This window comes from Rhodanobacter humi, from assembly GCF_041107455.1.
In the GTDB taxonomy this organism is placed as follows: Bacteria; Pseudomonadota; Gammaproteobacteria; order Xanthomonadales; family Rhodanobacteraceae; genus Rhodanobacter_A.
The window spans coordinates 3,287,302-4,087,704 of the sequence record NZ_JBGBPY010000001.1 but is presented as its reverse complement, the minus strand read 5'-3'; the positions used below and the strand labels follow the sequence as shown (position 1 = coordinate 4,087,704).

Here is an 800,403-nt window from a genome sequence, read left to right as displayed (position 1 = left end):
AGCTGGAAGGTGTTTTCGAACTCGTAGCCCAGCAGGTGCTCGCCCTCGCCCGGCGCCTTCTGGTACTTGGCGACATACAGCTCAGCCTTCCACCAGCTGTTGAAGGCGTGCGCAAGCGAGAGCTCGGCGGCGCTTCCGTCGTGGTAGTCGGCGCGCGGATCGTCGTACTGGTACCCGCGCAGCTCGATCTCGCTCTGCGTCGCCACCACGTGTGGCGAATACACGACGAAGTCGTCGGCATGCGCCTGTTGCGCACCGACCGTGCAGGCGATGGTGAGACAAGCGACGGTAAGGAGGCGTTTGTGCTGCAAGGATGAGGAAGGCATTGAGCGGACCAGACGGGTCATCGGGAAACTCACACAGGATTCGGGACGCGAGCGGCTCTGCCCATCGCCCATGACGACAGGCACGCACGACCGCACGGAGATTCAGGAAGGCTGATTGGCAGCAACTGGCGACGGCGCAGGCCTTGCTACAAAGCGTGGCGCCATCAGCATGCCCATCACAAGCAGCAACACGGTAATCAGGTAGAACGCGATTTGGATGCCGCTGGGCCGCGCGTCGTAGCCGACCAGGATGTGGAGCGCCTGTCCCAGCACCGAGCCGTTATCCAGCAGCGCCGAGCTGTTCCACAACTGCGCCCCCCACGCCGGCAGCCAGTCCGCCTGCACCAGGAAACGCGCGGCGGTAGAAGCAAGCCCCGCAGCGAGCAGCACCAGCAGCCCGTTCGTTGCGCTGAAGAAATGGCGCAGCGGAATGCGCAGCAGACCGAAATACAGCGCGTAACCAACACCAACGCCGCCGATCAAGCCCAGCGGCACCCCGGCCACGAGATCACCGGTGCCAGCGCCGCCCGCGGCCATGCCGTACAAGAACAGCACGACCTCCGACCCCTCGCGAAGTACGGCCAGCGCCACTACCGCCAACAGCATGGTCAGCGAGCTGGAGCCAGTCTTCACAGCATGCCCGACAACCTGCATCTGCTGCGCCAGTTCACGGCCATGGCTGGACATCCACACCACGTGCCAGCCGATCATCAGCACCGCCGTCAGCAACACCCCGGCGTTGAACAGTTCCTGCCCGGCGCCATTCACCGCCTGCTCGATGAAGCCGGCAAAGCCGGCCACCAGCACCGCACCGACCACACCCAGCAAGATGCCCCCGCTGATGTAGAAGCCGCGCCGCGGTACGCCACGGGTGGCGGCTGCCACGATGGTGACGATCAGCGCCGCTTCGAGCACTTCACGAAAAACCAGCAATGCAATGCCAAGCATGTCAGCGGCTCACTGCACGACCAGCACGCCGTTGCCGGTGGCGCGATGGAAATCATCAAAGAAGGTGTAGCTCCCGCGATCCAGCGGGCCGACGAATACGGTTGCCGTGGTGCCCGGCAGCACGATCTGCTCGCGGTTGAAGTCGTTGCTCTCGAACTCGGACGGCGTGGCGTCCTCGTTGCGCACCAGTAGCTTGAACTTGGTGTTGGCCGGTACATTCAACGTCGTCGGTTGATAGGTATGGTTGTGGATAACCAGCGTGTACTCGGGTACGGCACCCTCCGCCACGCACGGGAGTGCAGCACAGAGCAGGATCGCAGGCAGAAACAGTTTCATGAGAGCAGGCATGCAGCAAAGAGGATGACGATTGAGTAAATAATAATTGTTCGCATTTACTTGTCAAGGGAATGCCCGATCCCGAATCAACTCAAGAGCCAAGCCGTATCCATCCCGGGAAGGTGCATACTCCAGTGACTGCTATCGCTATTACTACGGAGGTTGCGATGAACACGCTTTCCAAAGTCGTGATGTCAGCACTCGGTGGGCTTGCACTGAGCGGCGTTGCACTGGCCCAGAACACCGCGCCCAGCAGTTCCAAGTCGAGCATGGGTTCGATGAGCAGCATGCAGGGCAACATGCGCGGCATGATGGGCATGCATCACGCCATGCAAGGTATGCACACCATGCCCGCCACCGTGACGTCCATCGATGCGAAAACCGGCATCATGAAGGTTAGTGCCGCCGGCATGGGCCTCACGCTGCATTTTCCCCCGGCCTCGGTAGCGCACCTGAAAGCCGGTGACAAAATCACCCTGCACCTCGGCTTCAGCAAGCCTTAGCGGCACCGACTGCATTCCCCCAATGGCACGGTCGACGCCGTAGAGAGCCGGCGTCGACATCGCGTGCCACTACAGATGGGCGTGCCCGTCACTGGACGGCTTCGAGCCGACCGAGCTAGCCCTCGCGGGCGGTGGTGCGGAAGCGGCACCCTGACCGGGCATATCCATGCCGCTCATGTTCATGCCCTTCATGATCGGCGCACCGGATGCGCGCGCATCGCCATTCCCGTGGCTGTGGCTGCTGGCTTCGTCCATGTCCATGTCCTCATCCGGCGGCGCCTTGGCCACGATGGCCTTGTATTCGGCCGGTGTCATGCCGTGCAGCTTCTCCAGGAAGGCCACCATGCTCCAGATCGTGGGATCGTCGTGGCCCGCCTTGCCCCAGGCCGGCATCGCGCTCATCTTGATGCCGTGCTTTATCACCCAGAAGGCGTCTTTTGGATCGACATGCACCTTGGAAAGGTTGGGTGGCTGCGGGTACATGCCGACCCTCAGCTCGGAGTCGTTCACGCCAGGCGACAGATGGCAGCTGGTGCACATCGCCGCGTACTGGCCGGCGCCTTTCAGGATCAACTGCGGATCGTTGAGGTTCGGTACGGTCAGGTCCTCCGAGCGCAGGTGGATCGAGCGGTTGCGCAGGGTTTGCAGCACAGCGAACACGGGCTTGGTGTGGTGGTCGTCGGCGCCGATGTTGTACAGACCGGAATAGACGAAGACGCCGGCGCCGATGGCCAGGACACCCAAGGTGACGGCGACCGTGATGACGTGTGCAGTGTGCTTTTTCATGGGTAATCCCCCTCAGAACCAGATGCGGACACCGGCCACGATCTGCCGGTCGAGTACGGGTTGATGATCTTGCCGGGCGTAATCGGCGGTGGTGCCGACGCGGCGTACCCAATTCACGCCGATGTAGGGCGCGAACTGGCGGTGGAACTCGTAGCGCAGGCGCAGGCCGAACTGCACGTCGGATACGCCGCTGCCGATACGGCGCTGCGGATCGTCCTTGCCGTACAGGTTGACCTCGGCCTCGGGCTGCAGGATCAATCGCTGGGTGAATAGCAGTTCGTAGTCGGCACGCAGGCGCGCGGCGGTGCGGCCGTTGGCGCCGACGTAACCCGTGGCCTCCAACTCGAACCAGTACGGCGCCAGGCCCTGCAAGCCGAACGCAGCCCATGTCCGTTTCGGGCCTACCCCAAGATCCTGGCGCACGCCGAGCTGGGTGCCCCAGTAGGTGGCGATGGCGTGGTTCCAGAGGGCCTCCAGATCGCCATCGTCGAGTTTGCCGCGACGGCTTTCGCCCTCCGTACGAACCCATAGTTTGTTCGTGTCGTTGCCGTACCAACCTTCGACCTCCCAGGTTTGGCCATTCCCGTCGCGACCGTGGAAGGCTTCCAACTGGTCGATCAGCAACATGCCCAGTGGCGTGTCGTCCGCCATGTCCATGCCCTGCATGGAACCGTAGCCGACACCGTCGGAATAATCGGGGCTGCGTGCATTAGGCGGCGGGTTGCCACCTTGCATCGGGCCCATCGTCATGCCCGGCATCGCGCCCATACTTGCCGCTCCGCCTTGATCCTTCGTCGGCATTGCGCCGTGATTCATGCCGGCGTGATCCATCCCCGACATGTCTTGCGGACTCATGCCGGGCATCGACGCGTGGTCCGACCCCGGCATGTCGCTGGCGGGTGCCGCCGACGAAGCCGGTTGGGTGGGCATCGACATGCCCTTCATGGCGCTGTGATCCATTCCCTTCATGCCATCCATGGGGTGGGAGAGCGGAGTCGACGGCGCGGTGCGGCGTTTCTTCTTGGCTTTCTTGGCGGGCGTTTTCGCCGCCGGCTGCGTCGTGCTGCTCGCCGGCGCCGGCATGGTCATGCCGGGCATGCTGCCGTGATCTATGCCTGGCATGGCGCTCATATTTATCGGCGACGTGCTGCTGGACGCCGGTGTGTTCTGCGCGGTGGCCGCCAGGGGCAACGCCAGCAGGAGCGCTGCCAATAGCAACGGCGGATTCGCGCGCGGTGGGCGGATGCAATGAACGGTCGTCATGACACCACCACCTCGCGGAACATGCCCGCCTCCATGTGATACAGCATGTGGCAGTGGTAGGCCCAGCGACCGAGGTTGTCCGCACTCACCCCGTAGGCGACGCGCTGCGCGGGTTGCACGTTGACGGTGTGCTTGCGTACCTGGAACTGGCCGTCGGGGTTTTCCAGCTCGCTCCACATACCGTGCAGGTGGATCGGATGGTTCATCATGGTGTCGTTGACGAGCACGATACGCAGCCGCTCTCCGGCACGGAAATGGATGGGCTTCGCGTCGGAGAACTTCACGCCGTCGAACGACCACATGTAGCGCTCCATGTTGCCAGTGAGGTGCAGTTCGATCTCGCGGCTGGGTTCCCGTTTGTCGATGGAGCCGCCGAGGGTGTGCAGGTCGGCGTAGGTGAGCACGCGGCGTCCGTTGTCGCGCAGGCCCGTGCCCGGATCGTCGAGGTTGGTGCGCGGCATGTCCACGTGCATGTCGACGCCCGGGTTGTGGTATTCGGTGCGGGCGTGACGCACCACGGGCGCAGCGGCCATCGCCATGCCCCCCATGCCCATGCCAGGCATGCCCTGCATCCCGGGCATGCCTGCCATCCCTTGCATGTCGACGTGTCCGGATGTGCCCTGTGCCATCGCGCCCATCATGTCCACCATGCTCACGGGCATGCGTGGATCCATCGCGGGTACCGCCGCTTCCATACCGGGCCTCGGGGCGAGCGTGCCGCGGGCATAACCGGTGCGGTCGATCGATTGGGCGAAGATCGTGAACGCCCGATCTTCCTGTGGCTCGACGAGCACATCGTAGGTCTCCGCCACCGAGATGCGGAACTCGTCGACCGGCACCGGCGCCACATCCTGGCCGTCGGCGGAGATCACCGTCATCTTCAAACCCGGAATGCGCACGTCGAAGATCGTCATCGACGAGCCGTTGATGAAGCGCAGCCGGATCTTCTCGCCCGGCTTGAACAGGCCCGTCCAATTGCCGGCCGGGGCGGTGCCGTTCATCAGGTAGGTATAGGTGTAACCGGAGACGTCGCTGAGATCCGCCGGGCTCATGCGCATCTGGTTCCACATGCGCCGCTTGGCCAACGCTTTCTGCAGACCCAACTCGCGCACGTCGTGGAAGAATTCCGGCACGGTCGGCTCGGCGAAGTTGTAGTAGTCGCTTTGCCGCTTCAGCGTGGCGAAGATGTGCTCGGGGCTGGTGTCGCTCCAGTCGTTGAGCATCACCACGTAGTCGCGGTCGCTGGGGTTGCGCTCCGGGCCAGCCGGATCGATCACCAGCGAACCGTACAATCCGGTCTGTTCCTGGAATCCCGAATGCGAGTGGTACCAGTAGGTGCCGCTCTGGCGCACCGGGAAACGGTAGGTGAAGGTCTCGCCCGGTGCGATGCCGGGGAAACTGATGCCAGGCACGCCGTCCTCTTGGAACGGCACGATGATGCCGTGCCAGTGAATGGACGTGGGCACCCGCAACCGGTTGGTCACACGCATCGTAACGGTGGTGCCTTCCTTCCAGCGCAGGGTCGGCCCCGGAAGGCTGCCATTGACGGTCGTGGCCAAGCGAGGCCGGCCGGTGTAGTTCACCGGCGTTTCGGCGATGTCGAGCGCGAAGTCGGTGCCAGTGAGGATGGCGGGTTGGCCTGCGCCGGTCAGCGCCCAGGCTTTGGACGGGCGCAGCAGGCCGAGCGCGGCGATGGTGCCACCGAAGGCGACACCTTGGACGAAACGACGCCGCGACCAGACCATCGCGGGTGGGGGAAGGATTTTCATGGGGCCTCTCCAAGGCAAGCGGCATCCTCGTGGTGATGCCGATCACAGCCAATGGCCACGAAGGTCGGCACGCGACCGTCATGCGCCAAGCTCATCGAAACGAGGGGAGAATCAGACCGCCGGGGGTCGGAGTGGGGGCGCGCTTGTCCCTGAAGGGGGCGCCGTGCGCGAAGGCACTGCGTAGCTTGCCGTCAACGCCGTCGAAACCAGCACTACCGTCGCCCTCGGCAGGAGCGCCGTGGCACACAGTGCGGCGCAGGCACACTGGCCAACCGAACCGCCGCAGCAATTTGCTGTGTGTTGGCAACAGGAATCAGTTGTGCTGAACGTTGCCGAGTGGTGGCAGTGCATGCCGTGTCCCGCGATCGCAGTGACCGTCGCATGCGCGGGCTGGGCGTGGGATTCGATTGGCATGCTCATGGGAGCAGCCGCCACGGATTGGATCACGAGCACCAGCCACGCCAGCACGCTCATCGCGCGGAGGCGACGTGAACGAGCCAGTTGGCGCAGGGAGAGTCTCATGACGCGAGCTTACTGGGGCGCTTTCGCCCTCTCAACTCTGGAGGTGGGTTTAGATAGTGTATGAACGCTTTATCGCAGTAGGTATAGTCAATCCGTTGGGGGCGCCAGGTCATCTAGGCCTCGTGCATAATGTGTGGTCAAGCGCAGCAACTGGGCTCAGTTTGCGTCGTGGCCTGCCCGCTGACGACATCCTTGTAAGCCTTATAGGCTTTCAGGGCCCACATTTCACCGACGCAGCCGCCCATGGTCGAGGCGACAGCCAGCACGTCACCCAGTTCTGCCTCGGTCGCACCGAAAGTCACAGCCTGTTGCACGTAGAACACGATGCACGGCTCGCAGCGTGCCGAGATTGACCAGAGCATCGCGGCGAGGGCCTTCTGACGCGCGGGCAAGGCGCCGTCCGTGAAGATCGCGGCCTGCCGCATCTGCTGGATATGACGGGTCACCCCATGAGTCACCTTGGCGAAATCGCCCATCAGGTCGAGCACGGGGTCGATGGCTTTCAACGACATAAGCGGGGCCTTCAGTGTTGCACGGTGGAGGGATAGCCGGCATCCGCCGTCGCGTGGGTCAGCGTGGTCGGCTGCGTCTTGGCGTCGTCGTAGGTGACGGTCACGGTTTTCTTATCGACATTGGCGGTGATGCCACCCACGCCGTCGATCTTTTGCAGGGCCTTCTTGATGGTGATCGGACAGGTCGGGCACGTCATGCCGGGCACATCGAGCGTGACCGTGCGGGTGGTGGCCAAGCCGGCGGTGGAGACACCGGCCAGTATCAGGGCAAACGCGAGCGTGGCTTTTTTCATAGGGAAGTCTCAGTAAAACCAGGGGGCGACATAGGGAAAACCGAAAGCGACGAGCACCAGGGTGACGACGATCCAGAACAGCCGGCGGTAAGCGCGACGAACCGAGGGGACTGCGCACACCTCACCCGGCGCGCAGGCGGCTACCGGACGGAAGATCCGGCGATAGGCGAACACCAAGGCAATCACCGAAACGGCCAGGAACCATGGCCGAAACGGCTCCAGCCGGGTCAATTGACCGATCCAGGCACCGCTTAGCCCAATGCTGACCAGAATCAGCGGCCCTAGGCAGCAGGCGGAGGCCAGGACGGCGGCCAGGCCTCCGATGACCAGGGTGCTTTTTTCGCTGTTTCGGGCCACGAGACGTCCTGCTGGGATGGATGGGCGATTCGGCGTAACCTTACTTCCGTAGTGAACTACGGAGTCAACCTTCCATGGGTTACACGATTGGCGCCTTGGCCAAGGCCACCGAGGTCCACGTCGAAACGATCCGCTATTACCAGCGGCGCGGCCTAGTACCGGAGCCGGCCAAGCCACTCGGCGGCATCCGCCGCTATGAGGACATCCATGCGCGCCGTCTGCGATTCATCAAGCATGCGCAGACGCTGGGCTTCAGCCTGGATGAGGTCGCCGACCTACTGGCATTGGAGGACGGCCGTCATTGTCGTGAGGCCGAAGAGCTGGGCGCAAACAAGTTGGCCATGGTACGTGAGCGCATCGTGCAATTGCAGCGTGTCGAGCAGGCACTGGCTGCTTTGGTCGATCAATGCCATTGCAACACCGGTCAAGTGCAGTGCCCGCTGATTGCCGCGCTGGAGCAGGCAGCGTAAGGGCGGTCAGTCCTTCAGATATCCATCGCACTCGGCGATCAGGCGTTGCACCTCCAGATCGTCGGCGTCCGGCCGTGCTAGCAGGATGGCACGCAGCTCGGCGATCTGCGTATTGTTCGGGATGAGCTCCGACGGGCTTTCCCACATCCAGTCGACCATGATCGAGTACAGCTCCGCCGCCGGCAGGGAAGCTACTTCACCGCGCGTCGGCACATACATCCCCATACGCAGCACCGGATTGTCCCGGCCATGGCTTTCGCGGGCCGCCGCGAACGCGCTGTCGGGCATGCCAAAGCGATCATCGGGGGACGGTGTCATGGGCGCTCCTTGGGCAAGGGGATCGTGGCGCGCGCTTGCGTCGTGCTGGCATGCCGCGCGTCTTCTTCGGCGTGCAAATAGATGGACGTAGTGGCGATCGAGCTGTGCCGGAGATTGTGCTGGATATGATGCACCGGGTTGCCGGCCTCGGCCTGGTGTGTCGCGGCCGTATGCCGTAGCCAATGCGTGGAGGCTCGCCGCAATCGTGCGGCCCGCACCGGATCGGTGGGCGCAACAACTTCGGCGACGCGCCCGAGCGCTTCTTTTACGATCAGGTACACCGCTGTCGCGGTGAGAGGGGCATCGCGCCCTGCAATGCCAAGGATCAGCGGGCGCGGGCTGTCGCTGCCTGGAACGACGGGCAAGCCGTGAAAGGCACGGTAGCTGGCAAAGTCGGCCATCAGGGCCTCGCTGATCGGCACGTCACCCTCCACGCCACCTTTGCCGGTCACGCGCAACCACCAACAGCCGCGACGATGGAACAAGTCGCTTTCGCGCGCCTGGGCGGCTTCCGAGGCGCGCAGGGCGGTCTCGTAGAGCAATCGCAGCACCCAACGTGCGCGCTCGTAACGCTGTCGGTCTCGTCCGCTCGCCTGCGGCCATTGCTCCACGTGAACAAGAACGTCCTGCCACAGCGCACGATCCAAGTAGCGCTCGATGGTCCGTCGACCTTGACGGCCACGCCGGCTACGCGGCTGCAACGCGAACGGTGTGCCGGCGAGATACCCGGCGCGCACTAGGTAGTTGAACAGGCCCGACAAGATGCCCAGCGCCTGGCGCTGGCTCCGTTCCGATAGTGGGCCGGCAAACAACCGTCGGTGATCGCCACGGCGCGCCAGGCTTTCATCGCACCACGTTGGTAGCGGTTGAGCCAAGAACGCCTCGTAGGCCAGGACATCCTCTCGCGTCAGGCTGGATACGGCTTTGCCACGAATCTGAGTTGCCCACAGCAACAGACGCTCGGCCTCTTTTCGGTAACTGCGAAACGTGTGCGGTGAGCCGTGGTATTCGGCCAGCCACAACCCGATGGCCGCGACATCGTCGTTGGCCGCGATCTGTCGTGATGCGCTGGCAGGCGCCCGGTTGGTGCCCGCCATCCCGGAGAGGTGAGTGGGTAGTGTCGCGGGGACGACGGTGCTGAGGGCAAGTTCGCTCACAGGCTTTCCGATGTCGGAAGGGGTATGGACTTCAAGCGTACACCCAAAAGACTTTTGATTATGGGAGTTATCGTAAATTTCTTAGATTAATCGTTACATATATAACGTAATACTGTGATATACACACTGAGAGTTCTGCAAATTTGACCCTCCGAGCGACTGGAGCAGCCATGAGCCGAGTCAGCGATACCCGTCAACGCACCCGTGAAGCCGCCGCCGCCTTGGTCGCGGACGGGAGACGCCCCCACGAGCTCACCGTCGACCTGATCTACGCCGCCATCCAGCAAGGCAGCCGAACCACCATCAACGACGAACTGAAGCTGTGGAAGGATGAGCGGGCCAAGGCCGATGCCCTCGGCGCCGATCTACCGCCGGTGATCGCGGATGCGATGCGCTCACTCTGGGTGGCGGCCGTGGAACAGGGGGAGCAGCTCTTCGGCGAGCAACGCCAAGCTATGGAATCGGACCTAGCGGCGCTACAGCGTGCGCACGACGACACCACCGCCGAACGAGACACCGCCCACGCCACGGTGCAACTGCTACAACAGGAAATCAGCCAACTCCGTGCGCAGAGTGCCGAGCTGCAGCAGCAGCTCGGTCGGGAAATCGAAGCCAAGCGCGAAGCGCTTAGCCAGGTCCAAGCCTTGCAGCACGAGATGGAGGCCGTTCGCACCGACATGGCTCAGCAACAAGAGACTGCACGGCATGCTCACGACCGATTGACCACCGAATTCCAGGCGACCATTGCAGCCCGCGATGCTGCCTTTCAGGTGGAACGGGACAAAGCCAACGAGCGAGTAGAGGCCGCTCAAGCCCGAATGCTGCAAGAAACCGATGCAGCACGGGAAGGACAGCGTCATGCAGAGCAGCAATTGGCCAAGCTGCGGCAACGTAGCGAAGACCAGCAGACCAGCCTCACGGAATTGCGACTGGACATGGCGCGCATTCGTCGAGAATTGGCCGATGGCGAAGCGCGCTTGGCGGCGATGGCCAGCGTCACCGGCGAGCGTGACCAACTCGCCTTGGAGCTGGCTGCCACGCGAGGACAGGTCAGTGGCCTGACTTCGGCGCTTCAATCAGCGGAAGCCCGCGCAGTGGCCGCAGAGAATCAGTTGACTGTGGCCCACAAACGCCGTCAATCCAAGCAAAAATGAGAGCGGAGTCAATACGAAATACTATGATCCGTAAAGACTTTTCGTTCTTATCCCGGTTTTCCGTTCCATTGCTCCCCAAACCCCGACACGGACGGGAACCATGGGGCGCACTCGCAGCCGCCTGCCCTGGCGCTATGACGACCAGCGGCAAGAATTCATCACGCCTGCCGGCGTGATCACCTTGCACGAACTCGCCGGCCTCCGGTACGGGCTGGCCACGTCACACATTGACCTGGTCGGCCCATGGACGGGCTGGCGCATTCGCGGGGCGCTGTTAAAAGCTCCACGCGGCGCGGAGATGACGGTACGGCCAGAGATCGCGGCGCAGTTCGGGCGATGGCTGCGCGACGTGGAGACGCGCGAGGCAGCGGCCTACGGCACGCGCCCGCCCAACGCGCGGCCAACCCTGTACCTGATCAAGAGCTAGCCACCGAAAATCCGCGCATACAGCGGCAAGGTGAGCAACGTCAAACCGAACGCGACCAGGTAATAGACCCAGTCCGGCCAATCCGGCCAACTTGAACGACGACGTCGCCGCGAGACACGACGCGGCGGAAACGGACGCTCAGGCACAACCCACCCCCTGAAAAGCGGTTCGGCGGGAAGAGGTTACCACCGAAGGGAACGACCGACCCCGCATGCGACCGGACAAAATGTCCGCTTTGTGTCCCCATCGCGCGCCGGTCTAGAGACGCCGGTTCCACCGGCTCGCGCCTGCGGCGCCCTTCCCGCCTACTGCAATATCTCTTCGGGATTGCGCGGCGTCGATTCTGGCGGGAAATAAGCCGCGTGCAGACCGCCCACAGCGCCACGGAAGCCGATACCCACACCAGCGGCATCAGAGGGTGCAGCCGGAGCAGGGCCAGCCGCAGGGGACGGCTTCGCCGCCTCCCCCTGCGGCCGATCCCTGCCCCGGCTTTGATCCCCCGACGCCACATGGTCGCGCTCAGAATCCAAAAAGGGATCATAGACACCATGGGCAGCAATCTGGCGGGCAACAGCCGGAGGCACATCCAAATCGGTCCCCTGCTCCGTCACGCAGTACGTAGAGCCATCCTCGACGGCGATGCAGAAAACACGCGGGTTAGAGCGCACCGTCAAGTGATCGTAAGCAGGAGCCGTCCAGGGCAAACCGGGGACACGCGGAGTCAACCACTTCACGTAGTCCGTAGAACGCATCGCGGAATCCACGAGAGACCCGTTGGCCAGCGCCGACGAACTCGACGGCTTAACGGAATCAGCGTGCGCCTGTCCCGAAGCAACACGCTTAAGATGATGCATCACAAAAGGAAACGCGACACACACGCCAACAAAAACGACCGCGAGGAAAACCAGAATCCACACCTTCGCAGGAATACGCCGTTTCATGTTGTGCGCATTCGCCGACTTGTATAAATCGAACACTTTGGCAGGAAGCGTGCCAACACTCTGAACAGACGATTTTTGCGGACCGCTTTTCTCGCAGTTTTCCATGCACCGACCCCACGTATAACGCTGGACTACGTGAGTATTGAACTTACGAACGGCGTGCACATGCAAATCCACAAGACGACGAACGTAACTGCTCAACATATTAGGGTGCTGAGTCGTCAAAAGAAAATCCATACCCTCGTGCCGAACCTTGCTAATGCGCTTGACCCATTCGGCAGGTCGACCCTGATCCAAAGGCATAAGCCCCTCTTCCTGAGCCTCGTCAACCGCAATAATGGCATTCGGCGGTAAATCCCACCACTTGGTTAACTGCTCATGCGTTAATTCAGTAGCAACGCCGTCCGCCAAACCGTCAATGCCGTAATAAAAAAGCGGACGCTCAGGATGCTTATCATGCAAATCGATCAATTCAGCTACAAGGCATGCCGTCTTGCCCGCCCCCGGAAGACCCGTAAATAGTTTGACTGGCATTAGCTCTGCCCCTTCAGCTTCGGATTGAAATTCTCTGTGATGTAAGCTTTGGCAGCATCCGTTATCTCGCGACCTGCCCAAGCACTGAGAACAATGGTCATAAACGTGTCAAGCCCAAAATAACCGATAAACGGTACTAACGGGCCAGCCTTAGCGAGCATATTTTGGATAGGGCCGTATTCCAAAGCAGCATGGCCCGTCGCATGAAGCGCAAAACCTATTCCAACAGAAACCAACGCAGAAATAACCAGCCGACCTACAACAGTCAGCAACATTTCACCGATCCAAGCGACGACAACAGGCATTAGCGATTACTCCCGGCAGTAATGCATGCGCCAAGATACAACGCAAATCCGATAACCACCCAGCGCAAATAACTGGTCGCATCACAAGCTTCGGACCACGGCAAAGAAAACGAAGAGGACATGAAAGTCACATGCGTATCTACAAAGGGGCACTGTGTACCGTAACCAAATCCTGACTGATCGTAATTGCCCGCATTCGCCTGATCGCCCACAGTGTTACCCGTGGAAGGCGTGGTCCAAACGGACCCCTGATCGTAACTCCCACCCGTTGCAAGCGACGTGGCAGAAGGCGCGGGCAACGTACCGGCCAAATCGGTATGCACCTGGCACGTAGTCGCCCACTGCGCACGGGAGGCACCGCAAAGCACAGCGTCGCCAGTACACACAGGCGGCGTGTTGCAATCCGTGCCACCAGAGTACGTACCATTGCCGCCCGCGCTTGAAGAATGCGCCGGATTAGTACCGTTTTGCGTGGCTCCACTCGACGTGCCCAAATCGCCCGATTTTTGACCGTTCGACGTAGTGCCACCTGCCGTATTGTAGACATTGACCGTCGTAGTTGTTTGCCCACCCGAAGTAGAAACGTTATAGGTATCGGTTCCAGAAATTTGCGTCGCCGGATCAGTGACAGAGGTAGGCGGATTGGTTGGAATCGGCGCCTTAGGCATACCTACACACAACGTGGCAGACGAACCATCCGAATAACAATTCGGTTGCGGCGTGGGAATGGTCGGAGCCGTCGGAAACGCCGCCTGAGCAGGAGTGCAGAATTGCGTTCCAGACTGATCCACAATACACGCTTGCCCCGTTCCCGGATCAACACAGCTACCGCCACCACACACCTTCGGCGAAGGCTGACCATGAGATGCCGTAGTGGGAGGAACAGGAGACGGAGACGACGCGCCATAGGGTGTAAAGGAACCATCGGCATTCGGTGTGCATGACCCACCGCTGGCATGAAACGTTCCAGAAAACACCATCCCACCCGCCGCATTTTCAATACCCGTTCCCGCACTGAACGTTTCCACACAACCGACGCCCTGAGTAGAACCCTTGTAATCGAGCGACGAACATATCTGTACTGCATTAGCCGCCGTTCGATTATTAGCAAACGCCGTTCCAGAACCATCCGCAACGGAAGAACAACCCGGGTCCTGATACGTAGAGCAATCATAGAAATAATCATTTTGAATCGCACTACCGTACTTCAAAACCACATCACAACGACCGCCCGATACCTGGCCGAGATTAGAACAGTACATCGAAGGATTGATAGCTACGTTGGCTTGGCAATTCGCCATCGCCTGCTGATAAGTGCCATATGCACTAGCACGCGCCTTCGGAGACGACACTAAAGCCGAAACACCAACAAAAAGGACGACGAGCAGGAATCCTAGCGACCGTCGCGCGAGAAAAGTAGCCATGCGCCCCCCCCAAAGTACGAGCAAAACTAGATGCATACGGAAACAACACAGATTTACTTCCGCCGCGAAAACAAAATCCACGCTGCGCCCAACATGCAGACGAGCACCAAATAACCCGCATAATCCACGATTGTCATACCCTTTCCTTTCAGACGTCTAAACGGCTAAACGACTCAAAGGAAAGGGCGGCAAAGCCGCCCTCCCCTGGGTGGTTACAGGTTCGCCAGCCACTTCCAGACCTTGCCGCCGTAGCGCATGACGAGGTACGCGGTACCCATCGTGGTGAACGCGACACCGGCCCCGACGAAAATCGGCGTCACGCCCGAAACGTCGATGGTCGGCGTGGTCTGGGCCATCGAGGCACCGGCAGCGACAAGCAGGCCGGACGCGACGGCAACACGGGTTTTCAGGTTCATCTCAGTCTTCTCCCACCTGCTGCAGGTCGGCAAACACACGTGCAATCGCCCAGCAGGTGATGATGGCGACCGACAACGCGACCCCCGCCGTAGCGTCCAACGGAGGCAAAACGAAAGGCTGCTGCACCCACACGAGGTGTTGGCAAACAGCCGTAGATGGATCGATGTCAGCAGGCGCACACGCAGCGAACTGAACCGCCGTAGGAGCAGGATCAGTCGAGGAAGCAGGCGCAGGTGACGACGACGACGACGCTTGATACATGGCGATCCCTACGGGCCGGGCTGCTACGGGTTCGCTACTCGCTCATCCCGCGTACGCGGGAGTGAACCCCTCCACATCCCTATCGCGACCGCCACCACACCGACCAGAACGCCCAGGACGAAAGGAAGCAATTCCATGGGGTTCCAAACGATGCAGTAGCGGTCGAGGCAGAACATCACGCGGCCTTTGCGTTCTTGATGAGAACGAGGCCAAGATCACGCGCGACCTGCAACCCGAAGCGACCCACCGTGAACGGCGTGGTCACTTCGTACGTGCCGACGGGATAGCCCGGATGATCGTCGGCAAGCGTGATCCGGGTTTCGAGCGGGAAGCGCGCGGCACCATGCACGATGCAACGCTGTTCCTTGATCGAATACGGCTTGCCGGTTTTGCCACTGGTGCCCGAGCGGACTTCCACTTGGGCGTTTTCGATTGTGATGGTGATGGACATTTCAGTATCTCCAAATGGACGTCTAGCCGTCTAAACGATTCCAACCACCCGGCTAGAATGGTGGCGGAACCTCATAACCCAGCTGGTAGCGCAGCACGCCGAGCAGCGACTCATGGTCCAGACCTGAACCCTTGAAGCGCGAGGGCAACGTGTTGCGGAAAATCTCTTCACGGAAAAACTCGACGGCCTGATCGCCCAGGCACTGCCACATGAGGTTGAGGAGAGGCCCGCATTGCTCGCGAAGAAAACGGCAAGCCGCGACCGCGTGCGCGGAAACCTCGCGAGCCTTTTTCTCGGGCCTAGACGCCTCGTCACACATCGGCACGCGATCCGCGAGCACCGCATACGCTCCGCGCATGAACTCATGCGGACGCGTCAGAGCGTCCAGAGGCACCACAGAGTCAGCCGCCCACAACCGAAGCTCGACGCGAACCCACGGTGATTCCGGGTCGCCCAGCTGCTTACCTTTCTCGTAGATGCACAGCTGCTTTCGGCCCTTGAGACCGACATACACCGTGCTCCCCTTTCCACTCCCGTGATCGTCGTGGAACGAGGTCACGGGAGGCTTGCCGCAGCCCACCGGCGCGAATCCACCCGTGCGGGCAAGCTCATTGATCTGGCGAATGTCACCGAGCAGCACCGCGCCGAAATCGTCCAGGGCGATATCGAGCCGCGAAATGTGGGCGTCGAGGTAGCCGGCCTGCACCTTAACCCAGTGCCAATTCAGAACCCGCTGGCACCCGGCACCCGTCAGAGAGACACACCACGTGTCACCGTTTCCACCACGACCAATGCGACCGACACAGTTACCCTCGGCATCGTTGATGTACGCGGAGAGCTTGTAGAACTGCCAGAACTTGGAGCGAAGCTCCGTGGGGTACAGGCCCGAGTCATGACCAAACAGCCAGTCAACAATGGTGCGCGTGGACTGTCCGCACATCTCCCCTTTCTCAGCAGAGAAAACCAACGTGCAGTAATCAATGGAGAGATGGAAGGGTATCGAGGTGTTTAGGCCCGTGTTACTAGACGGGCCGGCATGGCGCGGCGACAGCGCTACATTTGTCGCAAGCCGCTCAACAGCCTGATCCACCGTGCAGCCGATGGCAGCGCCGGAATGCGGCACGCGCAGGTAGATCGCGTCCGATGGTTGGAAGGCGCCCAGGGGACGACGCATGAACGGACGCGGCATCATCGACGGTTCTCCCGCACGAAGGAGATAACCACGCCCACGAAAAGACCCACCTCAGCAAGCCATATCTGACAACGCAACCAGTCAGGAAAACTCATACCGGAGCCTCCCCAAGCAGGAGATTCGCGACACGCTCCAAGCGCAGAGCGCGATCACGCTCGGAACGGACGGCCAAACGGTATTCAGACAGCGCGCGGTCTTGATCGGCGTGCGAACGATGTTGCTTACGAAGCGCCAGATCGATGGCATTCTCGTCAGCGGTCAGCGGCGCCGTCTGCCTCACGACCGCACCCCCGGCAAAGCCGCACCGCCCTGCCCGGTGGACGGAAGGGGCCGACCATGGCCCGAGCAGGACGATGCGAACACCGGAGGAACGGACGAACCGTCGAGCGCGTCGCCCAGGCGGTTGCAGAGGATCGCCAGCGCGAAAGCAACACGCGCAGCGGAGTACAGAACGAGCAGCGCCAGCAACGAGAAACCGAAACAGGCGAGCGGGTAGAGAGTGTGCATGGTTGGCCCCTTTTAAGTCTCCGACCCGGAGACATGGGGCTATGTATACTGCCCGGAGACATTAACGTCAACGGGTCGAGGACATGAACAGCACAATTATTTTGCTTGACAAATACCGCGTTTCGTGCTCGCTCAAATCCGACAATGCATGCGCGGTATCACTGGGCATCGGACGAGCCGCCGTCAGCAAATGGCGGAACGGCACCGGACACCCCGAAGCCGACAGCATCGAACGCATGTGCAAGGCCACGGGCGAACCGATCGCCAAGTGGCTACCCCTGATCGAAGCAGAACGCGCACGCACACCGGAAGCAAAAAAAGTCTGGCTGCGCATGGCGCACATTGCGTCCGCCATCACCCTGCTACTGGCAATGAATCTGCACAGTTCGAAGGCTTACGCAGCCAGCGATACAGCGACCCATAATCCGGTGTCCACTGTATATTATGTCAAATTACAATGAAGGGGTTCACTTCCCTTGTACTGCGGGCGGCATAGTTTCCTGTTGGTTTGGTGACCCGCGCGACTGCTGGCTGCACAGTTGAATGCGACCAAGAAACTTAGGCCAAATCGACCAAAGTTTTATGCAACTTCAGCCAGGAAACTTATGCCAGCGGCGCCAACTGCCAACAAACTTGTGCAACGGGAAAATTCCAGCCTAAGTTTCTAGACCACTGCAGCGCTGCGCAGTCGGCTCTCGAGCCTAGATGGGGGAGCACTCTGAAGTGTTAGTCCGAGATCTGCTCCGCCTCATCGGACGGACAGACCAAGTGTGCTGGTGGCCTGAATGCCGGCGCCAGACGATGGATAAAGTTGCCAGCAACTTGCTCGGCGGTCGCCTGAAGCGAGGGCATCACGTGGGCTTCCGCGCCTTGGCGGCCTTCGATGATCCGGCTGATCGTGGACGTCGCTTCGTTGTCCGGACAGGACTGGCCTTCGCTAGTGACGTTTCGAGCGCCGAGATTTGCCCCGAGAGGTGCGCGACTTCTTTCTCGGCATCCTGCAGCCGTCGGTGGGACGCCTCGTATCGCGCTTCAAGCCCTTGAACCGCGTCACGATGCCCGCGCTCCGCGGCATCGAGGCGCTGCTGCCACTGTTTGGTTTCTTGCCGGGCGCGATCCACCTCCTGGTGCGCCCGGTCCTCGATGGCGCGAAGGTGTGCCGCCGTGCGTTCCTGCTCCTGTTCTGACGCGGTGAGGCGGGTGGCCTTGTCGGCCTGGAGGGCCTCGAGCTCACGGGTGACGCGATCGACCACCGCCTGCAGTCGATCCCGCTGTTGCACCAAATCGTCCCGCAGGGCGTGGCTGTCGCGGAGCTGACTGTCCAGGTTGGCGCAGGCGTGCTCGGCCAGTTCTTGGCGTGTTCGTGCTTGGGCCACCGTGGTCTCGGCCTCGGCCAAGGTGGCCGTCCAACGGACACGTTCCTCGTGGAGACGGGCTTCATTGGCCGAAAGGGCGGCTCGATCTTCGGCCAGCCGGGCTTGGAGGAGGCGTTCGGCATGGGCCACCGCCAACTGCCACAGTGCCGTCATCGCCTGCCCCGCTTCCGCCGGGAGTTCCGGGAGCTGCAGGACGTTCTGCAGGCGCTCCGCCAAGCCACTGCGCCACATGTCCAGCATGCGCGTGATCGTGTTCGGCGAGCCGGTGCCCAAGGCCGCGCGCACTTTTTCTACGGTCGGTTTGTCGCCGGCGGCGACAAACGCGTCCGCGGCCGCGTTGACCTGGTCCTGGGTGATGCCTGTGCGCATGAAATGCTCTCCTCGATCGGCGCCCTGCCCGCTTGGCTTCGTACTCGCGATAAGTGATGATTATCGTGGCTAGATGCCCTATTTCGTAGTATACATTACATAGTATGAAAGATATTTTACCTATTCCCGCCCTCGCCCAACCGGCCTCCAGCCTGACGCTGCCGATCCAGCTGGCCCGGCAGGCCGCGGATGCCGTGCGCGAACTGCTCGCGGAAGCGGCCGCGGCCAATACCACGCGCAGCTACGCCAGTGCCCTGCGCTACTGGGCCGGCTGGCACGCGGCACGCTACGGCATTGAGCTGGCGCTACCGGTGCCGGAAGCCACCGTGCTGCAATTCGTGGTCGACCATGTCGTGCGGCGCTCGGCCGGGGGCGAGCTCGCTTGGGAGCTGCCGGTGGCCGTGGATCAGGTGCTGGTGGCCGCCGGCCTCAAGGCCAAGCTGGGCCCGTGGACGTTGGCGTCGGTGCGCCATCGGGTCGCGGTGCTGTCGACCGCGCACCGGCTCAAGCAAGTGCCCAACCCGTGTGAACAGCCGGCGATCCGCACGGTGCTCAGCCGCGCCGCCCGGGCCGCCGTGAAGCGCGGCGTGCGGCCCCGCAAAAAGACCGCGATCACCCTGGCCGAGTTGGAGGCGATGCTGGCCACCTGCGACGACAGTCTGGAAGGGATCCGCGATCGCGCCCTACTCTGCTTCGGTTTCGCCAGCGGCGGCCGCCGGCGCAGCGAGATCGCCGCGGCGGATCTGCGCGACCTGCGCCGGATCGGACCGCAGGCGTACATTTACCGCCTCGAGCGACGTCCCCCCGGTTTTGAGTAGCACCGCGGTTTGGAGTCCAATCCCCCATCCGAAGGAGGTTGGACGTGAAGAAGCGGTTTACCGAAGAACAGATCATCGGCTTCCTGCGTGAGGCGGACGCCGGCCTGCCGATCAAGGAGCTGTGCCGCAAGCACGGCTTCAGCGAGGCCTCCTACTACCTGTGGCGCAGCAAGTTCGGCGGCATGAGCGTGCCGGACGCCAAGCGCCTGAAGGAGCTGGAAACGGAGAACACGCGGCTGAAGAAGCTGCTGGCCGAGCAGATGCTCGAGAACGAGGTCATCCGGGACGTCCTGCGAAAAAAACCGTAGGCGCACCGGCCCGACGCGCGTTGGTGCGCCAGATGATCGACAAGGGGCTGAGCGAGCGGTGCGCGTTGCGTATCGTGGGGATGAGCGCCAGCGCGTACCGCTATCAGGCGCAGCCAGACCGCAACGTGGCGCTGCGACGACGGATCGTGGAGCTGGCGCAGCGACACAAGCGCTACGGCGTGGGGATGATCCACCTGAAGCTTCGGCAGGAGGGCAGCGAGCCGGTGAACTACAAGCGTGTGGAGCGGTTGTATCGGGAGGAGCGGCTGCAGGTGCGTCGGCGCAAGCGGAAGAAGGTGCCGGTGAGCGAGCGGCAACCGCTGTGTCGTCCATCGGCGCCCAACGAAGTGTGGTCCATGGATTTCGTGTTCGATCGCACCGCCGACGCTCGCGTCCTCAAGTGCCTGACCATCGTCGACGACGCCACCCATGAATCGGTGGGCATCGAGGTCGAACGAGCCATCTCCGGTATCGGCGTGACGCGCGTGCTGGATCGCCTGGGGCTCATTCGCGGCCTGCCCAAGACGATCCGCACCGACAACGGCAAGGAGTTTTGCGGCAAGGCGATGGTCGCCTGGGCGCACGAGCGCGGTGTGCAGCTGCGCCTGATCGAACCGGGCAAGCCGAACCAGAACGCCTACATCGAATCGTTCAACGGCCGCCTGCGCGACGAATGCCTCAACGAACACTGGTTTCCCAGCCTGCTGCACGCCCGCACCGAGATCGAACGCTGGCGGCGGGAATACAACGAGGAGCGACCGAAGAAGGCGCTGGGCGGGCTGACACCAGCCGCCTACGCGAAGCAGTTAAAGTAACTCCGGACTCTAAACCGACCCGCTACTCAAAACCGGGGGGACGTCGCGAGCACAGCAAGACCCAGCAAGGTGGCGTCACGGCGACCTCGACGCCGGACAAGCCGGTGCTCGATCGGGCCGCCGAAGCACTTGAGGCGTGGCTGGCCGCAAGCGGGATCTCCGAAGGGGCGATCTTTCGGCGGCTGTGGAAGGACCGGGTTGGCCCGGCTCTCTCCCCGGCGGCGGTGGGCGAGCTGGTGCAGCGGCGGGCGCGGTTGGCCGGGTTGGAGGGGGATTTCGGGGGGCACAGCCTGCGCTCGGGCTTCGTGACCGAAGCCAGCCGTCAGGGCGTGGCGTTGCCGGCGATCATGGCGATGACCGAACACCGAGCGGTGTCCAGCGTGGTGGGGTATTTTCAGGCGGGTGGCGCGGCGAGCAATCCAGCTGCGCGCCTTCTTGAGGACTCATAGCTGGGGGGAGAGTGGGAGGTGGTCATTCGTTCAAGATGCCGCGAGATGAGTACCACTTCAAAGTGGTCTTGCATTGCCGAAGCACTCGACTCGCCAAGAGGTCTCACCAGTTCTGCGACGCATTCGTACGCACCCAAAGCCATTGTTCACCGGCTGAATGTTCTTAGCCATGTCTTGTAACCGCTTTAATTGCGTCGCCGGTAATTGCGGCCTCCTGCTTGCATCGGAGGAGATAAACGCCTCTGAGGCTTGAGTCTTGAGCCGAATCACGTCCTGTTGAGTTGGTAATTTTGATCCACGGTTGTAGGGCGTCAAAGCCGCTACAGGGCCATTGTCGAGCAATGTGGTCCACACGCTCGGGTGATCACCTGTTGCAGATCCATGATGAGCAACTTTCAATGCCGTTGCCTTTTTCCGTGTCGCCACCCATGAGTCTGCTACTACAGCTTGCCATCCAAACTTAACGTGATTCTCTAAGTCTGATCCCAACAGGATTGCGTCATGCCCCAGATCGATATGTACGGCAACTGCTTCGAGATTGGGCTTAAGGGGTACAACGTTGTTGATTGGATTTCCACCACTGGCCGCCGGAAGGAATTGAGCCAAGTCATTCACAAACTGCTGAAACGCGAAAGGCACCGGCGAAAGCGCAGTCACTCGTGCAAAGGATTGTCCAGCTGCAGATTCAAAGATTATGGATCGCTTCTTGACGTAGAAGACATTTGATCGCTCTTGAATGACCGTATACAGCTCTTGTGTTCCGCGACTAGAGTTGACGACGCGACCGCTGTGTGCTGCAAGGAGTGCCAATGCCTCCTCGCGATTAAACGTATCAGACATATGGAACTCGGCCTCTGGATAGGCTCGCGCCAACTCTGAAATCCCGCGTACATGGTCGTCATGCCAGTGCGAAGCGAGGATCACTTTAACCCCAGACTGGGGTACGTTAATCGCGTGCAAATAATTCTGTGTGGCAGGCTTGCGTGTTCCAGCCTCTATGCAAGAGTCAACAAGCAGCCACGCGCCGTCACCCATATGGACTGCAATGGATTCGCCGAAGCCAGGCCCGAAAACAGATACTTCGATCTCGTCCTGGGCTGGTGCTACACCGTAGTCCATCAAGGCGCTTCCGGCTTGATAACACCCTTTTGGAGTAAGGCTTGCGCCTCACTTCTGATAAGCATTGCATCTCGGCGCGTCCACGCGGGCAGTCGCCGGAATCTAAGCTCTTCCGAGTTTTTAATCGAGCCACTCGGTCGACGTTCCTTATACAGGCTTAGGTAAAAAACCGCACCTGGCTTAACGAGATCGCGATCTTGAGGGCTAACCCATTCGAAATCGATGTCGGCAAAATGGTCGACGGAGCCTCCCATTTTTGATCTCAGAAGTACCCGCATGACTTCGCCATTTGGCAGAATCTCCTGAACTGTGCCCTCCCATACTTGAATAAGGGAGGCTGAGTCGCCTTCTTCGCGATGCAATGACGCAGTTAGTATTGGTCGCTCAATCGTCCAATGCTTCGTAATCGTCGTCATCTTCTCCGACGAAGCAAGATTCGTCGGAAATGTCTCATCTGCTTCTAACGCACGCACCTTAGGCACTCCAAACGGACGCGCCTCAAATTGCTGCGTGGTAGTACCGATAGGCCTATTCTCTGCAAAAGTCGCAAGCTGCATCTTACGATCCTTCGTAAGCTATGGTCTTGTTTAGCAAAGCCTCGAACGTCCTTGTTGCAAAATCCCAAGTCTGATCCCATTCCGCCGCCACCAGTGCGGCAGCTTTCTCAGCAGGGTTCTTCTCGCCAATTTCGGACGTGAGGGATCCTCGATGATCATTCAGTGTCAAAAACACACCAGGCTTGACCAAGCCTGATGGCATAACCTGAATGGTGATCCCGTCGGTAGCAGAATTCAATGCATCCCCCCGCGATCCGTGCGTTGCTTTTACTTGGAGATTGGCTAAACCGACATAGTAGTCTCCTTCAGGAAAGATCTCTTTCCAGATAGCCTTAGGTGCCAGCGTATCTCCCACTTTATGCCAATCTGCTTCGTTTGAAACCTGATAATGCCCGTGAAAATTAAAACCTATTGCGGTAACAGGCATGTGAGGAAGGAGGAGAAATATGCCCTCTGCGAGATCCCTTAGAGCAGGGCTTAATGCGTTTTTACTTGCTATAGCTAATTGATTCGGCAACGCCTGAAGGCGAAACCAATCTGTTTCGCAAACCGTAGCTTGATGTGAAACGACCGTCGCTGGCGACTTGATCGCAGCGTCACGGTCGCCATCTCCAATCAGCTGGTTGTGGAAAAGCCAATCCGCCGAAAAAATGGCGGGATTGATGTCCCCCACTGCAACTATCGAAGACCCAAACTCTGCTGTGCTGACCGGGTTCGGCATCTGGATAACGATCACAGGATGGTATCGGCCAAGTATACACAGATGGCCTAGATAGATCGCTGTTCTGCCCCCTCACCTACAGGAGTAGGCTGCGAAGCTCCCTACCGTGGTGGCGCCAACCCGGATAGAGTAGCGTGTAGGCGGCTAGGATCCAGCTGGTTGTCCACGCGCGCGGAGTTCCCGGTTGACGAAGGCCAACGTTAACTGCTTCGCGTAGGCGGCGGGTGTCAGCCCGCCCAACGCCTTCTTCGGTCGCTCCTCGTTGAACTCGCGCCGCCGGCGTTCGATCTCGGTGCGGGCGAGCAGCAGGCTTGGAAACCAGTGTTTGTTGAGGCACACATCGCGCAGGCGACCGTTGAACGATTCGATGTAGGCATTCTGGTTCGGCTTGCCCAGTTCGATCAGGTGTGACTGCACGCCGCGCTCGTGCGCCCAGCCGACCATCGCCTTGCCGCAGAACTCCTTGCCGTTGTCGGTGCGGATCGTCTTGGGCAAGCCGCGAATGAGCCCCAGGCGATCCAGCACGCGCGTCACGCCGATACCGGAGATGGCTCGTTCGACCTCGATGCCCACCGACTCATGCGTGGCGTCGTCGACGATGGTCAGGCACTTGAGGACGCGGGCGTCGGCGGTGCGATCGAACACGAAATCCATGGACCACACTTCGTTGGGCGCCGATGGACGACACAGCGGTTGCCGCTCGCTCACCGGCACCTTCTTCCGCTTGCGCCGACGCACCTGCAGCCGCTCCTCCCGATACAACCGCTCCACACGCTTGTAGTTCACCGGCTCGCCGCCCTCCTGCCGAAGCTTCAGGTGGATCATCCCCACGCCGTAGCGCTTGTGGCGCTGCGCCAGCTCCACGATCCGTCGTCGCAGCACCACGTCGCGGTCTGGCTGCGCCTGGTAGCGGTACGCGCTGGCGCTCATGCCCACCACGCGCAAGGAGCACCTCTCGCTCAGCCCCTTGTTGATCATCTGGCGCACCAACGGGACGTCGGATTCATTCCAGTCCGCAAGGCGACGTAGTTAAAGGGGAAACGACAGTTGTCCCTTACGGCGCGCGCTCGACGCCAGTCATCACACGCATGTTCAAACCGGTCAATTCAGCACTCGTGGTGTGATTTTCGCCTACGAGAAACAGGCAGCCAGTGTGCGAGGGGTTTCTGGCGGTAGCTGCCTTGATGTTCTTGGCCATGGTCTTGTTACGAACCGCCATCTGGTTCCCCCGACCTTGCAGGGTGCATTCGTCATCGACCAAGTGAACGCGCACACCCCGTTGCACCGCCATTTCGATCAACCGCACCACAGTGGCTGGATTCCCTCCGGGACGTTGCTCGTGACGATCGTACCTAAAGAGGCCGAGGCTCCACTCCTCCTTAAATCGGCACCAGTGCGCGTTCGTACGGATGTCGGTGCCGGCCAGACTGTTCAACCACGCCCCCACGCTTGCGTGCCCCCCGGCAGGCGGATTCGAGTCAAACGCCATCGCCAAGGGCATGTCCGCCACCTCGAGGAACAAATCATTCACCCGCCCTGCAGCGATCAAATTGGCCGCCAGTCCGCGCCCATGCGGATTGTCGTGGCTTTCGCCAATGATCAGACCGGAGGCGGTGACGTCGTCCATCGCTTGAAGGCGTCGATTGCGGATGGGGCCCGCCAACGCTTCTGCCGAGAATCCTTTTGACATGGTGTTCCCCTTGGACAGGAATCCGATGACCTCTTGGGCGCGGTGTGCCCAGCCCGCATACTGCAAATGAGACGCCACCGCATTGGGCAGGCCTCACCGTGACTTTCTCGCCCGCGCCGGAGCCTTGGTGGTGGACGAAGGGTTGGGATGGCGTTGTCTAGCGATCACCACTCGAGTCGAGCACCATGCCAATGCGGCCTCTGGCTGATGCCGAAAGCCTTCGGATACCGAAAGCCCTCGCAATTTCAACGACAGCATCCGTTCTTCGGATTGATCGAGACGCCGCAAAAATTTCCTCAGGCGCCAGTTCTTCGATGAAGCGAACGTCCTCCTCTCGCTCAGGTACTCGGTAGGTATTCCAGCGCTCAGGATCGTCAGCGGCCAGCCACACGAAATATCCACGCTCTGGCTCGGGGTCAGGCTGGAAGTGGAAGTGCCGTTCCGCCAACTCGAGGACACGCTCGGAAATGAGACGGCCGGACCGCTTGAATCCATGTGCGCGAGCCACGCGATCCACGAGCACCTTGTCCAGAATTGGAGCTTCTTGCTCCAGAACTTCGCGAATGCACCTGTGAAGCGTGGAGTCGTAGGAAGGATCATGGAAGCTGGTCGGCTGCAGCGAGGGTTCAAGGCTGGAGAGATCGGCCATACGGTAGACCCGCTTTATGGCTTCTTCCCCTCCGCTGCTCGGACCACGCGCAACCAAACGCGCAGGTTCGAAATCCTGACCACCCTCGTCATCTGCGATCACCTCGTCTCGGGAGGGTGAGTCCTCAGTTTCCTGATCAAATTCCGCGTCCCGCTCCGCAATTACGGCACCTTCGGCCTCCATGGCTTTCGCTGCAGCTGCGGCTTCGATCTCTCGGGCTTGCTGCAACTCAGCCGCCCTATGGCGTTGATTCTCGAGTTCGGTGCTGATGGCCCCATGCAGCCGCTCCAGAGCGCCGTCACGATCAACCCACCACTCCGTCGACCAGATTCGTACCAGCTGCCAGCCGAGGCCGCGCAGGATCTCGCTACGAACCTTGTCGCGATCGCGCGCCGTCGCAGCGCTGTGGTACGTCGCGCCATCGCACTCGACGCCGACTAGATAGTCGCCCGGTCGATCCGGGTGCACGACGCCTAGATCAATGCGGAAGCGCGATACACCAATCTGAGGATAGGTTTCCCAGCCCTTTGCTCGGAGACCTTCGGCGACATACTGCTCAAACGGTGAGTCGTAATCTCCCACTGAGCCGCGCACAGCGGCTGTGATGGCTTTCGGCCCCTGGTGGGCAAACTCGATGAAGTGACGTAGATCGTGTACCGCCTTTGCTGACGTGCGGTTGAAATCGATCATCGAGGGATCGAACGACGTGAAGACCATCATCTCGCGGCGCGCACGTGTCACGGCCACGTTCAAACGGCGCCAACCGCCTTCGCGATTGAGCGGCCCGAAATTCATGGACATCACGTTGGCACCCGGCTCGGTAGGGCCAAACCCGATACCCAGGATGATCAAATCACGCTCGTCGCCCTGCATGGTTTCTAGGTTCTTGACCACGACGGGTTCGGCCAGGTCGTCCTTGAAGAACGGCTCGATTTCAGGGTTGTCGCGCCTTGCCTGGTCGAGAAGATCCTCCACCAGCTGTTGCTGCTCTGCATTGAGAGTGATGATGCCGACGGACTGGCAGGATGCGATGAATTCGGGGTCTTTGAGCCGCCTGACCACCTCCGCCACGATAGCTTTGGCCTCAATCTGATTCCGTCGCCCACCCTTTCCCTGCACATAGATGCCATCGACCTTGTGCCAGGAGACGGCACTCGGGCGCGTGTCAGCCGCTGGAAAGGTGATCAAGCTGCCGCCGTAGTAGCGGTAATTGGAGAACGTGATAAGGCTTTCGTGCCGACTACGGTAATGCCAGGTCAGGCTATGTTGCGGCACGCCTGCACCGATGCATTCTTCAAGAATGCTCTCCAGATCCTCATCGGTATCATCCTCGCCGGCGCCTGCACCACGGTTGAAAAAGCTGGTGGGTGGCATTTGTCGTGGATCACCGGCGATGACCACTTGCTTGCCGCGGGCGATGGATCCAACGGCGTCCCACGGGGCGATTTGGGAGGCCTCATCGAAAATGACCAGGTCAAACAAATCGTGATCGGTAGGCAGGTACTGAGCGATAGACAACGGGCTCATCAGCATGCACGGTGCCAGGGCCGTGAAGTCATGTCCCATCTCTTGGGCTAACTGGCGGACCGGCTTGTGGCGGCGCTGCTTTTGTAGCTCATGCTTGAGAATGCCGAAGCCGCTCCGCTTCGTAACACCATTCTTGTCCGGGATGTTGCCCGAAAGCTTGGCGCGGATGTAGGCCGATGTGAGTTCGCCCAACTCATCCACAGCAGCGGTATATGCGTCGATGTCGCTTTGATGTTCGGCTGGCACGAAGTGGCGCAGAAGCGCCTCCGCATCGATCACCTTGGAAGCAAACCAGCGGGCATACGCTATCTCGAAAGTGTGGGCAATCGAGTCCTCAGAGAGCGTGCCCTGCTCTACCGCCTCAACGAGCGGCTGTAGTCCGCACGCGACAGCTTCTTGGCGTACGCGACGCCAGCTGCACCAGGCATGCAGAGCTTTCTCGTTCCCAACGACGGTTTGGGCGTTGGCGAAGAGTTCCGGTACCTGCTTATGGAGGTCAATCTCGCTCCCCGCAGCCTTGCCAAACTGCTGGGTTGCATCGAATAGAGCTTTATACCGACCCGCGAGCTGACCAATGGCCTCGGCGATGTGGCCCTCCGGCGCTAACAGGTCATTTCCGTCAACCACTAGCTTTTGCGTCTCGTGGCGTAGCTTCACCAGCTGCTCAGGTGAACTGGCCAGCGGCATGAGATTCGAACGAAGGTTCTCCGCCAATTGGGTCGCGAGCGCCATGCGCGTAACATCGGAATTCAAAGCGGACCACCCCGGGACGCCCTGAAGCTCTCGGTCCAGGGCGTCAATCTTGGCCACGACATCCTTCATGGCCGCAAGCAAGGGAAGGTCAGCATCCACGTTTGGCGGAGCAGACGTGCCTGCAGTTCCGGCGAGCGACTTGGCCACTCTCTTCTTGGCCAGCGAAGCAAGGAACCAAAACTTACCGGAGGCCTCAGTCCATTCACTTCTCAGCCTATCGACCTTGATGTGACGGACAGCCTCCGGCGCATAGGCTTGAGATAAGCGCCTCTCCAACCCTTTGTAGTCCTCCAGCAGCGATGCCGCCTGTTGAGCCGCTTCGCGAATTGCTTTCAATGTTGGCGAGAAAGCGAAACGCAGATCCACGCCATGCGCGTCTGGCAGAAGGCGGACAAACTCAAGCAGTTTGCCGGCCGCTGGCGTCGAACCGGCAACCGAAAGCCCAGTTTTCTGTACGACCAGTGCGCAGGCCTCATCGCACACCTTGAGTGCGACGAGGACCTGACGAGCCGCCCCTACTAGGGCGTCCTGCCAGGCATTGGACCATTCGGTTCGAACCACTAGCGTCATTCGTGTGCCGACGCCGCCGGCGGCGCCTCGGTTTAGATCCAAGCGCCTGGCAACTTCCCGCAAACGCTCCATTTGAGCAGCGTCATGCTCCGTATCTTCTGGCCATGAAAGTCGAGGAGTGGTCGGTGCGGCATCCTTTACGACGCGACCGATGGCCTCATGTATCGACCAACCGTTCGGCCAGCGCCTATGGAGCACCTGCACCACTTCGTTGAGGCGATCCCGGAGTGATCGGACCTTTTCGGCTTGCGCATCCCAATCCGCTTCCGTCAGGGTGTCTCGAGACGTCCATGCGCGGTCCAGTTGCTGAAGCACGTGCATTTTGGTGGACTTGCTCGAATGCAGTTCCAGACAGAACTGGCCGATACCCCTCTCTTCCAGGCGCCGTTTCACGACATCAAGTGCGGCCATCTTCTCGGCCACGAACAAAACGCGCCGCCCTAACGCGAGGTTGTGCGCGATCATATTGGCGATGGTCTGCGACTTCCCCGTACCCGGCGGTCCATCCAGCACAAAACTGTGACCCTTGGCGGATGCGACTACGGCGGCCAATTGCGATGAGTCGGCCGGGAGCGGAGTGAACAGCTCGCCGGGTTCGACGGTGTCATCCAAGTCTTTTGGCTCGGGGAACTCGCCCACGGACTCCAGCACGGATCCGCCAAGTTTGTGCTGCAGCAAATGCCGCACCACGTCGTTCTGCATCAGCTGTTCGGAGCGGTCGATCAGATCGCGCCACATCAGGTACTTCGAGAACGAGAACGTCCCCAGAGCGACGTCGGTAGTGACCTCGAAGCCGGGCATATCGCGCACCGCGCGCCGCACGATATTCCAGATCCCTTCGACATCAATGCCGCTTTCGTCCGTCGGCAGGTCGCCGCTCAGACCGGAGATGGTGAGCTGGAAGTCGTGGCGCAGCAGCTCCAGGAGTGTCAGATTGAACCGCGGCTCATCATCCAGCATGGACATCTTCACGCCGGACAGCACACTGCGGCGTTCCAACTTCACTGGTAAAAGAATCAAGGGGGCAAAGTAGCTCTTGGGATCGTCTTCGGCCTTCTTCCAGCGCAGGAAACCGATGGCGAGGAAGAGCGTATTGGAGCCACCTTCTTCGAGATCAGAACGGGCCTTGCGGTAAAGATCGACGAGAGCAGCATCGAGTCTGCCCTTCTCCATGCGGGAGAGCACCTCATTGCGTGCCATAGCCTGTCGAGAAGCTTCTTCTTCGAGGCTTTCACGATTGCGCTTTTCATAGATGCTGCTGTCCCGGCCGCCCATTTCGAGGTCAGGCATGGAGGCGATCCGTACGCTCCTGTTGGCAGCAAGGATGTCCTCGAGCCCTGCCGGATCTGGGCAGACTAGGCGAATTGCCTTGGCGCTTTCAGGCAAGTGCAGGAGGCGGTTTCGGGTTGTTAGGTCGAGTAGCTTGCGTTGCCACAGCTCCAGCTTGTTTGCTGCGGTGGCAGGTTCATCTTCGACCTCGACGTCAAACGCAGGCAGTTCGGGAGCCGATTCCAGAGCTTCGCTGACCTTCGCAGCTTGCTCGTCATGTGTGTCCTCAGCAGCCTTTGCAGTCACGGTAAGTGGCCGTACCTTCTGCATACGGGCTCGGCGCAAGTCGATAGCCATCACGAAATCGTCGTCAGTCAGCTGCCGCTTGGCGACATCTACCGCATGGCTGAATCCTGGCGGGGGCGACTGCGTGGCCAAGGTGGTCTCGAAAACCAGCAGCTCCTGAAGTTCGATCCGCTTGCGCACCGATGAGGCATCTTCATTGAGGACTTGGGCAAACTCCTGCGGCTGTAGCCATACCCCTGTGAATGCATGCCCCTTAGTCAACAGCAGGATGGGATTGAGGCCAGCCTGTTCCAAGGCAGCAGCAAACAGGAGTGCGGTATCCAGACAGGTACCAACTCTGTTATCGAGTACCTGCGATGGAGAGCGGATTTTTTGCCCCTCCTGCTCGAAGCTCGCCGGAGGCAATACATAGCTGATCTGGTAGCCGCATACGGCAGACCAAACACCGGAAGCCAGTTCCCAGGCGCGCTGACGTGAGCCCTCCTTATACCCGTCAATGCCGTCAGGTCGCCCCGCCCGACGCAAGACATCCGACGTGCTTTTGAGCACCTTGTCGACTGCGGGGTCGTTGGGCATGCAAAATGCGGCCAGAAGCTCCGGCATGCTGCCAGCGCCACCCCACTGGTTCCGAGCAAGTAATTCGACCGGGAAGCGACGTTCGGCGACAACGGTGTTCCCCGAGCAGAGGCGGACGTGTACCGACGCATGCATCCCCTCAGTCAGATCCGCCAGGTAGCCATCTTTCAGATCGACATCACGATCGGCGATCGTTATCGAGGAATCAGGGCCAAGTCTGTCGATACGCCACGTCTTCGCAGCTGCGAACGGTAGGCTTGGCTCGAGCTCCAAGGTCAGGTCGTCGAGACCTGCTTGATCGTTGCTCGTGATGGTCAGTTGCCGCAGCAGCGGCACGGCATTCTGGTGCGATGCCAGCCCAAGCTTGGTGCTGACAATCGCCTCGATAGAGATTCCCATGGCCCCTGTCCTTCCGCACCGCTCCAACGGCCGAATCATAGGCCTGAATGGCGGAAGTTACGAATCCTTAGGCGCTTTACGTCTTCGTGTGCGATCGTCCGCAATACGCCTTCGCAGCCCTTGCGTACGTCAGATCCCGGCCAGCGCGCCCTACCCCCGATAACACGGGCAAACCGTTGGGTATCGGCAACACGCCACTCCGTCCTTGCAAGCAGGGCGCCGTGGTCTCAACGAACCGATTGTGGATTCAGACTGGAGCCGTTTCAGCGCTGCTTTGACTGGGGCGTGAGCCAGAACTGCGGCGGAACGAGAAGCGCGTGGTGGCGGCAGGCCAGCCGCACGATTGGCCAGTAACTCGCCTGTATCGCGGACAGGGATTTGAGCACCGCTATTTGCGGCCATACTATCGGTGCCACCAAACACAAGGAAATGTGCGATGTCACGCTGGACCGATCAATACAGTACCCACGCCTTCCACGGTTCCTGGCAATCACTTACAAGTACGGTGGCTGGCGCTGCCGTTCCCGACGGTGCACCACTGGCCGATGCCGAGGAACTTGCCCGATTCCAGAAAGTCGTCGCCCAACTGGTCTCCACATTGGAAGCAGTCGACCCGGAAATTGGGAACCTCGAAGTGCTTGGCAACATGCAGGCATCCGCGCAAGCGGCCTTGGGCGAGGTGCAGGCATTCCTCAGCAACGGCAATGTAGGCCACCTTCGCAACGCCAACGCGCAGGTAGACGCGCTTGCCGCCCACGTCCAGCGATACGCGTCTACGCTGCCTGCTGTCAGTCCGCCCGCGGTCGTCGCTGCAGCAGCGTCGCTTAGCAAGTACGTGGCCGACTGGCACCGAAACGCTTCTGCTCAGCTCGAAGTCCTAGGTAAAGAGGTCGGAAAGGTCGACGCCCGTTCAGTGGAGGCGAACCTCGCCATCGATAAACTCATCGAGCGCATGACCGCACTCGAAGGCCAGTTCCAAACCCAGATGTCGGCCTTCACACAGACCTTTACGCAGGCCGAGGCGTCGCGCGCAGAACGCTACGACAAATGGCAGGAAACCCAACAGGCCAAGGCCGATGAGGCGTTCTCCGAACTCGCGAAGAAGTATGCCGCGGGACTCGTTGTCCTGACCGACTATGAAGACCAGGCAGGCAAGGTGCTTGGATCAGTGGTCAACACGGCACAAGCAGGCGCGTACGCCACCTATGCCAATGAAGAGAAGGCTAGCGCCAACATCTACCGGCGGCTGGCGATCGGTCTGATGGTTGTAGCAGCTACGGTGCTGTTTTTGCCTGAACTCTGGCATGTTGGCCAGTTGGTCGGTGGTTACACCGTTGACTGGCAAAAGGCGCTATACCGCCTGCCCTTCTCCCTTGTGCTGTTTGCGCCTGCAGTTTATCTGGCCAAGGAATCCAGCCGGCACCGCAACAACGAGGTGCTCAACCGTCGTCGGCAGCATATCCTGACAACCATCGAGCCATACCTTGCGTTGCTCGACCCGAAGAAGGCCGAAGAGGTCAAGACTGAGGTGGCCAGGAGTCTGTTCTCCGACACCATGGGCACGCCCGCGGAAAAAGACGAGGACACCAGCAACATCCTCGCTCAGCTGTCGAACCTCGCGACCACGCTTCTCAAGCAAAAGCGATGATCAAATCGCATACCTAATCCGACACGGGCGACCCGATGCGAGCGGGCGCGTCAATGCGACGCACCTCCGCTTACCATCGCCCCCCCTTCCGGCATATGCCCACGTCGGATGCATTGGGGCGTGATGGACTCCCCTACCCTCGATAACCCTTCCTAATCACCCTACCCAAGGTCCATATATTTGGCCCCGGCCTCTGCGCGGATATGGCCGACTGGCTCAACACCTCTGCCTGCCACTGAGAGGCGGGTCGCTGTTGCATACCGTTTAGCGCCGTGCGCCTGCTGCGTTTCATTTGACAAGCATCAAATGCCCTCACACCGGCGCATGCCACGCTGCAATCAAGCGTGCACCGGGGACCGCACCATGTCGCCTCCGGAACCCAGTCGCGGTGGAGGATGTCATGGCTACCCGTTGCGCTGTTCGTCACCCTTGGTTTCACAGGCAGGTGCTCCGCATCTTGGCGCTCGCCACCGGACTGCTTGCCCTCGTGAGCGTTTCGCCCAGTGCCCAGGCAATACCCGCGTTCGCCCGGCAGACGCACGCGCCCTGCACGGCTTGCCATGTCGGTGGCTTCGGGCCACAGCTGACGGCGTTCGGGCGCCAGTTCAAGTTGCTTGGGTACACGCTCTCCGCCGGCGACAAGGACAATGTGCCGCTGTCGCTGATGCTGGTGGAGACGTACTCGAGCACTCGCAAGGCGCAGACCGCTCCACCCGCCAAGGGTTTCGGCACCAATGACAACACCGAACTGCAGCAGGCCTCGGTTTTCGTCGGCGGCCGCATCACCGACCACCTCGGCGTGATGGCACAGGCGACCTATTCGGAGAATGGCGGACTGCTGGGCTGGGACAACAGCGACCTGCGCTACGCCCGCAGCTCCGCCGCATGGGGCCACAACGTGGTGTGGGGCATCTCGCTCAATAACAATCCCAGCGTGACCGACGTCTTCAACACGGCACCATCGTGGCAGTTCCCGTACATGGCGCCCGACCTCGTCCCCGGCGCCCCGGCGGCGCCCATCCTGATGGGCGGGCTGGCCGGGCAGGTCGTCGGCCTGAATGCCTATGCGCAGATCGATGGCGGACTCTATCTGGAGGCAGGCGGCTATCGCTCGCTGTCGCCGGCCTTTCTGCGCGACGTGAACGCGGACTTCAGCGGACGGCTGAGTGGCGTCGCTCCCTATGCACGGCTCGCCTACACGTGGAACCTCGCCGGCGGCAACGCGCAGATCGGCGCCTTCGGCTTCCATGCGGCCCGCGGGCTGGCGGGCGCCAATATGCAGGGTGATGCGGTGGCGTTGGCTGGCCCCAGCGACAAGTTCACCGACCTGGGTGTCGATGCGAGCTACGTGTTGCAGGGCGGCGACAAGCACACCGTGACCTTCAACGGCCTGTACCTCACCGAACGGCAGCGCCTCGACGCCACCTATGCCGCCGGAATTTCCTCGAATCTGCACGACAGCCTGCGCGCACTGAACCTCAATGCCAGCTACTGGTACCGCAATACCTGGGGCATCACGCTGGGAGAATTCGCCGACGATGGCAGCCGCGACCTGGCGCTGTACGGCAACGACGGCCGTCCCGACACGCGGGGCAGCGTCGTCGAGCTGGACTGGAACCCGTTCGGCAAGGCGGATTCGTGGATGCAGCCGTTTGCCAATGTCCGCCTCGGCCTGCAATACACCTGGTACACGCGCTTCAGCGGCTTGGTCACCAACATCGATGGCGCGGGCCGGCGGGCATCGGACAACGACACGTTGTACCTCTATGCGTGGGTGTCGCTGTAGTGCCGCGCATGCCCGCCGGTGACTCGCGCGGGTCGGTGAGGCCGGCCCGGCGCCCTCCCCGCGCGACGGGCCCGCGGCGGCAACGGGTTGTGGTCGCCCGCGCCCGGCGGAGCGGATGATGGGAGCGGTGCACGGGCCACCTGCCGGTTCCGGCCATGTGGTCAACCGCGTGCTGGTCGCCGTCAGCGCGTCGACGCTGCTGCTCGGCCTGGTCGCGCGCTTCCTCGGCCACGAGGCGGTCGCCGGTTTCGTATGGATGATCGGCGCATTCCCCGTGGCCGTGTCGATAGGCATCGCGAGTGCTGTCCGGCTGATGCGGCGCGATGCCGGGGTCGATGTCATCGCACTGCTTGCCGTCGTCGGCGCGATGGTCCTTGGCGAAACGCTTGCGGCCGCCGTCGTCGCCCTTATGTTCGCCGGCGGGAGGGCACTGGAGGACTACGCCGAAGGCAGGGCACGGCGGGAAATGTCCGCCTTGCTGGATCGCGCCCCGAGGTCGGCCAACCGCTACCTGGGCAGCGAGCTCGTGCAGGTTCCCGTGGAACAGGTGTCGCCGGGTGACCGCCTGCTCGTCCGCAGCGGGGAGGTCGTGCCCGTCGACGGCCTGGTCGAGTCCGCGGCGGCCGTGCTTGACGAATCGGCCCTCACCGGCGAGTCGCTGCCCGTCCGGCGGCTTCAGGGCGAGCTGGTGCGCAGCGGCGTGCTCAATGCCAGCGGCCCCTTCGATCTCCTGGCCACGACCTCGGCGGCCGACGGCACGTTCGCCGGCATCGTCAGACTGGTCGAGTCCGCGCAGCAGGCGAAGGCGCCCTCCGCGCGCCTGGCCGACCGCTACGCGCTGCTGTTCCTTCCGGTGGCGCTCGTGCTGGCGGCCTCCGCATGGGCGCTGACGGGCGATCCCGTTCGCGCCCTGGCGGTGCTGGTCGTCGCCACGCCCTGCCCGCTGATCCTCGCCGTGCCTGTCGCGATCGTTTCCGGCATGTCGCGATGCGCGTCGCGAGGCGTGCTGGTCAAGGGGGGTGGTGTCCTCGAAGGACTGGCCCGGGGCGATACGCTTTTCTTCGACAAGACGGGGACGCTGACGGCCGGGCACGCCCGCCTGACCGCCATCGAGACCGTCGATTCCATTGATCCGGACGAGCTGCTGCGCCTGGCGGCGTCCGTCGAGCAGGTGTCCCAGCATGTGCTTGCAGCGGCCATCGTGTCGTTTGCGAGGCAACGCGGGCTCGGCTTGTCGAAACCTACCGACGTGCAGGAAGAGCATGGCGCGGGCCTGGCGGGGACGATCGACGGCCGCCGCGTCGCCATCGGCAGCCACGGCTTCGTCTCGCGGTTCGCGCCGTCCTCGGATTGGGCCGAACTGCTGCGCAAGCGCATGCGCCGCGAGGGTGCCGCTGGGGTGTTCGTCGCCGTGGATGGCGTCCTGACGGGCGCCCTGCTCCTCGGCGATGAGATACGGCTGGACACGCCGCGGGCGATCCGGCTGCTTCGGCGTGCCGGGATCCGGCGCATCGTGATGTTGACGGGGGATCACGGCGAGATCGCCGAGTTCATCGGGGAAGCGCTCGGCGTGGATGAAGTCCTGGCGGACCAGGCGCCGGGCGACAAGCTGTCCGCGATCGAGGCGGCCAAGCGGACGAGCGCCACGATCATGGTCGGCGACGGCATCAACGACGCGCCCGCGCTCGCCGCCGCCGACGTCGGCGTAGCGATGGGCGCCCGCGGCGCCGCCGCTTCTTCCGAGGCAGCCGGCATCGTGCTGCTGGTCGACCGGTTGGATCGCCTGGCCGAAGCACTGGCCATCGCCCGCCGCACCAGGCGGATCGCCATGGAAAGCGTGCTCGCGGGAATGGGGATGTCGCTGGTCGCCATGCTGTTCGCGGCGCTGGGCTATCTCCCGCCGGTGACCGGGGCCATTCTGCAGGAGGGCATCGACGCGGCCGTGATCCTCAATGCGCTGCGCGTGCTGCGGACCACTCCGTTCGGCGAAGCGCGAGGACGGCTGGATGCATCCGAAGGCGCCCGCCTGGCCGCCGAACACCATGAACTCGGTCCCGTGCTTGACCGCATCCGTGCCTGTGCCGACCACCTGCCCGTGCTTCCCGAAGCGGCCATCCATGCCGAACTGGCCGAGCTGGATGCCTTGCTGAGAAACAAGCTGCTTCCCCACGAGCGCGACGACGAAAAAAACCTGTATCCGCGACTGGAGCCCATGCTGGGCGGCGACGATCCGCTGGCTCCGCTGAGCCGCACGCATCGCGAGATACACCGGCTGGGTCACCTGTTCCACCACATGACCGAAGATCTGCCGCGTGGCCCACTGCCAGCCGAAGTCGTGCAGGATCTGCAGCGGACGCTGTACGGCCTGGACGCCATCCTGAGGTTGCATTTCGCCCAGGAAGAAGAGATCTATCACGGGATGTCCGAGGCAGCCTGAAGCGGCTCCGGCCACAATCCGGGCGACCCTGCGCCGCGTCCGCCGTCAGCGCCGCAGTGCCCGCAGCAGTCTTTCCAGGGGCAGCGTATTCAACACGTCGGATGCGGCGAGCCAGGCGCGCCGTGCCTGGTCCACGCCATGGCGCATGTTCGCAAGCCCGGCAGCGGCGTGTGCATCGGTGGAAACCACCAGCTTGCAGCCTGCCGCGCGGGCGGCGCGCGCGTGGACATCGTCGAGGTCCAGGCGATCCGGCTGCGCGTTGATCTCCATGGCCACGCCGCGTTCGGCGGCGGCGGCGAAAATGCTTTCCATGTGGGCGGCAAACTCCGGCCGCTGGTTGACGAGCCGGGTGGTGGGATGCGCCAGGATCTGCACCCGCCGGTTGTCTAGCGCCCTGAGGATGCGCGCGGTCTGTTTTCCGGCCGGCAAGCCGAGCTGGTAATGCGCCGCGACGACGACGACATCCATTTCGGACAGCACGGCATCGGGCAGGTCCAGGTGACCGTCGCCGAGGATGTCGACCTCGGCGCTCTTGAGCAGCCGGAAACCGCGGAAACCGGCGTTGAGCCGATCGATTTCGGCGAACTGGGCGCGCAGGTCCCGGGTATCGAGGCCATGCGCCACGCGCACCCGCCGCGAATGGTCGGTGATCGCGAGATAGTCGTAGCCGAGTGCGCGGGCGGCATCGGCCATGGCCTGCAGCGAATCGTGCCCGTCGCTGGCCACGGTGTGGGCATGCAGGTCGCCGCGAACGTCGCCCAGCTCGACCAGCGTCGGCAGCCGGCCGTCCGCCGCGGCTTCGATTTCGCCGCGGTTCTCGCGCAGCTCGGGCGGGATGAACGGCAGTCCCACGGCGGCGAACACTTCGTCTTCGGTGCGCCCGGCGATGCGCCTGCCGCCGCGGTACACGCCGTATTCGTTGATCTTGAGCCCCTTCGCCACCGCGATCCCGCGCACCGCGACGACATGCGGCTTGGAGCCCGTGAAGTAATGCAAGGCGGCGCCGTGGCTCGCCGCCGGCACCAGCCGCAGATCGACCTGCATGCCGTTGTGCAGTTGTACCGAGGCCCGTGTGGCGCCCACGGCCAGCACGCTGGCCACCGCGTCATGACGGGTGAACGCATGCGTCACCGGTGCTCCGCGACGTGCAGTGACCAGGATGTCGATGTCGCCCACCATGTCGCGACGGCGGCGCAGACTTCCCGCCACCTCCACCGTCTCGACACCGGGCATGGCGCCGAGGCAGGCGAGCAACGGCGCGGCGGCCTGCTCCGCGTCGACGAGCCGGTAGCGCTGCGGCGCGACGGCGCGACGCTCGATGGCCGCGGCGATGCGTGCCGTGGTCTTCGGTCCGAAACCGTGCAGCGAACGCAGCGCGCCGGAGCGTATCGCGCGCTGCAGGTCCTCCCGATTGCGGATGCCGAGTTCGCGATACAGCGACTTCACCCGTTTCGGGCCCAATCCCGGCAGGTTCATGAGCTCGCCCAGCGCACGCGGCACGCGGGTTTCCAGCTCGGCGAGCTGCGGCAGCGCACCGGTGCGCACGATCGTGCCGATTTTCGCCGCGAGGTCCTTGCCTATGCCGGGCAAGTCGTCGAGCGCCTCCCCGGCGGCCATCCGGTCGGACATGCTCCGTCCCGAATCCGCCACCACGCGCGCGGCATTGCGGTAAGCGCGCACGCGGAACGGATTGGCGCCCTGGATCTCCAGCAGGTCCGCATAGCGGCTGAAGAGTTCGGCGATGTCCGCGTTGCTGGCAGCCATGTCCGTGTCTCCGCCCGGTGATTAGGGAACCAGCACCGCCGCGCCACTGAGCCGGCCCTCGCGCAGGTCCGCCAGCGCCCGGTTCGCCTGCTCCAGCGGATAGGGCCGTGCCGCGGTGCGGATATCGATGGTTGCCGCCAGCGCAAGGAAGTCGTGTGCGTCGCGGCGGGTGAGATTCGCGACCGAAACGATCTCGCGTTCCTCCCACAGCAGGCGGTACGGAAAGGCCGGGATGTCGGACATGTGGATGCCGCCGCACACCACGCGCCCGCCCTTCCGGACCGCCCTCAGCGCCATCGGGACGAGGGCGCCGACCGGCGCGAAGAGGATCGCCGCATCCAGCTGCTGGGGCGGCGGCGCATCCGAATCGCCCGCCCATGCGGCACCCAGCGAGCGGGCGAACGACTGCGCGATCGAGTCACCCGGTCGGGTGAAGGCGTACACCTCGCGCCCCTGCCGGATCGCCACCTGCGTGATGATGTGCGCGGCGGCGCCGAAGCCGTACAGTCCGATGCGCCGCCCGTCGCCGCAGCGCTGCAGGCAACGCCAGCCGATCAGGCCCGCGCACAGCAGCGGCGCGGTGGCCACGGCGTCGGCACCGTCGCGCAAGCGGACGCAGTACGCCGCACGCGCCGTCACATGGCTGGCAAAGCCCCCGGGACGGGTGTACCCGGTGAACTCGGGATGATCGCAAAGATTCTCGCGATCCGCCTTGCAGTAAGCGCATTCGCCGCAGCTGCCGCCGAGCCACGGCACGCCCACCCGCGCCCCCGGCGCGAGCGTGCCGACCTCCTCGCCCACCGCCTCCACGATGCCGACGATCTCATGTCCCGGTATGAGTGGTGGCCGAATCCGCGGCAGCTCCCCGGACACGACATGCAAATCGGTGCGGCAAACGCCGCAGGCTTCGACGCGCAGCAGCACTTCGTCCCGCCGCACGGCGGGCGTCGCCAGCGTCTTCAGTACCAGCGGCGCACCGACCGCTTCCAGCACCATCGCGCGCATGGGTTGCCGCCTCTGTTCGCGCTGGCGTCAGTGCCGGAACAGCACTGGAATGTCCGCCCACGCCAGCACATGCCGCGTGGCGCCGCCCAGCCACCACTCGCTGAAGCGGTTGCGTCCGTAGGCGCCCATCACGAGCAGGTCGGCGCCGAACTTCATCGATGCGTCCAGCAACACCGTGCCCACATCGTCGTGCCCGGCGGTGATCGTGCGTTCCTCGGCCTCGATGCCATGACGCTGCAGGTATTGGGAGATGCTGAAGGGCGGATCCCATTCCACGCCGTAGCCGGTGTCGCGCTCCGCCGCCCCCCACAACAGCAGGACTTCCTTGCCCCGCAACAGGGGTTGTGCCGCATGGATCGCCCGCATCGCCTCGGGCGAGCTGTTCCAGGCAACCGCCACGCGCCGAATCTGCCGGTCGGGCAGGATTTCCTCGCGGGGCAGGACGATGCACGGCATGCCCGACTTGAGGATCAGGTCCGGCAGGTCCCACGGCGAGTCCCGGTCATTCAAGGGATGGTCGAGCACCAGCAGATCGTGCCGCGTGATCGCCTGCAACAGCGCATCGGAAGTCCTCCCTTGCGCAACAACCCAGTCGAACTGTGGGGCGCCCAGCGATGCCGCCCATGCCTGGAGCGACGACCGGGCCTGGACCGCCTCCTTCACGAGTTCGAGTGCGCTTTCCACGTACGCCGTCGTCATCGGCGGGTCAAAGCCCGGTATGTAGTGCATGGGATGCGGGCAGGTGTAGACCGCGGTGACCGATGCTCCCAGCGTTGCCGCGAGTCGCACGCCGAACAGGCTCGCCGGCGTGTGATCCCGGTAATCCCTGGCGTGGATGAGGATGTCTTTCATGGAGGTACTTCCACCAAAGGGGACGCGGGTTTCGACGGCAGCCCGAGGTCCCGACCCGGCTCAGCCCACGGCGATCTTGCGCGCGCTTCCGTTCGCCTTCTTGGGCAGTGTCAGCGAGAGCACGCCCTTGTCGTAGCGCGCCTCGGTGCGGCTCCCGTCGATTTCTGCAGGCAGCGTGAAGGCCCGGTAGGCCTTTTCCCACGACCTTTCGACGACGAGCTCCTTTTCGCCCTTCCTTTCCTTCTCGCGCTTCGTTTCCGCGCTGATCGCGACGTGGTTTCCTTCCACGGACACGTCGATGTCGTCCTTGTCCAGGCCGGGAATATCGGCACGCAGGTGGAAGGCGTCCTCGCCTTCGGTGATGTCCACCCGCATGTCGACGGTGAATTCGGGCTGGTTCCACAACGGGCCGAGGCCGAAATTGCGCAGCAGATCGTCGAGCGATGCCGACGTCTCGAACCTTGCGGGGCTCCGGAACGGAATGAAGCGTGTGATGGCAGTCATGGGGAACTCCTCGAGTTTCGAACACGCGCGTGGGAGCGCATCGATACGCTACGTCGGTATTCACGCCCCCTGTTGACGCATGTCAACTGCACTTCGCATCGCCGCCGCTTCGTCTTGACCGGGGTCAACATGCTCGTGCGCTTCCGCGGCATGGTTCCACCTGACCATGAATGATGTTTCGCACACATCCGCCGCGACCGATCCCGCCCTGGTTCCGCAGGCGCGCCTGTTCGATCGGCTCGGCAGCACCCGGGATGGATTGCCCCAGGCCGAAGCCTTGCGTCGCCTGGCCGCGCACGGACCCAACGAGGCCGATGGCAATGAACGCGCCGGCCATTTCGCTGCCCTGGTCGAGCTGTTCGGAAATCCGCTGGTCCTGATGCTGCTGGCGGCGGCCGCGGTCTCGGGATTTCTCGGTGATCGCGCTGGCGCGGCGATCATCGTGGCGATCGTGCTGATGAGCATCACGCTCAACTACACACTCAGCTATCGATCGAAGCTGGCGGCGGAACGGTTGCGGCAAGAGATTGCTCCCATCGCTCGGGTTCTTCGCGACGGAATCTGGTGCGATGTGCCGAGGCGCGAACTGGTGCCCGGTGACGTAATCCGTCTCATGGCTGGTGACCGCGTACCTGCGGATGCACGATTGCTGGAGGCCCGCGAGTTGCACGTCCAGCAGTCGGCTCTGACCGGCGAATCCGCACCGGCGGAAAAGGACGCCTGCGAGGAGCCGCACGGGTCGACGGGCGCCGACGCGCAACACCTGGTGTTCCTCGGCACCTCGGTAGCCGCCGGCACCGCCACGGCCATCGTGCTGGCGACCGGCAGCGATACCGCCTTCGGCGACGTGGCTGCGCGCCTGTCCGAGCGTCCACCTCCCACCGAATTCGAACGCGGATTGGCCGGCTTTGCACGCCTGATCATGCGTACCGTCTTCGGACTGGTGCTGGTGGTGCTGCTTGCCGGCATCGTGTTTCACCGCCCGCTGCTGGAAACCTTGCTGTTCGCGCTGGCACTGGCGGTCGGGCTGACCCCCGAGTTCATGCCGATGATCACCACGGTCACGCTGGCCCGCGGCGCGATGCGCATGTCCCGCCACCGCGTGGTGGTCAAGCACCTCGCGGCGATCGAGGACTTCGGCAGCATGACCGTGCTGCTCAGCGACAAGACCGGTACGCTCACGCGCAACGAAACCGAGGTTTTCGAAGCTGTCGATCCGCTCGGCAAGCCATCGCCGCGAACGGAGGGCCTGGCGCATCTGAACAGTTCGCTCCAGACGGGCATACGCAGCCCGCTGGACGAGGCCATCCTGCGCGATTGCGCATCCGCGCAAGAGGGTTTCCGCAAGCTCGACGAGATTCCCTTCGATTTCGAGCGGCGCCGCTTGAGCGTGGTCGCCGAACACGGGGACGAGATCCTGCTGGTTTCGAAGGGAGCGCCGGAATTCGTGATCCCGCGGTGCGCATCGTGCGAAGTGGATGGCTCCAACCACAAGCTCGGCGGCGACGAGCTGAAAGACATTGCCCGCATCTGCGACTCCTATGCCAGGCAGGGCATGCGCGTGCTGGCGGTGGCCTACCGCAGCGTGGATCGGAAATCCCGCTACACGACAGCCGACGAGGACGACCTGGTTCTCGCCGGATTCATCGTGTTCGCTGATCCGGTGCTCCCCGACGCGGCTGATTCCCTGCGCGCGCTGGTGCGCGACGGCATCGCGGTGAAGATTCTCTCCGGCGACAACGAATTTGTCGTCCGCCATGTCTGCGAACAGGTTGGACTGGACACGCGCGAGGTCGTTACCGGTACCCAGGTGGAGCAGCTTGACCAGGACGCCCTGGGCATAGTGGCCGAGCGTGCAAGCGTCTTCGCGCGACTCAATCCGGCCCAGAAGCACCGGATCGTGCTGGCGCTGAAGAACCGCCGTTACGTAGTGGGCTTTCTCGGCGACGGCATCAACGACGCGCCTTCGCTGCACGCGGCCGATGTGGGTATTTCGGTGGCAAATGCGGTGGACGTGGCGCGCGAAGCGGCCGACATCGTACTCGGCCAGCGCGATCTGGGTGCCTTGCACGCCGGCGTGATCGAAGGGCGTCGCGCGTTTGCCAATGTCACCAAGTATTTGCTGATGGGCACCAGTTCCAACTTCGGCAACATGCTCAGCATGGCGGCAGCATCCCTCGTGCTTCCGTTCCTGCCGATGCTGCCGACCCAGATCCTGCTCAACAATTTCATGTACGACATCGCGCAGATCACCATTCCGGGCGACAACGTGGATGCCTCTCAGCTGCAGGCGCCGCGTCGCTGGGACATCCGCCTGATTCGGCGCTTCATGCTGGGGGTAGGGCCGATCAGCTCCCTGTACGATTTTCTCACCTTCTACATGCTGCTCGCCTTGCTGCACGCATCCGAAGCCGAGTTTCATACCGGCTGGTTCATCGAGTCGCTGGCTACGCAGGCACTTGTGCTGTTCGTGATACGCACAACGGGAAACCCCTTGCGCAGCCGTCCCAGCAAGACGCTGGTCGCGAGTGTGCTCGCCGTGGTGATCGCCGGCATCGCGCTGCCCTTCACGCCCCTCGGTACCGATTTCGGATTCGTTCCCGTGCCCCCGGTGTTTTTCGCGTTCCTCGCCGTCGCCACCATCACCTACCTGCTGCTGGTGGAACTCGTGAAGCGCCGCTTCTTCAGGGATGATGCCGCCGGGCAGGCACCGGGCCGGTACATGCCTCCATAGCTTTCCGCGGTTTTGTTGATGCGGATCAATGGCCGGGCCGTTGCCTCCTGTGGAATGGGTTCCCCTGGATGGAGAACGCCCATGACCGACAAAGAACTGCGCCAGCTCGTCATCGACGAACTGGAATTCGAGCCGAGCATCGATGCCGCCGACATCGGCGTAGCGGCGGAGGACGGCGTCGTTACCCTCAGCGGGCATGTCGCCGACTATGTACAGAAGACGGCGGCGGAGCGTGCGGCCTGGCGGGTAAGGGGCGTCAGGGGCATCGCCCAGGAGATCGAGGTCCGCCTGGCCAGCGACAAGAAGCAGAACGACGACGAGATCGCGCAGCGGGCTCTGAGCATCCTCGCATGGAACACGACGATCCCCAGCCGCGACCTCCGCGTGCAGGTATCCCGCGGCTGGGTCACCCTGTCCGGCAGCGTGAACTGGAACTTCCAGCGCCGTGCTGCCGAAAACGAGGTGCGCAAGCTCGGTGGCGTCACGGGCGTCACGAACAACATCAAGCTGCCCACGGAAGTGCAGGCACGCGACTTGAAGCAGCGCATCCAGGAAGCGCTGAAACGGCACGCGGAGATCGAGGCGGGAGCCGTGCACGTGGACGTACGGGCCGATGGCACGGTTCGCATCGATGGGCACGTCGACAACTGGAGCGAGATGCAGGCGGTGGAGCGGGCCGTCTGGTCGGCCCCGGGCGTCCGCGTGGTCGAGGACAACCTGATCTTCCACTGAGGGTTCCGGCGTCGGCATGCAGAAAGCGGCGTGACCACTTCAGCTTCGCCAGCCGGCGCATTGGACCAACCCGCGAACCCTGCGCCTCACCTGCCACGGGAGAAACGGATCATGGCTGCCTATCCGAATTCGCCGCCGGTCCAGCAGACGATCAAGCTGCCTGCTCCCTCCGGTGCCTGCACTGTCTCCATCACCGCGGCACTGGAGCAGCGGCGCACCTGCCGCACGATCTGCGCCAAGCCTCTGTCGCGGCAGCTCCTTGCGGACCTGCTGTGGGCCGCCTGTGGCGTGAACCGCCCGGAGGGACCGTTCGGGCGGCCCGGGCGTACCGCGGCCTCGGCCAGCAACTCGCAGGAAATCGACCTCCATGTCGCCATGCGCGATGGTGCCTACCGCTACGACGCGCCGGCGCACGAGCTGGTCCAGGTGGCGACCGGCGATCTGCGCGGATACGCCCTGACGCCGGGGCAACGCAGCGCCAATCCCGACATGCCCGTGCATCTGATCTACGTGGCTGACATCCATCGCCTGACGCACTCCACCGGGTTCCTGGAGCCTGGCCTGCAGGACCCGGAGACGCAGAAGTCCTACTACTACGTCGATGCCGGCATGGTCGCCGCCAACGTCTACCTGTACTGCGCGGCCGAAGGACTGGCCGCCTGGTTCCACAACTGCGATCGGGACGCGCTGGCGCTGCGGCTCGGGCTGCGGCAGGAGCAGCGTGTGCTGTTCGCGCAATCCGTGGGGTACCGGGAGGAGATCTGAGCCAACTGCGCAACGCCCGGTCCAGCCCGCATCCGAGGCGTGCCCGGGCATCCTGGGCCGTCGGGAATGGATGGCCTGCGCGCCGGCTCCCGGAGCGCCACTCCGCCCGTGAGCAATGCGGTTCCCTGCCCGTTCGCTCATGTTGATTTCCATCAACAAGGGCATCCGCATGGAGGCATAGCGTGTCCTTCAGCCGCCGCGCGGCGAGGTGGGCCGGCAACCTGGCGCGGCAGCCGGTGAGCGGCACGCATCGCCGCGCGACGCGAAACACCCGTCTACTCCCGGTTCGAAGCGAGGCTCCCATGCACGACCTGCTTGCCTACTGCGAAAGTTGCGAGGACTGGCCGGCTAGTGCGGCTTACGCCGCCCGGCTGGCCGCGGCGTTCGACGGCCATGTGACGGGGATCCATGCGTGCCCAGTCCCCAGCCTGATGTCGTCTCCCTATGACACGCCGGATTTGATGGCCGATCTGCTCAACGTCACGCGCCAGCTCGAGGAAGATGCCGTCGCCAGCGGCCCGTCCTTCGAGGCCTTTGCGCGTGCGTGCGGCGCGACCAGGGTGGCCTGGCAGGTCGCGGAGGAAGAGGTTCCCCGTGCCCTGAATCTTGCGGGCAGCTGGCATGACGCACTGGTCGTCGGCCGGACGCTGCAGACGCCCTGGGGTTCCGCGTCCGCGGTGGGCGGCATGGTCCTTGGTGCCGGGCTTCCGTGCATCGTCGTGCCCGAAGGTCATGTCGGGGAGAGCCTGCCGGATGGCATGGCCATCGCCTGGAACGGCTCCCTCGAAGCCATTCGCGCGACGCACGCGGTCCTTCCCCTGCTGCGCCGTGCCCGCAGGGTGACGATTCTCGATGGCGGACAGCCGCTGTCGGCCAGCCTGGACGACTGGAAGCCGCCGTTCGGGCTCGCCGGGTACCTGGCCAGACACGGCATCCACAGCGAGACCATGTTTCTTTCGAAGCCCGGGGATTCCGTGGGAACCCTGCTGCTGCACGCAGCGAAACAGGCGGGGGCCGACATGCTGGTCATGGGAGCCTACGGGCACACCCGTTTCAGCGAATGGGTGCTCGGTGGCGCGACGCGCGACGTGCTCGAGCGCATCGACATGCCGGTTTTCATGCGCCATTGAGGCATCAGTTCGTATTGCCCGCCTGGAGGTCGATCATGTCAACCGCATGGATTCTTGTAAGCGATGCCGCGCGCGGCCGCCTGTTCGAAGCGTCCGGTACGCCCTGCACGTGGACGGAACTGGCCGGCTACTCCAACTCCGATTTGCGCGGTCTCCCCGCGCGGGGCGGTTCGGGCCGCACCGTACCTCGCACGCACGACAGCATCGGTCCGGCGAGGCACGTGATCGAGCCCCATGCGAGCCGCCGGGACAAGAGCACGCGAGCGTTTGCGCGCATGCTGGTCGCCGACTTGCTCGAAGCAAACGCACGTCACCGGTACGAACGCCTGTTCCTCGTGGCGCCGCCGCGTTTCCTGGGCGTCCTGCGCGGCCAGCTTGGTGACCCTGCCGCCGCCGGCGTGGCAGGCGAGCTGGGCAGCGATCTCGCCGCACTGCCGACCGAAGCACTGATCGGGCATCTCCGGGAGGCTTTTCCGCGTGCGTTTCCCGCGAAGGCCGTACGCTCGGACAGATGAGGCCCAGCCAAGCCGACGGGCAGGCATCGTGCAATTCGTGTCCCAGGGCGCCAATCTGCCCTACGGCGGGTTCGCGACGCCGGACTTCGCCCGGAGGACGCCTCGCCGGATTGCGATGGCGCGGAAACCGGCGATGGCGCGATGGAACCGGACGCGAGGGGATGAACGACCACCCTTTTCCCCGGCTTCATGCCTCGATGATGACCTTCAGCGCATGGGTCCTGGCGGCATGGCCGAAGGTGTCGTAGGCGTCGTCGATCGCGGCGAGCTTGAAGCGGTGCGTGATCAGCCGGGCGGGGTCGATTTTCCCCGCCTGCACCGTCTTCAGCAGCATGGGCGTGGTCGCGGTATCCACCAGGCGCGTGGTGATGGCGATGTTCCTGTCCCACAGGCTTTCCAGATGCAGGTCGACCTTGGTGCCATGCACGCCGATGTTCGCGATGATGCCGCCCGGCGCCACCAGTTCTTCGCACAGCTCGAACGTGGCCGGCACGCCGACAGCCTCGATCGCGGTATCCGCACCGGCACTCCCAGTCAGCTGACGGAGTTTTTCCGCCACGCCGCCGTCGCGGCTGTTGATGGTCGAGGTCGCGCCGAAGCGCTTCGCCACGGCCAGGCGGTTGTCGTCCAGGTCGATCATGATGATCTGTGCAGGCGAGTAGAACTGCGCGGTCAGCAGGGCGGCCAGCCCGATCGGGCCGGCGCCGACGATGGCGACGGTGGAGCCGGGCTGGACCTTGCCATTGAGCACGCCGCACTCGAATCCGGTCGGCAGGATGTCGCTCAGCATCACCAGCGCCTCCTCGTCGGCACCGGCGGGAATGTGGTAGAGGCTGGTGTCCGCGTAGGGAATGCGCACGTACTCGGCCTGCGTGCCGTCGATCCGGTTCCCCAGGATCCATCCACCCGTGGTGCAGTGCGAATACATGCCCTTGCGGCAGTAGTCGCATCTGCCGCAGGACGAGATGCAGGAAATCAGCACGCGGTCGCCCGGACGGAACGCGGCGACGGCCGTCCCCACCTTTTCGACCACGCCCACACCTTCATGGCCCAGGATGCGGCCGGGCGTGCAGGTGGGCACGTCGCCCTTCAGGATGTGCAGATCCGTGCCGCAGATCGTCGTCTTGACGATCTTCACGATGGCGTCGCCGGGGCCTGTGATTTCCGGCAAGGGGCGATCTTCCAGAGCCTTCTTGCCAGGTCCCTGATAGACGAGTGCTTTCATCGGGAGTCTCCATCGAGTGTTGAGCCGAACGGCGGTGCCTGGACGCGGGCTTCCGCGCTCCCGCCCCGCCCGCGTCTGCCTGCGTATCGCTCCGGATGCGGGCGAACCCGGTGCGGAACGCAGTTGAACACCGCCAAACGACGACGGGCTTGAGCCAGATCAACCGACTCCCGGAAAACGTGGCTGTCATGCTTCGGTGCGCATCGGGGCTCGTCGCGCGGGTGCTGGACGTCGGCGGCCCGGGTGACGGGAGCACGCCCCTGCGCCATCACCCAGGCGGACAGTGCTGCTCCTGCGGCATTGCCACGTCTGGTCCGGGCAGTTCGTACGGATAGGTCATCGCGCTGACCGTCACGTCGACAAGCGCACCGCAGAAACCGAACATCGCGTCCGACCACCATGCGACTGGCGCGCCCAGCAGTGCGAACAGCGCGAACGGCGTGCAGGACGCAAGCGACGCAAAGGCTGCGCCGGAGTCGGGACAGGTAGCGACATCGCGGGCCGACGCACTCATGGCGGGCTCCAATGGCATGATCCGTTGTCCGCCTAGCCTGTCTGCTTCGCCTGCGCCAGCAGGGCCGCCACCACGCACGAGGCGATGCGCGTGCGCGGCGTGTCGGCGCGGCTGGTGAGGATGATCGGCACCCGCGCGCCCATCACCACGCCGGCGGCGTCGGCACCGGCGAGGAACGTCAGCTGCTTGGCGAGCATGTTGCCCGACTCCAGGTCGGGCACGACCAGGATGTCGGCGCTGCCGGCCACGGCGGAACGAATGCCTTTCTCCCGCGCCGCCAGCGGGCTGATCGCGTTGTCGAAGCCCAGCGGACCATCGACGATGCCGCCGGTGATCTGGCCGCGCTCGGCCATCTTGCACAGCGCCGCGGCATCCAGGGTGGAAGGCATCGCCGGGTTCACCGTTTCCACCGCCGACAGCACGGCCACCCTGGGTGTGGCAATGCCGAGCACGCGCGCCAGGTCGATCGCGTTCTGGATGATGTCGCGCTTGTCGACCAGTGAGGGTGCGATGTTGATGGCCGCATCAGTGACCAGCAGCAGCCGCTCGTAGCTGGGCACGTCCATCACGTAAACGTGGCTGAGTCGGCGACCCGTGCGCAGGCCGGCGTTGGCCAGCACCGCGTGCATCAGCTCGTCCGTATGCAGCGAGCCTTTCATCAGCAGCCGCACCTCCCCGTCGCTCACCATGGCCACCGCCTGTGCGGCGGCGGCGTGGCTGTGCGGCGTATCGACCAGCCGGTACGGCGCGATGTCCAGGGCAGCCTGCCGAGCAGTGGCCCTGATCCTGGCGGCCGGCCCGATCAGTACGGGCTCGATCAACCCTTGTGACGCGGCCTCGACCGCGGCCGTGATCGAAGCCGCGTCACAAGGATGGACGATCGCCGTGGGCAACACCGGGTTGCCCGCAACCCGCGCGCGCAACTGCCGGAAACGCCGGTGGCCGGCGACCTGGACCGCGGGCAGATCGGCCGGCGCGCAGCGGATCTTCTCGGCAGGCGCCTGCACTTCCGCCTCGCCGAGGACCACGTCCACGCCGAGCTGGTTGCGCACGCGGCAATGGAAGCGCACGCGCCGGTCCAGCGGCTCCTTGCCGCTGACGGTCACGCTCACGTCGATGGTGTCGCCTAGGTTGACCGGTGCATGGAAGTGCAGGTCCTGCGACAGTTGGATCGTGCCTGGCCCCGGCAGCCGGGTGCCCAGTACGGCCGAAATCAGTGCGCCGCTCCACATGCCGTGCGCCACGACGTGATGGAACAGCTCGCTGCGCGCAGGGTCCGGCGCCTCTTCGGCCGGATTCGCGTCACCGGACATCGCGGCGAACAAGTCGATGTCCCGCTGGGTCAGCGTGCGCGTGAGATGCGCGCTGTCGCCGATCCGGATCTCGTCGAAGGTCCGGTTTTCCACGCATGCGGGAGCATCCGCAGTGACGGCATTCATGGCAGTTCCCGGATACGCATGTCGGCGCCATTCATCGCGACATGGCCGCCAGTCATCAACGCGGCTGCGGCGATGCAGGCGTTTCCTTCGTCGAAGGTCGTGCATGGACCGGTCACCGGTATCGCTGCGTTCTCCATGTCGGCACTCTAGACAGCAAGCGGCACTGTGGATTTGAGGCAAGTCAATTGCGATGCTCGCCCGGGTGTCGTCGTGGGCGTGCTGGCGAGATTGGCGGCACGGGCGGCGGATGTCGCGGTCGGCGAACCCGAAATCTACGGATGCGGCATGTCGGAGCAAACCTGCGCGCGCCTCAATGCGCCAGCAGCAGCGGCAGCCTGGCGTGCTCCAGCACATGGCGGGTGGTGCCGCCCAGGATCAGCTCGCCGATCCGCGAGTGCCCCCACGCACCCATCACCAGCAGGTCGGCATGCATCGCATAGGCATGGCTGAGCAGTTCCTCGCCGACGTCGCTCGCGTCGGGGAACGGATGGATCGATTGCAGGGACACGCCTTGCCGGACCAGCCAGTCGCGCACTGGCAGCGGCGGTGGCGAAATGCCGGGGAGCGTGTCCTGCGCGCCGTCGATCAGGCGCACCATCCCGGCCTCGCGCAGCAACGGCAGCGCGGCGCGCAGCGCGCGCATCGATTCCTGGGTGCTGTTCCAGGCCACCAGGATCCGCTCCGGACTGAAATGGCCATTCCAGTCGGGCGGCACAAGCAGCATCGGCGATGCGGCCGAGAACAGTGCCCTGGTGACATCGTCCATCCCGACCAGATGCGACGGATGCGACGGCGGCAGCTGGCTCACCGTGATGTCGGCCATGCAGGAACGGCGCGCCAGCGCGGACACGTAGACGCCGCGAATCACTTCCCAGGCACCCCTCAGCCCATGCTTGCGGCACTGCTCCATCCACCAGGCGTCGCATTGCCTGGCCTGGTATTCCTCGGTGACCAGCTCGGTCATGATGTCGGGCAGATACATCGATGAGGGGAAGACTCCCACGATGTGCAGACCCGTCACGTAGGCGTCGTGGCGACCGGCCAGGGCGAGGCCGACCTGCACAACCGGACTGCTGTCCACCATCTCTTCGACATTGACGAGGATCTCGAACATGGAGGCGTCCGGTGGCCTTGCATGAGCGCATGCTCGCGCAGGCGCCCTTCGCCCGGTGTTGATGCAAATCAACCGAAGCGGCCGGGTGCCGGCTGGAATGCTTGCGCACCGTGCCACCTCCGCTTGAGTTGATCGTCATCAAGTGGCGACGCCACCGGTTCGCTAGAAAGCTCGTGGAACCCCGCCATCGCGGGCGTTCCGCCCTACCAGCGAGGCCATCACCATGACAACCACGACTGATTCATCAGGCAACGCTACCGCCGGAGCGGCACCTGCCGCCCTCGAAGGCAATCACTGGATCGAATCCCTGCGCGACGGCACTCGCGTGCTGGTGCGCCCGCTTCGGCTCGAGGACCGCGCCATGGAAGAGGCGCTCATCCGGCGTCTCTCGCCCGAGGCGCGGCGCTTCCGCTTCCTGGGCGATTTCAAGGTACCCGACAAGGCCATGCTCGACCACCTGATGCACGTCGACTACGTGCACGACATGGCTTTCGCGGCCTTTGCGCACGACGATGGCGAACTGCGCGAGGTGGGCATCAGCCGCTATTCCACCACTGGCGACGATCGCCAATGCGAATGCGCCGTCACCGTCGCCGACGACTGGCGTCACCGCGGCCTGGCCGTGCTGCTGATGCAGCATCTCATCGATGTCGCCCGCAAGCAGAAGCTTGCCCGCATGTTCTCGATCGACGATGTCGGCAACGAACCGATGCGCGAGTTGGCCCATTACCTCGGTTTCACCTGCGAGCCGCATCCGGAGGACCCGAAGACGGTGGTCTATTCGCTCGCGCTGTGACGCATCCGGCTCCGGATGCGGGAGGCATGATCATGCTCATCGATGAATCCCGTGCGGTCCCGCGGGCCTCGTCGCAACAGGCGGCGACTCCAACCCTGGGCTTTCGCGACGTGCTGGCACTGGTGACTTCCAGCGGGCCGTGGAGCCCGGCGTTGCTGGCCGCAGTGGAGATCGCCTCGCGCTGGAATGCGGACCTCACCGCCTGCTACGTGCCGGTCGACCTGCGTGAGCAGCGCCCCGCCGAGTCGGCCCCAGCGATTGCGGAGCCACCGGGCGAATCGGAGTACGAGCGGCCCGACGAGTCGCTCGCGTTCGCCCAGTTCGCCTTGGAGCGCGGCGTGGCCCATGCGTCCTGGGCCGTGACACGCACACCGATAGCCCCCACGCTCCGTCATCTCGGAGCGTGGCACGACCTTGCCGTGATCGAACGCGACATCGTCGACGCGGCGCACATTTTCGACGTACTCGCCGAAGGGCTGCTGAGCGCCCGGTTGCCCTGCATCCTGCTGCCGCCGCGCTGGAGCGGCAGCCTGGCGTTCGACCGCATCGTGATCGGCTGGAACGGCAGCTTCGAATCGACCCGCGCCTTGCGCAGCGCCCTGCCCCTGCTGCGGCTCGCCCGACAGGTGGTCCTCGTCAACGGCGAGCTGCGCACGCCCGATGAGCACAGCACAGGCGTGGCCGAGCCCGATCCGTTCGCCTACCTCGTGCGGCACGGCGTCGCAGCGAAACTCCACCACATCCAGGTGCCCCCCGACGAAGCGGGCCTTGCCCTGCTACGCCATGCGCATGTGCTGCGCGCCGACCTGCTGGTGATGGGAGCCTACGGGCGCTCACGCATCCGCGAGCGCTTGCTGGGAGGGGCGACGCGGCATGTCATGGCGAATGCTGACATGCCGGTGTTCATGCAGCACTGAACCGGCGGCGCCGCAACACCTGTACGTCAACGACAGACCATCACCGGGATATCGGCGCAGCCCAGCACCCGGCTGGTCTCGCTGCCGATCAGCAGGCGGTCCAGGCCGGTGCGGCCATGGCTGCCCATCACGATCAGGTCGCAACCGTATTGCCTGACGGCGCCGATGATGGAATTGCTGGGGTGATGGTCGAATTCGTAGCTGCCTTCGAACGGTACGCCGGCCTCCTCGGCCAGCGCGCGGACCGCACCGATATGCCGCTGCGCCCGGTCGATGGCCTCGCGCCGGTAGTCGTCCGGCGCGCTCCGGATCAGGTCGGACAGGTAGGCCACGGCTGCCAGCGGCGCCAGCACGTGGTGCGCATGCACTGCCGCGCCGAGCTGCCCGGCCAGCGCGATGCCGAGGCGGGCCGCATGCAGGGAGGGTTCCGAATCGTCGACTGGAAGCAGGATGTTCTTGAACATGGTCTGTGTTGTTCGAGTTGGAAGCCTGTCGGGCCTTGCATCACCTGCGTGCGTCGCGCATCAGGCTGCCCAGCAGTGCCAGCACGCTGATCCCGCAGACCCATGCCGCACCCGTCCAGAGGGTGGGAAATTCGTCCCTGACCAGGCTGAACAAGGCACTGGCCGCAGCCACCACCAGCAGGCAGACGGAAAGTGGAGAGAACGCCGGCGGAGCCGATGAGGTTTTCATCGCACGTCCTGCCGATGGATCTCGGCTGGCCTCCGCGTTTCGCCTCGCGCCAGTATCGGCAACGGAGCGCGGGCTTTGCACGCAAGCCATGCGTGCAGCCGGTGGAGGCATCCGCAGCGGAAGCACCGCATGCCTTCCATCACGCATCTCTTCGTTGCTGGCCGATGCGATGCGACCATGGTGCTGCACTCCTCATCCCGGGATTTCAGGCTAGGCGGGTCGCGACACGGGCATGTTGATCCTAGTCAACCGGATGCGGGGCATGCCCGGCAGCGGCCGACTTGATGTCGCTCAATACACCGGAAGACACGTGTTCCAACATGCGAGTGGGATGCACGCACTCGCGTGCGGAACGTGATCACACTGGAGACCTGTCCATGACGTCCGGAACTTCCACCCGCCCCGAGCCTGCCGTCGCGTCGTCGAAGGCACCGTTCCATCGCATCCTGCTGCCCATCGACGGTTCGGAGCTGTCGTTGCACGCCTTCCGCATCGGGCTGGAATTGGCCAAGCCTCTTTGCAGCACGGTCGTGGCGCTGCATGCGGTACCGCCCTTCAATACCATCGCCTACATGACCGAATTCCTCGCCGCCGCGGAACTGCGCTACAGCCAGGAGGCACCGCAGATTGCATCGCGTTACCTGGACACGGCCAAGGCGCTGGCAAGGGAAGCTGGAGTGTCCTGCGAAAGCCACTTCGCCTTCGGCGAGCAGCCCCACGACGCCATCCTGAAAGCGGTCGATGAGCATCACTGCGACCTGATCGTGATGGCCTCGCACGGCCGGCACGGGCTGGACCGGCTCATCCTCGGCAGCGAGACGCAGAAGGTGCTGGCGGGAAGCCGGGTGCCGGTGCTGGTTTGCCGGTAACGCGGCCGACCGTTCCGCGGTCACGGGTCGCAACGTCGGCACTGCCTGGCAGCCGGTGCCGGCGATGTCCGCGCCTGCCTTACCCTGCTCTGCCCCGGCCCCCGCAGGCGTGTCCCGCGAGCGCTGGCCGGCTCAATAGTCATTGGCGACCGCGGCCCAGTCGCGCTCATCGACGGCATGCAGCTCGAACCACATCGCGTTGAGGATGCCGAACGCGCAGGCGAGGCCGACGCCGAGAAACCATGCGAAATACCACATTGTTCATCCTCCTCGTCGACCGGACGGGATCAGTACTTTTTCGTCGCATCGGAGTCCACCGGCCAGATCTTCAGTCCATCCGGGCCCAGGCGAACGAGGCGTATCGACAGGATCGCACCAGCCGCGAAGAGGCCGGCGATGGCCGTGTACGCGATAGCGGCGACGGCCATCTCCGATGCCGTCGCCTGGATTTCGGTGATGGGCAGCAGTCCGTCGATCAGCCACGGGCCACGGCCCGCTTCGCTCACCAGCCAACCCAGCGCCCCCGCCACCCACGGCACCGGCAGGCTCCAGGCCGCCAGGCGCAGAAAACCGCGGCGGTCCAGCTGACGTCTCGACGCCAGCCAGAACGCCACGCCGAACAGGACGATGCCGTATGCGCCCAGCAGCGCCATGGCCCGGAAAGCCCAGAACAGCAGCGGTACGTCCGGGATCGTGTCGCGGGCCGCGGCGGTCATCTCGTCACCATTACGCTGCAATGGATTTCGCACGTGACGCAACAGCAACAATCCATAGCCAAGGTCGGGGTTGGCACCGACCTTGGCGGCGTTGGACCCTGCTGCGCGCGAGGAAGCTTCCTTGTTGTCCAGCGCCATGAATTCCGCGAGGCCGCGGCGGATGCGCTCCACGTTCGCTGCCTCAAGCTCGTCCAGCCCCGCCACCGGCTTGCGCCACGAATGCGTCGCGCCCAGTCCCAGCAGCCAAGGCATGCGCCATGCGACGCGAGTCGTGCGGCTGTCCGGGTCGGGTATCCCGAAAAGCACAAACGGGGCTGGAGCCGGCTGCACATGCCATTCGCCCGCGATCGCGGCAATGCGCATCTGCTGACCTGGCGAACCGGCATAGCCGTCCCGGTCGCCGAGCACGGCCAGTGAGAGCGCCGCGGCCAGACCGAAGCTGGCCGCGACGGTCATCGAGCGGCGGGCGATCTGCACGTTGCGGCCACGCAGCAAGTACCACGCCGAGGCCGACAGCACCAGCGTCGCCGCCACGAGGTAACTGGAGCCGACGAGATGCACGAATCGAGTCTGCGCGGCGGGGTTGAGCAGCGCCAACGGCACGTCATGGATCCAGACTTGCAGGGTGCCGGGATCGAGGTACGCACCGGAGGGGTTGTCCATCAAGCCGTAGCCGATCGCGATCTTGAGCGCCGACAAGGTCGAAAGCAGCATCCACAGCCAGGTGATGAGCAGATGCTGCAGTCGCCCCAGGCCCAGCCAGTCGGTGTAAAGGCGCCAGAGGAACACGCCACCACCAAACACCAGCGGCGTCATGAGCAGGGTCAACGCCAACCCCGGGATCCCGTGCAGGTGTCGGGTGAACCGGCCGGGATCCGCGGCGTACAGGATGATCAACACGATCGACCCGATCGCCCACATCAGCAGCGCGATGCCGAACAGCCTGCCCCAGTAGCGGGCGATCTGTCGCCAGATCTCCCGTTCGGTCATCACGTACACGCTTTCCATGATCGCGATGATGGGCGGCAGGCCGACGACCAGCGGCAGCAAGGTGGCGGCATAGCAGGCGACGATGTGGGACCACAGCGCCGAAGCATGGAACGAGGAAAGTTCGATCATGTTGGCTTGCTCCGCATCTTGGCCACGACCGCATCACTGGTCGCTCAATGCACTACCAGTACAGGAATTCCGGTATGCGTCAGCACTTGCTGCGTCTCGCTGCCGAGCATGAATTTCGCGAGGCCGTGCCTGCCGTGCGATGCCATCACGATCAGGTCGCAGCCTGACTCCGCGGCCTTCGCGACGATCGTCTTCCAGGGCTGATCGCCCTGCACTGCGATCGTTTCGCATGCCACCCCGGCACACTCGGCCTCGTGCACAAGCGGCGAGAACAGCTTGTCGGCATATGCCCTGGCCAACTGCCGCAATTGATCCGGAGGCGGCTCGATCAGTTCCTCGGCGATGCCGATGGGGTTGAATTCCATCATCACGTGCAGGCCGGTGACGCGCGCTCCGGCGCCTTGCGCCAGTGCGATGGCCTGCTCGATGGCCCGGTGCGTACCCGCGTCGTTGTCGACAGGAACCAGGATGTGCTTGAACATGTCGATCGGATCCATGGACCGCGATCCTTCCCTGGATCGCGGTCCCTGCTCGGTAAGGGGACGCATGCATCCCGCAACGTCGTCCGGTCCACCGCCTCGGGGCATCTGATGCGGCCTTGGCGATTTCCTCGCCGTCACACCTGTCGACCTCCGCAAGTCCGATCCAGGCTGCGAGGCCGCGCCCTCGGCGCGTCCTCCCACCTGCCACGCAACTGCCTCGAAGCGCTTGCCCGTGCATGGATTCCGGCCTGGCCGGCGAGCGTCACTATCCCGCGCGGCCGATGTAGCCTCTTGATGCATGTCAACTCCGATCCGGAAAGGCCTGCGTAGCCGGTGCGCGCGCAGGCTGTTACGTTGCGATAAGCTTTCGGGACCCTATCCCTGCGCACCACGAACGCCATGCCAGAGCCCTTGCATCTGCTGGTCGTTGACGACGATGCCGGCGTGCTGGACCTGCTGCGCCGCTATTTCGCGGGCCAGGGCTTCGAGGTCAGCACGGCGGCCGATGGTGCGGGGATGCATGCCGCGCTGGCGCGCAAGCCTGCCGACCTGGTGCTGCTGGACCTCGGCCTGCCCGGCGAGGACGGTCTCGAGTTGACCCGCCAGTTGCGCCGGAACTGGAACGGCGCGCTCATCATCATCACCGGCCGTGGCGAATCGGTGGACCGCGTGGTTGGCCTGGAACTGGGGGCCGACGACTACGTCACCAAGCCGTTCGATCTGCGGGAGCTGCTCGCGCGCGTGCGCAGCGTGCTGCGGCGAAGCGTCCCGGCGATGGCCACCGCGGAAACCGCCGAGGCGACGTTCCAGTTCGCCGGCTACTGTCTGCACCCGCTGGAGCGCACGCTGCGCAATGGCCGCGGCGACGCGATCGCGCTGACCACCGGCGAGTACGAGCTGCTGCGCGTGTTCGTCGAACACCCCAATCGGGTGCTGTCGCGCGACGACCTGATGGAGCGCATCCACGGCCGCAACGCCGGTCCGTTCGACCGCGCCATCGACGTGCAGATCGCGCGCCTGCGCCGCAAGATCGAGCCGGATGCGACGGCTCCCGAACTGATCAAGTCGGTGCGCGGCGCCGGCTACCTTTTCGCAGCCCGCGTTCAAAGGGGGCGATGAATGGACGCCCCGCCTCCCGCCATCATCAGCCTGGCGATGCTGCATACCTGGTTCGGGATCTCCCCCGACGCGATGATCGCCGTGAACCAGGAAGGCGCCATCGTGCTCGCCAACGCGCAGGCGGGACGCATGTTCGGCTACGAGGATGCGATGCTGCTCGGGTTGACCCTGGAGGCACTGCTGCCGGAACCCCTGCGGCACGCCCACCGCATGCATCGCCACGATTTCATGGCCAACCCCCGTGTGCGTCCAATGGGCATCGGCTACGAGCTGATGGGCGTGCGGCGCGGTGGCGAGTCGTTTCCGGTCGAGATCGGCCTGAGCCCGATTGCCACCGAAATCGGTGCTGTCGCGATCGCCTCGGTGCGCGACATCTCCGAGACGCGGCGGGTGCGGCAGGCCCTCGCGCGCGCGCGGCGCGACAACTTCCTCGCGCAGATCGGCCGGCTCGCGCTGGAATCACCGGACTACGAACTTGCGATCCGCCGGATACCGGAACTCGTCGCGGCCGCCCTGGAGGTGCAGGCCGTGGCCATCTTCTCCACCGACTGGCACGGCAACGCGCTGCGCGTCCGCGCCGCTACCGGATTGCATGGACAGGCCACGCAGGCGATCGTGTCCATCTTCGGCCAGACCGACCTCATTCGTGGCGCCTTCGGGACCGGGAGCCGTCATGCGGTCACGGCCGACACGCTGCGTGACGGGGAACTGGGCGGCATTCTCGCCAAGTTGGCCGGGGTCGGCTTTCATGACGTTGCGATGGTGCCGCTGTTTGGCCGCTACGAGCCGCTGGGTGTGCTGGTCGCGCTCGACTCGAAAGCGGCTGGTTTCGACCACGATCGGCTCAGCTTCCTGCAGTCGGTCGCCAATCTGCTGGCGGCGGCCGTGCAACGCAGTCGCAGCGAGGAGCAACTGGCGCATGCCCAACGGCTCGACGCGATCGGCCAGCTTACCGGCGGTGTCGCGCACGACTTCAACAACCTGCTGACGGTGATTTCGGGCAATCTCCAGCTGCTCGAAGCCGGTCTGGCCGATCGCCCGGAACTGCTGGAAATCAGCGATGGCGCACTGCGCGCGGTGGACCGCGGTTCCGACCTGACCCGCCGGCTGCTCGCGTTCGCGCGCCGGCAGTCGCTGCAGCCCCGCGCGGTCGTGCCCAAGCCGCTGCTGGAGGAACTCGGGCACATGCTCAGGCGCACGCTCGGCGAGGCCATCGCAATCGAAATCGCGTGCGATGCGGACGTGCCGGACGTGTACGCGGACGCGAACGAGCTGGATACGGCCCTGGTCAATCTCGCGCTGAATGCTCGTGATGCAATGCCGCGCGGAGGACGCCTGCACATCGCCGTGCGCGAAACCGTGGTCGAGGACGCGTCCAACGGATGGAAACTCCCGCCGGGCCGCTATGTGGCATTCGACATCAGCGACACCGGCACGGGCATGGCGCCGGAGGTGCTGGCGCATGCGCTGGAGCCGTTCTTCACCACCAAGGACGCCGGCAAGGGCAGCGGCCTCGGCCTCAGCATGGTGTACGGCTTCGTGACCCAGTCCGGCGGCAGCTTGTCGATCGACAGCCGGCTCGGCTACGGCACTCACATCGAACTGTTGCTGCCCGTCGCAAGCGTGCCGGGCGCCACGGCGGTGGGAGCGAAGCCGCCGCGTGACGAACTGCCCGAAAAGCGCGCCACCATCCTGGTCGTCGAGGACGAAACGGACGTGCGCACCGTCGCGGTCCGGCTTCTGGGTGCGTTCGGCTACCAGGTCATCCCGGCGGGCAGCGCCCGCGAGGCGCTGGATCTGCTCACCGGGGATCCCGGCGTGGACCTGCTGTTCTCCGACGTGATGCTGGGCAGCGGCATGAATGGCGTGGAACTCGCACACGAGGCGCGCCGCCTCCGGCCCGGGCTCGCGGTGCTGCTCACGTCCGGTTACCGGGGGCGACAGGGTGGAGCGGAGGGCCCGACCACGCCATTCGAGCTGTTGCGCAAGCCCTACCGGCGGGAGCAACTGGTCGAGGCCGTGCGCCGGGTGCTGGATGACGCGTGAAGCCGCTCACTGGATCGTGCAGGGCGTGCCGACGCAGGCGCGCAACTTGGGCACATCCAGCAACTTCACTTCGCGGCGAAGCACTGAGATGTACTGGAGCCGCTCCAGGTGCGACAGCGCCCGGGTCACGGTTTCGTGCTTCAGCGCGAGGAAACTCGCGATGTCCGCCCGCCCCATCCGCAGGATGAAGTGGCGGGCACTGAAGCCGAGGCGGGCGAGGCGGGCGGCAATGTCCAGCAGGAACGCCGCCACGCGCTGCTCGGCCGGCAGGGTTCCGATCGTCAACATCCAGACGCGGTCGCGGCGGATTTCCTCGGCCAGCGCCGCCGCCAGGCGAACCTGCAGCTCGGGGATGTGACGCAACGCATCCAGTACCGGCGGATACGGCAGTTCCCAGATCTCGGCATCGTCCAGCGCGACGGCATCGCAGGTGTGCACGCTCAGGCCGATGGACTCGACGCCGAGCAGGTCGCCGCGCATCCTGAATCCGGTCACCTGCTCGCGGCCATCCTCGGACAACTCGCAGGTCTTCAGGAACCCCGCATGCACGAAATGCAACGCGCGGAATGGCTGGCCGTTGCGGTACAGGTATTGGCCCGCCCTCACCTTCCGGCGTGTCACGACCATGTGCCGCTGCAACTCGGCGATATCCAGCTCGAGCGGCGCTTCGGGCCGGAACGATTGCGGATTCGTGGCTTCAGGCGCGAGCGGTGCGAACGAGGTGTCCATGCCGTACTCCCGTTGTGTGGTTGCGTTCGACGCCAAAGCTAGGGCGCGACCGCAACCACAGGATGTCGGCCGGGCAACGCTTGGTAACAGTGCGTAACAGCGGCGCCATCGCGGCACGCCGGCTTGATGCGCGTCAATTCGCCCGGGCGGCGGTCCGGGATAGTCGACACAGCTCAGCTGCCTTCCCGCCCATGATCGAGCCACGCCGGTTGTCCCCGTTCATCGACCTCGCCGCCGTCGAAGCCTGGGATGCCTGGTTCCGTTGGCGCGAGCGCAGCGTGCTGCGCGATGTTTCCATCGAGGACACCTGGTGGCGGGTAGTCAGCACGCTGGCGTCGGCGGAGCCCAGCCATGAAGAAGCGACATGGCAGGTGCGCTTCATGGACGCCTTGGCCAGCTGGCGATTGCTGCCTGACGAGCGCGTGCTGGCGAAGATCGGCACCGGCCGGTCCGGCTGGCACGGCGATGTGCTGCACGCCGTGCTGAACGCGGCGTGCTTCGTATCGCCGGAAGGCGCGCCGCGCGCGACCATCGACTTCGCTGCGCTGGCCGATTGCGCGGCCCTCGCTGTGCGGGCCCTCGACAACGCCGCACTGCTGGCTGGCCATGTGGCGGCACGGTTCCGGATCGGCATCGTCGGCGTCGCCGACGCACTCGCCCTGCTCGGGCTGGAGTACGACAGCGATGCGGGGCGCGCACAGGCAGCGGCGCTGGCACGAGCGCTTGCGGAGGGCTGCCTGGGCGGCAGCATCGCGCTCGCCGCGTCGCGGGGAGCCTGCAAGCGCGACGCACGCGGGCTCATCGCGCGCGCGATGCTGCGCGACGCACCGCGGGACCTGCTGAAGGATGCCGCCCGGCACGGCCTGCGCCACATGCAGCTGACTGCGATCACCTCGCAGCCCCGGCTTGCACTGCTGGCCAACGACGTGGCCGACGCCGTCGACCCGCTGCTCGGCGAGAACCATGCGCATGCGATCGAGGCGGCCGACGGGCGACGCACGATACGCTCCTCCGGCTACGCGCTGAACCTGCTGCGCGGCCACATCGGCCGCCCTGGCGAGCGGCCGGACACGCTGGAACACCAGTCGTGGTTCGCGCAGCTCGCGATGCGCGCCGCGCTGCAACCTTGGATGGACATCCCCATCGCCTACCCGCTGCTGACGGTGCGTCAACCCGACGAATCGCAACGGCTGGAGGCCAGGAAACTGACAGCTCAGCATGGCCTCGGCGAACCAACCTGGCGCAGCTCGGCGGAGTTGCAGGCGATCCAGTAGCGCTGCGCTCAGCGCAATATGCCCGCCTCGGGAGACGCCCATGCCCATTCGCGCACTTCCGGCAGGTCCATGCCGTGCTCGCAGATGTAGCGGCGGTGCTCGGTCAGCTTGTCCAGCAGTTTCTGTTTGAGGTAGACGGTCCGCGAGGCGAGCCCGGGCAAGCGCTCGATCGCATCCATCACCAGGTGGAAGCGATCCAGCCCGTTCAGTACCGTCATGTCGAACGGGGTGGTGATCGCCCCCTCTTCCTTGTACCCATGCACGTGCAGGTTGTCGTGGTTGCGCCGCCGGTAAGTCAGGCGATGGATCAGCGCGGGGTAGCCGTGGTAGGCGAAGATCACCGGCCGGTCAGCGGTGAACAGCCGATCGAAATCGCCGTCGCCGAGACCATGCGGGTGCAGGCTAGGTGACTCCAGTTTCATCAGGTCCACGACGTTGACGACCCGGATCTTCAGCTCCGGGAGGTGGTAGCGAAGGATGGATACGGCAGCCAGCGTCTCCAGGGTCGGCACGTCGCCTGCACAGGCCATCACCACGTCAGACTCGCCGTCCTGGTCGTTGCTGGCCCATGGCCAGATGCCGATGCCGCGACTGCAATGCTCGACGGCAGCCTCGATGCCCAGCCACTGCGGCGCGGGATGCTTGCCGGCGACCACCACGTTCACGTAGTGGCGGCTGCGCAGGCAGTGATCCATCACCGAGAGCAGGCAATTGGCGTCCGGCGGCAGGTAGACCCGCACGATCTCCGCCTTCTTGTTGACCACGTGGTCGATGAAGCCGGGGTCCTGGTGGGTGAAGCCGTTGTGGTCCTGCCGCCACACGTGTGAGGCGAGCAGGTAGTTGAGCGAGGCGATCGGCCGCCGCCAAGGGATGCGCGAAGTCATCTTCAGCCACTTGGCATGCTGGTTGAACATCGAATCCACGATGTGAATGAATGCCTCGTAGCAGTTGAACACGCCATGGCGTCCGGTCAGCAGGTAACCCTCCAGCCAACCCTGGCACTGGTGTTCGCTCAGCACCTCCAGCACGCGGCCATCGCGGGCCAGGAATTCGTCGGTCGGCCGGGTCTCGGCCTCCCATTGGCGATTCGTCACCTCGAACGCGGCCTCCAGACCGTTCGAGATCGTTTCGTCGGGCCCGAAGATGCGGAAATTGCCCTGGTCCCGGTTGGCGCGGATCACCTCGCGCAGAAAGCCGCCGAGCACGTGGGTATCGCCAATGCCAGCCACGCCCGGCTCGGCCACCACCGCGGCATGCTTGCGGAAATCGGGCATGCGTAGGTCGTGCAACAGCAGACCGCCGTTGGCATGCGGGCTGGCGCTCATGCGCCGTTCCCCGCGCGGCGCGAGCCTGCGCAGCTCGGCGCGCAGCCGGCCGCGGGCGTCGAACAGTTCGTCGGGTCGATAGCTGCGCAGCCATGCCTCCAGCGCCGCGAGGTGCTGCGGCGTGGCGGCGGACACCGGCAACGGCACCTGGTGCGCGCGGAACGTGCCCTCGACCGGCTTGCCGTCGACGATCCGTGGACCGGTCCAGCCCTTCGGCGACTCGAGCACGATCATGGGCCATGCCGGTCGAGCATGGCTCCTCCCGTCGCGCGCCACGTGCCGGATCCGCCGGATGTCGGCGCAAACCGCATCGAGCGCCGCCGCCATCATCCGATGCATGGACGCGGGGTGGCGACCGCGCACGAAGTACGGCTTCCAGCCGCAGCCGCGCAGGAATTGCGACAGCTCGCGGCGAGGAATCCGCGCCAACACGGTGGGATTGGCGATCTTGTAGCCGTTCAGGTGCAGGATCGGCAGCACCGTCCCGTCGCTGACGGGGTTCAGGAACTTGTTGCCGTGCCAGGACGTGGCCAGCGCGCCGGTCTCGGCCTCGCCGTCGCCGATCACGCAAGCGGCGATCAGGCCCGGGTTGTCGAACACCGCACCGAAGGCATGGCTCAACGAATAGCCGAGCTCGCCGCCTTCGTGGATCGAGCCAGGGCACTCAGGCGAAGCGTGGCTGGCGATTCCGCCAGGGAAGGAGAACTGCTTGAACAGGCGCTGCAGGCCCGCCTCGTCTTCACTGATCTCCGGATAGAGCTCGCTGTACGTACCGTCCAGGTAGGCATTGGCAACCACCGCCGGTCCGCCGTGTCCGGGACCGGAGAGATAGATCATGTCGAGCTTGTGCTGCCGGATCGCCCGGTTGAGGTGCGCGTAGATGAAATTCTGCCCGGGCGTCGTCCCCCAGTGGCCGACCAGCGTGTGCTTGACGTGCTCCAGCTTCAGCGGCTCGCGCAACAACGGGTTGGCGCGCAGGTAGATCTGGCCGACCGACAGGTAATTGGCCGCACGCCACCAAGCGTCGATGCCCCGCAGGACCTGTGGATCGACCACGTCGCGACGGACTCCGGTTTTCAAGTTCATGGCTCGCCGTGTCCCGTTCCGCCCCAGCGACGGCGAACGGATATCAGCATGCGGCCATCCCCTCCCAGTTGATCTCGATCAACGCCGTTGCAGGCGAATGACGCAGGCTGGCCGAAAATTCCACCATCGCTCGGCTGGCTGCTACCAGCGGCACGATTCGTCACCCGATGCGTTGCCGCGCGCGGCGACGGTGCCCACGACCCGGAAGGTTCGACCATGAAGGAAGCCATCCTCGCCCTGAACGTCGGATCGTCCAGCCTCAAGCTGGCTGCTTTCGACGCCACCACGCTCGATCCCGTCCTGCGTGCCGGCGTCACCGGCATCGGGTGCGATGCCCGCGCGACGTTCGAGATGCCCGTGGGCATGCGCCCGGATACGCCTGTGACACCGGCAATCGCAAATATCGAGGAAGCCGCGCACTGGCTGCTCGATATCCTGCAACGGCATTGCCCGGACCTGCACATCGTCGCGGCTGGCCATCGCGTGGTGCACGGCGGCACGCGATTCGATCGGCCCGTGCGCATCGATGCAGCCGTGCTGGCCGGACTGGAGGCGCTGATGCCATTGGCGCCTGCACACCAGCCGGCCGCGATCGCCGTGATCCGCAGCATGAGCATGCGGCTGCCAGGTACACCGCAAATTGCCTGTTTCGACACAGCCTTCCATCGCACCCAGCCGAAGCTTTCACAGTGGTACGCCCTGCCGCGTGCCATGAGCGAGGCCGGCATCGTGCGCATCGGCTTCCACGGACTCTCCTATGAATATGTCGCGAGCGTGCTGTCGGTCATTGCCGGTAGCGCAGCGCACGACAAGGTGGTGGTGGCGCATCTCGGCCATGGCGCCAGCGTGTGCGCCATGCGCGACCTGCGCAGCGTCGCGACCAGCATGGGCCTTACACCGCTCGATGGCCTGATGATGGGGACGCGCTGCGGCGCAATCGATCCGGGCGTGCTGCTGCATCTTTTGCAGGAACAACGGATGGGCGTGCAGGAGCTGGCGGACCTGCTGGGCAACCGCTCCGGCCTGCTGGGCGTGTCCGGGATCAGCGATGACGTGCAGGTGTTGGAAGCCAGTGACGACCCACGCGCACGCGAAGCCCTGGACATGTTTGCCGAGCGTGCTGCCTGCACCATCGCTGCACAGGCGCCGCTGCTCGACGGCCTGCAAGCGCTGGTCTTCACCGGCGGCATCGGCGAACACGCCTCGGGCATGCGACGGCGCATCTGTGATCGACTGGCCTGGCTCGGTCTCACGCTCGACGAGGATGCCAACTTGCGGCATGCGCGACGCATCGATCGGGAAGACGCCTCCGTCCGGGTGTACGTGATTCCGACGAACGAGGAGATCGTGATCGCGCGTGCAGTACGCCGAGTCCTGCTTTGCTGAGGACGGGAGGCCGGCGACACAGCTTCCCAGATGCTTTCTTTGCGAGTGGTCCGTCCTGATTCTGGCGAAAACCGTATCGGCTCGCTCTTTGAGACGGTGATTTGACCTCTCAACCAGGATGGAAATCTTTGGCTGAGCCTTGGTTTGCGATGGGCCCCATCGTTTAAACCAGCGAGCGCAGGTCCGCCCTGTCCTCGATAACGCGGCTTAGTCACCGGCTGCCATGCGGGTACTTGGATCGCGTACTCAACGCCAGCTGCGAGAAGCTTCAGTTATTTTGCTGCGTCGGCGGTGAGCAACTGCGCCACTCCATCGGTTGGAGTGCTGCACTTCAAAGTTGAATCCGCCACACGGTTACCCCTGTTTCCTCGCATTCGATATTGCCAACGCTTCGTAGTAACGCTCCTCGACAAGCCAGCTAGTGCCATGCGGTGGAGGGACATCCGACTCGGCAGGTCGTAGCACGTAGACAGTGTTGCAATAGGGGCAGCGCACGCGCCCGCAATCCTGGATGGGCAGGTAGATGCGAGGATGACTATTCCACAGCGGCGAATCCGGCGTGGGGCAGCACAGCGGCAATTCAGACCACTCCACTTCAACTGGTGCGGTTGATGAATTGCTCAAGGAGTCTGGCACCAAGGTAATGTCGCCAGCAGTCGTGTTTGCGGTAGTTGCAATGTTCGTTGGCGACAAAGTCATAACGGACCCCATGATGAGTTTCTTTGACGCACGAAGCGTCTTACACGTCGAGCTCGAATGCTCTGATCCAGATCAGCAGCAGCAAACTGACCAGAGAGAAATCGCGGTACGAGGGATGACAGCACGCTGATCTGAATCGATTTGTGGGTACACAAGGGGTAGCGTGCGACACATGCTGACGCGCCGCCCGCGTGCGATCTCTGAGCCCCTCGCGGGATGTCCATGCTGCAATGGTCCCAGCCACGCCTGTGGCGTTCGACCACACATCCCCCACGGACAAGACTGACCGAAGTCAAGAACACTGCTCTTGTGTGCGCACATGATCCGCGCCGTCCACACGGCGGATGTATCCATGATCAGCTGCGACACCGTCATCATCGGGGCTGGCCCAGTTGGCCTGTTCCAGGTTTTCGAGTTGGGACTGCTGGGGCTGGATGCACACGTGGTCGATGCCGTTCCACACGCCGGCGGGCAATGCGTGGAGCTGTACCCGGACAAGCCCATCTACGACATTCCGGCGGTGCCAGTGTGCAGCGGGCGCGAGTTGATCGATCGCCTGCAGCGGCAGATCCACCCTTTCGCGCCGCAGTTCCACCTGGGTCACACCGTGAGCGCGCTGGAGCGCATGGCGAACGGCCGGTTCGGACTGCGCACCAGCGACGGACTGGCGTTCGACGCCGGCGCGGTGATCGTCGCCGGCGGCCTGGGCGCGTTCGCGCCGCGCACGCTCGACCTGCCGGAAGCTGCACCGCTGGTAGGCCGCACGCTGCACTACAAGGTGACGCAGCCGGCGGTGTTCGACGGCCGGGACATCGTGATCGCCGGCGGCGGCGATGCGGCGCTGGACTGGGCACTGACCCTGGTCGACCACGCGCGCAGCCTGGTGCTGGTGCACCGCTCGTCCAGCTTCCGCGCGGCGCCGGCCAGCGTGGCGCGCATGCAGGCGCTGTGCGACGACGGCCGCATGCAGCTGTGCGAAGGCGACATCGTGGGCCTGGAGACGGCCGACGGGGCGCTTGCGCAGGTGCGCGTGCGCACGCGCAGCGGCATGGTCCAGCGCATCGAGTCCTCGCACCTGCTGGTGTTCTGGGGCCTGCATCCCGCGCTGGGGCCGATCGCCGACTGGGGGCTGGCTCTGGAACGCCAGCAGCTGGCGGTGGACCCGTCGACGTTCCAGACCTCCGTGCCCGGCGTCTTCGCCGTGGGCGACATCAACACGTACCCGGGCAAGAAGAAGCTGATCCTCTCTGGTTTCCACGAGACAGCGCTGTGCGCGTTCGCCGTGCACGCGCATCTGCATCCTGGCGACAAGGCGAACCTGCAGTACACGACCACCAGCCCGGCGTTGCAACGGCGCCTGGGCGTGCGCGACGCCGTCGGGCATCCGCCGCCACGGGAGGCCGTTGCCTTGGCCTGAAAACGCGCACCGCCTTCGTCACGCCTACCGCCACGGGAGTCATTCCATGCAACGCTCCTTCGATCCCGGCGACCTGCGCTCACCCGAGCGCCGGCGCTGGCTGCAACGGACCGGCCGGCTCGCCTTGGCCGGCGGGCTACTGGCCGGCGGCGGCTGGACGCTGGCCCGGCTCAAGGCGAACCTCTGGCAGGTGCGGCGCGAGCGCACGCTGATGGGCACCTCGGTCTCCGTCGCCTGCCTTGCCGACGACCGGGAAGCCGCCGGCCTCGCCATCGAGGCGGCGTTTGCGCGCATGGCCATGGCCGTCGCCGAGCTGACCCGCTTCGATCCGGCCAGCCCGCTCGCGCGCCTCAACCGCGACGGCCAGCTGCACGTAGTGCCCCATCACCTGCACGCGGTGCTGCGCGAGGCCATGGCGCTGTCGCAGCGGACGCAGGGCGCGTTCGACGCAAGTGTGCTGCCGGTGCTGCGCTACTTCGAGACGCTGCGCGGCATCAGCCGTCTGGACGGCCGAGTAGACGCGCGTATCGGGCAACGCGAGCGACTGGTCGATTACCGCGCGATCCAGATGGACGCGCTCGGCGTCCGCCTCGGCAAGCCCGGCATGGCGGTCACCCTGGACGGCATCGCCAAGGGCTACGTGGTGGATCAGGGCGTGGCCGCGCTCAAGGCGCACGGCATCGAGTACGGCCTCGTGGATGCCGGCGGCGACGTGCACGCCTTCAGCGGCAGCGACCCGAACCGGCACTGGAACGTCGGCATCGTCGATCCGCGGGACACCGGCCGCGTGGCCGCGGTGGTGCAGGTGCGCAACGCCGCGCTCTCCACCTCGGGCAACTACCGCATCTTCTTCTCCGCCGATCGCCGCCTGTTCCACATCGTCGATCCGCGCTCCGGCTTCTCGCCGCAGGCCTACGCCAGCGTCACGATGATGGCCGTGCGCTCCGTGCTCGCCGACGGCATGAGCACGGCGGCCTTCTCGCTGGCGCTGCCGCAGGTGGCCGAACAGGCGGCCGCGCAGGATCTGCAGTGGCTGGCGATCTCGCGCGACGGCGCGCGGCGCTGGCGCTCGCGGGCGTTGCCGCTGATCGCCGGGGAGGCGCAGGTCGCATGAACGCGCCGCGCTGGCTGCGCTCCTGGCTGCGCCTGGGCGCCCTCGCCGGCCTGCTGGCCGTGGCGTCGCTGCCCGCGTTCGCCGGCATCGACGGCCAGTATCCCGAACTGCGCAAGGCCTTCCCCGAAGCGACCCGTTTCGGCGACGTCGAGGGCAATCCGCCCGCCGCGGCGGTGTACCAGGGTGACAAGGTCGTCGGCTACGCCTTCGAGACGGTGATGGTGGCGCCGGTGCCGGCGTATTCCGGCAAGCCGATCAACATCCTCGTCGCCATCGGCGCCGACGGCGCGATCCGCTCCGCGCGCGTGCTGCACCAGGAGGAACCGATCCTCCTGGTCGGCATTCCGGTGCAGAAGCTCTACGACTTCGTGGATCGCTACATCGGCCACCACGTGGACGACCAGATCGTGGTCGGCAACGGCGGCGGTGGCGGCACCCACATCGACGCCATCTCCAGCGCCACGGTGACCTCGATGGTCGCCAACGAGACGATCATGAACGCCGCGCTGAAGGTGGCCGCCTCGCGCCACATCATCGCCGGCGCCGGCGGCGACGAGGCCGGCAGCGAGGTCACCGTGCGCCGCGACCGTTACCAGCGCGCGGACTGGCCCGCGCTCGTGGCGAACGGCGCCATCGGCCACCTCCACCTCACCCGCCAGCAGGTGGCCGACGCCTTCCAGGGGCAGCCGGAAAGCGGCCTGGTGGACGACCCCACCGCGCCGCCGCCCGCCGGGCATGGCGCGGACAATTTCATCGACCTGTGGTTCGCCGACGTCACGCCGCCCACGGTGGGCCGCAACCTGCTCGGCGAGGCCGCCTACGCGGACCTGATGAAGCGCCTCGGCCAGGGCGACACCGCAGTGGCGGTGATGGCCAACGGCATCTATTCCTTCAAGGGCCTGGGTTACGTGCGCGGCGGCATCTTCGACCGCGTGCACCTGATCCAGGACGGGCGGCTGGTGCTGTTCCACGACACCGACCTGGTGCAGATGGGCGGCAGCCCGCTCGCCGGCAAGCCGGACTTCGCCGAGCAGGCGATCTTCATCGTGCGCCACGCCGTGGCAGCCAGCGGCTTCGACGCCGTGCGGCCCTGGACGCTGCAACTGATGGTGAACCGCCAGATCGGCCCGCTGCAGAGCATCTACCACACCTTCACCACCGACTACCACATGCCGCCGGGGTACACCACGGCCCCGGCGTCCGCCGGCGGCGGCGACCGGTCGGCCGCGCCCAAGGCGCTGTGGGAGCAGGTCTGGCTGGGCCGCAAGCTCGACATCGCCCTGCTGCTCGCCGGACTCGGCACGCTCACCTTGATCCTCGCCTTCCAGGACTGGCTGGTGCGGTACCCGCACCTGCTCGAGCGCATCCGCGTGGGCTTCCTCGTCTACACCCTGGTGTACATCGGCTGGTACAGCCTCGCGCAGCTCTCGGTGGTGAACATCTTCACCTTCATCCACTCGGTGCTGAACAGCTTCCAGTGGTCTACGTTCCTGATGGATCCCCTGGTGTTCATCCTGTGGGTGTTCGTGGCCGCCACGCTGCTGCTGCTCGGGCGCGGCGTCTACTGCGGCTGGCTGTGCCCGTTCGGTGCGTTGCAGGTGCTGGTGAACAAGCTCGCCCGCCGGTTCAAGGTGCCGCAGTTCGAGTTCCCGCCGTACGTGCACGAACGCCTGTGGGCGATCAAGTACATCATCCTGCTGGTGCTGTTCGGCATCTCGCTGCAATCGGTGGCCACCGCCGAGCACTACGCCGAGGTGGAGCCGTTCAAGACCGCCATCACCCTGCACTTCGCACGCTCGTGGGGCTTCGTGCTCTATGCCGTCGCACTGGTCGCGGTGTCGGCGTTCAACAACAAGTTCTATTGCCGCTACGTGTGCCCGCTGGGTGCGGGGCTGGCGGTGTCCGGCCGTTTCCACCTGTTCGAATGGCTGCGCCGGCGCAAGGAATGCGGCCGCCCCTGCCAGATCTGCGCCAACGAGTGCGAGGTGCGCGCGATCAATCAGATCGGCCAGATCAACTTCAACGAATGCCATTACTGCCTGGACTGCCAGGTGACCTACGCCAACGACCACAAGTGCCCGCCACTGGTCGAACGCCGCAAGAAGCGCGAGCGCGCGGCGCGCCCGTTGCCCACGCCGGTGGTGCTCTCCGGTATGCCCCCTGCGGGGGACCGCCCGGGCACCACTCCAACAATCCCCACCAACGGATGATCAGCCATGCACGACGAAACCGACCACGCATCCCGCCAGCCTGACCCGGCCGAAGCGCCCGGCCAGCCGGCGCGGCGGCAATTCATGAAGAACAGCGCGCTCGCCGGCCTGGCCGGCGCGGCCGGGCTCACCCTGTCGGCCTGCGGCAAACAGGGCGCCACCGCCGGCAAGGGGGCGGCCTCCGCCGCGGCAGGCACGGCTGCCGACGCGAAGGAACTCGCCAGCGACCAGGTACCGCCCGGCCAGCTCGACGAGTACTACGGTTTCTGGAGCGGCGGCCAATCCGGCGAAGTCCGCCTGTACGGCATACCGTCGATGCGTGAGCTGATACGCATTCCGGTGTTCAACCCTGACTTCACCATCGGCTGGGGCATCACCAACGAGAGCAAACGCGTGCTCGGGCCGAACTTCCCGCCTGGCGGCGATTGCCACCACCCGCACATGAGCCAGACCGACGGCCACTACGACGGCCGCTACGTGTTCATCAACGACAAGGCGCATACGCGCGTGGCGCGCATACGCTGCGACGTGATGCGCACCGACCGCATCATCGACGTGCCCAACGTGCAGGCGATCCATGGCCTGCGCGTGCAGCGCGCGCCGCGCACCGGCTACGTGTTCGCCAACGGCGAGTTCCTCGCCCCGGCCCCCAACGACGGTCACGCGCTGGAGGATGTCGACAAGTACCAGACCATGTTCAGCGCGATCGACGGCGACACCATGGAAGTGGCCTGGCAGGTGCTGGTGGACGGCAACCTCGACAACACCGAGGCCGACTACGCCGGCAAGTACGCGATCTCCACCTGCTACAACAGCGAAAAAGGGATGGACCTGTCGGCCACCATGCAGGCCGAGCGCGACTGGGTGGTGGTCTTCAACATTCCGCGCATCGAGGCCGCGGTGAAGGCGGGCCAGTTCAAGACCGTCGGCGATTCCAAGGTGCCCGTGGTCGATGGCCGGCACGGCTCGCCGCTGACGCTCTACATCCCGATCCCGAAGAACCCGCACGGCATCAACGCCAGCCCGGACGGCAAGTACGTGGTGGCCAACGGCAAGCTGTCGCCCACGGTGTCGGTGATGGAGTGGAGCCGCATCGACGACTGCTTCGCCGGCAAGCTGAAGGACCCGCGCGATGCCGTGGTCGCCGAACCGGAGATCGGCCTGGGCCCGCTGCACACCGCCTACGACGGCCGCGGCAACGCCTACACCACCCTGTTCATCGACAGCCAGATCGCCAAGTGGAACATCGCCGACGCGATCGCCGCGTACAACGGCAAGAAGGTCAACTACCTGCGCCAGAAGATCGACGTGGCCTACCAGCCCGGGCACTGCCACACATCGATGGGCGAAACCCGCGACGCCGACGGCAAATGGCTGCTCTCGCTGAACAAGTTCTCCAAGGATCGCTTCCTGCCCGTCGGCCCGCTGCACCCGGACAACGACCAGCTGATCGACATCTCCGGCGACACCATGAGGCTGGTCGCCGACGGCCCGGTCTACTCCGAGCCACACGACGTGGTGCTGTTGCACCGCCGGCTGCTGATCGACAAGGTCAAGCACGTCTGGGACCGCGACGATCCCTACTTCGCCGACGCCATAGCCATGGCCAAGCGCCACGGCATCAACGTGCTGGCCGACAGCAAGGTGATCCGCGAAGGGCGCAAGGTGTACGTCTACATGACCTCGGCTGCGCCGATCTACGGCATCAACAACTTCAAGGTGAAGAAGGGCGACGAGGTCACCGTGACGGTGACCAACATCGATGCCGTGGAGGACGTGACTCATGGCTTCTGCATCGCCAACTACGGCATCAACATGGAGATCAGCCCGGGTGCCACCTCCTCGGTGACCTTCACCGCCGACAAGGCCGGCGTGTACTGGTACTACTGCACGTTCTTCTGCCATGCCATGCACATGGAGATGCAGGGACGCATGCTGGTGGAAGCCTGAGGCCAGGCCGCGCCGTCGCCTCCCGCGACGGCGCGGCACGCGCAGCCATGTCCGCCGCCCGCCTGTCCATCCTGACCCTGGCCGCCGTACTGGTGGCTCCTTGCACGCGCGCCGCCGACGACCTGACCGCGCGCGTGGCGGCGGCCGCGCCCGGCGCGGTGATCGAGGTGCCCGCCGGCGTGCATCATGTCCACCTGCGCGTGGACAAGCCCCTGGTCCTGGAAGGGCGACCCGGCGCGATCCTCGATGGCGACGGCCGCGGCGACGTGCTGCGCATCGGCGCCGACCATGTCACGGTGCGCAATCTCGACGTGCGCGCCAGCGGCACCGACCTCACCGCGATGAATGCCGGCATCTACGTCGAGCGCAGCGCGCACGACGTACTCATCGCGGGCAGCACGGTCGAGGACAGCCTCTTCGGCATCTACCTCGACGGAGCCTCCGACGTGCAGGTGCGGCACAACACCGTGCGCGGCATCCGCCGCCTGCGCGTGGCCGACCGCGGCGACGGCATCCACCTGTGGAACGACACCGGCTGCACCATCGAAGACAACGACGTCGGCTGGTCGCGCGACGGCATCTACGTCTATGTCAGCACGCAGAACACGATTGCCCGCAACACGGTGCACGACGTGCGCTACGGCGTCCACTACATGTACTCGCACCGCAATCGGCTGACCGGCAACGCGAGCCGCAACAACCTCGCCGGCTACGCGCTGATGGCTTCCGACCACTTGCACGTGATCGGCAACACCAGTGACGGCGACCAGGCCTACGGGTTCCTGTTCAACTACATTTCCTACAGCGAGATCGCCGGCAACTTGGTGCGCGGAGTCGCCGGCCAGCGCGGCGGCGACGGCCAGTCCATCGACGGCGGCGAGGGCAAGGGCCTGTTCGTCTACCTGTCGCAGTTCAATGCGATCCACGACAATCTGGTCGCCGACTCGCAGATCGGCATCCACGTGACCGCGGGCTCGGAGCACAACCGGGTCTGGAACAACCGCTTCATCGACAACCGCGTGCAGGTCAAGTACGCGCAGAACCTCGCCCAGGAATGGTCCGAGCGCGGGCGCGGCAACTTCTGGAGCGATTACCTCGGGTGGGACCTGGACGGCGACGGCATCGGCGACGTGCCGTTCCGGCCCAACGACAGCGTCGACGTGCTGCTGTGGAAATACCCGGCCGCGCGAAGCCTGATGTCCAGTCCGTCGATCCTGCTGCTGCGCTACGTGCAGCGCGCCTTCCCGGTATTCACCCCGGCCGCGGTGCAGGACAGCCACCCGCTGATGCGCGCCCCGGCCCCCTACGGAGTCGATCCATGAACCACGCGATTGCATGCGAGGCGCTGGCCAAGCGCTACGGCACGCTCGCCGCGCTCGACGGCGTCAGCGCCTGCGTGCCGCGCGGCCGGGTGATCGGCCTGCTCGGCCACAACGGCGCCGGCAAGTCGACCCTGATCAAGCTGATCCTGGGCCTGATCGCCCCCAGCGGCGGCCGCCTAGACGTGCTCGGCCAGTCGCCGTGGCGCGCGCACGCGCTGCGCCGGCGCATCGGCTACCTGCCCGAGAGCGCCACCTTCTACGCCAGCCTGAGCGGGCGCGAGCTGCTCGACTACCTGGCCCGGCTGAAGCAGGCGCCGCGCGGCCAGGCGCAGGCGCTGCTGGAGCGCGTCGGCCTGGCCCACGCCGCCGACCGGCGCATCGGCACGTACTCCAAGGGCATGCGGCAACGCCTCGGCCTGGCGCAGGCCCTGCTCGGCTCGCCGGAACTGGTGCTGCTGGACGAACCGACCACCGGCCTCGACCCGCAGGCCACCCGCGAGCTGTACCGCATCGTCGGCGAGCTGCGCGCGGACGGCCGCTGCGTGCTGATTTCCTCGCACCTGCTCGCCGAGCTGGAGCCGCACATCGACGGCGCGTTGATCCTGCGCCAGGGCCGGCTGCTCGCCGCCGGCAGCCTCGACGCGCTGGGCGAGCAGGCCGCACTGCCCGCCCGCGTGCTGCTGCACCCGCGCGGTGACGCCGCCGGCGAACTGCTGGCCCGGCTGGACGCGCGCGGCCTACCCGCGCAGCGGCGGCCCGATGGTCGGCTGGAGCTGCAGGTGCCGCGGGCCGGCAAGCTGCCCGTGCTGCGCGAACTGCTCGCCGATCCCGCGGTGGCCGACCTCGACGTGCGCGAGCCCACGCTGGCGCAGCTCTACGACTGGCTCGGCGCCGGTCAGCGGTCCGCCGCGGAGGCCTGCGCATGAACACCATCCTCATCGTCGCCCGGAAGGAGTTCCGCGACGACTTCCGCAACCGCTGGACGGTGGCGCTCACGATACTGTTCGCGCTGCTGGCACTGGGCATCGCCTGGTTCGGCAGCGCCGCCGCCGGCCGGGTCGGCTTCACCTCGTTCGACGCCACGCTGGCCAGCCTGACCACGCTGGGCGCCTTCGTGATCCCGCTGATCGGCCTGCTGATCGCCTACGACGCCATCGTCGGCGAGCGCGACGACGGCACCCTGCTGCTGATGCTCAGCTATCCGCTGGCGCGCAGCCAGCTGGTCGCCGGCAAGTTCCTCGGCCACTGCGGCGCACTGGCCGTAGCCACCCTGCTCGGCTTCGGCCTGGCGGTGGCGATCATGCAACTGATGCAGCCGCCCGCGCAGACGCTGCAGGCGTGGCTGCACATCGGCCGCTTCATCCTCAGCGCCTCGCTGCTGGGCGCCTGCTTCGTCGGGCTGGCCTGCCTGATCAGCGTGCTGACCGTCGACAAGTCGCGCGCCGCCGGCCTGGCGCTGATCGGCTGGCTGCTCAGCGTGGTGCTGTTCGACCTGGCGCTGCTGGCGTTGCTGGTGGTCAGCGGCGGCAACCCGATCGAACGGGCGATGTATCCGTACCTGTTGCTGCTCAACCCGGTCGATGTGTTCCGGCTGGTCAACCTCACCGCTCTGGGCGACGGTGCCGGCAACGACCTGCTGACCGGCATGACCGCCCACCACGGCTACTCGCCGCTGCTGCTGTGCCTGGTGCTGCTGGCCTGGGCGGTGCTGCCGTTCGCCGGGGCGATGCTTGCATTCCGGCGCAAGGAAATCTGAGGAGAAACGCATGTGCACCCGTTCCCCACTCCGCTCCGGCTGGCTGGCGACACCGGCCCTCGCGCTGGCCCTGCTCACTGGTTGCGGTGTCGACCGCACCCCCGCCCGGCAAGCGGTCGACACCCATCCGGACGACACCTGCGCCGTATGCGGCATGTACCTGGACAGTTCGCCGGGGCCGCGGGCGGAAGCCTGGGTGGCCGGCCGCACCAAGCCGCTGATGTTCGACTCCACCCGCGACTTCTTCGCCTACGTGCTGCAGCCTGAAAATCAGGCCTCGCTGCAGGCGCTGTTCGTGCAGGACAGCGCGCATATCGACTGGCAGCAGCCCAGCCACGCCGCGGCCAGCTTCATCGACGCGCGCCGTTCTTTCTATGTGGTCTGGCAGCCGCTGCCCGGTTCGATGGGCCCAACCCTGGCGCCGTTCGCCACCCGCGCGGCAGCGGCGGCTTTCATGCGCGAGCATGGCGGCAGCGTACTCGGTTTCGACGAGGTCACGCCTGCACTGGTGGCTGCGCTGGATTATCGCTGCCCCGCCAAGGCAGCCACCGACGCCCACAGGCCGCAGCAGTGCTTGGCTAGGCCCACGGCATCCACGGCGCTAACGGCCGCTCCACAACCACTGGCGTCGCCTACACCGCAGGGCCAGCCAGTCCATCCACTTCCATGACCGGAAATTCTCGGCATGTTCCAACTGAACGGTGCTTCACATCGGGTCGTACTATTCGTGCTGGTACTGAGCTAGCACTCGGGCTCGTCAGGGGTTGTCTGCGAACGGCTATTTGGAGGCACCAGGCCCCGCACCTGGGCGTCATCCAGCAGTGCAGAACCTTTGGCGGCCCAGTCGCGCGACGAACCGGAGCCGTATTCCTTACCGGTCAGGATGGCTAGCGGCGTACCCGCCTTGATGTAGTTGACCGACGCGTCGTAGATGCTACTTACCTATGCATCGTCTTGCGTGAAGTCACGAGTAAAGCCACCCTCGGTGCCAAGCGCCAACTGGTTGCGCAGACGGATGTTGGCGAAGGTGCCGCGAATCATCACCTCGTGGTTGCCGCGACGTGAGCCGTAGGAGTTGAAGTCCTTGCACTCGATGCCATGGTCGATGAGGTACTTGCCCGCGGGCGAGTCGACCTGATTCAGCGGATGCGGCGCGTTTCAGCGGCCCGCTGCGGTTTCCGCACGCATACCCAGATAGCCCTTGGTCGACGCGATTACCAGCGGAACCGCGCCGAAGATAATGAAGACCAGATCGCCAGGCAACCGCATCCATTCGATCACGTGCGAGCGCGGCATGCTCATGTACTCGATGCTGCGTGCATGCCAGTAGCCATGCTGCACCACGTCCCAGAGCTGAAGCACACCGCTAGGAAACAGGCTCAGCAGCAACATCATCGCGAGCCCAACATTGCTACCCCAGAACGCCACCCTGACATACTTCTCGATTCCAGGCCAACGCGCATCGCTGCTGGCCTGGCGCAGGCAGAACACCATCAGGGCAATGGCCAGCATGCCGAACACCCCCATCAGCGCGGCATGGCCATGGGTCGGCGTGACTTGGGTGCCCACCTCGTAATAGCTGACGATCGGCAGGTTGATGAAGAAGCCGAACATGCCGGCACCGACGAAGTTCCAGAAGCCTACCGCCATCAGGAAGTAGAACGTCCACTTGTGCGGCACCGCGACTGCTTTGCCGCAAATCTCGCAATCGCCGCGGGTGGTCCGTACGAAATCCCAGGCATCCAACGTCAGCAAGGTCAGCGGAACGACCTCAAGAACCGAGAACAGGGCCGACAGCGCCATGTTGAAATTGGTGTGCCCGGTGAAATACCAATGGTGCCCGGTGCCAATCAGGCCGCCGAGGAAATACAGGATCGCGTCCAGGTAGATCACCCGCAACGCTACGTTGCGCTGGGTCAGGCCCAGTTGATAAAAGGTCAGCGCCACCACCGTGGTGGCGAAGAATTCGAAGAAGCCCTCGACCCACAGATGGATGATCCAGAAGCGCCAAGTATCGACCACCGTGTAATTCGTCTTGGCGCCGAAGAACAACGCCGGCACGTAGAACACCGGGATGGCGACGGCCGCGAACATGAACATTTTCGCCAGCGGTCGTGCCGCCGGATTGGCCACCGCGCGCGGACGCGCGAGCACCCAGAGGATGGCAAACCAGACCAGCAGGCCGACCACCAGCAGGTACTGCCAGATCCGGCCAAGCTCGAGGTACTCCCAGCCCTGGTCACCGAGCCAGAACCACCAGTTGCCCAGCTTCTGTTCGATGCCGGCCCAGACGCCGAGCAGGCTGCCGCCGATCACCACCACGAAGGCCGCAAACAGCACGTGCACCCAACCGGCCAGCCAGCGCGGCTCGTCATCCGGCGCGCGCAATGAGCGGCCAAGGAACAAGGCGGCAGCGACGTACGCGGTGGCAATCCAGAAGATCGCAGTCTGTAGATGCCAGGTGCGCAGAAGGTTGCTGGGAAAAATGCTTTCCAGCTGGAAGCCATAGAAACTGCCCGGATCCGCGCGGAAATGCGCCACGCCACCGCCGACCAGCGTCTGCATCAGGAATAGCAAGGCCACCACGACAAAGAACTTCACTAGCGCACGCTGACCCGGACTCGATTGTCCCGGCAGCAACTGCGGGTGCACATGGTGACCGCGGCTGATCCATCCCAGGTAATCGAACTTGCCGAACGCCAGCAGCACGGTCGCGATGCCGGCCAGCAGCACCAGCAGGCTCAGCGCGCTCCACAGCAGCGCACTGCCGGTGGCGACATTGCCCACGCTGGGGTCGTAGGGAAAATTGTTGGTGTACGACGCATCCGTACCCGGCCGCGTCGCCACCGAAGCCCACGCAGCCCAGGTCACGAAAGCGGTGAACTGATGCAGCTCGGTGGAATCGCTGATCAGATCCGGCTTGAGCCCGCCATTCCTGGTCGGATCCTTGAAGTAGTTCGTCCAGTAACCGATCTGCTGCCGGTAGGCGACCGCCTCGGGCTCGATCAGGCGCAACACGCCGCTCTGCGCATCGTAACGGTTGGTTTTCAGGGTCACCGCCGTTTCCGCATGCACCGCTGCCCGTTGCTGCGCATCCAATGCGCCCACGGGTTTGCCATACTGCTTGCCGGCAATGGCCGCGGCGGTGTCCTCACCGAGACGATGCAGCGCTTCGGCGGAATAGTCCGGTCCGAGATACGCGCCATGTCCCCAGATGCTGCCGTTGTCCATCAGGCCGTATTTGAGAAAGACCGCCTGACCGGCACGGATATCGTCGCCGCTGAACAGCAGTCTGCCCTGGGCGTCCACTACCTGCGCGGGGATCGGCGGCGCATTGCGGTAGGCTAGCGAGGTGATGGCCAGCAATCCGGCAAAGCCGATCACCATCACGATCGCCACCGTTCGCAACCACCATGGTGAAAGTTCGGAATCGTCGTCGGTCAAGGGTTGTGCTGCTTCATTCATCGCGCATCTCCAAGGCAAACCGAAACACCGAAAGCCGCGACATGCCGAAAACAAAACCATCAACCACGAGGCGTCTCATTTCAGCTCGCCCAATAAGGCGGGTACGAGAGCCCGATGGTCCGGGCCGACCTCTGCAGTCGAACAAAGCCAGCGTCTGGTATACATCATTTTCTACCTGTGTGAGTCGACAAATCCCCACCTGATTAGCGTCGATCCTCAGTCGAGATAATTGCTCGCGGCGCACAGGATCGGATCGGGGCAAGAGCTTGCAGAGGGCGGCGGCCCGCGCCAGGGCATCTCAGTGGTGCGCAGTTTCATCGAGTTCGTGGCACAACAGCTGCCGCGGGTGCTGCAGCAGATACAGAATGGCAACGGTACAGCACGGTGAACCGTTTTACGTGTAGGTGATCTTCCCTGCCCTACCCCCGATAAGGATGGTCTGATCAATCGCCGCCCGTTCATCTCGACGTGCGATTGAGCTCGGCACAAGCCAAAGATGTGTGGATTGCCAGCCAAACACCGTGCTCCTCATGCCGCAGTTGGCCCCGTGGGGCCACTGCGGACGCAGTTATCCTATGTTGCTTGCAGCAAGGTCCGGCGCACCATCCACAGATTGACCAGCACGAACAACGTCGTCACCTGTGCGCCGTTCTTCGCCAAGCCCTTGTAGCGCACCTTCATGAAAACGAACTGCCGCTTGAGTACCCGGAACGGGTGCTCCACCGCCGCACGAATCGAGGCCTTGGCGTGTTCCAGCTGCTCGGTGATCGCGCGCAGCTTCGCATCCTTGATCGCCTTCACCACACTGCGTTTGGCCGCGATCCAGAACCTCCACCCGCGTTTCGGTGTCCGCTTCTGCGCGCCGGTGTAGCTGGCGTCGCCAAAAACGTACCGCTCTCAGCCGTGCAACAGGTTTGGCATCTCGACCACGTCTGCGACGTTGGCGGCCGTGCTTACCACGGTATGCACCAAGAGCGCCGCAAGTGGAGCCCAGCGGGACGACCGATGCCTACCCCCGATAACTTGACCTAATCACCGGCGGGCCTTGGGATCGCGGTCTCAACGCCAGCTTAGAGACGCCGCCGACGTCTTGGTGCGTCGGCGGTGAGCGACGACCTGGCGCCTCAGGTTCCATAGAACTGGATACCGTGGCGGTCGCCCTGTATCAACTGGTGGATCGCGACCTGCTTCCCCCCACGGAGCGCCAACGTGCGCTTGCGGGAAGAATCAGCGATGCCTTGGACATCGATATTCCGATGGAAGCCCATGCGTTCCGCGGCTCAATGGGCGATTTCATTCGACATTACCTTCCAGCGTTTGATGCTTGCCGTGGCAACATGGCACGCCACGATGGACAACGGTAACTTCGGTCCTCAAAACCAGGTGCTAGTCAGGAAGCTCCTGCCGACATTCCTCGCTGGAAGGTTGCGCGTCGCTGCGACGCGTCACAGGACAAAAGCGGGCGCCCTTTCGTTCTTTGCGGCGCGATCGCCTCTGTCTCACGACCGTACTTCGCCACGACGTGGAACAGGTCGTAGACCACCGCCGCGGTGGGGCAGTGCTGTTTCACTTCCAGGTCGTAGGCCGTGTTCATGTCCATCGCCACCGCCCGCAGACGCTGGCAGCCTTCCGGACCCAACAGCTCGAAGAAGGGGCGCACATCGGCCCGTGCGCGCCCACGACCCACCCACAGCACGCGCTTGCGCTCCGGTTCCACTACGACGGTGGCGTAGCGATGGCCCTTCTGGATCGCAAACTCGTCCATCGCGATCACGGTCACCCCGCTCAGGTCGACCGGTCCCAGGGCTCGTTCCAGGTGGCGAAAATCGATCTGCTTGACGGTCTTCCAGTTCAGACCGAACCAGCGGGCGGCATGCAGCAGCGACGTGACAGCACACAGCCGAGCCACGCTTTCGGCCAGGCGTCGCGTGATCCGGGCATGCGGGTCGAGCCAGTCCAAGTGCTCCAGACGCGGCCCACAGGTCGGGCACGCCAGCCGCAAACGCGGTACCACCAGCTCCACCGCAGACTCGAACACCGGCAGGTCGCGGATGCGGCGCGGGCTGTGGTCGTGTATGGCCGTGGTGGTGGCGCCGCAGCCCGAACATCGACGCGCGATACCGGGCAGTGGCTCCAGCGCGATCACCAGCCAGCGCCGACCCCCGCGATCCTCATGCCGCCAATGCTCAACACCATATCCGCCCCAGCCTCCCAACTGGGCAATACAATTTCCATCGGCCACGGCCGGCCCCAGTTTGTTGCCTAGAGAACAGCAAGTCTGACCGGTCGGCCGTGCGCCTCTCCCTCAGTTGGGAGAAGAACCCGCACAACCCATATCCCCAGAGCGGGTCGATTCGATTGCTGGGAGCTGATGCTCTGCCGGCAAACTCAGACAACCGATCGCACCACACCGCCATCCACGCGCATGGCGGCTCCCGTGGTAGCCGAGGCCTGCTCCGAGGCCAGATACACCGAAAGATTGGCCACTTCGTCCACGCTGGCCAGGCGCTGGATCAGCGAGGTGGGACGATGGGTGGCAATGAATTCCTTCTCCACCTGCGCCTGCGGCACGCCACGCTCGGCGGCGATCTTGCCGAAGAATTCGCCCACGCCTTCGGACAGGGTCGGGCCGGGCAGGATCGCGTTGACCGTGACGCCGGTGCCGGCCAGGGTCTCGGCCAGACCGCGCGACACCGCGAGCTGGGCGGTCTTGGTCACGCCGTAGTGCACCATCTCGGCGGGTATCTGCACGCCCGATTCGCTCGACACGAACTGGATGCGTCCCCAGCCGCGCCGGACCATGCCTTGCGCGTAGTGCCGCGACAGGCGCACGCCGCTCATCACGTTGACCTCGAAGAAGTGCTGCCAGTCGGCGTCCGGGATGTCGAAGAACACCTTGGGCTCGAAGATGCCGAGGTTGTTGACTAGGATGTCCGCGTCCGGCACTGACTGGATCAGCGCGTCCGTGCCTGCGGCCGTGCCGAGGTCGGCGGCGACGCCGTCCAGTTTCGACTGCGGCAGTGCCTTCCTGATCGCAGCGATCGCCGCATCGACGCGCGCTGGCGTGCGGCCGGTGACGACGACGCGTGCACCGGTACCGGCTAGGCCCTTGGCGATGGCCAGGCCGATGCCGGCGGTGGAACCGCTGACGATGGCAGTGTGGGCGGAGAGATCAATGTGCATGGGGAATCCTCGTGTGCGTGTTGCTGATTCACTGAGTGATATTCGTGGAACATGGCGGTTCACGCATGGCTGTGACCCACATGCGTCATACCTGCCCCGCTCCACCGTCCACGGCCAGCTCGATCCCAGTGACGAAGGACGCCTCCCCCGAGGCAAGGAACAGCACTGCCTTGGCGATCTCTTCCGGCAGGCCCATGCGTCCCATCGGCACGGTGGCCACCAGTTGGCGCCTCAGTCCGTCGAGGTTGTCCGCGCCGCCTGCCAAGCCGCTCAACCCGGGCGTGTCGATCGGGCCCGGACTGATCACGTTGACGCGGATGCCACGATCCTTCAGCTCGGCGGTCCAACTGCGCGCCAGCGAGCGCACGGCGGCCTTGCTGGCAGCGTAGATGCTGAAGGATTCAGCGCCCTGGTTGGCGACGATGGATCCGGTCAGGACGATGGAACTACCGCGACCCATCAGTGGCAGGGCCTGCTGCACGGCGAACACCACTCCCTTCACGTTGATATCGAAGGTGGTGTCAACATGCGCCTCGCTCAACCCACCCAGCGCGCCGAATTCGTAAAAACCGGCATTGGCGTAGAGCACGTCGAGGCGGCCATGGTCGCGGCCGATGCGTTCATAGACGGCGCGGATGTCGTCGAGCCGGCCAGCATCGGCGCACAGGCCGGTCGCCTGTGGTCCCAGCGAGGCCACGGAAGCATCGAGCTCGGCCTGGCGGCGCCCGGTGATGTAGACGATGGCGCCTGCGTCGACAAAGGCGCGCGCGGTGGCCAGCCCGATGCCGGCGCTGCCGCCGGTGACCAGGGCCACCTTGTTCTGGAGTCGCGTGTTCATGCCTGTTTCCGGGAAAGTGGCGTCCGCTCCGGGTGGGCGGGCGCGATTCGAAGGGACCGCTGCACCGGCGATACCTGGTCGATGAACCGGGTGATCGCCGGAATGGTCTGCTCGGGGGCCTCTTCCATCAGCCAGTGGCCGGCGCCCTTGACGATGACGCCCTGCACCCGGGTGTCGATCAGAGTGGCCTGCGTGATCAGGAACGAGCCGGAAGCCTTCTCGCCGCCCAGTACCAGCATCGGCATGGTCAGCGGAGTGCGCGCGAAGCGGGCAAAGGTCTCAGCATCCTGCGGAAAGGCGTGGAAATACTCGAAGCCGGCGCGCATACGCCCCGGGCGTGCGTACGAGGCGGCGTAGTAGCGACGGTCAGCTTCGGACACCGAATGCTCGGGGTTGGCGGCAAAATCGTTCCAGAAGTGTTCGAGATAGATCCGCTCGCGCCCCTGCACCAGCTTGAGCGGCGTCTCGCCGTAGAAGTTGAAATGCCATTTGTCGCGCAGCAGCCACACTTTCTGCCAGTCACCCACGCCCGGCAGGAAGGCGTCCATCAGGGTGACGCTCTGCACTTCGTCCGGGTACTGGGCAGCGTAGGCGTAGGCGACCATCAGGCCGATGTCATGGCCGACCAGGTTCACCTTGCGATAGCCGAGCTTGTGCACCAGCGCGTGGATGTCGCGTGCCATCGTGGCTTTGTCGTAACCGTCGGCAGGAATGCCCGAGTCGCCTTCGCCCGGCAGGTCGGGCGCGATGACCGTGCGGCCATCGCCCAGCCCGGCCATCAACGGACGCCACATGCGGCTGGTCTCGGTATAGCCGTGCAGCAGGATCACCGGCGTGCCGTCGCCGTGACCGGATTCGAGGTAGTGCAGCGTGACGCGTTCGGTGACGGCGTAGCGGCTCTGCACGACGGGCGCCGGAGCAGCCGGTGCGTTGAGCGCCAAGCTTGCCGTGGCTGCCAGCGCGAGCGATCGCGCGACTTGCTGAAAGGGCTTCATGGAAGATCTCCGCGGGTAAGCGCCCGGCGGCTTGGTCCGCCGCCGGGCATCGGGGTGTCAGAGCTGGCTCATGCCGCCGTCGATGACGATCTCGCTGCCGACGATGAACGCCGACTCCGGCGAGGCCAGGTGCAGCACGGTGGCGGCGATCTCCTCCGGCGTGCCGAAGCGGCCCAGCGGCACCTGCGCCTGGATCTGCGCGGCGGTGGCCTCGAGCGTCGTCTTGTCCATGCCCAGCTTGCCGTACAGCGGCGTGGCCACCGGCCCCGGGCTCACCACGTTGACGCGCACACCGCGCGGCAGCAGCTCGGCCGAGAGGGTCTTGGCCAGGGTGATCAGCGCGGCCTTGCTCGCGGCGTACACCGACGAGTTCGGCATGCCGATGTGCGCATTGATCGAACCGTTGATGACGATCGAGGCGCCGGCATTCAGCCGGGGCAGCAACGCCTGCAACTGGAAGTAGGCGCCCTTCACGTTGGTGTCGAAGCTCTGATCCCAGAGCACTTCGTCGACGTCGGCAAACGGGGCGAACCTGGCGCTGCCGGCATTGATGAACACCGCGTCGAGCTTGATCGACTGCGCAGCCAGATCGCTGGCCAGTTGCCGGGCCTGACCGACCGAGCCGGTATCACTGCGTAGGGCAAGGGCACTCGGCCCCAGCTCGGACAGCGCGCTCGACAAGGCGGCGGAGTCGCGGCCGGTGATCACCACGCGGGCGCCTTCGGCGGCGAAAGCCCTGGCCGCGGCCAGGCCGATGCCGCTGCTGCCGCCGGTGACAAGGATGGTTTTGTTGGCGAAACGGTTCATGGCAGTCTCCTCGATGGAATGACGTTCGGAAGGGGTTTTGAACGTGAGCACATGCTGCGCCGCCGTCCGCGGCATGCCGTACCATCGGATCGACGAACCCATTCGAAGAGGCCGCACATGTTGACCGAGGACGAACTGGCCCTGCTGGAGGCCATCCGCGAGACCGGCAGCCTGTCCCGCGCAGCCGTGCGGCTCGGGCGCGCGCCGTCCACCATTTCGCACGCCGCCCGCCAGCTGGAGGCGCGCTTCGACGCGCTGCTGTTCGACCGCCGGCGCTATCGCCTGCAACTCACCCCGGCCGGCCATCTGCTGGCACAGGAGGCCGCGCGATTGATGAATGACGTCGCGCGCCTTACCCGCCGGGTGAAACAGGTCGCCGGCGGCTGGGAGGATCGGCTGCATATCGTCACCGACGAGATACTGGAGTTCGACACCTTGCTGCCGGTGATCCGCGCGTTCGACAAGCTGGAGTCCGGGGTGAGCCTGCGCATCACCCATGAGGTGCTTGGCGGCACATGGGAGGCGCTGCGCGAAGGACGTGCCGACCTGGTGATCGGCGCGACCAATGAACCACCGGCCATCCCGCAATTGCGCTGGGCCGAGCTGGGGCGCATGGAATGGGTGTTCGCCGTATCACCGCGGCATCCGCTCGGGAAGGTGAGCGGGCCGCTGAGCCAGCAGGTCGTGAGCACGCACCGTTCGGTGGTGGTGGCCGACTCCTCGCGCGGCGCCGGGCGCGGCTACGGGGTGGTGGGCGGCCAGGCCACGCTCGCCGTGCCGACCATGCGCGCGAAGATCCTCGCCCAGTGCGACGGCCTCGGCATCGGCTGGTTGCCGCACCACCGGGTTTCGGCCCTGCTCAAGAGCGGCGCGCTGGTGGAAAAGGCCATGGCCGATCCCCGCGAGCCGAACGTGTTGTTCGCCGCCTGGCGCGGCGACCACGACGGCCGTGCACTGGCCTGGTGGCTGGAACAGATCCGCCAGCCGCGCCTGGCCAAACGGCTGATCGACGGTGTGCCGTTGCCAGCCTGAGGCGGCGCCACCGGTAGCTCGTTATGACAGGGCCTCAAGGCTGTTGAAGGCTGCCAGGCAACGTTCCTATAGTTGGCAACCCCTGCCAAGCGCCATCCTGGGCAGGGAAGGAGACGCGCCATGTACCGAGCTGCCTATGGTCCCCGTCTTGCTTCGTCTTTCTATCTGAAAGACCCGCCTACGCTTGTCACCCGGCTGACCGACAAGGTGCACATGGCGGCTACCGAGTTGTGGCACCTGAAGCCCGACTTCGGCTTTACTACGCCCATTGCCGGCGAATCGGCCTACCTGATCGGCCTGCAGTTGATGAACGTGGAGCGGCACGAACTGTGGCTGGATGGCCGCTCCGTTGCGGTGAAGCCGATTGCCGCCGGCACCACGCATATCTACGACCTGCGCAGCAACCCGGTTGCCTGGCTGCCCGAACCGTTTCATCCGCTGTTCTTCTATGTCCCGTGCAAGGCGCTCACGCAGCTGGCCGAGTCCCTTGGCATGCCGGCCGCGGCCGAACTGCAGCATCGACCGGGCGATTTCGTCGACGACCCCGTGATCAACCACCTTGGGCAATGCCTGCTGCCGGCCCTGCATGCCGAGCGACGCAACCAGCAATTGTTTGTAGACCACGTGCTGCTTGCCTTGCGTACCCATCTGCTTTCGCGTTGCACAGGCAACGCCCGCAAGCCGCCCGTCCCGTGTGGTGGCCTGGCGCCGTGGCAACAGCGAAACGCGATAGAGCTGATGCGCGAACACTTGCCCGAAGGTATCGCACTTGAGGAAGTGGCGCGGGCCTGTGCGCTTTCCACCAGCACCTTCATCCGCCTGTTCCACGCCAGTACGGGGGTGTCGCCGCACCAGTGGATGATCCAGCAGCGGATCGAGCGGGCCATCGAGCTCATGCGCGATGACCCGACCCGCTCCCTGGCTGATATCGCGTATGCCGCCGGCTTCGCCGACCAGAGCCATTTCACCCGCACTTTCAGCCGCAAGATGGGCATGACGCCAAGCATGTGGCGCAGCTCGCTGCAGACGCCGCGCAAACCCACACGCCACTGATCGGCACTCGGCAAACAGGCGCCCCATCCTCCGGATATTCCGGGTCGTCATCACTGCACAAGCGCGTGTCTGTCCCAGGCCGCCGTGGAAGCGCAGCGGGCGGTGACGCCCGTGCACCAGAAATGCCAAGCGGCAATCGTTTTGGTCAATCCGACAGGTGGGCTTCGGCCTAGCTTGCATGGCCAAGGGCCGGCGCGTGCCTGCCCTTCCCCACTACCGACACAAGGCCATGACATGAAGATCAAGCGAACCGGTTCCGCGATCTGGCAAGGCGGCTTTCCGGGCGGCAGCGGCAATATCTCCACCGAAAGTGGAGCGCTGCATGCCGTCCCCTACGGCGTTGCCAGCCGATTCGAAGGTCAACGCGGGAGCAATCCCGAGGAGCTCATCGCAGCGGCGCATGCCAGCTGCTTCGCGATGGCCTTTGCGCTCGTGCTGGGCGAAGGCCACTTCGTTCCGAAGCAACTGGCCGTATCGGCCGAGGTCACCCTGGAGCAGCAATCTGGCGAATTCAGCATCACGATGGTGCACCTGGTTGCGCGTGCCGACATCGACGGGATTGACGCGGCGACTTTCGCGCACCTGGCCAACGTGGCCAAGACCACGTGCCCGGTATCGAAACTGTTGCGGGCGCAGATCGATCTCGACGCATCCCTGGTGTCCGCATAGCTCCGCTGTGCGCGAGCGAGGAGGCCGCCTGGAGCGGCCCCTCATTGCCAATGGCATGTGGCGCTAGAACGGCAGCTTGCCGATCGAGGCGCCGCCATCGACATAGAGCGTCTGCCCGGTGATGAAGCCCGCTTCTTCCGACAGGAAGAACGCGATCGCTGCCGCAAGCTCCTCGGGCTTGCCGAACCGGTTCATGGGAACCGAGGAAAGATACCGCCTCTCCCCTTCGCTTCCAGGTGGATTGTTTTCGCGGAAAAGCACCGTTTCGGTCGGCCCCGGAGCCACTGCATTCACGGTGATGCCGGTACGGGCCAGTTCCAGTCCCCACGAACGGGTAAAGCTCACCATCGCGCTCTTGGCCGCCGCATAAGCGGTACGTTCGATCATGCCAAGTATCGTCAGGCTCGAAATGTTAACGATGCGCCCCCAGCCGCGTTCGCGCATGCCCGGCAGCATGGTCTGCACGGCCTGCACGGCCGGATGGAGATTCAGGGCCAGGGTGGCGTCCAGGTCATCGAGATCCACCTCGCCGATGCGCTGCGGTCGAACCAGCGCCACGTTGTTCACCACGCCATCGAACGCGTAACGGGAAGCCAGCTCGTGCAGCGTACTGGCCGTGGCATGGCGGTCGGCCAAGTCGAGCGCGACCAGTTCGCCGGGGAACCCGGTGTCCCCTCCTTTGCGTGCAATGCCGACGACGTGATGGCCCGCCTTGGCGAGCCGCTCCGACAACGCGCGGCCAATACCCTTGCTGGCGCCGGTAACGAGGAAAGTGCGGGAAGACATGACTGTGACTCCGGATGAAGCGCCAAGCGGCGTTGGCGCCGAAATGACAAGGGAACCCATGTCGCCGTGGGAAACGGTTCCGCCTACGGCGATGAACCCGAATCAGACGAACGTGGTGTGGGTGCGGTGGCAGCTTTCTTGGAACGTGGGCCGTCATCCTGTTCCCGCGGCCTGCGCCTGCCGTACCATCGTTTCGACGTATTCGTTCGAAAACCTCGAACATGCTTCCATTAGAGCTCACAAGCATGTGGTGCGGTGCGCGCACGTGGGGCACCCTGTTGCCGTTGCCTTGAAGCCCTGGTCGGCGAACCGTGGACGTTCGGGCGGCTCTCACCGCATGGGTGACCGCCTGCACGGAATGTTCTTTCGCCAGACACCGGGCGTCGTGCCCGTTTTGGCCATGAAAACCCTGGTGAAATGGCTCTGGTCGGCAAAGCCCGCTTGCCGGGCGATGGCCGCCAGTGGCTGATCCGACTCGCGCATCAACTGCATGGCCAGTTCGGTACGCAACAGCATCAGCCATTGGTGCGGCGTTGATCCCGTGCTCTGCCTGAATGCGTGCACGAAGGCGCTCGGAGACAGGCCGCAAGCCTGCGCCAGTGCAGCAAGCGCAATACCTTCGACCACGCTCGCGCGCATCACCTCTTTCGCGCGCCGCTCCTGCCATGGTGCAAGACCGCAGCGTCTTGGCGTGCGGGGGCGCAACCCGTCCGCGTAGTGGATGAGCAGGTGGCTGCGCATGGCAAGCAGCACGTGGTCCACAAAGAGAGCGTTGGTTTGCTGCTCGGCATGCAACGGCGGCAGCAGTGCCCGTCCCAACTGCTCGATCACCGGATCCATGGCTTGCATGCCCGGCTGATGACGCAAGTTGCCACTTGTCGTGCCAAGCTCGTCGCACAACTCCGTCAACGCTGCACGCGGGATGTAGAAGAGCAGCGCATGGAACGGATCGAGCATGTGGGCGACCGGGTTCCTCGCCAGGTCGAAGAAGTTCGTGCCGCCCGCGAGGACGGGCTGGTTCGCCACGGAACGCCCGTCGAGCCAGAGTTCCAGTTTTCTCAAGCCGTGCAGTTCCAGGCTGAGCAGGAACGCGTCTTCAGCCACCACCGGATCGGTGAAGCCGAAACCCGGCACTTCGTACCGCATCTCCGTGACGGCCAATCGCCATGGCTGGCCAGAGGACGACACCAGCGTCGGGGGCTGTCGCAGCCGAAAGGTCTCCCCCAGCCGGTCACCGTAGGCGCCGCGTTTCATCGCCAGCTCCGGATGTACAGATCCAGGTCCTGATCCACCGCGACCTCCACGGATTGGAGAACTTCATGCGCAGCTAGCCGCCCGGCCCATCAGTCGATGGCGCCCGGCTCAACCTCGGTACCGGCGCGCCATCCTCTCCCGTCAACCGGTCCCAGACGGTATCCACATCACCGTCGGCCAGCAGGTCATACGCCGATCGCCCCCCGAAGGCACGTTGATGCATGGACATCCAATGAGCGGCCCGGCCCCGCTCGCCGATGTTTTGCACCGCCAGCGAGGCCAGCGCGGGGATATGTTCCTCGAGCGCTGTGAACGCCTCGACGATGGCGGCCTCGCGCGCAGAGTTGAGTCGGACCAGTTCGACAGCGACGTTGCGGAAATACCGGATCGGATTCATTGGATGGATATCCTCTGTCGCACATGCTCAGCCACGATCACCGTGCCGAATCGACTGCAGGAAAGCGATGACGATGGGCGCCCTGCCCATTTCCACCAGTTGCTCGGCAGTGAAAAAACCGAGTTCCGCGATGCGCGTACGGCTATACCAGTCCATAACCCGCTCCGGCTCCCGTTCGATCTGCGCCGCCACGTGAAGCACGGCCTGGGCCGAGGGAATGACGCGCGTCAGCGTGGTATAGCCGGACTCGCCAAGCGGGGCGATCGGTTCGGCGCAAGGATCGTCGCGGGTATGCGTATCGAACAGCAAGGCAAGCAGCTCTGGCCGGGTCACCGGACGCATCTGTGAAGGAACCCCCATGATCGTGGCCTCCGGCTGACTACGACCAGACACTAATCCCCGCGGCGCAGCGTGACTTGTTGAATCTTGCGCCGGATTGCCGGTTTCCTGCGCGCCGACTTCGGGCCGATCGTCCATGTGGCTTCATCGCGCCACTCGGATGGAAACGGCGGCCGAGCCGATCGCCTGTACGTACTGCAGCAACGATCAATCAGGGACAGGAAGCTACAAGCCTGCCGCCTGGGCCTGCCTTAACTTGAATGCGTGGCCATTCGCTTGACCGCACCCGGGGCCGTCAGCGGATCCGGTCGTTGTCCGGCAACACGTTCCATGATTCCGAACGTGTACGCCGATTCCGCCGTACGACAACGTCGCAAGGGACGCGCAGGATGCTCGCCAGTACCTCCCCGGGCACATCGGTTCCGGCCGAGCATTTCATCCAGGAACACCGAACCCGGAGCACCGTGCCGTTGTTGCCCCCGTCCTGTCTCACTTCGGAGAATTCCCATGAACCAGCGTCTCGACTTCTACAAGGCCAGTCCCGAGGCCATCAAGGCCATGGTTGGCCTGGAGCAGCGCATCGCCAAGAGCAACCTGGAAAAACCGCTGGTGGAACTGGTGCGCCTGCGCGCTTCCCAGATCAACGGCTGCGCCTATTGCGTGGACACCCATGCCGCCGACGCCCGCAAGGCCGGCGAAGACGAGCGCCGCCTGGCCACATTGAGCGTGTGGCACGAGACCCCGTTCTTCACGGACCGCGAGCGTGCCGCGCTGGCCTGGGCCGAGTCGCTCACCCTGATCAGCCAGACCCATGCACCCGACGAGCTGTGGGAGCAGGTGCGCCCGCACTTCACCGATGCCGAGCTCGCCGACCTCACCCTGCTGGTGACCGCCATCAACGGCTGGAACCGCTTCGCCATCGCGTTCCGCAAGTTGCCGGCCTGATTGCACCCACCCGTTCAAGGAGCCACCGCCATGACCCGATCGCTGCGCCGCCTGTTCGCTTTCGTCGCCCCCGTCGCCCTAGTCGCCAGCGGTCCGCTGCTGGCGCACGAGCCCGCGGGCAAGGAATCACATCAGCTGTTGATGCAGCAAGCGCTGCCCGATGCACCCGGAAAGCACGTGGTGATGCTCACGGTGAACTACGCGCCGGGGGCGTCGTCGGACGCGCACCTCCACCCCGGTTCGGTGTTCGCCTACGTGCTGGATGGCGCGGTGGTGTCGCAGCTGGAGGGCCAGCCCGCCCGCACCTACCACAAGGGCGAGAGCTGGTACGAACCGCCGCGCACCCATCACCTGGTGTCGCGCAATGCCAGCGGTACGCAGCCGGCCACCCTGCTGGTGCTCGCGGTCGCCGGCGAGGGCGAACCGGTCAAGCTGCCGCTGCCGGACGCGAAAGCCACGGCCATGGCGCTCCCGCGCATTGCCGGCCATTGAGCCAGCCGGCCGTGCATACATCGTCGCCCCAGGGCACCCGCGAGGGTGCCTGGGGTTTTTCCCTGAATCAGCGTGTCACCGGGTCCGGCGTCTCCGGATCGAGTCCGTAGAGCGCCAGGGCCCGTGCGGGTTCCGTCGCCGGAAGCACGCCGTCGCGCGCCAGCGCATCGATGGCGGCGTGGGCGATCCAGCGGCGATCGACCTCGAAGAAGTCGCGCAGATGCTCGCGGGTGTCGCTGCGGCCATAGCCGTCGGTGCCCAACGCGGTGAAGCGGCGGCCCTCCGGCAGGAACGCGCGGATCTGCTCGACGCAGCCGCGCACGTAATCGGTCGCGGCGATCACCGGGCCGGCATGCGACTGCAGCAGTCCGGCGATGTAGGGCACGCGTGCGGGTTCGGCGGGATGCAGCCGGTTCCAGCGCTCCACCTCGAAGCCGTCGCGGCGCAGCTGGGTGAAGCTGGGGCAGGACCAGATATCCGCCACGATGCCGAAGTCGCGTTCGAGTAGCTCGGCCGCCGCCATCGCCTCGCGCAGGATGGTGCCGGAACCGAGCAGCTGCACGCGCCGACCGCCCTGCTCCCGGCCTCCCTCGTGCAGCAGGTACATGCCCTTGAGGATGCCGTCGACACAACCCTCCGGCATGTCCGGGTGCGCGTAGTTCTCGTTCATCACGGTGAGATAGAAGTACACGTCTTCCTGTTCGCCCATCATGCGGCGCACCCCGTCGTGCAGGATCACCGCGACCTCGTAGGCGAAGGTGGGGTCGTAGGCCATCACGCTGGAGATGGCGCCGGCCATGAGATGCGAATGGCCGTCCTCGTGCTGCAGGCCCTCGCCGTTGATGGTGGTCCGTCCGGCGGTGCCGCCGATCAGGAAGCCGCGTGCACGCATGTCCGCCGCCGCCCAGCACAGGTCGCCCACGCGCTGGAAGCCGAACATGGCGTAGTAGAAGAAGAACGGCAGCATGGCCACGTCGCTGACGCTGTAGCTGGTGGCGGCGGCGATCCAGGCGGCCATGCCGCCGGCTTCGGTGATGCCCTCCTGCAACACCTGGCCAGCCGAGTCCTCGCGGTAATACATCAGCTGGTCGGCGTCCTGCGGGCGGTATTTCTGCCCTTCGGGCGCGTAGATACCGACCTGCCGGAACATGCCCTCCATGCCGAAAGTGCGCGCCTCGTCGGCGATCACCGGCACGATGCGCGGGCCGATGGACTTGTCGCGCAACAGCAGGTTCACGCCACGCACCAGCGCCATGGTGGTGGAGATTTCGCGCTCGCCGCTACCCTTGAGGATGGGCTCGAAAAGCTCCAGGGGCGGCGCTTCCAGCATGGCTTGCGCGCGACGCCGGCGTCGCGGCAGGAACCCACCCAACGCCTGCCGGTGTTCGAGCAGGTAGCGAACTTCGGGAGAATTCGCACCGGGGTGGTAGTACGGCATCCCGGCCAATGCTTCGTCCGGCACGGGGATGCGAAAGCGATCGCGGAAATGGCGCACGTCCGCTTCGTCCAGTTTCTTCTTCTGGTGCGCCGGGTTCTGCGATTCGCCGGCCGCGCCGAGGCCGTAGCCCTTCACGGTCTTGGCGAGGATCACCGTGGGCATGCCCCGAGCATGCACCGCCGCATGGTAGGCGGCATAGACCTTGTGCGGATCGTGGCCGCCGCGATCCAGCGCGCCGATCTCCCCATCGGACATCGCAGCCACCAGTGCGGCGGTCTCCGGGTATTTGCCGAAGAAGTGTTCGCGCGTGTAGGCGCCGCCGAAGGCCTTGCAGGCCTGGTACTCGCCGTCGACGGTTTCCATCATCAACTGGCGCAGGCGTCCGGTGTCGTCGCGCGCCAGCAGCGGATCCCAGCGGCTTCCCCAGAGCACCTTGATGGCGTTCCAGCCCGCACCGCGGAACACGCCCTCCAGCTCCTGGATGATCTTGCCGTTGCCGCGCACCGGCCCGTCGAGCCGCTGCAGGTTGCAATTGACCACGAAGATCAGGTTGTCCAGCTTCTCGCGGCCGGCCAGCGAGAGTGCGCCCAGGCTTTCCGGCTCGTCGGTCTCGCCATCGCCCAGGAAGCACCAGACCTTGCGGTCGCTCGGTGCGACCAGCCCACGCGCTTCGAGGTACCGCCAGAAATGCGCCTGGTAGATCGCCTGGATCGGCCCCAGACCCATCGACACCGTGGCCACCTGCCAGTATTCCGGCATCAGCCAAGGATGAGGGTACGAGGACAGGCCCGCGCCTTTGCCGAGCACCTCCATGCGGAACAGATCGAGTTGCGCCTCGCTGAAGCGGCCTTCGAGAAAGGACCGCGCATAGAAGCCCGGGCTGGCGTGCCCCTGTGGCAGCACCAGGTCGCCCGGGTGGCCCGCACCCAGGGTGCGCCAGAAATGGTTGAAGCCAACCTCGTACAGCGTGGCCGATGAGGCGTAGGTGGCGAGATGGCCACCGAGGTCGCCCGGCTTGCGGTTGGCGCGCACCACCATGGCGGCGGCGTTCCAGCGCATGGCCGCACGGATGCGGCGTTCCATCCCGGCGTCGCCGGGCATCGACGCCTGGTGCTCGACCGGAATGGTGTTGATGTAGTCGGTGGTGGCGTTGAACGGCGGCGGCTCGCCGGTGTGCCGCGTGGAATCCGCGGCGCGGGCCAGCAGGTAGTGTGCACGCGGCGCACCGTCGTGGCGGATCACCGCACGGATCGAGTCGATCCACTCCTGGGTTTCGTCCGGGTCGGGATCGCCTGCCGCAAGCGGTTTCAGTATCGACATGGCCATGCCTCAACCGGCCAGCTTCGCGGCGGTGCGCGCCACCAGCTCGCCCTGGTGGCGGGCTCCGCTCAGCTCAATCGCGGTGGGTTGGCGCGAGCCGTCGCCGCCGGCCACGGTGGTCGCGCCATAGGGCGCGCCACCGACGATTTCGTCCAGCGTCATCTGTCCCGTGTGGCTGTACGGCAGGCCGACGATCACCATGCCGAAATGCAGCAGGTTGGTGATGATCGAGAACAACGTGGTTTCCTGCCCGCCGTGCTGGGTGGAGCTGCAACTGAAGGCTCCACCGACCTTGCCGTGCAGTGCGCCGCGCGCCCAGAGGCCGCCAGCCTGGTCGAGAAACGCCGCCATTTGCGATGCGATGCGACCGAAGCGCGTGCCCGTGCCGACGATGATGGCGTCGTAGTCCGGCAGCGTGGCGATGTCGGCCAGCGCCGCCGCCTGGTCGAGCTTGAAGCGCGCCTTCCGTGCGACCTCCGGCGGCACGGTTTCCGGCACGCGGCGGATATCCACCGTGGCGCCTGTCGAGCGCGCGCCTTCGGCGATGGCATTCGCCATCGCTTCGATGTGCCCGTAGGTCGAGTAGTACAACACCAGTACCTTGGCCATGTCGTTCTCAATCCGCGAGTGATGGGAAAGGCCATCCCTGGCTGGGGAGAAAGCCACCGGGAGCGGGTAGCCCGGTCCTTGCGGCCATGCCGCCACGTCGGCACAGCGCGGGATCAGCGTAGGCCGCCTCATGGCGGGCGGCTTGCACGGAGCGGGCACGGGTTGTTCAAAAATGTTGCGGGTGGACGGGCTTTCCTGCCCGCGTCCATGCGTCATCCGCCGTGCCCGACGTGGCGGATTCCAGGCGTGCACGGCGGATGACGCCATGGGCGCGTACCGCTGTCGCGACGGCGAGCCTCCATCCCTGGCGTCCAGTCGGGAGGGCATGTTCACCGCAGTACCCGCTGGACGAGCGTCACCACGATGCCCGACAACCCCAACAGTTCCAGGGCATGGAAGTGGTCGATATTCGCCAGCAGCGCCGCCTGTTGGGCCAGCTGGCGCGCCACGCTAGCCGTGGCGACTTGCGTCGCCGGGCCGGCACCGAGTGTCCCGGCCAAGGCGGCCTGCACATGCCGCACGGCATCGACGTAGCGCGGGGCGTCTGGCGTGATCCAGGTATTGAGCACGCCGTAGTGCACCGCGGTGCGCCACTGCTGCCCCAGTGTGGCCAGGGTGATGCCAAACGCGATGCCGGCCTGCCCCAGCATGTTCTTCAGTTGCTGGCCGTTGGAGAAGACCGCCTCGTCGAACTCGAGTTGCCGGAAGGTCTGCATGGCGGCGGTGGGCAGCACGGTGAGCAGGAACACGCTGTACAGCGCCAGCGCCGGGAGGATGTGCAGCCACAGGTTGGCCGACAGCGTGAGCCGCCCCATCAGCCAGCCGAAGCCGGCCAGGGAGAGAAAGCCGACAACCAGGAATTTCCGCGGCGCCGGCCAGCGCGGCAGTGCGCGCGACATCACCAGCCAGGTCAGCATGGCGAACAGGAAGCCGAGCGCCTGGAAATGCCCGACCGTCTCCCACGAGTAGCCCAGCGTCCGCTGCAGCATCACGGGAATCACGTAGTTGTTCGCCCCAAGCATCAGGTAACCGAACATAAAGAGCAGGACACCCGCGACGTAGCGGGCGTGCAACATGTGGCGCAACGCCAGCAGCGGGCGTTCTGTGGTGTGCTGGCGACGCGCATAGATCAGCAGCGCGGCCACCGCGGCGCCCAGCAACAGCAGGGTCCAGCCGCGGTCGCCGTAGTAGTCGTAGTACAGGCGCTGCAGCGCGTAGAGCAGCATGAAGCTGCCGCCGACCAGCAGGAACTGCTGCCATGGGTCGGGCTCGGCGCGCTGCTGTCCCGACGGCAGCAAGGCCTCGCGCGGCAGCGTGAGCCCGGCCAGCACGAAGGCCAATGCGGCGACCGCCGCCAGCAGCCAGTAGATCGCGTTCCAGGTCGCGTTCGACACCATGACGGCCGCCAGCCAGGGCGCCGCGGCGATGCCCAGCGCCACGCTGCTGGCCAGCGCCTTCACTCCGGCGAAGCGCCGGGGGCCAGCCAGGCAGTGGTGGATGATCATGCGCGACGAGGTGAACAGCGCGCCGCCGCCCACCGCCATTACCAGGCGGCCGGCAAGGAAGGTGGCGAAGTCACTGCTGCCGGCCGACAGCGCGTCGCCCACCATCAGCACCACCAGGGCGCCCTGGATGCAGGGACGCCCGCCGAAGCGCTCCACGAACCAGCGCTGCATCGAGATCATCAGGATCGCCACGGCCGCGTAGGCCGCCGCGACCAGGCTGAAGTCCTCCGGCGTGATACCCACCTCCCCCATGATCGGCCCGGCGGCGAACGCGGTCATGCCGGACTGCAGGAAGTCGACGAAGGAGAGCACGAAGATGGTGAGGTAGATCAGCCGGCCCGGCGCCACCGCGGCAGGTTGCGGCGAGGCGACGGCGTTCATGGCGTAGTCCCCGTCATGCCGTGGCTACCGATTGGCCGCGATGATGCGCTCGACCACGGCGTCAGCACTGGCCAACTCGTGGGCGAACACATCGGTGCGATATCCGTGGCCCGGCGCGCCGGGCGCGACCAGGCGGCTGCCCTTGCGCTCGCCGGTGGACACGCTGACGCGCATCGACAGGCCCAACTGCAACGGATACCTGGCGACCTGTGCGGGATCGAGCGCGATGCGCACCGGCACGCGCTGCACCACCTTGATCCAGTTGCCAGTGGCATTCTGTGCAGGCAACAGCGAGAACGCACTGCCGGTGCCGGCATCCTGGCCGGCCACGGTGCCGGTGTAGACCACCTTGCCACCGTAGACGTCCGCGGTCAGGCGCACCGGCTGGCCGATGCGGATGTGGCGCAACTGGCCTTCCTCGAAGTTGGCATCCACCCACAGCCGGTCCAGCGGCACCACCGACATCAGTGCAACGCCGGGATTGATCTTCTGGCCGATCTGCACGTTGCGCTTGGTCACCAGACCGCTCACCGGCGCCGGCAATCGGGTGCGGTAGGCGGCGATCCAGGCATCGCGCACCTGCGTCGCGGCGGCGAGCACGTCGGGGTTGCTGGCCAGCGGCGTGCGATCAACCGGCGCCTGGCTGGCGGCGACTTGGTGGCGCGCCGCCTGCAGGGCCGCACTGGCGGCGCGCACGGCGTCCTCGGCATGCCTGACTTCCTCCCCGGAAATCGCGCCGCTGGCCAACAAGCCGCGGCGTCGCGCAAGGTCGGCCTTCGCCTTCGCCAGATCCACTTCGCGCAGCTGCACGCTGGCCTCGGCCTGGCCGACATTGGCGAGTTGCGCACGCACCTGGCGCACGGCACGCGCGAGCTGCGCCTTGGCCCGATCCAGCGCAAGGCGGGCATCCACGTCATCCAGCACGACGAGCGGCGTACCGGCGGAGACGTAGTCGGTGTCGTCGGCGGTGATGGCCGTGACCACTCCGCTCACTTGTGCCGTGACCGCGACGACGTTGCCGTCGACGTAGGCGTCCTCAGTGGTTTCACGGTACTGGCCGACGGCTACCCACCAGATGCCTGCGGCCAGCCCACCCAGTGCGAGCACGCCGAGGCCAAGCAGGCTGGTACGACGGCGACGGCGACGTTCGACGCGGTCGACAGTGGCCGATGCTGCCCCGGGTGGCGGTGTGGCGGGCGTGTTCATGGCAAGGTTCCGGCATGAGGAAGCGGCGCGATCAACGCCGGTGGGCGAGCCCGGGCGTAGCGGTGGCATCGGGGACGTAGCCACCGCCCAGCGCACGGATCAGCGCAAGACGCAGTTCGCGTCCGCGCGTCTGCAGCACCAGCGTCTGCTGGCGCTGTGCGAGCACCTGGGTCTCGGCCGACAGCACCTGCAGATAGCTGGCCAGGCCGGCACGGTAGCGGTGCTGCGCAAGCTCGTAGGCGTGTTCGCTGAGCGACAGCGCCTGTGCCTGTTCGTCGCGCTGCCGGGCCACGGCGTCCAGCGATACCAGTTGGTCGACCACATCGTGCACGGCGCCGATGACCGTGGCGTTGTAGGCCTCCACGGCGGCATCGTAGGCGGCTTGGTGAAGGCCAAGGTTCCCGCGCAGGCGGCCGCCGTCGAAGATCGGCAGCGAGATCGCCGGGCCGACACCCATGATGCGGCTGCCGGTATCCAGGAAATCATCGAAGCCTAGGCGCTGCAGGCCGACGAAGGCGCCCAGGCTGACGTTGGGATAGAACTGCGCGCGTGCCACGTCGATATCCCTGCCCGCCGCTTCCACGCGCCAACGTTCGGCGATCACGTCCGGACGCCGGCCGATCAGTTCGACCGGCAGGTTGCCGGGCAAATTGATCGGGCCGATCGCGGCCAGCTGCGGGCGCTGGATCGCCTTGCCGTCGTCGGGGCCGTGCCCCGCCAGCGCGGCCAGCTGGTTGTCCAGCAGTGCAATGGATTCGTCGATCGCGGCGACCTGCTCGCGTGTCGCCGGCAGCGCGGCCTCGGCCTGGGTGAGTTCGAGCTGCGAATCCAGTCCGGCAGCGACGCGCTTGCGCGTGAGCGCAAGGATTTGTTCGCGCTGCACGAGCGTTCTCCCAGTCAGGTCACGCTGCGCATAGGCGGCATCCAGGCGCAGGTAGGTGCGCGCGATGGCCGTGGTGAGCATGAGGCGCGCCGCCTGCACATCCACCTCGGCGGCGTGCTCGCGGTCGAGCGTGGCATCCACGGCGGCACGGTTCCTGCCCCAGAAATCCAGCTCCCATGCGGCGCCGACCGTGACATCGTTGACGGTCTGCCAGCTGCCGGCGACCGGTGGCGGCACCGTGCCGTGGTCGCTGAAGCGCTCGCGCGTGCTGTGCGCGCCCGCGCCCACCTTCGGGTGCCCCACCGCACCGGCAATCGCCGCCAGGCTTCCGGCCGCACGCACCCGCGCCTCGGCCACGCGCAGGCCGGGCTGATCGCGCAGCGCGGCGCCGATCAGCGCATCGAGCTGCGGGTCGCCGTAGTCGCGCCACCATTTGCCGCTTGGCCACGCAGCCGGTGAAAGCCGCACGACGGCAAGACTGCGCGAAACGTGTAGCGCATTCACCTCGACCGGCACGGCTTGCGTACGCAGGCCACGAGGGCTGGCGCACGCGGCGAGCAGCGCGACGGCCAGCACGGCCGACGTCGTACGGAAGCAGCGGCGATCTGGAATGGGGATGCGGCCGAACGGGAACATGGTGGAGCCTTACGCTTGTCGGGCGCACATCAGCCTCGGCAGCCGCATGGTCCGGCAAAGGCCAGGGCCCAGCTTGTCCAAAATCATCCGGCTTGTCCCAAAATGCGCACGAGGTGCATCACGAGCCATCGGCACATCTGGCTCACCACTGCACGATCCCGCCGGGGACGTGACGGGTATCAGGGGGTGTCCGCAGAAGGCGAGCCCGGGCAATCCTGCGCCGGCCCTCCGTTCCGGGCGATGCGCGCGAGGTTGCGCCGGATCGAGTACTCCGGAGTCTCCCAGAGTTGGCCGCCGGCGGCGCAGCCTTCGGCGTAATCGAAAAGTGTGCGCATGGACTGGGGGCTGAAGTCGATGAAGCTTGGACTCGGGTAGGTCGGCGGGATCTCGGTGAGCCGGAAATGCATGTGCTGCTGGCGTGCATAGTCCAGGGCCAGCAGCACGCCCTCGCGCATCTTGTAGGTGAGGTCGGCATCAAAGCTGCGCGAGAGGATGTCGATGGTGTTGAGCGGCGTCTTCTGCGGCTCCCCGGCCAGCTTGCCGTTCACGATGACGTAGAGGTTCACCGGAAGCTTGCCTACCTCTCCGACCGGCAACAACTGCGCAGCGTGGGGGGCGGCGAACAGCGAAGTCGTGACGCTGCCGTCCACGTGCATCTCGTCATACTCGTGATCGCCCTCGCGCACCCGGATCAGCACCGGCGGAAAGATGCCAGGCACGCTCGCCGAGGCCATGAGCACCTCGCGGAACAATTTCAACGCCGGCGCCCCGCCCTGCGCGGCAATGGCGCCCATGTTCCACAGCACCGTCTCGCGCTTGTCCAGGTCGGTAGTGGCGACAAACAGCAGGCGCCCCTTGCGCCACTCGGCGGCGATCGCCTGCAGCATTGCCTCGGTGGCATAGCGATCCACGAGCCGCGCAAGCGCGTTGTGCTCCATGGTCCCGCGGGGGAACAGCAGGCGCGCCAGCACGCTGCCAGCCTTGCTGTGCAGCAACTCCAGCCGATGGCCACCACCAAAGGCATCCTTCAATTGCGGGTCCCAGGCCGGGCCGAGGAACGCGAATGGCGCCAGCAGCGCCCCGGCGCTCACCCCGGTGACGACGTCGTATTGCGGGCGGGCATGTGCCTCGCTCAGGCCGACCAGCGCGCCCGCACCGAAGGCACCTCCGGAGCCGCCACCGGAAAGCACCAGGTAATTGATGCTGCCCCCGGTCGCGTTCTGAGCCAGGCGCCCGAACACATTCGGTGAACGTCGGAGGAAGTCTTCGCGATCAATGGTCAGCAACCGGATGTCAGGTGGAAAGCCGGCAGGCGCCGCACGGGAGATCAGCGCCGGCGGCGGCGGCAATCGCGGCGCTGTCACACAACCCGCCAGCAGGCCGACGAGCATGCACGCCAACGACCCACGCACAGACTGAAGCATGGCCACTCCTCCTGGCGGATCGAACCGCAACCCATGCGGCGCACGATGCTACGCGAAAACGGGCCGCGGCTTGAGTGTGTCCGGACCAATCCCGGCGCGGTCGGAAAAGTGGCTCGTCACGAGGTTCGTGCAACGACGGGTCAATTCGTGAAAGACAGGGGGACAGCGGCCAAAAGAGCATTCGCCTTACGAAATACGCGGACAAAGTCCATGAATTCAGGCGGAAAGCAGGCATGTCGCCGGAGCCACGTTGCTGTTCGAGCAGCAGCACATCGCATCGTCAAGGACGCGGCATACCGGATGACCGGCCAATCCGTTGCGCTTGCCGTTGGGCTCGGTCTTGCCCTGGTCCCCACTCGCACCTTGGCGGAAAAGCAGCTGGGCATCGAGTCTGGACGCAGTTACATGGACTGCGCGAGCACTTCTGCCGTATTCATCGAAGCCGTGTTTGACGAACGACATATCGGCACCAGTCGTTTCACATGGTCACCGGACGTATCCATGGGCTGGATTGGCGGCCGCAACGTGGACCGATACCGATACAGCCCATACCGCGCGACGGATCCGATATGGCTGATCGCCGGCGGCGCACGAATCCGCTACGGCGGTGCCATCGGCTGGTTCCGGTCGCTGTACTTCAGTTTCCAGCCCGCGATGCACAGCGGTCGGACCCAGGCGCTGAGCAGCGCCTACGAGTTCGTGAGTACGCTCGGTTGGCAGGGCCACCATTGGAATTTCCAGATCCGCCACATCTCCAACGGTTCCCTCCATGAGCCCAACCGTGGCGAAACGATGCTGCTGATCGGCATAGCTTTCAATTTCTGAAGGCGTGCGGAAGGGTCGGTGAAGCAGGATCCCCCGGGGGCGAGCCAGGGATCTGACTGGGCGATTCGCGGCTGCGTGGTTCACCCCCGATAACGATCGCTAATCACCAACAAGTCATGGGATCGCGTACTCAATGCCAGCTTCGAGACGCCGCGGACGTCTTGGGGTGTCGGCGGTGAGCAACGACCCTGGCGCTTCAGGTTCCGTAGAACTGGATACCGTGATGGCATAGCTCGGGCAGCGGCTCATCGGGAAGAACGCACATCATCGTGACGGGAAGCGCCAACGGCGGTGACACGGAGCTCAGCTCCAGCGTGGTGAGCTGCACTATCCGCTCGGTATTCCCTTTCGTCACTACCAAGGTCAGCAGCAAGAAAACGTCCGAATCGTCCGGCCCACGGTGGGCCTCCACCAGATAGCCGGCTCGCACGGAGGGTTCACGCTCATAGAGAGCGCGGAGCGCCAGCACCAAGGCATCCGTCGGTACGGACGGTAAGCACACTCCGACCTGCTCATTCGCCCCCAGCGTTTCTTTAGAAAAGACGCCAAGCGGGCGGCCTTCCAACAGAGCGCCGATCTCGGGCGGATAGAACGTCAGCTGATCACGGTTAGGGTTGAGCATCAAGGTAGCACCGCGGGTCAGCTCAAAGAGCCGCCGCCCGGCCATGGCCACGATCATCACCTTGCCCGCGGCTGCCACCACCTCCGCCTGTTCCCGATCACTGAAAAACGGTAACACCGTCTGTCCGTTGTCGGGCCTGATGAACTGAACGAACCGGATGCGATCGGGTGGCGCGGGTTCGGTAGGGACGTGCGCGTACACCGTGGCCTCCATCAGTGCCTTATAGAAGGCCTGCTCGGCATCCATGATATCTGCGGGGGTCGAGGCAACCCTCGCTGCTTCAAACAAAGCGTCAAGTGGTGATCCGGCTACCTTGGGCATGGGGCGGTCGTCATCTTGGTCATTTGCTAGATCGATTCCATGGGCAGCGGGAAATACGGCTGAGAAAACGTGCCGCTACACGCGGGCTGTCACACATTTGTTCATACGGTCATTTCACGGTGCGAGGTACTCGTGGCGTTGACCAGTTGGGTGACGGCGATCCGTCTATGCTCATGTCAAAGACTGGCTCCAGGATTAGGTGGGGATCGGCAAGCGCTTGCCACCCCGCATGGAAGACATCGCTCGGGCTTGGATAGTGGCGCAACAGGGTGCGCGCCTTCTCGCGAACGGCGCCAGGAACACGTCGATTGGTCAGCACCTCTGTCAGGAAATGCCGTGTTTCGACGACTGCCCAAGTACGCTCGTAAGGTAGGGTCATGATCAACTGATCCGTGGTGATGCGTGTGGTCGACACCCTACGATTTGTTTTGACGCCGTTTGCAGGTCACCCGGGCGGAGCTATCCATCGGCGAGGCCCGTCATGCGCCGGCGTCGTTCGCGGCTGGCGCGGAATGCACTCTCGAAGCGGTCAATGAAATCGTGCGCTGCACCGCGGAAACGTAGCGCATCGGCTGGCAACGACACACCCAGTTCGCGAGCGATGTCCATGGCGTACTTCACTTGGCTGTCGGTCGGTAGCTGCAGGTCGATATCGAGGCATGCTGCAAGCGAGTTCGCAAAGCATTCTGATAGGCGCTCAACGAATGCGAGGTCGAACTCGTCGCGGCAGGCCCGCTCACGCTGTACCCCAAGCGCTTCCTCGAGCCGATCGTCCATCGGCACGCGGATGGACCACTGATCTTCGAATACCAGTTGCAGGGGCATGGGTCTGGCTTCCCATCGGTCGGTACGGTGACCAAGTGCGAGGCTATCGGCGAAACTACGAATATCGTAGTATCGACGGCACGGCAAAGCAATGAATCTCGTAGGAGATCCTCCTCCACGAGAATTCCATGCTTCGCCCTCGCGAACCGTCATCCATCTTCAGCAAACGCTTGAAGCAGGCGCGTCAGGATGCCGGTCTATCCCAGAAAGAACTGGGCATCCTTGCCGGTCTGGATCTTTTCGTGGCTAGCACACGCATCAATCGCTACGAGAAGGGCATCCATGAGCCAGACATGGCGACCATCGCTCGCCTCGCCGCGACCTTGAAGGTACCAACCGCCTACCTCTTCGCCGAGGATGAACGCCTGGCCCGGATGATTCGTGCCTTCAGCGCACTGGATGCCGTAGAGCAAGATCGGCTTCTAAGAGCCATCGAACGTCCGTAAGGGCGCCATCCTTTAGCACCAACCATCGCTGAGGCGCCCTGACCTCATGGCACGCTCGCAAATGAGTGGTCAGCGGAGTCGCCAATGTCGCACCAGCGCACAACTCCGCACTGATTGGGATACCGGGCGGCGCGCCTGGCAGGCACACGCCGATTTGCTCGTCTGCCGCAAGTGACCCGTTAGCAACAACAGTAAGCGCACGGCCTTCGAGAAGGAATGCAACGCTCTTCGGCGTGGCATGGGGGCAAACACAACACGCCACGTCAAAGCAACCGTCTAGGGTGATTCTCTCTTGCTTGGCAGGCTCTCCATGCGATTGATCAACCTGTCCCAAAAGGAGTCGCCCCGCCTAGTCTGGATCTGCGGTACCTCATCCTCCTGTGGGCGGACGTATTCCGCCAAAGGCTCTATCCCTTCGAACAAGGGCACCGGACGCCGTAACAATTGATTCGACCTGCTCTCGGCCCTCTCGCCGCGGGTTGAAACAATCCACGGCGGATGGCCATCCCAGGGCTGGGGATTCTCAACTTGACTGCGAAATACCTTCCAATCGATCTCCACGCGCGAAGGCCCCCATCGGGAACGAGCCATCATGTCCTCGATGCACTGCAGTAGCAGGTCAACATCCGGGCGCACCCAGTCAAGCTGGGCGATACACGGCAATAGCGTGTACAGATCCCGCACATGTAGATCAAGAAGATCGAAGTCAGCGCAGGCGAACGCTTCACGAACCAGCACCAAAATCACCACGAACTTGACAAAGTCACCGCGCGGCGCGGTCTCAGCAGGAACTGTCCACGGCGAATACGTATGTGCGCTACCGTCGAGGACCACCCTCCGTGGGCCTTCGCTGAGCTCAGTCATGAGGGATTGCGAGACCGCACTTCGAGCAGCGCTGACGCCCAGAGGCTCAGGTATTAACAATGTCTCAATCGCATGGACGTATTTCGTCCCCGGGATCTCCTTCTCGACTCGGTTGACCCAGGCCTTGCTGACAGACAGCTTTCCACGCTTCCACCCTCTCAAAAGCCTGGAATCCAAGCCATAGCCACTCCTCGGCGACGCATACGCGTCGAACCGGTCGATGAAGTCGCCCACCTTGGCGGCCCCAGAAGCGTGCCACGCGTGCCACACCCAAAGTCGGGTTGCCAGGATGCGTAAGGGGGTTCTCATCAATTCTTCGCGTCTATCACCGAAGGGGCGTGAAGTCTAGAGCAATGTTTTGACCTGCGCGCTGCAGGTCAAAACATTGCTCTGGATCAAGTCACTGGGAGGCCTTAGGTTTGGCTGGCGCGTGACCCAGCGCGGCAGACCAAGACTTCAGAAGACATTTAACAGATGGCAACTCAAGCTGAACGCGAATCTGATCTCCGAACAAGATTCGGTGATGTACTGACGCTGACAGACCTTGCCTCCGTGTTGAGGTATGTCAGCGTCGGTGCCATCCGCAAGGCGAGGAGCCGCGGTCAGTTGCCTGTGCAACTCATCAAGATGCAGGGTCGACGCGGATGGTTCGCGACCTCCGAGGCGGTCGCGGAATATTTGTGTGCGCTAGAAGATGCGCGGAAGCAGACAAACAAGTCCGACTAGCCGCAACCTCGCCCCGAAGTACTTGCTCAACGAGCCGTGGTCGGGCTTCTACCCACCAACCCATCACCCCGTCGAAGCAGGAGGATCCAACCCTTCGAACGCCTAAACTAGCTAGCCACCTTTCTCGTGCGCATAAAAAAAGTCCGCAGCGCGCCAACGCTACGGGCTTTGATTTTGCAGGTACTCACTAGCGCCCGCATTTTCTGCGCGATACCCCATCCCAGTCAAGCATCGGGCGTCCCTTGTCGGGCGGCCGCGGCTCCTGCTGCCTGGTTTCGAGCCAAGCAGTTGACTGCAAGCATCGGGAAAACTCGTGCCTCAAGATCTCTCCGCACCCGCACATCGTCGCAGAACCAAACTTCCGCGACGCGCTCAGTGGCGCCCACCGATACGAAGTCGTAGCGGCTAGACGTCGCTGCGCTCGATCGCGCACCCCAAAACCGACGGTATCCGTAACCGGGCCATTTGCCCGGCGGCTGCTCGTGTCGGGCACGCGCCCCCAAGCTCAATTTGCTCCTGATCGATCTGCCACCACCAGCAGGGTCGACGTATCCACTTGGAGAAAATTCATGTCATCTGAAGCCCTTCCATTCGATCCGCGAAGTCTGACCTCACGGGAGCTCAGCAACGAGGATGTCTACATCACCTACTCCCCGAAGGCGGGGCGTGCTGTCGCATTGGTCGGCGTCGCCCGCCTAGCTTTTTGGCTTGAGAACGAGTTTGACCCGACAACTCAAGCCGTCGTCGAGCGACCGCGCGATCTGGAACTGTATTCGGGCCGCACCATCGAACTCGACTTTTGGACACGCGGAACCGACGGAGCCGAAACGTTTTGGGCAGTGCAAGGAATTGAGGAGTGCGACCGTGTGAATGACGGCCTGCAACCCAAGGAAGCCACGCTTTGGGACCAAGCCGCGCACCGCGCGGGCCTTTCGCTGAAGTTCGTCTTTGAGCATGAGTTGCAACATCGCGCGCATTCCATTGCCAACTACCTGCGACTTTTGCCTCATATCCAGGCAGCGCGGCGCCGTGCCGAAGTCCCCTCCATTGCCGGGAGGGTGAAGGAGCTGTTCTCTCCGGTCGTGACCTCACTCTCCTTCCAGCAAATTGAAGGGTCGTTGAGCCAAATCCCGGCAGATGTAGTGCGCATGGCTACGTGTACCTTGCTGCACGAGGGTTGGCTGGGGTTTCAAAAGGAATTGCCCCTCAGCAGCCACAGTCGCCTGACGCGGGGGGCCGAATGATGGCTACTGAAGTCTCTGCTGCACAAATGGCCGACGCGCTCGGCTGGAAGCGTCTAGATCAAAGGCTCGTTCTCGATTGCCATCGGGCGCAATTCCAGTCGCGCTGCGATGCCTTGCAAGCCTACATACTCGGTGCCTCGGTGCGTCACGCGGCGATAGACCACGGGGTCAACCGAGTGACGCTCACCAGCGTCATTGCGAAGGCCTTCTCGATTGCCCCGGACGGAGGACTGTACGGCTATCGGGCATGCCTGCCCTGGGGTGCGCGCCAAACCTCGGAAATGGTTGCTTCCGTTCCAACCCGGGGTACGCCCTATGCGCTCAAGTCCCTGTTGAACGTGCTCCCCGAAATCCGGGACCTGCTCGGCGCTTTCAGTGCGCCCCTGCCGCCCGGAACACTTCCGCCCTCGTTCAACCGGTTGATGCGAGAGATTCGCGGAATCGTCTCGAAACGCTTCGGCAACAACTGTTGGCCGCTGGGCCAGAAAGACAAGGGAAGGCGAGCGTTTGCTCGCTACATCAGGGACATGCGCAAAGACGCACTCGTTGCCGGCAACCCCGACGCAACGACTTTGCCTGAGCCCAAGATCCAGTCGTTCAGCCAGCTGTTCCATCGCCAACCGTACGACCGCTGTGAATTTGATGCCCACTGCAAAGATGTGCACTTCACTCTGGAAGTGCCCAACGCACGCGGGGAACCCGTCAAGCTCAAGATTTCAAAAGTCTGGGTTCTGGTTGTCGTTGAGGTCGACTCCTCCGCTGTGTTGGCATGGAAGATCGTTTTCGGGCGCGGATACACCGCCCTCGATGTCGCTCAATGTTATGCGTCCTCCCTGCGCCCGTGGACTCCACGGGCGCTTTGTGTCCCCGATATGAACTACGAGCCGGGTGCGACCATGCCGCAGAACCTAGAGTTCGGGGCCATGAGTGGCCGGGTCACGGCGATGGACAACGCCTTGGCGCATAAGGCGAGTCTGCCCCTCGAAGCGTGGGTGGGCAATTACGATGGCATCTTGCACTTGGGCAAACCGCACACGCCGGAGGGGAGGCCCGCGGTCGAGCACTTCTTCAACCACCTGGAAATCGGTGCACTCCGCGATTTGCCCGGGGGCTACATCCCGACACGTCACCTCGGGGAAAAGGCCACGCCCGTCTCCGAATGGCGAAGCACAGATCACCCCATCTCTTTCCAGGCACTGGAAGACGTCATGGACGTGATCATGACCAGCTACAACATCACGCCGTTGCCCGCTCGGCAAAATCGCAGCCCGATCGACATCCTTCTCAACTACCCCAATACCCCGCATTTCTGGCCGTCACCACCGCACAACGAACTGGATGCCAAGGCACTGACCTCTGAAATTCGTACGGTCAGGCTTCGCGGCTCCAAGCGCCACAATAAACCCGTCCACGTGCGCTTTATGGGTGTCGTTTATCGCCACCCTACTCTCGACAAGAACTGGGACCTGTTGGGTAGTCACTACAAAGCCCAGATCGATCTGGAAGATTTGCGCACGCTGGTGCTCATTGACGAATCGCTCAACCACGTGTGCACGTTGACCGCGTCGTCGCCCTGGAACATCCATCGCCACGACATCACCATGCGTCGTCGCATTCTCAAGCTGAGCCGGAGTGGTGAACTGGAAATCCGCGGCGCGCACAGCGCGATTTCCGCCTACGCAGCCTTCACGCTCAAGAGCTGCCAAGAAGGCCGCGCGAACGCAGCTGATCAGATCGCTCGCCTGATGCAACTCACCACCAGCGGGGCGATCACCGTGTCGTTTTCCGACCCCGCCGTTCCTCAAGGCGCGAAACCCTCCATGGAGACGCCGCTCACTGGCCGCGTTTCTTTTGACCACGTGAAGGACTGATCCATGAGCACGCACCCCATGTTCAAAGATGAAGGGCGTCCCGAAGTCGCCACCCGGCCGACGATTCTCCTGGCCGAGGCAATTTTGATCGCGCTGGAGGATGGCTACCGAGGCATTCAAGTGGCCGGGCGGTCCGGAGACGGAAAATCCACCGCGTCCCGCTACCTTCGCTCGCACCCCAGCTGGCTCAACCAGCCCACGCCGACCGCGTGGGTGAGCATGCCGCGGCGGAGTAACGGATCGGACAATGTCTTTTACAAGGTGATCCAAGGAGCGCTCAACCTTACGTCCCATCCGCGTGCCGCAGCGATTGATCGCCTCTCACACATCGTCGACCGGATCTCAGCCGAATCCGAGCAGATGGGGGCGCGCCGATTCATCTTGTTCATCGATGAAGCCCAGCGGTTGAGCAAGGATGACTATGAGTACCTCGCCAATATCGACGATGGCGTAAACCTGGACGGGTATCGGCTCTTCTGCGTGTTCGTCAATCAGTCGGACGACTCTTCGGCTGAAAAGGATAACCGGCGCTGCCGGATCGATGACATGCCGCCGCACGTTGTCCGCCGCTTCTTTATGGCGGATCACACCTTTCGCGGCCTGGTCGGCGTTGCTGAAATTGCGGAAGCGCTGGGTCGCTACGACGCCATGGAACACGATGGTGTCCCGTTTAGCGCGTACTTCGCGCCTCAGGCGTACGAAAAGGGATGGCGCTTCGCCAGTGATGCGCAGAAATTCGTGAAGGCCGTCGACGAGATCCGAAAGGAGGCAAATCTTAACGGCCAGAGCGACTTCCCCATGATGATTTTTGAGCTGGCCGTCAAGCGCTTGCTGGTTCATATCGCAGGCGGCCAGGAAGTCTTTCGAGAGTTCTCCTACGAGAGCATCAAGGAGGCCATCACGCGTGCCGGCTACTTGAAGCTGGAATTTTCGCGCGCGAGGCAGCTGCGCGGATGAATACACACAATGCAGCACATACCGAGATCCAAGGGCTTATCGGTGGCGACCTTGCACAGGTTCCCTACATCTCCTCTTTTGGACGCGCCTACAGACTTTCTCGGCTCAATGGCCTTTGGCTGACGCAGTTGCCCGAAGTGCTCAAGACAACTCCCGCGATTCAGGCGGGGCTCCGCGGCGGAATCGTTCCATGGAAAGAGATGGACGACTGGGAGGCATCGCTTTGGGGGCGGGAGCATGACCTACTTCCGCACCATTGGGAGGACTGGCATCCCTATAGCGACAAATCTGAGGTTCACCCAACCTTTCTGCGTGGCTGCCGCCAATGTCTCGCGTATGGATTTCACACCATGCTCCACCAGTTGCCGTGGATCACGACCTGTCCGTGGCACGGAGACAGCCTTGTTAAAAATTGTACGTGTGGACGCTCATTACTGCCGCACAAGGGGCGCAGTGCCAACTTCCGACTTCTTCACTGTCCCTGTGGGGTTGATCACTACCAACGCAACAAAGCGCTACTCGGCATGCATCAGTGGCCCAGCGAGAAGGTGACTCGAGCGATTCACCAGTATCTTGACTCTGCGGGTCGAACAAGAAAGACGACTCGCCTTCTTCCCGCGGGTCGCCTCTATATGCGGGAGGGTTACAGTTTCGTCTCTCAAAATACCTTTCCTCCGAGCAACGACGAGCATTGCGCCTCCTCTCCATTCGCCCAGTCTAGGTTCGACGAACACTCTATCGGGCATGCGACAAGCAACGAGGAAGTCGGAGCGATCCTGCGAGCGTGGCAGCAGCCAACATTCTTGCGGCACGGCCCTCCCTTTCCTGTCCTCAAGGAACACTGCGATCGAGTCGTAGCGTATGCATTAAATGCCAGACGCCAGCTCGAGGCGTTGAACCTCTCGGCGACCACGGTTGAGGTGAGTTCGACCAGCATCTCTGTGTTTGGCGTTCCAATCGTGACCATCAATCCTGATAGGGTTCCGGCATCGGCCGCGAATGCATCTGTCGCGAGCGGAAAAAGTGTCGGACGGCAGTTGCTACTTGCTGCCTATACACCGCCGGAAGCAACCATGGGCGCGGATCGGCTAACACCGATGGACGAACTCACCTTGTGGGCGATGCAGTCGCGGTCCGCGAAGGTGCTCGCGCATGCCCTTTCGCATCTGACTTCGCTTTATGCCATCGACAACATTCGCGCCACAGTCGAGTGCATCCGATCCGAGCGTGAGCAGTCCCACTTCGCGCTGCTTCTTGGCCGGCCGATCGCTCTGGTTTCTTTCGAACCTGCGCTGCATGTCCGTATCGGCTACCAGCTTCCCGTGACCACCGAGCAAGGAACCGCCCATGACTCTCTATGAACATCTGGATAGCCACAGTGAACGGACACGCATCGCTATTGAGTCAGATCTAGCGAGGTACTTTTCGTGGTGCCAGCGGATGGAGGTGACGCCGATCCCTGCTTCCGAGGACCAAGTCGCGGCTTGGTTGGAGGATGCGATCGACGAAGGCCTTAAAGGCTCTACGATCAGGCGCCTCCTCTACAGCGTAGGTCAAGCTCACGAAGCCCGAGGATTCATCCCTCCGTCAAAGCAGCGATCGTGGAAGCCTCGTTGGGGCCAACTGATGGCGAAGCTTGAGCTCAGTGGACAGAGTGAACGTTCGCAAGCCGACGAATTGAATGCGGCCAACGTCGCTAAGGTCTTGGCTACCCTCGGCGACTCTCTGCACGAACTTCGCGACGGTGCTTTGCTGGCTCTGGCTCTCGACACGCTCTTCAAGCCATCGGAACTTGTCGGGCTTTGGCGGGAGCACATCATCGAATCCGCCGACGGGAGTGGCCAAGTTCGCTTCATACCTGAAAACGGTTCGGCATTTGCATACTCCGATACGCGATGGATCTCGCCGGACACCCTGAGGCGAGTCCTTCGTTGGTGCGAAGCGATGGGTATTCAGCACGGCCCGCTTGTTAGGTCAATCGGTGGGCGGCCTAAGCGACCGGAAGACGCCTCGTCGCTTGCTCTGAGATCGCGAGAGCTCAGCCGTATCTTTCGTCGACGGGCCCAGGCGGCTGGCCTCATTGGGTACTTCACTGCCTACTCTCCCCGCGTTGGGGGTGCCATGGATTTGGCGCGTGCCGGAGCTACCGTGGACCAAATCCGGACTGCTGGCGGGTGGCGATGCGCATTTGTCATCGACCGGAACACGTCGGACCTTCGCGGAGCGACACCCGCGATGAAGTCACTCAAGCTGTTTCGCGAAAGCTAGCCGCCTTGGTCAACTCAGTGGCCAAAGTTTCTTGGTCGATTGAGTTCCATTGCATAACTTTCTTGGCATGCCGGCGCGCGTTGTATAAGTCTCTTGGCACGAGCGCGCGCTGGCATAGCTTTCTTGGCACGGTCCGGTGGCAAGCACGGCGATAGTCCGACACGCGTTTCTAAGTTTTTCAAGTAGTTACTGTGGCCTAAGTTTCTTGGCCGCATTCAACAGTGCATCCACAAGGGGAAACTCATGGCATCGGAAGACCTCGACCGTGTCGCTGCGAGCCGCAATACCCTGGTTGATCCCTCGCGTCGTCGCCTGCTGGCAGGCCTGCTCACCGCGTACACCGCCTCGCTGATTCCCTGGGCACTGGCGCAACCGGCGCCGCACGCCGATCGCGGCGCGTTCACCGCGCTCTCGGCGATCCTGGTCGGCCGGCAAGTGCTGGATACCGCGCTGGCCGATCGCATCTACGACGCCCTCGTCGCTGCTAATCCGCACTTTCCGACCGACGTGCAGGCGCTGCTGACGCTGATCAACGAGCGCCACATCGATCCACAGCAACTGCAGGGCGTGCTGGACGGCGAGCATTCGCCGCTGGCGCCGTTGCCGCGGCAGATCCTCGGCGCCTGGGCGCTCGGCGTCGTCGGCAGCGGCAAAGACGCGCGCTGCGTCGCCTACGAGACCGCGCTCGATGCAGTGATCGTGGCCGACGTGCTGAAGCCGCCGACTTTCGCCTACGGCGTATACGGCAGCTGGTCCGCCAAGCCCAACCCCGAGGAGTGAAGTCCGATGCCCGCACAGTTGTCGGCTGACATCGTGGTGATCGGCGCGGGCATCGTCGGTGCGCTGGCCGCGCGACGGCTCGCCAGGCAAGGCGCCTCGGTGCTGATCCTGGAGGCGGGGCCGCGGCTGGAGCGCGCCCGTATCGTCGCCGCGTTCCGCAACTCGCCGATCAAGGGCAACTGGATGGCGCCCTACCCGCCCTCACCGTGGGCGCCGCACCCGATCTACGTGCCCGAGGACAACGGCTACCTGAAGCAGGCTGGCCCGTACCCCTACCCGGCCGAGTACATCCGCGCGGTGGGCGGCACCACTTGGCACTGGGCCGCGCAGGCGTGGCGGCTGGTGCCGAACGACGTGCGCATCAAGAGCCTGTACGGCGTCGGCGTGGATTGGCCGCTGAGCTACGAGGAACTCGATCCCTGGTACCAGGAGGCGGAGGAGCTGCTCGGCGTGGCCGGTGCCGACGACACCGGCTCGCCACGCCAGCATCCGTTCCCGATGGAACCGGTGGCCGAGCCGTGGGCCATGCGCCGCGTTCGCGAACGGCTCGCGCCCACCTACGCCGTGGTCGCCAACACCGTGGCGCGAAACAGCCGCGGCTACGACGGCCGGCCCGCCTGCGTGGGCAACAACAGTTGTCAGCCGATCTGCCCGGTCAACGCGCAATACCTCGGCATCAATGCGGTGGAAGCGGCCGAGGCCGCCGGTGCGAAGGTGGTGCCGAACGCGGTGGTCTTCCGCATCGAGCACGACGCCAAGGGGCGCATCGCGGCGGTGCACTACTACGCGCCGGACAAGAGCGAGCATCGCGTCACCGGCACCACCTTCATCCTCGCCGCGAACGGCATCGAGAGCCCGAAGCTGCTGCTGCTCTCGGCCAGCGACAAATATCCCAACGGGCTGGCCAACAGCTCCGGCGCGGTCGGCCGCCACCTGATGGACCACCCCAGCACCTCGCTCACGTTCTATGCCGACGAGGAGATCTGGCTCGGCCGCGGCCCGCAGAGTCCGAGTTCCATCAACACGCTGCGCGATGGCGCATTCCGAAGCCAGCACGCGCCGTACCGGCTGGATTTCACCAACATCTCGCAGGTGCTCAACGTCACCAACGATCTGATCAAGGAGGGCGTCTACGGGACGGAGTTTGCGAAGCAACTGCGCTGGCGCGCCGCCCGTCAGATCAACGTGAAAAACGTGCTGGAGGTGCTGCCCAATCCCGACAACCGCATCACGCTCAGTTCGGAAAAAGACGCCATGGGCATTCCGAAACCAGAGGCGCATTACTCGATCGGCGACTACACGCGCCGCGCCGCGGAAGTGTCCAAGGCCGACTTCGCGAAGATCGCCGAGTTGATGGGCGGCACCGGCCTGCGCTACAGCGCGGAGGGCAACTTCGCCAACAACCAGCACATCACCGGCACGATGAGCATGGGCAACGATCCGGCGAGCTCGGTGGTCGATGCGTTCGGCCGTACGCACGACCACGAGAACCTGTTCGTCTGCAGCACCGGCGTGATGCCCACTGCGGCCACGATGAATTCCACGCTCACCGCAGTGGCGCTGGCGCTGCGCACCGCCGAGCACATCCTGCCGGCGAAAAAAGCGGCTGCGGTCAACGCGTCCAGCGACCACAAGGCGAGCCTCGCATGAACGCGCCGATCCGCTGCCTTGCGCCGCTCGCCCTGCTCGGCCTGCTCGTCGCCGCATCGGCCCATGCCGCCGACACCACCGATGCCGCCCTGCTGCAACGCGGCCACTACCTCGCCACGGCGGGCGACTGCGTGGCCTGCCATACCGCGCCCGGCGGCAAGCCCTACGCCGGCGGCCTGCCCATGCCCACGCCGATCGGCGACATCATCAGCACCAACATCACGCCCTCGACCAGCGCCGGCATTGGCCGCTACACCGAGCAGCAGTTCAGCGATGCCTTGCGCAAGGGCATCCGCGCGGACGGCAAGCATCTGTATCCGGCGATGCCGTACACCGCGTACGCGCAGCTCACCGACGACGACGTGCACGCGCTCTACGCGTACTTCATGCACGGCGTGGCGCCGGTGGACAGCAAGCCGGCGCCGACCCGGCTGCCGTTCCCATTCAACATCCGCCTGTCGATGGCGGCCTGGAACCTGCTGTTCCTCGACAACAAGCCGTACACGCCCGACCCGGCCAGGAGTGCCGAGTGGAACCGCGGCGCCTACCTGGCGCGCGGACTGGCCCACTGCAGCACCTGCCACACGCCGCGCAACCTGCTGATGGCCGAACGGTCGTCGCGCGAGCTGGCCGGCGGTGCCGTCGGCACCTGGTTGGCGCCGAACATCACTTCGGACGCGAACAGCGGCATCGGCAACTGGAGCGAACAGGACCTGGTCGACTACCTGAAATCCGGCCACGCCCGCGACAAGGCGCAAGCGGCCGGACCGATGGCCGAAGCGGTCGACCACAGCCTGCAGTATCTCGAACCCGCCGATCTGCAGGCGATCGCCACGTATCTGAAAACCGTGCCGGCGCAGCATGACGCCGCCGATACGCAACCAGTCGACAGCCGGGGCGCCACGTTTGATGGAATGGCCGACCAACGCGGTACCGCCCTGCCCGATGACGCGCAGCAGTGGAGCGGCGCGCAGCTCTACGATGCGAACTGCGCCAGCTGCCACCAGGCCAGCGGCGAAGGCAGTTTCGACGGCGGCCTGCCGCCGCTGTTCCACAACACCGCCACCGGCCGTGCCCGTGCGGACAACCTGGTGTTGGTGATACTCGAAGGCATCCGCTGGACCGACGCCAGCGGCGTGCACATGCCGGCCTTCGCCAATGACCTGAGCGACCAGCAGATCGCCACCCTGGCCAACTACCTCACCCGGCATTACGGCAACCCGACCGCGACGGTCGATGCTGCACAGGTAGGAATGCTGCGTGCGGGTGGCGCGGCGTCGCATCTGGTGGGGCTGGCGCGACTGGCGCTGGCCGTCGTCGCACTGTTGATCGTCCTCGTCATCGTGCTGCTGGTTCGTCGCCGGCGGCGCGCGGGTTCCGCCGGAAAGGCCTGAGCTCATGCGCCCCCCATCCCGTGCGACCCGACTGCTGATCCTCGGCGGCATGCTGTGCTTGTGTACGCTGCCGGCCTTGGCGCAGCAAGCCGGCGACGGCTGGCTCAGCCAGCCGACCCTGACCGGCGACTGGGGCGGCACGCGCAGCACGCTCGCGGACGACGGCATCGGCCTGCGCGCGCACTGGACCACCGAAAGCGCGGGCAACGTCTCCGGCGGCCACTACCAGACCGCGCGCTACACCCAGCAGCTCGACGCCGGCGCGGATGTCGACCTCGACAAGCTGTGGGGCGTGCCGAACGCAAAGATCCAGTTCACCGTCACCGAGCGCGACGGCCGCAGCCTCAGCAGCGATGCGTTGGGCAACCAGTTCTCGGTGCAGGAACTGTATGGCGCGGGGCAGAACTTCCGCCTCGCCGAACTGAATTGGCAGCAGGATTTCCTCGACCACCGAATCTTCATGGAATTGGGCTGGTCGCCGGTGGGCGACGACTTCGCGCGACTGCCGGCGTTCTGCAACTTCCAGAACGGCATCATCTGCGGCCACGCCAACGCGATGACCACCAACAGCGGCGCGCACAACTTTCCCATCGCCCAATGGGGCGGCCACGTGAAGTGGCACGTCACGCCGAACTTCTACGCCACCGTCGGCGCCTACCTCAACAATCCCAACGCCGGCAACAAGGACCAGGGTTGGAACCTCAGCCTCAAGCACAGCGGCGTGTTCGTGCCGGTCGAAGTGGGCTGGTCCAGCGGCTACGGCAGCGGGCAACTGCCCGCCGATCTCAAGCTCGGCGCGTACTACAACACCGTCGGCACGCCGGACGTCTACACCGACATCAACGGCCAGCCCGCCGGCCTCACCGGCGCCGGCTTCCTGCAGCACAACGGCCGCAGCGGCGGCTATGTCATCGCCGACCACATGGTCTACCGCGAAGGCCCCGACTCCAATCGCGGACTCACCCTCGGCGCGATGGCCGGCGTGGGTGACTCGACCACCTCGCGCTTCCGCTACTTCTGGGTGATCGGCGGCCACTACCAAGGCACTTTTCCCGGCCGCGACAACGACGTGGTCTCGTTCATGGTCGCCAGCGGCCGCACCAATCCGCGCCTGACCCGCTACCAGCGCGACCGCGACCGCGTGCTGCCCGGCAGCGTGGGCATCCAGACTTACGAAAGCGTCGCCGAAATCGACTACGGCGCGAAGATCGCGCCCTGGCTCACCCTGCGCCCCAACCTGCAGTACGTCATCCGTCCCGGCGGCACCGGCAAGATCCCCGATGCCTTCGTGATCGGCCTGTACACGCAGGTGACGTTCTGAGCGACGAGCCGGCGTGCGTGCAGCGGGCACATCGCGCGTTCAGCCGATCTGCACCGACAGCATCGAGATCGAGCCACCATCCATGCCCTCGACCGGAAACGTCACCGCATCGCCTTCGCCGCTGGCGCCGAGCACGTACAGCAGCGGCAGGTAATGGTCGGGCGTGGGCGCCGACAGCTCCGCGTCCGCACCCAGCGACTCGTAGTTCACCAGCGACTCGTGATCGCTACGCAGCATCAGCTCGCGCACCTGTGTCTCGAAGCGCGATGCCCAGTCGAATGGCTCCTGCGGATGCCGGCCCCAGGCATAGGCATGCAGGTTGTGCACGACGTCGCCGCTGCCGACCAGCAGGATGCCCTCGTCGCGCAGCGGCTTCAGCAGCCGGCCCAGCCCGTAGTGGAACGCCGGCGGCTGCGTCTCGTCGATGGACAACTGCACCACCGGCACGTCGGCGGCGGGAAACACGTGGCGCAGCACCGACCAGGTGCCGTGGTCCAGCCCCCACGAAAGATCCGAACGCACCTCCAGCGGCCGCAGCAATTCGCGCACCCGGCCCACCAGGCCGAGGTCGCCGGGCGCGGGATATCGCACCTCGAACAACTCGCGCGGGAAGCCGCCGAAATCATGGATGGTGCGTGGCGCCGCCATCGCGGTGACCGCGGTGCCCGGCAGGTACCAATGCGCCGACACCGACAACACCGCGCGCGGCCGCGACAGGCGCTGGCCCAGCGCCGCCCAGCCGCGGGTCCAGGCATTGTCGTGCAGCGCATTCATCGGGTTGCCGTGCCCGAGAAAAACCGTCGGCATACGTGCGTTCATGACATCGCCGGGCGCCTCCATGGGCACCTGCATCCACACGGTGATGACACGCGACGCGTTAGCTTGGCGTGATCGCCGGCCATGCCGAATCGGAACGATCCGCTGCAGTCGGCATGCCGACTCGCGGGCACCGTGATGCGAGCGATCGGCAGCAAGTGCACCGCCATGTGGGAACACACCCAACCCGTCCGGAGACGAACATGAAGGTCGCATTGATCGGCATCAGCGGCCGTGTCGGCTCGCGCCTGCTGACCGAGCTGCTCAGCCGTGGCCACATCGTCACAGGCATCGCGCGCGACACCCACGGGGTGGCCGCACGACCGCAATTGCAGCTGAAGAACGCCGACGCCAACCAGCCGGCGCAACTCGCGCCGCTGCTGGCTGGCCACGACGCGGCCATCAGCGCCATGAAATTTGCCACGTCCGATGCGGCGGCGCTGCTCGCCGCGGTGAAGCAGGCTCGCGTGCCGCGGCTGCTGGTGGTCGGCGGCGCGGCCAGCCTGGAGGTGGCTCCCGGCCAGGCACTGTTCGATGCACCGGGCTTTCCGGCGGCATACAAGCCGGAGGCGGAGGCTGGACGCCGCTTCCTCGGCACGCTGCGTGGGGAAAAGGATCTCGACTGGACCTTCCTGTCGCCTTCGGCCGAATTCGTGCCCGGCGAACGCACCGGGACATTCCGCCTTGGCGGCGACCACCTGCTCACCGACGCGAACGGTCGCAGCTGGATCTCGATGGAGGACTACGCGATCGCCATGGTCGACGAGCTCGAAACCCCCAGACACTCGCAACAACGCTTCACCGTCGGCTACTGACCGCACGGGCCGCCAGCCACCTCACCCACCAGGACGACATGCGCATGAAGACCTACAAAGTCGGCTACTTCGTCGGCAGCCTCGCCAAGGGCTCGATCAACCGCCAGCTGGCCCAGGCGCTCACCCGCCTCGCGCCCCCCGGGCTGGAACTGACGGAGATTTCGATCCGCGACCTGCCGCTGTACTGCTACGACTACGACGCCGACTACCCGCCGGTGGCGCGCGCGTTCAAGCAGGCGATCGCCGACGTGGACGCGGTGCTGTTCGTCACCCCGGAATACAACCGCTCGATCCCCGGCGCGCTGAAGAACGCGATCGACTGGGCCAGCCGCCCGTGGGGCAAGAACTCCTTCGCGCGCAAACCCTCGGCGGTGATCGGCACCTCGCCCGGCTCGATCGGCACCGCGGTGGCCCAACAGCACCTGCGCAGCGTGCTGTGCTTCTGCAACTCGCCGCTGATGAACACGCTGGAGGCGTACATCCAGTTCAAGCCGGGACTGATCGGTGCGGACGGCTCGATCACCAACAATGCCACCGCCGAGTTCCTTTCCAACTACATGAAGGAACTGCACCTGTTCGTCGAGCGCGTACTGACCGTGCTGCCACGCGAGAGTTGAGCCAGGCAGCAGCTGGGTGTGTTGCGGAAATCGAGGCGATCCATGAACACGAAAAACGCGAATGTTTCCAACCAGTGGTTCGCGAACCTGTCGAGCCTGTTGCCCGACCTTGAAGCGCTGTACACCGACATCCATGCCCATCCGGAATTGTCGATGCAGGAGACGCGCACGGCCGACCTCGCGGCCAGCCGTCTGCGCCAATCCGGCTTCGAGGTGACCACCGGCATCGGCCACACCGGCGTGGTCGGCCTGCTGCGCAACGGCGACGGCCCGACCGTGATGCTGCGCGCCGACATGGACGCGTTGCCGGTCGCGGAGGCAACCGGCCTGCCGTACGCGAGCAAGGTCACCGCGAAAGACAAGGACGGCCACACGGTGCCGGTGATGCATGCCTGCGGCCACGACATGCACGTGACCTGGCTGATCGGCGCAACCACCCTGCTCGCGCAAGCGCGCGAGCACTGGCGCGGCACCGTGATGGCGGTGTTCCAACCCGCCGAGGAAACCGGCACCGGCGCGCAGGCGATGATCGACGACGGGCTGTTCCAGCGCTTCCCGAAGCCCGATATCGTGCTTGGCCAGCACGTGATGGTCGGCGTGGCCGGCACGGTCAGCGGCCGCGCCGGCGTGATCACCTCGGCCGGCGACAGCCTGCAGATCCGTCTGTTCGGCCGCGGCGCACACGGCTCCATGCCGCAGGCGAGCATCGACCCGGTGGTGATGGCCGCAGCGACCGTGCTGCGCCTGCAGACGATCGTCTCGCGCGAACTGGCCGCGACCGAAGCCGCCGTGGTCACGATCGGCGCGCTGCAGGCCGGCACCAAGGAAAACGTGATCCCCGACGAGGCGATCATCAAGCTCAACGTGCGCACCTTCGACGAGGGCGTGCGCCAGCGCGTGCTGGCCGCGATCACGCGCATCGTCAACGCCGAGGCGGCCGCGTCGGGTGCGCCCCGGCCACCGGAAATCACGCCGCTGGATAATTACGCAATGGTGGTCAATGACGCCGACGCGAACCAGAAAGTCGGCGACGCGTTCCGCCAGTACTTCCCTGAAGAACGCGTCGAGAAAACCCTGCCGACCTCGGCGAGCGAGGACTTCGGCTGCTTCGGCGCGCAGTGGATGGTGCCCTCGGTGTTCTGGTTCATCGGCGGCACCGATCCTGATGTCTACGCGAAGGCACAGGCCGCGGGCCGGCTCAACGACCTGCCGACCAACCACAACCCCAGGTTTGCACCGGTCATCGAGCCGACCCTGCGCACCGGCGTCGAAACGCTGATCGTCGCCACACTCGCATGGCTGTCGGCGAAGTAGCAGGAAGATGTCGACACGCCACCGACGAAACGGCTGCTGTTGATCGCCGACCTGGTCGACACGTTCGTGTTCGCGCTCGTCGGTGCAATGGCAGTCGACGCGGCGCCGACTCGATCGGTGCGGCGCGGCACGCTCCAGATGCCTCTCGACTCAGGCACTGCAAGCCTGCCGCCGCGCCGTGCAGCGCAAGACGGCACTCCCGGCCATTGACGCCGGGAAGCCGCTTTCTATCGTCAGGCATTGATCCGCCAGCACCGCCACGCCGGGCCGGTGCGACACGACGACCAGGCTGGTCTGCGGCAGGCGGCGCTTCAGCGCGGCGAGGACGGCCAGCTCGGCGGCGGCGTCGAGCGCGCTGGTGGCCTCGTCCAGCACCGCCAGGCGCGGTTGTCGCAGGATCACCTGGGCCAGCAGCAGCCGCTGCAGTTCGCCACCGGAAAGCCGGCTGGACGCGCTGTGCAGCGTAGTGTCGAGTCCGTGCGGCGAGTCGGCCAGCCGCCGGTCGAGGCCGACGTCGGCCAGCGCGCTGCGCAGCAGCGCATCGGTGGCGTCCGGTGCGGCCCAGCGCAGGCACTCGCGCACCGAGCGCTGCCACGGCCGCACGTTCTGGCTGACGTAGGCGCCGTGGCGCACCCGTTCGCGATAGGCGTCGAAGGTTATCGGGCGACAGTCGAGTCGCGCCACGAAGACCTCGGGCGTCGCCATGCCGGCCAGCACGTCGACCAGGCTGCTCTTGCCGATCCCGGAATCGCCGGAAATCAGCGTGAGCTCGCCGGGCGCCAGCACCAGTTCGCCGACCTCGAGGCCCGCCCGCGGCGGCGTCAGCCGCATCCACTCGATGCGCAACACGCCATCACCGATCACCGGCCGCGGCGACGTCATGGGCGCAGCCGTGCGGTCCGCGTCCAGGCTCATGTAGCGCCGCCACAGCTCGAAGGCCGGGGCGGTCGAACGCAGTTGCTGGAAGCTCTGCCGCGTCGCCACCAGGTAAGGCAGCAGGCGCCCGAGCAGCAGGCACACGGCGATGAGCGCGGCGCGGTCCACGCCGCGCCAGCGATCGGCCAGCAGGAAGAGCACCGCGATGCCGAGCGTCGCCAGCAGTTCGAGTACCAGTCTGCCGGAGGCCACCAGTTCCAGCTGACGGCGATAGCCCTCGCCCAGGCGGGCCGCAATCGCACTGCAACTCGCCTTCTCCGCATCTTCGCGTTCGAACGAACGCACGTGGCGCAGGCGTCGCGGAAAATCCTCGCTGTGCCAGAACAGCTGGGTCATGTCGGCCACGTAGCGGCGCGCGACCAGCGCCTGCTCACGGCCGCAGGCGCGCGAGGCGGCCAGCCCGAGTCCGGCCAGCACCGGCACGGCCAGCAGCAGCGGCGGCGAGACCCAGAACGCGAAGCCCAGGCTGACCGCCGCGGTGATGCCGGCCACCAGCAGCTGCTGCAGCGCGCTGAAGCCCTGCACGAGGATCTCGACGTTGTGGGTGAGCACGTTGGCGATTTCCGCGGACGTCGCATCGGCCAGCGACGCCAGTGGCGCGTCGATCAGCCGCGCATGCACCCGACGGCGCAGGTTCACGCCGTAACGGCCGACCAGCCGTGCGCCGATCCGCGCCGCCTGCCAGCGCAGCAATGCGAACGCGCCGCTGGCCGCCGCAAAGACCGCCGCCTGCGCGCCGACGCTGCGGTGTGCACCGAGCAAGGCGCCACCGAACGGCAAGGCGTGGTCGGGCTGTACCAGCGGCACCAGCAGCAGTGCCGCCACGCTGCCGGCGAAGGCCGCGCCCAGCGACAACGCGACGTACACGGCGGTTTCCGCCAGATCCTTGCGCGCGAGCGTACGCAGCAGCGCGCGCAACAGGTCCAGCGAGCGGACGTGCAGCAGCGAAGGTTCGTCGGGCACCGCCGCCGGATCACGCGGCCTGACGTTAGCCGCGGTTCCGCAGGCGCTGCCCGACGATTCGGTGCGGCGTGGCTCCCTGGCCGGATTTCGCATGCCGGTGAGTGCGAACCACCGGACCAAAAGTTGTGCGTGGCCGGCGCAACGCCTCGCGGCCACCGCAGCGAACGAGGCCGCCGCAGTGGCGGCCCTGTCTTCCGGACGAACGCTCAAATGATCGGGTCGGATCACTGCGTCGGCAGCTTGCCCGCCCGCATGCCCTGCACGATGGCCAGCGACCGCGCCACGTGCTGGTCGGGCCGCAGATGGTCGGTCTCCGACGACAGCGTGGCGACGATCCGGCCGTCGCCGGCGATCACGAAAGTGGTGCGCGAGATGAAGCCATGGTCGATCGCCACGCCGCGCACGTCATTGATGCCCGGTTGCTCCGCCGTCATCTTGAGGTCGTAGGACGCCGCCACCTTGCCGTCGGGATCGGAGGCCACCGGGAACTTGCCGGCGCAATACTTCGGGTCGGACGAGAAGGCATTCAGCCGCTCGATGCTGTCGGCGGACACGCCGATGATGGTGGCGCCGGCCGCGTCGAACCTGGCCTTCTCGGTGGCGAAGGTGTGCGCTTCCAGATCGCAACCGCCGGTGTACGCCGATGGATAGAAGTACACCACCACCGGCCCGTGCTTGAGGGCTTCCTTCAGCGAGAAGCTGAAATCCTTGCCGGCGCGACTGGCTTCGGCCGTGAAATCCGGCGCCGTGGCACCGGGCTTGAGCGCGGCAAGCGCCGGCAACGCCACCAGCAGCGCCAGCAGCGCAGCGGTGGCCATCGATCCCGCAAGACGTGTTTTCATTTGCGACCCTCGCATGGGGCATCGACCCGGCACGGAACAACCCGCGCCGGGCCCCTGCCCGGTTGATGTTGAACCACTCCGATGATTCACCGGCCCCGGTCCGAACCGTTGCCTGCGCCGGCGGCAGGAACGTGGGTGCCGTCGCCGTCGGGAAAAGTTGCCGCCCGCCGCCGTGGCGATCAATGCGACCCGGCCAGCAGCGCGTGCAGCGCGGCGACGGCGTCGCGCGGATGACGCCCGCGGCGCAACTCGTGCACGCCGCGTCGGATCAGCTGCTGCTCGAAACGATCCCAACCGGGCTGCGTGGATGCATAGGGTTGGTCAGTGCGCAGGCGGGCGGCGACGTCGCCGGTACGGAGCGGACTCAGCAAGGCATCCGCATCGTCGGCCGCCTCGGCGGAGACGAACACCGCGCCGGCCAATGCCAGCGGTGTGGCCGCGAGCTGGCCGGGACTCTGGCGCAGGTCGGCCTCGAACTTCTCCACGCCGCTGCGCCGACGGATGCGCGGCGAGCGCTCGAGCCAGTCCCGCGCGGTACGGTCGTCCACGTGGCGCAACGCGTCGGCCTGCACGTGCAGGTAGTTGGCGACGCCGGTGGCGAGCAGGCTTTCCGGCTGCACGAAGACGGCGTCCTCGGCGAGAAAATCCAGGCCGTGCAGCAGGCTGTGCAAGGCCAGCGTCGATTTGCCCGCACCGCTTGCGCCCAGCAGCAGCACGCCGCGCCCTTGTCGACCCATGCAGGCGCCATGCAGCGGAACCAGGCCCAGCTCGCGCGTCGCCAGGGTGAACACGGCGAATTCCACGAGTTCGTAGCGCAGATGGTAGGGCTGGTCGAGCATGTCCTCCGAAGCCACCACCAAGGCCTGCCGCTGCGCGGGCGCCAGTACCACGTAGTTCGACGCGTCCATCACGCCGCAGATCAGGCCGGCGCCGGATTGCATCCGCACCGGCGGCGGCTCGGTGCGTCGTGGCAACGCCTGGCGCGGCAGCAGCCGCAGCTCGATGCGGAACTCCGGCGCGGCCACTGGCAAACGATGCGGCGGCAGGCCGGCATAGGCGGCTTCGACCACCTGCAGCAAGGCCGCGCTGGCGCTGTCGAAGCGGAAGTCGCCGCCCAGGAGCTGCTTGCGCACGGAGAACGCGGGGCCACTGCGCTCGCGGAAAGGGTCCGCGTCCGCATCCGGCACGCCGTGGGAGATCGTCAAGGCCATCCTCGTCGCGCGCGGCTCCGGGCAAGTGCCGAATGAGTGCGGCCGCAACGAAAAAAGGTTGCGCGCGCACGACCGCGCCACGCTGCCGCGGCTCGTCGTCGCGCAGGCAACCGAAGCCCCGCCACCGAGCACTCACTTCCCGCAAGAGCCGGCCCGAACGCAAACGTCGTCCGCCGCAGCAGCCCGTCCCCACGGCCCCCGGAGGCCATAGTGATGCTGAAGATCCTGGTCGGCCACGCTTACTACCTGAAGTACGACCGGAAGCAGTGGGAGCGTGGCAAACCGTATCCTCCGCTCGCCACGATCCAGGTGGCCGCCCTGCTGCGGCGGCTGGGACACGAGGTCGCGCTGTTCGACGCGATGCTGGCCGAGGGCGTCGAGGATTTCGCCGCATCGCTGCACGGCGTGCGCCCGGACGTGGTGGTGCTCTACGAGGACAACTTCAACTTCCTGACCAAGATGTGCCTGGGCCGCATGCGCGAGGCGGCGTGTCGCATGATCGCCGAGGCGCGTGCCGCCGGCGCCCGCGTGATCGTCGCCGGCTCCGACGCTTCCGATCACCCGGAGGCCTTTCTCGCGGCGGGCGCGGAGGCGGTGCTGATCGGCGAAGGCATCGCCGCGCTGGCGGAACTGATCGGCCGGCTGGAGCGCGCGCCCGACATCGCCACCCCGGCCTGGGTGGCCAGCCTCGCGGGCGTTGCCACACAGGTGGGCGGACAGCAGCAGCCGACGCGCGTCGGTGCGCTGCCGCCGGATCCGCGCCTGGTGGGCCACCCGGCCTGGGATCTGATCGACATCGAACGCTATCGCGCGATCTGGCACGAACGGCATGGTTTTTTCAGCCTCAACATGGCCGCGTCGCGCGGCTGCCCGTTCCGCTGCAACTGGTGCGCCAAGCCGATCTGGGGCAACCACTACATGCAGCGCAGCCCGCAGGATGTCGCGGCGGAAATGAGCCACCTGAAACATGCCTTCCAGCCCGACCACATCTGGATGGCGGACGACATCTTCGGCTTCCGCGTCGACTGGGTGACGGAGTTCGCCGAACACCTGCGCGCCAGCGACGGCGCGGTGCCGTTCACCATCCAGACCCGCGCCGACCTGATCAGCGAACGCATGGCCGCGGCGCTGGCGCAGGCCGGCTGTGCCGAGGCGTGGCTCGGCGCCGAGAGCGGCAGCCAGCGCGTGCTCGACGCGATGAACAAGGGCACCAGGGTCCCCGAGCTGATCGTGGCGCGCGAACGGCTGGGCCGGCACAGCATCCGCGTGGGCTTCTTCATCCAGCTCGGCTATCTGGGCGAGGAGCTGGCCGACCTGCTGGCCACCCGCGAACTGGTCGCGCAGGCAGCGCCGGACGACATCGGCGTGAGCGTGTCCTATCCCTTGCCGGGGACGCGCTTCTACGAACTGGTGAAGGCCCAGCTCGGCCGCAAGACGCATTGGCGGGACAGCGGCGACCTGGCCATGATGTTCCGCGGCGCCTACGACTCGGAGTTCTACCGCAGCGTGCGCGACCTGCTGCACGAACAGGTCGCGCTGCAGCAGGCCAGGGCCGGCACGCCGCCGAAACGCCAGCGTGCGGCCAGCGCCGCGCTGGCCGCGCGCTGGGATGCGCTGATCGCGCGCGAACACGCGCACCGCAACCACGATGCCACGCCGCCGCCCGTGCCGCAGCGCATCGCCTTGCAGCTGCGCTAGGGATGCCCTGATGCTGCCGCCGCTCGCCATCGTCAGAAGCGGCCTGCGCCGCACCACCGAGGCGCTCGCCGCCGAGCTGGCACTGGCGCAGCCGGGCAGCGAGACGCCCGCATGGAGCGAACTGGAGTGGGCGCTGGCCGCGGCCGCCGCCGTCGCGCACGGCGTGGCGCCGCTGCTCGACCGGTACTCGACCTGGGACCAGCCGGCGTGGCGGCATTTCCTTGCCGACCAGCGCACGCAGGTCGAGCAGCGCCATCGCCGCATCATCGACCTGCTCAAGCGCATCGACGCCGGTGCCCGTGCCGCCGGCTTTCCCGTCGTCGCGCTGAAGGGCTCGGCGCTGCACGCCGCGGGGATCTACGCGCCGGGCGAGCGGCCGATGGCCGACATCGACCTGCTGGTGCGCGAAACCGACGCCGCGACTGCGGGCGTGCTGCTGCAGGAACTCGGCTACGTGGCCTCGTTCGCGCAGTGGAAGCACCAGGTGTTCAAGCCCGCTGGCGGCCAGCCCTATGCCGGGCTGGGCGAGCACCGCGACGCACCGGTGAACATCGAACTGCACACGCACATCCGGGAGCGGTTGCCGGTGGCCGCCGTCGACATCACCGGGCGCATCCAGCCGAGCGAACCGCATCCGGGGCTGAACGACTACCCCTCGTGCGGCGCGCTGATGAGCCACCTGCTGTTGCACGCGGCGGGCAACATCTGCGGCCGCAGCCTGCGCCTGATGCATCTCAACGACATCTCGCTGCTGGCCACGCGCATGGTCGCGCGCGACTGGAACGAACTGTGGGGCGCCCACGGCGACGACGCGCCGTGGTGGGCGTTGCCGCCGCTGCGGCTGGTCGCGCGCTACTACCGGCATGCGGTGCCCGAGACCGTGCTCGCGCGGCTCGAACGCGATTGCCCGCCCCTGCTGCGCGCGGTCTCGCGGCGTCAGACCCTGACCCGGGTGTCGTGCTCCGAACTGTGGTTGCACGCGCTCGCCGGCATCGAGTGGTCGCGTTCTTTCGGCGAGGCCGCGCGCCATCTTGCGCGCCATGTCCGGCCCACGGACGAAGCCCGCAAGGAACGCGCCGACATGGCGCGCACCCAGCTCTGGCTGCAGGGACAGGACTGGGTCACCTCGCCGCGGCGCCGGCGCGCGCTGGCCTGGCTCGTGCGGCCGGTGCCGCGCATGGACACCTTGTACGTGGTGCGCACGGCGCTGGAGCCGCGCGCCTCATCGGCGAGCGAGTAGCGGACGACCGCAAGGCCATCGACGACATGCACACCGGCGAGCAGTACCACGAATTCATGCTGGCCTCGCCGCGGGACCGGAGCGTGCGCGCCAGGTTCCAGCAGCTGGCGCTGGGCCTGCTGCCCGCGGGAGCGTCCGTGCTCGACTTCGGCGCCGGCACCGGCATCGATGCGAAAACCTATGCCGCCAACGGACATCCGACCTTCGTGTTCGAGCCTTCGGAGGCGATGCGCGATTGCCTGCTGCGGCACTGCCGCGACGAGATCGAGCGCAAGACCGTCGTCGCGGTCGCCTCGCCGCTTGCCTGCAAGGTGCAGGCGGTGACGGCGAACTTCGCGGTCTTCAATCACTTCGCGGATCATGCCGCGTTGTTCGAGCAACTGTCGTACGTGGTCCGGCACGGCGGCTTCGTGCTGGCCAGCCTGCTCAACCCCTATTGCCTCGCCGACGCACGCTACCGCTGGTGGCGGGCGAACCTGGTGAACCTCGTGCGCCGCGGCCACTACGCCATCGCCAGCGAAAGCCGCATCCACCGCTTCGCGCCGCGGATCGTGGCGCGGGCGGCGGCGCCGCATTTCCGGCTGGAGCGCCGGATGCCCAGCGGCCTTGCTCTCGCAAGCCAGCTTTACATGTTCCTGCTGTTCCGGAGAGTCTGACGATGTGGAAGGACTGGGTCAGGCCATTCGTCCGTCCGCTGCCGCAATGGTCGGTGGTCGCCGTCACGCCACCACAGCGGGCGGTTGTCGCCAGCTTGCGCTGGGGCAAGGCCGCCGCGGATGTCACCACCGACCACACTGTGGCATCGCTACGGCCGCTCACCATCGCGACCAGCCTGGACGCCGGCCCGCACCCCGTTCTCGAGTACCGCGACCGCACCAGCGGCCGGCTGCTCGGGAAATTGCAACTGCTGCGCACAGCAACGGTCAGCGCCGAAGGCAGCACGCTCGCCCTCTACCACGTCGCAGCCGGCGGGCATCGCTGCCTGGCCTGGCCGCTGCGTCCGTGGAACACCTGGCTGCAGAACCGCCTGATGCGCAACGGCAACGCGTCGCCCCACTCCCTCATGGCGCCGATGGCAACCCAGCAGCTGATGATCGCCTACCTGTGCCCGCGGCCGGTCGTGCTCGTCTCCGTCGACGCACCGGGCCACCACAACCTCTTCCCGATGGACCTGATCGGCCCGCTGGGGCGCAGCGGGCTGTTCACACTCGCTCTGCGCAGCACCAATGTTTCCGTGCCGACGATGCGTGAGCAGCGCCGGATCGCCCTGTCCTGCATGCCGGCGGCGATGAAGGACGCCGTCTACGCACTCAGCGTGCATCACAAGCAACCGCTCGCGGACTGGACGGCACTGCCCTTCCCGGTCCGACGCTCGCGCACCTTCGGCATACCCGCGGTGGCCGCGGCGCTGCGCATCCGCGAGCTGGACATCGTGCACAGCGAGGAAGTCGGCTCGCACACGCTGTTCGTCGGCCGCATCGTGTCCGAGGAAACCCTGACGCAGGACGCGCAGCTGCACCACACGGCGGGCTTCCACCAGGCCTGGCGCCGCCGGCGCGGCATGCCGTTCTCGGAGGCGCGATCCGCCTGAGGGAAACGCTGATTTTGCTCGTCATCCCAGCGAAGGCTCATTACTGTCCGGAATACTTTGGACATGATGCTGAGATATGAGGCTGGGTACCGTCTACGCGAGATGTGACGAGTGAGTGACTCCATCTCCGGCAACGACCGGCTACCCGTACCGTCATCCCGACGCAGGCCGGGACCCAGTAGCAGCAAGGTCAGTTGAGCCTCACCGTCACTGGATTCCGGCCTGCGCCGGAATGACGAGCATGAAGCCGATTGATCAAACTCTCCTGAGCACGCGAGCTCACGCCTTCGTCGCCACCGCGATCGTCAGGCTTTGCAGGAAATGGAAATCCGGCCGCCGCAGCGCGTAGTGAGCATCGTCCGGATCGCACAGCCGTGCCAGCGTGTCGAAGTCCTCCTGGTGCAGGTAGGGCCGCAGGCGCTCGCCCCAGGTGTCCCGGAAGATCGCGTCGCGCAGGTAGCGCTCGTCCGCATCCGCGAGTGGCTGGACGCGCTCGATCATCCGCGTGCGCACCGCCACCTGCGGCAGGCCCGCCGCCTGCAGCCAGCCGACCAGCGCACGCACCGCGGTGAATTCGCGCTCGCTGCGGCCGTAGCGCTCGCGGTAGTACGCGCGCACCGCGTCGTTGACGCATCGTTCGAGACGGGCGTCCCACGCGAAAACCATGTCCGGCACCAGCGAGCTCTGGCCCAGCACGAGGCGGCCGCCCGGACGCAGCAGCCTGGCCAGGATCTGCACGCCGGCGACCGGGTCGTGCAGATGATTGACGGCGTTGACGGCCCAGACCAGGTCGAGGCTGCCGTCCGCCAGCGGCGGCTGCAGCATGTCGGCCTGCACGACAGTCGCCGGCGCCGGCGCACTGTGGCGGGCGGCATGGACATGCGCGGTCGCCAGGTCCATTCCCACCACCAGTGCACGATCCCCCGCGGATTCCTGGAACCAGCCGACCGCCTCGCCCGTGCCGCAGCCGGCGTCGAGCACGCGCGCATCCGCCTGCAGCGACAACGCATTGATCGCTTCGCGCAGCTCCGGCCGTGCGAAGGCGTTGAACAGCCGGAGCTTCTCCGTGTAGTCGCGCTGCGGAGTGTCACCGAGCAGTCCGGCCACGGTCTGCGTCCTGTTCATCGCAGCGGGCTCGTCGCCGTGCGGCATCCGTGCTCCTCCCGCGCGATGGCAGGCAGCTCGTTGCCGTGCCGCAGCCGCCGGCGCAGACGATTGAACGGGCGCTCGATCAGGAACCAGGACGACAGCGCCGCGAGGAAAACGAGCAACAGGTTCTGCGGGAATGCATGCATCCACGCGTCGGAGCGATGGTCGAGGAAAGGCATCTGCCACAGATACAGCGAGTAACTCAGCACGCCGATAAACACCGCCGGCTTCCAGTTCAGCAAGCGTCCGGCCAGCGAGTTCGCATGCCGCGTACTCGACTCGATCAGCACGGCGAGGCACAGGTTCATCAGCGGCGACCCCAGCAGGATTGCCACGGGATGGCTGCCCATGCGATTGATCAGCAGCACCAGCGGCACCGCGAGCACGAGCCAGCGGCTGCCGGTCAGGCGCAGGTACCACGTGCGGGTCAGCAGCCATGGCCGCAGCAGCGCCAGCGCACAACCCGTGGCCAGGTAATCGAACATCGCGGGGAAGCTCGTCAGCATGCTGCCCGGAAAACGGGGATCGACGTGGAATATCCATTCACGGATGCCCCAGCGCACCAGCGGACCGATGCAGATCGCCGCGGTCGCGACGAGCAAGGCGCGACGTTCGCGCAGGGCCAGCAGGGTCAGCGGCCACAGCAGATAGAACTGCTCCTCGACCGACAGCGACCAGAGGTGTCCGATCTGCAGGGAGCGGCCCGACTCGAAGTTGACCGTGTAGGTCAGCGCGTAGGCAAAGTCGCGGCCGCTCAGCGGCACCGCGCCCGCCGCCGTCGCGATCGCCATGACCAGGACAAACGCGTAGAACGCGGGAAAGATGCGCAGGATTCGGCGCAGGTAGAACCGCTTCAGCGAAATCGCCCCCGTCGCCTCGCGCTCGCCCATCAACAGCGAGGTGATGAGGAAACCGGAGATCACGAAGAACACCAGCACGCCGAGATGCGCGACGTCGCCGCACCAGCGGCCGTATTGTGCGATGGAAATGGGAAAACGCCGCGTCCCGCACAGATGCCCGTAGCACACCATCAGGATCGAGATCGCCCGGAACCCGTCCAGCGAAGGCATGCGGGCGCCCTGCGTGTTCATGCGGCGCGCAGACGCAGATAGAGCGCTTCGAACGCGCGCGCGGTGTGGTCGGCGTCCTCGCACAGCGCGCGGAGCTGCGCACCCGCGGCCAGGCGCAGCCGCAGTTCCTCGTCGGCTAGCAGGCGGCGGATGGCGTCCGCGAGCGCCGACGCGTCGCCGACCGGCACGGCCAGCGCCGCCGCCGGCGCCCACTCCGCGATGTGCCCTACAGCCGTGCCCACCGTGGGCACGCCCACGGCAGCGGCCTCGAGCGCCACCAGCGGCCCGGCCTCGTGCAGCGACGACATCACCAGCAGGTCGGCCGACTCCATCAGCAGGCGCAGTTCGCGCTGGGTCTTGAAGCCGAGAAAACGCACCCGTCCATCCAGCCCGAGCCGGCCGGCGAGCCGCTGCATCTCGCCCTGCAAGGTGTCCACGCCGACGATGTCCATTTCGAAGTCCGGCCCCGTCCCGGCCAGGATCGCCAGCGCGCGCAGCAGGGTCGGCTGGTCCTTGACGCGGTTGAGGCTGGCCACGTGGATCAGCCGGGCCGGCCCCCCGTCGCGCCCGCGCGGCGCACGCGGCGGCCAGGCCAGCAGGTCGACGCCCAGCGGTACGCGCCGGGCCTCTAGCCCGAGCGCGTGCAGCGATTCGAGGATCGGCGCGCTGGCGGCGGTGATCGCATCGGCGCCGCGCAGCACCACCGCTTCGCGCAGCCGCGCCTTCCACGTGCGCCGGCCGCCGTAGGCTATCGCGGGCAGCGCGACCAGCTCGCCGCCGGCGACATGCACCAGGCTCGGCCGCCGCAACAGCTTCGCCGCCGCCACGGCAACCAGGCTGCAGGAGCCGGAGAAGATCGCGTGGATCGCATCGAACGGTGCGCGCCTGTGCTCGGCGCGGATCGCCGCGATCGCGCGCAGCCGCGTCCGGCCTTCGCCGATGTTGTGGATATGTGCGCCGGCGAGTTCCCAGCAAGCCGGCGCCGCCTCCTGGTGCAGCGCGAAGACGTGCACCTCGTGCGTGCGTGCCAGCCGCACTATCAGCGCCAGCAGGGCCGGGATCACGCGGAACTCGCCGCTGCGATCCACTCCGCCGGGAACCACCAGCGCGAGCTTCATGGCACGCTCCCGCGGCGGTCGTCGAGCACCCGTGCATAGGCCTCGGCCCAGAGCCGCCCCACCGCCTGGAACGAGAGCGTCTCGTCGAAATGCGTGCGCACCTGTTGCGGCGAAGGCCGGCTCGCCGCGGCATCGACCAGCGCCGCGGCCAGCGCCGGCGCATCGCCGCACGGCCACAGCCGGCCGATGCGGCCGTTGCCGGTCAGTGCGCGGAACGCCGGGATATCCGTGAGTACCGGCGCGAGGCCGCAAGCCAGCGCTTCCATCGCCGCGTAGCCGCTGCTCTCGGCGCGGCTGCCGGAGACGAACAGGTCGGCGGCGCGCATCAGCGTCTCGACCTGCGCATGCGCCACCTTGCCCAACAGGTGCACGCGCCCGGCCAGTCGCCGGTCGGCATCGATGTGCGCCCGCACCTCGGCCAGCATCGGTTCCTCGCCGAAGGCGCACCACAGCTGCAGGCCGGGCAAGCGCTCCGCCGCCAGCGCGACGCCGTCGAGCACCGTGAGCGGATCCTTGCCGCGGTTCAGGCGCCCCACCCACAGCGCGCAAGGTGTGCCGTGCACGCCGGTCGCCGCACGTGCGTGGGCACGATCGCCCGGCGTGAAGCGGCTGCTGGATTCGGGAATCGCGAGCAGCCGTGTCGCCGGGGCGAACACGCCGGCGGTGACGAAGGGTCGCGCAAGCTCGACTGCCGTGAAGGCCACGCCCGCTGCTGCCGCGAAGCGACGACGATGGCGCGGCCGCCGCCACCAGCGCGGCAGCCGGTCGGCGTGGTCCTGGAAAAGCACCGGCATGCCCGGTGCGAGCTTGCCGGCGATCGCGAACGCATCGTCGACCCAGGCCAGGCTGTGCGCATGCAGCAGGTCGACGCCGCTGCCGTCCAGGGCATCGGCGAAACGGCGGCCCCGGCCTTGCGCCGTCCACGTTCCACGCAGATCGACGAGGCGGTAGTCGACGCCGGCGCGCGTCAGGCGCTCGGCATGCGCGGCCGCCTGCAACACGGTGACCCGGACGCCGGCGCCCGCCACCAGCTCCGCGATATCCGCCAGCGACGGCCAGCGTTCGAGCAGGTCCGCGAGGCCCAGGCCGCGGGGTGCGGGCAGGAAATTGATCTGCGCCACGTGCACCGGCACGACCTACAGGCCCGACACCTGCGGCATGCGCAGGCGCACCAGCCGGTTCGCCAGGTTCAGCTCCCACGGCCGGTCGTACCGGCGGAAGCGGTAGCGCCAGCCGGCCATCGCGCTGAGATTGCGCTTGGCCCATGGCGGCGCGCGCAAGTCCTGCACCGTGGGATAGCGGCAGCGCAGCACGGTGACGAAGTCGTTGATGCGGCGGCGCAGCCGGTCGCTGAGCCAGGGCGCATCCATGTGGCAGGCGTAATCGACCCAGCGCGGCTGGGCCCATTCGTCCGGCGTCGCGGGGAACACCACCGGTTCGCCGTCGATATCCAGCAGCGGCGCGCCCGGCCGCCTGGTGCGATCCTTCTCGTGGCGGCTGTGCTCCGGCAGCGGCGTGTAGATGTAGATGACGATCTCCGTCTGCGGGTTGATCCGCTTCATCTCGCGGATGAACTCGAAGGTGCGCTCGGTCTCCTCCTCGGTGTTCTCCGGCGGCGCGACCATGAACGACAGCTCCGGGATCACGCCATGGCGGCGGCACAGCTCGACCACCTCGAGGGTCTGGTCCGGCCGCGTGCCCTTGCGGATGTCGTGCAGCATCTGGCCGCTGGGCGACTCCGCGCCGATGTAGGCCATGCGCAGCCGGCTGCGGCGCACCAGCGCCCACGCGTGCTCCGAGAGCTTGAGCAGCGCGTCGGAGCGGGCGAAGCACCACCACGGCAGCTCGAACCGCGCCATCACCTCGAGCAGCGGCAGCATGTCCGCCTCGCGGTCGAAGAAGTTGTGGTCGAAGTACTGCACCGCATCGGCGCCCAGCTCGTGCTTGAAATACGCCAGCTCGCGTTCCAGCCGTGCCGCGGCCGGCAGCTGGGTCGCACCGCCGAACATCGCGGCCACGCCGCAGAACGTGCAGTGGTAGCGGCAGCCGATGGCCGCCTGGGTGGCGACGGTGCGCTGGCCCAGGTAGGTGCGCGCCAGGTAGCGGCGCGGATCGCCGAGCTTGTCGTAGGGCAGCAGCCCCGCGGGGTCGTGACGCATGATGGGACGCGCCGGGTTGTGCACCACCGTGCCGGCGCGCTTCCACGACAGGCCGGCGATATGGCCCAGCTCGGGCTCGTCATCGACGATCGCGGCGACCAGCTCGGGCAGGGTCCTCTCGCCTTGCGCGCGGATCGCGTAGTCCACATACGGTGCGGCCAGCGTGGCATCCGTGTGCAGGGTCGGAAAATAGCCGCCCCAGATGATCGGCACCAGCGGAAAACGCGCACGTATCGCCCTGGACACCGCGATCGCCGTGGCTACCTGCGGGCCGCCCATCACGCCCACGCCGACGGCGTCGAAGCGCTCATGCTCCATCGCGCGCAGGCTGTCGTTGACGAAGTCGCGGTCCACGTTGCCGTCGATGATGCGGCTGCTGCCGTTGCGGTCCAGCGCCGCCGCCAGCTGCAGCAGGCCGAGCGGGAAGCGCGCGCTGGACCGCGAGGTGACGGTCGGGTTGATCAGCAAGGTGCGTGGAGCGGTCATGGGCAGGCCTGCATGCAAGCGGAATCGGAACCGGGTGCGCGCCGCAAGCGGAACACCAGCGCGACGGGAACCTCCAGCGCCCGGGGGTCGAAGTGCGCGCCGGCGGGGATGTCGGCGGGGTCAAGCATGGGTTCCAGCACCTGTTCGATGTGCAGCCCGAGCGCGGCGCAGGCGGCATGCCAATCGCCGTACAGGTGCTGCGTGTGCCGCACGGCGTAGCGGCTGCCCGCGGACTTGAAATCGCGCCGCCAGCCCAGCGCATGCCCGATCGGATGCACGTCGCTGCACAGCAGGATGCCGCCGGGCCGGGTCACCCGGCGCAGCTCGGCCAGCGCCTGCTCCAAGTCATCGAGGTGTCCGACGACCAGACCGCAGATCGTCAGGTCCGCCTGGGCATCCGGCACCGGCAAGGCCACCAAGTCACCTTGCAGCAGCGTGACCGGCGCGTCGGCGCGCAAGCTGCCCAGCTCCGCGGCAGCGCGTTCCAGCATGGGCGGCGACAGGTCCACGCCGGTCGCGCGCATCGCGCCGCGCCGCAGCGCGTGCAACAGGTAGCGCCCGCTGCCGCAGCCGGCATCGAGCACAGCCTGTCCGCGCAGCGAAGCCGGCATCAACGCGAGCATCGCGCGCTCCTCGGCGCACATCACCGGATTGTGGGCGTGCGCCGGATACTCCGCTGCCCACAGCGCGTAGGCCTCGGCCGGTTCGAGCAGCGGCGGGTGCGTCATCATCGTCATCGCGCTTCCACGGCACGCTCGCGCTCGGGCGCGTTGCGTGCGGCGACGAGTTCGAGCCCAGGCTCGAGCGCAAGCAGGTCCGGCTCGGCCAGCGGCGCGGCCAGCAACTTCGGCCGGCCGTCCAGCATCGCGGGCACGGTGTCCACGCCGGCGACCGCGAACCATTCGGCGAAATCGGGATCGGCGATGCACGGCACGCCGTCGCGCACCACCGCGCGGATGTCGCTGCGATCGAGGTCGACCAGGCTGCGCGCCGCGCCGCCGCGGTCCTCGACGATCACCAGGTCCGCCCGTGCGCCCGGCGCGAGGTTGCCGCGCCCCGGCAGGCGCAGGATGCGCGCCGCCGCGGTCGTGGCCAACGCCAGGATCTGCGCGGGCGCGAGCTCGCCGCGGGCAGCGATGTCGTGCATTTCTTCGAGCAGGTCGCGCGCGCCGCTGAGCCGCGAGTCGCTGCCCAGCGCCAGCCGCCCGGCCGCGCACAGCCGCCGCGGATCGAGCGTGCGCCCGAGCAGCCTGCGGTTGCTGGTCGGGCACCACACCATCGCGGCGCCGCTGGCGAGCACGCGGTCGATGTCGCGCTCGCGCAGACCCACGCCATGCACCAGCACGCTGTTCGCCGCCAGGCAGCCGAGCCGGTCCAGCTGCGCCAGCTCCGCCTGCGCGACCGCATCCGTGCCCTCGGCCAGATGGATCATCCAAGGCCGCCCCATGGGCGTGGCGGCGAAGCTCGCCGGCACCGGCGGCCCGTAGCCGGGCCAGCCCAGCGCGTAGCTCCAGCCGTAGTCGCGCAGCAGCGCCACCGGGAAATCCAGCGCGTCTAGCGCCGGGTGCCAGGGGTCGTGGTGCGCCACGCAGGTGACGCCGGCGAGCAGGTTCTTCAGCGCACCGTGACGCAGCCGCAGCGCCTTCGGCAGGCGCAGCGCGGCGGCCACGGCGGGCTCGGCGAAGTGCGCCTGGAACGCCGCGATCCACGCGTAGCTGTTCGCGAACGGCGCGTCCGCTGGCAGCGGCGGCACCGCGTTGACGTGCAGGTGCTCGTGCGCGTTGATCAGGCCGGGGAAGATCAGGTGATCGCGCAGGTCGATGCGCCATGCCCGCGCGGCCAGCGAGGCGCCGATACGCGCAGCCCGGATCGGCAGCGGCGCGTGCGAGATGCCAGCCGGCGCGACCGTGATCGCACGGCACAGACTGATGTCCAGCGCGGCTTGCAGGAAGCTCATCGTGTCAGCGCCTGCGCATCACGATCAGGAAGTGATCGCCCATGTCGCGCAGCAGCGGCAGCGCGCCGAGGCGATCGTCGAGCCAGCCCAGGCATGCGTTGCGGCGACGATGGCGGCGGTAGTAGTCCACCAGGTAGGGCGGCGGCAGGAACAGGCCGAGCGCGCGGTAGCCCGCCAGTGCGAACTCTCCGGCGAAGGCGCGATGGAACTCGCGCGGCAGGTAGTAGCTGGTCCAGATCGTGTGGCGGTTCATGCCCACCGCGGTGACGCCACGCGCGGCGCGCACGCCGGCCCGCCGGAAGCGGCCGCGCAGCACGTAATGCACCAGCTCCCACGGGCAGATCCGGCCGATCACCGAGAACACCAGCCGGCCGCCGGGCCGCAGCAGGCGCGCGCATTCGGCCGCGACCGCGTGCAGGTCCGGTGCGCAGTTCAGCGGGCCGAAGTTCGAGTAGATGCCGTCGAACGCGTCGTCGAGCCGGTCGAGCTGCTGGATGCCGAGGTGCGCGGTGTCGACACGGGCCTCCATGCCCGCGGCGGCGGCACGCACCTGGGTGCGCGCGACCATCTGCGGCGACCAGTCGGTGGCGACGACCTGGTAGCCGCGCTGCGCGAATTCGATCGCGTCGAGGCCGGTGCCGCAGCCCAGGTCGAGCAGGCGTCCGCCACCGGGAAGTTCGCGGCACACGGTGTCCCACAGGGTCGCGCGCATGCGCTGGATCAGCTCGTTGTTGCCGCGGGGGCCGTCGTAGTCGGCTGCCACGCTGTCGAAGGCGCGCTGCGTGTCGAGCAGTTGCGCCTCGCTCAAGGACGCAGCCGATCGAGACCGGCGAACGTCGTGGCCGGGTTCGACCGGGCACCCTGTTTCAAGCCCGTGTTGTCCACTCATGTCGAGTCGGTCCCTGTTGCACCCAAGCACAGCTCGTTGATCGCCACCACGGTCCAGGACAGTCGCCGACCGGCGGTGCCCGTCGCAGTCAATGTGTCTCGACCCGCTCGATAGGTGCTGCCATGAGCGGATTTGGTTGAGTGGCTGCGGAAATTTCGGGGCATGTGCCCGTCCTGCAGCGGAAGGCTGCGCCCGGCCGAGGGTCATCGAAACGGAATCGGCTGCCTCACCACCCTTCATGCCGGCGCAACCATTGATCGACGGGATGGCACGCACGTCTTGCGCGCGGCGACGGGAGTCGGATCGATGAGCCAGCTGGATCGACGAGGGTTCCTGCAAAGGCTCGGGGCCAGCCTCGCGCTGGCGCCATTCGCCGGAATGGCCATGACGCAGCGCAGGCCGCCCAACGCCGGCTTCGTGCCGGAGCAGCAAGACCCGGCATCGGCCAAGCCGGATTCCCAGGCCATTGCCATTGCCCATGCCCATATCGAGGCTTGGAGCAACCACGACTTTGCATCAGCGCGGAAAAGCCTTGCGGCCGACATCCACTTCACCGCAACAAGCATGCAACCCGCCGTGACGCCAACCGATCTCGTCGGCATCGACAACTACATGACAGGCCTGGTCCGGTTCGCGCAGGCCGTCGTACCGGCCAGTGCCCGGGTGATCGCGAGCATCGGCGATGAGCGCAACGCACTCGTCATGGTGACGGTCAAGGCGTTTCTCGGTCTCGGCACACCGAAGACGCTTCCGATGGCGCGCCTCTATCTGCTCGATGGACAGGGCAAGATCAAGGGCGAGCAAGTCATCTTCTACGTCGACCGGAGCTGAGTATTGCCCGGGCTCGCTCGCACCATGTGATGTTCGGCACGGCAGGCCATCGGCTCTCCCGTGATCGGGTGATTCCGCCCTGCTCTCTCGGCGCAGCCGTGCCACCTCTACGCAGATCGCCGTGCGGTGCTGCGCGCAACGCTTGCTGACACACCCAGGAAGATCCCCAGCAGCAGGCCGATGCCCCAGGTCAGCATGGGATTCGGAAAGGCTTGTCCCTCCGGTACATAGATCGGCCACACCGTCGAGGTTTCGTAGGTGTAGGTGGGTCCGAGGCGTTCGACGAGATCGTTCTTCGCCTGCCGCAGGCCACGGATCTCGTCTTCCTTGTTGGCCAGCAGCAGACTCGCGAGCATCGGATTGGCGACGTCCTTGCCGCCCGCCTCGCCCTTGTTTCCCGACGCGGCCGCCTGGCGATACCGGGCCTGGTCGGCCAGCGCGGTCTGCAGCTCGGCATCGATCTGGGCGAGGCGCGCGCGTGCCGCCGCCAGCGGCGCCTCCTCGAGACCTTGGTGGACCAGACGCAACTGGGCGACCGTCGCCGCGGCCAGCTCGCTGGCCTGCTGCCGTGAATACGCCCGCACGGTCAACTTGACCAGCGAGCCCGCGTAGAGCATCGGTTCCAGCTTCAGGCTCTTGCGGTAAAGCCCGGCCACGGACGAAGTCGGCGCATAGCCGGCGCTCTGCAAGACCTCGTTCTGGAATGGCACCAGCTGCAAGCGCTCGGTCACGCGCTGCAAGGGTTCGACCTTCGGATCCTGGCCGGCCGGCACCTGCCCGACCTGCGCGATCTGGATCCAGGCCGTCGCCTCCCACTGGCGCTTCGCCAGATGCGCGAACGCGTAAGTGCAGGCCAGGGTCAGCGCCAGCACGAGCACGAACCACTTCCACTCGCGCACAAAGACCCGCCACAGGTCGACCAGATAGATTTCATCGTGTTCCATGGTTCCGTACCCGCTGGAGAGAAAGTGAAGACACGGCCTGCGCGGCCATCGCGGCGCCCCCTGCCCTTCGGTTCGGCAGCCAGGCCGCGAACAGCTGCAGGAAAAGACAGACGCCGATGAAGCCGGCGTTCGTCCACGTGAAGGCCTGCGGCGCGAACGGCGACATCGCGCACACATAGGACATGCGCAGGAAAATCAGCAGCGAGAACAGCGGCACCGTGGGGCGCAGCCGCTGCACGCTCCACAGCAGCATCGCGTACAGCGCGAACACCGAAGCCACCGCGCCCCAGGGGCCCAGCGCCAGCAGGAACGGAAAGAACTCCGTGCCCACGTTGATGTTCGGCGCATCCAGCGGGATGCCCGTGCCGGCCGTCGCGATGGAGCCGTGCAGGGGCACGATCTGGTTGATCAGGAAGTCCGCGTTGACGTAGTGCTTGGCCAGCATCGCGCTGAAGTTGTAGGGGCCCGCGCTGCCGTACAGCAGCAGCCACTTGATGCCTTGCGGCGCGGCGCGGTACATCGCGCCGAACGGCAGCGTGACGTACTGCAGCGTGCCGGAGCGCACGATGCCGAGGATAGCGAACACGCTGACGCCCGCCAGCGCGAGCGCGCCGACGGCCTTCCATGGCAGCGGCCGTGCCTCGTCCCGCCGCAGCAGGATCAGCAGCGCGAACGAGAACACCGCGGCGAACAGCCGGTTGCGGTCGATCACCAGCACCGGGAACACGAAGCCGACGACGATCAGCAGGTAGCGCAACCAGCGGCGCCGAGCGCAGAGCAGCCCGATCGGCGGCAGCACCCAGCACATGTCGGAGACGTGCCGGATGTGCTCCCGGCCGCCCGTCATCACGGCATAGGCCGACGGCTTGTCGAACAGCGGGATCGGGAACAGCGTGAGATCGAGCAGGCAGAACAGCAGGATCAGGCCGGCGAAGGCCAGTGCGACGAACGCATCGCGGGTGCCGGTGTAGTCGCGTGCGCGGAAGTGCGCGGTGTCCGGGATCCGCACGCCCACCTGCACGTCGAGCAGCACGATCGCCGCCGCGGTCACCACCAGCAGGAGCAGGCCTTCGAGGTAGTCGGGCGGCAGCTCGTAGGTGAACCAGGTCAGCCCGCAGGCGAGCAGGATCGGCAGCCCCAGCCAGGTGGAGGGCAGTCGCAGCAGCCGCTTCATGTCCCCTCCGCATGCGGTCCCGCGGGCGGCAGCCTGGCCCTGGCGGCCAGCGCGAGATACGCCGCGAGGTGACGCAGCAGCGGCCACGGCCGCCGTTCCAGGAACGAGATCTTGGCGTCGATGTAATGCGACTGCGCCCGCAGCAGGGTCCGGTATGGTTCCTCGAACAGGCCGGTCCGGAGCATCGCCACGTGCCGCGACTCGGCCAGGTTCGCGATGCGGGCCCCGGTGTGCCGCGTCCGGCTCGCGTTCGCGTCGTGCAGGCGGTAGGCGCAGACGTGGACGTCGATGAAACCGAGCACGCCACGGGCCGCCAGGCGCAGGAACAGGTCCCAGTCCTCGATGCGCAGGCCCTCGCTCCAGCGGTCGGCGGTGTCCAGTGCGCACCTGCGGATCAGGGCGACCGGCCCGCCGATGGCCCACTGCCGGATCACCGCGCGACGGATGCCGTCGTCGGTGCGGTAAAGGCTCTTGTCGGCGCCGTGCAGGTCGCACATGCCGCTGTCGTGCAGCTTGTGCCCGTCGCGGTCCACGACCACCGAGTCGCCGATCACCACCACCTTGCGCGGATGCGCCAGCAGGTAGTCGACCTGCGCGGCGAGACCGCCGGGCAGCAGGTAGTCGTCGCTGGCGCCCGGCCGCAGGAACTCGCCGTTCGCGCGCGCCGCCAGCTCGTTCAAGGTCGCGGCAATGCCGCGATGCTCGCGCTGCACGTACTCGATGGGAATGTCCATGCAATGCGTGGCCACCCAGTCGGCGATGCGCGCGCCGGTGCGATCGGTCGAGCCGTCGTCGATGACGATGAGTTCCTTCGCCGGATAGGGATCTTCCAGCACGCTGTCCAGGCAGCGCAGCACGTAACGCTCGTGGTTGAACGCGGGGATCAGCACCGAGACCAGCGGCGTCGCCATGTCCTGCACTGCGTCGTGGGCCGTCATTGCACCCTCTCCAGGTAGCGCCGCACGACCAGCACGTTGAAGGCAAGGTAGCCGAGGTAGTTGACCGCGAAGGCGTACATCGCGCCGACCAGGCCGAAGCGCGCGGTGAACAGGTAGACCAGCGCCAGGTAGCTGACCGCGAACGCGCACTCGGAGAGCACGAACAGCCGCGTCATCGCCTTGGCCAGCATCACGTAGGACAGCACGAAGGCGGCGATCTTGACCACGTCGCCCAGCAGCTGCGGTCCGTACAGCGCGTTGGCGGGCGCGAAGTCCGCACTGAACAGCAGGCGCGTCACCCAGCCGCGCAGCAGGTACACCGCCGCCGCCAGCACCACCACCGCGGGCAGGAGATGGCGATACGCCTGGCGCAACTCGTGCACCAGCGCGCCGTGTTCGCTGATCGAGGCCAGCTTCGGCAGGTAGTAGATGTTGATGGCCGTGGTGAGGAACAGCAGATAGGCGTCCGACACCTTGCTCACCGCCTGCCAGTAGCCGACCTGCTCCCAGCCGAGCTGCTGCGCGAGATGGTCGCGCACCGCGATGTTCACCAGCGGCGAAACCAGCGCGGAGGTGAGCGTCATCACCGAGAAGGCGGCCAGCCGCAGCGTCATCTCGCGGTCGAAGCGCAGCCGCAGCATGCTGCGCCGGAAGTACGGGCTGCGCCACCACGCCGGCAGGCCGACCACCAGCCACAGCAGCTGGCCCAGCACCAGGGCCAGCAGCGCGCCGTACAGGTGCAGCCAGCGCGCCAGCCAGACTGCCACCACGGTGCCGAGCATCGAGCCCAGCACCTGGATCAGCGCCAGCCGGCGCACGTCCATGAAGCCGTTGATCACGGCCAGGATGTAGTTGACCAGCGCGATGCCGAGCTGGGCCACGGCGAGCAGGCGGATCAGGCCCGCGTAGGCGACATCGTCCAGCAGCCACAGCGCCAGTTGCCGGCTGAACAGCAAGGCCACGCAACCCATCAGAATCGAGGCGCACAACGCATACCAGAGCGCGGCAGCCAGCAGGCGCGCCAGGCGCTGCGGGTCGTCCCGGTACTCGGCGACGTACTTCACGATGCCGGCGCTGATGCCGCCGCCGGCCAGCACGGCCAGCAACGACATCAGGCTCATGAACTGGCCCAGCTTGCCCACGCCCGCGGGCCCGGCCAGCCACGCCACCAGCTTGATCACCACCAGCGCCGCCAGCAGCCGCGCCGCGGTGGCGATCGAGGAGTAGAAGCCGGCGCGCACGATGTTCATGGCGGACACTCGAACGCGTTGCAGGCCGCGATCACGCGCGCCACCGCGTCCTCGCCGAGGCTTGGCCCCAGCGGCAGGCTCAGCACCTCCTCGTGCAGACGTTCGGTGAGCGGCAGCCATGCCTCGCGCAGCTCGGCATACGCCGGCTGGCGATGTGGCGGCACCGGGTAATGCACCTGGCTCTGCACGCCCTGCGCCTGCAGGTGCCGCTGCAGTGCGTCGCGGCGATGACAGCGCACCACGAACAGGTGCCAGGCGTGCTGCTCTTCATGCGCCACGTCCGGCAACGCGATTTGCGGCTGGCGGATGCCGTCGCGATAACGGCGCGCCACGCGGCGACGAAGCGCGACGTCCTCGTCGAGATGGCGCAGCTTCACCCGCAGCAGCGCGGCCTGGATCTCGTCCAGTCGCGAATTGACGCCCTGGAACAGGTGGTGGTACTTCGTGTCGGAGCCGTAGTTGCGCAGCGCCGCGACACGCTCCGCCAGCCGCGCGTCGCCGGTCACGACGGCGCCGCCGTCGCCCAAGGCGCCGAGGTTCTTGGCCGGGTAGAAGCTGAAGGCGGCCGCGTCGCCGAACGCGCCAGCCTTGCGCCCGTCGCGCGTCGCGCCGTGCGCCTGCGCGGCGTCCTCGATCAGCAGCAAGCCGTGCCGCCTGGCCAGCGCGACCAGCGCCGGCATGTCGGCCAGCTGGCCGTACAGGTGCACGGCCATGATCGCGCGCGTGCGCGGTCCGATCGCCGCCGCCACGCAGGCCGGGTCGAGGTTGAAGCTCACCGGGTCGGGCTCCACCGGCACCGGCACCAGCCGGTTCGCGCTGACGGCGAGGAAGCTGGCGATGAAGGTGTTGCCGGGCACGATCACCTCGTCGCCCTCGGCCAGCGCACCCAGCCCCAGGTAGCCGCGCAGGATCAGCGCCAGCGCATCGAGCCCGCTGCCCACGCCCAGCGCATGGCGCACGCCGCACCAGGTCGCGAACTCGCGCTCGAACGCAGCCAGTTCCTCGCCGAGCACGTAGTGCCCCGAATCGATCACGCGCGCGGCCGCCGCCTTCAACTCGTCGGCGTAGCGTGCATGGACGTCCCTGAGGTCGAGGAACGGCACTTCCAGCAGCCGGGTGTCCATCACAGCGTCCACTCGTAGAAGTCGTGCACGATGGCGCGCGCGCCGAAGCGTTCCTTCTGTGCCACCAGGCCGCCGTTGAGCACCCTGCCCTCGTCTTCGGTCGAGACGCCGAAGCTGAAGTAGCTGCGGTTCGCGTAGACGCCGCCGATCAACTCCGCCAGCAGCAGGCTGAGCGCGTTCAGGCGTCGCCCCTCCTCCGAAGCGGCCAGGTACTGGGTGTGCACGGTCCGGCCGAAGTCGTAGACGAGCGCCCCTGCCAGCAAGGCGCCCTCGCGGCGCGCCTCGTGCAGCACGATGTGCCGCGGGAAGCGCGCCTGCAGCAGGCGCAGTTCGGCGAGGCTGTGGGTCGGCCGGGTGTCGTGCTTGTGCAGCACCGTGGTCAGCAGCGCGTGAAAGTCCGCCGGATCGGTGCCGGTCCGGAGGTCGATGCCGGACCTGCGCGCCTTGTTCACTTCACGCTGGCGCTCCTGCGTGAAGTGGAACGTCTCGCGCAGCGCGATGACCGAGGAGAGATCGCGACGCCGCAGCCGCGCACCCAGCCGATGCAGCGCATACAGATCCTCTTCGGCCGGGCAGGCGTGGAAGATGTGCGGCACCGCCTTGTAGATCACCCGCTCCACGCCCAGCGCGCGGTAGTGGTCGGCGATCTGCCCGAACACGGCCAGCGTCGACTCGGCACGCAGGGCGTGCGTGCTGATCAGCCCGGCGTAGGTGAGACCGCCGTGGCTGGTCACCAGCTTGTCCTGGATGTTCGCGGGAAACACCGCCACCGCCTCGCCGTGCTTCTCGACGATCAGCGATTGGTCGACGAAGCGGTCGGCGTGGTAATCCATGTAGCCGCGCCGGTGCAGCAGGTTGCCGTTGCGGGAGCGCTCGACCAGCGCATCCCAAGTGTTTGCGTCGGTCGCGGCATAGGGCCTAACCGCGAACATGCGCGCCACCGTCGAAATGGATCGCGTCGGCCTCGGCCACGCCGAAGCCGTCCACGCCCATGTCGTTGCCGTTGTAGAACATCAGCAGCTTGTCGCGCTGGCGGATCAGCGCGGGATAGCACAGCGTGCGCGAATCCCAGCCGTCGGCGGACAGCGCGATGCCCAGCATCTCGTCGTGGCGTTCCCAGGCGATACCGTCGTCGCTCGTGGCGACACCGGGGAAGTATTCGCCGGTGACATTGCCCCGCGTGAAGAGCATGACGTAGCGGCCGCCGAAGCGGTATACGCGCGGCCGGCCGATGCGGTATTCGCTGCCCTGCGGACGCAGGCAGATCTGGTCCTCGCGCGGGATCGCCGCGAGATCGCCCGTTGCGGCATGACGGATGTGGTAGCGCGGAAACGACCGGCCGCCGATCGTCTCCCAGTCGTCGCCTACCGCGTACCACAGCCGCCAGCGGCCGTCTTCGTACATGGCCGAATGCACCGCGGCTATGGTGCTGCGGCCGGGCGCGCGATCCAGGATCGGGGTTTCCTGCACGCGCCGGAAGCTGTTGCCGCCGTCGCGGGAAACGGCCAGGCCGCTGAAGGCCAGGAACTTGGCCCTGGCTACGCGCTGGAAGCCGACATAGAACAGGTGCAGGCCGCCCGGCGCGTCCACCACGTCACCCAGGATCATGCCGTTGTCGTCGAAACAGCCGGCCCGGCCAATGTCGAGCACCGGTTCGGCGCTGACCCGCACGACTGTCGCGGGATCGTCCGCCCGCACGTCGACGTAGCCGATGCGACTGACACCGTCGGCGTCGCGGAATCCCGCGTAGACGCGGATGAGCTCGTCGTCGAGGCGATACGGCGTCGGCGTGAGCGCCGAGTGGCGCATCCAGCCGCCCACGCCTTGCCGCGCGGTGTCGAAGACCAGCCCTTGCTTGGTCCATGCGCACATGCGCTCGTCAAAGCCTCACGTCGAAACTCGTGCGGTCGGGCACCGCATGCGCCGGCGAGCCGACGTAGACCCGCCCCGGTTCCGTGTCGCGGGTGACCAGCGCGCCGGCGCCGATCACGTTGTCGGGGGCGACTTTCACGTGATCGTTGAAAGTGGTGTTCACGCCGACGAAGCTGCTCTCGCCGATCTCGCAGTAACCGGAGATGACCGCATGCGAGGCGACGAACACGTGGTCGTGCACCACCGTGCGATGCCCCACGTGGTTGCCGCTCCACAGCACGCAGTTGTTGCCGATGCGCACGAACGGCTGGATGACGTTGGCTTCGAAGATGAAGCTGTTCTCGCCCACCTCGGCGTTGCGCCACACGAAGGCACGCGAGCTGACGTAGCTGGCGAGCCGGTAGCCGCGGCGCTTCGCGTCGCGGTAGAGGCGCGTGCGCAGACGGTTGAGCTGGCTGGCCGGCACCGCGACGAACACGTCGAACTCCGCCGGCGGATGGCTCGCCTCCAGGGTCTCGTACGCCACTACCGGACGGCCGGCCAGCCGGGTCTGCGCGAGGTACTCGCGCTCGACGCTGAAGGCGGCCACGTCGCGGTCGCTGTCGTGTTCGAAGTATTCACAGGCGATCTGCGCGAACTCGCCTGCGCCGACGAGGACTAGAGGCCTTGGCATGCCGCCATGCCCTCCTGGTACACGGGGCCGCGCACCTCGCGCAGGAAGGTGGCGTAGTCGGTGATGTAGTCGGCCGGGTCGTATACATGGTCGGCCAGCACCATCAGCACGCAGTCCTCGCTGAAGTCGTACAGCTCGCGCCACACCATGCTGCCGAGGTGCAGGCCGTACGAGGGATCGTCAAGCACCACCCGCACCGGTCCGCTGCCGTCGTCCAGCAGGAAGGTGACCGAGCCGCGTACCGCCACCGCCAGTTGATTGAGATGGCGATGCGCATGCATGCCGCGGTGCACGCCGCCATGGGTGGCGTACAGGTAATACACGCGCCGGATCACGAAGGGCACGTTCCGATCCTGCTCCAGGGCGATCAGCATGCCGCGATCGTCGCCATGTTCCTGCAACCGGATGCGTTCGATTTCCATGTACCGGACCAGCCCCTGAGTTCATGGATGTGACCCACGACACCTGAGTGTCGTCCGGCTGGCGAAAGGTTGTGCTGCGATCGGGAGGTGCCAGGCGCGTGCCTCGCAACCAAACGATGCACCGAGTCACCCGGGATTTCCGGGCTTGCCGGTTGCCGGATGCCGGATGCAACCTTTCATCGCCCAGCCGGCACTCCGTCTCACAGGGCTCACTGATGCATCACGCGCAGATGCATCACGCGCATGAGCCTCGCTTCGGCATGAAGCAAGTCTTTGGGGACATGCATGGGATCGACTGGATGACGACAACGCGCAAAGACATCCCGGGCCTAGCGCGGGGACGACGAGCCATGCGCCTGACGGCGCTGTCGCTGTGGGCGTTGCTGGCCGCGACCGTCGGCCTCGGCAACGCGCTGCTGTGGTCGTCCGTCGCGCAGGCGCAGCAGCGCGACGACACGAACACCGGCCAGTCCGCCACGCACCAGCCATCCAGCCGCCTGACCGAGAGCGACATCGCGCGCATGCTGCCGGCCACCGACATGGGCGCCGGCGCGGCGATGCGCCACGGCGCTCGCGTGGACGCGTCCGACGACGGCCCCGCCACGCCGTTCGATGCGGCGTCGATCCCGCGGAATCCGCTGGCGCCCGACGCGGACGCGATCGGCGCGAAGAGCTGCGCCGCCTGCCATGCGCTGGAGAGCATGCAGGCCGCGCACAGCCTGCACGTGGCCTCGTTCCGCGCCGGCGGCGCCAGCAGCGGACCGCAGGCCGCGTGCGAAGCCTGCCACGGCCCCGGCTCGGAGCATGCGAAGAACCCCGCGGCGCCGGGCCTGATCATCGCCTACACGCGCGACGCGAAAACCCCGGTCGACGTGCAGACGCGCACCTGCCTGAGCTGCCACGTCGGCGGCGCGCGCCAGCACTGGATCGGCTCGGTGCACCAGGAACGCGGACTGTCGTGCACCGACTGCCACAACCCGATGACGCGGCTGTCCGCCGAAGGCGTGCTGGCGAACGAGTCGATCAACCAGGTGTGCGCAACCTGCCACCAGGACATCCGCGCCCAGTTCAACCGCCGCTCGCACATGCCGCTGCCGGAGGGGCAGATGTCCTGCGTGGACTGCCACAACCCGCACGGCAGCATCACCCAGCCGCTGCTGAAGACCGATACCGTCAACGAGACCTGCACGACCTGCCACGCCGAGAAGCGCGGGCCGTTCCTGTTCGAGCACGCGCCGGTGGCCGAGAACTGCCTCAACTGCCACACCCCGCACGGCTCGAACCAGGAAAACCTGCTGGCCCTGCCGGTGCCGATGCTGTGCCAGCAGTGCCACACGAACGACGACCACGTCAACGATCTGCTGACGCGCCAGAGCCTGCGCAGCGGGCTGGTGCCGGACGAGCGCGTGATGGAGCGCGCCTGCCTGAGCTGCCACAGCAACATCCACGGTTCGAACAACCCCAACGGTGCCAAGTTCCACCAGTGACCCGCCATCCGGCGAAGGCGGAGAGCGATGCTGAAGCACAAACCCCTGACTGCGCTGCTCGGACTGGCACTCGGCGTCGCAGGCCCCGCGCCGGTGCTGGCGCAGAGCGACACCAGCGACAGCCAGCGCGTGGGCAACACCCAGTTCGGCAACAGCCTCGATCCCACCGGCTGGGCGATGTTCGACGCGCCGGACCCGGCCGGCATGTCCTGGCTGCATGCCGGCCAGCTGCGCACGCCGACCGGCGTGCTCTACCCCTGGCCCCGCCAGATACCCGACGAGACCAGGCTGGGCAGTGGCGACTGGACGTACGAGTTGCTGGCCGAACTCGGCTACCTCCATGTCAGCGGCGATCGCAACGACGAGTTCTTCCGGATGTATTCCGGCTGGAAGAACGGTGCCGCGCTGGGCATGCTCGCGTTCTCCGCGCTGAACCACCGGACCGGCCAGTACGTCGAGTTCCGCGGCAGCCGGATCAGCAGCCAGGACCAGTACTACCGCCTGCGCGGCGGCCGCTACGGCGACTATCGCGTCGAGGCGTTCTACCGGGACATCCCGCACACCCTGAGCACGACGGCGTATCCGCTGTGGAACGGCGCGGGCTCCACCGATCTGACCCTGCCCGACGGCCTCGCCACCGGCAGCACGCCGGCCCAGGTGCAGGCCGTGGAGGCGAACCGGCCACGCCGGACCTTGTCGGTGACGCGCCAGAGCACGGGTGTCAGCTGGGAGGGCACGCTGACCCGCCACTGGATCGGCTACGCCGGCGTGACCAACGAGAACCGCACGGGCGACCGCGACTGGGGCGGCCCGATGTACCTCACCTACTTCTTCGTGGCCCCGGGGCCGGGCGGTGCGGGCACGCCGAGTGTGCCGGGCACGTTCGGCGGGCAATACGAAACGGTGCGCCCGGTCGACTTCACCACCACCGACGTCAACCTGGGCCTGCGCAACCAGGGCGGCGCCTCGGGCTGGTTGTTCAACCTCGGCATGACCGGCTCGTTCTTCCGCGACCACAAGCGCACGCTGGACTATGCCGTGCCGTTTGCCGTGGCGCCGGGCTACGCCTCGGTGATCACCGGCGGCACCTGGTCGCTGGAGCCGAACAACGATTACTACCACGTGCGCCTGGAAGCTACGCATCCGCTGAAGCTCTGGCGCGGCGAGTTCTCCGTCTCGGCTTCCTACGGCAGCATGCGGCAGAACGATGCACTGCAGGCCCCGCTCAACCCGCTGTATTGCCCGAGCGGGCAGTACCTCGGCACCACCGGCATCGCCTGCGCGGACTGGAACACCACGGCCGCGCTGTCGCGCCAGAACGGCGATGCGCGCATCGATACCGGCCTGCTCGACCTGCGCGTGGATTTTCGGCCCACCGCAAAGCTCAGCTGGCACCTCGACCTGCGCCAGCGCAGCGAAAACAACATGACGCGCTACACCATGGTCAACCCGTTGACCGGACAGTACGGCTACGTTCCCGAGAACGGCGCCGAGCCGCTCGTCACCGGCGGGACCGAACTGTTCCAGCCCGGCAGCCCGCTGTACCAGTCCAACTTCGCACAGATCGCCAACATCCCCTTCAGCACCAACGACCGCAAGGCGGAACTGGGTGGCAGCTACCGGATCGACCGGGACAACACGCTGAGCGCGAGCTACCTGCTCGACCACCAGACGCCGCGCCCGCGCGAACGCAGCTACATCGACGACCAGCACCTCAAGCTGGGCTGGGATACCAGGGCCCTCGGCAACGCGACCCTGCGTTTCAGCTACGAATACGAGAAGCGCACGGGCGGCCGCTACAACCCCGATCCGTACCTCGCCGCGTACTCGCCGTCCATGCCCGGCTATGTGCTGCCTGCGGTGAGCTACACCGCGTTCACCGTCGCGCAGATGTACAAATACGACATGAGCAACCTCGCGGCGAGCAAGCTCAAGGCGATCCTGGCCATGCCGCTGGGCACCACCGCCACCCTCAGCGCCACGCTGTATGGCAACCGGCATCACTACGGCGCGGACATCGGGCGGCAATCCGTCGGCACGACCGGCGCCGATCTGTCCTGGGATTGGGAGCCGAGCGCGGCGACCTCGATGAGCGCCTATGCGGGCATGGCATCGAGCCGGCTCAAGCAGGGCAACGTCAACGACAACGAGGCGCTGACCTTTTCCTCGCCGCAACAGGCCGACATGCAATTCGGCGGCCCGTTCTACCCGTATGCCAATTTCTGGACGGCGACGGACAACGAGCGCAACGTCGACGCCGGCGCGCATTTCAGGCACGCCTTCTCGCCGCGCGTCAGGCTCGACCTAGCCTACGACTACACCTGGTCGCGCGGTCTCGACAGCTACAGCTATGCCAGTCTGGCGGCGATCTCCACGGTATACCGATCCATCCTGACCGCGGCGGATGTCGGCGACCGCTTCCCTGCCAACGTCTACCGCATGCAGACGCTCACGGGCCGCCTGAACCTGGCGCTGAACCGGAAACTGGGTCTGGTCCTGTACGGGAAATACGAATTCGGCAACTACGCCGACTGGCACTACGCCGGTTTCGGCACGCCTGCCGAGCTGATCGTCGGCAACCGCGTCTTCACCGAGCTGGGGCCGCAGCCGCATTGGCATGTCCTGCTGGTGGGCGCCTTCGTGACCGTGAAGCTCTGAGGGAACGCCGCGATGCCTTCCATGCCTCGTCTGCTTCATCTGGTGGCGCTCGCCATCCTGTGGGCGCCCGCGTTTTCGACGGTCGCGGCCGATGGCGCGGCGGCGCGCAAGCCTGCGACGTGGGTCGACCTGCGCCGGCAGCCGCCGATCACCGGCGATGCCCGGGCCGGCCAGGCACGATCGACTGTCTGCGCGGCCTGCCACGGGCCGCAGGGCCTGGCCATCGCGCCGAACTTTCCGGACCTGGCCGGGCAGTCGGCGACCTATCTCTACGTGCAACTGAAAACCTTCAAGCACGGCCAGCGCAGCGACCCGGTCATGAGCGGCCAGGCCGCCACGCTGAGCGACGCGGACATGCGCAACCTGGCCGTCCATTACGCCTCGCTCCCGGCCAGGCCGGCCGGCCGCGCCGATGCCGCCTCCCGCGGTGGGCGGCTCTTTCTCGACGGCGATCCGGCCCGCGGCGTACCTCCCTGCCAGGCTTGCCACGGCCCCTCCGGGCGCGGGCCACGGGTGTATCCCGGCGATGCGCCACAACCGCCGTGGGCGACCTTCCCGCGCCTGCACGGCCTGTCCGCGATCTACGTGACCAAGGCACTGCACGATTTCAGGAGCGGTGCGCGCCGCGGCACCAGCAACGCGCAGATCATGCACGGCGTGGCACAGACACTCGACGATGCGGACATCCAGGCGCTGTCGAGCTACATCGCGACGCAATGACCCGACGCCTGTCCTCCAGCACACGGTCGGGCTGGCGCTTTCCCGAGGGACAACAGGCGTCGCCCGCAGCGACGCCACCGCCCCGGATTCGCGCTAGGCTCCGCACACTTGGGAACCATCCAGGCGGCCCATGAATCGATCCGCATTCGGCTTGGCATCGCTGGCGCTGGGCGCCTGCCTTCCGTGGGGATTGCATGCCCAGTCGGCAGGCTTCCACGGCGCCGTGGCGCTCAGTTCGCAACTGGTCGACCGCGGCCAGGCGATCACCGCCGCTACGCCGATCCTGCAGGGAGCCGCCTCCTGGACCTCGCCGACCGGCTGGTCGCTGGGCCTGTCGGCCGGCACCGAGTTGCGCGCGCCGCACCATCTTGCCGAAACCTCCGCCCAGGCCTCACGTTCCTGGTCGCTGTCCGATGCCTGGCAGATGCAGGCAGACCTGCTGTATTACCGCTACTCCGGTTCGACCCGCATGCGCACCTTCGACCGGGCCGAGGCAGGCGTCCACTGGATGTACCGCGACGTCCTGACCTTCGGCCTGTCGGCCGTGCGCGCGCTGGGCGCAAGTGACCACCGGGTGCGGGGCGCGGCCGATCTCGATTTCCACTGGCCGCTGCCATGGCATTCCTATCTTTCCGCCGGGGTGGGCATCGCCCAGCCCCCCGCCGCGACCTACCGCAGCTACGAGTACGCAGGCCCTTGGCGCGTGTACGGGCACGAATACGGGCAGGCCCTCCCGAGCTCCTACCGCTACGGGCACGCGGGCCTGATCTGGGCCATGGGGAACTGGCGCATGGAACTCGAGCGCATCGTGACCGCCCCGCGCATGCGCCGGCAGCGGGGCGCCCCGGGCGCCGCGCCGTGGGTTGCGACGGTTTCCTGGTCTTTTTGATCCGGGGGCAACCTTTTCGCGTCCGAACGGCACCAAACTGACAACCCATGAACGAAGCCGACACCGACGCCGAGGTCATCGACCGCCTGCTGCTCCAGCGCATGGCGACGGGCGACCGCGCCGCGCTGGCGACGTTGTATCGCAGTTACCACGGCCGGCTGTGCCGCTTCCTGTCCCGCCTCACCCGACGCAGCGACGTCATCGAAGAGGTCGTCAATGATTGCTTCTGGATCGCCTGGCAGAAGGCGGGCGAGTTCCGCGGCGACTCGCGCGTTTCCACCTGGATCATGGGCATCGCCTACCGCTGCGGCCTCAAGGCATTGCGGCAGCACGGCGACGAACCCGTCGAATACGAGATGTCGACGGACGAGCGCCTCATGTCCAGCGATCCGGACGAAGACCGCGAATTGCGCGACTGGCTGGGCAAGGGACTCGAACACCTGTCGGCGGATCAGCGCGTGGTGATCGAGCTGGTCTACGGCGTGGGGCATTCGCTGGACGATGTCGCGGCCATCATGCAGTGCCCCCTGGGCACGGTGAAGGCGCGGCTGTTCTATGCCCGGGTCAAGCTGCGCAACGTGCTGCCCGGCCTGGCCGGCAACCCGGCCGCCCGCAAGGAGGGTGCGTCATGAGGCCCACGGAGAACCCCGGCATGGATTGCCCGCACGCCTGGGAATTGATGCCCTGGGTGCTGCAGGACAGCGCCGCGAAGGAACAGGCGGCCTGGCTGGAGAATCACCTGGCGGGCTGCGCATCGTGTCGCGCCGAGTTTGCGCAGCAGAGCCGCCTGCGGCTCGCGCTGTCGCTGCCGCCGGAGCGACCGCTCGACGCGGAGGTCGGGTTGCAGCGCCTGCTGGCCCGGCTCGATACCTCCAATCCCCGGCAAGCTCCCCGCCAGCCACGATCGCGCGTCTGGCTGGTGCGGGCGCTGGCCGCCGCCGTGGTCGCCCAGGCGGTCGGCCTCGGCGTGCTGGGCGTCAAGCTGGCCGCCGTCGAGAATCCGGCGTACCGCACGCTCAGCGAGACGCCATCGCCGGTGCCGCCCGACGCGATCCGCGTGGTGCCCGACGCGGGCATGACGCTGGCGGACTGGAACGCCTTGTTGCATGCCCTGCACCTGCAGGTGGTGCACGGCCCCAACAGTGTCGGGGCCTACACCGTGGTGCCGACGGACGCCGCGGCGACGGCCGTGCAGATCCTGCCGAAGCTCCGCACCGCCCGCGGCATCCGCCTGGCCGAACCCATCAGCGCCACGCCATGAGCGGCCGTGCGCTCGTCCTCTTCGCGCTGGCCATCGCCCTGGGCTTGCCGGCGCAGCGGGCGGTGGCCAGCGATGGACACTCCGGCAGCGGAAGCGCTGCGACCACGACGGCAGTGTCGATGGATGCGCACCGCGACATCGTGCTGGCAGTCGCCAACGAGCAGGAGCCGCCCTCGACGCGCGCGGGCTCCAGCCTACTGGGCTACACCCCGCCGGCGCGCTACGGTGCCGGGCAGCGCGCGCTGTCCGTCATGGATACGCTGAAACGGCACTATGGCCTGCGCGAGATCGCGGGCTGGCCGATCAAACCACTGGGCCTGTATTGCGCCGTGTTCGAGCCTCCGCCCGGCACGACCCGGGACGACCTGCTCAAGACGCTTGCCGCGGATGCGCGCGTGCGGCTCGCGCAGCCGCTGCAGGATTTCACCGTTTACGCGCAGCAGGACGCGCCCGCGCCCCGCTACAACGACCCCTACGTGGATCTCCAGCGCGGCTTCGTCGAAACCGCTGCCGCCCGCGCCCACGCGCTCAGCCAGGGCAAGGGGGTGGACATCGCGATCGTCGACACCGGCGTGGACCAGCGCCATCCCGAACTGCAGGGACGCATCCGCGACGTGCACAACCTGGTGGACGACGACAGCCACGCATTCGACGCCGACCCTCACGGCACCGAAGTGGCCGGCATCGTCGCCGCCGACGGCAACAACCGCCAGGGCATCGTCGGCATCGCCCCCGAGGCAACGCTCAGCATCTACAAGGCCTGCTGGTATCCGCCGGCGGCGGGCGCTGGCGCGCGCTGCAACTCCTTCACCCTGGCCAAGGCGCTGGCGGCGATCCTCGATACCCGGGTGCGCATCGTCAATCTGAGCCTCGGCGGCCCGGCCGATCCGTTGCTGCGCATGTTGCTGGCGCAGCTGCTCGACCAGGGTCGCATCGTGGTGGCGGCCATGCCACCGGACGGCAAACCCGACGGCTTCCCCAACGACGTGCCGGGCGTCATCGTGGTGCGCGTCGCCGACGCCGCGATGGCTCCGCCCGGCGTACTGAGCGCACCGGGGACGGACATCCTCACCACCCAGCCCGGCGACGGCTATGACTTCACCACCGGCTCGTCCATGGCCGCCGCGCACGTGAGCGGCATCGTCGCCTTGCTGCTCGCGCTCGCCCCGGAACTCGACGCGCACAGGGTCCGTGCCCTGCTGCTGGACAGCAGCAAGGTGTCCGACGGTTTGCTGCAGGTGAACGCCGCTGCGGCGGTGGAGCAGTTGCGTGGCACGCGGCGAAACACACCCTGAGGCCGACAGCCGGCACGACTCCGCGGCCACGGGCGAGCGCGCGAGCCCGCTGCCCGACGTCGCCACCCATGCCCATTTGCATCCGGGTGGCGTCCTGGACTGGGTGGGCATGGACGGCATCGAGATGCCGGTGCACTTCGACGCCGGCAACGGCGACGTGCAGCGCGCCAGCGCCAAGGTCGGCGCCTTCGTCGATCTCGGGCAGCCCGATCGGCGCGGCATCCACATGTCGCGCCTGTACCTGCTGGCGGACGAATACCTGGCCGCACGACCGCTGGATGCGCCGCTGCTCGAATCCCTGCTGCGCGCCTTCCTCGTCTCGCAGCAAGGCCTGGCCCGGCGTGCCCGCGTGAGCCTGCGCTTCGACCTGCTCGTGCGCCGCGCCGCACTGCGCAGCGGCCATGCGGGCTGGCGCGCCTACCCGGTGTTCATCGACGCCCGTCTGGACAGCGACGGCTTCCGCCTGGAGCTGGGCACGGAAGTGACGTACTCCTCCACCTGCCCCGCTTCGGCGGCACTGTCGCGCCAGCTGATACAGCAGCAGTTCGCGCGCGATTTCGACGCGGCCGCACCGCTGGAGCATGCGGCCGTGCTGGCGTGGCTGGGCAGCGAGCGCGGCATCGTCGCCACCCCGCACGCGCAGCGCAGCGTGGCGCGGCTCGCCGTGCGCTTCGTCGATGGCGCGCCACTGAAGCTGATCGCCCTGATCGACCGCGTCGAACAGGCGCTGGGCACGCCGGTGCAGACGGCGGTGAAACGCGAGGACGAGCAGGCCTTCGCGCGCGCCAACGGCGCCAATCCGATGTTCTGCGAGGATGCTGCGCGCCGCATCCAGCACGCGCTGGATGACGACGACACCATTGCGGACTTCCACGTCCGTCTCGAGCATCGGGAAAGCCTGCATCCGCACGACGCCGTGGCGCAGGCAAGCAAATCGATGCCCGGGAAAGCCCGGCGTGACCGGCGCTCCGCCATCGAGTTGGCCGACCATGTTTGAGCAGGCAGCGAACCCTGCACGCTGATGCGGCCGTGGTCAGGCGCATGGCGCGCGAGCGTCTTGCAGCGCAAGCCAGACGCCGCATGGGAGATTCACCACGGCGGACCAGCGCCGCGCGCTGACCGGCTCGAATCACCGCTCGCAAGCCACGACGCGCTGCTGCAATTGCCCACCCGCATTGACTGGTTGGCGCCTTCGCTGGCTGGATCGGCGTCGGGGAGCGGAGAGTCTCCTGATGCGGCCGCGATCGTGGAGAGCGCTGCGTACCGGCCGTTGCCGCAAGAAAATACAGCGTTGCCGATGGCAATGTTATAACGTACTTTCACCCGTCATGTAGCGCGGAATACCCGCTGTCGGGACAGCGCGCAGCAACGAGTACGGGCTCCGCATGGTTTCCATTCCGTCTGTCCAGACATCCGCGTCGCGCGCCTTGCGATGGGCCATGCCCATGGCCGCAGCGATGCTGCTCGCGGCCTGCGCAGTGGGACCGAACTTCAAGGCGCCGGCGCCGCCGGCCGTCAACAGCTACACGCCCCAGCCCGTGGTGACGACGGTCGCCACGCCGGCGGTGGCGGGTGGCGCGGCCCAGCACCTCGCATCGGGCGCGGACATCCCCGGCGACTGGTGGACGCTGTTCCATTCCGCACCGTTGAATGCGTTGATCGAGCAGGCGCTGGCGCACAACCACGATCTGAAGGCGGCGCAGGCGGCGTTGCGCGTGGCGCACGAGGACATGCTGGCGCAGCGCGGCGCGTTCCTGCCCAGCGTGTCGGCGAACTTCTCGGCCAGCCACCAGCGCCAGTCGACCTTGCTCGCGCCGGTGCCGAACTATCCGGTGGTGCCGAGCGAGTTCCAGTACAACCTGTACACGCCGCAGCTCTCGATTTCCTACACGCCGGACGTGTTCGGCGCGAACCGGCGCGCGTCGGAGTCGCTCAAGGCGCAGGAGCAGGCCGCGCGCTTCCAGATGATCGCGACCTGGAACACGCTGGCGTCCAACGTGGCGGTGGCGGCGATCCAGTTGGCCGCACTGCAAGCGCAGGTCGACACCACGCGGCAGTCGATTGCCGCGGGCGAGAAGATGCTGGGCATCCTGCGCTACCAATATGCGAAGGGCTACGCGAGCCGGGTCGATCTCGCCGCGCAGGAGTCACAACTGGCGCAGACCCGCGCCACGCTGCCGCCGCTGGAAAAGCAGTTGGCACAGCAGCGCGACCTGCTGGCGGTGCTGACCGGGCGCTTCCCGTCGCAGGCGCCGGACGAGCATTTCACGCTGGACAGCCTGCAGCTGCCCGGGGAGTTGCCGCTCAGCCTGCCCTCCAGACTGGTGGAGCAGCGGCCGGACGTGCGCCAGGCGCAAGCGAACCTGCACGCGGCCAGTGCGGAGATCGGTGTCGCCACCGCCGCGCGGCTGCCGAACCTCACGCTCACCGCCGACACCGGCAGCACGGCGCTGGAGTTCTCGAAGCTGTTCACCGGCGGCACCGGTTTCTGGGACGTGGCGGCCGGCATCACCGCGCCGATCTTCGAGGGCGGCACCCTGCTCCACCAGCAGCGTGCGGCGAAGGCGGCCTATGTCGAGGCGTCCGAACAATATCGCAGCACCGTGCTGACCGCGTTCCAGAACGTCGCCGACACGCTGGTTGCGCTGGACCAGGATGCCAAGGCGCTGCAGGCCGCGGCGAACGCGGAGCAGGCCGCGCAGCTGACGCTGGATCTCACCGAACGCCAGCTCAAGGACGGCTATGCCAGCCAGCTGCAATGGCTGACCGCCGAACAGACCTGGCAACAGGCGCGGATCACCCTCGTGCAGGCCCAGGCCAACCGATTCGCCGACACCGCCGCGCTGTACCAGGCGCTGGGCGGCGGCTGGTGGCACCACTCCGAACTGAGCAAGCAGTGACGATGAACAAGCCGGCCCCACCCTTCCCCGTTTCCCTTCGCCGCGGCGCTGCGCTCGCGGTCCTGCTCGCCACGCTCGCGCTCGCCGCCTGCTCGTCCGGCACGGGCGCGTCGGAAGCCGCGGCCACCACACCGCACAACGTGACGCTGACGAAGGAGCAGCAGCAGAGCATCCGGCTCTATACGGTCGAGCCGTCCACGTTCCATCGCGTGGTCGACACCACCGGCACCGTGGACTACGACCAGAACCGTTCCACCGCGGTGCTGGCGCCGTTCTCCGGCCCGGTGACCAAGGTGCTGGTGAGCCTGGGCGAGTCGGTGAAGCAGGGCCAGCCGCTGGCCACGGTGGCCTCGCCCGATTTCGCCACCGCGCTGGACGGTTACCGCAAGGCGCTGGCCGCCGCGCGTGCTGCCGCCAAGGTGGCCGCCACCGACAGCGACCTCTACGCCCATCACGCAATCTCGCAACGCGAGAACGCGCAGGCGCAGTCCGACGCGGTCGGCACGCAGTCCGACAGCGATGCCGCACGACAGGCGCTGCTGGCGCTGCACGTCGATCCGCAGCTGGTGAAGGCCATCGAACAGGGCCGTCCGGTGGCGAACGTGCAGGCGGTGATCCGTGCGCCGGTGGCGGGCACCGTGGTGCAGCGTACGATCGCGCCCGGCCAGTTGCTGCAAGCGGGCAGCACGGCCTGCTTCACCGTGGCGGATCTCTCACAGGTGTGGGTGATGGCGCAGGTGTTCGACAGCGATCTCGCCACGGTGAAACCCGGCGACGCCGCCGAGGTGACGATTGCCGGCACCGACAAGATCCTGCCCGGCAAGGTCGCCAACGTCTCGCCGGAAGTCGATCCCGACACGCGCTCGGTGGCCGCGCGCGTGGTGGTGGACAACCCCGGCGACCTGCTGAAGAAACAGATGTACGTGCGCGTGCGCATCCAGTCGGCTGCGCAAGCCAACGGCCTGCTGGTGCCGGTGGCGGCGATCCTGCGCGACGACGAGAACCTGCCCTTCGTCTACGTGCAGGAGGCGGACGGCAGCTACGCGCGCCGCCCGGTGACGCTGGGCGCACGCACGGGCGATCGCAGCCTGGTCGCGGACGGCCTCAAGGCTGGCGACAAGGTGGTGACCGCGGGCGGCATCTTCGTGCGTTTCATCCAGACCCAATGAACCAGACCCCATTGAACGAGTCGACGCCGCCACCCGGCGCGCGTCCGGCCTCCCTCATCAACCGCATCGTGGCGTTCGCGCTGGAGCAGCGCCTGCTGATCGTGCTGCTCACCGCGCTCGTGGTCGGTGCCGGCATCTGGGCGCTGAAGCGCCTGCCGATGGATGCCTACCCCGATCTCTCGCCGCCGATGGTGGAGATCATCACGCAGTGGCCGGGGCATTCCGCCGAGGAAGTGGAGCGGCTGATCACGGTGCCGGTCGAGCTGGGCATGAACGGCATCCCGAAACTTTCGGTGAAGCGCTCGATCTCGCTGTACGGCCTCTCCGACGTCACCCTCACCTTCAACGACGGCACCGACAACTACTGGGCGCGCCAGCGCGTGTTCAACCGGCTGGGCGGCATCACCCTGCCCACTGGCGTCGCGCCCTCGATGTCGCCGCTGTCTTCGCCGTCGGGGCTGATCTACCGCTACGTGCTCGAGAGCACCGATCGCTCGCCGATGGAGCTGAAGACGCTGGAGGACTGGGTGATCGCGCCGCAGTACCGCTCGGTGCCCGGCGTGGCCGACGACTCCGCGTTCGGCGGCGGCAACATGCAGTATCAGGTGCAGCTCGACCCCGCGAAGATCGCCGCGCAAGGCCTGTCGGTAAGCCAGGTGGAAGCGGCGATCGCGGCGAACAACGGCAATGCCGGCGGCGGCTTCTACACCCAGGGCGGCCAGTTCTTCTACGTGCGCGGGCTGGGCCGCATCCAGACGCTGGAGGACATCGGCAACATCGTGCTGGCCGTGCACAACGGCACGCCGGTGCTGGTGAAGGATGTGGGCAAGGTCGACACCGGCATCGCACCGCGCCTCGGCGAATTCGGCTACATGGGCCAGGACGACGCGGTGGAAGGCGTGATCCTGATGCTCACCGGGCAGAAGACCCAGGACGTGCTGCAGCGCGTGGAGGCGAAGACCCGCGAGTTGAACGAGCACGTGCTGCCGCCGGACGTGAAGATCCACCCGTTCTACGACCTCAGCGACCTGATCGCCGAGACCACCCACGTCGTGCAGCGCAACCTGCTGCTCGGCATGCTGCTGGTGGTGGCGGTGCTGATCTTCTTCCTCTACGACATCCGCGCCGGCCTGATCGTGGCGGTGACGATACCGCTGGCGCTGCTGTTCGCCTTCGTCTGCATCCAGCTGCAGGGCGCTTCGGCCAACCTGCTCTCCATCGGCGCGGTGGATTTCGGCATCCTGGTGGACGGCGCGATCTTCATGGTGGAGAACATCTTCCGCGAACTGGCCAGGCGCCAGGGCACCGGGTACGACATCCGCGAAGTGATCCGCACCGCGGCATCGGAGGTGGATCGTCCGCTGGTGTATGCGATGGCGGTGATCGTGGCGAGCTTCCTGCCGATCTACGTGCTGACCGGGCCGTCCGGCACGCTGTTCAAGCCGATGGCCGACACCATGATCTTCGCCCTGGTGGGCTCGCTGCTGGTCACGCTCACTTTGCTGCCGGTGCTGTGTGCGCTGTTCATGCGCAAGGGCGTGCGCGAACGGCGCAACGCGATCTTCGAGAAGCTGCAGGCGTTCTACACGCGAGCGCTGGCGCGCTGCATGGCGAACCGCTGGCGCACCGCGGCCGTGCCGGCGGTGCTGCTCCTGCTTTCGATGCTGCTGGTGCCGCGCATCGGCGCCGAGTTCATGCCGCACCTGGACGAGGGCGCGCTGTGGGTGCGCGCCACCATGCCCTACACCATCTCGTTCAAGGAGTCGGCCGAGATCACCCCGAAGATCCGCGCCATCCTGCGCTCCTTCCCGGTGGTGACCACGGTGACCTCGGAGCTGGGCCGACCCGACGACGGCACCGACTCCACCGGCTTCTTCAACGTGGAGTTCTTCGTGGGCCTCAAGCCTTATGCCGAATGGGGCGGCCAGTACAAGGACAAGCAGGCGCTGATCGCCGCGATCAACAAGAAGCTGCAGGTCTTCCCCGGCATCGACTTCAACTACACCCAGCCGGCCGAGGATGCGGTGGACGAGGCCGAGACGGGCCTCAAGAGTTCGCTGGCGGTGAAGGTCTACGGCTCCGACCTCAAGACGCTGCAGGACAAGGGCAAGGCGATCAAGGAAGCCATGCAGCAGGTGCCCGGCATCGCCGATGTCACCCTGGTGCACGAGCTGGGCCAGCCCAACCTCGCGATCACCATCGACCGCGCCGCCATCGCGCGCTACGGACTCAACGTGGCCGACGTCAACAACGTGATCGAGGCGGCGGTCGGCGGCGACGTGGCGACCCAGGTCGTGCAGGGCGAGAAACAGTTCGACCTGGTGGTGCGGCTGCAGCAGCAGTACCGCGACAACCCGCAGGCGATCGGCGACATCCCGGTGCTGACGCCGGGCGGCCAGCAGGTGCCGCTGAAGGAACTGGCCGGGATCAAGGTCGAGAACGGCGCCTCCTTCATCTACCGCGAGGACAACTCGCGCTACATCGGCGTGCAGTTCTCGGTGTCCGGACGCGACCTGGCCAGCACCGTGGGCGAGGCGATCCGGCAGGTGGCGCAGAAGGTGAAGCTGCCGCAGGGCTACCGGCTGGACTGGGGCGGCGAGTACAAGGAATACACCGCCTCGCGCGCGCAGATGGGCGTGATCCTGCCGCTCACCGTGCTGGTGATCTTCGGCCTGTTGTTCGTGCTGTACGGCAACTTCAAGTTTCCGTTCATCACCGTGCTGGGCGTGCTGCTCACCTCGCCGGTCGGCGCCATCCTCGCGCTGTGGCTCACCGACACGCCGTTTTCGGTGTCCTCCGGCATCGGCTTCATCGTGCTGTTCGGCGTCTCGGTGCTGACCTCGGTGGTCTACATCTCCTGCGTCAACGAGTTGCGGCTTGGCGGCATGGCGCTGGAGAAGGCCATCCACGAGGCGGCGATCCTGCGCCTGCGGCCGATCACGATGACCGCGCTGGTCGCCGCGATCGGCCTGCTGCCCGCGGCGCTGGCCACCGGCGTGGGCACCGATTCGCAGCGACCGTTCGCGCTGGTGATCGTCGCAGGCATGATTTCGCGACTGGTGATCGGCGTGCTCCTGATGCCCGTGCTCTACGGCCTGGTGGCGCGCGAGGGTGATCGCCTGCAGGTGTGAAGGTGTGAAGCCGTTTTGCTCGTCATCCCAGCGAGGCGCTTTTCAACAGCCAACCTGATTAGCGACAAAGCTCAGCTGATCCTCCACCGTTAGCGCCGGGCGCGGAAGAAATCGCGCAGCATGACCGACGATTCTTCGGCCAGCAGGCCGCCCTGCACTTGCAGGCGATGGTTGTGGCGCGGGTCGATCAAGGTGTCGAACATGCTGCCGGCGGCGCCCGTCTTGGGGTCGGTCGCCGCGTACACCACGCGGCCGATGCGGGCGTGGATCAGCGCCATCGCACACATCGCGCAAGGCTCCAGCGTCACGTACAAGGTGGCGCCCACCACCCGATGATTCGTGAGTTTTTCTCCCGCCGCGCGCAACGCCATCACCTCGGCGTGCGCGGTGGGATCGTGCAAGGTGATGTTGCGGTTCCAGCCCAGCCCCACGATCTCGCCGTGCAGCACCAGCACCGCGCCGACCGGTACCTCGTTCTCGGCGTCGCGGGCATGCGCGGCCAGCTGCAGGGCGCGGCGCATGTGGGCTTCGTCTTCGGGGGTGAAAGGCGGCGTGGCTTCGATCATTTCATCATGGGTCGGGCACGTAGGTCGGGCTTCAGCCCGACGAGGCGGTGCGGTCGGGATGAATCCCGAGCTACTCCCATTCGATGTCAACCCGTAGAGCGGGTGCAACCGCAAAACACCTGAAAATTAAGTGTTTCTGCGCTGCCTGGGCGTGAGCTTTTGTCATCCGCCTACTGTACCCGATACCGGCAATTTTCGGGACTGGCTGGCCGAATCGTTGATGGTGAAACGAGACCCCTCGAAGACGATTCAACCGAAACCGTGACATCGGGGGAAGTCTGACGGTATTTTTCCGTAGCCTCCCTGCTCGCCTGACGGTATCCGCGGGGAGTTAACGGTACCGAGAGCAGCCAAGTCGTCTATCGCTGGGGGAGCGGACGCCATGGATTTCCGAGAGGCGCAGGCGGTCGAGGACCTGGCCGACATCCTCTACAACTTCCTGCCCGGCAGCGGCAACAACCACACAGCATTTCCTCTCGCAGCCCAGCAAGCCGATGTTGCGGCTTTCTGGACGGGTGGCAGCAAGCGTCCCGCCATCGTGCAACTGCTGACGCGAACCCTGGGCCAGCGGCGCTCCCAGTTCTGCCCCCTGATTCTCGTGATCGTGCGCCAGTCAACGACTTGGCGACGGAACAAACAGGAGCCGCTTACCCGCGCCGAGATTGACCGGCTCAACGCCACCCTCCCTCGCCTATCGTTCAAGATCCCAGAGCTGCTCGACGCTGGTTTCCTGGCCTCACTGACAGGCGCTCCCGAAGCTGCCACACAGGCGGCGCACCCTGCCGGCTCGCATACCCTGTCCGAGGCCGCCAGCAAGGAGCTAGAAGATCGGCTCATGACAACGTCCAAACTGCCGGCTCAGGAGCGCGGACTTGATTTTGAAAAGTTCTTGACCGGGCTGTTTGCCGCCTACAATCTCGCGCCGCGCGGAGCTTTCCTGCTTCGAGGCGAGCAGATCGACGGCAGCTTCAAATTGCACAACGACGTGTATCTGGTGGAGGCGAAATGGATCAGCGGTCGCATTGGTGTCGCTGATCTACTGACGTTTTCGGGCAAGGTAGGCGGCAAGGCGGAGTGGGCCCGTGGCCTCTTTATCTCCGAATCCGGGTTCACACAGGAAGGGCTAGATGCGTTCGGGTCGGGCCGGCGAACCAACATCATCTGCATGGACGGCCTGGACCTCTACGAGATCGTGCACAATCGGCTCTCCCTGGTGCGAGTGCTTGAGGAGAAGCTGCGCCGTGCAGGTGAGACCAACAAAGCCTTCGTTTCCTGCCGCGATCTTGGCCTAGGCAGCACCTGACCGACGATGGGCGCGCATAGGATTGCGCGCGCAAAAAGAAGTGCAACAATGGAACCTCAGGGGGTGCTAAGCATGGACGTTTGGAAGGGGTTGATCGAATTCCTCAAACTGGCGCCGCGATACCTAGTAGCGATCGCGCTCGGAGCCGGGCTGCTTGTTTTCCTACCGGAAAGTACGCAGCGCACTCTCGGCTTAGATGGCGTTATCCATTCATATCGCGGATGGTTCGGCGTCACCCTCATCGCAAGCCTAAGCACGCTGAGTGTCTGGATTGCTCTGATCCCCATCAACGCGTTTCAGCAAGCGAGGCAGGAGAGAAAGCGACGGGCGCGCCTGCACGATCGCCTATACGACCTCACCGAGGGCGAAAAGCAAATACTCCGGTACTACCTCGCCAAGAACACCCGATCCAATCGCTTAAAGATCGACGACGGCACCGTAAACGGCTTAGTAATGAGTGGCGTTATTTATCGCGCTGCAAATCAGGGGAGCCTCCTTTCGGGATTCGACCATAACATCACGGACGAGGCTCTGATGTTCATCAGCGCTCATCCAGAAGTGCTCCAAGGGTCAACCAACACCTATCGGACAGACCGAAGCCATTTCGACGGCATCTAACCTAAGCACTGGCTCACAACCGAGCGGAAGTTTCCAAGCTCGCTGTCGATGACATAAAGCATCAAGTTCGATTTCTTGGCTCAATCACAAGGGAACGGAGGGGCAGAATGAGTTCAATTGATACCGGTGACGATGATTGGGGTGGCCCGCTCGTCGCTGATGAAGCCACCGACCCCGCAAAACCTCGTAAGGTAAAACGCTCGCAGACGGTCACCGCTGGTACGAGACCGAAGAAGGCGGCGAAGCGGACAGCGGCGAGGAAGCCGGCAGCAGCCAAGAAGGCGGCGGCCAAGAAGGCTGCAGCGAAGAAACGGGTAGCCAAGAAGCCTGCAGCGAAGAAGGTTGTGGCGAGGAAACCCGCAGCCAAGAAGGCGGCGGCCAAGAAGGCTGCAGCGAAGAAACGGGTAGCCAAGAAGGCTGTGGCTAAAAAGCCAGCAGCCAAGAAATCAGTGTAACGAGTAGCGGAATGATCAAGAGCAAATGGGACTGCGCTGCGCACTGCCGCAGCGCAGTCCTACGGAAACAAGCATCGAGGAATACACGTAGAATTGCCTATTGGGAGAAGCGAGAAAACTGATTATGGCGACTCTAAAGGAAGCAGGACAGCGACTCGACATCCTCAGCGCTCAAATTTCGGCGCAAGTGAGGATCAACTCCCTTGGCGTCCTCGCGGTGACGTGGCTGTTCTTATCTGGCGGCAAGGACTCACCAGCGCTACTAGGAAAAATTCCTAAGGGAGAGTTATTAGCAATCGCAGAGTTTGCGCTTTCCGCGCTACTCCTAGACATGATCCAATATTGCATTGCATATTTTCGAATTATGAGAAGGCGGAACGCTGCCATAAAAGCCGACTTGAACGAGATGAAATACCCTGATGATTGGCTTCGTGACATTTTCTTCTACGCAAAGCAGATACTTGCTGGCGCTAGCGCAATTTGGCTAATTTCTGCCTGCATAATAGCTTTGGTGAAGTAGCGCACCACTAATCTAATACCTCCAAAAATATTATGTATCAAAGGCGCCCCTGCCCCATCTCCCGGTCCATCTGCTCCAGCGGGTCATAGTCGCCCCCGCGCTTCTTGTCGCCCAGGCCCAGCAGCGTGCCGGACTTCGGCGTGTCGATCAGCGCGAGTAGCGCCGCGCTGGCGTAGTCCGGCGACCTGCCAATGCGCTTGATGACCTCGTCGCGGCTCTCGACCCGGATCAGGCCATTGCCCTGCAGCCGCCAGGTGAACGCGCACAGGTCCGCCAGCAGAACCGCCTCGCGTCGTGGTCGGCTTCCTGGTCGCTGAGCACGCGGACGACGTGCCTGCGCAGGCACAGCCAGAGCTGCGGTTGCGTTCTGCGCATGAAGCCCTGGGACATCAACCACAGCGCATAGGAAAGGTCGTTCTTGGCGATCCAGGAGACAGAAAGGCCTTTGCGCTTCCCGAACTGCACAACCAGATCACGGGGAACTTCGATTCCCGGCTGCGCTGGCCGACCTGTCGGCGTGAACTCGATGACGTTCACGACGCGGTGAGTGACAGCGTCGCGCCGTACTCCAGCGCCTGCAGGTCGGCGTCGCTGCGGTTCGGCGTGCCCGGCTCGTACCGGCCGATGGTCAGTGTCCAGCGCCCGGGCTTCGACGGATCGCTGTCCGCCACGCCGTGCCGGTAGTCGTAGCGGAAGGACTTGGCGCCCGTAGGCGAGACGACCACGTACAGGCCGGCGGCGTCGGTGACCTTGTAGGCCTTGTCCCGCGGCTTGAGCGCCTTGAGGGCGGTATCGGTGAGCGGCGCAGCTTTCTGGCGGGAGCGCGGGGCTTGCGCAGGCGGCATGCCGGCGACGGCGGGATCGTCAGGAACGGCGGCAAAGCTAGGTGCGGCGGGGCTTTCGAAGGTCATGGCGCGGTGTCCTTGATACCGTCGCCCGTACTGTCAGGCCCACCCTGACGGTATCGCGGACGGATTTTTAAGGCACCGAAAAACTACCGCCAGAAATACCGTCATTGCCCACTGTTCTTGGTTGAACGATGCGGATCGTCAAGGGACGATAACTCGATGTCCAACAAGGGAAAAGGCCGGTTCGTTGCTCGTCGTTGAACGGTGCGGACCGACCTTAGAATTATTCCCATTCGATGGTGGCCGGCGGTTTGCCGCTGATGTCGTAGACCACGCGGGAGACGCCGCGCAGCTCGTTGATGATGCGGTTGGACACCTTGCCCAAAAAATCGTAAGGCAGGTGCGCCCAATGCGCGGTCATGAAGTCGATGGTCTCCACCGCGCGCAGCGCGATCACCCACTCGTAGGCGCGCGCATCGCCCACCACGCCCACCGACTTCACCGGCAGGAACACGGCGAAGGCCTGGCTGGTCTGGTCGTAGAGATCCGCCTTGCGCAGCTCCTCGATGAAGATCGCGTCGGCGCGGGCCAGCAGTTCGGCGTACTCCGGCTTCACCTCGCCCAGGATGCGCACGCCCAGGCCGGGGCCGGGGAACGGATGGCGGTAGACCATGGCGCGCGGCAGGCCGAGCTCCACGCCGATGCGGCGCACCTCGTCCTTGAACAGCTCGCGCAGCGGCTCGACCAGCTTGAGCTTCATGTGCTCGGGCAGGCCGCCCACGTTGTGGTGGCTCTTGATGACGTGGGCCTTGCCGGTCTTGCTGCCAGCCGACTCGATTACGTCGGGATAGATCGTGCCCTGCGCCAGCCACTTCACCTGGCCGTGGCCGGCGGCGGTGACCTTGGCGGACTCTTCGTCGAAGATCTCCACGAACAGGCGGCCGATGATCTTGCGCTTGGCCTCCGGGTCGGCCACGCCTTCCAGCGCGCTGAAGTAGCGCTCGGCGGCGTTGACGCGAATGACCTTCACGCCCATGTGCTCGGCCATGGTGGCCATGACCTGGTCGCCTTCCTGCCAGCGCAGCAGGCCGGTGTCGACGAACACGCAGGTGAGCTGGTCGCCGATGGCCTTGTGCAGCAGCGCGGCGACCACCGAGGAATCCACGCCGCCGGAGAGGCCGAGCAGCACGTGGTCGCTGCCGACCTGCGTGCGCACGCGGGCGATCTGGTCCTCGATGATGTTCGCCGCCGTCCACAGGGTGGCGCAGCCGCAGATCTCGGTGACGAAGCGCTTGAGCAGCGCACTGCCCTGCTTCGTGTGCGTGACCTCGGGATGGAACTGCACGCCGTACCAGCGCTTGTCCACGTTCTCCATCACGGCGACGGGGATGCGGTCGGTGGCACCGGTGACGACGAAGCCCGGCGGCGCCTTGCTGACGTGGTCGCCATGACTCATCCACACGTCGAGCTTGTGCGCACCAGCGTGGTCGCTGAGGCCGTCGAACAGCCGGCTCTTCGCCACGATGTCGACTTCGGCATGGCCGAACTCGCGCTGGTCGGCGGCTTCCGTTGCACCACCCAGTTGCGCGGCCAGCGTCTGCATGCCGTAGCAGATGCCGAGGATCGGCAGGCCCGAATCAAAGACTTCCTGCGGCGCCTTCGGTGCACCCGGCAGCGTGGTCGACTCCGGGCCGCCGGACAGGATGATGCCCTTGGCGCCGAACGCCGCGATCTCGGCCGGCTCGTGGTCCCAGGCCCAGATCTCGCAATACACGCCCAGCTCGCGCACGCGCCGCGCGATCAGCTGCGTGTACTGCGCGCCGAAGTCGAGGATGAGGATCTTGTCGCTGTGGATGTTGTGCATCGGATCGAAACTCTCAGGGGCATCCGGAAACCACCCGGCCGTCATTCCCGCGAAAGCGGGAATCCGTCTTGCTTTTGCCGCAAAGCCAGCATGGATTCCCGCTTTCGCGGGAATGACGCCATGAAGACCCTCGCTGACGGACCGGCAGGTTCCCGGCCTCGCCTCGTTTCAGGAATTCAGCCGGTAATTCGGCGCTTCCTTGGTGATCTGGATGTCGTGCGGATGGGCTTCGGTGACGCCGGCGCCGGTGACCTTCACGAACTGCGCCTTCGCGCGCACGTCCTCGATCGTGGCCGCGCCCAGGTAGCCCATCGAGGCGCGCAGGCCGCCGATCAGCTGGTGGATGATGTTGCGCAGCGGGCCGCGGTACGGCACGCGACCCTCGATGCCTTCGGGCACCAGCTTGTCGGCGTCGGCTTCGTTGTCCTGGAAGTAGCGGTCCTTGGAGCCGAGCTGCATCGCGCCGATCGAGCCCATGCCGCGGTAGCTCTTGTAGGAGCGGCCCTGGAACAGTTCCACCTCGCCGGGACATTCCTCGGTGCCGGCGAACATCGAGCCCAGCATCACGGTGGACGCGCCGGCGGCCAGCGCCTTGGGGATGTCGCCGGAATAGCGGATGCCGCCATCGGCGATCAGCGGGATGGAATCCTTCAGCGCCGTGGCAACCATGTCGATCGCGGTGATCTGCGGCACGCCCACGCCGGCCACCACGCGGGTGGTGCAAATGGAACCGGGGCCCACGCCCACCTTCACCGCGTCGGCGCCGGCGTCGCGCAGCATCAGCGCGGCATCGCCGGTGACGATGTTGCCGGCCACCACCTGCACCTGCGGGAAGCTCTTCTTCACCCAGGCCACGCGGTCGATCACGCCCTGCGAATGGCCGTGCGCGGTGTCGACCACCAGCACGTCCACACCGGCCGCGACCAGCGCCTCGACGCGACGCTCGGTGTCGCCGCCCACGCCCACCGCCGCGCCGACCAGCAGCGCCTCGTTGGCGTCCTTCGCGGAATGGGGATTGTCGCGCGCCTTCTGGATGTCCTTCACGGTGATCAGGCCGCGCAACTGGAAGTCGCCGTTGACCACCAGCACCTTCTCGATGCGGTGCTTGTGCAGCAGTTGCAGCACCTCGTCCTGGCTGGCGCCTTCCTTCACCGTCACCAGCCGTTCCTGGCGGGTCATGATGTTGCGCACCGGATCCTCGGGCTTGCGCTCGAAGCGCATGTCGCGGCTGGTGACGATGCCCACCAGCTTCTCGCCCTCCACCACCGGCACGCCGGAGATGTTGTGCGCGCGGGTGAGCTTGAGCACGTCGCGGATCGAGGTGTCCGGCCCCACGGTGAACGGGCTGCGGATCACGCCGGCCTCGAACTTCTTCACCAGGCGCACTTCGGCGGCCTGCTGCTCGAGCGTCATGTTCTTGTGGATGATGCCGATGCCGCCCTGCTGCGCCATGGTGATGGCGAGGCGTGCTTCGGTCACGGTGTCCATCGCGGCGGACACGATGGGAATGTTCAGGCGCAGTCCGCGGGTGAACCGGGTGGAGGTATCCACGTCGCGCGGCAGCACGGTGGAATGGCCCGGAACGAGGTAGACGTCGTCGTAGGTGAGAGCCTCGGCGAGAATGCGCATGATATGCCCCGCGGCAAAGAGAGGATTATACGCGGCACTGCAGCATGCCGCCAGCGTGGAGGCTGAATCGGCTACTTCTGTTCGATTACTTCCGGTCGCGCGCTTCCGCGGCTTCCAGCGTGTTCTCCATCAGCGTGGCCACGGTCATCGGACCCACGCCGCCGGGCACCGGGGTGATCCAGCTGGCGCGCTCGGCGGCCGGCGCGAACTCCACGTCGCCCACCAGGCGGCCGTCGTCGAGCCGGTTGATGCCCACGTCGACCACCACCGCGCCGGGCTTGATCCATTCGCCCTGCACCAGGCCCGGCCGGCCCACCGCGACGATCACGATGTCGGCCTGGCGCACGTGGCCTTCCAGGTCGCGGGTGAACTTGTGGCAGCAGGTGGTGGTGCAGCCGGCGATCAGCAATTCCAGCGCCAGCGGCCGACCCACGTGATTGGATACACCGACGACCACCGCGTGCTGGCCGCGCACCGGACGATCGGTGTGGCCGAGCAGGGTCATCACGCCCTTGGGCGTGCACGGGCGCAGGCCGAAGCGGCGCAGCGCGAGGCGGCCCACGTTCACCGCCTGGAAGCCATCCACGTCCTTGCCGGTGTCGATGCGATCGACCAGCGCGTCCTCGTCGATATGTTCCGGCAGCGGCGACTGCACCAGGATGCCGTGGACGGTCGGATCGGCGTTGAGCTTGTCGATCAGCGCGAACAGTTCTTCCTGCGTCGTGCTGCTCGGCAGGTCGTAGTCGAAGGATCGGAAGCCGACCTGATGGCAGGCCTTGCGCTTGTTGCGCACATAGACCGAAGAGGCTGCGTCGTCGCCCACCAGCACCACGGCGAGGCCGGGCGCGGCATGGCCTTGCGCCTTGCGCTCGGCGACGCGTCGGCCAATCCGCTCCAGCAGTTCCTGCGCGATGCGTTTGCCGTCGAGGATGCGTGCGCTCATGTTGATACCGGGGCGAAGGACGCGACATTATCCAAGCTCCAACCGCAACGCACAAACGCCAAGCCATGGCCGAAGCAATGACCCACGTTACGCCTTCACTCGCCGACGGTCGCCTGGTGCTGCGGCCATGGCGCGACACGGATGTCGCCGAATTGCATGCCGCCGTGCAGGAATCGGTCGCCAGCGTGGGCCGCTGGCTGCCGTGGTGTCGCGCCGACTACGACCTGGACCGGGCCCGGGCGTGGACGCGGCATTGCCACGAAACCTGGCGGACCGGCACGCAATTCGCGTTCGCCGTGCGCGACGTTGCCAGCGACGAACTGCTGGGCGGCTGCGGGCTCAACCAGATCAATCCGCTGCATCGCAGTGCCAACCTCGGCTACTGGATACGTGCCTCGCGCCACGGCCAGGGCCTTGCCGCCGCGGCCACGCGGCTGGTGGCGCGTTTCGGTTTCGCCGAGCTGGGCCTGATCCGGATCGAGATCGTCACCCTGCCCGACAACCATGCCAGCCGGCGCGTGGCGGAGAAGTCGGGCGCCGTGTTCGAGGCGATGGCACGGCAGCGGTTGTGGGCCTGGGATCGCGCCCACGACGCCGCGGTATATGCGCTGATTCCCGCCGACCTCGCTCAGCCGGCGGCGGCACAGAACGCGGCGACGTCCTCGTAACCGCTGAAGTGCGCGGTCGCGCCGCAGCCCGGGCAGGCCGGGTCGCGCGGCAGGCGCGTCTCGCGGAAACGCATGCCCAGCGCGTCGAAGGACAGCAGCCGGCCGACCAGCGGCTCGCCCAGTCCGAGGATCAGCTTCAGTGCTTCGGTGGCCTGCAGCAGGCCCACGATGCCGGGCAGCACGCCGAGCACGCCGGCCTCGCTGCAGTTCGGCGCCTCGGCGGCCGAGGGCGGTTCGGGGAACAGGCAGCGGTAGCACGGCGAGTCGTCGCGGCGCGGGTCGAACACGCTCAGCTGCCCGGTGAAGCGCTCCACCGCGCCGTAGACCATCGGCAGCTTCAGCCGCTGCGTGGCAGCGGCCAGCAGGTACCGCGCGGGAAAATTGTCGGCACCGTCGATCACCAGGTCGTGGCCGTCGAGCAGGCGCTCCACGTTGTCGGCGCGCAGGCGCTCGTTGCGCAGCTCGATGTGCACGCGCGGGTTCAGCGCATTCAGCGCGATACGCGCCGACTCGGTCTTGGCCATGCCCACGCGCGCATCCGCGTGGATCACCTGGCGGTGCAGGTTGGAGCGTTCCACGCGGTCGTCGTCGATCAGGGTGAGCTGGCCGACGCCGGCCGCGGCCAGATACAGCGCCGCCGGCGCACCGAGGCCGCCGGCGCCGAGCAACACGATCTTCGTAGCCCCCAGCCTCGCCTGCCCCGCCTCGCCCACCTGCGGCAGGCGCAGCTGGCGCGCATAGCGTTCGGCGGCGTCCGCATCCAGCGCACCCGCGACGATCGGCAGGCCTTCGCTCTTCCAGCGCTCGAAACCGCCGGCCACGGAACGCACGTCGCGATAACCCAGCCGCTGCAAAGCCTCGGCCGCCAGCAGCGAACGCATGCCGCTGCCGCACAAGGCAAGAATCGGTCGCGCACGATCCGGTTCCGCCTGCTCGATGCGCAATTCCAGGAAACCGCGCGACAAGCCCAGCGCACCGGCCGGCATGCCGCTGGCGCGTTCGCCGTCCTCGCGCACGTCGATCAGCAGTGCGCCCTGCGCCTGGCGGCCCAGCGCCTCGGCGGGAGCGATTTCGGGAATGCGGCTGCGCAGCTCGGCGAGCCAAGTGTCGCGGTTGGTGGGCGTGGACATGGCGCAAGTCTAGCGCGATGCCTTCATGGGTCGGGCTTCGGCCCGACGGTGCGTGGTGTTGTCGGGCTGAAGCCCGACCTGCCCCAACCTACTTCCCGCGCTTCTTCATCTCGCGGATCATGCGCTGGCGCTTGCGCAGCTGGCCTTCGGTGAGCACGTTCTTCTTGCCGGCGTACGGGTTCTCGCCTTCGCGGAAAACGATGCGGACCGGCGTGCCTTCCAGCTTGTAGCGCTTGCGGAAGAAGTTTTCCAGGTAACGCTGATAGGCCGGCGCGATGTGCTTGGTGCGGCTGCCGTGGATCACGATGGTGGGCGGATTGTTGCCGCCGGGATGCGCGAAGCGCAGCTTCGGCGCATGCCCGCGCACCAACGGCGGCTGGTAGCTCTCGTAGGCTTTTTCCAGCGTCTTGGTCAGGTCGGAGGAACTCAGTTCCTTCGTCGCTGCGGCATGTGCACGCACCACCGCGCGCATCAGCTCGCGCAGGCCGGAACCGTGCAGCGCGGAGATGAACACGGTCTTCGCCCAGTCGACGAACTGCAGGCGGCGATCCAGCGCACGTTCGCACTGCTCGCGCTGGTAGGCGTCCAGGCCGTCCCACTTGTTCACCGCGATCACCAGCGCCCTGCCCTCGTCCATCGCGTGGCCGATCAGGGTGAGGTCCTGGTCGGCGAGGTTCTCGCGCGCGTCGATCATGATCACCACCACCTGGGCGGCGGCGATCGACTGCAGGGTCTTGATGACGCTGAACTTCTCCAGCGCCTCCTCGACCCGCGCCTTGCGCCGCACGCCGGCGGTGTCGATCAGGGTGTAGCGGCGGCCGTCGCGTTCCAGCGGCACGCGGATCGGGTCGCGGGTGGTGCCGGCCACGTCGGAGACGATGAGCCGGTCCTCGCCGAGCAGGCGGTTGATCAGGGTGGACTTGCCCGCGTTCGGCCGGCCCACGATGGCGACGCGGATGGAACCGTCCTCGCCCTCGGCCAGTTCCTCGTGCGCGTCTTCCGGCAGCACCGGCAGCAGCGCGGCGATCAGTTCCTCGGTGCCGCGGTTGTGCGCGGCGGACAGCGGCAGCGTGGTCGCAATGCCGAAGCGGGCGAATTCCGCCAGCGCGTCGTGCAGGTCCAGGCCATCGGTCTTGTTCACCGCCAGCAGCAGCGGCTTGCCGCTGCGGCGCAGCTCGTCGAGGATGTTGCGATCCTGCGGCAGCAGGCCGTCGCGCGCATCCACCACGAACACCAGCGCCTGCGCTTCCTCGATGGCCAGGCGCACCTGCTGCGCGGTGAGGCCTTCGAGGCCTTCGTCCACGCCGGAGAGGCCGCCGGTGTCGACCACCACGAACGGGCGCGCGACGGTGCGGCACACGCCGTAATGGCGATCGCGGGTGACGCCCGGCAGGTCGGCCACCAGGGCGTCGCGGCTGCGCGTCAGCGCGTTGAACAGGGTCGATTTACCGACGTTGGGGCGACCGACCAGGGCGACGACGGGCAGCATGAAGGGTCATGGTTCCCGGCGTCAGTGCGCGGCGAGACGGTAGGCGCCGATATGGCCCTTCACGTCCTCGACGTACACGGTGTCGCCCACCACCAGCGGTTGGGCCTGGATCGCCTTCTTCGACAGGCGCACGCGCGCGGCCAGCGCGCCGTCGCCAGCCTGCAGCCAGTGCACGTAGCCGTAGGCGTCGGCCACCACCACGTAGTTGCCCTGCACGGCGGGACCGGTGAGCCAGCGGTACTTCAGCTTGTCGTTCTTCCACATGTCGGCGCCGCCGCTGCGGTCGAACGCCCACGCCACGCCCTGGTCGTCCACGCCGTAGACGGCGTTGCCGCCCACGGCGAGCGCGGTGTAGGTGGAGAACGGATGCGACCACAGCGGGCGGCCGCTGGGACCGTCGATCGCGCTGAGGTTGCCGTGGTAGGCGGCACCGTACAGCGTGCTGCCATCGAGCAGGATCGCGCCGTCGGCGTCGTCGAGACGCTCGATGTCGGTGCGGCCCTCGCCGTTGGCGAGCTTCTGCTCCCACAGCTTCTCGCCGTTGTCCTGGCGCAGCGCGACCAGCTTGCCGTCGTCGGTGCCGATGAACACCACGCCGTTGGCGGCCAGCGGCACGCCGTTGCCGCGCAGGCTGAGCGACGGCACATTGCCCTGGTCGTAGGCCCAGCGGCGCTTGCCGGTGGCGGCGTCGAGGCCGTACACGCGACCGTCCTGGGTGCGCACGATCACCAGGTCGCCGCTGATCGCCGGCGCGGCGACCACTTCGGAAACCAGGTCGGCCTCCCAGCGCGGGCTGCCGTCCTTCGCGCCCATGGCGTAGACGTGGCCGTCGAGCGTGCCCACCGCAAGCAGATCGCCGGCCACGGCCGGGCCGCCGGCATACGCGGCATCGACGCCCTTCGCGTGGCCCAGGCCGAACCAGCCCTTGCTGCTGCGGGTGGTCTTTTCCCACAGCTTCTTGCCGCTGGCGGCGTCGAACGCGGCGATCTTGCCGTCGGTACTGTCGGCATACAGCACGCCGTCCACCACGGTCGGGCGCAGGCGCACGCCGCTGATGCCGGCGCCGTCACCGATGCGCGCGGTCCACACCTTGCTGACTTGCACCGTGGGGGTGAAATGCTTTTCCAGCGGAGTCGGCGGTTCGAGGTTCTTCTTCTTGAACGAGTTGCAGCCGGCCAGCAGGACCAGCGAACCCAGGGCGACCAGCCAAACGCTCTTCTTCACCACGACTTTCATGCACCCTGCTTTCCGGCCACGGCCAGATCGTCGATTTTCATCTGCAGGACGGCATGCTGCGGCGCGTCCTCACCCAATGCCGTCATCGCCGCCTGGTAAGCCTTGCGTGCGTCGTCGGCGCGTCCCAGCTTGACCAGCGCATCGCCACGGAGTTCCTGGTTCAGGCCCGCGTACTGGCCCGCCGGCATGGCTTCGAGCGTGGCCAGCGCGGCCTGGCCGTCGCCCTTGGCCAGCTGCACGCGCGCCATGCGCAGTTCCATCAGCGCCTTCAGCGCCGGGTCGGCGGCATGCGCCTCGGCCCACTGCAGCGAGGCGATCGCCTTGTCCAGCTGCTTGTCCTGCACCTGCTGCTTCGCGCGGTCGCTGACCGCGAACAGCGCGTACGGCGACTTCGCGTAGTCCTTCATCAGCTCGTCGACGAAGGCGGTCGCCGCCGTCGGCTTGCCGCTGGCCAGCGCCACCTGCGCCTGCTGGTACAAGGTGGCCGCCGCGGCCTCGTTGTTCGCCTGGTGCTTGCGCCACTGCTGCAGGCCGAAGATGCCGACCAGGCCGATCGCGATGCCGACGGCGATGGAGAGGCCGTTCTCGCGCAGCCATTTCTGGACACGTTCGCTTTGTTCGTAATCGTCGTATGCGTCAAATGCCATGCTTCACCGTTCGTGGGTACCGCGCGCGGCGCGCGCCGGCAGGCCGGAGGCGAGAAAAAAACGACTCGCCATCACCCTTCGCCCGTGCCGGGCGAAGAATGGGCAAGCATAACCGAAATGGATCGCACGCAGGCGCGGCGAGCGCCTGCGATGTCGCGATCAGAGGGCGGCCGCAGCGGCCTTGCCGTCCGCGATCTGCACGCGGAAATGCGCCACGTTGGCGCGGCGGAAACCGTCGAGCGTCACCGGCTGGCCATCGATGCTCACCTGCGCGCCGCTGACGTTGCCGATGCGCACGTCCAGCGGCTGGTCGCTGTGCCAGGTCTTGCTGGTGCCGGCGGGCAGCAGTCCGTATTCCATGCGCGTGCCGTCCTGCCCGGTCACCTCGACCCAACTGGCAGCCGACAGGCTCAGGCTGAGGCTGTGGGCGCCGCTGCCGGCATTGACGGTCGCGGCCGTGCTGATCGTGGGTGGCGTCGGCAAGGTGTCGTTGCCGCCGCCGAGATTCGGGAACGGCGCCATGGAGGCCATCAGCGGCTGATCCGACGCAGCCGGCGCCGAAGCCTGCGGCTGTGCCGGCGTGGCGGAGGCCGGCGCGGTGGACGCGACCGTCCTGGCCGCGCTCACGGCCGGCGTCGATGCGTCCTGCTGCGCCACCGGCGAGGCATCCAGCGGAGTGAGATGGCTGAGGTCGCGATCCAGCGTGCTGCGCACGCCGAACCAGATCGTCGGCACCGCGATCACCAGGGTCAGCACCACGTAGGTGGCGGCGGTGGCGTAGCGGTCGAGCAGGAAGCGCGAATGCGAAATGCCGCCGGTGGCCACCAGTGGCGGCTCGACCTGACGGATGCGCGCCTGTTCGGCCTCGATCTCGGCCGCGTCGATGCCCAGGTACTGCCCGTACTTGCCGATGTAGCTGGCCAGGTAGACCTTGGAATCGATGCCCTGGTGCTCGCCCTGCTCCAGCTTGCGCAGGATGCGCAGCGGCAGCTTCAGCGCATGCGCGCAGGTTTCCAGATCAGCGCCGCGCGCCTCGCGCGCCGCGCGCAGGCGGCTGCCGAACACGGCATCGTGGTGATCGAGCGCATGGCTGGCGGCGGGGGCTTCCATGACGTCCGGCCGATCGGCGAACAGATCGTGCGCGGCCGGATCCTGGCCGGGCTGGAAAGGCTGCTTCGTGGTCATTGACTGCTGGCGGTGGTTTTCAGGGCGCGAGCCTGCTCCGAGTCCGGGAACTGGCTCTGCAAACGCCTGAGATAGGTCTGGGCTGCGTCCGTATTGCCCAAGCGCGACTCGATATCGTAACCAAGCTTGAGAGCGGCCGCATTGGGTTGGCCCAGCGCATCGAAACGCTGGATGAAAGCCCGAGCACGAAACGCATCCCCCTGCCGGTAGAGTACTTCGGCGAGATGGAAAAGTGCATCGCCGTTGCCGGGATTTCGCGCGATTGCGTCACGAAAACTCGCTTCCGCGCCCGTCGTGTCGTTCGCCCGCAGCTGGCAGATGCCGGCGTTGGTGTACGCCACGTCGGGGGTGGCGTAGAACGGGTCGGCCACCGCCTTGCGGAAGTAGCCGATCGATTCCTGCACCTTGCCGGTACGGCACAGGAACTGGCCGAGATTGTTGTTCGGGGCGCCTTTGGTCGGCTCCAGCGCCACCGCCTTGCGGTAATGGGCCTCGGCCTCGGGCAGGTTGTTGATCTTCTCGTAGACCACCGCGATCACGGTGTGGGCCGGCGCGTAGTTCGGATCGAACTTCAGCGCCAGCTGCAACTTGGCCAGTGCGTCCTGCAGGTCGCCGTCGGCCATGTAGTGCTGGGCCAGCTCGGTGTGGATGCGGGCCGCATCCTGGCGTTGGTCGACCTTGCTGGTCGCCGGGATATTGGCGGTGCCCGACTGCCCGCTGCCGTTGTTGTCGCCGCCGCCATTCACCGTGACGCAGCCGGCCAGCGCCAGCGACAGCAGACCAACCCCCAGCAGCGGCTTACGACGCATGCGTCACCCCTTGCTCCACACGTTGGCGTATCCCGGCGCTGCGCCGGGTGCGGTCGTTCACCTGCCCGGCCAACTGGCCGCAGGCCGCGTCGATGTCGTCGCCGCGGGTACGGCGCAGCATGGTGAGGATGCCGGCATTGAGCAATTGGGTCTGGAACGCGCGGATGGTTTCGGCGTCCGAACGCTCGAAGCGCGTGCCGGGGAAGGGATTGAACGGAATCAGGTTGACCTTGCAGGTCGGCAGCCTGCGCATGAAGCGGATCAGCTGCTTCGCATGCTCGGGCTGGTCGTTCACGCCCTTCATCAAGGTGTATTCGAAGGTGATCGAGGTGCGCGGCTTGCGCGCGATCCAGCGCTGGCAGGCGGCGGTGAGCTCGGCCAGCGGATAGCGCTTGTTGAGCGGCACCAGTTCGGTGCGCAGCTCGTCGTTAGCCGCGTGCAGCGACACCGCCAGCGACACGTCGATCACGTCCGACAGCTTGTCGATCATCGGCACCATGCCGGCGGTGGACAGCGTGACGCGCTTGGAGGCGAGGCCGAAGCCCAGGTCGTCGCGCATCAGGCTCATCGCCTTGACCACGTTGTCGAAGTTCGCCAGCGGTTCGCCCATGCCCATCATCACCACGTTGGTGATGCGGCGGTTCTGGTGGGTGACGTTGCCGAGGTGCTTCGCCGCCACCCACATCTGGCCGATGATCTCGGCGGTGGCGAGGTTGCGGTTGAAGCCCTGCGCGCCGGTGGAACAGAACTGGCAGTTCAGCGCGCAGCCGATCTGCGAGGACACGCACAGCGTGCCGCGGGTGGGCTCGGGGATGTACACCGCCTCCACCGCGTTGCGGCCATCCATGCCCAGCAGCCACTTGTGCGTGCCGTCGGCGGCGGCCTTGTCCACCAAGGTCTTCGGCGGCCCGACGTGGCAGCTCGCTTCGAGCTTGGCGCGCAGCGCCTTGCCCACGTCGGTCATGTTCGCGAAGTCGGACTCGAGGTGGTGGTAGATCCACTTCATCACCTGCTCGGCGCGATACGGCTTCTCGCCGAGCTGCGCGAAGAAATCGCGCAGCCCCTGGCGATCGAAGTCGAGCAGGTTGACCCTGCCGGCGGTGCCGGGCTGGTCGGATGAAGTGGCAGGTACCTCGGTCACAACTATTTACCGGCTATGTACTTCAGTGGAAGCAAAGAAATAGGCGATCTCGACCTTCGCGGTCTCCGCGGCATCGGAACCGTGCACGGCATTCGCGTCGATCGAGTCGGCGAAGTCGGCGCGGATCGTGCCCGGCGCGGCGTCCTTCGGATTGGTGGCGCCCATCAGGTCGCGGTTCTTGAGGATCGCGCCCTCGCCTTCCAGCACCTGGATCATCACCGGGCCAGAGATCATGAACTCCACCAGCGCCTTGAAGAACGGACGCTCCTTGTGCACGGCGTAGAAACCCTCGGCCTCGGCGCGCGACAGCTGCTTCTGCCTCGCGGCGATCACCTTGAGGCCGGCCTTCTCGAAACGGGCGTAGATCTCGCCGATCACGTTCTTGGCGACGGCATCGGGCTTGATGATGGAAAGGGTGCGCTCCAGCGCCATGGGTGTGCTCCGGGAAAAGTCGATATGAAGAAAGGTCGGCATCGTGCCGCGAATCGGTCAAAACCGACTCGGAATGCGGGTTTAGCCCGCGAAGTTTGACAGATTCTACCTCATTCGCAAGTCGTCGACGGGCCGGCCGGCGCGTCGGTTTGACGGCAGCGAAGCCGCCCGCGTATGCTCAAACGATCGTTTGAACGACAAGCTTGGCCACGTGGGAAGACCCGATCCGTGAACCGCTCCGGCTCCACCAAGGAACGCATCCTCGCCGCCGCCGAGACCCTGTTCGCCCAGCGCGGCTTCGACGGCGCCTCGCTGCGCCAGCTGACCAGCGATGCCGGGGTCAACCTCGCCGCGGTCAACTACCACTTCGGCTCCAAGGAGAAACTGGTCGAACAGGTGTTCCGGCGCCGGCTGGACACACTGAACGCCCAGCGCTTGGCCGCGCTGGCCCGGGTGGCCGGCCAGCCCGAGACCCGGCTGGAGGACGTGCTCGACGCCTTCATCCGCCCTGCCCTCGAACTCTCGCACGAAGACAGCGGTTCGCTGTTCATGCGCGTGCTGGCGCGCGCCTTCGCCGAGCACGACGACAGCCTGCGCAAGTTCCTGTCCGAGAACTACGGCCACGTGATGCGCCAGTTCACCGCCGAATTCGCCCGCCTGCTGCCGCAGCTGAGCAAGGAGGAGCTGTACTGGCGCATCGATCTGGTCACCGGCGCGCTGACCCACGCGATGTCCGGCTTCGGCATGATCCAGCGCAAGAGCGATGTCAGCGAACGCACCCACCGCGAGCAGACCGTCGCCCACCTCACCCGTTTCGCCGCCGCCGGCCTGCGTGCCGGTGCGTGACCGCGCCCCTTTCACCGGCCGCTGACTGCCGGCCGCGTTCCATATCCCGCTTGCCTCACGTGTCCGCATCAACCCGGAGAATCCAATGACCGCTCCATCCACCACCACCCCGACGCTGCGCATCCGCAAGGCCGCCGTGCTGGGCGCCGGCGTCATGGGCGCGCAGATCGCCGCGCACCTGACCAACGCCGGCGTCGAGACCGTGCTGTTCGACCTGCCCGCGAAGGAAGGCCCGAAGAGCGGCATCGCGCTCAAGGCCATCGCCAACCTGGCCAAACTGTCGCCCGCGCCGCTGGCCGACAAGGACCTCGCCAGCGCGATCATCCCGGCGAACTACGACGAGGACATGGACCACCTCAAGGACGTCGACCTGGTGATCGAGGCGATCGCCGAACGGATGGACTGGAAGCTGGACCTCTACAAGAAGATCGCCCCGCACGTCTCGCCCACCGCGGTGCTGGCCTCGAACACCTCGGGCCTGTCGATCAACGGCTTGGCCGAGGTATTGCCGGAAGAGATGCGCCACCGCTTCTGCGGCGTGCATTTCTTCAACCCGCCGCGCTACATGCATCTGGTCGAACTGATCCCGACCCGGCTCACCGATGCCAAGGTGGTCGAAGGCCTGGAAGCCTTCCTCGTCACCACCGTGGGCAAGGGCGTGGTGATCGCCCGCGACACGCCGAACTTCATCGGCAACCGCATCGGGGTGTTCTCGATGCTGGCCACCATGCACCACACCGAGCAGTTCGGCCTGGGCTTCGACGTGGTCGACGCGCTCACCGGTCCTGCCGTTGGCCGCCCCAAGAGCGCCACCTACCGCACCGCCGACGTGGTGGGCCTGGACACCATGGCGCACGTCATCAAGACCATGGCCGACACCTTGCCGAACGACCCTTGGCGCGAATACTTCAAGGCGCCGATCTGGCTGTCCGCCCTGATCGAGAAGGGCGCGCTGGGCCAGAAGAACGGTGCGGGTTTCTACCGCAAGGCCGGCAAGGACATCGTGGTGCTCGACGTGGCCAAGCAGGACTACCGCCCGTCCGAGCAGAAGGCCTCGGATGAAGTCGCCGCGATCCTCGCGATCAGGAACCCCGCCGAGAAGTTCGCCAAGCTGCGCGCGTCCAGCGACCCACAGGCGCAGTTCCTGTGGGCCACGTTCCGCGACCTGTTCCACTACACCGCCTATCATCTTGCTGATATCGCGGATACGGCGCGCGACGTGGACTTCGCGATCCGCTGGGGCTACGGCTGGAAGCTGGGCCCGTTCGAGACCTGGCAGGCCGCCGGCTGGCAACAGGTCGCGACATGGGTGCAGGAAGACATCGCCGCCGGCAAGGCCATGAGCAAGGCGCCGCTGCCCGCGTGGGTACTGGACGGCCGCAGCGGCGTGCACGGCAAGGCCGGTTCGTACTCGGCCAGCGCCAACGCCGACAAGCCGCGCTCCGCGCATCCGGTCTACGCGCGCCAGCTGTTCCCCGATCCCATCCTGGGCGAGCAGTTCGACCAGGGCAGCACCGTGTGGGAGAACGACGGCGTGCGCCTGTGGACGCTGGGCGACGACGGCGTGGGCATCATCTCGTTCAAGACCAAGATGCACACGGTCAACGACCAGGTGCTGGACGGCATCCAGCACGCGATCGGCATCGCCGAGGAAAAATTGAAGGCGGTCGTGATCTGGCAGACCGGCGAGCCGTTCTCCGCCGGCGCCGACCTCAAGGGTGCGCTGGGCCTGCTGCAGGCCGGCCGGTTCGACGACTTCGAGAAGATGGTCGCGAACTTCCAGCGCACCAGCATGCGCATCAAGCATTCGTTGGTGCCGGTAGTGGCCGCCGTGCGTGGCCTCGCCCTGGGCGGCGGCTGCGAATTCCAGATGCACTCCGCGCGCACCGTGGCCGCGCTGGAAAGCTACATCGGCCTGGTCGAGGCCGGCGTGGGCTTGCTGCCCGCCGGTGGCGGCCTGCACGAACTGGCCGTGCGCGCCGCGCACGCCAACCCGGCAGACCCGTTCGAGGCGCTGAAGAAGGTGTTCGAGACGGTGGCGATGGCCAAGGTCTCGCCTAGCGCGATCGAGGCGAAGAACATGGGCCTGCTGCGCGACAGCGACGTGGTGGTGTTCAACGCCTACGAGCTGCTCTACGTGGCGAAGAAGGTCGCGCTTTCGCTGGCCGAATCCGGCTGGCGCCCGCCGCTGTACCAGCGCGCCATCCCGGTCGCCGGCGACGTGGGCCGCGCCACCTTCCAGGCTTCGCTGGCGAATCTGCAGGCCGGCTACTTCGCCTCCGAGCACGACGTGGCGATCGCCACCCGCATCGCCGACACCTTGTGCGGCGGCAACATCGAACGCGGCTCGCTGGTGGACGAGGAATGGTTGCTGGCGCTGGAGCGCAAGCATTTCGTGGAACTGGCCAAGACCGAGAAGACCCAGGCGCGCATTGCACACACCATGACCACCGGCAAGCCGCTGCGCAACTGAACGCTCGTCGTCCCGGCGTAGGCCGGGACCCAGCGACTTTGGTTTACGTCAACGACACTGGATCCCTGCCTGCGCAGGGATGACGATCAAAAACTGAAGCGCGTCGCCGCTATCGAGCGCGACGCCACGGAGCAAGAGCCATGAGCAAGCAAATCCAAGACGCCTACATCGTCGCCGCCACCCGCACTCCGGTGGGCAAGGCGCCGCGCGGCGTGTTTCGCAACACCCGCCCGGACGACATGCTCGCCCACGTGATCCGCGCCGTGCTGGCGCAGGCGCCGGGCATCGATGCGCACGAGATCGCCGACGTCATCATCGGCTGCGCGATGCCCGAGGCCGAGCAAGGCATGAACGTGGCGCGCATCGGCCTGCTGCTGGCCGGCCTGCCCGACACCGTACCCGGCGTCACGGTCAACCGCTTCTGCTCGTCGGGCCTGCAGTCGGTGGCGATGGCCGCCGACCGCATCCGTCTGGGCGAGGCCGACCTCATGCTCGCCGGCGGCACCGAGAGCATGAGCATGGTGCCGATGATGGGCCACAAGATCGCGATGAACCCCGCGATCTTCAGCAACGAGCACATCGGCATCGCCTACGGCATGGGCATCACCGCCGAAAACGTGGCCAAGCAATGGAAGGTGAGCCGCGAGGCGCAGGACGCGTTCTCGGTAGAAAGCCACCGTCGCGCGCTGGCCGCCCAGGCCGCCGGCGAGTTCAAGGACGAGATCACCCCGTTCCAGCTCGATGACCGTTATCCCGACCTCGCCAGCCGCGGCATCAAGACCGACAGCCGCAGCATCGCCAACGACGAAGGCCCGCGCGCCGGCACCACACTGGAAGTGCTGGCCAAGCTCAAGACCGTGTTCCGCAACGGCCAGTTCGGCGGCAGCGTCACCGCCGGCAACTCCTCGCAGATGTCCGATGGCGCCGGCGCCGTGCTGCTCGCCAGCGAGGCCGCGCTGAAGAAGTACAACCTCACGCCGTTGGGGCGCTTCGTCGGCTTCTCGGTGGCCGGCGTCAAGCCCGAGATCATGGGCATCGGCCCCAGGGAAGCGATTCCCAAGGCGCTCAAGCAGACCGGCATCAGCCAGGACCAGCTCGACTGGATCGAGCTCAACGAAGCTTTCGCCGCACAGGCGCTGGCGGTGATCGGCGACCTCAAGCTCGACCCCGCCAAGGTCAACCCGCTGGGCGGCGCCATCGCGCTGGGCCACCCGCTGGGCGCCACCGGCGCCGTGCGCATCGCCACCCTGCTGCACGGCATGCGCCGCCGTAAGCAGAAGTACGGCATGGTGACCATGTGCATCGGTACCGGCATGGGTGCGGCGGGCGTGTTCGAGGCGCTGTGAGTTTTGCCGTCATGCCAGCGCAGGCTGGCATCCAGTGACTTCCGCCCGAAATACCGACGACGCCGCAGCAATGCGGCGCCGTCGTCGTTTGCAGCTTGCGCTCAGCCGCGATGCGCCTGCTGCGCCTCGAACGCCCGGCGCAGTTCGGGGTCGAGCACGTCCATCTGCCGCCGCGACTGCATCAGCGGCTGCTCGCCCATCGGCAGCTGGCAGTTGCGCGACAAGGTATCGGCGCCGGCCGAGGTGGTCGCGGTGACGTCCTGCAGGTTGACGGTGACGGCGAGCGTGTCGCCCAGCGGCTCCATCGCGACGCACAAGCGGTCGATCATCGCCATGCTGCGATAGCGGGCGCCGTCGACCAGCACCATCAGGTTGTGGCCGTCCACCCAAGCGCTGGAGCGCACGCCGGGCACCCTGGCAACGACGGCACGAGCCGATTCGTGTCCGACGGGGCGCGACGGATCGGCCACGCGCATCGAACGCAGCATGTCGTTGGACATGCCTTCAAGATGCCGCTGCACCACGCGCTGATTGCCGGTGACGGCCGCCGCCTCGATGGCGGCCATGTGCCGCGCGGTCGCCAGCGGACTCACCGGCTGGCCAGCCTGTGGCGGGCGAGGTTCGTGCGCGGCGGTTTCCCTGGACGGGTCGCTGCAGCCTGCGGCAGCGATACAAGTCACGACGGCGGCAATCAGCCAGCGCTGCATGGTCATCCCTTTCCCCCGAAAGTGTGGGTCGCAAGATAACCCGCCGAATGTGCGATGACGAACCCGAACCGGCGCTCAGGGTACAGCCGGGCGATCCTCCGCACGCGCGCGCAACGATTCGTAGAGCTGCCCGGGCCCGAGCAGGATGTCCTTGAGCCCGTCGCGCACCCGTTCGGAACCCAGCGCCTGGCTGCTCATCGCCGAGTGCGCTTCCAGCGCGTCCATGATCGCGTGCAGCAGCGCATCGCGCAGGTCGGGCGAATTGGCGAACTGCTCCTTGCTGTTGCTGCCAGCCTGCTGCACCAGGGTTTCGTTCTCCAGCAGCTTGCCCTTGAGCACGCCGTTCACGTAGACGAGCTGGTCGCCATCGCTGAGCTGCCCCTCGAACAGGCCGTTGACCCGCTCGATGATCTCGGTGAGATAGGCCTTCTCCTTTTCCTGCACCGAACCACTCCCCACGGCATCCAGCGGCGGCAGCTTGTAGTCGCCCTTGCCGTCGTCGTGCAGGTTCATCGGCTGGCGTCCAGCGTTGCGCAAGGTGTGATGGGTAAGCACCACTTTCGACAGATCCACCGTCTCGCGCTCGCGGCCGAACTCCAGGAGCGGGATCAGCCGCTTGTAGAAGATGAAACGCTTCTCGATGTCGGTGTTGCCGTAGTCGAACATCTGCGACAGGAAGGCGTACAGGCGCACGTAGGCGCCCATATCACCCTTGAACAGCTGCAGCGCGTCCATCACGTCCTTCTGTCCCTGGGCGACCGCATCGTCGCCTCCTTCCAGCGCCGCGGCACGCGCCAGTTGCGCGGCGCGGTAACGCTTCAGCAGGCGGTCGGCCACCGGCGCCATCGCCGCGCTGAGCTGCGCCTGCGTGGCACGCGGATCGGTCTCGATCTTCGCCACGCGTTCCACCTCGAAATCGTCGTAGTGACCGCTGGCGTCGAGCTTGGCGCGCAGGTCGAACACCAGGTGCGGGTCGGTGGCGGCTTCCAGCTCGGCGGTGGCGTAGTAGGTCCTGAACGCCTTGAGTATCTCCACCGCCTCGTTGACGAAGTCCAGGATGTAGGTGGTGTCCTTGCCCGGGTATGCACGGTTGAGCCGCGACAGCGTCTGCACCGCCTGGATGCCGCCGAGCAGCTTGTCCACGTACATGCCGCACAGCAGCGGCTGGTCGAAACCGGTCTGGAACTTGTTGGCTACCAGCAGCAGGTGGTACTCCGGCTGGGCGAAGGCATCACGGATGTCGCGGCCCTTGAGCCCGGGATTGAGGTCCGCACTGGTCTCGGTCATCGGCGCGGGGAAGCTCTCCGGGTCGCTCACCTCGCCCGAGAACGCCACCAGCACGCCGAGCGGATAGTGCTGCCGCGCGATGTACTCGCGTATCGCCTTCTGCCAGCGCACCGCCTCCTTGCGGCTGCCGACCACCACCATCGCCTTGGCCTTGCCATCCAGCAGCGGCTGCACGTGCTCGCGGTAATGCTCCACCACGATCTGCACCTTGGCCACGATGTTGTACGGGTGCAGGCGCACCCACTGCATGATCCCCTTCATCGCCGCGCTGCGTTCGACCTCGGCCTGGTCGACCTCCCGGCCTTCGTGGGCCAGCTTGAACGCCAGCTGGTACGGCGTGTAGTTGCGCAGCACGTCGAGGATGAAGCCCTCCTCGATCGCCTGGCGCATCGAATACACGTGGAACGGCTGCGGCAGGCCATCCGGCCCCGGCCGGCCGAACAGCTCCAGCGTCTTGGCCTTCGGCGTGGCGGTGAAGGCCACGTAGGTCAGGCCCTGCTGGCCGCCGGCGCGGGCCGCCATGTTCGCGGCCATCAGCGTCTCGGTGTCCACCTCGCCGCCGTCCTGCAGCTCGGCCCACTCCTCGGCGCTCAGCAACTGCTTGAGCTTGGCCGCCGCCTCGCCGGTCTGCGAGCTGTGCGCCTCGTCGGCGATCACCGCGAAACGCTTGCCTTCGGTGGCCGCCAGTTTCTGCACTTCCTCCAGCGCGAACGGAAAGGTCTGGATGGTGCAGACGATGATCTTCTTGCCGTCCTTCAGCGCCTGTCCCAGTTGCGCGCTCTTGCTGCCGCGCTCGCTGGTGATGGTCTCCACCACGCCGGCGGTGCGCTCGAAATCGAAGATCGCCTCCTGCAGCTGCGCGTCGAGCACGTTGCGGTCGGACACCACCAGCACGCTGTCGAACAGCTTGGCATGCGTCGCATCGTGCAGGTCGGCGAGGAAATGCGCGGCCCAGGCGATGGAATTGGTCTTGCCCGAACCGGCCGAATGCTGGATGAGATACCGCTGCCCCGCCCCGTTCGCGCGCACGTCGGCCACCAGCCGGCGCGTGACGTCGAGCTGGTGGTAGCGCGGAAAGATCACGCCGGTGAGCTGCTTCTTGTCGTCGCGCTTGCCGATCAGGTAGCGGCCCAGGATCTCCAGCCAGCTGTCGCGCGCCCACACCTGCTCCCACAGGTAGGCGGTGGCGAAACCATCCGGGTTGGGCGGATTGCCCGCGCCGCCGTCGTGGCCCAGGTTGAACGGCAGGAAGCGCGTGACCGCGCCCTGCAGCCGGGTCGTCATCATCACCTCGGTCTGGCTCGCCGCGAAATGCACCAGCGCGCCGCCGGGGAAAGCCAGCAGCGGCTCGGCCACGCCACCCTTGGGATGCGGGTGACGGTCGTAGCGGTACTGGTCCACCGCATCGCCCACGCTCTGCGTGAAATCCGATTTCAGTTCCGCCGTCGCCACCGCGATGCCGTTGACGAACAGCACCAGGTCCAGCGCATCGTTCGGGTGGTTCGGTGAGTGCTTCACCTGCCGCACCACGCGCAGCCGGTTGGCGGCGTAGCGCTGCTCCAGTGCCGGGTTCATCGCCAGTGCGGGCCGGAACTGCACCAGCGCCAGCGGCATCTTCAGCCCGATCATCTCCACACCCCGGCGCAGCACCTCCAGCGTGCCGCGTTCGTCCAGGCTCTTGCGCACGCGCTCGGCGAGGCGCTCCGCCGTGGCGAGGCCGTGCGTGCGGTTCAGGCGTTCCCAGCTGTCCGGCTGGGTCGCCTCGATCCAGGCCAGCAGGTCGGGCAGGTACAGCGCATGCGTGCGGTCGTAGTGTTGCGCGTCGCCTTCGGCGTAGAGCCAGCCGTGGGCGGCGAGGTGGTCGCAGATCTCGCGCTCGAAATTCACTTCACGGTGCAGGTTCATGCCTCACCCAGGAGTCGGGAGTGGTGCGCGCGCAGCCATTGTTCGGTATGCGCCAGCAATTTGCCGGCCTCGTCCAGGCAGGAGGCCAGCGCGGCGCCCGAGATCGGATCGCCCTCGTAGTCGCTCAGGTTGCGCTGCTTGCGCAGAGCGTCGAGCACGATCACCGTCGCCAGCGGCACGCCCATGGTCAGCGTGAGGCACTGGATCGCGGTCTGGTGGTGGCCCGGCTGGCTGGTCGCGGTGCGGTAGCCGCTGGCCCACAGGCCCAGCATCGCGCACTGCATCACGCACTTGTAGGCGGCATCGAAGCGATTGTCGGTGCTGATCTCGGCAACACGCGCATCGGCCAGGTTGCGCCGTGCGGCCTCCAGCAGCTTGTGGATCCCAGTCGCGTCAGGCGCGTGCGCCAGCAGCCGCCGGATCGCCAGCAAGTTCTGCAAGGTCATCCCTGTCTCCCCTCAGGAACACATTCGGGTGCTGGAAGAACTGGCGAACGAACGCCTCGCCCTCCTGCGCCCGTCGTCGAAACTCCGCCGGCGTGTACAGCACCGGATTGATCTCACGTTGCAACACCTGCTGCACCGGATACAGCGCCTGCACCAGTTCGCCGAAACCCACCTCGCCCACCACCAGCAGGTCGACGTCGCTGCCGGCCACCTGCGTGCCGCGCGCCATCGAGCCGAACACCAGCGCCACGCGCACCTGCCCGGCCAGCGGCGCCAGCGCCTCGCGCAGCAGCGGCACCATGCCATGCGTCTTGCGGAACATGCCCGCCAGTTCGGGGAACAGCGGGCAATGCACATTGGCCTGGTAGCGCACCTGGTTGCCCAGCTCGCTGCGCGACACCAGCCCCACCTCCGCCAGCTTGTCCAGCTCGCGGCCCAGCGTGCCGGCATGACTGCCGGTCAGCCGCGCCAGTTCACGCAGATGCAGGGCGACTTCCGGCTCCAGCAACAGCTGCGCCAGCACCCGTCGCCGGGTGGCGGAGAACAGCAGGTCCATCAGGGCGGAGGTGTTGCTCATTGGGCAACGAATGTAGCCATAAAGGCAACACTCGGCAAGCGCTGCTGGCTGGCGGCAAAGATGCCAAGCGGGTCCGCTGCTGGCGCATGGAAACCCGAAACCGCTTTCCGCTCGTCATTCCCGCGAAGGCGGGAGGAGCTTCACAACAGCGAAGCTGGTCATCCATCTTGATCCGGCTGAGGAGTGCGCCGGTCAATACACGGCGTCGTGGTCACCCACGTTGATCGGCACGATCTGCTGATCGCGTATCACCAGTTCCAGCGTGATGCGATACGACAGATTGATCGACACCGAGTGCAGCCCGCTCAGCTTGCCGGCCAGCGCATGCAGCCGCAGCGACGGATGATGCGGGTTGGCCTGCAACAGCAACAATGTCTTGCGGTACTGCTCGCGTACCTGCGGATGGCGCTTGAGGAAGCGCGCCGCGCGGCGGTTGTACTGGTCGGTGAAGACCAGCACATAGCTCACGACAGCTTGGCCAAACGCTTCATGTGCGCGTCGACCGACTCCTTCACGAAGCGGCCGGCGGCGATATCGGTCTGGCTCTCAGCCAAGGCGGCGGTCAGCTCGCACTCGCGCAGGTAGTGGTAGTGCTCGATGTCCATCACAACGAAGCGATCCTTGCCGCGCACCGATACCATCGCCTCGGGCGCGTCGGCCAGCGCCTCGGCGATGGCAGAGATGCCCTGGGTCTTCAATTCGTTGGCGCTGATCGAACTCATGGCTGCGTTCCGGCAAGAACCTGTAGTGTGGTAAAGCGTATCACCAATCGTGTTGTTAAGAGCATTGTCAACCGCGCTTCAACCCTCACCATAGCTCCGCTCCAGCAACGGCAAGGCATGTTGCAAGTCGGCCAGGTTGCGCAGGCAGAGTTCGAGGTCGCCCGTGCCCCAGGTGCCGATGTTGCGCACGTCGCGACTGAAGCCGGCTTCCAGGGCCACCGTATCGGGGTCCAGCTTGAGCATCACCAGCAGCTTGTCCTTGTACGGGATCACGCAGGCGAAGTTCTTCAGCCGGCGGAACGCGACGTACAGTTTCAGGTGCTTTTCCTGCACGTCCTCGCCCAGCGCCAGCAACTGGCTGGACAGCGCCTCGTACAGGGCGCGGATTTCCGGTTGCGCGTGTTCCAGTTGTTCCGCGGCGGTCTTGTCCTTGCCCACCACCTTTGGCTTTGCCGGCGTGATATCCGCAGCCGCCTGGTCCTTGGCCGTGGTGGCGTCGTCCACGCTCACCGCATTGACCAGATCGAGCAGCAGCAAGTCATCGCCGAACAGCTTGTAGCGGATCAGTTCGATATTGCGCGGTATCTGTTGCACGGCGTACTGGTCGTAGCGGGTGAAATCGGCCGCGATGCATAGCAGCCGGGTGCCGGTCCAGTCGATGTCGCTGGCCACGTCCTTGCCCAGCTTTTCCATCACAAGCCACTGGAATTCGGCGCGGTGATCCAGCAGCCAGTCCAGGTAGAACAGGCCCTGGCTCATCACGTTTTCGTTGCTGTGGCGCTTGTACTCAATGATCACCGGGCAACCGTTCTCGTCCAGCCCCAGCGAATCAATGCGGCCGCGATGCGTCTTGCCGGTGGCGTATTCGCTGGCAAGAAAACGCACGCCGAGGAAGGTCGGCATCTGTGCCTCGATCAGGGACTGCAGTTGCTTCTCGACTGATGCGGCACGGCTGGACAGTTCCGTCGCGCCGTTGGCGGTCAGACGGAATAGCTGGATATCGCTCATGAATCTTCCCTCATCACTCGTCTCCATCTTCACAGGCGATCTGCAGGTATTCGATCGGTAACGCGAACTCGGATCTCAGACGCGACAGGAACTCGGTAGTGATTTCATCGAGCGGCGCATCGGATACGACATATAGAGATACGGGCTGCAGTCCACCACGGCGATAGGCGTATTCAAGCAGCTGCCCCATAGCCTGACGCACAGCATCGGCGGCGGTCGCGGCCGGCTTGATCTCGTACAACTCGAAACTCCCATCGGGCAGGCGCACCAAGGCATCCGCGCGGCCACCGGTTCCTGTCGGCCGCTCGGTGCCCACGGCGTCATCGCCATGACGGGCGCACAGAAGTTCGAATAAACGATCCTGGATGACATTGTGCCGGTAGCCGATTTCCCGTACCGACGCAAAGCCTCGCGCCTCGCCCATTGCCGGCTTTGGCGTATGCCCAGGCCGGAAGGGAACCTTCCCGCTCGCATCTCGCAGTTGCTCGAATACGAACCACGGGAACATGTTGCGCCGTTCGAGATCGTCGCCGAAGACACTGCATCGTGTGAGATGGTCCGACAACGCGGCCGCCTTCGTGGCCCAGCCACCTTCCGGTGCGACAAAGCCTGAGTGCTCCTCGAACCATGGAATGATCCGCTCTTGCTTAGATGCATCGACGGTGGTGTGGTATCGCATCGGATGAATCGCAGCGAATGCACGCGCCACCAGCAACCTCGGCACACTGGCCAGTTCGCCCAGCACGCGCCACTGCTCGAATCGATCGATGATCGCGTCGAAAGCGGCAGGGCTGCCATCGGCAGCGATGTCACTGATCACTTCGATCAACCTGCCACGCAACCGGTCGGCAATCTCGAACCCCATGACACCCTGCCCGGCATTGCTCACCGCGTTGTCACGGGATTTCCAAACCAGATCGAACAGGTCTTCGGGTGCTTTCCGGGACAACACCTCGCGCACATGCGCCAAGGTTTCCGAGTATCTCGGCAACCACTGCATGAACTGAGAATTGCCGGGCGCCATGAACCCGTCGAGAAAGCGTCGTGCTTCAACATCGAACGCTGCTTGAGGAGCATTGGTCACATCGGTAACCGCAACATGCCCTGTCGCACGCAACCCGGCAAGAAATTGCTCCAGACGAGGCGATATGGTGATCCGATCGACTCTGTCGAATGTGATCGTGGTGCGGCGACCGTTGCTTGGTCGATTTCCGGTAAGTGCAAGCCCCGCCTCTCCTCGGGCTAAGCGTTCAAGAAATTTCGAAACGAGCACATAGCCGCGATGAGGCTCATGGCGTTCCTTGTGCGAGTAGAAAATGAGCAGTCCATCCCTGACATCCACACGGGGGTGAACCACCTCCTCGGGCGACTCCACCGTGCGATAGGCAATATCTGGTATTGCTCCATCGACCACGAAATCCTCAATGCGCATCATGCTACTTGTGCCTCCATGGGTCCGCGCACGTCGATCTTGCCGGTGACGGCGGCGGCGATCAGGGCGCTGCGGCGTTCTTTGAGCAGATTGATGGCGTGTTGCGCAGCTTCCTGAAGCTCATGCAGGCGCGAGGTTTCGTTTTCGACAAATCGCAAAATGGCCTCCTGCTCTTCAGCCGGTGGAAGCAGCACCGGCAATTCCATGATGTTGGTGGATGAAATCGATGCGAGATTGGTGCTCTGCTTCGAGCGGCCCATGAAGTAGAACTGGGCGTACTGCGAGCTGGTGACCTGATTGAGCCATTGCGGGCTCACACCGTGCGGGCGAACAGCAAAGACATGGTTCTGGTGGATACAGCCATCGATCTCGCCGTTCCACAGCGCGCCGCGCCCCAGCTTGTCGAAGTCACCGCCTTCGTTCATCAGAACGTCGCCGCGCTGAAGCCGATAGCGCTCAAGCTGATCAGGCTCGATGTCGATGGTCGCGATTTCAACCAGTGCAAGATGCCCGTCCTGGACGTTGGCGACTCGCAGGTACGGGACGTTAATGGTGTCTTTTCCGGTGGTGTCCTTGCCCTTCGCGATCCCGGTTTGTACGGACGCGATGAACTTCAACCGCGTGACCTCCCAATGCGCCGGCACCTCGCCCAGCCAAGGAATGCCGGAGTCCCTGATCGGAGCATTAGGGTTGAGGCCGCGGGTGACGGCGTGGGAGATGGTGGCCTGGCGCTTTTCGGCCAGCAGCGCCAGCAGCTTTTCCTGCTCGGCAATCAGCGCATCGATCTTGCCGGTCTCGCGGTCGAGGAAGGTTAGGATCTCCAACTGTTCGGCCATCGGAGGAACGCCCACCCCGATCACCTTCAAGATATCCCAGTTGATCGCAGCACGGTGCTCCAAGATGCCGTTGCCGAACGACTGCGCATACGTTTGGAAGGCTTTGTTCTCAAAGACCCGTAGTGCAAAACGCGACTCAATTCTGTCGAGGCGTGGCCTCAACACGATGTAGACGGGGCTACAAACGCCATCCAATGCTGACAAGCCATAGGAGCCGATGCCGTAGTTCATGCTGTTGATGACCAAATCACCCTTCGCGACCAATTTGCATTTGCTCAGATCTTCGGGCTTCTTATTTCCAACATCCCCCTTCTCCTCGTAAGGAATGATGCCGACATTAGCCATAAGTGACAGATACCGTTGGTCAGCTTCAGCTTCATTTTTTTCGTTCTTCTCTTCAACTACAGCGCGGCACGGCAAAACGCCCCAATGTGCCGGCACTTTGTCCAGCCACTCCACCCCACTATCCTTGTACTCCGCATACCTCGGCAAACTACTCGGGCTTTCCCTGCCCTCGCCCCTGCCGGGGCCAGCCGCGAGGCGGCTGTTCAAATTTGTTCCAGACAAATTTGTCATTCCGCCAACTCCCCCAGCATCGCCATGATCCGCGCCGACACGCCCTTCAGTTCCTCATCGATCTCGTGCAAATCCCGCGGTGGCTCGAACACGTAGAAGTGGCGGTTGAACGGGATCTCGTAGCCGACCTTGCTCTTGGCTTCGTCGATCCAGGCGTCGGGCGCGTGCGGCAGCACTTCGCGCTTGAAGTAGGCGGTGATGTCCTCGCCCAGCGGCACGTTCTCGGTGTCGCGCAGGCTGCTGTCGGCTTGCGGCTGGCCTTTCTGCTTGCCCTTCTGGCCTAGGACGATCTGGCCGGCTTCGTCGCGCAGCGGGCGCTCCACGGTGATGGTGGTGTAGCCGAATTCCTCGTTGTGGAAGATGCGTGCGAGCGGTGCCACCTTCGTCTTGCCGCTGGCGGGAGGTTCGGGCGCGAATTCGGCGGCGGCGACGATGCGGCGTTCCAGCTCCCTACCCTCGGCGTCGAACACGGTGGCGAGTTCGGCTTCGGCGAAGTCGCCGAACAGTTTCGTCACCGCCGCGATGTGTTCGTCGCCCATCTCCTTGCGCTTGCTGCCCAGGCTCTTGCGCATCTTCTGCCAGAAGCTGCCGGCGTCGATCAGCTGCACGAAGCCCTTGCGCTCGTCCGGCTTCTTGTTGGAGACCACCCACACGTAGGTGGCGATGCCGGTGTTGTAGAACATGTCGGTGGGCAGGGCCACGATGGCTTCCACCAGGTCGTTTTCCAGGAGATACCGACGGATTTCGCTTTCGCCGCTGCCGGCGCCGCCGGTGAACAGCGGCGAGCCGTTGAGCACGATGCCGAAGCGGCTGCCGCCGTCCACGGCGGGGCGCATCTTGGCGACGAGGTGCAGCAGGAACAGCATGGAGCCGTCGGAGACGCGCGGCAGGCCGGGGCCGAAGCGGCCGTCGAAGCCTTTCTCCTCGTGCTCCTTGCGCACGGTCTTCTCGACCTTCTTCCACTCCACGCCGAACGGCGGGTTGGACAGCATGTAGTCGAACCTGCGCTGCGCGTGGCCGTCGTCGCTGAGCGTGTTGCCGGCGACGATGTTGGCCACGTCCTGGCCGCGGATCAGCATGTCGGCCTTGCAGATGGCGTAGGACTCGTCGTTCAACTCCTGCCCGTACAGGGTAAGCCGCGCCTGCGGGTTGTGCTGGTGCAGGAACTCGGCGGCCACCGAGAGCATGCCGCCGGTGCCGGCCGTCGGGTCATAGATGGTGCGCACCACGGGGCTGCCCGGCGCCAGCACCTCGTCGTCCTCGATGAAGATCAGGTTGACCATCAGCCGGATCACTTCGCGCGGGGTGAAGTGCTCGCCGGCGGTTTCGTTGGAGAGCTCGGCGAACTTGCGGATCAGCTCCTCGAACACCAGGCCCATCTGCACGTTGTCCACGCGCTCCGGGTGCAGGTCCACGTTGGCGAACTTCTCGGCCACCAGGTACAGCAGGTCGGCCTTGGCGAGGCGGTTGACCTGGGCGTGGAAGTCGAAGCGCTCGAAGATCTCGCGCACCTCGGGCGAAAAGCCTTGCACGTAGCCGTAGAGGTTGGCCTCGATGTGGTCCTGGTCGCCCATCAGGGTGGGCAGGTCCAGCGCGCTGGCGTTGTAGAACTTCAGGCCCGAGGCGCGGCGCAGGAACGGATCGGGATCGAGCCCGGCGGCCTCGCGCTTCGCCTTCTCCGCCAGCACCCTGGCCTTGCTCGGCGCCAGCACGCAATCCAGCCGGCGCAGCACGGTGAACGGCAGGATCACCCGACCGTATTCGGATTGCTTGTAGTCGCCGCGCAGCAGGTCGGCGACGGACCAGATGAGGGCGGAGAGGGAGGTCTGGTTCAAGCGGGGTTCCTTCGGTGGCAGGCATGCGCCGACGCACCGGCGGCGCGGCGCATGAAGTCGACGCAGCCTCGGATGATGCCATGCACCGGCGCGGCCCGCGCCAGTATTAAGGTGCGCCGTCGCAATGGACGCGACGCGACGTGCGCGGCCCACGCCGCCCGGGTCAACCGGGAGGCGATATCACTGGTGCCGCAGCTTGCCCGTGATCCGCTTCCAGAACGACGGTTTGGCCTGCTCGGCAGGCGCCTTCGGCGGCACGTAGCCCGGCTGCAATGCTTGGCAATCCGCGAAGAACGGTTGCGTGAGTTTTTCTGCCGATGACGGTGCGAGCCAGAAGCCCAGCCGCACCGGGCTGCCGGTGATCTCGATCCAGGCGGCCAGCGAGCCGGCGTGCAGGATGTTCTCGAGTTGCGCGAACGGCATACGGCGCTCCAACACCAGCGCGTCACCGTCGGCCTGCGGGCGCTTGCCCAGCCGCGGTTGCCAGGCCTGCCCGCCGATCTCGAAGTAGGCGTACATCGCGCGCGCGGCCAGGTTCGGGGCGCGTTCGCTGCCCACGGTGTAGCGGGCGCCCAGGGTGACCTCGCCGGGCGCGCATTGCAGGGTGACCTGGCTTTCGTGGCCGCGCACGGTCTGCGAGAGCACCAGGGTGGGGGCGTCGCCGGGCGTCTTCTGGTAGGACGCCGCCAGCGGCAGGCGGCCGTTGTTCGCCACCTGCGCGGGCAGCAGTTTTTCCGTGTTCCACCAGGCGATGCCGTTCACGACCAGGCCGCTGACCTGGTCGACCTGCTCCGGGCGCACGTCCATAGCGGTGATGTAATCGCGCAGATCGGCCGGCGACGGCGCGCCGGGCGCGGCGGCATCGCGGTTCGGCAACAGATTCTCGTGCAGGCCGATGCGGTCGGTGCCGCTGGGCGACCAGCGGTACAGGCCGCCCAGCCAGGCGTAGGCGCAGGCATCCAGGCAGGTGGCCGGGCGCGCCGGCGGCCCCGCCGTGCGCCAGCTTCCGGTGCGCCAGGTGCCCAGATGCGTGCTGAAGCGCGCGGCGCGGAACAGCTTGCCTAGCGCCATGCCCGCGGCGGCATCGCCGGCGGACGAGTCGAGGTAGATGTCCGTGCCCGGCGGCACCTTGCCCGACTGCAGCAGCTGCCGCACCTGCTCCACTGCGGCGGCGTCGATGGTGCCGGCCAGGTAAAGCTGCGGCGCCTTGGCCATGCGCAGCGTGATGCTGTCGCTGCGCAGGTGCACGGTGAGCGGACCGTCGAAACCGGGCGACGATTTCGCCATCGCCGGCATCGCCAGCACGCAGCCTGCCGCGGCCAGCAACATCGCGCCGCGGGAAAGAAGGAAATCGGGCAAGATCACGCGCCTCGTGGGGAGCCAAGCATCGAAGTGTCGCGCACTCGCGCTGGGCCTTGCATGAATGCGCGCAAGCGCGGGCGTTCAGCGCAGCTGGCTGTCCTTGCTGCCGCGGCGGTTGTAGAGGTTGGCCGCGCGTTCGGCGTCCTGCGCCTCCTGGCAGGCCACGCACAGCCGCACGCCGGGCACGGCCTTGCGGCGCGCCTCGGGAATCGGCGCGTCGCATTCCTCGCAGCGGGCGAGGCTTGGCCCCCGCTTCAACTGGCTGCGGGCGCGCTGCACCGCGTCTGCAACGGTGGCATCGATCTGGTCCTGCACGGCGCCGTCGCCGGCCCATCCGGTAGCCATGGGAACCTCCACGCGCTATGGCTGACACCGGAATATGCGGCCGCATGGCCGGGATTTCCAGCACGGCGACGCTTGACCCACATCAGCGCGCTGCGGACGCCGACAGCTAGGATGCATCGCAGGCAGCAGGAGCGGCGCAGGCGTCATGGGCATGTTTCGACTCGGGTGGTGGCAGGAACTGATTGGCGAACCAGCCGGCAACCACGAGGCACTGCCGGTCGAACCCGTCGCCGGGATGCGCTTCGCGCCGGGCCCGGTGCTGATCGCCTGCGCCTCACAGACCGGCGTGGCCGAGGATCTGGCCGAAGCCACCCGCGAGCAGTTGCGCGCCGCGGGCATCACGTCGCAGGTGGCGGATTTCGAGGCACTGGACCGGTCGATATTGGAAACCGCCAGCCAGGCGCTGTTCCTCGCCAGCACCACGTATGACGGCGATCCGCCGGACATGGCCGCAACGTTCAGCCGCACGACGATGGCGCAAACCGCGTCGCTCGCGCACTTGCGCTACGGCTTGCTGGCACTCGGCGACCGCGGCTACGACGACTTCTGCGGCTTCGGCCGGGCGCTCGACGCATGGCTGCAAGCCAGCGGTGCACAGGCATGGTTTCCGCGCATCGAAGTGGACGACGAGGACGCCGCCGCGCTGGAACGCTGGCATGCGCAGGTCGCGGCGCTGGCCGCTCCCGTTGCGGCACAGCGCGACCACCCGTTGCAGACGGAAAGACCCGCATGAACACCCCACTCCCATCCGATCTGCGCACACGCCTGGGCGCGGCGCGGCCGTTCCTGCTCACGGCCCTGGTCGCGTTGCTGATCGCCGGCTTCGTGGCGGCAGCGGTGGCGCACGCGCCGACCCGCCCGCTGGTGTGGATGGTGGCCTACCTGGTGCTGGTGGCCGGCGTGGCGCAAGGCGTGCTGGGGCTGGGCCAGGCCCTGCTGCCGGTGCAACTGCCCACGACACGCTGGTGCACCGCCGAATGGCTGCTGTTCAACGGCGGCAACGCAGGCGTGATCGCCGGCACCTTGCTGGCCGCACCCGCGCTGGTCGCCGTCGGCACGGCGCTGTTCGTGGCCGCGCTTCTGGCCTTCCTGCTCGGCGTGCGCGGCGCAGGCAGGGGCTGGCTGTTGCATGCGTTCCGCGCCGTGCTGGCGGTGACCTGCCTCGGCGCCTGCGTGGGGCTGGCGCTGTCGTTCGCCCGGGTGGCCGCATAAGGAAACAATCCGTTCGCTGCGCGCCGGTTCCCCCGCAGCGCGTTCGCCCGCATGCTGTGCGCATTCACCCATGAGGGCATTTCCATGATCGAACGCAGGCCTTTCGACCGCCTCGGCGGCGCCGACCACGGCTGGCTGAAGGCGAAACACCACTTCGCATTCGGCGGCTACCACGAGCCGTCGCGCATGGGCTGGGGCGCGCTGCGCGTGTGGAACGACGACACCATCGCGCCGCACACCGGCTTCCCGCCGCATCCGCACGCGGACATGGAGATCATCACCTACGTGCGCGAGGGCGCGATCAGCCACCAGGACAGCCTCGGCAACAAGGGCCGCACGGTGGCCGGCGACGTGCAGGTGATGAGCGCGGGCAGCGGCATCACCCACGCCGAATACAACCTGGACGACGAGACCACGCGCATCTTCCAGATCTGGATCATCCCCGACGCGCACGGCCAGCCGCCGTCCTGGGGCACCCGGCCCTTCCCGAAGGGCGAGCGCGCCGGGCGTTTCGTGGCACTGGCCAGCGGCATGCCCGGCGACGACGAGGCCCTGCCCCTGCGCACCGACGCCCGCGTGCTGGGCGCCACGCTGAAGGCCGGCGAGAGCGCGGACTACGCGATGGCGCCGGGCCGTTACGGCTACCTCGTGCCGGCGCGCGGCAAGGTGGAACTGAATGGCGTGCCGCTGGACGCATGCGATGGCGCGGCGATCCGCGACGAGCGCAGCCTGCGCGTCACCGCGCTGGAGGATGCCGAGCTGGTGCTGGTGGACGTGGCCGCCTGAACCTTCACCCGGTTGCCGTGAGGCAGCCGGCGATCACGGGGCATGTCGATTTCGGCCCGCTTCGCTCGTCGTCTTCAGGAACCCCAAGCCTGGAGACGCACGATGCCGACACTCCCCGCCATTGCCAGCCGCGACACCTGGCTGGCCGCCCGCAAGGACCTGCTCGCCGCCGAGAAGGCCGCCACCCGCATGCTGGACCAGCTGAACGCGCAGCGCCGCGCGCTGCCCATGGTGCCGGTAGAGAAGCCCTACCTGTTCGACACGCCGGATGGCGAGGCCACCCTGCTCGGCCTGTTCGAGGGGCGGCGCCAGCTGATCGTCTACCACTTCATGTTCCACCGCGACCGCGGCGAGGGTTGCCCCGGCTGCTCCTTCCTGGTGGACAACCTCGGCCACCTCGCCCACCTGCATGCGCGCGACACCACGCTGGCGCTGGTCTCGCGCGCGCCGCTGGCGGAGCTCGAACGCTACAAGGCCCGCATGGGCTGGACGCTGCCGTGGTATTCGTCGTGGGGCAGCGACTTCAACTACGACTTCCACGTCAGCCAGGACGAAGCGGTGGCGCCGGTGGAATACAACTACCGCGACCAGGCCGAGATGCTCGCGCGCGGCGAACACGGCAACCTCGCGGGCGAACTGCCCGGCATCAGCGTGTTCCTCCGCGACGGCGAGCGCGTGTTCCACAGCTATTCCAGCTATGCCCGCGGACTGGACACGCTGCTCACCACCTACCACTACCTCGACCTCACCCCGTTCGGGCGCGGCGAGGGCTGGGGCGGCATGCCCGACCTCGACGGCAAGGGCATGCACTGGCAGCGCCTGCACGACCGCTATGACGAGACGCCCGTACCCGTCCCGGCGACCGCTTCCTGCTGCGGAGATACGCCTTGAACGCCCCCGCTTCGGCCGCTGCGCCGCCGACGGCCGCATCGCGCGAATCGCTTCCATCCCGACCCGTGGAGGAGTCATGAACTACGTCGATGGTTTCGTGTTGCCCGTGCCGAAGGCAAACCTCGCCGCCTACCGGCGCTTCGCACGCAAGATGGGCAACATCTGGAAGGAACACGGCGCGCTCGAGATCGTCGAGTGCGTCGCCGACGACGTGAAGCCCGGCAAACTCACCTCGTTCCCGCAGAGCGTGAAGCTGAAGCCCGACGAGGTGGTGGTGTTCTCGTGGGTCAGCTACCGCTCGCGCAGCCACCGCGACCGCGTGGTGGCCAAGGTGCTGGCTGACCCGCGCATGTCCGGCATGTCGCCGGCGTCGATGCCGTTCGACGGCAAGCGGATGATCTTCGGCGGTTTCAAGCCGATGCTGAAACTCTGAGCATCGCAAGATCCGGAGTGTGCCCGGCGCAATCGCCGGGCACGCTGCGCGAACCACCACGGATGAAGAACACCGAGTGAATCGCACCCCTGCGTTCGACACGACTGCCCTGGAGCAGCGCCTGCACGCCTGCGACTGGACCGCCGCGTTGGGCGAGCTCGACACGCAGGGCCATGCACGGCTGCCGTCGCTGCTGCCACCTTCCGCCTGCCGCGAACTGGCCGCGCTGTATCTGGACGATGCCGTGTTCCGCAGCCGCGTGACGATGGAGCGCCACGGTTTCGGACGCGGCGAATACCGTTACTTCGCCTACCCGCTCCCGATGCTGGTGGAAACGCTGCGTCGCGCGGCATGGCCTTATCTTGCTCCGCTGGCCAATCGCTGGAACGAGGCGCTGAATCTGGCCACACGCTATCCCGCCACTCACGCGGACTATCTCGCACAATGCCACGCCGCCGGCCAGCGGCGACCCACGCCCTTGCTGCTGCAATACGGTGCCGGCGACTACAACTGCCTGCACCAGGATATCTACGGCGAGCATGTGTTTCCGCTGCAACTGGCGGTGCTGCTGTCCGTGCCGGGCGTGGATTTCGACGGTGGCGAGTTCGTGCTGACCGAGCAACGCCCGCGCATGCAGTCGCGGGTGCGGGTGGTGCCGCTGCAACAGGGCGATGCGGTGGTCTTCGCGGTGAACCAGCGCCCGGTGCACGGCCAGCGCGGAAATCACAGGGTGCGCATGCGCCACGGCGTCAGTACGGTGCGCACGGGGCGACGTCACGTGCTGGGCGTGATCTTCCACGATGCCGAATGAGGCAACCCTTGCACCGGCGGGTCATCGCCTACACTGAAGCACCTCGTCGCCGCAGGAATCGCCATGTCCAGCATGCATGCCGTCGAGATCACCCGCCACGGCGCGCCCGAGGTGTTGCAGCTCGCCCAGCGGCCGGTGCCGAAGCCCGGCACCGGCGAGGTACTGATCAAGGTGGTGGCCTCCGGCGTGAACCGGCCGGACGTGCTGCAGCGGCAGGGCAAGTACGCACCACCGCCCGGCGCTTCCGACCTGCCGGGACTGGAGGTGGCCGGCAGCCTGGTCGAGGGCGATTTCGGCGGTGACAACCCATTCGGCTTGCAGCCCGGCGACGCGGTGTGCGCCCTGCTCGGGGGCGGCGGCTACGCGGAATACGCGGTGGCCCCGCTGGCGCAGTGCCTGCCGGTGCCCGCGGGCCTCTCGCTGATCGAGACGGCGGCGCTGCCCGAGAATTTCTTCACCGTGTGGAGCAACGTGTTCGTGCGCGGACGGCTCGGCCAGGGCGAAGGCGGCGCGCACGAGAGCCTGCTGGTGCAGGGCGGTTCCGGCGGCATCGGCGTCACCGCGATCCAACTGGCGCGTGCGTTCGGCCATCGCGTGTTCGCCACCGCCGGCAGCGCGGAGAAGTGCGCCGCGTGCGAGCGGCTGGGTGCGGAGTTGGCGATCAATTACCGCACGCAGGATTTCGCCAGCGAGGTGAAGCAGGCCACCGGCGACCGTGGCGTGGACGTGATCCTCGACAACGTGGCCGGCGACTACGTGCCGCGCGAACTGGACGCGCTGGCCGAAGGCGGCCGCCTGGTGCTGATCGCCACCATGGGCGGCAGTCGTGCCACCATCGATGCCGGCCAGCTGATGCGGCGCCGGCTCACCCTCACCGGCTCCACCCTGCGCAACCGCCCGGTCGCGTTCAAGGCCGGACTGGCCCGCCAGCTGCACCGCGAAGTGTGGCCGCTGCTGGAATCCGGCCAGGTGCGCCCGGTGATCCACACCGTGCTGCCCGCCCGCGAAGCCGCCCGTGCGCACGCGCTGATGGAAAGCAGCGCGCATATCGGCAAGATCATGCTGGCGTGGGATAACTGACGGAGTGCGATCGATGCAAGCGGAATTCTGGCTGGAACGCTGGCGCGAAGGCCGCACCGGTTTCCATCGTGACGCGCCGATGCCGCTGCTGCTGCAGCACTGGCCGGCGCTGGCGCTGCCGCGCGGCAGCCGGGTGCTGGTGCCCTTGTGCGGCAAGACGCTGGACATGCGCTGGCTCGCCGAACAAGGCCACCGCGTGCTGGGCGTGGAGCTGTCGCCACTGGCGGTGGCGCAGTTCTTCGCCGAGCAGGGCTTGAAGCCCGTGCGGCACGAATCGCCGCTGGGCATGCGCCACGTGGCCGGCAACATCGAGATCATCGAGGGCGACGTGTTCGCGCTGGACGACGCCACCCTGGCCGGTTGCGCCGCGGTCTACGATCGCGCCGCCGTGATCGCCCTGCCTCCGCCGCTGCGTACACGCTATGCGCGCGAGGTCTACGCCCGCCTCCCCGCCGGCTGCCGCGGCCTGATGATCACGCTGGAATACCCGCAGCACGAGATGGAGGGACCGCCATTCTCCGTCGACGCCGATGAAGTCGCAGCGCTGTTCGGCGGCCACTGGGATCTGGACCTGCTGGAGCGCAGCGATATCCTCGCCGCCCAGCCGGCGTTCCGGGAGGGTGGCGTGACGGCGCTGCACACCGGCGTCTATCGTCTGCAGCGCAAGCCGGCGGCGGCGCAGCGCTGACGGCGCCGTCGCGGGAGATCCGCGCGAACTCGCCGGGCCGCCTGCTGCGGCCGGCGCACGCACCTCAGCGCGCCAAGTAGCGGACCTTGTCGCGTTGGGTGTGCCGCTCGGTGCCCTTGCAGCTGCAACGCAGCTCCTCGTACGGCGTCAGCTGCCGGCGCAGCCACTCCCGCACCTGCGGCCCGAACATGCTTTCGGCCTTGCGCCGCGTCTCGCCCGGCTGGCCGCTGAGCGCGTCGCGTTTCCATGGCTCGTTGTCCAGGTCGGCGATCGGCTGATCGCAGCTGGCATCGAGCTCGGCCGCGGCATCGATCTGCAGGAAGGCGCACAGGCGAAGCCATTCGCGATGCTTGTCGCGGGTCAGGTCGTCGAGGAAGACGAAGTGGTGGTGCGGCTGTCGCGCGTGCGCACGATGGATCTGGGCGGCGCGATTCCAGCGCCGCGACCAGTGCACGGTGCCGCCACCGAAGGCGTTGTTGTTCTCGTAGCGCAGGTTCGCGTCCGCGATCGAGGCCAGCACGTCCTCGCCGGGACGGATCACGTGCACGAAGCGTGCGTTCGGCACGTGGTGCTCGATCTCGGGGATGTAGAGCAGGTGATACGGCGTCTTCTCGATCCAGGCCGTGCGCCCTTCGGCTTGCGCACGGGCGTCGAGCAGATCGACGAAACGGCGCGCGCAGCTTTCGGTGCGCAGCGGCCACGGCAGCCGCGCGGCCTCGTTCGACAGACGACGTTGCAGCATTCCCAGGCCCGCGTGCGCCCGCTTGTGCGCGAACCCCAGCCGCTGCCGCAGGCGCCGCCGCTGCGGCCGCGCATCGCGATCGCCCCAGCGCCACTTGAGATCGCCGCACAACTGCTCGAAGAACGCCGTCTCCGGCAGGGTCAACACGGCCGGGTGCCGCGCCAGCATCGCCTGCACGAGCGTGGTACCGGAGCGCGGGCAGCCGACGATGAAGATGCGTTGCATGGGTGGTCGACTCCCTCTGCGGTACCGGTGGCGCACGAACTGATTCATCGCTAACGCACGAATATGTGCATGGTTGACGCCGAGGCGCACACACCACCGGAAGGTGCGCAACGGCCACGCTTCGACCAAGGTTCAACGGAGCGCTGCCGGCACGTTTGCTACGCTGCGTGCTTCACCGCGACGGAATCGGACATGGCGACACACGGCATCCACACCATCGACACCGGCTTCGTGCGCCCGCGCTTCGACGCGGCCTACCTGATCGTCGAGCGCGGCCGCGGCGCCTTCGTCGATTGCGGCACCAACCACGCGGTGCCGCGCATGCTCGCCACGCTGGATGATGCCGGCCTCGCGACCGCGGACGTGGACTGGCTGATCCTCACCCATGTGCACCTGGACCATGCCGGCGGCGCGGGCGAGCTGATCGCGCGCCTGCCGAACGCGAAACTGGTGGTGCATCCGCGTGGCGCGCGGCACATGATCGATCCCGCGAAACTGTGGGCCGGCGCCAGCGCGGTCTACGGCGAGAGCGTGATGGAATCGACCTACGGCCGCCTGCGTCCGGTGCCCGCCGAGCGCGTGGTCGAGGCGCCGGACGGCCACATGGTCGACCTTGCCGGGCGCGCCCTGCACTGCCTCGACACGCCCGGCCACGCGAAGCACCACCTCACGGTGCATGACGTGCGCAGCAACGCCTGCTTCACCGGCGACGTGTTCGGCCTCTCCTATCGCGACTTCGATACCGCGAACGGCCCGTTCATCCTGCCCACCACCTCGCCGGTGCAGTTCGACCCCGATGCGCTGCACGCCTCGCTCCGTCGCCTGGTCGCGCTGGAACCCGCGGCGATGCATCTCACCCATTACGGCCGCGTCGAGAACGTGGCGAAACTCGCCGACGACTTGCACGCGCAAATCGATGCGATGGTGGCGATCGCTCGCGCCGCGCACGGCAAACCCGATCGCCATGCCGTATTGATGGACGGGCTCACCGATCTCTACGCCACGCGCGCCGCGGCACACGGCTGGACTCGGGGGCGCGCGGCGCTGGTCGCCCTGCTGGGGATGGATACCGAGTTGAACGCGCAGGGGCTCGGGGTGTGGCTGGATCAGCCGTGAGCGTCGTCCGCTGTGCATGACGTGGTCGACGCAGGCGAGGCGGCTTCGCTTGCGTGACAATGCCGGAAACCGGGAGCCCCGCTGCACCTCTCCCGCAAGCCATGCAGGCGAACACGCGCCCGGCTCACTCCAGCGACTTGCGATAGACGTGCTGCGTCTTGACCCGCGCATACCCCAGGCTCGCGTAGAACGGATGCGACCCCTCGCGCGCCACGTTCGAACGCACGACCATCGTGTCGAAGCCCTGGTCGCTGGCCCACCGCTCCGCATCCGCCACCAGCGCGCGCCCGAGGCCCGTGCCGCGCGCGGCGGCGTCCACGACGAGTCCCACGATCTCGATGCGCTCGCCGGATTCCAGCGTGAGCCGGCGCTCGACCGCGATCCAGCCGAGCAGGCCGTCATGCTCGCCTCGCGCCACCACGATGCGATGTCGCGGCAGGGACAGCAGCGCTTGCAGGCGCGCCTGCATCGCGTCGGCGGCCACCGGATAGCCGAGCTCGCCGGCCAGCCGCGCGATCTCGGCGGCATCCTCGATGCATGCCGGGCGCAGTGCAGCCATCTCAGGCCAGCCGCGTGCCGTTCGGCACCGGGCGCTCGATCGCGGTGAGCACCACGCCTTCGGGGGTGGGGAAGCCGGTGAGCAGGAACTGCGAGCGGAACGGGCCGATCTGCTTCTCGGGGAAGTTGATCACGCCCACGATCTGCCGGCCGAGCAGTTCTTCGGCGGAATACAGTGCGGCGATCTGCGCGCTGGTCTTCTTCTCGCCATACGGGCCGAAATCCACCCACACCTTCCAGGCCGGCTTGCGCGCCTCGGGGAAGGCTTCCACCCGGGTGACCGTACCGGCCACGACCAGCACCTTCTCGAAATCGGCCCAGCCGATCTCGCTCGCCCGGGTTGTTTCCGTCGTCTCGCTCATCCTTCCAGCCTCGTCTTGAATCCGTCGCGTGCCTGTTGCCACCAGTAGTTGAGCTGGGCGGCAAGCAGGCCGAACGGCTTGTGCACGCTTGCCAGGCCATAGTCGGCGAATTGTTTCCAGTCCTCGTCGCCGTCGGCGATCGCCGCGGCGAGCAGCTCGCCCGCGGCGCAGGTGGGCGCCAGGCCATGGCCGCCGAAGGCTTGCGCCCACCACAGGCCGGCGTCCTCACCTTCGCCGCGGCCGAGTTGCGGCATCTGGTGGCGCGCATAGCTCATCAGGCCCGACCAGGCGTAGTCGATCTTCGCATCCTTGAGTTGCGGGAACACCCGCAACAAGTCATGCCTGAGCAGGCGTTGTACCGCCTGCGGCTGGCGATTCCGGATCGAGATGCGGCCGCCCCAGAGCAGGCGCGTGTCCGGCAGCGGGCGGTAGTAGTCGAACGCGAAACGCGTGTCGTAGACCGCGGCGCGGGTCTGCAGGCATTCGGCGAGACGATCGCCCAGCGGCTCGGTGGCCATCACGTAGGTGGCGATCGGCAGCACCGCGCGATCGATCGGTTTGCGCAGGCCGGCGAGGTAGCCGCCGCAGGCCAGCACCACCTGCTCGGCCAGCAGTTCGCCGTGCGGCGTGCTCAGCAGCCAGCGCGAGCCTTCGCGCTGCAGGCGCCACACCTCGCTCTCCTCGTGGATGCGCACGCCCTGCCCGCTGGCCGCGGCCGCAAGGCCGATCGCGTAGTTCAACGGGTGCAGATGCAGCGCATTGCGCTCGTACAAACCGTCGTAATAGCGGTCGCTGCGCACGCGCTCGCGCATTTCCTCCCACGGCAGCCAGTCCCAGTGCACGTCGTAATGTTCGGCCAGCAAGGCCTGGCGCCGGCGCAGCACCTCGGGGTCGCGAAACCAGTTCGCCCAGATCACGCCTTCGTCCACCGCGTCGCAGGCGATGGCGTACTTCGCCACGCGTTCGCGGATGCGCTGCACCGCCGCCGTGGTGAGCCCGAACAGCGCGCGGGCACGCACCTCGCCGAGCTGAGCCAGCAAGGCCTGTTCGCCCAGCGAATAGCCGGCGAACACGAAGCCGCCATTGCGGCCCGAGGCGCCGAAGCCGATCTGCTCGCGCTCCAGCAGCACCACGTCGCGCACGCCGCGTTCGGCGAGACCCAGTGCCGTGTTCAATCCCGCGTAGCCGCCACCGACGATGGCGATGCGCGTTTCCTGTCGTCCCTGCAGTGGCGCATGCGCCTCGTACGGCGTGGCGGTGGCGCGGTAGTACGACGGAACCGGTGCTTGCTTCATGCCCTGACGCCCCTGTGCGACAGCGAAGCGCCCGAGCGTACATCACTGCACCAGTGTCACCGCAAGTGTGCGTTCGTCGCTGCGGCCGTGGTCGTCCACGACGCGCACGCGATAGCTGCCGGCGTTGCGCGGCTGCCAGAACAAGCTGTTGCCGGGCGTGCCCTGCCCCACGTAGGCGTCGTCGACGAACCAGTACAGCGCATGCGCGTCGGCATCGGCGGTGGCACTGAAGGCGATCGGCGTGGGCTGATCCTGATGCAAGCGCATCGCATAGGTGCTGGCGCGCAGCGGCGAGGTGATCTGCGGCGGATCGCCATCGGGGCGACCGGCGTCGCGGCAAGCCGGATTCTGTGGTGGCTTGCGGCGCGGGATGCCGGCCTGCGCGAACACATGCGCGAGGTCGGAGGGCCAGAACTCGAACACCTCCACGTGCGTGTGCCTGCCCGCATACGGCGGACAAGCCGGCAGGCCGCTGGCGTCATCCATCACCAGCGGTCGGTAGACGTTCCCCACGCGGATCGGCGACTTGCCGGGGATGAACCAGGTCCGGCCGCGCTGCGGGCACCATTGGCTGGGCAGATCGCCGCTGGCGAGGCAGATCTCGACGCGCTTCAGGTTCGCCGGCATGTGGCGGATCGGCTCATGCATATGCGGACGCTCGGCGCGCAGCGCGTCGACGATCTGGAAGAACAGCGGCGCGGCCGCCTCCACGCCCACGAAGGCGGGGTTTGCCGTACCGTCGAAATTGCCCACCCACACCACCAGCACGTAGGGACCGAAGCTGCCGGCAGTCCAGGCATCGTGGAAGGCCCACGAGGTTCCGGTCTTCCAAGCCACCGGCAGCTGGGTACGCTCGCTGCCGAAGGCGGCGTCGGGGCGCGGATTCTGCCGCAGCATGTCCATCACCATGAAGCTGGCCGCGTCGCTCAGCAGACGCGTACCGGCGACTTGCGGATCGTCCGCGCGCAGGCGCAAGGGCTGCAGCATGCCGCGGTTCGCCAGCATCGCGTAGAGATCGCCCAGCTCCTGCATGGTGACTTCGCCGCCGCCCAGCACAAGAGCCAGGCCGTAATGCTGCTCGCTGGCCATGCGGCTCACGCCCGCCTCGCGCAGGAAGTCGTACAAGCTGGGCTGATGCAGTTGCGAGGCCACCCACACGGCGGGGATGTTGCGGCTGCGGATCAAGGCCTGGGTGGCGGTGATCGGCCCGAGGAAATGCCCGTCGAAATTCTCCGGCGTATACGGACCGAAGGAACTGGGCACGTCGCGCAGCACGGTCTGCGGATGCAGCACGCCCTGGTCGAAACCCAGTGCATAGATGAAGGGCTTGAGTGTGGAGCCGGGCGAGCGCTTCGCGTCGGTGCCGTTGACCTGGCCCTCGATGCCGGCGTCGAAGTAACTGGCCGAACCCACCATCGCCTTGATGCCCATGTCACGGGTGTCGATCAGCAGCGCCGCCGCGTTCTTGATGCCGCGCGGCGCGTTGCGTTGCACGTAGTTCGCCACCTGCCGCTCCAGCGCATGCTGCAGGCCGAGGTCGATCGTGGTGGTCACGATGGGCGACAGCACATCGCCGCTCGTGCGCTGCGCGGCCAGCAGCTGATCCACCGCATGCGGTGCCTCGAACGGCAGCCTGGCCAGCGGGCGCAGCGTCAACGGCAGCGCGAACAGCGGCTTCAGTGAGGCATCGCGTGGATGCTTGCGCAGCCACTGCGCGTACAGGCGATTGCGCGCCTGCGCCAGGGCAGGATTGATGAGCACGCCGTTCGATTGCAACGGCCGCGAAGGCTCCTGCGGAATCACCGCCAACGTGAGCGCCTCCGGCAAGGTGAGCGCGCCGGCCGGCTTGCCGAAATACGCGAGGCTGGCCGCGCCCACGCCCTGCACGTTGCCGCCATAAGGCGCGTCGTTGAGATAGGCCTCCAGGAGGTCGCGCTTCGAGTAGAACAACTCCAGCTGCAACGCTCGCGCTATCTGGCGCAGCTTGCCCAGCGGCGTGCGCGTATCCAGCTGCCACAGCAGGCGCGCCAGCTGCATGGTGATCGTGGAACCGCCTTGCGGATGGCGATGCCGCACATAGGTAACCCAGGCACCGCGCGCGAGGCCCCAGGGATTGAAGCCGGGGTGCCAGCGGAACCAGCGGTCCTCGTGCAGCAGCACGCCCTCGACGAACTGGGGCGAGATGGATTTCAGAGGCACCCATAGCCGATATTGCTGGTCGCTGGCCAGGGTCAGCCGCAGCAGATGGCCGCTGTCGTCATAGAACGCGGTGGAGCTGGGCAGGCGTTCGCGCAGGGGTTGATGCGGCCACAGGCGGCAGCCCGCCAGCACGGCGGCGAGCAGCGCGAAGGCGACCAGCCAGTTCTGCCAGCGGACGAGGCGCTCCTTCAGAAAGCTCGCGACGGACACACGCCCCTCATCCCGGCACACACAACCCGTAGGTCGGGCTTCAGCCCGACATGCAGGAGACACTTGTCGGGATGAATCCCGACCCACGTTGTCGCTTGCGGTTCTCGGCAGTTGGGCGATACGGTTTTGGTCATGGCTTCTGCACCACGGTGAGCACGGCGCCACCAGGAGCCTGCGCCTGGACTGCGCGGTCGTACATGGACTCCGCATAGGCCGGCGACACCTGGAACTTGCCGGCGTTGGTGGCCTTGATGCGGTAGACGAACTCGCGCACGTCCGGCGTGGCGGTGCCGTAGATCACCACGCGATCCTCGCGGATGTCCGCGTAGTCGGGCTTCCAGGTGGAGCTGGCCAAGCCGATCGGCGAGCGCCACGAGGAGGCTGCCGCTTGGCTGCCATCGGAGTCGCCGTTGTCCTCGCCCGCCGGCGCGGCGGCCGGCGGCGTCTGCAGCACCGGATCGAAACCACCCGGCAGGAGATCCACGATGGCCACGTTGCCCACGCCCGCGTCGCCGGTGGCGCGAATCTTCAGGTGCACGTCGATCTCCTCGCCCACCGTGACCTGGTTCAGCGGCTTGCCGTTCGTGTCGGTGTAGTCGCGCACGATCTCGATGCCGTGCTTGATCGCCTCCTTCGACGTGCTGCGGTCGTAACCACCCTGGGTGGCGATGCGCCAAGCCGGCAAATCGCCGTGATTGGTGAAGCGCAGCGCCTGCGCCGCACTGCTCCACGTGCCGCCCTGCAGCATGCCGCCCTGCGGCTGGGCGATGGACTTCGCGGCGCCGTTGGCGAGCACCTCGTCGATGCCGAGCTTGTCGAGGTTGGCAGCGGTTTCCTTCGCATAGCTATCCAGCGCCAGCACCGTCATCGCCGAGGACAAGGTGTTGTAGTCGCCGTGCGCCAGCGGCCAGGCGAGGTTCTCGAACACGCGCGGCGGCAGCGCCTTCGCCTCCAGCGGGAAGTGTTCGGCGACGAGGTACAACACGCTGGCGTCGCGGGTCAGCGGGTCGTAGTAGTAGCCGTAGCTGAAGTCCTCGGTGGCCTTGGCGCGCGTCAACGCCTTCAACGGACCGGCCATCAGCCGATTTGCCTCGGCATCCTGCTTCAGCAGCTTGTACGAAGCGGCCAGCCAGGCGGCGGCAAGATCGTTCTTCCATTCCTTCGGATACAGCTCATCGAGGCGCTTCTGCACCGCGGCAAGATCGTTGGTGGTGACGTTGCCCTGCCGGGTCAGCAGGTACACCGCGTAGGCGCGCTGGCGCAGTTCGTCCAGCGTGTCCATGCCGTCGTTCGCCGCCAACTGCTTCAGGTACTGGTTGCCGGCATCGAGCATGTCCCGCGGCACGGCCACGCCACGCTCATGCGCCTCGATCAGGAAGTTCATCGCGTAGTCGGAGACGAAGGGTTCCGCATCCGGCGTGGCCGACCACAGGCCGAAGCCGCCCGCGCCGTTCTGCCGCGCGTGCAGCACGTCGAGGAACTTCGCCAGCGCCTGGTCGTTGCTGATGGTCTTGTCACCGAAGGCCGGTTGCAGCGCGTGCGCGAACACCGGCACCACCGGCCACTTCGACACCACCAATCGTGGCATCGCCGAGCTGACGATCTGCTCGCTGCAGTAGTGCTGGTAGTTCACCAGATAGCTGGTGATGCCTTGCGCCAGCACCACCGGCAACGGGGAGATCGCGGCATCGCGCGAGGCATAGGCGCCGTACAGCGGGCGCAGCGGTTTCAGCTCGGCCTGGCTGTTCGATTCCACCCGGCCCACGTCGACCTGGGTGCGATAGGCCGCGGCCGGGCGCACCGACACGTCGATGCCTTGTTTCGCCGACTTGCCGCCGTAGCTGGCGGCAAAGGCCAGATGGCCGGAGCCCAGCTGGTCCGTCGCCTTGACGCGGAAGCGCACGACGCCTTCGCGCATCGAGGCGAGGCTCAGGTCCTGCGTGGACGGGCCCAGCACCGTGAGCTGCGGCCCGGTCTTCAGCGTCACCGCCACCGGCACGGACTTGTTGCCGATGTCGGTGAGGTTGTTCGCCACGCCCACGCTGACCTCGGCCTCGTCGCCGGGCGCCAGCGTGGTGGGCACGTTGGGCGAGAGCACGAAGTCGCCGCGCACCGTGGTGGCGCCTTCGAACGTGCCGATGCGCTGTGGCGACACCGCCACCACCATCACGCGCAGCCGGCCGTTGAAATAATCCGGCACGGTGTAGCTCAGCTCCTTCTCGCCATCCACATCGACGATGCCCGACCAGTACGCCACTGGTTTGTCGCGCTTGCGCTTGAACGGGTTGAGCTGCCGGCTGATCGCGGCATCGGCGTCGCCGCCCGGCGCGGCCGCCAGCGACATCAGCTTCTCGAAGTCGGGCAGGATCAGGTCGAGGATCTGCGCGGTACGCACTTCCAGCATCTTCTTCTTGAAGAAGAACTGCAGCGGATCGCCCAGCTGGTAGCGCGCCACCTGCAGGATGCCTTCGTCCACCGCGAACACCACGGCCTTGGTGGGTTGCGCGGCGTGCAGTTTGAAGGTGACCGTGTCGCCCGGCTTCACCAGCGCGGGCGTATCCACCGTGAGCGCGTCGCGGCGCGCATCGAGGTTCACCGAGAACGGCACCACGCCGTAGCTGAGCGGGCTCATGAAGATCTCGTCCGAGGACGGATCGCGCACGAACTGCACGTTGACGTAGCCGTTGCCCTCGAAGCCCTTGGGCAGCGTGATGCTCTGCACCGAACTGGTGGTGTCGGCGTGGAACCAGGCGTGCGCGTAGACCTTGTCGCGCTCGATGGTTATCAGCCCGCTGCCGGTGTAAGGCGCGCGGATCGCGACGTGGATGGTGTCGCCGGGCTGGTAGTCGTGCTTGTCCAGGGTGAGCTGCAGCTCGGCGTTGCGCTCCAGCGAGCGCGACAGGTTCGCGTTGCCGGCCACCGAGTAACTCACCCGGTTGACCTCCATGCGGTCACTGCCGCGCAGGATCACCAGCGCGTAATCACCGGGTTTGTCGGTGGCGAGCGTGTAATCCAGGCCCCCGGCGGGGATCGCCAGCGCCTTCTCGTCGACTGGGATCTCCTTGAGCTTGGATTCGTACTTGTAGACGCCCGAGCCCTGCTTGGTGAGCACCGAGACGTAGCGGCGCTCGACCAGCTGCGCCTTGAGGCCATCCAGCGCGATGGATTTCGCGTCCGGAGCTATCGCCACCAGATGCACCTTGCGCACCGCGTTCCGGCTCACGTAGCCGAGGTCGTCGTCGGACTTGTAGCCCACCAGCCAGTCGTTGGACGACACCAGGGTCTGCGTGGCGGCGGCCACGCTGCGGCCGCCATCGGCCTCGTGCACCTTGGCGAGGAAGTAAAGCTGGTAGGTGGCGTCGGCGTACTTCTTGAGGTCGAGGTCGAACTCGGCGTGGCCCTGGTCGTCGGTCTTGCCGTCGGCAAGGTTCTCCTCGTAGCCGTCCTTCGCGCGGCGGATGTCGTAGAAGTGGTAATCCGGCCAGCTGTGGAAAGCCGGCCACGCCGGACGCAGGGTGAGCGAGGCTTCCACTGCGCGATTGGCTGCCGGCGTGCCGAACAGGTTCTGCGCATCGACCAGGCCCTTGAGTTGGTTGGGCTTCACCCAGCCCTCGGCGACCTGTTGCGAGAGCTTGGCGCTCACCTTCAGGCGGTCGGGCAGGAACTCCTTCACCTGCACCGTGGTGCTGCCGATCTGGGTGTCAGCCTTGCCGCCGCGCATGATGTAGAGGTTCACCGCCCAGGTGCCGGTGGGCGCGGTTTCGGCCGGCATGTAGCTCAGTTCGCCGAAGCCCGAGGCATCCATCGACAACGGCACCTGCTTCACCGTGGTGCCGCGCGGGTCGACGATGTCGGCTTCGAGCGGAATGCCGGCCACGTTGCGCGCCCAGTCCGCGGCGCGCACGATCAGGCCGATGTGGAAGGTGTCGCCGGGGCGGTAGATGCCGCGGTCGGAGAACAGGTAGCCGCTGAGCTGGCCCGCATTCGCCGCGTTCGCCTCACCGCCGATGTCGAAGCGCGAGAAGTCGAGCTGGCGATCGTAGCTGCCGATGGGCAGGAAGGAGAGGTCCTCGCCCTTCGACACCACGTACATCGCGGGCTTCTTCTCGCGCTCCAGGCCCTTGAGGCTGGGGAAATGCACCACGCCATCGGCGCCGGTGGCCTGCGTGTAGAGCGTCTGCCCATTCACCGCAAGCACCGACACGCTGGCGCCCGCCACCGGTTGGCCGGTATGGATGGATTGCACGAACACGTCCTGGCTGCCGTCCAGCGCGCGCTTCACCAGCATGCCGAGGTCGGTGACCACGATCAGGCGGTTGTCGCCGGGGGCGTCGCTGCCATCGCCCTCGCCGTTGCCGCTGTTGTCGTTGCCGCTGTTGTCGTTGCCGCTGTTGTCGTTGCCGCTGTCGTTGCTGCCGTCGACTGCGTCGCTGCTGGCCGGCGTCGCCGAACTCGCCGCGGCAGGCGTGCCTGCCGACTGCCCCGGCGCGGGAGCCAGCCCCTGCCGCGCCAGTGCGCGGGCCTTCGCGGCGGCCGCGGCCTTCCTCGCGGCCGCCGCCGGGTCATAGCCCGACAGGTGCAGCCAGAACACGCCGCGCTTGCCGGGTTTCAGGTACTGGCCGAGATCCACGCCCTCGTAATGCGCCTGGCCCGGCGCACTCTTTGGAAAGCCGCGCTTGATCTCGTAGCGCTCGACGATATGGCTCTCGTCGAAGTCGTACGGCAATTGCGGATGGCTGTAGTCGCCCTGGTTGAGGCTGACCAGGTGCTGCAACTGATCCGGCAGCACGCGGCCGATCTCCACCTGCATGCCCGGCATGTTGCGCGACACCACCGAGATGCGCTTGCTGCCGTCCAGCGAGAGCAGCGAACCACTGCCCACGTAGCGCAACAGCTTCGGGTAGTCGGGCACGGTGAACACCTGCGCCACTGGCTTGCCCAGCACATAGCCGCCGAAGGACTTGATGCCCTTGCCGATGCGCACGTAGACGCGCTGCCCCGGCACGGCGTGGTACTTGAAGCTCTGCAGCGCCTGATAGTCGTTCTCGGTGGGCACCAGGACGAGCTGGAGCGGCTGCGCCTTGCGCAGCACATCTTCGCCCACCTCGGACACGCCCCAGTCGTAGGGCGTGCCATCGTCGGCAGGCTGCTCCCCCGGCTTCTGCGCAGGCAGCACCCACGCGCGGATCGCATCGGCCACGTCGCTGCCGCGCACCGCGCCACCGAAGTTCGCCACCAGCACCTGCTCGGGTTCGTACTTGTCGTTGTCGACCAGCGTGGGCGAAAGATCATCCACGGTGAGGCTGTACAGGCCGGGGATGCGCACGCTGGCCTTCAGCGCATCCTTGCTGCCCTCGCCGCCGCGCGAACTGCGCACGCCGCTGTCGACGTCCACCGCCACCGCGCCATCGTCGTGCGGCAGCGCCAGCGGCTGCGAGTGTATCCACGCGTGCAGCCGGGTTGCGTCGTAGGTCACGCTGAATTTCAACGCAGGCCCGCGCTTGTCGTCCTTGTCGACCAGCGCGAGCGCCACGCGCCGCTCGAATTGCGCTGCGTCGACCGGATAGTCGAAGTCCACCGGCACGATCACCTGCTTGGCGGTGGCGTCCTGCGGGTCCTGGTAGAACTCGCCCTTGCCGAGAGTGGCGGTGAACGGCGCGGTGTCGAACTCGAATGCGTCGTCGGCCATCAGCACCTGCGGTGCGAAGGCCTTGCGCACATCAAAGCGCACCTTGTAGTGCTGGCCCACCGGCCAGTCTGCGGCGGGCGTGAAGCGCAAGGTGTGGTCATCCACCCAGGTCCACTGGCCCTTGGTAGCCGGGCGCATGTCGATGCCGGTTGTTACCGGCTTGCCCACCAACTCGATAGGTGCGGCCGAGCCGGAGAACTGCAGCTCCAGCGGGTGCACCACGATGGGCGGCTTGCTGTAGTCGGTGACGGCGGGCGCCACCACCTTCCAGCTGATGCGCTGCGGTTCGGGCGGGCGCGGGCGGTTCTTGTACCACTGCCAGCCGAACCAGCCGCTGGCCGCCAGCAGCACGGCGGCGAGCAGGATGCCGACCGAACGCAGCGGGCGTCGTTGCACGGCATGCATCCAGCCCGGCGCCGACCAGCTCACGTCGCCAAGCAGCGGCCGCAACAGCAGACCAAGCACGTGCCCGATGGCGCGCAGCAGGCGCACCGGCAACAGGAACAGGAACCGCAGCAAATCCATGGTGCTTCCCTCGCTTCATCCATTGCGCGGCATCGGCGCCATGCCGAAACCGGGAGCATGCAGGTGCAACAAGGCCCCGCACGACTGGCGAGGCCTGATTCTTCGAGTTTCCCCTTGCGTATCCTGCGCCGCGAACATGGCGGGATACGGTCGCGATTCTGGCACGGCGATGCCGCGCCAGTCAGCGGCGCGACATCACAGCGTGGCGGCGATCTCGCGCACCACCGGCGCCAGCGTCGGGTCCTGCAGCGCCATGTGCATGGTGGCGCGCACCAGGCCGGCCTTGTTGCCGCAGTCGAAGCGGGTGCCTTCGAAGCGGTACGCCAGCACCTTGCCCTGCTCTTTCAGCAACGCCTCGATCGCGTCGGTGAGCTGGATCTCGCCGCCGGCGCCCGGCGTGGTGCGCTCCAGCAGTTCGAAGATGCGGCCGGGCAGCACGTAGCGCCCCACCACCGCGAGGTTCGACGGTGCGTCGGCCGGTTTGGGCTTTTCCACCATGTGGCGGATGCGCGCGCTGCGCCCGTCCACCGGCACGGCGTCGACGATGCCGTACTTGTCGGTCTGTTCGTGCGGCACTTCCTCCACCGCGATCACGCCGGCGCCTTCCTGGTCGCCCACCTCGGCCATCTGCCGCAACGCACCCTTGCCGGCGCCATTCCAGATCAGGTCGTCGGGCAGCATCACGCCAAACGGCTCGTCGCCCACCACCGGCTTCGCGCACAGCACCGCGTGGCCCAGGCCCAGCGCCTCGGGCTGGGTGACGAAGATCGCGCGCACGTGCTTCGGCAGCGTGCCCTGCACCAGCGCGAGCAACGCGCCCTTGCCCTTCTCCTGCAGCTTCGCTTCCAGCTCGTAGGCCTTGTCGAAGTAGTCGGCGATGGCGTGCTTGTAGCGGTTGGTGACGAAGATCAGCGTGTCGGCGCCGGCGTCGACGGCTTCATCCACCGCGTACTGGATCAGCGGCTTGTCCAGCACCGGCAGCATTTCCTTGGCCACCACCTTGGTGGCGGGCAGAAAACGCGTGCCCAGACCGGCCACGGGGAACACCACCTTGCGCAACGGCTTGCTCACTCACTTCTCCCCTGTTTCCTGGCGACGGATCGAGACCACGTTGTCCGGCTGCGCCGTTTCGCTCCAGCGGAACGAGGGCAGCAGGCTGGACACGCAGCGCCGCAGCTCCTCGTCGTTGTCCACGGCGACCATCTCGGCCGCCTTGTGCATCATCGCCTGCAGCAGCTCCCACGACACCTGGCGATGCTGGGCCAGGAAGATCTTCGCATGCGTGGTGGCGCTGTACTGCTCCAGCGGATGGAACAGTTCCTCGAACAGCTTCTCGCCGGCGCGCAGGCCGGTGTAGACGATAGCGATCTCGCTGCCGGGCTTCTTGCCGGCGAGCCGGATCATCTGCTCGGCGAGGTCGCGGATCTTCATCGGCTCGCCCATGTCCAGCGCGAAGATCTCGCCGCCCTTGCCGAGGCTGGCCGCCTGCAGGATCAGCTGGCAGGCCTCGGGGATGGTCATGAAGTAGCGCGAGATCTCGGGGTGGGTCACGGTGACCGGCCCGCCTGCGCGGATCTGCTGGCGGAACAGCGGCACCACCGAACCGGCCGAGTCGAGCACGTTGCCGAAACGCACCGTCATGTAGCGGGTGTCGGCGTGCGCGTCGAGGTTCTGGCACCAGATCTCGGCGATGCGCTTGCAGGCGCCCATCACGCTGGTGGGATTGACCGCCTTGTCGGTGGAGATCAGCACGAAGCACTCGACCCCCGCGTCGCGCGCGAGGTCGGCCATGGTGCGCGTGCCCAGCACGTTGTTGAGGAAGGCCGCGCGCAGCTGGCCTTGCAGCATCGGCACGTGCTTGTAGGCCGCGGCATGGAACACCACTTGGGGCTGCGATTCGGCCAGCACCTTGCGCATCAGCACGCTGTCGCCGCAGCTGGCCAGCACGCCTTCGAGCAGCAATTCCGGGTAATTCGCCCGCAGCTCGCGGGTGATCTGGTAGAGGTTGTATTCGCTGTGGTCGACCACCACCAGCGACTGCGCGCCCAGCCGCGCCACCTGGCGGCACAGCTCCGAACCGATCGAGCCGCCGCCACCGGTGATCAGCACGCGGCGGCCGCCGATCGTCTCGCGGATCGCCGTCCAGTCCAGCTCCACCGCATCGCGGCCGAGCAGGTCCTCGATCGCCACTTCCTTGATCTCGTTGAACTGGGCGCGGCCGGCGACCACGTCGTCCAGCCGAGGGATCGTGCGGTACGGCAGGTCGCTGGCGTCGCACAACGCCACCACCCGGCGCATCTCGCTGACCGAAGCGTTCGGCAAGGCGATCAGCAGCATTTCCACCGCCGCTTCGCGGGCGATCTCCGGCAATTGCTCGAACTGGCCCAGTACCGGATGCCCATTGATGCTCGCCCCGCGCAACGCGGGGCGGTCGTCGAGGAAACCCACCACCGCGTAGCCGCCATCGCGATGGAGGTCGCGCGACAGCACCTCGCCGGCGCGATCCGCTCCCAGGATGAGCACCCGCCGCATCGAGCGTTCCCCGGTCACGCCGAGGCGACTGTCCTTCCAGTAACGGTAGGCCAGCCGCGGCACGCCCAGCACCACCGCCAGCACCACCGGGTACAGCAACAGCATCGAACGCGGCACGCCCTGCAGCCGGTTGAACATCGACAGCAGCAACCAGACCGCCGTCGACCCGAGCACGGCGGCACGCAGGATGTTCCACAGGTCCGGCAGGCTGGCGAAACGCCAGACGCCCTTGTACAGGCCGGTCCAGCGGAAGATCAGCCCCTGCGCCAGCAGCACCACCGGGAACTCGAACCAGCGGAAGTGCACGACATCTTCCGGCCGTACCGCATAGCGCAGCAGCTTGGCGACCCACCAGGCCAGCGCAGCCATGGCCAGGTCATGCAGCATGACCGCCACGCGGGGATGGATGATGCCGACTAGCCTACGCAGCGACATGGCGGTCCTTGGGCGGGTGGCGACGCAGACAACGGCGCTTGAGCAGCAGCCACAGCACCGCCGCGGCCAGATAGGTGCCCATGGTAGTCGGCAAGGCCCATCGTGGATGACTGAAGGCCAACCAGGCCAGCGGCGCGGCAAGCAGCACGTTCCATGTCATGTAGATCGCGCCTCCCCCGGCATGCGTAAGACCGCACCTGACCAGCCACTGGTACAGATGCTCGCGATGCGCAGTGTACCAGCGCCGTCCGCGACAGAACCGTGACAGCAAGGTCAGGCTGGCATCGGCGACGAAGGCCGAGGACAGGATCAGCGCCGGCCACAGCAGCCGTGTCTCGACCCGCCACAGCATCGCCGTGAACGCGAAGATCAGCAGGCCCACGCTGCCACTGCCCACGTCGCCCATGAAGATGCGCGCCGGCGAGCGGTTCAGGCACCAGAAGCCGAGGCTGGCCGTGGCCAGGCAGGCCGCGGCCAGCGCCAGCGCCCCCTGTCCGGCGCCCCAGGCCAGCAGCGCCAGCCCGGCGCCCACGAACATCGCCTGCTGGGCCAGCAGGCCGTCGATGCCATCCATGAAATTGTGCAGGTTGATGCTCCAGGCGCCGGCCAGCAGCAGCACGGGCAACCACCACCACGACAGGCCATCCGCAGCCAAGGCGGCGGCGAACAGCAGCGCCGCCAGCAACTGCGCCCCGAAGCGCGGCAGGATCGGCAGCGAGCGGTGGTCGTCCCACCAGCCGGCCAGCGCCACCAGCAGCAGCGCCGCCAGCAGGCCGGCCACCAGCAGCGGCGACCACGATGCCGCTGTGCCGAGCAGCACCCCGGGCAGGCAGGCCAGCGCCGCGAGGACGATGCCGATGCCGCCGCCACGCGGCGTGGGGATGCTGTGCGAACGCCGCTGGCCGGGACGGTCGAGCATGCCGCGACGGTGCGCATAGGCGATCGCCGCGCGCGCCGACAGCCAAGCGATGAGGAAGGACAGCAGCAACCATCCGATGGTCATGGCAGAACGTGTCACTCGTTGGCGACGCCGTGGATGGGCCGGATCGTGCTCCAGCTCTTGCAGCTGGGACACTGCCAGTGGTGCGCCTTGGCGCCGAAGCCGCAGCGGCTGCAGCGGTACATCGCCTGCCCCTCCAGCAGCTTGCGGGTGAGGTCGCGCAGGATCAGGAAGTTCTCGCGCGCCTCGCCCTCGACCCGGTCCATGGTGGCGTCGATCAGCGCCATCAGGCCACGCACCGAAGGGCGCTGGCGCAGCTGGGCGGTGAGGAAATCCACACCCGCCCGCTGGCCGTCGCGCTGCTGGTACAGGCGGGTCAACGCCAGCACCGGCGAGATGCCGTGGTAACGCCCCAGCATGTCGCGCAGGAAACGCTCAGCGCGATCCATCTGCTGCGAGCAGGCATAGCTGTTCAGCAGCGGCGGCAGGATCTCGGGCACGAAGGCGATGTCCGCGCCGACCGCCGCCTCGTAGGCCTGCACGGCCTCGGCATGCTGCGCTTCCTCGGCATGCAACCGCCCGGTCAGCATCCAGGCCCGCACGCAATCGGGCTGGCAGCGGAAGGCCTGTTCCAGATAGTCGCGCGCCTCGACCCGCGCGCCGTGCTGGCGCGAACGCTCGGCCAGCTCGCAGTAGAACTGCGCGATCATCGGTGCCTCGTCCTCGCCGGTCATCACCTCCAGCCGGCGCGCGTGCTCGATCGCCTTGTTCCAGTCGCGCTCGTGCTGGTAGATCGCGATCAGGTGGCGCAGCGCCGAAGGTGCATGGGCGTTCATCGCCACCAGGTCAGCGAACAGCGCCTCGGCGCGGTCGAGCAGGCCCGCACGCATGTAGTCCTCGCCCAGTTCCAGCAGGGCCACCGTCTTCATCGGCTCGGACAAGTTCGGCCGCGACACCAGGTGCTGGTGCAGGCGGATCGCCCGGTCCACCTCGCCACGGCGGCGGAACAGGTTGCCCAGCGCGAGATGCGTCTCGACCGTGTCGCGGTTGTACTCGGCCAGCTTGAGGAAGACCTCGATCGCCTTGTCCTGCTCCTCGTTGAGCAGGTAGTTCAGGCCACGGAAATAGTCCGAGGAGAGCTCGTTGACCGCCGCGCCGGAGCGCCGCGCGCTGGCACGACGGGACGCCCACCAGCCCAGCACGAAGGCGACGGCCGCCAGCGGCAGCAAGGCGTACCAGGGCGTCATGCGCCGACCGTCTTCTTGCCGGCTTCCTTGCGGCGCTGCCGTTGCAGGCGCCGTTGCCGCAGGCTCACGCCCAGCCAGGCAGTGAGCCCGCCCAGCAGCCAGCCCAGCACCAGCGCGGCCAGCAGGGCCGCCCCCTTGGGCAACCGCACGCGGGCAAACGCGAAGTCGTAGCCAACCAGGTCGGCATTGAGCGCACCCACCACCACGCCGGCAGCGACGAAGAACACGAGGATGAGGATCACGATCAAGCGCATCCGGCGACTTTACCCGATCGTCCACGCATGGCGCAGCAGGCGGACCTGGCCATGCGGTTGCGATTCAGCGGTGCCCGTGCGAACCGAGGATGGCTTGTCACGACAAGGACGCCGGTGCCTGATCGGCGCCGGACCCATTCATCGCGAACGAATGCGGACAGCCGAAGGATGCTGGCCGGACTCGCCGGCTCGAAAAACCACCAGGACGGCGATTTTCGAGATTCCAAAAAAACAAAGGCAGGACCGGCTCACGCCGCCTGCCTCGGTACATCTCATTCCGCGTGCGGCCTCAGCCGGCCACGGCTTCTTCCAGCCGCTGGTTGACGCGTTCGCGCAGCTCCTTGCCGGGCTTGAAGTGCGGCACGTGCTTGCCGGGCAGCGCCACCGAGTCGCCGGTCTTGGGATTGCGCCCCATGCGCGGCGGCCGGTAATGCAAGGCGAAACTGCCGAAGCCGCGCACCTCGATGCGCTCGCCCTGGGACAGCGCCTGGCTCATCTGCTCGACCACGCTCTTGACCGCGAGCTCGACATCGGCAAACGCAAGATGGGTCTGACGCCTGGCCAGCGCCTCGATCAATTCGGATTTGGTCATGGTCCCCGTGTCCGCGACGTGTGACTCCGCGCTGCGTGGTGCGGGGCGATTCATGGCCGCCCCGCACCGGTGTCGCAACGCTTACTCGGCCTTGTTCAGCTGCTCCTTGAGCAGCGCGCCGAGCTTGGTGGTGCCGCCGGCGGCCGAGGAGTACTCGGCCAGCGCTTCCTGCACATCTTCCTCGTCCTTGGCGCGGATCGACAGCGACAGCTGACGGCCCTTGCGGTCCATGCCGGTGAACTTGGCCTCGACCTTGTCGCCCACCTTGAGGTGCTGGGTGGCGTCATCGATGCGCTCCTTGGCGATGTCGTTGGCGCGCAGGTAACCCTCCACGCCCTCGCCCAGGTCGATCACCGCACCCTTGGCGTCCACTTCCTTCACCGTGCCGGTGACGATGCTGCCGCGCGTGTGGTTGGCCATGAACTGGCCGAACGGATCCTGCTCCATCTGCTTGATGCCGAGCGAGATGCGCTCGCGCTCCGGATCCACCGCCAGCACCACGGCCTCGATCTCGTCGCCCTTCTTGAAGTTGCGCACGAGGTCTTCGCCGGACATCTGCCAGGAGATGTCGGACAGGTGCACCAGGCCGTCGATACCGCCGTCCAGGCCGATGAACACGCCGAAGTCGGTGATCGACTTGATCTGGCCGGAGACCTTGTCACCCTTCTTGTGCATGGCGGCGAAGGCTTCCCACGGGTTCGAGCGGGTCTGCTTGATGCCCAGCGAGATGCGGCGACGCTCTTCATCCACGTCCAGCACCATCACTTCGGTCTCGTCGCCGACCTGCACCACCTTGGCCGGATTGACGTTCTTGTTGGTCCAGTCCATCTCGGACACGTGCACCAGGCCTTCGACGCCCGGCTCGATCTCGACGAAGCAACCGTAGTCGGTGACGTTGGAGACCTTGCCGAACAGGCGCGAACCCACCGGGTAACGACGCGAGATGTTCACCCACGGATCGTCGCCCAGCTGCTTCAGGCCCAGCGAGACGCGGTTGCGCTCCTTGTCGAACTTCAGCACGCGCACTTCCAGCTCATCGCCGACGTTGACGACTTCGCTCGGATGACGCACGCGCTTCCACGCCATGTCGGTGATGTGCAGCAGGCCGTCGATGCCACCCAGGTCCACGAACGCGCCGTAGTCGGTGAGGTTCTTCACCACGCCCTTGATCACGGCGCCTTCGACCAAGCGCTCCAGCAGCTGCTCGCGCTCGGCGGAGAACTCGGTCTCGACGACGGCGCGGCGGCTGACCACCACGTTGTTGCGCTTGCGGTCCAGCTTGATGATCTTGAACTCGAGTTCCTTGCCCTCGAGGTAGGTCGGCTCGCGCACCGGGCGCACGTCGACCAGCGAGCCCGGCAGGAACGCACGGACGTCCTTGATGTCGACGGTGAAGCCGCCCTTGACCTTGCCGGAGATCATGCCCTTGATGGTCTCCTCCTTGTCGAACGCCTCCTCGAGGTCGTCCCACACCATCGAGCGCTTGGCCTTCTCGCGCGACAGCTTGGTTTCGCCGAAACCGTCTTCCAGGGCTTCGAGAGCCACCTTCACGGGATCGCCGACGCTCACCTCGAGGGTGCCGTCCTCGCCCTTGAACTGCTCGATCGGGACGATGCCTTCGCTCTTCAGGCCCGCGTTGATCACGACGACGTCGTTGCGGATTTCCACCACGATGCCGGTGACGATGGCGCCGGGCTTCAGCTTGGCGATGGCCTGCTGGCTCTGTTCAAACAGTTCGGCAAAACTTTCGGTCATGTTGATTCCAGAATGGGAAAGGACGGCTGCGATGCCCCGTGCGGGACTTGCACCGGCAGCGATCCACCGGTCGGGGTGTCTTCGGAACGGCCTTGCGGCACGCCCGTCGCCACCATGGTTGAATCCACGGCCACCATGGCCGGGGAACGGAAACCGCCGCGCCGCCCGGTCAGGGCTGCACGACGGCGAGAACCTTTGTGACTACCTGGTCAATGTCCATGCCGGTGGTATCCACCAGCACGGCCTCCGGCGCGGGCTTCAGCGGCGCGACCGTCCGCGATGCATCGCGATGGTCACGCGCCTCTATCTCGCGCTGCAGACTCGCTAGTGTAACGTTGAGTCCCTTTTCCTTCAACTGCTTATAGCGCCTTTTCGCCCGCTCGGCGGCGCTGGCGGTGAGGAACACCTTGAACGGTGCATCCGGGAAGATCACCGTACCCATGTCGCGCCCGTCGGCCACCAGGCCGGGCGCCTTGCGGAAGCCCAACTGCAGCTCCACCAGAGCCTGCCGTACCGGGGCGATCGAGGCGATCGCCGAGGCCGCCGCACCGGCGGTCTCGGTGCGCAGCTCGTCGGTGGCGTCGTGGCCGTTGACCAGGATGCGGGTGTCGCTGCCGTCGGTGCTGGGCTGGAAGCGGATCTTCGTGGCCTGCGCGCAGCGGGTCACGGCGTCGGCGTCGGAAAGATCCAGCCCCGCCGCCCCGGCGGCGTAGCCCACCGCCCGGTACAGGGCGCCCGAGTCCAGCAGCCGCCAGCCCAGGTGCTCGGCCACCCGCCGGCTGATCGTGCCCTTGCCCGAGCCCGAGGGGCCGTCGATGGTCAGCACGGGGACGGCGGCGGTTCGGCTCATGACGGATCCTGGTCAGGCGTGGGGCCCGCATGGTATCGCGCCGACCTCCGCGGCATCGCGTACCATGGCGAAATTCCGCGCCACACGCCCCATCGCCACGCCATGAACGATCTCCGCCATGCATTCGATCAGGCCGCCGAGGACGTGAAACGGCTGGATTACCGTCCCGACAACGACACCTTGCTCAAGCTCTACGCGCTCTACAAGCAGGGTTCGGAGGGCGACGCGCAAGGCGAACAGCCCGGCTTTTTCGATTTCGTGGGCACGGCCAAGCATGCGGCCTGGCTGCAGTTGCGCGGCCTGCCGCAGGGCGAGGCGATGCGCCGCTACATCGCCCTCGTGGAGCAGTTGCGGGCCTGAGCCGCGGACGGCGCTTGCGTCCGCGACTCGCAACAGGCACATTCATACGATCGTTTGAACACGGTCGCGCCATGGACTACCCCCACCTGTTCGCCCCGCTGGACCTGGGTCACGCCACTCTGCCCAACCGCATCCTGATGGGCTCGATGCATACCGGGCTGGAGGACAAGGCCGCCGACTACGACAAGCTGGCCGCCTATTTCGCCGAGCGCGCCCGCGGCGGCGTGGGGCTGATGGTGACCGGCGGCATCGCGCCCAGCATCGAGGGCTGGCTGAAGCCGTTCGGCGGTCGCCTCACCCTGCCCTGGCACAAGCCACGCCACCGCAAGCTCACCGGCGCGGTGCATGCCGAAGGCGGGCGCATCTGCATGCAGATACTGCACGCCGGACGCTACGGCTACCAACCGCTGTCGGTGGCGCCGTCGCGGATCAAGTCGCCGATCACCCCGTTCACGCCACGGGCGCTTTCCGCTGGCGGCGTGGAGCGCACCATCCGCGACTTCGTGCACTGCGCGCAGCTGGCCCGGGAAGCGGGCTACGACGGCGTCGAAGTGATGGGCTCGGAGGGCTACCTCATCAACCAGTTCATCGCCGCGCGCACCAACCACCGCGACGATGCCTGGGGCGGCGACGCCGCGCGGCGCATGCGTTTCCCGGTGGAAATCGTGCGCCGCACGCGCGAGGCGGTGGGCCGCGACTTCATCATCATCTACCGGCTGTCGATGCTGGACCTAGTCGAAGGCGGCCAGGACTGGAGCGAGATCGTCACGCTGGCCAAGGCCATCGAAGCCGCCGGCGCCAGCATCATCAACACCGGCATCGGCTGGCACGAGGCACGCGTGCCCACCATCGTCACCAGCGTGCCGCGCGCCGGTTTCGCCTGGGTGACGCGGAAGCTCAAGGGCGAGGTTTCCATCCCGCTGGTCGCCACCAACCGCATCAACATGCCCGAGGTGGCCGAGCGCGTGCTGGCTGATGGCGACGCCGACATGGTGTCGATGGCGCGCCCGCTGCTGGCCGATCCCGCGTGGGCGAACAAGGCCAAGGCCGGCCGCAGCGAACGCATCAACACCTGCATCGCCTGCAACCAGGCCTGTCTCGACCATGTCTTCGTCAACAAGCGCGCGAGCTGCCTGGTCAACCCGCGTGCCTGCCACGAGACCGAGCTGAAGATCGAGCCGGCGCCGCGGCGCAAGCGCATCGCCGTGGTGGGTGCGGGACCGGCCGGCATGGCCTGCGCCGCCACGCTGGGCGAGCGCGGCCACACGGTGACCCTGATCGACCGCGCCAGCGGGATCGGCGGCCAGTTCAACTACGCGAAGCGGATTCCGGGCAAGGAGGAGTTCCACGAAACCCTGCGCTATTACCGCCATCGCCTCGCCGACGCCGGCGTCGAAGTGAAGCTGGGCGTCGAGGCCGAGGCCGCCTCGCTCAAGGCCGCCGGTTATGACGAGGTCGTGATCGCCACCGGCGTGCTGCCGCGTCGCGTGAGTTTTCCTGGCAGCGACGACCCGCGCGTGCTGGGCTATCTCGACGTGCTCGCCCGTGACCGGCCGGTGGGTGCAAGGGTGGCGGTCATCGGCGCCGGCGGCATCGGTTTCGACGTGGCCGAATTCCTGGTCGAGCACCAGCCCTCGCCTACCACCGACGTGGCGCGCTGGGCTAGCGAATGGGGCGTGGATACGCAGCTCGTGCAGCGCAGCGGCCTCCTGTCGCCGCAACCCGAGGTGCCGCTGCGCCAGGTCTGGCTGCTCCAGCGCAGCGAGGGCCGCCCCGGCGCCCGGCTCAACAAGACCACCGGCTGGGTGCACCGCGCCACGCTCAAGGCCAAGCGCGTGACCATGCTGGGCAAGGTCACCTACGAACGCTTCGACGATCGCGGTTTGCACGTCACGGTTGACGGAAAGTCACAGATCCTGCCGGTCGACACCGTAGTGATCTGCGCCGGCCAGGAGCCGGATCGCCGCCTGGCCGGGGAACTGGCCGGCATGGGCATCACGGCACACCTCATCGGCGGCGCGGACATAGCCGCCGAACTCGATGCGAAACGCGCCATCGATCAAGGCACGCGGCTGGCTTGCCAGCTCTGACCTTGGCCTGTCCATGAAAAGTGCGGCCATGGATGGCCGCCCGTTTGATCTTCGCGTTCACGGACGAACGCACGAATAGAGCCAAAGAAAACGCCTCGCGAAACGACGCATCGATAGGGCCCGGGGGGGGAGTGGCCAGTATCGTGTCTAGCGTCGCTGCGAGGCGAGGGTCACCACCATCGGGGGAGGGGGTTGATGATGGGACGAGAGGCATTTTATGAGCGACGCGTTCAAGTATCTAATATATATTTAGATCGTTCCTTATATGCATTTCGACTATGTTTGACTTCCGTCAATTGCGCTACTTCGTCGCGGTCGCCGAGGAGTTGAGCTTCACCCGCGCCGCGATCCGCCTGCACATCTCCCAGCCACCGCTTTCCCAGCAGATCCAGGCGCTGGAACGGGACCTCGGCGTATCGCTGCTTGAGCGCAGCAAGCGCCGGGTCGCCCTGACCGAGCCCGGACGGGTCTTCCTGGAACAGGCGCGGCAGGTCCTGGCGCAGGCCGAACTGGCACGCAGTCGCGCCACGGCGGCGGCAGCCGGCCACAGCGGCCAATTGCGGCTGGCCTACACGTTGTCGGTATCGTTCCACCCCGCCCTGCCGCGCGCCCTGCTGCGTCACCGGCAGGTGGCGCCCGAGGTGAACATCCAGTTGTGCGAGATGTACACCGAGCCGCAATTCGCGGCCTTGCTGGCCAACGAGATCGACGTGGGTTTCGTGCGCGACCAGCCCAGCCATATCCAGGCTGCGCGCCAGTTGCAGTTGCGCGTGCTCGACCGCGAGCCCCTGCTGCTCGCCCTGCCCTCCAGCCACCCGCTGGCCGCACGCGGCGAACTGCGCATGGGCGAGGTGGCCGACGAAGCCTTCGTCACCCAGCCGCGCGAGCTGGCTGCCACCTTGCACGACCGCCTGCGGACGCTGGCGGCCGAAGCCGGCTTCCAGCCCCGCATCGTGCAGCAGGCCCAGCAGATCAACGGCCTGCTGGCGCTGGTGGCCGCCGGCCTCGGCATGGCACTGGTGCCGGCGACGATGCGCGCGGTGCGCCTCGCCGGCGTCAGTTATGTACCGTTGGCCGACCACGAGGCCCACCTGCTGCTGGCCGTGGCCAGCCGGGTCGGTGACCCGTCACCGGTATTGGCGCAATTCCTCGCCACCGTGGCGGAGTCCGCCCACGGCGTCGACGACTGACAAGGCGACTTGTGGCTGGCGATTCAGCAAGTTATACTTGCGCGCTAGATTTTTTCGTTTGGTATCAGGAGCTCGCCGTGAAGGTGCTTAACTCGTTGAAGTCCGCCAAGGCGCGGCACCGCGACTGCAAGATCGTGCGTCGTCGCGGCAAGGTGTTCGTGATCTGCAAGAGCAACCCGCGTTTCAAGGCCCGCCAGCGCTGATTCCGGCGCGGCTTGTGCCGACGAAAGGCCGCGCCATGCGCGGCTTTTTTGTTGTCCGTCGCGCCGGCTGCGCGCAAGCCGGAAAAACAAAGGCCCCGCACGAGCGGGGCCTTTGCATTCAACCTGACCGCCCGATCACGCGTAGCGCACGCCGGTGATCTCGTAGCGCTTCACGCCGTTCGGCGCGTTGAACTCGAAGCTGTCGCCCTCGAGCTTGCCGATCAGCGCGCGCGCGATCGGCGAGGAGACCGCGATCAGACCCTGCTTGATGTCGGCCTCGAGGTCGCCCACGATCTGGTAGGTCACCTCGGCGCCGCTGTCCTCGTCCGCCAGGTCCACGATCGCGCCGAACACCACCTTGCTGCCGGGGTTGAGTCGCGACACATCGATCACCTGGGCGGTGGAGAGCAGCGCCTCCAGTTGGGCGATACGGCCCTCGATGAAGCTCTGCAGCTCGCGCGCGGCGTGGTACTCAGCGTTCTCCTTGAGGTCGCCGTGGGCACGGGCCTCGGCGATCGCCGCGATGATGCGCGGACGCTCCGTCGACTTCAGACGCTCCAGCTCGGCGCGCAGGCGCTCCGAACCGTTCTTGGTGATGGGGGCGCGAGCGCTCATGCGTTCAGCTCCTTGTGCAGTTCCTGCAGGCTGTGCACGTCCTCGCTGCCGTGGAAATCCAGCGAGTGGACCAGCGCACGCGCGCCCGCGACGGTGGTGGAATAGGTGACGCGCTGCTGCAGCGCCTCGCGCCGGATCGAGAACGAGTCGGCGATCGCCTGCTTGCCCTCGGTGGTGTTGACGATATAGACGATCTCGCCGTTCTTGATCAGGTCGACGATGTGCGGCCTGCCCTCGAGCACCTTGTTGACGCGCTCGCAGAGTACGCCGTTGCCATTGAGATAGGCCGCCGTGCCGGCGGTGGCGACCAGGCTGAAGCCGCGGCGCAGCACTTCCTGCGCCACCGGCAGCAGGCGGTCCTTGTCGGCATCGCGCACCGACACGAACACCTTGCCCTTCGGCGGCGTCTTGATGCCGGCCGCATCATGGCCACGCGCGAACGCGGCGCCGAAGCTGCGTCCCACGCCCATCACCTCGCCGGTGGAGCGCATCTCGGGTCCGAGGATGGGATCGACGTTCTGGAACTTCAGGAACGGGAAGATCGCTTCCTTCACCGAGTAATACGCGGGAATCACTTCCTTCGTGGCGCCCTGCTCCGGCAGCGACTTGCCGGCCATTGCGCGCGCGGCGATCTTCGCCAGCGGCACGCCCGTGGCCTTGGACACGAACGGCACTGTGCGCGAAGCGCGCGGGTTCACCTCCAGAATGAACACGGTGTCGCCCTGGATCGCGAACTGCGTGTTCATCAGGCCGATGACCTTCAGTTCCTTCGCCATCGCAGCCGCCTGTCGGCGCATCTCATCCTGCACTTCCTGCGAGAGCGAGTACGGCGGCAGCGAGCAGGACGAGTCACCGGAATGCACGCCGGCCTCCTCGATGTGCTCCATGATGCCGCCGATCAGCACGTTGCCTTGGGCGTCGGCGATGATGTCCACGTCCACCTCGACCGCGTGGTCGAGGAAGCGGTCCAGCAGCACCGGCGAGTCGTTGGAGACCTGCACCGCCTCGCGGATGTAGCGCGCGAGGTCGGCGTCGTCGTACACCACTTCCATCGCGCGGCCGCCCAGCACGTAGCTGGGGCGCACCACCAGCGGATAGCCGATCTCGCGCGCCAGCGCGAGCGCCTCGTCAGCGTTGCGCGCGGTGCGGTTCGGCGGCTGGCGCAGGCCGAGCTTCATGATCATCTGCTGGAAGCGTTCGCGGTCCTCGGCGAGGTCGATCGAGTCGGGCGAGGTGCCGATGATCGGCGTGCCTGCGGCTTCCAGCGCGCGCGCCAGCTTCAGCGGGGTCTGGCCGCCGTACTGCACGATCACGCCCTTCGGCTTTTCGAGATCCACGATCTCCAGCACGTCTTCCAGCGTCAGCGGCTCGAAGTACAGACGATCGGAGGTGTCGTAGTCGGTGGAGACGGTTTCCGGGTTGCAGTTGACCATGATGGTCTCGAACCCGTCCTGGCGCAGCGCCAGCGCGGCATGCACGCAGCAGTAGTCGAACTCGATGCCCTGGCCGATGCGGTTCGGGCCACCGCCCAGCACGATGATCTTCTCGCGGTCCGTCGGGTTCGCCTCGCACTCTTCCTCGTAGGTCGAATACATGTAGGCGGTGGTGGTGGCGAACTCGGCGGCGCAGGAGTCCACCCGCTTGTACACCGGGCGCACGCCCAGGGTGCGGCGCAGGTGGCGCATGGCGGCCTCGTCCGAGCCGGTCAGCTCGGCCAGGCGCGCGTCGGAGAAACCCATGCGCTTCAGCTCGCGCATGCGCGGCGCGTCCAGTGCGGCGATGCCTTGCGCCTTGACCGCGTTTTCGGCCAGCACGATGTCCTCGAACGCGGCGAGGAACCACGGATCGACGCGGCTGAGTTCGTGCACCTCGTCCAGCGTGAGGCCGGCGCGGAACGCATCGGCGAGATGGAACACGCGATCGGGTCGCGGCTCGCGCAGCTCGCGCTTCAGCGTGACCAGGCCGTCTTCCGTGGCGATGTCCAGCCCGGTGGGGTTGAGCCCGGTCTTGCCGATCTCCAGCCCGCGCAGCGCCTTCTGCAGCGATTCGGTGAAGCTGCGGCCGATCGCCATCACCTCGCCCACCGACTTCATCTGGGTGGTGAGGCGCGCATCGGCGCGCGGGAACTTCTCGAACGCGAATCGCGGAATCTTGGTGACCACGTAATCGATGGTCGGCTCGAACGAGGCCGGCGTCTTGCCGCCGGTGATGTCGTTCTTCAGTTCGTCCAGCGTGTAGCCCACGGCGAGCTTCGCGGCGATCTTGGCGATCGGGAAGCCGGTGGCCTTGGAGGCCAGCGCCGAGGAGCGCGACACGCGGGGGTTCATCTCGATCACCACCACGCGGCCGTCCGCGGGATTGATGCCGAACTGCACGTTGGAGCCACCGGTGTCCACGCCGATCTTGCGCAGCACCGCGATGCTGGCATCGCGCAGGCGCTGGTATTCCTTGTCGGTGAGCGTCTGCGCCGGCGCCACGGTGATCGAGTCACCGGTATGCACGCCCATCGGGTCGAGGTTCTCGATCGCGCAGATGATGATGCAGTTGTCCGCGGTGTCGCGGACCACTTCCATCTCGAACTCCTTCCAGCCCAGCACCGATTCGTCGATCAGCACCTCGTGCGTGGGCGAAAGCTCCAGGCCCCGTTTCACGATGGCCTCGAACTCTTCCTTGTTGTAGGCGATGCCGCCGCCGGAACCGCCCAGCGTGAAGCTGGGGCGGATGATGATGGGGAAACCCAGCTCGGCCTGGATCTCCACCGCGTGCTCGTAGCTCTTGGCCACGCCGGACTTGGGGCTCTCCAGCCCGATCTCGGTCATCGCCTGCTTGAACAGCTCGCGGTCCTCGGCCATGCGGATCGCGTCGCGCTTCGCGCCGATCAATTCGACCTTGTACTTGTCCAGCACGCCGTGGTCGGCGAGGTCGAGCGCGCAGTTCAACGCGGTCTGGCCGCCCATGGTGGGCAGCACCGCGTCGGGTTTCTCCTTGGCGATGATGCGTTCCACCGTCTGCCAGTTGATCGGCTCGATGTAGACGGCGTCGGCCATCTCCGGGTCGGTCATGATGGTGGCGGGATTGGAGTTCACCAGGATCACCCGGTAGCCCTCTTCCTTCAGCGCCTTGCAGGCCTGCGCGCCGGAGTAGTCGAACTCGCAGGCCTGGCCGATCACGATCGGGCCGGCGCCGATGATCAGGATGCTCTTGATGTCGCTACGCTTGGCCATCTCAGCGGGCCTCCTGCATCAGCTTGGCAAACCGGTCGAACAGATAACCGATGTCGTGGGGGCCGGGCGAGGCTTCCGGGTGACCCTGGAAGCAGAACGCGGGGCGGTCGGTGAGCGCGAAGCCTTGCAGCGTGCCATCGAACAGCGAGCTGTGGGTGACGCGCACGTTCGCCGGCAGCGTGGCCGGATCCACCGCGAAACCGTGGTTCTGGCTGGTGATCAGCACACGGCCGTCGTCGTGGTCCTTCACCGGATGGTTCGCGCCGTGGTGGCCGAACTTCATCTTCAGCGTCTTCGCGCCCAGCGCCAGGCCCATGATCTGGTGGCCGAGGCAGATGCCGAACAGCGGGATCTTCGCGTCGAGAAAAGCCTTGGTGGCAGTGATCGCGTAGTCGCAGGCCGCCGGATCGCCGGGACCGTTGGAGAGGAACACACCGTCCGGCCGCATCGCCAGCACCTCGGTGGCCGGGGTCTGCGCCGGCACCACGGTGATGTCGCAACCCTGCTCGGCGAGCAGGCGCAGGATGTTGTGCTTCACGCCGAAGTCGTAGGCGACGACCTTGAAGCGCTTTGCCGGCTGGTTGAAGGCCTGCCGGTCGAGGTCGTAGACGCCCGCGTTCCACGCATAAGACTTGTCGGTGCACACCACCTTGGCCAGGTCCATGCCGTTCAGGCCCGGGAAGGCGCGCGCCTTGGCCAGCGCGGCGGCCTCGTCCACGGTCTCGCCGGCCACGATGCAGCCGGCCAGCGCCCCCTTGTCGCGCAGGATGCGGGTGAGCCGGCGTGTGTCGATGCCAGCGATCGCCACCAGGCCGTGGCGCTTCAGGTAATCGGGCAGGCTTTCGCTGCTGCGCCAGTTGCTCGCCCGGCGCGGCACGTCGCGCACGATCAGACCGGCGGCATGCACCCGGTCGGACTCGGCATCCTCGGCGTTGCAGCCGGTGTTGCCGATGTGGGGATAGGTCAGGGTGACGATCTGCCGGCTGTACGAGGGATCGGTGAGGATCTCCTGGTAACCGGTCATGGCGGTGTTGAAAACCACCTCGCCGACGGTTTCGCCAGTCGCGCCCACGGCGTGGCCGCGGAACACGCTGCCGTCTTCGAGGGCAAGCAGAGCAGGGATGGACATGGGAACCGCCTTTCGGGTGCAGCAAAGTCCGCAAGCCGCACGAGGCAGGCTTGAGAACCTTGGAAGGGAGGGCATTCGGGCGGGTCACAATGATAGGCGCGACGACGCTGGCTGTCCACTTCGATCGAGGCAAAGGCGCTGCTTCCGTCAGCCAGCGTATCGCCGTGCGGCGCTACACTGGCGCATCGTTTCCAACGGAGTGAAGTCGGTTCATGAGTCCGGACGCCCTGCTCGATCCTGCTCGTCTCGAACGCCCGGACACCCTGGTGCGGCAGGCACCGTTCCCGTTCATGATCGCCCACGGCCAGTTGCCAGACGAGGCGCGTGGCGACCTGGACCGCGACTTCCCGCGTTACCCCAGCGCCGGCTTCTTCCCCTGGGACCCGGCCGATTGCGGCCCCTCGGTGAATGCGCTGGTGGAGCAGCTGACCGCACCGGCCTTCGCCGGGCTGATCGGCCAACGGCTGGGCATCGCCGACCTCGGCCAGTACCCCACCCTGGTGACGCTGTGCCGGCTGCTGAACAGGCGCCACGGCACCATCCACACCGACAGCAAGTCCAAGGTGGCCACCGCCCTGCTCTACCTCAACCCGCAGTGGCCCGACACCAGCGACGGTTGCCTGCGCTTCCTCGACCGGATCGACGACATCGACGCCACGGTGGTGCCCGAACTGCCGCCGCTGTACGGCGAGTTCGCAGTGTTCAAGCGCTGCGACAACTCCTTCCACGGCCACCTGCCCTACGAGGGCGAGCGCCGGGTGATTCAGGTGGCCTGGCTCACCAGCGAGGAGGAGAAGCTGCGCAAGACCAAACGCGGCAAGTTCTCCCGCCTGTTCAAGAAGCTGTTCGGCAAGCTGGACACGCGCTACGGCGCCGACCGCGACCGCAACGCGGCACATCGCGACTGAGCCCGTACCGTCGCATCAGTGCGCGAAGTGCCAAGCCACGAAGCCGGCGAACACCGCGTACAGCAGACCCACCGGCAACAGCCAGCGTGCATCCACCCGGCCGCGGCGGAACAGCCACCACAGGTAGACGATCGCCGCCGCGGTGAGCGCACCGGACACGATCAGCGGCGCGTCGAACAGCCACGGCGTGGCGAAGATCGCCAACGCGCTGGGGATGGTCGCCTGGATCATCATCGCGCCGGAGATGTTGGCCAGCGCCAGGCGTTCCTTGCCCTGGCGCACCCAGATCAGCGCATTCAGCGTCTCCGGCAACTCGGTCGCCACCGGGCTCAGCACCAGCGCCACCAGGTGCGGCGGCAGTGCAAAGGCCTCGCCGATCGCTTCCAGTTGCCCCACGAACACCCGCGAGGCCACGGCGATCACCACCAGCGCCGCCACGGTCTGCGCCGCCACCCAGCGCATCGCCGGCTCGGCCTGGTGCGGCCGCAGCTTCAGCGGCTCCAGTTCCTCGTCCTCCGGCGCGCTGTCGTCGCTGCGCATCTCGCGCCACACGTACATCGCATAGGCCAGCAGGAACAGCACACCCAGCCACGGCTTGAGCGCGAACGCCACCAGGCCCAGGCCCACCTTCACCGCGAAGATCGCCAGGAACCACGACTGGTCGCGGGCCAGCCGCCGGTGGTCGACCCGTACCAGTCGGTCGGCGCGCTGGAGTCGATGTCGGTTGCCCCACAAGGCCACGCCAACCACCGCATAGGCGATCGTGGCCAGCACCAGCGGCCCGCCCATCGCGGCGCCCACGCCGATGTCGCGGGCCTCCGGCGTCTTGCCGAAGATCACCGCCACGAAGGTCACCGCGCTTTCCGGCAACGCGGTGCCGAACGCGGCCAGCACGGTGCCGGTGGCGGTCGCGCCCAGGCTGAGCTTGCGGCCCAGCCATTCGATGCCGTTGACGAAGTATTCGCAGGCGAGATAGATCGCGCCGGCCGAGACGAGGAACAGGCAGAGGGTGAGCAGCATGGGATGCACGGGGCCGGGCGAACGGATGGACCGATGGCACAACGACACCGTTCGCCCGGCCGGGTGAACACGTCGCTGGCCAAAGGTCTCGCCGGGCAGGACACCATCGGAGGATGGTGATGTCTGCTGTCCGCACCATGGCGCCGGGAAACGGCGACCAAGTCTGTTGATGCGAACGCCTCTGGGGACGAGGCTGGCTACTCCCCAATGACAGGCTGGCGATGCTAGCGGCCACTACCCGGCCTGGCAAGCCGGCACGGGCTCCAATGACCGGCTCAACCCTGCGAGGCGATCACGTCTTCCATCTGCCAATGCCCCGCCGCACGACCGACCAGCCATTGCGCGGCCTGCAGCGCGCCGCGGGCGAAGATCGTGCGGTCGGTGGCACGATGACCCAGTTCCAGCCGTTCGCCCGACCCGATCAGGAGCGCCTGATGCTCGCCCACGATGTCGCCGCCGCGCACCACCGCGAAGCCGATGCTGCCGGGAACGCGCTCGCCCGTGCGTCCTTCGCGGCTGTAGACCGCGGCGGAATCCAATGCAGTGTCGCGTGCAGTGGCAGCAGCCTTCCCCAGCGCCAGCGCGGTGCCCGAGGGCGCGTCCTGCTTGCGGCCGTGGTGGGCCTCGACGATCTCCAGGTCCCACTCCGGCAGCGCGGCGGCGGCCTCGCGCAGCAGTCGTGTCAGCAACGCCACGCCCAGGCTGAAATTCGCCGCGCGCAGCAGCGCGATGCGGGTGCCGGCCGCCTCCAGCCGCGCCTGCAAGGCCGCATCGAGGCCGGTGGTGCCGGTCACCAGCGGGAGACCGTGTGCGAGGCAATGGTCCAGCGCCGCCGCCAAGCCGGCCGGGCCGCTGAAGTCGATCACCACGTCGAGCGCGGGCGCCTTCGACCAGTCGTGTGCATGGCACAAGGCCTGCCCCGGCCAGACCGGTTCGCCGTCGTGTGCCGAACCCGGCGACACCACCGCATGCGCCAGCTCGAAGCGGGCATCCGTGCGCAGCAGCGCCAGCAGGGCCTGCCCCATGCGACCGGAGGCGCCGTTGATGGCGAGGCGTAGCGGTGCGGAGGTCATGGCTGGCATCCCGGCTTCGGCGGCAAACAGACGTCCAAACTAGCAGAGACAGGCGCGGCTTACGACGTCACCCGCGACCAGAACTGCTTCACGCCGTCGACCCAGTGCTTCGCGCGCGGCGTGTGCTCGTCGCCCTTGCCGTCGTTGAAGCTGGCCTCGAGCTGCTCCAGCAATTCGCGCTGCTGCCTGGTGAGGCGCACCGGGGTTTCCACCACCACGTGGCAGATCAGGTCGCCGGCGCGACCGCTGCGCACCGACTTCACGCCGCGCCCGCGCAGGCGGAAGCTCTGCCCGGTCTGCGTCTCCGGCGGAATCGTGATCGGCACCTCGCCCTCCAGCGTGGGCACCGGCAATTCGGCGCCCAGCGCGGCCTGCGAGAAACGGATCGGCACCTCGCAGTGCAGGTCGTTGCCTTCGCGCTGGAAGATGCGATGCTCGCGCACGTGCACTTCCACGTAGAGGTCGCCGGCGGGCGCGCCGGATGGACCGGCCTCGCCCTGACCGGTGAGGCGGATGCGGTCGCCGTTGTCCACGCCGGCGGGGATCTTCACCGACAGCGTGCGGGTTTCCTCCAGCCGCCCTTCGCCGTGGCACTGCTTGCAGGGCTTCTCGATGGTCTGGCCGCTGCCGCCGCAATGCGGGCAGGCCTGCTGGATCGAGAAGATGCCGTTCTGCATGCGCACGCGGCCGTGGCCGTGGCAAGTCTTGCACTGCACGGTCTTGCCGTCGGCCGAGCCGCTGCCGTTGCAGTGGTGGCAGTTGACCTGGGTGGGAATCTCGATCTTCTTCTCGATGCCGAACACGGCTTCCTCGAGGTCGAGCTCCATCAGGTAGCGCAGGTCGGCGCCGCGGCGCGGCTGGCGGCCACGGCCGCCGCCGAAGATGTCACCGAAGATGTCACCGAAGATGTCCCCCATGTCGCCGAAGCCGCCACCACCACCGCGGCCGCCCATGCCGCCCTCGAAGGCGGCGTGGCCGTACTGGTCGTACATGCCGCGCTTCTGCGCGTCGGCGAGCACCTCGTAGGCCTCCTTGGCCTCCTTGAACTTCTCCTGCGCGTGAGGATCGTCCGGACAGCGGTCCGGGTGGTACTTCATCGCCAGCCGGCGGAAGGACTTCTTCAGTTCGACCTCGGTGACCGTGCGCTCGACACCCAGGACTTCGTAGTAATCACGCTTGCTCATTGCTTGATCCGCGATTCGATGCGCCGATCAGGAATGAACCAGATCGCTGCCACCGTGGCATAGAAAAGACAGGACACCCACGGCGCCACGAACGCCAGCGCAATGCCCGACACATACATGGCGACGGCGAGCCAGCCTTTCCAGTCCGCGCCCACCGCCTGCGCGAGCAGGGAATCCTTCCCGCCGTTGGCGGCGATCAGGCTGCGCTGGAACGGCTGCCAGGCCAGCGCGCACATCAGCAGCACCACGCCGTACACCGCCACCGGCAGCGGGGCGAACTGGTTCTCGCCCATCCAGCCGGTGGTCACCGGCATCAGCGACAGCCAGAACAGCAGGTGCAGGTTCGCCCACAGCGAGGCGCCGTTGACCTTCTGCGCGGCGTGCAGGAAGTGATGGTGGTTGTTCCAGTAGATGCCCACGTAGACGAAGCTCAGCACGTAGCTGAGGAACACCGGCCACTGCGCGGCCAGCACGTCCCAGCCGGCGCCGTGCGGCACCTTCAGCTCCAGCACCATGATGGTGATGATGATGGCCAGCACGCCGTCGCTGAAGGCTTCCAGCCGCCCCTTGTTCATCGCTTCCCCTAGAAAAGCTTGTGCGCTCGTCCATGAGCGCGAAAGTCAAACGGGCGGCCATCCTTGGCCGCACTTTTCAACAACGAGCGCCGCTTGCGCGGCGCCCGTTCCGGGTCAAGACAGCCTTACTTCTTGTCGTCCTTCACTTCGGTGAACTCGGCATCCACCACGTCGTCCGGCTGTGCGGAGCCGTGCGGGCCGGCCTGCGCGCCGGCATCGGCCGGGGCGCCCTGGCCCTGGGCCGCGGCGTACAGCGCCTGGGCCACCTGCTCCAGCTTGGTGATCTTCGCCTCGATGGCGCCCTTGTCGTCGCCGTCCTTGACCTTCTCCAGATCCGACAGCGCTTCCTCGATGCCGCCGATCTGCGCACCCACCTTGTCACCGTGCTCCTTCAGCGCGCTGCGGGTGGCGTGCACCAGCTGATCGGCCTTGTTGCGCGTGGCGACCAGCTCGTGGAACTTCTTGTCCTCTTCCTTGTTCGCCTCGGCGTCGGCGACCATCCGGTTGATCTCGTCCTCGGACAGGCCCGAGCCGGCCTTGATCTCGATCTTCTGCTCCTTGCCGGTCTTCTTGTCCTTGGCCGACACGTGCAGGATGCCGTTCGCATCGATGTCGAAGGTCACCTCGATCTGCGGTATGCCGCGCGGCGCGGCATCGATGCCGGACAGGTCGAACTTGCCCAGCGACTTGTTCGCGCTGGCGCGCTCGCGCTCGCCCTGCAGCACGTGCACGGTCACCGCGGTCTGGTTGTCGTCGGCGGTGGAGAAGGTCTGCGCGGCCTTGGTCGGCACCGTGGTGTTCTTCTCGATCAGCTTGGTCATCACGCCGCCCATGGTCTCGATGCCCAGCGACAGCGGAGTCACGTCGAGCAGCAACACGTCCTTGACGGTGCCGCCCAGCACGCCGCCCTGGATCGCCGCGCCCACGGCCACGGCCTCGTCCGGATTGACGTCCTTGCGCGGCTCCTTGCCGAAGAAGTCCTTCACCGATTCCTGCACCTTGGGCATGCGGGTCTGGCCACCGACCAGGATCACCTCGTCGATGTCGGACACGCGCAAGCCGGCGTCGTTGAGCGCGGTGCGGCAGGGTTCGATGGTGCGCTTGACCAGGTCTTCCACCAGCGCTTCCAGCTTGGCGCGGGTGAGCTTGATGTTCAGGTGCTTGGGACCACTGGCGTCGGCCGTCACGTACGGCAGGTTCACTTCGGTCTGGTGCGCGGACGACAGCTCGATCTTGGCGCGCTCGGCGGCGTCCTTCAGGCGCTGCAGGGCGAGCGGATCCTTGCGCAGGTCGATGCCCTGGTCCTTCTGGAACTCCTCGACCAGGTAGTCGATGACGCGCATGTCGAAGTCCTCGCCACCGAGGAAGGTGTCGCCGTTGGTGGCCAGCACCTCGAACTGCTTCTCGCCGTCGACTTCGGCGATCTCGATGATCGACACGTCGAAGGTGCCGCCGCCCAGGTCGTACACCGCGATCTTGCGGTCGCCGCCCTTCTTGTCCAGGCCGTAGGCCAACGCGGCCGCGGTGGGCTCGTTGATGATGCGCTTCACTTCCAGGCCGGCGATGCGGCCGGCGTCCTTGGTCGCCTGGCGCTGGCTGTCGTTGAAGTAGGCGGGCACCGTGATGACGGCCTCGGTGACCGGCTCGCCGAGATAGTCCTCGGCGGTCTTCTTCATCTTCATCAGCACCTTCGCGGAGATCTCCGGCGGCGCCATCTTCTTGCCGTCGGCGGTCTGCACCCAGGCGTCGCCGTTGTCGTTCGCGACGATGCCGTAGGGCACGATGTGGAGGTCCTTCTGCACCTCGGCATCGGTGAACTTGCGGCCGATCAGGCGCTTCACCGCGTAGAACGTGTTCTTGGGGTTGGTCACGCCCTGGCGCTTGGCCGGCGCGCCCACCAGCACCTCGCCGTCCTTGCTGAAGGCCACGATGGAGGGCGTGGTGCGGTCGCCTTCCGAGTTTTCGATGACCTTGGCGGTGCTGCCGTCCATCACGGACACGCAGGAGTTGGTGGTGCCCAGGTCGATGCCGATGATCTTGCCCATGTGTCTAGCTCCCGAATCTTCAAGCGGCGCCACGGCCGCACAATGACTTGTCAGATGGGGCTCGCACCCGGCGTATCAATGCCGGTGGCGCGCCGAATTCCCGAACGACGCGGTTCAGTCGCGCGCCACGGCGACCAGTGCGGGGCGCAACAGGCGGTCGTTCAGCACGTAGCCCTTCTGCAGCACGCTGACCACGGTGCCGGCCGCCGCGCCGGGCGCCTCCACCATGCTCACCGCGTGGTGGCGCTCCGGATCCAGCGGCTGGCCCAGCGGATCGACCTGTGCCAGGCCGTGGTTCTCGCCCACCTTGAGCAGCGACTTCAGCGTGAGGCCAAGGCCTTCGCGCATCGCCGCCACGTCGGCGGTTTCCACCGCCAAGCCGCTTTCCAGGCCGTCGAACACCGGCAGCAATTCGTTCAGCAGCTTCTCGTTGGCGAAGCGACGGGCCTGCTCCAGGTCGCGGTGCAAGCGGCGGCGCTGGTTCTCGATCTCGGCCTTCTCGCGCAGCACGGTCTCGCGCAGTTCGGTGTTGCTGACCTCCAGCTCGGCCACGCGGGTCTTGAGCGCCTCCAGGTCGGCGTTGGCCGCCGCGTCGGCGGCGTCGACGTCAGGTGCCTGCTGCGGCGCGTGCGGATCGTTGTTCTGCATGAATGACTCCAAGCCTCGTCCATGGCCGGCGCCGTGGCCGACCGATTCAATAATTGCGGGCGATCCCCGCCCCCCGCGGCGGTTATGAGGCCGTCGCGGCGCGATTCAAGGCATCGCTGAGCAGGCCGGCGGTGGCCTGCACCACCGGGATCACCCGCTCGTAGGCCATGCGCGTGGGGCCGATCACGCCCACCGCGCCCAGCACGCGCCCCTGTGCACCGTAGCTGGCGGTGACCACGCTGCAGCCGTCCAGTGCCGCGAAGCCCGATTCCTCGCCGATGAACAGCCGCACGCCGGGTGCGCGTGCGCACACCTCCATCAGCTGCAGCAGTTCGTTCTTCTGCTGGAACGCCTCGAACAGTTCGCGCAGGCGCTGCAGGTCGGCCAGCTCGGCATAACCCATCAGGTTGGTCTGGCCGCTGACCAGCACGTCCTCGCCGCCGGCCTGCGGCGCGAACGAGGCCGTGGCCAGTTCGGTGGCGCTGGCCACCAGCCGGTTCAGCTCGCTGCCCGCCGCGCGCAGCTCGGCGAGCAGGTGCGCACGGATGTCATCCACGCGCAGCCCCACGAAATGCGTGTTGATGTAATTCGCCGCCTGCTCCAGCTCGCGGCCGTCCAGCGGCTTGGCCAGCCGCACCACGCGGTTCTGCACCTGGTTGTCGGAGAACACCAGGATCACCAGCACCTGCGCATCGGGCAGCGGCACGAAGTCGATGTGGCGCAAGGGGAAGTCCACCTGCCGCGGCACCGTGACCACGCCCGCGAAGTGCGTCATCGCCGACAGCAGGGTTGAGGCGTTGCCCAGCAGGTCGCGCGTGGTGGCCTGTCCCGGCGGCAGCTCGCGCTGCAGGCGGGCCAGTTCCTCGTGCGGCAGCGGCTGCAGTTCGATCAGGCTGTCCACGAACAGGCGCAGGCCGCGCGGCGTGGGGATGCGCCCCGCCGAGGTGTGCGGCGAAGCCACCAGGCCGGCCTCCTCCAGGTCGGCCATGATGTTGCGGATCGTGGCCGGGCTCACGTCCAGCCCCGAGGAGCGCGACAGCGTGCGCGAGCCCACCGGTTCGCCATCGATCAGGTACTGCGCGATCAGGCTGCGCAGCAGACGCCGCGTGCGCGCGTCGAGTTCGTGGTCATGGCGAAGGGACATGGCTGTAGCAGTGGATGAGACGCTTGAGAGATAAGGTCGAACGGCCGTCGATGCAAGCCGACTCCTCATTGTAGCGGCAGGCCTGCCGCTACAATCACCCGCCTACCCACGGACTGCCGCCAGCCCGCCATGCTCACTTCGCTCCACGTCCGCCAATTCGCCGTCGTCGAACAAGCCGAAGTCGATCTTGGCGCCGGCCTCACCGTGGTCAGCGGCGAGACCGGCGCCGGCAAGTCGCTGCTGGTGGACGCCCTGCTGTTGCTCACCGGCGAGCGCGCCGACAGCGGCATGGTGCGCGCCGGCAGCGACCGCGCGGAGCTGTCCGCCGAGTTCGACCTCGCCGCCCTGCCCGAGGCCCGCGCCTGGCTGGCGCAGGAAGAACTGGACGATGGCGAAGCCTGCCAGTTGCGCCGGGTGATCCGCGCCGAGGGCAGCTCACGCGCCTGGATCAACGGCCGCCCCGCCAGCGCCGGCCAGCTCGCCGAACTGGCCACCCTGCTGGTGGAAATCCACGGCCAGCACGAGCACCAGGCCCTGCTCTCCCGCACCCACCAGCTCGCCCTGCTCGACGCCTACGCCAGCCACGAAGCGCTGGCGGCACAAGTCCGCGAACTGGCCGTGCAATGGCGCGAACTCGGCGCGCGCATCCGCCGCCTCAGCGGCGGCGAGGATCGCGAGCAGCGACTGGAACTGTTGCGCCACGAACTGGAAGAACTCGAACAATGGGCGCTGCCGCCGGCCGAACTGGCCGAACTGGAAGCCAGCCACAAGCGGCTCGCCAACGCCGGCCGGCTCGCTGAGGGCGCCGCCGGCGTGGCCGAACTGCTCGACGGCGACAGCGAATTCGCGCTGCGCCGCGCGCTGGGGCGTGCCCATGCCGAACTGGGCAAGCTGGCCGCGCTGGACGAAACGCTGAATCCCGCGCTGGAACTGCTGGACAACGCCGCGATCCAGCTCGGCGAAGCCGCCGACACGCTGGGCCGCTACGCGCAGGACGTCGACCTCGACCCCGCGCGTTTCGCCGAGGTCGACACCCATCTGGCCCGCCTGCACGAACTCGGTCGCCGCCACCGCCTGCCGGTCGCCGAGCTGCACGACAAGCTCACCGCGCTGCGTGACGAACTGGCCGAACTGGAAGGCGCCGGTGAAGCGCTGGAGAAGCTCGCCACCCAGCGCGAGCGCGCACGGACCGACTACGACAAGGCCGCCGCCATGCTGGGCAAGTCGCGCCGCAAGGCCGCGGACAAGCTCGGCAAGGAAGTCAGCGCGCTGATGGCCGAGCTGGGCATGGCCGGCGGCGTGCTGCAGGTGGAGCTGGAAGCAGCCGCAGGCGACGAACCCGATCCGCAAGGCCGCGAACGCTGCGAGCTGCTGGTCAGCGCCAACCCCGGCCAGCCGCCGCGCGCACTGCGCAAGGTGGCCTCCGGCGGCGAACTGGCGCGCATCAGCCTCGCCATCGAGGTCGCCACCCTGGGCAAGGACAGCGTGGGCACCATGGTGTTCGACGAAGTGGACAGCGGCATCGGCGGCGCGGTGGCCGAGGTGGTGGGCCAGAAGCTGCGCGCGCTGGGCGGCCAGCGCCAGGTGCTGTGCGTCACCCACCTGCCGCAGGTGGCTGCGCAGGGCCACGCGCATCTTCATGTGAGCAAGCACAGTGACGACGGCCACACCCGCACGCAAATCCAAGCATTGAATGCCGAGGGTCGGCGCGACGAGTTGGCGCGCATGCTGGGCGGCGTGGAGATCACCCGCGAGACCCGCGCCCACGCGAAACAGATGCTGGAACGGGCTCAGGCCTAACTGCTGGCCGGCAGCAATCCCCGCTCGCTGGCCATGCGGTACAGCTCCAGTTCCGAACCGGCGTTGAGCTTGCCCATCACGCTGGCACGGTGGATGTAGACGGTCTTCTGGCCGATGCCGAGTTCGGCCGCCACCTGCTTCGGCGTGCGGCCGCAGGCCAGCAGCAGGAAGACCTCATGCTCACGCGCGGTCAGCCGATGCAGCGGATCGAGCGCGGACTCCGGTTGCTCGGCGCGGCGCTGGCGCAGGTCGGAACTCAGGAACTGCTCGCCCTGCATTACCGCGCGCAGGCCCGCCACCAGTTCCTCCGGCGCCACGCCCTTGGTCACGTAGCCGCTGGCGCCGCGACGCAGCGCCTCGGACACGTAGGGTTCGCCGTCGTGCATGCTCAACACCACGATGTGCGTGTCCGGCGCCACGCTGCGCAGGTGTTCGATCAGCGGCAGGCCGCTGCCGTCGGGCAGCGACAAGTCCAGCGCCACCAGGTCGGGCCGCTGCTGGGCCACCGCCTCCACCGCATCGTCGGCGCTGCGGCACTCGGCCACCACCCTGAAATCGGGTTCCAGCCCGATCAGCCGCTTGAAGCCTTCGCGCACGATGGCGTGGTCGTCGACCAGGACAATGCTGTACATGGGCCTACTGTATACGGAGCAGGGCTGGTCCGCGCCAGCGCTGCCGGATGCCCATGTACCATCCGCGGATGCGCCCGAAACCGTTCCGTCCGCTGCACTCCGGCCCGTTGCTTGGCGTGCTCTACCTGTTGCTGTGGCTGCTGCTGTGGCCCACCGCGCAGCCGTACTGGATGTTGCCCTACGGCCTGCGTTTCGGCGCGCTGCTGCTGTTGCCCATGCGCAGTTGGGGCTGGCTGATCGGAGCGGAACTGGTCGCCTCCGCCGGCATGAGCTTCCATGAAGGCCTGCCGATGGGCTGGGGCGGCTACTTCCTCGGCGAACTGCCCGAGCCGCTGGTGACCGCGGCAGGCCTGTGGCTGCTGCGCCGGCTCAACCCGCATGCAGGCGCGAGCCTGCACAACCCGCAGGAGACGGCCCGCCTGCTGCTGGCCGCGATCCTGGTGGTGCTCTCCACCACCGCCGTGGACGTGGGTCTGCTCACCGTGATCCACACCGCCGCGGCCGAGGACGCATTGATCCACGTGCTCGGCAACGAGCTGCTGGGTGGCTACCTGGGCGTGCTGCTGGTGGTGCCGGTGATGGTCCTGCTGTTGCGCACCCCGCCCGACCGCCGCGCGACGGCAGGCCTGCTGCTGGACGGCCTGCAGGTGATGCTGCCGGCGATGGCCATCCTGCTGCTGCTGTCCGAGCAGGCCACCTCCGAACCGCAATTCGCCCGCGCGCTGTCGCTGGCACCGGTGCTGTTCTTCGCCTTCCGCCATGGCTGGCGTGGCGCGAGCCTGGCGATGATCGTCTCCAGCTTCGGCATGACCGTGCTGGACCAGCGGCTCGGCCACGTGCCCTCGGCGGCCGGCTACCTGTTCCTGGCCGTGGCCGGCACCGGCACGCTGATGCTGGGCTCGGCCACCGACGCCCTGCGCCGCAGCAAGCTGCGGGTGGCCGAGCAGAACACCCACCTGGCCGCGGTCAACCGCCGGCTGGACCAGTTGGCGCGACAGCTGCGCGCTGCCGCCCGCGGCAACCTGCAGGCCGACGAGAACCAGCGCCGGCACCTCGCCGCCGAGCTGCACGACGAGCTGGGCCAGAACATCACCGCGATCCAGACCCACGTGAAGCTGGCGCAGGCGCGCCTGCAGCAGGCCGGGCTGGAGGACATCGGCACTTCGATCAACGGCATCCTCGCCCACATGCGACGCGCCCTGCATCGCCTGCTGGACGACCTGCGCCCCGCCGTGCTGGACGAGTTCGGCCTGCTGCGCGCACTGGACGAGGGCCCGATCCGCGACCTGCTGAACGCCGCGGGCATCAGCTACCACACTGAACTGCGCGGCGACCCGCGCCTGCTCGACGACGACACCCGTACCACGATCTACCGGTTGGCGCAGGAAAGCGCCACCAATGCCGTCAAGCATGCCCGGGCCAGCGAATTCCGTGTGCGCCTGCGCATCGGCGAGCGCCACGGCACGGCCCTGGCCCTGCTCGACCTGCGCGACAACGGCATCGGCCTGCCCGAGCGCCTGCCCCGCGGCGGTCGCGGCCTGCAAGGCATGCGCGACCGGGTCACCTCGCTGGGTGGACTGTTCCGGCTGCGCCCGGTGCTGCGCGGCGTGCACCTGCGCGTATTGCTGCGCAGCAGCATCGAATCGCCGGTCACAAATCGGAGCATCTAGGAAATTTTCCGATACACAGACCGTAAAGGCTTCGTTACGATCAGTTCATCGATGTGGGGGAGCCGCCATCGTGAGATGGCGTACCGGAGTCCTCGTGGGGACGGTGGCTCCGGAGAGATGGCAGGACGCCATCTGGTCGTTACCTTGGACACGCACGGCCCGAGCGAGCAATTCGCCCTCGCCGGATGTCCAGTCAGGTACCGAGGCAATCGCGAGGTGGACAGGAGTCCTTCCTCGCGATTTTTTTGTACCCGGCATTCCCGATACCGCTCTTCCAGCCAGCGCCGACGCGATGTCAAAAATCGCTCCAGGCGATTTTTTGTGCCCGCAACCCGACCTATGAGACCCGGCCTCCGGGTTCAGCTCTTGCGTGGGCGATGCTTGGGGCGCACGTACAGCACCAGGCTGTGGTCCTCGATCACGTAGCCGTGGCGCGCCGCGATCTCGTGCTGCAGGCGCTCGATCTCCTCGCTGACGAACTCGATCACCTTTCCGCTGTCCACATCGATCATGTGGTCGTGGTGGCGGCCACGGTCGAGTTCGTAGACGGCCTGACCGCCCTCGAAGTTGTGCTTGATGACGATGCCCGCGGCCTCGAACTGGGTCAGCACGCGGTACACCGTCGCCAGGCCGATGTCTTCCTGGTGGGCGAGCAGCTTCTTGTAGACGTCCTCGGCAGTGAGGTGGTTGCCCTCCTCCTCGTCGAAGATCTGCAGGATGCGCATGCGCGGGTGGGTCACCTTGAGGCCGACCCGGCGCAGTTCCTGGGTTTCCTGTTCCATCGCAGCTACCTCACACCGGCGCGGTGATGCCGAACCGGTAGTGTATCATCCGACACCTTCACGATCTGGACGCGACACGCATGCAAAAGCTGATCACCCTGCCGGTTGTCGCCCTGCTGGCGCTTGCCGTTTCCGGCTGCCATCTGGTCTACACGCCGGACGTGCGCCAGGGCAACCTGCTCGACAAGACCATCGACCAGAAGGCGGTGGATCAGCTCAAGCCCGGCCTGACCAAGCGCCAGGTACTGCTGCTGGTGGGCACGCCGTCGGTGGCCACGCCGTTCGACCAGAGCCGCTGGGACTACGTCTCCACCTATTCGCACCGCGGCGGCCCGATGCAGGTCGGCACGATGAGCCTGTATTTCGACAACGACACGCTGGCGCGCGTCGAGGGCAGCCCGTTCCTGGAAAACAACAAGAACCTGCTCAAGGAGAGCAAGAAGTACCACGTCGACTACCCGGTCGACGAGGGGAAGGGCGACAAGGACATCAAGGGCAAGGACGACAAGGATTCCGGCGGCGATTCCGGCGGCAGCGACAGCCACTGATCGCCAGCCGTTGATCGCCAATCGCGGCGGAAGTCAGCCCTTGCCGGCCCGGCGCCGGCGCGCGGCCATCGGGTCCAGCGCGAGCGGCCGGTAGATTTCCACCCGGTCGCCATCGCGGAGCACATGGTCCGCCTCGACCCGGCGTGAATGGATGCCCAGCCGCAGCGGTTCCGACACCTCCGCCGACAGTCCCGCCAGCCACCCGGTGGCTTCGACCGCCTGCATCGCCGTGCTGCCGGCCGGCAGCGAGACGCTACGGCGCCACAGGCGACGCGCACCGGCATGCACCACGTCCACCTCGATCGTCGGTTCAGCCATACACCTGGTCCGCGGCGCGGCAGAAATCGTCCACCATGCGGTTGGCCAGGCTCTGGAAACCCAGCTTGAGCACGCTGCCGCCGATGCCGGCGTAGTCGAAATCCAGCGCCAGCGCCACCTTGCAGCCGTCCTCGCCCAGCGCGGTGAAGCTCCACAGGCCGTCCAGCGAACGGAACGGACCGTCGACCAGGCGGATATCGATGCGCTGCGGCCGCTCGGCGGTGTTGCGCGTGGTGAAGCTGTGCCGCAGGCCCGCGAAATGCAGGTCGAGCCGCGCCACCAGCACGCTGTCCGCGCGCTCGATCACGGTGGCCGACGAGCACCAGGGAAAGCGCTTTGGGTATGCTTCCACTCCGTCAACCAGAGCGAACATCTGCTCCGGCGAATGGCGCACCAGCGCGCTGCGGCGTATTTCGATCACGGTCGGTCCTGTACTTGTGCATTCGTCCATGAATGCAAAGATCAAGAAGCGCCCATCCATGGACGCACTCGGTGGCTTGTGCATCCGTCCATGAATGCGAAGATCAAACGGGCGCCCATCCATGGCGCACTTCGGAGTTTTTGCATTCATCCTTGAATGCGAGAATCAACAAGCGCCCATCCGTGGGCGCACTTTCAAATCAAGCGCGCGCTGCCCTCAACTTGGGCGCGCAGGCAACGTGGCCGCCCAGCGCCCGAAGTTTAGCGGACATGGCCAAGAGCAAGGACAAGGACACCACCAAGGGCACCGGCACGATCGCGCTGAACAAGCGCGCGCGCTTCGAGTACCACATCGACCAGCGCTACGAGGCCGGCGTGGCGCTGCAGGGCTGGGAGCTGAAGGCGCTGCGCGCGGGGCGGATCAACTTCGGCGACGGCTACGCGATCGTGATCAAGGGCGAGATCTTCCTGGTCGGCGCCTCGATCCCACCGCTGATCAGCGCCTCCACCCACGTGATCGCCGAGGACCGGCGCACGCGCAAGCTGCTGCTGCACAGGAAGGAAATCGACGCGCTGATCGGCGCGGTGGAGCGCAAGGGCTACACCCTGGTACCCACCGCGATGTACTGGAAGAACGGCAAGGTCAAGGTGGAGGTCGGCCTGGCGCGCGGCAAGCAGGAGCACGACAAGCGCGACACCGAGAAGCAGCGCGACTGGCAGATCGAGAAGCAGCGCACCATGCGCTCGCACAATCGCCAGGCTTGAGCCAAGCCTGAAAACGCCGTCCGCACTTCCGGTAGCAGGCGTTCCGTCCCCCGATGCACCAGCGAGGCGCAAGCCCCGCCGGTGCGTTTCGTCAATGCGCGTCGACGGGTTTCTGCCCCGTCTTCGGCAGGCTGGCGTTCAACGCCGCCAGCTCGCCCGTCTGCAAGCTCCGCCATTCGGCCAGCGTGGCATCCAGCGTCTTCGACAGCAGCGCCCAGGAGGCCTGCGCATCCGCGCCGGGATCGGCGTCCGCGCCATCCACCGCCTGCTCCAGCTTCATCAGGTTCATCGACAGCGCGCGCAGGCTGTCGACGCGCTTCGGCGGCGCACCCATCGAGTTGCGCGGATCGGGATGGACGACCACGCCGGAGACGTCGGCAATCTTGCCGACCAACGTCTCGATGCGGGCGCGGGTGGCCGCATCGGCATGCGCCTCCCGTGCCTCCAATGACTTCAGCGAGGCCGTGGCGGCCTGGATGGCCTCCATCGCCTGCATACCGGCATCCTCGACCTGGCGGGCCAGCGCGAACTGACGCTGGTAGGCGGACGGCGGCAGATGCACGCGCGGATCGGGCTGCACGCTCAGCGGCTGCCGCAGGCTGTGGCCGTCGACGTCGAGCTCCACGCTGTACTGCCCAGGCGGCGCCCACACGCCCTCTTCTCTCCTCTGCTGGTCTGCCTTGCGGGTACCGGGCCGCGGATAGCGCAGGTTCCACACGAAGCGGTGCATGCCGGGGGCGGTGGACAGTTGCATCGGCACCGGCACCCATTCCGGCGCGATGGGCAGCTTGGCCGGATCGGGCCTAGCGAACTTTTCCGCACTGCTGAAGCTGCGCACCAACTGCCCTTGCGCATTACGCACGGTCAGCGTCACCGGGCCACGCACGCCTGTCGGCAGCAGGTAATCGAGGATCGCGCCGTCGGGCGGGTTCGCCGCCATCGGCTCGTCCTTGGGGAACGGCGTGCCGGTGAAGCCGGCCGGGCGCACACGGATCGCCACCGCGGGCTTGAACAGGGTGGCGGCGTCGGCACGCACGTCGGCCAGCTGCCGCAGTGCGGTGACGTCGTCCATGATCCAGAAGCCGCGGCCATGGGTGGCGATCACCAGGTCGTCGCCGTGCACGTCGATGTCGCGCACGGAAGTCATCGGAAGGTTCTGCTGCAACGATTGCCACTGCGCACCGTCGTCAAAGGAGACATACATGCCGCGCTCGGTGCCCGCATACAGCAGACCGCGATGCTGCGGATCCTCGCGCACCACGTTGACGAAGCTGTCGCGCGGGATGCCGCCATCGATGCGCGCCCAGCTCTTGCCGCCATCAGCGGTGCGATAGATGTAGGGCGTGTCGTCGTCGAGGCGATGGCGGTCGATCGCGAGGTAGGCCACGTTCGGGTCGAAGTGCGAGGGTTCGATGCCGACTACCTTGGACCACGGCGTGAGCACCTTCGGCGTGATGTCCTGCCAGTGCGCGCCGTCGTCCGTGCTGCGCCAGACCAGGCCGTCGTCGGTGCCCACCCAAAGCGTCTTCGCCTCCAGCGGCGACGGCGCGATGCTGTAGATCACGCCGCGGCGCTTGCTCACGTGGTCGTCGTCGGCCGCGGTGGGCGCGTCGAGACTGGACGGAATGCCGGCGTCCGCACGGGTGAGATCGGGGCTGATCGGCGCCCAGTGGTCGCCACCGTCGGTGGTGCGGAACAGGCGCTGGTTGGCGAAGTACAGCGTCCTGGTGCCGCGCTTGGAGAAGGTCAGCGGCAGCGTCCACGCGCCGCGGTAATGCGCCAGCGGATAGGCCAGCGTGGGATCGACGCTGCGCACTTGCTCGGTGCGCGTGTCGAGCTTGTCCACCGTGCCACCGTAGACGATGTCGGGATCGTCCGGATCCGGCGCGATCATGCCGCTCTCGCCGCCGGGGGTGATCTCGTGGAACTGCTCCATGGTGATGCCGTCGCCGCCGCCGCGGCTGGGCAACGCCACCGCGCCGGAATCCTGCTGCGCGCCGTACACCCAGTACGGGAAGCGGTTGTCGGTGCTGACGTGGTAGATCTGCGCGGTGGGCTGGTTGTACCAACTGCTCCAGGTCTTGCCGCCGTTCTGCGTGACCAGGGTGCCCTGGTCCACGCCGAGGATCTGCCGGTCGGAGTCGGTGGGGTCGATCCACAGGCTGTGGAAATCATCGCCGGTGGGATCGCCCTTCAGCGCGATGAATTGCTTGCCGCCATCGTCCGAGCGCAACACGATGGTGTTCATCACGTAAACGCGGTCGGCGTCCTTCGGATCGGCCGTGATGCCGCCGAAGTACCAGCCGCGCTGCCACAGCCGCTGGTCGCCGGTGACGTGGTTCCAGTGCACACCGCCATCGTCGGAGCGATACAGGCCGCCCTCGCCGCCCGCGGCGTCGACCAGCGCGTAGACGCGATCCGGTTTCGCCGGCGAAGTCGCCAGGCCGATGCGGCCCGGATGCGCGGGAAACCCGTTGCCCTGCACCTGGCTCCAGTGTGTGCCGCCGTCGTGCGACACGAACAGGCCGCTGCCCGGCCCGCTCGAGGGCGGGTACACGCTCCACGGCGGCCGGCGGGTCTGCCACAGCGCGGCGTAGATCGTGTCCGGATCGCCGGGCTTGAACGCGAGATCGATCGCGCCCGTGTCGTCGTTCCGGGACAGCACTTTGTCCCAGCTCTTGCCGCCATCGCGGCTGCGGAACACGCCGCGCTCGGCGTTCGGTCCGTAGGCATGGCCGAGCGCCGCCACGTAGACCACGTCCGGGTTGTGCGGATCGACCAGGATCCTGCCGATCTGGTAGCTGTCCGCCAGCCCTACGTGCGCCCAGTGCCGGCCGCCGTCCGCACTCTTGTACATGCCGTTGCCGTGGGCGATGTCCGAGCGCATGTCGGCCTCGCCGCTGCCCACGTAGATCACCTGCGGGTTCGAGGGCGCCAGCGCCAGCGCGCCGATCGAGCCCACCGGTTCGCCGTCGAAGATCGGTTGCCAGGTGCGCCCCGCATCCTGCGTGGCCCACACGCCGCCGTCCACCGCGCCGAAATAGAAATGCCGCGCGTCGCCCGGGATGCCGGCCACCGCCAGCACGCGGCCGCCGCGGAACGGGCCGATCAGCCGCCACTGCAGCGCCTGGTAGGACGAAGGCGCCACGGCCGCCTGGGCCGCCCACGCGGCGAGAACTCCGAGGGCAAGCACGGCAAGGCGGCGTGACAGACGCATGATCGGTTTCCCCTGGGGATGGGCGAGGCAAGGCGGCACTTTGTGCACGGTGTTGCGGGAGGCTCAAGGGCCGGAAGTCATGGAGCCCGGGTGGGCAGGCTCCAGATGTCCAGCACGCCGCGGGTGGCATGCTCGTTGGCGTTGCCCTCGGGGAGGATGATCTCGCCCTGCAGCACGATGGGGCTGTTCCAATGCCCCGGGCCGCACGGCAACGTGGCGACCCGCTTGCCCGAAACCGCGTCGTACACGTTCAGCCCGCCCTCGCGCGCGTAGACGAACAGCAGGCCGTCCGCCTCGAACGGGCTGGTGCCGCTGCTGTGGTTTTTCCATTGGTCCCGGAGCTGGCCGTTTTCCACTTGCCAGGCCGCGGTGCCGCCATTGTCGGCGGCGAACATCCAGGTCTGGCCGTCGTGCTGCCACACCGCCGGCTGCGTGAACAGGTCGGTGCCGCTGGGCGTGGCAACGATCTGCAACTCGTGACCTTGATGGGGAGTGAGGCCGGCGATGGCCTTGCGACTGAGCAGGCGGATCTTGCCATCCTTGCCGCCCTGGGCGACCAGGTCGCCGCCCAGCAACACGGGCGAAGTCGAGCCCAGGTCGAGATCCTTGTCGTTCAGTTCATCGGCGTTGGCCGGCGCGTAATTGCCCAGCATGCGCGTGGCGCCGGCATCGAGTTCGATCAGCGAGTCACCCCAGTCGGTCTTGCCGTTCCAGTCGGCGTTGCCGGTGGCGACGAAGATGTCGCCGTCGGCGGGATCGATCACCGCGCCCGCGCGTCCCCAGATCGCGGAATCGCTTTGCGGGCACGAACTCGGCTCCAGCAATCCGGTGCGATCGCTGCACAGCGAGTTCCACACGTCGAGCAGCTTGCCGGAATGGCCGTCCAGCATGGCGACATGGCCCTGGTAGGGCGGCCGGTCGCCGATATAGCCCGCCGTCACGGCGATCACGCGGCCATGGAAGAACTTCAGCGGCGAATCCATCTTCTCGCGCAGCGGCAGCCGGGTGATGGCGGTGCGCCAGACGACGTGACCATCGTCGACGGCCAGCTTCTGGATAGTGCCGTCGGGCGACGCGGCGTAGATGAATTGCCGATCGGGATCGGCCACCGGCGTGACATTGGTGATCTGCCGCGTCCCCGCCCATTGCGGGTAACCGGTCGGCGTGTATTCCCACAGCAGCGCGCCGCCGTGCGCGTCGAGCGCCAGCGTCTTGCCGTAGGTGGTGGTGACGAAGATCGCATCGTGGCGGGCGCCGCGGATGGCGACGCCATGCAAGTAGATCGGGCTGGCGTCCACGGTGCCGTCCAGCTCGACCTGCTTGCGCACCAGGGTGGCGACGTTGGCGGCCGTGATGCCGGTGGGCTGGTCGTTGGCGCTGGTGCTTTGCACGTTGCCGCCGAACATGGGCCAGTCCTGCGCCGGCAGGCTCTGCGCGACCGCTGCCGTGCTCATGCCCAAGCCAAGCAGCAGGGAAACCACGACGGTGGGCGCCATCCTCTTCATGGCTTCACGAAGCGCAGCGTCATGCGGTCCGACTCACCGATCGCCTGCATCGCCGCGTGTTCGCTGGCCGGGCCGGCGAGATCGGGCGGCAGGCGATGCACGTTGACGTCCTCGGCGTCCTTCGGGTTCGCGTTGACCTCCGATACGCCGCCGAGGCGGAAGCCGCTCTTGAGACCCAGCGCGATCAGGTAGTCCTCGGGCAGGCGATGCAAGGCCTTGCTGCTTTCCTGCGCATCGGCGAACGGCTTGGCGCGGTGCTCGGTGATGCCGAACACGCCGCCGGGCCTCAACACGTCATAGGCGGCCTTGAACACCGCGGCCAAGGCCTCGGGACTGCGGTTGAGCCAATCGTGGGTGTTGCGGAAGCTGAGCACCATGTCGGCCGAACCCGGCGCGCCGAGCGCGACCGGCGCCGGCGGCTTGAACGGCAGCACCTGCGCGAAGTGGCCGAACACCGCCGGATCCGCCTGCATGCGCTGCATGAAGGCAGGCGACGGCGACGGTGCCTCGACCAGATGGCCGTGCTCGCGCAGGAACGGCGCGAGGATCTCGGTGTACCAGCCGCCGCCAGGCGCCAGCTCGACCACGGTCATGTCCGGCCGGATGCCGAAGAACTGCAGCGTCTCGACCGGATGGCGGTAGCGGTCGCGCGCCTTGTTCGCGGCGGAGCGCCAACTGCCGTCCACGGCCTTCTGCAAGGCAGCCGTGTCGCCCGAGGGCGCAGTGGCGGGCGATGCCTGGACCAGGCCGGGCAGCAGCGCTGCAGCCAGCACGATCAGCAACATGCGGATTCGACGCGACATGACGCGGCCCTCCCGATGCGGAACGCCCAGCCTACTCCCGCACACGCGCCGCCGTGTCGAGATCGCGTCATGGCCAAGCGTCTGGCCTATGGCGATGCGACCGGGAATGCGCGATAAGCACGCACTCCCCCACTGCGCCCCGCCCACGATGCCACGTCGCGCCGCCCTGCCCCTCGCCCTTGCCGCCGCCCTCGCGCTGGCCGCCTTCACGGCGGCCGCCCGGCAAGTCGCCGTGCCGACGGGCACTGCCGCGCCCGCGCCGCAGTCGATCACCAACCTGCCGCGCATCGACGTGCGCGCCTACGACTGGCGCCGGTACGTGGCGGCCAAGCTCAAGCACCAGATGGCGGAAGTGGCCGGCACGAAGATCACCGTGACGAAGAAGACCACGGTCATCCACCTCGACCTGCAGCCCGCGGTGATCGGCAACAACCTGCAGCAATTGCTGGCGCGTGCGCCCGGTGTGCTGGTCTCGCAGCAGCCCACGCCCACCCAGTTCAACCTCAGCTATCGCGGCCTCGGCAATCCGCAGGAATCGGAATACGTGCTGGTGATGCAGGACGGCATTCCGCTGGAAAGCGACTGGATCGGCTTCCCCACGCTGTACGCGATGCCGCTGGCGCAAAGCCTGTCGGAAGTGCAGCTGATCCGCGGCGGCTCCAGCCTGCTGTACGGGCCGGAACCGGCACCCGTCATCAACCTGGTCACGCAGCGGCCGCAACCCGGCACGCCGTTCTCGGCCAGCACCGAGCAGGTAGTGGGCAATCACGGTCTGTATTCCACCTACAACGTGCTCGAAGGCAGCCACGGTGCGTGGACCTTCCGTGCCGACGCCGCCTACGTGCGCAGCGACGGCACGCGGCCGAACGCGCAGTCGCAGATGCGCCAGGGCGACCTCTATCTGGAATACCGCCCCGGCGACAAGAACGTCTGGTGGCTGGACCTGCATGCGATCGCCGCCGATTCCGGCGACGCCGGCCGTTTGAGCTATCCGCAGTGGCAGTCCGATCCGCGCGCCACGCCCACGCCGTGGAACCGCGACTGGGTGGACCGCGACCAGCTGGTGCTGGGCCACACGAGCGAGTTCGGCGACGGCTGGCGGCTCACCGGCAAGCTGTGGTTCGCGTACCAGGACCTCGCCAGCCGCGCCGCGAACGGCGCGTTGGCGCCGCAGCTGCCGCCGGCCAGCACCACGCTGCAGGACGAGCAGTTCCGCACCCAGGGCCTGGACCTGCGCGTGCGCAAGGCCTGGGGCCACGGCAACGCGTTCACCGCGGGCACGGTGCTGTTCCACGGCAACGATCCGTTCCGGCAATGGAGCAGCCCCGATCTCTACGTCGACCGTTTCGACCGCAGCGGCACGCCGCGCCTGCGCCAGGCGCGCAGCTCGGACTACGCTTCGGTATTCGCCGAGAACGTGTTCCGCCTGCCGCACGAAATCCACATCGTGCCCTCGGTGCGGCTGGAGCGCGAACGCGTGGCGGTGGACGAGACGGTGCGCCCGCCCTTCCTCAGCCGCCCGCTGATCCACGAGGCCGACGCGCGCACCGTGCCGCTGTTCGGACTGGGCATCGGCAACGATTTCGGCCACGGCAACGAGACCTATTTCAACGTGTCGCAGGGCTGGCGGCCGCTGCGCTATTTCGACATGGCTTCGCCGTTCGCCAACATCGTGCCCGGCCACGCGCCCGACCCGTCGAAATCGCTGTCGTGGGAAGCCGGCGTGCACGGCGTGCCGCTCACCGGCCTGTACTACGACGCCAGCGTGTTCTGGATCGACTTCAAGAATCGCATCGAGGCGCAGCACATCAACGCCACCGACGTGATCGAGGTGAACACCGGCGACACTCGCAGCCGCGGTTTCGAGGGCGAGCTCGACTACGACTTCCTCGCGCCCACCGCGCTGGCCGCGCGCGGCGAACACCTGGAAGCCTTCGCCAGCGTGAGCCTGCTAGCCGCGAGGTTCACCGCCAGCACGATTCCCGGCCAGGTCGGCAAGGTGCCGGCCTACGCGCCGCGCTACCTCGCCAAGGCCGGCCTCACCTGGCGCGTGGAGCAGCGCGTGAAGCTCAGCCTCACCGCGGTCTCCGCGGCGGCGCAGTACTGGCAGGACTCCGATCAATCCTTCGGCAGCGGCGCGACGTATCTTCCCGCGCGCATCTCGGCTTACACGGTGGTCGACGTGGCCGGCGACTGGCAGCTCAATCCTCACGTGAAACTGCTGGCCGGCATCAGCAACCTCGCCGACCGCCGCTACTACGACCGCGTGTGGCAGACCGGCCTGGAACCCGCCTACGGGCGCTCCTGGTACACCGGCGTCCAGCTCAAGCTCTGACCCGATCAATGACATGGCCCAACCGCCACCTGCGCCGTTCACCCTGAGCGTAGGCCCGTAGGGCCGAAGTCGAAGGGGTACTGCCGGGCGCTTCGACTTCCTCGCTCCCCAGAACGCGGCCATCCATGGCCGCTCCCCGCGCGCGCTTGCTATCGCAAGCTACGCTCGGCGCGAACGGAATTTCTGGCTGAGCATCGTCGCCAATCGGGAACCCTGATCGCGAAAAAAATCCGTGCGACGGGTGTCGATTCCGCGGACCGCCGTTCGTCGTGCCTGTGAGAGCGCCAACGGGGCAAGCTCGACCCACCGGAGAAACGACGATGCGATGCATGGTGATCGTGAAAGCGGACAAGGACAGCGAAGCCGGCGTGCTGCCGGACACCGGGCTGTTCGAGGCAATGGGCAAGTACAACGAGGAACTGGTGAAGGCGGGCGTGATGCTGGCCGGCGACGGGCTGAAGCCCAGCGCCAGCGGTGCGCGCGTGCGCTTCGACGGCAAGCAGCGCACGGTGATCGACGGCCCGTTCGCCGAGAGCAAGGAACTGGTCGCCGGCTTCTGGCTGTGGCAGGTGAAGTCGCTGGCCGAGGCGATCGAATGGTTGAAGCGCGCGCCGTTCGACGGTGGCACCGAGGTGGAGATCCGCCCGCTGTACGAGGCCGAGGATTTCGGTGACACGCTCACCCCCGAACTGCGCGAGCGCGGAGAACGACTGCGCGCGCAGCTCGGCAACAACCACTGATACCTTCCACCATCCAGCGGAGAGCCGCCATGCAACTCGTCGCCTACCTCCTCTTCGACGGCAATGCCGAAGAAGCCTTCGATTTCTACGCCCGCTGCCTCGGCGGCAAGGTCACCCGGCTCTCGCGCTTCGGCGAGGCACCGCCGGAGATGCCGATGCCGCCCGAGATGCGCGACAAGGTCATGCACATCCGGCTGGAGGTCGGCGACGCGGTGTTGATGGCCTCGGACGCGATGTCGTCGATGGGCCCCTACGAGCCGATCAAGAGCTGCTCGGTCGCGATCCAGCTCGATGCGCCGGCGGAAGCGGAGCGCATCTTCCACGCGCTGGCGGAAGGCGGCTCGGTGCAGATGCCGATCGGCGAGACCTTCTGGTCCGCGCGCTTCGGCATGCTGGTGGATCGTTATGGCGTGCCGTGGATGGTCAACTGCCCGCCCGCGCAGTGACGCCGCCTTTCCCGAAGCATGGAGACTGCAATGCGAAAGCTCAGGATCATGGAACACATCTCGCTGGACGGCGTGATCCAGGCCTCCGGCGAAGACGGTTTCCCCTACGTCGACTGGACCGCGCCCTACCGCACACCCGCGGGCCGCGATGAACTCTTCGCCGCACACGGCGGAAACTTCGATCTGCTGCTCGGCCGCCGCACCTACGACCTGTGGTCGGGCTTCTGGCCCAAGGCGCCGAGCAGTCCGATGGCGGACGCCCTCAATGCGGCGACCAAACATGTCGCCACCCACCGGCCGGAAGGTCTCGCCTGGGGGCCGTTCGCAGGCCTGGGGCCGGACCTTGTCGCGGACGTGCGCCGCATCAAGTCGCAGGACGGCCCGGACCTGATCCTCTGGGGCAGTTCCACGCTGACCTCGGTGCTGCTCGAACACGGGCTGGTGGACGAAGTCCTGCTGGTCGTCTATCCGGTGTTGCTGGGCACCGGCAAGCGCTTCTTTGCGGAGGGCACCCCGCCACGCTCGTTCGAGCTCGTCGGCTCGAAAGCCCTGCCGTCCGGCGTCATTCTCACGACCTACAAGGCCACCGGATCCTTGAAGACCGGCTAGGCCGACGACGCGACATCGCCCGTGAATACCTGCCCCTGGCTGCTCCCCTTGCCGCCACGGAATGATGATGGTCTGATCGGTCGCCATGACGGCGACCGACACCCATCGCAGCATCGAAGCCATCTGGCGGATCGAATCGGCACGGATCATCGCCGGGCTCGCGCGCATGTTGCGCGACGTGGGCCTGGCCGAGGAACTGGCGCAGGACGCGCTGGTGACCGCGCTGGAACAGTGGCCGCAGACCGGCGTGCCGGACAATCCCGGCGCCTGGCTGATGACCACCGCGAAACACCGCGCGATCGACCGCCTGCGTCGCCACCAGCTGATGGAGCGCAAGCACGAGGAAATCGCCCGCGAGCTGGAGGCCGAACAAGCCGATGCCATGCCCCGTTTCGACGCCATGCTTGACGACGACATCGGCGACGACCTGCTGCGGCTGATCTTCACCGCCTGCCATCCCGCACTGCCCGCCGAATCGCGGGTGGCGCTCACCCTGCGCCTGCTCGGCGGCCTCAGTACCGTCGAGATCGCCCGCGCCTTCCTGCAGCCGGAACCCACCATCGCGCAGCGCATCGTGCGCGCCAAGCGCACGCTTGCCGAGAAGCAGGTGCCGTTCGAGGTGCCGCGCGGCGAGGAGCTGGCCGAGCGACTGGACGCCGTGCTCGGCGTGATCTACCTGGTGTTCAACGAAGGCTACACCGCCACCGCCGGCGACGACTGGATGCGCCCCGCGCTGTGCGAGGAAGCGCTGCGGCTGGGCCGCATCCTCGCCGGGCTGATGCCGCGGCAGGCGCCGGTGTTCGGCCTGCTCGCGCTGATGGAGCTGCAGGCCTCACGCACGCACGCGCGCAGCGGGCCAGGCGGCGAGCCGATCCGGTTGCTGGAACAGAACCGCGCGCGCTGGGATCGCTTGCTGATCCAGCGCGGCCTCGCGGCGCTGGAACGCGCACAGCAGCTGGGCGGCGGGACGGAGCCCTACACCTTGCAGGCCGCGATCGCCGCCTGCCACGCCCGCGCAGCCGTCGCGGAACAGACCGACTGGAACCGCATTGCCGCGCTGTACGCCACGCTCGCTGCCGTCGCACCCTCGCCGGTGGTGGAACTCAACCGCGCGGTGGCGGTGGCGATGGCCAACGGCCCGGCGGCTGGCCTCGTGCTCGTCGACGCGCTGCGCGACGAGCCCCTGCTGGCGAACTATCACCTGCTGCCCGCCGTGCGCGGCGACCTGCTGGAAAAACTCGAACGCCACGACGAAGCCCGCGCGGAGTTCGAGCGCGCCGCCGCGCTCACCCGCAACGCGCGCGAACGCGAGCTTCTGCAGACGCGTGCGGCGGCATGCGCGCAGCACGCGGCGACCGGCTGAGCGAGCCGCATCGCGCAACGCAAGATTTCGCGCGCGCAGCGCATGCCTCCCGGCACCTGCAATCGCGTGGCGCCGGCAGTATCTTCGGCGCCTGTCCCGCTTCGAGGTCTTGCCATGTCGCTGCGTCGTGCCGTGGGTCCGCTGCTCGTGTTCGCCTGCCTGCTGTCGCCTGCAGTCCCCTCGTTCGCGGCAGCCGACACACCGCCGCCGGCCCCTGCCGCCGGCGCGCTGGAATGGCGATTGGTGGGCCCGTTCCGCGGTGGCTGGGCAACAATGGCCGAGGGCGTGCCCTCGCAGCCCGACACGTTCTACATCGGCACCGCGGGCGGCGGCGTGTGGAAGACCACCGACGCGGGCCGTACCTGGCATGCGCTGATGGATCGGGTGCCGACTGCCGCGATCGGCGCGCTCGCCGTGGCGCCGTCGAACCCGGACGTGATCTACGCCGGCAGCGGCCAAGTGGCCGCGCGCTACGACGTCGCCGCAGGCAACGGCGTGTACCGCTCCGACGACGCCGGCAAGACGTGGAAGCACCTGGGGCTGGACGACAGCAAGCACATCGGCAAGATCCTGGTCGACCCGCAGCATCCGGACACCGTGCTGGTCGGCGCGCTCGGCCACTACTTCGGGCCGAACCACGAGCGCGGCGTGTTCCGTTCCACCGACGGTGGCAAGACCTGGAAGCAGACGCTGTTCGTCGACGACAACACCGGCATCGTGGACATGGCCGCCGATCCGGCGCACCCGAACGTGGTCTATGCGGCGGCGTGGCAGGTGCGCAACTGGCCGTGGCTGTCCTACTACCAACCCAACGCGGGGCCGGGCAGCGGCCTGTACAAATCCAGCGACGGCGGCGTCACCTGGCAGCGCCTGGCCGGCCAGGGCTGGCCCAGCGGCGAGCTCGCGCGTATCGGCCTCGCCACCGCGCGCGGCAACCGCGTCTATGCCGTGGTGAACGACGCCGCGCATCCGGAGCAGAGCGGCCTCTACCGCTCCGACGACGGCGGCGCCACATGGCAGGCGCAGAGCCACGCCGACTGGCTGCCGAACGATTACTTCAGCCGCATCACCGTCGACCCCACCGATCCCGACCGCGTGTACTCGGCGGGCCAGTCGATCCGCCGTTCCGACGACGGCGGCAAGAGCTGGCGCGTCTTCAAGGGCGCGCCCGGCGGCGACGACTACCACTACCTGTGGATCGACCCGACCAACACGCAGCACATGATCACCGCCAGCGACCAGGGCGCGGTGGTCACCGTCAACGGCGGCCGGAGCTGGAGCAGTTGGTACAACCAGCCCACCGCCCAGCTCTACCATCTGGGCGCCGACAACCAGTTCCCGTACTGGATCTACGCCGGCCAGCAGGACTCCGGCACCGTGGGCATCGCCAGCCGCAGCGACTACGGCTCGATCTCGTTCCGCGACTGGAACCCGGTGGGCGGCGACGAGCGTGACTACGACCTGCCCTACCCGGGCGACCCCGGTATCGTGTTCGGCTCCGGCCTCGGCGGTCGCGTGTCGCGCTGGAACCGCAGCACCGGCGTGGTGCAGAACGTCACGCCGTGGCCGGTGAACAGCTACGGCCAGCGCGCCACCGACTTCAAGTACCACTACACCTGGATCACCCCGATCGCGTTCTCGGCCAAGCCGCCGTATGCGCTGTACATGGGTGCGCAGGTACTGTTCCGCAGCACCGACCAGGGCCAGCACTGGAGCGTGATCAGCCCCGAGTTGAACGGCAAGCGGGACGGCGCGCAGAACTGCAAGGGCAAGCCCACGCCGCAAGAGGCGCGCGACTGCGGCTATGGCGTGATCTTCACCATCGCGCCCTCGCCGCGCGACAACGACGAGATCTGGATCGGCACCGACGACGGCCTGGTCCAGCTCACCCGCGACGGCGGCAAGAGCTGGCACGACGTCACGCCCAAGGGCCTGCCGTCCTGGGGCAAGGTCAGCTCCATCGATGTCTCGGCGCTGCAGCCCGGCACCGCCTACGTCACGGTGGACAACCATCGCCAGGCCGACTTCACGCCGCATGCGTGGCGCACCCGTGACTACGGCGCGCACTGGACCGACATCGCCGCCGGCCTGCCCGCCCACGATTTCGTCGACGTGCTGCGTGCCGACCCGCAGCAGGCCGGGCTGCTCTACGCCGGCACCGACCGCGGTGTGTACGTGTCGACCGATGACGGCGCGCACTGGGCGTCGCTGCAGCGCAACCTGCCCACCGCCTGGGTGCGCGACCTGCTGGTGCACGGCGACGACCTCGTCGCCGCCACCCAGGGGCGCGCGATCTGGATCCTCGACGACGTGAGCCCGCTGCGCCAGGCCGGCACCACGGCCGCCGTGCAGCTGTACGCGCCGGCGCCGGCGATCCGCGTGCGCGCGAACGAGAACAAGGACACCCCGCTGCCGCCCGGCACGCCGCTGGGCACCAACCCGCCCACCGGCGCCATCATCGACTACCGCCTCGCGCACGCCGCGCACGGCCCGGTGACGCTCAGCATCTACGACAGCAAGGGCCAGCTGGTGCGCCGCTATGCCAGCGACGAGAAACCCGAACCGCTAGCCGCCGACCGTTACTTCGAGAAGGGCTGGCTGGGCTCGCCGCAACAGCTCTCCACCGACGCCGGCATGCACCGCTTCGTGTGGAACCTGCGCTACCCGCGCCCGCATGCGATCGAATACGGCTACAGCATCGCCGCCACCTGGGACAGCGACACCCCGCTCACGCCGGAAGGCCCGCTGGTGCTGCCCGGCAACTACCAGGTGGTGCTGCACGCGGACGGCAAGGATTACCGCGCCCCGCTCACCGTGACGATGGATCCGCGCGAGCACGTGGCCACCGCCGACCTCGCCGCCGGCCTCGCCTTCTCGCGCCGCATCGGCGACACCCTGCAGCAGGTCTGGAGTAATTACGGCGAGGTGCAGTCGCTACGCAAGCAGCTGGATGCACTGCACGCGAAGCTGGCCGGCGACGACGCGCACAAGCCCCTGCTGGCCGCGGTCGACGCGCTGGATGCGAAGACCAAGCCGCTGGTCAGCGGCAGCGGCGAGTACGCCGCTAACCTGCACGCGATGAGCGACGCGCTCACCGCCATCGCCACCGACGTCGAAGGCGCCGACAGCGCACCCACCGACGGCCAACAGCAGGCGCTGGCCGAATACGACGCCAACCTCGGCAAGGCGCTGGCGCAGTGGCAATCGATCCGCGGCACCGACCTGCCGCAGCTCGACCGCCAGTTGCAGGCGGCGCATTTGCCCGCGGTGACGCTGGCGGCGGCCACGCCGACGCAACCCGACGGCGACGACGACATGCCGTAGCGCATCCGCACCGCGACATGCCACAAGCAAGAGGGCCACCCGATGGGTGGCCCTCTTGCTTGGCGACGATGAAACTCAGGACTGGCTGTCGTCGGCCGGCGCGGCATCCGCGTCGTTCGATTCGGCCTCGCCCTCCTTCTTCTTGCCCAGCGCCGACTCCAGCGCGCCCGCGCCCTTGAAGCCGGCCACGGCCGCGAGCCCCTTGGTCAGCAGCCCTGCATTCGGATCGAGCTTCTCGGCGCCTTCGACCGCAGCCACGGCACCGGCGACTTCACCCAGAGTATCGAGAATTCCCATGACGACCTCCCGCGTTGGTTGGAGTGCTGAGCATGTGATCGGACGTGTTACGGCCGAATGAATCCCGACGCAAGTTCAGTCGCTGAAAACTTGCGAAAACGTGGCGAGCCGTGCGAGAGCGCGACACAACCCCGATGCATCCATCGCCTGCCGAGCACCGCAATCCGCCGTGAAGGGCGCGGGCCGATCTTCATCGTTCCTTCCGGTTTGCATCACATTTTGCCGCATCCGATTCCTGCCATCGCAGCCGACGGCGCCATACTGAAACAGGACGGTGATCCGGTTCGGACATCGCTCCAGGATGCGCCCGGCGCATGCACGCCAGCCCAGCTTCCGATGCGCCATGAGCCGCGATTCCAGGCCTGGTCGCACGACATGGCAGTTCTCGAATTGACGGACAAGCTGGCGCTCCGAATCCGCCCAGTCACGAGAAGGCCATAGCCATGAAAGCATGTCGCCTGACACGATTCCTGTTCAGCGCGTTGTTCGCCCTCATCGCCTCCAGCGCCATCGGCAATGTCCGCGCATCCGCAGCAAGTCCGATCGGGCAGCAGGACGCGGCAACGGTGCACGGGATGGCCGGCACATCCCGACAAGCCTCGGCCACGACACCGAACGACAAGGGGAAATTCCGTTCGCTGTCAGCCGCGGCCGCGGGCAGCGGCGTGATCCCCCGCTATGACCACGTGGTGATCGTCGTCATGGAGAACGCCAGCATCGACAGCATCGTGGGCAACACCAAGGACGCGCCCTACATCAACTCGCTGCTCGCCGACAGTGCATACTTCGCGCAGTCCCATGCGGTGACACACCCGAGCCAGCCGAACTACCTGGCCCTATTTTCCGGCTCCACCCAGGGCATCACCGACGACAGCTGTCCGCACACGTTCGACACGGACAATCTCGGCCATCAGCTGATGGGCGCCGGCTACAGCTTTGCCAGCTATTCGGAGACCATGCCGTCAGTCGGGTACACCGGCTGTGCGTACGGGGCTTCCGGCTACGCAAGGCGACACGACCCGTGGGCGAACTTCAGCAACATTCCGCCGTCGACGAACCTGCCCTACACCGCGTTCCCGGGCGACTTCGCCCAGTTGCCGACCGTGTCGTTCGTGATCCCCAACCTGTGCGACGACATGCACGACTGCCCCGTCGCGACCGGCGACAGCTGGCTGAGTTCGCACATCGGCAGCTACATCGCCTGGGCAAAGACCCACAACAGCCTGCTGATCCTGACCTGGGACGAAGACGACGACCTGAGCCTGGGCAACCGCATCATCACGCTGTTTGCCGGCGCGAACATCGAGCCGGGGACCTATGCGGAGCCGATCGATCACTACAGCGTGCTGCGGACGCTGGAAGACATGTACGGCCTCGCCGCACTGGGCAATGCCTCGGCCGCCACGCCGATCACCGACGTCTGGAGCCCGGCCGCGCTCGATTTCGGCATCAGCACGTCGCCGGCATCGCTCGGCATGAGCCAGGGCTCGCAAGCCGGCGTCGCGGTCACCGCCACCGGCTTCAACGGCTTCGACGCGACGGTCGATCTCTCCATCAGCGGGCTCCCCAACGGCGTGACCGCGACGTTCTCCCCCGCATCGCTGGTGCCCGCGAACGACGGCAGCGCCAGCTCCGTGCTCACGCTGTCGGCAACGCCGACGGCCGCCATCGGCAGCGCAACAGTCACCGTGACCGGCGTCGCCGGCGCACTCAGCCACAACAGCCCCATCCATCTCACCATCAATCCGCCCGTCGGCGTGGCGTACTGGGCCAGTAGCGTCAATTCCGGCCTGGTCGTGGACGATCCCGAAAGCTCCACCACCAGCGACACGCAGCTGATCCAGTATCCGAGGACCGGCCACGACAACCAGAAATGGCGGCTCGCGCCGAATGCCGACGGCTCGTGGACGATGACGAACGTGCTGAGCGGACTATGCATGGCCGCCGTGAACGCCTCGACCTCGGCTCGCGCGGCCGTGGTCCAGGCAAGCTGCACGGGGGGAGCCGAACAGCAATGGCAGCCGCAGCCCGCGGGCAGCGGCAGCGAGCTGGTCAACCGGAACAGCGGCCTGTGCCTCGATGTCGCCAACGCGTCGACCGCGCGGCGCACCCCGCTCATCCAGTACCCGTGCCACGGGGGCGCCAACCAGCAGTGGACCTTGCTGCGGGCGAACTGAGGAAGCTCCGTCGAAAGCGGCGCAAGCAGGCATGCCGCAAGCGCGGTCGACGCTCGCCGCACGGTCTGCAGCGAGCGCCGGTGCCTGTTCACCGAACCGGCATCAGCGATGCGCGCGCGGGCGCCACCGATGCCTCGCGACCGGCTTCGTCCGGCACGCGGACCGAAGCAGGCGATGCGACGGAGCGGCGGCGTCGGGCCTTGCCACGCTTCGACGAGGCGCATCCGGCGCAGGCATCGGGCACGCGTTGGTCGCGCAGGCGATCAGGTGCACGCGCAATCGACAGTTCGCACCATCCGCGCAAACGGGAACCGGGCAATATCCACCCGATCGGGACAAGACGCCGTGAAATTTCACGTTGCATCCACTGCCCATGAGCGACTTGCGGCGACCGGGGAAGCATTTGGCTGTTGTTCACTGACAGGCAATCCGGACGTGCAATCATCGGGGCTCATTTCGATCACTTGATCGACAAACCATCCACGGCTTGCATTCGAAACATCGGCATCTTCGTGCAATGCTGGAAATGAAATAATCGGCAGGTATAACGCCTGCTGGCCGATCACCATTGAGCCTCTTTGTGAGGCACGCGTTTCATATCTCAAAACAGGGCCACGAAACTCGCCAACCGCGGGTTTTCCTGATCGTGACAGGAGGCCATGACCGCCATTTCTAGCATCCCGGGATCGACGCCGATTCGGGATTCGGGAGTATGACGTCGCTGTGTTCGAGCGGATACTGATCGTCTGCATGGGCAATGTCTGCCGCAGTCCCACGGCCGAGTACCTGTTTCGACAGCACTCGACATCGCGTCGCGTTTCATTCAGCAGTGCGGGATTGTGCGCGCCGGCTGGACGGCCCATGGATTCGACCGCCCTGCAGCTGCTTGCTGAAAGCGGCATTGACGGCACGATGCACCGTGCCCGCCAACTGACGCCCTTGATGCTGCGCGAAGCCGACCTGGTGCTTGGCATGGAGAAGAGCCAGGTCGAAGCGATGATGCAGCTTGCACCCGAAACCCGCGGCAAGGTCTATCTGCTCGACAAATGGCTGAATGGAGATGACATTCCCGACCCTTACCGCCAACAACGCACCGCCTTCGAATATGTACACGAGATGATCACGAAAGGGGTCGACAGTTGGCAACTTTATCTGTGATTCATGTTTTCACGTCATGAGACGGTAATCCATATGACCGGCACCCTGGCCCCATTGCAACGCGACAACGAGATAGACCTCGGCGAACTGCTGGGCACGCTTCGCGATCACAAATGGTTTATCGTCCGCATTACCGCGCTTTTTATCGTGCTTGGCATCATCTATGCCATAACGGCCACACCCGTCTATCAGGCCACTTCGACGGCACAGGTGGAACAGAAAGTCCCGGACCTGCCCGGCTTGAGCGCGCTCAGCCAGACACTGGGGGCGTCGGACCCCGAGGCATCCACCCAGTCCGCGTTGATCACTTCGCGCATGGTGGTCGGCGCGGTGGTCGACAAGCTCAAGCTCACGATCGAAAGCAGCCCGGAACGCTTTCCGGTGTTCGGCAACTTCATCGCCCACCTCTACGCCTCGCATAACCGCGGCCAGTTGGCCGCCCCCTGGTTCGGGATGATCGGCTACGACTGGGGCGGCGCGAAGCTGGACATCTTCCAGCTGGACGTGCCCGACGGCCTGCTGGACAAGCCGCTGACCCTGATCGCGGGCGAGCACGGCGGCTATGTGCTGGTGGACGACGACGACAACATCCTGGTCACCGGCAAGGCCGGGGAATCGGCCAGCGGCCATGGCGTGACCATGCAGGTCCAGGCGCTGACGGCCAATCCGGGTACCCGCTTCCGCGTCGTCCGCCACCGCCGGCTGACCGTGACCAACCAGTTGCGCAAGGCGATCAAGGTCAACGAGCAGGCCAAGGATTCCGGCATCCTCGACATGACCTACGACAACACCAACCCGGTGCTGGCGGCGGCGGTGCTGGGAGACGTCGGTGAGCTCTACGTGCGCCAGGACGTGGAGCGCAATTCCGCGGAAGCGGCGAACAGCCTGCAGTTCGTCCGCGAGCAGTTGCCCAAGGTGCGCAGCCAGCTGGAACAGGCCACGGCGGCGCTCAATGCGTACCAGCTCAAGGCGCATTCGGTCGACATCAGCATGCAGACCCAGGCGCTGCTGAACCAGGAAGTCGCCATCCAGACCAACATCCAGCAGTTGCGCCTGCAGCAGGCCGACATGCAGCGCCAGTACACGCCGGCGCACCCAGCCTACAAGGCCCTGATGCAGCAGATCGGCCAGTTGGAAGCGAAGAAGGGTGCGATCGACAAGCAGGTCGGCAACCTGCCGAACACCCAGCAGGAACTGCTGAAACTGACCCGCGACGTGCAGGTGAGCAACGACACCTACACCGGCCTGCTCAACCAGGCCCAACAACTGGACATCGCCCGCGCGGGCACGGTGGGCAACGTGCGGATCATCGACAAGGCGGCGGTGGACATCACGCAGCCGATCTGGCCGAAGAAGACCATCGTGGTGCTCGGCAGCGCGTTCCTCGGCGGCTTCGTGGCCCTGCTCTGCGTCTTCATCCGCCAGGCGCTCAACCGCGGCATCGAGGACCCCGCCGTCATCGAGAACCTGGGCCTGCCCGTGTACGCCTCCATCCCGGTCAGCCTGCGCGAGCAGGCCTTGCACGACAAGCGCATCCGCGGCTACGGCAAGCAGCGACTGCTGGTCATGGATGCGCCGGCGGACATGGCCACCGAAGCCTTGCGGAGCCTGCGCACCAGCCTGCACTTCGCCCGCCTGGAGGCGAAGAACAACGTGTTGATGATCACCGGCTCCAGTCCGGATGTCGGCAAGACCTTCGTCTCCGCCAACCTCGCCACGCTCGTCGCGCAAGGCAGCCAGCGCGTGCTGCTGATCGACGGCGACATGCGCATGGGCACGCTGCACAAGATCATGGGTTGTCCGGCCGAGACCGGCCTTTCCGAGCTGATCGCGGGCCAGGCCGACCTTGATGCGGTGGTGCGCCCGATCGCCTCGTCCGGGAACCTTCACTTCATCAGCCGCGGCAAGATTCCGCCGAATCCCTCCGAACTGCTGATGAATTCGCGCTTCTCCACGCTGATCGACCACGTGCGGAAGGCGTTCGACCTGGTGATCATCGACACTCCGCCCATCCTGGCGGTGACCGATGCCGCCATCATCGGCCACCACGTCGGCACCGCCTTGATGGTGGTGCGCTTCGGCCTCAACCAGGCACGCGAGATCGCGCTGGCCAGGCAACGCTTCGAGCAGAACAACATCCCCCTCAGGGGAGCGATCTTCAACGCCGTGGAGAAGCGCAGCAGCGGCTACTACTCCTACGCCTACTACGGCGTCGGCAAGGACACCGGGTGAGCGAACGGCCCGCGGCAGCAACTGGAAGGCTCCGGCCACGGCTTGCCGCACGCACCACGGAACCTGACCGGAACGCCATCGCACGAACAGTGCCGGCCGCCAGGCGGCACGCGCCGATGGGACCCGCAATCACATGACAACCGACAAAGGCCGCACAGGAGCAGGATCAGTTTCCATGACCATCTTGCCGAAGAACTTCGCCCTCATCGGCGCCGCCGGCTACATCGCGCCCCGTCACATGCAGGCCATCAAGGCCGGGGGCAACCGGCTGCTGGCCGCCTTCGATCCGAACGATTCGGTCGGCGTCATCGACAGCCACTTTCCCGACGCCGACTTCTTCACCGAGTTCGAGCGCTTCGACCGGCATGTCGACCTGCGCCGGCGCGCCGGCCATGGCGGCCAGATCGACTACGTCTCCATCTGCTCGCCGAACTACCTGCACGACTCGCACATGCGCTTCGCCCTGCGCTCCGGCGCACACGCGATCTGCGAGAAGCCGCTGGTGCTCAACCCCTGGAACATCGACGGCCTGCGGGAAATCGAGCGCGAGACCGGCAAGCGCGTGAACACCATCCTGCAACTGCGCCTGCATCCGGCGATCGTCGCGCTGCGCGAACGGGTCCGGCGCGGGCAGCACCGCACCAAGCACGAAGTGGACCTGGCCTACGTCACCTCGCGCGGCCACTGGTACCTGCAGAGCTGGAAGGGCGATCCGAAGAAGTCCGGCGGCATCGCCACCAACATCGGCGTGCACTTCTTCGACATGCTGCATTACATCTTCGGCGCGCTGCAGACCAACCAGGTGCACCTGCACAGCGAGACCAAGGCGGCGGGCTACCTGGAGTACGAGAACGCCCGCGTGCGCTGGTTCCTGTCGGTGGATATCGAGGACGTGCCCATCCCGCTGCGCGAAAGCGGGCAGCGCACCTACCGCTCGATCACCGTGGACGGCGAGGAGATCGAGTTCTCCGGTGGCTTCGCCGACCTGCACAACCGCAGCTACGAGGAAATCCTCGCGGGCCGGGGTTTCGGCCTGGAGGAAAACCGCATCGCGATCGAGACCGTGGCCGCGATCCGCACCGGCAGCGTCGCACCCCTTGCAAGCGACAGCCACCCTTTCCTGCAACGAACGGCCTGAAGAGCGAACAGCATGGACACGGACCACTACCAGCACCCTTCCGCCATCGTCGACGAGGGCGCCCGCATCGGCGCCGGCTCCCGCATCTGGCATTTCGTGCACGTCTGCGGCGGCGCCCGCATCGGCAAGGAAGTCTCGCTCGGCCAGAACGTGTACGTCGGCAACCGGGTCGTCATCGGGGACCGCTGCAAGATCCAGAACAACGTGTCGGTGTACGACAACGTGACGCTGGAGGAAGGCGTCTTCTGCGGCCCCAGCATGGTGTTCACCAATGTCTACAACCCGCGCTCGCTGATCGAGCGCAAGGACGAATACCGCGACACCGTGGTCAGGCGGGGCGCCACGCTGGGCGCGAACTGCACCATCGTCTGCGGCGTCACCATCGGCGAGTTCGCCTTCGTCGGCGCCGGCGCCGTGGTGAACCGCGACGTGCCGGCCCATGCCCTGGTGGTGGGCGTGCCGGCGCGGCAGATCGGCTGGATGAGCGAATTCGGCGAACGGCTGAACCTGCCTCCGGAGGGCCACGGCGAGGCCGTCTGCGCGCACACCGGCACCCGTTACGTGCTGGATGGCCGCGTGCTGTGCCGGCAGGAGGCCAAGGGATGACAGGCCAGGGGATGATAGCTTTCGTCGATCTCAAGGCGCAGCAGGCGCGCATCAGGGATCGCCTCGACGCGGGGATCGCGCGCGTGCTGGCGCACGGCCAGTACATCCTCGGGCCGGAAGTGGCCGAACTGGAAGCGAAGCTCGCCGCCTTCGTCGGCGCCAGGCATTGCATCGGCTGCGCGAACGGCACGGACGCGCTGCAGATCGCGCAGATGGCGCTGGGCATCGGCGCCGGCGATGAAGTCATCATGCCCGGCTTCACCTACATCGCCACCGCGGAGACGGTGGCGCTGCTGGGCGCCAGGCCGGTGTACGTGGACATCGATCCGCGCACCTACAACCTCGACCCGGCCGGACTCGAAGCGGCGATCACCCCGCGGACGCGCGCGATCATTCCGGTTTCGCTGTACGGGCAGTGCGCGGATTTCGACGCCATCAACGCGATCGCCGACCGGCACGGCATCCCGGTGATCGAGGATGCCGCGCAGAGTTTCGGCGCGCGCTACAAGGGGCGGCGTTCATGCAGCCTGAGCACGGTCGCCTGCACCAGTTTCTTCCCCAGCAAGCCGCTGGGCTGCTACGGCGATGGCGGCGCGATCTTCACCGACGACGACCGGCTTGCCGTGGTGATGCGGCAGATCGCGCGCCACGGCCAGGATCGCCGCTATCACCACGTCCGCGTCGGCGTGAACAGCCGGCTGGACACGCTGCAGGCAGCGATCCTGCTGGCCAAGCTGGAGATATTCGAGGACGAGATCCAGCTGCGGCAGCGGGTCGCAAGCCGCTACGCCACGCTGCTCGCACAGGCCGGCATCGCCGCCCCGCCCCACGTCGAGCCGCACAACACCAGCGTCCATGCCCAATACACCATCCGCGTCGACGGTCGCGAAGCGCTGCAGGCGCGACTGAAGGAAGCGGGCATCCCCACCGTGGTGCACTACCCGATCCCGATCAACCGGCAACCGGCGGTGGCGGATGCGGGCGCACGCCTGCCGGTAGGCGACGAGGCGGCCAGGCAGGTACTCAGCCTGCCCATGCACCCGTATCTGACGGAGTCGCAGACCCGCCTGATCGTGGAAGAACTCGTCGCGGCATCCATGCAACAGGTCCAAACATGCTCGATCTCCTCGCCAGGCTGATAAGCGGTTCCGTCAACTGGGCGCAGCGCAGGAGCCACGCCCGCCGGTTGCGCGAGTACAGCGGCATCTCGCCGCGTGCCACGGTCGGCCTGGAGTCGAAGCTGATCGGCCCCAAGCAGCACTTCCTGATCGGCGAGCAGAGCTATCTCAATCGGGCGCATCTGTCCTGCGGCCCGCATTCCAAGGTCGTCATCGGCCGCAGCTGCGCCATCGGCTACAACGTGTCGATCAAGGCGATCACGCACTCGCTGGACAAGCCGACCAACAACGAGGCGGGCCCGATCATCCATCTGGAGCGCGACATCGTCATCGGCGACGACTGCTGGATCGGCGACAACGTCTACATCCGGGAGGGCGTCACGCTGGGCAACAACGTGATCGTCGGCGCGAATTCCGTGGTCACGCGCTCGGTGCCGGACAACCAGGTGATCGCCGGCGTCCCCGCGCGTGTCATCAAGGAGCGATGACATGCGTCGGCATGGCGACAAGGTCGACGTGATCCGCCCGCGGCCGCGGCCAATGCGGGGACTGCGCGCGTGAAGAAGATCATCTTCGGCAAGTGCTACGCGTTTTCCGGCGACGCGAGCCTGGAGCCGATGCTCGCGAAAAGCCTGGAGCTGTACACAGATGCCGGCGACCGCGAGCCCGAGGTGAACATCCGCATCGGCCACGCCGTCAGCGCGCACATGCCGTCCTCGATCAACCCCACGGCGCACAAGACCTTCGCGCACGGCATGCAGACCTCGTTCCCGCGGATCGACGTCTGCTGGGAGCGCGCCGGCGACGGCCGCCTGGAAGTGGAGGCCGTCATCAAGCCGCGGCGCGGCATCCGGCGCACCGTGCACAAGCTGATGTCGATGGAGTACCCGCGCGGGGCCGAGACGTTCGAGCAGATGCTGCACGAGTTCGTGCTGGTGCCGTCGGTCTACTTCTTCAAGGACGTGGTGCCGATCCATGCCGCGTCCGTGACGATAGCCGGCAGCGCCTGCCTGCTCGCCGGCACCGGCGGCGCCGGCAAATCGTCGGCCATGCTCGCCCTGCGGCGCAACGAGGACGTCGGCTTCGTCAGCGACGACATCGTCATCATGTCCGACACCGCGCGCGTCAACGGCAACATGGCGTGGCCGAAGATCTACGGCTACAACTGCATCGGCAACGCGATGAAAAGCGAGATCCTCGCCGGGCGCGGATGGATCGACCGCGCCCATTTCAACATCAAGAACCACCTGAATTCCGCCAACGTGCGGCGCAAGATGTCGCCCGACCGGCTGTACCGCCGCGTGGAGCCGGCGTCGGTGCCGCTGACCCGCGTGTACTACGTGGTGCGCGAGGACGTGCCCGAGATCCGCGTGTCCGCGCTGGGGCTGAGCGACGCCGTCGACATGACGATCGCCGTCATCAGCGCCGAATACAGCGTTTTCCACGACCACCTCTACTGGGAGGAGTACAACGCGCTGGCCACCGCGCGCGCGCCGATGCTGACCATGGCGGAGGTGACCGCGAACTGGCGGCGAGTGCTCACGGCGAGCTTCGCCACGGTGGGCTGCTTCAAGATCAGCGTGCCGTTCGAGGTGGAGCATGCCGTCTACCAGGACAGCGTGAGCGACCTCGTCGTCGCGGACATGACGGCGCAACCATGAAGATCGCGATCCTGACCAACGCCTATCCCTACCTCCCCGGCGAGCAGTTCATCGAGGACGAGATCGGCTACTGGGCCGCGCACGCCGGCGTCGACGTCACCGTGTTGCCGGCGCTGGCCGCGGGCACGCCGCGCCCGGTGCCCGCGAGCATCGCGGTCGGCCTCGACATGGCGCGCTCCGCGAGAGCCTGGCGGCTGTGGTTCGTGCTGCGGGCGCTGGGCTCCGCGATCTTCCGGCGCGAGCTGGGTTATCTGCGGCGCGCGCGGAAACTGAAACCGCGCACCGTCACGCGCGCCCTGCTGCACGTGTCCAAGGTGCTCGAACAGGCCGCGCAACTGCAGCGATACGCCGGCATCCACGGCCGCATCGACGTGGCCTATAGCTACTGGAACGAGACCCAGGCCTGCGCCGCCCTGCTCGCCCGGAAGGCCGGCGCGGTGCGCAAGGTCGTCTCGCGCGTGCATGGCTACGACCTGTACGAGGCGCGCCGCCGGCATGGCTACATGCCGCTCAAGCGGCAGTTCGTCGCCGACTGGGACGCGATCTTCGCGCTCTCGCGCGAGGCGCGGGACTATCTGCGGCAGACCTACGACGCGCCGCCGGAAAACATCCGCATCTGTCCGCTGGGCGTGCCGCTGGCCGCCACGCTCGCGCGCCCGAGCCCGGCCGGATGCCTGCACGTGGTGTCGGTTTCCTTCTGCCTTCCGGTGAAGCGGCTGGACCGGATCGTCGACGCCCTGGAACTGCTGGCCCGTCGCCATCCGGACGTCTGCGTGGGCTGGACGCACATCGGCACCGGCCCGTTGCTGGAGGAGATCCGGGCGCTGGCGCGGCTGAAGCTGTCGGGCCTGGCGAACGTCACGTGCACCTTCGCCGGCGAGCTGCCCAACCATGCCGTCAAGGCGTACTACCGCAGCGTACCGGTGGATGTGCTGGTCAATGCCAGCGAATCCGAGGGCGTGCCGGTGTCCATCATGGAAGCCATGAGCGCGGGCGTGCCGGCCGTCGCCCCCGACGTGGGCGGCATCGCCAGCCTGGTCTCCGACCGCTGCGGCGCCCTGCTGGGCGCGCACCCCGATGCCCGGGACATCGCCGACGCGGTGGAGCGGGTCGCCTTCGCGGACGGACGGGACAGCCTGCGTGTGCACGCGCGGCAGGCGATCGAATCCGGCTTCGACGCCGCCCGGAATTACCGCGACTTCGTCGCCAGCGTCGTCGCCATCGGCGCAGCCGGCGACCGGGAGCCGGCGCGACCTCCATCCCGGGCGACCTACCCGCTCCGGCAGGCAACACGACGGTGAACATGGCAAGAATCCAACCAGACAGGTCGACGGGTGAACATACGAACCGTGCTCGCATTTGCCCTTGGCCCCATCGTCACCGCCGGGCTCGGACTGGTGACGGTGCCGGTGATCGCCTGGGTCTTCCCGCCTGCCGACGTGGGTCGGTTGAACATCGTGCAGATCGCGGTGTCGTTCGGCGTGCTGCTGTTCAACCTGGGACTCGACCGCGCCTACGTGCGGGAGTACCACGAGTGGAGCGATCGCGGCGCGCTGCTGAAAGCCTGCTTCACGCCGGGGTTCGCGCTGCTGCTGCTGGCGATGCTGCTCACGCTGCCGATCGACCGGCACCTTGCCGACTGGCTGTTCGGCCTCGGGCACGTCGCGTACTACTGGATGCTGGTGGCCTGCGTGGTCGCGAGTTTCATCTCCCGCTTCCTCTCGCTCATCCTGCGCATGCAGGACCGCGGCCTGGCGTTCTCCGCCAGCCAGATCCTGCCCAAGGTGATCCTGCTGCTGGCCGTCGCGATGCTGGCGTTGCCGGCCTTCTCGCGGACGTTCGGGGAGCTGGAAGTGGCCTATCTGGCTTCCCTGCTGTCCGTGCTGCTCATCTACAGCTGGAACACCTGGCGCGAATGGGTCCCGGCCCTGCGCGCCCCGGTTTCCCGCCCGCAGATCCGCGGCCTGCTCGACTACGGCGTGCCGCTGATCTTCGCCGGCGTGGCCTACTGGGGGCTGGATGCCACCAGCACGCTGGCCCTGCGTTCGCTGTCGACCCTGCCGGAGCTGGCGATCTACTCGGTCTCCATGAGTTTCGCCGGCGTGGGCGTGGTGTTCCAGACGATCTTCTCCGTGCTGTGGGCGCCGATGGTCTACAAGTGGGTGGCCCACGGCGCGGACATGCGGCGGGTCGACCACGTCGCCCAGCAGGCGCTGGCCGTGGTCTGCGCGATCTGGGTCGTGAGCGGCGCCCTGTCGTGGCTGATCGACTTCGTGCTGCCCGCGCACTACGTCCAGGTGAAGTACCTGATGCTGTGCTGCATCGGCGAGCCGCTGCTGTACACGCTTTCCGAAGTGACCTGCGTCGGCATCGGGATCACGCGCCGGTCGATGCTGTCGCTGTGGTCGACCATCGCGGGGCTGGTCGTCAATGTCGCCCTCAGCGTGTGGCTGGTGCCCGGCCATGGCGCCGCCGGGGCCGTGGTGGCGAACGCGATCGCGTTCCTGGTGTTCTTCGTGGCGCGCACCGAGGCCTCGGCCCACGTCTGGCGGCCGTTTCCGCGCGCCCGGTTGTACGCGTTCGTCACGGCCGGCGTGGGCCTTTCCATCGCCACGCTGGTGTACGGCCCGCATGCCCCCGTCCATTTCAGCGTGGTCTGGCTGGCGCTGTTGCCGGTCGTCGTCTGGTGCTTCCGCCACGAATGGAGCGGCATGCACCGCGCGTTGCGCGGGGCGTTGAAGTCCCGGCGCAGCTACCCGGAACCCGACGAGGAGCCCGGCGCCCTGCCATGAACCAGACCATGCCACGCGCCACCGCGCACCACCCGAGGCTGCGGCGATGACGAAGATCAACCTGTTCGTCTTCGCCGCGCACCACCTGTCCGGCAACATCGCCGCGCAGCGCTTCAAGGGCCTGCTGAAGTACCTGGACCCGGCGAAATACCGGATCTACGTGTTCGCCCGCGAGCCGGCACCGGGCGCGCCCGCGGCCACCTTGCCGCCGACGCCGGGGATCACCGTCCTGCCGTTGCCCGGCCACTGCGTGGGCAGCGAGTCTTCCGCCGCGGCATCGCTGCTGACCATGGCCGCGGCATTCCTGCGCCCGCTGCCGTTCCTGTTCGCCGGGGGCGCGGGACGCGGGCAACCGTGGTTGGTGCGCGCGCTCGCTGCGGCCGACCGGTTGTGCACCGAGAAACTGGCCGCGGGCGAACGCTGCGTGGCGATCGGCACGTATTCGCCGATCGACTCCCTGGTCGCCGCCGCGAGCCTGGCCAGCCGGCGCCGCATCGGCTGCCTGCAGGACTTCCGCGACGGGCTGGTGTTCGAGCCGCTGGGCCAGCCCGGCCGGTTGCGGACCTGGATGCGCCAGCTGATCGAGCGGCGCGTGGTGGCCGCCGCCAACCTGGTCACCTCGGTGAGCCCCCCGCTGGTCGCCGATTTCCAGCGGCGCTATCCGCGCAAGGCGGCGGCGACCCTGCCCAACGGCTACGATCCGGCCGACTTCGCCGCCCCCGGCAACGCCACGACCGACGATCCGCGTGTCGCCGCCATCCTCGCCCGGTGGGTTCCGGCCGGCGCGCTGCTGATCGGGCATTTCGGGCGCATCGGCGCCAGCGATGGCTCGGCGTCGCGCAGCCTCGATTTCCTCGTCGATGCGCTGAACGCATCGCCCGCGACGATGGCGAACAAGCACGTGATGTTCGTCGGCGAGCTGACGCAACAGGAACGGGCCACGCTCGAACGCGCCCGGTTTTCCGTCAGCGTGCTCGGCCCGGTCGAGCGCACGCTGGCGCTGCAACTGATGCAGCGCTGCGACAAGCTGCTGCTGCTGACCGGTTCGCGCGCCAGCTGCGCCACCGGCAAGCTGTTCGAATACCTGGCCGCGGGGGCGGACATCGTCTGCGTTTCCGGCGTGCGCAACGCGGCCACCGCCATCCTCGCCGAGACGGGTGCGGGACGCAGCCTGCTGACCGGCGATGGCGCGGCGGCCGGCGACGCCCTGCGGGCCGCGCTCGCGCCCGGCGCCGCCGACGCGCAGCGCGACATCGGCCCCTACAGCAAGCTGGCGCAGGCTGGCATGCTCGACCGCTGGATCACCGACATGGTGCAGCCATGACGCACGGCCACGATCCGTCGTCGACCGCACCGGCGGACCTGCTGCTGCCGCCGCCGGCACTGCTGGACGCGGGCAAGTACCGCTTCACCGTGGGCCACATGTTCCTCGGCACGGCGTTCCTGCTGCTGTTCCTGTCCGTGGTGATACCGAACTCCCTGCAGATCCCCACCGCGGCGGCGATGGGCCTGGCCTTCCTGCTGGCGCTGCCGGGACTGCGCATCGGCGCGGGCTTCAGGAACCTGCTGGGCATGTACGTCTGCACGGTGATCGTGACGACCACCTACATGATCGTGGGCGGCATGCACGGCGCGTCGCTGGTCGCGCTCGCCCAGGTGCTGGCGATCTACATCGTGTCGCCCCTGCTGTGGACGATCATCGCCGAGGCCTTGCTGCGATGGCTGGGAACCGAGCGGCTGATCGGCTGGTTCGTCCTGCTCAGCCTGCTGTGCGCCGCCAGCGTCGCGCTGTTCTTCTACCTGTACTTCAGGCATGGCGCGGCGGCCGTGGCCTTCTTCTTCCAGGGCGCCAACATCAACCAGAACGAGGGATTTTCCGGCGCCACGATGCACGTATACGGTTCGCTGATTTTCCTGTGCGGCGGCTTTTTCAGTTCACCCGAGCTGATCCGCAGCCGGCTGCTGCGACTGGTCCTGCTGGCGGCGCTGCTGGTCTGCGCGCTCACCTCCGGCCGTTCCGCGCTGATTCTCGCGGTGCCGATGGGCTGGCTGCTGGGCCTGATGCTGACGTCGCGCACGACCGAGCACCCGCACGGCTCGATGTTCACCGGCGTCATCCGCTACGGCCTGCCGGTGCTGATCGCGACGGCGGCGGCGCTGTTCCTGCTGCAGGCCTACACGCAGATCAGCCTGGGCGCGGTGCTGGACGTGGTCACGAACAAGCTCGCCTCGGGTGGTGGCGAGGCGCGGGTGCAGATGGGCCATTCATTGCTCGCCGGCATACTGGACAACGGCGGCCTGGGCTCGGGTCACGGCGTCGGCGTCAAATACATCAGCGACCCCATTCATCCCTGGCGCTACGAGCTGGTGTGGCTGGCCACGCTGTACCGGGTGGGCATACTCGGCACGGTGATCTACGCGCTGCCGTTCGCGCTCTACATCCTCGCGGCGCTCCGGCTGGCATACCGACGCCGACTGCCGTCGCGGCACAAGTTCCTGTTCAGCGGCCTGGTCTGCGCCCTGCTCGCGACCAACACGAACCCCTACATCGAGGCGTTCGCCTTCCAGTGGATGTACGTCATTCCGCTGGTGGCGCTGTTCATCGAGTACCCGGACTGCCTCAGGAAGGCACCAGGATGAAGCGTCTCAAGGTGCTGCTTTTTTCCAGGTATTCCAGGCTGGGCCCGAGCACCCGGCTGCGCAGCCTGCAGTACCTGCCCCTGTTGCGGGACCGCGGGATCGACGTCGAGGTGCATGCGCTGTTCCCCGATGCCTATCTCGAGAACCTGTACGGCAATCACTCCGCGGCCGCCCGCTGCATCGCGTGGCAATCCTGCGCCCGGCGCGTGGTGCAGACCCTGCGCCGCGACGCGCACGACCTCGCCTGGATCGAGGGCGAACTGTTCCCCTACCTGCCGTACTGGATGGAGTCGCTGCTTGCGCGCTCCGCCAGGCCTTACGTCGTGGACTACGACGATGCGCTGTTCCACAAGTACGACCTGTCGTCCAGGCCGCTGGTGCGGCGCCTGCTGGGCCGCAAGATCGACCGCGTGATGCGCGGGGCCGCCTGCGTGATCGCCGGCAACCGCTACCTCGCCGCACGCGCCGAACGGGCCGGCGCGGCCCGGATCGAGATCATCCCGACCGTGGTGGACGAGCAGCGTTACGCGGTGGTGGACCACGCGGACACCGAAGCGCCGGTGATCGGCTGGATCGGATCGCCGGCCACCGAGGAGTACCTGCTCGACAACCGCGAAGTGCTGGAACAGGTCTGCGCCCGGCACGACGCGCGCCTGCTGCTGGTCGGGCCGCGCACCGAGGTCGCCGGCGAGTTCGGCAGCGTGGTGCCGGAGGTGGCGGCATGGTCCGAGGACAGCGAGGCCGCCACGCTGGCCCGCATGGACATCGGCATCATGCCCTTGCGCGACGGCCCGTGGGAACGCGGCAAGTGCGGCTACAAGATCATCCAGTACATGGCCTGCGGCCTGCCGGTGGTCGCCTCGACGGTGGGCGCGAACCTCGACATCGTGCAACACGGCGAGAACGGCTTCCTCGCTGACGGGATGGCCGCGTGGCGGGACGGCCTCGAACAGCTGATCCGGAACCGCGCCCTGCGCACGCGCATGGGCCTGGCGGGCCGCGCACGCGTCGAGCACGAATACAACGTGGGCGTGCAGGCCTCGCGGCTCGCGGACGTGCTGCACGGCGCGGGGCGGCACTGATGTGCGGCGTGGCCGGATTCTGGCAACGGCGCGGCGGTGCGCGCGACGCGCTGCTGGGACAGGTGCAGGCCATGTCGGCCCGGCTGGTCCATCGCGGCCCCGACGACAGTGGCGCGTGGTGCGACGAATCCGCCGGCATCGCGCTGGCGCAGCGGCGCCTGTCCATCCTCGACCTCTCGCCGGCCGGCCACCAGCCCATGCCCTCGGCCTGCGGGCGCTACGTCCTGGTGTTCAACGGCGAGATCTACAACCACCTCGACCTGCGCCAGCAGCTCCTTGCGGCAGGCGCGGCACCGGCGTGGCGCGGACATTCGGACACCGAGACCCTGCTCGCGTGCTTCGTCGCCTGGGGCGTGGAGCGGACCCTGCGCGCCTGCGTGGGCATGTTCGCGTTCGCGCTGTGGGACCGCCGGCAGCGCTCGCTCACGCTGGCGCGCGACCGCATGGGCGAGAAGCCGCTGTACTACGCGTGGCAGGGCGACACCTTGCTGTTCGGCTCGGAGCTCAAGGCCTTGCAGGCGCATGCGGCCTTCCGCGCGGAAGTCGATCGCGACGCGCTGGCGCTGCTGCTGCGCCACGATTGCGTTCCCGCGCCGTACTCCATCTATCGCGACGTGCTCAAGCTGCGCCCCGGGCACCTGCTGCGCATCGGCGCCGATGCGCCGCGCAGCGCGCAAGCCGTGGCGTACTGGCGCTACAACGACGCGGTCAGCGCCGGCCTCGGCAACCCGCTAGCCGGTTCGGACGCCGAAGCCATCGATGCGCTGGAGCGGCAGCTGGGCGCCAGCGTCGGCGCGCAGATGCTGTCGGACGTGCCGCTGGGCGCGTTCCTCAGCGGCGGCATCGACAGCAGCACGATCGTGGCCTTGATGCAGGCGCGCAGCCGCCGCCCGGTCAAGACCTTCACCATGGGCTTCGGCGAGACCGGCTACGACGAGGCCGCGCACGCCAAGGCCGTGGCCAGGCATCTCGGCACCGAGCACACCGAACTCTACGTGCGCCCCGAGGATGCCCTCGCCGTCATCCCGAAGCTGCCGTCGATCTTCTGCGAACCCTTCAGCGACAGCTCGCAGATTCCCACCTTCCTGGTCAGCCAACTGACCCGCCGCGAAGTGACGGTGGCGCTGAGCGGCGACGGCGGCGACGAGTTGTTCGGCGGCTACAACCGCTATCTCGGGGCCCGCACGACCTGGGAGCGGATGCATCGCCTGCCGCAGTTCGCGCGGCTTGCCGGTGCCGGCGTCCTGCGCTCCTTGTCGCCGGACGCATGGAACCGATGGTTCGAACGCGCCAAGCCGCTGCTGCCGAAGCGCTGGCACCTGGCCACGCCCGGCGACAAGGCGCAGAAGCTGGCCGAGGTGCTGCCGCTGGCCAGCGGCCACGCCTTCTTCCTCCACCTCGCCAGCCAGTGGAAGCACCCGGACAGCGTCGTGATCGGCGCCCGCGAGCCCGCGACCCTGTTGACCGACTCCGATGCGTGGCCGGACACCGGGAACCTGGCGCAATGGATGATGGCGATGGATGCGCAGAGCTACCTGCCCGACGACATCCTGGTGAAGGTCGACCGGGCCGCCATGGCCAACAGCCTGGAGACCCGCGTGCCGATGCTCGACCATCGCGTGGTGGAACTGGCGTGGCGCGTGCCGCTGCACCGGAAGATCCGCGACGGCGAAGGCAAGTGGCTGTTGCGCCAGGTGCTGTATCGGCATGTGCCCCGGGAATTGATCGAGCGCCCCAAGATGGGCTTCGGCATCCCGCTGGACAGCTGGCTGCGCGGCCCGCTGCGCGACTGGGCGGAAACCCTGCTCGATGAGCGCCGCCTGCTCCGGGAAGGCTATTTCCACCCGGCGCCGATCCGGCGGAAGTGGCAGGAGCACCTGGACGGCCGACGCAACTGGCAGCACCCGCTGTGGAGCGTGCTGATGTTCCAGGCCTGGCTGGATGAAAACCGGAGGGCATCCGCATGACGCTGCCGCCCGCATGTCGCACCGGCGGCCCGCTCGCCGTTTTGCAGGAGACCGCCGCATGAAAGCCGTGCTGTTCGCCAACACGGATTGGTACCTCTACAACTTCCGCCGCGCGCTGGCGCTGGCCTTGCAACGGCAAGGCTACGAGGTCCTGCTGATCTCCCCGGCCGGCCCTTATGGCGACAAGCTGCGCGCCCTCGGCCTGCGCTGGGAATCCGCGCCGATGGCGCGGCGCAGCCTGAATCCGCTGCGGGAAGCGGCACTGCTGTGGCATCTCGTCCGCCTGCTGCGGCGCGAACAGCCGGCGCTGGTGCACGGCTTCACCATCAAGTGCGCCGTGTACGGCTCGCTGGCGGCGCGACTGGCCGGCGTGCCCGCCCGGGTGAACGCCGTGGCCGGCATGGGTTACGTGTTCACCAGCCCGCAGCTGAAGGCGCGGCTGCTGCGGCCGGTGGTGCGCGGCCTGTTGCGCCTCGCGCTGGGCGGCAGCGGCGCACGGCTGATCCTGCAGAACGCGGACGACGTGGCGCTGTTCCGGCAGGCCGGACTCGTCGACCCGGAGCACATCCGCCTGATCCGCGGTTCCGGAGTGAACTGCGCGCAGTTCGCCGCGGGAATGCGCGCGCGGCCCCCCGGCGATGGCCGCATGCGCGTGCTGCTGGCCAGCCGGCTGCTCTGGGACAAGGGCCTGGCCGAGTTCGTCGCCGCGCTGCGCCAGCTTCGCCTTCAGGGCCGCACCGTCCACGCCCTGCTCGCCGGCACGCCGGATCCCGGCAATCCCGCCACCGTGCCGGAAGCGACGATACGGGAATGGGTCGCGGAAGGACTGGTCAGCTGGCTCGGCCACGTCGACGACATGGCCGGCCTGCTCGGTTCGGTCGACGTGGTGGTGCTGCCGAGCCACCGGGAAGGCTTGCCGCGGACGCTGGTCGAAGCGGCGGCCTGCGGCCTGCCGCTGATCACCACCGACGTCCCAGGCTGCCGCGAGGTGGTGTCCGATGGCGTCGACGGCCTGCTGGTTCCCAGGGGCGACAGCAAGGCACTGGCGCAGGCCATCCGGCGACTGCAGGACGACCCGGAACTCGCGCGCCGGCTGGGCGTGGCGGCTCGCCTCAAGGCGCGATCCCAATTCGACGAACACATCGTCATCCAGCGCACCCTGGAGGTCTACGCGGAACTGTGCGAAGCGCCGGCGGCGTTCACCGAGCCGCTCCTTTAGACGTCCATTCCCCGCGTCATGCGCATCCTGCCATGACATGACCCATGCGCCGTTCGGAGAACCGCATCCGCCCGCGAAGGAATCATTGACGGGCTTCGCAGGAACCGCGACAGCCGTTCCCGGAGCCACGCACGATCGGAGACCTTGCCATGCGATCCTCACCGCAACTGACGAATGTCCTGGACTTCCTGCCCGCGGCGGAACACGCCGCCATCCGCGCCGGCACCAGCTCCTACGATTGCACCGGCGGCATCCAGGCGGCGATCGACCAGGCCGGGAACCGGGTATACGTGCCCGCCGGGACCTATCCCGTGAAACAGCTCAACCTCAGGTCGGACATCGAGCTGTATGGCGACGGGCAGGCCAGCGAGCTGAGGGCGCACGACGACACGCTCGCCTGCGAGTTCATGCTCGTCACCCACGTGCGCGACGGCGGCACGCCCGATGTCGCGGACAACATGCGGAACATCCATCTGCACGACCTCAAGCTCAACGGGCGCGTGGCCGAGTTCGGCTACCAGCAGTTCTGGTACCTGCTGGCCGTCAACGCCACTTCGGACCTGACGGTCGAGCGGGTGATGTTCCACGGCTTTCGGGGCGACGGCATGTATGTCGGATCGGGGACGCTCCACGGCACCGAACGCCACAACAAGCGCATCGCCGTGCGCGACTGCGTGTTCGACGGCGCGGTCAAGGACAACCGCAACGGCCTGTCCATCATCGACTGCGACCATCTGACGGTCGCGAACTGCATCTTCCGGAACATCGGCAACGCGAAACTCTCCCACTCGGTGGGCGGCATCGATTTCGAGCCCGACCACAACTGGAGCGTGTATCGCAACGTGACCATCAGCCACTGCAAGTTCATCGACATCGATACCGTGAACACGGCCGGCATCACGTTCTTCAACGGCCACCAGACGGGAAGCAACATCCACGACTGGGTCGTGTCGGACTGCCAGTTCACGAACTGCTACTGGGGCATCGATTCCGCGACGCGGCCCAAGACCGCCGCGGACGTCGCCGACAACCTCTCCGTGCTCAACTGCCACTTCCTCAATTCGATCCGCGTCGACATCGCGGTCAACGGATTGAGCGGCACGCAGATCAGCGGCTGCACCTTCCAGCGCTCGCCGCCGGGCTCCGGCCCGGGCGGCGACGCGATCAGGCTGGGATCCTTCGCCTACGGGACCAGCGAGAACGCCATCGACACGGTGATCACGGGCAACACCTTCATCGGCATACGACCGCAGATGGGCGCGATCGGCGTGCTGGGCGCCGACCGGGTGGTGTGCGCGGGCAACGTGTTCGTCGACATCCACGGTTCCTGCATCAACTTCGCCGAGGGCAACACCCCAGACCACACCCGGCGCACGGAGTCCGTGATCATCTCCGGCAACAGGATCAGCCGCAGCGCGCACGCGGCACCGGGCGCCGCCGCCATGTCCTTCCTCAGCACGAGCGAGCAGATGCGCATCACCAGGGGCAATCTCGTGGTGAACCGTTCCATCGAATACGCCAACGACATCGATGACGGCATCAAGCGCGTTGCGGCGGGTGCGACGATCCAGCTCGTGGGACTGAAGTGACCGGCATCGCGCCAACCGCACGCCGCCCCGCAAGCGGCCCTTGAATTCACGCAGATTCGCGGCGACGGCTGGCGCGCGCGGTCAACGGCGATCGGGTTGTTCCGCCGCGCGGTATGCCCCGGTCTTGTGATCGCTCGCCCTGCCCCTGTTCTCCCCTCTCTGGGCCACAAGATCGGCCGGGACGACTGATCGGCCCGCACCCGATGAAACGGCCTTCGCACCGATGTCGCGCTGCGGGTCGAGTCCGGTCTGCCGGCGCGCTTCCTGTCGCAACCACAGGCGCATGACCGTCGTCATGTATACGCCGAGGATCAGGCAAAACGCCGCGAGGTTCACCCCCGCCGAATGAGCCACGCCGCTGACGATCGCGCCGATGGACGCGAGGCCGACGGCGAGCACCACCAGCACGGCCAGAGTGGCCCGAGGCCCCAGGCCGGCCCCCTGCAGGATGTGGTGGATATGCCCGCGGTCCGGCTTGAACGGCGACTGCCCCGCGCGCATGCGTCGATACATCACCGCGAGCGTGTCGAGCACCGGCAGCGCCACGCACCACAGCACGTCGACGGGCGACAGATGCGTTTCGGGCATCTGGCTCAGGCGGATGAGTACCCAGGCCAGCAGGTAGCCGATCAGCGTGCTTCCCGCATCGCCCAGGAAAACCTTGCCGCCCACGAAGCCGAGGTTGACGACCAGATAGGGCAACATGGCCGCGGCCAGCAGGGCCAGCAGCATGATGACCCCGCGCAAGGGCGTGGGTGACGCGAACAGGATGACGGCGGCGATGCTGACCAGGGTCAGGCTGCCGGCGAGGCCATCGATGCCGTCCATCATGTTGAACGCATTCACCAGGCCGATGACCGCAAGCACCGTCATCGGCACGCCAAGCCAGCCAAGTACCACGTCATGGCCGAAGATGTGTCCAAGCGTGTGGATGTAGACACCGGTGCTCGCGATCACAGTCAGTATCGCGATGGTCTGGATCAGCAGGCGATCGCGCACGCTGAGGCCGAAGCGATCGTCCAGCGCGCCGAGCAGGGCAAGCACGGCGGCGGTTCCGAGCAGGCTCCGCTCGAATCCGTCGAAAACGCCGTAGCAGGCCGCCCCCGCGAGCATCCCCGTGAAGATCGCCAGGCCGCCCACCAGTGGCACTTCGCCTAGATGCTGTTTGCGCTGGTCGGGGCGATCAACCAGACCCAGCGCCAGAGCGAGCCGGCGCATGGCGACGATGCCTGCTGCCGACGTGCATGCAGCAACCAGAACATCGAGGAGCAACCGCAGTTCCTGCATGGGACCTCCGCCTCCTAGCTTGCTCGAGCGGGTCCCCCAAGGTCCGAACGAGTTCAATTGTGGGGGATTCAGCCGACGGGCGGCAAAAACCTTGCTGACCTGTGCCCACGAACCGTGGATCCACCAGACCGATATTTCCTCCTGCCTGGATCGACCTTGATCCAATCAATGATGCGACGGTGATTGCCCGACGAGAGCACATGGAGCTAACGCCAGGCTTTTGAACCTATCACTTTTGGATGTCGATTCCGGTACAACGCCAATGCCTTATTCAGCCACTGCGCATTTATATGAGCGCCACATGAATCGAATGTTTGGATAATGTTTCATGCATTCCGCGCATGCATGAACCAGGCAACACAAATGCAAAAGTCCATCATGCGGACAAGACAGTCTCCGGAACATCGTGAAACAGGCGAATATGCTTGCGCGTCATATCGGGCAGCGAGCGCGTCGACTTGCAACGTGGGTGAAATACGCCCACTGAACTGCGGACCATCGCCACCGCGATGCCGGCAGTCGCCGCGGCGTTCTGCGCCACTCGGACCCATGCCATCAACGCGGGCATCGCGTTGATGGCATGGATCCGGGCTGGTCCATGCCGATCGCGGATCGGAATTCAGGGCCGCGAATTCAGGACTGCATCAGTGGTTCGCGCTGTAATTCGCGGCGGCCGCACTGCTGACCAGGGTCGCCGCAGGCAGCAACTGGCTCAGGAAACGGTTCCAGCGGGTAATGCCCGCCGCACCCACGAATACCACGTCGCCCGGCTTCAACCTGAAATCGTCTCCCAGCGCGAATGCGGCCGGCGAACGCGCATCCAGCTGGAAGACCTTGGCCGGGGTATTTTTCAGATTGTTCGCGCCACGTATCACGTAGACGGCCCTGCCGTTGGAAGTGATCGGATTCAAGCCGCCGACGCGACCCAGCGCCTGGGTCAGCGAGATCGAGGAAAGCGTCCTGAAGGTGACCGCCTGGGGACGCATCACCTCGCCCATCACGTACACTTCCTCGGAGTCGTTGTAGGGAAGCATCAGGCGATCGCCCGGCTTCAGATAGATGTCCTTCGCCAGTCCCCGGCTGTCGTACAACGCGGCAAGATCCAGGTGATAGTTCTGTCCGTCGCGACTCAGCACCAGGTCGGACATGTTGGCCTGGTCGGCATTGATGGTCGCCGTGCCAAGCGCCTGCGCCAAGGTCAGCGGAACCGAGGTGATCGACAGCGGGTCGGTCTTCATGAAGGCGCCCTGGAGCAGCACATGCTGGCTGTTGTAGCCGACGATGCTGACGTCCACCTGCGGCCGCTCAACGAATTTCGCGAGCTTCTCCGCAATGGTCTGACGCACCTGCTCGATTGTCATTCCAGCAACCTTGATGCCGCCCACGTAGGGATAGAACAAGGTGCCGTCCGACCGCACCAGACGCCCGTTGGCTGCCGTCTGCTGTTGCGTGCCGGCCGGCGACGTCAACTCCGGGTGATCCCATACCGTGATGTAAAGCGAATCCCCCGGACCGATGCGGTAAGGGGTCGGCTGATAGGACAGCAGTTCCTGCGGCACCGTCGCGGTCAACAGCGGCGTGGGATTCTCCGCCAGCAGTTGCGGGGTAATCGTCACCAGCTGGACCTGGCTGCTGTCGCTTGGCGTACCGCGAACCAGGCCCTTCCCGGACATTTCCTGGCCCGGCGACCACACGCAGCCGCTGGCAAGCAGCGCAAACCCAAGAACGGCAAAAGCACACGTCTTTTTCATAATCCAAAGGTCCTCGTAGGATTCGTGCTGCAATGTTCGAAACCGCTGACTGGCGGCATGCCTGACCCCTGAATTCGTGCTTTTCCGGACGCACGAAACCGTCCCGCAAGGCGAAAGACTCGCCTTTCGATCAATGACCAACTGAACCAGACAGTTTGATAATCGCGGACAAAATCAACCGCGAGACAAAATGGATTGAATGTCATGCCACAGATGGCGTGAAAGAATCATCACAATCCATAACCGCATTTATAAACCGTACACATGACCGCTTCATTGATCTCCAACCCAAAGCTTCAAACCCGATATGTCCGCGGCAAAATCCGTGCAGACGGCTCCGCCACCGTGCCTGTCCTTGGGTCCGCCGGCATTCAAGTTTGCGGACAAATCTCTCCGCATGCTTGCCTTCGAGCGCCGCGCCACAGGCGGCGCTCGATGATGCTTCCGCGACTCGGTGCCATGACGTGTCGCTGACAATTTTTGTCCTTGACTGACTCGCTGCGCCGCTACGCGCCCGGCACCCGCGATGTACGGCGAGTACCCACCGTGTCCTTGGCGTCAGGCATGCCGCGACATGCGCGGGATGACGCTCGCACCAAGCGGTCGACCAAGCCTGGATTTGCGGCGCCCATTCCAGATTCGCGCCTTGAGCCGCGGCGCGTCGCCTCCAATCATGCGACCGCTCCCATTTGGCATGATACTGGCTTGGGTAGAGAGTCCCGACCGCCTGCCCAGCCGACCGCTACGGATGCAAACAAGCATGGAAAACAACGAGAAAAAGCCGTTCTGGGAGAAGAACTCCCGGGGGTTCTGGCTCATCGTTTGCCTGACGATCAGTGCATTGGCTGGCTGGGTGATGTTTCACATGGATATCCTCCATTGATCCCAGAACTCCGGCCGCAAAATGACTGCCGGTCGGATTTTGTCTCGACGCCAGGCGCCGACGCCGTGGCTTGAATCGTCGAAGCGCGCGACTGCCACCGCAAGCATGCGGAATGAGCGTCTGCCGTGGCGCACACTGCAGCTTCAAGACTGCAGGTTCGAACAAGTGGAGTGTCATACAACGACACTGCACATTAACTCGAGATGACTCTGCCTCGTCGCGCGAGAACATGCGCGACCCATGCTCGATATACCTTTGCAGGGTCGGCGCTGCATCCACACAAGCGCAAGCGCATGCATGACGTTCCGTCGAAACACCGACACACACAGCATGCCCTGCAAGACGCCCGTCCAGAACATCCCGGGATGACCGCATGCGGAATCCGCAAGACAGCAAGATCGCCATCATCGGCCTGGGTTACGTCGGCCTGCCGCTCGCGGTGGAATTCGGCAAGCACTACGACACGCTCGGCTTCGACATCAACCAGACGCGCATCGCCGAACTGCGCGCCGGCGAGGACAAGACGCTGGAAGTGGATGCCGACGAACTGGCCGCCGCGACGCGATTGACGTTCTCCGCCACGCTGGATGATTTGCGTGCCTGCAACGTCTACATCGTCACCGTGCCCACGCCGATCGACGCCGCCAAGCGGCCCGACCTCACGCCGCTGGTGAAGGCCAGCCAGATGCTGGGCCAGGTGCTGAAGCCCGGCGACATCGTGGTGTACGAGTCCACGGTCTATCCCGGTTGCACCGAGGAAGTGTGCGTGCCGCTGCTGGAACAGGGCTCCGGGCTGGTGTTCAATCGCGACTTCTTCGCCGGCTACAGCCCCGAGCGCATCAACCCCGGCGACAAGCTGCACCGCGTCACCGGCATCCTCAAGGTCACCTCCGGCTCCACGCCCGAAGTCGCCGATTTCGTGAACCGCCTGTACGGCTCCATCATCACCGCCGGCACGCACCGGGCCAGCTCGATCAAGGTGGCCGAAGCGGCCAAGGTGATCGAGAACACCCAGCGCGACCTCAACATCGCGCTGGTCAACGACCTCGCGATCCTGTTCAACAAGCTGGGCATCGACACGCTTGAAGTGCTGCAGGCGGCCGGCACCAAGTGGAATTTCCTGCCGTTCCGGCCCGGCCTGGTCGGCGGCCACTGCATCAGCGTCGACCCCTACTACCTCACCCACAAGGCGCAGGAGGTGGGCCACCACCCCGACGTGATCCTGGCCGGTCGGCGCACCAACGACGGCATGGGTCCGTACATCGCCAACGAGGTGATCCGGCTGATGGTGCGCAAGGGCATCAACCCGGTGCATGCAAAGGTGCTGATCCTGGGCCTGGCGTTCAAGGAGAACTGCCCGGACCTGCGCAACACGCGCGTGGTCGACATCGTGCAGGCGCTCAAGAGCTACAACGCCATGGTGGACGTGCACGATCCGTGGGTGAACGCCGCCGAGGCCGAGCACGAATACGGCCTCGTCCCGCTGGCCGAGCCGCCGGCCGGCGCCTACGACGCGGTGATCGTGGCGGTGGGCCACCGGCAGTTCGTGGCGCTGGGCGCGGACGGCGTGCACGCCTACGGCAAGCCCGCATCCGTGGTCTATGACGTGAAATACGTGCTGCCACGCGAGGCGGTCGATGGTCGTCTTTGAGCGGGACTTCATGCCCGCCGTTGCCAGCATGGACTGCTGGCGACCAAGGGATTACGGAGCGCAGTCGACGACTGCACGCTCCCGTGGAGCTGATACGCTTTGACTGGCGTGAAGCGGGCTGGAGATGGAATGAACACCGGCGCATTCACCATATCCATCGACTTCGAACTGTATTGGGGCGTGCGCGACACGCGCCGCCTCGATGCTTTTCGCGAGCGCCTGGACGGCGCCAGGCAGGCCATCCCGCGCATGCTGGAGCTGTTCGAGCAGCATCGCATCCACGCCACCTGGGCGACGGTGGGTCTGCTGTTCTGCCGTGACCGCGACGCCGCGCTGGCGGCGGCTCCCTCCGTGAGGCCCGGCTACGCGAACGGCTCGCTGTGCCCCTACCGTTATCTGGAACAGTCGGCCGACATCGATCCGCGTTATCACTTCGCGCCCGAGCTGGTCGAACTGATCGCCGCGACGCCGGGGCAGGAAGTGGCCAGCCACACGTTCTCGCATTACTACTGCCGCGAAGCCGGCCAGACGGTGGCGGCGTTCCGTGCCGATCTCGCCGCGGCCGTGCGCATCGCTGCGGCACGGGGGATCGTGCTGCGCAGCCTGGTGTTTCCCCGCAACCAGTGGAATCCCGACTACCTGGACGTGCTGGCCGAACACGGCATCACCACCTATCGCGGCAACGAGGATGGCTGGCTCTATGCCGCCACCGATCATGTCGGGCAGAACGCGATGCGCCGCATGGGTCGCCTGTTCGACAGCTACGTCAATCTCAGCGGACATCACACGTACACGCTGGAACACTGCGCCGGCAAACCGCCGCTCAATATTCCGGCCAGTCGCTTTCTGCGCCCCCACGAACCGCGACTGGCCTGGCTGGATGGCTTGCGGCTGCGCCGGATCACGCGCGCCATGCGCCACGCGGCCCGGCGCCACGAGGTCTTCCACTTGTGGTGGCACCCGCACAATTTCGGCGTCGATACCGACCAGAACATGGGCTTCCTGGCACGCGTGATCGAGGAGTTCGAGCGCCTGCGACAGCAGGAAGGCATGCGCTCGCTGGGCATGACCGAACTCGCCGACGCCGTGGCCGCGCGATGAGCCGACGGACTCCGCGCATCGTCATGCTGTGCGGCGACGGGCCGTCGTCCTGGTTCATGTACAACGCGCTGGCGAGCGAGGTGGAAGTCCTCGCCGTCGTGGTGGAGCGCAAACCGTCGGCCCGGGCCATGATCCGGTACAGGGTGCGCCAGTTGGGCTGGTTCACCGTCATCGGCCAGCTTGCCTTCATCGCGTTCAATCGACTGCTGGCGCGGCTCCAGCGCCGCCGCAGCGACGAGCTGACCCTTCGGTACGGCTTGCAGGCCGCCTTGCCGCCGGCAGACATCACCCATCGGGTGGACAGCGTCAACACGGCAGCGGTGCGCCGCCTGCTGAAAAAGCTCGACCCCGATGCCGTGGTCGTGAACGGTACGCGGATCGTTTCGCGCAAGGTGATCGACTGCACCCGGCGTCCCTTCCTCAACACCCATGCCGGCATCACGCCGCGCTACCGCGGCGTCCACGGCGGCTACTGGGCGCTGGTCCACGGCGACGCCGAACACTGCGGCGTCACGGTCCACCTGGTCGACGCTGGCGTCGATACCGGTGGCGTGCTGTACCAGCAGCGGATCGATGTCGAGGACAGCGACGGCTTCAACACCTATCCGCTGCACCAGCTTGCCGCCGGGATCCCGCTGATGAAGCAAGCCCTGCACGACGTGGTCGACGGCAGCCTCACCAGCCGCGCCGGCGTCGGCCCGTCCCGGCTCTGGTATCACCCCACCCTCGGCCAGTACCTCAGGTACCGCTTTTCCAGGTCGGTCAAATAGGACCTGGGCAAGGAACCGGACCGATCGAAAGAGTTCCGTGATCCTCACGGCAGAAACCGGATTGCAGCGGATGCTCCCGACAGCATCGGACAAGAAAAAGGCCGGAAGCCTTGATTTCTTGTGGCTTGCCGGCCTTCTTGGACAGTGGGGTCTACCGAACAATGCCGCTTAGCCCAACAACCGCAAGGCTTGTGCTTTCACGACTCGCTGCCGTACCCGCAAACGTACCCGCTTCCAGACTCGACATACGTCCATGCTCCAAACACCCTCGGCCTTACATGGTCGGCAGCCGTCCGTGCTCGCACCGCGCGTCCTATCCCGGCCCGGTCACCATCGATCACCACAGCCGTTCGGTTTCAGAGTTGTGCGCATCGGGCAAACGCGCGTCGAACAATCGATGCCCCACCCGCGCCCCGTCCCGGAAAAGTTTCGGCCGCATGCCTGCCGCAGCCCCGCTCACTCCTTGACCCGATAGTCGACCGCTGGGATGCATTTGCGGATGTACCTTCCGAGACAGGTTCTAATCCTGCTGAGCGCGCCAGTTGGCGCTCGCTACCGCGCATTCCATTTCTGCCTGTGCTTCCGCGATTGCTCGCTCGGGCGCCTTTCGGTCGTACTCGGCCTTCCATGCGCGATACAGTGCTTCGGCCCGCTCGATCCGTAAACCATCCTCATGCGTCCGGACGTGGCGTGAACCATTGCGGGGATCTCTGGCGTAGATGAGCGCCTGCCATGCGGCCTCTATTTCACAAGCAGGGATGGCGCCATGATGGTAGAAGGCGATCAGCAGGCGCGTCAGGCGGCGACATTGGTACTGATCGTCGCGAATACGCTTCGCGAGTGCTCGTGCGCTATCTACGGGCCATCCGCGCACGATTTGGGAAAACGCCCAAACCGCACCTCCGGTAATAACCGCCACCATCAGGCTCAGAAATACGAGAGCGATGAAGTGATCGGTGGATAGAAACGGGTGTAGGGCCAGCAAGCTCAACCCAGTCAGGACGATGCCGGCTAGCCAGCAGAACGCAAGCCAGCGCCCCTCGCGGCGGCGCTCCTTCTCCCACCAATCCAGGGCACCATCCCTCAGCCCCGGAGGGACTTCATTCTTGATTTCCGGATTCATCGAAGGGAACCCTCGTTCAACCACATGGGCAATTTACCACCTTCATTTGCAGCCACGTCGGGGATGCCTGAGTTGCGCACGCCCGGTCAAGCGGGCAACAAAAAACCCCGGTTTCCCGGGGTTTGAGGGAGATACAGGGGTATCCCGTGACGCTTGATTGGTGGAGGTGGGGGGAGTCGAACCCCCGTCCGAAGGCGCTTGATGCCCGGATCTACATGCTTAGCTCGCCGTTCGATCTCGTTCCGCGACAAGCACGGTGGGCAAAGCGCACCGCGGAACCAGCCTGATTGATTTGACCTAGCACCGCCAGGCGGCAGCGTTCGGCGATCTCATGATAATGACCCTACACCGACGAGCATGAGCACAAGTGGGTTCGGGGCTAGGCCTTAAGCGGCCAGAGCGTAGTTGTCGTCGTTGGCAACTATGAGTTTGCTGCTGGATTAACGAGGAAAGCTGCCCCCTCGGCATGCACCAAGCCATCTCACTGCCCCCGTCGAAGCCAGTACACCCCCGGGGAAAACGGTATGGCCGAGCAAGTATATGGGGTCGCGGCGCGCGGCATCAATGCGATGCGCGCGACCGAACCACGTCCGGTTCACGTGCGGCCATGAGACCGCACGCCACCGGACTTCACATCTCCACGCAATCGAAGCGCCGGTCCGTCGCCACCTCGGCATCGTAGCTCACATCGCTGCGATCGAAGCCGAAGAGTTTCAGGAACTCGTGCTTGTAGCCGGCGTAGTCGGTGATCTGCTTGAGGTTCTCGGTGGTGACGGTGGGCCACAGCGCCTTGCAGGCGTCCTGCACGTCCTCGCGCAGCTCCCAGTCGTCCAGGCGCACGCGGCCCTCGGCGTCGGTGGGCAGGGCGGCGCCGTCGGCGCGGTAGAGGCGGTCTTGGAACAGGCGGTTGATCTGCTCGATGCAACCTTCGTGGATGCCCTTCTCCTTCATGATCTTGAAGGCGATGGAGACGTAGAGCGGGATCACCGGGATCGCCGCACTAGCCTGGGTGACCACCGACTTCATCACACCGACGCGGGCGTCGAGGCCAGCATGGCGCTCGCGCAGCGCCTTGGCGGTGTTGTCGAGGTGCTGCTTGGCTTGGCCCAGCGTGCCGTGCCAGTACATCGGCCAGGTGATCTCGGTGCCGATGTAGCTGTAGGCGATGGTCCTGGCATCCTTCGCCAGCACGCCGGCGGCGGCGAGCGCGTCGATCCACAGCGCCCAGTCCTCGCCGCCCATCACGGTGACGGTGTCCTTGATCTCCTGTTCGGTGGCCGGCTCGATGGTGGCCTCGATCACGGTGTCCTTGTTGGTGTCGACCGAGGTGTTGGTGAACGGCTGGCCGATGGTCTTGAGCGCCGAGCGCACCACTTCGCCGGTATCCGGCAGCTTGCGCACAGGCGAGGCCAGCGAATAGACCACCAGGTCGATCGGGCCGCCCATCTCGTTCTTGATGATCTCGATCGCGCAGGCGCGGGTTTCGTTGGCGAATGCGTCGCCGTTGATCGACTTGCTGTACAGACCGGCCTGCTTGGCCGCCTTGTCGAACGCGGCGGAGTTGTACCAGCCGGCGGTGCCGGGCTTGTCCTCGCTGCTGGGCTTCTCGAAGAACACGCCCAGCGTGGCCGCGCCGTAGCCGAACGCGGCGGTGATGCGCGAAGCCAGGCCGTAGCCGGTGGAGGCGCCGATCACCAGCACGCGCTTCGGGCCCTTGCCGTCGTCGTGGATCGCGGCCCTGCTGGTGGCGATCTGCTCGGCCACGTTGAGCTCGCAACCAACCGGATGGGCCGTGACACAGATGAAGCCGCGCACTTTGGGTTTGATGATCACTGGGACTCGCTCCGCAAGGGAATTGCAAAGCGGCATCTTAGCGAAGGTGGGGGAACATGCGCTGCGGTAGGGAGCAATGAGCCCCCTCCTGCCGGACGCGGGGAAGGGCCATGGATGGCCCTGCCTTGAGGAGCGAGGAAGAGGGGTTGGGGTGAGGGTTCGGACTTGATTGAACGCTGCACTTCGCCCGAACCCTCATCCGGCGCTTCGCGCCACCTTCCTCGCTCCCCAGAACGGCGCCATCCATGGCGCCTCTCCGCGTCTCCCGGAGGGAGAAGGGAAAGGCCGATGCACAGCCCTAGCCGATGGGTGGCAAGGCCCGCACTAGGGCGCGCACCTGCTCGATGTCGCTGCGCAGTTCGCCGCCCTGCATGTCGGCGAGCAATGGCGGCCGGTGACGCATGCCCGAGGCGAGTTGCCGCTTGGCGGAGGCGTGGAACTCGCGGGCGCCGGTGGCGGCGGCCAGCGTGGCCAGATTGGCGGCCGTGACGCCCGCGCCAGGCATGATCGCGATGCGGTCTCCCGCCTGCGCGATCAGCTCGCGGATCAGCGGGGCGCCTTCCAGCGCGCTGGCCTGGCCACCCGAGGTGAGCACGCGCTCGCAGCCCAGCGCGATCACGTCGTCCAGCGAGCGCCGCGGATCGCGCACGAGATCGAAGGCACGATGGAAGGTGACGCCGAGGTGGCCGGCCGCGGCGAGCAGGCCGTAGCAGCGTTCCATGTCCACATCGCCGTCCGCGTCGAGCACGCCCAGCACCACGCCGTCGCAGCCCAGCGCCACGCAGGTCTCGACGTCGCGGCGCATCGCCTCGCATTCCTCGTCGTCGTAGAGGAAGTCGCCGGGGCGCGGGCGGATCAGCACGTACAGCGGAATGCGCAGCCGTTCGCGCGCCATCGCGATGATGGCGTACGAGGGCGTGAGGCCGCCCAGCTCCAGCGCGCTGCAAAGTTCCACCCGCCCCGCCCCGCCGGCCTGCGCGGCCAGCGCGGAGGCCACCGAGTTCGCCGCCACTTCCAGCAGGCGGGCGCTCATGCGGGGAAGACGCTCTTCGCGGGAACCAGCGCGCGCTGGTCCTTCGCGTCGCACACCGCGTAGGCGAAGCCGGGCTGGATCGCCCAGGCGCCCACTTCGCCATCCTGGTTCATGGCGAGGAAGCCCACCTGGATCTCCTTCGCTGTCTTCGGTTTCTTGCGCACGATGCGCAGCACCGCCTCGCGGCAGGCCTCGGTCGGCGTGCGGCCCTGGCGCATCAGTTCCACCACGAGGAAGCTGCCGGCGTTGCGGATCACTTCCTCGCCCACGCCGGTGGACGTGGCGCCGCCCACTTCGCCGTCCACGTACAGGCCGGCGCCGATGATCGGTGAATCGCCCACGCGGCCGTGCAGCTTCCACGCCATGCCGCTGGTGGTGCAGGCGCCGGCGAGCTTGCCGTGTGCATCCAGCGCCAGCATGCCGATGGTGTCGTGGTTGTCCTTGTCGCCGGGGAAGCCCTTGCCGTAATCGCGCACTTCGCTGTTGGCGGTCGGCCGGTAGCGCGCGGTTTTCAGCCACTCGTGCCAGGCTTTTTCGGCCTCCGGCGTCAGCAGGTTCTCCTTCTCGAAGCCCTGCTCCAGCGCGAACTGCAATGCGCCGTCGCCGGCCAGCAGCACGTGCGGGGTACGCTCCATCACGCGGCGTGCCACCGAGATCGCGTGGGTGACGTGCTCCATCGCCGCGACCGCGCCGCAGTTGCCTTCGGCATCCATGATGCTGGCGTCCAGCGTCACCTTGCCGTCGCGGTCGGGGTAGCCGCCCTTGCCCACGCTGTGGTTCCTGAGATCGGCTTCCGGCACGCGCACACCGGCTTCCACCGCGTCCAGCGAATGGCCGCCTTGGCCCAGGATCGCCCACGCCGCCTGGTTCGCGGCGATGCCGAAATCCCAGGTGGAAGCCACGCGCACGGTGGCGGGCTGGCGGGCGGTGCCGGCCGACTCCGCGGCAGCGATCGGCTTGCTCATCGCCAGCGCCGAGGCGCCCAGCAGCGAGGTCTTGAGGAATTGGCGGCGATCGGCCATGTCTGCTCCTTTGTTTTTGCAATCGTCCATGATTGCGGGGATCACACGGGCAGCCATCCATGGCTGCACTCTTCAATGTTTTTGCCATCGTCCCTGATCGCGAGAATCACACGGACAGCCATCAAGGGCCGCACTGCTCAAAGTCTTTGCCATCGTCCGTGATGGCGAAGGTCAAACGGGTGGCCAGCCATGGCCGCACTACTCAAAACCATTTTTGCAATCGTCCATGATCGCGAGAACCACACAAGCAGCCAGCCATGGACGCACTGCTCAAAGCAAAAAGCCCCGCGCCGGGGCGCGGGGCTTGGTTTCACTGCATGGCCGGCGCAAGCGCCGGCCGGTGGAACTCAGGCCGCAATCTCGACGCCCGAAGCCTGGGCACCTTTCGGGCCCGTGGTGACTTCGAACTTCACGCGCTGGCCTTCCTGCAGGCTGCGGAAGCCCTTGGAGTTGATGGCCGAGAAATGGACGAACACGTCCTCCCCACCGTCCTCGGGCGCGATGAAGCCGAAGCCCTTGGCATCGTTGAACCACTTGACCGTACCGAAACGCATTGCTGGAACCTCTGTAAGCATGGACAGGATGCACCCGACCGAGCTCGAACCATCCCCCTGGCTCACCGTCCTGGTGCCCGGAAAGTATCAACATGTTTGCGGGCAAAGCGCAATATGTGCCTGCCGATTTTCTGCCCGGGGCCCCATTCCAGCCCACAGGGATGCGTCATGCAGTAATGCGATAACGCGCGATCACGCGCGCAGCATCGCCTCCAGCAGGCGCGGCACCTCGGCGGTGGCCGCGGCGAGATGGGCGAAGATCTCCTCGATGCTGATCTCGTCCTCGTCGCCGCAGCCGGCGGCATAGTTCGCCACCAGGGCGAGGCAGGCATAGTCCAGCCCCAGTTCGCGCGCCAGCGCGGCCTCGGGCATGCCGGTCATGCCGACCAGGTCGCAGCCGTCGCGCTTCATGCGCGCAATCTCGGCGCGGGTCTCCAGCCGCGGCCCCTGGGTGGCGCCGTAGCAGCCGCCGTCGATCACCGCGATGCCGGCCTTGCGCGCGCCCTGCAGCAAACGGTGGCGCAACGCGGCGGTGTACGGCTCACTGAAGTCGATGTGCTTCACCTCGGCGCCTTCGACGTCGCAGAAGCTGGTGTAGCGACCGTGGGTGTAATCGATCAGCTGGTCGGGCACCACGATGGCGCGCGGCCCCATGTCGGTGCGGATGCCGCCCACCGCGTTGACGCCGATCACCGTGCGCGCACCCAGGCCGTGCAGCGCCCACAGATTGGCGCGGTAGTTCACCCGATGCGGCGGCAGGCTGTGGCTTTCGCCGTGGCGGGCCAGGAAGGCCACGCGCCGGCCCGCGAAATCGCCGACCAGCACCTCGCCCGAGGCGGCGCCGTACGGCGTCTCCACCGCATGCCGGCTGGCGTTTTCCAACCCGGGAAACTTGTACAGCCCGCTGCCGCCGATGACGGCGAGGTCGATGACGTGCGGCGTGCTCATGCGCCGGTCTCCTTCAAGGCATAGATGGCCGGCAGGTTGCGGCCTTGCTCGTGGTAATCCATGCCGTAGCCGAACACGTAGCGGTCGGGTAGCTCGACGCCGTTGAAGTCGGCGGCGATGCCGGCGACCAGGCGGTCGTGCTTCTTGCTGCACAGGCTGGCGATCAGCACGCGCTTCGCACCGCGGCGCAGGCAGTCGTCGCGCACGGCCTTCAGCGTGTGGCCCTCGTCGAGGATGTCGTCCACCAGCAGCACGGTGCGACCGGCGAGGTCCGCCGCCGGCTCGCGCAGCCAGTGCAGCTCGCTGCCGGAGGTGGCGCCGCGGTAGCGGGTGGCGTGCACGTAGTCGAATTCGAGGTCGGTGCGGATCGAAAGCGCGAGCTGGCCGGCGAACATCAGCGCGCCGTTCATCACGGTGAGGAACACCGCGCGCTCGCCGTCCAGCGCGGCATCGATCCGTCGGCCGAGGTCGGCGATCACGGTTTCCAGTTCGGCGCGCTCGAACAGCACGTCGGCGTGCGCCAGCGCGTCGTGGAGGGAGGGAGTCGTCGTGTTCATGCGTTATCCGGTGCGGCGTCCAGCGCCGTGATGCGCGCGACGAAGCGGTCGCGCTGGGGGTTGTCGGTGAGGCTGTCCCAGCTGGCGCCGATCGCGCCGCGCAGCGGGAGCAACCGCTCGGGATGGGCCGGCGCGCGGCCGGCGACGGCGGCGATGGCCTGGTCCACCACGTCGGGGAAGCAGGCCAGCACCAGGTCGCAGCCGGCATCCAGGTGGCCGAGCACGCGCTCGGCCACGCCGCCGGCCACACCCGCGGCAGCCATGCTGATGTCGTCGCTGATCGCCGCGCCGGCGAAACCCAGTTCGCCACGCAGGATCTCGCCGATCCACGCGCGCGAATAGCCGGCCGGATGCGCGTCGACGGCGGGATAGACCACGTGCGCCATCATCACCGCCTCCACCCGCGCCGCGATGCATTCGGCGAACGGGCGCAGGTCGTCGCGGCTGATCGCGTCCAGCGGACGCGGATCGATCGCCTGCGCCTTGTGGGTGTCGGCGGCCACCGAGCCGTGGCCGGGGAAGTGCTTGAGCACCGCGGCCATCCCGGCCAGGTGCATGCCGCGCACGTAGGCCGCGGCGAGTTCCGCAGTGACAGCAGGATCGGCGTGGAAGGCGCGCATACCGATCGCCGCGTTGCCACGCGCCAGGTCTGCCACCGGCGCGAAGCTGAAATCCACGCCGCAGGCGCGCAGCTCGCTGGCCATCACCCAGGCATGTTCTTCGGCGAGGCGCACCGCCTCGGACGGGTCGCGGTCGTGGACCTCGCCGATCCGCGCCAGCGCCGGCAGGCGGGTAAAGCCCGTGCGGAAGCGCTGCACCGGGCCGCCTTCCTGGTCCACCGCGATCAGCAGCTGCTCGCCGCCGATCTCGCGGATGGACTCGCACAACGCGATCAGCTGCGCACGGTCGGCGTAGTTGCGCGCGAACAGGATCACGCCCGCCACGCCGGGCGCGACGAGCCAGGCGCGTTCGCGCTCGGCGATTTCGAGTCCGGCCAGACCGATCAGCAGCATCAGGCGTCCGCTCCATCGTTGGCGTCGCGCTCGGCCTGCGTCCAGCGGGCATACGGGTGCGCGATCAGGTTGACGTTGTAGTAACGCGAAAGTGCGCTCACCTCGCGGCCCAGCCACGGCGGCCGCGGGAATGGCGCGTCCGCCCGCGGCAACTCCACCTCGGCCACCACGAGGCCGGCATTGTCGCCCAGAAACTCATCGATCTCGAACAGCGTGCCGTCGACCGTGACGTGATGGCGCCGCTTGCCCAGCACGCCGTCGCACAGCGTGGCCAGCAACGTGTCGGCATCCGCCGGCGGGATCGCGTAGTCGTACTCGGCGCGCTCGATACCCAACCGCGCAGCCTTGATGTTGAGCCACGCCTCGTCGTCCGCCCGGCGCACCCGCACCGAAGCGCGTGCATGCCCGGCCGCCAATGCCGCCGCACCGACCAGATAGCCCTGCACGAGGTGCTCGCTGTGCTCGACCACGTCGCGCCAGCTGTCATCGCGCAACAGGAATTTGCGTTCGATTTCGATGGGCATGGCTGTCTCTTATCTCGAAAACGGGCATAGGTAACGGCGGTATTTAACGCCCGATCTCGTCATTCCGGCGAAAGCCGGAATGACGTCGTGGCAGATGCCACATGCAGGCATCACCGCTCGAACAGCGCGATGGATTCGACGTGCGCGGTGTGGGGGAACATGTCCATCACACCCGCCGCGCTGAGCCGGAAACCATGCTGGTTCACGAGAATGCCGGCATCGCGTGCCAGCGAGGCGGGGTGGCAGGAGACGTAGACGATGCGGTTCGTCGCCTGGTGCGGCAGGTAGGCCAGCACCTGGTCGGCGCCGGCGCGGGGCGGGTCGAGCAGCAGCTTGTCCCAGGGCTGGCGCGCCCAGTCGGCGCCGCGCTGGTCCTCGAACAGGTTGGCGACGTGGAAGCCGGCGTTGGCGATGCCGTTGCGTGCGGCGTTCTCGGCGGCGCGCGCCACCAACCCGTGTTCGCCTTCGACGCCCGCCACCTCGGCCACGCGGCGCGCGATCGGCAGGGTGAAGTTGCCCAGCCCGCAGAACAGGTCGAGCACGCGGTCGCCGGCTTGCGGATCCAGCAGCTCCATCGCGTGCGCCATCATCTTCCGGTTCATGCCGGCGTTGACCTGCACGAAATCCAGCGGCTGGAATTCCAGTTCCACATCGGCCGCGCCGCCGCCCGGCGACAGCGTGAACGCCAGCCGCGGTGCTTCCGGCCACAGCGGATGCACGCTGCTCACGCCACCCGGCTGCAGGTAGATCGTGAAACCGTGCTGCTGGCCGAACGCGACCAGTGCCGCGCGGTCGCGCTCGCTCAGCGGCTGCATGTGGCGGAACACCAGCGCCACGGCGTCGTCGCCGGCGGCGAACTCGATCTGCGGGATTTCGGAAGCGGCGTCCATGCCGCTCACCAGGTCGCCGAGCAGTTCGATCTTTTCGCCCAGCGCGGGATGCACCACGTCGCAATGGCGGATGTCGGCCACGTAGCGCGGATTGGCCTCCTCACGGAAACCCACCAGCACGCGACCCTTCTTCGCCACCGAGCGCACCGACAATCGGCCCTTGCGGCGGTAGCCCCAGGGCTCGTCGGTGAGCGGCGGCAGCCACCGCGCCGGTTCCACCTTGCCGATGCGCGCGAAGTTGTCGGCCAGCACGCGCTGCTTGGCGGCAATCTGGGCCGCGGCGTCCAGGTGTTGCAGCGAGCAGCCGCCGCACTGGCCGAAGTGCGCGCACTTGGGCGGCACGCGATGCGGCGAGGCGCTGAGCACTTCGACCGTTTCCGCCTCGTCGAAGTGGCGATGGCGCTGGCGGATGCGCAGGCGCACGCGTTCGCCTTCGAGCGCACCGGCGACGAACACCGCCTTGCCGTCGATGCGGGCGACGCCACGGCCGTCGTGGCTCAGGTCGGTGATGTCGGCCTCGAGCTCGGGTGCAGGCGCGCGGGGACGGGAGTTGGATCGGGACATGGTCTGCGGGGCTTCAACACGGCGGGGGCAGACCGGTCATTATCGCCGATTGCACGGTGCAGCGCTGCCGCAAGCACTGCCCTCTCCCCCGCCCCCTCTCCCGCAAGCGGGAGAGGGAAGCCAAACGTTTACTTGCGCTGCCACGCGCCGGCGGCATCCTGGCAGTACCAGCCGGCATGCGCATGTTCGATCCAGGTCTGCGCGAAGGTGGCGCGGATCTGCGCCTCCCACTCCGGATGGTTGTTGGCGTTGGCGATCTCGCGGTACAGCGCGGCGCGATCGCGGTTCTCGTCGGCCACGGTGGCGTTGGCCTGGGCGCGTTCGGCCAGCGGCACCTTGGCCGCATCGCGCATGGCGACCATGCCGTCGCGAGTGAAACCCACCGCGCCGCTGTCCAGCAAGGCCTTCAGCGAGCCCTCGAAGCGCGTGCGCATCCGCTCGTGGATCGCCTGCACCGCCGGCGTCTGCACGCGCAGGTTCGGCACATCGGCGGCCTGGGCGGCCGGCACCAGCAGGTCCAGCAGCATCGCCGAGGGCTGATGCGCGGGTGGCGGGTTGTCCTGCGCCGGGGCGTTCTTGTCCGCCGCCGGCGCCTTCTGCCCGCTGCCGTCGAGCACGGTGCCGATGAACTGGTCGGCGGCCTTCTGCGCCGCCGCCTCGGGGAAATAGACGTTGATCGTGACGCATCCCACCAGTGCGACGGCCAGCATGGCGAGAATGGTGCAGGTGAGCTTGCGCATGTGCCACTCCTTTGAACGGGACGCTCGCAACGGCTTCAGCGAACCACCGGCGCGTGGCCGTTGATGGCTTCGCGCAGGCGACGCACCAAGGTGGGCCAGTCGACCCGGGCCTGGTGACCGATCACCTCGAGGTGCGGCAGGCCGCTGCCTTCGACGATAGTGTAACCGTCATCGTCGCTCTCCAGCCCGCCCATCTGGCAGATCGCGCCGCGCAGCGTGCAGCTGAGGCCGATGCGCTTGTAGCCGAAGGTCTTGAACAATTTCAGCATCGCGCCCTGCAGGCCGCCGGCCATGCCGCCACCGCCCACCGCGGTGAGATTGTTCACCGCGCGCTGACTGATCCGCCCGCCACTGCCGGCGAGCAGCGAGGCCTTGAACGCGACCGGGTTCCAGTTCGCCAGGCGCAGGTCGTCGATGGTGCCGTCGAGTCGCCCGGTGATGCTGCCGAAGTCGAACACGCTGGTGATCGCACCGAGGTCGAGCTGGTTGAGGCTGATGTCGCCGGCCAGCACCGGCGCATCGCCGAACGGCTGCTGCAGCGAGAGGTGGGTGACGTCCACGAAGCCGTTGAACACGTTCACCGACAGGCCGCCCTCCAGCTCGAAGCGATCGCCGACCCAGCGCAGCGAGGGAACCGCGCCGCCCAGCGTGCCGGGAAAGGACGGCCAGCCCAGCGCGTGGCTGAAGCTGGCCATGTCGACGCCGGCGACGGTGAGGCTGGTGGCGAGACGCTGGCCCTTCGCCGCGGCCGGGCGCCAGTCCAGGCTGGCCAGCCGCAACTGGCCCTTCAGCACCGGCACGGTGAGCGGCTGCTGCAAGGCCAGCGTGCCGTCGCGGCTCTGCCAGTGCGACTGCGCCGCACCATTGGGAATGCGGTAGAACTGCAGGCCCTGCCAGCCCAGCGTGGTGGCGGGACGATCGCCCTGCGCCGACCAGTCCAGGCCGCCGCGAAGGTCACTCACCGCGAAGCGGCCGGCGCCATCGGCCAGGTCCAGCCGATCGGTGTCGAACGCGAAAGCGTGCAGGCCGTCGCTGCGCAGGTCCAGGCTGCCGCTCAACTGCCCCGCGGAGCGCACGTCACGCAGGCCCAGCGTGGCCAGCCAGGCCTGGCCGTAACGTTCGTACGCCGCCGGCAAGCTGGCGTGGAAGCGATCCAGCTGCAGTTTCTGCAGGTTGCCCCTGGCGTCGAACGCCAGCGCGCCGTCCAGTTGCAGCGCATCGGCATCGTCCACGTGCAGGCGATCCAGTTCGATCGCGCCGCGACTGGCGCGTGCGCCGATATCCAGTTGCACCGGGTGCGCGGGCAGTTTCGCGTACAGCGGCCCCAGCAGCAGTTCGCCGCCGCCCAGGCTGCCTTGCAGGCTGATCCGGGCCCCGTCGTCGCCGCTCTCGAAACCGAAACGCACCTTGCCGCTGATGCCCTGCCCCGCCAGGGTACCGCTGGGCGTGTCGAAGCCGACGCCGGCCAGGGTGAGCTCACCGGAGGACTGCACCCCCGCGTCGCCTGCGTCCAGCGCGAGATCGGCATCCAGCCGACCGGCGCCGAGCCGGCCGGACCAGACCGTGCCGAGCAGGCCCTGCAGCCAGCCGGCCGGCAACTGGCGCAGGCTGATCTTCGCGTGGCTGAGCTGGTCCAGCGGCAGCCACGCGCTGGCTTGCGCCTTGTCCTGCTGCAACTGCACCTGCATGGTGTCGGAAGCGAGATTCACCACCCAGCTGAGCTGCGCGTTGCCCAGCGCGCCGCCCGGTGCGCCGCGCAACTGCAGGTGGCCGTCGAATACCCAGCGCAGCTGCGCATCGCGCTGCAACCGGCCGTCGAGGTGCAGACCCACGCGCCGCCAGCCCATCGCGGCAATATCCGCCTGGCCGGCCTGCAGCTGCAGATGCAGGCCGCCGGCCGGATCCTCGCTGAGCCGGGCGCTCAGGTCCTGCAGGCGCAGCCCCGGCAGGCTGAGCTGTTTCGCAGCGACCGTGATGTCCGCCCGCGCCGGCTCCGCCAGGCCCAGGCCGAGGCCGAGCAGCAGGAACAGGCACAGCAGCAGATGGCTTGATGTCGGGCGCATGTCGGGCCATTCTGCCAAAACCAGCTGAACCAAGGACCCGGTCATGCCAGCCAGCCCCGTTGCCTCCCCTTCGCCGCGTGTGCTGGTGGCCGACGACGATCCGGCCAGTCGCCGCTTCCTGTGCGATGGATTGCGCTCGCTGGGCGCCCACGTGACGGACTGCGCCGATGGCGTGCAGGCGCTGCGGCTGGGCCGCGGCGAGGCCTTCGACCTGCTGCTGCTGGACTGCCGCATGCCCGGCGCCGGCGCCCGCGAGGTGTTGGCGGCGCTGCGCGCCGACGCCCAGGCCCGTTCCGCCGGCAGTCTCGCGGTCGCCAGCTCCGCCGAGCTGGACGGCGCCGGACAGCGCAGCTTGCTCGCCTGCGGCTTCGGCGACGTGCTGCGCAAACCCTGCGGCATTGCCGATCTGCAGCGCCTGCTGGCCCGGCTGCCCGGCGCCATGCCGGTACTGGACGACATCGCGGCCCTGCGCGCCAGCGGCGACGCCACCACCATGCGGGCGCTGCGCCAGCTGCTGCGGGGCGAGCTGGCCCTGCTGCACCAGGAGCTGGGCATGCCGGTTCGCGACCAGGCGGCACTGGACGACCGGCTGCACCGGTTGCGTTCGTCCTGTGGTTTCTGCGGCGCCGCCGCGCTGGCCGCCGAGGTGGCCAGCCTGCAGCAGCTGCTGCGCGAGGAGTCGCACGAGGTCGCACCGGCCATCGCCCGATTCCGCAGCGCCGTGCAGGTCACGCTGCAGGCCCTGGATACCTGAGAGCCGGCCGCCTCAACGACGCGGCGGCGCGCCCGCCAGCATGCGCCACGCACGCAGTTCGCCCCCGCCCAGGTGGTAACGGATCACCTCGCGCATCAGCCGGCGCAACGCCGCCGCCCCCGCGGGGTCCGGCATGCGGTCTTCGACCAGCGCCAGCAGGTCGCCGCCGCGCACCGCACGGGCCGCACCGGCCGCGCAACGCACGGCGCCTTGCTCCACGTCGTAGCGGTAATGCGCCTGCGCCTGCAGCGCCTCCTCGCCACCGGCCTCGCAGCGCAATTGCAGTCCATAGCCGATGGCCTCCAGCAGGTCGCGCTCGAAACGGCGCAACGTCCATCCCGCCGGCTCGCCCGCGGCCAGCCGCGCCAGCGTACGGGCATAGGCGTCGAACAGCGCCGGCTGCGCGTCCTGCCGTGCGGTGAGCCGCACCACCAGCTCGTTGAGGTAGAGCCCCGCCAGGCCGTGGTCACCACCCAATCGCAGCGGCATGCCCACCGTCTCGGCTCCCGTCAGCGTGGCCATCTCGCCGCGCAACAGCAGGTCCAGCGCCAGCGGCTGGAATGGCTCCAGTTGCGCCCGCCGCAACTTCGCCCGTTCGCCACGCACCCCGCGCGCCACCACGCCGAGCCGGCCGTGGTCGCGGGTCAGGCATTCGAGCAGCAGCGAAGTCTCGCGATAAGGCCGCGCATGCAGCACGTAGGCGGGTTGCTGGTCGAGGCGCATGAAAAATCAGGAGTGGGAAACGAGAAGTGGAAAGTGAGAGCGCGCAAGAAGCGAAAAGCGAATGGCGATGATGCGAGAAGCATCCCCGGCCTTTCTCTCACTTCTCACTCCTCACCTCCCACTCCTAATCCGTATAGCCGAACTTCTTCAGCATCGCCTCGTCGTCCACCCAGCCTTCGCGCACCTTCACCCACAACTTGAGGAAGACCTTGCGCTCGAACAGGCGCTCCATGTGCCGGCGCGCGGCCGTGCCGATGGCCTTGAGCTGGGCGCCGCCCTGGCCGATCACGATGGCCTTCTGGCCGTCGCGCTCCACCCAGACCACCGCGTGGATCTCGGCGACGCCGTCGGGGCGGTCGATGAACTGCTCGATCTCCACCGTGGTGGCATAGGGCAGTTCCTGGTCCAGCCGCAGCATCAGCTGCTCGCGCACCATCTCGGCGGCGAGGAAGCGCTCGCTGCGATCGGTGATCTCGTCCTCGCCGTAGACCGGCGCGCGCACCGGCAGGCGGGCGAGGATGGCCCGCTCCAGCTCGGCCAGGCCCTTCTTCTTCAACGCGCTGGCGTAGTGGATCTCGTCATAGTCGTGCTTCTCGCTCAAGCCGGCCACGAACGGCAGCAGGGCCGTCTTGTCCTTGCTCAGGTCCACCTTGTTGATGACCAGCAGGCGCGGCGCCTTCTGCTCGGTGAGCGCGGCGTACAGCGCCTCGTCCTCGTCGGTCCAGCGGCCCGCCTCGATCACCTGCACCACCAGGTCGACGTCGCTGATCGCGGCGCGCGCGGCGCGGTTGAGGCTGCGGTTCATCGCCCGCTTGGCGCCGCGGTGCAGGCCGGGGGTGTCGACATAGAGGATCTGCCCGGCTTCGCTGCTCGCGATGCCGAGGATGCGGTGGCGGGTGGTCTGCGGGCGCGGGCTGACGATGGAGAGGCGGAAGCCGATCAGCGCATTGAGCAGGGTCGACTTGCCCACGTTCGGGCGGCCGGCCAGCGCGACCAGGCCGCAGCGATAGTCGGCATGCGGCAGCGCGCCGTCGGCGCCGGATTCGATGGGATGATCCATGGGAAGGGGTACTCGGACAGGTGTGCGGCATTGTAGTGCGCCAGCCCGTGCCCGCAGGCAGTCGGCGCAAGCGCGGTCGCACTCAGGCGGCGCGCGACTGCTCGATCAAGTGGGCCAGCACGGCATCGGCGGCGTCCTGTTCGGCTTGGCGCCGGCTGGAGCCGCTGGCCTCGGCACTGAACGGTTGCGGCTCGGTCACCGTGCAGCGCACGTCGAAGACTTTGGCGTGGTCCTCGCCGCGGCTGTCGACCAGCTCGTACTGCGGCAGCGCATGGCCATGGCCCTGCAGCCACTCCTGCAGACGCGTCTTGGCATCCTTGGAGGAGCGTTGCAGCGCGGCGATGCGTTCCGCGAACAACTCGCGCACCACCTGCCGGCAGGCATCGAGGCCGCCATCGAGGAAGACCGCCGCCAGCGAGGCCTCGAACGCGTCGGCGAGGATGGAATCGCGGCGGAAACCGCCGCTCTTCAGCTCGCCGGGACCGAGCTTCAGCGCATCGCCCAGTTCCAGCTCGCGCGCGATCGCCGCCAGCGCCTGGCCGTTGACCAGCTGTGCACGCAGCCGCGACAACTCGCCCTCGCTGGCCTTCGGATGCACCTCGTACAGCATCTCGGCGACGAAGGCGCCCAGCAGGGCGTCGCCGAGGAACTCCAGGCGCTCGTTGTTCGGCTTGCCGACGCTGCGGTGGGTCAGCGCCAGCGCGGCAAGTTCGGGATCGCGGAAACGGTAGTTCAGGGTCAAGCGGGGCGGCTCACTCGTTCACGTTGCCCTGCATCTTCACACTCTTCTCGAAGTGCAGCAGAAAATCGATGTTGTACATGAACGGGATGTCCTTGTCGTAGGCGACATGCAGCACGCTGGTGCCGCCGTTGTCGCGGCTGATCGTGATGTCGCTCGGCTTGACGGTGGCGTCGTCCACGTACTGGAAGTCCATCTTGCGCAACAGCTCGCTGCGGATCTCGTCCAGCGACTTGCCGGAGGCACCTTCGGTGGCGATGCCGTTCATCGCCTTCACCACGCCACCGTACTCGGTATAGGACGGCACCAGCTTCATCGCCATGTAACCGAAGAAACCCACCACCAGCAGGATCACCAGGAACCCGATCAGGGTCACGCCCGACTGCTTCGTTTTCATAGTCCCCTCGCTATGCGACCGGTGCGACCGGCCGTGGTTGCGTCATGCAGTCGCATGCCCATGCGACCGCCGGCGCCGATTATGCCAGCGGCCGCACGGCATGCGGCAGCGGTTGCATCACATCAGTGGATGATCGTGCCGATGCGGTGGAAGTCCACGCCACCGGTGCCCCAGCCCTTCCAGCTCATCCAGATCATGAAGGCCTTGCCCGCCAGGTCCTGCTCCGGCAGGCAGCCCCACCAGCGGCTGTCGGTGCTGTTGTTGCGGTTGTCGCCCATCACCAGGTAGCAGCCCGACGGCACCTTGGACGGCACCTTGTCGTTCGGGATCGAATTGGGCGTGGTGTAGGCCGGCATGCGCGCCACCAGGTGATTGACCACCTTGCCGTCCTCGCGCTGCAGATGCTCGGTCCACACGGTGGCGCCCATGTCCAGCATCAGGCGCTCCTCGTCGCGCTGCGGATTGCCCACGTAGGGGCCGATCTCGTCGGCCTGCACCGGCTTGCCGTTGATAAGCAGGTCGGCGCCGTGGATCTCGATGCTGTCGCCCGGCAGGCCGATCACGCGCTTGATCCAGTTCTGGCTGGGCACCGGCGCGTGCGGATCGGCGCAGCTGATGTCGCCGCTGCGCACCAAGTGGCCACCCGCATCGCGGCACAGGAAGCCGGGGAAGCGGAACACCACCACGTCGCCGCGCTTCGGCTCGCCGAGGTCGAGGAACTTGGTGTTGAACGCCGGCAGGCGCAAGCCGTAGGCGAACTTGTTGACCAGGATGAAGTCGCCCACGTCCAGCGTCGGCATCATCGAACCGGAAGGGATGCGGAACGGCTCGGCCACGAAGGAGCGCAGCACCAGCACCGCCAGCACCACCGGGAACAGCGAGCGCGCCCAGTCCACCGGCGCCGGGTCGCGGTACTCGCTGCCGGCCGCGTCGAGGCGCGCCTTGCGCTTCTTGTAGAGGAACAGCCGATCCAGTCCCCACACCACGCCGAACAGCACGGTGAGGCCCAACAGGATCGCGGAAAAATCGAATTCCATGCTTACTCCCTGGGGTGCCGCTTCTTATTTGTCTGTTCGCAACACGGCGAGGAAGGCTTCCTGCGGAATCTCCACCCGACCGACCTGTTTCATGCGTTTCTTGCCTTCCTTCTGCTTCTCCAAGAGCTTCTTCTTGCGGCTGACATCGCCGCCGTAGCACTTGGCCAAGACGTTCTTGCGCAGCGCCTTCACCGTGGAGCGCGCGATGATCTGCGCACCTACGGCGGCCTGGATCGCCACGTCGAACTGCTGGCGCGGGATCAGGTCCTTCATCCGCTCGACCAGCTCGCGACCGCGGCGATCCGCGTGCGAACGGTGCACGATGAGGGAAAGCGCATCCACGCGGTCGCCGTTGATCAGCACGTCCACGCGCACGAACGGGCCGGCGTCGAAGCGCTCGAAGTGGTAGTCCATCGAGGCGTAGCCGCGCGACACCGACTTCAGGCGATCGAAGAAGTCCAGCACCACCTCGGCCAGCGGCAGCTCGTAGGTGATCTGCACCTGGCTGGCCAGGTACTGGATCGAGCGCTGCACGCCGCGCTTTTCCTGGCACAGCGTGACGATGTTGCCGATGTAGTCCGGCGGGGTGAGGATGCTGGCCACGATGATCGGCTCGCGGATCTCCTCGATCTGCGGCACCGGCGGCAACTTGGCCGGGTTGTCCAGCGCCAGCACCGTGCCGTCGCTCTTCAGCACCTCGTACACCACGGTGGGCGCGGTGGTGATGAGGTTGAGGTCGTACTCGCGCTCCAGCCGCTCCTGCACGATCTCCATGTGCAGCATGCCGAGGAAGCCGCAGCGGAAGCCGAAGCCCATCGCCTCGGAACTTTCCGGCTCGAAGAACAGCGCGGCGTCGTTCAGACGCAGCTTGTCCAGCGCCTCGCGCATCGCGGGGAAGTCGTCGGCGGAAACCGGGAACAGGCCGGCGAACACGCGCGGCTGCATGGTCTGGAAGCCGGGTAGCGGTTCGGAAGCAGGTTTGCCAGCATGCGTGAGCGTGTCGCCTACCGGCGCGCCGTGCACGTCCTTGATCGAGGCGTTGATCCAGCCCACCTCGCCCGCGGAAAGCTTGTCCAGCTTCTTGCGCTTGGGCGTGAACACGCCCACCTCGTCCACCTCGTGGGTGCGGCCGGTGGACATCACCAGCAGCTTGTCGCCGGGCTTGATCTCGCCCTGCATCACGCGCACCAGCGAGATCACGCCCAGGTAGTTGTCGAACCACGAGTCGATGATCAGCGCCTGCAGCCGGTCGGTGTCGCGCGGCTTCGGCGGCGGAATCCGGGCGACAATCGCTTCCAGCACCTCGACCACGTTGAGGCCGGTCTTGGCGCTGATTGCCACCGCGTCGGTGGCATCGATGCCGATCACCGCCTCGATCTCGCCCTTCACCTTCTCGACGTCGGCGGTGGGCAGGTCGATCTTGTTGAGCACCGGCACCACTTCCAGGCCCATCTCGACGGCCGTGTAGCAGTTCGCGACGGACTGCGCCTCCACGCCTTGGGCGGCATCCACCACCAGCAGCGCGCCTTCGCAGGCGGCCAGCGAGCGGCTGACCTCGTAGGAGAAATCCACGTGGCCGGGAGTGTCGATGAAGTTGAGCTGGTAGGTCTTGCCGTCGCGCGCCTTGTACGGCAGCGACACCGACTGCGCCTTGATGGTGATGCCGCGTTCGCGCTCGATCGGGTTGTTGTCCAGCACCTGCGCTTCCATCTCGCGCTCGGCGAGGCCGCCGCAGATCTGGATGATGCGATCCGCCAGCGTGGACTTGCCGTGGTCGATGTGGGCGATGATGGAGAAATTGCGGATCAGTTCCATGGAGCGCGCGAAGCCGGCCTTGCCTGGGGAGCGCCACCGGAATGGCGGCACGAACCCGGTATTGTCGCATGGAACCGCCGGCCGCCGCCGCAGCGGCGCCATGCGCACCGGCACGGGGAACGACGTCGGCGAAAACCGTCGCACCCCATGCCGGCCGCCATCACTTGCCGTCCGGCACGGTCAGGCCGAAGAAGCGGTTCTGCCCGTCGCGGCGCACCAGCAGCAGCACCGTGGAACCGGCCTTCACGTCCTTCGTCGCGGCGCGGAACGCCTCCACGCTGCCCACCGGCTGCTGGTTCACCATCAGGATCACGTCGCCCGGCTGCAGGCCGGCCTGCGCCGCCACCGCGCCGGTGACATCGCCGACCAGCACGCCCTGCCCGGACTTCAGGTCCATCTGCTTGCGGGTGGCGTTGTCCAGCGGCTGCACGGTGATCCCCAACGCGGCGGCGCCGCTGCTGTTCGCGCCCGGCGCCGCACCGCCGTTGTCCACCGCATTCTGGTCGCGCGGCATCGCGCCGATGGTGACCTGCACGGTTTCCTTCTTGCCGTTGCGCAGGATCTCCAGCGGCACCCGCGTACCCGGCTTGGTCATGCCCACCAGCGGCGGCAGGTCGGAAGGACTGCGGATCACGTGGCCGTCATAGCCGAGGATGATGTCGCCGAGCTGGATGCCGGCCTTCTCCGCACCGCTGCCGGCGGTCACCTCGGCGACCGCCGCGCCGGAGGCATCCGGCAGCTTGTAGGCCTTCTCCATGTCGTCATCGACGGCCTGGACCAGCACGCCCAGCTGGCCGCGCGTCACGTAGCCCCTGGTCTTGAGCTGCTCCACCGCGTTCATCGCCACGTCGATCGGGATCGAGAACGACACGCCCTGGTAGCCGCCCGTGCCGGAATAGATCTGTGAGTTGATGCCCACCACCTGGCCTTGCAGGTTGAACAGCGGGCCGCCGGAATTGCCGCGGTTGATCGGCACGTCGGTCTGGATGAACGAAGTGTAGGGCTGGTCCTGGCTGCCCAGGTTGCGGCCGATCGCACTGACGATGCCCTGGGTCACGGTGTAGTCGAAACCGAACGGCGAGCCGATCGCCAGCACCCACTGGCCGGGCTTCAGGCTGCGCGAGTCGCCGATGCTCACCGTGGGCAGGCTGCCGCCTGCGTTGACCTTGAGCAGGGCGATGTCGTAGGTGGGATCTGTGCCGACCACCTTGGCGTCGAGGATGCGGCGGTCCTGCAGGCGCACGATCACCTTGTCCGCATCGGCCACCACGTGGTTGTTGGTGAGGATGTAGCCATCGCCGGAGACGATGAAGCCCGAGCCCAGCGAGGTATGCGCCTGCTCCGCCGGCGAGGGCATCATCGGCATGCCGAAGAAGCGGCGGAACAGTTCGGCCTGCGGATCGTTCGGCATGCCGCCCTGCCCCGACAGGCCGCGCACGCCGGGCTTGCCGCGACCGCTGTACTTCGCCTCCACCTGCACCACGGCGGGTGCGTTCTTCTGCACGATGCCGGTGAAGTCCGGCAGGGAGGCCGCGGCGGGTGCCGGCTGGGCCTGCACCACCGGCACGGCCAGGACCGTGCCGGCCAGGGCACAGCACACCAGTAGGCTCAGGCGGGAGCTGCGCAGGATGGATGATTTCATGACGCCTCCTAGGATCGGTTCGGGCTTCGGAACGGACACGCGCCACCGACGGCCCTGGTCGGGTCGCGGGTGAGCGGAACGGGATGGAGAGGCGGACCGCGGTGCGTGCACGCGGCCTCGCTTTACTGGGCGCTGGCGCCTTGGCGCGGAGCGTCCGGCACTTGCTGCTGGGCCGGGTCGAGCAGGATCAGGTAGCTGCCGTCATGGTTGTCCAGCGTGCGATAACGCTGCGCGCGGAACGGCGACATGCCGCGACCGCCGTACGACGGCGAGAGGCCGGCATCGACCGGTGCAGCCAGCGTGGCCGAGGCGCGCTGGCTGAGCAGGCCGGGTGCCTTGCCGCTCAGCCACGGCGGCACCACCGCCACCTCCGGCTGCGGTGCGGCGGTTGGCGCGCTCTTCACCGGCATGCCCGGTGGCGCAGCCTGCGCGGTCAGCGGGGTCGCGTGCCGTTCGGCATCGCCGGTGGGCTGGGCGATCATCAGCGCTGCGGCGGCGACGCCCGCGGCGATTGCGCCACCGGCCGACCAGCGCAGCCAGCGATGGTGGCGCGGCACGGCGACCACGACCGATTCCTGCTCGATCGCCAGCATCACCCGCGACACGAAGCCCGCCTCCGCCAGCGGCGGCAGCTGCTTGCGCAGGCCGTCGCGGGCGACGTGATAGCTTACCCAGGTGCGCCGCAGCTCGCCGTCGTGGTCGAGCCGGCGCAGCAGGAAGCGCAGTTCCTCGTGCGACAGTTCGCCGTCGATGCCGGCAGAAAGGTGTTCACGCGCATGCTGGTCTGGCTGGTTCATGTCTGCTCCTCGCGATCCGACAACAACGGCCGCAACTTCTCGTCGATCGCCTCGCGGGCCCGGAAGATGCGCGAACGCACCGTACCGATTGGGCAGCCCATCGCCTCGGCGATTTCCTCGTAGCTCAGGCCGTCCACCTCGCGCAGCGTGATGGCCACCCTGAGTTCCTCAGGCAGCGCTTGGACAGTGGAAAACACCGAATGTTCAATTTCCTGCCGCATCAGCTCGCGTTCGGGGGTGGCGCTGTCGTGCATGCGCTCGGCACCGGACAGGAATACGGCGTCCTCGGCGTCGATGTCATCGGTGGGCGGACGCCGCCCCATCGCCACCAGGTGGTTCTTGGCGGTGTTCACCGCGATCTTGTAGAGCCAAGTGTAGAACGCGCTGTCGCCGCGGAACGAGCCGATCGCCCGCCAGGCGCGGATGAAGGACTCCTGCGCGATGTCCTCGCATTCGGCGTGGCTCCTCACATAGCGGGAGACCAGCCCGATCACCTTGTGCTGGTATTTGCGCACCAGGAGATCGAAGGCGCGCTTGTCGCCGCCCTGCACGCGTTCGACCAGTGCCCGATCCAGTTCGTTTTCGCCCGTGCGGGCCGTTTCCGTCGTCAATGCCGTCTTCCGCTGCGGAGCTTGTGCCAGAACGAGCGCTGCTCAGACCGGGGCCGGGCGCGCAAGTTCAGCGTGCCCATGAGTGTAGCGATTCCACCCTGACGCACGGCTGTGCCATCGGTTGACTTGTCCGGGTCAACCGAGCATGGGGACGACGGGTGCCCGGCTCAAGCCGGCACGGCGGTCGGCTGGCCCAGCAGTTGCTGGCGCTCGGCCAGCAGGCGCTCGAAGGAAACCACGGGCAACGGCCGGCAGAACAGGTAGCCCTGCAGCTCGTCGCAATCGTGGGCACGCAGGAACGCCAGGTGCTGCTCGGTTTCCACGCCCTCCGCCACCACGCTGCGGCCGAGCCGGTGCGCCATCTCGATGGTGGCGCGCACGATCGCCTCGTCGTCCGGGTCCACGCCGATGTTGCGCACGAAGCTCTGGTCGACCTTGATGCGGTCGGCCGGCAGCTTGCGCAGGTAGTCCAGCGAGGCGGCGCCGGTGCCGAAGTCGTCGATCGCGATCCGGCAGCCCAGCCGGTGCAGCGCCTGCAGGTTCTCCACCAGGTTCGGCGCGGCCTTGATGCTGATGCTCTCGGTGATCTCCAGCTCCAGCAGGGTGGGATCGAGCCCGGTTTCCTGCAGCGCGCGAAACACCGTGGCCGGCAGCTTCGGCTCCATCAGCTGCAGCGCGGACAGGTTCACGCCCAGGCGCAGGCGCAGGCCGTAGCGCTGCTCCCACTCCTGGGCCTGGCGGCAGGCCATGCGCAGCACCCATTCGCCGATCGGCACGATCAGGCCGGTCTCCTCTGCCAGCGGAATGAACACCGCGGGGCTGATCGGCCCCAGCTCGGGGTGCTCCCAGCGCAGCAGCGCCTCCATCCCCACGATGTCCTCGCTGTCGGTGCCGACCTGCGGCTGGTAGACCAGGCGCAGTTCGCCGTTGCCCAGCGCATGGCGCAGGCGCGAGCGCAGCGCCAGGCCGTGCTCGCGCGCGTACTCCGGGCTCACCTCGTAGATGCGGCAGTTGTTGCGGCCCTGGCGCTTGGCCGCGTACATCGCCTCGTCGGCATGCTTGAGCAGGGTTTCCGCATCGGCCGCGTCGTCGGGGAAGAAGCTCACGCCGATCGACACGCCGACCTGCAGGCGGGTGCCGTTCTCCAGTTCCAGCGGCTCGGCCACCACCTGCAGGATCTTCTCGGCGACCCGCTGCACGTCGTCGTTCTTCACGATGTGGCGCAACACCACGGTGAACTCGTCGCCGGCGTAACGCGCCACCGTGTCAGAGGCGCGCACGCTGCCGCGTAGGCGGCGGGTGACTTCCTGCAGCACCTGGTCGCCGGCGGCGTGGCCGTGGGTGTCGTTGATCGCCTTGAAGTGGTCGAGGTCGACGAACAGCACGGCGAAGCATTCGCCGTTGCGCACCGCCTCGCGCAAGATCGATTCCAGCCGGTCGCCGAACAGCAGGCGGTTCGGCAGGCCGGTGAGCGCGTCGAGCAGGCCCTCGGCACGCCCCTGCTCGCGGGTGAGCCCCAGCTCCAGCCCCTGCGCGAAACGCGCCGCCGCGCAGCGCAGCAGCGGCTCGACGATCGCCATGTCGCCGAAGCCGCGCCGGGTGCCGGCCAGCATCGCGCCCAGCACCACGCGGCGCTCGTCGAGCAGCGGCAGGCCCACGAAACCGGACAGCTCCAGCAAGGGCAGCAGCGGATCGGTGGGCACCCGCTGCACCGCCTCGCTGCGGTAGAGCACCGGCTCCCCGTCGAGGACGCGCTGCAGCAATTGCTGCGCCTCGACCGGCGGCCAGGCCGGTTCCGCGCCGTTCCACAGCTGCAGCAGCGGCGCCAGGAACTCGCTGCCCTCGTTGCGCACCGGCCACACCGCCAGGTAATCCAGCGCCATCTCGTCGAACAGCAGCCGTGCGCTGGCGTCGCGAGTGGCGCCGCCGCCGCTGGTGGCGAAGATGCGCGCCAGCAGGACCAATGCGTTTTCCGCCGCACCGCGGCCTTGCGCCGGCACCGCTGGCGCAGCGGCGGGCGGCAGTTGCTGCCAGCGCGTCAGCAGTTCGGCTTCGATCTGGGCTGCATGCAACCAGCCGGCGATGTCGTCGGGCAATTGCGCGGCCTGCAACGGCGCGTCTTCGTCGAGGATCGCCAGCAACGGTACACCGGCCCCGGCATCCAGCGCGCGCAACTGCTCGCAACACTGGCGCGCCTGCGCGGCATCGTCGCCGAGCACCGCCACCATCAGCTGCAGCGATGGGCGCCCTTCCAGCAGGATCGCCGCGTGCTGCGCGTCGCGGGCGCTGTGGATATGCCGGCAACCCGACTGGTCGAACACGTCGAACAGGCGGCGGCGCAGATCGCGTCGCGCGGCGAGGACGAGGATGCCTTCGCTCATGCCTGTTGTCCGCTCAGCCAGCGGCCGTCGCGCAGGCGCAGGCGCTGCGGCAACTCGGGTTCGCTGTCGATGCAGGTGATCAGCTCACCCAGTTGCTCGACCAGGGCCAATGGTGCGTTGAGCAGCACCACGCGGCGCAGATGTCCGGTGGTCGCCCGCGCCAGTTGCCGCAGCAGGGTGAGGTCGGCCGCCGCCAAGGGCAACTCCAGCTCCTGCAGCACGTAGACGCCGAAATGCATGCTCTGCTGCATGTAGCGCAAGGCTTGGCCGAGGCGCTGCGCGTCCGGCACCCGCGCATGCGCATCGCGCAGGCTGGACAGGCCCAGCCCCGGCTGCCACAGGTACACCGCCTGCCCGCTGTGGCGGGCGATGCCGCGGAAGTGTTCCAGCAGGGCGGCGCCATCCTCGCTGCGCACCGCCACCACACCGGCAGGCGCGGCAAGGATCCGTTCGAAGACGTCGTGACCGGAAGATGGCAATGGCATATCCATCATCGATGTCATCGTGGCTCCCTGGATCGTTCGGCGCCGGCTGGCGGGGTGGTGCACCGTCGGCCGGTATGCATGGCGCATTCTCCACGGTTTCAGCCCATTCTGGGGCCTGTCCGCCACCACGCGGAGCGAACCGCTTCACATTCGACCGATCGGAAGATTCCGAAACCCGACGCAAGTCCGTGCGAGCCCTCCCCAGCGCGCATCTCGCATTCGTCCGGACGGGACGGTATGGTTCGGGCTTCGTCCACCACCCTCCCCGGCCCATGTTCGAAGGATTGCGCTTCAACCACTGGAAGACGAGCCTGGACGAGCGCGGCATCGTCACGCTCAGCCTCGACCGCGCCGGCAGCAGCGTCAACGCGATCAACCGCGCCGTGCTGGACGAGCTGGGCCAGATCGTCGAGCGGCTGGCGATCGAGCAGCCGGCCGGGGTGATCGTGCATTCCGCCAAGCCCGCCGGCTTCGCGGTGGGCGCGGACATCAAGGAATTCGTGGAGTACGCGAAACAGGGCAGCGTGCTGGAGAACATCGAGCACGGCCAGCAGGTGTACGAGGCGCTGGCGCGCCTGTCCTGCCCCACCGTGGCGGCGGTGCATGGCGCCTGCATGGGCGGCGGCACCGAGTTGATCCTGGCCTGCCGCCAGCGCATCGCCGCGGACGACGACAAGACGAAGATCGCCCTGCCCGAGGTGATGCTGGGCATCCACCCCGGTTGGGGCGGCACGGCACGCCTGCCCCGGCTGATCGGCGCCACCGAGGCGCTGCCGCTGATGCTGACCGGCAAGCCGCTGTCGGCGAAGCGTGCGCTGGCGCTGGGCGTGGTCGACCGCGTGGCGCCGCCCGACGAACTGCTGGCCGAGGCGCGTGCCTTGTTGCGCCGCCCGCAGACGCAGCCGTTCGCACGGCGTGCCAAGGCCTGGCTCACCAACTGCTGGCCGGCGCGGCAGATCCTCGCGCCGATGGTGATGAAGCAGACGGCCGCCAAGGTACGCAAGGAGCACTACCCTGCCCCGTTCGCGCTGATCGACGTGTGGCAGCGCGGCGGCGGCGACATCCGCCAGCGACTGAAGCTGGAGGCGCGCTCGGTGGCAAAGCTGGCGACCACGCCCACCGCACACAACCTGATCCGCCTGTTCTTCCTGCAGGAGCGACTGAAGAACCAGGGCGCCGCCACCGAGCACGGCATCCGGCACGTGCACGTGGTGGGCGCCGGCGTGATGGGCGGCGACATCGCCGCGTGGGCCGCGCTGAAAGGCTTTGACGTCACCTTGCAGGATCGCGAGATGAAGTACGTCCAGCCCGCGCTGGATCGCGCCCGCCAGTTGTACGAGAAGAAGCTGAAGACCCCGGCGAAAGTCGAAGCCGCCACGACGCGCCTCAAGGCCGACGTCGAAGGCAAGGGCGTGGCCAGTGCCGACCTCGCCATCGAGGCGATCTACGAGAACGCCGAGGCCAAGCAGGCGCTGTACGCCGCCATCGAGCCACAATTCCAGCGCGAGGAAATCCTGGCCAGCAACACCTCCAGCATCCCGCTGGACGAGTTGCGCAAGTACCTCAAGGCGCCGCAGCGTTTCCTCGGCCTGCACTTCTTCAATCCGGTGGCGCAGATGCCGCTGGTGGAAGTGGTGCGCCACGACGCGCTCGACCCGGCGATCGAGAAGCGCGCACTGGCGTTCTGCAAGGCGATCGGCAAGCTGCCGGTGGCGGTGAAAGGCACGCCCGGCTTCCTGGTCAACCGCATCCTGATGCCCTACCTGCTGGAAGCGCTGCGCCTCTACAACGAAGGCGTGCCCGGCCCGGTGCTGGACAAGGCGGCGAAGGCTTTCGGCATGCCGATGGGGCCGATCGAGCTGGCCGACACCGTGGGCCTGGATGTTTGCGCCTCGGTCGGCAAGGAACTGGCGCCCTTCCTCGGCCTGGAACTCCCGCCCGGGCTGGAGGACAAGCTCGACGCCGGCAAGCGCGGCAAGAAGGACGGCCAGGGCCTGTACGTGTGGCAGGACGGCAAGCCGATCAAGCCGGAAGTCGATCCCGACTACGAGCCCGCGCCCGACCTCACCGACCGCATGATCCTGGCCATGGTGAACGAGGCCGTGGCCTGCCTCGCCGACGGCGTGGTGGACGATGCCGACCTGCTCGACGCCGGCGTGATCTTCGGCACCGGCTTCGCACCGTTCCGCGGCGGCCCGATCCAGTATCTGCACAGCGAGGGAGCGGGCAAGGTCAAGGCGAGGCTGGAGCAACTGGCCCAGCGCCATGGCGCCCGCTTCACGCCCAAGGAAGGCTGGGATCATCCGACGCTGGCGGTCGGTGCCGACACACTCTGAATCCATGCTCATCGCATGTGAAAACGCCCGGTTCATGACCGGGCGTTTTCGTCAGAAGGCGGTGCAGCGACCTACCAGACCAGATCGTCGGGCACGCCGTCGTCGTCAGCTGCTGCATTTGGATCGACCAACAAGGCCAGCAGGTGTTCGTCGACCGCGCGCACCTGCTCGGCGATCTCGCGGCTGACCAGCAGGTAGCGACCGGCCTGCTGCACCACGCCCAGTTCGCCCGCGTTGAGCGCCGCGAGTTGTTCGGCATCGACATGGACGCGGCGGATCTTGCCGCCGTACTCGAAGTTGCGCACCAGCTCGGTCTCGGCCTTGTTCAAGGCCTTGCCGTCCAGCAGTTGCTGGATCTTCTGCTTGCGCTCGCGGCGCAGGCGCGCCTGTTCCTCGGCTTCCTGCTGGGCGCGCTTGCGCTCACCCGCCTCGGTCTGGGCGCGGATCGCGTAGGCCTTGGCCAGGTCGATGTCTTCCTGGCTACGCCGCGGTGTCGGCGGTTTGCCACCGTGGCCGTGCGGCTTGCCGTTCGGCTTGCCCTTGCCATCGTTGCCGCGCCTTTCCTCGCGGATTTGCTTGACGAGGCCACTCTTCAGCAGCTGATCGCGCAGGGATTCACTCATGGATGGGATGTCGTGTTTTAGTAATGAGGCGGTGGCGGTTCGCTGTGCGGATCGGACGTCGCGCCCAGCCGCACGCTCTGCAGTTCCTGGCGCAGATGGTGCACCAGCTGTTCCAGCTGGACGATGCGCAGCGCCTGTTCGGCATCGGCGCCGGCCAGCGCCTGCACGGTGTCGTCGATGAAGGTCAGCCGCACTTCGAGATCGGCGAGGCGCTGCTCGATCGCGTCCATCAGCGTGCCACGCGCAAGCTGCGGCCGCGGCCGATGCCGTAGTAGGCCAGGCCAGCCTCTTCCACCGCTGCCGGATCGTAGAGGTTGCGGCCGTCGAAGATCACCGGCGTCTTGAGCAGGGCGCGGATGCGCGCGAAGTCCGGGCTGCGGAAGGCCTTCCATTCGGTGACGATGGCCAGCGCATCGGCACCCTGCAATGCATCGCGGGCGTGCTCGCACAGCACGAGGTCGGCGCGCTCGCCGTAGATGTGCCGGGTTTCCTCGCGCGCCTCCGGATCGAAGGCCTGCACGCGGGCGCCGGCATCCCACAGCGCCTCCATCAGGCGGCGGCTGGAGGCCTCGCGCATGTCGTCGGTATTCGGCTTGAAGGCCAGCCCCCACAGCGCAATGGTCTTGCCCTTCAGGTCGCCGTCGAAGTGGCGCGAGATCAGTTCGAACAGCTTGGTCTTCTGGTCGTGGTTCACCGCCTCGACCGCGCCCAGCAGGCGCGCCGCGTAGCCCGCGCCGCGCGCGGTGCGTTCCAGCGCCTGCACGTCCTTGGGGAAGCAGGAGCCGCCGTAGCCCGCGCCGGGATAGATGAAGTGGTAGCCGATGCGCGGATCGGCGCCGATGCCCTGGCGCACCAGTTCCACGTCGGCACCCACGCGCTCGGCGATGTTGGCGATCTCGTTCATGAAGCTGATCTTGGTCGCCAGCATCGCGTTGGCGGCGTACTTGGTCAGCTCGGCCGAGCGTTCGTCCATCACCACGGTGCGCTCGTGGTTGCGGTTGAACGGCGCGTACAGCTTGCGCAGCACGGCCACCGCCCGCTCGCTGGAGCTGCCGATGACGATTCGGTCGGGGCGCAGGCAGTCCTCCACCGCATCGCCTTCCTTGAGGAATTCCGGGTTGGAGACCACGTCGAATTCGATCGCGGCGCCGCGCGTCGCCAGCTCGGTCGCGATCGCCGCGCGCACGCGGTCGGCGGTGCCCACCGGCACGGTGGACTTGTTCACCACCACGGCGTAGCGGTCGAGATGTGCGCCGATGGTGCGCGCCACGCCCAGCACGTATTTCAGGTCGGCGCTGCCGTCCTCGTCGGGCGGCGTGCCCACCGCGATGAAGATCACCTCGGCGTGCGCGATGCCGGCCGCGGCGTCGGTGGTGAAATCGAGTTGGCCGTCGGCGTGGTTGCGCCGCACGATGGGTTCCAGGCCCGGCTCGTAGATCGGGATCTCGCCGCGCAACAGGCGCTCGACCTTGCCCGCGTCGATGTCGACGCAGACCACGTGGTTGCCCATCTCGGCGAGGCAGGCACCGGTGACCAGGCCGACATAGCCGGTGCCGAAGATCGTGACTTTCATCGTGCTGCCGATTCCTCTTCGAACGGATCGTGCATTCTAACCGCGCGGTCGTTGCCGCGCAGGGACAAAGCAAGAGGGCGCGAATCGCTTCGCGCCCTCCCGTGTCTGACTGCCGAAGCCGCGCTTACTTGGCGGCGGGAGCCGCCGGCGTCGGCTTGGTGCTGACCAGCGTCACGTCGAAGATCAGCGTGGCGTTCGGCGGCATCGGCGGCTGCGGCTCGGCGCCGTAGGCCAAGGTTGCCGGGATGAACAGCTTGTAATGGCCACCCACCTGCATCAGCTGCAGGCCTTCGCGGAAGCCCGGGATCACGCCGGCCAGCGGGATGTCGGCCGCGCCCGGCGGGTTGTGCTTGGACGAGGCGTCGAACACCTGGCCGTCGACGAACGTGCCGGTGTAGTCGATCTTCACCGTGTCGTTCGGACCCGGGCGGGCGCCGGTACCCTGGCTGATCACCTGGTACTGCAGGCCCGAAGCGGTGGTCTTCACGCCCGGCGCGGTCTTGTTCTTGGCGAGGAAGGCGTCGCCCTCGGCCTTGTTCTTGGCCGCCAGCTTGGTCATCTCGGCCTCGTACTTGGCCTTGATCTTGGCCATGAAGGCGTCATGCACCTGCTTGGCCTCTTCCTCGCTCATGCTCGGCTTCTGGCCGGACAACGCAGCCTTCACCGCATTCGCCACGGCGGTCGGGTCCAGTTCGTCGCGCATGATCGGCGGCACCTGGGAAGCAATCTCCCAGCCAACCACGTAGCTGGCCTTGGCCTTGTCGACCGTGCCGCTGGCGCTGGCAGCCTTGGTGGCCGTCTGGGCGGCGAACGCACCCGCCGACATGCCCAGCGTCGCAGCCACCGCAAGGGCCGTCAGCGTGGGGCGCAGAAAATGCTTCATTCGGTATTCCCTCGTGTTTTGGATATGCCGGTGCCGCCGGCCGGGCCCCCACAACGGAGGCATGGTCGCCCATTGTGAGGCGCCCGCGCCGGGCTTGCAATCGGGTCTGCTTGCGACAGTCAAGCCGCAGAAAGGTTCCGCCGGCGCCGCGGAAAGCGCGAGCCCGACGCGACGCAGCCGGACACCGAACCTCAGGCGGAGGGGTGATGCTCGGGCGGCTCCGGCTTGTCCAGCGTCTCCTTCAGCGCAGCCTGCAGCCGCGCGTGCAACTTGACCAGGGTGCGCCACAGGATCACCGCCAGCACCACGCCGGCCACCAGCAGCGACAACGCCACGCCGAACGGCGGCAGGATCGCCGAGCCCAGCGCGCCGACCAGGAGCGCCAGCGCGAACAAGGTGGCCAGCGGAATCATCCGCGCCAGCACGTTGCGGATCGCCTGCGTATAGCTGCCGGTGTAGCGTTCGCGGATGCCCAGCTCGGCCAGCAGCATGCCCAGCGCCTCCGCCTTGCGGTAGACGGCGATCAGCATCGGCAAGGACAGGAACAGCGCGCAGGCCCAGATCAGCGTGTGGCGCAGGTCGCGATGGATGCCGAACTGCGTGAACCAGGTCCAGCTGTGCGCATTCACGTAGGCGCCGATCACGAACAGCGTGACCACCAGCAACACGTTGACCGCGATGTGCCACAGCAGGCGGCGCAGCATCGCCGCCAGCACCGCGTTCTCGTCGACCGGCCGGAGGTTCTCCAGCCAGCCGCTGTAGCTGTCGACCAGCACGTGCAGCGACCGTGGCGTGATGCGCGACAGGCCATCGGCCAGGCGGTCAGCCGAGCGCCCCAGGTAGGGCGACACCGCCATGCACAACACCGACACCGCCACCGCGATCGGATAGAGGAAATCGCTGATCGCACCCAGCGACAGGCCCAGCGTGGCGATCACGAACGAGAACTCGCCGATCTGCGCCATGCTCAGGCCCGAACGCAGCGCGGTGCGTGCATCGTGGCCCACGGCGAGGATGCCGAGTCCGCAGGCCAGCGTCTTTCCCACGATCACCACCGCGGCGATCAGCAGCGCCGGCAACGCGTACTGCCACAGCATCGCCGGGTCGATCTTCAGGCCGATCGCCACGAAGAACAGCGCCGCGAACATGTCGCGCAACGGCTCGATCAGGTGCAGCACGCGGCCCACGCTGCGCGCCTCGGCCACCACCGCGCCGGCAAGAAACGCGCCCAGCGCCACGCTGAAACCCATCCACGCCGCCAGCAGGCTGGCGCCGAAGCAGATGCCGAGCACGCTCACCAGCAAGGTCTCGTCACGGCCGAAACCGGCCACGTAATCCACCAGCCGCGGCAGCAGCAACAGGCCCAGGATCATGCCCACCACCACGAACAGGCCGAGATGGCCGATCAGCGCGAACGCGGCGTCCGCATGCACGGTGCCGCCGATCGCCACCGCGGTGAGCAGGGTCAGCATCACGATGGTAAGCACGTCCTCGGCCACCAGCAGGCCCACCACCAGCTTCGCGAACGGTCGGCCCTGCTGGCCGCTTTCCTTGAGCGTGCGCGTGGCGACCATGGTCGAGGAGAGCGCGATGATCGCGCCGAGGAACAGCGCGTCGATGCCCTTCCAGCCGAACAGGCTGCCCAGGCCCACGCCGATCCACAGCATCAGCCCCACTTCCAGCACCGCCACGGCGAGCACGCCGATGCCGACTTCACGCAGCTTGCGCACGCTGAACTCCAGCCCCAGCGTGAACATCAGCAGCACCACGCCGAGGTTGGAGATGTCGTCGATCGCGCGCGGATCGGCCACCAGCGTGCCCGGCGTATGCGGGCCGATCAGCACGCCGGCCAGGATGTAGCCCAGCAGTACCGGTTGGCGCAGGCGCTGGAACAGGATCGTGGCGGCGCCGGCCACGAGCATCACGATCGCGAGGTCGCGGATGAAGCCGATCTCGTGCATGTCTTCCTCTCGTTGCGCCTGGGCAGGAAGCTTAAACGATGCCTTGCGCTGGCCGTGATCGCGGCCGGGCGAAGCTCGCCGATTCGACGTCGGCGAGCACGTGAAAATTTCTTGAAAAAAAGCTTGACGGAAATGCGACCCCCGCCTATTCTTTGCGGCTTCCAGCGGCGGGGCCATAGCTCAGCTGGGAGAGCGCCTGCATGGCATGCAGGAGGTCGGCGGTTCGATCCCGCCTGGCTCCACCAGGGTTTGATTCAACGCAAGTCCTTTGCGAGAGACCGCACTTTCATGTGCGGACTTTCCGAAAAAGCAACGTCCCCATCGTCTAGAGGCCTAGGACATCACCCTTTCACGGTGGCGACCGGGGTTCGAATCCCCGTGGGGACGCCAAGATTCGGTACGCGCTGTTACGTTTGCTGGAAACACATGTGGAGCGGTAGTTCAGTCGGTTAGAATGCTGGCCTGTCACGCCGGAGGTCGCGGGTTCGAGTCCCGTCCGCTCCGCCACGATCAACAAGAAAGCCGCCTTCGGGCGGCTTTTTTGTTGGGTTGTATCCGGGGTTGCATCAAGACATCTCAAGCGTACCGACGGAATGCCCCTGCTCCGCCAGGTATTCCAGCCAGCGCGCGAGAAAACCGTTCATCTGCAGGCGATGCTGGAACACCGTGTGCGCCGGCGCAAATGGTCCGAGCACCTGCCACAGGTGTCGCCCGGGATGGCAATGCAGCGCCTCGGCCACATGGGCGTCGGTGTACATGCGCAACTGCGCCGACGGCGCGCGGTGACCGGTGTGCGCATCGACGAAACCGTAGGTGAGTTCCAGTTCCAGCGTGTAGGGATGGCGTTCCTGCACCGCCAGGTGCACGTTGAGCCCGTCGTCCACGTCCGACACGTAACTCCCCGGCGCCAGCTGCTGCGGCGCGAACAGCCGCGTCAGCCGATGGTAGTTCTCCGCATACAGGCCCATCAGGAACTCGAAGCGTCCCGGCAACAGGCTGTGGCGGTCGTCGAGTACGGCACTCATGGGGACGCTGCTGCTCCTGGTTTCAGTACATGGTGCGCTCGATGCCGAAGCTGGCGAAGATCTTGCTCGCGATCTCCTCGATCGACACGTGCGTGGTGTTGAGGGACGGTATGCCGGCCTGGCGCATCAGCCGATCGGCCTGCTCCAGCTCCCAGCGGCATTGCTTGATCGTGGCATAGCGGCTGCCCGCGCGACGCTGCTCGCGGATCTGCGCCAGCCGCACGGGCTCGATGGTGAGCCCGAACAGACGGTCGCGGTACGGCCGCAGGCGCGCCGGCAACTCCAGTTTTTCCAGATCCTCGTCGGTCAGCGGATAGTTGGCGGCGCTGACACCGTAATGCAAGGCCATGTACAGGCAGGTCGGTGTCTTGCCCGAGCGCGACACGCCGACCAGGATCAGGTCGGCCTGCGCGTAGTCCACGTCGATGCCGTCGTCGTGCGACAGCGCGTAGTTCGTGGCGTTGATGCGCGCCTCGTACTTGTCGAAATCCACCAGGCCGTGCGAGCGGTTCACCGCGCCGGAACGTTTGGTGCCCAATTCTGCTTCCAGCGGCCCGATGAACGGCGCGAACACGTCCAGCATCAACGCGCCGCTGGCGGCCACGATGTCGCACAGCGCGCGGTCGGCCATGGTGTTGACCACGATCGGCCGCTCGCCGCTCTTGGCGTAGTGCGTCTTGATGCGCAGCGTGGCCGCCTCGGCCTTGGCCGCGTCGTCGATGAAGGGCAAGCGGTGCTTGTCGAAACGCACCCCCTCGAACTGCGCGAGGATGCTGTTGCCGATCGTCTCCGCGGTGATGCCGGTGGAGTCGGAGATGAAGAAAACCGTGCGCTGCATGGGGAGTCCAAGGGTCGTGGCGCCTGCCTGCTGCGCACCATATCGCAAGGTCCGGAAGCTGTCGCCGCTTGACCGGCGCCTGACTGGTATGCAGTTGGCTCGGCGCCGGACGGCATTGGTCTTCTTGTGCCATGCACCATCGACAGCGGACAATACCAATCCTTTGCGGCCCGCTTCGGGCCTTTGCTTTGTGACCATTCCACTCGTTGCGGCGCTTCCTGAGGAGACACCCTTGAACCATCTGGTGCTTTGGCTCGACCAACTGCGCATGACCGACCTCGGCAAGGTCGGTGGCAAGAACGCCTCGCTGGGCGAGATGATCGGCAACCTCGCCAAGCTCGGTGTCTCGGTGCCCGGCGGCTTCGCCACCACGGCCGACGCGTTCCAGCAGTACCTGGAAAAGAGCGGCGTGGCCAAACGCATCCAGGCGCGTCTCGCCGACCTCAACGTGGACGACGTGGACGCGCTGACCAAGGCGGGCAAGGAAATCCGCGAGTGGGTCACCGAGACGCCGCTGCCGGCCGAGCTCGACCAGGCGATCCGCGACGCCTACGCCAAGCTGTGCAGGGACGCCGGCGCCAACAACATCGCCGTGGCCGTGCGCTCCTCCGCGACGGCGGAAGACCTGCCTGACGCTTCCTTCGCCGGCCAGCAGGAAACCTTCCTCAACGTGGTCGGCATCGAGGACGTGCTGCACAAGGTGAAGGAAGTCTTCGCCTCGCTGTACAACGACCGCGCCATCGCCTATCGCGTACACCAGGGCTTCGCCCACGAGAACGTGTTCCTCTCCGCAGGCGTGCAGCTGATGGTGCGCTCGGACGTGGGCGCCGCGGGCGTGCTGTTCACGCTGGACACCGAGTCGGGCTTCCGCGACGTGGTGTTCGTCACCGGCAGCTACGGCCTCGGCGAGATGGTCGTGCAAGGCGCGGTGAACCCCGACGAGTTCTACGTGTTCAAGCCTACGTTGAAGGCCGGAAAGCCCGCGGTGCTGCGCCGCAATCTCGGCGCCAAGCAGCTGCGCATGGTGTATTCGGACCAGCCCGGCGAGCGCGTCAAGACCGAGGACACCCCGGCCGAGTTGCGCCACAAGTTCTGCATCAACGACGAGGACGTGCAGGAACTCGCCCGCCAGGCGCTGATCATCGAGCAGCACTACGGCCGCCCGATGGACATCGAGTGGGCGAAGGACGGTCACACCGGCAAGCTCTACATCGTGCAGGCGCGCCCGGAGACGGTGAAGTCGCGCGCCCATGCCACCCAACTCGAACGCTTCCACCTCAGCGAGAAGGGCAAGGTACTGGCCGAGGGCCGCGCGATCGGCCAGAAGATCGGCGCTGGCAAGGCGCGCGTGATCCGCTCGCTGGCCGACATGAACAAGGTGCAGGCCGGCGACGTGCTGGTGGCCGACATGACCGACCCCGACTGGGAGCCGGTGATGAAGCGCGCCAGCGCCATCGTCACCAACCGCGGCGGCCGCACCTGCCACGCCGCGATCATCGCGCGCGAACTGGGCGTGCCGGCGGTGGTCGGCACCGGCAACGCGCTGGAACTCATTCCTGACGGCGCCGAGGTCACCGTGTCCTGCGCCGAGGGCGACACCGGCACGATCTACGCGGGCCAGCTGAAGTTCGAGCGCATCACCGCCGACCTCGGCGCGATGCCCGAGGCGCCGCTGAAGATCATGATGAACGTGGCCAACCCCGAGCGCGCGTTCGACTTCGGCATGCTGCCGAACGCCGGCATCGGCCTGGCCCGCCTGGAAATGATCATCGCCAGCCACATCGGCGTGCATCCGAAGGCGCTGCTGGAGTACGCCAGGCAGGATGCCGAGACCAAGACGAAGATCGATGAACGCATCGCCGGCTACCCCGGCCCGGTCGAGTTCTACGTCGACCGCCTCGCCGAGGGCATCGCCACCATCGCCGCCTCGGTGTACCCGAAGCCGGTGATCGTGCGCATGAGCGACTTCAAGTCCAACGAATACGCGAACCTGCTCGGCGGCTCGCGTTACGAGCCGCATGAAGAAAACCCGATGATCGGCTTCCGTGGCGCCAGCCGCTACGTCGACCCCAGCTTCGCTGAGGCGTTCGGACTGGAGTGCAAGGCGGTCAAGCGCGTGCGCGAGACGATGGGCCTGGACAACGTGTGGGTGATGATTCCGTTCGTGCGCACGCTCGACGAAGGCCGCAAGGTGATCGACGTGCTGGCGAAGAACCACCTCAAGCAAGGCGAGCACGGCCTCAAGGTCATCATGATGTGCGAGGTGCCCTCCAACGCCCTGCTTGCCGAGGAGTTCCTGGAGATCTTCGACGGCTTCTCGATCGGCTCCAACGATCTTACCCAGCTCACGCTCGGTCTCGATCGCGATTCCAGCATCGTCGCCAGCCTGTTCGACGAGCGCGACCCGGCGGTGAAGAAGCTGCTGGCGATGGCGATCAAGACCGCCCGCGCCAAGGGCAAGTACATCGGCATCTGCGGCCAGGGTCCCAGCGACCATCCGGACTTGGCCGAGTGGCTGATGGATCAAGGCATCGAGTCGGTCTCGCTGAACCCCGACACCGTGGTCGACACCTGGCTGCGGCTGGCCAAGAAGAAGGCCGGCTGATCCTCACGACCGCCGCGGCAAGCCGGCCCGTCTCGCTTGCCACGGCCTCGGCCAGCACGTAAAATCGCCGGCTCGCGCAGACCACGCGACCCCTTCGGAGAGGTGGCAGAGTGGTCGAATGTACCTGACTCGAAATCAGGCGTACGTGTAAGCGTACCGTGGGTTCGAATCCCACCCTCTCCGCCAGACACAAAAACGCCCCCTCGCGGGGCGTTTTTGTGTCTGGCGGAGAGGGTGGGTGAAAGAAGCCGCGCGGGTTCGACAAATTCGTCCGGAACGAATTTGGACAGCCGAAGGCTGGCCCTGAAGCGCGCAGCGCGGAAGGGTGAGCCCCAAGGTTGGGGCGAACAATCCCACCATCTACATCCCATCCGCACAGCATCACGCTTTTGCACCCTCCCCCAACATCCGCCATGCTCCACCCATGATCGAATTCGGCCACGCCACCCACGTCGGATTGCGCCGCACGCGCAACGAGGACACCTATTACGTCGACGCGGCACTCGGCCTGTTTCTGGTGGCCGACGGCATGGGCGGCCACCTGCACGGCGAGGTGGCCTCGGCGCTGGTGCGCGACAGCGTGGTCGAACTGGTGAGCCGCGGACACAGCCTGGCCGAAGCGATTCGCGGTGCCGACGAGCATCTGCTGGCGCAACTGCATGACCACGCCGACGTGATGCCGATGGGCAGCACGATCGCGGCCTTGCGCCTGAGCGAGGATGGCTACGAGGCAGCTTGGGTGGGCGACAGCCGCATCTACACCACCGGGCGTGAGCTGCGCCAGATCAGCCACGACCACTCGCTGGTGCAGGCGCTGGTCGAGGCGGGACAGCTGGATCCGGCGCACACTGCGCGGCATCCGCAACGCAACGTGCTGACCCAGGCGCTGGGCGTGACCGCCCCCTCCCAGTTGCACATCGGCATGGCGCACGGCCGCGTGGTGCCCGGCATGGGTTTCCTGCTGTGCAGCGACGGCCTGACCGAGGATCTCGACGCGGCCTCGATCGCGCGCACCGTGGCGCGCACCGACCTCGCCGCGCAGGAGTGCGTGGATCAGCTGCTGCTGAACGCGCTGGATCGCGGCGGCAAGGACAACATCACCGCGATCCTGGTGCGCTCAAGCTAAGCCAGCCTCCACAGTCGCATCGACCGTTTCCAGCTTGCGCCAGACGCTGACGCCACCCGCGCTCTTGTCCAGCGCGTCGAGGCGTTGCTCGTGCGAGGCGACCTCCTCGGCCGAGGCACGCAGCACGCGGGGGCGCCCGCGCAGCACCAGCGGCGTGGCGGCCGCCGTGGTCGCCGCCGATTCCTGCGGCTGCTCGAAGGCCAGGTCCAGCGCCACCTGGCCCGAGGTCATCGCGAGATAGACGTCGGCCAGCAACTGTGCATCGATCAAGCCGCCATGCAGGTCGCGGCGCGAGTTGTCCACGCCGAGGCGCTTGCACAACGCGTCGAGGCTGTTGCGCTGGCCGGGGTAGCGTTCGCGCGCCATCGCCAGCGTGTCGAGCACGCTGCAGCGGTCGCCGATGCGGCCGTAGCCCTCGCCCAGCCGCGCCAGTTCGGCGTCGAGGAAGCCCACGTCGAAGCTGGCGTTGTGGATGACCAGCTCGGCGCCGTCGACGAAGGCGAGGAACTCGTCCGCCTTGCTGGCGAACAGGGGCTTGTCGACCAGGTCGCCGTCGCGGATGCCGGTAACCTGGCTGGCGCCCTCGTCCATCGCTCGCTGGGGATTGAGATAGGTTTGCCAGTAGCGGCCGGTGAGGCGGCGCCCCACCATTTCCACGCAGGCGATCTCCACCAGCCGGTGGCCCTGGCGCACTTCCAGGCCGGTGGTTTCCGTGTCCAGCACCACCTGCCTCATGCGTTGCTCCTGTGCTGTTCGGCCTGCTCGCGCGCAGCCTGGTCCACGCGTTCATTCTCGGCGTGGCCGTTGTGACCCTTCACCCATTGCCAGCGCACGCGATGATGGCCGCTCGCCGCGGAGAGGCGCTCCCACAGATCCTGGTTCTTCACCGGCTTCTTGTCGGCGGTGCGCCAACCGTTGGCGCGCCATTTCGGCAGCCACTGCTCGATGCCCTGCATCACGTAGCGCGAATCGGTGGTGAGCAGCACGGCGCAGGGTCGCGTCAACGCCTCCAGCGCGCCGATCGCCGCCATCAGTTCCATGCGGTTGTTGGTGGTGTCGGGCTCGCCGCCGGCCAGCAGGCGTTCGCGGCCCTTGGTGCGCAGCAGCGCCGCCCAGCCGCCGGGCCCCGGATTGCCGAGGCAGGCGCCATCGGTGAATGCTTCCACTTCGTCAGTCGTCACGCATTTTTCCAGTCAAGAAACGGAGTGCCGCCGCGTGCCCGGCGACAGCCGCGCGTTCACCGGCGCACGCGCCGGCAACGGCCGCAATTTCAGGGGAATGGCTTGGCGCCGCTGCTTGCGCGCCAGCAACAGATAGCCGCCGCCCCAGCGGCTGTCGCCACCTGCCGGCCGCGCATCACCAGGCCAGGCCGCGCCGAGCCGACGCAAGCTCTCGATCTCCAGCCCTTGCCGCCGCAACTGCTGGCGCAGGCGCCCCGGCCACTGCAGCGATTGCCGCTGACCCCGTGCACGCCAGCAGAACCAGGGTGCCCAGCCGCCCAGCGGATGCACCGCGGTCACCGCCAGCACGCCGCCGGCGGCCAGCACGCGGCATGCCTCGGCCAGCAGCGCGGCGACCTGCGGCGCCGGCTCCAGCGCATGCTGCAGCCAGACCAGGTCGAAGGCTTCGTCGATGAAGGGCAGCGGTTCGTCGGCACGGCCGCGCAGGTCGCCGCCGTAGCCGCCCCGCGCCAGCCACAGTCGCGTCCACGTCACGTCGGGCAACGGCGGCACCGCGTCGTCGTCGGCCACGCCGATGCACAACGCGCGTCGTCCCGTCTCGCGCTGCAGCAAGGGCGCCATGCTGCGCCATTGTCCGCTGCGCAACTGCCGCAGGGGGACGCTGGCATGTATGTCCTGATCGCGTTGAAGCGGCATGCACTCGATCCGGCGCCGGCGCTGCCGGCCCCGGCCATCCTCGAAATCCAGCCCGCAGTGTAGCGTTTGGCAACGCCGACCGCGTCGCAAACCGTTGCGGACGCGCCTCACATCGCTGAACCGCCACCACTCGTATTAACGACATGCTAACGAGTCGCCGGGGCAGGCTGTTTATAGTCGCCCGGTTCGCGCATGCCGGGATGGCTGCGTCTGCACGTTAGTGAACCAACGCAGCGGAGCATGCCATGCATCTCGTACCGTTACCGGCACTGGCCGACAATTACATCTGGTTGCTGCACGATGACGCGGGCCACGCGCTCGTCGTCGATCCCGGCGACGATGCTCCGGTGGAACAGGCACTGGCCGCGCGCAAGCTGCAACTGCGGGCGATCCTGCTGACCCACCATCACCACGACCATGTCGGCGGTGCGCTGGCGCTGCGCCAGCGGCACGACGTGCCCGTGTACGCGCCCGAGGACGCACGCATCGAGGCGGCCACCGTGCGCGTGCGCGACGGCGAGCGCATCACCTTGTCGCAGCCGCGGGCGAGCTTCGAGGTGATCGCGGTGCCCGGCCATACGCTGAGCCACGTGGCCTACCACGGCGAGGGCGTGCTGCTGGCCGGCGATACCTTGTTCAGCCTGGGCTGCGGCCGCCTGTTCGAGGGCACGCCCGCGCAGATGCTGGCCTCGCTGGATCACCTCGCGGCGCTGCCGGCGAACACCCTGCTCTGCTGCGGCCATGAATACACCGCCGCCAACGGCCGCTTCGCCCGCGAGGTCGAACCGGACAATGCCGACTTGTCGGCGCGTCTGCGCGAGGTGGATACGCTGCGCACACGGCAGCACCCCAGCCTGCCGGTATCCATGGCCAGCGAGCTGGCGACCAATCCCTTCCTGCGCACCGACGCGCCGGCCGTGGTCGACTGGTGCCGGCGGCAGTCTGGTCATCCCGCGGATCGCACGGCCCGCTTCGCCACCGTGCGCGCGGCCAAGGACGCGTTCCGCACATGAGCACGCATCTTTATCCGAAGCGGCTGCTGCCACTGGCGCTCTCGGCCCTGCTCACCGCCTGCGCCACCACGCCGTCGCCACGTTCCGAGCCGGGGCCACTTCCTGTTCCGCCCGCATCCGCCGCCATCGAAACGCCGCCGCCAGCCGTCACGGCCGCACCGGCGCCGGAGGCCAGCGATGTCTGGGATCGGTTGCGCGGCAGCTTCGCGATGGCCGACTGCGATGCCGATCCCGCGGTGCTGTCCTGGGCGCGGCGCTACACGCGCAACCCGCAGCGCTTCGAGCAGGAAGTGCGCGACGCGCTGCCCAAGCTCACCTATGTGCAGCAGGTGGCCGCCGAGCACGACGTGGCCGGCGAGTTCGTGCTGCTGCCCTGGGTCGAGAGCGGCTTCCGCCCGATCCCCGGCCGGCGTGACCGGCCGGCCGGCATGTGGCAGATCATGCCGACCACGGCCGCTGCCATGGGCCTGCGCGTGGATCGCCATTACGACGGTCGCCTCGACGTGCAGGCCTCCGCCGACGCGGTGATGAAGCTGCTGAGCCGCTATCACGAGCAGTTCCACGACTGGCGCGTGACCGACTATGCCTACAACGCCGGCGAGTTCCGGGCGCGCAAGCTCGTCCAGCAGCACGGCCTGCCGCCGGCGACGCCGGCGATCCCGCGCTGGCCGGTGCACGACATCACCCGCGAACACCTCACCAAGCTGCTGGCGATGGCCTGCGTGGTGCGCGAACCCGATCGCTTCCACGTCAGCCTGCCCACGCTGACGCCCAGCCAGCACCTCGTCTCGGTGGCGCTGCCGCACTCGATGCCGCTGGCGCGTGCCGCCGATCGCGCCGGCATGCCGCTGGACCAGTTGAAGGACCTCAACGCCGCCTTCCGCAACGACGTCGCCGACACCAGCATCGCCTCCTACCTGATGATGCCGGTCAGCCACGCTCAGCAGTTTCGCGATGCGCTGCTGAACCAGGCGGCCAGCGCGAGCGCCGATCGCCTGCCCGAGACCACGTTCGCGACCGGCATCGGCGCCACCGACGCCACCGATGCGAGTGCGGCCGGCGCGAAGTCCGCGCAGCCGGTCGCGGCGCGCGCGCGGACACACCGCGTGAAGTCCGGCGAAAGCCTGTGGCAGCTGGCCCGCCACTACTCGGTGAGCGTCAGCGAACTGCAGCGCTGGAACCACCTGCACGGACAGGCCATCAAACCCGGCCAGCTGCTCAAGGTCGGCGCCTCGCGCTGAACCGGCCAACGCCCCGCCAGCAACCACCGAGTTGCGGAGACGAAGAAGGCGGCTCATGGCCGCCTTCTTCGCATGCGCCGTATCGACCGGGGACTTACATCCGGTCCTTGGCGATCTTGATCTCGGTGCTGTTGCGCAGCGACTTGATCAACTCCTGGGTCGCCACCGCGCCGTAGGCCTGGATCATCTGCTGGCGCAGCATGTTCCGCTGCTCGGGGGTGACCTTGGAGAGATCGGCTCCCTGCACCTTGTCCACGGCGAGCAGCGCATAGCTGCCGTCGTGCATGTCCACCGCGGCGTACTGCGGCTTGCCCTCGGCCGGATGCGGCAGCAGGAAGGCTTCGTCGCGCAATGCCGCCGGAACGTCCGCCTGGATGCGCACCACCTCGTTCGCGCTCTTGATGCCGGCGTTGGCCGAGGCCGCCACGGCGGCCAGCGCCTCGCCCTTCTGCAGGCGCGCGAGCAAGGTATCGGCCTGCTGCTTCGCTGCCGCCGCGATGCGCTGGTCCAGGATGGTCTTGCCGATCTCGTCATGCACCTGGGCCAGCGGCTTGGCCGCGGCGGGCACGTGCTTCGCCACGCGGATCACCACCGCGTCGTCGTTGCCGAGCTCGATGAGGTTGGAGTTGTTGCCCTGTACCAGCACGTCGTTCGCGAACGCCGCCTTGGTCACCTTGGGATTGGCGGCAATCCCCTCGCCGCCCTGGCGCGAGAACAGCGCCGTGGTCTTGACCGAAAGGCCCAGCGCCTGCGCGGCCGGTTCCAGCGAGGACGGGTTCTGGTAGGCGCTGTCCGACAACTTGCCGGCCACCTCGTTGTACTTGCGGTCCTTGTCGCCCGCGGTGGCCTCGGCCAGCAGCTGGTCGCGCACTTCGGCGAAGGACTTGGCCTCGCCGCTGCGGGTGTCGCGCAGCCAGAGGATGTCGTAGCCGTCCGGGGTCAGCACCGGCTTGGAGATCTCGCCCTTCTTCAGCGCGAACATCACGGTGTCGAAGGCGGCATTGGTCACGCCCTTCTGCAGCCAGCCCAGGTCGCCGCCCTGGCGCTTCGAACCCAAGTCATCCGAGTCCTGCGCGGCCAGCTTGGCGAAGTTCTCCGGCGTGGCTTCGGCGGCGATCTTGTCGGCCTTGGCCAGCGCGGCCTTCTGCTGCTCGGGCGTGGCGTTCGCGGGCACGTTGACGAGGATGTGCGACACCTCGCGCTGCTCGGGCTGCACGTAGCGCTGCTTCTCGCTCTCGTAGCGCTTCATCAGGTCGGCGTCGCTGGGCGCGGCATCCGGCTTCAAGTCGGCACCGTTCACCTCGAGGTACTGCAGCGACACCTGCTCGGGATTCATGTAGTCGGCGAGGTGCGCCTTGTAATAGTCCGCGATCTGCGTGTCGGTGACGGTGGCGTCGGCAGGCTGCGGCCTGGGCAGCACGGCGTAGCTGATGTCGCGGCGCTGCATGCGCAGGTCGAGGAAGTGGTCGATCTCGGCGTCCGTGACGATGGTGCTGGCATCGATCGCGTTCGGCAGCGCCTGGGTGGACAGCGAGGCGCGCACGTCGTCCTGGAACATGTCGGGCGTCTTGCGCTGCTCGGCCAGCAGGGTGCGGTAGGTGGCGGGATCGAACTGGCCATTGATCTGGAACGCCGGGATCGCGGCGATGTAGTCGCGCACGGCCTGGTCGGGCACGCGGATGCCCCAGTCCTGGTTCGCCTTCAACAGCAGCTGCTGGTCGATCATGCCGTCCAGCACCTTCAGCTTCATTTCCGGCTTCTCGAACGCGTCCGGATCGAAGCTGTCGCCCTGCTCGGCGCTCAGCTGCTGGCGCAGCTGGTTCATGCGGTCCTGGAAATCCTGCTGGCTGATCTCGTGCTTGCCCACCTTCGCCACGAAGGTCTCGGCACGGGACATGATGTAGCCCTCGATGCCGAAGAACGCGACCGCGAAGACGCACACGCCAAGGACGATGATGGATGGCCATCCATGCATCTTGTTACGCATTGCCTGCAGCATTGCCTACCCTTCCTGCCAGTGTTGATCGGCGCACACGGCGCACGTTGCATGAATCATTGGGTGCCGGCGTGGCGCCAGTCACGGCGGATTCCCCCGGAACGCCGTCCAAACGACAAGGGCGCCACAGGGGCGCCCTTGCGAACCGTGGCGGAGCGGACGGGACTCGAACCCGCGACCTCCGGCGTGACAGGCCAGCATTCTAACCGACTGAACTACCGCTCCACATCGTTCTGGTGGGTGCTGTAGGGATCGAACCTACGACCATCGCCTTGTAAGGGCGGCGCTCTACCGCTGAGCTAAGCACCCGAAACCGAGCGTGAGCCGCTCAGTTTAGGGCGTCCTTGAGCGTCTTGCCAGCCTTGAAGGCGGGAACCTTCGAAGCCTTGATCTTGATCGTCTCGTTGGTGCGCGGGTTGCGACCGGTACGGGCGGCGCGCTTGCGCACGGTGAAGGTACCGAAACCGACCACCGACACGTCCTCACCCTTCTTCAGCGACTTCTGCACGACCTCGAAGAACGCTTCGAGCGCGCGACCGGCGTCGGCCTTGGTCAGTTCAGCCTTGTCGGCGATGGCATTGATCAGATCGGTTTTATTCATTGAAAACTCCCTAGTACGTTTTGCGGCAGGCTCGCCCCGTGGCATGGGCGCACGCAGCCGCCGTGGATGGTTGGTACCCGCTTGGCGCCGTAACGCAACCCCGCATCACGGTCACATGCAGCAGGCGCCGGGATTGCGGTTTCGCCTTTATACCAGTGCCTCGCCGAACACCGCAATACAAGCTGCAGCAAGGTTTTCAGGCCACATGCAGCGGTGACGGCGAATTGCCGGCGACTGCATCACAAAACACCCGCAACGCCTGCGGATTCCCCGTAACACATGAAAACGCAAGGCGCCGTGTCCACTTCGGGATACTGTCACGCCTTGCGTGCGAACCGACTCAGTGAGGGCGCGCGTGCGACTCCGCCTCGTCGGCGTCCGCCGGTTCCTCGCGCGCGGCGTGCGACTCCGGCCTCGCCTCGTTCGGCTGCAGCGGGCGCTCCAGCGCGATATCCAGCACCTCGTCGATCCAGCGCACCGGGTGGATCTCCAGCGAGGAGGTGATGTTGGCCGGCATGTCGGCCAGGTCCTTCTGGTTGTCCTCGGGAATGATCACCGTGGTGATGCCGCCGCGATGCGCGGCCAGCAGTTTCTCCTTCAGACCGCCGATCGGCAGCACGCGCCCGCGCAGGGTGATCTCGCCGGTCATCGCCACTTCCGAACGCACCGGCACCTTGGTGAGCGCGGACACCAGCGCGGTGCACATGCCGATGCCGGCGCTGGGACCGTCTTTCGGTGTGGCGCCCTCCGGCACGTGCACGTGGATGTCGAACTTCTGGTGGAACTCGGGATCGATGCCGAGCAAGTCCACCCGCGCGCGCACCACCGACAGCGCGGCCTGGATGGATTCCTTCATCACGTCGCCGAGCTGGCCGGTATGCACCAGCCGGCCCTTGCCGGCCACTACCGAGGCCTCGATGCTGAGCAATTCGCCGCCCACCTGGGTCCAGGCCAGGCCGGTGACCAAGCCCACTTCGTTCTGCAGTTCCTTGCGGCCGAAATCGAAGCGGCGCACGCCGAGGTAATGGTCGAGATTCGCCGAATCCACCACCACCGCCGCCACGGCCTTCGCCTTGCCCTTCGCGGGTTTCGCCGCGGCCGGCTTGGCCTTGCCCTTGGCCTTGCGCACCTCGCCCAGAGTGAGCTCCTTCACCACCTTGCGGCAGATCTTGGAGATCTCGCGTTCGAGGCTGCGCACGCCGGACTCGCGCGTGTAGTAGCGCACGATGTCGCGTACGGCCTCCTCCGCCACGCTCAGTTCCTCGGTCTTCAGGCCGTTCGCCTTGAGCTGCTTCGGCAGCAGGTACTTCTGCGCGATCGCCAGCTTCTCATCCTCGGTATAGCCGGGGATGCGGATCACCTCCATGCGGTCGAGCAGCGGGCCCGGGATGTTCAGCGAATTCGCGGTGGCGATCCACATCACCTCGGAGAGGTCGAGATCGACTTCGAGATAATGGTCATTGAACGCATGGTTCTGCTCGGGGTCGAGCACTTCCAGCAGCGCCGAGGACGGATCGCCGCGGAAGTCCATCGACATCTTGTCGATTTCGTCCAGCACGAACAGCGGGTTCTTGCTGCCCGACTTGTTGAGGTTCTGCACGATGCGGCCCGGCATCGAGCCGATGTAGGTGCGGCGATGACCACGAATCTCGGCCTCGTCACGCACGCCACCCAGGCTCATGCGCACGAATTTCCGGTTGGTCGCCTTGGCGATCGACTGGCCGAGCGAGGTCTTGCCCACACCGGGCGGACCGACCAGGCACAGGATCGGCCCCTTCATCACCGACACGCGATGCTGCACGGCGAGGTATTCGAGGATGCGGTCCTTGACCTTCTCCAGGCCGAAATGGTCGGCATCCAGCACCTGCTGCGCCAGCGCCAGGTCCTTGCGCACCTTGCTGCGCTTCTTCCACGGCACGCCGACCAGCCAGTCCAGGTAGTTGCGCACCACCGTGGCCTCGGCCGACATCGGCGACATCTGGCGCAGCTTGCCGAATTCCTGCCGCGCCTTGGCCAGCACCGCCTTCGGCATGCCGGCGTTCTCGATCTTCTTCTGCAGCTCCTCGACCTCGTTCGGCCCGTCCTCGCCTTCGCCCAGTTCCTTCTGGATCGCCTTCATCTGCTCGTTGAGGTAGTACTCGCGCTGGCTCTTCTCCATCTGCGACTTGACGCGGCCGCGGATGCGCTTCTCCACCTGCTGCAGGTCCATCTCGCCGTCGACCAGGCCGATCAGCAGTTCGAGCCGCTCGCCCACGTCGGCGGTTTCCAGCACCTTCTGCTTGTCCGCCATGCGCACGGACAGATGCGCGGCGATCGAGTCGGCCACGCGCGAGGGATCCTCGATGCCGGACAGGCTCGCCAGCACTTCCGGCGGGAGCTTGCGGCTCTGCTTCACCAGTTGCTCGAACAGCGAGATCAGGGTGCGCGAGACCACGTCCAGCTCACGCTCCTTGACACTGTAGACCGGCGCGATCACGCGCGAGCGTGCAACCAGCATGCCACCATCCTCGTGGCAGTCCTCGATGGACACACGCGACTGGCCCTCGACCAGCACCTTCACCGTGCCGTCGGGCAGCTTCAGCAATTGCAGCACGCCGGCCAGCGTGCCGATCTGCTGCAGGTCATCCACCGCCGGATCGTCGATGTCCGGGCTCTTCTGCGCCACCAGCAGGATCTGCCGTTCACTCTCCATCGCGCGCTCGAGCGCGCGCATGGACTTGTCGCGGCCCACGAACAGCGGGATGACCATGTGCGGATAGACCACCACGTCGCGCAGCGGCAGCACGGGTAGCGTGTCGATTACGGCAGGCGTAGGGGCGTTCTTGGCCATCGAGGGGTTCTCACGGGAATCCGGTGGGACAAGCCCGACACTGCGCCGGGCACCATGACACGTCAAGTGGTGGCGAACCCGTCGGTACGCAAGCTTTGCCGGGGAACGGCAGGGCCCGCCCCGTACGCCCTGCCGGGCGCCGGGCGGTGCGGCGCGAGGGACGCGCGCAAAACAAAACGGCCCCGGCGCGGACGCCGGAGCCGTTCACGTGAAGCCGGCGACGATCAGGCGGCGTCGCCGCCATCGCCCGCCACGCGCTGCTGCAGGTTGCCGCGGTAGATCAGGTAGGGCTCGGCCTGGCCATCGATCACCGCGTCGTCCACCACCACCTTGCTGACATGCTCCAGCGACGGCAGCTCGTACATGGTGTCCAGCAGCACCTGTTCGAGGATGGTGCGCAGGCCGCGGGCGCCGGTCTTGCGCTTGAGCGCCTTCTTGGCGATCGCCTGCAGCGCCTCGGGGCGGAACTCCAGCTCCACCTCTTCCATCTCGAACAGCTTCTTGAACTGCTTGGTGACGGCGTTCCTCGGCTCGGTGAGGATCTTCACCAGCGCCGGCTCGTCCAGCTCGTCCAGCGTGGCGACCACCGGCAGGCGGCCGACGAACTCGGGGATCAGGCCGAACTTCACCAGGTCCGCCGGCTCCACGTCGGCCAGCGTCTTGCCGAGGTTCTGGGTGCGCTCCTTGCTGCGTACCTCGGCGCCGAAGCCGATGCCGGTGTTCTCGGAGCGCTGCTGGATCACTTTCTCCAGCCCCGCGAACGCGCCGCCGCAGATGAACAGGATGTTCTTGGTGTCCACCTGCAGGAATTCCTGCTGCGGATGCTTGCGGCCGCCCTGCGGCGGCACCGAGGCCAGGGTGCCCTCGATCAGTTTCAGCAGTGCCTGCTGCACGCCCTCGCCCGAGACGTCGCGGGTGATCGACGGATTCTCGCTCTTGCGCGAGATCTTGTCGATCTCGTCGATGTAGACGATGCCCGACTGCGCCTTCTCGACGTCGTAGTCGCACTTCTGCAACAGCTTCTGGATGATGTTCTCGACGTCCTCGCCCACGTAACCGGCCTCGGTCAGCGTGGTGGCGTCGGCGATGGTGAACGGCACGTTGAGCAGGCGCGCCAGCGTCTCGGCGAGCAGGGTCTTGCCGGAGCCGGTGGGGCCGATCAGCAGGATGTTGGACTTGCCCAGCTCGATGTCGTCGTTCTTCTGGCGCGATTCCATGCGCTTGTAGTGGTTGTACACCGCCACCGCCAGCGCCTTCTTGGCGCGGGTCTGGCCCACCACGTACTGGTCGAGCGACTCGCGGATCTCCTTGGGCTTGGGCAGCTGGGTGCGGCCGGAGGCGGCCTTCTCCTCCAGCTCCTCGCGGATGATGTCGTTGCACAGCTCCACGCACTCGTCGCAGATGAACACGGACGGACCCGCGATCAGCTTGCGCACCTCATGCTGACTCTTGCCGCAGAAAGAGCAGTAGAGAATTTTCCCGCCGTCGCTGGAACGCCCCTGCCGATCGTCGCTCATACTTTCGATTCCGCTGGTGAAACCGGGTGATTCAGGTTGCGGCCGAGAATAGCACAGGGCTCCGCATCTGCCCGCAGATGCGGAGCCCTGGGGACCCAACCGTGAAGAGTGCGGCCAAGGATGGCCGCCCGTTTGACCTTCGCGATCAGGGATGATCGCAAGGACACTCTCAGGCCGACTTGACCGTGTCGACGGCGCGGCGGTCGAGCACCGCGTCGATCAGGCCGTATTCGCGCGCCGCCTCGGCGCTCATGAAGCGGTCGCGCTCCATGTCGCGCTCGATCTTTTCCAGCGGCTGGCCGGTGTGCTGAACGTAGATGTCGTTCAGGCGCCGGCGCAGGTACAGGATTTCCTGCGCCTGGATCTCGATGTCGGTGGCCTGGCCACGGGCGCCGCCCGACGGCTGGTGGATCATCACGCGCGAATTCGGCAGCGAGTAGCGCTTGCCCTTGGCGCCGGCCATCAGCAGCAGCGAGGCGGCGCTGCAGGCCTGGCCGATGCACATGGTGCTGACGTCGGGCTTGATGTACTGCATGGTGTCGTAGATCGCCAGCCCCGCCGTGACCGCACCGCCCGGGCTGTTGATGTACAGGTGGATGTCCTTGTCCGGATTCTCCGACTCCAGGAACAGCATCTGCGCGACCAGCAGGTTCGCCACCTGGTCGTTGACCTCGCCCACCAGGAAGATCACCCGTTCCTTGAGCAGGCGCGAGTAGATGTCGTAGGAGCGCTCGCCGCGGGCAGTCTGCTCGACGACCATCGGCACCAGGTTGAGGTTCTGAATCGGTTCCATGGTGTTTGCGCTCTCTCGTTGATGTGCCTGAAGTATGCCACCGGGTCCGGCCTGCGCCAGACCCGGCGGGCGGATACCTGATCGTCAGGCGCCCGCGGGGCGCATCACCTCGTCGAAGCTCAGGTCGAGGTTGGTGGTATTGGCGTGCTCCGCCACCCACTCGGCCACCTGGTCTTCCATCACGCGGTTCTGCAGCCCTGACATCAACTGGGGGTCGCCGTTGTAGAGTTCAATGACCTTTTCCGGCTCCTCGTAGGTCGAGGCGATCGCGGCGAGCTGCTCGGCCACGCGCTTGCGGTCGATCTTCAGCTCCTGCTTGCGGGCGATCTCGCCCATCAGCAGGCCGGCGATCACGCGCTTGCGCGCCATCGGCAGCGCGGCCTCGACCAGCTGCGGCGGCGCCTGCTGGCCACGCGGCACGCTGCCCGCGGCCATCGCCTGCGCCTCGGACTGCACCATCAGCTTCGGCACGTCCAGCGCGAGGTGTGCGTCGGCCAGCTTCTCGGCCACCTCGGACTTCAGCCGGCCCATCAGCGCGGCCTTCAGCTCGCGCTCGAGATTGGCACGGACTTCCTTGCGGAAATGCTCCAGGTCGCCGTCGGCGATGCCGAAGAGCTTGGCGAACTCCGCGTCGACTTCCGGCAGCTTCGGCTCCTGCACCTTGACGATCTTGAAGCTCACCTTGGCGCTCTTGCCGGCCAGGCTCTCGTTGCGGAAGTCCGCCGGGAACTCGATGTCGGCCTCGTAGCTGTCGTCGGCCTTGCGACCGGTCAGCGCTTCGTCCAGCGCCTTGAACAGGTTGCCCGAACCCAGCACGCTGCCCGCACGCTCCAGGCCCTCGGCCGGGAAGCGGTAGTCGCCAGCCTGCGCGGCATACTCGAACATCACGAAGTCGCCTTCGGCCGAGGCGCGCTCGACCAGCTCGAAGCTGCGGCGCTGCTGGCGCAGCGTTTCCAGCATCTTCTCCACATCGGCGTCGGCCACCTCGGCCTGCGGACGCTTGATCTCCAGCGTGGCGACATCGACTTCGGGGAACTCGGGCATCACCTCGAACGTGGCGGTGTAGGCGATCTCGCCATTCTCCGGCTTGCCGGTGGTGTCGATCGCGGGGTTCGCGACCGGCTGCAGCTTCTCCTGCGTCACCGCCTCGCGCAGCGTGCTGCCGATCAGGTCGGACAACACTTCGCCGCGCACCTGCTCGCCGAAACGCTGCTTGATGACGGCTACCGGCACCTTGCCCGGACGAAAACCCTTCAGGCGTACCGTGCGCCCCAGCTCCGCGATGCGCGCGCTCACCTGCGTCTCGTAACGCTCGGCGGGAAACTTCACCGTGAGCTTGCGCTCGAGCGTGCCGATGTTCTCAACCGAAACCTGCATGTCGTCTCCTGGAACCTGATTGTTGTGGCACCCGGCGGGCGCCTTGGCGGCAACCGTTAAGGCGCCGGAAAACCATCGTGGCGTGGTGCGAAAGGCGGGACTCGAACCCGCAAGACCTCACGGTCGCCAGAACCTAAATCTGGTGCGTCTACCAGTTCCGCCACTTTCGCCTTGCCCAGCCCGGCCGCCGAGGCAGCCACGGCGCACGCGCCACATCTGCCCCGCCGCAGCCTAAGTCGATGATTACCCAGCGCTAAAGCGGTTCATTGTACGGGCGCGCCAAGCCGCAGCACAAGCATGCGGCGCACATCGGCCCGGCTTTGCGCGGCCCAAAAACGAAGCGCCGACCGCAAGGGTCGGCGCTTGGCAAATTGGTGGGCCGTGTAGGATTCGAACCTACGACCAATTGATTAAGAGTCAACTGCTCTACCAACTGAGCTAACGGCCCTGAAACTTCAATTTGGGGTGAGCGATGGGATTCGAACCCACGACAACCGGAATCACAATCCGGGACTCTAACCAGCTGAGCTACGCCCACCATGAAACACTTAACTGGTGCGCCCGACAGGACTCGAACCTGCAACCGTCGGCTTAGAAGGCCGATGCTCTATCCGGTTGAGCTACAGGCGCGGACGCCGACGGCAGAACACGCAACTGGTCGGGGCAGAGGGATTCGAACCCCCGACTTTTGCGTCCCAAACGCAACGCTCTACCAGACTGAGCTATACCCCGAACGAGCCCGCGACAGCCTTCATCAACGGAGCCTTGGAATGCTACGGGCGACCATGCCAACCGTCAATCCGCAAGCATCGCTCAGGGCACCTTGCCCACCGTCCACGGCATCGGCACATCGCCTGTTCCGCGGAAGCAAGACGAAGCGCGAACACCACGCCTTGCAGTACAAAATGGCGCGCCCGGAGAGATTCGAACTCCCGACCACCTAGTTCGTAGCCAGGTACTCTATCCAACTGAGCTACGGGCGCGCACTGAACTTGCCACTCCGTCGACCGGTTTCCCGAACCGCCGAAGCGAGGAGCGGAATTATTCAGGGTCGTGCCGCGAAGGTCAACACCTTTCGTGAATATTTTTTCACATGCGTTACCGGCACCCTGCCCTCGCCGCACTTCGTCACGCGAAGGCCCCGTCGAGCTCGGCGACCGATGGCGCGATTCCGGCGATGCGCAAACGACGAAGGGAGCGGACGTCGCCGCTCCCTTCGCATGATCCGCCGCTCTCGATCGTATGGACGTCCAGACGTCCGATTCAGGCATCCAGGCCGGAGCGGTTCTGGGTCGCCGGATCGCCCACCTTGCCCAGCGTGGGATCTCCGCCCTTCGGCGGGGGCGGGGGCGGCGTGGAGCCGCCGCTGGTGTTGCGGTTCCAGTCGGCGGGCGGACCCGGCTGGCGGCCGGCCATGATGTCGTCGATCTGGTGCGCGTCGATCGTCTCGTACTGCAGCAGCGCCTCGGCCATCGCGTGCAGCTTGTCGAGGTTGTCGGTCAGCAGCTGCGTGCTGCGGGCGTAGGCGCGATCGAGGATGCCGCGCACCACCTCGTCGATCTTGCTCGCGGTCTCGTTGGAGATGCTCTTGTGCTGGGTCACCGAGCGACCCAGGAACACCTCATCTTCGTCCTCGCCGTAGGTTATCGGGCCGAGTTCGTCGGAGAGACCCCACTTGGTGGCCATGTTGCGCGCCATCTTGGTGGCCCGCTCGATGTCGTTCGATGCGCCGGTGGTGACCTTGTCGGTGCCGAAGATCAGCTCCTCGGCCACACGGCCGCCGTACAGCGAGCACAGCTGCGACTCGATCGCCACCTTGTTCATGCTGTACTTGTCGCCTTCCGGCAGGTACATGGTGACGCCCAGTGCACGGCCGCGCGGGATGATGGTGACCTTGTAGACCGGGTCGTGCTCGGGCACCAGGCGGCCCACGATGGCATGGCCGGCCTCGTGGAAGGCGGTGAGCTTCTTCTCGTCCTCGCTCATCGCCATCGAGCGACGCTCGGTGCCCATCAGGATCTTGTCGCGCGCCTTGTCCAGGTGGACCATGCGCACCTCGCGTGCGTTCTCGCGCGCGGCGTACAGCGCGGCCTCGTTGACCAGGTTGGCGAGGTCGGCGCCGGAGAAGCCCGGCGTGCCGCGCGCGATGGTCATCGCGTCGACGTCGCTGGCGGTCGGCACCTTGCGCATGTGCACCTTGAGGATCTGCTCGCGGCCGCGCACGTCGGGCAGGCCCACCACCACCTGGCGATCGAAGCGACCCGGACGCAGCAACGCGGGATCGAGCACGTCGGGGCGGTTCGTCGCGGCGATCACGATGATGCCTTCCGAGCCCTCGAAACCGTCCATCTCGACCAGCAACTGGTTCAGCGTCTGCTCGCGCTCGTCATGACCGCCGCCGAGGCCGGCGCCGCGATGGCGGCCGACCGCGTCGATCTCGTCGATGAAGATGATGCAGGGCGCATGCTTCTTGGCCTGCTCGAACATGTCGCGCACGCGACTGGCGCCGACGCCGACGAACATCTCCACGAAGTCCGAGCCGGAGATCGCGAAGAACGGCACCTTGGCCTCGCCCGCGATGGCCTTGGCCAGCAGGGTCTTGCCGGTACCGGGTGGGCCCACCATCAGCACGCCGCGCGGGATCTTGCCGCCCAGCTTCTGGAACTTGGACGGATCGCGCAGGAACTCGACCAGCTCGCCGACCTCCTCCTTGGCCTCGTCGCAACCGGCCACGTCGCTGAAGTTGACCTTGATCTGGTCCTCGCCCTGCAATTTGGCGCGCGAACGGCCAAAGCTCATCGCACCGCGCCCGCCGCCGCCGGACTGCATTTGGCGCATGAACCAGATGAACACGCCCACGATCAGCAGCACCGGCAGCCAGCTCACCAGCAGGCCCAGCAGCGAGAAGCCCTCGGCCGGGTCCTGGCGCACTTCCACGCCCTTGTCCTGCATCTGCTTCACCACCTGGTTGGTGGAGAAGCCCAGCATCGGCGCCACCGTGCGATAGCTCGAACCGTCCTTCAGCTTGCCGCTGATGGCGGGTGGCGAGTCGGCGCTGATCACCGCGCTGGAGACGTTGCCGTTGGCCACGCTCTGCACGAAGCTCGAGTAGGCCATGTTCGACGACCCGGCACCGTGCGGGTTGAAGCTCTGGAACACGGTGAACAGCACCACCGCGATGATGACCCAGAGCAACACGTTTTTCGCTGTTTCGTTCATGCGCGGTTCCCGCCCGGTTGCACGGCGACGGCCTTGCGGCCGGTCGCCAGTGCGTACACCTCGCGCGAACGTGCGCGCGAGGCCTTTGGTTTACGCATCGTCACGCGCGAGAAGTCCGCGCGCAAGCTGCGAATGTAATCGTCGAAGCCAGCGCCCTGGAACAGCTTGATCAGGAACGCGCCGCCCGGTTTCAGCCACTGCCGGGAAAAATCCAGCGCAAGCTCGGCCAGGTCCATCGCACGGATCTGGTCGGCCAGCGCCACACCACTCATATTGGGGGCCATGTCGGACAGTACAAGATCGACCGGCTGCCCGGCCAGCCGCGCCTCCAGCGCCCGCAGCACGCTTTCCTCGCGGAAGTCGCCTTCGAGGAAGTCCACCCCGGCGATGCCCTGCATCGGCAGGATGTCCAGCGCGAACACCTTGCCGTGCTCGCCCAGCCGCTGGCGCACCAGTTGCGACCAGCCGCCGGGCGCCGCGCCCAGATCCACCACGGTCATGCCGGGTTTCAGCAGGCGGTCGCGGTCGATCAGCTCCTCCAGCTTGTAGACCGCGCGCGAGCGCACGCCCTCGGCCTGCGCCTTCTTCACGTAGACGTCGCTGAAATGTTCGCGCAGCCAGCCGGCGCTGCTCTTGCTGCGGCTCATGGGACAGCATCACTGCAGGGGAATCGGGGCGCATGATACCCTTTGCCGCTCACTCCCCGCGAATCGAAGCCGCCGCATGGCCCTCTCCCCCTCGCAGATCCGTTACCTGCGCAGCCTTTCCCATGGCCTGAACCCCGTCGTCCTGCTCGGCAACAAGGGCGCCAGCGAGGCCGTGGCCAAGGAGCTCGGCCAGGCGCTGGAGATCCACGAGCTGGTCAAGGTGAAGCTCTCCGGCGGCGACAAGGAGGAGCGGCAGGCCCAGCTCGACGCCTTGCTGGCCGGCACCGGCGCCGAGACGGTGCAGCAGATCGGCCACGTCGCCGTGCTGTTCCGCCGCAACGCCGATGAACCGAAGATCGCCCTGCCACGCTGATCGCTGATGGACCTTTCGCTCGATCGCCCGGAGGGTTACCTGTTCGTGCGCCGGGTCGGCGAACGCGCCATCACCCTGATCGACCGCGAGCTCGGCGACAGCTTCCTGCTTGCGCCCGACCGTGTGGTCGAGCATTGGCCGGTGCATGAGGCCGGCGCGCTCGATGCCGCGCACGTCGACGCCCTGCTCACCCTGCAGCCGGAACTGGTCTTGCTGGGTACCGGCGCGCGCCAGGCGTTTCCCGCCGCCGCCTTCATGGCCGGCTTCCTGCGCAAGGGTATTGGCGTGGAAGTGATGGACAACGCCGCCGCCGCGCGCACCTACAACCTGCTGGCCGGCGAGGGGCGGCGCGTGGTGGCTGCGTTCATGCTGCCGGCCTGACATCGGGAAGCTTCAAGCGTCGCGCCACAATCAACCCAATAGCCGTTCTTGATGGCCAGGAAAGTGCTCCTGCACTTTCCTGGCTCGCTGAGCCGGAAACGCCCGGCTCAGCTCCGTCAGGCAATCACTTCGTGATTGCCTGACGAGCGCCCCATCCCTGGGGCGCTACTTCGCCGGCAGGTAGTTCAATGGATCGACCGGATTGCCGTCCTTGCGGATCTGGAAGCCCAGCTCGACGCGCGAGGCGCCGCTGGAACCCATCTCGGCGATCTGCTGGCCGGCGCTGACGCGCTGGCCTTCCTTCACCAGTCGCTTGCTGTTGTGCCCGTAGGCCGACAGCAGGCTGTCGTTGTGCTTGATGATGACCAGTTCGCCGTAGCCAACCAGGCCGTTGCCGCTGTACACCACCACGCCATCGGCCGCAGCGCGCACCGGATCGCCCGCCTTGCCGGCGATCTCGATGCCCGGCACCGCGTCGCCGGGCGTGAAACGCTTGATGATCTGGCCGTCGGCCGGCCAGTGCCAGCTCACGCCGCCCGCCGCGCGCGAACCGCCGCTCGCCACCGCCGGGGCCGGCGGCGGCACGGCCGCCTTCGGCTCTCCCGCCACCGGCACTTCGGTGCTCACGGCCGTGGCCGGCGCGGCTGCGACGGTCGGCGCATGCACGGCCCGGGCGGTAGCCGGCCCGGTCGCCGTCGACACATGGGGGCTCGCCGGCGGCGCCGAAGCCGGTGCCGGCACGCTCTCGAACACGGGAACCGACGGAGCCGCGGCTGCGGGCGTCGGCCTCGCCTTTTCCGTCGTGGCCACGGCTGCGTGCGGGCTTGGCGCGCCGCCCGGCGGAGGCGACAGGCGCAAATGCTGGCCAGGCCAGATCGTGTAGGGCGCGGCGATGTCGTTCCATTTCGCCAGGTCGCGGAAATCCACGCCCTTGCGGAAGGCGATCGAATACAAGGTGTCGCCCTTCGCCACCGCGTAGCTGCCGCCGGGTACCGGCGTGTGCGCCACGACCGGGACGGCACGACGGCCGCCTTGGCCCGTGGCCGGCTCCACCACCACGGTGCTGCAGGCGGACAACGCCAGCAAGGCGACGGCGAGCAGCCACGGGGCGAGGTGTCGATTCATGCGCGCCAGCATAGCGAGGCCCCCCTGTTTTTTCATGCGACGCGCGGCGTGCCCGCGAGGCTCAATGCCGCCAGATCCACCACGCCAGCAGCAGGCCCAGCAGCACCAGCACGATCCAGCCGATCCACTCGATGTACTTGTGCAGCAAGTGTTCGGCGCGCTCGCCGAACAGCCAGATCAGCAGCGCGAGCAGCCACACGCGCTTGCCGCGCCCCAGCGCCACGCAGCCGAGGAAGGGCAGCACCGGCACGCCCACGATGCCCGAGGCCCAGGTCACGAACTTCATCGGCACCACTGGCTGCAGCGCGGCGAGGATCAGCACGCCGTAAAGCCCCCAGCGATGCTCCGCCATCTGCGTACGCAGACTAGCCACGCCTTGGTCGATCGGCGCCAGCAGGTGCAGCGTGTCCAGCAGCGGCTTCAGCGCCGCGAACGCCCAGTGCCCCAGCGCGTAACCGACCAGCGAGCCCAGCAGCGAGAACGCGAGGCTGAGGTTGGCGTAGAAGAACGCCCGATGCCGCTTGCCCAGCATCATCGGCGCCAGCATCACCTCCGGCATGATCGGGAAGATGAAGGCTTCGAAGAAGCTGAGCGCGCACAGGTAGCGGATCGCGTGCGGATGGCGTGCCCACACCAGGGCGCGGGCATAGAGCTTGCCGAACAGGCGCATTAACGGGTTTCCTTGGCGTTGCGCATCAGCCGATGCCGCCCAAAAGCGGCACGAAGCTGACTGCGCCGAGTTCTTCCTGGGCGAAGTCGCCCTGCCCGTCGCCGCGCAGGCGGATCAGCACCTGGCTGCTGGGCGAGCCCACCGGGGCCACCAGCACGCCGGCGGGGCTGAGCTGTTCGAGGATGCGGCTGGGGATGGTGTCACCGGCGGCGGTGAGGATGATCGCGTCGAACGGCGCCTCGTCAGCCCAGCCCAGTTTGCCGTCGTCGTAGCGCGAGCGGATGTTGGCGAGGCCCAACTGGCGGAAGCGGCGGCGCGCCTGGCGCAGCAGTTCCTCGATGCGCTCCACCGTGTAGACCTGCTCCACCAGCGCGGCCAGTACCACCGCCTGGTAGCCGGAGCCGGTGCCGATCTCCAGCACCCGGCCGGGCTTTTCCTTGCGCGCGTCGAAGTGTTCGAGCAGCGCCTCGGTCATCCGCGCCACCACCCAGGGTTGCGAGATGGTCTGACCGTGGCCGATCGGCAACGCGGTGTTCTCGTAGGCGCGCGAGTGCAGCGCCTGGTCGATGAAATGGTGGCGCGGCAAGTTGCGGATCACGTCGATCACCCGCGGGTCGCGGATGCCGCCCTCGCGCAGCTGGGTGGCGAGGCGGTCGCGGGCGCGCTGCGAGGTCATGCCCTCGCCTTTCAGTGCCGCGGGAGGCAGCGTATGCATGTTCATCGCTCAGGCCACCTTGTGGTCGGGAGCGGCCATGTCGTCGCTGAGCGCCTGCATCCAGCTGCTGACCTTCTCCAGCGCCTGGAAGCGGGTGAGGTCGACGTGGATCGGCGTCACCGAGACGTAGCCGCGCCGCACCGCGTCGAAGTCCGTGCCCGGACCGGCGTCGTCCACCTCGCCCGCGGGGCCGATCCACCACACCGGACGGCCGCGTGGATCGGTCTGCGCGATGCATGGCGCCGCGCGATGGCGACGACCCAGCCGGGTGACCTCGAAACCGCGGATCTCCGCCCACGGCCGATCCGGCACGTTGACGTTGAGGATGGTGTCGGCCGGCAGCGGATCGACCAGCAGGCGGCGCATCAGCAGCAGCACCGCATTCGCCGCCGCGTCGTAATGGATGCCGCGATGATCGTGGCTGACCAGCGACACGGCGATCGCCGGCAGGCCGAGGAAGCGCCCTTCCATCGCCGCCGACACCGTACCGGAATAGATCACGTCGTCGCCGAGGTTGGCCGAGTTGTTGATGCCCGACACCACGATGTCGGGCTCCTCCGCCAGCAGGCCGGACAGCGCCAGGTGCACGCAATCGGTCGGCGTGCCGGCCACGCGGTAGCGGCCATCCTCCATGTGCAGCACGCGCAGCGGCGCGTCCAGGGTCAGCGAATTGCTGGCGCCGGAGCGGTCGCGGTCGGGCGCCACCACCGTCACCTCGCCCACTTCGCCGAGACGCTCGGCAAGCACGTGGATGCCTTTCGCATCCACGCCATCGTCGTTGCTGACAAGAACTCGCATGCTGATCCGTGTTGAGTCGACCGCGGCGCATCGCCATTCGTGGCATGCGCACCCTGCAACTGCCCGAGTTTACCGGAGCGCACCCGCCGTTTCACGGCTGGCCACCGCGACTTGCTAGCATCGCTGCATGAAGCGCCGGCCGCCCACCGTGATCAGCGAAGATGACGCCCGCCTGTTCCGCGAAGCGATCGGCGAGATACGTCGCATCGATCCGGTCGCCGCGCCACCGCCGGTGCCGAAACCCGAGCCGTTGCCGCGCATGCTCGAAGCCGATGAGGCGGCGGTGCCGGGCGAGTTGCTGGAGATGGCGTTCGACCCGGCCACACTCGAAGTGGGCGAGGAACTGGCTTACCTGCGCGAGGGTTACCCGCCGAAGCTGCTGCGCGAGCTGAAGCGCGGCCAGTTCAGCGTGCAGGACGAGCTCGACCTGCACCAGATGAATGCCGCCGCCGCCCAAGCCTCCATCGCGACCTTCCTCGCCGAGGCACGCCAGCACGGACTGCGCTGCGTGCGCATCATCCACGGCAAGGGGCTGCGTTCGAAGGCTGCGGGCCCGGTGCTGAAGGCGCTCACCGACCGCCTGCTGCGCCGGCGCGACGACGTGATCGCGTTTGCTTCGGCACGGCCGGCGCAAGGCGGCACCGGGGCCGTGGTCGTGCTCCTCAGGAATCTCCGGTAGGAACTTACCCTGTGCGCCTACAACGTTGAGGCCACTTCCCGCGCCACCACCGTCGCATACGCCCCTGCCGGCAGCTCGAACGACAGCTCCAGCGCATCGTCGGCCAGCCATCGCCAGCGCAGGTCTTTCGGCAGCAGGCGCAACGGCCGGCGCTCCTGGTCCATGCGCGCGGCGGCAACGCCTTCGGCGAGATCGGCGTGAGCGGCAGCGACTTCCCGTTCCAGCGCGCCCGCTTCGCCCGTGCTGGGCGGTTCGCCCTGCCCCCACAGCGGGCCCGAGGGATGAATGTCGCCGCTGGCAAGCCGCTGGGCCAGCACATCGCCGTACGGCTCGGGCCCGAACCACGAACGCGAACCGGCCAGCGACCAGATTTCGCCATCCAGCGGCGCATCCCATGTGCCGCGCTCGACGCGGGCGGCGAGCACGCTGTTGAAGATCTGCGAGCGGGCAGCGGAAAGCAGGAAACCGCGCTTGTCGCGATCCACCCGGCGTCCCGCGAACATCGCCCGTGCCTGTTCCAGGTTGCCGCCTTCGCGGCCGAAACGCTGCTCGCCGAAGTAGTTCGGCACGCCGCGCGCGGCGATCGCGGCCAGCACCTGTTCGGCGCGTTCGCGCTCGCCCCGCGCCGCGCGCAGCACCAGCACGAAGCGGTTGCCGCGCAACGCGCCGCGCTTGAGCTTGCGGCCGTGGCGCGTGGCAGCCAGCACCTTCACTTCCGCATGCGGAAACACGGACCAGTCCAGGTCGGGCTTGCCCGCCAGTTGCACCGAGAATGCCTGCCGGGTCACCGCGTGGCGATCCTTGAGGCCCGCGTAGCCCACCGCCAACGGCGGCACGCCGGCGAACTTCGCCAGTTCGCGCGCCACCCAGTCGGTGTTCGCGCCGCGCTTTTCCACCCACAGCAGCGCGTGCTCGCCGCTGCCGTCGGCGTCGTAGCCCAAGATTTCCTCAACGAGGAAATCTTCATGAGTAAGGCGAAGACGCGCCACCAAAGGCGGGGTAGCGCCATGGGCGAAAGGGAGTTCGGATGCAGACATGCTTCAGCGGCGCTCCAGCAACACGCAGGCCTGGGCCGCGATGCCTTCGCCACGGCCGGCAAAACCCAGCTTTTCGGTGGTGGTGGCCTTGACGCTGACGCGGCCGAGTTCGCATTCGAGGTCGGCGGCGAGGTTTTCGCGCATGGCCTGCGCGTGCGGGCCGATCTTGGGCGATTCGCAGATCACGGTGACGTCGGCGTTGCCCAGCGCGTAGCCATGTTGCGCCATCAGCAGGGCCGCGTGGCGCAGGAACCGCCTGCTGTCGGCATCGCGCCAACGCTCGTCGGAGGGCGGGAAGTGCCTGCCGATGTCACCCAGCGCCAGTGCACCGAAGATCGCGTCGCACAGGGCGTGGATCACCACATCGCCGTCGGAGTGCGCGACGAGGCCGCGGACGTGGGGAATGCGCACGCCGCCCAGGGTGACGTGGTCGCCCGTGCCGAAGGCGTGCACGTCGAAGCCGTTGCCGATGCGGAAAGTCATGCGGTTCTCGCCAGCAGGAATTCGGCCAGCGCGAGGTCCGCCGCCGTGGTCACCTTGATGTTGTCCTCGGCGCCTTCGACCAGCAATGGCCGGAAGCCGGCCAGTTCCATCGCCATCGCCTCGTCGCTGACCGGCCGGCCTTCGAGCGCCACCGCGCGCAATGCCGCGGTGAGCTCGCCGCGGCGGAACATCTGCGGCGTGAAGGCGCGCCAGCGCTGTTCGCGCGGCTCGGTGGCGAGGCTGCGCCCGCCTTCCCCCGCGCGCTTCAGCGTGTCGCGCAACGGTGCACCGAGCAGGCCGCCATCCGCCTGCGCGGCCTGTTCGATCAGGCGCGCGATGTCGGCTTCGCGCACGCAGGGGCGCGCGGCGTCGTGCACCAGCACGAAGTCGGCCTCGCCCACCTCGGGCGGCAGGGCATGCAGGCCGGCCAGCACCGAATCGCTGCGCTCGGCGCCGCCGATCGCGGTGCACACCGGCTTGCCGCGCAGAGTCGTGCTGCCGGACCAGCGCTCATCCTTCGCGCCCAGCACCACCATCAGGCCGGCGATGCGCGGGTGCGCGGCCAGCCGCTCCAGCGTGTGCGCGATCAGTGGCCGACCAGCCAGCGGCAGGTATTGCTTGGGGCAGTCCGCGCCCATTCGCGTGCCGCGACCGGCGGCTGGCACCACGCACCACAAGGCCGTGGTCATTTGACGACGCCACCGGCAGCGCCGCCGGGCCGGGCCGGCGGCGGCAACGGCAGCGTGCTGCTGGCGCCCGCGGGCTGGTTGTCGACCTGGTAGAACGTCTCGCCGGGTTTGATGAGGCCCAGTTCGGTGCGCGCGCGTGCCTCGATCGCCTGGTCGCCGTGCTTGAGGTCCGACACGTCGGCGGCCAGCGCCTGGTTGCGCTGCTGCAGGCGGGTGTTCTCGTCGGTCTGCTTCTTGATGGCCACGCGCAGGGCGTCCACCTCGTGCACGCCGCCGTGCGCGGACCACAGCTTCAGCTGCAGTCCGATCAGCAGCAGGACCAGGACCAGGGCGATCCAGCGCAGCATGGGCCAGGCGCGCCGGATCAGCCGGGCAGATGGTCGAGGCTCACGAACGCCCCGCGCCCGGCATAGCGCGCCGCCGAGCCCAGCGCTTCCTCGATGCGCAGCAACTGGTTGTACTTCGCCACGCGGTCGGTGCGGCACAGCGAGCCGGTCTTGATCTGGGTGGCGGCGGTGGCGACGGCGATGTCGGCGATGGTGGTGTCCTCGGTCTCGCCCGAGCGGTGCGAGACGATCGCCGCGTACTTCGCCGCGTCGGCCATCGCGATGGCCTCCAGCGTCTCGGACAGCGTGCCGATCTGGTTGACCTTGATCAGGATGGCGTTGGCGATGTGCTTGTCGATGCCTTCCTTGAAGATGCCCGGGTTGGTGACGAACAAGTCGTCGCCCACCAGCTGCACCTGCTTGCCGATCTTGTCGGTGAGCAGCTTCCAGCCGTCCCAGTCGCCTTCGGCCATGCCGTCCTCGATGGTGACGATGGGGTACTGCTTCGCCCAGCCGGCCAGCACGTCCACCCATTCGTGCTGGGTGTAGACCTTGCCCTCGCCTTCCAGGTCGTACTTGCCGTCCTTGAAGAACTCCGAGCTGGCCACGTCCAGGCCCAGCAGGATCTCGCTGCCCACCTTGTAGCCGGCCTTGTTCACCGCTTCGAGGATGGTGTCCAGCGCCTCGACGTTGGAACGCAGGTTCGGCGCGAAGCCGCCCTCGTCGCCCACCGCGGTGTTGAGGCCCTTGCCCTTCAGCACGCTCTTCAGCGCGTGGAAGATCTCCGCACCGGCGCGCAGCGCCTCGGCGAAGCTGGATGCGCCCACCGGCAGCACCATGAATTCCTGCACGTCGACGTTGTTGTCGGCGTGCGCACCGCCGTTGATGATGTTCATCATCGGCACCGGCAGCGCGCCGGGCTGGCCGGTGGTGCCGTTGATCGTCGCGAGGTACTGCCACAGCGGCAGCTTGCGCTGCGCCGCCACCGCGTGCGCGGCGGCCATCGACACGCCGAGCAGCGCGTTGGCGCCCAGCTTGCCCTTGTTCGGCGTGCCGTCGAGCTGGATCAGCTTGGCGTCGAGTCCACCCTGGTTGGCCGCATCGAAGCCTTTCAGTGCACTGGCGATCGCGCCGTTGACGTTGCCCACCGCATGCTTCACGCCCTTGCCGAGGTAGCGCGCCTTGTCGCCATCACGCAGCTCCACCGCCTCGCGCGTGCCGGTGCTGGCACCACTGGGCACTGCGGCTCGACCGAAGCCGCCGCCGGCGAGAGTCACCTCCGCTTCCAGCGTGGGATTGCCGCGCGAGTCGAGGATTTCACGGGCGTGGATGCGGGTGATGTCAGTGCTCATGCGGTTCCAATCCAGAGGTGGCGATTCAGGGTCGATCCGGGGCGGGCCCCGGCGTTACAAGGTGTTTTCGAGGAAGCCGTGGCGCTTGGTCACGGCATCCAGTTCCAGCAGGGTTTCCAGCAGCGCTTCCATCTTGTCCAGCGGCCAGGCGTTCGGGCCGTCGGAGAGCGCCTTGCTCGGATCGGGGTGCGTCTCGGCGAACAGTCCGGCCACGCCTGCGGCCACCGCCGCGCGCGCCAGCACCGGCACGAACTCGCGCTGGCCGCCGGAGCTGGTGCCCTGCCCGCCCGGCAATTGCACCGAATGGGTGGCGTCGAACACCACCGGGCAACCCGTGTCGCGCATCGCGCTCAGCGAGCGCATGTCGGAAACGAGGTTGTTGTAGCCGAAGCTGGCACCGCGCTCGCAGACCAGGATGTCGTCGTTGCCCACGGCCTTGGCCTTGGCCACGACGTTCTTCATATCCCAGGGCGCGAGGAACTGGCCCTTCTTGATGTTCACTGGCTTGCCGGCACGGGCCACGGCCTGGATGAAATCGGTCTGCCGGCACAGGAAGGCCGGCGTCTGCAGCACGTCCACCACCGCGGCGACCTCGCCGAACGGGGTGTATTCGTGCACGTCGGTGAGCACTGGCACACCGATCTGGCGCTTCACCTCGCCGAGGATGCGCAGCCCCTCCTCCATGCCCGGGCCGCGGAAGCTGGTGCCGGAAGAACGGTTGGCCTTGTCGAAGCTGGACTTGAAGATGAAGTTCACGCCGAGCCTGGCGGTGATCTCCTTCAACGTGCCCGCGGTATCCAGTTGCAGCTGCTCGGACTCGACCACGCAAGGACCGGCGATCAGGAACAACGGCTGGTCCAAACCGACTTCGAAACCGCACAACTTCATGCCACGTGCTCCCTGGCCAGCTTCTCGCCCTCGCGCACGGCCTTGAACTCGCGCGCAGCGCGCACGAAGCCGATGAACAGCGGGTGGCCGTCGCGTGGCGTGGAGGTGAATTCCGGATGCGCCTGGCAGCCGAGGAACCATGGGTGCTTCTGCTGCGGCAGCTCGACGATCTCCACCAGCAGGTCGTCCATCGACTTGCCGGAGATCACCAGGCCGAGATCCTCGAAGCTCTGGCGATAGCGGTTGTTGAATTCGTAGCGGTGACGGTGGCGCTCGCGCACCACGTCCTGGCCGTACATCTCGCGCGCCAGCGTGCCGGCCTTGAGCCGGCATTCCTGCGCACCCAGGCGCATGGTGCCGCCCAGGTCCGAGCGATCGCTGCGCTGCTCCACCTCGCCGCTGGCGGTGGTCCATTCGGTGATCAGCGCGATCACCGGATTGGCGGTGTTGCGCTCGTTCTCGCTGGAGTCGGCGTCGGCGAGCCCGGCCACGTGGCGGGCGAAATCCACCACCGCCGCATGCATGCCGTAGCAGATGCCGAAGTACGGCACGCCGTGCTCGCGCGCGTATTTCGCCGCCAGCACCTTGCCCTCGAAGCCGCGCTTGCCGAAGCCGCCGGGCACCAGGATCGCGTCCATGCCGCCGAGCACCTGGGCCGCACCTTCGGCCTCGACCTGCTCGGAGTCGATCCACTGCAGGTTGACGCGCGTCTGCTGCTTGATGCCGCCGTGGCGCAGCGCCTCGCCCAGCGACTTGTAGGCGTCCTTGTGCTCCACATACTTGCCGACGATGGCCACGTTGACCTCGCCCTTCGGGTGCACCACGGCGTCCACCGTGCGCTGCCAGCCGGACAGGTCGGCCGGCTTGGCATCCAGCCCCAGCTTCTTCACCACGATCTCGTCCAGCCCCTGGCTGTGCAGCCACAGCGGCATCTTGTAGATCACGTCCACGTCGACCGCGCTGATCACCGCGTTCTCCGGCACGTTGGTGAACAGCGCGATCTTGCGCCGCTCGCCCTCGGGCAGCGGCTGTTCGCAGCGGCACAGCAGCACGTCCGGCTGGATGCCGATCGAACGCAGCTCCTTCACCGAATGCTGGGTCGGCTTGGTCTTGATCTCGCCGGCGGCCTTGATGTACGGCACCAGGGTCAGGTGCATGAACAGGCACTTCTCCGGGCCGTGCTCGATGCGCAACTGGCGGATCGCCTCCAGGAACGGCAGCGACTCGATGTCGCCCACCGTGCCGCCGATCTCCACCAGCGCCACGTCGAAGCCGCGCGTCGCCTCGTGGATGCAGTGCTTGATCTCGTCGGTGATGTGCGGGATCACCTGCACGGTGGCACCGAGGTAATCGCCGCGGCGCTCCTTGCGGATCACCGACTCGTAGATCTTGCCGGTGGTGATGGAGTTCTTGCCGGTGAGCCGGGTATGGACGAAGCGCTCGTAGTGGCCGAGGTCGAGGTCGGTCTCGGCGCCGTCGTCGGTGACATAGACCTCGCCATGCTGGAACGGGCTCATGGTGCCCGGATCCACGTTGATGTAGGGATCGAGCTTCATCATGGTGACCGAGAGGCCACGCGCTTCCAGGATGGAGGCCAGCGACGCCGCGGCGATGCCCTTGCCAAGCGAGGACACCACACCGCCAGTGACGAAAATCAGGGGGGTCATGGAAAGCAGCCGTGCTGGAAATACGCATTCTAGCGGCAGACGGCCCCTGCCGCGAGATCCCGCGGCGGGCGGATTCATCCGGAATTGCGGTTGCGGAGTGTTGCCTGGTGCATTCGCGAGTTTCAAAGCGGTTTCGAGCGCCCTCCGGCGCCCGAGTCACTTTTCTCTGCGTGGCCAGAGAAAAGTGACCAAATAGAGAGGCCACCCCGGTTGGCGCTTGCCGGGCGTCCTGCCCGGCAAGTCCGTGAGGCGGGGCCGGGCTTTTCGAGCGGGCTCCTGCCCGCGCGAAAAGGCGTTGCCGTTCATGGCAACGCCCGCTGTGCGGCCTGATCGTCCCCGCCTCACCGCCGCCCAGGGGCCCCACAAGAGCAGGCGCGCATCGTGCGCGCCAGAAGCCGAAGCCAGAGCGCCGCAAGCTCGCGGCCTTTGCTTTTGCCGTTGCTTCTGCGCGCTGGGAGCGCGCTGCTCTACCCGGGGCCCCTATGGCGCGGCGGGTGGGCGAAGGAAAGCCCTCAGGGTGGCCGGCATGGATGCCGGCCAGTTTTTCGCCGGGACAGGAGTCCCGTCGAAAAACCCCGTAGCCCGCCCGCGCACCCGGAAGGCAGGATGCCTGGAGGGCGCGCCATCGGGGGGCCGTTTCTCTTTGGCTACTTTCTCTTTGGGCAAGCAAAGAGAAAGTAGCTCGGCCGCCGACAGGCGGACGAAACCGCTTTGAGGCTTGCCGCAGGCAGCACAAGCCAAACAAAACCGGCGGCCCCTCACGAGGCCGCCGGCAACGATCAACAGAAGTGCAAAGCTCAGCCGTGCGACATCCCCGGCATCATGTAGACATTCATGTTGTGCAGCACCCACAACGAGCCGATCACCACAATGGCGATGAACAGCAACGCGCATGCGGCCACCATCAGGTTCTCGCGCTGCTCCGGCGCGATGCCCATGTGTAGGAAGAAGCCGAGCTGCACCAGCACCTGGGCCACGCAGAACACCATCAGGCCCGGCACGATCAGGTGGTGCGGCGCCACCCCGGTCATCACGCAGCCGAAGGACAGCAGCGTGAGCACCAGCGACAGCCCGAAGCCGACCAGGTAGGACGACAGCGTCCCGTGCTTGCCGCCGTGGGCGGCCTGTTCATGAGCGTGCGACATCACAGCACCCCGTGCAGATAGACAAAAGTGAACACGCAGATCCAGATCACGTCGAGGAAATGCCAGAACAGGCTGAGGCAGGACAGCCGACGCTTGACCACGGCGTCCAGGCCGTGACGGCGCACCATGTCCAGCATGACCACGATCCAGATCAGGCCGCAGGTGACGTGCAGGCCGTGCGTGCCGACCAGGGTGAAATAGGCCGACAGGAACGCGCTGCGGTCCGGGCCCGCGCCTTCGTGGATCAGGGCCGCGAACTCGTGGATTTCCATGCCCACGAAGGCTGCGCCGAACAGGAAGGTGATCGCCAGCCAGACGAGCACCTTGTTGCGGCGGCCGGCGTGCATGTTCAGCATCGCCATGCCGAAGGTGAAGCTGCTGACCAACAGCAGCATGGTCTCGCCCAGCACGTACTTGAGATCGAAGATCTCCTTGCCGGTGGGGCCGCCTGCGTAGGCATGGGCCATCACGGCGAAGGTGGCGAACAGGCCCGAGAAGATCAGGCAGTCGCTCATCAGGTAGATCCAGAACCCCAGCAGGGTCTTGGAGCCGTCGTCGTGGTGCTCGTGGTGGCCGGCCACGTCGTGGCCGGCGGTGATGACGGAGGTATTCATTAGGCCACCTTCTGCTCGGCGGGAGCGGCGCCCACCTGGTCAATCAGCTTGGACAGCGGCACCAGCCGCTCGCGCTCGATCTTCTCGACCTCGGCGCCGGGCACGTAGTAGTCGACGTCACGGTCGTAGGAGCGCGCGATGAACGCACCGATCATGCCGGCCAGGCCCAGGATCGCCAGCCACCAGATGTGCCAGATCAGCCCGAAGCCCAGCAGCGTGGCGAAGCCACCCATCACCACGCCCACGCCGGTGTTGCGCGGCATGTGGATGTCGGCGTAGTGGGCATGGCGCGGGTAGGCGCGCTTGTGCTCCTTGTCCGCCCAGAACTGGTCGAGTTCGCTCACCTCGGGCAGCACCGCGAAGTTGTAGAACGGCGCCGGCGAGCTGGTCGCCCACTCCAGCGTGCGGCCACCCCAGGGGTCGCCGGTGAGGTCGCGGTTGCTGTCGCGGTTGCGGATGCTCACCGCAATCTGCAGCACGGTGAAGCCGATGCCCGCCATGATGATCGCGGCGCCGATGAAGGCCACCACGAAGTACGGCTGCCAGGCCGGGTTGTCGTAGTGCTGCATGCGGCGGGTGGCGCCCATGAAGCCGAGCGCGTACAGCGGGAAGAAGGCCACGTAGAAGCCCACCAGCCAGCACCAGAACGACCACTTGCCCCAGCGCTCCTCCAGCTTGAAGCCGAACGCCTTCGGGAACCAGAAGTTCAGCGCCGCCAGGCAGCCGAACACCACGCCGCCGATGATCATGTTGTGGAAGTGCGCGATCAGGAACAGGCTGTTGTGCAGCACGAAGTCCGCACCCGGCACCGCCAGCAGCACGCCGGTCATGCCGCCGATCACGAAGGTCACCATGAAGCCGATCGTCCACAGCACCGGCACGGTGAAGCGGATGCGGCCGCGGTACATGGTGAACAGCCAGTTGAACACCTTCACGCCGGTGGGGATCGAGATCACCATCGTGGCGATGCCGAAGAACGCGTTGACGTTCGCGCCCGAGCCCATGGTGAAGAAGTGGTGCAGCCACACCAGGAAGGACAGCACGCCGATCGCCACCGTGGCCCACACCATCGACTTGTAGCCGAACAGCGGCTTGCCGGAGAACGTGGAGATGATCTCGGAGAACACGCCGAAGCACGGCACCATCAGGATGTAGACCTCGGGGTGGCCCCAGATCCAGATCAGGTTCACGTACATCATGGCGTTGCCGCCGAGGTCGTTCGTGAAGAAGTGCATGCCCAGGTAACGGTCGGCGCCGAGCAGGGCCAGCGTCACGGTGAGGATCGGGAACGCCGCCACGATCAGCACGTTGGTGACCAGTGCGGTCCAGCTGAACACCGGCATCTTCATCAGCGTCATGCCAGGGGTGCGCATGCGCAGGATCGTGACGATGAAGTTGATGCCGGACAGCGTGGTGCCCAGGCCCGACAACTGCAGCGCCCAGATGTAGTAGTCCACGCCCACGCCCGGACTGAACTGCAGCTCCGACAGCGGCGGATAGGCCAGCCAGCCGGTGGTGGAGAACTCGCCGATGAACAGCGACAGCATGATCAGCACCACGCCTGAGGCGGTGAGCCAGAAGCTCAGCGAGTTCAGGAACGGATAGGCCACGTCGCGCGCGCCGATCTGCAGCGGCACGATCAGGTTCATCAGGCCCACGATGAACGGCATCGCCATGAAGAAGATCATGATCGTGCCGTGGGCGCTGAAGATCTGGTCGAAGTGATGCGGCGGCAGGTAGCCCTGGTCGCCGGCAGCGGCCAGCGCCTGCTGGCCGCGCATCATGATCGCGTCGGCGAAGCCCCGCAGCAGCATCACCAGCGCCAGGATGACGTACATGATGCCGATCTTCTTGTGGTCCACCGTGGTGAACCACTCGTTCCACAGGTAACCCCACTTGCGGAAATAGGTAATGCTGCCGAGCAGGGCCGCGCCGCCGATGGCCACCATCAGCAGGGTGATCATCACGATCGGCTGGTCGAACGGTATCGACGAGAGGGAAAGCTTTCCGAACATGACTTACTCCGCAGCCTTGGCGTGATCGTTGTGCGAGGCGGCGACGGCGACGCCGTCATGCGCCGGCTCGCCGTGCATCGGCATGCCCGGCATCGGCTGCCCTGCGGCGGGCTTGCCGCCCATGTCCTTGTGCAGGATGTCCTCGAACAGGCCGGGCGCAACCGTCGCGTAATACGACACCGGCACCTTCTCGCTGGGTTGCTCCAGCACCTGGTAAGTCGGCAGGTCGAGCGTGGCCGCGCTGGCCTTCGCCTTGGCCAGCCAGTCCTGGAAGCCCTGCTCCGAGGTGGCGATCGCCTTGAAGCGCATGTCGGAGAAGCCGGCACCGCTGTAGTTGGAGGACAGGCCGTCGTAGCTGCCCGCCTCGCGCGCGATCAGGTGCAGCTTGGTCTGCATGCCGTTCATCGCGTAGATCTGGCTGCCCAGCTGCGGGATGAAGAATGCATTCATCACCGTGGCCGAGGTGATCTTGAAGTTCACCGGCGTGTCCACCGGGAACGCGATCTGGTTGACGCTGGCCACGCCGTATTCCGGGTAGATGAACAGCCACTTCCAGTCCATCGCCACCGCCTCGATGGTCACCGGCTTCACGTCGGATACCAGCGGCTTGTACGGATCGAGCTGGTGCGTGCTGCGCCAGGTGATCACGGCGAGGATCGCGATGATGACGCAGGGAATGCCCCACATCGCCGCCTCGATCTTCGTCGAGTGCGACCACTTCGGTGCATAGGTTGCCTTGGTGTTGGAGGCGCGGTAGCGCCACGCGAACCACAGGGTCAGCACGATCACCGGGATCACCACCACGGACATCAGCCCGAGCGCGATCAGGATCAGGTTCTTCTCATGCATGCCCACGTCGCCTTTCGGCGAGAGGACTTCCATGTTGCAGCCGGCGAGGAACACGGCCATACCTGCGCACGACCAGCGCAAGGCGGAAACGACGCTACGTTTGCTCACGAACGACTCTTTGGACGGCTAAGAAGGGGATGCCGTGGGGATGCGGCGCGCGCATCGTAGTAAGTGGCAACACGAAATGACAGCCTGCCGAGACACAATGCCGCAGCCGAAACTTGCTGCGCGATGATCTTGCTCGTTGCGCGCCACGTGCCGCTGTGGCAGGCATCGCACGGCATGCGTGCCTGTTACCATCCGCGCATGAGCACCCCCATCCCCGCCCGGATCGCCGCACTGCGCGCGGCCATGCAGCAGCACGGCGTCGCCGCCGCGATCGTTCCCAGTGCCGACCCGCATCTTTCCGAGTACCTGCCCGAGCGCTGGCAGGCGCGCGCCTGGCTTTCGGGCTTCACCGGCTCGGCCGGCACCTTGATCGTGAGCCGCGAGCACGCCGGCCTGTGGACCGACTCGCGCTACTTCGCCCAGGCCGAGCAGCAGCTCGCCGGCAGCGGCATCGCGCTGATGAAGCTGCGCGTGCCGCACACGCCCGAGCATCTCGACTGGCTGGCCGCACAGCTGCACCGTGACGAGGTGCTGGCGGTGGCCGGCGACAGCGTGTCGCTGGCCGGCCTGCGCGCGATGGAAGGCAGGCTGGGCGAACACGGCGTGCGCGTGCGCAGCGACCTCGACCTGCCCGGCGCGGTCTGGCACGACCGCCCCGCCCTGCCCCATGCGCGTATCGTCGAACACCCGATCGCCTGGGCCTGCACGCCGCGCGCGGACAAGCTCGCGCGCCTGCGCCACGCGCTGCGCAAGCAAGGCGCCACGCATCACCTGCTCTCCAGCCTCGACGACATCGCCTGGCTGACGAATCTGCGCGGCAGCGATGTGGAGTGCAACCCGGTCTTCCTCGCCCACCTGCTGGTGGCGGTCGACGGCAAGGCCACCTTGTTCGCCGAGCGCGGCAAGTTCGACGACGCGCTGGTCGCCCGGCTCGCCGCCGATGGCATCGTGATCGCACCCTATGCCGGCGTCGCCGACGCGCTGGCCGAACTGGGCAAGGACGACGCCTTGATGTTCGAGCCCGGCCGCGTGGTCTGCGCGGTCAGCAACGCGATCCCCGCCGGGGTGCAACGCATCGAGGCCGCCAACCCCAGCACCGCGTTCAAGGCGGTGAAGAATCCCGCCGAACTGGATCGCGTGCGTGAGGTGATGCGCCGCGACGGCGCGGCGCTGGCAGGCGCGTTCCGCGAGATCGAGCACCAACTCGCCGACGGCAAGCCGCTCACCGAGCTGGACGTGCATCGCCTGGTGCACGCCGCGCGCGCCGCGCAGCCCGAATTCGTGGGCGAGAGCTTCGCCACCATCGCCGGCTACCAGGCCAACGGCGCGCTGCCGCACTACCGCGCCACGCCCGAATCGCACAGCACGCTGCAGGCGAAGGGCCTGCTGCTGATCGACTCCGGCGGCCAGTACCTGGGCGGCACCACCGACATCACCCGCGTGCTGGCGCTGGGCGAGACCACCGCCGAGCAGCGCCGCGACGCGACGCTGGTGCTCAAGGGCATGATCGCGCTCAGCCGCGCGCGCTTCCCGAAGGGTGCCAGCGGCCCGCAGCTCGACGCGCTGGCGCGCGCGCCGCTGTGGGCGGCCTGCTGCGACTACGGCCACGGCACCGGCCACGGCGTGGGTTACTTCCTCAATGTGCACGAGGGCCCGCAGTCGATTCGTCCGCCGGTGAGCGGCGGCGCGCTGGTGGCGCTGGAGCCGGGCATGATCTCCTCGATCGAGCCGGGTCTGTACAAGCCCGGCCGCCACGGCATCCGCCACGAGAACCTCGCCGTGGTGGTCGAGGCCGACCGCACCGAGTTCGGCGACTTCCTCGCCTTCGAAACGCTCACCCTGTGCCCGTTCGACCGCCGCGCGCTGGAACCCGGCCTGCTCGGCCCTGACGAACGCGCCTGGCTGGACGACTACCACGCCACCGTGCGCGCCGCGCTGTCGCCTTTGCTGGAAGGCGCCGACCTCGCCTGGCTGGAACGCCATTGCGCGCCCTTGTGATGTTCACGCAACCTGTCGCGTAGGAGCGCACCCTGTGCGCGAATGCTTTTGTTCCGATCGGCACCAAGGCATTCGCGCACAGGGTGCGCTCCTGCGCGGCAAGCCTTGACCTGCCCGCACGCGCCGACCATCCTCCCTCGCCTATCCCGCCAGATCTCCACGCATGAGCAGTCGCTACAACGCCGCCGACATCGAAGTCCTCTCCGGCCTGGACCCGGTCAAGCGCCGGCCCGGCATGTACACCGACACCACCCGCCCCAACCACATGGCGCAGGAGGTGGTCGACAACTCGGTGGACGAGGCGCTGGCCGGCCATGCGAAGGCGATCGAGGTGGTGCTGCACGCGGACGGCTCGGTCGAGGTGACCGACGACGGCCGCGGCATGCCGGTGGACATCCACCCCGAGGAAGGCATCCCGGGCGTGGAGCTGATCCTCACCCGCCTGCATGCAGGCGGCAAGTTCAGCGGCAAGAACTACAACTTCTCCGGCGGCCTGCACGGTGTGGGCGTGTCGGTGGTCAATGCGCTGTCCACCCGCGTCGAGGTGACGATCCGCCGCGACGGCAACGAATACCGCATGGCCTTCGAGCACGGCGACCGCGTCAGCGAGCTGGAAGTCGTCGGCACGGTGCCGAAGAAGAAGACCGGCACCACCGTGCGCTTCTGGGCCGATCCGAAATACTTCGACTCGCCGAAGATCTCGCTGTCGAAACTCAAGCACCTGCTGCGTGCGAAGGCCGTGCTTTGCGCCGGCCTCAGCGTGAAGCTGCTCGACGAGGCCAGCGGCGAAACCAGCGAGTGGTACTACGAGGACGGCCTGCGCGACTACCTGCGCGGCGAACTGGACGGCGGCGAAGTGCTTCCCGCGGAGCTGTTCGTGCACCACGTGGCGCGCGACACCGAGGGCATGGACGTGGCGCTGGCCTGGTTGCCGGAAGGCGAGCTGGTGCAGGAGAGCTACGTCAACCTGATTCCCACCGCGCAGGGCGGCACCCACGTCAACGGCCTGCGCTCGGGCCTCACCAATGCGATCCGCGAGTTCTGCGACATCAGGAATCTCTTGCCGCGCGGCGTGAAGCTGGCGCCGGAAGACGTGTGGGAGCGGCTCGCCTTCGTGCTCAGCGCCAAGCTGCTCGACCCACAGTTCGCCGGCCAGACCAAGGAGCGGCTGTCCTCGCGCCAGGCCGCGGGCATGGTGGAGAACGTGATCCACGACGCCTTCAGCCTGTGGCTGAACCAGAACGTGGACACCGGCGAACGCATCGCCCAACTCGCGATCGAGCGCGCCAGCGCGCGGCTGAAAGCCGCCAAGCAGGTCGTGCGCAAGAAGATCGTCCAGGGCCCGCAACTGCCCGGCAAGCTGGCCGACTGCACCTCCACCGACTTGTCGCGCACCGAACTGTTCCTGGTCGAGGGCGACTCCGCCGGTGGCAGCGCCAAGCAGGCGCGCGACAAGGAATTCCAGGCGATCCTGCCGCTGCGCGGCAAGATCCTCAACACCTGGGAGGTGGAGTCGACTTCCGTGCTCGCCTCCGAGGAAGTGCACAACCTCGCCGTGGCGATCGGCTGCGATCCCGGCAAGGACGACCTCGCCGGCCTGCGCTACGGCAAGGTCATCATCCTCGCCGACGCCGACTCCGACGGCCTGCACATCGCCACCCTGCTCTCCGCGCTGTTCCTCAAGCACTTCCCGCACCTGGTCAGCGAGGGCCACGTGTTCGTGGCGATGCCGCCGCTGTTCCGCGTCGACGTGGGCAAGCAGGTGTTCTATTGCCTCGACGAAAACGAGAAACAAGCGATGCTGCAGAAGATCGAGCGCGAGAAAATGAAGGGCGCCGTCAGCGTCACCCGCTTCAAGGGCCTGGGCGAGATGAACCCGCCACAGCTGCGCGAATCCACCATCCATCCCGATACCCGTCGCCTGGTCCAGCTCACCGTGGACGGCGACGACGGCACCGCCAAGCTGATGGACCTGCTGCTCGCCAAGAAGCGCGCCGGCGACCGCAAGGCGTGGCTGGAAGAGAAAGGCGACCTCGCCACGCTGGAAGTGTGACCGCACTACTCCCCTCTCCCACGCGCGGGAGAGAGGCCGGGGGAGAGAGCGAACCTTGCGAAAGGCGTACCCTCTCCCCCAACCCCTCTTCCTCGCTCCTCAGAGCAGGGTCATCCATGACCCTTCCTCGCGTCCGCAAGCGGGAGAGGGTAGTCAAACACCGCGAGGCACCACGCATGGCACTGACACCGCCTTTCGACCTCAAGCGCTGGATCGATGAGCACCGCCACCTGCTGAAGCCGCCGGTGGGCAACAAGTGCATCGTCGACGGCGACTTCATCGTGATGATCGTGGGCGGCCCCAACGCGCGCACCGACTACCACTGGGACGAGGGCCCGGAGTTCTTCTACCAGCTCGAAGGCGAGATGGTGCTGAAGGTGCAGGATGAGGGCCTGGCGCGCGACCTGCCGATCCGTGCCGGCGAAATGTTCTACCTGCCGCCGCGCGTGCCACACTCGCCGCAACGCATGGCCGACTCGATCGGCCTGGTGATCGAGCGTCGCCGCCTGCCGCACGAGAAGGACGGCCTGCTGTGGTTCTGCGAGCGCTGCAACCACAAGCTGTACGAGGAGTACTTCATCCTCGACAGCATCGAGCGCGATTTCCCGCCGGTGTTCGAGCGCTTCTACCGCTCACGCGAGGCGCGCACCTGCCAGGGCTGCGGCCACCTCAATCCGGCGCCGGAACGTTACGCGTAGGAGCGCACCCTGTGCGCGATTGGCTTTTCGCCAAAGGCGATTCGCGCACAGGGTGCGCTCCTACAGCTGGCGTGCCAGCCACTTGCGCGCCATGCGCCGCAGCGATGCATCGGCCTGGGGATCCGCAGCGATCCCGCGCACCGGCATCCAAGCCATCGCCAGCGACTCCGCGTTGATCGTAAACTCCTCGTCGCCGGTGGCGCGCACCACGTGGCGCACGTCGTAATGCCAGTGCTCGGCTTCCTCGCCGCGGGCCGGACGTGGTTCGCCTGGAGCGAACCCGGACGGCGCAGCCGGCCCGCCAGGGCTGACCACAGGGATGTGGGCAGCAATGCGATGGGCGTCGAGGTCGAAGATCGCCGGCTCGACTACCAACTGGCCCAGGCCTGACTCCTCCTCCGCCTCGCGCAGCGCAACGCGCGCGAGGTTGGCGTCGCCGTCGGCATGACCGCCGAGCTGCAGCCAGCGCCGCAGCTTGCGGTGATGGGTGAGCAGCACGCGCTCGCCGTCCGCGCTCACCAGCCACGCCGAACCGGTGAAATGCCCGGCGGCATGGTGGCGCTCGAACACGGACGCATCCGAGGCGAGGAATTGTTCGAAGTCGGCGACGACATCGCCCTCGTCGGGATGGCGCGCGAGGTAGTCGTCCAGGGCAACGGCGAGGCGCGGGAAATAGGCTGGCATGACTTGTGGCAGGGGACGTGGAAAACTGCATGCATTCTAGCTGCATCGCGTCTTGTACCCCTCCGGACGCTCCGCTATGGTTGGCCGTCCGTCGGCTCGTCGCGTCCCACTTCGTCGCGTTTCCGTTCGAGCGTGACGTCGCTGTTTCCCCGGGGAGCCACCGCATGCTGTTCAAGCGCATCAAGCCGATCGATCAGATCATCGCCACGGCGGAAAAGAAAGGCCTCACCCGTCAGCTCGGCGCCTTCCAGCTCACCATGCTCGGCATCGGCGCGATCATCGGCACTGGCATCTTCGTGCTCACCGCCGAAGCGGGCCAGAAGGCCGGCCCCGGCATGATGATCGCGTTCGTGATCGCCGCGGTGGTGTGCGCGTTCGCCGCGCTGGCCTACGCGGAACTTGCCGCGATGGTGCCGGTGGCGGGTTCGGCCTACACCTATACGTATGGCGTGCTCGGTGAAGGAGTCGCATGGATCGTCGGCTGGGCGCTGGTGCTGGAATACACCATCGCCGCCAGTACCGTCTGCGTGGGCTGGGCCGGTTACGTCAACGGTCTGATCAGCCACGCCGGATTCGGTTTGCCGCACTTCCTGCAGGTGGGTCCGATGGATGGCGGCAGCTTCAACCTGCTGGCCTGCCTGATCGGCCTGGCGGTCACCGGCCTGCTGGTGATCGGCACCTCGAAGTCGGCCAAGGTCAACACCGTGCTGGTGCTGATCAAGATCGTCGCGCTGACCGCCTTCATCATCGTCGCGCTGCCGGCCGTGAAGGACCAGAACTTCACGCCGTTCGTGCCGAACGGCTGGGGCAGCCCGATGGGCGGCATCGGCGTGCTGGGCGCGGCGGCTTCCATCGTGTTCGCCTACATCGGCTTCGATGCCATCTCCACAGCGGCCGAGGAAACCAAGAACCCGAACCGCAACATCCCGATCGCCCTGATCGCTTCGCTGGGCGTCTGCACCATCTATTACCTGCTGGTGAGCTACGCAGCGGTGGGCTCGATAGGTGCGCAGCCCATGCTCGGCCCGGACGGGGTAGCCCTGGAGCCGGGCACGCCGGCGTTTGCCGCGGCCTGCCAGGGCTCGCAGGCGCTGGTCTGCAGCAAGGAGGCGCTGGCCCACGTGGTGCGCCTGCTCGGCCACACCAACACCGCCGCCTTCATCGCCTTCGCCGCCAGCATCGCGCTGCCGTCGGTGATCCTGACGATGACTTACGGCCAGACCCGCATCTTCTTCACCATGTCGCGCGACGGCCTGCTGCCCAGCAAGCTGGCCAAGATCCATCCGCGCTTCCATACGCCGCACATCATCACGCTGATTACCGGCACCTTCGTCTCGCTGTTCGGCGCGCTGTTCCCGGTGGGTATCCTCGCCGACATCACCAACTCGGGCACGCTGTTCGCGTTCATCATGGTGGCGATGGGCGTGCTGATCCTGCGCCGCACCCAGCCAGAGCGTCCGCGCCCGTTCCGCACCCCGCTGCCGTGGCTGATCTGCCCGCTGGCCGTGATCGGCTGCCTGCTGCTGTTCCTCAACCTGTCGAAGGAAGCGAAGATCACGTTCTTCGTCTGGGGCGCAATCGGCCTGGTGGTGTACTACCTGTACGGCTACCGCAAGAGCAACCTGGCCCGCGGCGTCGAAGCGGACTGATTCCGCGCGCGTAGAAAGCCATTCGCCATACTGCCGGCACGACCACGTCGTGCCGGTTTCATGTTCCGAGAGCCTGTTCGATGTCTCCACATAGCCCGCGTTGCCTTGCCGTGGCCGTCAGGTGGTGGCGCGTGGCGCAGCGCCTGCCTGGCTGGCAGGTCAAGCCGCGCGCTGCCGCATGGCGGCCACGGCAAGGCAACCCCTGCACCCATCAATTCCGGGGCCGGGTCTGTTTGCCCGCATCCCTGCGTCATCACTCAGTCGTGGACGGACGTCCACTCCTTCGTTCTTCCTTGGTCTGCGCGCAAACAGCTCCCGGCGCGGGCCATGCGGAGACATCGAACAGGCTCTAGGTCCCATGTTCAAACAACTGCTCGCCCGCAAGACCGAATTCGGCGTCGACGCCGCCCATGGCATCGCCCTGCAGCGCACGCTCGGACCCTGGGGCCTGACCGCGCTGGGCATCGGCGCGGTGATCGGCGGCGGCATCTTCGTGATCACCGGCCAGGCGGCGGCCGAGCATGCGGGGCCGGCGATCGTCCTGTCGTTCATCATCGCGGCGATCTGTTGCAGCTTCACCGCGCTGTGCTACGCCGAATTCGCCACCCTGATCCCGATGTCGGGCAGCTCGTATTCCTACGCCTACGCCACGCTGGGCGAGCTGGTGGCCTGGTTCATCGGCTGGAACATGGTGCTGGAATACGGCGTTTCCGCCTCGGCGGTGGCGGTGAGCTGGACCGGCTACTTCACCAGCCTGCTGGACAACATGGGGCTGCACCTGCCCGCGGTGCTGACCAACGCGCCGCTGGCCTACCAGGGAGGCCATCTCGTCGCCACCGGCGCGCTGTTCAACCTGCCCGCGGTGGCGATCACGCTGCTGCTGACCTGGCTGTGCTACGTGGGCATCCGCGAATCCAGCGGCGCGAACCTGGCGATGGTGCTGCTCAAGGTCGGCCTGATCGTGATCGTGATCGTGGCCGGCTGGCAGTACGTGGATCCGCACCTCTGGCATCCGTTCATCCCGCCGCAGCAGGGGCCGGAGAAATACGGCTGGGCCGGCATCATGCGCGCCTCGACCCTGGTGTTCTTCGCCTACATCGGCTTCGAGGCCACCTCCACCGCGGCGCAGGAAGCGAAGAATCCACAGCGCGACCTGCCGATCAGCACCCTGGTCTCGCTGGCCGTCTGCACTGTGCTGTACATCGGCATGGCGGCCGTGATCACCGGCCTGCTGCCGTTCGACCAGCTGGGCACCAGCGAGCCGGTGGTCACCGCGGTAAAGGCGCATCCGCAACTGAACTGGTTGCGCTGGGTGGTGGAGATCGGCGCGCTGATCGGCCTGTCCTCCGTGATCCTGGTGATGATCATCGCGCAGCCGCGCATCTTCATGATCATGGGCAACGACGGCCTGCTGCCGCCGGTGTTCGCGAAGATCCATCCGCGCTACAAGACGCCGCACATCAACACGGTGATCACCGGCATCGGCATCGCGGCGCTGGCGGCGGTGTTCCCGCTGGACATCCTCGGCGATCTCGTCTCGATGGGCACGCTGATCGCCTTCGTCGCGGTCTGCGCCGGCGTGCTGATCCTGCGCTACACCCGCCCCGACCTGCCGCGCACCTTCCGCGTGCCGTGGGCGCCAGTGACCTGCACGCTGGGCGTGGTCAGCTGCCTCGGCCTGCTGTACTGGGAGAACTGGTACCAGTGGCTGCTGATGGGCATCTGGACCGTGATCGGGCTGGCGATCTATTTCGGCTACGGCTACCGGCACAGCCACCTGCGCCGTTCACGGGCAGCCGCCGAATCGAACTGAGCTCAAATGCATCAAATCTCGCCGAAAATCGCCAATTTTCGGCGTATGCTCATCGTTGCGATTGTTTGAACCCGTAGCCTGATTTCTGCCTGTATCGCATCACAAGCACAGAGCAAGCTGTTGTTTTCAAACAACTTAACGGAATATTTCCGAAAGAATCTCGACTCCCGACCGCCCATTTGGCCCGACGAGGGGTATCATCCCCAGTCCGAGGGTTGATCACTTGGCAGTGGGCCCCGGATCGCCGCCCGGCGCGTCAGGTGGGTAGCTCCTCAACCCGACGCGCCGGGCAGCACTTTTCTCGCCGAATCCCCCTCCACGATTCCGCCGCGCACCGCGCGCAGCCATCGTGTCCGCATGGTCACACAAAAAAGGCCGGCAACCCGTGCCGGCCTTTTGCTCGTCGCGGTCGAAACCAGGCTGCGCGATCAGCCCGCCTTCGGCGAATGCGACACGCACCAGCCCTTCGCATTGACGGACTTGCCTGGGAACAGCGCGCAAGGGCCGTAACCGGTCGGACCGCCGGAGTAGAACTGGCAGTTCGTGCAATCGTCGCCGGCCTTGTGCTTGGGATTGGTGGTCTTGCTGGCGTCCTCCACGTAGCCCAGCGCCTTCGCGGTCGGGTCCGCGTCGGTCACGTGCGGCAGATCGGCGGCGCGCGCGAAACGCGGCAGCCCACCCATCACTACCGCGGCAGCCGTGGTGCCGGCGGCCACCTTCAGGAAACGGCGACGCGATTCATTGTTTTCGTCATGCGACATTGGAAACCTCCGTCGTTGGGGAGAATCTCCATCGCGTGCCGCGACGGAGCCGACTGCCATGCTACGCCCACCATCGCACGCGCGGCGCGAATGGCTCGCATTTGGCCGAGACAACTTGCCGCAGGGCGACAGGCCCCGTGTGGTATGATCCCGCACTCGTTTGGACGTCCATTTGCATGAGCCAGCAACTGCCCGACTCGGTTCCGCCAGACCTGTTCGCCGCGCGCGCCGACGCCATCGCCAGCGCCGCGCGCGAGCTGGCGCTCGCCGGCTGGACGCCCGCCACCAGCAGCAACTTCTCGATGCGCATCGACGACGGGCACGCCGCGATCACCATCTCCGGACGCGACAAGGGCAGGCTCACCCGCGACGACATCATGCTGGTGGACATGCAGGGCCGGGCCGTGGGCACCGATGCACGCCCCAGCGCGGAAACCGCGCTGCACACCCAGGTCTACCGCCACTGGCCGGAAGCACAGGCCGTGCTGCACACCCATTCGCGCACGCAGAGCGTGGCTTCGCGGCTGTACGCCAACGCCGGCGTGGTGCACCTGCAAGGCTGGGAACTGCAGAAGGCGATCACCGGCCACACCACGCACGAAAGCGTGCTGGAGATCCCGGTATTTCCCAACATCCAGCACATGCCCGAGCTGGTGGCGCGCGTCGACGCCTGGCTGAGCGCCGGCAAGCCGCTCGCCGCCTACCTGATCGACGGGCACGGCATCTACACCTGGGGCCGCGACATGGCCGAGGCGCGCCGCCACCTGGAGGCGCTGGAATTCCTGCTGGGCTGCGAACTGGACCTGAGGAGACTCAACGCATGAGCCGTCTGCGCATCTTCGACGAAAACCGCCCCGCGGCGCCGTTGTCAGTCCACGCCGAACATGCGGCTATCGCCCGCGAGCTGGGCAAGGTCGGCGTGCGTTTCGAGCAGTGGGCCGCGAACCAGCCGATCGCGCCCGGCGCCAGCCAGGACGAGGTGATCGCCGCGTACCACGTCGACATCGACCGGCTGATGCGCGAGGAAGGCTACCAGGCGGTGGACGTGATCAGCCTCAAGCCGGATCACCCGGATCGCGCCACGCTGCGCCAGAAGTTCCTGAGCGAACACACCCACAGCGAGGACGAGGTACGCTTCTTCGTGGCCGGCGCCGGCCAGTTCACCCTGCACCTCGACGGCAAGGTCTACGACGTGCTGTGCGAGGCCGGCGACCTGATCGGCGTACCCGACGGCACCCGCCACTGGTTCGACATGAGCGAGGCGCCGTACTTCGTGGCGATCCGCCTGTTCACCAACAAGGACGGCTGGGTGGCGAACTTCACCGGCAGCGACATCGCGCAGGGCTTCCCGCGGATGGAACCCATCGCCACTGCAGGCTGAGCCAAGCCTGCCCCCCGCTCGCGGACGCGGGGAAGGGCCATGGATGGCCCTGCTTTGAGGAGCGAGGAAGAGGGGTCGAGGGAGAGGGGTCGAGGGAGAGAGCACCACGCCCAGTGCGCGACGCCGCGCTCCGCCAGTACCCTCTCCCGCCCTTCGGGCACCCTCTCCCGGAGGGAGAGGGTATGAGCGGGTAAACTGCTCGTCCCGTCATCCGTTGCCCGAGCCATGTCCGAAATCCGCGCCATCGTCACCGACATCGAAGGCACCACCAGCTCGATCAGCTTCGTCAAGGACGTGCTGTTCCCCTATGCGCGCAAGCGCCTGCCTGCCTTCATCGAAACCCACGCCGATCGACCTGAGATGCAGCACTGGTTGCACGAAGCGGCGAAAGAAGCCGGCTACATCGAGGCCAGCCGGCAGGAGGTGATCGAACTGCTGCTGCGCTGGATAGACGAGGATCGCAAGTCCACCGCGCTGAAGGCGCTGCAGGGCATGATCTGGCAGGAAGGCTACGAGGCGGGCGACTACCGCGCCCACGTCTATCCCGAGGTGGCCGCGCGGCTGCGCGCCTGGCGCGCCGAAGGGCTGCGCCTGTACGTGTATTCCTCCGGCTCGGTGCCCGCCCAGCAATTGTTCTTCGGCTACAGCGAAGCGGGCGACCTCACGCCGCTGTTCGCCGGCTACTTCGACACCGAGACCGGCCCCAAGCGCGAGCAGGCCTCCTACGCGAAGATCGCCACGGCGATCGGCGAGCAGCCCGAACACCTGCTGTTCCTGTCCGACATCGTCGAGGAACTGGACGCCGCCCGGGCCGCCGGCTTCCGCACCGGCTGGCTGCTGCGCCCGCCGCAGGCGCTGCCGGCGCAGCCGCGCCATCCCGCCTACGCTGATTTCGACGCCATCACGCCCTGACCTGAGCGAGCCGCCGCATGCGCACTGCCCTCACCGCCCTGCTCGCCTTCGCCGCCGGCGTGCTGCTGATGCTGTGGCTGCCCGGCCATGCACCGGCGCCGGCCACCGACGCCACAAACGCCATCGCGACGGCCGCAACCGACAACCCCGCCACGGCCAGCTCCGTCGCCGACATCGGCGACGACAGCGACGGCAGCGCCAACTGGCCGGACCAGGGCCCCACGCCCGAGCAGGTGCTGTACGCCCAGCCGCAGATGCTGCGCGACGCGCTGGCGAAGCTCGGCCCGCGCGTATCCGGCAAGCCCAACCTCTACCTGGTCGCCTTCGCGGGCGACGGCAGCGAGGACGTGTTCCGCAACGAGGCCGAATACGCGGCCCGGATGTTCCGCCAGCGCTTCGGCGCCAGCGCCCACGCGCTGGTGCTGGAAAACAATCCCGCCTCGCTCGCCACGCACCCGCTGGCCAGCTGGAGCAACCTGGAACGCGCGCTGGACGGCCTCGCCAAGGTGATGCAGCCCGATGACATCCTGATGCTCTACATGGCCAGCCACGGCAGCGAAGACCACGAGCTGCTGGTCGACATGGATCCGCTGCCGCTGGACCAGATCGGCGCGCAGGACCTGGCCGACATCCTCAAGGAGCACCCGTTCAAGTGGAAGGTGGTGGTGGTCAATGCCTGCTACTCCGGCGGCTTCATCCCGCCACTCGCCGGCGACGGCACCCTGGTGCTCACCGCCGCGCGCAGCGACCGCAGTTCCTTCGGCTGCGGCAGCGAATCGGAGCTCACCTACTTCGGCCATGCCTGGCTGGTCGACGCGCTGAACCGCACCGACAACTTCGTCGATGCCTTCGCCCAGGCCAAGGCCGAGATTGCGCAGTGGGAACAACGCGACAAGCTCACGCCTTCGGAACCGCAGAGCCATGTCGGCAAGGGCATAGCGGCGCAGCTGGATGCGTGGCGCAAGGGCATCGCGGCTGGACCGGCGGTACCATTCGCCCCGGCAGCACCCGCGCCCGCCACCAGCGCAGCCACAACGACACGCTGAAACCCGCGATCAGCGTTCGGCGTGCCGCTTTGCCAGCACGGCCACCGCATCGGCCAGCGACAGTCCGCGCGCGCGCAGCAGCACGGTGAGATGGAACATGAGGTCCGCCGCCTCGCCCAGCAGCTCCTCGTCGCCTTGCGCCACGGCGGCGAGCGCACTCTCCACGCCTTCTTCCCCCACCTTTTGCGCGATGCGGCGGACACCACCTTCGAACAGGCTGGTCGTGTAGCTGCCCGACGGACGTTCGGCGTGGCGCTCGGCCACCAGTGCGTCGAGTTCGGCGAGGAAGCCCAGCGGCGGACGCGCGTCCCCGCCGAAGCAGCTGGACGTGCCCAGGTGACAGGTCGGTCCGTGCGGATCGGCCTGCACAAGCAAGGTGTCGGCGTCGCAGTCGACGCGGATGGATTTCAGCGCCAGCACGTGGCCCGAGCTTTCGCCCTTCATCCACAGCCGCTGCTTGCTGCGGCTCCAGAACGTGACCTTGCCGCTGGCCTGCGTGGCGGCCAGCGCCTCCGCATTCATGTAGCCGAGCATCAGCACCTCGCCAGTGAGCCAGTGCTGCACGACGGCGGGCAGCAGGCCGTCGCCCTTGGGCCAGTCGAGGCGGGTAAGGTCAGTGTTCACGTCAGACATGAGGCAGCTCTTTGACAGGAGTGAGTGCAGAGAAGTGAGGAGTGAGAGTGTGCATAAGCGAGAGGCCGCAAGTGTGCATGCTTTCTCTCACTTCTCATTCCTCTTCACTCACTTCTCACTCGTACGCCTTCGGCCAGCAGGTAGCACTTGAGTTCGGGTATCGCGATCGCGCCGGAGTGGAACACGCTGGCCGCCAGCGCGCCATCCACGTCGGCTTCGACGAAGGCATCGCGGAAATGTGTCGGCTCGCCCGCACCGCCGGAAGCGATCAGCGGCACCCGGCAGACTGCGCGCACGGCCTTGAGCTGGTCCAGGTCGTAGCCCTGCCGCACGCCATCGCTGCCCATGCAGTTGAGCACGATCTCGCCGGCGCCGCGCCGCTGCGCCTCGACCACCCAGTCCAGCGTGCGCCGCGCCAGTGCGCGCGTCTTCGACGGATCGCCGGTGTACTGCCGCACGCGCCACTCGCCGTCGGCATCGCGCAGCGAATCCACACCCACCACCACGCATTGCACGCCGAAGGCAGCGGCCAGCTCGTCGATCAGCTCCGGCCGTTCCAGCGCCGGCGAATTCACCGACACCTTGTCCGCGCCCGCGTGCAGCACCGCGCGCGCCTCGTCCACCGAGCGGATGCCGCCGGCCACGCAGAACGGGATGTCGATGACCCGGGCGACCTTCTCCACCCAGCCGCGGTCCACGCTGCGACCCTCGGGGCTGGCGGTGATGTCGTAGAACACCACCTCGTCGGCGCCCTCGTCGCGGTAGCGCAGCGCGAGATCCACGATGCCGCCCATCGCCACGTGGTCGCGGAAACGCACGCCCTTGACCACCTGGCCATCGCGCACGTCGAGGCAGGGAATGATGCGGCGGCTCAGCATGCCAGTGCCTCCGCCACGGTGAAGCGGCCTTCCAGCAACGCACGCCCGAGGATCACGCCGCGCGCGCCGGCTTCACGCGCCGCACGGATGTCGTCCAGCGAACGCACGCCGCCCGACGCTTGCACCGCCAGCTGCGGCACGTTGCCGGCAAGGTGGCGATACAGATCGAGATTGAAACCGGCGAGCATGCCGTCACGGTCGATGTCGGTGCACAGCAGGTGACGTGCGCCTCGCGCGGCAAACCACGGCGCGAGTTCGTCCAGCGTGCGTGCCTCGGTTTCCGTCCAGCCCGCGCTGGGCAGGGTCCAACGACCGTCGATGCGACGGGTATCGAGCGCCAGCGTGAGGCGTTCGGCGCCGAATTCGCGCAGCCAGCCGGCCACGCGGTCGGGATCGCGGATCGCCACGCTACCCACCACCACGCGAGCGACGCCGGCATCGAACAGCCGGCGCAGGTCGGCATCCTCGCGCACGCCACCGCCGGCCTGCACCTGCAAGCCGTCGCCGGCGATCGCCGCGATCACCGCGAGATTGTCGAGATTGCCGGAACGGGCGCCGTCGAGATCGACCAGGTGCAACCAGTGCGCGCCGGCATCGGCGTAACGCTGCGCCAGCGCGCGCGGATCGTCGGCATAGGTGGTCTGCTGTGCGTAGTCGCCCTGTTTCAGGCGCACCACGCGGCCGCCGCGCAGGTCGATGGCAGGAATGATCGCGAACGTCATAGCTCTAGAAAATTCTTGAGGAGCTTCGCGCCGACCGCAGCGGAGCGCTCGGGGTGGAACTGCATGCCGTGGAAGTTGCCGCGCGCCACCACGGCGGAGAACGGCGCACCGTAGTCCACGGTGGCCAGCGTCCACTCACCCACGGGCACCGCGTAGCTGTGCACGAAATACGCCTGTCCGCCCTCATCCAGCCCGGCCAGCAGCGGGTGTTCGCGCTGCACCGACAGCTGGTTCCAACCCATGTGCGGCACGCGCAAACCGGGGCGCTCGGCGAAGCGCTGCACCTTGGCCGGGATGAGACCAAGGCACTCGGTGTCACCCTCCTCCGAATGCGCACAAAGCAGCTGCATGCCCAGGCACACGCCCAGCACCGGCCGGGTCAGCGAGCGCAGCAACTCGACCAGGCCCAGCTCGCGCAGGCGCGCCATGCCCGGCCCCGCCGCGCCCACGCCGGGCAGGATCACCTTGTCGGCGGCGCGTATCGTCGCCGCGTCCGAGGTCAGCGCCGCATCCACGCCCAGGCGTTGCAGCGCGTAGCGCACCGAGCCGATGTTGGTGCCGCCGGCGTCGACCAAGACAACCGTCATGTGCACCTTCCACGTAGGAGCGCACCCTGTGCGCGACAGCTCTTCGTCACGCGATGGAAAGCATCGCGCACAGGGTGCGCTCCTGCATCCATGCGCATGGAATGCAGCATCACAGGCTCCCCTTGGTGCTGGGCAGTTCGTCGCCTTCGCGGCGGATCGCCTGACGCAGCGTGCGCGCCACCACCTTGAAGCAGGCCTCGACCATGTGGTGCGCGTTCTCGCCGCGTACCGCGAGGTGCAGGTTCGCGCCCAGCGTTTCGCACAGCGAGCGGAAGAAGTGCGGCACCAGCTCGGTGGGCACCTCGCCCACGCGTTCGCGCGGGAAGCTGCCCTCGAACACGAAGTACGGGCGGCCGGACAGATCCAGCCGCGCCTCTGCCGCGCTCTCGTCCATCGGCAGCGAGAAGCCGTAGCGACCGATCCCGCGCTTGTCGCCCAGCGCCTGCTTCAGCGCCTGGCCCAGCGCCAGTGCGCAATCCTCGATGGTGTGGTGCTCGTCGATGTGGGTATCGCCGTCGCAGGCCAACTCCAGCGCGAAGCCGCCGTGCTTGCCGATCTGCTCCAGCATGTGGTCGAAGAAGCCCAGGCCGGTATGCACCTTCGGCTCGGCCACCCGATCCAGGTCGACGCGCACGGTGATGCGGGTCTCCTTCGTGTTGCGCACCACCTCGGCGACGCGCGGCACATCCAGCACCTGGTGCGCCAGCTCGTCCCAGGCCATGCCTTGCGGCCCCACCTGGAAGCCGCGCACACCCATATTGGCGGCGAAGCGCAGGTCGGTCTCGCGGTCGCCCACCATCACCGACGCCGCGCGGCTCCAGCTGTCGTCGGCCAGCCAGCCGCGCATCAGGCCGGTGCCTGGCTTGCGCGTATCGCGGCCCTCGTGCGGAAAGCTGCGGTCGATCAACACCTCGCGGAAGCGGATGCCCTGCGAGGACAGGATGCGCAGCAGAAGTTCGTGCGGGCCGTTGAAATGCGCTTCGGGAAAACTGGCCGTACCCAGCCCGTCCTGGTTCGTCACCATCACCAGCTCGTAGCCGGCGGCGACGAAGCGTTGCAGCGCGGCGATCACGCCCGGCAGCAAGGCCAGCTTTTCGTAGCTGTCGATCTGCTGGTCGGCCGGTTCATCGATCAGGCAACCGTCGCGGTCGACGAACAGCACCCGGCGAGCGCTCATGCCACGCCCCGCGCCTGTGCGGGAAACGCCAAGGCAGCCAGCACCCGCTCGTTTTCCGCCGGCGCACCAATGGTGATGCGCAGTGCATCATCCAGGCCTGGATAGCGCCGCACGTCGCGCACCACGATGCCCGCATCGAACAGCCGGCTATACGCGGCGCCGGCATCGTCGAAGCGCACGGTGAGGAAATTCGCCTGCGAGGGCAGCACGCCACGCACGCCCGGCAGGCCGGCCAGCGACGCGCGCATGCGTGCGCGCTCGGCACGCACCACGCCGATATGCGCCAGCGCGTTCGCCTGGCCCCAGCCCGACAGCGCGAGCAGGGCCGCGTCCACGCTGGGCAGCGGCAGCGGATACGGCGGCATGATCCGGCGCAGCAGCGCGATCACCTCCGGATGCGCCAGCAGGCAACCGATGCGCGCACCAGCCAGCGCCCAGGCCTTGGACAACGTGCGCAGTACGGCGAGATTGTCGTAACGGTCGAGCAGGTCGGTCACGCTGCCCTCGTCGGCGAACTCCACGTAGGCCTCGTCCACCACCAGCAACGCACGACCGTCCAGCGCCCGCACCAGCCGCTCGATGTCGGCGCGCGGCACCACGCTGCCAGCGGGGTTGTTCGGCGTGCAGACGAATACCAGCTTCACCGCGGGCGTCAGCGCGGCGAGCACGGCGTCCACGTCCAGCGTGAAGTCGTGGCGCAGCGGCACCTCGACCACGGCGGCATCCTGGATGCGTGCACACACCGCGTACATGCCGAAGGTGGGCGGCTGCACCAGGATCGCGTCGCGGCCGGCGCGGCAGAACGCACGCACCAGCAGGTCGATCGCCTCGTCGCTGCCACGCCCCACCAGCAGCTGTTCGCGGCGCACGCCGTACAACCGCGCCAGCGCATCCACCAGCGCGGCCGGCTGCGGGTCGGGATAACGGTTGCAGCCCGCGCCGTTGTCGCCGGTGGGCGCCCACGCCGATTCGTTTGCGTTGAGCAGCAGCTCGCCGCCGCTGGCTTCCATGCGCGCCGAGGAATACGGCTGCAAGGCGCGGATTTCCGCCCGCGCGAGATCGAGCACACTCATGTCATGGACTCCAGTTCGGTCAGTCGCAGCGTCACCGCGCGGCGGTGCGCCTCCAGTTGTTCGGCCGCCGCCAACGTGGCGGTGCAGGGGCCGATGCCGCGCAGGCCGTCGGCGCTGAGCTCCTGCACGGTGATCTGCTTCTGATAGCTGGCCACCGACACGCCGCTGTAGCTGCGTGCGTAACCATAGGTCGGCAGCACGTGGTTGCTGCCGCTGCAGTAGTCGCCCACCGACTCGGGCGTCCATGCGCCCAGGAAGACCGAACCGGCGCTCGCGATGCCATCGAGCAGCCGCCGCGGCGTCGTCACCTGCAGGATCAGGTGCTCGGGCGCGTAGCGATTGCTCACCTCGACTGCCTGCGCCAGCGAGGCCACCGCGATCAGCCGGCTCTGCGCCAGCGCCTGCCGGGCGATTTCCGCGCGCGGCAGTTCGGCGCATTGCCGTTCGACCTCCAGCGCGACGCGATCCAGCAGCGCGGCCGAATCGCTGAGCAGGATCACCTGCGAATCCGGTCCGTGCTCGGCCTGCGACAACAGGTCGGCGGCGACGAAGACAGGGTTCGCCGCCGCGTCGGCGATCACCAGCACCTCGGACGGACCGGCCGGCATGTCGATCGCCGCGCCGTCCGGTTCCGACGACACCTGCAGCTTGGCCTCGGTGACCCAGGCGTTGCCGGGGCCGAACAGCTTGTCGCACTTCGGCACGGAGGCCGTGCCGTAGGCCATCGCCGCGATCGCCTGCGCGCCGCCCAGCTTGAACACCTTGTGCACGCCGGTGAGGCGGGCGGCATACAGCACTGCGTCATCGCAACGGCCGTCCGCGCGCGCGGGCGAGCACAGCACTACCTCGCAGCAACCGGCGATGCGCGCTGGCACGCCCAGCATCAGCGCGGTCGACGGCAGTGGCGCGCTGCCCGCCGGCACGTACAGGCCCACGCGGCTGATGGGGCGAAGCATGCGCTCCACCCGCACGCCGGGCGCCGTGTCCACGCCTATTGGTTGCGGCGCGGCCGCACGGTGAAAGGTCTCGATGCGCGCGGCGGCTTCGCGGATCGCCGCCTTCAGAGCGGGGTCCAGCGCTGCCTCGGCGGCTGCGAACTCGGCGTCGGCGACCTCGAGTGCCGTCAGTGCGCAGCGATCGTATTTCGCGCTCAGCTCGCGCAGGGCCGCATCGCCACGCACCCGTACGTCCGCGATGATGCGAGCCACGCCGTCGCGCAATGCCGCCGCGCGCGTCTGCGCCGGGCGCGCCAGTGCCTCGCTGCGGGCCTGCTCGTCGAGCGCGTTCCAATCGATCCGCTTCATGCCAACATCTTCTCCACCGGCAGCACGAACATCTCGCGCGCGCCGGCTTTCTTGATCTCTTCCAGCTGGCGCCAGCTCACCTCGCCCGCGCACAGCGCCTGCAGCATCAGCTGGTCGGGCTGGCCGGCCACTGGCAGCAGGGTCGGCTGCGGGCCGCCGGGCAGCAGCCGCGTCACCGCATCCAGCGCGTGGCGCGGGGTCTGCAGCAGCAGCAGGCGCGATTCGCGCACCTGGATCACGCCGTCCAACCGCTTCAGCAGCAGCTCGACCAGGTCGCCGCGCTCGTCCGCCGGCAGGGCCTGCGGACCGGCCAGCACCGCCTCGCTCTCCAGCAGCACGTCGACCTCGCGCAACTGGTTCGCCACCAAGGTGCCACCGCTCTGCACCAGGTCGCAGATCGCGTCCGCGGTGCCCAGCTTGGGCGCGATCTCCACCGAGCCGGCCAAAGTCACCACGCCGGCCGCGACCCCACGCTCGCGCAGCCACGCGCCGAGCAGGCCCGGATACGAGGTAGCGATGCGCCGTCCGGCCAGTTGCGTCGGCTCGCGGTAATCGAATTCCTGCGGCACGGCGATGGACAACCGGCAGCGCCCGAAGCCCAGCGGCCGCAACTCGGCCAGCGGCTCGCTCTCCCGCCCCACCGTGAGGCGGAATTCGTCGAGCACATTGCGGCCCACGATGCCAAGCTCGCATACGCCCTGCGCGATCAGGCCGGGAATGTCGTCGTCACGCACCAGCAGCAGGTCCACCGGCTCGCCTTCGCCGAAGCAGAACAACTTGTCGCGGCTTTGCCGGAAGGTGAGGCCACAGCGCTTGAGCAGCTCCAGCGCCGGCTCGGTGAGCCGGCCGGACTTCTGCATCGCGATGCGCAGGCGATCGCGCGGCTTCATGCGCGCACCTTCTTCGCCGCCGCGCGACGGCGCGAGGCGCGTGCCGCGGCCGCCAGGTAGCCGCCGTTGCCCTGGGTGAGGAAGCGCGCCACGCGGCCGATCGTGGTGATGCTCACCGCGGTGCGCTCGTGGATCTCGCGGTAGGCCACGCCGTCAAGCAGGTACGGCACCACGCGCCAGCGGTCCACCAACACCTCCAGCTCGGCCGGCGTGCACAAGTCGCGCAGGAAAGCGTCCATCTCCACCGCATTCTTCAGCGACAGCAGCGCCTCGCACAGGCTCAGCTCGGCCGACTCGACGGGCGTCTCGGGATCCAGCGATCGACGTTTCATAATGTATTAACGCGTTAGTACAATGGATCAGCATTGTAGGGAGCACCGGCGCCAGGCGCAAGCGGCAGGCGCCATGCTGCGTTCAGCGCATCGTCACGGCATGCGCGTCGGTCGATGCACCCGAGCCGACGGGCCCGCGCAAAATCGCCGGCAGCGGCGTCCGGCATCGCACCAGCGATGGCCCGGAGCGACTGGCAAGGTTCCGCCCAGGGATCCCGGGAACGACGGGCACAAAAAACCCCGCCGTGGCGGGGTCTTTCGTGACACGTGGCGGAAGCGGTTCAGGCCGACTTCTTCTTCGGCGCAGCCTTCTTCACGGCGACCGGCTTGGTCACGGTCGGCTTGGCGCCGACCACCGCCGGCTGCGCGCCGTGCGCGCGGGTGTTGCCGTAGCTGCCGCGGTAGGTCTTGCCGCGACGGGTCTTGCGATCGCCCTTGCCCATGGGAATCTCCTCAATGCGTGATGGCGGACCATGATAGCAGCGCCGCCGTCGGCGCCATAGACGGCGCGGTGCCCGGTTCAGCCGTGACCGTGGCCAGCGCAGCCCTGCGGCGGGTCGAGGCAGGCCTCCGGATCGATCTGCACGGTGACGTGCTGGATGCCGAAGCGCTCCTGCAGCAGACGGTTGATCGCGCGCAGCGCGTGCGCGGCGGCGGCCGGATCGTGCAGTTCGGCATGCAAGGTGGCCATGCGCGAACCGGAAGCCAGCTGCCACACGTGCAAGTGGTGAATGCCGCGGATCGAGGCATCGGCGCCGCGCAACGCGGCCTCCACCTCGGCACTGTCCATGCCGTCCGGCACTCCCTCCAGCAGGATGTGGGCGGAACGGCGCAACAGGCGCCATGCGCTGCCCAGGATCAGCACCGCCACCAGCAGCGACAGCAGCGGGTCGGCCCACAGCCAGCCGAACCAGCGGATCGCCAGCGCGGCCAGCACCGCGGCCACCGAACCCAGCAGGTCACCCAGCACGTGCAGCGTCGCGCCGGCCAGGTTCACGTCGTCGTGCGCATGCCCGTGCAGGCTGCGCAGCACCAAGAGGTTCACCAGCAGGCCGACGATGGCCACGACCAGCATCACACCCGACAGGATCTCGCCCGGATGCAGCAGGCGCTGGATCGCCTCGTACACCACCCAGGCCACCAGCACGAACTGGCTGAGCGCGTTGACGAAGCCGACCAGCACCTCCATCCGTCCGTAGCCGTAGCTGCGCCGCGCGTCCGCCGGTCGCAGCGCCAGGCGCGCGCCGACGAAGGCCATCAGCAGGGCCAGCGCGTCCACCATCATGTGGCCGCCGTCGGTGAGCAGGGCCAGCGAGCCGGACCACAGGCCGCCGACCACTTCGGCCAGCATGGTGAGCGTGGTCAGCACGAAGGCCACGAGCAGCTTGCGGCCGCGCGTGCCGGCATGCGCCGCGTGATCGTGTTCGTGATCGGACGCCACCGCCGAATGCGGATGGTCGTGCTGGCAGGAAGGCGTGGCGCTCATGCGCGCATGCTAGGAAGCGTGGTCGGCGTTACACAATCACCGCGCTTCAGTGCGCGCACTGCGCGCCGTGCACGTGCATGGCGGCAAGGCCGTAGCGGCGATCGATGTACAGGTTCACGAAATGCGCCGAGGCCAGCAGCAGGCCACCGCAGGTGACCATCACGCTGTGCACGAGAATCGGATAGTTGATCGCCCAGGTGACGCCGAGCAGCAGCAGCGCCAGTCCCGGCGCGGCCAGCAGCAGCGGCAACGACCGGCGATGCCGGCGATAGCCGCCGACCAGGGCAAACAGCGCCAGCGTGGCGGCGAACATCACGAAGCCGCGTTCGAAGCGATGCCCCGCCAGGAAGCCCAGGCCCAGCAGCGGCAACACGGTCAGCACGAACGGCAGCAGCGCGCAGTGGATCGCGCACAGGAACGAGGCGGTGGCGCCCACGCGATCGGCCAGATGCCACCAGCGCGTGGACCTCGGCGCGTCGCCCACAATGACGGACCCCATCGCCATGGGGTCCAGCAGCACGCTGTCGGCTTCGGCGGAGCTTGCGATCCTGTCCATGCGGCCAATGTTACTTTATAACAATCGCACTGCACAAGCGGCCGTGCGGCCAGCGGCGGCACCGGATCAGGGCTTGCGGCAGCGCTTGCAGACGCCGTGCACTTCCAGCGTCTGCGCCTGGGCGCGGAAGCCCAGCGCCTTGGCCTGCGCCTCGATCAGTTCCGCGACGCGTTCGTCGCAGACTTCCTCGGCGCCGGAACAGACATCGCAGATCAGGAACGGCACCTGGTGCGCCTCGGCCGGGTGATGGCAGGAGACGAAGGCGTTGATCGATTCCAGCTTGTGGATGAAGCCCTGCTCCAGCAGGAAATCCAGTGCGCGGTACACCGTGGGCGGCGCCGCGTTGCCGTGCTTCTCGCGCAACTGGTCGAGCAGGTCGTAGGCCTTCACCGGCTTGGCCGCGGCGGCGACCAGCTCCAGCACTTCCATGCGCAGCGGGGTCAGGCGCAGACCCCGCTCCTCGCTGACATGCGCCACCTCGCGCACGAAACCCTTCGCATCATGGTGGTGCGAATGATGGGCGTGCGGCATGCGGGTGACGTCGTGTACCAAGGGGCTCTCCTCGCGGGGATGATACATGCCCGCCAACGGGAAGATGCGGGCACGGCCCGGCGAATCAACGTGGCAGCGGCGGCGGCGCCGAGCGCGCGCGGACACGCGTGCGCAGCCACAGCACGATCCAGCCGATCGGCCCCAGTACCCAGGCCCAGGCGACGCCTTCCCAGAGGCGCCCGCGCCACCAGCCCAGCAGCGCGCCCACCGCCACGAACAGCAGGTTCCACCAGAACAGCGCGGCCCAGGGCATCATCGCCCACAGGTTGAGGAAGACGTGCCAGAACGCGCCCGGCGCGTCGGGATCGACGCCTTGCATGGCACGGATCAGCAGCTCATGCACGACGTCGCCCTGCCCGCCTGCGGCTTCAGCCGCGCGCCAACACCAGCGCGTGGTCGATGCGCTTCAACGCCTCGGCGCGGCCGCACAGATAGATGGTGTGGTCGATCGACGGCGACACCTGGGTGCCGGTCATCGCCACGCGCAGCGGCTGGGCGATCTTGCCCATGCCCAGTTCCAGCTTCGCGGCCACCTGCTCGATCACGCCGTGGATGGCCTCCGGCTTCCATTCGACGTCCGTCAGCAACGCCTTGGCCGCTTCCAGCACGGCCACTGCGCTGTCGTTCTTCAGATGCTTGGCCACTGCCTTGTCGTCCCACTCGGTGATGGGGCCGTACCAGAGTTTCGCGCGCTCGACCATTTCCTTCAGCGTGTGCACGCGGTCGCGCAGCGCCACGATCACGTCGGCGGGCGCGGGGCCACGCGCCGCGTCGATGCCGGCGCGCGCCAGATGCCAGGCGAACTCGGGCGCCAGCGTGGCGGGCTCGTCGGTCTTCAGGTAATGCTGGTTCAGCCACTTGAGCTTCTCGGTATCGAAGCGCGAGGCGGCCTTGTTGACGTCGGCGATGTCGAACAGCCGGATCATCTCTTCGCGCGAGAAGATCTCCTGGTCGCCATGCGACCAGCCCAGGCGCACCAGGTAATTGAGGATCGCGTGCGGCAGGTAGCCTTCCTCGCGGTACTCCATCACGCTCACCGAATTGGTGCGCTTGGAGAGCTTCTTGCCCTCCTTGTCGAGGATCATCGGCAGGTGCGCGAACTCCGGCACCGGCGCGCCCAGCGCGTGGTAGATGTTGATCTGGCGCGGCGTGTTGTTGACGTGGTCGTCGCCGCGGATCACCTCGGTGATGCCCATGTCGATGTCGTCCACCACCACGGCGAAGTTGTAGGTGGGCCAGCCGTCGGAGCGGAAGATCACCAGGTCGTCCAGCTCGGCGTTGGACCATTCCACCCGGCCCTTCACCTTGTCCTCGAACACCACCGCGCCTTCCAGCGGGTTCCTGAAGCGGATCACCCGGTTCGGGTCGTCGCGACAGGGTTCGTTGCGGTCGCGGTAGTAACCGTTGTAGCGGGGCTTCTCGCCCTTCGCCATCGCGGCTTCGCGCATCGCCTCGATCTCCTCCTTGCTCTCGTAGGCGTAATAGGCCTTGCCCTCGGCGAGCAGGCGCTCGGCCACTTCCGTGTAGCGGGCGAGGCGATGCGTCTGGTAGACCGGCGCCGCGTCGGCGGAAAGCTCCAGCCAGGCCATCGCGTCGAGGATCGCCTGCACCGCTTCGTCGGTGGAACGCTCGCGGTCGGTGTCCTCGATGCGCAGCAGGAATTCGCCGCCGCGCCGGCGCGCCTCCAGCCAGCAGTACAGCGCGGTGCGCGCGCCGCCGATGTGCAGGAAACCGGTGGGGCTGGGGGCGAAACGGGTGCGGACGGTCATCGGGGCATGGGCAACGACTGGAAACGCGTGATTCTACCCGATGGCCGCGCGGCGTTTAGCGCTGGACGAAGGTCTCGCAGGCCCAGCTCTCGCAGATTTCCACGTTCGGCCCGGGGCCGGGCCAGCCGAGTCGGCGATAGGCCTGCCGATCCCGAGGCACCGGCACGATCGCGGGCGCCTGGTTGTCGAACCGGATGCGCGGCAGGCCGTCGCCCTGCTTCGGCGCCGGCCGCAGGACAAACTTCACCTCGAACAGGCGCGGATGGTGACTCGGTGCAGTGGACGGCGCCGGCGCATCCTGCGGCATCGGCAGACCGGCCCAGGCAGCACCGGGCATGCCCAGGGCGAGGACAAGCAGCATGCGTTGCATGGCGCACCTCCGTGGGGATCGGATGGGCTCGGGCGACATAGTACGCTCGCCTGTGGTGACCGTCATGGCGACATCGCCCCGACCACGGAACCCCGGCATGAGATCCCGACGAAACGGCCATCGCCACCGATACATCCCTGCCGCACTCGCTGCGCTGTTCGCGCTGGCCTTGACTCACGCGGCGCGGGCCGACGACAACCCCGGTTACGACCGACCCGGCCTCGGCTTCACACCGCTCGTGCTCAGGGCCGGTGACGTCATCTGGGAACAGGGCCTGCCCGATTGGAACCGCAGCCGCGACGCAGGCGTCGCCAGCGCGCAATACACCACCGACAGCCTGTTGCGCGTGGGCCTGGGCGGTCCGCTGGAACTGCAACTGGGCAGTTCGTGGAATCGCCTGCATCAGAGTGGCGCGGGCACGGACCTTCGCAACGACGGTCGCGGCGACAGCACGCTGGGCGTGAAATTCGCCCTGCCCGCTTCCGGCGCCTTCAGCTGGGGCCTGCTGGGCAGCGTGGAGTTCACCGACGGCGCGCGCGGGTTTCGCAATCCGCAACGGCAATACCTGCTCGGCGCCGATTTCAACTGGCAATGGAACCCGCGCAACGCCACGGCGCTGTACCTGCAGGACGTGCGGGCTGGCGGCCGCGACAGCCTATTATTGGCGTTGAACGAAGGCTACGCGCTCACGCACACACTGAACGTCTACGCCGAAGCGGCGCTGTTGCGCGACGCCACGACCGGCCACGGCAGCATGGCCGGCGCCGGCGTGGCCTGGCAGGCCACGCCGCGCGTGCAACTGGACGCCAGCGCGCGCCACCGCCTGTCCGGCCACGCCGACGAATGGCAGGCCGGGCTCGGCGTGGCGGTGTATTTCGGCCGCTGACTATTCGCTGACTATTGCACGTGCACGGTGATCCGCTTCGACACCAGCGGCGGATCGAACGGCACGTGGCTGGCATCGCCCAGTTCCAGCTGCAAGGTGTGCGTGCCCGGCGGCAAGGTGAGCGTGGTCTCGGTCTGGCCGCCGCCGAAGTGCCGGTGTTGCGCATCGTTCGGAATCGGCTGGCCGGCGGCGGGCAGCTGCTTCACGTCGATCAGCAGGTGATGATGGCCGGTGTTCTCCCTGGCCACGCCGGCCGGTGCCACGCCCATGCCCTTGAGGCCGAAGCGCACCGTGAAGGTCGCAGGCACCGTGGCGCCGTCCTGCGGCGAAATGAAATAGACGCCGACACCGGCTGGAGCCTTGGTAATCGGCAGGCCGGTGGCGGCCTGGGCGGCAACGGTGCCCGTGGCGGCGAACAGCAGGGCGGCGAGCAGCAGGCGGGTCATCGTCGCATCTCCTCGTTGGCTGAATCCGCAGTCTAGCCGCACGGTGCGGCACCAAGGCCCGGCCGCGTCATCGTCGCGTCATGCGGTCGCCACGCCTGCGCAAACCGCTGCCACGACACTGCATGCAATCCACGCGAGGGCCGCCGTCATGCGCATCGGTATCGTCAGCGAAACCTGGCCGCCGGAGATCAACGGCGTGGCGCTCACCGTGCACGGGCTTGCCGCCGGGCTCGCTGCGCGGGGCCATTCCATCGACGTGGTGCATCCGCGCCAGGCGCGGCAAGGCGTGGCCGAGCCGGGCTTCGACACCTTGTTCACGCGCGGCGTGGCGCTGCCGCGCTACCCCGGCCTGCGCTTCGGGCTGCCGGCCGGGCAGGCCTTGCGCGAACGCTGGACGCAGCAGCGCCCGGACGCGATCTATGTCGCCACCGAAGGCCCGCTGGGCGGATCGGCGCTGCGCGTGGCCAACGCCTTGCGCATCCCCGCGGCGACCGGCTTCCACACGCGCTTCGACAGCTACGCCGGCCACTACGGCCTGCGCTGGCTCACGCCGCTGGTGCGCGGCCACCTGCGCCGCTTCCATCGCCGCGCCGCCGCCACCCTCGTGCCCACCGATGCGCTCGCGCAGGAACTCGCCGGGCTGGGTGTGGACAATGCGCGCTTGCTGCGCCGCGCAGTGGACACGCGACTGTTCCATCCCGGCCGGCGCGATCCGGCGCTGCGCGCGCAATGGGGCGTCGACGCCAGCACGCCGGTGATGCTGTACGTGGGCCGCATCGCGCCGGAGAAGAACCTCGAACTGGCGGTCGAGGCCTTCCGCGCCGCGCAGCAAAATTTGCCGGCCATGCGCTACGTGTGGGTGGGCGACGGCCCCGCGCGTGCCGCGCTGCAGGCCGCACATCCGGACTTCATCTTCGTCGGCATGCAGCGCGGCGAGGCGCTGGCGCGACACATCGCCAGTGCAGACATGTTCCCCTTCCCCAGCCTCAGCGAAACCTTCGGCAACGTGATCCTGGAGGCGCTGGCCTCCGGCCTGCCGGTGGTGGCCTATCGCGAAGGCGCGGCGCGCGAACACCTGCGCAGCAACTACAACGGCTACTGCATCGCCACCGGCGAGGCGGCCGCGTTCGTCGAGGCGACAACCAGGCTGGCGGGCAACCCCGGCCTGATCCGCCACATGGGCCGGGCGGCGCACGAGAGCATGGCGCGGCTGTCGCCGGAAATGGTGATACGCGAATTCGAAACCCTGCTGCGCGAACTGGCCGAGGAGCGCGACCATGGGCACGACACCGTTGCCATCCATGCCTAGAAGCCTCGCCTTCGATCGCCGCGTCTGCGTGGCGGCGAACCGCTGGGGCGCGCGGCGCGCGGTAGGCGTGTTCTTCGGTGCGATCAGCCGGCTCGGCAACGGCATGTTCTGGTATGCGCTGATGCTGGCGCTGGTCGCGCTGGATGGCTGGCGCGGCCTGCTCGCCGCCGCGCACATGGCCGCCACCGGGCTGGCCGCCTTGCTGCTCTACCGACTGCTGAAGCGGCACACGCGCCGGCCGCGCCCGTTCCGCGCCTGCCCCGGCGTGATCGCGCACGTGCCGCCGCTGGACGAGTTCAGCTTTCCGTCCGGCCATACCTTGCAGGCGGTGGGCTTCACCGTGGTGGCGCTGGCCTGGTATCCGCTGCTGGCGCCGCTGCTGCTGACGTTCACCGCGCTGGTCGCCGCGTCGAGGGTGATCCTCGGCCTGCACTACCCCAGCGACGTGCTGGCCGCGATCGGCATCGGCGGCGCGCTGGGCACGCTGTCGCTGTGGCTGGTGCACGCCGTGGCCGCGCTCGCCTGAGCAAGGTCTGCGCAGCGCGTCGCGCAGTGCCGCGCGCTCAAGCACTTGCGCCACCTATCCACAGGCTGTGCCCATGTGCTTCCACAATCGCTGTGGAAAACGCGCCGCGCGCTGCGCAGAAATGCATCAACGCGTGCCAAGTGCTTGTCGCCAAAGCGGTGAACGCGGCTTGTCCACAGCTTTGTCCGGCAGGCATCCACATCGGCTGTGGAAAACCCGGTCACGGAAACGACGATGCCGCCCGTGGGCGGCATCGTGCATGTGAAGCAGGTATGCGTCACGCCGCGCGCGGCGCCTTCTGCATCAGGTTGAGCAGGTCGGCCAGCTTGTCGCGCATCTCGCGGCGGTCGACGATCATGTCGATCGCGCCGTGCTCGACCAGGAACTCGGAGCGCTGGAAGCCTTCCGGCAAGGTCTCGCGCACGGTCTGCTCGATCACGCGCGGGCCGGCGAAACCGATCAGCGCCTTCGGCTCGCCGATGTTGATGTCGCCCAGCATGCCCATGCTGGCGGAGACGCCGCCGGTGGACGGGTTGGTCAGCACGCTGATGTAGGGCACACCGGCATCGCGCAGCTTCGCCAGCACCGCCGAAGTCTTGGCCATCTGCATCAGCGAGTACAGGCCTTCCTGCATGCGCATGCCGCCGCTGGCGGCGAAGCACACCAGCGCGCTCTTGTCGGCCAGCGCGCGCTCGCCGGCGCGGGCAAACTTCTCGCCGCCCACCGAGCCCATCGAGCCGCCCACGAAGCCGAACTCGAACGCGGTGGCGACCAGCGGACGGCCTTTCAGCTTGCCGCTCATCGCGACCAGCGAGTCCCTCTCGCCGCTGGACTTCTGCGAGGCGACGATGCGGTCGCGGTACTTCTTGGAGTCGCGGAATTTCAGCGGGTCGGTGGCCTCCATGCTCGGCCACAGCTCCTGCGTCGAACCCTCGTCGAGCAGCGCGAGCAGGCGCGTGCGGGCGCGGATCGCGTGGTGATGGCCGCACTTCGGGCAGACCATCAGGTTGCGCTCCAGCTCCGGCTTGTACAGCACCGAACCACAGCCCGCGCACTTCTCCCACACGCCCTCGGGCACCTTGCCCTTGCCGGCGGCGGAGCCTTGCGCGTGCACGCGCGGGGACATGATCTTCTGCAACCAGTTCATAGCGACGCCTCTGGTGAAGCGCGCATTCTAGCCGAGAACGACGGGGCGCTCCGGACGGCGGCGTGTGGTGCTGCGCACTGTTCGATCAGCCGGCATCCAGCGCGCTGCGAATCGGCGCCAGGAAATCACGGACGCGCTCAGCGACTTCCGCTGCCGATGCCGCGCCAGCCAGCCGCTCCACCAGCGCGCTGCCGATCACCACCGCATCGGCGAAACCCGCAATGGCCTTGGCGCTCTGCGCGTCGCGCACGCCGAAGCCCACCGCCACCGGCGCATTCGCATGGCCACGGATATCGGCCACGCGTGCGGCGATGTCCGTGGTGCTCAGGCGCGCTGCGCCGGTGATGCCGGCGAAGGACACGTAATAGAGGAAGCCCTGGGCCGCCTTGCACAGTTTCGCCAGGCGATCCGGTGCCGTGGTGGGCGCGGCGAGCAGGATCTGCCGCAGCCCCGCCTCGCGCAGCGGTGCCAGCACCGCCGATTCCTCCAGCGGACAATCCACCAGCAGCACGCCGTCGACCCCGGCCTGCACGGCCTCTTCGGCGAAGCGCGCGTAGCCGTGGATCTCGATGGGGTTGAGGTAACCCATCAGCACCACCGGCGTGTCGGCATCGCGCCGACGGAACTCGGCGACCCAGCCCAGCACGTCGGCCAGCCCCACGCCCTTGGCGATCGCACGCTCGCTGGCGTGCTGGATCACCGGGCCATCGGCCATCGGGTCGGAGAACGGCACGCCCAGCTCGATCAGGTCGGCACCGGACTCGACCAGCGCGTGCATCAGCGCCACCGCGTGCTCGGGTGAGGGATCGCCCGCGGTGACGAAGGGAATCAGGCCGGTGCGGCCGGCGGACTTGAGTTGTGCGAAACGGGCGTCGATGCGATTCATAGGGCAGGAGTGAGTGATCAGTAGTGAGAAGTGAGAGAGAGCCTGGGGAGTTCGGGCGGTTCAGAGTGCGAAGCTTTCTCTCACTTCTCACTCCTCTCCACTCACTCCTCCACTACACGCTCACGCCCTCGCGCGCCGCGATGGTATGCACGTCCTTGTCGCCGCGACCGGAGAGGTTGCACAGCACGATGCCGTCCTTCGGGTATTCGCGTGCCAGCTTGATCGCCTGCGCCACGGCGTGGCTGGATTCCAGCGCCGGCAGGATGCCTTCGGTGCGGCACAGCAGGTGGAAGGCTTCCAGCGCCTCGTCGTCGGTGACGCCCACATACTCGGCGCGGCCGGCGTCTTTCAGGAAGGCGTGCTCGGGACCGACGCCGGGATAGTCGAGGCCGGCGGAGATCGAGTGCGTCTCGGTGATCTGGCCGTCGTCGTCGCACAGCACGTAGGTGCGGTTGCCGTGCAGCACGCCGGGGCGCCCCGCGGCCAGCGAGGCCGCGTGATGACCGGTGGCGATGCCCTCACCCGCCGCCTCGGCGCCCACGATGCGCACGTCGCGGTCGTTGAGGAAGGCGTGGAACAGGCCCATCGCGTTCGAGCCACCACCCACGCAGGCGGTGAGCACGTCGGGCAGGCGCCCGTATTGATCGAGCAATTGCGCGCGCGCCTCGCGGCCCACGATGGCGTTGAAGTCGCGCACCATCAGCGGGTACGGATGCGGGCCGGCCACGGTGCCGATGATGTAGAAGGTGTCGGCCACGTTGGTGACCCAGTCGCGCATCGCTTCGTTCAGCGCATCCTTCAAGGTCTTCGAGCCGGAAGTCACCGGCACCACTTCGGCGCCCAGCAGCTTCATGCGGTAGACGTTGATCTTCTGCCGCTCGATGTCCACCGCCCCCATGTAGACCACGCACTTGAGGCCCAGCCGCGCCGCCACCGTGGCGCTGGCCACGCCGTGCTGGCCCGCGCCGGTCTCGGCGATGATGCGGGTCTTGCCCATGTGCCGTGCCACCAGCGCCTGGCCCACGGTGTTGTTAATCTTGTGCGCACCGGTATGGTTCAGGTCCTCGCGCTTGAGCAGGATGCGCGCGCCGCCCACATGCCGGGTCAGTCGCTCTGCGAAGTAGACCGGGCTGGGCCGGCCCACGTAGTTCGTGAGGTCGCGGTCGAGCTCGGCGACGAAGGCCGGATCCTCGCGCAGGCGCAGGTAGGCCTCGGTCAGCTCGGCCAGCGGCGCCATCAGGGTCTCGGCCACATAGCTGCCACCGAACTGGCCGAAGCGGCCCTGGGCGTCGGGGTAAGCGTGAAAATCCCGGATCTCGGGCATGGCGATCTCATCCAGCAATCGGCAACAGGCTCACACCTTAGCGCCGCCAGGCGCCATGAAAAAGCGAAAAGATCGCCGCGACACTTGAGCTAGACTCACAGCATGTCGGATCGCGACCTGCCCTCGCTGAATGCCCTGCGCGCCTTCGAGGCCGCCGCACGGCTGGGCAGCATGAGCCTCGCCGCGCAGGAACTGCACGTGACCCACGGCGCGGTGAGCCGCCAGGTACGTGCGCTGGAAGAGGCGCTGGGCCAGCCGCTGTTCGTCCGGCAGGGGCGTGGCGTGGCACTCACCGCGATCGGCCAGCAACTGCGTGAGCAGTGCAGCGCTTCGTTCGGGCAGCTGCGCGAGGCATGGCTGCAACTGCGCCATGCACGCGCCACGGCGGCCTTCGTGCTCGGCTGCTCCGGCAGCGTGCTGGCGCGCTGGATGATCCCGCGGCTGGAACGCCTGCGCCACGAGCTGCCCGCGCTGACCCTGCATCTGGCCGTGCAGGAGGAACCGGTCGCCGGGCATCTGGCCGACGTCGATGCCGCGCTGCTGCTGGCCGCGCCGCCTTGGCCCGCGGGCCGGCAGGTGCACGAACTGGCGCCGGAACGCATCGGCCCGGTGCTCAGCCCGCGCTATCCCGGCGCCGAGCGCCTGCGCGAACTGCCCGCCAGCGCGCTGTGCGACGAGCCGCTGCTGCACACCGCCTCGCGCCCGCAGGCCTGGCCGGAGTGGGCGCGCGCGATGGAGCTGCCGCCCGAATCGCTGCAGCAGACCCAGGCCCTGCCCCACCTCTACTTCCTGCTCGAAGCCGCCGCAGCCGGGCTGGGCGTGGCGATCGCGCCGCAACCGCTGGTGGCCGACGACCTCGCCAGCGGCCGCCTGCTCGCACCTTGGGGTTTCCGCGAAACCTCGGCGCGCTGGATATTGGTCTCGGCACGCCACGCCGACGATCTGCGACTCGCCGCGCTGGCCGATTGGCTGCGCAAGGAACTGGCCGAAGCTTGACTCAGCGATCCGGCGACGGCGCGAATTCCCGATCCGTGACATGCACCGCGGCCACGAAGGCGGCGAGCTTCGCCGCATCCTTGATGCCGGGCGCCGACTCCACACCGCTGGCCACGTCCACCGCCCACGGCCGGGCCGCGCGGATCGCCGCGCTCACGTTGCCCGCATGCAGACCGCCGGCGAGGATCACCGGCTGCGCGAGATCGCGCGGCAGCAACGACCAGTCGAAGGCCTTGCCGCTGCCGCCGGCCTCGCCCGCGGTATTGCCATCCAGCAGCAGCGCAACGGCGTGCGGGTAGTCCTGCAGGCGCGGCAAGGCCGCCGCGCCCTCACCCATCGCGATGGCCTTGAGGTAGCGCCGGCCGAATTGCGCGCACCAGTCGTCGGCTTCGCCGCCATGGAACTGCAGCAGGTCCGGCTGCACGGCCGCGATCACGTCCGCGACGAAGGCCGCGTCGTCGTCCATGAACAGCGCCACTGCGTCCACGAAGGGCGGCAGCGCGCGGCGTATGGCCTGCGCCTGCTCCAGCGACACCTGCCGCTTGCTGCGCGCGGTGAACACCAAGCCGATCGCATCGGCACCGAGCCGTGCGGCCAGCAGCGCGTCCTCGACGCGGGTCATGCCGCAGCATTTGATGCGGGTCATGGCTGGCTCACCTCGGCCGGCAGGCCCCAATGCGCCTCGTAGCGCGGCCCGAGAAAGGTGAGCCCGGACGACGGTGCGGTGGGCCCGGCCACTTCGCGATTGCGGCCGGCCAGCAGCTCGCCGACCCACGCGACGGGCCGCTCACCGCGCCCCACCGGCAGCAGCGAGCCCACGATGTTGCGCACCATGTGGTGCAGGAAGGCGTTCGCCTCGATCTCCACGATCACCTGCTCGCCTTCACGCCGCACACTCACCGCCAGCACGCAGCGACGCGGATGCGCGGCCTGGCAGGACACCGCGCGGAACGCGGAGAAATCATGCTCGCCCAGCAGTGCCTGCGCGGCGGCATGCATGCGCGCGGCATCCAGCGGCTGGCGCTCCCAGGTGACATAGCGTGCATCCAGCGCCGCGCGTATCGGCCGGTTGAGGATGGTGTAGCGATAGCACCGGCTGCGCGCGGAAAAGCGCGCGTGGAATTCATCGGCCACCGGCTGCGCCCACAGCACCGCCACGCCGGTCGGCAGGTTGGAGGTGGCACCCAGCAGCCAGCCGCGCATCGCGCGTTCCACCGGCGCATCGAAATGCACCACCTGGCAACGGCCATGCACGCCGGCGTCGGTGCGGCCTGCGCAAGTCACCTCGACCGGCTGCGCGGCGACCTTCGACAGGGCTGCTTCCAGCGCGCCCTGCACCGTGTTCCCATGGCTCAGGCGCTGCCAGCCGAGGAAGTCGGTGCCATCGTATTCGATGCCCAGGGCGATGCGCATGGATCGGAAGAATCGCGGAAAGTGCGCAGCGTAGCAGGGGGGCTTTACTCGTGCGATCGTCCCTGATCGCGAAAGTCAAACGGGCGGCCATCCGTGGCCGCACTCCTCAAAGTTCACTTGCGATCGTCCGTGATCGCGAAAGTCAGACGGGCGGCCGTCCGTGGCCACACTTCTCAAAGTTCACTTGCGATCGTCCGTGATCGCGAAAGTCAAACGGGCGGCCATCCGTGGCCGCACTCCTCAAACCTTGCGATCGTCACTGATCGCGAAAAAATCGCCCGGAGCGATTTTTGACATCGCGCCAGCGATGGCCCGAAGGGAGACCGCCAAGGATGGTGGTCGCAAAATCGAACGGGCCGGCATGGCCGGCCCGTTCGGGGTTCATGCGTACTCGATGTCGCTCAGTGCAGATCGTCGAGCATGCGCTTGGCCACGTCGCGCTGCGTCTGGCTGCCCTCGTGCAGCACCTCTTCGAGCATGGCGCGGGCGCCGTCCGGATCGCCCATGTCGAGGTAGGCGCGCGCCAGGTCGAGCTTGGTGTCCGCCGGGTCGTCGCTGAACTCGCGCGGCTCGATGTCATGTCCGGCCGCCTGCACTTCCGGCTCGTCGAAGTGCCAGTTCGACGCCGTCTCGCGCAACACCGTCGCGTCCTCGTCGGCGGCGTGATGCGTCACGGCCGGCTCGGCACCGTCGGTCCGCTTCGGCGCCGATTCGTGTGCCGGCGTCAGGTCGAAGTTGAAGTTGTACTCGCTCACCTTCACCGGATTGGCGGGCAGCGGCGGCGGGCCGGCCGGCGCGGGCGCCGGAGCCGGCACCGGTGCGGCGACGGGCTCGGCGGCGTACCGGTCGATGTCGAAGCCGTGGTGCGCCTCGACCTCGTCCGCCGACATGCCGCCGTGGCCAGCGAACAGCGGATGGCCGGGCACCAGGTCCTCGCCCATGTGCACCACGTCCTGCCACTCTTCCTGCTGCGGGTCGGTGACGTGGGCATGCATGGCCTCGGCGGCCGCCTCGAAGCGCTCGATGTCGCGGCGGCCGTAATACAGGCTCACCAGTTCCAGGTGCAGGCCGATGTCGTCGGGATGCTCGGCCAGCTGATCGAGCAGCATGTTCTGGTCGACATCGTCGCCACCGTCGGCGGGCGACGCATCGCCGAAGCGATCGGCCAGCGACGGCGCCAGCTTCGGCGACGCGGCCCCGGGCTTCGCCTTGCGGCGGCGACCCAGCAGCGCGCCCAGCAACAGCAGCACGATGACGGCGGCGCCCAGCGCCTGCGCCCACAGCTGGGTATACCAGGGTTCCTCGCTGGCGACCGGTGCCGCCGGCTTGATCGCCGTCGGCTTGATCGGCGTGGTGCTGGCCGGCGTGGCGGCCGGCTTGCTCGCCTCAGGAGCGCTCGACGCGGCCGCCGGAGTTTCCGCCTTGGCGGTCGAGGCCGCTGTCGCAGCCTCGCTGCCGGCAGCAGGGGCCGAGGCGGCGCTGGCCGGCTGTTCCGTCGGCTTCGAAGCGTTCGCGCCGGCCGAGGCGGCGGCCGTCGCTGCGCCCGCCGTGGCCGCATGCGCCGGCTCCGTCGGCTGGCCGGCGGCCTTGCGTGCCGCGGCCAGCTTCTGCTGCAGCTCGGCGATCTCGTTGTCCTTGAGCGCCAGCAGACGTTCGTTCTTGCTGTTGATGTCGCCGAGGTCCTTCAGTCGCGACTTCAGATCCTCGCCCTGCTGCTGCAGGCTGGCCATGGCTTCCTGGTTGCGCAGCAGATCCTGGCGCAGGGCATCGCCCTTGTCCGATCCGGACGCCGTCGGGGCAGCCTTGCCGCCCTGCTTCGCCGGCACCAGGGCCAGGTGGTCGCCGGCGCTGGCCGCGGCCGCCGTGGGCGAGCTGGACGTGGTGGCGCGCGTACCGGCGTCGGCCACGCTCACCGGCGAGCTGCTCACCGTGCCGCTGCGCCAGTCGCCGTTCTGGCGACGCACTTCCGCGGCGGCGGCGGCCACCGCCACCGCTTCGGCGGCGGCCTTGTCGGGAATGCGCAGCACCGCGCCGGCCTTCAGCGCATTGATGTTGTCGCGATAGAACGCGTCGGGATTGGCCTGCTTCAGCGCCAGCAACATCTGGTTGAGGTCGACGCCGGCCGGCGCCGTCTGGTGGGCCACCGCCGACAGGGTCTGGCCACGCTCGACCGGCCCGAAGCGGCCGTTGGCCACCTGTTCGCCCGAACCCGCGTGCGTGGCCGCGCGCGCAACCGGCGCGGCAGCCGCCGGGCGGGCCGCACGTGCGGACGGACGCGATGCGACCTGCGTCGGCGCGGAGCTGCTGCCCGGCGGATCGAGCAGGATGGTGTATTCGCGTACGCTCTTGCCGCTGCCACCGTGGATCTCGATCAGCAGGTCGAGGAAGGGATCGTTGACCGCCGTATCGCTGGTGATGCGGATCACCTTGCGGCCGTTGCCGCCATCGACCACGTCAAAATGCAACGGAATCGTGGGCCGTCCCCCGGCAACCCCCGCGCGTGCGAATTCCTCGCCCGAGGCCAGCTGCACGTTGAGCTGCTGCAACTCGGCCGGCGTGGCCTTCTGCACCGGAATCTCCGCCAGCAGTGGCTGGCCCAGCGCCGACTTGACCTGGATCTGGCCCAGGTCCAGCGCCAGGGCATGGCCGCTGCCAAGGGCCAATGCCACCAGCAACGGCAGTTTCAACGAACGATTCATCACGCGTTCCCCCGAACAAGCCTTGGCGTCAGGTAAGGCCACCACGATGATGGCGCTTCGCCCGGACGAGGCGCCACTTTAGTGAGATGCGGACGGATCAACAATAGCAGGATCGCAGACTTGCGACGTATTGCTGTCGCGCATTCCAGAACCTGCCAAAGGCCCGGAGAACGTTCGGCGCCCCTCCCCCTCAGCGGCCCTTGCCGGCGGCCGCCCCGGACTGCTGTGCCGTCTGCAGCTGTCGCTGCAGTTCGGCGATTTCCGCGTCCCGCTGCTTGAGCCGCTCGGCGGCCGCGCGACTGCCGGACTCCTGTGCGGCGACGTCGCGCTGCAGGCGCTGCACCTCGGCACGCTGCCGGGCCACTGCAGCCGTCTGCTTGCGCACGGCCTTGGAGGCATGGGTGCCGGTGGACTGCTGCGCGCGTGCCCACAGCGGCGTGACCGCCAGCACCCCGGCCAGCGCCAGCCAGTACAGGCCGCGCCTCACAGGTAGTCCTCGATCAGCAGTTCGGCGATCTGCACCGCGTTCAGCGCCGCACCCTTGCGGATGTTGTCCGAGACGATCCACAGATCCAGCCCCCGCTCGTGCGAGATGTCCTCGCGGATGCGGCCCACGAACACCGGGTCCTTGCCGGCCACGTCGCCGACCGGGGTGGGATAGCCGCCGGCCTTGCGCTCGTCCATCACCACCACGCCCTCGGCCTGCTCCAGCAATTCGCGGGCCTGCTCGGCGGTGATCTTGTCGCGGGTCTCGATGTGCACCGCCTCGGAATGGCCGTAGAACACCGGCACGCGCACCGCGGTGGGGTTCACGGCGATGGATTCGTCCTCCAGGATCTTGCGCGTCTCCCACACCATCTTCATCTCTTCCTTGGTGTAGCCGTTGGGCTGGAAGTCGTCGATGTGCGGGATCACGTTGAACGCGATCTGCTTGGGAAACTTCTTCGACTCCACGTCCTGGAAGTTGAGCAGGGCCGCGGTCTGCTTGCCCAGTTCCTCCATGCCCGAGCGGCCCGCGCCGGAGACCGACTGGTAGGTGGCCACGTTGATGCGTTCGATACCGACCGCACGATGGATCGGCGCCAGCGCCACCAGCATGCCCATGGTCGAGCAGTTCGGGTTGGCGATGATGCCGCGGGTGGTGTACTGGGCGATGGCATGCGGATTCACCTCGCTGACCACCAGCGGGATGTCGTCCTGGTAGCGAAACTCGGAAGTGTTGTCGATCACCACCGCGCCGGCCGCCGCCGCACGCGGCGCATGCACCTTGCTCACCGAACCGCCGGCCGAGAAGAACGCGATGTCCACCCCGGCAAAATCGTAGGTATCCAGCAGCTTCACCGTCACCTGTTTGCCGCCGAACGAGATCTGGCTGCCGGCAGTGCGTTCGCTGGCCAGCGGCACCAGTTCGCTGACCGGGAAATCGCGCTCGGCGAGGATGGCGAGCAGGGTCTCGCCCACGGCGCCGGTGGCGCCGACCATCGCAACCTTGTAACTGCTCTTCTTGCTCATCGGGTGCGGCTCTTCTAGGTAAGTTTAGGGTGGGTGGGGAAGGTCACGCCGGCCAAGGCCAGCGCTTCGGGGTTCAGCAGGTTCGGCGGATGTCCCGCGTGCGGGCCGTGGCCGAAAAACGCCAGCACATTGTCCACAGCCACGGTGGTCATCGCGCGACGGGTATCGGTCGTGGCACTGGCGATATGCGGGCTGAGCAGCACGTTGTCGAGCGCGAGCAGGTCCGGATGCACCCGCGGCTCGCCTTCGAACACGTCCAGGCCGGCGGCGGCGAGCCGGCCTTCGCGCAACGCGGCGGCCAGCGCCGCGTCGTCCACGATGCCACCGCGCGCCACGTTCACCAGCACCGCAGCGGGCTTCATCTGCGCCAGCTCGGCGGCGCCGATGGCGTGGCGGGTTTCCGGCGTCAACGGCAGCACCAGCATGAGGCAGTCGGACTCGCACAGCAGGGTGGTCTTGTCCACGAGGCGGGCGTGGCATTCGCGCTCGACGGCCTCGGGCAGGCGCGAGCGGTTGTGATAGAGCACCGGCATGCCGAAACCCTGCGCGCGCCGCGCGATCGCCTGGCCGATGCGACCCATGCCCAGGATGCCCAGCGTGCGACCGCGCACGTCGGTGCCCAGCCAGCCCTTGAATTCGGTGGTGTGCCAATGCCCCGCGCGCAGCCAGCGCTCGGCGGCACCCATGCGCCGCGACGCGCCCAGCAGCAGCGCCCAGGCGTAGTCGGCCACGCTCTCGTTGAGCACGTCGGCGGTGTTGCTGGCCGCGATCCCGGCGGCACCGAGCGCGGCGAGGTCGAGATTGTCATGGCCCACGGCGAGGTTGGCCACGATGCGCAAGCGCTTCGCGCCCGCCAGCTCGGCCGCGCCCACGCGCTCCTTCAGGCCCACGATGGCGGCGTCGCAATCGGCCAGCTTCGCAGCCAGCTCGGCCGGGCCGAACTTCGTCTCCACCGACTCGGCCCTCACCTCGAAATGCGGCTGCAGCCGCGCGATCACGTCATCGAAGGTGGGGCGCGAGACCCATACACGCGGCCGCATCGGCATCCGTCACGCCCCCGCCATGGCGCGCACGGCGGGATAGATCTCGTCGGCCATCCAGTAGTACGCCAAGGCCATCGCGAACAGGGTGCCGAACGTCCACAGCATCCAGCGCCGACGGCGCCAGGCCGCCCGGTACGCCGAGCACTGCATCGGCAAGTCGACCAGGTAGGCCGCGCAGTAACAGGCATTGGCCAGCACCGCCAGCACGACCAGCGCCAGCACCGGTTCAAACGTCAGCGCGGCGCGGAAGTACGGCCAGGCCGCCACGACCCATCCGATAACGACGGCGGCCAACAGCAGGTTGAAGGCGATGCGGCGCCGCTCCCAGTAACGGATCGCGTCGCTGAGGGCGTCCCGCAACGGGGCGTGCTCAAGCTTCGACAATGTCACCATGACCCATCCTCCGGCTGCCTTCAGACGATGCGCGGCTGCACCACGCCCACGTCGCCGCATTGCGCACGGTGGCGCAAAGCATGGTCCAACAGCACCAGCGCCATCATCGACTCGGCGATCGGCGTGGCACGGATGCCGACACAGGGGTCGTGTCGACCCTTGGTGACCACCTCGACCGGCTCGCCGGCCAGGTTCACGCTGTGGCCGGGGATCAGGATGCTGGAGGTGGGCTTCAGCGCGATCGAGGCGACCACCGCCTGCCCCGTGCTGATGCCGCCAAGGATGCCACCGGCATGATTGGACGTAAAGCCGTCCAAACGCATTTCGTCGCGATGCTCGCTGCCATGCTGCGCGACCGCGGCGAAGCCGTCGCCGATCTCCACGCCCTTCACCGCATTGATCGACATCAGCGCGCTGGCGAGGTCGCCGTCCAGCTTGCCGTAGATCGGCTCGCCCCAGCCCGGCGGCACGCCCTCGGCCACCACGGTCACTCGCGCGCCCACCGAATCGCCGGACTTGCGCAAAGCGTCCATGGCCTTTTCCAGCGCCGGCACCTGTTCGGCACAGGGCCAGAAGAACGGGTTGTGCTCGACCGCATCCCAGTCGAAGCCAGCCGGCGCGATGCTGCCCAGCTGCGCCAGGTAGCCACGCACACGCACGCCGTAGCGCTCGGCCAGCCATTTCTTCGCGACCACCGCGGCGGCCACGCGCATGGTGGTTTCGCGCGCCGAGGAGCGTCCGCCGCCGCGCGGGTCGCGGATGCCGTATTTCTGCCAGTAGGTGTAGTCGGCATGGCCGGGGCGGAAGGTCGAGGCGATGTCGCCGTAGTCCTTGCTGCGCTGGTCGGTGTTGCGGATCACGAGCGCGATCGGCGTGCCGGTGGTCTTGCCCTCGTACACCCCGGACAGGATCTCCACCTCGTCCGCCTCGCGTCGCTGCGACGTGTGGCGGCTCTTGCCGGTGGCACGGCGATCGAGGTCGTGGCGGAATTCCTCCGGCGTGATCGCCAGCCCCGGCGGACAGCCATCGATCACGCAGCCGATGGCCGGCCCGTGGCTTTCGCCGAAGGTGGTGACGGTGAAGAGCTTGCCGAAGGAATTGCTGGACACAGGATTTGGACGTCCGCGGGAAACCCCCACAGCTTACCGCGATGCAGCATTTCCTGCGCCCTTGCCGAGCCATTCGCTGGTCAGCAGCCCGAAGACGACATCGTCGACCCACTCGCCATGGAACCGCAGGCTTTCGCGGAAATGGGCTTCCTTGCGCATGCCCATCGCCAGCAGCAGCGCCATGCTTGGTGCGTTGCGCGGATCGACCGACGCATGCACGCGATGAATGCCCAGCTCGCCGAACAGCCAGCCGAACAGCGCATGCAGCGCCTCGCGGGCGTAGCCGTTGCCTTGAGCAGCGGGCGCCAGCGTGATGCCGAATTCGGCTTGTGCATCGGCAAGGCAGAAGCCGACGTCGCCGATCAACACGCCGTCGTCGCTGTGGCGGATCGCGCGTTGGAACCACTGGCCTTGCGCAGGTGCAGTCAGCGCCGACTGGCCGCTGATGAAACGCCCGGCATCGGCCAAGATGGCCGGGCGCCAGCTCTGATAACGACAAACCTCGGGATCGGCGCGATAGCGGAACAAGGCCTCGGCGTCGCCCTCCCGCAGCGCATCCAGTCGCAGCCGCGCCGTTTCGAGTTCCATGGTCTCAGCGGCGCGCGGCCGCGGCGGCACGGATTGCCGCCTTGTGCTCGATCAGGTCGCGTCGCTCCAGCGCGAACACGCCCATCTGCCCTACCTTGAACTCGATCCACACGAACGGCACTTCCGGCAGCAGCGCCGCCAGCGCGTGCTCGCTCTCGCCCACCTCGACAATCAGCAAGCCATCGTCGGTCAGCAGGTCGGCGGCTTCATCGAGGATGCGCAGGCAGATGTCCAGACCATCCTCGCCCGAGGTGAGGCCCAGCTTGGGTTCGTGGGCGTATTCGCCGGGCAGCGCGGTGTACTCGTCCTCGGTGACGTAGGGCGGGTTCGACACGATCAGGTCGTACCTGCGCCCGCGCACGCCCTCGAACAGGTCGGACTTCACCGCCTCGACGCGCGACTCGACGTGCTGGAACACGATGTTCTCGCGCGCCAGCGCCAGCGCCTCGTCGCTGATGTCGACGATGTCCACGCGCCAGTCCGGGTTGTACTCGGCCATCGCGATGCCGATGCAGCCCGAGCCCGTGCACAGGTCCAGCGCGCGCTCCACGTGACGCTCGTCCAGAAACGGCGCGAAGCCCGACTCGATCAGTTCGGCAATCGGCGAGCGCGGTACCAGGGCGCGGCGGTCGCTCTTGAACTTCAGCCCCGCGAACCAGGTTTCGCCGACGAGGTAGGCCACCGGCAGGCGCTCGTTGACGCGGCGCTCGATCAGCGCCAGCACGCTCGTACGCTCCTCGGACGTGAGCCGGCCCGCGCCGTAGGCCGGCGGGATGTCCGGCGGCAGGTGCAGGCTGGCCAGTACCAGGTGGGTGGCCTCGTCGATCGGGTTGTCGTGGCTGTGGCCGAAGGTCAGCCCGGCCGCCGAGAAGCGGCTGGCGCCGTAGCGGATGAAATCGATGATGGTGGCGAGTTCGGCGGTCACGGCGGTTCGATGGCGGCAAGTTGGCCGGCGATTATAAGCCCGCGCCCCGTATACTTCGCCGGATGACTTTCAAGATCCTGCTGCAATACATCCTTCCGCACCGCTTCCTGTCGCGCCTGGTCTACTGGGGCACACGCTGGACCTTCGCGCCGTGGAAGAACTGGCTGATCGGCACCATCGTGCGCAACTACGGCGTGAACATGGCCGAGGCGGCGCAACCGGATCCCTTCGCCTACCAGCACTTCAACGCCTTCTTCACCCGCAAGCTGAAGCCCGGTGCGCGCACGGTCGATGCCGATCCGGCCGCCCTGCTCTCGCCCGCCGATGGCCGCATCAGCCAGGCCGGACGGATCGTCGACGGGCGCATCTTCCAGGCCAAGGGTCAGGACTACAGCGCCGCGGAACTGCTGGGCGACGAGGCTGCCGCCGCACCCTACCGCAACGGCCGCTTCGTCACCGTGTACCTGTCGCCGCGCGACTACCACCGCGTGCACATGCCGCTGGCCGGCACGCTGAAGGAAACCGTGCACGTGCCGGGGCGCATCTTCAGCGTGGCACCGTTCGCGGTGGCGGCGATTCCGCGGCTGTTCGCGCGCAACGAGCGGCTGGTCTGCCATTTCGAGGGCGAACACGGCCCGTTCGTGGTGTTGATGGTGGGCGCGATCCTGGTGTCCTCGGTGGCCACGGTGTGGGACGGGCTGGTGATTCCGCCCTACGCGTCGTCGATCCGGCGCAAGTCCTTCGCTGGCCAGAACGTCACGTTGGCGCGCTTCGCCGAGATGGCACGCTTCAACATGGGCTCCACCGTGATCGTGCTGCTGCCCGAAGGCGTGACCGAGCTGGATGCGCTCGAACCGCAGCAGGCCGTGCAGGTGGGCCAGCGACTGGGGCAACTCGCGCGCACAAACTGACGCGACACGTCATTTTGTGACGCATTGGGCGCCTCATGTGCCAGCCGCCCACTATCCTCCCGCCATTGCCGCACCTGTCGCGGTGTCAGGGGACGAGGATTCCATGCAGCTGCTCAGCCCGGCCATCGCCTTCCTCCGTGCACACCAGCTCACCCGCCAGTTGCGCGAGATCGAGCGCAGCGTGCGTGCCCTGCCCCAGCGCAGCCGCGCCCAGTTGAGCGTGCTCACCCTGCGCGAAATCGGCCAGGCTTCGCGCAGCGAATACCCGCACCTGTACGGCACCTCGCCGGAGGCGCGCTACCTGCCTTGGGGTCAGGGCACCGGCGCCGGCTACGAGCGGGCACGTTCGGACAATCCCGAGGTGGCGCTGCGCGGCATCGCGCTGTGGCTGGCCGTGGCCTACCACGAGACCAAGCACTCGCCACAGGATCGCCTGCAGCTGCAGCACCTGGCGGTGCTGCGGCTGCTGAACGAGCTGAAGCGCCTGCATCGCCCGGCCGACCCGGTCAAGGAGTGGATGCGCGTCGGCGCCACCGCCTGAGCGTCAGTCGCCGGACGGCGGCTCAGCGGCACTCCGGCACCTTCAACTCCTGCCCCACCGAGATATGGTGGTGGCGCAGGTGGTTCATCTCGGCAAGCTCCTGCACGCTGGAGCAGCGCAGCTGGCGCACGATGCCGACCAGGGTGTCGCCGTGGCGCACCTTGTAGCGACGAATCTTCGCAGGGCTGGGCGGTGGCGGCGGCGGAGCGGCCACCACCGGCGCGGCCGCGTTGTGCAGGTCGGCGGCGAGGATCGGCCACGGCCCGTCCACGCAGCGCGAGGCGTAGGAATGCTCCAGCAGCTTCGGCACCTGCAGCACCGCGCCGGCCGGCTGCTCCTGCTGCGGGTCCAGCCGCGGGTTGAGGTTGCGCAAGGTACGGAACCAGCCCTCCTCCATGCCGCCCGCCGAACCGAGGCACACGGTGAGCTCGTCGAGCGAGGCGGCTCGCTTCAGCGTGATGCTGCCGGGTACGCCGTCGATCTTCGGGAAGCGCAGGTTGTAGCTGTCCGGATGCAGGAACAGCCACGCCGCCGCCAGTACCGAGGGCACGTAGTCGCGGGTCTCCTGCGACAACTGGCCGTAGATGCGCGGGTCGTAGAAGCTCACCGAGGTATCCGGCCCCACCAGCCGCTTCATGCGCCCTTCGCCGCCGTTGTAGGCCGCCAGCGTCAGCTCCAGGTTGTCGTTGAACACCTTGAGCTGCTCGTTCATGTACTCGGCGTTGGCGCGCGCCGAGGCGGCCGGATCGAAGCGCAGGTCGAAGCCGTTGTAGTTGGTGAGGCCGAAACGCATGCCGGTGGCGTACATGAACTGCAGCGGGCCGGCCGCGCCGGAGCGCGACACCGCATGCACCTTGCCGCCGGACTCCTTGGCCATGATGCCGAACAGCAGCGCCTCGGGCAGGTCGGCGTTCTTGTACTGCGGCCACATCTCGCTGCGCAGGTACTGGTAGTTGATCCAGGCATCGATCAGGTTCGGCCGCCACTGGGTCAGCCACATCTGCAAGGCGGCCTTCACCGCGCCGTTCATCGCGATCAGCTCGGACAGCTTCTGGCCGTGCAACAGGGTCACGCTGCGCTGCGCCTCGGGCAGGGCCGCTGCGCCGCGCTGGTCCAGCGCCATGCCGGTCTGCGGTTCGTCGTCGGGACTCTCGTCGCCGATGAAGCTGCCGTCCTTGAGACGCAACATGCGATCGTAGGCGGAGAAGAAGCGTTGCGGGTCGCAACCGGCGGTGCTGCCGCACTGGACCGAGGCGCTCTTCAGCGTGTCCAGCGCCTGGCCCAGCGTCTGCTGTCCTGCCGCGTCGTTGCCGGCGCGGATCTGCTGCAGCGCGGCCTGGTAACCCTGGGTGGCCTGGTCGAGCCGGATGTACAGCGCAGCCACCGTCGCCGGCGGCTTGCTGCCGCCCGTGCCTGCACAGGCGGCCAGCAAGCCGAAGGCCGCCGCCAGCGGCGCCAGGCGCAGGGATCGAACGACACGAACAGACCGCATGAGCAAAACCATCCGACGAAAAGCGGACACCATAGCCCGCGGCACCGACGGACTCAATGAACCGATCTTCGGCAACGGCTGGCTACAATCGGATTCGACCGCAACGAAGGGACTCCCATGACCGACATCCTGATCGGCCGCAATGACCAAGCCAGCGTCGTGCTCGAACCGCGCTACGGCAACCGCCACGGCATGATTGCCGGCGCCACCGGCACCGGCAAATCCGTCTCGCTGATGGTGCTGGCCGAAGGCTTCTCGAAGCTGGGCGTGCCCTGCTTCCTTGCCGACGCCAAGGGCGACCTCGCCGGCCTGGCGATGGCCGCGGGCGAGCCGGGCGACAGGCTCAAGGCGCGGCTTGCCAAGCTGCAGCTCGCCGACTGGAAGCCACAGGCCAACCCGGTGATCTTCTGGGATCTCTACGGCAAACTGGGCCACCCGGTGCGCGCCACCGTGAGCGAGATGGGTCCCGCCCTGCTCGGCCGCGTGCTGGAGTTGAACGACACCCAGCAGGGCGTGCTGGAGATCGTGTTCAAGCTGGCCGACGACAACGGCTGGCTGCTGCTGGACCTGGACGACCTGCGCGCCCTGCTCGCCTTCGCGGCGGACAACAGCAAGGACATCTCCGCCCACTACGGCCTGATCGGCAAGACCAGCCTCGCCGCCGTGCAGCGCGCCCTGCTGCAGCTGGAGCAGGATGGCGCCAACGCCTTCTTCGGCGAGCCCGCGCTGGAACTGGCCGACCTGATGCGCCAGGACATGAGCGGCCGCGGTGTCATCAACATCCTCGCCGCCGATCAGCTGATCCTGAAGCCCCGGCTCTACTCCACCTTCCTGCTGTGGCTGCTGTCCGAGCTGTTCGAGCAGTTGCCCGAAGTGGGCGACCTCGACCAGCCGAAACTGGTGTTCTTCTTCGACGAGGCGCACCTGCTGTTCGACGACGCGCCGCCGGCGCTGCTGCAGCGCGTGGAGCAGGTGGTGCGGCTGATCCGCTCCAAGGGCGTGGGCGTGTACTTCTGCTCGCAGAACCCCGACGACGTGCCCGCGAACATCCTGGGCCAGCTCGGCAACCGCGTGCAGCACGCGCTGCGCGCGTTCACCCCGCGCGACCAGAAGGCGGTGAAGGCCGCGGCGCAGACCTTCGCGCCGAACCCGAAACTCGACGTCACCGCGGCGATCGGCCAGCTCGGCGTGGGCGAGGCGCTGGCCTCCACCCTGCGCGACGGCGGCGTACCTTCGCCGGTGGAGCAGGTGCTGGTGACCGCGCCGTGCTGCCGCATCGGCGCGATCGCCGACGCCGAACGCGCCACCGTGCGCCAGCGCTCGCCGGTGGGCGGCAAGTACGACACGCCGGTGAACCGCGAGTCCGCCGCCGAGATCCTCGCCAAGCGCGCGGAAGACAAGGCCGCCGATGCGAACGCCGTCGCCGCCGGAACGCCGGCGAAAGACGGCAACGGCGGCTCGGCCTGGAGCGGCGCCGTGCACGACGCACTGTTCGGCACCAAGCGCCGGCAAGGCATGATCGAGACCATGGGCAAACAAGTGGTGCGCACCATGGGCAACCAGCTCGGCCGGCAGATCCTGCGCGGCGTGCTGGGCGGCATCTTCGGCGGCAAGCGCTGAGTGAGAGTCAGCTCCATGCCGCGCATCGAAACCGTCGCCGCCGACACGCCGTTCGGCGAACGCCTCGTCGCCGGCTTCGGCTATCCGCTGCGCGGTGCCGGGCTGGCCACCTGCACCGCGCTGACGCTGGCGCACTACGCGGGCTTCCTGCCCGCCGTCGGCACGCTGGCCAGCCTGCTGGTGTGGGCTGCCACCTGGCGCTATGCCGCCGACTGCCTGCTGCACACCGCCCACGGCTACGCCGACCCGCCGGACGTGGGCAGCGAGGGCAACGGCGCCAGCGGCTGGGGGCTCACCGCGATCCACCTGCTGCTGGTGGCGCTGTGCGTGCTGGCGGTGGTGTTCTTTCCGCGCGCGTTGTGGCCGGTGCTGGTGGTGGCCGCGCTGGCGCTGCCGGCGGTGGACATGTCGCTGGCCTTCGACGGCAACCTGGCGCTGGCGCTCAACCCGCTGAACTGGATACGCGTGGTCAACACGTTCGGCCCGGTCTACCTGGTGCCCGTGGCGATCAATCTGCTGCTCGGCCTGTTGATCGTGCTGGCCTCGCTCGGCTCGCACCTGCTGCCGCGCTTCCTCGCGCTGCCGCTGTTCGCCTTCGCCTGCACGTACCTGATCGTGCTGGCCTTCCACCTGATGGGCGCGCTGATCCACCTGCATCACGAGCGCCTCGGCCTGGTGCCCGAGGCGCCGCAACTGGCAAAGGCCTTGGGCCAGGACGAGGACAGCCGCCTCGTCGACGAGGCGCGCGCGCAGGCCGCGGACGCCCCCGTCGCCGCGCTGCATCGCCTCGCCGAACGCCTGCGCCAGCACAACGCGCCGGCGCCGGTGCACCAGCTCTACCGCGAACTGCTGCGCCGCCAGGGTCTGCGCGACGACCTGCTGGTGCATGGCCAGATCTGGATCGCCGCGCTGATCGCGCAGAACGAAGCGCGCCGCGCACTGGGCGTGCTGCAGGAATGCTGCACCATCGACCCCGCCTTCGTGCCCGACGATCCGCGCATCTGCGGCGAACTCGCCGACCTCGCCGCGCGCCTGGGCATGGAACGCCTCGCCATCCACCTCGGCCGCGGTTACCTCGCGCACTGGCCGCGCGAAGCGCAAGCGCCGCACTACGGCCTGCTGGTCGCACGCCTGCTGGCCACGCAGCCCGAGCGACGTGCCGAAGCGATCGTCCTGCTGCAGAAACTCGCCGCCGCCTGGCCCGACCACCCGCAACGCGACGACATCGCCGCCCTGCAGCACCAACTGGCGGGTGGCATGTGAGCGAACCAAGAGGTTCTCTTGTTCTGTCGTCATTCCCGCGCAAGCGGGAATCCAGGTTGCTTTCCCGATGGATGCCCGCTTGCGCGGGCATGACGTCCATGCAGGGGAGGCGGCTCTTTTCCAGGCTCGCGGCGGCCATCGCCCTCGCCGGCATGCTCGCCTTCCTCGCCACCGGCCTCGCGGCACAGTGCCTGCGACCCGAGCTCGACTGGACGCGGGTGCCGAACAGCTACTACCTGATCGGCCCGTGGGGCGGGATGGTGCGCGCCGGCTACGACGCGATGGCGCTCGCCCTGGCGCTGCTCGGCGCAAGCGCGTATCGCACGCTGTCGCCCGCGGCGCGCAGTGCGGCACCGCTGCTGCTGTTCGTGGCGGGCGGCATCGCGCTGGCCGTCACCGCGCTCGCCCACACCGACACCTGGAGCCGGCCGCCCACCTTGCACGGCTACGTGCATGGCGTGGCGGCCCAGGCCGCCTTCCTGTGCACCACCACCGCGATGCTGCTGCAAGCTTGGCGGCTTCGCGGCGATGCGCGTTGGCGACGCTGGTTCCGGTCGGCCTTCGCCTGGGCCGCGCTGTGCTTCGTGTTGCTGTGGGTGCAGGCGTTCTGGCGCGCGCTGCCGCGCGGACTCAGCCAGAAGGTGTTAATCCTGCTGATCCTGGCCTGGCTGCTCGCCGCCGCGTGGCGGCTGCTGCGCGGCCCCGGCCGCGACGAGGCCAGCCCATGAGCCGCTGGCGCCCGCCCGCTCCCCGCTCCACCGCGATCATCACCCGCGCCGGCTTCGAGAAGCTCAAGGCCGAGCTGGACCACCTGTGGCACACGCTGCGCCCCGAAGTGGTGAAGGCACTCGCCGCCGCGGCCGCCGAGGGCGACCGTTCAGAAAACGCTGAATACACCTACCGCAAGAAGCAGCTCGGCGAGATCGACCGCCGCGTACGTTACCTGAGCAAGCGCATCCCCGCGCTCAAGGTGGCCGAAGGCACGCCCTCGGATCGCGAGGCGGTGTTCTTCGGCGCCATCATCGTGCTGGAGGACCTCACCAACGGCGAGGAAGTCCGCTACCGCATCGTCGGCCCTGACGAGACCGACGCGAAGCTGGGCTGGATCAGCATCGACTCGCCCATGGCTCGCGCGATGCTGAAGAAGCGCCTCGACGACGAGTTCGAGGCGGAGCTGCCGGGCGGGCGCACGAGGTTCCTGATCGTGGAAGTGCGCTACCAGGCGTGAGCCGCGCAAGCGATGCATCCACGCAGCGGAAAGTCGATCCGCGGGTCGGGTGTGAGTCGGGATTCATCCCGACCCGCGCGCTCCGGGCATGCATCGTCGGGATGAATCCCGACCTACGGCGTGCCGCACGATACGATGATCCGACGCTCACTCGAGTGACGCCTATCCACGCCGCAAGCCCTCAACCCGCCTGCCGCGCCAGCGCTTCCGCCAGCGCCAGATATTCCTTTTCGTTCTGCAGTCCCGTGATGAAACGCGCGGGTATCGCCTCCAACCCGCCGATGGCGCCGCACAGCGCACCGGTGAGCATGGCGCGCGCCTGGTTCTGCCCGCCCGCGTTCACCGCGTTGAGCACGCCTAGCTCCACGTCGCCCTGGAAGCGCGCCGCGAGGTAGTAGGCCGCGGGAAACTGGTGGTACACCGCGCACGGCAGGCCGTAGACCAGGCCCACCTTCGACGCTGGCTCGATGGCGACGCCGGGATCGTGCGCCGCCCGCGCGATGGACGACACCGTGAGCAAGGCGTCGGGCGAGGCGAACTGCCCTGCCTGCAAGGGCGCCTCCGCGCCTTGCGGCACGTCCAGCTCGCCGCTGGTCACGGTGTGGAACGGCAGCTCGCCGGACTTCACCATGCCCATCAGCCGGCCGGACAAGTCCCCGTCCAGCGCCACCCCGTTCACCAGCTGCCCCAGCACCGCGGCGAACGCCAGCGTCATCGCGCCCACCGTGGGATCGCGCTGGGTGAGCGCCACGTTGCTGCTCACATGTTTCGCCAATCGCGCCGGCTCACCCGCGTAGCGCAGCGCGATCGCCAGCACCCGCTCCGCCGCCTCGGTGTTGTCCGCCAGTCCCGCCACCTGCCCCCACGGCAGGCCGGCATGGCGCTTGCGCCACGCCTCGCGGATCGACTGGCTGGTGTAGCCACCCGGCCCCGCCATAGGCGTGCCGTCCAGCAGCGGGAACAGTTCGCGGTCCATCCGCGCACAAAAGTCCGCCTCGTCATAGCCGCCGCGCTCCACCAGCGAGCGCGTCGTCAGCGCAAGGATGAAGCCCGCCTGCGACGAGGCGCCCGCCGACAGGCCTTCGTGATAGCGCCCCGGCTTCGGCGCCGTGTAGTCGCTGATCCAGTCGCCGTAATCGCGCCGCAGCGCATCGAGGTCGTAGTACCAGTGCGGGCCCAGGGCCAGCGCGTCGCCGATGAAGGCACCCAGCAGGGCGCCCTGGATGCGGCTTTTCTTCGAAACGGGGGATGGGGTCTGTGGCATGTCGGCGAGCCTGCAGTGCGGAACCGCAGGACATCGTACGCTCGGCCCCCGCACTCCCCAAGGGAAGGTGGGAGTCAAGCCCATGCCGACTCAGGCAGGTGAGTCGAGTGGCGCTGGCCGTGTCCTCCACTCCTGCAGGGTGACGGAGGTGCCGGCACGGATCGTGTTGTGGACCTCGGCGACCTTGTCGGTCATGGCAAGCAGTTCCTCGATCCGGTCCTGCGACGCGTCAGATTTGATCCGGGCCGAGTAGTGGATGTTTTCGGCGCTCAGGCCGATCCCGGGAAAATCCGCGCTGACCGCGACCTCGACTTCATCCAGGACAATCCCGAGATGCCCGGCCTCGCGAAACAGGTCATTGCAGTAGCAGGTGGCCAGGGCTGCCAGCAGCAATTCGCCGCCGTTGACGCTCGAACCGCGGCCGCCGGATCTTGGTGGAATCGGGAGATCCCTGGAAGAGTCGTCTGTAGCGACCGCCACGGCGTGACCGAGAGGGCTGTTGCGGACGAAGGCGCGTATCTTCATGGACTTCCCCCGAGAACCGTATCTGCAGGCTGACGCCTGATGGCACGCAACGCACCGGTCGGCGCGCCGGGCGATGCTCTCACCCGCCGGCCCGGTTCGCCAGCGTCAAGGCGGCCGTGTAGATGCGCCCTGCGCGCACCGGCCGGAAACACGCCGCCTCACGACAAAACGCCTCCCTTTCGTTGCCCGGATGCCAGCCGGGCAAGCCGGCCAGGGGCAAGGGCCGCAACTCCAGCGGATCGCACAACACCTCACCTGCGCTGATCGCTCGCACACAGACGTCGATGGCTGCCACTGGCGATGCGTCGGAGCCAGCCACTACCAACGCCTTTCCCACCAGCAATTGCGCCGGCGTCAGCGCATGTTCCAGCAGCGCATGGCCGAACAACTCCACCCGGATACGGCCATCCAGCCACGCCGCGCGCTCGCGCCAGAACAGGCCATGCCAGTCGTGGGCATCCCACAGCACGAGCAGCGCAGGATCGCGCAGCGCGACCACCACGCCGGCTTCGTCGAAGTGGGTGAGCGCGTATTGGGCGCGGGAGCGTTGCTTCGGTCCCATGTGCGCGATCTCGGCCACTTGCCGCGCGTTGAGCGCACGCTTCAAGGCGGGATGACGCAGCCAGGCCAGGGCGTTGAACAGGTCGTGCCAGCTGTTTTCGCGGGTGGCGATGTCGCCGCGTTCGGCGATGCGCTGTTCGTAGTGCAGGCCGTCGGCGAGCAACTCGCGGGTTTGTGCCACGAAGCGCTCGCGCATGCCAGCAGGCCGACGCGCGTTGAGGATTTCGATGGATGGCCAGTCGTGGCCCTCGATCAGGTCGGCATACTCGCGCCACGCGGCGAACGGCATCCGCTGGAATACCTGCGGGTCGACCGCGGCGCGGGGCGGCGCCAAGTAGCGGGTTTTCTTCATGCGCTCCTCCCTGTGCGCAACCATCCGCCGATGGCCGTGACGTTCATGGCGAGACTCGCGATCAACTGCCCTTCGACTTCGGCCCTGCGGGCCTACGCTCAGGATGAACGGTGAGGGGCTGGCTGAGTTTTGTCGGTAATCAGATCGTCAGAAAAGACTATCCCTGATCGCACTGTCAAATGAGCTTGAGCTCCGGATACGCGAGGCGGGCGTGCAGGTCGTGCTCGCTGGCGCCTTCCACCACCACGTCGACGAACTGGCCCGGCTTGAGGCCCTGCCCGTCGGCGATCAGCACGCTGCCGTCGATCTCCGGCGCGTCGGCGGCGGAACGCGCCACGGCGCCGTCGGCGTTCGCTTCGTCCACCAGCACCTTGATGGTGCGCCCGATCTTGCGTTGCAGCTTGGCGGCGGAGATTTCCGCCTGCACGGCCATGAACTGTTCGAGGCGGTCTTCCTTGAGTTCCTCGGAGACGGCGCCGGGCAGCTCGTTGGCCTTGGCACCGTCCACCGGCGAGTAGGCGAAGGCGCCCACGCGGTCGAGTTCGGCTTCGCGCAGGAAGTCCAGCAGTTCCTCGAACTCCGCATCCGTCTCGCCGGGGAAGCCCACGATGAAGGTGCTGCGGATGGTGAGATCGGGCACCATCTTGCGCCAGTTCTGGATGCGTTCCAGCGTCTTGTCGATGTTGCCGGGACGCTTCATCAATTTCAGGATGCGCGGGCTGGCGTGCTGGAACGGGATGTCCAAGTACGGCAGCAGCCTGCCCGCGGCCATCAGCGGCATCACCTCGTCCACGTGCGGGTACGGGTAGACGTAGTGCAGGCGCGTCCACGCGCCGAGCTCGGACAGGCCTTCGCACAGCTCGGTCATGCGCGTGCGCCAGGCCTTGCCGCGCCAGCTGCGCTCGGCATATTTGAGATCCACGCCGTAGGCACTGGTGTCCTGCGAGATCACCAGCAGTTCCTTCACGCCGCCCTTGACCAGCTTCTCGGCTTCCAGCAGCACCTCATCCACCGGGCGCGAAACCAGGTTGCCGCGCATCGACGGGATGATGCAGAAGCTGCAGCGGTGGTTGCAGCCTTCGGAAATCTTCAGGTACGCGTAGTGCTTCGGGGTGAGCTTCACTCCCACCGAGTCGTCACCTCGGGCGTCAAGACGCCCGAGCGGCCCGATGTCGAGAAACTTGTTGCGCTTGGGCGGCAGCGCCTCGTGCACCGCGTGCATCACGCTGGCGTAGTCCTGCGGGCCGCTGATCGAAAGCACGTCGGGGTAGGCCTCGCGGATCAGCTCCGCGCGCTTGCCGAGGCAGCCGGTGACGATCACCTTGCCGTTCTCGTTGAGCGCGGTGCCGATGGAGTCCAGCGACTCCTGCACCGCCGCGTCGATGAAGCCGCAGGTGTTCACCACCACCGCGTCGGCCTCGCCGTAGCTGGGCACGATCTCGTAGCCCTCGACCTTGAGCTGGGTGAGGATGCGCTCGGAATCCACCAGCGCCTTGGGGCAGCCGAGGCTGACGAAACCGATCTTCTGCGTGGCCTGCGACATGCGGCGGCAACCGTTGGGCGTGGGAAAACAATGAATTATACGGGGATCGTCTGTGTGACGTGGCCGAAGCCCCTCTCCCGTCGGGAGAGGGGCTGGGGTGAGGGTTCGGCAATGCCACTGCATTCGCTCCGCCCGCACCCTCTCCTGGCTGGAGAGGAGTTCGCTGGAAACCCTTCTGCAACCGTGTCGGCGCCGCATGCGCTTTCACCGCCCCCTTGCACCCCGGCCCGCTAGAATCCCCCGCATTCTCGCCAAGGAGACGCCCGCCATGGGCCAGCACATCAACATCCCCACCTCGCGCACCCAGTGCATCGGCGGCTACCTCGCCCAGCCCGAGGGCAAGCCGAAGGGTGGCATCGTGGTGGTGCAGGAGATCTTCGGCGTCACCGCGCACATCCGCAGCGTGGCGGACCGCTTCGCCGCCGCCGGCTACACCGCCATCGCGCCGGCCTTCTTCGACCACCTCGAAGCCTGGCTGGAACTGGATTACGACGAAGTGGGCATGGCGCGCGGCAAGGCGCTGGTGGGCGAGCTGGGGCTGGATCGCCCGCTGGAGGACGTGGCCAGCGCCGCCGAATCGATTGCCTCGTCCGGCAAGGTCGGCGTGGTGGGCTACTGCTGGGGCGGCACGATCGCGCTGCTCTCCGCGCTGCGGCTGGGCTTGCCCGCGGTGAGCTACTACGGCGCCCGCAACGTGCCCTTCCTCGGCGAGAAGCCGAAGGCGCCGGTGATGTTCCATTTCGGCGAGAACGACCCCTCGATCCCGCCCGAGGCGGTGGCGCAGCATCGCGAGCTGTTGCCGCAGATGGAAGTGTTCAGCTACCCCGGCGCGGGCCACGCGTTCAATCGCGACGTGCCGGGCGACAAGCACTACCACGGGGCCAGCGCGATGCTGGCGTGGCAGCGCACGCTGGAATTCTTCGACCGGCAACTGGCCGGCGCATGAGCGAGGCCGCGTTCGCGCTCGACCCGCGGCTGCAGGCCGACACCCACCCCGTCGCCATGCTGCCGCTATGCGAGCTGCGACTGATGGATGATGCACGCTACCCGTGGCTGATCCTGGTGCCGCGCCGCGCCGGCGTGACGGAGATCGCCGACCTCACCGAGTCCGAACAGGCGCAGCTGTGGCGCGAGGCGAACCAGGCCGCCGCCGCGCTGCGCGCCCTGGCGCCCTGCGACAAGCTCAACCTCGGCGCGCTCGGCAACATCGTGCGCCAGCTGCACCTGCACGTGGTGGCGCGCACCGAGGGCGACGCGGCGTGGCCCGGCCCGGTCTGGGGCAGCGGCGCCGCCGTGCCCTACGCCGCCGATGTGTTGGCTGCGCGATTGGCCGCGCTGCGGCAAAGGCTCGCGTAAGGGCGCGCCGCCCGTTTGATCCTGGCGATCAGGCATGATCGCAAAAACCATGAAGAGTGCGGCCATGGACGGCCGCCCATTTGATTCTCGCGATCAGGGATGATCGCAAAAACCATGAAGAGTGCGGCCACGGACGGCCGCCCATTTGATTCTCGCGATCAGGGATGATCGCAAAAGCAAAGCCCGCGGATCGCTCCGCGGGCTTTTTGACATGGAACTGGAATCCCGCTCAGTGTTGCTGCGCGGCCTGGTCGACGGAATCGCAACCGGCCGCGGTCTTGCACTGCTGGCCGTCGTCGATCTTCACCGGCGCATGGTGATCTTCCAGCTGGCGCGCCTTGGTGTTGATCGCGTTGATCTCGGTGAGCTGGCCGCCGTTGTCGTAGTACGCGGTGAAGCCGTAGTCGATCGACATGCGCGCCAGGTACTGCAGGTGCACCTTGCGGATCTTGGAATCGTCGCTGGGCAGCAGCAGCACGGTCTTGGGCATCTTGCCGGCGTCCTTGAGGTAGGCGAAATGGCTGCCGGCATCGACTGCGGACAGCACCGCGCCGTCGATCACGAACTGGCCTTCCTTGTAGGCCTCGATGGTGGTGTCGAACTTGCCCTTCCACTGGGCCGTGGTCGCCTGCTCCTTGACGCCACCCTTGTGGCAGCCACCGAGGACGAGCGCACTGCCGATCACCAGCGCGACGGCGATGCGGGTCAAGAGGGTGGAAAGACGGATCATCGGGTTCTCCTGCATAAAGCGGTCGTGATGGCTTGGCGAGTTTAGCGCGGCGCCCCGCAGCGGGCGCTGGCGGCGGATGGTTGTCGAACGCCGGTTCAGGTACGCGGCAGGGTCACGCCCTGCTGGCCCTGGTATTTGCCGCCGCGGTCCTTGTAGCTGGTCTCGCAGGGCTCGTCGGATTCGAAGAACAGCATCTGCGCCACGCCCTCGTTCGCGTAGATTTTCGCGGGCAGCGGCGTGGTGTTGGAGAACTCCAGCGTCACGTGGCCCTCCCACTCCGGCTCCAGCGGGGTGACATTGACGATGATGCCGCAACGCGCGTAGGTGCTCTTGCCCAGGCACACCACCAGCACGTCGCGTGGAATGCGGAAGAATTCCACCGTGCGCGCCAGCGCGAACGAGTTCGGCGGGATGATGCACACGTCCGAGGTCACGTCCACGAAGCTGTTCGGATCGAACGCCTTCGGGTCGACGATGGTGGAGTTGATGTTGGTGAACACCTTGAACTCGCGTGCGCAGCGCACGTCGTAGCCGTAGCTGGAAGTGCCCCAGGACACCGCGCGGCTGCCGTCTGCGCCCTGCTTCACCTGGCCCGGCTCGAACGGCTCGATCATGCCGTGGCCCTCGGCCATGCGGCGGATCCACTTGTCGGACTTGATGCTCACGTGCGCTCCGCGGTCGGCTGGCGCCCGGTCGGGCCGGGCGTAAAACGGCAAAAATACATGGTCGGGGCGGCGTGGCGCCAGCGGATCAGGCCAGTTCAGCCGCCAGATGGCCCAGCGCCACGCGCAGCTCGGCGCAGCGTTCCGTGCTGACCAGAATCTGCTCAGTCGTGCAACCCGCGCCCGGCAAGGCCACCGGGAATGGCTGTGTGGACAGCAGCTCGGCCGACATGGTGCGCAGGATCTCGGCCAGCGCCTCCTGCGCGTGGTACGAGCCGCGCGCCGAGGCGTTCAGCAGCAGCACCGGCTTGCCGGGGAATTCCAGGCTGCCGACCAGCCAGTCCAGCAGGTTCTTGAACGCGCCGGGCACGCCGTGGGCGTATTCGGGACAGGCGATCAACAGCGCGTCAGCCTGCCCCACGGCTTCGCGCAACGCCAGCACGGAAGGCGGCAGCGGATCGCGCTCGTCGTCGGGGTTGAACAGCGGCAGGGTGGCGAGGCCGTCGTACATCGCCAGTTCCAGCGACGCGGGCGCCAGTTGCCGCGCGGCCTCCAGCGCGGCGCGGTTGGACGAGACCCGACGCAGGCTGCCGCAGAGGCACAGCACGCGCCGTGGCGCGGTCATGCGGCGGGCGCGCCCTGCACCACGATCTTGCCCAGTCCCAGCGACTTGTTGCGCGGCTGGCGCGACAGCCGCCCGGCCGTGTTGCGCGCGATTTCGCGGTAGCGCGCGGCGAGATCGGATTCCGGCATCGCCACCACGGTGGGCGTGCCGCCGTCGGCCTGCTCGCGGATGCGGATGTCCAGCGGCAGCGAGCCGAGATAGGGCACGTGGTACTGCTCCGCCATGCGCGCGCCGCCGCCCTCGCCGAAGATGTGTTCCTCGTGGCCGCAGTTCGAGCACACGTGGGTGGCCATGTTCTCCACGATGCCCAGCACCGGCACTTCCACCTTCTCGAACATCTTGAGCGCCTTGCGCGCGTCCAGCAGGGCGATGTCCTGCGGCGTGGTGACGATCACCGCACCGGCCACCGGCACCTTCTGCGCCAGGGTGAGCTGGATGTCGCCGGTGCCGGGCGGCAGGTCGATGACGAGATAGTCGAGCATCTCCCAGCGCGAGTCGGTGAGCAGTTGCATCATCGCCTGGGTCACCATCGGGCCGCGCCAGATCATCGGCGTCTCCTCGTCGACGAGGAAGCCGATCGACATCGCCTGCAGGCCGTGCGCCTGCATCGGCGTGATGCTCTTGCCGTCGGGCGACTCCGGCTTGCCGCTGATGCCGAGCATGCGCGGCTGGCTGGGGCCGTAGATGTCCGCGTCGAGCACGCCCACCTTGGCGCCTTCGGCCTTGAGCGCCAGCGCAAGGTTGGCCGCCACCGTGGACTTGCCCACGCCGCCCTTGCCGGAGGCCACCACGATGATGTTCTTCACGTTGGGCAGCGGCCCCAGCGTGCCCTGCACCTTGTGCGACTGGATGCGGCTGGTGACCGATACCGTGGCCGCCGCGATCGCCGGATCGGCCTCCAGCGCCTGCTTCGCCTGCGCGGCCAGCGCCTCGGCGGCGCCGGCGGCGGGATAGCCCAGCTGCAGGTCCACCGACACCTTGGTGCCGTCCACACCCACCGCACGCACAGCCTCGGCCAGCGGCGCGCCGGTATGGGGATCAATGGTTTCGCCGAGGAGGCGGCGGACCAGGGCTTCGTTCGCCTGCGTCATGTCGTGTCGGAATGCTTCAATGGGGACAGCGCATTATGCCAGCCACGACCGGTGCGCCGACTGATGCAGATCAGCATGGCGCGGCGCAGCTTGACGGCCTCGCCGAGCCCCGGCAGGCTCCAACCATACTGTTTCGTACGGGAGGTTCGCCATGAAGCACGCTGTTCGTCTTGCCCTCGCCCTCGGCCTGCTGCTGGGCGCTGGTGCCGTGTCCGCCGCCGACACGAGCACTCCGGTCGGCACCTGGAAGCAGGTGGACGACGTCACCGGCAAGGTGAAGTCCATCATCCAGATCAGCGAGACAAACGGCACGCTGGAAGGCAAGGTGATGCAACTGCTCAACCGCAGCCCGGAAGCCATCGCCCGCGACGGCGAGCATCCGAAATGCGCGAAGTGCGACGGCGAGCGCAAGGACCAGCCGATCGAGGGCATGACCATCCTGTGGGGCGTGAGCAAGGACGGCGACGTGTGGGACGGCGGCAAGATCCTCGATCCCAAGAACGGCAAGGTCTACAAGGTGAAGCTCACGCTGGAGGACGGCGGGCAGAAGCTCGACGTGCACGGCTACATCGGCTTCGCGCTGCTGGGCCGCAGCCAGACCTGGGAACGCCAGCAGTAAGCACCGCGGCCAAGCCTGAGCGATGACGGAACGCGGGCCGCTGGCCCGCGTTCTTCGTTGCCCTAGTCGCCGGCCACGTCGGCCCGGTGCACCGCCACGCCATGTGCCGCGTAGGCATTGCGCGTGGCCTTGTCCACGTCGTGTTCCACCACCAGGTGCTGCACTTCCGCCAGCCCGGCCACCCGGTGCGTGGCGACCGTGCCCAGCTTGTCGCTGGTGACCACCACCACGGTTTCGCCGCTGGCTTCCACCATCGTGCGCTTGAGCAGCGATTCCTCGCTGTCGAAGCCCCACAGGCCGCCTTCCACGTCCAGCGCGCAGGCGCCCGGGAAACACAGGTCAGCGCGGATCCGCTGCAGCTCCTTCACCGCCTGCGCGCCCACCGCGCCGCCGATGCGCGGATCGACGCGGCCGCCGATCAGCTGGATCTCGAAACCCTCGCGATCCAGCAAGGCCAGTGCGACATCCGGCGCATTGGTGACCACCGTCAGGCCGCACCGCTCGGGCAGCGCCGCGGCGATCGCGGCATTGGTGGAGCCGGCGTCGATCAGCAGGACCTGCCCCTGGCGCACCAGCGTCGCTGCCTTGCGCGCGAGCGCCTGCTTGCGCCCGGTGTGCTCGACACGTCGCTGCCTGAGCGGCGACGACGCCACCGGCAGCGGCAAGGCGCCGCCATAGACGCGCTTGCAAAGCCCCTGCGCCGCCAGTTCGCGCAGATCGCGCCGGATGGAATCCTCGGACACCTCGAACTCGGTCGCCAGCTCCACCGCCACCACGCGGCCGTGGCTGCGCAGTCGCTGCAGGATCCACTGTTGCCGCTCCTGCGGCATCGCCTCGCCGGGGGGGATCGGCGCTGCTGCGCGTGGCTTGCTCATGCCGCCACCAGGCCGTGCGTGGCGAGCCACTCGCGCAAGCCCTCGGGGCCGCGGAACCACCACGCATGCATCCCCTGCGCCGCCGCCGCATCGACGTTGCGCCGTGCATCGTCGATGTAGGCCGTGCGCGCGGGATCGATCGCATAGCGCTCGAACAGGCGCCGGTAGATGCGCGGGTCCGGCTTGATCAGCCGCTCCTCGCCGGAAACGACGATGCCCTCGAACCAGTGCAGGAAGCCGAACATCTCGATCTCCTTCGCGCGCGGGAAGGTCTCGTGCGACCAGTTGGTCAGCGCATACAGGCGCACGCCACGCGCCTTCAATTCGGCGAGCAGGTCCACGCTGCCCTGGATCACGCCGCCCAGCATCTCCCGCCAGCCGTCGCGATACGCCGCGATCAGGCCGGCGTGCTCGGGAAACTGCGCCGTGAGGCTGGCCACCGCTTCGTGCCACGGCCGGCCCGCGTCCTGCTGCTCGTTCCATGCGCCGGTGCAGACCTCGGCGAGGAAACGCTCCATCGCCGCCTCGTCGTCGAACAGCCGGCGATAGAGGTAGCGCGGGTTCCAGTCGATCAGCACGCCGCCCAGGTCGAATACCACGGTATCGATCATCTCGTGTTTCCCGTTCATCGCCGCACGATCCTTGCGGAGGCGGCCACCAGCAGCAGCAACCCCGCCACCACGGCCAGCGCCAGCGGCAGGCTGGCCAGCCGGGAGATGAAACCGATCAGCGCCGGCCCGCTGAGCAGGCCCGCATAACCGAGCATGGTGACCGCCGCGATCGCGATCGCCGGCGAACTGCCCGGCAGGCGTCCCGCCGCACTGAACATCACCGGCACGATGTTGGAGGCGCCCAGGCCGACCAGCACGAACCCGGCCAGCGCTGCCCCCGGCCACGGCACGCTGGCCGCCAGCGCGAAGCCCGTCGCGGCGAGGCCGGCGCCCACGCGCACGGCCCATACCGGCCCGATCCGCTGGATCAGGCGATCGCCGGTGAGCCGACCGAGCGCCATCGCGACCGAGAAACAGGCGTAGCCGATCCCGGCCGCACTCGGCGCGAAACCACGGAAATCGCGCAGGAACACCGCGCTCCAGTCCAGCATCGAACCTTCGGCCATGAAGCTCACGAAGCACAGCAGGCCGAGCAGCAGCACCGCGCCGTGCGGCATGCGGAACGGCGCGTGCCCGGCGGCCGCGCCGCCCACGTTCGGCAGCAGGCCGCCACGCAGGTACAGCACGAGGGCGGCCAGCAAGGCCGACACCGCCAGCGCAGCCAACGGCAACGGCAGGCCGAGCGCGAGCAAGACGCTCATGCCCGCCGCACCGGCGAGGCCGCCCAGGCTGAACAAGCCGTGGAAACCCGACATCAGCACGCGGCCGTCGCGCCGCTCCACTTCGACCGCGTGCGCGTTCATGGCCACGTCCACCGCACCCAGCATCACGCCGAAGTACAGCAGCGCCGCGGTCAGCACGGCGACGTTCGGCGCCAGCGCCAGCACGGGCAACGCCAGGCACAGCAGCCATCCCGACGCCAGGATCACCCGCCGGTTGCCGAAACGATGGCTCAGCCAGCCCACGAACGGCATCGAGGCCATGGAGCCGCCGCCGAACGCCAGCAGCATCAGTCCCAGTTGCGCATCGTCCAGCCCTAGCCGGGCCTTGGCGTAAGGCACCATCGGCGCCCACGCCGCCATGCCGATGCCCGACACCAGGAAGATCAGCCGCGTGGAACGCGTGGCGGCGGCAAGCCGGTCGCGCCCGACCGGCACGGGTTGGGAAAGCATGTCCACAGGCAATCACGCACGCACGATAGAACAGGTGACATCGTATACAAACATGCATAAACGTGCAATCGAGCGCATGCCCATGCGCTGTCGGGATACGGAAACCGACGGGACCGGTTCTCCCGCAACGATCGCGTCGCCGCGGGAAGGCTGTCCAGGGATTCCGAGACGCAGGACGAGCGGAGCTATGCGACAACCAGCCGTGGCGCGCCCTTCCGCGTCGTGATGGTCAACGAAGCCGGGGCCAGCGGCCTACCCGCCGCCCCTTCTTCGATCGCCTCGATGCGGATCGTGCCGGCGCCGTCCGTCGACTGGACGATGACTTGCGCCAGACCGTTGAACAGCGAGCGCCGGGGCTCCTTGTCGCTTTCGTGGCAATTGGGGTCGCCATTGCCTACGCCGATCAGCCGGCCCGCACCGGCAATGCGGAACGCGAGCTTGTGGTTCGCCGTCGGCACCGGGCGACCATGCGCATCGAGCACGTCGACCGTGAGCATGGCCACGTCCTGCCCGTCGGCCGTGATTTCCGTGCGATCGGCCGTCAACCGCAGCTTGCGCGCGGGGCCGGTGGTTTCGCGGCGCTCGACCCGCACGACCTGGCCGTTCCGGCGGCCGCGCGCCTCGATCACGCCGGGGGCGTAGGCCACCTTCCACTGCACGTGGCCGAAGCGCGGCACCTGCTGGGTGCCCAGACTCTTGCCGTTGAGCAACAGCTCGACCTCGTCCAGGTTGGTGTAGACCCACACCGGAATTTCCTGGCCTTCCTTGCCAGCCCAGTTCCAGTGCGGGAACACGTGCAGGCTGGGCGCCTTCGTCCACCAGGCCTTGTAGTAGTGGTAGTAGTCCTTGGGGAAGCCACACAGGTCGACAATGCCGAACTGCGAGCTCACCGAAGGCCAGCCATACGGCGTCGGTTCGCCGCGATAGTCGAAGCCCGTCCACGCGAAGCCGCCGGCCAGCCAGTCGCGCGTGGCGTAGAAGCTCCACCATTGCTCCGGCGTTTCGCCCCATTCCACCACGCCGTCGTAGCTGTTGACCGTGTTCTTCTTCGGGTCGGTGACGTATTCACCGCGGGTGGCGATGGCGCTGGAGGTTTCCGATCCGTACACCGCGCGCTTGGGGTGTTCTTTGTGGAACGCGTCCGGGTACTTCAGGTTGTAGTTGAAGCCGATGACGTCCAGCGCGTCCGACACGCCTTGCTCGTTGTCGCCGTTGACCGCCGCCGACACGACGCGGGTGGGGTCGAGTTCGTGGCAGCGCGCGACCATCGCCGCGCCGATGCGCTCGCCCTGCTGTTCCAGCGCGCCCTTCTGCAGCCGCCATTCCTCGTTGCCGATCGACCAGAGGATGATCGAAGGCGAGTTGCGGTAGCGCTTCACCATCACGTCGAGCTGCTGCATGCCGCTGGGGCTGGAGCTCATGTGCCGCGTCTCGCACATCATCAGCATGCCCATGCGGTCGCAGGCTTCCACCCACTCGGGCGTCGGCATGTTGTGCGAGGTGCGCACGGCATTGCAGCCCATGCCTTGCAGCACGCCCACGCGGAACGATTGCAGCCGGTCCGGCAAGGCCGCGCCCACGCCGGCATGATCCTGGTGGTTGCAGGTGCCCTGGATCTTCAGTGGCTTGCCATTGAGGAAGAAGCCGCGGTCGGGGTCGAACGCCGCCGTGCGGACGCCGAACGGGAACTGCTCGGCATCGCGCGTGGCGCCATCGACGATCACCTTGACCAGCGCGGTGTAGAGGTGCGGTTCGTCGGGCGACCAGAGCGAAGGCGCATCGATGCGTGCCGTCGCCTTGCAGTCCGCCGATGCGCCGGGTGCGATGGCCTGCGCGGGTGTCGTCGCCTGCGCGACCACGCGGCCGGAGGCGTCGGTGATGCGCCATTCCAGCGACGCCTGCACGGCGTGTTCGCCTTCGTTCTCGACGAGGGTGGCCAGGTCGAGTTTGGCCGCGTTGCCCTCGACAGCCGAGCGCACCACGCTCTCCCAGCGACCGAGATGCACGGGATCCAGCTTGGTCAGCCAGACATGGCGGTAGATGCCGGCGCCTTCGTAGAACCAGCCGTCGCCGAAGCTGGCGTCGACGCGCAAGGCGACGACGTTCTTGCCGCCGTAGTTCAGGAAATCGGTGAGGTCGAAGCGGAACGGCGTGTAGCCGTCGTCGTGCCGGCCGATGAAGCAGCCGTTGACGAACAGCACGACGTCGCGCATCGCGCCATCGAACTCGATCCAGATGCGGCGGCCGCGGTCGCTGGCGGGAAGCTCGAACGTGCGCCGGTACCAGCCCACGCTGGTCGCGGGATAACGGCGCCCGAGCGGCTTGTAGCCGTGCGAGGTCAAGCGGGTGTCGTCGTCGCCGCTGTCATCGTGCACGGGCGGCAGTTCCACGGCCCAGTCGTGCGGCAGGTTCAAGGCACGCCAGCCGGCATCGTCGAATTCGGACGTGGCGATCTTGAAGTCGCCGGTCTTGGAAAAATCGCCCTGGCCGTATCCGTAGCCGAAATCCTTGGTCGGATCGACACCGTTGCCGAACGCGAAGCGCCAGTCGAAGTCGAGCAGCCATTGCTCGCGCGGCGCCATCGGCGACTCGCCAGGGTGCACGGGCAGCGACGACTTCGCGGCAGTCCCGCCGCCGATGCCGGCGGCCCACAAGGCACGCGGCAAGAGCCCGTAGCTTGCCAATCCCATGCTGGAAAGAATGAAGGTACGGCGCGTGGTATCGACCATCGGCTCAGATCCCGGCAACGTGCGATCCCACGAAAACTACACGCTGCACCACCGGTTTCCAAGCTTGCTGCAGACGCACGCGTGGTGCGCCCGTGGATGCCATAATGCGCGGTCACCAAGGAGTGTCCGCCCACCATGCCCCGCCGCCTGCTCGTCACCCACGCCCTGCCCTACGCCAACGGCCCGCTGCACCTGGGCCACATGCTGGGCTACATCCAGACCGACATCTGGGTGCGCGCGCAGCGGATGATGGGCAACGAGGTGCATTTCGTGGCGGCGGACGACGCGCACGGCACGCCGATCATGCTGGCCGCCGAGAAGGCCGGGATGACGCCGGAGGCGTTCATCGCCGGCATCCGCGCCAGCCACGAGGCCGACTTCGCGGACTTCCACTTCAGCTACGACCACTACCACACCACGCATTCGGAAGAGAACCGCGAGCTGGCGGAACTGATCTACACGCGTCTGCGCGACGCAGGCTTTATCGCCAAGCGCAGCATCCAGCAGCTGTACGACCCCGAGAAGCAGATGTTCCTGCCGGACCGCTACATCAAGGGCACCTGCCCGAAGTGCGGCACGCCCGACCAGTACGGCGACAACTGCGAGAACTGCGGCGCCACCTACGCGCCCACCGATCTCATCAACCCCTACTCGGTGGTCTCCGGCGCCACGCCGGTGCTGAAGGACTCGGAGCACTACTTCTTCGAGCTGTCGAAGTTCCAGTCGCTGCTGCAGGACTGGTTCGCCGGCAAGTACACCGGCGGCAAGCCGGTGGCGAACAGCGGCGTCGCCGCCAAGCTGCGCGAGTGGCTGGACGGCGGCCTGAAGGACTGGGACATCTCGCGCGACGCGCCTTACTTCGGCTTTCCGATCCCCGACGCGCCGGGCAAGTTCTTCTACGTGTGGCTGGACGCGCCGGTCGGCTACCTCGCCAGTTTCAAGGCGCTGTGCGAGCGCACCGGGCTGAAGTTCGACGACTTCCTCGGCGCCGACAGCACCGCCGAGATGCACCACTTCATCGGCAAGGACATCATCAATTTCCACGGCCTGTTCTGGCCGGCGATGCTGCACGGCGCGCGGATGCGCGTGCCCACCGCGCTGCACGTCAACGGCTACCTCACCGTGAATGGCGCGAAGATGTCCAAGTCGCGCGGCACCTTCATCCAGGCGCGCACCTATCTGGACTCGGGACTCAACCCAGAGTACCTGCGCTACTACTTCGCCAGCCTGCTCAACGACACGCCGGTGGACGTGGACCTCGACCTCAAGGCGTTCGAGGAGCGCGTCAACTCGCACCTGGTCGGCAAGTGGGTGAACATCGCCAGCCGCACCGCGGGCTTCGTGCAGAAGTTCTCCGACGGCAAGCTGGCGGCCAGCTTCGACGCCGAACACACCGCGCTGTGGCAGAACCTGCTCGCACAGTACGAGGGCGTCGAGGCGCTGTATGAGGATGGCGAATTCGCCGAACTCACCCGCCGCTTCGTGGCGATGGCCGATCTGGTCAACGGCCACATCGCCGGGAAGGCGCCGTGGACGATGGCCAAGGACGAGGCGCGTCGCGCCGAGCTCGCCCAGGTGTGTTCGTTTGCGCTGGCCGCGTTCCGTCTCCTGGCCGGCATCCTGAAACCCATCCTGCCCGCCACCGTGGCTGACGCCGAGCAATTTCTCGCTGCGCCCATCGCCGGCTTCGCCGACGCGCGCGATGCCTTGCACGGCCACAGCATCCACGCCTTCGAACCGCTGCTCGCACGCCTCGACCCCAAGCACATCGAGGCCATGGTCGAAGCCTCCAGGGAATCGCTGGGCGCGCCCGCGCCTGCCACCGAACCTGCCAAGAAGAAAACCGTGAGCGACACCGCCAAGCCTGCCGCCGCTCCTGCCACTGCCGACGCCCCCACCACCATCGCCATCGACGATTTCGCCAAGCTCGATCTGCGCATCGGCAAGGTCGTCGCCTGCGAGTTCGTGGACGGCTCGGACAAGCTGCTGCGCTTCGAGCTGGACGCCGGTGCGCTGGGCAAGCGGCAGATCTTCTCCGGCATCCGCGCCGCCTACGGCGAGCCGGAAAAGCTGCTCGGCCGCAACGTGGTGTTCATCGCCAACCTCGCCCCGCGCAAGATGCGCTTCGGCCTCTCCGAGGGCATGATCCTCTCCGCCGGCGACGGCGGCAGCGACCTGTTCCTGCTCGACGCCGACCAGGGCGCGCAGCCGGGCGCCACGGTGCGCTGAAACGCACCTCGCAGGAGCGGCTTCAGCCGCGATGCTTCCTGGCAATCGTGATCGCGGCTGAAGCCGCTCCTACCGCCCGATGACCGCAGCCGAAGCCATGCATAGCCTCGCCGACCGTATCGACGCGCTCCTGCCGCAGACGCAATGCGAGCAATGCGGCTACCACGGCTGCCGACCCTATGCGGAAGCGATCGCGCGCGGCGAGGCGGAAATCAACCAGTGCCCGCCCGGCGGCGCAGCGGGCATTGCGAAGCTGGCGACGCTGCTGGGTCGCCCGGTGCTGCCGCTGAACCCCGCCAACGGCGTGGAGAAGCCGCGCACTCTGGCGCGGGTGATCGAGGACGAGTGCATCGGCTGCACCAAGTGCATCCAGGCCTGCCCGGTGGACGCGATCGTGGGCGCGGCCAAGCTGATGCACACCGTGCTGGCCGACGACTGCACCGGCTGCGAACTGTGCGTGCCGGCCTGCCCGGTGGATTGCATCGTGCTGGAACCCATGCCGGTGGAGCAGATCGACCAGGCGCATGCCGATGCGGCGCGCGAACATTTCCGGAAACGCGAGGCACGACTGGCGCGCGAGGCCGCCGAACGCGAGGCGGAGCTGGCCGCGCGCAAGGTGGCGGTGGACACCGCCGCCTCGAGCAACCCGGTGCTGGCCGCGCTGGCACGGGCCCGCGCGAAACAGGACAAGGCTGAATGAACCTTTCGCACTCCCTGCCGTCACCCCGGCGCAAGCCGGGGTCCAGTGACTTTCGCGAACGCCCAAGGCGCTGGGTGCCAGCTTTCGCTGGCATGACGAGCGCCGCACCATGAAACGCGCCGACGTCGTCGAGCTGTTCGCCCGCCTGCGCGAGCTGAATCCGCAGCCCACCACCGAACTCGCCTACACCACGCCGTTCGAACTGCTGGCGGCCGTGGTGCTTTCCGCGCAAGCCACCGACGTGGGCGTGAACAAGGCCACGCGCAAGCTCTATCCGGTGGCGAACACGCCGCAGGCGATCCTCGCGCTGGGCGAGGAAGGGCTGAAGAAATACATCTCCACGATCGGCCTGTTCAACGCCAAGGCGAAGAACGTGATCGCGCTGTGCGGCATCCTGCTGGAACAGCATGGCGGTGAAGTGCCGCGCACGCGCGAGGCGCTGGAGGCGCTGCCCGGCGTGGGCCGCAAGACCGCGAACGTGGTGCTCAATACTGCATTTGGAGAGCCCACCATCGCGGTGGACACGCACATCTTCCGCGTCGCCAACCGCACCGGCCTCGCCCCCGGCAAGGACGTGCGCGCGGTGGAGGACAAGCTGGAGAAGGTGGTGCCGCCCGAGTTCAAACGCGACGCCCACCACTGGCTGATCCTGCATGGCCGCTACGTGTGCAAGGCGCGCAAGCCCGACTGCCCGCAGTGCGTGATCCGCGACTTGTGCCGTTACAAGGACAAGACACTGGAGTGAGCAGCGACCTGTTCCGCGTCCGCGGAAAGCTTGTCGCCAGTGCGCCCCTCACCCCAACCCTCTTCCTCGCTCCTCAAAGCAGGGCCATCCGTGGCCCTTCCCCGCGTCCCAATTGGGAGAGGGAGAAAAACCAAAGCAAACGGCGGGCATCGTGCCCGCCGTTTTCCGTCCCTGGGTCGAACTCCATTGCGATAAACGATGCTTCAGGGCGCCGGCAAGAGCGTCGAAGCGACCGCGGCATGCCAAGGCACTGGCCGCAAGTACGCAAACACCCGCCTCATGGAACCTCTGGTTACGTAGGTCGGGATTCATCCCGACCTACGCCCCGGCAAGCGGCAGGCGGGATGAATCCCGACCTGCCTGCCGTTCGCTTCAGAAGGCCACTTCGCCGAACACGCCGATCTCGTTGGTCTTCACGTTCTGCACGTGCGGCGGCAGCGGCGTGAGCACCGACTTGTCGCCCTTCTCGTGCTTCCACACGCCGGCCAGCTTGAAGCCCTTGGTCACCTGGTACTGCAGGCCGACGTTGTAGTAGGTGTCCTTGGCGTTGTGGTCCAGGTCCTTGCTGAGCTTGGCTTCGTCGTAGCGGGCGAACAGGGCGAGGTCGTCGGTCAGCGCCACACTGCCCCACACCGACCAGCCATCGGCCTTGTCGGCCTGCGGGGTCAGCACGTTGTTCCAGTTCTTCGCGGTGAAGTACTCGCCGCCCACGCGGAACTGCTTGTTGACGTAGGCGATCAGGAAGTCGCCGCGCTGCGCAGTGTGGTCGGCACCGGCGGTCTGGGTCTCCTGGCCGCGGTGGCCGGAATAGCCACCCAGCGCCACGGTGAGGCCATCGAACGGCACGAAGCCCACGCGCGCTTCCACGTCCACGCCCTTGCTGCGGTTGGGGTTCTTGTAGCCGGCGCCGTTCACCACCGACACCGCGTAGTTGAACATGTTGTTGGCGCCCACGTCGCCGAGCGCATGCAGGCCCCAGTCGGCCGAGTTGCCGTACTTCAGGCGATCCGTGAGGGTGTTCTCGACGTAGCGGAAACCATAGAGGTTCTCGACGAACGGGATCCACGGCATGTCGGCCGAGCCGACGCGGAAGATCGCCGCCTTGTCGAACTTGCCCTGCACGTAGGCCTTCTTCACGAACAGGTTGGTCTCGCCGTCGCTGCTGACGTAGTTGAAGTCGGTGGTGAGGTTGGCCGACCACACGTCGTTGAACTTGTGGTCGATGCCCAGGTAGAAGCGCTTCACGTCCAGCCCGACGCCGTTGGCGGCGGTCTTGCCGGTATCGCTGTTCTTCTGGTCGATGTTGCTGAAGTCGAAGAACATCTTGCCGGACACCTTGGTGTCGTTGACCAGCTTGTCCAGCGCATCCACGCGCTTGCTCAGCGCGTCGCTGGGCGCGGCGGCGATGGTTTCCTGCTTCGCCTGCACCTGCTGCACGGCCTGGGCGGTCTGGCTCTGCGCCTCGTTCTGCGCGGTGGACTGCGCCTGCAGTGCGTCCACCTTCTCCTGCAGAACGGCGAGCTGAGTCTTGAGCTGGGCCACCTCGTCGGCGCTGACGGTAGCCTTGGCGACGGCCTTGTGGTGCGTCGTCTTCTGCGCCGGGGCGGCGCTGGCCGCGAAACTGGTCAGGCCCAGACCGGCGGCGATCGCGAGCGCGAGCGTCTTCGAGTGCATGCATTTCTCCACTGTAGTGATGGCGGGATCCGCCTCGACCGTCCCCTGGCTGACGCCGGCCGGCAAGGCTCGAACGGGTCGCAGCATGCTGTCCGATCTTTGCGCTTGCATGCACATCACATGACAGAATGAAGACATGCCGCAGGATCATGCCGCCCGCCGGAAGCCGGGCGGCGGCTGATATGCTTGGTCGATGGACGTTTCGAACAACAGCATGGCGGGCCGCATGGCCACGCGCTTCCGCGGCTTCCTGCCGGTGATCGTGGACGTGGAAACCGGTGGTTTCGACGCCGAACGCGACGCCCTGCTGGAGATCGCCGCGATCACCGTGGGCATGGACGCGCACGGCTTCCTGCACCCGCAGGCCACCGTGCACGCCCACGTGGAGCCCTTCCCCGGCGCGAACCTCGACCCGCGCGCGCTGGAAATCACCGGCATCGACCCGGACAACCCGCTGCGCGGCGCCTTGGATGAGCGCCTCGCGCTGGAGCACGTGTTCCAGGCGGTGCGCACGGCCGTGCGCGACCACGGCTGCCAGCGCGCGATCCTGGTGGGCCACAACGCCGCGTTCGACCTGGGCTTCATCAATGCCGCGGTGCGCCGCACCGGCAACAAGCGCAACCCGTTCCACCCCTTCAGCTGCTTCGACACCGCCACCCTGGGCGGCCTCGCCTACGGCCAGACCGTGCTGGGCAAGGCGGTGCAGGCCTCCGGCCGCACGTTCGACACCCGCGAGGCGCACTCGGCGATCTACGACGCCGAATCCACCACCCTGCTGTTCTGCGACATCGTCAACCGCTGGCGCCAGCTGGAGATGTTCGAGCGCGAGCGGATCGGGGCCGGCCAGGACGCGGTCTGAGCCCCGTCCAGGCGGCATTGTCATCTGCCTGCAACATTCATCTCATTTCATTGCAACACGCCACCGCTGCAATGGCGGGCACCGGGCACCGCCCCGTGCACCCCAAGGAGCCAACGTGTTGACCTCATCCCGTTCCATGTTCCGTCTCGGCGCGCTCGCCGTGTTCATCGCCGCCTCGCTGGGCGCCGTATCCGTGCAGGCCACCGACATCACCGGCGCAGGTTCGAGCTTCGTCTATCCCGTGATCTCGAAGTGGTCGGCCAGCTATGCAGAGAAGACCGGCAATCGCGTCAACTACCAGTCGATCGGCTCTGGCGGCGGCATCGCCCAGATCAAGGCCGGCACGGTGGACTTCGGCGCCAGCGACATGCCGCTGGACGAGGCCACGCTGACCAAGTTCGGCCTGGGCCAGTTTCCCGACGTGATCGGCGGCATCGTGCCGGCGTTCAACGTGGCGGGCGTGGCGCCGGGCAAGCTGGTGCTGGACGGCTCCACCCTGGCCGGCATCTTCCTCGGCAGCATCGCCAAGTGGAACGACCCGGCGATCGCCGCGCTGAACCCGGGCGTGAAGCTGCCCGACTCCAAGATCACCGTGGTGCATCGCTCCGACGGTTCGGGCACCAGCTTCAACTTCACCAACTACCTGTCCAAGGTCAGCGCCGACTGGAAGACCAAGGTGGGCGAAGGCACGGCAGTGAGCTGGCCGACCGGCATCGGCGGCAAGGGCAACGAGGGCGTCTCGGCCTACATCCGCCAGATCCCGAACTCGATCGGCTACGTCGAGTACGCCTACGCGCTGAAGAACCACATCGGCTACGCGCTGATGAAGAACGCCGCTGGCAAGGTGGTGGAGCCGAAGACCGCCAGCTTCCAGGCCGCCGCCGCCACCGCCGACTGGGCGCACGCGAAGAACTTCAACCTGCTGATGACCAACGCGCCCGGCGCCGACGCCTGGCCGATCACCGCCACCTCTTGGGTGATCATGTACAAGCAGCCGAAGAACGCCACGAACAGCAAGGTCAGCTTCGACTTCTTCAAGTGGGCCTACGAGAACGGCCAGGAACAGGCCCGCTCGCTGGACTACGTGCCGCTGCCCGCCTCGCTGGTGAGCCAGATCGAGAACTACTGGAAGACCGAGTTCAAGCAGTAAGCCGCAAGATAACCCCTCTCCCCTTGGGAGAGGGGTTGGGGTGAGGGTTCGGGCGTGGCGAAGCGTTTCGTCACGCCCGAACCCTCATCCGGCCCTTTGGGCCACCTTCTCCCGGCGGGAGAAGGAAAAGCCCCCTACGTGGTAACCGCATGTCATCGACTCCAGCCACCCACCTCGCCATCGACGCCGACCAGCGCAGCCGCATCGACGCGCGCCATGACGCGTGGTTCCGCGGGCTGCTGAAGTTCTGTGCGCTGCTGGTGCTGGCGGCGCTGCTGGGCGCGGCGCTGTCCACGCTGTGGGGCGGCCGCGAGGTGCTGTTCAAGGACGGCTTCCATTTCCTGACCAGCGACACCTGGAACCCGGTCACCGACGACTACGGCGCGCTGGCGCCGATCTTCGGCACCCTGGTCACGTCGCTGATCGCCCTGGTCCTCGCGGTACCGGTCAGCTTCGGCATCGCGCTGTTCCTTACCGAGATCGCGCCGACCTGGCTGCGCGGCCCGGTCGCCACGGCGATCGAACTGCTGGCCAGCATCCCGTCGATCATCTACGGCATGTGGGGCCTGTTCGTGTTCGTGCCGTTCATGGCCAGCATCGAGCCGACGCTTTCCGACACGCTGGGCAAGCTGCCGCTCATCGGCAAGCTGTTCGAGGGGCCGCCGCTGGGGCTGGGCCTGCTCACCGCGGGCATCGTGCTGGCGGTGATGATCCTGCCCTTCATCTGCTCGGTGATGCGCGAGGTGTTCCAGACCGTGCCGGTGCGGCTCAAGGAATCCTCCTACGCGCTGGGCTCGACCACCTGGGAAGTGGTGTGGGACATCGTGCTGCCCTACACCCGCTCGGCGGTGATCGGCGGCATCTTCCTGGGCCTCGGCCGCGCGCTGGGCGAGACGATGGCGGTGACCTTCGTGCTCGGCAACGCCTACAGCATCACCAGCTCGCTGCTGATGCCGGGCACCTCGATCTCCTCCTCCATCGCCAACGAGTTCAACGAGGCGGTGGGCACGCACCGCTCGGCGCTGATCGCGCTGGGCTTCCTGCTGTTCGTGGTGACCTTCATCGTGCTGCTGATCGCCCGCCTGATGCTGCGCCAGCTGGCGCGGCGGGAGGGCAACTGATGGCTTCTTCCGTCTACCTGCGCCGGCGCGCCGTCAACGTGATGGCGCTGGCCCTGAGCGCCTGCGCCACCGTGCTGGGCCTGGTGTTCCTGGCCTGGATCCTGTGGGTGACGCTGAAGAACGGCTTCAGCGCGATCAGCCCGCGCCTGTTCACCAAGATCACCGCCTACGCCGAGCAGGGCGGCCTGTCGAACGCGATCGTGGGCAGCCTGATCATGGACCTGATGGCGCTGCTGATCTGCGCGCCGATCGGCGTGCTCGCCGGCACCTTCCTCGCCGAATACGCGAACCGCACCAGGCTCGGCGCCACGATCCGCTTCCTCAACGACATCCTGCTGTCGGCGCCATCGATCGTGCTGGGCCTGTTCGTGTACGTCATCATCGTGCTGCCGATGTCGAACCTCACCCACGGCGAGGTCTCGTTCTCCGCCTTCGCCGGTGCGGTGGCGCTGGCGCTGATCGGCCTGCCGGTGATCGTGCGCACCACCGACGAGATGCTGCAGCTGGTGCCCGGCACGCTGCGCGAAGCCACGCTGTCGCTCGGCATCCCGCAGTGGAAGATGACCGTGCAGGTACTGATGCGCGCGGCCACCTCCGGCATCGTCACCGGCGTGCTGCTGGCGCTGGCGCGCCTCGCCGGCGAGACCGCGCCGCTGCTGTTCACCGCCTTCGGCAACAATTTCATGACCGTGCACCCGCTGGACAAGATGGAAAGCCTGCCGGTGGCGATCTACCAGTACACCAACGACCCCAGTCCCGACCTGCACGCGATCGCCTGGGCCGGCGCATTGCTGATCACGCTGTTCGTGCTCGCGCTCAGCCTGCTGACCCGAATGCTGTTCACCCGCCACAAGGTGCGTTATGACTGACCCCGCAGCCAATGCCGCGGATTTCACGGCTGCCGCGGAAAGCGCCACGGCACGCACCAAGATCACGGTACGCGACCTGCACTTCCACTACGCCGGCTCCCATGCGCTGAAAGGCATAGCCATGGACATCCCGGAGAAGCAGGTCACCGCGATCATCGGCCCCTCCGGCTGCGGCAAGTCCACCCTGCTGCGCATCTTCAACCGCATCTACGCGATCTACCCGAAGCAGGTCGCCAGCGGCGAGGTGCTGCTCGATGGCGAGAACATCCTCGATCCGAAATATTCGCTCAACCGCCTACGCAGCAAGGTCGGCATGGTGTTCCAGAAGCCGGTGCCGTTCCCGATGACGATCTTCGAGAACGTGGCCTACGGCATCCGCCACCATGAGAAGCTCGGCAAGGCCGACATGGCCGAGCGCGTGGAACAGGCGCTGCGTCGCGCCGCGTTGTGGGACGAGGTGAAGGACAAGCTCAAGCACAGCGCGCTCGGCCTCTCCGGCGGCCAGCAGCAGCGCCTGTGCATCGCCCGCGGCATCGCGCTCAAGCCCGAGGTGCTGCTGCTGGACGAACCCACCTCGGCGCTGGACCCCATCGCCACCGGCCGCATCGAGCAGTTGGTGGAAGAGCTCAAGCACGACTACACCATCGTGATGGTCACCCACAACATGCAGCAGGCCGCGCGCGTCTCCGACCGTACCGCCTTCATGTACCTGGGCGAGCTGATCGAGTTCGACGTCACCGAGAAGATCTTCACCAAGCCCTCGAAGAAGCAGACCGAGGACTACATCACCGGCCGGTTCGGCTGATGGAATGAAGCCCCTCTCCCGCTCGCGGACGCGAAGAAGGGCCATGGATGGCCCTGCGTTGATGAGCGAGGAAGAGGGGTTGGGGAGAGGGCATGCTTTTCGCTCCGCCCGCTCCCTCTCCCGCCCTTCGGGCACCCTCTCCCGCAAGCGGGAGAGGGAACAAGACACGAGGCACACCATGAGCACCGGCAAAGAACACATCATCAAGAGCTACGACGACGAGCTGACCCGCCTCACCGGCGAGCTGGTGCGCATGGGCGAACTGGCGGTGAGCCAGCTGGAGGCCGCGATCGACGTGGTGGAACGCCGCGACGAGCGTGCTGCCCAGCACGTGGTGGGCAACGACGACGCGATCGACCAGCTGGAGCAGGAGATCAGCCACGACGTGGTGCGCCTGCTGGCGCTGCGCGCGCCGATGGCCGGCGACCTGCGCAACGTGTTCGCCGCGCTGCGCATCGCCGCCGACATCGAGCGCATCGGCGACTACGCCGCGAACGTGGCGAAGCGCTCGATCCCGCTGTCGATGGCCGCGCCGATCAACCCCACCAGCGGCCTCGCCCATCTCGCCGAACTCGCCGCCGCCGAGGTGCGCGGAGTGCTGCGCGCCTACCGCGACCGCGACGCCGAGCGCGCCTACCAGGTGTGGGAGGACGACGTGGAGCTGGACGATGCCTACACCGGCTACTTCCGCCAGCTGCTCACCTACATGATGGAAGACCCGCGCAACATCACGCCGTGCACGCACCTGCTGTTCATGGCGAAGAACATCGAGCGCATCGGCGACCACGCCACCAACATCGCCGAGAGCGTGTGGTACCAGGTCACCGGCGAACCGCTCACCGCCCAGCGCGCCAAGCGCGACCTCACCGCGAGCCCCGAGCTGCCGAAGCTGGGCGACCGCGGGGATTGAGGCCCGACAACGCTTCACGCCGCCCGCACCGTAGGAGCGCACCCTGTGCGCGAATGCTCTGGCGCTTGATCGAGGCCAAAAGCATTCGCGCACAGGGTGCGCTCCTACAGCATTTCGTTCGACGGCCCAGGCATCAATCGACCATCCGCCCCGTACGCCGCAACTGCACCCCGCGCGCAATGCCATAGACGCCAATCGCAATCCATGCCACTTCCAGCAGGAACGCCGACCAGTTGAAGTTGCCGAACGTCAGCGACAGCAGCACGCCGAACGCGCCAAGGATGTTCATGAGCTGGTAGGCCAGCTTGTTGCCGTGCAGCTTGCGGGCCTGCAACAGGAAATACGCCAGCAACACCAGCAGCACGCCGATGTAGCCGGCCCAGTCGTACCAGTGGAAGGTCATCGCAGTCCGCTCCGTTGGCGCAGTGCCTCGAACAACACGACACCGGTCGCCACGGAAACGTTGAGGCTTTCCATCGCGCCCGGCATGGGAATCTTCGCCGTGAAATCGCAGGTCTCGCGGGTGAGTCGGCGCATGCCCTCGCCTTCGCTGCCCATCACCAGCGCCACCGGCCCCTTGAGGTCGATGCCATAGATCGACTGCTCGGTGTCGCCGGCCAGTCCCGTGATCCACACGCCGGCATCCTTCAGCACTTTCAGCGTGCGTGCGAGATTGGTCACCGCGATCAGCGGCACGCGATCGGCGCCGCCGGCCGAAGCGCGGCGTACCACCGGCGTCAGGCCCACGGCGCGGTCCTTGGGCACGATCACCGCGGTGACGTTCGCCGCCGCCGCGCTGCGCAGGCAGGCGCCAAGGTTGTGCGGATCGGTGACGCCGTCCAGCACCAGCACCAGCGCCGCGCTGCCGACCTGTTCCAGCAAGGCCGGCAGATCGCCCTCCGTCGCCATCGCGGGGGCTTCGTACAACGCGGCCACGCCCTGGTGGCGCGCTTCGCCGGCGAGTTTGTCGAGCTGCTCGCGCGGGCGGTGGTGCACCGGGATCTTCAATGCCTTGGCGCGTTCGGCCAGTTCATGCACGCGCGGGTTGCGCTGGCCGTTCTCGACCAGCAGCTCGCACACGCGCGCGGCGTCGTTGTTGAGGGCGCCGTCGACCGGGTTGATGCCGACGATCCAGTGTTCGTTCATCGCTTGCCTTTGGGTTTCGGTGCGCGCGCGGCCGGCTGCTTCGCGGCACGCGGCGCCTTCTGCGTGTTCATGTGTTGCTTGTCGTCGCTCTTCTTGGCGGCCTTCTTCGCCACCGGCCCGGACGGATGCGCGGCGGCGGGCGGCGGATTATCGCGCGACGGCGGCACGGTGGGCGACACCGGCTGCTCGCGCCGGCCGAACATGCGGCCGATCGCCTGCGCCGCCTTGCCCACCATGCCCGGTGCCTTGCTGCCCGGTGCCTTGCTTCCGGGCAGCGAATAGCGCTCGCCCGCGGCGGCGTAGTCGTAGGCCTTGCCGGGGCGCGGCGGCGGCGCGGCAGAGGCGCGCGGCGCCACCAGCCGGAAGTCGATCTTGCGATCCTCCAGGCTAGCCCGCAGCACCTGCACGCGCACGTGGTCGCCGAGGCGGAACTGCGCGCCGGTGCGCTCGCCCTTCAGCAGGTGGCGCTGTGGATCGAAGTGGTAGTAGTCGTTGCTGAGCTGGCTGATGTGCACCAGGCCCGACACCTTGGACTCGTCCAGTTCCACGAACAGGCCGAACGAGGTGACGCCGGTGACGAGCCCCGCGAACTCCTCGCCCACGTGCTTGGCCATCCACGCGCACTTGTAGCGCTCGTCCACGTCGCGCTCGGCTTCCTCGGCGCGGCGCTCGCGCTGCGAGCAGTGCACCGCCATCGTGGCCATCTGCGCCGGTGTGTACTCGTAGCCGGACGGCTTGCCGCCGGTGAGCGCGTAGCGGATCGCACGATGCACCAGCAGGTCGGGATAGCGGCGGATCGGCGAGGTGAAGTGCGCATACGCCGACAGCGCGAGGCCGAAGTGGCCGCGGTTGTCCGGCTGGTAGGCCGCCATGCTCTGCGCGCGCAGCAGCACGCTCTGGATCAGCTCGCGCTCCGGGCGCTCCTGCACCATGCGCAGCACGTCGGCGAAGTCGGCGGGACTCACCTCCTCCACCGGCGGCATGCGCAGCTTGAACTCGCGCAGGAACTGCTGCAGGTCCTCGTACTTCTCCGCCGGCGGCGGCTCGTGCGCGCGGAACAGCGCGGGGATCTTCTTCTTTTCCAGGAACAGCGCCGCCTGCACATTGGCGGCGATCATGCATTCCTCGATCAACTTGTGCGCGTCGTTGCGCGCGGTGGCGCCGGCCGACTCCACCTCGCCGCGCTGGTCGAGGCGGAACTTCACCTCCGGCGTCTCGAAGTCGATCGCGCCGCGGCGCTTGCGTTGCGCCGCCATCGCCCGGTACAGCGCGTGCAGGTTTTCCAGTTGCGGCAGCACGTCGCGCACCGCGTCGAGGGCGCCGGATTCGCGCAGGCCCACCGCCTGCCACACCTGGTCGTAGGTGAGCCGCGCATGCGAGCGCATCACCGCCGGATAGAACTTCGACTTCGCCACCTCGCCTTCGGCGTCGACCAGCATGTCGCAGACCATGCACAGCCGGTCGACCTTGGGATTGAGCGAGCAGATGCCGTTGGACAACGTCTCCGGCAGCATCGGCACCACGAAGCCGGGGAAATAGGTGGAGGTGCTGCGCTCGAACGCCTCGCGATCCAGTGCGCTGCCCACCGGCACGTAATGCGACACGTCGGCGATCGCCACCACCAGCCGCCAGCCGCCGCCGCGCTTCGGCTCGGCGTACACGGCGTCGTCGAAATCGCGCGCGTCGGCGCCGTCGATGGTGACCAGCGGCAGCTTGCGCAGGTCGATCCGACCCTCGCGCTCGGCCGCGGAAACCACGGGCTCCACCTCGGCCGCCGCGCGCAACACTTCGGGCGGCCATTCGCGCGGCAGGTCGTGGCTGGCGATCGCCATCTCGATCAAGAGCGAAGGCTGCAGGCGCTCGCCCAGCACGGCGCGGATCGCACCCAGCGGACCGCGGTGCGGCGTGGGCGGATCGGTGATCTCGGCCACCACGATCTGGCCGGCGCGCGCGCCCTGCGTTTCGCCCGGCGGAATCATCACGTCCTGGTGCAGGCGACGGTCGTCCGGCGCCACCAGGGTCACGCCGTTCTCCACCACCACGCGGCCCACCAGCCGCGGCGAGCGGCGCTGCAGCACTTCGGCGATCGCGCCCTGGCGACGACCGCGCCGATCCACGCCCACCACGCTGGCCAGCACGCGGTCGCCATGCAGCACGCTGCGCATCTGCTGCGGCGAGAGGTAAAGGTCCTCGCCGCCCCCGTCGGGGCGCAGGAAGCCGTAGCCCTCCGCATTGGCCAGCACCACGCCGGGGATCAGGTCGAGCTTCTGCACCGGCGCGTAGCCGCCACGACGGCCCAGCAGCAACTGGCCGTCGCGCACCATCGCGCCCAAGCGCTTGTGCAGCGCGTGGAGGTCGTTCGCGTCGTGCAGCTCCAGCGCCTCGGCGATGCGCGCCTCGGTGAGCAGTTCGCCGCGTTCCTCCAGCAGGGCGAGGATGGCCTCGCGGCTGGGGATGGGGCGCTCGTAGCGCTGCGCCTCGCGCTCGGCCTGCGGGTCGCGCCCGGCGCCGCCGCCGGCGCGCTTGCGCTGGCCGGCGGCCGCGTCCGCATGCTTGCGGGCGGATGGGGTTTTGCTGGCCGGCGCGCGACTGTCCGCGTGCTTGCCGTCCTTGTTCTTCTTGGTCACGAAATTGCCTTGTGTGAATGGCCGCCCCGCGCACGGTGCAGCCTGATGAGTGGGGCCGTCGACAAAGTGTTGACAGAACCCGGAGTGATCCCTAATCTACGCGGCTCACGCAGCCCGCAAGGCTCGCGCGACACCTGCCCAGGTGGCGGAATTGGTAGACGCACTAGTTTCAGGTACTAGCGGGTAAAACCGTGGAGGTTCGAGTCCTCTCCTGGGCACCAATTGTAGACGAAGCCCGCCGCAAGGCGGGCTTCGTCGTTTCTGCATTCGCCTTTTCCCTCCGGGGGACAAATCGGCAGGATGGCCGATTTGCACGGCGGAGCCGCCCGGAGGGTGAGGCACATGGATGTGCCGAATGCGGGTGGCGCGCAGCGACGGATGAGGGTTCGGTTCTCAAGCTCATGTTTCGCCCGAACCCTCACCGCAGCCCCTCTCCCGCAGGGAGAGGGGCTCAAACCGCCGGCCCCTTCAATTCGACCATGTTGCCCTGCGGATCGTGGCAGTAGATCGACGGGCCTTCGCCGCGTGCGCCGTAGCGCGAACCCAGCTCGCCGATGCGCACGCCGTGCGCCTTGAGGTGGGCGAGGATCGCCACCTCGTCCCAGTCCTCCACGCGCAGGCAGAAGTGATCCATGTTGTGGCCTTCCCTGCCCGGTGCGGCACCGCCCGATCGACCGAGCTTGCCGTCCATGCTGACCAGGTCGATCAGCGAGACGCCGGCGCGCAGCTGCACCAGGCCGATCGCGTCCTGTCGTCGCTCCTCGCGGCAGCCCAGCACCTCGCAGTAGAAGTGCTGCATCGCTTCGAGGTCGATGGCGCGCAACACGACGTGATCGATTTCGCCGATGCGTATCATGGTGCTCCCATGGGCTGACGGATGAAGGGCCGAGCATAGCCCACGCCCGCCATCTCACCGCCCCGACGAGATCCCCATGCCCCGCCCTCGCGCCCACCTGCGCCGCGCCTTTGCCATCCTGCTCGCCGGCACGCTGGCCACTGCCTGTTCGACCCTGCCCGGCCGCGACGCGGCGCCGCTGTTCGAGCGCACCACGCTGGCGAAGTCGGGCGACAACGGCGTGCACACCTATCGCATCCCCGCGTTGGCGGTGGCGAAGGACGGCACCTTGCTGGCGAGCTACGACGCACGACTGGACTCGGCGCACGACCTGCCCGGCAACATCGACATCCTGCTTCGTCGCAGCCGCGACCAGGGCCGCACCTGGAGCGCGCCGCAGACCGTGGTGCGCCACGCCCACGGCTCCGGCGCGGGCGACAGCAGCCTGCTGGTGGATCGCGATACCGGCCGCGTGTTCCTGTTCCATGCCTGGGCGCCGCCCGGCGTGGGTTTCTGGAACGCGCAGGCCGGCAATGCCCCGGACAGTCGTATCCAGCATCCGCGCTACATCTGGTCGGACGACAACGGGCTCACCTGGCAGGGGCCGCGCGACCTGCTCGCGGCGATCAAGCGCCCCGACTGGAAGGGCATGTTCGCCACCTCAGGTCACGGTATCCAGTTGCTCGATGACCGCGTCGCGCGCGGACGATTGATCCAGCCGTATGTGTTCCGCGGCCCCGACAACCTGATCCACGCCGTCAACGCGTACAGCGACGACCACGGCACCCGCTGGCGCATCGGCGAACCGCTCGGCGGCCGGCTGGACGAGAACAAGGCGGTGGAACTGGCCGACGGCACCGTGATGCAGAACAGCCGCTCCTCCGATCCGAAGGTGCATGCCCGCGTGGTGGCGCGGTCGCGCGACGGCGGCGTCCGGTTCGGCCCCGCGGAGCCCGACCCGCAGCTGCCCGACCCGCACAACAACGCCGACATCATCCGCGTGGCGCCGCTGGCCGACACCGGCCGGCCCGAGGCGCACTGGCTGCTGTTCAGCAACACCGCCGACCCGGACGAACGCCGCCGGCTGACCATCCGCCTGTCCTGCGACGACGGCCGCCACTGGAACGCCGGCCGCGTGCTCGATCCCGGCGACGCGATGTACTCGGCGATGGCGCGCCTGCCCGACGGCACGTTCGGCATCTTCTGGGAGGCCGGCGACGGCAACCTGGATTTCGCCCGCTTCAACCTGGCTTGGCTGGGCGCCTCCTGCCCTACCTGAACCGCGTGCGCGAACCGGCCTGCACGGCCTGCCGTGCCTGTATAATCGCCGGCTGAAAACGCATGGTGGGAGAAGCGGCGCCTCCGCAGGGAACGCGCCGCTGCCGAAGGCGCAACGCCCGTAATCGCTCAGGCCCCATACCATCCTGCGTGAAGCACTCTGGAGAGAGCGGTTGAATCCGCCGCCGAAGGGGCACGAGGCGCAAGCCTCCAAACTCTCAGGCAAAAGGACAGAGGGGCGCCCCGCGTGCGGCTCGCACGTTGATTTCGGACGCCCCTGCCATGAGCCAGAACACTCCCTCCCTGCGCGAGCTGGAACACCACGACGCCTTCATCGCGCGCCACATCGGCCCCAACGACGCCGAGATCGCGCACATGCTGCACACCGTCGGCCACGACTCGCTGGAGGCCATGACCGACGCGATCGTGCCCGCGAAGATCAAGTCCGCCGCGGCTTTGGCGCTGCCTGCCGCGATGAGCGAAGTGGATGCGCTGGCGAAGATCCGCGCCATCGCCGGCAAGAACAAGGTGTTCAGGAGCTTCATCGGCCAGGGCTATTACGGCACCCACACGCCGAACGTCATCCTGCGCAACATTCTCGAGAACCCGGCCTGGTACACGGCTTACACGCCGTACCAGGCGGAGATCTCGCAGGGCCGCATGGAAGCCCTCATCAATTTCCAGACCATGTGCGCCGACCTCACCGGCATGGAGATCGCGAACGCCTCGCTGCTGGACGAGGCCACCGCGGCGGCCGAGGCGATGACGCTGGCCAAGCGTTCGGCCAAGGCCAAGGGCAACACCATCGTGGTGTCCGGCGACGCGCACCCGCAGACCATCGAGGTGATGCGCACGCGCGCCGAACCGCTGGGCCTGACGGTCAAGCTGGCCAACTCCGCCGAGGAGTGGGACGCCGCGATCGCCGCGGACGACTATTTCGCGGCGCTGATCCAGTACCCGGCCAGCAGCGGCTGGCTGCTGGACTGGAGCGACGACGTCGCGAAGATCCACGCCAAGGGTGCGCTGGCCATCTTCGCCAGCGACCTGTTGGCGCTGACCCTGCTCAAGTCGCCGGGCGAGATGGGAGCGGACATCGTGATCGGCAACACGCAGCGCTTCGGCGTGCCGTTCGGCTTCGGCGGCCCGCACGCCGCGTTCATGGCCTGCCGCGACGCCTACAAGCGCTCGATGCCGGGCCGCCTGATCGGCGTCTCCATCGACGCCGAAGGCAACAAGGCCTACCGCCTCACCTTGCAGACGCGCGAGCAGCACATCCGCCGCGAGAAGGCCACCAGCAACATCTGCACCGCGCAGGTGCTGCTGGCCGTGATGGCCTCGATGTACGCCGTCTACCACGGCCCGGAAGGCCTGGTGCGCATCGCCTCGCGCGTGGCGCGCCTCACCGCGATCCTCAAGGCCGGCCTGCAGCAGCTCGGCTTCACCGTCACCCACCACGACACCGCGTTCGACACGATCAGCCTGAAGACCGGCGAGCGCACCGACGCCATCGCGGCGCGTGCGGTGACGCTGGGCGCCAACCTGCGCAAGGCCTGGGGCGAGTACCTGTGCATCTCGCTGGACGAGACCACCACGCGCGCCGACATCGAACTGCTGTGGCGTATATTCGGCGGCGACGACGCCAAGCTGCCGAGCATCGACGCGCTGGACACCAGCGCGCCGTCGCTGATCCCGCAGGCGCTGCGGCGCACCTCGGCCTTCCTCACGCACCCGGTGTTCAACACCCACCACAGCGAGCATGAACTGCTGCGCTACCTGCGCGCGCTGGCCGACAAGGACCTGGCGATGGATCGCACGATGATCCCGCTGGGCTCGTGCACCATGAAGCTCAACGCCACCGCCGAGATGATCCCGGTGACCTGGCCGGAGTTCGCCAACATCCACCCGTTCGCGCCGGCCGCGCAGACGCAGGGCTACCAGGAGCTGATCGCCGGGCTGGAAGCGCAGCTGGTGGAGATCACCGGCTACGACGCGGTGAGCCTGCAGCCGAACTCCGGCGCGCAGGGCGAATACGCTGGCCTGCTGGCGATTCGCGCCTACCATCAGTCGCGCGACGAAGGTCATCGCGACATCTGCCTGATCCCCGAGTCCGCCCACGGCACCAACCCGGCTTCCGCGAACCTGTGCGGCATGAAGGTGGTGGTCACCAAGTGCGACGCGAACGGCAACGTGGACCTGGAAGACATCCGCGTGCAGGCCGAGAAGCATTCGGCGAACCTCGCCGCGATCATGCTCACCTACCCGTCCACCCACGGCGTGTTCGAGGAGGACGTGGTGGCGATCTGCGACATCGTCCACCAGCACGGCGGGCAGGTGTACACCGACGGCGCCAACATGAACGCGCTGGTGGGCGTGGCCAAGCCCGGCAAGTGGGGCTCGGACGTCTCCCACCTCAACCTGCACAAGACCTTCTGCATCCCGCACGGCGGCGGCGGCCCCGGCGTGGGCCCGTGCGCGGTGCGTTCGCACCTCGCGGAGTTTTTGCCGCGCGCGCTGGGCAACGACGGTGCGCGCACGCAGGGCACCGGCAACGGCGCGATGGTCAGCGCCGCCACGTTCGGCAGCGCGTCGATCCTGCCGATCTCGTGGATGTACATCACGCTGATGGGCACGTCGGGCCTGCGCAAGGCCACCCAGGTGGCGTTGCTCAACGCGAACTACATCGCCAAGCGCCTCGCCGCGCACTACCCCACCCTGTACACCGGTCGCAACGGCCTGGTGGCGCACGAGTGCATCCTCGACCTGCGCCCGCTCAAGGACGCCACCGGCATCAGCGCCGAGGACGTGGCCAAGCGCCTGATCGACTTCGGCTTCCATGCGCCCACGCTGAGCTTCCCGGTGGCCGGCACGCTGATGGTGGAACCCACCGAGAGCGAATCGCAGTACGAGCTGGACCGCTTCATCGACGCGATGATCCAGATCCGCGACGAGATCCGCGCGGTGGAGGAAGGCAAGCTCGACCGCGACGACAACCCGCTGCGCAACGCCCCGCACACTGCGTTCGCGGTGAGCGCCAGCGAGTGGACACACGCCTACCCCCGCGAGCTGGCTGCCTTCCCGCTGCCCTCGCTGAAGCTGCAGAAGTACTGGCCGCCGGTGGCACGTGTGGACAATGTGTACGGCGACAAGAACATCATGTGCGCCTGCATCCCGGTGGATGCGTACAAGGAAGAAGCCGAGGCCTGAGCGCTCTACTCCCCTCTCCCATTCATGGGAGAGGGGCCGGGGGAGAGGGCAGCTTTTCGCACGATGAGCATGCCCTCTCCCCAACCCCTCTCCCGCAAGCGGGAGAGGGGCTCTCGACACTGCAAGCCCCGCCATGCGCGGGGCTTTTTGTTGGCGCGGCATATTGAATTGCAGGCGGCTTCCCGCATGTACCTTGGTTGGATCAGCCTGATGCAAGACAGGATCGCGCCGGCCACCGCGTGCCAGAATGCAAACCCCGCCACGCCTGACGCCATCCATTCCCCGGGATCGAGAGGTATCGCCTTGAACGCTTCCACGCTCGCCGAACCCGGCCGCCGCACCGACGCCGCCACCACGCCGCTGCCGCGCAGCCCGAACCTTCACGAAACCGATCCCGCACGCATGCGCGCGGTGCTGCGCGAGTACTTCACCAGCACCTTCGACCGCTACGAATCGCTGTTCCAGACACTGGCCGTCGATGCGGCCTGGTACGAGCCGTCGATCACGCTGCGCCACCCGCTGATCTTCTACTACGGCCATACCGCGACGTTCTTCGTCAACAAGCTGCTGCTGACGCGGATGATCGGGGAGCGCGTCGACCCGTACCTGGAATCCGTGTTTGCGGTGGGCGTGGACGAGATGGGTTGGGACGACCTCAACGATGCGCACTACGAGTGGCCCAGCGTGGCCGAGGTGCAGGCCTACCGCGACAAGGTGCGCGCGCTGGTGCTGCGCCTGATCGCCGAGGCGCCGCTGGAGCTCCCCATCAGCTGGGACAACCCGTGGTGGGCGATCGTCATGGGCATCGAGCATGAGCGCATCCACCTGGAAACCTCCTCGGTGCTGGTCCGCCAGCACAAGCTGGCCTACGTGAAGCCGCACCCCGCATGGCAGCCATGCACGCAGACCGGCGTAGCACCGGACAACACGCTGGTGAAGGTTGCGGCCGGCAGCGTGGCGCTGGGTCGCGAGACCGGCAGCGCCGTCTACGGCTGGGACAACGAATACGGCCACCACGAAGCCGAAGTACCGGCCTTCGAGGCCAGCCGTCACCTGGTCAGCAACCAGGAATTCCTGGCCTTCGTCGAGGCCGGCGGTTACGCCCAGTCCGGGTATTGGGAAGAGGAAGGCAATGCCTGGCGTGAATTCGCCAAGGCCGCCCACCCCACGTTCTGGCGTCGCTCGGCCGAGGGCTGGCAACTGCGCCTGATGACCGGGGAAGTACCGATGCCATGGGACTGGCCGGTGGAAGTGAACTACCACGAGGCCAAGGCGTTCTGCCGCTGGAAATCGGCCCACAGCGGCCAGCCGGTGCGCCTGCCCACCGAGGACGAGTGGTACCGCCTGTACGCCGAGAGCCGCCACGGTGCGCCGCACGGTGAAACGCCGGACGCCAACCTCAACCTCGCGCACTGGGCCTCGTCATGCCCGGTGAACCATTTCGCGCAAGGCGAGTTCTTCGATGTCGCCGGCAACGCCTGGCAGTGGACGGAAACCCCGACCTATCCGTTCGAAGGGTTTGCGGTGCACCCGATCTACGACGACTTCACCACGCCCTGCTTCGACGGTCGCCACAACCTGATGAAAGGCGGCTCGTGGATCGCCACCGGCAACGAGGCCGAACCCGCCTCGCGCTACGCCTTCCGCCGCCACTTCTTCCAGCACGCCGGTTTCCGCTACGTGGTGTCCAAGCACCTCAAGCCGGCCCCGGCCTCGCACTACGAGACCGACAAGCTGCTCAGCGAATACGCCGAGTTCCATTACGGCGACAGCTATTTCGACGTGCCGAACTTCTCGCAGGCGCTGGCGGAACTGGCGATCGACGCGATCGGCGACGCGCCGAAGCGCACGGCGCTGGACCTGGGCTGCGCCTCCGGCCGCGCCAGCTTCGAACTGGCGCGCCACTTCGGCCGCGTCACCGGCGTGGACTTCTCCGCACGCTTCATCGGGCAGGGCGTGGCGCTGGCACGTGGCGACAGCTTGCGTTACCTGCTGGCCGACGAAGGCGAGCTGGTCGAATACAAGTCGCGCAACCTCGCCGAACTGGGCCTCGCGGATACCGCCGCGAAGGTGGAGTTCTTCCAGGGCGATGCCTGCAACCTCAAGCCGCAATTCACCGGCTACGACTTCATCCTCGCCGCGAACCTGATCGACCGTCTCTACAACCCGGCGCAGTTCCTCGAAGCGATCCACGAACGCCTGAACACCGGCGGCGTCCTGATGATCACCTCGCCCTACACCTGGCTGGTCGAGCACACGCCGCGCGCGGACTGGCTGGGCGGCTTCAAGAAGGACGGCGAGAGCTACACCACGCTGGACGGCCTCGACGCGATCCTCGGCGCGCACTTCGAGCGGCTGGGCGAACCGCGCGCCGTGCCGTTCGTGATACGCGAGACGCGCCGCAAGTTCCAGCACACCTTGTCCGAGGTCACGCTGTGGCGGCGGCGGGCGTGAGTCGAACGGGCCGCCGCCCTGCTCCCCTCTCCCCCCGGGAGAGGGGCCGGGGGAGAGGGTTCGGGCTCGCCACAGCCCACCGCTCCGCACCAGCCGGTCTACCTGCCGCCAGGCAGGTTGCGCGTGGCCGCCCATGAGCTTCGACTTCGACCAGCCCATCGACCGCCGCGGCAGCCACGCGACGAAGCTCGACGGCCGTGTGCGGAAGTTCGGCTCGGCCGATGTCATGCCGCTGTGGATCGCCGACATGGATTTCGCCGCGCCGCCGTGCGTGGTCGAAGCGCTGCAGGAACGCGCGCGACATCCCATCTACGGCTACACGCAATACCCGGCCAGCCTGTCCGATGCGCTGATCGGCTGGTGCGCGCGGCGCCATCGCCGGGCGCTGGCACGCGAGGCCACCCTGCCGGTCAACGGCGTGCTGGCCTCGCTCTCCGCCGCGCTGCAGGCGGTGACGGCACCCGGCGACGCGGTGATCGTGCAGCCGCCGGTCTACGGCGGCTTCTTCCACGCCACCAGCGCCAGCGGCCGCAAGCTGGTGTTCAACCCGCTGCGCGAAAGCGACGGTCGCTACACGATGGATCTCGCGCAGCTGGAGCAATGTGCGAAGGACGGCGCCCGCGCCCTGCTGCTGTGCAATCCGCACAACCCGGTGGGCCGTGTGTGGAGCGAAGGCGAGCTGACCGAACTGCTGCAGCTCGCGCGCCGCCACGAACTCGCCATCATCAGCGACGAAGTGCACGGCGACCTCGCCCTGCCCGGCGCGCGCCACATCCCGCTGGCCACGCTCGCCCGCGCGGACGACCGCATCATTTCGATAGTCTCGCCGAGCAAGAGCTTCAACCTGCAGAGCCTGGCACTGTCCGTGCTGGTGGCATCGCGGCCGGAGCTGCATGCCGCGGTGGCGCGCAAGGTCGACGACCTGCATCTCGACGGCGCCAATCCATTCGCGATCGCCGCGGCGGAAGCCGCATGGTCTAGCGGCGACGCATGGCTGGGCGCCCTGCTCGGCTACCTAGCCGGCACGCGCGACTTCGTTGCCGAAAACCTGCGTGCGCGACTGCCCGCGCTGCGCATGCAGCCGGCCGAGGCGGGCTACCTGCTGTGGCTGGACTGTCGCGCGCTGGGCATGGATGACGCCGCGCTGCGCGATTTCTTCGTGCAGCGCTGCAAGCTGGGCCTGAACCCCGGCAGCGACTTCGGCCCCGGCGGCAGCGGCTTCATGCGCATGAACATCGGCACGCCTCGGCAGAATATCGAGGCGGCGCTGGATGCCATTGAGGCGGCGCTGGGCTGATGTTATTCGCCAAAACCAACGATGGCTTTGACCCTCAGCAGTCGCTCGGAAGTGCACTCTGACCCGGGTTTCCGGATTTCCAGCCCGCGATGGAAGGTCGGCTTCAAGCGGTCTGCGGTAGGTAACTGGGCCGGGCCGCTGTCATTCCCTGCTTCACTTGCACGGTGACCTCATCCGCCAGCACCTCATCCAAGCCCGATTCGAGTCCGTCGAGCGCGCGTTTGACGATCTCCCCCGGACTGGATTTCGGGACATCGAATCCGTGCGTGAGATCCGTATCGACGTAGCCCATGTGCAGCGCCAACACTTGCGTTTTCTGTGCTGCCAGTTCGTTGCGTAAGGCGTTCGTGAGCGACCACGCGGCCGACTTGCTAGCCGAATAGGCGGCCAACTCGCCGCCATTCACCCACGAGGCGACCGACAGCACATTGAGCAAGGCACCGCCGCCGTTGGCCTTGAGGATCGGTGCAAACGCCTTGCTCATGCGCAACACAGCGAAGAAGTTCGTCTCGAAGAGCCGTCGTGCAACGTTCTCGCTGTCCGGCAGAAGAAAGCCACCGGGTTGGGCAATGCCGGCGTTGTTGATCACCAGCGTCACATCCGATGCCAACGCGGCAGTCGCCGTCACATCGTCCGGATGATTGACGTCAAGACGCACTGCTTGAACACCGGCTTGCGTGATGGTCGCCGTGTCGCGCGCACCGGCGTAGACCTTGCGGGCACCGCGGGCGAGCAGCTCGCGGGCGAATGCCAGTCCGATGCCGCGATTGGCGCCAGTGACAAGGGCAACAGCGTTCTCAACTTTCATGGGAGACTCCGGGAATGAGGGGAGCCAAGCTCATTTGAGCTTGACGACGACCTTGCCCTTCGCGCGGCCCTTCTCGACATAGGCGATGGCTTCGTTGGTCGATTCGAATGGAAAGATCTTGTCCACCACCGGGCGTATCGCACCGGCGTCGATGAGCGATGTGATCTGATGCAGCTGACTCCCGCTGGCTTTCATGAAAAGGAAGGCGTAGTCGACCCCGAGGGCATTGGCTTTTCGCCGGGTCCCGGAGCTCAACAGGCGCAGGATCAGTTTCACGAAGCCGGGTGCGCCAATGTCTTTTGCGAAACCGGGATCGGGTGGGCCGGAGATGGAAATGAGCTGGCCGCCAGGCTTCAGGATACGCAGGGATTTTTCCAGCGTCTTGCCATCCTGGCTGTTGAGCACCACGTCGTAGTCGCGCAGGATGGTTTCGAAGTTGTCCTTCTTGTAGTCGACGATGACGTCGGCGCCGAGGCGTTTCACCCAATCGACATTGGCCGTGCTGGTAGTCGTCGCCACGGTCGCACCCAGATGCTTCGCCAACTGGATCGCAAACGTGCCCACGCCACCGGAACCAGCCTGGATGAAGACTTTCTGACCCTTCTTCAGCTTCGCTTTTTCAACGAGGGCCTGCCAGGCGGTCAGGCCGACCAGCGGGATGGCGGCGGCTTCCTCCATGCTCAGGCTCTTTGGCTTGTGGGCCAGAGCACTTTCCTTGACTGCTATGGATTCGGCGAAGCTACCGATGTGGAAGTCCGGCGCGCGGGCATAGACCTCATCGCCGACCTTGAACCGCCGCGCGCGTGACCCAACGCGAACCACCATACCCGCGAGGTCGTGGCCGAGCACGAGCGGCATGTGGTACGGCAGGATGAGCTTGAACTCGCCGCTCTTGATCTTGGAGTCCAGCAAGTTCACGCCAGCGGCGTGGATCTGCACCAGTACCTCGTCATCGCCCGGCATGGGCTCCGGCATGTCGCCTAGCCGCAGATTGGCATTTTTTGCGTAACGATCGAGCAGGAAGGCTTTCATGATGTCTGTTTCTCCGGTCTCGTTAACGTGAGAGCGGAATGGCGGCTGCGTCGCGCGGTGGCATCGTTGCCGACGTGTCGAGCCGTAGGTCTTTCCGAACGCCGGCATCCAACACGCTGGCTGGTGCAAACCGACGTAGCAAGCGCATGCGCTTGGCGAGTCCAGGGGCGTACCGAATTTCTGGGCTCGTTGCCATGGCTGCTTTCACCACGATTTCGGCCACCACTTCTGGGCCGTCTGCGCCCACGAGTACTTCTTTCACCCGCCGCTCCACACCCCCGCAAATGCCGCGATACACGTCGAGCGGTGCGTCTGGTTTCATCAGGTTCGCGTCGAACGGCGTGTTGATGTAGGCAGGCTCGACGACGGAGACATGAATGCCCAAGGTGCGCAGTTCATGGTCGAGCGCTTCCGAATAGCCTGCGACTGCGTGCTTGGTGGCGGAGTACAGCGCCATGTAGGGCATCGGCAGGAAGCCCAGCACGGAGCCGATATTGATGATGCGGCCGCTGTGCTGCTGACGCATGTGCGGAAGCACGGCGCGCGTCATGCGGACGATGCCGAAGAAGTTGGTATCGAAAATGGCGCGGGCTTGGTCGAGCGAACTCTCCTCCGCCGCGGCGGGCGCGACGCCGAAGCCGGCGTTGTTCACGAGCAGGTCGATGCGGCCTTCGTAATGGATCAACGCGTTGACGGCTGCTTCGACCGAGGCGTCGCTAGTCACATCGAGCGCCAGCATCTCGAACCCGCGCTGACCTGATTGCGCACCGCGCCGGCTGGTGCCGTAGACCTTGTAGCCGGCCTTGGCGAGTTGCCCGGCGGTCGCTTCGCCGATGCCTGACGATGCGCCCGTGACGAGCGCAATGGGTTGCCTGGATTTCATGGGGATACCTGCCTGTGAGTCTTCATGGTATGGGTGGCGGCGATGGCACGGCGCTGCTTGCCGAAACGGATTGGTGCCGCCAGTTGTGTTGTACAAATATGATAGTCATCATATTCGTTTGCAAATGAAAATTCGCCACCACGATCAGGTGTCGGCAGTAGACAAATACTTCAACGCGGCTTTTCGTAGCGCATCGGACAGTTTCGGTTCGTCGACCGCTCGTGCCAGGAGCAGGGCACCGACCATGGTGGCCACCGTGACGAGTGCACGCTCATGCGCACCGGGCTGCCCCCAGTCAGGTGACTGACGGGCGACGACATCGATCATCTCCTTGATGCGCCGCGTGGCTGCGCGACGTACTTCGGGCGCTTGACGCGGCATCTCCGAACCGAGCGCAACGACCGGACAGCCCAGTTCCGCGCTCTCCAGGTGCTCCTTGGACAGATAGGCCTGCACCAGCGACTGCAAAGCGTGTTCAGGCGGTGCCAATGCAGCGACACGGGACGACGCGGTAACGGCATCAGCACCGGCGCGGTCAGCCGCCTCGGCAAGCATCGCTTCGCGCGAAGGAAAGTGCGCATAGAAACCGCCGTGGGTAAGGCCAGCCTCCTTCATGATGTCGGCGACACTGGTGCCATCGTAGCCCGTACGCCGAATTGCTCGCGCAGCAACCTCCACGATACGTTCGTGCGTGACCTCTTTGGATTTGCCAGCGATCTTCCTCATATGATGTACATCATACACAAATTAATCTGAAGCTGCAAGGTGGCATGCTTGTACACGCCACCCGTTCCAACGATTCAAGCCTCGAAGGACAGCATTGGGGCGACAGGGTAGAAGTGGCGACTGTCTCAAATGGCCGAAAGCGAACACGCAAATTCTTCAGCGTCCGATGGCTGATCGACACCAGCGCGGTGGCAAGCATTTTCAGACTGAGTCATCAACGACCGCTGGAAGTCCAGTCAGGCGATACCGGAATCTGTTACCCCAAGGAACAGAAAAAACAAGGCCCCGCATGCGGGGCCTTATCGTGTCGTCAGCAGCAGGAATCAACCGCCGTGCTTCGCCAGCCAAGCATCCACCGCCGGCAGGCGATCCTTGCGGATCATCTGGCGGTACTGGATGTTCGCGATGGCGGCTTGCGCGGGACGGCGCGAGGAGGCCGGCAGGCTCGCCTCGTAGGCCTTGATCTTCTCGATCATCGCCGGGTCGAACGAGCTGCCGCCCAGGCGCGGATAGAACTGGCTGCGCGAGGTGGAGTCGACCAGCTTGTCGACCTGGGCGCGGTGCGCCATCGCGAAGTTCCAGGCCAGTTCCGGGTGATGCCAGGACACGGCGCCGATCATGCCCGCGCCGTTGGTGGCGCCCGGCTCGTCGGTGAGCGCGAGATCCAGCGCGCGCTGGGCCAGTGCCTTGTCCTCGGCGATGGCGAGCAAGGCGTACAGGCGGTCCTTGATCATCGGCGACTTCTCGGCCTTGGCCTCGGCATGCAGCTTGTCCCAGGTGGCCGCGTCCGCATGCTGCGCCACGATGGCGTAGATGATCTTGCGCAGCGCCGGCGGCACGGCCTTGGGATCGGTGGCCTGCGCGGCGTAGCGGCGGCGCACCTCGCTGAGAAGATCCTTGTCGCCCAGTTCGGCCAGCGCGCTGATGAGCTGCGTGCGCAGCAAGGTGGTGGAGGTGCTCTCGTCCGGCTTCGGCGCCCAGCCCACGCGCGCGAACACCGGCTTGAGCTGTGCCACCGCGTACTTGCGGAAGCTGGCCTGCCGCGCCTTGTCGCCGCGGTAGTAGCTGTCCAGCGCAGTGAGGCTGCCGGCCACTTCGGACCAGATCTCGGGATTCGCGTTCGCCGGCGTGGCCTTGGCCATGTCGAGGAAATCCGACACCGGCTGCAGGCCCACCATGCCCTCCGCCCAGGCGTCGCTCATCAGGCCGAGCTGGTCGATCGGCGCGAGTTTGTCGAAGCCCTGCTTGAGCGCGGCGAGCTGGGCGGGCGCATACAGCGTGCGGTAGTAGCCGCTCTGCCCCGCGTTCACCAGCACCGGGCCGCAACCCTGCAGCTTGATAGTGGCGCTGCCGTCGACCAGGGTGCTGGTGGCGGGATGGCCCACGACCTCGGCGCTCACCGGCACATGCCAGCGCAACGGCTGCTTGTGCGGGCGATCCTTGGTGAACTCGCCCTGGGTGAGCTTCACCGTGGTCTCGCCGTTGCTGCACACGGCGGCGCCCACGTTGATCAGCGGCACGCCCGGCTGCAGGGTGAAGTCGTGCGCCACCTGGGTGATCGGCTTGCCGCCGGCCACGCCGTCCATCGCGTGCCACAGATCGTCGGACACCGCGTTGCCGTAGGCATGGGCCTTGAGGTAATCGTGCACGCCTTGGCGCCAGGCCTCGGGGCCGACGTAGGCCTCCAGCATGCGGATCACCGCCTCACCCTTGGAATAGGTGATGGTGTCGAAGGCCTGGCTGGCCTGCTCCACCGTGGCGATCTGCTGCACGATGGGATGGGTCGACGCCACCGCATCGGCGGACATCGCGCCCTCGCGCACGCGCACGGCGCCCAGTGCGGTGTTCCATTCCGGATGCTGTTTCTCGGTCTCGCGCGCCTCCATCCACGAGGCGAAGCCCTCGTTCAACCACAGGTTGTCCCACCAGCGCATGGTCACCAGGTCGCCGAACCACTGGTGCGCCATCTCGTGCGCCTCGGTGGAGAACACGTTCTGCTTGTCGCCCTGGGTGGAGTACGCCGGATCGAGCAGCATCGCGTACTCGAAGGTGAAGATCGCGCCCCAGTTCTCCATCGCCGAGAAGAACTGGCTGCTGCCCGGCGCGGCGATGTTGTCCAGCTTGGGCAGCGGGTACTTGATGCCGAAATACTCGTTGTAGTCGTGCAGGATCGCCTTGGCCGAATCCAGCGCGAACTTCGCCTGCGCGGCCTTGCCCTTCTGCATCACCACGCCGATCTCGGTGCCGTCGGACATGGTGGTGGCACGGTCGAAATCGCCCAGGCCGAAGAACAGCAGGTAGGTGGACATCTTCGGCGTGGTCTGGAACGTGACCTTCTCCAAGCCGTTGCCCGCCGCGGTCCTGCTGGCCACCGGCATGTTGCTCACCGCCATCTCGTCGGCGGGCACGGTGACGCTGAGGTCGAACGTGGCCTTGTAGTTCGGCTCGTCCCACGAGGGGATGAAGCGGCGCGCGTCGGAGTTCTCGAACTGGGTGAACAGCGCGCGCTTCTGGCCGGAAGTGCTGGGGTAATCGATCGCGAACAGGCCGTTGGCCTGGGTGCCGATCTTGCCGGTGTAGTCCATCGCAAGCTTGTAGCTGCCCGGCGCGATCGGCTGGGCGAAACTGAAGGTGGCGGTCTGCGTCTTCTCGTCCACGCTCACCTTGGCGGCTTCACCCTGCTTGCCCGAGGCCGGCGTCAGCTTCACCGAGGAGAACGTCATGCCCTCGGCGTTCAGCGTGATGCTGCGGGTGGGCTGCTCCACCTGGATATCCACGGTCACCTGGCCGTCGAAGCTCAGCTTGTCCGCATGCGGCGTGATGCCGACGGCGTAGTGCACGGGCCGAACGCCACGCGGCAGCTGGGTGGGGGCCAGCGACGACGCGGCCGCCGCCGGCTGCGCCGGTAACGCCAGCACGCTGCCGGCGGACACGGCGAGCGCCAGCGCGATCGCGGAAACCAGGGACTTGCGCATGAGAGCCTCTCCTGATGGTCATGCATGGGGTGCGGCGCCATGCGGCGCCGCACACGGAAACGGAAAAACGGGTGTCGCGCATCGTCGCGCCAGCGACGGCGGGCAGGAACAGCCGGAAGTCATGGCCGAGCCGGATGCGCCGCCGAGGCTTCACGTCGCGTTTTGCCCGCTTTGCGCCCGCCAGGCCAGTCTTCATCGCATGGCCGGCGAAAGCCGCCGGGGCGGCAGCTATGCTCGCCTCCATCGATCCAGCAGCGGGGGCATCACCGTGATCAAGGGCTTTTTCTTCGTGGCGAGGCTGGCCATCGCCTGGCTGCTGATGTTGGCCTTGGTGCTGACCCTGATCTTCAGCAGCGGCCCGTTCCATGGCATGGATCCGCTGCCGGAGATCATCGTCATCGTGGTGCTGGCGCTGGTGATCACCGGCGCGTTCTCGCACCTGCGCCGCGTGCGCCTGATCGCCGGGCACGTGAACCTGGACACGCTGGGCAACCGTCAGCGCCGGCAGATCGAGCTGCCGTTCGAGGCCGGCGAGGCGTTCGACATGCTGGACGCGGCGATCCGAGAACTGCCCCACACCGAGGAAATCGAAAGCGCCCGCGACAGCCTGCAGGTGCGCTCCAAGGTTCGCCGCCCGAATCCCTACGGCCGCGCCGTGCTCGGCTGGCTCAACCCGTTCAGCTGGCTGGGTAGCCGGCGCAACCAGATCTTCGCCACGGTGACGCCGGGCGACGGTATCGGCAGCGTCACCCTGGTATGCGAACCGGAAAGCGGTGCCTGGACCGACTGGTTCCGCGTGGACGACGGCACCAACCTGATCAACGCCGAGGCGATCTCCCGCGCCCTCGCCCGCCGCGTGGCCGAACGCCGCCGCCGCGAACAGCAGGCCGCCACCCAAGCCGCCACCGACAAGGAACTGGCGCAGGCCAGGCTCAACCTGCTGCACGCGCAGGTGGAACCGCACTTCCTCTACAACACGCTGGCCAGCGCGCAATACCTCACGCGCAGCGAACCGGCGCAGGCCGACCGCATGTTGGGCCATCTCATCCAGTACCTGCGCCACTCGTTGCCCAGCGCGGAGGAAACGCTGTCCACGCTCGGCGAGGAGCTGGAACGCGCCCGCGCCTATCTCGAAATCCTGAAGATCCGCATGGGTGCGCGGCTGGAGATGAGGATCGACGTGCCCGACGCGCTGCGCGCCATCACGTTGCCGCCGATGATGCTGCAAACCCTGGTGGAGAACGCGATCAAGCACGGCCTGGAACCCAAGCCCGGCGGCGGCACCGTGTGGATCCTCGCCCGCCTGGACGGCGACAGCGTGGCGATCACCGTGGCGGATGACGGCCAGGGCTTCGGCGCGGCCGGTGGCGGCACCGGCATCGGCCTGAAGAACGTGCGCGAACGCCTGCAACTCGTGTACGGTCCGCGCGCCTCGCTGGCGGTGGTCGCCAACGCGCCGGAAGGCGTGGCCGCCACGCTCACCGTGCCGACGCAACAGGTTGAACTGATCGCAACGGAATCGCGCCCATGAGCCGCGCCGTGATCGCCGAGGACGAACCGCTGCTGCGCGATGCGCTGCGCCGCCTGCTCCAGGCAACGTGGCCGGAACTGGACGTGATCGCCGATTGCGACAACGGCGCCGACGCGCTCGACGCCATCGCCACGCAGCAACCGGACGTGGCCTTCCTCGACATCCGCATGCCCGGCCTGAGCGGCCTGGAAGTGGCCGCCGCCGCAGCCGAGGCCAGCCCCGCCACGCAGGTGGTGTTCACCACCGCCTACGACCAGTACGCCATCGACGCCTTCGAGCGCGGCGCGATCGACTACCTGCTCAAGCCCATCGCCGTCGAGCGGCTGGCCGCCACCGTCGAACGGCTGAAGCGCCGCGCCACCGCCGGCCAGGCCGCGCGCGGCGACCTCGCCCTGTTGTTGCGCGAGCTGGCGCAAGGCACCGGGCGGACCGGCGACGCGCCGCCGCTCACCTGGATCACCGCCGGCACCGGCCGCGAGACGCGGCTGATCATGGTGGACGACGTCGCCTACTTCCGCGCCGACCACAAATACACCGTGGCGATGACCGCCGACGGCGAAGCACTGCTGCGCAAGCCGATCCGCGAGCTGCTGGAGCAGCTCGACCCGGCCGTGTTCAAGCAGATCCACCGTTCCACCATCGTCAACCTGAAAGCGATCGCCTCCATCGTCCGCGATGACAGCGGCAAGGGCACCGTGCGCCTCCGACAACGCCCCGAGACCCTCACCGTGAGCCAGCCCTTCATGGCGCTGTTCCGCAACATGTGACCCCGCCCGCGGCTCGCCATGCACGAGCCGCGCATGAACCCCACCACTCCGGAAAACCCATCATGCTGAAGCCGACGATTGCCGGCCTGGCCTGCCTTTGCCTTGCCGCCTGCGCCACCCATCTCATCGATCGCGACGTGCAGCGCCTGCACGCCCAGCGCGACTGCCGGGTACGTGCCGCCGTTGCCCCCGCCTATGCCGTGGACAGCACTGGCGTCGGCTTGCGCAACGTCGCGTTCGATCGCTGCATGCGCGCGGCCGTTCTCGCGAAGGGGCGGTAAGCGCGCTCCGTCGCTGTCCCATCTTCCGGTCGATGGCCGACTGCATTCCCGGCGGACGCGCGCTCGTCGCGGCACCGGCAGCCATGGCGCGCTGGTCGACCAGCGGCAAGTTGATGCATCACCGCCATGGAAGCACCTCGCGGCACGCACCTAGGCGCCGATGCACTGCACCCCTGGATCACCGGTGCACCGCGATGCGCGGCGACTTCAGCGCCAGCCAGCCGCCCGCGCCGTGCGTTCCTGCCGCGCATCGAAAACATTGCCGCGCAAGCGCGCATCGATCGCGGCCTGCACCGCTGGCGGCAACTCGCTGGCCGCTTGGCGCAAGTCGCCACCTTCGGGCAGGACCGAAGGCCCCAGCACGGGCAGCGCCCAGCCCGCGGCGGAATGGCAGGCAAGCCCGGCGCGCGACGGTGGTATGCGGATGGTGAAAGTGCGGCAGATATCCCCGTCGGCAGAACGGAAACTCAGACCGATCGCAACCGGTGCACGCGCATCCGGCGCGCTCGCCAGTTCGTGGTCGAGCGCGCGGGCCAGCGTGCCCGCGGCGAATTGCTGACCACCCTGCGTGCGCACCAGGGCGCTGCCGGATTGCCACCACCACAGGCCGGCGGCAAGCATGGCCAGCGATGCCGCAAGCGCGGCCCCCGGCAACCACCGGCTGCGCATCGCATGGCGACGGACGGCGGCCGTGCCGCGTGCATCGAATGGCACGACCGTCGCCGCCGGCGCGGACCGCGGCTGCAACAGCGCGGACAGATGCTCAGGCACCGGTTCGTCCAGCACCGGATCGAACGCGGCCCGGAGTCGCGCATTCAGGGCCTGCAACTGCCGTACGCGGCGGGCCAGTGCCTCGTCCTGCGCCAGTGCGGCATCGACGCGCGCACGCGCCGCGGCGTCGAGTTCGCCGTCCACGTAAGCCTGCAAGGTGTCGTCGTCGATCGGATTCATGCATCGTTCCCAAGATGGGCCTGCAAGCTGGCACGGGCACGGGCCAGGCGACTGGTGACGGTGCCCACCGGCACCTCCAACAAGGCGGCGGCCTCGTCGTAGGACAGGCCTTCAACCAGCACCAGCGCCACCACTTCGCGATGGTCCGGCGGCAACATCGCCAGCGCCTGCGCCAGTTCCATCTGCTGCGTGCGCCGCGCTTCGCTGCCATCGGCCACCGCCTCGCCGGCTTCCTCCGGCGCGAACACATGCTGTGCCCGGCCGCGCGCGCGCAACTCGTCCCGCCAGGCGTTGCGCGCAATCGCGAACACCCACTTGTCCAGCGCGGCGTCCGGCCGCCACTGCGCGGATCGGGCGAGCGCGCGTTCCAACACGATTTGCACCAAGTCGTCGGCATCGGCGACCTGCCCGGCCAACGCCCGCGCGAGACGGCGCAGGCGCGGCAGCAACGGGATCAGACCTTCGCGCACGGCATCGCTCGAATGCACGCATCACCTTCCATTACGTCTGGCGGGGCGGATTCCTTCCCTCGCGCGCGACGGCGCGGTTCGGGGGAATAAAGCGAGGCAATGCTAGCATCTGGCCCCATCGTCCCCGAGGTGCATGGCGATGCCACCGCTACGCGTTTCCACCCTGTTCGTGCCGATGCTGCTCGTGCTGCTGTCGCTAGGCCGCGCCGCACCGGCGCAGGCGCAGGTGCTCGGCCCGCTGCAGCGCCTGCCCAGCAGCCTGCCGCTTCCCGCCACGCCGCTGCCCCTCAGCGTGCCCGCGACGAACCTGCGCGGCGTCGACGACCTGCTGCAGCAGACGCAAACCCTCAGCCGCAAGCTGCAGATCCGCAACCTGCTGCGCAGCGAGCCGCGCCGCGTCGACGTCGATCCGCGGGGCGCGCCGATCCTGCGCGGCGAATTCCTCGTCACCGGCCTGACGGGAGCGTCGCTCGACGCGGTGCGCGCGCTGGGATTCGAGGTGGCGCCCGCGACCGCGGCGGACACGACGCTGGGATTGGACTTCGCAGTCCTGCACGACACCCGCGGCCGCGGCACGGCGGCGGCACTGCGCGCGCTGCAGCAGGCCGCACCGGCGGCGACCTTCGCCTACCAGCACCTCTACCTGCCGGCAGGCGGCGGCGATGCAGGCACAACCAGCACGCCCGCCACGCCGTCATCCACCGCAACAGCGCACCGCATCGGACTGGTCGACGGCGGCGTCGACCCGAGCGATCCCGCGCTGGCGCAAGCGCACATCGAACGCTACGGCTGCACGAAACCCAACCCGTCGCGACACGGCACGGCGGTCGCCGCGCGCCTCGTCGCCGGCGATCCGGACACCTTGTACGCCGCCGACCTGTGGTGCGGCGACGCGGTCGGCGGCACCACCTCCGGCCTCGTCGACGCGCTCGCGTGGATGGCCGGCGCAGGCGTGCCGGTGATCAACATCAGTCTGGTCGGGCCCGACAACCCGGTGCTCGCGCGCGCGGTGCAGGCGATGATCGCGCGCGGCCACGTGCTGGTCGCCGCGGTCGGCAACGACGGACCCGCGGCGCCGCCGCTCTTCCCCGCGGCCTACCCCGGCGTGATCGGCGTCAGCGGCGTCGACGCGCACGACCGCGTGCTGCCCGAGGCGGCCAGCGGCGCGCAGGTGGCGTTCTGCGCGTCCGGCGTGATCGGCCACGGCCGCGCGATGCTGCGCGGCACCTCGTTCGCCGCGCCGATCGTGGCGCGCCTGGCCGATCGCCTGCTGGCTGCGCCCCGTCCGGACGCCGCGGCCCGGGTGCTGCAATCCCTGATCGGCGAGGCGCATGCGCTCGGCCCGCGCTGCGGCCACGGCCTGCTGTCGCCGGGAAACTGAACGTTTTCCAACCGCGCCCGCGCGTCGCGGAAGGATCGCCCAGGCCCACGCGTAATGGACCCTGCAAGCCGCGGATTCGCCGCCGGCAGGAGGTCCTTCCATGCGCAACACGACACTCAACCTCACCCTGCTCGCCGGCAGCCTGGCCTTGGCCGCGATCACGCCGACGCACGCCCAGGTCCTGGGCAGTGGCGGCCTCGCCGGCAGGCTGGGCGGCCAGGTTCCCGCCATGACCGGGCAACTGGGTGGCCAGATCGGCGGCTCCGCGCGCGGCATGGGCGCCCTCGACCTGCCCGACATCAATCGCCGCGCCGCCGAACGCCGGGCCGAACGCCTGCGCCAGCGTGCCGCGTCGAACGCCGCTGCGACGACGCATGCCGTGACGCAAACCGCGACGCAAACCGCGACGCAGGCAGCCCTTCCGTCGAATAGCCAGGCGAGCGCGAACGGCGTCGCCAGCCTCGCCGGCGCTGCGAACGCCAACCATGCCGGCCAGACCGCGGCGAACGCCGCGGCCAACCTGGGCGCCGCCGCGACCGGTGGCATCGACGGTTCCGGGATGCGCGATGCGGCAACGGGCGCGGCTGGCCAAGCCGTGGGCCAGGCGCGTTCCGCGGCTTCGTCGGCCGCAAGCAGTGCCCGCGGCGCGTTGAACGGCGCGCGCAACGCAGCCGGCAATGCAGCGGCAAACGCCGAGGGCGCGGCCGGACAAACCATCGGTAATGGCGTGTCCTCGGCCCAAGGCGCCGGCGCGCTCGCGACGAATGGCGCCGGCAACGCTTCCTCGCCTGCGGGTTTGGTCGACTCGAGCACGGCGAGCCAATCGTCGGGCCAGGCGTCGGGCAACCAGTCCGCTCCGTCGTCACAGACGTCCAAGCCCATGAGCAGCGCCGACAACCGTTCGGCCCATGCATCGGGCGCGGCTGCCGGCAACGGCAGCACGCAGGCCGGTGCCGGTTCGATGTCGGGCGCGCAGGGGTCTGCGGCCGCCAGCGGTCAGGCCGGTGCCCAGGGCTCGGCCAATGGCGGCCTCTCCGCCTCGGCGCAGGCCGGCGGCAGCGCCAATGCGGACGCGCAGCAGCACTGAGGGTTTGCGGTTTCTCAACCTCTCGGCCCGGCCACGGATGGCCGGGTGACCACGGCAACAGAAAGCCCCGCATGGCGGGGCTTTCGTGTGTGCAGCGAGCGGCGATCGGTGCTCAGGCGAACGGATCGTCCAGCACGATGGTGTCGTCGCGATCGGCGCCGGTGGCGACGATGGCGAGCCTGCAGCCGGAGAGTTCCTCCACCGCACGCAGGTAGGCGCGGGCGGCGGCGGGCAGCTTGTTCCAGTCGCGGATGCCGGCGGTGGATTCCTGCCAGCCGGGGAACTCCAGGTACACCGGCTTGCACTCGTCCCAGCCGTCCGCGTCCAGCGGCGCCAGCTCGCGGCGCTTGCCGCGGTATTCGTAGGCGATGCAGACCTTGATCGTCTCCAGGCCATCGAGCACGTCGAGCTTGGTGATGGCCAGGCCGTTGATGCCGTTGATCTGCACCGCACGCTTCAGCGCCACCAGGTCGATCCAGCCGCAGCGGCGCGGACGGCCGGTGCTGGCGCCGAACTCGTTGCCGACCTTGCGCAACCGCTCGCCCATCTCGTCGTGCAGCTCGGTGGGGAACGGGCCGCCGCCCACGCGGGTCGCGTAGGCCTTGCAGATGCCCAGCACGTAGTCGATGTCGTGCGCGCCCACGCCGGTGCCGGCCAATGCGCCGCCCACCGTGGTGTTGGACGAGGTGACGTAGGGGTAGGTGCCGTGGTCGATGTCGAGCAGCGCGCCCTGCGCGCCTTCGTACAGGATGTTGCCGCCGTCCTTGCGCACGTCGTGCAGGATGGTGGCGACGTCGTCCACCAGCGGGCGGATGTATTCGCCCCAGGCCAGCGCGTCCTTCAGCACGGTGTCGTAGTCCACCGGCTCGGCCTTCAGCCACTGGGTGAGGATGAAGTTGTGGTAGTCCACCGCGGTCTTCAGCAGCGCGGGCAGCTCGTGCGGGTACATCAGGTCGGCCACGCGGATCGAGCGGCGCGCCACCTTGTCCTCGTAGGCCGGGCCGATGCCGCGGCCGGTGGTGCCGATCGCGCTCTTGCCGGCGGCGGCCTCGCGCGCTTTGTCCACCGCGATGTGGTACGGCATGATCAGCGGCGTCGCCGGGCTGATCTTGACGCGCGAACGCACGTCGACACCGTTCGCCTCCAGCTCGGCGACTTCCTTGATCAGCGCTTCGGGCGAGAGCACCACGCCGTTGCCGATCAGGCACAGCGCGTCGTCGCGCAGGATGCCCGAGGGAATCAGGTGCAGCACGGTCTTCTTGCCCTTGATGACCAGGGTATGGCCGGCATTGTGGCCGCCCTGGAAGCGCGCCACCGCGCTGACCCGTTCGGTCAGCAGGTCGACGATCTTGCCCTTACCTTCGTCGCCCCACTGCGCGCCGAGGATGACTACTGACTTGCCCATGATGTTCTCGCTCAAGTTTGAAGCGCCCTCACAGGGGCGCGAAAAGATAACCGTGTCGGCGCCTGGCTGCCGTGAACTCATCCGGTGCCGCACGCGCCATGTCGCCATCCCGGCGACGCGGCGCTCAATGCTTGGCCGGCTCCGGGCTCCCGAAGTAGCGCAGGAATTCCGAGTCGGGCTTCAGGATCAGCACGCCGTTGCCGTCGTCGAACGACTTCTTGTAGGCGGCGAGGCTGCGGTAGAACGCGAAGAATTCCGGGTCCTGGCTGTAGGCCTGCGCGTAGATCGCCGCGGCCTGCGCGTCGCCCTCGCCGCGCACCTTGGCGGCGTCGCGCTCGGCGTCGGCGCGCAGCACCTGGCCCTGGCGGTCGGCATCGGCCTTGATCTTCTCCGCCGCTTCCTGGCCGGTGTAGCGCAGTTCGTTGGCCAGCTGCAGGCGTTCGGCGCGCATGCGCTTGTACACCGATTCGCTGACCTCGTCCGGCAGGTCGATGCGCTTGATGCGCACGTCGACCACGGCGATGCCGAGGTTCTTCTGCGCCGAGGCGTCGGTCTGCTGGCGCACCCGCTCGGTGATGTCCTTGCGGCCGCCCGAGATCAGGTCCTGCAGCGTGCGCGCGTTGAACTCGAAGCGCAGCGCGTCCTTGATGATCGGGGTGAGCCGCTGCTCCGCCTGCAGCTGGTCGCCGCCGGTGGCGCGGTAGTAGGCCGCGTTGTCGGCGATCCGCCACTTCACGTAGAAGTCGACGTTGACGCTCTTCTTCTCGGAGGTGAAGTAGCGCTCCGGCTGCGCGTCCAGCGACAGGATGCGCTTGTCGAAATGCAGCACCTGCTGGACCACCGGCAGCTTGAAGTGCAGGCCCGGCGCGTAGTCGGTACGCATGATGCGGCCGAACTGCAGCAGCAGCGCGCTCTGCCCCTCGCTGACCACGAACATGCTGTTGAGGCCGAGCAGGGCCAGCAGCACGACGGCGATGATCGCGACGATCCTCTTCATGGCTGGCCTCCCTTGGCTGCGGCCGCATCGCTGCCGGAGCCGGCCGAAGCCGAGGTCGCCGCGGCGGCCTTGCCGCCGGTGTCGACGGCATCGCGCGCCTTTTCACCGGCCGGCAGGTTGATGATGTTGCGGCCGCCGGAGCCGTCGATCACCTTCGGGTTGTCGGCCATCACCTGTTCCATCGTTTCCAGCCACAACCGCTTGCGGGTCACCGCGGGCGCAGCCTTGTATTCCTTCAGCAGCAGATCGAAGCGGGCGGCGTCGCCCTGTGCACGGGCGATGCGCTCGGCCTGGTAGCCGGAAGCCTCGGCGGCGATGCGCGCCGCGTCGCCGCGCGCCACCGGCACCACCTTGCTGGCATAGGCCTGCGCGGCGTTCTCGATGCTCTGCTTGTCCTCGCGCGCATTGTTGACGTCGTCGAAGGCGTCCTTCACCTCGGCCGGCGGCGCCACGTTCTGGAAGCTCACCTCGGTGACGCGCAGGCCGCTGTGATAGCTGTCCAGCGTCTTCTGCAGCGCCTGCTGCGCCTCGGTCACCAGGTTGGCGCCGGCGGCGGAAAGGATCTGGTCCATGTCGCTGGAACCGATCACAGAACGCACGGCCGCCTCGGCCGCCGCGCTGACGCTGCCGTCCGGGTCGTTCACCGAGAACAGGTACTTGCGGGCATCGTCCACCTGGTACTGCACGGTGAAATCGACGGTGATGATGTTCTCGTCGCGGGTCAGCATGGACACGCGGTCGTTGACCGAGCGGATGCGCGTGGCCTCGACCTTGTCCACCGCCTCGATCGGGCGCGGCAGCTTGAGGTGGAAGCCCGGCGGCAGCGTGCGCGAGTACTCGCCGAAGCGCAGCACCACGCCGACCTGGCGAGCGTCGATGATGGTGTAGCTGCTCATCAGCAGGCCCACCACGACCAGCACGATGATCGCGGTGAGGATGCCGCCGGGGCCGCGGCCCAGCCGGCCCAGGTGATCGCCGAGGTTCTTCAGCAGCTGATCCGCCGAGAACTTGTTGCTGTTCGGGCGCTGCCGGTTCCAGGGGTCTTTCTGCCCGCCACCGGGTTCATTCCAGGCCAATGTCAGTCTCCTTCGGGCCGCTGGGGAGGCCGGCAAACCGCGCCGGAACACATCAGGTTGAACAGAAATCGCATGAGGCGTGACCGGGCTGCCTGTCGAGGTGGCGCCGAAGATTTTTCGGCCGCGCAAACGATTGGGATTCTAGCAGAGCGTGGCGGAATCCGGGGCTGGAGCGACCAGCAGCGCACGCAGCAACTCGGTTTCCGCCGCGCTGCCGCCGTTGAGCGGCGCGATCACGCTGCGCGGCGCGTCGATGCGTAGACGCCAGCCGTGCTCGTCCACCTGCTCGCCGGCGATCGCACCCACCGCCTTAAGCCGCGCATGCAGCCGCCCGGCCGTCAGCGGCAGGCGCAACTCGGACTGCACCCGCTCGCCACCGAGCAACTCGCCCAGCGCCTGGCGCAGCAGCTCGATGCCCGCACCGGTGGCGGCCGACAGCCACACCGCCTGCGGCCTGCCCTCGGCATCGCGGTCGATGCGCGGCTGCATCCCGGCTTCACCTTCCATCAAATCTATCTTGTTGAACACCCGCAGCTGCGGCACGTCGCCGGCGCCGATCTCCTCCAGCACCTGGTCGACCACGCGGCGCAGCGGCTCGCGCTCCTCGTCGGCGGCATCGCTGACGTGCAGCAGCAGGTCGGCGTCGCGCGCCTCGGCCAGGGTGCCGCGGAACGCCGCGACGAGGTCGTGCGGCAGCTCGCGGATGAAGCCCACGGTGTCGGCGATCACCGCCGGGCCGCAGGCGAGGTCGTCGAGCCGGCGCACGGTGGGATCGAGCGTGGCGAACAGCTGGTCGGCGGCATACACGGCGCCGGCGGTGAGCGTGTTGAACAAGGTGGACTTGCCGGCGTTGGTATAGCCCACCAGCGCCACCCGCGGCACCGTGTTGCGCAGGCGCGCACGGCGCTGCTGGCCGCGCTGGGTCTGCACTTTCTCCAGACGCTTGGTGAGCTGCTTCACCCGCTCGGCGAGCAGGCGGCGGTCGGTTTCCAGCTGGGTTTCGCCGGGGCCGCGGTTGCCGATCGCACCGCCGCGCTGGGCGTCCAGATGGGTCCAGCCGCGCACCAGTCGCGTGGCCAGGTGCTTGAGCTGGGCCAGCTCCACTTCCAGCTTGCCTTCGTGCGAGCGGGCGCGCTGGGCGAAGATGTCCAGGATCAGGCCGGCGCGGTCGACCACGCGCGCACTGAGGTGCTTTTCGAGGTTGCGCTCCTGCACCGGGCTGAGCAGGTGGTCGACCAGCACCAGGTCGGCGTCCAGCGCGCGCACCATCTCGGCCAGTTCGTCGGCCTTGCCGCTGCCGATGTAATAGCGCGGGTTCGGCGCCTCGACCCGGGCGGTGACGCTGCCCAGGATCTCGGCGCCGGCGGATTTCACCAGTTCGGCGAATTCGGCGGCGCGACGCTCGGCGTCGCCGCCACCGCGGGCATGCGGGAGCACGAGGACGGCGCGCTCGCCTTTCTTCTGACGATCAAACACGTGGGACGACGGCCTCTGTGCGTGGACGGAACCGGAGGGATTCCGTCTTCATGTGGGCCGACCGGCGATCAATCAAGCATCCGGTGCGTCGGCGGCCGGGGCGGCATCGGCATGCCCCTCGTGGCCGTCGTGACCCTCGTGGCCATTGCCGAGGCGCACGTTGCGGCTGGGCACCACGGTGGAGATGGCGTGCTTGTAGACCATCTGGCTGACCTGGTTGCGCAGCAGCACCACGAACTGGTCGAACGATTCGACCGTGCCCTGCAGCTTGATGCCGTTGACCAGGTAGATGGCCACCGGAACGCGCTCGCGGCGCAAGGCGTTCAGAAAAGGATCCTGCAGCGATTGTCCCTTGGACATTTCTTGTTCTCCCCTGAGCGGCGAACCGGCCGGGGAAAAAACGCCTGCGGCGCCCCGGCCCAACAGCATCGATGTTAACCGGGTTCAAGGGCTTGAAGGAAGCGGTTTTTTGGGGAATCGGCGCACGAAAACGAGGCCTCGCCACGGCCACTCATGCCGGCGTGCCGAGGAACAGTCGCACGGCCTCGCCTGCCCGCGTCAGCGGCGGTGCCCGCTCCGGATCGAACACCCGCGCGTCCAGCTCGGCGCGCAGCCAGGTGATCTGCCGCTTGGCCAGCTGGCGGGTGGCGAAGATCGCGCGCTCGCGGAAGCCGGCAGCGTCCGATTGCCCATCCAGATGCTCCCAGCCTTGCCGGTAGCCCACCGCGCGGATTGCCGGCAGGTCGGCGTGCAGGTCGCCGCGGGCGCGCAGCGTGCGCAGCTCGTCGAGGAAGCCCGCCGCCAGCATCGCGTCGAAGCGCTCGGCGATGCGCGCATGCAGCGGCGCACGGTCGGCGGGCAGCAACGCCAGCTTCAGCACGCGCCACGGGAACGCTTCGCCGCGACCGCCGCGCTGCAGTTCCGACAGCGGCCGCCCGCTGAGGGCTATCACCTCCAGCGCGCGCTGCAGGCGCTGGGCGTCGTTCGGGCCGATGCGTGCGGCGGCCGCGGGATCGAGCCGTGCCAGCCGCGCGTGCATGGCCGGCCAGCCGATGCACGCGGCCTCGTTGGTCAGTCGGGCGCGGAGCGCCGGATCGGCCTCCGGCAGCTCGGACAGGCCGCGCTGCAACGCCCGGAAATACAGCCCCGTGCCGCCCACCAGCAACGGCACCCTGCCCCGCGCCGTGATCGCGCGCATCGCCGCCAGCGCGCCGTCGCGGAACTCCGCCGCGGAGTACGGCCGTACCGGATCGCGGATGTCGATCAGCGCATGCGGATGGCGCGCCAACGTGGCTGCGTCGGGCTTCGCCGCGCCGATGTCCAGGCCGCGATAGACCAGCGCCGAATCCACGCTGACCAGTTCCACCGGGAAACGATCCGCCAGCTCGCAGGCGAGCGCGGTCTTGCCCGAGGCCGTGGGGCCCATCAGGAAGATCGCGAGCGGGCGGCGGTCGAGGCTCATGCGTCACGGCAGGGAAAACGGATGCGCAAGGGTAACCCAGCGCAGCTGCGCAAAACTTCGGCAATCCGTGCCAAGTGCTTGTCGCGACGGAGCGAAACGGACTTGTCCACATGCTTGTCCAGCAGGTATCCACATCTGCTGTGGATAGAACCGTGCGCCGAAAAACGAAGGGCCGCCCGGAGGCGGCCCTTCGCATCGCGCGTGGTGCGGCTTACTTCGCCGGCACGCCCATTTCCTTGAGCAGGTTGTCGGCGTGGTCGAGCTGGTGCATCACCCACAGCATGTAGCGCACGTCCACCTGGATCGAACGGTTGAGCTGCGGGTTGAACAGCCAGTCGCCGCTGACCGACTCCCAGTTGCCGTCGAAGGCGAGGCCGACCAACTGGCCGTTTGCGTCCAGCGCCGGCGAACCGGAGTTGCCGCCGGTGATGTCGAGGTCGGCGAGGAAGTTCACCGGCAGCGTGCCCAGCTTGGGCGAGGCGTAGCCGCCGAAGGCCTTGGCCTTGATCGTGGCGAGTTCGGCCTTCGGCGCGTCGAACGGCTCGACGCCGGTGGCCTTCTCCACGATGCCTTGCGCGGTGGTGAACGGCGCGTAGCTCACGCCGTCGCGCGGCGCCACGCCCTGCACGTTGCCGAAGGTGACGCGCAGCGAGGAGTTCGCATCCGGGTACACCGGCAGGCCCTGCGATTCCTTCCACGCGATCATCGCCTGCATGTAGCGCGGGCGCAGCTTGCTCATCTCGCCGGCGCGGGCATCCTGCGCATCCTCCAGCTTCTGCAATTCCGGCTGCACTGCATTGGCGAGCTTGAGCATGCTGTCGTTGCTGGCGGCGATGGCCTGGCTGTCGGCCGCGAACCACTTCATGCGCTGGTCGACCTTGCCGAGCTGGCTCCCCGCATACAGTGCGGCAACCTTGGCCTTGAGCTGCTCGGGCGTCTTCGCGCCGCCCAGCCAGGCGTCCAGCGCCGACAGGCGCTGCGCCTGCGGCAAGGCCACATAGCGCGTGAGGCCGTAGACCATCAGCTGCTGGTCCACGCCCGCGTCGTAACGGCGGTCCAGCTGCTTCAGGCCGCCTTCGATGCGCACCCAGTCGCGCTGCTGGTAGCCGGCGTCACGCTCGAGATCAGCCTTGGGCCGCTCCTTCGCCAGATGCACCAGGCGCACCGCGGTGCTGAACAGCGACGAGCGCTCGACCAGGCCCAGCGCGAGGTTGCGGTCACGGTTGTCGCGCTCGGCGGCGATCGCCGCGCGCAGCTTGCCGATGTCCGCGGCCAGCGCAGTGTTCTCCGTGCCGCCCTGCTGCTTCAGCCAGGCTTCCAGCTGCGCTTCCTGCGCGCGCTTCACTTCCACCGCGTCGGCACGACGCAGGCCTTCGAGCTGGCCGCCGAAGTTCTTCAGGTAGTTGTTGAGGCCGGCGACCATGCTGGCGTACTTCACCGCCACCTTGGGATCGGCCTTGCCGGCGGTGTTGATGATGTCCAGCGTGTCCTGGTAGATGCCGATCTGGGTGGGATAGGTGTAATCGATCGCACTCTGCACCTCACCCGCGAGGCGGTAGCGGTTGGTGCGGCCCGGGTAGCCGGTGACCATCACGTAGTCGCCCGCCTCCACGCCCTTGGCGTTGACCTTGAGCACGTGTTTCGGGCGATACGGCACGTTGTCCTTCGAGAAAGCGGCGGACTTGCCGTCCTTCGACACATAGGCGCGGAAGTAGCCGAAGTCGCCGGTGTGGCGCGGCCACATCCAGTTGTCCACGTCGCCGCCGAACTTGCCGATGGACTGCGGCGGCGCGTAGACCAGGCGCACGTCCTTGATCTCCAGCTGTTTGATGAGCTGGTAGCTGTAGCCACCGTGGAAGGTGTAGACGTCGCAGCGGTAGCCCTCGCTCTCGCAGTCCTTCACCTGCTGCTTGATCGCCTGCTCAATCGCCTTGTAGCGTTCGGCGCCGCTCATCTTGTCGTTGAGCTTGGCGTTGATGTCCTTGGTGACGTCGCGGATTTCCTCGGTGACGAAGATGCGCGCGGACGGGCCGGCGGAGAGCTCTTCCGCTTTGGTCTTGGCGAGGAAGCCCTTGTCGATCAGGTTGTTCTCCGGCGTGGAGTTCAGCTGCAGCGCGCCGTAGACGCAGTGGTGGTTGCTCACCGTCAGGCCCTCGGGCGAGACGAAGGAGGCGGTGCAGCCGCCCAGACTCACGATCGCGCCCAGCGGATAGGCGGTGAGGTCGGCCAGCGTATTCGGGGCTAGCTTCAAGCCGTGCTGCTTCAGCGTGGCGGCGATGCCCGGAAGCTGGGCGGGCTGCCACATGCCTTCGACGGCGTGGGCGGACGAGATCAGGCCGAGGGACACGGCCGCGGCAAGCAGGAGACGACGCACGATAAACCTCCAGAGGAAAACCGCCGCGGCCGAAACCGCGGCGCAAGAACTTTCGAGTTATGCCCGAGCCGGGCCGGCGCGGCATATGCCGCAAGTCATGGTTGAGTGCTCAGCGCGCGGGCGTGCCCAGTTCGGCCAGCAGCCAGTGCGCCGGATAGACCTTGTCCATCAGCCAGCGCATGTAGCGCAGGTCGACATGGATCGCGCGCTTGTAGCGCGGGTCGAACATCCAGCTGGCGCTGACCGCCTCCCAGTTGCTGTCGAAGTTGAGCCCCACCAGCTCGCCCTTCGCGTTCAGCACCGGCGAGCCGGAGTTGCCGCCGGTGGTGTCGAGGTTGCTGAGGAAGTCCACCGGCATCGTGCCGGACTTCGGATCAAGGTAGCCCGCGTAGTCGCCCTTGGCGATCGCGTCGAGCAGCGGCTTCGGCGCGTCGAACGGCTCCGTGCCGGTGTTCTTCTCCACGATGCCCGCGGTGCTGGTCAACGGCGCGTAGCTCACCGCGTCGCGTGCCTTGAGTGGCGTGACCTTGCCGTAGCTCACGCGCAGGGTGGAGTTCGCATCCGGATAGACCGCGCGGCCCTGCTGCTCGCGGTAGGCGATCAGCGCCTGCATGTAGGCCGGGCGCAGGCGCAGCAGCTCGCCCTCGCGCGCCTTGCGCTCGTCGTCGAGGCGCAGCAGCGCCGGCTGCAGTTTCGCAGCCAGTTTCAGCAGCGCATCGTCGCTGACGGCGAGTTCCGTCGGCGCGGCCTTGAGCCCTTGCAGGCGCTGAGCCTCTTCGCCCAGTTTCGTGGCGGCGTAGACGCGATCCAGCGTACCCATCAGCTCGGCCGGGGTGCGGCCGAACGCGGCGTCGAACTCGGGCAGATGCTGCGCGGCGGGCAATTGCTGGTAGCGCGTCAGCAGCGTGGTCAGCAGGCGCTTCTCCACCGCCGGGTCGTAGCGGCGCTGCACCTGGCGCAGCTGGCCGGCGATCAGTTCCTCGTCGCGCTGCTGGTAGCCGCTCTCGCGTTCGGCATCGGGCTTGCCGCGCTCGTGCGCCAGGCGCTGCAGGCGCAGCGCCGAGCGCAGCAGCTGGGTCTGCGACTGCAGCAGGCCCAGCAGCAGGTCGCGCTCGCGGCCCACATTGCCGGCGGCGATCTCGGCCATCGCGGCATCGATCCGCGGGCGCAGCGTCCGCGCGTCGGGCTGCTTGCCCAGCCAGGCCAGCATGGCGGCCTCGTCCTTGCGGCGAACGCTCACCGCGTCGCTGCGCTGCAGCCCTTCCAGTTCGCCGCTGAAGCGCTTGATGCCGTTCTTCAGCGACTGCAATTGCGAGGCGTAGCGGATCTTCGCCTGCGCATCCGCCTTGCCGGCGTCCTCGATCACGTCCTGCAGCGCCTTCATCGTCGCCACCGCCGTGGGCAGGCGCCACTCGACCTGGTCGGCGAACTCGGCGGCGCTGCGGTGACGGTAGGTGATACCTGGATAGCCGGCCAGCATCACGTAATCGCCCTCGTTGACGCCGTCGCGGGCCACCTGCAGGTGCGCGGGCGGCACGTACGGGCGATTCTCCTTCGCGTAGTCCGCCGGCTTGCCGTCGGGACCGACGTAGGCGCGCAGCACGGTGAAGTCGCCGGCGTGGCGCGGCCACACGAAGTTGTCCACCTCGTCGCCGTAGTTGCCGATCGCGCGCGGCGGTGCGTAGACCAGGCGCACGTCGCGCAGCTCCAGTTGCTTCACCAGGTAGAAGTCGCGGCCGTAAAACATCGTGACCACGCTGCAGCGCACGCCACCGGCGCGCTCGCATTCCGCCACCAGCGCCTTGCCCGCCGCGTCCACCGCGTCGTAGTAGGCGCGACCGGTCTTGCCATGCGCGTCGGCCAGCACCTTGTCGGTGACCTTGTCGAAGCCGGTGGTCACCAGCAGGCGGAAGTCGGGGTTGGCCGGCAGTTCCTCGCTGCGATCGGCGGCGACGTAGCCGTCGCGGATCAGGTCACGCTGCGCGTTGCTGTTGTACTGGATTACCCCGAAGGCCACGTGGTGGTTGGTGAGCACCAGGCCCTGGTCGCTGACGAAGGCGCCGGTGGCGCCGCCCACCTTGACCACCGCGTTCAGCGGTGCCTTGGTGAGGTCGGCCAGCTCGGCGGGCTTGCCCCGGAAGCCGGCCTTGCGCAGCTGCTCGGTGATATCCGGCAACTGCGACGGCATCCACATGCCTTCGTCGGCCTGGGCGGCCGGGGCCAGCAGCATGGCGATCGCCAGGCCCATCGTCTTCAAGCGCATTCGTCTTACCCGCAAGTGTTCGTAGAAACTTGCGACCATAGGACGTGGCGGCCGCGACGGCAAGCCGTCGCCACGCGACAGGCGAGCGGCATGGCGGGGTGCCGCGTTGCCATGCCGCCTTGCAGCATCCGTCAGTGACAGGCCGGCGCGATGTCCGCAGCCGGCGAGGGAATCGCGAGGTACACCGTGCTCCACAGCTGCGCGGCGTTGGCCTCGTCCTCGTGGGCGCCGGCCGCACCGAACGGCTCGACGTGGTAACGGTCACCGGAATACGTCCACGACCACAGCTCCGAGTCGCGCATCGACCGGGTGGCGCAGATGCCCTGCCACAGCGTGGCCTGCGCCTTGGTCAGCCGCGTGCGCGTGGCTTCCGGCAGGTCGGTGCGGGCCTGCTGGCGACGCAGGCCTGCCGCCAGCAGGGCCTGCTGCCACGACCACACCACGGTGCCGTGATAGGCGTTGCTGCCGAACATGGGCCACGCATCGCGGTCCGCAAAGGCGGGGTTGGCCACGACCATGCCCACGCCGGTCATCAGGCCGGCGGGAAACGGCCGCAGCATGTCGTCGATGTAGCGATCCAGCGTTGTCGGGTCCGGCTGGCCGAACAACAGGTCGAAGCCCTCGTCGGAATGCAGGATCGGCACCGGGCGCCCCTGCGCGTCCAGCGAGATGGCGGGGAATTGCAGCCCCCCATCCGGCAAGGAGGCCAGCGCGGCGGCGGCAGGCACGCCGACCTGTGCCGCATAGGCGCGCACCTGTGCCGTTGCCTGCGCACGGTCAAGGCGCACGACGAACATCGCCGCGGCACGGCGTTCCCACGCGTCGGCATGGGCGGCGTCGGCGCGCAGGCGCGCACGCTGGGCCGGGGTGGTGTAGGCGTCCAGCAGGCCGGCGTCGAGGAAGCGGCCGATGGCGCGCAGGGCCGCCGGCACCCACACCACGTTGACGTCGTAGGGGTAGCGCCCGCCGCCGATGCCGGCATTGCTGTCGCGCCACTGCCCCACCTGGCTGCCGGGCTTGAGTCCGATCAGGTTGGCATACACCGGCTGGCGCACGAAGGCCTCGCTGCTGGCGGTGACGTACAGCAGGTTGCGCACCAGCGCGTCGCCCTGCCGCTGCCCCGGCTTGCCTTCGGCGAGGAAGGCCTGCGCACCGGCGCGGCCGCGCGCATCGTCCAGCAGCCAGGCCGCGGCGACCGGCGCCAGCATGTAGTTGCCGTCGATCATCTGGTAGTCGTAGACCGGCCGGTCGGAGCGCTTGCCTTCCTTCTCCAGATGATCCAGCACCGCGAACTCGCCGATGCCCTCCTCGTGCGCCACCTCGCCGTCGGGCGCAAGCCGCACGAGCACCGAGGCGATGCCGGCGTCCACGGCGGCGGGTTGCAGCACCGGCATCAGCAGGCGCAGCGACATCAGCGTGTCGCGGCCGAAATAGGTGTCGAAGCGCCAGGAACCGGCGAGGAACTTCTGCCGGTAGCTGAGGAAGCGCAGCACTTCCTGGCTGCGCGTGTCGTTCTGCACGCGGTCGTTGAACAGGTGGGCGAACGGGGTGAGCGGCGGTTCGCCCGTGGAAGCCTCGATGCGCAGATGCAGCGCTTCGCCGGGATGGTCCGGACGCAGCACGAGGTGGCCGTGGTCGCGCTGGAAACGGCCGTTGTTGGTGCTCAGCGCCAGTTCGTAACCCGGCGCGCCGTCCAGCCGCCGGCGCTGCCAGCGCACCGAGCGATCGGCCTGCTGCGGCGCGGCGGCCACCTGCTCCGGATAGACCTGCTCGAGCTGGTAGTCGCGCAGCACGCGGATGCTGCTCAATACCGCGTCCTTCACCACCAGCGGCTCGGCAGAGCTCACGCTGGCCTCGGCCACGATGCCGTTCATGGCATGGCCATCGACCGTGCGCTGCAGCCCCCGCACCTCGCCCAGCGTCCAGCGCACCGGGGTGGTGGTCGGCTCGAACCACACGCCCACGCCGCTGTTGCCGGCCGGAAACGCCACCAGCACGCGGGGACGGTCGCCGGAGCTCAACAGCAGGTGGGCGGCGATGTCGCCCTGCTGGTAGAACGCGTTCTCGATGCGTCCCTCGGCAACACGGAACTGCAGCGGCGGCGCGGCGCCCGGATCGCGGGCCTGCGCAGCCTTGGCGGGCGCCAGCCCTGCCAAGGCCAAGGCCAGCAGCAGCGCCGATCGGCGGCGCAACATGGCGCCGAAGCAGCGCCCGCGCATGCCTTGCCCGCGCGGCACGCCACGTACCAGACCCGTCGACTGCAAGCGCATGGCCTTTCCCTGCGAGGTTTCGTTGGAGCCTGCGACCATAGTCATGAAGCCGCCCGCAAGGCAATCTCCCGGACACCCGTGCCGCAGCTCGCCCGCGGAGCAGAGCGTCGGAACACGCTTGCATGGGCGGCGCGTCAGCGCATTGACACTTCGCCCGTTCAAGCGGGCATGCCCACGCCACGCCTCCCCGTTTCATGGCTCATCGGCGCCAGTCTGCTGTTCGCCGCCTCCCAGGTGCCGGCCCAGCAACCTCCCGCGCCATCCGATTTCAGCGGCCTGTGGCGCATCGACGACCAGGCCAGCGACAACCTGGTGCAGGTCACCGCGAGGTTGCGCATGGAACTCAAGCGCGAGCAGGCGCCCACCGTGGCGCCGGCCAATGCCTCGTCGAGCAGCGCGACATCGCAGGCGGGCAACCGCGGCGGCAGGCGCGGTGGCGGGATGGGTGGCGGCGGGATGGGTGGCGGCGGGATGGGCGGCGGCGGGATGGGTGGCGGCGGGATGGGCGGCGGCCACATGGGTGGTGGCGGCATGGGCGGCGGTCATGACCGGGGCGGCAGGCGCGCGAGCGCGTCATCGGGCGATGCGTCCGGCAGCGACGACTTGCTGAAACCGCCACCGATGCTCGACAACGATGCCGTCCTGGTCGTGCAACAGGACGCGAAGACCGTGCAGGCCCGGCTCGAGAACGGCGAACAGCTGGCCGTGCGCCTCGACGGCGGCCACCAGCAGACGCTCAACGGCAACGCCGTCGCACGCCGGCAAGCCGGCGGCGGGGACCTGCAGTTCAGCCTGCAATTCAACGACGGCAACCGGATCGACGAGACCTGGTCGCGCGCCGCCGACGGCCGCACGCTGCAGGTCACCGAACGCTGGCAACCCGGCTTCCTGCAGCACCCCGTGGTGTTCCGCCGCGTCTACCAGCGCGTCGATTGAACGTGCCGCAACGCGCAGCGACGGGCTGCTGCGGCAAGGATCTATAATTGGCGTTTTCCCCGCCCGTCCGGGCCAGCCATTGGATTCCCCATGCCGCAGACGATGAAAGCCCTGGTCAAGCGCAAGCCCGAGCAGGGCATCTGGATGGAAGAGGTGCCGGTGCCCGAGGTCGGCCCGAACGAGGTGCTGATCAAGCTGGAGAAGACCGCGATCTGCGGCACCGACCTGCACATCTACAAGTGGGACGAGTGGAGCCAGCGCACGATCAAGCCGGGCCTCACCATCGGCCACGAGTTCGTCGGCCGCATCGTGGAGATCGGCCCCGGCGTCACCGGCTACAAGATCGGCGACCGCGTCTCGGCCGAAGGCCACATCGTGTGCGGCCACTGCCGCAACTGCCGCGCCGGCCGCCAGCACCTGTGCCCGAACACCATCGGCATCGGCGTGAACCGCAACGGCGCGTTCGCCGAATACATGACCATGCCCGCGTCGAACCTGTGGCCGATCCCGGACCAGATCCCGTCCGAGCTGGCCGCCTTCTTCGACCCCTACGGCAACGCCGCGCACTGCGCGCTGGAATTCGACCTGATCGGCGAGGACGTGCTGATCACCGGCGCCGGCCCGATCGGCGTGATCGCCGCGGGCATCGCCAAGCACGTGGGCGCGCGCAACGTGGTGGTCACCGACGTCAACGACTATCGGCTCAAGCTGGCCGCCGACATGGGTGCCACGCGCGTGGTGAACGTGGCGAACCAGTCGCTGAAGGACGTGATGAAGGACCTGCACATGGAAGGCTTCGACGTGGGCCTGGAGATGAGCGGCAACCCGCGCGCGTTCAACGACATGCTCGACTGCATGTACCACGGCGGCAAGGTCGCCCTGCTCGGCATCCTGCCCAAGGGCGCCGGCATCGACTGGGACCGGGTGATCTTCAAGGGCCTCACCCTGCAGGGCATCTACGGCCGCCGCATGTACGAGACCTGGTACAAGATGACCCAGATGGTGCTGACCGGCTTCCCGCTGCAGAAGGTGCTGACCCACCAGATCCACATCGACGATTTCCAGAAGGGCTTCGACCTGATGGACGCGGGCAAATGCGGCAAGGTGGTGTGTTCCTGGAACTGAGCGTCTCCTGTCTCCGCGCCGATACCTTCACGGGAAATCCGCGCTGAGCGTTCGGCCGCCCTAGTACACTCCGGCCAGGGCGGCCGACAGAATCGCCGGGATTGTGAAGGTGCAGGGCACGAGAGCCACGCACGGTCGGCACGCGATGTCATGGGAGCGTCGTGATGACAGGCCTTTTCAGCCCCCCACGTCTGGCCGCGGGACGCGACCGCGCCCTCGCCGTCTACCGATCGCGCCGCACGCGCAAGATCGCCCTGATCGTCGCCATCGTGCTGATCGTGTTCGGCCTGCTCGGTTTCTTCGCGGCGCCCTCGATCATCCGCAGCCAGATCGAGCAGCGCGCCTCGGCCGCGCTGCAACGCCCGGTCACCGTGGGCGCCGTGCACCTGAACCCGTTCACCCTACGGCTGCAACTGGACCGGCTGCATATCGCCGACCGCGACGGCAAGTCGGACTTCGTCGACATCGACGAGGCCGTCGTCAACGCGTCCTGGGCCTCGCTGTTCCGCATGGCGCCGGTGCTGGACGAACTGACCCTGCAGCGTCCACGCATCCGCATCGTGCGCACGGGCGAGCAGCGCTTCAACTTCAGCGACATCATCGACCGCCTCGACGCGACGCCGGCTGACCCCAAGGCGTCGCCTGCCCGCTTCGCGCTCTCCAACATCAGCGTGCACGATGGCGACATCCAGTTCACCGACGAGGTGCTGCAGACCAGTCACCACGTGGGCCATCTGGAACTGGGCATCCCGTTCATCGCCAACCTGCCCAGCGACACCAGCGTGTTCGTGCAGCCGCTGCTGTCGATGGAGGTGGACGGCAGCCCGCTGCACGTGGAAGGCCACACCAAGCCCTTCGCCGACAATCGCGAGTCGACCGTCGATTTCCGGCTCGACCACCTCGATCTGGCGCGCTACATCGCCTACGCACCCACCGCGCTGCCGGTCGCGATCCCCAAGGGCCTGCTCAGCGGCGATCTCACCCTGCATTTCGTGCAGGCCAAGCCCACGCCGCAACTGCAGCTCACCGGCAAGCTGCAGCTGGACAACTTCGTCCTCGGCAGCAGCGACGGCCAGCCGATCCTGAGCCTGGGCAAGGGCACTGCGGACCTTTCCGACGTGCAGCCGCTGCAATCGCGTTACGTGCTGGCCGCGCTCGCGCTCGACAACGCGCAGCTCGATTACACCGCCGGCGCCGACGGCCACAGCAACTTCGATACATTGACGGCGACTCCCGCGAAACCGGCCGGCAGCGCGAAAGCCCAGCCGACCGACCTGCGCATCGCCTCGATGACGCTCGCCGACAGCGGCATCCACTATGCCGACTCCACCGGCAGCAAGATCGACCTGTCCAACCTGCATGGCAGGATCCAGGGCCTGAGCATGCTGCCGGCCCCGCCGGCCAGGCTGGACATGGGCGCGCAGTTCTTCGGCGGCCAACTCGCCCTGAAGGGCAGCCTGGATCTCGCCAGGAGCACGCTCGCCGGCGTGCTGAACCTGCAACAGGTCGGGCTGGCCCCGCTGCAGGCAGCCGTCTATCCGGGGCTGGCCGCGCACGTGGCCAAGGGCAAGCTGGATGCCTCCGGCCAGCTCCAGCTGGGCTGGGGCAAGCCGTTCAACGTGCACCTGGCCGACGCGCATGCCGCGGTCAACGACTTCGCGCTGGAACCCGAGTCCAGGGGCCGTGATTCACCGCTGGCTTGGGACAGCCTGGACGCGGAGATCAACCAGGTCGACCTCGCGACGCAACAGGCGCAGCTGGGCACGCTCAAGGCGTCGGGCCTGCGCCTGGACGTGGAGCGCTACCGCAACCAGCGCATCAACCTTGTCGAACTGTTGGCCACCAAGGGTGCGCCGGCGAAGAAGAGCGCCGCGAGCGGGCCGCCGTGGCACTGGAGCATCGCGCATCTGGCCTTCGACAAGTCCGCGATCGCCTTCACGGATCTAGCCGCTGGCGCCAAGCCGGTGAAGATCAAGATCGATGCGCTCAGCGGCGGGCTCGACGGCGTGAGCGACAAGCTCGACAAGACTAACGCGATGAAGCTGGCAGGCAGCGTCGGCCGAGGCAGCTTCACCGCCAGCGGCCGGGTGCAGCCACTGCCGACGCTGGCCGACATCCAGCTCGACACCCGGCACCTGGACATTGCCAGCTTCGAGCCGTACATCAGCGTGCCGCTGAACGTGACCGTTTCCAGCGCGCGCATCAGCAGCCGGGGCCGGCTGCATTACGACGGCCGCCACGCCGAACCGAGGATGACCTACCGGGGCGACGCGGCGCTCGAACAGGTGCGCGTGCAGGACAAGCTCACCGGCGACGACTTCCTGCGCTGGCGCACGCTGAGCGGCAACCGGCTCGACGTGTCCTATGGCATCGGCGCGCCGCGCATGCACGTGGGCAGCCTGGTGCTCAGTTCGTTCTACGCGCGCGTGATCGTCAACGCGAACGGCACGCTGAACCTGTCGGAGGTGGTGGCCAATCCCGCAGCTGCGCCGGTTTCGGTGACCCGCGCCGCCAACGAGCAACCCGCAGGCGCGGCCGTGCCGACACCGGCCGCCGCCGCGCCGCCACCGGCGCCCAAGCCTGCCGCCAGCGCGGCGGCGACGCCGGAAATCGCTGCCACAGCGCCTGCATCGGCCGCTTCCGCCACGGCACCCGCCGCCGACATCCACATCGGCGGCATCACCCTCGTCAACGGCCAGCTCAACTACACCGACAACTTCATCAAGCCCAACTACACCGCCAACCTCACCAAGCTCACCGGCAAGATCGGCGCCTTCGGCACCAAGCCGGGCGATCCGCCGGCCGACCTGTCGGTGCAGGGGGCGGTGAACGACAACTCGCCGGTCGACATCGACGGCACCATCAATCCGCTGCAGCCGGTGGCCTTCCTCGACATCAAGGGCAAGGCCGACGAAGTGGAGCTGACCGGCCTGAGCGCGTATTCCGCCAAGTACACCGGCTACCCGATCACGGCGGGCAAGCTGACGGTGGATGTCCACTACATGCTGGACCAGCGCAAGCTCAACGCCGACAACCACATCTTCATCACCCAGCTGACCTTCGGCAACCGCGACGAAAGCCCCGGCATCCGGCATCTGCCGGTGAAGCTCGCGGTGGCGCTGCTGAAGGACACGCAGGGCAACATCGACGTGAACGTGCCGGTGTCCGGCTCGCTGGACGATCCGCAGTTCAGCTTGGGCAGCCTGATCTGGCACGCCATCGGCAACCTCATCGCCAGGGCGGCCACGGCACCGTTCCGCCTGCTGGGCGCGGCATTCGGCGGCAGCAACCACGAGGATCTGGGCTACGTGGAGTTCGCTCCCGGCTCCGCCGTAGTGGACAAGAACGCGCAGGAACGGCTGGGCAAGATCGTCGCCATGCTCAAGCAAAAGACCTCGCTGAACCTCGACATCACCGGCCGCGTCGATCCGTCGAAGGATCAGGACGGACTGCGCAAAGTCACGGTGGACAACCTGGTGCGCCGCGCGAAGCTGCTCGACCAGGAAGGCAAGCATGCCGATACCTCGGACGCCGCGCTCGCCGCGGTCAACGTCACGCCGGACGAGTACGACAAGTACCTCAAGCGCGCGTACAAGGAGGACGACTTCAAGGGCAAGCCGAAGAATTTCATCGGCCTCAAGAAGTCGCTCGCCCCCGACGAGATGCGCAGCCTGATGGAGACCAACGTCCCGGTCGACGAGGCCGCCATGCGTGCGCTGGCGCAGCGTCGCGCCGCCGCGGTGCAGGCGTGGCTGAAGGGCAAGCTGGACGACAAGCGCATCTCGCTCAAGGCCCCCATGCTCGATGCCAAGGGCATCGACGACAAGGGCAAGACGACGCGCGTGGAGTTCGGCTTGCACCAGGGGTGAACCCGCCAGGATCCCGCGCTTCCTTCCCAGCCGAAGCGCCAGGGATCAAAATAGACTTTTGACCCAGCGGAAAATCCTCATGAGCTACCCCGGCCAGTCGCGCTACGCCAGCGAACTCGAATCCATCCGCGAGCAAGGCCTGTTCAAGGCCGAGCGCGTGATCGTCTCGCCGCAGTCGGCCGAGATCGAGCTGGAAGGCGGCCGCAAGGTGCTGAACTTCTGCGCGAACAACTACCTGGGCCTGGCCGACCACCCAGACGTGATCCAGGCCGCGAAGGACGCGCTGGACACGCACGGTTTCGGCATGGCCTCGGTGCGCTTCATCTGCGGCACGCAGGACCTGCACAAGCAGCTGGAAGCGAAGATCGCCCGTTTCTTCGGCACCGACGACACCATCCTCTACGCCGCCTGCTTCGACGCCAACGGCGGGCTGTTCGAGCCGCTGCTGGGTGAGGAGGACGCGATCATCTCCGATGCGCTCAACCACGCCTCCATCATCGACGGCGTGCGCCTGTGCAAGGCCAAGCGCTATCGCTACGCCAACAGCGACATGGCCGACCTGGAGAAGCAGCTGCAGGCCGCCGACGAAGCCGGCGCGCGCACCAAGCTGATCTCCACCGACGGCGCGTTCTCGATGGACGGCTTCATCGCGAAGCTCGACCAGATCACCGCGCTGGCCGCGAAGTACCACGCGCTGGTGCACATCGACGAATGCCACTGCACCGGCTTCCTCGGCGACACCGGCCGCGGCTCGGCCGAGGTGCACGGCGTGCTGGACAAGATCGACATCTTCACCGGCACCCTGGGCAAGGCGCTCGGTGGCGCGCTGGGCGGCTTCACCAGCGGCCGCGCCGAAATCATCGAGATGCTGCGCCAGCGCTCGCGCCCCTATCTGTTCTCCAACTCGCTGCCGCCGCACGTCGTGGCCGCCGCGATCAAGGTGTTCGACATGCTCGACGCCGCCGGCGATCTGCGCGACAAGGTGAAAGAGAACACCCGCCATTTCCGCGAGGCAATGACGAAGGCCGGCTTCGACATCAAGCCCGGCGTGCACCCCATCGTGCCGGTGATGATCTACGACGCGCCCAAGGCGCAGGCGATGGCCACGGCATTGCTGGATGAAGGCATCTACGTCACCGGCTTCTTCTACCCGGTGGTGCCGCAGGGCCAGGCGCGCATCCGCACCCAGATGAGCGCGGCGCACACCCGTGAGCACCTGGACCGCGCGATCGCGGCGTTCACCAAGGTGGGCAAGCAGCTGGGCGTGATCGGCTAATGCCGCTTGAGTGGCGCCACCTCGGCGGGATCGAGGTGGCGCCACTGCCCCTTGGCCAGTTCGCCCAGCTGCAGCGGGCCGATCGCCACCCGCACCAGTCGCAGCACCTCGAAGCCCAGCGCCGCCAGCAGGCGGCGGATGTGGCGGTTGCGACCCTCGTCCAGCACCACTTCCATCCAGGCGTTCTTCTCGCCGGCGCGCAACAGTTCGACCCGCCGCGCCTTGAGCAGATCATCGCCCTCGCGCACACCGGCCAGCATCGCGGCCAGCACGGCCGCGTCCGGCCGCCCGGCCACCTGCACGTGATAGGTCTTGTCGAGGTGCGTGCTCGGCTCGGTGATGCCGGCCGCCCACACGCTGTCGTTGCTGAGCAGCAGCAGGCCCTCGCTGGCCTTGTCCAGCCGCCCCACCGGCCCCAGCCACGGCAGGCCGGCGTCGCGCAGCAGGTCGTAGACCGTGCCGCGTCCGCGCTCGTCGGCCGCGCTCACCACCACGCCCCGCGGCTTGTTCAGTGCCAGATAGATGCGTTGTGCCGCCGCCACGGCCACGCCATCCAGACTGAGCCGCTGGCGTTCCGCCTCGACCGGATACTCGGGATCGTGCACCACGCGACCGTCGACCATGACGCGCCCGGCACGCACCGCGGCCTCGGCCTGGCTGCGCGAGCACGCGCCCAGCTTGCTCAACACGCGGGCGACGCCGTGGCGCTTGCCGCCTTGCGGTTCGGGTTGTCGTGCATGAGGCATCGCACAAGCCTAAGTGGCATGGAAACAAAGAAAAAGCCCGGCATGCGCCGGGCTTTTTCGTGACACTGCGACAAGTCCGGTTACTGCTGGACCTGCAGCTCCACGCGGCGGTTCTGCGCACGACCCGCGTCGGTGGCGTTGTCGCCGATCGGGTTGTCCGCACCGTGGCCGATCGGACCTTCCAGACGGTTCGCGGTGACACCGTGGCTGGTCAGGTAGTCGTACACGATCTGCGCACGACGCTCCGACAGCGCCTGGTTGTAGTCCGGCTTGCCCTTCGAGTCGGTGTAACCCGCCACCGTCACGTGCACGTCCGGATAGCGCTTCAGCGTATCCACCGCCTGGTCCAGGATCGCGATCGAGTCCGACGTCGGCACGGCCAGTGCCTTGTCGATTTCCGACGCGTGCACCTGACCCTTCTTCGGGTAGTCGAACTTGAAGTTCACGCCACGCAGGTCGATCACCACCTTCTGCGGCGCCGGCGCTTCCACCGGAGCCGGGGCCGGAGCCGGCGGCGGCGCAGCCGCCGGAGCCGGAGCGGCCGGCACCGCGCCGAAGCGCGACACGATGCTCAGGCCCAGGAACCAGTCGCCGTAGCCGCTCTTGCTCGGCTGGCTCTTGTCGTCCCAGTCGTAGCGGTAGCCGCCTTCCACGCGCACATCGGAGCTGTCGGTCACCGACTTGGACAGACCCAGGCCCAGTTCGGCCGCCGGCGCCCAGTCGCTGTCCACCGGATTCTTGTGATGGCTGCCCATCACGGCGCCCAGCACGTACGGGCGGAACGACGACCAGTTGGCGAAGTACCAGCGCGCGGCCACGCCCACGTTGTTGCTGGCCCAGTTGCCGGCGTTGTGGTCGATCTTGCGCTTGGTACGGTCGAAGAACACGTCCAGCGAGAGATCCGGAGTGAAGAACTTGCCCACGCCGAGGCCATAGTAGAACTGGCGGCTGTGGGTGTTGCGGTCCGTGTCGTTGTAGTAGCCGCCGATGGTTGGCGCGATGTACCAGCGGTCATCGAAGCCGTTCGGCCACGCCGGTGCGGCGGCGCTGTCGCTGCTGCCCGTGGTCGTCGCCGTGTTGTCCTGCGCATGGACGGCACCCACGCCGCCCAAGGCCAGGGCAACCATGAAATAAAGGCCCTTGTGCTTCATCAGGTCTCTCCTCGTCAATTTGGTCTTCGCGTCCGTTACACGCCAAACGGGCATTGCTGTGGCGTTGCTTTTAACGTCTTCAACGGCTTGTAACGCTTTGTGCTTGGCGTCCGTACTCTGCAAGCGGAAGCAAGTGTAGCAAAATCGTTAAACTTCACGCACGGGCATCAACAGCTTTTGCACTACTCAGTACACTAACGTTCAGGGTTGGAGATCGGCATTTCCCTACTCCTGCCGACGTATATTTTTTGTATTGAATGCTCTTGATCCGGTCGAATCGACCGGTGTCATCCCGCTCACGAAAAAGCCCGGCATGCGCCGGGCTTTTTCGTGACACTGCGACAAGTTCGGTTACTGCTGGACCTGCAGCTCCACGCGGCGGTTCTGCGCACGACCCGCGTCGGTGGCGTTGTCGCCGATCGGGTTGTCCGCACCGTGGCCGATCGGACCTTCCAGACGGTTCGCGGTGACGCCGTGGCTGGTCAGGTAGTCGTACACGATCTGCGCACGACGCTCCGACAGCGCCTGGTTGTAGTCCGGCTTGCCCTTCGAGTCAGTGTAACCCGCCACCGTCACGTGCACGTCCGGATAGCGCTTCAGCGTATCCACCGCCTGATCCAGGATCGCGATCGAGTCCGACGTCGGCACGGCCAGCGCCTTGTCGATTTCCGACGCGTGCACCTGGCCCTTCTTCGGATAGTCGAACTTGAAGTTCACGCCACGCAGGTCGATCACCACCTTCTGCGGCGCGGGCGCTTCCACCGGAGCCGGGGCCGGAGCCGGCGGCGGCGCAGCCGCCGGAGCCGGAGCGGCCGGCACCGCGCCGAAGCGCGACACGATGCTCAGGCCCAGGAACCAGTCGCCGTAGCCGCTCTTGCTCGGCTGGCTCTTGTTGTCCCAGTCGTAGCGGTAACCGCCTTCCACGCGCACGTCGGAGCTGTCGGTCACCGACTTGGACAGACCCAGGCCCAGTTCGGCCGCCGGATCCCAGCCGCTGTCCGCCGGGTTCTTGTGATGGCTGCCCATCACGCCCGCCAGCAGGTAGGGGCGCCACGCGGTGCTGCCCAGGTAGTAGCGCACGGCGACGCCCACGTTGTTGCTGGCCCAGTTGCCGGCGTTGTGGTCGATCTTGCGCTTGGTACGGTCGAAGAACAGATCCAGCGAGGTGTTGGACGAAATGAACTTGCCCACGCCGAGGCCATAGTAGAACTGGCGGCTGTGGGTGTTGCGGTCCGTGTCGTTGTAGTAGCCGCCGATGGTCGGCGCGATGTACCAGCGGTCATCGAAGCCGTTCGGCCATGCCGGTGCGGCAGCGTTGTCGCTGCTGGCCGCGGTCGTCGCCGTGTTGTCCTGCGCATGGACGGCACCCACGCCGCCCAAGGCCAGGGCAACCATGAAATAAAGGCCCTTGTGCTTCATCAGGTCTCTCCCTTTTTTGGTATTGAAACAATCGCAACGGCTTTCCGATGCGGCGACTCTCGCTCGAACCGGATTGATCCATTCGTCTTTACACAAATATAACACGTTACAGATGGTCTGTGACAATTTGCGCTGTCTGTTATTGCCAGGCAGCACAAGCCTTGGCGAGATTTGCCGCCAGTGCGTATTCAGAGCGTGAACAAGCCGAGGAACTGCTGGATCGGCATCGCGTCCAGTTGCGCCGGATCGCGGCTGGCTTCGAGGATCGCCCTGACCTTGTGCGCCGGCAGATGGCTGCGCATGGCCGCCTCGAATTTCTTCAGCAGCACCGGGATGCCCTCGGCGCGGCGTTTGCGGTGGCCGATCGGATAGTCGATGGACACCTTCCCGGTGCTGCTGCCGTCCTTGAAGAACACCTGCACCGAATTGCCGATGTAGCGCTTGTCGGGGTCGAAGTAGTCCCGGGTGAACTGCGGGTTCTCGCTCACCGTCATCTTCTCGCGCAGCGCGTCGATGCGCGGATCGGCGGCCACGTCGTCGTTGTAGTCGTCCGCGGTGAGGCGGCCGAAGATCAGCGGCAACGCCACCATGTACTGGATGCAGTGGTCGCGATCGGCGTAGTTGGCCAGCGGGCCGGTCTTGTCGATGATGCGGCAACCGGCTTCCTGGGTCTCGATCGCCACCTTTTCGATCTGGTCCAGCTTGCCGGCGACCTGGCCGTGCAGCTGCATCGCGCATTCCACCGCGGTCTGCGCGTGGAACTCGGCCGGGAAGCTGATCTTGAACAGCACGTTCTCCATCACGTAACTGCCGAACGGGCGCTCGAACTCGAACGGCTTGCCCTTGAAGGCCACGTCGTAATAGCCCCAGGTCTTCGCCGACAGCGCCGACGGATAACCGACTACGCCGCGGTACACCGCGTTGATCGCATGGGTGACGGCGCGGCGGCAGGCGTCACCCGCGGCCCAGCTCTTGCGCGGCCCGGTGTTCGGCGCGTGGCGGTAGGCGCGCAGCGCGCCGTTGTCGATCCAGCTGTGCGACACGGCGGTGACGATCTGCTCCTTGTCGCCGCCCAGCATGTGCGTGGCCACCGCGGTGGAAGCCAGCCGTACCAGGATCACGTGGTCCTGGCCGACGCGGTTGAAGCTGTTCCTCAGCGCGTAGCAGCCCTGGATCTCGTGCGCCTTGATCGCGTAGCCCAGCACGTCGCGCACGGTCAGCGCCCGGCCGCCCTCGCGCTCGGCCTTGCGACCCAGCCAGTCGGCCACGGCGAGAATGGCGCCGAGGTTGTCCGACGGATGACCCCACTCGGCCGCCAGCCAGGTGTCGTTGAAGTCCAGCCAGCGGATCTGCGTGCCGATCGCGAACGCGGCCTGCGCCGGGTCCAGCTCGTGGCTGGTGCCCGGCACGCGCGCGCCGCCCGGCAACGTGGCGCCCGGTACCAGCGGCCCGAGGTGCTTCACGCACTCGGGGAACTTCATCGCCATCATCGCGGTGGCCAGCGAGTCCAGCAGCATGTAGCGAGCGGTGTCGTAGGCCTCCTTCGATTCGATCCGGCAGTCGGCCACGTAGTCGGCGATGTCGACCATCGGCTGGTCGGGATCGGGGCGGACGGCGGAACGGATGTCGTGGGCGCTCATGACGGTTCTCGCGGCGAGGAGAAACGCCCATTGTATCCGGCGCACGTCACCGGCAGGAGCGCAGCGCGCTTGACCCCTGCCCCGGCCGCCACGAAAATGGCCGGACTACCACCCAAAGGGGAGTAGTTCCGGATGCGGTCATGCATCCGTGCGGTGTTCGTCATCACGAGCGATGCCTCGCTCCGGACACCGCGGCGGCCGATGTCGCGAACGAGACTTTTGCGGTGACGACGGTCCTGCGCGCGTCCGTCGTCGCTGCATGTGCTCGGCGCGTCGGACCCTCGCATGGAATTCCCAGCCAGCTTTCTCTCCGGCCTGTCCACCATCATCCTGCTCGACCTGGTGCTGGCCGGCGACAACGCCATCGTGATCGCGCTGGCCGCGCGCAAGCTGCCTCCGCCGCTGCAGAAGAAGGCCGTGTTCTGGGGCAGCTTCGGCGCCGTCGCCGTGCGCATCGCGCTCACCGCCGTGGTGGTCTGGCTGCTGGAGTTGCCGGGCCTGATGCTGGCCGGCGGCCTGTTGCTGCTGCCGATCGCCTGGAAGCTGCTGAAGCAGGACGAGGCATCGCACGACGTCGCCGCCGCCGACGGCTTCTGGGCCGCGCTGCGCACCATCGTCGTCGCCGACGCGCTGATGGGGCTGGACAACGTGCTGGCGATCGCCGGCGCATCGCGTGGCGACCTGCTGCTGGTGGTGCTCGGCCTGGCCGTCAGCGTGCCGCTGGTGGTGTGGGGTTCGACCCTGATCCTGAAGCTGATCGAGCGCTTCCCCGTCATCGTCTACCTCGGCGCCGGCGCGATCGCCTGGACCGCGGCGCGCATGATTGCCCACGACCACCTGTGGTCGGGCTGGTTCGCGACGCATGCCTGGGTCAAATACCTGCTCGACGCGACGCTGGTGGTCGGGGTCTGCGGCGGCGGTTGGCTGCGGCGGCGTCGGTGTCGACCCGCAGCAACCTGACCGGCCGGCAATCCCCTCAGAACGCCATCGGCATGCGCACCGTCATCAGCACGTCGGGCGTATCGCGGGTCACGCCGACGCCCAGCGTGAAGTTCAAGGTCCGCTTGGGGTTGATGCGATAGGAGCCGCCCACCAGCAGCGAGCCCAGCCAGATCTTGGTCGAACCTGGCACCTTGGTGCCAGCCTCGCGAGTCACGCCGATGAAGCTCTGGTCGTAACCGAGGCTCAACGACACCTTGTCGTTCATCGCGAAACCGACGCCGATGCTGGCATCGGCGACATTGCCCACCTTCACGTTGCCGATGAACTGCTTGCCGACCACGAGGTTCTCGGACACGTTGTGCCGTTCGAAGTTGTACATGTAGCTGAGGTTGCCGAAGATCACCACGGGATCGGACGGCAGCAGCCAGGTGAGTCCGGGCTGCAGGGAATAGAAGCCCGAGCCGGTCGGCAACTCCAGCGGCAGGCCCGTGCCGGTGACATTCTCGATACAGCGCGTCTGGCAGTCGGTGCGCACGTCGAAGGGATCCTGGCCCGTACGGGATTTGAAACGGAGCCAGCCGATGTAATACGGCTTGTCCGCGCCGCCGTCGTTGAACTGGTAGCGCGCGGTGGCCTCGATGTCGCCGATGCCGCTGCCGCTGGAGTTCAGCACGTTGTTCGTCGCCGTGCCGGTGAACACTTCGCGGCTGACGATGTTGCTGCCCTCCCAGACATAGGGCACGCGCACCTCCAGTTCGAGGCGATTGGTGAGGCCATAGCGCCCGGTGAGCGTCACGGTATGGCTGGTGGTGCGCACCGTGCGGATGTCTATCAGGCCGATCAGGATGGCCGGGATGATGGTGTAGCCCACCAGATCGACCTGGTTGGCGGCGGAGTAGCCGAACTGGTACGAGGGCTCCAGCACGAAGCTGTGCCTCGGCGTCAGCACGCCGGGCTGATTGGTGATGGGGGCCACCTCGGGCGGACGGGCGTCCTTCGGCGGCGCCTGGCCGACCTCCTGCGGGTGGGCGGCCGTCACCGTTTGCACGGCGGATGCGACCGGCATGGGCTGCGTCGGCGAATTCACCCCTGTCGTTTGCAGGTTGCCGCCACGCTGTTGTTCCAGCTCGCGCATGCCGACCGCATGACGCAGCGATGCATAGTCGGCCGCTTGCTGGGCCAGCTGCTGGCGCATCAGCTTGAGCTGCGCCATCTGCGCATCGATCTGGTGGCGCATCGCGTCGATCTCCGCATCCTGCTGCTGCAAGCGCTGGCGCACCGTCGCGGGAGACGATGGATCGTCATGCCCTGCGTCGGCGGACGACCCATGTCCCGCCTCGGCGGGCGACGCGGGCGGCGATGCTTCCTGCGCGCTTGCCCAGCCACCGAACGCCATCAACCCGGCGCAACTGGCCGCGCATGCCCATTGCCGACTTTTGCGTTCCATTTCAGCTCCTTGTCTAACCGATCTTGGGAGACTTCGGCACCATCAGGCATGCGCAGGCGACGTTCGCAAGACACTCAATGCCCGAACGAGAGCATTTGCGCCGACTGCAAGGTGCTCTGCAGATTCATCTGGCGCAGCGCCTGCAACGTGTTCACCGAGACGTTGAGCGTGGTCAGGGTCTGGATGGATTGATTGTTCAAGGTGTTCTGAATGACTTGTGCCAGTCCCCCGCCCTGCGTGAGCGCGGCTGAGACGCCCGGGTTGTTCCGGGTGGCTGCCGAACCCACGCCGCCGGCACCGGGCGCGGGCACGCCAACCGCTTCCGCTGGCGCATCCATGGCGGGCGTGATGGTGCTCGGCTGATTCGGAACATGCGCGACGACGGCGCCGTTCGATGCGTTCGATCCGGCCACTGCCGCCGGAGGGCTGGATGACTGGGCGATCGAACCGGCATGAGGCGCGGTGGCTGCCTTGCCGGGAACGGCTCCGTTGCCCGGTCCGTTCTGCACGAGGTTCAAGCCGTCGAGCGTCGATGCCAGAGCGGCGGCCTGTTGCTGCGTGATCTTGCTGATGTCCGGGATATTGATGCTCGTGGACATCACCAGGAGGCCGTTGATGTAGGTCTCCTCCTGCAGGCCGAACGAGGCCACCAAGCCGCCGCCGAGATCGAAACCGCCACGCGCATGGTCGAGGTTGGCGTCACTGACCGGCTGCCCGAGGCCGGCGATATCGGCCTGTGCCTGATCCGCCGACGGCGCCGCTGATGGTTGTGGCTGGGGGGCATTGCCTGCCTCGCTTCCAGGCATGGCATGGGCGACGCCTGCGCTGCCGAGCAGGCACAGGGGCAATACGACTCGCAGACCCGTTCTCGATTTTGGATTCTTGCTTTGCATCACCATCACCTCAGTACTGCCCGGGCCCGAACTTCGGCATGGTGGTGTAATCCATCAGGCGTCGGTCGATGCCCATGCCCAGCGGCGCAAGAGGCGCCGCGCGCCAGTCGCTGACCAGGTTGAAGTGCGCTTCATCGCGCCGGTTGTGAATCACGAACAGCAACTTGTCCTGCCACATTTTTTCGAACCGTTCGCGCGGGATCGAGCGCGTGCCCAAGGCGGGATCGCCCACCAGCACGCGACCGTCCAGCAGGCCCTTGACGACCACGAAATGGTGGTAGCGATTCACCACGATCAGCACGATCGCCGGCAGGTGCTCCTGGGCGAGCTTGTCCAGCGGCAGGCGGAAGCCGTCGGCCTCGAAACCGAGCGTCTGCAGGTAGCTCTTGATGTCCAGCAGGGAGAAGCCTTCCTTGTTGATCCTGACGCGGTCGCCGTGTGCGTACATCTGCGCGAATGCCGCCTGCTCGGTGACCGGATAGCCGTACTGGTAGGTCAGCAAGGTGGCCACGGCGGCGGAGCCGCAACTGAAGTCGTACTTCTGCCGGACGGTGTTCCTGAATTTCGCTTCCTTGAAGGTGGTCAGATGCAGCGTGTAGGTCGAGCCCGTACCGCCGTTGATCTCCACCGATCCGGCCAGTAGGCCGCCGGGCCAGGCCAGCGCCAGCACGATCGCAAGCGCCGGGAGCATCCTGCTCATGGCTTGAACTGCACGTTGACGATGACGCCGGTCTGGATCAGCACGTTGTTGCCGGTGTTCTGGATCACCGTCGGCAAGCCGACCGCACCACTGAACGCGCCACCGTCGATCAGGTTGGATCCGGTCACCACATGGTTATCGGTGTTGTGGTCCACCGAGCCGTTGAGCGTCATGGTCTCCGTGGTCGTCTCGATGCCGCCGCGCGACCGCGCCAGGGTGGAACCGCTGACGCTGGCGCCCAGGCCGTCGACATAGGCGGACTGCGCCGGTGCCGCCACGACCGCTGTCGTGACGCCCGTCCGGGGCGCCGGCACGGCAGACCGCGGCGCGTCCGTCGCCAGCGCATCAAGACTTGCGACGCAAAGCAACAGCAGGAACCCGCAACCGAATCGGAACGTTCGCATGATTCTGTACTCCCGCCGCGACTGCCTGTCGCGGAGGACGCCGTCGGGTGTCACGCACGGCTGCCCATGCATGGCTGCCCACTTCCGGCTCCCTCGTGGCACGCAGTCGCCGCAAAGCCGCGGTGGGGCGTTCGCGCCCCACCGCGGGAGGTTCCATCAGTGGCCGACCGTGAGGTTGGCCTGCACATTCACGCTCTGCTGCACCAGTGCCGCCGCGCCGCTGTTCTGCGCGATCACTGCGATGCCGGCTGCGCCCACGGCCGTACCGGTCATCTGGTTGGACATGTCGAAACTGCCGGCATCCGCCGCGGCCGTCCCGCCAGCGCCGCCCATGCCGCCCGCGCCCATGCCCGAGCCGCCCGTGCCACCGGCGCCGCCCGCGCCGCCCATGCTGGCGCTATCGCCGCTGTTGCCGCCCGTGCCCGAGCCCGAGCCGCTGCTCGCGTCGGCGGAGCCGCTGCCGCCTGCGCCGCCTGCCCATGAGCCGTTGCCGCCACCGGCCGAACTCGAGTTGTTACCACCGTTGCCACCATTGCCCGAACCATGGTGACCACCGTTCGCCGCCAGACTGCCGTTCGTGCCGTCGCCAGCGCTGCCGTTGCTGTTGCCGCCATCAGCCGAGTTGGAGCCGCCTACCGCGGCGCTCAGGCCCAGCCCCGCTCCGCCGTCACCGCTATGGCTGTGCGCATCGCCGCCGTTGCCGCCCGGGGCAGAGGTGGCACCCACGCCCAAGCCGAGCCCGCCGTGACCGCCATTGGCGTTGCCCGAGTTCATCGCGCTGTTGCCGATGCCGGAGACGCCGACGCCCGATACCGAACCATTGAGCACGCTGTTCGCCACAACGGTGTTGAGCGTGGTCGTGGTGTTGTTGGAACTGCTGGTGTTGTTCGAATTGCTGGTGTTGTTGGAGTTGTTCTGGTTGGCCACGTTCTGCAGCGCCGCCGAGCTGTCCTGGGCGTTGGTGCCGCCGGCGTTGGTCTGATGGTTGTGGTCGGCCATGGCCGAGATGCTGAAACCCAGGCCCAGGCAGATAGCGGTAGCGATGAGTGTCTTGCGCATGGTTCGTTCTCCTTGGAAAAGCCCGATCAGGACTTGCATCGTCAATTCCGGCTGATGCCGGAACCGGTTGCCTGCAGCGCCAGACACCGCCGCCACTTCCCGGCTTGTGCCGGATTGCGGTTGTGCTCGGGAATCCCCTGGTTGACTTGGGCTATCCCGCCTAGTCTTGCGTGTGCAGCAAGCTGAACTGGCAAGGGCAATGCCAAGCGGACATGCGCGAATAATTCATCTGCAAATCAGTCAGTTGGGGTCATTGCATCGGCAACGTGGCATCAGGCCGCTGCATGCACTGTTCCAGCCGCGTTACAGGTTGCATCGGGCGGGATTGCCGCCTCATCTCCTCCGATGCTGCAGAACAAGGCTCCGGAGCCCAGGGATTCGTGATGTCGAGGCCTGTATCAGATCTGCAACACCTGTAACGAGCGCAGGCGCCGGCAGCGCGAACGCTCATCACACCCACGAAAAAGGGAGCCTCGCGGCTCCCTCCCTGTTTCGGACTGCCGACGCTTCAGCGCTTGTCGATCGGCACGTAGACCCGGTCTTCCGGGCCGGTGTAGTTCGCGCTGGGGCGGATGATCTTGCCGTCCTCGCGCTGCTCGATCACGTGCGCGCTCCAGCCGGAGGTGCGCGCGATCACGAACAGCGGCGTGAACATCGCGGTCGGCACGCCCATCATGTGATATGCGCTGGCGGAGAACCAATCGAGGTTGGGAAACATCTTCTTGACCTCACCCATCACCTTCTCGATCCGCTCGGAAACCTCGAACAGGGTCGGGTTGCCGCCGTCCGTGCACAGCTTGCGCGAGATCTCCTTGATGATCTCGTTGCGCGGATCGGACACCGTGTACACCGGATGGCCGAAGCCGATGATGATTTCCTTGCGCTCGACGCGAGCGCGGATGTCGGCTTCCGCGTCGTTCGCGTTGCGGTAGCGCGCGATGATCTCCATCGCCACCTCGTTCGCGCCGCCGTGCTTGGGGCCGCGCAGCGCGCCGATCGCGCCGGTGAGCGCCGAATACATGTCCGAACCGGTGCCGGCGATCACACGGGCGGTGAAGGTGCTGGCGTTGAACTCGTGCTCGGCGTACAGCACCAGCGACTTGTCCAGCGCGTTCGCGTGCAGCTCGCTGGGCTTCCTGCCGTGCAGCACGTGCAGGAAGTGCGCGGCGATGGAGTCGTCGTCGGTCGCGGTCTCGACGCGCTTGCCGTTGTGGCTGAAGTGGTACCAGTACAGCAGCATCGAGCCGAAGCTGGCCATCAGGCGGTCGGCGATGTCGCGGGCGCCGGTGACGTTGTGGTCGTCCTTCTCCGGCAGCACGGTACCCAGCACCGAGCAGCCGGTGCGCAGCACGTCCATCGGGTGGGTGGCGGCGGGCAGCAGTTCCAGCGCGCTCTTCACCGGCGCCGGCAGGCCGCGCAGGCGCTTCAGCCTGGCCTTGTAATTCTGCAGTTCGGTCCAGTTCGGCAACACGCCGTAAACCAGGAGATGCGCCACTTCCTCGAAGCAGCCCTTCGCCGCCAGGTCATGGATGTCGTAGCCGCGGTAGTGCAGGTCGTTGCCGCTGCGGCCCACCGTACACAGCGCGGTGTTGCCGGCGGCCACGCCGGACAGGGCGACCGATTTCTTGGCCTTGGGAAGGACTTGCTCGCTCATGGGGTGTCTCCTGGGGTGCAGGGATTGCGAAACGGCGGAAAACGGAGCGTGTAGGAGCGCACCCTGTGCGCGAAAGCTCTTCGCGAAAAGCGTCATCGCGCACAGGGTGCGCTCCTACAGCGACCGCGTGTCAGCTCTTGTTGGAAAACAGCGCGTCGAGCTTGTCCTCGTAGGCGTGGTAGCCCAGGAAGTCGTACAGCTCCTCGCGCGTCTGCAGGCGATCGATGATGTGCTTCTGCGTGCCCTCGCGGCGCACCGTCTCGTAGAAGCCCAGCGCCGCCTTGTTCATGGCGCGGTAGGCGCCGCAGCAGTACAACGCGATGTCCACGTCGGCCGAACGCAGCTCGTCGGTGGTGAAGAACGGGGTGGAACCGAACTCGGTGAGGTTGGCCAGGATCGGCACCTGCACCGCCGCCTTGAACCTGCGGTAGTCGTCCAGCGTCTTCATCGCCTCGGGGAAGATCATGTCGGCGCCGGCCTCGACGTAGGCCACCGCACGCTCGATCGCCGCGTCGAGGCCCTCCACCGCTGCCGCGTCGGTGCGCGCCATGATCACGAAGCCGGGATCGGTACGCGCGTCCACCGCGGCCTTCACGCGATCGACCATCTCCTCCTTCGGCACCACTTCCTTGCCGGGGCGATGACCGCAGCGCTTCTGGCCCACCTGATCCTCGATGTGCACCGCGGCCACGCCGATGCGCTCGAAGTTGCGGATGGTGCGCGCGATGTTGAACGCGCCGCCCCAACCGGTGTCGATGTCGACCAGCAGCGGCAGGCCCGTGGCGTCGACGATGCGGCGTGCGTCGGTGAGCACGTCTTCCATCGTCGAGATGCCCAGGTCCGGCATGCCCAGCGAATTGGCGGCCACGCCGCCGCCGGACAGGTACAGCGCCCGGTAACCCACCCGTTTGGCCATCAGGCCGGCGTAGGCGGTGATCGCGCCGATCACCTGCAACGGGGATTCGGCGGCAAGCGCGGCGCGGAAACGGGCGCCCGCAGTGGCTGGCTGTGTCATGTGGCCTCCGTCAAAGCGCCCATTTTAGCCCAGCCCGGCAAGAAGCCACGCCTGCACCTTGGTCGCAGCCCCGCTCGACGCCCCGGGTACACCATCACAAGGGCTGGCGGGGCATCGAAAAATCCTGCGTGACGTGGCCGCGACCACACCGTACAGTCGGACGGATGAGCACGACGACGACACTCGCAAAACGCATCCTGTGGGGCCTGGTGATCGGCGTGGCAGCCGCGGTGGCCACGCTCGGCATCGGCCAGTTGCATCCGCCGACCCTGGCCTTGATGCAGAAGATCTCCGGCGCGGTATTCGACCCGTTCGGGCAGATCTTCCTGCGCCTGCTGTTCTTCGTGGTGATCCCGCTGGTATTCACCTCGCTGGCCTCCGGCGTGACCCAGCTCGGCCGGCTCGACCGGCTGGGCCCGCTGGCCGGACGCACGTTCGCGCTGTTCTTCGCCAACATGGCGATCGCGGTGGCGATCGGCCTCGTGCTGATGAACACCTTGCAGCCCGGCCACCACCTGGACGCCGCCGCGCGCACCCAGCTGATGGCCGAATACGGCAACAAGGCGCAGCAGGCCATCTCCCGCGAAGCCACCCAACCCGGCATGAGCCTGGCCACGCTGGTGGAGATGTTCATGCCGCGCAACCTGGTCGGCGCGGTGGCGGGCTCCAGCCGCGACGCGCTGGGCGAGGTGCTGCCGCTGATCCTGTTCGCGATCCTGGTGGGCGCGGCCGCCACCCAGCTGCCGGGGAAGCAGCGCAAGCGCGTGCAGCTGGCACTGGACACGGTCACCGACCTGATGACACGGATCGTGGGCTTCGCGCTGCAGCTGGCGCCGCTGGCGGTGCCGGCGATGATCTACAGCGTGATCGTCAAGGTGGGCGTGGACGTGCTGCTGGCGCTGTCGGTGTTCGTGGCGGGTTGCATGGCGGCGCTGGCGCTGCATCTGTTCGGCACCATGTCGCTGTGGATCCGCTTCCTGGCCCGACGCTCGCCGCGGGAATATTTCCGCCAGATCCGCTCGCTGCTGATCGCCGCGTTCTCCACCAGTTCCAGCAACGCCTGCCTGCCCGCCTCGCTCGCGGTGGCGCACGACGAGCTGAAGCTGGCGCCCAGCACGGCCGGCTTCGTGCTGCCGTTGGGCGCCACCATGAACATGAGCGGCACCGCGCTGTTCGAAGGTTGCGTGGTGCTGTTCGTGGCGCAGGCCTTCGGCGTGGAACTCGGTCTCGCGCATCAGGCCATCCTGATGCTGCTCGCGGTGCTGAGCGCGGTGGCGGTGGCCGGCATCCCCGGCGGTTCCCTGCCGCTGATCGCGGGCCTGCTCGCCACCTTCGGCATACCGCCGGAAGGCATCGGCATCGTGATCGGCGTGGACCGCATCCTCGACATGGCGCGCACCACGGTGAACGTGGGCAGCGACATCGTCACCGCCACGGTGGTCGACCAGCAGCTGCGCCAGCGCTTCGCCGCCGCGCCCTGAGTCCCGCTCGCAAGCACGAACCCACCGGGCCGCGCGACCTGCGCCATAGCCCGCAACAATCGTGTCCATGCCAACTATCAATTGGACTAATCGTCTACGACCCCTACAATTGAGCCCATCGATACACCCTTCCACCACCAACGGAGACTACAAAGTGTCTTTGATCAATACCGAAGTGAAGCCGTTCAAGGCCCAGGCGTTCAAGGCTGGCCAGTTCGTCGAAGTGACCGAGGCCGACCTCAAGGGCAAGTGGTCCGTGGTGTTCTTCTACCCGGCCGACTTCACCTTCGTCTGCCCGACCGAGTTGGAAGACCTGGCCGACCACTATGCCGAGTTCCAGAAGCTGGGCGTGGAGATCTACAGCGTCTCGACCGACACGCATTTCTCGCACAAGGCGTGGCACGACACTTCCGACGCGATCAGGAAGATCGGCTACACCATGGTCGGCGACCCGACCCATGCGATCAGCCGCAACTTCGAGGTGCTGATCGAGGACGCCGGCCTGGCCGACCGCGGCAGCTTCGTGGTCGACCCGCAGGGCAAGATCCAGATCGTCGAGATCACCGCTGGCGGCATCGGCCGCGACGCCAAGGAACTGCTGCGCAAGGTGAAGGCCGCGCAGTACGTCGCCAGCCACCCGGGCGAAGTGTGCCCGGCCAAGTGGCAGGAAGGCGAGAAGACCCTGGCGCCCTCGCTGGACCTGGTCGGCAAGATCTGATCCGCCGCTTCACCCGCAACACCGGACCCGGGCGCACCGCGCCCGGGCTCCCCCCGAGGATGCTTGTGCCAGCGGCCTGCGCCCGGCTTCGCTCCCCCTCCGCAGCCGCCCTCCCCACGCGCCGGCCGCTGCCACAAGCCTCTCTCCCTTTCCCCATCGCCACCGGAGTGGTCACCATGCTTGATGCAGCCATCAAGGCCCAGCTCGCGGGCTACCTGGAAAAACTCACCCAGCCGATCGAACTCGTCGCCGCGCTGGACGACGGCGCGAAGTCACGCGAGCTGGACGAACTGCTGCACGAGATCGCCGCAATGAGCGACAAGATCTCCCTGCGCCGCGACGACAGCGAGACGCGCAAGCCTTCCTTCGCGATCAACCGCACCGGCACCGACATCGGCGTGCGCTTCGCCGGCATCCCGCTGGGCCACGAGTTCACCTCGCTGGTGCTGGCGCTGCTGCAGGTGGGCGGACATCCGTCCAAGGCCGCGGCCGAAACCATCGCGCAGGTGCAGGCGCTGGAGGGCGAGTTCCGTTTCGAGACGTATTTCTCGCTGTCCTGCCAGAACTGCCCGGACGTGGTGCAGGCGCTCAACCTGATGAGCGTACTGAACCCGAACATCCGGCACGTCGCCATCGACGGCGCGCTGTACCAGGACGAAGTGGAGCGCCGCCAGATCATGTCGGTGCCCACGGTGTACTTGAACGGCGAGGTCTTCGACCAGGGCCGCATGAGCCTGGAACAGATCGTCGCCAAGCTCGACACCGGCGCCGCCGCACGCGCCGCCGCGGCGATCAAGACCAAGGACGCCTTCGACGTGCTGGTGGTCGGCGGTGGCCCGGCCGGCGCCGCGGCGGCGATCTACGCCGCGCGCAAGGGCATTCGCACCGGCGTGGCCGCCGAGCGCTTTGGCGGCCAGGTGCTGGACACCATGGCGATCGAAAACTTCATCTCGGTGGACTACACCGAAGGCTCCAAGCTGGGCGCCGCGCTGGAAAACCACGTTCGCAACTACGACGTGGACATCATGAACCTGCAGCGCGCCACCCAGCTGGTGCCCGCCGCGGAATCGGCCAGCGGTCTGATCGAGGTGGCGCTGGAGAACGGCGCCAGCCTCAAGGCCAAGTCCGTGGTGATCTCCACCGGCGCGCGCTGGCGGCAGATGGGCGTGCCCGGCGAGAACGATTACCGCAACAAGGGCGTGGCCTACTGCCCGCACTGCGACGGCCCGCTGTTCAAGGGCAAGCGTGTGGCGGTGATCGGCGGCGGCAACTCCGGCGCGGAGGCGGCGATCGACCTGGCCGGCCTCGTGGCCCATGTCACCCTGATCGAGTTCGACCACCAACTGCGCGCCGACGAGGTGCTGCAGCGCAAGCTGCGCAGCCTGCCCAACGTGGAGGTGATCGTCAGCGCACAGACCACCGAGGTACTGGGCGACGGCCAGAAAGTCACCGGTCTGGTCTGGAAGGACCGCAACGACGGCGTGATGCACAGCCTGACCCTCGAAGGCATCTTCGTGCAGATCGGCCTGCTGCCGAACACCGAGTGGCTGAAGGGCACGTTGGAACTCAGCCCGCGCGGCGAGATCGTGATCGACGCCCGCGGCCAGACTTCGCTGCCCGGCGTGTTCGCCGCCGGCGACGCCACCACGGTGCCGTACAAGCAGATCGTGATCGCGATGGGCGCCGGTTCCACTGCCGCGCTGGGGGCGTTCGATCACCTGATCCGCAGCTCGGCGCCGGCGGCGGAAACAGCCGCTGCCTGACACCTCGTCTTTCGCACCAGAAGCAAGCCGCCGGCAGGGCGATCCCCACTGTGTCGCCCTGCCCTTCGACTTCGCTGCGCTACGCTCAGGGCGAACGGGATGAGGAAATCCCCAACCAACCGTTCGCCCTGAGCGTAGGCCCGCAGGGCCAGAGTCGAAGGGTCCCCCTTACGCCCGTCAACTTCCCTGATCCGGCCCGCGTTCCAGCGCCTTGCGGATCTCCTCCAGCGCCGCCGGATCGTCCAGCGTGGAGAGATCGCCCGGATCGCGCTGCTCGGCCAGGGCCTGCAGCGAGCGGCGCAGCAGCTTGCCCGAGCGCGTCTTGGGCAACGCGCCCACCACATACACCCGCGCCGGTTTCGCCACGCTGCCGAGCTGGTCCACCACGCACTGCTGCATGCCGCGCGCCACCTCGGCGGCGCCCGCGCCGGCGTCCTGTTTCAGCGTGGCGAACACCACCGGCACCTGGCCTTTCAGTTCGTCGCGCACGCCTACCACCGCCGCCTCGGCCACCGCCGGGTGGCCGGCCACGGATTCCTCGATCTCGCGTGTGCCCAGGCGATGCCCGGCCACGTTGATCACGTCGTCGGTGCGGCCGAGGATGAAGGTGTAGCCGTCCGCATCGCGAATCGCCCAGTCCAGCGAGCTGTACAGCAGTTCGCGGAAGTGGCTGAAGTAGCTGTGCACGTAGCGGTCGTCGTCGCGCCAGATCGTGCTGAGGCAGCCCGGCGGCAGCGGCGGTTCCAGCACCAGCACGCCCTTCTCGCCGGCGGGCACTTCCTTGCCGGTGTTCTCGTCGATCACCTTCATCTTGTAGCCGGGCGCCGGCAGGCCGGGCGAGCCGAGCTTGGCGGGTTTCATGTCCAGACCTGGCATCAGCGTGATCGCGGGCCAGCCGGTTTCGGTCTGCCAGTAGTTGTCGACCACCGGCACGCCCAGTTCCGTGTTGATCCAATGCGAGGTGGGTTCGTCCAGCGGCTCGCCGGCGAGGAACAGCCACTTCAGCTGCGACAGGTCGTGCGCGTGCAGGAAGCGCGCGTCCTGCTTCTTCAGCACGCGGATCGCGGTGGGCGAGGAGAACATGCTGTGCACGCCGTACTTCTCGCACAGCCCCCACCACACGCCCGGATCGGGCCGCGTGGGCAGGCCTTCGTACAACAGCGAGGTGGCGCCGCCGATCAGCGGGCCGTAGACGTTGTAGGAATGCCCCACCGCCCAGCCCACGTCGGAGGTGGAGAACATCACCTGCCCCGGCGCGATATCGAAGATGCAGCGGATCGACATCGCCATCGCCACCGCGTAGCCGCCAGTGTCGCGCTGCACGCCCTTCGGCTTGCCGGTGGTGCCCGAGGTGTAGAGCAGGTAGCTCGGCTCGTTCGACTCCAGCCAGGCCACCGGCACCGCGGCGCCGTCATGCTTCGCGCGAAGTTCGGTGTAGTCCACGTCGCGATCCTTGATGCGGGTCATCTGCGGATCGAGCCCGCGATCCACCACCAGCACCTTCGGCGGCGGCGCCGAGGCCTCGTTCAGCGCCGCGTCCACCAGCGGTTTGTACGGAATCACCTTGCCCGCACGCATGCCCGCGTCGGCGCAGATCAAGAGCTTCGGCTGTGCATCGTCGATGCGCAACGCGAGGTTGTGCGCCGCGAAGCCGCCGAACACCACCGAGTGGATCGCGCCGATGCGCGCGCACGCCAGCATCGCGAACACCGCCTCGGCGATGTTCGGCAGGTAGATCACCACGCGGTCGCCGCGCCCCACGTCCAGCGACTGCAGCACCGCGGCGAACGTGTTCACCTCGCGATGCAACTCGCGATACGTGAACTCGCGCGTGCTGTCCGTCTCGCTGGACACCGCCACCAGCGCCAGTTGCTCCGCGCGTTCGGCGAGATGCCGGTCCACGGCGTTGTAACAGAGGTTGGTGGTGCCGCCCACGAACCAGCGGCGGAACGGCGGCTTCGACTGGTCGAGGATCTGCCGCGGTGGCGTCTCCCAATGGATGCGCCGCGCCTGCTCGGCCCAGAACAGTTCCGGCTGCTCGACCGACTGCCGGTAGAACGATTCGTAGTCCATGCCCGCCTCCCGCGCCGACCCGTTTCAAGCCTAATCGCGGTATCGCCGCTTGGGCAGCGCGACGATGGTCGCAGGCATCGTGGCGGCAACACGGCCCATCCCTGCGCTGAAACGAAGAAGGGCGGCCAGGCCGCCCTTCCCCTTCGAGCAAACGCGCCGCGCCTGTTTACTTCGCGAACAGATGCTCGACGCCTGCGCGTTCCTCGCGCAGTTCCTTGTGGGTGGCATCGATGCGCGCCTGCGAGAACGCGTTGATCGCCAGGCCCTGCACGATGGCGTACTTGCCGTCCTTCACCGTCACCGGGTAGCCGAAGATCACGCCCGGCGCGATGCCGTAGGAGCCGTCGGACGGGATGCCCATCGACACCCAGTCGCCTTCCGCGGTGCCCTGCGCCCAGGTGCGCATGTGGTCGATCGCGGCCGAGGCGGCCGAGGCGGCGGAGGAAGCGCCGCGCGCCTTGATGATGGCCGCGCCGCGCTGCTGCACGGTGGGGATGAAATCGCTCTCGTACCACGCCTGGTCGACCAGGCTCAGCGCCGGCTTGCCGTCCACGGTGGCGTGGTGCAGGTCGGGGTACTGGGTGGAGCTGTGGTTGCCCCAGATCGTCATCTTGCGGACGTCGGTGTTGTGCTTGCCGGTCTTCTCGGCCAGCTGGCTCTTGGCGCGGTTGTGGTCCAGGCGCACCATCGCGGTGAAGCACTTCGGATCCAGGCTGGGCGCGTTCTGCTGCGCGATCAGCGCATTGGTGTTGGCCGGGTTGCCGACCACCAGCACCTTCACGTCGCGCTTGGCGTGGTCGTTCAGCGCCTTGCCCTGCGGGGCGAAGATCGCGCCGTTCGCTTCCAAGAGGTCCTTGCGCTCCATGCCCGGGCCGCGCGGGCGGGCACCGACCAGCAGCGCGTAGTCCACGTCCTTGAAGGCCACGTTGACGTCGTCGGTGGCGACCACGCCGGCCAGGGTCGGGAACGCGCAGTCGTTGAGTTCCATCACCACGCCCTGCAGCGCGGGCAGCGCCGGCGTGATTTCCAGCAGGTGCAGGATCACCGGCTGGTCGGGGCCCAGCATGTCGCCGGCGGCGATGCGGAACAGCAGGGCGTAGCCGATCTGGCCGGCGGCGCCGGTAACGGCAACTCGAACGGGGGCTTTCATGGGGTTGACTCCTTGGTGGAATGCTCAGCTTTTAGTAGGAGCGGCTTCAGCCGCGATGCTTCTTGCCTGTCGCGGCTGAAGCCGCTCCTACAGTTGATGTGTTCACGTCAGCTCGGCAAAGAACTCGGCAATGCGCGCGAGTCCGGGCGCCAGCTGGGCGGCCGGGCAGGTATAGGAAATCCGCAGGGCATGCGGCTCACCGAAGGCCGAGCCCGGCACGCAGGCCACGCCCTTGGCTTCCAGCAGCGCGGCGCAGAACTCCACGTCGCTGGAAATCTTCGTGCCGTGGTGGCTCTTGCCGAACGCCACCGAAATGTCGGGGAACGCGTAGAACGCGCCCTGCGGCCGCGGGCAGATCACGCCCGGGATCGCATTGAGCGCGGCAACCACGGTGTCGCGGCGCGCCGCGAATTCGGCGCACTTGGCCTGCGGGATGTCCTGCGGGCCGGTGAACGCGGCCACCGCGGCCGCGGTAATCACTTCCGGCACGCTGGTGATGTGGTTGGAGTTGAGCGTGGTGACCGCCTTGGCCACCGGCTCCGGCCCGGCCAGCAGGCCCACGCGCCAGCCCGGCATGCCGTAGGTCTTGGACACCGAGTCGACGAAGACCAGCCGCTCGCGCAGTTCAGGCTTCGCGAACACGAAGTTGTGGTAGCCGATGCCGTCGAACACCATCGAGTTGTAGATGTCGTCGGTGATGATCCAGGTGTCCGGATGCTTCGCCAGCACCTCAGCCAGCGCGGCGATTTCCTCGCGCGTGTAGACCATGCCCGTCGGGTTGGACGGGTTGTTGAACAGGAACACCTTCGGCTTGCGCGCCAGTGCGGCGTCGAGCTGCGTCGGGGTGAGCTTGTAATGCTGCTCGGGGCCGCAATGCAGCACGTTGGCCTGCGCGCCCACGATGTCGGCGATGTCGCGGTAGGTGGTCCAGTACGGCGCGGCGAAGGCGATCTCGTCGCCCTCGTCCAGCAGCGCCTCGGCCAGGTTGTAAAGCACCTGCTTGGCGCCGATGCCCACCGACAGGTTGGCGTGGCCGTAACCGGTGAAACCCAGCGCCTCGATGTGCTTCAGGAACGCGTCCAGCAGCGGCTCGGCGCCACGGTTGCTGCCGTACTGGCCGCTGTCGTGGCTGAGCGCCTCGCGCGCCGCCGCGTACACGTGTTCGCCGGGCAGGAAGTTCGGCACGCCGATGGAGAAGCTGATGATGTCGCGGCCGGCGGCCTTGAGCTGCTTCGCCTTGGCGGCGATGAGCATGATCGCGCTGGGCTTGGCGCGGCCGACACGCTGGGCGAGCTGGGGCATGACTTCCTCGGGTTCGTGGGGGACGGAAGCGGCAAACCCGGCGATTTTAGCATGGGGTATCGCATCCCCCGAGGCCCCCGCAAAAGCTTGCGTCATCACGATCCGTGGATGCATGCCCATGTTCGCGGATGGCATGATGCCCACGCTGCCACGCCTTCAGCACGGTGCGCGGCAGGAGCCGCAGGGAGGCGCGGCTTCCGCACTATCCAGGGGACTTCATCAACCACGCATGGGGACACACGGATATGCATTGGCTCTGGGTCATCATCATCGGCTTCATCGTCGGCGTCATCGCCAAGTTCATCCGCGGCGGCAAGGACTCGGTCGGCTTCATCATCACCATCGTCATCGGCATCGTGGGCTCGATCCTCGCCACCTGGGTGGGCGAGAACCTGGGCTGGTGGCCCGCGCACGGCTTCGTGCATTTCATCGCTTCGATCGTGGGCGCGATCATCCTGCTCGCGATCTACCACGTGCTGTTCAAGCCCAGCGCCTCCTCGTGAGACGCGGTCGTGCGGGCGGGGCATGCCTCGCCCACACGACCTCATGACGTGTCGGCGAAGCTCAGCCGAACAGCTTGCCGGCCAGCCCCGCCAGCGAGCCGAGATCGAAACCACCACCCTGCCCCTGCGCCGGCACCTGGCCGCCGGGAGTCAGATGGTCGACCACATGCGGCAACACCTGCGCCAGCGCACCGGACAGCTGGCCCTGGTCCATGCCCAGCTTGCCGGCCGCCTCCTGCAGCACCGAACCCAGGCCACCGCTCTGCAACGCCTGGTTGAGCTGATCGCCGGACACCGCCTGATTGGCGCCGTTGCCCACCCACGACTGCACGGCTTCGCCGAGCCCGCCCTGGTGCAGCATGCCGGCCAGCCCCTGCACGCCGCCCGCCTGCTGGATCAGCTGACCCGCCACCGACACCAGATCCGAACCGCCGGCCTGACCGCCGCCGCCGAGCAAACTACCGAGTAATGACATGGCTGCTCTCCTTGGATGATGGAAGCCGAACGCAGTTGTCGCGCGCGACCCGTCGATTCTATGGATCGCACGCGGTTTCTGTCGTGACCGGCGCGTGAAAAAGCCACCGCACCAAGGCGGTGGCTTGCAGGGGTGACACCTGTCGCGGATCAGCCGCGCTGATCGAGCACGCTGTTCCATTCCTTCACGCGGTCGGCCTTGGCCGCCAGCAGCGCGTCCACGTCGCCCTCGACCGTGACCTTCTCGATGACGTCGTTCTGGCGGATCGCGTCGACTACCTGTTGGTCATTCGCATCGATCACTTCGCCGAACACGCTGTGCTTGCCGTCCAGCCACGGCGTGGCGCCGTGGGTGATGAAGAACTGGCTGCCGTTGGTGCGCGGGCCGGCGTTCGCCATCGACAACACGCCGGGCTTGTCGTGGCGCAGCGAGGGATGGAACTCGTCCTCGAACTTGTAGCCCGGGCCACCGCGACCGCTGCCTTCCGGGCAACCGCCCTGGACCATGAAGTCGGCGATCACGCGATGGAACGACAGGCCGTCGTAGTAGCCGCGCTTGGCCAGGTTCACGAAATTCGCCACGGTCAGCGGCGCCTTGTCGTCGTGCAGGCGCAGGCGGATCGGGCCGCGGTTGGTGTGCAGGGTGACTTGGATGGCCATGGGCATTCCTCGGCGTTGGACAGGATCGGTGCGCCGCAGGCACGGCGCGTGGATCGCCAAGGATAGCGCAGCCCGCCGGATCGATCGGAAACGCGGGCAAATCGTCATCCAAGCGCGTATAATCGACCGATTCGCCCTTCAAAAACCTGCGCGACGATCCCCGCATCGCCCGAGCCGATCCCATGTCCATCGAAAACCTGCGCAATATCGCCATCGTCGCCCACGTCGACCACGGCAAGACCACCCTCGTCGACCAGCTGCTGAAGCAGTCCGGCACGCTCAGCGAGCGCACCGTACTGGCCGAGCGCGTGATGGACTCGAACGACCAGGAAAAGGAGCGCGGCATCACCATCCTGGCCAAGAACACCGCGATCAAGTGGAACGGCAACCGCATCAACATCGTCGACACCCCGGGCCACGCCGACTTCGGCGGCGAGGTGGAGCGCGTGCTGTCGATGGTCGACACCGTGCTGATCCTGGTCGACGCGATGGACGGCCCGATGCCGCAGACGCGCTTCGTGACGCAGAAGGCGTTTGCGATGGGCTTCAAGCCGATCGTGGTGATCAACAAGATCGATCGCCCCGGCGCGCGCCCCGAGTGGGTGGTGGAACAGGTGTGGGACCTGTTCGACCGCCTCGGCGCCACGCCGGAGCAGATGGATTTCCCGATCGTCTACGCCTCGGCCCTGAACGGCTACGCCAGCCTCGACGAGAACGTGCGCGAGGGCGACATGACGCCGCTGTACCAGGCGATCATGCAGCACACGCCCAAGCCCGAGGTCGATCCGGAAGGCCCGTTCCAGATGCGCATCAGCCAGCTGGACTACAACAACTTCGTGGGCGTGATCGGCATCGGCCGCATCCAGCGCGGCACGCTGAAGAAGAACATGCCGGTGGCGGTGATCAACCGCGAGGGCAAGAAGCGCCAAGGCAAGGTGCTGCAGGTGCTCGGCTTCATGGGCCTGGAACGCATCGAGCAGGACAGCGCCGAGGCCGGCGACATCGTGGCCATCTCCGGCATCGCCGAGCTGACCATCTCCGACACCGTCACCGCGCTGGACGCCCCCGAGGCGCTGCCGGCGCTGACGGTGGACGAGCCGACCATCTCGATGACCTTCCAGGTCAACAACTCGCCGTTCGCCGGCAACAAGGACCTCAGCGGCGGCAAGTTCCTCACCAGCCGCCAGCTCAAGGATCGCCTCGACCGCGAGCAGGTGCACAACGTGGCGCTGAAGGTCGAGCAGGGTTCGGACGCCGACAAGTTCCTGGTTTCCGGCCGCGGCGAGCTGCACCTGTCGGTGCTGATCGAGAACATGCGCCGCGAGGGCTACGAACTGGCCGTGTCGCGTCCGGAAGTGATCATCAAGGAGATCGACGGCCAGAAGATGGAGCCGATCGAGCAGTTGGTGGTCGACGTGGAGGAAACCCACCAGGGTCCGGTGATGGAGCGCCTCGGCGTGCGCAAGGGCCAGCTCAAGAACATGGAGCCGGACGGCAAGGGCCGCGTGCGTCTGGAGTACATGATCCCGGCGCGCGGCCTGATCGGCTTCCAGAACGCGTTCAAGACCCTCACCCAGGGCTCGGGCCTGCTGTTCCACGTGTTCGACCATTACGGCCCGAAGGAAGAAGGCCAGATCGCCAAGCGCCTCAACGGCGTGATGATCGCGAACGCCGGCGGCACCACGCCTGCCTACTCGCTGGGCCCGCTGCAGGAACGCGGCAAGCTGTTCGCCGCCGAAGGCGACAACGTGTATGAGGGCCAGTTGGTCGGCATCCACGCCAAGGACAACGACCTCACCGTCAACGCGATCAAGCCCAAGCCGCTCACCAACATGCGCGCCTCGGGCAAGGACGATGCGATCCAGCTGACCCCGGCCACCAAGTTCTCGCTGGAGCAGGCGCTGGACTTCATCGACGACGACGAGCTGGTCGAGGTGACGCCGAAGGAAATCCGCCTGCGCAAGAAGCACCTCACCGAGAACGACCGCAAGCGCGCCTCGCGCGGCGGCTGAGCAAGTCGTTCGACGCAATGCAACCGAAGGCCGCCGCAAGGTGGCCTTCGGGTTGATGGGAGTGCTTACGAGCGACGATGCGGAAGCGTAGGATGCAGCGCATCTTCATCGAAGCATGCGACCGCGACTGCGCACGCGGACGGATCGCCCCGCCCCATCCTCGTCCGAAGAGATTGCCATGCAGACACATATCCAGGGCACGACCATGCCCGTGCTCGAAGTGCAGCTCGATCCCGGCGAAAGCGTGTTCGCCGAAAGCGGCGAGTTGTCGTGGATGAGCGCTTCGGTGCAGATGACCACGCATACCCAGATGGGCGGCGGTGGCGGCCTGCTCGGCATGTTCAAGCGCGTGGTCGGCGGCGGCAGCCTGTTCATGACGGACTACCGCGCCGTGCAATCCCCCGGCACCGTGGCGTTCGCCACCAAGGTGCCCGGCCATATCGTGCCGGTGCCGGTGGCGCCGGGCCGCGAATACATGGTGCATCGTCACGGCTTCCTCTGTGCCACGCCGCAGGTCAGCATCGGCGTGGGCTTCCAGCAGTCGCTGGGTGCCGGCATCTTCGGCGGCAGCGGCTTCCTGCTGCAGCACATCGGCGGCAGCGGCACGGCTTGGTTGGAGCTGTCCGGCGAACTCATCCAGAAGGACCTGGCCCCCGGCGAGACGCTGCGCGTGCACCCCGGCCACGTCGGCGCCTTCCAGGCCTCGGTGAGCTTCCAGATCACCACCGTGCCCGGCATCCGCAATGCCATATTTGGTGGGGACGGCATCTTCCTCGCATCGCTCACCGGGCCCGGCACGGTGTGGTTGCAGACCTTGCCGATCTCGCGCCTGGCCCATCAGATCGCCGAATACCTGCCGCGCGAAGGCAACCGGGCGGCCTCGACCGGCATCGGTGCCGGCCTGCTCGGCGGTGTCGTCGGCTCGATATTGGGCGGCGACAACAACTAGGCGGCGCGCGATCCCGGCGATGCAAGCCACCGGGTACGAAGCAAGACGCGTTTTCTGACGCAGCATGGTGTGCCGGCAGGCAAAGCCGGAGGCGCAAGAAAGCGCGTCGTGGCAGCGGAGGCGTTCGCCCCCGGCGTTGCGCAATGATGACCGCCGCACAGTGTTCCACCCTCCGCGGACAGGTCGGCACCCCACCCCCTCAGCCGCGATTCACCCGCCGGATTGCGGTGCTGCGCCATGCCTGTCCGCGACGATGCGCCGGCCCCCGCGATGGCTCATCCAAACGCGTTGACAGCCCGCCGGCCCGCAACTACAGTGCGCGCGCCCTCAGCCCGGCTGACGGCTTCCTTGGCCACTTCCAGCGAGAAATGGACAGTATTCCCAGTCGATGCGTCGGCGACCGCAAACCCTTGCGGATGCCGGCGTTGCACAACCCGATGAACGCCTGCGACCGCCAGCGGTCGGCCCGCGCTTTCCTCGACTGAGGAACGGGCCGCCCCCATGCGCCGCGGGCGCATGCAGAGGCGAGCCCATGCTGCTTCACCGCTTCCCTGTATCAAGAACAACGCGCTCAGGAACAACGCGTTCAAGAACATCGTGCGCGACGTCAACGCGTCGCGCGTTCGGGCGTGCCTGCCATCTGTCCGCCACCTGCGCGCGGCACGATGCACTTCGCCATGCCACGGATCATGGAGGCCCCTGATGCCCAGCGACAGTCGACCTCCCTCCGCGCCCCGTCCGGGCGCATCCCCGACGAATCCACCTCCCACCGGGCCACGGCGCCCGGCGTGATGCACGGCTGAGTGCCCGCTTGCATCCGCCGCCGCCCGCCCGGCCGCCACGGATGCAAGCCATGTCCCACCACGTTTCCCGCCCGCGCGTCGCCGCCTGCACGCTCGCCCTCGCCCTCGCCCTCGCCCTCGCCTGCCTGCTCGGCGGCTGCTCGCACGATGCGGGCGAGCACGAGGCCGCACCCGCCTTCGTCCAGCACGGATCGCGCATCGAGGTGCCGGCCGACTCACCGCTGCGCCAGCGGCTGAAGGTCGCGCCGGTCGAGCTGCACCAGGCGCCTCACGCGCTGGATTTCCCCGCTACCGTCGAGGCCGATCCCGCGCACATGGCCAACGTGCTGCCCGCGCTCGCCGGGCGCGTGGTGGCATTGAAGGTCGACCTCGGCGACCGCGTCGAGCGCGGCCAGTTGCTGGCGGTGATCGACTCCGGCGACCTCGCCCAGGCCTATGCCGACACGGACAAGGCACGTGACGCGCTGAGCCTCGCGCAGAAGACGCTGGATCGCGCCCGCGGCGTGCAGCAGGCCGGCGGCGCCGCAGTGAAGGACCTGGAAGCCGCGCAGAGCGGCGTGACGCAGGCGCAGGCCGAATACCGCCGCGCGCAGACCCGGCTGGTGGCGTTGGGCGGCAGTGCGGACGCCCAGACCGGCGCGCGACCGATGCAGATGCGCGCGCCGATCGGCGGCACGATCACCGCGCTGTCCATCGCTCCGGGCATGTTCGTCAACGATCCCACCGCGGCGCTGATGACCATCGCCAACATCGACAAGGTCTGGATCACCGCGCAGGTGCCGGAGAACGAGCTGGGCCAGGTCGCGAAAGGCCAGGCCGCCAGCGCCAGCGTGCCGGCGTATCCGGACCGCGTGTTCCGCGGCACGGTGGCGTCGGTCAGCGCCGTGCTCGATCCCGACACCCGCCGCGACAAGGTCCGCATCGCCTTCGACAACGCCGACCACGCGCTGAAGCCCAACATGTACGCCCGCGCCAGCGTGGCCGTGCAGCAGCCCGCGCAGGTGTTCGTGCCCGAGTCGGCGCTGCTGATGAACAACGACAGCACCACGGTGTTCGTCGAGGTGGCGCCGTGGACGTTCGAGCGCCGCACGGTGGAACTGAGCTACGACGAGAACGCCGGCGCGCGCGTGCTCAAGGGCCTCAAGGCCGGCGACCGCGTGGTCGTGGCGGGCGGAGTGCTGATCCATGATTGACCGCATCATCGAGTTCTGCTTCCACAAGCGCACGCTGTTCCTGGTGGTCACGGTGCTGGTGGCGATCTTCGGTTACTACTCGTGGACCCAGCTTTCCATCGAGGCCTACCCGGAGCTCGGTGCCGTCACCGCCCAGGTCACCACCCAGGTGCCCGGCCTCGCCGCCGAGGAGATCGAGCAGCAGATCACCACGCCGCTGGAACGCGCGCTGGCCGGCACGCCGGGCCTGGTGCACATGCGCTCCAGCAGCACCTTCGGCCTGTCGCTGATCACCCTGGTGTTCAAGGGCGGCAGCGAGGATTACTGGGAACGCCAGCGGGTGATGGAGCGCATCGCCCAGGCGCAGCTGCCGCCCGGCATCACGCCCGGTCTCGATCCCGTCTCCGGCCCGGCCGGCGAGATCTACCGCTACACGCTGGAGTCGGACACGCAGAACCTGATGCAGCTGTCCGAGCTCAACACCTGGACGGTGATCCCCGCGCTGCAGTCCGTGCCCGGCGTGGCGAACGTGGACAACTTCGGCGGCTTCACCAAGGAATTCCAGCTGGTGCTCGATCCGGCCGCGCTGCTGCGCTACGGCGTCAGCGTGGCGCAGGTGACGGCGGCGATCTCCGCGAACACCGCCAACGCCGGCGGCGGCCGCATCAGCCGCGGCGAGCAGAGCTACATCGTGCGCGGCATCGGCATGGTGCATTCGCTCAAGGACCTGGGCGACATCGTGGTGACCCAGGCGCACGGCGTGCCGGTGCTGGTGCGCGAGCTGGGCGAACTGCGCTACGGCCACCAGGTGCGCGAGGGCATCCTCGGCAAGGACAACAACCCCGACACCGTCGAGGGCATCGTCGACCTGCTGAAGTACCAGAACCCGTCCAAGGTACTGGTGGACCTGCACGCGAAGGTGGACGAACTCAACAAGCAGCTCGCGCCGCAGGGCGTGAAGATCGTGCCCTACCTCGACCGCGACGACCTGGTGCAGGCCACCACCGACAAGGTGTTCCACACCGTGATGGAAGGCGTGGGCCTGGTGCTGATCGTGCTGATCCTGTTCCTGGGCAGCGCGCGCGCGGCGCTGGTGACGGCCACGGTGATCCCGCTGTCGCTGGTCACGGTGTTCATCCTGATGCACCTCACCGGCATGAGCGTGAACCTGTTCTCGATCGGCGCGATCGACTTCGGCGTGATCGTGGACGGCGCCATCGTGGTCACCGAGGCGATCCTGCTGCGTCGCGAGGCCAAGCCGCACGAGGAGCTGGCCGCGTCCGACGTGATGGCGGCCACCGCCCAGGTCGGCAAGCCGATCTTCTTCGCCACCCTGATCATCGTCACCGCCTACCTGCCGCTGTTCGCGTTCGAGCACGCCGAGGGCAAGCTGTTCCGGCCGATGGCCTTCACCGTGGGCTATGCGCTGCTGGCCGCGCTGCTGTGCACGATCACCCTGGTCCCGGGGCTGGCGTACCTCGCGCTGCGCAAGCCGCGCAAGCCGTTCCACAACCGGCCGCTGGAAAAGCTGCACGCCGGCTTCAAATCCACGCTGGGCAAGCTGCTGCAGCACCTGCGCGTGGCCTACCTCGCCACCGGCCTCGCGCTGGTGGCGGTGGTCGTGCTGGGCGCCACCCTGGGCCGCGCCTTCCTGCCCACGCTGGACGAAGGTTCGCTGTGGCTGCAGGTGCAGATGCCCAGCGGCCTGTCGCTGGATGAGGCCAGCGCGATGGCCGGCGACTTGCGACGCGTGGTGCGCTCCTTCCCCGAAGTCTCCTACGTGGTCACCCAGCTCGGCCGCAACGACACCGGCACCGATCCGTGGACGCCCTCGCACGTCGAGGTGGCGGTGGGCCTGAAGCCCTACGACAGCTGGCCCGGCCACGAGAGCAAGGATGCCTTCGTGCAGCGCTTCCAGGCGCGGCTGGATCGTGAGTTGCCCGGCATGAGCATCGGCATCAGCCAGCCGATCAGCGACGGCGAGAACGACATGATCAGCGGCGCGCACAGCGCGCTGGTGCTGTACGTCTACGGGCAGGATTTCAAGCAGATGCGTCGCCTCGGCGGGCAGATCGTGGACCAGCTCAAGACCATCTCCGGCACCGAGGCGGCGATCTTCCAGGAGCCGCCGATCCCGCAACTCGTCATCAAGGCCGACCGCGCCGCCGCGGCGCGCTACGGCGTCAACGTCGCCGACATCAGCGGCCTGATCCAGACCGCGATCGGCGGCGCGCCGATCACCCAGGTCTACGTGGGCGACCGCATCTACAACGTCACCGCGCGCGTTTCCAATGCCGTGGCGAACAACGTCGAGGCCATCGGCAAGCTGCCGCTGACCACGGCCAGCGGCGCGCAGATTCCGCTGTCGCTGGTGGCGCACATCGGCTACCAGACCGGCGAGGGCACGATCGCCCACGAGGGCGGCAAGCGCCAGCTGTCGATCACCGTGGAGAACCACCAGCTGGCGCTGTCGAAGCTGGTGGACGAGGCGCAGGCGCTGATCGCGCAGAAGCTGCACTACGACCCGCAGACCTACCGCTTGCAATGGGCCGGCACCTTCCAGGAGGCCGAGCGTGCGCAGGCGCGGCTGATCGTGGTGCTGGGCATGGTGATGGCGATCATGGCGGTGCTGCTGCTGGCCGAGTTCGGCCGGCTGCGCCAGTCGCTGCTGGTGCTGGGCGTGGTGCCGCTGGCCACGCTGGGCGGGCTGATCGCGCTGCATGTGCGCGGCGAGACGCTGAACATCGCCACCGCGGTGGGCTTCATCGCGCTGTTCGGCGTGGCGGTGCAGAACGGCATCATCATGGTGGCCAACATCAACCGGCTGCGCGCGCAAGGCATGGCGCTGGCATCGGCGGTGGTGGAAGGTGCCGCCGAGCGCTTCCGCCCGGTGCTGATGACCGCCACCGTGGCCAGCTTCGGCATGCTGCCCGCCGCGCTCGCCACCGGCATCGGCACCGACGTGCAGCGCGGCCTCGCCACCGTGGTGGTGGGCGGCCTTGCCATCGCCACCCTGCTCACGCTGTACCTGTTGCCGGCGCTGTACTACGCGCTGGAACGCTGGATCGAGCGCAAGTACCCGCCGCGCACCGCCTCGCCCGCGCCCACCCAGGGCATCGCCCATTGATAGCCACGCGGCGCGCCGCTCGCCGTGCGCGCCGCCACCAGGTGTTCCGATGAAGACACTCGCCATTCACTCCTTTCGCTCGCTGCTCGTGCTCGGCGCGGCGCTGCTCGCCGGCTGCATGGTCGGCCCCGACTTCCACCGCCCCACTCCGCCCAAGGTCGCGCGCTACACCGCGCAGCCCCTGCCCGCCACGCTGGGCAGCGGCGACGATGCCCAGCGCCTCGTCGCCGGACAGGACGTGCCGGCGCAATGGTGGATGCTGTTCCACTCGGAGCAGCTCGACGCGCTGATCGCGCAGGCGCTCCAGGCCAACCCCGGCCTCGCCGCGGCGCAGGCCGCGCTGCGCCAAGCACAGGAGGCGCAGGCCGCCGGCCGTGGCGCGCTGTATCCCAGCGCAAGCGCGGACTACAACGTGAGCCGCCAGCGCGTTGCCGGCACGCTGGCCAGCCCCGCCGCCTCGGGCTACGACTACTACACCTTGCACACGGCCCAGCTCAGCGTGTCGTGGGCGCCCGACCTGTTCGGCGGCAGCCGCCGCCAGCTCGAAGCCTTGCGCGCGCAGACCGACGTGCAGCGCTACCAGCTCGAAGCCACCAAGCTCAGCCTCGCTTCGAACGTGGCGGTCGGCGCGATCAACGCCGGCAGCCTGCGCGCGCAGATCGCCGCCACGCAGGCCATCGTCGACAGCCAGCGGCAGACGCTGGATTCGCTGCGCCGCCAGTTCGCGCTGGGCGCCGTGCCGGAGGCGGCGGTTGCCGCGCAGCAGGCTACGCTGGCGCAGGCGCAGGCCACGCTGCCGCCGCTGCAGAAACAGCTCGCGCTGCAGGACGACGCGCTGGCCGCGCTGCTCGGTCGTGCGCCTGCCGATCAGCCCGACACCACGCTGGCCCTCGCCGACCTGCACCTGCCTGCCGAGCTGCCGCTCAGCCTGCCCTCGCGGCTGGTGGAACAACGCCCCGACGTGCGCGCCGCCGCGGCACAGCTGCACGCGGCCAGCGCGCAGGTGGGCGTGGCCGAGGCGAACCGCCTGCCCAGGTTCACGCTGAGCGCCAATGCGGGCAGCTCGCCCACGAAGATCAGCGACCTGTTCAGCCACGGCACGGTGTTCTGGAACCTTGCCGCCGATGTCAGCCAGCCGCTGTTCGACGCCGGCAGCCTGAAGCACCAGCAGCGCGCCGCCGAAGCCGCGCTGGATGCGGCGAAGGCGCAATACCGCGGCACCGTGATAGCCGCGCTGCAGAACGTGGCCGACAGTCTGTACGCGCTGAAGTCCGACGCCGACGGGCTGGCCGCGGCGCAGCTCGCCGAACAGGCTGCCGTGCGCAGCCTCGCCATCGCGCAACGCCAGTTCGCGCTGGGCGACGTGGACCACCTCGCCGTGCTGCAGGCCGAACAGGCGCAGCAGCAAGCCGTCGTCGCGCTGGTGCAGGCGCAGGCCAGCCGCTACGGTGACACCGTCGCGCTGTACCAGGCGCTGGGTGGCGGCTGGTGGGAACATCGGGAAACCGCCGTCGCCCCGGCGCACGCCGGGGCCCAGTGACACCTACCCGTCGAAACCAGGACACTGGATGCCTGCCTGCGCAGGCATGACGCGCGGAGAAGGAACCAGCCACACACCATGCGCCCGACCTCCCTTCCCCTGCTGCTCGCCGGCGCGCTCGCGCTGGCCGGCACCGCGCATGCCGATGATGCGCCGCTGTTCGTCCCGCAATGGCTGGGCGCGCAGTACACCTTCGTCGACCAGCACCAGGGCCGCGTGCATTCGCCGTACGCCGGCGCGATGAGCCTGCACCCGCAGGGCGACACCGAACGCTCGCATACCTTCGGCGCCTACTTCGGCGTGGCGCTGCCGTGGCACCTGGCGTTCTACTTCGACGTGGAGATGTTCCGCGGCGAAGGTGTCAGCGGCGCCACCGGCCTGGGTGGCCTCACCAACGGCGACGTGATCCGCGCCGGCGTGGCCGGGCTGGGCCGCGGCGCCTACGTGGCGCGGCGCTACCTGCAATGGTCGCTGCCGCTGGGCGTGGACAGCGAAACGGTGGAACGCAGCCAGGACCACCTGCCCGGCACGCAGGCCACCCGGCGCCTCGACGTGAAGCTGGGGAAGCTGGCGGTCAACGACGACTTCGACCGCAACCGCTACGCCAACGGCACACGCATCCAGTTCATGAACTGGGGCCTGTTCAACGCCACCAGTTGGGACTTCGCCGCCGACACCCGCGGCTACACCGACGGCCTGATGCTGGCCTGGGTCAACCCGACCTGGACGCTGCGCTACGGCGTCTACCGCATGCCGTACGAGGCGAACGGCCAGCGGCTGGAAAGCGACCTGTTCCACGCACGCGGCGAGCAGCTGCAACTGAGCCTGCATCCGCAACCCGATGGCTGGGTACTGCGCCTGCTCGCCTTCCGCAACATCGCGCGCATGGGCAACTACCGCGATGCCCTTGCGCAGGCGCTGGCCACCGGCACCACGCCGGACGTGCACGCCGACGACGCCCCCGGCCGCCGCAAGTTCGGCTTCGTCGTCAACGGCGAACTGCCGCTGGCCGACGGCGGCGACACCGGCCTGTTCGCCCGCGCAGGCTGGAACGACGGCCACACCGAATCCTTCGTGTTCACCGAGGTGGACCGCACCGCAAGCTTCGGCTTCCAGCTCTCCGGCGTGCACTGGGGCCGCAGCGCCGACCATCTCGGCATGGGCTTCGCGCTCAACGCGCTGTCACCCGCGCACCGCGACTATCTCGAAGCCGGCGGCAGCGGCTTCGTGCTGGGTGATGGCAAGCTGAACTACGCGCACGAGGAAATCTTCGAGCTGTATTACAGCTACGCGCCGTTCGCGCACCTCACGCTCAGCCCCGATTTCCAGTGGATTCGCCATCCGGGCTACAACCGCGACCGTGGGCCGGCGGCATTCGCGGGGTTGCGTGCGCACGTGGAGTTCTGACACCTCGCTCCCCTCTCCCACAAGTGGGAGAGGGGAGAACGATCACGCGGGCATCTGCGCCCGCTCCAGCGCCGCGATATGCCGCTCCAGTCGCGGCCCGAGGTAGCAGTGCGAGCCGCACGGCAGCAGGCCCACCTCGCCGAACTCGTGCAGATACCAGCCCGGTGCGCGCGCCACGAAACCGTGGTGGTCGCCGTCCACGTCGTCGTGGCTGGTGAAGAGTTCGAGGAAGGCGATGCCTTCCAGCATTTCGGCTATGCCGATGAGGCCCGCACGGATCTCCGCTCGCTTCAGGTAGTGCAGCACGTCGGTGCACACGATCAGGTCGAAGCGCGTGTCGAAGCGCAGGTGTTCGAGCTGGCCGAAGCGCGCGAGGCCGAGGTTGCGGCTGCGCCCGTAACGCGCCACCGCGTACTCGCTGGCGTCCAGCCCGCGGTAGTCGAGGCCGGGCCTGAGCGCACGCAACGGCGCGCGCCAGGTGCCTTCACCGCAGCCCACGTCCAGCACGTTGCGGATCGGCCGGCCGAGGTAGTACTCCGCCTGCGCCACCACCATCGCGACCTTGCGTCTGAGCTCGGCCGGCGACCCCACCGCATGTGCGGGGTCGCGGTACCACTTGTCGAAATAGGCGCGGTCGTAGGTCTTGGGCATCGCATCGCTCCGGCGGGGAGCGCATGGTAACCGGCGCACCGTCACGCAAGTTGCTGCGAAAGATGAATCGCCAGCGAATCCGCCCGATGCGTCACGGCGGCATGGTCATCCGCTGCGGCATCCTCGCCGTTGAAGCCACCCGACACCCTCGCCGGAGAATGGACGCATGCCTGCCGCACCGCCACGCCGCCGCAGCCTCGCACTGGGCCTGTTGCTGACCTGCCTGCCGGTACTGGCCTGCGCCGGCCAAAGCACGCCGCAGCAGCGCATGCCAACATCCACCGTCACCGCGAAGGTGGATGGGCTGAGTCTCTCCGACATCGCCTGGCTGCGCCGCGACGGTTTCGGCCTGGACAGCGCCACGCTGGCGCATTACCGCCAGCTCGGCCGCACGCGCTTCCTCGACGAACAGTTGGCCGGCGGCGACGACACGCTGCCGCCACAGGTCGCCGCGCAGATCCGCGCCTTGTCCGTGGTGAACACGCCGCTGCCCGAGTTGTGGGCAGATTTCCGCGAGCGCCAGAAGCAGTACAAGGACACGCCCGCTGGCCCGGCCAAGGACACTGCGAAGAAGGCGCTTGCGCAATATCGCCGAGGGCTCGAACAGCAGGCCGCGCAGGCCGAGCTGCTGCACGCGATCTACGGCGGTGACCAGCTCAAGGAGCAGTTGGTGTGGTTCTGGCTGAACCACTTCAGCGTGTACGCGAACAAGGGTCCGGTGCGCGTGTTCGCCGCCGACTACGAGGAAAACGTGATACGCCCGCGTGCGCTGGGCAAGTTCAAGGATCTGGTGATGGCCACGCTGAAGAGCCCGGCCATGCTGGTGTTTCTCGACAACGTGCACAACGTCAAGGACAAGACCAACGAGAACTACGCGCGCGAGCTGATGGAGCTGCACACGCTGGGCGTGGGTTCGGGCTACACCCAGGCCGACGTGCAGCAGCTGATGCGCGTGCTCACCGGCGCCGGCATCGTGCCACCCAGGCTCGCCGCGCGCGAGGGCCGCTTCGCGCGCATGCCGCCCGGCGTCGTGCGCGAGGGCCTGTTCCAGTTCAACTCGCGCCAGCACGACTACGGCGACAAGAGCTTCCTCGGCCAGACGATCAAAGGCAGCGGCTACGCCGAGATCGAGCAGGCGGTGGACCTCATCACGCAGCAGCCCGCTTGTGCGCACTTCGTCTCGCAGCAGCTCGCGGAGTACTTCATCGCCGACAAGCCCTCGCCCATCTTGGTGGACGCGATGGCGCAGACCTTCCAGCGCACGGACGGCGACATCGCTGCGGTGCTGCGCACGATGATGCTGTCGAAGGAGGCCGCCGCGGTGGGCGGGCAAAAGTTCAAGGACCCGACGCGCTTCCTGGTTTCGGCGATGCGCCTCACCTACGACGGCCAGCCCATCCCCAACGCCGCGCCGCTGGTGAACTGGCTGCGCCAGATGGGCGAGCCGCTGTACGGGCGCATCACGCCGGACGGCTGGCCGCTGGATTCGGCGAGCTGGACCGGCTCGGGCCAGCTGAGCAAGCGCTTCGATTTCGCCCGCGTGATCGGCAGCGGCCGCAACCGGCTGTTCGTGGATGACGGCGGCGACGCGAATGCCGCGAACGACCCACCACCCGGCGCGCCCGACCTGCAAGGCTCCACGCTGTACCGCGACGCGATCGCACCACGACTCTCCGATGCCACCCGCGACGCGCTCGCCAAGGCGAAGTCGCCGATGGAATGGAACACCTTCCTGCTGTCTTCGCCCGACTTCAACTATCGCTGACGCCCCTTCCCTGCACACAGCCATGCCCCGTACCCAAGCCATCTGCCGAGACGTCATGCCCGCGAACGCGGGCATCCATGTTGATCTTCGGCTAGACCGGAAATGGATGACCAGCGCTTTGCGCTGTTGTGAGTCGCCTCCCGCGTTCGCGGGAATGACGTCATTCAGAGTCGGGGCATGGCTGCAAGCAGGGGACGCCAAACCATCATCGAGATATCCGCCATGAACCGCCGCGAATTCCTGCTTGCCACCGCCGGCGCAGCCGCCGCTTCCACGCTGTCGTTCTCCGGCCGCCTGTTCGCCGCGCCCGCGAATACGCCACGCTTCCTGCTGGTGTTCCTGCGCGGCGGCTACGACTGCAACAACCTGCTGGTGCCCTGCGGCAGCGACTTCTACTACGCCTCGCGACCCACGCTCGCGATCAAGCGCCCCGACGCGAATGATCCCGACAGCGCCGTGGCGCTGGACGCAAACTGGGGCCTCAACCCGGTGGTGCGCGACTCGCTCTACCCGCTGTGGCAGAAGAAGCAGCTCGCCTTCATTCCCTTCGCCGGCACCAACGACCTCTCGCGCAGCCACTTCGAGACGCAGGACCACATCGAACGCGGCCAGCCGGTTGGCGTGAGCGGCAACTACCGCTCCGGCTTCCTCGCACGATTGTCAGGCGTGCTCACCGGCGTGCCGGCCATCGCCTTCACCGACAACCTGCCGCTGTCGTTCCAGGGTGCGGCGCGCGACATTCCCAACATCGCGCTGAAGGCCGATCCCAAGGCGCACTTCGACGAACGCCAGGCGGCGATCCTTGCCGGCATGTACAAGGGCACCGCGCTGGCCCAGGCCAGCGCCGATGGCCTCGCGCTTCCGCAATCCATCTCGAAGGATCTGCGCGACGAGATGGTGGCGGCCAGCCGCGGCGCCCCCAGCGCGCACAACTTCGCCGCCGAGACACGGCGCATCGCCACCTTGATGCGCGACCAGTACCGCCTCGGCTTCGTCGACGTGGGCGGCTGGGACACCCACGTCAACCAGGGCAGCACCAAGGGCGGCCTCGCCAACAATTTGAAGAACCTAGCCGAAGGCCTCGCCGCCTACGCCGACGCGCTGGGCGACGCCTGGAACGACACCACCGTGGTGGTGCTCTCCGAATTCGGCCGCACCTTCCGCGAGAACGGCGACCGCGGCACCGACCACGGCCATGGCACCGTGCACTGGGTGCTGGGCGGCAAGGTCGCCGGCGGCCGGATCGCCGGCGAGCAGATGGCGGTCACGCAGGCGACCCTGTTCCAGAACCGCGACTACCCCGTCCTCAACGACTACCGCGACGTGCTGGGCGGGATGTTCGCGCGGCTGTGGGGACTGAACCCGAACCAGTTGCAGACGGTGTTTCCGCAGGCGAAGGCCAGGGACTTGCGACTGGTGTGAGCGCGCCATGCCGAGGCAGGTCTGAACAATCGGCCTCTTGTTCGTCATTCCTGCGAAAGCAGGGTATTCAACAGACGCAGGTCTGGTCATCCAGTGCTCTTGCCTTCAATGACTTGAAGGCACTGGATCCCGGCTTGACCAGCCCTTCGGCTGTTGAAAAGCGCTTCGCCGGGATGACGAGCAAAATCAGAGCATCTCCAGCGTCGTTGCGCGCTACGGATTGCCGCCGCCGGCCGGGAGGATCGGACGCAGATGCCGCCACAGTTGCGGACGTCGCCACCGCGACGCACCGCGTGCCCTGGAACACTTACAAACCCGCAGTCTGTTTCGGAGCGTCCGGGAAGTACCGCATCGCGACGTCGCAGCGTTCGTACTCGGCGCCGTACCGGGCCATGATTTCCTTGTCGTGCCGAAAGCCGAGCTTCTCGTACAGATGCACGGCGGCGGCGCAACGCTTGTTGGTGAGCAAATACAGGGGATCGGCATGCATGGCCATGGCGCGACGGACGATCTCGGCCAAGAGGAACTCGCCGGCCTTCAGGCCGCGCGCACTCTCGCGCACACCCATCTTGGTCAGCTCATAGGCGCCCGGGCCGGAGCGCAGCAGCGCGCACGCGCCGACGATGCCCAACCCGCGCGCCTCGACGAAAAGGATCGCGCCACCGGCGTCGATGATCTTCTCGCGCGGATGGTTCAGGACTTCGTTGTCGACCGCTTCGAGGTGGAACATGGCATTGATCCACTCGGCATTGATGTCGCGGAACTCCCCGGCGAGCGTGTCGTCGTACTCGCGGATCGTGAGGACTTCGCGGCTGCTGCGTGCGGCGAGGACATCGATGGGCGCCGCGGACAACACGTTTTCCAGTTGGCTGATCTGCTCCATGAAGGCGTCGAGCCCGCCATCCATCAAGGCATGAACGGCATCCTCCACCGCCGGTATGACGTGCAAACGGGCGCGCGCCAGCGCGGTGACTCCGGCTGGCGTCAGCGACACCGAGCGCTTGCGCTGATCGACACCTTGCTGCGATTGCACCAACCCCATCTCGACCAGCTGGCGCACGCCACGCGTGACGCCGGGCTGGCTCGTGCCCACGGCCTGCACCAGCTCCCCCACCGTCAACGCCTGCCCATCCAGCGCGGAAAGCAGGGGCATGTGGCTGGGTTGCATCGGCAAGCCCGCATCCGTGGTGAGTCGCGCCGCACCCGCCTGCATGCGCTCGCCGAGACGTTTGAGGCGACTGCCCAGGTAGGCAGGCCCAAGCTCGCGCAAAACATCGGTAGCCATGATACATACCTCGTTATATACCGTTGCATGTTTGTACTCCTCGCCTTCGCTGCCTGCAAGCCACCGCAGGTGTCGATGCATGGCGCAGCGCTGGCAGAGCCGGGATGTTCCGATGGCCTCGATGCATCTGCGCGGCCACCACGATCTTCCGCCCGTATCTGCTTCCGCGTGACGGCTTTCGCCCGATACCTGCGCATCGGCGCAATGCGAGAATGCGCCGATGACCCCGTTGAAGTATCTCCAGGCGTACCCGCCTGCCCTGCAGGACAAGGTGCGCCAGCTGATCGCGCAGCAGCGCCTTGGCGAACATCTGGCCACGCGCTATCCGGGCCGCCACGACGTGCAAAGCGACAAGGCGCTGTACGCCTACGTGGCCGCGCTGAAACAGCAGCACCTGAAGACCGCGCCGGGCATCGACAAGGTGCTGTACGACAGCAAGCTCGACGTGGTGCAGCGGGCGCTGGGCCTGCACACCGCGATCTCGCGCGTGCAGGGCACACGGCTCAAGGCGAAAAAGGAGATCCGCGTGGCCAGCCTGTTCAAGGCTGCCGCGTCGGAGTTCCTGCGGATGATCGTGGTGCACGAGCTGGCGCACCTGAAGGAAACCGAGCACAACAAGGCGTTCTACCAGCTGTGCGAGTACATGCTGCCGGACTACCACCAGCGGGAATTCGACCTGCGCCTGTACCTCACCTGGCGCGAGTTGCCCGCGACCGAATTGCCTTCAACACACGCCACCGACCCACGGGAATGACGATGGATAGCGCGGCACTGCAGAAATACCTGTTGCGACTCTTCGAGCGGCACGACGTGCAGCTCGATGCCGACGAGGACGGCTGGCTGACCACCGACGGCGACTTCCCTACCGTGCGCGCCCAGTGGCAGGAAGGCGCGGCCGGCGCGCCGGGTCACCTCGATATCGACGTGGTGCTGAGCGAGGAACGCAGTATCGAGGAAAGCTTCGCCGGCCACGGTGGCGGCACGGACGGCTGCATGGCCGCCCTGCGCGCGTTCGAGCACAGCGCGCTCCATCCGCTGCTCGCCGCCTGCTGGTACGTCACCGACGACCGCAAGCTGACAATCACGTCATGGGAGATCGGCATACGCACTTGGGACGTGTTCGCCGGCCCCTTCGCGCTGCACGGTGCGGACATCACCGACCTGGAGATGCTGGAACAGGTGCCGGCAGCGATCGAGTCCGCGCTGCAGCGCGAAGCCTTGACGCCCGAACTGCACTGGCTACGTCTGGTGTACCGCCGGACAACCGATGGCGAAGCGCGCTGCGAAGTCCTGCTCGACAACGAGCCATGGAAGGCGGGGACCGATGCGCTGGCCACCTTGGCGTGGCCGCTGGGCGGCGACTACGGCGCGCATGGGTTTGTGGTGATGGATGTGCGGGATTATTGAGTGGGTGGCACACACCTTTTTGCAGGCTTTTTACTGGGTGGTGGCCCAGCGGCTATCCTCACGTGAGGCGGCGTACGCGGCCTCCAAGAGTTTGATGTTTGAAAGTTGTGGATTAGCGAAACGTTTCAGATTCTCCTGCATGATCTGCTTGTTCTGACCGTAACTAATATCAGGATGCTGCGCAACGAACGCCGGCTCAACGAAGTCCCAATCGTCGCCAGTCTGCGCTTCACCAACGGACGTACTCCAATTGAGGTCATCTGGGATCCCTTCAGCAGCATGTGGCGCAATTGTCACAGCTGGCGCAACGATGTGATAACCCGAAGGCAGACCCAACGTCGATATAGTTTGCCCACTAGCAGGCTCCGGCGACGCAGGTGCCGAAGAAGTAGCTGACACCATGGATGAATCAACTGACGTCAGTTGGGTAGTCTCTGCGGCAGCTGATGCAACACGATCATGCAGGCTTATTCGCATACCAACTCCAGCCAATATGGCGACCAGGATCGTGGCTAGCGCGTATACCCATGGGGTATGTTGTTTCGTGAGTGAGCACAATCCGTAACTTGCCAGTGCGAGTATCGCCGCACAACCAATCGTCGCTCCCAGCGACTGGGTGGCTACGTCTGTGCTCCCTGTGTGGGAAAAGACCATCAACCACACACCTGCAAGTGCGCCTATGACTACGCAGACCAGCGCATTGTTGCTTCGACGATTTCGTGTCGATTCTTGCGATTCATGAGCCACGACATCCCCCTTAACCGTCCAGAAAGAGCAAATGTGAGTCTGGCGTTTGAGCTGTGTACCTGCATCCTGACCGCAGAGCGGCGAGGTTCGCTGCAAAAACGCGGGCAGGTTCACTTACCTCGGTTGTTGCCCCACTGTACTGCGTGCTGCGCAATAGCGGGAAGATCGAAGTGCGGTTGGCGAGCCGTGCCCCAACCGTATCGCGCCGCCCGCCATCAGCACCCACCGCCTCCCAACCATTCCCACGTCAGGCATTGTTCCCGCTCATTTCCCCGCGTTGGCATGGCCCCGAGCCGGCGACTACGGCGCGCATGGGTTTATGGTGCCGGATGTGAGGAGCCACTGAGCGGGCAGGGCACGTTGTCCCTCATTTTATGGCGCCAATGATGAATCCTCCGGTTTGACGGTCGTGACGGTAGCGCCGAGCACCTGCACGCCAATTTGAATTCCATCATGCAGGGTCGCGTGATGCACCAAGCCTGTAACTTCACCCTCCTCATTGCGATTCAGTGTGACCTTCTGCCCTTGCCCTTGCGCCTCAAGCATGCGAGCTGGTAGCTCGACCTTTGCCCGAAGTTCTTTAATCTGGCTGCGCAGTTCTTTGCTACTGCCACGCGCGAACCACCAGCTGACGCCGTAGCCGATCATGCCTCCCCCTAGGATGCCGACTACCAACGCAATAGTAGGATCACCAAAGATCTGGTTGAGCCAAATGTGCAGAGGCGACATGTTCGATCTCCCGAAAACATGGTCAAGAAAAAGATGTCAGGGACAATGTCTGGGCGCAGTGCCTCAAGCCGCCTTCAAAGTGAAATCCACATGCACGGCGTCGTAAGGGAAGCACACGCCCTGCGCCGTGCGTTCGAGCACGCCTGCGTCGATCAAGGCAGTGACGTCGCCGTGCACGCTCTTCACGTCGCGCTCCACGCGGCGCGCCACTTCGCGGATGGACAGCTCGCCCTGCCCGGTCATGGCGCGCAGGATTTCCCAGCGCTTGGCGGTGAGCACCTTCCACAGCAGCTCGACCGTGGCGAAGGTGATGAACTCGCCCTGTGCCTGTCCGGCCAGCGCAGCAGCGAGGCGCCGCTTGCTGGCGGCACGCGAGGAAACGCCCAGGGTCACGGTTTTCATGCTTTGGCCTCCCATGCTTCCACGTCCGCCCAGAAATCATCCTGCAGTGCCGCAAGTTCCCCTACCCCGTTCGTGCTGAGCGTAGCCTGCGACAGCAGGCGAAGTCGAAGCACCGCGTCGCGGTGCCCTTCGACTCCGGCGCTGCGCGCCTACGCTCAGGGCGAACGTGAAATTTCCAGACTGAGATTCGACACAGGTGAAAGGTAAGAGATGCCGAGCTCAATCCCTTGAGCCAACCATCACTCCGCCCCTCAATTCACATGATCAAACTCCGGCATGGCTTCGAACAGCTGCCCGCTGCGCCACGTCTCGGCCCCCTTTCGCTGATACACCACCTTGCCCCCCACCACCGTGTACAGCACCCGCGTGCGCAGGATCTGGTCGTCGGGGATGGTCAGCAGGTTGCCGGAGAACACCACCAGGTCGGCGAGTTTGCCGGGGCTGAGTGAGCCGAGTTGGTGGTCCTCGAACAGCGCGTAGGCGTTGTTCCAGGTGTAGGAGCGCAGCGCCTGCATGCGCGTCTTGTCCTGGGCGGGGAAGAAGCGCTGGCCGCGGCCGTTGTCGCGGGTTGCCGCGCAGTAGAAGCCGGCGATGGGGTTGGTGTCTTCCACCGGGGTGTCGCTGCCGTCCAGCACCATCACGCCGCTCTCGATCAGCGTGTGCCACACGTAGGCGCCCTCCTTCGCTCGCTGCTCGCCGAGGTGGGGCACCACGTAGGGCGCGTCCGAGCAGGCGTGGATGGACTGCATCGAGGCGATCACGCCCATCTGCGCGAAGCGCGGGATGTCGGCAGGCGCCAGGTGCTGCGCGTGTTCGATGCGCCAGCGCAGCGCGTGCGCGGCGGGGTATTCGTCGAAGATCTGCTGGTACATGTCCAGCACTTCGCGGTTCGCGCGGTCGCCGATCGCGTGGATCGACACCTGGAAACCGTCGCGCGCGGCGATGCGCGCGATCTGCGCCAGCGTGGCCATCGGCGTGACGTTCTTGCCGGTGACGCCCGGCGCGTCGTTGTAAGGCTTCAAGAACCACGCGCTGTGCGTGCCCAGCGCGCCATCGGACACATCCTCGCCCACGCCGCGCACGGTGAAGTGGTCGTCGGCGTAGCCGATCGTGCGGTACCTGGCGAGGTTCTTGTCGAGGCTGGCGACGTCCAGCACGCCGACGTTGACGTACAGACGCAGTGGGAAGCCCTTGGCCGCCTGCTGCTTCAGCCAATCGATCGTCTGGAAGTCCTGGCCCATGTCGACGAAGCCGGTGATGCCCTTGCTCACCTCGTTCTGCATGGCGAGCTTCAGCGACTGCTCCCTGCGCGCGGCCAGCTCCTGCGGCGGCAGGCTGGCGAGGTAGCGGTTGTAGGCGGCGTACACCGCGTCGCCCGCGGTGTCGCGCAGCGCGCCGATGGCGTTGCCCTGCGCGTCGCGCACGATGCTGCCGCCGACGGGATCGGGCGTGTCGCGCGTAATGCCGGCAAGCTTCAGTGCCGCGGCGTTCGCGTAGATCGCATGGCCGCTGGTGTGCGCGAGCAGCACGGGGTTGTTCGGCGACACCGCGTCGAGGCTGGCCGGCAGCGGCAGGCCGTCGATGTTGGGCTGCGGCACCTTGTTCCATTTGCTCTGCTGCCAGCCCTGGCCGACGATCCACTCGCCCGGCTTGGCCTTGGCCACCGCGGCCTTGACCATCGCCACGATGGCGTCCCAGTTCGGCGCCATGCCCACGTTGAGCTGCATCAGCGAGTCGCCGGTGTCCATCAGGTGGCCGTGGCCCTCGATGAAACCGGGGGTGACGAAGGCGCCGTGCAGGTCCAGCACCTTGGTGTGCGGACCGATGTAGTGCGCGATGGCTTCGTCGCTGCCCAGCGCGGCGATCTTGCCGTCCTTCACCGCCAGCGCCTGCGCGTGCGGCTGCAGCGGATCGAGCGTGGCGATGCTGGCGTCGCGCAATACCAGGTCGGCGGGCGTCAGCGCGGGCGGGAAGCCCTTGATCGGCGCGTCGGCGGCGGTGGCCGCCAGCGACGCCAGGAGAAAAGCCGGAAGCCAGCAGCGACGGAAGCGCATGGTGTTCCCCGATGAGCGCACAGGTGCGCCGGGGCAGCGTAGGAAGCTCGCCCGGCGGGGTCAACCGCCATGGGTCATCGAAAGCACCCACTCCAGCCTCCCCGCACGCAGGGGAGGGAGCAGAGCTGATGGCTACCTGATACGCCGATAGCAGCCCTGCATCACCAGCTCCCAGTGCACGCCGCCGTCGAACGAGCTCTCCAGCGTCAGCTCGCAGGCATCGTCGCGGAAGGCATAGGTGTGCCTTGTCTGCCCGCGCGGCGAACTGCGCAGGAACACCAGCCGCGCGCCGTCCCAGTGCCCCGGCGCCGGTTGCGCGGGCACGAAGCCGTAACTGTCGAACCAGTAGAGCGCGTACTCGTCGTGCCCGGGGCCGGCGGTGAACACGGCGTGCGCCTGCAACGCGGGTTTGCCGTCGCGCTCTTCGCGGTAGTCGTGCAGCAGCGCGCGACCGCCGAGATCCAGGCGGGCGGAAAAGCATCCCCGCGCCTGGCCACCTTCACCCCAACGCGTGGTGGCGATGGTCTCATCACCTTCCCATTCGCCAACCAGCAAGCCCAGCGCGTTCTCCATCGCCATGGTCACGCCCTCTGCACCAGCAGGTGCTTGGCGAGCTGGCCGTGCAGGTAACCCAGGCCACGCACCACGTGCAGCAGCAGGAAGAACAGCAGCAGGCCCAGCAGGCACAGCACGGTCGCGCCGCCCCAGCCGCTCAACCATTCGACGCCGCCGCAGATCCACTCGGGCGCGCCGACGCAGGTGCCCACGTCCCAATGCCCCAGCACGGCGACCAGCTTCAGGATGGGTGCAGCGATGAAGCTCAACGACACGGCGAGCCAGGTCACGATCAGCGTGAAGTAGAAGATGCCCAGCGGCAGCAACAGCAGCGCGTACAGCATCGAGCTCCAGCTGCGCGGGTCGGTGAACATCGCGCCGATGCGCTGGAACAACGACATGTGCTTCTGCGGGTACGGCGGCCGGCGCGGCATGCGCACGCCCAGCATGGTTTCCACCAGGCGCCCTTCCAGCAAGGCCAGTCCACGCACGCTGCCGAAGAACAGCACGATGAATGGCAGGCCGATGATGAGTACCGAGAAACCCGCCGACATCGAGAGGCCGGCGACCACCCAAGTGAAATACGCGATGCCGGTGACCAGGCCGAACAGCAGGTAGAACAGCGCGCCCCAGGCGCGCGGGTCGGCGATCACGCCGAAGAAGTGGCCGGCGGCCGAGCGCCGCTTCGGCGGCGGCGGCGGGCGGATCGCGCGCTGGATCCTGATCTCCTGGTCGCGGTAGATCTCGGCCACCTCGTCCGGCGCGCCGTAGCTCTCCACCACGTGTTCGAGCATCGCGGCCTCGTCGCGGCCGGGGCGCTCGTAGAGTTCGGCGCGCAGGTGTTCCTCGGCGTCGTACAGCGCGTCCTGGATCAGCGCGGGGTCGGCGCCGCGCAGCGCGGCGCGCAATTGTTCGAGGTATTCCGCGATGGTGCGCGGCGGATGCTGGCTCGATGCGTTCATCACCACTCTCCCTGCAACAGCTTGTCGACGGAATCGCGGGTGGCGCTCCACGCGGCAACCCACTCGCGCAGCACCTCGCGACCCAATTTCGTGATGCGGTAATAGCGACGCGGCGGGCCGCTCACCGAAGGCTCCACCTCGCTGGCCAGCAGGCCCGCGCCCTCCAGGTTGCGCAGCACCGGGTACAGCGCGCTCTGCTTGCCGGCCAGCACGCCCTCGCCCGCCTCCTCCAGCCGCTTGGCGATCTGGTAGCCGTACAACGGCTGGCGCGACTGCCCCAGCACCGCCAGCAGCACCAGCGACACGGTGCCGGCGGACAGCTCCTTCTGGAATTTCTTCAGTTGGCCGTCGATCTCGTCCACGCACTCGCCTGCACTGCTGCTTAGCTTGGACTGAAGCATAGTGTTGACTTCGACCTAGTGCATGCGCCGGAAGTCATGTGCACGCGCCATTGGCGGGAATCGGGGCTTTCTTCTATCGTGGCGACCCGTCCACGACCTCGGCGCCCGCATGACCGCATCCACGCAGCAACCGGAGCACCTGAGGCGCAGCCTCTCCAACCGCCACCTGCAATTGATCGCGCTGGGCGGCGCCATCGGCACCGGGCTGTTCATGGGCTCGGGCAAGACGATCAGCCTGGCCGGGCCGTCGATCCTGCTGGTCTACCTCATCATCGGCGTGATGCTGTTCTTCGTGATGCGCGCGATGGGCGAGCTGCTGTTGTCGAATCTGGAATACAAGTCGTTCATCGACTTCTCCACCGACCTGCTGGGGCCGTGGGCCGGCTTCTTCTGCGGCTGGACGTACTGGTTCTGCTGGATCGTCACCGCGATCGCCGAGGTGATCGCGATCGCCGCCTACGTGCAGTTCTGGCTGCCGCACCTGGCGCCGTGGATACCGGCGCTGCTGTGCGTGCTGCTGCTGCTCAGCCTGAACCTGGCGACGGTGCGGATGTTCGGCGAGCTGGAATTCTGGTTCGCGCTGATCAAGATCGTGGCGATCATCGCGCTGGTGCTGGTCGGCTTCGCGCTTGTGGCCTGGGGCTTCCACTCGCCGGCCGGCAACAAGGCTTCGCTGGCCAACCTGTGGAACGACGGCGGCCTCTTCCCGCACGGATTGAGCGGTTTCTTCGCCGGTTTCCAGATCGCGGTGTTCGCCTTCGTCGGCATCGAACTGGTGGGCACCACCGCGGCCGAGACCGCGGACCCGCGGCGCAACCTGCCCAAGGCGATCAACTCGATCCCGGTGCGTATCATCATCTTCTACGTGCTCGCGCTGGCGGCGATCATGGCGGTGACGCCGTGGCGGCTGGTGGAGGCGGACAAGAGTCCGTTCGTGGAGCTGTTCGTGCTGGCCGGCATCCCCGCCGCGGCCAGCCTGATCAACTTCGTGGTGCTGACCTCGGCCACCTCCTCGGCGAACAGCGGCATCTTCTCCACCAGCCGCATGTTGTACGGCCTGGCCGGCGAGAACCACGCGCCGAAGGCGTTCGCGCGCCTGTCCAAGGCGGCGGTGCCCTCGCTGGGCCTGCTGTTCTCCTGCTTCTGCCTGCTGCTGGGCGCGGCGCTGATCTACCTCGTGCCCAACCTGATGACGGCGTTCACCCTGGTCACCACGCTGTCTGCGGTGCTGTTCATGTTCGTGTGGTCGCTGATCCTGTGCGCCTACATGGCCTACCGGCGCCAGCGCCCGCAGCAGCACGCGGACTCGGCGTACAAGATGCCGGGCGGCGTGGTCATGTGCTGGGTCTGCCTGGCGTTCTTCGCGTTCGTGCTGGTGCTGCTGTGCCTGCAATCCGACACCCGCGCCGCCCTGCTGGCCAGCCCGGTGTGGTTCGTGCTGCTGGGGATCGGCTACGCGTGGAAGCGCCGGCGCGCCGGCAAGCCTGCGCTCGGCGGGAAGTGAGCGCGCGCCGCGGAGCGCGGCCTCAAGCCAAGTAGAATGGCGGGTCATTCGCCGCCGGGAAGACGCATGCAGGGTTCAACGGAACTGTCGATCATCCATCCGCGCGTGCTGGAATGCGCCGAGGCCTGCCGTAACGAGTTCGTCTCGGCGGCGCCATTCCCGCACGTGGTGATCGACGATTTCCTCGCCCCGGATTTCGCCGCGGCGCTGCTGGACAACTTCCCCGCCTTCGAGCGCGGCAACGCGGTGGGCGACGACGGCAAGCCGGGCGGCAAGTCCACGCTGGCGAAGATCCGCCAGCTCGGCCCGGTCTGGCAGCGGCTCGACGACGCGATCCAGAGCCCCGGATTCCTCGAAGCGGTAGGCAAGCTCACCGGCATCGAAGGCCTGATCTACGACCCCTGGTATCTCGGCGGCGGCACCCACGAGAACCGCGACGGGATGAGCCTGGACCCGCACGTGGATTTCAACTACCACCCCAGCGAACGCTGGCACCGGCGGCTCAACCTCATCGTCTACCTCAACCCGCAGTGGGAGGAGTCGTGGGGCGGCTGCCTGGAACTGTTCCGCGACCCGCACGCCGATGCGCGCCCCGCGCGTTCGGTGGCGCCTGCGTTCAACCGCTGCGTGATCTTCGAGACCTCCGAGCGCTCCTGGCACGCATTCAACCGGATCGAGCTGCCGCCGGAGCATGCCGCGCTCACCCGCCGCTCCATCGCGCTGTACTTCTACACCAGGGATCGCCCCGCCGCGGAAACCGCGCCGCGCCACACCACGTATTACGTGAGCCGCCAGCTGCCGCCGCACCTGGATGAGGGCCGCACGCTGTCGCGCGGCGACGTGGCCGAGATCCGGCAGCTGATCGAGCAGCGCGACGGGCACATCCGCCTGCTCTACGCCGAGAACACGGCGCTGCGCCAGGCCCAGGATGCCGGCCTCACCGGCCACCTGCTGTACCTGGCCAAGCGCGCCTTCGTGCGCTTCCGCAAATAGCGCACACGCGAGCCGGCTCCTGCTACCGTGCCGCGACGCCAGCCATCCGGGGAGACCAGCATGCGCCATCACCTTGCCGCCGCCATCGCGATGGGGCTCGCCTTCGCAGCGACACAAACCTTCGCCGCGCAGGACAAGCCAACGCCCAGCGCGAAGGACATCCTGGCGGCCTCGAAGCCTTCCGAGTGGCGCACGCCCGATCCGACCAACCTGCTCTACATGCAACTGCCCGCCGGCCGCGTGGTGATCGAGCTGGCGCCGGACTTCACCCCGTTGCACGCGGCGAACATCCGCACCCTGGTGCGCCAGGGCTACTTCGACGGCCTCGCCATCGTGCGCGTGCAGGACAACTTCGTCACCCAGTGGGACGACCCGAACGGCGACGACGGTGGCGACAAGGCGAAGATGCATTCGCTGGGCAAGGCCAAGGCCACCTTGCCGCCGGAATTCACCCGCCCGATCGACACCAGGCAGCCGTGGACGCCACTGCCCGACGGCGACGTCTATGCGCCGCAGGTCGGCTTCTCCGGGGGCTTCCCGGTGGCGCGCGACCCGGCCAAGGGCAAGGAGTGGCTGGTGCAGTGCTACGGCATGGTCGGCGTGGCGCGCGACGTGGCTCCCGACAGCGGCAACGGCAGCGCGCTGTACGCCGTCATCGGCCAGGCGCCGCGCCGGCTGGACCACAACCTGGCCGTGGCCGGCCGTGTGCTGCAAGGCATGCAGTACCTGTCGGCACTGCCGCGCGGCACCGGGCCGATGGGCTTCTACGAAAAGGCCGGCGAACGCACGCCCATCCTGTCGGTGAAGCTCGCCGCCGATCTGCCGCCCGCGCAGCGTGAAAACATCCAGGTGCTGCACACCGGCAGCGCCAGCTTCGCCGCGCTGATCGACGCCGCACGCCATGGCCACAACGCGTTCTATCCCACGCCAGTGGGCAAGCTGGGCATCTGCGACATCCACGCGCCGGTGCGGGTGGACGGGAAGCCGTTGTGACATGGCGTGCCGTCGCGAACATCGGCCCCGCTGAGCCATTCCCGCGAAATTCCGGCGCGTGGCGGCGGCAAGCCGGTGACACCGCGAGCGTGACGACGGACACGGCGGCATAACCGTATCCGAACATCCGGTTTGGCCGTTCCGGTTATGGTGACCGCCATGCGCCGAGCGGCCCGCCATCGATGCCACTGAACGACCATCTGCATCTGCTGCGCGCCTGGTTGCGTGATCCACGCAGCGTCGGTGCGCTGGCGCCGTCCGGCCCCGCGCTGGCGCGGCTGATGACCGCCCACGTCGACCACGCGCACGGCCCGGTGATCGAACTGGGCCCCGGCACCGGCGTGTTCACCCGTGCCCTGCTGGAACGCGGCCTGCCCGGACACCGGCTGGTGCTGGTGGAGACCGATCCGGTGCTGGCCGGCGCGCTGGCGCAGCGCTATCCGCACGCGCGCGTGCTGCGCATGGATGCCGCCGGGCTGGGCCACGCCTCGTCGCTGTTCGGCGACGAGCGTGCGAGTGCCGTGATCAGCGGCCTGCCGCTGCTGTCGATCCCCGCCGACAAGGTCGCCGCCATCGTCGAGGGCGTGTTCGAGCGCCAGCTGCAGCCCGACGGCGTGCTCTACCAGTTCACCTACGGCCTGCGCTGCCCGGTGCCGCGCGCGCTGCGGCAGCGGCTGGGGCTGGAAGCGGAACGCGTCGGCGGCGCCTGGCTCAACCTGCCGCCGGCCTGGGTCTGGCGCATCCGCCGTCGGGGCTGAAGCCTGTGCAGGAGCGCACCCTGTGCGCGAAGGGCGAGGAGTGAGTGAAGAGAAGTGAGTAGATAGGGAAAGCCAAGGCCGCGCTGCATCCCGCTCCTCTCTCACTTCTCACTCCTCTTAACTCACTCCTTCCATCCCACCCGTCGCGCACAGGGTGCTCCTGCACGAGCGGCGCGTTGCATGCTCTTGCGAAAGACATATCTACGATATATCGTGAGAACACTTTCGATATATCGGAGTCAGTCGTGCGCATGCATTCGCTGTTCCATCATTTCAGGCACCACCCTCACCACGGCTTCCACGCCTTCGACATGGAGAGCGGCGAGCACGGCTGCCATGCCGGCCGCCACGGACCGTTCGACGAGCCACGCGGCGGCGCCGACTTCGGCGGCTGGGGCGGGCTGCGCGGCGGCGGTCGGCGCGGCGGCGGCCGCATGTTCGGCCACGGCGACCTCAAGCTGCTGCTGCTGGCGCTGATCGAGCAGCAGCCGCGCCACGGCTACGAGCTGATCCGCATGATCGAGGAGATGTTCCACGGTCAGTACACGCCCAGCCCCGGCGCGATCTACCCCACCTTGTCCATGCTGGAAGACATGGGCTACGCGCAGGTGGAGAGCGAAGCGGGCAACCGCAAGCTGTACGCGATCACCGCCGAGGGCCGCGCCTTCCTCGACGAGAACCGCGCCGCGGTGGACGCCGCGACCGCGCGCACCGAGCACAGCGCGAAGCTCGCGGCGAAGATGGCTGCGCCGATGCGTGTGCGCAAGGCCATGCATGCGCTGAAGCACGCCCTGCTGATGCGCACGAGCTGGGACAAGGCCGAAGCCGAACGCGTGGCCGCGGTCCTCGAACGCGCCGCCAGCGAGATCGCCGCCGGCCGGCCGCAGGACTGAACCACGCCACGCCGCCGCGCCCCACGACGGCGCTCCCCCGCGCGCCAGCCATCGCCACGCGCCCGCTCCCCACGAGGTATCCCGTGATGGCATCCCACATCCACCGGCGCCTGCGCCACGACGTCGCGCTGCGCACACTGGCCGTGCTGCGCGTCGAGCCTCTCTCCCCGCACATGCGGCGGATGACGTTAGGCGGCCCCGGGCTGCACGGCTTCCTGAGCGCCGCGCCCGACGACCATGTGAAGCTGTTCTTCCCCAACCGCGACGGTGAACTGGTGCTGCCCGTGCTCGGGCCCAACGGCCCGGAATTCCCTGCCGGCCGCGAACCTTCGCCGATGCGCGACTACACCCCGCGCCGCCACGACGCCGCGCGCGGCGAGCTGCTGATCGACTTCGTGCTGCACGGCGACGGCCCCGCGTCGAACTGGGCCATGCAAGCCGCGCCGGGGCAGTGCCTGGCTGCCGGCGGCCCGCGCGGTTCCCACGTGATCGCGGACGACTTCGACCGCTACGTGCTGATGGGCGACGAGACCGCCCTGCCCGCGATCGGCCGCTGGCTGGAGGAACTGCCCGCCGGCGCGCGTGCCACCGCGCTGATCGAGATTCCCGAGGCCGCCGACCGCCAGTCGTTGTCCTCGCGCGGCGAAGTCGAGATCCGCTGGCTCGCACGCGACGGCGCCGAACACGGCGAACTGCTGGAACGTGCGCTGCAGGAACTGCCCGCCACCGAAGGCGACACGTTCTACTGGATCGCCGCCGAATCGCGCCGCGTCCGCGCGATGCGCCAATGGCTGGACCAACGCGGCGTGCCGAAGGACTGGATCAAGGCCACCGGCTACTGGCAGGCCCACCCGGAGGATGCGGAAGACGAGTCACGCCACTGAGCACGGCGGCATGCAGGCCGCGACGCTAGAATGCCGGTTCCTCCTCCCGACACACCGCATCCATGCAGTCCGTCAGCAAGGCCCGTCTGCAGATCCACTTCTGCGTCCTGCTGTGGGGCTTCACCGCGATCCTTGGCAGGCTGATCTCCCTGCCCGCGCTGCCGCTGGTGTGGTGGCGCATGCTGCTGGTGACGCTGGCGCTGCTGCTGATGCCGCGGGTGTGGCGCGGCCTGCGCGCGATGCCGGCGCGGCTGCGCTGGGCCTATGCCGGCATCGGCGTGCTGGTGTCGCTGCACTGGCTCACGTTCTATGCCGCGATCAAGCTCGCCAACGCCTCGGTGGGCGCCACCTGCATCGCGCTGGGGCCGGTGTTCCTGGCCTTCGTCGAGCCATGGATCGCCAAACGCCGCTTCGACCCGCGTGAGCTGCTGATCGGCGTCGCCGTGGTGCCCGGCGTGGCGCTGGTGGTGGGTGGCGTGCCGACGGACATGCGCCTCGGTATCGCGGTGGGCGTGCTGTCGGCGCTGTTCGTGGCCTTGTTCGGCTCGCTCAACAAGCGCCTGGTGGAGCACGGCGACCCACTCACCGTCACCTGCATCGAGCTGGGCACCGGCGCCGTCTTCCTCACCCTGCTGGCGCCGCTGCTGCCGCACGCGGGCCCGGCCTTCGTGCTGCCGGACGCGCACGACGCCGTGTTGCTGCTGGCGCTGGCCTTCGGCTGCACGCTGTTGCCGTTCACCCTGGCGCTGGTGGCGCTGCGCCACATGAGCGCGTTCGGCACCCAGATGGTGACCAACCTGGAGCCGGTCTACGCGATCGTGCTGGCGATGCTGCTGCTCGGCGAGCAGCGGCAACTTGACGGCTGGTTCTACGCCGGCGTGGCGGTGATCCTGGCCGCGGTGTTTGCGCATCCCCTGCTGCACCGCGTGCGGCGCGGACCGCGGCAGACCGAGCTGCTCGGCACCACCGAGAGTCACAACATGGTCGACTGACGCCGGGGCGTCGGCGCGATGCCCGCGCGCAGATGGTCGATGAAGGTGCGCACCTTCGCCGATGGCGCGTGGCCCGGATACACCGCGTGGAAACTGCCCTCGGGCAGGCGCTGCGCAGGCAGCAATGGCTTCAGCCGGCCGGCCTGCAGGTCGGCCTCCACCATGAAGTCGGGCAGCACGGCCAGCCCCGCTCCGGCCAGCGCCATCGCGTGCACCGCCGCCGCGCTGTCGGCCTGTGCGCGCGGCGTCAGGCGCACGCGCTGCTGCGTGCCGTCGCGCGCGGTGAAGTTCCAGCGCAGCGGCGAGGACAGCACCGACAGCACGACCGCGTCGTGCGCTGCCAGCTCCTGCGGCCGCCGCGGCGTGCCGCGCGCGGCGAGATAGGCCGGCGCCGCCACCAGCAGCTGGCGGAAGCCCGCCAGCCGCACCGCGCGCAGGCCGGAGTCGCGCAATGGCCCGCCGCGGATCGCCAGGTCGAAGCGCCCGCCGATCAGGTCGCTGATCCCGTCGTCGAGCACCAGTTCGGCTTGCACCTGCGGATGCAGGCGCAGGAAGCCGGCCAGCGCGGGCGCCACCACCGCGGCGCCGTAGTTCACCGGCGCGGCGAGGCGCAGCGTGCCGCGCGGCGTCTCGCGGTTCTCGCCGACACGCTCAATGGCGGCCTCGGCCTCACCGAGGATGCGCGCGCAGTCGGCATGGAAGGCTGCGCCCGCCTCGGTCAGCGCCATGCACCGCGTGCTGCGCACCAGCAGGGTCACGCCCAGCTCCTGCTCCAGCCGCGCCAGGTGCTGGCTCACCATCGCCTTGGTCAGGCCCAGCTGCGCCGCCGCCGCGGTGAACGAGCCGGCACGCACCAGCGCCACGAACACCGCCAGCCGGTTGAGATTGATCCCGTCCATCGTCGCTCGCCACGTTGTAAAGCATGACTTTACAGTGAATTGTCAGGGCGATGATTTATCGCGCCAATCATCCGGCGCATGCTGTGCGTCGCCAGTTGATCCCCTCCGGAGCATTCCATGAAAATCGCACTGTTCGGCGCCACCGGCCATCTCGGCCAGGGCATCCTCGACGAGGCGTTGTCGCGCGGCTGCGAGGTCGTCGCGATCGTGCGCGATCCCGCGCGCCTCGCCACGCACCACGACAGGCTGACCGTCGTCACCGGCGACGTCGCCCGGCCCGCCGGCTGGCTCGATGCCGCGCACGGCAGCGACGCCGTGATCGCCAGCCTGTCCGCGCGACGCGACGGCAACAACGACAGCGTGCCGGCCGCCGCGCGTACCCTGCTGGACAACCTGCCGAAGGCCGGCGTGCGGCGCCTGCTGTGGGTAGGCGGCGCCGGTTCGCTGGAAACCGCGCCGGGCGTGAAGGTGATCGACGATCCGAACTTCCCCGCCGCGTGGAAGCCGGAGGCCGAGGCACAGGGCCGGGCGCTGGACGTGTTCCGCACCAGCCACGCCGACGTGGACTGGACCTATGTCAGCCCGGCCGCGCTGATCGAGGATGGCGAGCGCAGCGGCAAGTACCGCGTCGGCGGCGACCAGTTGCTGGTCGATGGCAACGGCGTCAGCCGCATCACCGTTCCCGACTACGCGGCCGCCCTGCTCGATCGCATCGAGAAGCACGACGCGCTGCGCCAGCGCATCACCGTCGCCTACTGAGCGCGGCCCGTCGCGTCGGCGTCATTTCAGGTAGCTGCGCAACACCGCCATGACCGGCTCCAGTTCGGCCTGACCGCGCCGGTTCGCCGGCGCAACGTGCTCGCGCAGGTGCCCTTCCAGCACCTGCAGCATCAGGCCGTTGACCGCGCCGCGCACGGCCGCCAGCTGGTGCAGCACGGCGCCGCAATCGGCGTCCGGCGTCAGCGCGCGTTCCAGCGCGGCGACCTGCCCGCCGATCCGTCGCACACGCGCGACGAGCTTTCGGTTGTCCTTCGCCAGATGAGCCATCGCGTTCTCCCGCAGGTTTCACATACCATAGGGGGGTATGTTACAAGGAAAACCGTGAGCGCCCTGCCCGACATCTCGAAATACACGCACAGCCACCAGTTCAACGAGGGCAATCCGCTGGCGGAGCGCAACACGCTGCGCGCGGTGGTCATCACCGCGGTGATGATGGTGGTGGAGATCGTCGGCGGTTATCTGTTGAACTCGATGGCGCTGCTGGCCGACGGCTGGCACATGAGTTCGCATGCGCTGGCACTGGGCCTGTCGGTGGGCGCGTATGCGCTGGCGCGCCGACTTGCGGACGACCGCCGCTTCGCGTTCGGCACCTGGAAGATCGAGGTGCTGGGCGGCTACAGCAGCGCGCTGCTGTTGGGCGTGGTGGCCGCGCTGATGCTGTTCCAGTCGGTCGAGCGGCTGTTCGTACCTGGCGTGATCCACTACAACGACGCGATCGCGATCGCCACGGTCGGCCTGGCGGTGAACCTGACCTGCGCATGGCTGCTGCGCGGCGGCCATCACGGGCACGACCACCATCACGGGCACACGCACGACCATCACGACCACGCGCACCACCACGACATCAACCTGCGCTCAGCCTATCTGCACGTCGTGGCCGATGCGGCCACCTCGGTGCTGGCGATCGGCGCGCTGGTGGGCGGCAAGTTCCTCGGCGCGGCGTGGCTCGACCCGGCGATGGGCATCGTCGGCGCCGCCCTGGTGGCGAACTGGGCCTGGGGCCTGCTGAAGCAGTCCGGCGGCATCCTGCTGGACGCCGAGATGGACAGCCCGGTGGTGCAGGAAATCCGCGACGTGATCGTGGAACGGTTTCCCGCCGCCGCGGTGAGCGATCTGCACGTGTGGCGCGTGGGCAAGGGGCGTTACGCCTGCATCCTCGCGCTGGTCTCGACGACACCGCTTGCACCCGATGCGGTTCGCCGACAGCTGGCGATCCGCGAGGAACTCGCCCACGTCACCGTCGAGGTGACGCTTGCCGCGCACTAGCGCGCCGAGCTCACCTCGCACTAACCGCAGCAGGATTTCTGCGACTGCACCGGCGGGCACGGCACGCTGCCGTAGGAACAGAACACGCAGCAGTCGCCCGCCTGGGGCCGCAGCAGCACGCCGCAGCCGGCGCATTCGTGGAAGTAGATGCAGGCATCGGTCGGCATGGTCTCGACCGATTGATGACCGCAATGCGGGCAGGTCAGCGTGCTCTGCAGGATCGGCTCAAGGCTCATGTTGCGAATGTCCGGCATCGCCAGCAGCGGCTGGCTCGGGATTATGGCCGGACATGTCCATCCCCTGCATGTGCGCCGCATCGTGCGCATGCGCGGCGCCGTGGTCATCGTCCATGTCCTCGTCCGGCGGCGCCTTGGCCACGATGGCCTTGTATTCGGCGGGCGACATGCCGGGCAGCTTCTCAAGGAAGGCCACCATGCTCCAGATGGTGGGATCGTCGTGGCCGGCCATGCCCCAGGCGGGCATCGCGCTCATCTTGATGCCGTGCTTGATGATCCAGAACGCCTCCTTCGGATCGACGTGCACCCTTGAGAGGTTGGGCGGCTGCGGGTACATGCCGGTTCGCAGCTCGGAGTCGTCGACGCCAGGCGAAAGGTGGCAGCCGGTGCACATCGCCGCGTACTGGCCGGCGCCTTTCAGGATCAGTTGCGGATCGTCGAGGTTCGGCACGGTGAGATCCTCCGAGCGCAGGCGGATCGAACGGTCGCGCAGGGTTTGCAGGAACGCGAACACCGGCCTGGTGTGGTGATCGTCCGCGCCGATGTTGTAAAGACCGGACCAGGCGAACGCGCCGGTGCCGATAGCCAGCACGCCCAAGGTGACGGCGATCGTGATGAGGTGCGCGATGGGGTTTTTCATGGGTGCCTCTCAGAACCAGATGCGGACGCCGGCCACGATCTGCCAGTCGAGTACGGGTTGGTGATCCTGCCGCGCATAGTCGGCCGTGGTGCCGATGCGGCGGATCCAGTTCACGCCGATGTAGGGCGCGAACTGGCGGTGGAACTCGTAGCGCAGGCGCAGGCCGAACTGCACGTCGGACACGCCGCTGCCGATGCGGCGCTGCGGATCGTCCTTGCCGTAGAGGTTGACCTCGGCTTCCGGCTGCAGGATCAGCCGCTGGGTGAACAGCAGTTCGTAATCGGCCCGCAGGCGCGCGGCGGTACGGCCGTTGGCGCCGATATAGCCGGTGGCTTCCAGCTCGAACCAGTACGGCGCCAGGCCTTGCACGCCGAACGCGGCCCATGTCCGTTCCGGGCCTGCGCCGAAGTCCTGGCGCACGCCGAGCTGGCTGTCCCAGAACGCGGCGACCGCGTGGCTCCAGAACGCCTCCACATCACCGTCCTCCAGCCTGCCGCCGCTGCGCTCGCCTTCCGTGCGAACCCACAGCTTGCTGGTGTCGCTGCCGTACCAGCCTTGGGCTTCCCAGGCCTGGCCGTTCGCGTCGAGACCGTGAAAGGCTTCCAGCTGATCGATCAGCAACATGCCCAGCGATTTGGCGTCATGCCGTTCCATGCCCGCCATGTCGCCGTAGCCCACGCCGTCGGAGTAGTCCGGGCTGCGCGCATCCGGCGGTGCGCGGCCGCCTTGCATCGGGCCCATCGTCATGCCGGGCATAGCCTGCATTCCCCGCATACCGCCATGCATGGCGTGGGCTGCTTCTTCGTGCTGCACGTCGGGCATGCCGGCGTGGCTCATCCCTGGCATGGCCGAATGATCCATGCCTTGCATGCTGCCCGATGTATCGCCTGGCACGGCGGGCGCCGGCGGCGTGCCCGACATCGCACCGTGCGCCATGCCGGGCATGGCATGCATGTCATGGCTGGATGCCGTCGGTTTTGCCGTCGCGGGTTTCTTGCCGGCTTGCTTGCCGGGCGTCTTCGTCGGCTTCGTCGTCGTGGCAGGCATCGCCATGCCGGGCATGGCGCCCATGTCCATCGTCGAGGTGCTGCTCGACGGCGCCGGAGCCGTTTGCGCCGGAACAGCCTGGGGCAAGGCCAGCAGCAGGGCCGCCAACCACACCGGGCGGCACCAAGCACGTGAAGTGCGGCGATGATCCGTCGTCATGACACCACCACCTCGCGCATCATCCCCGCCTCCATGTGGTAGAGCATGTGGCAGTGGTAGGCCCAGCGCCCGAGGTTGTCGGCACTCACGCCGTAGGCGATGCGCTGCGCGGGTTGCACGTTGATGGTGTGCTTGCGCACCTGGAATTGCCCGTCCGGCCTCTCCAGTTCGCTCCACATGCCGTGCAGGTGGATCGGGTGGTTCATCATGGTGTCGTTGACCAGCACGATGCGCAGCCGCTCGCCGCTGCGGAAGTGGATCGACTTGGCGTCGGAAAACTTCACGCCGTCGAACGACCACATGTAGCGCTCCATGTTGCCGGTGAGGTGCAGCTCGATCTCGCGGCTCGGTTCGCGCGGGTCGATGGAGCCGCCGATCGTGTGCAGGTCGGCGTAGGTGAGCACGCGGCGACCGTTGTCGCGCAGGCCGGTGCCGGGGTCGTCGAGGTTGGTGCGTGGCATGTCCACGTGCATGTCGACGCCGGGGTTGCGGTATTCCGTACGGGCGTGGCGAACGTCGCTTCCCTCTCCCTCCGGACGCGGGGAAGGGGCAGGATGCCCCTGCTTTGAGGAGCGAGGAAGAGGGGTTGGGGGAGAGGGTTCGGTGGAACCGGCGACGCCACGCTCCGCCCTTACCCTCCCCCCAGGGGAGAGGGGAGAAGATCCCATCGCGCCCATCATGTCCACCATCGCCAGCGGCATGCGCGGATCCATCGCCGGCACCACCGCCTGCATGCCGGGCCGTGGCGCCAGCGTGCCGCACGCGTAACCGGTACGGTCGATAGCCTGGGCGAAGATCGCGAACGCCCGGTCCTCCTGCGGCTCGACGATCACGTCGTAGGTCTCCGCCACCGCGATGCGAAACTCGTCCACCGGCACCGGTTCGACATCCTGGCCATCCGCGCTGACCACGGTCAGCTTCAGGCCCGGAATGCGCACGTCGAAGATCGTCATCGACGAGCCGTTGATGAAGCGCAGCCGGATCTTCTCGCCGGGCTTGAACAGGCCGGTCCAGTTGCCGGCCGGGGCGGTGCCGTTCATCAGGTACGTGTAGGCGCAACCGGAAACGTCGCTGAGGTCGCCGGGATTCATGCGCATCCCGTTCCACATCCTGCGCTCGGCCAGCGCGCGTCGCAGCCCCTGCTCGCGCACGTCGCGGAGGAATTCGGGCGCGGTGGGTTGCGCGTAGTTGTAGTAGTCGCTCCGCCGTTTCAGCGTGGCGAAGATGTGCCCGGGGTTCTGGTCGGTCCAGTCGTTGAGCATCACCACGTAATCGCGCGCGGTGGGGTGTCGCTCCGGGCCGGCCGGTTCGATCACCAGCGGGCCGTACAGCCCGGTCTGCTCCTGCCAGCCGGAATGCGAGTGATACCAGTAGGTGCCGCTCTGGCGCACCGGGAAGCGGTAGGTGAAGGTCTCGCCCGGTGCGATGCCGGGGAAGCTGATGCCGGGCACGCCATCCTCGCGGAACGGCAGGATGATGCCGTGCCAGTGGATCGACGTGGGCACGCGCAAGCGGTTGGTGACGCGCAGCGTGACCGTGGTGCCTTGCTTCCAGCGCAGGGTCGGACCGGGAACACCGCCATTGACGGTGGTGGCGAGGCGCGGCCGGCCGGTGAAATTCACCAGGGTCTCGTCGATGTCGAGCGCGAACTCGGTGCCGCTCAATACCTGTGGCCGGCCAAGGCCGTTCGACGCCCAGACATTCGCCGAACGCAGCAGACCGAGGCCGGCAATCGCGCCGCCCAGCGCGATGCCCTGGACGAAACGACGGCGCGACAGGTCGGTCGCGGGTGGAACAAACGGTTTCATGGAATCCCTCTGGATACATCGGCATCGCGCGGGGCACTGCCGAGCGCGGCATGGTTCGTGCGCACCGGCAGAGCGGCGAGCGCGCGCAGCACAAGCTGGGGGAGTCAGACCGCCGGCGGTCGCAGCGGTGGCGAGGCCGTCGGCGACGGCGCGTGTCGCGGCAGCGGGCGGTCAGGCACGACGGCCATCGCCATCGCGTCCGGCATGGCGGCGAACACCGGCAGCAGCAGGCCGCCGCTCATCGCCGCGCAGTGGCAATCCGGGGCGAGCTGACCGCCGCAACAACCGGCATGGCCACCGTCGCACGCGGTGTGCGGCATCGCCGCCTGCCCGGTGTGCGTGCCGGCCAACGCATGCGCGACACGGTTCGGCGATCCTGCCGGCATCGCCATCGGCATCGCGGCGTTGACCACCAGCAGCAGCCACGCCAGCGCAGCCATCACTCGCAGGCGACGTGAACGGGCAAGCTGGCGCAGGGAAAACGGCATGCCGCGAGCCTATCCACTGCCTGCCGGCACCTCAACTCTGGAGCAGGCTCCGACACGGCTGCCGGAGGTTTACGCGGCGCGGCCTCTATACTCGCGCCATGAACTATCGCCATGCCTACCACGCGGGCAATTTCGCCGACGTCCTCAAGCACACCGTGCTGCTGGCGCTGATCGATGCGCTCAAGCTCAAGCCCGCGCCGTTCTGCGTGGTCGACACCCATGCCGGCAGCGGCTGCTACGCGCTGGACGGCGCCGAGGCCGGCAAGACCGGCGAGTACAAGGACGGCATCGCCCGCCTGCTCTATCCCGACCTGTATGTCGACACCCGCACCGCCGCCGCGCTGCCGCACCTGCTGCGCCGCTGGCTGGACGGCATCCTCGCCGTGCCCGGCAACGAGGAGACCCTCAAGCTCTACCCCGGCTCGCCGCTGCAGGCCGCGCTGGCGATGCGCGACATCGACAGCGCGCAGCTGTGCGAACTGCATCCGGAGGAAGCCGCACGGCTGCGCGAACTGTTCCACCGCGACGCGCGCATGCACGTGCACGAACGCAACGGCTACGAGGCGCTGAAGGCGCTGCTGCCGCCGCAGGAGAAGCGCGGCCTGGTGCTGATCGACCCGCCCTACGAGGCGCAGGAGGCCGAATACCGGCTGATCGAGCAGGCGTTGAAGGAAGCGCTGCAGCGCTGGCCCACCGGCATCTACGCGATCTGGTATCCGATCAAGCGGCGCAGCCAGGTGCAACCCTTCCTGCGCTGGCTCGGCCACTGCGGCGCGAAGCGCGTGCTGCGCGCGGAACTGCTGGTGCACGGCGACGACTCGCCGCTGCGCCTCAACGGCTCCGGCATGGCGATCGTCAACGCGCCCTGGCAGCTCGACGAAACCCTGCGCGAACCGCTGCGCGCGCTGGCCCGCCTGCTTGCGCAGGAGCGCCCCGCCGAATGGAAACTGGACTGGCTGGCGGCCGAATCCGCCGCCGCGCCCGCGAAACCCGCCAGGCCCACGCGGCTATCGCCCACGCCGCGCCGCCGTTAAGCTCACAGCGCAATTGCCGTCATTCCCGCGCAAGCGGGAAGAGCTTCACAACAGCGAAGCTCTTCCGGCCTTCGCCGGGATGACGAGCCAGCAACCTCGGCCCTTCGCTCCGGAGCCCGCCATGCGCCTCGCCACCGTTTCCGCCCGCCTCGCCCTCCCCGCCTTGCTGCTGAGCCTTGCCGCCTGCGCCCCCGCGCCGATCTACAAGGCCGCGCCCGGCACCCTCGCCGCCACGCCCACGCAAGTGGCGCAGGCGCCCAAGCAATACGCCCGCGGCCAGGTGATCTGGGGCGGCCGCGTGGTGGCGGTGAACAACCTGCCCGACCACAGCGAGATCGAGATCCTCGCCTATCCGCTGGATTCCTCGCAGCGGCCGAAATTCGGCGCCGGCGGCAACGGCCGCTTCATCGCCCTGCTGCCCGGCTACGCCGAACCGATGAACTACCCCAACGGTGCACCGATCACCGTTGACGGCCAGTTGGCCGGCAGCCGCGCCGGCAAGGTCGGCGAGGCCGACTACGTGTTCCCGCTGGTGCAGATCGCACGGTCGCACGTGTGGACCGCCGAGGAAATGCGCAGCGGGCATCCGAACATCAATTTCGGGGTGGGGTTGGGCGTGGGCATCCGCTGATGCGGGCGTGATCGAGGCGCCGGCCTCGACAACCTCTGCTGGAGTTTCCGCCAGCCCACGTCATCGCGCTGAACCATGGACGAAACCGCCCCCTTCGCCTTCCGCCCCATCGCCCACGTGCGCTCGCCTTACGCGCGGCGCATCGACGCGCCGCACCAGTCCACCGTGGTGACGGGCACCGAGAGCGGCGCCGAGGCAGAGGCGCGCATCGAGTTCACGGACGGCTTGCCGGCCGAGGCGTTTGCCGACCTCGCCGGTTTCGAGCGTATCTGGCTGCTGTTCGTGTTCCATCGCAGCGAGGGCTGGAAGCCGCAGGTGCGGCCGCCGCGCGGCGGCGGCAAGCGCGGTGTGCTGGCCACGCGCTCGCCGCATCGGCCCAACGCGATCGGGCTGTCCGCGGTGGAGCTGGTCGCGGTGGAGGAACGCGCGCTGCGTGTGCGTGGGGTGGATCTGCTGGATGGCACGCCGATCCTGGACATCAAGCCCTACGTGCCTTACGCCGATGCCTTTCCCGCCGCACGCGCAGGCTGGATCGACGCGATCGACGCGACCCAGGGCCGGCACTCCGCGCCCGGTCCGAAGCGGCCACGGCGGCCGGCCAGGGGCGACCCGGGCTGAACAGCAGGTTTGCGCGACTGCGGCAAAGCGGCGCAAAGGCTTGCATCCAAGCTGGCTCCGGATCATGCTGCACTGCACACAATACGCGAAAGTATTGAGATGATTGCCGCCAGCCTGCGTTCCACCACCCCGCACCCGCCGCTGCCTCCGCGCAGCCGCGAGCGCTACGCCCCCGCCTTGGCCGTGCACACCGCCCACGGCGAGCGCATGCGCACGCGCGACGGCCGCGAACTGTGGTTGCGCGATATCGAGCCGGGCGACGTCGCGGCGCTGCGGCGCTGCTTCACCCGGTTGTCGCCGGAGGATATCCGCCGCCGCTTCCTGCACGCGATGTCCGAGCTGCCCATGCCGATGGCGCAGCGCCTGTGCAACATCGACCCGGCACGCGAAACCGCGCTCGTGCTGGCGGACGAAGCGGTGCGTCCCGCCGAGATCCGCGGCGTGGGTCGCATCTACGTGGACGAGGCGGCCGACAGTGCCGAGTTCTCGGTGATCGTGGAGCGCGACTGGAGCCGCATCGGCCTCGGCGCGCTGCTGATGCAGCGGCTGGTCGACGACTGCCGCCGTCGCGGCCTCGCCGAGATATGGGGCTACGTGCTGCTGGAAAACCGTCCGATGCTGGAACTGTGCCGGGAGCTTGGCTTCACCCAGCGCCTGATGCCGGACGAGCCGGGCACGGCGCAGATCACGCTGAAGCTGTAGGTCGGGCTTCAGCCCGACACGCCATGCCACACCCGTCGGGGTGAATCCCGACCTGCGGGCATCGCGGGGAGGGACCAAGGCGCATCGCGTTACACTTGGCCGCTTTCCTGGCGCGGCTCGACGTTCGCGCTCCCAGCGCCAACGAGTCCATGCCCGCTCCGATTCCGCATCCCCCGCTTCCCACCACCCCGAAACAGCGCCGTTACTGGACGCCGCCGCACGGCTCCGCGCGCGCCCTGCTGCTGGCCGAGGCGGCGCGTTCGCACGAAGGCCTGCTGGTAGCGGTGACGCGCGACACGCAGCGCGCCTCGGCGCTTGAGGATGAGTTGCGCCTGTTCGCCGGCGAGCTGCCGGTGCTGCATTTCCCCGACTGGGAAACCCTGCCCTACGACGCGTTCAGCCCGCACCCGGAGATCGTCTCGCAGCGCATCGCCACGCTGTACCGGCTGCCCGGCGTGAAGCGCGGCGTCTTGGTGGTGCCGGTGGCCACGCTGATGCAGCGCATCGCGCCGCGCTCGCACATCACCGGCGCGGGGCTGATGGTGGCGAAGGGGCAGAAGTTCGACCTCGCCACCGAGCAACGCCGGCTGGAAGCCAGCGGCTACCGCAACGTGCCGCAGGTGGCCGAGCCGGGCGACTTCGCCGTGCGCGGTGCGCTGATCGACATCTACCCGATGGGCGCGGACCAGCCCTACCGCATCGAGCTGTTCGACGACGAGGTGGACTCGATCCGCAGCTTCGACCCGGAGACGCAGCGCTCCGCGCAGACGGTGGAGAAGGTGGAACTGCTGCCCGCGCGCGAATTTCCGCTCACCGACGAAGCCGCCAAGGGCTTCCGCAACGCGCTGCGCGAACGCTTTCCGATCGACGTGCGCCGCTGCCCGCTGTACCAGGACATGAAGGAAGGCGTGACGCCCGGCGGCATCGAGTACTACCTGCCGCTGTTCTTCCCTGCGAAGAGTCCGTACATGGATGGGCGGGGTGTTGCGGAGGATCCGCATGCAGGTACGGCCACACTTTTTGATTATTTGGCCGGCGACGCGCTGTTCGTGCTGGGCGAAGGCGCGGGCGAGGCCAGCGAGGCGTTCTGGACGCAGACCGCCGAACGCTACGACCAGCGCGCCCACGACATCGAGCGCCCGGTGCTGCCGCCGGCCGAGTTGTACCTGTCGCCCGAACAACTGCGCGAGCAGCTCAACAAGCGCCTGCGCGTGGAAGTGGTGGAACCGGGCCATGCGCACGCGGTGGACGCCGGCACGCAGCCGGCGCCCGAGCTGCCGCTCAACCGCAAGGGCGAAGAACCGGGCACCTCGCTGCGGCATTTCCTCGAAAGCTATCCGGGCCGCGTGCTGGTGGCCGCCGATTCGGCGGGACGGCGCGAAGCGCTGCTGGAGATGCTGGCGGGTGCGGGCTTGAAGCCGGAGCCAGTGGCGAGCTGGCAGGGCTTCCTTGCCAACTCACCCGTAGGAGCGGCTTCAGCCGCGACCTCTTCCGAGAAACAGCGAATCGCGGCTGAAGCCGCTCCTACAACGGCAAAGGCGGCACGCTTCGCCATCACCATCGCCCCGCTGGAGCAGGGCTTTGCGCTGACCAGACCCGCGCTCACCGTGCTCACCGAGCGCGAGCTGTTCGGCGAGCGCGTGCGCAGCGAACGGCGCCGGCGCCGCGGCGCGGCGCGCGATCCCGACGCAATCATCCGCGACCTCACCGAGCTGTCGATCGGTTCGCCCATCGTGCACGTGGACCACGGCGTGGGGCGCTACCAGGGCCTGCTGTCGATGGAGCTGGGCGGCATGGAGGGCGAGTTCCTGGTCATCGAGTACGCCAAGGGCGACAAGCTCTACGTGCCGGTGGCGCAGCTCGGCCTGGTCAGCCGCTATTCCGGCACCGCGCCGGAGCTGGCGCCACTGCACTCGCTGGGCGGCGACGCCTGGGAACGCGCGCGCAAGAAAGCCGCCGAAAAGGTGCGCGACGTGGCCGCCGAACTGCTGGCGATCTACGCCCAGCGCGAGGCGCGCGGCGGCGAGTCGCTGTCCATCGACCGCCAGCTGGTGGAGGAATTCGGCGCCAGCTTCCCGTTCGAGGAAACGCCCGACCAGGAACAGGCGATCGACGCCGTGCTGCGCGACCTCGCCGCGCCGCGCGCGATGGACCGCGTGATCTGCGGCGACGTGGGCTTCGGCAAGACCGAGGTCGCGCTGCGCGCCGCCTTCGCCGCCGCCACCGCCGGCAAACAAGTCGCCGTGCTGGTGCCGACCACCTTGCTGGCCCAGCAGCACTACCGCAACTTCGCCGATCGCTTCGCCGACTGGCCGGTGAAGGTGGACGTACTCTCGCGCTTCAAGTCCACGAAGGAAGTGAACGAGGCGCTGAAGCGGCTCGCCGATGGCCACATCGACGTGATCGTGGGCACGCACAAGCTGCTGCAGCCGGACATCAAGTTCAAGAACCTGGGACTCGTGGTGGTGGACGAGGAACAGCGCTTCGGCGTGCGCCAGAAGGAGCAGCTGAAGAAGCTGCGCGCGGAAGTGGACCTGCTCACCATGACCGCCACTCCGATCCCGCGCACGCTCAACATGGCGATGAGCGGGCTGCGCGATCTGTCACTCATCACCACGCCGCCAGCGCATCGCATGGCCGTGCGCACCTTCATCTCCACCTGGGATCCGGCCACGATCCGCGAGGCGTTCCAGCGCGAACTGGCGCGCGGCGGCCAGGTGTACTTCCTGCACAACGAGGTGGAGAGCATCGAGCGCAGCGCGCGCGAACTGGAGGAACTGATTCCCGAGGCGCGCATCGGCATCGCCCACGGCCAGATGCCCGAACGCGAGCTGGAACGCGTGATGGCGGATTTCCACCGCCAGCGATTCAACGTGCTGGTGTGCACCACGATCATCGAAACCGGCATCGACATTCCGACAGCGAACACCATCGTCATCGACCGCGCCGACCGTTTCGGCCTGGCCCAGCTGCACCAGCTGCGCGGGCGCGTGGGCCGCTCGCACCACCGCGCCTACGCCTATCTGATCGTGCCGGACAGGAAATCCATCACCGCCGATGCGGAGAAGCGGCTGGAGGCACTGGCCTCGCTGGAGGAACTCGGCGCCGGCTTCACCCTGGCCACGCACGACCTGGAGATCCGCGGTGCCGGCGAGCTGCTGGGCGACGAACAATCCGGCCAGATCCAGGAGATCGGCTTCGGCCTCTACACCGAGCTGCTCGATCGCGCCGTGCGCGCACTGAAATCCGGCAAGGTGCCGGATTTCGATCTCAGCAGCGAACACGAAACCGAAGTCGAGCTGCACCTGCCCGCGCTGATCCCCGACGACTACCTGCCCGACGTGCATGCGCGCCTCACGCTGTACAAGCGCATCGCCAGCGCACGCAGCGAGGATCATCTGCGCGACTTGCAGGTGGAGATGATCGACCGCTTCGGCCTGCTGCCCGAGCCGACCAAGACCTTGTTCGCGCTGTCCAGCCTGAAGCTGATGGCCACGCCGCTGGGCATCCGCAAGCTGGACTTCGGCGCCAACGGCGGCCGCATCGTGTTTCGCGACAAGCCCGAGGTCGACCCGCTGGCGATCATCAAGCTGATCCAGAGCCTGCCGCGCGTGTACAAGCTGGACGGCCAGGACAAGCTGCGCATCACCCTCGACCTGCCCGGCGCCAGCGAACGCATCCGCAGCGCGCAGGAAGTGCTGGTGCTGCTGGGCGCACGCCGCCCCTCCTGAGCCGTCGGCAGACCCCTCACCGGGGGGCAAGGCCTGCCTGCGCAAACCTTACCGATCGGTAAGTGCGCAGCAATCCAGGCGTCATTTCCCGCGCCTAGCGTGGGTGAAGTCAACCGCATTCCCATCCGCCGCATGGCGGATCGGGCGGCCCTTCCCCCACCAGGATCCAGTCGATGCACAGCGCGAAGTTACGCAAGGCCATACTCAACGCCACCGCCCTCGTGAGCCTCGGTGCCTTCGGTGTGCCCACGCACGTCTTCGCCTTTGCGCTGGCTGCCCACGATGGCAAGCCGAGTGCCGCTCGCGATGACGCGAAGCCGGACGCGGCAAACGGCAAGAGCGCCGCTGCCGATGCACCGGCAGCGGAGGTGGACGGCGCCGTCAAGAACCTGCAGGGCGTCCACGTGGTGGCCCCGCGCACGTCGGCACAAGTCGCGCGCGATACGCAGAAGGATGCGCCCAACCTGATCGACATCCGCACCGAAGCGCAGATCCAGGCGCTGCCGGACAGCAACACCGCCGAGGCGGTCCGCCGCATTCCCGGCATCATGATGGAGACGGACGAGGGCGAGGGGCGCTACGTCAACATCCGCGGCTTCGATTCGGATCTGAACAGCACCACCTACGCCGGCGTCCGCCTGATGCCGACCAACAACGCCTCGCCCTTCGGCGGCTACCGCGCCGTCGCCCTGGACTCCATACCGACCGGCTTCATCGGCGCCGTCCGGGTGACCAAGTCGAACCTGCCCAACCAGGACGCCGAAGCGCTGGGCGGCACCATCGAGGTGCTGCCGAGAACCGCCCCGGCCGAGCAGGGCTGGTTCTTCCAGGGCAATGCCGGCCTGGGTTACGAACCGCTGCGCAGCAAGCCGCTCTCCGACTTCTCGCTGACCGGTGGCGGCCGGTTCGGCCCCTTCTCGATCGTGCTGACGGCATCGGGCCATGTCGACTCGCGCGGCATCGACGACGTCGAACCCGCCTATTTCAACGATGCCGCGCACCCGTACCAGGCCGTGAACGTCATCGAACAGCGTGACTATGAATTGCATCGCCGCCGCCACGGCTACGCGCTCGAACTCGGTTACCAGCCCGACGACAACGACCAGTGGTATTTCCGCGCTTTCGACGCCGGCTACACCGAGCGTTACAAGCGCCAATTCATGGACGTGACCGCCGACGGCAACACCACCGCGCTGGCGAACGGCACGCTGCTGGACACGCTGACCGTCCCCGGCGCCATCACCCGGTCGCTGCGCGACGAGGAGGAAACCTCGCGCGAACGGTTCTACATGCTCGGCGGCGAGAACACGCTGCCTGCCCTGGCCGGAACCACGCTCGACTATCACGTGGCCTACGTCGAGGGCACCTACAAGAAACCGTACGACTACAACTCCAGCTTCACCTACAACCCGCCCTCCACGCCCGCTTCGGCCCCGACGATCACCTACAGCCCTGCCGGGCCGGGCCACGTTCCGCTGTACACGGTTTCCGGGGTGCCGGGCTATCTCGACCCGGCCAACTACACCTTGAGCAGCTTCGTCAACGGCAAGGCCCGGAACTTCGACCGCGAGATGTCGTACGCCGTCAACTCGAAGACCCCGGTCGACTGGGGCAGCCTGACCGACCAGGACCTGCAGTTCGGTTTGAGCATGCAGCAGCGACACAAGCGGACGACGGCGCAGCCGTACTCGTACGACAACTTGCCGCCGCTGCCGCTCGCGGCGGTGTCCGGCGGCAGCTACGAGACCTATTACGACGGCCACTACCAGAACGGCGTGGACATCATCCCCGGCGCGCTGCAAGGCATCTTCGGGCCCGGCGCGATCGCTCCCGGCGACGTGACCAGCAGCCAGCAGCAATACCTCGATTCGCACGAGGACATCTATGCCGCCTACGGCCAGTACAGCGGCAGCTACGGCAAGCTCGGGATACTCGGCGGCGTCCGCTTCGAGGAGACGCGCAACCACAGCGACGCGTTCTCGGCCGGCGTGGATGCGGCGGGCAATCCGTTCGCCTATCCGATCAGCTCCCGCCACAGCTACCACAATGTCTTCCCCAGCCTGCAATTCCGCTACGAGCTCGCGCCCGAGCTGATCCTGCGCGCCGCGTATTCCTCCACCATCGCCCGCCCCGGCTTCAACCAGGCCAATCCCGCACTCGCGGTCGACGTCGGCTCGGGGCTGGTCACCACCGGCAACCCGAACCTCAAGCCGGCGACGGCCAACAGCTTCGACTTCAGCATCGAGAAGTACCTGCCGGACGCGGGCATCCTGTCGGCGGGCATCTTCGACAAGGAAATCTCCGACTACATCGTTCCGATCCAGACCACGCAGACGCTGCCCAGCGCCAACCTGTACCCCGGCGGCGCGCTGCCGTTCCGCATCTTCACCTTCAAGAACGTCGGCTCCTCCTACGCCCGCGGCCTGGAACTGAACTGGCGGCAGAAGTTCCGGAATCTGCCGGGCTGGCTGGGCGGCCTGGGCGCCGGCCTGAACTACACCTGGGTCAACTCGCGCATCGAAATCCGTCCCGGCGAGTATTCGATGCTGCCGTCGGCATCGAAAAACACCTGGAACGCGACGCTGTTCTACGAACGCGCAGGGCTGAAGCTCGCCCTGGCCGCCTACTCGGCGTCGGCCGACCTGTTCGGCATCGGCAACGATCGCTCCAGCGACATCTACAACGCGCAGCGCACCTCGATGGACTTCAGCGCGAGCTACGAGCTTCCGGAGGACTGGACCATCTACGTCCAGGCCAAGAACCTGCTCGACACGCCGCACGCGTTCTACCAGGGCAGCCCGAGCCGCCCCATCCAGCGCGAGTTCTACGGACGGACCTATCTGGCGGGAGTCCGCTTCAGTTTCTGATCGGGCGGCACGCGCCGCTGTCATTGGATTGACACGTGTTTCTGGGCAAGTGCCCCGGACCAGGCAAGGGCGACCAGGTAGCCGCGATGGACATTCTGCTGATCGAGGACGATGCCGAGACCCGCGACTACGTGGCCATGGGACTGCGCGAACTCGGCCACGTGGTCGACCAGGCCGAGGATGGCCTGGGCGGCCTGCGTCGCGCCCGCGAAGGAAACCATCAGGTGCTGGTGGTCGACCGCATGCTGCCGCGCCTGGACGGCCTCGATCTGCTGCGCGCGCTGCGCGAGGTCCACATCAGTACGCCCGTCCTGATGCTGACGGCGCTCGGCGAGGTGGATGCACGCGTCGAGGGCATCGAGGCGGGCGCCGACGACTACCTCGCCAAGCCGTTCGCGTTCGCCGAACTGGTCGCGCGCATCGGCGCGCTGGCGCGGCGCCCGCCCCTCGCGGCGCCCGTCGCGCTCCACCTGCGCGTCGCCGACCTGGAGATGGACCTGATCCGGCGCGAGGTGCGCCGCGACGGCAAGCTGATCGACCTGCAGCCTCGCGAGTTCCATCTGCTCGAATACCTGATGCGGCATGCCGGCGAACTGGTGACCCGGACGATGCTGCTGGAGCAGGTGTGGGAATACCATTTCGATCCCCAGACCAGCGTGGTGGAAACCCACATCAGCCGCCTGCGCGGCAAGATCGACCGCGGCTTCGCCGGTGGTGAACTGCTCGGCACGCTGCGCGGCGTGGGCTATGTGCTGCGCACGACAGCGGAGTCTTGATGACGGGTTCCGTGCCCACCACGATCCGGGCCCGCCTGCTGCGCAGTTCGGCCTTCCGGCTGGGCGCGCTGCAGGCGGGCCTGTTCGCCTTGGTCGCCCTGCTGCTGTTCGCGGTCACGTGGTGGTCGGTGCGCAACTACGTCGTGGCGCAGGTGCAGCGCGCCATCGCCGACGAATTCGGCGAGATCGAGGCGATGCCGGCCGGCAGCCGCGCGGACGCGATCGCCGGCATGGTCGCGCAGGCACCCCAGGGACCGCTGTACTACGGGCTTTTCGACGGCGCGGGGCATCGGGTCGCGGGCGACCTGTCGCGGGCGCCGAGCCGACCCGGCTGGAGTACGCAAACGCAAGACATGCTCGCCGGCGGCAGGCAGGCATCCAGCCTGGGCGTGCTGGTGCACGCCGCCCGACTCGATGACGGGCGGCTCCTGGCGGTGGGGCGCGACCGGCGCAGTGCCGACCGGCTGGACGAAGAGCTGCAGGAAGCCTTCCTGTGGGCCGGTGCCGCGTCGGTGTTCCTGGCGCTGCTGGGCGGCGTGTTCACCGCGCGCAGCTACCTGCGGCGCGTCGAGGCGGTCGCCACGGCCGCCGCACGCATCGCCGCCGGCGACCTCGGCGTGCGCGTCTCGGGCAGCGGCCGCGGCGACGAGTTCGATCGCCTGGCGCAAGCCCTCAACGGCATGCTGGAACGCATCCAGATCCTGATGGAGAGCGTGCGCCAGGTCTCCAACGATATTGCGCATGACTTGCGCACACCGCTTGCCCATCTGCGCCAGCGGCTGGAATCGGCCACCCGCGCGGCGACGGACGTGGCCACCTTCCGATCGGCCGCCGAACGCGCGCTGGCCGATGTGGACGATGTGCTGGCGACGTTCGCCGCCCTGCTTCGGATCGCGCAGATCGAAAGCGGCCGGCGCCGCGCGGGATTCTGCCGGGTGGATCTTTCCGGCCTGCTCGACAGCCTCGTCGGCGACTACGCGCCGCTGATGGAGGATCAGGGCCGTCCGCTGCGCACGCAACTGGCCCAGGGCATCCGCATACACGGCGACCACGCGCTGCTCACCCAGATGTTCGTCAACCTGATCGAGAACAGCTTGCGCCATACGCCGCCGGGCACACCGGTCGCGCTCGCGCTGGAGCGGCGAGCCAGCGGCTGCCGCGTCACGCTCGACGACGCCGGCCCCGGCATCCCTGCGGAAGCGCGCAGCCGCGTGATCGGCCGCTTCGTGCGGCTGGACGCCGCGCGCAGCACGCCCGGCAGCGGGCTCGGGCTGGCGCTGGTCGCCGCCGTGGCCGACCTGCATGGCGCCGCACTCGCCTTCGGCGACGCCTCGCCCGGCCTAAGCGTGCAATTGGATTTCGTACTGCAGAATTCACCCAGCCTTGCCGCTCCGGCAGCGAGGCCATTCCCCGCTGTCGATCCCATCGAAGGATGATGCAATGAAGAAAACGACCTGGACTCTCCTGCTTGCGACTGTCGTGGGCATGCCCTCGCTTTCGGTTGCCGCCACCACCGGAACCGGCTACGCCGTCACGCGGCATGTCGCACTCGGCGGCGCCGGAGGCTGGGACTACCTGAGCCTCGATGAAGCCACGCACAGGCTGTTCATCGCGCGCGACAACCGCGTGATGGTGGTCGATGCCGACAGCGGCAAGCTGGTCGACGAGATTCCCGGCATGCAGCATGCGCATGGCGTGGCGCTGGCGCCTGCGCTCAAGCGCGCCTACGTGAGCAATGGCCGCGGCAACGACGTCAGCGTGGTCGACCTCGCGACGCTGAAAGTGGTCGACACCATCCCCGTCAGCGGCAGGGATCCCGATGCCATCATCTACGACGAGGCCAGCGGCGACGTGCTCGCGATGGATGGCGACAGCAACGAGATCAGCATCATCGACACGAAACTCGGCAAGGAAGTCGCCACCATCGCGTTGGGCAGCAACCCCGAGTTCCCCGTTATCGATGGCAAGGGCAAGCTGTACGTCAATCTCGAAGGATCGAGCCAGCTGGCTGAGGTCAATCTGCGCGAGCGCAAGGTCGAGCACGTCTGGCCGCTGGCGCCGTGCAAGGGGCCGACGGGCCTCGCAGTAGATGCTGTCGGCCATCGGTTGTTCTCGGTCTGCGCCAACGGCTGGATGATCGTGACGAATGCCGACGACGGCAAACAGGTGGCCAGGTTGCCGATCGGCAAGTCGCCCGACGCGGTGACCTACGATGCCGGCTTGCACAATGTGCTCGCTTCCAGCGGCGAAGGCTCGCTGGGCGTGGTCCACCAGATCGACGCCGACCACTACGCACAGGCGATGCGCGTGCCCACGATGCGCAGCGCGCGCACGCTGGCGCTGGATTCGTCGACCCACCAGGTATTCATGGTCGGCGCCGCCACGCACGGCCACGGCAAGCCCGTCACCGGCTTCAGCTTGTTGGTGGCCGCTCCGCACTGATTTGCGCCGCCGCATGTCATCGGCGTGACAGCTGTCACTGGATCGCCGTACCTGCACGCCGGGAAGATGGCCGGGTCGGGCACACGGAGTACGCGCCATGCAGGGCAACACCCGCGAGATCGAACGCCACCACGCCAACGCCAAACCGCGGTTCGGCATCGACGCGCCCACGCTGGTGCTGGGTTTTGCCTTCGGCGGCCCGGCGCTGTTGCTGGCGGCGATGGTGTTGACCCATGGTTTTCCGACGACGGCGTCCAGCGGCGGGGCACGCTCGGTGCTCGGGGCCATGATGCTCACCGGCTTGATGATGTGCCTGGAAGCCATCGCGATGACGTTGAGCAGCCGGGTCGGCAAGCGCCTGCTGCTGCGCCGGATGGTCGCTTCGCTGAACCTGCGCGGCGACGAGCAGGTGCTGGAAGTGGGCTGCGGCCGCGGCATGCTGTTGCTCGAAGTCGCCCAACACCTGCCCCAAGGCCGCGCCACCGGCATCGACCTGTGGAGCACCCGCGACCAGAGCGGCAATGCCGCCGCGGTCACGCAACGCAACGCCGAGCTCGCCGGCGTCGTGGAGCGCGTGCATATCGACACCGGCGACATGCGCCAGCTGCCCTACCCCAACGCCAGCTTCGACGTCGTCGTCGCCAGCCTCGCCATCCACAATCTGCCCACCGAAACCGACCGCGAGCAGGCCGTGCGCGAGATCGCCCGCGTGCTGAAACCCGGCGGCCGCGTGGCCTTGCTCGATTTCCGTTGCACCGCCGCCTATGCACGCACGCTGCGCGCCGAAGGCCTGGCCGACGCGCATCGCCGCGGCCCCAGTTTCCTGATGTTCCCGTGGGTATGGATCGTGCGCGCCAGCAAGCCGACGTGCTGATCAGAAACCGGCAATCAGAAAGTCCAGCGCCGCAAGGATGGTGTCGCGCTGTGCGGAAAGATCGCCGACCTGCACACCGAGCTGCTTGCTGGCGATACCCGCCAACTGCGGGGTCACCATGACATATGACTTGCCGCCGATCGCGAACACCGGGGTGAGTGTCTTCATGGTTTTTCCCTTCATCGCCGCCTCCGTGTAGAGCGGCACCACTACCCGCGTGCCCAGTTCGGCGATCAGGTCGCTTTGCACATCCAGCAGCAATGGCACGGCCGCGCGCGTGGCCGGGTTGGCATTCCGGTGCACGGCGAATTGCGGCATCAGAAGTTCCGCTGGCCGTCGCTGAACACGCCGATGGCTTCCACGTGCTCGTTGTAGGCGCCGATGGCCTTGCGGTTTTCCGTCAGCCATTGTTCGCGCCGCGCTGCATTCAGCGCTTCGACCAAGGCCTGCTCGAGCGTGGCCGAGAGGTTGATGCCATGCTCCCTGGCCTTGTCGAGCAAATCCCCGTTGACGCTGAGGTTGGCGGCCCGCTTGGAGGCTTCGATGTCGTAGACCGGAGACATGGCGGCTCCCTCGCAACATGAGATGCGCATAGCCTATGCGTATCGATACGCGCAGTCAAAACACGCACGCAGCGCGCGAAGCGCCGCGCTTGTCGTTCACGAACTGCAGGACAGCATCGAACAACCCGGCTTGTGCCGCGCCCAGTCGGGTCGCTTGCGTGCATAGGCCTCGCGGCCGGGCTGATCCTCGTATGGATGGCGCAGCACGTCCAGCAATTCGTGGATGCCACCGTTGTCGCCCTGCTCCGCGCGTTCGATCGCCTGTTGCGCGAGGTAGTTGCGCAGCACGTAGCGCGGGTTGGCGGCGCGCATGCGGGCGCGACGCTCCGTGGTGGACAGCGAGTCGTCGGCGAGGCGCGCCGCGTAACGCGCCAGCCAGTCCGCGAAGGCCGGTTCATGCGCCTGCCGTTTCGCCTCGTCGTAGAACGCCTCGTGCAGCGGCTCCAGTTCCGGTCGCTGCGGATCGAAGTCGGCAAGGCCGCGGAACCACAACGTCATGTCCACCTCGGCCTCGTGCAGCAGGGCCTGCAGCGACTGCATCAGCGCCACGTCCTCGTCGCGGCAGGCGGCCAGGCCGAGCTTGGCGGCCGTGTTGGCACGATCCACTTCGGTATAGACCGCAACGTAGCGATCCAGCCCGGCCTGCAGCGGCGCGATGTCGCCGAACAACGGCGCCAGCGCGGCGGCGAGACGCGACAGGTTCCACCACGCCACGTTCGGTTGCTGGCCGTAGCGGTAGCGACGGCGATGCGCGTCGGTGGTGTTCGGCGTCCAGTCCGGATCGTAGTCGTCGATCCAGCCGTAGGGGCCGTAGTCCAGGGTGAGGCCGAGGATGGACAGGTTGTCGGTATTCATCACCCCATGCACGAAGCCCACGCGCATCCAGTCGGCCATCAGGTGCGCGGTGCGCACGCAAACCTCGCCGAACCAGTCGCCGTACAGCGTTTCGCCCTGTCCCGCGAGATGGGGAAAATCGCGACGGATGGTGAAGTCCGCCAGCTGCCGCAGCAGGTCGATGTCACCGCGCGACGCGGGCAATTCGAAGCTGCCGAAGCGGATGAAGGACGGCGACGTGCGGCAGACGATGGCACCCGGCTCCGCACGCGGATGGCCGTCGTAGAGCAGGTCGCGCACCACGTCCTCGCCGGTGCCGAGCAGGCACAGCGCACGCGTGCTGGGGATGCCGAGGTGATGCATCGCCTCGCTGCACAGGAATTCGCGGATCGAGGAACGCAGCACCGCACGGCCGTCGGCACCGCGCGAGTACGGCGTGGGGCCGGCGCCCTTGAGTTGCAGCTCCCAGCGTTCGCCGTTCGATGCGACCGCTTCGCCCAGCGAGATCGCGCGGCCGTCGCCCAGCTGGCCCGCCCACACGCCGAACTGGTGGCCGCCATAGTTCGCCGCCCAGGGCTGCATGCCGGGCAGCAGCGCGTTGCCGCCGAACACCTGCGCGAAGGCATCGCTCGCGAGTTCCCCGGCGTCAAAGCCTAGCGCGGCGGCCATCTCCTGCGAATACGCCAGCAAGCGCGGCGCGGCCACCGGCGTGGGCGTGACTCGCGAGTAGCAGGCGCCCGTTACTTCACGCGGACCAGGCGCGTCGGAGGGGTCGCCGGGAAGTTCGCGGAGGAAGCGATTGTCGAAACGCAGCGTGTGCATGACGCGATGGTAGCTCGCGGCATCCAACAGGCTGCAAAACCCGTTTCCTGATGTCCTGGAAGTGCAGTCCTGCACTTCCAGGACTCGCCCGATACGACCTTCGGCCGGATCGGGCTCCGCAGGCCGATCACCACGTGATCGGCCTGCGTGCGGGCCCGTGGCCCGCGGGCTGCCTCGCGGTTCGAGGCGCCCGGCAACCGGTTACTTCGGCTTGCGGAAGCGGTAGATGAACTGGTCGGTGTGGCCGCGTATCGACTTGTCGAACACCTTGTTGGTGTGCGGGTCGGCCGGATTGCGCAGCGCATGGCTTTCGCCGTCGAACACGAAGCCGGCGGCCTCGACTTCCTTCTTCACCACCGCGGGGTCGATGCGATGCAAGGTGTCGGTGTCGGCCAGCCCGGAGCCGGCCGGCGCCACGTGGTCGATCACCACGAACACCCCGCCGGGCTTCAGCGCGTCAAAGACCTGCTTGTCGAACTTCGCCATGTCCACCGGCCCCATGAACGGGTCGTGGTAGTCGTGGTAGTTCTGCGCGGTGAACACCAGGTCGGCCTTGGCCGGCACGCTGAACCGGGCGGCGGCCTGCTTGAGCAGGCTGACGTTCTCGTAGTGCGGCGTGGTGATCAGCTGCTGCCAGTTCGCGTAGTCCTTGGCCGAGTACTTCGCCATCTCGTCCGGCCACACGGTGTAGACGTGGCCCTTGGGACCCACGATGGCGCTGAACACCCGCGTCCAGTAGCCGCTGGCAGGCACCAGTTCGACCACCGTGTCGCCCGGCTTCACCTGGGCGAACGTCATCACTGCGGCGATCTGGCGACGCGCATCGTCATGGTGGTCGGCGGCGCGCGCGGGGTCGTTGATCGCGGCGGTGACATAGGCAGGCACGGCCTGGCTGCCGGACGGCGCGGCCATGGCCGGCACGGCGGGAAAGGAGAACACGAGCAACGCGGCAAGAACGGTCGGACGCATGACGAACTCCGTTTTCAGCGAGGGGAAGGCACATTGTGCGCCCGATCGGCACACGGCGCGGCCATGACTTGTGGCGCAGAGCCTGCTCACGGCCTCCACATGGCCCGCGCCGGAAGCGGTTTGCGCGCAGGCCAAGGAAGAACGAGGAAGTGGACGTCCGTCCACGACCGAGTGGTAACGCAGGGATGCGGGCAAACAGGCCCGGCCCCGAAATTGATGGGTGCAGGGGTTGCCTTGCCATGGCCACCATGCGGCAGCGCGCGGCTTGACCTGCCAGCCAGGCAGGCGCTGCGCCACGCACTACCACCTGACGGCCATGGCAAGGCAACGCGGGCTATGTGGAGGCCGTGAACAGGCTCTTAATCCTGCAGCGGCCAACTCGCCAGCGTGCGGTAATCGTGCTGCCCCACCACGCTCTGGATCAGCGCGATCCCGCTCACCCGCCAGTGCACGGGTTCGACCTCCGTCTCCGGCAGCAACTCGCGGCCATAGGCCAGCGTGACGTGTGGCACGAAGCGGTTCTCCAGCCGCAGCCCCGGCACCGTGCGCAGCAAGGCTTCGCGCCAGTGCACCCACAAGGCCTGCAAGGGCTCGGGTGACACGCTGCCGCACAGCACCCGCGGCGGACGCCGGCCGTGGAAGCTGCGCACGCGGTCCAGCGTCCAGTCGAAGGCCGCGCCGCGCACCAAGCCGGCGACACGTTCCGTCGCCGCGACGAGATCGGGGCGCGGCGACGCGTGGTCACCCAGGAAATGCACCGTGACGTGGTAGCGCAATGGGTCCACCCAACCGGCACCCGCCCCCGGCCGGGCCCGCAAGCTGGCCGCCGTCTGCGCCAGCGCGGCACGTACATGCTCATCCGGCAGCAACGCCAGAAACAGGCGATGGATGGTCGGGGCGGGCACGTGCCCGCCGCCGAACAGGTCATGCTGCGATGCGTGCGGGTGATTCATGGGGTGCTCGTCACCGGGAATGCCGATTCTGCCTGCCCGCAGCGCACTTTCCACAGCTTGCGCTCACCCGGAAGGCCGGCGCTGGCTCATGCACCGCAGCATGCGATGGCGCGCACAGCCGGCTAGCGGCAATTGTGCAGGCCACGTGAATGCGATTAAAGTGCGCCCGACGGCCGCACAGGGGCGGCCGAGGGGTGAAGCATGCACATGCCGCTGACCCGCTCCGCAGTGGAACGCGGAGTATCGAGGGTCGCACGGATGCTCGCCGGAAAGACTCCCGTCGTACCGACACCGCAGCGTCCGCCCGTGACGGCGCCCGCGCTGGTGTCGTGGCTTTCGGAAACGCACTCGCGCCGCGCCGACGAGGATGCACGTCGCGCTCAGCTGTGCGAGGTCGACTAAGTTCGACGAACCGGCTCGTCAATGCGCCGGCGCGGTCGATGGCGGCCGTGCCGTCAGCAGGTCACGGATCGTGCGCAGCTTCGCCTTGAGTTCGGTCTCGTTGGCCGGACCCACTCGCAGCATCAGCTTCTGCCCCACCGACAGCGATTCCAGCGCGGGATCGACGTAGACGTAACGCCCCTTCTCCAACTGCAGCGCGGGCGGTTGCGCCGGCATGGGCGCGGCCAGCATGTCGTCGATCGCCACGATCAGCCGGTCGTTGAAATAGCCCTTGGGATAACCCAGTTCGCGCCAGGCTTGCTGGAACAGCGGGTAGCTGTGCACGTACCACGCCACCAGCGCCTGCGGGTCGGCGTGCTGCACGATGGCCATGTAGGGCGCGTAGCGCTCGGCGTTGCGCGCATCGGCGGTGAGGATGCCCTGGGTCTCGCCGACCCGGAACGCGCCGCGCGGCGTGTGCAGCGGCAGGATGAAGCTGCTGCCCAGTTCGTGCCGCGGCAATGCGTCGACGGTGGCCACGATGTGGTTCACGACGGATTGCGGCAGCAGCAGATCCTTCAGCCCGTCGCCGCCCAGCGCGACCAGCGCCGAACGCACGCTGGCATCACTGTCGCCCAGCGCGGGCAGCGGTGCGGTGGAAGCGGGGGCCGGTACCGAAGCCTGCGCGATCGGGTGCTGGATGCCGGCCGCCGGGGGCGGCGCCGTCGTGCTGGCAGTGGCCGCGGTGGACGCCGATGCCGGCCCGGCGCCTGCATTCGGCTGCGTGGCGCGCCATGCCACCCAGGCACCCACCGCCACGATGACCGCCACCACGATCACCGCGGGCACCCAGCCGCTGCTGCCCGATTTGCGCCGATACGTCACCCTTCACCTCCACGCCATCGTCCCGATCCGGATTCGACTCGCGCGCGGCCGAATCGTTCAGTGCCGCCTCAGACCTTCAACTTGTAGCCGGTCCGGAAGATCCACCATACCGCGGCCAGGCACAGCGCGAGGAAGCCCAGGGTGGCGGCAAGGCTGATGCCCACGCTCACGTCGGCCAGATCGAAGAAGCTCCAGCGGAAACCCGAGATCAGGTACACCACCGGATTGAACAGCGTCACCTTCTGCCAGAACGGCGGCAGCATGTGGATGGAGTAGAAACTGCCGCCGAGGAAGGTCAGCGGCGTGATCACCATCAGCGGCACCACCTGCAGTTTCTCGAAGTTGTCCGCCCAGATGCCGATGATGAAACCGAGCAGGCTGAAGGTGATCGTGGTGAGCAGCAGGAAGGCGATCATCACCAGCGGATGCGCGATCGAGTAGTCCACGAAGACGCGCGCCGTGGCCAGGATGATGAGCCCCACGATGACCGCCTTGGTGGCGGCCGCGCCCACGTAGCCCAGCACGATCTCCAGGAACGACAGCGGCGCCGAATGCACCTCGTAGATGGTGCCCACGAACTTCGGGAAATAGATGCCGAACGAGGCGTTGGAGACGCTCTGCATCAGCAGCGACAGCATCACCAGGCCGGGGATGATGAAGGCCGCGTAGCTGACCCCTTCCACGCTGGTGATGCGCGAGCCGATCGCCGAGCCGAACACCACGAAATACAGCGAGGTGGACACCACCGGCGAGGCGATGCTCTGCATCAGGGTGCGCCCGGTGCGGGCCATTTCGAAGCGGTAGATCGCGCGGATGCCGTACCAGTTCATGCGCCCTCCTTCACCAGTTGCAGGAAGATCTGCTCCAGCGTGTCCTGCCGCGTACTGAGGTCGCGGAAGCGGATGCCGGCCGCGGCCAGGTCGGCCAAGAGCGCGGTGATGCCGGTGCGCTCACCTTGCGTGTCGTAGTTGTAGACCAGCTCGTTGCCGCCCGCGGCCAGTTCCAGCCGGTGCGGCGCCAGCGCGTCGGGCACCTTGTCCAGCGGATCATGCAATTGCAGGCGCAGCTGCTTGCGGCCGAGCTTGTGCATCAGCGCGGCCTTCTCCTCCACCACGATCAGCTCGCCCTTGTTGATCACGCCCACGCGGTCGGCCATTTCCTCGGCCTCCTCGATGTAGTGCGTGGTGAGCACGATGGTGACGCCGCTCTCGCGCAGCCGCCGCACCATCGCCCACATGTCGCGGCGCAGCTCCACGTCCACGCCCGCGGTGGGCTCGTCGAGGAACAGCAGCCGCGGCTCGTGCGACAGCGCCTTGGCGATCATCACGCGCCGCTTCATGCCGCCGGAGAGCATCAGCATCTTGTTGTCGCGCTTGTCCCACAGCGACAGCTCCTTCAGCAGCCGCTCGATGTAGGCGTCGTCCGGCGCCTTGCCGAACAGGCCGCGGCTGAAGCGCACCGTGTTCCACACCGTCTCGAACGCGTCGGTCTTCAGCTCCTGCGGCACCAGGCCGACCAGCGAGCGGCTGGCGCGCCAGTCGCGCACGATGTCGTGGCCGTCCACCGTGATGCTGCCGGCGCCGAGGTTGACGATGCCGCAGATGATGCTGATCAGCGTGGTCTTGCCCGCGCCGTTCGGGCCGAGCAGCGCGAAGATCTCGCCGCGGCGAATCGTGAGGTCGATCGGTTTCAGCGCCTGGAAGCCGCCGGGGTACACCTTGTCCAGCCCGCGCACGACGAGGATGTCGTCGCTCGCCGTCTGTGCCACTGCATTCATGCGTGCCTCCGCGTTCGACAGGTGAAAGACAATCACCGCTTGTTCTTCTTGCCGTCATTCCGGCCTGCGCCGGGACGACGGCACACATCAGACCTGCTCCACCGCCACGCCATCCATGGTGGGCTCGTCGTCCCGGCGCAGCGTAACCCGCGCCAGCAGGAACGCGACCACCGAACAACCGGCGATGCCGCCCACCATCGGCAAGGCGCTGCCGTCGAGGAAGCGCCCCACCACCGCGATCACCAATGCGCCGGTGACGAACTGCAGCGTGCCCATCAGCGCCGAGGCGGTACCCGCGATCGGGCCGTGCCGGTCCAGCGCCAGCACTGCGGTGGTCGGGATCACCAGGCCGAGGAAGCCGTAGCCCACGAACAGCAGCGCCATCAGCAGGTCCAGCCGATCCATGCCGGCAGCGACCAGACCGAACAACGCCAGCATCGTGGCGGCATAACCCGTCACCGCGCTGCGTACCACCCGGCGCAGGCCGTAACGCTCGCCCAGCCGGCCGGTGAACTGCGCCGCGCCGATGAAGGACACCGCGTTCACCGAGAACGCCAGGCTGTACTGCGTCGGCGTGAGCCCGTAGTGCTCGATCAGCACGAAGGAAGAATTGGCGAGGTAGGTGAAGAAGCTGGAAATGCCGAACGCGCCGATGAACACCAGCCCCAGGAACGGCCGGTCGCGCAGCAGCGTGCGGTAGGAAACCAGCGCCGAGCGCAGGCTGCTTTCCATCCGCTGCGTCTTCGTGCGCGTCTCCTTCAGCACGAACACCGCCAGCGCGAGGCCCAGCACCGCCGCAGCCGCCACCACCCAGAAGATGCCGCGCCAGCTCGCCAGCCGGATCACCAGGCTGCCGGTCAGCGGCGCCAGGATCGGCGACACGCTGAACACCAGCATCAAGAGCGCCATCAGCCGCGCCGCCTCGGTGCCGGTGTGCATGTCACGCACGATGGCGCGCGGGATCACCATGCCCGCGCAGGCGCCCAGACCTTGCACGAAACGGCAGGCGATCAGGCTGTGGATGTCCGGCGCCAGCGCGCAGCCGATGCTGGCTACGGCGAACAGGCACAGGCCGAAGTAGATCGGCGGCTTGCGCCCCAGCATGTCCGACAGCGGCCCGTAGATCACCTGGCCCGCCGCGATCGCCGCGAAGAACGCCATCAGGCTCATCTGCGCCGCGTCCACGTCGGTGTGCAGTCCGCGCTGGATGCCTGGCAGTGCAGGCAGGTACATGTCGATGGCGAACGGACCGACGGCTGACAGCAGGCCGAGCACCAGCGCCGTACCGAACAGGCGGGACGTCATGGCAGAACCTCGATGAAGATGCGGGGACGGAGCCGAAAGCGCCGCGGACGGCGCGCCAACGTGCGGAATCACTGGGGCTGGCAATATTAAACCAATGGGTTCTGAAATCAACCCGCCGCATGCAAGACACCCGTGCCGCGAGCGCAGGAATGGACGATTATTGCTGCGTCCGTGCGCCAATTCCGCCATACGCCGGCCTTGGCGATCACGCAACCTGAAAGTTGCATTTCTCCAGGAACCGCTCCAACATGCAACCTCAAGGTTGCCTTTTACCGGCCACGGAGAATTCCCATGAGCACCAGCGCAAACAGCGACCGCATCGAACGCCAGATCCTCCTTGCGGCCCCGCGCGGCAAGGTCTGGCACGCCCTCGTCGACGCCGAGTCCTTCGGCGACTGGTTCGGCGTGAACCTGAAGGGCCAGCGCTTCGTCGTCGGCGAAACCACGCACGGCCACATCACCTACCCCGGCTACGAACACCTGGTGTGCGAGATGCAGATCGAACGGATCGAACCCGAGCAGCGCTTCGCGTACCGCTGGCATCCCTACGCGGTCGATCCCGCCGTCGACTACACGCAGGAGCCGACCACGCTGGTGGAATTCGCGCTGGAAGAGCATGCCGACGGCATCCTGCTGCGCCTCGTCGAATCCGGTTTCGACCGCGTCCCGCTGGCGCGCCGTGCCGAGGCCTATCGCATGAACAGCGGCGGCTGGGACGAGCAGATGCGGAACATCCAGAACTACCTGGCCCGGCACTGAGCACGCCATGCCGAAGCAACCTGCCTGGCAGAAGAGCGCGCCGGTGTTCGCCGCGCTCGGCGACCCGACCCGGCTACGCCTGCTCGCCGCACTGTGCGCCGGCGGCGCACTGTCGATCGCGCAGCTCACCGCCGGCACCGCGATCACCCGCCAGGCCGTCACCAAGCACCTGCAGGTGCTGGCGGATGCCGGACTGGTGCGCAACGACTGGCAGGGACGCGAGCGGCTCTGGGAACTGGAACCGTCGCGGCTTGCCGAGGCGCGCCGCGCGCTGGACGCGATCGCGGCGCAGTGGGACCAGGCACTGGCGCGCCTGAAACGCCTCGTCGAGCGATGATGGCCGCGACTCACGCCGCCTCGGCGCAATGCTCCATCACCTGCCGCACCTCGCACTCGATTTCCCATTCCTCGCCATGCACGGCAAGGAAGCGACGGGTAAGCTCCAGCGCTTCGTCCATCGAAGCGGCCTGCAGCATCGCATAGCCGGCCACCACCTCCTTCGCCTCGGTGAAAGGGCCGTCGATCACCGTCTGCCGGCCACGCGACAGGCGCATGCGCTTGCCTTCGGTCGTGGGCTGCAGGCCGGCGGTATCCAGCAGCGAACCGGCCGCCGTCATCTCGGCCATCAGCTTGCCCATGTCTTCCATCAATTGTGCATTGGGCTTCTGGCCAGCGCGTTCGTTGATCCGCACCATCGAAAGGAATCGCATCGCGTCATCTCCTGTGGGTATCGACACCGCGGCATGCGGCGCTCGTCTGGACGACGAACGGCGCCATGGCGGATCGACAAGCCGCGGAGCGCTCCGAAAACCCGCCGTTTTGCCTTCGGAAGGCCGTACGCGATACAAAGCGCACACGCCATCGACCCCGGGTATCCCCATGAGCAAGGTTCGCGTCGCCGGTTTCTCGCTGTCACTCGACGGTTTCGGCGCAGGCGTCGAGCAGAGCCTGGACGACCCGCTGGGCAAGCGCGGCAAGGAGCTGTTCCAGTGGTACTTCGGCACCCGCACGTTCCATGCGATGACCGGCCAGCCCGGTGGCGCGCAGGACGTGGACGACGCCTACGCGGCGCGTGCCATGGCAGGCTTCGGCGCCTTCATCCTCGGGCGCAACATGTTCGGCCCACAACGCGGGCCGTGGCCGGACGATGGCTGGAAAGGCTGGTGGGGCGAAGACCCGCCCTACCACGCGCCCACCTTCGTGCTCACCCGGCACCCGCGCGAACCGATCCCGATGGCGGGCGGCACCACCTTCCATTTCGTCACCGAAGGCATCGAGGCGGCGCTGGCGCAGGCGCACGCCGCGGCCGGCGACAAAGACGTGAAGATCGGCGGCGGCGTGAGCACGGTGCGCCAGTACCTGCAGGCAGGCCTGGTGGACGAGCTGCATTTCGCGATCTCCCCGGTGGTGCTGGGCCGGGGCGAGGCCCTGTTCGCGGGACTGGATTTGCCGGCGCTGGGCTTCCGCGTGGTCGAGCATGTGGCCACCGCAGCGGCCACCCACGTGACGCTTGCCCGTCACGTCCGAGCGTGAGCCGATCACATCACTTGCTTGGAAAGGTTATTTATCTTGACATGATGTAAAAAATATCGAACATTGGGTTCGCCACAGCGAACTCAATGGGGAAGCATCATGTCGTCACTGGAAAAACGCGCCTGGCTGACCTTGTGGAGCCAGTGCCCGCCTTACCTCGTCTATTTCCTGGTCCAGGCCGTCTGGCCGAACTGGCTGACCACGTTCCAGCAGCGCATCGCCTGCCTCGCCGTCGTCGCCGGCGTGCACGCCATCGCTTACGTGATCGGCCTGCTGTGGATGAAGCGGCAGGAGCGCGGCGAGCCGCTGCTGCTGGACGAGCGCGACCGCGCCATCGACGGACGCGCCACCCGCACCGCCTACTTCGTGATGCTGACCGGCATGATCGTGGTCGGCGTGGTGATGCCCTTCAGCGACAGCGGCTGGAAGCTCACCAACACCGCGCTGTTCGCGATCGTGCTGGCCGAGACGGTGCGCTACGCGCTGATCGTGGCGGGCTACCGCGGGACGCCTCGCCTTGCCCACTGAGTCGCTCACCAACGAAGTGCGCCTGCTGCGTTTCCTCGCGCAGGACATGACCCAGGCCGAACTGGGCCGGCGCGTGGGCCTCACGCGCCAAACCATCGCCGCGATCGAACAGGGCCGCTACTCGCCCTCGCTGGAAGTGGCGTTCCGGATTGCCGACGTGTTCGGCAAGCGGCTGGACGAGGTGTTCCACTGGAACCCCGGCGGGCGCGAGGACGTCGAGCGCGACGCGGGCTGACTCCCTCTCCCCCAGCCCCTCTCCCGCCAGCGGGAGAGGGGAGCGGCCACGGCGCTACTTGCGCGCCGCGATGATCTGGTCGAGGTAATCCGGCGTGCCGGCGATGCGTTCCAGGTGCGGGTATTGCAGGCCGCCGTGGTAGTCCACCGGCACGGTCTGCAGGTTGCCCTGGTATTTCAGCAGCAACTGGATCGGCGCCGCGCCGGTCTTGGCGGCGGTGATCGCCTCCTTCAGTGCATCGCTGGAATACGCCTGCCCGTTCACCGCCACCACGGTGGCGCCGGTGCTGACGCCGGCCTTGAACGCGGGGCCGTTCCAGCGCACGTCGTTGATCTCGCCGCTCTTGGTGAGCGTGAGGCCGATCGACCAGGCGAAGTTGTACATGTGGCGCGAGGATTCCGGCCGGCTGTTGTACTGCTTCTCGTATGCGCTGGGCGTGTCGGTGTAGATCAGTTTCCAGCCCGAGGCGGCGAGACCGTCCAGCAGCGGCGGATTCAGCGCATCGGCACGCGCTTTGAGGAAACCGGCCCAGTCATACTTCGCCACACCGTCCAGTGCTGAGACCACGTCGTCGAAGGTATAGGTCTTCGTCACGTAGCTGCCGTTGTCCACGCCGAAGAAGGCCTTCGCGAAATCGTCCAGCGATTGCTTGCCGTGGGTGAGTTCGCGCAGCTTGGCGTCCACCGCCAGCCACAGCATCTGGCCGCCCGAGTAGTAGTCCTCGCTCATCTGCCAGCTGCGGTACGGCAGCGCCGAACGGTGCGCGGCGGTGGCGTCGTTGGTGGTGTCCTCCAGCGTGCGCCACTGGAAGCCGGGGCGGTTGCGGTCGTAGTTGGCCGCCACCATCGCCAGCGCATCGCGGAACTGCTGCGGCGTCCACAGGCCGGCGCGCGCGGTGAGCACGAAGCCCCAGTACTGGGTCTGGCCCTCGTACACCCACAGCAGCGAATCGCCCATCGGCACGTTGAAGTTCGGCGTCGTGAGGTCAGCCGGGCGGCGAAACTTGCCGTTCCAGGAGTGCACGTATTCGTGCGCCAGCAGATCGCGGTTCGGCGCGTTGTCGGCCCAGGCGGTGAAGTAGTCCGCGCCCATGCCGTCCTCGCTGGACTGGTGGTGCTCCAGGCCGTTGCCGGCCAGCTCGTCGGACAGCGAGAACAGGAAGTCGTAGTGGTCGTAGTGATGCGAGCCGAACAGCTTCACCGCCTGGGTCACCAGCGCGCGATGCTGCTTGAGCTGCTCGGGCGTCATCTCCAGGTACTTCGGTGCGTCGGCCACGATGTCCAGATGCACCGGCGCCTGACCGGCGTCGTTGAGCTGTACGCGCTTGAAATACTGGCCCGCGTACATGGGTGAGTCGACCAGATTGTTGTAGCTGACCGGCTTGAAGGTCGTGGTGCTGTCCGACTGCGCAGCCGTCTCCAGCGCGCTGCCGAAGTGCCAGCCCGACGGCAGCGTCACGCTGGGCGTGACATGGATGTCGCGGCTGTAGTGGCCGGCGGGGTACAGGGAAAGCTTGTCCCATTCCAGCATCAGCATGCGGTCGGTCATCTCGTAACCACCGTCACGTGGCGACAGGTACTGGAAATCCGCATCGAGGCTGGTGACGCCCGCGGGCACGTCGAGGTGGAAGGCGTACACGTCGTACTTGTCGCGCTTCCATGCGACCGGCTTGCCGTTGGCGCTGAGCTTCAGGCCCGCGAGCATGGCGACCGGGCCACTGGGCGAGTGGTTGCCGGGAATCCACTCCGGGTACAGCAGGGTCAGCTTGCCGGCCTCGACCGGAATGGTCTCGTGCACGCGGAAGATGCCTTGCCGCGTGTCGCTGGCGTCGACATGGATCGCGATGGTGCCCGGATACGGCGTGTCCTGCGGCACCGGCACCTGCGTGCTGCGCGACACCTGGGCGCAGGCGGAACCACCGGCCAACGCTAGCGACACGGCCAAGGCGAGGCGCGCCACGACATGGCTACGGACGGGTTGCGGACGCACGAACGTGGCGATGGGCATGGCGGCACCTGTGGTCGGGTCGAGGGATTTCTTCAACTTAGCACCCCGTGCGCGCTGCGCGAGGGTGACAACTGGCACAGGCCGGCACTGTGCGACCATGCCCTGCTCCCATCCAGCAAGGCATTCGCGATGACCGAACCTGTCCAACCCCATGAAGTCGTCCGCTTCTGGCACGAGGCCGGTCCCGACAAGTGGTTCGACAAGGACGAGGCGTTCGATCTTGCCTTCACCACGCGCTTCCTCGACACGCACATGGCCGCCGCGCGGCGTGAACTCGACCACTGGCTGGACGAGGCCGAGGGCGCGCTGGCGCTGCTGATCCTGCTCGACCAGCTACCGCGCAACGCCTTCCGCGACACCGCGCACATGTTCGCCACCGATCCGCTGGCACTGGCCTTCGCGCGGCAGGCCGTGGTGCGCGGCCACGACCGCGCCGTGGAACCGGCGCTACGCGTGTTCTTCTACCTGCCGTTCGAGCACAGCGAGGCACTGGCCGATCAGGACCGCGCGGTGGCGCTGTGCGAGGGGCTGGACACTTACGCCAAATACGCGCGCATCCACCACGACGTGATCGTGCGCTTCGGCCGCTTTCCGCACCGCAACGCCGTGCTCGGCCGCGCGACCACGGCCGAGGAGCAGGCGTTTCTGGATGCGGGCGGGTTTGCGGGGTGAGCAGGCTTCCGGGTAGGAGCGCACCCTGTGCGCGAATGCTTTGGGCTTTGATCAAGCGCCAGGACATTCGCGCACAGGGTGCGCTCCTACAACAGCGAAGCGTCAAGCCAGCTTGTGTGCCGCGGCCACCACATCCGCTTCGCCGGGCAGCACCAGGAAGGCCGCGCCGGCCAGCGGGGTGAAGGTGTCGGCACCGACCACGCGCTCCAGCGGCGTGGCGCCCAAGCCAGCTTCCACGATGGCGGTGATCACGCCCTCGCCCACGCCAGCGCTCTTGCGGCCTTCGTCCAGCACGAGGATGCGTTTCGCGCTCTTTGCCTGCGCCGCGATGAAGGCGTCGTTGAGTGGCGCCAGCCAGCGCAGGTCGACCACGCGCACCTTCCACTTCAGCTCTTTTTCGATCGTGCGCGCGGCGCGCAAGGCCATCGGCACGCCGTTGCCGAAGGTGAACACCACCAGGTCCTTCGCCTTGTCGTCGTAGACGCGACCCTCGCCCAGCGCCATCGCCTCGCCCGGTGCGGGATAGGCGAACTGCCACGCACCGTCGCCGGCCTCGTACAAATCCTTGGCCATGTACAGCGCGATCGGTTCGAGGAAGGCGCAGACGCGGCCGTCCACCTTGGCCAGCGCGGTGAGCGTGCGCAGCATCGTCGCGGCATCGTCGCCGCGTGAGGGACAGCCCACGACCAAGCCGGGAATGTCGCGCAGCGCGGTGATCGAGTTGTCGTTGTGGAAGTGGCCGCCGAAGCCGCGCTGGTAACCCAGGCTGGCCACGCGCATCACCAGCGGATTGCGGTACTGGTCGTTGGAGAAGAACTGCAGGCTGGCCGCCTCGCCGCGGATCTGGTCGCCCGCGTTGTGGAAGTAGGCGAGGTACTGGATCTCCGGAATCGGCAGCATGCCCATGTTCGCGTAGCCTTGGGCGAGGCCGAGGATGACGGTCTCGTCCAGCAGCGTATTGAACACGCGCGTGTTCTTGAACGCCTTGTGCAGACCCTTGGTGACCGTGTACACGCCGCCCTTCTGCGCCACGTCCTCGCCGAACAGCAGCGACTCGGGGTACTTCGCCATGACGTCGTGCAGCGCCTGGCCGATCTGGATGGCCAGATGCCGCGGCGGTTGGTTTTCCGGCAGTTTTTCCGCACTGCCGAAGGCCTTGAGGCGCGCCTCCGCATCGTCGCTGCGCTCGGCTTCGGCCTTCACTTTCGCGGGCGTGTACGGCGCCAGTGGCTTCATCACCTCGGCCAGCGTGGTGATGCGCGGACGGCGATCCGCGTCCTCGGCGGCGGCGAAGCAGCGCTTGCGCGTCGCTTCGTTGAGCGCCAGCAGCGCGTCCTTGGTGTACAGCCCCGACTCCAGCGCGATCGCCGCCGAACGCAGCAGCGGATCGGTGGCTTCCAGCGCCACCAGTTCCTCGATGCTGCGCCACTCGATCTCGAAATCCGTGCCGGCATGACCCATCAGGCGGGTGGTGCGCAGGTGCAGGAAGGTGGGGCGGCGCGTGCCACGGCAATGCTCCACCGCTCGCTGCACCTGGGCGTAGCCTTCGGCGAGATCGAGGCCGTCGGCATAGAAATAATCGAGGTTGGAACGCGACTGGAAATTGCTCGCGACCCAGCCGGTCGGCGTCTTCACCGAGATGCCGATGCCGTTGTCCTCGCACACGAACAGGACCGGCGCGGGCAGCTTCTGGTAGGCCGTCCACGCCGCCGCGTTGAATGCGGTCTGCGCGGTGGCGTGGTTGCTTGACGCATCGCCGAACGAGCAGATCGCGATGGAATCCTCCGGCACCGGCAGCGTGTGGCCGATGCGCCGCGCGTGGTCGATGGCGACGGCGGTGCCCAGCGCCTTGGGCAGGTGCGAGGCGATGGTCGAGGTCTGCGGCAGCACCCACAGCGGCTTGCTGCCCCACACCTTGTGGCGGCCGCCCGAAGCCGGGTCTTCCGCGCTGGCGGCGAAGGACAGCGCCGAATCCATCACCGGGTCCATGCCCGGCAGCTTGCGGAAACGCTCGGCCATGAAGCCGCCCGAGCGGTAGTGCAGGAACGCCGGATCAGTATGCCGCGTGAGCCGCGCCACCATCGCGTTGCCCTCGTGGCCCGAGGAACCGATCGTGTAGAACACCTTGTTCTGCACGCGCAGCACACGCGCCATCAGGTCCAGGTGGCGCGAGATCAGCTGCGACTCCAGCAGATCGCGGAAACCCCGCGCATCCAGCGCACTGCCCGGCAGCACCGGCGCATCGTCGCGCGGCGCGGCGCGCACGTCGCCCCGCCATTCGCCGACGAACTCGGTGAAGTTCTGGTCGACGATCTCGGCGCGGTTGAAACCCTTGTGGCGGGCGGCGATGGGGGTGGCGGACATGGTGGGGTGTCTTCCGTAGCGGGAAGCCGCGGTGCGGCGAAAGGAGGATTATCGATCGGGCGAGTGCACGGCCGCCAGCAAGGCGGCGCGCTGCAGATCCTTGGGTCGGGCAAAGTCTTGCAGGAGGCGCACCTGTTCGGCCGGCGCGGGAATCGGCACCGCGATGCCGCCGCAGTCCGCCCGCACCGTCGCGCGCACCCGCACCGGCTGCCAGCCCTGCGGGCCGTGCAGCTCCAGGCCGCCCATCAGTTCCAGCGGCAGGCCGGGGAAGCGGAAACGCGCGAAGCGCGAGCGGAAGCGACCCGCGCCGGTGACGGGCAGGTACGCGGCATAGCGCCGGTCGTGCCACAGCGCGATCAGCACCTCGGCATCGCGCACGCTGGTCAGCACGTCGAGGTCGGCCACGCTGACCTCGGCGCCGGCCAGCGCGGCAGCGGCGCTGCCGATCACCGTCCACGGGTCGCGGCAATGGCGCTCAAGATCCGGCGCGGCCGCTGCCAGCGCTTCGCGCAGCGCCGGGTTCATGCGCGACGGCGCTGCCATTGCTCGCGCGTCTGGCCCCAGATCTCGATGGGCGCATCCTCGAACGGCGCGGGCAGCTTGCCGGGGCCGCGCAGGGTCGAACCCAAACGCTGCGCCAATTTCTGGGAGGCGTGGTTGCCGGGGTCGATGGAATGGATCATCTCGCTCCAGCCCAGATGGGCGAAGGCCCAGTCGGCGGCCGCCACGGTTCCCTCGTAGGCATAACCCTTGCCCCAGGCCACGCGCGCCAGACCCCAGCCGATCTCGGTACCCGGCCAGCCTTCCGGCTGCCAGGGACCGAGCCGCCCGATCCACTGTCCGCTGGCCTTCTCGATCACCGAGAACATGGAGAAACCCTGGATCACCCAGGCGCCAGCCGAAGCCAGGAAACCGCGCCAGGCCACGGCGCGCGCCTGCGCACCACCGATGAAGCGAGCACCTTCGGCATCGGCCATCTTCTCTGCATACGCGTCGAAGTCCTCGATCCGCGGCGGGCGCAGGATCAGGCGTTCGGTTTCGATGCGGATGTCTTGCCAGCTCATCGTTCACTTCCGGCGTGACGGTTCGAGCCCTCTCCCCCGAACCTGTTCGGGGGAGAGGGAGTCAACGGAGCTGCCCCCCGCTCCACTCTTCAATCGAGGAAGGCAGTCAGAACGCGTTGATGCCGGTCAGCTCACGCCCGACCACCAGCTCGTGCACCGTCTCGGTGCCTTCATAGGTGATGACCGATTCCAGGTTCAGCGCGTGGCGGATCGCGCCATGCTCGGTGGTGATGCCGGCGCCGCCGAGGATGTCGCGGCACTGGCGCGCGATGTCGATGGCCATGCGGCAGTTGTTCCACTTCGCCAGCGAGACCTGGGTGGGCTGCATCATGCCGGCGTCCTTGAGGCGACCCAACTGCAGCGACAGCAACTGCGCGGTGGTGATGCGGCGGGCCATGTCGGCGAGCTTGAGCTGGATCGCCTGATTGGCGGCCAACGGTCGATCGAACAGGATGCGCTCGGCGGTGTAGTCCAGCACTTCCTTGAGGCAGGCCTGCGCCGCGCCGATCGGGCCCCAGGTGATGCCGTAGCGCGCCTGGGTCAGGCAGCCCAACGGGCCCTTCAGGCCCTTCACGTTGGGCAGGCGGTTGGCGTCGGGCACGCGCACGTTGTCGAGGAACAGCGCACTGGTGACCGAGGCGCGCAGGCTCATCTTCTTGTGGATCTGCTGCGCGGTGAAGCCCTTCGTGGCCGTGGGCACGATGAAGCCCTGGATGCCGTCGTCGGTCTGCGCCCACACCACGGCGACCTGCGCGAGGTTGCCGTTGGTGATCCACATCTTGGCGCCGTTGATGACCCAGTCGCCACCATCCTTCTTCGCGTGGGTCTTCATGTTGGCCGGGTCGGAGCCGCCGTGCGGCTCGGTGAGGCCGAAGCAGCCGATGATCTCGCCCGCCGCCATCTGCGGCAGGTATTCCAGCTTCTGCTCTTCGCTGCCGTAGGCGTAGATCGGGTACATCACCAGCGAGCTCTGCACCGAGGCGAAGCTGCGCAGGCCGGAATCGCCGCGCTCCAGCTCCTGGCAGATCAGGCCGTAGCTGACGCCGCTCATGCCGGCGCAACCGTACTTCTCCGGGATCGTCGCGCCGAGCAGGCCGAGGCTGGCGATTTCCGGGATCAGCTCGGTGGGAAAGCGCGCCTGGTCGAAGGCGTCGCCGATGATCGGCAGAACCTTCTCGTCGACGAAGCGACCGACGGTGTCCTGCACCATGCGCTCCTCGTCGGAGAGCAGCGAGCGGACGTCGTACAGGTCGAGCGGGTTCAGGCGGGCGGCAGCCATGGGCGTTCCATTGAAGGACAGGAAACCCCGGATTCTACCCGGCCCACCCCATGCCGGTCATGACCGGGCGCAGCAAAGAACGCCAATCCTCAGCGCCCGCGACACATGGATGTGTCGCACGCAATTGAGCATTCAAATGCTCGGCTGCGGAAGCGAGTCTGGACACGCGCCAGACTCGCTGACTCGATTGATCGCCCGGACGGCGATCAATCGAGATTCCAGTACCGGCTGCGCAGCAGGCGCGTCGTGCGATCATGCGGGCCAATCCCCTTCCCGCCACGGAAAACCCATGCTCAAGGGTGTGCTGCTGGGCTTTGCCAGCTTCGCGGCCTTTGCCATCAGCGACGCCTTCGTGAAGGCCTTGCACGGCAGCGTGCCACCGTACGAGTCGGTATGCATCGGCGCCGCGCTGGGCCTGGCCGCCCTGCCCTTCTTGATGGACAAGGGCGACCGCTGGCACGAGGTGTTCGCCGCGCGCCGCCCGAAACTGTGGTGGGTGCGCGCGCTGGCCGGTGCGGTCGGCAACATCGCCTCGGTCACCGCGTTCACCCTGCTGCCGATGGCCGAGGTGTTCTCGATGATCTTCCTGATGCCGATCTTCGTGACCATCCTCTCGGTGCTGCTGCTGAAGGAGCACGTGGGCTGGCGGCGCTGGACCGCGGTGTTCACGGGTTTCGCCGGCGTGCTGGTGGTGCTGCGCCCAGGCTTCCGCCACCTGGGGCTGGGCCACTTCGCCGCGATCGCCTGCGGCATCGCCGCGGCGGGTTCGGTGGTGGCGCTGCGCATGGCCGGCGCCGAGGAAAAACGCATCAGCCTCTACGGCGCCGGCATCATCGGCCCGCTGGTGGCCGGCGGCGTGCTGATGCTGCCGCACTTCGTCTGGCCGAACCTGGCGCAATGGGGCCTGCTCGCCGGCTACGGCCTGCTCGCCGGGCTGGCCAGCGTGCTGCTGATGTACGCCACGCGGCTCGCCCACGCCAACCGCGTGGCGCCCACCCAGTACAGCCAGATGCTGTGGGCGATCGCCTTCGGCTACTGGCTGTTCGGCGACAAGCTCGACTGGCCGATGGGGGTCGGCATCGTCCTGATCCTCGGCGCGGGCCTGTTCACTTTGGTGCGCGAGGAGCGGGTCACCTCATGGTGGAAGCGCACCAAGCTCGTTTGATACCCCGCATCCTTCCCTCCTCGGCCAAGACCATGCAGCCCACACCGCGTCCCGACCTCACCCTCTCCCCCATCGTCGCCGGCCTGTGGCGCATCCGGGACTGGAATCTCGACGTGGCCGGGCGCGTGCGCTGGATCGAGCAGGCGCTGGAGCTGGGCATCACCTGCTTCGACCACGCGGACATCTACGGCGACTACCAGGCCGAGGTACTGTTCGGCGAAGCGCTGCAGGCCGCACCCGCCTTGCGACGACGCATGCAGCTCATCACCAAGTGCGGTATCCGCCTGCGCTCGGCCAATCGGCCCTACCGGGTCAATTACTACGACACCTCGGCCGCCTACGTGCGGGCGCAGGTGGAACAGTCGCTGCGCAAACTGCATACCGAGCAACTGGATCTGGTGCTGATCCACCGCCCCGACTACCTGATGGACGCCGCCGCGCTGGCCGACACCTTCACCACGCTCAGCCGCGAGGGCAAGGTGGCGCACTGGGGCGTGTCCAACCATTCGGCCAGCCAGTTCGCCCTGCTCGATGCCCGCCATCCGCTCGCGACGAACCAGGTCGAACTGTCGCCGATGCAACTGGACGCGCTGGACGACGGCACGCTGGACCAGGCCCAGCAACTCGGCGCACGGCCGATGATCTGGTCGCCGCTGGCCGGCGGTCGCCTGTTCAGCGGCGAGGACGAACAAGCCGTGCGCGTGCGCGCCGAGATGCAGAGCATCGCCGAACGCCTGGGCGTCAGCCTCGCCACGCTGGCCTACGCCTGGGTGCTGCGCCACCCCTCGCGCCCGCACCCGATCACCGGCACGGGCCGCGTCGCCGGGCTGCACGAGGCCGTCGCCGCACTGGATGTTTCGCTGGACGCCGAGGATTGGTACGCGATCTGGACGGCGAGCAAGGGGCATTCGGTGCCGTGATCCAACGGATCACCGATAGGACTGCGCGCGATTGTCTTTCGCTCCGACCGTAGCGCCAAGGCCATCGCGCACAGGGTGCGCTCCTGCAGCGAAGGGTTTGCTTCAGCGGTTTGAAACCCCGTGCGGCACATGCCCCGTAGCCACATGCTTGCGCGCGGATTCCACGTTCGCCGGCGAGTCGTCGAAGAAAATGTCGGCGCCGAATGCGTCGAGGAAGGGTCCCTTGTCGCGACCGCCGAGAAACAGCGCCTCGTCGATGCGCACGCCCCACTTGCGCAAGGTGAGGATCACGCGCTTGTGCGCGGGCGCGGAGCGCGCGGTGACCAGAGCGGTGCGGATCGGCGAGTTCTCCGCGGGAAACGCGGCCTGCAGCCGGTGCAGCGCGGTGAGGAAGCCGCGGAACGGGCCGACGGAAAGCGGTTCGGCCGCGTGTTCGGTCTCGCTGCGATGGAACGCTTCCAGGCCTTCCTCGCGGCTGACGCGCTCACCCTCGTCGCCGAAGATCACCGCATCGCCGTCGAAGGCGATGCGCAGCTGCTCGCTCATGCGCGGCGGCGCGGTGCTGGGCAGGATCGTGGCCGCGGCCACGCCGGCCTTGAGCGCGCGGCCCACGTCTTCGGCGTTGGCGGAGAGGAACAGGTCGGCCTTGAACGGCGCGATGTAGTCGGAGGTGGGCGCGCCGCTGGTGAAGGCGGCGCGGCTGATCTCCAGGCCGTAGTGCTGGATCGCGTTGAAGATGCGCAGGCCGGTGTCGCCGGAATTGCGCGAGAGCAGGATCACCTCCACCGGTGGCACGTCGCCCGCCAGCTTGTTGAGGTCGAGCAGCTTCTGCACCAGCGGAAAGGCCACGCCGGGCTTGAGGATCTCGTCCTCGTGGGCGATTTGGAAGCTGCGGTAGGCATCCAGTCCTTCGCGCTCGAACAGCGCGTGGCTGTTGCCGAGGTCGAACAGAGCGCGCGAAGAGATCGCCACGACGAGGCGGTTGTCGGTGGTGGCGGCAGGGTCGTGGATGGTGGATGGGGGCATGGGGTCAATCTAGCGCAAGCGATGCGCACAGCGTGAGACTGGCTTTGCTGTAGGAGCGCACCTTGTGCGCGAAGGCTCTGGCGCTGACTGGAGCAAAAGCATTCGCGCACAGAGCCTGCCCCGGACTTGATCCGGGGGTGCGCTCCTACGGGGCGGCCGGACCCGTGTGCAAGAGCCCCTTACCCTGACTATCAGTCGGCAGCAAACTGCTCGTCGAGGATGCGTTGTTCGAGGTTGTGCTCGGGATCGAACAGCAGGCGCACGCCCTGCTCCATCGACTGGCTCACCAGCACCTCGCGCACGTCGCGCACTTCGTGGAAGTCGGCGGTGGCGCTGACCGGGCGCTTGCCCGGATCGAGCACGCGCAGGCTGACCCGGGTGCGGTGCGGCAGGATCGCGCCGCGCCAGCGGCGCGGGCGGAACGGGCTGATCGGGGTGAGCGCCAGCACGTTCGCATCCAGCGGCAGGATCGGGCCGTGGGCGGAGAGGTTGTAGGCGGTGGAACCGGCCGGCGTGGCCACCATCACGCCGTCGCAGATCAGGTTCGGCAGCTTCACCGTCTCGTTGAGCTTGACTTCGATGTGCGCGGCCTGGTTGCTCTGGCGCAGCAGCGAGACTTCGTTGAAGGCCAGCGCGCGGCGGGTGTCGCCTGCGGCATCGGTGGTCAGCATCTCCAGCGGAAACAGTTCGGCCGCGTGCGCGCGCGCCACCCGCTCGGACAGTTCGTCCACGCGATGCTTGTTCATCAGGAAACCGACACGACCGAGCTTCATGCCGTACACCGGCACGCCCAGCGCGAGGTGCGCATGCAGGGTGCGCAGCATGAAGCCGTCGCCACCCAGCGCCACGATCAGCTCGGCCTTGTCGACCGGTGCGTCGCCGTAACGCTCCACGAGCTTGCGCCGCGCCTGCTGGGCGACGCTGGTGTCACTGGCGACGAAGGCGAAGCGCATGGGCGAGCGGGCTCCGAAGGCAATGCCGGGAGCTTACTGCATGGGCGCGGCGGCACGTCGGAAAAGCGAAGCCCCGGAAGGGCCGGGGCTTCAAGTACTGCATAAAGTCATTCGCGAGGTTGCCCTCTCCCCCAACCCCTCTCCCGCAAGCGGGAGAGGGGAGGAAACAGGACATCAACCCACCGGCACCTGCGCCAGCTGCGCCAGCCGACGTACCGCCACCGAGGCGATCGGGTAGTCGGCGTTCTGGGTGAGGATCTCGGCCAGCATGCCGCGGGTGTGTTGCAGCGTGGCGTCGTCGCGCTGCAGCCAGACCTGCACCGGCGAAGCACCCTTGCTGCCGCCGGCCAGCGTCAGCACCTGCTGGGCCAGCGCGCGATGCTGGTGGTTGAGCTCGTCCAGCAGCGAACCGCGAGCCTGGGCGTGCCAGTGGCCTTCCACCGGCAGCGCCTCGATCTGGCCGCGCAGCCACTCCAGGTCCAGCGCCTCGCCCAGTTCGTAGAACACGCCGGCGACCTTCTCGATCGGTTGGCCGCTCTGCTGCGCCACCTCGACCATGTCCAGCGCCGCGCGCAGTTCCGAGACGCGCGCCAGCCGCACCGCCAGCGTGGCGGGCAGGCCCAGGCCTTCCCACTTCTCCTGGCTGCTGGCGAAGTCGCCCTTGCCGGTGGCGGTGAGCACCTCCGGCAACGCCTTGCGCAGGGCGCTGACGCCGGCCTGATAGCGCTCGACGTTGGCGGCGATCTCCAGCGTGCCGCCCGGGCGGTTGAGCAGCCAGCGGGTCATGTGGCGCAGCAGCGACCACACCTGCATCACCGCGTCGACCTGGGTGCCTTCGGCCACCTTGCTGTCCAGCGCCTCGATCTCGGCCCACAGCTCGCGCGCCTCCAGGATCTCGCGCGCGGCGGTGTACGCCTTGGCGATCGCCGCCGGGCCTTTGCCGGTGTCCTCCTGCATGCGCATCATGAAGGTGGCGCCCATGCGGTTGATCGTCGAATTGGTCACCGCGGTGGCGATGATCTCGCGCTTCAGGCGATGGCGCTGCATGTGCTCGGCATACTTCTCGTGCAACGGCGCGGGGAAGTAGCGCACCAGTTCCTTGGACAGGTACGGGTCTTCCGGCACGTCGGAGTCGAGCAACTGCTGGAACAGGCGCATCTTGTCGTAGGACAGCAGCACCGCCAGCTCCGGCCGGGTCAGCCCCTGGCCGCGCGTCTTGCGCTCGGTCAGCTCGGCTTCGCTGGGCAGGTTCTCCACCTGGCGATCGAGCTGGCCCTCGGACTCCAGCGTGCGGATGAAGTGCGCCATCGAGCCGATGCGCTTCACCGACTGGTGCTCCATCAGGGTGATCGCCTGGTTCTGGCGATAGTTGTCCCACAGCACCAGCTGGCCGACCTCGTCGGTCATCGCGGCCAGCTGCTTGTTGCGGTCCGCTTCGCTGAGCTCGCCACGATGCACCGCGTCGTTGAGCAGGATCTTGATGTTCACCTCGTGGTCGGAGGTGTCCACGCCGGCGGAGTTGTCGATGAAGTCGGTGTTCAGCAGCACGCCCTTCTGCGCCGCCTCGATGCGGCCCTTCTGGGTCATGCCGAGGTTGCCGCCCTCGCCCACGATCTTGCAGCGCAGCTCGCCGCCGTCCACGCGCAGGCCGTTGTTGGCGCGGTCGCGGGCGTCGGCGTGGGTCTCGCTGCCGGCCTTGACGTAGGTGCCGATGCCGCCGTTCCAGAGCAGGTCCACCGGCGCCTTGAGGATGGCGTTGAGCAGTTCGTTCGGCGCCATCTGGGTGACTTCGGGCTTGAGGCCCAGCGCCGCGCGCGCCTCCGGCGAGACCGGGATAGCCTTCGCGCTGCGCGGCCACACGCCGCCACCGGCGGAGATCAGCGACCTGTCGTAGTCGTCCCAGCTCGAACGCGGCACCTTGAACATGCGCTCGCGCTCGACGAAGGAACGTGCCGCGTCCGGGTTCGGGTCGATGAACACGTGGCGGTGGTCGAACGCGGCGACCAGGCGGATGTGCTTCGACAGCAGCATGCCGTTGCCGAACACATCGCCGGACATGTCGCCGATGCCCACGCAGGTGAAGTCCTGCGACTGGCTGTCGCGGCCCAGCGCGCGGAAGTGGCGCTTCACCGATTCCCACGCGCCGCGCGCGGTGATGCCCATGCCCTTGTGGTCGTAGCCGTTCGAGCCGCCGGAGGCGAACGCGTCGCCCAGCCAGTAGCCGTGCTCGATCGAGATGCCGTTGGCGATATCGGAGAACGTGGCGGTGCCCTTGTCGGCGGCGACCACCAGGTACGGATCGTCCGCGTCGTGGCGCACCACGTCATGCGGATTCACCACCTTGCCCTCGACCAGGTTGTCGGTGATGTCGAGCAGGCCGTTGATGAACAGCTTGTAGCAGGCGATGCCCTCGGCCTGCTGCGCGTCGCGATCGCCACCCACTGGCGGCTTCTTGACGAAGAAGCCGCCCTTCGAGCCCACCGGCACGATCACCGTGTTCTTCACCATCTGCGCCTTCACCAGGCCCAGCACCTCGGTGCGGAAGTCCTCGCGGCGGTCGGACCAGCGCAGGCCGCCGCGCGCCACCGCGCCGAAGCGCAGGTGGATGCCTTCCACGCGCGGCGCGCACACCCAGATCTCGCGGTACGGCACCGGCTTGGGCAACTCGGGCACCGCGTGCGAATCGAGCTTGTAGCTGATGTAGTCGCGGTACGCACCGTTCCACTGCTGGAAGAAGCTGGTGCGCAGGGTGGCGTGGATCGCCGCAATGAAGCTGCGCAGGATGCGGTCCTCGTCGAGGCTGGCGACGTTCTCCAGCAGCACGTTGATCGCGCCCTCGATCGTCTTGATCTGCTCGGCGCGCGGCTGCGCCAGCGCGGCGGCGAGGCCGTCGACCAGCGCCGGATTCGCGGCCTGCACGTGCGCGGGGATCAGCGCCGACATCTCGCCGTGCAGCAGCGCGGCGGCGGTCTTGCGCTCGTCAGTCGAGAGCGTCTCGCGGCGCGGGTCGAACTTGGCCAGGAACAGCTCCACCAGCAGGCCGGCGATCGCCGGATAGCGGTTCAGCGTGTCCTCCATGTACGGCTGCGAGAACGTGCTGCCGGCCTGCAGCAGGTACTTGCAGTAGCCGCGCAGCATCGCCACCTGGCGCCAGCTCAGCTTGGCGCCCAGCACCAGCCGGTTGAAGCCGTCGTTCTCGGCGTTGCCGCGCCAGATCTGCTCGAACGCGTGCTCGAACAGCGAGCCGACCTGCTCCACGCTGAAGGTGAGTTTGCCCACCGGCTGCACCTCGAAGTCCTGGATCGACAGCGGCACGCTGTCGCCGGGGATCTCGTAGACGTGCTCGGTGAGCACGCGCAGGCCCAGGTTCTCCAGTTGCGGCAGCACCTCGGACAGCGCGATGTCGCCGCCGGAACGGTAGACCTTGAAACGCAGCGTCTCCGGTGCCTTCGGCGGGTGGTAGAACGACATGCGCAGCGCGTTGTCGCCTTCCAGCAGCGACAGCTGGTGCACGTCCTCGGCGGCCACCGCCGGGCTCACGTCGTCGATGTAGCCGGGCGGCAGCACGCGCGCGTAGCGGTTCGCCAGCGTCACGCCTTCATGTTCGCCGCGCAGCCTCACCAGCGCGTCGCGCACGTCGTCGTGCCAGTTGCGCGCGATGGCCGCCACGCCCTGCTCCAGCGCGGCGAGATCGTATCCGGGCTGGTCGCCGATCTTCGGGCGCACCACGATGTACAGGCGCGCCAGTGCGTCCTCGCCCATCAGCACCGACGAATCGACCTGCTCGGCGTGCAACACCTCGCCCAGCAGTGCCTCGATGCGCTCGCGCACCGAGGTGTTGAAGCGGTCGCGCGGCACGAACACCTGGCAGGTGAAGAAGCGGCCGTAGCGGTCGCGGCGCATGAACAGCCGCGTGTGTGCGCGCTGGCGCAGCTCGAGGATGCCGACGGCGATCGCGAACAGCTCGTCCTCGCTGCTCTGCAGCAGTTCCTCGCGCGGCAGCGTTTCCAGGATGTGGCGCAGCGACTTGCCGGAATACGAGTCGCGCTTCAGGCTCGAGCGCGCCAGCACCGCCTCCACCTTGTGCCGCACCAGCGGCACGTCCTGCGGGCGCGCCATGTAGGCGCTGGAAGTGAACATGCCGAGGAAACGCTGCTCCGACACGGCACGGCCGCCGGCGTCGAACTTGAGCACGCCGATGTAATCCATGTAGCCGGGACGGTGCATGCGCGAGCGTGCATTGGTCTTGGTCAGGATGATCGCGTCGACCGCGCCGGAATGCGGCAACTCGCTGGCCGCCAGCGTCTTCAGCGAACGCGGCGCCAGCGACTGCTCGCTCTTGCGCAGGATGCCCAGGCCCGAGCCGTCGACCGCACGCAGCACGCGCTCGCCGTCGGCATCGGCCACCTCGTATTCGCGGTAGCCGAAGAAGGTGAAGTTGTCGGCGGCGATCCAGCGCAGGAATTCTCCGGCCTCGCGGGCCGAGGTCGCATCCAGCGCGGGCTTGCGCTGCGGCAGCTCGTCGGCGATCGCCAGCGCCTTGTCGCGCATCGCCGCCCAGTCGCCGACGGCCACGCGCACGTCCTCCAGCGCGGCCTCCACCTGCGCGATCAGCTGCGCCTGCTCGACCGCGTCGGCCACGCGGTCGATCTCGAAGTGCATCACCGACTCGGCCGTGCCCGTGTCGCCGCCGAAGCTCTGCAGCTTGCCGGCCGCGTCGCGCCGCACCGCCAGCACCGGATGGATCACCGCGTGGATCTGCAACCGCGCCGAGATCACCATGCTCACCGTGTCGACCAGGAACGGCATGTCGTCGGTGACGATCTGCAGCCAGCCGCGGCCGGCATGACCCACTTCAGGATTCAGCACGCGCAACGCCGCGCGACCGGGCGTGCGCTGCTGCATGAAGTCCAGCAGGCCGCCGGCCAGGGCGGCCCATTGCGCCGGTGTGTGCAGACCGCGGTCGCCCTCCGTTACCCGCGCGAAGAAGGCGCCGATAAAAAATTGCGCCTCATCAAGGCGCTGGGTGGGGTATCCGGCTTGCTTCAGGGCCTCGAACACGGCGGACTGAAGCGGAACTTCATGGGCTGCACGAATGGCATTCATGGCATCTACTGGTAGTGGGAACGAATTGACGCGATAAAGCCCCAAAAGGATACGCTCCGCGTCAGGGTGAATCCACCGTGCCGCCGTTGTGCACAGCGTCATGAAACGTGGTTTGTCCGTACCCGTGCGTAGCGTGCACGCGCGTCGCCAGCACCATGACGCGAGCACGCGCGGCGGACACGCCAGTCGCGCGCGGGGGCAACCGACGGATGCGTCGTCACGACATGTGCACTGGCATGCTCCGTCCGGGTTCGCGCAGAGGCAGCCCGGATCTGCGCGCCGGCTCGGCCTGTGCACACGCAAGAAAGTCGCGCAAGCCCTTCAATAAATTGTGAACTGTACGGTATAGTAGCGCTCCTCAAGCCCGCGCCCGCCTGTACGGAGCACGGGACGTGCTCAACTTTTGACACACGACATGCAGGCGGTGGCGCCGTCATGCTCTGCGCCTGGCGCAGGCTGGACGCGCTCCCCTCGCGATACCCCAAATCACGATCAGCACGCTTCGGAGTCCCCATGAAATCCCCGTCCCTGCGCGCACCCGCGTTGTGCCTTGGCCTGCTGGCCCTGACCGCCTGCGGCAAGAAGGAGCAAGGCCCGCCGCAAATGCCGCCACCGCAGGTGGGCGTGATCACCGCGCAGCCGCAGAACGAGCCGCTGACCAAGGACCTGGTCGGCCGCTTGTCGGCTTTCCGCAGCGCCGACGTGCGCGCCCGCGTGGCCGGCGTGCTGCTGAAGCGTGACTACGTCGAAGGCAGTGACGTGAAGAAGGGCCAGCCGCTGTTCCAGATCGATCCTGCTCCGCTCAAGGCCGCACTGGCCGCGGCCGACGCCTCGCTGGCGCAGGCGCAGGCGACCTACACCAACGCCAAGGTCAACGCGCAGCGTTCGCGTGAGCTGGCGCCGAAGGGCTACATCTCGAAGTCCGACCTCGACAATGCGCTGGCCAGCGAGCGCACCGCCGCGGCCGCGGTGCAGGCGGCCCGCGCCAACGTGCAGAGCGCGCGCATCAACCTCGGCTACGCGAACGTGACCTCGCCGATCGACGGCCGCGCCGGCCAGCAGCAGGTGACCGAGGGCGCGCTGGTGGGCAGCGGCAGCGCCACCCTGCTCACCACGGTGGACCAGATCGACCCGCTGTACGTGAACTTCACCATGAGTGTGGCCGACATGGAGCAGCTGCGCCAGGCGCAGACCAGTGGCGGCGTCACCCTCGCCCAGCCGAACCAGGCCAGCGTGCGGGTGACCCTGCCCGACGGCAGCGCCTACGCCGAACCGGGCACGCTGGATTTCACCGCGGTCACGGTCGATCCGTCCACCGGCGCGCTGAACCTGCGCGCGCAGATTCCCAACCCGAAGCACAGCCTGCTGCCCGGCATGTACGTGACGCTGCAGGCGAAGCTGGGCGAACAGCACAAGGTGTTCGTGATCCCGCAGCAAGCCGTGCTGCGCGACACCGTGGGCGCCTACGTGTTCGTGGTCGGTGCCGACGGCAAGACCAAGCGCCACGACGTCGTCGCCGCCAGCATGAGCGGCGGCAACTGGGTGATCACCAGCGGCCTCGCCGCCGGCGACCAGGTGGTGGTGTCCGGCGTGCAGAACGTGCGTGAGGACGCTCCGGCCAAAGCCTCGCCGTGGCAGCCGCAAGCCGCTGCGGGCGGCAAGCCGGCCAGCGGCAAGTAACGGAGTCCGATCATGCCGAGTTTCTTCATCGACCGCCCGATCTTCGCCTGGGTGGTGGCTATCCTGATCTCGCTGGGCGGCGTCCTGGCGATCCTCAACCTGGGCGTGGAGTCGTATCCGAACATCGCACCGCCGTCGGTCACCGTCAGCGCCACCTACCCCGGCGCCAGCGCGGACACCACCGAGAAGACCGTCACCCAGGTGATCGAGCAGCAGCTCACCGGCATCGACCACCTGCTGTACTTCAACTCCTCGTCCAGCGCCAGCGGCCGTGCCAGCATCACGCTGACCTTCGAGACCGGCACCGATCCGGACATCGCCCAGGTGCAGGTGCAGAACAAGGTGGCGCTGGCCACCCCGCGGCTGCCCTCCCAGGTGACCCAGCAGGGCGTGGTGGTGGCCAAGGCCAACGCCGGCTTCCTGATGGTGGTGGCGCTCAAGTCGGACAACCCGAACATCGACCGCGACCGCCTCAACGACATCGTCGGCTCGCAGGTGCTGGACCAGATCTCGCGCGTACCCGGCGTGGGCAGCACCCAGCAGTTCGGTTCCGAATACGCGATGCGCATCTGGCTGAACCCGGACAAGCTGCAGGGCTACAACCTGTCGGCTTCGCAGGTGTTCGCCGCGATCTCCGCGCAGAACGTGCAGTTTGCCGCCGGCTCGCTGGGCGCCGACCCGGCCGTGCCCGGCCAGGGCCTCACCGCCACGGTGTCCACCGAAGGCCGCTTCACCAGCCCCGAGCAGTTCGCCAACATCATCCTGCGCGCGAACCCCGACGGCACCACGGTCAAGCTGGGCGACTTGGCGAAGATCAGCTTCGGCCCCGGCAGCTACGGCTTCGACACCACCTGGGACGGCAAGCCGATCGGCGCGTTCGCGATCCAGCTGCTGCCCGGCGCCAACGCGCTGGACGTGGCCACCGCGGTGCGCGCGAAGATGAATGAGCTCGCACCCAGCTTCCCGCCGGGCGTGAGCTGGTTCAGTCCCTACGACAGCACCAGCTTCGTGACCATCTCCATCAACGAAGTGGTGCACACGCTGGTCGAGGCGATCATCCTGGTGTTCCTGGTGATGCTGCTGTTCCTGCAGAACATCCGCGCCACCATCATCCCGACCCTGGTGATCCCGGTGGCCCTCTTGGGCACCTTCCTCGGCATGCTGGTGCTCGGCTTCACGATCAACCAGCTGACCCTGTTCGGCATGGTGCTGGCGATCGGCATCGTGGTGGACGACGCGATCGTGGTGATCGAGAACGTCGAACGCATCATGACCGAGGAGAACCTGCCGCCGAAGGAGGCCACGCGCAAGGCGATGGGCCAGATCACCGGCGCGGTGGTGGCGATCACCGTGGTGCTGGCGGCGGTGTTCGTGCCGTCGGCGCTGCAGCCGGGCGCCTCGGGCATCATCTACAAGCAGTTCGCGCTGACCATCGCGGTGTCGATGGGCTTCTCGGCCTTCCTCGCGCTGTCGTTCACGCCCGCGCTGTGCGCCAGCTTCCTGCAGCCGGAGCACCACAAGAAGAAGAACATCGTCTTCCGCAAGTTCAACGAGTTCTTCGAGTGGACCACGCACACCTACACCGGCCACGTCGGCAGCGCGGTGAAGCATGCGCCGCGCTGGATGTTCGTGTTCGTGCTGGTGGCGATCCTCGCCGGCTTCCTGTACACCCGCCTGCCCGGCAGCTTCCTGCCCGAGGAGGACCAGGGCTACGCGCTGTCCGTCATCCAGCTTCCACCGGGCGCCACCAAGCAGCGCACCGGCGAGGTGATGGCGCAGATGCGCGCAATCCTGAACAAGGATCCGGCGGTGGAAGGCGTGCTGCAGGTGACCGGCTTCAGCTTCATCGGCAACAGCGAAAGCGCCGGCATGGCCTTCATCAAGCTGAAGGACTGGGCCAAGCGTGACGTCACCGCCGCGCAATTCATCCAGCGCGCGAACATGGAGCTGTACCAGATCCATGACGCCCGCATCTTCGTGGCGAACATTCCCACCGTGCAGGGCCTGGGCCAGTTCGGCGGCTTCGACATGTACCTGCAGGATCGTGCCGGCCTCGGTCGCGATGCGCTCACCCAGGCGCGCAACACGCTGCTGGGCAAGGCCAGCCAGGATCCGGTGCTCACCGGCGTGCGGCCCAACGCGCTGGAAGACTCGCCGCAATTGCAGCTGGACGTGGACCGCGTGCAGGCGCAGTCGATGGGCCTCTCGGTCAGCGACGTCTACAACGCGATCAGCCTGATGCTGGCGCCGGTGTACGTGAACGACTTCACCTACGGCGGCCGCGTGAAGCGCGTGATCATGCAGGCCGATGCGCCCTACCGCATGGGCCCGGACGCACTGAAGCACTTCTACACGCCCAGCACCACGCAGACCAACGCCGACGGCACGCCGGCGATGATCCCGATTTCCAACGTGGTGCACGCGAAGTGGGAGATGGGCTCGCCCGCGCTGACCCGCTACAACGGCTATTCCGCCGTGGAGATCGTGGGCTCGCCCGCGCCGGGGCGTGCCTCGGGCGAGGCGATGAACGAGATGCAGAAGATCGTCAACAACGACCTGCCCAAGGGTTACGGCTACGACTGGACCGGCCAGTCCTACCAGGAAATCCTCTCCGGCAATGCCGCCACCCTGCTGATGGTGTTGTCCATCTTCATCGTGTTCCTGGCGCTGGCCGCGCTGTACGAGAGCTGGTCGATCCCGGTCTCGGTGCTGCTGGTGGTGCCGCTGGGCCTGCTCGGCGTGGTGGTGTTCACCATGCTGCGCGGCCTGCCCAACGACATCTTCTTCAAGATCGGCCTGGTCACGGTGATCGGCCTCGCCGCGAAGAACGCGATCCTGATCGTGGAATTCGCGGTGGCCGAGCAGCAGGCCGGACGCACCCTGCGCGAGGCCACCATCGATGCGGCCCGCCTGCGACTGCGCCCGATCCTGATGACCTCGCTGGCCTTCATCCTCGGCGTGTTCCCGCTGTTCATCTCCAGCGGCGCCGGCGCCAACTCGCGCCACGCGATCGGCACCGGCGTGATCGGCGGCATGCTGTTCGCCACCTTCCTCGGCGTGCTGCTGATCCCGGTGTTCTACGTGGTGGTGCGGCGCCTGCTGGGCGACAAGCTGGACGGCGACGGCAAGCCGCATCCGGCCTCGGGCACGGACATGCAGTCGTTCGATTCCGATCCGCAGCGCGGGCATTGAAGGCAGGAGTGAGTGGTGAGAAGTGAGAAGTGAGATAAAGCTCGCACCCCGCTTCTTCACCACATAAGCAATGCAATGCAAAAGGCCCCGGCGCAAGCCGGGGCCTTTTGTATTCGCATGCTTGCGGCAAACCCGTAGGAGCGGCTTCAGCCGCGATCCATCATTGCCGGTCGCGGCTGAAGCCGCTCCTGCTGGATTCGCGCAAGCAAAAGGCCCCGGTTCGCACCGGGGCCTTTTGCGCTCATCTCACGTTGGCGAACAAGGGGAAAGGCGCGAGCCCTCTCTCACTCCTCACTTCTCCCCACTCACTTCCCGCTCTCAGCGCAAGCCCGTCTCGTTGCGCGCGATCACGATGCGCTGGATCTCGCTGGTGCCTTCGTAGATCTCGGTGATCTTGGCGTCGCGGAAGTAACGCTCCAGCGGCATCTCCTTGGAGTAGCCCATGCCGCCGTGGATCTGCACGGCCTGGTGGGCGATCCACATCGCCGCCTCGGAGGCGACCAGCTTGGCGACGGAGGCCTCGGTGCCGAAGCGGCCACCGTTCTTTTCCGTCTGGCCCTTGGTCCAGGCCGCGCGCAGCGTGAGCAAGGTGGCCGCGTCGAGCTTGCACTTCATGTCGGCGATCTTGGCCTGGGTCATCTGGAAGCTGCCCAGCGGCTGGCCGAAGGCCTTGCGGTCGCGCGACCACTGCAAGGTGGCCTCGTACGCGGCGCGGGCGATGCCCACCGCCTGCGAGGCGATGCCGATGCGGCCGGCGTCGAGCACGCCCATCGCGATGGAGAAGCCCTTGCCCTCCTGGCCCAGCAGATCGTCCTTCGAGCACACGTAGTCGGTGAACTCGATCTCGCAGGTGGCCGAGGCGCGGATGCCGAGCTTGGGTTCGGTCTTGCCGGCGTGGAAGCCCGGCTTCTGCGTGTCGATGATGAAGGCCGACACGCCCTTGGCTCCAATACCCGGAGTCGTTATCGCGAACAGCACGATGTAGCGGCACACCGGGCCGGAGGTGATCCAGCTCTTCTTGCCGTTGATCACCCAGTCGCCGTCGTCGTTCTTCTGGGCGCGGGTATGCATCGCCGAGGCGTCGGAACCGGACTGCGGCTCGGTCAGCGCGTAGGCGCCGATCGCCTCGCCCTGCGCGATGGCACGCACGTACTTCTGCTTCTGCGCCTCGGTGCCGTGCTTGAGGATGCCGTTGCAGAACAGCGAATTGTTCACGCTCATCACGGTGGACGTGGCGGCGTCGGCGGCGGCGATCTCGATCATCGCCAGCACGTAGCCCACCGGGTCCAGGCCCGCGCCGCCGTATTCGTGCGGCACCTCGATGCCCATGAGTCCCAATTGGCCCATCTCGCGGATGTTGTCCAGCGGGAACTCGCCCTTGGCGTCCAGCTCCGCCGCCACCGGCGCGATGCGCTTCTGGGCGAAGTCGCGGGCAATGGCCTGGATGGCCAACTGGTCTTCGGTAAAGCTGAAATCCATGGGGGACTCCGGTAGCGAAACGGGGATGGAAAGCCGGCCATTTTAACTGCGCCAGCCGGCGCGCCTTGTGCGGGCGCAGCAAAAAGCAGAAGTGAGCGGGGAGGAGTGAGGAGCGAGAGAAAGCCTGAGCCCCGGCACGGCAGCGCTTGACGCGCGGCAGCCTGCGGCCTAGCCTTTACATCTCTTTATCGCGATAGACGAATACCCAATGGATCTGGCGACCGCCTCCAGCGTGCTGCGCCTGCTGGCCGACCCCACCCGCGTGCGCCTGCTGGCCCTGCTCGAAGGCGAGGAACTCACCGTGGCCGAGCTGGCCGCGGTGCTGCACCTGGCGCAGCCGCGCGTGTCCACCCACCTGGCCAAGCTGAAGGAAGCCGGCCTGGTGCGCGACCGCCGCGCCGGCGTCTCCGCCTACTACCGCGCCAACGCCGAGGGCGACGAGCACCAGCATGCGCTGATCGCCTCGCTGCGCGAGAACATCGACGACGCGCTGCTGCGCGAGGACGCCGAGCGCCTTCCCGCCGTGCTCGCCAACCGCGCCCGCGCCGAAGGCTGGGCCGACACGGTGGCCGGCGACATGGAGCGCCACTACTCGCCCGGCCGCACCTGGGAGACGCTGGCGCGCGCGCTGCTGCAGCTGCTCGGCACCGGCGACGTGCTGGACATCGCCTCCGGCGACGGCATCACCGCCGAGCTGCTGGCGCCGCACGCGCATTCCATCGTCTGCGTGGATTCCAGCGAGCGCGTGGCCGAGGCTGCGGCGAAGCGCCTGCAGGCCTTTCGCAACGTCGAGGTGCGCCAGGGCGACATGCACGCGCTGGATCTCGGCGAGCGCCGCTTCGATCTGGTGCTGATGCTGCACGCGCTCACCTACGCCGAACACCCTGCACAAGCCGTGGCCGAAGCCGCGCGCCTGCTGCGCCCCGGCGGCCGTCTGCTCGCGGTGACGCTGGGCAAGCACGACCACCGCGCCGCAGTGGAACCGTTCGACCACCGCAACCTCGGCTTCACCGAAACCGAGCTGCAGGACTACGCCGGCGCCGCCGACCTGCAAGTGGTCAGCTGCAACCGGCTCAGCCGCGAGCGCAAGGCGCCGCATTTCGAAGTCATCAGCCTGCTCGCGCAGAAGAAGTGAGAAACATCCGATGAGCACCCTGCCCTGGCTGCATCCCGACCGCGTCGCCCTGCTCGAGGCCGCGCTCGCCGAACGCATCCTGATCCTCGACGGCGGCATGGGCACCATGCTGCAAGGCCATCGCCTGGACGAGGCCGGCTTCCGCGGCGAGCGCTTCGAGCACGGCCACGACGGCGAGCATGCCCACCACCACGATCACCCTGGCTGCGACCTCAAGGGCAACAACGACCTGCTCACCCTGACCCAGCCGGACATCATCCGCGGCGTACACGAGGCCTACCTGGAAGCCGGCGCGGATCTCGTCGAGACGAACACCTTCAACTCCACCCGCATCAGCCAGGCCGACTACAAGCTGGAGCACCTCGCGCACGAACTGAACCTGGCAGGCGCCAGGCTGGCCCGTGCCGCCTGCGACAAGTTCACCGCGCTGACGCCCGACAAGCCGCGCTTCGTGATCGGCGTGCTCGGCCCCACCAGCCGCACCGCTTCACTGTCGCCTGACGTCAACGATCCCGGTTTCCGCAACGTCAGCTTCGAGGAGCTGGCGCGCAACTACACCGAATCCGCCAGCGGCCTGATCGACGGTGGCGCCGACATCCTGATGGTCGAGACGATCTTCGACACCTTGAACGCGAAGGCCGCGCTGTACGCGCTCGACACGCTGTTCGTGGAGCGCGGCGCGCGGCTGCCGGTGATGATCTCCGGCACCATCACCGACCGTTCCGGCCGCACGCTCTCGGGGCAGACCGCCGAGGCGTTCTACTACTCGGTGCGCCACGCACGGCCGCTGTCGGTGGGCTTCAACTGCGCCCTGGGCGCGGACGACCTGCGCCCGCACATCCAGGTGCTCGCCGACATCGCCGACAGCCGCGTCAGCACCCACCCGAACGCCGGCCTGCCCAACGCCTTCGGCGAATACGACGAGACGCCCGAGCACATGGCCGGCGTGATCGCCGGTTTCGCCCGCGACGGCCTGCTGAACCTCGTCGGCGGCTGCTGCGGCACCACGCCGGCGCATATCAAGGCGATTGCCGAGGCGGTGCGCGACTGCGCGCCGCGCCAGTTGCCCGACGCCGCGCTGAAAGCCGCGTGAGCGACCACGCTTTTCTCCCTCTCCCCCGTGGGGAGAGGGTTGGGGTGAGGGGCCACGCTGGCCTCGCGCCCGCATCGTCGAATTTCGCCGCAAGCCTTGCCCCCTCACCGCAGTCCTCTCCCCCGAATGGAATTAGAGCCGGGAAAGAGGAAACAAGAGCAAAAGCATGACCACCCCCCGCCACACCCGTCTGTCCGGCCTCGAACCGCTGGTCATCACGCCCGACCTGTTGTTCGTCAACGTGGGCGAGCGCACCAACGTCACCGGCTCGGCGAAGTTCAAGAAGCTGATCAAGGAAGACCGCTACGACGAGGCGGTGGAAGTCGCCCGCCAGCAGGTGGCGAGCGGCGCGCAGATCCTCGACGTGAACATGGACGAGGGCCTGCTCGATTCCGAAGCGGCGATGGTGAAGTTCCTCAACCTGATCGCCGCCGAGCCCGACATCGCGCGCATCCCGGTGATGGTCGACTCCTCGCGCTGGAGCGTGATCGAGGCCGGCCTGCGCTGCCTGCAGGGCAAGGGCGTGGTGAACTCCATCTCGCTGAAGGAAGGCGAGGAGGTGTTCCTGGAACAGGCCAGGAAGATCCTGCGCTACGGCGCCGCCACCGTGGTGATGGCGTTCGACGAGCAGGGCCAGGCCGACAGCGTGGCGCGTCGACTGGAAATCTGCGAGCGCTCCTACAGGCTGCTCACCGAGAAGATCGGCTTCCCACCCGAAGACATCATCTTCGACTCCAACATCTTCCCCATCGCCACCGGCATCGAGGAGCACGCCGACAACGCGGTGAACTTCATCGAGGCGGCGAAGGAGCTGAAGAAGCGCTACCCGCTGTCGCACCTCTCCGGCGGCGTCTCCAACGTGTCGTTCTCCTTCCGCGGCAACGACACCGTACGCGAGGCGATTCACAGCGTGTTCCTCTACCACGCCATCCAGGCGGGCATGGACATGGGCATCGTCAACGCCGGCCAGTTGGCGATCTACGACGACCTGGAACCCGAGCTGCGCGAGCGCGTGGAAGACGTGGTGCTGAACCGCCGCGCCGACGCCACCGAGCGGCTGATGGAGATCGCCGAAAAGCACAAGAAAGGCGCCAGGGAGCAGGACAACGGCAACGCGCTGGCCTGGCGCGAACTGCCGGTGCGCAAGCGGCTGGAACATGCCTTGGTGCACGGCATCGACCAGTTCGTGGTGGAGGACACCGAGGAAGTGCGCCAGACCGTCACGCGCACGCTGGACGTGATCGAAGGCCCGCTGATGGACGGCATGAACGTGGTCGGCGACCTGTTCGGCGCCGGCAAGATGTTCCTGCCGCAGGTGGTGAAGTCCGCCCGCGTGATGAAGAAGGCGGTGGCCTACCTGCTGCCCTTCATGGAGGAAGAAAAGAAGAAGAGCGGCAACACCAGCCGATCGAACGGCAAGATCGTGATGGCCACGGTCAAGGGCGACGTGCACGACATCGGCAAGAACATCGTGGGCGTGGTGCTCGCCTGCAACAACTTCGAGGTGATCGACCTCGGCGTGATGGTGCCGGCGCAGAAGATCCTCGACACCGCGATCGCCGAGAACGCCGACATGATCGGCGTCTCCGGCCTGATCACGCCATCGCTCGAAGAAATGGCCCACGTCGCCAAGGAGATGAAGCGGCAGAACTTCAGCATTCCGCTGCTGATCGGCGGCGCCACCACCTCGCGCGCGCACACCGCGATCAAGATCGAACCGAACTACGGCACCGCCTGCGTGTGGGTGAAGGACGCCTCGCGCGCGGTGGGCGTGGCGCAGTCGCTGGTCTCGAAGGAACTGGTCGACGGCTTCCTCGCCAAGGTGCGCGCCGAGTACGCCGAGATCCGCGAACGCCACAAGCATCGCGGTCCGGGCAAGAGGCTGGTGACGCTGCAGCATGCCCGCGGCCAGCGCTTCAGCTGCGACTGGGCGAACTACGAACCGCCGCAGCCGCGCAAGCCCGGCATCACCGTGTTCGATGACTACAGCCTCACCGAATTGCGCGAGACGATCGACTGGACGCCGTTCTTCCAGGCCTGGGAACTGGCCGGCCACTACCCCGCCATCCTCACCGACGAGGTGGTGGGCGCGCAGGCCAGCGAGCTCTTCGCCGATGCGCAGAAGATGCTGGACAAGGTGGTCGCCGGGAAGTGGCTGAAAGCGCGCGCGGTGATCGGCTTCTGGCCTGCGGCGAACCGCATGGACGACGTGGAGATCTACACCGACGATACGCGCAGCACCAAGCTCGCCACGCTGCACCACCTGCGCCAGCAGGCCGACAAGCCGGCCGAGCGCCCCGACTTCTGCCTCGCCGATTTCATCGCGCCGAAGGAATTCGGCAAGCGCGACTGGATCGGCGGCTTCGCGGTCACCGCGGGCCTCGGCATCGAGGAACACCTTGCACGCTTCCACGCCGAGCTGGATGACTACTCCTCGATCATCCTCAAGGCGCTCGCCGACCGCCTCGCCGAGGCCTTCGCCGAACGCCTGCACCAGCGCGTGCGCCGCGAGTTCTGGGGTTACGTGCCCGACGAGCAGTTGGACAACGCGGCCTTGATCGCCGAGCAGTACCAGGGCATCCGCCCCGCCCCCGGCTACCCCGCCTGCCCCGACCACACCGAGAAGACCACGCTGTTCAAGCTGCTCGACGCCACGAAGAATGCCGGCATCGAACTCACCGAGGGCTTCTCGATGTACCCGGCCGCCGCCGTTTCCGGCTGGTACTTCTCGCACCCGGGCAGCCAGTACTTCGTGGTCGGCCGGCTCAGCCGCGAGCAGGTCGAGGACTATGCGAAGCGCAAGGGCTGGACACTCGCGGAAGCCGAGCGCTGGCTGGCCTCGAACCTCGACTACGACCCGGAATAACCCGGCAGGAGCCCCCGGATCGAGTCCGGGGCAGGCTCTGTGCGCGATGCCTCTTTTGTAGGAGCGGCTTCAGCCGCGATGCTTTGCTGTACACGCGGCCAAGAGCATCGCGGCTGAAGCCGCTCCTACAATTTACGATCACGCCGCCACGTCGTCGCCCAGGCTGTTCTTGCGGTGGCGCAGGTGCACCACCAGGTTGTAGACCGACACGAACACCGGAAAGAAGTTGGAGATGATGCCCACCGAGTCGTTCTTGCCAAACACGAAGTACAGCAGCAGCAGCGCGCTGCCGCCCACGGACAGCCACCAGAACGACAGCGGCATCACCACCCGCTTGTGCTTGCGCGTGTAGTACAGCTGCACGAACCAGCGGCTGGTGAACATCAGCGTGCCCGCAAAACCCACCACCTTCCATGGCGTGAGTTCGAAATGCTGCAGGGCCTCGAAGACGTGGGCAAGATCGTGGGGCATGGCGCAAAACCGGTCGGCATGGGAGCCACGCATTCTACGCGAGCACCCCGCCCCGGTTGACCTCGCCGCCGCCAACCCGTATATTTGCGCGCTCCCGGCGGGCGGTTAGCTCAGCGGTAGAGCACTGCCTTCACACGGCAGGTGTCACAAGTTCGATCCTTGTACCGCCCACCACCGAATCGAAGACGAAGGGCCCGGCATCGCCGGGCCCTTCGTCTTTTGGCGCCCGCAGCAGACGCCCTGCCCGAGGCCTTCGGCGCCTCCCCGCGTCACCGCATGCGGCAGCGGAACCGGCATTTCCATTTTCCTCCCGCCAAACGTCTGTACCCGGATGGACGAGAGTCCCGCCCGGGGGCCGGAGGGGGCGCGGACGAATGCATTGCACGAAATCCGGCATGGCCGTCGCTGCACATTCAAAACGGGGAGAGATTTACGTGAGCAAGCTCAATCTGCGGCCGCTGCCGCTGGCACTGGCGTGCCTGCTGGCACCGTTCCACCCGGCATTCGCCGCCGACACCAGCACCAGCATTCCGCTGGACCTGATCCAGGAAAACTACGGCGGCGGCCAGTACGGCTACCGCCTGGGCATCAACGTGGGCGTCAACGGGGCCACGCCCGAGGAGTACCTGTTCGACACCGGCTCGGATTCCTTCAACATCGACGTGGGCGCGGGCAACAACGGCCACGCGCCGGCCTGGTTCCCGAGCCAGCCGGGCGTGGCGCAGAGCGCGCCGTACGCCTATCTCTACGGCAACGGCACCTACGGCTACTGGCAGGCCTCCACCACCGTCGCCAGCGTGCAGTTCTACAACTCCGCCACCGGCACGCAGGCCGCCAGCTACGCCACATCGCAGGGTCTGCCCGTGGCCACGGCGATCGACTGGATGGTCACCCCGCAGAGTGCCGGCGGCGACACGCTGGGGCCGGCGGTCACCACCCAGGGCGGCGTCACGCTGTACCAGGACCTCACCTGGCAGCAGAACCTCGACCAGGGCAACCCGCCCGAGGAAGGGCTGTTCTACGGCACCTTCGGCGCCGGCGATTTCGGCAACGGCGTGCCCGGCATGCTCACCGGCAGCGGCTACATCGTGGAGGCGAACGGCAGCGGCAAGGCGCCGGGCGCCTGCGCCCAGGCCTGCCTGATCGAGGGCCTCACGCCCGCGCTGCGCGCGCAGTTCCTCAGCGTGGTGCCGTGGCTGCCCACCCAGGGCCAGACCAGCCCGTTCCCGCTGTCGGGCGCGCCCTCGGCGTACCAGTTCGACACCGCCTTCCTGTACACGCTCACCAGCGGCGGCAAGAGCGTGAGCGCACCGATGATGACGCTGTTCGACACCGGCACGCCGAACATCATGCTGATCGACAACGGCGACCTCGGCCTGGCCAATGCCGAGCAGGCGGCCGGCAACATCAACGCGAACGGCAACCTGGTGCCCGGCGTCACGTTGACCGCCACCGGCCTCGCCGTCACCGCGAACGGCCTGGTCATCTCCGGCCTGCCGGCCTCGGTCGCCAGCGGCAGCGACAGCCAGGGCGACTACAGCAACGTGGTCACGCTGGGCGCCTACGGCGGCTTCCCCGACGCGGCGATCTACGGCCTCTCGTTCTTCATGCACAACGCGGTGATGTACGACCTGGCGAACCAGTCCACCGCGTACACGCCGTTCTTCATCTCCACCGCGAACATCACCACCGGCTTCACCGTGACGCCGGACATGGGTCCGCTGGGCCTCGCCGGCACGATCTCGGGCAGCGGCCCGTTCCAGGTGGCGGCCGGCGGCATTGCCGATCTTTCCGGCACCAACACCTACACCGGCGCCACCCTCGTCGCCGGCAACGCCTGGCTGGCGCTGGCCGGTCCGGGCAGCATCGCGGCCTCGTCCGACGTGCACGTGGACGGCATCTTCGACATCTCGCGCACCTGGCAGGCCACTACGGTGCAATCGCTCTCCGGTAGCGGCCTGGTGCAGCTGGGCGGCACCACGCTGGACCTCACGAACGCCAGCGGAAGCTTCGGCGGCCAGATCGCCGACGGCGGCATCGGCGGCGGCAGCGGTGGCCGCCTGATCGTGTCCGGCGGCAAGGAGACGCTCACCGGCACCAACACCTACACCGGCGCCACCGGGGTCGGCGCGCCCGCGACGCTGGACGTGGAAGGCTCGCTGGCCAGCGGCGTGGTCAACCTGGGCCTGCTGGTCGACAACGGCAGCATCGCGGGCAACGTGGCCAACGGCGGCCTGCTGATCGGCCAAGGCCGCATCGGCGGCAGCCTGGCGACGACCGGCGCCGTGGCGCCGGGCAGCGGTCTTGGGCAGTACCAGACGCTCAGCGTGGGCGGCAACTACACCCAAGGCGCCGGCTCGGCCTACCTTGTGCAACTCGATCCGGCACAGGCCGGCGTGTCCAGCCTGATCGCGGTGGGCGGCAGCGCCACCCTCGCCCAGGGTGCGCAGATCGGCCTGGCATCCGTCGCCGGCAACGGGCTCTACCAGGTGGGCGCCCGCTACACCGTGCTCGACGCGAGCCACGGGCTCAGCGGCACCTACACGCTGGCCGGCGCCGACATGCTGAGCGCGGTGCTGGGCATCGCTCCCGCCTACGATGCGCAGCACGCGTACCTCGACGTGGTGCAGGCGCGCGCCTTCACCGACGCCGCGCGGACGCCCAACCAGCGCGCCACGCTGGGCGGCGTGCAGAGCCTGTCCAGCCTCGGCGCCGTCACCGGCCAGGCGAACGGCGCCGGCATCCGCCCGCTGGCCTGGCGTGCGGTGGCGATGTCCACGGCCGCTGGTGCCGCGCCTTCCGCCGCGCTCTACACCGTGCTCGCCAACCTGCCCACTGATGCAGCGCTGCGTGCCGCGGCCGACCAGCTCTCCGGCGAGATCCACGCCACCACGCAGGGCGTGCTGCTGGAAGACAGCCGCCATGTACGCGATGCCGTCACCGGCCGCCTGCGTCAGGCCGGTGGAGGCGTCAGTGGCCCGGCGGTGCAGGACGGCCAGGGCGGGCTCGCCTGGTGGGGCCAGTTCGTGGGCGCGTGGGGGCATCACGACAGCGACGGCAACGCCGCTTCGACCAGGCACACCAGCGGCGGTTTCCTCGTGGGTGCCGATCGCGCGCTGGGCGACAGCGCGCGGCTCGGCGTCGCCGCCGGCTACACGCAGACCGCGGTGAACACGACGGCGCGCGCCTCCTCGATGTCCAGCCGCGATCTCGACCTCAGCGTCTACGCCGGCACCCAGCTCGGCGCGCTGGGCCTGCGCGCCGGCGCCGCCTACGGCTGGCACACGCTGGACGGCACCCGTTTCGTCGCCGTGCCGGGCCTCGTCGGACACGAGCTGAGCCGCTACGACGCCGGCACCGCGCAGGTGTTCGGCGAAGCCGGCTACCGCTTCGCGTTCAAGCGCGCTTCGCTGGAGCCCATCGCCCAGGTCGCCCATGTTCGCCTGCACACGGACGGCTTCCAGGAACACGGCGGCGGCGCGGACCTGGACGGCATGGGCGAGACGCGTTCGGTCAGCTACAGCACGCTCGGTGCGCGGGCGGCGAGCAACTTCGCGCTGCACGGCGACCAGACGCTGAGCCTGCACGCCATGCTGGGCTGGCGTCGCGCCTACGGCAGCGTGGTCACGGTCACGTCGATGGCCTTCGCCAGCGGCCAGTCGTTCGCGGTGCAGGGCCTGCCGATCGCCCGCAACGCGCTGGCCGCCGATGCCGGACTCACCGTGCAGTTGGCGAAGCACGCCTCGTTCGACCTGTCGTGGCAGGGCCAGCTCGCTCACCACGCGGTGGACAGCGGTTTCCGCGGCAGCTTCGACTGGCGTTTCTGAGCCCATGACCGCAAGCGCACGTCCGCGGACGTGCGCTTGCGTGTTGCCGCATCGAACGGCACTTGCGGCGAACCTTGTGCAGCCCGCCTGATGTACCATTCGGGGCTTGGGTACAAGGGGAAATCCGATGGCGCGCCACGATCTGGAATCGCTGCTGACACCGCTTGCCGACGAGGCCCCGAGCGGCCCCGACCTGGAATACGACGCCGACTTCCAGACCCTGGAACGCACGGCCACGCCGAAGGCCGAGCGCGCGATCGGCGACAGCGTGAAGACCGCCGAGGAACCCGACTGGGACAAGGTTTCGTCGCTGGGCGAAGCCCTGCTGGGCCGCAGCCGCGACCTGCGCGTGGCCGTGCACCTCACCTCCGCATGGACGCGCATGCACGGGCTCGCCGGCTGGTCCGACGGACTGGCACTGATCCGCGGCCTGCTGGAAAACCTCTGGGACAGCGTGCACCCGCAACTGGACGCCGAGGACGACAACGACCCCACCGCGCGCGTGAACGCAGTGATGCCGCTGGTCGACATGCAAGGCGTGCTGGGCTACTTCCGCGGCGCGCCGTTCGTGCAGTCCCCACGCCTGGGCCGGTTCTCGCTGCGCGACCTGCGCATCGCCAACGGCACGCTGAAAACCTCGGCGGAGGGCGATGCCGCGTCACCGAGCATGACCGACATCGAAGCCTGCTGCCTGGATTGCCCCGAGGAGCAGTTGCTCGACGCCGCCCAGGCGACAACGACGGCCATGGAACACGCCCGCGCCATCGATGCGATCTTCACCGACCGCATAGGCACGGCGGGACCGGATCTCAAGCCGCTGCTCGGCGAGATTTACGAGCTCAAGAAATTCCTCGACGTCGAGGTCGCCAAGCGCGCGCCGGCCGGCACCGCGGACGCCCCGGCCGACGCGGAAGGCGGCGCCCGGCGCGGCGCCCGCAAGCGGGGCGAGTGGCCGCATCGAAACGGCGCAGGACGTCATCCGTCGGCTGGACGAGATCTGCGAGTACTACACGCGGCGCGAACCCTCCAGTCCGATCCCGCACCTGCTGCGCCGCGCGCAGCGGCTGGTCGGCATGGACTTCGTCGACCTGATGAAGGAACTGGCGCCCGGCGGCCTGTCGGAATTCCAGATCATCTCCGGTTCCAGCGGCGACGAATGAGTCCCGGCTCCTTCAGCCACTGCCCCGGCACTGGTTCGCCTCGGCACGCGCGAACAGGCTGTGGATGGCCGGGTTCCAGCTGAGCGTCAAGCCGCCCGGCAGGCCGGCGGTGATGCCGGCATCGGCCGGCTGCGTGACCGGCCCCACCGTGGCCTGGTCGCCATCGCCGAAATGCGCGGTCGCGCTGATCGTGTAGCTCTCGGGATTCGCGCAAGCCGCCGCATCGATCGGCTGCGACACGGTGGCGCCCTGCTTCGCGATGGCCGGCAGGCTGCCGTGCCCCAGGGTAAGCTGCCCCTGTCCGCGGCAAGTCGCGCTGAGCGTGTAGTCGATGACCACGTGCAGCGGCGGCGCCACCTGCAACGCCGCGACCGCCTCGGGTTGCTTCGTGCAACCCACCAGGAAGGCCTTGCGCTGCGGCACCACGTGCAACACGTAGCCGCCCGGCTGCAGGCCGGTCGTGTTGGCGAGCTTGAGCGCGATGCGCTGCGGCGTGATGCCGGTGATGACGGGTTGCGCGTCGACCGGCTTGCCCTGCGCGTCGGTCAGGCTCACCTGCGGATTCGCGCACTGCGCGTCCAGCAGGTTCGCGCCGAGCACGGCGAAGGCCAGCGGCTGGTCGGCGGGATGGATCACGAACAACGGCTGCTGGTCCGCCGTCTCGACCGCGTCGATCACCGGCGGCGATGGTTTGTCGGAGGTCGGCGCCGCGGCGAGTCGCTCGACGGCCAACGCCAGCGCCGCCGCCAGCGCCTTCGCGTCGCTGCCGCGACAACCGGACGAAGCCTTCAGCCAGGCCTGGGTGCGCTGGGCGGCGGCATCCGCACGCAGCGCGGCGGCCTTGGTCTTGTCGCCGAGGATCTCGATGGGCTGGGCCGTCGCGCCGCCCAGTTGCCGGCGCAGGGCATCGCCGATCTGCCCGAGCTGCCGCCCGGCTTCGGCCAGGGCGGGATCCGGCTGCTGCGTCGCGCGCTGCGCCAACGCCTGCCGCGCCGCATCGAGTTGCGCCAGCACGTAGTCGCCGGTGGGGCGCGCCGCGTCCTGCGCCATCGCTCCCCAGCCACCGGCTGCCAGCAGCAGGCCGAAACCCGCCAGCGCCGGCAGCAGGCGCGGGCCATGCCGCATCCGCCGCGACTCAGTCATTGTCCGGACAATCGGCCGATGCGGGCTGGCCCGGCTGGCAGGCCTGCTGGTCGGCCGGCAGCAGGATGCCGGACGGCACGATGCCGAACGAGCGGTAGTTGGCGTTGATCACGCTGGGGTCGATGTAGGCATCGCCGTGGTTGCCGTTCTGCGCGCGGCTGGTCAGCGCCGAAGTCGGCACGTTGACACTGGGCGCGCCGACCACCGGCAGCAGGTTGCCCTGCGCATCCACCGCGTAGAAGTAGGCCGGTGGCACGCCGACCTGGGCCACCGTCTGGTCGCTCACGCCGGTGACGTAGATCGGCGCGCCGATGGTGCCAATGCGGCCGGTCGAGGACCAGGTACCAGCGCCGTCGTACAACCAGTTGGTGCCTTGCTGCAGCAGGTCGCCGCCGCTCACGCCCAGGTACAGCGACGACGTGCCCGCATTCACCGTGTACGCGCTGCCGCCCACCGAGGCCAGCGTCAGCGTCTGCGCGTTGGTGAAGCTGAAGCCGGCCGGCGAGGCGAACCCGCCCAGCGTGGAGACATGGTTGCCCATGAACTGCGTGGCTGTGCCCAGTGTGGTCGGGCCGGCCGCGCTGCCGGTCAGCGTGGCGGCGGTGATGCTGCCGCCCGCGCCGCCGTCGATGGTGCCGGCGGACTGCAGCGTGACAAGCCGGGCGGACAAGGCGCCGGCTATCGTCACGCCGCCGCTGGTGGTCTGCAGCGTGATGCCGCTGCCGCCATTGACGGTGCCGGCGACGGTCAGCGCCTCGCCGTTCAGCAGGTTGAAGCCGTTCGCCGTGAAATTGCCCAGCGTGGCGATCATGTTCGCCGGATCCAGCGTGGTGCTGCCGGTCGACTGGCCGGTCAGGGTGCCCGCGGTGACCACGCCGTTGCTGCCCTCGCTGATCGCGCCGCCCGAGAGCAGCGTGGTCGTGCCGCCACCGCTGTTCACGCCCGCGTTGATCGCGAGGCCGCTGCCGCCGTTGAGGGTGACGGCGCTGCCGGCGACATTGCCGTTGACCGTCAACGCGCCCGCCGTGGTGGCGAGGCTGGTCGCGCCGTTGCCGCTGTTCACCGCGCCCGCCACGGTCAGCGCCTGCGCATTGTTCAGGCTGAAGCCGTTCGCGCTGAACCCGCCCAGACTGCCGACCTGGTTCGCGCCGTTCAACGCGGCCGCGCCCGCGGCGTTGCCGATCAAGGTGCCCGCCGTGATGACGCCGTTGCCGCCCTCGCCGATCGCGCCGCCCGAAGCCAGCGTGGTCGTGCCGCTGCCGCTGTTCACGCCGCCGTTGATCGCGAGGCCGCTGCCGCCGTCCAGGCTCACCGTGCCACCGGCGATGCTGCCGTTGATGGTCAGCGCGCCCGCCGTGGTGGCGAGGCTGGTGGCGCCGCTGCCGCCGCTCACCGCGCCTCCCACCGTCAACGCCTGCGTGTTGCTGAGGCTGAAGCCGTTCGCCGTGAAGTTGCCCAGGCTCGCGATCGCGTTGGCGCCGCCCAGCACCGCCGCGCCGCTGGCGCTGCCGATCAGCGTGCCGGCGGTGATGGCGCCGCCACTGCCTTCGCTGATCGCACCGCCGGAACTCAGCGTGGTGCTGCCGGCGCCGCTGTTCACGCTGCCGTTGATGCCGAGACCGCCCTGCCCGCCGAGTGCAACCGAAGCGCCGGCGACGCTGCCGTACACCGTGAGCGCCCCCGCAGTGGTGGCGATGCCGGTGGCACCGCTGCCGCCGTTCACCGTGCCGGCCACCGTCAGCGCCTGTGCGTTCGTCAGGCCGAAGCCGTTCGCGCCAAAGCTGCCCAGCGTGCCGATCTGGTTCGCCCCGTTCAGCGCGGTGGCGCCGGCGGCGCTGCCGGTCAGCGTGCCGGCTGCGATGACACCGCTGCTGCCTTCGCCGATGGCCCCGGCCGAAGTCAGCATGGTGGTGCCGCTGCCGCTGTTCACGCTGCCATCCACCGTCAGGTTGCCGGACGTGGTGGCCAGCGTGACGCCCGCCGCGCCGCCGCTCACCGCGCCGGCCACCGTCAGCGCCTGCGCGTTCGTCAGGCTGAAGCCGTTCGCGGTGAAGTTGCCCAGGTTCGCGATCGCATTGGCGCCGCCCAGCGTGGTCGCGCCACTGGAGCTGCCGGTCAACAGGCCTGCCGTGAGGAGGCCGCCGCTGCCTTCGCCGATCGTGCCGCCGGAAGTCAGCGTGGTGGTGCCGCCGCCGCTGTTCACCGCCGCGTTGATCGCCAGTCCGCCGGCGCTGTCCAGCGTCACCGCGTTGCCGCTGACGGCGCCGCCCACCGTCAGCGCCCCGGTCGTGGTGTGGATGGCCGCCGTGCCCGTGCCGCCGTTCACCGCGCCGCCGACCGTCAGCGCCTGCGCATTCGCCAGGCTGAAACCGTTCGCGCCGAACGCACCCAGCGTGCTGATCAGGTTGGCATTGCCCAGCGTCGTTGCACCCGTCGAACTGCCGGTCAGCGTGCCGGCCGTGATCGTGCCGCCGGCTCCCTCGGTGATCGCGCCGGTGCCGGTCTGCGTGAGCGTCGTCGTGCCCGTGCCGCTGCTTACCGCCGCATTGATCGCCAGGTTGCCGCCCGCACCCAGGTTCACCGCCGTGCCGGTGATGCTGTTGCCCACCGTCAGCGCGCCGGCCGAATCGAGCGTGATGGTCCCGCCGCTCAGCGCAGTGTTCACGCTCAGCACGTTGCCGCCGCCCGTCGTGCGCAAGCTGATGTTGCCGGTACCGCCGGTCGTCGCCAGCGGTCCCGCCACCGTCAGCGCCTGCGCGTCGACGAGGGCGATGTCCCTGGCGCTGAAGCTGCCCAGCGTGCCGATGAGGTTGGCGCCGCCCAGCGTGGCGTCGTCGGTCGCACTGCCGGTCAGCGTGCTCGCCTTCACCACGCCGTTCGCGCCTTCGTCGATCGCACCGGCCGAAGCCAGCGTCGTCGTGCCCCTGGTGTTGCCCAGCGTACCGTTGATCGTCAGGCCGTTTCCCGCGCCCGTCGTCGTCAGCGTCGTGCCGGCCGTGCCGCCGTCCACCGTGGCGCCAGCAGCCACCGTCAACGCCCGCGCATCCGTCAGGCCGAAACCGTTCGCGCTGAACGCGCCCAGCGTACCCACCTGGTTCGCGCCCAGCAGGCTGGTGCTCGCGCCGGTCGAGTGACCGGTCAGCGTGCCCGCCGTGATGACACCCGTGGCCGCCGCCTGCGTGATCGCACCCGTCGCATCCAGCGTCGCCGTGCCCGTGCCGGCGTTCAACGCGCCGTCCAGCGTGAATGCGCCGCCGCCCAGGGTCAGCGCACCGTTGTTGCTGTTGACGACACTGCCCGCCGCCGCGGCTATCGCACCGCCCGAGTTCAGCGTCACCCCGCTGCCACCGACGCTGCCGGTCGCGGCCAGTGTGAGGTTGCTTCCTGCACCCGTCGTCGTGATCGCGGTGGCGCCCGTACCGCCCGCCACCGCACCGGTCACCGTCAACGCCCGCGCATCCGTCAGGCCGAAACCGTTCGCGCTGAACGCGCCCAGCGTACCCACCTGGTTCGCGCCCAGCAGGCTGGTGCTCGCGCCGGTCGAGTGACCGGTCAACGTGCCCGCCGTGATCACACCACTGGCTGCCGCCTGCGTGATCGCGCCGCTCGATGTCAGCGTCGCCGTGCCCGTGCCGGCGTTCAACGCGCCGTCCAGCGTGAACGCGCCGCCGCCCAGGGTCAGCGCACCGTTGTTGCTGTTGACGACACTGCCCGCCGCCGCGGCTATCGCACCGCCCGAGTTCAGCGTCACCCCGCTGCCACCGACGCTGCCGGTCGCGGCCAGCGTGAGGTTGCTTCCAGCACCCGTCGTGATCGTGGTGGCGCCCGTGCCGCCCGCCACCGCACCAACCACCGTCAACGCACCCGCATTGCTCAGGCTGAAGCCGTTCGCGTTGAACGCACCCAGCGTGCCCACCTGGTTCACGCCCAGCAGGCTGGTGCTCGCGCCGGTCGAATGACCGGTCAGCGTGCCCGCCGTGATCGCGCCACTGGCTGCCGCCTGCGTGATCGCGCCGCTCGATGTCAGCGTTGCCGTGCCGGTGCCCGCGTTCAACGCACCGTCCAGCGTAAACGCACCGCCACTCAAGCCCAGCGCGCCGTTGTTGCTGTTCACGCTGCTGCCCGCCGCCGCGTCGAGCGTGCCGCCCGAGCTCAGCGTCACGCCGGTGCCGGCCACGCTGCCGGTGGCCGCCAGCGTGAGGTTGCTGCCTGCAGTCGTGGTGAGTGTGGTCGACCCCGTGCCGCCCGCGACGGCGCCGCTCACGTTCAGCGCCGCGGCGTTCGTCAGGCTGAAACCGTTCGTGGCGTTGAACGCACCCAGCGTGCCGATCAGGTTGGCGTCGTTCAGGCTGGCGCTTCCGGCCGCACTGCCCGCCAGCGTATTCGCCTTGATGACACCGGCGGTCTGCGTGAGGTTGCGCCCGGCCTGCAGCGTCACCGTGTTGCCGGTGACGCCGCTCGCCAGCGCGAGATCGGAGCCGGCACCGGTGGTGGCCAGGGTGATGTTGCCCGCACCGCCATTCGCGGAAGGCGCCGTGTTGACCGTGAGGCTTTGCGTGTCATTGAACGCGAAATCGCCGCCGGTGGTGAATGCGCCCAGCGCGCCGATCTTGTTCGCGCCCAGAAGGCTGGTGCCGCCGGTCGAACTGCCGGTCAGTGTGCCCGCCGTGATCACACCACTGGCTGCCGCCTGCGTGATCGCGCCGCTCGATGTCAGCGTTGCCGTGCCGGTGCCCGCGTTCAACGCACCGTCCAGCGTAAACGCACCGCCACTCAAGCCCAGCGCGCCGTTGTTGCTGTTCACGTTGCTGCCCGCCGCCGCGTCGAGCGTGCCGCCCGAGCTCAGCGTCACGCCGGTGCCGGCCACGCTGCCGGTGGCCGCCAGCGCGAGGTTGTTGCCTGCAGTCGTGGTGAGTGTGGTCGCGCCCGTGCCGCCCGCGACGGCGCCGCTCACGTTCAGCGCCGCGGCGTTCGTCAGGCTGAAACCGTTCGTGGCGTTGAACGCACTCAATGTGCCGATCTTGTTCGCGCCCAGAAGGCTGGTGCCGCCGGTCGAACTGCCGGTCAGTGTGCCCGCCGTGATCACACCACTGGCTGCCGCCTGCGTGATCGCGCCGCTCGATGTCAGCGTTGCCGTGCCGGTGCCCGCGTTCAACGCACCGTCCAGCGTAAACGCACCGCCACTCAAGCCCAGCGCGCCGTTGTTGCTGTTCACGCTGCTGCCCGCCGCCGCGTCGAGCGTGCCGCCCGAGCTCAGCGTCACGCCGGTGCCGGCCACGCTGCCGGTGGCCGCCAGCGCGAGGTTGCTGCCTGCAGTCGTGGTGAGCGTGGTCGACCCTGTGCCGCCCACGACGGCGCCGCCCACGTTCAGCGCCGCGGCGTTCGTCAGGCTGAAACCGTTCGTGGCGTTGAACGCACTCAATGTGCCGATCTTGTTCGCGCCCAGAAGGCTGGTGCCGCCGGTCGAACTGCCGGTCAGTGTGCCCGCCGTGATCACACCACTGGCTGCCGCCTGCGTGATCGCGCCGCTCGATGTCAGCGTTGCCGTGCCGGTGCCCGCGTTCAACGCACCGTCCAGCGTAAACGCACCGCCACTCAAGCCCAGCGCGCCGTTGTTGCTGTTCACGCTGCTGCCCGCCGCCGCGGCTATCGCACCGCCCGAGTTCAGCGTCACCCCGCTGCCACCGACGCTGCCGGTCGCGGCCAGCGTGAGGTTGCTTCCAGCACCCGTCGTGATCGTGGTGGCGCCCGTGCCGCCCGCCACCGCACCAACCACCGTCAACGCACCCGCATTGCTCAGGCTGAAGCCGTTCGCGTTGAACGCACCCAGCGTGCCCACCTGGTTCACGCCCAGCAGGCTGGTGCTCGCGCCGGTCGAATGACCGGTCAACGTGCCCGCCGTGATGACGCCCGTGGCCGCCGCCTGCGTGATCGCGCCCGTCGCATCCAGCGTCGCCGTGCCCGTGCCGGCGTTCAACGCGCCGTCCAGCGTGAACGCGCCGCCGCCCAGGGTCAGCGCACCGTTGTTGCTGTTGACGACGCTGCCCGCCGCCGCGGCTATCGCACCGCCCGAGTTCAGTGTCACCCCGCTGCCACCGACGCTGCCGGTCGCGGCCAGCGTGAGGTTGCTTCCCGCACCCGTCGTGATCGTGGTGGCGCCCGTGCCGCCCGCCACCGCACCAGCCACCGTCAGCGCGCCCGCATTGCTCAGGCTGAAGCCGTTCGCGCTGAACGCGCCCAGGCTGGCGATCGCATTGAGGTCACCCAGCGTGGTGCTGCCGTTCGAGTTGCCGACCAGCGTGCCCGCCGTGAGCGCGCCGGCGGTCTGGTTGATCGAGCCGTTGCTGCTGTGGAGGCCGAGCGTGGTCGTCGCCGTGACATTGCTGCCCAGGCTCAGCCCGTTGGTGCCGGTGAGGTAGACGTCAGCGCCTTTCATGTCGCTGGTGGTCGTCAGCGTGCCGCCGGAGGACAAGGTCAAGTCGCTCGTACCGGTGTCGATGGGTGCGCCCGACAGGATGAGGTTGCCGCCGGCGATCAGGCTCACCGCGCCGTTGGTGCCATCGGTCAGCGAAGCGATCGACAGATCGCCCGCGGCCGTGATCGCGATGCCGGTGCCGCTGGCCGTGACCGTACCGCCGAAGACGTTGTTGTTGGTCAGGCTGATCGACTGGCCAACCGCACTGAAGGTCGACGGTCCCGTCACCGTGAACACGCCGGTGCCCTGGGCGATGCCACCTGCGGTGGTCGTCACCGAAAGCCCGCCACCGCCGACGCTCAGGGCATTCGCGCTGAAGGAGCCGCTGTTGGTGGTCAGGCTGGCCAGCGCGCCGTTGGCGCCGCCGCCCACGACACCACCGAACGATACAAGGCCGTTGGCGGCATTCACGGTCAGCGCTTCCGGCGTGGCGCCTGCATTATTCACCGTGCCGCCGAAGCTCACGTTGCCGGTGCTGGCCGTCAGCGTGCTGGCGCCACCCAGCAGCACCGCGCTGTGGTAAGTCTGCGTGCCGCCCGTGTTCACACTGCCATTCAGTGCGATGCCGCCGCCGGCGGTGAGGTCGAGGGTACCGCCCAGCGTCAGCGGCGAAGTCACGGCGATGCCCGCCTGGGTGTAATTCAACACCAGGTTGGTCGGTGCGACCGTGAGGATCGGGAACAGCGCGGCGGCATTGCTGTCGCCCAGGCTGAGAGTGCCGATGCTGCCGCCACCGCTGGCGTTCACCGTGACCGTCTGACCACCGAAATTGTTCGGCGTGGCGACCGTGTTCAACAGGACGTCGTGCTGGCCACCGGTCACCGTGAACCCGGAAGCGCCGGTCACACCCAGCGCACCGGTTTCGGTGATGTCGCCCGCGGCCGTGACGACCAGCGCACCGCCGACTGTGCCCTGCCCGAGGTTCACGCCGCCACCGAGGCTGGTCGCGGTCAGTGCGCCCGTGCTCAACGAGCCCAGCGTCAGCGCACCGCCGTTGGTGATCTGCGTGGTGCCGCCGGTGAGGCTCACCGCGCCGGTGAACGCGTTGAGTCCGTTCAACGTGATGGCACCGCTGCCGGCTGCCACGCTGGCGGTATTCGAGACGGTCAGGATGCCAGCCGTCTGGTTGATTGGCGTGTTCGTGCTAGCCAGTTGCAGCGTGCTACCCGTCACGCTGCCAGCCAGCGTGATGCCGCTGCTGCCGGTCAGCGACACGGCGCCGCCGCTCAGCGCACCGTTCGTCGTCAACGAGCCGCCGTTGGACGCCAGCGTGAGCGCACCCGTGCCGGCATTGATCGCGCTGCTGGGCAGCGTGAGCGTACCTGCGGCCGTGAGGCTCACGGCGCCGTTGCCGTTGTCGGTCACGCCGGCGATATCGAGGTTGTTCTTGTCGAATATCGACACGCCGGCGCCGGTCGCCGTCACCGCGCCGGTGAAGTCGTTGCCGTTGTTGTTCAGCGCGAGTGCGCCACTGGCATTGAAGGTCGATATTCCGGTGACGGTAAAGGCACCGCCCTGCCCGATGCCACCCGTCGTCGTCACCGACAGGCCGCCGCCACCGATGTTCAGCGCGTTCGCGCTGAACATCTTGCTGCTGGTAGTCAGGCCCGACAGTGCGCCGTTGACGCCACCCACCGTACCGCCGAACGACACGAGGCCGTTGGCCGCATTGACGGTCAGCACTTCCGGCGTGCCGCTCGTCGCATTGTCCACTGTGCCGGTGAAACCTACTCCGGCATTGCTGGAGGTGAGCGCGATGCTGTTGCCCAGCGTCACCGCACCGGTATAGCTCTGCGCACCGCTGGTGGTCACGTTGCCGCCCAGTGTGACCGCGCCGGTGCCGACACTGGCAAGACTGGTCAGCGTCGTCGTGCCGCCCACTGCACCGCCAAAGCTGGCCGTGCCACTGGTGCTCACGGTCAGGCCGAACCCGCCGTCCACCGTCGAGCCGAACCCGATCGCACCGCCCCCGGTGCTCGCCAGCGTGGCACTCGTACCCAGCAGCACCGCGCCGTTGTAGGTCTGCCCCGCGGTGGTGGTCACGTTGCCATTGAGCGTGGTCGTGCCGGTGTTCGTGGCCAGGCTGGCCGCGTTCACTGCACCCAGGCTCGTCGCGCCGCTGCCATTCACGGTCAGCCCGCCAATCGCGCCATTGGCACCTGCGCCCACGGCACCGGTGAACGTCACCGCGCCGGTGCCCGCGTTTACCGTCAGTGCTTCCGGCGTGCCGATGACGGCGTTGTCCACCGTGCTCTTGAAATCCACGGCGTTGCTGGTGGTATTCAACGCCACGCCACTGCCCAGCAGTACCGCGCCGTTGTAAGTCTGCATGCTCGTGGTGGTGACGTTGCCATTGAGCGTGGTCGTGCCGGTGTTCGTGGCCAGACTGGCCGCGTTCACTGCACCCAGGCTCGTCGCGCCGTTGCCATTCACGGTCAGCGCGCCAATCGCGCCATTGGCACCTGCGCCCACGGCGCCGGTGAACGTCACCGCGCCGGTGCCCGCGTTTACCGTCAGTGCTTCCGGCGTGCCGCTGGCCGCGTTGTCCACCGTGCTCTTGAAATCCACGGCGTTGTTGGTGGTATTCAACGCCACGCCACTGCCCAGCAGCACCGCGCCGGTGTAAGTCTGCGTGCTCGCGGTGGTGATGTTGCCGTTGAGCGTGGTCGTGCCGGTGTTCGTGGCCAGGCTGGCCGCGTTCACTGCGCCCAGGCTCGTCGCGCCGTTGCCGTTCACGGTCAGCCCGCCAATCGCGCCATTGGCACCTGCGCCCACGGCGCCAGTGAATGTCACCGCGCCGGTGCCCGCGTTTACCGTCAATGCTTCCGGCGTACCGCTGGCCGCGTTGTCCACCGTGCTGGTGAAGCCTACCGCACCGTTGCCCGCACTGCTGTCCAGCGTCACGTTGCCGCCCAGTTGCACTGCGCCGGTGTAGGTCTGGTTGCCGCTGGTGGTGACGTTGCCGTCGAGCGTGAGGCTGCCTCCGGTCGCGGCCAGGCTCGCCAGTGCGCCGTTGGTGCCGCCGCCCACCGCGCCGCCGAACGTCACTGCGCCGGTGCCGGCATTCACCGTCAGCGCCCGGGCCGTGCCGGTGGCGTTGTCGACCGTGCCGCCGAAGCTCACGTTGCCATTGCCACTCGTGAGCGTGATGTCGTTGCCCAGCAGCACGGGCGTGCTGAAACTCAATGGGCCGACGAGCGTGATGCTGTCGTCCAGCGTGAGCGAACCGCCATAGGTCAGACCCAGCGTGCTGCCGACGTTCACAAGGCCCAACGCCAACGCGTTGCTGCCGTTGTTCAGCGCCACCGCATTGGCACCGCTGTTGCTCAGGCTCACCGCACCGGTGAAGGCGTTCGCACTGCCCAGCGTGATCGCCCCGGCACCCGCGTTGAACGTCGCCGTGCCGGCACCGCTCGCCTGCATGATCGCGCCTGTCTGGCTGATCCCCACTCCGCTCGCCGTCAGCGTGCCGCTGCCGACGTTCGACGCACCCAGCACCAGGGCATTGCTGCCGTTGCTCAGCGTCACGTTGTTCGCGCCGCTGTTGTTCAAGCCCACCGCACCGGTGAAGTCGTTCGCATTGCCGAGCGTGATGGCACCTGCGCCGGCATCGAGGCTGGCCACCCCCGCCGTGATGGTGCTGGCTCCGCTGGCCTGCTGGGCGATGCCGGTGGCGATCACGTTGAGAGCGCCGTTCGAGGTGCCCGAGGTGTCAATGCTGCCGGTGATGGTTCCGCTGCTTCCCAGCTGCAGGCTGCCGCCCGCATGCGTGCTGTCGCCCGTCTGGATGTTCACGCTGCCGCCGGTTGTCGTGATGCTGGCGGAAGTCGTGTCGCCGATGATCACCTGGCAACTCGCGCAGGTTGCGTTGCTGGTATAGGAGGTCGCCTGGGCGGCTCCACCGTAGTTCGCCCACAGGTTGACGTTGAGCGGATGCGTGCCGTCGCTGCCGATGTTCGCGTTGAGGAAAATGCTGCCGACTGCCTGCAGGTACAGCGAACCGGCTCCCGTAGCCGTAATCGGGCTGTTGACGGTGATGTTGCCGGCATCAACGGTGCCGTTCGCCTTCGTGTTGGTGAACACGAACACATTGGTGTTGCCGCTGAGCGCGGTGTCGATGTTGGCCGGGTCGATGGTGGACGTGGCGGCAGCGGTGAACGGGTTGCTGAATGCCGTACCGCCCGTCGCGATCGTCACGTTGTAGGGATCGAGCAGCCAGGTGCCGGCCTTGCCGCCGGGCGCGGAGGCATCGACTCGCCCCTGCACGTTCAGGCCATCGTGTGCCGAGGTTTCCACCCGGCCGCCATCGCCACCGGTTGCGCCGCCCCGCGCGCTGATGCTGCCGTGGAAATTGTTGCCCTGGTTGCCCCACACCACGACCGAGCCACCGTTGCCGGACTGCGTGGCATCGGCGTCCAGTCTCGCGTCGGGCCCGACGTAGCTGACCGCCGCGGTCTGCAAACCTTCGCCGCCCTGCCAGCCGCCGCCCACGCGGATGCTGCCGCCGCCCTGCGAGCCGGAAGCGTCGATGCTGCCGCCCATCACGCCGACGTTCTGGTCGGACAGCAGCTGCACGCTGCCGCCGTGCACGCCACTGGCGTCTATGCTGCCGCTGCTGACGGTGTTGCCGCCGCTGCCGACCAGGCGCACCACGCCGCCATCGGTGCTGATGCCGTGGGCGTCGATCACGCCCGTGTTGTTGACCAGGTTGGTGAACAGGTCCTTCGCGGCCGAGGCCTGCAGCACCACGGTGCCGCCGTCGGCCTGCAGGCGGCCGTTGTTCGCCACCGCGGCTTCGTCGTTGCTCAGGCGCTGCTGCAACGCGCCGGTGATCTGCACGTTGATCAGGCCGTTGCCGTCGAAATCCAGCACCGCCTTGTCGGCACCGTCGAGGTTGATGCGGCCGTAGTTCGCCACGATCAGGCCGTCGTTCTCGACCTTGCCGCCGACCAGGCTTACCGAACCGCCGCTGGCGGCCTGGATGGTGCCGTGGTTGACGACGCCGGCGCTGCCACCGTGTGCGTCGAGGTTGAAATGGTTCGACAGGAAATCACTCGGCGTGAGGTCCAGCGTGCTCGCCACCAGGCCGCCCACGTTCAGCTGCGCGCTGCTGCCGAAGATGATGCCGTGGGTGTTGATCAGGAACACCTGGCCGTTGGAGTTGATGTGGCCGAAGATCTGGCTGGGGCTCTGGTCGAGGATGCGGTTGAGCGCCACCGCGTTGAACGAGGGCTGGTTGAACAGCACCGTGGCGTCCTTGCCCACGTTGAAGCTCTGCCAGTTCAGCGCCAGCAGCGCCGAGTTCTGGTTGATCACGGTATTCACGCCGTTCTGCGCGATCGAACCCGAACCGCCGACCACCACGCCGCCGATGGGCGTGGTGCCGGGCGCCACGCCGCCGGCAACGGCGGCCAGTGCGCCGCCGCAGAACGACACCGAACCGAGCGCCACCGCCAGGCTGAGCGCCAGCCGTTGCTGCCGCAGCCGCGGCAGGGCCATCGGCGGCATTGCCCCGGCCTGCTGACGGGAGCTGCGCTGGGCCGTGCGGGAAATCGTGTTCATGATCGTTGTCCGTCCGAGATCGTGGTACGTCAGAACGTGAGGTCGAAGCGTCCGTAGACGTGATAGCCGTGCCGGTCCGAGGCATCCTGGTTGCCCAGCGGCACCGCGCCGTCGAAGTGGAACTGGAGGTGGTGCCAGTACGGCAGGCGGAAGATGAAGCCCGCGCCGACGCCGCTGTAGGTCACCGGCTTGAGGCCGGTGGCGCGTTCCTTCGCCACCGGGAAACCGCGTGCGTAGTCGAGGAAGGTTTCCAGCTCCAGCAGCTCGCGCCACGGCCGGCCGCGGAACGGCGAGGTCTTGTTGGCGAAGCCCGGCGCGTCGACGTGGTATTCCAGCGCGGTGTAGTAGCCGCGGGCGCTCAGTGCGTCGGCGATCGGATAGGCGCGCACGCTGTCGGGGCCGCCGATCGCGAACTGCTCCAGCGGCGCCAGCACGTCGTTGCTGTACTGCCCGTTGAACTTGAAATACAGCCGCTGCGTGGGGGCGAGGAACTGCAGGCGGGTGTACGAGATCCGCTCGGACAGGAAGCTGCTGGCATGGTCGGGGCTGACCAGGTCCGGCTGCTTCGAGTCGTCGCTGATCGACTTGCGCACGGCCACCTGCAGCAGGTCCACACCGTGGAAGCGCTTGTCGGTGTGTTCCATGCCGAAGCCCAGCTCGGCCACGTCGAAGCGTTCGTCGGACAACGGGAAGTCGAAGCCGCCCAGCTTCAGCTTCGACTCCTCGCGGATGTAGTGCAGCGAGCCGAGCAGCTTCAGGTCGTCGGTGTTGACGAACTTCCAGTCGGCGCCGGTGAAATACGACGAACTCGGCCCCTTCACGTTGAGCCTGGCGAACTGGCCGGAGTTGATCTGCAGCTCGCTGCGGGTGGCACCCGCCACCGCGCTGAGGCCCGGCACCACCACCGTCGGCGCGCGGTAGACCAGCGAGCCGTAGACGTTCTGGCTGGGGTCCAGCGCGTAGTTGACGTTGGCGGCGAGGCTGTCGCCGATGCCCAGCGGGCTGTTCCAGGTGATGCCCGCCTCGGCGCGGTAGCGGCCGGTGAGCGCGGTGCCGTAGTTGTTCGCGCCCAGCGTGATGGTGTACGGCCGCGGCGCCTCGCGCGCCACCATGATGAGGTCGGTGGCGCCAGTCTGTTCGCCCGGCTGGAAGGTGGAGGTCACCGACACGCCCGGCAGGTCGCGGTCGTACAGCAGCGCCGTGTCCACGTCGCTCTTCTGCAGCGCCTTGCCGCGCAGCTTCTCCGCCGGCGCCGCGATCACGCCGGGGTGGTAGCGCCTGGTGCCCTTGACGATGATGCGGCCGATCTTTCCTTCCAGCACCTGGATGCGCACGATGCGGTCGTCGCCCACCGTCTGCGCCGGCAGGAAGGCGGTGGCCACGATGAAGCCGGCCTTGCGGTAGCGCTGGGTGATCGCGTCGGCCACGCCCTGCAACTGGTCGAAGCCGAGCTTCGCCGGCTGCCCGGCGCCGCCGCCGAGCTTGCCGAATTGCGCATCCGCCAGCGCCTGCATGCTGGCCGGCGTGATGCCGGCATCCTTGTGCTCGCCCACGCCGTCCACGTGGAAGCCGCTCACCGCGATCTGCTGCGTCTGCGCGCTGCCGACATCGCGGTCCTTGAGCGGCGGCACCACCCGGTCGGAGGGCGCCGCGGGCACCGGCGCTGCGGCTGGCGGCGTGGCAACCGCCGGCGTCTGCGCCGCGGCCGCGACGGCCGCCTGGCCGGCCGCCGCTGCTCCATGCACGGTGTAGGCCACCACCTGGTCGGGCAGGTAGGCGTGCGCGTCCGGATAGCCGGCCTTGTGCAGGGCCAAGGTGATCCGGTCGGCCAGGGCCTGCAGCTGCACCATGGTCAGCGCGGCCGGATGGCCGTCCGCCGCCAGCGTCTGCTGGTATTCGCGGTCGATGATGCCCTGCACGGCGGTCTGCGCGGCAGCTCCCGCCGCAGCCGACACGCCGCTGACGAGGATCTGCGGCGGACTTCCCCCGGCCGCCTGCGCCCAGGCCTCCCCGGTTCCCAGGACCAGCGCCAACGCTGCTGCCAGACAGACCCTGCGCACGGCATTCCCCTTGATGATCGATGACGCACATGCACGGGTGCCGGCGGCGCCCGTGCCATCCCGTGGTTCGGCCATGAGGGCTCGATGGCGGGCGCCGGACCGCCTCCGGTCCGGATCCACGATCGTCGAAACCAGACCGTCCCGGGGATGCTCTGATCAACCCCAGCGCAGGCGGCATGATGCCCAGAGGGTTCGCAGATGGTCGTGCGTGGCGCAGTCCAGACTGGTGGTCTGGCAAGACGCGCGCGGCGATATGCGGACCCTCTGGGCATCACCTCGTCATTTGCATTCAAGAAGTTGAGGCCGGTCTGTCTGCCCGCATCCCTTCCTCGCTCCTCAAGGCCGTGGCCATCCATGGCCACTCCCCGCGTACGGCCCGCCGTCTCGACAGGCAACCAGCCTGCCTTCGACGACGTGCCTGCGGGCTGCGAACAGACAGACCGGTGACGCCTGCACTGGGGTAGACCAGAGCATCCCTTGATATTCAAATGCGCAAAACGGCGGCTTTTCCGGTCACGCCGCGCGGACCGGATGCGCGAGTTGCGGAGTGCTCCTCAGTTCGCCCGCAGCAGCCAGTACACGAGCAGCGCGCACAGCACCAGGCCGAGCGCGAAGGCCAGCAGCGGTTTCCAGGCCACGGCATGTCGGGCGGCGAAGGGCGCCGGCTGGGACTCGGCCGGCGCGACCGCCGCCTGGGCCACGCGCCCGCCCTGCTGGGTGACCCGGGTACGCAAGGTGTTGCGGGCGGTGATGCCGTGGCTGTCGCACAGCGAGCCGAGCAGCTGGCGACGCCGCTTGCGGTATTCCTCGCGGTTGATCCGCCCGCTGTAGTGGGCCTCGTCGAGGACACGCAGCCCCTGGTTGACCCGTCGTTCCCGCTCGCTCATTTCAGCTCCCGCAGCACCCGGAACCCGACATCTTTCTGCGCACCGCCATTGTCGCTCCGATGGCTGTCCACCGTGCAATCGGACCAGTAGCTGTTGTAGCTGCCGCCGCGCACGATCACGCCGCCGCCGCTGGTCACCCACTCCCAGACGTTGCCGGTCATGTTCACCAGTCCCCAGGGATTCGGCTCGCGGCCCAGCGCGGAAATCGGTCCGCCGCTGCTGTCGTCGCTGGAAGACGGCGGGATGCAGTTGCTGTCCGGCGACTGCTTCCAGCCGCCACTGGCGTGCGCTGCGTGCATCCACTCGGTGTCGCTGGGCAGGCGGTAGGTGTAACCGCTGGTGCTGCTCAGCCACTGCGCGTAGGCCCTGGCCTGGGCCAGGCTGATGTTGCTCACCGGCAACTGGCCGTCGCTGTCGGACACGCCGGCGCAGGCATGGCTGGCGCGGCAGTAGCGGTTGAATTCGCTCACCGTGACCTCGGTGCGCGACATCGCATACGGCTTGCCGCCGCCGATGCCGGGAATCACCACCAGGGCCGGCCCGCGGCCACTGGCACCCAGGGTGTCGACGCAGGCGCGGCCCTTGCCGGCCAGGTCCGGACGCGCGCAGGGATCGTTGCCGGCCACGGCGGCGGTCGGCGCCGCATTGCCGGCCGTCGCGGCCGCGGGCTTGGCGGCGCCGCCCGGAGCAGCCTTGGTCGCCGCCGCCTCGGTTGGCGCATGGCCGGGCGCGACGGCGGCCGGTGCGGTGGGCGCAGCCGGCACGGGCGCGGCGGGCGCCGCCGCCGCCGCTGCAGCGGTCGCGCTCGGCTTGAGGCTGTCCAGCAAGGCGGCCAGGCTGCCCTGCGCCAGGTGGCCGTGCTGCTTCAGCTCGGACTCCAGCTCATCCAGACCCTGCGCATCGGCCTTGCGCGCGGCGGCCAGTTGGCTGCGCAGGCGCTGGTAGTCGGCATCGGCCAGCGGTTGGCCGTTGGCCTTCAGCAGCGCGGCGGCCAGTTCGTAGCGCGCCTGCGCATTGCGCAGGTCGCTGCGGTTGCCCAGCGCCTTCAGGCCCTGCGTCAGCAGGCTGGATGCGGCCTGGTACTTGCCGCGCTGGAACGCATCGTCGGCCTGTCCCAGATAGGCCGAGGCCACCAGTTGCGGACCCTCCTTGGCGAGGAAGGGATGGTCCGGCTGCAGGCTGCGGATGCGCGTCAGCGATTCCAGCGCTTTGGCGCTGTCGTCGGCCGCGGCCGCGCGCCGCACCGACTCGATGCGCGTGGCCACCTCGGCCGTAGCTGCCTCTTGATCGAGTTGTGCCTGCGCCTGGCTCTGCAGCGCGGTCAGCTTGTCGCGCTGGGCCAGCAGCGGCGCCGACTGCGGCGCGTACTGCAGGCCGAAGTTCACCAGCGCCAGGTCCTGCGGCAGGTGCATGGCATCGGTTTGCTGGCCCGCACTGCCGGCGATGGCGGCGCCCAGCGCATCCACCAGCTTGCGCGTTTCCGGCGACTGGTCATGCTGCAGCACCGCCATCGCGGCGGACACCGACTGCTGCCACTGCGCATTCGCCGATGGCGCGGCCACCAGCGCGGCCAGCGCGCTGCGCGCCTGCGGGATGCCCTGCACCGGCGCACCCGGCGCGGGCGCCGCCGCGGCCGGTGCAGCGGTGGCGGCGAGCGCGGCCAATTGCGCCCCGCGCTGCTTCAGCCGCGACGAGTCCGGGAACAACCGCGTGGCGAGCGCGAGCCGCTGGCGCGCCTCGTCCACGTGGTCGGCGCTCAGCGACTGGCCGATCGCGATGTCGTACTTCAGCTCCAGCTCGGCGTTGTGCAGCAGCGCACTGTGCGGATCGATCGCGCGGATGCGGTCCAGCGTGGCCACCGCGTTGTCGGGCTGGCTCTCGAAGATCGCGCCGGCGGCGATGCGCTGCGACAGCTCGGTGTCCAGCGTGTTGAGCAGGTCGTTCTTCTGCTGGGTCACCGCGGTGCGCCGGGTATCCAGCTTGGGCGAATACAGCTTCAGCTGGTCGCGCAGCTGGAACACGTGCTGGGCGCCGGGGAAGTCGTAGCGCCCCTGGGCCGGATTCCAGTAGGCGTCGATGCGTGCGAGCAGGAAGTTCTGGATCGCCTCGCCCTGGTCCAGCACCAGCCGCTTGCGGTCGTCCTCGCCGAGGCCGTCCAGCGCCTGCATCGCCTCGTTCTCGTTCGCGTAGTGGTGCGGGTTGCCGGCGGCGAAGCGCGCAATCACCTGCGACAGGTGGTGCTGGTGCAGGTAGCTGAGCGTGCCCCAGGTGCCGCCCGCGATCACCACGGCGGCGACCGCGCCGTAGCCCAGCCACGGCACCAGCCGCTCGCGCAGGCCGATCTCGCGCAGGCCGTCGATCAGCGCGCCCGCGTTCTGCAGGCGCTGCTCGGCATGGAAGGCCACCGCGTCGCACAGCGCCTTGTACTGGCGCCGGGTCAGGCCCGGCACCGGCGGCGGCTTGCGCCCTTCCTTCAACGCGACCTCGGCGCTGACCTTGTCGAACGGGTGCTTGCCGGTAAGCAGCTCGAAAGTGACGCAGCCCAGCGCGTAGATGTCGTCGGAGGGCGACGGCTCCTTGCCCTGAATCATCTCCAGGCTGGCGTAGGCCGGCGTCAGCGCGCCCAGCGTGCCGGCGTCGAACACCGTCTCCTCGCCGGTAGCCTCGCTGAGGTGCTTGCCGGCGCGGGCGATGCCGAAGTCGAACACCTTGGGCACGCCTTCGCGCGTCACCATCACGTTGCCGGGCTTGAAGTCGGAATGCACGATGCCGGCCGCGTGCGCGCGCTTCAGCGCCCAGCCCATGCCCTCGATCAGCGGGCGCGCCTCGGCCAGCGGCATGCCGTGGTAGGCGCGCTCGCGGATCAGCGTACGCAGGTCGGTGCCGTCGATGTACTCCATCGTCATGAAGACGATGGTGCGATCCTTGTCGAAGTCGTAGACGCGCACGATGTTGTCGTGCGCGAGCAGCTGCGCGCGGCGCGACTCGCGCTGCAGCGCGATCAGCGAATCGGGGTGGCGGCGGAACTCGTCGTTCAGCACCTTCACCGCCACGTACGGATCGCGGTCGCGCGCCTCCACCTTGCGCTCGTCGCGCGCAAGGTAGACCACGCCCATGCCGCCGCGGCCGATCTCGCGTTCCAGCAGGAAGCGGCCCTTCAGCAGCATGCCCACGGTGGCGTAGTCGCCGCCTTCGGCCTCGGCCACCTTTTCCCAGCTGGAGCGGTTGAAGCTGCTGCTGGAGGCGGTGCCCTGGGTGCCGGTGACGGCGGTGGCCTGCGGCGCATCGGCCGCGGGCGGACGCGAGGCGGGCGCGACCACGGTGGCATCCGCGTCAGCCGATGGCGCCGGCGGACGCGAGGCGGGCTGCACCATCGTCATCTCGGCATCCGGCGGCGGCGCGGCCGCGTGGCTCCCCACCTGCACCCGGGTCACCTCGTCGTCCGGCACCACGGGCGGCGCGGAGGACGGCGGCTGCAGGCTGCGCAGCTTCGCGACGAGCGCGCGCGCCAGCGTCGGCTCGATCCGGCCATCGGCCGCCATCGCGTCGAGCAGCGCCTGCTCCTCGCGCAGGGCATCGTCCGGCAGCGCGCCGCGCGCGGCCAGCGCCTCGAACAGCCCTGGCAGCGAGAGCCGCTTGGTCTGGTAGTCGGCAATCAGTTCGGCGATGGAACTCATGGGCAGCGGTCTTGCATGTCAGTCCAGGGATGGGGGGATCGTGTCGGGGGCGTCGCCGCGGAATGCGCGCCGAACCATGTGCGTGTTCCGCGCATCAGCCGACCACCAGCATGGGCACGTCGTTGGTGCGTACCTTCTGGCCGTCCATGTACAGCGTCGAGCTCATCTTGTAGCGACCTTCCTGGATGCCCTTGGGCAGGTTGAAACCGAAGCTGCTCTCGTACTCGCCGGTGCCGTTGATCGCGTCGACGTCCTTGGTGGCGGTGGCCAGTTGCTTGCCGTCGGGCGAGTACAGGGTCAGCTGTTCCTTCAGCTGGGGCGGCACGTCGTGCGCACCGCGCAACAGGGTGACGCGCGATTGCATCTCCACCTTGCCGCCGCCCTGCACCGTGCCGCCCGGAACCAGCGCGCTCTGGTAGGAATCGATCGTGTTGGCCGCGGGCAAGGCACCGCGCTGCTGCCGGTACTGCGCCTCCACCGCCTGCGCGTCGCGAACCCGCCGGCTGTGGTAGTTGTATGCCATGCAGGCGAACGCGCCGACGCCGGCGCCGATCGCCGCGCCCGCCAGGTGCCCCTTGCCCTTGCCGAACAGCGAGCCGGCGAGCGCGCCGATGGCGCCGGTCACCACCGGATTGCATTCCTGCGCCGTCGTGCTGCCGGTGCCGGCGTTTGCAGTGGCCGCACCCGGCGTGCCGAGGCCGCCCATGTCGGCACAGCCGCCGAGCAGGGTCACCGCGATCGCCATCGCCGGGAGTCCCGTGCCGCGAAATTCGTGTGCATGCATGACCGCTCCTCCTTCAGTTGATCGTGATGTTGCTCATCGCCCGCTGCTGCGCCTGCTGGGCACGTTGCAGCAGTTGCCTGGCCCCAGTATCCCCGGGAGCGATCTGCAGTGCGGCCTTCGCGTTGGCAATCGCCGCGGAATACTTCTGTTGCGCGTAGTTCTGCTCGCCTTCCCGCAGCAGCTCCGCCACCACCTTGCGCATCCGCGCCGCGTCGGCGTCGGGACGTACCGCGACCGCGGCTGGCGTCGCGGCCGGCGGCGAAGCGGCGGCGGCCACCGGCGGGGACGATGGATTTGCCGGCGTCGCCGACTGCTTCGGCTGGTCCAGGTCGTGTTTTTCCTTGTCCACCGCGAGGCGCCTGAGCTCCAGCTGCGGCAGGAACAGGTGCAACTCCGCGGGCAACGCGAAGACCCGGCTGGCCGCGGCGTAATCGTGCCGCCCCCGCGCCGGATTCCAGTACGCATCCACGCGCTCGAGCAGGTACGACTGCACCACGTCGCCATGCGCCAGCACCAGCTGCCGTCGCCCGTCCTCGCCCAGGCCGGCCAGCGCGGCGAACGCCTGGGTCTCGTTCGCGTAGCGATGGGCATCGCCGGGCTGGAAGCCGGCGACGACCTCGGCCATCTGCCGGGCGCGCCACTGGCCCAGCGCGAACCAGCCGCCGGCCAGCAGCAGCAGGATGCCGGCCAGCGCATAGGCCAGCGGTCGGCCGGCGCGTTCGCGCAGGCGGATGTCGCGCAGGCCCTCGACCAGCGCTTCGACGCTCTTCGGCCGCTGCCCGGCATGGAACGCGACGCTGTCGCACAGCACCTTGTACTGGCGCCGGGTCAGGCCCGATACCGGCGGCGGCTTGCGTCCTTCCTTCAACGCGACCTCGGCGCTGACCTTGTCGAACGGGTGCTTGCCGGTGAGCAGCTCGAACGCCACGCAACCCAGCGCGTAGATGTCGTCGGAGGGCGACGGCTCCTTGCCCCGGGTCATCTCCAGGCTGGCGTAGGCGGGAGTGAGCGCACCCAGCGTGCCGGCGTCGAACACCGTCTCCTCGCCGCTGGCTTCGCCCAGCCGCTTGGCCGCCCGCGCGATGCCGAAGTCGAACACCTTGGGCACGCCCTCGCGCGTCACCATCACGTTGCCGGGCTTGAAGTCGGAATGCACGATGCCGGCCGCGTGCGCGCGCTGCAGCGCATGGGCCATGCCCTCGATCAACGGGCGCGCCTCGGCCAGCGGCAGGCCGTGGTAGGCGCGCTCGCGGATCAGCGTGCGCAGATCGGTGCCGTCGATGTACTCCATCGTCATGAAGACGATGGTGCGGTCCTTGTCGAAGTCGTAGACGCGCAGGATGTTGTCGTGCGCCAGCAGCTGCGCGCGGCGCGACTCGCGCTGCAACGCGATCAGCGAATCGGGATGGCGGCGGAACTCGTCGTTCAGCACCTTCACCGCCACGTAGGGATCACGGTCGCGCGCCTCCACCTTGCGTTCGTCGCGCGCAAGGTAGACCACGCCCATGCCGCCGCGGCCGATCTCGCGTTCCAGCAGGAAGCGGCCCTTCAGCAGCATGCCGACGGCGGCGACCTCGGCATCCGCCGCCACCATCCGCTCCAGATCGGTACGGCTGAAGCTGCCGATGGAGGCGGTCGGGTGCGTGCCGGTGGCCGCGCCGACCGACGCATCCGGTGGCGTCGTGGCCACGGGCGCCACCCGCGTGACGTCCCCGGCAGATGGCTCGGCAGGCGGTCCGGCAGGCCGCGATGCCGGCTCCACCCGGGTGGCTTCGGCGTCGCGCGGCAGGTCGGCGGCATGCGCATCGACCTGCACCCGGGTGGCCTCGTCGTCGACCGGCGCCTGCAGCGTGCGCAGCCTGGCGACCACTGCCTTGGCGATCGCCGGGTCCAGCCGGCCGTCGGCCGCCATCGCCTCGACCTGCTCCAGCTCGGCGCGATGCTCGTCCGCCGTCGCCGCACCGCGTGCACCGAGCGCATCGAACAGCCCCGGCAGCGTGAGCCGCCGGGCCTGGAAGTCGTCGAGCAGTCGGAGCAGAGCCGTCATCGGCGCGACCCGTCCATCAATCCTGCAGCCGCACGATCACGGCGGAAATGTTGTCGCGCGCGGCGCGCTGCAGCGACAGGTCGAACAGGCGCGCCAGCAGCATCGACGGGTCGGGCAGCTGGCGGCATTCGCGGTCGAGCTCCTCGTCGCCCAGCTCCTTGTTGATGCCGTCGGAACAGAGCAGGAACTGCGTGCCGGGGCGGTTGCTCGCCACCACCCAGTCCATGAACAGGCGCTCCTCGGCGCCCACCGCGCGGCTGAGCACGCCGGCGCCGGCCTGCGCCGTCGCCGTGCCGCCGCCGAACTGGGTGACATCGTCCTTGGTGCCGTGCACGTGGTCGCGGGTGATCTGGCGCAGCTGGCCGTCCTCGTTGCAGTAGGCGCGGCTGTCGCCCACCCAGCCGCACAGCATGAAGTCCTTGTCGTGCACCAGCAGCACCACGGTGGAGCCGATGATGTCGCTGCCGCGCTCCAGCGCGGTGGCGATCAGGTCGGCGTTGATCTGCTGCAGGCAGTCCTCGATCGCCTCGATGAAATCGAACACGCCGCCCGTGCGCGGCAGCGCGCCCAGCCGCTCGACGATCATCTGGCTGGCGTAATCGCCCGCGGCGTGGCCGCCGAGGCCGTCGGCGACCACCCACAGGCCGACGTCGTCGCGCAGCAGGATCGAGTCCTCGTTGTGTCGGCGCACCTTGCCGGTCTCGGTGCGGCCGGCGGACTGGTAATGCAGGGTCATGGCTGCACCTCGATCACGGCCAGCGGCCAACCGGCCGCGTGGATTCCCAGCCCGGCCGCAGCGGCGATGTGCGCGCACGCGGCATGCGGCGACGGCAAGGCCAGCGCCTCGGCCAGCAGCGACGCCGGCAGTTCCGCCAGCTTGCGGGTGGCCAGCAGCAGCAGGCGGTCGCCGGTGTCGATCTCGCGGACGATCTCGTCGCAGATCGGTTGCGCGGGCGCGCCCAGCCCCGGCGCCACCGCCGAGGTGCGGCTGAACAGCAGGTCGTCCAGCTCGCCGCCCAGCCCCGCGCCATCGGCCGACAACTCGTCGCCGCCGGCGGCGAACAGCGGATGCAGCTGGCCGGCGCGCCAGTGCCAGGCGCTCGCGGTGCCGATGCGCAGCAGGTCGGCCCAGCGCCCGGTGACGCGCACCGCGATCACCGCGCCGTCCTCGTGCACCGGCTCGGCGTGGTCCTCGGCCAGCTGGCGCAGGCGCGTGTGCAGCACCAGCAGGCGCGTGCGCAGCGCCTGCATGCCGGCGACGAAATCGCTGGGCACGAAGCGGCCGATCAGTTCGCTGACCGACGCGGCCGCCTGCCGGCGCGGATCGGGCGCGCCGTCGTCGGCCACCACCATGGTCAGCGCGCAGTCGTAGCGATGCAGCACGCGCGCGCCGCCCACGTCGGCGGCGCGCTGCGTGGTCTCCGCCGCACCGGGTTCGACCGCGTCCAGATGCGGCGCCAGGTCGGCGAACAGTTCGGACAAGTCGTCGGGCAAGCGCACCGGCGTAGGTGCCGGCATCGTGGCCGCCGGCATCGACGCGGTCGCCGGCGCCGCAGGCGCTGGCGGCGTGCGCAACGCGGTGGCGGCACCCGGTGTCTGCAAAGGCACGTCGGCATGCGCCGCGTCGAGCATGCCGGCATGCGCGGCCGGCTCGGGCAGGCCGCGGCTGACCACCACGCCGGGCGGCATCCGCGGCGCGCCCGTGGTCCACCACAGCGCATGCCCCGGCAACGCCGACAACCCGGCCCACAGCGCGGATAGCCACGCCGTATCGACGAGCGTCGGCAGCGGCAGGCGCCAGAGACCCGCACTGCCCCAGTCGGGCTGCGGCACGACGGCATCCGCGGCAACCGCCGCGGCAAGCAGGTCCGGCAGCGCGACGACGCGTGCATCGAACGGCTCCACGCCCTCGCCGCTCGCCTGCGCCTTGCGGTGCGCGCGTTCGGCGGCGGCGAACCAGGCATCATTGCGCAATGCCGCCGTGGTGGCGGCTTCATCCGCGAGCGGCGCGGCGATCACCATCGGGAAGCAGCGCCCCACCCGGTCCGTCGCCGCCCCGGTCACGCCGGCCCAGGCCAGCTCGCCGCAGATGCCCGGCGCCAGCACGAAGCGCCACACCGCGGCATCGCGCCAGGCCTGCGGCCAGTCGTCGCCCAGCCGCGCGCGGCTGGCGCTTACCGCCTGCTCGAAGTGGCGATCCCACACGTCCACGAAAGACGCCGGCAAGCGGCGCTGCACGAAGTCGCCAGTGCCTGGAAGTTTGCCGAAAAAACCCGCCCCTGTCGGATTCGGCATGCAGTCACCCCCCGCACCGGAAACGTTGCACTTCGGTGTTGAGGAATGGGTTCTTCAGGTTGCTGGCCTGGATCGTCAGCTTCGCCGTCTTGCCGCCGAAGTTGAAGCTGGCGAGGAAGCTCAGGTCCGACTGCTTCTGCAAGTGCGCCGCCTGCAACGCGCGGAAGAACGCCCAGTCGCCCTGGTAGTCGAAGGTACTGAGCAGGGTGCCCGAGCTGTCCCAGGCGGAGACCGTGACATGGCCCGGCTGCGGCCCCGGCCATTTCATCGCCATGCTGGTGGCGCCGCCGGGCTGGTAAGTGAACTTCTGGCCGTCCACATCGAACTCCAGCTTGCCGATGCCGGGATCCAGCAGCGGCGCCTGCACGGTGAAATCCACCTCGGGCTGGTTGCCGTTGCGGAAATACATCTGGCGGATGTCGTCGGCCATCTGCGCCTGCGCCAGGATGCCCGGCGGGCCGGCCACCGCACCGGGGCCGGTCTTCCACTGCCAGTTGCGGCCGCTGGCGTCGACCAACTTGGACAGGGTCTGCTTGTTGAAGCTGTCGAAGCTGCCGCCGTTGCCGAACAGCTCGCCGAAGTTCTGCAGCGGGATGTCGGTGCGGCTGTCCGGCGCGAACGGGTAGCGACCGCGCACGAAGCTCGCGCAATCCTTGCCCACCGCCTGCTGGAACTGGTCGCCCAGCGCGCCCTTGGTGCCGCTGGCCACCAGCGAGGCGCTCTTGCCGGTGAGCGAAGCCACCCAGCCGGACACCGGGGCCGGCAGTTGCGACGCCTGCTGCTGCGCCAGCAGCAGTTGCGGGTTGGGCTGGCCGGCGGCGTTGCTGAAATCGGTCATGGTCAGCAGCGTCTTGCTCAACTGGTCGAGCGCCTGCAGCGTCTGGTCGATCGGCGCGGCGCCCGGCGCACCGGCGCTCAACTGGTCCAGCGTGGCGAAGTGCGCGCTGATCGCCGCGCCCGGCTGCTCCGCGGGCGCGGCGGCAGCACCGCCGCCCGACGAGGCCAGCGCGCGGGCCAGCGCGTTCTGGGTGAGCTTCTGCGCCGCCTTCTTCTCCGCCGCCTGCTGTGCGCCGGCCAGCGCCTTGTCCTCGCCGCTCTGCGGCGGCGCCTTCAGCATGTCGCTGGTGTTCTCGCGCACCGTGTTCAGCAGCGCCTTCAGCGGCGAGCTGGGCCCGGACAGCTTGGCGGCGATCGCGCTCGCATCCTGGATGCTGGCGACCGGCTGCAATTCGAGGTCGGCGAGCAACCCGTCCCAGGCCTTGATGTAGTCCTGCTCGTACAGCGCCAGCACCTGCTGGGTGAGCCGGGCCTTCTGCAGGGCGTCGATCTTCGTGGCGCCGAACACCCAGTCGTCCTTGGCGAACTGGTCCACCGCCTGCGCGACGCCCTTGCTCGCCTCGTACTGGAACATCGGCTGGGTGTACAGCGCCGGGATCGGCTCGGACAACGCCGCGCCGCTCTTGCGGACAAACACGTTGCCGAGCAGGCCCAGCGCCTTGTCCAGCTGCAGCGGCGGGTAGTCCGTGCTGCCCGCGCCGAGCTTGAGGCTGCCGTAGATCAGGGTGGGCAGGTCGGCGGTGCGCAAGGTGTTGCGCGCCTGCTCGACCAGGGTCTGGTCCAGGCTCAGCGCACGCAGCCGGCCCGGCTCGGCCACCAGCGCATGGAAGTGCTTCGCCAGCGCCTGCTGCAGCACCGGGTCGCCCGGGAACACCTTGCGCCACTCGATGTCGGTGAGCGCGGCCAGCTCGTCGGCGTTCTGGTGCTGCGGTTCGCCCAGCATCAGGTAGCCCTTGAGGTAGTAGTACAGCGCCTGCGGATCGCCGGCGTTGCCGGTGAGCCCGCTGCGGAACTGCGCGGCCACACCCGGCAACAGCAGGCCGTTCAACTCGCGCAGGTAGGCGTCGTGCACCTCCTCGCCCACCGCGCCGCCCTGGTAAAGGCCGAAACGCATGCCCATCGGCACGTGCGCCTGGTACTTGTTCGCCGCGTCCTGCACGGCGGACAGGCCTTCCAGCCGAGCGAGCACGCGGGCGAAATATTCCTTCTGGGTCGTGGCGCCGGCGACATCGCTCTTCGCCGGGTAAGCCTGCAGCGCGGTTTGCACCTGGCCGAGGTAATCGCGGTTGCGCCCGTAGCTGGTGCCGAAGCCGACCAGCAGCAGCACGGTCAGCAGCAGCACGCCCGCGTAGGAGGCGATCTGCAGCAGCACCTTCTGCCGCTCCAGCGCGGGATTGGTGCCGGCGAAGCCCGACTCGCCGAACAGCACTTCCTTCAGCAGCCGCTCGACGAAGAAGGTGCGCCGCTGCGCGCCGGGCACGTGCAGCTGCGCCGCGTCCACGCCGAAGGTGCGCGCCACTGCACCCATCATGCGGTCGATCGGCGTGCCTTCCTGGGTGCCCGAGGTGAGGTAGACGCCGCGCAGCAGCGGCGGCGCGGCATAGGCGTGGCCGGTGAACACGCCTTCCACGAAGCGCCGCGCGATCTCGCGCAGCGCGGCCAGCTGCTGGGGGAACGAGAGGATCGCCGCGCGCCGGTTGCGGTCGCGCTCGGCATGCAGGCGGTCGAGGATGCGCGTATCGAGCTGGCGCAGCAGCAGGTCGAACTCCTCGCCGAAACGCTTGGGCGCGCTGCCGTCCATCGTCGCGTCCAGCGGGAACGAGAAACCCCACACCTGGCTGCGCAGTTCCGGGTTGAGGTCGTCGAAGAACTCGCCGAAGCCGGCGACCAGATCGCACTTGGTGAAACTGAGGTACACCGGCACGCCGATGCGCAGGTGCGTGGCCAGCTCGTCCAGCCGGCGCCGGATCGCCTGGATGTGTTCGGCGAGGCCGGCCTCGTCCAGCGTGAGCAGGTCGGACATGCTCATCGCGATCACCACGCCGTTGATCGGCCGGCGCTTGCGGTACTTGCGCAGCAACTGCAGGAACTCGCCCCATGCCGAGGCATCGGCGGCGCGGTCGGAATCCTGCATGGTGTAGCGGCCGGCGGTGTCGAGGAACACCGCCTCGTCGGTGAACCACCAGTCGCAGTTGCGGGTGCCGCCGACGCCGCGCAGCGCCTCCTTGCCGAAGCGTTCGGACAGCGGGAAGTTGAGCCCGGAGTTCTGCAGCAAGGTGCTCTTGCCCGAGCCCGGCGGGCCGATCACCACGTACCACGGCAGCGCATACAGGTTGCCGCCGCGGCGGGTCTTGCGCAGCGTATCCACCGCCTCCTGGAAACGCGCCTGCAGCTGGCTGCGCTCGGCCGCGCTGCGCTGGTCGCCGTCGCCGGCCTGGGCACCCTGCCCGGCCAGTTCGCCGGACATCTGCTGCGCCTTGCCGCGCGCGCGCCATGCGCGGATCTGCAGGATCGCCAGCCACACCACCACGATCAGCACGATCAGCAGCAGGCGCGCCGCCACGCCGGCCAGCGGCTGCGATGCGCCGATGCCCAGGTACGGACCGCCCACCCAGATCAGCACCGCCAGCAGCACGATGCCGACGAGGGTGATGAACCAGCCGGTTTTCAGCAAACTCAGAATCTTGGCCACTGGTTCAACCCTCGGGGATATACATGAGCTCCACGCGCCGATTGCGCGCACGATTCGCCGGCAGGTTCGGCGGCAGTGCGATCGGTTGCGAGTCGCCGGCGCCGCTGGCCTCGAGCCGGCCGGGGTTGTCCAGGCCTTCGCCGAGCACCTGCTGCACTGCACGCGCGCGCGCCGCGGACAACGCGAAGTTGTCCTTGAACTTCAGCGAGCGGATCGGCTGGTCGTCGGTATGCCCCACCACGATCACCCGCCCCGGCACCTGGTTCAGCGCCGCGGTGATCTTGTGCAGCAACGGCAACTCGGTATCGGCGACGTCCACGCCGCCGGAGGTGAACATGCCGGTGGCGGACAGCCGCACCAGCTCGCGGCCGTTGCCCTGTTCGACGATGGCGAGCTGGCCGGCCTGCTCTTCCGGCGCCAGCAGCTGCTTCAGCGTGGGATGCGCCGGCGGCGGATTGGTCTTGTCCAGCTGCTGGGCGGCCGGCGGCGTGGCGCCTTCCAGCCCGATCTGCGCGAGCTCGGCGCTGACCGGTGCAGAGCCCGTGTTCAATCGCGTGTGGAAATACAGGTAGGCACCCAGCAGCACGCAGGCCGCCGCGGCCACGATCACCCACAGCGGCACGTAGCGGATCAGCGGATTGCGCTTGTCCTGGATGCCGCGCCAGTGCGGCGCCAGTTCCTGTGCGGCCGGCGCGCGCTGCGCGCGGATGCGCCGGTACAGGTCTTCCTGGATGTCGGCCAGCTTGGCGCGCCCGCCCGCCTCGATCAGGTAGCGCCCGCCGAAGCCCAGCGCGAGACAGATGTACATCAGCTCGATCAGGTCGAGGTGGCGCGAGAAATCCGCGCACAGGCGTTCGAGGATCTGGAAGAACTTCGCGCCGCCGTAGGATTCGCCGTGGAAGGTCACCAGCAAGGTCTGCTGCGCCCAGCCGCTCTGCTCGCCCCACGGCGCATTGAGCACCGCCTCGTCGAGCATGGTGCACAGCACGTAGCGCGCGGCCAGCGCGGTCTGCTGGGCGATGTTCGCCTGCTGCGCGTGGGCCTCGAACTTGCGCACCTGGGCCACCGCCTGCTCGCGCAGATGGGTCGCGTCCGGCGGCGTGGCGCTGTGGCGCAGCTGCACCGCGAGCAGCAGCAAGGGGCTGGCCGCCTGCACCAGCGGGTTCATGCCGCCGCCGAGGAAGGCGCTGATCTCGGCCGGCGTAGCGGCCACGCCGCGCGGCGCGGGCGCAGGCGCGGCCACCGGCGGCGCGACCGGCGCGGGCGCAGGTATCGGCGCGGGCGCGGCGCCACGCGGGCGCACCACGGTGGCGTCGCGCATCGGATCGTCGTCAAACGGACCTTTCGGAGTATTCATTTCAGCCGCCCCTGATCGCCCAGAGCTGCAGGTCCAGCCCGGCGAAGCCGCTGCCGAAGTGGAACGCAATGCCGCCGGAGGTCTTCAGCTCGCGCCACATCGCGGCGTGGCGATCGAATTCGAAATACAGGTAGCCGGCGTTGTACGGGATCTGCCGCGGCGCCACCGGCATCGGCGACACCGGGATGCCCGGCAGCTGCAGGTTCACCAGGTCGCGGATCTTCTCCACCGGACCGATCTTCGACTGCGCAGGCAGTTGCCGGCGCAGCTCTTCGGATTTCACGTCGGCCTTCGCCGCCAGCACGAAGGCGGCGTTGTCGAGCAGGGTGAGATCCGGCACCACCGCCACCCACACGCCGAACTTGCGTTCCTGCAGCGGGATCGGGATGGCGGTCTGCTCCAGCACCGCGCTGAGGCTGGCGCGCAGCGCGGCGATCAGCGGCTCGAAGCTCTCGCGCAGCGCCTCGTGGCGATACGGCGGCAACGCGGGCGGCCGCTTGCCCGGCGCGGTGAACGTGGACAGTTCGCCAGCCATCGCCACCAGCGTGCGGTACAGCTCTTCGGGATGCAGCAAGGGTGCCTCGGCCAGATGCGCCACCAGCGGCTGGCAGCGGTTCACCACCTGCAGCAGCAGGAAGTCGGCGATCTCCGCCGCGCCGCCGCGGTCGGTGAGCGCGACGCGGCTGGCCAGCGCCTCGCCGCGCTGGTGCAGCAGACCGAGCAGCTCGGTGAGGAAGGTCACCAGCCGCGGCACCGCCTGGCAGGACAGGCCGGTGGGCATGAACGCATCGTCCAGCGTCACCCGGCGGTCGCTGCGGCATTCGACAATGCGCGCCAGCGGCATGCGGGTGAGCCCTTCCATCGGCTGCGACTGCGGCAGCAGGCGGCTGCTCATGCCACCCACTTCCAGCGGCGTCGCGCCGTCGGTGCTGCCGGAGGCGTCGCGCACCTCGGCTTCGCGCACGCGGAATCGAAAGAGTTTTTCCGCCGGCGCTTCCGGCCGCCCGCTGTCGGGCTGGGTGGGCGAGCGCAGCGGCAAGGTGAGGTAGACGGTCTGGTCGCGCCAGTTCGCGTCCACCTCCAGCGGCGGCGGCAGCGGGTCGTCGCCAGGCATCGCGAACGGCGTGCCGTCGGGGAAGATGCCGCGCGCGCGCTTGATGCCGAGCTTGCCGATCGCCAGCAAGTCGGCCTCCAGCTCCAGCTCGTGGAAGCCCCAGGCATGGGGGCGCAGGTTGCCGGCGCGCAGCTCGACGAAGCGCTCCAGGTAGCGCTCCTGCTGCTGCATGTGCTGGGGCCTGAGGAACAGCCCTTCGCTCCAGATCACCTTGTTGTTCTGCGTCATGCCGCTCGCTCGCTCATGGTTGTTCCGATTTGCCCCGGGTCAGGGGCGGCGCGCCTGTTCCGCCCGTCGTACCGACTTCAATCGCGCCAGCTGTTCCTCGTAGGCGCGCGCGAACTCGTCGCCGAACAGGCGGCGGAAGCATTCGTCGGGATTGCCCATCAACTCCTCGAAGTGCTCGCGATAGCGGTCCCAGTAGCGGCCCTTGCCGCCGAACGCCGCACGCTTGGCGCCGCCGTCGGCCTCGTGCTCGAAACGGTCGGGATTGAAGTGCACCAGCAGCGATTCGAAGGCGGCGCGCACGCCGGCCAGCATTGCCATCTGGTGACAGCGGATGTCCTCGAAGGCGTCCTGGAACGCGGCGCTGCCGGACAGGAAGGCCGGCCCGGTGGGCGCCAGGATGCGCTGCACCGCCTCGTCCGCGGTGGGCGCGAACTTCAGCGGGTTGTTCTCCGAGCGCTGGATGATGGTCACCGGCAGGCGGAAGGTGTTCTTGATCTCGGCGCGGGCACGCAGCACGTCCATCACGCCGTCGGCCACGATGTGCAGGATCTGCTCCAGCTCTGCCGGCAAGGCCGTCGCCGCCGGCGCGGCAAACGCAGCGGCCGCCGGTGGCGCGGCGGGTGGCACGACAGGCGCGGCCGGCTCCGCCTTGGGCGCGAAATCGCCCATGGTCAGGTCCCAGTTCTCCGGCAGCACCTGCGCCTGGCGTTGCACGTCGGTCACCGGCGGGCGGAAGTGGTCGGCGCTGCCAGCCGTGTGGTTCCAGCTGGGAATCGGCGCCGACTGCGGCGGCGCGGGCTCCGCCACCGGCGTCGCGTAGGGCGCGTCGAGGAAACTCAGCGGGTCGAGGTCGCCGCCGGCCGCGGCGGAGTCGGGTATCAGGCTGGCGCCCGCGGCGGCGGCGGCCGGCGCCGGCGCCAGCAGGTCGGACAAGCCGAAATCCAGCGGATCGCCCGGCAGCGGCGCCGGTGCCATCGCCGGTGCGGGTGCGGCCGGCGCCTCGGCGGCCTGGCCCGGCGCCTGCACCTGCACCGAGATCTCGAAGGTGTCGATCTGCAGGCGGTCGCCGTCCTTCAGCGCGGAGGGTTCGCCCCTGGGCAGCGGCGCACCGTTGAGCAGCATGCCGTTGGTGCTGCGGTCCTCGATGAAATAGATGCCGTTGAGGTAGCGCACCATCGCGTGGATGCGCGACACGCCGGGCGCGCCGAGCACCCATTCGCAATCCTCGGAACGGCCGATGCTGCCGCCAGCCTCCGGAAAGACTTTCCGGCTGCGGCTGCCGAATTGCGCGGCCTGCCGGCCGAGTACCGCCAATGTCAGCGTCTGCATCGACACGCTCAGGCTCCCTTGCCGCCCGCGCCGGCCGCTTCGCCGGTGCCGAGCAGGTTCAGGGCGCGGGCGACGAACTCGGCGCGGCGTGCCGCGAAATGTTCGGCCACCAGCGCCGCCATCAGGTTGATCGCCGCCACCGTGGCGCAGGCGGTGAGCTGCTCCGGCGGCGGCACCGGCGTTTCCTGCGCGCTCGGCGCCAGGCTGCCGCCCGACCAGCCGGCCGCCGCGGCGAGCCACGCGCCCAGCGACTTGTAGCCACCGGAATTCGCGAACTCGTAGGCGGCGCGGCGGTTGCTCTCGGTGGGTTCGCGCACCCACTTCTCCGCCAGCGAGGCGCCGGCCTTGTCCTCCAGTTCCAGCGGCTGGTCGCGCGCGCACTGGCACAGCCACGCCACCGCGTAGCGCTTGGGCAGCAGTCGCGCCAGCAGCTTCAGCGCGTCCTGCGCCGCGCCGGCGTCCAGCAGCGACTGCACCGCCGCCTGCGCCGTCATCTCCGGGCGCAGCCGCGCGCTGGCCTCGGACGACAGGCCCATCTGCATCGATGCTTGCAAGATCGCGGACATGGCCTGCCTCCTCAGCCGATCATCGTGATGCCGCCGCCGAGCTTCGCCATGCCGTCGCCGGTCAACGTCAGCATCGCCCCCTTCACCGTGGTCATCGCGCCGCCCTCCACGTTCATCATCGCGTCCGAATGCACCTTCACGCTGGCGCCGGCGCCGATGTCCACCGTGGCCTGCCCGGCCATCTTCACCGTGGCGTCGCCGGTGATCTTGATGTTGACGCCCTTGATCTCGATGTCGCCCGACGCCTTCAGCGTGATGCTGGAGGCGCCGCAGACCAGGTCGATCTCGGTGCCGGCGTCGAGCTTGAACTTCTGGCCGATCGTGGTGGTGCCGTTGGCGGTGACGTCGAGTTTGTCGTCGTTCTGCACGGTGACCTTGCGGTCGTGCTTGATCGTCTCGGTCTGGTCGTTGTCGACGGTGAGCGTCTGGTTGTTCTTCACCTCCACCGTCTCGTCGTGGTCGATCGTCACCACGTGGTCGTTCTCGACCTCCTCGTGCATGTCCTTCTGCGCGTGGATGATGAAGTCCTCGCTGCCCTGCTTGTCCTCGAAGCGCAGCTCGTTGAAGTCGTCGGTGCCGCCAAGCAGGCTGCGGCTCTTGATGCCGCTCTGGGTCTTGCTGTCGGGCAGGCCGTAGGGCACGGTGTTCGCGGCGTTGTAGACGCTGCCGATGATCAGCGGTCGGTCCGGGTCGCCTTCGAGGAAGCTCACCACCACTTCCTGGCCCACGCGCGGGATGCTCACCGCGCCCCAGCCCTTGCCGGCCCACGGCGAGGCCACGCGCACCGGGCAGGAGCACTTCGCGTTCGGCTTGTCCGGCATGTTCCAGTGGAAGTTCACCTGCACCCGGCCGTACTGGTCGACGGCGATGTCCTCGTCGGTGTCGCTGCCGGTGACGATGGCGGTCTGCAGGCCGGCGACCTTCGGCTTCGCCGTCCTGATTTCCTTGCGGAACGGAATGCTGCCCGGGATGGCGCGGAACTGGCACTGGAACTCGAGATGGTTGCCGCTGCCCGAGGCGTGGCCAGCGCCACGCAGATAGCTCTGGGTGGCGGTCAGCAGGTATTCCTGGTTGAGCTCCTGACGCGAGTAGTCGCTCAGGGTGAACAGGTTGCCGGCCTCCGCGCCGCAGGCGTCGGTGGTGCCGTGGTAACCGGAGCGCGCGGCGGTCAGCGCCTCGGCGCGCACGCTGGCGTAGTGCTGGCCCACGCTCGCGTCCCCGTGCGCGCCGGGGAAGTCGAAGGCGGTGTGGGTCGTCGTCGGCTGGTTGCCGTCGCTGGTGTGCGAGGAGAGCAGCGAGGCCTTGGGCGTGAGCGGGTTGTAGTCGGTCAGCTTGAAGGTGGCGCCGTCCACGCCGCGCACCGCCCCGAACGTGGCGACCGTCGCCGCCTTGCCCAGCGCACCGCCTGCACCGGCCGCGAACGGCACCTTCTTGAATTCGTCGATGGCGGCATGCGCACCCACGCCATCGGCCAGCACCATGGTGTGCTTGCTGCTGTCGTGGGTGAAGTAGTAGTAGATGCCTTCCTGTTCCATCAGGCGATGGATGAAGCTCAGGCAGTCTTCGCGGTACTGCACGCAGTAGTCACGCTGCGCGTAATTGCCGGTGAGACTGTTCTTCACGTCGGTGTAGCCGGATTCCTCCAGCAGCTTCTGGATGATGTCCGGGGCGGTCATCTCGGTGAAGATGCGGCAGTCGACGATCTGTTCCAGCAGCCACGGCCTGGGCACCAGGGTGACCGCGTACTGCGCGTAGACCAGGGTGTCGACGGTGGCGACGCCGGTTTGCGAGGCCTCGCAGACCATGCCGTTGAAATGGCGCTTGAAACCGTCTTCCAGGGTCAGCGTCACGGTCATCGACGAACCCAGCAGCGAGGTCAGGTCGATGCCCGCGTCCGTGCTCTCGAACTGCAGCTCGAACCGGAACAGCTCGCCCAGTTCCTCGTCCGCGCTCATGCCGACGAACAGCAGGTTGTCGCATTTGCCGGAAGTGATCTTGATGGGATCGCTCATGCGACTACGCTCCTGGGAAATGGTCGGAGCCGGTCATGCCAGCGGTATTCCCGCAAGGCCGTGCCTCCCGCGCGCCTCGCCCGGACGGCCCGCAGCGCAGGGATGCAGGGCAACGGAAGCGCCGCCGGAACACGGGGCGGACATGCGAACTGGCAAGGCGAGCGACGGGCGGCATGGGAACTCCTCCCCCTGTAATGCGCAATTGAGCGGCATTTCGGGTCACGCGCCGTGAAAATCGCCCCGGCGTCGACCCAACCGCCTGACCGACGAGGCTTTTCCGGCAGCGCGAACGCCGGCAACGAACCCTGCCGCCGCGACCGTCGCCAGGCACCGCGCCGTACCTGCCCTATCGACCTTCCCCCGCCATGGCCGCTGGGCGGCACTTCCGGTCCAGCGGCACGCGTCGGCCGCCGATCGTGAGGCGGTCGTTCCCGAGACGGGTCGGTCCATTGAAAGGGTGGCTGCGCCACAACACGCGACAGCTCTTCGTGTCCACCGCGTACAGGCGGTTGTTGCCGCCCGAATACGTCGGCACGTACAGGATGCCGCCGCCCAGCGCCACCGGGGCCTCGACGATGGCTACCTCGTCGCTGACGGTGCAGGCAGGCGCACTGCCCGTCGTGATCCGCAGCGGCCCCTGCCATGCGGTCGGATGCAGCGCATCGTCGGCCGCGCCGAACGCCACCGACACGTCGCCCAGCCTGCCCACGCCGCCGACGATGCCCATGGGCGCCAGATGGCAGGCACCGGCAGCGGCCGGGGCCAGCGCCAGGACAAGGATCAGCAGGCGACCGGGAACTCGCATCAGCGCCCCTCCGGCACGGGCTTCGCGTAATAGTCGACCTTGGGCAAGTCGCGATGATTCCACGACCAGTTGATCCCCGTCTTCTCCCGTCCCACACCGCCCAGCCGCCCCCAGTAGCCGACGGGATATCGGCTGCCTGCTGGCGTGGAAACGATCACCACCACATGCCCGTGCCCGGACGCCTTGAGGCCGGCGACCACGAAGAAACCGCGGTTGGCGTAGCTGATCGCCAGCGCGGGATCGCTGCCCAGATCGATCCAGCCGCTGGCCTTGGCACCCATCGCGTCGACCATCGCATTGGCGTTGCCCGACAGGGCAATGCCGAGATCCTCGGCCACCGCGTGGACGAAGCCACTGCAGTCGCTCTTCCAGCGGGGCCATTCCCGCCGCGATACCGTTTCAATGGCGGATTCGGGAGGCGCGCTCACGTCGCGCTCGCCGGGCCCGCATCGCCGCCGCGGCGCGCCAGCACCACCCAACTGCGTACCGGCTGGCCGAATTCCTTGCGCAGGCTGTCCTCGGAGATGCGGATATCGTGGAAGCACGCTCGTTCCAGTGCGTGCAGCACGTGGGCGCGCGAGTGACGGTAGCGCCCGCTGGCGGTGAGCGTCACGCGATCTCCCTCGCCCTCTTCCGCCTCCAGCGAGAACGCCAGCCAGCCGCCCGGCCGCAACGCCGCGTGGGCTGCTGCCAGCACCGTGCCCAGCTCGCCGAAATACACCAGCGTGTCGGCCGAGAGCACCACATCCCAGGCGCCGGGCTGCTGCAGGTAGGCGGTGAGTTCCGCCACGTCCAGCGCGTCGTAGCCGCCACGCTGGCGCGCCTTCTCCACCATGCCGCCGGAAAGGTCCACGCCCACCAGCCGGCGCGCATAGGGACGCAGCAACGGTGCGCACAGGCCGGTGCCGCAGCCGGCATCCAGCACGTCGAGTGCGGCGTCAGGCGCCGGCAACACCGTGCCCAGCACATCCACCAGCACCTGCGGCGCGCGGTAGTCGAGGTTGTGCAGCAGTTGTTCGTCGAAGCTGTCAGCGAAGCGGTCGAAGATGTCGCGCACATAGGCGTCGCCCGCGCGCTGCGGCGCCTCGGCGCCGCCGCAGGCCGCCAGCATGTGGCGCGGGATCGGGTTGTCCGGCTCGCGCGCCACCCAGTCGCGATACACCTGCACGGCTTCGTCGGTGCGCCCCAGCACGTACAGCGACACGCTCAGCGCCTCCAATGCCTGCACGAAACGGGGTTCCAGCGCGTAGGCCTCGCGGAAGCGCGCCACCGACTGCTCGATGTGCTCGAGGTTCTGCGCGTGGTTGCGCAGGAACAGCCCCAGCAGGTAGTGCCCCTGCGCGTAGCGCGGTGCCTGCCGCAGCAGCTTTTCGTAGGCCTCGAAGGCTTCCTGCGGGCGCTCCTGCGCCTCCAGCACCACGGCGAGATTGCTCAAGGCATTGTGATGCTGCGGACCGCACTCCAGCGCCTTGCGGTAGCAGGCCTCCGCCTCGCGCAGACGACCGCATTCCTTGTGGATGTTGCCGAGGTTGTTGTGCGCGTCCGGGTGCTTCGGCGTGACCTGCAGCGCGGTGCGGATCAGCTCCACGCCCTCGTCGCTGCGTCCGCACTGATGGCACAGCACACCGAGGTAATGCAGCGCGTCGGGTTGTGCCACGCGCAGGTCCAGCACCTCGCGGTACAGTCGCTCTGCGGTGTCGAGATCGTCGACCTGGTGTGCCTGCATCGCCTGTTGCAGCACGACGCGCCAGTCCGGCGCCGCCGTGCGCGCGGCCGACGGACGGACGACAACCTGCGCCGAGTCGCGGTGCATGCGCCGACTCACGCGATCAGCACGGTGAAGCAGCCCAGCACGATCGTGCCGCCGTGCGCACAGGAATCACCCAGCCGCGCGGCGGGCTGCCCGCCGATCAGCACCGTGGGCGAGCCCATGACGATGCTGTCCGGCGGACCTACGCACACCGCCATGTCGCCCAAGCGTGCCGCTGGCAGGCCACCGATCAACACGGTGGGTGCTCCGGGCGACACGATAGGCCCGCCCACGTGCGGAATGGGTGGGACCCCCGGTGTGACCATCGGGCAGACATGCATGTCGGTAAGGCGGGCGGCGGGTTGCATAGGTATGGACTCCTCCAGCCATCAATGCGCAATCACGCTGGAAATCTGGTCACTACACCCTCTTTTTGAGGATCCATCCAGCCAATAAACATCCGAGATAAGTGACCTGACCCTAGTTTTTGGCCAGTGGCCCGCGTACCGCCGTGGTCAGAGATTTTCGATGGCATGACCCGATTGCTGCATCAAGGTCTCGAGCATCTCGCTCCTGACGCGATTCAGGTTGTAGACCGTCACGCACTTCTGGTAGTCGGCGAAGTCGATCATGACGATGTTGGGCGTGAAGCTCGTCCAACTGTTCTTGTTGGCCACGTAGTAGCGACTGTTCTTGGTGTAGAGGTCCTTGAAGCTCAGCGCACCGAGCTGGTTGATCATGGCCTTTTTGTAGCCGGCCTCCCACACGTCACGCAGGGCCTGCACATTCACGCCCGTCCACATCTTGTCGTTGCGGGCCTTGATGTCGCCCAGCATGCCAGTGGTGGTCCAGTACATCATGCCCATGGCGTCACGGTCGCACGAGGTGCCGCCACCCATCGTCGCCGCCTGCTTCTTGGTGTTCTTCTTGATGTCGTCGGTGTTGCTGAACTTGCCGAAGTACTGCAGGCCGTGGAACTCCTTCTGGTACTGGCGCGACGTCTTGGTCTCCTTGTTGAAGAGCTCGCCGAAGGACAGGCAGCCGCTGTAGATCTGGCCGCGAATGACGAAGCCGAGCTTCTCCAGTTCCTTGGGATCGAACAGCGTGATGACCTTGCCCGCCAAGCTTCCGACCGTGCGCGTGTTGAGGTTGATCGCCGCGCCACCTGACTTGTTGTAGTTGAACTGCGTGTCACCCAGCACGCGCACGCAGGTGTCGACCACGTCCTTCAGGTTGTAGCACTTGGAGAACTTCAGGATCAGGAACTCCGACGGGTTCGCCACCACATAGGTCTTGGCCTGCGTGAGCATGTCCGACAGCGTGTCCTGGCCCCAGCCGCCCAGGTGGGACACGTTCTGGTGCGACTGGACTTCACCGGGCTTGGCACCCATGTGCTTGTTGTCGATGACACCCTTGCCAAGGTGGTAGGACTTCTGGTCGAGAGATCCGTCGCTGCGCTTGACGGTGGCAATGCGCATGTCGAAGAAGCGCACACCGGCATTGGCCTGCTCGCCGATGTTCAGGCTCTGGGTGATGACGTTGCTCTTGCCCTGACCGTAGATGCCGGCGTCATGCGAGCCCGGGAAGACGATTTGGTTGAGCTGCTTGCTGGTGTAATTCTTGAGGAAGGCAGTCAAGGCACGCACTCCGTTGAAGTTATTGAGGCTCGAATGACACGAACCCGGGGCCAGGTTGAGTTATCCATCACAGACAAGGAAGCGAATCCGACCCTGTTTTTGGACCCAGCTTTGAAGGAAGTCCGCAGGTATCGACCTCTATGTCCGGGACGAATGCCAACGGAGGCAGGTTTAGTTACTTTCATTCAGCCAATAAACATTAAATATATAAGTGAACCTGACCCCGTTTTGGCTGTCTTGCAAGCAGCGCGACCTTCAGATCTCGACGCCGTTGGTCGGCTCGGTGTTCTTCCGCTGGATTGTGCCCACGCGAACGGTATTGACCAATGCCACACTTCCACCCACCTCCGCCAGCTTGGCATCCACGATGAACGCCTTTTCCTGAGCATCAGAGTATTTCTTGATGTAGCGCCAATATGTATTGGCGCCCGCGTTGATAACCAGATAACAACTGCTGTGTCCAGGCATGCTTCATTCCTCATCGACTGATATGCGATGGCGGTTTTGGAAACGGCATAAGGTGCGCAATCGCGACCGCCCCGACAACTCGCCACCCACTCAATAACCAAACGAACCCGCCTTTCAAAAGTGCACTCTAACCCCTGTTTCGACCCCTGTTTTGACCTGTTTTGCAGCGGAGTCTCAGACCGTATTCAACACGGTCGCATTGCCGTTGTCACGGCAGAAACCGCTTTTAACCGTGTACAGCACATCCGTACCCTGTCCGCCGTCAACAATCGAAATCACCGTACACGGCGCGGTACTTTCCCAATGACCAGGATCACGCCGATCGGCCGGCACCGCAGCGGAATAGTTGATGCCATGCATCAACTCCCCAAGCCGCGCCTGCTCGGCCACCGAGGGCCGAGGATTGGGCACGATGCGCAGGGGCATCACGTTGGCAAGGCAATGCGTGGTAAAGCCACGATTGTTCCACGCGATCCAGCGACAACCGATCCAGGACACGGAAATGCGAAAGTCGACGCTCCTGTCGACATCCTCCTGAAGCTTTTTCGCCACTTCGACCAGAGGTTTTCCGGCAATCCATCCTGGGGAATCGTCGTAGGCCGACTGAAAATGCGCGTTACACTTGTATTGCGAGAAGAACAACACACTAGGCATGGCGCTTCCGGCAAAATGCGAAGCTTTCTTCAGAACGTAGCGCGTCTCGTCAGCGATGGACTTATCATTCAGGAGCTGCAGTTCTCGCCCCTTGAGTCGCCGCTTGATCTCATCGAGCCATGCCTGCCGATAGGTCGGCTCAAGGGCATCCCAATCGCCCGGCCCTCGGCTTACGAACAGGCAGCTTTTCAGATCCTTGCCGAGCAAGCGATAGATAGTGGCGTCCTTTTCGGACACCTTCCAGCCATCGGCGCCTTCCAGCGCCGTCGCAAGGTTGAAGACGGCCTCACCAGCGTGACGTGCTTCGATTTCCGGCATGACTAAGGGAATCCTTATCGTCAACATGTACCAAAACGGCCGCTCACCCTTTGCTTCAGGCAACCGTATAGGAGAAATTGTCACCAGCGAGAAACGGGGTCAGGTTCACTTATGAATCGCCACCTCAAGCAAACGCATACGAAAATCCGGCATCCCCGCCCCAACCTTCACCCCCGTCATCGCACGCCCTCGATCATCCGGTTGAGGAACTCTCGCGAGATATCCGGCAGCATGGTGTTGGTCAGGATGGCGTCGATCAAAAACGGGGTCAGGCTCACTATCTGCCGATGCCTCACCCAAACCCATACGAAAACTCCCCGTCCGTCACCCCCACCTGCACCTTCGCAATCTGCTCACCCGCAATCATCTTCGTCAAAAACGCCCGCGAAATATCCGGCAGCATCGAGTTGGTCAGAATCGCATCGATCATGCGCCCGCCCGATTCCGTCTCGGTGCAGCGCGCGACCACCAGCTTCACCACGTCCTCGCTGTACTCGAACGGGATCTTGTAGCGCGCCTCGACGCGCTTCTTGATGCGGTTGATCTGCAGCTTGACGATCTTGCCCAGCATTTCAGGGCTGAGCGGGTAGTACGGGATGGTGACCAAGCGTCCAAGCAAGGCGGGCGGGAAGATCTTCAGCAGCGGCTCGCGCAAGGCCTTGGCCATGCCGTCGGGCTCGGGCATCAGTTCCGGGTCCTTGCACATGCTGGCGATGAGCTCGGTACCGGCATTGGTGGTGAGCAGGATCAAGGTGTTCTTGAAGTCGATGCTGCGGCCTTCGCCGTCCTCCATCACGCCCTTGTCGAAGACCTGGAAGAAGATCTCGTGGACGTCGGGATGGGCCTTCTCGACTTCGTCCAGCAGCACCACGGAGTACGGCTTGCGCCGCACGGCTTCGGTGAGCACGCCGCCCTCGCCGTAGCCGACGTAGCCGGGAGGCGCGCCCTTGAGCGTGGAAACGGTATGCGCTTCCTGGAACTCGCTCATATTGATGGTGATGATGTTCTGCTCGCCGCCGTACAAAGCTTCGGCCAGCGCCAGTGCGGTTTCGGTCTTGCCCACGCCGGAGGTACCGGCGAGCATGAAGACGCCGATCGGCTTGTTCGGATCGACCAGGCCGGCGCGCGAAGTCTGGATGCGCTTGGCGATCATCTCCATTGCGTGGTCCTGGCCGATGACGCGGGCGCCCATCAGCTTGGCCAGGTTCATCACCGTCTCGACTTCGCTCTTGACCATGCGCCCGACCGGGATGCCGGTCCAGTCCGACACCACCGAGCCCACCGCCTGCTGATCGACCGAGGCAAGGATCAGCGGGTGCTCGCCCTGCAGTTCGGCGAGCTGCGCCTGCAGGCCCTTCAATTGCTCGAGCGCCGCCGCGCGTTCGGCGCCATCCAGCGGGGCATCACCCGCCACCGGCGCGGGCTTGGTTTCGGCCTCCTGGTTGGCCGACTCCTCCAACGCGCTGCCGGTGCCTTCGACCGGCGCCGTCGAGCCGCGCAGCTTCGAGCGGATGTCGAGAACCTTCTCGACCAGTGCCTTCTCGGTCACCCAGTTCGCTTCCAGCGTTTCCAGCCGCGCCTTCTGCGTCGCCAGCTTCTCGCTGGCGGCTTCCTCGCGCGAGCTGACATCCACGCCGACATTTTTCTCGCGGGCGATGATGCCCAGCTCGGTTTCCAGCGCCTGGATGCGCTTGCGCGTGTCGTCCACCTCGGCCGGCACGGCGTGCTGGCTGATCGCCACGCGGGCGCAGGCGGTGTCGAGCAGGCTGACCGACTTGTCCGGCAGCTGGCGGGCTGGGATGTAGCGGTGCGACAGCTTGACCGCGGCCTCCAGCGCCTCGTCGAGGATCTGCACCTTGTGGTGCTTCTCCATCACGCTGGCGACACCGCGCATCATCAGGATCGCCTTCTCCTCGCTGGGTTCGTCGATCTGCACGGTCTGGAAGCGGCGGGTCAACGCCGGGTCTTTTTCGATGTGCTTCTTGTATTCGGCCCAGGTGGTGGCACCGATCGTGCGCAGGTTGCCGCGCGCCAGCGCGGGCTTGAGCAGGTTGGCGGCATCGCCGGTGCCGGCGGCACCGCCAGCGCCGACCAGGGTGTGCGCCTCGTCGATGAACAGGATGATCGGCCTGGTGGACGACTGCACTTCCTCGATCACCTGCTTCAGGCGGTTTTCGAATTCGCCCTTCATGCTGGCGCCGGCCTGCAGCAGGCCGACGTCGAGCACGCGCAACTGCACGTCCTTCAGCGGCGGCGGCACGTCGCCGATGGCAATGCGCATGGCGAAACCCTCGATCACCGCGGTCTTGCCCACGCCGGCTTCGCCGACCAGCATCGGGTTGTTCTGGCGCCTGCGCATCAGGATATCGACCAGCTGACGGATCTCGTCGTCGCGACCGACGATCGGATCCATCTTGCCGCTGCGCGCCTGCTCGGTGAGGTCAATGGTGAATTGCGCCAACGCCTCCTGCTTGCCCATCTGCGCGGGCGACATCGCGCCGCTGGCCTCGCCCGGTGCGGCGCCACCCATGTGGAAGCCGTCGCTGGCGCTCTGGCCGTCCTCGGGCGAGCCGGCCACCACCTCGGCGAACTTCTCCACCAGTGCCTCGGGCTTGATCTTCTCGAACTCCTTCGAGACGCCGAGCAGCGTATTGCGCAGATGGCGCAGTCGCAGCACGCCCACCATGAGATAGCCGGTGCGCACCTGCGCCTCGCCGAACATCAGGGTGGCGAACACCCAGCCACGCTCGACGGCTTCCTCCACGTCGCTGGAAAGGTCGGAGATGCTGGTGGAACCGCGCGGCAGCCGGTCCAGCGCGTCGGTGACGTCGCGCGCGAGGTTCGACGGGTTGAGGTTGAACTGCTTGACGATGCGGTGCAGGTCCGAGTCCTGCAGTTGCAGGATCTGGTGGATCCAGTGCACCAGCTCCACGTACGGGTTGCCGCGCAACTTGCAGAACACGGTGGCGCTCTCGATGCCCCGGTACGCCAGCTTGTTGAGCTTGCCGAACAGCGCGCTGCGACTGATTTCTGCCATGGATCTCTACCCCTGAAGTGGTGATGGCGGCTGCGCGATCGCGGCCGCGACGAAAGCGGGCTCCCTCCCCTGCTTGCAGGAGAGGGTTGGGGTGGGGTGCTTTTCGGCCAACGGCCCAAAGCTCACCCCCTCCCGACCTCCCCCTGCACGCAGGGGGAGGAGAAAAAAACCGGCTCGGTGCGAAAAGTCGAAGCCCATCGCCTAGCCCACCGGCTGCAGGATCACGTGGTCCGCATCGGCATCCCGGCGCGGCTCGCCCATCCAGGTGGAAAGCCCCATGCGCCCGGACTGGCCCAGCTTCGTGGTCGGCACCTCGGCGCGCTTGAGCACCAGCTGCACGTCCCAGGCCTTCTCCTCGCCCACGTAGGTCTTCACCGCCGCCACCAGCTGGCGCAGCGCCTCGCCGCCGGGCAGGAAGTTGTTGAACTCGGCGCGCGTCAGCGGCCCGAGCCGCAAGCGGAAGCGCTGCTGCGAGCCCCACACGTATTCGCCCAGTACCGCGGTGCTGCCCAGGCCGGCCACCTCGGGCGAGGCACCCAGTCGCAGGTGCGCTTCGTGCGGCAGGCGCATCCAGCTCGCGACGAACTCCAGCACGCGTACGGGAATGCGGAAGAAATGTTCCAGCAGGCCGCGCAGCCCCTCGGCATTGCGCGCCTGCGCCACCAGGCGGCCGGCGAAGAAGCGCTTGTACTGGTCGGGCAGCGCGTCGCGCGCCTCCAGCCCCCGCGTGGACAAGCCCACCAGCGCACCCATGTACAGGCGGAAGCGGTCCTCGTCGGGGCGGTCGAGCTGCACGGTGGGCTGCGCGCTGGCCCAGGCGCGGTAGAACAGGCTCAGCATGCGGTGATGGAAGATGTCGGCGAACGCGACCAGGGTGGAATCCTTGGCGTTGCGCTGGCGATCCATCGCGTATTCGGTGAGGTGCAGCGGCAGCGGCGCGTTCGGCCCGAACAGGCCGAAGAACAGGCCGTGCAGCCGGGCCGGCCGGCCTTCGGCGGCGGGCTCGTAGCGTTCGACACCGCTTGGCGCGAACGCCAGCGAGGGCGTGTGGCACAGGCGCACGGCATCCTCCGCCGGCTTGGCGGATTCGCCCAGCCGCGGCCGCTCCGGATGCGCGCACTCGAGCCGGCGTAGCGCCTCGAAGAACTCGAAGCCCTGCGGCTGCTCCCGCAGCGCGAGCTCGAGCTCGACGCGAGCCGGCACTACAGGATCTGGCGCTTGCCGAGCCGTGCCGGCCATCGGGCCACCTCGTTGCGTTCCAGGGTGCGCAGCACGGTTTCAGTGAAGGAGTTCACCGAGACGTGCCGCGCGAAGAAGTGCTGCATCACCGCGCCGAGCAGGAAGGCGCCGGTGCCTTCGAAGGCACCGTCGTCGCAGGTCAGCGTGATCTCCAGTCCGCGGCCGAAGCTGATCGGCCCCGGCACCGGGATGCGCCGCACCACCGATTGCGAACCCACCGCCTTGATGCCCTCGATCTGGCGGCGCGCGGCGGCATCGAATTCGTCGCAGTACAGCGTGAGCATCTCGCGCAGCGCCGACGCGCCCTCTTCGCCGCCGTCGCCCAGCAGCGAGACGTAGTTGAGCTGCAGGTGGCTGATCAGCCGCCACGCGGTTTCGCCGTTCGCGGTCGGCGCGCGCGGCTTGGTGGGACCGGCCACGCAGCGGATCGAGGCCACCGGCGCGCCGGTGTCCAGGGTGAAATCGGTGCGCGACTTGCCCACCGGCATCTGCAGCGGCAGGTCGCGGTTGGTGCACAGCAGGCGCATGCCGATCTGGCGCAACTGCGTGGCATACGGTGCGTCGTTGGCGTCGACCAGCGCGATGAACACCTCGCTGCCCACGTAGCTGGAGCGCGCGCCGTGCAGGCGCTGGCGCGCGGACAGCAGGCGCGGTTCGCGGCGGATGGTATGGAACGCGGCGGCGCCGCTGTGCCAGGTGCGCTCGTCGCTGCCGTAGAACGGCTGGAAGCGCTGCTCCGGCTCCTGGCGGTCGCCGAAGCCTTCCACGTCGGCGACACTGTGGATCTCGAAATCCATCGGCCGGGTGCGGTCGGCGAGGATGTGGTACTCGGTGCGCCCCGGCTGCAGGTGGATGCGGTCGGCGCGGCGCGGAAACAGGTTGATCGCCGGCGTGCAGAACAGCCGGAAGTTGCCCGCGTCCACCGCGTTGTGCAGGCGGCTCACGCTGCGGTCGAACAGCGTCACGATCTCGAATTCGCAGGCCGACGAGCGCGCCAGCACCGGCTTCAGCCCGGTGAACACCGCGAACAGGAAGCGCTCCGGGCAGGCGAAGTATTCCTGCAGCAGGCGGTAGCCGCTGAACGAGCGGTCGGTGTACGGCAGCAGCGCCTCGTCGTCGGCGAAGCCCTTGTCGCGGATGCAGCTGCCGTCGAAGAACTCGCTGACCAGCCCGCCCGCCCCCGGCGTGCGCACCAGGTAACCCACCGCGTTGCCGAGCAGCTGCTCGTACAGGCGCTTGGGCAATTCGTCGGTGCCGGCGATGAACAGCGGCAGCTCGTCCAGCGCCAGCATGTTCGCCTGCGCGCCGGCGGTGACGGTGAACTTCAACCGCAGGCCGGCGCGTACGGTCTTGTTCGCCGGCAGCGGCACGCCCGCGGCGGCCAGCGCGGCCGGCGTCTCGAAGTACTTCGCCTCGGCCAGTTCCAGCGGCCACAGCGCGACGTCGTGCGCGGTGCGGTATTCGCAGGCGGTGCGCTCGTCGTGACCGGTGAGCCCGCGCAGCGCGGTCTGCCGCGCCACCACCGGACCGGTGGCCAGCGCGCTTTCCTTGATGTCCGGGTTCAGCTGCACCACCGCCATCGAAGGCACCGGTGCGAGGTAATGCGGGTAGATCATCTCCAGCAGATGCTGGGTGAACACCGGGTGCTGCGCGTCCAATTTCAACTGGATGCGCGCGGCAAGGAAGGCGAAACCCTCCAGCAGCCGCTCCACGTAGGGATCGGCGCACTCGAAGCCTTCCAGGCCGAGGCGGCCGGCGATCTTGGGGTATTCGCGCGCGAACTCGCCGCCCATCTCGCGGACGTGCTGCAGCTCGCGGTTGTAGTAACGGAGCAGGCGCGGGTCCATGACGCTCAACCAAAGCTCTCAGAGACGTTGAACCGCCCGGTCTCCAGATCCACCTCGGTCTTGAGGTAGAGGTTCAAGGGAATCGGCTGCGCCCACATCTCGGAGGCGATGTTGAACACCAGCGACTGGTGGTCCATGCGCCGGCTGTCCGCCTGCACGGTGACCTGCAAGGTGCCGGGCGTCAGCCGCGGCTCGAACGCGAGGATGGCGTCGCGCACCTTGCGCTGCAGCGCGTCGGCCTTGATGCCGGACAGCGCCGCACCGGTGAGGTCGGGAATGCCGAAGTTGAGCACCGAGCTCGCCACCTCCGGGTAATCCGCCAGTTCGGCCTCGGCGCCCAGGTTCACGCAGTTCAGCAGCCAGGACATGTCCCGCGTCACGCAGTCGCGCAGGCGCGTGGCCGAGATCACCCGCTTCTCGCGGCTCTCGTCGGCCTTGCCGGGCTCGTCATCGGTGAGGCGGTCGAGCAGCGAGGGCTGCAGACGTTCCTGGGTGGTCAGCTCGGCCATGCTTTCAGGCCGCGTTGAACGTGATGCTGCGGATGTCCAGCAGCGGGTACTCGCCGGCATCGGTGGCCAGCATGCGCTGGCCGCAACCGGCGAAGCATTCGCCACCGAGATCGCTCCAATCGGTGCGCCGCGCCAGCACCAGTTCGCCGTCCGCTGCCCGCTCGGAACCGGGGTAGCGGCACGGCACGAAACCCACCGCTTGGCCGCCGTTGCTCCAGGTCACCTGCACCGGCGCCCACACCTTGTCGCGCAGGTCGGCAGGCGCCTCGAACACCAGCTTCTTCAGGCGCGTGAACGGCACCCAGGCGTAGCCGCCGTTGACGATCATCTCCAGGCACGGGCCAAAGCGCGGATCGGCATCGGCGATCCACTCGAACGGCGTGCCGTCGATTTCGCCACCCACCGCCTCGGCCTGTTCGAAGGCCTGCTCGCGCAGCGGTTGCGCCTGCGCATGCCGGTCCTCGGCCTGCAATTTCAGCGACTGCAGCAGCAGCGCCAGCCATTGCGCGGGCTCGCCGATCACCATCGGCGAGCGCGTGCCGGCCATCACCTGCTGCCGCTCCAGCTCGCCGGCCAGTGCACGGCTGTAGGCTTCCACCATCAGCGTGTTGAGCGGGTCGAGCTCGCCGCTCACCTTGAGCTGGTTCTGCGCCCGCTCCCACTGCCCCAGCACGGCCAGCAACTGGAACAGGAACACCCGCGCCTTCGCATCCGCGGGGTTGCCGCGCACCTGCGCGGTCAGGCCTTGCAGCGCCTCGTCCAACCGGCCTTCTTTCAGCATGTTCTCTGGGGTCATGCACACACCCGGCTAGTGGAAGATGGATGGAACGAGGAACTGCAAGGTGCCGATCAGGCTCAGGCGCTGGCCACCTTCTGGATGTCGTAGGTGAAGTCCTTGGTACCGCCGTCCTTCGCGCCCTTGTCGTCCTGCGGCTGGAACGAGTACTTGAACTTGCCGAAGTGCAGGGTGATGTTCTCGGTGAGCTTGTCCTCGCCGCCGCTGCCGCCGGTGGATACCGAGGTCACCAGCACGCCCTCGGAGAGTTCGATGGTGAGGAAGTCGGTCTGCTCGCCGGTGGCGTTGGTGACGTACAGCCACGCGTTCTCGAGGCGGCCGCCGGTGCAGCAGGCGTTGAGCAGCGCGTTGGAACAGCCGTCCACGTACTTGGTGAGGGAGATGTCCTGCACGTGTGCCTTGCCGCCGCTGGCCGCACCCGCGCCGGTATGCAGATCGCCGGTGTTGCTCACGCCCCACGACCACGCCAGGATCGGCACGTCGCCCTTGTGCACCTTGTGGTTGGATGCCCCCTTGATCTCGACCTTGCCCTTGCCGAACTTGATGTGCATGTCGAATGCCATGAACCTTCTCCTCGATCACCTGTTGATGAATTGATTTGCCCGGCTGGGCTGCGCCCTTGCCGATCGCCTCGTGCCCGTCGCCACCCTCCCCGCGATGCCGCGCAGACGATGCCTTGCATTTCCGCCGATGTCCGACGGTGTCGTTCTGTCTCCTGCCGCCCATGCAGGTGTGACCGCATGGGCGACCGCAGCCGGGATCGGACCGTCAGGCCTTGGCTGCCGACGGCAACCGCGACACCAGCCGCAAGGACACGGTGAGGCCTTCCAGCTGGTAATGCGGCTTGAGATAGAACTTCGAGGTGTAGTACCCCGGCGCTCCCTCCACTTCCTCCACCACCACTTCGGCCGCCGACAGCGGCTTGCGCGCCTTGGTCTCCTCGCTGGAGTTGGTCGGATCACCGTCGACGTACTGCATGACCCAGTTGGTCAGCCAGCTCTGCATCTGCTCGCGACTGCTGAACGAACCGATCTTGTCGCGCACGATGCACTTCAGGTAATGCGCAAAACGGCTGGCTGCGAACAGGTACGGCAGGCGGCAGCTCAGTGCCGCGTTGGCCGTGGCGTCCGGATCGTCGTACTCCTCCGGCTTGGCCAGCGATTGCGCGCTGATGAACGCCGCCATGTCGGAGTTCTTGCGATGCACCAGCGGCATCATGCCCATCTTGTCCAGCTCGGCCGAGCGGCGATCGGTGATCGCGATCTCGGTGGGGCACTTCATGTCCACGCCACCGTCGTCGGTCGGGAAGGTGTGCACCGGCAGGCCTTCCACCGCACCACCGGACTCGATGCCGCGGATACGCGAACACCAGCCGTATTCCTTGAACGAGCGGTTGATGTTCACCGCCATCGCGTAGGCGGCGTTCTGCCAGGTGTACTTGGACGAATCGGCGCCGGAGGTGTCCTCCTCGAAGTCGAACTCCTCCACCGGGTCGGTCGCAGCGCCGTACGGCAGGCGCGCCAGCGTGCGCGGCATGGCCAAGCCAAGGTACTTCGCATCGTCGGACTCGCGCAGCGAGCGCCAGGAGGCGTACTCGGGCGTGGAGAAGATCTTGGCGAGGTCGCGCGGGTTGGCCAGCTCGCTCCAGCTGTCCATGCCCATCAGGGTGTGGTTGGCCGAGGCGATGAACGGCGCGTGCGCGGCCGCGGCCACCTGGCCGATGCCGGCGAGCAGCTCCACGTCGGGCGGGCTGTGGTCGAAGTAGTAGTCGCCGACCAGGCAGCCGTAGGGCTCGCCGCCCAGCTGGCCGTACTCTTCCTCGTACATCTTCTTGAAGATCGGGCTCTGATCCCACGCCGTGCCCTTGTAGCGCTTCAGCGTCTTGCCCAGCTCCTTCTTGGAGATGTTCATCACGCGGATCTTCAGCTGCGTGTCGGTCTCGGTGTTGTTGACCAGGAAATGCAGGCCGCGCCAGGCGCTTTCCAGCTTCTGGAAGTCGGCGTGGTGCATCACCAGGTTGAGCTGCTCGCTGATCTTGCGGTCCAGCTCGGCCACGTACGCGTTGATGGTCTGGGTGACGTCGTCGGAGACGATGTCGGCCTTGTTCAGCACCTGCTCGGCGAGCGTGCGGACGGCGGATTCCACCTCTTCCTTCGCGCGGTCGCTCTTGGGCTTGAATTCCTTGCTGAGCAGCGCGGCGAAATCGTCGGGTACCAGGGTCTGGGTTGCACCGCCCTGTTCGGCCAGTTTCTCGGTTGCCATGGCTTACTCCCCGTCCTTGCCGGCATCGCCGGGCTTGGCTGCGGACACCAGCGACTGCAGCAGCGCCGGATCGTTGATGGCCTGCGCGATCAGCTTCTCCGCGCCGGCCTTGCCGTCCATGTAGGTGCCGAGGTTGGCGAGCTGGGTGCGCGCCTCCAGCAGCTTGGCCACCGCGCCCACCTTGCGGGCCACCGCGGCGGGCGAGAAGTCGTCCATGCTCTCGAAGGTGATGTCCACGTTGAGGTTGCCCTCGCCGGTGAGCGTGTTCGGCACCGCGAAGGAGACGCGCGGCTTCATCGACTGCAGGCGGTTGTCGAAGTTGTCGACGTCGATCTCCAGCGCCTTGCGCTCCTCGATCGGCGGCAACTCGGCGTTGTTGCTGCCGGACAGGTCCGACATCACGCCCATCACGAACGGCACCTGGACCTTCTTCTGTGCGCCATAGACCTCGACGTCGTACTCGATCTGCACCCGCGGCGCGCGGTTCCGCGCGATGAACTTCTGACTGCTCTGCTTGGCCATGCGATGTCTCCCGGGACGTAGGTACTGCCTGATTGCAAGGTGCCGGCTTGCCGTGCACGCGAACTGCCGCAGGGAGGACTCAGGCGCACGATGGCCTCGTGCGCTCCGGTTCCCCGCCGAGCCTGATCCCGGGGCGCATGCCACACCGGCACGCGCAGGCATGGCCGGTGCGGCGGAACGATCGCCGCCGAGTTTTCCTCTCACTACCCAATGCGCAGCGACGCGTGAAAGACAGGCACGCCCACCGGAAACATTCAGCAAGCATTCACGTTTCGGGCCATGCACAGACCCCGGTCTTGCTGCGCCGCCGCACGGCCCGCGCGGGGCGCCGTACTAGAATGTTCGACTTGGTTCGTCGCACCGGCCCGTCCGGAGCGACGCATTCGTGCAGTTGCTGTTCCCCGGCGGCCATCGCTGCGATGCCGTCGTCCTGGATGCCTGCGGGCACCTCTCCATGGAGTCGCCGTACCAATGATTTTCGAAACCATCGCCAACACGGGTCACGAAGAAGTCGTCTTCTGCCACAACAAGGACGCCGGCCTGAAGGCCATCATCGCGATCCACAACACGGTGCTGGGCCCCGCGCTCGGCGGCCTGCGCATGTGGCCGTACAAGACCGAGCAGGAGGCCGTGAACGACGTGCTGCGCCTGTCGCGCGGCATGACCTTCAAGAACGCCGTGGCCGGCCTGAACCTGGGCGGCGGCAAGGCGGTGATCATCGGCGATCCTTCCAAGGACAAGTCCGAGGCGCTGTTCCGCGCGTTCGGCCGCTTCGTCAACTCGTTGAACGGCCGCTACATCACCGCCGAGGACGTGGGTATCGACGTCAACGACATGGAATACGTGTTCCGCGAGACCGAGTACGTCACCGGCGTGCACCAGGTGCACGGCGGCTCGGGCGACCCCTCGCCGTTCACCGCGTTCGGCACCTTGCAGGGCCTGATGGCCGCGCTGCACTTCAAGCACGGCAACGAGGACGTGGGCAAGTACAGCTTCGCCGTGCAGGGCTGCGGCCACGTGGGCAGCGAGTTCATCAAGCTGCTGCGCGAGCAGGGCGCCAAGGTGTTCGTCACCGACATCAACAAGGATGCCGTGCAGCGCTGCGTGGACGAGCTGGGCTGCGAGGCCGTGGGCCTGGACGAGATCTACGACGTGGATGCCGACGTGTACAGCCCGTGCGCGCTGGGCGGCACCGTCAACGAGCAGACCATCGACCGCATCAAGGCGAAGATCATCTGCGGCGCGGCGAACAACCAGCTGGCCACCGACGCGATCGGCGACGAGCTGCAGAAGCGCGGCGTGCTGTACGCGCCGGACTACGCGGTGAACGCCGGCGGCGTGATGAACGTGTCGCTGGAGATCGACGGCTACAACCGCGAGCGCGCGATGCGCATGATGCGCACGATCTACTACAACCTGGGCCGCATCTTCGAGATCAGCAAGACCCAGAACGTGCCCACCTACAAGGCCGCCGACCGCCTGGCCGAGGAACGCATCAACGCCATCGGCAAGATCAAGCTGCCGCACATGGGCAACAACGGCACCCGTTTCCAGGGCCGCATGCGCGGCCAGTAAGCCGCCTTGCCCCAGGCGGCTTCCACCGCCCGGATTGCACGAAAGGCCGCCGCAAGGCGGCCTTTTCGTTGCCGCCGCCCTGCCGTCCGTCATGCCCGGTCGGCGGCAGGGCTCTGTTACAATGCTCGATGTGGCGGCGCGCCGGCCCGGTCAGCATCCGCGACACAGGGGATCCATCTCGTCGGGAAGACCGGCATCGCCGATGCCGGTCCGGGCAAGGTGCCGCCGGTGGCGGCCGCCCGTCCCGCACGGAACAGCCGCCCCGGAAGGCGTCACGACACGCATGGAACAACAAGAGCAGAACGCGATATGAGCACCATCCTGGCAACCGGCATCAGCGACACGGACATCCTCGAACGTCTGCGCGAGGTGCTGCGCGACACCTTCGAGATCGAGCCGGCGCGGGTCACGCCGTCCGCCCATCTGTTCACCGACCTCGGCCTGGACAGCATCGACGCGGTGGACCTGGCGATCCAGGTGCAGGAGATGACCGGCATGCGCATCAAGCCGGAGGATTTCAAGAACGTGCGCACCGTGGGCGACGTGGTGGGCACGGTGCGCGGCCTGCTCGAACGCTGAGCCGGGCCATGCCGGATGCCTGCGGCCGCTTCGCCCCCTGCGCGCTGATCCCGATCTACAACCACGGCAGCACGATCGCGGCCACCGTGCGGGCGTTGCGTGCGCATGGACTGCCCGTGCTGATCGTCGACGACGGCAGCGACGCCGCCACGCGCGCCGTGCTCGACGCGCTGGCGCAGGAGGCCGATGGCGTGCGTCTGCTGCACCTGCCGCACAACCAGGGCAAGGGCCGCGCCCTCAGCACGGGCCTGCTCGCCGCCCGCACGGCCGGCTACAGCCACGCGTTGCAGATCGACGCCGACGGCCAGCACGACGCCGCCGACGTGCCGCGCTTCCTTGCCGAGGCGCGCGCGCAGCCCGGGGCGCTGGTCTGCGGCGCCCCGATCTACGACGCCAGCGTGCCGCGGGCACGGTTGTACGGGCGCTACGTCACCCATGCCTGCGTCTGGCTGGAAACCTTGTCGCTGGCGATCCGCGACTCGATGTGCGGCTACCGCCTGTACCCGCTCGCGGCCACCTGTGCCGAGATCGCGCGCAAGCCGTTGCCCGCGCGCATGGATTTCGACACCGAGGCCGCGGTGCGCCTGGTCTGGCGCGGCGTGCCGGTGGTGAACCTGCCGACCCGGGTGATCTATCCGGAAAACGGGCTGTCCCACTTCCGCATGTTCCGCGACAACCTGCGCATCTCGGCGATGCACACGCGGCTGTTGCTTGGCATGCTGCCCCGGGCGCCGCGATTGTTGTGGCGCCGCCTTCGTGGAGAACGCGCATGCGTCGCCTGATGTTTCTGTTGTTGCTCGGCTGCCTCGTGCCGTTCGCCCATGCACAGACCGACAACACCTTGCTGCAGAACGTGCTGGCCGAGCTGGGCCGGCACGCCGCGGTACGCGCCGACTTCACCCAGACCCGCAGCAATCCCGCGCTGGCCAAGCCGCAGGTGAGCGAAGGCCGGCTGCTGTTCGTACTGGGCCACGGCATGCTGTGGCAAACCGTTTCGCCCTACCAGGAAACCATCGCGCTCACCGGCAGCCGCAGCGCGCGCATCGATCCCGACGGCAACGCCCATCCCATGCGCGGCGAGCGTGGCGTCAGCCAGGTTTCGCAGATGCTGCAAGGCATGCTGGGCGGCAAAGTGGACGAGGCGCTGCGCCAGTTCAACGTCGAGGCCAGCGGCACGCCCGCGCAGTGGACGCTGCGTTTCGTACCGAAGCAGGAACGCGTGGCGCGCGTGCTGGGCAGCATCGAGCTGCAGGGGAACGACTACCTGCAAGGCATCACCATCGCCATGCAGGGCGGCGCCCGCACCGAGATCCGCTTCGCGCACACCCGCGACGCCGGCCCGCTGGTCGCGCTGGAAAAGCGCGCGCTCGGCCTGCCATGACGCCGCGCACGCTCAAGCTGCGCGCCGGCCTGTTCGCCGTCGCCACCGTGCTGGTCGCCGCACTGGGCGCTTGGCTGCTGTTCGGCCGCGGCCCGCTGCCGATCCAGACCGACCTGCTGGCGATGCTGCCCGCCACCGAGCAGAACCCGCTGGCCGAGGCCGCGGTGGAACGGCTGGCCCACGCCAACGGCGACCGCATGGTGCTGGTGGTGGAAAACGCCGACGACGCGCGCGCCAAGGACGCCGCGCGTGCGCTGGGCAAGGCGCTGGCTGCGCAGAAGGTGTTCGGCGCGGTCACCACCGAGCTGCCGCCGTTCGACCTGCAGCAACTGCTCGCCCCCTACCTGGCGCACCGCGACTGGCTGCTCACCGACGCCGACCGCGCCGCGCTGGCGCAGCCGGACTACGACGCCGCGCAAGCGCTGGCCCAACGCCTCAACGAGCCCTTCCTCACCGGCGTGGGCGTGCCGCTCGCCGCCGATCCGTTCGGCTGGCTGCAGCACTGGCTGGCGCAGCAGCCGTGGAGCCGCTCGCCGCTGCTGCCGGAGGACAACCTGCTGGTCGCGCATCGCGACGACACCACCTGCGTGCTGGTCACCGCCACACTCGACGGCTCGTCCTACGACGACGACGTGCAGCGCCGCGCGCTGGGCGCCCTGCGTGCGGCGGAACAGCAGATTGAACGCGACTACCCCGGCACCCGCCTGCTGCGCACCGGCGCGGTGTTCTACGCCGCCGCCGCGCGCGCCGGCGCCGAGCGCGACGTGCACATGGTCGGCTGGATCTCCTCGATCGGCATCGCCCTGCTGCTGCTGGCCGTGTTCCGCTCGCCCCGGCCGCTGCTGCTGGCCTTCCTCTCCACGGCGGTGGGCGTGGCCGCGGCCACCACCGTGTCGCTGCTGGTGTTCGGCCAGATCTACCTGCTCACCTTGGTGTTCGGCGCGGCACTGCTCGGCGAAGCGGTGGACTACTCGATCCAGTACCTCAGCGCGCGCGCCAACGCCGGCGCGCACTGGCAAGCAGGTGCAGGCCTGCGCCAGGTGCGCGCCGCCCTGCTGCTGGCGCTGGCCACCTCCCTGCTGGGCTATGCGCTGCTGGGGCTGGTGCCGTTCCCCGCGCTGCGCCAGATGGCGGTGTTCGCAATCAGTGGCATGAGTGCCGCCTGTCTCAGCGTGTTCTGGTTGCTGCCTGCCCTGCTGCAGCGCCCGTCGAAACCGATGGCGCCCGCGCTGGTACACGGCGCGCGCGCGCTGCAGCACGTGCTGGCCAAACCGGCGAGCGGCTGGCGCGGCGCGTTGGTGGCGCTGCTGTTGCTGCTGATCGCCCTGCCCGGTTGGACGCAACTGCGCCACGACGACGACGTGCACAACCTGATCGCCCAGCCCGCCGCGCTCACCACACAGGAAGCACGGATTCGCGAAATCACCGGGCTGGGCAACGGCAGCCAGTTCTACCTGGTGCAAGGCAAGGACAGCGAGCAGACCCTGCAGCGCGAGGAAGCGCTGGAGACGCGCCTGCAGGCCCTGGTCGACGACGGCAAGCTGGACGGATGGTTGGGCCTCGCCGGCATGGTGCCCTCGCAGACGCGACAGGCGCGGGATCACGCCCTGCTCGCGCGGCTGTTCGACGATCCCGCGCGCCTGCGCAAAGTGCTGGCGGATGCCGGCTTCCGCGCCGACGCCATCGACGCGTACCTCGCCGCCTGGCCCGGCACGCCGCTGCAACTGGACGACTGGCTGAAGACGCCGCTGTCCACCCCGTTCCGCCAGCTGTGGATGGGCTGCCGCGCGCAGGGCTGCGCCTCGCTGGTGCTGCCGCAAGGCGATGCCGGCGACGCCTTGCTGGCGCAGGCGGCCACCGGCCTGCCCGGCGTGCAGCTGGTGGACAAGCCTGCCAGCGTGTCGGCGCTGTTCGGCCGCTACCGCGGCTACGCCAGCGTGTGGCTGCTTGCCGCGATGCTGCTGATCGTGCCGGTGTTCGGCTGGCGCTACGGCTGGCGCCGCGCGCCGCGTGTGCTGGCACCGCCGGTGCTGGGCATCGCGCTCACCCTCGCTGCGCTGGGCTACCTCGGCCAGCCGTTGACCCTGTTCCACTGGATGGCGCTGATGCTGGTACTGGGCGTGGGCGCGAATTACGCGGTGTTCCTGCACGAGGGGGAGCCGCACACGGCGGATCGGCCGGGGGCGATGTACGCGAGCGTGCTGCTTTCCGCGCTCACCGCGTTGCTCTCGTTCGGCTTGCTGTCGCTTTCTTCGTTGCCGGCGCTGAGGGATTTCGGGTTGACGCTGCTGCTGGGCATCGCGTTTACCGCGTTGCTTGTTCCGGCTAGCCGGGCTGGCGATGAGGTATTGCCATGAGCTCTTGGCGAGATGGCCGGCCTACGGCCGGGGTTTCGTGCCCCTGTCGGGGCGCGAGTTACTTTTCTCTGCGTGGCCAGAGAAAAGTAACCAAAAGAGAGGCCACCCCGGTGCGGCGCCCTACGGGCATCCTGCCCTCCGGGTGCGTGAGTCTCGGCCGGGCTTTTCGACGGGGCTCCTGCCCCGGCGAAAAGTGTGCGGCATCCCTGCCGCACACCCTGCGGGCCTTTTCGTCCGAGCCTCACCGCCGCACAGGGGCCCCGGCAGAGCAGCGCGCTTCCTGCGCGCATTCTTCAGAAAAGCCACAACAAAAGCTCAAGCAAAAGCACGAACACTGCACACTCTCGCTCCTTCGTCGCGCAGCGGCGACCCGAGTGCGCGCAGGAAGCGCGCCGCTCTACCCGGGGCCCCTCGGACGCGGCGGGTGGATGGAGGACCAGCCCGCAGGGTGGCCGACAGGAGGTCGGCCAGTTTTTCGACAGCACAGGACGTGCTGCCGAAAAACCCCGGAATCCACCCGCGCACCCGCAGGGCAGGATGCCCGGAGGGCGCGTCCGCGGGGTGCCGTTTCTCTTGGTTACTTCTCTTTGGGCACGCAAAGAGAAGTAACTCGCCCGCCGGCAGGCGGACGAAACGCCTATCCAGGATTCATCAGCCGCCGCGTATTGCCAAAGAACAACTTGGCGCGCCCAAGCGCGCCAACCAAGGAGCTCCGCGCATGAAACGCGTCGTCATCACCGGCATGGGCGGCATCACGCCGCTGGGCCACGACTGGCCCACCATCGCCGCGCGCCTCCGCCAACACCGCAACGCCGTGCGCCGCATGCATGAGTGGGACTACTTCGACGCGCTGAACGGCCGCCTCGGCTGCCCGGTGGACGACTTCGCGCCGCCGGCGTGGCCGCGCCAGAAGACCCGCTCGATGGGCCGCGTGTCGCAGTTCGCCGTGGCCGCCAGCGAACACGCGTTGCGTGATGCCGGCCTGCTCGACGACGCAAGCATCCGCGACGGCCGCATGGGCGTGGCCTACGGCTCCTCCGGTGGCAGCGTGGAGCCGGTGCGGGTGATGGGACGCATGCTGGACACCGGCTCGATGCAAGGCGTCACCGCCACCAGCTACATCCAGATGATGGCGCACACCACGGCGGTGAACGTGGGCGTGTTCTTCGGCCTGAAGGGCCGCGTGATCCCCACCTCCAGCGCCTGCACCTCGGGCAGCCAGGCGATCGGCTACGGCTACGAGGCGATCCGCTACGGCCGGCAGAAACTGATGTTGTGCGGCGGCGCCGAGGAACTCTCCGGCCCCGGCGCCGCGGTGTTCGACACGCTGTTCGCCACCAGCACGCGCAACGACGAGCCCGGGCTCACCCCGCGCCCGTTCGATGCGCGGCGCGACGGCCTGGTGGTGGGCGAAGGTGCCAGCACCCTGGTGCTCGAGGAGTACGAACACGCGAAGGCGCGCGGCGCCACGATCCACGCCGAGGTGGTGGGCTTCGGCTGCAACTCCGACGGTGCCCACATCACCCAGCCCACGGCCGAAACGATGGCGGCGGCGATGCGCCTCGCGCTGGACGACGCGCAGCTACCGGCCAGCGCCATCGGCTACGTCAGCGCCCACGGCACCGCCACCGACCGCGGCGACGTGGCCGAGAGCCACGCCACCGCCGAAGTGCTGGGCACGCGCACGCCGATCAGCACGATGAAGAGCTACGTGGGCCACACGCTGGGCGCCTGCGGCGCGCTGGAGTCCTGGTGGGCGATCCGGATGATGCGCGAGGGCTGGTTCGCGCCCACCTTGAACCTCGACGAACGCGCCGCCGACTGCGCCGAGCTGGATTACCTCACCGGCGCGGGTCGCGTCATCGCCACCGACGTGGTGATGAACAACAACTTCGCGTTCGGCGGCATCAACACCTCGCTGATCTTCAAGGCGGCCGATTGATGCGCCTGGTCGACGCACGCGGCCTGCCGCGCGTGGTGGTCACCGGCATGGGCGCGGTGAGCTGCGTGGGCACGGGCACGTCAGCCCTGCTCGATGCACTGCGCACGCGCCGCCACGGCCTGCGCACGATGGACGCCTTCGCCGCGCTGGGCATGCGCGGCAAGGTGGGCGGTCCGGTGGACGAAGCCGCGCTGCCACCGGAGCCGCCGCGCAAGCTGCGCCGCTTCCTGCCCGCCCCGGCGCTGTACGCCTGGCATGCGGCCAACGAGGCGCTGGCGCAGGCAGGGCTGCCACCGGAACGCCTGGCCGAAGCCGACTGCGGCCTGGTGCTGGGCGGCGGCGCCGCGCTCAGCGAACACGAGCAAGCGCTGGAAAACCATCGCGCCCGCGGCATCGCGAAACTGTCACCCTTCCTCGTGCCGCGCGGCATGAGCAGCGCGCCGTCGGCCGGCCTCGCCCAGGCCTTCGGCATCGGCGGCAGCAGCTACACGATCAGCTCGGCCTGCACCAGCGGGGCACACGCGATCGGCCATGCGCTGGAACTGGTCCAGCTCGGCCGGCAGCAGGTGGTGATCGCCGGCGGCGCCGAGGAACTGCATCCCAGCACCGCGATGTGGTTCGACGCGATGGGTGCGCTGTCCCCGCAGGCGGAACCGGCGCGCGCCTTGCGCCCGTTCCATCGCGAGCGCGACGGCTTCGCGCTGGCGGCGGGCGCGGGCGTGCTGGTGCTGGAATCGCTGGAACACGCACAGGCCCGCGGTGCGCGCGTGCTGGCGGAACTCGCCGGCTACGGCAGCGCCACCGATGCGGCCAGCATGGTCGGCCCCGGCGCCGGCGGCATCGCCTGCGCACTGCGCCAGGCGCTGGATCGTTCCGGGGCGTGCCCCGGTTACGTCAACGCGCATGCCTGCGGCACCCCGGGCGACCTCGCCGAATGGCAGGCCATCGCCACCGTGTTCGCCGAGCGCGGCATGCCGTTGCCGCCGATCTCCTCGATCAAGGGCCTGCTCGGCCATGCGCCCGGCGCCGCCGGCGCACTGGACGCGATCGCGTGCCTGCTGATGCTGGAACACGGCTTCCTTGCCGCCGGCGCACCGCTGGACGATCCCGACCCGGCCTTCGCCGATTCCTCCCTGCTTGCCGCGAACCGCGAGCAGCCCATCGACGCCGCGCTCAGCAGCAGCTTCGGCTTCGGCGGCAGCTGCGCCGCCCTGCTGTTCAAGCGCCACGCCGGAGCCGCCGCATGATCGAGCTGCGCATCGAAGCGTGGCGCGCCTGGGCGCCGGGTCTGGCGGACAGCGCGGATTGGCAGGCCTGGGCCGGATCGCCGCAAGCCGTGGCGGACGACGGCCAGGCGCAACCGGCCTGCGCCTTCCTGCCCGCGCTGCAGCGTCGTCGGCTGAGCCGGCTGGCGCGGATGACGATGGAGACCGCGTGGCCCTTGTGCGGCGACGCCGAGCAACTCCCGTTCGTGTTCGGCTCGCGCCACGGCGAAACGCCGCGCACCTGGCAACTGCTAGTCGAGGTCGCCGATGGCCAGCCGCTGTCGCCCACCGCCTTCGGCCTGTCGGTGCACAACGCGATCGCGGGCCAGTGGTCGATCCTGCGCGGCCAGCGCGGCGAATCGGTGGCGATCGCGGGCGAGGCCGACACCTTCGAGCACGCCGTGCTGGAAGGCGCGCTGCAACTGGCCGCCGGCGCGCACGCCGCCCTGGTGGTGGTGGCCGAGGAGCTGCCACCGCCCGTCTATGCGCAGTGGATCGCCGACGTGCCGTTCTCCTATGCTGTCGCGCTGCGACTGGGGAAGATCGATGCAGGCACGGCAACGCCCGCGGGGGGCGACTGGCGGCTGGCGCAGTCGCGCGGCGACGGTGCGGTGGCCTGCGCCTGGCCGCACGCACTGGATTTCCTGCGCGCCCTGCATGCCCGCGAAACCTCGATCCGACACGACTGGAAGACCCGCCGATGGAACTGGCAACGTACCCGCTGAACCAACGCCGCGACGCCTGGGCCTGGCGCCTCGTGGCCACCGGCGCCAGCTTCGTGCTGTTCGGCGTGGGCGGCCTGCTGCTGCGCGTGGTGGTGCTACCGCTGCTGGCCTGCCTGCCCGGCGACGCGCCGACGCGGCGCCGGCGCGCGCGCGCCGCGATCAGCCGCGCCTTCCACCTGCACGTGCAGTTCATGTATCGCACCCGCGTGCTGGACTTCGCGATCGACGGCGCCGAGCGGCTGGGGCGTCCCGGCCAGCTGGTGGTGGCGAACCATCCCTCGCTGATCGACGTGGTGTTCCTGGCCGCGCAGATCCGCGACGCGAACTGCGTGGTGAAGCAGGGACTGTTCGACAATCCGTGCACCCGCGGCCCGGTGCGCACCGCGCAGTACATCGGCAACGACGGCAGCATGGACATGCTGGAACGCGCCGCCGACGTGCTGCGCGAAGGCCAGTGCCTGATCGTGTTTCCCGAAGGCACGCGCACGGCGCCGGGCCAGCCACCGCGCTTCCATCGCGGCGCGGCGGCCATCGCGCTGCGCGGCGCACGCACGGTGACACCCGTGTTCATCACCGTCGACCCGCCCACGCTGACCAAGGGCCGGCCGTGGCACCACATCCCGCCTTGCCGTTTCCGCGTGCGTCTGCACGTGGGCGCGGACATCGATCCCGCGCCGTTCAATACCGATGCGGCGCTGCCGATCGCCTCGCGCCGCCTCAACGACCATCTGCACCAACTCTTCCACAGGGAGCTCGCCGCCACGTGAACGCATCGACCCATACCGCGCTGGCCCATACCGCGCTAGAGCAGGAGCTCGCCCAGCTCGTCATCGACACGCTGAACCTGGAAGACCTGCAGCCCGCCGACATCCCGCCGCAGCAGCCGCTGTTCGGCGAAGGGCTGGGGCTGGACTCGGTGGACGCGCTGGAACTGGCGCTGGCACTGCAGAAGCGCTACGACATCCGCATCGCCTCGGACGACAAGGACGCGCGCCGCCACTTCGCCAGCGTGGCCAGCCTCGCCGCCTTCGTCGCCAGCCAGCAGGCCGCATGCGCAAGCTAGTCAACATTCTGCTGCCGGTGGTCGGCGTGCTGTATCCGTTTCTGGTCTATTTCGGCATGGAAACGGTGGCGCCGCCGGTGTTCGCGCTGGCGCTGGCCGCGGTGTGGCTGCTGCGCGCGCCGTTCCTGTGGCGCGAGCCGGGCGGACGCTGGATGCTGGGCGTGGCGCTGGCCTATTGCGCCATGCTGGCGGTGAGCGGCGAATCCTCGCTGCTGCGCTGGTACCCCACCTTGATCAGCCTGTTCCTGCTGTTCACGTTCGGACTCAGCCTCGTCTATGGCCCGCCGGTGGTGGAGCGCATCGCCCGCGTGCGCGAGCCGGAGCTGCCGGACGCGGCGATTCCGTACACGCGCAAGGTCACCTGGGTGTGGGTGGGCTTCTTCGTGTTCAATGCCGCCATGTCGGCCGCGCTCACGCTGTGGGCGCCGCTGAAGTGGTGGACGCTGTACAACGGCCTGCTCGTGTACTTCATCATGGGCCCGCTGTTCGTGGGCGAATGGCTGCTGCGCAAACGACTGCGGGCGAAGGCATGAACACGCGACGCACCGGGCCCGTGGTCCTCGACGAACGCCGCGACGGCGACGAATGCACGCTGCAGTTGCAGGTGCCCGCGGATCTCGCGTATTTCCCCGGCCACTTCCCGCAGGCGCCGGTGCTGCCCGGCGCGACGCAAGTCGCCTGGGCGCTGCAGCTGGCGGCCGCGCGCCTGGGCAGCTCGCCGCACTGCCGCGAGATGGAGGCGCTGAAGTTCCAGCGCCTGCTGCAGCCGGGCGACCGCGTGACGCTGACGCTGCGCATCGACCGCGCGCGCGGCAAGCTGCACTTCGCGTATCGCGAGGGCGACGCCACCTATTCCTCCGGCCGCCTCGTGCTGGAGCCACGCGCATGAGCGAGGCGCAGCTGGCTACGCGGCAGCACTGGTCCGCGCAACGCGAGCGCGGCAGCCTGCTGCTGATGCGCTTCACCGCCTTCGTGGCGCGCTGCTGCGGCCGCCGCCTGCTGTCGCCGCTGCTGCACCTGATCGTGCTGTACTTCTTCCTCACCGGACGGCGCGCGCGGCGCAGCATCCGCGAGTACCTGGAGCGCCTCGCCGACTGGGGCGGGCGCGACGACCTGCGCCCGACGCCCCGCCGCGTGTTCGCGCAGTTCATGGCCTTCGCCGACTGCCTGCTGGACCGCCTCGACGTGTGGCGCGGCGCGCTGCGGCTGGAACAGGTGCGCCTGGTCGATCCCGACGGCCTGCGCGCGCAACTGCTGGCGAACCGCCGCGGCGGTCGCGGCCAGATCCTGGTCGGCACCCACCTCGGCAATCTCGATGTCTGCCGCGCGCTGGCCGAACTGGGCGAACAGGTGCCGCTGAACGTGCTGGTACACACGCACCACGTCGCGCACCTCAACCGCCTGCTCGGCGAAGCCGGCGAACAGCGCATGCGGCTGATCCAGGTCAGCGAGCTGGATGCCGCGCTGATGCTCGACCTGTCGCAGCGTCTGGAACGCGGCGAATGGCTGGCGATGGCCGGCGACCGCGTGCCGCTGCACGACGGCCGCCGCGTCGCGGTGGATTTCCTCGGCCATCCCGCCGCGTTCGCGCAGGGTCCGTGGCTGCTGGCCGGCCTGCTCGGCTGCCCGGTGAACCTGATGTGCTGCCTGAAGATCGCCGGCCGCTGCGAGATCCGGCTGGAGCGCTTCCTCGACGCGCCGGCATGGGAACGCGGCCAGCGCGACGCCACCATCGCCGGCTGGGTGCAGCGCTACGCCGACCGCCTCGCCGAGTGGTGCCTGCTGGCGCCGCAGCAGTGGTTCAATTTCTATCCGTACTGGGAAACTGTCGATGCGTAGCCGCGGCGTGCTGCATGTGGACACCGAGGTCACCGTGCCGTTCTTCGACGTCGACTCGATGGACGTGGTGTGGCACGGCCACTACGTGAAGTACCTGGAAATCGCCCGCTGCGCCCTGCTCGACCGCATCGGCCACAACTACGCGCAGATGAAGGCGGCCGGCTACGTGTGGCCGGTGATCGACCTGCAGCTGCGTTATGCGCGCGCCGCGCGTTTCGGCCAGCGCATCAAAGTGCGCGCCGACCTCGTGGAGTGGGAGAACCGCCTGAAGATCCACTACCTCATCAGCGACGCCGCCAGCGGCGAACGCCTCACCCGCGCCAGCACCGTCCAGGTGGCGGTGCGCCTTGCCGATGGTGTGATGCAGCTGGTTTCGCCGGCATGCTTTATCGATGCGGTGGAAAGTCGTATTTCCGGCACGCCTGCACCTGCACATCTCTCATCACGTGACTGACACTCCGTTCGCCCTGAGCGTAGGCGCATGGCGCCGGAGTCGAAGGGCCGTCCCGGCAGCGCTTCGACTTCCCCGCTCCTCAATGCCGGCGCCATCCCTGGCGGCTCCCCGCGTACGCTTGCCGGCGCAAGCTACGCTCAGAGTCTGTAAAAATTTCAACGAACGGCTTGGATCCCGATTTTTCCTTCCCACGCACAGCGGGGGAAGGTGCCGAAGGCGGATGGGGGCGTCCTTAGATCTTGCTTTGCACGACGGAAAAGTGCCCCCTTCAGCCCTCCGGGCAGCTTCCCCCGCTGCGCGGGGGAAGCGAAAGCAAAAATTCACAACGCTCAGCGCGAACGGCGATTTGAAGCCGGGCATCGGCGCCAACCTGACGCAGCAAACCCCATGACCTACGCCAGCCCCACCTACGTCGAAGAAACCCGCCTCGGTTTCCGCTTCCTCGCCACGCATACCTGGCAGCACCATGTATTGCGCGTGGCGATCAACGACCTGAAGCGCCTCGTCGGCGAGCCGCTGCCGCGCGGTGGCGTGCTGCTCGATGCCGGCTGCGGCCAGGGCAAGTCGTTCCGCCTGCTGCGCGACGCCTTCGCGCCGGACCGGCTGATCGGGCTGGACGCCGACCCGCACAGCCTGGCGCTGTCGCGCGCCGAGGCGCAGCGCGAAGGCATCGCGGTGGACCTGATCGCCGCCGACTGCGCGCGCATCGACTTGCCCGACGCCAGCGTGGACGTGCTGTTCTGCCACCAGACCTTCCACCACCTCGTCGAGCAGGAGCGCACCTTGGCCGAATTCTGGCGCGTGCTGAAACCCGGCGGCCGGCTGCTGTTCGCCGAGTCTACCAAGACCTACATCGACAGCTGGGTGATCCGCTGGTTCTTCCGTCACCCGATGCACGTGCAGAAGAGCGCCGATGGCTATCTCGCGATGCTGCGCGCGCAAGGTTTCCGGTTCGGCGACGCCAACGTCTCGCTGCCGTATCTCTGGTGGAGCCGCGCGAAGGACTTCGGCCTGCTCGAACGCTGGGGCCTGCGCGCGCCGCCACCGCCGGGCCAGCGCGAGGAAACCCTGGTGAACGTGGCCGCGCGCAAGCCCGCATGAGCGCCGCCTACCTCAACGCGCTGGGTGTGGTCTGCGCGCTGGGCGCGGGCAAGGCTGCGGTGGCCGAGGCGCTGTTCGCCGGCAACGCGCACGGCCTGCGCGCGGAATCCGGCTGGATTCCGGAACATGCCCCGCCACTGGGCGCGGTGCGCATGCCGCTGCCCGCCATCCCCGAACCGCTGGCCGCCACGCGCGACAACCGCTGCAACCGCCTGCTGCTCGCCGCGGCGCAGGAGATCGAAGCAGACATCCGCGCGGCCATCGCGAGCCACGGCGGCGCGCGCGTCGGCATGGTGCTGGGCACCAGCACCGGCGGCATCGAGGAAGCCACCCGCGGCCTCGCCGCGCAACGCCGCGACGATGCCTGGCCCGTGGATTACCGCTATGCGCACCAGGAGCTGGCCGGCCCCGCCGAGTTCCTCGCCGAATGGCTGGAGCTCGCCGGCCCCTGCTACACGATCTCCACCGCCTGCACCGCCGGCGCGCGCGCGATGGCGAGCGCACAACGGCTGCTCGACGCCGGGCTGTGCGATGCCGTGCTGTGCGGCGGCGTGGACACGCTGGCACGGTTGCCGCTGAACGGCTTCCACGCGCTGGGCGCGATGGATCCCGCGCGCTGCAACCCGTTCTCGCGCGAGCGCCGCGGCATCAACATCGGCGAGGCCGCGGCGCTGTTCCTGATGACGCGCGAGCGCGGCCCCGTGCAGTTGCTCGGCGCGGGCTCCAGCTCGGATGCGTACCACATGTCCTCGCCCGATCCGGCAGGCCTGGGCGCGCAGCAGGCCATGCGCGCTGCGCTGGCGCAAGCCGGGCTGGAACCCGCGCAGATCGACTACCTCAACCTGCACGGCACGGCCACCACGCACAACGATGCGATGGAGGCGCAGGCGGTGGCCGCGGTGTTCCCGCACGGCGTACCGTGTTCCTCGACCAAGCCGCTCACCGGCCACACGCTCGCCGCCGCCGGCGCACTGGAAGCCGCGTTCTGCTGGCTGAGCCTGCGCTACGGCCGGCTGCCGCCGCAACACTGGGACGGCATGGCCGACCCCGAGCTGCCCGCACTGCGCTTCGTCGAAGCCGGCGCGCGCCTGCCCGACGGCGGCCCGCGCCGGCTGATGAGCAGTTCCTTCGCCTTCGGCGGCAACAATGCCTGCCTGATCCTGGGAGATGCCGCATGACGGTCTGGCCCATCGCGGAACTGCTGCCGCACGCGGGCGAGATGATCCTGCTCGACGCGGTGCTGGAGCACGGCTCCGAGCATGCCGTATGCAGCCGGCGCGTCCCGACCGCCGGCCTGTTCCACGATGCCGACGGCAGCTTGCCCGCGTGGATGGGCGTGGAGCTGATGGCGCAGGCCATCGCCGCCTGGGCCGGCTGCCAGGCGAAAGCCGCGGGCGAGCCGGTACGGCTGGGCTTCCTGCTCGGCACCCGCCACTACGTCTGCAACGTGGCCGCGTTCGCGCCGGGCAGCGAATTGCGCATCGAGGCGCGGCGCGACTTCCACGACGACAGCGGCATGGGCGTGTTCGCCTGCCGCATCGAGGCGCCCGGCGTGCTGGCCGAGGCACGGCTCACCGTGTTCAGCCCGCCGGACGCCAGCGCCCTGTTTCAAGACGGCAAGCCCCCATCACCTGCAACGGAACCTCGCCATGGCTGACACCATCCTGGTCACCGGCTCCAGCCGCGGCATCGGCCGCGCGATCGCGCTGCGGCTGGCGCAGGCCGGCCACGACCTCATCCTGCATTGCCGCGCGAAGCGCGACGAGGCCGAGGCGGTGCGCGCGGAGATCGAGGCCATGGGCCGCGCCGCGCGCGTGCTGCAGTTCGACATTGCCGATCGTGCAGCCTGCCGCGCCGCGCTGGAAGCGGACGTGGAACGACACGGTGCGCCCTACGGCGTGGTGTGCAACGCCGGACTCACCCGCGACGGCGCGTTTCCCGCGCTCACCGACGAGGACTGGGACCGCGTGCTGCGCACCAACCTCGACGGCTTCTACAACGTGCTGCACCCGCTGGTGATGCCGATGATCCGCCGCCGTGCGCCGGGCCGCATCGTCTGCATCACCTCGGTGTCGGGCCTGATCGGCAACCGCGGCCAGGTCAACTACAGCGCGTCGAAGGCCGGCGTGATCGGTGCGGCCAAGGCGCTGGCGGTGGAACTGGCGAAAAGGAAGATCACGGTGAACTGCGTGGCGCCGGGTCTGATCGACACCGACATGCTGGACGCCGACGTGCCGGTGGAGGAAATCCTGAGAGCCATCCCCGCCCAGCGCGCCGGCACGCCGGAGGAAGTCGCCGCCGCCGTGGCCTTCCTGGTGAGCCAGGAAGCCGGCTACATCACCCGCCAGGTGCTCGCCGTCAACGGCGGGCTGTGCTGATTCCCGTTTTCCCAACCCGCAAGCCACCAACTCGCAAGGAGCAACACCGCATGCATGCCAAGACCCTCGCCCTCGCCGCCCTGCTCGCCGCCGCACCGATGGCCAGTCACGCCGCCGACAAGGTGGTGCACCTCGCCTTCGCCAACGCGGTGCAGGCCGCCACCGCCAGCGGCAAGCTGGACGGCAGCGTGAAGTTCTACCTCGCCGGCACCACGCCCGCCGGCCAGCTCACCGTGGTGAACGACAACGTGGACGTGACCCGCAAGACCAACGCCTTCGGCAAGAAGGACCAGGCCACCTGCGACTGGGCACTGCAATCCGCCCTGATCGCCCTGCAGGACGACGCGAAGAAGGCCGGCGCCAACGCCGTCACCGACATCGTCAGCAACTACAACGGCAGCGAATACCGCGACAGCCAGAACTACGAATGCCACGTGGGCTTCCTGATGTCGGGCGTGGAGCTGAAGGCGAAGCTCGCCAAGGTGCAGTGACGGCGCAGGCTGCCCGCCGCCTGTCAGGTGGCGTGCGGTTGTCGAAGCTGGCAGCAACAGCAACAGCTGCGTTCTGATGTTGAAAAAGGGCTGTCCTGCCCTTTTTCAACTCGCCGAGTCCGATAGAGCCTGGACTCGGCTCCGACGGATCAAGCACGAGGTGCTTGATCCGCGAGCGATCCATCCGTGGATCGCGCCCGGCGCGCCTCGTACGCCTTCAGGTGCGCATACGCCAGGCGCAGCAGCGGCGTCTCCACCCCCTGCACCTCTCCGCGCGCCAGCAGGTCGCCGATCACGTGGTCGGCCTCGACGCGGTGGCCTTGTTCCAGGTCGCGCATCATCGAGGCACTGAATGTGGAGCCGGCCTCGGTGAGCATCCCGCGGGCGCGTTCGATCACCGTCTCCCGCGGTTCGTGGCCGCAGCCGGCGGCAACACGGCGGCAGTCGTCGAGCAGGGCCAGCGCCGCGTCACGGCCGCCGGGCGCGGCCACGATGTCGCCCACCGGCGCGCGCATCAGGCAGGTGATGCCGGCGAGGCTGGCCAGGAAGACCCACTTGTCCCACATGTCCTGCACGACGTGGCTGCTCGCACGCGACTCGAAATCCGCGCCGGCCAGCGCCTGCGCGATGCGCTGCACGCGCGCCGAATCACCGCCGTCGCGCTCGCCGTACCCCAGGCTGTGCGCGCGGTTGAGGTGGCGCACGGTGCCGTCGGCGTCCAGCGTGGCGGCGATCACGCATTGCCCACCCAGCACCCGATCGGCGCCGAAACGCGCATCCAGCAGGTCGAGCTGGCGCATGCCGTTGAGGATAGGCAGCACCGCGCTGTGTTCGCCCACGGCCGGCGCGATGTCCTCGATCGCCTGCGGCAGGTCCCAGGCCTTGCAGCTCAGCAGCACGAGGTCGAACGGTTCGCGCAGCGTGGCCGCGGTGACGGTGGGCGGCGCGGCGATGTCGGCATCGCCCAGTGCGCTGCGGATGTGCAGGCCGTGCTGCGCCAGCAGCGCCGCGCGCTTTTCGCGCACCAGGAAGGTCACGTCCTGTCCCGCCTGCAGCAGGCGCCCGCCGAAGTAACCACCGGTGGCGCCGGCACCCACAACCAGTATGCGCATCGCTTTGCTCTCCTTGTGACGACATTTCTCTCAGAGTAGCGCCGCGTTCCAGCGCTGCCGAGCCGACTTTCGTCGGCGCGAGGCGGCATCATGGCATGTCAACATATTGCGAATCATTCTCGTTTGCTTTATCTTGCCGCCGGTTCGCCGAGGGCCCGCTGCGCCCTCCCATGCGCAAGGTTCGCCGATCGCTGCGACGACGCCGACGCCTGCCCCCGGGCATTCGGCTGCTCGCAATGCCCAGGCTCCCAGCCATCCCCTTCCAGAAATGCCGTGGAGTTTTCCTGATGGACTTCGTCAAGAGCCGCAAGCACCCGGTGGCGCGCCGCGCATCCGCCCCCGCGCTCACCGCCGCCACGCTGGCGACCAGCCTCGCGCTGGCACTGCCGGCCATGGCGGCAACCACCGATGCCGCGGCGCCCGCCACCGATGCCCAGGTCGCCACGGCCAGGCACCTGCCGGGCGTCACCGTGGAAGGCACGATCGTTCCGTACAAGGTCGATCAGGTGTCGTCGCCCAAGTTCACCCAGCCGCTGGTGGACACGCCGCAGACCATCATGGTCATCAGCAATGAGCTGCTTCACGAACAGGGCGCCACCACGCTCACCGAGGCGCTGCGCAACACCCCCGGCGTGGGCACGTTCTTCGCAGGAGAGAACGGCTCCACCAGCACCGGCGACGCGATCTTCATGCGCGGCTTCGACACTTCCGGCAGCATCTTCGTGGACGGCGTGCGCGATCTCGGCACGATCTCGCGCGACGTGTTCAACATCGAGCAGGTCGAGGTGACCAAGGGTCCGGACAGCACGGAGTACGGTCGCACGGCTCCCTCCGGCGCGATCAACATGGTGAGCAAGCAGCCGCAGCTCGGCAACGCGGTGTCCGGCTCGTTGTCCGGGGGCAGCGCCGACCAGAAGCGCGCCACCGCCGACTGGAACCGGCAGATCGCAGACCACACCGCCTTCCGCCTCAACGTGCTCGGCCAGGACAGCGGCGTGCCCGGCCGCGACGAAGTGAAGAACAAGCGCTGGGGCGTGGCGCCCTCGCTGGCCTTCGGGCTGGGCACGCCCACCCGCGTCTACCTCGACTACCTGCACGTGAAACAGGACAACGTGCCCGACGGCGGCATCCCCACCATCGGCCTGCCCGGCTACGCCTCGCCCGATCCGACGCGCCCCTTCATCGGCAACGCACCGAAGGTCGACCACGGCAACTTCTACGGCACCGACCAGGACCATGACCACGTCGTCGAGGACATGTTCACCGCGATCCTGCAGCACGATTTCTCGCCGGACATGGCGCTGCACGACACCTTGCGCTGGGGCCGCACGCACGAGGATTACCTGCTCACCTCGTTCATGGGCAACGCCGCCAACCTGCTGACGCCGAACCCCGGCGATCCTTCGACCTGGACGATTGCCCGCAGCAATCCGAACTTCAAGGACCAGACCAACCGCATCGTCGCGAACCAGCTCAACCTCACCGCCAACTTCGCCACCGGTTCGGTCACGCACAACCTGAGCACCGGCATCGAACTGAGCCGGGAAACGGTGGACACGACCACGCTGGCCGCGTTGAACGGCAGCACCTGGCCAGCGGCCAAGCTGTACGCGCCGGAATCCGACATCGGCAACGCGCTGCACTACGGCCCCAACGGCGGCTGGACGCGTGGCAAGACCAGCACGGTCGGCGCCTACGTGTTCGACACGCTGAAGTTCAACGAGCAGTGGCAGGTCAACGCCGGCGCGCGTCTCGACCACTACAGCGCCGACTTCTCAAGCGCCGTGGCCTGCGGCGGCAAGAGCACGCCAGCCTGCGGCAGCCTGGCCACCGGCACCATCGTGCCCGGCCTCGACGCCCGCAAATCCGACAACCTGCCCAGCTGGCAGCTCGCCGTGATCTACAAGCCGGCGGCGAACGGCAGCCTCTACGCCAACCTCGCCACCGCCGCGCAGCCGCCGGGCGGCAACAGCTTGTCGTTCAGCACAGCCGCGAACAGCGTGGACAATCCGGCGCTCAACCCGCAAAAGGCCCGCACCGCCGAGCTGGGCACGAAGTGGAACCTGTTCGACGAACGCCTGCTGCTCACCGCCGCGCTCTACCGCACCACCGTCAGCAACGAGCTGGAGCAGGATCCCACCACCCTGCTGTGGTACCCGATCGGCAACAAGCGCGTGCAGGGCGTGGAACTCACCGCCGTCGGCCAGATCACGAAGAACTGGGCGATCAATGCCGGCTTCACCAGCATGCACACCAGCACCAGCCATGGCGCCCTCAGCGGCGCCACCAACGGCTCGGCACCCGCCGCCGACGGCAGCAACGTGCTGGCCTACACGCCGAAGCGCGCATTCACCAGCTGGACCACCTACCGCTTGCCGTTCGGCCTCGTCATCGGTGGCGGCGCACGCTACTCCGGCGAAATGCAGCGCGGCGCCGACGGCGCGATCGGCACGCCGGCATACGTCGAAGCGTATTGGGTGTTCGACGCCATGGCGACCTATCCCGTCAACAAGCACTTCGACCTGCAGCTCAACCTCTACAACCTGTTCGACAAGCACTACGCCGCGTCGATCAACAAGAGCGGCTACCGCTACATCCCGGGCACGACGCGCTCCGGCATGCTGACGGCGAATTTCCGCTTTTGACGCTAGCCTTTCCTTGCTTGCAATGCCCTCACCTTGAGGAGCCCTAAAGCTCGTCATTCCGGCGAAAGCCGGAATCCAGTGCCTGCGACGCGTGACGAAAGTCACTGGATCCCGGCTTTCGCCGGGATGACGGCTCTACAAGTTCGGAGCATTGCGCAACCGATGGGAAAAAATCGGCAAGACCTTGCCCGTTGAGGAACCCACCCATGCTTCTGCACATCCCCGACATCCTCGACCACGAACAGCTGCGGCAACTGCGCGCCGCGCTCGATGCCGCCGACTGGACCGACGGCCGCGAAACCGTGGGCACGCAGGGCGCGCAGGTGAAGCGCAACCGGCAGTTGCCCGACGCCTCGCCGCTGCGCCGGCAACTGGGCGAGGAGGTGCTCGCCGCGCTGGCGAAGAGCCCGCGCTATCACGCCGCCACGCTGCCGCTGCGCACGCTGCCGCCGCGCTTCAACCGCTACGAAGGCGGCGGCGAATACGGCATGCACGTCGACGGCTCGGTGATGGCCCTGCCGAATGGCGAGCAACTGCGCAGCGACATCTCCTGCACGCTGTTCCTCAGCGAGCCGGACGACTACGACGGTGGCGAGCTGATCGTCAGCGACACCTACGGCGAGCACGAAGTGAAGCTGCCTGCCGGCGACGCCATCATCTACCCGTCCAGCAGCCTGCATCGCGTACAGCCGGTGACGCGCGGCGCACGCGTGGCCGCGTTCTTCTGGGTGCAAAGCCTGGTGCGCGACGACGGCCGTCGCCGCCTGCTGTACGAACTCGACGCCTCGATCCAGCGCCTCGTCGCCACCGGCGCCGACCACGACGCCGTGCTGCAGCTCACCGGCACCTACCACAACCTGCTGCGGCAGTGGGCGGAGAGCTGAGCCTCAGCCGCCCCAGCATTGCACCACGGTGCCCGTGCCGCTGATGTTGCGGGTGCCTGCTTGATCCAGCGTCAAGTTGGCGCATTGCGTGTCGCGCGCCAGTTGTGCCTTGATCGGCTGGGCCGTGAGGTTGTAGCCCACGCTCCCGGCCGTCGCCGGCATTGCCACGTCATATTGATAGTTGCTGCCGGTTTGCGAAGTCGCCGCGCAGTCCAAAACCAGAGGCGATGGTGAACCGATGGCCGCATTCGGCGTGGCAGCCGCAGTTCCCGAACTAGCGGGGGCCGAGGCATAGCTCAGGTTGGTGGTGTAGTAGCGCTCCATGTAGTTCGCGTACTCGGACACACAACCTTCGGCCGCCGCCCGATTGGTCTTGACCACGTAGCGCGAATACGAGGGAATCGCGATCGCCGCGAGTATCGCGATGATCGCGACCACCACCATCAGTTCGAGCAGGGTGAAGCCTACCTGCGCGCTGATGTCAGTTCTGTCGGTATTGTTCATGGCAACGTTGCTCATGGGTTCACCAGTTCCTGCCAGGACACGCGTTTCGGCACACCGCTGGCACCCGAGGTATTCACGTTGCTGGTGGTGCCGTTGTCGAAGCTCATCAGCATGTCGGTGCCCACGAAGATCGGGTTGTTGGGCAACGAAGTGAAACCCACGCCGGCGATCGCCTCCGCCACCGTCTTGCCGCCAATGGTGATGCTGATCGTGCCGGTGCCGCCGTTGACCTGGAAAAAGCTGAGAGCGGGATTGGTGCCGGTGAACGGATCCACCGCCATCACCCAGCCCGAGCCGGAGGAGTTGCAGATGTCGTTGTTGGTGGCGGCTTGCGGAATGCGGGTGGTGCCCAGCAACAGGTTGCCCTGGAACTGGCTGGGCGTAACCATGCGCTCGCCTTGCGCATTGCCACTACCGCTGTAGCTGCCGTCGCTGTTGAGGATGGGTTGCTTCAGATCCATGTACCAGCCGAGCTTGCCACCCATGTCGCTGGGCGTGGGCAAGGGGGTTACGACACGCACGCCCAGGGTCGGCGGCGTAGCGGTGCTGTCGCCGGCCTTTTCATAGATGATCGAGCGCTGTACCAGGTTGCCGCTCTGCGTATCCGTCGGCAGGGAAGGCAGCGCCGGCTGGTTCTTGCCTGGCTGCACGATCAGGCCGTACCAGCTCTGCACCTGCTTGTTGGTGAGATCGCCGCTGCTCAGGTACTGGCCGGTACCGAAGAACACCCACACGTTGCCGGTCGCCGGGTCGCGCCCCGCCAGCATGCCGGCGGTGATCGGTTGCGCCGTGCCACCCGAATCTGCAGTGAACTCCTTGGTGCCCGCCGTACTCAGGTCAGCCGCATAGGTGGTCGTCGTCGTTGTGGTGGCGCTGGAACCAGATCCCGAAGTGGTAGTTGTTGTCGTCGCAGTGTCCAGCGGGAACATCCACACCCGCCCCTGCAGGTCGCCGGCATACGCCTCCATGCTGATGCCATTGGCGGGGGTGTCCATCCACGTCACCGGCGCGGCAAGACCATTGCCAACCGTGCTGTCGGTCGAATGCACGCTCAGCGTGCCGTCGGCGATGTTGAACTCCAGCAGCGCCGCCGTGCCGTTGGTGCTGTTGTAGCCGTTGCCGATCAGCACCTGCCAGTTGCCGTCGGCCACCTGGGCGATGACCGGCTTGCCCACCATCTGGCCGATGTAGCCAGCATTGGTGCCGCCATCTCCGGCGGAACGCTCCCACAGTGGCTTGATGCTGGCGGGGTTGGTGATATCCAGCGCATAGATGGCCTTGGCCGTGCCGCGGCCGGTGGTGCCCACCAGCACCGTGTGCCAAGTCGAATTAATGAACACGTCCGCGATGGTCAGCTCGCCATCGTTGAAGTACTGGTGCGGCACGGTGTCCGAACCGTAGTTCAGGTTGGCCAGGTTGCTCAGGCCCGCCGTGATCACCGCACCCGGCAGATAGGCGTAAACCTCGTTGCCGGTAGTGGCATCGAACGCATGCAGCATGCCGTCGTTGGCCGCTACGAACACCAGCGACTCACGCGTGGACGCCGCGCTGGCGGTGGACTTGCCGCTGGAATTCGTGGTGCCCACCGCAAAGGCTTCAAAAGAGTTGTCGCCGCTGCTCGCAGTGTTGCTGATGCCGCTGAACGACTGGTTCTCGAACTCGTTGGGGTTGGGTGCGCCGGAATACACTGGCTGCGAATCCACGATGTCGCCCAACACCTTGGTGCGCTTGCGGTAGGTACTCCCCTCCAGGGTGTTGTCGCCGCGCAGGTAGTTCACCATGTTCGCCTGCGCGGTGCTGCCGCTGCCCAAAGCACTCAACTGGTTGCTGGACAGGGTCGGCGGCGTGGTCCCGCTGTCCTTGAATGCCACAAAGCTGCCCGTGCCAGTCGTCCAGGTAGCCGACCCGGGGACATAGGTGTAGATGACCCGGCTCGGGAACGTGCCGCTGGTGGCGCTGCTGGCCAACTGGGTGTCTGCACACCATGAACCCGTGCTGGTGCTGGAGCAGGAGCCGGAGATCGCGCCGGTGCTCGGATCGACGGACAAGGCCTCCAGGTCGCCATACCACTTGGCAGTTTCGTACGTTGCCTGGTAGGCCTCGGTGCCGGTGGTGAGCTGGGTGGAGTTGGCCGCCAGGCTGGCGCCGGTGCCGGTGCGCGCCTGCGCACGCTTCAGGGCGTCGCTCAGGCCGCTTGAAAAGGTCTGGGGGCTGGTGGCGGAATAAAAGCCACCATGGCCATTCAAGCCGGCATGGGCGAGGTCAGCAATGTTGTTGATCGAATTGGACGCCGGCGTCGGCCAACCGCCCCAGCCGGTTGGCTGCGTTCCGCCATTGGCCCAGTTGAACATGGCCGGCATGTTGATCGCATTGCCTTTCGCGTCCTGTGGCGTGAAGCCCAGACCCATGGTGAACGTGGTCATGTGCTGCCAGAAGGCGGGGTCCTCCGAATTGGTCGGCACCTCGTTGCTTAGGCCGGAAGCGCCGGGTTGCAAGTCGTTTTCCCAGTAGTACATCGCCACGTCGGCCAGAGACGGGCCGCTCCCATAAAGGCCGCCGGCATAAGGCGCTGGCGGCTTGCTGCCGGCCACGAGTGGCCACTTCTGGTTGTTCGGGCCGGTCACGGTGGGCCATGCGGCGCTGCTGGCACCCTTCTCCGCCGTCGATGAGAAACTGCTATTCCAGAAACCGTCCGTGGTCAGGATGGTGTAGGACTGCCGGCACGCGATCTCGGTGCTATTGGCACCGCCTGCCACATAACCCGGATCGCCAAGCATCGTGTCCCAGGCATTGCTCGCCGGTGTCGTGGAATCCGTGCCACTGTAGTACTGGCCAACCGCATCAAGCGCGTAACGCAGCGGCGTGCTGTTGTTTGCGCTCAGCGCAGTCACCCAGTTCCAGAAGTTTGCCTTTTGCGTGCCCGAGGAACCATCTCCAAACGGCTGGACTTCTGCAAGATAGTTGGAACTCTTCGTTGGCGTGGAAAACGGATAGTAATTCGCAAGATTGCTCTTGATCCAGCTCGCGCCGCTGCCGTTGATGGAGCCAAACCCGACACGGAACTTCGCGCTCACTGTCGAGAACGCCGTCATCAGGCCGCTCTTGGCCATCAGGATACGGGTGCGGTAGTACGAGAACCAGTTGGCCACGTTCTGTTGGGTAGCCGCAGTTTCGTCGCACAGGCTTGTGCTTACGGCTGGACTCGCCGTCGAAAGCAATGCGCAGGTACCAGTCGCACCCACGTAATGCTCGGTATTGCTGGAGCCCGTGGTATAGGTGAAATAGTTCTTGTTGACCCGCTGGGAATTCGTGCATACGGTGCTGCTTCCGCTACCACTTTGTGTGTCCCCGCTCGGGCAAGAGTAGGTTACCGTCGAGGTAGAGGCGACAGTTCCGAGGGGGGATGTAGTTGTCCCACTATTGGTTTTTTCGCAATTGACGACCGAACTCCCCTTCAGCCTGGTGTAACCGATTGGACATTGATAACAAATGGGCGGATTTTCGCTACCAATTACGTATATGCCACTTGGCGCACTGCTTGGGCAGGAGTAGCTTGTCGTCGCAATGGGTGTATCCGTCGTGGTGACGGTTACCGTAAACGTCGTGTAGTACGGGTAGCTACTGCCTCCGCTATTATTGGCGTTGTTGTTTGCCTGATAGGAAGTTATATCCTGCTCGTCAGCCGTGGACGTGTCGGTAAACCCATCGAAGTAGGCGTTCGTCAGTCCCGGTGAATTGGGATAAAGATCCGGGGTTGTTGCTGTGCTGTCGGCCTTGGGTGGCGGCGTGTAGGTGATATTGGGGTTGTAGTAGACACCATTGATCGACGCATTGCGCGGCTGGTCGTTGTTGCTCGGCGAGGAGAATGTGCCGTCGGCATTCTTGATCAGGTACCCCCAGTCCGGCATGTAATCCCAATACATCGATCCCGAGTCGTCGAGCATCAGCACGATGTTCGGTGGGATCGCGGGCTGTACCGTCAGCGGCTGCTGGTCCACGGCCACGGTCGAGGAGGAGGCAGGTGCGGAAGTGGAGGCCGCTGCGGGCGCAGGTTCAGGCGCGGCCGCCATCCACGGCTCGGGCGCAGCCGCCGCCACGGCGGGCGTGTAGGCGGCACCCAGCATCCAGACGCCGAACATAGTACCCAGCACGCGGCCGAAGGCGCGGACGCGAGGGTGGCGCGACGGCAGTGTCGATTTCATGGCGTTTCCACTCTCCGAAGGAGTCGGCGCAAATGCGCCTGGTGCGTCGGCTGGTTATCAGCCCTGTTTGAAGACGGCTTGCACGGTGACCACGGCGCGATCGCCCACCACGGCGGGGTCGCCGTTGCGCGCGGTGATGCGGTAGTACACCCCCGTACTGGAGGCACCCTGCACGCCGTAGTTGCGCGAGTTGCCGGTTTGGCCAAAGCCGGTGTTGGTGCTCTGGTCCACCCAGTTGCCCATGTTTTCCACCACGAACTGCGGCTGGCCGTAGGCCGTTGCGCTGGCGGTGTACTGACCGGTGCCGGTACCGGTGGCCAAGGTGTGGATGGCGCTGGATGGCGCCGGGTTGGAGCCGCTGCTGTCGAACGGATTGGGCTGGCAAACGGTGCCGCCCGCCTGGCAGTTGTGCCAGATGATGCTGGAGTCGGTGGGTATCTGCGCAGCCGCAGCACGCAATGCCGCTTCGGCACTCTGGAACGCCTGCTCGCGGTCGTACAGGTTGGAGGCCATCCGCTGTTGCATGATGGTGCCACGCATGGCAGCCAGGCCCACCAGGGTGATGAGCACCAGCAGGATCAGCGCCACCACCAGCGCGATGCCGCGTTGCGCGCGGATACCGGACGACAGGGAGCGAACGCGATACGGATGGGAAGCACCTGGCGTTTTCATGTCATTGCAACCGGTTGCGCACGGCAGTCGTGGTGGTGAACACGCGCTGGATCGGTCCAGCGCTGTTGGCGTTGACGCTCTGAAGGGTGCTCGCCACGGTCAGCGTGACCTGCGCGGCGCTTACCGTCGCCCAGTTGGCGCCCACACTGGTGGCATTGCCGAAGGTGGAACCCGGGACGAGGTAATTGATTTGCATGTTGTCGACGTTGCGCACCATTTCCTGCGACGCAGGCGTGATCGTGCCCGCCACATTGGTAACGGTGCGGCGATAAAGCGAACGGCCTTTCACCGGGTTGGTGCCGATGTACCAGTCCACCGCCGTGAGCTTGGCTACCCGCGAGTTGCCGGGGAAGGAATACGCGGCGCCATTCGTAGTACAAACCGTCGGGTAACCCAACCCTTTCGAGCAATTACCTGGCGTGCCGGCGCCATCATTGTGCTGCACGTCCACGTTGCTGTTGTTGTAGTTGGTGATCTGCAGCAAGGTGGCATGGTCGAAATCGCAGACCATGATCAGGTCTCCCGAATTCAACTCGGTGGTGGATCCGCTGACCTTGAAGTCCGCCGAACTCGGTGCCGGCGTCCATGACACGGTAACGTCCGTATTGGACGTGCTGATCACATGCACTGAACTGGTATTGGGTACCGGTGCGCCATTGCCGGTGATGCCCGTCAGCGCCGGATCCGTGCTGGCGTCGTCGTAACCATGCAAGGCATTGTTCCAGTCGGAATACCACGGATAAGGTGGATTGATCACGTTGGCGACGCGCCCGCTGGTGTTGTCGCATCCGCTGAGGCCTGCGTCACGCAAGTCGCGCGACAGCATCTCGAAGGCGGTACGCGAGCCATCCGCCACGTCGCCCAATGCCTCGTTGGCGCGATAGGTCTGCTGACCGGCAAGGAATACGCTGGTGACGCCACCGATCACGATGAGGCCCAGCAACATGGCGATCATCAGCTCGACCAGGGTGAAGCCACCTAGGTGTCGCGGTTGGCCGTGAGTCGTTCGCAACTTGCTCATAGCATGGCCCTGGTCACGACTTGCTGTGCGGTACCGCCGCCTGCGCCGGCACGACTGTCGTCGAACCGGATGGTGATGGTGCAGAGCGCGGTGGAGCCGGCCACGGCATTGCAATTGACATTGCCTGTAGTACTGGCTGAGGCGCCCAGAGTGGCCGCCAGCTCACTGCACCATGCAAAGAGCTGCTGGGTATCCAGCGCGGCACCTGCACTCCCGCAGGCGTTGGCCGTGACCGTGCCGTTGTAGTTGCCGCTCTCTGCACCGGTAATGTCGGCGCGCATGGCGTCGAGGATGGAATAGCTGGCCACCGTGGCCATGCTGCGCGCCATCGCGCTGTTGTTGGTGGAGAGCGAGCGCGCCTGCATCGCTGCGATGCCGACGAAGCCGATGGACAGCACCAGCACGGCGACCAGCACTTCGATCAGCCCTACGCCAACCTGCGCCTTTCGAGACAGCCAAGGATGGGTCATGGGCAGGCTCCCGGGCTGGGCGTGGTGGTGATGATGGTGCCGGTGGTCATGCCGATGGCGATGCGGTTGTTGCCGCTCAAGCCGGCAACACATACGGTTGCAATCGTGCTTGTAACTGGAGTCTTGCTGGTGTCCGTGGCCTTGTAGCCCAACCCTTGCCCACTGAAGCGGACAGCGGTGATGTTGCCGCTCAATTGCACCGGCAAGGCCAGCCCCTGGGTAGCCGCGAGCAGCGAATTGGCGGTGCTACCCGTCAGTTCAACGACTGCACCGCCGGACGAACCACAGGCTGTACTCAGCGCGGAGTCGCTGGTGGTACTGCTGCCGTCGGTGTTGTTACCGGCCAAGTCGCTGCAAAACTGGGTGGTGGCGTTCAGCTTGATCGCCTCCATCCGCGCGGTATTCAGCGCGTTCACCATGGTGTTGGCCGCCGTGGTGAGCCGGTTGGAATTGGTGATGTTGCGGAAGCTCGGTACCGCGATCACCAGCAGGACGGCCGCCACGGCGATCGTGATCATCAGTTCGACGAGGGTGAACCCTCGTGCACGGCATGGCACGCCGACGACCGGAACACTCCGCGATTGCGACCAAACACGCATGGACTTCCCCTGTTGCTGCGATTGCGGAATCTACTCGCCGCCGCCACCGCCGCCAGAGGCCGGTCGATCAGTGGGCGGATTTGGCCGATGAACGGCGCAAACGCAAAACCCTGCGCGAACCCGCTCACATATCTCCAGGCTTCCGGCCGCCCGCGACGAGGCAATGGATCGGCACGCGCACCCATTCGGCTTCGCTGGGCTTTGACGCCCGCAGCGCGGATAATTGTCGGCCCTTGAACCCAAGCGGCTGTGCAATGTTCGTACCTGGTCAACGCTGGATCTCCACCGCCGAGCCCGAGCTCGGCCTCGGTACCGTGCTGCGCGTCGAGGGACGCGGCGTGCAGGTGCTGTTCGCCAAGGCCGGCGTGCTGCGGCCCTACGCCGCCGATTCCGCGCCGCTGGTACGCGCGGAGTTCCGCGCCGGCCAGCGGGTGGCCGGCAAGGGCATCGCGTTCCTGGTCGAACGGGTGGAGATCAAGGAAGAGCTGCTGATCTACCGCGGCGAGGGGCGCGAGCTGCACGAAGGCCAGCTCGACGACGAGCAGAGCGTGAGCCAGGCCGACGACCGCCTGATCGGTGGCCGTACCGATCCGGTGAGCCAGTTCGAGTTGCGCCTGGAAGGCCTGCGCCGCCGCGCCGAGGCGCGCCGCTCGCCGATGTGGGGCCTGGGTGCCGCCCGCGTGGGCCTGGTGCCGCACCAGTTGCGCGTGGCCGGCATCGCCGCCGCGCGCCGGCCGCCGCGCGTGCTGCTGGCCGACGAGGTGGGCCTGGGCAAAACCATCGAAGCCGGCATGATCGTGGCGCGCCAGCTCGCCACCGGTCGTGCTTCGCGCGTGCTGCTGCTGCTCCCGGACACCTTGATCTACCAGTGGTTCGTGGAACTGCTGCGCCGCTTCAACCTCAGCTTCGCGATCTACGACGAGGAGCGCTGCGAGGCACTGGATCTGCCGCTGGACGGTGCCGCAGCACCCGCCAACCCGTTCGAGGACGAACAGCTGGTGATCGCCGACTTCGCCTTCCTCGAAGCGAACCCGAAGCGCGCGCAGCAACTGCTGGATGCGCCATGGGATCTGCTGGTGGTGGACGAGGCGCACCACCTCGCGTGGACGCCGGCGGCCGCCAGCCCGCGCTACACGCTGGTGGAGCAACTGGCTGCGAAGACGCCCGGGGTGATCCTGCTCACCGCCACGCCCGAGCAGTTGGGCCGCAGCGGCCACTTCGCCCGCCTGCGCCTGCTCGACCCGCAGCGCTACCGCGACCTGGACGCCTACCTCGCCGAGGCCGAAGGCTTCCAGTCGCTGTCGCGGATCGCCGACAAGCTGCTGGACGGCGAGGCGCTGGACGCGGCCCAACTCGCCACGCTGCGCAACGCCTTCGCCGGCGATGCGGCATTGGAAGCGCGGCTCGCCGACACCACCAGGCCCGAGCACGCGCGCGAAATCCTCGCCGCGCTGATCGACCGCCACGGCACCGGCCGCGCGATGTTCCGCAACCGCCGCGCCGGCATCGGCGGTTTCCCGCAGCGCTTGCCGCAATGGCAGGTACTGGATGCCGCCGGCCTCGACGAGGCCGCCCGCCAGGCGCTGCTCGCCGAGTTCCACGCCGACATCCAGCAGCCACCGCCGGTGCTGGAACTGGACTACGCGAACGACCCGCGCCTGAATGCGCTGGTGGAACTGCTCGACGCGCACCCGCAGGACAAGTTCCTGCTGATCTGCCGCAGCCAGGCCAAGGTGCTGGCCCTGGAGGAAGCGCTGCGCACGCGCAGCGGCGCCGGCATCGCGCGCTTCCACGAAGGGCTCGGCATCGTGCAGCGCGACCGCAACGCGGCGTACTTCGCCCAGCCCGACGGCGCGCGCCTGCTGCTGTGTTCGGAGATCGGCTCGGAAGGCCGCAACTTCCAGTTCGCGCACCGGCTGGTGCTGTGGGACCTGCCACTGGACCCCGACCTGCTGGAACAGCGGATCGGCCGCCTCGACCGCATCGGCCAGGCGCACGACATCAGCATCCACATCCTTGCCGTGGCCGACAGCGCGCAGCACGTGCTGGCGCGCTGGTACGACGAGGGCGTGGATGCGTTTCGCCAGAGCCCGGCCGATGGCCGCGAGCTGCTGCGCCGCTATGGCGATATGCTGGCGCAACTGGCCGACCAGCACGCGCGCGGCGACGATGGCCGCGACCAGGAACTGGATGCGCTGCTGGTCGAGACGCGTGCCGCCCACGAGCAGATGGCCGAACTGATCCGCGAGGGCCGCGACCATCTGCTGGAACTGGCCGCCAGCCGCGATCCGCATGCCGAGGAACTGGCCCAGGCCTTCCGCCGCGAGGACGAGGACCCGTCCCGCGATGCCTTCGTGCAGCGCCTGCTGGAAGCCTACGGCATCCACGCCGAGGAACTCGGCGGCAAGGTGCTGCTGCTCGACCCGCAATACCTCTCCACCGACGCCCTGCCCGGCTTCGCCGAAGGGCCGCAGTCGGCCACCTTCAGCCGCGCGGTGGCGCTGGCGCGCGAGGAACTGCCACTGCTCAGGCTCGACCATCCGATGATCGCCGGCGCGCTGGACCTCGCGCTCTCCGGCGAGCAGGGCAACGCCGCCTTCATGGTGGACGACGCGCTGCCGCCGCGCAGCGCATTGCTGCAGGCGGTGTTCGTGCTGGAGTGCGTGGCCGATCGGCGGCTGGACGCGGAGCGCTTCCTGCCCGCGCTGCCGATCACCGTCACCGTCGACACCCGGCTCGCCGAGCGCGCGGACTTCGAGCCCAGCGAGGCTGCATTGCGCAAGGCCGCCGACCGCAACATCGAGGTGCCGCGCTACCGCAAGTTCCTCGCCAAGCTGGTGCCGCCGATGCTGGAGAAGGCGGAGCTGGCGACCGGCGCCCGCGCGCAGGCGATGATAGCCGCCGCGATGGCCGAGGCCGGCGCCGCACTGGACGCCGAGCTGTCGCGTCTTGAGGCGCTGCGCGCGGTGAACCCGTCGATCAGCGCCGCGGAAATCGCCACCCTTGCCGCCGAACGCGACGCCTTGCTCACCGCCCTCCCGCAGTCGCGGCTGCGCCTGGATGCGGTGCGCTTCGTGGTCAGCGCGGATTTCCTGGCGCTGCGCTGATCAATGCTTGCCCGCGCTTGAATGGCATCAAGCCTCTGCAAAGACACCGTTCGCGCTGAGCGTAGCTTGCGATAGCAAGCGCACGCGGGGAAGCGCCACGGATGGCGCTGACTTTGAGGAGCGAGGAAGTCGAAGCGTCGCCGCAATACCCTTCGACTCCGGCCCTCCGGGCCTACGCTCAGGGCGAACGGTGAAATCGGCGCGACTCGACAACAATAGGCTACACACGCGGAAAGCCTTGGCACTGGCATTCGTTCCAGCGCAACGCCTCAGCCCCTCATCGCCCGCGCATGCCAGGCGATGTGCTCGCCGATGAAGCTGGCCACGAAGTAATAGCTGTGGTCGTAGCCGGAATGCAGGCGCAGGGTGAGCGGATGGTTCGCCTTCGCACACGCTTCGCGCAACAGCTCCGGCCTGAGCTGCGCGGCGAGGAATTCGTCGGCCTCGCCCTGGTCCACCAGCAGCGGCAGCCGCTCGGCCGCCGTCTTCAGCAGTTCGGTGGCGTCGTAGCGCGCCCAGGCCGTGCGGTCCGACCCGAGGTAGGCGGTGAACGCCTTCTCGCCCCAAGGCACCTGCGCCGGTGCCACGATCGGCGCGAACGCCGATACGCTGCGGTAGCGCCCGGGATTGCGCAGCGCGATCGTCAACGCGCCATGGCCGCCCATCGAATGCCCGCTGATGCCGCGCGCATCGCTGGCGGGAAAGTTCGCTTCGATCAGCGCAGGCAACTCGTCGGCCACGTAGTCGTGCATGCGGTAGTGCGCGGCCCAAGGCTGTTCGGTGGCGTCGAGATAGAAACCCGCGCCCTGGCCCAGGTCATACGCCGGATCGTCCGCCACGTCCGCGCCGCGCGGGCTGGTATCCGGCGCCACCACGATCACGCCGTGCTCGGCGGCGTAGCGTTGCGCGCCGGCCTTGGCGATGAAGTTCTGCTCGGTGCAGGTGAGGCCCGACAGCCAGTACAGCACCGGGAGCCGCTCCTGCTCCGCCTGCGGCGGCAGGTAGACGGCGAAGTTCATCGCGCAACCCAGCACGGCCGAGTCGTGCCGGTACACGTCCTGCCAGCCGCCGAAGCAGGCGCGGTGTTCGAGGCGTTCGAGGTTCACGGGGTTCTCCTTTTCTCGCGGCGTCATGCCCGCGAAGGCGGGCATCCATCTTCGGCTTTACCGAAGATCAACATGGACTCCCGCTTGACCAGCCTGCGGCTGTTGAAGAACACCTCGCGGGCACGACGCCGTCGTCAATCTCGGAGCGTTGCAAGTCAGTAGTGAATCACTGAGCGGATCGACTTGCCTTCGTGCATCAGCTCGAAGGCCTCGTTGATCTGCTCCAGTCCCATCGTGTGGGTGACGAACGGCGCCAGTTCGATCTCGCCGTGCATCGCCTGCTCGACCATGCCGGGCAGCTGGCTGCGCCCCTTCACGCCGCCGAACGCGGTGCCCATCCATTTGCGGCCGGTGACCAGCTGGAACGGCCGGGTGGAGATTTCCTGGCCCGCGCCGGCCACGCCGATGATCACCGACTGGCCCCAGCCGCGGTGCGCGCATTCCAGCGCCGCGCGCATCACGTGGACGTTGCCGATGCATTCGAAGCTGTGGTCCACGCCCCAACCGGTCATTTCCACGATCACCTGCTGGATCGGCTGGTCGTGGTCCTTCGGATTGACGCAATCGGTGGCCCCCATGGAACGCGCCAGCTCGAACTTGGCAGGGTTGGTGTCGACCGCGATGATGCGGCCGGCCTTCGCCTGGCGCGCGCCCTGCACCACTGCCAGGCCGATGCCGCCGAGGCCGAACACCGCCACGCTGTCGCCTGCCTGCACCTTGGCGGTGTTGTGCACCGCACCGATGCCCGTGGTGACGCCGCAGCCCAGCAGGCAGACCTGCTCGTGGTTCGCCTGCGGGTCGATCTTCGCCAGCGACACTTCCGCGACGACGGTGTATTCGCTGAAGGTGGAGCAGCCCATGTAGTGATGGATAGGCTGACCGTTGTACGAGAAGCGCGTGGTGCCGTCCGGCATCACGCCCTTGCCCTGGGTGGCGCGCACGGCCGTGCACAGGTTGGTCTTGCCGCTCTTGCAGAACAGACACTCGCCGCACTCGGCGGTGTACAGCGGAATCACGTGGTCGCCCGGCCGCACCGAGGTGACGCCCTCGCCCACCTCGACCACCACGCCCGCGCCCTCGTGGCCGAGCACGCAGGGAAACAAGCCTTCCGGATCGTCGCCGGACAACGTGAACGCGTCGGTGTGGCAGACGCCGGTGTGACTGATCTTCACCAGCACCTCACCCTTCTTCGGCGGGGCCACGTCGATCTCGACGATCTGCAGCGGCTGGCCGGGGGCGAAGGCGACGGCGGCACGGGATTTCATGGCGATACTCCTGCGGTGGATCATGGATCGGGGCACGCGGCCACGGCGCAAGCTCGCGCACGGGTTGGCAACGACGACGTCGACGCGCGAGTCAGGGCAGCGACGCGGCCACCTGTCGCATGCGCCGCTCGATACCGAACGCGTAGTAGGCCACGGTCAGCAGCGCGATCCAGGCCACGCCCACGTAGAGCGCCACGCGGGTATCGGGGCTGTAACCCAGCATCACCCACACGAACAGCAGGAAGGCCAGGCACACCACGCTGGACAGGGGCCACACGCGCAGGCGGAACGCCAGCGGCTCGACCTGGCGGCGTCGGAAGCTCCAGTGCGCCACCAGCACCATGCCCCAGGTCCACACCGTGTTGAACGCGAGGATGGACATCATCATGCCGAAGATGCGCCCCGGCACCAGGTAGTTCATCAGCACGCCGAACAGCAGGAACGCCATCGTCACCAGCACGCCGCGCACCGGCACGCCGTGCGCGCTGGTGCGGCCCATCGCCGCCGGCGCCTGGCCCTTGCCGGCGAGGCTGTGCAGCATGCGGCTGCCGCTGAAGGTGGTGGAATTGAAGCTGGACAGCGCCGCGGTGATCACCACGAAATTGATCAGCCCCGCCGCACTGGGGATGCCCAGCCGCGCGAAGGTGGTGACGAACGGGCTGCTGTTCGCGTCCAGCTGGTTCCATGGGTAGATCGCCATGATCACGAACAGCGAGCCGATGTAGAAGATCAGGATGCGCCAGATCACCGAGTTCACCGCGCGCGGGATCGTGCGCTCCGGCTGCGCGGCTTCGGCCGCCGCCATGCCGATGGTCTCGATGCCGCCGAACGAGAACACCAGCACCGGCAGCGCCAGCACCATGCCGGTGACGCCGTGCGGGAACCAGCCGCCGTGCGTCCACAGGTTGGACAGACCGGTCGGCGTGCCGCCGTTGCCCCAGCCCAGCCAGATCATCGCGCAGCCGCCGGCGATCATCGCCACCACGGTGAGTACCTTGATCAGCGAGAACCAGAATTCCAGCTCGCCGTACACCTTCACCGCCAGCAGGTTCAGGCCGCCGATCATGGCCACGCTGGCGAAGGCCCAGATCCACTGCGGCGAGTCGGGAAACCACGCCTTCATGTAGATGCCCACCGCCGTGCTCTCGACGATGCCCACGCCCATCATCAGGATCCAGTAGTTCCAGCCGGTGAGGTAACCGGCGAACGGCCCGAGATATTTGTGCGCATAGGTGCTGAAGGAGCCGGCGATGGGCTCGTGCGCGGCCATCTCGCCCAGTGCGCGCATGATGATGAAGATCATCGCGCCGCAGATCAGATAGGCGAACAGCACCGCGGGGCCGGCCAGCTTGATCGTGCTGCCCGAGCCGAGGAACAGCCCGGCGCCGATGCACATGCCCAGCGCCATGAAGGTGATGTGGCGCGGCGTGAGGCGGCGCTGCAGGTCGTGGCTCATGGATTTCCTAGAAGATCAGCGCAGCAGCTGGCGCTTCGGTTTCAGCGGCAGCTTGCCGCGCCAGTACTGGATCATGACATAGCCGCCGACCATGCCGCCCAGGTGCGCGAAGTGCGCCACGCCGGCCTGCGTGCCGGTGACGCCCAGCACCAGTTCCACCACCGCATAGCCGATCACGAACAGCCACGCCGGCATCGGGATCGGCAGGAAGATCAGGAACATCTTCTCCTTCGGATACAGCATGCCGAACGCCAGCAGCAGACCGAAGATCGCGCCCGAGGCGCCGATGGTGGGGTAGAAGCCGTTGGGGAAATACTTCATCACCAGCAGTTGCGCCACTGCCGCCACGATCGCGCAGGCGAAGTAGTAGATCGTGTAGTTGCGCGCGCCGAAGGTGCGCTCGATCACCCCACCGAACATGTACAGCGCGAACATGTTGAACAGGATGTGCTCGAAACCGCCGTGCATGAACGCATAGGTGACCAGTTGCCACGGGCGGAACCCCACGCTGATGACCGCCCCGCCCGCCACCTGGCCGAGCTGGTCCGGCCCCAGCGGCCACAATGCGAAATGCTGGCTCAGCGCGTACGTGCTCGCGTCGTGCAGGACCAACTGCAGCGCGAACACCAGCACGTTGGCGATCAGCAGGTAGCGGGTGACCGGGGGGACGTTCGGCATCGGGTGATTTCCGGAAAACGAGCGACAAGCGTAACCAGCACCACGCGATTTCACCATGCCGGGAACCGTGGTGCGCCCCCATCCGCCCTGCGGGCACCTTCCTCGCTCCTCAAAGCTGGCGCCATCCCTGGCGCCTCCCCGCGTACCCCCGCAGGCGGGGGAAGGAAGGCTTGCGCATTCCGCCCGCAGCCGTGGGATTCACCGCACAGCCAACGTTGGCAAACCCTTCCTTCCCCCGTCCCACGGGGGAAGGTGCCCGAAGGGCGGATGGGGGGCTAGCCTCTGAAGCTTCCACCAAACCAGGGAAGGCTCATGCGCGAGGGTGCGAAACTCCATTACGCACGCCAGCTGCGTCGTGACATGACCGAGGCGGAACATTGGCTCTGGGCGCGCTTGCGCCACCGCCAGTTGGCCGGCTTCCGCTTTCGCCGCCAGCATCCGCTGGGAAGCTACATCGCCGACTTCGCCTGCATCGAAAGACAGTTGATCGTCGAGGTCGACGGCTCGCAGCATCTGGACTCGGCAGCCGACGTACGCCGCGACGACTGGTTCAGGCAGCATGGTTTCATCGTGGTGCGATGCTGGAATCACGACGTGCTTGAACGGACGGATCAGGTGCTGGCGAGGATCCTGCAGGCATTGGAGATGGGGCGGTGATGCCCCCATCCGCCCTGCGGGCACCTTCCTCGCTCCTCAAAGCTGGCGCCATCCCTGGCGCCTCCCCGCGTACCCCCGCAGGCGGGGGAAGGAAGGCTTGCGTCTTCCGCCCGGAAAGAAAGTCGTGCACGGGAACGGAGACCGCGGGATCAGCCGCACAACCGGCACCGGCGAACCCTTCCTTCCCCCGTCGCACGGGGGAAGGTGCCCGCAGGGCGGATGGGGGCCAGGCATGGCAGCCGCGAGGTTAGCCGCCGGCACCGGCAAGTGCTTCCCTCTCCCGTCGCACGAGGGAAGGAACCCCGGCCACAGCGAAGGTATCGACTTCGACGATGCTTTCCGCTGTCGTATAGGGGGGAAGGAAGCACATGAAAAAGCCGCCTTGCGGCGGCTTTCGGATGACCTGTCGGAGGCAGCGGCTCAGCCGTTGCGCCCGGCCAGCGCCAGCATGCCGTCGGGGCGCTTGGCGCCCACGAAGCGCTTGGCCCAGTAGGCCTCGTCGAGGCTGGAGATCTGCACCGACTTGCCGGTGGTGGGGGCGTGGATGAAGCGGCCGTTGGAAATGTAGATGCCCACGTGGGTGATGCGGTGGTGGCGGCCGCTGGTGTGGAAGAACACCAGGTCGCCAGGTTTCATGTCGGCGCGCTTCACCTTCAGGCCGGCGAGGAACTGCGAGGCGGAGTTGGTGGGCAGCTGCACGCCGATCGCGTGGGCGAACACGTAACGCACGAAGCCGCTGCAATCGAAGCCGGTGGTCGGGCTGTGGCCGCCGCGCACGTAGCGCACGTCACGCAGGTTCATCGCCAGCCCGATCAGCGCCTTGCGCAGGTCGGTGATGGTCTCGGCCGAGCTGTCAGCCTGGTCATCCGTCGCGCTGGCGGCCGGCTTCGCGTCATCGGCCTTGGCCACGACGGGCGCGAGCAGGCTGCTGTGGGCGGCGCCAAAGGCCGGGGTCGCGCCGGCGAAGCTCGGCGCGCTGGGCGCGGCGAACATCGGTGCCGGGTTGAGGATGGGCAGCTGGTTCAGCGACAACGAGGAAGCGGAAGTACCACCGGCGATCAGCGAGAGGTTGGCGACGGCACGGGTTTCGGCATGTGTGGGAATGGCGAACAGCAGCATCGAAACGAGTGCGGCAACACCGGTCAATCGCTGAATTGGCATGAGGCGGTGACCCCTGACGACGGTTCTCGGAGGTGCCGCCTGGCGTGCAGACGACGTGACGAAGGACCGACCATACCAAGATGCATGGAGTGGTTTGTTGGATCGGGGTTAACTGAACCCCGTCGTTCGCAATCGCCGATACACCCGTCACACTTCGAAAAACATCAGATTTTTCCGAAGCTTGTGTCGGCGGCCCGGAATCGGCCGGGTCAATGTCCGGTTTCGGGCCAGTAAAAGCTGTCTGAAGTGGGACGGCGCCCGAAGATCGCGGTACCGATGCGCACCTCGGTGGCGCCCTCGGCGATCGCCAGCGGGAAATCGCCGCTCATGCCCATGGAAAGGCGGGGGATGTCGTGGCCGCGGGCGATGGCGGCGTCGCGCAGCTCGCGCAGCTGGCGGAAGCAGGCGCGCACCTCGACCGGGTCGTCGGTGTGGATCGCCAGGGTCATCAGGCCGCGCACGCGCAAGGTGTCGTACTGGCGCAGGCGGTCGAGGAAGGTGGGCAGCTCGGCGGGCGGCAGGCCGTACTTGCTCTCCTCGCGTGAGGTCTTCACCTGCACCAGCACGTCGATGGAGCGACCCTCCAGTTGCAGGCGTCGGTGCAGCGCCTCGGCCAGCTCCGTACGGTCCAGCGACTGCACCTCGCTGGCCAATCGCGCCACGTCCTTGGCCTTGTTGGTCTGCAAGTGACCAATCATCACCCAGGCGATGCCGCAGTCGGCCAGCGGACCGGACTTGTCGCGGATCTCCTGCACCTTGTTCTCGCCGAAGCGATGCAGCCCCAGCGCCACCGCCGCGCGCACCACTTCGGGATCGAAGGTCTTGCTGACCGGCAGGATGGCGACCTCGGCCGGATCACGCCCGGCGGCGCGGCAGGCCGCGTCCACGCGATGGCGGATGTCGGCCCAGTTGGCGGCGAGGTGGGAGTGATCCATGAGCAGAGGTTCTCCAGATGCCTGACTCCCCTCTCCCGCTTGCGGGAGAGGGGAATCCATCAGCCCTTGCCACCCTGCGCGTAATGCCTAGCCACCACTTCGGCCACCACGCCCGTCACCTTCTTGCCGGTGGGGATGTGCAGGAACTCGTTGGGGCCGTGGGCGTTGGAGTGCGGACCGAGCACGCCGGTGATCAGGAACTGCGCCTTGGGGAATTTCTCGCCCAGCATGCCCATGAACGGGATCGAGCCGCCCTCGCCCATGTAAGTAGCCGGCGCGCCGAACTGGTGCTGCGAGGCCTCGGTCACCGCCTGCTCCAGCCACGGCGACAGCGCGGGCGCGTTCCAGCCGCTGCCGTCCTTCTCCAGGTCGAAGGTGACGGTGGCGCCGTAAGGCGGGTCCTTTTCCAGCAGTTGCTTGAGGAACCGGCCGGCTTGCTTCGCGTCCAGCGTGGGCGGCACGCGCAGGCTCAGTTTCACCGCGGTGAACGGGCGCAGCACGTTGCCGGCACTGTCCAGCGGCGGGATGCCACCGACGCCGGTGACCGCCAGTTGCGGACGCCAGGTGCGGTTGAGCACCAGTTCGGGCAGCTCCTTCGTCACCGGCTGCATGCCTTCGGCCCAGGGGAACTTGCTGTAGATGTCGCTGCCCAGCACCTCGGCCGCATGCTGCGCCTGTTCCACGCGCTGGGCGGGGATCTCGACGTAGAGCTCCTTCGGCTTGATCGTGCCGGTCTGGGGGTCTTCCAGCCGCGACAGGATCTCGCGCAGGATGCGGAAGCTGGACGGCACCACGCCGGAGGCGTCGCCCGAGTGCACGCCCTCGTCCAGCACCTTGACGGTGAGGTTGCCGCCGGTCATGCCACGCAGCGAGGTGGTGAGCCAGAGCTGCTCGTAGTTGCCGCAGCCCGAATCCAGGCAGACCACCAGCGAAGGGTTGCCGATGCGCGCGGCGAGGTGGTCGACGTAGAACGGCAGGTCGTAGCTGCCCGATTCCTCGCAGGCCTCGATCATCACCACGCAGCGCGCGTGCGGCACGCCCTGCTCGTGCAGCGCCAGCAGCGCCGCCAGCGAGCCGAAGATCGCGTAGCCGTCGTCGGCGCCGCCGCGGCCATAGAGCTTGTCGCCCTTGATGACCGGCGTCCACGGGCCAAGGCCCTCGGCCCAGCCGGTCATTTCCGGCTGCTTGTCCAGGTGGCCGTAGAGCACCACGGTATCGTCGCCCTGCCCCGGCACCTCGATATAGATCAGCGGCGTGCGGCCTTCGAGCTGCACCACTTCCAGCGAGCTGCCCGGCAGCGCGGCGAGCTTGGCGCGGGCCCAGTCGCTCATCAGCTTCACCGCCGCGTCCATGTGGCCGTGCGCCTTCCACTCCTTGTCGAACATCGGCGACTTGTTGGGAATGCGGATGTAGTCCACCAGCTTGGGCACGATTTCGTCGTCCCACAGCTTGCCGACGAAACGGGAAAGGCGGGTGGTATCCATGGGGGACTCCGAAGCGGGGAAAGACCGCCATTCTAGCAAGCCGCCGTCCGCAGCCCTTCGCAGGCACTACACTGGCGCCCCTTTCCGCCGCCCCTCCACCATGATCCTGCCGCACTACCACATCGCCGCCTCGCGCATTCCCGGCGCCGGCAAGGGCCTGTTCCTCGATGAGACAGTGCGCGCGGGCAGCATCATCACCGCGCCCGACGCGATCGACCGCACGTTCCGCCACGCCGAGTTCGACGCGCCGGAGCTGGCGAAACTGAAATACGCCAGCGCGCGCTGGTTCGAGGACCGCTACACGGTGTCGCCGGACTGGCCCGACGAGTGCTACATCAACCACAGCTTCCAGCCGAACGGCCTCTGGCACCTGGGCTTCGTGTTCGCGCTGGCCGAGCTGCCCGCGGGCAGCGAGATCACGGTGGACTACCGTCACCTGCTGCCGCCCGGCGAGGCCGAGGATTTTGCGGATGCGGCCACTGGTGAGACAATCACCGGATTGTCCTGGACCGAAAGCCTTGCTTCGAGCACTCGCGCCCTCGCGACGTTGCTCGGTGGCACGTGAGTTGCTTGCTGATTTGGCATGATCGACATCCCTGTAATCGAGACGGCGCGCCTGCGCCTGACCGCGCTCACCGAGCGCCATTTCGACGACTACGCCGCGATGCTGGCCGACCCGGCCAGCACCCGCTGGATCGGTGACGGCCAGCCGCTGGACCGCACCAACGCCTGGCGTTCGCTGGCGATGCTGCTGGGCCACTGGCAGCTGCGCGGCTGCGGCATGTGGGCGCTGGAACTGAAAGGCAGCGGCGAGTTCGTGGGCCGCGCCGGCCTGATGCATCCCGAAGGCTGGCCCGACCTGGAGCTGGGCTGGATGCTCAAGCCCGAACACCGCCACCACGGTTACGCCACCGAGGCGGGCATGGCGGTGCTGGACTTCGCCTGGCATCACTTGCACGCGCCGCGGGTGATCAGCCTGGTCCGCGTGGGCAACGAGGCCTCCGACCGCGTGGCCGAACGCCTGGGCGGCGAGCACATCGACGACATGGACTTCTACGGCAGCGACACCCACGTGTTCGCCTACTACCCGCCGCACCGCGAAACCCGCCGCGCCGCCTGCGGTTGACGGCCCGCGCGCAGGCATGGCGAAAGCCTGTCGACGATGCAGCGGAATGCAAGCGCAAGGGCCGCCGCTGGTGCACCGTGTCAGAGGGAAGCCGTCCCGCTGCGCTACCATTCGCCAGCTAAGTCCCCACGCCCAGGAGTCCGCGATGCGCCCGTTCCCGCTCGGTGAAGAGATCGACCTGCTGCGCGACACCGTGCACGCCTTCGCCGAGAAGGAGATCGCGCCGCGCGCCACCCAGATCGACCACGACAACGTGTTCCCGGCCGACCTGTGGAAGAAGTTCGGCGACCTGGGCCTGCTCGGCATGACCGTCCCCACCGAGTACGGCGGCACCGGCATGGGCTACCTCGCGCACATGGTGGCGATGGAGGAAATCTCGCGCGCGTCCGGCTCGGTGGGCCTGTCCTACGGCGCGCACTCCAATCTGTGCGTCAACAACATCTTCCACAACGGCAACGAGGCGCAGCGCCGGAAGTACATCCCCAAGCTGTGCTCGGGCGAGTACGTGGGCGCGCTGGCGATGAGCGAGCCGGGCGCGGGTTCGGACGTCGTCGGCTCGATGAGCTGCAAGGCCGAGCTGCGTGGCGACACGTGGGTGGCCAACGGCACCAAGATGTGGATCACCAACGGCCCCGACGCCGACGTGCTGCTGGTCTACATGCGCACCGCGCCGCGCGCCGCCGGCAGCCGCTGCATGACCGCCTTCATCGTCGAGAAGGGCATGCAGGGTTTCTCCACCGCGCAGAAGCTGGACAAGCTCGGCATGCGCGGCTCCAACACCTGCGAGCTGGTATTCGACAACTGCGCGATCCCCGCCGAGAACGTCGTGGGCGAGGTCAACGAGGGCGTGCGCGTCTTGATGAGCGGCCTGGACACCGAGCGCCTGGTGCTGTCCGGCGGCCCGATCGGCCTGATGCAGGCGGCGCTGGACCTCACCCTGCCCTACGTGCGCGAGCGCAAGCAGTTCAACGCGCCGATCGGCACCTTCGGCATGATGCAGGCCAAGGTGGCCGACATGTACACCGCGCTGCAGTCCTCGCGCGGCTTCGCCTACATGGTGGCGCAGCAGTTCGACACCGGCGTGAAGTCGCGCGTCGACCCCGCCGCCTGCCTGCTCAACGCCTCGACCAACGCGGTGCAGGTGGCGCTGGAGGCGATCCAGTCGCTGGGCGGCAACGGCTACATCAACGAATTCCCCGCCGGCCGCCTGCTGCGCGACGCCAAGCTCTACGAGATCGGCGCCGGCACGAACGAGATCCGCCGCATGCTGATCGGCCGCGAGCTGTTCCACGGCAAGGCGTGACAGCACTCCCTTCCCCCGCTTGCGGGGGTGCGCGGGGAGGCGCCAGGGATGGCGCCAGCTTTGAGGAGCGAGGAAGGTGCCGAAGGCGGATGGGGGAATACGGCAAAGCCGCGCTCAGCCGCTCAACGCCGCCGCGCTGCGGATCGCCGCACCCTCGATGCGATGCAGGTCGAACACAAGCACCTCGTTGTCGCCCGCGCGCAGCCACGACGCGGGGCAGTACAACCGCTGCTGCGGGCCGAGGTTCCAGTAGCGGCCCAGCAGGTGGCCGTTGATCCAGAGGTAGCCCTTGGCCCAGTCCGCCATGTCGAGGTAGCAGTCGCCCGCCTGCGCGAGCTTGATCGTGCCCTTGAAGAACACGCCGGGCCGCGAGGGCTTGCCGCGCAGCGGCTTCAGGCCCGCCACCCAGCGCTCGTCCAGCGGCAGGCTCACCGCCTCCCAGCCGCTCAGCGGCTTGCCGTCCAGTTGCACCTCGCCCACGAGGCCCTTGCGGTCGGCCATCGCCTGGCCGTAGCCCACGTGGCCGAAGCTGTCGACGAGGATTTCCAGCGGCGTCTCGCCTTTCGACGCCGGCAGTCGCACCTGGTCGCCCGCACGCAGCGTCGGGTGCTGCATGCGCGAGACGTAGTCCACGTACTGGCCGCCGTGAAACACGGTGGCGTAGTCGCGCGCGTTGCCCAGAGCCAACTCGCCGCCGCCTTTCAGCGGACGGCGATACAGCACCATGCCCTCGCCCTGTCCGAACAGCAGTTCGTTCGCCTGCGGTTGTTCGACCCGCTTCGCGGTCGGCAGGTTGTCCCACAGCGCGGAGTGCGGCTGCGGCGTGATCGCGTCGAAGCCCACCATGGCCGGCACCGCCGGCAGTTCGGGCAGCGGCGCCTTGGTGTGCGCGGCGATCAGCTTGCGGAACGCGTGATAGTCCGCGGTGGGCGCGCCGTGCTCGTCGATCGGCGCGCCGTAGTCGTAGCTGGTGATCACCGGCTCGAAGTGCGAGTAGTCGTTGTGCGCGTTGGCGCCCGCGCCGAAGCCGAAGTTCGTGCCGCCGTGCACCACGTACAGGTTGAACGAGCGACCCTCGGCCAGCAGCTTGGCCAGCGTGCCGGCGAAGTCGCCGCGCGCGAATGCCTTGTCGCCCCAGTGGGTGATCCAGCCGGGATAGCCTTCGCCCATCCACACCGGCATCTCGCCTGCGATGGACTGCGCACCGGCGAAGTCGACGTCGCCGTCCAGGCCCAGCGCGGTGCCGGGCAGATACGTCTTCGCGTCGCGCACCTGGCCCAGTCCGTCGGAGATCGAGAACGGCCCGTGCACGCCGTGCTGCTGCCACAGCGTCTGGATCGCCTCGAGATAGCCGAGATCCTTGCCGAACGAGGCGTACTCGTTCTCCACCTGCACCATCAGGATCGGGCCGCCATTCTCGGCCAGCAGCGGCTTCACCACCGGCGCGACGGCGGCGATGTAGCGGCGCACCGCGGCCATGTAGTCCGGGTCGTCCTTGTCGCGCACCTTGATGTGTGGGTGGCGCAGCAGGTACGGCGGCAGGCCGCCGAAATCCCACTCACCGCAGATGTAGGGGCCGGGGCGCAGGTACACCCACATGCCCTCTTCCTGGCAGATGCGGATGAACTTCGCGAAGTCGCGGCTGCCGGTCGTGAGGTCGAACACGCCGGGCTCGGCCTCCAGCGCGTTCCACATCAGGTAGATCGCGATGGTGTTGAGCCCCAGCGCCCTCGCCATGCGGATGCGCTGGCGCCAGTACTCGGCGGGGATGCGGATCGGATGCATCTCGCCACTCATGATCTGGAAGGGTTTTCCGTCGAGCAGGAACTGCTGCGCGGACAACTCGAAGCGATGCGAGCGGCCGTCCGGCGCGCGTTCGACGAATCCGCCAGCGGGACGTTGACCGGCATCGACGCGCAAGCTCAGGGCGGCCAGCGGAGCCAAGGCGCTGAGGCGTAGGAAATCTCGTCGCTGCATCATGGATCCTTTGCAGGGTGTGGAGTTGTCGTGCCATTCGGCACGCAACGCATGGGATGGGGCGTGGGCGACAAGTCGGGCCTTGCAGTATCGACCACATGCGTCGCGCCAGGCTGAAGCGTAACAAGGCCTTTGTCGGTCTCCACTTGGAGCGCCACACCGTGGATCAGCGTGATGCTGCTGCGCTGCAAGCCCAGGACGAGATCGAGGGTACGCCCTTGGTAACGCAGGCCGCGGATCGTCACTTGGGTGCCAACCTGTGGCAGCAGCGTGGGCTCGAACACGACGCGGTCGCTGCGCCAGCGCTGGCCGCTCAAGCCGTACAGGAAGATCTGCAGGAAACCTCCCGCACCAGTCTCGAATACATAAGACGGCGCGCCTGCGTTGTCACCGGCCTTGTCGCCACGGGCTTCGGAAAACTGCTCGAACGGCGCGCGCACGAACGGATCGACCGCACGCTGCAGGTAATGCCACGCCATGCAGCCGGGCAAGCCGATCTGCAAAGCCACGATCGCCTGCACCGAATCGGTCATCGCCGGGCCATCCGGATCGGTTCGCGCGGCGTAGTAGTCGAGATCGGCCTGCGCCACCGCGCGCGGCATCGGGTATTCGTACGGGTAGCTCATCAGCACCACGTCGGCCTGCTTGATCTTGCGGCCGTCGTAGCCGGCGTACTCCGCATGCACGCCGTGCCGCGCATCCATCGGCACCACCAGCCGGTCGGCGATCGCCTGCCATGCCGGATCGGCCTGCGCACCGGCCACCGGCGCCGCCAGCGTGGCGATGCGCAGCATCTGGCTGGCGCCGACATTGGTCATGGCGTGGTCGTTGACGTGGACGGCGTATTCATCCGAACCGGCGACATCGTCGATGTGGTAACGGCCATCGGCATCGCGCCGTGCACGACCCTGCCAGAACGCGGCGATGTCATGCAGCACCGGCCAGCCGCGTTCGCGCAGCCACTGGCGATCGCCGGTGGCGAGGTAGTACTGCCACTGGGCGAGCCCGATCTCGCTTTGCAGGTGATCCTGGTAATCACTGCACGGGCCATCGTCGCCGCACAGCATGCTCGGCCCGGTCGACCACGGCCATACCGCTCCCTCGCGGTGAACCTCCAGCGCATTCCGGCGCGCTTGCGCCAGAGTGTCGTAGCGCAGGTCGAGTACTGGCCGCGCCAGCTCCGGATGCAGGGCCAGCAGCGCCGGATACATCCAGGTCTCGTCGTCCCAGAAGATCATGCCGGCATAGTTGTCGCTGCTGAGGCCGGACGCCGCGATGCTCCATGCCTGTCCCGCACGCACGCTGGCATACAACGAATAGAGGCTGGCGCGCACCCGGCGTTGCATCACCGGATTGCCGGTGACCTCAATGTCGGACGTCCAGAGTTGCGCCCACGCGCGTTCGTGTTCGCGCAGCAGCGCGTCCCAGCCGAGACGGCGCGCCTGCAACGCCGCAGCTTTCGCCACGGCCAGCGGATCGGCGCCGTCGTCCGCCGAGGCGATGCCGACGTACTTGGTGATGCGGTAGGTCTCGCCGGCAACCACCGGGAACGTCCAGCGCTCACCGGCCGTCATCGCTTGGCGCTCGCCAGCGGCCGAACGGCTGCCCACATGCACGTTGGCGGAACCATCCAGCACGCCGACCTCGCTGGCGATCTTGCCGGTCTGCTCCGCGTGCACGGTGACGGCGACCATGTCCGCGCCGGCGTCATAGCTGGCCGGTCCTGCTGTGACTCGTCGCGCGCCGTGTCCATCGAGCAGGCCGGTGATCGCCAGTTGCCCCGACCAGTGCGGCGTCACGCTCAGCTGCACGACGGCCACGTGCTGGTTGGCGCGATCGATGAATACGTCGTAGCGCAGCGTGGTCGCCTTGCCGGGCACGGGAGTCCAGGTCGCCGATGTGCTGACCAGGGCGTGTCGCAGATCGAGTTGCTGCCACCAGCCCGTCACCTGCTCCGGTGGCACGCCGGGTTCCCAGTGATGGCCATCGACATCGAGGATGAGCGTCGACCATGTCGGCAAAGCGGCGATGTGCTCGGTCCGGCCGGAACGCGCGTAATAGCCGGCCAGCAGGCTGCCGGTATAGCGCTGCGTGTACAGCGGCCAGCCGGTCGGGCCGAGGTCACCCTGATAGCCCTCGCCGGTGGCGGGCAGCATCGCGCCGAGGCGGCCGTTGCCGATGTACGGCTGGCGCGCATAGTCGGCAACGCGGTAGTCATCCGAACCGAGTATCCAGCCGTCCTGTTGCGCCGCCGGATCCATTGGTGAAACAGACTGCGCCATGGTCAGCTGCGGCCATGCATTCAGCGCCACCAGCATCGCGCCGCTCCATCCGATCGTGCGCCCCGTCGTCGCCATCCCGTTTCCGGCCAACAGAAAGAATTCGAAAGTTTCAAAATTTGTTGAAACCTTTCGAAACTCTATCATAAGCTCGACCCCGGCCTCAACACGCCATCTGGCACCGGAACCGTCATGTCGACCGTATGCCCTGCCATGTCCCCGTTTTCGCCGCGCCGGCCGGCGTGCGTGCTGTGCCTGCTGGCCGCCGTGCTGCTGGTGCTCTCGCCCGGCCTGGCACGGGCCGACGATTCCATGGCCGGCGACGCGCCCGCTCGCCCCGGTCCGCGCGCACAGCTCTCTGGCGCGCTGCGACCCGCCGACATCCGCCGCGCCGCGGCCAGGGTCGCCGCCTGGCAATACGCTCGGGTGCAGGACCACGACAGCCTGGACTGGACCTACGCCCCGCTCTACCTCGGTTTCCTCAGCGCCGCCGACTTGCTGCACGAGCCGCGCTATGCGAACTACGTGCGCAAGGTGGGCGAGCACTACGACTGGGGCCTGGGCCCGCGCGTGCATCACGCCGACGACCAGGCGGTGGCGCAGGCCTGGCTGGTGCTGTACGCACGCACGCCCGACCCCGCGATGCTCAAGCCGCTGCGCGAACGCTACGACGCGCAACTGCGCATTCCCGACGACCCGCAGCGGCCGCTGTGGTGGTGGTGCGACGCACTGTTCATGGCGCCACCGACCTGGGCCGGGCTGGCCAAGGCCACGCACGAGCGCGCCTACCTCGACTACATGGACCGGCAGTGGTGGATCACCAGCGCGCTGCTGTACGACCCGGCGGAACACCTCTACAACCGTGACGCCAGCTACCTGCACCAGCACGAGCGCAACGGCGAGAAGCTGTTCTGGAGTCGCGGCAACGGCTGGGTGTTGGCCGGCCTCGCGCGCGTGCTGAGTCTGATGCCGGCCGACTACCCGCAGCGTCCACGCTACGAGCAACAGTTCCGCGCGATGGCGGTGCGGCTGGCGCAGCTGCAGGGCAAGGACGGCCTGTGGCGTCCCGGCCTGCTGGATGCGGCGGCCTATCCGCGCCCCGAAACCTCCGGCTCGGCCTTCATCGTCTACGCGCTGGCTTGGGGCGTGCACCACGGCGTGCTCGACGCGGCCGCGTATCGCTCGGCGATCAACCGCGGCTGGCGCGGCCTGGTCGGCGAGATTTACGCCGACGGCCGGCTCGGCGACATCCAGCCGATCAGCGCCGCACCGGGCGACTACCCGCCCGGCGCCAGCTACGTCTACGGCGTGGGCGCCTTCCTGCTCGCCGCCGGCGAAGTCGAGGCGATCAGCGAGGCAAAACCGCGATGAACACGCGTCGCCTAGTTCGACCGGTCGCGCTCGCCCTGCTCACCATCGCCTGCGCCACGGCACAGGCCGCCGACGCGCCGCGCTGGTGGTGCCCGCTCGCCGCGTCATCGCCCAGCGCATCCGACGATGCCGTACTGACCAGGGCGCTGGCGCATCTCGATGCGCAGCCGCACCCCATGGCGCACCTGCACACGCAGGGCCTGCTGCCGCGCCAGGGCATCCACGACGCCAGCGCCGAAGCCGAGCGCGACTGGCCGCTGGCGCTGGACGCCGCAGTGGCCTGGCGGCGCAGCGGTCAGCCCGCATTACTGCGGCAGGTGACGCGCTACCTCGATGCCTGGGCCGGCACCTACCAGCCCGACTTCAACCCCATCGACGAAACCAACCTCGTCGAACTGTTCCAGGCTTACGCGCTGACCCGCAACGCCCTGCCCGCATCCACGCGTGCGGCCATGACGATGCTGGCCCGCCGCATCGCCGAAGGCTATCTCGCGCGACTGCAGCGGAAGACCGGCTCCAGCTACATCAACGACATCAACAACTGGCAGAGCCATCGCATCAAGCTGCTGGCCATGTCCGCCGCCGTGCTGGGCGATCCGGCGCTGGTCGCCGCCGCGCGCGAACGGCTGATGCTGCAGGTGGCCGCGAACATCCGCCCCGACGGCAGCACGGTGGATTTCGCCCAGCGCGACGCCCTGCACTACGTCACCTACGACCTCGAACCGCTGGTGCAAGCCGCACTGGCGCTCTCGCCCTACGGCAAGGACAACCTGCTCGAAGCGCGCTCGGCCAGCGGCAGCAGCATCGCCGCCGCGCTGGATTGGCTGGCGCCGTACGCCGAAGGCAGGCGCGCGCACCAGGAATTCGTGCACACCCAAGAGCCGTTCGACATCGAACGGCAGCGGGCCGGACTGAAGGGTTACGGCGGCACGTGGGACCCGCGCAACAGCGCCGCGCTGTACGCCTATGCCGCCGTGCTGCTACCGCGCTACCGCGCGCTGGCCGCGCGGCTGGGCGCGGTGCCCATCGAGTTGCAGGCCTGCGCCGTATCCGGCGCCGGTCGATAGATCAGGGGAACCGAAGGCAGTCTGGGTTGGCCAGGCCACCGTCAGCTTTCATACCTCACCGGGAGTGAGAAATCGCGTGAATATCACCAAGCATGTTGCAAACCAAAATCGAAGCCGCAACCCAAGGACGCAAACATCACAACCAACGTGGCGAGTCGGCACGCAACTCGTACAGTCGACAGCACGCTCAACGCGAGCGGGAACCGTGGCTGCTGATGGCATCACCGAATTTGAAGCTCAGCCCCCGTCAACTCGTCACGCTATACGCTCGACGCATACAGATCGAACAGTCGTTTCGCGACCTCAAATCCCATCGTTACGGACAAGCCTTCGAGGACAGCCTTACACGCAAGGGCGCGCGAATCGAGGTAGTGCTACTGCTCAACACCTTGGCGGCATTCGTCACATGGCTCGTCGGCATGGTCTGCGAAGCGAGTGGCATCGAGCAATGGCTGACACCGTTTCGGTCGAAACGGCGTCTCGACTCGATCATGCGTCTGCGGCGCGAGGCACGGGTGCGACGATGGTCGAATGCGCACTTGCGTACGCTCCTCGACCAACTCCAACGTCTCTGTACGGCGCTGCTCGATCAACTGGGCGTACCTTCATGAAAACGCGGGGAAACCTCAGACTCTGAGCCCTGTTTTGCCTCCTGTTTTGCAAGGATGCTGGTCTCCTGCGCGCGGACGTGCCCACTCCGTCAGGCGGCTGCGCGAAGACGGGCGGTACTGACCAAGTTCGTGTCGATACTTCGGGAAAGAGCTGCTTATGAGCCACATAGATTCTGTGTCACGTCGCCAGTTCCTGCGTAACGCCGTTTGTGCCGGCCTCGTCGTGGCGACAGGCATTCACGCCAATGGCGCGACCGCATCGGCCGAAGTCGCCGCATCGGTCGAGATTCATGTCAGCGCGGCAAACGGCAACGACTCCGCTGCGGGCTCAGCTGCGCAGCCGTTGAAGACGATTTCCGCTGCGGCCGCCAAAGCCATGCCCGGCGACACCATCATTGTCCACGCTGGCGTGTACCGCGAGTGGGTGAAGCCGCCGCGCGGAGGAAAAGCGGACAGCAAGCGCATCATCTATCGCGCCGCGCCGGGCGAAAAAGTCGTCATCACGGGCTCCGACCTCTTCACCCATTGGGAGAGAGTCTCCGGCGACGCATGGAAGCTTGTCATCCCCAACGCCTATTTTGGCGAATTCAACCCCTACGCCGAAAAAGTACGCGGAGACTGGTTTGATGGCCAGGGACGCGAGCACCGGCGTGGCATGGTCTACCTGCATGGTGAGTGGCTCCCTGAAGCTGCGGATCTCGTCGCGGTGACGAAGCCGGCAGACGGAAAGCCGGCCTGGTTCTCGCACGTGGATCAACACAAGCAGGGTAGGGAGAGCGGGAACACGACGATTTACGCGCGCTTCCCTGCCGCCACCGATCCGAACTCCGGCGCCGTCGAGGTCTGCGTGCGCCCCACCGTCTTCACACCGGAAAAGACCGGCATCGACTACATCACCCTTTCCGGCTTCGAACTGCGCAATGCCGCGACGAACTGGGCCGCACCCACCATGGGCCAGCGCGGTCTCGTCAGCGCCTACTGGAACAAGGGCTGGATCATCGAGAACAACGAGATCTGCTATTCGCGTTGTTCCGGCATCGCGCTCGGCAAGTACTCCGACGAATTCGATGGCAAGCGTGGCACCACCGATGGCTACTACCTCACGATCGCCGACGCGCTCAAGACCGGGGGCTGGACGAAAGAGAACATCGGCTCCCACATCGTCCGCAACAATCGGATACACCACTGTGGCCAGACCGGCGTCGTCGGCAGCCTCGGTTGTGCCTTCAGCCAGGTGACCGGCAACGACATCAGCGACTGCAACACGCAACGCATCTGGAGCGGTGAGGAAATGGCCGGCATCAAGTTCCACGCCGCCATCGATGTCGTCATCGCCGACAACCATATCCATCACAATGGCAGCGTCGGCGGCATCTGGCTCGACTGGATGGCGCAGGGCACCCGCATCACCGGCAATCTTTTCCATGACAACAAGGGCTGTGACCTTTTCACCGAAGTCGACCATGGCCCCTTTTTCGTCGCCAACAACCTGTTCCTCTCGCCCGGCACCTATCAGGCGAATTCGCAGGGCGCGGCTTTCGCACACAACCTCGTCCTCGGCGCGATCGATATCCTCGCCGACGAGCGCCGCACGCCGTACATGAAGCCGCACTCCACCGAACAGGTTGCGCTGCACGATTGCCTCGCCATCGGCGACGCTCGCTGGATCAACAATATCCTTGCCAGCGCCGCCAATCTCTTCGGCTACGATGCCGCAGAAAACGGCTGGGATTGCCTCATGGTCGGCAATGTTTTCGCCGACAGCACATCCCCTTCACGATTCGACAAGGAATTGTTGTCTGCACCGATCTTCGACCCCGGCGCGAAGCTCGTGCAAAAAGCCGACGGGTGGTACCTCACCCTTGCCACCGACGAAAAATGGAAGCAGGCCGTGAAGCGCTCGCTCGTGACTACGGCACTGCTCGGCAAGGCGAAGATTCCGCAACAGGGATACACGCTGGCCGACGGCTCGTCGATGGCCGTCGATACCGACTACCTTGGCGCGAAGCGCGATGTTTCGAACCCCTTTCCCGGCCCCTTCGAAAATCCCTTGAATGGCGAAATCAGGGTTTGGCCTAAAGCCGCTCACCCTGGCATTGAGGCTCTTGCTGGCCAGGTTTAGTGACGTTTGACTTACCCCACAGAGCCGTACCGACGCCCCTGGTTTTGAGTAGCACTGCGGTTTCGAGTCCAATCTCTCAACTGACGGAGATTGGACGTGAAGAAGCGGTTTGCCGAAGAGCAGATCATCGGCTTGCATCACCGGCCTCCGCGCCACCCACGCCACATGCCTGCGCACGACCACAACGAACAAGCCATGAGCCACACCGCCATTGCCCACCGTCGCATGACCACCACCCGTCTTCGGGCAAAGCTGCCCGCCGTGCTCGTGCTCGTCGGCTGCCTCGGCATGCCGGCGTCGCATGCAGCCGACGTCACCACCGCATGGCACGACCAGCGCTTCAACGCGGACGTCGGTGGCGTGGTGAGCCGTTCCGACATCGTACTGAAGCACGCCAACCTGCGTGCCGACGAAGCGATGCCGCTGGGCAACGGTCGCCTGGGCCTCGCCGCCTGGTCGGAAGACGGCCTGACCCTGCAACTCAATCGCGCGGACACCTTGCCGGGACGCCTGTCGCCGGGCCAGGTCGTGTTCACTGGCCTCAAGCGTTTGGTCGAAGCGCCCGACTATGCGGGCCGGCTCGACCTCCACGACGGCGAGTTCCGCGAAAGCGGCGCGGGCATGCAGGCCGCGGTCTACGTGCAACCCGGCACCGATGTTGCCGTGGTCGAAGTGCACGGCGCCAATCCGAACGTGCGGCAATCGGTGTTGCTGCACTTGTGGCAACCGCGCAAGCCACGGGCCATCGCGCAACAGGACGTGGCCATCCTCGCCGAAACGTGGAAGGACGACAGCGAAGCCGGCGCGTCCGGGCGGACCTTCGGTTCGCTGGCCGCGATCACGGCGCAGGCCCGCGACGTGCAGGCGCAGGTGCAAGGGCCGCAGGCGGTGGAGCTGTCGTTCAAGCCGGACGCGGACGGCTCGTTCCGCGTACTGGTCGCTGCGCCCGCATGGAAAGGCAGCGATGCCATGCAGCGCGCCCAACAGCTGCTCGCCGACGCCGGCAAGATTCCCGCCACTGCGCACCGCGACTGGTGGCACGCGTTCTGGCAACGCGCCGGCCTGATGAAGCTGGGCTCCGCCGATGGCAGCGCGGAGTACATGGAAAACCTGCGCGCCATCGACCTGTACGCCACCGCCGCCGAAAGCCGTGGCCCGTTGCCCGGCTCGCAGGCCGGCCTCGCCGACCTGTTTGCCTCCACACGCGACCAGCATCGCTGGGCGCCTTCCGCCTACTGGCACTGGAACCTGCGCATGCAGGTCGCCGCCAACCTCGGCGCGGGCCTGTACGAGTTGAACGCACCGTACTTCAACCTCTACCGCAGCAACCTCGCGAACATCGAGGCGTGGACAAAGGTACAGATGGATGGCCGCCCCGGCGCCTGCGTGCCGGAAACCATGCGCTTCAACGGCCGCGGCTACGAGAACGAAAGCTGGATGGGCGGGCCAGGCATCAACTGCAGCGCCAAGTCGCCGCCGTATTACAACGCGCGCACACTGACCACTGGCGCCGAGGTGTCGCAGTGGATCTGGCGGCAATACCTCGCCACGCGGGACCGCGCCTTCCTCGCCGCGAACTACCCGGTAATGGCCGCCTCCGCGCGCTTCCTGCTCGCCTACGCCAAACCCGGCGCGGACGGCATGCTGCACACCTTCCCCTCCAACGCGCACGAAACGCAGTGGGACGTGCACGACCCCACCACCGACATCGCGGCGATGAAGGCGGTGTTCCCTATCATCATCGAGGCGGCGCAGACCCTGCACACCGATGCCGCGCTGGTCGCCGAGTTGCAGCAGGCGTTGCCGAAGATCCCCGCGTTCCCGCTGCAGCAAACGAGCGAAGGTACGGTGATCGGCCCGTCATACGACGCCGGCGCGGAAATCCAGAACACCGAGAACATCGGCCTCGAACCCGTCTGGCCCTACGGCCTGATCGACGACAGCGGCCCGCAGCACGCGTTCGGCGTGCGCACCTACCTGCAGCGCCCGAACAAGTTCGAGAACGACTGGAGTTACGACCCGCTGCAGGCTGCCCACCTCGGCCTTGCCGACGAAGTGAAAACCGCCCTTCTCACGCTCACCGGCAAATACCAGCAATACCCCTCCGGCTTCGCCAGATTCACCGGCAACGAGTTCTACGTCGAACAGGTCGGCGTGGTCGCCGCCACGCTGCAGGATGCGCTGGTGCAGGAGCACGATGGCCTGATCCGCATCGCCCCCGCGTGGCCGAAAGGCTGGAACGCCGATGCCACGGTCTACATCCAGCAGCGCAGCAAGGTCGACCTGCAGATACGCGATGGCGTGCCGGGCACGGTGGTGATCGAGGCGGGTGCCGATGCACGCATGAAGGTGCGCAATCCGTGGCCAGGGAAAGCGATCGAAGCTGTCGAGGCAGGCAGCGGCAAGCGCGTTGCCGAGGCCGACAAGCAGAACATGCTGAGCTTCGATGCCCAGGCCAGCAAGGCCTATCTGATCCAGCGCGTCGATCAGCCCAGCGCGAATCTTCCATATGCAGCCATCGACGGCAGCGCGGCCAGCGAACCGAAAACGCTGGGCACGAGGCATATCGGCTTGCCGTAAGGCCGCGGCAGCCAAAGTCGTCATCCCGACTTTCGCCGGGATGACGACTTGCAAAGAGCCGGCCTCGATACCTGTCTCAATCGTGCAAGCTGGTTGCCCCGCCAATCGCCGCACCACGCGTTCGATGGAAATCCAGCACCAGGATCTCGTTGACGCCTTTTCGCCACCACGGCGCGGGACAGTACAGCCGCTGCTGCGGCCCCAGGTTCCAGTAGCGCCCAAGCAGGTGGCCGTTGACCCACAGGTAGCCCTTGCGCCACGCACTCATGTCCACGTAGGCATCGGCTTCGACGTCGCGCGTGACCTCGGCGCGGAAGAACAGGCCCGGCCGATCGGGTGCCGACGGCGATGGCGCATTGCGCACGCGCTGCAGCAGCGCGTCGTCCACCGGGAGGCTGTACACGTCCCAATCCAGCAGCGTCTGGCCGTCCAGTTGCGCACCGCCGACCAGGCCCTTGCGGTCGTTGTATATCTGCGCGTTGCCGATGTGGCCGAAGCTGTCGATCAGCAGGTCGAGCACGCACTCCTTTCCGTCCAACGCAAACCTGCCCGCGGTGTGCAGGCCGGGTTTGACGACGCGCGAGACGTAGTCGACATAGTCGCCGTCCGTGAACACCGTGGCGTAGTCGTGCACACCGGTGAGTTGCAGTTGACGGCCGCGCACGCGCTTGCGGTAAAGCACCATGCCCTGGTTCTGGGCGAACAGTTCCTCGTTGGAGCGCGGCGCGTGCACCTTCTGCGGCGCCGGGAGAAGATCCCACAGCGAGGCCGCCGGCTTCGCCAGCACCGGATCGAAACCCGCGATGGGTGGCGTCGCCGGCACTTCGGGCAAGCTGTGCCGTGAGTGTTGCGCGAGCAATGCGCGGAAACGGTGATAGGCCGGTGCGGGCGCACCATGCTCGTTGATCGGCGAGCCATAGTCGTAACTCGTGGTCACCGCCGAGAAACCGCTGCCGTCCGAGCGCGAAATGCCGCTGGCGGTGAGGCCGAAGTTGGTGCCGCCGTGCACCACGTAGAGATTGAACGAGCGCCCGGCAGCCAGCAGCTGCTTCAGCGTCGGCTCGAAATCGTCCTTCGGGAAATCCTTCTCGCCCCAGGAGGAAATCCAGCCGGGATAGCCCTCGCCCATCCATACCGGACGGTCGCCGGCGATCACCTGCGCCGCGTCGAAATCGGTGTCGCCGTCCAGGCCCAGCGCCACGCCCGGCAGGTAGGTATGCGTGGACTGGATCTGGCTGAGTCCGTCGGAAATCGAGAACGGGCCATCGATGCCACGTTCCAGCCACAACTGGCGCAGCACTTCGAGGTAGCCGAGGTCGCGCCCGTACGAGGCGTATTCGTTTTCGATCTGCAGCATCAGGATCGGGCCGCCGTTCGCCACCAGCAGCGGCGCGATGCGCGGCGCGACGTGGTCGAAGTAGCGGCGCACCGCGGCCATGTAGCGCGCGTCGTCCCTGGTGCGCACGACGATGGTCGGGTCGCGCAGCAGGTACGGCGGCAATCCGCCGAAGTCCCACTCGCCGGCGACGAACGGACCGGGGCGCAGGTACACCCACATGCCCTCCTCCGCGCACAGGCGGATGAAGCGCACGAAGTCGCGCGCGCCGCTGGTCATGTCGAACACGCCGGGCTCGGATTCGTAGGCGTTCCACATCAGGTACAGGCTGACGGTGTTGAGGCCCATCGCCTTCGCCATGCGGATGCGTTGCCGCCAGTACACGGGCGGGATGCGGATCGGGTGCATCTCGCCGCTCATGATCTGGAACGGTTTGCCGTCGAGCAGGAACTGCCGCTTGCCGAAGCTGAAACGGTGCGGCTTGCCGTCGTTGGGCCGCGGCGCGTGTTCGTCCTGCGCGGGAAGCGCATCGGCACGCAGTCGGAAATCCGCGGCGAGCGTGCCGGCCACGCCGAGCGCGCCGAGTTTCAGGAAGTGCCTGCGTTGCATCGGTCTGTCTCCTATGGGTTCGGGCAGGCGGTCGGCACGCGGATGGGCAACGCGGGTTCGGGCTGGCCGTCCCTTGCGCCCGCCGCGCCCTGCACCGCCAACGCCGCCGTCGGCAGCGTTTTCAGGTAGGTGAAATTGGGTGACCACAGCTTGGTGGGGCCGGGGTTGTGCGGCTTGCCGGCGTCGTCCGTCCAGTTGTCGGTGATGCGCAGGTGGCCGCTCCACGAGGCCCAGGCGCTCACCCAACTGCCGAGCACCACGTTGTGTTTCACGTCGAAGTACGTGCTGTGCTCGTCGAGGTAGATGCCGTTGCCTTCGCCGCTATGGCGCATGTCGGCGACGTTGCGCACCACGCACGAGGTGCCTGGCGTCGATTGCGCCTGAGTGTAGATCGCGCCGCCATCGGCCAGTTGCAGCATCACGCGCTCGATGCGGTTGGCGACGATGTGGATGGACGACTGCACCGGCGCATCGCCCTCGTAATCCCAGCCCCAGCCCACCGAGATACCGCTGTACGGCAAGTCGCTGATGGTGTTGTGCGCGATGACGAGCCCGTTGACGAAACCGGCCATGATCGCCACGTTGTCGCGGTACGCCAGCGCCACGTGGTCGATGCGGTTGTCGGCGACCACGATGTTGGACGACTTGCTGGCCGGATCCGCAGGATGCCCCTCCGTATCGCCCGCGAACACGCCGCCACCGCCGATGTCGGTGAAGCGCGAGTTCGTCACCGCCGCGCCGTGCGTGCCTGCCGCCAACGCGATGCCGGCCGCCGCGAGATGCTGGAAGCTGTCGTGGTCGAATATGATGTCGCGACCGGCCTCCACGTCCACCGCGTTGCCTATGCGCGTCATGCCCTCGCCGTTGTCGGGCAGCGCGGTGCGGCTGTTGCCGTCGACCAGATAGCCCGCCTGCAGGGGCACGTAGCCATCGACGGATTCCGGCTTGCGCCATTCGGTACCGGCAAAGCCGATGCCGCGGAATACCAGGTCGTGCACCGGCGCCCCGGGCGTGCCTTTCAGCACCAGCAGTTGTTCCAGTGCGGGCAGTTCGATGGAAGGTACCTGCGTGGCTTCATCGGGCAACGGCCGATAGCGCAGCACGCGGTGTGCCGTATCCACCGTGTAGCTGCCGGGCGCAGACGGATCGCCGGCAAGGTTCTCGAACCAGTCCACGCCGGCGTAGTACTTGCCCACCGGGCTGGCCACCGACCAGCCGTTCTTGACCGAGTCCAGCGCGGCGTTGTGCCAGCACGGCTGGGCAAGATCGACGCGGCCCTGTCCCACCACAACCACGCCGCAGCGGAAATCGCGCCAACGCTCGTGCATCACCGCCAATGAGCCGACCTGCAAGCTGTGCAGGATCGCCCGCGGCACGTTCGACAAGCCCTTGGCATCCACCACGCAATGCGGGCAAGCCTCGCTGCGCGACGGCCAGCGGCGCTGGCCATCAATGTAGACGCTCGACGGTGCATCGCTCGACGGCAACGCGAAGCTCCACAGTGCGCCATCGCGCGTGCCTTGCACGAGCCGGCTGCCGGACAGCACCGGATGTGCGCCTGGCGCGGCCTGCCAGCGCACGGGACGGCCGCCTGCGCCGCTGTCCGAGGCATCGAATTGCAACGGCTGTTGCAGGCGATAAGTGCCGTCCTGCAACTGCACGGTGATGCCGTCGTGACCCTGGGCGCGCAACGCGCGTACCTGCGCCTGCACGGCCTGCAAGCTGCAGGGCGACGCGGCCCCGCAGGCGCCACTGGCCGAGCCCGTCGGGGTGACGCGCAGGGTCTGCGCATGGGATGCGAACGGCAACAGCAACAGCGCAGCAAGCGCAAGCCCGTGATGCAAAGCCCCTCTCCCCATGGGAGAGGGGTTGGGGGTGAGGGTTCGGACTTGCCGCAGTACCTCGCTCCGACCGAACCCTCTCCCGGCTGCTGCCACCCTCTCCCGGAGGGAGAGGGATTCACTCAGCAGTGTCTGCGCAAAAGGCATGCGCCGATCCAGGTGCATGGAGCTTTCCTCTTTCGATAAGCGACTCACGGCTTGCAGATCCCCAGCCGCCGTGTCACCTCGGTCGCCAGTTGCCACGGGTCACCTTGCGGCACCGTTGGTTCTGCCGCGCGTGAGACCGCCCACGCATGCTCCATCGCGTACCAGTCGATCTTCTCCGGTGGCCTGCCCGTCGCCAGCGACTGCTCCAGCGATGCGAACCAGCGCCGCCAGCGCGGTTCGTACAAACCGCTCACCAGGCCGGACAGCTCGCGGTTGGCGTAGTCGTGCAGGCCGCCTTCGTCGGCGCCCTGGCGTTCGCCCCACACGGTGATAATCGCGCGCTGGTCGTATTCGAATTGCGCCGCTTCGGCCTGGTTGCCCGCGTCCGCGCGTGCCGGCGCGAGCCAGTTGCCTAGCAGGAAGTCCGGATCGCTGGCGAGCAGGCGATCGAGCAGCGCCATGTCGCCCAGCCACTCGGTGGCCAGCGCGTGCAGGCGTCTGGCGTCCTTCACCCCCCAGGCCGCCTTGATCTGCGGCAGCAGCACACGGGCGTGGTTGGCCAGTGTTTGTCGCGCCACGTCCACCACATCGTGGCGGTAGGCGCTGGTGCTGCGCAGCGCGGGCGCCACCTGCAGCAGTTCGCAGATGGCCTGCCCGAAATGCGCGGCGTCGTAGCGCATCGCCCTGGGCGACCAGCTCGCCGCCGTGGACACATCCTGCGAAGGGCGCGCCTCGAACAGGCTGTCCTGCGGCTCCGAATCACCACTGGATGGCATCGCATAGGCGGTTTCGCCGAGGATGCGCCACGCGGCTTCGGCATGCGTGTCGATACCGCCGTAGCGGCTGTCGGCGTAGGCCTTGAACCATGCGGACTCATCGCTGGGCACCGGCTCCCAGGCCAGCGCGGTGAACAGGGCGAACGCCGCAGGATCGATGCCGCTGGCCTCAGGCATCCAGGCAATGCCGCGCAGCGTGCTGTTGGGCTTGTCGCGCCACGCGACGAAGCGCTTGAGCCACACGCCGGCATTTGCGCCCAGCGTACTGTGGCCGCCGAAGTTGGGGATGCTGCCGAACGCATACGGCGCGCCGTGCCAGTCCTGCTCGCGATCCAGCCCGTCGTAGCGGTCCGACAAACCGTCGACGATCAGCAGGCGTTGGTGATCCACCGCATCGATCACCGCCGGCAACGGGTTGTGCTGCCAGCCCAGCAACACCCAGCGCGCGCCCGGATGCGCCGCCTGCAACGCGGCCATCACGCCGCGCGCGGCCACGGCCACCGGCACGTCGCCGGCGCGGCCGCCTTCATGCAGCAGGTCCATCTTGTACATCGTGCTCTCGCCGAACAACGCACGCTGCTGGCGGTAGAAATCCGCCGCGACCTTCGCATAGAGCGGATCGCGCGGATCGAGCCAGTCGGGGCGATTGAAACCCACCCACGTGCCCTGTGGCACCACGTTCGCACCGGAATGCTTCGCCACGAAGCCCGGCGGCACGGTGCCGAACCAGCCGGGGAATACCGGCGTCATGCCAAGCTGACGCAGGCGCGCGACGATCTTCTGCGCCAGCGCCACGCGCCGCGCGTACTCCCGCGGCGACAGCGGCGCGTCGAAGCCGGACATGTTCTGCAGCAACCACCACGGCTGGTGCGCCGTGGCGGGAATCCACGCGCGCATCTCCGTATCGCTGTAGCCGAAATCCTGGAAGGTACGGCGGTACACCTCCTCGGTGCCGATCGTCATCAGCACTTCGTCGATGCCGTGCAGCGCGAGCAGGTCGATCTTGTGTTCCCACGCCGGCCAGGCCAGGTAGGCGTTGGAATAGCCGTCGTCGGTGTCGTTCAGCGCGTAACGGTCCGGTACCGCCGCGCGGTGCTCGATGGTCGACGCAGGCGCGGGCAGCGTGGCCGGCAGGCGCGCAAGGCTGTCGCCCGGCCAGCCGATGGCAACGTGCACCACCTGCTCCAAGTAGGTTTCCACGCCGGTGAGCAGCACTGCCGGCGAGGTAGCCGCCACCACGATGTGCCCCGGCGTGCCGGTGATGCGGAAGCGATCCGCACCATGCCCGCGATCCAACGCGACCAGGGTGAACTGCGCCTGTTGCCGTGGCAGCAGACGCTGCAAGGCCGCGCGTGCCGGCGCGATGTCGAAGGCCGGTTTCGCTGGCTCGGCGGCGAAGGCGGCGGGCACGCCGGCACAGACCAGCAGCAGGCAGGCCAGCCATCGTCGCAGTGCTCGTTTCATATCGCGTTGCCCGCAATCACGTCGCGGTAGAACTGCGAACTGAGCTTGGGCGTGCGCTTCTGCGTAGCGAAATCCACGTACGTGATGCCGAAGCGCTCGGAGTAGCCGCGGCTCCATTCGAAGTTGTCCAGCAGGCTCCACAGGAAATAGCCGCGAACCGGCGCGCCATCGACAATCCCGCGTTGCAGCTCGCCGAGGTATTGCCGCAGAAACATCACGCGGTCGATGTCCAGCACGCGCCCCTCGGCGTCCGGCGCCGCCGTGCTGGAGGTGCCGTTCTCGGTGATGTAGATGTCGCTGATGCCCAGCGCTTCCGCCATCAGCTTGGGCCCCCAGTACATGGCATCCGGCGCGAACTGGATCCAGCTGCTCCGCATGTTCGGATACGACGAGGGGAACGGCACGGCCTCGTAGCCACGCTCGTTGTCGGCCGCGATGTAGTAGTTGCCGGTGTAGATGTTGAGGCCCTGGAAATCGGTCTTGCTGCCGATGATGCGCATGTCCTCGGGCGTGAACTTCGGTGCATCCGCGCCCAGCGTCTTGAGGTACAGGTCGGTGTAGCGCCCGGTGTGCATGGCGGTGAGGTAGCCGGCGTTCTCCTCCACCGCGGCCTTGCGCGCGGCGGCCACATGCTCGGGCGCGTCGAAGGCCGGCATGGGCGCGTCGATGCCTTCGGCCGAACCCACCTTTGTCTTCGCGTTGGTGGCCGCGCGGATCGCCTGCACGGCCAGGCCGTGGCCCAGCAATGCGTGGTGCCGTGCCTGCTGCAGCGCCTGCCCTTTCAGCCCCAGTCCCGGCGCCATCGCGGTGCCGCCGTAGCCGTTGCCGATGAAGGTGCTGATCTCGTTCATCGTCATGAAGTGCTGCACGCGGCCATCGAGCTGGCCGGCCATGTAGCCGGCGTAGTCGGCGAACGCCTTGGCGGTGTCGCGATTCTGCCAGCCGCCCTTGCGCTGCAGCGCCTCGGGGAGGTCCCAGTGGTACAGCGTGCAATACGGCTCGATGCCCGCCGCGTGCAGCGCATCGACGAAACGCTTGTAGTAGTCGACGCCCTTGGGATTTGGCTGGCCGGTGCCTTGCGGGAAAATGCGCGGCCACGCCACCGAGAAGCGGTACGCGCCCACGCCGAGCGAGCGCATCAGGGCGATGTCCTCGGGATAGCGGTGATAGCTGTCGTCGGCCACGTCACCGGTTGCGCCATCCACGATCTTGCCCGGCGTGTGCGCGTACACGTCCCAGATCGACTCGCCGCGCCCGTCAGCCTTGACCGCGCCTTCTATCTGGTAGGCCGCCGTTGCGGTGCCCCAGGTGAATCCGGGGGGAAAGGCGAACCTGGCACTGGCGTCCTTTGCCGCAGCGGCGGTCGAGGCAGCTCTGCCTGGGCTCGTAGCCATCGCTGGAACAGCGCAAGCTGCAAGCAGCCCACCGATGGCCTGGGTGAATCTCCGACGCGACAACTGTGGATTCATGGAAAAACTCCCGCAGATAACTAAGGTAAGTACCTGGTATTTCAGACAGGGCGATTCAATCGAATGAATGACGCCTTTAGAGTGGATCGCTTTCGAACATGCCGACATCGGGACCGTATTGCAGGGTTTTCGAGCGCTCGCGCAGCGCGGCATAAGGAATAATTTGCCCCTCGGCGTCACGGGCCCTGCCCCGCCAGAATATCTGGCCGGCGGCGGGAATCACCCGTTTCAAAAGGTCATTGACGGTCTGTTTATAGGTGTAATCACGGTTGCCGTGATCGTTCCATACGCAGACCTGCCCACCGCGTGGAGCGTAAGGGCCAGGTTCGTCTCCCAGATTGCGGATCCAACCGTCATATAGCGCCGCACCGCCGCCCTGCACCCCATACTCGGTCGGGACGATGTACCACGTATCAGCGGACTGGATCCAATCAAATCCCGACTTGCCCCAGTTGATCCTGCCGCTTTCGAGCAGGTCGCCGCGGGTAATCCAACGCTGAATCACGAACGCATGGTCCAGCCCGTCTGCAAACGCGACGTCGTTCCCCCATACCTCCACAGTCTTGCCGTGCGCCTGCAGGAAATGTCCCAGACGGTTCTGGTAATCGATCTGCGCGGCGAGGCTGATTGAACCGTGGATAGAGCTGTTCACCTCATCACCGCCGATATGCACGACACGCGAATGGAACCACGGCAGGAATTCCGCCCACACCGACTCGATGTAAGCCAGCGTCGCCGGCTTGGTCGGATCCAGGGTGCCTCCGCGAGGCGATCCCTTGTCGTACGACAGCTCTGGCTTGGCAACAACAAAGGCCCCCGCATGTCCCGGGGTGTCGAATTCCGGCACGATGTGTACGGCGTTGGCTGCCGCCACGGCTTCCAGTTCATCCCAGTCGCGTCGCGTATAGGACTTCCCGTCCGCAGGCATCAATTTGCGAAAAGCAGGGTTGTCACTCTTGAGTCGGAACGAACGCGAGAACCACGAATGTTTGTCCTCGCCCCCCACCTGATCATTCAGATGAAGATGCAGGGTATTGATTTTGTACCACCCCATGAAGCGAATGTAATTTTCCAGAAACGCCACCGGAGCGAACTTGCGCCCGACATCGAACATCACAGCGCGTTCGGGGTAGCGTGGAAAATCGAGTGCGTAGCCGCGTGGAGCACTGCGGTGCCCGCCAGGCCCATGATCGTCCATCGTCATCATTTGCAGAAGCGTGCGCGTCGCGTAAAACACGCCGTTCACGGTATTGGCGCGTAACAGGGCGGCCCGATCTATTCGAAGCGTATAACCTTCGCCACCGATTTCCTGATTGGCCTGGTCTCCGCACGGCGCCAGACTCAACCCGATATCGCCTCGACGTGCCGTGTCGGCGACGACGATCGAAAGCCGCAGGCCCGAGACATCATTCAAATCACGAACCAGCTTGCTGGCCAGCGGCCTCAACGTGCCGGCACTGGCGGGTTCGATCACGATATGACTGGCGCTGGTGAGGTGCCACTGACCGACACTCCCGTGCCATTTGTACAACGTGGGAATGATCTTCGGCTGCGGATTCGAAGGCCCATTCTCGGCCGAATGAAATGTCGGCTCGCACCTCAAGAACTGGTTCGCATGCGCTGCCGCCATCGAGGTGCCGGAAACGCCGAGCAGCAGGCCAACCGTGGCGAGGCCGAGACGCCAGTGCCCGCGGCGGCGCGAGCCTGGCAGACGGAGATCAGTCATCGGCCTTGATCCTCCGGGTGACGGGATGGCCATGGTCGACGAGGGGCGCGAGTTCCACCGATTCGATCGTGGCTGGCAGGCGGTCGCCCTTGTGGAACGGTGCCAGCGGCGTCAGCTCCAGCTGCATCGCCCAGGGCTCGGCATGCGGGTCGCGGCTCACCCGCAGGTGCGCCGCACCCGCGCCCGTCGGCAGCGCCAACGTGTGCGGCTGGCCGTCTACCCAGACATCCAGCTTCGCCGATGCAAGCGCGTCGCGGTAATGCACGACCAGCATGTAATCGCCGGCACCAACACCTGCGTACCAGCGCAGCTTGTAAAGCGTGGGCGGATCGTCGTAGCCGTAGCCGTTGTAGTTGAGGAAGTGCTCGGCTTGCGCGGTCGCGAGGTTCACGCGACCGTCCGCGCCCGGCACCACGGCATCGGGTCGCACATGCAAGCTGCCGTCGAGCGGAATCGCCACCACCGGCATGTAGCCCGCATGGGCCAGACCGTCCACTTTCACGCTCGCACCTGACGCATCGACCGCGACGCTGCCGACAGCCGCCTGCGCATCGCCCAGCACGCGCCCCCGCCCGAAGCGGGTATCGACCACGCCGGGCAGGTGCAGCACGCCGTCCGCCGGCACCTTCGCCACGAACAGGTACAGCGTGTGCGCGCCCAGGGTGGCGTAGCCGAAGTCCAGCTTCGCGAACGGCGAGGCCCGCGTGCCGTAGACCGCCTCGCCACGCGGCCGCAGCCATGCGCCTATGCCGCGCAACACGTCGGCCTCGTAGGGCACCACCGAGCCATCGCCTTCCGGCCCGATGTTGAGAATGTAATTGCCGCCGGCGCTGACCACGCGGACCAGCCGCGCGATGTTCTCGTGGATCTTGCCGGGCAGGTCCTTGCGCACCTGCCAGGAACGATAGCCCCAGGTGTCCGGGAACATCGACGCGGGCGACTGCCACGGCTCCTCCATGCCCTCGTGCGGTTCGCTGTTGTCGCCCATCACGGTGAAGTCGCCCTGGTGGTTCCACACGCGCCCGGAGACCATGGTCTGCGGCTGCAACGCGTGCACCGTACGGGCGAAACGCGCGCTCTGCGCCGGCGTGGGCTTGCCCATGTCGAACCACACTTCGCTGATCGGACCGTAACCGCTCATCAGCTCGCGGATCTGCGCCACGTTGAAGTCGGCCTGCGCCGGTGTGATCGGGTTGTCGTTGTCGGGGCGGTACTGGCCGTGCATCCAGTGCCAGTCGATGGTGGAGTAGTACACGCCGAACGGCATGTGCGCCCGCGCGCAGGCCTCGGCCAGCAGCTTTACCACGTCGCGCTTGTACGGGGTGCTGTCGACGATGTTGTAGCGGTTCTGCGCGGTATGGAACATCGCGAAGCCGTCGTGGTGTTTGGCGGTGAGCACGATGAACTTCATGCCCGCGGCCTTGGCCAGCGCCACGATCGCATCGGGATCGAACTTCTCCGGATCGAAGCGCTGCGCCAGCGCTTCGTACTGGGCTATGGGCACCGGCGCGAAGGACTGGATCTGCTCGCTGTAGCCCTGGGTGACGCGCTTGCCGTCCCACACGCCGCCCAGCTGCGAGTACAGGCCGAAGTGGATGAACAGGCCAAACTTGCGCGCCTGCCAGGCTTGCACAGTGGCGACGTCAGGCCGTGGCTCGCCCCGCGGCAGCGGTTGGTCGCTGACGGTGGCGGCAAACAAGGTCGCCGGAAGCAGGCACGCCAGCGTCGCTGCCAGTGCCGTTCGCATAATGGTTTTCATCGGTCACTCCTCTTTTGCGCTTCTGTTGCAAGCGACAGAGCAGTTCGATCGTACGACGAAGTTTCCCTCTCCCTTTTAGGGAGAGGGCCGGGGCGAGGGGTGGGTATTCGCGACAGCCTTTCGGTTCCGCACTTTGGTTCGCCTGCGGCGGGCTTTCGATCGCCTTCCGGCGCCCGAGTCACTTCTCTTTGCTGGCCCACGCCACCGCAGGAGCGGTGGCGAACGGCGCAGCCGGCCCGAAAGGCGGAGGGCGGGATGCCCGGAGTCAAGAGAAGTAACCCAGAGAAACGGCCTGGTTCAATACGCCGGAATTACAAACAGGAAATGTCGAGGTTGTTTGGAACAATTCCCGCCTATGCGATAGACGGTACGGCCACACCGCGCCGCATCTGGACACTGAGGCGACAATTCTTGAGGCGCGTGGCTTTGGCTGTTGCTTCTGCGCGCTTGGAGCGCGCTGCTTTTCCGGGGCCCCTATGCGGCGGTGAGGCGTGGACGACAAGGCCGCGCAGCGGGCATCGCCAAGGAGGGCGATGCCTTTTCGCCCGGGCAGGAGCCCGGTCGAAAAGCCCGGCCGCGCCTCACGGACTCGAAGGGCAGGACGCCCGGAGAGCGCCGCATCGGGGTGGCCTTCTCTTTGGGTTACTTTTCTCTTGGCCACGTAAGAGAAAAGTGACTCGGGCGCCGGCAGGCGCACGAAACCGCTTTGAAACTTGCGAAAGCGCGAAAACACAAGCCCCTCTCCCCCCACCCCTCTCCCGCAAGCGGTAGAGGGGAGACAAGAACCGCGTACGCGGGTTTGCGCAGCGGTCCAGCGAGCCCCCCGGATCATCACGCCCAACGCACCCTGACAGCGCTGGCCTTCGGCACCGCGATACGGCTCGTACCGCGGGCATCGGCGGACACATGACCGTCCGCCGCGAAACTGACGTCGCGGCGGCTATCCAGCGCGAGCGCGCGCAGGCGCATCAACTCGCCCTTCGCGCCATGCGGCAAGCCACTCAGCGCGACCGAAGCATCACGCTGCGCATCCTTGTTGATGAGCGTGACCAGCACCGCGTCGCCCTGCTTCGCCGCGTAGGCGGCGAGGTTGGCGCCGCCGGTGTCAAGCTGGCCAGGCAGCATCCGCGCGCCGGCGAAGCGCTGCGCCAACGCGATGCCGTGGAACAGCGGGCGCGGCTGAAAGCCCAGCTCGCGGCTGCCGGCGATGGCGGAATAACGCGAGGCCTGCGCGTCGCGTTGCGCCACGATGTCGCCACCCGCGGGCGCCTTCGCCATGCGCCCCAGCGAGGTTTCCACCGAGAGCAGCGTGCCGCCGTGGAAGTGCATGCCGGCCACGCCGCGATGCGCCAGCGCCAGCATGAAGTCCGCGCCCCACAGCGCGGAGGCGAACACGTTGCTGGTGCCGTCACGGCCACCGTTGTAGTACGAATTGCCTTCGGAGATACGAAACGGCAAGCCGTACTGGTCCGCCACCTGCATGATCTGCTCGACTTCGCCGAAGAAACCGGGGTCGCCGGCGAGCAGGTCCGGGATCGAGCCATTTTCCGCCGCCTCGCGGTAGTAGTGCCGGCTGAGGAATACGTTGTCCTTCGCGTGGCGCCGTGCGTACTCGATCACCCAGTCGGTGTTCGCGCCGGTGTCCGGCCCGGCGATGGGCAGGCCCGCGGCGCGCAGCGCCTTGGCGTACGGCGTCCACACGGCGTCGAAGGCGGCGTAGTCGGGCTCGTAGTTGTTCGCCTCGTTGCCGATCTGGATCGCCAGCAACTGGTCGCCCACGAGCTTCTGCACGGTCTGCGCCAGGTCGAGCGCCATCTCGGGCGAACCGATGCGCAGGTTCACACCGAACACCAGCTTCCAGCCGGTGGCGCGCACGAAACCGGCCAGCGCCTGCAAACCCTCGGGCTTCAGCACATGCGGCTGCAGCAGCTTGCCGTGCCTGCGCGGAACGTAGGTCGGCATCTTGCCCTTGTAACCACCCCACACGGTGTCGTCGCTGGTATTGCCGCCGATGCGCAGCACGCCGTGCGGATTCATCTCGCGGAACATGCGCACCAGGCCGTGGTTGTCCGCCGCGAAGAAGGTGGGATCGGACAACTCCAGCGTTTCATAGCTGAGGCTGGCGAGGCTGGGATCGACGCGGCGCCCGGGTCGGGTCATGTCCAGCGCGAAGCTGGCCTGCGTCATGGGGGCGTCCGCACCCCACGACAATCCATTGCAGGCTGCGGCCAACGGCAACAGCGCGGCCGCTTTCAGCATGCGACGGCGGGTTGGATCGGTGTCGTGTTCGTCTGTCATGTCGGGGGACGTACTACCTGTGGTGCGATGTGTGCGGCGACGACAGCGTGCCCGACACGGGCACGGGGCTTGCCGCCTGATCCAAAGGGTGTCAGGAACACTGAACCAGAAGTTGTCCCTGGCACCTACTCTCAGACTGTTGAAAAGCTCTTTGCAGGAATGACGAGCAAGAAGCTCATTGATCAGACCTTCCCTGGGCTCTCCGCCCTGATACCTGATAAGGAACCTAGCCTGTTACCTCTTGATCTCCTCCGACCTCTTGTTCCGTCATATCGTCCGTATCTTGAACCGGAACCGCGCATCTTCCCCGTACCACTGGATGTAGTTGGTGCCCCATGTGTTGTTGAACAGGTTGACGTGCACGCCAGCATCGAGATCCGGCTGCTCGTTGCTGAAATCGACCAGAACCATCTGGCCAGGTGCGACCACCGGCGCGTCAAGCGTCTCGAGGATGAGCTGGCCGTCCGGGTCGCGATAGGCGATGTCCTTGGTGACGGCATGCATGTGGCGGTTGCCGTTCCGAACCACGTCATGGGGAGAGACCGGCTGATTGATTTTTTCCAGGGTCCATCCGGTGCGGTTGGGCGCAATGGGCGCGAACGAAAGCCACATCGCTTCCGGCAGGCGGTTGGCGGACTTCTGGAAAAACTGGAAATCGATCTCCACCACGGGCTCCTGGTGGCGCAGCACGATCTCCATCGTCAGCCGTTTCGGCCAGCCGACCACGTCGACCATCTCAGGCGTTGCCTGGGGCATCGCCATCTCGACCACGATGCGCGTCGCATCGGGAGTCTGGCCGAGCCATGACCTGACCAACCTGGGCATCCAGAGCTTGCTTTGCAACGGATACTTTTCGATGCCTTTTTTCCCGAAATCCAGGAACGCCCAGGACTCCTTGGTGCGCACGTACTTCTTGAAGAACCGCTGATAATCCTCCTGCGTGAAGGTCTGGTAGCGGAACAGTGCCAGCGGGTGATCGGCGCCAGCCCATTCCCGATTCGTTTTCCGATCGCGCAGCCGTCGGATCGCGCCCGTCTCCGGATCGAGCGCCAGCACGAAATGCGGCGTGGTGATTTCCTGCCCGGGCAGCATCGGCGGGAGCCCCGTGGTGAGCGGCGGCGTCGCCTGCAGATGCTTCAACCGCTGCAATGCCTCGTCCTGCATGGGCTGGGGGAGTGCGGCCACGGCCGTGTCCACATCCCGGCGCTTCTCTGCCCAGGTCACCATCGCCTTCTGGAAGTTGGGCTTGCCGAGAGCGGCCTGGAGTTCCGCCGGTTTGTAAATATCCCAGTCGGCGATGATGGTCTTGGTGTCGCAGCCCCAAGTGTGCTCGGCGCAGAGGTTGAGCCAGGGAACCATCGCCAGATCGATGGAATCACCCGCGCTTATTTTCCCTTGCGCGATCCATTCCTGCCGCAGACGGCTGATCTCGCGATAGCGGGAAACCTTGATCGGGTCACTGGCACAGCCGTAGATCCAGGTGTCCCCGATTTCCTGCTCCACGACCGGGAGCCGGTCACGGATCGGCTCCATCGCAGCGGCCACTTCGCTCAGCCCGCAGGCGACGATCTTCGCCGCGGGGTAGCGCCGGCGCAGGCCATCGAATATCGCGTCGATCTCCGCCTCGGTGTGCGGACCCGAGTTGTCGCCGCGGACGTTCATGGAAACGGCGGCTTCGGCTTCAGGCACCACCATGTCGCCGCCGTAGTCCCGCGCGTGCTGCATCACGACGATCTCGTTGCCTTGCGGATCGCGCCAACGGAACAGTCCCGGCACATCCGGGGGTGTCGATGCGGGATTGACGCCGATATCGAGAAAACCGACTCCCGCCGCCGAGAGCGGGGCGATGATCGACCGTGTATGGCCTGGGACGTCGGCCATCTTCGCCCCGGTCGTCTTGCATCCGAATCGCTTGTCCAGATCCGCCGCGATATGAAGCGTGCCTTCGAGCAGCGAACGGTCCAGCATCTCGCTCTGCCACACGAAGGGAATGGCGTGATAGGAAAGGTCACCGCAACGAATGGCCTCGACCATCGCCTCGCACTTGCCCGCCGGCATCTGCCGGAGATACTCGTGGACCAGCCACGACCCGGTGGTCCATACGTAACGATTGCGCCCTCCGGCCTCGCGGAGCTTGCGGGCGAGTGCGATCGCCGCGGGAAAGTACTCGTCGAAATACCGGCGGATGATGTTGGCCTGCGAGTCGACGAACCCGACGTCGAGGTGGCACAAGAAGACCGCGTACACCGTCTTCACCGCCGTCGGGGAGCCCGTCGCCCATGCCGGGCCGGCAGACACCAGCAACCCGGCCCCCGCCACGGCTGTCAGCCGCAGGAAGTCGCGACGGCTGATCGGTCTGGTCGTATCGGGATGCATGGCTCGACACCTTCTCTTGATTCATGCCGTGGAGTGGCGAGGATGATGCGGCCCCGCTCAAGGTCTTCCGATGGAAGGGAGTTGGCCCCCTCCCCTGCTCGCAGCCGGAGGTGTCAGCCTCCGCCCACCGGGGTCAGCTCCAGCGTCAACACCTCGAACGGCGCCAGCGTGATCGTGCCTGTGTGGTCGGCATCCAGCGTCTTCGGCACATCGGTGCCGCCGCTCTTCCACACGTCCTGCACGCTGAAGCGGCGCGCCATGCCCGGCGGCAGCTGCAACTGGCGCTGCAGATCGACCATCGCGAGCTGCGGCTTGTCGTCGGGGTTGCGGAAGGTGACGACGGCGTTCTTTGGCGACCACGCGGCCCAGCCGTAGACGTCCAGACGTCCCGGGTCGCCGCCGATCCAGTGCACGTCTCGCAACACGTCGGCATTGGCGCGCGACCACTTCGCCGCATCGGCCAGCACATCCCAGTCCTGCGACGTAAGCAGCGAGGGCGTGATGTACAGCTCCTGCAATTGCGTGCCGGTGGCGAAGAAGCTGTGTACTTCGTTGGCGAAATCATGTCCCGGGTCGGTCGTCAGTCCCGGGAAGGCGGCGTCCCGCGCGCCCGATCTCGCATGCCGCGCATAGATGATCCCGTGCAGCATCAGCGAGTTGAGCGGAAACAAGGGCCCCTTGATGACAATGTTCTGGTAGGTCTGCTGGTCGCGGAAAGTGATCCAGCGCTCGCGCGGCGTTCCGACGCCGGCAAAATTGTGGTCAAAGACGCTGCCGCGCCAGACCGTGTCGGTCCAGCGCAGCCAGAACGGCGAGGCCCAGGTACCCGTGGAGAGGTTGATGAACGTATTCGGCTTGTCGGCGCGGATATCGTCGATGAGCTGGATCATCGCGGCAAAGTCGCTGTCGAACTGGCTGCCCGAAACGACGGTGTCGGCGTTGCCGGTGCCATCGAACTTGAACTGGTTGATGCAGTCCCGGTCGGCAAGCTTCATGGCCACTTGATGAAAGCGTTTCCAGTACCTGGGTCCGGACAGTGCGAGACCGCCATTGATGATTTCGTAACCCTCCTTTTCACCTCTGGCGACCATCTCCGTTTTCTGTATGCCATAACCACCCCATGGCGACATCCAGATACCTGGCGCTGCGCCGTACTTCTGCGCCGCCTTGCATAGCGGCACGAATCCATGCGGAAAGGCCTCGCTGAAATTCCAGTCGGGGTCGTTGTCACTCCAGCCACCATCGAACATGAACGAGTCCATCTTCACGTGACGCTGGTCGACCAGCTCGCGGCCGAACGTGTCGATGCGATCGAGCGCCTGCGCCTCGGTGTAGTGGCCGTCGAGATCGTAGTAGGTGTTGTAATGCAGAAACGGGCGATACGGGCGGGCGCGCTCGCGCTCGATGTAGGTGCCGAAGTCACGCCGAAGTTGACCCGCGTTCGCCGCGCCGATCACCGCCGAATAGGTCACCGGCCGACCCTTGCCCAGTGACAGCTTGCGGTCGACCCACATACGCACTTTGCCTCCCCTGACCGTGCTTTGCGCCATGGGATACTCGAAGCCAAGCCAGTCGGTGTGCCAGACCACTGGCGACCCGGATACCGTACCGTCGACGAACGCACCGTCCGCCTGCACGTCGAGAAGCTCCACCCGCGCGATCGGCTCGTCGCGCTTGAGTGCCGTGATGGTGACGATCTCGCGCAGGTAGTGCGAGCCGGAGCGCTGTACCACTCGCCAATCGACACGGAAGCGACCGCCGCTGTCGCCGAAACTGGCCTGCACCGCATCGCCCGGCAAACGGGCGGCCAGGCGCGAGGCGGCAGGATCCGCCGCCAGTTTCACAGTGTGGGGCGGCGTCAGCAGACGCATGTTGTCGATGCCCAGCCTCGAGCCGTCCTTCATCACCAGAGCGAACGGGGCGATGACATTCACCGATCGGTGATTGATTCCATCCTGGACAGACACGTCGGCCATGTGTTCGCCGGTGACTCGCCAGCCCATGCCGACAGCCTGGCCGCCGAAGCTGCCCAGGGCGCCCTGCCGATTGGCCAGATCGTTGGCGCCAGCAACCGGCGCCGGCTTGCCGGCGCCGACAACGCCTTGAGCATGCGCGCCGCCCATGGCAAAGGCGACGGCAAGCAGCAGTGCCAGAACCGACTTGCGCAGGCTCGTCGGCACCGCGGTCACCTGCGTCAATCCGTTTTCAGACAATGGGTCGATCATGTGAGAAGTCCCTGGTGCGGGTGTCACCCAACGGGTGTTGGTAGCCGATTGACTGCCGCTGTGTCTTTGCCGCCGTTGTTGCCTCCTCGCTGGCTTTCCCGGTCAGTTCGGCGTCAGTTCCAGCGTCAACACCTCGAACGGCGCCAGCTTGATCGTGCCGGGATGATCGGCATCCAGCGTCTTCGGCACCTCGGCGCCGCCCGTCTTCCACACGTCCTGCACGCTGAAGCGGCGCGCCACGCCCGGCGGCAGCTGCAGCTGGCGCTGCAGGTCGACCACCGCCAGCTGCGGCTGGTCGTCCGGATTGCGGAAGGTGACGATGGCCTTCTGCGGCGACCACGCGGCCCAGCCGTAGACGTCCAGACGTCCCGGATCGCCGCCGATCCAGTGCGTATCGCGCAGCACACTGGCGTTCGCGCGCGACCACTTCGCCGCCTCCGCCAGGGTGTCCCAGTTCTGCGCGGTGAGCAGCGACGGGGTGATGTACATCTCCTGCAGCTCGGTGCCGGTGGCGAAGTAGGAATGCACCTCGTTGGCGAAGTCGTGGCCAGGGTCGGTGTCGAGGCGCGGGTTCTGCTGCGCGTAGATGATGCCGTGGAGCATCAGCGAGTTGATCGGGAACAGCGGCCCCTTCAGCACGATGTTCTGGTAGGTCTGCTGGTCGCGGTAGGTGATCCACTGCTCGCGCTTCGTACCCACGCCGGTGTACCAGTCGTCCTCGCCATCGCGCCAGATGGTGTCGGCGTAGCGCAGCCAGAACGGCGAGGCCCAGGTGCCGGTGGTGAGGTTGATGAAGGTGTCGGGCTTGTCCTTGCGGATGTCGTCGATCAGCTGGATCGCCGCGGCGAAGTCGCTGTCGAAGCGGCTGCCCGGGAACACGCTGCTGACGTTGCCGGTGCCGTCGAACTTGAACTGGTTGACGCCGTCCTTGTTCAGGAGATTCATCACCACGTCGTGGAAGCGCTGGTAGTACTTCGGCCCGGACAGCGCGAAGCCGTCGTTGATGATCTCGTAGCCGGCCGCCTTGCCGTTCTTGATGCGCTCGTCATGCGGCTTGCTGTAGCCGCCCCACGGCGACAGCCAGATGCCCGGCGCGGCGCCGTACTTCGCCGCCGCCTTGCGCAGCGGCACGAAGCCCCGCGGGAACGCCTTGCTGAAGTTCCAGCTGCCGCTGTAGTCGTCCCAGCCGTCGTCGAACAGGTAGGAGTCCAGCTTCACGCCGCGCTTGACATGCAGCTCCTCGCCGATCGTGTTGATGCGATCCAGCGCCTGCGCCTCGGTGTACGGGGTGAAATAGCCGATGTCGTACCAGGAGTTGTAGTGCAGGAACGGCCGGTACGGATGCGCGCGTTCGCGCTCCACGTAGCTGGCGAAGTCGCGGCGCAGCTGGCCGTCGCGCACCACGCCCACCACCGCCGAGTAGGCCACGGTCTTGCCCTTCTCCAGCGGCAGCATGCGCGACAGCGTGAGCTTCGCTTCGTGGTGGTATGCCGCGCTGTCGGAGAGCGGATTCTCGAAGCCGAGATAGACGTCGCCGGATACCACGGGCGAGCCATTCACCGTGCCTTCCACCTCGGCATCGCCCACCTGCGATTGCAGCAGCGACACCTTGGCGATCTTCTCGTCCTGTTTCAGCGCGGTGATGCTCACCTCCTCGCGCAGGTAGGGCGAGCCGTCGCGCTGCACCAGCTTCCAGTCCACCCGGAAGCGGCCGTTCGCGTCGCCGAAGCTGGCCACCACCGCCTTGCCCGGAAGACGCCCGGCCAGCCGCGAGGACTTCGCGTCCACCGGCAGCTGCACCACGCGCGGCTTCGACAGCAGGTTCATGTCCGCGGTCTTCAGCGTGTTGCCGTCGGCGAGCACCAGCGCGAACGGCGCGGGCACCGCCAGCGTGCGACCGTGCACGCGGTCGGTCACCGTCAGGTCGACCAGATGCTGGCCGTCCAACCTCCAGCGCGCCTCGATCGCGGCGTTGCCGAAGCTCTCCACGCCCTGCTGCTCGGCGAACACCGCAGAACCCGGTTCAAGTACCAGCTTGCCGGTGGCGACGCTGTCAGCGGCATGCGCAGTGCCGAAACCCGCCAGTACGGCCAGCAGGCAGGAAGCGAGCAGGCTCATGCGCGACGAACGAAGGAAGTGGGGATGCGGTGCGGGCATGACGGCCTCGGGTGATGATGCGGCGGGCTCGACCAGACAGTTGTGCGGACGACCTCGCCGACGTGATTCGGATGCGCCGCCCGGCATCGCCGGGCGGCGGAGGTTGCTGCAAGGCGGCGCGGAGCGCCGCGGTCCGTGCTCAGTAGTCGTAGGTGACGCTCATGCGCACGTAGCGCGGCGGCTGCAACACCATCGGCGTGCCGTAACGCGGTTCCGGCGTGCCCGTGCTGTCCTGATACATCTCCGCGTACAGGTTCTGCGGCGCCTGACCGTTGAACACGTTGAACACGTCCAGGTGGAAGCCCAGCTTGTGGTCCGCGAACGCCGGCCGGTACTGCACGCCCAGATCAACCTGCTTGGTCCACGGCAGGCGCCCGTTCTTCCCCGGCGGCGACGGCTGGCCGTTGCACCAGTGGTAGGCAGAGCCGTAACCATCCGGATCGTTGGTGGCCGGATCGTACGGATTGGTACCGTACAGGCCGAGGCAGTACTTGGGGCCGCCCGACACGAGGCTCAGGTTGCCCGACACCAGCCATTCCGGATTGATCTGGTAGTAGCCGAACGCCTTGATCTGATGGGTATGGTCGTTGCCCTGCGGGCCGTTGCCGTAAACCATCAGCTCGGGGAAATCCCAGTCCATGTTCTGGATGCCGCCAATGGCCTTGATATCGGACTGGCCCTGGCCCTCGGTGTTGCCGTAGCTGCGCGAGAACATGTAGCTGACCTTGCCGTACCACTTGCCGTCGAACGGATGCTCCAGGAAGCCTTCCAGCGCGTAGTAGCGGCGCACCATGTGGGTGAAGCCCATCTCCTTATTGCTCAGGGTCACGTCGTGGAAGTTGCCGCTCGCATCCTGCACCGCGAAGGTGTTGGCGACGCCCGGGTTGATGTAGTAGCAGGTGGCGTCGTTGACGTCGTTGATACCCATCGAGGCGGCCTTGTCCACCACGGCCTGCGCATTGCAGTAGTCGTCCAGGTTGTGGCGCAGCATGCGCCGGGTGAACTTGGCACCGTAGACCCACTTGTCGCCGGCAGTCTTGGTGAAGCCGAGGATGAACTCGTCCTGATCCTGCGCCTTGATGTTGTGCACCGTGACCGTGCGCGGGTCGGGGATTTGCCCGAACGCGTTGTTCGCCGACACCGGGACAGAGACCTGCGTGAGGCCGGTGGGCGTACCGTCGGCCGCGATGCCGCTGTAGGTGTAGTACTGCGAGGTGCGCACGTAGCCGTTGGCCGGACCACCCGGGGCGAGCGGCTGGCCCAGGTAGTAGCGACCCGCATTGCCGAACACCTTGAACGTGCCGTCGCCGTACACGTCCCAACTGAAGCCGAGGCGCGGCGCCCACTGTGGCGAGGTCTGCCGCATGTAGGGCTGGCCGCCGCCGTTGTAGTTGGTGAAGCCGTCGTTGCGCAGGCCGATGGACACCAGCCAGCGGTCGCTCACCTGCCAGTTGTCCTCGATGTACTCGGCACGCTGGGTCGTGGTCAGGCCGCCCACCGAGAAGCTGACGTTCTTGGTGACGTAATAGCCGCCGGCACCGTTCGGGAAGCCGGCCAGCGCAGGAACGCCCAGGGTGGGCGACAAGGGGGCGCCCGGATTGGTGGTGTGGCCGTAGCTCCAGTAATAGCCTGGGCCGGTGGTGATGTTGCCCTGGTTGTTGGCGCTGGAACGCAGGTTGTCGATGCCGCCGGTGATGGTATGGCTGCCCAGCGCGTAGGTCAGGCTGACCCGCAGGTTGCTGGTCTTGTAGTTGTCGGCCGGGTTGCCCATCGTGGAGATGGTCTGGGCATTGGTGATCGGCGTCCCGCCGTTGAGCGCAGGATTTTGGTTCGTGTAGCCGCCGACATAAGTGAGGCTGGAGTTGTAACCCACCGGCTCGTTGTAGTTCACCGTGGTCATCTTGCCGTACATGGCGTTCAGCGTGAGGCTGTCGGTGAGGTAGCTGGTGTACTTGGCCGACCACATGTCGCCGCCCAGCTTGGTGTCGTTGGCGAAGGCCTTGAAGCCCTTGTCGGCCAGGTTGTTGTAGTCGTAGTAGTAGTACGAACCCGAGGTCAGACGCTTCTCGGACGCGCCGGTCAATTCCAGCAGGTTGCTATCGTTGATGTTCCAGTTGACCTTGGCGTACCACTTCGGGTTGCTGTTCTTGTAGTGCAGCGAGGTGCCCGAGGTCACCGGGTTGACCGTGTACCCGCCGGTGTCGTTGACCTCCGCCGAGGCGAACAGGAACAACTTGTCCTTGATGAGCGGGCCGCCCACGTACAGGTCGTAGGTGGAGGTCCAGTAGTTGTCATCGCGATTGGGGTCGTACAGGCGCCCCGCCACCGCCGGTGTCGGCAGGCCATTCATGTAGTAGGTGCTGTTCTGGGCGGAGCGCCCGTCCTCCGGCGTGTAGACCACCTGGGCACCGAAATGCCATTCGTTGGTGCCGCTCTTGCCGATCATGTTGAGCACGCCGCCATCGCTGCGTCCGTACTGGGCGCTGTAGCCGCCTGTGTAGGCCTCTTCCTGGTCGATGGAGCCGTACGGCAAGGTGATGCCGCCAAAGGCATTGAACGGATCGGTGGAGTTGAAGCCGTTGATGTAGTACGCGTTCTCGGTGGACGACGAGCCACCGAAGCTCACCAGCGGCTCGCCGGTGTAACTGGTGGCGCCGCCCGCGCCGGTCACCGCACCGGGCGCCAGCAACGCCGCGGCTTCGGCCGAGCGCGCCAGCGGCAGCCGGGCCAGTTCCTGCGCGGTGATGACGGTGCGCGAGTCCACCGAACTCACGTCGATCGGCGGCACGGCGCTGGCCGACACGCTCACACCCGACAACTGCTTCGCGTTCGCCGCATTGGCGGCGGCTTCCGTGCTGAAGGAAATGTCCGCGCCGACACCCACTTTCAGCGTCACGTTGTCGCGCCGCTGCACCACCTGGCCGTCGCGCATCAGGCTCACCGAATACGTGCCCACCGGCAGCTGGGTGGCGTTGTAACGGCCTTGGCTGTCGACGCTGACCGTGCGAGTCAGACCCGCACCGTTGCTGACCACCACGCTTTCGCCGGCCTGCGCCGGCACGCGGCCGAAGATGCTGCTGGTGGTGGACTGGCCGTAGGCGGCCGTGGACGCCAGCAACAGACCCAGCGCCGTGGCCAGGCCGGTCTGTCGCAGCGGAATATTCCTGCTGAAATTCATGATTGCCCCTCGGAATGTAATGAACCGCTTCTGGATACCCGCGAGCAAAGCACCCCCGCAGCTCGCGAGCTGTTCGAACACCGATGGCTCATCCTCATCGGCAAGTAGGCGGACTCCGCCGATGTTCAGTGCTTCCATTCCCGCACCCGCACCCGGCCGAGCAATGCCTCGACCTGGTCCGGACGCACGTAACCGGTTTCCACATCCATCGCGTTGGCGGCGCCGCAGGCCACCGCCAGCCGCAAGGCTTCCCGCAGCGGCTCACGACGCCTGATCGCCACGGCCATGCCGGCGAGGAAGCAGTCGCCCGAGCCCACGGTGTTGCGTACCTGCTCCAGCTCGACTGCCGCATGCCACACGCCGCTGTCGTCCATGCCCAGCGCGCCCTGCGCGCCCAGGCTCAGCACCGGCATCGCCACGCCGCGCGCGGCGAGTTCGCGCAGCGCGGTGACGGCGGCATCGAGATCGCCCACGCTGCGGCCGAACAGCGCCTCGGCCTCGTCGCGGTTCGGCTTCAGCAGGAACGGCTGCGCCGCCACCGCCTGCCGCAGCACTTCGCCGCTGGCGTCGATCAGGCAGCGCTTGCCGGCCGCATGCACCTGCTGCGCCAGTTCGGCATAGGTGTCGACGGGCAGACCACGCGGCAGGCTGCCGGACAGGATCACCAGCTCGCTTTCCGCCAGCGCGAGGCGAAAGGCACGTTGCAAGGCTGCGCGGTCACGCTCGCCCAGTTGCGGGCCCTGCCCCAGCACCTCGGTGATCCGGCCATCCGCGTCCTGCAGCGCGATGCAATGGCGCAGCGGCGCGTCGATTTCCACGCCGTGGAACAGCACGCCGCGCTCGCTCATGCGGCGCGCGGTGAGGTTGCGGTGCGCGGTATCGATCAGGCCGATCAGCTGCACCGGTTCGCCCAGCGCGGCGATGGTCTGCGCCACGTGCAGACCCTTGCCGCCCGGCAACACCTGCTCGTGCACCGTGCGGTTGACCTCGCCCAGGTGCAGCGTGTCTACCCGCATCAGGTGGTCGATCGCGGTGTTGATGCCGACGACCGTGATCACGCGGCGCTCCCCAGCAGCGCTTTCGCCTCGGCCTCGTCGGCCTGGCGTGCGGTGCCGCCCACGCCGCGGGTGGAGAGCGCGCCGCAGGCATTGCCCCAGCGCAAGGCCTCGGTCAGCGACAGGCCGCGCAGCCACGCATGCAGGAAGCCGGCGTCGAAGGAGTCGCCGGCGCCGGTGCTGTCCACCGCGTCCACCGCGAAGGCCGGCGCTTCGATCAATTTGCTGGCGCCGTCCAGCGTGGCGCAACCGTTCCGGCCGCGCTTCACCACGATGCGGGTGCGGCCATTGTCCAGCGCGCGCATGGCATCGAGCATCGACTCGCATCCGCTGATGCCGGCGAGTTCCACGTCGTTCGGCAGGAACAGGTCGACCTCGGCGAGCAAGTCGTGCCATTCGTCACCCCAGCGCTGCTCGGGGTCGAAACCGGGATCGAGCGAGGTGCTTAGGCCCAACTTGCCTGCCCGCACGAACAGCGACTTGAGTTCCGGGCGCAAGGCGCTCTGCAGGTAATACGAGGACACGTGCAAGTGGTCGGCGCTCGCCAGCAGTTCGTCGCCGACGTCCGCGGCGCGCAGCGCGCCGATCGCACCGGCGAAGGTGACCAGCGCACGGTCGCTGCTGGTGGAGAACGAGGCGGTGATGCCGGTACGCAGCGCGGGATCGCGGTGCACCGCGGCCACGTCGATGCCGGCGCCCTGCAACGCCGAGACGCAGAAGCCGCCCCAGCCGTCCACGCCGACCTTGCCGGCGAAGGCTACCGGATTGCCCAACCGCGCCAGCCCCATCGCGCAGATCATCGAGGAGCTGCCCGGCACGACCAGCGCGTCTTCGGCCAGCACCTCGCGTCCCGGCGCGGGGAACGCCTGGCAGTCCCGGAACACCAGGTCGACGTTGAGTTCGCCGGCGACGAGGATGCGCTTCACGCCTTGCGCTCCTCACGCTGTGTGGTGCCCGCGGCATGCAGCGCGAAGGACTCGACCACCCGGGTGAGCACGCCTTGCGCCGGCGCATCGGGCTTGCCGCCCAGCGCGAGGCAGCGGAAGAACGCCAGTACCTGACCCACCGCCACGTCGGCCAGCAGTGGCAGCGCGTCGTCGCTCGCCGCAAGGCCGGCGAGATCCACCGCCACGTCCTGCGCGCCGATCACGTCGTCGGCGATGCCCTCGCCCACCAGCACGCGCGCCAGGCCCAGCCGCTTGCGGCCCAGCTCGCGCAGCAAGTCGTATTCGTAGGCGCGCACCGCCGGGTCGGGCGAGAGGAAGGCCACCACCAGGGTGCGCTCGTCGAGGCTGGACATCGGGCCGTGCCGCAGGCCGAGGAAGGTCTCGGCCATCGTGCGCACGCGGCCGGCGCTCATCTCCAGCATCTTCAGCGCGGCCTCGCGCGCGGCGCCCAGCGCACCGCCGCTGCCGAGGTAGACCGCCTGATCGAAGTTGCGGTATGCGATCGCCGCCAGCGCATCGGACTGCTGCTCGAACACGTGCTGCACGCAACCGGCGAGGCGTTGTACGCCGGCCGTGTCGGCGCGGCCACCCAGCCCGCTGCCGGCCAGCACCAGGTTGGTGAAGCTCGAGGTCATCACCAGGCTGCGGTCGTTGGTGCGCTCGTCCAGCACCAGAGAGAAGTAGCGCGGCTCGTTCCGGTACTGCGTGGCCAGCTTGCCGTTCGCGTTGCAGGTGATCGCGAGGTGGCGCCAGTCCGGCGCATGCGCCAGCAACTGGTCGACCACGCCGGCGCTCTCCGGGCTGTCGCCCGAGCGCGCGATCGAGATCAGCAGGCCGCCACCCGGCGGCAGCGCGCGGCGCCAGTGCGTGAGCAAGGTGCCCGCGGCGATCGCCTGCACCGGCACACCCAGTGCCTGCTGCAGGTCCGGCGCAATGCATTCGCTGGCGTAGATCGAGCTGCCCGAACCGGTCAGCACGATCTGCGCGGGGCGCGGCGTCAGCGCCGCTTGCAGCTGCGCCTGCACCGACGGTTCGCGCAGCAGCGCGGCGGTGGCTTGCCAGGTCGTCGGCTGCTGCAGGATCTCGCGCAACGTATCGGCATAGCCGAGCTCGCGCTGCGCCGCCGGCGCAGCCGCCGCCAGCGCGGCTAGACTGTCGAATGCTTTCGTTTTGTTTCCAAGTATTGACATTTGACTCATTTCGTTCGAATGTGAAGCCATCCGCCCACCACTGCAGCGTATTCGAAATGAATCAGAACTTACAAGTACCTTCGCAAGCTTCCGAAAAGTTTTCGAAACTCGCGCTGTCACAGGGCAAGCGCGCCCGCCTGTGGCGCCTGCTGTACGGCTCGGGTCCGAAGAACGGCAGCCTGCTGGTGCTGCCGTTGGACCAGGGCCTGGAGCATGGCCCCACCGACTTCTTTCCCCATCCGCCGGCCGTCGATCCGGGCTACCAGTTCGAACTCGCCGCAGCCGGTGGCTTTTCTGCCATCGCGCTGGGCATCGGCCTGGCCGAGAAGTACATGGCCGAGTACGCCGGTCGCGTGCCGCTGATCCTCAAGCTCAACGGCAAGACCAATATCCCCAGCGACGCCGAGGCCACCTCGCCGCTGTTCGCCTCGGTGGAAGACGCAGTGCGCCTCGGCGCCGACGCCGTGGGCTACACCATGTACGTGGGCTCGCCGCGCCAGCACGACGAGTTCCGCCAGTTCGAGCAGGTTCGCCGCGACTGCGAGCGCTACGGCATGCCGCTGGTACTTTGGTCCTACCCGCGTGGCAGCGCGGTCAACGCCAGGGGCGGCACCAACACGCTGTACGCGCAGGACTACGCCGCGCGCGTGGCGCTGGAACTGGGCGCCGACATCGTGAAGCTGCACGAGCCGAACGACAGCGTGGCGAACGTGCCGGCGCCGTACGACAAGCTGCAGGAAGACTCCACCGCCCGCTGCGCCCGCGTGGTGCGCTCCGCCGGCCGCACCATGGTGCTGTTCTCCGGCGGCGAGAAGAACGACGACGACGACGCGGTGCTGCGCAAGGTGGAGCACTACATGCAGTCCGGCGCGAACGGCGTGATGTTCGGCCGCAACATGTGGCTGCGCCCGTTCGACCAGGCGGTGAACCTCGTGCGCCAGGTGCACGGCATCATGGCGAAGCATCCGCGCTGAGGCTTGCGGCCTTCACCGCCCCACCACTCGTCATCCCGGCGAAAGCCGGGATCCAGCGCCTTTCGCGGGTCGCTCGAAGCAAAGTTACGGGATTCCTGCCTTCGCAGGAATGACGGGTGTTGACTCCCGCCGCACATGGCGCCTGCCGCGGTGTAGTTTGTCCGGCGCAAGAAGCGAATCAGGTAGTTGCACCATGACCCACCAGAAATCCTGCCTCTGCTGCGCTCCGCCCACCGGCGCCGGCACGGTGCGTATCGAGGCCAGCGGCAAGAACCCGCTGCAGACCGCGCCCGACGCCAGCAAGGGCGAGCTCAAGCTCGAGGATTTCAAGCCGCGCAGCATGCTGCGCGTGCCGCAGACGCTGATCGAGCGGCCGCGTTTCCCGGTGATCGACGTGCACGCCCACCTCACCTGGTCGAAGAACGTGCGCAGCGGCGTGTCGGTGGGCGAGGAGATCACCGCGTTCAGCACGCCGGAGGCGCTGCTGCCGGTGATGGACCGCAAGGGCGTGCGCACCCTGGTCAACCTCACCGGCGGCGTGGGCAAGGGGCTGGAGGAAAGCATCCGGCTGTTCGACCAGGCCGCGCCGGGGCGCTTCCTCACCCTCACCGAGCCCTCGTTCGCGCTGTTTCCGGAACCGGACTACCCGCAGCGCCAGGCCGACGCGATCGAACACGCCAGGCGCGTGGGCGCGCGTGGGTTGAAGCTCTTGAAGACGTTGGGCCTGTACCTGCGTGAGCGCATCGACGACGGCCCGCTGGTGGGCGTGGACGACCGCCGCTTCGATCAAATGTGGGAGGCCTGTGCCGCGCACGACCTGCCGGTGTTCCTGCATGTCTCCGACCCGGAGGCGTTCTTCCTGCCCACCGACGGCGAGAACGAGCGCTACGAGGAGCTGGCCAACCATCCGGACTGGTCGTTCTACGGCCCGGAGTTCCCCAGCCACCAGGAACTGATCGCCGCGCGCAACCGCATGATCGCGCGCCACCCGGACACCACCTTTGTACTGCTGCACGTGGGCAACAACGCCGAGAACCTGGCCGCGGTCGAGGATTGCCTCGCCCGTTTCCCGAACACCCTGGTGGACATCAGCGCGCGCATCGGCGAGCTGGGCCGCCAGCCGCGCATCGCCCAGCGCTTCTTCGACCGCTATCAGGACCGCATCCTGTTCGGCACCGACGCGGTGCCCTCGCCGTGGGGCGACGACGTACCCCAGCAGCTGTTCGGCGACGCGCTGTATGAGATCTACTACCGCTTCCTCGAAACCGAGGACGAGTATTTCGACTACGCCCCCGCCCCGGTACCGCCGCAGGGGCGCTGGGCCATCTACGGGCTGAAGCTGCCGGACACGGTGCTGCGCAAGGTCTATCATGACAATGCCGCCCGACTCCTGCACATTGCCGACGCATGAGCAAACTCCCAGCTGCCAAGCCCACCGCCCCACCCCGCCATCGCCTGCTGCTCGGCGAACGCCGTCGCCTGATCGTGGAGCACGTGGAGGAACACGGCCGCGCCACGGTGGAGGAGCTGGCGAACAAGTTCGCCACCTCGGCCGTGACCATCCGCGCCGACCTCGAAGCACTGGCAAATGCCTCGGCCATCGTGCGCTCGCACGGCGGCGCGCTGCCGGTGATCCCGGTCAGCAGCGACATCCCGCTCAACATCAAGGAAACCCGCCACCAGGCGCAGAAGCTGCGCATCGGCCAGGCGGCGGCGGCGATGATCCGCGACGGCGAGACGATCATCCTCGACTCCGGTTCCACCACCGTGGAGATCGCGCGGCAGATCCGCCAGCGCAAGTTCGAGTCGCTCACCGTGATCACCAACGCGCTGAACATCGCGCTGGAGCTGTCCGGCCTGCCGCACGTCCGCGTGATGATGCTGGGCGGCCTGCTGCGCCAGACCTCCTATTCGCTGGTCGGCCCCGACGCGGAGCACGCGTTGGCCAAGCTGTCTGCCGACCGGCTGTTCCTCGGCGTGGACGGCCTCGACCCCGAGGTGGGCGTGACCACGCCCGACCCGCTGGAATCCGCGCTCAACGCGCTGATGATCCGCGTGGCGCGGCAGACCGTCGCCGTGCTGGATTCCAGCAAGCTGGGCCAGCGCAGCCTGTCGGTGATCGCGCCGGTGCGCCAGCTGCACAAGGTGATCAGCGACAGCAGCGCACCCGCCGAGACCGTCGAGGCGCTGCGCAACGCCGGCGTGCAGGTCGAATTGGTCTGAAATTTCCACCCAAAGTGGTCGTTGCCCGGGCAGACCACCCTGATTACGCTCGACGCCCTGTGCTCATGCAGCTCCGCAAGAGGGTGGGTGATGACTGCAGCAATCGTGGTGAACGACAGGCGCGCAGGGGTGCCCGCATGGCTGGCAGCCTGCCTCGTCGTCGGTGCGAACGATTCCACCGCGCGCGGTATCGGCCCTGGCCGAATGCTGCTTGCGCTGGTGATGATCGCGCTGGGCTTGCGTGGCTTGGTGTTCGGTGATTTCGCCGGCGTCTGGCAGCGCATTCCGATTGCACATTTGCCTGCGCAAGGCTTCTTCATCTACCTCACGGCGCTGGTCGAGCTGGCGACCGGTATCGGCATCCTGCTCCCTCGCCTCGCGAAGGTTTCCGCCGGCACGATGTCGGTGTTCGCGCTGCTGTGGATGGTGCTGCTGAAATTCCCGGCCATTCTCTACGCGCCGTCGATGGAGGCGGTGTGGTTGGGCGCGGGCGAAATCGCGGTGATCCTCGCCGGCGCGTGGACGGTGTTCGCCACGCTGGCGAAACCGGATGGCCGCTTCCTCGCGGGCCGCAACGGCATCCGCAATGCGCGGCTGCTGTTCGTGCTGGCGCTGCCGACCATCGGCCTTTCGCACTACTTCTATGCCGACATCACGGCCGGCTTCGTGCCGGCGTGGCTGCCTTGGCGGCATGGCTGGGCGTACCTGACCGGCGCGGGCAGCCTTGCAACCGCCATCGGCCTCCTGTTCGGGCTGTGGCCGCGCCTGGCCGCCACGCTGGAGGCGGCGATGCTGGGCGTCATCACCGTGCTGGTCTGGTTGCCGCCGCTGTTCGCGCAGCCGCATGACAGCGGTGCGTGGTCGGCCTTCCTGATGTCCAGCGCGATCACGGCGGGCGCCGCGGTGGTGGCGGATTCGTATCGCGGCACCGGCTGGATGACGCGGGGCCCGCGCGACTGAGCGCGCACTTGCGCCAACCCTGATGCCGCGGCGGCGATGCGCGATCGCATCGCCACCGGACCGGTTCAGAACGACCAGCGGTAGTTCAAGGTGGCCATCGTCGCCTCGTTGTACTGGCCGAAGTAGCGGTCGTAGCCCAGCGTCAGGTTGCTGCGCGGGCTCATGCTCCAGTCCAGCGTGGCGCCGGTCACGCCGCCGTAGCGCGACAGGCCGACACCTCCCAGCGGCGCCCACTGGTTCATGCCGGTGAAGCTGGCGTCGAACGCCTCGCCGTGCAGGCCGAAGGACTGCTGCCATGCCAGCCGCCCCTGCAGGCTGAGGCTGCCGCCGCGCGCCAGCTGCCAGTCGCGGCTGGCACGCAGGCCCAGGCCCGCCTGCCAGCGCGCGGTGGTGAGCGCACCGGACTTCAGGCCGAAGCCGTCGCCACCCAGTTCGTCGAAGCCGCTGTCGCGGATCTGCGCGTACTCCAGGCTCGCATACGGCGTCACGCGGGTGTGGCCCAGGTTCAACCGGTAACCACTCTCCCCGTAGGCCAGGCCGTAGCTGCCGCGACTGTCGCTGCCCACGCCGCCGAACTGGCTGCCCAGTTGCAGGGTGCGGCGCATGGTTTCCCGGTAGGAACCCACGCCCAGACGCCCCATCGCGTACCAGTTGCCGCGCAGCGCGCCGCCGTAAAGCATGCCTTCCACTGCGTGGCTGTAGCTGCGATCCGCGCTGGCGTCCAGCAGTCCCATGCTCCGACTCTGGCTCAGCGCGAAACCGGCCACGCCGCTGCCATCCACGCGGAAGTCCTGCCCGACCAGCGCGCCGGACAGGTTGTAGTCCACGTTGCCGTATCCGCTGCGCGACATGCCGCCTTCGTAACCGAGATTCTGTGTCCATGCCCCCGGCTGCGGCGCATCGAGCAACTGGTCGAAGCGCGAGGACAGCGCGCGCGTGCCCGCGTCGATTGCCTCGAAGGTCATCGCGGTACTGGCCGCGTGCAACTGGCCGGACAGGCTCTCCAGCGACTGCTGCAGGTTGGCCAGGGTGGCGGTCTGCTGCAGGCTGGCCGCGCCCGCGACGAAGCCGCTGGCCACCGGCGTGCCCGAGGCGGTGGCGGTGCCCAATTGCGTGTTGAGTTGGCCGAACGCCGCATCCACGCGCTGCGCCGCACCGTACGAGGCGGCGGTGTAACTGGTGCCCTGCACCGCGGTCACCGACACCTGCCCCACGTTGAGCCAGGCCGACATGGTGTCGTAATTGAGCGAGGCGGTGAGCAGCACGTTCGATGCCGTCGTCAGCGCGGCGAAAGTGCCGGTGAGACCCTTCTGCGTGACGAGCACATTGGTGTGCGCATTCACCGTGTAGCCCGCATTGGTGCCGGTCACCAGCAGGTTGCCGGCGATCGAGGCCGTGCCGGCCACGTTCAACGCCGAGCCCAGCGATACCGCCAAGATGCCGCCGGCGGCTTGCGTGTAGTTGCCGCCAACCGCGAGGTTGCTGCTGCCAACCGCCAGCGTGCCGCCGCTGGCCACCGTGACGGCACCCGCCAGCGACTTCGCGCTCAAGGTGCCGGCCTGCACCTGGGTGAGGCCGGTGTAGCTGGACGGCTGGGTGAGGTTGAGCGTGCCCGTACCCTGCTTGATCAGGCCGCCCGCGCCGGAAATCGGGTTGTTCCAGCTCGAGCTGCCGCTGAAGCTGACGGTGACGTCGCCCCAGTTGAATTGCATCGGCCCGTTCACCGCGCGGCCCACGTCCAGCTCGCCGTAGCCGAAGGTGGGGTTGGGCTGCGAACCACCCAGCGGATCGGCGGTACCGAGCAGGGTCTGCCGCACGAGATCGTTGCTGAAGTACGGGTAAGCCTGCCACACCAAGGCCGCCGCGCCGGACACCATCGGTGCGGCAAACGAGGTGCCGCTGACCTGCCAGTAGGTGGGACTGGTGGTACTGGAAATGGTGTCCTTGTCCAGCACGATCACGTCGCCGGGCGCGGCGAGGCAGTAGTTCATCGCACGGCCGCAGGCGTTGGAATAACTCGCCAGTTGGGTGGGGCTGTTGCTGTTCACCGCCACCGCCACCAACCAGCCCTTGTCCAGGCCCAAGCCCGGTGCCACGGTAGGCAGGCTGGCGATGTCGCTGGGATCGCTTTGCGAGCTGTTGCCTGCCGCGAATACCACCAGTCCGCCCTGCTGCACGAACGGCTGGTAGGCCTGGCCGAACGCCGTGTTGATCGAGGCGTTGGTGGTATCCCAGTAGATACCGCCCCAGGAGTTGTTCTGGATTTTCACGCCGGCCTGCATCAGTGCCGGGTTGAGCGTCTGCGCGAAAAAGTTCGCGTCGGTTGCAGTCACCGGATTTCCGTTGCCGGTGCCGTCGTCCGGCGGCGGCGTGTCATTGATGATGCGCGCCGAAACCAGGCTGGCACCGGGCGCGATACCACCCGGAAACTTGGCGAACGACGTGCCTGCGGCGATTCCCGCGACCCAGGTGCCGTGGCTGTCCACGGCGTCCACGCTGGTATTGTTCTTCGTCGGATCGACGTAGATCAGTTCGGGTTGCGCAACCCGACCAGACACGGTCGGATTGGAGTGCATGATGCCGCTGTCCACCACGCCGATGGTCACGCCCGCGCCGGTGTAGCCCGCGTTGTGGGCGGCGTAGGTGTTGGTGATCGACAGCTGCGCGTCCAGCGGCGGCGGGGCTGGTGCTGGTGCTGGTGCTGGGGCTGGTGCTGGGGCCGGTGCTGGTGCCGGTGCCGCAGGTGTCGGCTTGACGTTGCCGCCGCCCCCACCACCACCGCAGGCCGCCAGGCTCAGGGCCATGCTGACGGCAATCGCCAGTTGGCAACAACGCAGGCCGCACGCGGCCCAATCCCCTTGCGAATTCATGACCTCTCCCCTGCTCCCTGGACGACGCCCGCCACCTCGAAAGAGCCACGGCCTCGGCAACGCCTGTCGGCATGGCTCCGGTGGAAGCGGAGTGTGGCACAACGCCGACCCGGCCAGAGGCGATTGCGAATCCCGTGCGCATGCCGCCAGCCGGTTTGCCGCACTGCGCCATCGGCTGCGATAATCGGCAGGTTGCTTCCCCGGCGCCACGCGCCATTCGTGTTTGCGGAGACCCCCATGTCCGACGTCAGTGTTGTCATCGCCGGTGCCAAGCGCACCGCCATCGGCTCCTTCCTCGGCCAGTTCACCGGCGTGCCCACGCCGAAGCTGGGCGCCACGGCGATCAAGGCCGCGCTGGAACAGTCCGGCGTGGCCGCCGCCGATGTTGGCGAGGTCATCATGGGCTGCGTGCTGCCGGCCAACCTCGGCCAGGCGCCGGCCCGCCAGGCTTCGCTGGGGGCCGGACTGCCGCCGGCCGCCGGTTGCACCACGATCAACAAGGTCTGCGGTTCGGGCATGAAGGCGATCATGCTGGGCCACGACCTCATCAAGGCCGGCTCGGTGGCCATCGTGGTGGCCGGCGGCATGGAGTCGATGACCAACGCGCCGCACATGGTGCAGGCCCGCACCGGCATCCGCTACGGCGACGGCAAGCTGGTCGACCACATGGCCTGGGACGGCCTGACCAACCCCTACGACGGCAAGGCGATGGGCGTGTTCGGCGAGCTGTGCGCCGACAAGTACCACTTCAGCCGCGAGGAGCAGGATGCGTTCGCGACGGAATCGGTGAAACGCGCCCTGGCCGCGCAGCAGTCCGGCGCGTTCGCCGGCGAGATCGTTCCGGTCACCGTGGCCGGCCGCAAGGGCGACGTGGTGGTGGATACCGACGAGCAGCCCGGCCGCTCCGACATCGCCAAGATCCCCTCGCTCAAGCCCGCCTTCCGCAAGGACAACGGCACGATCACCGCGGCCAGCTCGTCCAGCATCTCCGACGGCGCCGCCGCCGTGGTGCTGCTGTCGGCCGACGACGCCAAGGCGCGCGGCCTCAAGCCGCTGGCCCGCATCGTGGCCCACGCCACCCACTCGCAGGAACCGGAATGGTTCACCACCGCCCCGGTGGCCGCGATCCAGCAGCTGCTGGAAAAAACCGGCTGGAAAATCAGCGACGTCGACCTGTTCGAGGTCAACGAAGCGTTCGCCGTGGTGGCGATGGCGCCGATGCGCGAACTCGGCATTCCGCACGACAAGCTCAACGTCAACGGCGGCGCCTGCGCCCTCGGCCACCCGATCGGCGCCAGCGGTGCGCGCCTGGTGGTGACCCTGCTCAACGCCCTGAAAACCCGCGGCCTCAAGCGCGGCATCGCCAGCCTGTGCATCGGCGGTGGCGAGGCCACGGCGATCGCGGTGGAATGCCTAGCCTGAATCACGGAGCCGTAACGACGGCGTTCCGATACTCTTTCGCTGAAAGCGCGTTGAACCGGCTTTCAACGGAGTCTGAAGCGACGCTCCGAAAGTTATGGCGCAGGACGCGGGAAAGCGCTATTAATAAACGGCCATTCGGCATTCCACGGCAAAGGAGATCCACCATGAAGTTTACGCGTACCCTACTCGCCTCCGCGCTCGTCGCGCTGCTGGCGGCTTGCAGCAACGGCGCGCAGGATTCCGCGCAGAACGCCCAGCAGTCTGCTGACCAGGCGCAGCAGTCTGCCGACCAGGCGCAGAAGGCTGCCGAGCAGGCTGCCCCGGCCGCCACCGCTGCCGCTCCGGCTGCTGCCCCGGCCTCCACCGCTGCTGCTCCGGCTTCCACCGCCGCCGCTCCGGCCGCCGCCGGCACCGCCGCCAACGCGATGGACAAGATGAAGAGCGCTGCCGACAACGCCTCCGACGCCGCCGGCAAGGCTGCCGACGCCGCGAAGGACGCCGCTGGCGCCGCAAAGGACGCTGCCAGCAAGGCCAAGGACGCGATGAAGCACTGATTCTGCTACTGCTTCGTTCGGAAAAACGGCCGCCCTGTGCGGCCGTTTTTTTGGGCGTATTTGCAACTGTATCTGTGCGTTCGTCCTTGAACGCAGGAATCAAACCGGCGGCCAACCCTGGCTGCACTGTTCAACCATCTGCGTTCGTCCATGAACGCGAAAATCAGACGGGCGGCCATCCATGGCCGCACGGCTCAATCTCGTGCGCTCGTCCTTGAACGCGAGAATCAAACGTGCGGCCATCCGTGGCCGCACGGCTCAATCTTGTGCGTTCGTCCTTGAACGCAAAAGTCAAACGGGCGGCCATCCATGGCCGCACTCTTCAAAAAGGGCCGTCCCGACCCGCTTTTGGGGGTTGGCGATTTCACTGCACGGCGCAGCCGGTATCATCCACGGTTTCATCTCGACGGCCGCCGCGCATGAGTGTCATTGTCTCGCAGATCGATCCCCGCTCCGCCGAGTTCCAGGCCAGCAGCGCGCGCCTGCGCACGCTCACCGACGAGCTGCGCCGGGAACTCGCGCGCACGGCCGAAGGCGGCGGCGCGAAGGCACGCGAGAAACACGTCGCGCGCGGCAAGCTGCTGCCGCGCGAGCGCATCCGCGCCCTGCTCGACCCCGGCTCGCCGTTCCTGGAACTGTCGCCGCTGGCCGCGCACGGCATGTACGACGACGCAGCGCCCGCCGCCGGCCTGATCACCGGCATCGGCCGCGTCAACGGCATCGAGGTGGTGGTGGTCGCCAACGACGCCACGGTGAAGGGCGGCACCTATTTCCCGATGACGGTGAAGAAGCACCTGCGTGCGCAGGAAGTGGCACTGGAGAATCGCCTGCCCTGCGTCTACCTGGTCGATTCCGGCGGCGCCTTTCTGCCGCTGCAGGACGAGGTGTTTCCCGACAAGGAACACTTCGGCCGCATCTTCTACAACCAGGCGCGGATGTCGTCGCTGAACATCCCGCAGATCGCGGTAGTGATGGGCTCGTGCACCGCCGGCGGCGCCTATGTGCCGGCGATGAGCGACGAGACGATCATCGTGCGCGAGCAGGGCACGATCTTCCTGGGCGGTCCGCCGCTGGTGAAGGCGGCGACCGGCGAAGTGGTGGACGCCGAGACGCTGGGCGGTGCGGATGTGCATACCTCGATCTCCGGCGTGGCCGACCACTACGCCGAGAATGACGCGCATGCGTTGTCGATCGCGCGCGACATCATTGGCCATCTCAACCGGACCAAGGCCATGCCGCTCGCGCTGGCCGAACCGGCGGAACCGAAATATTCCGCCGAGGAACTCTACGGCGTGATCCCCGAGGACACCCGCCGCCCGTTCGACATCCGCGAAGTGATCGCGCGCCTCGTCGACGGCTCCGAGTTCCACGAATTCAAGGCGCGCTACGGCAAGACCCTGGTCACCGGCTTCGCGCACATCCACGGCTACCCGGTGGGCATCGTCGCGAACAACGGCATCCTGTTCGCCGAGAGCGCGCTCAAGGGCGCGCACTTCATCGAGCTGTGCAACCAACGCAACGTGCCGCTGGTGTTCCTGCAGAACATCACCGGCTTCATGGTCGGCAAGAAATATGAGCAGGCCGGCATCGCCAAGGACGGCGCGAAGATGGTCACCGCGGTGGCCTGCTCGCACGTACCGAAGTTCACCGTGGTGATCGGCGGCAGCTTCGGCGCCGGCAACTACGCGATGTGCGGCCGCGCCTACGGCGCCCGCTTCCTGTGGATGTGGCCGAACGCGCGCATCAGCGTGATGGGCGGCGAACAGGCCGCATCGGTACTGGCGACGGTGAAGCGCGACGGCATCGAGGCCGCCGACAAGACGTGGAGCGCGGAAGAAGAGGATGCCTTCAAGGCGCCGACCCGCGAACAGTACGAGCGCCAGGGCCACCCGTACTATGCCAGCGCGCGGCTATGGGACGACGGCATCATCGACCCGGCGGACACCCGGCGCGTGCTGGGGCTGGCGATTTCCGCCTCGATGAATGCGCCGATCGAGCCGCAGCGCTACGGTGTGTTCCGCATGTGACCCGGCGCCCACGGTGCGGCGCCGTCCACCCTGTCACGTGGTGGCATCGCCGTTCCGTTTAACGGGCGCGCGGGCGAAAGTGCAACGGCAGCGGCTCCACCGCCATGCGGGCTTGGCCGGAAGCGCCCGGGCCGCGCGATGCGATGGGCGCTGGCGCAGCCGCAGCCGGCTTCTTCGGCCCGCAGGCGCCGCAGGTGGAGCAGCCGTCGGCGCAGTTGCCGGTGGCCTGCTTCGGCTGCAGGCGACGGGCTAGCGCCTTCGAGAAGCGCGAATCGCGTCGCGCCAGCCGGATCGACCACGCCGCCAGCCAGCGGTTGCTGAGCTGCGGCGCCAGCTTGCGAATCAGCACCAGCACGCTGGCCACCACGATCAGGCCGAGCACGATGTACTGGATCAGCAGGCCGGTGCTCATGTCAGCGCGCTCGCGATCTGGAAGGTGAGCAGGGACGCCACGTAGGCCATCACGAACATGTAACCGAACGAGATCGCCACGTTGCGCCACGACGCGGTTTCGCGCTTGATGATCGCCAGCGTGGACATGCACTGCGGCGCGTAGGCGAACCACACCAGCAGCGACAGCGCGCTGGGCAGCGAGATCTGGCTCGCCAGCGCATGCGCCAGTCCGTCGCCGGACACTTCACCGCCCACCATGTAGACGGTGGCCAGCGCCGCCACCGCGGTTTCGCGCGCGGCGAACGCCGGGATCAGGGCCAGGCTCATCTGCCAGTTGAAACCGATCGGCGTGAAGATGTGCGCGAGCCCGCGACCGATGTAGCCGGCGAAGCTGTAGTCGATCGCCGGCAGGGTCGCGCCCGCCGGCGCGCCCGGGAAGGTGGAGAGGAACCACATCAGCACGGTCAGCGCGAGGATCACGCCGGTGAGCCGCTTCAGGAAGATCGCGCCGCGCTCGTACAGGCCGATCGCCACGTCGCGGAGCTTGGGCAGCCGGTACGCCGGCAGTTCCATCAGCAGCGCATGCTCGCTGCGGTCGCGGTGCAGGTGCTTCATCACCCAAGCCACCGCCATCGCGCCGAGGATGCCCGCGAGGTACAGCGCGAACAGCACCAGCCCCTGCAGGTTGAACAGGTCGAACACGCGGTGCGCGGGGATGAAGGCGGCGATCAGCAGCGCGTACACCGGCAGTCGCGCCGAGCAGGTCATCAGCGGCGCCACCAAGATGGTGGCGAGGCGGTCGCGCGGATCCTGGATGCTGCGCGTGCCCATGATGCCGGGGATGGCGCAGGCGAAACTGGAGAGCAGCGGGATGAACGAGCGCCCGGTCAGTCCCACCGACAGCATCAGGCGATCCAGCATGAACGCCGCGCGTGGCAGGTAGCCGGATTCCTCCAGCATCAGGATGAAGAAGAACAGCACCAGGATCACCGGCAGGAAGCCGAGCACCGTGCCCAGGCCGCCGAAGATGCCGTTCACCACCAGGCTCTGCAGCGGGCCTTCCGGCATCAGCACGGCGACATGCTCGCCCAGCCAACCGAAGCCGTCGCCGATCAGGTCGCTCATCGGCTTGCCGGCGGCGTACACCGCCTGAAACACCAGGAACATCACCACCGCGAGGATGGCGAGGCCGAACACCGGATGCAGCGCCCAGCGATCCAGCGCATCGTCCAGCTTCGCGGTCGCACGCGGCATGCTCACGGTGGCGGCGAGCAGCTCGCGCACCTCGGCATGCAGGTCGGCGCGGCTGGCCGCATCGTCGGCCTGCGCCTGCGCTGGCAGTGGCAGCTCGCCGTCCACGCGCTCCACCAGCGCCCGCGCACCGCCGCGCCGAACCGCCACGGTTTCCACCACCGGCAGGCCCAGCCGGCGCGACAGCTCGGCCACGTCGATCACGATGCCGCGCCGGCGCGCCGCGTCCATCATGTTCAGCGCCAGCACCACCGGGCGGCCCAGCCGCCGCACCTCCAGCAGGAAGCGCAGGTGCAGGCGCAGGTTGGTGGCGTCGGCCACGCAGACGATCAGGTCGGGCCGCGCCTCGCCGGGGTAGTTGCCTTCCAGCACGTCGCGGGTGATCTGCTCGTCGGGGCTGACCGCGTCGAAGCTGTAGGCGCCGGGCAGGTCGAGGATCTGCAGCACGCGGCCGGACGGCGCCACGAAGCGGCCTTCCTTGCGCTCGATGGTGACGCCGGCGTAGTTCGCCACCTTCTGCCGGCCGCCGGTGAGCAGGTTGAACAGCGCGGTCTTGCCGCAGTTCGGGTTGCCCACCAGGGCGATGCGCAGCGCGTCCGCGCTCATGCGGCCTCCTCGGATCGCACGCTGACCCGGGCCGCCTCGGCGCGACGCAGGGCGAAGCGGGTGTAGCCGATCTGAATCAAGAGCGGATCGCCGCCCATCGGCGCCACCGCCGCCACCCGCACCGCCTCGCCGTCGACGAAACCGAGATCGCGCAGGCGCTGCGCAATCGGGTCGTCCGCATGGGCATCGTCCACGCGATCCACCACGGCGACGGCACCCTTCGGCAAGTCGGACAAGCGCACGGTCGATCCGATACAAATAAGAATGGTTCGCATTGTAGCCACATTTCGCATTTGTTGCAGGGCCGTCCGGGCCGTGTCGCGCGACGATTTAAGATGGCGGGATTCCCCACGCAGGATCCGGTCATGCCCACCTCCGTACAGATCACCGACCGTGCCGGCGTGCGCACGCTGGCGCTGCACCGTCCCGAGGTGCACAACGCCTTCGACGACGCGCTGATCGCCGAACTCACCGCCGCGATCGAGGGCGCCGGCCACGATCCGGCGGTACGCGCCATCGTGCTCACCGGCAGCGGCGCCAGCTTCTCCGCCGGCGCCGACCTGAACTGGATGCGCGGCATGGCCAAGGCCAGCGAGCAGGAGAACCGCGACGACTCGCTGCGCCTGGCGCGGCTGATGCGCAGCCTGCAGTTCTGCCCCAAGCCCACCCTCGCCCGCGTCAACGGCGCGGCCTACGGCGGCGGCGTGGGCCTGGTCGCCTGCTGTGACATCGCGATCGGTGCGGACGGCGCGAAGTTCGGCCTCACCGAGGTGAAGCTGGGCCTGGTACCCGCGGTGATCTCGCCCTGCGTGATCGCCGCGATCGGCCTGCGCCAGGCGCGCAAGCTGTTCCTCACCGGCGAGGTGTTCGACGCCGCCGAGGCGCAGCGCATCGGCCTGCTGCATCAGGTGGTCGCGCCCGAGGCGCTGGACGACGCCGTGGCGTTCGCGCTCAAGCTGCTCGCCAAGGCCGGCCCCGAAGCGCAGCGCGAGGCCAAGCAGCTGGCCTTCCGCATGGGCGGCCTCGACGAGCACGCCGCCGAACGCATCGACCACCGCAACGCCGAGCTGATCGCGCGCCTGCGCGTGTCGGCGGAAGGTCAGGAAGGACTCACTGCCTTCCTCGACAAGCGCGCGCCGGCGTGGATCGCCGGCTGAAGATTGCATCGGCAAGCCGCATGTTTGCTGCGCTGCGCATCGGCTGCGGCGCAGCAATCTGCTAACTTTCAAAGGCTTTGCACTGCACGTACCGGCCCAAGGAACCCGCATGTTCGAACGCGTACTGATCGCCAACCGCGGCGAGATCGCCTGCCGCGTGATCCGCAGCTGCCGCCGGCTCGGCATCCGCAGTATCGCGGTGTACTCGGAGGCGGACCGCGACGCCCAGCACGTGCGCCTCGCCGACGAGGCCTGGCCGATCGGCGGCCCGCGGCCGGCGGATTCCTACCTGCGCATCGAGGCGATCCTCGACGCGGCGAAAAAGAGCGGCGCGCAGGCGATCCATCCCGGCTACGGCTTCCTCTCCGAGAACACCGCGTTCTCGCGCGCCTGCCAGGACGCAGGCATCGTGTTCATCGGCCCCGACCCCGAGAGCATCGAGGCGATGGGTTCCAAGGCCGCCGCCAAGCACCTGATGGCGAAGCACGCCGTGCCGCTGGTGCCCGGCTACGACGGCGACAACCAGGACAACGCCTTCCTCGCCGAGCGCGCGCACGAAGTCGGCTATCCGCTGATCATCAAGCCCTCGGCGGGTGGTGGCGGCAAGGGCATGCAGATCGTGCGCTCCGACGCCGAATTCCCCGAGGCGCTGGCCACCGCGCAGCGCGTGGCGCTGGCCGCGTTCGGCGACGCCAGCATGCTGCTGGAGCGCTACATCGAGCAGCCGCGCCACATCGAGTTCCAGGTGTTCGGCGACCGCCACGGCCACGTCATCCACCTCGGCGAGCGCGAGTGCTCGGCGCAGCGCCGCTACCAGAAGGTGCTGGAGGAAACGCCCTCGCCCTTCCTTACGCCCGAGAAGCGCGCCGCGATGGGCGAAGCCGCCATCGCCGCCGCGCGCGCAGTGAATTACGTGGGCGCGGGCACGGTGGAATTCATCGTGGGCCCTGCGGGCGACTTCCACTTCATGGAGATGAATACGCGCCTGCAGGTCGAGCACCCGGTCACTGAGTTGACCCACGATGTCGATCTCGTGGAATGGCAGTTGCGTGTCGCCCACGGCGAACCGCTGCCGCTCACGCAAGACGAAGTGGTCTCGCATGGCCATGCCATCGAGGTGCGCATCTACGCCGAAGACCCCGAACAGAACTTCCTGCCCGGCTCCGGCAAGTTGCACAACCTGCGCCTGCCCGTGCCGTCGCGCCACGTGCGCCTCGACGGCGGCGTGGTCGAAGGCGACACGGTGACGATCTTCTACGACCCGATGATCGCCAAGCTGATCGTGTGGGACGCGGATCGCCCGCAGGCACTGGAACGCCTGCGCCAGGCGCTGGCCGAATGCGAGATCGAGGGCCCGAAATCCAACATCGCCTTCCTCGAACGGCTGGCGCGGCATCCGGCCGTCGTCGAAGCGCGCATCGACACCGGCTACCTCGACCGCCATCTCGGTGAATTCGTCACCGGTCAGCGCGAGCCCGACGCGTGCACGCTGTTCGCCGCCGCCACCGCCGCGCTGCTGCACGACGAGGAACACGTGGTGGCGAATCCCGCCGACCCGCATTCGCCCTGGGCCAACGCCGACGCTTGGCGCGTTGGCCATGCCGGCAAGCGCGTCATCGCGTTCACGCGCGGCGAGTCGCGTTTCGAGATCGAGGCCCACGGCCACGCCGGCGACTATGCGTTGCGCCACGGCGAGGCCAGCTGCGACGTGCATGGCGCACGGCTGGACGACGGCGCGCTCAGCGCCCGCTACGACGGCGAGGCCGAGCGCCATGCGCTGCGCAGCAACACGCGCCGCGTGTTGCTGCACGATGCCGACGGACGTCGCTGGCGCCTCGACCGCGCCGCCGCCTACGCGTGGAAGTCCAGCGACAGCAGCGGCGGCAACCAGATCATCGCACCGATGCCCGGTCGCATCGTGCTGGTGAAAGCCGGCCCCGGCGACAGTGTCAAAGAAGGCCAGGAACTGCTGGTGATGGAGGCGATGAAGATGGAGCTGGCCTTGAAGGCACCGCGCGCCGGCACCATCGAGAGCGTGTCGGCCGCGCAAGGCGATTTCGTCGAGGCCGACGCCGTGCTGGTGCGCTTCGCCAACTGATCCTGCCGAGGAGTCTCGCCGTGGCCGAACTGTTCTACAGCGATCCTTACCTGCGCAGCTGCGAGACGCAGGTGCTGCGCCACGACGAGGCCGGCCTGGTGCTGGCCGACACCGTCTGCTACCCGGTCGGCGGCGGCCAGCCGGGCGACACTGGCACGCTGCGACTGGCCGACGGCCGCGTCTGGCCCATCCTCGACACCCGCCGCGACCGCGAGACGCGCGAGATCCTGCATCAGCTGCCCGCCGATGCACCGCGGCTGGCGCCGGGCACGGCGGTCAGCCTGACGCTGGACTGGGAGCGCCGCCACCGCCACATGCGCATGCATACCGGCCTGCACCTGCTCGGCTCGCTGATCAAGGCCGGCGTCACCGGCGGCAACCTCACCGATCGCGGCGGCCGGCTGGACTTCGACCTCGGCGGCCTCGACCTTGCGCTAGCCGCGGACGCGCTCAACGCGGGCCTTGAGCGTCTCGTGGCCGCCGATGCGCCGCTGCACGTCAGCCACATCAGCGGCGCCGAACTGGCCGCGCGGCCGGAGCTGATCCGCACCATGTCGGTCACCCCGCCGCTGCACCTGCCGCAGATCCGCCTGGTGGAGATCGAAGGCGTGGACCTGCAGCCCTGCGGCGGCACCCACGTGGCGCGCACCGGCGAAGTCGGCGCGCTGCGCGTCAGCAGGATCGAGAACAAGGGCAGCCACAACAAGCGCGTGGCCGTGACTTTCGCGGATTGAGCCGAACCATGAATACTGACAACCACGTACGCATCGTCGAAGTCGGCGCCCGCGACGGCCTGCAGAATGAGAAGACCCTGCTGCCGGCCGAAGTGAAGATCGCGCTGATCGACCGGCTCTCCTCCACCGGTCTCAGGATCATCGAGGCCACCAGCTTCGTGAGCCCGAAGTGGGTACCGCAGCTCGCCGACGCGGCGGAGGTATTCACTGGTATTCGGAAGGTGCCGGGCGTGAGCTATCCCGTGCTGGTGCCGAACCTGCAGGGTTACGAACGGGCACGCGAAGTGGGCGCCACGGAGATCGCGGTGTTCACCGCGGCGAGCGAGGCGTTCAACCGCAGGAACATCAACGCCAGCATCGACGAATCCATAGCCCGCTTCATGCCCGTGCTGGAGCGCGCGCAGGCCGACGGCGTGGCGGTGCGCGGCTACGTCTCCACCGTGCTCGGCTGCCCCTACCAGGGCGAGGTTCCGGTGTCTGATGTGGTGCGCGTGGCCAAACGCCTGCACGAACTCGGCTGCCATGAGATCTCGCTGGGCGACACCATCGGCGTCGGCACGCCGGCGAAGGCGCGCGCGATGCTGCACGCGGTGGCGCAGGAAGTGCCGATGGACGCGCTGGCCGTGCATTTCCACGACACCTACGGGCAGGCGCTGGCGAACATCCTCGCCTGCCTGGAGGAAGGCGTGCGCGTGGTGGACAGCGCCGTCTCCGGCACCGGCGGCTGCCCCTACGCCAAGGGTGCCACCGGCAACGTGGCCAGCGAGGACGTGGTCTACATGCTGCACGGCTTAGGGCTGCAGACCGGCATCGACCTCGACCTGCTGGTCGCCACCGGCGCCTGGCTGGCCGCGCAGCTGCACAAGGACACCGCCAGCCGCGTCACCAAGGCACGCACCGCGGTCGGTTGAGCCGCTCGTCAACGCACTTGACTCGTTATGATCGAAGCCTTGGTCGACGAGGGGACGAACGATGCGCGCAAGCCCGATGATCCGGTGGACGGCGGCCCTCTTGCTGCTCGCGCTCTGCTCGCTCGCCGCCGCCGCGACGACGCCCAAGGGTGACTGGCTGCTGTTGCCTGACCGCGTGTGGACCGCCGACGGCGACGCCGCGCACGCCGGCTGGGCGGTGCTGGTGCACGACGGCGCGATCGTCGCGGTGGGCCCGCGCGCAAGCATCCAGGCGCCCGCCGGTGTGCAGCGCGTCGAGCTGCCCGGCGCCACGCTCACGCCCGGCCTGGTCGACCTGCATTCCCACCTGTTCCTGCATCCGTACAACGAGACGTTGTGGAACGACCAGGTGCTCACCGAGCCGCAGGACTACCGCACGCTGGAAGCCGCAAAGCACGCGCGCGACACCTTGCTCGCCGGCTTCACCGCCCTGCGCGACCTCGGCACCGAGGGCGCCGGTTTCGCCGACGTGTCGATCAAGCGCGCGATCGACGAAGGGCTGATTCCCGGCCCGCGCCTGTTCGTCGCCACCCGCGCCATCGTCGCCACCGCCAGCTACGGGCCGGGTCCGCGCGGCTTCCGGCCCGACCTGGACCTGCCGCAGGGCGCGCAGCCGGTCACCGGCACGGATGCCGCCGTGGCGGCCGTGCGCGAGCAGGCCGCGCGCGGCGCGGACTGGATCAAGCTGTACGCCGACTACCGCGTGGGCGACCACGGCCAGACCATGCCCACGTTGTCCCCGGCCGAGATCCGGGCCATCGTGGATGCCGCCCACCAGATCGGCCGTCCGGTCGCCGCGCATGCGGCCAGCGAGGCCGGCGTGCGCGACGCGGTGGAGGCCGGCGTGGACACCATCGAGCACGGCTACGGCGCCAGCGAGGCCACCTTCCGCCTGATGAAGCAGAAGGGCATCGCCTACGAACCCACGCTCACCGCGGTGGAAGCCACCGCCGAGTACTTCCAGCACTACGTGCCCGGACAGTCCGCGCCGACGCCGACCATGCAGGAGTCCGCGCGCGCGTTCCGCACCGCGCTGAAGTTGGGCGTGACGATCGGCAACGGCAGCGACGTGGGCGTGTTCGCGCACGGCGAGAACTGGCGCGAACCGGCCGCGATGGTGGCCGACGGCATGACGCCCGCGCAGGCGCTGCACGCCGCCACCGATGTGGCGGCGAAGATCCTGCGCCAGCAGGCCGTGTTCGGCCGCGTCGCGCCCGGCCTGCACGCCGACCTCGTCGCCTTTGCGGGCGATCCGAGCACGCACATCGGCGACCTTGCGCATCCGGTATTCGTGATGAAGGACGGCGCCGTGTATCGCACACCTGCAGGCACGCCATGACCGACGCCTTCCTGATCCGCTCCATCGAACCGCGCGACGATGTCGCGATGGCCGCGATCATCCGCGCGGTGATGCCCGAGTTCGGCGCCGACGGCCCCGGTTTCGCGATCCACGATGCCGAGGTGGACGCGATGTACGCGGCCTACGCGCAGCCACGCTGCAGCTACTTCGTGGTCGAGTGCGACGGCGTGGTGGTCGGTGGCGGCGGCGTGGCGCCGCTGGCCGGCGGCGAGGCGGACGTGTGCGAGCTGCGCAAGATGTATTTCCTGCCGCAAGCGCGTGGCATCGGCGCCGGTACGGCAATGATGCAGCGCTGCCTCGATGCGGCGCGCGCGCACGGCTTCCGTCGCTGCTACCTGGAAACACTCACCGGCATGGATGCAGCGCAGGCGCTGTACCAGCGCAGCGGCTTCGTGCCGATCTGCGCTCCGCTGGGCGGTACCGGCCACCACGGCTGCGACCGCTGGTTCATCCGCGAATTGTGAGGTGACGCCATGAACAAGCACGATCCGCGCGTCGACGCCTACATCGCCAAATCCGCCGAGTTCGCCCGGCCCATCCTCGAACAGCTGCGCGCCGCGGTGCACGCCACCTGTCCCGAGGTGGAGGAGGGCATCAAGTGGAGCATGCCGTTCTTCAGCTACCAGGGTGCGCCGATGTGCCACATGGCCGCGTTCAAGCAGCATTGCAGCTTCGGCTTCTGGCTGGCCAAGGACGTCACCGGCGGCAACGACGGGGACGGCATGGGCCAGTTCGGCAAGCTCGCCTCGCTGAAGGACCTGCCGCCGAAAAAGGAACTGGCCGCCCTGCTCCGCAAGGCGATGGCCTTGAACGGGGCCGGCGTGAAACACGTGCGTCCCAAGCCAGGCAGCAAGCCGCCGCCGGTGCCACCCGAGGATCTCGCCGCGTTGCTCGCGCAACGGCAGCACGCTGCCGCGCGCAAGACCTGGGCAGCCTTCCCGCCCGGCGCGCAGCGCGAATACGTCGGCTGGATCACCGAGGCCAAGACCGATGCCACCCGCCAGAAGCGCCTCGCCACCACGCTGGAGTGGCTGGCCGAGGGCAAGCGGCGCAACTGGAAGTACGAAGCATGCTGAAGGCCACCGTCCGATGATCCGCATCGCCCGCGGCGAGGATGCCGCCGCCACCCACGCGATCTACGCGCCGCACGTCACGGACGGCGTCGCCACTTTCGAGAACGTGCTGCCCGGCGTCGACGCCATGCGCGAACGCATCCTAGCCCGCCTGCCGCGTTACCCGTGGCTGGTGTGGGAGGAAGCCGGCGAGGTGCTGGCCTATGCCTATGCGGGCCGCTTCCGCGAGCGTGCCGCCTACGACTGGATCGCCGAGACCTCGATCTACGTGCATCCCGATGCGCAGCGCCACGGCATCGCACGCCGGCTCTACGGCACCCTGCTCGACACGATGCGCCTGCAAGGCCTCACCCAGGCGGTGGGCGTGATCACCTTGCCCGGTACGACCAGCGTGGCCTTCCACGAATCGCTGGGCTTCGCGGCCGCCGGCGTGTGGCGGCAGTGCGGCTGGAAGCTGGGGCGCTGGTGGGACGTGGGCGTATGGCAGATGGAGCTGCAAACGGCAACGCTTCCGCCACCGGCGGTGACGCCGTTCGCGGCGCTTGCCGCAACTCCGGCGCTGCATGCCCTGCTGGGCCGAGTCCCATGACAAAACGGCGCGCCCGCACCGCGGACGCGCCGTCATGCCGCCTGTGCAGGCCGGCCTCAGTGGTTGAGCAGCAGGTCGACGATCACGCCGGTGGTGATCGCCACCAGCAGGAAGTCGCCGTTGTCGCTGCGCACCCAGTGGTAGCCGCGCGGCGGCTCGCGCAGACGGTCGGCGCGCCAGTCGTACACCACATAGCGAGACTCACGGTATTCCACCGGCAGATAGCCGCCGCGCCTGTACCAGCCCTCGTGCTCGCCGCGATCATGCCAGTTCTTGTAGTGGCCGTAGGCGTGGCCGCGGCCATGCCCGTGGCCACGATCGTCGCCATCGTCGTGACGCACGTAGCGGTCGCCACCGTCGTCGTGGCCGCGGCCGCGATCGCCATCGTCCTGGTGTTGACGGTCATGCCCCCGGTCGTGCCCGTGGTCGTAGTCCTGCGCCAGCGCAGTGCCGCCGGCCAGCATCAGCATCACGCCACACACGACAGACAGACTCTGCAGCTTCTTCATGGTGATCTCCACTCGATGGATCATGGAACCCGCCCGCATCGTACCGGCGGTCGCCCGGCTCCCCCGTGCGACCCGGCACAAAACTCGTCTCCGGCGCCCCAACCCGGCATGAACCGCCCGAACCCGGCAGGTTTCGCGTTCAGCCTGCAGCAACCGCCGCCGCTCGGCTAACATTACCGCCTTTCGGCATCCGTTTCGGGAACTTCCATGCAGCTCGATCAGGTCAAGGCGATCATCACCGGCGGCGCCTCCGGTCTCGGCCACGCAGTGGCGCAGCACCTCGTCGCCCACGGCGGCCAGGTGGCGCTGTTCGACGTCAACGAGGAAAAGGGCCAGGCCGCCGCCCAGGCGCTGGGCAAAGCCGCGCGTTTCTACAAGACCGACGTCACCAGCGAGGACGGAGTGACCGCCAACGTGGCCGCCGCACGCGAGGCGATGGGCGGGCTCAACGTGGTGATGAACTGCGCCGGCATCCTCGGCGCCGGCCGCGTGCTGGGCAAGGAAGGCCCGATGCCGCTCTCCACCTTCGCCAGCACCGTGATGGTGAACCTGGTCGGCAGCTTCAACGTGGCCAAGGCCGGCGCGGCGCTGATGCAGGGCAACGAGGCGGGCGAGGATGGCGAGCGCGGCGTGATCGTCAACACCGCCAGCGTCGCCGCCTACGAAGGCCAGATCGGCCAGGCCGCCTACTCGGCATCGAAGGGCGGCGTGGTCGGCATGACCTTGCCAATGGCGCGCGAGCTGTCGCGCTTCGGCATCCGCGTGGCGACCATCGCACCGGGCATCTTCTGGACGCCGATGGTGGACGGCATGCCCGAGGCCGTGCAGCAGTCGCTGTCCGCATCGATCCCGTTCCCCTCGCGCCTCGGCAAGCCCGAGGAGTTCGCGCAGACCGTGGCCTTCATCCTCGGCAACCGCTACATCAACGGTGAAACGATTCGCCTCGATGGCGCGGTGCGGCTGCAGCCCAAGTAAGCGAGGAGTGAGTGGAGAGGAGTGAGAAGTGAGAAAAGCTCGCCTCACCACTCCACCATGCCTTGCTGCTCTTCTCTCACTCCTCACTCCTACTCACTCACTTCTGCATTTATGAAAGCTTCCGACGTCAAGAAAGGCAACGTGGTCGAGCACGAAGGCACCGTCTACCAGGTGCGCGACATCGAGCGCAGCTCGCCCACCGCGCGCGGCGGCAACGTCACGTTCCGCTTCACGCTGTATTCCATCCCCGGCGGGCGCAAGTACGACCTCAGCCTGCGCGCCGACGACGACCTGAAGGAAATGGACCTGGTGCGCCGCGCCGCGAACTTCTCCTACAAGGACGGCGACGCCTTCGTGTTCATGGACGCGGAGGACTACACCCAGTACCTGCTCGGCCCCGAACTGGTGGGCGACAACGCCGGCTACGTGGTCGAGGACGTGGAAGGCTTCTACGTGCAGCTGATCGACGACGCGCCGGTCGGCCTGCAGGTGCCCACCAGCGTGGTGCTCACCGTGGTCGACACCGCGCCGGAGTTGAAGGGCGCCAGCGCCACCAAGCGCACCAAGCCCGCCAAGCTCAACACCGGCGTGGAGATCCAGGTGCCCGAGTACATCACCAACGACGAGAAGGTGTGGGTGAACACGCTGACGGGCGAGTTCGCCGGCCGCGCCTGACGTGCCACGACGGCGCCGGCTTGCCGGCGCCGCTCCCGCCATCACCCCGCTTCAGGCAGCATCGCGGACAAGTCCGTCACACCCACATCGATGCCAGCCTGGCTGAGCAGCGTGGTGACCTGCCCGCGGTGATGGGTCTGGTGGTTGAAGAAGTGCTGCATCAGGTGCCCGAACTTCCGGGTGAATGCCTGCCCCGCGCGATTCCGGTAGTCCAGCGTCTGCTCATACGCTTCGTCCGTCGCTTCCGCGCAGAACGCGACTGTCGTTTCGTCCATCGCCATGCGCGCCTCGCGCAGCCGCTCGAACTCCGGGTGAAGGATCTCCGCGAGCGTGTATGGATGCGGCAATGCCCGCACGGGTTCGAGCGCGCGGAATGCCGCCGGATGATCGGCGAACCGCTTCAGCCAGATGGTATCGGCCACCAGCAGGTGGTTGAGCGTCCCGAACACCGAGCCGAAGAACGCACCCCGGTCCTCGCGCATCGCCGTTTCGCCCAGCCGCGCCGCCGCGTCGTAGAGCTTTTCGTTCATCCACCGGTTGTAGCCGGCCAGCAATTCGAAATGGTTCTTGAGCGACATCGTCGGAATCCAGCGGGGGCCATATCCGATGGTAGTGAACCTGGCGATGATCGGGACAGTTGCGTGCGACGTAAGGCAGAATCCCCGCATCCCCGCCGGCCACGCACCCCATGTCATCCAGCGCCTACTCCCTGCGCGCCCAGCTCGTCGAAAGCCTGACCCACATCAAGCGGCCGGACGTGCCGCTGTGGGTGGTGCTGCGCAATACCCTCGCGGTGGTCCTGCCGCTGGGCGTGGGCCTGGCCATGGGGTATCCGGAGGTCGGCCTGGGTGTGGGCGCCGGCGCGCTGGACACGATGTTCTCCGACCAGCCCGGCCCCTATCGCCAGCGCATGCGCCGGCTGCTGTTGGCGGCGCTGGTGGCGGGGCTCGCCGCGCTGCTGGGCTTCACCATCGGCGGCCAGCTGTTGCCGATGCTGCTGGCCACCGCCGCGTTCGGCTTCTGCGGCGGCATGCTGGTGGTGTTCGGCGCGGATGCCGCGCGTGTGGGCATGACCAGCATGATCCTGCTGGTGATCGCCGCCGCCACGCCAATCTCGTCCACGAACGCCCTGCTCGCTTCCGCCCTGATCGCCTGCGGCGGCCTGCTGCTCGCCCTGCTCGCGGTGGCGGCCTGGCCGCTACAACGCTATCGCCCGGAGCGCCATGCGCTGGCCGAGGTGTATGCGGGACTCGCCGCGCTGGCGCGGCAGCCCGGCCAGGACAATGATGCGAACCCCGCGCTTACCGACGCGATGACCGCGCTGCAGCACACCTTGCTCGGGCGCTACCGCGCGCACGGCCGTGCGATGGAAGCGTTCGCCGTGCTGCTGGAGCTGGCCGAACGCATCCGGCTGGAATTGATGGCGATATCCGAGCTGCATGCCGCTCCGGCGGCGCATGCCCGCTATCGCCTGCGCGCCGCACGCGTGCTGGATGCCGTCGCGCGCGCGCTGGAAAACGCCGAGCCGCCACAACGCGCGGAACGCGCCCTGGCGGCCTTGCGCAACGACACCCGCGCCGTGCCCGACGCCTTGACCGCGCATCTGCGCGCACTGGACGGCCAGCTCGCCGCCGCGGTGCGCAACGCGAACTGGGCCGGCAGTCGCGGCGAACTGCGGGCGGCGGCAGCGGAGACGCAACTGCCGCGCACGCTGCAGAGCGGCTCGGTGCGCGCGATGCTGCGCGCCAACCTCACGCCGCGCTCGGTGGCGTTCCGTCATGCCGTGCGCATGGCGGTCTGCCTCAGCGTGGCGTTGCTGGTCTCGCGGCTGTTCCAGCTGCCGCACGGCTACTGGCTGCCGATGACCGCGGCGATCGTGCTGCGCGCGGACTTCTCGGCCACCTTCAACTTCGGCCTGCTGCGCGTGGTGGGCACGGTGCTGGGCCTGGTGCTGACCACCGCCCTGCTGCACCTCACGCCGGACTCGCCGTGGGCGCACCTCGCGCTGATGGCGTTGCTGTGCATGGCGTTCCGCTGGCTGGCCAACGCGCACTACGGCATCGCGGTGGCCGCGCTCACCGGCACCGTGGTGATCCTGCTCGCGTTCGAGGGCGTCGATTCCGGCGTGGCGGTGACCGACCGCGTGATCAACACCGCGCTGGGCTGCGGCATGGCGATGCTGGCTTATCTCGCCTGGCCCACCTGGGAGCGCGGGCGTGCGCACGACGCGCTGGCCGAGATGCTTGACGCCTACACCGGCTACCTGCGCGCGCTGGCGCATCCGGAACAGCGCGAGGCGCAGCGCGAGACGCGCAGCCTGGCACGCACCGCGCGCAGCAACGCGCTGGCCTCGCTGGAACGCATGCGGGCGGAACCGGGCACGCCGCCGTCGCTGCTGGAACTGGCGCGCGCGCTGTTCGCCAACGGCAACCGGCTGGCGCGCACCGCGATGGCGCTGGAAGCGCTGGGCGATGCGTCGCCCACGCGACCCGCCGCCGCGAACGCCTTCGTCGCCACCTGCGCGGATGCCGTGCAGGTCGTCGCCACCGCCCTGCACGAGCAGCGCGCCCCCGATGCCCTCCCCGACCTGCGCGCGCTGCAGCAGGCGCTGCGCGCCTCGCTGCAGGCCGAGGGGCACGCCGAGGCCGAATCGCTGGTCCGGCTCAGCGACCGCCTGACCGACAACATCGACACCCTGACCCACGTGCTGCGGCGCGCGTGCCCGGCAGCCGCGGGGTAACCAGGGTCAGGCGGCATCCGTCCACGTCGACTCGATGTCGCCCTTCACCGCCTCGTCAATGGCCGCCGTGGACATGCCGAGCATCCCATGCACGCAGCCGTGCCGCATGCCGGCGTAATCGCCGTCATGGCGAAAGGTCGCCGTCCAGTTGACGCGACCTGCGCTCGCCAGCTGGTAGTCCCCTTCATAGGTAAACCCGTTGCTGGTCTTGCCGGAGACATTGCCCATGGCTGAAGCCTCTTGGCTCGATCGTCCCGACAGCATAGGCCTTTGCGACGCCATGGCGCCTGTTTGCAAAACGACGTGCTGCCTCAGCCCTCCTTTTCCGGCAATCGCGAGTACCCGTTGTCGTCTCCATGAAGCGACAAACCGGAGGTAACTTTCCCCGTATCCCGACGAATGGATGGAAGACCGGCGCAATCCCGGTCGCCTGAAAGCACCGCAGGGCGACTCCAGACCGGGTCGTCATTCCGAACCGTTTCAGTCGAGGACACGCACATGAAAAAATCAGCCTGTGGCATCGGCTTGCTTTCGCTGATCATTGCCGGCGGCGTGGCCGCCCAAGGCACTTCGCCATCGGGGGACGACCAGGCACTGGTCGTGACCGCGTCGAACACGACGCACAAGAGGTAACTTTCCCCGTATCCCGACGAATGGATGGAAGACCGGCGCAATCCCGGTCGCCTGAAAGCACCGCAGGGCGACTCCAGACCGGGTCGTCATTCCGAACCGTTTCAGTCGAGGACACGCACATGAAAAAATCAGCCTGTGGCATCGGCTTGCTTTCGCTGATCATTGCCGGCGGCGTGGCCGCCCAAGGCACTTCGCCATCGGGGGACGACCAGGCACTGGTCGTGACCGCGTCGAACACGACGCACAACCAGCTCATGGTCTACAACACGGCAGGCGCCCTGCTCGAACAGCTTCCTACCGGCGGCGCGGGAGGCGTCAGCGGCAACGCCGGCGGCATCGCCCAGGATCACGATCGACTCGCCGTGGTCAATTTCGGCTCGGGCAACGTATCGATCTTCGGGAAGGACCGCGGGCACGCCGCCCTGCGTTTCGAGAAGCTTGTCCCGGCCCTCACAAACCCCGTGAGCGTCGCCTTCGGCAACCATCACCTGTACATCCTGACCGCGTCCTACATCGAATCGCACCGGATCGACCGCTACGGCGTCGAAGCGGCGGCGGACGGCGAAGCGAAACTGGTCATTGGCGACGGCTCGGCCGCGCAGGTTGGAACGCTGCGGGGCCAACTGGTCATCAGCGAAAAGAGCAATGCGATTGAAACCGTCAACCTCGATGGACAAGGCGCGGTCAGCGGAGCGACCATGCTGGTTGCCCATATCCCCGCCAACGTCAATGCGCCGTTCGGCCTGGCCACGCGCGGCAACGACGCCTACGTGACGATTGCCCATGCGAACGAGATCAGCCTGGTCCGGCACGACGCCGTGCTGGCCGTCACCGGTTCGGGCACCCAGTCCGCACCATGCTGGGTGACGCTGGACGGGCCCTTCCTGTTCTCGGCCAATTCGCCGAGCAAGTCGGTGTCGCGGTATGCCGTCTACGGCGAAAAAATCATCCAGGACGCGGCGGTCGTCACGACCTTCAATGGCAACCCGACCGACATCACCTACCGCAATGGCCTGGCCGCGGTGATCGATGCCAACGGCAGCGTCTCGCACGTCTCCATTTTCGACGTCGACGGGGACGGCAACTTCACCTTGAAAGGTCTGGCCACCATCAACAGCACCGCCACGAACGGCGTCGCCATCGTGCCCGAGGATCGCGATTCCAGTTGGTGATGCAAAACCGGGGTCAGAGTGCAATTTGGAATCAACAGGCCCGGAAATGCACGCTGGCCCCGGTTTGAGGCCAACCTCAGCCGCCCCGCTTCCTGGCGGTGGCCTGCTTGCGTCTGGCGGCGCGGGCGCGGTCGGCGGACTGGACGCCATGCGCCTTCAGGATCGCGGGAAGCAAGCCCGGAAAGCGCTGTTCGATCTCGGTGCAGCGGCTGGTGTTGTGCATTTCCACGCCATGCCGCTCGCTGCGCACCAGGCCCGCTTCCCGCAGCGCACGAAAGTGCTGTGAAAGCGTGGACTTGGGAATGCTGCGGTCACTGACCTGCAGGAAGTTCGAGCAGATGCTGGTGCACGCCGAGCCCGCCAGTTCCGCATAGATCGCCACCCGCACGGGATCGGACAGGGCATGCAGGATGCCCTCCACGGTGATGTCCTCGATCGACGGGTGAATCAGCGGTCTCATGGCGATCATCCTAGCAGCTCTTGACATCTGGTTCTTTAGTTCATAAGTTGCGAACTATTGAAGTAGAATCTTCCCCACCCCGCAACCCAGGACTGTCATGAGCAAGCTCACAGGTAAGGTCGCCATCGTCACCGGCGCATCCAAAGGCATTGGCGCGGCCATTGCCAAATCACTGGCCGCCGCCGGTGCATCCGTGGTCGTCAACTACGCCTCCAGCAAGGCCGGCGCCGAAGCCGTCGTCGCCGAGATCGACGCGGCCGGCGGCAAGGCGGTCGCCGTGCGCGGCGACGTCTCGAAGGCGGCCGACGCGAATGCCATCGTCGACGCGGCGATCGCGCAGTTCGGCCGGCTGGATATCCTCGTCAACAACTCCGGCGTCTACGGGTTCTCCCCGCTGGAGAGCATCACCGAGGAAGACTTCCACCGGCACTTCAACGTCAACGTGCTCGGCCTGCTGCTGACGACCCAGGCCGCCAGCAAGCATCTCGGCGAGGGCTCCAGCATCATCAACATCGGATCCGTCGTCACCCGCATCACCCCGCCGGGCAGCGCGATCTATACCGGCACCAAGGGCGCGGTGGACGCCATCACCGGCGTGCTGTCACGCGAACTGGGCCCGCGCAAGATCCGCGTCAACGCGTTGAACCCGGGCATGATCGAAACCGAGGGCACCCATGCCGCCGGGTTCATCGGCTCGGACTTCGAAGCTGGCGCCGTTGCGCAAACGCCACTGGGTCGCATCGGCCAGCCGAACGACATCGCCTCGATCGCCGTGTTCCTGGCTTCCGATGATTCCTACTGGCTCACCGGCGAGCAACTGCTTGCAGGTGGCGGCGTGCGCTGATCGGGCAACAGGCGCGTTCCGTCGATGGAAGGCGCCCGATATTGCGCAGCAAGACGCTGCGCGATATCGGGCTGTTGTCAGGCAGCGGCTTCGCGATGCGGCAGTTTCCAGTCGGGTCGCACGAAGTGGCAGGTATAGCAAAAACAAAAAACACGGGTCGGGTAAAAAGAAAAGTGCACTCTGACCCCGGTTTCAGGCCAGCTCGCGCTGCAGCCAGGCCCGCGCCAGCCGCCATTCGCGCTGCACGGTGCTGGTGGAGATCTCCAGCGCCATCGCGATCTGCTCCGCGCTCATGCCCATGAAGAAGCGCATCGCCACGATGTCCGCCTGGCGGCGGTCCAGCGTGGCCAGCATGTCCAAGCATTCGACCAGGGCGCTGTAGTCGACGCCGTCGGACAGCTCCATCGAGATCTCGGTGATCTGCAGGCGGTCGGCCTCGCGCGGCCGCTTGGCGGCGTTGCGACGGCGCGCCGAATCCACCAGCACCTCGCGCATCGCGCGCGCCGCCACGCCCAGCAGGTGCCGGCGGTTCGCCCAGTCCGGCGCCTGCGTGCCGCCGAAGACCTTGAGGTAGGCCTCGTTGACCAGCGCGGTGGCGCTCAGCGTGCGCTCCATCTGCTCGTTGCCGAGCTGGGCGCGGGCGATCCCGTGCAGCGCGTCGTACATCTGGCGCAAGGCCTCGTTCAAGGCCACCGGGTCGCCAGCCTGGGCGTCGCGCAACAGCCGGGTCACCTCGACCGTGTCGTTCAATGCTTCGCTCCTGTTCCTGCGGTCGCCTGCTCGGCGACCATCAGCGGCGCATCGTGACACGGCGCCGATGACGAATCGACTGCCGCAGCGGCCGGAGCCGGGCCACGGCACGATTCCCGCGGCGGCGTCGCGGACGCCTGCCCGGCCGCCGTGGCCGCCCGGCCGTGCCGCCGCGCGCCTGGCGCAGCCTGGCATCCAGCCGCGCCGCATCGGCCACGCCGCGGGACGCGGGTGCGGCCTTGCTCGCGCGGTTGAAGTCCGTCAGCTGCGCCAGCCACTGCGCCGCCTGCCCGGGATGCCCGTCGAGCAGGGCGGCCTCGCCCAGGCCGGCCAGCGTGCGGCCCCAGGCATCGGGCAGTTCCCGCGACCCCGACGTGCCCATCTGCGCCAGTGCCGCGCTGAAGTTGCGCATGGCCGAGGCCGCATCGCCCTGCGCCAGCGCCGCCTCGCCCAGCACGACCAGGGCGTTCGCGCGATTTTCCCGCGCCCACGGCGAACCGTCGCGCGCGCGCCGCTCCAGTTGTGCCAGCTGCGGTTGCAGCAGTGCCGCAGCGTCGGCGCTGCGTCCCATGTCCATGTACACCCTGGCCAGCCCGGTCAGCGTGTAGAGCTGGAAATCGGGCGACTCGTGCGCGAAGGACTGCGCCAGCTTCGCGGAACGTTCCAGCGCATCGCGTGCATCCGGCAGGCTGCCGAGTTGGTGCAGCGCCATGCCGAAATAGGTCAGCAGCCCGGACATGCCGGGGCCGACCGAGCCCACCTGCCGGTCGTAGTCGGCGATGGCGCGCCGGAACAGCTGCACCGAACCGGCGGGGTCCTGCCGCATCGACACCAGCGCCAGCACGAAGCGGTAGTAGACCAGCGCGGGGTCGTCCTGCACGTACAGGCGCTGCGCTTCATGCAACGCCTGCCGCGCGCTGGCGATCGCGCCGGCGTCGTCGTCCATCGCCCCCTGCGCCATCGCCAGCACGGCCTCGGCCTGCAGGTGCAGTTCGCGGTCCGGCTGCCTGCGCGCATCGAGCTGCGCAAGCACCTGACGCGTCTCGCGGGCAACCGATTCGGCCGTCTCGTTCGAGCCGCCCAGTTCGTTGTACAGCAGGTTGATGCGCACCCGCAGGATTTCATCGGCATGGTCGCCGGGCGCCTGCGCCAGCAGCTTCATCGCCGCCTGGTCCAGCGGGATCGCCGCGGACAGGTTGATCACCGTGGAATAGGCGCGCCCCAGCGCCGCCAGCACCTGTCCGCGCTCCAGCACGTCGGCGTCGTAGGACGCCTGCAGCTTGCGCGCCTCCTGCAACGGCGGAATCGCCTGGCCGCCCAGGCCGAGTTGGTTGTACGAACGCCCCATCGACAGCAGCAGGCTGACCCGCACCGGCGCCGGGATGTCCCGCTGCGACATCAGCGTGGCCGCGCCGCGGTCCAGCACCTCGCGCACCGTGACCTGGCTGCCGTGCGCGTGGGTGGGGTCGGCGTTCTCGAACAGGTTCTGCAGGAAGCCGGCGATCGCCGCGGTCTTGTCGCGCTCCAGCTCCAGTCGCCGCATCTGCTGCATCCGCTGCACCGCGAAGGACACCAGCAGCGCCAGCACCAGCGCCGCCGCGCTGGCGCCCACGGCATGCCGGCGCACGAACAGCCGCAGGTGATACCAGGCCGCGCCTTGCCGGGCGCGCACCGGCCGCGCGGCCAGGTAGCGCTGCAGGTCGGCGGCCAGCGCATCCACGCCGGCGTAGCGCTCGCAGGGATCGCGGCGCAGCGCCTTCATCACGATCGCGTCGATGTCCGCCGGCACCTCGTGCCACAACGACGTCGCACCGGACTTGCGCAGGCGCTTGCTCGGCGGCAACAGCTTGCCGGTGTCGATGGCCTGCGTCAGGCTCATCGGCGAAGCCTCGTCGCTGTCGCCGAACGGACGCAGCCCGCAGACCAGCTGGTACAGCACCACGCCCAGCGACCACACGTCGGCGCCGGTGCCCAGCGGCCGGCCGTGCAGCTGCTCGGGGCTGGCGTAGGCCAGGGTCAGGCTGCGCATGTCGGTCTGCGTCTGCGTGGCCGCCACGCCGCCGACATGGTCGAGCAGCCGGGCGATGCCGAAATCCAGCAGCTTCGGCTCGCCCTCGTCGGTCACCAGGATGTTGCCCGGCTTGAGGTCGCGGTGGATCACCAGGTGCTGGTGCGCGTAATGCACCGCCGCGCACACCTTGAGGAACAGCGCCATCCGCTCGCGCAGCGGCAACTCGTGGCGCTCGCACCAGCGGTCGATGCGCTCTCCCTGCACGTACTCCAGCGCCAGGAACGAGCGGCCGTCGCTGGTGGTGCCGCCGTCGATCAGGTGCGCGATGTTGGGATGGTTGAGCGTGGCGAGGATGCGCCGCTCTTCCGTGAAGCGCCGCAGCGGCTCGCATCCGGAGATGCCGCCGGTGTGCAGGAACTTGATCGCCACCCGCTGGCGCAACTCGTCCGACGTGCCCTCGCCCAGCGTTCGCTCGGCCAGATAGACCACGCCGCCGCCGCCCTCGCCCAGCCGGCGCAGGATGTGGTATCCGCTACTGCCCGCCGCGCTGATCAGGCTGCCGACGACATCCGTCGCCGCCGCCAGGCGCGGCAGGCTTGCGCAGCCCACGGTCGCCTCGGCGGCCTCCAGCATCCAGCGCACTTCGTCCCGCATGTCCTCGTCGCCGCGGCAACACGCGACCACGTAGGACTCACGCTCCGCCTCGGCCAGATCCAGCGCCGCCAGTGCGATCGGTTTCGCGCGGAGGTAACGTAATCGACGCTCCTCGTTCACAGCTTTTCCCCCTGTTCGCGTCGCTCCCTGGCACGCTTTCAGACCGGGAAGTATAGGCTTCCGCAAGCCCGGTGCGCATGTGCCGGACCCGCAGCGACACCCGCCTCCCGCCACCCGATCGGCGCCGCGCCGGCCCAGCATTGTGCGTACGCGGCACGACGCATATGCCGCAAGGCTCTAAACTGCCCGGATGCTCAAGATCGACACCCACGCGCACATCCTGCCCCGCGACTGGCCGAACCTCGCCGCCAAGTACGGCGACGAGCGCTTCCCGGTGATGACCCACACCGACGGCCGCCACCGCATCTACAAGGACGGCAAGTTCTTTCGCGAGGTGTGGGATTCGGCCTTCGACCCACAGACCCGCATCGACGACTACGCGCGCTTCGGCGTGGACGTGCAGGTGATCTCCACCGTGCCGGTGCTGTTCTCGTACTGGGCGCCGGGACACCAGGCGCTGGAGCTGCACCGGCACCTCAACGACCACATGGCCGGCATGTGCCGCGACTTCCCGCGCCACTACGCCGGCATCGGCACGGTGCCGCTGCAGGCGCCGAACCTCGCCGTGCGCGAGCTGGAGCGCTGCATCGACGAACTGGGCCTGCAAGGCGTGCAGATCGGTTCGCACTGCAACGACTGGAACCTCGACGCGCCGGAACTGTTCCCGTTCTTCGAGGCCGCCGCCGACCTCGGCGCCGCGGTGCTGGTGCATCCCTGGGACATGATGGGCATGGCCAGCATGCCGAAGTACTGGATGCCGTGGCTGGTGGGCATGCCCGCCGAGCAGTCGCGCGCGGCCTGCTGCCTCGCCTTCGGCGGCGTGCTGGAACGGCTGCCGAAGTTGCGCGTGATGCTCGCCCACGGCGGCGGCAGCTTCCCGTGGACGATCGGCCGCATCGAGCACGGCTTCAAGATGCGCCCCGACCTGGTGGCCACCGACAACCCGCGCAACCCGCGCGAATACCTCAAGCGCTTCTATTTCGACTCCTGCGTGCACGACGACCAGGCGCTGCGCTGGTTGCTGGATGTGACGGGCGTCGAGCAGGTGATGCTGGGCACCGACTATCCTTTCCCGCTGGGCGAACAGGAGCCCGGCAGCGGCATCGAGGCCCTCGGGCTGGACGATGCCTCCCGCGCCCGCCTGTTCCACGGCACCGCGCTGGAATGGCTGGGCCTGCCCAGGCACCGCTTCGCACCCGACACTACCGCCTGAGGGAATCTGCATGGGTTATCTGCGCTCGACCGTTTCCGCCATCGCGCTCGCCGTCGGCCTGCTGGCAACTGCTCCCGCCCCCGCCGCCGATGTCAGCATGGCCAACGGCAGCGTGAACTTCAGCACGCCGGACGGCTGGCTGGACATCATGCAGACCGACGGCGACCCGGAAGTGCGCGCGTTCCAGGTGCCCGACCCCTCGCCCACCGGCCATGTCGTGCTGGCCCGCGTCACGGTGACGGTGAAGCAGGTGCCCGACATCAACGGCTTCCGCGCCTGGATGGACCAGGCCACCGCCGCGGCGATGGCGCTGCCCGGCTACCAGACCGTGGCGAAGGCGCCCGAGCCGAACAGCTACAGCTACACCGCGCGCGAGGCCGGCGTTGCGTCCAGCTACCGCGAGCGCTACTGGTTCAAGGACGGCCGCGCGATCCAGCTGCGCTGCGTGCGTCCCCAGCAGAGCCAGGCCGGCGCCGCCTGGATCGCCGCGTTCGACCGCGGCTGCGATGCGGTCGCCGCACGGCTGCAGTAGGAGCGGCTTCAGCCGCGATGCAGTAGCGGCTTCAGCCGCGATACAACGCCGGGGTCGCGGCTGAAGCCGCTCCTACGGTCGGCACCCCACGCAGGAACCCCGATGTCCGACTACCAAGCCACCGCCGCCTGGGCCCAGGCCGCCGATGCGGCCGACCCGCTGCGCGCGTTCCGCGACGAGTTCCTGATCCCGCCACACGCGGGACATGACAGCGCCTATTTCTGCGGCAACTCGCTGGGCCTGCAGCCACGCGCGGTGCGCGCCGCGCTGACCGCCGAACTGGACGACTGGGCGCAGTTGGGCGTGGAAGGCCACTTCAAGGGTCGGCTGCCATGGATGGACTACCACGAGTTCGTGCGCGACCACCTCGCCGAAGTGGTCGGCGCGCAGCCGTCCGAAGTGGTGGCGATGAACACCCTGGGCGTGAACCTGCACCTGATGATGGTGAGCTTCTACCAGCCCACCGCCGAACGCCCCGCGATCCTGATGGAGGCCGGCGCCTTTCCCACCGATCGCTACGCGCTGGAATCGCAGGTGCGCTTCCACGGCCACGATCCCGCCGACGCCTTGATCGAACTCGAGCCCGACGAACCGAACGGCACGCTGTCGATCGCCGCGATCGAGCGCGCACTGGCCGAACACGGCCCGCGCATCGCGCTGGTGCTGTTGCCCGGCGTGCAATACCGCAGCGGTCAGGCCTTCGATCTCAAGGCGATCACGGAACTCGGCCACCGGCACGGCTGCACGGTGGGCTTCGACCTCGCGCACGCCGTGGGCAACCTGCCGATCCAGTTGCACGACAGCGGCGCCGACTTCGCGATCTGGTGCAGCTACAAGTACCTGAACTCCGGCCCCGGCGCGGTGGGCGGCGCCTTCGTGCACGAACGTCATGCGCGCGCCGTGCTGCCGCGCTTCGCCGGCTGGTGGGGCCACGACAAGTCGTCGCGCTTCCTGATGGGTCCCGAATTCGTGCCCACGCCCGGCGCCGACGGCTGGCAGCTCAGCAACCCGCCGATCCTCGCGCTGGCGCCGCTGCGCGTCTCGCTGGACATCTTCCATCGCGCCGGCATGGCCAAGCTGCGCGAGAAGTCGCTGCGGCTCACCGGCTACCTGGAGTGGCTGGTGAACACGCAACTGGCCGACGTGCTGGAGGTGGTGACGCCCGCCGACCCCGCACGCCGCGGCGCCCAGCTGTCGATCCGCGTGCTCGGTGGCCGCGCGCGTGGCCGCGCACTGTTCGATTACCTGATGGAGCACGGCGTGATCGGCGACTGGCGCGAACCCGACGTGATCCGCATCTCGCCCGCGCCCCTGTACAACCGTTTCGCCGACTGCCTTGCTTTCGCCAAGGCGGCGCAGGCGTGGGCCAGGACCTGACGGCGCAAGGTTCCGGCTACCGGGCCGTGCCCGCGGGCGGCGCGACCGGCGCGCTTGCGGCCGGGGCACCGAAGGTGGGCGTGTCCCGGTACTTCACCGGGATGGCCCATTCGGTGGCCACGTAGAAGATGATCCACGCGATCACGAACAGGAACAGCACCCACACCCAGGTCGGAATGGCCGAACGTGCCTCGGCGCGACGCGGATCGAACGGATCGCCGGCGCTGAACGCGTCCACCTTCAGCTGCAGCGTGCCGCTCTGGGTCGAGCCCGGCCTGAGGCCGGTCACCAGGATGCCGGGGCCGTTCTGCACGTGGAACGCGATCTCCTCGACGCCCTCGACGCCGTTCCGGTCCTCCGCGCGCACGATCAGGCGATGCGGGCCGTCTGCCAGCCGGCGGGTGTCCAGTTCGAGCTGGGTGGGCAACTCCTTGTCGATGACCGGTGCCGGGTCGTCGTCGATGTAAACGCGAACGTGCGGGTTGGGCATGGCGGTCTTCCTCAACGATCCCGGCGCAGGATGGAGTACTTCGGATGGTCCGGGCTGGATTCGCCCGGATGCGCCAGGTACTTGAACATCGCGATGAAGCACGCCAGCGTCGCCACCCCGACGACCACCGCCACCGCGACGATGCCCCACAGGGGTCCCATCAGCATGTTGTGCATGATTGCCTCCGCCTACTTGCCGCTTGCACGCAGCGCTGCCACAGCGGCCGGCGTCACCGGCTTGGCATGGTTGCCCCACGATGAGCGTTCGTAGTTGGCGATGTTGGCGATGTCGTCGTCGCTCAGCTGTCCGGCGAATGGCGGCATCACGCTGGAATATTTCACGCCGCCGATCACGACGCCGCTGGCGCCATGCAGCACGGTGCGGATGTGCAGCGTGGGGTCGTCGTTGTCCACCGCGGCATTGCCCTTGAGCGGCGGGAACGCACCCGGCACGCCCTCGCCGCTGGCCTGGTGGCAGGCCGCGCAATTGGCCTCGAACAATGCCTTGCCCTTGGTGGCGTCATATGCATGGCCACCCGCGGCCACCGGCACCGCTGCAGCGGTCGATGCCGCGGCGGGCTCGCCCGTGCCATGCACCGCATAGCCCGGGATCGGCTGCTGCTTCAGCGACAGCAGGTAGGCCACCAGCGCCTTCGCCTGTGGCGTGGGGACCACGTAGCCGTGTTTCGGCGCGAACTGCGCGGGCACCGGCACCGCCGTCTCGCCCGCGGGCAACTGGTCCGTCACGCGGAACAGGAACCTGAAGTTCGGCATGATCGACTGCGGCACCACCGCGCGCGGGTCGTACAGGTGGATGTACTGCCACACGTCGCTGGGCTTGCTGTTGCCCACGTTGGTGAGGTCCGGACCGGTGCGCTCGGAACCGAGCAGCTCCGGCGTCTGGTAGCTGAAATCACCCGGCGCGGAGGGACGGCCAAACACCTTGTCCTCCGGCAGCGGGCGCACCTGCTGGGTATGGCAATAGCCGCAGCCGTTGCCGGCGAACACCGCGCGGCCTTCCGCCTGCAACGGCGTCAGCGGCTGCACGCCGGGCCCGGGCGCGGTCCGCGACAGCTCGATCGCCGGGATCACCGCGATCAGCATCACGATCAGCACGTACAGGGCGAGCGCACCGCCGAAGATCACGAACATCTTCCGTGTCATGTTCATGCCGCCGCTCCTTCGGGCTCCATGATCGGCGAGGGCGCGTTGCCGGGCTTGCCCGCGGTCATGCGCCACACGTTCCATGCGAACACGAGATGCGACAGGAACATCAGGATGCCGCCCACGCCGCGCCACAGGTAGTACGGCGCCATGTCGACCACCGACTGGATGAACGGCACGCCATGCACCCAGTCCAGCCCCTGCAGGGTGCCGCCGATCGACAGCGCGATCACGTAGATCGACATGCCCACCAGCGCCAGCCAGAAGTGCATCGCCACGCCCAGTCGCCCAGGGTTCTTGCCGGTGGCCAGCGGCAGCAGCGCGTAGATGCCGCCCCACACCGCAAAGCTGACGAAGCCGTACATCGTCAGGTGCGAGTGGCCCACGGTGAAACTGGTGAAGTGCCACACCGCTTGCAGCGAGCGCAGCGCCTCGACCGTGCCCTGGGTCGAACCGACCAGGTAGCACAGCACGGCGATGAACAGGAACGCCAGCGGGTACGACTCGATGCGCCCGTGGTAGCGCCCGCGCATGGTCAGCAGGAAGTTCGCGCTGCCGCCCAGCACCGGCACCAGCATGCCCACGCTGCAGAGGATCGCGGTGGTCTGCAGCCACCACGGCAACGGACTGAACAGGAAATGGTGCCCGCCCAGCATCGGGTAGAACACCAGGTTGGTCCAGAACGCCAGCACGCCCAGCGCGTAGGAATAGATCGGCCGGTTCAGCACCTTGGGTATCGCGTAATAGAACAGCCCCAGCGCCAGCGGCGTGAACCACATGCCCACCGCGTTGTGCATGAAGTAGCCGGAGATGGCCACCTGGCCCAGGCCCTGCTGGTACCACGGCAGGATCGCCACCAGGCAGATCACGAGCGTCCACAAAAAGCCGCCGATGATGTACCAGTTGGACAGGTAGATGTCGTGCGAGGCACGCCGCGCGATCGTCGCCAGCAGGTTCCACACGGTGACCAGCAACGCGATGAAGAACACCAGCCGGATCGGCCATGGCCATTCGCGGTATTCGAGGTCGCCCCAGTTCCAGCCGAGGTCGAGCGCGATGGTGCCGGCCACCGCGGCGATGTTGAACAGCCACAGGCTGAGCCACGCGAGCCTCGTGCTGTACAGCCCCGTGCCGCAGCTGCGCGCGGTGACGTAGAACGCCGTGCCCACCAGGCCGATGCTGGCGAAGCCGTAGAACACGTCATTGGTGTGGATCGGGCGCAGCCGGCCGAACGTCAGGTATTTCCCCGCCCAGAAATCCGGCGCGCCGAACTTGAACGCCAGCAGCAGGCCCACCGCGGTGCCGAACAGCAACCAGAACGTGGCGCTGACGGTGTACGCCTTGAAGATCGCGGCGAGCGCACCATCGTCTTCCGCGCTGGTTCGCCCATGCGTGGCGCCGTCGCCTCCGGCGCCCGTATCCTGCACGGCCACTGCCATGATTCGCCTTCTCCCGGTCAGGATCCGGCACACGTCGCGGGAAACCTAGGCGCGTGTCGAGGTCGCCGCCATGCGATCCGCATGGCTGGAATCCCCGGAGTCTAGGCGCGCAGGCACGCTTTGCCTTGATGCAGGTCAATCGCAAAAATCCGCATCGACCACGTTCCCACGCAATATCCTGGCTGCGCGCATGCGCCGATCGCCACGATCGCGTGGCGCGCAATGGCCGACATGGATGAAGGACGGCCGCGCACTGCTCCAGCCCCTGGCTGGGTACGGCGCGTCCGGCGACTGGCGCGGGCCCGACGTGAGCCGCATCTCGCCCGTCCCCCCCGTACAGCCACCTTGCCGATGGCCCGACGTTCGCCGGGGTGGTGCCGGGGTGGTGCCGGCGTGGGCCCGCGGCTGAGCCGCTACACCGGCACCACCAGACCCACCTTGTCGCGCGCCATCACCACGTTCGTGGTGTAGCGGCGGATGTTCTCGTTTTCGAGCAGCAGGCGCCGGGTGAACGCCTCAAAGTCGGCCATGTCGTGCGCCACCACGACCAGCACGAAGTCGGTCCCGCCGGTGACGTAGTAGCACTGCTGCACGTTGGGGTCGGTGCGCGCCTGGCGACGGAACGCGTCGAGTACATCCGCGCGCTCGCGCTCCATCTCCACGCCGACGATGAAACCCATCGCCTGACCCACCGCCGCCGGGTCGACGACCGCGACCTCCGCGGTAATCACGCCAAGCTGGCGCAGGCGTTTGAGCCGCCGCTGCACGGCCGCTGCGGAGAGGCCGATGGCGGCGCCGATGTCCTCGCCGGTGGCGCGGGCGTCGCGTTGCACGCGCCGCAAGATCGCGCGATCGAAATCGTCGAGCAGGGGTTCTTCAGCCATGCCGCACCTTAGCGGCACCCGTCGCGGCGCGGCAACCGCGAACGGCCGAATTGTGCGGCCGAACCGCAGCACGAACCACGATCATGCCTGCACCCCGGAAACGGCCCCACCACTGGCAGGCACCGACATGATCGACCACCTCGAACTGCAAACCCGCGACCTCGACACCAACCTGCGCTTCTACGGCGACGTGCTCGCCCCGCTCGGCTACGAACGGAAGGTCGATGGCGCCGCCAAGGGTTTTGGCAACGACCGCGACCTGGATTTCTTCATCGTGGTCGGCGAGCCGTCGGCTCACGTCCACTTCGCGTTCGGCGTCGCCAGCCGGGCACTGGTCGACCGGATCTACGCTACGGCAGAGGCCGCGGGGCATCGGCTCGATCGCGCCCCCGCACTCGCCCCGCACATCCACCCGAACTACTACGCGGGCTACCTGCGCGACCCGGACGGACGCCTGATCGAATTCGTGTGCCATCAGCCGGAATGAACATCCAGACTGCGCCACATCCTTGAGCCTTCGGTCCTTCCCGTGCATCAGCGACGAGGTTTGCGCACGCGGCAATGGCGACGGCAATTGGCGCGAGCTCGACACGACTCCCATCCCTGCTCTGCCAAGCATCCATGCCCGGATCGAATATCACCGGTGCCTGATGGACTGTGCTAAACAGAGCAGACTTCAAGCGATCCACCGGATTGCTCGTTCCAATCGCTCGAACAGGGGAAGGTATGAGTGCACGCAGCGCCGTGATGGCAAGCCTCATCGTGGGTGTTCTCTTCGCGCAACCATGCGCCAGTCAGGAAGCGACCAAGCCGTTGGTCACCGATCCCGTCTACACGAAACCACAGCAGTTGGTGGACGTGGGGCATGGGCGTCGCATGAACATCTACTGTCTTGGCTCCGGTTCGCCGACCGTGATCTTGGATGCCGGCATGGGCGACTCCACAATTTCATGGGCACTAGTGCAACCGACCATCGCCAACAAGACGCGTGTCTGCTCCTACGACCGCGCTGGACTGGGCTTCAGCGACGGCCCGGATCGCCCGAGTACGGCGAACAACATTGCCGACGACCTGCACACGCTGTTGAAGGCCGCCCGCATCGCACCACCCTACGTATTGGTCGGCCACTCCGCCGCGGGCATGTACATCCGCGTGTATGCCGACCGCCACCCTAACGAGGTGGTCGGCCTGGTCTCTGTCGAAGGCTCGCACGAAGACCAATGGGTACGCGGATGGGCCATAGGCGCACCGGGGCAGCAGGCCAAGTGGGATGCCTTCCTGAAGGAATACGGCCGCTGCGTGGACGAGGCGAAACGCGGCCTCGTTCCGGGCACCCCGGCCTACAAGAAATGCGTCGGCGATCCCGATCCTCGCTTCAGCCCGGCCATCAACGCAGCGCAGGCGCGCTACGCCGCGACCGTGCGCTGGCAGGCCACGATCGCCTCCGAACGCGAGTCCGTGGCCTACGCGAGCGCCGACCAGACGCGGGCCACGCGCAAGCACTACGGCAACATGCCAATCATCGTGCTGACCCACTCGCCCTATCCGAAGGCGAAGGACGAGACTCAGGAGATCCGCAACCAGCGCACACTGTCGTGGGAGTCCCTGCACCTGGAAGTGGCCGCGATGTCCACACGCGGCGTGAACGAGATCGTGCCGAACTCCGGACACTACATCCAGTACGACCATCCACAGGTCGTGATCGATGCGGTGAATCAAGTCGTGGCAATCGCCAGGGAAGAACGGCAAGGATCGTCCGCGTCGAAATGATCGCTGTCGGTGGTTGAGGGTGGTGCAAGCTTGCGGCGGGATCGCAGGCTTGCACACCTCGCACGCGCGGGCCTACAGGCGCTCCGCCAGCGGGTACAGCTCGCGGTTCTCGCGCTGCACGCGCAGGTGCAGCGCCTTGAACACGCTGTTGGCGTCGTCGCGGAATTCCTGCGGGTCCGCGGCGATCCTGGCGGCCAGGCTCCAGCGCGCGGCGAACGCCATGTAGGCGGCGGCCAACCCGCCCATCTCTTCCTGGAACTGCCGGCCGGTTCGCGCGACGACCGGATCGGCCGCCCTGGCCAAGGCCGGATAGAGCATCCGGTCCTCCGCGGCGAGATGCAGCTTGATCGCGGAACTCATCGCCGACAGCTGCCGGTGGATGGCTACGGCCTGTTCGCTGATCCCGTGCTGCACCAGCTCGCGCAGGGATGTCACTGCCGCCATCAGATCCACGTGTTCCTTCCTGAATCGCTCGATGTCCACGTTGCGTCTCCCCTCCCGGCCGGCATGGCCCTGGTCGCTGTATCGGCGAAGCCGTGGCGGCGCTTGAGGGCCTGTCCGAAGGTTCGCCGCGGCCAGCGAGAGGTTGGAACCGACGACTATGCCGCCCCGACCGCCAGCAGGCCCTGCGCGAATTCGCGCACGTAGTCGAGGAAACGCCGCTGCACCGTGTTCAACGGGTTGTCCGAGCGGAAGGCGGCACGCAGGGTGACGTCGAGCTGCAGTTTCAGCGGGCGCATCTGCAGCGGTTCCTTGCTGCAGCGCGCGGTGAAGGGGTCCACCAGCGCCAGTCCGCCGCCGCGCGCGACCAGCGCGCAGGCCAGCTGGTAGGTCTGCACCCAGACGTTCGTGCGCGGCGCGGGATCGATCTTGGCCAGGTGACCTTGCAGCATGTTGCCCAGCGCATCCTGCACCGTGATGCCGATCATCGGCTGGCCGGCCAGCTCACCGATCGGCAGCGGCCGCGCGAGTTCGCGCGCCGACCACCAGCCCGGCGGCGCGACCACCATGATGTTGCCGTGGCACAGCGCCTGCTGGAGCAGGCCGTGGTGGCTCAGGTCCTGCAGCGTGAGCCCGATGTCGGTTTCGCGCAGCATCAGCGACTCGCACATCACCGCCGAGTGCTGGGTGTACAGCTCGACGATGGTGCCGGGGTAGACCTTGCCCAGCCGGGCGATCGCGTCTGGCACCACCACCTGCGCCAGCGTGGGCGTGCAGGTCACCCGCAGCGGGTGGCTCTCGGGCCGGGTGATGTTCGCCGAGAGGCGCTGCAGGTCGTACATCTCCCGCATGATGCGGTCGATGTGGTGGCGCATCAGCAGTGCCTGCTGGGTCGGTTGCAAGCGGCCGCGCACGCGGCTGAACAGCGCGAAGCCCAGGTGGTTCTCGGCCTGCTGCAAGGCCTTGCTCGCGGCCGGCTGCGAGATGTTCAGCAGGCTGGCCGCCCCGGTCAGGCTGCCGGTGCTCAGCACGGCATGGAACAACTCGATGTAGCGCAGGCGCATGGCCTTCCCTTCCGGTTCGCGGCGTGACTCGTTCGAGTGCAGCACATAACGTTTTTGCAGGCAAACTTGTGCCCGCAATGCATGGCGCATCCACAACCGTCGGTTATGCCTACTTGCCGTCTTTTCATTGGCGGCCCGCGGTGGCCGCTGACTATCCTCGTCGCGCCGCGCGATGCGGTACGCAACCTCATGGAGTCACGGCCCGCATGTCGAACCAAGGCGCAGAAACCGCAGTCCGCTGGGGGCCGCCCTACCTGCTGTACCTGGGCAGCGCGATCGACGACTTGTCGATCAAGACCGCGCGCGGACTGGCGTTCTGGCGGTCGGAGCATTGCCTCGGCCAGCACCGCCGCCCGGATTGCGCGGTGACGCTGGGCCTGCCCGACCTCGACTTCGCCCTGGCCAAGGCCCGCGGCGCCGACACCATGGTGATCGGTGCGGCGAATGCCGGCGGCGTGATGGGCCCGGAGATCGTCGCCGATGCCGTCGCCGCGCTGGACGCCGGGCTCAACGTGGTCTCCGGCCTGCACCACAAGCTGCGCGACAACGCCGACATCGTGGCCGCCGCGCGTCACAACGGCCGCGCGCTGTTCGACGCGCGCGCGCCGGGACCGGGCATCCCGGTCGGCAACGGCAAGCCGCGCGCCGGCCGGCGCCTGCTCACGGTAGGCACCGACTGCTCGGTCGGCAAGATGTACACCACGCTGGCGCTGGAGCGTTCGCTGCGCGCGCGCGGCTGCGCGGCGGATTTCCGCGCCACCGGGCAGACCGGCATCCTGATCGCCGGCGCGGGCATCCCGGTGGATTCGGTGGTCGCGGATTTCATCTCCGGCGCCGCCGAGGCGATCTCGCCCGCGCGCGACGACGACGGCTGGGACCTGATCGAAGGCCAGGGCTCGCTGTTCCATCCCTCCTACGCCGGCGTGTCGCTGGGCCTGCTGCACGGCTCGCAACCCGATGCGCTGGTGCTCTGCCACGAGCCGACGCGGCAGCACATGCGCGGCTTGCCGCACTACCCGATCCCGGAGCTGGTGGCCTGCATGGAAGCGAACCTTGCCGCCGCCCGCCTGACCAATCCCGCGGTGCGGCCCGTCGGCATCGCGCTGAACACCTCGAAGATGCCGGCAGGCGAAGCGCAGGCGGCCTGCGCACGGGTCGGCGCGCTGTTCGGATTGCCCTGCCAGGATCCGGTCACCATGGGCGTCGAGGCGATCGCGGACAACCTCCTTGCATGCTTCCCGGGGTGAACTAAGAGCCTGTTCAATGTCTCCGCGTAGCTCGCGTTGCCCTCGAATGGCCGTCAGGTGGTGGCGCGTGGCGCAGCGCCTGCCTGGCTGGCAGGCCAAGCCGCGCGCCGCCGCATGGCGGCCATTCGAGGGCAACCCACCGGGCCGGGTCTGTTTGCCCACATACCTGCGTCATCACTCGGTCGTGGACGGACGTCCACTCCTTCGCTCTTCCTTGGTCTGCGTGCAAACAGCTCCCGGCGCGGGCCACGCGGAGACATTGAACAGGCTCTTACGGCATAGTGCAGAAACGCCCGCCGTCGCCCGGGACCACTGCGCGTGCTGATACTCGACTCGATCCAGACGCTGGCCTGCGGCGGGCTGTTCCTGCTGGTCGGCTACGCGATCCGTCGGCACGTGCCACTGCTGATGCGTTTCAGCATTCCCGCGCCGGTGATCGGCGGCCTGCTGGTGGCGCTGTTCATGCTCGCGTGCAGGCACTGGGACGTCACGCCGATACGCTTCGACACCGCGTGGCAGCAGCCGCTGATGATCGCGTTCTTCACCGGCATCGGCTTCAACGCCAGTGCGAGCCTGCTCAAGGTCGGCGGCCGCCAGATCCTGCTCTTCCTCGCCCTGGCCAGCGTGCTGGCGGTGGTGCAGAACCTGCTGGGCATAGCCATGGCCAAGGCCTTCGGCCTGCCGCCGCTGTTCGGCGTGATCACCGGCTCGGTCACGCTCACCGGCGGCCCTGCCACCGGGATGGCCTTCGCGCCGCTGTTCGAGAAGGTCGGCGTGCATGGCGCGCAGAGCGTGGCGCTGGCCAACGCGATGGCCGGCATCGTGCTCGGCTCCATTTTCGGCTCGCCGATCGCGGCGATGCTGATCGAACGCCATGGCCTGCGCCCGGCTTCCGCAACAACCGCAGGCGCGGACACTCCTGCACCGATGGCGGCGACGGCACCCGAGCAGCGCACCGTCGATCCGGCCTACGGCGGGCTCAAGAGCCTGGTGTACATGCTGCTGGCGATGGGCATCGGCGCGTGGATCGGCGACGGCCTGGGCCGGCTGGGCGTGACCCTGCCGAGCTACATCGGCGCGATGCTGGTCGGCGCGATCATCCGCAACATCGACGACCGCCTGGGCTGGTTCGGGCTGTCGACGCGCGCGATGGAACTGATCGGCAACACCGCGCTCTCGCTGTTCCTCGTCGTGGCGCTGATGGACCTGCATCTGTGGGATCTGGCCGGCCTGGCGCTACCGCTGCTGGCGAACCTGGCGGTGCAGTCGATCCTGGTGCTGGCGTTCTGCTGCTGGCCGCTGCTGCAGTTGATGGGGCGCGACTACGACGCCGCCGTGATGGCCAGCGGCTTCACCGGCTTCATGCTGGGCACCACCGCGAACGCCGTGGCCTGCATGAGTTCGCTGACCGAACGCTACGGCCCCGCGCCGCGCGCGTTCCTGGTGGCGCCCGTGGTGGGCGCGTTCCTGATCGATTTCACGAACGCGATCATCATCACGGGCTTCGTCAACGCCTGGCATTGACGGCTTGTGGCTTGAGGAAGTGTGATCGATCGTCAAACAACAGAGCGGTTTCGGACGCCTTCGGCGCCCGAGTCACTTCTCTTTGCTGGCCCACGCCACCGCAGGAGCGGTGGCGAACGGCGCAGCCGGCCCGAAGGGCGGAGGGCGGGATGCCCGGAGTCAAGAGAAGTAACCAAGAGAAATGGCCTGATTCAACCCGCCGGAATTACAAGCAGGACGTTTCGAGGTTTTTGGAGCCATTCCCGCCTACGCGATACACAGTGCGGCCATACCGCGCCGTGCTCGATGGCTGAGGAAAGAAGTCCTGCCGCGCTTCGCTTTGTTTTGCCTTGCTCTGGCCGTTGCTTCTGCGCGCAGGAGCGCGCTGCTTTTCCGGGGCCCCTATGCGGCGGTGAGGTGGGGACGATCAGGCCGCGCAGCGGGCGAGGCCATGGATGGACTCGCCTTTTCGACCGGACAGGAGTCCGGCCGAAAAGCCCGGCCACGCCTCACGTACTCGGAGGGCAGGATGCCCGGAGAGCGCCGCATCGGGGTGTCGTTTTCTCTTGGCTACTTCTCTTTTGGACAAGCAAAAGAGAAGTAGCTCGGGCGCCGACAGGCGTCCGAAACCGCTTTGAAGCTTGCAAGAGCCCCCTCTCCCCATACCCCTCTCCCGCAAGTGGGAGAGGGGGCGCAAGGCAATGGCTCACCGCTTCGGCGCGAGGATCTCACCCAGGTAATCCGGCGTGCCGGGTATGCGCACCAGGTGCGGATACTTCAACCCGCCGTCGTAGTGCAGCGCATGCGTGCGGCTGACGCCGTCGATCTGTGCCTGGACCCGGATCGGCTGCCGGTCCTTTTGCGCGCGCACGATCGCGTCGCGCAGGACGCGCGGGGTGTAGGCGTGCCCGTCGATCGCCTGCAGCTTCATGCCCGGTGCGAGTCCCGCCTTGAAGGCCGGGCCTTGCCACAACACGTCCATGATGCTGCCGTCGTGGTTGATGAACAGCCCCACCGAGAACGTCTCGTCGACGCCCGACGCGCTGAACTCGCTCTTGCCCACGTTCTCGACAGCGTTCTGGTAGCGCGAAGGCGTATCGGTGTAGACCAGCTTCCAGCCGCTCTGCTCGATGCCGGACAGCAGCGGCACTTCGTCGCCCACGCCGTCCATCCAGCCGTGCAGGAATTTCGCCCAGTCCCAGGGCTGCACCGTGTTCAGGCCGGCGACGACGTCGTCGAAGGTGTAGGTGCGGGTGACGTAGCTGCCGTCGTCCTTGCCGAAGAAGTCTTTCGCGAAATCGTCCAGCGTGCGCTTGTCGTGGCTGAGCGCGCGGATCTTCGTGTCCACCGCCAGCCACAGCAACTGGCCTTCGCGGTAGAAGTCGGTGGCGCGGCGCCAGTTCACCCAACCCATGTCCCCGCCGTACAGCAGCTGTGCGGCCCGGGTGGTGTCCGACAACGGCCGCCATTCGCGGCCGGGGCGATGCGCGAACGTCGCCGCGCGATACGCCAGCGCCTCGCGCCATTCCTGCGCCGACCACAGGCCGCTGCGCGCGGTCAGCGCGTCGCCCAGGTAGACCGTGAGGCCCTCGTACACCCACAGCCCGTCGGCGATCTCGGGCTGCTCGAAGTCGGGCTGCCACAGGCCTTCCGGACGCATGAATTTCCCGTTCCACGAATGCGTGTACTCGTGCGGCAGCAGCGAACCGTCGAGCATGAAATGTTCCGGGTCGGCGAACATGCGCGAGCCGCCACGTGCGCGGTCGTCGCTGGACTGGTGGTGCTCCAGGCCGCCGACCGAGGTGTGGTCACTCAGCGTCAGCAGGAAGTGGTAGTTCGTGTAGTGGTGCGACTTGAACAACGCCTGCGCCTGCACGACCAGGTTGCGGTAACCCTGAAGCTGTTCGGGCGTGATCTGCAGTGCGGCCTCGCTGTCGCCCACCATGTCGAGCCAGCGATGCACGCCGGAGCCCGCCGGGGTGATGTCGATCTGCCGGAAGTGCTTGCCGGCGATCACCGGCGAATCGACCAGCGTGTTGAACGGCACGGGCTTGAAGCGGACACGCCCGCCGTCGCGCGTGGCGGTTTCCAGCGCGGTGCCGTAGTTCCAGTCCGCGGGCATCACCAACGTGGGCTCGAACATCTGCGCCTTGGTCGGCTCGCCCGCGCGGTACAGCGCCACGTGGTCCCAGGTGAGATCCATCAGGTTCGGCGTGATCCGGTCCGTGTCCGGAAACTGGAAGCGGATGTCGAGACTGTCCACGCCGGCCGGCACATCGAGGTGGAAGGTGAACATGTCCACGGCGTCGCGCCGCCATGCGATGCGCTTGCCGCCGGCGCTGATTTCGAGCCCCATCATCGTGCCGATGGGGCCGTCCGGCGCATGGTCGCCCGGAATGTACTTCGGGTAGTACAGCGTGAGCTTGCCGGGCGCGACCGGCATCGTCTCGTGCACGTACAGCACTTTCTGCGCCGGATCGGGCAGGCTCACCACCAGTTCGACGGACTTGGCGGGAACGCCTGCATCCGCATGCGCGATGCAGGATGCGGACGCGACGAGGGCAAGCGTGCCCAGTAGCAATGGCCATCGTTTCATGCGTTTCCCCGGTGCGCGAATGGAATGCGTGTGCGCCGAATGGAACGCCTCGCGAGAAAAATTTCAAGCGCCGAATGGCACGCATAACCCTCAGTTATGGCGCGCGCAAGATTATTCATTGGCGACTGTCGCTCGCTGCGGACTACGCTCGGTGACGCACTGTGAGCATGGAGGATGTCCGCTCGATGTGCGTCGCAGCAAGGCACGGGCCTCGTCCACGAGACGTCGCCGCGCCGCATCCATGCCGCGACGCCGCCGTGTTCCGGCACGCCAGGTCCACGTTCGATCCGCCCGCCCCGCTGCTGCCGGAGCCGGCACGCAAACCATCCATGACGAGGGGTCATCGATTGGCTGACAAGGGCATGGCGACGGCTGCGACCAACAGGGTTACGCAAGCCCTCGCTCCGCACGCGATGCGATGAAACAACGGGCCCTGACGGGCCGCAAGCCGCCGCACCTGGCGTTTCACCACAGTGGAGTGCATACATGAAGGGCAAATCCCGGCGCTCGCCGTACCGCAACGACGTCTTCCGGCGCAAGGCGCTGCCCCTTGCCATCGGCCTGCTTGCCTGCGGCGCCGCAGGCACGGCCTGGGCACAGGCGACCAACGGCACCATCTACGGTTCGGTGCCGGTGGCACCGGGCGAAACCATCCAGATCACCGGCGCCGGCGGCTTCAACCGCAGCATCCCGGTGAGTGCATCGGGCAGGTATTCGATCACCCTGCCGGTCGGCACCTACACGGTGTCGCTGCTGCAGGACGGCAAGGTCGTGCAGAGCCGCACCGACGTCTCGCCGGTGGCGGCGGGCGCGGTGGCCGTCGATTTCGCGGCCGGCGCCGCGAACGCGGTGAACCTCAATGCAATCAAGGTCACGGCCAACGTCACTCCGCCGATCGACGTGACCACCACCAACCAGGTCACCACGATCACCTCCAAGCAGTTGCAGCAGCTGCCGCTGGCGCGCACCGCCGAAGACATCGCCCTGCTGGCACCGGGCGTCAACATGGGCTCGCCCGAACTGGGCACCGGCCCGCTGGGCACGCCGATGAACGTGTTCGGTGGCGCCTCCACAGCGGAGAACGCTTACTACGTCGACGGCATGAACGTCACCGAGGCGCTCAACAACTCGGGCGGCGTCACCCTGCCCTACGGCGCGATCGAACAGCAGCAGACCTACATCAGCGGTTATGACGCTCGCTACGGCCGCTCCATCGGCGGCGTGATCAACCAGATCGGCAAGAGCGGCACCAACGACTGGCACTTCGGCGCGCGCGTGCTGTGGCAGCCGGCCAGCCTGCGTGCCAGGCCGGACAACCTCCGCTACGCCAATCCGCTGATGGCAGGCGATCCGGCCTACTCGCCCGGCGATCTGGCCGTGTACCGCAACGCCGACCGGGCCCAGGAGACGATCTACGACGCCTACGTCAGCGGCCCGCTGATCAAGGACAAGCTGTTCTTCTTCCTGAGCGCGGAGAAGGACGACAGCCGGTATCGCAACACCCCGGAGTTCGGCAACGGCGTCACCAGCCTGTTCAGCGTGCATGACCCGAAATTGTTCGGCAAGCTGAACTGGAACATCAACGACAGCAACGTGCTGACGCTGAGCTACCTGCAGAACGCGCACCAGACGCAGGGCACCTACTACAACTTCGACTACGGCACGCTGCAGAAAGGCGATTTCGCCTACCTCGGCCAGTACAACAAGACCGTGTTCAAGATGGGGGTGCTGAACTACACCTCCTACATCACCGACGACATCACGCTGAACGCCACCTACGGCAAGATGCACGGCCAGTACTACTCGACGCAGCCCGCTTACCCGGGCTACGACCCCGAGTTGCCGCACATCGCCAGCGCATCCGTGCAGGATCCGCGCTTCGCCCCGCCGGGCGGCATCATCAATGCGCAGTCCAATTCCACGCTCGCCGATCCCGACCATCGCGAGTCGATCACCAACTACCGCCTCAGCCTCGACTGGAAGCTGGGCAGCCACGACCTTCAGGTCGGCATCGACAACATCAATTCCTACGACCTCAACGACGGTTCGCAAAACACCGGTCCGGGCTATCAGTGGATATACGGCGCGGCCGATCCGGGCACACCGGTGTTCGGCCTCGATCCCAACGTGCCGCCTTATGTCGCGCCATCCAACCAATGCGCCGTCGGCCCCGACGGCAAGACCCACTGCTACTACGTGCAGCAGCACACCGACCTCAGCGTCGCCAGCGTGCGCGTGACGCAGCGCGCCCAGTACGTGATGGACAACTGGCAGGTCACTCCGAACCTGCTGCTGAACCTGGGCCTGCGCAACGACCAGTTCGTGAACTACGACGCCTCCGGCGTGCCCTACATCCGCGAGACCAAGCCGCAGTGGGCGCCGCGCCTGGGCTTCAGCTGGGACGTGCACGGCGATTCCACGCTGAAGGTGTTCGGCAACGCCGGCCGCTATTTCCTCTCGTTGCCGACCAACGTGGCCTTGTCCATCGCCGCACCGGTGACGAATGCGGGCATCTACGGCACCTACACCGGCATCGACCCGGTGACCGGCGTGCCGACCGGCTTCACACCCCTGCCGCAAACCCCGTCGACCGGCGTATCGATCGACAACGAGTACGGCCAGGCGAAGGATCCGCGCGTCTCCGCGGCGCGCAACGCCAAGGCCGAGTTCTCCGACAACTACGTGCTGGGCCTGCAGCAGCAGTTCAAGATGCTGGGTACGGATTGGGTGTTCAGCGCCACCGGCACCTACCAGAAGATGAATCGCATCATCGACGACTTCGACGACGAGCAGATCGAATGCGCCGCCGGCCGAGCGCAGGGCTATGCGTGGATGACGCCGCAGGACTGCTCCAACTACGCGCAGAGCCTGGTGCTGATCAACCCGGGAGCGACCAACTACCTCTGGATGAAGGATCCGAACGGCGGTCTCGTGCCGGTGACGCTCAGTGGCACCGACCAGCGCTTCCCGAAGGGGCCGGAACGCCGCTACCTCTCGCTGGACCTGTCGCTGGAGCACGCCTGGGACGGCAAGTGGTTCGCCAAGTTCGACTACGTGTTCGCGCGCACCTGGGGCAACACCGAAGGCCCGGTGAGCACGTATTCGCAGCAGGGCGGCTCCTACGAATCGCTCACCACCGCATGGGACTTCCCGGAGCGCATGGAGTGGTCGGGCGGCGTGCTGCCGAACAGCCGCAAGCACCAGTTCAAGATCTTCGGCGCCTACGCGCTCACCCCGGAATGGACGGTCGGCGCCAACCTGTACATCACCTCGGGCACGCCGGTGATGTGTCGTGGTGCCTATGGCCCGAATCAGGTCCGCCTGCACGGTTCACGCACCTATTACTGGTGCGGCGGCGTACCCGTTCCACCCGGCTCGCTCGGCACCACGCCGTGGGTCCACGACATCGATCTCAGCGTTGACTACAAGCCGAAGTGGGCGCAGCAGAAACTCGATTTCAACCTCTCCGTGTTCAATGTGCTGAACGACCAGACGACGATCTTCTACAACGACTTCTTCGGCACCACCAGCAGCCCCAATTCGGACTACGGCCGCATACAGGACACCCATCCGCCGCGCAGCGTGCGCTTCTCCGTCTCCTACGATTTCTGATCTTCATGCAGGCACTCCCCCCTGCGCCGGGTTCATACCCGGCGCTTTTTTGCAGCCATCGGGCGACTTGTGTAGCTTGACGACATGAGCAGCGAAACCGTGCAGTCCACGCCCCTGCCGCCCGCAGCCGCCCAGTGGCTGGCGAGGGCGCGCGCGGAATGGCAGCAACGGCAGTTCGACGCCGCCGAACGCTCGATCCGGCAGGCGCTGGCATTGGCGCCGAACGACGCGGATGCGTTGCGCATGCTCGGCGTGATGGCTCAGCACCGCGGCGACCAGGCCACCGCGGCCAACTGTTTCCGGCGTGTGCTGCCAGTCTGGCCGGAAGACGCCGAACTGCGCGTGGGCTTGGGCATCGCGCTGCACGAACGCGGCGAGATCGATGAAGCCATGGCGCAGCTGCAGCGCGCCTGCGAGCTGGCGCCCGCCTCCGCGTCGGCCTGGTTTAACTTCGGCGAAGCATGCTGGCGGCAGGCGCGCACGGAAGATGCCATCGCCGCGCTGCAGCGCGCGCTGGAACTCGCCCCCGCACATCTGCCGGCCCGGCTGTCGCTGGCCAAGGCGCAAGCCAGCCTGGGCCGGATCGATGATGCCGTGGCCGGCTTCCGCGCGGTGCTGCGCGTCGACCCCGGCAACGCCGAGGGCTGGTTCGGCCTGTCCAACCTCAACACGGTGCGCTTCGACGCCGCGGATGCGGCCAACCTGCGCCAGGCCATGACGCGAGGTGCGCAGTCGCCCCGCGACCGCGAACTGCTCGGTTTCTCGATGGCCAAGGCGCTGGAAGACCAGGGTGATTACGCGCAAGCCTTCGAGATGTTCCGCCAGGCCAATGCCTCGCGGCGCCAGCGCGTGCACTGGAACGCCACGGGCGAACGGCGACGCGTGGAAGCGATCCAGCGCATCTTCGCGCACGACATGCCTGCCCCGCCGGACCCCGCGCTGGGCCGCGAAGCCATCTTCATCGTCAGCGTCCCGCGCTCCGGCTCGACCCTGGTCGAGCAGATCCTCGCTTCGCACGCGGAAGTCGAGGGTGCGAACGAGATCAAGGACCTGTCGCAGGTGATCGACGCGGAAACGCGACGCCGCCACTCCGCGTTCCCGCTGTGGACGCCGCATGCCAGCGCGACGGACTGGCAACGCCTGGGCAAGGAATATCTCGCGCGCACCGCGCCATGGCGCAAGGCCAAGCCGCGCTTCGCCGACAAGAGCCTGGTGACCTGGTATCTGGTGGGCGCCGCGCTGGCGATGCTGCCGGCAGCACGCGTGGTGGTGGTGCGGCGCGATCCGGTGGAGACCTGCCTGGCGTGCTTCCGCCAGCTCTTCACCGAGCAGAGCGGCTTCACCTGCGACCTCGACGAGATGGCCGACTACTGCATCGACTTCATTCGCCTGACCCGCTTCTGGCTGGAACGCTATCCGGATCGGGTGTTCGATCTTGAGTACGAAACCCTGGTCGCCGAACCGGAACCGACCATCCGCCGCCTGCTGGATTTCTGCGGCCTGCCGTTCGAGCCGGCCTGCCTGGAATTCCACAAGACCTCGCGCACCGTGTTGAGCACGCCCAGCGCGGCGCAGGTGCGCCAGCCGTTGCGCCGCGACACCGCACGCAGCGCGCGCTACGGCGACAAGCTCGACCGCCTGCGCCAGCGCCTGCGCGATGCGGGCATTCCGGCGGAATAGGCCGCCCCTGTAGGAGCGCACCCCGGATCAAGTCCGGGGTGCGCTCCTACCGGCCCATGGCAGCGGCGCGCCCGCAATCGCCGGTTATGCCTTGTGCCCGTCTTTTCATTGGAGCGGTCACCGTGGCTGTGACTATGCTGCCCGGACATGGCGTGGAGACCCAGCGAATGTCCGACCGCGACACGACGCGAGCCCCGACAGGGCCGAGCTGCACGGCGCACAGGCATCGCCCCCTTCCGGGATGGCGACGCCACCTGCTGGCCGCGGCCATCGCCGCATGCTGCCTGCCGCTGCACGCCCGCGATGCCGCCCCGAAGACTCCCGCGATTGCCAGCGCACCCGCCGCCACCCAAGCGGCGCTGGCCAAGGCCAGACCGGTCACCGCGAAGCACGGCATGGTGGTCAGTGCGCAGCACCTGGCCACCATGGTCGGGCTGGACATCCTCAAGCAGGGCGGCAACGCCATCGACGCCGCGGTGGCGGTCGGCTACGCCGAGGCCGTGGTGCATCCCTGCTGCGGCAACATCGGTGGTGGCGGCTTCATGACCATCCACTTCAGGGACGGCCGCAACGTCTTCCTCGACTTCCGCGAGAAGGCCCCGCTGAAAGCCACGCCGACGATGTTCCAGGACGCCAAGGGCAACCTGGTCCCGGGACTCAGCACCGACACCTGGCTCGGCGTGGGCGTGCCCGGCACGGTGATGGGACTGGACGAGGCGCTGAAGAAATACGGCACGATGCCGCTGCAGCAAGTCATCGCGCCGGCGATCAAGCTGGCGAAGCAAGGCTACGTGCTCGAACAGGGCGACGTGGACATCCTCGACGACAGCGTGAAGGACTTCGCCAAGCACCCGAACGTGGCGGCGATCTTCCTCGACCACGGCAAGCCGTACATCGCCGGCCAGCGCCTGGTGCAGACGCAGCTGGCGCACACACTGGAACTGATCTCCAAGGGCGGCACCGACGCGTTCTACAAGGGGCCGATCGCGCGCAAGCTGGTCGCGGCGAGCCGGGCCAACCACGGCATCCTCTCGATGCAGGACTTCGCCGACTACACCGTGCAGTGGGACAAGCCGGTGCAGTGCGACTACCGTGGCTACACCGTCGTGTCCGCGCCGCCGCCCAGTTCCGGCGGCATCACCGTGTGCATGATCCTCAAGCTGGTCGAGCCCTACGCGCTCGGCCAATGGAGCTACGGATCGCCCAGGAGCCTGCACTACCTGGTCGAGGCGGAGCGCCGCGCCTTCGCCGACCGCAACACCTACCTCGGCGACCCCGCCTTCGTGCACAACCCGATCGACCGGCTGCTCTCGGCCGGGCACCTGGACAAGCTGCGCGCCACCATCCTGCCCGACAAGGCCACGCCCTCGTCCGAGGTCCAGGGCAGCCTGGGCCCGCCTGAAGGCGACCACACCACGCACTACTCGGTGATGGACAAGAACGGCACCGCCGTCGCGGTGACCTACACCATCAACTACCTGTTCGGCATCCGGCAGATCGCCGGCGACACCGGCTTCTTCCTCAACGACGAGATGGACGACCTCACCGGCAAGCCCGGCGAGGCGAACGGCGCCGGGCTGGTGCAGGGCGTGATCAACCAGATCGAGCCGGGCAAGCGCCCGCTCAGCTCGATGACGCCCACCATCGTGCTGCGCGACGGCAAGCCGTTCCTGATCACCGGCAGCCCCGGCAGCGCCACCATCATCTCGACCACGATGGAGAGCATCGTCAACGTGATCGACTACGGCATGAACGTGCAGCAGGCGATCGACGCGCCGCGCATGCACCACCAGTGGTATCCCGACGTGGTGTACGTCGAGCCCGGCCTGGTCACGCCGCAGACCCGGCAGACGCTGGAAGCCATGGGCTACACGTTCAAGACGCGCCATTCGATCGGCGCCGACGAGGCGATCATGGTCGACCCCGAAACCGGCCTGCTGGAAGGCGCGAACGATCCCAGGCGCCCCGCCGGGCTCGCCGCGGGTTATTGAGTCTGCCTAAAGTTGATCCATCAGCGGGCACCGGAAGTCCGGCACAAGACCGCCACTCCTGCTCAGCCCACCGCCGTACGGAGCAGTTCGCCAACTGACTACTGCGAAGGCGGTGCAGGCGGGGGCCGGCGACGCTAACCCGACCAGCCGGTCCGATCGGTAACCTCGCCATCGTCCACGACCAAGGCCTTACCGGCCGCCGCGCTGGCGCGCACGTTGGTCAGCGGCGTGGAGCCCTTGGCGGCGACCAGCACGGCGTTGGCATCCTGGCCGTGCGCGAGCACCCGGCCCCTGATGTCGACCGCGCCGACCTTGCCGCCTTCGACGGCGTAGGTCGTGACCTTGGCGCCATGGGTGACGAGGTCGCCCTGCACCACCAGCTTCTCGACCACGCCGCAAGGCTTGACGCTGAAAGCCTCGGCCGGCAGCTGCATGTTGACGCCCTTGACCAGGGTGTTGCCGACCGAACCGTGCGTGGTGATGCCCTCGTCCACCGTGATGGTGCCGACCGGCTTGCTCACCTGGATGCCGATGGAACCGTCGCCGAAGGTCTCGATCGACTTGAAGCGGATGTCCTTCACCGTGCCGTCGTACTGGTTGAAGCCGCGCGCGCCGAGGCCGTGGGTGACGATCTCGCGCTCGGCGACGAAGCGCTCCACGGTGCCGAAGTTGACGAAGCCGATACCGCTGGGCCCCCAGGACACCACCGGCGCGTGCGCGATCCACTCCTCAACCGTGCCCCAGGTGTCCAGCACCATGTCGTTGACGCCGTAGGTGACCACTTCGCCGAAGTGTTCCACCCGCTTCGCTTTCGCGCCGTACACGACGAACACGCCGGCGGTGATGATGTCCGCGGTGCCGTACGGCAGCATGCCGCAGGAATGCACCGCGCCGGTGGTGAGCTTGTCGATCTCGACCCAGCCGCCTTGGTCGCCGAAGCCGCTGACGAAGATGCCCGAGCCGAGCACCGGGGCGTTCTTCGCGCCCATGGAGATGCCGGTGAGCGTGGCGCGGATGGTCGAATTGGCGTCGCCATTGAAGTTGTAGACGGTCAACGCGCCCTGGTACACGTTGACGCCGTATTTCTGCGGCTGCTCGCTGTAGCGGCGTGCGTCGCAGGCGGCGATGTGCAGCTTGTCCACCAACAGGTCCAGCTTGTCGGTGCCGCTGCGGGTGATGATGGAGACTTGCCCGGTGACGTCCAGGTCTTCCAGCGCGATGCGGCCCATGTCGGCGAAGCCGGTCTGGGTGTAGATCGCGCGGGCCGACGGCGTGGCGACCACGGTGAGATGGGCCACGCGATTGCCGGCGGTGAGCCCGATGCCATCACCGTTGCCGAACACCAGCAGGCAGCCGTCCTTGCCCTTGCCTGTCAGCGCGAATCCCGGCGGCAGGGTGATGGAAAACGGACATGGCACCGAGGTCTGCAGTTCGAGCGTGCGCGGACCCGGCCCGGAAAGGGCGGCCATGAGATCCGCGAGGGAAGCGATCGGCACGATGGGAAGATTCATTCAACGCTCCATGGGATGGATGGAAGGCCGGCGATGGTGATCAGAACACGACGAGCCCGCGACCGGAAGCGCGCGACCAAGGCACGCTGAGGCGTGCTGGCACGGTGGCCGCCGGTTCCGACGGCGCGGCATGGAAACGGTGTGTCGCTGCCTACTTCTTGATGCCCTTCTCGGGATTGAAACCGTCCCAGCTCTCGAACACGTCCATGAAGCCCGGCACGGTCTTTTCGCGGGCCCAGTCGCGCTGCAGCTCGCAATAGAGCTGCGTCTTGCTGATCAGCTTGCCGCCGGCCTGCTCGATGCGGCGCAGGGCCGCCTCGTGCGCCGCCACCGAGGTGCCGCCGACCGCATCGGCAACCACGTAGACCTCGTAGCCTTCCCGCAAGGCGTCGAGCGCGGGAAAGGCCAGGCAAGCCTCCGTCCACAACGCGGTCATGACGAGCTTCCTGCGCCCGGTCGCGAGCACCGCCTGCCTGAAGCCGACGTCCTCCCAGCTGTTGATCGTGGTGCGGTCGTGGGTGGGATAGGCGCCCAGCACGTCCATCAGCGGCTGGATCGGCGGCTTGTTCTTGCCGGTGGCGACATTGACCGTGGAATGGATGATCGGCAGCCCGTAGTTCACCGCCGCCTTGGCGCTGTGCACGATGTTGAACACCAGTTCGTCCTGGTTCATCGAACGGATCGAGCTGACCTGGACCGGCTGGTAGTCGATGACGATGAACGCGCAATTCTCCGGCGTCAGCAGATGATCGAATTTCGGATCACGGATCGGTTCGCTGGCCATGGGAGACTCCTGCACGAGTGATGGCGCCGAGGCATCGTTGGAATAATCAGAACGGAACGCCGTCGAGCCGCCCCATCTTGCCGCTGGCGAAATCGTGCTTCGCCTGCGCCAGTCGCTCCGGGGTGTCCATGACGAACGGGCCGGAAAACAGGATCGGACCTTCGGCCGGTTCGCCACCCAGCAGTGCGACGCTGGCGGGGCCATCACGGGTGGCAGTCACGCTGACTTGCTCGCCGGGCGAGAGCACGGCCAGCGCCTCCGCACCGAGCGCCCGACCAGGGCCGCCGACGATATGGCCATCCGTGACGTACAGGCCCAGCTCCATGCCGGGATCGACCGGCAGCGTGACGCTGGCACCCGGCGCCAGATGGATATGCGCAAAGAGGGTCGGGGTCGCGGTCTGCATCGGCCCCCGGGCGCTTTCCAGCGAACCGGCGATGACCCGAACCTGCGCGCCGTCGCGCTGGATTTCGGGGATGTCGGCGGCACGGAACGAGGCGTAGGCGGGCTCGGCATGTTTCTGCGCGGGCGGCAGGCTGGTCCACAGCTGCAGGCCGTGACGACCACCGGTGGGTTGCTCGGCGTGCAGCATGCCGCGCCCTGCGCGTATCCACTGCGCATCGCCCGGTCCCAGTCGATCGTGAAAACCTGCACTGTCGCGATGCTCGACGCCACCCTCCAGCAGGTAGCTGATCACCTCGATGCCGGCGTGCGGATGCGGTGCATCGCCGATGCCGCGGCGGCTGCGGTGCTGGTAGTGGTCGATGAACACGAACGGCCCCAGCGACGAGCGCGCCGGCAGCGGCAACGCGCGCCACAACAGCATGTCGCCGTCGTCGATGACGCGCTGGGCAGGCAGGAGAGCCTGGATGGTTCGCAATGTCATGCTGGCTTGCGGCATACCGCGGGGATGAGGCGAAAGTTCACACGACACTCCTCGCATGGAATCGACGGGCATGCCTGCCGGCGCCGATGCGATGGGAAGGGCGAACGGACGGTGTGCCTGCGCGGCTCCCGGCGGGAACCGGCACGCATTGGATACCACGACCCGTCAGGTCCGGGTGAACGATATGGGAGGCCAAGAGCCGGGCCGGCAACAGCAACCTCGCGCGATGACCGGATCAGGTCCGCGGATGCCTCACCTGCCCCTCCCCGTGCACCACGAAACGCTCCACGGTGAGCGATTCGGCACCCATGGGGCCGTAGGCATGCAGCCGCGTGGTGGAGATGCCGATCTCGGCGCCGAGGCCCAGTTCGCCGCCGTCGCTGAAGCGCGACGAAGCATTGACCATCACCACCGCCGAGCGGACCGCCTGCACGAAGCGTTGCGCCGCGGCTTCGTCGCGGGTGGCGATGACTTCGGTGTGGTCGGAGCCGTAGCGGCGGATATGGGCGATGGCTTCGTCGAGGTCGTCCACCACGCGCACGGCGAGGATCAGATCGAGGAACTCGGCAGCGTAGTCGTCCTCGCTGGCCGCATGCATGTCGGGCACCAGCGCGCGGCTGGCCGCGTCGCCGCGCCATTCCACGCCGCGTTCGCGCAGCGCCTGCGCGGCGCGCGGCAGGAAGTCGGCGGCCACGTCGCGATGCACCAGCAGGGTTTCCAGCGCGTTGCACACGCCGGGACGCGAGGTCTTGCCGTCGATCAGCAGGTCCAGCGCCAGATCGAGATCGGCCGCGCGGTCCACGTAGAGATGGCACACGCCCTTGTAGTGCTTGATCACCGGCACGCGCGCGTGCTCGGCCACGAAGCGGATCAACCCCTCGCCGCCGCGCGGGATCGCGAGGTCGACGATGTCGGTGAGCTGCAGCAGCTCGACCATGGTGTCGCGGCGCAAATCTTCCACGAGCGTCACCGTTGCTGCCGGCAAGCCGTGCGCATGCAAGGCCTCGTGCAGCGCGGTGGCGATCGCGGTGTTGGAATGGATCGCCTCGGAACCGCCGCGCAGGATCACCGCGTTGCCGGCCTTGAGGCACAGCGCCGCGGCGTCGGCGGTGACGTTGGGACGCGCCTCGTAGATCATCGCGATCACGCCCAGCGGGATGCGCACGCGCTCCACCGTGAGACCGTTGGGCCGCGTCTCGCGGCGCGTCACCTGGCCGACCGGGTCGGGCAATTCGGCCACCTCGCGCAGCGCGGCGGCGATGCCCGCCACGCGCGCCGCGTCCAGGCGCAGGCGATCCAGCATCGCGCCCTGCACGCCCTTGGCCGCGGCCGCCGCCATGTCGCGCGCATTGGCAGCAAGCACGTCGTCACAGCGCGCTTCCAGCGCCGTCGCCATGTCGCGCAACAGCGTCGCCTTGGCGGCGCTGTCCAGCGCGGCGATCGTCGGCACCGCCTCGCGGCAGGCCAGCGCCAGGGAT

Annotated in this window: 679 protein-coding genes, 14 tRNA genes, 1 other RNA gene, 9 pseudogenes and 2 riboswitches (1 of these 705 only partly in view); of the genes and pseudogenes, 291 read left to right on the top strand and 412 right to left on the bottom strand. The window is 67.3% G+C overall.

Going from position 1 to position 800,403, the window contains the following annotated elements:
- From AB7878_RS18205 to AB7878_RS18195, 3 genes and pseudogenes are all read right to left on the bottom strand, one after another.
- Positions 1–311: pseudogene (locus tag AB7878_RS18205) on the bottom strand (hypothetical protein); the annotation flags it as partial.
- A gap of 117 nt (positions 312–428) precedes the next feature.
- The gene (locus tag AB7878_RS18200; RefSeq protein WP_369487731.1) at positions 429–1,274 is read right to left on the bottom strand and encodes an FTR1 family iron permease; all 846 of its coding nucleotides are present in this window, start codon (positions 1,272–1,274) and stop codon (positions 429–431) included.
- Between the two features lie 9 nt (positions 1,275–1,283).
- Positions 1,284–1,610, bottom strand: a complete 327-nt coding sequence (locus AB7878_RS18195) for a cupredoxin domain-containing protein (protein WP_369487733.1) — start codon at positions 1,608–1,610, stop codon at positions 1,284–1,286.
- Between the two features lie 167 nt (positions 1,611–1,777).
- Between AB7878_RS18195 and AB7878_RS18190 the strand changes: the two genes are divergently transcribed.
- The gene (locus AB7878_RS18190) at positions 1,778–2,113 is read left to right on the top strand and encodes a hypothetical protein (RefSeq protein ID WP_369487734.1); all 336 of its coding nucleotides are present in this window, start codon (positions 1,778–1,780) and stop codon (positions 2,111–2,113) included.
- Between the two features lie 69 nt (positions 2,114–2,182).
- Here the strand turns inward: AB7878_RS18190 and AB7878_RS18185 are convergent, their stop codons facing one another.
- From AB7878_RS18185 to merT, 6 genes are all read right to left on the bottom strand, one after another.
- Complete coding sequence (locus AB7878_RS18185; protein WP_369487735.1) at positions 2,183–2,899, bottom strand: c-type cytochrome; 717 nt, start codon at positions 2,897–2,899, stop codon at positions 2,183–2,185.
- Positions 2,900–2,911: 12 nt separating this feature from the next.
- A complete protein-coding gene (locus tag AB7878_RS18180; protein ID WP_369487736.1) occupies positions 2,912–4,162 on the bottom strand; it encodes a copper resistance protein B in 1,251 nt (416 codons plus the stop codon).
- Positions 4,159–5,931 carry a copper resistance system multicopper oxidase gene (locus AB7878_RS18175; RefSeq protein ID WP_369487737.1) on the bottom strand — a complete coding sequence of 591 codons (1,773 nt, stop codon included), beginning with the start codon at positions 5,929–5,931 and terminating at the stop codon, positions 4,159–4,161. The genes AB7878_RS18180 and AB7878_RS18175 overlap by 4 nt, the downstream gene beginning before the upstream one ends.
- A gap of 659 nt (positions 5,932–6,590) precedes the next feature.
- Complete coding sequence (locus AB7878_RS18170) at positions 6,591–6,965, bottom strand: carboxymuconolactone decarboxylase family protein (RefSeq protein WP_369487738.1); 375 nt, start codon at positions 6,963–6,965, stop codon at positions 6,591–6,593.
- A gap of 11 nt (positions 6,966–6,976) precedes the next feature.
- Positions 6,977–7,258: a mercury resistance system periplasmic binding protein MerP gene (gene merP, locus AB7878_RS18165; protein ID WP_369487739.1), complete on the bottom strand. Its 282-nt coding sequence runs from the start codon at positions 7,256–7,258 to the stop codon at positions 6,977–6,979.
- A 9-nt stretch (positions 7,259–7,267) separates the two neighbouring features.
- Positions 7,268–7,615 carry a mercuric ion transporter MerT gene (merT, locus tag AB7878_RS18160; protein WP_369487741.1) on the bottom strand — a complete coding sequence of 116 codons (348 nt, stop codon included), beginning with the start codon at positions 7,613–7,615 and terminating at the stop codon, positions 7,268–7,270.
- 74 nt (positions 7,616–7,689) lie between these two features.
- Here merT and merR point away from each other — a divergent pair, with 74 nt between their 5' ends.
- On the top strand, positions 7,690–8,085 hold the full coding sequence (gene merR / locus AB7878_RS18155; protein WP_369487743.1) for a mercury resistance transcriptional regulator MerR: 396 nt from the start codon (positions 7,690–7,692) through the stop codon (positions 8,083–8,085).
- A gap of 6 nt (positions 8,086–8,091) precedes the next feature.
- Here the strand turns inward: merR and AB7878_RS18150 are convergent, their stop codons facing one another.
- Both AB7878_RS18150 and AB7878_RS18145 read right to left on the bottom strand, forming a co-directional pair.
- Entirely contained in the window at positions 8,092–8,403 is a 312-nt protein-coding gene (locus tag AB7878_RS18150; RefSeq protein ID WP_369487745.1) for a hypothetical protein, read from the bottom strand.
- A complete protein-coding gene (locus AB7878_RS18145; RefSeq protein WP_369487747.1) occupies positions 8,400–9,560 on the bottom strand; it encodes a tyrosine-type recombinase/integrase in 1,161 nt (386 codons plus the stop codon). Before AB7878_RS18145 ends, AB7878_RS18150 begins: the two co-directional genes overlap by 4 nt.
- 170 nt (positions 9,561–9,730) lie before the next feature.
- Between AB7878_RS18145 and AB7878_RS18140 the strand changes: the two genes are divergently transcribed.
- Both AB7878_RS18140 and AB7878_RS18135 read left to right on the top strand, forming a co-directional pair.
- On the top strand, positions 9,731–10,714 hold the full coding sequence (locus tag AB7878_RS18140; RefSeq protein ID WP_369495689.1) for a DNA-binding protein: 984 nt from the start codon (positions 9,731–9,733) through the stop codon (positions 10,712–10,714).
- A gap of 100 nt (positions 10,715–10,814) precedes the next feature.
- The gene (locus AB7878_RS18135) at positions 10,815–11,141 is read left to right on the top strand and encodes a hypothetical protein (protein WP_369495688.1); all 327 of its coding nucleotides are present in this window, start codon (positions 10,815–10,817) and stop codon (positions 11,139–11,141) included.
- Positions 11,142–11,446: 305 nt separating this feature from the next.
- On the opposite strand, the gene AB7878_RS18130 is transcribed toward AB7878_RS18135, so the two are convergent.
- The 7 genes from AB7878_RS18130 to AB7878_RS18100 all read right to left on the bottom strand — a co-directional run bounded on the left by AB7878_RS18130 (position 11,447) and on the right by AB7878_RS18100 (position 17,173).
- A complete protein-coding gene (locus AB7878_RS18130) occupies positions 11,447–12,616 on the bottom strand; it encodes a zonular occludens toxin domain-containing protein (RefSeq protein WP_369495687.1) in 1,170 nt (389 codons plus the stop codon).
- Entirely contained in the window at positions 12,616–12,921 is a 306-nt protein-coding gene (locus AB7878_RS18125; protein ID WP_369495686.1) for a hypothetical protein, read from the bottom strand. Before AB7878_RS18125 ends, AB7878_RS18130 begins: the two co-directional genes overlap by 1 nt.
- Positions 12,921–14,345, bottom strand: coding sequence for a virulence factor TspB C-terminal domain-related protein (locus tag AB7878_RS18120; protein WP_369495685.1), 1,425 nt, complete (start codon positions 14,343–14,345; stop codon positions 12,921–12,923). The genes AB7878_RS18125 and AB7878_RS18120 overlap by 1 nt, the downstream gene beginning before the upstream one ends.
- Before the next feature lie 212 nt (positions 14,346–14,557).
- Complete coding sequence (locus AB7878_RS18115; protein WP_369495684.1) at positions 14,558–14,761, bottom strand: hypothetical protein; 204 nt, start codon at positions 14,759–14,761, stop codon at positions 14,558–14,560.
- Positions 14,762–15,198: 437 nt separating this feature from the next.
- Positions 15,199–15,474 carry a single-stranded DNA-binding protein gene (locus AB7878_RS18110; protein WP_369495683.1) on the bottom strand — a complete coding sequence of 92 codons (276 nt, stop codon included), beginning with the start codon at positions 15,472–15,474 and terminating at the stop codon, positions 15,199–15,201.
- Positions 15,475–15,526: 52 nt separating this feature from the next.
- Entirely contained in the window at positions 15,527–16,666 is a 1,140-nt protein-coding gene (locus AB7878_RS18105; protein WP_369495682.1) for a replication initiation factor domain-containing protein, read from the bottom strand.
- A gap of 276 nt (positions 16,667–16,942) precedes the next feature.
- Positions 16,943–17,173 carry a hypothetical protein gene (locus AB7878_RS18100; protein WP_369495681.1) on the bottom strand — a complete coding sequence of 77 codons (231 nt, stop codon included), beginning with the start codon at positions 17,171–17,173 and terminating at the stop codon, positions 16,943–16,945.
- 83 nt (positions 17,174–17,256) lie between these two features.
- Between AB7878_RS18100 and AB7878_RS18095 the strand changes: the two genes are divergently transcribed.
- Positions 17,257–17,634 (top strand): helix-turn-helix domain-containing protein, encoded by a 378-nt coding sequence (locus tag AB7878_RS18095; protein ID WP_369495680.1) that lies wholly within the window; start codon positions 17,257–17,259, stop codon positions 17,632–17,634.
- A gap of 390 nt (positions 17,635–18,024) precedes the next feature.
- Here AB7878_RS18095 and AB7878_RS18090 read toward each other — a convergent pair whose 3' ends face one another.
- Positions 18,025–18,918: a DNA-binding protein gene (locus tag AB7878_RS18090; RefSeq protein WP_369495679.1), complete on the bottom strand. Its 894-nt coding sequence runs from the start codon at positions 18,916–18,918 to the stop codon at positions 18,025–18,027.
- 104 nt (positions 18,919–19,022) lie between these two features.
- Between AB7878_RS18090 and AB7878_RS18085 the strand changes: the two are divergent.
- The 3 genes and pseudogenes from AB7878_RS18085 to AB7878_RS18075 form a co-directional block, all read left to right on the top strand.
- A pseudogene (locus tag AB7878_RS18085) lies at positions 19,023–19,712 on the top strand (site-specific integrase); the annotation flags it as partial.
- A 68-nt stretch (positions 19,713–19,780) separates the two neighbouring features.
- A protein-coding gene (locus AB7878_RS18080) for an IS3 family transposase (protein WP_439653755.1) occupies positions 19,781–20,859 on the top strand; the annotation gives its coding sequence in 2 pieces (ribosomal slippage) (positions 19,781–20,039 and positions 20,039–20,859; 1,080 coding nt in all).
- A gap of 41 nt (positions 20,860–20,900) precedes the next feature.
- Positions 20,901–21,308 (top strand): annotated as a pseudogene (locus AB7878_RS18075) (tyrosine-type recombinase/integrase); the annotation flags it as partial.
- A gap of 57 nt (positions 21,309–21,365) precedes the next feature.
- Here AB7878_RS18075 and AB7878_RS18070 read toward each other — a convergent pair.
- The 6 genes and pseudogenes from AB7878_RS18070 to proA all read right to left on the bottom strand — a co-directional run bounded on the left by AB7878_RS18070 (position 21,366) and on the right by proA (position 31,444).
- Entirely contained in the window at positions 21,366–22,427 is a 1,062-nt protein-coding gene (locus AB7878_RS18070; RefSeq protein ID WP_369495678.1) for an MBL fold metallo-hydrolase, read from the bottom strand.
- Positions 22,427–22,984 (bottom strand): hypothetical protein, encoded by a 558-nt coding sequence (locus AB7878_RS18065; protein ID WP_369495677.1) that lies wholly within the window; start codon positions 22,982–22,984, stop codon positions 22,427–22,429. The genes AB7878_RS18070 and AB7878_RS18065 overlap by 1 nt, the downstream gene beginning before the upstream one ends.
- A 1-nt stretch (position 22,985) precedes the next feature.
- Positions 22,986–23,720 carry a hypothetical protein gene (locus AB7878_RS18060; protein ID WP_369495676.1) on the bottom strand — a complete coding sequence of 245 codons (735 nt, stop codon included), beginning with the start codon at positions 23,718–23,720 and terminating at the stop codon, positions 22,986–22,988.
- 129 nt (positions 23,721–23,849) lie between these two features.
- A pseudogene (locus AB7878_RS18055) lies at positions 23,850–24,695 on the bottom strand (IS3 family transposase); the annotation flags it as partial.
- Positions 24,696–24,759: 64 nt separating this feature from the next.
- On the bottom strand, positions 24,760–25,395 hold the full coding sequence (locus tag AB7878_RS18050) for a TraB/GumN family protein (protein ID WP_369495675.1): 636 nt from the start codon (positions 25,393–25,395) through the stop codon (positions 24,760–24,762).
- A 157-nt stretch (positions 25,396–25,552) separates the two neighbouring features.
- Positions 25,553–31,444 carry an anti-phage protein ProA gene (gene proA, locus AB7878_RS18045; RefSeq protein ID WP_369495674.1) on the bottom strand — a complete coding sequence of 1,964 codons (5,892 nt, stop codon included), beginning with the start codon at positions 31,442–31,444 and terminating at the stop codon, positions 25,553–25,555.
- A gap of 436 nt (positions 31,445–31,880) precedes the next feature.
- Between proA and AB7878_RS18040 the strand changes: the two genes are divergently transcribed.
- From AB7878_RS18040 to AB7878_RS18030, 3 genes are all read left to right on the top strand, one after another.
- Entirely contained in the window at positions 31,881–33,092 is a 1,212-nt protein-coding gene (locus AB7878_RS18040; protein ID WP_369495673.1) for a hypothetical protein, read from the top strand.
- Between the two features lie 487 nt (positions 33,093–33,579).
- Positions 33,580–34,878: a cytochrome C gene (locus AB7878_RS18035; protein ID WP_369495672.1), complete on the top strand. Its 1,299-nt coding sequence runs from the start codon at positions 33,580–33,582 to the stop codon at positions 34,876–34,878.
- 118 nt (positions 34,879–34,996) lie between these two features.
- Positions 34,997–37,315: a heavy metal translocating P-type ATPase gene (locus tag AB7878_RS18030; protein ID WP_369495671.1), complete on the top strand. Its 2,319-nt coding sequence runs from the start codon at positions 34,997–34,999 to the stop codon at positions 37,313–37,315.
- Between the two features lie 45 nt (positions 37,316–37,360).
- On the opposite strand, the gene polX is transcribed toward AB7878_RS18030, so the two are convergent.
- Genes polX through AB7878_RS18010 form a run of 4 tightly spaced genes read right to left on the bottom strand, consistent with a single transcriptional unit; the run spans position 37,361 to position 41,440 of the window.
- Entirely contained in the window at positions 37,361–39,079 is a 1,719-nt protein-coding gene (gene polX / locus AB7878_RS18025; protein WP_077485253.1) for a DNA polymerase/3'-5' exonuclease PolX, read from the bottom strand.
- A 21-nt stretch (positions 39,080–39,100) separates the two neighbouring features.
- On the bottom strand, positions 39,101–40,084 hold the full coding sequence (locus AB7878_RS18020) for a zinc-dependent alcohol dehydrogenase family protein (RefSeq protein ID WP_077485254.1): 984 nt from the start codon (positions 40,082–40,084) through the stop codon (positions 39,101–39,103).
- A 27-nt stretch (positions 40,085–40,111) separates the two neighbouring features.
- Entirely contained in the window at positions 40,112–40,936 is an 825-nt protein-coding gene (locus AB7878_RS18015; RefSeq protein WP_369495670.1) for a universal stress protein, read from the bottom strand.
- A gap of 60 nt (positions 40,937–40,996) precedes the next feature.
- On the bottom strand, positions 40,997–41,440 hold the full coding sequence (locus AB7878_RS18010; protein WP_369495669.1) for an Hsp20/alpha crystallin family protein: 444 nt from the start codon (positions 41,438–41,440) through the stop codon (positions 40,997–40,999).
- Positions 41,441–41,606: 166 nt separating this feature from the next.
- On the opposite strand from AB7878_RS18010, the gene mgtA reads away from it, so the two are divergent.
- The 5 genes from mgtA to AB7878_RS17985 all read left to right on the top strand — a co-directional run bounded on the left by mgtA (position 41,607) and on the right by AB7878_RS17985 (position 47,316).
- Positions 41,607–44,174 carry a magnesium-translocating P-type ATPase gene (mgtA, locus tag AB7878_RS18005; RefSeq protein ID WP_369495668.1) on the top strand — a complete coding sequence of 856 codons (2,568 nt, stop codon included), beginning with the start codon at positions 41,607–41,609 and terminating at the stop codon, positions 44,172–44,174.
- An 81-nt stretch (positions 44,175–44,255) separates the two neighbouring features.
- Entirely contained in the window at positions 44,256–44,906 is a 651-nt protein-coding gene (locus tag AB7878_RS18000; RefSeq protein WP_369495667.1) for a BON domain-containing protein, read from the top strand.
- 111 nt (positions 44,907–45,017) lie between these two features.
- The gene (locus AB7878_RS17995) at positions 45,018–45,671 is read left to right on the top strand and encodes a nitroreductase family protein (RefSeq protein WP_077485262.1); all 654 of its coding nucleotides are present in this window, start codon (positions 45,018–45,020) and stop codon (positions 45,669–45,671) included.
- Between the two features lie 302 nt (positions 45,672–45,973).
- Entirely contained in the window at positions 45,974–46,801 is an 828-nt protein-coding gene (locus AB7878_RS17990; protein WP_369495666.1) for a universal stress protein, read from the top strand.
- Between the two features lie 35 nt (positions 46,802–46,836).
- The gene (locus AB7878_RS17985; protein ID WP_369495665.1) at positions 46,837–47,316 is read left to right on the top strand and encodes a host attachment protein; all 480 of its coding nucleotides are present in this window, start codon (positions 46,837–46,839) and stop codon (positions 47,314–47,316) included.
- 187 nt (positions 47,317–47,503) lie between these two features.
- On the opposite strand, the gene AB7878_RS17980 is transcribed toward AB7878_RS17985, so the two are convergent.
- The 5 genes from AB7878_RS17980 to AB7878_RS17960 form a co-directional block, all read right to left on the bottom strand.
- Positions 47,504–48,541: a zinc-dependent alcohol dehydrogenase family protein gene (locus AB7878_RS17980; protein ID WP_369495664.1), complete on the bottom strand. Its 1,038-nt coding sequence runs from the start codon at positions 48,539–48,541 to the stop codon at positions 47,504–47,506.
- Positions 48,542–48,809: 268 nt separating this feature from the next.
- Positions 48,810–49,055: a hypothetical protein gene (locus tag AB7878_RS17975; protein WP_369495663.1), complete on the bottom strand. Its 246-nt coding sequence runs from the start codon at positions 49,053–49,055 to the stop codon at positions 48,810–48,812.
- 32 nt (positions 49,056–49,087) lie between these two features.
- Positions 49,088–50,494, bottom strand: a complete 1,407-nt coding sequence (locus tag AB7878_RS17970) for a bifunctional enoyl-CoA hydratase/phosphate acetyltransferase (RefSeq protein WP_369495662.1) — start codon at positions 50,492–50,494, stop codon at positions 49,088–49,090.
- The gene (locus AB7878_RS17965; protein WP_369495661.1) at positions 50,491–50,631 is read right to left on the bottom strand and encodes a hypothetical protein; all 141 of its coding nucleotides are present in this window, start codon (positions 50,629–50,631) and stop codon (positions 50,491–50,493) included. The genes AB7878_RS17970 and AB7878_RS17965 overlap by 4 nt, the downstream gene beginning before the upstream one ends.
- Before the next feature lie 173 nt (positions 50,632–50,804).
- Positions 50,805–51,608, bottom strand: coding sequence for a universal stress protein (locus AB7878_RS17960; RefSeq protein ID WP_369495660.1), 804 nt, complete (start codon positions 51,606–51,608; stop codon positions 50,805–50,807).
- A 223-nt stretch (positions 51,609–51,831) separates the two neighbouring features.
- Between AB7878_RS17960 and AB7878_RS17955 the strand changes: the two genes are divergently transcribed.
- Both AB7878_RS17955 and AB7878_RS17950 read left to right on the top strand, forming a co-directional pair.
- Positions 51,832–52,404 (top strand): GNAT family N-acetyltransferase, encoded by a 573-nt coding sequence (locus tag AB7878_RS17955; RefSeq protein ID WP_369495659.1) that lies wholly within the window; start codon positions 51,832–51,834, stop codon positions 52,402–52,404.
- A 26-nt stretch (positions 52,405–52,430) separates the two neighbouring features.
- Positions 52,431–53,321 (top strand): universal stress protein, encoded by an 891-nt coding sequence (locus tag AB7878_RS17950; RefSeq protein WP_369495658.1) that lies wholly within the window; start codon positions 52,431–52,433, stop codon positions 53,319–53,321.
- A gap of 26 nt (positions 53,322–53,347) precedes the next feature.
- On the opposite strand, the gene AB7878_RS17945 is transcribed toward AB7878_RS17950, so the two are convergent.
- Positions 53,348–53,785: a universal stress protein gene (locus AB7878_RS17945; protein WP_369495657.1), complete on the bottom strand. Its 438-nt coding sequence runs from the start codon at positions 53,783–53,785 to the stop codon at positions 53,348–53,350.
- A 40-nt stretch (positions 53,786–53,825) separates the two neighbouring features.
- Positions 53,826–54,014 carry a hypothetical protein gene (locus AB7878_RS17940; protein WP_369495656.1) on the bottom strand — a complete coding sequence of 63 codons (189 nt, stop codon included), beginning with the start codon at positions 54,012–54,014 and terminating at the stop codon, positions 53,826–53,828.
- A gap of 377 nt (positions 54,015–54,391) precedes the next feature.
- Between AB7878_RS17940 and AB7878_RS17935 the strand changes: the two genes are divergently transcribed.
- Positions 54,392–54,883 (top strand): universal stress protein, encoded by a 492-nt coding sequence (locus AB7878_RS17935; RefSeq protein ID WP_369495655.1) that lies wholly within the window; start codon positions 54,392–54,394, stop codon positions 54,881–54,883.
- A gap of 132 nt (positions 54,884–55,015) precedes the next feature.
- On the opposite strand, the gene cydX is transcribed toward AB7878_RS17935, so the two are convergent.
- Genes cydX through AB7878_RS17920 form a run of 3 tightly spaced genes read right to left on the bottom strand, consistent with a single transcriptional unit; the run spans position 55,016 to position 57,215 of the window.
- A complete protein-coding gene (cydX, locus tag AB7878_RS17930; RefSeq protein ID WP_077485277.1) occupies positions 55,016–55,141 on the bottom strand; it encodes a cytochrome bd-I oxidase subunit CydX in 126 nt (41 codons plus the stop codon).
- A gap of 29 nt (positions 55,142–55,170) precedes the next feature.
- Entirely contained in the window at positions 55,171–56,718 is a 1,548-nt protein-coding gene (locus AB7878_RS17925; protein ID WP_369495654.1) for a cytochrome ubiquinol oxidase subunit I, read from the bottom strand.
- Between the two features lie 44 nt (positions 56,719–56,762).
- Positions 56,763–57,215, bottom strand: coding sequence for a universal stress protein (locus AB7878_RS17920; RefSeq protein WP_369495653.1), 453 nt, complete (start codon positions 57,213–57,215; stop codon positions 56,763–56,765).
- A 384-nt stretch (positions 57,216–57,599) separates the two neighbouring features.
- Between AB7878_RS17920 and AB7878_RS17915 the strand changes: the two genes are divergently transcribed.
- Positions 57,600–58,319, top strand: coding sequence for a response regulator (locus AB7878_RS17915; protein WP_369495652.1), 720 nt, complete (start codon positions 57,600–57,602; stop codon positions 58,317–58,319).
- Positions 58,320–60,365: a PAS domain S-box protein gene (locus AB7878_RS17910; protein ID WP_369495651.1), complete on the top strand. Its 2,046-nt coding sequence runs from the start codon at positions 58,320–58,322 to the stop codon at positions 60,363–60,365.
- A gap of 6 nt (positions 60,366–60,371) precedes the next feature.
- On the opposite strand, the gene AB7878_RS17905 is transcribed toward AB7878_RS17910, so the two are convergent.
- The gene (locus AB7878_RS17905) at positions 60,372–61,094 is read right to left on the bottom strand and encodes a Crp/Fnr family transcriptional regulator (RefSeq protein WP_369495650.1); all 723 of its coding nucleotides are present in this window, start codon (positions 61,092–61,094) and stop codon (positions 60,372–60,374) included.
- A gap of 62 nt (positions 61,095–61,156) precedes the next feature.
- Between AB7878_RS17905 and AB7878_RS17900 the strand changes: the two genes are divergently transcribed.
- The gene (locus AB7878_RS17900) at positions 61,157–62,368 is read left to right on the top strand and encodes a ribonucleotide reductase barrel domain-containing protein (protein ID WP_369495649.1); all 1,212 of its coding nucleotides are present in this window, start codon (positions 61,157–61,159) and stop codon (positions 62,366–62,368) included.
- Between the two features lie 8 nt (positions 62,369–62,376).
- On the opposite strand, the gene AB7878_RS17895 is transcribed toward AB7878_RS17900, so the two are convergent.
- The gene (locus AB7878_RS17895; RefSeq protein ID WP_369495648.1) at positions 62,377–64,779 is read right to left on the bottom strand and encodes a phosphoketolase family protein; all 2,403 of its coding nucleotides are present in this window, start codon (positions 64,777–64,779) and stop codon (positions 62,377–62,379) included.
- Between the two features lie 216 nt (positions 64,780–64,995).
- Here AB7878_RS17895 and AB7878_RS17890 point away from each other — a divergent pair, with 216 nt between their 5' ends.
- The gene (locus AB7878_RS17890; protein WP_369495647.1) at positions 64,996–66,165 is read left to right on the top strand and encodes an acetate/propionate family kinase; all 1,170 of its coding nucleotides are present in this window, start codon (positions 64,996–64,998) and stop codon (positions 66,163–66,165) included.
- 459 nt (positions 66,166–66,624) lie between these two features.
- Here AB7878_RS17890 and AB7878_RS17885 read toward each other — a convergent pair.
- Positions 66,625–66,789 (bottom strand): annotated as a pseudogene (locus tag AB7878_RS17885) (zinc-finger domain-containing protein); the annotation flags it as partial.
- Between AB7878_RS17885 and AB7878_RS17880 the strand changes: the two are divergent.
- The 9 genes from AB7878_RS17880 (at position 66,725) to AB7878_RS17840 (ending at position 77,303) form a co-directional block, all read left to right on the top strand.
- A complete protein-coding gene (locus AB7878_RS17880) occupies positions 66,725–66,994 on the top strand; it encodes a hypothetical protein (RefSeq protein WP_254426831.1) in 270 nt (89 codons plus the stop codon). The pseudogene AB7878_RS17885 and the gene AB7878_RS17880 overlap by 65 nt on opposite strands.
- A 222-nt stretch (positions 66,995–67,216) precedes the next feature.
- Positions 67,217–68,281 (top strand): NAD(P)/FAD-dependent oxidoreductase, encoded by a 1,065-nt coding sequence (locus AB7878_RS17875; RefSeq protein WP_077485293.1) that lies wholly within the window; start codon positions 67,217–67,219, stop codon positions 68,279–68,281.
- 46 nt (positions 68,282–68,327) lie between these two features.
- The gene (locus AB7878_RS17870; protein WP_369495646.1) at positions 68,328–69,395 is read left to right on the top strand and encodes an FAD:protein FMN transferase; all 1,068 of its coding nucleotides are present in this window, start codon (positions 68,328–68,330) and stop codon (positions 69,393–69,395) included.
- On the top strand, positions 69,392–71,605 hold the full coding sequence (locus tag AB7878_RS17865; protein WP_369495645.1) for a 4Fe-4S binding protein: 2,214 nt from the start codon (positions 69,392–69,394) through the stop codon (positions 71,603–71,605). The genes AB7878_RS17870 and AB7878_RS17865 overlap by 4 nt, the downstream gene beginning before the upstream one ends.
- Positions 71,606–71,611: 6 nt before the next feature.
- Positions 71,612–73,555: a TAT-dependent nitrous-oxide reductase gene (nosZ, locus tag AB7878_RS17860; RefSeq protein WP_369495644.1), complete on the top strand. Its 1,944-nt coding sequence runs from the start codon at positions 71,612–71,614 to the stop codon at positions 73,553–73,555.
- Positions 73,556–73,602: 47 nt separating this feature from the next.
- Positions 73,603–74,877 (top strand): nitrous oxide reductase family maturation protein NosD, encoded by a 1,275-nt coding sequence (locus AB7878_RS17855; RefSeq protein WP_077485301.1) that lies wholly within the window; start codon positions 73,603–73,605, stop codon positions 74,875–74,877.
- Positions 74,874–75,803: an ABC transporter ATP-binding protein gene (locus tag AB7878_RS17850; protein WP_369495643.1), complete on the top strand. Its 930-nt coding sequence runs from the start codon at positions 74,874–74,876 to the stop codon at positions 75,801–75,803. Before AB7878_RS17855 ends, AB7878_RS17850 begins: the two co-directional genes overlap by 4 nt.
- On the top strand, positions 75,800–76,633 hold the full coding sequence (locus tag AB7878_RS17845; protein ID WP_369495642.1) for an ABC transporter permease: 834 nt from the start codon (positions 75,800–75,802) through the stop codon (positions 76,631–76,633). The genes AB7878_RS17850 and AB7878_RS17845 overlap by 4 nt, the downstream gene beginning before the upstream one ends.
- A gap of 10 nt (positions 76,634–76,643) precedes the next feature.
- Positions 76,644–77,303: a nitrous oxide reductase accessory protein NosL gene (locus AB7878_RS17840; protein ID WP_369495641.1), complete on the top strand. Its 660-nt coding sequence runs from the start codon at positions 76,644–76,646 to the stop codon at positions 77,301–77,303.
- Positions 77,304–77,374: 71 nt separating this feature from the next.
- On the opposite strand, the pseudogene AB7878_RS17835 reads toward AB7878_RS17840, so the two are convergent.
- The 3 genes and pseudogenes from AB7878_RS17835 to AB7878_RS17825 form a co-directional block, all read right to left on the bottom strand.
- Positions 77,375–77,740 (bottom strand): annotated as a pseudogene (locus tag AB7878_RS17835) (hypothetical protein).
- 51 nt (positions 77,741–77,791) lie between these two features.
- Positions 77,792–80,098 (bottom strand): nitric-oxide reductase large subunit, encoded by a 2,307-nt coding sequence (locus AB7878_RS17830; protein WP_369495640.1) that lies wholly within the window; start codon positions 80,096–80,098, stop codon positions 77,792–77,794.
- Between the two features lie 573 nt (positions 80,099–80,671).
- Positions 80,672–81,070, bottom strand: a pseudogene (locus AB7878_RS17825) (transposase); the annotation flags it as partial.
- A gap of 176 nt (positions 81,071–81,246) precedes the next feature.
- On the opposite strand from AB7878_RS17825, the gene AB7878_RS17820 reads away from it, so the two are divergent.
- Entirely contained in the window at positions 81,247–81,462 is a 216-nt protein-coding gene (locus AB7878_RS17820; protein ID WP_369495639.1) for a hypothetical protein, read from the top strand.
- A 26-nt stretch (positions 81,463–81,488) separates the two neighbouring features.
- Here AB7878_RS17820 and AB7878_RS17815 read toward each other — a convergent pair whose 3' ends face one another.
- From AB7878_RS17815 to AB7878_RS17795, 5 genes are all read right to left on the bottom strand, one after another.
- The gene (locus AB7878_RS17815; protein WP_369495638.1) at positions 81,489–82,244 is read right to left on the bottom strand and encodes an ISL3 family transposase; all 756 of its coding nucleotides are present in this window, start codon (positions 82,242–82,244) and stop codon (positions 81,489–81,491) included.
- A gap of 242 nt (positions 82,245–82,486) precedes the next feature.
- Positions 82,487–83,281, bottom strand: a complete 795-nt coding sequence (locus tag AB7878_RS17810; protein WP_369495637.1) for an SDR family NAD(P)-dependent oxidoreductase — start codon at positions 83,279–83,281, stop codon at positions 82,487–82,489.
- A gap of 85 nt (positions 83,282–83,366) precedes the next feature.
- Complete coding sequence (locus tag AB7878_RS17805; protein WP_369495636.1) at positions 83,367–84,119, bottom strand: SDR family oxidoreductase; 753 nt, start codon at positions 84,117–84,119, stop codon at positions 83,367–83,369.
- Positions 84,116–85,114: an alpha/beta fold hydrolase gene (locus AB7878_RS17800; RefSeq protein ID WP_369495635.1), complete on the bottom strand. Its 999-nt coding sequence runs from the start codon at positions 85,112–85,114 to the stop codon at positions 84,116–84,118. Before AB7878_RS17800 ends, AB7878_RS17805 begins: the two co-directional genes overlap by 4 nt.
- A gap of 57 nt (positions 85,115–85,171) precedes the next feature.
- Positions 85,172–85,921, bottom strand: a complete 750-nt coding sequence (locus AB7878_RS17795) for an SDR family oxidoreductase (RefSeq protein ID WP_369495634.1) — start codon at positions 85,919–85,921, stop codon at positions 85,172–85,174.
- A gap of 117 nt (positions 85,922–86,038) precedes the next feature.
- On the opposite strand from AB7878_RS17795, the gene AB7878_RS17790 reads away from it, so the two are divergent.
- From AB7878_RS17790 to AB7878_RS17780, 3 genes are all read left to right on the top strand, one after another.
- Positions 86,039–86,953: a LysR family transcriptional regulator gene (locus AB7878_RS17790; protein WP_369495633.1), complete on the top strand. Its 915-nt coding sequence runs from the start codon at positions 86,039–86,041 to the stop codon at positions 86,951–86,953.
- Positions 86,954–87,073: 120 nt separating this feature from the next.
- Positions 87,074–88,006 (top strand): AraC family transcriptional regulator, encoded by a 933-nt coding sequence (locus AB7878_RS17785; RefSeq protein WP_369495632.1) that lies wholly within the window; start codon positions 87,074–87,076, stop codon positions 88,004–88,006.
- Positions 88,007–88,240: 234 nt separating this feature from the next.
- Positions 88,241–88,675, top strand: a complete 435-nt coding sequence (locus tag AB7878_RS17780; RefSeq protein WP_369495631.1) for an OsmC family protein — start codon at positions 88,241–88,243, stop codon at positions 88,673–88,675.
- Between the two features lie 63 nt (positions 88,676–88,738).
- On the opposite strand, the gene AB7878_RS17775 is transcribed toward AB7878_RS17780, so the two are convergent.
- The 4 genes from AB7878_RS17775 to AB7878_RS17760 form a co-directional block, all read right to left on the bottom strand.
- On the bottom strand, positions 88,739–89,461 hold the full coding sequence (locus AB7878_RS17775; RefSeq protein ID WP_369495630.1) for an SDR family oxidoreductase: 723 nt from the start codon (positions 89,459–89,461) through the stop codon (positions 88,739–88,741).
- A 330-nt stretch (positions 89,462–89,791) separates the two neighbouring features.
- Positions 89,792–90,715: a helix-turn-helix transcriptional regulator gene (locus tag AB7878_RS17770; protein WP_369495629.1), complete on the bottom strand. Its 924-nt coding sequence runs from the start codon at positions 90,713–90,715 to the stop codon at positions 89,792–89,794.
- Positions 90,716–90,788: 73 nt separating this feature from the next.
- On the bottom strand, positions 90,789–91,112 hold the full coding sequence (locus AB7878_RS17765) for a DUF2384 domain-containing protein (protein ID WP_369495628.1): 324 nt from the start codon (positions 91,110–91,112) through the stop codon (positions 90,789–90,791).
- A gap of 27 nt (positions 91,113–91,139) precedes the next feature.
- On the bottom strand, positions 91,140–91,589 hold the full coding sequence (locus AB7878_RS17760; RefSeq protein WP_369495627.1) for a hypothetical protein: 450 nt from the start codon (positions 91,587–91,589) through the stop codon (positions 91,140–91,142).
- Between the two features lie 369 nt (positions 91,590–91,958).
- Here AB7878_RS17760 and AB7878_RS17755 point away from each other — a divergent pair, with 369 nt between their 5' ends.
- Positions 91,959–92,396, top strand: a complete 438-nt coding sequence (locus tag AB7878_RS17755) for a carboxymuconolactone decarboxylase family protein (RefSeq protein WP_369495626.1) — start codon at positions 91,959–91,961, stop codon at positions 92,394–92,396.
- A gap of 30 nt (positions 92,397–92,426) precedes the next feature.
- Positions 92,427–92,888, top strand: coding sequence for a cupin domain-containing protein (locus AB7878_RS17750; RefSeq protein WP_369495625.1), 462 nt, complete (start codon positions 92,427–92,429; stop codon positions 92,886–92,888).
- A 67-nt stretch (positions 92,889–92,955) separates the two neighbouring features.
- Here the strand turns inward: AB7878_RS17750 and aceE are convergent, their stop codons facing one another.
- The 6 genes from aceE to AB7878_RS17720 form a co-directional block, all read right to left on the bottom strand.
- Positions 92,956–95,646 carry a pyruvate dehydrogenase (acetyl-transferring), homodimeric type gene (gene aceE, locus AB7878_RS17745; protein ID WP_369495624.1) on the bottom strand — a complete coding sequence of 897 codons (2,691 nt, stop codon included), beginning with the start codon at positions 95,644–95,646 and terminating at the stop codon, positions 92,956–92,958.
- A 9-nt stretch (positions 95,647–95,655) separates the two neighbouring features.
- A complete protein-coding gene (gene wrbA / locus AB7878_RS17740) occupies positions 95,656–96,255 on the bottom strand; it encodes an NAD(P)H:quinone oxidoreductase (protein WP_369495623.1) in 600 nt (199 codons plus the stop codon).
- Positions 96,256–96,584: 329 nt separating this feature from the next.
- Positions 96,585–98,141: an MFS transporter gene (locus AB7878_RS17735; RefSeq protein WP_369495622.1), complete on the bottom strand. Its 1,557-nt coding sequence runs from the start codon at positions 98,139–98,141 to the stop codon at positions 96,585–96,587.
- A 24-nt stretch (positions 98,142–98,165) separates the two neighbouring features.
- Positions 98,166–99,347, bottom strand: a complete 1,182-nt coding sequence (locus AB7878_RS17730; protein ID WP_369495621.1) for an HlyD family secretion protein — start codon at positions 99,345–99,347, stop codon at positions 98,166–98,168.
- 31 nt (positions 99,348–99,378) lie between these two features.
- Positions 99,379–100,866: an efflux transporter outer membrane subunit gene (locus AB7878_RS17725; RefSeq protein ID WP_369495620.1), complete on the bottom strand. Its 1,488-nt coding sequence runs from the start codon at positions 100,864–100,866 to the stop codon at positions 99,379–99,381.
- A 179-nt stretch (positions 100,867–101,045) separates the two neighbouring features.
- Positions 101,046–102,257 (bottom strand): patatin-like phospholipase family protein, encoded by a 1,212-nt coding sequence (locus AB7878_RS17720; RefSeq protein WP_369495619.1) that lies wholly within the window; start codon positions 102,255–102,257, stop codon positions 101,046–101,048.
- A gap of 243 nt (positions 102,258–102,500) precedes the next feature.
- Here AB7878_RS17720 and AB7878_RS17715 point away from each other — a divergent pair, with 243 nt between their 5' ends.
- A complete protein-coding gene (locus AB7878_RS17715; RefSeq protein WP_369495618.1) occupies positions 102,501–103,115 on the top strand; it encodes a lipid A 3-O-deacylase in 615 nt (204 codons plus the stop codon).
- A 196-nt stretch (positions 103,116–103,311) separates the two neighbouring features.
- On the opposite strand, the gene AB7878_RS17710 is transcribed toward AB7878_RS17715, so the two are convergent.
- From AB7878_RS17710 to AB7878_RS17700, 3 genes are all read right to left on the bottom strand, one after another.
- Positions 103,312–104,058, bottom strand: coding sequence for an SseB family protein (locus tag AB7878_RS17710; protein WP_369495617.1), 747 nt, complete (start codon positions 104,056–104,058; stop codon positions 103,312–103,314).
- A gap of 109 nt (positions 104,059–104,167) precedes the next feature.
- On the bottom strand, positions 104,168–104,437 hold the full coding sequence (locus tag AB7878_RS17705; RefSeq protein WP_369495800.1) for a BPSL0761 family protein: 270 nt from the start codon (positions 104,435–104,437) through the stop codon (positions 104,168–104,170).
- Positions 104,438–104,517: 80 nt separating this feature from the next.
- Positions 104,518–104,883 carry a hypothetical protein gene (locus tag AB7878_RS17700; protein WP_369495616.1) on the bottom strand — a complete coding sequence of 122 codons (366 nt, stop codon included), beginning with the start codon at positions 104,881–104,883 and terminating at the stop codon, positions 104,518–104,520.
- Between the two features lie 128 nt (positions 104,884–105,011).
- On the opposite strand from AB7878_RS17700, the gene AB7878_RS17695 reads away from it, so the two are divergent.
- Positions 105,012–105,329 carry a helix-turn-helix domain-containing protein gene (locus AB7878_RS17695; protein ID WP_369495615.1) on the top strand — a complete coding sequence of 106 codons (318 nt, stop codon included), beginning with the start codon at positions 105,012–105,014 and terminating at the stop codon, positions 105,327–105,329.
- 276 nt (positions 105,330–105,605) lie between these two features.
- Here AB7878_RS17695 and AB7878_RS17690 read toward each other — a convergent pair whose 3' ends face one another.
- Entirely contained in the window at positions 105,606–106,193 is a 588-nt protein-coding gene (locus AB7878_RS17690) for a hypothetical protein (protein ID WP_369495614.1), read from the bottom strand.
- Between the two features lie 1,295 nt (positions 106,194–107,488).
- On the opposite strand from AB7878_RS17690, the gene AB7878_RS17685 reads away from it, so the two are divergent.
- The 8 genes from AB7878_RS17685 (at position 107,489) to AB7878_RS17650 (ending at position 118,404) form a co-directional block, all read left to right on the top strand.
- Positions 107,489–108,163 (top strand): hypothetical protein, encoded by a 675-nt coding sequence (locus AB7878_RS17685; RefSeq protein WP_369495613.1) that lies wholly within the window; start codon positions 107,489–107,491, stop codon positions 108,161–108,163.
- Entirely contained in the window at positions 108,163–110,034 is a 1,872-nt protein-coding gene (locus tag AB7878_RS17680) for a hypothetical protein (protein ID WP_369495612.1), read from the top strand. Before AB7878_RS17685 ends, AB7878_RS17680 begins: the two co-directional genes overlap by 1 nt.
- 3 nt (positions 110,035–110,037) lie before the next feature.
- A complete protein-coding gene (locus AB7878_RS17675; protein ID WP_369495611.1) occupies positions 110,038–110,991 on the top strand; it encodes an AAA family ATPase in 954 nt (317 codons plus the stop codon).
- Entirely contained in the window at positions 110,988–112,352 is a 1,365-nt protein-coding gene (locus AB7878_RS17670; protein ID WP_369495610.1) for a hypothetical protein, read from the top strand. The genes AB7878_RS17675 and AB7878_RS17670 overlap by 4 nt, the downstream gene beginning before the upstream one ends.
- 1,150 nt (positions 112,353–113,502) lie before the next feature.
- Positions 113,503–114,039, top strand: coding sequence for a sugar dehydrogenase complex small subunit (locus AB7878_RS17665; RefSeq protein WP_369495609.1), 537 nt, complete (start codon positions 113,503–113,505; stop codon positions 114,037–114,039).
- A gap of 6 nt (positions 114,040–114,045) precedes the next feature.
- On the top strand, positions 114,046–115,689 hold the full coding sequence (locus AB7878_RS17660; protein ID WP_369495608.1) for a GMC family oxidoreductase: 1,644 nt from the start codon (positions 114,046–114,048) through the stop codon (positions 115,687–115,689).
- Positions 115,686–117,083 carry a c-type cytochrome gene (locus tag AB7878_RS17655; RefSeq protein WP_369495607.1) on the top strand — a complete coding sequence of 466 codons (1,398 nt, stop codon included), beginning with the start codon at positions 115,686–115,688 and terminating at the stop codon, positions 117,081–117,083. Before AB7878_RS17660 ends, AB7878_RS17655 begins: the two co-directional genes overlap by 4 nt.
- Positions 117,084–117,087: 4 nt before the next feature.
- The gene (locus AB7878_RS17650) at positions 117,088–118,404 is read left to right on the top strand and encodes a carbohydrate porin (RefSeq protein ID WP_369495606.1); all 1,317 of its coding nucleotides are present in this window, start codon (positions 117,088–117,090) and stop codon (positions 118,402–118,404) included.
- Positions 118,405–118,443: 39 nt separating this feature from the next.
- Here AB7878_RS17650 and ygiD read toward each other — a convergent pair whose 3' ends face one another.
- Positions 118,444–119,223, bottom strand: a complete 780-nt coding sequence (ygiD, locus tag AB7878_RS17645) for a 4,5-DOPA-extradiol-dioxygenase (protein ID WP_369495605.1) — start codon at positions 119,221–119,223, stop codon at positions 118,444–118,446.
- 200 nt (positions 119,224–119,423) lie between these two features.
- Here ygiD and AB7878_RS17640 point away from each other — a divergent pair, with 200 nt between their 5' ends.
- From AB7878_RS17640 to AB7878_RS17630, 3 genes are read left to right on the top strand one after another with little or no spacing between them, the layout of a single operon-like run.
- Entirely contained in the window at positions 119,424–120,035 is a 612-nt protein-coding gene (locus tag AB7878_RS17640) for an NAD(P)-dependent oxidoreductase (RefSeq protein ID WP_369495604.1), read from the top strand.
- Between the two features lie 44 nt (positions 120,036–120,079).
- Entirely contained in the window at positions 120,080–120,652 is a 573-nt protein-coding gene (locus tag AB7878_RS17635) for an NADPH-dependent FMN reductase (RefSeq protein ID WP_369495603.1), read from the top strand.
- 42 nt (positions 120,653–120,694) lie between these two features.
- Entirely contained in the window at positions 120,695–121,966 is a 1,272-nt protein-coding gene (locus AB7878_RS17630; RefSeq protein ID WP_369495602.1) for a M20 family metallopeptidase, read from the top strand.
- A gap of 150 nt (positions 121,967–122,116) precedes the next feature.
- On the opposite strand, the gene AB7878_RS17625 is transcribed toward AB7878_RS17630, so the two are convergent.
- The 3 genes from AB7878_RS17625 to AB7878_RS17615 form a co-directional block, all read right to left on the bottom strand.
- Positions 122,117–123,865, bottom strand: coding sequence for an ATP-binding cassette domain-containing protein (locus AB7878_RS17625; protein ID WP_369495601.1), 1,749 nt, complete (start codon positions 123,863–123,865; stop codon positions 122,117–122,119).
- A gap of 224 nt (positions 123,866–124,089) precedes the next feature.
- Positions 124,090–124,707: a peroxiredoxin gene (locus AB7878_RS17620; protein WP_369495600.1), complete on the bottom strand. Its 618-nt coding sequence runs from the start codon at positions 124,705–124,707 to the stop codon at positions 124,090–124,092.
- A gap of 179 nt (positions 124,708–124,886) precedes the next feature.
- A complete protein-coding gene (locus AB7878_RS17615) occupies positions 124,887–125,918 on the bottom strand; it encodes a phosphoenolpyruvate carboxykinase (ATP) (RefSeq protein WP_439653815.1) in 1,032 nt (343 codons plus the stop codon).
- Positions 125,919–126,131: 213 nt separating this feature from the next.
- Between AB7878_RS17615 and AB7878_RS17610 the strand changes: the two genes are divergently transcribed.
- The 4 genes from AB7878_RS17610 to AB7878_RS17595 are packed head-to-tail and all read left to right on the top strand — an operon-like array spanning position 126,132 to position 130,447.
- Positions 126,132–127,616 (top strand): B12-binding domain-containing radical SAM protein, encoded by a 1,485-nt coding sequence (locus tag AB7878_RS17610; protein ID WP_369495599.1) that lies wholly within the window; start codon positions 126,132–126,134, stop codon positions 127,614–127,616.
- A gap of 10 nt (positions 127,617–127,626) precedes the next feature.
- A complete protein-coding gene (locus AB7878_RS17605) occupies positions 127,627–128,856 on the top strand; it encodes a nucleotidyltransferase family protein (protein WP_369495598.1) in 1,230 nt (409 codons plus the stop codon).
- A 26-nt stretch (positions 128,857–128,882) separates the two neighbouring features.
- The gene (locus AB7878_RS17600; protein ID WP_369495597.1) at positions 128,883–129,512 is read left to right on the top strand and encodes a class I SAM-dependent methyltransferase; all 630 of its coding nucleotides are present in this window, start codon (positions 128,883–128,885) and stop codon (positions 129,510–129,512) included.
- A 2-nt stretch (positions 129,513–129,514) separates the two neighbouring features.
- Complete coding sequence (locus AB7878_RS17595; RefSeq protein WP_369495596.1) at positions 129,515–130,447, top strand: flavin reductase; 933 nt, start codon at positions 129,515–129,517, stop codon at positions 130,445–130,447.
- 279 nt (positions 130,448–130,726) lie between these two features.
- On the opposite strand, the gene AB7878_RS17590 is transcribed toward AB7878_RS17595, so the two are convergent.
- Genes AB7878_RS17590 through AB7878_RS17555 form a run of 8 tightly spaced genes read right to left on the bottom strand, consistent with a single transcriptional unit; the run spans position 130,727 to position 139,194 of the window.
- Positions 130,727–131,572, bottom strand: a complete 846-nt coding sequence (locus AB7878_RS17590) for a class I SAM-dependent methyltransferase (RefSeq protein WP_369495595.1) — start codon at positions 131,570–131,572, stop codon at positions 130,727–130,729.
- Positions 131,569–132,687 (bottom strand): acyltransferase family protein, encoded by a 1,119-nt coding sequence (locus AB7878_RS17585; protein ID WP_369495594.1) that lies wholly within the window; start codon positions 132,685–132,687, stop codon positions 131,569–131,571. The genes AB7878_RS17590 and AB7878_RS17585 overlap by 4 nt, the downstream gene beginning before the upstream one ends.
- On the bottom strand, positions 132,684–133,784 hold the full coding sequence (locus AB7878_RS17580) for a glycosyltransferase family 4 protein (protein WP_369495593.1): 1,101 nt from the start codon (positions 133,782–133,784) through the stop codon (positions 132,684–132,686). The genes AB7878_RS17585 and AB7878_RS17580 overlap by 4 nt, the downstream gene beginning before the upstream one ends.
- A complete protein-coding gene (locus AB7878_RS17575; protein WP_369495592.1) occupies positions 133,781–134,917 on the bottom strand; it encodes a glycosyltransferase family 4 protein in 1,137 nt (378 codons plus the stop codon). The genes AB7878_RS17580 and AB7878_RS17575 overlap by 4 nt, the downstream gene beginning before the upstream one ends.
- A gap of 3 nt (positions 134,918–134,920) precedes the next feature.
- A complete protein-coding gene (locus tag AB7878_RS17570; RefSeq protein WP_369495591.1) occupies positions 134,921–136,429 on the bottom strand; it encodes a B12-binding domain-containing radical SAM protein in 1,509 nt (502 codons plus the stop codon).
- Positions 136,426–137,157 (bottom strand): class I SAM-dependent methyltransferase, encoded by a 732-nt coding sequence (locus AB7878_RS17565; RefSeq protein WP_369495798.1) that lies wholly within the window; start codon positions 137,155–137,157, stop codon positions 136,426–136,428. The genes AB7878_RS17570 and AB7878_RS17565 overlap by 4 nt, the downstream gene beginning before the upstream one ends.
- Before the next feature lie 5 nt (positions 137,158–137,162).
- Positions 137,163–138,386, bottom strand: coding sequence for an amidohydrolase family protein (locus AB7878_RS17560; RefSeq protein WP_369495590.1), 1,224 nt, complete (start codon positions 138,384–138,386; stop codon positions 137,163–137,165).
- 4 nt (positions 138,387–138,390) lie between these two features.
- A complete protein-coding gene (locus AB7878_RS17555) occupies positions 138,391–139,194 on the bottom strand; it encodes a class I SAM-dependent methyltransferase (protein ID WP_369495589.1) in 804 nt (267 codons plus the stop codon).
- 387 nt (positions 139,195–139,581) lie between these two features.
- Between AB7878_RS17555 and AB7878_RS17550 the strand changes: the two genes are divergently transcribed.
- Positions 139,582–140,106 carry a nuclear transport factor 2 family protein gene (locus AB7878_RS17550; protein ID WP_369495588.1) on the top strand — a complete coding sequence of 175 codons (525 nt, stop codon included), beginning with the start codon at positions 139,582–139,584 and terminating at the stop codon, positions 140,104–140,106.
- 107 nt (positions 140,107–140,213) lie between these two features.
- On the opposite strand, the gene AB7878_RS17545 is transcribed toward AB7878_RS17550, so the two are convergent.
- Genes AB7878_RS17545 through AB7878_RS17505 form a run of 9 tightly spaced genes read right to left on the bottom strand, consistent with a single transcriptional unit; the run spans position 140,214 to position 148,503 of the window.
- Positions 140,214–141,050, bottom strand: coding sequence for a Wzz/FepE/Etk N-terminal domain-containing protein (locus tag AB7878_RS17545; protein ID WP_369495587.1), 837 nt, complete (start codon positions 141,048–141,050; stop codon positions 140,214–140,216).
- Complete coding sequence (locus AB7878_RS17540; protein ID WP_369495586.1) at positions 141,037–142,224, bottom strand: hypothetical protein; 1,188 nt, start codon at positions 142,222–142,224, stop codon at positions 141,037–141,039. The genes AB7878_RS17545 and AB7878_RS17540 overlap by 14 nt, the downstream gene beginning before the upstream one ends.
- Positions 142,221–143,162: a glycosyltransferase family 2 protein gene (locus AB7878_RS17535; RefSeq protein ID WP_369495585.1), complete on the bottom strand. Its 942-nt coding sequence runs from the start codon at positions 143,160–143,162 to the stop codon at positions 142,221–142,223. Before AB7878_RS17535 ends, AB7878_RS17540 begins: the two co-directional genes overlap by 4 nt.
- The gene (locus tag AB7878_RS17530) at positions 143,159–144,412 is read right to left on the bottom strand and encodes an O-antigen translocase (protein ID WP_369495584.1); all 1,254 of its coding nucleotides are present in this window, start codon (positions 144,410–144,412) and stop codon (positions 143,159–143,161) included. The genes AB7878_RS17535 and AB7878_RS17530 overlap by 4 nt, the downstream gene beginning before the upstream one ends.
- Entirely contained in the window at positions 144,409–145,521 is a 1,113-nt protein-coding gene (locus tag AB7878_RS17525; RefSeq protein WP_369495797.1) for a DegT/DnrJ/EryC1/StrS family aminotransferase, read from the bottom strand. The genes AB7878_RS17530 and AB7878_RS17525 overlap by 4 nt, the downstream gene beginning before the upstream one ends.
- 14 nt (positions 145,522–145,535) lie before the next feature.
- Positions 145,536–146,468: a GNAT family N-acetyltransferase gene (locus AB7878_RS17520; protein WP_369495583.1), complete on the bottom strand. Its 933-nt coding sequence runs from the start codon at positions 146,466–146,468 to the stop codon at positions 145,536–145,538.
- Entirely contained in the window at positions 146,455–147,408 is a 954-nt protein-coding gene (locus AB7878_RS17515; RefSeq protein WP_369495582.1) for a glycoside hydrolase family protein, read from the bottom strand. Before AB7878_RS17515 ends, AB7878_RS17520 begins: the two co-directional genes overlap by 14 nt.
- A gap of 7 nt (positions 147,409–147,415) precedes the next feature.
- Entirely contained in the window at positions 147,416–148,081 is a 666-nt protein-coding gene (locus AB7878_RS17510) for an acetyltransferase (protein WP_369495581.1), read from the bottom strand.
- Positions 148,066–148,503, bottom strand: a complete 438-nt coding sequence (locus tag AB7878_RS17505) for a sugar 3,4-ketoisomerase (protein ID WP_077484915.1) — start codon at positions 148,501–148,503, stop codon at positions 148,066–148,068. The genes AB7878_RS17510 and AB7878_RS17505 overlap by 16 nt, the downstream gene beginning before the upstream one ends.
- Positions 148,504–148,853: 350 nt before the next feature.
- On the opposite strand from AB7878_RS17505, the gene AB7878_RS17500 reads away from it, so the two are divergent.
- The 11 genes from AB7878_RS17500 (at position 148,854) to AB7878_RS17450 (ending at position 164,013) form a co-directional block, all read left to right on the top strand.
- Entirely contained in the window at positions 148,854–149,990 is a 1,137-nt protein-coding gene (locus tag AB7878_RS17500) for a DmsE family decaheme c-type cytochrome (RefSeq protein ID WP_369495580.1), read from the top strand.
- Positions 149,991–150,017: 27 nt separating this feature from the next.
- Positions 150,018–152,648, top strand: coding sequence for an MtrB/PioB family outer membrane beta-barrel protein (locus tag AB7878_RS17495; protein ID WP_369495579.1), 2,631 nt, complete (start codon positions 150,018–150,020; stop codon positions 152,646–152,648).
- Between the two features lie 21 nt (positions 152,649–152,669).
- Complete coding sequence (locus tag AB7878_RS17490) at positions 152,670–153,368, top strand: c-type cytochrome (RefSeq protein ID WP_369495578.1); 699 nt, start codon at positions 152,670–152,672, stop codon at positions 153,366–153,368.
- 130 nt (positions 153,369–153,498) lie between these two features.
- Positions 153,499–154,257: a TorF family putative porin gene (locus AB7878_RS17485; protein WP_369495577.1), complete on the top strand. Its 759-nt coding sequence runs from the start codon at positions 153,499–153,501 to the stop codon at positions 154,255–154,257.
- Between the two features lie 47 nt (positions 154,258–154,304).
- The gene (locus AB7878_RS17480) at positions 154,305–154,889 is read left to right on the top strand and encodes an RNA polymerase sigma factor (RefSeq protein ID WP_369495576.1); all 585 of its coding nucleotides are present in this window, start codon (positions 154,305–154,307) and stop codon (positions 154,887–154,889) included.
- Entirely contained in the window at positions 154,886–155,518 is a 633-nt protein-coding gene (locus AB7878_RS17475; protein WP_369495575.1) for an anti-sigma factor family protein, read from the top strand. The genes AB7878_RS17480 and AB7878_RS17475 overlap by 4 nt, the downstream gene beginning before the upstream one ends.
- On the top strand, positions 155,515–156,813 hold the full coding sequence (locus tag AB7878_RS17470; protein WP_369495574.1) for a S8 family serine peptidase: 1,299 nt from the start codon (positions 155,515–155,517) through the stop codon (positions 156,811–156,813). Before AB7878_RS17475 ends, AB7878_RS17470 begins: the two co-directional genes overlap by 4 nt.
- A gap of 49 nt (positions 156,814–156,862) precedes the next feature.
- Positions 156,863–157,810, top strand: coding sequence for a GTP cyclohydrolase FolE2 (gene folE2 / locus AB7878_RS17465; protein WP_369495796.1), 948 nt, complete (start codon positions 156,863–156,865; stop codon positions 157,808–157,810).
- Between the two features lie 442 nt (positions 157,811–158,252).
- Entirely contained in the window at positions 158,253–159,713 is a 1,461-nt protein-coding gene (locus AB7878_RS17460; protein WP_369495573.1) for an efflux transporter outer membrane subunit, read from the top strand.
- A gap of 2 nt (positions 159,714–159,715) precedes the next feature.
- A complete protein-coding gene (locus AB7878_RS17455) occupies positions 159,716–160,882 on the top strand; it encodes an efflux RND transporter periplasmic adaptor subunit (protein WP_369495572.1) in 1,167 nt (388 codons plus the stop codon).
- A complete protein-coding gene (locus AB7878_RS17450) occupies positions 160,879–164,013 on the top strand; it encodes an efflux RND transporter permease subunit (protein ID WP_369495571.1) in 3,135 nt (1,044 codons plus the stop codon). The genes AB7878_RS17455 and AB7878_RS17450 overlap by 4 nt, the downstream gene beginning before the upstream one ends.
- An 89-nt stretch (positions 164,014–164,102) precedes the next feature.
- Here AB7878_RS17450 and tadA read toward each other — a convergent pair whose 3' ends face one another.
- Positions 164,103–164,579 carry a tRNA adenosine(34) deaminase TadA gene (tadA, locus tag AB7878_RS17445; RefSeq protein ID WP_369495570.1) on the bottom strand — a complete coding sequence of 159 codons (477 nt, stop codon included), beginning with the start codon at positions 164,577–164,579 and terminating at the stop codon, positions 164,103–164,105.
- A 382-nt stretch (positions 164,580–164,961) separates the two neighbouring features.
- Between tadA and AB7878_RS17440 the strand changes: the two genes are divergently transcribed.
- The 4 genes from AB7878_RS17440 (at position 164,962) to AB7878_RS17425 (ending at position 167,475) form a co-directional block, all read left to right on the top strand.
- Positions 164,962–165,882 carry a restriction endonuclease gene (locus tag AB7878_RS17440; RefSeq protein ID WP_369495569.1) on the top strand — a complete coding sequence of 307 codons (921 nt, stop codon included), beginning with the start codon at positions 164,962–164,964 and terminating at the stop codon, positions 165,880–165,882.
- Positions 165,883–165,954: 72 nt separating this feature from the next.
- Complete coding sequence (locus AB7878_RS17435; RefSeq protein WP_369495568.1) at positions 165,955–166,500, top strand: superinfection exclusion B family protein; 546 nt, start codon at positions 165,955–165,957, stop codon at positions 166,498–166,500.
- A 107-nt stretch (positions 166,501–166,607) separates the two neighbouring features.
- Positions 166,608–166,955, top strand: a complete 348-nt coding sequence (locus tag AB7878_RS17430; protein ID WP_369495567.1) for a hypothetical protein — start codon at positions 166,608–166,610, stop codon at positions 166,953–166,955.
- A gap of 124 nt (positions 166,956–167,079) precedes the next feature.
- A complete protein-coding gene (locus AB7878_RS17425) occupies positions 167,080–167,475 on the top strand; it encodes a hypothetical protein (protein WP_369495566.1) in 396 nt (131 codons plus the stop codon).
- A gap of 37 nt (positions 167,476–167,512) precedes the next feature.
- Here AB7878_RS17425 and AB7878_RS17420 read toward each other — a convergent pair whose 3' ends face one another.
- The 5 genes and pseudogenes from AB7878_RS17420 to folD form a co-directional block, all read right to left on the bottom strand.
- Positions 167,513–167,821, bottom strand: a complete 309-nt coding sequence (locus AB7878_RS17420) for a hypothetical protein (RefSeq protein ID WP_369495565.1) — start codon at positions 167,819–167,821, stop codon at positions 167,513–167,515.
- Between the two features lie 262 nt (positions 167,822–168,083).
- Positions 168,084–168,320: pseudogene (locus AB7878_RS17415) on the bottom strand (Arm DNA-binding domain-containing protein); the annotation flags it as partial.
- A gap of 286 nt (positions 168,321–168,606) precedes the next feature.
- Positions 168,607–170,187, bottom strand: coding sequence for a glutamine-hydrolyzing GMP synthase (guaA, locus tag AB7878_RS17410; RefSeq protein WP_369495564.1), 1,581 nt, complete (start codon positions 170,185–170,187; stop codon positions 168,607–168,609).
- A gap of 168 nt (positions 170,188–170,355) precedes the next feature.
- Positions 170,356–171,819 (bottom strand): IMP dehydrogenase, encoded by a 1,464-nt coding sequence (guaB, locus tag AB7878_RS17405; protein WP_369495794.1) that lies wholly within the window; start codon positions 171,817–171,819, stop codon positions 170,356–170,358.
- A gap of 82 nt (positions 171,820–171,901) precedes the next feature.
- Complete coding sequence (folD, locus tag AB7878_RS17400; protein WP_369495563.1) at positions 171,902–172,759, bottom strand: bifunctional methylenetetrahydrofolate dehydrogenase/methenyltetrahydrofolate cyclohydrolase FolD; 858 nt, start codon at positions 172,757–172,759, stop codon at positions 171,902–171,904.
- Between the two features lie 65 nt (positions 172,760–172,824).
- On the opposite strand from folD, the gene AB7878_RS17395 reads away from it, so the two are divergent.
- Positions 172,825–173,427: a GNAT family N-acetyltransferase gene (locus AB7878_RS17395; RefSeq protein WP_369495562.1), complete on the top strand. Its 603-nt coding sequence runs from the start codon at positions 172,825–172,827 to the stop codon at positions 173,425–173,427.
- Here the strand turns inward: AB7878_RS17395 and moeB are convergent.
- The 8 genes from moeB to ndk all read right to left on the bottom strand — a co-directional run bounded on the left by moeB (position 173,388) and on the right by ndk (position 181,496).
- Positions 173,388–174,557, bottom strand: coding sequence for a molybdopterin-synthase adenylyltransferase MoeB (gene moeB / locus AB7878_RS17390; protein ID WP_369495561.1), 1,170 nt, complete (start codon positions 174,555–174,557; stop codon positions 173,388–173,390). The genes AB7878_RS17395 and moeB overlap by 40 nt on opposite strands.
- 88 nt (positions 174,558–174,645) lie before the next feature.
- On the bottom strand, positions 174,646–176,046 hold the full coding sequence (gene der / locus AB7878_RS17385) for a ribosome biogenesis GTPase Der (RefSeq protein ID WP_369495560.1): 1,401 nt from the start codon (positions 176,044–176,046) through the stop codon (positions 174,646–174,648).
- 21 nt (positions 176,047–176,067) lie between these two features.
- A complete protein-coding gene (bamB, locus tag AB7878_RS17380) occupies positions 176,068–177,282 on the bottom strand; it encodes an outer membrane protein assembly factor BamB (protein ID WP_369495559.1) in 1,215 nt (404 codons plus the stop codon).
- Entirely contained in the window at positions 177,279–177,929 is a 651-nt protein-coding gene (locus tag AB7878_RS17375; protein ID WP_369495558.1) for a YfgM family protein, read from the bottom strand. The genes bamB and AB7878_RS17375 overlap by 4 nt, the downstream gene beginning before the upstream one ends.
- 159 nt (positions 177,930–178,088) lie before the next feature.
- Positions 178,089–179,114, bottom strand: coding sequence for a helix-turn-helix domain-containing protein (locus tag AB7878_RS17370; protein WP_369495557.1), 1,026 nt, complete (start codon positions 179,112–179,114; stop codon positions 178,089–178,091).
- Positions 179,111–179,923 carry a type IV pilus biogenesis/stability protein PilW gene (pilW, locus tag AB7878_RS17365; RefSeq protein ID WP_369495556.1) on the bottom strand — a complete coding sequence of 271 codons (813 nt, stop codon included), beginning with the start codon at positions 179,921–179,923 and terminating at the stop codon, positions 179,111–179,113. Before pilW ends, AB7878_RS17370 begins: the two co-directional genes overlap by 4 nt.
- A complete protein-coding gene (gene rlmN / locus AB7878_RS17360; RefSeq protein ID WP_369495555.1) occupies positions 179,913–181,064 on the bottom strand; it encodes a dual-specificity RNA methyltransferase RlmN in 1,152 nt (383 codons plus the stop codon). Before rlmN ends, pilW begins: the two co-directional genes overlap by 11 nt.
- A gap of 6 nt (positions 181,065–181,070) precedes the next feature.
- Positions 181,071–181,496 (bottom strand): nucleoside-diphosphate kinase, encoded by a 426-nt coding sequence (gene ndk, locus AB7878_RS17355; protein ID WP_369495554.1) that lies wholly within the window; start codon positions 181,494–181,496, stop codon positions 181,071–181,073.
- A gap of 174 nt (positions 181,497–181,670) precedes the next feature.
- Here ndk and AB7878_RS17350 point away from each other — a divergent pair, with 174 nt between their 5' ends.
- The 3 genes from AB7878_RS17350 (at position 181,671) to AB7878_RS17340 (ending at position 186,161) form a co-directional block, all read left to right on the top strand.
- On the top strand, positions 181,671–182,342 hold the full coding sequence (locus AB7878_RS17350; protein WP_439653814.1) for a TetR/AcrR family transcriptional regulator: 672 nt from the start codon (positions 181,671–181,673) through the stop codon (positions 182,340–182,342).
- A gap of 85 nt (positions 182,343–182,427) precedes the next feature.
- The gene (locus AB7878_RS17345) at positions 182,428–184,815 is read left to right on the top strand and encodes a 3-hydroxyacyl-CoA dehydrogenase/enoyl-CoA hydratase family protein (RefSeq protein WP_369495552.1); all 2,388 of its coding nucleotides are present in this window, start codon (positions 182,428–182,430) and stop codon (positions 184,813–184,815) included.
- Positions 184,816–184,955: 140 nt separating this feature from the next.
- A complete protein-coding gene (locus tag AB7878_RS17340; protein ID WP_369495551.1) occupies positions 184,956–186,161 on the top strand; it encodes an acetyl-CoA C-acyltransferase in 1,206 nt (401 codons plus the stop codon).
- A 101-nt stretch (positions 186,162–186,262) separates the two neighbouring features.
- On the opposite strand, the gene AB7878_RS17335 is transcribed toward AB7878_RS17340, so the two are convergent.
- The 12 genes from AB7878_RS17335 to AB7878_RS17280 form a co-directional block, all read right to left on the bottom strand.
- A complete protein-coding gene (locus AB7878_RS17335) occupies positions 186,263–186,868 on the bottom strand; it encodes a hypothetical protein (RefSeq protein WP_369495550.1) in 606 nt (201 codons plus the stop codon).
- A 75-nt stretch (positions 186,869–186,943) separates the two neighbouring features.
- A complete protein-coding gene (locus tag AB7878_RS17330; protein WP_369495549.1) occupies positions 186,944–190,060 on the bottom strand; it encodes a type I restriction endonuclease subunit R in 3,117 nt (1,038 codons plus the stop codon).
- Positions 190,057–190,506, bottom strand: coding sequence for a DNA-binding protein (locus tag AB7878_RS17325; RefSeq protein ID WP_369495548.1), 450 nt, complete (start codon positions 190,504–190,506; stop codon positions 190,057–190,059). The genes AB7878_RS17330 and AB7878_RS17325 overlap by 4 nt, the downstream gene beginning before the upstream one ends.
- On the bottom strand, positions 190,454–191,083 hold the full coding sequence (locus tag AB7878_RS17320) for a nucleotidyltransferase domain-containing protein (protein WP_369495547.1): 630 nt from the start codon (positions 191,081–191,083) through the stop codon (positions 190,454–190,456). Before AB7878_RS17320 ends, AB7878_RS17325 begins: the two co-directional genes overlap by 53 nt.
- A 192-nt stretch (positions 191,084–191,275) precedes the next feature.
- Positions 191,276–191,551, bottom strand: coding sequence for a type II toxin-antitoxin system RelE/ParE family toxin (locus tag AB7878_RS17315; RefSeq protein WP_369495546.1), 276 nt, complete (start codon positions 191,549–191,551; stop codon positions 191,276–191,278).
- Positions 191,548–191,805, bottom strand: coding sequence for a hypothetical protein (locus tag AB7878_RS17310; protein ID WP_369495545.1), 258 nt, complete (start codon positions 191,803–191,805; stop codon positions 191,548–191,550). Before AB7878_RS17310 ends, AB7878_RS17315 begins: the two co-directional genes overlap by 4 nt.
- Positions 191,806–191,883: 78 nt before the next feature.
- Positions 191,884–192,813, bottom strand: coding sequence for a DUF5655 domain-containing protein (locus AB7878_RS17305; RefSeq protein ID WP_369495544.1), 930 nt, complete (start codon positions 192,811–192,813; stop codon positions 191,884–191,886).
- Between the two features lie 13 nt (positions 192,814–192,826).
- Positions 192,827–194,248: a hypothetical protein gene (locus AB7878_RS17300; RefSeq protein WP_369495543.1), complete on the bottom strand. Its 1,422-nt coding sequence runs from the start codon at positions 194,246–194,248 to the stop codon at positions 192,827–192,829.
- Positions 194,245–195,540 carry a restriction endonuclease subunit S gene (locus AB7878_RS17295; RefSeq protein ID WP_369495542.1) on the bottom strand — a complete coding sequence of 432 codons (1,296 nt, stop codon included), beginning with the start codon at positions 195,538–195,540 and terminating at the stop codon, positions 194,245–194,247. Before AB7878_RS17295 ends, AB7878_RS17300 begins: the two co-directional genes overlap by 4 nt.
- A gap of 113 nt (positions 195,541–195,653) precedes the next feature.
- Positions 195,654–197,492, bottom strand: a complete 1,839-nt coding sequence (locus tag AB7878_RS17290; RefSeq protein ID WP_369495541.1) for a type I restriction-modification system subunit M — start codon at positions 197,490–197,492, stop codon at positions 195,654–195,656.
- Positions 197,493–197,672: 180 nt separating this feature from the next.
- Complete coding sequence (locus tag AB7878_RS17285) at positions 197,673–198,857, bottom strand: hypothetical protein (RefSeq protein WP_369495540.1); 1,185 nt, start codon at positions 198,855–198,857, stop codon at positions 197,673–197,675.
- 78 nt (positions 198,858–198,935) lie between these two features.
- On the bottom strand, positions 198,936–199,199 hold the full coding sequence (locus AB7878_RS17280; protein WP_369495539.1) for a DksA/TraR family C4-type zinc finger protein: 264 nt from the start codon (positions 199,197–199,199) through the stop codon (positions 198,936–198,938).
- A gap of 151 nt (positions 199,200–199,350) precedes the next feature.
- Between AB7878_RS17280 and AB7878_RS17275 the strand changes: the two genes are divergently transcribed.
- The 8 genes from AB7878_RS17275 (at position 199,351) to AB7878_RS17240 (ending at position 205,100) form a co-directional block, all read left to right on the top strand.
- Positions 199,351–199,932 carry a flavodoxin domain-containing protein gene (locus tag AB7878_RS17275; RefSeq protein WP_369495538.1) on the top strand — a complete coding sequence of 194 codons (582 nt, stop codon included), beginning with the start codon at positions 199,351–199,353 and terminating at the stop codon, positions 199,930–199,932.
- Positions 199,929–200,411 (top strand): hypothetical protein, encoded by a 483-nt coding sequence (locus tag AB7878_RS17270; RefSeq protein WP_369495537.1) that lies wholly within the window; start codon positions 199,929–199,931, stop codon positions 200,409–200,411. Before AB7878_RS17275 ends, AB7878_RS17270 begins: the two co-directional genes overlap by 4 nt.
- Before the next feature lie 84 nt (positions 200,412–200,495).
- Positions 200,496–201,197 (top strand): pirin family protein, encoded by a 702-nt coding sequence (locus AB7878_RS17265; RefSeq protein WP_369495536.1) that lies wholly within the window; start codon positions 200,496–200,498, stop codon positions 201,195–201,197.
- A gap of 102 nt (positions 201,198–201,299) precedes the next feature.
- The gene (locus tag AB7878_RS17260) at positions 201,300–202,088 is read left to right on the top strand and encodes a DUF899 domain-containing protein (protein ID WP_369495535.1); all 789 of its coding nucleotides are present in this window, start codon (positions 201,300–201,302) and stop codon (positions 202,086–202,088) included.
- Positions 202,089–202,164: 76 nt separating this feature from the next.
- Complete coding sequence (locus tag AB7878_RS17255) at positions 202,165–202,521, top strand: DUF1428 domain-containing protein (RefSeq protein ID WP_369495534.1); 357 nt, start codon at positions 202,165–202,167, stop codon at positions 202,519–202,521.
- 76 nt (positions 202,522–202,597) lie between these two features.
- A complete protein-coding gene (locus AB7878_RS17250; RefSeq protein ID WP_369495533.1) occupies positions 202,598–203,332 on the top strand; it encodes a 2OG-Fe(II) oxygenase in 735 nt (244 codons plus the stop codon).
- Between the two features lie 72 nt (positions 203,333–203,404).
- Positions 203,405–204,412 carry an NAD(P)H-quinone oxidoreductase gene (locus AB7878_RS17245; protein WP_439653831.1) on the top strand — a complete coding sequence of 336 codons (1,008 nt, stop codon included), beginning with the start codon at positions 203,405–203,407 and terminating at the stop codon, positions 204,410–204,412.
- 13 nt (positions 204,413–204,425) lie between these two features.
- Positions 204,426–205,100 (top strand): thiopurine S-methyltransferase, encoded by a 675-nt coding sequence (locus AB7878_RS17240; protein WP_369495531.1) that lies wholly within the window; start codon positions 204,426–204,428, stop codon positions 205,098–205,100.
- 64 nt (positions 205,101–205,164) lie between these two features.
- Here AB7878_RS17240 and AB7878_RS17235 read toward each other — a convergent pair whose 3' ends face one another.
- A complete protein-coding gene (locus AB7878_RS17235) occupies positions 205,165–206,067 on the bottom strand; it encodes a sulfotransferase family protein (protein WP_369495530.1) in 903 nt (300 codons plus the stop codon).
- Positions 206,068–206,259: 192 nt separating this feature from the next.
- Here AB7878_RS17235 and AB7878_RS17230 point away from each other — a divergent pair, with 192 nt between their 5' ends.
- Positions 206,260–207,183: an MBL fold metallo-hydrolase gene (locus AB7878_RS17230; protein WP_369495529.1), complete on the top strand. Its 924-nt coding sequence runs from the start codon at positions 206,260–206,262 to the stop codon at positions 207,181–207,183.
- A gap of 124 nt (positions 207,184–207,307) precedes the next feature.
- Here the strand turns inward: AB7878_RS17230 and AB7878_RS17225 are convergent, their stop codons facing one another.
- The 13 genes from AB7878_RS17225 to cmk all read right to left on the bottom strand — a co-directional run bounded on the left by AB7878_RS17225 (position 207,308) and on the right by cmk (position 226,626).
- Positions 207,308–207,742 (bottom strand): GNAT family N-acetyltransferase, encoded by a 435-nt coding sequence (locus AB7878_RS17225; RefSeq protein WP_369495528.1) that lies wholly within the window; start codon positions 207,740–207,742, stop codon positions 207,308–207,310.
- Position 207,743: 1 nt separating this feature from the next.
- Positions 207,744–208,103 (bottom strand): tRNA-binding protein, encoded by a 360-nt coding sequence (locus AB7878_RS17220; protein ID WP_369495527.1) that lies wholly within the window; start codon positions 208,101–208,103, stop codon positions 207,744–207,746.
- A complete protein-coding gene (locus tag AB7878_RS17215; RefSeq protein WP_369495526.1) occupies positions 208,100–209,398 on the bottom strand; it encodes an NAD(P)/FAD-dependent oxidoreductase in 1,299 nt (432 codons plus the stop codon). The genes AB7878_RS17220 and AB7878_RS17215 overlap by 4 nt, the downstream gene beginning before the upstream one ends.
- A gap of 42 nt (positions 209,399–209,440) precedes the next feature.
- Entirely contained in the window at positions 209,441–211,807 is a 2,367-nt protein-coding gene (gene pbpC / locus AB7878_RS17210; RefSeq protein WP_369495525.1) for a penicillin-binding protein 1C, read from the bottom strand.
- A 130-nt stretch (positions 211,808–211,937) separates the two neighbouring features.
- The gene (locus tag AB7878_RS17205; protein WP_369495524.1) at positions 211,938–218,021 is read right to left on the bottom strand and encodes an alpha-2-macroglobulin family protein; all 6,084 of its coding nucleotides are present in this window, start codon (positions 218,019–218,021) and stop codon (positions 211,938–211,940) included.
- 195 nt (positions 218,022–218,216) lie between these two features.
- Positions 218,217–219,092, bottom strand: a complete 876-nt coding sequence (gene galU, locus AB7878_RS17200; RefSeq protein WP_369495523.1) for a UTP--glucose-1-phosphate uridylyltransferase GalU — start codon at positions 219,090–219,092, stop codon at positions 218,217–218,219.
- Positions 219,093–220,988, bottom strand: coding sequence for a polysaccharide biosynthesis protein (locus AB7878_RS17195; RefSeq protein WP_369495522.1), 1,896 nt, complete (start codon positions 220,986–220,988; stop codon positions 219,093–219,095).
- A complete protein-coding gene (locus tag AB7878_RS17190) occupies positions 220,975–221,991 on the bottom strand; it encodes an MraY family glycosyltransferase (protein WP_369495521.1) in 1,017 nt (338 codons plus the stop codon). Before AB7878_RS17190 ends, AB7878_RS17195 begins: the two co-directional genes overlap by 14 nt.
- A gap of 11 nt (positions 221,992–222,002) precedes the next feature.
- On the bottom strand, positions 222,003–223,175 hold the full coding sequence (gene lapB / locus AB7878_RS17185; protein WP_369495520.1) for a lipopolysaccharide assembly protein LapB: 1,173 nt from the start codon (positions 223,173–223,175) through the stop codon (positions 222,003–222,005).
- The gene (locus tag AB7878_RS17180; RefSeq protein WP_369495519.1) at positions 223,172–223,429 is read right to left on the bottom strand and encodes a DUF1049 domain-containing protein; all 258 of its coding nucleotides are present in this window, start codon (positions 223,427–223,429) and stop codon (positions 223,172–223,174) included. Before AB7878_RS17180 ends, lapB begins: the two co-directional genes overlap by 4 nt.
- A 289-nt stretch (positions 223,430–223,718) precedes the next feature.
- The gene (locus tag AB7878_RS17175) at positions 223,719–224,075 is read right to left on the bottom strand and encodes an integration host factor subunit beta (protein WP_369495518.1); all 357 of its coding nucleotides are present in this window, start codon (positions 224,073–224,075) and stop codon (positions 223,719–223,721) included.
- A gap of 27 nt (positions 224,076–224,102) precedes the next feature.
- On the bottom strand, positions 224,103–225,776 hold the full coding sequence (rpsA, locus tag AB7878_RS17170; RefSeq protein WP_369495517.1) for a 30S ribosomal protein S1: 1,674 nt from the start codon (positions 225,774–225,776) through the stop codon (positions 224,103–224,105).
- Between the two features lie 169 nt (positions 225,777–225,945).
- Positions 225,946–226,626 carry a (d)CMP kinase gene (gene cmk, locus AB7878_RS17165; protein WP_369495516.1) on the bottom strand — a complete coding sequence of 227 codons (681 nt, stop codon included), beginning with the start codon at positions 226,624–226,626 and terminating at the stop codon, positions 225,946–225,948.
- A 102-nt stretch (positions 226,627–226,728) separates the two neighbouring features.
- Between cmk and AB7878_RS17160 the strand changes: the two genes are divergently transcribed.
- From AB7878_RS17160 to ykgO, 4 genes are all read left to right on the top strand, one after another.
- Complete coding sequence (locus AB7878_RS17160) at positions 226,729–226,986, top strand: acyl-CoA-binding protein (RefSeq protein ID WP_077481023.1); 258 nt, start codon at positions 226,729–226,731, stop codon at positions 226,984–226,986.
- Positions 226,987–227,057: 71 nt separating this feature from the next.
- Complete coding sequence (locus AB7878_RS17155; RefSeq protein WP_369495515.1) at positions 227,058–229,076, top strand: oxidoreductase; 2,019 nt, start codon at positions 227,058–227,060, stop codon at positions 229,074–229,076.
- A gap of 278 nt (positions 229,077–229,354) precedes the next feature.
- Positions 229,355–230,266, top strand: coding sequence for a LysR substrate-binding domain-containing protein (locus tag AB7878_RS17150; RefSeq protein ID WP_369495514.1), 912 nt, complete (start codon positions 229,355–229,357; stop codon positions 230,264–230,266).
- A gap of 77 nt (positions 230,267–230,343) precedes the next feature.
- A complete protein-coding gene (gene ykgO / locus AB7878_RS17145) occupies positions 230,344–230,469 on the top strand; it encodes a type B 50S ribosomal protein L36 (protein ID WP_007080705.1) in 126 nt (41 codons plus the stop codon).
- Between the two features lie 135 nt (positions 230,470–230,604).
- Here the strand turns inward: ykgO and greA are convergent, their stop codons facing one another.
- From greA to carA, 3 genes are read right to left on the bottom strand one after another with little or no spacing between them, the layout of a single operon-like run.
- Positions 230,605–231,084 (bottom strand): transcription elongation factor GreA, encoded by a 480-nt coding sequence (greA, locus tag AB7878_RS17140; RefSeq protein ID WP_369495513.1) that lies wholly within the window; start codon positions 231,082–231,084, stop codon positions 230,605–230,607.
- Entirely contained in the window at positions 231,081–234,308 is a 3,228-nt protein-coding gene (gene carB / locus AB7878_RS17135) for a carbamoyl-phosphate synthase large subunit (protein WP_369495512.1), read from the bottom strand. The genes greA and carB overlap by 4 nt, the downstream gene beginning before the upstream one ends.
- Position 234,309: 1 nt before the next feature.
- Positions 234,310–235,437 (bottom strand): glutamine-hydrolyzing carbamoyl-phosphate synthase small subunit, encoded by a 1,128-nt coding sequence (gene carA, locus AB7878_RS17130; protein ID WP_369495511.1) that lies wholly within the window; start codon positions 235,435–235,437, stop codon positions 234,310–234,312.
- 212 nt (positions 235,438–235,649) lie between these two features.
- Between carA and AB7878_RS17125 the strand changes: the two genes are divergently transcribed.
- Positions 235,650–236,345 (top strand): 2OG-Fe(II) oxygenase, encoded by a 696-nt coding sequence (locus AB7878_RS17125; protein ID WP_369495510.1) that lies wholly within the window; start codon positions 235,650–235,652, stop codon positions 236,343–236,345.
- A gap of 15 nt (positions 236,346–236,360) precedes the next feature.
- Here AB7878_RS17125 and AB7878_RS17120 read toward each other — a convergent pair whose 3' ends face one another.
- The 7 genes from AB7878_RS17120 to hrcA all read right to left on the bottom strand — a co-directional run bounded on the left by AB7878_RS17120 (position 236,361) and on the right by hrcA (position 244,034).
- Positions 236,361–237,365 carry a sodium:calcium antiporter gene (locus AB7878_RS17120; RefSeq protein ID WP_369495509.1) on the bottom strand — a complete coding sequence of 335 codons (1,005 nt, stop codon included), beginning with the start codon at positions 237,363–237,365 and terminating at the stop codon, positions 236,361–236,363.
- 19 nt (positions 237,366–237,384) lie between these two features.
- Positions 237,385–237,583, bottom strand: a riboswitch (yybP-ykoY riboswitch).
- Positions 237,584–237,640: 57 nt separating this feature from the next.
- Positions 237,641–238,438, bottom strand: a complete 798-nt coding sequence (gene dapB / locus AB7878_RS17115) for a 4-hydroxy-tetrahydrodipicolinate reductase (RefSeq protein ID WP_369495508.1) — start codon at positions 238,436–238,438, stop codon at positions 237,641–237,643.
- Between the two features lie 59 nt (positions 238,439–238,497).
- Complete coding sequence (dnaJ, locus tag AB7878_RS17110; protein WP_369495507.1) at positions 238,498–239,622, bottom strand: molecular chaperone DnaJ; 1,125 nt, start codon at positions 239,620–239,622, stop codon at positions 238,498–238,500.
- A complete protein-coding gene (locus AB7878_RS17105; RefSeq protein WP_369495506.1) occupies positions 239,619–240,197 on the bottom strand; it encodes a TMEM175 family protein in 579 nt (192 codons plus the stop codon). Before AB7878_RS17105 ends, dnaJ begins: the two co-directional genes overlap by 4 nt.
- Before the next feature lie 125 nt (positions 240,198–240,322).
- The gene (gene dnaK, locus AB7878_RS17100; RefSeq protein WP_369495505.1) at positions 240,323–242,242 is read right to left on the bottom strand and encodes a molecular chaperone DnaK; all 1,920 of its coding nucleotides are present in this window, start codon (positions 242,240–242,242) and stop codon (positions 240,323–240,325) included.
- Between the two features lie 114 nt (positions 242,243–242,356).
- Positions 242,357–242,890: a nucleotide exchange factor GrpE gene (grpE, locus tag AB7878_RS17095; RefSeq protein WP_369495504.1), complete on the bottom strand. Its 534-nt coding sequence runs from the start codon at positions 242,888–242,890 to the stop codon at positions 242,357–242,359.
- A gap of 82 nt (positions 242,891–242,972) precedes the next feature.
- Entirely contained in the window at positions 242,973–244,034 is a 1,062-nt protein-coding gene (hrcA, locus tag AB7878_RS17090) for a heat-inducible transcriptional repressor HrcA (protein ID WP_369495503.1), read from the bottom strand.
- A gap of 129 nt (positions 244,035–244,163) precedes the next feature.
- Between hrcA and recN the strand changes: the two genes are divergently transcribed.
- Positions 244,164–245,834 (top strand): DNA repair protein RecN, encoded by a 1,671-nt coding sequence (gene recN / locus AB7878_RS17085; RefSeq protein ID WP_369495502.1) that lies wholly within the window; start codon positions 244,164–244,166, stop codon positions 245,832–245,834.
- Here recN and AB7878_RS17080 read toward each other — a convergent pair.
- Positions 245,831–246,466, bottom strand: coding sequence for a response regulator transcription factor (locus AB7878_RS17080; protein WP_077485410.1), 636 nt, complete (start codon positions 246,464–246,466; stop codon positions 245,831–245,833). The genes recN and AB7878_RS17080 overlap by 4 nt on opposite strands.
- Positions 246,467–246,534: 68 nt before the next feature.
- Here AB7878_RS17080 and AB7878_RS17075 point away from each other — a divergent pair, with 68 nt between their 5' ends.
- On the top strand, positions 246,535–248,136 hold the full coding sequence (locus AB7878_RS17075; RefSeq protein WP_369495793.1) for an MASE1 domain-containing sensor histidine kinase: 1,602 nt from the start codon (positions 246,535–246,537) through the stop codon (positions 248,134–248,136).
- Between the two features lie 359 nt (positions 248,137–248,495).
- Here AB7878_RS17075 and fur read toward each other — a convergent pair whose 3' ends face one another.
- The gene (gene fur / locus AB7878_RS17070) at positions 248,496–248,918 is read right to left on the bottom strand and encodes a ferric iron uptake transcriptional regulator (RefSeq protein WP_369495501.1); all 423 of its coding nucleotides are present in this window, start codon (positions 248,916–248,918) and stop codon (positions 248,496–248,498) included.
- Positions 248,919–248,998: 80 nt separating this feature from the next.
- Between fur and AB7878_RS17065 the strand changes: the two genes are divergently transcribed.
- Positions 248,999–249,466: an outer membrane protein assembly factor BamE gene (locus tag AB7878_RS17065; RefSeq protein ID WP_369495500.1), complete on the top strand. Its 468-nt coding sequence runs from the start codon at positions 248,999–249,001 to the stop codon at positions 249,464–249,466.
- Between the two features lie 33 nt (positions 249,467–249,499).
- Here AB7878_RS17065 and AB7878_RS17060 read toward each other — a convergent pair whose 3' ends face one another.
- Complete coding sequence (locus AB7878_RS17060) at positions 249,500–249,784, bottom strand: RnfH family protein (RefSeq protein WP_369495499.1); 285 nt, start codon at positions 249,782–249,784, stop codon at positions 249,500–249,502.
- The gene (locus AB7878_RS17055) at positions 249,777–250,205 is read right to left on the bottom strand and encodes a type II toxin-antitoxin system RatA family toxin (RefSeq protein WP_369495498.1); all 429 of its coding nucleotides are present in this window, start codon (positions 250,203–250,205) and stop codon (positions 249,777–249,779) included. The genes AB7878_RS17060 and AB7878_RS17055 overlap by 8 nt, the downstream gene beginning before the upstream one ends.
- A 269-nt stretch (positions 250,206–250,474) precedes the next feature.
- On the opposite strand from AB7878_RS17055, the gene smpB reads away from it, so the two are divergent.
- A complete protein-coding gene (smpB, locus tag AB7878_RS17050; protein ID WP_369495497.1) occupies positions 250,475–250,969 on the top strand; it encodes an SsrA-binding protein SmpB in 495 nt (164 codons plus the stop codon).
- Between the two features lie 91 nt (positions 250,970–251,060).
- Here the strand turns inward: smpB and AB7878_RS17045 are convergent, their stop codons facing one another.
- The 3 genes from AB7878_RS17045 to AB7878_RS17035 form a co-directional block, all read right to left on the bottom strand.
- Positions 251,061–254,186, bottom strand: coding sequence for a WD40/YVTN/BNR-like repeat-containing protein (locus AB7878_RS17045; RefSeq protein ID WP_369495496.1), 3,126 nt, complete (start codon positions 254,184–254,186; stop codon positions 251,061–251,063).
- A gap of 77 nt (positions 254,187–254,263) precedes the next feature.
- Entirely contained in the window at positions 254,264–255,682 is a 1,419-nt protein-coding gene (locus tag AB7878_RS17040; RefSeq protein WP_369495495.1) for an outer membrane protein assembly factor BamB family protein, read from the bottom strand.
- 5 nt (positions 255,683–255,687) lie between these two features.
- A complete protein-coding gene (locus AB7878_RS17035; RefSeq protein WP_369495494.1) occupies positions 255,688–256,494 on the bottom strand; it encodes a class I SAM-dependent methyltransferase in 807 nt (268 codons plus the stop codon).
- A gap of 148 nt (positions 256,495–256,642) precedes the next feature.
- Between AB7878_RS17035 and AB7878_RS17030 the strand changes: the two genes are divergently transcribed.
- From AB7878_RS17030 to AB7878_RS17005, 6 genes are all read left to right on the top strand, one after another.
- Positions 256,643–258,829: a TonB-dependent receptor family protein gene (locus AB7878_RS17030; RefSeq protein ID WP_369495493.1), complete on the top strand. Its 2,187-nt coding sequence runs from the start codon at positions 256,643–256,645 to the stop codon at positions 258,827–258,829.
- Positions 258,830–259,149: 320 nt separating this feature from the next.
- On the top strand, positions 259,150–259,569 hold the full coding sequence (locus tag AB7878_RS17025) for a YciI family protein (RefSeq protein ID WP_369495492.1): 420 nt from the start codon (positions 259,150–259,152) through the stop codon (positions 259,567–259,569).
- Positions 259,570–259,598: 29 nt separating this feature from the next.
- The gene (locus AB7878_RS17020; RefSeq protein ID WP_369495491.1) at positions 259,599–260,015 is read left to right on the top strand and encodes a VOC family protein; all 417 of its coding nucleotides are present in this window, start codon (positions 259,599–259,601) and stop codon (positions 260,013–260,015) included.
- Positions 260,016–260,045: 30 nt separating this feature from the next.
- Positions 260,046–260,624: a dihydrofolate reductase family protein gene (locus AB7878_RS17015; protein ID WP_369495490.1), complete on the top strand. Its 579-nt coding sequence runs from the start codon at positions 260,046–260,048 to the stop codon at positions 260,622–260,624.
- A gap of 85 nt (positions 260,625–260,709) precedes the next feature.
- Positions 260,710–261,987 (top strand): RNA polymerase sigma factor, encoded by a 1,278-nt coding sequence (locus AB7878_RS17010; RefSeq protein ID WP_369495489.1) that lies wholly within the window; start codon positions 260,710–260,712, stop codon positions 261,985–261,987.
- A gap of 114 nt (positions 261,988–262,101) precedes the next feature.
- Positions 262,102–265,311: a WD40/YVTN/BNR-like repeat-containing protein gene (locus AB7878_RS17005; protein WP_369495488.1), complete on the top strand. Its 3,210-nt coding sequence runs from the start codon at positions 262,102–262,104 to the stop codon at positions 265,309–265,311.
- A gap of 75 nt (positions 265,312–265,386) precedes the next feature.
- Here the strand turns inward: AB7878_RS17005 and AB7878_RS17000 are convergent, their stop codons facing one another.
- Entirely contained in the window at positions 265,387–265,608 is a 222-nt protein-coding gene (locus tag AB7878_RS17000; protein WP_369495487.1) for a hypothetical protein, read from the bottom strand.
- Between the two features lie 575 nt (positions 265,609–266,183).
- Between AB7878_RS17000 and AB7878_RS16995 the strand changes: the two genes are divergently transcribed.
- Entirely contained in the window at positions 266,184–267,785 is a 1,602-nt protein-coding gene (locus AB7878_RS16995; protein ID WP_369495486.1) for an alkaline phosphatase family protein, read from the top strand.
- A 353-nt stretch (positions 267,786–268,138) separates the two neighbouring features.
- Here the strand turns inward: AB7878_RS16995 and AB7878_RS16990 are convergent, their stop codons facing one another.
- Positions 268,139–268,354 carry a hypothetical protein gene (locus tag AB7878_RS16990; protein WP_369495485.1) on the bottom strand — a complete coding sequence of 72 codons (216 nt, stop codon included), beginning with the start codon at positions 268,352–268,354 and terminating at the stop codon, positions 268,139–268,141.
- A 154-nt stretch (positions 268,355–268,508) separates the two neighbouring features.
- Between AB7878_RS16990 and AB7878_RS16985 the strand changes: the two genes are divergently transcribed.
- The 15 genes from AB7878_RS16985 to AB7878_RS16915 all read left to right on the top strand — a co-directional run bounded on the left by AB7878_RS16985 (position 268,509) and on the right by AB7878_RS16915 (position 286,987).
- The gene (locus AB7878_RS16985; RefSeq protein ID WP_369495484.1) at positions 268,509–268,943 is read left to right on the top strand and encodes a low molecular weight protein-tyrosine-phosphatase; all 435 of its coding nucleotides are present in this window, start codon (positions 268,509–268,511) and stop codon (positions 268,941–268,943) included.
- A gap of 33 nt (positions 268,944–268,976) precedes the next feature.
- The gene (locus tag AB7878_RS16980; protein ID WP_369495483.1) at positions 268,977–271,175 is read left to right on the top strand and encodes a polysaccharide biosynthesis tyrosine autokinase; all 2,199 of its coding nucleotides are present in this window, start codon (positions 268,977–268,979) and stop codon (positions 271,173–271,175) included.
- Positions 271,176–271,350: 175 nt separating this feature from the next.
- Complete coding sequence (locus AB7878_RS16975) at positions 271,351–272,313, top strand: Gfo/Idh/MocA family protein (RefSeq protein WP_369495482.1); 963 nt, start codon at positions 271,351–271,353, stop codon at positions 272,311–272,313.
- A gap of 12 nt (positions 272,314–272,325) precedes the next feature.
- Entirely contained in the window at positions 272,326–272,919 is a 594-nt protein-coding gene (locus AB7878_RS16970; RefSeq protein WP_369495481.1) for an acyltransferase, read from the top strand.
- Positions 272,916–274,058: a DegT/DnrJ/EryC1/StrS family aminotransferase gene (locus AB7878_RS16965; RefSeq protein WP_369495480.1), complete on the top strand. Its 1,143-nt coding sequence runs from the start codon at positions 272,916–272,918 to the stop codon at positions 274,056–274,058. Before AB7878_RS16970 ends, AB7878_RS16965 begins: the two co-directional genes overlap by 4 nt.
- Entirely contained in the window at positions 274,034–274,525 is a 492-nt protein-coding gene (locus AB7878_RS16960; RefSeq protein WP_369495479.1) for an acyltransferase, read from the top strand. The genes AB7878_RS16965 and AB7878_RS16960 overlap by 25 nt, the downstream gene beginning before the upstream one ends.
- A 69-nt stretch (positions 274,526–274,594) precedes the next feature.
- Entirely contained in the window at positions 274,595–275,698 is a 1,104-nt protein-coding gene (locus AB7878_RS16955; protein ID WP_369495478.1) for a hypothetical protein, read from the top strand.
- Positions 275,695–276,999 carry a glycosyltransferase gene (locus AB7878_RS16950; RefSeq protein WP_369495477.1) on the top strand — a complete coding sequence of 435 codons (1,305 nt, stop codon included), beginning with the start codon at positions 275,695–275,697 and terminating at the stop codon, positions 276,997–276,999. Before AB7878_RS16955 ends, AB7878_RS16950 begins: the two co-directional genes overlap by 4 nt.
- Positions 277,000–277,032: 33 nt before the next feature.
- A complete protein-coding gene (locus AB7878_RS16945) occupies positions 277,033–278,490 on the top strand; it encodes a lipopolysaccharide biosynthesis protein (RefSeq protein WP_369495476.1) in 1,458 nt (485 codons plus the stop codon).
- A 46-nt stretch (positions 278,491–278,536) separates the two neighbouring features.
- Positions 278,537–279,814 (top strand): glycosyltransferase family protein, encoded by a 1,278-nt coding sequence (locus AB7878_RS16940; protein ID WP_369495475.1) that lies wholly within the window; start codon positions 278,537–278,539, stop codon positions 279,812–279,814.
- On the top strand, positions 279,811–281,130 hold the full coding sequence (locus AB7878_RS16935; RefSeq protein WP_369495474.1) for a hypothetical protein: 1,320 nt from the start codon (positions 279,811–279,813) through the stop codon (positions 281,128–281,130). Before AB7878_RS16940 ends, AB7878_RS16935 begins: the two co-directional genes overlap by 4 nt.
- Complete coding sequence (locus tag AB7878_RS16930) at positions 281,127–282,212, top strand: glycosyltransferase family 4 protein (protein ID WP_369495473.1); 1,086 nt, start codon at positions 281,127–281,129, stop codon at positions 282,210–282,212. The genes AB7878_RS16935 and AB7878_RS16930 overlap by 4 nt, the downstream gene beginning before the upstream one ends.
- The gene (gene asnB / locus AB7878_RS16925) at positions 282,212–284,179 is read left to right on the top strand and encodes an asparagine synthase (glutamine-hydrolyzing) (protein ID WP_369495472.1); all 1,968 of its coding nucleotides are present in this window, start codon (positions 282,212–282,214) and stop codon (positions 284,177–284,179) included. The genes AB7878_RS16930 and asnB overlap by 1 nt, the downstream gene beginning before the upstream one ends.
- Before the next feature lie 58 nt (positions 284,180–284,237).
- Positions 284,238–285,398, top strand: coding sequence for a glycosyltransferase family 4 protein (locus AB7878_RS16920; protein ID WP_369495471.1), 1,161 nt, complete (start codon positions 284,238–284,240; stop codon positions 285,396–285,398).
- A 149-nt stretch (positions 285,399–285,547) separates the two neighbouring features.
- Positions 285,548–286,987 (top strand): glycosyl hydrolase family 28-related protein, encoded by a 1,440-nt coding sequence (locus AB7878_RS16915; protein WP_369495470.1) that lies wholly within the window; start codon positions 285,548–285,550, stop codon positions 286,985–286,987.
- A gap of 81 nt (positions 286,988–287,068) precedes the next feature.
- Here the strand turns inward: AB7878_RS16915 and AB7878_RS16910 are convergent, their stop codons facing one another.
- Complete coding sequence (locus AB7878_RS16910) at positions 287,069–288,274, bottom strand: undecaprenyl/decaprenyl-phosphate alpha-N-acetylglucosaminyl 1-phosphate transferase (RefSeq protein ID WP_369495469.1); 1,206 nt, start codon at positions 288,272–288,274, stop codon at positions 287,069–287,071.
- 644 nt (positions 288,275–288,918) lie between these two features.
- Positions 288,919–290,025: a polysaccharide biosynthesis/export family protein gene (locus AB7878_RS16905; RefSeq protein WP_492614692.1), complete on the bottom strand. Its 1,107-nt coding sequence runs from the start codon at positions 290,023–290,025 to the stop codon at positions 288,919–288,921.
- 760 nt (positions 290,026–290,785) lie between these two features.
- Here AB7878_RS16905 and AB7878_RS16900 point away from each other — a divergent pair.
- The 4 genes from AB7878_RS16900 to AB7878_RS16885 all read left to right on the top strand — a co-directional run bounded on the left by AB7878_RS16900 (position 290,786) and on the right by AB7878_RS16885 (position 294,430).
- Complete coding sequence (locus tag AB7878_RS16900; protein WP_256363991.1) at positions 290,786–290,908, top strand: hypothetical protein; 123 nt, start codon at positions 290,786–290,788, stop codon at positions 290,906–290,908.
- Between the two features lie 373 nt (positions 290,909–291,281).
- Positions 291,282–292,559 (top strand): Vi polysaccharide biosynthesis UDP-N-acetylglucosamine C-6 dehydrogenase TviB, encoded by a 1,278-nt coding sequence (gene tviB, locus AB7878_RS16895; RefSeq protein WP_369495468.1) that lies wholly within the window; start codon positions 291,282–291,284, stop codon positions 292,557–292,559.
- A gap of 129 nt (positions 292,560–292,688) precedes the next feature.
- On the top strand, positions 292,689–293,660 hold the full coding sequence (locus tag AB7878_RS16890; RefSeq protein WP_369495467.1) for a polysaccharide deacetylase family protein: 972 nt from the start codon (positions 292,689–292,691) through the stop codon (positions 293,658–293,660).
- A 23-nt stretch (positions 293,661–293,683) separates the two neighbouring features.
- Positions 293,684–294,430, top strand: a complete 747-nt coding sequence (locus tag AB7878_RS16885) for a formyl transferase (RefSeq protein ID WP_369495466.1) — start codon at positions 293,684–293,686, stop codon at positions 294,428–294,430.
- Between the two features lie 520 nt (positions 294,431–294,950).
- On the opposite strand, the gene AB7878_RS16880 is transcribed toward AB7878_RS16885, so the two are convergent.
- The 13 genes from AB7878_RS16880 to AB7878_RS16820 form a co-directional block, all read right to left on the bottom strand.
- On the bottom strand, positions 294,951–295,553 hold the full coding sequence (locus AB7878_RS16880; protein ID WP_369495465.1) for a hypothetical protein: 603 nt from the start codon (positions 295,551–295,553) through the stop codon (positions 294,951–294,953).
- Positions 295,554–295,711: 158 nt separating this feature from the next.
- Positions 295,712–296,065, bottom strand: a transfer-messenger RNA (tmRNA) gene (gene ssrA / locus AB7878_RS16875).
- Between the two features lie 118 nt (positions 296,066–296,183).
- The gene (fabV, locus tag AB7878_RS16870) at positions 296,184–297,386 is read right to left on the bottom strand and encodes an enoyl-ACP reductase FabV (RefSeq protein WP_369495464.1); all 1,203 of its coding nucleotides are present in this window, start codon (positions 297,384–297,386) and stop codon (positions 296,184–296,186) included.
- Between the two features lie 298 nt (positions 297,387–297,684).
- Entirely contained in the window at positions 297,685–298,419 is a 735-nt protein-coding gene (locus AB7878_RS16865) for a copper homeostasis protein CutC (protein ID WP_369495463.1), read from the bottom strand.
- Positions 298,416–299,441, bottom strand: a complete 1,026-nt coding sequence (locus AB7878_RS16860; protein WP_369495462.1) for a glycosylasparaginase — start codon at positions 299,439–299,441, stop codon at positions 298,416–298,418. Before AB7878_RS16860 ends, AB7878_RS16865 begins: the two co-directional genes overlap by 4 nt.
- A gap of 347 nt (positions 299,442–299,788) precedes the next feature.
- A complete protein-coding gene (locus tag AB7878_RS16855; protein ID WP_036117760.1) occupies positions 299,789–299,995 on the bottom strand; it encodes a cold-shock protein in 207 nt (68 codons plus the stop codon).
- Between the two features lie 192 nt (positions 299,996–300,187).
- Positions 300,188–300,943 carry an S-methyl-5'-thioinosine phosphorylase gene (locus AB7878_RS16850; protein WP_369495461.1) on the bottom strand — a complete coding sequence of 252 codons (756 nt, stop codon included), beginning with the start codon at positions 300,941–300,943 and terminating at the stop codon, positions 300,188–300,190.
- Positions 300,940–301,500 carry a hypoxanthine-guanine phosphoribosyltransferase gene (locus AB7878_RS16845; protein ID WP_369495460.1) on the bottom strand — a complete coding sequence of 187 codons (561 nt, stop codon included), beginning with the start codon at positions 301,498–301,500 and terminating at the stop codon, positions 300,940–300,942. Before AB7878_RS16845 ends, AB7878_RS16850 begins: the two co-directional genes overlap by 4 nt.
- Positions 301,497–302,513 (bottom strand): beta-N-acetylhexosaminidase, encoded by a 1,017-nt coding sequence (nagZ, locus tag AB7878_RS16840; RefSeq protein ID WP_369495459.1) that lies wholly within the window; start codon positions 302,511–302,513, stop codon positions 301,497–301,499. Before nagZ ends, AB7878_RS16845 begins: the two co-directional genes overlap by 4 nt.
- A complete protein-coding gene (locus tag AB7878_RS16835) occupies positions 302,513–303,037 on the bottom strand; it encodes a CYTH domain-containing protein (RefSeq protein ID WP_369495458.1) in 525 nt (174 codons plus the stop codon). The genes nagZ and AB7878_RS16835 overlap by 1 nt, the downstream gene beginning before the upstream one ends.
- Positions 303,038–303,147: 110 nt before the next feature.
- Positions 303,148–304,491, bottom strand: a complete 1,344-nt coding sequence (gene rlmD / locus AB7878_RS16830; protein WP_369495457.1) for a 23S rRNA (uracil(1939)-C(5))-methyltransferase RlmD — start codon at positions 304,489–304,491, stop codon at positions 303,148–303,150.
- A 128-nt stretch (positions 304,492–304,619) separates the two neighbouring features.
- The gene (locus AB7878_RS16825) at positions 304,620–305,231 is read right to left on the bottom strand and encodes a YdbL family probable chaperone protein (protein WP_369495456.1); all 612 of its coding nucleotides are present in this window, start codon (positions 305,229–305,231) and stop codon (positions 304,620–304,622) included.
- Between the two features lie 35 nt (positions 305,232–305,266).
- Positions 305,267–307,294 carry a translocation/assembly module TamB domain-containing protein gene (locus AB7878_RS16820; RefSeq protein WP_369495455.1) on the bottom strand — a complete coding sequence of 676 codons (2,028 nt, stop codon included), beginning with the start codon at positions 307,292–307,294 and terminating at the stop codon, positions 305,267–305,269.
- A 43-nt stretch (positions 307,295–307,337) separates the two neighbouring features.
- Here AB7878_RS16820 and AB7878_RS16815 point away from each other — a divergent pair, with 43 nt between their 5' ends.
- Entirely contained in the window at positions 307,338–308,048 is a 711-nt protein-coding gene (locus AB7878_RS16815; RefSeq protein ID WP_369495454.1) for a response regulator, read from the top strand.
- 12 nt (positions 308,049–308,060) lie between these two features.
- Here AB7878_RS16815 and recO read toward each other — a convergent pair whose 3' ends face one another.
- The 11 genes from recO to AB7878_RS16760 all read right to left on the bottom strand — a co-directional run bounded on the left by recO (position 308,061) and on the right by AB7878_RS16760 (position 319,735).
- Entirely contained in the window at positions 308,061–308,771 is a 711-nt protein-coding gene (gene recO / locus AB7878_RS16810; protein ID WP_369495453.1) for a DNA repair protein RecO, read from the bottom strand.
- 124 nt (positions 308,772–308,895) lie between these two features.
- Entirely contained in the window at positions 308,896–309,831 is a 936-nt protein-coding gene (gene era / locus AB7878_RS16805; protein WP_369495452.1) for a GTPase Era, read from the bottom strand.
- An 82-nt stretch (positions 309,832–309,913) separates the two neighbouring features.
- A complete protein-coding gene (gene rnc / locus AB7878_RS16800; RefSeq protein WP_369495451.1) occupies positions 309,914–310,573 on the bottom strand; it encodes a ribonuclease III in 660 nt (219 codons plus the stop codon).
- 10 nt (positions 310,574–310,583) lie between these two features.
- Positions 310,584–310,967 (bottom strand): DUF4845 domain-containing protein, encoded by a 384-nt coding sequence (locus AB7878_RS16795; protein WP_369495450.1) that lies wholly within the window; start codon positions 310,965–310,967, stop codon positions 310,584–310,586.
- Between the two features lie 122 nt (positions 310,968–311,089).
- A complete protein-coding gene (gene lepB / locus AB7878_RS16790) occupies positions 311,090–312,004 on the bottom strand; it encodes a signal peptidase I (protein WP_369495449.1) in 915 nt (304 codons plus the stop codon).
- A 24-nt stretch (positions 312,005–312,028) separates the two neighbouring features.
- On the bottom strand, positions 312,029–313,819 hold the full coding sequence (gene lepA, locus AB7878_RS16785; protein ID WP_369495448.1) for a translation elongation factor 4: 1,791 nt from the start codon (positions 313,817–313,819) through the stop codon (positions 312,029–312,031).
- 160 nt (positions 313,820–313,979) lie between these two features.
- Complete coding sequence (locus AB7878_RS16780) at positions 313,980–315,461, bottom strand: DegQ family serine endoprotease (protein WP_369495447.1); 1,482 nt, start codon at positions 315,459–315,461, stop codon at positions 313,980–313,982.
- A 122-nt stretch (positions 315,462–315,583) separates the two neighbouring features.
- A complete protein-coding gene (locus tag AB7878_RS16775) occupies positions 315,584–316,258 on the bottom strand; it encodes a sigma-E factor negative regulatory protein (protein ID WP_369495446.1) in 675 nt (224 codons plus the stop codon).
- Positions 316,255–316,869, bottom strand: a complete 615-nt coding sequence (gene rpoE, locus AB7878_RS16770) for an RNA polymerase sigma factor RpoE (RefSeq protein ID WP_077483619.1) — start codon at positions 316,867–316,869, stop codon at positions 316,255–316,257. Before rpoE ends, AB7878_RS16775 begins: the two co-directional genes overlap by 4 nt.
- 167 nt (positions 316,870–317,036) lie before the next feature.
- The gene (locus AB7878_RS16765) at positions 317,037–319,250 is read right to left on the bottom strand and encodes a putative bifunctional diguanylate cyclase/phosphodiesterase (RefSeq protein WP_369495445.1); all 2,214 of its coding nucleotides are present in this window, start codon (positions 319,248–319,250) and stop codon (positions 317,037–317,039) included.
- Complete coding sequence (locus AB7878_RS16760; RefSeq protein WP_343124498.1) at positions 319,247–319,735, bottom strand: Ycf46 family AAA ATPase; 489 nt, start codon at positions 319,733–319,735, stop codon at positions 319,247–319,249. Before AB7878_RS16760 ends, AB7878_RS16765 begins: the two co-directional genes overlap by 4 nt.
- A gap of 272 nt (positions 319,736–320,007) precedes the next feature.
- On the opposite strand from AB7878_RS16760, the gene AB7878_RS16755 reads away from it, so the two are divergent.
- Complete coding sequence (locus AB7878_RS16755; RefSeq protein ID WP_369495444.1) at positions 320,008–322,071, top strand: 3-hydroxyacyl-CoA dehydrogenase NAD-binding domain-containing protein; 2,064 nt, start codon at positions 320,008–320,010, stop codon at positions 322,069–322,071.
- A 71-nt stretch (positions 322,072–322,142) separates the two neighbouring features.
- On the opposite strand, the gene AB7878_RS16750 is transcribed toward AB7878_RS16755, so the two are convergent.
- The 5 genes from AB7878_RS16750 to AB7878_RS16730 all read right to left on the bottom strand — a co-directional run bounded on the left by AB7878_RS16750 (position 322,143) and on the right by AB7878_RS16730 (position 327,111).
- Positions 322,143–322,694 (bottom strand): DUF2058 domain-containing protein, encoded by a 552-nt coding sequence (locus tag AB7878_RS16750; RefSeq protein ID WP_369495443.1) that lies wholly within the window; start codon positions 322,692–322,694, stop codon positions 322,143–322,145.
- A 17-nt stretch (positions 322,695–322,711) separates the two neighbouring features.
- Positions 322,712–322,924 (bottom strand): SlyX family protein, encoded by a 213-nt coding sequence (locus AB7878_RS16745; protein ID WP_077483614.1) that lies wholly within the window; start codon positions 322,922–322,924, stop codon positions 322,712–322,714.
- The gene (locus tag AB7878_RS16740; protein ID WP_369495442.1) at positions 322,924–324,267 is read right to left on the bottom strand and encodes a UDP-glucose dehydrogenase family protein; all 1,344 of its coding nucleotides are present in this window, start codon (positions 324,265–324,267) and stop codon (positions 322,924–322,926) included. The genes AB7878_RS16745 and AB7878_RS16740 overlap by 1 nt, the downstream gene beginning before the upstream one ends.
- A 124-nt stretch (positions 324,268–324,391) precedes the next feature.
- The gene (locus AB7878_RS16735) at positions 324,392–325,150 is read right to left on the bottom strand and encodes an FKBP-type peptidyl-prolyl cis-trans isomerase N-terminal domain-containing protein (protein WP_369495441.1); all 759 of its coding nucleotides are present in this window, start codon (positions 325,148–325,150) and stop codon (positions 324,392–324,394) included.
- Between the two features lie 191 nt (positions 325,151–325,341).
- Positions 325,342–327,111 carry a cation:proton antiporter gene (locus AB7878_RS16730; protein WP_369495440.1) on the bottom strand — a complete coding sequence of 590 codons (1,770 nt, stop codon included), beginning with the start codon at positions 327,109–327,111 and terminating at the stop codon, positions 325,342–325,344.
- Positions 327,112–327,280: 169 nt separating this feature from the next.
- On the opposite strand from AB7878_RS16730, the gene AB7878_RS16725 reads away from it, so the two are divergent.
- The 3 genes from AB7878_RS16725 to AB7878_RS16715 all read left to right on the top strand — a co-directional run bounded on the left by AB7878_RS16725 (position 327,281) and on the right by AB7878_RS16715 (position 327,618).
- Positions 327,281–327,356 (top strand) — tRNA-Ala (locus tag AB7878_RS16725).
- A 69-nt stretch (positions 327,357–327,425) separates the two neighbouring features.
- Positions 327,426–327,501: transfer RNA gene (locus AB7878_RS16720), tRNA-Glu, on the top strand.
- Between the two features lie 40 nt (positions 327,502–327,541).
- Positions 327,542–327,618: transfer RNA gene (locus tag AB7878_RS16715), tRNA-Asp, on the top strand.
- A 59-nt stretch (positions 327,619–327,677) separates the two neighbouring features.
- On the opposite strand, the gene AB7878_RS16710 is transcribed toward AB7878_RS16715, so the two are convergent.
- Both AB7878_RS16710 and ppsR read right to left on the bottom strand, forming a co-directional pair.
- Positions 327,678–328,136: a DUF1249 domain-containing protein gene (locus AB7878_RS16710; protein WP_077483610.1), complete on the bottom strand. Its 459-nt coding sequence runs from the start codon at positions 328,134–328,136 to the stop codon at positions 327,678–327,680.
- 22 nt (positions 328,137–328,158) lie between these two features.
- Complete coding sequence (gene ppsR / locus AB7878_RS16705; protein ID WP_369495439.1) at positions 328,159–328,974, bottom strand: posphoenolpyruvate synthetase regulatory kinase/phosphorylase PpsR; 816 nt, start codon at positions 328,972–328,974, stop codon at positions 328,159–328,161.
- Positions 328,975–329,206: 232 nt separating this feature from the next.
- Between ppsR and ppsA the strand changes: the two genes are divergently transcribed.
- The 3 genes from ppsA to AB7878_RS16690 all read left to right on the top strand — a co-directional run bounded on the left by ppsA (position 329,207) and on the right by AB7878_RS16690 (position 332,705).
- Complete coding sequence (gene ppsA / locus AB7878_RS16700; RefSeq protein ID WP_369495438.1) at positions 329,207–331,579, top strand: phosphoenolpyruvate synthase; 2,373 nt, start codon at positions 329,207–329,209, stop codon at positions 331,577–331,579.
- A 96-nt stretch (positions 331,580–331,675) separates the two neighbouring features.
- Positions 331,676–331,765 (top strand) — tRNA-Ser (locus tag AB7878_RS16695).
- A 238-nt stretch (positions 331,766–332,003) separates the two neighbouring features.
- Positions 332,004–332,705: a PP2C family protein-serine/threonine phosphatase gene (locus AB7878_RS16690; protein ID WP_369495437.1), complete on the top strand. Its 702-nt coding sequence runs from the start codon at positions 332,004–332,006 to the stop codon at positions 332,703–332,705.
- Here the strand turns inward: AB7878_RS16690 and dnaQ are convergent.
- From dnaQ to AB7878_RS16675, 3 genes are read right to left on the bottom strand one after another with little or no spacing between them, the layout of a single operon-like run.
- The gene (gene dnaQ, locus AB7878_RS16685) at positions 332,697–333,440 is read right to left on the bottom strand and encodes a DNA polymerase III subunit epsilon (protein ID WP_369495436.1); all 744 of its coding nucleotides are present in this window, start codon (positions 333,438–333,440) and stop codon (positions 332,697–332,699) included. The genes AB7878_RS16690 and dnaQ overlap by 9 nt on opposite strands.
- Positions 333,437–333,886: a ribonuclease HI gene (gene rnhA, locus AB7878_RS16680; RefSeq protein WP_369495435.1), complete on the bottom strand. Its 450-nt coding sequence runs from the start codon at positions 333,884–333,886 to the stop codon at positions 333,437–333,439. The genes dnaQ and rnhA overlap by 4 nt, the downstream gene beginning before the upstream one ends.
- 12 nt (positions 333,887–333,898) lie before the next feature.
- Complete coding sequence (locus AB7878_RS16675; RefSeq protein WP_369495434.1) at positions 333,899–334,582, bottom strand: methyltransferase domain-containing protein; 684 nt, start codon at positions 334,580–334,582, stop codon at positions 333,899–333,901.
- A 245-nt stretch (positions 334,583–334,827) separates the two neighbouring features.
- Between AB7878_RS16675 and gloB the strand changes: the two genes are divergently transcribed.
- Both gloB and AB7878_RS16665 read left to right on the top strand, forming a co-directional pair.
- The gene (gene gloB, locus AB7878_RS16670; protein ID WP_369495433.1) at positions 334,828–335,595 is read left to right on the top strand and encodes a hydroxyacylglutathione hydrolase; all 768 of its coding nucleotides are present in this window, start codon (positions 334,828–334,830) and stop codon (positions 335,593–335,595) included.
- A complete protein-coding gene (locus AB7878_RS16665) occupies positions 335,592–336,836 on the top strand; it encodes a transglycosylase SLT domain-containing protein (RefSeq protein ID WP_369495432.1) in 1,245 nt (414 codons plus the stop codon). Before gloB ends, AB7878_RS16665 begins: the two co-directional genes overlap by 4 nt.
- 94 nt (positions 336,837–336,930) lie before the next feature.
- On the opposite strand, the gene AB7878_RS16660 is transcribed toward AB7878_RS16665, so the two are convergent.
- From AB7878_RS16660 to rlmE, 16 genes are all read right to left on the bottom strand, one after another.
- Positions 336,931–338,835: a SurA N-terminal domain-containing protein gene (locus tag AB7878_RS16660; protein WP_369495431.1), complete on the bottom strand. Its 1,905-nt coding sequence runs from the start codon at positions 338,833–338,835 to the stop codon at positions 336,931–336,933.
- A gap of 145 nt (positions 338,836–338,980) precedes the next feature.
- Positions 338,981–339,057 (bottom strand) — tRNA-Asp (locus AB7878_RS16655).
- 9 nt (positions 339,058–339,066) lie between these two features.
- Positions 339,067–339,141, bottom strand: a tRNA-Val gene (locus AB7878_RS16650).
- Positions 339,142–339,160: 19 nt separating this feature from the next.
- Complete coding sequence (gene hbs, locus AB7878_RS16645) at positions 339,161–339,433, bottom strand: non-specific DNA-binding protein Hbs (protein ID WP_077483600.1); 273 nt, start codon at positions 339,431–339,433, stop codon at positions 339,161–339,163.
- A 340-nt stretch (positions 339,434–339,773) separates the two neighbouring features.
- Entirely contained in the window at positions 339,774–342,263 is a 2,490-nt protein-coding gene (gene lon, locus AB7878_RS16640; RefSeq protein WP_369495430.1) for an endopeptidase La, read from the bottom strand.
- Between the two features lie 224 nt (positions 342,264–342,487).
- The gene (gene clpX / locus AB7878_RS16635) at positions 342,488–343,780 is read right to left on the bottom strand and encodes an ATP-dependent Clp protease ATP-binding subunit ClpX (protein WP_369495429.1); all 1,293 of its coding nucleotides are present in this window, start codon (positions 343,778–343,780) and stop codon (positions 342,488–342,490) included.
- Between the two features lie 169 nt (positions 343,781–343,949).
- Complete coding sequence (gene clpP / locus AB7878_RS16630; protein ID WP_367852678.1) at positions 343,950–344,573, bottom strand: ATP-dependent Clp endopeptidase proteolytic subunit ClpP; 624 nt, start codon at positions 344,571–344,573, stop codon at positions 343,950–343,952.
- Between the two features lie 84 nt (positions 344,574–344,657).
- Positions 344,658–345,950: a trigger factor gene (gene tig, locus AB7878_RS16625; protein ID WP_369495428.1), complete on the bottom strand. Its 1,293-nt coding sequence runs from the start codon at positions 345,948–345,950 to the stop codon at positions 344,658–344,660.
- An 83-nt stretch (positions 345,951–346,033) separates the two neighbouring features.
- Positions 346,034–346,120: transfer RNA gene (locus AB7878_RS16620), tRNA-Leu, on the bottom strand.
- A gap of 202 nt (positions 346,121–346,322) precedes the next feature.
- Positions 346,323–346,398, bottom strand: a tRNA-Lys gene (locus tag AB7878_RS16615).
- A gap of 13 nt (positions 346,399–346,411) precedes the next feature.
- A tRNA-His gene (locus AB7878_RS16610) sits at positions 346,412–346,488 on the bottom strand.
- A gap of 15 nt (positions 346,489–346,503) precedes the next feature.
- Positions 346,504–346,580: transfer RNA gene (locus tag AB7878_RS16605), tRNA-Arg, on the bottom strand.
- Between the two features lie 25 nt (positions 346,581–346,605).
- Positions 346,606–346,682: transfer RNA gene (locus AB7878_RS16600), tRNA-Pro, on the bottom strand.
- A gap of 174 nt (positions 346,683–346,856) precedes the next feature.
- Positions 346,857–346,933: transfer RNA gene (locus AB7878_RS16595), tRNA-Arg, on the bottom strand.
- A 280-nt stretch (positions 346,934–347,213) separates the two neighbouring features.
- Positions 347,214–349,169: an ATP-dependent zinc metalloprotease FtsH gene (gene ftsH / locus AB7878_RS16590; protein ID WP_369495427.1), complete on the bottom strand. Its 1,956-nt coding sequence runs from the start codon at positions 349,167–349,169 to the stop codon at positions 347,214–347,216.
- Complete coding sequence (gene rlmE, locus AB7878_RS16585) at positions 349,166–349,816, bottom strand: 23S rRNA (uridine(2552)-2'-O)-methyltransferase RlmE (protein ID WP_369495426.1); 651 nt, start codon at positions 349,814–349,816, stop codon at positions 349,166–349,168. The genes ftsH and rlmE overlap by 4 nt, the downstream gene beginning before the upstream one ends.
- A gap of 76 nt (positions 349,817–349,892) precedes the next feature.
- Between rlmE and yhbY the strand changes: the two genes are divergently transcribed.
- Positions 349,893–350,189: a ribosome assembly RNA-binding protein YhbY gene (gene yhbY, locus AB7878_RS16580; protein ID WP_369495425.1), complete on the top strand. Its 297-nt coding sequence runs from the start codon at positions 349,893–349,895 to the stop codon at positions 350,187–350,189.
- A gap of 6 nt (positions 350,190–350,195) precedes the next feature.
- Positions 350,196–350,570, top strand: a complete 375-nt coding sequence (locus AB7878_RS16575; protein WP_369495424.1) for an Mth938-like domain-containing protein — start codon at positions 350,196–350,198, stop codon at positions 350,568–350,570.
- Positions 350,571–350,735: 165 nt separating this feature from the next.
- On the opposite strand, the gene AB7878_RS16570 is transcribed toward AB7878_RS16575, so the two are convergent.
- The 4 genes from AB7878_RS16570 to surE are packed head-to-tail and all read right to left on the bottom strand — an operon-like array spanning position 350,736 to position 353,878.
- On the bottom strand, positions 350,736–351,707 hold the full coding sequence (locus AB7878_RS16570; RefSeq protein WP_439653830.1) for a peptidoglycan DD-metalloendopeptidase family protein: 972 nt from the start codon (positions 351,705–351,707) through the stop codon (positions 350,736–350,738).
- A 49-nt stretch (positions 351,708–351,756) separates the two neighbouring features.
- Positions 351,757–352,365, bottom strand: a complete 609-nt coding sequence (locus AB7878_RS16565; RefSeq protein ID WP_369495422.1) for a YqaA family protein — start codon at positions 352,363–352,365, stop codon at positions 351,757–351,759.
- Positions 352,366–352,390: 25 nt separating this feature from the next.
- A complete protein-coding gene (locus AB7878_RS16560) occupies positions 352,391–353,086 on the bottom strand; it encodes a protein-L-isoaspartate(D-aspartate) O-methyltransferase (protein ID WP_369495421.1) in 696 nt (231 codons plus the stop codon).
- A 3-nt stretch (positions 353,087–353,089) separates the two neighbouring features.
- Positions 353,090–353,878 carry a 5'/3'-nucleotidase SurE gene (gene surE, locus AB7878_RS16555; protein WP_369495420.1) on the bottom strand — a complete coding sequence of 263 codons (789 nt, stop codon included), beginning with the start codon at positions 353,876–353,878 and terminating at the stop codon, positions 353,090–353,092.
- 127 nt (positions 353,879–354,005) lie between these two features.
- Here surE and AB7878_RS16550 point away from each other — a divergent pair, with 127 nt between their 5' ends.
- The gene (locus AB7878_RS16550) at positions 354,006–354,557 is read left to right on the top strand and encodes a Smr/MutS family protein (RefSeq protein WP_369495419.1); all 552 of its coding nucleotides are present in this window, start codon (positions 354,006–354,008) and stop codon (positions 354,555–354,557) included.
- 17 nt (positions 354,558–354,574) lie between these two features.
- Here the strand turns inward: AB7878_RS16550 and truD are convergent, their stop codons facing one another.
- The 11 genes from truD to cyoA form a co-directional block, all read right to left on the bottom strand.
- Positions 354,575–355,594, bottom strand: a complete 1,020-nt coding sequence (truD, locus tag AB7878_RS16545) for a tRNA pseudouridine(13) synthase TruD (RefSeq protein ID WP_369495418.1) — start codon at positions 355,592–355,594, stop codon at positions 354,575–354,577.
- A 3-nt stretch (positions 355,595–355,597) separates the two neighbouring features.
- Positions 355,598–356,077: a 2-C-methyl-D-erythritol 2,4-cyclodiphosphate synthase gene (gene ispF, locus AB7878_RS16540; RefSeq protein ID WP_369495417.1), complete on the bottom strand. Its 480-nt coding sequence runs from the start codon at positions 356,075–356,077 to the stop codon at positions 355,598–355,600.
- On the bottom strand, positions 356,074–356,766 hold the full coding sequence (gene ispD, locus AB7878_RS16535) for a 2-C-methyl-D-erythritol 4-phosphate cytidylyltransferase (protein ID WP_369495416.1): 693 nt from the start codon (positions 356,764–356,766) through the stop codon (positions 356,074–356,076). The genes ispF and ispD overlap by 4 nt, the downstream gene beginning before the upstream one ends.
- Positions 356,763–357,113 (bottom strand): cell division protein FtsB, encoded by a 351-nt coding sequence (gene ftsB, locus AB7878_RS16530; protein ID WP_369495415.1) that lies wholly within the window; start codon positions 357,111–357,113, stop codon positions 356,763–356,765. The genes ispD and ftsB overlap by 4 nt, the downstream gene beginning before the upstream one ends.
- A 17-nt stretch (positions 357,114–357,130) precedes the next feature.
- Positions 357,131–358,444, bottom strand: a complete 1,314-nt coding sequence (eno, locus tag AB7878_RS16525) for a phosphopyruvate hydratase (RefSeq protein ID WP_369495414.1) — start codon at positions 358,442–358,444, stop codon at positions 357,131–357,133.
- A 54-nt stretch (positions 358,445–358,498) separates the two neighbouring features.
- A complete protein-coding gene (gene kdsA / locus AB7878_RS16520) occupies positions 358,499–359,332 on the bottom strand; it encodes a 3-deoxy-8-phosphooctulonate synthase (RefSeq protein ID WP_369495413.1) in 834 nt (277 codons plus the stop codon).
- A complete protein-coding gene (gene pyrG, locus AB7878_RS16515) occupies positions 359,329–360,999 on the bottom strand; it encodes a CTP synthase (RefSeq protein WP_369495412.1) in 1,671 nt (556 codons plus the stop codon). The genes kdsA and pyrG overlap by 4 nt, the downstream gene beginning before the upstream one ends.
- Before the next feature lie 797 nt (positions 361,000–361,796).
- Positions 361,797–362,144, bottom strand: coding sequence for a cytochrome o ubiquinol oxidase subunit IV (cyoD, locus tag AB7878_RS16510; protein WP_369495411.1), 348 nt, complete (start codon positions 362,142–362,144; stop codon positions 361,797–361,799).
- Positions 362,144–362,758: a cytochrome o ubiquinol oxidase subunit III gene (gene cyoC, locus AB7878_RS16505; RefSeq protein ID WP_369495410.1), complete on the bottom strand. Its 615-nt coding sequence runs from the start codon at positions 362,756–362,758 to the stop codon at positions 362,144–362,146. The genes cyoD and cyoC overlap by 1 nt, the downstream gene beginning before the upstream one ends.
- A complete protein-coding gene (gene cyoB, locus AB7878_RS16500; RefSeq protein WP_369495409.1) occupies positions 362,758–364,773 on the bottom strand; it encodes a cytochrome o ubiquinol oxidase subunit I in 2,016 nt (671 codons plus the stop codon). The genes cyoC and cyoB overlap by 1 nt, the downstream gene beginning before the upstream one ends.
- A gap of 3 nt (positions 364,774–364,776) precedes the next feature.
- On the bottom strand, positions 364,777–365,682 hold the full coding sequence (gene cyoA, locus AB7878_RS16495; protein WP_369495791.1) for a ubiquinol oxidase subunit II: 906 nt from the start codon (positions 365,680–365,682) through the stop codon (positions 364,777–364,779).
- Positions 365,683–365,928: 246 nt separating this feature from the next.
- On the opposite strand from cyoA, the gene AB7878_RS16490 reads away from it, so the two are divergent.
- From AB7878_RS16490 to AB7878_RS16480, 3 genes are all read left to right on the top strand, one after another.
- Positions 365,929–367,728: an aminopeptidase P family protein gene (locus tag AB7878_RS16490; RefSeq protein WP_369495408.1), complete on the top strand. Its 1,800-nt coding sequence runs from the start codon at positions 365,929–365,931 to the stop codon at positions 367,726–367,728.
- Positions 367,729–367,891: 163 nt separating this feature from the next.
- On the top strand, positions 367,892–369,781 hold the full coding sequence (gene parE, locus AB7878_RS16485) for a DNA topoisomerase IV subunit B (protein WP_369495407.1): 1,890 nt from the start codon (positions 367,892–367,894) through the stop codon (positions 369,779–369,781).
- Between the two features lie 176 nt (positions 369,782–369,957).
- The gene (locus tag AB7878_RS16480; RefSeq protein ID WP_369495406.1) at positions 369,958–370,479 is read left to right on the top strand and encodes a 3-hydroxyanthranilate 3,4-dioxygenase; all 522 of its coding nucleotides are present in this window, start codon (positions 369,958–369,960) and stop codon (positions 370,477–370,479) included.
- A gap of 60 nt (positions 370,480–370,539) precedes the next feature.
- On the opposite strand, the gene AB7878_RS16475 is transcribed toward AB7878_RS16480, so the two are convergent.
- Positions 370,540–371,163 (bottom strand): NUDIX hydrolase, encoded by a 624-nt coding sequence (locus tag AB7878_RS16475; protein WP_369495405.1) that lies wholly within the window; start codon positions 371,161–371,163, stop codon positions 370,540–370,542.
- A gap of 164 nt (positions 371,164–371,327) precedes the next feature.
- Here AB7878_RS16475 and AB7878_RS16470 point away from each other — a divergent pair, with 164 nt between their 5' ends.
- Together AB7878_RS16470 and AB7878_RS16465 are read left to right on the top strand one after the other, a co-directional pair.
- Complete coding sequence (locus tag AB7878_RS16470) at positions 371,328–372,812, top strand: amino acid permease (protein WP_369495404.1); 1,485 nt, start codon at positions 371,328–371,330, stop codon at positions 372,810–372,812.
- A 358-nt stretch (positions 372,813–373,170) separates the two neighbouring features.
- The gene (locus tag AB7878_RS16465; RefSeq protein WP_369495403.1) at positions 373,171–374,625 is read left to right on the top strand and encodes an amino acid permease; all 1,455 of its coding nucleotides are present in this window, start codon (positions 373,171–373,173) and stop codon (positions 374,623–374,625) included.
- A 428-nt stretch (positions 374,626–375,053) separates the two neighbouring features.
- Here AB7878_RS16465 and AB7878_RS16460 read toward each other — a convergent pair whose 3' ends face one another.
- Positions 375,054–375,386: a high-potential iron-sulfur protein gene (locus AB7878_RS16460; RefSeq protein WP_077483568.1), complete on the bottom strand. Its 333-nt coding sequence runs from the start codon at positions 375,384–375,386 to the stop codon at positions 375,054–375,056.
- Between the two features lie 176 nt (positions 375,387–375,562).
- On the opposite strand from AB7878_RS16460, the gene AB7878_RS16455 reads away from it, so the two are divergent.
- The 4 genes from AB7878_RS16455 (at position 375,563) to AB7878_RS16440 (ending at position 378,725) form a co-directional block, all read left to right on the top strand.
- The gene (locus AB7878_RS16455) at positions 375,563–376,210 is read left to right on the top strand and encodes a methylthioribulose 1-phosphate dehydratase (RefSeq protein ID WP_369495402.1); all 648 of its coding nucleotides are present in this window, start codon (positions 375,563–375,565) and stop codon (positions 376,208–376,210) included.
- Positions 376,207–376,767: a 1,2-dihydroxy-3-keto-5-methylthiopentene dioxygenase gene (locus AB7878_RS16450; RefSeq protein ID WP_369495401.1), complete on the top strand. Its 561-nt coding sequence runs from the start codon at positions 376,207–376,209 to the stop codon at positions 376,765–376,767. Before AB7878_RS16455 ends, AB7878_RS16450 begins: the two co-directional genes overlap by 4 nt.
- A gap of 225 nt (positions 376,768–376,992) precedes the next feature.
- Positions 376,993–377,679: an acireductone synthase gene (gene mtnC, locus AB7878_RS16445; RefSeq protein ID WP_369495400.1), complete on the top strand. Its 687-nt coding sequence runs from the start codon at positions 376,993–376,995 to the stop codon at positions 377,677–377,679.
- Between the two features lie 17 nt (positions 377,680–377,696).
- Entirely contained in the window at positions 377,697–378,725 is a 1,029-nt protein-coding gene (locus AB7878_RS16440) for a C13 family peptidase (RefSeq protein ID WP_369495399.1), read from the top strand.
- Between the two features lie 9 nt (positions 378,726–378,734).
- On the opposite strand, the gene hisIE is transcribed toward AB7878_RS16440, so the two are convergent.
- From hisIE to AB7878_RS16360, 16 genes are all read right to left on the bottom strand, one after another.
- Positions 378,735–379,358 (bottom strand): bifunctional phosphoribosyl-AMP cyclohydrolase/phosphoribosyl-ATP diphosphatase HisIE, encoded by a 624-nt coding sequence (hisIE, locus tag AB7878_RS16435; RefSeq protein ID WP_369495398.1) that lies wholly within the window; start codon positions 379,356–379,358, stop codon positions 378,735–378,737.
- A gap of 104 nt (positions 379,359–379,462) precedes the next feature.
- Positions 379,463–380,236, bottom strand: a complete 774-nt coding sequence (hisF, locus tag AB7878_RS16430; RefSeq protein ID WP_369495397.1) for an imidazole glycerol phosphate synthase subunit HisF — start codon at positions 380,234–380,236, stop codon at positions 379,463–379,465.
- A complete protein-coding gene (hisA, locus tag AB7878_RS16425) occupies positions 380,230–380,958 on the bottom strand; it encodes a 1-(5-phosphoribosyl)-5-[(5-phosphoribosylamino)methylideneamino]imidazole-4-carboxamide isomerase (protein ID WP_369495396.1) in 729 nt (242 codons plus the stop codon). The genes hisF and hisA overlap by 7 nt, the downstream gene beginning before the upstream one ends.
- Positions 380,955–381,545, bottom strand: coding sequence for an imidazole glycerol phosphate synthase subunit HisH (gene hisH, locus AB7878_RS16420; RefSeq protein ID WP_369495395.1), 591 nt, complete (start codon positions 381,543–381,545; stop codon positions 380,955–380,957). The genes hisA and hisH overlap by 4 nt, the downstream gene beginning before the upstream one ends.
- 109 nt (positions 381,546–381,654) lie before the next feature.
- Complete coding sequence (hisB, locus tag AB7878_RS16415) at positions 381,655–382,722, bottom strand: bifunctional histidinol-phosphatase/imidazoleglycerol-phosphate dehydratase HisB (RefSeq protein ID WP_369495394.1); 1,068 nt, start codon at positions 382,720–382,722, stop codon at positions 381,655–381,657.
- Positions 382,719–383,795 carry a histidinol-phosphate transaminase gene (hisC, locus tag AB7878_RS16410; protein WP_369495393.1) on the bottom strand — a complete coding sequence of 359 codons (1,077 nt, stop codon included), beginning with the start codon at positions 383,793–383,795 and terminating at the stop codon, positions 382,719–382,721. Before hisC ends, hisB begins: the two co-directional genes overlap by 4 nt.
- On the bottom strand, positions 383,792–385,099 hold the full coding sequence (gene hisD, locus AB7878_RS16405; protein ID WP_369495392.1) for a histidinol dehydrogenase: 1,308 nt from the start codon (positions 385,097–385,099) through the stop codon (positions 383,792–383,794). The genes hisC and hisD overlap by 4 nt, the downstream gene beginning before the upstream one ends.
- Positions 385,096–385,989, bottom strand: coding sequence for an ATP phosphoribosyltransferase (hisG, locus tag AB7878_RS16400; protein ID WP_369495391.1), 894 nt, complete (start codon positions 385,987–385,989; stop codon positions 385,096–385,098). Before hisG ends, hisD begins: the two co-directional genes overlap by 4 nt.
- Positions 385,986–386,321, bottom strand: a complete 336-nt coding sequence (locus AB7878_RS16395; protein ID WP_369495390.1) for a YerC/YecD family TrpR-related protein — start codon at positions 386,319–386,321, stop codon at positions 385,986–385,988. The genes hisG and AB7878_RS16395 overlap by 4 nt, the downstream gene beginning before the upstream one ends.
- Before the next feature lie 281 nt (positions 386,322–386,602).
- Positions 386,603–386,764: a 30S ribosomal protein THX gene (locus AB7878_RS16390; RefSeq protein ID WP_369495389.1), complete on the bottom strand. Its 162-nt coding sequence runs from the start codon at positions 386,762–386,764 to the stop codon at positions 386,603–386,605.
- Between the two features lie 77 nt (positions 386,765–386,841).
- Positions 386,842–387,807, bottom strand: coding sequence for a cation diffusion facilitator family transporter (locus tag AB7878_RS16385; protein WP_369495388.1), 966 nt, complete (start codon positions 387,805–387,807; stop codon positions 386,842–386,844).
- 46 nt (positions 387,808–387,853) lie between these two features.
- On the bottom strand, positions 387,854–388,306 hold the full coding sequence (locus AB7878_RS16380; RefSeq protein WP_369495790.1) for a MerC domain-containing protein: 453 nt from the start codon (positions 388,304–388,306) through the stop codon (positions 387,854–387,856).
- A 123-nt stretch (positions 388,307–388,429) separates the two neighbouring features.
- Complete coding sequence (locus AB7878_RS16375; RefSeq protein ID WP_439653812.1) at positions 388,430–388,942, bottom strand: transcriptional repressor; 513 nt, start codon at positions 388,940–388,942, stop codon at positions 388,430–388,432.
- 37 nt (positions 388,943–388,979) lie between these two features.
- The gene (locus AB7878_RS16370) at positions 388,980–389,258 is read right to left on the bottom strand and encodes a hypothetical protein (RefSeq protein ID WP_369495387.1); all 279 of its coding nucleotides are present in this window, start codon (positions 389,256–389,258) and stop codon (positions 388,980–388,982) included.
- A 25-nt stretch (positions 389,259–389,283) separates the two neighbouring features.
- Positions 389,284–390,684: a glutamate--tRNA ligase gene (gene gltX, locus AB7878_RS16365; protein ID WP_369495386.1), complete on the bottom strand. Its 1,401-nt coding sequence runs from the start codon at positions 390,682–390,684 to the stop codon at positions 389,284–389,286.
- 55 nt (positions 390,685–390,739) lie between these two features.
- Positions 390,740–391,054 carry a hypothetical protein gene (locus AB7878_RS16360; RefSeq protein WP_369495385.1) on the bottom strand — a complete coding sequence of 105 codons (315 nt, stop codon included), beginning with the start codon at positions 391,052–391,054 and terminating at the stop codon, positions 390,740–390,742.
- A 97-nt stretch (positions 391,055–391,151) separates the two neighbouring features.
- Between AB7878_RS16360 and AB7878_RS16355 the strand changes: the two genes are divergently transcribed.
- A complete protein-coding gene (locus AB7878_RS16355) occupies positions 391,152–391,940 on the top strand; it encodes a transporter (RefSeq protein ID WP_369495384.1) in 789 nt (262 codons plus the stop codon).
- Positions 391,941–391,951: 11 nt separating this feature from the next.
- Here AB7878_RS16355 and AB7878_RS16350 read toward each other — a convergent pair whose 3' ends face one another.
- Positions 391,952–392,386: a DUF4399 domain-containing protein gene (locus AB7878_RS16350; protein WP_369495383.1), complete on the bottom strand. Its 435-nt coding sequence runs from the start codon at positions 392,384–392,386 to the stop codon at positions 391,952–391,954.
- A gap of 148 nt (positions 392,387–392,534) precedes the next feature.
- Between AB7878_RS16350 and AB7878_RS16345 the strand changes: the two genes are divergently transcribed.
- Together AB7878_RS16345 and AB7878_RS16340 are read left to right on the top strand one after the other, a co-directional pair.
- On the top strand, positions 392,535–393,695 hold the full coding sequence (locus AB7878_RS16345) for a glycosyltransferase family 4 protein (protein ID WP_369495382.1): 1,161 nt from the start codon (positions 392,535–392,537) through the stop codon (positions 393,693–393,695).
- Positions 393,688–394,221 carry a phosphatase PAP2 family protein gene (locus tag AB7878_RS16340; RefSeq protein WP_369495381.1) on the top strand — a complete coding sequence of 178 codons (534 nt, stop codon included), beginning with the start codon at positions 393,688–393,690 and terminating at the stop codon, positions 394,219–394,221. The genes AB7878_RS16345 and AB7878_RS16340 overlap by 8 nt, the downstream gene beginning before the upstream one ends.
- A gap of 277 nt (positions 394,222–394,498) precedes the next feature.
- Here AB7878_RS16340 and accD read toward each other — a convergent pair whose 3' ends face one another.
- The 3 genes from accD to trpB all read right to left on the bottom strand — a co-directional run bounded on the left by accD (position 394,499) and on the right by trpB (position 397,578).
- Positions 394,499–395,368, bottom strand: a complete 870-nt coding sequence (gene accD, locus AB7878_RS16335; protein ID WP_369495380.1) for an acetyl-CoA carboxylase, carboxyltransferase subunit beta — start codon at positions 395,366–395,368, stop codon at positions 394,499–394,501.
- 85 nt (positions 395,369–395,453) lie between these two features.
- Complete coding sequence (gene trpA / locus AB7878_RS16330) at positions 395,454–396,254, bottom strand: tryptophan synthase subunit alpha (protein WP_369495379.1); 801 nt, start codon at positions 396,252–396,254, stop codon at positions 395,454–395,456.
- A gap of 112 nt (positions 396,255–396,366) precedes the next feature.
- A complete protein-coding gene (gene trpB / locus AB7878_RS16325) occupies positions 396,367–397,578 on the bottom strand; it encodes a tryptophan synthase subunit beta (RefSeq protein ID WP_369495378.1) in 1,212 nt (403 codons plus the stop codon).
- Positions 397,579–397,680: 102 nt separating this feature from the next.
- Here trpB and AB7878_RS16320 point away from each other — a divergent pair, with 102 nt between their 5' ends.
- A complete protein-coding gene (locus AB7878_RS16320) occupies positions 397,681–398,574 on the top strand; it encodes a LysR family transcriptional regulator (protein WP_369495377.1) in 894 nt (297 codons plus the stop codon).
- 1 nt (position 398,575) lies between these two features.
- On the opposite strand, the gene AB7878_RS16315 is transcribed toward AB7878_RS16320, so the two are convergent.
- From AB7878_RS16315 to prmB, 11 genes are all read right to left on the bottom strand, one after another.
- Complete coding sequence (locus AB7878_RS16315) at positions 398,576–399,220, bottom strand: phosphoribosylanthranilate isomerase (RefSeq protein WP_369495376.1); 645 nt, start codon at positions 399,218–399,220, stop codon at positions 398,576–398,578.
- Entirely contained in the window at positions 399,217–399,987 is a 771-nt protein-coding gene (truA, locus tag AB7878_RS16310) for a tRNA pseudouridine(38-40) synthase TruA (RefSeq protein WP_369495374.1), read from the bottom strand. Before truA ends, AB7878_RS16315 begins: the two co-directional genes overlap by 4 nt.
- Before the next feature lie 256 nt (positions 399,988–400,243).
- On the bottom strand, positions 400,244–400,372 hold the full coding sequence (locus AB7878_RS16305; RefSeq protein ID WP_369495373.1) for a hypothetical protein: 129 nt from the start codon (positions 400,370–400,372) through the stop codon (positions 400,244–400,246).
- Positions 400,373–400,388: 16 nt separating this feature from the next.
- Positions 400,389–402,686: a motility hub landmark protein FimV gene (locus AB7878_RS16300; RefSeq protein ID WP_369495372.1), complete on the bottom strand. Its 2,298-nt coding sequence runs from the start codon at positions 402,684–402,686 to the stop codon at positions 400,389–400,391.
- Positions 402,687–402,876: 190 nt separating this feature from the next.
- The gene (locus AB7878_RS16295; RefSeq protein ID WP_369495371.1) at positions 402,877–403,173 is read right to left on the bottom strand and encodes a hypothetical protein; all 297 of its coding nucleotides are present in this window, start codon (positions 403,171–403,173) and stop codon (positions 402,877–402,879) included.
- Positions 403,170–404,198 carry an aspartate-semialdehyde dehydrogenase gene (locus tag AB7878_RS16290; protein ID WP_369495370.1) on the bottom strand — a complete coding sequence of 343 codons (1,029 nt, stop codon included), beginning with the start codon at positions 404,196–404,198 and terminating at the stop codon, positions 403,170–403,172. Before AB7878_RS16290 ends, AB7878_RS16295 begins: the two co-directional genes overlap by 4 nt.
- Before the next feature lie 14 nt (positions 404,199–404,212).
- Positions 404,213–405,244, bottom strand: a complete 1,032-nt coding sequence (locus AB7878_RS16285; RefSeq protein ID WP_369495369.1) for a 2-hydroxyacid dehydrogenase — start codon at positions 405,242–405,244, stop codon at positions 404,213–404,215.
- 3 nt (positions 405,245–405,247) lie between these two features.
- Positions 405,248–405,634 (bottom strand): hypothetical protein, encoded by a 387-nt coding sequence (locus AB7878_RS16280; RefSeq protein WP_369495368.1) that lies wholly within the window; start codon positions 405,632–405,634, stop codon positions 405,248–405,250.
- A gap of 20 nt (positions 405,635–405,654) precedes the next feature.
- Complete coding sequence (gene aroC / locus AB7878_RS16275; RefSeq protein WP_369495367.1) at positions 405,655–406,743, bottom strand: chorismate synthase; 1,089 nt, start codon at positions 406,741–406,743, stop codon at positions 405,655–405,657.
- 33 nt (positions 406,744–406,776) lie between these two features.
- Complete coding sequence (locus AB7878_RS16270) at positions 406,777–407,331, bottom strand: GNAT family N-acetyltransferase (protein ID WP_369495366.1); 555 nt, start codon at positions 407,329–407,331, stop codon at positions 406,777–406,779.
- 4 nt (positions 407,332–407,335) lie between these two features.
- On the bottom strand, positions 407,336–408,256 hold the full coding sequence (gene prmB, locus AB7878_RS16265) for a 50S ribosomal protein L3 N(5)-glutamine methyltransferase (protein WP_369495365.1): 921 nt from the start codon (positions 408,254–408,256) through the stop codon (positions 407,336–407,338).
- A 62-nt stretch (positions 408,257–408,318) separates the two neighbouring features.
- Between prmB and asd the strand changes: the two genes are divergently transcribed.
- Together asd and AB7878_RS16255 are read left to right on the top strand one after the other, a co-directional pair.
- Positions 408,319–409,167, top strand: coding sequence for an archaetidylserine decarboxylase (gene asd / locus AB7878_RS16260; protein WP_369495364.1), 849 nt, complete (start codon positions 408,319–408,321; stop codon positions 409,165–409,167).
- Positions 409,168–409,270: 103 nt separating this feature from the next.
- On the top strand, positions 409,271–409,708 hold the full coding sequence (locus AB7878_RS16255; RefSeq protein ID WP_369495363.1) for a hypothetical protein: 438 nt from the start codon (positions 409,271–409,273) through the stop codon (positions 409,706–409,708).
- 22 nt (positions 409,709–409,730) lie between these two features.
- Here AB7878_RS16255 and AB7878_RS16250 read toward each other — a convergent pair whose 3' ends face one another.
- Positions 409,731–411,200 carry a transglycosylase SLT domain-containing protein gene (locus AB7878_RS16250; RefSeq protein ID WP_369495362.1) on the bottom strand — a complete coding sequence of 490 codons (1,470 nt, stop codon included), beginning with the start codon at positions 411,198–411,200 and terminating at the stop codon, positions 409,731–409,733.
- Between AB7878_RS16250 and AB7878_RS16245 the strand changes: the two genes are divergently transcribed.
- The 5 genes from AB7878_RS16245 to greB all read left to right on the top strand — a co-directional run bounded on the left by AB7878_RS16245 (position 411,199) and on the right by greB (position 415,311).
- Positions 411,199–411,321, top strand: coding sequence for a hypothetical protein (locus AB7878_RS16245; protein ID WP_369495361.1), 123 nt, complete (start codon positions 411,199–411,201; stop codon positions 411,319–411,321). The genes AB7878_RS16250 and AB7878_RS16245 overlap by 2 nt on opposite strands.
- Positions 411,318–412,820: a helicase HerA-like domain-containing protein gene (locus AB7878_RS16240; RefSeq protein ID WP_369495360.1), complete on the top strand. Its 1,503-nt coding sequence runs from the start codon at positions 411,318–411,320 to the stop codon at positions 412,818–412,820. Before AB7878_RS16245 ends, AB7878_RS16240 begins: the two co-directional genes overlap by 4 nt.
- A gap of 15 nt (positions 412,821–412,835) precedes the next feature.
- Complete coding sequence (locus AB7878_RS16235) at positions 412,836–414,083, top strand: tetratricopeptide repeat protein (RefSeq protein ID WP_369495359.1); 1,248 nt, start codon at positions 412,836–412,838, stop codon at positions 414,081–414,083.
- A gap of 89 nt (positions 414,084–414,172) precedes the next feature.
- A complete protein-coding gene (locus AB7878_RS16230) occupies positions 414,173–414,811 on the top strand; it encodes a DUF998 domain-containing protein (protein ID WP_369495358.1) in 639 nt (212 codons plus the stop codon).
- Complete coding sequence (gene greB / locus AB7878_RS16225) at positions 414,808–415,311, top strand: transcription elongation factor GreB (protein ID WP_369495357.1); 504 nt, start codon at positions 414,808–414,810, stop codon at positions 415,309–415,311. Before AB7878_RS16230 ends, greB begins: the two co-directional genes overlap by 4 nt.
- Positions 415,312–415,492: 181 nt before the next feature.
- On the opposite strand, the gene AB7878_RS16220 is transcribed toward greB, so the two are convergent.
- From AB7878_RS16220 to rimO, 4 genes are all read right to left on the bottom strand, one after another.
- Positions 415,493–416,575, bottom strand: a complete 1,083-nt coding sequence (locus tag AB7878_RS16220) for an ADP-ribosylglycohydrolase family protein (RefSeq protein WP_369495356.1) — start codon at positions 416,573–416,575, stop codon at positions 415,493–415,495.
- 90 nt (positions 416,576–416,665) lie between these two features.
- Positions 416,666–417,100, bottom strand: coding sequence for an OsmC family protein (locus tag AB7878_RS16215; RefSeq protein WP_369495355.1), 435 nt, complete (start codon positions 417,098–417,100; stop codon positions 416,666–416,668).
- A 79-nt stretch (positions 417,101–417,179) separates the two neighbouring features.
- Positions 417,180–418,013 carry a DUF3025 domain-containing protein gene (locus AB7878_RS16210; protein WP_369495354.1) on the bottom strand — a complete coding sequence of 278 codons (834 nt, stop codon included), beginning with the start codon at positions 418,011–418,013 and terminating at the stop codon, positions 417,180–417,182.
- Between the two features lie 175 nt (positions 418,014–418,188).
- On the bottom strand, positions 418,189–419,556 hold the full coding sequence (rimO, locus tag AB7878_RS16205; protein ID WP_369495353.1) for a 30S ribosomal protein S12 methylthiotransferase RimO: 1,368 nt from the start codon (positions 419,554–419,556) through the stop codon (positions 418,189–418,191).
- A 268-nt stretch (positions 419,557–419,824) separates the two neighbouring features.
- On the opposite strand from rimO, the gene AB7878_RS16200 reads away from it, so the two are divergent.
- Together AB7878_RS16200 and AB7878_RS16195 are read left to right on the top strand one after the other, a co-directional pair.
- Positions 419,825–420,502 carry a dienelactone hydrolase family protein gene (locus AB7878_RS16200; RefSeq protein ID WP_369495352.1) on the top strand — a complete coding sequence of 226 codons (678 nt, stop codon included), beginning with the start codon at positions 419,825–419,827 and terminating at the stop codon, positions 420,500–420,502.
- Positions 420,499–420,912, top strand: a complete 414-nt coding sequence (locus tag AB7878_RS16195) for an HIT domain-containing protein (RefSeq protein WP_369495351.1) — start codon at positions 420,499–420,501, stop codon at positions 420,910–420,912. The genes AB7878_RS16200 and AB7878_RS16195 overlap by 4 nt, the downstream gene beginning before the upstream one ends.
- A 229-nt stretch (positions 420,913–421,141) precedes the next feature.
- On the opposite strand, the gene AB7878_RS16190 is transcribed toward AB7878_RS16195, so the two are convergent.
- From AB7878_RS16190 to apbC, 4 genes are all read right to left on the bottom strand, one after another.
- Positions 421,142–421,642, bottom strand: a complete 501-nt coding sequence (locus tag AB7878_RS16190; protein ID WP_369495350.1) for a hypothetical protein — start codon at positions 421,640–421,642, stop codon at positions 421,142–421,144.
- A 95-nt stretch (positions 421,643–421,737) separates the two neighbouring features.
- Positions 421,738–422,307, bottom strand: a complete 570-nt coding sequence (gene dcd / locus AB7878_RS16185) for a dCTP deaminase (protein ID WP_369495349.1) — start codon at positions 422,305–422,307, stop codon at positions 421,738–421,740.
- Positions 422,308–422,392: 85 nt separating this feature from the next.
- On the bottom strand, positions 422,393–422,929 hold the full coding sequence (locus AB7878_RS16180) for an NADPH-dependent FMN reductase (protein ID WP_369495348.1): 537 nt from the start codon (positions 422,927–422,929) through the stop codon (positions 422,393–422,395).
- The gene (gene apbC, locus AB7878_RS16175; RefSeq protein WP_369495347.1) at positions 422,926–424,020 is read right to left on the bottom strand and encodes an iron-sulfur cluster carrier protein ApbC; all 1,095 of its coding nucleotides are present in this window, start codon (positions 424,018–424,020) and stop codon (positions 422,926–422,928) included. The genes AB7878_RS16180 and apbC overlap by 4 nt, the downstream gene beginning before the upstream one ends.
- Before the next feature lie 151 nt (positions 424,021–424,171).
- On the opposite strand from apbC, the gene AB7878_RS16170 reads away from it, so the two are divergent.
- On the top strand, positions 424,172–424,639 hold the full coding sequence (locus tag AB7878_RS16170; protein WP_369495346.1) for a DUF2147 domain-containing protein: 468 nt from the start codon (positions 424,172–424,174) through the stop codon (positions 424,637–424,639).
- Positions 424,640–424,701: 62 nt separating this feature from the next.
- Here AB7878_RS16170 and AB7878_RS16165 read toward each other — a convergent pair whose 3' ends face one another.
- From AB7878_RS16165 to galA, 4 genes are all read right to left on the bottom strand, one after another.
- Positions 424,702–425,514, bottom strand: coding sequence for a DeoR/GlpR family DNA-binding transcription regulator (locus tag AB7878_RS16165; RefSeq protein ID WP_369495345.1), 813 nt, complete (start codon positions 425,512–425,514; stop codon positions 424,702–424,704).
- Entirely contained in the window at positions 425,511–426,143 is a 633-nt protein-coding gene (locus AB7878_RS16160; protein WP_369495344.1) for an HAD family hydrolase, read from the bottom strand. The genes AB7878_RS16165 and AB7878_RS16160 overlap by 4 nt, the downstream gene beginning before the upstream one ends.
- Complete coding sequence (locus tag AB7878_RS16155) at positions 426,140–427,297, bottom strand: MFS transporter (RefSeq protein WP_369495343.1); 1,158 nt, start codon at positions 427,295–427,297, stop codon at positions 426,140–426,142. The genes AB7878_RS16160 and AB7878_RS16155 overlap by 4 nt, the downstream gene beginning before the upstream one ends.
- 185 nt (positions 427,298–427,482) lie before the next feature.
- Positions 427,483–430,026, bottom strand: a complete 2,544-nt coding sequence (galA, locus tag AB7878_RS16150) for a beta-galactosidase GalA (RefSeq protein WP_369495342.1) — start codon at positions 430,024–430,026, stop codon at positions 427,483–427,485.
- Between the two features lie 135 nt (positions 430,027–430,161).
- Here galA and metG point away from each other — a divergent pair, with 135 nt between their 5' ends.
- From metG to nth, 3 genes are all read left to right on the top strand, one after another.
- A complete protein-coding gene (gene metG / locus AB7878_RS16145; protein WP_369495341.1) occupies positions 430,162–432,255 on the top strand; it encodes a methionine--tRNA ligase in 2,094 nt (697 codons plus the stop codon).
- 97 nt (positions 432,256–432,352) lie between these two features.
- The gene (gene rsxB / locus AB7878_RS16140; RefSeq protein WP_369495340.1) at positions 432,353–432,955 is read left to right on the top strand and encodes an electron transport complex subunit RsxB; all 603 of its coding nucleotides are present in this window, start codon (positions 432,353–432,355) and stop codon (positions 432,953–432,955) included.
- Between the two features lie 109 nt (positions 432,956–433,064).
- A complete protein-coding gene (nth, locus tag AB7878_RS16135) occupies positions 433,065–433,700 on the top strand; it encodes an endonuclease III (protein ID WP_369495339.1) in 636 nt (211 codons plus the stop codon).
- A gap of 372 nt (positions 433,701–434,072) precedes the next feature.
- Here the strand turns inward: nth and AB7878_RS16130 are convergent, their stop codons facing one another.
- Positions 434,073–435,374, bottom strand: a complete 1,302-nt coding sequence (locus tag AB7878_RS16130) for a porin (protein WP_369495338.1) — start codon at positions 435,372–435,374, stop codon at positions 434,073–434,075.
- Between the two features lie 193 nt (positions 435,375–435,567).
- Between AB7878_RS16130 and rnt the strand changes: the two genes are divergently transcribed.
- The 6 genes from rnt (at position 435,568) to phoU (ending at position 441,088) form a co-directional block, all read left to right on the top strand.
- Positions 435,568–436,233: a ribonuclease T gene (gene rnt / locus AB7878_RS16125; protein ID WP_369495337.1), complete on the top strand. Its 666-nt coding sequence runs from the start codon at positions 435,568–435,570 to the stop codon at positions 436,231–436,233.
- Positions 436,234–436,369: 136 nt separating this feature from the next.
- The gene (gene pstS, locus AB7878_RS16120; protein WP_369495788.1) at positions 436,370–437,383 is read left to right on the top strand and encodes a phosphate ABC transporter substrate-binding protein PstS; all 1,014 of its coding nucleotides are present in this window, start codon (positions 436,370–436,372) and stop codon (positions 437,381–437,383) included.
- Positions 437,384–437,532: 149 nt separating this feature from the next.
- Positions 437,533–438,504, top strand: coding sequence for a phosphate ABC transporter permease subunit PstC (gene pstC, locus AB7878_RS16115; protein WP_369495336.1), 972 nt, complete (start codon positions 437,533–437,535; stop codon positions 438,502–438,504).
- Positions 438,504–439,373 carry a phosphate ABC transporter permease PstA gene (pstA, locus tag AB7878_RS16110; protein WP_369495335.1) on the top strand — a complete coding sequence of 290 codons (870 nt, stop codon included), beginning with the start codon at positions 438,504–438,506 and terminating at the stop codon, positions 439,371–439,373. Before pstC ends, pstA begins: the two co-directional genes overlap by 1 nt.
- On the top strand, positions 439,366–440,178 hold the full coding sequence (pstB, locus tag AB7878_RS16105) for a phosphate ABC transporter ATP-binding protein PstB (RefSeq protein WP_369495334.1): 813 nt from the start codon (positions 439,366–439,368) through the stop codon (positions 440,176–440,178). Before pstA ends, pstB begins: the two co-directional genes overlap by 8 nt.
- A gap of 178 nt (positions 440,179–440,356) precedes the next feature.
- Positions 440,357–441,088, top strand: coding sequence for a phosphate signaling complex protein PhoU (phoU, locus tag AB7878_RS16100; protein WP_369495333.1), 732 nt, complete (start codon positions 440,357–440,359; stop codon positions 441,086–441,088).
- Positions 441,089–441,221: 133 nt separating this feature from the next.
- Here phoU and AB7878_RS16095 read toward each other — a convergent pair whose 3' ends face one another.
- The 3 genes from AB7878_RS16095 to rnr are packed head-to-tail and all read right to left on the bottom strand — an operon-like array spanning position 441,222 to position 444,861.
- Positions 441,222–441,491, bottom strand: a complete 270-nt coding sequence (locus AB7878_RS16095) for a CBU_0592 family membrane protein (protein ID WP_369495332.1) — start codon at positions 441,489–441,491, stop codon at positions 441,222–441,224.
- Complete coding sequence (rlmB, locus tag AB7878_RS16090) at positions 441,488–442,234, bottom strand: 23S rRNA (guanosine(2251)-2'-O)-methyltransferase RlmB (RefSeq protein WP_369495331.1); 747 nt, start codon at positions 442,232–442,234, stop codon at positions 441,488–441,490. Before rlmB ends, AB7878_RS16095 begins: the two co-directional genes overlap by 4 nt.
- Positions 442,231–444,861, bottom strand: a complete 2,631-nt coding sequence (gene rnr / locus AB7878_RS16085) for a ribonuclease R (protein WP_439653811.1) — start codon at positions 444,859–444,861, stop codon at positions 442,231–442,233. Before rnr ends, rlmB begins: the two co-directional genes overlap by 4 nt.
- A 136-nt stretch (positions 444,862–444,997) precedes the next feature.
- On the opposite strand from rnr, the gene AB7878_RS16080 reads away from it, so the two are divergent.
- A tRNA-Leu gene (locus tag AB7878_RS16080) sits at positions 444,998–445,082 on the top strand.
- A gap of 230 nt (positions 445,083–445,312) precedes the next feature.
- Here the strand turns inward: AB7878_RS16080 and AB7878_RS16075 are convergent.
- Entirely contained in the window at positions 445,313–445,717 is a 405-nt protein-coding gene (locus tag AB7878_RS16075) for a VOC family protein (RefSeq protein ID WP_369495330.1), read from the bottom strand.
- A 76-nt stretch (positions 445,718–445,793) separates the two neighbouring features.
- Between AB7878_RS16075 and AB7878_RS16070 the strand changes: the two genes are divergently transcribed.
- The 4 genes from AB7878_RS16070 (at position 445,794) to AB7878_RS16055 (ending at position 453,929) form a co-directional block, all read left to right on the top strand.
- A complete protein-coding gene (locus AB7878_RS16070) occupies positions 445,794–446,975 on the top strand; it encodes a sialidase family protein (RefSeq protein WP_369495329.1) in 1,182 nt (393 codons plus the stop codon).
- 149 nt (positions 446,976–447,124) lie between these two features.
- Positions 447,125–447,218, top strand: a riboswitch (glycine riboswitch).
- A 38-nt stretch (positions 447,219–447,256) separates the two neighbouring features.
- Positions 447,257–450,178 carry an aminomethyl-transferring glycine dehydrogenase gene (gene gcvP / locus AB7878_RS16065; RefSeq protein WP_369495328.1) on the top strand — a complete coding sequence of 974 codons (2,922 nt, stop codon included), beginning with the start codon at positions 447,257–447,259 and terminating at the stop codon, positions 450,176–450,178.
- Positions 450,179–450,481: 303 nt separating this feature from the next.
- Positions 450,482–452,632 carry a 5-histidylcysteine sulfoxide synthase gene (ovoA, locus tag AB7878_RS16060; protein ID WP_369495327.1) on the top strand — a complete coding sequence of 717 codons (2,151 nt, stop codon included), beginning with the start codon at positions 450,482–450,484 and terminating at the stop codon, positions 452,630–452,632.
- Between the two features lie 133 nt (positions 452,633–452,765).
- Positions 452,766–453,929, top strand: a complete 1,164-nt coding sequence (locus AB7878_RS16055; RefSeq protein ID WP_369495326.1) for a MalY/PatB family protein — start codon at positions 452,766–452,768, stop codon at positions 453,927–453,929.
- A gap of 103 nt (positions 453,930–454,032) precedes the next feature.
- On the opposite strand, the gene AB7878_RS16050 is transcribed toward AB7878_RS16055, so the two are convergent.
- The 5 genes from AB7878_RS16050 to AB7878_RS16030 all read right to left on the bottom strand — a co-directional run bounded on the left by AB7878_RS16050 (position 454,033) and on the right by AB7878_RS16030 (position 460,353).
- Entirely contained in the window at positions 454,033–454,737 is a 705-nt protein-coding gene (locus tag AB7878_RS16050) for an SDR family oxidoreductase (RefSeq protein WP_369495325.1), read from the bottom strand.
- 30 nt (positions 454,738–454,767) lie between these two features.
- Positions 454,768–455,769, bottom strand: coding sequence for an NADP-dependent oxidoreductase (locus AB7878_RS16045; RefSeq protein ID WP_369495324.1), 1,002 nt, complete (start codon positions 455,767–455,769; stop codon positions 454,768–454,770).
- A 22-nt stretch (positions 455,770–455,791) separates the two neighbouring features.
- Positions 455,792–456,652 (bottom strand): oxidoreductase, encoded by an 861-nt coding sequence (locus tag AB7878_RS16040; protein ID WP_369495323.1) that lies wholly within the window; start codon positions 456,650–456,652, stop codon positions 455,792–455,794.
- 144 nt (positions 456,653–456,796) lie between these two features.
- On the bottom strand, positions 456,797–457,378 hold the full coding sequence (locus AB7878_RS16035) for a TetR/AcrR family transcriptional regulator (protein WP_369495322.1): 582 nt from the start codon (positions 457,376–457,378) through the stop codon (positions 456,797–456,799).
- A gap of 323 nt (positions 457,379–457,701) precedes the next feature.
- On the bottom strand, positions 457,702–460,353 hold the full coding sequence (locus AB7878_RS16030) for a M1 family metallopeptidase (RefSeq protein WP_369495321.1): 2,652 nt from the start codon (positions 460,351–460,353) through the stop codon (positions 457,702–457,704).
- Positions 460,354–460,621: 268 nt separating this feature from the next.
- Here AB7878_RS16030 and AB7878_RS16025 point away from each other — a divergent pair, with 268 nt between their 5' ends.
- The 3 genes from AB7878_RS16025 (at position 460,622) to AB7878_RS16015 (ending at position 462,932) form a co-directional block, all read left to right on the top strand.
- Positions 460,622–461,884, top strand: a complete 1,263-nt coding sequence (locus tag AB7878_RS16025) for a sensor histidine kinase (protein WP_369495320.1) — start codon at positions 460,622–460,624, stop codon at positions 461,882–461,884.
- Positions 461,881–462,651 carry a LytR/AlgR family response regulator transcription factor gene (locus AB7878_RS16020; RefSeq protein ID WP_369495319.1) on the top strand — a complete coding sequence of 257 codons (771 nt, stop codon included), beginning with the start codon at positions 461,881–461,883 and terminating at the stop codon, positions 462,649–462,651. The genes AB7878_RS16025 and AB7878_RS16020 overlap by 4 nt, the downstream gene beginning before the upstream one ends.
- A 62-nt stretch (positions 462,652–462,713) precedes the next feature.
- Entirely contained in the window at positions 462,714–462,932 is a 219-nt protein-coding gene (locus tag AB7878_RS16015; RefSeq protein ID WP_369495318.1) for a hypothetical protein, read from the top strand.
- Between the two features lie 207 nt (positions 462,933–463,139).
- On the opposite strand, the gene AB7878_RS16010 is transcribed toward AB7878_RS16015, so the two are convergent.
- Both AB7878_RS16010 and AB7878_RS16005 read right to left on the bottom strand, forming a co-directional pair.
- The gene (locus AB7878_RS16010) at positions 463,140–463,883 is read right to left on the bottom strand and encodes an anti-sigma factor family protein (RefSeq protein WP_369495317.1); all 744 of its coding nucleotides are present in this window, start codon (positions 463,881–463,883) and stop codon (positions 463,140–463,142) included.
- Positions 463,880–464,371 (bottom strand): RNA polymerase sigma factor, encoded by a 492-nt coding sequence (locus tag AB7878_RS16005; protein ID WP_369495316.1) that lies wholly within the window; start codon positions 464,369–464,371, stop codon positions 463,880–463,882. Before AB7878_RS16005 ends, AB7878_RS16010 begins: the two co-directional genes overlap by 4 nt.
- A gap of 121 nt (positions 464,372–464,492) precedes the next feature.
- On the opposite strand from AB7878_RS16005, the gene AB7878_RS16000 reads away from it, so the two are divergent.
- Positions 464,493–465,734, top strand: a complete 1,242-nt coding sequence (locus AB7878_RS16000; protein ID WP_369495315.1) for a S8 family serine peptidase — start codon at positions 464,493–464,495, stop codon at positions 465,732–465,734.
- 100 nt (positions 465,735–465,834) lie between these two features.
- Positions 465,835–466,821, top strand: a complete 987-nt coding sequence (locus tag AB7878_RS15995; RefSeq protein ID WP_369495314.1) for a hypothetical protein — start codon at positions 465,835–465,837, stop codon at positions 466,819–466,821.
- 112 nt (positions 466,822–466,933) lie between these two features.
- Here the strand turns inward: AB7878_RS15995 and AB7878_RS15990 are convergent, their stop codons facing one another.
- The 9 genes from AB7878_RS15990 to AB7878_RS15950 form a co-directional block, all read right to left on the bottom strand.
- Positions 466,934–468,226: an adenylosuccinate synthase gene (locus tag AB7878_RS15990; protein WP_369495313.1), complete on the bottom strand. Its 1,293-nt coding sequence runs from the start codon at positions 468,224–468,226 to the stop codon at positions 466,934–466,936.
- A gap of 124 nt (positions 468,227–468,350) precedes the next feature.
- A complete protein-coding gene (gene hflC, locus AB7878_RS15985) occupies positions 468,351–469,223 on the bottom strand; it encodes a protease modulator HflC (protein ID WP_369495312.1) in 873 nt (290 codons plus the stop codon).
- Entirely contained in the window at positions 469,220–470,299 is a 1,080-nt protein-coding gene (gene hflK, locus AB7878_RS15980; RefSeq protein WP_369495311.1) for an FtsH protease activity modulator HflK, read from the bottom strand. Before hflK ends, hflC begins: the two co-directional genes overlap by 4 nt.
- Positions 470,300–470,440: 141 nt before the next feature.
- The gene (gene hflX, locus AB7878_RS15975; RefSeq protein ID WP_369495310.1) at positions 470,441–471,775 is read right to left on the bottom strand and encodes a ribosome rescue GTPase HflX; all 1,335 of its coding nucleotides are present in this window, start codon (positions 471,773–471,775) and stop codon (positions 470,441–470,443) included.
- Positions 471,776–471,847: 72 nt separating this feature from the next.
- A complete protein-coding gene (gene hfq / locus AB7878_RS15970) occupies positions 471,848–472,135 on the bottom strand; it encodes an RNA chaperone Hfq (protein ID WP_077485463.1) in 288 nt (95 codons plus the stop codon).
- A gap of 151 nt (positions 472,136–472,286) precedes the next feature.
- Entirely contained in the window at positions 472,287–473,237 is a 951-nt protein-coding gene (gene miaA, locus AB7878_RS15965; RefSeq protein WP_369495309.1) for a tRNA (adenosine(37)-N6)-dimethylallyltransferase MiaA, read from the bottom strand.
- A 211-nt stretch (positions 473,238–473,448) separates the two neighbouring features.
- Positions 473,449–475,611 (bottom strand): S46 family peptidase, encoded by a 2,163-nt coding sequence (locus tag AB7878_RS15960; protein WP_369495308.1) that lies wholly within the window; start codon positions 475,609–475,611, stop codon positions 473,449–473,451.
- A 109-nt stretch (positions 475,612–475,720) separates the two neighbouring features.
- On the bottom strand, positions 475,721–477,874 hold the full coding sequence (locus tag AB7878_RS15955; RefSeq protein WP_369495307.1) for a S46 family peptidase: 2,154 nt from the start codon (positions 477,872–477,874) through the stop codon (positions 475,721–475,723).
- Positions 477,875–478,005: 131 nt separating this feature from the next.
- Positions 478,006–480,144, bottom strand: a complete 2,139-nt coding sequence (locus tag AB7878_RS15950) for a glucosidase family protein (RefSeq protein ID WP_369495306.1) — start codon at positions 480,142–480,144, stop codon at positions 478,006–478,008.
- Between the two features lie 168 nt (positions 480,145–480,312).
- Here AB7878_RS15950 and AB7878_RS15945 point away from each other — a divergent pair, with 168 nt between their 5' ends.
- The 4 genes from AB7878_RS15945 to kbl all read left to right on the top strand — a co-directional run bounded on the left by AB7878_RS15945 (position 480,313) and on the right by kbl (position 487,350).
- The gene (locus tag AB7878_RS15945) at positions 480,313–481,080 is read left to right on the top strand and encodes a hypothetical protein (protein WP_369495305.1); all 768 of its coding nucleotides are present in this window, start codon (positions 480,313–480,315) and stop codon (positions 481,078–481,080) included.
- Positions 481,081–481,170: 90 nt separating this feature from the next.
- A complete protein-coding gene (tdh, locus tag AB7878_RS15940; RefSeq protein WP_369495304.1) occupies positions 481,171–482,205 on the top strand; it encodes an L-threonine 3-dehydrogenase in 1,035 nt (344 codons plus the stop codon).
- A 164-nt stretch (positions 482,206–482,369) separates the two neighbouring features.
- Positions 482,370–486,074 (top strand): DUF748 domain-containing protein, encoded by a 3,705-nt coding sequence (locus AB7878_RS15935; RefSeq protein WP_369495303.1) that lies wholly within the window; start codon positions 482,370–482,372, stop codon positions 486,072–486,074.
- Positions 486,075–486,153: 79 nt separating this feature from the next.
- Positions 486,154–487,350 carry a glycine C-acetyltransferase gene (gene kbl / locus AB7878_RS15930; protein ID WP_369495302.1) on the top strand — a complete coding sequence of 399 codons (1,197 nt, stop codon included), beginning with the start codon at positions 486,154–486,156 and terminating at the stop codon, positions 487,348–487,350.
- Here kbl and AB7878_RS15925 read toward each other — a convergent pair.
- The 4 genes from AB7878_RS15925 to AB7878_RS15910 all read right to left on the bottom strand — a co-directional run bounded on the left by AB7878_RS15925 (position 487,347) and on the right by AB7878_RS15910 (position 492,306).
- Positions 487,347–488,096 carry a pseudouridine synthase gene (locus AB7878_RS15925; protein ID WP_369495301.1) on the bottom strand — a complete coding sequence of 250 codons (750 nt, stop codon included), beginning with the start codon at positions 488,094–488,096 and terminating at the stop codon, positions 487,347–487,349. The two genes, kbl and AB7878_RS15925, sit on opposite strands and share 4 nt — an antisense overlap.
- Before the next feature lie 80 nt (positions 488,097–488,176).
- The gene (locus AB7878_RS15920) at positions 488,177–489,247 is read right to left on the bottom strand and encodes an OmpA family protein (RefSeq protein WP_369495300.1); all 1,071 of its coding nucleotides are present in this window, start codon (positions 489,245–489,247) and stop codon (positions 488,177–488,179) included.
- 351 nt (positions 489,248–489,598) lie between these two features.
- Positions 489,599–490,666, bottom strand: a complete 1,068-nt coding sequence (locus AB7878_RS15915; protein WP_369495299.1) for an OmpA family protein — start codon at positions 490,664–490,666, stop codon at positions 489,599–489,601.
- Between the two features lie 188 nt (positions 490,667–490,854).
- Complete coding sequence (locus AB7878_RS15910; protein ID WP_369495298.1) at positions 490,855–492,306, bottom strand: bifunctional 2-methylcitrate dehydratase/aconitate hydratase; 1,452 nt, start codon at positions 492,304–492,306, stop codon at positions 490,855–490,857.
- A gap of 285 nt (positions 492,307–492,591) precedes the next feature.
- Here AB7878_RS15910 and AB7878_RS15905 point away from each other — a divergent pair, with 285 nt between their 5' ends.
- Positions 492,592–493,266: a TerC family protein gene (locus AB7878_RS15905; protein WP_369495297.1), complete on the top strand. Its 675-nt coding sequence runs from the start codon at positions 492,592–492,594 to the stop codon at positions 493,264–493,266.
- A 16-nt stretch (positions 493,267–493,282) separates the two neighbouring features.
- On the opposite strand, the gene AB7878_RS15900 is transcribed toward AB7878_RS15905, so the two are convergent.
- The 7 genes from AB7878_RS15900 to prpB form a co-directional block, all read right to left on the bottom strand.
- Positions 493,283–494,695, bottom strand: coding sequence for a FlxA-like family protein (locus tag AB7878_RS15900; RefSeq protein ID WP_369495296.1), 1,413 nt, complete (start codon positions 494,693–494,695; stop codon positions 493,283–493,285).
- Positions 494,696–494,769: 74 nt separating this feature from the next.
- Complete coding sequence (locus AB7878_RS15895) at positions 494,770–495,588, bottom strand: hypothetical protein (RefSeq protein ID WP_369495295.1); 819 nt, start codon at positions 495,586–495,588, stop codon at positions 494,770–494,772.
- A gap of 10 nt (positions 495,589–495,598) precedes the next feature.
- Complete coding sequence (locus AB7878_RS15890) at positions 495,599–496,288, bottom strand: C39 family peptidase (protein ID WP_369495294.1); 690 nt, start codon at positions 496,286–496,288, stop codon at positions 495,599–495,601.
- A complete protein-coding gene (locus tag AB7878_RS15885) occupies positions 496,285–496,566 on the bottom strand; it encodes a hypothetical protein (RefSeq protein ID WP_369495293.1) in 282 nt (93 codons plus the stop codon). Before AB7878_RS15885 ends, AB7878_RS15890 begins: the two co-directional genes overlap by 4 nt.
- A gap of 282 nt (positions 496,567–496,848) precedes the next feature.
- On the bottom strand, positions 496,849–497,790 hold the full coding sequence (locus AB7878_RS15880; protein ID WP_217316680.1) for a hypothetical protein: 942 nt from the start codon (positions 497,788–497,790) through the stop codon (positions 496,849–496,851).
- A 469-nt stretch (positions 497,791–498,259) separates the two neighbouring features.
- A complete protein-coding gene (gene prpC, locus AB7878_RS15875; protein WP_369495292.1) occupies positions 498,260–499,405 on the bottom strand; it encodes a bifunctional 2-methylcitrate synthase/citrate synthase in 1,146 nt (381 codons plus the stop codon).
- Between the two features lie 130 nt (positions 499,406–499,535).
- Entirely contained in the window at positions 499,536–500,420 is an 885-nt protein-coding gene (gene prpB, locus AB7878_RS15870; RefSeq protein WP_369495291.1) for a methylisocitrate lyase, read from the bottom strand.
- A 164-nt stretch (positions 500,421–500,584) separates the two neighbouring features.
- Between prpB and AB7878_RS15865 the strand changes: the two genes are divergently transcribed.
- From AB7878_RS15865 to ahpF, 3 genes are all read left to right on the top strand, one after another.
- The gene (locus AB7878_RS15865) at positions 500,585–501,901 is read left to right on the top strand and encodes a dicarboxylate/amino acid:cation symporter (RefSeq protein ID WP_369495290.1); all 1,317 of its coding nucleotides are present in this window, start codon (positions 500,585–500,587) and stop codon (positions 501,899–501,901) included.
- A 154-nt stretch (positions 501,902–502,055) separates the two neighbouring features.
- Entirely contained in the window at positions 502,056–502,619 is a 564-nt protein-coding gene (ahpC, locus tag AB7878_RS15860; RefSeq protein ID WP_369495289.1) for an alkyl hydroperoxide reductase subunit C, read from the top strand.
- A gap of 176 nt (positions 502,620–502,795) precedes the next feature.
- Entirely contained in the window at positions 502,796–504,382 is a 1,587-nt protein-coding gene (gene ahpF, locus AB7878_RS15855; protein ID WP_369495288.1) for an alkyl hydroperoxide reductase subunit F, read from the top strand.
- Positions 504,383–504,559: 177 nt separating this feature from the next.
- Here the strand turns inward: ahpF and prpE are convergent, their stop codons facing one another.
- From prpE to AB7878_RS15840, 3 genes are all read right to left on the bottom strand, one after another.
- Positions 504,560–506,455, bottom strand: a complete 1,896-nt coding sequence (prpE, locus tag AB7878_RS15850; protein WP_369495287.1) for a propionate--CoA ligase — start codon at positions 506,453–506,455, stop codon at positions 504,560–504,562.
- A 166-nt stretch (positions 506,456–506,621) separates the two neighbouring features.
- Positions 506,622–507,605 (bottom strand): malate dehydrogenase, encoded by a 984-nt coding sequence (locus AB7878_RS15845; protein WP_369495286.1) that lies wholly within the window; start codon positions 507,603–507,605, stop codon positions 506,622–506,624.
- A 102-nt stretch (positions 507,606–507,707) separates the two neighbouring features.
- Entirely contained in the window at positions 507,708–508,907 is a 1,200-nt protein-coding gene (locus AB7878_RS15840; RefSeq protein WP_369495285.1) for an aminotransferase class I/II-fold pyridoxal phosphate-dependent enzyme, read from the bottom strand.
- 245 nt (positions 508,908–509,152) lie between these two features.
- Here AB7878_RS15840 and AB7878_RS15835 point away from each other — a divergent pair, with 245 nt between their 5' ends.
- Positions 509,153–509,410: a GlsB/YeaQ/YmgE family stress response membrane protein gene (locus AB7878_RS15835; protein ID WP_369495284.1), complete on the top strand. Its 258-nt coding sequence runs from the start codon at positions 509,153–509,155 to the stop codon at positions 509,408–509,410.
- 61 nt (positions 509,411–509,471) lie between these two features.
- On the opposite strand, the gene AB7878_RS15830 is transcribed toward AB7878_RS15835, so the two are convergent.
- Both AB7878_RS15830 and AB7878_RS15825 read right to left on the bottom strand, forming a co-directional pair.
- A complete protein-coding gene (locus AB7878_RS15830) occupies positions 509,472–509,885 on the bottom strand; it encodes a YidB family protein (protein WP_369495283.1) in 414 nt (137 codons plus the stop codon).
- 149 nt (positions 509,886–510,034) lie between these two features.
- The gene (locus AB7878_RS15825) at positions 510,035–510,544 is read right to left on the bottom strand and encodes a peptidylprolyl isomerase (RefSeq protein ID WP_077483901.1); all 510 of its coding nucleotides are present in this window, start codon (positions 510,542–510,544) and stop codon (positions 510,035–510,037) included.
- A 182-nt stretch (positions 510,545–510,726) separates the two neighbouring features.
- On the opposite strand from AB7878_RS15825, the gene typA reads away from it, so the two are divergent.
- The 6 genes from typA (at position 510,727) to AB7878_RS15795 (ending at position 521,554) form a co-directional block, all read left to right on the top strand.
- The gene (gene typA, locus AB7878_RS15820) at positions 510,727–512,556 is read left to right on the top strand and encodes a translational GTPase TypA (protein ID WP_369495282.1); all 1,830 of its coding nucleotides are present in this window, start codon (positions 510,727–510,729) and stop codon (positions 512,554–512,556) included.
- A 178-nt stretch (positions 512,557–512,734) separates the two neighbouring features.
- Positions 512,735–513,505, top strand: coding sequence for a TIGR00266 family protein (locus AB7878_RS15815; protein WP_369495281.1), 771 nt, complete (start codon positions 512,735–512,737; stop codon positions 513,503–513,505).
- A gap of 853 nt (positions 513,506–514,358) precedes the next feature.
- Positions 514,359–515,501: an efflux RND transporter periplasmic adaptor subunit gene (locus tag AB7878_RS15810; protein WP_369495280.1), complete on the top strand. Its 1,143-nt coding sequence runs from the start codon at positions 514,359–514,361 to the stop codon at positions 515,499–515,501.
- The gene (locus tag AB7878_RS15805; RefSeq protein ID WP_369495279.1) at positions 515,494–518,607 is read left to right on the top strand and encodes an efflux RND transporter permease subunit; all 3,114 of its coding nucleotides are present in this window, start codon (positions 515,494–515,496) and stop codon (positions 518,605–518,607) included. The genes AB7878_RS15810 and AB7878_RS15805 overlap by 8 nt, the downstream gene beginning before the upstream one ends.
- Before the next feature lie 49 nt (positions 518,608–518,656).
- On the top strand, positions 518,657–520,147 hold the full coding sequence (locus tag AB7878_RS15800; RefSeq protein ID WP_369495278.1) for an efflux transporter outer membrane subunit: 1,491 nt from the start codon (positions 518,657–518,659) through the stop codon (positions 520,145–520,147).
- Between the two features lie 78 nt (positions 520,148–520,225).
- A complete protein-coding gene (locus AB7878_RS15795; protein ID WP_369495277.1) occupies positions 520,226–521,554 on the top strand; it encodes a carbohydrate porin in 1,329 nt (442 codons plus the stop codon).
- A 42-nt stretch (positions 521,555–521,596) separates the two neighbouring features.
- On the opposite strand, the gene AB7878_RS15790 is transcribed toward AB7878_RS15795, so the two are convergent.
- Positions 521,597–522,205, bottom strand: a complete 609-nt coding sequence (locus tag AB7878_RS15790) for a class I SAM-dependent DNA methyltransferase (protein ID WP_369495276.1) — start codon at positions 522,203–522,205, stop codon at positions 521,597–521,599.
- Between the two features lie 166 nt (positions 522,206–522,371).
- On the opposite strand from AB7878_RS15790, the gene AB7878_RS15785 reads away from it, so the two are divergent.
- On the top strand, positions 522,372–523,970 hold the full coding sequence (locus AB7878_RS15785; protein WP_369495275.1) for a DUF1800 domain-containing protein: 1,599 nt from the start codon (positions 522,372–522,374) through the stop codon (positions 523,968–523,970).
- Positions 523,971–524,192: 222 nt separating this feature from the next.
- Complete coding sequence (locus AB7878_RS15780) at positions 524,193–525,392, top strand: DUF1501 domain-containing protein (protein WP_369495274.1); 1,200 nt, start codon at positions 524,193–524,195, stop codon at positions 525,390–525,392.
- A 307-nt stretch (positions 525,393–525,699) separates the two neighbouring features.
- Here AB7878_RS15780 and AB7878_RS15775 read toward each other — a convergent pair whose 3' ends face one another.
- The gene (locus AB7878_RS15775; RefSeq protein WP_369495273.1) at positions 525,700–526,677 is read right to left on the bottom strand and encodes a bifunctional helix-turn-helix transcriptional regulator/GNAT family N-acetyltransferase; all 978 of its coding nucleotides are present in this window, start codon (positions 526,675–526,677) and stop codon (positions 525,700–525,702) included.
- Between the two features lie 220 nt (positions 526,678–526,897).
- On the opposite strand from AB7878_RS15775, the gene AB7878_RS15770 reads away from it, so the two are divergent.
- Together AB7878_RS15770 and AB7878_RS15765 are read left to right on the top strand one after the other, a co-directional pair.
- Complete coding sequence (locus AB7878_RS15770; RefSeq protein WP_369495272.1) at positions 526,898–527,431, top strand: M48 metallopeptidase family protein; 534 nt, start codon at positions 526,898–526,900, stop codon at positions 527,429–527,431.
- A 2-nt stretch (positions 527,432–527,433) separates the two neighbouring features.
- Positions 527,434–528,084, top strand: coding sequence for a DUF6348 family protein (locus AB7878_RS15765; RefSeq protein WP_369495271.1), 651 nt, complete (start codon positions 527,434–527,436; stop codon positions 528,082–528,084).
- Positions 528,085–528,114: 30 nt separating this feature from the next.
- Here AB7878_RS15765 and AB7878_RS15760 read toward each other — a convergent pair whose 3' ends face one another.
- From AB7878_RS15760 to AB7878_RS15730, 7 genes are all read right to left on the bottom strand, one after another.
- On the bottom strand, positions 528,115–528,945 hold the full coding sequence (locus AB7878_RS15760; protein WP_369495270.1) for a hypothetical protein: 831 nt from the start codon (positions 528,943–528,945) through the stop codon (positions 528,115–528,117).
- A gap of 258 nt (positions 528,946–529,203) precedes the next feature.
- Complete coding sequence (locus AB7878_RS15755; protein ID WP_369495269.1) at positions 529,204–529,560, bottom strand: hypothetical protein; 357 nt, start codon at positions 529,558–529,560, stop codon at positions 529,204–529,206.
- Positions 529,561–529,623: 63 nt separating this feature from the next.
- Positions 529,624–529,962, bottom strand: coding sequence for an HVO_A0114 family putative DNA-binding protein (locus AB7878_RS15750; RefSeq protein WP_369495268.1), 339 nt, complete (start codon positions 529,960–529,962; stop codon positions 529,624–529,626).
- 251 nt (positions 529,963–530,213) lie between these two features.
- On the bottom strand, positions 530,214–532,016 hold the full coding sequence (locus AB7878_RS15745) for an amidohydrolase (protein ID WP_369495267.1): 1,803 nt from the start codon (positions 532,014–532,016) through the stop codon (positions 530,214–530,216).
- A 132-nt stretch (positions 532,017–532,148) separates the two neighbouring features.
- A complete protein-coding gene (locus AB7878_RS15740; protein WP_369495266.1) occupies positions 532,149–532,595 on the bottom strand; it encodes a DUF1579 domain-containing protein in 447 nt (148 codons plus the stop codon).
- A gap of 2 nt (positions 532,596–532,597) precedes the next feature.
- Positions 532,598–533,533 carry a sensor domain-containing protein gene (locus tag AB7878_RS15735; RefSeq protein WP_369495265.1) on the bottom strand — a complete coding sequence of 312 codons (936 nt, stop codon included), beginning with the start codon at positions 533,531–533,533 and terminating at the stop codon, positions 532,598–532,600.
- Positions 533,533–533,934 carry a PadR family transcriptional regulator gene (locus AB7878_RS15730; RefSeq protein WP_439653810.1) on the bottom strand — a complete coding sequence of 134 codons (402 nt, stop codon included), beginning with the start codon at positions 533,932–533,934 and terminating at the stop codon, positions 533,533–533,535. Before AB7878_RS15730 ends, AB7878_RS15735 begins: the two co-directional genes overlap by 1 nt.
- 109 nt (positions 533,935–534,043) lie before the next feature.
- Here AB7878_RS15730 and cycA point away from each other — a divergent pair, with 109 nt between their 5' ends.
- The 7 genes from cycA (at position 534,044) to AB7878_RS15695 (ending at position 540,951) form a co-directional block, all read left to right on the top strand.
- Positions 534,044–535,438: a D-serine/D-alanine/glycine transporter gene (gene cycA / locus AB7878_RS15725; RefSeq protein ID WP_369495264.1), complete on the top strand. Its 1,395-nt coding sequence runs from the start codon at positions 534,044–534,046 to the stop codon at positions 535,436–535,438.
- Between the two features lie 66 nt (positions 535,439–535,504).
- A complete protein-coding gene (locus tag AB7878_RS15720) occupies positions 535,505–536,431 on the top strand; it encodes a 2OG-Fe(II) oxygenase (RefSeq protein WP_369495263.1) in 927 nt (308 codons plus the stop codon).
- Between the two features lie 60 nt (positions 536,432–536,491).
- Positions 536,492–537,424, top strand: coding sequence for a peptidylprolyl isomerase (locus AB7878_RS15715; RefSeq protein WP_369495262.1), 933 nt, complete (start codon positions 536,492–536,494; stop codon positions 537,422–537,424).
- 182 nt (positions 537,425–537,606) lie between these two features.
- Positions 537,607–538,182, top strand: a complete 576-nt coding sequence (locus tag AB7878_RS15710; RefSeq protein WP_369495261.1) for a class I SAM-dependent methyltransferase — start codon at positions 537,607–537,609, stop codon at positions 538,180–538,182.
- A 251-nt stretch (positions 538,183–538,433) separates the two neighbouring features.
- A complete protein-coding gene (locus AB7878_RS15705; RefSeq protein ID WP_369495786.1) occupies positions 538,434–539,075 on the top strand; it encodes a PadR family transcriptional regulator in 642 nt (213 codons plus the stop codon).
- Positions 539,076–539,161: 86 nt separating this feature from the next.
- Complete coding sequence (locus AB7878_RS15700) at positions 539,162–539,959, top strand: siderophore-interacting protein (protein ID WP_369495260.1); 798 nt, start codon at positions 539,162–539,164, stop codon at positions 539,957–539,959.
- Positions 539,960–540,021: 62 nt separating this feature from the next.
- Positions 540,022–540,951, top strand: a complete 930-nt coding sequence (locus AB7878_RS15695) for a DMT family transporter (protein ID WP_369495259.1) — start codon at positions 540,022–540,024, stop codon at positions 540,949–540,951.
- Here the strand turns inward: AB7878_RS15695 and AB7878_RS15690 are convergent.
- Positions 540,933–541,850, bottom strand: coding sequence for a LysR family transcriptional regulator (locus tag AB7878_RS15690; protein ID WP_369495258.1), 918 nt, complete (start codon positions 541,848–541,850; stop codon positions 540,933–540,935). The genes AB7878_RS15695 and AB7878_RS15690 overlap by 19 nt on opposite strands.
- A gap of 117 nt (positions 541,851–541,967) precedes the next feature.
- On the opposite strand from AB7878_RS15690, the gene AB7878_RS15685 reads away from it, so the two are divergent.
- Positions 541,968–542,609: an NAD(P)-dependent oxidoreductase gene (locus AB7878_RS15685; protein WP_369495257.1), complete on the top strand. Its 642-nt coding sequence runs from the start codon at positions 541,968–541,970 to the stop codon at positions 542,607–542,609.
- 21 nt (positions 542,610–542,630) lie between these two features.
- Here the strand turns inward: AB7878_RS15685 and AB7878_RS15680 are convergent, their stop codons facing one another.
- On the bottom strand, positions 542,631–542,897 hold the full coding sequence (locus AB7878_RS15680) for a metal/formaldehyde-sensitive transcriptional repressor (RefSeq protein WP_369495256.1): 267 nt from the start codon (positions 542,895–542,897) through the stop codon (positions 542,631–542,633).
- A gap of 54 nt (positions 542,898–542,951) precedes the next feature.
- Here AB7878_RS15680 and dmeF point away from each other — a divergent pair, with 54 nt between their 5' ends.
- A complete protein-coding gene (gene dmeF, locus AB7878_RS15675) occupies positions 542,952–543,896 on the top strand; it encodes a CDF family Co(II)/Ni(II) efflux transporter DmeF (RefSeq protein WP_439653809.1) in 945 nt (314 codons plus the stop codon).
- A gap of 20 nt (positions 543,897–543,916) precedes the next feature.
- Here the strand turns inward: dmeF and AB7878_RS15670 are convergent, their stop codons facing one another.
- From AB7878_RS15670 to AB7878_RS15660, 3 genes are read right to left on the bottom strand one after another with little or no spacing between them, the layout of a single operon-like run.
- The gene (locus AB7878_RS15670) at positions 543,917–544,132 is read right to left on the bottom strand and encodes a GDCCVxC domain-containing (seleno)protein (protein ID WP_369495255.1); all 216 of its coding nucleotides are present in this window, start codon (positions 544,130–544,132) and stop codon (positions 543,917–543,919) included.
- On the bottom strand, positions 544,122–544,772 hold the full coding sequence (locus tag AB7878_RS15665; protein WP_439653808.1) for a c-type cytochrome: 651 nt from the start codon (positions 544,770–544,772) through the stop codon (positions 544,122–544,124). Before AB7878_RS15665 ends, AB7878_RS15670 begins: the two co-directional genes overlap by 11 nt.
- 9 nt (positions 544,773–544,781) lie before the next feature.
- A complete protein-coding gene (locus AB7878_RS15660; protein ID WP_369495254.1) occupies positions 544,782–545,528 on the bottom strand; it encodes a copper resistance protein B in 747 nt (248 codons plus the stop codon).
- A gap of 103 nt (positions 545,529–545,631) precedes the next feature.
- Here AB7878_RS15660 and AB7878_RS15655 point away from each other — a divergent pair, with 103 nt between their 5' ends.
- On the top strand, positions 545,632–545,967 hold the full coding sequence (locus tag AB7878_RS15655) for a hypothetical protein (RefSeq protein ID WP_369495253.1): 336 nt from the start codon (positions 545,632–545,634) through the stop codon (positions 545,965–545,967).
- 7 nt (positions 545,968–545,974) lie between these two features.
- Here AB7878_RS15655 and AB7878_RS15650 read toward each other — a convergent pair whose 3' ends face one another.
- Positions 545,975–547,786 carry a copper resistance system multicopper oxidase gene (locus AB7878_RS15650; protein ID WP_369495252.1) on the bottom strand — a complete coding sequence of 604 codons (1,812 nt, stop codon included), beginning with the start codon at positions 547,784–547,786 and terminating at the stop codon, positions 545,975–545,977.
- Between the two features lie 104 nt (positions 547,787–547,890).
- Positions 547,891–548,274, bottom strand: coding sequence for a hypothetical protein (locus AB7878_RS15645; protein WP_369495251.1), 384 nt, complete (start codon positions 548,272–548,274; stop codon positions 547,891–547,893).
- Positions 548,275–548,372: 98 nt separating this feature from the next.
- Here AB7878_RS15645 and AB7878_RS15640 point away from each other — a divergent pair, with 98 nt between their 5' ends.
- The 10 genes from AB7878_RS15640 to AB7878_RS15595 all read left to right on the top strand — a co-directional run bounded on the left by AB7878_RS15640 (position 548,373) and on the right by AB7878_RS15595 (position 561,949).
- Positions 548,373–549,308, top strand: a complete 936-nt coding sequence (locus tag AB7878_RS15640; RefSeq protein ID WP_369495250.1) for a 23S rRNA (adenine(2030)-N(6))-methyltransferase RlmJ — start codon at positions 548,373–548,375, stop codon at positions 549,306–549,308.
- A gap of 121 nt (positions 549,309–549,429) precedes the next feature.
- Positions 549,430–549,939 carry a Slp family lipoprotein gene (locus AB7878_RS15635; RefSeq protein WP_369495249.1) on the top strand — a complete coding sequence of 170 codons (510 nt, stop codon included), beginning with the start codon at positions 549,430–549,432 and terminating at the stop codon, positions 549,937–549,939.
- A gap of 75 nt (positions 549,940–550,014) precedes the next feature.
- A complete protein-coding gene (gene tsaA / locus AB7878_RS15630; protein ID WP_369495248.1) occupies positions 550,015–550,557 on the top strand; it encodes a tRNA (N6-threonylcarbamoyladenosine(37)-N6)-methyltransferase TrmO in 543 nt (180 codons plus the stop codon).
- Between the two features lie 99 nt (positions 550,558–550,656).
- Positions 550,657–551,259, top strand: a complete 603-nt coding sequence (locus AB7878_RS15625; protein WP_369495247.1) for a GNAT family N-acetyltransferase — start codon at positions 550,657–550,659, stop codon at positions 551,257–551,259.
- A 149-nt stretch (positions 551,260–551,408) separates the two neighbouring features.
- Entirely contained in the window at positions 551,409–554,990 is a 3,582-nt protein-coding gene (mfd, locus tag AB7878_RS15620) for a transcription-repair coupling factor (RefSeq protein WP_369495246.1), read from the top strand.
- A gap of 173 nt (positions 554,991–555,163) precedes the next feature.
- Positions 555,164–557,857 (top strand): TonB-dependent receptor, encoded by a 2,694-nt coding sequence (locus AB7878_RS15615; RefSeq protein WP_369495245.1) that lies wholly within the window; start codon positions 555,164–555,166, stop codon positions 557,855–557,857.
- A gap of 86 nt (positions 557,858–557,943) precedes the next feature.
- Positions 557,944–558,633 carry a response regulator transcription factor gene (locus AB7878_RS15610; RefSeq protein WP_369495244.1) on the top strand — a complete coding sequence of 230 codons (690 nt, stop codon included), beginning with the start codon at positions 557,944–557,946 and terminating at the stop codon, positions 558,631–558,633.
- A complete protein-coding gene (locus AB7878_RS15605; RefSeq protein ID WP_369495243.1) occupies positions 558,633–560,069 on the top strand; it encodes a sensor histidine kinase in 1,437 nt (478 codons plus the stop codon). The genes AB7878_RS15610 and AB7878_RS15605 overlap by 1 nt, the downstream gene beginning before the upstream one ends.
- A gap of 4 nt (positions 560,070–560,073) precedes the next feature.
- A complete protein-coding gene (locus AB7878_RS15600) occupies positions 560,074–561,075 on the top strand; it encodes a YncE family protein (protein WP_369495242.1) in 1,002 nt (333 codons plus the stop codon).
- A gap of 97 nt (positions 561,076–561,172) precedes the next feature.
- Positions 561,173–561,949 carry a class I SAM-dependent methyltransferase gene (locus AB7878_RS15595; protein ID WP_369495241.1) on the top strand — a complete coding sequence of 259 codons (777 nt, stop codon included), beginning with the start codon at positions 561,173–561,175 and terminating at the stop codon, positions 561,947–561,949.
- Here the strand turns inward: AB7878_RS15595 and AB7878_RS15590 are convergent, their stop codons facing one another.
- The 9 genes from AB7878_RS15590 to AB7878_RS15550 form a co-directional block, all read right to left on the bottom strand.
- Positions 561,950–562,267: a CcdB family protein gene (locus tag AB7878_RS15590; RefSeq protein ID WP_369495240.1), complete on the bottom strand. Its 318-nt coding sequence runs from the start codon at positions 562,265–562,267 to the stop codon at positions 561,950–561,952.
- Positions 562,267–562,512, bottom strand: coding sequence for a type II toxin-antitoxin system CcdA family antitoxin (locus AB7878_RS15585; RefSeq protein WP_369495239.1), 246 nt, complete (start codon positions 562,510–562,512; stop codon positions 562,267–562,269). Before AB7878_RS15585 ends, AB7878_RS15590 begins: the two co-directional genes overlap by 1 nt.
- Positions 562,513–562,608: 96 nt before the next feature.
- Positions 562,609–564,168 (bottom strand): protein adenylyltransferase SelO, encoded by a 1,560-nt coding sequence (locus tag AB7878_RS15580; protein WP_369495238.1) that lies wholly within the window; start codon positions 564,166–564,168, stop codon positions 562,609–562,611.
- A 201-nt stretch (positions 564,169–564,369) separates the two neighbouring features.
- Positions 564,370–565,137: a class I SAM-dependent methyltransferase gene (locus AB7878_RS15575; protein ID WP_369495237.1), complete on the bottom strand. Its 768-nt coding sequence runs from the start codon at positions 565,135–565,137 to the stop codon at positions 564,370–564,372.
- 359 nt (positions 565,138–565,496) lie between these two features.
- Positions 565,497–566,090 carry an RNA 2',3'-cyclic phosphodiesterase gene (gene thpR / locus AB7878_RS15570; protein WP_369495236.1) on the bottom strand — a complete coding sequence of 198 codons (594 nt, stop codon included), beginning with the start codon at positions 566,088–566,090 and terminating at the stop codon, positions 565,497–565,499.
- A 420-nt stretch (positions 566,091–566,510) separates the two neighbouring features.
- Positions 566,511–567,356 carry a DUF3014 domain-containing protein gene (locus tag AB7878_RS15565; protein ID WP_369495235.1) on the bottom strand — a complete coding sequence of 282 codons (846 nt, stop codon included), beginning with the start codon at positions 567,354–567,356 and terminating at the stop codon, positions 566,511–566,513.
- A 68-nt stretch (positions 567,357–567,424) separates the two neighbouring features.
- Entirely contained in the window at positions 567,425–568,186 is a 762-nt protein-coding gene (locus tag AB7878_RS15560; protein ID WP_369495234.1) for an ABC transporter permease, read from the bottom strand.
- Positions 568,183–569,133 carry an ABC transporter ATP-binding protein gene (locus AB7878_RS15555; RefSeq protein ID WP_369495233.1) on the bottom strand — a complete coding sequence of 317 codons (951 nt, stop codon included), beginning with the start codon at positions 569,131–569,133 and terminating at the stop codon, positions 568,183–568,185. Before AB7878_RS15555 ends, AB7878_RS15560 begins: the two co-directional genes overlap by 4 nt.
- A gap of 87 nt (positions 569,134–569,220) precedes the next feature.
- On the bottom strand, positions 569,221–570,438 hold the full coding sequence (locus AB7878_RS15550) for a multidrug effflux MFS transporter (RefSeq protein ID WP_369495232.1): 1,218 nt from the start codon (positions 570,436–570,438) through the stop codon (positions 569,221–569,223).
- A gap of 291 nt (positions 570,439–570,729) precedes the next feature.
- Here AB7878_RS15550 and AB7878_RS15545 point away from each other — a divergent pair, with 291 nt between their 5' ends.
- Positions 570,730–571,197 carry an SRPBCC family protein gene (locus tag AB7878_RS15545; RefSeq protein WP_369495231.1) on the top strand — a complete coding sequence of 156 codons (468 nt, stop codon included), beginning with the start codon at positions 570,730–570,732 and terminating at the stop codon, positions 571,195–571,197.
- A gap of 7 nt (positions 571,198–571,204) precedes the next feature.
- Positions 571,205–571,534 (top strand): ArsR/SmtB family transcription factor, encoded by a 330-nt coding sequence (locus AB7878_RS15540; RefSeq protein ID WP_369495230.1) that lies wholly within the window; start codon positions 571,205–571,207, stop codon positions 571,532–571,534.
- A gap of 10 nt (positions 571,535–571,544) precedes the next feature.
- Here the strand turns inward: AB7878_RS15540 and AB7878_RS15535 are convergent, their stop codons facing one another.
- Entirely contained in the window at positions 571,545–571,907 is a 363-nt protein-coding gene (locus AB7878_RS15535) for a YciI family protein (RefSeq protein WP_369495229.1), read from the bottom strand.
- Positions 571,908–572,076: 169 nt separating this feature from the next.
- Between AB7878_RS15535 and AB7878_RS15530 the strand changes: the two genes are divergently transcribed.
- The 3 genes from AB7878_RS15530 to AB7878_RS15520 all read left to right on the top strand — a co-directional run bounded on the left by AB7878_RS15530 (position 572,077) and on the right by AB7878_RS15520 (position 573,493).
- On the top strand, positions 572,077–572,730 hold the full coding sequence (locus AB7878_RS15530; RefSeq protein ID WP_369495228.1) for a dihydrofolate reductase family protein: 654 nt from the start codon (positions 572,077–572,079) through the stop codon (positions 572,728–572,730).
- Positions 572,731–572,829: 99 nt separating this feature from the next.
- Positions 572,830–573,258, top strand: a complete 429-nt coding sequence (locus AB7878_RS15525) for a DUF2178 domain-containing protein (protein ID WP_369495227.1) — start codon at positions 572,830–572,832, stop codon at positions 573,256–573,258.
- Entirely contained in the window at positions 573,248–573,493 is a 246-nt protein-coding gene (locus tag AB7878_RS15520; RefSeq protein ID WP_369495226.1) for a helix-turn-helix transcriptional regulator, read from the top strand. The genes AB7878_RS15525 and AB7878_RS15520 overlap by 11 nt, the downstream gene beginning before the upstream one ends.
- 54 nt (positions 573,494–573,547) lie before the next feature.
- Here AB7878_RS15520 and AB7878_RS15515 read toward each other — a convergent pair whose 3' ends face one another.
- On the bottom strand, positions 573,548–575,500 hold the full coding sequence (locus AB7878_RS15515; RefSeq protein WP_369495225.1) for a M61 family metallopeptidase: 1,953 nt from the start codon (positions 575,498–575,500) through the stop codon (positions 573,548–573,550).
- Positions 575,501–575,629: 129 nt separating this feature from the next.
- Here AB7878_RS15515 and AB7878_RS15510 point away from each other — a divergent pair, with 129 nt between their 5' ends.
- Positions 575,630–576,172 carry a DUF924 family protein gene (locus AB7878_RS15510; RefSeq protein WP_369495224.1) on the top strand — a complete coding sequence of 181 codons (543 nt, stop codon included), beginning with the start codon at positions 575,630–575,632 and terminating at the stop codon, positions 576,170–576,172.
- Between the two features lie 102 nt (positions 576,173–576,274).
- On the opposite strand, the gene AB7878_RS15505 is transcribed toward AB7878_RS15510, so the two are convergent.
- The 4 genes from AB7878_RS15505 to AB7878_RS15490 all read right to left on the bottom strand — a co-directional run bounded on the left by AB7878_RS15505 (position 576,275) and on the right by AB7878_RS15490 (position 580,879).
- Entirely contained in the window at positions 576,275–578,536 is a 2,262-nt protein-coding gene (locus AB7878_RS15505; protein ID WP_369495223.1) for a thiamine pyrophosphate-dependent enzyme, read from the bottom strand.
- A 48-nt stretch (positions 578,537–578,584) separates the two neighbouring features.
- Positions 578,585–579,061: a hypothetical protein gene (locus AB7878_RS15500; protein ID WP_369495222.1), complete on the bottom strand. Its 477-nt coding sequence runs from the start codon at positions 579,059–579,061 to the stop codon at positions 578,585–578,587.
- Positions 579,058–579,600: a GNAT family N-acetyltransferase gene (locus tag AB7878_RS15495; protein WP_369495221.1), complete on the bottom strand. Its 543-nt coding sequence runs from the start codon at positions 579,598–579,600 to the stop codon at positions 579,058–579,060. Before AB7878_RS15495 ends, AB7878_RS15500 begins: the two co-directional genes overlap by 4 nt.
- 106 nt (positions 579,601–579,706) lie before the next feature.
- Positions 579,707–580,879: an acyl-CoA dehydrogenase family protein gene (locus AB7878_RS15490; protein WP_369495220.1), complete on the bottom strand. Its 1,173-nt coding sequence runs from the start codon at positions 580,877–580,879 to the stop codon at positions 579,707–579,709.
- Positions 580,880–581,168: 289 nt separating this feature from the next.
- On the opposite strand from AB7878_RS15490, the gene AB7878_RS15485 reads away from it, so the two are divergent.
- Positions 581,169–582,044 (top strand): DMT family transporter, encoded by an 876-nt coding sequence (locus AB7878_RS15485; protein ID WP_369495219.1) that lies wholly within the window; start codon positions 581,169–581,171, stop codon positions 582,042–582,044.
- A 32-nt stretch (positions 582,045–582,076) separates the two neighbouring features.
- Positions 582,077–582,964: an aldo/keto reductase gene (locus AB7878_RS15480; RefSeq protein ID WP_369495218.1), complete on the top strand. Its 888-nt coding sequence runs from the start codon at positions 582,077–582,079 to the stop codon at positions 582,962–582,964.
- A 102-nt stretch (positions 582,965–583,066) separates the two neighbouring features.
- Here AB7878_RS15480 and AB7878_RS15475 read toward each other — a convergent pair whose 3' ends face one another.
- The 3 genes from AB7878_RS15475 to AB7878_RS15465 all read right to left on the bottom strand — a co-directional run bounded on the left by AB7878_RS15475 (position 583,067) and on the right by AB7878_RS15465 (position 590,049).
- Entirely contained in the window at positions 583,067–583,990 is a 924-nt protein-coding gene (locus AB7878_RS15475) for a 5'-nucleotidase (RefSeq protein WP_369495217.1), read from the bottom strand.
- A 191-nt stretch (positions 583,991–584,181) separates the two neighbouring features.
- Entirely contained in the window at positions 584,182–584,943 is a 762-nt protein-coding gene (locus tag AB7878_RS15470) for an NAD kinase (RefSeq protein ID WP_369495216.1), read from the bottom strand.
- 174 nt (positions 584,944–585,117) lie between these two features.
- Entirely contained in the window at positions 585,118–590,049 is a 4,932-nt protein-coding gene (locus tag AB7878_RS15465; RefSeq protein ID WP_369495215.1) for an NAD-glutamate dehydrogenase, read from the bottom strand.
- Positions 590,050–590,562: 513 nt separating this feature from the next.
- Between AB7878_RS15465 and AB7878_RS15460 the strand changes: the two genes are divergently transcribed.
- Together AB7878_RS15460 and AB7878_RS15455 are read left to right on the top strand one after the other, a co-directional pair.
- Positions 590,563–591,729: an efflux RND transporter periplasmic adaptor subunit gene (locus AB7878_RS15460; protein WP_369495214.1), complete on the top strand. Its 1,167-nt coding sequence runs from the start codon at positions 590,563–590,565 to the stop codon at positions 591,727–591,729.
- Between the two features lie 12 nt (positions 591,730–591,741).
- Positions 591,742–594,921, top strand: coding sequence for a multidrug efflux RND transporter permease subunit (locus AB7878_RS15455; protein WP_369495213.1), 3,180 nt, complete (start codon positions 591,742–591,744; stop codon positions 594,919–594,921).
- Between the two features lie 318 nt (positions 594,922–595,239).
- Here the strand turns inward: AB7878_RS15455 and AB7878_RS15450 are convergent, their stop codons facing one another.
- Entirely contained in the window at positions 595,240–596,400 is a 1,161-nt protein-coding gene (locus tag AB7878_RS15450; protein WP_369495212.1) for an acyl-CoA dehydrogenase family protein, read from the bottom strand.
- 208 nt (positions 596,401–596,608) lie between these two features.
- Here AB7878_RS15450 and AB7878_RS15445 point away from each other — a divergent pair, with 208 nt between their 5' ends.
- From AB7878_RS15445 to metH, 3 genes are all read left to right on the top strand, one after another.
- Positions 596,609–597,535 (top strand): ArsR/SmtB family transcription factor, encoded by a 927-nt coding sequence (locus AB7878_RS15445; protein ID WP_369495211.1) that lies wholly within the window; start codon positions 596,609–596,611, stop codon positions 597,533–597,535.
- Positions 597,536–597,545: 10 nt separating this feature from the next.
- Complete coding sequence (locus AB7878_RS15440; RefSeq protein WP_369495210.1) at positions 597,546–598,628, top strand: homocysteine S-methyltransferase family protein; 1,083 nt, start codon at positions 597,546–597,548, stop codon at positions 598,626–598,628.
- Positions 598,629–598,794: 166 nt separating this feature from the next.
- Entirely contained in the window at positions 598,795–601,494 is a 2,700-nt protein-coding gene (gene metH, locus AB7878_RS15435; protein WP_369495209.1) for a methionine synthase, read from the top strand.
- Positions 601,495–601,632: 138 nt separating this feature from the next.
- Here metH and AB7878_RS15430 read toward each other — a convergent pair whose 3' ends face one another.
- Positions 601,633–601,965, bottom strand: a complete 333-nt coding sequence (locus AB7878_RS15430; RefSeq protein WP_369495208.1) for a lipid-A-disaccharide synthase N-terminal domain-containing protein — start codon at positions 601,963–601,965, stop codon at positions 601,633–601,635.
- 99 nt (positions 601,966–602,064) lie between these two features.
- Here AB7878_RS15430 and AB7878_RS15425 point away from each other — a divergent pair.
- The 3 genes and pseudogenes from AB7878_RS15425 (at position 602,065) to tssA (ending at position 606,952) form a co-directional block, all read left to right on the top strand.
- A tRNA-Val gene (locus AB7878_RS15425) sits at positions 602,065–602,139 on the top strand.
- 260 nt (positions 602,140–602,399) lie between these two features.
- The gene (locus AB7878_RS15420) at positions 602,400–605,792 is read left to right on the top strand and encodes an autotransporter outer membrane beta-barrel domain-containing protein (protein ID WP_369495207.1); all 3,393 of its coding nucleotides are present in this window, start codon (positions 602,400–602,402) and stop codon (positions 605,790–605,792) included.
- 127 nt (positions 605,793–605,919) lie between these two features.
- Positions 605,920–606,952: pseudogene (gene tssA, locus AB7878_RS15415) on the top strand (type VI secretion system protein TssA).
- Between the two features lie 12 nt (positions 606,953–606,964).
- On the opposite strand, the gene AB7878_RS15410 reads toward tssA, so the two are convergent.
- From AB7878_RS15410 to tssB, 30 genes are all read right to left on the bottom strand, one after another.
- On the bottom strand, positions 606,965–608,077 hold the full coding sequence (locus AB7878_RS15410; RefSeq protein WP_369495206.1) for a hypothetical protein: 1,113 nt from the start codon (positions 608,075–608,077) through the stop codon (positions 606,965–606,967).
- Positions 608,078–608,087: 10 nt separating this feature from the next.
- On the bottom strand, positions 608,088–620,132 hold the full coding sequence (locus tag AB7878_RS15405) for a filamentous hemagglutinin N-terminal domain-containing protein (protein WP_369495205.1): 12,045 nt from the start codon (positions 620,130–620,132) through the stop codon (positions 608,088–608,090).
- 29 nt (positions 620,133–620,161) lie between these two features.
- Positions 620,162–622,192, bottom strand: coding sequence for a ShlB/FhaC/HecB family hemolysin secretion/activation protein (locus AB7878_RS15400; protein ID WP_369495204.1), 2,031 nt, complete (start codon positions 622,190–622,192; stop codon positions 620,162–620,164).
- A 554-nt stretch (positions 622,193–622,746) separates the two neighbouring features.
- The gene (locus AB7878_RS15395; protein WP_369495203.1) at positions 622,747–623,079 is read right to left on the bottom strand and encodes a hypothetical protein; all 333 of its coding nucleotides are present in this window, start codon (positions 623,077–623,079) and stop codon (positions 622,747–622,749) included.
- Positions 623,076–626,756, bottom strand: a complete 3,681-nt coding sequence (locus tag AB7878_RS15390; protein ID WP_369495202.1) for a bifunctional serine/threonine-protein kinase/formylglycine-generating enzyme family protein — start codon at positions 626,754–626,756, stop codon at positions 623,076–623,078. Before AB7878_RS15390 ends, AB7878_RS15395 begins: the two co-directional genes overlap by 4 nt.
- 94 nt (positions 626,757–626,850) lie before the next feature.
- Positions 626,851–627,540: a hypothetical protein gene (locus AB7878_RS15385; RefSeq protein WP_369495201.1), complete on the bottom strand. Its 690-nt coding sequence runs from the start codon at positions 627,538–627,540 to the stop codon at positions 626,851–626,853.
- A 13-nt stretch (positions 627,541–627,553) separates the two neighbouring features.
- Positions 627,554–629,587 (bottom strand): serine/threonine-protein kinase, encoded by a 2,034-nt coding sequence (locus AB7878_RS15380; RefSeq protein ID WP_439653807.1) that lies wholly within the window; start codon positions 629,585–629,587, stop codon positions 627,554–627,556.
- A gap of 16 nt (positions 629,588–629,603) precedes the next feature.
- Positions 629,604–630,323, bottom strand: a complete 720-nt coding sequence (locus tag AB7878_RS15375) for a PP2C family protein-serine/threonine phosphatase (protein ID WP_369495200.1) — start codon at positions 630,321–630,323, stop codon at positions 629,604–629,606.
- Entirely contained in the window at positions 630,320–631,882 is a 1,563-nt protein-coding gene (gene tagF, locus AB7878_RS15370; RefSeq protein ID WP_369495199.1) for a type VI secretion system-associated protein TagF, read from the bottom strand. Before tagF ends, AB7878_RS15375 begins: the two co-directional genes overlap by 4 nt.
- A 4-nt stretch (positions 631,883–631,886) precedes the next feature.
- Positions 631,887–635,411, bottom strand: a complete 3,525-nt coding sequence (gene tssM / locus AB7878_RS15365; RefSeq protein ID WP_369495198.1) for a type VI secretion system membrane subunit TssM — start codon at positions 635,409–635,411, stop codon at positions 631,887–631,889.
- 4 nt (positions 635,412–635,415) lie between these two features.
- Positions 635,416–636,768: a type IVB secretion system protein IcmH/DotU gene (gene icmH / locus AB7878_RS15360; protein WP_369495197.1), complete on the bottom strand. Its 1,353-nt coding sequence runs from the start codon at positions 636,766–636,768 to the stop codon at positions 635,416–635,418.
- A gap of 1 nt (position 636,769) precedes the next feature.
- Positions 636,770–638,110 (bottom strand): type VI secretion system baseplate subunit TssK, encoded by a 1,341-nt coding sequence (gene tssK / locus AB7878_RS15355; RefSeq protein WP_369495196.1) that lies wholly within the window; start codon positions 638,108–638,110, stop codon positions 636,770–636,772.
- A 39-nt stretch (positions 638,111–638,149) separates the two neighbouring features.
- Positions 638,150–639,445, bottom strand: a complete 1,296-nt coding sequence (gene tagH, locus AB7878_RS15350) for a type VI secretion system-associated FHA domain protein TagH (protein WP_369495195.1) — start codon at positions 639,443–639,445, stop codon at positions 638,150–638,152.
- A 2-nt stretch (positions 639,446–639,447) separates the two neighbouring features.
- Positions 639,448–640,005 carry a DUF6931 family protein gene (locus tag AB7878_RS15345; protein ID WP_369495194.1) on the bottom strand — a complete coding sequence of 186 codons (558 nt, stop codon included), beginning with the start codon at positions 640,003–640,005 and terminating at the stop codon, positions 639,448–639,450.
- Between the two features lie 11 nt (positions 640,006–640,016).
- Positions 640,017–642,017, bottom strand: a complete 2,001-nt coding sequence (locus AB7878_RS15340; RefSeq protein WP_369495193.1) for a type VI secretion system Vgr family protein — start codon at positions 642,015–642,017, stop codon at positions 640,017–640,019.
- Between the two features lie 346 nt (positions 642,018–642,363).
- Positions 642,364–642,822, bottom strand: a complete 459-nt coding sequence (locus AB7878_RS15335) for a PQQ-binding-like beta-propeller repeat protein (protein ID WP_369495192.1) — start codon at positions 642,820–642,822, stop codon at positions 642,364–642,366.
- Complete coding sequence (locus AB7878_RS15330; protein WP_369495191.1) at positions 642,822–643,250, bottom strand: hypothetical protein; 429 nt, start codon at positions 643,248–643,250, stop codon at positions 642,822–642,824. Before AB7878_RS15330 ends, AB7878_RS15335 begins: the two co-directional genes overlap by 1 nt.
- The gene (locus AB7878_RS15325) at positions 643,247–644,635 is read right to left on the bottom strand and encodes a tetratricopeptide repeat protein (RefSeq protein WP_439653806.1); all 1,389 of its coding nucleotides are present in this window, start codon (positions 644,633–644,635) and stop codon (positions 643,247–643,249) included. Before AB7878_RS15325 ends, AB7878_RS15330 begins: the two co-directional genes overlap by 4 nt.
- Positions 644,636–644,643: 8 nt before the next feature.
- The gene (locus AB7878_RS15320) at positions 644,644–644,940 is read right to left on the bottom strand and encodes a PAAR domain-containing protein (protein WP_367844085.1); all 297 of its coding nucleotides are present in this window, start codon (positions 644,938–644,940) and stop codon (positions 644,644–644,646) included.
- Between the two features lie 147 nt (positions 644,941–645,087).
- Positions 645,088–646,209, bottom strand: a complete 1,122-nt coding sequence (locus AB7878_RS15315; RefSeq protein WP_369495190.1) for a PI-PLC domain-containing protein — start codon at positions 646,207–646,209, stop codon at positions 645,088–645,090.
- 255 nt (positions 646,210–646,464) lie between these two features.
- Positions 646,465–646,677 (bottom strand): hypothetical protein, encoded by a 213-nt coding sequence (locus tag AB7878_RS15310; RefSeq protein WP_077480670.1) that lies wholly within the window; start codon positions 646,675–646,677, stop codon positions 646,465–646,467.
- A gap of 174 nt (positions 646,678–646,851) precedes the next feature.
- On the bottom strand, positions 646,852–647,649 hold the full coding sequence (locus AB7878_RS15305; RefSeq protein ID WP_369495189.1) for a hypothetical protein: 798 nt from the start codon (positions 647,647–647,649) through the stop codon (positions 646,852–646,854).
- A gap of 292 nt (positions 647,650–647,941) precedes the next feature.
- Positions 647,942–650,686: a type VI secretion system ATPase TssH gene (gene tssH / locus AB7878_RS15300; RefSeq protein WP_369495188.1), complete on the bottom strand. Its 2,745-nt coding sequence runs from the start codon at positions 650,684–650,686 to the stop codon at positions 647,942–647,944.
- A gap of 201 nt (positions 650,687–650,887) precedes the next feature.
- Positions 650,888–651,925 carry a type VI secretion system baseplate subunit TssG gene (tssG, locus tag AB7878_RS15295; RefSeq protein WP_369495187.1) on the bottom strand — a complete coding sequence of 346 codons (1,038 nt, stop codon included), beginning with the start codon at positions 651,923–651,925 and terminating at the stop codon, positions 650,888–650,890.
- The gene (tssF, locus tag AB7878_RS15290) at positions 651,889–653,772 is read right to left on the bottom strand and encodes a type VI secretion system baseplate subunit TssF (protein ID WP_369495186.1); all 1,884 of its coding nucleotides are present in this window, start codon (positions 653,770–653,772) and stop codon (positions 651,889–651,891) included. The genes tssG and tssF overlap by 37 nt, the downstream gene beginning before the upstream one ends.
- Positions 653,773–653,777: 5 nt before the next feature.
- Positions 653,778–654,281, bottom strand: a complete 504-nt coding sequence (gene tssE / locus AB7878_RS15285) for a type VI secretion system baseplate subunit TssE (RefSeq protein WP_369495185.1) — start codon at positions 654,279–654,281, stop codon at positions 653,778–653,780.
- A gap of 4 nt (positions 654,282–654,285) precedes the next feature.
- A complete protein-coding gene (locus tag AB7878_RS15280) occupies positions 654,286–655,083 on the bottom strand; it encodes a type VI secretion system accessory protein TagJ (RefSeq protein WP_369495184.1) in 798 nt (265 codons plus the stop codon).
- 53 nt (positions 655,084–655,136) lie between these two features.
- The gene (locus AB7878_RS15275; RefSeq protein WP_077480658.1) at positions 655,137–655,640 is read right to left on the bottom strand and encodes an Hcp family type VI secretion system effector; all 504 of its coding nucleotides are present in this window, start codon (positions 655,638–655,640) and stop codon (positions 655,137–655,139) included.
- Between the two features lie 205 nt (positions 655,641–655,845).
- The gene (tssC, locus tag AB7878_RS15270; RefSeq protein WP_369495183.1) at positions 655,846–657,339 is read right to left on the bottom strand and encodes a type VI secretion system contractile sheath large subunit; all 1,494 of its coding nucleotides are present in this window, start codon (positions 657,337–657,339) and stop codon (positions 655,846–655,848) included.
- 3 nt (positions 657,340–657,342) lie between these two features.
- Positions 657,343–657,861 carry a type VI secretion system contractile sheath small subunit gene (gene tssB / locus AB7878_RS15265; RefSeq protein ID WP_369495182.1) on the bottom strand — a complete coding sequence of 173 codons (519 nt, stop codon included), beginning with the start codon at positions 657,859–657,861 and terminating at the stop codon, positions 657,343–657,345.
- Positions 657,862–658,332: 471 nt separating this feature from the next.
- On the opposite strand from tssB, the gene AB7878_RS15260 reads away from it, so the two are divergent.
- From AB7878_RS15260 to AB7878_RS15170, 19 genes are all read left to right on the top strand, one after another.
- The gene (locus tag AB7878_RS15260) at positions 658,333–659,436 is read left to right on the top strand and encodes a Glu/Leu/Phe/Val dehydrogenase dimerization domain-containing protein (protein ID WP_369495181.1); all 1,104 of its coding nucleotides are present in this window, start codon (positions 658,333–658,335) and stop codon (positions 659,434–659,436) included.
- A 309-nt stretch (positions 659,437–659,745) separates the two neighbouring features.
- Positions 659,746–660,015, top strand: a complete 270-nt coding sequence (locus tag AB7878_RS15255; protein WP_369495180.1) for an acyl carrier protein — start codon at positions 659,746–659,748, stop codon at positions 660,013–660,015.
- Positions 660,016–660,023: 8 nt separating this feature from the next.
- The gene (locus AB7878_RS15250) at positions 660,024–660,797 is read left to right on the top strand and encodes a glycosyltransferase family 2 protein (RefSeq protein ID WP_369495179.1); all 774 of its coding nucleotides are present in this window, start codon (positions 660,024–660,026) and stop codon (positions 660,795–660,797) included.
- Positions 660,785–661,396, top strand: coding sequence for a LolA family protein (locus AB7878_RS15245; RefSeq protein ID WP_369495178.1), 612 nt, complete (start codon positions 660,785–660,787; stop codon positions 661,394–661,396). The genes AB7878_RS15250 and AB7878_RS15245 overlap by 13 nt, the downstream gene beginning before the upstream one ends.
- Positions 661,393–663,753: an MMPL family transporter gene (locus AB7878_RS15240; protein ID WP_369495177.1), complete on the top strand. Its 2,361-nt coding sequence runs from the start codon at positions 661,393–661,395 to the stop codon at positions 663,751–663,753. The genes AB7878_RS15245 and AB7878_RS15240 overlap by 4 nt, the downstream gene beginning before the upstream one ends.
- 718 nt (positions 663,754–664,471) lie before the next feature.
- The gene (locus tag AB7878_RS15235) at positions 664,472–665,695 is read left to right on the top strand and encodes a beta-ketoacyl-ACP synthase (protein ID WP_369495176.1); all 1,224 of its coding nucleotides are present in this window, start codon (positions 664,472–664,474) and stop codon (positions 665,693–665,695) included.
- Positions 665,695–666,942: a beta-ketoacyl-[acyl-carrier-protein] synthase family protein gene (locus AB7878_RS15230; protein WP_369495175.1), complete on the top strand. Its 1,248-nt coding sequence runs from the start codon at positions 665,695–665,697 to the stop codon at positions 666,940–666,942. Before AB7878_RS15235 ends, AB7878_RS15230 begins: the two co-directional genes overlap by 1 nt.
- Complete coding sequence (locus AB7878_RS15225) at positions 666,939–667,685, top strand: beta-ketoacyl synthase chain length factor (RefSeq protein ID WP_369495174.1); 747 nt, start codon at positions 666,939–666,941, stop codon at positions 667,683–667,685. Before AB7878_RS15230 ends, AB7878_RS15225 begins: the two co-directional genes overlap by 4 nt.
- Positions 667,661–668,452 (top strand): lysophospholipid acyltransferase family protein, encoded by a 792-nt coding sequence (locus AB7878_RS15220; protein WP_369495173.1) that lies wholly within the window; start codon positions 667,661–667,663, stop codon positions 668,450–668,452. Before AB7878_RS15225 ends, AB7878_RS15220 begins: the two co-directional genes overlap by 25 nt.
- Positions 668,449–668,748, top strand: coding sequence for a phosphopantetheine-binding protein (locus AB7878_RS15215; protein ID WP_369495172.1), 300 nt, complete (start codon positions 668,449–668,451; stop codon positions 668,746–668,748). The genes AB7878_RS15220 and AB7878_RS15215 overlap by 4 nt, the downstream gene beginning before the upstream one ends.
- Entirely contained in the window at positions 668,736–669,281 is a 546-nt protein-coding gene (locus AB7878_RS15210; RefSeq protein ID WP_369495171.1) for a COG4648 family protein, read from the top strand. The genes AB7878_RS15215 and AB7878_RS15210 overlap by 13 nt, the downstream gene beginning before the upstream one ends.
- Positions 669,278–669,637, top strand: coding sequence for a 3-hydroxyacyl-ACP dehydratase FabZ family protein (locus tag AB7878_RS15205; RefSeq protein WP_369495170.1), 360 nt, complete (start codon positions 669,278–669,280; stop codon positions 669,635–669,637). Before AB7878_RS15210 ends, AB7878_RS15205 begins: the two co-directional genes overlap by 4 nt.
- Positions 669,634–670,587, top strand: a complete 954-nt coding sequence (locus AB7878_RS15200) for a lysophospholipid acyltransferase family protein (protein WP_369495169.1) — start codon at positions 669,634–669,636, stop codon at positions 670,585–670,587. The genes AB7878_RS15205 and AB7878_RS15200 overlap by 4 nt, the downstream gene beginning before the upstream one ends.
- The gene (locus tag AB7878_RS15195; RefSeq protein ID WP_369495168.1) at positions 670,580–671,041 is read left to right on the top strand and encodes an acyl-CoA thioesterase; all 462 of its coding nucleotides are present in this window, start codon (positions 670,580–670,582) and stop codon (positions 671,039–671,041) included. Before AB7878_RS15200 ends, AB7878_RS15195 begins: the two co-directional genes overlap by 8 nt.
- Before the next feature lie 387 nt (positions 671,042–671,428).
- Complete coding sequence (locus tag AB7878_RS15190) at positions 671,429–672,142, top strand: class I SAM-dependent methyltransferase (RefSeq protein ID WP_369495167.1); 714 nt, start codon at positions 671,429–671,431, stop codon at positions 672,140–672,142.
- Positions 672,139–673,320, top strand: a complete 1,182-nt coding sequence (locus AB7878_RS15185; protein ID WP_369495166.1) for a beta-ketoacyl-[acyl-carrier-protein] synthase family protein — start codon at positions 672,139–672,141, stop codon at positions 673,318–673,320. The genes AB7878_RS15190 and AB7878_RS15185 overlap by 4 nt, the downstream gene beginning before the upstream one ends.
- Positions 673,317–673,799, top strand: coding sequence for a hotdog family protein (locus tag AB7878_RS15180; RefSeq protein WP_369495165.1), 483 nt, complete (start codon positions 673,317–673,319; stop codon positions 673,797–673,799). The genes AB7878_RS15185 and AB7878_RS15180 overlap by 4 nt, the downstream gene beginning before the upstream one ends.
- Positions 673,792–674,520 carry a 3-oxoacyl-ACP reductase FabG gene (fabG, locus tag AB7878_RS15175; RefSeq protein ID WP_369495164.1) on the top strand — a complete coding sequence of 243 codons (729 nt, stop codon included), beginning with the start codon at positions 673,792–673,794 and terminating at the stop codon, positions 674,518–674,520. The genes AB7878_RS15180 and fabG overlap by 8 nt, the downstream gene beginning before the upstream one ends.
- 50 nt (positions 674,521–674,570) lie before the next feature.
- Positions 674,571–675,011, top strand: coding sequence for an excinuclease (locus tag AB7878_RS15170; RefSeq protein WP_369495163.1), 441 nt, complete (start codon positions 674,571–674,573; stop codon positions 675,009–675,011).
- Positions 675,012–675,160: 149 nt separating this feature from the next.
- On the opposite strand, the gene panE is transcribed toward AB7878_RS15170, so the two are convergent.
- Positions 675,161–676,123 carry a 2-dehydropantoate 2-reductase gene (gene panE, locus AB7878_RS15165; protein ID WP_369495162.1) on the bottom strand — a complete coding sequence of 321 codons (963 nt, stop codon included), beginning with the start codon at positions 676,121–676,123 and terminating at the stop codon, positions 675,161–675,163.
- A 287-nt stretch (positions 676,124–676,410) separates the two neighbouring features.
- On the opposite strand from panE, the gene AB7878_RS15160 reads away from it, so the two are divergent.
- Positions 676,411–678,768, top strand: coding sequence for a catecholate siderophore receptor Fiu (locus tag AB7878_RS15160; protein ID WP_369495161.1), 2,358 nt, complete (start codon positions 676,411–676,413; stop codon positions 678,766–678,768).
- 206 nt (positions 678,769–678,974) lie between these two features.
- Positions 678,975–679,652 (top strand): Fe2+-dependent dioxygenase, encoded by a 678-nt coding sequence (locus tag AB7878_RS15155; protein WP_369495160.1) that lies wholly within the window; start codon positions 678,975–678,977, stop codon positions 679,650–679,652.
- Between the two features lie 3 nt (positions 679,653–679,655).
- Here the strand turns inward: AB7878_RS15155 and AB7878_RS15150 are convergent, their stop codons facing one another.
- The 6 genes from AB7878_RS15150 to AB7878_RS15125 are packed head-to-tail and all read right to left on the bottom strand — an operon-like array spanning position 679,656 to position 687,120.
- Positions 679,656–680,171 carry a type IV pilin protein gene (locus AB7878_RS15150; protein WP_369495159.1) on the bottom strand — a complete coding sequence of 172 codons (516 nt, stop codon included), beginning with the start codon at positions 680,169–680,171 and terminating at the stop codon, positions 679,656–679,658.
- Positions 680,168–684,358 (bottom strand): pilus assembly protein, encoded by a 4,191-nt coding sequence (locus AB7878_RS15145; RefSeq protein ID WP_369495158.1) that lies wholly within the window; start codon positions 684,356–684,358, stop codon positions 680,168–680,170. Before AB7878_RS15145 ends, AB7878_RS15150 begins: the two co-directional genes overlap by 4 nt.
- Positions 684,359–684,415: 57 nt before the next feature.
- Positions 684,416–685,030 (bottom strand): pilus assembly PilX family protein, encoded by a 615-nt coding sequence (locus AB7878_RS15140; RefSeq protein ID WP_369495157.1) that lies wholly within the window; start codon positions 685,028–685,030, stop codon positions 684,416–684,418.
- Position 685,031: 1 nt separating this feature from the next.
- Positions 685,032–686,051, bottom strand: a complete 1,020-nt coding sequence (locus AB7878_RS15135) for a prepilin-type N-terminal cleavage/methylation domain-containing protein (protein WP_369495156.1) — start codon at positions 686,049–686,051, stop codon at positions 685,032–685,034.
- A complete protein-coding gene (gene pilV / locus AB7878_RS15130; RefSeq protein WP_369495155.1) occupies positions 686,048–686,521 on the bottom strand; it encodes a type IV pilus modification protein PilV in 474 nt (157 codons plus the stop codon). Before pilV ends, AB7878_RS15135 begins: the two co-directional genes overlap by 4 nt.
- Complete coding sequence (locus tag AB7878_RS15125; RefSeq protein ID WP_369495154.1) at positions 686,518–687,120, bottom strand: GspH/FimT family pseudopilin; 603 nt, start codon at positions 687,118–687,120, stop codon at positions 686,518–686,520. Before AB7878_RS15125 ends, pilV begins: the two co-directional genes overlap by 4 nt.
- Before the next feature lie 254 nt (positions 687,121–687,374).
- Between AB7878_RS15125 and rapA the strand changes: the two genes are divergently transcribed.
- The gene (rapA, locus tag AB7878_RS15120) at positions 687,375–690,227 is read left to right on the top strand and encodes an RNA polymerase-associated protein RapA (protein ID WP_369495153.1); all 2,853 of its coding nucleotides are present in this window, start codon (positions 687,375–687,377) and stop codon (positions 690,225–690,227) included.
- A 269-nt stretch (positions 690,228–690,496) separates the two neighbouring features.
- Here rapA and fghA read toward each other — a convergent pair whose 3' ends face one another.
- From fghA to AB7878_RS15100, 4 genes are all read right to left on the bottom strand, one after another.
- A complete protein-coding gene (gene fghA, locus AB7878_RS15115; RefSeq protein WP_369495152.1) occupies positions 690,497–691,333 on the bottom strand; it encodes an S-formylglutathione hydrolase in 837 nt (278 codons plus the stop codon).
- Positions 691,334–691,488: 155 nt separating this feature from the next.
- The gene (locus tag AB7878_RS15110; RefSeq protein WP_369495151.1) at positions 691,489–692,598 is read right to left on the bottom strand and encodes an S-(hydroxymethyl)glutathione dehydrogenase/class III alcohol dehydrogenase; all 1,110 of its coding nucleotides are present in this window, start codon (positions 692,596–692,598) and stop codon (positions 691,489–691,491) included.
- Between the two features lie 91 nt (positions 692,599–692,689).
- Positions 692,690–694,054 (bottom strand): amino acid permease, encoded by a 1,365-nt coding sequence (locus AB7878_RS15105; RefSeq protein ID WP_369495150.1) that lies wholly within the window; start codon positions 694,052–694,054, stop codon positions 692,690–692,692.
- A 15-nt stretch (positions 694,055–694,069) separates the two neighbouring features.
- The gene (locus AB7878_RS15100; protein ID WP_369495149.1) at positions 694,070–694,732 is read right to left on the bottom strand and encodes a rhomboid family intramembrane serine protease; all 663 of its coding nucleotides are present in this window, start codon (positions 694,730–694,732) and stop codon (positions 694,070–694,072) included.
- 312 nt (positions 694,733–695,044) lie between these two features.
- On the opposite strand from AB7878_RS15100, the gene AB7878_RS15095 reads away from it, so the two are divergent.
- A complete protein-coding gene (locus AB7878_RS15095; protein WP_369495148.1) occupies positions 695,045–695,389 on the top strand; it encodes an endonuclease domain-containing protein in 345 nt (114 codons plus the stop codon).
- 420 nt (positions 695,390–695,809) lie between these two features.
- Here the strand turns inward: AB7878_RS15095 and AB7878_RS15090 are convergent, their stop codons facing one another.
- The 3 genes from AB7878_RS15090 to AB7878_RS15080 form a co-directional block, all read right to left on the bottom strand.
- Positions 695,810–696,508, bottom strand: coding sequence for a C40 family peptidase (locus AB7878_RS15090; protein WP_369495147.1), 699 nt, complete (start codon positions 696,506–696,508; stop codon positions 695,810–695,812).
- A gap of 251 nt (positions 696,509–696,759) precedes the next feature.
- Positions 696,760–697,485, bottom strand: coding sequence for a YggS family pyridoxal phosphate-dependent enzyme (locus AB7878_RS15085; RefSeq protein ID WP_369495146.1), 726 nt, complete (start codon positions 697,483–697,485; stop codon positions 696,760–696,762).
- Between the two features lie 59 nt (positions 697,486–697,544).
- Positions 697,545–698,969, bottom strand: a complete 1,425-nt coding sequence (locus AB7878_RS15080; protein WP_369495145.1) for a M20 family metallopeptidase — start codon at positions 698,967–698,969, stop codon at positions 697,545–697,547.
- A 100-nt stretch (positions 698,970–699,069) separates the two neighbouring features.
- Here AB7878_RS15080 and AB7878_RS15075 point away from each other — a divergent pair, with 100 nt between their 5' ends.
- From AB7878_RS15075 to AB7878_RS15065, 3 genes are all read left to right on the top strand, one after another.
- Positions 699,070–699,534, top strand: a complete 465-nt coding sequence (locus AB7878_RS15075; RefSeq protein WP_369495144.1) for an SET domain-containing protein-lysine N-methyltransferase — start codon at positions 699,070–699,072, stop codon at positions 699,532–699,534.
- Positions 699,535–699,552: 18 nt separating this feature from the next.
- On the top strand, positions 699,553–700,095 hold the full coding sequence (locus AB7878_RS15070; RefSeq protein ID WP_369495143.1) for a GNAT family N-acetyltransferase: 543 nt from the start codon (positions 699,553–699,555) through the stop codon (positions 700,093–700,095).
- A gap of 145 nt (positions 700,096–700,240) precedes the next feature.
- On the top strand, positions 700,241–701,398 hold the full coding sequence (locus tag AB7878_RS15065; RefSeq protein WP_369495142.1) for an isovaleryl-CoA dehydrogenase: 1,158 nt from the start codon (positions 700,241–700,243) through the stop codon (positions 701,396–701,398).
- A gap of 114 nt (positions 701,399–701,512) precedes the next feature.
- On the opposite strand, the gene AB7878_RS15060 is transcribed toward AB7878_RS15065, so the two are convergent.
- Together AB7878_RS15060 and AB7878_RS15055 are read right to left on the bottom strand one after the other, a co-directional pair.
- Complete coding sequence (locus AB7878_RS15060; protein WP_369495141.1) at positions 701,513–703,378, bottom strand: beta-galactosidase; 1,866 nt, start codon at positions 703,376–703,378, stop codon at positions 701,513–701,515.
- Positions 703,375–705,732: a glycoside hydrolase family 65 protein gene (locus tag AB7878_RS15055; protein ID WP_369495140.1), complete on the bottom strand. Its 2,358-nt coding sequence runs from the start codon at positions 705,730–705,732 to the stop codon at positions 703,375–703,377. Before AB7878_RS15055 ends, AB7878_RS15060 begins: the two co-directional genes overlap by 4 nt.
- Positions 705,733–705,867: 135 nt before the next feature.
- On the opposite strand from AB7878_RS15055, the gene AB7878_RS15050 reads away from it, so the two are divergent.
- The 5 genes from AB7878_RS15050 to AB7878_RS15030 all read left to right on the top strand — a co-directional run bounded on the left by AB7878_RS15050 (position 705,868) and on the right by AB7878_RS15030 (position 713,405).
- Positions 705,868–707,025, top strand: coding sequence for a glycoside hydrolase family 88/105 protein (locus AB7878_RS15050; protein ID WP_369495139.1), 1,158 nt, complete (start codon positions 705,868–705,870; stop codon positions 707,023–707,025).
- On the top strand, positions 707,022–708,092 hold the full coding sequence (locus AB7878_RS15045; protein ID WP_369495138.1) for an alginate lyase family protein: 1,071 nt from the start codon (positions 707,022–707,024) through the stop codon (positions 708,090–708,092). The genes AB7878_RS15050 and AB7878_RS15045 overlap by 4 nt, the downstream gene beginning before the upstream one ends.
- 92 nt (positions 708,093–708,184) lie before the next feature.
- Positions 708,185–708,703 (top strand): transposase, encoded by a 519-nt coding sequence (locus AB7878_RS15040; RefSeq protein WP_439653805.1) that lies wholly within the window; start codon positions 708,185–708,187, stop codon positions 708,701–708,703.
- Between the two features lie 157 nt (positions 708,704–708,860).
- Positions 708,861–710,825: a right-handed parallel beta-helix repeat-containing protein gene (locus AB7878_RS15035; protein ID WP_369495137.1), complete on the top strand. Its 1,965-nt coding sequence runs from the start codon at positions 708,861–708,863 to the stop codon at positions 710,823–710,825.
- 195 nt (positions 710,826–711,020) lie between these two features.
- The gene (locus AB7878_RS15030; RefSeq protein ID WP_369495136.1) at positions 711,021–713,405 is read left to right on the top strand and encodes a glycosyl hydrolase family 95 catalytic domain-containing protein; all 2,385 of its coding nucleotides are present in this window, start codon (positions 711,021–711,023) and stop codon (positions 713,403–713,405) included.
- A gap of 76 nt (positions 713,406–713,481) precedes the next feature.
- Here the strand turns inward: AB7878_RS15030 and AB7878_RS15025 are convergent, their stop codons facing one another.
- The 14 genes from AB7878_RS15025 to AB7878_RS14960 all read right to left on the bottom strand — a co-directional run bounded on the left by AB7878_RS15025 (position 713,482) and on the right by AB7878_RS14960 (position 739,958).
- A complete protein-coding gene (locus AB7878_RS15025; protein WP_369495135.1) occupies positions 713,482–715,350 on the bottom strand; it encodes a beta-galactosidase in 1,869 nt (622 codons plus the stop codon).
- Between the two features lie 11 nt (positions 715,351–715,361).
- Positions 715,362–717,158, bottom strand: a complete 1,797-nt coding sequence (locus tag AB7878_RS15020; RefSeq protein WP_369495134.1) for a right-handed parallel beta-helix repeat-containing protein — start codon at positions 717,156–717,158, stop codon at positions 715,362–715,364.
- A 224-nt stretch (positions 717,159–717,382) separates the two neighbouring features.
- Positions 717,383–719,578, bottom strand: coding sequence for an alpha-N-acetylglucosaminidase (locus tag AB7878_RS15015; RefSeq protein ID WP_369495133.1), 2,196 nt, complete (start codon positions 719,576–719,578; stop codon positions 717,383–717,385).
- Positions 719,575–720,972 (bottom strand): GH1 family beta-glucosidase, encoded by a 1,398-nt coding sequence (locus tag AB7878_RS15010; RefSeq protein WP_369495132.1) that lies wholly within the window; start codon positions 720,970–720,972, stop codon positions 719,575–719,577. The genes AB7878_RS15015 and AB7878_RS15010 overlap by 4 nt, the downstream gene beginning before the upstream one ends.
- 151 nt (positions 720,973–721,123) lie before the next feature.
- The gene (locus AB7878_RS15005) at positions 721,124–722,773 is read right to left on the bottom strand and encodes a family 20 glycosylhydrolase (protein ID WP_369495131.1); all 1,650 of its coding nucleotides are present in this window, start codon (positions 722,771–722,773) and stop codon (positions 721,124–721,126) included.
- Entirely contained in the window at positions 722,766–724,532 is a 1,767-nt protein-coding gene (locus AB7878_RS15000; RefSeq protein WP_369495130.1) for an alpha-L-fucosidase, read from the bottom strand. Before AB7878_RS15000 ends, AB7878_RS15005 begins: the two co-directional genes overlap by 8 nt.
- A gap of 831 nt (positions 724,533–725,363) precedes the next feature.
- Complete coding sequence (locus AB7878_RS14995; RefSeq protein WP_369495129.1) at positions 725,364–726,719, bottom strand: hypothetical protein; 1,356 nt, start codon at positions 726,717–726,719, stop codon at positions 725,364–725,366.
- A gap of 378 nt (positions 726,720–727,097) precedes the next feature.
- Positions 727,098–729,206, bottom strand: a complete 2,109-nt coding sequence (locus tag AB7878_RS14990) for a DUF5054 domain-containing protein (protein WP_369495128.1) — start codon at positions 729,204–729,206, stop codon at positions 727,098–727,100.
- Positions 729,207–729,319: 113 nt separating this feature from the next.
- Complete coding sequence (locus tag AB7878_RS14985) at positions 729,320–731,431, bottom strand: alpha-galactosidase (protein ID WP_369495127.1); 2,112 nt, start codon at positions 731,429–731,431, stop codon at positions 729,320–729,322.
- Positions 731,432–731,533: 102 nt separating this feature from the next.
- Positions 731,534–733,549, bottom strand: coding sequence for an alpha-galactosidase (locus AB7878_RS14980; protein WP_369495126.1), 2,016 nt, complete (start codon positions 733,547–733,549; stop codon positions 731,534–731,536).
- A 178-nt stretch (positions 733,550–733,727) separates the two neighbouring features.
- Entirely contained in the window at positions 733,728–736,766 is a 3,039-nt protein-coding gene (locus tag AB7878_RS14975; protein ID WP_369495125.1) for a TonB-dependent receptor, read from the bottom strand.
- A gap of 125 nt (positions 736,767–736,891) precedes the next feature.
- Complete coding sequence (locus tag AB7878_RS14970) at positions 736,892–737,824, bottom strand: 1-phosphofructokinase family hexose kinase (protein WP_369495124.1); 933 nt, start codon at positions 737,822–737,824, stop codon at positions 736,892–736,894.
- On the bottom strand, positions 737,821–738,747 hold the full coding sequence (locus AB7878_RS14965; RefSeq protein WP_369495123.1) for a carbohydrate kinase family protein: 927 nt from the start codon (positions 738,745–738,747) through the stop codon (positions 737,821–737,823). The genes AB7878_RS14970 and AB7878_RS14965 overlap by 4 nt, the downstream gene beginning before the upstream one ends.
- Positions 738,744–739,958, bottom strand: a complete 1,215-nt coding sequence (locus AB7878_RS14960; protein ID WP_369495122.1) for an SIS domain-containing protein — start codon at positions 739,956–739,958, stop codon at positions 738,744–738,746. Before AB7878_RS14960 ends, AB7878_RS14965 begins: the two co-directional genes overlap by 4 nt.
- 56 nt (positions 739,959–740,014) lie before the next feature.
- Between AB7878_RS14960 and AB7878_RS14955 the strand changes: the two genes are divergently transcribed.
- The 4 genes from AB7878_RS14955 (at position 740,015) to AB7878_RS14940 (ending at position 744,115) form a co-directional block, all read left to right on the top strand.
- On the top strand, positions 740,015–740,932 hold the full coding sequence (locus AB7878_RS14955; protein WP_369495121.1) for a class I fructose-bisphosphate aldolase: 918 nt from the start codon (positions 740,015–740,017) through the stop codon (positions 740,930–740,932).
- A 193-nt stretch (positions 740,933–741,125) separates the two neighbouring features.
- A complete protein-coding gene (locus tag AB7878_RS14950) occupies positions 741,126–742,343 on the top strand; it encodes an amidohydrolase family protein (protein ID WP_369495119.1) in 1,218 nt (405 codons plus the stop codon).
- On the top strand, positions 742,340–743,155 hold the full coding sequence (locus AB7878_RS14945; RefSeq protein WP_369495118.1) for a DeoR/GlpR family DNA-binding transcription regulator: 816 nt from the start codon (positions 742,340–742,342) through the stop codon (positions 743,153–743,155). The genes AB7878_RS14950 and AB7878_RS14945 overlap by 4 nt, the downstream gene beginning before the upstream one ends.
- A 90-nt stretch (positions 743,156–743,245) precedes the next feature.
- On the top strand, positions 743,246–744,115 hold the full coding sequence (locus tag AB7878_RS14940) for a DoxX family membrane protein (protein WP_369495117.1): 870 nt from the start codon (positions 743,246–743,248) through the stop codon (positions 744,113–744,115).
- Between the two features lie 65 nt (positions 744,116–744,180).
- On the opposite strand, the gene AB7878_RS14935 is transcribed toward AB7878_RS14940, so the two are convergent.
- Entirely contained in the window at positions 744,181–746,985 is a 2,805-nt protein-coding gene (locus tag AB7878_RS14935) for a S8 family serine peptidase (RefSeq protein WP_369495116.1), read from the bottom strand.
- A gap of 237 nt (positions 746,986–747,222) precedes the next feature.
- On the opposite strand from AB7878_RS14935, the gene AB7878_RS14930 reads away from it, so the two are divergent.
- The 3 genes from AB7878_RS14930 to AB7878_RS14920 all read left to right on the top strand — a co-directional run bounded on the left by AB7878_RS14930 (position 747,223) and on the right by AB7878_RS14920 (position 750,988).
- Positions 747,223–748,407, top strand: a complete 1,185-nt coding sequence (locus AB7878_RS14930) for a thiolase family protein (protein WP_369495115.1) — start codon at positions 747,223–747,225, stop codon at positions 748,405–748,407.
- Between the two features lie 164 nt (positions 748,408–748,571).
- On the top strand, positions 748,572–748,961 hold the full coding sequence (locus tag AB7878_RS14925) for a hypothetical protein (RefSeq protein ID WP_369495114.1): 390 nt from the start codon (positions 748,572–748,574) through the stop codon (positions 748,959–748,961).
- Between the two features lie 419 nt (positions 748,962–749,380).
- Entirely contained in the window at positions 749,381–750,988 is a 1,608-nt protein-coding gene (locus tag AB7878_RS14920) for a carboxyl transferase domain-containing protein (protein ID WP_369495113.1), read from the top strand.
- A 58-nt stretch (positions 750,989–751,046) separates the two neighbouring features.
- Here the strand turns inward: AB7878_RS14920 and AB7878_RS14915 are convergent, their stop codons facing one another.
- The 3 genes from AB7878_RS14915 to AB7878_RS14905 are packed head-to-tail and all read right to left on the bottom strand — an operon-like array spanning position 751,047 to position 753,480.
- Complete coding sequence (locus AB7878_RS14915) at positions 751,047–751,400, bottom strand: DUF6587 family protein (RefSeq protein ID WP_369495112.1); 354 nt, start codon at positions 751,398–751,400, stop codon at positions 751,047–751,049.
- The gene (gene feoB, locus AB7878_RS14910) at positions 751,397–753,238 is read right to left on the bottom strand and encodes a ferrous iron transporter B (protein WP_369495111.1); all 1,842 of its coding nucleotides are present in this window, start codon (positions 753,236–753,238) and stop codon (positions 751,397–751,399) included. Before feoB ends, AB7878_RS14915 begins: the two co-directional genes overlap by 4 nt.
- Positions 753,235–753,480: a FeoA family protein gene (locus tag AB7878_RS14905; RefSeq protein ID WP_369495110.1), complete on the bottom strand. Its 246-nt coding sequence runs from the start codon at positions 753,478–753,480 to the stop codon at positions 753,235–753,237. Before AB7878_RS14905 ends, feoB begins: the two co-directional genes overlap by 4 nt.
- Positions 753,481–753,603: 123 nt before the next feature.
- On the opposite strand from AB7878_RS14905, the gene AB7878_RS14900 reads away from it, so the two are divergent.
- The 8 genes from AB7878_RS14900 (at position 753,604) to AB7878_RS14865 (ending at position 761,199) form a co-directional block, all read left to right on the top strand.
- On the top strand, positions 753,604–754,395 hold the full coding sequence (locus tag AB7878_RS14900; RefSeq protein ID WP_369495109.1) for an enoyl-CoA hydratase-related protein: 792 nt from the start codon (positions 753,604–753,606) through the stop codon (positions 754,393–754,395).
- Positions 754,396–754,504: 109 nt separating this feature from the next.
- Entirely contained in the window at positions 754,505–756,493 is a 1,989-nt protein-coding gene (locus tag AB7878_RS14895) for an ATP-binding protein (protein WP_369495108.1), read from the top strand.
- A gap of 20 nt (positions 756,494–756,513) precedes the next feature.
- Positions 756,514–757,227 carry an alanyl-tRNA editing protein gene (locus AB7878_RS14890; protein ID WP_369495107.1) on the top strand — a complete coding sequence of 238 codons (714 nt, stop codon included), beginning with the start codon at positions 756,514–756,516 and terminating at the stop codon, positions 757,225–757,227.
- 8 nt (positions 757,228–757,235) lie between these two features.
- Complete coding sequence (locus tag AB7878_RS14885; RefSeq protein WP_369495106.1) at positions 757,236–758,138, top strand: hydroxymethylglutaryl-CoA lyase; 903 nt, start codon at positions 757,236–757,238, stop codon at positions 758,136–758,138.
- Between the two features lie 61 nt (positions 758,139–758,199).
- The gene (locus AB7878_RS14880; protein ID WP_369495105.1) at positions 758,200–759,516 is read left to right on the top strand and encodes a metal-dependent hydrolase family protein; all 1,317 of its coding nucleotides are present in this window, start codon (positions 758,200–758,202) and stop codon (positions 759,514–759,516) included.
- The gene (locus AB7878_RS14875) at positions 759,513–760,001 is read left to right on the top strand and encodes a GNAT family N-acetyltransferase (protein WP_369495104.1); all 489 of its coding nucleotides are present in this window, start codon (positions 759,513–759,515) and stop codon (positions 759,999–760,001) included. The genes AB7878_RS14880 and AB7878_RS14875 overlap by 4 nt, the downstream gene beginning before the upstream one ends.
- A 9-nt stretch (positions 760,002–760,010) precedes the next feature.
- Positions 760,011–760,613, top strand: coding sequence for a YdeI/OmpD-associated family protein (locus tag AB7878_RS14870; protein ID WP_369495103.1), 603 nt, complete (start codon positions 760,011–760,013; stop codon positions 760,611–760,613).
- Between the two features lie 13 nt (positions 760,614–760,626).
- Positions 760,627–761,199, top strand: coding sequence for a GNAT family N-acetyltransferase (locus tag AB7878_RS14865; protein ID WP_369495102.1), 573 nt, complete (start codon positions 760,627–760,629; stop codon positions 761,197–761,199).
- 56 nt (positions 761,200–761,255) lie between these two features.
- On the opposite strand, the gene AB7878_RS14860 is transcribed toward AB7878_RS14865, so the two are convergent.
- A complete protein-coding gene (locus tag AB7878_RS14860; protein WP_439653804.1) occupies positions 761,256–761,732 on the bottom strand; it encodes an RcnB family protein in 477 nt (158 codons plus the stop codon).
- A 183-nt stretch (positions 761,733–761,915) separates the two neighbouring features.
- On the opposite strand from AB7878_RS14860, the gene AB7878_RS14855 reads away from it, so the two are divergent.
- Entirely contained in the window at positions 761,916–762,683 is a 768-nt protein-coding gene (locus tag AB7878_RS14855) for an SDR family NAD(P)-dependent oxidoreductase (RefSeq protein ID WP_369495101.1), read from the top strand.
- A gap of 111 nt (positions 762,684–762,794) precedes the next feature.
- Entirely contained in the window at positions 762,795–763,358 is a 564-nt protein-coding gene (gene efpL, locus AB7878_RS14850; protein ID WP_369495100.1) for an elongation factor P-like protein EfpL, read from the top strand.
- A gap of 41 nt (positions 763,359–763,399) precedes the next feature.
- Here the strand turns inward: efpL and AB7878_RS14845 are convergent, their stop codons facing one another.
- Complete coding sequence (locus tag AB7878_RS14845; protein ID WP_369495099.1) at positions 763,400–763,936, bottom strand: DinB family protein; 537 nt, start codon at positions 763,934–763,936, stop codon at positions 763,400–763,402.
- A 110-nt stretch (positions 763,937–764,046) separates the two neighbouring features.
- On the opposite strand from AB7878_RS14845, the gene AB7878_RS14840 reads away from it, so the two are divergent.
- Positions 764,047–766,098, top strand: coding sequence for an FUSC family protein (locus tag AB7878_RS14840; protein ID WP_369495098.1), 2,052 nt, complete (start codon positions 764,047–764,049; stop codon positions 766,096–766,098).
- A 6-nt stretch (positions 766,099–766,104) separates the two neighbouring features.
- Here the strand turns inward: AB7878_RS14840 and AB7878_RS14835 are convergent, their stop codons facing one another.
- A complete protein-coding gene (locus tag AB7878_RS14835) occupies positions 766,105–766,326 on the bottom strand; it encodes a TonB-dependent receptor (RefSeq protein ID WP_369495097.1) in 222 nt (73 codons plus the stop codon).
- 270 nt (positions 766,327–766,596) lie between these two features.
- Here AB7878_RS14835 and AB7878_RS14830 point away from each other — a divergent pair, with 270 nt between their 5' ends.
- Both AB7878_RS14830 and AB7878_RS14825 read left to right on the top strand, forming a co-directional pair.
- A complete protein-coding gene (locus AB7878_RS14830; protein WP_369495096.1) occupies positions 766,597–766,731 on the top strand; it encodes a hypothetical protein in 135 nt (44 codons plus the stop codon).
- Between the two features lie 119 nt (positions 766,732–766,850).
- Positions 766,851–767,903 (top strand): hypothetical protein, encoded by a 1,053-nt coding sequence (locus tag AB7878_RS14825; RefSeq protein WP_369495095.1) that lies wholly within the window; start codon positions 766,851–766,853, stop codon positions 767,901–767,903.
- 76 nt (positions 767,904–767,979) lie between these two features.
- Here the strand turns inward: AB7878_RS14825 and AB7878_RS14820 are convergent, their stop codons facing one another.
- Entirely contained in the window at positions 767,980–768,324 is a 345-nt protein-coding gene (locus AB7878_RS14820) for an ArsR/SmtB family transcription factor (RefSeq protein WP_369495094.1), read from the bottom strand.
- A 136-nt stretch (positions 768,325–768,460) separates the two neighbouring features.
- Here AB7878_RS14820 and AB7878_RS14815 point away from each other — a divergent pair, with 136 nt between their 5' ends.
- Positions 768,461–769,207: a glucose 1-dehydrogenase gene (locus AB7878_RS14815; protein WP_369495093.1), complete on the top strand. Its 747-nt coding sequence runs from the start codon at positions 768,461–768,463 to the stop codon at positions 769,205–769,207.
- Between the two features lie 192 nt (positions 769,208–769,399).
- On the opposite strand, the gene AB7878_RS14810 is transcribed toward AB7878_RS14815, so the two are convergent.
- Both AB7878_RS14810 and AB7878_RS14805 read right to left on the bottom strand, forming a co-directional pair.
- A complete protein-coding gene (locus AB7878_RS14810; RefSeq protein ID WP_369495092.1) occupies positions 769,400–769,957 on the bottom strand; it encodes an ECF-type sigma factor in 558 nt (185 codons plus the stop codon).
- A gap of 40 nt (positions 769,958–769,997) precedes the next feature.
- Complete coding sequence (locus tag AB7878_RS14805) at positions 769,998–772,742, bottom strand: serine/threonine-protein kinase (protein ID WP_369495091.1); 2,745 nt, start codon at positions 772,740–772,742, stop codon at positions 769,998–770,000.
- 190 nt (positions 772,743–772,932) lie between these two features.
- On the opposite strand from AB7878_RS14805, the gene AB7878_RS14800 reads away from it, so the two are divergent.
- The 3 genes from AB7878_RS14800 to kynU all read left to right on the top strand — a co-directional run bounded on the left by AB7878_RS14800 (position 772,933) and on the right by kynU (position 775,864).
- Entirely contained in the window at positions 772,933–773,955 is a 1,023-nt protein-coding gene (locus tag AB7878_RS14800) for an amidohydrolase family protein (protein ID WP_369495090.1), read from the top strand.
- A gap of 10 nt (positions 773,956–773,965) precedes the next feature.
- Positions 773,966–774,487, top strand: coding sequence for a hypothetical protein (locus tag AB7878_RS14795; RefSeq protein ID WP_369495089.1), 522 nt, complete (start codon positions 773,966–773,968; stop codon positions 774,485–774,487).
- A gap of 102 nt (positions 774,488–774,589) precedes the next feature.
- Positions 774,590–775,864 (top strand): kynureninase, encoded by a 1,275-nt coding sequence (gene kynU / locus AB7878_RS14790; RefSeq protein WP_369495088.1) that lies wholly within the window; start codon positions 774,590–774,592, stop codon positions 775,862–775,864.
- A gap of 16 nt (positions 775,865–775,880) precedes the next feature.
- On the opposite strand, the gene AB7878_RS14785 is transcribed toward kynU, so the two are convergent.
- From AB7878_RS14785 to AB7878_RS14765, 5 genes are all read right to left on the bottom strand, one after another.
- The gene (locus AB7878_RS14785; protein WP_369495087.1) at positions 775,881–776,354 is read right to left on the bottom strand and encodes a cytochrome C; all 474 of its coding nucleotides are present in this window, start codon (positions 776,352–776,354) and stop codon (positions 775,881–775,883) included.
- Between the two features lie 11 nt (positions 776,355–776,365).
- On the bottom strand, positions 776,366–776,530 hold the full coding sequence (locus tag AB7878_RS14780) for a hypothetical protein (protein WP_369495086.1): 165 nt from the start codon (positions 776,528–776,530) through the stop codon (positions 776,366–776,368).
- Positions 776,531–776,542: 12 nt separating this feature from the next.
- On the bottom strand, positions 776,543–777,523 hold the full coding sequence (locus tag AB7878_RS14775) for a cbb3-type cytochrome c oxidase subunit II (RefSeq protein ID WP_369495085.1): 981 nt from the start codon (positions 777,521–777,523) through the stop codon (positions 776,543–776,545).
- Positions 777,520–778,956, bottom strand: a complete 1,437-nt coding sequence (locus AB7878_RS14770; RefSeq protein ID WP_369495084.1) for a cbb3-type cytochrome c oxidase subunit I — start codon at positions 778,954–778,956, stop codon at positions 777,520–777,522. Before AB7878_RS14770 ends, AB7878_RS14775 begins: the two co-directional genes overlap by 4 nt.
- A 413-nt stretch (positions 778,957–779,369) precedes the next feature.
- Positions 779,370–779,840 carry an Lrp/AsnC family transcriptional regulator gene (locus tag AB7878_RS14765; protein ID WP_369495083.1) on the bottom strand — a complete coding sequence of 157 codons (471 nt, stop codon included), beginning with the start codon at positions 779,838–779,840 and terminating at the stop codon, positions 779,370–779,372.
- Between AB7878_RS14765 and AB7878_RS14760 the strand changes: the two genes are divergently transcribed.
- Together AB7878_RS14760 and AB7878_RS14755 are read left to right on the top strand one after the other, a co-directional pair.
- A complete protein-coding gene (locus tag AB7878_RS14760; RefSeq protein ID WP_369495082.1) occupies positions 779,839–780,327 on the top strand; it encodes a VOC family protein in 489 nt (162 codons plus the stop codon). The two genes, AB7878_RS14765 and AB7878_RS14760, sit on opposite strands and share 2 nt — an antisense overlap.
- A 239-nt stretch (positions 780,328–780,566) precedes the next feature.
- Positions 780,567–781,610: an alpha/beta hydrolase gene (locus tag AB7878_RS14755; protein ID WP_369495081.1), complete on the top strand. Its 1,044-nt coding sequence runs from the start codon at positions 780,567–780,569 to the stop codon at positions 781,608–781,610.
- A gap of 72 nt (positions 781,611–781,682) precedes the next feature.
- On the opposite strand, the gene AB7878_RS14750 is transcribed toward AB7878_RS14755, so the two are convergent.
- Together AB7878_RS14750 and AB7878_RS14745 are read right to left on the bottom strand one after the other, a co-directional pair.
- Complete coding sequence (locus tag AB7878_RS14750; RefSeq protein WP_369495080.1) at positions 781,683–782,093, bottom strand: hemerythrin domain-containing protein; 411 nt, start codon at positions 782,091–782,093, stop codon at positions 781,683–781,685.
- 116 nt (positions 782,094–782,209) lie between these two features.
- A complete protein-coding gene (locus AB7878_RS14745; protein ID WP_369495079.1) occupies positions 782,210–783,115 on the bottom strand; it encodes a LysR family transcriptional regulator in 906 nt (301 codons plus the stop codon).
- A 206-nt stretch (positions 783,116–783,321) separates the two neighbouring features.
- On the opposite strand from AB7878_RS14745, the gene dgcN reads away from it, so the two are divergent.
- Positions 783,322–784,362, top strand: coding sequence for an N-acetyltransferase DgcN (gene dgcN, locus AB7878_RS14740; protein WP_369495078.1), 1,041 nt, complete (start codon positions 783,322–783,324; stop codon positions 784,360–784,362).
- A gap of 318 nt (positions 784,363–784,680) precedes the next feature.
- Positions 784,681–785,886 carry a sodium/glutamate symporter gene (gene gltS, locus AB7878_RS14735; RefSeq protein ID WP_369495077.1) on the top strand — a complete coding sequence of 402 codons (1,206 nt, stop codon included), beginning with the start codon at positions 784,681–784,683 and terminating at the stop codon, positions 785,884–785,886.
- Between the two features lie 685 nt (positions 785,887–786,571).
- Here the strand turns inward: gltS and AB7878_RS14730 are convergent.
- Positions 786,572–788,461: a M61 family metallopeptidase gene (locus AB7878_RS14730; RefSeq protein ID WP_369495076.1), complete on the bottom strand. Its 1,890-nt coding sequence runs from the start codon at positions 788,459–788,461 to the stop codon at positions 786,572–786,574.
- 486 nt (positions 788,462–788,947) lie between these two features.
- Here AB7878_RS14730 and AB7878_RS14725 point away from each other — a divergent pair, with 486 nt between their 5' ends.
- From AB7878_RS14725 to ggt, 3 genes are all read left to right on the top strand, one after another.
- Complete coding sequence (locus AB7878_RS14725; protein WP_369495075.1) at positions 788,948–792,073, top strand: TonB-dependent receptor; 3,126 nt, start codon at positions 788,948–788,950, stop codon at positions 792,071–792,073.
- A gap of 84 nt (positions 792,074–792,157) precedes the next feature.
- The gene (locus AB7878_RS14720; protein WP_369495074.1) at positions 792,158–793,753 is read left to right on the top strand and encodes a tetratricopeptide repeat-containing sulfotransferase family protein; all 1,596 of its coding nucleotides are present in this window, start codon (positions 792,158–792,160) and stop codon (positions 793,751–793,753) included.
- 167 nt (positions 793,754–793,920) lie between these two features.
- On the top strand, positions 793,921–795,744 hold the full coding sequence (ggt, locus tag AB7878_RS14715; RefSeq protein WP_369495073.1) for a gamma-glutamyltransferase: 1,824 nt from the start codon (positions 793,921–793,923) through the stop codon (positions 795,742–795,744).
- Positions 795,745–795,878: 134 nt separating this feature from the next.
- Here the strand turns inward: ggt and AB7878_RS14710 are convergent, their stop codons facing one another.
- The 4 genes from AB7878_RS14710 to AB7878_RS14695 all read right to left on the bottom strand — a co-directional run.
- On the bottom strand, positions 795,879–797,255 hold the full coding sequence (locus AB7878_RS14710) for a hypothetical protein (protein ID WP_369495072.1): 1,377 nt from the start codon (positions 797,253–797,255) through the stop codon (positions 795,879–795,881).
- A 151-nt stretch (positions 797,256–797,406) separates the two neighbouring features.
- Positions 797,407–798,039 carry a hydrolase gene (locus tag AB7878_RS14705; protein WP_369495071.1) on the bottom strand — a complete coding sequence of 211 codons (633 nt, stop codon included), beginning with the start codon at positions 798,037–798,039 and terminating at the stop codon, positions 797,407–797,409.
- Between the two features lie 46 nt (positions 798,040–798,085).
- A complete protein-coding gene (locus AB7878_RS14700) occupies positions 798,086–798,925 on the bottom strand; it encodes a pirin family protein (RefSeq protein WP_369495070.1) in 840 nt (279 codons plus the stop codon).
- A 235-nt stretch (positions 798,926–799,160) separates the two neighbouring features.
- Positions 799,161–800,403 carry the 3' portion of a glutamate-5-semialdehyde dehydrogenase gene (locus AB7878_RS14695; RefSeq protein ID WP_369495069.1) on the bottom strand. Its footprint extends 14 nt past the window's final position, so 1,243 of the gene's 1,257 nt are visible here — the last part of the coding sequence; the start codon falls outside the window, past its right edge; its stop codon occupies positions 799,161–799,163.

What these genes read in the sequence shown, in the direction of transcription:
- AB7878_RS18200 (WP_369487731.1), bottom strand. Translation starts at nt 1,274, where the DNA reads ATGCTTGGCATTGCATTGCTGGTTTTTCGTGAAGTGCTCGAAGCGGCG.
- AB7878_RS18195 (WP_369487733.1), bottom strand. Translation starts at nt 1,610, where the DNA reads ATGAAACTGTTTCTGCCTGCGATCCTGCTCTGTGCTGCACTCCCGTGC.
- AB7878_RS18190 (WP_369487734.1), top strand. Translation starts at nt 1,778, where the DNA reads ATGAACACGCTTTCCAAAGTCGTGATGTCAGCACTCGGTGGGCTTGCA.
- AB7878_RS18185 (WP_369487735.1), bottom strand. Translation starts at nt 2,899, where the DNA reads ATGAAAAAGCACACTGCACACGTCATCACGGTCGCCGTCACCTTGGGT.
- AB7878_RS18180 (WP_369487736.1), bottom strand. Translation starts at nt 4,162, where the DNA reads ATGACGACCGTTCATTGCATCCGCCCACCGCGCGCGAATCCGCCGTTG.
- AB7878_RS18175 (WP_369487737.1), bottom strand. Translation starts at nt 5,931, where the DNA reads ATGAAAATCCTTCCCCCACCCGCGATGGTCTGGTCGCGGCGTCGTTTC.
- AB7878_RS18170 (WP_369487738.1), bottom strand. Translation starts at nt 6,965, where the DNA reads ATGTCGTTGAAAGCCATCGACCCCGTGCTCGACCTGATGGGCGATTTC.
- merP (WP_369487739.1), bottom strand. Translation starts at nt 7,258, where the DNA reads ATGAAAAAAGCCACGCTCGCGTTTGCCCTGATACTGGCCGGTGTCTCC.
- merR (WP_369487743.1), top strand. Translation starts at nt 7,690, where the DNA reads ATGGGTTACACGATTGGCGCCTTGGCCAAGGCCACCGAGGTCCACGTC.
- AB7878_RS18150 (WP_369487745.1), bottom strand. Translation starts at nt 8,403, where the DNA reads ATGACACCGTCCCCCGATGATCGCTTTGGCATGCCCGACAGCGCGTTC.
- AB7878_RS18140 (WP_369495689.1), top strand. Translation starts at nt 9,731, where the DNA reads ATGAGCCGAGTCAGCGATACCCGTCAACGCACCCGTGAAGCCGCCGCC.
- AB7878_RS18135 (WP_369495688.1), top strand. Translation starts at nt 10,815, where the DNA reads ATGGGGCGCACTCGCAGCCGCCTGCCCTGGCGCTATGACGACCAGCGG.
- AB7878_RS18130 (WP_369495687.1), bottom strand. Translation starts at nt 12,616, where the DNA reads ATGCCAGTCAAACTATTTACGGGTCTTCCGGGGGCGGGCAAGACGGCA.
- AB7878_RS18125 (WP_369495686.1), bottom strand. Translation starts at nt 12,921, where the DNA reads ATGCCTGTTGTCGTCGCTTGGATCGGTGAAATGTTGCTGACTGTTGTA.
- AB7878_RS18120 (WP_369495685.1), bottom strand. Translation starts at nt 14,345, where the DNA reads ATGGCTACTTTTCTCGCGCGACGGTCGCTAGGATTCCTGCTCGTCGTC.
- AB7878_RS18115 (WP_369495684.1), bottom strand. Translation starts at nt 14,761, where the DNA reads ATGAACCTGAAAACCCGTGTTGCCGTCGCGTCCGGCCTGCTTGTCGCT.
- AB7878_RS18110 (WP_369495683.1), bottom strand. Translation starts at nt 15,474, where the DNA reads ATGTCCATCACCATCACAATCGAAAACGCCCAAGTGGAAGTCCGCTCG.
- AB7878_RS18105 (WP_369495682.1), bottom strand. Translation starts at nt 16,666, where the DNA reads ATGATGCCGCGTCCGTTCATGCGTCGTCCCCTGGGCGCCTTCCAACCA.
- AB7878_RS18100 (WP_369495681.1), bottom strand. Translation starts at nt 17,173, where the DNA reads ATGCACACTCTCTACCCGCTCGCCTGTTTCGGTTTCTCGTTGCTGGCG.
- AB7878_RS18095 (WP_369495680.1), top strand. Translation starts at nt 17,257, where the DNA reads ATGAACAGCACAATTATTTTGCTTGACAAATACCGCGTTTCGTGCTCG.
- AB7878_RS18090 (WP_369495679.1), bottom strand. Translation starts at nt 18,918, where the DNA reads ATGCGCACAGGCATCACCCAGGACCAGGTCAACGCGGCCGCGGACGCG.
- AB7878_RS18070 (WP_369495678.1), bottom strand. Translation starts at nt 22,427, where the DNA reads ATGGACTACGGTGTAGCACCAGCCCAGGACGAGATCGAAGTATCTGTT.
- AB7878_RS18065 (WP_369495677.1), bottom strand. Translation starts at nt 22,984, where the DNA reads ATGCAGCTTGCGACTTTTGCAGAGAATAGGCCTATCGGTACTACCACG.
- AB7878_RS18050 (WP_369495675.1), bottom strand. Translation starts at nt 25,395, where the DNA reads ATGTCAAAAGGATTCTCGGCAGAAGCGTTGGCGGGCCCCATCCGCAAT.
- proA (WP_369495674.1), bottom strand. Translation starts at nt 31,444, where the DNA reads ATGGGAATCTCTATCGAGGCGATTGTCAGCACCAAGCTTGGGCTGGCA.
- AB7878_RS18040 (WP_369495673.1), top strand. Translation starts at nt 31,881, where the DNA reads ATGTCACGCTGGACCGATCAATACAGTACCCACGCCTTCCACGGTTCC.
- AB7878_RS18030 (WP_369495671.1), top strand. Translation starts at nt 34,997, where the DNA reads ATGGGAGCGGTGCACGGGCCACCTGCCGGTTCCGGCCATGTGGTCAAC.
- polX (WP_077485253.1), bottom strand. Translation starts at nt 39,079, where the DNA reads ATGGCTGCCAGCAACGCGGACATCGCCGAACTCTTCAGCCGCTATGCG.
- AB7878_RS18020 (WP_077485254.1), bottom strand. Translation starts at nt 40,084, where the DNA reads ATGCGCGCGATGGTGCTGGAAGCGGTCGGTGCGCCGCTGGTACTGAAG.
- AB7878_RS18015 (WP_369495670.1), bottom strand. Translation starts at nt 40,936, where the DNA reads ATGAAAGACATCCTCATCCACGCCAGGGATTACCGGGATCACACGCCG.
- AB7878_RS18010 (WP_369495669.1), bottom strand. Translation starts at nt 41,440, where the DNA reads ATGACTGCCATCACACGCTTCATTCCGTTCCGGAGCCCCGCAAGGTTC.
- mgtA (WP_369495668.1), top strand. Translation starts at nt 41,607, where the DNA reads ATGAATGATGTTTCGCACACATCCGCCGCGACCGATCCCGCCCTGGTT.
- AB7878_RS18000 (WP_369495667.1), top strand. Translation starts at nt 44,256, where the DNA reads ATGACCGACAAAGAACTGCGCCAGCTCGTCATCGACGAACTGGAATTC.
- AB7878_RS17995 (WP_077485262.1), top strand. Translation starts at nt 45,018, where the DNA reads ATGGCTGCCTATCCGAATTCGCCGCCGGTCCAGCAGACGATCAAGCTG.
- AB7878_RS17990 (WP_369495666.1), top strand. Translation starts at nt 45,974, where the DNA reads ATGCACGACCTGCTTGCCTACTGCGAAAGTTGCGAGGACTGGCCGGCT.
- AB7878_RS17985 (WP_369495665.1), top strand. Translation starts at nt 46,837, where the DNA reads ATGTCAACCGCATGGATTCTTGTAAGCGATGCCGCGCGCGGCCGCCTG.
- AB7878_RS17980 (WP_369495664.1), bottom strand. Translation starts at nt 48,541, where the DNA reads ATGAAAGCACTCGTCTATCAGGGACCTGGCAAGAAGGCTCTGGAAGAT.
- AB7878_RS17975 (WP_369495663.1), bottom strand. Translation starts at nt 49,055, where the DNA reads ATGAGTGCGTCGGCCCGCGATGTCGCTACCTGTCCCGACTCCGGCGCA.
- AB7878_RS17970 (WP_369495662.1), bottom strand. Translation starts at nt 50,494, where the DNA reads ATGAATGCCGTCACTGCGGATGCTCCCGCATGCGTGGAAAACCGGACC.
- AB7878_RS17965 (WP_369495661.1), bottom strand. Translation starts at nt 50,631, where the DNA reads ATGGAGAACGCAGCGATACCGGTGACCGGTCCATGCACGACCTTCGAC.
- AB7878_RS17960 (WP_369495660.1), bottom strand. Translation starts at nt 51,608, where the DNA reads ATGTTCGAGATCCTCGTCAATGTCGAAGAGATGGTGGACAGCAGTCCG.
- AB7878_RS17955 (WP_369495659.1), top strand. Translation starts at nt 51,832, where the DNA reads ATGACAACCACGACTGATTCATCAGGCAACGCTACCGCCGGAGCGGCA.
- AB7878_RS17950 (WP_369495658.1), top strand. Translation starts at nt 52,431, where the DNA reads ATGATCATGCTCATCGATGAATCCCGTGCGGTCCCGCGGGCCTCGTCG.
- AB7878_RS17945 (WP_369495657.1), bottom strand. Translation starts at nt 53,785, where the DNA reads ATGTTCAAGAACATCCTGCTTCCAGTCGACGATTCGGAACCCTCCCTG.
- AB7878_RS17940 (WP_369495656.1), bottom strand. Translation starts at nt 54,014, where the DNA reads ATGAAAACCTCATCGGCTCCGCCGGCGTTCTCTCCACTTTCCGTCTGC.
- AB7878_RS17935 (WP_369495655.1), top strand. Translation starts at nt 54,392, where the DNA reads ATGACGTCCGGAACTTCCACCCGCCCCGAGCCTGCCGTCGCGTCGTCG.
- cydX (WP_077485277.1), bottom strand. Translation starts at nt 55,141, where the DNA reads ATGTGGTATTTCGCATGGTTTCTCGGCGTCGGCCTCGCCTGCGCGTTC.
- AB7878_RS17925 (WP_369495654.1), bottom strand. Translation starts at nt 56,718, where the DNA reads ATGATCGAACTTTCCTCGTTCCATGCTTCGGCGCTGTGGTCCCACATC.
- AB7878_RS17920 (WP_369495653.1), bottom strand. Translation starts at nt 57,215, where the DNA reads ATGGATCCGATCGACATGTTCAAGCACATCCTGGTTCCTGTCGACAAC.
- AB7878_RS17915 (WP_369495652.1), top strand. Translation starts at nt 57,600, where the DNA reads ATGCCAGAGCCCTTGCATCTGCTGGTCGTTGACGACGATGCCGGCGTG.
- AB7878_RS17910 (WP_369495651.1), top strand. Translation starts at nt 58,320, where the DNA reads ATGGACGCCCCGCCTCCCGCCATCATCAGCCTGGCGATGCTGCATACC.
- AB7878_RS17905 (WP_369495650.1), bottom strand. Translation starts at nt 61,094, where the DNA reads ATGGACACCTCGTTCGCACCGCTCGCGCCTGAAGCCACGAATCCGCAA.
- AB7878_RS17900 (WP_369495649.1), top strand. Translation starts at nt 61,157, where the DNA reads ATGTCGGCCGGGCAACGCTTGGTAACAGTGCGTAACAGCGGCGCCATC.
- AB7878_RS17895 (WP_369495648.1), bottom strand. Translation starts at nt 64,779, where the DNA reads ATGAACTTGAAAACCGGAGTCCGTCGCGACGTGGTCGATCCACAGGTC.
- AB7878_RS17890 (WP_369495647.1), top strand. Translation starts at nt 64,996, where the DNA reads ATGAAGGAAGCCATCCTCGCCCTGAACGTCGGATCGTCCAGCCTCAAG.
- AB7878_RS17875 (WP_077485293.1), top strand. Translation starts at nt 67,217, where the DNA reads ATGATCAGCTGCGACACCGTCATCATCGGGGCTGGCCCAGTTGGCCTG.
- AB7878_RS17870 (WP_369495646.1), top strand. Translation starts at nt 68,328, where the DNA reads ATGCAACGCTCCTTCGATCCCGGCGACCTGCGCTCACCCGAGCGCCGG.
- AB7878_RS17865 (WP_369495645.1), top strand. Translation starts at nt 69,392, where the DNA reads ATGAACGCGCCGCGCTGGCTGCGCTCCTGGCTGCGCCTGGGCGCCCTC.
- nosZ (WP_369495644.1), top strand. Translation starts at nt 71,612, where the DNA reads ATGCACGACGAAACCGACCACGCATCCCGCCAGCCTGACCCGGCCGAA.
- AB7878_RS17855 (WP_077485301.1), top strand. Translation starts at nt 73,603, where the DNA reads ATGTCCGCCGCCCGCCTGTCCATCCTGACCCTGGCCGCCGTACTGGTG.
- AB7878_RS17850 (WP_369495643.1), top strand. Translation starts at nt 74,874, where the DNA reads ATGAACCACGCGATTGCATGCGAGGCGCTGGCCAAGCGCTACGGCACG.
- AB7878_RS17845 (WP_369495642.1), top strand. Translation starts at nt 75,800, where the DNA reads ATGAACACCATCCTCATCGTCGCCCGGAAGGAGTTCCGCGACGACTTC.
- AB7878_RS17840 (WP_369495641.1), top strand. Translation starts at nt 76,644, where the DNA reads ATGTGCACCCGTTCCCCACTCCGCTCCGGCTGGCTGGCGACACCGGCC.
- AB7878_RS17830 (WP_369495640.1), bottom strand. Translation starts at nt 80,098, where the DNA reads ATGAATGAAGCAGCACAACCCTTGACCGACGACGATTCCGAACTTTCA.
- AB7878_RS17810 (WP_369495637.1), bottom strand. Translation starts at nt 83,281, where the DNA reads ATGCACATTGATCTCTCCGCCCACACTGCCATCGTCAGCGGTTCCACC.
- AB7878_RS17805 (WP_369495636.1), bottom strand. Translation starts at nt 84,119, where the DNA reads ATGAACACGCGACTCCAGAACAAGGTGGCCCTGGTCACCGGCGGCAGC.
- AB7878_RS17800 (WP_369495635.1), bottom strand. Translation starts at nt 85,114, where the DNA reads ATGAAGCCCTTTCAGCAAGTCGCGCGATCGCTCGCGCTGGCAGCCACG.
- AB7878_RS17795 (WP_369495634.1), bottom strand. Translation starts at nt 85,921, where the DNA reads ATGAACCGTTTCGCCAACAAAACCATCCTTGTCACCGGCGGCAGCAGC.
- AB7878_RS17790 (WP_369495633.1), top strand. Translation starts at nt 86,039, where the DNA reads ATGTTGACCGAGGACGAACTGGCCCTGCTGGAGGCCATCCGCGAGACC.
- AB7878_RS17785 (WP_369495632.1), top strand. Translation starts at nt 87,074, where the DNA reads ATGTACCGAGCTGCCTATGGTCCCCGTCTTGCTTCGTCTTTCTATCTG.
- AB7878_RS17780 (WP_369495631.1), top strand. Translation starts at nt 88,241, where the DNA reads ATGAAGATCAAGCGAACCGGTTCCGCGATCTGGCAAGGCGGCTTTCCG.
- AB7878_RS17775 (WP_369495630.1), bottom strand. Translation starts at nt 89,461, where the DNA reads ATGTCTTCCCGCACTTTCCTCGTTACCGGCGCCAGCAAGGGTATTGGC.
- AB7878_RS17770 (WP_369495629.1), bottom strand. Translation starts at nt 90,715, where the DNA reads ATGAAACGCGGCGCCTACGGTGACCGGCTGGGGGAGACCTTTCGGCTG.
- AB7878_RS17765 (WP_369495628.1), bottom strand. Translation starts at nt 91,112, where the DNA reads ATGAATCCGATCCGGTATTTCCGCAACGTCGCTGTCGAACTGGTCCGA.
- AB7878_RS17760 (WP_369495627.1), bottom strand. Translation starts at nt 91,589, where the DNA reads ATGGACGATCGGCCCGAAGTCGGCGCGCAGGAAACCGGCAATCCGGCG.
- AB7878_RS17755 (WP_369495626.1), top strand. Translation starts at nt 91,959, where the DNA reads ATGAACCAGCGTCTCGACTTCTACAAGGCCAGTCCCGAGGCCATCAAG.
- AB7878_RS17750 (WP_369495625.1), top strand. Translation starts at nt 92,427, where the DNA reads ATGACCCGATCGCTGCGCCGCCTGTTCGCTTTCGTCGCCCCCGTCGCC.
- aceE (WP_369495624.1), bottom strand. Translation starts at nt 95,646, where the DNA reads ATGTCGATACTGAAACCGCTTGCGGCAGGCGATCCCGACCCGGACGAA.
- wrbA (WP_369495623.1), bottom strand. Translation starts at nt 96,255, where the DNA reads ATGGCCAAGGTACTGGTGTTGTACTACTCGACCTACGGGCACATCGAA.
- AB7878_RS17735 (WP_369495622.1), bottom strand. Translation starts at nt 98,141, where the DNA reads ATGAACGCCGTCGCCTCGCCGCAACCTGCCGCGGTGGCGCCGGGCCGG.
- AB7878_RS17730 (WP_369495621.1), bottom strand. Translation starts at nt 99,347, where the DNA reads ATGAACACGCCCGCCACACCGCCACCCGGGGCAGCATCGGCCACTGTC.
- AB7878_RS17725 (WP_369495620.1), bottom strand. Translation starts at nt 100,866, where the DNA reads ATGTTCCCGTTCGGCCGCATCCCCATTCCAGATCGCCGCTGCTTCCGT.
- AB7878_RS17720 (WP_369495619.1), bottom strand. Translation starts at nt 102,257, where the DNA reads ATGCTCGTCGGCCTGCTGGCGGGTTGTGTGACAGCGCCGCGATTGCCG.
- AB7878_RS17715 (WP_369495618.1), top strand. Translation starts at nt 102,501, where the DNA reads ATGAATTCAGGCGGAAAGCAGGCATGTCGCCGGAGCCACGTTGCTGTT.
- AB7878_RS17710 (WP_369495617.1), bottom strand. Translation starts at nt 104,058, where the DNA reads ATGCCCAAGGTAGCCGGATCACCACTTGACGCTTTGTTTGAAGCAGCG.
- AB7878_RS17705 (WP_369495800.1), bottom strand. Translation starts at nt 104,437, where the DNA reads ATGACCCTACCTTACGAGCGTACTTGGGCAGTCGTCGAAACACGGCAT.
- AB7878_RS17700 (WP_369495616.1), bottom strand. Translation starts at nt 104,883, where the DNA reads ATGCCCCTGCAACTGGTATTCGAAGATCAGTGGTCCATCCGCGTGCCG.
- AB7878_RS17695 (WP_369495615.1), top strand. Translation starts at nt 105,012, where the DNA reads ATGCTTCGCCCTCGCGAACCGTCATCCATCTTCAGCAAACGCTTGAAG.
- AB7878_RS17690 (WP_369495614.1), bottom strand. Translation starts at nt 106,193, where the DNA reads ATGACTGAGCTCAGCGAAGGCCCACGGAGGGTGGTCCTCGACGGTAGC.
- AB7878_RS17685 (WP_369495613.1), top strand. Translation starts at nt 107,489, where the DNA reads ATGTCATCTGAAGCCCTTCCATTCGATCCGCGAAGTCTGACCTCACGG.
- AB7878_RS17680 (WP_369495612.1), top strand. Translation starts at nt 108,163, where the DNA reads ATGGCTACTGAAGTCTCTGCTGCACAAATGGCCGACGCGCTCGGCTGG.
- AB7878_RS17675 (WP_369495611.1), top strand. Translation starts at nt 110,038, where the DNA reads ATGAGCACGCACCCCATGTTCAAAGATGAAGGGCGTCCCGAAGTCGCC.
- AB7878_RS17670 (WP_369495610.1), top strand. Translation starts at nt 110,988, where the DNA reads ATGAATACACACAATGCAGCACATACCGAGATCCAAGGGCTTATCGGT.
- AB7878_RS17665 (WP_369495609.1), top strand. Translation starts at nt 113,503, where the DNA reads ATGGCATCGGAAGACCTCGACCGTGTCGCTGCGAGCCGCAATACCCTG.
- AB7878_RS17660 (WP_369495608.1), top strand. Translation starts at nt 114,046, where the DNA reads ATGCCCGCACAGTTGTCGGCTGACATCGTGGTGATCGGCGCGGGCATC.
- AB7878_RS17655 (WP_369495607.1), top strand. Translation starts at nt 115,686, where the DNA reads ATGAACGCGCCGATCCGCTGCCTTGCGCCGCTCGCCCTGCTCGGCCTG.
- AB7878_RS17650 (WP_369495606.1), top strand. Translation starts at nt 117,088, where the DNA reads ATGCGCCCCCCATCCCGTGCGACCCGACTGCTGATCCTCGGCGGCATG.
- ygiD (WP_369495605.1), bottom strand. Translation starts at nt 119,223, where the DNA reads ATGAACGCACGTATGCCGACGGTTTTTCTCGGGCACGGCAACCCGATG.
- AB7878_RS17640 (WP_369495604.1), top strand. Translation starts at nt 119,424, where the DNA reads ATGAAGGTCGCATTGATCGGCATCAGCGGCCGTGTCGGCTCGCGCCTG.
- AB7878_RS17635 (WP_369495603.1), top strand. Translation starts at nt 120,080, where the DNA reads ATGAAGACCTACAAAGTCGGCTACTTCGTCGGCAGCCTCGCCAAGGGC.
- AB7878_RS17630 (WP_369495602.1), top strand. Translation starts at nt 120,695, where the DNA reads ATGAACACGAAAAACGCGAATGTTTCCAACCAGTGGTTCGCGAACCTG.
- AB7878_RS17620 (WP_369495600.1), bottom strand. Translation starts at nt 124,707, where the DNA reads ATGAAAACACGTCTTGCGGGATCGATGGCCACCGCTGCGCTGCTGGCG.
- AB7878_RS17615 (WP_439653815.1), bottom strand. Translation starts at nt 125,918, where the DNA reads ATGGCCTTGACGATCTCCCACGGCGTGCCGGATGCGGACGCGGACCCT.
- AB7878_RS17610 (WP_369495599.1), top strand. Translation starts at nt 126,132, where the DNA reads ATGCTGAAGATCCTGGTCGGCCACGCTTACTACCTGAAGTACGACCGG.
- AB7878_RS17605 (WP_369495598.1), top strand. Translation starts at nt 127,627, where the DNA reads ATGCTGCCGCCGCTCGCCATCGTCAGAAGCGGCCTGCGCCGCACCACC.
- AB7878_RS17600 (WP_369495597.1), top strand. Translation starts at nt 128,883, where the DNA reads ATGCACACCGGCGAGCAGTACCACGAATTCATGCTGGCCTCGCCGCGG.
- AB7878_RS17595 (WP_369495596.1), top strand. Translation starts at nt 129,515, where the DNA reads ATGTGGAAGGACTGGGTCAGGCCATTCGTCCGTCCGCTGCCGCAATGG.
- AB7878_RS17590 (WP_369495595.1), bottom strand. Translation starts at nt 131,572, where the DNA reads ATGAACAGGACGCAGACCGTGGCCGGACTGCTCGGTGACACTCCGCAG.
- AB7878_RS17585 (WP_369495594.1), bottom strand. Translation starts at nt 132,687, where the DNA reads ATGAACACGCAGGGCGCCCGCATGCCTTCGCTGGACGGGTTCCGGGCG.
- AB7878_RS17580 (WP_369495593.1), bottom strand. Translation starts at nt 133,784, where the DNA reads ATGAAGCTCGCGCTGGTGGTTCCCGGCGGAGTGGATCGCAGCGGCGAG.
- AB7878_RS17570 (WP_369495591.1), bottom strand. Translation starts at nt 136,429, where the DNA reads ATGACCGCTCCACGCACCTTGCTGATCAACCCGACCGTCACCTCGCGG.
- AB7878_RS17565 (WP_369495798.1), bottom strand. Translation starts at nt 137,157, where the DNA reads ATGACGCACCCGCCGCTGCTCGAACCGGCCGAGGCCTACGCGCTGTGG.
- AB7878_RS17560 (WP_369495590.1), bottom strand. Translation starts at nt 138,386, where the DNA reads ATGAGCTTCCTGCAAGCCGCGCTGGACATCAGTCTGTGCCGTGCGATC.
- AB7878_RS17550 (WP_369495588.1), top strand. Translation starts at nt 139,582, where the DNA reads ATGAGCCAGCTGGATCGACGAGGGTTCCTGCAAAGGCTCGGGGCCAGC.
- AB7878_RS17545 (WP_369495587.1), bottom strand. Translation starts at nt 141,050, where the DNA reads ATGGAACACGATGAAATCTATCTGGTCGACCTGTGGCGGGTCTTTGTG.
- AB7878_RS17540 (WP_369495586.1), bottom strand. Translation starts at nt 142,224, where the DNA reads ATGAAGCGGCTGCTGCGACTGCCCTCCACCTGGCTGGGGCTGCCGATC.
- AB7878_RS17535 (WP_369495585.1), bottom strand. Translation starts at nt 143,162, where the DNA reads ATGACGGCCCACGACGCAGTGCAGGACATGGCGACGCCGCTGGTCTCG.
- AB7878_RS17530 (WP_369495584.1), bottom strand. Translation starts at nt 144,412, where the DNA reads ATGAACATCGTGCGCGCCGGCTTCTACTCCTCGATCGCCACCGCGGCG.
- AB7878_RS17520 (WP_369495583.1), bottom strand. Translation starts at nt 146,468, where the DNA reads ATGTTCGCGGTTAGGCCCTATGCCGCGACCGACGCAAACACTTGGGAT.
- AB7878_RS17515 (WP_369495582.1), bottom strand. Translation starts at nt 147,408, where the DNA reads ATGTGCGCATGGACCAAGCAAGGGCTGGTCTTCGACACCGCGCGGCAA.
- AB7878_RS17510 (WP_369495581.1), bottom strand. Translation starts at nt 148,081, where the DNA reads ATGCCAAGGCCTCTAGTCCTCGTCGGCGCAGGCGAGTTCGCGCAGATC.
- AB7878_RS17505 (WP_077484915.1), bottom strand. Translation starts at nt 148,503, where the DNA reads ATGGAAATCGAACGCATCCGGTTGCAGGAACATGGCGACGATCGCGGC.
- AB7878_RS17500 (WP_369495580.1), top strand. Translation starts at nt 148,854, where the DNA reads ATGCGCCTGACGGCGCTGTCGCTGTGGGCGTTGCTGGCCGCGACCGTC.
- AB7878_RS17495 (WP_369495579.1), top strand. Translation starts at nt 150,018, where the DNA reads ATGCTGAAGCACAAACCCCTGACTGCGCTGCTCGGACTGGCACTCGGC.
- AB7878_RS17490 (WP_369495578.1), top strand. Translation starts at nt 152,670, where the DNA reads ATGCCTCGTCTGCTTCATCTGGTGGCGCTCGCCATCCTGTGGGCGCCC.
- AB7878_RS17485 (WP_369495577.1), top strand. Translation starts at nt 153,499, where the DNA reads ATGAATCGATCCGCATTCGGCTTGGCATCGCTGGCGCTGGGCGCCTGC.
- AB7878_RS17480 (WP_369495576.1), top strand. Translation starts at nt 154,305, where the DNA reads ATGAACGAAGCCGACACCGACGCCGAGGTCATCGACCGCCTGCTGCTC.
- AB7878_RS17475 (WP_369495575.1), top strand. Translation starts at nt 154,886, where the DNA reads ATGAGGCCCACGGAGAACCCCGGCATGGATTGCCCGCACGCCTGGGAA.
- AB7878_RS17470 (WP_369495574.1), top strand. Translation starts at nt 155,515, where the DNA reads ATGAGCGGCCGTGCGCTCGTCCTCTTCGCGCTGGCCATCGCCCTGGGC.
- AB7878_RS17460 (WP_369495573.1), top strand. Translation starts at nt 158,253, where the DNA reads ATGCCCATGGCCGCAGCGATGCTGCTCGCGGCCTGCGCAGTGGGACCG.
- AB7878_RS17455 (WP_369495572.1), top strand. Translation starts at nt 159,716, where the DNA reads ATGAACAAGCCGGCCCCACCCTTCCCCGTTTCCCTTCGCCGCGGCGCT.
- AB7878_RS17450 (WP_369495571.1), top strand. Translation starts at nt 160,879, where the DNA reads ATGAACCAGACCCCATTGAACGAGTCGACGCCGCCACCCGGCGCGCGT.
- tadA (WP_369495570.1), bottom strand. Translation starts at nt 164,579, where the DNA reads ATGATCGAAGCCACGCCGCCTTTCACCCCCGAAGACGAAGCCCACATG.
- AB7878_RS17440 (WP_369495569.1), top strand. Translation starts at nt 164,962, where the DNA reads ATGGATTTCCGAGAGGCGCAGGCGGTCGAGGACCTGGCCGACATCCTC.
- AB7878_RS17435 (WP_369495568.1), top strand. Translation starts at nt 165,955, where the DNA reads ATGGACGTTTGGAAGGGGTTGATCGAATTCCTCAAACTGGCGCCGCGA.
- AB7878_RS17430 (WP_369495567.1), top strand. Translation starts at nt 166,608, where the DNA reads ATGAGTTCAATTGATACCGGTGACGATGATTGGGGTGGCCCGCTCGTC.
- AB7878_RS17425 (WP_369495566.1), top strand. Translation starts at nt 167,080, where the DNA reads ATGGCGACTCTAAAGGAAGCAGGACAGCGACTCGACATCCTCAGCGCT.
- guaA (WP_369495564.1), bottom strand. Translation starts at nt 170,187, where the DNA reads ATGCACAACATCCACAGCGACAAGATCCTCATCCTCGACTTCGGCGCG.
- folD (WP_369495563.1), bottom strand. Translation starts at nt 172,759, where the DNA reads ATGAGCGCACGCATCCTCGACGGCAAACGCATCGCGCAGGAACTGCTG.
- AB7878_RS17395 (WP_369495562.1), top strand. Translation starts at nt 172,825, where the DNA reads ATGGCCGAAGCAATGACCCACGTTACGCCTTCACTCGCCGACGGTCGC.
- moeB (WP_369495561.1), bottom strand. Translation starts at nt 174,557, where the DNA reads ATGTCCACGCCCACCAACCGCGACACTTGGCTCGCCGAGCTGCGCAGC.
- der (WP_369495560.1), bottom strand. Translation starts at nt 176,046, where the DNA reads ATGCTGCCCGTCGTCGCCCTGGTCGGTCGCCCCAACGTCGGTAAATCG.
- bamB (WP_369495559.1), bottom strand. Translation starts at nt 177,282, where the DNA reads ATGAAAGTCGTGGTGAAGAAGAGCGTTTGGCTGGTCGCCCTGGGTTCG.
- AB7878_RS17375 (WP_369495558.1), bottom strand. Translation starts at nt 177,929, where the DNA reads ATGGCATTTGACGCATACGACGATTACGAACAAAGCGAACGTGTCCAG.
- AB7878_RS17370 (WP_369495557.1), bottom strand. Translation starts at nt 179,114, where the DNA reads ATGACCACGAAGCAGCCTTTCCAGCCCGGCCAGGATCCGGCCGCGCAC.
- pilW (WP_369495556.1), bottom strand. Translation starts at nt 179,923, where the DNA reads ATGCGTCGTAAGCCGCTGCTGGGGGTTGGTCTGCTGTCGCTGGCGCTG.
- ndk (WP_369495554.1), bottom strand. Translation starts at nt 181,496, where the DNA reads ATGGCGCTGGAGCGCACCCTTTCCATCATCAAGCCCGATGCCGTCGCC.
- AB7878_RS17350 (WP_439653814.1), top strand. Translation starts at nt 181,671, where the DNA reads ATGCTCAAACGATCGTTTGAACGACAAGCTTGGCCACGTGGGAAGACC.
- AB7878_RS17345 (WP_369495552.1), top strand. Translation starts at nt 182,428, where the DNA reads ATGACCGCTCCATCCACCACCACCCCGACGCTGCGCATCCGCAAGGCC.
- AB7878_RS17340 (WP_369495551.1), top strand. Translation starts at nt 184,956, where the DNA reads ATGAGCAAGCAAATCCAAGACGCCTACATCGTCGCCGCCACCCGCACT.
- AB7878_RS17335 (WP_369495550.1), bottom strand. Translation starts at nt 186,868, where the DNA reads ATGCAGCGCTGGCTGATTGCCGCCGTCGTGACTTGTATCGCTGCCGCA.
- AB7878_RS17330 (WP_369495549.1), bottom strand. Translation starts at nt 190,060, where the DNA reads ATGAACCTGCACCGTGAAGTGAATTTCGAGCGCGAGATCTGCGACCAC.
- AB7878_RS17325 (WP_369495548.1), bottom strand. Translation starts at nt 190,506, where the DNA reads ATGACCTTGCAGAACTTGCTGGCGATCCGGCGGCTGCTGGCGCACGCG.
- AB7878_RS17320 (WP_369495547.1), bottom strand. Translation starts at nt 191,083, where the DNA reads ATGAGCAACACCTCCGCCCTGATGGACCTGCTGTTCTCCGCCACCCGG.
- AB7878_RS17310 (WP_369495545.1), bottom strand. Translation starts at nt 191,805, where the DNA reads ATGAGTTCGATCAGCGCCAACGAATTGAAGACCCAGGGCATCTCTGCC.
- AB7878_RS17305 (WP_369495544.1), bottom strand. Translation starts at nt 192,813, where the DNA reads ATGAGCGATATCCAGCTATTCCGTCTGACCGCCAACGGCGCGACGGAA.
- AB7878_RS17300 (WP_369495543.1), bottom strand. Translation starts at nt 194,248, where the DNA reads ATGATGCGCATTGAGGATTTCGTGGTCGATGGAGCAATACCAGATATT.
- AB7878_RS17280 (WP_369495539.1), bottom strand. Translation starts at nt 199,199, where the DNA reads ATGGCTACCGGATGGGCCGGCGACGGCGCCGTGCAGGACCAGATCGAT.
- AB7878_RS17275 (WP_369495538.1), top strand. Translation starts at nt 199,351, where the DNA reads ATGTTTCGACTCGGGTGGTGGCAGGAACTGATTGGCGAACCAGCCGGC.
- AB7878_RS17270 (WP_369495537.1), top strand. Translation starts at nt 199,929, where the DNA reads ATGAACACCCCACTCCCATCCGATCTGCGCACACGCCTGGGCGCGGCG.
- AB7878_RS17265 (WP_369495536.1), top strand. Translation starts at nt 200,496, where the DNA reads ATGATCGAACGCAGGCCTTTCGACCGCCTCGGCGGCGCCGACCACGGC.
- AB7878_RS17260 (WP_369495535.1), top strand. Translation starts at nt 201,300, where the DNA reads ATGCCGACACTCCCCGCCATTGCCAGCCGCGACACCTGGCTGGCCGCC.
- AB7878_RS17255 (WP_369495534.1), top strand. Translation starts at nt 202,165, where the DNA reads ATGAACTACGTCGATGGTTTCGTGTTGCCCGTGCCGAAGGCAAACCTC.
- AB7878_RS17245 (WP_439653831.1), top strand. Translation starts at nt 203,405, where the DNA reads ATGCATGCCGTCGAGATCACCCGCCACGGCGCGCCCGAGGTGTTGCAG.
- AB7878_RS17240 (WP_369495531.1), top strand. Translation starts at nt 204,426, where the DNA reads ATGCAAGCGGAATTCTGGCTGGAACGCTGGCGCGAAGGCCGCACCGGT.
- AB7878_RS17235 (WP_369495530.1), bottom strand. Translation starts at nt 206,067, where the DNA reads ATGCAACGCATCTTCATCGTCGGCTGCCCGCGCTCCGGTACCACGCTC.
- AB7878_RS17230 (WP_369495529.1), top strand. Translation starts at nt 206,260, where the DNA reads ATGGCGACACACGGCATCCACACCATCGACACCGGCTTCGTGCGCCCG.
- AB7878_RS17225 (WP_369495528.1), bottom strand. Translation starts at nt 207,742, where the DNA reads ATGGCTGCACTGCGCCCGGCATGCATCGAGGATGCCGCCGAGATCGCG.
- AB7878_RS17220 (WP_369495527.1), bottom strand. Translation starts at nt 208,103, where the DNA reads ATGAGCGAGACGACGGAAACAACCCGGGCGAGCGAGATCGGCTGGGCC.
- AB7878_RS17215 (WP_369495526.1), bottom strand. Translation starts at nt 209,398, where the DNA reads ATGAAGCAAGCACCGGTTCCGTCGTACTACCGCGCCACCGCCACGCCG.
- AB7878_RS17205 (WP_369495524.1), bottom strand. Translation starts at nt 218,021, where the DNA reads ATGGATTTGCTGCGGTTCCTGTTCCTGTTGCCGGTGCGCCTGCTGCGC.
- AB7878_RS17195 (WP_369495522.1), bottom strand. Translation starts at nt 220,988, where the DNA reads ATGTCGCTGCGTAGGCTAGTCGGCATCATCCATCCCCGCGTGGCGGTC.
- AB7878_RS17190 (WP_369495521.1), bottom strand. Translation starts at nt 221,991, where the DNA reads ATGACCATCGGATGGTTGCTGCTGTCCTTCCTCATCGCTTGGCTGTCG.
- lapB (WP_369495520.1), bottom strand. Translation starts at nt 223,175, where the DNA reads ATGACGCCCTGGTACGCCTTGCTGCCGCTGGCGGCCGTCGCCTTCGTG.
- AB7878_RS17180 (WP_369495519.1), bottom strand. Translation starts at nt 223,429, where the DNA reads ATGCGCTTGATCGTGATCCTCATCCTCGTGTTCTTCGTCGCTGCCGGC.
- AB7878_RS17175 (WP_369495518.1), bottom strand. Translation starts at nt 224,075, where the DNA reads ATGAATCGCCCCGCACCACGCAGCGCGGAGTCACACGTCGCGGACACG.
- rpsA (WP_369495517.1), bottom strand. Translation starts at nt 225,776, where the DNA reads ATGACCGAAAGTTTTGCCGAACTGTTTGAACAGAGCCAGCAGGCCATC.
- cmk (WP_369495516.1), bottom strand. Translation starts at nt 226,626, where the DNA reads ATGAGCCGAACCGCCGCCGTCCCCGTGCTGACCATCGACGGCCCCTCG.
- AB7878_RS17160 (WP_077481023.1), top strand. Translation starts at nt 226,729, where the DNA reads ATGAACGATCTCCGCCATGCATTCGATCAGGCCGCCGAGGACGTGAAA.
- AB7878_RS17155 (WP_369495515.1), top strand. Translation starts at nt 227,058, where the DNA reads ATGGACTACCCCCACCTGTTCGCCCCGCTGGACCTGGGTCACGCCACT.
- AB7878_RS17150 (WP_369495514.1), top strand. Translation starts at nt 229,355, where the DNA reads ATGTTTGACTTCCGTCAATTGCGCTACTTCGTCGCGGTCGCCGAGGAG.
- greA (WP_369495513.1), bottom strand. Translation starts at nt 231,084, where the DNA reads ATGAGCGCTCGCGCCCCCATCACCAAGAACGGTTCGGAGCGCCTGCGC.
- carB (WP_369495512.1), bottom strand. Translation starts at nt 234,308, where the DNA reads ATGGCCAAGCGTAGCGACATCAAGAGCATCCTGATCATCGGCGCCGGC.
- carA (WP_369495511.1), bottom strand. Translation starts at nt 235,437, where the DNA reads ATGTCCATCCCTGCTCTGCTTGCCCTCGAAGACGGCAGCGTGTTCCGC.
- AB7878_RS17125 (WP_369495510.1), top strand. Translation starts at nt 235,650, where the DNA reads ATGAGTCCGGACGCCCTGCTCGATCCTGCTCGTCTCGAACGCCCGGAC.
- AB7878_RS17120 (WP_369495509.1), bottom strand. Translation starts at nt 237,365, where the DNA reads ATGCTGCTCACCCTCTGCCTGTTCCTCGTCTCGGCCGGCGCGATCTAT.
- dapB (WP_369495508.1), bottom strand. Translation starts at nt 238,438, where the DNA reads ATGACCTCCGCACCGCTACGCCTCGCCATCAACGGCGCCTCCGGTCGC.
- dnaJ (WP_369495507.1), bottom strand. Translation starts at nt 239,622, where the DNA reads ATGAGCAAGCGTGATTACTACGAAGTCCTGGGTGTCGAGCGCACGGTC.
- AB7878_RS17105 (WP_369495506.1), bottom strand. Translation starts at nt 240,197, where the DNA reads ATGAACAAGGGGCGGCTGGAAGCCTTCAGCGACGGCGTGCTGGCCATC.
- dnaK (WP_369495505.1), bottom strand. Translation starts at nt 242,242, where the DNA reads ATGGGCAAGATCATCGGCATCGACCTGGGCACCACCAACTCCTGCGTG.
- grpE (WP_369495504.1), bottom strand. Translation starts at nt 242,890, where the DNA reads ATGCAGAACAACGATCCGCACGCGCCGCAGCAGGCACCTGACGTCGAC.
- hrcA (WP_369495503.1), bottom strand. Translation starts at nt 244,034, where the DNA reads ATGTCCCTTCGCCATGACCACGAACTCGACGCGCGCACGCGGCGTCTG.
- recN (WP_369495502.1), top strand. Translation starts at nt 244,164, where the DNA reads ATGCTCACTTCGCTCCACGTCCGCCAATTCGCCGTCGTCGAACAAGCC.
- AB7878_RS17080 (WP_077485410.1), bottom strand. Translation starts at nt 246,466, where the DNA reads ATGTACAGCATTGTCCTGGTCGACGACCACGCCATCGTGCGCGAAGGC.
- AB7878_RS17075 (WP_369495793.1), top strand. Translation starts at nt 246,535, where the DNA reads ATGCGCCCGAAACCGTTCCGTCCGCTGCACTCCGGCCCGTTGCTTGGC.
- fur (WP_369495501.1), bottom strand. Translation starts at nt 248,918, where the DNA reads ATGGAACAGGAAACCCAGGAACTGCGCCGGGTCGGCCTCAAGGTGACC.
- AB7878_RS17065 (WP_369495500.1), top strand. Translation starts at nt 248,999, where the DNA reads ATGCAAAAGCTGATCACCCTGCCGGTTGTCGCCCTGCTGGCGCTTGCC.
- AB7878_RS17060 (WP_369495499.1), bottom strand. Translation starts at nt 249,784, where the DNA reads ATGGCTGAACCGACGATCGAGGTGGACGTGGTGCATGCCGGTGCGCGT.
- smpB (WP_369495497.1), top strand. Translation starts at nt 250,475, where the DNA reads ATGGCCAAGAGCAAGGACAAGGACACCACCAAGGGCACCGGCACGATC.
- AB7878_RS17045 (WP_369495496.1), bottom strand. Translation starts at nt 254,186, where the DNA reads ATGCGTCTGTCACGCCGCCTTGCCGTGCTTGCCCTCGGAGTTCTCGCC.
- AB7878_RS17040 (WP_369495495.1), bottom strand. Translation starts at nt 255,682, where the DNA reads ATGGCGCCCACCGTCGTGGTTTCCCTGCTGCTTGGCTTGGGCATGAGC.
- AB7878_RS17035 (WP_369495494.1), bottom strand. Translation starts at nt 256,494, where the DNA reads ATGTCGCGTCGAATCCGCATGTTGCTGATCGTGCTGGCTGCAGCGCTG.
- AB7878_RS17030 (WP_369495493.1), top strand. Translation starts at nt 256,643, where the DNA reads ATGCCACGTCGCGCCGCCCTGCCCCTCGCCCTTGCCGCCGCCCTCGCG.
- AB7878_RS17025 (WP_369495492.1), top strand. Translation starts at nt 259,150, where the DNA reads ATGCGATGCATGGTGATCGTGAAAGCGGACAAGGACAGCGAAGCCGGC.
- AB7878_RS17020 (WP_369495491.1), top strand. Translation starts at nt 259,599, where the DNA reads ATGCAACTCGTCGCCTACCTCCTCTTCGACGGCAATGCCGAAGAAGCC.
- AB7878_RS17015 (WP_369495490.1), top strand. Translation starts at nt 260,046, where the DNA reads ATGCGAAAGCTCAGGATCATGGAACACATCTCGCTGGACGGCGTGATC.
- AB7878_RS17010 (WP_369495489.1), top strand. Translation starts at nt 260,710, where the DNA reads ATGACGGCGACCGACACCCATCGCAGCATCGAAGCCATCTGGCGGATC.
- AB7878_RS17005 (WP_369495488.1), top strand. Translation starts at nt 262,102, where the DNA reads ATGTCGCTGCGTCGTGCCGTGGGTCCGCTGCTCGTGTTCGCCTGCCTG.
- AB7878_RS17000 (WP_369495487.1), bottom strand. Translation starts at nt 265,608, where the DNA reads ATGGGAATTCTCGATACTCTGGGTGAAGTCGCCGGTGCCGTGGCTGCG.
- AB7878_RS16995 (WP_369495486.1), top strand. Translation starts at nt 266,184, where the DNA reads ATGGCCGGCACATCCCGACAAGCCTCGGCCACGACACCGAACGACAAG.
- AB7878_RS16990 (WP_369495485.1), bottom strand. Translation starts at nt 268,354, where the DNA reads ATGGTGATCGGCCAGCAGGCGTTATACCTGCCGATTATTTCATTTCCA.
- AB7878_RS16980 (WP_369495483.1), top strand. Translation starts at nt 268,977, where the DNA reads ATGACCGGCACCCTGGCCCCATTGCAACGCGACAACGAGATAGACCTC.
- AB7878_RS16975 (WP_369495482.1), top strand. Translation starts at nt 271,351, where the DNA reads ATGACCATCTTGCCGAAGAACTTCGCCCTCATCGGCGCCGCCGGCTAC.
- AB7878_RS16970 (WP_369495481.1), top strand. Translation starts at nt 272,326, where the DNA reads ATGGACACGGACCACTACCAGCACCCTTCCGCCATCGTCGACGAGGGC.
- AB7878_RS16965 (WP_369495480.1), top strand. Translation starts at nt 272,916, where the DNA reads ATGACAGGCCAGGGGATGATAGCTTTCGTCGATCTCAAGGCGCAGCAG.
- AB7878_RS16960 (WP_369495479.1), top strand. Translation starts at nt 274,034, where the DNA reads ATGCTCGATCTCCTCGCCAGGCTGATAAGCGGTTCCGTCAACTGGGCG.
- AB7878_RS16950 (WP_369495477.1), top strand. Translation starts at nt 275,695, where the DNA reads ATGAAGATCGCGATCCTGACCAACGCCTATCCCTACCTCCCCGGCGAG.
- AB7878_RS16940 (WP_369495475.1), top strand. Translation starts at nt 278,537, where the DNA reads ATGACGAAGATCAACCTGTTCGTCTTCGCCGCGCACCACCTGTCCGGC.
- AB7878_RS16935 (WP_369495474.1), top strand. Translation starts at nt 279,811, where the DNA reads ATGACGCACGGCCACGATCCGTCGTCGACCGCACCGGCGGACCTGCTG.
- AB7878_RS16930 (WP_369495473.1), top strand. Translation starts at nt 281,127, where the DNA reads ATGAAGCGTCTCAAGGTGCTGCTTTTTTCCAGGTATTCCAGGCTGGGC.
- asnB (WP_369495472.1), top strand. Translation starts at nt 282,212, where the DNA reads ATGTGCGGCGTGGCCGGATTCTGGCAACGGCGCGGCGGTGCGCGCGAC.
- AB7878_RS16920 (WP_369495471.1), top strand. Translation starts at nt 284,238, where the DNA reads ATGAAAGCCGTGCTGTTCGCCAACACGGATTGGTACCTCTACAACTTC.
- AB7878_RS16915 (WP_369495470.1), top strand. Translation starts at nt 285,548, where the DNA reads ATGCGATCCTCACCGCAACTGACGAATGTCCTGGACTTCCTGCCCGCG.
- AB7878_RS16910 (WP_369495469.1), bottom strand. Translation starts at nt 288,274, where the DNA reads ATGCAGGAACTGCGGTTGCTCCTCGATGTTCTGGTTGCTGCATGCACG.
- AB7878_RS16905 (WP_492614692.1), bottom strand. Translation starts at nt 290,025, where the DNA reads ATGAAAAAGACGTGTGCTTTTGCCGTTCTTGGGTTTGCGCTGCTTGCC.
- AB7878_RS16900 (WP_256363991.1), top strand. Translation starts at nt 290,786, where the DNA reads ATGGAAAACAACGAGAAAAAGCCGTTCTGGGAGAAGAACTCCCGGGGG.
- tviB (WP_369495468.1), top strand. Translation starts at nt 291,282, where the DNA reads ATGCGGAATCCGCAAGACAGCAAGATCGCCATCATCGGCCTGGGTTAC.
- AB7878_RS16890 (WP_369495467.1), top strand. Translation starts at nt 292,689, where the DNA reads ATGAACACCGGCGCATTCACCATATCCATCGACTTCGAACTGTATTGG.
- AB7878_RS16885 (WP_369495466.1), top strand. Translation starts at nt 293,684, where the DNA reads ATGCTGTGCGGCGACGGGCCGTCGTCCTGGTTCATGTACAACGCGCTG.
- AB7878_RS16880 (WP_369495465.1), bottom strand. Translation starts at nt 295,553, where the DNA reads ATGAATCCGGAAATCAAGAATGAAGTCCCTCCGGGGCTGAGGGATGGT.
- AB7878_RS16865 (WP_369495463.1), bottom strand. Translation starts at nt 298,419, where the DNA reads ATGAGCGCCCGCCTGCTGGAAGTGGCGGCGAACTCGGTGGCCTCCGCG.
- AB7878_RS16860 (WP_369495462.1), bottom strand. Translation starts at nt 299,441, where the DNA reads ATGGCCGATCGCCGCCAATTCCTCAAGACCTCGCTGCTGGGCGCCTCG.
- AB7878_RS16855 (WP_036117760.1), bottom strand. Translation starts at nt 299,995, where the DNA reads ATGCGTTTCGGTACGGTCAAGTGGTTCAACGATGCCAAGGGCTTCGGC.
- AB7878_RS16850 (WP_369495461.1), bottom strand. Translation starts at nt 300,943, where the DNA reads ATGAGCACGCCGCACGTCATCGACCTCGCCGTCATCGGCGGCAGCGGG.
- AB7878_RS16845 (WP_369495460.1), bottom strand. Translation starts at nt 301,500, where the DNA reads ATGAACACGACGACTCCCTCCCTCCACGACGCGCTGGCGCACGCCGAC.
- nagZ (WP_369495459.1), bottom strand. Translation starts at nt 302,513, where the DNA reads ATGCTGCTGATCGGTCTGGCCGGACTCGAAATCGCCGAGCGCGAACGC.
- AB7878_RS16835 (WP_369495458.1), bottom strand. Translation starts at nt 303,037, where the DNA reads ATGCCCATCGAAATCGAACGCAAATTCCTGTTGCGCGATGACAGCTGG.
- rlmD (WP_369495457.1), bottom strand. Translation starts at nt 304,491, where the DNA reads ATGTCCCGATCCAACTCCCGTCCCCGCGCGCCTGCACCCGAGCTCGAG.
- AB7878_RS16825 (WP_369495456.1), bottom strand. Translation starts at nt 305,231, where the DNA reads ATGCGCAAGCTCACCTGCACCATTCTCGCCATGCTGGCCGTCGCACTG.
- AB7878_RS16820 (WP_369495455.1), bottom strand. Translation starts at nt 307,294, where the DNA reads ATGCGCCCGACATCAAGCCATCTGCTGCTGTGCCTGTTCCTGCTGCTC.
- AB7878_RS16815 (WP_369495454.1), top strand. Translation starts at nt 307,338, where the DNA reads ATGCCAGCCAGCCCCGTTGCCTCCCCTTCGCCGCGTGTGCTGGTGGCC.
- recO (WP_369495453.1), bottom strand. Translation starts at nt 308,771, where the DNA reads ATGCGCCTCGACCAGCAACCCGCCTACGTGCTGCATGCGCGGCCTTAT.
- era (WP_369495452.1), bottom strand. Translation starts at nt 309,831, where the DNA reads ATGGATCATCCCATCGAATCCGGCGCCGACGGCGCGCTGCCGCATGCC.
- AB7878_RS16795 (WP_369495450.1), bottom strand. Translation starts at nt 310,967, where the DNA reads ATGAAAACGAAGCAGTCGGGCGTGACCCTGATCGGGTTCCTGGTGATC.
- lepB (WP_369495449.1), bottom strand. Translation starts at nt 312,004, where the DNA reads ATGGAATTCGATTTTTCCGCGATCCTGTTGGGCCTCACCGTGCTGTTC.
- lepA (WP_369495448.1), bottom strand. Translation starts at nt 313,819, where the DNA reads ATGGAACTGATCCGCAATTTCTCCATCATCGCCCACATCGACCACGGC.
- AB7878_RS16780 (WP_369495447.1), bottom strand. Translation starts at nt 315,461, where the DNA reads ATGAAATCATCCATCCTGCGCAGCTCCCGCCTGAGCCTACTGGTGTGC.
- AB7878_RS16775 (WP_369495446.1), bottom strand. Translation starts at nt 316,258, where the DNA reads ATGAACCAGCCAGACCAGCATGCGCGTGAACACCTTTCTGCCGGCATC.
- AB7878_RS16765 (WP_369495445.1), bottom strand. Translation starts at nt 319,250, where the DNA reads ATGAGCGAAGGCATCCTCGTCCTCGCCGCGCGACGCGATCTGCGCCGC.
- AB7878_RS16760 (WP_343124498.1), bottom strand. Translation starts at nt 319,735, where the DNA reads ATGCCATTGCCATCTTCCGGTCACGACGTCTTCGAACGGATCCTTGCC.
- AB7878_RS16755 (WP_369495444.1), top strand. Translation starts at nt 320,008, where the DNA reads ATGTTCGAAGGATTGCGCTTCAACCACTGGAAGACGAGCCTGGACGAG.
- AB7878_RS16750 (WP_369495443.1), bottom strand. Translation starts at nt 322,694, where the DNA reads ATGAGTGAATCCCTGCGCGATCAGCTGCTGAAGAGTGGCCTCGTCAAG.
- AB7878_RS16745 (WP_077483614.1), bottom strand. Translation starts at nt 322,924, where the DNA reads ATGGACGCGATCGAGCAGCGCCTCGCCGATCTCGAAGTGCGGCTGACC.
- AB7878_RS16740 (WP_369495442.1), bottom strand. Translation starts at nt 324,267, where the DNA reads ATGAAAGTCACGATCTTCGGCACCGGCTATGTCGGCCTGGTCACCGGT.
- AB7878_RS16735 (WP_369495441.1), bottom strand. Translation starts at nt 325,150, where the DNA reads ATGAAGCATTTTCTGCGCCCCACGCTGACGGCCCTTGCGGTGGCTGCG.
- AB7878_RS16730 (WP_369495440.1), bottom strand. Translation starts at nt 327,111, where the DNA reads ATGCACGAGATCGGCTTCATCCGCGACCTCGCGATCGTGATGCTCGTG.
- AB7878_RS16710 (WP_077483610.1), bottom strand. Translation starts at nt 328,136, where the DNA reads ATGAGTGCCGTACTCGACGACCGCCACAGCCTGTTGCCGGGACGCTTC.
- ppsR (WP_369495439.1), bottom strand. Translation starts at nt 328,974, where the DNA reads ATGCAGCGCACGGTTTTCTTCATCTCCGACTCCACCGGCATCACCGCG.
- AB7878_RS16690 (WP_369495437.1), top strand. Translation starts at nt 332,004, where the DNA reads ATGATCGAATTCGGCCACGCCACCCACGTCGGATTGCGCCGCACGCGC.
- dnaQ (WP_369495436.1), bottom strand. Translation starts at nt 333,440, where the DNA reads ATGAGGCAGGTGGTGCTGGACACGGAAACCACCGGCCTGGAAGTGCGC.
- AB7878_RS16675 (WP_369495434.1), bottom strand. Translation starts at nt 334,582, where the DNA reads ATGCCGCTTCAACGCGATCAGGACATACATGCCAGCGTCCCCCTGCGG.
- gloB (WP_369495433.1), top strand. Translation starts at nt 334,828, where the DNA reads ATGCATCTCGTACCGTTACCGGCACTGGCCGACAATTACATCTGGTTG.
- AB7878_RS16665 (WP_369495432.1), top strand. Translation starts at nt 335,592, where the DNA reads ATGAGCACGCATCTTTATCCGAAGCGGCTGCTGCCACTGGCGCTCTCG.
- AB7878_RS16660 (WP_369495431.1), bottom strand. Translation starts at nt 338,835, where the DNA reads ATGCTGCAGGCAATGCGTAACAAGATGCATGGATGGCCATCCATCATC.
- hbs (WP_077483600.1), bottom strand. Translation starts at nt 339,433, where the DNA reads ATGAATAAAACCGATCTGATCAATGCCATCGCCGACAAGGCTGAACTG.
- lon (WP_369495430.1), bottom strand. Translation starts at nt 342,263, where the DNA reads ATGGCCAAGAACGCCCCTACGCCTGCCGTAATCGACACGCTACCCGTG.
- clpX (WP_369495429.1), bottom strand. Translation starts at nt 343,780, where the DNA reads ATGAGCGACGATCGGCAGGGGCGTTCCAGCGACGGCGGGAAAATTCTC.
- clpP (WP_367852678.1), bottom strand. Translation starts at nt 344,573, where the DNA reads ATGGAACCGATTCAGAACCTCAACCTGGTGCCGATGGTCGTCGAGCAG.
- tig (WP_369495428.1), bottom strand. Translation starts at nt 345,950, where the DNA reads ATGCAGGTTTCGGTTGAGAACATCGGCACGCTCGAGCGCAAGCTCACG.
- ftsH (WP_369495427.1), bottom strand. Translation starts at nt 349,169, where the DNA reads ATGAACGAAACAGCGAAAAACGTGTTGCTCTGGGTCATCATCGCGGTG.
- rlmE (WP_369495426.1), bottom strand. Translation starts at nt 349,816, where the DNA reads ATGAGCCGCAGCAAGAGCAGCGCCGGCTGGCTGCGCGAACATTTCAGC.
- yhbY (WP_369495425.1), top strand. Translation starts at nt 349,893, where the DNA reads ATGGCCCTCTCCCCCTCGCAGATCCGTTACCTGCGCAGCCTTTCCCAT.
- AB7878_RS16575 (WP_369495424.1), top strand. Translation starts at nt 350,196, where the DNA reads ATGGACCTTTCGCTCGATCGCCCGGAGGGTTACCTGTTCGTGCGCCGG.
- AB7878_RS16570 (WP_439653830.1), bottom strand. Translation starts at nt 351,707, where the DNA reads ATGCTGGCGCGCATGAATCGACACCTCGCCCCGTGGCTGCTCGCCGTC.
- AB7878_RS16565 (WP_369495422.1), bottom strand. Translation starts at nt 352,365, where the DNA reads ATGCGCCTGTTCGGCAAGCTCTATGCCCGCGCCCTGGTGTGGGCACGC.
- AB7878_RS16560 (WP_369495421.1), bottom strand. Translation starts at nt 353,086, where the DNA reads ATGAACATGCATACGCTGCCTCCCGCGGCACTGAAAGGCGAGGGCATG.
- surE (WP_369495420.1), bottom strand. Translation starts at nt 353,878, where the DNA reads ATGCGAGTTCTTGTCAGCAACGACGATGGCGTGGATGCGAAAGGCATC.
- AB7878_RS16550 (WP_369495419.1), top strand. Translation starts at nt 354,006, where the DNA reads ATGAAGCGCCGGCCGCCCACCGTGATCAGCGAAGATGACGCCCGCCTG.
- truD (WP_369495418.1), bottom strand. Translation starts at nt 355,594, where the DNA reads ATGTCTGCATCCGAACTCCCTTTCGCCCATGGCGCTACCCCGCCTTTG.
- ispF (WP_369495417.1), bottom strand. Translation starts at nt 356,077, where the DNA reads ATGACTTTCCGCATCGGCAACGGCTTCGACGTGCACGCCTTCGGCACG.
- ispD (WP_369495416.1), bottom strand. Translation starts at nt 356,766, where the DNA reads ATGACCACGGCCTTGTGGTGCGTGGTGCCAGCCGCCGGTCGCGGCACG.
- ftsB (WP_369495415.1), bottom strand. Translation starts at nt 357,113, where the DNA reads ATGCTGCGCTGGATCGCCCTGGTCCTGGTCCTGCTGCTGATCGGACTG.
- eno (WP_369495414.1), bottom strand. Translation starts at nt 358,444, where the DNA reads ATGAGCACTGACATCACCCGCATCCACGCCCGTGAAATCCTCGACTCG.
- kdsA (WP_369495413.1), bottom strand. Translation starts at nt 359,332, where the DNA reads ATGAAGTTGTGCGGTTTCGAAGTCGGTTTGGACCAGCCGTTGTTCCTG.
- pyrG (WP_369495412.1), bottom strand. Translation starts at nt 360,999, where the DNA reads ATGACCCCCCTGATTTTCGTCACTGGCGGTGTGGTGTCCTCGCTTGGC.
- cyoD (WP_369495411.1), bottom strand. Translation starts at nt 362,144, where the DNA reads ATGTCGCACGCTCATGAACAGGCCGCCCACGGCGGCAAGCACGGGACG.
- cyoC (WP_369495410.1), bottom strand. Translation starts at nt 362,758, where the DNA reads ATGAATACCTCCGTCATCACCGCCGGCCACGACGTGGCCGGCCACCAC.
- cyoB (WP_369495409.1), bottom strand. Translation starts at nt 364,773, where the DNA reads ATGTTCGGAAAGCTTTCCCTCTCGTCGATACCGTTCGACCAGCCGATC.
- cyoA (WP_369495791.1), bottom strand. Translation starts at nt 365,682, where the DNA reads ATGGCCGTGTTCCTCGCCGGCTGCAACATGGAAGTCCTCTCGCCGAAA.
- AB7878_RS16490 (WP_369495408.1), top strand. Translation starts at nt 365,929, where the DNA reads ATGAGCACCCCCATCCCCGCCCGGATCGCCGCACTGCGCGCGGCCATG.
- parE (WP_369495407.1), top strand. Translation starts at nt 367,892, where the DNA reads ATGAGCAGTCGCTACAACGCCGCCGACATCGAAGTCCTCTCCGGCCTG.
- AB7878_RS16480 (WP_369495406.1), top strand. Translation starts at nt 369,958, where the DNA reads ATGGCACTGACACCGCCTTTCGACCTCAAGCGCTGGATCGATGAGCAC.
- AB7878_RS16475 (WP_369495405.1), bottom strand. Translation starts at nt 371,163, where the DNA reads ATGCCAGCCTATTTCCCGCGCCTCGCCGTTGCCCTGGACGACTACCTC.
- AB7878_RS16470 (WP_369495404.1), top strand. Translation starts at nt 371,328, where the DNA reads ATGCTGTTCAAGCGCATCAAGCCGATCGATCAGATCATCGCCACGGCG.
- AB7878_RS16465 (WP_369495403.1), top strand. Translation starts at nt 373,171, where the DNA reads ATGTTCAAACAACTGCTCGCCCGCAAGACCGAATTCGGCGTCGACGCC.
- AB7878_RS16460 (WP_077483568.1), bottom strand. Translation starts at nt 375,386, where the DNA reads ATGTCGCATGACGAAAACAATGAATCGCGTCGCCGTTTCCTGAAGGTG.
- AB7878_RS16455 (WP_369495402.1), top strand. Translation starts at nt 375,563, where the DNA reads ATGAGCCAGCAACTGCCCGACTCGGTTCCGCCAGACCTGTTCGCCGCG.
- AB7878_RS16450 (WP_369495401.1), top strand. Translation starts at nt 376,207, where the DNA reads ATGAGCCGTCTGCGCATCTTCGACGAAAACCGCCCCGCGGCGCCGTTG.
- mtnC (WP_369495400.1), top strand. Translation starts at nt 376,993, where the DNA reads ATGTCCGAAATCCGCGCCATCGTCACCGACATCGAAGGCACCACCAGC.
- AB7878_RS16440 (WP_369495399.1), top strand. Translation starts at nt 377,697, where the DNA reads ATGCGCACTGCCCTCACCGCCCTGCTCGCCTTCGCCGCCGGCGTGCTG.
- hisIE (WP_369495398.1), bottom strand. Translation starts at nt 379,358, where the DNA reads ATGTCTGACGTGAACACTGACCTTACCCGCCTCGACTGGCCCAAGGGC.
- hisF (WP_369495397.1), bottom strand. Translation starts at nt 380,236, where the DNA reads ATGCTGAGCCGCCGCATCATTCCCTGCCTCGACGTGCGCGATGGCCAG.
- hisA (WP_369495396.1), bottom strand. Translation starts at nt 380,958, where the DNA reads ATGACGTTCGCGATCATTCCTGCCATCGACCTGCGCGGCGGCCGCGTG.
- hisH (WP_369495395.1), bottom strand. Translation starts at nt 381,545, where the DNA reads ATGACGGTTGTCTTGGTCGACGCCGGCGGCACCAACATCGGCTCGGTG.
- hisB (WP_369495394.1), bottom strand. Translation starts at nt 382,722, where the DNA reads ATGAGCGCTCGCCGGGTGCTGTTCGTCGACCGCGACGGTTGCCTGATC.
- hisC (WP_369495393.1), bottom strand. Translation starts at nt 383,795, where the DNA reads ATGAGTGTGCTCGATCTCGCGCGGGCGGAAATCCGCGCCTTGCAGCCG.
- hisD (WP_369495392.1), bottom strand. Translation starts at nt 385,099, where the DNA reads ATGAAGCGGATCGATTGGAACGCGCTCGACGAGCAGGCCCGCAGCGAG.
- hisG (WP_369495391.1), bottom strand. Translation starts at nt 385,989, where the DNA reads ATGAAGCCGCGCGATCGCCTGCGCATCGCGATGCAGAAGTCCGGCCGG.
- AB7878_RS16395 (WP_369495390.1), bottom strand. Translation starts at nt 386,321, where the DNA reads ATGAAACGTCGATCGCTGGATCCCGAGACGCCCGTCGAGTCGGCCGAG.
- AB7878_RS16390 (WP_369495389.1), bottom strand. Translation starts at nt 386,764, where the DNA reads ATGGGCAAGGGCGATCGCAAGACCCGTCGCGGCAAGACCTACCGCGGC.
- AB7878_RS16385 (WP_369495388.1), bottom strand. Translation starts at nt 387,807, where the DNA reads ATGAGCGCCACGCCTTCCTGCCAGCACGACCATCCGCATTCGGCGGTG.
- AB7878_RS16380 (WP_369495790.1), bottom strand. Translation starts at nt 388,306, where the DNA reads ATGGGGTCCGTCATTGTGGGCGACGCGCCGAGGTCCACGCGCTGGTGG.
- AB7878_RS16375 (WP_439653812.1), bottom strand. Translation starts at nt 388,942, where the DNA reads ATGTATCATCCCCGCGAGGAGAGCCCCTTGGTACACGACGTCACCCGC.
- gltX (WP_369495386.1), bottom strand. Translation starts at nt 390,684, where the DNA reads ATGACCGTCCGCACCCGTTTCGCCCCCAGCCCCACCGGTTTCCTGCAC.
- AB7878_RS16360 (WP_369495385.1), bottom strand. Translation starts at nt 391,054, where the DNA reads ATGCAACGCATGCTGCTTGTCCTCGCCCTGGGCATGCCCGGTGCTGCC.
- AB7878_RS16355 (WP_369495384.1), top strand. Translation starts at nt 391,152, where the DNA reads ATGAGATCCCGACGAAACGGCCATCGCCACCGATACATCCCTGCCGCA.
- AB7878_RS16350 (WP_369495383.1), bottom strand. Translation starts at nt 392,386, where the DNA reads ATGACCCGCCTGCTGCTCGCCGCCCTGCTGTTCGCCGCCACGGGCACC.
- AB7878_RS16345 (WP_369495382.1), top strand. Translation starts at nt 392,535, where the DNA reads ATGCGCATCGGTATCGTCAGCGAAACCTGGCCGCCGGAGATCAACGGC.
- AB7878_RS16340 (WP_369495381.1), top strand. Translation starts at nt 393,688, where the DNA reads ATGCCTAGAAGCCTCGCCTTCGATCGCCGCGTCTGCGTGGCGGCGAAC.
- accD (WP_369495380.1), bottom strand. Translation starts at nt 395,368, where the DNA reads ATGAACTGGTTGCAGAAGATCATGTCCCCGCGCGTGCACGCGCAAGGC.
- trpA (WP_369495379.1), bottom strand. Translation starts at nt 396,254, where the DNA reads ATGAATCGCATCGACGCCCGTTTCGCACAACTCAAGTCCGCCGGCCGC.
- trpB (WP_369495378.1), bottom strand. Translation starts at nt 397,578, where the DNA reads ATGCCCGAGATCCGGGATTTTCACGCTTACCCCGACGCCCAGGGCCGC.
- AB7878_RS16320 (WP_369495377.1), top strand. Translation starts at nt 397,681, where the DNA reads ATGTCGGATCGCGACCTGCCCTCGCTGAATGCCCTGCGCGCCTTCGAG.
- AB7878_RS16315 (WP_369495376.1), bottom strand. Translation starts at nt 399,220, where the DNA reads ATGACCCGCATCAAATGCTGCGGCATGACCCGCGTCGAGGACGCGCTG.
- truA (WP_369495374.1), bottom strand. Translation starts at nt 399,987, where the DNA reads ATGCGCATCGCCCTGGGCATCGAATACGATGGCACCGACTTCCTCGGC.
- AB7878_RS16305 (WP_369495373.1), bottom strand. Translation starts at nt 400,372, where the DNA reads ATGAACCCCGAACGGGCCGGCCATGCCGGCCCGTTCGATTTTGCGACC.
- AB7878_RS16300 (WP_369495372.1), bottom strand. Translation starts at nt 402,686, where the DNA reads ATGAATCGTTCGTTGAAACTGCCGTTGCTGGTGGCATTGGCCCTTGGC.
- AB7878_RS16290 (WP_369495370.1), bottom strand. Translation starts at nt 404,198, where the DNA reads ATGAGCAAGAAGAGCAGTTACAAGGTTGCGATGGTCGGCGCCACCGGC.
- AB7878_RS16285 (WP_369495369.1), bottom strand. Translation starts at nt 405,244, where the DNA reads ATGCCGATGCGGCCGCGTGTATGGGTCTCGCGCCCCACCTTCGATGAC.
- AB7878_RS16280 (WP_369495368.1), bottom strand. Translation starts at nt 405,634, where the DNA reads ATGGTGACATTGTCGAAGCTTGAGCACGCCCCGTTGCGGGACGCCCTC.
- AB7878_RS16270 (WP_369495366.1), bottom strand. Translation starts at nt 407,331, where the DNA reads ATGGAACTCGAAACGGCGCGGCTGCGACTGGATGCGCTGCGGGAGGGC.
- asd (WP_369495364.1), top strand. Translation starts at nt 408,319, where the DNA reads ATGACTTTCAAGATCCTGCTGCAATACATCCTTCCGCACCGCTTCCTG.
- AB7878_RS16255 (WP_369495363.1), top strand. Translation starts at nt 409,271, where the DNA reads ATGCAGCTGCTCAGCCCGGCCATCGCCTTCCTCCGTGCACACCAGCTC.
- AB7878_RS16245 (WP_369495361.1), top strand. Translation starts at nt 411,199, where the DNA reads ATGAGCAAAACCATCCGACGAAAAGCGGACACCATAGCCCGCGGCACC.
- AB7878_RS16250 (WP_369495362.1), bottom strand. Translation starts at nt 411,200, where the DNA reads ATGCGGTCTGTTCGTGTCGTTCGATCCCTGCGCCTGGCGCCGCTGGCG.
- AB7878_RS16240 (WP_369495360.1), top strand. Translation starts at nt 411,318, where the DNA reads ATGACCGACATCCTGATCGGCCGCAATGACCAAGCCAGCGTCGTGCTC.
- AB7878_RS16235 (WP_369495359.1), top strand. Translation starts at nt 412,836, where the DNA reads ATGCCGCGCATCGAAACCGTCGCCGCCGACACGCCGTTCGGCGAACGC.
- AB7878_RS16230 (WP_369495358.1), top strand. Translation starts at nt 414,173, where the DNA reads ATGACGTCCATGCAGGGGAGGCGGCTCTTTTCCAGGCTCGCGGCGGCC.
- greB (WP_369495357.1), top strand. Translation starts at nt 414,808, where the DNA reads ATGAGCCGCTGGCGCCCGCCCGCTCCCCGCTCCACCGCGATCATCACC.
- AB7878_RS16220 (WP_369495356.1), bottom strand. Translation starts at nt 416,575, where the DNA reads ATGCCACAGACCCCATCCCCCGTTTCGAAGAAAAGCCGCATCCAGGGC.
- AB7878_RS16215 (WP_369495355.1), bottom strand. Translation starts at nt 417,100, where the DNA reads ATGAAGATACGCGCCTTCGTCCGCAACAGCCCTCTCGGTCACGCCGTG.
- AB7878_RS16210 (WP_369495354.1), bottom strand. Translation starts at nt 418,013, where the DNA reads ATGAAGAAAACCCGCTACTTGGCGCCGCCCCGCGCCGCGGTCGACCCG.
- rimO (WP_369495353.1), bottom strand. Translation starts at nt 419,556, where the DNA reads ATGTCGCAGGCCACGCAGAAGATCGGTTTCGTCAGCCTCGGCTGCCCC.
- AB7878_RS16200 (WP_369495352.1), top strand. Translation starts at nt 419,825, where the DNA reads ATGGGCCAGCACATCAACATCCCCACCTCGCGCACCCAGTGCATCGGC.
- AB7878_RS16195 (WP_369495351.1), top strand. Translation starts at nt 420,499, where the DNA reads ATGAGCGAGGCCGCGTTCGCGCTCGACCCGCGGCTGCAGGCCGACACC.
- AB7878_RS16190 (WP_369495350.1), bottom strand. Translation starts at nt 421,642, where the DNA reads ATGATCCGTCTTTCCACCCTCTTGACCCGCATCGCCGTCGCGCTGGTG.
- AB7878_RS16180 (WP_369495348.1), bottom strand. Translation starts at nt 422,929, where the DNA reads ATGACCGCGCCACGGCGCGTGCTGTGCCTCTGCGGCAGCCTGCGTCGG.
- apbC (WP_369495347.1), bottom strand. Translation starts at nt 424,020, where the DNA reads ATGACGCAGGCGAACGAAGCCCTGGTCCGCCGCCTCCTCGGCGAAACC.
- AB7878_RS16170 (WP_369495346.1), top strand. Translation starts at nt 424,172, where the DNA reads ATGAAGCACGCTGTTCGTCTTGCCCTCGCCCTCGGCCTGCTGCTGGGC.
- AB7878_RS16165 (WP_369495345.1), bottom strand. Translation starts at nt 425,514, where the DNA reads ATGAGCAAGCCACGCGCAGCAGCGCCGATCCCCCCCGGCGAGGCGATG.
- AB7878_RS16160 (WP_369495344.1), bottom strand. Translation starts at nt 426,143, where the DNA reads ATGAACGGGAAACACGAGATGATCGATACCGTGGTATTCGACCTGGGC.
- AB7878_RS16155 (WP_369495343.1), bottom strand. Translation starts at nt 427,297, where the DNA reads ATGCTTTCCCAACCCGTGCCGGTCGGGCGCGACCGGCTTGCCGCCGCC.
- galA (WP_369495342.1), bottom strand. Translation starts at nt 430,026, where the DNA reads ATGGTCGATACCACGCGCCGTACCTTCATTCTTTCCAGCATGGGATTG.
- metG (WP_369495341.1), top strand. Translation starts at nt 430,162, where the DNA reads ATGCCCCGCCGCCTGCTCGTCACCCACGCCCTGCCCTACGCCAACGGC.
- rsxB (WP_369495340.1), top strand. Translation starts at nt 432,353, where the DNA reads ATGCATAGCCTCGCCGACCGTATCGACGCGCTCCTGCCGCAGACGCAA.
- nth (WP_369495339.1), top strand. Translation starts at nt 433,065, where the DNA reads ATGAAACGCGCCGACGTCGTCGAGCTGTTCGCCCGCCTGCGCGAGCTG.
- AB7878_RS16130 (WP_369495338.1), bottom strand. Translation starts at nt 435,374, where the DNA reads ATGCACTCGAAGACGCTCGCGCTCGCGATCGCCGCCGGTCTGGGCCTG.
- rnt (WP_369495337.1), top strand. Translation starts at nt 435,568, where the DNA reads ATGGACGTTTCGAACAACAGCATGGCGGGCCGCATGGCCACGCGCTTC.
- pstS (WP_369495788.1), top strand. Translation starts at nt 436,370, where the DNA reads ATGTTCCGTCTCGGCGCGCTCGCCGTGTTCATCGCCGCCTCGCTGGGC.
- pstC (WP_369495336.1), top strand. Translation starts at nt 437,533, where the DNA reads ATGTCATCGACTCCAGCCACCCACCTCGCCATCGACGCCGACCAGCGC.
- pstA (WP_369495335.1), top strand. Translation starts at nt 438,504, where the DNA reads ATGGCTTCTTCCGTCTACCTGCGCCGGCGCGCCGTCAACGTGATGGCG.
- pstB (WP_369495334.1), top strand. Translation starts at nt 439,366, where the DNA reads ATGACTGACCCCGCAGCCAATGCCGCGGATTTCACGGCTGCCGCGGAA.
- phoU (WP_369495333.1), top strand. Translation starts at nt 440,357, where the DNA reads ATGAGCACCGGCAAAGAACACATCATCAAGAGCTACGACGACGAGCTG.
- AB7878_RS16095 (WP_369495332.1), bottom strand. Translation starts at nt 441,491, where the DNA reads ATGACCTTCCACTGGTACGACTGGGCCGGCTACATCGGCGTGCTGCTG.
- rlmB (WP_369495331.1), bottom strand. Translation starts at nt 442,234, where the DNA reads ATGAACGAACACTGGATCGTCGGCATCAACCCGGTCGACGGCGCCCTC.
- AB7878_RS16075 (WP_369495330.1), bottom strand. Translation starts at nt 445,717, where the DNA reads ATGATACGCATCGGCGAAATCGATCACGTCGTGTTGCGCGCCATCGAC.
- AB7878_RS16070 (WP_369495329.1), top strand. Translation starts at nt 445,794, where the DNA reads ATGCCCCGCCCTCGCGCCCACCTGCGCCGCGCCTTTGCCATCCTGCTC.
- gcvP (WP_369495328.1), top strand. Translation starts at nt 447,257, where the DNA reads ATGAGCCAGAACACTCCCTCCCTGCGCGAGCTGGAACACCACGACGCC.
- AB7878_RS16055 (WP_369495326.1), top strand. Translation starts at nt 452,766, where the DNA reads ATGAGCTTCGACTTCGACCAGCCCATCGACCGCCGCGGCAGCCACGCG.
- AB7878_RS16050 (WP_369495325.1), bottom strand. Translation starts at nt 454,737, where the DNA reads ATGAAAGTTGAGAACGCTGTTGCCCTTGTCACTGGCGCCAATCGCGGC.
- AB7878_RS16045 (WP_369495324.1), bottom strand. Translation starts at nt 455,769, where the DNA reads ATGAAAGCCTTCCTGCTCGATCGTTACGCAAAAAATGCCAATCTGCGG.
- AB7878_RS16040 (WP_369495323.1), bottom strand. Translation starts at nt 456,652, where the DNA reads ATGAAATCCAGGCAACCCATTGCGCTCGTCACGGGCGCATCGTCAGGC.
- AB7878_RS16035 (WP_369495322.1), bottom strand. Translation starts at nt 457,378, where the DNA reads ATGAGGAAGATCGCTGGCAAATCCAAAGAGGTCACGCACGAACGTATC.
- AB7878_RS16030 (WP_369495321.1), bottom strand. Translation starts at nt 460,353, where the DNA reads ATGCGCAAGTCCCTGGTTTCCGCGATCGCGCTGGCGCTCGCCGTGTCC.
- AB7878_RS16020 (WP_369495319.1), top strand. Translation starts at nt 461,881, where the DNA reads ATGAGCCGCGCCGTGATCGCCGAGGACGAACCGCTGCTGCGCGATGCG.
- AB7878_RS16015 (WP_369495318.1), top strand. Translation starts at nt 462,714, where the DNA reads ATGCTGAAGCCGACGATTGCCGGCCTGGCCTGCCTTTGCCTTGCCGCC.
- AB7878_RS16010 (WP_369495317.1), bottom strand. Translation starts at nt 463,883, where the DNA reads ATGAATCCGATCGACGACGACACCTTGCAGGCTTACGTGGACGGCGAA.
- AB7878_RS16000 (WP_369495315.1), top strand. Translation starts at nt 464,493, where the DNA reads ATGCCACCGCTACGCGTTTCCACCCTGTTCGTGCCGATGCTGCTCGTG.
- AB7878_RS15995 (WP_369495314.1), top strand. Translation starts at nt 465,835, where the DNA reads ATGCGCAACACGACACTCAACCTCACCCTGCTCGCCGGCAGCCTGGCC.
- AB7878_RS15990 (WP_369495313.1), bottom strand. Translation starts at nt 468,226, where the DNA reads ATGGGCAAGTCAGTAGTCATCCTCGGCGCGCAGTGGGGCGACGAAGGT.
- hflC (WP_369495312.1), bottom strand. Translation starts at nt 469,223, where the DNA reads ATGAAGAGGATCGTCGCGATCATCGCCGTCGTGCTGCTGGCCCTGCTC.
- hfq (WP_077485463.1), bottom strand. Translation starts at nt 472,135, where the DNA reads ATGTCCAAGGGACAATCGCTGCAGGATCCTTTTCTGAACGCCTTGCGC.
- miaA (WP_369495309.1), bottom strand. Translation starts at nt 473,237, where the DNA reads ATGAGCCTCGACCGCCGCCCGCTCGCGATCTTCCTGATGGGCCCCACG.
- AB7878_RS15955 (WP_369495307.1), bottom strand. Translation starts at nt 477,874, where the DNA reads ATGCGCTTGAAGACGATGGGCCTGGCGATCGCCATGCTGCTGGCCCCG.
- AB7878_RS15950 (WP_369495306.1), bottom strand. Translation starts at nt 480,144, where the DNA reads ATGCGCTTGCAGTCGACGGGTCTGGTACGTGGCGTGCCGCGCGGGCAA.
- AB7878_RS15945 (WP_369495305.1), top strand. Translation starts at nt 480,313, where the DNA reads ATGCCCACGCCACGCCTCCCCGTTTCATGGCTCATCGGCGCCAGTCTG.
- tdh (WP_369495304.1), top strand. Translation starts at nt 481,171, where the DNA reads ATGCCGCAGACGATGAAAGCCCTGGTCAAGCGCAAGCCCGAGCAGGGC.
- AB7878_RS15935 (WP_369495303.1), top strand. Translation starts at nt 482,370, where the DNA reads ATGACAGGCCTTTTCAGCCCCCCACGTCTGGCCGCGGGACGCGACCGC.
- kbl (WP_369495302.1), top strand. Translation starts at nt 486,154, where the DNA reads ATGAGCTACCCCGGCCAGTCGCGCTACGCCAGCGAACTCGAATCCATC.
- AB7878_RS15925 (WP_369495301.1), bottom strand. Translation starts at nt 488,096, where the DNA reads ATGCCTCATGCACGACAACCCGAACCGCAAGGCGGCAAGCGCCACGGC.
- AB7878_RS15920 (WP_369495300.1), bottom strand. Translation starts at nt 489,247, where the DNA reads ATGAAGCACAAGGGCCTTTATTTCATGGTTGCCCTGGCCTTGGGCGGC.
- AB7878_RS15915 (WP_369495299.1), bottom strand. Translation starts at nt 490,666, where the DNA reads ATGAAGCACAAGGGCCTTTATTTCATGGTTGCCCTGGCCTTGGGCGGC.
- AB7878_RS15910 (WP_369495298.1), bottom strand. Translation starts at nt 492,306, where the DNA reads ATGAGCGCCCACGACATCCGTTCCGCCGTCCGCCCCGATCCCGACCAG.
- AB7878_RS15905 (WP_369495297.1), top strand. Translation starts at nt 492,592, where the DNA reads ATGGAATTCCCAGCCAGCTTTCTCTCCGGCCTGTCCACCATCATCCTG.
- AB7878_RS15900 (WP_369495296.1), bottom strand. Translation starts at nt 494,695, where the DNA reads ATGGAACGCAAAAGTCGGCAATGGGCATGCGCGGCCAGTTGCGCCGGG.
- AB7878_RS15895 (WP_369495295.1), bottom strand. Translation starts at nt 495,588, where the DNA reads ATGCAAAGCAAGAATCCAAAATCGAGAACGGGTCTGCGAGTCGTATTG.
- AB7878_RS15890 (WP_369495294.1), bottom strand. Translation starts at nt 496,288, where the DNA reads ATGAGCAGGATGCTCCCGGCGCTTGCGATCGTGCTGGCGCTGGCCTGG.
- AB7878_RS15880 (WP_217316680.1), bottom strand. Translation starts at nt 497,790, where the DNA reads ATGCAAGTCCTGATCGGGCTTTTCCAAGGAGAACGAACCATGCGCAAG.
- prpC (WP_369495292.1), bottom strand. Translation starts at nt 499,405, where the DNA reads ATGAGCGAGCAAGTCCTTCCCAAGGCCAAGAAATCGGTCGCCCTGTCC.
- prpB (WP_369495291.1), bottom strand. Translation starts at nt 500,420, where the DNA reads ATGACACAGCCAGCCACTGCGGGCGCCCGTTTCCGCGCCGCGCTTGCC.
- AB7878_RS15865 (WP_369495290.1), top strand. Translation starts at nt 500,585, where the DNA reads ATGAGCACGACGACGACACTCGCAAAACGCATCCTGTGGGGCCTGGTG.
- ahpF (WP_369495288.1), top strand. Translation starts at nt 502,796, where the DNA reads ATGCTTGATGCAGCCATCAAGGCCCAGCTCGCGGGCTACCTGGAAAAA.
- prpE (WP_369495287.1), bottom strand. Translation starts at nt 506,455, where the DNA reads ATGGACTACGAATCGTTCTACCGGCAGTCGGTCGAGCAGCCGGAACTG.
- AB7878_RS15845 (WP_369495286.1), bottom strand. Translation starts at nt 507,605, where the DNA reads ATGAAAGCCCCCGTTCGAGTTGCCGTTACCGGCGCCGCCGGCCAGATC.
- AB7878_RS15840 (WP_369495285.1), bottom strand. Translation starts at nt 508,907, where the DNA reads ATGCCCCAGCTCGCCCAGCGTGTCGGCCGCGCCAAGCCCAGCGCGATC.
- AB7878_RS15835 (WP_369495284.1), top strand. Translation starts at nt 509,153, where the DNA reads ATGCATTGGCTCTGGGTCATCATCATCGGCTTCATCGTCGGCGTCATC.
- AB7878_RS15830 (WP_369495283.1), bottom strand. Translation starts at nt 509,885, where the DNA reads ATGTCATTACTCGGTAGTTTGCTCGGCGGCGGCGGTCAGGCCGGCGGT.
- AB7878_RS15825 (WP_077483901.1), bottom strand. Translation starts at nt 510,544, where the DNA reads ATGGCCATCCAAGTCACCCTGCACACCAACCGCGGCCCGATCCGCCTG.
- typA (WP_369495282.1), top strand. Translation starts at nt 510,727, where the DNA reads ATGTCCATCGAAAACCTGCGCAATATCGCCATCGTCGCCCACGTCGAC.
- AB7878_RS15815 (WP_369495281.1), top strand. Translation starts at nt 512,735, where the DNA reads ATGCAGACACATATCCAGGGCACGACCATGCCCGTGCTCGAAGTGCAG.
- AB7878_RS15810 (WP_369495280.1), top strand. Translation starts at nt 514,359, where the DNA reads ATGTCCCACCACGTTTCCCGCCCGCGCGTCGCCGCCTGCACGCTCGCC.
- AB7878_RS15805 (WP_369495279.1), top strand. Translation starts at nt 515,494, where the DNA reads ATGATTGACCGCATCATCGAGTTCTGCTTCCACAAGCGCACGCTGTTC.
- AB7878_RS15800 (WP_369495278.1), top strand. Translation starts at nt 518,657, where the DNA reads ATGAAGACACTCGCCATTCACTCCTTTCGCTCGCTGCTCGTGCTCGGC.
- AB7878_RS15795 (WP_369495277.1), top strand. Translation starts at nt 520,226, where the DNA reads ATGCGCCCGACCTCCCTTCCCCTGCTGCTCGCCGGCGCGCTCGCGCTG.
- AB7878_RS15790 (WP_369495276.1), bottom strand. Translation starts at nt 522,205, where the DNA reads ATGCCCAAGACCTACGACCGCGCCTATTTCGACAAGTGGTACCGCGAC.
- AB7878_RS15785 (WP_369495275.1), top strand. Translation starts at nt 522,372, where the DNA reads ATGCCTGCCGCACCGCCACGCCGCCGCAGCCTCGCACTGGGCCTGTTG.
- AB7878_RS15780 (WP_369495274.1), top strand. Translation starts at nt 524,193, where the DNA reads ATGAACCGCCGCGAATTCCTGCTTGCCACCGCCGGCGCAGCCGCCGCT.
- AB7878_RS15775 (WP_369495273.1), bottom strand. Translation starts at nt 526,677, where the DNA reads ATGGCTACCGATGTTTTGCGCGAGCTTGGGCCTGCCTACCTGGGCAGT.
- AB7878_RS15770 (WP_369495272.1), top strand. Translation starts at nt 526,898, where the DNA reads ATGACCCCGTTGAAGTATCTCCAGGCGTACCCGCCTGCCCTGCAGGAC.
- AB7878_RS15765 (WP_369495271.1), top strand. Translation starts at nt 527,434, where the DNA reads ATGGATAGCGCGGCACTGCAGAAATACCTGTTGCGACTCTTCGAGCGG.
- AB7878_RS15755 (WP_369495269.1), bottom strand. Translation starts at nt 529,560, where the DNA reads ATGTCGCCTCTGCACATTTGGCTCAACCAGATCTTTGGTGATCCTACT.
- AB7878_RS15750 (WP_369495268.1), bottom strand. Translation starts at nt 529,962, where the DNA reads ATGAAAACCGTGACCCTGGGCGTTTCCTCGCGTGCCGCCAGCAAGCGG.
- AB7878_RS15745 (WP_369495267.1), bottom strand. Translation starts at nt 532,016, where the DNA reads ATGCGCTTCCGTCGCTGCTGGCTTCCGGCTTTTCTCCTGGCGTCGCTG.
- AB7878_RS15740 (WP_369495266.1), bottom strand. Translation starts at nt 532,595, where the DNA reads ATGGCGATGGAGAACGCGCTGGGCTTGCTGGTTGGCGAATGGGAAGGT.
- AB7878_RS15735 (WP_369495265.1), bottom strand. Translation starts at nt 533,533, where the DNA reads ATGAACGCATCGAGCCAGCATCCGCCGCGCACCATCGCGGAATACCTC.
- AB7878_RS15730 (WP_439653810.1), bottom strand. Translation starts at nt 533,934, where the DNA reads ATGCTTCAGTCCAAGCTAAGCAGCAGTGCAGGCGAGTGCGTGGACGAG.
- cycA (WP_369495264.1), top strand. Translation starts at nt 534,044, where the DNA reads ATGACCGCATCCACGCAGCAACCGGAGCACCTGAGGCGCAGCCTCTCC.
- AB7878_RS15720 (WP_369495263.1), top strand. Translation starts at nt 535,505, where the DNA reads ATGCAGGGTTCAACGGAACTGTCGATCATCCATCCGCGCGTGCTGGAA.
- AB7878_RS15715 (WP_369495262.1), top strand. Translation starts at nt 536,492, where the DNA reads ATGCGCCATCACCTTGCCGCCGCCATCGCGATGGGGCTCGCCTTCGCA.
- AB7878_RS15710 (WP_369495261.1), top strand. Translation starts at nt 537,607, where the DNA reads ATGCCACTGAACGACCATCTGCATCTGCTGCGCGCCTGGTTGCGTGAT.
- AB7878_RS15705 (WP_369495786.1), top strand. Translation starts at nt 538,434, where the DNA reads ATGCATTCGCTGTTCCATCATTTCAGGCACCACCCTCACCACGGCTTC.
- AB7878_RS15700 (WP_369495260.1), top strand. Translation starts at nt 539,162, where the DNA reads ATGGCATCCCACATCCACCGGCGCCTGCGCCACGACGTCGCGCTGCGC.
- AB7878_RS15695 (WP_369495259.1), top strand. Translation starts at nt 540,022, where the DNA reads ATGCAGTCCGTCAGCAAGGCCCGTCTGCAGATCCACTTCTGCGTCCTG.
- AB7878_RS15690 (WP_369495258.1), bottom strand. Translation starts at nt 541,850, where the DNA reads ATGGACGGGATCAATCTCAACCGGCTGGCGGTGTTCGTGGCGCTGGTG.
- AB7878_RS15685 (WP_369495257.1), top strand. Translation starts at nt 541,968, where the DNA reads ATGAAAATCGCACTGTTCGGCGCCACCGGCCATCTCGGCCAGGGCATC.
- AB7878_RS15680 (WP_369495256.1), bottom strand. Translation starts at nt 542,897, where the DNA reads ATGGCTCATCTGGCGAAGGACAACCGAAAGCTCGTCGCGCGTGTGCGA.
- AB7878_RS15670 (WP_369495255.1), bottom strand. Translation starts at nt 544,132, where the DNA reads ATGAGCCTTGAGCCGATCCTGCAGAGCACGCTGACCTGCCCGCATTGC.
- AB7878_RS15665 (WP_439653808.1), bottom strand. Translation starts at nt 544,772, where the DNA reads ATGAAAAACCCCATCGCGCACCTCATCACGATCGCCGTCACCTTGGGC.
- AB7878_RS15660 (WP_369495254.1), bottom strand. Translation starts at nt 545,528, where the DNA reads ATGCCCGGCATGACGATGGGCCCGATGCAAGGCGGCCGCGCACCGCCG.
- AB7878_RS15655 (WP_369495253.1), top strand. Translation starts at nt 545,632, where the DNA reads ATGCCTTGCATGCTGCCCGATGTATCGCCTGGCACGGCGGGCGCCGGC.
- AB7878_RS15650 (WP_369495252.1), bottom strand. Translation starts at nt 547,786, where the DNA reads ATGAAACCGTTTGTTCCACCCGCGACCGACCTGTCGCGCCGTCGTTTC.
- AB7878_RS15645 (WP_369495251.1), bottom strand. Translation starts at nt 548,274, where the DNA reads ATGCCGTTTTCCCTGCGCCAGCTTGCCCGTTCACGTCGCCTGCGAGTG.
- AB7878_RS15640 (WP_369495250.1), top strand. Translation starts at nt 548,373, where the DNA reads ATGAACTATCGCCATGCCTACCACGCGGGCAATTTCGCCGACGTCCTC.
- AB7878_RS15635 (WP_369495249.1), top strand. Translation starts at nt 549,430, where the DNA reads ATGCGCCTCGCCACCGTTTCCGCCCGCCTCGCCCTCCCCGCCTTGCTG.
- tsaA (WP_369495248.1), top strand. Translation starts at nt 550,015, where the DNA reads ATGGACGAAACCGCCCCCTTCGCCTTCCGCCCCATCGCCCACGTGCGC.
- AB7878_RS15625 (WP_369495247.1), top strand. Translation starts at nt 550,657, where the DNA reads ATGATTGCCGCCAGCCTGCGTTCCACCACCCCGCACCCGCCGCTGCCT.
- mfd (WP_369495246.1), top strand. Translation starts at nt 551,409, where the DNA reads ATGCCCGCTCCGATTCCGCATCCCCCGCTTCCCACCACCCCGAAACAG.
- AB7878_RS15615 (WP_369495245.1), top strand. Translation starts at nt 555,164, where the DNA reads ATGCACAGCGCGAAGTTACGCAAGGCCATACTCAACGCCACCGCCCTC.
- AB7878_RS15610 (WP_369495244.1), top strand. Translation starts at nt 557,944, where the DNA reads ATGGACATTCTGCTGATCGAGGACGATGCCGAGACCCGCGACTACGTG.
- AB7878_RS15605 (WP_369495243.1), top strand. Translation starts at nt 558,633, where the DNA reads ATGACGGGTTCCGTGCCCACCACGATCCGGGCCCGCCTGCTGCGCAGT.
- AB7878_RS15600 (WP_369495242.1), top strand. Translation starts at nt 560,074, where the DNA reads ATGAAGAAAACGACCTGGACTCTCCTGCTTGCGACTGTCGTGGGCATG.
- AB7878_RS15595 (WP_369495241.1), top strand. Translation starts at nt 561,173, where the DNA reads ATGCAGGGCAACACCCGCGAGATCGAACGCCACCACGCCAACGCCAAA.
- AB7878_RS15590 (WP_369495240.1), bottom strand. Translation starts at nt 562,267, where the DNA reads ATGCCGCAATTCGCCGTGCACCGGAATGCCAACCCGGCCACGCGCGCG.
- AB7878_RS15585 (WP_369495239.1), bottom strand. Translation starts at nt 562,512, where the DNA reads ATGTCTCCGGTCTACGACATCGAAGCCTCCAAGCGGGCCGCCAACCTC.
- AB7878_RS15580 (WP_369495238.1), bottom strand. Translation starts at nt 564,168, where the DNA reads ATGCACACGCTGCGTTTCGACAATCGCTTCCTCCGCGAACTTCCCGGC.
- AB7878_RS15575 (WP_369495237.1), bottom strand. Translation starts at nt 565,137, where the DNA reads ATGCGTCCGACCGTTCTTGCCGCGTTGCTCGTGTTCTCCTTTCCCGCC.
- thpR (WP_369495236.1), bottom strand. Translation starts at nt 566,090, where the DNA reads ATGAATCACCCGCACGCATCGCAGCATGACCTGTTCGGCGGCGGGCAC.
- AB7878_RS15560 (WP_369495234.1), bottom strand. Translation starts at nt 568,186, where the DNA reads ATGAACTGGTACGGCATCCGCGCGATCTACCGCTTCGAAATGGCCCGC.
- AB7878_RS15555 (WP_369495233.1), bottom strand. Translation starts at nt 569,133, where the DNA reads ATGAATGCAGTGGCACAGACGGCGAGCGACGACATCCTCGTCGTGCGC.
- AB7878_RS15550 (WP_369495232.1), bottom strand. Translation starts at nt 570,438, where the DNA reads ATGACGTCCCGCCTGTTCGGTACGGCGCTGGTGCTCGGCCTGCTGTCA.
- AB7878_RS15545 (WP_369495231.1), top strand. Translation starts at nt 570,730, where the DNA reads ATGAGCACCAGCGCAAACAGCGACCGCATCGAACGCCAGATCCTCCTT.
- AB7878_RS15540 (WP_369495230.1), top strand. Translation starts at nt 571,205, where the DNA reads ATGCCGAAGCAACCTGCCTGGCAGAAGAGCGCGCCGGTGTTCGCCGCG.
- AB7878_RS15535 (WP_369495229.1), bottom strand. Translation starts at nt 571,907, where the DNA reads ATGCGATTCCTTTCGATGGTGCGGATCAACGAACGCGCTGGCCAGAAG.
- AB7878_RS15530 (WP_369495228.1), top strand. Translation starts at nt 572,077, where the DNA reads ATGAGCAAGGTTCGCGTCGCCGGTTTCTCGCTGTCACTCGACGGTTTC.
- AB7878_RS15525 (WP_369495227.1), top strand. Translation starts at nt 572,830, where the DNA reads ATGTCGTCACTGGAAAAACGCGCCTGGCTGACCTTGTGGAGCCAGTGC.
- AB7878_RS15515 (WP_369495225.1), bottom strand. Translation starts at nt 575,500, where the DNA reads ATGCCCATCGCCACGTTCGTGCGTCCGCAACCCGTCCGTAGCCATGTC.
- AB7878_RS15510 (WP_369495224.1), top strand. Translation starts at nt 575,630, where the DNA reads ATGACCGAACCTGTCCAACCCCATGAAGTCGTCCGCTTCTGGCACGAG.
- AB7878_RS15505 (WP_369495223.1), bottom strand. Translation starts at nt 578,536, where the DNA reads ATGTCCGCCACCCCCATCGCCGCCCGCCACAAGGGTTTCAACCGCGCC.
- AB7878_RS15500 (WP_369495222.1), bottom strand. Translation starts at nt 579,061, where the DNA reads ATGAACCCGGCGCTGCGCGAAGCGCTGGCAGCGGCCGCGCCGGATCTT.
- AB7878_RS15495 (WP_369495221.1), bottom strand. Translation starts at nt 579,600, where the DNA reads ATGAGCTGGCAAGACATCCGCATCGAAACCGAACGCCTGATCCTGCGC.
- AB7878_RS15490 (WP_369495220.1), bottom strand. Translation starts at nt 580,879, where the DNA reads ATGGCTGCCGCCCGCCTGAACCCGCTCGACCTGTACGACGTCCGCTCG.
- AB7878_RS15485 (WP_369495219.1), top strand. Translation starts at nt 581,169, where the DNA reads ATGCTCAAGGGTGTGCTGCTGGGCTTTGCCAGCTTCGCGGCCTTTGCC.
- AB7878_RS15480 (WP_369495218.1), top strand. Translation starts at nt 582,077, where the DNA reads ATGCAGCCCACACCGCGTCCCGACCTCACCCTCTCCCCCATCGTCGCC.
- AB7878_RS15475 (WP_369495217.1), bottom strand. Translation starts at nt 583,990, where the DNA reads ATGCCCCCATCCACCATCCACGACCCTGCCGCCACCACCGACAACCGC.
- AB7878_RS15470 (WP_369495216.1), bottom strand. Translation starts at nt 584,943, where the DNA reads ATGCGCTTCGCCTTCGTCGCCAGTGACACCAGCGTCGCCCAGCAGGCG.
- AB7878_RS15465 (WP_369495215.1), bottom strand. Translation starts at nt 590,049, where the DNA reads ATGAATGCCATTCGTGCAGCCCATGAAGTTCCGCTTCAGTCCGCCGTG.
- AB7878_RS15460 (WP_369495214.1), top strand. Translation starts at nt 590,563, where the DNA reads ATGAAATCCCCGTCCCTGCGCGCACCCGCGTTGTGCCTTGGCCTGCTG.
- AB7878_RS15455 (WP_369495213.1), top strand. Translation starts at nt 591,742, where the DNA reads ATGCCGAGTTTCTTCATCGACCGCCCGATCTTCGCCTGGGTGGTGGCT.
- AB7878_RS15450 (WP_369495212.1), bottom strand. Translation starts at nt 596,400, where the DNA reads ATGGATTTCAGCTTTACCGAAGACCAGTTGGCCATCCAGGCCATTGCC.
- AB7878_RS15445 (WP_369495211.1), top strand. Translation starts at nt 596,609, where the DNA reads ATGGATCTGGCGACCGCCTCCAGCGTGCTGCGCCTGCTGGCCGACCCC.
- AB7878_RS15440 (WP_369495210.1), top strand. Translation starts at nt 597,546, where the DNA reads ATGAGCACCCTGCCCTGGCTGCATCCCGACCGCGTCGCCCTGCTCGAG.
- metH (WP_369495209.1), top strand. Translation starts at nt 598,795, where the DNA reads ATGACCACCCCCCGCCACACCCGTCTGTCCGGCCTCGAACCGCTGGTC.
- AB7878_RS15430 (WP_369495208.1), bottom strand. Translation starts at nt 601,965, where the DNA reads ATGCCCCACGATCTTGCCCACGTCTTCGAGGCCCTGCAGCATTTCGAA.
- AB7878_RS15410 (WP_369495206.1), bottom strand. Translation starts at nt 608,077, where the DNA reads ATGCGGCATGGCCCGCGCCTGCTGCCGGCGCTGGCGGGTTTCGGCCTG.
- AB7878_RS15405 (WP_369495205.1), bottom strand. Translation starts at nt 620,132, where the DNA reads ATGAACACGATTTCCCGCACGGCCCAGCGCAGCTCCCGTCAGCAGGCC.
- AB7878_RS15395 (WP_369495203.1), bottom strand. Translation starts at nt 623,079, where the DNA reads ATGAGCGAGCGGGAACGACGGGTCAACCAGGGGCTGCGTGTCCTCGAC.
- AB7878_RS15390 (WP_369495202.1), bottom strand. Translation starts at nt 626,756, where the DNA reads ATGAGTTCCATCGCCGAACTGATTGCCGACTACCAGACCAAGCGGCTC.
- AB7878_RS15385 (WP_369495201.1), bottom strand. Translation starts at nt 627,540, where the DNA reads ATGCATGCACACGAATTTCGCGGCACGGGACTCCCGGCGATGGCGATC.
- AB7878_RS15380 (WP_439653807.1), bottom strand. Translation starts at nt 629,587, where the DNA reads ATGACGGCTCTGCTCCGACTGCTCGACGACTTCCAGGCCCGGCGGCTC.
- AB7878_RS15375 (WP_369495200.1), bottom strand. Translation starts at nt 630,323, where the DNA reads ATGACCCTGCATTACCAGTCCGCCGGCCGCACCGAGACCGGCAAGGTG.
- tagF (WP_369495199.1), bottom strand. Translation starts at nt 631,882, where the DNA reads ATGCCGAATCCGACAGGGGCGGGTTTTTTCGGCAAACTTCCAGGCACT.
- icmH (WP_369495197.1), bottom strand. Translation starts at nt 636,768, where the DNA reads ATGAATACTCCGAAAGGTCCGTTTGACGACGATCCGATGCGCGACGCC.
- tssK (WP_369495196.1), bottom strand. Translation starts at nt 638,110, where the DNA reads ATGACGCAGAACAACAAGGTGATCTGGAGCGAAGGGCTGTTCCTCAGG.
- AB7878_RS15345 (WP_369495194.1), bottom strand. Translation starts at nt 640,005, where the DNA reads ATGTCCGCGATCTTGCAAGCATCGATGCAGATGGGCCTGTCGTCCGAG.
- AB7878_RS15340 (WP_369495193.1), bottom strand. Translation starts at nt 642,017, where the DNA reads ATGAGCGATCCCATCAAGATCACTTCCGGCAAATGCGACAACCTGCTG.
- AB7878_RS15335 (WP_369495192.1), bottom strand. Translation starts at nt 642,822, where the DNA reads ATGCGAGTTCCCGGTCGCCTGCTGATCCTTGTCCTGGCGCTGGCCCCG.
- AB7878_RS15325 (WP_439653806.1), bottom strand. Translation starts at nt 644,635, where the DNA reads ATGCACCGCGACTCGGCGCAGGTTGTCGTCCGTCCGTCGGCCGCGCGC.
- AB7878_RS15320 (WP_367844085.1), bottom strand. Translation starts at nt 644,940, where the DNA reads ATGCAACCCGCCGCCCGCCTTACCGACATGCATGTCTGCCCGATGGTC.
- AB7878_RS15310 (WP_077480670.1), bottom strand. Translation starts at nt 646,677, where the DNA reads ATGCCTGGACACAGCAGTTGTTATCTGGTTATCAACGCGGGCGCCAAT.
- AB7878_RS15305 (WP_369495189.1), bottom strand. Translation starts at nt 647,649, where the DNA reads ATGCCGGAAATCGAAGCACGTCACGCTGGTGAGGCCGTCTTCAACCTT.
- tssH (WP_369495188.1), bottom strand. Translation starts at nt 650,686, where the DNA reads ATGGCAGAAATCAGTCGCAGCGCGCTGTTCGGCAAGCTCAACAAGCTG.
- tssG (WP_369495187.1), bottom strand. Translation starts at nt 651,925, where the DNA reads ATGGCCGGCACGGCTCGGCAAGCGCCAGATCCTGTAGTGCCGGCTCGC.
- tssF (WP_369495186.1), bottom strand. Translation starts at nt 653,772, where the DNA reads ATGGACCCGCGCCTGCTCCGTTACTACAACCGCGAGCTGCAGCACGTC.
- tssE (WP_369495185.1), bottom strand. Translation starts at nt 654,281, where the DNA reads ATGGCCGAGCTGACCACCCAGGAACGTCTGCAGCCCTCGCTGCTCGAC.
- AB7878_RS15275 (WP_077480658.1), bottom strand. Translation starts at nt 655,640, where the DNA reads ATGGCATTCGACATGCACATCAAGTTCGGCAAGGGCAAGGTCGAGATC.
- tssC (WP_369495183.1), bottom strand. Translation starts at nt 657,339, where the DNA reads ATGGCAACCGAGAAACTGGCCGAACAGGGCGGTGCAACCCAGACCCTG.
- tssB (WP_369495182.1), bottom strand. Translation starts at nt 657,861, where the DNA reads ATGGCCAAGCAGAGCAGTCAGAAGTTCATCGCGCGGAACCGCGCGCCG.
- AB7878_RS15260 (WP_369495181.1), top strand. Translation starts at nt 658,333, where the DNA reads ATGATTTTCGAAACCATCGCCAACACGGGTCACGAAGAAGTCGTCTTC.
- AB7878_RS15255 (WP_369495180.1), top strand. Translation starts at nt 659,746, where the DNA reads ATGAGCACCATCCTGGCAACCGGCATCAGCGACACGGACATCCTCGAA.
- AB7878_RS15250 (WP_369495179.1), top strand. Translation starts at nt 660,024, where the DNA reads ATGCCGGATGCCTGCGGCCGCTTCGCCCCCTGCGCGCTGATCCCGATC.
- AB7878_RS15245 (WP_369495178.1), top strand. Translation starts at nt 660,785, where the DNA reads ATGCGTCGCCTGATGTTTCTGTTGTTGCTCGGCTGCCTCGTGCCGTTC.
- AB7878_RS15240 (WP_369495177.1), top strand. Translation starts at nt 661,393, where the DNA reads ATGACGCCGCGCACGCTCAAGCTGCGCGCCGGCCTGTTCGCCGTCGCC.
- AB7878_RS15235 (WP_369495176.1), top strand. Translation starts at nt 664,472, where the DNA reads ATGAAACGCGTCGTCATCACCGGCATGGGCGGCATCACGCCGCTGGGC.
- AB7878_RS15230 (WP_369495175.1), top strand. Translation starts at nt 665,695, where the DNA reads ATGCGCCTGGTCGACGCACGCGGCCTGCCGCGCGTGGTGGTCACCGGC.
- AB7878_RS15225 (WP_369495174.1), top strand. Translation starts at nt 666,939, where the DNA reads ATGATCGAGCTGCGCATCGAAGCGTGGCGCGCCTGGGCGCCGGGTCTG.
- AB7878_RS15220 (WP_369495173.1), top strand. Translation starts at nt 667,661, where the DNA reads ATGGAACTGGCAACGTACCCGCTGAACCAACGCCGCGACGCCTGGGCC.
- AB7878_RS15210 (WP_369495171.1), top strand. Translation starts at nt 668,736, where the DNA reads ATGCGCAAGCTAGTCAACATTCTGCTGCCGGTGGTCGGCGTGCTGTAT.
- AB7878_RS15205 (WP_369495170.1), top strand. Translation starts at nt 669,278, where the DNA reads ATGAACACGCGACGCACCGGGCCCGTGGTCCTCGACGAACGCCGCGAC.
- AB7878_RS15200 (WP_369495169.1), top strand. Translation starts at nt 669,634, where the DNA reads ATGAGCGAGGCGCAGCTGGCTACGCGGCAGCACTGGTCCGCGCAACGC.
- AB7878_RS15195 (WP_369495168.1), top strand. Translation starts at nt 670,580, where the DNA reads ATGCGTAGCCGCGGCGTGCTGCATGTGGACACCGAGGTCACCGTGCCG.
- AB7878_RS15190 (WP_369495167.1), top strand. Translation starts at nt 671,429, where the DNA reads ATGACCTACGCCAGCCCCACCTACGTCGAAGAAACCCGCCTCGGTTTC.
- AB7878_RS15185 (WP_369495166.1), top strand. Translation starts at nt 672,139, where the DNA reads ATGAGCGCCGCCTACCTCAACGCGCTGGGTGTGGTCTGCGCGCTGGGC.
- AB7878_RS15180 (WP_369495165.1), top strand. Translation starts at nt 673,317, where the DNA reads ATGACGGTCTGGCCCATCGCGGAACTGCTGCCGCACGCGGGCGAGATG.
- fabG (WP_369495164.1), top strand. Translation starts at nt 673,792, where the DNA reads ATGGCTGACACCATCCTGGTCACCGGCTCCAGCCGCGGCATCGGCCGC.
- AB7878_RS15170 (WP_369495163.1), top strand. Translation starts at nt 674,571, where the DNA reads ATGCATGCCAAGACCCTCGCCCTCGCCGCCCTGCTCGCCGCCGCACCG.
- panE (WP_369495162.1), bottom strand. Translation starts at nt 676,123, where the DNA reads ATGCGCATACTGGTTGTGGGTGCCGGCGCCACCGGTGGTTACTTCGGC.
- AB7878_RS15160 (WP_369495161.1), top strand. Translation starts at nt 676,411, where the DNA reads ATGGACTTCGTCAAGAGCCGCAAGCACCCGGTGGCGCGCCGCGCATCC.
- AB7878_RS15155 (WP_369495160.1), top strand. Translation starts at nt 678,975, where the DNA reads ATGCTTCTGCACATCCCCGACATCCTCGACCACGAACAGCTGCGGCAA.
- AB7878_RS15150 (WP_369495159.1), bottom strand. Translation starts at nt 680,171, where the DNA reads ATGAGCAACGTTGCCATGAACAATACCGACAGAACTGACATCAGCGCG.
- AB7878_RS15145 (WP_369495158.1), bottom strand. Translation starts at nt 684,358, where the DNA reads ATGAAATCGACACTGCCGTCGCGCCACCCTCGCGTCCGCGCCTTCGGC.
- AB7878_RS15140 (WP_369495157.1), bottom strand. Translation starts at nt 685,030, where the DNA reads ATGAAAACGCCAGGTGCTTCCCATCCGTATCGCGTTCGCTCCCTGTCG.
- AB7878_RS15135 (WP_369495156.1), bottom strand. Translation starts at nt 686,051, where the DNA reads ATGAGCAAGTTGCGAACGACTCACGGCCAACCGCGACACCTAGGTGGC.
- pilV (WP_369495155.1), bottom strand. Translation starts at nt 686,521, where the DNA reads ATGACCCATCCTTGGCTGTCTCGAAAGGCGCAGGTTGGCGTAGGGCTG.
- AB7878_RS15125 (WP_369495154.1), bottom strand. Translation starts at nt 687,120, where the DNA reads ATGCGTGTTTGGTCGCAATCGCGGAGTGTTCCGGTCGTCGGCGTGCCA.
- rapA (WP_369495153.1), top strand. Translation starts at nt 687,375, where the DNA reads ATGTTCGTACCTGGTCAACGCTGGATCTCCACCGCCGAGCCCGAGCTC.
- AB7878_RS15110 (WP_369495151.1), bottom strand. Translation starts at nt 692,598, where the DNA reads ATGAAATCCCGTGCCGCCGTCGCCTTCGCCCCCGGCCAGCCGCTGCAG.
- AB7878_RS15105 (WP_369495150.1), bottom strand. Translation starts at nt 694,054, where the DNA reads ATGAGCCACGACCTGCAGCGCCGCCTCACGCCGCGCCACATCACCTTC.
- AB7878_RS15100 (WP_369495149.1), bottom strand. Translation starts at nt 694,732, where the DNA reads ATGCCGAACGTCCCCCCGGTCACCCGCTACCTGCTGATCGCCAACGTG.
- AB7878_RS15095 (WP_369495148.1), top strand. Translation starts at nt 695,045, where the DNA reads ATGCGCGAGGGTGCGAAACTCCATTACGCACGCCAGCTGCGTCGTGAC.
- AB7878_RS15090 (WP_369495147.1), bottom strand. Translation starts at nt 696,508, where the DNA reads ATGCTGCTGTTCGCCATTCCCACACATGCCGAAACCCGTGCCGTCGCC.
- AB7878_RS15085 (WP_369495146.1), bottom strand. Translation starts at nt 697,485, where the DNA reads ATGGATCACTCCCACCTCGCCGCCAACTGGGCCGACATCCGCCATCGC.
- AB7878_RS15080 (WP_369495145.1), bottom strand. Translation starts at nt 698,969, where the DNA reads ATGGATACCACCCGCCTTTCCCGTTTCGTCGGCAAGCTGTGGGACGAC.
- AB7878_RS15075 (WP_369495144.1), top strand. Translation starts at nt 699,070, where the DNA reads ATGATCCTGCCGCACTACCACATCGCCGCCTCGCGCATTCCCGGCGCC.
- AB7878_RS15070 (WP_369495143.1), top strand. Translation starts at nt 699,553, where the DNA reads ATGATCGACATCCCTGTAATCGAGACGGCGCGCCTGCGCCTGACCGCG.
- AB7878_RS15065 (WP_369495142.1), top strand. Translation starts at nt 700,241, where the DNA reads ATGCGCCCGTTCCCGCTCGGTGAAGAGATCGACCTGCTGCGCGACACC.
- AB7878_RS15060 (WP_369495141.1), bottom strand. Translation starts at nt 703,378, where the DNA reads ATGATGCAGCGACGAGATTTCCTACGCCTCAGCGCCTTGGCTCCGCTG.
- AB7878_RS15055 (WP_369495140.1), bottom strand. Translation starts at nt 705,732, where the DNA reads ATGGCGACGACGGGGCGCACGATCGGATGGAGCGGCGCGATGCTGGTG.
- AB7878_RS15050 (WP_369495139.1), top strand. Translation starts at nt 705,868, where the DNA reads ATGTCCCCGTTTTCGCCGCGCCGGCCGGCGTGCGTGCTGTGCCTGCTG.
- AB7878_RS15045 (WP_369495138.1), top strand. Translation starts at nt 707,022, where the DNA reads ATGAACACGCGTCGCCTAGTTCGACCGGTCGCGCTCGCCCTGCTCACC.
- AB7878_RS15040 (WP_439653805.1), top strand. Translation starts at nt 708,185, where the DNA reads ATGTTGCAAACCAAAATCGAAGCCGCAACCCAAGGACGCAAACATCAC.
- AB7878_RS15035 (WP_369495137.1), top strand. Translation starts at nt 708,861, where the DNA reads ATGAGCCACATAGATTCTGTGTCACGTCGCCAGTTCCTGCGTAACGCC.
- AB7878_RS15030 (WP_369495136.1), top strand. Translation starts at nt 711,021, where the DNA reads ATGAGCCACACCGCCATTGCCCACCGTCGCATGACCACCACCCGTCTT.
- AB7878_RS15025 (WP_369495135.1), bottom strand. Translation starts at nt 715,350, where the DNA reads ATGCAACGCAGGCACTTCCTGAAACTCGGCGCGCTCGGCGTGGCCGGC.
- AB7878_RS15015 (WP_369495133.1), bottom strand. Translation starts at nt 719,578, where the DNA reads ATGAAACGAGCACTGCGACGATGGCTGGCCTGCCTGCTGCTGGTCTGT.
- AB7878_RS15010 (WP_369495132.1), bottom strand. Translation starts at nt 720,972, where the DNA reads ATGGCTACGAGCCCAGGCAGAGCTGCCTCGACCGCCGCTGCGGCAAAG.
- AB7878_RS15005 (WP_369495131.1), bottom strand. Translation starts at nt 722,773, where the DNA reads ATGACTGATCTCCGTCTGCCAGGCTCGCGCCGCCGCGGGCACTGGCGT.
- AB7878_RS15000 (WP_369495130.1), bottom strand. Translation starts at nt 724,532, where the DNA reads ATGAAAACCATTATGCGAACGGCACTGGCAGCGACGCTGGCGTGCCTG.
- AB7878_RS14995 (WP_369495129.1), bottom strand. Translation starts at nt 726,719, where the DNA reads ATGACGCAGGCCAGCTTCGCGCTGGACATGACCCGACCCGGGCGCCGC.
- AB7878_RS14990 (WP_369495128.1), bottom strand. Translation starts at nt 729,206, where the DNA reads ATGCATCCCGATACGACCAGACCGATCAGCCGTCGCGACTTCCTGCGG.
- AB7878_RS14985 (WP_369495127.1), bottom strand. Translation starts at nt 731,431, where the DNA reads ATGATCGACCCATTGTCTGAAAACGGATTGACGCAGGTGACCGCGGTG.
- AB7878_RS14980 (WP_369495126.1), bottom strand. Translation starts at nt 733,549, where the DNA reads ATGAGCCTGCTCGCTTCCTGCCTGCTGGCCGTACTGGCGGGTTTCGGC.
- AB7878_RS14975 (WP_369495125.1), bottom strand. Translation starts at nt 736,766, where the DNA reads ATGAATTTCAGCAGGAATATTCCGCTGCGACAGACCGGCCTGGCCACG.
- AB7878_RS14960 (WP_369495122.1), bottom strand. Translation starts at nt 739,958, where the DNA reads ATGTCAATACTTGGAAACAAAACGAAAGCATTCGACAGTCTAGCCGCG.
- AB7878_RS14955 (WP_369495121.1), top strand. Translation starts at nt 740,015, where the DNA reads ATGAATCAGAACTTACAAGTACCTTCGCAAGCTTCCGAAAAGTTTTCG.
- AB7878_RS14950 (WP_369495119.1), top strand. Translation starts at nt 741,126, where the DNA reads ATGACCCACCAGAAATCCTGCCTCTGCTGCGCTCCGCCCACCGGCGCC.
- AB7878_RS14945 (WP_369495118.1), top strand. Translation starts at nt 742,340, where the DNA reads ATGAGCAAACTCCCAGCTGCCAAGCCCACCGCCCCACCCCGCCATCGC.
- AB7878_RS14940 (WP_369495117.1), top strand. Translation starts at nt 743,246, where the DNA reads ATGACTGCAGCAATCGTGGTGAACGACAGGCGCGCAGGGGTGCCCGCA.
- AB7878_RS14935 (WP_369495116.1), bottom strand. Translation starts at nt 746,985, where the DNA reads ATGAATTCGCAAGGGGATTGGGCCGCGTGCGGCCTGCGTTGTTGCCAA.
- AB7878_RS14930 (WP_369495115.1), top strand. Translation starts at nt 747,223, where the DNA reads ATGTCCGACGTCAGTGTTGTCATCGCCGGTGCCAAGCGCACCGCCATC.
- AB7878_RS14925 (WP_369495114.1), top strand. Translation starts at nt 748,572, where the DNA reads ATGAAGTTTACGCGTACCCTACTCGCCTCCGCGCTCGTCGCGCTGCTG.
- AB7878_RS14920 (WP_369495113.1), top strand. Translation starts at nt 749,381, where the DNA reads ATGAGTGTCATTGTCTCGCAGATCGATCCCCGCTCCGCCGAGTTCCAG.
- AB7878_RS14915 (WP_369495112.1), bottom strand. Translation starts at nt 751,400, where the DNA reads ATGAGCACCGGCCTGCTGATCCAGTACATCGTGCTCGGCCTGATCGTG.
- feoB (WP_369495111.1), bottom strand. Translation starts at nt 753,238, where the DNA reads ATGAGCGCGGACGCGCTGCGCATCGCCCTGGTGGGCAACCCGAACTGC.
- AB7878_RS14900 (WP_369495109.1), top strand. Translation starts at nt 753,604, where the DNA reads ATGCCCACCTCCGTACAGATCACCGACCGTGCCGGCGTGCGCACGCTG.
- AB7878_RS14895 (WP_369495108.1), top strand. Translation starts at nt 754,505, where the DNA reads ATGTTCGAACGCGTACTGATCGCCAACCGCGGCGAGATCGCCTGCCGC.
- AB7878_RS14885 (WP_369495106.1), top strand. Translation starts at nt 757,236, where the DNA reads ATGAATACTGACAACCACGTACGCATCGTCGAAGTCGGCGCCCGCGAC.
- AB7878_RS14880 (WP_369495105.1), top strand. Translation starts at nt 758,200, where the DNA reads ATGCGCGCAAGCCCGATGATCCGGTGGACGGCGGCCCTCTTGCTGCTC.
- AB7878_RS14875 (WP_369495104.1), top strand. Translation starts at nt 759,513, where the DNA reads ATGACCGACGCCTTCCTGATCCGCTCCATCGAACCGCGCGACGATGTC.
- AB7878_RS14870 (WP_369495103.1), top strand. Translation starts at nt 760,011, where the DNA reads ATGAACAAGCACGATCCGCGCGTCGACGCCTACATCGCCAAATCCGCC.
- AB7878_RS14865 (WP_369495102.1), top strand. Translation starts at nt 760,627, where the DNA reads ATGATCCGCATCGCCCGCGGCGAGGATGCCGCCGCCACCCACGCGATC.
- AB7878_RS14860 (WP_439653804.1), bottom strand. Translation starts at nt 761,732, where the DNA reads ATGATCCATCGAGTGGAGATCACCATGAAGAAGCTGCAGAGTCTGTCT.
- AB7878_RS14855 (WP_369495101.1), top strand. Translation starts at nt 761,916, where the DNA reads ATGCAGCTCGATCAGGTCAAGGCGATCATCACCGGCGGCGCCTCCGGT.
- efpL (WP_369495100.1), top strand. Translation starts at nt 762,795, where the DNA reads ATGAAAGCTTCCGACGTCAAGAAAGGCAACGTGGTCGAGCACGAAGGC.
- AB7878_RS14845 (WP_369495099.1), bottom strand. Translation starts at nt 763,936, where the DNA reads ATGTCGCTCAAGAACCATTTCGAATTGCTGGCCGGCTACAACCGGTGG.
- AB7878_RS14840 (WP_369495098.1), top strand. Translation starts at nt 764,047, where the DNA reads ATGTCATCCAGCGCCTACTCCCTGCGCGCCCAGCTCGTCGAAAGCCTG.
- AB7878_RS14835 (WP_369495097.1), bottom strand. Translation starts at nt 766,326, where the DNA reads ATGGGCAATGTCTCCGGCAAGACCAGCAACGGGTTTACCTATGAAGGG.
- AB7878_RS14830 (WP_369495096.1), top strand. Translation starts at nt 766,597, where the DNA reads ATGAAAAAATCAGCCTGTGGCATCGGCTTGCTTTCGCTGATCATTGCC.
- AB7878_RS14825 (WP_369495095.1), top strand. Translation starts at nt 766,851, where the DNA reads ATGAAAAAATCAGCCTGTGGCATCGGCTTGCTTTCGCTGATCATTGCC.
- AB7878_RS14815 (WP_369495093.1), top strand. Translation starts at nt 768,461, where the DNA reads ATGAGCAAGCTCACAGGTAAGGTCGCCATCGTCACCGGCGCATCCAAA.
- AB7878_RS14800 (WP_369495090.1), top strand. Translation starts at nt 772,933, where the DNA reads ATGCTCAAGATCGACACCCACGCGCACATCCTGCCCCGCGACTGGCCG.
- AB7878_RS14795 (WP_369495089.1), top strand. Translation starts at nt 773,966, where the DNA reads ATGGGTTATCTGCGCTCGACCGTTTCCGCCATCGCGCTCGCCGTCGGC.
- kynU (WP_369495088.1), top strand. Translation starts at nt 774,590, where the DNA reads ATGTCCGACTACCAAGCCACCGCCGCCTGGGCCCAGGCCGCCGATGCG.
- AB7878_RS14785 (WP_369495087.1), bottom strand. Translation starts at nt 776,354, where the DNA reads ATGCCCAACCCGCACGTTCGCGTTTACATCGACGACGACCCGGCACCG.
- AB7878_RS14780 (WP_369495086.1), bottom strand. Translation starts at nt 776,530, where the DNA reads ATGCACAACATGCTGATGGGACCCCTGTGGGGCATCGTCGCGGTGGCG.
- AB7878_RS14775 (WP_369495085.1), bottom strand. Translation starts at nt 777,523, where the DNA reads ATGAACATGACACGGAAGATGTTCGTGATCTTCGGCGGTGCGCTCGCC.
- AB7878_RS14770 (WP_369495084.1), bottom strand. Translation starts at nt 778,956, where the DNA reads ATGGCAGTGGCCGTGCAGGATACGGGCGCCGGAGGCGACGGCGCCACG.
- AB7878_RS14760 (WP_369495082.1), top strand. Translation starts at nt 779,839, where the DNA reads ATGCCGCACCTTAGCGGCACCCGTCGCGGCGCGGCAACCGCGAACGGC.
- AB7878_RS14765 (WP_369495083.1), bottom strand. Translation starts at nt 779,840, where the DNA reads ATGGCTGAAGAACCCCTGCTCGACGATTTCGATCGCGCGATCTTGCGG.
- AB7878_RS14755 (WP_369495081.1), top strand. Translation starts at nt 780,567, where the DNA reads ATGAGTGCACGCAGCGCCGTGATGGCAAGCCTCATCGTGGGTGTTCTC.
- AB7878_RS14745 (WP_369495079.1), bottom strand. Translation starts at nt 783,115, where the DNA reads ATGCGCCTGCGCTACATCGAGTTGTTCCATGCCGTGCTGAGCACCGGC.
- dgcN (WP_369495078.1), top strand. Translation starts at nt 783,322, where the DNA reads ATGTCGAACCAAGGCGCAGAAACCGCAGTCCGCTGGGGGCCGCCCTAC.
- AB7878_RS14730 (WP_369495076.1), bottom strand. Translation starts at nt 788,461, where the DNA reads ATGAAACGATGGCCATTGCTACTGGGCACGCTTGCCCTCGTCGCGTCC.
- AB7878_RS14725 (WP_369495075.1), top strand. Translation starts at nt 788,948, where the DNA reads ATGAAGGGCAAATCCCGGCGCTCGCCGTACCGCAACGACGTCTTCCGG.
- AB7878_RS14720 (WP_369495074.1), top strand. Translation starts at nt 792,158, where the DNA reads ATGAGCAGCGAAACCGTGCAGTCCACGCCCCTGCCGCCCGCAGCCGCC.
- ggt (WP_369495073.1), top strand. Translation starts at nt 793,921, where the DNA reads ATGTCCGACCGCGACACGACGCGAGCCCCGACAGGGCCGAGCTGCACG.
- AB7878_RS14710 (WP_369495072.1), bottom strand. Translation starts at nt 797,255, where the DNA reads ATGAATCTTCCCATCGTGCCGATCGCTTCCCTCGCGGATCTCATGGCC.
- AB7878_RS14705 (WP_369495071.1), bottom strand. Translation starts at nt 798,039, where the DNA reads ATGGCCAGCGAACCGATCCGTGATCCGAAATTCGATCATCTGCTGACG.
- AB7878_RS14700 (WP_369495070.1), bottom strand. Translation starts at nt 798,925, where the DNA reads ATGACATTGCGAACCATCCAGGCTCTCCTGCCTGCCCAGCGCGTCATC.